Annotated in this window: 897 protein-coding genes, 5 tRNA genes, 1 rRNA gene, 1 other RNA gene, 23 pseudogenes, 7 riboswitches and 4 other annotated features (1 of these 938 only partly in view); of the genes and pseudogenes, 275 read left to right on the top strand and 652 right to left on the bottom strand. The window is 44.0% G+C overall.

Going from position 1 to position 922,746, the window contains the following annotated elements:
* The 7 genes from AC4CV5_RS04635 to AC4CV5_RS04605 form a co-directional block, all read right to left on the bottom strand.
* Positions 1-244 carry the beginning of a fructoselysine 6-kinase gene (locus AC4CV5_RS04635; protein WP_490922144.1) on the bottom strand. Its footprint begins 611 nt before the window's first position, so only the first 244 of its 855 coding nucleotides appear in the window; its start codon is at positions 242-244; the stop codon falls past the left edge of the window.
* A 13-nt stretch (positions 245-257) separates the two neighbouring features.
* Positions 258-1,160: a carbohydrate ABC transporter permease gene (locus tag AC4CV5_RS04630; RefSeq protein ID WP_222141988.1), complete on the bottom strand. Its 903-nt coding sequence runs from the start codon at positions 1,158-1,160 to the stop codon at positions 258-260.
* A gap of 3 nt (positions 1,161-1,163) precedes the next feature.
* Positions 1,164-2,042, bottom strand: a complete 879-nt coding sequence (locus AC4CV5_RS04625; RefSeq protein WP_490922143.1) for a carbohydrate ABC transporter permease — start codon at positions 2,040-2,042, stop codon at positions 1,164-1,166.
* Between the two features lie 57 nt (positions 2,043-2,099).
* Entirely contained in the window at positions 2,100-3,368 is a 1,269-nt protein-coding gene (locus AC4CV5_RS04620; protein ID WP_490922142.1) for an ABC transporter substrate-binding protein, read from the bottom strand.
* Between the two features lie 80 nt (positions 3,369-3,448).
* The gene (gene frlB / locus AC4CV5_RS04615; protein WP_166848669.1) at positions 3,449-4,435 is read right to left on the bottom strand and encodes a fructosamine deglycase FrlB; all 987 of its coding nucleotides are present in this window, start codon (positions 4,433-4,435) and stop codon (positions 3,449-3,451) included.
* A 215-nt stretch (positions 4,436-4,650) separates the two neighbouring features.
* Positions 4,651-5,025 (bottom strand): nucleotide excision repair endonuclease, encoded by a 375-nt coding sequence (locus AC4CV5_RS04610; RefSeq protein ID WP_166848666.1) that lies wholly within the window; start codon positions 5,023-5,025, stop codon positions 4,651-4,653.
* Between the two features lie 94 nt (positions 5,026-5,119).
* Complete coding sequence (locus tag AC4CV5_RS04605; protein WP_490922141.1) at positions 5,120-6,244, bottom strand: NAD(P)/FAD-dependent oxidoreductase; 1,125 nt, start codon at positions 6,242-6,244, stop codon at positions 5,120-5,122.
* A 158-nt stretch (positions 6,245-6,402) separates the two neighbouring features.
* Between AC4CV5_RS04605 and AC4CV5_RS04600 the strand changes: the two genes are divergently transcribed.
* Together AC4CV5_RS04600 and AC4CV5_RS04595 are read left to right on the top strand one after the other, a co-directional pair.
* Positions 6,403-6,552, top strand: coding sequence for a spore protein (locus AC4CV5_RS04600; protein WP_166848661.1), 150 nt, complete (start codon positions 6,403-6,405; stop codon positions 6,550-6,552).
* The gene (locus AC4CV5_RS04595) at positions 6,552-6,824 is read left to right on the top strand and encodes a hypothetical protein (protein ID WP_166848658.1); all 273 of its coding nucleotides are present in this window, start codon (positions 6,552-6,554) and stop codon (positions 6,822-6,824) included. Before AC4CV5_RS04600 ends, AC4CV5_RS04595 begins: the two co-directional genes overlap by 1 nt.
* Before the next feature lie 87 nt (positions 6,825-6,911).
* Here the strand turns inward: AC4CV5_RS04595 and sufB are convergent, their stop codons facing one another.
* The 19 genes from sufB to AC4CV5_RS04500 form a co-directional block, all read right to left on the bottom strand.
* The gene (gene sufB, locus AC4CV5_RS04590) at positions 6,912-8,309 is read right to left on the bottom strand and encodes a Fe-S cluster assembly protein SufB (RefSeq protein WP_003222811.1); all 1,398 of its coding nucleotides are present in this window, start codon (positions 8,307-8,309) and stop codon (positions 6,912-6,914) included.
* A gap of 20 nt (positions 8,310-8,329) precedes the next feature.
* Positions 8,330-8,773 carry a Fe-S cluster assembly sulfur transfer protein SufU gene (gene sufU / locus AC4CV5_RS04585; protein ID WP_003222809.1) on the bottom strand — a complete coding sequence of 148 codons (444 nt, stop codon included), beginning with the start codon at positions 8,771-8,773 and terminating at the stop codon, positions 8,330-8,332.
* The gene (sufS, locus tag AC4CV5_RS04580) at positions 8,763-9,983 is read right to left on the bottom strand and encodes a cysteine desulfurase SufS (protein WP_166848656.1); all 1,221 of its coding nucleotides are present in this window, start codon (positions 9,981-9,983) and stop codon (positions 8,763-8,765) included. The genes sufU and sufS overlap by 11 nt, the downstream gene beginning before the upstream one ends.
* Entirely contained in the window at positions 9,983-11,296 is a 1,314-nt protein-coding gene (gene sufD, locus AC4CV5_RS04575; RefSeq protein ID WP_166848654.1) for a Fe-S cluster assembly protein SufD, read from the bottom strand. Before sufD ends, sufS begins: the two co-directional genes overlap by 1 nt.
* Positions 11,297-11,313: 17 nt before the next feature.
* On the bottom strand, positions 11,314-12,099 hold the full coding sequence (sufC, locus tag AC4CV5_RS04570) for a Fe-S cluster assembly ATPase SufC (protein WP_003222801.1): 786 nt from the start codon (positions 12,097-12,099) through the stop codon (positions 11,314-11,316).
* 193 nt (positions 12,100-12,292) lie between these two features.
* Entirely contained in the window at positions 12,293-12,430 is a 138-nt protein-coding gene (locus AC4CV5_RS04565; RefSeq protein ID WP_003228600.1) for a YuzK family famiily protein, read from the bottom strand.
* 192 nt (positions 12,431-12,622) lie between these two features.
* Positions 12,623-13,000, bottom strand: coding sequence for a carboxymuconolactone decarboxylase family protein (locus AC4CV5_RS04560; RefSeq protein ID WP_166848651.1), 378 nt, complete (start codon positions 12,998-13,000; stop codon positions 12,623-12,625).
* A gap of 84 nt (positions 13,001-13,084) precedes the next feature.
* Complete coding sequence (gene metQ / locus AC4CV5_RS04555) at positions 13,085-13,909, bottom strand: methionine ABC transporter substrate-binding lipoprotein MetQ (RefSeq protein ID WP_166848649.1); 825 nt, start codon at positions 13,907-13,909, stop codon at positions 13,085-13,087.
* 13 nt (positions 13,910-13,922) lie between these two features.
* Positions 13,923-14,591 carry a methionine ABC transporter permease MetP gene (metP, locus tag AC4CV5_RS04550; RefSeq protein WP_064816396.1) on the bottom strand — a complete coding sequence of 223 codons (669 nt, stop codon included), beginning with the start codon at positions 14,589-14,591 and terminating at the stop codon, positions 13,923-13,925.
* A complete protein-coding gene (gene metN / locus AC4CV5_RS04545) occupies positions 14,584-15,609 on the bottom strand; it encodes a methionine ABC transporter ATP-binding protein MetN (RefSeq protein ID WP_166848646.1) in 1,026 nt (341 codons plus the stop codon). Before metN ends, metP begins: the two co-directional genes overlap by 8 nt.
* Positions 15,610-15,716: 107 nt before the next feature.
* Positions 15,717-15,823: riboswitch (SAM riboswitch) on the bottom strand.
* A gap of 114 nt (positions 15,824-15,937) precedes the next feature.
* Positions 15,938-16,282: an SCP2 sterol-binding domain-containing protein gene (locus AC4CV5_RS04540; RefSeq protein WP_166848644.1), complete on the bottom strand. Its 345-nt coding sequence runs from the start codon at positions 16,280-16,282 to the stop codon at positions 15,938-15,940.
* A 105-nt stretch (positions 16,283-16,387) separates the two neighbouring features.
* Positions 16,388-16,708: a thioredoxin family protein gene (locus tag AC4CV5_RS04535; RefSeq protein ID WP_003222787.1), complete on the bottom strand. Its 321-nt coding sequence runs from the start codon at positions 16,706-16,708 to the stop codon at positions 16,388-16,390.
* A gap of 1 nt (position 16,709) precedes the next feature.
* Positions 16,710-17,072: a toprim domain-containing protein gene (locus tag AC4CV5_RS04530; RefSeq protein ID WP_014115086.1), complete on the bottom strand. Its 363-nt coding sequence runs from the start codon at positions 17,070-17,072 to the stop codon at positions 16,710-16,712.
* A 77-nt stretch (positions 17,073-17,149) separates the two neighbouring features.
* The gene (locus AC4CV5_RS04525) at positions 17,150-17,386 is read right to left on the bottom strand and encodes a YusG family protein (RefSeq protein WP_166848642.1); all 237 of its coding nucleotides are present in this window, start codon (positions 17,384-17,386) and stop codon (positions 17,150-17,152) included.
* Positions 17,387-17,441: 55 nt separating this feature from the next.
* On the bottom strand, positions 17,442-17,825 hold the full coding sequence (gene gcvH, locus AC4CV5_RS04520; protein WP_166848640.1) for a glycine cleavage system protein GcvH: 384 nt from the start codon (positions 17,823-17,825) through the stop codon (positions 17,442-17,444).
* Between the two features lie 66 nt (positions 17,826-17,891).
* Positions 17,892-18,248, bottom strand: coding sequence for an arsenate reductase family protein (locus AC4CV5_RS04515; protein WP_166848637.1), 357 nt, complete (start codon positions 18,246-18,248; stop codon positions 17,892-17,894).
* A gap of 108 nt (positions 18,249-18,356) precedes the next feature.
* A complete protein-coding gene (gene fadE / locus AC4CV5_RS04510; RefSeq protein WP_166848635.1) occupies positions 18,357-20,141 on the bottom strand; it encodes an acyl-CoA dehydrogenase FadE in 1,785 nt (594 codons plus the stop codon).
* Between the two features lie 14 nt (positions 20,142-20,155).
* On the bottom strand, positions 20,156-21,331 hold the full coding sequence (locus AC4CV5_RS04505) for an acetyl-CoA C-acetyltransferase (protein ID WP_166848632.1): 1,176 nt from the start codon (positions 21,329-21,331) through the stop codon (positions 20,156-20,158).
* Between the two features lie 10 nt (positions 21,332-21,341).
* Positions 21,342-23,711: a 3-hydroxyacyl-CoA dehydrogenase/enoyl-CoA hydratase family protein gene (locus tag AC4CV5_RS04500; protein WP_490922140.1), complete on the bottom strand. Its 2,370-nt coding sequence runs from the start codon at positions 23,709-23,711 to the stop codon at positions 21,342-21,344.
* 174 nt (positions 23,712-23,885) lie between these two features.
* Between AC4CV5_RS04500 and AC4CV5_RS04495 the strand changes: the two genes are divergently transcribed.
* Complete coding sequence (locus tag AC4CV5_RS04495; RefSeq protein ID WP_003240817.1) at positions 23,886-24,032, top strand: YuzL family protein; 147 nt, start codon at positions 23,886-23,888, stop codon at positions 24,030-24,032.
* A 24-nt stretch (positions 24,033-24,056) separates the two neighbouring features.
* On the opposite strand, the gene AC4CV5_RS04490 is transcribed toward AC4CV5_RS04495, so the two are convergent.
* Positions 24,057-24,965: a proline dehydrogenase family protein gene (locus AC4CV5_RS04490; RefSeq protein ID WP_166848627.1), complete on the bottom strand. Its 909-nt coding sequence runs from the start codon at positions 24,963-24,965 to the stop codon at positions 24,057-24,059.
* Between the two features lie 94 nt (positions 24,966-25,059).
* Between AC4CV5_RS04490 and AC4CV5_RS04485 the strand changes: the two genes are divergently transcribed.
* From AC4CV5_RS04485 to mdtP, 4 genes are all read left to right on the top strand, one after another.
* On the top strand, positions 25,060-25,305 hold the full coding sequence (locus tag AC4CV5_RS04485; RefSeq protein ID WP_003222768.1) for a hypothetical protein: 246 nt from the start codon (positions 25,060-25,062) through the stop codon (positions 25,303-25,305).
* 12 nt (positions 25,306-25,317) lie between these two features.
* Positions 25,318-25,650 carry a spore coat protein gene (locus AC4CV5_RS04480; protein WP_166848625.1) on the top strand — a complete coding sequence of 111 codons (333 nt, stop codon included), beginning with the start codon at positions 25,318-25,320 and terminating at the stop codon, positions 25,648-25,650.
* Between the two features lie 159 nt (positions 25,651-25,809).
* A complete protein-coding gene (gene mdtR, locus AC4CV5_RS04475; protein WP_222141994.1) occupies positions 25,810-26,280 on the top strand; it encodes a MarR family transcriptional regulator MdtR in 471 nt (156 codons plus the stop codon).
* Position 26,281: 1 nt separating this feature from the next.
* The gene (gene mdtP, locus AC4CV5_RS04470; protein WP_222141995.1) at positions 26,282-27,898 is read left to right on the top strand and encodes a multidrug efflux MFS transporter MdtP; all 1,617 of its coding nucleotides are present in this window, start codon (positions 26,282-26,284) and stop codon (positions 27,896-27,898) included.
* Between the two features lie 36 nt (positions 27,899-27,934).
* Here mdtP and AC4CV5_RS04465 read toward each other — a convergent pair whose 3' ends face one another.
* Both AC4CV5_RS04465 and AC4CV5_RS04460 read right to left on the bottom strand, forming a co-directional pair.
* On the bottom strand, positions 27,935-28,318 hold the full coding sequence (locus AC4CV5_RS04465; RefSeq protein WP_490922139.1) for a tautomerase family protein: 384 nt from the start codon (positions 28,316-28,318) through the stop codon (positions 27,935-27,937).
* 18 nt (positions 28,319-28,336) lie between these two features.
* A complete protein-coding gene (locus AC4CV5_RS04460) occupies positions 28,337-29,077 on the bottom strand; it encodes an SDR family NAD(P)-dependent oxidoreductase (RefSeq protein ID WP_166848615.1) in 741 nt (246 codons plus the stop codon).
* 132 nt (positions 29,078-29,209) lie between these two features.
* Between AC4CV5_RS04460 and AC4CV5_RS04455 the strand changes: the two genes are divergently transcribed.
* A complete protein-coding gene (locus tag AC4CV5_RS04455) occupies positions 29,210-30,097 on the top strand; it encodes a LysR family transcriptional regulator (protein WP_490922138.1) in 888 nt (295 codons plus the stop codon).
* Between the two features lie 20 nt (positions 30,098-30,117).
* Here AC4CV5_RS04455 and AC4CV5_RS04450 read toward each other — a convergent pair whose 3' ends face one another.
* The 4 genes from AC4CV5_RS04450 to AC4CV5_RS04435 form a co-directional block, all read right to left on the bottom strand.
* The gene (locus AC4CV5_RS04450) at positions 30,118-30,363 is read right to left on the bottom strand and encodes a YusU family protein (RefSeq protein WP_166848610.1); all 246 of its coding nucleotides are present in this window, start codon (positions 30,361-30,363) and stop codon (positions 30,118-30,120) included.
* Between the two features lie 69 nt (positions 30,364-30,432).
* Complete coding sequence (locus AC4CV5_RS04445) at positions 30,433-31,260, bottom strand: ABC transporter ATP-binding protein (protein WP_166848608.1); 828 nt, start codon at positions 31,258-31,260, stop codon at positions 30,433-30,435.
* 216 nt (positions 31,261-31,476) lie between these two features.
* Positions 31,477-31,914 (bottom strand): YusW family protein, encoded by a 438-nt coding sequence (locus AC4CV5_RS04440; RefSeq protein WP_166848605.1) that lies wholly within the window; start codon positions 31,912-31,914, stop codon positions 31,477-31,479.
* A gap of 251 nt (positions 31,915-32,165) precedes the next feature.
* Positions 32,166-33,974: a M3 family oligoendopeptidase gene (locus AC4CV5_RS04435; RefSeq protein ID WP_490922137.1), complete on the bottom strand. Its 1,809-nt coding sequence runs from the start codon at positions 33,972-33,974 to the stop codon at positions 32,166-32,168.
* A gap of 132 nt (positions 33,975-34,106) precedes the next feature.
* On the opposite strand from AC4CV5_RS04435, the gene AC4CV5_RS04430 reads away from it, so the two are divergent.
* Together AC4CV5_RS04430 and mrgA are read left to right on the top strand one after the other, a co-directional pair.
* On the top strand, positions 34,107-34,961 hold the full coding sequence (locus tag AC4CV5_RS04430) for an oxidoreductase (RefSeq protein WP_490922136.1): 855 nt from the start codon (positions 34,107-34,109) through the stop codon (positions 34,959-34,961).
* A gap of 76 nt (positions 34,962-35,037) precedes the next feature.
* Entirely contained in the window at positions 35,038-35,499 is a 462-nt protein-coding gene (gene mrgA, locus AC4CV5_RS04425) for a metalloregulation DNA-binding stress protein MgrA (protein ID WP_166848603.1), read from the top strand.
* 42 nt (positions 35,500-35,541) lie between these two features.
* Here mrgA and htrB read toward each other — a convergent pair whose 3' ends face one another.
* Positions 35,542-36,915: a serine protease Do-like protein HtrB gene (htrB, locus tag AC4CV5_RS04420; RefSeq protein ID WP_490922135.1), complete on the bottom strand. Its 1,374-nt coding sequence runs from the start codon at positions 36,913-36,915 to the stop codon at positions 35,542-35,544.
* A gap of 277 nt (positions 36,916-37,192) precedes the next feature.
* On the opposite strand from htrB, the gene cssR reads away from it, so the two are divergent.
* Together cssR and cssS are read left to right on the top strand one after the other, a co-directional pair.
* Complete coding sequence (cssR, locus tag AC4CV5_RS04415) at positions 37,193-37,870, top strand: two-component system response regulator CssR (protein WP_166848580.1); 678 nt, start codon at positions 37,193-37,195, stop codon at positions 37,868-37,870.
* Entirely contained in the window at positions 37,867-39,222 is a 1,356-nt protein-coding gene (cssS, locus tag AC4CV5_RS04410; protein WP_166848577.1) for a two-component system sensor histidine kinase CssS, read from the top strand. Before cssR ends, cssS begins: the two co-directional genes overlap by 4 nt.
* A 27-nt stretch (positions 39,223-39,249) precedes the next feature.
* On the opposite strand, the gene spxO is transcribed toward cssS, so the two are convergent.
* Positions 39,250-39,414, bottom strand: a complete 165-nt coding sequence (gene spxO, locus AC4CV5_RS04405) for an anti-adapter protein SpxO (RefSeq protein WP_003221681.1) — start codon at positions 39,412-39,414, stop codon at positions 39,250-39,252.
* A 168-nt stretch (positions 39,415-39,582) separates the two neighbouring features.
* On the opposite strand from spxO, the gene AC4CV5_RS04400 reads away from it, so the two are divergent.
* Complete coding sequence (locus AC4CV5_RS04400; RefSeq protein WP_490922134.1) at positions 39,583-40,458, top strand: TetR/AcrR family transcriptional regulator; 876 nt, start codon at positions 39,583-39,585, stop codon at positions 40,456-40,458.
* A gap of 39 nt (positions 40,459-40,497) precedes the next feature.
* Here AC4CV5_RS04400 and fumC read toward each other — a convergent pair whose 3' ends face one another.
* Both fumC and AC4CV5_RS04390 read right to left on the bottom strand, forming a co-directional pair.
* Positions 40,498-41,886, bottom strand: a complete 1,389-nt coding sequence (gene fumC / locus AC4CV5_RS04395; RefSeq protein WP_014115108.1) for a class II fumarate hydratase — start codon at positions 41,884-41,886, stop codon at positions 40,498-40,500.
* 66 nt (positions 41,887-41,952) lie between these two features.
* Positions 41,953-42,138, bottom strand: a complete 186-nt coding sequence (locus tag AC4CV5_RS04390) for a YvzF family protein (RefSeq protein ID WP_014115109.1) — start codon at positions 42,136-42,138, stop codon at positions 41,953-41,955.
* A 116-nt stretch (positions 42,139-42,254) separates the two neighbouring features.
* Between AC4CV5_RS04390 and gerAA the strand changes: the two genes are divergently transcribed.
* From gerAA to gerAC, 3 genes are read left to right on the top strand one after another with little or no spacing between them, the layout of a single operon-like run.
* Positions 42,255-43,703, top strand: a complete 1,449-nt coding sequence (gene gerAA / locus AC4CV5_RS04385) for a spore germination receptor protein GerAA (protein ID WP_166848565.1) — start codon at positions 42,255-42,257, stop codon at positions 43,701-43,703.
* On the top strand, positions 43,672-44,769 hold the full coding sequence (gene gerAB, locus AC4CV5_RS04380; RefSeq protein WP_166848562.1) for a spore germination receptor protein GerAB: 1,098 nt from the start codon (positions 43,672-43,674) through the stop codon (positions 44,767-44,769). Before gerAA ends, gerAB begins: the two co-directional genes overlap by 32 nt.
* Complete coding sequence (gene gerAC / locus AC4CV5_RS04375) at positions 44,766-45,887, top strand: spore germination receptor protein GerAC (RefSeq protein ID WP_326222051.1); 1,122 nt, start codon at positions 44,766-44,768, stop codon at positions 45,885-45,887. The genes gerAB and gerAC overlap by 4 nt, the downstream gene beginning before the upstream one ends.
* Before the next feature lie 7 nt (positions 45,888-45,894).
* On the opposite strand, the gene liaR is transcribed toward gerAC, so the two are convergent.
* The 11 genes from liaR to AC4CV5_RS04320 form a co-directional block, all read right to left on the bottom strand.
* On the bottom strand, positions 45,895-46,530 hold the full coding sequence (gene liaR / locus AC4CV5_RS04370) for a two-component system response regulator LiaR (RefSeq protein ID WP_490922133.1): 636 nt from the start codon (positions 46,528-46,530) through the stop codon (positions 45,895-45,897).
* Positions 46,505-47,590, bottom strand: coding sequence for a two-component system sensor histidine kinase LiaS (gene liaS, locus AC4CV5_RS04365; protein ID WP_490922132.1), 1,086 nt, complete (start codon positions 47,588-47,590; stop codon positions 46,505-46,507). The genes liaR and liaS overlap by 26 nt, the downstream gene beginning before the upstream one ends.
* A complete protein-coding gene (liaF, locus tag AC4CV5_RS04360) occupies positions 47,587-48,312 on the bottom strand; it encodes a cell wall-active antibiotics response protein LiaF (protein ID WP_326222054.1) in 726 nt (241 codons plus the stop codon). Before liaF ends, liaS begins: the two co-directional genes overlap by 4 nt.
* Before the next feature lie 33 nt (positions 48,313-48,345).
* Positions 48,346-49,218: a LiaG family protein gene (gene liaG, locus AC4CV5_RS04355; protein ID WP_248602186.1), complete on the bottom strand. Its 873-nt coding sequence runs from the start codon at positions 49,216-49,218 to the stop codon at positions 48,346-48,348.
* Positions 49,219-49,318: 100 nt separating this feature from the next.
* The gene (gene liaH, locus AC4CV5_RS04350) at positions 49,319-49,999 is read right to left on the bottom strand and encodes a stress responsive protein LiaH (RefSeq protein ID WP_166848546.1); all 681 of its coding nucleotides are present in this window, start codon (positions 49,997-49,999) and stop codon (positions 49,319-49,321) included.
* 26 nt (positions 50,000-50,025) lie between these two features.
* Entirely contained in the window at positions 50,026-50,406 is a 381-nt protein-coding gene (gene liaI, locus AC4CV5_RS04345; protein WP_166848543.1) for a cell envelope stress-induced membrane anchor protein LiaI, read from the bottom strand.
* Positions 50,407-50,567: 161 nt separating this feature from the next.
* Positions 50,568-51,836: an MFS transporter gene (locus AC4CV5_RS04340; RefSeq protein ID WP_166848540.1), complete on the bottom strand. Its 1,269-nt coding sequence runs from the start codon at positions 51,834-51,836 to the stop codon at positions 50,568-50,570.
* A 175-nt stretch (positions 51,837-52,011) separates the two neighbouring features.
* Positions 52,012-52,593 (bottom strand): cob(I)yrinic acid a,c-diamide adenosyltransferase, encoded by a 582-nt coding sequence (locus AC4CV5_RS04335; protein ID WP_166848538.1) that lies wholly within the window; start codon positions 52,591-52,593, stop codon positions 52,012-52,014.
* 24 nt (positions 52,594-52,617) lie between these two features.
* The gene (locus AC4CV5_RS04330) at positions 52,618-53,940 is read right to left on the bottom strand and encodes an ABC transporter ATP-binding protein (protein ID WP_490922209.1); all 1,323 of its coding nucleotides are present in this window, start codon (positions 53,938-53,940) and stop codon (positions 52,618-52,620) included.
* Entirely contained in the window at positions 53,940-55,001 is a 1,062-nt protein-coding gene (locus tag AC4CV5_RS04325) for a FecCD family ABC transporter permease (protein ID WP_490922131.1), read from the bottom strand. The genes AC4CV5_RS04330 and AC4CV5_RS04325 overlap by 1 nt, the downstream gene beginning before the upstream one ends.
* Positions 54,964-55,908: an ABC transporter substrate-binding protein gene (locus AC4CV5_RS04320; RefSeq protein WP_326222059.1), complete on the bottom strand. Its 945-nt coding sequence runs from the start codon at positions 55,906-55,908 to the stop codon at positions 54,964-54,966. The genes AC4CV5_RS04325 and AC4CV5_RS04320 overlap by 38 nt, the downstream gene beginning before the upstream one ends.
* A 105-nt stretch (positions 55,909-56,013) precedes the next feature.
* Positions 56,014-56,153: riboswitch (cobalamin riboswitch) on the bottom strand.
* Positions 56,154-56,303: 150 nt separating this feature from the next.
* Here AC4CV5_RS04320 and AC4CV5_RS04315 point away from each other — a divergent pair.
* On the top strand, positions 56,304-57,095 hold the full coding sequence (locus tag AC4CV5_RS04315; protein WP_166848529.1) for an SDR family NAD(P)-dependent oxidoreductase: 792 nt from the start codon (positions 56,304-56,306) through the stop codon (positions 57,093-57,095).
* Between the two features lie 35 nt (positions 57,096-57,130).
* Here the strand turns inward: AC4CV5_RS04315 and AC4CV5_RS04310 are convergent, their stop codons facing one another.
* The 5 genes from AC4CV5_RS04310 to sigO all read right to left on the bottom strand — a co-directional run bounded on the left by AC4CV5_RS04310 (position 57,131) and on the right by sigO (position 61,454).
* Positions 57,131-58,009 (bottom strand): SMP-30/gluconolactonase/LRE family protein, encoded by an 879-nt coding sequence (locus AC4CV5_RS04310; RefSeq protein WP_490922130.1) that lies wholly within the window; start codon positions 58,007-58,009, stop codon positions 57,131-57,133.
* A 69-nt stretch (positions 58,010-58,078) separates the two neighbouring features.
* The gene (gene yvrG, locus AC4CV5_RS04305; RefSeq protein WP_326222061.1) at positions 58,079-59,821 is read right to left on the bottom strand and encodes a two-component system sensor histidine kinase YvrG; all 1,743 of its coding nucleotides are present in this window, start codon (positions 59,819-59,821) and stop codon (positions 58,079-58,081) included.
* A complete protein-coding gene (gene yvrH / locus AC4CV5_RS04300; RefSeq protein WP_326222063.1) occupies positions 59,818-60,531 on the bottom strand; it encodes a two-component system response regulator YvrH in 714 nt (237 codons plus the stop codon). Before yvrH ends, yvrG begins: the two co-directional genes overlap by 4 nt.
* 153 nt (positions 60,532-60,684) lie before the next feature.
* On the bottom strand, positions 60,685-60,921 hold the full coding sequence (rsoA, locus tag AC4CV5_RS04295) for a sigma-O factor regulator RsoA (RefSeq protein ID WP_166848518.1): 237 nt from the start codon (positions 60,919-60,921) through the stop codon (positions 60,685-60,687).
* On the bottom strand, positions 60,918-61,454 hold the full coding sequence (gene sigO / locus AC4CV5_RS04290; protein WP_072566779.1) for an RNA polymerase sigma factor SigO: 537 nt from the start codon (positions 61,452-61,454) through the stop codon (positions 60,918-60,920). Before sigO ends, rsoA begins: the two co-directional genes overlap by 4 nt.
* Before the next feature lie 203 nt (positions 61,455-61,657).
* On the opposite strand from sigO, the gene AC4CV5_RS04285 reads away from it, so the two are divergent.
* From AC4CV5_RS04285 to rsiO, 3 genes are all read left to right on the top strand, one after another.
* Positions 61,658-61,813: a YvrJ family protein gene (locus AC4CV5_RS04285; protein ID WP_003221632.1), complete on the top strand. Its 156-nt coding sequence runs from the start codon at positions 61,658-61,660 to the stop codon at positions 61,811-61,813.
* Between the two features lie 120 nt (positions 61,814-61,933).
* Entirely contained in the window at positions 61,934-63,091 is a 1,158-nt protein-coding gene (gene oxdC / locus AC4CV5_RS04280; protein ID WP_490922129.1) for an oxalate decarboxylase, read from the top strand.
* Between the two features lie 60 nt (positions 63,092-63,151).
* A complete protein-coding gene (gene rsiO / locus AC4CV5_RS04275) occupies positions 63,152-63,562 on the top strand; it encodes an acid stress-sensitive anti sigma factor RsiO (RefSeq protein ID WP_248602190.1) in 411 nt (136 codons plus the stop codon).
* Positions 63,563-63,595: 33 nt separating this feature from the next.
* Here rsiO and AC4CV5_RS04270 read toward each other — a convergent pair whose 3' ends face one another.
* From AC4CV5_RS04270 to AC4CV5_RS04245, 6 genes are all read right to left on the bottom strand, one after another.
* Positions 63,596-64,825 carry an ABC transporter permease gene (locus AC4CV5_RS04270; RefSeq protein WP_490922128.1) on the bottom strand — a complete coding sequence of 410 codons (1,230 nt, stop codon included), beginning with the start codon at positions 64,823-64,825 and terminating at the stop codon, positions 63,596-63,598.
* A complete protein-coding gene (locus AC4CV5_RS04265) occupies positions 64,818-65,507 on the bottom strand; it encodes an ABC transporter ATP-binding protein (RefSeq protein ID WP_166848491.1) in 690 nt (229 codons plus the stop codon). The genes AC4CV5_RS04270 and AC4CV5_RS04265 overlap by 8 nt, the downstream gene beginning before the upstream one ends.
* The gene (locus AC4CV5_RS04260; protein ID WP_490922127.1) at positions 65,491-66,684 is read right to left on the bottom strand and encodes an efflux RND transporter periplasmic adaptor subunit; all 1,194 of its coding nucleotides are present in this window, start codon (positions 66,682-66,684) and stop codon (positions 65,491-65,493) included. Before AC4CV5_RS04260 ends, AC4CV5_RS04265 begins: the two co-directional genes overlap by 17 nt.
* A gap of 171 nt (positions 66,685-66,855) precedes the next feature.
* On the bottom strand, positions 66,856-67,665 hold the full coding sequence (locus tag AC4CV5_RS04255; protein ID WP_166848485.1) for an ABC transporter ATP-binding protein: 810 nt from the start codon (positions 67,663-67,665) through the stop codon (positions 66,856-66,858).
* Between the two features lie 15 nt (positions 67,666-67,680).
* Entirely contained in the window at positions 67,681-68,691 is a 1,011-nt protein-coding gene (locus tag AC4CV5_RS04250; protein ID WP_166848482.1) for a FecCD family ABC transporter permease, read from the bottom strand.
* A complete protein-coding gene (locus AC4CV5_RS04245) occupies positions 68,691-69,737 on the bottom strand; it encodes a FecCD family ABC transporter permease (RefSeq protein WP_373923015.1) in 1,047 nt (348 codons plus the stop codon). The genes AC4CV5_RS04250 and AC4CV5_RS04245 overlap by 1 nt, the downstream gene beginning before the upstream one ends.
* A gap of 210 nt (positions 69,738-69,947) precedes the next feature.
* Between AC4CV5_RS04245 and AC4CV5_RS04240 the strand changes: the two genes are divergently transcribed.
* Together AC4CV5_RS04240 and AC4CV5_RS04235 are read left to right on the top strand one after the other, a co-directional pair.
* On the top strand, positions 69,948-70,895 hold the full coding sequence (locus AC4CV5_RS04240; protein ID WP_490922126.1) for an iron-hydroxamate ABC transporter substrate-binding protein: 948 nt from the start codon (positions 69,948-69,950) through the stop codon (positions 70,893-70,895).
* A gap of 66 nt (positions 70,896-70,961) precedes the next feature.
* Complete coding sequence (locus AC4CV5_RS04235; RefSeq protein WP_246303203.1) at positions 70,962-71,222, top strand: hypothetical protein; 261 nt, start codon at positions 70,962-70,964, stop codon at positions 71,220-71,222.
* Positions 71,223-71,259: 37 nt separating this feature from the next.
* Here AC4CV5_RS04235 and AC4CV5_RS04230 read toward each other — a convergent pair whose 3' ends face one another.
* Entirely contained in the window at positions 71,260-72,669 is a 1,410-nt protein-coding gene (locus AC4CV5_RS04230) for an amino acid permease (protein WP_490922125.1), read from the bottom strand.
* A gap of 103 nt (positions 72,670-72,772) precedes the next feature.
* A riboswitch (Lysine riboswitch) is annotated at positions 72,773-72,952 on the bottom strand.
* A 116-nt stretch (positions 72,953-73,068) separates the two neighbouring features.
* Entirely contained in the window at positions 73,069-73,209 is a 141-nt protein-coding gene (sspJ, locus tag AC4CV5_RS04225) for a small acid-soluble spore protein SspJ (protein WP_003221612.1), read from the bottom strand.
* A 168-nt stretch (positions 73,210-73,377) separates the two neighbouring features.
* On the opposite strand from sspJ, the gene AC4CV5_RS04220 reads away from it, so the two are divergent.
* Positions 73,378-73,863, top strand: a complete 486-nt coding sequence (locus tag AC4CV5_RS04220) for a metal-dependent hydrolase (protein ID WP_490922124.1) — start codon at positions 73,378-73,380, stop codon at positions 73,861-73,863.
* A gap of 99 nt (positions 73,864-73,962) precedes the next feature.
* Positions 73,963-75,816: an LTA synthase family protein gene (locus AC4CV5_RS04215; protein WP_222142018.1), complete on the top strand. Its 1,854-nt coding sequence runs from the start codon at positions 73,963-73,965 to the stop codon at positions 75,814-75,816.
* Between the two features lie 26 nt (positions 75,817-75,842).
* Here AC4CV5_RS04215 and AC4CV5_RS04210 read toward each other — a convergent pair whose 3' ends face one another.
* Complete coding sequence (locus AC4CV5_RS04210; RefSeq protein WP_166848461.1) at positions 75,843-76,769, bottom strand: substrate-binding domain-containing protein; 927 nt, start codon at positions 76,767-76,769, stop codon at positions 75,843-75,845.
* 110 nt (positions 76,770-76,879) lie between these two features.
* Here AC4CV5_RS04210 and modA point away from each other — a divergent pair, with 110 nt between their 5' ends.
* On the top strand, positions 76,880-77,662 hold the full coding sequence (modA, locus tag AC4CV5_RS04205; RefSeq protein WP_490922123.1) for a molybdate ABC transporter substrate-binding protein: 783 nt from the start codon (positions 76,880-76,882) through the stop codon (positions 77,660-77,662).
* Positions 77,634-78,326 carry a molybdate ABC transporter permease subunit gene (gene modB / locus AC4CV5_RS04200; RefSeq protein ID WP_490922122.1) on the top strand — a complete coding sequence of 231 codons (693 nt, stop codon included), beginning with the start codon at positions 77,634-77,636 and terminating at the stop codon, positions 78,324-78,326. The genes modA and modB overlap by 29 nt, the downstream gene beginning before the upstream one ends.
* 29 nt (positions 78,327-78,355) lie before the next feature.
* On the opposite strand, the gene pgoN is transcribed toward modB, so the two are convergent.
* The gene (gene pgoN / locus AC4CV5_RS04195) at positions 78,356-79,186 is read right to left on the bottom strand and encodes a glyoxal/methylglyoxal reductase (protein ID WP_166848431.1); all 831 of its coding nucleotides are present in this window, start codon (positions 79,184-79,186) and stop codon (positions 78,356-78,358) included.
* A gap of 222 nt (positions 79,187-79,408) precedes the next feature.
* Between pgoN and yvgO the strand changes: the two genes are divergently transcribed.
* On the top strand, positions 79,409-79,894 hold the full coding sequence (yvgO, locus tag AC4CV5_RS04190; RefSeq protein ID WP_166848428.1) for a stress response protein YvgO: 486 nt from the start codon (positions 79,409-79,411) through the stop codon (positions 79,892-79,894).
* 44 nt (positions 79,895-79,938) lie between these two features.
* Here the strand turns inward: yvgO and AC4CV5_RS04185 are convergent, their stop codons facing one another.
* The 11 genes from AC4CV5_RS04185 to csoR all read right to left on the bottom strand — a co-directional run bounded on the left by AC4CV5_RS04185 (position 79,939) and on the right by csoR (position 95,792).
* Complete coding sequence (locus tag AC4CV5_RS04185; RefSeq protein ID WP_166848425.1) at positions 79,939-81,951, bottom strand: Na+/H+ antiporter; 2,013 nt, start codon at positions 81,949-81,951, stop codon at positions 79,939-79,941.
* Positions 81,952-82,191: 240 nt separating this feature from the next.
* Positions 82,192-83,907: an assimilatory sulfite reductase (NADPH) hemoprotein subunit gene (cysI, locus tag AC4CV5_RS04180; protein ID WP_490922121.1), complete on the bottom strand. Its 1,716-nt coding sequence runs from the start codon at positions 83,905-83,907 to the stop codon at positions 82,192-82,194.
* A gap of 25 nt (positions 83,908-83,932) precedes the next feature.
* Positions 83,933-85,750, bottom strand: coding sequence for an assimilatory sulfite reductase (NADPH) flavoprotein subunit (locus AC4CV5_RS04175; protein ID WP_373923008.1), 1,818 nt, complete (start codon positions 85,748-85,750; stop codon positions 83,933-83,935).
* A gap of 170 nt (positions 85,751-85,920) precedes the next feature.
* Entirely contained in the window at positions 85,921-88,245 is a 2,325-nt protein-coding gene (gene helD / locus AC4CV5_RS04170) for an RNA polymerase recycling motor HelD (RefSeq protein ID WP_490922120.1), read from the bottom strand.
* 192 nt (positions 88,246-88,437) lie between these two features.
* On the bottom strand, positions 88,438-89,046 hold the full coding sequence (locus AC4CV5_RS04165; RefSeq protein WP_003219999.1) for a trimeric intracellular cation channel family protein: 609 nt from the start codon (positions 89,044-89,046) through the stop codon (positions 88,438-88,440).
* Positions 89,047-89,231: 185 nt separating this feature from the next.
* Entirely contained in the window at positions 89,232-89,648 is a 417-nt protein-coding gene (locus AC4CV5_RS04160; protein WP_166848414.1) for a disulfide oxidoreductase, read from the bottom strand.
* Between the two features lie 4 nt (positions 89,649-89,652).
* Positions 89,653-90,321, bottom strand: a complete 669-nt coding sequence (bdbD, locus tag AC4CV5_RS04155) for a disulfide bond formation protein BdbD (protein WP_166848411.1) — start codon at positions 90,319-90,321, stop codon at positions 89,653-89,655.
* Between the two features lie 119 nt (positions 90,322-90,440).
* The gene (locus AC4CV5_RS04150) at positions 90,441-92,549 is read right to left on the bottom strand and encodes a heavy metal translocating P-type ATPase (RefSeq protein WP_490922119.1); all 2,109 of its coding nucleotides are present in this window, start codon (positions 92,547-92,549) and stop codon (positions 90,441-90,443) included.
* Between the two features lie 159 nt (positions 92,550-92,708).
* Positions 92,709-95,120: a copper-exporting P-type ATPase CopA gene (gene copA / locus AC4CV5_RS04145; RefSeq protein WP_166848405.1), complete on the bottom strand. Its 2,412-nt coding sequence runs from the start codon at positions 95,118-95,120 to the stop codon at positions 92,709-92,711.
* Positions 95,121-95,203: 83 nt separating this feature from the next.
* Entirely contained in the window at positions 95,204-95,413 is a 210-nt protein-coding gene (gene copZ, locus AC4CV5_RS04140; RefSeq protein ID WP_040081817.1) for a copper chaperone CopZ, read from the bottom strand.
* Between the two features lie 73 nt (positions 95,414-95,486).
* Positions 95,487-95,792, bottom strand: a complete 306-nt coding sequence (gene csoR, locus AC4CV5_RS04135) for a copper-sensing transcriptional repressor CsoR (RefSeq protein ID WP_166848403.1) — start codon at positions 95,790-95,792, stop codon at positions 95,487-95,489.
* 127 nt (positions 95,793-95,919) lie between these two features.
* Between csoR and AC4CV5_RS04130 the strand changes: the two genes are divergently transcribed.
* The gene (locus AC4CV5_RS04130) at positions 95,920-96,996 is read left to right on the top strand and encodes an oxidoreductase (protein WP_490922118.1); all 1,077 of its coding nucleotides are present in this window, start codon (positions 95,920-95,922) and stop codon (positions 96,994-96,996) included.
* Positions 96,997-97,033: 37 nt separating this feature from the next.
* Here the strand turns inward: AC4CV5_RS04130 and azoRB are convergent, their stop codons facing one another.
* The 13 genes from azoRB to secG form a co-directional block, all read right to left on the bottom strand.
* The gene (gene azoRB / locus AC4CV5_RS04125; protein WP_166848397.1) at positions 97,034-97,669 is read right to left on the bottom strand and encodes an FMN-dependent NADH-azoreductase AzoRB; all 636 of its coding nucleotides are present in this window, start codon (positions 97,667-97,669) and stop codon (positions 97,034-97,036) included.
* 141 nt (positions 97,670-97,810) lie between these two features.
* A complete protein-coding gene (locus AC4CV5_RS04120) occupies positions 97,811-99,709 on the bottom strand; it encodes an FUSC family protein (protein WP_490922117.1) in 1,899 nt (632 codons plus the stop codon).
* 105 nt (positions 99,710-99,814) lie between these two features.
* Complete coding sequence (locus AC4CV5_RS04115; protein ID WP_222142029.1) at positions 99,815-100,471, bottom strand: GntR family transcriptional regulator; 657 nt, start codon at positions 100,469-100,471, stop codon at positions 99,815-99,817.
* Positions 100,472-100,478: 7 nt separating this feature from the next.
* Positions 100,479-101,426, bottom strand: a complete 948-nt coding sequence (locus tag AC4CV5_RS04110; protein ID WP_326222084.1) for an EamA family transporter — start codon at positions 101,424-101,426, stop codon at positions 100,479-100,481.
* A gap of 100 nt (positions 101,427-101,526) precedes the next feature.
* Complete coding sequence (locus AC4CV5_RS04105) at positions 101,527-101,928, bottom strand: YvaD family protein (RefSeq protein WP_326222085.1); 402 nt, start codon at positions 101,926-101,928, stop codon at positions 101,527-101,529.
* On the bottom strand, positions 101,925-102,284 hold the full coding sequence (locus tag AC4CV5_RS04100) for a DMT family transporter (protein ID WP_166848385.1): 360 nt from the start codon (positions 102,282-102,284) through the stop codon (positions 101,925-101,927). Before AC4CV5_RS04100 ends, AC4CV5_RS04105 begins: the two co-directional genes overlap by 4 nt.
* Positions 102,281-102,853: a TetR/AcrR family transcriptional regulator gene (locus AC4CV5_RS04095; protein WP_222142031.1), complete on the bottom strand. Its 573-nt coding sequence runs from the start codon at positions 102,851-102,853 to the stop codon at positions 102,281-102,283. Before AC4CV5_RS04095 ends, AC4CV5_RS04100 begins: the two co-directional genes overlap by 4 nt.
* A gap of 112 nt (positions 102,854-102,965) precedes the next feature.
* Positions 102,966-103,760: an SDR family NAD(P)-dependent oxidoreductase gene (locus AC4CV5_RS04090; protein WP_166848380.1), complete on the bottom strand. Its 795-nt coding sequence runs from the start codon at positions 103,758-103,760 to the stop codon at positions 102,966-102,968.
* A 184-nt stretch (positions 103,761-103,944) separates the two neighbouring features.
* Positions 103,945-104,307, bottom strand: a transfer-messenger RNA (tmRNA) gene (gene ssrA / locus AC4CV5_RS04085).
* A 177-nt stretch (positions 104,308-104,484) separates the two neighbouring features.
* Positions 104,485-104,955, bottom strand: a complete 471-nt coding sequence (gene smpB, locus AC4CV5_RS04080) for an SsrA-binding protein (RefSeq protein ID WP_003220025.1) — start codon at positions 104,953-104,955, stop codon at positions 104,485-104,487.
* Between the two features lie 144 nt (positions 104,956-105,099).
* A complete protein-coding gene (rnr, locus tag AC4CV5_RS04075) occupies positions 105,100-107,439 on the bottom strand; it encodes a ribonuclease R (RefSeq protein WP_166848377.1) in 2,340 nt (779 codons plus the stop codon).
* Positions 107,440-107,457: 18 nt separating this feature from the next.
* Complete coding sequence (locus AC4CV5_RS04070; protein ID WP_017695159.1) at positions 107,458-108,198, bottom strand: alpha/beta hydrolase; 741 nt, start codon at positions 108,196-108,198, stop codon at positions 107,458-107,460.
* 131 nt (positions 108,199-108,329) lie between these two features.
* The gene (gene secG, locus AC4CV5_RS04065) at positions 108,330-108,560 is read right to left on the bottom strand and encodes a preprotein translocase subunit SecG (protein ID WP_003220028.1); all 231 of its coding nucleotides are present in this window, start codon (positions 108,558-108,560) and stop codon (positions 108,330-108,332) included.
* 149 nt (positions 108,561-108,709) lie between these two features.
* Between secG and AC4CV5_RS04060 the strand changes: the two genes are divergently transcribed.
* Entirely contained in the window at positions 108,710-109,480 is a 771-nt protein-coding gene (locus AC4CV5_RS04060; RefSeq protein ID WP_490922116.1) for an alpha/beta fold hydrolase, read from the top strand.
* Between the two features lie 40 nt (positions 109,481-109,520).
* Here AC4CV5_RS04060 and AC4CV5_RS04055 read toward each other — a convergent pair whose 3' ends face one another.
* Entirely contained in the window at positions 109,521-109,754 is a 234-nt protein-coding gene (locus AC4CV5_RS04055) for a helix-turn-helix domain-containing protein (RefSeq protein ID WP_003220031.1), read from the bottom strand.
* Positions 109,755-109,906: 152 nt separating this feature from the next.
* Here AC4CV5_RS04055 and rghR point away from each other — a divergent pair, with 152 nt between their 5' ends.
* The 4 genes from rghR (at position 109,907) to AC4CV5_RS04035 (ending at position 113,016) form a co-directional block, all read left to right on the top strand.
* Positions 109,907-110,314: a transcriptional repressor RghR gene (gene rghR, locus AC4CV5_RS04050; RefSeq protein WP_166848371.1), complete on the top strand. Its 408-nt coding sequence runs from the start codon at positions 109,907-109,909 to the stop codon at positions 110,312-110,314.
* A 28-nt stretch (positions 110,315-110,342) separates the two neighbouring features.
* Positions 110,343-110,762: a helix-turn-helix domain-containing protein gene (locus AC4CV5_RS04045; protein WP_166848369.1), complete on the top strand. Its 420-nt coding sequence runs from the start codon at positions 110,343-110,345 to the stop codon at positions 110,760-110,762.
* Positions 110,763-110,853: 91 nt separating this feature from the next.
* A complete protein-coding gene (catR, locus tag AC4CV5_RS04040; RefSeq protein WP_003220037.1) occupies positions 110,854-111,180 on the top strand; it encodes a catDE operon transcriptional regulator CatR in 327 nt (108 codons plus the stop codon).
* 135 nt (positions 111,181-111,315) lie between these two features.
* Positions 111,316-113,016 (top strand): methyl-accepting chemotaxis protein, encoded by a 1,701-nt coding sequence (locus AC4CV5_RS04035; RefSeq protein ID WP_166848366.1) that lies wholly within the window; start codon positions 111,316-111,318, stop codon positions 113,014-113,016.
* Between the two features lie 43 nt (positions 113,017-113,059).
* On the opposite strand, the gene opuBD is transcribed toward AC4CV5_RS04035, so the two are convergent.
* From opuBD to opuBA, 4 genes are read right to left on the bottom strand one after another with little or no spacing between them, the layout of a single operon-like run.
* The gene (gene opuBD / locus AC4CV5_RS04030; protein ID WP_326222090.1) at positions 113,060-113,740 is read right to left on the bottom strand and encodes a choline ABC transporter permease OpuBD; all 681 of its coding nucleotides are present in this window, start codon (positions 113,738-113,740) and stop codon (positions 113,060-113,062) included.
* A gap of 16 nt (positions 113,741-113,756) precedes the next feature.
* Entirely contained in the window at positions 113,757-114,677 is a 921-nt protein-coding gene (gene opuBC, locus AC4CV5_RS04025; RefSeq protein WP_490922115.1) for a choline ABC transporter substrate-binding lipoprotein OpuBC, read from the bottom strand.
* A gap of 11 nt (positions 114,678-114,688) precedes the next feature.
* Positions 114,689-115,342: a choline ABC transporter permease OpuBB gene (opuBB, locus tag AC4CV5_RS04020; RefSeq protein ID WP_490922114.1), complete on the bottom strand. Its 654-nt coding sequence runs from the start codon at positions 115,340-115,342 to the stop codon at positions 114,689-114,691.
* A 14-nt stretch (positions 115,343-115,356) separates the two neighbouring features.
* On the bottom strand, positions 115,357-116,502 hold the full coding sequence (opuBA, locus tag AC4CV5_RS04015) for a choline ABC transporter ATP-binding protein OpuBA (protein WP_373922995.1): 1,146 nt from the start codon (positions 116,500-116,502) through the stop codon (positions 115,357-115,359).
* A gap of 284 nt (positions 116,503-116,786) precedes the next feature.
* On the opposite strand from opuBA, the gene AC4CV5_RS04010 reads away from it, so the two are divergent.
* Positions 116,787-117,320 (top strand): GbsR/MarR family transcriptional regulator, encoded by a 534-nt coding sequence (locus AC4CV5_RS04010; protein WP_166848351.1) that lies wholly within the window; start codon positions 116,787-116,789, stop codon positions 117,318-117,320.
* Positions 117,321-117,352: 32 nt separating this feature from the next.
* On the opposite strand, the gene opuCD is transcribed toward AC4CV5_RS04010, so the two are convergent.
* The 4 genes from opuCD to opuCA are packed head-to-tail and all read right to left on the bottom strand — an operon-like array spanning position 117,353 to position 120,792.
* Positions 117,353-118,027: a glycine betaine/carnitine/choline/choline sulfate ABC transporter permease OpuCD gene (opuCD, locus tag AC4CV5_RS04005; protein WP_222142041.1), complete on the bottom strand. Its 675-nt coding sequence runs from the start codon at positions 118,025-118,027 to the stop codon at positions 117,353-117,355.
* A gap of 17 nt (positions 118,028-118,044) precedes the next feature.
* The gene (opuCC, locus tag AC4CV5_RS04000; RefSeq protein ID WP_326222094.1) at positions 118,045-118,962 is read right to left on the bottom strand and encodes an osmoprotectant ABC transporter substrate-binding lipoprotein OpuCC; all 918 of its coding nucleotides are present in this window, start codon (positions 118,960-118,962) and stop codon (positions 118,045-118,047) included.
* Positions 118,963-118,975: 13 nt separating this feature from the next.
* The gene (opuCB, locus tag AC4CV5_RS03995; protein ID WP_003219978.1) at positions 118,976-119,629 is read right to left on the bottom strand and encodes a glycine betaine/carnitine/choline/choline sulfate ABC transporter permease OpuCB; all 654 of its coding nucleotides are present in this window, start codon (positions 119,627-119,629) and stop codon (positions 118,976-118,978) included.
* 23 nt (positions 119,630-119,652) lie between these two features.
* Complete coding sequence (gene opuCA, locus AC4CV5_RS03990; protein WP_490922113.1) at positions 119,653-120,792, bottom strand: osmoprotectant ABC transporter ATP-binding protein OpuCA; 1,140 nt, start codon at positions 120,790-120,792, stop codon at positions 119,653-119,655.
* A gap of 263 nt (positions 120,793-121,055) precedes the next feature.
* Between opuCA and opcR the strand changes: the two genes are divergently transcribed.
* A complete protein-coding gene (opcR, locus tag AC4CV5_RS03985) occupies positions 121,056-121,613 on the top strand; it encodes an opuC operon transcriptional regulator OpcR (protein ID WP_166848339.1) in 558 nt (185 codons plus the stop codon).
* Between the two features lie 17 nt (positions 121,614-121,630).
* Here the strand turns inward: opcR and AC4CV5_RS03980 are convergent.
* Positions 121,631-121,741: pseudogene (locus tag AC4CV5_RS03980) on the bottom strand (MarC family protein); the annotation flags it as partial.
* 181 nt (positions 121,742-121,922) lie between these two features.
* On the opposite strand from AC4CV5_RS03980, the gene AC4CV5_RS03975 reads away from it, so the two are divergent.
* Positions 121,923-122,621, top strand: coding sequence for a zinc ribbon domain-containing protein (locus AC4CV5_RS03975; RefSeq protein ID WP_166848336.1), 699 nt, complete (start codon positions 121,923-121,925; stop codon positions 122,619-122,621).
* 37 nt (positions 122,622-122,658) lie between these two features.
* On the opposite strand, the gene AC4CV5_RS03970 is transcribed toward AC4CV5_RS03975, so the two are convergent.
* A complete protein-coding gene (locus AC4CV5_RS03970) occupies positions 122,659-124,473 on the bottom strand; it encodes a zinc ribbon domain-containing protein (RefSeq protein WP_490922112.1) in 1,815 nt (604 codons plus the stop codon).
* A 126-nt stretch (positions 124,474-124,599) separates the two neighbouring features.
* On the opposite strand from AC4CV5_RS03970, the gene AC4CV5_RS03965 reads away from it, so the two are divergent.
* Positions 124,600-125,067 carry a GNAT family N-acetyltransferase gene (locus tag AC4CV5_RS03965; RefSeq protein WP_490922111.1) on the top strand — a complete coding sequence of 156 codons (468 nt, stop codon included), beginning with the start codon at positions 124,600-124,602 and terminating at the stop codon, positions 125,065-125,067.
* 41 nt (positions 125,068-125,108) lie between these two features.
* Here AC4CV5_RS03965 and eno read toward each other — a convergent pair whose 3' ends face one another.
* The 7 genes from eno to araE all read right to left on the bottom strand — a co-directional run bounded on the left by eno (position 125,109) and on the right by araE (position 134,020).
* Positions 125,109-126,401 carry a phosphopyruvate hydratase gene (gene eno, locus AC4CV5_RS03960; protein ID WP_007409956.1) on the bottom strand — a complete coding sequence of 431 codons (1,293 nt, stop codon included), beginning with the start codon at positions 126,399-126,401 and terminating at the stop codon, positions 125,109-125,111.
* A gap of 28 nt (positions 126,402-126,429) precedes the next feature.
* Entirely contained in the window at positions 126,430-127,965 is a 1,536-nt protein-coding gene (gene gpmI, locus AC4CV5_RS03955) for a 2,3-bisphosphoglycerate-independent phosphoglycerate mutase (RefSeq protein ID WP_166848328.1), read from the bottom strand.
* Positions 127,958-128,719 carry a triose-phosphate isomerase gene (tpiA, locus tag AC4CV5_RS03950; RefSeq protein WP_003219962.1) on the bottom strand — a complete coding sequence of 254 codons (762 nt, stop codon included), beginning with the start codon at positions 128,717-128,719 and terminating at the stop codon, positions 127,958-127,960. The genes gpmI and tpiA overlap by 8 nt, the downstream gene beginning before the upstream one ends.
* A 30-nt stretch (positions 128,720-128,749) precedes the next feature.
* Positions 128,750-129,934, bottom strand: coding sequence for a phosphoglycerate kinase (locus AC4CV5_RS03945; RefSeq protein WP_166848325.1), 1,185 nt, complete (start codon positions 129,932-129,934; stop codon positions 128,750-128,752).
* Between the two features lie 315 nt (positions 129,935-130,249).
* A complete protein-coding gene (gene gap / locus AC4CV5_RS03940; protein WP_003219957.1) occupies positions 130,250-131,257 on the bottom strand; it encodes a type I glyceraldehyde-3-phosphate dehydrogenase in 1,008 nt (335 codons plus the stop codon).
* A gap of 46 nt (positions 131,258-131,303) precedes the next feature.
* Positions 131,304-132,326 carry a gapA transcriptional regulator CggR gene (gene cggR / locus AC4CV5_RS03935; protein ID WP_166848322.1) on the bottom strand — a complete coding sequence of 341 codons (1,023 nt, stop codon included), beginning with the start codon at positions 132,324-132,326 and terminating at the stop codon, positions 131,304-131,306.
* A 299-nt stretch (positions 132,327-132,625) separates the two neighbouring features.
* Complete coding sequence (gene araE, locus AC4CV5_RS03930; protein ID WP_166848299.1) at positions 132,626-134,020, bottom strand: arabinose-proton symporter AraE; 1,395 nt, start codon at positions 134,018-134,020, stop codon at positions 132,626-132,628.
* A gap of 203 nt (positions 134,021-134,223) precedes the next feature.
* Between araE and araR the strand changes: the two genes are divergently transcribed.
* Positions 134,224-135,312: an arabinose utilization transcriptional regulator AraR gene (gene araR, locus AC4CV5_RS03925; RefSeq protein WP_326222111.1), complete on the top strand. Its 1,089-nt coding sequence runs from the start codon at positions 134,224-134,226 to the stop codon at positions 135,310-135,312.
* Between the two features lie 48 nt (positions 135,313-135,360).
* Here the strand turns inward: araR and AC4CV5_RS03920 are convergent, their stop codons facing one another.
* The gene (locus AC4CV5_RS03920; RefSeq protein WP_166848293.1) at positions 135,361-136,371 is read right to left on the bottom strand and encodes an LLM class flavin-dependent oxidoreductase; all 1,011 of its coding nucleotides are present in this window, start codon (positions 136,369-136,371) and stop codon (positions 135,361-135,363) included.
* A gap of 157 nt (positions 136,372-136,528) precedes the next feature.
* Positions 136,529-137,407 (bottom strand): LysR family transcriptional regulator, encoded by an 879-nt coding sequence (locus AC4CV5_RS03915; RefSeq protein ID WP_490922110.1) that lies wholly within the window; start codon positions 137,405-137,407, stop codon positions 136,529-136,531.
* 97 nt (positions 137,408-137,504) lie between these two features.
* On the opposite strand from AC4CV5_RS03915, the gene AC4CV5_RS03910 reads away from it, so the two are divergent.
* A complete protein-coding gene (locus tag AC4CV5_RS03910; RefSeq protein ID WP_166848287.1) occupies positions 137,505-138,422 on the top strand; it encodes a DMT family transporter in 918 nt (305 codons plus the stop codon).
* Between the two features lie 39 nt (positions 138,423-138,461).
* Here the strand turns inward: AC4CV5_RS03910 and AC4CV5_RS03905 are convergent, their stop codons facing one another.
* The 11 genes from AC4CV5_RS03905 to AC4CV5_RS03855 all read right to left on the bottom strand — a co-directional run bounded on the left by AC4CV5_RS03905 (position 138,462) and on the right by AC4CV5_RS03855 (position 148,872).
* Positions 138,462-139,805: an amino acid permease gene (locus AC4CV5_RS03905; RefSeq protein WP_490922109.1), complete on the bottom strand. Its 1,344-nt coding sequence runs from the start codon at positions 139,803-139,805 to the stop codon at positions 138,462-138,464.
* A gap of 68 nt (positions 139,806-139,873) precedes the next feature.
* Positions 139,874-140,109 (bottom strand) — a binding site (T-box leader).
* A gap of 98 nt (positions 140,110-140,207) precedes the next feature.
* On the bottom strand, positions 140,208-141,242 hold the full coding sequence (locus AC4CV5_RS03900; RefSeq protein ID WP_490922108.1) for a glycosyl hydrolase family 18 protein: 1,035 nt from the start codon (positions 141,240-141,242) through the stop codon (positions 140,208-140,210).
* Positions 141,243-141,347: 105 nt separating this feature from the next.
* Complete coding sequence (gene lutC / locus AC4CV5_RS03895; protein WP_490922107.1) at positions 141,348-142,070, bottom strand: lactate utilization protein LutC; 723 nt, start codon at positions 142,068-142,070, stop codon at positions 141,348-141,350.
* Positions 142,070-143,509: a lactate utilization iron-sulfur protein LutB gene (gene lutB / locus AC4CV5_RS03890; RefSeq protein ID WP_166848275.1), complete on the bottom strand. Its 1,440-nt coding sequence runs from the start codon at positions 143,507-143,509 to the stop codon at positions 142,070-142,072. The genes lutC and lutB overlap by 1 nt, the downstream gene beginning before the upstream one ends.
* Positions 143,510-143,535: 26 nt before the next feature.
* On the bottom strand, positions 143,536-144,252 hold the full coding sequence (lutA, locus tag AC4CV5_RS03885) for a lactate utilization iron-sulfur protein LutA (protein WP_166848252.1): 717 nt from the start codon (positions 144,250-144,252) through the stop codon (positions 143,536-143,538).
* 173 nt (positions 144,253-144,425) lie between these two features.
* Positions 144,426-145,043: a DUF2812 domain-containing protein gene (locus AC4CV5_RS03880; RefSeq protein WP_166848233.1), complete on the bottom strand. Its 618-nt coding sequence runs from the start codon at positions 145,041-145,043 to the stop codon at positions 144,426-144,428.
* The gene (locus tag AC4CV5_RS03875; RefSeq protein WP_166848230.1) at positions 145,040-145,369 is read right to left on the bottom strand and encodes a PadR family transcriptional regulator; all 330 of its coding nucleotides are present in this window, start codon (positions 145,367-145,369) and stop codon (positions 145,040-145,042) included. The genes AC4CV5_RS03880 and AC4CV5_RS03875 overlap by 4 nt, the downstream gene beginning before the upstream one ends.
* A gap of 120 nt (positions 145,370-145,489) precedes the next feature.
* A complete protein-coding gene (gene yvfU / locus AC4CV5_RS03870) occupies positions 145,490-146,092 on the bottom strand; it encodes a two-component system response regulator YvfU (RefSeq protein WP_166848227.1) in 603 nt (200 codons plus the stop codon).
* Positions 146,093-146,109: 17 nt separating this feature from the next.
* Positions 146,110-147,225 (bottom strand): sensor histidine kinase, encoded by a 1,116-nt coding sequence (locus tag AC4CV5_RS03865; protein ID WP_222142050.1) that lies wholly within the window; start codon positions 147,223-147,225, stop codon positions 146,110-146,112.
* 3 nt (positions 147,226-147,228) lie between these two features.
* Positions 147,229-147,966, bottom strand: a complete 738-nt coding sequence (locus AC4CV5_RS03860; RefSeq protein WP_222142051.1) for an ABC transporter permease — start codon at positions 147,964-147,966, stop codon at positions 147,229-147,231.
* On the bottom strand, positions 147,967-148,872 hold the full coding sequence (locus AC4CV5_RS03855) for an ABC transporter ATP-binding protein (RefSeq protein ID WP_222142052.1): 906 nt from the start codon (positions 148,870-148,872) through the stop codon (positions 147,967-147,969). It abuts the gene before it with no gap.
* Positions 148,873-149,156: 284 nt separating this feature from the next.
* Here AC4CV5_RS03855 and AC4CV5_RS03850 point away from each other — a divergent pair, with 284 nt between their 5' ends.
* Together AC4CV5_RS03850 and rsbP are read left to right on the top strand one after the other, a co-directional pair.
* Positions 149,157-149,966 (top strand): alpha/beta fold hydrolase, encoded by an 810-nt coding sequence (locus AC4CV5_RS03850; RefSeq protein WP_490922106.1) that lies wholly within the window; start codon positions 149,157-149,159, stop codon positions 149,964-149,966.
* Between the two features lie 34 nt (positions 149,967-150,000).
* Positions 150,001-151,212 carry a phosphoserine phosphatase RsbP gene (rsbP, locus tag AC4CV5_RS03845; protein ID WP_490922105.1) on the top strand — a complete coding sequence of 404 codons (1,212 nt, stop codon included), beginning with the start codon at positions 150,001-150,003 and terminating at the stop codon, positions 151,210-151,212.
* A 42-nt stretch (positions 151,213-151,254) separates the two neighbouring features.
* On the opposite strand, the gene ganB is transcribed toward rsbP, so the two are convergent.
* The 7 genes from ganB to lutR form a co-directional block, all read right to left on the bottom strand.
* On the bottom strand, positions 151,255-152,544 hold the full coding sequence (gene ganB / locus AC4CV5_RS03840) for an arabinogalactan endo-beta-1,4-galactanase (protein WP_490922104.1): 1,290 nt from the start codon (positions 152,542-152,544) through the stop codon (positions 151,255-151,257).
* A gap of 79 nt (positions 152,545-152,623) precedes the next feature.
* Entirely contained in the window at positions 152,624-154,687 is a 2,064-nt protein-coding gene (ganA, locus tag AC4CV5_RS03835) for a beta-galactosidase GanA (protein ID WP_490922103.1), read from the bottom strand.
* Positions 154,688-154,705: 18 nt separating this feature from the next.
* Positions 154,706-155,557, bottom strand: a complete 852-nt coding sequence (ganQ, locus tag AC4CV5_RS03830; protein WP_166848208.1) for a galactooligosaccharide ABC transporter permease GanQ — start codon at positions 155,555-155,557, stop codon at positions 154,706-154,708.
* A gap of 3 nt (positions 155,558-155,560) precedes the next feature.
* The gene (gene ganP / locus AC4CV5_RS03825) at positions 155,561-156,817 is read right to left on the bottom strand and encodes a galactooligosaccharide ABC transporter permease GanP (RefSeq protein WP_166848205.1); all 1,257 of its coding nucleotides are present in this window, start codon (positions 156,815-156,817) and stop codon (positions 155,561-155,563) included.
* Between the two features lie 14 nt (positions 156,818-156,831).
* Positions 156,832-158,124, bottom strand: coding sequence for an arabinogalactan oligomer ABC transporter substrate-binding protein GanS (gene ganS, locus AC4CV5_RS03820; protein ID WP_490922102.1), 1,293 nt, complete (start codon positions 158,122-158,124; stop codon positions 156,832-156,834).
* 140 nt (positions 158,125-158,264) lie between these two features.
* Positions 158,265-159,257: a galactan degradation operon transcriptional regulator GanR gene (gene ganR / locus AC4CV5_RS03815; protein WP_490922101.1), complete on the bottom strand. Its 993-nt coding sequence runs from the start codon at positions 159,255-159,257 to the stop codon at positions 158,265-158,267.
* A 181-nt stretch (positions 159,258-159,438) separates the two neighbouring features.
* Complete coding sequence (gene lutR / locus AC4CV5_RS03810) at positions 159,439-160,161, bottom strand: L-lactate utilization/bacilysin biosynthesis transcriptional regulator LutR (RefSeq protein ID WP_166848182.1); 723 nt, start codon at positions 160,159-160,161, stop codon at positions 159,439-159,441.
* A 227-nt stretch (positions 160,162-160,388) separates the two neighbouring features.
* On the opposite strand from lutR, the gene lutP reads away from it, so the two are divergent.
* Positions 160,389-162,080 (top strand): L-lactate permease LutP, encoded by a 1,692-nt coding sequence (gene lutP / locus AC4CV5_RS03805; protein WP_490922100.1) that lies wholly within the window; start codon positions 160,389-160,391, stop codon positions 162,078-162,080.
* Between the two features lie 26 nt (positions 162,081-162,106).
* On the opposite strand, the gene rpoN is transcribed toward lutP, so the two are convergent.
* Positions 162,107-163,417, bottom strand: coding sequence for an RNA polymerase factor sigma-54 (gene rpoN, locus AC4CV5_RS03800; RefSeq protein WP_166848177.1), 1,311 nt, complete (start codon positions 163,415-163,417; stop codon positions 162,107-162,109).
* A gap of 78 nt (positions 163,418-163,495) precedes the next feature.
* Here rpoN and yvfG point away from each other — a divergent pair, with 78 nt between their 5' ends.
* Positions 163,496-163,714, top strand: coding sequence for a protein YvfG (gene yvfG / locus AC4CV5_RS03795; RefSeq protein ID WP_003219905.1), 219 nt, complete (start codon positions 163,496-163,498; stop codon positions 163,712-163,714).
* Between the two features lie 9 nt (positions 163,715-163,723).
* On the opposite strand, the gene AC4CV5_RS03790 is transcribed toward yvfG, so the two are convergent.
* From AC4CV5_RS03790 to AC4CV5_RS03720, 15 genes and pseudogenes are all read right to left on the bottom strand, one after another.
* A complete protein-coding gene (locus AC4CV5_RS03790; RefSeq protein WP_166848174.1) occupies positions 163,724-164,692 on the bottom strand; it encodes a polysaccharide pyruvyl transferase family protein in 969 nt (322 codons plus the stop codon).
* Complete coding sequence (locus tag AC4CV5_RS03785) at positions 164,671-165,837, bottom strand: DegT/DnrJ/EryC1/StrS family aminotransferase (RefSeq protein WP_166848172.1); 1,167 nt, start codon at positions 165,835-165,837, stop codon at positions 164,671-164,673. The genes AC4CV5_RS03790 and AC4CV5_RS03785 overlap by 22 nt, the downstream gene beginning before the upstream one ends.
* 16 nt (positions 165,838-165,853) lie before the next feature.
* A complete protein-coding gene (locus tag AC4CV5_RS03780; RefSeq protein ID WP_326222137.1) occupies positions 165,854-166,492 on the bottom strand; it encodes an acetyltransferase in 639 nt (212 codons plus the stop codon).
* The gene (locus tag AC4CV5_RS03775) at positions 166,489-167,097 is read right to left on the bottom strand and encodes a sugar transferase (RefSeq protein ID WP_166848167.1); all 609 of its coding nucleotides are present in this window, start codon (positions 167,095-167,097) and stop codon (positions 166,489-166,491) included. Before AC4CV5_RS03775 ends, AC4CV5_RS03780 begins: the two co-directional genes overlap by 4 nt.
* Complete coding sequence (locus AC4CV5_RS03770) at positions 167,094-168,611, bottom strand: MATE family efflux transporter (protein ID WP_490922099.1); 1,518 nt, start codon at positions 168,609-168,611, stop codon at positions 167,094-167,096. Before AC4CV5_RS03770 ends, AC4CV5_RS03775 begins: the two co-directional genes overlap by 4 nt.
* The gene (locus AC4CV5_RS03765; RefSeq protein ID WP_166848162.1) at positions 168,608-169,642 is read right to left on the bottom strand and encodes a glycosyltransferase; all 1,035 of its coding nucleotides are present in this window, start codon (positions 169,640-169,642) and stop codon (positions 168,608-168,610) included. The genes AC4CV5_RS03770 and AC4CV5_RS03765 overlap by 4 nt, the downstream gene beginning before the upstream one ends.
* The gene (locus tag AC4CV5_RS03760) at positions 169,639-170,715 is read right to left on the bottom strand and encodes a polysaccharide pyruvyl transferase family protein (protein ID WP_166848160.1); all 1,077 of its coding nucleotides are present in this window, start codon (positions 170,713-170,715) and stop codon (positions 169,639-169,641) included. Before AC4CV5_RS03760 ends, AC4CV5_RS03765 begins: the two co-directional genes overlap by 4 nt.
* 4 nt (positions 170,716-170,719) lie before the next feature.
* Entirely contained in the window at positions 170,720-171,754 is a 1,035-nt protein-coding gene (locus AC4CV5_RS03755) for a glycosyltransferase family 2 protein (protein ID WP_166848157.1), read from the bottom strand.
* A 24-nt stretch (positions 171,755-171,778) separates the two neighbouring features.
* Positions 171,779-172,882, bottom strand: coding sequence for a biofilm exopolysaccharide biosynthesis protein EpsG (epsG, locus tag AC4CV5_RS03750; RefSeq protein ID WP_490922098.1), 1,104 nt, complete (start codon positions 172,880-172,882; stop codon positions 171,779-171,781).
* Positions 172,879-174,034, bottom strand: a pseudogene (locus tag AC4CV5_RS03745) (glycosyltransferase family 1 protein). Before AC4CV5_RS03745 ends, epsG begins: the two are co-directional and overlap by 4 nt.
* A complete protein-coding gene (gene epsE / locus AC4CV5_RS03740; RefSeq protein ID WP_166848150.1) occupies positions 174,027-174,863 on the bottom strand; it encodes a glycosyltransferase EpsE in 837 nt (278 codons plus the stop codon). Before epsE ends, AC4CV5_RS03745 begins: the two are co-directional and overlap by 8 nt.
* Positions 174,860-176,005, bottom strand: a complete 1,146-nt coding sequence (locus AC4CV5_RS03735; protein WP_222142066.1) for a glycosyltransferase family 4 protein — start codon at positions 176,003-176,005, stop codon at positions 174,860-174,862. Before AC4CV5_RS03735 ends, epsE begins: the two co-directional genes overlap by 4 nt.
* 11 nt (positions 176,006-176,016) lie before the next feature.
* Positions 176,017-177,837 (bottom strand): polysaccharide biosynthesis protein, encoded by a 1,821-nt coding sequence (locus AC4CV5_RS03730; protein ID WP_175271359.1) that lies wholly within the window; start codon positions 177,835-177,837, stop codon positions 176,017-176,019.
* Positions 177,838-178,072: 235 nt separating this feature from the next.
* Positions 178,073-178,756, bottom strand: a complete 684-nt coding sequence (epsB, locus tag AC4CV5_RS03725) for a protein tyrosine kinase EpsB (RefSeq protein ID WP_014115245.1) — start codon at positions 178,754-178,756, stop codon at positions 178,073-178,075.
* 5 nt (positions 178,757-178,761) lie between these two features.
* On the bottom strand, positions 178,762-179,469 hold the full coding sequence (locus AC4CV5_RS03720; protein WP_490922097.1) for a YveK family protein: 708 nt from the start codon (positions 179,467-179,469) through the stop codon (positions 178,762-178,764).
* Between the two features lie 245 nt (positions 179,470-179,714).
* Here AC4CV5_RS03720 and slrR point away from each other — a divergent pair, with 245 nt between their 5' ends.
* The 3 genes and pseudogenes from slrR (at position 179,715) to AC4CV5_RS03705 (ending at position 181,886) form a co-directional block, all read left to right on the top strand.
* Positions 179,715-180,173, top strand: coding sequence for an HTH-type transcriptional regulator SlrR (slrR, locus tag AC4CV5_RS03715; protein ID WP_222142069.1), 459 nt, complete (start codon positions 179,715-179,717; stop codon positions 180,171-180,173).
* Positions 180,174-180,247: 74 nt separating this feature from the next.
* On the top strand, positions 180,248-181,717 hold the full coding sequence (gene pnbA / locus AC4CV5_RS03710; protein ID WP_166848141.1) for a para-nitrobenzyl esterase: 1,470 nt from the start codon (positions 180,248-180,250) through the stop codon (positions 181,715-181,717).
* Between the two features lie 2 nt (positions 181,718-181,719).
* A pseudogene (locus tag AC4CV5_RS03705) lies at positions 181,720-181,886 on the top strand (hypothetical protein).
* A 49-nt stretch (positions 181,887-181,935) separates the two neighbouring features.
* On the opposite strand, the gene padC reads toward AC4CV5_RS03705, so the two are convergent.
* The 5 genes from padC to AC4CV5_RS03680 all read right to left on the bottom strand — a co-directional run bounded on the left by padC (position 181,936) and on the right by AC4CV5_RS03680 (position 185,785).
* Positions 181,936-182,421 carry a phenolic acid decarboxylase gene (gene padC / locus AC4CV5_RS03700; protein WP_003235304.1) on the bottom strand — a complete coding sequence of 162 codons (486 nt, stop codon included), beginning with the start codon at positions 182,419-182,421 and terminating at the stop codon, positions 181,936-181,938.
* 21 nt (positions 182,422-182,442) lie between these two features.
* Positions 182,443-182,898 carry a DUF3237 domain-containing protein gene (locus AC4CV5_RS03695; RefSeq protein ID WP_490922096.1) on the bottom strand — a complete coding sequence of 152 codons (456 nt, stop codon included), beginning with the start codon at positions 182,896-182,898 and terminating at the stop codon, positions 182,443-182,445.
* A 127-nt stretch (positions 182,899-183,025) separates the two neighbouring features.
* Positions 183,026-183,709, bottom strand: coding sequence for an aspartate/glutamate racemase family protein (locus AC4CV5_RS03690; RefSeq protein ID WP_490922095.1), 684 nt, complete (start codon positions 183,707-183,709; stop codon positions 183,026-183,028).
* A 15-nt stretch (positions 183,710-183,724) separates the two neighbouring features.
* The gene (locus AC4CV5_RS03685; RefSeq protein ID WP_490922094.1) at positions 183,725-185,080 is read right to left on the bottom strand and encodes a serine hydrolase; all 1,356 of its coding nucleotides are present in this window, start codon (positions 185,078-185,080) and stop codon (positions 183,725-183,727) included.
* Positions 185,081-185,227: 147 nt separating this feature from the next.
* Entirely contained in the window at positions 185,228-185,785 is a 558-nt protein-coding gene (locus tag AC4CV5_RS03680; protein WP_166848131.1) for a C1q-like domain-containing protein, read from the bottom strand.
* Positions 185,786-186,382: 597 nt separating this feature from the next.
* Between AC4CV5_RS03680 and sacB the strand changes: the two genes are divergently transcribed.
* Positions 186,383-187,804 (top strand): levansucrase, encoded by a 1,422-nt coding sequence (sacB, locus tag AC4CV5_RS03675; protein WP_490922093.1) that lies wholly within the window; start codon positions 186,383-186,385, stop codon positions 187,802-187,804.
* A gap of 76 nt (positions 187,805-187,880) precedes the next feature.
* Entirely contained in the window at positions 187,881-189,431 is a 1,551-nt protein-coding gene (locus tag AC4CV5_RS03670; RefSeq protein WP_490922092.1) for a glycoside hydrolase family 32 protein, read from the top strand.
* Between the two features lie 84 nt (positions 189,432-189,515).
* Here AC4CV5_RS03670 and AC4CV5_RS03665 read toward each other — a convergent pair whose 3' ends face one another.
* Together AC4CV5_RS03665 and AC4CV5_RS03660 are read right to left on the bottom strand one after the other, a co-directional pair.
* Positions 189,516-192,089 (bottom strand): FtsX-like permease family protein, encoded by a 2,574-nt coding sequence (locus AC4CV5_RS03665; RefSeq protein ID WP_166848109.1) that lies wholly within the window; start codon positions 192,087-192,089, stop codon positions 189,516-189,518.
* Complete coding sequence (locus tag AC4CV5_RS03660) at positions 192,086-192,835, bottom strand: ABC transporter ATP-binding protein (protein ID WP_166848106.1); 750 nt, start codon at positions 192,833-192,835, stop codon at positions 192,086-192,088. The genes AC4CV5_RS03665 and AC4CV5_RS03660 overlap by 4 nt, the downstream gene beginning before the upstream one ends.
* A gap of 164 nt (positions 192,836-192,999) precedes the next feature.
* On the opposite strand from AC4CV5_RS03660, the gene AC4CV5_RS03655 reads away from it, so the two are divergent.
* Together AC4CV5_RS03655 and AC4CV5_RS03650 are read left to right on the top strand one after the other, a co-directional pair.
* Positions 193,000-193,674: a response regulator transcription factor gene (locus AC4CV5_RS03655; RefSeq protein WP_166848103.1), complete on the top strand. Its 675-nt coding sequence runs from the start codon at positions 193,000-193,002 to the stop codon at positions 193,672-193,674.
* Between the two features lie 2 nt (positions 193,675-193,676).
* Positions 193,677-195,101, top strand: a complete 1,425-nt coding sequence (locus tag AC4CV5_RS03650; RefSeq protein WP_490922091.1) for a sensor histidine kinase — start codon at positions 193,677-193,679, stop codon at positions 195,099-195,101.
* Here AC4CV5_RS03650 and AC4CV5_RS03645 read toward each other — a convergent pair.
* The 11 genes from AC4CV5_RS03645 to AC4CV5_RS03595 all read right to left on the bottom strand — a co-directional run bounded on the left by AC4CV5_RS03645 (position 195,089) and on the right by AC4CV5_RS03595 (position 202,244).
* Complete coding sequence (locus tag AC4CV5_RS03645; RefSeq protein WP_052500088.1) at positions 195,089-195,499, bottom strand: vitamin K epoxide reductase family protein; 411 nt, start codon at positions 195,497-195,499, stop codon at positions 195,089-195,091. The genes AC4CV5_RS03650 and AC4CV5_RS03645 overlap by 13 nt on opposite strands.
* A gap of 78 nt (positions 195,500-195,577) precedes the next feature.
* Positions 195,578-195,766 carry a hypothetical protein gene (locus tag AC4CV5_RS03640; protein ID WP_044445617.1) on the bottom strand — a complete coding sequence of 63 codons (189 nt, stop codon included), beginning with the start codon at positions 195,764-195,766 and terminating at the stop codon, positions 195,578-195,580.
* Between the two features lie 73 nt (positions 195,767-195,839).
* A complete protein-coding gene (locus AC4CV5_RS03635) occupies positions 195,840-196,034 on the bottom strand; it encodes a hypothetical protein (RefSeq protein ID WP_044445618.1) in 195 nt (64 codons plus the stop codon).
* Positions 196,035-196,094: 60 nt separating this feature from the next.
* The gene (locus tag AC4CV5_RS03630; RefSeq protein WP_166848097.1) at positions 196,095-196,748 is read right to left on the bottom strand and encodes a DsbA family protein; all 654 of its coding nucleotides are present in this window, start codon (positions 196,746-196,748) and stop codon (positions 196,095-196,097) included.
* A complete protein-coding gene (locus AC4CV5_RS03625) occupies positions 196,745-197,023 on the bottom strand; it encodes a hypothetical protein (protein WP_044445620.1) in 279 nt (92 codons plus the stop codon). The genes AC4CV5_RS03630 and AC4CV5_RS03625 overlap by 4 nt, the downstream gene beginning before the upstream one ends.
* A 17-nt stretch (positions 197,024-197,040) precedes the next feature.
* Entirely contained in the window at positions 197,041-198,804 is a 1,764-nt protein-coding gene (locus tag AC4CV5_RS03620; protein WP_175271360.1) for an ABC transporter ATP-binding protein, read from the bottom strand.
* A complete protein-coding gene (locus AC4CV5_RS03615; protein WP_175271361.1) occupies positions 198,804-199,244 on the bottom strand; it encodes a MauE/DoxX family redox-associated membrane protein in 441 nt (146 codons plus the stop codon). Before AC4CV5_RS03615 ends, AC4CV5_RS03620 begins: the two co-directional genes overlap by 1 nt.
* A gap of 19 nt (positions 199,245-199,263) precedes the next feature.
* A complete protein-coding gene (locus AC4CV5_RS03610; RefSeq protein WP_166848085.1) occupies positions 199,264-199,731 on the bottom strand; it encodes a hypothetical protein in 468 nt (155 codons plus the stop codon).
* Positions 199,712-201,544 (bottom strand): asparagine synthetase B family protein, encoded by a 1,833-nt coding sequence (locus tag AC4CV5_RS03605; RefSeq protein ID WP_166848081.1) that lies wholly within the window; start codon positions 201,542-201,544, stop codon positions 199,712-199,714. Before AC4CV5_RS03605 ends, AC4CV5_RS03610 begins: the two co-directional genes overlap by 20 nt.
* 11 nt (positions 201,545-201,555) lie before the next feature.
* Positions 201,556-201,978, bottom strand: coding sequence for a lasso peptide biosynthesis B2 protein (locus AC4CV5_RS03600; protein ID WP_044445624.1), 423 nt, complete (start codon positions 201,976-201,978; stop codon positions 201,556-201,558).
* Complete coding sequence (locus AC4CV5_RS03595) at positions 201,975-202,244, bottom strand: PqqD family protein (protein ID WP_166848078.1); 270 nt, start codon at positions 202,242-202,244, stop codon at positions 201,975-201,977. Before AC4CV5_RS03595 ends, AC4CV5_RS03600 begins: the two co-directional genes overlap by 4 nt.
* 373 nt (positions 202,245-202,617) lie before the next feature.
* On the opposite strand from AC4CV5_RS03595, the gene AC4CV5_RS03590 reads away from it, so the two are divergent.
* The 6 genes from AC4CV5_RS03590 (at position 202,618) to AC4CV5_RS03565 (ending at position 207,704) form a co-directional block, all read left to right on the top strand.
* Positions 202,618-203,871, top strand: a complete 1,254-nt coding sequence (locus AC4CV5_RS03590; protein WP_490922090.1) for a sensor histidine kinase — start codon at positions 202,618-202,620, stop codon at positions 203,869-203,871.
* Positions 203,864-204,580 (top strand): LytR/AlgR family response regulator transcription factor, encoded by a 717-nt coding sequence (locus tag AC4CV5_RS03585; RefSeq protein ID WP_072565311.1) that lies wholly within the window; start codon positions 203,864-203,866, stop codon positions 204,578-204,580. The genes AC4CV5_RS03590 and AC4CV5_RS03585 overlap by 8 nt, the downstream gene beginning before the upstream one ends.
* A gap of 151 nt (positions 204,581-204,731) precedes the next feature.
* Positions 204,732-206,294 carry an aspartate/proton symporter AspP gene (gene aspP, locus AC4CV5_RS03580; protein ID WP_373922972.1) on the top strand — a complete coding sequence of 521 codons (1,563 nt, stop codon included), beginning with the start codon at positions 204,732-204,734 and terminating at the stop codon, positions 206,292-206,294.
* 94 nt (positions 206,295-206,388) lie between these two features.
* The gene (locus AC4CV5_RS03575; RefSeq protein WP_490922089.1) at positions 206,389-206,973 is read left to right on the top strand and encodes a TetR/AcrR family transcriptional regulator; all 585 of its coding nucleotides are present in this window, start codon (positions 206,389-206,391) and stop codon (positions 206,971-206,973) included.
* Positions 206,974-207,054: 81 nt separating this feature from the next.
* Complete coding sequence (locus tag AC4CV5_RS03570; RefSeq protein ID WP_166848063.1) at positions 207,055-207,390, top strand: SMR family transporter; 336 nt, start codon at positions 207,055-207,057, stop codon at positions 207,388-207,390.
* Entirely contained in the window at positions 207,390-207,704 is a 315-nt protein-coding gene (locus AC4CV5_RS03565) for a DMT family transporter (RefSeq protein ID WP_166848060.1), read from the top strand. Before AC4CV5_RS03570 ends, AC4CV5_RS03565 begins: the two co-directional genes overlap by 1 nt.
* A gap of 41 nt (positions 207,705-207,745) precedes the next feature.
* On the opposite strand, the gene AC4CV5_RS03560 is transcribed toward AC4CV5_RS03565, so the two are convergent.
* Together AC4CV5_RS03560 and AC4CV5_RS03555 are read right to left on the bottom strand one after the other, a co-directional pair.
* Positions 207,746-208,258 carry a DUF3231 family protein gene (locus AC4CV5_RS03560; RefSeq protein WP_166848057.1) on the bottom strand — a complete coding sequence of 171 codons (513 nt, stop codon included), beginning with the start codon at positions 208,256-208,258 and terminating at the stop codon, positions 207,746-207,748.
* Positions 208,259-208,406: 148 nt separating this feature from the next.
* Positions 208,407-208,482 (bottom strand) — tRNA-Arg (locus AC4CV5_RS03555).
* Positions 208,483-208,752: 270 nt separating this feature from the next.
* On the opposite strand from AC4CV5_RS03555, the gene clpP reads away from it, so the two are divergent.
* Entirely contained in the window at positions 208,753-209,349 is a 597-nt protein-coding gene (clpP, locus tag AC4CV5_RS03550; RefSeq protein ID WP_003219849.1) for an ATP-dependent Clp endopeptidase proteolytic subunit ClpP, read from the top strand.
* A gap of 67 nt (positions 209,350-209,416) precedes the next feature.
* Here clpP and pgmB read toward each other — a convergent pair whose 3' ends face one another.
* The 10 genes from pgmB to AC4CV5_RS03500 form a co-directional block, all read right to left on the bottom strand.
* Positions 209,417-210,091 (bottom strand): beta-phosphoglucomutase, encoded by a 675-nt coding sequence (pgmB, locus tag AC4CV5_RS03545; protein WP_166847971.1) that lies wholly within the window; start codon positions 210,089-210,091, stop codon positions 209,417-209,419.
* Positions 210,088-211,773, bottom strand: coding sequence for a glycoside hydrolase family 13 protein (locus AC4CV5_RS03540; RefSeq protein ID WP_490922088.1), 1,686 nt, complete (start codon positions 211,771-211,773; stop codon positions 210,088-210,090). Before AC4CV5_RS03540 ends, pgmB begins: the two co-directional genes overlap by 4 nt.
* Positions 211,766-214,039, bottom strand: a complete 2,274-nt coding sequence (locus AC4CV5_RS03535; RefSeq protein WP_490922087.1) for a glycoside hydrolase family 65 protein — start codon at positions 214,037-214,039, stop codon at positions 211,766-211,768. Before AC4CV5_RS03535 ends, AC4CV5_RS03540 begins: the two co-directional genes overlap by 8 nt.
* Complete coding sequence (locus AC4CV5_RS03530; RefSeq protein WP_222142082.1) at positions 214,011-214,901, bottom strand: DUF1189 domain-containing protein; 891 nt, start codon at positions 214,899-214,901, stop codon at positions 214,011-214,013. Before AC4CV5_RS03530 ends, AC4CV5_RS03535 begins: the two co-directional genes overlap by 29 nt.
* 4 nt (positions 214,902-214,905) lie before the next feature.
* Positions 214,906-215,742: a maltodextrin ABC transporter permease MdxG gene (gene mdxG, locus AC4CV5_RS03525; protein WP_166847963.1), complete on the bottom strand. Its 837-nt coding sequence runs from the start codon at positions 215,740-215,742 to the stop codon at positions 214,906-214,908.
* On the bottom strand, positions 215,743-217,050 hold the full coding sequence (gene mdxF, locus AC4CV5_RS03520) for a maltodextrin ABC transporter permease MdxF (protein ID WP_166847961.1): 1,308 nt from the start codon (positions 217,048-217,050) through the stop codon (positions 215,743-215,745). It abuts the gene before it with no gap.
* 39 nt (positions 217,051-217,089) lie between these two features.
* A complete protein-coding gene (gene mdxE / locus AC4CV5_RS03515) occupies positions 217,090-218,343 on the bottom strand; it encodes a maltodextrin ABC transporter substrate-binding protein MdxE (protein ID WP_166847959.1) in 1,254 nt (417 codons plus the stop codon).
* Positions 218,344-218,438: 95 nt separating this feature from the next.
* The gene (locus AC4CV5_RS03510; RefSeq protein WP_490922086.1) at positions 218,439-220,208 is read right to left on the bottom strand and encodes a glycoside hydrolase family 13 protein; all 1,770 of its coding nucleotides are present in this window, start codon (positions 220,206-220,208) and stop codon (positions 218,439-218,441) included.
* A 110-nt stretch (positions 220,209-220,318) separates the two neighbouring features.
* Complete coding sequence (locus tag AC4CV5_RS03505) at positions 220,319-221,269, bottom strand: LacI family DNA-binding transcriptional regulator (protein WP_166847955.1); 951 nt, start codon at positions 221,267-221,269, stop codon at positions 220,319-220,321.
* Positions 221,270-221,504: 235 nt separating this feature from the next.
* Positions 221,505-222,080: an LOG family protein gene (locus tag AC4CV5_RS03500; protein ID WP_166847953.1), complete on the bottom strand. Its 576-nt coding sequence runs from the start codon at positions 222,078-222,080 to the stop codon at positions 221,505-221,507.
* 116 nt (positions 222,081-222,196) lie between these two features.
* Between AC4CV5_RS03500 and AC4CV5_RS03495 the strand changes: the two genes are divergently transcribed.
* Positions 222,197-222,517 carry a MazG nucleotide pyrophosphohydrolase domain-containing protein gene (locus AC4CV5_RS03495; RefSeq protein WP_166854585.1) on the top strand — a complete coding sequence of 107 codons (321 nt, stop codon included), beginning with the start codon at positions 222,197-222,199 and terminating at the stop codon, positions 222,515-222,517.
* Positions 222,518-222,543: 26 nt separating this feature from the next.
* On the opposite strand, the gene AC4CV5_RS03490 is transcribed toward AC4CV5_RS03495, so the two are convergent.
* Together AC4CV5_RS03490 and AC4CV5_RS03485 are read right to left on the bottom strand one after the other, a co-directional pair.
* Positions 222,544-224,145 carry a SulP family inorganic anion transporter gene (locus tag AC4CV5_RS03490; protein ID WP_166847951.1) on the bottom strand — a complete coding sequence of 534 codons (1,602 nt, stop codon included), beginning with the start codon at positions 224,143-224,145 and terminating at the stop codon, positions 222,544-222,546.
* 18 nt (positions 224,146-224,163) lie between these two features.
* The gene (locus AC4CV5_RS03485; protein ID WP_166847949.1) at positions 224,164-224,757 is read right to left on the bottom strand and encodes a beta-class carbonic anhydrase; all 594 of its coding nucleotides are present in this window, start codon (positions 224,755-224,757) and stop codon (positions 224,164-224,166) included.
* A gap of 392 nt (positions 224,758-225,149) precedes the next feature.
* On the opposite strand from AC4CV5_RS03485, the gene AC4CV5_RS03480 reads away from it, so the two are divergent.
* Positions 225,150-226,127: a 2-hydroxyacid dehydrogenase gene (locus tag AC4CV5_RS03480; protein ID WP_490922085.1), complete on the top strand. Its 978-nt coding sequence runs from the start codon at positions 225,150-225,152 to the stop codon at positions 226,125-226,127.
* A 36-nt stretch (positions 226,128-226,163) separates the two neighbouring features.
* On the opposite strand, the gene AC4CV5_RS03475 is transcribed toward AC4CV5_RS03480, so the two are convergent.
* From AC4CV5_RS03475 to psdR, 4 genes are all read right to left on the bottom strand, one after another.
* Positions 226,164-228,104, bottom strand: a complete 1,941-nt coding sequence (locus AC4CV5_RS03475; RefSeq protein WP_490922084.1) for an ABC transporter permease — start codon at positions 228,102-228,104, stop codon at positions 226,164-226,166.
* Positions 228,079-228,858 carry a lantibiotic ABC transporter ATP-binding protein PsdA gene (psdA, locus tag AC4CV5_RS03470; RefSeq protein ID WP_490922083.1) on the bottom strand — a complete coding sequence of 260 codons (780 nt, stop codon included), beginning with the start codon at positions 228,856-228,858 and terminating at the stop codon, positions 228,079-228,081. Before psdA ends, AC4CV5_RS03475 begins: the two co-directional genes overlap by 26 nt.
* Before the next feature lie 82 nt (positions 228,859-228,940).
* The gene (locus AC4CV5_RS03465) at positions 228,941-230,011 is read right to left on the bottom strand and encodes a HAMP domain-containing histidine kinase (protein ID WP_490922082.1); all 1,071 of its coding nucleotides are present in this window, start codon (positions 230,009-230,011) and stop codon (positions 228,941-228,943) included.
* The gene (gene psdR / locus AC4CV5_RS03460) at positions 230,005-230,718 is read right to left on the bottom strand and encodes a two-component system response regulator PsdR (RefSeq protein WP_222142091.1); all 714 of its coding nucleotides are present in this window, start codon (positions 230,716-230,718) and stop codon (positions 230,005-230,007) included. The genes AC4CV5_RS03465 and psdR overlap by 7 nt, the downstream gene beginning before the upstream one ends.
* Before the next feature lie 147 nt (positions 230,719-230,865).
* On the opposite strand from psdR, the gene AC4CV5_RS03455 reads away from it, so the two are divergent.
* Complete coding sequence (locus tag AC4CV5_RS03455; protein ID WP_248602215.1) at positions 230,866-231,075, top strand: hypothetical protein; 210 nt, start codon at positions 230,866-230,868, stop codon at positions 231,073-231,075.
* Positions 231,076-231,110: 35 nt separating this feature from the next.
* Here the strand turns inward: AC4CV5_RS03455 and AC4CV5_RS03450 are convergent, their stop codons facing one another.
* The 21 genes and pseudogenes from AC4CV5_RS03450 to AC4CV5_RS03350 all read right to left on the bottom strand — a co-directional run bounded on the left by AC4CV5_RS03450 (position 231,111) and on the right by AC4CV5_RS03350 (position 251,948).
* Positions 231,111-231,875, bottom strand: coding sequence for an arylamine N-acetyltransferase family protein (locus AC4CV5_RS03450; protein ID WP_222142092.1), 765 nt, complete (start codon positions 231,873-231,875; stop codon positions 231,111-231,113).
* Positions 231,876-232,133, bottom strand: coding sequence for an HPr family phosphocarrier protein (locus AC4CV5_RS03445; RefSeq protein ID WP_166847928.1), 258 nt, complete (start codon positions 232,131-232,133; stop codon positions 231,876-231,878).
* A gap of 23 nt (positions 232,134-232,156) precedes the next feature.
* The gene (whiA, locus tag AC4CV5_RS03440) at positions 232,157-233,107 is read right to left on the bottom strand and encodes a DNA-binding protein WhiA (RefSeq protein WP_166847925.1); all 951 of its coding nucleotides are present in this window, start codon (positions 233,105-233,107) and stop codon (positions 232,157-232,159) included.
* Between the two features lie 21 nt (positions 233,108-233,128).
* Positions 233,129-234,082 (bottom strand): gluconeogenesis morphogenetic factor, encoded by a 954-nt coding sequence (gene mgfK, locus AC4CV5_RS03435; protein WP_166854584.1) that lies wholly within the window; start codon positions 234,080-234,082, stop codon positions 233,129-233,131.
* Position 234,083: 1 nt separating this feature from the next.
* Positions 234,084-234,971: an RNase adapter RapZ gene (gene rapZ, locus AC4CV5_RS03430; protein WP_003235371.1), complete on the bottom strand. Its 888-nt coding sequence runs from the start codon at positions 234,969-234,971 to the stop codon at positions 234,084-234,086.
* 24 nt (positions 234,972-234,995) lie between these two features.
* Positions 234,996-235,463, bottom strand: coding sequence for an 8-oxo-dGTP diphosphatase (locus tag AC4CV5_RS03425; RefSeq protein ID WP_166847923.1), 468 nt, complete (start codon positions 235,461-235,463; stop codon positions 234,996-234,998).
* 330 nt (positions 235,464-235,793) lie between these two features.
* The gene (gene trxB, locus AC4CV5_RS03420) at positions 235,794-236,744 is read right to left on the bottom strand and encodes a thioredoxin-disulfide reductase (protein WP_166847920.1); all 951 of its coding nucleotides are present in this window, start codon (positions 236,742-236,744) and stop codon (positions 235,794-235,796) included.
* A 217-nt stretch (positions 236,745-236,961) separates the two neighbouring features.
* Positions 236,962-238,371, bottom strand: coding sequence for a peptidoglycan DL-endopeptidase CwlO (cwlO, locus tag AC4CV5_RS03415; protein ID WP_166847918.1), 1,410 nt, complete (start codon positions 238,369-238,371; stop codon positions 236,962-236,964).
* A 379-nt stretch (positions 238,372-238,750) separates the two neighbouring features.
* Entirely contained in the window at positions 238,751-240,205 is a 1,455-nt protein-coding gene (locus AC4CV5_RS03410) for a tetratricopeptide repeat protein (protein WP_166847915.1), read from the bottom strand.
* A 125-nt stretch (positions 240,206-240,330) separates the two neighbouring features.
* Positions 240,331-242,100, bottom strand: coding sequence for a multidrug resistance ABC transporter ATP-binding protein/permease BmrA (gene bmrA / locus AC4CV5_RS03405; RefSeq protein WP_166847911.1), 1,770 nt, complete (start codon positions 242,098-242,100; stop codon positions 240,331-240,333).
* Between the two features lie 165 nt (positions 242,101-242,265).
* The gene (locus tag AC4CV5_RS03400; protein WP_166847908.1) at positions 242,266-242,625 is read right to left on the bottom strand and encodes a hypothetical protein; all 360 of its coding nucleotides are present in this window, start codon (positions 242,623-242,625) and stop codon (positions 242,266-242,268) included.
* A 14-nt stretch (positions 242,626-242,639) separates the two neighbouring features.
* A pseudogene (locus AC4CV5_RS03395) lies at positions 242,640-244,549 on the bottom strand (DUF6792 domain-containing protein).
* Between the two features lies 1 nt (position 244,550).
* Positions 244,551-245,276 carry a lipoprotein YvcA gene (gene yvcA, locus AC4CV5_RS03390; protein WP_456520526.1) on the bottom strand — a complete coding sequence of 242 codons (726 nt, stop codon included), beginning with the start codon at positions 245,274-245,276 and terminating at the stop codon, positions 244,551-244,553.
* 253 nt (positions 245,277-245,529) lie between these two features.
* Positions 245,530-246,153 (bottom strand): bifunctional phosphoribosyl-AMP cyclohydrolase/phosphoribosyl-ATP diphosphatase HisIE, encoded by a 624-nt coding sequence (gene hisIE / locus AC4CV5_RS03385; protein ID WP_248602219.1) that lies wholly within the window; start codon positions 246,151-246,153, stop codon positions 245,530-245,532.
* A complete protein-coding gene (gene hisF, locus AC4CV5_RS03380) occupies positions 246,150-246,908 on the bottom strand; it encodes an imidazole glycerol phosphate synthase subunit HisF (RefSeq protein WP_222142100.1) in 759 nt (252 codons plus the stop codon). Before hisF ends, hisIE begins: the two co-directional genes overlap by 4 nt.
* Entirely contained in the window at positions 246,905-247,642 is a 738-nt protein-coding gene (gene hisA, locus AC4CV5_RS03375) for a 1-(5-phosphoribosyl)-5-[(5-phosphoribosylamino)methylideneamino]imidazole-4-carboxamide isomerase (protein ID WP_222142101.1), read from the bottom strand. Before hisA ends, hisF begins: the two co-directional genes overlap by 4 nt.
* Positions 247,639-248,277 (bottom strand): imidazole glycerol phosphate synthase subunit HisH, encoded by a 639-nt coding sequence (gene hisH, locus AC4CV5_RS03370; protein WP_490922081.1) that lies wholly within the window; start codon positions 248,275-248,277, stop codon positions 247,639-247,641. Before hisH ends, hisA begins: the two co-directional genes overlap by 4 nt.
* Positions 248,278-248,862 carry an imidazoleglycerol-phosphate dehydratase HisB gene (hisB, locus tag AC4CV5_RS03365; protein ID WP_490922080.1) on the bottom strand — a complete coding sequence of 195 codons (585 nt, stop codon included), beginning with the start codon at positions 248,860-248,862 and terminating at the stop codon, positions 248,278-248,280. It lies immediately after the preceding gene.
* Positions 248,859-250,142 (bottom strand): histidinol dehydrogenase, encoded by a 1,284-nt coding sequence (gene hisD / locus AC4CV5_RS03360; protein ID WP_490922079.1) that lies wholly within the window; start codon positions 250,140-250,142, stop codon positions 248,859-248,861. Before hisD ends, hisB begins: the two co-directional genes overlap by 4 nt.
* Positions 250,139-250,780 (bottom strand): ATP phosphoribosyltransferase, encoded by a 642-nt coding sequence (gene hisG / locus AC4CV5_RS03355; protein ID WP_166847885.1) that lies wholly within the window; start codon positions 250,778-250,780, stop codon positions 250,139-250,141. The genes hisD and hisG overlap by 4 nt, the downstream gene beginning before the upstream one ends.
* Positions 250,773-251,948 (bottom strand): ATP phosphoribosyltransferase regulatory subunit, encoded by a 1,176-nt coding sequence (locus tag AC4CV5_RS03350; protein ID WP_248602222.1) that lies wholly within the window; start codon positions 251,946-251,948, stop codon positions 250,773-250,775. The genes hisG and AC4CV5_RS03350 overlap by 8 nt, the downstream gene beginning before the upstream one ends.
* 250 nt (positions 251,949-252,198) lie before the next feature.
* On the opposite strand from AC4CV5_RS03350, the gene AC4CV5_RS03345 reads away from it, so the two are divergent.
* Positions 252,199-252,948, top strand: a complete 750-nt coding sequence (locus tag AC4CV5_RS03345) for a C39 family peptidase (RefSeq protein WP_248602223.1) — start codon at positions 252,199-252,201, stop codon at positions 252,946-252,948.
* A gap of 257 nt (positions 252,949-253,205) precedes the next feature.
* Positions 253,206-253,871 carry a pectate/pectin lyase PelC gene (pelC, locus tag AC4CV5_RS03340; RefSeq protein WP_166847876.1) on the top strand — a complete coding sequence of 222 codons (666 nt, stop codon included), beginning with the start codon at positions 253,206-253,208 and terminating at the stop codon, positions 253,869-253,871.
* A gap of 22 nt (positions 253,872-253,893) precedes the next feature.
* On the opposite strand, the gene AC4CV5_RS03335 is transcribed toward pelC, so the two are convergent.
* From AC4CV5_RS03335 to hprK, 5 genes are read right to left on the bottom strand one after another with little or no spacing between them, the layout of a single operon-like run.
* A complete protein-coding gene (locus tag AC4CV5_RS03335; RefSeq protein WP_166847873.1) occupies positions 253,894-254,412 on the bottom strand; it encodes an acyltransferase in 519 nt (172 codons plus the stop codon).
* A 3-nt stretch (positions 254,413-254,415) separates the two neighbouring features.
* On the bottom strand, positions 254,416-255,066 hold the full coding sequence (gene ppaX / locus AC4CV5_RS03330) for a pyrophosphatase PpaX (protein ID WP_222142108.1): 651 nt from the start codon (positions 255,064-255,066) through the stop codon (positions 254,416-254,418).
* Positions 255,063-256,001: a nucleoside recognition domain-containing protein gene (locus AC4CV5_RS03325; RefSeq protein ID WP_490922078.1), complete on the bottom strand. Its 939-nt coding sequence runs from the start codon at positions 255,999-256,001 to the stop codon at positions 255,063-255,065. Before AC4CV5_RS03325 ends, ppaX begins: the two co-directional genes overlap by 4 nt.
* Positions 256,002-256,024: 23 nt before the next feature.
* Complete coding sequence (gene lgt, locus AC4CV5_RS03320; RefSeq protein ID WP_166847865.1) at positions 256,025-256,834, bottom strand: prolipoprotein diacylglyceryl transferase; 810 nt, start codon at positions 256,832-256,834, stop codon at positions 256,025-256,027.
* Between the two features lie 13 nt (positions 256,835-256,847).
* Positions 256,848-257,780, bottom strand: a complete 933-nt coding sequence (gene hprK / locus AC4CV5_RS03315) for an HPr(Ser) kinase/phosphatase (RefSeq protein ID WP_014115306.1) — start codon at positions 257,778-257,780, stop codon at positions 256,848-256,850.
* 181 nt (positions 257,781-257,961) lie between these two features.
* Between hprK and nagA the strand changes: the two genes are divergently transcribed.
* The 3 genes from nagA to nagR are packed head-to-tail and all read left to right on the top strand — an operon-like array spanning position 257,962 to position 260,626.
* On the top strand, positions 257,962-259,152 hold the full coding sequence (gene nagA, locus AC4CV5_RS03310) for an N-acetylglucosamine-6-phosphate deacetylase (RefSeq protein ID WP_326222206.1): 1,191 nt from the start codon (positions 257,962-257,964) through the stop codon (positions 259,150-259,152).
* Positions 259,149-259,877: a glucosamine-6-phosphate deaminase gene (gene nagB / locus AC4CV5_RS03305; RefSeq protein ID WP_490922077.1), complete on the top strand. Its 729-nt coding sequence runs from the start codon at positions 259,149-259,151 to the stop codon at positions 259,875-259,877. Before nagA ends, nagB begins: the two co-directional genes overlap by 4 nt.
* A 17-nt stretch (positions 259,878-259,894) precedes the next feature.
* Entirely contained in the window at positions 259,895-260,626 is a 732-nt protein-coding gene (nagR, locus tag AC4CV5_RS03300; protein WP_490922076.1) for an N-acetylglucosamine utilization transcriptional regulator NagR, read from the top strand.
* An 18-nt stretch (positions 260,627-260,644) separates the two neighbouring features.
* Here nagR and AC4CV5_RS03295 read toward each other — a convergent pair whose 3' ends face one another.
* Positions 260,645-264,514, bottom strand: coding sequence for a lamin tail domain-containing metallophosphoesterase family protein (locus AC4CV5_RS03295; RefSeq protein WP_490922075.1), 3,870 nt, complete (start codon positions 264,512-264,514; stop codon positions 260,645-260,647).
* Between the two features lie 164 nt (positions 264,515-264,678).
* Between AC4CV5_RS03295 and AC4CV5_RS03290 the strand changes: the two genes are divergently transcribed.
* On the top strand, positions 264,679-265,152 hold the full coding sequence (locus AC4CV5_RS03290; protein ID WP_326222209.1) for a MarR family transcriptional regulator: 474 nt from the start codon (positions 264,679-264,681) through the stop codon (positions 265,150-265,152).
* A 40-nt stretch (positions 265,153-265,192) separates the two neighbouring features.
* Here the strand turns inward: AC4CV5_RS03290 and cypX are convergent, their stop codons facing one another.
* Positions 265,193-266,410 carry a pulcherriminic acid synthase gene (gene cypX / locus AC4CV5_RS03285; RefSeq protein ID WP_166847830.1) on the bottom strand — a complete coding sequence of 406 codons (1,218 nt, stop codon included), beginning with the start codon at positions 266,408-266,410 and terminating at the stop codon, positions 265,193-265,195.
* 14 nt (positions 266,411-266,424) lie between these two features.
* Positions 266,425-267,171, bottom strand: coding sequence for a cyclo(L-leucyl-L-leucyl) synthase (gene pchC / locus AC4CV5_RS03280; RefSeq protein WP_166847827.1), 747 nt, complete (start codon positions 267,169-267,171; stop codon positions 266,425-266,427).
* A 436-nt stretch (positions 267,172-267,607) separates the two neighbouring features.
* Here pchC and pchR point away from each other — a divergent pair, with 436 nt between their 5' ends.
* Positions 267,608-268,117, top strand: a complete 510-nt coding sequence (gene pchR, locus AC4CV5_RS03275) for a pulcherriminic acid biosynthesis transcriptional regulator PchR (protein WP_166847824.1) — start codon at positions 267,608-267,610, stop codon at positions 268,115-268,117.
* Between the two features lie 21 nt (positions 268,118-268,138).
* On the top strand, positions 268,139-269,350 hold the full coding sequence (locus AC4CV5_RS03270; protein ID WP_490922074.1) for an MFS transporter: 1,212 nt from the start codon (positions 268,139-268,141) through the stop codon (positions 269,348-269,350).
* 29 nt (positions 269,351-269,379) lie between these two features.
* Here the strand turns inward: AC4CV5_RS03270 and AC4CV5_RS03265 are convergent, their stop codons facing one another.
* From AC4CV5_RS03265 to AC4CV5_RS03250, 4 genes are read right to left on the bottom strand one after another with little or no spacing between them, the layout of a single operon-like run.
* A complete protein-coding gene (locus AC4CV5_RS03265; protein WP_166847818.1) occupies positions 269,380-269,739 on the bottom strand; it encodes a phage holin family protein in 360 nt (119 codons plus the stop codon).
* A 1-nt stretch (position 269,740) separates the two neighbouring features.
* On the bottom strand, positions 269,741-269,938 hold the full coding sequence (locus AC4CV5_RS03260; RefSeq protein ID WP_166847815.1) for a PspC domain-containing protein: 198 nt from the start codon (positions 269,936-269,938) through the stop codon (positions 269,741-269,743).
* 4 nt (positions 269,939-269,942) lie between these two features.
* Positions 269,943-271,040, bottom strand: coding sequence for a DUF4097 family beta strand repeat-containing protein (locus tag AC4CV5_RS03255; protein WP_490922073.1), 1,098 nt, complete (start codon positions 271,038-271,040; stop codon positions 269,943-269,945).
* A gap of 24 nt (positions 271,041-271,064) precedes the next feature.
* Positions 271,065-271,391 (bottom strand): hypothetical protein, encoded by a 327-nt coding sequence (locus tag AC4CV5_RS03250; RefSeq protein WP_166847809.1) that lies wholly within the window; start codon positions 271,389-271,391, stop codon positions 271,065-271,067.
* A 217-nt stretch (positions 271,392-271,608) separates the two neighbouring features.
* Between AC4CV5_RS03250 and AC4CV5_RS03245 the strand changes: the two genes are divergently transcribed.
* Complete coding sequence (locus AC4CV5_RS03245) at positions 271,609-271,839, top strand: hypothetical protein (protein WP_166847806.1); 231 nt, start codon at positions 271,609-271,611, stop codon at positions 271,837-271,839.
* A gap of 200 nt (positions 271,840-272,039) precedes the next feature.
* Here AC4CV5_RS03245 and hag (AC4CV5_RS03240) read toward each other — a convergent pair whose 3' ends face one another.
* From hag (AC4CV5_RS03240) to AC4CV5_RS03225, 4 genes are all read right to left on the bottom strand, one after another.
* A complete protein-coding gene (gene hag / locus AC4CV5_RS03240) occupies positions 272,040-272,864 on the bottom strand; it encodes a flagellin Hag (protein ID WP_166847803.1) in 825 nt (274 codons plus the stop codon).
* A 358-nt stretch (positions 272,865-273,222) separates the two neighbouring features.
* Positions 273,223-276,096, bottom strand: coding sequence for an excinuclease ABC subunit UvrA (gene uvrA / locus AC4CV5_RS03235; protein ID WP_490922072.1), 2,874 nt, complete (start codon positions 276,094-276,096; stop codon positions 273,223-273,225).
* A 7-nt stretch (positions 276,097-276,103) separates the two neighbouring features.
* Positions 276,104-278,089, bottom strand: coding sequence for an excinuclease ABC subunit UvrB (gene uvrB / locus AC4CV5_RS03230; RefSeq protein ID WP_326222216.1), 1,986 nt, complete (start codon positions 278,087-278,089; stop codon positions 276,104-276,106).
* 185 nt (positions 278,090-278,274) lie between these two features.
* Positions 278,275-278,505, bottom strand: a complete 231-nt coding sequence (locus AC4CV5_RS03225) for a DUF2198 family protein (protein ID WP_326127980.1) — start codon at positions 278,503-278,505, stop codon at positions 278,275-278,277.
* Positions 278,506-278,986: 481 nt separating this feature from the next.
* Here AC4CV5_RS03225 and AC4CV5_RS03220 point away from each other — a divergent pair, with 481 nt between their 5' ends.
* The 3 genes from AC4CV5_RS03220 to AC4CV5_RS03210 all read left to right on the top strand — a co-directional run bounded on the left by AC4CV5_RS03220 (position 278,987) and on the right by AC4CV5_RS03210 (position 283,491).
* Positions 278,987-281,482, top strand: a complete 2,496-nt coding sequence (locus tag AC4CV5_RS03220; RefSeq protein ID WP_490922071.1) for a PEP/pyruvate-binding domain-containing protein — start codon at positions 278,987-278,989, stop codon at positions 281,480-281,482.
* A 76-nt stretch (positions 281,483-281,558) separates the two neighbouring features.
* Positions 281,559-282,122 (top strand): TetR/AcrR family transcriptional regulator, encoded by a 564-nt coding sequence (locus tag AC4CV5_RS03215; RefSeq protein ID WP_166847778.1) that lies wholly within the window; start codon positions 281,559-281,561, stop codon positions 282,120-282,122.
* A 34-nt stretch (positions 282,123-282,156) separates the two neighbouring features.
* Positions 282,157-283,491 (top strand): MFS transporter, encoded by a 1,335-nt coding sequence (locus AC4CV5_RS03210; protein WP_166847775.1) that lies wholly within the window; start codon positions 282,157-282,159, stop codon positions 283,489-283,491.
* Between the two features lie 48 nt (positions 283,492-283,539).
* Here the strand turns inward: AC4CV5_RS03210 and minJ are convergent, their stop codons facing one another.
* The 30 genes from minJ to degS all read right to left on the bottom strand — a co-directional run bounded on the left by minJ (position 283,540) and on the right by degS (position 309,855).
* On the bottom strand, positions 283,540-284,736 hold the full coding sequence (gene minJ, locus AC4CV5_RS03205; RefSeq protein WP_490922070.1) for a cell division topological determinant MinJ: 1,197 nt from the start codon (positions 284,734-284,736) through the stop codon (positions 283,540-283,542).
* Between the two features lie 78 nt (positions 284,737-284,814).
* A complete protein-coding gene (swrA, locus tag AC4CV5_RS03200) occupies positions 284,815-285,168 on the bottom strand; it encodes a swarming motility protein SwrAA (protein ID WP_015251121.1) in 354 nt (117 codons plus the stop codon).
* Between the two features lie 383 nt (positions 285,169-285,551).
* Complete coding sequence (gene ctpB / locus AC4CV5_RS03195; RefSeq protein WP_166847769.1) at positions 285,552-286,994, bottom strand: carboxy-terminal processing protease CtpB; 1,443 nt, start codon at positions 286,992-286,994, stop codon at positions 285,552-285,554.
* 342 nt (positions 286,995-287,336) lie between these two features.
* On the bottom strand, positions 287,337-288,227 hold the full coding sequence (gene ftsX / locus AC4CV5_RS03190) for a permease-like cell division protein FtsX (RefSeq protein ID WP_003219742.1): 891 nt from the start codon (positions 288,225-288,227) through the stop codon (positions 287,337-287,339).
* Positions 288,220-288,906, bottom strand: coding sequence for a cell division ATP-binding protein FtsE (gene ftsE / locus AC4CV5_RS03185; RefSeq protein WP_003219741.1), 687 nt, complete (start codon positions 288,904-288,906; stop codon positions 288,220-288,222). The genes ftsX and ftsE overlap by 8 nt, the downstream gene beginning before the upstream one ends.
* A gap of 231 nt (positions 288,907-289,137) precedes the next feature.
* Positions 289,138-289,476, bottom strand: a complete 339-nt coding sequence (cccB, locus tag AC4CV5_RS03180) for a cytochrome c551 (protein WP_166847766.1) — start codon at positions 289,474-289,476, stop codon at positions 289,138-289,140.
* 48 nt (positions 289,477-289,524) lie between these two features.
* Complete coding sequence (locus tag AC4CV5_RS03175; RefSeq protein ID WP_490922069.1) at positions 289,525-290,370, bottom strand: YitT family protein; 846 nt, start codon at positions 290,368-290,370, stop codon at positions 289,525-289,527.
* Between the two features lie 166 nt (positions 290,371-290,536).
* Positions 290,537-291,638 (bottom strand): peptide chain release factor 2 gene (gene prfB, locus AC4CV5_RS03170; RefSeq protein WP_248602229.1). Its coding sequence is split into 2 segments (ribosomal slippage): positions 290,537-291,565 and positions 291,567-291,638, totalling 1,101 coding nucleotides; the frame shifts between segments, so codons are not numbered across the junction.
* 68 nt (positions 291,639-291,706) lie between these two features.
* A complete protein-coding gene (secA, locus tag AC4CV5_RS03165) occupies positions 291,707-294,232 on the bottom strand; it encodes a preprotein translocase subunit SecA (protein WP_373922943.1) in 2,526 nt (841 codons plus the stop codon).
* Positions 294,233-294,399: 167 nt separating this feature from the next.
* A complete protein-coding gene (hpf, locus tag AC4CV5_RS03160; protein ID WP_014115335.1) occupies positions 294,400-294,969 on the bottom strand; it encodes a ribosome hibernation promotion factor in 570 nt (189 codons plus the stop codon).
* A gap of 188 nt (positions 294,970-295,157) precedes the next feature.
* Entirely contained in the window at positions 295,158-295,535 is a 378-nt protein-coding gene (locus tag AC4CV5_RS03155; protein WP_166847742.1) for a DUF8042 domain-containing protein, read from the bottom strand.
* A gap of 9 nt (positions 295,536-295,544) precedes the next feature.
* Complete coding sequence (gene fliT / locus AC4CV5_RS03150; protein ID WP_166847740.1) at positions 295,545-295,886, bottom strand: flagellar protein FliT; 342 nt, start codon at positions 295,884-295,886, stop codon at positions 295,545-295,547.
* Complete coding sequence (gene fliS, locus AC4CV5_RS03145) at positions 295,883-296,284, bottom strand: flagellar export chaperone FliS (RefSeq protein WP_003219733.1); 402 nt, start codon at positions 296,282-296,284, stop codon at positions 295,883-295,885. Before fliS ends, fliT begins: the two co-directional genes overlap by 4 nt.
* 21 nt (positions 296,285-296,305) lie before the next feature.
* On the bottom strand, positions 296,306-297,802 hold the full coding sequence (locus AC4CV5_RS03140) for a flagellar hook-associated protein 2 (protein ID WP_490922068.1): 1,497 nt from the start codon (positions 297,800-297,802) through the stop codon (positions 296,306-296,308).
* 17 nt (positions 297,803-297,819) lie between these two features.
* Complete coding sequence (gene flaG / locus AC4CV5_RS03135; RefSeq protein ID WP_222142123.1) at positions 297,820-298,149, bottom strand: flagellar protein FlaG; 330 nt, start codon at positions 298,147-298,149, stop codon at positions 297,820-297,822.
* Positions 298,150-298,379: 230 nt separating this feature from the next.
* Positions 298,380-299,219 (bottom strand): flagellin Hag, encoded by an 840-nt coding sequence (gene hag, locus AC4CV5_RS03130; RefSeq protein ID WP_166847732.1) that lies wholly within the window; start codon positions 299,217-299,219, stop codon positions 298,380-298,382.
* 143 nt (positions 299,220-299,362) lie between these two features.
* Positions 299,363-299,587 (bottom strand): carbon storage regulator CsrA, encoded by a 225-nt coding sequence (gene csrA / locus AC4CV5_RS03125; protein ID WP_003219727.1) that lies wholly within the window; start codon positions 299,585-299,587, stop codon positions 299,363-299,365.
* Positions 299,581-300,012, bottom strand: a complete 432-nt coding sequence (gene fliW, locus AC4CV5_RS03120; RefSeq protein WP_326222224.1) for a flagellar assembly protein FliW — start codon at positions 300,010-300,012, stop codon at positions 299,581-299,583. Before fliW ends, csrA begins: the two co-directional genes overlap by 7 nt.
* Positions 300,013-300,032: 20 nt before the next feature.
* Positions 300,033-300,608 carry a DUF6470 family protein gene (locus AC4CV5_RS03115; RefSeq protein ID WP_373922938.1) on the bottom strand — a complete coding sequence of 192 codons (576 nt, stop codon included), beginning with the start codon at positions 300,606-300,608 and terminating at the stop codon, positions 300,033-300,035.
* Between the two features lie 46 nt (positions 300,609-300,654).
* The gene (flgL, locus tag AC4CV5_RS03110) at positions 300,655-301,551 is read right to left on the bottom strand and encodes a flagellar hook-associated protein FlgL (protein WP_166847713.1); all 897 of its coding nucleotides are present in this window, start codon (positions 301,549-301,551) and stop codon (positions 300,655-300,657) included.
* Between the two features lie 10 nt (positions 301,552-301,561).
* The gene (gene flgK / locus AC4CV5_RS03105) at positions 301,562-303,085 is read right to left on the bottom strand and encodes a flagellar hook-associated protein FlgK (RefSeq protein WP_166847711.1); all 1,524 of its coding nucleotides are present in this window, start codon (positions 303,083-303,085) and stop codon (positions 301,562-301,564) included.
* Between the two features lie 18 nt (positions 303,086-303,103).
* Positions 303,104-303,586 (bottom strand): flagellar protein FlgN, encoded by a 483-nt coding sequence (gene flgN, locus AC4CV5_RS03100; protein ID WP_166847708.1) that lies wholly within the window; start codon positions 303,584-303,586, stop codon positions 303,104-303,106.
* 15 nt (positions 303,587-303,601) lie between these two features.
* Positions 303,602-303,868, bottom strand: coding sequence for a flagellar biosynthesis anti-sigma factor FlgM (flgM, locus tag AC4CV5_RS03095; protein ID WP_014665557.1), 267 nt, complete (start codon positions 303,866-303,868; stop codon positions 303,602-303,604).
* A gap of 80 nt (positions 303,869-303,948) precedes the next feature.
* Positions 303,949-304,368, bottom strand: a complete 420-nt coding sequence (locus tag AC4CV5_RS03090) for a TIGR03826 family flagellar region protein (RefSeq protein WP_166847705.1) — start codon at positions 304,366-304,368, stop codon at positions 303,949-303,951.
* A gap of 72 nt (positions 304,369-304,440) precedes the next feature.
* Positions 304,441-305,163, bottom strand: a complete 723-nt coding sequence (locus AC4CV5_RS03085; RefSeq protein WP_490922067.1) for a ComF family protein — start codon at positions 305,161-305,163, stop codon at positions 304,441-304,443.
* Entirely contained in the window at positions 305,127-305,423 is a 297-nt protein-coding gene (gene comFB, locus AC4CV5_RS03080) for a late competence protein ComFB (protein ID WP_166847699.1), read from the bottom strand. Before comFB ends, AC4CV5_RS03085 begins: the two co-directional genes overlap by 37 nt.
* Before the next feature lie 68 nt (positions 305,424-305,491).
* Complete coding sequence (comFA, locus tag AC4CV5_RS03075; RefSeq protein ID WP_490922203.1) at positions 305,492-306,874, bottom strand: ATP-dependent helicase ComFA; 1,383 nt, start codon at positions 306,872-306,874, stop codon at positions 305,492-305,494.
* 107 nt (positions 306,875-306,981) lie between these two features.
* Positions 306,982-307,827 (bottom strand): DegV family protein, encoded by an 846-nt coding sequence (locus AC4CV5_RS03070; RefSeq protein ID WP_490922066.1) that lies wholly within the window; start codon positions 307,825-307,827, stop codon positions 306,982-306,984.
* Positions 307,828-307,925: 98 nt separating this feature from the next.
* A complete protein-coding gene (gene degU, locus AC4CV5_RS03065; protein WP_003219701.1) occupies positions 307,926-308,615 on the bottom strand; it encodes a two-component system response regulator DegU in 690 nt (229 codons plus the stop codon).
* Positions 308,616-308,697: 82 nt separating this feature from the next.
* Positions 308,698-309,855 (bottom strand): two-component sensor histidine kinase DegS, encoded by a 1,158-nt coding sequence (gene degS / locus AC4CV5_RS03060; RefSeq protein WP_166847694.1) that lies wholly within the window; start codon positions 309,853-309,855, stop codon positions 308,698-308,700.
* Positions 309,856-310,070: 215 nt separating this feature from the next.
* On the opposite strand from degS, the gene AC4CV5_RS03055 reads away from it, so the two are divergent.
* Both AC4CV5_RS03055 and AC4CV5_RS03050 read left to right on the top strand, forming a co-directional pair.
* Positions 310,071-310,724, top strand: coding sequence for a YigZ family protein (locus AC4CV5_RS03055; RefSeq protein WP_490922065.1), 654 nt, complete (start codon positions 310,071-310,073; stop codon positions 310,722-310,724).
* Positions 310,724-311,848, top strand: coding sequence for an LCP family protein (locus tag AC4CV5_RS03050; RefSeq protein ID WP_222142129.1), 1,125 nt, complete (start codon positions 310,724-310,726; stop codon positions 311,846-311,848). Before AC4CV5_RS03055 ends, AC4CV5_RS03050 begins: the two co-directional genes overlap by 1 nt.
* 72 nt (positions 311,849-311,920) lie before the next feature.
* Here AC4CV5_RS03050 and AC4CV5_RS03045 read toward each other — a convergent pair whose 3' ends face one another.
* From AC4CV5_RS03045 to AC4CV5_RS02985, 13 genes are all read right to left on the bottom strand, one after another.
* Positions 311,921-312,997, bottom strand: a complete 1,077-nt coding sequence (locus AC4CV5_RS03045) for an MraY family glycosyltransferase (protein ID WP_222142130.1) — start codon at positions 312,995-312,997, stop codon at positions 311,921-311,923.
* Positions 312,998-313,141: 144 nt separating this feature from the next.
* A complete protein-coding gene (gene tuaH, locus AC4CV5_RS03040; RefSeq protein WP_490922202.1) occupies positions 313,142-314,335 on the bottom strand; it encodes a teichuronic acid biosynthesis protein TuaH in 1,194 nt (397 codons plus the stop codon).
* Positions 314,336-314,363: 28 nt separating this feature from the next.
* The gene (tuaG, locus tag AC4CV5_RS03035) at positions 314,364-315,122 is read right to left on the bottom strand and encodes a teichuronic acid biosynthesis protein TuaG (protein WP_222142131.1); all 759 of its coding nucleotides are present in this window, start codon (positions 315,120-315,122) and stop codon (positions 314,364-314,366) included.
* A 23-nt stretch (positions 315,123-315,145) separates the two neighbouring features.
* On the bottom strand, positions 315,146-315,826 hold the full coding sequence (gene tuaF, locus AC4CV5_RS03030; RefSeq protein WP_222142132.1) for a teichuronic acid biosynthesis protein TuaF: 681 nt from the start codon (positions 315,824-315,826) through the stop codon (positions 315,146-315,148).
* 28 nt (positions 315,827-315,854) lie between these two features.
* Positions 315,855-317,321, bottom strand: a complete 1,467-nt coding sequence (gene tuaE / locus AC4CV5_RS03025) for a teichuronic acid biosynthesis protein TuaE (RefSeq protein WP_222142133.1) — start codon at positions 317,319-317,321, stop codon at positions 315,855-315,857.
* 84 nt (positions 317,322-317,405) lie between these two features.
* Positions 317,406-318,791 (bottom strand): UDP-glucose 6-dehydrogenase TuaD, encoded by a 1,386-nt coding sequence (gene tuaD / locus AC4CV5_RS03020; protein ID WP_222142134.1) that lies wholly within the window; start codon positions 318,789-318,791, stop codon positions 317,406-317,408.
* 60 nt (positions 318,792-318,851) lie between these two features.
* The gene (tuaC, locus tag AC4CV5_RS03015) at positions 318,852-320,021 is read right to left on the bottom strand and encodes a teichuronic acid biosynthesis protein TuaC (RefSeq protein WP_326222234.1); all 1,170 of its coding nucleotides are present in this window, start codon (positions 320,019-320,021) and stop codon (positions 318,852-318,854) included.
* A complete protein-coding gene (tuaB, locus tag AC4CV5_RS03010) occupies positions 320,018-321,469 on the bottom strand; it encodes a teichuronic acid biosynthesis protein TuaB (RefSeq protein ID WP_166854581.1) in 1,452 nt (483 codons plus the stop codon). Before tuaB ends, tuaC begins: the two co-directional genes overlap by 4 nt.
* A gap of 55 nt (positions 321,470-321,524) precedes the next feature.
* Complete coding sequence (locus AC4CV5_RS03005; protein ID WP_014115374.1) at positions 321,525-322,184, bottom strand: sugar transferase; 660 nt, start codon at positions 322,182-322,184, stop codon at positions 321,525-321,527.
* Between the two features lie 234 nt (positions 322,185-322,418).
* Complete coding sequence (gene tarQ / locus AC4CV5_RS03000) at positions 322,419-324,323, bottom strand: (poly)ribitol-phosphate teichoic acid beta-D-glucosyltransferase TarQ (RefSeq protein WP_222142137.1); 1,905 nt, start codon at positions 324,321-324,323, stop codon at positions 322,419-322,421.
* 217 nt (positions 324,324-324,540) lie between these two features.
* A complete protein-coding gene (locus AC4CV5_RS02995; RefSeq protein ID WP_490922064.1) occupies positions 324,541-326,028 on the bottom strand; it encodes an N-acetylmuramoyl-L-alanine amidase in 1,488 nt (495 codons plus the stop codon).
* A gap of 87 nt (positions 326,029-326,115) precedes the next feature.
* Positions 326,116-328,269 carry a SpoIID/LytB domain-containing protein gene (locus AC4CV5_RS02990; RefSeq protein ID WP_248602235.1) on the bottom strand — a complete coding sequence of 718 codons (2,154 nt, stop codon included), beginning with the start codon at positions 328,267-328,269 and terminating at the stop codon, positions 326,116-326,118.
* Positions 328,270-328,293: 24 nt separating this feature from the next.
* Complete coding sequence (locus AC4CV5_RS02985; protein WP_166847642.1) at positions 328,294-328,620, bottom strand: acidic lipoprotein LytA; 327 nt, start codon at positions 328,618-328,620, stop codon at positions 328,294-328,296.
* Between the two features lie 212 nt (positions 328,621-328,832).
* Here AC4CV5_RS02985 and tagU point away from each other — a divergent pair, with 212 nt between their 5' ends.
* Complete coding sequence (tagU, locus tag AC4CV5_RS02980; protein WP_373922925.1) at positions 328,833-329,753, top strand: polyisoprenyl-teichoic acid--peptidoglycan teichoic acid transferase TagU; 921 nt, start codon at positions 328,833-328,835, stop codon at positions 329,751-329,753.
* Between the two features lie 39 nt (positions 329,754-329,792).
* On the opposite strand, the gene wecB is transcribed toward tagU, so the two are convergent.
* From wecB to AC4CV5_RS02960, 4 genes are all read right to left on the bottom strand, one after another.
* Positions 329,793-330,935, bottom strand: a complete 1,143-nt coding sequence (gene wecB, locus AC4CV5_RS02975) for a non-hydrolyzing UDP-N-acetylglucosamine 2-epimerase (protein WP_373922924.1) — start codon at positions 330,933-330,935, stop codon at positions 329,793-329,795.
* A gap of 21 nt (positions 330,936-330,956) precedes the next feature.
* Positions 330,957-332,861, bottom strand: a complete 1,905-nt coding sequence (locus tag AC4CV5_RS02970; protein WP_166847633.1) for a glycosyltransferase — start codon at positions 332,859-332,861, stop codon at positions 330,957-330,959.
* A gap of 74 nt (positions 332,862-332,935) precedes the next feature.
* Complete coding sequence (locus AC4CV5_RS02965) at positions 332,936-334,456, bottom strand: glycosyltransferase (protein WP_490922063.1); 1,521 nt, start codon at positions 334,454-334,456, stop codon at positions 332,936-332,938.
* 34 nt (positions 334,457-334,490) lie between these two features.
* Positions 334,491-335,858 (bottom strand): hypothetical protein, encoded by a 1,368-nt coding sequence (locus AC4CV5_RS02960; RefSeq protein ID WP_490922062.1) that lies wholly within the window; start codon positions 335,856-335,858, stop codon positions 334,491-334,493.
* A 343-nt stretch (positions 335,859-336,201) separates the two neighbouring features.
* Between AC4CV5_RS02960 and galU the strand changes: the two genes are divergently transcribed.
* Positions 336,202-337,080, top strand: coding sequence for a UTP--glucose-1-phosphate uridylyltransferase GalU (gene galU, locus AC4CV5_RS02955; protein WP_490922061.1), 879 nt, complete (start codon positions 336,202-336,204; stop codon positions 337,078-337,080).
* A 38-nt stretch (positions 337,081-337,118) separates the two neighbouring features.
* Here galU and tagH read toward each other — a convergent pair whose 3' ends face one another.
* From tagH to tagD, 6 genes are all read right to left on the bottom strand, one after another.
* Entirely contained in the window at positions 337,119-338,702 is a 1,584-nt protein-coding gene (gene tagH, locus AC4CV5_RS02950; protein WP_490922060.1) for a teichoic acids export ABC transporter ATP-binding subunit TagH, read from the bottom strand.
* A gap of 19 nt (positions 338,703-338,721) precedes the next feature.
* The gene (gene tagG, locus AC4CV5_RS02945; RefSeq protein ID WP_003219641.1) at positions 338,722-339,549 is read right to left on the bottom strand and encodes a teichoic acids export ABC transporter permease subunit TagG; all 828 of its coding nucleotides are present in this window, start codon (positions 339,547-339,549) and stop codon (positions 338,722-338,724) included.
* Between the two features lie 174 nt (positions 339,550-339,723).
* Positions 339,724-342,426, bottom strand: a complete 2,703-nt coding sequence (gene ggaB, locus AC4CV5_RS02940) for a poly(glucosyl N-acetylgalactosamine 1-phosphate) glucosyltransferase (RefSeq protein WP_490922059.1) — start codon at positions 342,424-342,426, stop codon at positions 339,724-339,726.
* A 130-nt stretch (positions 342,427-342,556) separates the two neighbouring features.
* A complete protein-coding gene (locus AC4CV5_RS02935) occupies positions 342,557-343,894 on the bottom strand; it encodes a glycosyltransferase family 2 protein (protein ID WP_490922058.1) in 1,338 nt (445 codons plus the stop codon).
* A 23-nt stretch (positions 343,895-343,917) separates the two neighbouring features.
* On the bottom strand, positions 343,918-345,102 hold the full coding sequence (locus AC4CV5_RS02930; RefSeq protein WP_490922057.1) for a CDP-glycerol glycerophosphotransferase family protein: 1,185 nt from the start codon (positions 345,100-345,102) through the stop codon (positions 343,918-343,920).
* A gap of 94 nt (positions 345,103-345,196) precedes the next feature.
* Entirely contained in the window at positions 345,197-345,586 is a 390-nt protein-coding gene (tagD, locus tag AC4CV5_RS02925; RefSeq protein WP_166847609.1) for a glycerol-3-phosphate cytidylyltransferase, read from the bottom strand.
* 507 nt (positions 345,587-346,093) lie between these two features.
* Between tagD and AC4CV5_RS02920 the strand changes: the two genes are divergently transcribed.
* From AC4CV5_RS02920 to AC4CV5_RS02895, 6 genes are all read left to right on the top strand, one after another.
* Positions 346,094-346,867 (top strand): WecB/TagA/CpsF family glycosyltransferase, encoded by a 774-nt coding sequence (locus AC4CV5_RS02920; protein ID WP_166847606.1) that lies wholly within the window; start codon positions 346,094-346,096, stop codon positions 346,865-346,867.
* Positions 346,868-346,962: 95 nt separating this feature from the next.
* Positions 346,963-348,114 (top strand): CDP-glycerol glycerophosphotransferase family protein, encoded by a 1,152-nt coding sequence (locus AC4CV5_RS02915; RefSeq protein ID WP_490922056.1) that lies wholly within the window; start codon positions 346,963-346,965, stop codon positions 348,112-348,114.
* Between the two features lie 88 nt (positions 348,115-348,202).
* Positions 348,203-348,916, top strand: coding sequence for an IspD/TarI family cytidylyltransferase (locus AC4CV5_RS02910; protein WP_166847600.1), 714 nt, complete (start codon positions 348,203-348,205; stop codon positions 348,914-348,916).
* On the top strand, positions 348,913-349,938 hold the full coding sequence (locus tag AC4CV5_RS02905; RefSeq protein WP_166847597.1) for a ribitol-5-phosphate dehydrogenase: 1,026 nt from the start codon (positions 348,913-348,915) through the stop codon (positions 349,936-349,938). Before AC4CV5_RS02910 ends, AC4CV5_RS02905 begins: the two co-directional genes overlap by 4 nt.
* A 3-nt stretch (positions 349,939-349,941) precedes the next feature.
* Positions 349,942-351,111: a CDP-glycerol glycerophosphotransferase family protein gene (locus AC4CV5_RS02900; RefSeq protein ID WP_490922055.1), complete on the top strand. Its 1,170-nt coding sequence runs from the start codon at positions 349,942-349,944 to the stop codon at positions 351,109-351,111.
* Between the two features lie 18 nt (positions 351,112-351,129).
* Positions 351,130-352,989, top strand: coding sequence for a CDP-glycerol glycerophosphotransferase family protein (locus AC4CV5_RS02895; protein WP_373922909.1), 1,860 nt, complete (start codon positions 351,130-351,132; stop codon positions 352,987-352,989).
* A 38-nt stretch (positions 352,990-353,027) separates the two neighbouring features.
* On the opposite strand, the gene AC4CV5_RS02890 is transcribed toward AC4CV5_RS02895, so the two are convergent.
* On the bottom strand, positions 353,028-355,670 hold the full coding sequence (locus AC4CV5_RS02890; protein ID WP_490922054.1) for a glucosaminidase domain-containing protein: 2,643 nt from the start codon (positions 355,668-355,670) through the stop codon (positions 353,028-353,030).
* 130 nt (positions 355,671-355,800) lie between these two features.
* Entirely contained in the window at positions 355,801-356,751 is a 951-nt protein-coding gene (gene manA / locus AC4CV5_RS02885) for a mannose-6-phosphate isomerase, class I (RefSeq protein ID WP_326222241.1), read from the bottom strand.
* A 266-nt stretch (positions 356,752-357,017) separates the two neighbouring features.
* Between manA and gerBA the strand changes: the two genes are divergently transcribed.
* The 3 genes from gerBA to gerBC are packed head-to-tail and all read left to right on the top strand — an operon-like array spanning position 357,018 to position 360,702.
* The gene (gene gerBA / locus AC4CV5_RS02880; RefSeq protein WP_326222242.1) at positions 357,018-358,469 is read left to right on the top strand and encodes a spore germination protein GerBA; all 1,452 of its coding nucleotides are present in this window, start codon (positions 357,018-357,020) and stop codon (positions 358,467-358,469) included.
* 5 nt (positions 358,470-358,474) lie between these two features.
* Positions 358,475-359,581 (top strand): spore germination protein GerBB, encoded by a 1,107-nt coding sequence (gerBB, locus tag AC4CV5_RS02875; RefSeq protein ID WP_373922906.1) that lies wholly within the window; start codon positions 358,475-358,477, stop codon positions 359,579-359,581.
* Positions 359,578-360,702: a spore germination protein GerBC gene (gerBC, locus tag AC4CV5_RS02870; RefSeq protein WP_166847578.1), complete on the top strand. Its 1,125-nt coding sequence runs from the start codon at positions 359,578-359,580 to the stop codon at positions 360,700-360,702. Before gerBB ends, gerBC begins: the two co-directional genes overlap by 4 nt.
* Before the next feature lie 37 nt (positions 360,703-360,739).
* Here the strand turns inward: gerBC and AC4CV5_RS02865 are convergent, their stop codons facing one another.
* Positions 360,740-362,113, bottom strand: coding sequence for a sugar porter family MFS transporter (locus AC4CV5_RS02865; RefSeq protein WP_222142158.1), 1,374 nt, complete (start codon positions 362,111-362,113; stop codon positions 360,740-360,742).
* 331 nt (positions 362,114-362,444) lie between these two features.
* Here AC4CV5_RS02865 and tagT point away from each other — a divergent pair, with 331 nt between their 5' ends.
* A complete protein-coding gene (tagT, locus tag AC4CV5_RS02860) occupies positions 362,445-363,413 on the top strand; it encodes a polyisoprenyl-teichoic acid--peptidoglycan teichoic acid transferase TagT (protein WP_166847572.1) in 969 nt (322 codons plus the stop codon).
* 154 nt (positions 363,414-363,567) lie between these two features.
* Positions 363,568-364,428: a 5-amino-6-(5-phospho-D-ribitylamino)uracil phosphatase YwtE gene (gene ywtE, locus AC4CV5_RS02855; protein WP_166847569.1), complete on the top strand. Its 861-nt coding sequence runs from the start codon at positions 363,568-363,570 to the stop codon at positions 364,426-364,428.
* Between the two features lie 35 nt (positions 364,429-364,463).
* Here the strand turns inward: ywtE and AC4CV5_RS02850 are convergent, their stop codons facing one another.
* The 5 genes from AC4CV5_RS02850 to pgsB all read right to left on the bottom strand — a co-directional run bounded on the left by AC4CV5_RS02850 (position 364,464) and on the right by pgsB (position 368,833).
* The gene (locus AC4CV5_RS02850; RefSeq protein WP_490922053.1) at positions 364,464-365,705 is read right to left on the bottom strand and encodes a C40 family peptidase; all 1,242 of its coding nucleotides are present in this window, start codon (positions 365,703-365,705) and stop codon (positions 364,464-364,466) included.
* 139 nt (positions 365,706-365,844) lie between these two features.
* The gene (edmS, locus tag AC4CV5_RS02845) at positions 365,845-366,012 is read right to left on the bottom strand and encodes an extrachromosomal elements maintenance protein EdmS (RefSeq protein ID WP_166847563.1); all 168 of its coding nucleotides are present in this window, start codon (positions 366,010-366,012) and stop codon (positions 365,845-365,847) included.
* Between the two features lie 14 nt (positions 366,013-366,026).
* Positions 366,027-367,169: a capsular polyglutamate synthetase PgsA gene (gene pgsA, locus AC4CV5_RS02840; RefSeq protein WP_490922052.1), complete on the bottom strand. Its 1,143-nt coding sequence runs from the start codon at positions 367,167-367,169 to the stop codon at positions 366,027-366,029.
* Positions 367,170-367,187: 18 nt separating this feature from the next.
* Positions 367,188-367,637: a poly-gamma-glutamate biosynthesis protein PgsC gene (gene pgsC, locus AC4CV5_RS02835; protein ID WP_003227889.1), complete on the bottom strand. Its 450-nt coding sequence runs from the start codon at positions 367,635-367,637 to the stop codon at positions 367,188-367,190.
* A 14-nt stretch (positions 367,638-367,651) separates the two neighbouring features.
* On the bottom strand, positions 367,652-368,833 hold the full coding sequence (gene pgsB / locus AC4CV5_RS02830; RefSeq protein WP_010328825.1) for a poly-gamma-glutamate synthase PgsB: 1,182 nt from the start codon (positions 368,831-368,833) through the stop codon (positions 367,652-367,654).
* Between the two features lie 782 nt (positions 368,834-369,615).
* On the opposite strand from pgsB, the gene AC4CV5_RS02825 reads away from it, so the two are divergent.
* The 8 genes from AC4CV5_RS02825 (at position 369,616) to AC4CV5_RS02790 (ending at position 376,381) form a co-directional block, all read left to right on the top strand.
* The gene (locus AC4CV5_RS02825; protein WP_326222245.1) at positions 369,616-370,605 is read left to right on the top strand and encodes a LacI family DNA-binding transcriptional regulator; all 990 of its coding nucleotides are present in this window, start codon (positions 369,616-369,618) and stop codon (positions 370,603-370,605) included.
* Entirely contained in the window at positions 370,598-371,479 is an 882-nt protein-coding gene (rbsK, locus tag AC4CV5_RS02820; RefSeq protein ID WP_490922051.1) for a ribokinase, read from the top strand. Before AC4CV5_RS02825 ends, rbsK begins: the two co-directional genes overlap by 8 nt.
* Positions 371,476-371,871: a D-ribose pyranase gene (rbsD, locus tag AC4CV5_RS02815; RefSeq protein ID WP_166847557.1), complete on the top strand. Its 396-nt coding sequence runs from the start codon at positions 371,476-371,478 to the stop codon at positions 371,869-371,871. Before rbsK ends, rbsD begins: the two co-directional genes overlap by 4 nt.
* 15 nt (positions 371,872-371,886) lie before the next feature.
* On the top strand, positions 371,887-373,368 hold the full coding sequence (gene rbsA, locus AC4CV5_RS02810) for a ribose ABC transporter ATP-binding protein RbsA (RefSeq protein WP_166847554.1): 1,482 nt from the start codon (positions 371,887-371,889) through the stop codon (positions 373,366-373,368).
* Between the two features lies 1 nt (position 373,369).
* Complete coding sequence (gene rbsC / locus AC4CV5_RS02805) at positions 373,370-374,338, top strand: ribose ABC transporter permease RbsC (protein ID WP_114151151.1); 969 nt, start codon at positions 373,370-373,372, stop codon at positions 374,336-374,338.
* Positions 374,339-374,351: 13 nt separating this feature from the next.
* Complete coding sequence (gene rbsB / locus AC4CV5_RS02800) at positions 374,352-375,269, top strand: ribose ABC transporter substrate-binding protein RbsB (RefSeq protein WP_166847551.1); 918 nt, start codon at positions 374,352-374,354, stop codon at positions 375,267-375,269.
* 109 nt (positions 375,270-375,378) lie between these two features.
* Positions 375,379-375,918, top strand: coding sequence for an SH3 domain-containing protein (locus tag AC4CV5_RS02795; RefSeq protein ID WP_222142163.1), 540 nt, complete (start codon positions 375,379-375,381; stop codon positions 375,916-375,918).
* A 166-nt stretch (positions 375,919-376,084) separates the two neighbouring features.
* On the top strand, positions 376,085-376,381 hold the full coding sequence (locus AC4CV5_RS02790) for a DUF3892 domain-containing protein (protein ID WP_166847545.1): 297 nt from the start codon (positions 376,085-376,087) through the stop codon (positions 376,379-376,381).
* Between the two features lie 40 nt (positions 376,382-376,421).
* Here the strand turns inward: AC4CV5_RS02790 and AC4CV5_RS02785 are convergent, their stop codons facing one another.
* From AC4CV5_RS02785 to alsS, 3 genes are all read right to left on the bottom strand, one after another.
* Complete coding sequence (locus tag AC4CV5_RS02785) at positions 376,422-376,949, bottom strand: NAD(P)H-dependent oxidoreductase (protein ID WP_490922050.1); 528 nt, start codon at positions 376,947-376,949, stop codon at positions 376,422-376,424.
* Between the two features lie 98 nt (positions 376,950-377,047).
* The gene (gene budA / locus AC4CV5_RS02780; protein WP_490922049.1) at positions 377,048-377,815 is read right to left on the bottom strand and encodes an acetolactate decarboxylase; all 768 of its coding nucleotides are present in this window, start codon (positions 377,813-377,815) and stop codon (positions 377,048-377,050) included.
* Positions 377,816-377,876: 61 nt separating this feature from the next.
* Positions 377,877-379,589 carry an acetolactate synthase AlsS gene (alsS, locus tag AC4CV5_RS02775; protein WP_490922048.1) on the bottom strand — a complete coding sequence of 571 codons (1,713 nt, stop codon included), beginning with the start codon at positions 379,587-379,589 and terminating at the stop codon, positions 377,877-377,879.
* A 159-nt stretch (positions 379,590-379,748) separates the two neighbouring features.
* On the opposite strand from alsS, the gene alsR reads away from it, so the two are divergent.
* Complete coding sequence (gene alsR / locus AC4CV5_RS02770) at positions 379,749-380,636, top strand: acetoin biosynthesis transcriptional regulator AlsR (protein ID WP_166847534.1); 888 nt, start codon at positions 379,749-379,751, stop codon at positions 380,634-380,636.
* Positions 380,637-380,675: 39 nt separating this feature from the next.
* On the opposite strand, the gene cotH is transcribed toward alsR, so the two are convergent.
* Positions 380,676-381,767, bottom strand: a complete 1,092-nt coding sequence (gene cotH, locus AC4CV5_RS02765) for a spore coat protein CotH (RefSeq protein WP_222142166.1) — start codon at positions 381,765-381,767, stop codon at positions 380,676-380,678.
* Positions 381,768-381,908: 141 nt separating this feature from the next.
* Between cotH and AC4CV5_RS02760 the strand changes: the two genes are divergently transcribed.
* From AC4CV5_RS02760 to AC4CV5_RS02750, 3 genes are all read left to right on the top strand, one after another.
* On the top strand, positions 381,909-382,514 hold the full coding sequence (locus tag AC4CV5_RS02760; RefSeq protein WP_248602251.1) for a CotG/ExsB N-terminal domain-containing protein: 606 nt from the start codon (positions 381,909-381,911) through the stop codon (positions 382,512-382,514).
* Between the two features lie 170 nt (positions 382,515-382,684).
* Positions 382,685-383,302 (top strand): flavin reductase family protein, encoded by a 618-nt coding sequence (locus tag AC4CV5_RS02755; RefSeq protein WP_490922047.1) that lies wholly within the window; start codon positions 382,685-382,687, stop codon positions 383,300-383,302.
* A 171-nt stretch (positions 383,303-383,473) separates the two neighbouring features.
* A complete protein-coding gene (locus AC4CV5_RS02750) occupies positions 383,474-383,818 on the top strand; it encodes a DUF4181 domain-containing protein (RefSeq protein ID WP_490922046.1) in 345 nt (114 codons plus the stop codon).
* Between the two features lie 4 nt (positions 383,819-383,822).
* Here AC4CV5_RS02750 and ggt read toward each other — a convergent pair whose 3' ends face one another.
* Entirely contained in the window at positions 383,823-385,400 is a 1,578-nt protein-coding gene (gene ggt, locus AC4CV5_RS02745) for a gamma-glutamyltransferase (RefSeq protein WP_490922045.1), read from the bottom strand.
* Positions 385,401-385,613: 213 nt separating this feature from the next.
* Between ggt and chrS the strand changes: the two genes are divergently transcribed.
* From chrS to chrA, 3 genes are read left to right on the top strand one after another with little or no spacing between them, the layout of a single operon-like run.
* Positions 385,614-386,090, top strand: coding sequence for a chromate efflux transcriptional regulator ChrS (gene chrS / locus AC4CV5_RS02740; protein ID WP_014115423.1), 477 nt, complete (start codon positions 385,614-385,616; stop codon positions 386,088-386,090).
* Positions 386,091-386,103: 13 nt separating this feature from the next.
* A complete protein-coding gene (chrB, locus tag AC4CV5_RS02735) occupies positions 386,104-386,697 on the top strand; it encodes a chromate efflux transporter subunit ChrB (RefSeq protein ID WP_166847516.1) in 594 nt (197 codons plus the stop codon).
* Positions 386,694-387,230 carry a chromate resistance efflux protein ChrA gene (chrA, locus tag AC4CV5_RS02730; RefSeq protein WP_166847513.1) on the top strand — a complete coding sequence of 179 codons (537 nt, stop codon included), beginning with the start codon at positions 386,694-386,696 and terminating at the stop codon, positions 387,228-387,230. Before chrB ends, chrA begins: the two co-directional genes overlap by 4 nt.
* A 26-nt stretch (positions 387,231-387,256) precedes the next feature.
* On the opposite strand, the gene AC4CV5_RS02725 is transcribed toward chrA, so the two are convergent.
* Together AC4CV5_RS02725 and AC4CV5_RS02720 are read right to left on the bottom strand one after the other, a co-directional pair.
* Positions 387,257-387,478 (bottom strand): hypothetical protein, encoded by a 222-nt coding sequence (locus AC4CV5_RS02725; protein WP_166847490.1) that lies wholly within the window; start codon positions 387,476-387,478, stop codon positions 387,257-387,259.
* Positions 387,475-388,020, bottom strand: coding sequence for a flavodoxin family protein (locus tag AC4CV5_RS02720; RefSeq protein ID WP_490922044.1), 546 nt, complete (start codon positions 388,018-388,020; stop codon positions 387,475-387,477). Before AC4CV5_RS02720 ends, AC4CV5_RS02725 begins: the two co-directional genes overlap by 4 nt.
* A gap of 122 nt (positions 388,021-388,142) precedes the next feature.
* Between AC4CV5_RS02720 and AC4CV5_RS02715 the strand changes: the two genes are divergently transcribed.
* The gene (locus AC4CV5_RS02715) at positions 388,143-389,024 is read left to right on the top strand and encodes a LysR family transcriptional regulator (RefSeq protein ID WP_326222253.1); all 882 of its coding nucleotides are present in this window, start codon (positions 388,143-388,145) and stop codon (positions 389,022-389,024) included.
* A 58-nt stretch (positions 389,025-389,082) separates the two neighbouring features.
* On the opposite strand, the gene AC4CV5_RS02710 is transcribed toward AC4CV5_RS02715, so the two are convergent.
* Positions 389,083-391,368 carry a beta-L-arabinofuranosidase domain-containing protein gene (locus AC4CV5_RS02710; RefSeq protein WP_490922043.1) on the bottom strand — a complete coding sequence of 762 codons (2,286 nt, stop codon included), beginning with the start codon at positions 391,366-391,368 and terminating at the stop codon, positions 389,083-389,085.
* A gap of 156 nt (positions 391,369-391,524) precedes the next feature.
* On the opposite strand from AC4CV5_RS02710, the gene AC4CV5_RS02705 reads away from it, so the two are divergent.
* The gene (locus AC4CV5_RS02705; protein WP_490922042.1) at positions 391,525-392,391 is read left to right on the top strand and encodes an AraC family transcriptional regulator; all 867 of its coding nucleotides are present in this window, start codon (positions 391,525-391,527) and stop codon (positions 392,389-392,391) included.
* Positions 392,392-392,422: 31 nt separating this feature from the next.
* Here the strand turns inward: AC4CV5_RS02705 and AC4CV5_RS02700 are convergent.
* From AC4CV5_RS02700 to AC4CV5_RS02655, 10 genes and pseudogenes are all read right to left on the bottom strand, one after another.
* Positions 392,423-392,509, bottom strand: a pseudogene (locus AC4CV5_RS02700) (endonuclease V); the annotation flags it as partial.
* A gap of 113 nt (positions 392,510-392,622) precedes the next feature.
* Positions 392,623-393,087 carry a hypothetical protein gene (locus AC4CV5_RS02695; protein ID WP_490922201.1) on the bottom strand — a complete coding sequence of 155 codons (465 nt, stop codon included), beginning with the start codon at positions 393,085-393,087 and terminating at the stop codon, positions 392,623-392,625.
* A 2-nt stretch (positions 393,088-393,089) separates the two neighbouring features.
* Complete coding sequence (locus AC4CV5_RS02690; protein WP_490922041.1) at positions 393,090-394,976, bottom strand: ribonuclease YeeF family protein; 1,887 nt, start codon at positions 394,974-394,976, stop codon at positions 393,090-393,092.
* Positions 394,977-394,994: 18 nt separating this feature from the next.
* On the bottom strand, positions 394,995-395,255 hold the full coding sequence (locus tag AC4CV5_RS02685) for a YwqI/YxiC family protein (protein ID WP_166847467.1): 261 nt from the start codon (positions 395,253-395,255) through the stop codon (positions 394,995-394,997).
* Positions 395,256-395,264: 9 nt separating this feature from the next.
* Positions 395,265-395,687 (bottom strand): YwqH-like family protein, encoded by a 423-nt coding sequence (locus tag AC4CV5_RS02680; RefSeq protein WP_166847464.1) that lies wholly within the window; start codon positions 395,685-395,687, stop codon positions 395,265-395,267.
* Positions 395,688-396,059: 372 nt separating this feature from the next.
* On the bottom strand, positions 396,060-397,382 hold the full coding sequence (uglF, locus tag AC4CV5_RS02675; protein WP_222142175.1) for a UDP-glucose 6-dehydrogenase UglF: 1,323 nt from the start codon (positions 397,380-397,382) through the stop codon (positions 396,060-396,062).
* Positions 397,383-397,577: 195 nt separating this feature from the next.
* Positions 397,578-398,342, bottom strand: a complete 765-nt coding sequence (locus AC4CV5_RS02670) for a tyrosine-protein phosphatase (protein ID WP_373922886.1) — start codon at positions 398,340-398,342, stop codon at positions 397,578-397,580.
* Between the two features lie 49 nt (positions 398,343-398,391).
* The gene (locus AC4CV5_RS02665; protein ID WP_166847455.1) at positions 398,392-399,105 is read right to left on the bottom strand and encodes a CpsD/CapB family tyrosine-protein kinase; all 714 of its coding nucleotides are present in this window, start codon (positions 399,103-399,105) and stop codon (positions 398,392-398,394) included.
* Positions 399,095-399,841, bottom strand: a complete 747-nt coding sequence (gene tkmA, locus AC4CV5_RS02660) for a protein-tyrosine kinase activator TkmA (RefSeq protein WP_166847452.1) — start codon at positions 399,839-399,841, stop codon at positions 399,095-399,097. The genes AC4CV5_RS02665 and tkmA overlap by 11 nt, the downstream gene beginning before the upstream one ends.
* Before the next feature lie 234 nt (positions 399,842-400,075).
* On the bottom strand, positions 400,076-400,219 hold the full coding sequence (locus tag AC4CV5_RS02655; protein ID WP_003221769.1) for a YwzD family small protein: 144 nt from the start codon (positions 400,217-400,219) through the stop codon (positions 400,076-400,078).
* Positions 400,220-400,422: 203 nt separating this feature from the next.
* On the opposite strand from AC4CV5_RS02655, the gene AC4CV5_RS02650 reads away from it, so the two are divergent.
* A complete protein-coding gene (locus tag AC4CV5_RS02650; protein WP_222142179.1) occupies positions 400,423-402,033 on the top strand; it encodes an SWIM zinc finger family protein in 1,611 nt (536 codons plus the stop codon).
* Positions 402,020-404,788, top strand: a complete 2,769-nt coding sequence (locus AC4CV5_RS02645; protein ID WP_490922040.1) for a DEAD/DEAH box helicase — start codon at positions 402,020-402,022, stop codon at positions 404,786-404,788. The genes AC4CV5_RS02650 and AC4CV5_RS02645 overlap by 14 nt, the downstream gene beginning before the upstream one ends.
* 128 nt (positions 404,789-404,916) lie before the next feature.
* Here the strand turns inward: AC4CV5_RS02645 and AC4CV5_RS02640 are convergent, their stop codons facing one another.
* The 4 genes from AC4CV5_RS02640 to ywpG all read right to left on the bottom strand — a co-directional run bounded on the left by AC4CV5_RS02640 (position 404,917) and on the right by ywpG (position 407,574).
* Positions 404,917-405,774: a Cof-type HAD-IIB family hydrolase gene (locus AC4CV5_RS02640; RefSeq protein ID WP_166847428.1), complete on the bottom strand. Its 858-nt coding sequence runs from the start codon at positions 405,772-405,774 to the stop codon at positions 404,917-404,919.
* Positions 405,775-405,779: 5 nt separating this feature from the next.
* Complete coding sequence (gene glcR, locus AC4CV5_RS02635; RefSeq protein WP_248602255.1) at positions 405,780-406,556, bottom strand: transcriptional regulator GlcR; 777 nt, start codon at positions 406,554-406,556, stop codon at positions 405,780-405,782.
* A 216-nt stretch (positions 406,557-406,772) separates the two neighbouring features.
* Entirely contained in the window at positions 406,773-407,114 is a 342-nt protein-coding gene (ssbB, locus tag AC4CV5_RS02630; protein WP_326222263.1) for a single-stranded DNA-binding protein SsbB, read from the bottom strand.
* A gap of 76 nt (positions 407,115-407,190) precedes the next feature.
* The gene (gene ywpG / locus AC4CV5_RS02625; protein ID WP_166847419.1) at positions 407,191-407,574 is read right to left on the bottom strand and encodes a DynA interaction protein YwpG; all 384 of its coding nucleotides are present in this window, start codon (positions 407,572-407,574) and stop codon (positions 407,191-407,193) included.
* A gap of 176 nt (positions 407,575-407,750) precedes the next feature.
* Here ywpG and AC4CV5_RS02620 point away from each other — a divergent pair, with 176 nt between their 5' ends.
* Positions 407,751-408,161 carry a YwpF-like family protein gene (locus tag AC4CV5_RS02620; RefSeq protein ID WP_166847416.1) on the top strand — a complete coding sequence of 137 codons (411 nt, stop codon included), beginning with the start codon at positions 407,751-407,753 and terminating at the stop codon, positions 408,159-408,161.
* Positions 408,162-408,297: 136 nt separating this feature from the next.
* Here AC4CV5_RS02620 and AC4CV5_RS02615 read toward each other — a convergent pair whose 3' ends face one another.
* The 3 genes from AC4CV5_RS02615 to AC4CV5_RS02605 all read right to left on the bottom strand — a co-directional run bounded on the left by AC4CV5_RS02615 (position 408,298) and on the right by AC4CV5_RS02605 (position 416,402).
* Positions 408,298-408,936 (bottom strand): class A sortase, encoded by a 639-nt coding sequence (locus AC4CV5_RS02615; protein ID WP_326222264.1) that lies wholly within the window; start codon positions 408,934-408,936, stop codon positions 408,298-408,300.
* Between the two features lie 97 nt (positions 408,937-409,033).
* The gene (locus tag AC4CV5_RS02610) at positions 409,034-415,006 is read right to left on the bottom strand and encodes a SpaA isopeptide-forming pilin-related protein (RefSeq protein WP_490922039.1); all 5,973 of its coding nucleotides are present in this window, start codon (positions 415,004-415,006) and stop codon (positions 409,034-409,036) included.
* A 319-nt stretch (positions 415,007-415,325) separates the two neighbouring features.
* Entirely contained in the window at positions 415,326-416,402 is a 1,077-nt protein-coding gene (locus AC4CV5_RS02605; protein ID WP_166847407.1) for a response regulator, read from the bottom strand.
* A 177-nt stretch (positions 416,403-416,579) separates the two neighbouring features.
* On the opposite strand from AC4CV5_RS02605, the pseudogene AC4CV5_RS02600 reads away from it, so the two are divergent.
* Both AC4CV5_RS02600 and AC4CV5_RS02595 read left to right on the top strand, forming a co-directional pair.
* Positions 416,580-418,517 (top strand): annotated as a pseudogene (locus AC4CV5_RS02600) (sensor histidine kinase); the annotation flags it as partial.
* A gap of 66 nt (positions 418,518-418,583) precedes the next feature.
* Positions 418,584-419,660 carry a response regulator gene (locus AC4CV5_RS02595; protein ID WP_490922200.1) on the top strand — a complete coding sequence of 359 codons (1,077 nt, stop codon included), beginning with the start codon at positions 418,584-418,586 and terminating at the stop codon, positions 419,658-419,660.
* 39 nt (positions 419,661-419,699) lie between these two features.
* On the opposite strand, the gene mscL is transcribed toward AC4CV5_RS02595, so the two are convergent.
* Together mscL and fabZ are read right to left on the bottom strand one after the other, a co-directional pair.
* Positions 419,700-420,092: a large conductance mechanosensitive channel protein MscL gene (mscL, locus tag AC4CV5_RS02590; protein WP_166847401.1), complete on the bottom strand. Its 393-nt coding sequence runs from the start codon at positions 420,090-420,092 to the stop codon at positions 419,700-419,702.
* A 73-nt stretch (positions 420,093-420,165) separates the two neighbouring features.
* Positions 420,166-420,591, bottom strand: coding sequence for a 3-hydroxyacyl-ACP dehydratase FabZ (gene fabZ, locus AC4CV5_RS02585; RefSeq protein WP_166847398.1), 426 nt, complete (start codon positions 420,589-420,591; stop codon positions 420,166-420,168).
* Positions 420,592-420,782: 191 nt separating this feature from the next.
* On the opposite strand from fabZ, the gene rapD reads away from it, so the two are divergent.
* On the top strand, positions 420,783-421,847 hold the full coding sequence (rapD, locus tag AC4CV5_RS02580; protein WP_166847394.1) for an aspartate phosphatase RapD: 1,065 nt from the start codon (positions 420,783-420,785) through the stop codon (positions 421,845-421,847).
* A gap of 20 nt (positions 421,848-421,867) precedes the next feature.
* Here rapD and flhP read toward each other — a convergent pair whose 3' ends face one another.
* The 5 genes from flhP to AC4CV5_RS02555 all read right to left on the bottom strand — a co-directional run bounded on the left by flhP (position 421,868) and on the right by AC4CV5_RS02555 (position 425,269).
* Positions 421,868-422,677 (bottom strand): flagellar hook-basal body complex protein FlhP, encoded by an 810-nt coding sequence (gene flhP, locus AC4CV5_RS02575; RefSeq protein ID WP_166847391.1) that lies wholly within the window; start codon positions 422,675-422,677, stop codon positions 421,868-421,870.
* Between the two features lie 32 nt (positions 422,678-422,709).
* Positions 422,710-423,522, bottom strand: coding sequence for a flagellar hook-basal body complex protein FlhO (flhO, locus tag AC4CV5_RS02570; RefSeq protein WP_222142185.1), 813 nt, complete (start codon positions 423,520-423,522; stop codon positions 422,710-422,712).
* Positions 423,523-423,682: 160 nt separating this feature from the next.
* Positions 423,683-424,684 (bottom strand): cell shape-determining protein Mbl, encoded by a 1,002-nt coding sequence (mbl, locus tag AC4CV5_RS02565; protein WP_003227776.1) that lies wholly within the window; start codon positions 424,682-424,684, stop codon positions 423,683-423,685.
* Positions 424,685-424,862: 178 nt separating this feature from the next.
* On the bottom strand, positions 424,863-425,144 hold the full coding sequence (spoIIID, locus tag AC4CV5_RS02560) for a sporulation transcriptional regulator SpoIIID (protein ID WP_003221804.1): 282 nt from the start codon (positions 425,142-425,144) through the stop codon (positions 424,863-424,865).
* Positions 425,145-425,158: 14 nt separating this feature from the next.
* Positions 425,159-425,269 carry a protein usd gene (locus AC4CV5_RS02555; protein WP_087992655.1) on the bottom strand — a complete coding sequence of 37 codons (111 nt, stop codon included), beginning with the start codon at positions 425,267-425,269 and terminating at the stop codon, positions 425,159-425,161.
* Positions 425,270-425,493: 224 nt separating this feature from the next.
* Here AC4CV5_RS02555 and AC4CV5_RS02550 point away from each other — a divergent pair, with 224 nt between their 5' ends.
* Both AC4CV5_RS02550 and AC4CV5_RS02545 read left to right on the top strand, forming a co-directional pair.
* Positions 425,494-425,907 (top strand): MarR family winged helix-turn-helix transcriptional regulator, encoded by a 414-nt coding sequence (locus AC4CV5_RS02550; RefSeq protein WP_003235672.1) that lies wholly within the window; start codon positions 425,494-425,496, stop codon positions 425,905-425,907.
* A 21-nt stretch (positions 425,908-425,928) separates the two neighbouring features.
* Entirely contained in the window at positions 425,929-427,119 is a 1,191-nt protein-coding gene (locus AC4CV5_RS02545) for an MFS transporter (RefSeq protein WP_166847385.1), read from the top strand.
* A gap of 90 nt (positions 427,120-427,209) precedes the next feature.
* Here the strand turns inward: AC4CV5_RS02545 and AC4CV5_RS02540 are convergent, their stop codons facing one another.
* The 5 genes from AC4CV5_RS02540 to AC4CV5_RS02520 all read right to left on the bottom strand — a co-directional run bounded on the left by AC4CV5_RS02540 (position 427,210) and on the right by AC4CV5_RS02520 (position 432,948).
* A complete protein-coding gene (locus tag AC4CV5_RS02540) occupies positions 427,210-428,616 on the bottom strand; it encodes a right-handed parallel beta-helix repeat-containing protein (protein ID WP_490922038.1) in 1,407 nt (468 codons plus the stop codon).
* Between the two features lie 104 nt (positions 428,617-428,720).
* Positions 428,721-430,193 carry an allantoin permease gene (pucI, locus tag AC4CV5_RS02535; RefSeq protein ID WP_490922037.1) on the bottom strand — a complete coding sequence of 491 codons (1,473 nt, stop codon included), beginning with the start codon at positions 430,191-430,193 and terminating at the stop codon, positions 428,721-428,723.
* A gap of 181 nt (positions 430,194-430,374) precedes the next feature.
* Entirely contained in the window at positions 430,375-431,733 is a 1,359-nt protein-coding gene (locus tag AC4CV5_RS02530; protein WP_490922036.1) for an MFS transporter, read from the bottom strand.
* A complete protein-coding gene (locus tag AC4CV5_RS02525; RefSeq protein ID WP_490922035.1) occupies positions 431,733-432,302 on the bottom strand; it encodes an isochorismatase family protein in 570 nt (189 codons plus the stop codon). The genes AC4CV5_RS02530 and AC4CV5_RS02525 overlap by 1 nt, the downstream gene beginning before the upstream one ends.
* Before the next feature lie 184 nt (positions 432,303-432,486).
* Positions 432,487-432,948 carry a hypothetical protein gene (locus AC4CV5_RS02520; RefSeq protein ID WP_490922034.1) on the bottom strand — a complete coding sequence of 154 codons (462 nt, stop codon included), beginning with the start codon at positions 432,946-432,948 and terminating at the stop codon, positions 432,487-432,489.
* Between the two features lie 275 nt (positions 432,949-433,223).
* On the opposite strand from AC4CV5_RS02520, the gene amtB reads away from it, so the two are divergent.
* The 3 genes from amtB (at position 433,224) to AC4CV5_RS02505 (ending at position 435,560) form a co-directional block, all read left to right on the top strand.
* Positions 433,224-434,438, top strand: coding sequence for an ammonium transporter AmtB (amtB, locus tag AC4CV5_RS02515; RefSeq protein ID WP_003235687.1), 1,215 nt, complete (start codon positions 433,224-433,226; stop codon positions 434,436-434,438).
* Positions 434,439-434,449: 11 nt separating this feature from the next.
* Positions 434,450-434,800, top strand: coding sequence for a P-II family nitrogen regulator (locus AC4CV5_RS02510; RefSeq protein WP_222142189.1), 351 nt, complete (start codon positions 434,450-434,452; stop codon positions 434,798-434,800).
* 178 nt (positions 434,801-434,978) lie between these two features.
* The gene (locus AC4CV5_RS02505; RefSeq protein ID WP_490922033.1) at positions 434,979-435,560 is read left to right on the top strand and encodes an undecaprenyl-diphosphatase; all 582 of its coding nucleotides are present in this window, start codon (positions 434,979-434,981) and stop codon (positions 435,558-435,560) included.
* A 39-nt stretch (positions 435,561-435,599) separates the two neighbouring features.
* On the opposite strand, the gene AC4CV5_RS02500 is transcribed toward AC4CV5_RS02505, so the two are convergent.
* Both AC4CV5_RS02500 and spoIIQ read right to left on the bottom strand, forming a co-directional pair.
* Positions 435,600-436,022 carry a VanZ family protein gene (locus AC4CV5_RS02500; RefSeq protein ID WP_490922032.1) on the bottom strand — a complete coding sequence of 141 codons (423 nt, stop codon included), beginning with the start codon at positions 436,020-436,022 and terminating at the stop codon, positions 435,600-435,602.
* Positions 436,023-436,132: 110 nt separating this feature from the next.
* Positions 436,133-437,005 (bottom strand): stage II sporulation protein SpoIIQ, encoded by an 873-nt coding sequence (gene spoIIQ / locus AC4CV5_RS02495; RefSeq protein ID WP_166847364.1) that lies wholly within the window; start codon positions 437,003-437,005, stop codon positions 436,133-436,135.
* A 141-nt stretch (positions 437,006-437,146) separates the two neighbouring features.
* Between spoIIQ and AC4CV5_RS02490 the strand changes: the two genes are divergently transcribed.
* The 3 genes from AC4CV5_RS02490 to AC4CV5_RS02480 all read left to right on the top strand — a co-directional run bounded on the left by AC4CV5_RS02490 (position 437,147) and on the right by AC4CV5_RS02480 (position 440,205).
* Positions 437,147-437,638, top strand: a complete 492-nt coding sequence (locus AC4CV5_RS02490) for a GNAT family N-acetyltransferase (RefSeq protein WP_166854575.1) — start codon at positions 437,147-437,149, stop codon at positions 437,636-437,638.
* Positions 437,635-438,153, top strand: a complete 519-nt coding sequence (locus tag AC4CV5_RS02485) for a DUF5362 family protein (protein WP_166847345.1) — start codon at positions 437,635-437,637, stop codon at positions 438,151-438,153. Before AC4CV5_RS02490 ends, AC4CV5_RS02485 begins: the two co-directional genes overlap by 4 nt.
* Before the next feature lie 261 nt (positions 438,154-438,414).
* Positions 438,415-440,205 (top strand): N-acetylneuraminate synthase family protein, encoded by a 1,791-nt coding sequence (locus AC4CV5_RS02480; RefSeq protein ID WP_326222272.1) that lies wholly within the window; start codon positions 438,415-438,417, stop codon positions 440,203-440,205.
* A 142-nt stretch (positions 440,206-440,347) separates the two neighbouring features.
* On the opposite strand, the gene AC4CV5_RS02475 is transcribed toward AC4CV5_RS02480, so the two are convergent.
* The gene (locus AC4CV5_RS02475; RefSeq protein WP_014115472.1) at positions 440,348-440,782 is read right to left on the bottom strand and encodes a DUF5392 family protein; all 435 of its coding nucleotides are present in this window, start codon (positions 440,780-440,782) and stop codon (positions 440,348-440,350) included.
* 243 nt (positions 440,783-441,025) lie between these two features.
* Between AC4CV5_RS02475 and cls (AC4CV5_RS02470) the strand changes: the two genes are divergently transcribed.
* Entirely contained in the window at positions 441,026-442,474 is a 1,449-nt protein-coding gene (gene cls / locus AC4CV5_RS02470; protein WP_490922031.1) for a cardiolipin synthase, read from the top strand.
* A gap of 21 nt (positions 442,475-442,495) precedes the next feature.
* On the opposite strand, the gene AC4CV5_RS02465 is transcribed toward cls (AC4CV5_RS02470), so the two are convergent.
* Complete coding sequence (locus tag AC4CV5_RS02465; RefSeq protein ID WP_490922030.1) at positions 442,496-443,269, bottom strand: MerR family transcriptional regulator; 774 nt, start codon at positions 443,267-443,269, stop codon at positions 442,496-442,498.
* Between the two features lie 145 nt (positions 443,270-443,414).
* Between AC4CV5_RS02465 and AC4CV5_RS02460 the strand changes: the two genes are divergently transcribed.
* Entirely contained in the window at positions 443,415-443,798 is a 384-nt protein-coding gene (locus AC4CV5_RS02460; RefSeq protein ID WP_268553463.1) for a DUF5362 family protein, read from the top strand.
* A gap of 35 nt (positions 443,799-443,833) precedes the next feature.
* On the opposite strand, the gene AC4CV5_RS02455 is transcribed toward AC4CV5_RS02460, so the two are convergent.
* The 22 genes from AC4CV5_RS02455 to AC4CV5_RS02350 all read right to left on the bottom strand — a co-directional run bounded on the left by AC4CV5_RS02455 (position 443,834) and on the right by AC4CV5_RS02350 (position 462,655).
* The gene (locus tag AC4CV5_RS02455) at positions 443,834-444,475 is read right to left on the bottom strand and encodes an NAD(P)-dependent oxidoreductase (RefSeq protein WP_490922029.1); all 642 of its coding nucleotides are present in this window, start codon (positions 444,473-444,475) and stop codon (positions 443,834-443,836) included.
* A 67-nt stretch (positions 444,476-444,542) separates the two neighbouring features.
* Entirely contained in the window at positions 444,543-444,944 is a 402-nt protein-coding gene (locus AC4CV5_RS02450) for an Rrf2 family transcriptional regulator (protein ID WP_166847328.1), read from the bottom strand.
* Positions 444,945-445,077: 133 nt separating this feature from the next.
* Positions 445,078-446,787, bottom strand: a complete 1,710-nt coding sequence (gene ureC / locus AC4CV5_RS02445) for an urease subunit alpha (protein ID WP_166847325.1) — start codon at positions 446,785-446,787, stop codon at positions 445,078-445,080.
* Positions 446,784-447,158 (bottom strand): urease subunit beta, encoded by a 375-nt coding sequence (gene ureB, locus AC4CV5_RS02440; protein WP_166847322.1) that lies wholly within the window; start codon positions 447,156-447,158, stop codon positions 446,784-446,786. The genes ureC and ureB overlap by 4 nt, the downstream gene beginning before the upstream one ends.
* Entirely contained in the window at positions 447,155-447,472 is a 318-nt protein-coding gene (gene ureA / locus AC4CV5_RS02435; protein WP_166847319.1) for an urease subunit gamma, read from the bottom strand. The genes ureB and ureA overlap by 4 nt, the downstream gene beginning before the upstream one ends.
* 99 nt (positions 447,473-447,571) lie before the next feature.
* The gene (urtE, locus tag AC4CV5_RS02430; protein WP_490922028.1) at positions 447,572-448,273 is read right to left on the bottom strand and encodes an urea ABC transporter ATP-binding subunit UrtE; all 702 of its coding nucleotides are present in this window, start codon (positions 448,271-448,273) and stop codon (positions 447,572-447,574) included.
* A complete protein-coding gene (gene urtD, locus AC4CV5_RS02425; RefSeq protein WP_373922864.1) occupies positions 448,270-449,019 on the bottom strand; it encodes an urea ABC transporter ATP-binding protein UrtD in 750 nt (249 codons plus the stop codon). The genes urtE and urtD overlap by 4 nt, the downstream gene beginning before the upstream one ends.
* On the bottom strand, positions 448,994-450,064 hold the full coding sequence (gene urtC / locus AC4CV5_RS02420) for an urea ABC transporter permease subunit UrtC (RefSeq protein ID WP_490922027.1): 1,071 nt from the start codon (positions 450,062-450,064) through the stop codon (positions 448,994-448,996). Before urtC ends, urtD begins: the two co-directional genes overlap by 26 nt.
* A gap of 11 nt (positions 450,065-450,075) precedes the next feature.
* Positions 450,076-450,978, bottom strand: coding sequence for an urea ABC transporter permease subunit UrtB (gene urtB / locus AC4CV5_RS02415; protein ID WP_490922026.1), 903 nt, complete (start codon positions 450,976-450,978; stop codon positions 450,076-450,078).
* A gap of 32 nt (positions 450,979-451,010) precedes the next feature.
* Positions 451,011-452,267: an urea ABC transporter substrate-binding protein gene (gene urtA, locus AC4CV5_RS02410; protein ID WP_490922025.1), complete on the bottom strand. Its 1,257-nt coding sequence runs from the start codon at positions 452,265-452,267 to the stop codon at positions 451,011-451,013.
* Positions 452,268-452,484: 217 nt separating this feature from the next.
* A complete protein-coding gene (csbD, locus tag AC4CV5_RS02405) occupies positions 452,485-452,673 on the bottom strand; it encodes a stress response protein CsbD (RefSeq protein WP_166847301.1) in 189 nt (62 codons plus the stop codon).
* A gap of 73 nt (positions 452,674-452,746) precedes the next feature.
* Positions 452,747-453,226, bottom strand: a complete 480-nt coding sequence (locus tag AC4CV5_RS02400) for a hypothetical protein (protein ID WP_166847298.1) — start codon at positions 453,224-453,226, stop codon at positions 452,747-452,749.
* Between the two features lie 170 nt (positions 453,227-453,396).
* Positions 453,397-454,530 (bottom strand): response regulator aspartate phosphatase RapB, encoded by a 1,134-nt coding sequence (gene rapB, locus AC4CV5_RS02395; protein WP_222142198.1) that lies wholly within the window; start codon positions 454,528-454,530, stop codon positions 453,397-453,399.
* 196 nt (positions 454,531-454,726) lie between these two features.
* Positions 454,727-455,752: a GTP 3',8-cyclase MoaA gene (gene moaA / locus AC4CV5_RS02390; protein ID WP_166847292.1), complete on the bottom strand. Its 1,026-nt coding sequence runs from the start codon at positions 455,750-455,752 to the stop codon at positions 454,727-454,729.
* Positions 455,753-455,754: 2 nt separating this feature from the next.
* Positions 455,755-456,555: a formate dehydrogenase accessory sulfurtransferase FdhD gene (gene fdhD / locus AC4CV5_RS02385; protein ID WP_490922024.1), complete on the bottom strand. Its 801-nt coding sequence runs from the start codon at positions 456,553-456,555 to the stop codon at positions 455,755-455,757.
* 100 nt (positions 456,556-456,655) lie between these two features.
* Positions 456,656-456,817, bottom strand: coding sequence for a hypothetical protein (locus AC4CV5_RS02380; RefSeq protein ID WP_019259723.1), 162 nt, complete (start codon positions 456,815-456,817; stop codon positions 456,656-456,658).
* A 95-nt stretch (positions 456,818-456,912) separates the two neighbouring features.
* A complete protein-coding gene (locus AC4CV5_RS02375) occupies positions 456,913-457,584 on the bottom strand; it encodes a vWA domain-containing protein (protein WP_166847287.1) in 672 nt (223 codons plus the stop codon).
* A 322-nt stretch (positions 457,585-457,906) separates the two neighbouring features.
* Entirely contained in the window at positions 457,907-458,590 is a 684-nt protein-coding gene (locus AC4CV5_RS02370; RefSeq protein ID WP_060399704.1) for a vWA domain-containing protein, read from the bottom strand.
* Between the two features lie 387 nt (positions 458,591-458,977).
* Positions 458,978-460,009 carry a stage II sporulation protein D gene (spoIID, locus tag AC4CV5_RS02365; protein ID WP_248602270.1) on the bottom strand — a complete coding sequence of 344 codons (1,032 nt, stop codon included), beginning with the start codon at positions 460,007-460,009 and terminating at the stop codon, positions 458,978-458,980.
* 196 nt (positions 460,010-460,205) lie between these two features.
* On the bottom strand, positions 460,206-461,516 hold the full coding sequence (murA, locus tag AC4CV5_RS02360; RefSeq protein ID WP_003221875.1) for a UDP-N-acetylglucosamine 1-carboxyvinyltransferase: 1,311 nt from the start codon (positions 461,514-461,516) through the stop codon (positions 460,206-460,208).
* Between the two features lie 33 nt (positions 461,517-461,549).
* Entirely contained in the window at positions 461,550-462,290 is a 741-nt protein-coding gene (locus AC4CV5_RS02355) for a YwmB family TATA-box binding protein (protein ID WP_166847282.1), read from the bottom strand.
* A 134-nt stretch (positions 462,291-462,424) separates the two neighbouring features.
* A complete protein-coding gene (locus AC4CV5_RS02350; protein ID WP_166847279.1) occupies positions 462,425-462,655 on the bottom strand; it encodes a DUF1146 family protein in 231 nt (76 codons plus the stop codon).
* 177 nt (positions 462,656-462,832) lie between these two features.
* Between AC4CV5_RS02350 and AC4CV5_RS02345 the strand changes: the two genes are divergently transcribed.
* Positions 462,833-463,306 (top strand): hypothetical protein, encoded by a 474-nt coding sequence (locus AC4CV5_RS02345; protein WP_222142201.1) that lies wholly within the window; start codon positions 462,833-462,835, stop codon positions 463,304-463,306.
* A 34-nt stretch (positions 463,307-463,340) separates the two neighbouring features.
* Here AC4CV5_RS02345 and AC4CV5_RS02340 read toward each other — a convergent pair whose 3' ends face one another.
* From AC4CV5_RS02340 to spoIIR, 18 genes are all read right to left on the bottom strand, one after another.
* On the bottom strand, positions 463,341-463,739 hold the full coding sequence (locus tag AC4CV5_RS02340) for a F0F1 ATP synthase subunit epsilon (RefSeq protein WP_003221882.1): 399 nt from the start codon (positions 463,737-463,739) through the stop codon (positions 463,341-463,343).
* Between the two features lie 23 nt (positions 463,740-463,762).
* Positions 463,763-465,184, bottom strand: a complete 1,422-nt coding sequence (gene atpD / locus AC4CV5_RS02335) for a F0F1 ATP synthase subunit beta (protein ID WP_166847273.1) — start codon at positions 465,182-465,184, stop codon at positions 463,763-463,765.
* A gap of 25 nt (positions 465,185-465,209) precedes the next feature.
* Positions 465,210-466,073, bottom strand: coding sequence for an ATP synthase F1 subunit gamma (gene atpG / locus AC4CV5_RS02330; protein WP_003235766.1), 864 nt, complete (start codon positions 466,071-466,073; stop codon positions 465,210-465,212).
* 76 nt (positions 466,074-466,149) lie between these two features.
* The gene (gene atpA, locus AC4CV5_RS02325; protein WP_003221888.1) at positions 466,150-467,658 is read right to left on the bottom strand and encodes a F0F1 ATP synthase subunit alpha; all 1,509 of its coding nucleotides are present in this window, start codon (positions 467,656-467,658) and stop codon (positions 466,150-466,152) included.
* A 16-nt stretch (positions 467,659-467,674) separates the two neighbouring features.
* Positions 467,675-468,220, bottom strand: a complete 546-nt coding sequence (locus AC4CV5_RS02320) for a F0F1 ATP synthase subunit delta (RefSeq protein WP_222142202.1) — start codon at positions 468,218-468,220, stop codon at positions 467,675-467,677.
* Positions 468,217-468,729, bottom strand: a complete 513-nt coding sequence (gene atpF / locus AC4CV5_RS02315) for a F0F1 ATP synthase subunit B (RefSeq protein WP_003235774.1) — start codon at positions 468,727-468,729, stop codon at positions 468,217-468,219. Before atpF ends, AC4CV5_RS02320 begins: the two co-directional genes overlap by 4 nt.
* Positions 468,730-468,891: 162 nt before the next feature.
* Positions 468,892-469,104, bottom strand: coding sequence for a F0F1 ATP synthase subunit C (gene atpE / locus AC4CV5_RS02310; protein ID WP_003151167.1), 213 nt, complete (start codon positions 469,102-469,104; stop codon positions 468,892-468,894).
* Between the two features lie 45 nt (positions 469,105-469,149).
* Complete coding sequence (gene atpB, locus AC4CV5_RS02305) at positions 469,150-469,884, bottom strand: F0F1 ATP synthase subunit A (RefSeq protein WP_166847267.1); 735 nt, start codon at positions 469,882-469,884, stop codon at positions 469,150-469,152.
* A gap of 7 nt (positions 469,885-469,891) precedes the next feature.
* Complete coding sequence (gene atpI / locus AC4CV5_RS02300; protein ID WP_166847264.1) at positions 469,892-470,275, bottom strand: ATP synthase subunit I; 384 nt, start codon at positions 470,273-470,275, stop codon at positions 469,892-469,894.
* 420 nt (positions 470,276-470,695) lie between these two features.
* Positions 470,696-471,325 (bottom strand): uracil phosphoribosyltransferase, encoded by a 630-nt coding sequence (gene upp, locus AC4CV5_RS02295; RefSeq protein WP_166847261.1) that lies wholly within the window; start codon positions 471,323-471,325, stop codon positions 470,696-470,698.
* Between the two features lie 135 nt (positions 471,326-471,460).
* Entirely contained in the window at positions 471,461-472,708 is a 1,248-nt protein-coding gene (glyA, locus tag AC4CV5_RS02290) for a serine hydroxymethyltransferase (protein WP_166847258.1), read from the bottom strand.
* Positions 472,709-472,914: 206 nt separating this feature from the next.
* Complete coding sequence (locus AC4CV5_RS02285) at positions 472,915-473,457, bottom strand: TIGR01440 family protein (protein ID WP_166847255.1); 543 nt, start codon at positions 473,455-473,457, stop codon at positions 472,915-472,917.
* A gap of 11 nt (positions 473,458-473,468) precedes the next feature.
* Positions 473,469-473,918, bottom strand: coding sequence for a ribose 5-phosphate isomerase B (rpiB, locus tag AC4CV5_RS02280; protein WP_003221910.1), 450 nt, complete (start codon positions 473,916-473,918; stop codon positions 473,469-473,471).
* A 157-nt stretch (positions 473,919-474,075) separates the two neighbouring features.
* Entirely contained in the window at positions 474,076-474,528 is a 453-nt protein-coding gene (locus AC4CV5_RS02275; RefSeq protein ID WP_490922023.1) for a low molecular weight protein arginine phosphatase, read from the bottom strand.
* A 75-nt stretch (positions 474,529-474,603) separates the two neighbouring features.
* Complete coding sequence (locus AC4CV5_RS02270; protein WP_490922022.1) at positions 474,604-475,161, bottom strand: manganese efflux pump MntP; 558 nt, start codon at positions 475,159-475,161, stop codon at positions 474,604-474,606.
* 78 nt (positions 475,162-475,239) lie between these two features.
* Positions 475,240-476,280 (bottom strand): L-threonylcarbamoyladenylate synthase, encoded by a 1,041-nt coding sequence (locus AC4CV5_RS02265; RefSeq protein ID WP_490922021.1) that lies wholly within the window; start codon positions 476,278-476,280, stop codon positions 475,240-475,242.
* Between the two features lie 157 nt (positions 476,281-476,437).
* Complete coding sequence (locus AC4CV5_RS02260; protein ID WP_166847244.1) at positions 476,438-476,881, bottom strand: GNAT family N-acetyltransferase; 444 nt, start codon at positions 476,879-476,881, stop codon at positions 476,438-476,440.
* Between the two features lie 67 nt (positions 476,882-476,948).
* The gene (gene spoIIR, locus AC4CV5_RS02255; RefSeq protein ID WP_490922020.1) at positions 476,949-477,623 is read right to left on the bottom strand and encodes a stage II sporulation protein R; all 675 of its coding nucleotides are present in this window, start codon (positions 477,621-477,623) and stop codon (positions 476,949-476,951) included.
* Between the two features lie 140 nt (positions 477,624-477,763).
* Between spoIIR and AC4CV5_RS02250 the strand changes: the two genes are divergently transcribed.
* Complete coding sequence (locus AC4CV5_RS02250; protein WP_222142208.1) at positions 477,764-478,126, top strand: UPF0715 family protein; 363 nt, start codon at positions 477,764-477,766, stop codon at positions 478,124-478,126.
* A 17-nt stretch (positions 478,127-478,143) separates the two neighbouring features.
* On the opposite strand, the gene AC4CV5_RS02245 is transcribed toward AC4CV5_RS02250, so the two are convergent.
* The 3 genes from AC4CV5_RS02245 to prfA form a co-directional block, all read right to left on the bottom strand.
* A complete protein-coding gene (locus tag AC4CV5_RS02245) occupies positions 478,144-478,431 on the bottom strand; it encodes a DUF5316 family protein (protein WP_326222282.1) in 288 nt (95 codons plus the stop codon).
* A 61-nt stretch (positions 478,432-478,492) separates the two neighbouring features.
* Complete coding sequence (gene prmC, locus AC4CV5_RS02240) at positions 478,493-479,359, bottom strand: peptide chain release factor N(5)-glutamine methyltransferase (protein WP_166847232.1); 867 nt, start codon at positions 479,357-479,359, stop codon at positions 478,493-478,495.
* Between the two features lies 1 nt (position 479,360).
* The gene (prfA, locus tag AC4CV5_RS02235; RefSeq protein WP_166854574.1) at positions 479,361-480,431 is read right to left on the bottom strand and encodes a peptide chain release factor 1; all 1,071 of its coding nucleotides are present in this window, start codon (positions 480,429-480,431) and stop codon (positions 479,361-479,363) included.
* Positions 480,432-480,556: 125 nt separating this feature from the next.
* Between prfA and gloA2 the strand changes: the two genes are divergently transcribed.
* Positions 480,557-480,943, top strand: coding sequence for an SMU1112c/YaeR family gloxylase I-like metalloprotein (gene gloA2 / locus AC4CV5_RS02230; protein ID WP_166854573.1), 387 nt, complete (start codon positions 480,557-480,559; stop codon positions 480,941-480,943).
* A gap of 121 nt (positions 480,944-481,064) precedes the next feature.
* Positions 481,065-481,619 carry a chromosome-anchoring protein RacA gene (gene racA / locus AC4CV5_RS02225; RefSeq protein ID WP_166847229.1) on the top strand — a complete coding sequence of 185 codons (555 nt, stop codon included), beginning with the start codon at positions 481,065-481,067 and terminating at the stop codon, positions 481,617-481,619.
* A 34-nt stretch (positions 481,620-481,653) separates the two neighbouring features.
* On the opposite strand, the gene AC4CV5_RS02220 is transcribed toward racA, so the two are convergent.
* The 11 genes from AC4CV5_RS02220 to spo0F all read right to left on the bottom strand — a co-directional run bounded on the left by AC4CV5_RS02220 (position 481,654) and on the right by spo0F (position 492,191).
* Positions 481,654-482,610, bottom strand: coding sequence for an AEC family transporter (locus AC4CV5_RS02220; RefSeq protein WP_072183002.1), 957 nt, complete (start codon positions 482,608-482,610; stop codon positions 481,654-481,656).
* 81 nt (positions 482,611-482,691) lie between these two features.
* Complete coding sequence (gene malS / locus AC4CV5_RS02215) at positions 482,692-484,389, bottom strand: oxaloacetate-decarboxylating malate dehydrogenase (protein WP_217501651.1); 1,698 nt, start codon at positions 484,387-484,389, stop codon at positions 482,692-482,694.
* 289 nt (positions 484,390-484,678) lie between these two features.
* On the bottom strand, positions 484,679-485,266 hold the full coding sequence (locus AC4CV5_RS02210) for a thymidine kinase (protein WP_166847225.1): 588 nt from the start codon (positions 485,264-485,266) through the stop codon (positions 484,679-484,681).
* An 89-nt stretch (positions 485,267-485,355) separates the two neighbouring features.
* Positions 485,356-485,556 (bottom strand): 50S ribosomal protein L31, encoded by a 201-nt coding sequence (gene rpmE / locus AC4CV5_RS02205; RefSeq protein ID WP_003151132.1) that lies wholly within the window; start codon positions 485,554-485,556, stop codon positions 485,356-485,358.
* 118 nt (positions 485,557-485,674) lie between these two features.
* Positions 485,675-486,958, bottom strand: coding sequence for a transcription termination factor Rho (gene rho, locus AC4CV5_RS02200; protein ID WP_166847223.1), 1,284 nt, complete (start codon positions 486,956-486,958; stop codon positions 485,675-485,677).
* A gap of 30 nt (positions 486,959-486,988) precedes the next feature.
* Positions 486,989-487,147: a hypothetical protein gene (locus AC4CV5_RS02195; protein WP_490922019.1), complete on the bottom strand. Its 159-nt coding sequence runs from the start codon at positions 487,145-487,147 to the stop codon at positions 486,989-486,991.
* A gap of 213 nt (positions 487,148-487,360) precedes the next feature.
* On the bottom strand, positions 487,361-488,326 hold the full coding sequence (gene glpX, locus AC4CV5_RS02190; protein WP_166847220.1) for a class II fructose-bisphosphatase: 966 nt from the start codon (positions 488,324-488,326) through the stop codon (positions 487,361-487,363).
* Between the two features lie 31 nt (positions 488,327-488,357).
* Positions 488,358-489,647 (bottom strand): UDP-N-acetylglucosamine 1-carboxyvinyltransferase, encoded by a 1,290-nt coding sequence (gene murA, locus AC4CV5_RS02185; protein ID WP_014115520.1) that lies wholly within the window; start codon positions 489,645-489,647, stop codon positions 488,358-488,360.
* A gap of 374 nt (positions 489,648-490,021) precedes the next feature.
* The gene (gene fsa / locus AC4CV5_RS02180; RefSeq protein ID WP_222142463.1) at positions 490,022-490,660 is read right to left on the bottom strand and encodes a fructose-6-phosphate aldolase; all 639 of its coding nucleotides are present in this window, start codon (positions 490,658-490,660) and stop codon (positions 490,022-490,024) included.
* Between the two features lie 118 nt (positions 490,661-490,778).
* A complete protein-coding gene (locus AC4CV5_RS02175; RefSeq protein WP_166847215.1) occupies positions 490,779-491,636 on the bottom strand; it encodes a class II fructose-bisphosphate aldolase in 858 nt (285 codons plus the stop codon).
* Between the two features lie 180 nt (positions 491,637-491,816).
* Positions 491,817-492,191 carry a sporulation initiation phosphotransferase Spo0F gene (gene spo0F, locus AC4CV5_RS02170; RefSeq protein ID WP_003227621.1) on the bottom strand — a complete coding sequence of 125 codons (375 nt, stop codon included), beginning with the start codon at positions 492,189-492,191 and terminating at the stop codon, positions 491,817-491,819.
* A 165-nt stretch (positions 492,192-492,356) separates the two neighbouring features.
* On the opposite strand from spo0F, the gene AC4CV5_RS02165 reads away from it, so the two are divergent.
* Complete coding sequence (locus AC4CV5_RS02165) at positions 492,357-492,878, top strand: DUF2529 domain-containing protein (protein WP_222142209.1); 522 nt, start codon at positions 492,357-492,359, stop codon at positions 492,876-492,878.
* An 82-nt stretch (positions 492,879-492,960) separates the two neighbouring features.
* Here AC4CV5_RS02165 and pyrG read toward each other — a convergent pair whose 3' ends face one another.
* From pyrG to AC4CV5_RS02145, 4 genes are all read right to left on the bottom strand, one after another.
* On the bottom strand, positions 492,961-494,568 hold the full coding sequence (pyrG, locus tag AC4CV5_RS02160) for a glutamine hydrolyzing CTP synthase (RefSeq protein WP_490922018.1): 1,608 nt from the start codon (positions 494,566-494,568) through the stop codon (positions 492,961-492,963).
* 239 nt (positions 494,569-494,807) lie between these two features.
* Entirely contained in the window at positions 494,808-495,329 is a 522-nt protein-coding gene (gene rpoE / locus AC4CV5_RS02155) for a DNA-directed RNA polymerase subunit delta (protein WP_222142210.1), read from the bottom strand.
* A gap of 182 nt (positions 495,330-495,511) precedes the next feature.
* Positions 495,512-496,651: an acyl-CoA dehydrogenase AcdA gene (gene acdA, locus AC4CV5_RS02150; protein WP_222142211.1), complete on the bottom strand. Its 1,140-nt coding sequence runs from the start codon at positions 496,649-496,651 to the stop codon at positions 495,512-495,514.
* Positions 496,648-498,765: a heterodisulfide reductase-related iron-sulfur binding cluster gene (locus tag AC4CV5_RS02145; protein WP_490922017.1), complete on the bottom strand. Its 2,118-nt coding sequence runs from the start codon at positions 498,763-498,765 to the stop codon at positions 496,648-496,650. The genes acdA and AC4CV5_RS02145 overlap by 4 nt, the downstream gene beginning before the upstream one ends.
* A 154-nt stretch (positions 498,766-498,919) precedes the next feature.
* Here AC4CV5_RS02145 and cls (AC4CV5_RS02140) point away from each other — a divergent pair, with 154 nt between their 5' ends.
* The 3 genes from cls (AC4CV5_RS02140) to AC4CV5_RS02130 all read left to right on the top strand — a co-directional run bounded on the left by cls (AC4CV5_RS02140) (position 498,920) and on the right by AC4CV5_RS02130 (position 501,447).
* Positions 498,920-500,119, top strand: coding sequence for a cardiolipin synthase (cls, locus tag AC4CV5_RS02140; RefSeq protein ID WP_166847199.1), 1,200 nt, complete (start codon positions 498,920-498,922; stop codon positions 500,117-500,119).
* A 12-nt stretch (positions 500,120-500,131) separates the two neighbouring features.
* Positions 500,132-501,094, top strand: coding sequence for a UV DNA damage repair endonuclease UvsE (gene uvsE, locus AC4CV5_RS02135; RefSeq protein ID WP_490922016.1), 963 nt, complete (start codon positions 500,132-500,134; stop codon positions 501,092-501,094).
* Positions 501,095-501,174: 80 nt separating this feature from the next.
* Positions 501,175-501,447: a hypothetical protein gene (locus AC4CV5_RS02130; RefSeq protein WP_166847194.1), complete on the top strand. Its 273-nt coding sequence runs from the start codon at positions 501,175-501,177 to the stop codon at positions 501,445-501,447.
* Positions 501,448-501,491: 44 nt separating this feature from the next.
* Here AC4CV5_RS02130 and AC4CV5_RS02125 read toward each other — a convergent pair whose 3' ends face one another.
* The 9 genes from AC4CV5_RS02125 to arfM form a co-directional block, all read right to left on the bottom strand.
* Positions 501,492-502,016 (bottom strand): dihydrofolate reductase family protein, encoded by a 525-nt coding sequence (locus AC4CV5_RS02125; RefSeq protein WP_166847192.1) that lies wholly within the window; start codon positions 502,014-502,016, stop codon positions 501,492-501,494.
* A gap of 9 nt (positions 502,017-502,025) precedes the next feature.
* Positions 502,026-503,753 carry an ABC transporter ATP-binding protein gene (locus AC4CV5_RS02120; RefSeq protein ID WP_490922015.1) on the bottom strand — a complete coding sequence of 576 codons (1,728 nt, stop codon included), beginning with the start codon at positions 503,751-503,753 and terminating at the stop codon, positions 502,026-502,028.
* An 88-nt stretch (positions 503,754-503,841) separates the two neighbouring features.
* Positions 503,842-505,344 (bottom strand): cardiolipin synthase, encoded by a 1,503-nt coding sequence (gene cls, locus AC4CV5_RS02115; protein WP_166847187.1) that lies wholly within the window; start codon positions 505,342-505,344, stop codon positions 503,842-503,844.
* Positions 505,345-505,445: 101 nt separating this feature from the next.
* Positions 505,446-506,075 (bottom strand): YitT family protein, encoded by a 630-nt coding sequence (locus AC4CV5_RS02110; RefSeq protein WP_490922014.1) that lies wholly within the window; start codon positions 506,073-506,075, stop codon positions 505,446-505,448.
* A gap of 171 nt (positions 506,076-506,246) precedes the next feature.
* Positions 506,247-506,918: a respiratory nitrate reductase subunit gamma gene (gene narI / locus AC4CV5_RS02105; RefSeq protein ID WP_490922013.1), complete on the bottom strand. Its 672-nt coding sequence runs from the start codon at positions 506,916-506,918 to the stop codon at positions 506,247-506,249.
* A complete protein-coding gene (gene narJ, locus AC4CV5_RS02100; protein WP_222142219.1) occupies positions 506,915-507,469 on the bottom strand; it encodes a nitrate reductase molybdenum cofactor assembly chaperone in 555 nt (184 codons plus the stop codon). Before narJ ends, narI begins: the two co-directional genes overlap by 4 nt.
* Before the next feature lie 24 nt (positions 507,470-507,493).
* Positions 507,494-508,957: a nitrate reductase subunit beta gene (gene narH / locus AC4CV5_RS02095; protein ID WP_222142220.1), complete on the bottom strand. Its 1,464-nt coding sequence runs from the start codon at positions 508,955-508,957 to the stop codon at positions 507,494-507,496.
* The gene (locus AC4CV5_RS02090; RefSeq protein WP_490922012.1) at positions 508,947-512,633 is read right to left on the bottom strand and encodes a nitrate reductase subunit alpha; all 3,687 of its coding nucleotides are present in this window, start codon (positions 512,631-512,633) and stop codon (positions 508,947-508,949) included. Before AC4CV5_RS02090 ends, narH begins: the two co-directional genes overlap by 11 nt.
* Positions 512,634-512,852: 219 nt before the next feature.
* Complete coding sequence (gene arfM, locus AC4CV5_RS02085) at positions 512,853-513,329, bottom strand: Crp/Fnr family transcriptional regulator ArfM (RefSeq protein ID WP_490922011.1); 477 nt, start codon at positions 513,327-513,329, stop codon at positions 512,853-512,855.
* A 143-nt stretch (positions 513,330-513,472) separates the two neighbouring features.
* On the opposite strand from arfM, the gene AC4CV5_RS02080 reads away from it, so the two are divergent.
* Positions 513,473-514,192 (top strand): YwiC-like family protein, encoded by a 720-nt coding sequence (locus tag AC4CV5_RS02080; protein ID WP_166847170.1) that lies wholly within the window; start codon positions 513,473-513,475, stop codon positions 514,190-514,192.
* 33 nt (positions 514,193-514,225) lie between these two features.
* Here the strand turns inward: AC4CV5_RS02080 and fnr are convergent, their stop codons facing one another.
* The 4 genes from fnr to AC4CV5_RS02060 form a co-directional block, all read right to left on the bottom strand.
* A complete protein-coding gene (fnr, locus tag AC4CV5_RS02075) occupies positions 514,226-514,942 on the bottom strand; it encodes a fumarate/nitrate reduction transcriptional regulator Fnr (protein WP_014115542.1) in 717 nt (238 codons plus the stop codon).
* Between the two features lie 98 nt (positions 514,943-515,040).
* Entirely contained in the window at positions 515,041-516,228 is a 1,188-nt protein-coding gene (gene narK, locus AC4CV5_RS02070; protein ID WP_166847167.1) for a nitrate transporter NarK, read from the bottom strand.
* A 135-nt stretch (positions 516,229-516,363) separates the two neighbouring features.
* Positions 516,364-518,034, bottom strand: coding sequence for an arginine--tRNA ligase (argS, locus tag AC4CV5_RS02065; protein ID WP_222142224.1), 1,671 nt, complete (start codon positions 518,032-518,034; stop codon positions 516,364-516,366).
* A complete protein-coding gene (locus tag AC4CV5_RS02060) occupies positions 518,031-518,459 on the bottom strand; it encodes a YwiB family protein (protein WP_166847161.1) in 429 nt (142 codons plus the stop codon). Before AC4CV5_RS02060 ends, argS begins: the two co-directional genes overlap by 4 nt.
* A gap of 312 nt (positions 518,460-518,771) precedes the next feature.
* On the opposite strand from AC4CV5_RS02060, the gene sboA reads away from it, so the two are divergent.
* The 8 genes from sboA to AC4CV5_RS02020 all read left to right on the top strand — a co-directional run bounded on the left by sboA (position 518,772) and on the right by AC4CV5_RS02020 (position 525,713).
* Positions 518,772-518,903: a subtilosin A gene (gene sboA / locus AC4CV5_RS02055; protein WP_003222002.1), complete on the top strand. Its 132-nt coding sequence runs from the start codon at positions 518,772-518,774 to the stop codon at positions 518,901-518,903.
* A 131-nt stretch (positions 518,904-519,034) separates the two neighbouring features.
* On the top strand, positions 519,035-520,381 hold the full coding sequence (gene albA / locus AC4CV5_RS02050; protein ID WP_166847158.1) for a subtilosin maturase AlbA: 1,347 nt from the start codon (positions 519,035-519,037) through the stop codon (positions 520,379-520,381).
* Between the two features lie 12 nt (positions 520,382-520,393).
* Positions 520,394-520,555 (top strand): antilisterial bacteriocin subtilosin biosynthesis protein AlbB, encoded by a 162-nt coding sequence (gene albB, locus AC4CV5_RS02045; protein WP_166847156.1) that lies wholly within the window; start codon positions 520,394-520,396, stop codon positions 520,553-520,555.
* Positions 520,552-521,271 (top strand): ABC transporter ATP-binding protein, encoded by a 720-nt coding sequence (locus AC4CV5_RS02040; protein WP_490922010.1) that lies wholly within the window; start codon positions 520,552-520,554, stop codon positions 521,269-521,271. Before albB ends, AC4CV5_RS02040 begins: the two co-directional genes overlap by 4 nt.
* Complete coding sequence (gene albD / locus AC4CV5_RS02035) at positions 521,264-522,574, top strand: antilisterial bacteriocin subtilosin biosynthesis protein AlbD (protein ID WP_490922009.1); 1,311 nt, start codon at positions 521,264-521,266, stop codon at positions 522,572-522,574. Before AC4CV5_RS02040 ends, albD begins: the two co-directional genes overlap by 8 nt.
* Entirely contained in the window at positions 522,564-523,727 is a 1,164-nt protein-coding gene (locus AC4CV5_RS02030) for an insulinase family protein (protein ID WP_490922199.1), read from the top strand. Before albD ends, AC4CV5_RS02030 begins: the two co-directional genes overlap by 11 nt.
* Before the next feature lie 4 nt (positions 523,728-523,731).
* Positions 523,732-525,015 carry a M16 family metallopeptidase gene (locus AC4CV5_RS02025; RefSeq protein ID WP_326222294.1) on the top strand — a complete coding sequence of 428 codons (1,284 nt, stop codon included), beginning with the start codon at positions 523,732-523,734 and terminating at the stop codon, positions 525,013-525,015.
* The gene (locus tag AC4CV5_RS02020) at positions 525,012-525,713 is read left to right on the top strand and encodes a bacteriocin biosynthesis protein AlbG (protein ID WP_166847144.1); all 702 of its coding nucleotides are present in this window, start codon (positions 525,012-525,014) and stop codon (positions 525,711-525,713) included. Before AC4CV5_RS02025 ends, AC4CV5_RS02020 begins: the two co-directional genes overlap by 4 nt.
* Positions 525,714-525,718: 5 nt before the next feature.
* Here the strand turns inward: AC4CV5_RS02020 and AC4CV5_RS02015 are convergent, their stop codons facing one another.
* Both AC4CV5_RS02015 and AC4CV5_RS02010 read right to left on the bottom strand, forming a co-directional pair.
* On the bottom strand, positions 525,719-527,095 hold the full coding sequence (locus tag AC4CV5_RS02015) for a YncE family protein (RefSeq protein ID WP_490922008.1): 1,377 nt from the start codon (positions 527,093-527,095) through the stop codon (positions 525,719-525,721).
* 38 nt (positions 527,096-527,133) lie between these two features.
* Positions 527,134-528,495 (bottom strand): YncE family protein, encoded by a 1,362-nt coding sequence (locus AC4CV5_RS02010; RefSeq protein ID WP_490922007.1) that lies wholly within the window; start codon positions 528,493-528,495, stop codon positions 527,134-527,136.
* A 227-nt stretch (positions 528,496-528,722) separates the two neighbouring features.
* Here AC4CV5_RS02010 and AC4CV5_RS02005 point away from each other — a divergent pair, with 227 nt between their 5' ends.
* The 3 genes and pseudogenes from AC4CV5_RS02005 (at position 528,723) to AC4CV5_RS01995 (ending at position 530,476) form a co-directional block, all read left to right on the top strand.
* A complete protein-coding gene (locus AC4CV5_RS02005; RefSeq protein WP_166847136.1) occupies positions 528,723-529,868 on the top strand; it encodes a response regulator aspartate phosphatase in 1,146 nt (381 codons plus the stop codon).
* Complete coding sequence (locus AC4CV5_RS02000) at positions 529,852-529,971, top strand: PhrC/PhrF family phosphatase-inhibitory pheromone (protein WP_166847133.1); 120 nt, start codon at positions 529,852-529,854, stop codon at positions 529,969-529,971. The genes AC4CV5_RS02005 and AC4CV5_RS02000 overlap by 17 nt, the downstream gene beginning before the upstream one ends.
* A 100-nt stretch (positions 529,972-530,071) precedes the next feature.
* Positions 530,072-530,476: pseudogene (locus AC4CV5_RS01995) on the top strand (YbaK/EbsC family protein).
* A 31-nt stretch (positions 530,477-530,507) separates the two neighbouring features.
* Here AC4CV5_RS01995 and speB read toward each other — a convergent pair.
* A complete protein-coding gene (gene speB, locus AC4CV5_RS01990) occupies positions 530,508-531,380 on the bottom strand; it encodes an agmatinase (RefSeq protein WP_166847130.1) in 873 nt (290 codons plus the stop codon).
* A 60-nt stretch (positions 531,381-531,440) separates the two neighbouring features.
* Positions 531,441-532,271, bottom strand: coding sequence for a spermidine synthase (speE, locus tag AC4CV5_RS01985; protein ID WP_166847127.1), 831 nt, complete (start codon positions 532,269-532,271; stop codon positions 531,441-531,443).
* A 202-nt stretch (positions 532,272-532,473) separates the two neighbouring features.
* On the opposite strand from speE, the gene AC4CV5_RS01980 reads away from it, so the two are divergent.
* A complete protein-coding gene (locus tag AC4CV5_RS01980; RefSeq protein ID WP_166847124.1) occupies positions 532,474-534,549 on the top strand; it encodes a transglycosylase domain-containing protein in 2,076 nt (691 codons plus the stop codon).
* A 236-nt stretch (positions 534,550-534,785) separates the two neighbouring features.
* On the opposite strand, the gene AC4CV5_RS01975 is transcribed toward AC4CV5_RS01980, so the two are convergent.
* Complete coding sequence (locus tag AC4CV5_RS01975; RefSeq protein WP_166847121.1) at positions 534,786-535,304, bottom strand: YwhD family protein; 519 nt, start codon at positions 535,302-535,304, stop codon at positions 534,786-534,788.
* Positions 535,305-535,316: 12 nt separating this feature from the next.
* Positions 535,317-535,976, bottom strand: coding sequence for a site-2 protease family protein (locus AC4CV5_RS01970; protein ID WP_166847118.1), 660 nt, complete (start codon positions 535,974-535,976; stop codon positions 535,317-535,319).
* 108 nt (positions 535,977-536,084) lie between these two features.
* On the opposite strand from AC4CV5_RS01970, the gene thmT reads away from it, so the two are divergent.
* Positions 536,085-536,273 carry a 2-hydroxymuconate tautomerase gene (gene thmT, locus AC4CV5_RS01965; protein ID WP_003222038.1) on the top strand — a complete coding sequence of 63 codons (189 nt, stop codon included), beginning with the start codon at positions 536,085-536,087 and terminating at the stop codon, positions 536,271-536,273.
* 42 nt (positions 536,274-536,315) lie between these two features.
* On the opposite strand, the gene AC4CV5_RS01960 is transcribed toward thmT, so the two are convergent.
* The 5 genes from AC4CV5_RS01960 to AC4CV5_RS01940 form a co-directional block, all read right to left on the bottom strand.
* Positions 536,316-536,735: a MarR family transcriptional regulator gene (locus AC4CV5_RS01960; protein WP_222142234.1), complete on the bottom strand. Its 420-nt coding sequence runs from the start codon at positions 536,733-536,735 to the stop codon at positions 536,316-536,318.
* Between the two features lie 119 nt (positions 536,736-536,854).
* The gene (thrS, locus tag AC4CV5_RS01955) at positions 536,855-538,771 is read right to left on the bottom strand and encodes a threonine--tRNA ligase (RefSeq protein ID WP_222142235.1); all 1,917 of its coding nucleotides are present in this window, start codon (positions 538,769-538,771) and stop codon (positions 536,855-536,857) included.
* A 52-nt stretch (positions 538,772-538,823) separates the two neighbouring features.
* Positions 538,824-539,045, bottom strand: a binding site (T-box leader).
* A gap of 30 nt (positions 539,046-539,075) precedes the next feature.
* Positions 539,076-539,308 (bottom strand) — a binding site (T-box leader).
* Between the two features lie 111 nt (positions 539,309-539,419).
* Positions 539,420-539,920, bottom strand: a complete 501-nt coding sequence (locus AC4CV5_RS01950) for a YwgA family protein (RefSeq protein ID WP_166847109.1) — start codon at positions 539,918-539,920, stop codon at positions 539,420-539,422.
* 35 nt (positions 539,921-539,955) lie between these two features.
* The gene (locus tag AC4CV5_RS01945) at positions 539,956-541,257 is read right to left on the bottom strand and encodes an HD domain-containing protein (RefSeq protein ID WP_166847106.1); all 1,302 of its coding nucleotides are present in this window, start codon (positions 541,255-541,257) and stop codon (positions 539,956-539,958) included.
* Positions 541,258-541,417: 160 nt separating this feature from the next.
* Positions 541,418-541,642 carry a YuzB family protein gene (locus AC4CV5_RS01940; protein ID WP_003222050.1) on the bottom strand — a complete coding sequence of 75 codons (225 nt, stop codon included), beginning with the start codon at positions 541,640-541,642 and terminating at the stop codon, positions 541,418-541,420.
* A gap of 212 nt (positions 541,643-541,854) precedes the next feature.
* Between AC4CV5_RS01940 and rsfA the strand changes: the two genes are divergently transcribed.
* Positions 541,855-542,634, top strand: coding sequence for a prespore-specific transcription regulator RsfA (rsfA, locus tag AC4CV5_RS01935; protein ID WP_248602287.1), 780 nt, complete (start codon positions 541,855-541,857; stop codon positions 542,632-542,634).
* A 143-nt stretch (positions 542,635-542,777) separates the two neighbouring features.
* Here rsfA and AC4CV5_RS01930 read toward each other — a convergent pair whose 3' ends face one another.
* The 4 genes from AC4CV5_RS01930 to pta form a co-directional block, all read right to left on the bottom strand.
* Positions 542,778-543,668 (bottom strand): carboxylate/amino acid/amine transporter, encoded by an 891-nt coding sequence (locus AC4CV5_RS01930; RefSeq protein ID WP_222142236.1) that lies wholly within the window; start codon positions 543,666-543,668, stop codon positions 542,778-542,780.
* Between the two features lie 172 nt (positions 543,669-543,840).
* A complete protein-coding gene (gene lipL / locus AC4CV5_RS01925; protein ID WP_490922006.1) occupies positions 543,841-544,686 on the bottom strand; it encodes an octanoyl-[GcvH]:protein N-octanoyltransferase in 846 nt (281 codons plus the stop codon).
* A gap of 47 nt (positions 544,687-544,733) precedes the next feature.
* The gene (gene cysL, locus AC4CV5_RS01920) at positions 544,734-545,633 is read right to left on the bottom strand and encodes a cysJI operon transcriptional regulator CysL (RefSeq protein WP_166847094.1); all 900 of its coding nucleotides are present in this window, start codon (positions 545,631-545,633) and stop codon (positions 544,734-544,736) included.
* 146 nt (positions 545,634-545,779) lie between these two features.
* Positions 545,780-546,751 (bottom strand): phosphate acetyltransferase, encoded by a 972-nt coding sequence (gene pta, locus AC4CV5_RS01915; RefSeq protein ID WP_166847091.1) that lies wholly within the window; start codon positions 546,749-546,751, stop codon positions 545,780-545,782.
* A 269-nt stretch (positions 546,752-547,020) separates the two neighbouring features.
* Here pta and hemQ point away from each other — a divergent pair, with 269 nt between their 5' ends.
* Positions 547,021-547,785: a hydrogen peroxide-dependent heme synthase gene (gene hemQ, locus AC4CV5_RS01910; RefSeq protein ID WP_041906304.1), complete on the top strand. Its 765-nt coding sequence runs from the start codon at positions 547,021-547,023 to the stop codon at positions 547,783-547,785.
* Between the two features lie 132 nt (positions 547,786-547,917).
* Positions 547,918-548,697 carry an NADPH-dependent reductase BacG gene (gene bacG, locus AC4CV5_RS01905; RefSeq protein WP_490922005.1) on the top strand — a complete coding sequence of 260 codons (780 nt, stop codon included), beginning with the start codon at positions 547,918-547,920 and terminating at the stop codon, positions 548,695-548,697.
* Between the two features lie 13 nt (positions 548,698-548,710).
* Here bacG and bacF read toward each other — a convergent pair whose 3' ends face one another.
* From bacF to spsA, 21 genes are all read right to left on the bottom strand, one after another.
* Positions 548,711-549,910 carry a transaminase BacF gene (gene bacF, locus AC4CV5_RS01900; RefSeq protein WP_490922004.1) on the bottom strand — a complete coding sequence of 400 codons (1,200 nt, stop codon included), beginning with the start codon at positions 549,908-549,910 and terminating at the stop codon, positions 548,711-548,713.
* Entirely contained in the window at positions 549,911-551,095 is a 1,185-nt protein-coding gene (bacE, locus tag AC4CV5_RS01895) for a bacilysin exporter BacE (protein WP_166847066.1), read from the bottom strand.
* Positions 551,092-552,510 (bottom strand): alanine--anticapsin ligase, encoded by a 1,419-nt coding sequence (bacD, locus tag AC4CV5_RS01890; RefSeq protein WP_166847063.1) that lies wholly within the window; start codon positions 552,508-552,510, stop codon positions 551,092-551,094. Before bacD ends, bacE begins: the two co-directional genes overlap by 4 nt.
* Positions 552,511-552,528: 18 nt before the next feature.
* Positions 552,529-553,290, bottom strand: coding sequence for a dihydroanticapsin 7-dehydrogenase (gene bacC / locus AC4CV5_RS01885; protein WP_490922003.1), 762 nt, complete (start codon positions 553,288-553,290; stop codon positions 552,529-552,531).
* Positions 553,291-553,292: 2 nt separating this feature from the next.
* Entirely contained in the window at positions 553,293-554,000 is a 708-nt protein-coding gene (gene bacB / locus AC4CV5_RS01880) for a 3-((4R)-4-hydroxycyclohexa-1,5-dien-1-yl)-2-oxopropanoate isomerase (RefSeq protein WP_326222303.1), read from the bottom strand.
* On the bottom strand, positions 553,990-554,604 hold the full coding sequence (gene bacA, locus AC4CV5_RS01875; protein WP_222142242.1) for a prephenate decarboxylase: 615 nt from the start codon (positions 554,602-554,604) through the stop codon (positions 553,990-553,992). The genes bacB and bacA overlap by 11 nt, the downstream gene beginning before the upstream one ends.
* Before the next feature lie 151 nt (positions 554,605-554,755).
* Complete coding sequence (locus AC4CV5_RS01870; RefSeq protein ID WP_166847022.1) at positions 554,756-555,994, bottom strand: MFS transporter; 1,239 nt, start codon at positions 555,992-555,994, stop codon at positions 554,756-554,758.
* Between the two features lie 281 nt (positions 555,995-556,275).
* Positions 556,276-557,823 carry an L-glutamate gamma-semialdehyde dehydrogenase gene (pruA, locus tag AC4CV5_RS01865; protein ID WP_166847019.1) on the bottom strand — a complete coding sequence of 516 codons (1,548 nt, stop codon included), beginning with the start codon at positions 557,821-557,823 and terminating at the stop codon, positions 556,276-556,278.
* Between the two features lie 235 nt (positions 557,824-558,058).
* A complete protein-coding gene (gene rocG, locus AC4CV5_RS01860) occupies positions 558,059-559,333 on the bottom strand; it encodes a Glu/Leu/Phe/Val family dehydrogenase (RefSeq protein WP_222142244.1) in 1,275 nt (424 codons plus the stop codon).
* A gap of 177 nt (positions 559,334-559,510) precedes the next feature.
* Positions 559,511-559,975 carry a biofilm surface layer hydrophobin BslB gene (gene bslB / locus AC4CV5_RS01855; RefSeq protein WP_148963421.1) on the bottom strand — a complete coding sequence of 155 codons (465 nt, stop codon included), beginning with the start codon at positions 559,973-559,975 and terminating at the stop codon, positions 559,511-559,513.
* Between the two features lie 323 nt (positions 559,976-560,298).
* Positions 560,299-560,754 carry a dTDP-4-dehydrorhamnose 3,5-epimerase family protein gene (locus AC4CV5_RS01850; protein WP_490922198.1) on the bottom strand — a complete coding sequence of 152 codons (456 nt, stop codon included), beginning with the start codon at positions 560,752-560,754 and terminating at the stop codon, positions 560,299-560,301.
* Entirely contained in the window at positions 560,747-561,598 is an 852-nt protein-coding gene (gene rfbD, locus AC4CV5_RS01845) for a dTDP-4-dehydrorhamnose reductase (protein ID WP_326222471.1), read from the bottom strand. Before rfbD ends, AC4CV5_RS01850 begins: the two co-directional genes overlap by 8 nt.
* Before the next feature lie 13 nt (positions 561,599-561,611).
* The gene (gene rfbB, locus AC4CV5_RS01840) at positions 561,612-562,559 is read right to left on the bottom strand and encodes a dTDP-glucose 4,6-dehydratase (protein ID WP_166846989.1); all 948 of its coding nucleotides are present in this window, start codon (positions 562,557-562,559) and stop codon (positions 561,612-561,614) included.
* Complete coding sequence (locus tag AC4CV5_RS01835) at positions 562,559-563,299, bottom strand: sugar phosphate nucleotidyltransferase (RefSeq protein WP_014115590.1); 741 nt, start codon at positions 563,297-563,299, stop codon at positions 562,559-562,561. Before AC4CV5_RS01835 ends, rfbB begins: the two co-directional genes overlap by 1 nt.
* A gap of 24 nt (positions 563,300-563,323) precedes the next feature.
* Positions 563,324-564,343: a PseG/SpsG family protein gene (locus AC4CV5_RS01830; RefSeq protein WP_222142246.1), complete on the bottom strand. Its 1,020-nt coding sequence runs from the start codon at positions 564,341-564,343 to the stop codon at positions 563,324-563,326.
* Positions 564,344-564,345: 2 nt separating this feature from the next.
* Positions 564,346-565,068, bottom strand: a complete 723-nt coding sequence (locus AC4CV5_RS01825) for a glycosyltransferase family protein (RefSeq protein WP_166846983.1) — start codon at positions 565,066-565,068, stop codon at positions 564,346-564,348.
* A complete protein-coding gene (locus AC4CV5_RS01820) occupies positions 565,061-566,182 on the bottom strand; it encodes an N-acetylneuraminate synthase family protein (RefSeq protein WP_490922002.1) in 1,122 nt (373 codons plus the stop codon). The genes AC4CV5_RS01825 and AC4CV5_RS01820 overlap by 8 nt, the downstream gene beginning before the upstream one ends.
* Positions 566,182-567,051, bottom strand: coding sequence for a GNAT family N-acetyltransferase (locus AC4CV5_RS01815; RefSeq protein ID WP_222142249.1), 870 nt, complete (start codon positions 567,049-567,051; stop codon positions 566,182-566,184). Before AC4CV5_RS01815 ends, AC4CV5_RS01820 begins: the two co-directional genes overlap by 1 nt.
* On the bottom strand, positions 567,052-568,221 hold the full coding sequence (locus AC4CV5_RS01810; protein ID WP_490922001.1) for a DegT/DnrJ/EryC1/StrS family aminotransferase: 1,170 nt from the start codon (positions 568,219-568,221) through the stop codon (positions 567,052-567,054).
* 20 nt (positions 568,222-568,241) lie between these two features.
* Positions 568,242-569,666 carry a CDP-glycerol glycerophosphotransferase family protein gene (locus AC4CV5_RS01805; RefSeq protein WP_166846971.1) on the bottom strand — a complete coding sequence of 475 codons (1,425 nt, stop codon included), beginning with the start codon at positions 569,664-569,666 and terminating at the stop codon, positions 568,242-568,244.
* A gap of 4 nt (positions 569,667-569,670) precedes the next feature.
* A complete protein-coding gene (gene spsA / locus AC4CV5_RS01800; RefSeq protein ID WP_490922000.1) occupies positions 569,671-570,441 on the bottom strand; it encodes a spore coat dTDP-glycosyltransferase SpsA in 771 nt (256 codons plus the stop codon).
* A gap of 318 nt (positions 570,442-570,759) precedes the next feature.
* Here spsA and gerQ point away from each other — a divergent pair, with 318 nt between their 5' ends.
* Positions 570,760-571,299 (top strand): spore coat protein GerQ, encoded by a 540-nt coding sequence (gerQ, locus tag AC4CV5_RS01795; RefSeq protein WP_166846965.1) that lies wholly within the window; start codon positions 570,760-570,762, stop codon positions 571,297-571,299.
* Positions 571,300-571,342: 43 nt separating this feature from the next.
* Here the strand turns inward: gerQ and AC4CV5_RS01790 are convergent, their stop codons facing one another.
* The 3 genes from AC4CV5_RS01790 to AC4CV5_RS01780 form a co-directional block, all read right to left on the bottom strand.
* Positions 571,343-571,714: a DUF423 domain-containing protein gene (locus AC4CV5_RS01790; protein ID WP_166846962.1), complete on the bottom strand. Its 372-nt coding sequence runs from the start codon at positions 571,712-571,714 to the stop codon at positions 571,343-571,345.
* A 61-nt stretch (positions 571,715-571,775) separates the two neighbouring features.
* Positions 571,776-573,098, bottom strand: coding sequence for a purine/pyrimidine permease (locus AC4CV5_RS01785; RefSeq protein ID WP_222142252.1), 1,323 nt, complete (start codon positions 573,096-573,098; stop codon positions 571,776-571,778).
* Positions 573,099-573,116: 18 nt separating this feature from the next.
* Entirely contained in the window at positions 573,117-573,431 is a 315-nt protein-coding gene (locus AC4CV5_RS01780; RefSeq protein ID WP_166846956.1) for a YwdI family protein, read from the bottom strand.
* Positions 573,432-573,598: 167 nt separating this feature from the next.
* On the opposite strand from AC4CV5_RS01780, the gene AC4CV5_RS01775 reads away from it, so the two are divergent.
* Positions 573,599-574,969, top strand: coding sequence for an aldehyde dehydrogenase (locus AC4CV5_RS01775; protein ID WP_490921999.1), 1,371 nt, complete (start codon positions 573,599-573,601; stop codon positions 574,967-574,969).
* 25 nt (positions 574,970-574,994) lie between these two features.
* Here AC4CV5_RS01775 and AC4CV5_RS01770 read toward each other — a convergent pair whose 3' ends face one another.
* The 3 genes and pseudogenes from AC4CV5_RS01770 to AC4CV5_RS01760 all read right to left on the bottom strand — a co-directional run.
* Positions 574,995-575,672: a uracil-DNA glycosylase gene (locus tag AC4CV5_RS01770; protein WP_222142254.1), complete on the bottom strand. Its 678-nt coding sequence runs from the start codon at positions 575,670-575,672 to the stop codon at positions 574,995-574,997.
* Between the two features lie 14 nt (positions 575,673-575,686).
* Positions 575,687-576,493: a glycosyltransferase family 2 protein gene (locus tag AC4CV5_RS01765; protein WP_373922825.1), complete on the bottom strand. Its 807-nt coding sequence runs from the start codon at positions 576,491-576,493 to the stop codon at positions 575,687-575,689.
* Between the two features lie 73 nt (positions 576,494-576,566).
* Positions 576,567-576,871: pseudogene (locus AC4CV5_RS01760) on the bottom strand (hypothetical protein); the annotation flags it as partial.
* Between the two features lie 101 nt (positions 576,872-576,972).
* On the opposite strand from AC4CV5_RS01760, the gene AC4CV5_RS01755 reads away from it, so the two are divergent.
* Entirely contained in the window at positions 576,973-577,788 is an 816-nt protein-coding gene (locus AC4CV5_RS01755) for a bifunctional hydroxymethylpyrimidine kinase/phosphomethylpyrimidine kinase (protein WP_326222315.1), read from the top strand.
* Positions 577,789-577,877: 89 nt separating this feature from the next.
* Here AC4CV5_RS01755 and AC4CV5_RS01750 read toward each other — a convergent pair whose 3' ends face one another.
* The 3 genes from AC4CV5_RS01750 to scrA form a co-directional block, all read right to left on the bottom strand.
* Entirely contained in the window at positions 577,878-578,126 is a 249-nt protein-coding gene (locus AC4CV5_RS01750; protein WP_014115608.1) for a hypothetical protein, read from the bottom strand.
* Between the two features lie 93 nt (positions 578,127-578,219).
* Positions 578,220-579,659, bottom strand: a complete 1,440-nt coding sequence (gene sacA, locus AC4CV5_RS01745; protein WP_490921998.1) for a sucrose-6-phosphate hydrolase — start codon at positions 579,657-579,659, stop codon at positions 578,220-578,222.
* On the bottom strand, positions 579,656-581,041 hold the full coding sequence (gene scrA, locus AC4CV5_RS01740; protein ID WP_166846939.1) for a PTS system sucrose transporter subunit IIBC: 1,386 nt from the start codon (positions 581,039-581,041) through the stop codon (positions 579,656-579,658). Before scrA ends, sacA begins: the two co-directional genes overlap by 4 nt.
* A gap of 300 nt (positions 581,042-581,341) precedes the next feature.
* Here scrA and AC4CV5_RS01735 point away from each other — a divergent pair, with 300 nt between their 5' ends.
* Positions 581,342-582,112, top strand: coding sequence for a formate/nitrite transporter family protein (locus tag AC4CV5_RS01735; protein WP_166846936.1), 771 nt, complete (start codon positions 581,342-581,344; stop codon positions 582,110-582,112).
* Between the two features lie 39 nt (positions 582,113-582,151).
* Here AC4CV5_RS01735 and sacT read toward each other — a convergent pair whose 3' ends face one another.
* The gene (sacT, locus tag AC4CV5_RS01730; RefSeq protein WP_166846933.1) at positions 582,152-582,982 is read right to left on the bottom strand and encodes a sac operon transcriptional antiterminator SacT; all 831 of its coding nucleotides are present in this window, start codon (positions 582,980-582,982) and stop codon (positions 582,152-582,154) included.
* Between the two features lie 39 nt (positions 582,983-583,021).
* Entirely contained in the window at positions 583,022-583,324 is a 303-nt protein-coding gene (locus AC4CV5_RS01725; RefSeq protein WP_087992814.1) for a hypothetical protein, read from the bottom strand.
* A gap of 528 nt (positions 583,325-583,852) precedes the next feature.
* Here AC4CV5_RS01725 and vpr point away from each other — a divergent pair.
* Entirely contained in the window at positions 583,853-586,273 is a 2,421-nt protein-coding gene (gene vpr / locus AC4CV5_RS01720; protein ID WP_326222318.1) for a serine protease Vpr, read from the top strand.
* A gap of 35 nt (positions 586,274-586,308) precedes the next feature.
* Here vpr and AC4CV5_RS01715 read toward each other — a convergent pair whose 3' ends face one another.
* The 4 genes from AC4CV5_RS01715 to AC4CV5_RS01700 form a co-directional block, all read right to left on the bottom strand.
* Positions 586,309-587,310 carry an LLM class flavin-dependent oxidoreductase gene (locus AC4CV5_RS01715; RefSeq protein ID WP_248602298.1) on the bottom strand — a complete coding sequence of 334 codons (1,002 nt, stop codon included), beginning with the start codon at positions 587,308-587,310 and terminating at the stop codon, positions 586,309-586,311.
* Between the two features lie 175 nt (positions 587,311-587,485).
* Entirely contained in the window at positions 587,486-588,235 is a 750-nt protein-coding gene (gene nfsA, locus AC4CV5_RS01710; RefSeq protein WP_166846907.1) for an oxygen-insensitive NADPH nitroreductase, read from the bottom strand.
* A gap of 105 nt (positions 588,236-588,340) precedes the next feature.
* Positions 588,341-589,519 (bottom strand): cell shape-determining peptidoglycan glycosyltransferase RodA, encoded by a 1,179-nt coding sequence (gene rodA / locus AC4CV5_RS01705; RefSeq protein WP_166846904.1) that lies wholly within the window; start codon positions 589,517-589,519, stop codon positions 588,341-588,343.
* A gap of 210 nt (positions 589,520-589,729) precedes the next feature.
* Positions 589,730-590,875, bottom strand: a complete 1,146-nt coding sequence (locus AC4CV5_RS01700) for a GNAT family N-acetyltransferase (RefSeq protein ID WP_072183249.1) — start codon at positions 590,873-590,875, stop codon at positions 589,730-589,732.
* 228 nt (positions 590,876-591,103) lie between these two features.
* On the opposite strand from AC4CV5_RS01700, the gene ywcE reads away from it, so the two are divergent.
* Positions 591,104-591,367, top strand: a complete 264-nt coding sequence (gene ywcE, locus AC4CV5_RS01695) for a spore morphogenesis/germination protein YwcE (protein WP_003227411.1) — start codon at positions 591,104-591,106, stop codon at positions 591,365-591,367.
* 41 nt (positions 591,368-591,408) lie between these two features.
* Here ywcE and qoxD read toward each other — a convergent pair whose 3' ends face one another.
* From qoxD to qoxA, 4 genes are read right to left on the bottom strand one after another with little or no spacing between them, the layout of a single operon-like run.
* Positions 591,409-591,783 carry a cytochrome aa3 quinol oxidase subunit IV gene (gene qoxD / locus AC4CV5_RS01690; RefSeq protein ID WP_003222169.1) on the bottom strand — a complete coding sequence of 125 codons (375 nt, stop codon included), beginning with the start codon at positions 591,781-591,783 and terminating at the stop codon, positions 591,409-591,411.
* A 1-nt stretch (position 591,784) separates the two neighbouring features.
* Positions 591,785-592,399, bottom strand: coding sequence for a cytochrome aa3 quinol oxidase subunit III (qoxC, locus tag AC4CV5_RS01685; protein WP_166846902.1), 615 nt, complete (start codon positions 592,397-592,399; stop codon positions 591,785-591,787).
* A gap of 13 nt (positions 592,400-592,412) precedes the next feature.
* Entirely contained in the window at positions 592,413-594,362 is a 1,950-nt protein-coding gene (gene qoxB / locus AC4CV5_RS01680; RefSeq protein WP_326222320.1) for a cytochrome aa3 quinol oxidase subunit I, read from the bottom strand.
* A 27-nt stretch (positions 594,363-594,389) separates the two neighbouring features.
* Complete coding sequence (qoxA, locus tag AC4CV5_RS01675) at positions 594,390-595,355, bottom strand: cytochrome aa3 quinol oxidase subunit II (protein WP_079287695.1); 966 nt, start codon at positions 595,353-595,355, stop codon at positions 594,390-594,392.
* A gap of 513 nt (positions 595,356-595,868) precedes the next feature.
* Here qoxA and AC4CV5_RS01670 point away from each other — a divergent pair.
* Complete coding sequence (locus tag AC4CV5_RS01670) at positions 595,869-596,114, top strand: GlsB/YeaQ/YmgE family stress response membrane protein (protein WP_003222176.1); 246 nt, start codon at positions 595,869-595,871, stop codon at positions 596,112-596,114.
* Positions 596,115-596,184: 70 nt separating this feature from the next.
* Here AC4CV5_RS01670 and galT read toward each other — a convergent pair whose 3' ends face one another.
* The 4 genes from galT to AC4CV5_RS01650 form a co-directional block, all read right to left on the bottom strand.
* Positions 596,185-597,726 carry a UDP-glucose--hexose-1-phosphate uridylyltransferase gene (galT, locus tag AC4CV5_RS01665; RefSeq protein ID WP_490921997.1) on the bottom strand — a complete coding sequence of 514 codons (1,542 nt, stop codon included), beginning with the start codon at positions 597,724-597,726 and terminating at the stop codon, positions 596,185-596,187.
* Positions 597,727-597,729: 3 nt separating this feature from the next.
* Positions 597,730-598,902 carry a galactokinase gene (locus tag AC4CV5_RS01660; protein ID WP_490921996.1) on the bottom strand — a complete coding sequence of 391 codons (1,173 nt, stop codon included), beginning with the start codon at positions 598,900-598,902 and terminating at the stop codon, positions 597,730-597,732.
* Positions 598,903-598,987: 85 nt separating this feature from the next.
* A complete protein-coding gene (locus AC4CV5_RS01655) occupies positions 598,988-599,371 on the bottom strand; it encodes a GtrA family protein (protein WP_166854570.1) in 384 nt (127 codons plus the stop codon).
* 17 nt (positions 599,372-599,388) lie between these two features.
* A complete protein-coding gene (locus tag AC4CV5_RS01650; RefSeq protein ID WP_166846893.1) occupies positions 599,389-600,060 on the bottom strand; it encodes a TetR/AcrR family transcriptional regulator in 672 nt (223 codons plus the stop codon).
* Between the two features lie 350 nt (positions 600,061-600,410).
* On the opposite strand from AC4CV5_RS01650, the gene slrA reads away from it, so the two are divergent.
* The 3 genes from slrA (at position 600,411) to AC4CV5_RS01635 (ending at position 602,858) form a co-directional block, all read left to right on the top strand.
* Positions 600,411-600,569, top strand: coding sequence for a transcriptional regulator SlrA (gene slrA / locus AC4CV5_RS01645; protein ID WP_003236045.1), 159 nt, complete (start codon positions 600,411-600,413; stop codon positions 600,567-600,569).
* 442 nt (positions 600,570-601,011) lie between these two features.
* The gene (locus tag AC4CV5_RS01640; RefSeq protein ID WP_166846890.1) at positions 601,012-601,320 is read left to right on the top strand and encodes a DUF485 domain-containing protein; all 309 of its coding nucleotides are present in this window, start codon (positions 601,012-601,014) and stop codon (positions 601,318-601,320) included.
* Positions 601,317-602,858, top strand: coding sequence for a solute symporter family protein (locus AC4CV5_RS01635; protein ID WP_490921995.1), 1,542 nt, complete (start codon positions 601,317-601,319; stop codon positions 602,856-602,858). The genes AC4CV5_RS01640 and AC4CV5_RS01635 overlap by 4 nt, the downstream gene beginning before the upstream one ends.
* A gap of 29 nt (positions 602,859-602,887) precedes the next feature.
* Here the strand turns inward: AC4CV5_RS01635 and AC4CV5_RS01630 are convergent, their stop codons facing one another.
* From AC4CV5_RS01630 to cidR, 7 genes are all read right to left on the bottom strand, one after another.
* Positions 602,888-603,490 (bottom strand): DsbA family oxidoreductase, encoded by a 603-nt coding sequence (locus tag AC4CV5_RS01630; RefSeq protein WP_003236051.1) that lies wholly within the window; start codon positions 603,488-603,490, stop codon positions 602,888-602,890.
* A gap of 88 nt (positions 603,491-603,578) precedes the next feature.
* A complete protein-coding gene (efeB, locus tag AC4CV5_RS01625) occupies positions 603,579-604,829 on the bottom strand; it encodes an iron uptake transporter deferrochelatase/peroxidase subunit (RefSeq protein WP_490921994.1) in 1,251 nt (416 codons plus the stop codon).
* Between the two features lie 18 nt (positions 604,830-604,847).
* Positions 604,848-606,005 carry an iron uptake system protein EfeO gene (gene efeO, locus AC4CV5_RS01620; RefSeq protein WP_490921993.1) on the bottom strand — a complete coding sequence of 386 codons (1,158 nt, stop codon included), beginning with the start codon at positions 606,003-606,005 and terminating at the stop codon, positions 604,848-604,850.
* Entirely contained in the window at positions 606,002-607,447 is a 1,446-nt protein-coding gene (efeU, locus tag AC4CV5_RS01615) for a ferrous ion permease EfeU (RefSeq protein WP_326222327.1), read from the bottom strand. Before efeU ends, efeO begins: the two co-directional genes overlap by 4 nt.
* 155 nt (positions 607,448-607,602) lie before the next feature.
* Positions 607,603-608,271, bottom strand: coding sequence for a thiamine phosphate synthase (thiE, locus tag AC4CV5_RS01610; protein WP_166846877.1), 669 nt, complete (start codon positions 608,269-608,271; stop codon positions 607,603-607,605).
* Complete coding sequence (gene thiM, locus AC4CV5_RS01605) at positions 608,268-609,086, bottom strand: hydroxyethylthiazole kinase (protein WP_166846873.1); 819 nt, start codon at positions 609,084-609,086, stop codon at positions 608,268-608,270. Before thiM ends, thiE begins: the two co-directional genes overlap by 4 nt.
* Before the next feature lie 7 nt (positions 609,087-609,093).
* Positions 609,094-609,999 (bottom strand): cidABC operon transcriptional activator CidR, encoded by a 906-nt coding sequence (gene cidR, locus AC4CV5_RS01600; protein WP_166846870.1) that lies wholly within the window; start codon positions 609,997-609,999, stop codon positions 609,094-609,096.
* Between the two features lie 105 nt (positions 610,000-610,104).
* On the opposite strand from cidR, the gene AC4CV5_RS01595 reads away from it, so the two are divergent.
* From AC4CV5_RS01595 to AC4CV5_RS01580, 4 genes are all read left to right on the top strand, one after another.
* Positions 610,105-610,491 (top strand): CidA/LrgA family holin-like protein, encoded by a 387-nt coding sequence (locus AC4CV5_RS01595; RefSeq protein WP_222142266.1) that lies wholly within the window; start codon positions 610,105-610,107, stop codon positions 610,489-610,491.
* A complete protein-coding gene (locus tag AC4CV5_RS01590; protein WP_326222328.1) occupies positions 610,473-611,150 on the top strand; it encodes a CidB/LrgB family autolysis modulator in 678 nt (225 codons plus the stop codon). Before AC4CV5_RS01595 ends, AC4CV5_RS01590 begins: the two co-directional genes overlap by 19 nt.
* A 106-nt stretch (positions 611,151-611,256) precedes the next feature.
* Complete coding sequence (locus AC4CV5_RS01585; RefSeq protein WP_490921992.1) at positions 611,257-612,459, top strand: MFS transporter; 1,203 nt, start codon at positions 611,257-611,259, stop codon at positions 612,457-612,459.
* 34 nt (positions 612,460-612,493) lie between these two features.
* Positions 612,494-612,691 (top strand): YwbE family protein, encoded by a 198-nt coding sequence (locus AC4CV5_RS01580; RefSeq protein ID WP_003236073.1) that lies wholly within the window; start codon positions 612,494-612,496, stop codon positions 612,689-612,691.
* Positions 612,692-612,725: 34 nt separating this feature from the next.
* On the opposite strand, the gene AC4CV5_RS01575 is transcribed toward AC4CV5_RS01580, so the two are convergent.
* The gene (locus AC4CV5_RS01575) at positions 612,726-613,913 is read right to left on the bottom strand and encodes a class I SAM-dependent rRNA methyltransferase (protein ID WP_373922813.1); all 1,188 of its coding nucleotides are present in this window, start codon (positions 613,911-613,913) and stop codon (positions 612,726-612,728) included.
* A gap of 120 nt (positions 613,914-614,033) precedes the next feature.
* Between AC4CV5_RS01575 and glxA the strand changes: the two genes are divergently transcribed.
* Positions 614,034-614,414 carry a glyoxalase GlxA gene (gene glxA / locus AC4CV5_RS01570; protein WP_003236077.1) on the top strand — a complete coding sequence of 127 codons (381 nt, stop codon included), beginning with the start codon at positions 614,034-614,036 and terminating at the stop codon, positions 614,412-614,414.
* Positions 614,415-614,452: 38 nt separating this feature from the next.
* Here glxA and AC4CV5_RS01565 read toward each other — a convergent pair whose 3' ends face one another.
* On the bottom strand, positions 614,453-615,130 hold the full coding sequence (locus AC4CV5_RS01565) for a DUF2711 domain-containing protein (RefSeq protein WP_490921991.1): 678 nt from the start codon (positions 615,128-615,130) through the stop codon (positions 614,453-614,455).
* Between the two features lie 70 nt (positions 615,131-615,200).
* Positions 615,201-616,535, bottom strand: a complete 1,335-nt coding sequence (celB, locus tag AC4CV5_RS01560) for a PTS cellobiose transporter subunit IIC (RefSeq protein ID WP_490921990.1) — start codon at positions 616,533-616,535, stop codon at positions 615,201-615,203.
* 225 nt (positions 616,536-616,760) lie between these two features.
* Here celB and epr point away from each other — a divergent pair, with 225 nt between their 5' ends.
* The 3 genes from epr to sacY all read left to right on the top strand — a co-directional run bounded on the left by epr (position 616,761) and on the right by sacY (position 621,422).
* Positions 616,761-618,698 carry a minor protease Epr gene (gene epr, locus AC4CV5_RS01555; RefSeq protein ID WP_490921989.1) on the top strand — a complete coding sequence of 646 codons (1,938 nt, stop codon included), beginning with the start codon at positions 616,761-616,763 and terminating at the stop codon, positions 618,696-618,698.
* 448 nt (positions 618,699-619,146) lie between these two features.
* The gene (gene sacX / locus AC4CV5_RS01550; RefSeq protein ID WP_222142272.1) at positions 619,147-620,526 is read left to right on the top strand and encodes a SacY negative regulator SacX; all 1,380 of its coding nucleotides are present in this window, start codon (positions 619,147-619,149) and stop codon (positions 620,524-620,526) included.
* Positions 620,527-620,579: 53 nt separating this feature from the next.
* Positions 620,580-621,422 carry a transcription antiterminator SacY gene (gene sacY / locus AC4CV5_RS01545; RefSeq protein ID WP_166846848.1) on the top strand — a complete coding sequence of 281 codons (843 nt, stop codon included), beginning with the start codon at positions 620,580-620,582 and terminating at the stop codon, positions 621,420-621,422.
* 51 nt (positions 621,423-621,473) lie between these two features.
* Here sacY and AC4CV5_RS01540 read toward each other — a convergent pair whose 3' ends face one another.
* Both AC4CV5_RS01540 and AC4CV5_RS01535 read right to left on the bottom strand, forming a co-directional pair.
* Entirely contained in the window at positions 621,474-622,334 is an 861-nt protein-coding gene (locus AC4CV5_RS01540) for a glycosyltransferase family 8 protein (RefSeq protein WP_166846845.1), read from the bottom strand.
* Between the two features lie 110 nt (positions 622,335-622,444).
* The gene (locus tag AC4CV5_RS01535) at positions 622,445-623,158 is read right to left on the bottom strand and encodes a YwaF family protein (protein ID WP_326222335.1); all 714 of its coding nucleotides are present in this window, start codon (positions 623,156-623,158) and stop codon (positions 622,445-622,447) included.
* Between the two features lie 149 nt (positions 623,159-623,307).
* On the opposite strand from AC4CV5_RS01535, the gene ywaE reads away from it, so the two are divergent.
* The 3 genes from ywaE to AC4CV5_RS01520 all read left to right on the top strand — a co-directional run bounded on the left by ywaE (position 623,308) and on the right by AC4CV5_RS01520 (position 626,835).
* Positions 623,308-623,823, top strand: coding sequence for a tyrZ transcriptional regulator YwaE (gene ywaE / locus AC4CV5_RS01530; protein WP_490921988.1), 516 nt, complete (start codon positions 623,308-623,310; stop codon positions 623,821-623,823).
* Positions 623,818-624,030: a binding site (T-box leader), on the top strand. It overlaps the preceding gene by 6 nt.
* Positions 624,031-624,071: 41 nt before the next feature.
* Positions 624,072-625,313, top strand: a complete 1,242-nt coding sequence (gene tyrS, locus AC4CV5_RS01525) for a tyrosine--tRNA ligase (protein ID WP_490921987.1) — start codon at positions 624,072-624,074, stop codon at positions 625,311-625,313.
* 154 nt (positions 625,314-625,467) lie between these two features.
* The gene (locus AC4CV5_RS01520) at positions 625,468-626,835 is read left to right on the top strand and encodes a M28 family metallopeptidase (protein ID WP_490921986.1); all 1,368 of its coding nucleotides are present in this window, start codon (positions 625,468-625,470) and stop codon (positions 626,833-626,835) included.
* Positions 626,836-626,863: 28 nt separating this feature from the next.
* Here the strand turns inward: AC4CV5_RS01520 and ywaC are convergent, their stop codons facing one another.
* From ywaC to AC4CV5_RS01505, 3 genes and pseudogenes are all read right to left on the bottom strand, one after another.
* Positions 626,864-627,496 carry a GTP pyrophosphokinase YwaC gene (gene ywaC / locus AC4CV5_RS01515; protein ID WP_003222250.1) on the bottom strand — a complete coding sequence of 211 codons (633 nt, stop codon included), beginning with the start codon at positions 627,494-627,496 and terminating at the stop codon, positions 626,864-626,866.
* Positions 627,497-627,637: 141 nt separating this feature from the next.
* Positions 627,638-628,573 (bottom strand): 1,4-dihydroxy-2-naphthoate polyprenyltransferase, encoded by a 936-nt coding sequence (locus tag AC4CV5_RS01510; RefSeq protein ID WP_166846836.1) that lies wholly within the window; start codon positions 628,571-628,573, stop codon positions 627,638-627,640.
* Between the two features lie 162 nt (positions 628,574-628,735).
* Positions 628,736-628,869, bottom strand: a pseudogene (locus AC4CV5_RS01505) (hypothetical protein).
* A 135-nt stretch (positions 628,870-629,004) separates the two neighbouring features.
* On the opposite strand from AC4CV5_RS01505, the gene AC4CV5_RS01500 reads away from it, so the two are divergent.
* From AC4CV5_RS01500 to AC4CV5_RS01470, 7 genes and pseudogenes are all read left to right on the top strand, one after another.
* Positions 629,005-629,154 carry a teichoic acid D-Ala incorporation-associated protein DltX gene (locus tag AC4CV5_RS01500; RefSeq protein WP_003227330.1) on the top strand — a complete coding sequence of 50 codons (150 nt, stop codon included), beginning with the start codon at positions 629,005-629,007 and terminating at the stop codon, positions 629,152-629,154.
* Between the two features lie 17 nt (positions 629,155-629,171).
* A complete protein-coding gene (dltA, locus tag AC4CV5_RS01495; protein ID WP_490922197.1) occupies positions 629,172-630,686 on the top strand; it encodes a D-alanine--poly(phosphoribitol) ligase subunit DltA in 1,515 nt (504 codons plus the stop codon).
* Entirely contained in the window at positions 630,683-631,870 is a 1,188-nt protein-coding gene (gene dltB, locus AC4CV5_RS01490) for a D-alanyl-lipoteichoic acid biosynthesis protein DltB (protein ID WP_166846831.1), read from the top strand. The genes dltA and dltB overlap by 4 nt, the downstream gene beginning before the upstream one ends.
* Before the next feature lie 16 nt (positions 631,871-631,886).
* Positions 631,887-632,123: a D-alanine--poly(phosphoribitol) ligase subunit 2 gene (gene dltC / locus AC4CV5_RS01485; protein ID WP_003227325.1), complete on the top strand. Its 237-nt coding sequence runs from the start codon at positions 631,887-631,889 to the stop codon at positions 632,121-632,123.
* A complete protein-coding gene (gene dltD / locus AC4CV5_RS01480; RefSeq protein ID WP_166846828.1) occupies positions 632,123-633,301 on the top strand; it encodes a D-alanyl-lipoteichoic acid biosynthesis protein DltD in 1,179 nt (392 codons plus the stop codon). Before dltC ends, dltD begins: the two co-directional genes overlap by 1 nt.
* A gap of 87 nt (positions 633,302-633,388) precedes the next feature.
* A pseudogene (locus tag AC4CV5_RS01475) lies at positions 633,389-634,069 on the top strand (SDR family NAD(P)-dependent oxidoreductase); the annotation flags it as partial.
* Between the two features lie 157 nt (positions 634,070-634,226).
* On the top strand, positions 634,227-635,318 hold the full coding sequence (locus AC4CV5_RS01470) for a branched-chain amino acid aminotransferase (protein WP_490921985.1): 1,092 nt from the start codon (positions 634,227-634,229) through the stop codon (positions 635,316-635,318).
* 31 nt (positions 635,319-635,349) lie between these two features.
* On the opposite strand, the gene licH is transcribed toward AC4CV5_RS01470, so the two are convergent.
* The 7 genes from licH to AC4CV5_RS01435 form a co-directional block, all read right to left on the bottom strand.
* Positions 635,350-636,678 carry a 6-phospho-beta-glucosidase LicH gene (gene licH / locus AC4CV5_RS01465; protein WP_166846822.1) on the bottom strand — a complete coding sequence of 443 codons (1,329 nt, stop codon included), beginning with the start codon at positions 636,676-636,678 and terminating at the stop codon, positions 635,350-635,352.
* Positions 636,675-637,007, bottom strand: coding sequence for a PTS lichenan transporter subunit IIA (licA, locus tag AC4CV5_RS01460; protein WP_166846819.1), 333 nt, complete (start codon positions 637,005-637,007; stop codon positions 636,675-636,677). The genes licH and licA overlap by 4 nt, the downstream gene beginning before the upstream one ends.
* 18 nt (positions 637,008-637,025) lie before the next feature.
* Positions 637,026-638,384, bottom strand: coding sequence for a PTS lichenan transporter subunit IIC (gene licC / locus AC4CV5_RS01455; RefSeq protein WP_166846817.1), 1,359 nt, complete (start codon positions 638,382-638,384; stop codon positions 637,026-637,028).
* A gap of 15 nt (positions 638,385-638,399) precedes the next feature.
* Positions 638,400-638,708 (bottom strand): PTS lichenan transporter subunit IIB, encoded by a 309-nt coding sequence (gene licB, locus AC4CV5_RS01450; protein WP_003218755.1) that lies wholly within the window; start codon positions 638,706-638,708, stop codon positions 638,400-638,402.
* Between the two features lie 128 nt (positions 638,709-638,836).
* A complete protein-coding gene (gene licR, locus AC4CV5_RS01445) occupies positions 638,837-640,762 on the bottom strand; it encodes a transcriptional regulator LicR (RefSeq protein ID WP_490921984.1) in 1,926 nt (641 codons plus the stop codon).
* Positions 640,763-640,923: 161 nt separating this feature from the next.
* Complete coding sequence (locus AC4CV5_RS01440) at positions 640,924-641,040, bottom strand: hypothetical protein (protein ID WP_109571642.1); 117 nt, start codon at positions 641,038-641,040, stop codon at positions 640,924-640,926.
* A 69-nt stretch (positions 641,041-641,109) separates the two neighbouring features.
* Positions 641,110-641,700, bottom strand: a complete 591-nt coding sequence (locus AC4CV5_RS01435) for a DNA-3-methyladenine glycosylase (RefSeq protein ID WP_166846811.1) — start codon at positions 641,698-641,700, stop codon at positions 641,110-641,112.
* A gap of 128 nt (positions 641,701-641,828) precedes the next feature.
* Here AC4CV5_RS01435 and katX point away from each other — a divergent pair, with 128 nt between their 5' ends.
* Together katX and AC4CV5_RS01425 are read left to right on the top strand one after the other, a co-directional pair.
* The gene (gene katX, locus AC4CV5_RS01430) at positions 641,829-643,472 is read left to right on the top strand and encodes a catalase KatX (RefSeq protein ID WP_490921983.1); all 1,644 of its coding nucleotides are present in this window, start codon (positions 641,829-641,831) and stop codon (positions 643,470-643,472) included.
* 101 nt (positions 643,473-643,573) lie between these two features.
* Positions 643,574-644,776 (top strand): MFS transporter, encoded by a 1,203-nt coding sequence (locus AC4CV5_RS01425; protein ID WP_248602317.1) that lies wholly within the window; start codon positions 643,574-643,576, stop codon positions 644,774-644,776.
* On the opposite strand, the gene AC4CV5_RS01420 is transcribed toward AC4CV5_RS01425, so the two are convergent.
* Genes AC4CV5_RS01420 through sigY form a run of 6 tightly spaced genes read right to left on the bottom strand, consistent with a single transcriptional unit; the run spans position 644,773 to position 647,677 of the window.
* A complete protein-coding gene (locus AC4CV5_RS01420; RefSeq protein ID WP_166846802.1) occupies positions 644,773-645,549 on the bottom strand; it encodes an ABC transporter permease in 777 nt (258 codons plus the stop codon). The two genes, AC4CV5_RS01425 and AC4CV5_RS01420, sit on opposite strands and share 4 nt — an antisense overlap.
* Positions 645,546-646,433, bottom strand: a complete 888-nt coding sequence (locus AC4CV5_RS01415) for an ABC transporter ATP-binding protein (protein WP_490921982.1) — start codon at positions 646,431-646,433, stop codon at positions 645,546-645,548. The genes AC4CV5_RS01420 and AC4CV5_RS01415 overlap by 4 nt, the downstream gene beginning before the upstream one ends.
* A 6-nt stretch (positions 646,434-646,439) precedes the next feature.
* The gene (yxlE, locus tag AC4CV5_RS01410) at positions 646,440-646,628 is read right to left on the bottom strand and encodes a sigma Y negative regulator YxlE (RefSeq protein WP_003218770.1); all 189 of its coding nucleotides are present in this window, start codon (positions 646,626-646,628) and stop codon (positions 646,440-646,442) included.
* Positions 646,625-646,831, bottom strand: a complete 207-nt coding sequence (gene yxlD / locus AC4CV5_RS01405; protein ID WP_166846796.1) for a sigma Y negative regulator YxlD — start codon at positions 646,829-646,831, stop codon at positions 646,625-646,627. Before yxlD ends, yxlE begins: the two co-directional genes overlap by 4 nt.
* Positions 646,828-647,148, bottom strand: a complete 321-nt coding sequence (locus AC4CV5_RS01400; protein ID WP_166846793.1) for a YxlC family protein — start codon at positions 647,146-647,148, stop codon at positions 646,828-646,830. The genes yxlD and AC4CV5_RS01400 overlap by 4 nt, the downstream gene beginning before the upstream one ends.
* Positions 647,141-647,677: an RNA polymerase sigma factor SigY gene (sigY, locus tag AC4CV5_RS01395; RefSeq protein ID WP_222142296.1), complete on the bottom strand. Its 537-nt coding sequence runs from the start codon at positions 647,675-647,677 to the stop codon at positions 647,141-647,143. Before sigY ends, AC4CV5_RS01400 begins: the two co-directional genes overlap by 8 nt.
* 211 nt (positions 647,678-647,888) lie before the next feature.
* Here sigY and AC4CV5_RS01390 point away from each other — a divergent pair, with 211 nt between their 5' ends.
* A complete protein-coding gene (locus AC4CV5_RS01390; protein ID WP_166846789.1) occupies positions 647,889-649,262 on the top strand; it encodes a cytosine permease in 1,374 nt (457 codons plus the stop codon).
* A gap of 13 nt (positions 649,263-649,275) precedes the next feature.
* Here the strand turns inward: AC4CV5_RS01390 and AC4CV5_RS01385 are convergent, their stop codons facing one another.
* The 5 genes from AC4CV5_RS01385 to cydA form a co-directional block, all read right to left on the bottom strand.
* A complete protein-coding gene (locus AC4CV5_RS01385) occupies positions 649,276-650,106 on the bottom strand; it encodes an NAD(P)H-hydrate dehydratase (protein WP_166846786.1) in 831 nt (276 codons plus the stop codon).
* 84 nt (positions 650,107-650,190) lie between these two features.
* Positions 650,191-651,918 (bottom strand): thiol reductant ABC exporter subunit CydC, encoded by a 1,728-nt coding sequence (gene cydC / locus AC4CV5_RS01380; protein WP_490921981.1) that lies wholly within the window; start codon positions 651,916-651,918, stop codon positions 650,191-650,193.
* Positions 651,915-653,618, bottom strand: a complete 1,704-nt coding sequence (cydD, locus tag AC4CV5_RS01375; protein WP_490921980.1) for a thiol reductant ABC exporter subunit CydD — start codon at positions 653,616-653,618, stop codon at positions 651,915-651,917. Before cydD ends, cydC begins: the two co-directional genes overlap by 4 nt.
* Positions 653,618-654,634, bottom strand: coding sequence for a cytochrome d ubiquinol oxidase subunit II (gene cydB / locus AC4CV5_RS01370; RefSeq protein WP_490921979.1), 1,017 nt, complete (start codon positions 654,632-654,634; stop codon positions 653,618-653,620). Before cydB ends, cydD begins: the two co-directional genes overlap by 1 nt.
* Positions 654,618-656,024, bottom strand: a complete 1,407-nt coding sequence (cydA, locus tag AC4CV5_RS01365) for a cytochrome ubiquinol oxidase subunit I (RefSeq protein ID WP_166846777.1) — start codon at positions 656,022-656,024, stop codon at positions 654,618-654,620. The genes cydB and cydA overlap by 17 nt, the downstream gene beginning before the upstream one ends.
* Before the next feature lie 554 nt (positions 656,025-656,578).
* Here cydA and cimH point away from each other — a divergent pair.
* From cimH to AC4CV5_RS01350, 3 genes are all read left to right on the top strand, one after another.
* On the top strand, positions 656,579-657,931 hold the full coding sequence (cimH, locus tag AC4CV5_RS01360) for a citrate/malate transporter CimH (protein ID WP_490921978.1): 1,353 nt from the start codon (positions 656,579-656,581) through the stop codon (positions 657,929-657,931).
* Positions 657,932-658,053: 122 nt separating this feature from the next.
* A complete protein-coding gene (locus AC4CV5_RS01355) occupies positions 658,054-659,742 on the top strand; it encodes a M56 family metallopeptidase (RefSeq protein WP_222142465.1) in 1,689 nt (562 codons plus the stop codon).
* Between the two features lie 56 nt (positions 659,743-659,798).
* The gene (locus AC4CV5_RS01350; RefSeq protein ID WP_166846772.1) at positions 659,799-659,993 is read left to right on the top strand and encodes a hypothetical protein; all 195 of its coding nucleotides are present in this window, start codon (positions 659,799-659,801) and stop codon (positions 659,991-659,993) included.
* 12 nt (positions 659,994-660,005) lie between these two features.
* Here the strand turns inward: AC4CV5_RS01350 and AC4CV5_RS01345 are convergent, their stop codons facing one another.
* Entirely contained in the window at positions 660,006-660,845 is an 840-nt protein-coding gene (locus AC4CV5_RS01345) for a polysaccharide deacetylase family protein (RefSeq protein WP_490921977.1), read from the bottom strand.
* Positions 660,846-661,026: 181 nt separating this feature from the next.
* Between AC4CV5_RS01345 and AC4CV5_RS01340 the strand changes: the two genes are divergently transcribed.
* Positions 661,027-661,392 carry a hypothetical protein gene (locus AC4CV5_RS01340; RefSeq protein ID WP_166846766.1) on the top strand — a complete coding sequence of 122 codons (366 nt, stop codon included), beginning with the start codon at positions 661,027-661,029 and terminating at the stop codon, positions 661,390-661,392.
* A 59-nt stretch (positions 661,393-661,451) separates the two neighbouring features.
* On the opposite strand, the gene AC4CV5_RS01335 is transcribed toward AC4CV5_RS01340, so the two are convergent.
* The 3 genes from AC4CV5_RS01335 to AC4CV5_RS01325 all read right to left on the bottom strand — a co-directional run bounded on the left by AC4CV5_RS01335 (position 661,452) and on the right by AC4CV5_RS01325 (position 664,397).
* On the bottom strand, positions 661,452-662,180 hold the full coding sequence (locus tag AC4CV5_RS01335) for a ZIP family metal transporter (protein ID WP_490921976.1): 729 nt from the start codon (positions 662,178-662,180) through the stop codon (positions 661,452-661,454).
* A gap of 105 nt (positions 662,181-662,285) precedes the next feature.
* A complete protein-coding gene (gene msmX / locus AC4CV5_RS01330) occupies positions 662,286-663,383 on the bottom strand; it encodes a maltodextrin ABC transporter ATP-binding protein MsmX (RefSeq protein WP_014115682.1) in 1,098 nt (365 codons plus the stop codon).
* A gap of 120 nt (positions 663,384-663,503) precedes the next feature.
* On the bottom strand, positions 663,504-664,397 hold the full coding sequence (locus AC4CV5_RS01325; RefSeq protein WP_222142306.1) for a PucR family transcriptional regulator: 894 nt from the start codon (positions 664,395-664,397) through the stop codon (positions 663,504-663,506).
* A gap of 184 nt (positions 664,398-664,581) precedes the next feature.
* Between AC4CV5_RS01325 and AC4CV5_RS01320 the strand changes: the two genes are divergently transcribed.
* Positions 664,582-666,039 (top strand): aldehyde dehydrogenase family protein, encoded by a 1,458-nt coding sequence (locus AC4CV5_RS01320; RefSeq protein ID WP_166846761.1) that lies wholly within the window; start codon positions 664,582-664,584, stop codon positions 666,037-666,039.
* A 39-nt stretch (positions 666,040-666,078) separates the two neighbouring features.
* Here AC4CV5_RS01320 and AC4CV5_RS01315 read toward each other — a convergent pair whose 3' ends face one another.
* Complete coding sequence (locus AC4CV5_RS01315; protein WP_166846758.1) at positions 666,079-666,915, bottom strand: YitT family protein; 837 nt, start codon at positions 666,913-666,915, stop codon at positions 666,079-666,081.
* Positions 666,916-666,983: 68 nt separating this feature from the next.
* A riboswitch (guanidine-I (ykkC/yxkD leader) is annotated at positions 666,984-667,086 on the bottom strand.
* A gap of 388 nt (positions 667,087-667,474) precedes the next feature.
* Here AC4CV5_RS01315 and AC4CV5_RS01310 point away from each other — a divergent pair.
* A complete protein-coding gene (locus AC4CV5_RS01310) occupies positions 667,475-668,014 on the top strand; it encodes a DUF4352 domain-containing protein (protein WP_136975890.1) in 540 nt (179 codons plus the stop codon).
* Between the two features lie 74 nt (positions 668,015-668,088).
* Here the strand turns inward: AC4CV5_RS01310 and galE are convergent, their stop codons facing one another.
* Positions 668,089-669,108 (bottom strand): UDP-glucose 4-epimerase GalE, encoded by a 1,020-nt coding sequence (galE, locus tag AC4CV5_RS01305; protein WP_490921975.1) that lies wholly within the window; start codon positions 669,106-669,108, stop codon positions 668,089-668,091.
* Between the two features lie 259 nt (positions 669,109-669,367).
* Between galE and AC4CV5_RS01300 the strand changes: the two genes are divergently transcribed.
* The 9 genes from AC4CV5_RS01300 to AC4CV5_RS01260 all read left to right on the top strand — a co-directional run bounded on the left by AC4CV5_RS01300 (position 669,368) and on the right by AC4CV5_RS01260 (position 677,230).
* Positions 669,368-669,841 carry a CcdC protein domain-containing protein gene (locus AC4CV5_RS01300; RefSeq protein WP_326222349.1) on the top strand — a complete coding sequence of 158 codons (474 nt, stop codon included), beginning with the start codon at positions 669,368-669,370 and terminating at the stop codon, positions 669,839-669,841.
* 17 nt (positions 669,842-669,858) lie between these two features.
* On the top strand, positions 669,859-671,079 hold the full coding sequence (locus tag AC4CV5_RS01295; protein WP_490921974.1) for a sensor histidine kinase: 1,221 nt from the start codon (positions 669,859-669,861) through the stop codon (positions 671,077-671,079).
* On the top strand, positions 671,066-671,722 hold the full coding sequence (gene yxjL / locus AC4CV5_RS01290) for a two-component system response regulator YxJL (protein WP_166846746.1): 657 nt from the start codon (positions 671,066-671,068) through the stop codon (positions 671,720-671,722). The genes AC4CV5_RS01295 and yxjL overlap by 14 nt, the downstream gene beginning before the upstream one ends.
* Before the next feature lie 49 nt (positions 671,723-671,771).
* Positions 671,772-673,004, top strand: a complete 1,233-nt coding sequence (gene pepT / locus AC4CV5_RS01285; RefSeq protein ID WP_490921973.1) for a peptidase T — start codon at positions 671,772-671,774, stop codon at positions 673,002-673,004.
* 103 nt (positions 673,005-673,107) lie between these two features.
* Positions 673,108-673,233, top strand: coding sequence for a hypothetical protein (locus AC4CV5_RS01280; RefSeq protein WP_261311241.1), 126 nt, complete (start codon positions 673,108-673,110; stop codon positions 673,231-673,233).
* A 278-nt stretch (positions 673,234-673,511) separates the two neighbouring features.
* Complete coding sequence (locus AC4CV5_RS01275) at positions 673,512-673,790, top strand: hypothetical protein (RefSeq protein WP_166846739.1); 279 nt, start codon at positions 673,512-673,514, stop codon at positions 673,788-673,790.
* A gap of 172 nt (positions 673,791-673,962) precedes the next feature.
* Positions 673,963-674,451 (top strand): LURP-one-related/scramblase family protein, encoded by a 489-nt coding sequence (locus AC4CV5_RS01270; protein ID WP_166846736.1) that lies wholly within the window; start codon positions 673,963-673,965, stop codon positions 674,449-674,451.
* A 65-nt stretch (positions 674,452-674,516) separates the two neighbouring features.
* Positions 674,517-674,623, top strand: a riboswitch (SAM riboswitch).
* Between the two features lie 84 nt (positions 674,624-674,707).
* Positions 674,708-675,841: a 5-methyltetrahydropteroyltriglutamate--homocysteine S-methyltransferase gene (locus tag AC4CV5_RS01265; protein ID WP_490921972.1), complete on the top strand. Its 1,134-nt coding sequence runs from the start codon at positions 674,708-674,710 to the stop codon at positions 675,839-675,841.
* 68 nt (positions 675,842-675,909) lie between these two features.
* A riboswitch (SAM riboswitch) is annotated at positions 675,910-676,016 on the top strand.
* 77 nt (positions 676,017-676,093) lie between these two features.
* Entirely contained in the window at positions 676,094-677,230 is a 1,137-nt protein-coding gene (locus AC4CV5_RS01260; protein ID WP_222142313.1) for a 5-methyltetrahydropteroyltriglutamate--homocysteine S-methyltransferase, read from the top strand.
* Between the two features lie 51 nt (positions 677,231-677,281).
* Here AC4CV5_RS01260 and AC4CV5_RS01255 read toward each other — a convergent pair whose 3' ends face one another.
* The 5 genes from AC4CV5_RS01255 to AC4CV5_RS01235 all read right to left on the bottom strand — a co-directional run bounded on the left by AC4CV5_RS01255 (position 677,282) and on the right by AC4CV5_RS01235 (position 681,886).
* The gene (locus AC4CV5_RS01255) at positions 677,282-678,055 is read right to left on the bottom strand and encodes a 3-hydroxybutyrate dehydrogenase (protein ID WP_490921971.1); all 774 of its coding nucleotides are present in this window, start codon (positions 678,053-678,055) and stop codon (positions 677,282-677,284) included.
* 16 nt (positions 678,056-678,071) lie between these two features.
* Positions 678,072-678,728 carry a CoA transferase subunit B gene (locus tag AC4CV5_RS01250; RefSeq protein ID WP_326222354.1) on the bottom strand — a complete coding sequence of 219 codons (657 nt, stop codon included), beginning with the start codon at positions 678,726-678,728 and terminating at the stop codon, positions 678,072-678,074.
* Positions 678,725-679,441, bottom strand: a complete 717-nt coding sequence (locus AC4CV5_RS01245) for a CoA transferase subunit A (RefSeq protein WP_326222355.1) — start codon at positions 679,439-679,441, stop codon at positions 678,725-678,727. Before AC4CV5_RS01245 ends, AC4CV5_RS01250 begins: the two co-directional genes overlap by 4 nt.
* A 23-nt stretch (positions 679,442-679,464) precedes the next feature.
* Positions 679,465-680,883 carry a GntP family permease gene (locus tag AC4CV5_RS01240; RefSeq protein ID WP_490921970.1) on the bottom strand — a complete coding sequence of 473 codons (1,419 nt, stop codon included), beginning with the start codon at positions 680,881-680,883 and terminating at the stop codon, positions 679,465-679,467.
* A gap of 154 nt (positions 680,884-681,037) precedes the next feature.
* Positions 681,038-681,886, bottom strand: coding sequence for a methyltransferase domain-containing protein (locus AC4CV5_RS01235; protein WP_166846716.1), 849 nt, complete (start codon positions 681,884-681,886; stop codon positions 681,038-681,040).
* Positions 681,887-682,256: 370 nt separating this feature from the next.
* Positions 682,257-682,358: riboswitch (purine riboswitch) on the top strand.
* A 127-nt stretch (positions 682,359-682,485) separates the two neighbouring features.
* Between AC4CV5_RS01235 and AC4CV5_RS01230 the strand changes: the two genes are divergently transcribed.
* A complete protein-coding gene (locus AC4CV5_RS01230; RefSeq protein WP_003236213.1) occupies positions 682,486-683,679 on the top strand; it encodes a NupC/NupG family nucleoside CNT transporter in 1,194 nt (397 codons plus the stop codon).
* 41 nt (positions 683,680-683,720) lie between these two features.
* On the opposite strand, the gene AC4CV5_RS01225 is transcribed toward AC4CV5_RS01230, so the two are convergent.
* The 3 genes from AC4CV5_RS01225 to AC4CV5_RS01215 all read right to left on the bottom strand — a co-directional run bounded on the left by AC4CV5_RS01225 (position 683,721) and on the right by AC4CV5_RS01215 (position 686,936).
* A complete protein-coding gene (locus tag AC4CV5_RS01225) occupies positions 683,721-684,392 on the bottom strand; it encodes a DUF3298 and DUF4163 domain-containing protein (protein ID WP_490921969.1) in 672 nt (223 codons plus the stop codon).
* Positions 684,393-684,535: 143 nt separating this feature from the next.
* Positions 684,536-684,826, bottom strand: coding sequence for a protein YxiS (gene yxiS / locus AC4CV5_RS01220; RefSeq protein WP_222142319.1), 291 nt, complete (start codon positions 684,824-684,826; stop codon positions 684,536-684,538).
* Between the two features lie 49 nt (positions 684,827-684,875).
* The gene (locus AC4CV5_RS01215) at positions 684,876-686,936 is read right to left on the bottom strand and encodes a catalase (RefSeq protein WP_490921968.1); all 2,061 of its coding nucleotides are present in this window, start codon (positions 686,934-686,936) and stop codon (positions 684,876-684,878) included.
* A gap of 202 nt (positions 686,937-687,138) precedes the next feature.
* Here AC4CV5_RS01215 and citH point away from each other — a divergent pair, with 202 nt between their 5' ends.
* Positions 687,139-688,419, top strand: a complete 1,281-nt coding sequence (citH, locus tag AC4CV5_RS01210; protein WP_166846705.1) for a citrate transporter CitH — start codon at positions 687,139-687,141, stop codon at positions 688,417-688,419.
* Between the two features lie 96 nt (positions 688,420-688,515).
* The gene (locus AC4CV5_RS01205) at positions 688,516-689,094 is read left to right on the top strand and encodes a DUF421 domain-containing protein (RefSeq protein ID WP_373923086.1); all 579 of its coding nucleotides are present in this window, start codon (positions 688,516-688,518) and stop codon (positions 689,092-689,094) included.
* Between the two features lie 37 nt (positions 689,095-689,131).
* On the opposite strand, the gene AC4CV5_RS01200 is transcribed toward AC4CV5_RS01205, so the two are convergent.
* The 5 genes from AC4CV5_RS01200 to AC4CV5_RS01180 form a co-directional block, all read right to left on the bottom strand.
* Positions 689,132-690,238, bottom strand: coding sequence for a hypothetical protein (locus tag AC4CV5_RS01200; protein WP_490921967.1), 1,107 nt, complete (start codon positions 690,236-690,238; stop codon positions 689,132-689,134).
* A 97-nt stretch (positions 690,239-690,335) separates the two neighbouring features.
* Complete coding sequence (locus tag AC4CV5_RS01195) at positions 690,336-691,757, bottom strand: glycoside hydrolase family 1 protein (protein WP_490921966.1); 1,422 nt, start codon at positions 691,755-691,757, stop codon at positions 690,336-690,338.
* 20 nt (positions 691,758-691,777) lie between these two features.
* Positions 691,778-693,610: a beta-glucoside-specific PTS transporter subunit IIABC gene (locus AC4CV5_RS01190; RefSeq protein WP_373922789.1), complete on the bottom strand. Its 1,833-nt coding sequence runs from the start codon at positions 693,608-693,610 to the stop codon at positions 691,778-691,780.
* Positions 693,611-693,923: 313 nt separating this feature from the next.
* A complete protein-coding gene (gene licT / locus AC4CV5_RS01185) occupies positions 693,924-694,757 on the bottom strand; it encodes a transcriptional antiterminator LicT (RefSeq protein WP_166846689.1) in 834 nt (277 codons plus the stop codon).
* Positions 694,758-694,851: 94 nt separating this feature from the next.
* On the bottom strand, positions 694,852-695,526 hold the full coding sequence (locus AC4CV5_RS01180; protein ID WP_490921965.1) for a hypothetical protein: 675 nt from the start codon (positions 695,524-695,526) through the stop codon (positions 694,852-694,854).
* Positions 695,527-695,732: 206 nt separating this feature from the next.
* Between AC4CV5_RS01180 and AC4CV5_RS01175 the strand changes: the two genes are divergently transcribed.
* Positions 695,733-697,019 carry an MFS transporter gene (locus AC4CV5_RS01175; protein WP_490921964.1) on the top strand — a complete coding sequence of 429 codons (1,287 nt, stop codon included), beginning with the start codon at positions 695,733-695,735 and terminating at the stop codon, positions 697,017-697,019.
* Between the two features lie 19 nt (positions 697,020-697,038).
* Here the strand turns inward: AC4CV5_RS01175 and dbpA are convergent, their stop codons facing one another.
* From dbpA to AC4CV5_RS01080, 19 genes and pseudogenes are all read right to left on the bottom strand, one after another.
* Positions 697,039-698,478, bottom strand: coding sequence for an ATP-dependent RNA helicase DbpA (gene dbpA / locus AC4CV5_RS01170; protein WP_490921963.1), 1,440 nt, complete (start codon positions 698,476-698,478; stop codon positions 697,039-697,041).
* A gap of 81 nt (positions 698,479-698,559) precedes the next feature.
* Entirely contained in the window at positions 698,560-699,708 is a 1,149-nt protein-coding gene (locus AC4CV5_RS01165) for a rhamnogalacturonan acetylesterase (RefSeq protein ID WP_166846646.1), read from the bottom strand.
* A 149-nt stretch (positions 699,709-699,857) separates the two neighbouring features.
* Positions 699,858-700,088: a hypothetical protein gene (locus tag AC4CV5_RS01160; protein ID WP_488167983.1), complete on the bottom strand. Its 231-nt coding sequence runs from the start codon at positions 700,086-700,088 to the stop codon at positions 699,858-699,860.
* Positions 700,080-700,208 (bottom strand): annotated as a pseudogene (locus AC4CV5_RS01155) (hypothetical protein); the annotation flags it as partial. The gene AC4CV5_RS01160 and the pseudogene AC4CV5_RS01155, both read right to left, overlap by 9 nt.
* Positions 700,209-700,225: 17 nt before the next feature.
* Positions 700,226-700,678: a hypothetical protein gene (locus AC4CV5_RS01150; RefSeq protein WP_166846639.1), complete on the bottom strand. Its 453-nt coding sequence runs from the start codon at positions 700,676-700,678 to the stop codon at positions 700,226-700,228.
* Between the two features lie 13 nt (positions 700,679-700,691).
* Positions 700,692-700,988 (bottom strand): YxiJ family protein, encoded by a 297-nt coding sequence (locus AC4CV5_RS01145; RefSeq protein ID WP_166854565.1) that lies wholly within the window; start codon positions 700,986-700,988, stop codon positions 700,692-700,694.
* A gap of 430 nt (positions 700,989-701,418) precedes the next feature.
* Positions 701,419-701,709 carry a hypothetical protein gene (locus AC4CV5_RS01140; RefSeq protein WP_246303226.1) on the bottom strand — a complete coding sequence of 97 codons (291 nt, stop codon included), beginning with the start codon at positions 701,707-701,709 and terminating at the stop codon, positions 701,419-701,421.
* Between the two features lie 155 nt (positions 701,710-701,864).
* A complete protein-coding gene (locus tag AC4CV5_RS01135) occupies positions 701,865-702,623 on the bottom strand; it encodes a hypothetical protein (protein WP_166846636.1) in 759 nt (252 codons plus the stop codon).
* A gap of 25 nt (positions 702,624-702,648) precedes the next feature.
* The gene (locus AC4CV5_RS01130) at positions 702,649-703,137 is read right to left on the bottom strand and encodes a DUF2716 domain-containing protein (RefSeq protein WP_166846633.1); all 489 of its coding nucleotides are present in this window, start codon (positions 703,135-703,137) and stop codon (positions 702,649-702,651) included.
* Positions 703,138-703,154: 17 nt separating this feature from the next.
* Positions 703,155-703,685: a YxiH-YxzG fusion protein gene (locus tag AC4CV5_RS01125; RefSeq protein WP_246303236.1), complete on the bottom strand. Its 531-nt coding sequence runs from the start codon at positions 703,683-703,685 to the stop codon at positions 703,155-703,157.
* Positions 703,680-704,006, bottom strand: a pseudogene (locus AC4CV5_RS01120) (DNA-binding protein); the annotation flags it as partial. The gene AC4CV5_RS01125 and the pseudogene AC4CV5_RS01120, both read right to left, overlap by 6 nt.
* Entirely contained in the window at positions 704,003-704,419 is a 417-nt protein-coding gene (locus tag AC4CV5_RS01115) for a YxiG family protein (protein ID WP_166846628.1), read from the bottom strand. The gene AC4CV5_RS01115 and the pseudogene AC4CV5_RS01120, both read right to left, overlap by 4 nt.
* Positions 704,420-704,688: 269 nt before the next feature.
* Positions 704,689-705,171, bottom strand: coding sequence for a YxiF family protein (locus AC4CV5_RS01110; protein WP_166846625.1), 483 nt, complete (start codon positions 705,169-705,171; stop codon positions 704,689-704,691).
* A 314-nt stretch (positions 705,172-705,485) separates the two neighbouring features.
* Positions 705,486-706,091: pseudogene (locus AC4CV5_RS01105) on the bottom strand (RHS repeat-associated core domain-containing protein); the annotation flags it as partial.
* A gap of 67 nt (positions 706,092-706,158) precedes the next feature.
* Positions 706,159-706,518, bottom strand: coding sequence for an immunity protein WapI (locus tag AC4CV5_RS01100; protein ID WP_014481370.1), 360 nt, complete (start codon positions 706,516-706,518; stop codon positions 706,159-706,161).
* Positions 706,519-706,554: 36 nt separating this feature from the next.
* Positions 706,555-713,559 carry a DNRLRE domain-containing protein gene (locus AC4CV5_RS01095; RefSeq protein WP_490921962.1) on the bottom strand — a complete coding sequence of 2,335 codons (7,005 nt, stop codon included), beginning with the start codon at positions 713,557-713,559 and terminating at the stop codon, positions 706,555-706,557.
* Between the two features lie 169 nt (positions 713,560-713,728).
* Positions 713,729-714,664 (bottom strand): DMT family transporter, encoded by a 936-nt coding sequence (locus AC4CV5_RS01090; RefSeq protein ID WP_326222476.1) that lies wholly within the window; start codon positions 714,662-714,664, stop codon positions 713,729-713,731.
* A gap of 67 nt (positions 714,665-714,731) precedes the next feature.
* A pseudogene (locus tag AC4CV5_RS01085) lies at positions 714,732-715,191 on the bottom strand (SDR family NAD(P)-dependent oxidoreductase).
* Positions 715,188-715,319, bottom strand: coding sequence for a hypothetical protein (locus tag AC4CV5_RS01080; RefSeq protein ID WP_261311245.1), 132 nt, complete (start codon positions 715,317-715,319; stop codon positions 715,188-715,190). Before AC4CV5_RS01080 ends, AC4CV5_RS01085 begins: the two are co-directional and overlap by 4 nt.
* Before the next feature lie 546 nt (positions 715,320-715,865).
* Here AC4CV5_RS01080 and AC4CV5_RS01075 point away from each other — a divergent pair.
* Positions 715,866-716,630, top strand: coding sequence for a TerC family protein (locus tag AC4CV5_RS01075; RefSeq protein ID WP_148982310.1), 765 nt, complete (start codon positions 715,866-715,868; stop codon positions 716,628-716,630).
* A gap of 282 nt (positions 716,631-716,912) precedes the next feature.
* On the opposite strand, the gene AC4CV5_RS01070 is transcribed toward AC4CV5_RS01075, so the two are convergent.
* From AC4CV5_RS01070 to AC4CV5_RS01010, 13 genes and pseudogenes are all read right to left on the bottom strand, one after another.
* Positions 716,913-717,359, bottom strand: a complete 447-nt coding sequence (locus AC4CV5_RS01070) for a universal stress protein (RefSeq protein ID WP_166846601.1) — start codon at positions 717,357-717,359, stop codon at positions 716,913-716,915.
* 102 nt (positions 717,360-717,461) lie between these two features.
* A complete protein-coding gene (gene bglH / locus AC4CV5_RS01065) occupies positions 717,462-718,871 on the bottom strand; it encodes an aryl-phospho-beta-d-glucosidase (protein ID WP_166846598.1) in 1,410 nt (469 codons plus the stop codon).
* A 21-nt stretch (positions 718,872-718,892) separates the two neighbouring features.
* Positions 718,893-720,731, bottom strand: a complete 1,839-nt coding sequence (gene bglP, locus AC4CV5_RS01060) for a PTS beta-glucoside transporter subunit IIABC (protein WP_490921961.1) — start codon at positions 720,729-720,731, stop codon at positions 718,893-718,895.
* 416 nt (positions 720,732-721,147) lie between these two features.
* Positions 721,148-721,535 (bottom strand): annotated as a pseudogene (locus tag AC4CV5_RS01055) (hypothetical protein).
* 94 nt (positions 721,536-721,629) lie between these two features.
* Positions 721,630-721,874: pseudogene (locus tag AC4CV5_RS01050) on the bottom strand (hypothetical protein).
* 10 nt (positions 721,875-721,884) lie between these two features.
* Positions 721,885-722,334, bottom strand: coding sequence for a hypothetical protein (locus AC4CV5_RS01045; protein ID WP_490921960.1), 450 nt, complete (start codon positions 722,332-722,334; stop codon positions 721,885-721,887).
* A gap of 271 nt (positions 722,335-722,605) precedes the next feature.
* The gene (locus AC4CV5_RS01040) at positions 722,606-722,893 is read right to left on the bottom strand and encodes a DUF2247 family protein (RefSeq protein WP_490921959.1); all 288 of its coding nucleotides are present in this window, start codon (positions 722,891-722,893) and stop codon (positions 722,606-722,608) included.
* A gap of 166 nt (positions 722,894-723,059) precedes the next feature.
* Positions 723,060-723,473, bottom strand: coding sequence for a hypothetical protein (locus AC4CV5_RS01035; RefSeq protein ID WP_015483915.1), 414 nt, complete (start codon positions 723,471-723,473; stop codon positions 723,060-723,062).
* Between the two features lie 25 nt (positions 723,474-723,498).
* Positions 723,499-725,229, bottom strand: coding sequence for a T7SS effector LXG polymorphic toxin (locus tag AC4CV5_RS01030; RefSeq protein ID WP_490921958.1), 1,731 nt, complete (start codon positions 725,227-725,229; stop codon positions 723,499-723,501).
* Between the two features lie 19 nt (positions 725,230-725,248).
* Positions 725,249-725,518, bottom strand: a complete 270-nt coding sequence (locus AC4CV5_RS01025; RefSeq protein WP_014481382.1) for a YwqI/YxiC family protein — start codon at positions 725,516-725,518, stop codon at positions 725,249-725,251.
* Between the two features lie 11 nt (positions 725,519-725,529).
* A complete protein-coding gene (locus tag AC4CV5_RS01020) occupies positions 725,530-725,895 on the bottom strand; it encodes a YwqH-like family protein (protein ID WP_222142343.1) in 366 nt (121 codons plus the stop codon).
* A 305-nt stretch (positions 725,896-726,200) separates the two neighbouring features.
* Positions 726,201-727,619: an arabinan endo-1,5-alpha-L-arabinosidase AbnB gene (abnB, locus tag AC4CV5_RS01015; RefSeq protein WP_490921957.1), complete on the bottom strand. Its 1,419-nt coding sequence runs from the start codon at positions 727,617-727,619 to the stop codon at positions 726,201-726,203.
* Positions 727,620-727,690: 71 nt separating this feature from the next.
* Positions 727,691-728,680 (bottom strand): Gfo/Idh/MocA family protein, encoded by a 990-nt coding sequence (locus tag AC4CV5_RS01010; protein ID WP_490921956.1) that lies wholly within the window; start codon positions 728,678-728,680, stop codon positions 727,691-727,693.
* Positions 728,681-728,925: 245 nt separating this feature from the next.
* Here AC4CV5_RS01010 and hutP point away from each other — a divergent pair, with 245 nt between their 5' ends.
* From hutP to AC4CV5_RS00980, 6 genes are all read left to right on the top strand, one after another.
* Entirely contained in the window at positions 728,926-729,372 is a 447-nt protein-coding gene (gene hutP / locus AC4CV5_RS01005; protein ID WP_166846580.1) for a histidine utilization transcription antiterminator HutP, read from the top strand.
* A 112-nt stretch (positions 729,373-729,484) separates the two neighbouring features.
* On the top strand, positions 729,485-731,011 hold the full coding sequence (hutH, locus tag AC4CV5_RS01000) for a histidine ammonia-lyase (RefSeq protein ID WP_490921955.1): 1,527 nt from the start codon (positions 729,485-729,487) through the stop codon (positions 731,009-731,011).
* Positions 731,008-732,666 carry a urocanate hydratase gene (gene hutU, locus AC4CV5_RS00995; protein ID WP_490921954.1) on the top strand — a complete coding sequence of 553 codons (1,659 nt, stop codon included), beginning with the start codon at positions 731,008-731,010 and terminating at the stop codon, positions 732,664-732,666. The genes hutH and hutU overlap by 4 nt, the downstream gene beginning before the upstream one ends.
* Before the next feature lie 12 nt (positions 732,667-732,678).
* Positions 732,679-733,944 (top strand): imidazolonepropionase, encoded by a 1,266-nt coding sequence (gene hutI / locus AC4CV5_RS00990; RefSeq protein WP_326222374.1) that lies wholly within the window; start codon positions 732,679-732,681, stop codon positions 733,942-733,944.
* Positions 733,937-734,893 (top strand): formimidoylglutamase, encoded by a 957-nt coding sequence (gene hutG / locus AC4CV5_RS00985; protein ID WP_373922772.1) that lies wholly within the window; start codon positions 733,937-733,939, stop codon positions 734,891-734,893. Before hutI ends, hutG begins: the two co-directional genes overlap by 8 nt.
* Before the next feature lie 77 nt (positions 734,894-734,970).
* The gene (locus AC4CV5_RS00980; protein WP_326222376.1) at positions 734,971-736,398 is read left to right on the top strand and encodes an amino acid permease; all 1,428 of its coding nucleotides are present in this window, start codon (positions 734,971-734,973) and stop codon (positions 736,396-736,398) included.
* A gap of 42 nt (positions 736,399-736,440) precedes the next feature.
* Here AC4CV5_RS00980 and AC4CV5_RS00975 read toward each other — a convergent pair whose 3' ends face one another.
* From AC4CV5_RS00975 to deoR, 4 genes are all read right to left on the bottom strand, one after another.
* Entirely contained in the window at positions 736,441-737,742 is a 1,302-nt protein-coding gene (locus tag AC4CV5_RS00975) for a pyrimidine-nucleoside phosphorylase (RefSeq protein ID WP_166846562.1), read from the bottom strand.
* 28 nt (positions 737,743-737,770) lie between these two features.
* Complete coding sequence (gene nupC / locus AC4CV5_RS00970) at positions 737,771-738,952, bottom strand: nucleoside permease NupC (protein ID WP_222142351.1); 1,182 nt, start codon at positions 738,950-738,952, stop codon at positions 737,771-737,773.
* Between the two features lie 95 nt (positions 738,953-739,047).
* Positions 739,048-739,719 (bottom strand): deoxyribose-phosphate aldolase, encoded by a 672-nt coding sequence (gene deoC, locus AC4CV5_RS00965; RefSeq protein ID WP_490921953.1) that lies wholly within the window; start codon positions 739,717-739,719, stop codon positions 739,048-739,050.
* A gap of 105 nt (positions 739,720-739,824) precedes the next feature.
* The gene (gene deoR / locus AC4CV5_RS00960) at positions 739,825-740,766 is read right to left on the bottom strand and encodes a DNA-binding transcriptional repressor DeoR (protein WP_490921952.1); all 942 of its coding nucleotides are present in this window, start codon (positions 740,764-740,766) and stop codon (positions 739,825-739,827) included.
* A 469-nt stretch (positions 740,767-741,235) separates the two neighbouring features.
* Here deoR and AC4CV5_RS00955 point away from each other — a divergent pair, with 469 nt between their 5' ends.
* Genes AC4CV5_RS00955 through AC4CV5_RS00925 form a run of 7 tightly spaced genes read left to right on the top strand, consistent with a single transcriptional unit; the run spans position 741,236 to position 745,545 of the window.
* Positions 741,236-741,814 (top strand): hypothetical protein, encoded by a 579-nt coding sequence (locus AC4CV5_RS00955; RefSeq protein ID WP_160832100.1) that lies wholly within the window; start codon positions 741,236-741,238, stop codon positions 741,812-741,814.
* A 2-nt stretch (positions 741,815-741,816) separates the two neighbouring features.
* The gene (locus tag AC4CV5_RS00950; RefSeq protein WP_418910927.1) at positions 741,817-742,257 is read left to right on the top strand and encodes a DUF2712 domain-containing protein; all 441 of its coding nucleotides are present in this window, start codon (positions 741,817-741,819) and stop codon (positions 742,255-742,257) included.
* 33 nt (positions 742,258-742,290) lie between these two features.
* Positions 742,291-742,701, top strand: a complete 411-nt coding sequence (locus AC4CV5_RS00945; protein WP_119995526.1) for a DUF2712 domain-containing protein — start codon at positions 742,291-742,293, stop codon at positions 742,699-742,701.
* Between the two features lie 53 nt (positions 742,702-742,754).
* Positions 742,755-743,561, top strand: a complete 807-nt coding sequence (locus tag AC4CV5_RS00940; RefSeq protein ID WP_134976112.1) for a hypothetical protein — start codon at positions 742,755-742,757, stop codon at positions 743,559-743,561.
* Positions 743,548-744,366: a hypothetical protein gene (locus AC4CV5_RS00935; protein ID WP_160832001.1), complete on the top strand. Its 819-nt coding sequence runs from the start codon at positions 743,548-743,550 to the stop codon at positions 744,364-744,366. The genes AC4CV5_RS00940 and AC4CV5_RS00935 overlap by 14 nt, the downstream gene beginning before the upstream one ends.
* A 16-nt stretch (positions 744,367-744,382) precedes the next feature.
* Positions 744,383-745,042: an ATP-binding cassette domain-containing protein gene (locus AC4CV5_RS00930; protein ID WP_101859708.1), complete on the top strand. Its 660-nt coding sequence runs from the start codon at positions 744,383-744,385 to the stop codon at positions 745,040-745,042.
* Complete coding sequence (locus tag AC4CV5_RS00925; protein ID WP_490921951.1) at positions 745,042-745,545, top strand: hypothetical protein; 504 nt, start codon at positions 745,042-745,044, stop codon at positions 745,543-745,545. The genes AC4CV5_RS00930 and AC4CV5_RS00925 overlap by 1 nt, the downstream gene beginning before the upstream one ends.
* A 1,019-nt stretch (positions 745,546-746,564) precedes the next feature.
* On the opposite strand, the pseudogene AC4CV5_RS00920 reads toward AC4CV5_RS00925, so the two are convergent.
* The 14 genes and pseudogenes from AC4CV5_RS00920 to AC4CV5_RS00855 form a co-directional block, all read right to left on the bottom strand.
* Positions 746,565-746,774: pseudogene (locus tag AC4CV5_RS00920) on the bottom strand (HAD family hydrolase); the annotation flags it as partial.
* A 66-nt stretch (positions 746,775-746,840) separates the two neighbouring features.
* Positions 746,841-747,668 (bottom strand): DUF1206 domain-containing protein, encoded by an 828-nt coding sequence (locus tag AC4CV5_RS00915; protein ID WP_222142354.1) that lies wholly within the window; start codon positions 747,666-747,668, stop codon positions 746,841-746,843.
* A 71-nt stretch (positions 747,669-747,739) separates the two neighbouring features.
* Positions 747,740-748,852 (bottom strand): ethanolamine utilization protein EutH, encoded by a 1,113-nt coding sequence (eutH, locus tag AC4CV5_RS00910; RefSeq protein ID WP_166846529.1) that lies wholly within the window; start codon positions 748,850-748,852, stop codon positions 747,740-747,742.
* Between the two features lie 69 nt (positions 748,853-748,921).
* Complete coding sequence (locus AC4CV5_RS00905; protein WP_490921950.1) at positions 748,922-750,259, bottom strand: MmgE/PrpD family protein; 1,338 nt, start codon at positions 750,257-750,259, stop codon at positions 748,922-748,924.
* Positions 750,256-751,398, bottom strand: a complete 1,143-nt coding sequence (gene sndB, locus AC4CV5_RS00900) for an N-acetyl-sulfur-metabolite deacetylase SndB (protein WP_490921949.1) — start codon at positions 751,396-751,398, stop codon at positions 750,256-750,258. The genes AC4CV5_RS00905 and sndB overlap by 4 nt, the downstream gene beginning before the upstream one ends.
* A gap of 16 nt (positions 751,399-751,414) precedes the next feature.
* The gene (locus AC4CV5_RS00895) at positions 751,415-752,164 is read right to left on the bottom strand and encodes an amino acid ABC transporter ATP-binding protein (protein WP_166846504.1); all 750 of its coding nucleotides are present in this window, start codon (positions 752,162-752,164) and stop codon (positions 751,415-751,417) included.
* 12 nt (positions 752,165-752,176) lie between these two features.
* Complete coding sequence (locus AC4CV5_RS00890) at positions 752,177-752,851, bottom strand: amino acid ABC transporter permease (RefSeq protein ID WP_003236334.1); 675 nt, start codon at positions 752,849-752,851, stop codon at positions 752,177-752,179.
* A 22-nt stretch (positions 752,852-752,873) separates the two neighbouring features.
* Positions 752,874-753,665, bottom strand: coding sequence for an amino acid ABC transporter substrate-binding protein (locus tag AC4CV5_RS00885; RefSeq protein ID WP_166846501.1), 792 nt, complete (start codon positions 753,663-753,665; stop codon positions 752,874-752,876).
* Between the two features lie 22 nt (positions 753,666-753,687).
* Positions 753,688-754,185, bottom strand: a complete 498-nt coding sequence (locus AC4CV5_RS00880) for a GNAT family N-acetyltransferase (protein WP_166846498.1) — start codon at positions 754,183-754,185, stop codon at positions 753,688-753,690.
* 13 nt (positions 754,186-754,198) lie between these two features.
* Entirely contained in the window at positions 754,199-755,524 is a 1,326-nt protein-coding gene (locus tag AC4CV5_RS00875; protein ID WP_490921948.1) for an LLM class flavin-dependent oxidoreductase, read from the bottom strand.
* A 406-nt stretch (positions 755,525-755,930) separates the two neighbouring features.
* A complete protein-coding gene (yxeI, locus tag AC4CV5_RS00870) occupies positions 755,931-756,917 on the bottom strand; it encodes a penicillin V amidase (protein WP_166846491.1) in 987 nt (328 codons plus the stop codon).
* 336 nt (positions 756,918-757,253) lie between these two features.
* Positions 757,254-758,066: a sugar-phosphatase gene (gene yidA / locus AC4CV5_RS00865; RefSeq protein ID WP_166846488.1), complete on the bottom strand. Its 813-nt coding sequence runs from the start codon at positions 758,064-758,066 to the stop codon at positions 757,254-757,256.
* Positions 758,067-758,105: 39 nt separating this feature from the next.
* Entirely contained in the window at positions 758,106-758,666 is a 561-nt protein-coding gene (locus tag AC4CV5_RS00860) for a hypothetical protein (RefSeq protein WP_166846485.1), read from the bottom strand.
* On the bottom strand, positions 758,656-759,081 hold the full coding sequence (locus AC4CV5_RS00855; protein WP_166846482.1) for a DUF3255 family protein: 426 nt from the start codon (positions 759,079-759,081) through the stop codon (positions 758,656-758,658). The genes AC4CV5_RS00860 and AC4CV5_RS00855 overlap by 11 nt, the downstream gene beginning before the upstream one ends.
* Positions 759,082-759,181: 100 nt before the next feature.
* On the opposite strand from AC4CV5_RS00855, the gene cotNE reads away from it, so the two are divergent.
* Both cotNE and AC4CV5_RS00845 read left to right on the top strand, forming a co-directional pair.
* A complete protein-coding gene (gene cotNE, locus AC4CV5_RS00850) occupies positions 759,182-759,547 on the top strand; it encodes an inner spore coat protein CotNE (RefSeq protein WP_166846479.1) in 366 nt (121 codons plus the stop codon).
* A gap of 249 nt (positions 759,548-759,796) precedes the next feature.
* Entirely contained in the window at positions 759,797-760,150 is a 354-nt protein-coding gene (locus AC4CV5_RS00845; RefSeq protein ID WP_166846476.1) for a hypothetical protein, read from the top strand.
* Positions 760,151-760,192: 42 nt separating this feature from the next.
* Here the strand turns inward: AC4CV5_RS00845 and AC4CV5_RS00840 are convergent, their stop codons facing one another.
* The 6 genes from AC4CV5_RS00840 to AC4CV5_RS00815 all read right to left on the bottom strand — a co-directional run bounded on the left by AC4CV5_RS00840 (position 760,193) and on the right by AC4CV5_RS00815 (position 765,506).
* Positions 760,193-760,543: a YxeA family protein gene (locus AC4CV5_RS00840; protein WP_166846473.1), complete on the bottom strand. Its 351-nt coding sequence runs from the start codon at positions 760,541-760,543 to the stop codon at positions 760,193-760,195.
* 12 nt (positions 760,544-760,555) lie between these two features.
* Positions 760,556-762,430 (bottom strand): FtsX-like permease family protein, encoded by a 1,875-nt coding sequence (locus AC4CV5_RS00835; protein ID WP_490921947.1) that lies wholly within the window; start codon positions 762,428-762,430, stop codon positions 760,556-760,558.
* A complete protein-coding gene (locus AC4CV5_RS00830) occupies positions 762,405-763,178 on the bottom strand; it encodes an ABC transporter ATP-binding protein (RefSeq protein WP_490921946.1) in 774 nt (257 codons plus the stop codon). Before AC4CV5_RS00830 ends, AC4CV5_RS00835 begins: the two co-directional genes overlap by 26 nt.
* Before the next feature lie 144 nt (positions 763,179-763,322).
* Positions 763,323-764,300: a sensor histidine kinase gene (locus tag AC4CV5_RS00825; RefSeq protein WP_456520618.1), complete on the bottom strand. Its 978-nt coding sequence runs from the start codon at positions 764,298-764,300 to the stop codon at positions 763,323-763,325.
* Positions 764,297-764,986, bottom strand: a complete 690-nt coding sequence (locus tag AC4CV5_RS00820) for a response regulator transcription factor (protein ID WP_166846462.1) — start codon at positions 764,984-764,986, stop codon at positions 764,297-764,299. The genes AC4CV5_RS00825 and AC4CV5_RS00820 overlap by 4 nt, the downstream gene beginning before the upstream one ends.
* Positions 764,987-765,107: 121 nt before the next feature.
* Positions 765,108-765,506: a hypothetical protein gene (locus AC4CV5_RS00815; RefSeq protein WP_222142366.1), complete on the bottom strand. Its 399-nt coding sequence runs from the start codon at positions 765,504-765,506 to the stop codon at positions 765,108-765,110.
* A gap of 172 nt (positions 765,507-765,678) precedes the next feature.
* On the opposite strand from AC4CV5_RS00815, the gene AC4CV5_RS00810 reads away from it, so the two are divergent.
* Entirely contained in the window at positions 765,679-766,644 is a 966-nt protein-coding gene (locus tag AC4CV5_RS00810; RefSeq protein WP_490921945.1) for an iron-hydroxamate ABC transporter substrate-binding protein, read from the top strand.
* Positions 766,645-766,686: 42 nt separating this feature from the next.
* Here AC4CV5_RS00810 and fba read toward each other — a convergent pair whose 3' ends face one another.
* The 10 genes from fba to iolA form a co-directional block, all read right to left on the bottom strand.
* On the bottom strand, positions 766,687-767,559 hold the full coding sequence (fba, locus tag AC4CV5_RS00805) for a class II fructose-1,6-bisphosphate aldolase (RefSeq protein WP_166846453.1): 873 nt from the start codon (positions 767,557-767,559) through the stop codon (positions 766,687-766,689).
* Between the two features lie 20 nt (positions 767,560-767,579).
* On the bottom strand, positions 767,580-768,416 hold the full coding sequence (gene iolI / locus AC4CV5_RS00800) for a 2-keto-myo-inositol isomerase (RefSeq protein ID WP_166846450.1): 837 nt from the start codon (positions 768,414-768,416) through the stop codon (positions 767,580-767,582).
* 86 nt (positions 768,417-768,502) lie between these two features.
* Positions 768,503-769,372 (bottom strand): sugar phosphate isomerase/epimerase family protein, encoded by an 870-nt coding sequence (locus AC4CV5_RS00795; RefSeq protein ID WP_119914520.1) that lies wholly within the window; start codon positions 769,370-769,372, stop codon positions 768,503-768,505.
* 19 nt (positions 769,373-769,391) lie between these two features.
* Positions 769,392-770,426: a bifunctional inositol 2-dehydrogenase/D-chiro-inositol 1-dehydrogenase gene (gene iolG, locus AC4CV5_RS00790; protein ID WP_490921944.1), complete on the bottom strand. Its 1,035-nt coding sequence runs from the start codon at positions 770,424-770,426 to the stop codon at positions 769,392-769,394.
* A gap of 22 nt (positions 770,427-770,448) precedes the next feature.
* The gene (iolF, locus tag AC4CV5_RS00785) at positions 770,449-771,765 is read right to left on the bottom strand and encodes a myo-inositol transporter IolF (protein WP_490921943.1); all 1,317 of its coding nucleotides are present in this window, start codon (positions 771,763-771,765) and stop codon (positions 770,449-770,451) included.
* A 14-nt stretch (positions 771,766-771,779) separates the two neighbouring features.
* Positions 771,780-772,673: a myo-inosose-2 dehydratase gene (gene iolE / locus AC4CV5_RS00780; protein ID WP_490921942.1), complete on the bottom strand. Its 894-nt coding sequence runs from the start codon at positions 772,671-772,673 to the stop codon at positions 771,780-771,782.
* Between the two features lie 15 nt (positions 772,674-772,688).
* A complete protein-coding gene (iolD, locus tag AC4CV5_RS00775; protein WP_166846440.1) occupies positions 772,689-774,602 on the bottom strand; it encodes a 3D-(3,5/4)-trihydroxycyclohexane-1,2-dione acylhydrolase (decyclizing) in 1,914 nt (637 codons plus the stop codon).
* 32 nt (positions 774,603-774,634) lie between these two features.
* Complete coding sequence (gene iolC, locus AC4CV5_RS00770) at positions 774,635-775,612, bottom strand: 5-dehydro-2-deoxygluconokinase (protein ID WP_166846437.1); 978 nt, start codon at positions 775,610-775,612, stop codon at positions 774,635-774,637.
* A 23-nt stretch (positions 775,613-775,635) separates the two neighbouring features.
* Complete coding sequence (gene iolB / locus AC4CV5_RS00765) at positions 775,636-776,451, bottom strand: 5-deoxy-glucuronate isomerase (RefSeq protein WP_490921941.1); 816 nt, start codon at positions 776,449-776,451, stop codon at positions 775,636-775,638.
* Positions 776,452-776,525: 74 nt separating this feature from the next.
* On the bottom strand, positions 776,526-777,989 hold the full coding sequence (gene iolA / locus AC4CV5_RS00760; protein WP_490921940.1) for a methylmalonate-semialdehyde dehydrogenase: 1,464 nt from the start codon (positions 777,987-777,989) through the stop codon (positions 776,526-776,528).
* A gap of 417 nt (positions 777,990-778,406) precedes the next feature.
* Here iolA and iolR point away from each other — a divergent pair, with 417 nt between their 5' ends.
* The 5 genes from iolR (at position 778,407) to AC4CV5_RS00735 (ending at position 783,074) form a co-directional block, all read left to right on the top strand.
* On the top strand, positions 778,407-779,162 hold the full coding sequence (iolR, locus tag AC4CV5_RS00755) for a myo-inositol utilization transcriptional regulator IolR (RefSeq protein WP_464877462.1): 756 nt from the start codon (positions 778,407-778,409) through the stop codon (positions 779,160-779,162).
* A gap of 53 nt (positions 779,163-779,215) precedes the next feature.
* On the top strand, positions 779,216-780,148 hold the full coding sequence (locus tag AC4CV5_RS00750; protein ID WP_490921939.1) for an aldo/keto reductase: 933 nt from the start codon (positions 779,216-779,218) through the stop codon (positions 780,146-780,148).
* A 324-nt stretch (positions 780,149-780,472) separates the two neighbouring features.
* The gene (locus AC4CV5_RS00745; RefSeq protein WP_222142372.1) at positions 780,473-781,123 is read left to right on the top strand and encodes a hypothetical protein; all 651 of its coding nucleotides are present in this window, start codon (positions 780,473-780,475) and stop codon (positions 781,121-781,123) included.
* Between the two features lie 3 nt (positions 781,124-781,126).
* The gene (locus AC4CV5_RS00740; protein WP_248602339.1) at positions 781,127-781,435 is read left to right on the top strand and encodes a DUF2653 family protein; all 309 of its coding nucleotides are present in this window, start codon (positions 781,127-781,129) and stop codon (positions 781,433-781,435) included.
* 253 nt (positions 781,436-781,688) lie between these two features.
* A complete protein-coding gene (locus AC4CV5_RS00735; protein WP_326222396.1) occupies positions 781,689-783,074 on the top strand; it encodes a sugar porter family MFS transporter in 1,386 nt (461 codons plus the stop codon).
* 38 nt (positions 783,075-783,112) lie between these two features.
* On the opposite strand, the gene htpG is transcribed toward AC4CV5_RS00735, so the two are convergent.
* Positions 783,113-784,993, bottom strand: a complete 1,881-nt coding sequence (gene htpG / locus AC4CV5_RS00730; RefSeq protein ID WP_490921938.1) for a molecular chaperone HtpG — start codon at positions 784,991-784,993, stop codon at positions 783,113-783,115.
* A gap of 180 nt (positions 784,994-785,173) precedes the next feature.
* Positions 785,174-785,425: a hypothetical protein gene (locus AC4CV5_RS00725; protein ID WP_102702907.1), complete on the bottom strand. Its 252-nt coding sequence runs from the start codon at positions 785,423-785,425 to the stop codon at positions 785,174-785,176.
* A 117-nt stretch (positions 785,426-785,542) separates the two neighbouring features.
* On the opposite strand from AC4CV5_RS00725, the gene AC4CV5_RS00720 reads away from it, so the two are divergent.
* Complete coding sequence (locus AC4CV5_RS00720; protein ID WP_222142376.1) at positions 785,543-786,364, top strand: SDR family oxidoreductase; 822 nt, start codon at positions 785,543-785,545, stop codon at positions 786,362-786,364.
* Between the two features lie 794 nt (positions 786,365-787,158).
* Here the strand turns inward: AC4CV5_RS00720 and AC4CV5_RS00715 are convergent.
* Positions 787,159-788,301, bottom strand: coding sequence for a TetR/AcrR family transcriptional regulator (locus AC4CV5_RS00715; protein ID WP_490921937.1), 1,143 nt, complete (start codon positions 788,299-788,301; stop codon positions 787,159-787,161).
* A 142-nt stretch (positions 788,302-788,443) separates the two neighbouring features.
* Here AC4CV5_RS00715 and AC4CV5_RS00710 point away from each other — a divergent pair, with 142 nt between their 5' ends.
* Positions 788,444-789,781 (top strand): aldehyde dehydrogenase family protein, encoded by a 1,338-nt coding sequence (locus tag AC4CV5_RS00710; RefSeq protein ID WP_490921936.1) that lies wholly within the window; start codon positions 788,444-788,446, stop codon positions 789,779-789,781.
* A gap of 50 nt (positions 789,782-789,831) precedes the next feature.
* Here the strand turns inward: AC4CV5_RS00710 and AC4CV5_RS00705 are convergent, their stop codons facing one another.
* From AC4CV5_RS00705 to AC4CV5_RS00695, 3 genes are all read right to left on the bottom strand, one after another.
* Complete coding sequence (locus tag AC4CV5_RS00705) at positions 789,832-790,260, bottom strand: DUF5391 family protein (protein WP_166846388.1); 429 nt, start codon at positions 790,258-790,260, stop codon at positions 789,832-789,834.
* Between the two features lie 122 nt (positions 790,261-790,382).
* Positions 790,383-791,324, bottom strand: coding sequence for an aldo/keto reductase (locus tag AC4CV5_RS00700; RefSeq protein WP_456520622.1), 942 nt, complete (start codon positions 791,322-791,324; stop codon positions 790,383-790,385).
* A gap of 79 nt (positions 791,325-791,403) precedes the next feature.
* Positions 791,404-791,784 carry a MerR family transcriptional regulator gene (locus AC4CV5_RS00695; protein WP_166846383.1) on the bottom strand — a complete coding sequence of 127 codons (381 nt, stop codon included), beginning with the start codon at positions 791,782-791,784 and terminating at the stop codon, positions 791,404-791,406.
* A 156-nt stretch (positions 791,785-791,940) separates the two neighbouring features.
* Between AC4CV5_RS00695 and AC4CV5_RS00690 the strand changes: the two genes are divergently transcribed.
* Complete coding sequence (locus AC4CV5_RS00690; protein WP_014115790.1) at positions 791,941-792,396, top strand: RDD family protein; 456 nt, start codon at positions 791,941-791,943, stop codon at positions 792,394-792,396.
* 28 nt (positions 792,397-792,424) lie between these two features.
* Here the strand turns inward: AC4CV5_RS00690 and AC4CV5_RS00685 are convergent, their stop codons facing one another.
* From AC4CV5_RS00685 to yxaF, 3 genes are all read right to left on the bottom strand, one after another.
* Complete coding sequence (locus AC4CV5_RS00685; RefSeq protein WP_490921935.1) at positions 792,425-793,633, bottom strand: DUF418 domain-containing protein; 1,209 nt, start codon at positions 793,631-793,633, stop codon at positions 792,425-792,427.
* Positions 793,634-793,740: 107 nt separating this feature from the next.
* Complete coding sequence (locus AC4CV5_RS00680; RefSeq protein ID WP_166846379.1) at positions 793,741-794,754, bottom strand: quercetin 2,3-dioxygenase; 1,014 nt, start codon at positions 794,752-794,754, stop codon at positions 793,741-793,743.
* Between the two features lie 91 nt (positions 794,755-794,845).
* Positions 794,846-795,421, bottom strand: coding sequence for a transcriptional regulator YxaF (gene yxaF, locus AC4CV5_RS00675; RefSeq protein ID WP_166846377.1), 576 nt, complete (start codon positions 795,419-795,421; stop codon positions 794,846-794,848).
* A gap of 129 nt (positions 795,422-795,550) precedes the next feature.
* Here yxaF and AC4CV5_RS00670 point away from each other — a divergent pair, with 129 nt between their 5' ends.
* On the top strand, positions 795,551-796,621 hold the full coding sequence (locus AC4CV5_RS00670; RefSeq protein ID WP_490921934.1) for an SDR family oxidoreductase: 1,071 nt from the start codon (positions 795,551-795,553) through the stop codon (positions 796,619-796,621).
* A gap of 40 nt (positions 796,622-796,661) precedes the next feature.
* Here the strand turns inward: AC4CV5_RS00670 and AC4CV5_RS00665 are convergent, their stop codons facing one another.
* Positions 796,662-797,174, bottom strand: a complete 513-nt coding sequence (locus AC4CV5_RS00665; RefSeq protein WP_222142382.1) for a DUF1433 domain-containing protein — start codon at positions 797,172-797,174, stop codon at positions 796,662-796,664.
* A gap of 59 nt (positions 797,175-797,233) precedes the next feature.
* Between AC4CV5_RS00665 and AC4CV5_RS00660 the strand changes: the two genes are divergently transcribed.
* The 3 genes from AC4CV5_RS00660 (at position 797,234) to AC4CV5_RS00650 (ending at position 800,877) form a co-directional block, all read left to right on the top strand.
* A complete protein-coding gene (locus tag AC4CV5_RS00660; protein ID WP_373922751.1) occupies positions 797,234-798,700 on the top strand; it encodes a lipase in 1,467 nt (488 codons plus the stop codon).
* 14 nt (positions 798,701-798,714) lie between these two features.
* Entirely contained in the window at positions 798,715-799,125 is a 411-nt protein-coding gene (locus tag AC4CV5_RS00655; protein ID WP_166846360.1) for a hypothetical protein, read from the top strand.
* A gap of 174 nt (positions 799,126-799,299) precedes the next feature.
* Positions 799,300-800,877, top strand: coding sequence for a Na+/H+ antiporter (locus AC4CV5_RS00650; RefSeq protein ID WP_490921933.1), 1,578 nt, complete (start codon positions 799,300-799,302; stop codon positions 800,875-800,877).
* 37 nt (positions 800,878-800,914) lie between these two features.
* On the opposite strand, the gene AC4CV5_RS00645 is transcribed toward AC4CV5_RS00650, so the two are convergent.
* Positions 800,915-801,946 carry a polysaccharide pyruvyl transferase family protein gene (locus tag AC4CV5_RS00645; protein ID WP_490921931.1) on the bottom strand — a complete coding sequence of 344 codons (1,032 nt, stop codon included), beginning with the start codon at positions 801,944-801,946 and terminating at the stop codon, positions 800,915-800,917.
* A gap of 93 nt (positions 801,947-802,039) precedes the next feature.
* Positions 802,040-803,188 (bottom strand): glycerate kinase, encoded by a 1,149-nt coding sequence (locus tag AC4CV5_RS00640; RefSeq protein WP_326222405.1) that lies wholly within the window; start codon positions 803,186-803,188, stop codon positions 802,040-802,042.
* A 195-nt stretch (positions 803,189-803,383) separates the two neighbouring features.
* Between AC4CV5_RS00640 and gntR the strand changes: the two genes are divergently transcribed.
* The 6 genes from gntR to ahpF all read left to right on the top strand — a co-directional run bounded on the left by gntR (position 803,384) and on the right by ahpF (position 811,131).
* The gene (gene gntR, locus AC4CV5_RS00635) at positions 803,384-804,115 is read left to right on the top strand and encodes a gluconate operon transcriptional repressor GntR (protein ID WP_490921928.1); all 732 of its coding nucleotides are present in this window, start codon (positions 803,384-803,386) and stop codon (positions 804,113-804,115) included.
* Positions 804,108-805,649: a gluconokinase gene (gene gntK, locus AC4CV5_RS00630; protein WP_490921925.1), complete on the top strand. Its 1,542-nt coding sequence runs from the start codon at positions 804,108-804,110 to the stop codon at positions 805,647-805,649. Before gntR ends, gntK begins: the two co-directional genes overlap by 8 nt.
* A 28-nt stretch (positions 805,650-805,677) precedes the next feature.
* A complete protein-coding gene (gene gntP / locus AC4CV5_RS00625) occupies positions 805,678-807,024 on the top strand; it encodes a gluconate permease GntP (protein ID WP_490921923.1) in 1,347 nt (448 codons plus the stop codon).
* 23 nt (positions 807,025-807,047) lie between these two features.
* Positions 807,048-808,454 carry a decarboxylating NADP(+)-dependent phosphogluconate dehydrogenase gene (gene gnd, locus AC4CV5_RS00620; RefSeq protein ID WP_490921920.1) on the top strand — a complete coding sequence of 469 codons (1,407 nt, stop codon included), beginning with the start codon at positions 807,048-807,050 and terminating at the stop codon, positions 808,452-808,454.
* Between the two features lie 570 nt (positions 808,455-809,024).
* Complete coding sequence (ahpC, locus tag AC4CV5_RS00615) at positions 809,025-809,588, top strand: alkyl hydroperoxide reductase subunit C (RefSeq protein ID WP_064815472.1); 564 nt, start codon at positions 809,025-809,027, stop codon at positions 809,586-809,588.
* 13 nt (positions 809,589-809,601) lie between these two features.
* Positions 809,602-811,131, top strand: coding sequence for an alkyl hydroperoxide reductase subunit F (gene ahpF / locus AC4CV5_RS00610; RefSeq protein WP_490921918.1), 1,530 nt, complete (start codon positions 809,602-809,604; stop codon positions 811,129-811,131).
* Between the two features lie 111 nt (positions 811,132-811,242).
* On the opposite strand, the gene AC4CV5_RS00605 is transcribed toward ahpF, so the two are convergent.
* The 3 genes from AC4CV5_RS00605 to AC4CV5_RS00595 form a co-directional block, all read right to left on the bottom strand.
* A complete protein-coding gene (locus AC4CV5_RS00605) occupies positions 811,243-812,595 on the bottom strand; it encodes a polysaccharide pyruvyl transferase family protein (protein ID WP_490921916.1) in 1,353 nt (450 codons plus the stop codon).
* A 288-nt stretch (positions 812,596-812,883) separates the two neighbouring features.
* Positions 812,884-814,323 carry a 6-phospho-beta-glucosidase BglA gene (bglA, locus tag AC4CV5_RS00600; protein ID WP_490921914.1) on the bottom strand — a complete coding sequence of 480 codons (1,440 nt, stop codon included), beginning with the start codon at positions 814,321-814,323 and terminating at the stop codon, positions 812,884-812,886.
* Positions 814,324-814,336: 13 nt separating this feature from the next.
* A complete protein-coding gene (locus tag AC4CV5_RS00595; RefSeq protein ID WP_490921912.1) occupies positions 814,337-816,205 on the bottom strand; it encodes a beta-glucoside-specific PTS transporter subunit IIABC in 1,869 nt (622 codons plus the stop codon).
* Positions 816,206-816,362: 157 nt separating this feature from the next.
* Between AC4CV5_RS00595 and AC4CV5_RS00590 the strand changes: the two genes are divergently transcribed.
* The gene (locus AC4CV5_RS00590; RefSeq protein ID WP_326222410.1) at positions 816,363-817,073 is read left to right on the top strand and encodes a GntR family transcriptional regulator; all 711 of its coding nucleotides are present in this window, start codon (positions 816,363-816,365) and stop codon (positions 817,071-817,073) included.
* 27 nt (positions 817,074-817,100) lie between these two features.
* Positions 817,101-817,262, top strand: coding sequence for a hypothetical protein (locus AC4CV5_RS00585; RefSeq protein WP_490922195.1), 162 nt, complete (start codon positions 817,101-817,103; stop codon positions 817,260-817,262).
* A 137-nt stretch (positions 817,263-817,399) separates the two neighbouring features.
* On the opposite strand, the gene yydJ is transcribed toward AC4CV5_RS00585, so the two are convergent.
* The 5 genes from yydJ to AC4CV5_RS00560 form a co-directional block, all read right to left on the bottom strand.
* Positions 817,400-818,122, bottom strand: a complete 723-nt coding sequence (gene yydJ, locus AC4CV5_RS00580; RefSeq protein ID WP_490921910.1) for a YydJ family epipeptide exporter permease subunit — start codon at positions 818,120-818,122, stop codon at positions 817,400-817,402.
* 20 nt (positions 818,123-818,142) lie between these two features.
* Complete coding sequence (gene yydI / locus AC4CV5_RS00575) at positions 818,143-818,772, bottom strand: YydI family epipeptide exporter ATP-binding subunit (RefSeq protein WP_166846323.1); 630 nt, start codon at positions 818,770-818,772, stop codon at positions 818,143-818,145.
* A 148-nt stretch (positions 818,773-818,920) separates the two neighbouring features.
* Positions 818,921-819,679: a zinc metalloprotease LiaK gene (gene liaK / locus AC4CV5_RS00570; protein ID WP_166846321.1), complete on the bottom strand. Its 759-nt coding sequence runs from the start codon at positions 819,677-819,679 to the stop codon at positions 818,921-818,923.
* The gene (locus AC4CV5_RS00565) at positions 819,660-820,622 is read right to left on the bottom strand and encodes a YydG family radical SAM peptide epimerase (protein WP_166846318.1); all 963 of its coding nucleotides are present in this window, start codon (positions 820,620-820,622) and stop codon (positions 819,660-819,662) included. The genes liaK and AC4CV5_RS00565 overlap by 20 nt, the downstream gene beginning before the upstream one ends.
* A gap of 58 nt (positions 820,623-820,680) precedes the next feature.
* On the bottom strand, positions 820,681-820,830 hold the full coding sequence (locus tag AC4CV5_RS00560) for an epipeptide YydF family RiPP (protein WP_041906136.1): 150 nt from the start codon (positions 820,828-820,830) through the stop codon (positions 820,681-820,683).
* A 493-nt stretch (positions 820,831-821,323) separates the two neighbouring features.
* Between AC4CV5_RS00560 and fbp the strand changes: the two genes are divergently transcribed.
* Positions 821,324-823,249, top strand: coding sequence for a fructose-1,6-bisphosphatase (fbp, locus tag AC4CV5_RS00555; RefSeq protein ID WP_490921906.1), 1,926 nt, complete (start codon positions 821,324-821,326; stop codon positions 823,247-823,249).
* Between the two features lie 143 nt (positions 823,250-823,392).
* Here the strand turns inward: fbp and AC4CV5_RS00550 are convergent, their stop codons facing one another.
* The 3 genes from AC4CV5_RS00550 to AC4CV5_RS00540 all read right to left on the bottom strand — a co-directional run bounded on the left by AC4CV5_RS00550 (position 823,393) and on the right by AC4CV5_RS00540 (position 826,333).
* On the bottom strand, positions 823,393-824,871 hold the full coding sequence (locus AC4CV5_RS00550) for a P-loop ATPase, Sll1717 family (protein ID WP_490921904.1): 1,479 nt from the start codon (positions 824,869-824,871) through the stop codon (positions 823,393-823,395).
* 731 nt (positions 824,872-825,602) lie between these two features.
* The gene (rlmH, locus tag AC4CV5_RS00545) at positions 825,603-826,082 is read right to left on the bottom strand and encodes a 23S rRNA (pseudouridine(1915)-N(3))-methyltransferase RlmH (RefSeq protein WP_003226975.1); all 480 of its coding nucleotides are present in this window, start codon (positions 826,080-826,082) and stop codon (positions 825,603-825,605) included.
* A gap of 80 nt (positions 826,083-826,162) precedes the next feature.
* Entirely contained in the window at positions 826,163-826,333 is a 171-nt protein-coding gene (locus AC4CV5_RS00540) for a CxxH/CxxC protein (RefSeq protein ID WP_003236479.1), read from the bottom strand.
* Between the two features lie 184 nt (positions 826,334-826,517).
* Here AC4CV5_RS00540 and AC4CV5_RS00535 point away from each other — a divergent pair.
* A pseudogene (locus tag AC4CV5_RS00535) lies at positions 826,518-826,930 on the top strand (hypothetical protein).
* Between the two features lie 34 nt (positions 826,931-826,964).
* Here the strand turns inward: AC4CV5_RS00535 and fdhA are convergent.
* The 6 genes from fdhA to AC4CV5_RS00505 all read right to left on the bottom strand — a co-directional run bounded on the left by fdhA (position 826,965) and on the right by AC4CV5_RS00505 (position 831,394).
* Positions 826,965-828,191, bottom strand: coding sequence for a formaldehyde dehydrogenase, glutathione-independent (fdhA, locus tag AC4CV5_RS00530; protein WP_373922735.1), 1,227 nt, complete (start codon positions 828,189-828,191; stop codon positions 826,965-826,967).
* A 62-nt stretch (positions 828,192-828,253) separates the two neighbouring features.
* Entirely contained in the window at positions 828,254-828,424 is a 171-nt protein-coding gene (locus tag AC4CV5_RS00525) for a hypothetical protein (protein ID WP_373922734.1), read from the bottom strand.
* Between the two features lie 179 nt (positions 828,425-828,603).
* The gene (locus AC4CV5_RS00520; RefSeq protein ID WP_044429983.1) at positions 828,604-828,843 is read right to left on the bottom strand and encodes a DUF2651 family protein; all 240 of its coding nucleotides are present in this window, start codon (positions 828,841-828,843) and stop codon (positions 828,604-828,606) included.
* Between the two features lie 15 nt (positions 828,844-828,858).
* Positions 828,859-830,022 carry a YycP family beta-propeller protein gene (locus AC4CV5_RS00515; RefSeq protein ID WP_490921900.1) on the bottom strand — a complete coding sequence of 388 codons (1,164 nt, stop codon included), beginning with the start codon at positions 830,020-830,022 and terminating at the stop codon, positions 828,859-828,861.
* A gap of 9 nt (positions 830,023-830,031) precedes the next feature.
* Entirely contained in the window at positions 830,032-830,769 is a 738-nt protein-coding gene (locus AC4CV5_RS00510; RefSeq protein WP_326222417.1) for a YiiX/YebB-like N1pC/P60 family cysteine hydrolase, read from the bottom strand.
* A 154-nt stretch (positions 830,770-830,923) separates the two neighbouring features.
* Complete coding sequence (locus AC4CV5_RS00505) at positions 830,924-831,394, bottom strand: GNAT family N-acetyltransferase (protein WP_222142406.1); 471 nt, start codon at positions 831,392-831,394, stop codon at positions 830,924-830,926.
* A 111-nt stretch (positions 831,395-831,505) separates the two neighbouring features.
* On the opposite strand from AC4CV5_RS00505, the gene rapG reads away from it, so the two are divergent.
* Together rapG and AC4CV5_RS00495 are read left to right on the top strand one after the other, a co-directional pair.
* Entirely contained in the window at positions 831,506-832,603 is a 1,098-nt protein-coding gene (rapG, locus tag AC4CV5_RS00500) for a response regulator aspartate phosphatase RapG (protein WP_490921897.1), read from the top strand.
* On the top strand, positions 832,604-832,720 hold the full coding sequence (locus AC4CV5_RS00495) for a Phr family secreted Rap phosphatase inhibitor (protein ID WP_003219133.1): 117 nt from the start codon (positions 832,604-832,606) through the stop codon (positions 832,718-832,720).
* A gap of 236 nt (positions 832,721-832,956) precedes the next feature.
* On the opposite strand, the gene rocF is transcribed toward AC4CV5_RS00495, so the two are convergent.
* The 3 genes from rocF to rocD form a co-directional block, all read right to left on the bottom strand.
* On the bottom strand, positions 832,957-833,847 hold the full coding sequence (rocF, locus tag AC4CV5_RS00490; RefSeq protein ID WP_166846278.1) for an arginase: 891 nt from the start codon (positions 833,845-833,847) through the stop codon (positions 832,957-832,959).
* A 73-nt stretch (positions 833,848-833,920) separates the two neighbouring features.
* A complete protein-coding gene (locus tag AC4CV5_RS00485) occupies positions 833,921-835,324 on the bottom strand; it encodes an amino acid permease (protein WP_166846275.1) in 1,404 nt (467 codons plus the stop codon).
* A gap of 223 nt (positions 835,325-835,547) precedes the next feature.
* The gene (gene rocD, locus AC4CV5_RS00480; protein WP_061187132.1) at positions 835,548-836,753 is read right to left on the bottom strand and encodes an ornithine aminotransferase; all 1,206 of its coding nucleotides are present in this window, start codon (positions 836,751-836,753) and stop codon (positions 835,548-835,550) included.
* Between the two features lie 240 nt (positions 836,754-836,993).
* Between rocD and rocR the strand changes: the two genes are divergently transcribed.
* Entirely contained in the window at positions 836,994-838,379 is a 1,386-nt protein-coding gene (gene rocR, locus AC4CV5_RS00475) for an arginine utilization regulatory protein RocR (protein ID WP_222142410.1), read from the top strand.
* Between the two features lie 5 nt (positions 838,380-838,384).
* Here the strand turns inward: rocR and AC4CV5_RS00470 are convergent, their stop codons facing one another.
* Together AC4CV5_RS00470 and AC4CV5_RS00465 are read right to left on the bottom strand one after the other, a co-directional pair.
* Positions 838,385-839,836, bottom strand: coding sequence for a sensor histidine kinase (locus tag AC4CV5_RS00470; RefSeq protein ID WP_490921892.1), 1,452 nt, complete (start codon positions 839,834-839,836; stop codon positions 838,385-838,387).
* Positions 839,833-840,516: a response regulator transcription factor gene (locus tag AC4CV5_RS00465; protein ID WP_222142412.1), complete on the bottom strand. Its 684-nt coding sequence runs from the start codon at positions 840,514-840,516 to the stop codon at positions 839,833-839,835. Before AC4CV5_RS00465 ends, AC4CV5_RS00470 begins: the two co-directional genes overlap by 4 nt.
* Before the next feature lie 212 nt (positions 840,517-840,728).
* On the opposite strand from AC4CV5_RS00465, the gene AC4CV5_RS00460 reads away from it, so the two are divergent.
* Positions 840,729-841,628 (top strand): PepSY domain-containing protein, encoded by a 900-nt coding sequence (locus AC4CV5_RS00460; protein ID WP_490921890.1) that lies wholly within the window; start codon positions 840,729-840,731, stop codon positions 841,626-841,628.
* A gap of 174 nt (positions 841,629-841,802) precedes the next feature.
* Positions 841,803-842,303, top strand: a complete 501-nt coding sequence (locus AC4CV5_RS00455; protein ID WP_222142414.1) for a PepSY domain-containing protein — start codon at positions 841,803-841,805, stop codon at positions 842,301-842,303.
* Here AC4CV5_RS00455 and AC4CV5_RS00450 read toward each other — a convergent pair.
* The 14 genes and pseudogenes from AC4CV5_RS00450 to dnaB all read right to left on the bottom strand — a co-directional run bounded on the left by AC4CV5_RS00450 (position 842,300) and on the right by dnaB (position 853,709).
* Positions 842,300-842,430: pseudogene (locus tag AC4CV5_RS00450) on the bottom strand (hypothetical protein). The gene AC4CV5_RS00455 and the pseudogene AC4CV5_RS00450 sit on opposite strands and share 4 nt — an antisense overlap.
* A gap of 19 nt (positions 842,431-842,449) precedes the next feature.
* On the bottom strand, positions 842,450-843,652 hold the full coding sequence (gene htrC, locus AC4CV5_RS00445; protein ID WP_490921887.1) for a serine protease HtrC: 1,203 nt from the start codon (positions 843,650-843,652) through the stop codon (positions 842,450-842,452).
* An 81-nt stretch (positions 843,653-843,733) separates the two neighbouring features.
* Positions 843,734-844,528: an MBL fold metallo-hydrolase gene (locus tag AC4CV5_RS00440; protein ID WP_014115842.1), complete on the bottom strand. Its 795-nt coding sequence runs from the start codon at positions 844,526-844,528 to the stop codon at positions 843,734-843,736.
* Between the two features lie 21 nt (positions 844,529-844,549).
* The gene (gene walI / locus AC4CV5_RS00435; protein ID WP_166846253.1) at positions 844,550-845,392 is read right to left on the bottom strand and encodes a WalRK two-component regulatory system regulator WalI; all 843 of its coding nucleotides are present in this window, start codon (positions 845,390-845,392) and stop codon (positions 844,550-844,552) included.
* Complete coding sequence (gene walH, locus AC4CV5_RS00430; RefSeq protein WP_248602792.1) at positions 845,379-846,743, bottom strand: WalRK two-component regulatory system regulator WalH; 1,365 nt, start codon at positions 846,741-846,743, stop codon at positions 845,379-845,381. Before walH ends, walI begins: the two co-directional genes overlap by 14 nt.
* Complete coding sequence (gene walK / locus AC4CV5_RS00425; protein WP_490921884.1) at positions 846,733-848,568, bottom strand: cell wall metabolism sensor histidine kinase WalK; 1,836 nt, start codon at positions 848,566-848,568, stop codon at positions 846,733-846,735. The genes walH and walK overlap by 11 nt, the downstream gene beginning before the upstream one ends.
* Positions 848,569-848,575: 7 nt before the next feature.
* Positions 848,576-849,283, bottom strand: coding sequence for a cell wall metabolism DNA-binding response regulator WalR (walR, locus tag AC4CV5_RS00420; protein ID WP_166854561.1), 708 nt, complete (start codon positions 849,281-849,283; stop codon positions 848,576-848,578).
* A gap of 383 nt (positions 849,284-849,666) precedes the next feature.
* Positions 849,667-849,739, bottom strand: a tRNA-Phe gene (locus AC4CV5_RS00415).
* A gap of 35 nt (positions 849,740-849,774) precedes the next feature.
* Positions 849,775-849,851 (bottom strand) — tRNA-Asp (locus AC4CV5_RS00410).
* 82 nt (positions 849,852-849,933) lie between these two features.
* A tRNA-Glu gene (locus AC4CV5_RS00405) sits at positions 849,934-850,005 on the bottom strand.
* Between the two features lie 9 nt (positions 850,006-850,014).
* A tRNA-Lys gene (locus AC4CV5_RS00400) sits at positions 850,015-850,090 on the bottom strand.
* A gap of 221 nt (positions 850,091-850,311) precedes the next feature.
* Positions 850,312-851,604, bottom strand: coding sequence for an adenylosuccinate synthase (purA, locus tag AC4CV5_RS00395; protein WP_222142416.1), 1,293 nt, complete (start codon positions 851,602-851,604; stop codon positions 850,312-850,314).
* Between the two features lie 204 nt (positions 851,605-851,808).
* Positions 851,809-852,228, bottom strand: coding sequence for a VOC family protein (locus AC4CV5_RS00390; RefSeq protein ID WP_490921882.1), 420 nt, complete (start codon positions 852,226-852,228; stop codon positions 851,809-851,811).
* Positions 852,229-852,344: 116 nt separating this feature from the next.
* Positions 852,345-853,709: a replicative DNA helicase gene (dnaB, locus tag AC4CV5_RS00385; protein WP_003226923.1), complete on the bottom strand. Its 1,365-nt coding sequence runs from the start codon at positions 853,707-853,709 to the stop codon at positions 852,345-852,347.
* Positions 853,710-853,878: 169 nt separating this feature from the next.
* Here dnaB and AC4CV5_RS00380 point away from each other — a divergent pair, with 169 nt between their 5' ends.
* Positions 853,879-854,079 carry a DUF2188 domain-containing protein gene (locus tag AC4CV5_RS00380; protein WP_166846241.1) on the top strand — a complete coding sequence of 67 codons (201 nt, stop codon included), beginning with the start codon at positions 853,879-853,881 and terminating at the stop codon, positions 854,077-854,079.
* A 45-nt stretch (positions 854,080-854,124) separates the two neighbouring features.
* On the opposite strand, the gene AC4CV5_RS00375 is transcribed toward AC4CV5_RS00380, so the two are convergent.
* The gene (locus tag AC4CV5_RS00375; RefSeq protein ID WP_166846238.1) at positions 854,125-854,328 is read right to left on the bottom strand and encodes a hypothetical protein; all 204 of its coding nucleotides are present in this window, start codon (positions 854,326-854,328) and stop codon (positions 854,125-854,127) included.
* A 120-nt stretch (positions 854,329-854,448) separates the two neighbouring features.
* On the opposite strand from AC4CV5_RS00375, the gene AC4CV5_RS00370 reads away from it, so the two are divergent.
* The 3 genes from AC4CV5_RS00370 (at position 854,449) to AC4CV5_RS00360 (ending at position 858,086) form a co-directional block, all read left to right on the top strand.
* A complete protein-coding gene (locus AC4CV5_RS00370) occupies positions 854,449-854,592 on the top strand; it encodes a YycC family protein (RefSeq protein ID WP_490921879.1) in 144 nt (47 codons plus the stop codon).
* A gap of 72 nt (positions 854,593-854,664) precedes the next feature.
* Positions 854,665-855,873 carry a CynX/NimT family MFS transporter gene (locus AC4CV5_RS00365; protein ID WP_222142420.1) on the top strand — a complete coding sequence of 403 codons (1,209 nt, stop codon included), beginning with the start codon at positions 854,665-854,667 and terminating at the stop codon, positions 855,871-855,873.
* 113 nt (positions 855,874-855,986) lie between these two features.
* Positions 855,987-858,086 carry an ArnT family glycosyltransferase gene (locus AC4CV5_RS00360; RefSeq protein ID WP_490921876.1) on the top strand — a complete coding sequence of 700 codons (2,100 nt, stop codon included), beginning with the start codon at positions 855,987-855,989 and terminating at the stop codon, positions 858,084-858,086.
* 235 nt (positions 858,087-858,321) lie between these two features.
* On the opposite strand, the gene rplI is transcribed toward AC4CV5_RS00360, so the two are convergent.
* The 4 genes from rplI to AC4CV5_RS00340 form a co-directional block, all read right to left on the bottom strand.
* Positions 858,322-858,771, bottom strand: coding sequence for a 50S ribosomal protein L9 (rplI, locus tag AC4CV5_RS00355; RefSeq protein ID WP_166846215.1), 450 nt, complete (start codon positions 858,769-858,771; stop codon positions 858,322-858,324).
* Positions 858,768-860,747, bottom strand: coding sequence for a cyclic-di-AMP phosphodiesterase GdpP (gene gdpP, locus AC4CV5_RS00350; RefSeq protein ID WP_003219170.1), 1,980 nt, complete (start codon positions 860,745-860,747; stop codon positions 858,768-858,770). The genes rplI and gdpP overlap by 4 nt, the downstream gene beginning before the upstream one ends.
* A 36-nt stretch (positions 860,748-860,783) precedes the next feature.
* Entirely contained in the window at positions 860,784-861,713 is a 930-nt protein-coding gene (locus tag AC4CV5_RS00345; protein WP_166846212.1) for a YybS family protein, read from the bottom strand.
* Positions 861,714-861,940: 227 nt separating this feature from the next.
* Positions 861,941-862,090 (bottom strand): hypothetical protein, encoded by a 150-nt coding sequence (locus AC4CV5_RS00340; RefSeq protein WP_014115856.1) that lies wholly within the window; start codon positions 862,088-862,090, stop codon positions 861,941-861,943.
* Positions 862,091-862,235: 145 nt separating this feature from the next.
* Here AC4CV5_RS00340 and cotF point away from each other — a divergent pair, with 145 nt between their 5' ends.
* Positions 862,236-862,718: a spore coat protein CotF gene (cotF, locus tag AC4CV5_RS00335; protein WP_014115857.1), complete on the top strand. Its 483-nt coding sequence runs from the start codon at positions 862,236-862,238 to the stop codon at positions 862,716-862,718.
* Positions 862,719-862,747: 29 nt separating this feature from the next.
* On the opposite strand, the gene hypR is transcribed toward cotF, so the two are convergent.
* On the bottom strand, positions 862,748-863,125 hold the full coding sequence (gene hypR / locus AC4CV5_RS00330; protein WP_166846208.1) for a transcriptional regulator HypR: 378 nt from the start codon (positions 863,123-863,125) through the stop codon (positions 862,748-862,750).
* Positions 863,126-863,331: 206 nt separating this feature from the next.
* On the opposite strand from hypR, the gene AC4CV5_RS00325 reads away from it, so the two are divergent.
* Entirely contained in the window at positions 863,332-864,261 is a 930-nt protein-coding gene (locus AC4CV5_RS00325; protein WP_490921872.1) for a manganese-dependent inorganic pyrophosphatase, read from the top strand.
* 32 nt (positions 864,262-864,293) lie between these two features.
* On the opposite strand, the gene AC4CV5_RS00320 is transcribed toward AC4CV5_RS00325, so the two are convergent.
* A complete protein-coding gene (locus AC4CV5_RS00320) occupies positions 864,294-864,740 on the bottom strand; it encodes a DUF6376 family protein (protein ID WP_166846205.1) in 447 nt (148 codons plus the stop codon).
* Positions 864,741-865,175: 435 nt separating this feature from the next.
* On the opposite strand from AC4CV5_RS00320, the gene AC4CV5_RS00315 reads away from it, so the two are divergent.
* Positions 865,176-866,486: an MFS transporter gene (locus AC4CV5_RS00315; protein ID WP_166846202.1), complete on the top strand. Its 1,311-nt coding sequence runs from the start codon at positions 865,176-865,178 to the stop codon at positions 866,484-866,486.
* Between the two features lie 194 nt (positions 866,487-866,680).
* Positions 866,681-867,418, top strand: a complete 738-nt coding sequence (locus tag AC4CV5_RS00310; RefSeq protein WP_490922193.1) for a MerR family transcriptional regulator — start codon at positions 866,681-866,683, stop codon at positions 867,416-867,418.
* 36 nt (positions 867,419-867,454) lie between these two features.
* On the opposite strand, the gene AC4CV5_RS00305 is transcribed toward AC4CV5_RS00310, so the two are convergent.
* Together AC4CV5_RS00305 and AC4CV5_RS00300 are read right to left on the bottom strand one after the other, a co-directional pair.
* Positions 867,455-868,246: a YybI family spore inner coat protein gene (locus AC4CV5_RS00305; protein WP_490921869.1), complete on the bottom strand. Its 792-nt coding sequence runs from the start codon at positions 868,244-868,246 to the stop codon at positions 867,455-867,457.
* Positions 868,247-868,330: 84 nt separating this feature from the next.
* Positions 868,331-868,438 (bottom strand): annotated as a pseudogene (locus AC4CV5_RS00300) (DUF4440 domain-containing protein); the annotation flags it as partial.
* On the opposite strand from AC4CV5_RS00300, the pseudogene AC4CV5_RS00295 reads away from it, so the two are divergent.
* Positions 868,416-868,994 (top strand): annotated as a pseudogene (locus AC4CV5_RS00295) (pentapeptide repeat-containing protein); the annotation flags it as partial. The pseudogenes AC4CV5_RS00300 and AC4CV5_RS00295 overlap by 23 nt on opposite strands.
* A gap of 34 nt (positions 868,995-869,028) precedes the next feature.
* On the opposite strand, the gene AC4CV5_RS00290 reads toward AC4CV5_RS00295, so the two are convergent.
* On the bottom strand, positions 869,029-870,243 hold the full coding sequence (locus tag AC4CV5_RS00290) for an MFS transporter (protein ID WP_166846196.1): 1,215 nt from the start codon (positions 870,241-870,243) through the stop codon (positions 869,029-869,031).
* A gap of 187 nt (positions 870,244-870,430) precedes the next feature.
* On the opposite strand from AC4CV5_RS00290, the gene AC4CV5_RS00285 reads away from it, so the two are divergent.
* The 3 genes from AC4CV5_RS00285 (at position 870,431) to AC4CV5_RS00275 (ending at position 872,329) form a co-directional block, all read left to right on the top strand.
* Positions 870,431-871,309 (top strand): LysR family transcriptional regulator, encoded by an 879-nt coding sequence (locus AC4CV5_RS00285; protein WP_166846194.1) that lies wholly within the window; start codon positions 870,431-870,433, stop codon positions 871,307-871,309.
* 14 nt (positions 871,310-871,323) lie between these two features.
* Positions 871,324-871,767, top strand: a complete 444-nt coding sequence (locus AC4CV5_RS00280; RefSeq protein WP_326222430.1) for a GNAT family N-acetyltransferase — start codon at positions 871,324-871,326, stop codon at positions 871,765-871,767.
* An 82-nt stretch (positions 871,768-871,849) separates the two neighbouring features.
* Complete coding sequence (locus tag AC4CV5_RS00275; RefSeq protein WP_326222431.1) at positions 871,850-872,329, top strand: DUF2798 domain-containing protein; 480 nt, start codon at positions 871,850-871,852, stop codon at positions 872,327-872,329.
* Between the two features lie 46 nt (positions 872,330-872,375).
* Here the strand turns inward: AC4CV5_RS00275 and AC4CV5_RS00270 are convergent, their stop codons facing one another.
* A complete protein-coding gene (locus tag AC4CV5_RS00270; protein ID WP_326222432.1) occupies positions 872,376-873,263 on the bottom strand; it encodes a LysR family transcriptional regulator in 888 nt (295 codons plus the stop codon).
* A gap of 127 nt (positions 873,264-873,390) precedes the next feature.
* Here AC4CV5_RS00270 and AC4CV5_RS00265 point away from each other — a divergent pair, with 127 nt between their 5' ends.
* The 3 genes from AC4CV5_RS00265 to AC4CV5_RS00255 all read left to right on the top strand — a co-directional run bounded on the left by AC4CV5_RS00265 (position 873,391) and on the right by AC4CV5_RS00255 (position 875,798).
* Positions 873,391-873,969, top strand: a complete 579-nt coding sequence (locus tag AC4CV5_RS00265) for a LysE family translocator (RefSeq protein WP_166846183.1) — start codon at positions 873,391-873,393, stop codon at positions 873,967-873,969.
* 174 nt (positions 873,970-874,143) lie between these two features.
* Entirely contained in the window at positions 874,144-875,397 is a 1,254-nt protein-coding gene (locus AC4CV5_RS00260; protein WP_490921865.1) for a pyridoxal phosphate-dependent aminotransferase, read from the top strand.
* Between the two features lie 23 nt (positions 875,398-875,420).
* A complete protein-coding gene (locus tag AC4CV5_RS00255) occupies positions 875,421-875,798 on the top strand; it encodes a VOC family protein (RefSeq protein ID WP_326222433.1) in 378 nt (125 codons plus the stop codon).
* Between the two features lie 50 nt (positions 875,799-875,848).
* Here AC4CV5_RS00255 and AC4CV5_RS00250 read toward each other — a convergent pair whose 3' ends face one another.
* A complete protein-coding gene (locus AC4CV5_RS00250; protein WP_326222434.1) occupies positions 875,849-876,511 on the bottom strand; it encodes an MBL fold metallo-hydrolase in 663 nt (220 codons plus the stop codon).
* A 108-nt stretch (positions 876,512-876,619) separates the two neighbouring features.
* On the opposite strand from AC4CV5_RS00250, the gene AC4CV5_RS00245 reads away from it, so the two are divergent.
* Positions 876,620-876,976 (top strand): winged helix-turn-helix transcriptional regulator, encoded by a 357-nt coding sequence (locus tag AC4CV5_RS00245; protein ID WP_326222435.1) that lies wholly within the window; start codon positions 876,620-876,622, stop codon positions 876,974-876,976.
* Between the two features lie 152 nt (positions 876,977-877,128).
* On the opposite strand, the gene AC4CV5_RS00240 is transcribed toward AC4CV5_RS00245, so the two are convergent.
* On the bottom strand, positions 877,129-877,437 hold the full coding sequence (locus AC4CV5_RS00240) for a hypothetical protein (protein WP_490921862.1): 309 nt from the start codon (positions 877,435-877,437) through the stop codon (positions 877,129-877,131).
* 56 nt (positions 877,438-877,493) lie between these two features.
* Between AC4CV5_RS00240 and AC4CV5_RS00235 the strand changes: the two are divergent.
* Positions 877,494-877,628, top strand: a pseudogene (locus AC4CV5_RS00235) (DUF255 domain-containing protein); the annotation flags it as partial.
* A gap of 306 nt (positions 877,629-877,934) precedes the next feature.
* Here the strand turns inward: AC4CV5_RS00235 and AC4CV5_RS00230 are convergent.
* Positions 877,935-878,843: a Tat pathway signal protein gene (locus AC4CV5_RS00230; protein ID WP_490921860.1), complete on the bottom strand. Its 909-nt coding sequence runs from the start codon at positions 878,841-878,843 to the stop codon at positions 877,935-877,937.
* A gap of 723 nt (positions 878,844-879,566) precedes the next feature.
* Between AC4CV5_RS00230 and AC4CV5_RS00225 the strand changes: the two genes are divergently transcribed.
* Both AC4CV5_RS00225 and AC4CV5_RS00220 read left to right on the top strand, forming a co-directional pair.
* Positions 879,567-879,929: an MmcQ/YjbR family DNA-binding protein gene (locus AC4CV5_RS00225; protein ID WP_490921858.1), complete on the top strand. Its 363-nt coding sequence runs from the start codon at positions 879,567-879,569 to the stop codon at positions 879,927-879,929.
* Between the two features lie 68 nt (positions 879,930-879,997).
* A complete protein-coding gene (locus AC4CV5_RS00220) occupies positions 879,998-880,894 on the top strand; it encodes an amidase domain-containing protein (RefSeq protein ID WP_490921856.1) in 897 nt (298 codons plus the stop codon).
* 366 nt (positions 880,895-881,260) lie between these two features.
* Here AC4CV5_RS00220 and AC4CV5_RS00215 read toward each other — a convergent pair whose 3' ends face one another.
* Positions 881,261-881,710, bottom strand: a complete 450-nt coding sequence (locus tag AC4CV5_RS00215; protein WP_490921854.1) for an AraC family transcriptional regulator — start codon at positions 881,708-881,710, stop codon at positions 881,261-881,263.
* Positions 881,711-881,958: 248 nt separating this feature from the next.
* Here AC4CV5_RS00215 and AC4CV5_RS00210 point away from each other — a divergent pair.
* Positions 881,959-882,138: pseudogene (locus tag AC4CV5_RS00210) on the top strand (DUF255 domain-containing protein); the annotation flags it as partial.
* A gap of 41 nt (positions 882,139-882,179) precedes the next feature.
* Here AC4CV5_RS00210 and AC4CV5_RS00205 read toward each other — a convergent pair.
* On the bottom strand, positions 882,180-883,463 hold the full coding sequence (locus AC4CV5_RS00205; RefSeq protein WP_490921852.1) for an MFS transporter: 1,284 nt from the start codon (positions 883,461-883,463) through the stop codon (positions 882,180-882,182).
* A gap of 283 nt (positions 883,464-883,746) precedes the next feature.
* Here AC4CV5_RS00205 and AC4CV5_RS00200 point away from each other — a divergent pair, with 283 nt between their 5' ends.
* Both AC4CV5_RS00200 and AC4CV5_RS00195 read left to right on the top strand, forming a co-directional pair.
* Positions 883,747-884,226, top strand: a complete 480-nt coding sequence (locus AC4CV5_RS00200; protein WP_227058013.1) for a hypothetical protein — start codon at positions 883,747-883,749, stop codon at positions 884,224-884,226.
* A 24-nt stretch (positions 884,227-884,250) separates the two neighbouring features.
* A complete protein-coding gene (locus AC4CV5_RS00195) occupies positions 884,251-884,661 on the top strand; it encodes a hypothetical protein (protein WP_490921851.1) in 411 nt (136 codons plus the stop codon).
* Between the two features lie 488 nt (positions 884,662-885,149).
* Here the strand turns inward: AC4CV5_RS00195 and AC4CV5_RS00190 are convergent, their stop codons facing one another.
* Positions 885,150-885,593, bottom strand: coding sequence for an Lrp/AsnC family transcriptional regulator (locus AC4CV5_RS00190; RefSeq protein ID WP_490921850.1), 444 nt, complete (start codon positions 885,591-885,593; stop codon positions 885,150-885,152).
* A gap of 151 nt (positions 885,594-885,744) precedes the next feature.
* Between AC4CV5_RS00190 and AC4CV5_RS00185 the strand changes: the two genes are divergently transcribed.
* Positions 885,745-887,034 (top strand): APC family permease, encoded by a 1,290-nt coding sequence (locus tag AC4CV5_RS00185; protein WP_490921849.1) that lies wholly within the window; start codon positions 885,745-885,747, stop codon positions 887,032-887,034.
* A gap of 179 nt (positions 887,035-887,213) precedes the next feature.
* On the opposite strand, the gene AC4CV5_RS00180 is transcribed toward AC4CV5_RS00185, so the two are convergent.
* Entirely contained in the window at positions 887,214-887,414 is a 201-nt protein-coding gene (locus tag AC4CV5_RS00180) for a hypothetical protein (protein ID WP_326196408.1), read from the bottom strand.
* Between the two features lie 304 nt (positions 887,415-887,718).
* Between AC4CV5_RS00180 and AC4CV5_RS00175 the strand changes: the two genes are divergently transcribed.
* On the top strand, positions 887,719-888,327 hold the full coding sequence (locus AC4CV5_RS00175; RefSeq protein ID WP_490921848.1) for a transglutaminase-like domain-containing protein: 609 nt from the start codon (positions 887,719-887,721) through the stop codon (positions 888,325-888,327).
* A gap of 127 nt (positions 888,328-888,454) precedes the next feature.
* Positions 888,455-890,524 (top strand): thioredoxin domain-containing protein, encoded by a 2,070-nt coding sequence (locus tag AC4CV5_RS00170; protein ID WP_490921847.1) that lies wholly within the window; start codon positions 888,455-888,457, stop codon positions 890,522-890,524.
* On the opposite strand, the gene AC4CV5_RS00165 is transcribed toward AC4CV5_RS00170, so the two are convergent.
* On the bottom strand, positions 890,521-891,420 hold the full coding sequence (locus tag AC4CV5_RS00165; protein ID WP_490921846.1) for a CPBP family intramembrane glutamic endopeptidase: 900 nt from the start codon (positions 891,418-891,420) through the stop codon (positions 890,521-890,523). The two genes, AC4CV5_RS00170 and AC4CV5_RS00165, sit on opposite strands and share 4 nt — an antisense overlap.
* Before the next feature lie 216 nt (positions 891,421-891,636).
* On the opposite strand from AC4CV5_RS00165, the gene AC4CV5_RS00160 reads away from it, so the two are divergent.
* Entirely contained in the window at positions 891,637-892,992 is a 1,356-nt protein-coding gene (locus AC4CV5_RS00160) for an MFS transporter (RefSeq protein WP_166846137.1), read from the top strand.
* A gap of 34 nt (positions 892,993-893,026) precedes the next feature.
* Here AC4CV5_RS00160 and AC4CV5_RS00155 read toward each other — a convergent pair whose 3' ends face one another.
* The 11 genes from AC4CV5_RS00155 to AC4CV5_RS00105 form a co-directional block, all read right to left on the bottom strand.
* Entirely contained in the window at positions 893,027-893,575 is a 549-nt protein-coding gene (locus AC4CV5_RS00155; RefSeq protein ID WP_222142434.1) for a sugar O-acetyltransferase, read from the bottom strand.
* A 17-nt stretch (positions 893,576-893,592) separates the two neighbouring features.
* The gene (locus AC4CV5_RS00150; RefSeq protein ID WP_490921845.1) at positions 893,593-893,973 is read right to left on the bottom strand and encodes a VOC family protein; all 381 of its coding nucleotides are present in this window, start codon (positions 893,971-893,973) and stop codon (positions 893,593-893,595) included.
* A 55-nt stretch (positions 893,974-894,028) separates the two neighbouring features.
* A complete protein-coding gene (gene ccpB, locus AC4CV5_RS00145; RefSeq protein ID WP_490921844.1) occupies positions 894,029-894,964 on the bottom strand; it encodes a transcriptional regulator CcpB in 936 nt (311 codons plus the stop codon).
* A 59-nt stretch (positions 894,965-895,023) separates the two neighbouring features.
* Positions 895,024-895,782: an exodeoxyribonuclease III gene (gene xth, locus AC4CV5_RS00140; RefSeq protein WP_490921843.1), complete on the bottom strand. Its 759-nt coding sequence runs from the start codon at positions 895,780-895,782 to the stop codon at positions 895,024-895,026.
* A 60-nt stretch (positions 895,783-895,842) separates the two neighbouring features.
* Positions 895,843-896,082, bottom strand: a complete 240-nt coding sequence (rpsR, locus tag AC4CV5_RS00135) for a 30S ribosomal protein S18 (RefSeq protein ID WP_003219224.1) — start codon at positions 896,080-896,082, stop codon at positions 895,843-895,845.
* 43 nt (positions 896,083-896,125) lie between these two features.
* Entirely contained in the window at positions 896,126-896,644 is a 519-nt protein-coding gene (ssbA, locus tag AC4CV5_RS00130) for a single-stranded DNA-binding protein SsbA (protein WP_003219228.1), read from the bottom strand.
* Between the two features lie 40 nt (positions 896,645-896,684).
* Positions 896,685-896,972, bottom strand: a complete 288-nt coding sequence (gene rpsF, locus AC4CV5_RS00125) for a 30S ribosomal protein S6 (RefSeq protein ID WP_014115888.1) — start codon at positions 896,970-896,972, stop codon at positions 896,685-896,687.
* 110 nt (positions 896,973-897,082) lie between these two features.
* Positions 897,083-898,183, bottom strand: coding sequence for a redox-regulated ATPase YchF (ychF, locus tag AC4CV5_RS00120; protein ID WP_166846122.1), 1,101 nt, complete (start codon positions 898,181-898,183; stop codon positions 897,083-897,085).
* A 126-nt stretch (positions 898,184-898,309) separates the two neighbouring features.
* A complete protein-coding gene (locus AC4CV5_RS00115) occupies positions 898,310-900,313 on the bottom strand; it encodes a molybdopterin-dependent oxidoreductase (protein WP_166846119.1) in 2,004 nt (667 codons plus the stop codon).
* Between the two features lie 49 nt (positions 900,314-900,362).
* Positions 900,363-900,569 carry a DUF951 domain-containing protein gene (locus tag AC4CV5_RS00110; RefSeq protein ID WP_166846114.1) on the bottom strand — a complete coding sequence of 69 codons (207 nt, stop codon included), beginning with the start codon at positions 900,567-900,569 and terminating at the stop codon, positions 900,363-900,365.
* 93 nt (positions 900,570-900,662) lie between these two features.
* Positions 900,663-901,679: a YkvI family membrane protein gene (locus AC4CV5_RS00105; protein ID WP_166854558.1), complete on the bottom strand. Its 1,017-nt coding sequence runs from the start codon at positions 901,677-901,679 to the stop codon at positions 900,663-900,665.
* A gap of 556 nt (positions 901,680-902,235) precedes the next feature.
* Between AC4CV5_RS00105 and yyaC the strand changes: the two genes are divergently transcribed.
* Positions 902,236-902,853 carry a spore protease YyaC gene (gene yyaC, locus AC4CV5_RS00100; protein ID WP_166846111.1) on the top strand — a complete coding sequence of 206 codons (618 nt, stop codon included), beginning with the start codon at positions 902,236-902,238 and terminating at the stop codon, positions 902,851-902,853.
* A gap of 37 nt (positions 902,854-902,890) precedes the next feature.
* On the opposite strand, the gene spo0J is transcribed toward yyaC, so the two are convergent.
* Together spo0J and soj are read right to left on the bottom strand one after the other, a co-directional pair.
* Positions 902,891-903,736: a stage 0 sporulation protein Spo0J gene (gene spo0J / locus AC4CV5_RS00095; RefSeq protein ID WP_166846108.1), complete on the bottom strand. Its 846-nt coding sequence runs from the start codon at positions 903,734-903,736 to the stop codon at positions 902,891-902,893.
* The gene (soj, locus tag AC4CV5_RS00090; protein ID WP_003219244.1) at positions 903,729-904,490 is read right to left on the bottom strand and encodes a sporulation initiation inhibitor protein Soj; all 762 of its coding nucleotides are present in this window, start codon (positions 904,488-904,490) and stop codon (positions 903,729-903,731) included. Before soj ends, spo0J begins: the two co-directional genes overlap by 8 nt.
* 242 nt (positions 904,491-904,732) lie before the next feature.
* On the opposite strand from soj, the gene AC4CV5_RS00085 reads away from it, so the two are divergent.
* Positions 904,733-905,173, top strand: a complete 441-nt coding sequence (locus AC4CV5_RS00085) for a PH domain-containing protein (protein WP_166846104.1) — start codon at positions 904,733-904,735, stop codon at positions 905,171-905,173.
* Positions 905,174-905,222: 49 nt separating this feature from the next.
* On the opposite strand, the gene noc is transcribed toward AC4CV5_RS00085, so the two are convergent.
* The 8 genes from noc to rpmH form a co-directional block, all read right to left on the bottom strand.
* On the bottom strand, positions 905,223-906,074 hold the full coding sequence (gene noc / locus AC4CV5_RS00080; RefSeq protein WP_003219249.1) for a nucleoid occlusion protein: 852 nt from the start codon (positions 906,072-906,074) through the stop codon (positions 905,223-905,225).
* Positions 906,075-906,195: 121 nt separating this feature from the next.
* Positions 906,196-906,915 carry a 16S rRNA (guanine(527)-N(7))-methyltransferase RsmG gene (gene rsmG / locus AC4CV5_RS00075; protein ID WP_100275172.1) on the bottom strand — a complete coding sequence of 240 codons (720 nt, stop codon included), beginning with the start codon at positions 906,913-906,915 and terminating at the stop codon, positions 906,196-906,198.
* Positions 906,916-906,928: 13 nt separating this feature from the next.
* Positions 906,929-908,815 carry a tRNA uridine-5-carboxymethylaminomethyl(34) synthesis enzyme MnmG gene (mnmG, locus tag AC4CV5_RS00070; RefSeq protein ID WP_166846101.1) on the bottom strand — a complete coding sequence of 629 codons (1,887 nt, stop codon included), beginning with the start codon at positions 908,813-908,815 and terminating at the stop codon, positions 906,929-906,931.
* A 20-nt stretch (positions 908,816-908,835) separates the two neighbouring features.
* Positions 908,836-910,215: a tRNA uridine-5-carboxymethylaminomethyl(34) synthesis GTPase MnmE gene (mnmE, locus tag AC4CV5_RS00065; RefSeq protein ID WP_166846098.1), complete on the bottom strand. Its 1,380-nt coding sequence runs from the start codon at positions 910,213-910,215 to the stop codon at positions 908,836-908,838.
* Positions 910,216-910,526: 311 nt separating this feature from the next.
* Positions 910,527-911,150: an RNA-binding cell elongation regulator Jag/EloR gene (gene jag, locus AC4CV5_RS00060; protein WP_373922709.1), complete on the bottom strand. Its 624-nt coding sequence runs from the start codon at positions 911,148-911,150 to the stop codon at positions 910,527-910,529.
* Positions 911,147-911,932, bottom strand: a complete 786-nt coding sequence (spoIIIJ, locus tag AC4CV5_RS00055; RefSeq protein WP_166846093.1) for a YidC family membrane integrase SpoIIIJ — start codon at positions 911,930-911,932, stop codon at positions 911,147-911,149. Before spoIIIJ ends, jag begins: the two co-directional genes overlap by 4 nt.
* Before the next feature lie 144 nt (positions 911,933-912,076).
* Positions 912,077-912,427, bottom strand: coding sequence for a ribonuclease P protein component (gene rnpA / locus AC4CV5_RS00050; protein ID WP_338443605.1), 351 nt, complete (start codon positions 912,425-912,427; stop codon positions 912,077-912,079).
* A gap of 151 nt (positions 912,428-912,578) precedes the next feature.
* Positions 912,579-912,713, bottom strand: a complete 135-nt coding sequence (gene rpmH / locus AC4CV5_RS00045; protein ID WP_003178075.1) for a 50S ribosomal protein L34 — start codon at positions 912,711-912,713, stop codon at positions 912,579-912,581.
* A 626-nt stretch (positions 912,714-913,339) separates the two neighbouring features.
* Between rpmH and dnaA the strand changes: the two genes are divergently transcribed.
* The 8 genes from dnaA to AC4CV5_RS00005 all read left to right on the top strand — a co-directional run.
* On the top strand, positions 913,340-914,680 hold the full coding sequence (dnaA, locus tag AC4CV5_RS00040) for a chromosomal replication initiator protein DnaA (protein WP_166846090.1): 1,341 nt from the start codon (positions 913,340-913,342) through the stop codon (positions 914,678-914,680).
* Between the two features lie 188 nt (positions 914,681-914,868).
* The gene (gene dnaN / locus AC4CV5_RS00035; protein ID WP_166846087.1) at positions 914,869-916,005 is read left to right on the top strand and encodes a DNA polymerase III subunit beta; all 1,137 of its coding nucleotides are present in this window, start codon (positions 914,869-914,871) and stop codon (positions 916,003-916,005) included.
* A gap of 131 nt (positions 916,006-916,136) precedes the next feature.
* Positions 916,137-916,352: a ribosome maturation protein RlbA gene (gene rlbA, locus AC4CV5_RS00030; RefSeq protein WP_003219264.1), complete on the top strand. Its 216-nt coding sequence runs from the start codon at positions 916,137-916,139 to the stop codon at positions 916,350-916,352.
* Between the two features lie 15 nt (positions 916,353-916,367).
* The gene (recF, locus tag AC4CV5_RS00025) at positions 916,368-917,480 is read left to right on the top strand and encodes a DNA replication/repair protein RecF (RefSeq protein ID WP_166846084.1); all 1,113 of its coding nucleotides are present in this window, start codon (positions 916,368-916,370) and stop codon (positions 917,478-917,480) included.
* A 17-nt stretch (positions 917,481-917,497) separates the two neighbouring features.
* Positions 917,498-917,743, top strand: a complete 246-nt coding sequence (remB, locus tag AC4CV5_RS00020) for an extracellular matrix regulator RemB (protein ID WP_003219266.1) — start codon at positions 917,498-917,500, stop codon at positions 917,741-917,743.
* A 54-nt stretch (positions 917,744-917,797) separates the two neighbouring features.
* Positions 917,798-919,714: a DNA topoisomerase (ATP-hydrolyzing) subunit B gene (gyrB, locus tag AC4CV5_RS00015; protein ID WP_044430220.1), complete on the top strand. Its 1,917-nt coding sequence runs from the start codon at positions 917,798-917,800 to the stop codon at positions 919,712-919,714.
* A 209-nt stretch (positions 919,715-919,923) separates the two neighbouring features.
* Positions 919,924-922,389, top strand: coding sequence for a DNA topoisomerase (ATP-hydrolyzing) subunit A (gene gyrA, locus AC4CV5_RS00010; protein WP_490921842.1), 2,466 nt, complete (start codon positions 919,924-919,926; stop codon positions 922,387-922,389).
* A gap of 281 nt (positions 922,390-922,670) precedes the next feature.
* A 16S ribosomal RNA gene (locus tag AC4CV5_RS00005) occupies positions 922,671-922,746 on the top strand; the annotation flags it as partial.

Raw genomic sequence — 922,746 nt, 5'->3', positions numbered from 1 at the left:
TGACAATCGCCATTCCGTTTTCTCCGTGCGCCTGGCGGATGTAATCCGCATTGACCTTCTCCATTTTCAGTACGTTCAAAAGATGTGCCGCTGCTTCGTCATTGCCAACGATCCCGATATAGGAAGCATCATGCCCGAGCCGTTTGGCAAGCACTGCGACGTTTAAGGCATTTCCTCCCGGATAGAACGTTTCTTGGTCCTGATAGTAATCTACAACGTTATCTCCAACCGCAATCAATTTCATTGTGCTTCCTCCTTTATCCTTTTACACTTCCGCTTGCAATCCCGCGGACAAAATATTTCTGCATCAATAAAAATAGAATAATAATCGGCGCAGCTGAAATCGTTAATCCCGCCAGCAGGACGCCCCAATCTGTCTGCAGCGCGTCTCTAAACTGCATCAGCCCGGCTGGAATGGTCCGCAAATTCTCATCATCTATGAAGATAATCGCAAACATAAACTCATTCCACGTATGGTAAGCCGTCAAAATGCCGGATGTCACCAAAATCGGCACACTCATTGGTAAGAAAATTCTGAAAAATACTCCAAAACTCGTGCACCCATCTAAATAAGCCGCCTCCTCCAATTCTTTGGAAACAGAAAGAAAATAGGAACGGATCAAAATGATGGTGAATGGGATCCGGTAAGCCGCATACGGCAGGATTAACGCCCAATACGTATTGTAAAGGCCCAGCGACTGAATAATAGAATAAAGCGGCACAAGACTGACCTGCGGCGTCAGCATCAAACCGCCAAGACAAAGCACCAAAAAGAATCCTTTTCCTTTAAACTCAAACCGGGAAAGGCCGTACGCCGCCCATGCACTGATAAAGACAGTGATCACACACGTAAGCGCCGTGACGATGACACTGTTCATAAAATAAGAAGAAATCCCCTGATTCCAGGCGGACACAAAATTTTCCGGATGCCATGAAGACGGCAGCGACCAGCTATGCTCAAAAATATCGTCCGAGTTTTTAAAGGCGCTCATCACCATCCATAGAAGCGGATAGGCGATCGCAATAAGATATAGAAATAGAAAAACCCACACAGACGTTTCTCCGATGTACCATTTTCGTCTAGGCTTTCTTTTCATCTCAATGTGCCGGTCTGGCACAGGCTCCAATCTGAACGAATCTGTCTCCTTCTGAGGCAGCATCTGTTAGTCCTCCTTTCCGGTTTTAAAGAACTTCATTTGCATGAGCGACAATGCGAGCGTAATGAGTAACACAACGGTGGCAATCGCTGAGGCATAGCCCATCATATCCTTTGTAAAGGCGCTTTTGTATAAAAACGTGCTTAATACTTCTGAGGCGTTTCCCGGCCCGCCGCCTGTCAATATGTACGGTTCATTAAATACCGTAAATGCGCCGGTCAGCGTCATAACCACTGCAACAAAAGACATCTCTTTCGTCTGGGGAACGGTAATATGAAAAAACTGCTGAATTTTTCCCGCTCCGTCAAGCCGGGCCGCTTCATACAGTTCATCCGGTATTTTTTGAATTGACACAATGTATAGCATCACAATATAACCGACAGATTGCCATTGAGACACAAAAATAACAGAAAGCATAGCCGTGCTGTCATCCCCGAGCCAGGCTCTCGTCAGCTGATCAAGACCGACCGCCTGAAGCAGCTGATTTAAAAGCCCCGTCTCAGGGTTGTAAATAAAATCAAACAAAAGCGCAATCACCGTCATGGAGATGACAACCGGCAAAAAGAAAACGGTACGAAAAAACGGCGACCATTTTCTGACCAGCTTATCCTCAAGCACCGCCGCCAAAATCAAACCGCCAAATACCTGGCATACAATTGAGATCACTGCGTAAAGCACATTATTGGTAAGTGCCTGATAGAAGACAGGATCATGAAATAATTCAACATAGTTTTTCAATCCGATAAACGTTTTTTCCGGAGAAAAAGAGCTCCATTGAAACAGGCTGAGGAAGACATTCTCAAAAATCGGGATATAAACGAAAAGTAAAAAAACGAGAGCGGGCACCAAAAACAAATAGGGGATTATTTTATTCTGATTGACCAAGGATATCTCATCTCCTTTATAAAAAGAAAAGGTGCGAAGCTTCACCTTTTCTTTGATTTATTCAGCTGACGCCTTCACTTGCTTCGCTGCTTTTTGAACGGCTTTCATCACCTGCTCCGGTGTCATGTCGCCGCCAAGCATTTGCTGGACACTCGTTAAATACGCATCTGCGATTTCAACATCGACATCCATATCAAACCATGGAATCATTGATTTGGCATCAACAATTTGCTGAACTGCTTCACGCTGAATAGCTGTAGAATTTTCTTCGGTAGCCGTTCCTTGCACCGCACTGTATTTCCCGACATCTTTGACGAGCTTTTCACCCATTTTTTTCGACGTCAGAAACTGCAAAAATTCCATCGCTTCCTTCGGATGTTTTGTTTTTGAGGCAATCATGAACCCTTCTGGCGCTCCCGTTAACGCTTTTGAAGATCCTTTTTGCCCGCTGATTTCAGGGAATGGGAACATCCCCAGATTCACCGGTTCAACCAGCTTGATTTCCGCTGTTTCCGCATATATCATCGCCGACTTTCCGCTCTTAAATTGCTGTCTCACATATTCATGATCGACGGAGTTTACATGTTTATTGAAGTAAGGCATTAGCTCCTGAAGCTTTTCAAGCGCTTTTACATAGCCTTCATCAGTAAATTCACCTGTTTTGGCGTTATAGTCCTTTTCCCGTGTTTTTTCATCTACCATCCGCTGATTGAGCGTGCCGATGTAGTGCGAGATTGTCCAAGTCGCCTTTGTTCCGAAACTGATCGGTGTGTAGCCATTTTCTTTCAGCTTTTTTGATACATCAATTAATTCATCCCATGTCTTTGGGGGATCAAGGTTCAGCTTTTGAAAAATGTCTTTATTATAGAAGAATGATTTAGCGTCCATTTGCCACGGTACACCATACTGCTTGTTTTCATAAGTAAATGGTGTAACTTGCGATTGAACGAGCTGTGATGACCAATCTGTATCATTTTTGTAGTAGGACGAGAGATCAAGTGCTTTATTGCCTCTGATGAACTTAAAAGCAAACTCGTCACTCCAAGAGAAGTAAATATCAGGAGGGCTGGTGGTTCCCAGCATAACCTTAATTTTGTCTTTATAGGAGTCATTCAAAACGGCTTCAATTTGAATGTCGATATCCGGATGCTCTTTTTCAAATTCCTTAACAACCTCTTCAAAATAACTTTTTTCCGGCTCCTTCGGCCATCTGTGGAAAAATTTCAATGTCACCTTTCCATCCGCTGAACTGCTCTGGCTCGAACAGCCCGCAATGGTGAGCATACTGACAGCTGCAATGATCAAGAACAACAACATTTTCTTCAAAGGGTTGGCCTCCTCTGGACATTAGACTATAATGTTATATAACATTATAGTCTAATGCATAATGGTTCCTCAGTTTCAGATCAATACTCAACTTTCCACATGTATCTTCTATGAGATAAAGGATGATTTCTCGCCTCTGCAAGCTCGTCCGCATAGCTTCTCAGCACACGGTTGAGAACGAGCGGAGCAAGATAGCCTTTAACTGAATCGTCAATTGCAGTGAAATCGTAAGATGCGGCATCAAGCACAGTAAGCTTTTTGCCATACTTTTTCGAGAAGGTAAGCGCCCGCTCTTCAAGAGGTCTAGTTTCATCTAAACCGAGCAGGATGATAAACGGCACGGATTCATCAATAATTTCAAACGGTCCGTGAAAATATTCTCCGGCATGAATGGCGTGGGAATGAATCCATTGCATTTCCATGAGAATGCAGATGCTGTAGGAGTAAGCGACACCGTAGTTTGCACCGCTTGCCATTGTATAAATAATGCTTTCTTTTTCATGAGCTTTTGCGAATTGCTGTGCGTTGTCAGCTTCCTGCTTAAGGGCTTCTTCATACACAGCTTGCAATTGATCTAAACCTTCAATTGCTTGTTCAAATTTCGTATTGTTTTCTAATACTTGCAGGGTGCCGAAAACGATTTGATACAGAACGCCATAGTTCGTATTGATTGCAAGTGCCTCATCACCCCAATCGTACTGGGCAACATATTGCGCTTCCTGTGCTAAAGGAGACTCCGGTTTATACGTCATCGCAATCGTAAGTGCGCCTTTGCCCCTTGCAAACGCAGCAGCTTTGACTGTTTCCGGAGTATTTCCCGAATGCGAACACAAAATAACAAGAGACTTTTCACCAAGCTGAACAGGGTTACGCTGAATAAATTCGTTGGAGCTGTAAAGGTCGGAGTTGATTGATTTTGACTCCCTGTCAAACACATATTTACTCGGATACATAATAGCCGAAGACCCTCCGCATGCGACAAAGAATACATGGTCAATGGTTTTCCCTTTCAAATCCTGCAAGAAAGCTTGAACCTCACGATTTACTTTTGCTGTGACCTGACTCAAATCCTTCACTCCTCATTTTTATTATATAACGTTATATAACATTATATATTGTTATATTAAAGTCCGCGACTGGGATTGTCAATATTATTTTCTGAAATTTCTCAATAATTTACTCAACTGATAGACAAAGGGTCGATTTGCGGAAAAATGCCCAAATCAAAAGCCAGAGCTTAACATAAGCTCTGGCTTCGCTGTTCAATCCGCAGACTGGCTTCTTATTTAAAGAATACCTTGTCTATATTGTACTTCGAGTGCTGTGTGTTGATGATATACGTTTCGTAAATTTCTCTTTCCATTGGATCATCGACTACACATACTTCAATTTTATATACTTCGTCTCTGTGATGTTTGATCGGTGAGACAGTGTCTTCAAAATGCTTCTTAATTCTCTGTCTTAACTTTCTAGCTTTACCGACAAACAGCAGCTCGTCATGAATGTTGTAAAACATGAAGATGCCGCCTTTATCCCTTGGTATCTGGTGAAAGTCGATGAATCCGTGAATCGCCTTTATTTTCGGCTCGTTATCATTAGCTGACTGCTGTCGTTCGGTGATGGTGACATTTGGTGCAGGTATATCAATTTTTATCAAAATCAGTTCACGTCCTCTTTTTCATTAAAGGTAAATGCTAACACAGACAGAAAAGAAAAGCTAGAACAGCTTATTATATTTGTTTGTTATGCTTTTACTTATTATGCAACGCTTCGGCTAGATCATAAGGGCTAAGGTCGATTTTTGTCTGCTTTCCGAGAACTAGATTTGCGAGCTCTGAACCCAAGAAAGGCCCCATCGTTAATCCCGAAGCGCCTAAACCGTTAGCGGCAAAAAGGCCTTGAACGTCCGGTACAGCGCCAACAACTGGCAGAAATCCTGGTGTAAACGGCCTGAAGCCCACTCTTGTTTCAATGGCAGCAGCATCAGCGAGACCCGGTGCTGACGCTAGCGCTTTACTCAATACTTCGTGCTGTCCTCCGGCTGTCACACGCAGATCATCAAGATCGGCATTGTTTTCGTGTGTGGCGCCAGCTACAATTCTGCCGTTATCAAACGAAAGAATGTACTGATCGTTCGGCGGCATCACAACCGGCCACGATTCTGTATCGGTGTCCATCATTTCAAAATGCATAATCTGCGCTTTCTGAAAGGACACTTGAAAATGAATGCCAAGAGGCTTCATAATCTCATTGGCCCATGCCCCCGCTGTCACAATTACCGCGTCAGCCATAAACTGCTGCGTATCTGTTTGTACACCGGTGACCGTTCCATTTTCAAAAAGCAAGGACGCATTTCCTTTGATAATCTTTGCGCCTCGTTTCTCTGCAGCGCCTAAAAGCGACCGGCACAGCGCTCTTCCGTTCACACGGGCGGCACCGCTGATATGAACTGATTCATAGCCGTCAGCTAAAATCGGAAACAGCTTTTTCGTTTCACTTGCCGACAAGCGTGTAATGTCGCCGATTTCCGGCGCATCCTCCCGTCTCTTAAACGCCCGCTCCTCCATCTTATCAAGCTTTGACGCATCAGTATGAATGCTGATGGCACCGACACGCTTATATCCTGTATCTGTTTCTCCGTCTTGTTCCAATTGATGGATTAAATCCGTATAATACCGTGCTCCTCCCTTGGCAAGCTGATACCAATCCTGATTGCGCCGCTGGGAAAGCCAAGGACAGACGATCCCGGCCGCCGCGCCAGTCGCTTGTCCAGGTTCCCTTCGGTCAATCACCGTGACCCGGGCACCCAATTTGACAAGATGGTAAGCAGTCGACGCGCCGAGAATTCCTGCGCCGACGATGATGTACGATTTCATAAGCAAACACCTTTTCTATTATAATGTCTATTCATTTTACCAAATAGAGTGCTTTCCTTCGACCTTTTGCCCCAATGTGGAAAAACCGCGAAGTTCGTCCAATCTCTTCACTCTTCTATTGAATATCCTGTCACTATCAATAGAGAAAGGATGATACCATGAGCGAAAATCATCATGAAAATGAAGAAAACAAAAAGCGCAATGTAGCAGTGGCTAAAGTTGAAAACAGCGGCAATGCAAAAGTCGTGGTTAACGTGAATACAGATCAGGATCAGGCACAAGCGCAATCACAAGACGGAGAAGAGTAATGAACGAGAATATCATTCCTATCAACAGATATACTCAAGAGATGCCTAACAATGGATCTATGATCGAAAACAGCGGCAATTCAGAAGTCCATATCGATATTCACATTGATACAATGCCGATCGCCTTTGCCATTTTATGCTCTGCATTAGCTGCAAAACAGATGTCAAAAGAGGAATTCGACACGGCTTATACTCGTTTACAAGAGATGAACAGGGAACACAACAGCAATACATCTGTAAAACAAATTATCAATCAGGAGATCGAAGAGTAAGAAACCGCGGCTTCTCGGCCAGCGGTTTTTCTTCTGGATACAAAAAAGGACGCGACTGAAAACCAGCCACGTCCTTTTTATAAAAAATTAACCGATTGAACCTTCCATTTCGAACTTAATCAAACGGTTCATTTCAACTGCGTATTCCATTGGAAGCTCTTTTGTGAATGGCTCGATGAAGCCCATTACGATCATTTCAGTCGCTTCTTCTTCGGAAATACCGCGGCTCATCAAGTAGAAGAGCTGCTCTTCAGATACTTTAGACACTTTCGCTTCATGCTCCAATGAAATGTTATCATTTAAGATTTCATTGTAAGGAATTGTGTCTGAAGTTGATTTGTTATCCATAATGAGCGTATCGCACTCGATGTTAGAGCGGGCGCCTTCCGCTTTGCGTCCGAAGTGGACGATTCCGCGGTACGTTACTTTTCCGCCTTGTTTTGAAATCGATTTTGACACGATTGTGGATGATGTGTTTGGTGCAAGGTGAATCATTTTCGCACCCGCATCCTGATGCTGGCCTTTACCCGCAAGAGCGATAGAAAGCGTCATACCGCGCGCGCCTTCGCCTTTAAGGATACAAGCCGGATATTTCATTGTCAGTTTAGAACCGATGTTGCCGTCGATCCATTCCATTGTTGCGTTTTCTTCACAAACTGTACGCTTCGTTACTAGGTTGTAAACGTTGTTCGCCCAGTTTTGGATCGTTGTATAACGGCAGTAGCCGCCTTTTTTCACGATAATCTCAACAACCGCACTGTGAAGTGAGTTTGTTGTGTAAACAGGGGCAGTACAGCCTTCAACATAATGAACGCTCGCTTCTTCGTCAACGATGATCAGCGTACGTTCGAACTGACCCATGTTTTCAGAGTTGATACGGAAGTAAGCTTGAAGCGGTGTTTCAACCTTCACGCCTTTAGGCACATAGATGAAAGATCCGCCGGACCAAACAGCTGAGTTAAGCGCCGCAAACTTGTTATCAGTCGGCGGGATCACTTTTGCCCAGTGCTCACGGAAGATATCTTCATTTTCTTTCAACGCGCTGTCAGTGTCTTTAAAGACGATGCCTTGCGCTTCAAGATCTTCTTTCATGTTGTGGTATACAACCTCAGATTCGTACTGAGCAGAAACACCCGCAAGGTATTTTTGTTCAGCTTCAGGAATACCGAGCTTGTCGAATGTTTGCTTAATTTCGTCAGGAACTTCATCCCAAGAACGCTCTGAACGCTCAGACGGTTTTACGTAGTACGTAATTTCGTCAAAGTTCAGTGAGTTTAAATCTCCGCCCCATTGAGGCATCGGCATGTTGTAGAAATGCTCGAGTGATTTCAAGCGGAAATCAAGCATCCATTGAGGCTCTTCTTTCATGCGAGAAATTTCTTCTACGATTTCTTTTGTCAATCCGCGCTCTGAACGGAAAATGGAAACGTCCTTGTCGTGAAAACCATACTTGTATTCACCAATATCAGGCATTTTTTTAGCCATCCATTTTCACTCCAATCCTTTTAATTGCCGCCTTCTTCTTTTGCGACTCCTTTTTCAAGTGCTTTCCATGACAGGGTTGCACATTTGATACGGGCCGGGAATTTCGAAACGCCTTGAAGGGCTTCAATATCCCCGAGATCTATAGAATCATCATATTCTTTCCCTTGCATCATATCCGAGAAAATCTTAGACATGGAAAGGGCTGTTTCAATATCTTTCCCTTTAATCGCCTGAGTCATCATCGAAGCGGATGCCATTGAAATGGAACAGCCTTCCCCTTCAAATTTCGCATCTTCCACGATGTCTCCGTCAAGCTTCATTGTCAGTCTGATTCGGTCGCCGCATGTCGGATTGTTCATATCCACGACGATGCTGTCATTCAAAACCCCTTTGTTGCGCGGGTTTTTGTAATGATCCATAATCACCTGTCTGTACAATGTATCTAAGTTTGCATTAAAAGACATTTGTAAAATACTCCTTTGTCTTTTGAAGAGCTTCCACAAGCTTATCAATCTCTTCCTCTGTATTATACAGATAAAAGCTTGCTCTTGCAGTAGCAGTTACATCCAGCCATTTCATCAGCGGCTGCGCGCAATGGTGGCCGGCTCTGACAGCGATCCCTTCCGCATCAAGTACGGTTGCCACATCGTGAGGATGAACATCATCGAGATTAAATGTGACAAGTCCGGCACGCTCTTGCGGTCCGTAAACAGTTACGCCGTCAAGCTGGCGGAAGCGTTCAAGTGCATAAGCTGCAAGCTTGTGCTCGTGGCGGGAGATTTCATCAAGACCGATCTCTTCGAGAAAATCAATTGCGGCACCGAGACCGATTGCTCCTGCAATAATCGGCGTACCCGCTTCGAATTTCCACGGAAGCTCTTTCCAAGTTGATTCATAAAGCCCGACAAAGTCGATCATTTCACCGCCGAATTCGGCAGGCTCCATGTTTTCCAGCAGGGCTTTCTTTCCGTACAGCACACCAACACCGGTAGGGCCGCACATTTTATGGGAAGAAAGCGCAAAGAAGTCGCAATCGAGATCCTGCACATCAATTTTCATGTGAGGCGTGCTTTGTGCACCGTCCACCACAATAACAGCCCCATTATCATGGGCAATTTTCGCCATGTCTTTAATCGGGTTGATCGTGCCGAGAACGTTAGATACATGAGACACTGCAACAATTTTTGTGTTGCTTGTGACCGTTTCTCTGACGTCTTCTAAAGAAATCGTTCCGTCTTCCTGCAGCGGAATATATTTTAATGTGGCGCCAGTCGCTTTGACAGCCTGCTGCCACGGAATGATATTCGCATGATGCTCCATGTAGGTGATGACCACTTCATCACCCGGTTTCAGGTTGGCGCGCGCATAGCTTAACGCCACCATATTCAGTGATGTGGTCGTGCCTTTTGTGAAAATAATCTCAGCCATTGACTTCGCGTTAATAAACTTGCGGACTTTTTCACGCGCTCCTTCATAACCGTCTGTCGCTCTGGTTCCAAGTGTATGGACGCCCCGGTGAACATTGGAATTGTATTGGTTATAATACTTATCCAGTGTTTCAATGACAGCACGCGGCTTCTGAGAAGTCGCCGCGCTGTCGAGATAAACGAGATCATGTCCGTTCACTTGCTGATGAAGGATCGGGAACTGTTCACGAATATCCGTGATATTCATTACTTCACTTTCCTTTCGATAACAGAAACTAATTGTTTCTTAACGCCTTCAATCGGAAGTTCGTTTACTACCGGTGCAAGGAATCCGTAGATGACTAAGCGTTCTGCTTCTTCTTTCGCAATTCCGCGGCTCATCAGGTAGTAAAGCTGAATAGGGTCCACACGGCCGACAGATGCCGCATGTCCTGCAGTTACATCGTCTTCGTCAATTAAAAGAATAGGGTTTGCGTCGCCGCGTGCTTTTTCACTGAGCATCAGCACACGTGATTCTTGCTCCGCATTCGCTTTAGAAGCGCCATGTTCGATTTTGCCGATTCCATTAAAGATAGAAGAAGCGGAATCCTTCATCACACCGTGCTTCAAGATATAACCTTCTGAAGCTTTACCGAAATGGATGATTTGTGTTGTAAAGTTCTCTGTTTGCTCTCCTCTTCCGACAACAACCGTTTTCGTATCGCCGTATGTGCCGTCACCGTAAAGGTTTGTTGTGTTTTCGGAAATCGTGTCGCCGTCGTTCATCAGGCCCAGAGCCCACTCAATTTTGCTGTCGCGTCCGCGAGCAGCACCGCGGCGGTTAACATATGTTGTCACACCGCTAGACAGATTATCCACCGCACCGTATGTCACGCTGGCATTATCACCTGTGATGACCTCACTGATAATATTGAAGACAGCGTCTTTCGGGTTTACAGTACTGATGTAGTTTTCAACATACGTTACAGAACTGTGGTCTTCAGCCACAATCAGCACGTGGTTGAAGAGAGCCGTATCATTGCTTTCGTGGACATAAACAGCCTGAACCGGCGTCTCCACCTGAACATTTTTCGGAACATAAAGGAATGCTCCTCCGTTAACAAGAGCTGCGTGAAGAGCAGTTAATTTATGCTCATCAACCTTCACGCCGTCCTTCATAAAGTATTTCTCCACCAAGTCGCTGTGCTCGCGTGCAGCAGTCAGAATATCAGTGAAGATGACGCCTTTATCTTTCAATTCTTGAGAAAGAGATAGGTATGCCGGCGTCTGGTCACGCTGTACATATAATGTTTTATCTTCGTTTTCAACATCGATCAGCGCTTTTACTTCATCAGTTAAATCTTCTAATGAAGAAAGCGGTTCAGTATCTACTGTATGCTTCGCGAAACTCGTGAAGTTCCAGTTTGTGATTTTTGTTTTGTCAGGCTTCGGCATCGGCAGATCCTCAGCTTGTTCAAGAGCCTGTAAGCGCAGGTCTTTCAGCCAGGCAGGTTCTTGATGCTTCTCGGAAAAGCTTTTGAGATACTCCTGATCTACGGATAGTTTTGTACCTAGTGTCATGTTAATCCCCCTAACGCTTACGCTTCTTGGTCTACAGTTTCGTCTTCAATGCCAAGTTCTTGTTTGATCCAGTCATAACCTTCTGCTTCAAGACGCTGTGCAAGCTCTGCACCGCCGGATTTTACAACGCGGCCTTGCATCATAACGTGAACAACATCTGGAGTGATGTAGTTTAACAGGCGCTGATAGTGAGTGATCATCAGGCAGCCGAAGTTTTCGCTGCGCATTTTGTTGATCCCTTTAGATACAACTTTCAGTGCATCAATATCAAGACCTGAGTCGATTTCATCAAGGATGGCGATTTTCGGTTCAATCATCATTAATTGAAGGATTTCGTTGCGTTTTTTCTCCCCGCCTGAGAAGCCTTCGTTAAGGTAGCGCTGAGCCATTTCAGGGTCCATTTCAAGGAACTCCATGTTTTCGTCCATTTTGCGGATGAATTTCATAAGAGAAATTTCATCGCCTTCTTCCCTGCGCGCGTTGATTGCTGAACGAAGGAAGTCGGCGTTTGTCACACCGCTGATTTCACTTGGGTACTGCATCGCAAGGAATAAACCTGCCTGCGCACGCTCGTCCACTTCCATCTCCAGTACATCTTTGCCGTCAAGCGTGATGCTGCCTTTTGTTACTTCATATTTAGGATGCCCCATAATAGCAGCTGATAAAGTGGATTTACCAGTTCCGTTCGGTCCCATTACAGCGTGGAACTCTCCGCCTTTTATTTCAAGGTTTACACCCTTTAAGATCTCTTTCCCTTCGATTTCAACGTGAAGATCTTTGATCGTTAATGTTGAAGCAGCCATATCTATACCTCCAAAAATATATAATCATTATTCTCATTTTATTCTCATTCTAATTTTATAACAAATGAAAAGTAAATACAACTTTTTATCATGCCTTGCACATTCCTCAAGTTTAACAAAGATCAGCACTTTATTAAAGCGATTGAAAAAGAAAAAGAGTGGATTCCCACCCTTTTTTAAAAGATTGATTTTCTCAATAAGCTCCCGCAGAAATCCGCTTGCTCTTTTCATAATCAAGCTCTCTCTGCCGCTCTACTTTCATTCTTGTTTCCAGCCGGCGTCCGTACTCCTCGTATCCAATTCCGTGAGACAGCTGCATCGCTTTTTCCATTTCAGACGTATAATCGAGGTTCAGTCTATCCTGGCTGTTGCAAATAATGAATCAATCCCTTCATATATTTGCTTCTATTGTATCAGCCTTGCGATGGATGCCGCAAAAAGGATATGGCTTGAAATAACGGCAGATGAGACGAAAGCATCCTTTTAGATCAAATGAGAATTGTTTTTCGGAATATTCCTTCTCTTAATGCGTGGTGTTTCCAAATTCCTCGATGCACTGCTGGACAACTGTCACGCCTTGGCTGAGAGCCGCGCCGCCTCCAAATGCCGCTGCCACACTGACTGCTTCGAGAATGTTTTCTTCTGTCGCTCCCTCATCAAGACAGCCTTTTGTGTGATAGATCATGCAATATTCATCCTGTGCATTGATGGCGATTCCGAGGGCGATCAGCTGTTTTTCTCTTTCAGTCAGAGAATTGCCGGCAAAGCATTGTTCAGTAAACTCGTTAAACTTTCTTCCCATCAGCGGCATCTTTTGTTCAAATGTGCCTAAACCTAATTTATACTGTTTTAGCGCGTCCTGCATGCTTCCTCTGTCTTGATTCAAAGAAGATCCCTCCATCTGTTTAACATTCCTTTTTATTATGAACAGCTTTTATGAAAATACCCGAAAAAAACCCCGGATTTCTCATCCGGGGTTTCAGTCTTATTCAGATACAGGAAGCACAGCTCCGTCGTATTTTTTCTCGATGAAGTCTTTGATCTCTTTAGAATGAAGAACTTCCATCAGCGCTTTGATTTTTGCTGAATCTTCTTCGCCTTTTCTTACTGCAATGATGTTAGCGTATGGGTTGTTTTTCGTTGATTCTACTTCAATCGCGTCTTTTTTAGGATTTAATTTATTTTGGATCGCATAGTTTACATTGATGAAGACCGCGTCTCCTTCTTTGTTATCATATGCTTTTGCCGTTAATTCAGGCGCTACTTTTTTGAATTCAAGGTTTTTCGGGTTTTTCTTAATGTCCTTCAATGTTGCGTCAACTGTTTCCACTTTAGAATCAAGTGTGATTAATCCTGCGTTTTCAAGCATTGCAAGCATACGGCCTTGTTCAGCGACATTGTTTGTCAGGATAATTGTCGCACCGTTTGGAAGGTCTTTCAGCGATTTGTATTTTTTAGAGTAAATACCGAATGGCTCTAAGTGAACAGCTCCGGCATTCACAAGCTTGTAATCTGTGTTTTCTTTCATTTCTTGCTCAAGGTAAGGAATGTGCTGGAAGTAGTTCGCATCCACTTCTTTATCAGCTAAAGCTTTGTTGTACATCTTGTAATCACTAAGCACTTTCACTTTCAGCGTGTAGCCTTTTTCTTTCAATAATGGTTCAGCTTCTTTTAAAATTTCCGCATGCGGTGTTTTTGTCGCTGCAATCACAATTTCTTTCTTGCCGGATTCAGCGCCGTTATTTGATCCGCAGGCAGCCATAACCCCTGCAAATACAAGCAGTAATGCACCCAAAAATAGCTTTTTCAATGTAAATCCTCCCTTATCGTTTATCTATAATATTTGTTATTAAATCACCGATGATTTGAATAATAAAGACGATGATTAAAATAAATACAGTTGCAACGAAGGTAACATCAGCATTATTAGACTGATATCCTTCTACGTACGCAAGGTTTCCAAGGCCGCCTGAACCGATGGCTCCGGCAATTGCCGTTGAGCCGATCAAAGCAATGGCTGTAACCGTGATGCCAGAAATAAGGGCCGGCATAGACTCCGGAAGCAGCACTTTGAAAATAATCGTAGACGTTTTGGCGCCCATTGATTTAGCGGCTTCAATAACACCTTTGTCAACCTCGCGCAATGCGATTTCAGCAAGGCGCGCGTAAAACGGTGCCGAGCCGATCACCAGCGCCGGCAATGCGGCGTTTGGCCCTAAGATCGTGCCGACTAAGAACTTCGTAAACCCTAAGAGTAAAATAATTAAAATAAGGAACGGAATTGATCTGAATATGTTGACAACGGCTGCAATCACAGAGTTGACCGCTTTATTCTGCCAAAGGCTCCCTTTGCTTGTCAGGAAAAGCAGCAAGCCGAGGATCACCCCGATGACAAAAGCAAACAGTAAAGAGATCAGCGTCATATAAAGTGTTTCATATGTCGCATTCCATAACTCAGTTAAATCAACGTTCGGGAAGTATTTTTCAAACATTCGTGATCACCTCTGCTTTCACCTGTTTGTCATTAATGAACCGGATCACGTTTTGCACTTCTTCTTCGGCTCCATCAATATGGATGAACAGTGAACCGTAAGCTCCATCCTTAGTCTGCGAGATTTTCCCTTGCAGAATATTGACGCTGACATTGAAGTTTCTGATCATTTCTGTAATCAGAGGCTGCTCAGCTGAATCACCGACAAATGTGAGCTGAACCATTTTTCCTGATCCTGTTTCATCAAGAAGGTGCTGAAGCGTTTCTTTCGTTTCTTCCGGCTCTGTCACCTGCTGAACAAATCGTTTTGTCATGTCTTCCTTCGGATTTTTGAAGACATCGAGAACTTCGCCTTCTTCCACAACCTTTCCGTTTTCCATAACAGCGACTCTGTTGCAGATTTTGCGGATGACATGCATTTCGTGCGTGATCAGCACAATCGTCAAACCGAGTCTTTCATTAATATCGGACAATAGATCCAAAATTGAATCTGTTGTTTGCGGATCTAATGCTGATGTCGCTTCATCACAAAGGAGAACCTTCGGATTGTTTGCAAGCGCTCTGGCGATTCCAACACGCTGCTTTTGCCCGCCGCTCAGCTGAGACGGATAAGATTTTTCTTTTCCTTCTAATCCGACCAGTTTAATCAGTTCATCGGCGCGCTTGATCCGTTCACTCTTTTTCACCCCGGCAATTTCTAAAGGAAACATGATATTGTCTCTAACGGTGCGCGACCAAAGCAAATTGAAATGCTGGAAAATCATGCTGATTTCATGGCGTGCATTTCTTAAGGCGCGTCCGTTTACTTCATTAATCTTGGTTCCCGCCACTTCCACGGTTCCTGAGGTTGGTTTCTCAAGGCCGTTCAGCAGACGGATTAAGGAACTTTTACCAGCTCCGCTATATCCTATAATTCCAAAAATCTCACCTTTTTTGATGGAAAGCGAGACATTTTGGACAGCATTGACATCTCCGTGTTTCGACTTATAAACTTTTGAAACATCTTGAAGATTGATCAAAGCAATCACCTGCCTTAACACTATTCTAAGAAATCTTCCGGGTTTTTTCTGCAAAAGAAAAGCCTTTCTGCACACTTGAGCAGAAAGGCTTATATAAAATGGCCTTTCTCTCATCTTTCAAAGCTGAACGCTTCGTGTGAATTGGCACCATTTCAACAGCGTTGATGGTTGCCGGGCTTCATAGGGCACTTCCCTCCACCTCTCTTGATAAGAGAAATATATAGTCTTTTTCGTCCGGAAATTCTTAATGTAGAATAGCATGGCGAATGATTAAATGTCAATAAAATAAATGATGTCAACTTTTACTATTATAATAATTTCCTATTTTTTAATTCTTTAAAATTCTCTGAAAAAACCCATTCGTCAGCCAGAGTATAGCTTCTAGTTTTAACAGGGCTCTGAATGACCCCTTCACTTTCAGGCTTCCGCTCTGAATCAGGTGCTGAAGGGAAATATCTCCGTGCAATAAATGAATGATTTCTGTTTGGTTTCCGTAAAAGGTCAGGTTGGACGTTTGGGGCGGAGAAATTTTCTTCATTTCTCCCTGTTCGTTTATTGAGACGGTTAAGGCTTCTGTTTCTCCTTGGAAGGTAATGAGCAATGTTGAAGCGTTCAAAAGGGGTTTTAAAAACAGATGCTGATACTCATCTTCTAAAACTTCCGCTTTCTCCATATGTACAACCTCCTATTTGTTGGTCATACATACACTTCTCTTTTTGGCGCAAGAACCCCTTTATAAAACGAACGACAATTTCATTGGAATGTGCCGAGAAATATGTCATAAATGGGATGCGGAAGATGATTTTTGTTTGATCAGCTCATATAAATAAGAAACCGAATGAAACGCATATCCTCTTTCGACCACTTTTCCGCCTTTAAACAGCAGAAAACAAGGGACGCTTTCAATTTGATACGCTTTTGCGAATGTCGGAGAGTAATTGACATTGTTTTTATAGAAGGCGACATCAGGCAGCATTTCTTTCACCACTGTCAGCATTTTGCTTGCAAGCTGGCAGGTGCCGCAAAACGGAGTATATAAGTAAAGGAGATACACATCATCTGCAATGTGCTCAAGTTCATGTTCTTGGAGTTCTTTCATGCTATACACCTCGGGATTTTCTTTCAAGAAAAATAGTATGGACATTCAAATTCGCGCGCAGCAATACAGAGGCGACATGGTGCCTGGGCGCAGCCGCCACTTCCTTATAGGCTCTGTCGATATGTAGATGGCAGGCTTCGTTAAATTCTCTTTTCAGCTGTTTTCTTAATTTCTCGCCTGATTCATCAGCATCAACTAATATATAGACGTCTTTATCGTAAAGCTCGTCAGCCAATTCCTCAAGCTTCAGCTGGCTGATTGTTCCGTTTGTGCAGATAATGCGCACTGGTTCATTCAGGACGCTTTCGATTTTCTCTTTATCTGTTTTCCCTTCAACAATCATAACCTTTTCCAGCTCATCCATCTTCATCTTCTTCACCTGCCGCGTCATATTTGAAACGTTCAGATTGTAAAAGAAGGCAGTGAAATTCACCGCCAACATTAACACCAGCCGTTTTCGTAGTCACAATCCACATATTTTTCGTCGTTTCCTGAGACCACATCAGCTGTCTTATAAAATTTCTCATTTTCAAAGGAATAACCGGACTTAAGCTCATATTCATTCATGCTTGTCATTTGGCCAATCATCTCATTTTCATGATATAACGAGAGCCGGCCATTTTGAAAGCGGCCTGTCACATCATTGGTGACATCGAGCTTATGTTTGCTGAAAGCCATATTGGACACCTCCCATAACGTTAGCGTGTCCAATTGCCTTTACAGCTATCCTGTTTTAGTCTTCTTGTGTCATCTCTTCATATTGCTCTGCTGTCATCAGTTTTTCAATTTCAGAAGCGTCAGACGGCTTAACGACGATCATCCATGCTTTTTCGTACGGAGATTCGTTAACGAATTCCGGACTGTCATCAAGATCTTCGTTTACTTCCACAACAGTTCCGTTAATCGGTGCATAAAGCTCAGATACCGTTTTAACGGATTCAACGCTGCCGAACGGCTCGTCCGCTTTGATTTCAGCGCCGACTTCAGGAAGCTCGACAAACACGATGTCGCCTAGCTCGGACTGGGCAAAATGCGTAATTCCGATTCTGGCTTTTTCTCCTTCAACTTTTACCCACTCGTGTTCTCCTGAGTAACGCAAATCTTTAGGTATGCTCAATTGAATCCCTCCATTTTTTACAGCACTACAATAAGAAGATACCACACTTTTCAAAAAAAATTTACATTAAGCCCAGTTTTCTTCAAATTGGTCTTCTTTAAAACCGACTGTCACTTTTTCGCCGTCTGTTGTAAGCGGCCGTTTAATCAGCATTCCGTCTGAAGCCAGCAGTTCAAGCTGTTCGTCCTCCGACATGTGATACAGCTTTTCCTTGAGATTCAGCTCGCGGTATTTCATGCCGCTCGTGTTGAAAAATTTCTTGAGATCCAGCCCGCTTTTTTCATAAATTGCTTTTAGTTCTTCTTTGCTTGGTGGCTGCTCTGCAATATGTATTTCGTTTATTTCTTTCCCATGCTCTTCAAGCCATTTCTTTGCTTTGCGGCACGTTCCGCATTTAGGGTACCAGTAAAAAGTTAACGACATCTTCTTCCCCCTCAATAAAATAATCGAGGTTATTTTAACACAGTTTGTTTTAAAAACCTAAAACAGTGCTTCTTAAAAAAGCTCCGCGCATGCGGAGCTCTTGGCCAATCAGACAATATATTTTTCAGCCTCGAAAACACCCGCTGCTGCTTCGCGTTTTTTCTGAATGACGTTTTTAGGAGTTACGCGCGTCAGCTTGCGCAAAGCGGAAAGCATCATGCGGAGTGAATCTCCTTCTTCCATTGCGATAAGAGATTCCTTCGCGTGCGCTTCAATTTCGTTAAAGGCTTCCTGAACGAAAATTTCAGTATACAGCACCTTTTGCACCGCTTTTTCTGCGCCTTGTGCGGCAATGGCTTTTTCCGTTCTGAGCACGGCTGACTCCATTGCGTACACATTGCTGACAATATCCGCGACGTTGACGAGAATTTCTTGTTCGCGATCGATGGCTTTTCCGTATTTTTGTGCAGCGAGACCGGCAGCGAACAGCGCGATTTTTTTGGCTTGCTTAACGATATATTTCTCCTGCTCTAAAACGCCGCTGCCAGGCTCTTCAGGCATAAGCATCATGAGTTCTTCCTGCAGCGACTGCGCTTTCTCAAATAGAGGCAGTTCGCCTTTGAGCGCTTTTTTCAGGAAAGTGCTTGGCACGATTAACCGGTTGATTTCGTTTGTGCCTTCAAAAATTCGATTGATCCTCGAATCCCTGTAGGCTCTTTCTACTTCGTACTCCTGCATAAAACCGTAGCCTCCATGAATCTGCACGCCTTCATCTACGATATAATCAAGTGTTTCAGAGCCAAATACTTTATTAAGAGAGCATTCGATGGCATATTCGGCAATTGATTTGGCAATTTGCCGGCCGTCCTTGAGATCTTCGGCCGTAAACTGACTCATATTGTCTTCGAACAGCCCCACGGTTCTGTAGACAGAGCTTTCCATTGCGTACAGCCTTGATGCCATTGTCGCCATTTTTTCCTGTGTCAATGAAAAGCTCGCAATTGGCGTTTTAAATTGGCGCCTCTGATTTGCGTATGCTGCAGACAGCTCGATTACCCGCTTAGATGCACCGATTGTGCCAACCGCCAGCTTGTAGCGGCCGATGTTTAAAATATTAAAGGCGATGAGATGCCCTTTGCCGATTTCTCCAAGCAGATTTTCTTTTGGCACTTCAGCCTGATCTAAAATGAGCGTTCTTGTCGATGATCCTTTGATCCCCATTTTCTTTTCTTCCGGGCCCGTGGATACTCCCGGGAAATCTTTTTCTACAATAAAGGCCGAGAACTTTTCGCCGTCCACCTTAGCGTAAACGACAAATACATCAGCAAAGGCAGAGTTAGTAATCCACTGTTTTTCCCCGGTTAACACGTAATGGGTTCCCGCTTCATTCAGTACGGCTGTCGTTTTTGCTCCAAGCGCATCAGATCCAGAGCCCGGCTCAGTCAGTGCATAAGCCGCGATCTTTTCGCCCGAAGCGAGCCCAGGCAAATATGTTTTCTTTTGTTCTTCTGTTCCGAAAAAGACAATCGGCAAGGATCCGATGCCGACATGCGCGCCATAAGAAAGCGAAAAGCTTCCCGCACGCGAAAATTTTTCAGTGATGAGAGCCGAGCTGATTTTATCAAGACCGAGCCCTCCGTATTCCTCAGGCACATCAGCGCCAAGCAGCCCAAGTTCGCCCGCTTTCTTCAACAGCCTGACGGAATGCTCGAATTGATGGTTTTCGATGTCATCTATATGAGGGAGAACATCTTGCTCGATGTAGTCCTCTGTTGTTTTCGCAATCATTTTATGCTCGTCAGTGAAATCTTCCGGTGTATACATTTGATCGTATGTGACATCCTCGATTAAGAAACCGCCGCCTTTTTGTACTTCAGCCGCTTTTTTTGCCATTTCTTTTTCCCCCTTTAGCATAATTCAAATACACCGGCCGCTCCCATCCCGCCGCCGATACACATTGTGACGACTCCAAATTGCTCGTTTCTCCGTTTCATTTCATGAATCAATGAGAGTGTAAGCTTTGTACCCGTACAGCCAAGCGGGTGTCCGAGTGCGATTGCGCCCCCGTTGACATTCACTTTTTCTTCATCAATTCCCAGCTCCCGGATGACTTGAATGGCCTGTGATGCAAAAGCTTCGTTCAGTTCAAACAAGCCGATGTCCTGCAGTTGAAGCCCCGCAAGCTTCAAGGCGCGCGGAATGGCTTCTACCGGACCGATGCCCATCACTTCCGGCGGCACGCCGCCTACTGCAAAGGAACGAAATTTCACAAGCGGCGCCAAGCCCAGTGCATCAGCTTTTTCCCGGTCCATCAGCATAACTGCCGCCGCTCCGTCACTCGTTTGCGAGGAATTGCCCGCAGTAACCGTTCCGTCAACGGAAAAAGCCGGGCGTAAAGTTGCTAAGATGTCTGTCGTCGTTTGCGGGCGAACTCCTTCATCCTGAGAAAACATAAACTGTTTTTCCTGAGGCTTATGGTTTTCTCCGATGTCTGTCACCGTCACTTCGACTGGAACAATCTCATCTTTAAACTTCCCCTCTGCAAGGGCTTTTGCCGCGTTCTGATGGCTGCGAACAGCAAACGCATCCTGATCCTCGCGGGAGACGCCGTACTTTTTCGCGACCTGCTCGGCTGTGTGTCCCATGCTCATGTAATATTCCGGCGCCTTTTCTGCCAATGCGAGGTTCGGACGGGTCACATGCCCCATCATCGGAACCTGCGACATGGATTCTGCTCCGCCGGCGATCGCTGTATCGTAAGCGCCTAGCATAATTTTTTCTGCCGCATATGCGATGGACTGAAGACCTGAAGAGCAGTAGCGATTGACTGTAATTGCCGGGACCGTGTACGGCAGTCCCGCAAGTGCGCCAATATTTCTCGCCATATTTAGCCCCTGTTCCGCTTCAGGTGTTGCACAGCCGATAATTAAATCGTCAATATTGCCTTCGTAGCCGCCTGCCCGTTTCAGTGTTTCTTTCACGCAAATCGCTCCCAAATCATCCGGGCGAACGGTGGCCAACGATCCTTTTTTTGCTTTCCCAACCGGTGTTCTTGCACCTGACACTATGACTGCCTCTTTCATAAGCTCCCTCCTAATTCCGTAAAGGTTTACCTTTCACAAGCATATGCTGCATTCTCGCTTGAGATTTTGCCTCTCCTGCTAAACTCAAAAACGCTTCTCTCTCGATCTCCAATAAATACTCTTCATCAACCTCTGTACCGAATGGCACTTTTCCGCCGGCAATGACGTAAGCGAGTTTTTTCGCGATCTTGAAATCATGCTCAGATACATAGCCGGACAGCCTCATTTGCTCAGCGCCAAGCAAGAGTGCCGCATAACCGGTTTCTCCCGCCACCTTGACCTTTTCTTTTATAGGCGGCCGCCAACCGGTATCGTATAACGATGCGGCCAGCTGCTTTGAATCGTACAGCAGGTGGTCCTGATTCACGCTGATGTGATCCGTTTCTTTTAAAATGTTCATCTCTCGAGCCTCTTGGGCGGAAGCGGATACTTTTGCCATCGCAATCGTTTCAAATGTTTTCATTGCCGCATTCATTGGATCAAGACCGCGGCGAAGATGGTTAATGTACAGCTCTTTGTTTCCTCCTCCGCCTGGGATGAGGCCGACGCCTGATTCCACAAGCCCCATATAGGCTTCGCTTGCTGCTTGAATACGCGCCGCCGGCAGACACACTTCTGTTCCTCCGCCGAGCGTCATACCAAATGGGGCAGCGACAACTGGTTTCGCACTGTATTTGATCTTCATCATCGTCTCTTGGAAACGACGTATCACGAAATCAACTTCCAAAAAGTTGTCATCCTGGACTTCCATTAGGATCATGCCAAGATTCGCACCGACACAGAAATTTTTCCCTTCATTCCCGATGACAAGGCCTTTGTAGTTCCGCTCTGTTTCCTCTAACGCTTTGTTAATCATTTGAATGATATCGAGCCCGATCGCATTGCTTTTCGAATGAAATTCAAGAAGGGCCACATCATCTCCAATGTCGATCAAGCTAGCTCCGCTGTTTTTCGCAATCACGCCGTTTGTTTTCTTGATCGCTTGTAAATGTATCCGTTTTTTGTTTTCTTTTACGGCTCTGTATTCGCCGCGGTCATAATAAAATACCGTTCCGTTCTCTCTGATGTAGAAGGTTTCATTTCCTTTGTCCAGCATGTCTTTGATCCAGCCAGGAATATCTGCTCCAAGCTGTTCAAACTTTTCCGCCGACTGCCTGAGGCCAATGGCATCCCACATTTCAAACGGGCCCAGCTCCCAGCCGAATCCCCACTTCATGGCTTGGTCAATCGCATGAATATCATCGGCAATTTCACCAAGCAGTTCGGCTGAGTAAAGAAGGGTTTGAGATGTGATATTCCACAGCAGCTTGCCGGCTCTGTCCTCCGAATAAATAAGCGCTTTCATTTTCGCTTTTGTCCCTTTTGCCTGTTTTGCCGCTTCAAGTGCCGGTGATTTCATTTTTGTCCGCTCGCCATAAGTAAGCGTTACTGGGTCAAGCTCATAAATCGTTTTTCCTTCTTTTTTATAAAAGCCTTGGCCTGCCTTGCTTCCGATCCACCCTTTTTCCAGCATATCGTTCATAAAAACCGGCAGGCGGAATACTTCTTTTTCGTCTCCATCCGCTTTGTCATACACATTTCGGGCGACGTGGGCAAATGTATCGAGCCCGACAACATCAAGCGTTCTAAAGGTCGCGCTTTTCGGTCTGCCGATCAGCGGGCCTGTGATTGAATCAACTTCCCCAACCTGATAGCCGCCTTTCAGCATTTCCTGGACTGTGACGAGAAGCCCGTATGTTCCGATGCGGTTTGCGATAAAGTTCGGTGTATCCTTTGCTGTAACAACGCCTTTACCGAGGACATTTTCACCGAAGGCTGTCATAAACTTTAAAATATCAGGGTCCGTTTCCTTAATCGGAATGATCTCCAGCAGCTTTAAATAGCGGGCGGGATTGAAAAAGTGCGTTCCAAGAAAATGGGCCTTAAAATCATCCGACCGGCCTTCAGCCATTTCCTGCACTGATATGCCGGAGGTGTTGCTTGAGACAATGCTTCCAGGCTTCCGGTGTTCATCCACAAGTGCGAAAATTTGCTTTTTAACATCTAGATTTTCGACAACGACCTCAATAATCCAATCTGCTTCTTTCAGCTTTGCTGTATCATCCTCCAGATTGCCTGGTGTGATATAGGAGGTGTTTTTCACCGATGTGAGGGGAGCGGGCTTTTGTTTCAGCAGTTTTTTCACCGCCTGCCTGCTCAGCCTGCTGCGCACCTCGGGACTGTCCTTCGTCAGTCCCCTTTTTTCCTCTACCTTTGTCAAATCGTTCGGCACAATATCAAGCAGCAGGACAGGAATTCCGATGTTAGCCAAATGCGCCGCAATCCCGGAACCCATTACCCCCGATCCTAAAACGGCTGCCTTCCGAATGTGTTTGTGCATGAGATATCCCCCTTGAACATTGAATGAATAATCATTCATTTTTTGACCAAAAAAAATGAAACCCGTTTCTTCTTTCATCTTAAAAGATTTCCGGTTCGACTTCAATAGCTAATTTGTTATTTTTTTGTATGAAGCCTATAAAAGACGGGCAACTTAAGCCCGGAGGTGAAGGGAATGGTGCGAGAGAAAAAAAATCCGTCTTCAGCGGCAGTCAGCGCGGCGAGCGTAAAAGGAGATGCCGGTCCGACTCAGCATTACGGCGGCGGAAAACGGACAAGTCAAAATCAGCAGTATAAAAAACATAACATGGAACAATCATAATGCAGCTGCTTCCCGCGGCTGCTTTCACTTTTTCAAGATCCCTTTTAATACAAACGCTGCATTAGCGGGCCGTTCGGCAATTCTTCTCATAAAGTAGCTGAACCAGTCAGTTCCATATGGGACATACACACGCATTCTGTACCCTTCCTTGGCAAGTTCCTTCTGCCGCTCCGGTCTGATGCCGTACAGCATTTGAAACTCAAATTGTGACGCTGGGATATGATGTTCAGCAACGAGCTGTTTCGTAAACGCAATGATGTCATCGTCATGTGTGGCGACAGCCGTGTAGTTTCCGCTTAACAGCTGCAGCTTTATCAAGTTCTGAAAATGAAGGTCTGTTCCTTTTTTGTCTGGAAACGCTACAGCCGCAGATTCTTTATAAGCGCCTTTCACAAGCCGGAGATTCGGCTTTAAATCGCGCATATGTCTGATATCTTCTGCCGCCCGGTACAGATACGCCTGAATCACCGTGCCGAGCATCTCAAATTCCTGTTTGCATTGCCTGTAGATAGCGAGTGTCTGTTCATAATGAGAATAGTCTTCCATATCAATCGTCACAGCAACACCATATTGCTTCGCAGCGGATAGAATGGCACGCAAATGAGATAGGGCAAGTTCTTCTGAAAGATCGAGCCCGATCGAGGTCAGCTTTAATGAAAGCTCTGAGTCCAATTGATGTTCTGCAATGGCATGAATGGCTTTCTTGCATTCCTCTGCGACTTGATTTGCTTCTTTTTCTGAAGCGGCATACTCGCCTAAATAATCAATTGTTGCGCACAAACCGGCTCTGTTTAGCCTTTTGACGGTCTTAACCGCCGACTCAATTGTATCTCCGGCGACAAACCTTCGTGCTCCAAGCCGGGTTCCGTATGCTTTGGCGAACTTGGTAAGTGGTTTATTTTTAGATAAGAATAAAAACACATGTCTCAACATTCGACTCCCTCCTGCCTTCATCTTCAAAACACCTGTATATAAATCCCAGCCTGAAGGAAACTATAAAATGAACAGAAATCAAAGGAGGATCACAATGGACAATCAGCAGCAATCCCAAATGCCGCCTTCCGTTATTTCGACAAAGGATCATTTGTATCTGAATGACATGCTGAACTGGAATTTGCTCGCGATGAAAAAAGCGCATTTCATGGCGCAGCAGTGCCAGGATCAATCATTAAAACAAGAACTCGACCGCGTCGGACACATGCATCATGATCACTATCAAAGAATATTAAAGCACCTGCAGCCAGGCCAACAGCAGTCCGGCTACATCCAATAAGGAGGCGCCAGAATGAATCAGCAAAATCAGAAAATCAGCAACCCGCAGACACCTGTACCGACAACTTCGGAGATGAATGACAGAGATTTCGTCAATGAATTGCTGACAACAGAAAAATACATGACAACCGCTTATTGCACAGCCTTGCACGAATTCAGCCACGAGTCTCTTTATCAAGATATTCAATCCATTTTTGATGAGTCACAAAAAGCGCAAAGAAAACTGTATGACCTCATGTTCCAATATGGATGGTATTCTGTTGAAGCAGAGGATGCCCAAAAGCTGCAGCAATCCTATCAAAAATTCCAGAAGACCATTCAGCAGCAGTCTCCTTATCAGCAATAACAATATCAGCAAAAAGGATACGATGTTCTTCCGGGCATCTATCCTTTTTTTGTGTAAAAATCAGTTGACTTTTCATTAATACTTATTTATATTTAATAGGCATTAACTATTTTGTCATCAAAATATAAATACAGTGTATGTAACAGAGGAGAAATGAATATGAAGAGTGCGGATCGGTTAATGTCCGATATTCAATTATCGCTTCAGGCGCTCTTTCAAAAGATACAGCCTGAAATGCTAGAAAGCATGGAAAAACAAGGTGTCACCCCAGCGCAGCTGTTTGTGCTGGCCAGCTTAAAAAAACACGGCAGCCTCAAAATATCTGAAATTGCCGAGCGTATGGAGGTTAAGCCAAGCGCTGTGACGTTAATGGCTGACCGCCTTGAACAAAAAAATCTCATCGCCAGAACACACAACACAAAAGACAGGCGAGTGATTGATATCAGTCTTACTGATGAAGGAGACAGAAAGTTTGAGGAGGTTTTGGCGGGCAGAAAAGCCATTATGGCGCGATACCTTTCCTTCTTGACGGAGGAAGAAATGCTTCACGCGGCGCATATTACAGAAAAGCTCGCAAAGGCTGCAGCGGAAACTGATGAAAAGCAAAACATGAAAGAAGGAAACGGATGAAATGAGTAGTGAAGGCAAACAATCAAAACGAACGTTATTAATAACAGGCTTAATTATTGCCATGTTTTTTTCAGCTCTTGACGGCACCATTGTAGGAACGGCCATGCCGAAAATTGTCGGTGATCTGGGCGGTTTGAGCATGATGACCTGGCTGACAACTGCATATTTGTTAACATCAACAACCATTGTTCCAATTGCCGGTAAACTGGCCGATTTATTGGGACGCCGCATTGTCTATGTATCAGGTTTGATTATTTTTATGGCAGCTTCTGCTTTGTGCGGAATGGCCAACAATATGACAGAATTGATTATCTTCCGAGGACTGCAGGGAATCGGCGGAGGCATTATGATGCCGATGGCGATGATTGTCATCGGTGACTTGTTCACAGGAAAACAGCGTGCCAAATTCCAAGGGGTCTTTGGCGCAATTTACGGGCTAGCTTCAGTGATTGGCCCGCAAATCGGCGGCTGGATTGTAGACTCGCTAAACTGGAAATGGGTTTTCTATATTAACCTTCCAGTCGGAATTATTGCGGTTATTTTTATTGCCAGAGGATTACAGGGCCGCCAGCAGACTGGCCCAATCAACTTCGATATCGCTGGTATTTTCACGATGATTGTCGGGGTTGTCAGCCTCCTTCTCGCCTTAAGTTTTGGCGGAAAAGATTATGCGTGGGGGTCATGGCAGATTCTTGGCTTGTTCGCACTCGCGCTGATCGGCATTATCAGCTTTATTATTGTAGAGTCAAAAGCAAAAGAGCCTATCCTGCCAATGTATCTATTTAAAAACAGAACATTTACATTTTTAAACCTGATCGGCTTCTTTATGAGTATCGGAATGTTTGGTGCAATTACGTTCGTTCCTTTCTTTATGCAGGGAATTGTCGGTGTAAGTGCGTCTGAATCAGGAACGATTATGACACCGATGATGATCTCTATGATTATTACAAGCATTATCGGCGGCCAGCTTGTTTACAAAGTCGGCATTAAACCGCAAATCATAACAGGTATGCTGGTTATGGCCGGAGGATTCCTGTTGTTAACGACATTGGATCTTGATACGAGCAAGCTTATCGCTACATCGTATATGGCGATTATTGGTCTGGGAATGGGTCTGGTTATGCCGATTCTGACACTCGCTTTACAGGAAAGCTTTTCGAAGGAGGAGCTTGGGGTTGTCACCTCATCCAGCCAATTCTTCCGGTCTATCGGAGGAACATTCGGCATTACCATGCTGGGAGCCGTGATGAATGCGAGATCCGGAAGTTTATTAACAGATAAACTGGTGCCGTACTTAGACTCACTTCCGGCACAGGCAAGCTCATTTGCCGCCCAGCTAAAGGGTATGATTGATACAAACCCGCAAGGACTGCTGCAATCACTGTTCAGCCCGGACGCAATCAAACAAATCCCTGCGGCTTTCTCATCCCATATTATGCCGATTTTAAAAACATCGTTGATGGATTCGCTCCACAGCGTGTTTTATACAGGCCTGATTTTTATCGCAGTCGGAGCCGTATTTACCTTGTTCTTAAAACCTATCAAGCTATCAAACAAGAAAACGGAAGAACAAGTTAAGGAGAAAGCGGCACAAGCCGTTGAATCACCTTCCCATTAATAGAACGCCCCGCGGGTGCCAATCCGCGGGCTTTTTTTATTCGATCATCTGAGCCCTTCCATTTCCGAAGGACCAATCCTCATCCTGGTTTCCAGCCAGCATGATAAATACATCTTCTTTTCTTACACCAAGCTCTGAATGAATTCGGCTTGCGATTGAGCGATAAAACGCTTTTTTCTGTTCAGTTGTTCTTGAATCTTTCAACGTAAAATGAATGTAGATCAGTTCATCTGTACGCTCGACCTGCAGATAAGACGGATCATAATAAAATTCACTGTTTTCATATTGCCTGATGACTTGAAAATAGTCATCTTCCGGCACATTGATTTCTTCGGTCATCGATTGGTGAATGGTTCTGCTTAGTTTTTGGAGCCATGCTTCGCTTCTTCCCGCCCGCAAATGAATTTGTACAAAAGGCATTTCTCCGCCCCCCTCTCTTTACAGCGTCTGTCCGCTGTCAATTGTGATGATTTGGCCTGTGAGTGATTCCTGTTCAATAAGAGAACAAATCAATTTGGCGACATCATCCGGTTCAGCAATACGCTGTAACAGCAAAGTGCCAATCATGCTTTTCATTTTTTCTTCCCGGCCAGCCCACCATCTTGTTGCGACAGCTCCCGGCGCTACACCGCTCACTCTGATTTCGGGCGCTAAGGCGTGGGCCAATGATTTCGTTAAACCATGCACTGCCGATTTTGATACTGCGTAAGGCATAGACGAGCCCGCCCCGGTTAATCCCGCGATGCTGCCGACATTTACGATCGCTCCAACCTTGCTTTTTTTCATGAACGGAACCACTGCCCGCGCACAGAAAAACATTCCTTTCACATTGACAGCGTATAACTCATCCCAAATTTCTTCTGTCGCAGCTTCAAGATCATCCATTGGAATGTGCCGTGTAATGCTTGCATTGTTGACTAAAACATCAATCGTGCCGTGTGTTTTTACGATCCTTTGAACCATGTCCTGCACTTCGCTGTTTTTTGATACATCCGCTCGGCTGGCGATGGCTTGCCCGCCAGCTTTTTGAATCATTTCCACTGTTTCCTCCGCTTCGGATTGTGAACGTGAATAATTCACCACAACAATCGCTCCGCGTTTTGCCAATTCCATACTGGCTGCTCTCCCGATTCCCGTGCCGCCCCCCGTTACAAGAGCTATTTTGTTCATTACATTCATTGCCGCCACTCCTCTCTGTTGATTAACATATCTTGCTGATTCCATTGTAATCCAGGTTTGATGTTACGTATAATGATTGTTAAAGATACTTGATATCAGTCAAATTGATAGCAAAGAACGGAGGAATTCAAAATGGAAAGCGGAGATTTACGTGTGTTTCAAATGGTAGCCCGTGAAGGCTCCATTACGAAAGCCGCCCTGCAGCTTGGCTATGTGCAATCCAATGTCACGGCCAGAATTCAGCAATTGGAAGCTGAGCTGGGCACCATTCTGTTTTTGCGTCACAATCGGGGCATGACCCTTTCTGCAAGCGGAAAACTGCTGCTCGACTACGCAAATAAAATTATCGGCCTGCTGGATGAAGCGTCTAAAGCGCTCTCATCTACCATAGAGCCAAGCGGGCCGCTTATGATTGGCTCCACTCAGACAACCGCTGCGGTGAGGCTTCCGAAGCTTCTGGCTTCTTATTATGAAGAACACCCAAACGTCCAGTTGTCTTTAACAACAGGACATACACAATTCCTCCTAGATAAAGTTCTCCGGTATGAATTGGATGGCGCGTTTATCGGATGCGAATGCATTCATCCTGAGCTCGAATCCTATCCTGCATTTGAGGAAGAGCCAGTGGTTGTTTCGGCTGCCTCCATTTCTGATGCGGAAGAAGCTATCAAAAAGCCGATTCTCGTTTACAGCACAGGCTGCTCGTATCGAGAGACACTTGAAAAATGGCTGCACTCTGTCGGTGTCACACAGCCTGTCATTATGGAATTTGGGACACTTGAAGCGATTATCGGCGGGGTTACAGCAGGTCTGGGCATCTCATTGCTGCCGAGAACGGTTGTACAGAAACACGAGGCTGAAGGGTCGATTCGATTGTACCCGCTGCCTGAAGCTCTCAGACAGATGAAAACAGAATTTATTGTCCGAAAAGATTCGTTTATCAGCAGCGCGCTGCAGACCTTTATGGATTCCTTTACGCCCGATAAAACGGCAGCATCACAAAAAAGCAGTCTGCTATAATTGGCAGACTGCTTTGTTAGCTATTGTTTGTTTCGATGGGTTTCATTTAATTCCTTAATATGCTGAATGATATCTTTAATGCCCTGCTTCGCGTCAGGATATGTCGCATTCCAATGCTTAGCAAGCGGCGGCATGCTTTTGGCTATATGCGTGTACAAAATCCATTGCTTCACTTCTTCTTTTAGCTCATTGTTTGTTTCACCAAGCAGAAGCTCCGTATACTTCTCCAGCAATCCATCCAGCTGCTCCTGAAGTTTTTGTTCCATTTTCCATCTTCCTTTCGAAAAAACAGCAAGGAGCTTTCTTAGGGTGAAAGCTCCTTTCGCTGGCGTTATTTATCCATGTGATGTGAAAGCCGCTTCCTGGACAATGCATCTGCCCCTGCCATGAGGGATGCAAAGAGGCGTTCCGAACAGCGGGTCCTGTGTGACCTGACAGTTCATAGAAAACACATTTTGCACAAGATCACAAGTGATGACCTCTTCCGGACGGCCTTCAGCATAAATACGTTTATCCTTTATAGCCACAAGATGATGCGCATAGCGGCACGCCAAGTTTAAGTCATGGAGAACCATAACAATCGTCCGCTCTTCCTTTTCATTCAGCTCAAACAGCAAATCAAGAATTTCAATTTGGTGCGTCATGTCTAAATACGTCGTTGGCTCGTCTAAAAGGATAATATCCGTTTCCTGCGCAAGCGTCATCGCGATCCAAGCCCGCTGGCGCTGTCCGCCTGACAAAGAATCGACGGCGCGGTCAGCCATGTCCTCAAGCTTTGTTGCTTTAAGCGCTCTCTCAACTGCTGCCTCATCCTCTTTTGACCACTGTTTCAGCCAGTTTTGGTAAGGATATCTTCCTTGCTTCACCAGCTGATGCACCGTCAGCCCCTCTGGAGCCGAAGGACCCTGTGGCAGGATTGCGAGCTCTTTCGCGACTTCCTTCGTCGGAAGCTTGGCAATCGCTTTTCCTTCCAGCAGGACTGAACCGCCTCTCGGCTTCATCAGACGCGCTAATGAACGTAAAAGTGTCGATTTTCCGCAGCCGTTGCTGCCAATAAATACGGTAATTTCACCTTTGGGAATTGTTAAATTCAACTCATCAATAATAACGGCATCCCCGTATCCTAAGCTCAGCGTTTCTGTAGAAATTGCACTCATACCCATAACCGCTCCTTTTTGCTGGCTTTTTAGCAGCACTATGTATTGCACGTTTTCTATATACATGCGTTTAAAGTCAATTGTCATCAATGCAAGTGATTCGATATTCAGCCATTTGATATGGTCATATATCCCTCATTGTAGCAGAAAACAATGACTTTGAAAATCATTTTCAATTAGTTTTTTGGACATAATTGGCGTTTATGGGTTTTTTATCACAGGTTATTTCTTAATTTCTCTTACTGATCCGTCTTTCAGCTTCAGTTTTAAGTCGATATGATCATAATGGCTGTCCAGATTAAATGCTGCCAGCACACTGTTGATCACTTCTGTTTCTGCCATTTGGTCTGTCACGGAAAGCTCGCTCAGGATCATTTTCATCTCATCTAATGCTTCTTCTCCCTCCTGTTTGACACCGGAGAGCTTATCCTGTACTTCCGCTGTTTCCTGAGTCCCGTTTTTTGTATATATGCTTTCATAACGATTATGCTCACCATCCCCGTAGCTCACGCGAAGCGAGAAATTGCTGTAAGGAACGGACTTCTGCTGGGTGACGGATGTATTCTCTCCTTCTGCCTGCTGCTGATCTTCATTGAGACGGCAGCCAGCAATCAGAACCACTGCGAGACAAACAGCACCGGCTGCTCTGATCAAACGCATATGTTTCCCCCCTGTAGGATTCCATTTATTTTAGGTATATCCAGAGAATGAAATCCTCATTCAGAGAAGAATTGAAAAACCCGGGGCGTATAACGCCACCGGCTTCAGTGTGTCGACAACTCCTCGCATTCGTTGCCAGGGCTGTGCGTCGGTGCTCAATAATGATTGGAACGGCGGCTACACCCCAGGCGTCCTGCCTAAAAGCCGCCGTCATCACATCCTGTGAAAGCCTGCTCCGATGCTCGGCTTTCTCAATCACGCTGAAAAGATTCAGTCAGTTGCAAAAAGGCTTCCGCGTCACGCACAGCCAGCTTGATGGCATTCTCCCAGAAGTCGCGCTTCGTGATGTCAGCACCTAAATGCTTCATCGCCAAATCTTCCACGGTCATAGAAGCCGTATCGCGCAATAACGCAATATACTTCTCTTCGAACGCGTTTTTTTCTTCAAGCGCCAGTGCGTAAATGCCGAGAGAAAACAGATAGCCGAACGTATAAGGGAAATTGTAAAACGGCACCCTCGTGATATGGAAGTGCAGCTTTGATGCCCAAAAGAGCGGATGGTACTCTCCTAACGAATTGCAGTATGCCTCTTTTTGCGCCTCTTCCATCAGCTCATTCAAACGGCCGGCCGGGACGACTCCCCGCTTTCTTTCTTCGTAAAATCGCGTTTCGAATAAGAACCTTGCGTGGATATTCATGAAGAATGCAACGCTTCTTTGTACTTTATCCTCTAGGAGGACAAGCTTTTCTTCCTTCGTCTCCGCCTGCTGGACAGTCGCGTCCGCCACAATCATCTCAGCAAACGTTGAGGCTGTTTCCGCAACGTTCATGGCGTAAGACCGGTTTAACGGCCTGACATTGAGCATCGCTTCCTGATGGAACGCGTGTCCGAGCTCATGTGCGAGCGTGGAGACATTTGAGGCACTTCCCGAAAACGTCATGAAAATCCGTGATTCTCCGCTGTCCGGAAAGCTCGTGCAAAAGCCGCCAACTCTTTTTCCGCTCCTGTCTTCCGCTTCAATCCAACGGTCCCGAAAGGCTTTTTCTGTGAAAGAGGACAGCTTTTTGCCAAACGTTGAAAACTGGCTGACAATGACATTTGCGGCTTCATCATATGAATAGACCTTTCCGTCAGAACCAATTGGGGCCTCAACATCGTACCAGCTAAGCTTTTCAAGGCCGAGCATGGATGCTTTCCGGTTCAAAAACTGAACGAACGGCTGCTTGTTTTCAGTGATGACCTGCCACATCGTATCCAGTGTTTCTTTTTTCATCCTATTGATCTGCAGCGGCTCCTTCAGGACATTCTCCCAGCCGCGCGCTTTATAGGTTTCAAGCCGGAAGCCTGCCAAATGATTGAGCGTGCTGCTGAAAATATCCTGCTTGCTTTCCCAAGCTTTATGCAAACGTTCATATATCGTTTTTCTGACAGCGCGGTCTTGATGGTCCATCACATTTTCCGCCTGACCGACAGACAATTGCTTATTCACACCGTTTTCCTCATACGGTATCGTCATATTTCCGACAATCATATTGTATAAGTCACTCCAAGCATGATATCCGTCCACCGCAAGGTTTCCAATCAGTTTTTCTTTACCCGGGCTAAGCTTTTCGGCAACCCTCTGTCTTCTTTCATTTAATATGTACGATACATCGCGTAATCCCGGGTTTGTTAACAATTCATTCCACACGTCTTGTTCAATGGCCACCAGTTTATGATCTAATGTGACGAGGGATGATTGAAAATCTGCAGAAAGCCGATTCATGAGTGACTGATGCTCAGTAGCCTTTTGATCACTGATATTCTGGGCCTGAAGGCAAGCAACAAAAGCACCGGCCTGCTGAAGCTTGACAGATGTCTGTTCGAATAAATCAAGCAAAGCAATCAGCCCTTCCGCATCTTCAGGCGATTCAGGCACCTGAAACGCCTCAGTCATGTCTTGAAATGCACGCAGACTTTGTGACAGCTGTTCGATATACCCTTTGAATTCTTCTGATTGGCTCCCGCCCTTAAAAAATGAATCAAGATCCCATCTTTGGTCTACCCCTTGCAGCGCCATCATACAAAACCCCTTTCCTTCTTTCGTTTTATTATAGAACAATTCTGAATTATTGTATAAAAATTCTTTTATAGGCGTCATTTTCCGTTCATGATTGTACAATAGCTGTAGCAGTTAAATAGGAGGTATATGATGAATAAAAAAATCGCGATCGTAACAGGAGCGTCAAAAGGCTTTGGCCAACTGGCAGCCGTAAAGCTCGCCAAGTCATTTTTCGTGATTGCCACAACAAGACAGCCTGGGAAAGCTGACCAACTTCGGGAATTGGCTGCAGCACACAATGTGTCTGATTCTATTCTTATTACCGCTCTCGACGTCACAGATGGACAATCGATAGCCTCATTCGGAAAAGCCATTAGTGCTTACGCTCCTATTGATCTTCTCGTCAACAACGCCGGAACGGCTTACGGAGGATTTGTCGAGGATGTGCCGATGGAACATTTCAGACAACAATTTGAAACGAATGTCTTCGGAGTAATCCATGTGACAAAAACCGTACTGCCTTACATAAGAAAGCATAGCGAAGCAAAGATTATAAACGTGAGCAGCATCAGCGGCTTGACCGGATTCCCCGCGCTGTCCCCTTATGCATCTTCCAAGCATGCATTGGAGGGTTTTTCTGAGAGCCTGCGTGTGGAACTGCTTCCGTTCGGTATCCAAACTGCTTTGATTGAGCCAGGCTCATACAAGACATCGATCTGGTCAACATCATTATCAAATTATATGTCGGTGCCTGCTGACGATTCAGCCTATCATCAATACTATAAAAAGATCCTTTCCTACGTTGAAAAAAACGCAGATGAAAGTGGAGATCCCCAAGAGGTTGCCGACCTCATTTATCAATTGGCAACAAAACAGCACTTAAAGAAATTGCGATACCCGATCGGAAAAGGCATCAAGCTTACCCTGTTATTCCGATCGATTTTTCCTTGGTCTGCGTGGGAATCTATCCTGAAGAAAAAACTATTCAGTTCATCTAAATTATAATCATTATAATTTAGTATTGATTTTTATTTGATACGTGATATAATTAAATTAACAGATCACAAGGAGGACGTAACTTATGAAAACTGAAAACGCAAAAACAAATCAAACATTAGTTGAGAATTCAATGAACACCCAATTATCAAACTGGTTTCTTTTATACTCTAAGCTCCATCGTTTCCATTGGTATGTAAAAGGGCCGCATTTCTTTACATTGCATGAGAAATTTGAAGAATTGTATGACCACGCGGCTGAAACAGTTGATACCATCGCTGAACGCCTGCTGGCGATCGGCGGACAGCCTGTTGCCACATTGAAAGAATACACTGAGCATGCATCTATCACAGACGGCGGAAATGAAACAGCCGCATCAGAAATGGTACAAGCTTTGGTAAACGACTACAAACAAATCAGCAGTGAATCTAAGTTCGTGATCGGCCTGGCTGAAGAAAATCAAGATAATGCGACAGCGGACTTGTTTGTCGGATTAATTGATGAAGTTGAAAAACAAGTGTGGATGCTTTCCGCATACTTAGGATAAAAAAAGCTGAACCCTTTTCGGGTTCAGCTTTTTGATTACCGCTTAACTTGAGCTGCTTTCTGTCTGCTTAGTCAGTGTCACGTTTAGCGTTTTCGTTTTTCCGTTCCGCAGCACTTGAATTGTCGTTTTATCTCCGACCTTCAAGTCTTTATAAAGGATCTGGCGGATATCTGCGCTGCTTTCCACGTCTTTACCATTTAGTTTGACAATGATATCCTCAGATTTGATTCCGGCTTTTGCCGCCGGTGAATTTGATTGAACTTCTTTTACATAAACACCTTTGCCCAATTGATCTCCAAACAGGCCTAGCGTATTTTCCTGATACGTTTCAGGAACTTGTGACATGTCAATCATTTGCACACCTAAAAACGGACGGTCTACTTTCCCGTTTTCCAGCAGCTGGTCAACAATCGGCTCGACATCATTGCTTGGGATCGCAAATCCAAGTGATTCCACGCCGCTTTCGCTCACCTTCAAGCTGTTAATGCCAATCACTTGGCCGCTTGCATTAATTAACGGGCCTCCGCTGTTCCCCGGGTTGATCGCTGCATCAGTTTGGAGCACGTTCATTTCCACCGTACCTTGTGTTGTATCCACATCAATCGTCCGGTTCAGTCCGCTGATGATGCCTTGTGTCACAGTACCGGAAAACTGCTGTCCAAGCGGATTTCCGATGGCTATGACCTTTTCGCCCGTGCGCAGCTGTGAAGAGTCACCGAAGCTCGCCACTTTTTTGACGTTTTTGCTGCTGATTTCCAGGACAGCCAAATCAGTTATCGTATCGCTGCCTACAAGCTTGGCAGTCTCCGTTTCTCCGTTGTATAGTGTGACAGTCAATTTATTTGCGCCTTCAACGACATGGTTGTTTGTAATGATATACGCTTTATTGCTGTCTTTTTTGAAAATAACGCCTGACCCGGTTCCGCTTTCACTTTCTGAGCTGGAGCCGCCTCCCGTGCCGAATGTGTTATTTTGCGAGGTTTGAATATTTGAGATTCCGACAATCGTCGGCTCTAAATCCTCTACCATATCAGCGACGTTTGAAGCGTTAGTTATCGGGGTCGTTGTAAAATTATCTGACTGTACCTGTTTATTTGCGGAAACAGCCTCGGTCGTCTGATCTTGGTCTGACGGCAGATAAGGCGCGATGCCAAGCATCAGGCCCCCGCCAATAATTCCGCCTAAAATCGGACTCAGCCAAGCGGCTCTCCGCTTCTTTTCTTTTTTCACAGCCGTTTCTGCCTTTTCCATTTCTAAAGCACTAGCCGCTTCTTGCCTACCAGCTTCATACGAAACAGGCGCGTCAAGCAATTCCTGTTCAGGATGTTCAATCTGCTTGTTTTCTGTATTCTGATGTTCTATATGTGAAGATGCTGATTGATGTTTATCGTTTTGGTCATCACGTCGATAATCCATGTTCTTACACTCCTTTAACGGTTTTTCATTTATCGTTACATATTAATCGCATGTACAAGTTCAATTGTCCCAATAATGAGGAGAAAAGCAAAGCACCAAAATAGAATATGTTTGATCATCCTACATCTTCCTCGCTCTTTTTCTCTTCCTTTCTTCCCTTATACATATCATAAACAAACATTGTGGGATAAAAATGAAAAGAATATGTGAAATTATGAAAATTGCCTGCCGTATGTTAAAACTAGTTTATAATGACGTTGAAAGGATGTGAAGAGCCTTGTCATACACCATTTATCTAGTTGAAGATGAGGATAACCTGAATGAACTGCTGACGAAGTATTTAGAGAATGAGGGCTGGAACATTACATCTTTTACGAAAGGTGAAGACGCCAGAAAGAAAATGACGCCGTCTCCCCACCTGTGGATTCTCGATATCATGCTGCCGGATACCGACGGCTATACATTAATAAAAGAAATTAAAGCGAAAGATCCTGACGTGCCGGTCATTTTCATTTCCGCCCGAGACGCAGATATTGACAGAGTGCTTGGCTTAGAGCTTGGCAGCAATGACTATATTTCAAAGCCGTTTCTGCCGCGGGAGCTGATTATACGTGTGCAGAAGCTGCTGCAGCTCGTTTATAAGGAAGCTCCGCCTGTACAAAAGAATGAAATCGCCGTCTCCTCGTATCGAGTCGCTGAAGACGCCCGTGAGGTCTATGATGAAAACGGAAATATCATCAATTTGACGTCGAAGGAATTTGATCTGCTGCTATTATTTATCCATCATAAAGGACATCCATACTCACGTGAGGATATTCTGGTAAACGTATGGGGGCATGACTACTTCGGAACAGACCGGGTCGTTGATGACCTCGTCCGGAGACTGCGCAAAAAGATGCCTGAATTGAAGGTGGAAACGATTTACGGGTTCGGCTACAGGATGATGACATCATGAAAAACAAGCCTCTCTCGTTTCAAATATGGGTTGTCATATCCGGCATCTTATTAGGGATATCTCTTTTACTGCTTTTGTTATTTTCAAACACGCTGCGCGATTTCTTTACCAATGAAACGTATACGACGATTGAAAATGAACAGCATGTTCTGACGGAGTACCGCCTGCCGGGTTCAATTGAACGGCGCTATTACAGCGAAGAAGCCACGGCACCGACAACCGTTCGCTCCGTACAGCACGTGCTTCTGCCTGAAAATGAAGATGCTTCTTCAGACAGGGATTTACGCATTCTCTCGTCTTCGTTTATCCATAAGGTGTACAAGCTGGCCGATAAACAGGAGGTCAAAAAGAAACGTTACAGCGCCGACATCAATGGAGAGAAAGTGTTTTTTGTCATTAAAAAGGGACTTTCCGTCAATGGACAATCGGCTATGATGCTCTCTTACGCGCTTGATTCTTATCGCGACGATCTGGCCTATACCCTGTTCAAACAGCTTCTGTTTATTATAGCTGTTGTCATTTTATTAAGCTGGATTCCGGCCATTTGGCTTGCGAAGTATTTATCAAGGCCTCTCGTGTCATTTGAAAAGCACGTCAAACGGATTTCCGAACAGGATTGGGATGACCCAGTCAAAGTGGATCGGAAAGATGAGATCGGCAAATTAGGCCATACCATCGAAGAGATGCGCCAAAAGCTTGTGCAAAAGGACGAAACAGAAAGAACCCTATTGCAAAATATCTCTCACGATTTAAAAACTCCGGTTATGGTCATCAGAGGCTATACGCAATCGATTAAAGACGGGATTTTTCCTAAAGGAGATCTTGAAAATACAGTTGATGTCATTGAAGGCGAAGCTCTTAAGCTGGAGAAAAAAATAAAGGATTTACTATATTTAACGAAGCTGGATTATTTAGCGAAGCAAAAAGTGCAGCATGACATGTTCAGTATCGTGGAAGTGACAGAAGAAGTCATCGATAGACTGAAGTGGGCGCGGAAAGAATTATTGTGGGAAATTGATGTAGAGGAAGACATTCTGATGCCGGGCGATCCAGAGCAATGGAACAAACTCCTCGAGAATATTCTAGAAAATCAAATCCGCTATGCTGAGACAAAAATAGAAATCAGCATGAAACAAGATGATCGGAATATCGTAATCACCATTAAAAATGACGGTCCTCATATTGAAGATGAGATGCTTTCCAGCCTCTATGAGCCTTTTAATAAAGGGAAGAAAGGCGAATTCGGCATTGGTCTCAGCATCGTAAAACGAATTTTAACTCTTCATAAGGCGTCTATCTCAATTGAAAATGACAAAACGGGTGTAACATACCGCATAGCAGTGCCAAAATAGACTGTAGATGTTTTTGCAGTCTATTTTTTATGTGAAAGAATAGCCGTTAAAATCTCTGTAGTTTGTTTTGAGCGGCTGTTTGCATTGATGAACCCATTTTTTCTCTGACAAGGTCTGCTTCGGATATTTGACTTTCTCCACTTTGATTCCTCTGTTTCGCAAGCGGCTGATCATTTCGTCCAATTCTCTCATTTTAGATTCACCCTTTCGCTTGAGCTTTGACCATTCGGTCATCTCAATTTATAATATAAATAATACATGATAAAAAAACAAGTTACAATAAGGTTAATTTTATAACAGAAGGTGTGACTATATGGTCATATCCTGTCCAGGCCTCCGGGCGCCGAAAGGGTGGAACCATTGAAGGAAAAAGAAAAGCTGATTATTGAAACAGCCTTAAAACTATTTGCCCAAAAAGGATACAACTCAACATCAGTTCAGGAAATCGCAAAAGAATGCAAAATATCTAAAGGCGCTTTTTATATTTATTTTCCTTCGAAAGAAGCGCTTCTTCTGTCTATGCTGAACTACTATTATGATAAAACGTTTACCCGAATTTTAAATATTAAAACGAAGGGCGACAGCCCCAGAACAGCTTACCGCAAACAGCTTACCGTGCTCTATGAAAACATCCTGGAACACAAGGATTTTATCGGCATGCAGATGAAGGAAGGTTCTCTGCCTTACACAGAGGAAGTGGCTCAATGCGCCAAAAAAATCCGCCAGTCCTCACTTCAATTTCATATCGACAGCCTGCTGAACATTTACGGAAAAAAAGCGGAACCGTATACTGCAGAGCTTTGTTTTTTAATAGAGGGCATCAGCCAGATTTACCTGGAATGCATGATTTTGCTTGGCTACACTGTGAAGCCGGATCAATTAGCTGTTATCATTATTAATAGAATTGATGATATGGTAAAAGGCATGTCTGAACGAAACGATAAGCCTTTCATCACATTGGAAGAGGCAAGCTCTTTATTTGGGCCTCTTACGCACGGACGGCCTGACCCGCTGACTGAATCGATTGTGAAAAGCCTTCGTGACAAAATTAACAGCTTAAACACAAACTCCTCTCTTGAATTATCGGAGAGCTTGGACATACTTGAAGCAGAAATGAAGAAAAAAACACCGAAGCTGGCGATCATAAAAGGAATGATCCATAATCTTACAGAGTCTGAAGCTCTCGCCAAAGATGCGGAGCAGCTTAAATATCTATTAAAACAGCAACATATTTAGAAGAACGGCTGCTTATAAAGCAGCCGTTTTTTCTTTCTATTACGCCTTTGGTTTTACCATATCTTCCGGCTTAACCATTTCGTTAAATTGCTCCTCTGTCAGCAATTCAAGCTTCAAAGCCGCTTCTTTCAGCGTCAATCCCTCTTTATGGGCGAGCTTGGCGATTTTCGCCGCATTTTCATATCCGATATGCGGGTTCAGCGCCGTAACAAGCATTAATGAATTTGACAGGTTTTCCTGGATGGTTTCTTTATCAGGCTCAATACCGACAGCACATTTATCATGGAATGAATTCATGCCGTCACTCAGCAGCTGCACAGATTGCAGGAAGTTGTAAATGATCACAGGCTTAAACACGTTCAGTTCAAAGTTCCCCTGACTCGCCGCAAAGCCGATTGTCGCATCGTTCCCCATGATTTGAGCTGCGATCATTGTCAATGCTTCACTTTGTGTCGGGTTGACTTTGCCAGGCATAATGGAGCTGCCCGGCTCATTTTCAGGGATGACGATCTCCCCGATGCCGCAGCGAGGTCCGCTTGCAAGCCATCTGACATCGTTTGCGATTTTCATTAGATCAGCCGCAAGCGCTTTTAATGCGCCATGCGCATAAGTGATTTCGTCATGGCTTGTGAGCGCGTGGAATTTATTCGGTGAGCTGCTGAACGTTTGGCCCGTCAGTTTTGTGATCTCTTCTGAGACAAGCTCTCCAAACTCTGGATGAGCGTTGATTCCCGTTCCGACAGCCGTTCCACCGATTGCAAGCGCACGCATTTTATCTGTTGCTTCCAAAATCATTTCCTTCGAACGGTCCAGCATGTAAACCCATCCGCTGATTTCCTGTCCGAGCGTCAGAGGAGTTGCATCCTGAAGGTGCGTGCGTCCGATTTTGACAATATCATTGTATGCTTTCGCTTTTTCATCCAATGTATTGCGAAGCTGGTCAAGCGCAGGCACAAGCTGCTCGTAAACAGCCAAAACAGCGGCAACATGCATCGCAGTCGGGAATGTGTCATTTGAGCTTTGGCTGCGGTTCACGTCATCATTTGGATGAATCGTTTGATCAGAGTTCTTTTCTTTTAATAAAGCAGTCGCACGGTTGGCTACCACTTCGTTCATGTTCATATTGCTTTGTGTGCCGCTTCCTGTCTGCCATACGACAAGCGGGAAGTTGTCATCGTATTTGCCTTTGAGCACATCATCACAAACCGCTGCAATCGCTTCCGCTTTTTCCGCATCCAGATTGCCGAGGCGTTTATTAGCGAGAGCTGTGCTTCGTTTTAATATTGCAAACGCCTTCACAACACGCATCGGCATTTTTTCAGAACCGATCTTAAAGTTCTCCTTGCTTCGCTGTGTTTGGGCGCCCCAGAATTTATCAGCAGGAACTTTTACTTCTCCCATGGTGTCTCGTTCAATTCTGTATTCCATTTATGTATCCCTCCATAACGGTTGCTTCAATAGATCATAATTCGCCAGTAAAATAAAAAATCCTTTTTATTTTTCGATCTTGGCAGATTTTAATTTTAATTCAAGATACACACGGGAATCCTTTGAATATTTGTACTTCGGATTCGTCCTGCCATACTCCTTTGATGTATAAGAGACATCATAATGCTTTTCAAATGATTTGATGAGCTGTTCTATTTCTTCTTGTTTTCCAGCAAGCCTTACCTGTGCCACTTCGTATCCTCCGCTTTCATAAAAAACTTACACCATGAAATACTCTAACACAGTATATCATTTTTTTAACAGGAAAAGATAACCTCTACTAAGGTTTTGGATAAGAGGTGACCTCGTTGGAACAAACAGAGTTTAAGGAATATATACACGATAATTTAGCATTGGTGCTTCCAAAATTAAAAGAAAACGATGATCTGGTGAAAAACAAAAAAATGCTCTCCAACGGTCTTGTTTTTTACTATCTCTATTTTAGTGAACTGAATGATCAGAAGAAGGTTGCAGAATCGATTAAAACCTTAATCAAAGATGAAGATACCCTTACGCTTGACCAAGTCAAAAAACGCCTTGACCAGCTTGACGCAAGACCTGTTGAAACCGCGAAAAAAACGGTCGAGTCCATTCTCAGCGGTAAGTGCGCTGTGTTTATCAACGGATTGGACAAAGTCTATATTCTATCTACAGGAAAGAAAAAAACAAGAAGCCTGACAGAGCCGACAACTGAGAAAGTGGTTCGCGGACCAAAAGTTGCGTTTGTAGAGGATATCGATACAAATCTCGCTTTGATTAGACAAAGAACCTCTCATCCGAAGTTAATCACCAAAAAAATCATGATCGGCAAAAACAAGCTGAAGCCGGCGGCCATTATGTACATTGAGGGCAAAGCAAAAAAGTTCGTCATAAAAGAAGTAAAAGCGCGGCTTAAAAATGTCCAACTGGAGGATATCCAGGACAGCGGAACGCTTGAGGAGCTCATTGAAGATAATAAATATTCGCCGTTTCCGCAGATTCAAAATACGGAAAGACCCGATAAGGTATCGTCGGCCCTGTTTAACGGCCGTGTAGCCATTTTGGTCGACAGTTCACCATTTGTGCTGCTGGTCCCTGTTTCTCTCGGTGTCCTAATGCAGTCCCCGGATGACTACTATGAACGCTGGATTTCAGCATCTCTAATCCGGACACTGCGTTTTGCTTCTATCTTCATCACCTTGTTTTTGTCATCGATTTATATCGCACTCGTTTCCTTCCATCAAGGGCTGCTGCCGACCGCGCTCGCCGTCACGATTTCGGCAAACAGGGAAAACGTGCCGTTTCCGCCGATATTTGAAGCTCTGCTGATGGAAGTAACCATTGAGCTGCTGAGGGAAGCCGGGCTCCGCCTCCCCAATCCGCTCGGCCAGACAATCGGGCTCGTCGGGGGCGTTGTCATCGGACAGGCGGCGGTAGAGGCGAATCTCGTCAGTTCGATTATGGTCATCGTTGTCAGCGTCATTGCCCTTGCATCCTTTACCGTTCCCCAATACGGAATGGGTCTGTCTTTCCGGGTGCTGCGTTTTATTTCGATGTTTTCCGCCGCTATTCTTGGGCTGTACGGGATTATTTTATTTATGCTTGTGATTTATACGCATCTAACGAGACAAACGAGCTTTGGATCTCCGTATTTTTCGCCAAACGGATTCTTCAGCCTGAAAAATACGGATGATTCCATTATCCGTCTCCCAATTAAAAACAAACCAAAAGAGGCGAATAATCCAAATGAGCCAAAAACAGACTCCACTGAAACTTAATACCTTCCAAGGTATTGCTATTATTGCAAATACGATGCTTGGTGCCGGTCTTTTAACATTGCCGCGAGCGCTGACCACTAAGGCTAATACTCCTGACGGCTGGATATCGCTGATATTAGAAGGTGTCATTTTTATCCTTTTCATTTATTTAAACACGCTCATTCAAAAAAAACATCAGTACTCTTCTCTATTTGAGTATTTGCAGGAAGGGCTTGGGAAATGGATCGGCAGCATCTTCGGCCTTTTGATCTGCTGTTATTTTATCGGAGTGGCCAGCTTTGAAACCAGGGCGATGGCTGAAATGGTAAAGTTTTTCCTGCTGGAGAAGACGCCGATTCAGGTCATTATTTTAACCTTTATCTGCTGCGGCATTTATTTAATTGTTGGAGGGTTAAGTGATGTGTCGCGGCTGTTTCCCTTTTATTTAATGGTAACGATTATTATTTTACTGATTGTGTTTGGGATCAGTTTTAAAATTTTTGACATCAGTAATTTGCGCCCTGTTTTAGGCGAAGGTCTTGGACCCATTGCGAATTCCCTGACTGTTGTCTCCATTTCTTTCTTAGGAATGGAAATAATGCTGTTTCTTCCTGAACATATGAAGAAAAAGAAATACACATTCAGATACGCGGCTTTCGGCTTTCTGATTCCGATTATGTTATATATCCTGACGTATATCATCGTTGTTGGGGCTTTGACCGCTCCTGAGGTGAAAACGCTGATCTGGCCGACGATTTCTCTCTTTCAGTCCTTTGAGCTCAAAGGAATATTCATTGAACGGTTTGAATCGTTTTTGCTGGTCGTCTGGATCATCCAATTTTTCACAACGTTTGTCATTTACGGATATTTTGCAGCTAACGGGCTGAAGAAGACGTTCGGATTATCAACTAAAAAAAGCATGGTGCTCATCGGCGCGGCTGTCTATTATTTTTCTCTATGGCCGGATGACGCCAATCAGGTCATGATGTATAGCGATTATCTTGGATACATTTTCGTCGGCCTATTTCTGCTTCCCTTCATTCTGTTTTTCATTGTAGCTCTCAAAAGGAGGTTTACAGCAAAATGAAAATCCGGATTTTAAGTATGTTCATATGCACCCTATTGCTGACCGGATGCTGGGACAGCCGGAATATTGAGGAATTAAGCCTGATCATCGGTGTTGGCTTAGACAGGCCGGATGACAAAAATTTAGAACTGACACAGCAGATTCTCGTGCCGAAAAGAATCAGCACCAAGGAAGGCTCTTCGTCTGACCCAACACAGCTTGCTGTCACTAAGGGTGAAACTGTCCATCAAATGATGAGAACATCTGCATTAAAACATAACCCTACGTTTTCACAGCATTTGCGTCTCATTCTGCTTTCCAAAAGCGTGATTTCGGACCATATTGGAATGGACGCGATCATTAACCAGTTTGTCAGAGACAACGGAACAAGGAGGAGTTCGTACGTCTTTGTCACCGATGGCAGAACTAAGGATATATTTAAAATGAATGATCAAGGAGAGCCCGCATCTAATGTGATCTATGATCTGACAGAGAATAACTCGGTGACGATCAGAATGATGGAGCCTGTTACATTGGGTGAGATCTCAGAACACTTGACCTCTGACGATTCATTCCTCATCCCTCATGTCGGTGAGGAAAACGGCAAACTCGCGATAAACGGGGCTGCTATCATCAAAGATAAATTATGGAACCGGAATTTAACACCGGGTGAGGTACAAAATATTAACTTGTTTACAGGCACTGTCGAAGGAGGCGTCATTGATATGAGGCATAATGGCAATCTTTTTTCTTATGAAGTGTACTCCAGCCATCGCAAGATCAAGACAGACTACAAAGACGGAAAGTTCAAATTCACCGTCACACGCAATATTGAAGGGCGTTTATCAGAGGACTGGAATCCGAATGAAGATTCATTTAAGGATTCATATATCAAAGATATTGAAAAGACAGTCGAAAAACGATTACACAAAACAGTAACAGCATTTATTACAGGCAAACTGCAGAAAGATATCAAAGCAGATGTAACCGGGCTGGGAAACGAGGTTAGAATTCATTATCCTCAAAAGTGGAAAAAGATCTCAAGAAAATGGGATGATGATTATTTCAGCAATGCGGAAATAGACTACCGGGTCAATGTGGTTGTCAGAGACTTCGGGACGAAAGGCGCGAATAAATAGCGGACGCCTATTTTACGAGGTGATTTCGGTGTGCGTATACCGCTGCCTGTGTCCGGTCACTGACATCCAGCTTTGATAAAATATTGGTGATATGGGTTTTGACTGTTTTAATGGTGATAAACAGTTCCTCGCCTATTTCTTTGTTTGTTTTTCCTTCTGCGATCAGGCAGAGAATTTCGAGCTCCCGTTTCGTAAGCGATTCATGCGGGAGCGCGTTTTCACCTGAGTGGCGCAGCCGGGATAAAACTTTTCCCGCCACTTTTGATTCCAGCTTTGGCTCTCCCTTGCTTGCGGCACGGATGGCATCGGCGATTTCCGCCGCTTTTGAGGTTTTCAATAGATAGCTGAGCGCGCCAGCTTCAATGACCGGGTACACTTTGTCATCATCAATAAAGCTTGTGAGCACTATAATTTTCGGATCTGGAAGCTCCCGGCAAATTTGCTTCGTGGCTTCAATGCCATCCATGCCCTCCATGACAAGATCCATTAAAATGACATCAGGCGACAGTTCCGCAGCAAGACGTACGCCTTCGCTGCCGTCAGATGCTTCGCCGATGACTTCAATATCGGGCTGCGCCTCCAAAAAAGCCGCGAGCCCCATTCTGACCATTTCATGATCATCTATCAATAATACTCGAATCACGTTCGTTCTCTCCTTTTTCTTCCGGAAAAATCGGAACCTTCACTTCGATTTGTGTGCCTTTTCCTTCAACTGAAATCACTTCGGCGACCCCGCCGATTTCGCTTGCACGTTCTTTCATAGAGTTCAAGCCGTATGAGGATGCTTTTACCTGATCCATTTTAAAGCCTTTTCCGTTATCAATCACCTTCAGACGGAGCTGATTGTTCTTTACGCCCAGAATCACGGATACTTTTGAGGCTTTTGAATGTCTGAATACGTTTGAAAGGGCCTCCTGAACGATTCTGAACAAATGATCTTCCATCCCCTTGGATATCGGCGTGTCCTGAATATCCCACTCAATATCAAGCGGCTGTTTCTTCCGGAACTCGTCCAAAAGCTCCGTAAGCCCCTCTTTCAGCCCTTTTCCTTCAAGGGTAACAGGCCTTAAATGGAGCAGCAGCGCTCTCATTTCATTTTGGGCTTCACCTGCCATATGCTCGACCTGCTTGATTCGCTTGACCGTTTTATCATCAGCATCCTTGACATGTTCCAACACAGCTGATGTCATCATTGATATTGCAAAAAGCTGCTGGCTGACTGCATCATGAAGATCTCTTGCCAATCGCTGGCGTTCTTCTGATATAACCGACTTCTTCATTTGCGCCTGCCATTCCGCACGTTCATTGGAAAGTTTCTGCAAGGAAGCGACTTGAAGCTCGACGCGCTTCGCCATTTCATTCAGCTGATCGGCGGCCAGGCCGATTTCATCATCTCCAAGCGGCGGAATTCGATAAGCAAAATTGCCGTTTTCAAACGTTAAAATCGATTCGATTAATGTATCAACTCTTGTCTTCAGCCGGTTGCCGTACATATACCCTGAGGCAAAACCGACCGTCACGCTGATCAGCAGCAATATCAGGATAAACGGAATTCCGAACCAGCTTGATGACAGCAAAACAAGCGGATCGAGCCGATAATAAAACATCATAAAGGAAATCAAACAGGCAAAAAGAAGCAGGCTGATCCCCGTTGTCATGCGGATGGCGCGCCACTGAAGGCTGGCAAGCAGTTTTTTTCTCATACGTACTTCACATCCACATCACCGATAAATAAGGAAACGGACACTTTGACACGGCGCTTTGACTCGCTGAAATCGGATGACGCGGCATATACCTTCGTGCTTAATCCGCTTTTCTTCGAGCCGATCAGATTGATATCTCCGATAAACACAGCCGAGCTGACGGCCACTTCAAGGTCTGATGGTACATATATATCAACGTTTCCGATGACTCCGCTAATGACGATTGTACTTTCTCCCTCGGGAATCATCGCTTTAGACAAGTCGATTTTGATATCACCGATAAAACCAGAGATATTTAAATCATTCAGATCAAACGGCTGCTTCATCATTTGCAGCTCTCCGATAAAAAAGCTGCGCATGTCAGGATGTTTCTCATCTTTTGGCGGATCATGCTGTTCTTTTTTAGTGAGATCGATCCGTTTTTCATTCGGTTCAAATATTGGCTTTCCTTTGACAAGCCTGTAGCCGGCATAAATCAAAAATGCGGCAAACGCATAGCCGAATAAATTAAAGGTTATGCTGAAGAGGTTTTTCAAAAATAGAAATGCGGCAAAGATGTACATGACGGAACCGAGCCAATCACGGGAATATCTTTTTAAGAAATAGCCGGCAATCAGAAAAAAGAGCGGCCAAAACAGCAGATCGCCTATTCCAATAATTTGCAAAAACATGCTGATGCCGAATAAAGCAATGATCAATCCGAGAAGCTGTTTTTTTGTCATTCCTGGTGTCCGCCTCCTTTCTTCTGCCTATTGCTACCGTATCGTTAGATCCCCGCTGTCCGTTTTGATATCGATTTGGTGCCGGCCGCTTCCTTGCGAGCCTGTGATTTGATGATGTTCTTTATGTGCTGTATCAGCAAATGAATACGGCGAACTGACGTCCCCGCTCGCTGATTTTGCAGTGACTGTAAAGCTGCCGTTTTGGGGAAGGCTCAAATCCGCATCACCGCTTGTCAGTGTGACAGATACAGGACCCGTTACCTTTTTCAGTGCCGCATCAAGGTTTCCTGAAGTCATCTTTACATCAAGAGAGCCTGATACATCAGCCAAGTTTGCGTCTCCTGAAGCTAAGTCAATGCCGGCTGTTTTAGAGGTGGTATTTGTAATGGAAACATCTCCGGATGATCCCTTTACTTTCAGATCTTGAAGGCGGACGTTCGTCACTCTCATATTTCCGCTCGCAGACACTGCGTTCAATCCGGTAAGCGCAAGATGATGATCCCCGTCCACTGACACGTCACCACTTGAGGTGCGTACCGTCAGATCCCCTTTATACTCATATGGAATACGGACAACAAGGAAAGAACGGTTAAACCCATTCAAAAATTGAAATTCTTTTTCCTTTGCGGTCAGCTCCAGCTTTCTTCCGTTTTCAGTAACAAATAACTTTCCTGAGTCTCCTGAAATGCCTGCTGATATGTCATTTCGTTCTTCTGCTATGATCCGGACATCCTTGTTATCTGACACAATGACTACGCTGTCGATGTCCCGCGGCGATGCGCTGGCTGAATCGGCTTCTGTGCCGTTTACGAAACCCAAGCCTGCAGCAAACACGTCTTTTACGACGACGGCGAAAAATATTAGAATACCGGCAGTGATCAACAGTTTGCCCAGCATTTTTTTCATTCGATTTCATCCTTCTCATTCATTCTATTATAAAGGAAAAGCCTGTGAATTGATACGTGCGGAAGGGAAGGACTTGACCGCAAATCCTTCCCCGTTCCGCTTATTCATTTGCTGCTGGTGATGCCTGATCTGATTTTTGCAGCGAGAGCGCCCGCATTTTTTCAATCTCTGCTTCTACATCGTCTGCAAATTCTTTGCGTGTGAGTTCTGTGCCGGCTTCAGCTGACTTTGAATAATCCGCGCGGATTTCCATTTCTTCAATACGGTTTTCAATACGCAAAAATTCACGATACGCGCTTTCGCTGTCAATTTTGTCAAAGGTCGTATTCATATGCTCTTTTGCTTTCGCGGCATTTGCCCGGGCAATCAGCGCCTGCTTTTTATCCTTTACGTCCTGCAGCTTTGTTTCAAGTGCAGCCAGCTGTTCTTTCAGATCAGCCAGCTGACTGTTCGCTTGTTCATAGGACGCTTTATGTTCAGCCGCCTTCCCTTCTAAATACTTCATTTCAGTCAGCGCCTTTTTCGCCAGGTCTTCTTCACCTGCGTCAAATGCAAGCTGTGCCTGATTTTGGCGTTTTCCAGCCACTTCAGCTGCTTCCTCATATTTTTTCTTGAATTGATAGGCAATCGTGTGCTGTTTCACAATTGTTTGTTTTGCTTTTGCAATGTCACTTTCCATATCACGGACATATTGATTCAGCATCACCTTTGGGTTCTCCATTTTATCAAGACCTTCATGAACTGACGCAACAAACATGTCTCTGATTCTTTTTAATACCATACCTGATTCCTCCTAATATGCTGATATTATTTTTTCTTCAAAAATTCTTCCCATTCGTCATCAAAATGAGATTGGTAGGCAGCCGAAGCCGGTTCAGGATCAAAAGATGACACACCGTTATCAGCTGATCCGTTTTTCATGAGCTTCCAGCCGTAATACACCATAGCGGCCGCCAGCGCAATTCCGACGACAAACGGAAGTGAACAGATGAGCATGATCGCTCCGATACCGCCCAAGATAATTCCTGTGATCGTTTTTCCTGCAGCAAATCTTTTGATTCCTGCGTATGTCATTAAGCTCCCGATGGCGAGCGGGATGATAAAGCCGAAGCTTCCTCCTCCAAAAAAGACGGAGATCCCAAATACAATTAATAAGAATCCGCCTATTGTTTTCTTGTTTATCTTCATGCAGATCCTCCTTTCGTTTTCCTTGTCTTCATCTTAAACAAATTAGCATTTGCGCAAAACGAATCAGAGATTGATTTTTATATAAGACCGGAGTCGTATCTCGTGCCAGACCTATGGACACAAAAAAACGCCATGCACGAGGCATGGCGTTTCAAAACCCTTTATAGATGAACACTTGCTTCCCTTTCTTTGATCAGGTCGGACCGTTCTGCTTTAGCCAGCTTTGTGAACAGCAAAATGCCGATACCCGCAATAATTTCGACAACCCCTCCAACAGCGATCACAGGTCCTGAACCAAAGGCGTTTGCAGCATACCCGCAAATGACTGCTCCGGCAGGTATGGAAATATTTGAGATCATATGTATAACAGCGTAGACCTGCGGCTGATCCTCACTATCAACAGAGGTCTGGATAATCGTGTACTCTGGAACATTAACTGCACTGACTGCGGCGCCAAAGGTAAACGCAGCGAGAAAGACGAGCGGCAAAAAGGTATTCATACCGGTAATAAAGAAAGCGAATCCTTCAATAATGCCGGCAGTTACAAATAACAGGCCGTATCTGTTTACTTTGACTTTCGCCAGCACAAATCCCAATAAAAAGGCGCCTGCGGCGGTGGTGGCCTTTAAAAGCGAGTAAACGATCGGCTGGCCGTTTAAATCTTCCGCAACGTAAACGGCTGAGAGCGCTTCCCAAGGGGCAGCCGCGAAATTCATAAAGATACAATAAATGGCGAGCGGATATAAAATCTGATGTCTTCTCACGAGTGTAAAACCGCGTTTCAGTCTGCCGATATATGTGCCTCGCTGCTTAACAGCAGCAGACTCTGACTGAGATTCAACCGCAGTGTACTTAATAAAAAGGACGAGTAAACCAGAAACCAAATAGAGAACAAGTGCGATAAGCATTGTATAAGAAGGGCTGATAAATGTAAGAAAAGCGCCGCATAACGTGACAGCTCCGAGCCGGACAATTTGAGCGGAGGATTGGAGCACAGCGTTTGCTTTTTGGATGCCCTGTTCATTTACGATTTGGGGAATCAAAGCTATGGAGGCGGGATTGTAGGCAGCCCCTGTAGCAGAATGCACAATCATAAGTGTCATGACAAACCACAGCGGAGAGAAGCCCGCAAAATGACAAAGAGGAATAATCAATACAATCGCAGCCCTCGTCAGATCTGAAAAGTACATCCAAAACTTCAGCGTATTCTGTTTCATGAAAGGGCCCGTCACAGGCGCTAGCACTGCTTCCGGCAAAAAAGTAACAGCAATCAATAAAGCAGTGCCGATCGCACCTTTGCCGTCATAAATTAAAAACCATAATATTGAATTAAATGCGAACATATCGCCGGATATCTTAACTATTCTTGAGAAAAAAAGATAATTGAAATTTCTCTTCCAGATGCTATCACTTTCAATTAAATTCACCATCTATCAGAGCCCCCCACTGCCTATTTTTTACATCTATTTGTTACAATATCTCATTTTTCCATTTTTCAGTCAATAATTCATAAGGTTCATTTTTTGTCGTAAAATAGGAGATTGACAGAATGAAAAACAAAAAAGCCGGCACGTATTTGAACACGCCGGCTTTCGTTTTCTTTTTTTATGATTTGCTGCTGTTTTGGTCCCGAAACACAATAGCACTTCTTTCATATTCTACATCGTCAATGCCGCATCTCACATTCACAACCCGTGCGGCGGCAAAGAAATAGTCAGACAGACGATTGAGATAACGCAGCACTGTTTCATGGATCTCCTCCGATTTCATCAGCGCCACCACTCGACGTTCCGCACGTCTTGTAATGGTGCGCGCCGCATGGAGAAGCGAAGCACCCTTCGATCCGCCCGGAAGAATAAATTTCTTCAGTTCCGGCGCTTCTGCAGTATAGGCATCAATGCGCGTTTCTAAAAAGGAAACGGATTCTTCCTTTAGTTTATAGTCTTTTCTTTCTGTGACGATTGCCAGATCGCCTCCGCAGTCAAACAGCTCATGCTGGATGGTCAGCAGTTCGGCTGTTAAATCTTCAAAGCCGGGCTGCTCGGAAAGCTCTGCCAAAGCAAGCCCGACAAAGCTGTTCAGCTCGTCAATCGTGCCGTAGCTTTCGACGCGGAGGCTGTCCTTGTCCGTTCTGCCCCCGACTAAGCTCGTTTGTCCTTTATCGCCTGTTTTTGTATATAGTTTCATACATCAGTCTCCTTTACAGACTTATTAAAACAGCTCTGCCGCCTTTTTTACACATTCAGCTGTCCCTTTCTGTATCAATTGATTCAGCTGTTCTGTGTTTTGAGATTGCTCAGTTTGTGTTGCGGCGATGAGAATATCACCCTCTGCCCGTCCGTCTCCCAGCACTTTCATCCGTTCGGCTTCGGCGGCCATAAGAGCTTTGACGAAGAATTGATCTGCCGCATAGCCGTTGATCAAAATCCAGATCGAAAAGCCGGTCATGACGCATATTGTAATGGATATCTCTTCATCTTCATACGTCTGATACACGAAGCGGTCAAGCTTTTTTGGAGAAGCCATCGCACACGTTTCCGGCAGATGAAAACCGTTTTCTGACACATAAACCGCAAGCCCTTCTACAGGATCTTCCTGAACTTCCAGCCGTTTATGGATCAGCGTCCTGCTCCACGAGAATCCTGCACCTATAGGCGCTGAGGACAATGTACGAAGCGGGATTTCCGTTTGCAGCAGAATGGCATCGCTCCCCGCTTGGAGCAATGCTTCAAATGGGATAGGCCGCTGCTTTACGCTGTCTTTTTCAGGCTGAATCACAATCATCGGTTTAGGCAAGCTGTGATGAAACAAGGCGGTGACATCTGTATCGTACACCGCCTTTATGTGATGTTCTGTGAGAGCATATACCGGTTTTTGCTTAGGCCCGGCTGTACCGTTTTTCATAAACAAGAGCTCATCACAGTACAGGCTTGCGGTATTCAGATCATGAAAAACGCTGACAGCTGCCAATCCGTTTTCTCTTGTCAGGCGTCTGATGAGATCAAGCAGTTCTTTTTGATAAGCCAGGTCAAGAAAATTGGTCGGCTCGTCCAAAAATAAAATTCGCGGCTGCTGCGCCAAAGCCTGGGCTAAATACACCCGCTGCTGTTCCCCTCCGCTTAGATCGCGGATCGATTTTTGCGCAAAAGCGGCCACTCCTGTTTGCTCCATTGCTTCCTGTACAATCGCTTCATCCTTTTCAGTCTGCTGTCTGAACAGTCCTGTTTGGAATGGATATCTGCCGAAGGCTACCGTTTCTTTGACGGTAAAGGTAAAGGCTTGATCCGTTTTTTGCGGCAGGACGGCCATGATTTGCGCCAGTTCCTTCGGTTTATAATCTGCCAGTGGTTTGCCAGCCAGATGAACACTGCCTTTCTTGGCAGGCAGCGTACCTGTCAGCAGGTGCAAAAGGGTGGTTTTCCCGCTCCCATTAGGGCCGAGTATACCGAGAAATTCTCCCTTCCCCACTGTTAGGCTGACATTGTTGATCAGCCTGCTGTCCCCATATCCTCCCGATAGCCCTTCTGCCTTTATCATAAGCTTTTCCCCCCGCGGTGCTGCCGAATTAAAATAAGAGCGAAAACAGGCGCCCCCGCCAAAGACGTAATAATCCCAATCGGCAGTTCAATCGGCTCAATGATCGTTCTGGAAAGCAGATCGGCTAAAACGAGAAAACCTGCTCCGAGCAAGGCGGACAGCGGCAGTAAGTGCCGATGGTCCGTTCCCCACAATAGCCTTGTGATATGCGGGATCACAAGACCGACAAAGCCGATCGTGCCTGACACAGCCACAGCGCTTCCCGTCAAAAGAGAGCCTGCTATCAAAATAAGCATTTTTCTCTGCTGGACACTGACTCCGAGAAGCTTTGCTTTGTCTTCTCCATATGTCATCACATTCAGCTCTCTTCCATTGATGATCAGTATAATCGTTCCCATAAAAAAAAACGGCAGAAACAGAATAACATAGCTCCAGCCCCTCATCGAGACGCTGCCAAGCAGCCAGTGCACAATCGGAAGCAGGTTGTCGCCTGTCAGGGCAATGATTAGAGAAATAAATGCGCCCAAAAATGAGTTGATGATGACACCGGTCAAAATGAGGGTGGAAACAGACATCGAAACATGGACGAGGCGGCTGAAGGAAAGGACCGCCGCAATCGTGACAAGTGCCGCGGCTACACTCACAACCGGGAGTGTAAACCCTCCGATGACAGGAAGCTGCAAGCCAAAGAACAGGGTTACCACCGCTCCGACTGAAGCACCTGATGAAACACCGAGCGTGTAGGGATCAGCAAGCGGATTTTTCAACAGCCCCTGAAAAGCGGCCCCTGCGATAGAAAGAGCCGCCCCCACAAGGGCGGCCAGCACAACTCTCGGCAGTCTGATATTCAGCATAATATTTGTGTACATCGGGTCATCAGAGCCGATAGAACCGCCGAAGCCTTCATGCCAAAAGACACGAAAGATAGCGGAAATAGGAATTTGCAGACTGCCGCAAGAAATTCCTAAGGTGACGCTCACGGCTAAAAATAAGAAACCGATGATATATGCGGCATAACGATTATTCCTTAAACGTATCCGGGTAAATGCTTTCCGCAAGTTCTTCGACCCCTTCGATCAGACGGGGACCGGAACGTGTCACGAGATCAGGATCCACATCATACACACGGTGATGTTTCACAGCATTGATGTCGCTCCAGCCGTCACGTTTTTCCACAGCTTTCGCTTTCACTCCGTCTGTTGTAACGATAGCATCAGGATTGAGTTTTACGATCGCCTCGTCTGTCATTTGCACCCAGCCTGTTTGGTCCGCTGCTGCGTTTTTAGCATGGATGACATTCAGCATTTCATTCATAAACGTGTCTTTTCCGGTTGTGTAAATGTCAGGGTCAGGAGAAACCTCGATAAATACGCTTTTCTCTTCGTCTTTTGAAATGGTTTTTGCTTTTTCTTTAATATCCTGCAAATCTGATTTCATGCTTTTCACGAGCTGATCGGCTTTTTTCTCTGCCCCGGCAGCTTCTCCGATCATTTCGATTGATTTGTACACCTCGGAAAATGATTGTGCATCATTGACAGTCAGCACCGTAATGCCCGCGTCCTTCAGCTGTTTGATGGCATCAGCTGACGCTGACATGGAAGACTCGTGGGCAAGAACGAGGTCCGGCTTTAGAGAAATGACTTTTTCAACGTTTACATTCATATCTCCGACCTTCTCAACCTTTTTGACTTCCTTTGGATATGTATCGTTTGTGGTGACACCGACCACTTTGTCACCGAGGCCGAGAGCGTATGTAATTTCTGTGTTGCTCGGCATTAATGATACAATCTTTTTCGGCTCCTTTTTGATGGTCACATCTTGATTCGACGCATCATCAATGGTGACAGGGAACGCTTCTGTCTTTTGTTTTGCCTTGGAATCCTTCTGATCCGCAGTATTGCCACAGCCTGCTATCATAACGGCAGCCAGCAGAAGCGCAGTCCATATTCCGGCTAGTTTTTTCATAACCTTTCCTCCTAAGTGAACTAAAAAAAGCATCTCTACGATGGTAAAGATGCTGTAAACAACACAAAAAAGCCTATTGTTTACACATCATCTGTCCTCGCAGACTTCGTGCTGATCAAACAGGCAGGTATCCTGGCTCTTGACGCTATGGCCAATTACAGTGGCGGGACCGCACCGGCTTTTACCGGTTTCCCTATTAAGCCGGCTGTTGTTCACGGACCGGCACCTATTTGACATTCGTATCCTTTTTTCGGAGTAATTATACTATATGACTGACAGGCTTGTATATCGCCCTGAATGACTTTTCCCCGTTGATGTATGGGAGCAAAATCCTCGTAAACACTAATTTTGTTCTTGTATACTTAATACCATCATCAATAAAAAGGAATGATCTTATGGATTTAAAGCTAAAAGACAAACTCGTCTTAATCACCGGCTCGACTTCCGGCATCGGGAAAGCCGCGGCAAAAAGCTTTCTGCAAGAGGGAGCGGCAGTGATTGTCAACGGACGCAAACAGGAGACTGTCGATCGCACGATTGAAGAGCTTTCTGGATACGGAACGGTGCACGGCGCGGCTGCCGATTTGTCAAAAACAGATGAAGCAGCAGCTTTTATTGAAAAAGTAAACGAAATCGGCGATATCGATATCCTTGTCAACAACCTTGGTTTCTTCGAGGTAAAGGATTTTGCCGATGTGACAGATGATGAGTGGAATCAATATTTTGAAGTGAACGTGATGAGCGCGGTTCGGACAAGCCGTTACTTCCTTCCAAAAATGCTTGCCAAAAACAGCGGCCGCATTTTAAATATCGCAAGTGAAGCAGGCATCAAACCGCTTCCAACAATGATTCCATACTCCATGACAAAAACGGCGCTGATCAGCCTTTCAAGAGGGATGGCTGAAATGACGAAAGGCACGAATGTAACAGTAAACTCAGTGCTTCCGGGACCTACTTGGACAGAGGGCGTGGCATCCTACATGGAAGGTGCCGCAAAAGCAGCCGGACAGGATACAGATACATTCATTAAAGACTATTTTAAAGTCAATGAGCCGACTTCTCTTATTCAGCGATACGCGACAGCAGAAGAAGTCGCCAACACGATCGTATTCCTCGCATCCGACGCCGCATCCGCCATCAACGGCACGGCACAGCGTGTGGAAGGCGGCATTATCCGCTCTCTCTAATATGCAAAAAACGCATCCGTTTCGGATGCGTTTTTTTATACATTTCCAGCGAATGGAACCGGCTGATAACCGCCTGTTTCCAACTTTGCTGAAAACAGTCCTCCCGCGTGAGGCTGCTCGTATCTTTCCTTTTCTGTCATTTTTTCAGTTGCCGTTGTGATGTAAAGGGTTTTTAAGTCTCTGCCGCCGAACGCACAGCACGTGACATATTTAGCCGGCACGCTGATTGAATCGATTTCTTTTTTCTGAAACGGGTCAATGTGAACCACACGGCTGCCGCCAAACAGCGCCACCCACAGCATGCCATTTTGGTCGATTGTCATGCCGTCCGGCAATCCTTCTGATTGCTCAAAACGATAGACGGGTTCTGGATTTGAAACATCTCCGCTTTCAGGATTATAGCTGTAGCGCACAATCTCCTGCGTCGGCGTGTCAATGTAATACATCAAATTGCGCTCGCGGTCCCAATCCAAACCGTTCGAGGTAGAGACTTGATCTTTCATTTTGATAAGTCTGCCGTCTGGATCCAAACGGTATAGCGAACCCTGCTTTTGTTCGCCTTCCATGCTCATTGTCCCCGCCCAAAGCCTTCCGTACGGGTCACATTTCGCGTCATTAAAACGCAGGCTTTCATCCATATCTTTCGGCTGTTTGATCTTTTCCAAGCTGTCATCTTGAAGATGATACAGGTAAAATCCGTCCTTCATCGTCATAATCAGCTTATCCTTTGTATATTTCGCAAGCGCGGTCACAAAGGACTTGAATTTGACGGAACGGTTGATTTTTTCTTCAGGGTCGAAGATGTGGAGCTCGCTCCCTAAGATATCCACCCAATATAAGCGGCCGTTTTCTTCATCCCATAACGGGCCTTCACCAATCACTGCCCGAGTGTCTGCTTCCAATACTGCGTCCATGTGTTACACCTCTTTAGCTTTAAGTCTATATATTGTTATTCCCGGCAAAAAGGTGTCCAAACCACATGTTTATTGTTTTTTGAAAAGGATGGTAATGACCGTTCCAATGTTCATTCTGCTGTTTACATGAATCGTTCCGTTATGAAGATGGACAAGCTCCTTGGCAATGGCAAGCCCAAGTCCCGTTCCGGCAGATGAATCCTTTGTGTTCGTCCCTCTGTAGTAGCGGTTAAATAAATGGGTGATCGTTTCGTCATCCATTCCTTTCCCGTTGTCCTTAACCTTCAACGAAATATGATTTTTTGTTTGTTCCAGAATGACCTGAATTTCTGTTCCTTTGTCGTTGTGCTTTACGGCATTGCCAAGCAGATTTTCTAATATACGTCTGAACCATGCTTCATCAAGTGCAAATTCAATATGTTCTTCTTTGGATACAAAAGAGATATCATACCCTTCAGAAAACGGATTTTTCTTGAAATCCTCAATGACATTTTTAAAAAACGGGATCAGGCTTGTGAGCTTTCTCTCAATTGGAAGAGCATCATTTTTCAGCCGATACGTTAAATTTAAGTCTTCGATCAGCTTGGACATGTATTCAGATTTTTCTCTGACAACCTGTCCCATTTCTTTCACTTCTTCCGGCGACCAGTCATACTGCTTCGACTCAAGCATCATGCTGTAGCCGTAAATGCTGCTGAGCGGCGTTTTTAAGTCATGCGACAAACCGGCAATCCATTCTTCTCTTGTTGCCTGGATCTTTTCTCTGTTTCTTTTATCCCGTCTCAGCGTTTCAGTCAGCTGATCCATCGATTCAAAAATCTCACCGAAGAAGCGGTACGGCTGTTTGATTTTTCCCTTTTTGTTTTTGCTGACAGGACGGCCTTTCCGGTTTTTCGGTTCCTCGAGCTTCCCTTTTGATAGATTAACCAGCCATTTAATCGTGTGAAAAATCGGCAGCCCGAACCGAAACATATACCAAACAGTCATCCAAATGATATACAGGAACAGAACACCCATAATCAGGAACATCGCCTTTAGCACAACCTTCAGAAACGATTTGTTAAACTCCTGATCGGTTACGTAGACAGGGTTCGGCACCGTAGCGACCATCCATCTGTCTTTATTAAGGATTTTAACGGAGATTTCCCGCTTATAGTTCCAAGGTTTAGAGCTGTATTTGAGCAGCTCCAGCTGGTTCATCGTTTTTCTTTCACTTTTTGTGCTGTTGATGCTATCGAGAATGTTTCCATTGCTGTCTAATAGGTAAATGGCGCCTTTTTCCCGCTTAATATAGTCGATGGTACTGGACTTATAATGTGCTAGAGAATCTATCTTTTGTTCGCGCTTCTCAACTGAAGTCAGCAGCTGCTCGCTCTTTGATTTCCAGCCGGACAATAGAAGATACGACTTATCTTCAATATTGATGGCCCAATAATTCAGCTTATAGTTATTAAGCTTTTTGGTTTTATAAATAGACAAAAGCTCTTTCTTAGTATAGGTGCCGGGCACGTCTTTCGGAACGCTGTAGGAATAGGCTGTTTTCCCTTTCGAATCAATGATTTGCATCCAGCCGTGCTGTGTATCGACAGATTTCTTCAGAAAATTATCCACTTCCCATGTCCCGTCTTCGTTTACATCGAGATATGCTTCAAGTGTGTCGGTCGTAGCCTTTGTCAGCCCAGAATTCGATTCCGCATCGCTAAATCGAGCGTCTAAATAGAAAAACGAAGCGACAAGCATAACCGTGAGCAGCAGGATCACAATCAGCATCTGCCCGAAAAAGTGAAACAAAAACTTCCATCTTAACCTCATGACCGCTTGCCTTCAGGATTTGGAATAAAACGATATCCGAGACCGCGAACGGTTACGATATACTCCGGATTGCTTGGATCGCGCTCAATTTTTTCCCGGAGCTTGCGGATATGAACCATAACGGTGTTGTTGTCACCGTAGGAAGGATACCCCCAAACTTTTTCATAAATTTGATCTTTGGAAAGCACCACATTGGGGTGTTCACAAAAATACTGCAATAGCTGCAAAAGCTGGGCTGAACAAGCGACGGCTTCCCCGCCTACAATCAGCTCGGCATTTTGCGGAGAGAATGTAAAATAATCATATGTATAGGTTTGATTTAAATTCGTTTCCTTCGATTGATATGTGCGCTTGAGATGCGCTCTGATGCGCGCCGCTAATTCCAGCGGATTAAATGGTTTTGTGATATAGTCATCAGCCCCAACCGCAAAGCCCGACAATTTGTCCGCGTCGGATGATCTTGCCGTCAGGAAAAAAATCGGAGCCTCTGAATACTCTCTGATCAGCGTGCAGGCTTCAAAACCGGACATTCCGCCCATCATGACATCCAGCACAATCAAATCAACCTTATTGGCCTTCACAACCGGAATCGCTTCTTCTGCGCTTGCCGCATCCAGTAAATTTCGATAACCCTCTTTTTCGAGAACGCGTTTGATCATATCCACAATCGCTTTCTCATCGTCTACGATTAAAATTGACGCATTTTCCACTTTTATGTTCCTTTCTGTCACTGTTTTTTTCATCTTATCATTATATCGTTTGTTTTTGGTACATTTTTGAATAGGAAGGTTTTGCCGGTGCAAGACAAATAGAAAACGGGAACATGGCAGTTCCCGTTTTTCGTATTTTCAGATGATAAATGGTTATGAGTTCTCGTCTACCATATACAAAATAAACTCCCAAAACCCCGGAACGTCCTGGCACAAAAGCATATCAGCCTTTTCAAACATTTTGATCTTCAGCTCTTGCTCTAAATCTTCTCTTTCTTGATAGGACGTATTGCTGAGCTTTTTTCTGATCATCGGTGAAAAGCATTCAATCAGATGTTCAATGTCAAATTTATCGTCTTTTTGGTTCTTTTGTTCAAACTGGCCGTTCACAGCTTACTTTCCCCCTTTTTTTGCGCCGCTAGCTGTTTTCTGATATTCTCAAGCCCTTTTTTATGAATGTTGGAGATGTTTTGCCGGGACTCCCCTAATGAATCGGCGATCTCTTGCATCGTGGCACCGTGAAGATAGACTTTCGTCAGCACGCTTTTTTGTTTGTCAGTCAGCTTCTGGATCGCTTGGTAGAGCTGATAATCCTGAACATGCTGGCTCAAATCATCCTGCATATCTAAAAATGCTTCAAACGCATCGCTTCCAGTTTCGGAAGGAAGTCGTTCTCCTGCTTCCGGATGGTCTACCGTCAGCGGATACCGTTTTTGGTTTTTGCGAACCCGCTTATCAAAATCAATAGAAAAGATCCGAATCATTGAATTCATATACTTGACGATGCGGATTTCCTTATAAAATTGCTTAAATTGCTCGTCCAATGATTTTGCATCTTTTTCGTTCGGGCTTTCCATTACGTTTTTGAACAAACGGTAATGCTGAGGATTGCTCAAAAAATGCTTCACGATGGGATGCTTCATTATCTCCTTACATTTTGACCGTAAAAGACCTTGATAGTCCATCAAACCGCCTCCCTACTAAATTAAATGAAGGAAAGCAAAAAAAAGTAAACTACTACTTTCTGACTAGCGCTTGCCTTAAATACTCCAGCCGCAGTTTACGTTTTCTTGGATTTCCTTCACTTACATACATGACTGCAAAAAAAGAAGGGAGGTATTTTCCTATGGATCAGGTTTTTATAGAGGAAGTCGTGAAACAAATCGGCAATCTGGGGTTTCCTGCGTTAATTGCAATGTACCTGCTGACCCGATTTGAAAAAAAGTTTGATCAGCTTATCGAATTGATGACAGAACTGAAAGATCAGAAAGCAAAAAATTAATTTTCAATCGAAGTTGACTTTTCACTGGCTTTTTTCACTTAACAAGACAGAAGGGAAAACGAGAGGCCTTTCACCTTCTCTTTCTGCTATCACATTTATATTTTAAGGAGGAAACATTTCATGAAAAAACAAAATGACATCCCACAGCCAATTAGAGGAGACGAAGGAGCAACAGTAAAAATCCCACGCAATATTGAAAGAGACCGACAAAATCCGGATATGCTTGTTCCGCCAGAGACTGATAATGGTACCGTAAGCAATATGAAGTTTTCGTTCTCTGATACTCATAACCGCTTAGAAAAAGGCGGATATGCCCGTGAAGTCACTGTACGGGAGCTGCCGATTTCAGAAAACCTCGCATCCGTAAATATGCGGCTGAAGCCAGGTGCCATTCGCGAACTGCATTGGCATAAAGAAGCAGAATGGGCTTATATGATTTACGGAAGTGCAAGAGTCACAATTGTGGATAAAAAAGGGCGCAGCTTTATTGATGATGTAGGCGAAGGAGATCTTTGGTACTTCCCGTCAGGCCTGCCGCACTCCATTCAAGCACTGGATGAAGGAGCCGAGTTCCTGCTCGTGTTTGACGATGGCTCATTCTCTGAAAACAGCACGTTCCAGCTGACAGACTGGCTTGCTCATACTCCTAAGGAAGTCATTGCTGCGAACTTTGGCGTGACACAAGAGGATATTGCCAATTTGCCAGGGGAAGAGAAATATATATTTGAAGAACCAGTCCCAGGATGTTTAAAAGATGACATTGTAGAAGGGCCGAACGGCGAAGCGCCTTACCCGTTTACTTACCGCCTTCTTGAACAGGAGCCAATTGAATCAGAGGGAGGAAAAGTATATATTGCAGATTCTACAAACTTCAAAGTGTCTAAAACGATTGCATCTGCGCTCGTAACAGTGGAACCCGGCGCCATGAGAGAGCTGCATTGGCATCCGAATACTCACGAATGGCAATACTACATCTCCGGCAAAGCAAGAATGACTGTTTTTGCATCTGACGGCCATGCTCGAACGTTTAACTACCAAGCCGGTGATGTCGGATATGTTCCATTTGCAATGGGTCATTACGTTGAAAACATCGGGGATGAACCGCTTGTCTTTTTAGAAATCTTCAAAGACGATCATTATGCCGATGTATCTTTAAACCAATGGCTTGCGATGCTTCCTGAAACATTAGTTCAACAGCATCTTGATTTAGGAAAAGACTTTACTGATATTCTTTCGAAAGAAAAGCATCCGGTTGTGAAAAAGAAATGCAGTAAATAAAAAACTACCAGCTTGCAGAGAGCACTCGTTCTCTGCAAGCCTTTATAAGGAGATGTACCAGTGAAACATCAAATTTCTTCAAATCGCTTATTGCGGCTCTTTATAAAGTACTTGCTGGCCGCGACAGCAGTGGTGTTGACCTATTTTGCCGTCATGTTTATATTGTTTTCTTTAGCAGGAACAAGCTACCGTTCAGTAGCTCATGTCCTGCTTTTTGCCGTGTTATTTCTAGTTCTTGGGCTATTCTTAGAACCATTTGAACGCCTGATGATACATAGTTTTACATTTTTCAAGACAGACAAACGCTTATTCATTCTCCTTGCTGGCATCGTACAGCTGCTGTTTTTGTGGATGACTGCTCATACAACAGACGAAATGATCAGCGACATCTGGCTGTCTACCACAGAAGAAATGATCGTTGCAGCCGTTTTTCTGATTTTAGACAAATGCAATTCGGCACTTCCCAGCTAAAAAAAGAACGCATTCCAAATGAATGCGTTCTTTTTATTCATAGCGAAGTGCGTCTACAGGCTGAAGCTTCGATGCCTTGATGGACGGAAGCAAGCCGAAAATAATGCCGACTGCCATAGAAAAGATAAGTGCTCCGACAACAGCCGGAACGGAGACGATAAAAGGCATCGGAAAAACGACCGTCAGCAGCTTAGCGATGCCGAAGCCCGCCAGCACACCGAGTATTCCGCCAATGCTTGTCAGCACGACAGCTTCGGTTAAAAACTGAAATAAAATCACACGCCGCTTAGCGCCAAGCGCTTTCTTAATCCCGATTTCCCTCGTGCGCTCCGTGACGGAAACGAGCATAATGTTCATGACGCCAATACCGCCTACCAAAAGTGAAATACTGGCGATTCCGCCAAGCAGCAATGCAAATGACTGATTAAAGGACTCCACTTCCTGCGCGATCTCCTGAAGATCCATCACACTGTACTCGGCTTTTTCCAACTCAGCTTCAGACAGTCCCTGATTTAAAAGATCAGCAGCCATTACACCGGCTTCTTGGATATGCTCGGAAGAATCGGCCTGCACCGCAATCTGCGTTGGCGCGTCAAAGCCTTCAATGAGCGGCCACACTTTTTTTGGCACGTACAAAACCGGGTTCGCGTAGTCGCCTTCAAACATGCTTTCCTGCTGATCTTTTTCTTTAAAAACACCTGCAACCTTAAACGGCACACCATTCATCTCAATGTTTTTATGCAGAGCGTCTCCATCTGGAAACAGTTCATCTCTAGCAGCTTCATTGATCATCACTACTTGGTGTGTGCTGTTTAATTCGTTTTCCGTCAGCTTTCTCCCTTCGGTTATACGGATTGGAAACATATCGAAGTAATCACCGTCTATTCCGTACACTTGTGGGTACGAGACGTTTGTTAAATGAAAAACGCTCGTGCCTTCAGACAAGTAATATAAGGATAATCCTTTGACTATAGGATCAGATTTGATCGTCTTTACTGTTTCCTCGGCCACAGGCGGCGCGGACGTATACGAAACCTGGTAGCCTCCGCCCTCCTCTTCTCCGCCCGACGGCTGGTAGACAATATTGATCGCGTTATTTCCCATGCCAATCATGCTCTGCTTTAATTGTTCGCTTTGTCCTTTCAGCATCGAAACAATCGCGATGATTGCCGCTATGCCGATAATGACACCGAGCATTGTCAGTATGGATCTTAATTTATGAGAGAATATGGATTGAAAGGAGATCCGAATATGTTCAAGCATGGCTGATCTCCCCTCTCTCATCTAATACCAATTCTCCATCCCTGATAAAAACCGTTCTGTCAGCTTTTTTGGCGACGTCCGGGTCATGGGTAATCATAATAATTGTCTTGCCTTCCTGATGCAGTTCAGAAAACAGAGACAAAATTTGTTCGCTTGATTTGGTATCAAGAGCGCCGGTCGGTTCGTCAGCCAAAATAAACCTCGGCTGATTGACAAGAGCCCTCGCTATCGCCACCCGCTGCTTTTGCCCGCCGGACAGCTTCGGAGGCTTGTAGGAGACTCTGTCTTTTAAACCGACTTTTTCAAGCGCTTCATAGGCTCTTTGCCTTCTTTCTTTTTTCTTCACTTTATTATAGATCATAGGCAGCTCGACATTTTGCAGCGCGGTGAGACGCGGCAACAGATGAAAGGTTTGAAACACAAACCCGATTGATTCGTTGCGGATTTCAGCTAAAGCCCCGTCTTTTCCCTTCAATATATCTATCTGGTCGAGGGTATAGGTTCCAGAGGTTGGCCTGTCCAAACAGCCGATGATATTCATTAACGTTGACTTCCCAGAACCCGAAGGCCCCATAATCGCCAGAAACTCACCAGCCTGAACAGTCAGATTAATATGTTTCAAGATTGGAACTTCTTCTTTTCCCAGCTTGTACGATTTCGAAATATTATTCAGTGTCAGCATTGACTGTAACCTGCTTTCCTTCCTTGACCGCGGGGTCAGGATAGATCACATAATCTTCCGGCGTCAGGCCGCTCTTAATTTCCACCATGTCATTTTCATCAGTTTCCCCGATTTCAACAGGCTGCTTGACCGCTTTCTGCTTCTCATCCGCTTTCCACACGTACGGTTCGCCGTCATCCTTGATGACCATGTCAGACGGCAGCTTAATTGTGTCCTCGTCAGCCTCATCACTCACCACTTCGATGTTGACATGATAACCGACTTCGAGACCTTTATGGCTGTCTAATAAAATTGTGAAAGGATAGTTAGAGGATTGAGGATTCATTTCTTCCTCAGCAAAACTTTCTGATTCCTCCCCCTCGCCTGCTCCTGCTGGAAGCTTGCCAATCGAGGTGACCTTTCCTTTCCACTCGCCTTCACCGCCTGTTTTCAGCGTGACTCTGACTTTGCTGCCTTTTTTGATTGTGTCCATTAACAGCTCATTGATTTGGCTTTTGACTAGATATTTGCCCGTCGAAACAATTTGGATATACGGACCTGTTGCCTGGTCACCTGTTGCTCCATCAGCGATATCCTGATTGACGCTTTGAACGATCCCGTCATGCTTGCTTGTAATGACATTAGACCCTTTGTTTTTCGTCAAGGCAGCCAGCTCTTTTTGGTGCTGCTTCAGCTCAAGCTGGCTTGTTTTCAAATCGAAATTAGCCTGATCAAGCTCATCTTGAAGCTGGGATTTCTCTTCTTTTCCTGCCGATTTCAGCTGTTTTTCCGTTTCCGTTATTGATTTTTGCAAACGGCTGATTTGCAGGTTGGTCATTTCGATTTGCAAATTGGCTTGCTCAACTTCGTCAGAATGATCCTCGCCCTCATACTCAAAAAGCTTATCGCCCTTTTTGACCTGATCGCCTTCTTTGACGTATGTTTTTTTAATGCTGCCTTTTTCTGAATCTATGTATACTTTCTGCTGTTTCTCAGGTTCAACCTTTCCAGAAAACGTTTGGCCTGATTCTGATTCTCCTCCCATGTATACTGCTACCGATTCAGCGTAGGGCTCCGATGATACAGCAATTTGGTTCATGTGAGTAAAAAAGTAAAAACCGCCGGCACCGATCCCAGCCAATACAAGCACACCGGCACATATCGCGCCGCCAATAAGCCATTTTTTCTTCTTGGACACAACGATCTCCTCTTTCTGTAAACAATGTAATATTTCCGAAACATTCTAACCAATATTATCTATTAATTCAAAAAGACTTGCAATCTTTTTATTGAAATGGTTGATTCAAATAGAAAAATTATATTTTCACAGCCAAAAATAAAAAATCCCGGCTCTGAACCGGGATTTTTCTTACACAGAAACGAGTGCTTTTTCATTTTTAATCAGGTCATAGGTCAAGCATACAGGTTTATTTGTACGGGGATCTGTCACGATCTCGGCATCAATTTGAAATACCTGCTTCAAAATGTCCGGTGTCATGACCTCCAGTGCGGTGCCTTCCTTGATGACCGTGCCTTTTTTGAGCGCGATCATAAAATGAGAAAAACGGGCTGCGTGGTTCAGATCATGAATGACCATTAAAATCGTCCGCCCCTGCTCTTTGTTGAGTCTGTCAAGCAGCTGAAGAATTTCAAGCTGGTGTGCGAGATCAAGATACGTTGTAGGTTCATCCAGCAGCAGCAGCTCCGTCCCTTGTGCAAGCGCCATGGCAATCCACACGCGCTGACGCTGTCCGCCTGACAGCGCCTCAATCGGCCGTTCAGCAAATTCAGCCATGCCTGTTTCTTCAAGCGCCCATTTGATGATCCGGCGGTCTTCATCATGTAATCTGCCGAATCCTGATTGATGCGGAAACCTGCCGTACGATACCAATTCGTACACCGTTAAACCGCTCGGCGCTTCCGGTGTCTGCGGCAGAATCGCCATATCTTTCGCAATGTCCTTTGTAGACATTTTATGAATCGCTTTACCATTTAAATAGACAGCACCTGCATGTGAACGCATAATTCTGGACATTGTTTTTAATATCGTTGATTTCCCGCAGCCGTTCGGGCCAATTAAGGTGGTAATTTTCCCTTTAGGAATCGAGATATTTAAATCTTCTACAATCACCCTGTCGCCATAACCGATTCCAAGCTGATCTGTTGATAATGAATTCATAGTTGCCCCCCTCCTCTAATTCGCTTTCATCAATAAATAAATAAAGTAAGGCGCACCTAACACGGAAATGACAAGTCCGACCGGAATTTCTGACGGTGCCAATACATTTCTCGCCAGCGTATCAGCGAGCAAAAACAGAAATGCGCCAATAAAGGCCGAGACCGGTATCAGTGTCTGGTGACGGGGACCGGTAAGCCTTCTTGCCACGTGGGGCGCGATCAATCCGAGAAATGCGATGCCCCCTGCAGCTGCCACGCATGAAGCGGCAAGTGTGACCGCTGCCAGAAGGAGAATTCGTCTTTCCCTTTCAACAGCAGTGCCCAGCCCGGTCGCTAATTGGTCTCCGAGCTGTAAAATGTTCAAATAACGTGCCTTATATAAAGTAAACGGAAGCAGGATCACGATCCAAGGGAGAATCGCCCAGATCATATTCCAGTTCGCCCCCCATATCGAGCCGGATATCCAAACCGCTGCTTGCATAAAATCATGAGGATCCATCTTGAGCTGAAAAATCAGCAACAGGGCGTTAAATCCAGCATTCACACCAATGCCGACTAAAATCAGCCGAATCGGGGTCACACCTTTTTTCCAAGCCAGAAGATAAATGAGAAACGCGGCTAAAATTGCACCCGCCAAAGCACTGAACGGCAGCATAAATGTACCGAAAAAGCTGAGGTCTGAAGCTGATCCTTGAAAAAAGTAAATAAAAAGAACAACAGCAAGAGAACCACCGGCATTAATTCCGAGAATACCGGGCTCAGCCAGATCATTTTGAGATACGCTTTGCAAAATGGCTCCAGCAACAGCGATTCCTGCGCCAACGAGCAAGGAAAGGATGATCCGGGGCAGCCTGAACTCAAATAAAACAAGCTCATCACGCGCCGTTCCTTGGCCGAAGAAGACCTGAAGCGTTTTAAGCGGTGCAATTTTGATGACGCCCAAATTCAGACTGATAAAAAAGACCAGCACGATGAGCAGCAAGGTCACAGCCATCACAAAGAGCGGTTTTTTTGTTTTTGTTTTCATTACAGCCCTCTCCTTTCACGGCGTGCCAAATAAAAGAAAAAGGGAACGCCGATGAGAGAAGTCAGCGCGCCTACAGGCGTTTCAAAGGGCGCGTTTACGAGTCTTGCCGCAATATCAGCAAACACAAGCAAAACAGCGCCGAGTACCGCCGAGCAAGGAATAATCCACCGATAGTCCACACCGACCAAAAAACGGGTAATATGCGGAATGATCAACCCGATAAATGCGATGGTGCCGGCTATGGAAACCGCAGCTCCCGTCAAAATCACAACGACAAGCATGCCAACCAGTTTCACCGCTGATGTATATTGTCCAAGCCCTTTCGCCAGCTCGTCACCGAGACTTAACACTGTCACTGACCGGGCGATGATCAACGCCAGCGTTAAACCAACGGCCCCTGCGAGAAGCAAAAGCTGGACCCCTGACCATTTCACGCCCGCTACTCCGCCTGCGTACCAAAAACTGATATCCTGAGCGACATCAAAACGGATTGCAATAGCGGTTGAAATGCCCGTAAAGAAATAGGTAACAGCCGTTCCTGCGAGAGCAAGTTTTACAGGCGTAAGCCCGCCCCTTGAAAACATGCCAATGCCCATTACCGTCGATGCCCCCAGACCCGCTCCGGCAAAGGACCATAGCACAAGCCCCATAGCAGAAAGTCCGGGAAAAAAGGCAAACGCAATCGAAACGGCAAACGCGGAGCCCGATGTAACGCCCATAATCGAAGGCTCTGCCAAAGGGTTTCTCGTCATCCCCTGCATGATCGCTCCCGACACTGCTAACAATGCGCCGACAAGTGCGGCAGCAGCCGTTCTCGGCAGCCGAAGATCGTGTATAATTTGGTGGGACGTCTCTGTCGGCTGAAAATGAAAGATGGCGTCCCACACAGTGCGCAAATGAATATCCGCTGCACCGAGGGATATGGATAAAAGCGCGCCAAGGCATAGTAAGCATATCCCTGCAATAAGGACAATGACCGCGCCATATGACCTTGACGTCCATTGGATTTCTTCTGATGTGGTCTGTCTATTTTTCTTTTGACTCAACAGCCGTACTTCCTTTCTGATACTGATACTGATAATGATTATCAATTACTGTTCCAGTATATCACTTTTTTCCGCTGATTTAATAGAGCGTTTTAAACAAAAATGAGAATATAATTGCAAAAATATCGTGTCAACAGGCTCTTGCGATGGTATAATCACATTGATAATGATTCTCTTTATCATCTATTTTCCAGAAAGAAGGTATGAGATATGACCCATATATACAAGAAATTCGGAGCCGCATTCTTTGCCCTGCTATTGATTGCAGCGCTTGCAGCCTGCGGAAATAACTCAGAAAGCAAAGGCTCTTCCTCTGATTCAAAAGACGATGAAACCATTACATACAAGGCTGAAAACGGAAATGTGAAAATTCCTAAGCATCCTAAACGGGTGGTTGTCATGGCTGACGGCTACTACGGATACTTCAAAACACTGGGCATCAACGTCGTCGGTGCGCCTGAAAATGTATTTAAAAACCCTTACTACAAAGGAAAAACCGATGGTGTTACAAACATCGGAGACGGCACTTCCGTGGAAAAAGTCATTGATTTGAATCCTGACCTGATTATCGTCTGGACAACACAAGGCGCTGATATTAAAAAGCTTGAAAAAATCGCGCCGACTGTCGCAGTTAAATACGATAAACTCGATAACATCGAACAGCTGAAAGAATTCGCGAAAATGACGGGAACTGAAGACAAAGCAGAAAAATGGCTGGCTGAGTGGGATAAAAAAGTGACGGCAGCTAAAACAAAAATCAAAAAAGCCGTCGGTGACAAAACAATTTCCATTATGCAAACGAACGGAAAAGACATTTACGTATTCGGTAAAGATTTCGGTAGGGGCGGGAGCATCATTTACAAAGACCTCGGCCTGCAGGCTACAAAGCTGACTAAAGAAAAAGCCATTGACCAAGGCCCAGGATATACAAGTATTTCGTTAGAGAAGCTCCCTGACTTCGCCGGGGACTATATTTTCGCAGGCCCATGGCAATCAGGCGGTGACGATGGCGGCGTATTTGAGAGCTCCATTTGGAAGAACCTTAACGCCGTTAAGAATGGCCATGTCTATAAGATTGACCCGATTGGCTTCTATTTCACAGACCCGATTTCATTAGAGGGCCAACTGAAGTTTATTACAGAAAGCTTAACAAAATAAACAAAAGAGCCGCCTGCCTGCGGCTCTTTTTCCATTCGATAAAGGGAGCGGCTCATTTTGATCCACATGGGATATTTTCTTACTCAATTCATCTTAAGCTGTATCATCATCGCGATCAGTTTTTTTAACAGGCTCTATATCGGAAAACCTTTTTCTCATGTACTCTTGGTATTTTTCTTAGTGCTCATTCTGTTTGATTTGCTGGAGAGACTGAAAAAACGGTTTTTGCCTATGCGATTATCTGCAAAGGTTTTTCTCTCTATTTCAGCTTTCCTGTCAGCTATTTTAACGATTGGATTCCTAACAGGAGAAATTGTCATTCGATAAAAAAAGACACCTGAGAAGCAAATCAGGTGTCTTTTGTTTATGCTTGTTTTTCTTTCTGAAACTTTTTAACCACAAATGGATAAACAATCAAGCCGACAAAGAATAAACCGATGCCGAGAATAAATGTCGTTAAATCTGCTGTGCCTGTTACAATAACAAACACGGAGTATGCACACGCCAGTATCGCGATCAATCCGTCTCTTACACGGGAGCCTTTCAGCTGGTCATATGTTTCACCTTTGATGACAAGCTTCAAGCTGTAAATCGCTGATACCAAATACGGAATTAAATACGCAAGCGTTGCCGCTGTCGTTAAAAACGTAAATGCGTCACTTATTGTCCGGGAAATAACCGAGAAGATGAAGACCTGTGACATAACGTTTGTAATAACGAGTGCAATGATGGGACTTCCCTTTTTATTCGTTTTTGCAAAGAATGCCGGGAAATCTCCTGCTTTAGCGGCTTGGTATGGAACCTCAGAGCCAAGCAAAATCCAGCCGAGCATCGTTCCGAATAAACAAAGGATAGCCAAAAGTGCCATAATCACGCTTCCCGCGTTTCCGACAATCGCATACAGTACATCAACGAACGGTTTTTCAGAGCCGACAAGCTTATCATGCGGCAGAACACCCATCGTAATTAACGTCACAATAATATAAATGCTCAAGGCAATCAGCAAGCCGGTAATTGTTGCACGTTTCACATCACGCTGAGAGCGCGCACGGCCGGACAGGATAACCGCTGATTCAATTCCGACAAACGCCCACAGTGTAGAAATCGCCGCGTTATGAACCTGGCCTCCAATTCCAATGCTTGTGCCGTTTTCTCCTTGAACCGGGAAATAAAAATGATCGAATAATGTCGTTTGAAACACAAATAATCCGGCAACGATAAAGAAGACAAACCCTAATACTTTAGAAAGCGTTGTAACAAAGTTCAATTTACTTGCACCGTTAATGCTTGCAACAAGAATCGTGTGCGTTCCCCATAACAAGATCGTACATACAGCAAACGTCAGCAATTGGCCGAGTGTCACCACTTGCCCGCCGATCGAAAACATTTCACGTTTATCAACTAAGATCGGGAAGAACGAAGTCAAGTAACCGGCGAGACTTGTAATGATCGCCACGTTACTGATCCAGCTCGCCACCCAGTAGCCCCACACCATTGTGAAACCGGCAGCGTTCCCTTTCTTCGGATCAGAGAACAGCGCTCTTGCATAACTTTGCGGTCCCGCTGTCAGCTCAGGCTTACGAATGGACAAATGCCCGAAGACAAGTGCAATCATCAGCACGCCGGCACCTGTCAAAAGCCAGGCGGACGTGGCGCCAAACGGACTCGCGATTGAAGCAAGCGAGCTCGGTAAGGAGAAAATTCCTGATCCAACCATATTTCCAACGACAAACGCCGTTAATAACCAAAAACCCCATTTTTTCGTCTGTTCCATTCCAGTACCTCCATGATTCTTTGTACGGACCAGACCCCGAGATCATGTAAACGCAAAAAAAGCCTGAACAAAAGTCCATGCTTAAAGAAACACACACCCTTGATCTCCGGATAGCCCTCCGCGAAAAAGCACGCGGCAGTCCTGCACTTATTCAGATACAGTCCCAGCATAGAGAAGGATCGGCTTTCTCCACACTTCGGCGCTGATGCCTTTTACACATGTTTAACAGCTCCTGTCAGCCTGGCATGTGTGACTCATCATCCGCGCAACCTCTACCTCACTGAGAAAGAGTGAGGATTTAATTATTTAGTTACTCCCAGAAGGTTATCAAAGAAAGAATGATCTGTCAAAGGGAACAGATGGAAAATACGGATAGAGCCAAGCCCTATCCGCATGTGGTTATCGGTTATTTTTCTTTTTTTGCACAGCTTCTTGAAGCGGATCATCTTTTAGAGCTGAACCGGCATCTTCAAGAGCTCCCTGGATTACGTTTTTTTCTTTTTCAGAACGTTTTCCTTTATCTTTATTAAAGAAACCCATTCGTATCACCTCTTTATAGAAAATAGGTACATGTTTAAGATGCCTTTTTCCTTGAAAAATTATGCGAGAAATTTTTTATCGTCCAAAGTCCTGTTGATCAAACATACATTCTCTTGATATATTTGTAATTCAGAGATTTTTTGCAAAAGATAAAAGGAGAAGCGGGAAATGACAGGAAAAACACACATCATGGGAGGCATCGCTTCTTGTACGGCAGCGGCTTATTATTATTATGGATTTGATCCAGTGCTTATGGCTGCGTCAGGCGCGGTTGGGGCATTGATACCCGATATCTGCCACACACAAAGCAAAATCGGGAGAAGACTTCCTATTTTATCGAAAGTGGTCAGCTCCGTTTTTGGCCACCGAACCTTTACGCACAGCCTGCTGTTTCTGCTCATCATGTTTTTTATCACAGCCACATATATTCCAGATAAAAACATATCAACTGGGCTGATGATCGGAATGGCGAGCCACTTGATTCTTGACGCTTGGACGGTGAACGGAATCAAATTATTATTCCCTTCAACGATCCGCGTGCGGCTCCCACTATATATGAAGACAGGCAGTTTTTCCGAGCAGCTAGTGTTAGCCGGCCTGACAATTGCTTCTTGTTACTACTTTTATATGCTGTTTCATGGACGCATGTTTTAAACGTGAGAGCTGACACTTGTCTGAACGGGCTGTTTTTAGTAGGTTTTACATAAGAAGCATTACATGCAGATGATCAAGAAAACGTGAGGAGCCATATTAATGAAAGGAACCTTTTTTTACAATCAGCGGTTTTTATGTATTTCGATCGTATTCATGTGGATCAAAACGTATGCGATCTATAAACTCGGCTTTGATTTACAGATCGATTCTTTGTTGGAAGAGCTGATGTTGCTGATCAATCCGCTCAGCTTTATCCTTCCTTTATTCGGGATCGGCCTGCTTCTGAAAGAAAACAAGCAGCGGGTCTTTTTGCTGATTGCTAATTTGGTTCTGACTGTAATCTTGATTTCCAATACGATTTTTTATGGCTTTTATATTGATTTTATTACCATCCCGGTTTTGTTTCAGGCCAGTAATATGAGCGATATGGGCAGCAGTGTAAAAGAACTGTTCAATCCTCTGTTTATCGCTCTGTTTGCGGATTTGGTTTTTCTGCTGCTGCTTGCCCGAAAAGAAAAACACCCGCAGACAAAAGCCGCACCCCGCACGATCAAACGGTACTATGCAGCTTCCTGCGGCATGATTTTATGTACCCTGGCACTTGCAGAAGTACAGCAGCCGAAGCTTTTGGCACATTCCTTTGACCGGGAAATGCTCGTCAAAAGCATCGGCCTGTTTCAATTCCATATCTACGATACGATTTCTCAGACTGTTAATATAAGCGCGAAAGCATTTGCGGATGAAGACAGCATGACTGGGATTAAAAACTACACAGAGGCTGATTACAGCAAGCCTGATCAAAGCAAATTCGGTCTGGCAAAGGGGCGCAACGTCATCTTTGTGACACTTGAATCGACCCAAAGCTTTGTTTTGAATGAAAAGGTAAATGGAAAGGAAATTACCCCATTTATGAATGATTTCATCAAAAAAAGCTATTACTTTGATCATTTCTATCAGCAAACCGAACAAGGCAAAACTTCTGATTCAGAATTCATTGTCGCTAACTCGCTGTATCCTTCCCTAAGCGGTGCTGTCTTTTTCACGAAAAGCGACCATCAATTTCATACGATGTACAAATCGCTGAAACAGCATGATTATTATTCAGCCGTCTTTCACGCCAACCATAAAACATTTTGGAACAGGGATGTGATGTACGATACATTTGGGATTGACCGCTTTTTTGATGTTGATGATTTCCATGTCACTCCCGGGACATCGACAAGCTGGGGCTTAAAGGATAAGGAATTTTTAGAGCAGTCAGCAGGAAAGCTGAAAAGCCTGCCGCAGCCGTTCTACAGCAGTTTCATCACGTTAACGAATCATTTTCCGTTTGAGATTGATGAAGAGGATCAGCTGATAGATGAGTTCGATTCAAGCAGTGACCTGTTAAACCGTTATGTGACAACGGTGCGCTATGAAGATGAGGCATTAAAGCATTTTATCAAAAAACTGAAGAACGAAGGCTTATACGAAAATTCGATGATCGTATTTATGGGAGATCATTACGGGATTTCAGAAGCCCATAACGATGCGATGGCTGAGTTTTTAGGAAAAAATGAAATCACGCCATATGACAACGTTCAGCTTCAGCGGGTGCCGTTTATCATACATATCCCGGGAATCACCGATCAAAAGCCGGAAACCATCTCTGATGCCGGAGGGCAGGTTGACGTCAGGCCGACACTGATGCATCTGCTTGGCATTGAGACAAAAGGCGATATTCAATTCGGCAATGATTTGCTGTCCAGCGACCGCACCCCATTTGCCGTTCTACGAAACGGCAGCTTTATTACGAACGATTATGTATACACGAAAAACACGTGCTACAGCCAAAAAACAGGTGAAGTGCTGGAAGATCAAAATGCGTGCCTCCCTTATAAGGAGAAAGCTAACGAAGAGCTGTCTTTCTCTGATAAAATCTTAAACGGTGACCTGCTCCGTTTTTATGAATAAAAAATCCCTCTTTACAGAGGGATTTTTTACGTTTCAAACATCACTTTACCGGTCAGCTTAGTTTGATATCCATTTAAATGAGACAGATTCGCTTTGTATTCCTCAGAGTCCAAGATCTCCTTTACGGCCTTCAGCAGCAGATCATGTTTTTTCAAAACGACGATATCATATTGTTCGTCGATGAGCGGGATAAAATCAACACTGCCCATATGTGCCGCGTGCTGTGCCCCGATTCCCGCGTCAGCCTGTCCGCTTGAAACCTGTGAAGCAACAGCGTAATGATCGGTCACGATATCACCGTATCCCTTTACATCAGCCGGATTCATACCAAGCAAGCCAAGCTGTTCATCGAGGAGCACCCTTGCCCCTGAACCTTTTTCCCTATTGATAATCCGGATATCGGTTCTTTTCAAGTCTTCCCAGCCTTGAATGTTTTTCGGATTCCCTTTTTGAACATACAGTCCGGCCTTGCGGAGAACAACATTGATTAGACAAAACGGTTCACCTGACAAAATCCGTTTTACATAAGGCGCGTTATACTGGCCCGTCTCCGCATCGTACAAATGCAGGCTGACAATGTCACACTTGCCTTGATACATATCAATCAGGCTGTTTAAGCTTCCTTTATATTTGCGGAGCGGCGTCTCCTGAATGGCATTCTCCAAATGCTTGCTGAGAAGATCCATCGAAATGTCCTGTCCGCTGATCATGACATTCGGTCTGCCATCCGGCTCCGCCTCCTGCATCTGTTTCGGCACTTCGGCTGCAGCAATGGGCTGAGACATTCTCATATTCGTCTTATATTGCTTTAGGTCTTCTTCGTCCACACGCATCTGCCTTCCGACACGGTAAGCAGGGATCATGCCTTTTTTAATCAAATCATAAACGGTCAGCTTTGATACCTTCAGCAGACCTGCAACTTCTTCTATCGTATAGGAAGAGGTTTCATTCATATTCATCACTCTCCTACTTCATTATACCTTTTGATGGAATGTAAAAAAACCCACATAAACCAAACATAATCAGTTATAATTAGTTATAACTAATCATAAGGGGTGCAATCATGTATAAAAAGTATTCCATTTTAACAGCAGCCTTAACCGTTTTTCTGCTTGCAGCAGGCTGCTCTGCAAACCAATCTTCATCGGACAGTGAGAAAAAAGTAACGTTAACCATCTCAGCTGCCGCCAGCGCACAAGATGCACTTGAGGAAATCCAAAAGAATTACGAAAAAGAACATCAAAATATTACAATCCAAGATAACTATGGCTCATCCGGCGCATTGCAAAAACAGATTTCTCAAGGAGCAGGGGCTGATCTGTTCTTCTCAGCTGCTGAGGATAAATTTCAAAAGCTAGTGGATGATGGGGATATCGCAAAAAAAGACAGCACTGATTTAGTCGGGAATGAAATTGTACTTATAGTTCCGAAAAACGGAGATTCGCCTGTGACTAGCTTTAGCAATCTGGCTGATTCAGAAAAAATCGCCCTTGGAACGCCGGAATCCGTGCCGGCAGGAGCTTATGGGGAAGAATCACTGACAAAGCTTTCTTTATGGGACAAAGTGAAGGATAAGATCGTTTACGGAAAAGACGTTCGCCAAGTTCTTTCTTATGTTGAAACCGGAAATGTAGACGCAGGCGTTGTTTATAAAACAGACGCTCTGATCTCTAAAAAGGTCAAAATGATTGACGAGGCAAAGGCAGATACACACAGTCCGATTGTTTATCCGTTAGGAATCGTAAAAGATACCAAACACCGTAAGGAAGCGAAGGAGTTTTACGATTACCTGCAATCAGATGAAGCAATGAAAGTATTTGAAAAATATGGTTTTACTGCCGAATAGCATAAGCGCTTCAGAGTTTTTCACACCTGTTGTGCTTTCCTTTCAGGTGGCGGCAGTTGCCGGATTTGTTGTCATTATTCTCGGAACACTAGCCGGGGCATGGATGTCGCGGGCATCATTTTTCGGAAAAACGGCGCTCGAAACACTTTTTATGCTTCCGCTCGTTCTGCCGCCTACAGTTGTCGGTTTTATCTTGATCGTCATTTTCGGAAAGCACAGTTTCATCGGACAAGCCATCGAATGGGTCTTTCAGCAGCCTGTCATTTTCACTTGGTGGGCCGCTGTGATCGCCTCGGCGATTGTGGCCTTTCCGCTTATGTATCAATCCGCCAAAACAGGATTCGCCGATATTGATCCTGATATACAGGGCGCAGCAATGGTAGACGGCGCAAGCAGATGGAAGGTATTTATCCATATTTCCGTCCCGCTCGCCTATCCTTCATTGCTGACAGGGAGCATCCTCAGCCTTGCGCGGGCGCTCGGAGAATTTGGCGCAACACTCATGTTTGCAGGGAACATCCCCGGTGTTACGCAAACACTGCCGACGGCCATTTACGTCGCTTTGGATTCCGGTAACAATGCCCTCGCCTGGGCGTGGGTCATCTGTATTGTCGGCATTTCCTTTTTGATGTTGTTTTTCATTCAACAGAAAAAAACACACTAAAAAAACTCCCCATAACGGGGAGTTTTTTATTAAAACAGAAGCTCATCAGGATTTGGGCCGACACGCTCATCTTTGTTCAACGCATCAATTTTGTCCATGTCTTCCTGAGACAATTCGAAATCAAAAATATCAGCGTTTTCGATGATACGGTGTTCTTTGATGGATTTTGGAATTGTTACAACTTCATGCTGAAGGTCCCAGCGCAAAATCACTTGAGCTACAGATTTATTGTGTTTTTCAGCAATCTGTGCGAGCACTTCGTTATCCAGAAGCTGCCCCTGCATGAGCGGAGACCATGCTTCCAGCTGGATGCCTTGTTTTTTACAATAGTCTCTTAATTCTTTTTGCGTCAAACGAGGGTGAAATTCCACTTGGTTGATCATCGGTTTGATTTCAGCATCTTTTAAAAGCTCTTCTAAATGATGAACTTGGAAGTTGCTGACGCCAATCGCGCGGATTTTGCCGTCTTTGTACAGCTTTTCAAGCGCGCGCCACGTATCTTTATATTTATCCTTGCCAGGCCAGTGGATTAAATATAGATCTAAATAATCAAGCTGAAGCCTTTCCAAGCTTTTTTCAAAGGCAGCAAGCGTTGTTTCGTACCCTTGATCTTCATTCCATACTTTTGATGTAATGAAGAGCTCTTCTCTTGCCACACCGGATTCTTTAATTCCGAGGCCAACGCCTTCTTCATTTTTGTAAATCGCTGCTGTATCAATGCTGCGGTAGCCGTTTTTAATTGCCGCTTTTACTGATTCAGTCGCTTCGCTTCCGTTTTCAACTTTATAAACGCCCAAACCGAACCAAGGCATTTCAACTCCGTTATGTAATTTTACAGTATCTTTTAAACTTGTTGGCACTTGAACATCCACCCTTTCACTGAAATGTAAGCGTCTATATTATCTCACAATCCTCTCAGCCGATACCAATAATACGCTTAAGATCCTCTTTTTGCTTCTTTTTTCACAGCATAATAAACAAGGAGCACTATTTTTTTCCTATTTTAACAATATTACGATTATGAATAAAATGAGCAGGGTATGCAACTAGTGTAACCAAATGAAAACAAAGGAGGAAACAACTTGAAACGGATTCGTATTCCAATGACACTTGCGCTTGGTGCCGCTTTGACTATTGCCCCTTTGTCCTTTGCTTCCGCTGAAGAAACCCCCGCTCCGAAGAATTCGCAGACAGCAACAGCCGGAGCAACTGCAGCTGAGGTCGGTTTAAATGTAAACCTGGATGTGCTTGGCATTGCTAATCAAATTGCCGATGCCATTAAATCCGCACAGAACCGGGATGGATTTGTGAAAAACCTTATGGAGTCTTCCTTCTACGCATCCGGCCAAAAATACAACGTCATGGTATTTAATTTAAGCCAAGAGTATGACGATCACTTGAACGGTGTGCAATTTTACGGTTCAGCCGTTTATGACGGCATTACGTACGGCATTTGGGTATTTGAAGATGGAACCTTTACAAACAAAGGAGATGGCGGCTGGATTAACTGGGCCTTCAGAGGCTGGTTCGACCGGGATGGCAGCACTGTCGAATTCCATCGCCCTTAATATAGAAAAAAGCTGGCGTTAGAACGCCAGCTTTTTTGCTGCAGTTATTCGCCGCCTTCAAGCATCGCGGCTTCTACATCATTAATGTATTGGCGAAGCTCATGGGAGATGTCTCGGGAAATTTCCCGCTCCTCGAAGAGCGTTTGAATTTCATTTCTGATCGCCTGCACAGCCTTCAGCTTCACTTCCAGCTTCTGATTTTCAAAATGAGCACTTGATTTCAGCTCATGATGGCTGTGCTCCAGCCTGAAAATTAACTGTTTATAAAACGTAATGACAGATAAAAAGACTTCTTTATGTTCTTCTGTCTTATGTTTCTCCAAGTATTCTATCGCTGCTTTTGCCGTTTTCACTCTCGTTGCCCGTATCAATCCCGCTTCATTTAAAATCGACATCTCCGGCTTTTTATGTTCACCGAAGAAAATCCAATACATCAGCCGCTTGAGCCTTGTTTTTGATAATCCGACTTTAAATGGGTTGGCATACAAAATTTCTAATTCGTTAAACCGTTCTTGCAGCACATTTGCCGTTTCTTCCGGGATGTCTCCCCGCTCCAGCATTTTCACCAGCGCCTCTTGCTCAGCGTTAACCCCTTGGGCACGGACTTTTCGCTCTTGCTTTTTGATCCGATTAGATGATGTATATTGCTGAAAACGGAGATTTTTCATTTTTTCATTGTATTCGGCTATAACCGCAAGAGAGGCTGTTTTGTTTGTATCGTTCATGTCCTCTTTAATCGTTCGGAGAGCTGTTTTAATCAATTTGCGTCTCGCCGTCAGCAGCTTTTCATTTCGTTTCTCGTCCTCTTCTTCTTTTTCAGTTAGAAGCGGCAGTACAACGGTGGCAATGACAAGTGTACATAAAATGACGCCGGCTGCTAAAAAGAGAATCAGATTTCTTTCCGGGAACGGAGTGCCGTCCTCAAGAAAATAAGGAATGGAGAAAGAACCCGCAAGCGTTACAGCACCGCGCACACCGGAAATCGAAAGTAACAGCGTCGAACGAAGACCCGGTTTATAGATGTTCTGATCCCTATTAAAGAACCATTTGCCATTCCAGAAAAACAGCACCCATAGAAATCTGAGGAGCATTAACGTAAATGTAATGACTAGGATATAGCTGATCACCTTCAAGTTGCTGATTGCAGTGTCGTTAAAGATGACAGAAATGACGTCCGGAATCTGCGTCCCGAGAATAACGAAAACCAGACCGTTCAAAATAAATAAAATAATGTTCCACGTACTTGAGGAGACGATTTGCAGTTTGACCATCGTTGATTCCAGACGATCCTGTTCAACTGCATGGGTAATGCCTCCCGCCACAACGGCTAAAATGCCGGAAACGCCAATTTCTTCCGCTGCCAAATAAATGACAAACGGCGTCAGAATTTGAATCAGCATATGCATCGTGACATCCTGCATACCGAGGCGGCGCAGGAACAGGCGAAAACGAATAATGAAGAACGAAATGACAACCCCGCACAGCAAGCCTCCGAGAGAAATAAATACAAAGCTGACAGCCGCTTGTGCTAATGAAAATGCACCAGTCACTGCTGCTGCAATCGCAAACTTAAAGGCTACCAGACCTGATGCGTCATTCATCAGCCCTTCCCCTTCAAGCAGACGAAGAATCCCTTTTGGCATTTTCACTCTTCCTGATAATGCGCTGACAGCGACAACATCAGTCGGTGAAAGAATGGCCGCAAGTCCAAAAGCCGCTGCCAGCGGAATATCAGGAATCATCCAGTGAATCGTGTAGCCTCCTACAATCACAGTCGCAAATACAAGGCCGAGTGCAAGCAATAAAATTGGAGCTCGTAAATTCCAAAGCTCTGCCCGCGGCGTTCTCTTCCCATCATTAAATAGAAGAGGCGCAATAAACAAAACAAAAAACAATTCGGTGCTTAACTCAAAATGAAGCCCCTGTGGAAATGAGGCCGCAAGAATCCCAAGTGCTACCTGAATCAGAGGCACTGGTATAAATGGAATAAACCGGTTTACGATATTGGATATCGCAATGATCGTTAATAAAACGAGAACAACTAAAAATATGTCCAAATGCATGACCTCCTTCGTCTGATGTGTATCGTGCATGAAGTTAATGTCTGATTGTCTATGAGAGGCTGGGCTAGGATGGCCTTGCATCCAATATGTGATTTCGCAGGAGTTGTCTTCTTTTATAGTACCCTTTTTAGGGTATTATTTCTCATGATATGCTCACAGTGAACTTTTTTGCAGCAGAGCAAATTTTAGATAAAAAGAGACAGGGAGCTATTCCCTGTCTCTCTTCTTTCTTTATCAATGATGAAAATTTGTGCCGTCAGTCGTTGCTTTAATGATGCCGGCGCGGATGACAAAGTCACCGAAGTGCTCGCCTTCCTCGCGTTCTTTCGCATAGCGGGAAAGAAGGACACGCAGCTCGCTTAAAATGTCTTCTTCACCGATGTTTTCACGGTACATTTTGCTCAAACGGCTTCCGTCAAATGCAGCACCAAGATACATATTATATTTGCCCGGCGCCTTGCCAATAAATCCGATCTCACCAAGGGCATGGCGTGCACAGCCGTTCGGACACCCTGTCATGCGAATGGTAATTTCCTGATCACGAAGGCCGTTTTCGTCAATAATCTCTTCAACCTTATCTAAAAGGGTCGGCAAATAACGTTCTGCTTCAGCCATTGCCAATCCGCACGTTGGAAGAGCGACGCACGCCATAGAGCTGCGGCGGAGCGCTGAATGATGCTTGCCGTCAGTAAGTCCGTATTGCTCGATTAACGCACTGATTTCTTCTTTTTGATCGCTTGAAACGTTCGCAATAATTAAGTTCTGATTGGATGTCAGACGGAACTCGCCTGTATGAACCTTGGCGATTTCCCGCAAGCCTGTCATCAGCTTATAATCATCGTAATCCGTCACACGTCCGCCCTCGACAAACAGCGTAAAATGCCATTTATCCTCAATGCCTTCCACCCAGCCATAGCGGTCTCCGTTATGGTCGAAATGATACGGCTTCGCTTCTTCCAAACTCCAGCCGAGACGGTTTTCCAATTCATCTTTTACGGTTTCTAAACCGAGGCGGTCAACCGTGTATTTGAACCGTGCATTTTTACGGACAGAACGGTTTCCGTAATCACGCTGAATCGTAATCGTTTTCTCAGCAACGTCATACATTTGCTCAGGACGGCAGAACCCGATCACCTTGGCTAATTGCGGATATGTCGCTGTGTCGCCATGCGTCATCCCCATACCGCCGCCGATCGCCACGTTAAAACCAATCAGTTTGCCATCTTCAACAATCGCAATGAATCCGAGGTCTTGTGAAAAGACGTCAATATCATTAGATGGCGGAACGGCAATACCGATTTTAAATTTCCGCGGCAGATAGAGCGGTCCGTACATTGGCTCGCCTTCTTCCTCAGGTGTGCCAGCCACTCTTTCCTCATCAAGCCAAATTTCATGATATGCTCTCGTCCGCGGCAGCAGATCATCACTTAATTTTTTAGACCATTCATATACCTCTGAGTGGATTTCAGACTGATAAGGATTCGATGCACACATGACGTTGCGGTTTACGTCTCCGCAGGCTGCGATCGTATCCAAAAGAGCTGAGTGGATCGTCTGAATGGTTTTCTTCATGTTCCATTTCAGAATCCCGTGCATTTGGAACGTTTCACGTGTTGTCAGTTTTAATGTGCCGTTCCCGTATTTCTGAGAAAGGTCATCCATGACAAGCCATTGCTCAGGTGTTGAAACGCCTCCTGGCATACGCACGCGCAGCATGAACTGATATGCCGGTTCAAGCTTTTGCTTTTGGCGTTCATTCCGGAGATCACGGTCATCCTGCAAATAACTGCCGTGGTGTTTCATCAGGCGGTTGTCATCATCCGGAATTCCGGCACTGATCCGGTCCATCATCACTTCTTTCAGTGTGCCGCGCAAATAATCACTTTCTCTTTTAATGCGTTCAACATCACTTGGAGAGCCGTCCGGTGCTTTTAAGATTTTGGTCACCATGTTGTAAAACTCCTTTCAAGTCAAATCAATATACATCACGCTGATAGCGTTTTTGCTGCTGCATATCGGCAAGATAAGCTTCCGCTTCATCGCGGCTCATATTGCCTTCTTTCTCGATAATTTCAAGCAATGTGTTATGGACGTCATGCGCCATGTGCTTTTCATCGCCGCAAATGTAAACAGCTGCGCCTTCTTGAAGCCACTCGAACAATTCTGCGCTCTGTTCAAGCATGCGATGCTGCACATATACTTTTTCTTCCGTATCACGCGAGAATGCCACATCCATTTTTGTCAGCACACCGTCTTTGAGCCAATTCTGCCACTCCGTCTGGTAAAGGAAATCTGACACAAAGTGCTGATCGCCAAAGAACATCCATGCTTTCCCTTCCGCTCCCGTCTCCTCACGCTCCTGCATAAAGGAACGGAACGGGGCGACGCCCGTCCCAGGGCCGACCATGATAATCGGTGTTTCAGGGTCTTTCGGAAGCTTAAAGTTTTGATTATGCTGGACATAAACCGGCAGTGTATCTCCCGGCTGCAGACGCTCCGCGCATAAAATCGAGCAGACGCCTTTTCGTTCACGGCCGTGCGCATCGTAGCGGACTGCGCCGATCGTTAAATGCACTTCATCCGGATTTGCGGATAAACTGCTCGCAATCGAATAGAGGCGGGCCGGCATTTTTCGCAGAATCGAAACAAACTCCTGCGCCGATACACTGAACGGGCCATAATCACGAACGAGATCAAGCAAATCGCGCCCTTCAAGATACGCTTTTACATTATCCTCATTTCCCGGGGCTAAAAGCTCTCTAAGCTCATCGCTCCCTGACAGCTGGGCAGCCTGTTCAAGAAGCGGTTTTGTAAGAACGGTAATCTCATAGTAAGAAATCAGCGCTTCTTTCAGCGGGCGGACATCACCTTGCTTATTAAGCGTCACAATTTCTTCGGGGTCCCAATTCATTTCCTTAAGCAGCAGCTCGACAAGCTCCGGATCGTTTTCCGGATAGACGCCGAGGCTGTCACCAGGCTCGTATGTCAGGCCAGATCCTTCAAGAGACAGCTCCACATGGCGTGTTTCTTTATTTGATCCGCGGCCGTTCAAATTTAAATTTTCTAACACTTCAGCCCGAAACGGGTTGGTTCTTGAGAACGCAGATTCACCTGTTTGAGGCGCTGCTGCCGGCGCAGGCGCGGCACTTCCGCCCTCAGCTTCACTTAAGCCATTAAAAACGCTTTCCAGCCATTCGGCTGCTGGCTCATCATAGTCAAGATCGCAATCAACGCGCGGAGAAATCCGTTTTCCGCCGAGTTCCTCTAAGCGCTGATCAAATTCTTTTCCTGTCTGGCAGAAAAATTCGTATGAGCTGTCACCAAGCGCCAAAACAGAAAAGCGAAGATCTTCAAGCTTAGGCGCCCGTCTACCATGCAGAAATTCATGAAACGACAGCGCATTATCAGGCGGATCGCCTTCACCGTGCGTACTGACGACGATCAAAAGATTTTTTACTTTCTTCAGCTGATTCGGCTTAAAATCGCTCATGGATGAGACGGTTACTTGAAAACCGCGCTGCTCAAGCTGCTTGCCGGCATTTTCTGCAAGCCCCTGTGCGTTTCCCGTCTGTGAACCGTAAAGAACGGTCACTTCTTTTGAAACGGCCGGTGCCGCCGCTTCTGCAGACACAGCTGCCGCCGGCGCCCCCGCAGTTTCTTGGGCGGAAACAGATTGCGCGGATAAATATCCGCTCAGCCAGATTTTCTGAGATTCGGTCAAGGTTGGCAGAAGGCGGTTAAGGAGCTCTGCCTGCTCCTGATTAAACGGACTGTTCATTACCTGAAGTTGCAACGTATCCACCTCACAAAGTTATAAACTGATCGAAAATTGCATCTAATTGAACTTTACCGGAATACTAGGCTTAAGTAAAATATATTTACATGATGATAACTATTAGGAATCCTAATGATAAAACCGCTTTGTTTCATTATAAATAGAAAAAGAGAAGGATCCCCTTCTCTTCATTCAGCATTCTGATATAAATGAGGCGGCACAGCTGTTACAAACGGACTTGCTTCACCTGTATAAAACACAGTCAGCATATGCATTGCTCGGGTGCAGGCGGTGTATAACAGCCTGCGATCGTGCTCTGTTTGGTAATGTTCTTCTGATGCATCATAGACAAGGACTGCGTCAAACTCAATCCCCTTCGCTAAATAAACTGGAATGACACAAACTCCCTTTTGAAATGTTTGATTTTCTTTATGAATCAGTCGAACATCTATATATTCGCTCATGTGAGCGTGCGCCTTTATACATTGCTGTGCAGTCTTGCAAATGACGGCTATCGTTTCGTGACCTTGCTTCTTGAGCCGTTCAATCTCTTTCGTGAGCTTTTGACAAAGGTCCTCACGCCCTTCGGTTTTGAAAACGAGAGGCATATCCCCGTTTCTGTTAAAAGGTTCAATATCCGCTCCGTCCTGTAGCATCGCTTTTGTTAACTCGACAATCTGTCTAGTCGATCTGTACGTTCTCTTTAAACGAACATATTCAGCCAGCTCACCTTCAAAGCATACATCCATACGCTTTACGCCATGTATGGCATGGGCGTAGATGGACTGATTGATATCACCGAGTACCGTCATGCTAGCAGACGGAAAAATGCTTCCCATGTAAGCCATCTGAAACGGTGAATAGTCCTGAGCTTCGTCGATAAAAAGGTGTTTGATCTTCGTATTTTTCTTTCTGCCTTCAATCAGATCCTGCATATAAAGAAACGGGGCCGCGTCCTCATAGAGCAATTTATTTTCCGCAAACGACGACCGGGTCAGCTCCCCTATCGCTGCCGTCTCCTTATGCTGAAGTTTCCCTCCCCAGCCAGAAAACAATTGCAGGTACAGCTGTGTAACATCAAGAAATGCAAGAAGTCTGACCGCCTGTTTGAGCGGTTTGAAGGCCTTTTTTACAATGATGGCGGCAAGCAGCTGCTGCTCTCTTTGATAATCGTTAAATGTACTCTCACTGAACTGTTTCCTTTCCTGCAGTTTTTTGTACACGTCCAAGTAATCCTCTTTGTCGAGCAACTCAGCTTCCTGAAGGACCCAATCCTTACGACGTTCCTTTTTCTCAGACTTGTTAAGCTCACTCAGCAGCCACTTTGCGGTTTGCTCCATCCGGTTCGGAATGGACTGGCCTTGATCCAGTGAATAAAAATAGGATTGAATCTGTTCCTTTGTGATCAGTTTTTGTCCGCGGAAGATGATATTTTTAAAGATCATCCCTTTAGAGGACAGCCGTTTGACGTATTCATCAATGAATTGCTGAAAAGATAAGCCCGCCTTCCATGTGATTGCAGAAAGCCTTGAAGAAAAACCGCCATCCTTTTTTTCGGTCAGGCAATATTCGAGCTGATCAAAGGGGCTTTCACATTGAAACTTGCGGCCAAGCCGATGCTCGATATATTCCTGAAACGTCGCCTGCTCCATATTCTCTTCTCCTAACTCAGGCAAAACAGAGGAGACATAGCTGTTAAATAAAAAGTTAGGAGAAAATAAAACGATTTGTCCGGCATCAATGACGCCACGGTGCCTGTATAACAAATAAGCAACACGCTGAAGGGCTGCCGATGTTTTTCCGCTCCCGGCCGCTCCCTGCACGATCAGGAATTTGCTTTTTTCATTACGGATAATCTGATTTTGTTCTTTTTGAATCGTAGACACGATAGTTTTCATTTGGGTATCAGACTGATGGCTTAATACCTCTTGCAGCATTTCATCGCCGATCGTCATATCAGTATTAAACATCGCCTTAAGAGCGCCGTTTTTGATGATAAACTGGCGTTTCAGCACCATTTCCCCTTCTATCGTTTCCCCGGGCACTTCGTACTCCGCTTTTCCTGGGGAATAATTGTAGTACATACTTGAAATCGGCGCTCTCCAGTCATAGATCAGAAATTGTTCCTCCTTCTCATCCATACAAGAAGCTAAACCGATATAAATTCGCTCTGCCTGCTCCTCGCCGTTTTCAATAAAATCAATCCGGCCAAAATAAGGCGATGCTTTTAATTGATGAATTCGTTTGAGCTGCTGATCCATACGCCGATGATTCCGTTCCCGATCAGACAGCAGCTCTGCCTGCTGCTTAATGCTTGCCATCGTTTCAACTGCTTCATGGGCATCATCAAGATTAACCGTAACATCCTCCCAAAAGCTTTTTCTTAATCCGATAATATCATGCTTTAACCCGCCTGCAGACGTTTCCAGAAACCGCTCTTTTTTGCCGAGCTCCTGCAGCACCTCATCTATTCTTGACTGCTCTTTCTTCCATTCCTTATCCTGCTGATTCATGAACGGCACCTCCAGAAAATAGTTGACAAACACAGATGAAATACTGTAAAATATAATTGGATACATATATACAATATATGATAAGAATAGGCAAATACAATTCATCTTAGCACATTCACCCAATATCAATCAAGGTTTGGGTTATTTATATGCAAAAAAACCGATTTCAAATTGAAATCGGTTTTTTTGATGTTAGTTATCTAAACGAAAAGAACGGTTTGGCAGCTTCCAATTAAACATATAGGAACAAACGCGGCAAACAACAAGCACGAAAAACAGAACGTACAATCCGAACGAGTTTCCCAGCCAGCCTAAGCCGACGATTAAACCGCCGAGAGCCGCCCAGACCGCATAAATTTCTGCTTTCAGCACAAGCGGCTTGCGTCCGGCAAGAAGATCGCGGATGATTCCGCCCCCGCTTCCCGTCAGCACCGCAGCCACGATGACGGCACTAAGCGGATGGCCCATTTTTACGGCATACAGTGCGCCTTGGATGGCGAAGGCTGCGAGACCGATCGCATCTGATAAATTGCCCCACTTGTTCCAATGCTTCAGCAGCAGTTTCGGAAACAGAAACACAATCGTAATAGACAGGAGGGCAATTTGAAAGTACGCGCCCTGCTCCCATAGCGCTGACACCGGAACACCGATCAGCAGATTGCGGATCGCCCCTCCTCCAAAAGCTGTGACAATCCCTAATATATAAACTCCTAAAATATCATATTCCTCTTCCATTGCAACAATTGCGCCGCTGACTGCAAACGCAATGATGCCAATCACACTGAGCAGCTCCCAAGCCATTCTGATGACTCCCTTTATGTTTGTTAAATTTTCTGACGACCTCTAGATTTTATAATCGCTTAAGCGTAAAATCAATAACATTTTCACGATAAAAAAAGATAAATTTAGAGGGAATCCTGCTAATGCTATTGGACATGAGTTTTCGAGATTAAAAAAGCGCCCGGCATACGCGGGCGCTTTTTTTGTTATTCAGATTTTTCGCCTTTCAGCAGACACATAAAAACGATAATCAGGATAAAAGCAATCAGGGCCAGGAATGGAATGGTCATAAAACCAAACCAGTTAATATATTGGCCTGAGCACGGCACGCCGCTTACACACGGCTTAATGCCGGTAAAGCCGGGCACTTTTTGCTCTAAGTAGTGCATGATCGAAATAAATGCCCCGATAATCGCCATGGGGAGCACATATTTTTTCACGCGTGTGTCTCCTTGAAAGGTGGCGATGCCTAAAATCAGGACGAGCGGATACATTAGAATACGCTGATACCAGCACAGTTCACATGGAATGAACTTTCTGATTTCACTGAAATACAGGCTGCCAAGCATAGCGACAAGAGCCACAACCCAGGAAGCATATAAAAATACAATTCTATTTTTCATATCGTTACTTCCCTTTCAGCTCTTTTTCTATTGTTTCTTTGATTTCATCATAATCCGCAAAATTTTTGATCACTTTATCATTTACGTAAATCGTCGGTGTTGCTTTTATGTTCATTTTTTGATTAAGGTCAGAATCCTTTTCCACTTGAGAAGCAAATGTTTCCTTATCAAGATTGTCCTTGAGTGTCTCAGGTTTTACCTTTGTGGTGCTTTTGGCAAGATCACCGAGAACGGCTGGGGTCACCCATTCCTGTTCTGTGTCCGGCTGTTTTTCAAACAGCTTTTCATGGAATGTCCAGAAAGAGTCAGGATCTTCTTTCCATACTTCTTCTGATGCAAGAGCCGCTAATCTAGAACCTTTTCCATGAAACATAACATTCACGAATGAAAATTTCACATCGCCCTTATCAATAAAGTCTTTTTGTATTTTTGGGAAGATGTCACTGTTAAACACCTTACAAGACGGACATTTGTAATCTCCGAATTCTACTACAGTTACCGGTGCATCATCCTTGCCAAGCACAGGCTGGCCTTTGATAGACGGCTGTCCGGAAACCGCTTCATTGCCTTGTTCCGTTTTGTTATTAATGATTACAATGGCTGCTAATAAGACAACAACCACAACCGTAAGGATGACCGCGAATTTCGCAGAAGACTGCTGTTTCTTTTTCACTCCGACACCTCATCGTTTTAAAATTAAAAAAGAAGCGGATCGCAATTGACCCACTTCTTTATTTTAACAAGACAAGCGCCTATAAGAAAACCCCGAAAAAATGAATTCTCTCCGACAATTTATCTGTTTTTGAGACGCATAACGCGCATGGCGTTTGCCACAGCGAGCAGTGTAACGCCGACATCTGAGAAAACCGCTTCCCACATGGTCGCAATTCCAAATGCTCCGAGTATGAGAAAGATCGCTTTTACACCTAAAGCAAAGCCGATATTTTGCCACACGATTCGCCGTGTCCGTTTCGCAATGCGAATCGCTTCCGCTATTTTCGACGGCTGATCTGTCATCAGCACGACGTCTGCGGCTTCTACAGCAGCGTCTGAGCCAAGGCCTCCCATGGCCGCTCCGATATCCGCACGCGCAAGTACCGGCGTATCATTAATGCCGTCACCGACAAAAATGAGTTTTTCATTTGGCGAAAGCTTGGCTTCCAATGCTTCGACCCGCGACACTTTATCCTGCGGCAGCAGCTCCGCATATACCTCGTCAATGCCAAGCTGTTTTCCGACGGCTTCTCCCGTTTGTTTCGAATCACCTGTCAGCATCACTGTTTGTTTGATTCCAAGCGATTTCAGATCAGCAACCGCCTGTGCTGCATCTTCTTTTACTTCATCCGCTATGATGATGGCTCCGGCATAGCGTTGATCAACAGCAACGTGTACGATTGTTCCGGCATTTTCGACCGGGACACCCTCAATCTGTTCTCTTTCCATGAGCTTTTTATTCCCAGCAAGGATTTCTGTTCCGTTTACTTTTGCAAAAATGCCGTGTCCGGATATTTCCTCATATGACTCTATCACGTCAGAGGAGAGCATTTTTCCATAAGCTTTACGTATAGATTCGGCAATCGGATGCTGGGAATGAAGCTCAGCATATGCCGCCGCTTCAAGTAATCTTTCCTTTGTAAATCCTTCCGCAGGTTTGATTTCTGTCACTTCAAAGCTGCCTTTTGTTAATGTTCCTGTTTTATCAAACACCGCGTATTTAACTTGATTCAAGGCTTCTAAATAATTGCTTCCCTTCACAAGCACTCCGGCCTTTGAGGCTGCTCCGATTCCTCCGAAGAAACCGAGCGGAATAGAGACAACAAGCGCACATGGACAAGAAATCACTAAGAAAATCAGTGCACGGTACACCCAATCAGAAAGTGCGGCGCCAGGAATAACCAACGGCGGGACAAAGGCCAGCAATACCGCGATGATCACAACAGCAGGTGTATAATACTTGGCAAACTTCGTGATAAAGTTTTCTGTCCGCGCTTTACGGCTGCTCGCATTCTGAACCAAATCTAATATTTTTGATACTGCAGACTCCTGGTAGCCCTTTGTGACTTCAATATGCAGAACGCCGTTTTTATTGATGAAGCCTGACATCACATCTTGTCCTACTGCAGCTTTTCTAGGAACGGATTCACCTGTCAAAGCAGACGTATCAACCATCGCTGATCCCTGCACGACCTTACCGTCAAGGGGTATGCTTTCTCCCGGATTGACCACAATGATATCTCCAATCTGTACGTCCTCCGGAGAAACCAGTTCGATGCCGTTCTCTGTTTTGACATTGGCGTAATCAGGCCGTATGTCCATTAACGCACTGATTGATTTTCTGGACCGGCTGACCGCGGCTCCTTGAAAAAGCTCACCGATTTGATAAAACAGCATAACGGCAACGCCTTCAGGGTATTGCTGAATTAGAAAAGCGCCGATTGTGGCAAGAGCCATTAAGAAATGCTCATCAAATACCTGACCGCGGCTGATGTTTTTGACTGCACGGAGGACAATGTCACCGCCGATGATCAAATAGGCGGCAAGGAAAAGCAAAAATTCGATTGTTCCGGAATGAACGGCATATGCCACTGCTCCGAGAATGACAGCCGCCGCCATTCTGCTCAGCATTTTGATCATTCGATTACGGTAGCCGTCATCTGCTGATTTCTTTTTATGCTTTTGACGAACCGTTACATGCGGATCGATTGATTTCACTTTTTTCTCCACTTTATTGGTGACCCATTGCTCTTCTTTCCCATCGGCTGAGACAGTTAAGGTGCTTGCCGCAAAATTTACCGCGCATCCGTCTATGCCTTTTATGTCTTTGACTCCATTTTCAATTTTTTGAGCACAATTGCTGCAATCCAAACCGTCCAGAACGTATTCCTGTTTCACTAGTCTCACCTTACCTTCCGATTTAGGGTTCCCTCTTCAAAGCGTATCAATGAGTGTTGATATTGAATTTTTATATATGAGCACATACTCATATATTGGTTACATCTATTATATGTCGTTTTCCAAGAAAGTGTCAATGTAAAACAAAAACCGGCATATAGCCGGTCTTTATTTTACTTTCTGCAAACGGAGCGCATTCAGAACAACGGAAACGGAGCTGAACGCCATTGCTGCTCCTGCTATCCATGGCGCTAAAAATCCAAGCGCTGCGATTGGGATGCCTAGGCTGTTATAGCCAAGCGCCCAGAATAAGTTTTGTTTAATGTTTTTCATTGTTAATCTGCTCATGCGAATTGCGTCGGCAATGCTGTTCAGATCGCCGCGAATAAGCGTAATGTCTGCCGTTTCCATGGCAATGTCCGTGCCTGTTCCAATCGCCATGCCGATATCGGCTGTGGCAAGCGCCGGCGCATCGTTAATTCCATCGCCTACCATGGCCGTCTGGCGGCCTTCTTTTTGCAGGCGGGAAATTTCTGCTGCTTTTTGTTCCGGAAGGACTTCCGCAATGACACTCGTAATTCCCGCTTCCTTCGCAATTGCTTCAGCGGTTCTGCGATTGTCTCCTGTCATCATGATGACATCCAGGCCCAACTCTTTTAGACGGGCTACTGCTGCCCGTGACGTGTCTTTTATTGTATCGGCAACCGCTACAAGCCCGGCGGCTTCACCATCAATGGAGACAAGCATAGCTGTTTTCCCTTCTGCCTCAAGTTCTTCCATTTGGGCAAGAAGTGCTCCATGCTCAACCTGTTCGCTCTCCATTAACTTTCTTGTGCCGACGAGAATGGTTTTGCCTCCTGCTTCAGCCAAAATGCCTGCGCCAACCTTTGCTTCAAAGCGGGTCAGCTTCGGTATCTCAAGCCCTTTTTCTTTCACGCCCGCAACAATCGCTTCACCGAGCGGATGCTCCGATCCCGTTTCAGCTGCAGCCGCAAATTGCAGCAGATCTGCTTCTTCAAAACGGCCGAATGGAATGGCATCTGTCAGCTGCGGCTTCCCGTTTGTCACAGTTCCGGTTTTATCGAGAACAATTGTATCAAGACGATGTGTTTTTTCTAAATGCTCACCGCCTTTAAAAAGAATCCCGAATTCAGCAGCGCGCCCAGATCCAGCCATAATACTTGTCGGAGTGGCAAGGCCTAGGGCGCATGGGCAGGCAATGACAAGAACCGCAATAAACTTGCTGATGGCTTCGGCAAAATCGCCGGGAGCCGCCCAAAGATACCAAATGAGGAAAGTGAGAACGGCAATCCCCAATACGACGGGTACAAAAATACCGGAAATCTGATCGGCGAGACGCTGGATCGGCGCTTTTGACCCTTGTGCTTCCTCGACAATTTTGATGATATGAGAAAGTGCCGTATCCTTTCCGACGTTGACAGCTTTAATTTTCAGGAAGCCGTTTGAGTTCACGGTTGCACCTGTCGCGCTGTCACCTGGATTTTTGTCAACAGGAAGACTTTCGCCTGTGATCATTGACTCATCTACAGCCGAGCGGCCTTCAACCACTTCTCCGTCGACAGGAATTCGTTCGCCCGGTTTGACGTAAACAATGTCATTAACTAGTACTTCGTCTATCGGAATGATTTGCTCCTGTCCGTTTCTTACGACAGTCGCTGTCTTCGCTTGAAGTTTCATCAGCTTTTTAATGGCATCCGAAGAACGGCCCTTTGCTTTTGTTTCAAACAGCTTGCCTAATAAAATCAGTGTCAGCAAAATCGCGCTTGTTTCATAATAAAGACCGTCTGTATGTCCATGGGAACCGATGCTTTGGATGGTAAGATAAAGGCTGTAAGCGTAAGCAGCCGTCGTACCTAGCGCGACCAATACATCCATATTGGCGCTTTTATTTCTGAGCGCCTTATACGCACCCGCATAAAACGGCCAGCCGATCAGAAACTGGACTGGTGTCGCCAGCGCAAACTGCATCCACGGATTGAGAAATATATCCGGCACCCAAATAAACGATGTAAACGTAAAATGGCTCACCATCGCCCAAAGCAATGGAAACGACAGAACCGCTGAAAAGATCAGTCTCACCATTTGCTTCCGTTCTTCTTTCTTTTTAGAAGATGCTGCTTCACCTTCTACATCGCCCTTGGGCTTAAGTTTATATCCCAGCTTATCTACCACTTCTATCAAATCGCCGGCAGACGCTTCTTTTGGATTGTACTCAACCGTAACCGTTTCTAAAGCGAAGTTTACAGGAGCATTTGTGACGCCTTCTATTTTGTTAAGACGCTTTTCAATCCGATTGGCGCAGGCTGCACAAGTCATGCCTTCAATATCGAATTCAGCTTTTTCTGTTACGACGTGATAGCCCAGCTTTTCTATTTTTTCCTGAATCGCTGCAGCCCCTGTCTCAGCGGGATCGTAGGTGACATTTGACGTTTCCATTGCCAGATTGACATTGGCATCCTTCACACCGGGCATCCGCTTCAAACCTTTTTCAATTCTGGAGGCACATGCCGCACAGGTCATACCCGATACCTGCATCGCGATTTCCTTTTGTTCACTCAATATACTCACTCCTTTATATACGCCAGGGGGGTATATAAAAATGAAAGAAATATCGCGCCTCCCTAAAGGCGCGACACCTCGAATCAATCGGCTACATCATAGCCCTGATCTTCTATCGCATCCGCAATGTCCTTGACTGATACTTTGTCAGCATCAAACGAAACATCGACTTTTCCCGCTTCCAGATTGACATGAACAGCACTGACGCCGTCCAGTTCCCCTACGCTCGTTTCCACAGCTTTGACGCAGTGCTGACAAGACATTCCTTCAACTTGCAATGTTTTTTGTTCCATTTGAATTCCTCCTGTTTATCTTTCTGTTTTCATCCTACCATACCCCCGTAGGGTATTACAACAAAAAAAGACTTTATGATTTTGTGAACTTTTTAAATACGTCCAAAAGCTCAGAAATGGCCTGCTCCCCGTCTCCGCTTTTGATTGCATCTGCTACACAATGATGGGCATGGTCCTCAAGCAAGTGGAGAGCCACCTTTTGCATTGCCGCCTGAACAGCTGAAATTTGCACAAGAATGTCTACACAATATCTATCGTTTTCCACCATATTTTGAATGCCTCTGACCTGGCCTTCAATCCGCTTTAGCCTGTTTGTGATTTGATCCTTTTCTTTTGAGCTTTTATGGTTTAATGCTTTATGTTCGTTATGCTTCTCCATGCGTACACCTCTGTTTCTTATATTAATTCCCATTATACTGATTGTCCAAACTGTTGTCTAAGCATGCCGCCGCAAAAAAATGAATCAGTTAGGTTTTACCATTTTCATAAAAGGGTATATACCTTTTGTGAAAACGCTTTTAAAGGGGAGAAGAAAAGTGGATACGATAAAGGTTGGGATATTAGGGTACGGACTGTCTGGTTCTGTTTTTCATGCGCCGCTGCTTGCCGTTCTGGATGAGTATCACATCAGCAAAGTTATGACATCACGGACAGAAGAAGTAAAACGGGATTTTCCTGATGCAGAAGTTGTGCATGAACTTGAGGACATGACAAATGACCCGGCCATTGAGCTTGTCATCGTCACTACCCCGAGCGGGCTTCATTACGAGCACGCTATGGCATGCATTCAGGCCGGAAAACACGTGGTGATGGAAAAACCGATGACAGCGACGGCCGAAGAGGGTGAGAAATTAAAGAAGGCTGCTGATGAAAAAGGTGTTTTGTTAAGTGTCTATCATAACCGGCGCTGGGATAACGACTTTTTAACGATTAAAAAGCTAATTGCTGACGGATCCCTTGAAGATATCAATACATATCAAGTCTCCTATGACCGCTACAAACCTGAGGTTCAAGCGCGGTGGCGGGAAAAAGAAGGTGCTGCCACTGGTACATTGTATGATCTCGGCTCTCATATCATAGACCAAGCCCTCCATTTGTTCGGAATGCCAAAAGCTGTTACTGCAAACGTGATGGCCCAGCGTGAAAATGCTGAAACTGTTGACTATTTTCATTTGATAATGGATTACGGCAAGCTCCAAGCCATTCTGTACGGAGGATCGATCGTTCCTGCAAATGGGCCTCGTTATCAAATCCACGGGCAGCATTCAAGCTTTATAAAATACGGAATCGACGGACAGGAAGACGCACTCAGAGCAGGAAGAAAACCGGAGGATGACAGCTGGGGAGCGGATGATCCGGAATTTTACGGACAGCTGACAACCGTTCATGGCACAGACAAAAAAACAGAAACCATTTCATCGGTAAATGGCTCCTATCTTACCTATTACCGCAAAATAGCGGAAAGTATACGGGAAGGGGCTGCGCTGCCTGTTACCGCTGAAGAAGGAATTGATGTCATCCGCATCATTGAAGCCACGATGAAAAGCAGTGAAGAGAAACGTACCATTATACTGGAGCAATAAACAAAAGCCTCCCCTGATAAAAGGGGAGGCTTTTTCATTAAAATGTTTTTCCTGCTTCTTTCGCACGCGCAATCGCGTCTTCCTTGATTTGCTGTGCTTTATCAGGCTCCGCATTATGTCCCTCTACGAAAATGCCATCGAAGGATGGTACGCCGAAGAAGTTCATCATGATGCCGATGTAGCGGTGGCCCATTTCCATTTCAGCCGCAGGCCCTTCTGAATAGTAGCCGCCGCGTGCTTGGATATGAATCGCTTTTTTATCAGTTAACAAGCCGATAGGGCCTTGTTCAGTGTATTTGAATGATTTTCCTGCAACTGCAACAGAATCAAGATATGCTTTCATCACTGGCGGGAATGAGAAGTTCCATAAAGGAGTAACGAATACATACTTATCAGCAGATGCAAATTGATCGCTAAGCTCTCCCAGACGGCCCACTTTCGCTTTTTCGGTTTCAGAAAGCTCTTCAAAGCCTGTGCCTGACTGAAGCTTGCCCCAGCCGCTGAATACATCCGCGTCAATGTGAGGGATGTTTTCTTTGTACAAATCGATATGTACAACTTCATCATTTGGATTCGCTTCTTTGTAAGATTCAATAAATGCTTTACCTGTTGCCATACTGTAAGAAGTAGCTTCATCATGCGGGTGAGCAGTGATATACAATACTTTTGCCATTTTTACCAGCCCTTTCGTTTTTAAGATCACACATCAATTATTATCATACAGATGCATTATGATTATTCTGTCTCTCTTAGACTTTATTATAGGGATAATAAAAATTACTTTCAAGTAAAATATCTCGAATTAAAGATTATTTTACTTCTCAAAAGCTGTCCGTAAGCCGGAATACAGCGCGGAGAGCTCTTTGCTGATCCGCGGGTAATAAGGAACATGCGGCACTTGTATATCCCCCGGCATACTTTTCATCAAAGCGGATTGCTCAGCTTGTTCAAAAAACGCCCGCAGCTGGTTGGTCTCTTCTTCAGAAAACGGAGCAGGCGGACGATGGTGGGCTTGGGCCGAGAGCAAATAATACCCTAAGTGCTGAGCACCGGAAATGGCAGGCCAGAGCGCATCCGCATGAGTGTTAGGAAATTCCCCAAGCGCCTTGTCATACGCATCCCTAAGCCTGACAAGGCTCACCCTTAACTTGTGTTCGTCTGCTTTCTGCCCGGTTAACAGTTTCTCCATAAACTGCCCTTCCAGCCGGATGACGTCCCGCATCAGTTCAGGCAGCCGCTTCGTTGAAAACCGTCTCCACAAAAGCATCGTTCCCAATAGTCCGATCACGCTCCCGACAGCTACATCCGTCAGCCTCGCTATCATAAAATAACCGACGTCCGCGCCGCCATGCATGCTTTCTGTTATGACAAGCGCGTTTGCGGTCAAAAAAGGAACCGCCAGTGCATAATTGCGGACAATCAGCAACTCAAGAAGACATTGCAGCGCTGCAATACATAAAGCAATATAAGCACCGCCCGGCTTAACAAACAGGATTGCGCCTGCCAGCCCAACACCGATCACGGTTCCGATTGAACGCTGAATGGCCCTGTGAAGCGTAAAGACAGCAGTAGTGCCAAGCATGACCGCTGCTGCCGAAAGCGGAATCCAATAGGAGCGTGCAAAACCGAATGTGAGGGCAAACATATCGGCGGCAAACAGCACAATCCCGTACTTTAACGCCCGTATCAAAATCGGAGACTGCCAGTCAAAGGCATTTCTCAAAAAGTAAAAAGAGGCTGGCAGACGGCTCGGTTCCCCATCCAGCTGCTTAACAAACCGCCCTGAAGCGATATGCAAAGCCTCATTGATTTCTCCAAACAGCTTCCGGCTGGATTCTGATTCATTCTCGTTAACCTGAAATGCACTGGAAACACGGGCATGCCCAAGCATATCGCCGGTTTGACGGAGTGCCTTTTCAATCTGTGCCTTCTCTCCGTCTGGCGTTTCAGCTGAAAAATGAATAATCGCTAGAAATATGTCGTCAGCTTTTTCGAGCAGGCGGAAAAACCGTTCATCATGCCGTGATTTTTTCCGCCTGTTCCCCTTGCCGAGAACCGTTTGACGACCTGTTCTGAGCATAAGCACCGTCTGATGCTGCGCGTTATGAAAGCCTGGCGTCCCGACGGCCGAAAGACATGCTGCCAGCTGATGATATGTTTTTTGCAGCACCGCCTCCTCCGGTCCATGCTTGTTCCACAACCAACCGATCAGGGCGATGCCCATGGCGAAAATGCCGCCGAGAAACGTCAGTCCCGCTCTGAACAGCGCTTGTGAGGAATCGGCCGGCAGCCCGGAGCTGACTAAAAAAGCTAGGACAAAAAACATTGGCGCAGGGCCTTGTATACCGAGCGCGCTAAAAATAAACATTGCTGCTGCACCGATCAGGCCCAGGACAGCCGCCATCATCCAAACCATCCCGGACAAAAGCGTGCCCAATCCAAATGAGAGGGCAATCCCAATAGAAACCAAGAACAGCTTCAAAGCGCGCTTTTTGTACGATTCTCCGCCCGCATATAAATAAACAAAGCCCCCGATGCTTGCAGTTAAACCATAATCCGTGTGACCCGCCAATGCGCCGATCAGCACAGGAAACCCTGAAGCGATGCCTGATCCGATTGCCTTTTTCAAAGGAAAGGGATTTGCATGAATGCGAAAGGCATCCTTCACGATGCTTGGCATGGTTCTTTGATTGTTCTCAGCAGTCTTGTTCATATGACAAAATCCTTTTCCATGAATGTGTAGAACTCTTCCCGTTTATTCGCTATAGTATGCCCAAAAAACGTTAAAAAAGCAGAGACCCTACCGTCTCTGCCTTTTTCACATTAATTTATTCGCAATATCCTGAATCGGTTTGATCCAGTTGCTGTACGTCAGCTCGGCCGCTTTTTTCCGATCCTTCTCTTTACATGCCTGAATGATTTGTTCATGTTCTTCAATTGAATTTTGCGGCGATTTAAAAAAAAGATATTCAAGCCGAAGAATATGCATATGAAGAACAGATGTGAAATTGCGGATATATTCATTATTGGCCGCATCAATCATGACATCATGAAACGCTTTATCAAGCCCAAGCACCTCATAGATTTCATTTCGGTTAATAGCCGCCTTCATTTGCTGATTGATCGCTGCCATCTCCTCCAAGTGGGATGACTGAATGTTTTCGATTGCCAGTTCGGCAGCGGTTGATTGCAGAGCCGCCATTGGCGGATACACCTTGAAAACATCGTTTTTTTCAATTTGTGAAATTCTTGTTTCTTTCCCCGGTGACATTTCAACAAAGCCTTGTACTGCCAATAATTGCAGAGCTTCTCTGACTGGTGTTCTGCTGACGCCAAGCGCTTTCGCTAACTCGTCGTCATTGATTTTTTCTCCGGGACCGAGAATGCCTTCTACGATCCATTTTTGAATTTGTTCCAATGCAATCGTTTTAGCAGTCTGCCTGACAGGCTTCGGAGTATTTGACGGGATTGGCATAAAAGCATCACCTCTGAATATTGGTTTGTTTTTTTAACGCCGCCGGCTTGCCGGCACTCTTCTTTTGCGATAGAACAAAAATCATTACTAAAATACACGCCGCCCCTGCCGCTTGGTATAATCCAAAGGACACACCCAGCCACAGAATGGAGGATGCCACTGCGGCAACCGGCTCAGTGCAGCCGAGCATGCTTGCTTCTTGCGGAAATAAATATTTCAAGCTTGTCAAATACATATAAAAACCCAATAACGTGCCAAAAATGACTATAAAACCGATTGATACGCTCGCAGACATTGTCCATCCCTGTATATCAACGTCCCATGGGGGATGGATAAAGCTCATGCCAATGCCGCCGATCAGCATTCCCCAGCCAATTACGAGAGCAGATCCCCAGTTTTTCAAGAGTGAGCTGGAGTATAGCGTATAAAAGGCAAGAGCCGCGGCAGAAAGCAGTCCCCATATGACAGACAAAGACGAGACAGTTAAATTATTAATACTTCCATTAGTCAGCAGTAAAAAAGTGCCCCCCAAAGCCAGCACAAGTGCACAAATATCTGCTAAGTGAAAGGAATTCTTCCGGGTCACAAGCATAAACAGCACAATCATAACGGGTGCCAAGTACTGAAGAAGCGTAGCAACAGCTGCATTTCCTGTTTCAATTGAAGCTAAAAATGTATACTGAACGCCGAGCATGCCGGCAATCCCGAAAACTATCAGCTTGATAGCCGATTGTTGATCCTTCCATATCTCCCACACCGCACGTCTGTTTTTACCGGCAGATATGATAATCAGCACAAGCAGGCCTGATAAAAGCAAGCGCACGGTGACAAGCCACTCCACGGACACATCACTTGTTTCAAACAAATGCTGTGCAACAGTTCCTGATAATCCCCAAAAAGCAGCTCCGACAATGACCATAAAAAAACCGTACATCCGTTGTTTTTGAGTCGCCAACATACATCCTCCTGACAAGTAATATGCAATATATTACATATTATATCGTTTCACTTTTCTAAAAACAAAGATTTTTTACAAAAATAAAAAACAGCGCCTGTCAGCACTGCTTTGTTGCATGACTCTCCTTTAAGAGAAGATGAATAAAAAATATAGGATAAATCAATAGATACCCATTAAACAGCCACCAAACAAGATCGAAGTCCCGGCTGAATGTCCAGAATGAAATCGCCTGAAGGCCTGAACAACAGGTCAGCACAAGAGAAATCAGCGCTATCAGCTTCCAGTCAGCACTGTTCTTCCGCTGCAAGTACAAGCTGTACAATCCTGTGAAAGAGATCAGGATATCCAGCGGGAAAAACGACCAGTTCCAGGCGATCATAAACGGATGGTCATGATGTTTAAAAGCCCAGCTTTCCGGTATCAGCGAAAACCCAGCTGACAGCCAGTACAAGATAAAACCGATATCAGTCACGAGAAAAAACAGTTTCATATTTCTCATTTGTACTGCCCACTTTTATGTACCAGCTCAGACTGCGTCCCATGATCGATCAGGTTTAAAGACACAACACCGGCGATAATCAATCCGATTGAAATGAGTTTCATGACGCTAACATTCTCTTGAAAAAACAAAAAACCAACGACTGTAATCAGGACAATTCCCATCCCTGACCATACAGCATAAGCAACAGAGACATCAATTGATTTTAGCGTAAGCGTCAGAAAGAAAAGACTCCCGCCATAAAAGAAAATCAACAGCACACTGGGAGTAAGCTTTGTAAAACCAGACGATAGCTTCATGCTGACCGTCCCGGCAACTTCAAACAGAATCGCTAAGCATAGAAACACCCAATTCACCTAACTTCAGCCTCCCCATCAGCTGTTATGCCGTTAAATAATACATCTACAATCGATTCAAGAACCTCTCCTGTCGTAAACTGATGTTTGAGCGGATATTCTGGGTCATACACTTGGTTGATGCTTCCTATATACATGTGAACAAACAGGTCCGGATTAATGTCTCTGATTCTCTTTTGCTGTTTGCACTCGTTTAATAATTCAAGGACAACTGTCCATTCTTCCTTAATAAACGTATCTAATGTAAGCCACGCATCGTAATGGTATTTCTTCAGTTCACTTAATAATCCCATATTCAGCAGTTCCATCCCCTGTGGAAGACCGATCAGCATTTTTTTCACTTTTTCGAGCACGTCTAAATTTTCATTTTCATAGATGTCTCTTTCCATTTGCTTCATCTCTGCGATAAATTGCTCGACAAACGCTTCCGCAAGCTTGTCTTTTGATGAATAATGCGCATAGAGCGTCCGCTTACTCGTTCCCAGCGCTGCTGCCAAATCATTCATCGTAAATGAAAATCCTTTCTGCCTGATCAGCCGGATGGTTTCCTCTAGAATTCTATTTTTCAAATCAATCCCCTCGCTTCTGGTACTAAAAAAACTATTTTGGTACCAGAATTATACGACAGAAATTTATGGAAATCAACAACACATAAAAAAAACCACTCCCAAAAGGAGAGGTTTAAAAGACACTGCGGACCAAACCGCCGTCCGCCCGAAGCGCCGCGCCATTGATCGCAGAGGAAAGCGGGCTGCTTAAAAATGTAACGAAGTGGGCGATTTCTTCCGGACGAATCAGTCTTTGAATAATAGATGTCGGCCGGTTTTCTTTCATAAAACGTGCCTCAGCTTCTTGAACAGTCAGGTTTTCACCAGGATACAGCGAATTCAGCATGGTTTCCACACCCTCTGTTAAGGTAGAACCCGGCATGACAGTGTTGACTGTGACATTTGTGCCGGTTGCCAGCTCCGCCAAACTGCGGGAAATGGACAGCTGCATCGTTTTTGTCGCACTGTAATGGGCCATTTCCTGTGACGGCATAATCGCCGCTTCACTGGCAATGAAAATCACACGCCCTTCTTTTTTCTCTATCATGTTGTGCAAATACTTGCGTGTCAGCCTTACACCGCTCATAATATTCACTTCAAAAAAACGAAACCATTCATCATCGGGAATATCAAAGTACTCCGCCGGTTCAAAAATCCCTAAATTGTTGACCAAAATATCAACGTGCGGATATGCCTGAAACAGCTCATTGCAGCCTTCTTCTGTTCCCAAATCAAATGCAGCCGGATATAGGACCGCTTCAGAATGTTGTGCGTTCAATTCATCTATCGTCTGATTCACTTTCTCTTCCCGGCGTCCGTTAATGATCACTGCCGCGCCTTCTTCAGCTAACGAAGAGGCAATGGCTTTTCCGATCCCAGATGTCGAACCAGTCACCAGTGCGGTTTTTCCTTGTAAATTCAGCTTCATCCGTTCATCCCTCCGTTTTTGATTCCTCTTATTTATTGACAGAAATGCGTTTGGTGAAACATCTGCTCTGCAATCAGTATGAAACAGCTGGGATTGAAATGGAAGTACGCACTTTTTGGTGCCTGTGATCTGAAGAAAAAATAAAGCAGAACCCCCTTAAGAGGTTCTGCTTTATTGTCAGTATGTATGGAGACGGTGGGAGTCGAACCCACGTCCAGAAACATCGATTACTTAAGCGTCTACGAGCGTAGCCTGCATATTTATGGTTTCACTCATCTTCTTGCCTGCGGGCGGGCCTTCCGAGAGCTAGTCTGTTCATCTCTTCTTACGTTCTCAGACGGGAACGCAAGCGTAGCCTACTTGGATGTGCTCTTCACAGACACATAGGCAATGTCAGGAAGAGCTCGCTGCGCTTATTAGGCAGCTAATGCTACGTTTTGGTTAAAACTGTTAGTTTTGCCAGTTATATTTAGATGCGTGTTTACGAGATCGCCTCTCGGCTCGCAGCTCAAGCTCGATCCATCCCTGTCGAATCCGTAACGTCCCCTTGGTATAAGGGAAATACGGGAGAAAATAATCAAGCTCTCACTCAAACTGGCTACAGTCTTATTATAACATGATCACGGCTCTTTTCAATTGTCAAATCCTTCTAATGAATAGCGTTGTGATCTGATCGTGAACACAGTATAGCACAGGCCTGATTTTTGAATCAAGCACTATGCCTTTAGAAACCTTTTTGACTGTCTCTGAACGCTCTTTCGATTTCCCGCTTCGCGTCCTTGCGCTTCAAGTCTTCCCGTTTGTCATAGTTCTTCTTCCCTTTTCCAAGGCCGAGAAGCACTTTGGCAAAGCCGTTTTTCAAATACAGCTTCAGCGGAACGAGAGAATAGCCTTTTTCCTTTGTTAGCCCGATCAGCTTATTAATCTCCTTGCGGTGCATTAACAGCTTTCTCGTCCGAAGCGGATCGTGGTTATAGCGGTTTCCCTGCTCATACGGACTGACGTGCATATTGTGGAGAAACACTTCTCCCCGTTCGATTTTGGCGAAGGAATCCTTAAGGTTTACACGGCCGGCACGAATCGATTTAATTTCGGTTCCTTGCAGCACGATGCCTGTTTCATAGGTTTCTTCTATAAAATAATCGTGATTGGCTTTCTTATTTTGAGATAATACTTTTCCTGACCCTTTTGGCATGCCAGAACCTCCTCTCTCTAAGGAAAAACTGTCCACCTTTTGCGATACGCTCTATTTTACCAAATGTCACGTACCGCTACAATGAAAAGCTGTTTCCGAAAGAAAGCAAATAGAGCACTGCGGCCCTATTTGCTGGTTGAGCTGCTATTTCTTTTTTTTCCGTTTCTGTTTCGGCGCGTTTTGGAAGCCACGTTTTTTCTTTTTCTTCTTCGGCTTCGTGAACCACTCCCCTTTTTCCTCAGACGGAGCTGGAGAAACAGGTGTATTGGTGCTTTGGACGCGCTTTCTGGCAGGCTTTCCGCGTTTTCTGCTCCGACTGCTGTCAAGTTCTCTCGGACGCCGCGGAGTGCCTTTCATGCCGACGATTTCAAAGTCGATATTGCGCTCGTCTTTATTAACATCGACAACCTTGACAGTGATTTCATCTCCAATGCGGAAGACGTTGCCCGTCCGCTCGCCAATCATCGCAAAATGCTGTTCGTCAAAGCGATAGTAGTCATCCGTCATAAAGCTGACGTGGACAAGTCCTTCGATTGTATTCGGCAGCTCGACGAACATTCCGAAGTTTGTCACGGAGCTAATCATGCCGTCAAACTCTTCACCGATTTTATCAAGCATGAATTCGGCTTTTTTCAGATCATCCGTTTCACGCTCGGCGTCAACTGCACGGCGCTCCATTGTTGATGTATGTTCGGCGATGTCCGGCAGGCGTTCAGCCCACTTTTCCTGTGTCGATTCATCGACCTTGCCGTTGATTAAATACGTTCTGATCAGACGGTGAACGATTAAGTCCGGATAACGGCGGATCGGCGATGTGAAATGCGTATAGAATTCAGTTGACAGGCCAAAGTGCCCCAAGCTTTGCGGGTCGTATTTCGCTTGTTTCATCGAACGGAGCATGACAGTAGATATCACAGTTTCCTCAGGTCTGTCACGAACAGCGTCCAGAATGCTTTGCAGTGCGCGCGGATGAATATCTCCCGCGGTTCCTTTCACCACATAGCCAAATGTCGTTACGAACTCTAAAAACTTTTGCAGCTTTTCAGCATTCGGCTCTTCGTGAATCCGGTATATAAACGGTACGTTCATCCAGTGGAAATGCTCCGCTACTGTTTCGTTCGCCACAAGCATAAATTCTTCAATCAGCTTCTCGGCGACAGAGCGTTCTCTGATGACAACGTCTTTAACCGCTCCTTCTTCATCGACAAGCACCTTTGCTTCTTTAAAATCAAAATCAACGGCGCCGCGGTTCATCCGCTTATCGCGCAGAATTTGAGCCAGGCGCTCCATGTCTCTGAACATTGGAACAAGAGGCTCGTATTTTTGTTTCAGCTCTTCATCATCGTCAACAAGAATTTTATTCACATCTGAATAAGTCATTCTTTCCGTTGTTTTGATGACACTTTGGAAGATCTCATGCTCTGTCACCTGTCCCTGACTGTTAATTGTCATTTCACAAGAAAGTGTCAGGCGGTCGACCTTTGGATTTAAGGAACAAATGCCGTTTGACAGCCTGTGCGGAATCATTGGGATGACACGGTCAACCAAATACACACTCGTCCCTCTTTCAAGCGCTTCTTTGTCAATTGGCGAGTTTTCGGTAACGTAATGGCTGACATCAGCAATGTGAACGCCAAGTTTATAGCTTCCGTCATCAAGCTTTGTCACGGTAACTGCATCATCCAAATCCTTCGCGTCCGCCCCATCAATGGTGACAATCACCTGGTCACGGAGATCGCGGCGGTCTTTCAGATCTTTTTCATCAATTGTGTCAGGTGTACTCGTTGCCTGCTCCATCGCGTCAGCAGGGAATTCTCCCGGCAGGCCATGCTTATGAATGACTGATAAAATATCGATGCCTGGATCATTTTTGTGGCCGAGAATGGTTTCAATCTCGCCCTCTGCGTTCATGCGGCCTTCAGGATAGCTCGTCAGCTTGACAACAACCTTGTGCCCTTCCGCAGCTCCGTTTTTCCCGTTTTTCGGGATAAAGATGTCACTCGTGATTTTTTTGTCATCCGGAATGACAAAGCCGAAGTTTCTTGTTTCTGTATAGGTACCGACAACCCGCTGAATCGCTCTTTCTAATATGCGGATGACGGTTCCTTCCTGTCTGGAGCCGCTTGACTGTGAATTCAAACGAACCATAACGATATCGCCGTTCATTGCCGTATTCAGCTCATTAGGCGGAATAAACACATCGCTTAATGACGTATCTTCAGGCAGCAAAAAGGCGAATCCTTTTGCATGTGCTGAAATCTTTCCTTTTATTAAATTCATCTTCTCCGGAATGCCGTAGCGGTCGCTTCTCGTCCGTACGATAAGCCCTTTTTCCTCTAGCGCAACCAACGCTTTGACGAGCTCTTTAAATTCCTCGGCTTCCGTAATCTGTAACATCTCCTCAAGTTCCTGAACTGTCAGGGGCTTGTACGCCTCTTCCTTCATAAACGAGAGAAGCTTATCCATAAATGCTTCTTTTTCCATTATCCAACCTCCTGTTGATTACCAATCGAGCTTCTCTAAAAATTCATACACATCCTGATGGACGAGGTCACGTTCTTTGTCTAGCGTAATGACATGGCCTGATTCCTCGTACCATTTCAAATGTTTATCATCGGTTTCCACTTCGTTGTAAATAATATTGGCGCTTTCAGTATTAATCATGTGATCATGACGAGCCTGCACCACAAATGTCGGTGAATAAATCATATCGACATTGTTCCGTACATCGGCTATTAAGTCTTGCAGCGCCTTGAGAGTGTTCATCGGCGTTTTTTCGAATTCCTTCATTTCCTCTTCAATTTGCTCCGGGCTTTTCCCCTCGAATTTTTTGTAATTGCGAGCGTATGAAAGGACCCCCTGATACATGACCTCTTCACTCTTAATGTGCATCGGTGCGCACATTGGAACAATTCCCTTTATGGGTACAGTGTAACCCAATTTCAGCGAAAAAACCCCGCCAAGCGACAGTCCGCAGGCAGCAATGCTCTCATAGCCTTCAGATTTCAAGTATTCATAACCATCCATCACGTTTTTCCACCAGTCTTCAGGCCCCGTATGTACTAATTCTTCAGGTGGCACGCCGTGTCCTTCATATTGAGGCGCGTGGCACGTATAGCCCCGTTCATTCAAGTAACGTCCCAGCATTCTTACATCTGCTGTATTTCCTGTAAAGCCATGCAGCAAAAGCACCGCTTTGTCTCCGCCTTTAAATGTAAATGGTTTTGGTGTCACAACTTTCATGCTCATGTCTCCCTTTCTATCTGCACGATCATTTTAGTTTTCCACAGTTTGATCAGAAAAAAACGCTCTGAATATCAGCCAGAAACGTGAAAAAGGCCTGACTTCACATCAGACCTTATACAAACATTGCCCTATAGGATATAAGCAAGCGCAATCGTTAACACGAAAAACAAGACTGCCAGCACAACCGTGATGCGGTGCAAAATCAAATCAAGACCTCTTGCTTTTTGTTTCCCGAAGAGCTGCTCCGCTCCGCCTGAAATCGCACCAGATAATCCGGCGCTTTTACTGGATTGAAGCAAAACGACAATAATAAGTGCAATGCTGACGATAACCAATAAGGTAATCAAAACCGCGTGCATCCCTTACACCTCCAGACTCACTGGCCTACATTACTTCTATTTTACATGAAAAGAGTTGGCATGTCACGCTGTATCAGACGCCAAAAGCGGGATAAGACGTATGATCTTGGTTACCCTATTCATATGAAAAGGTCAAAAGGAGAAAAACAATGCCCCTTATCAGCATAGCCAGCAGAAAACATCTTTATTATGAGGAATATGGACAGGGAATTCCCATCATTTTCATCCACCCGCCGGGCATGGGACGCAAGGTTTTTTATTATCAGCGCCTTCTCTCCGAGCATTTCAGGGTGATTTTTCCCGATTTAAGCGGCCACGGCGACAGTGACCATGCGGATCAGCCAGCTTCTATTTCTTATTACGCAAACGAGATCGTGCAATTCATGGACGCTCTGCACATTGATAAGGCTGTGTTATTCGGATATTCTGCCGGTGGCTTAATCGCACAGCACATCGGCTTTACCCGCCCGGACAAAGTGTCGCATCTTGTTCTGTCCGGCGCTTACCCCGCTGTTCATAACGTAATCGGAGAAAAGATTCACAAGACGGGGATGTACCTGCTTGAGAAAAACGCCGGTTTGCTCATAAAAATCCTTGCCGTCAGCCACACAAAAAACAAAGAACTTCGACACCTATTAACAGGCCATATGAAAAAAGCAGACCTTTCCCATTGGCATCTGTATTATCAGGATTCGCTACGCTACAACTGCATTAAACAGCTGCCCCGTTTACACATGCCAATGCTGTTTATGTATGGCGGCCTGCGAGACTGGACCTTCCCAGCCTCAGGCTATTACCGTAAAGCTTGCAGCCATGCCGAATTTTTCAGATTGGAATATCAGGGGCATCAGCTGCCGACAAAACAATGGAAAACATGCAACGAACTGGTGACAGGGTTTGTGTTGACACATCATTCATAGGGATAGAAAACGCTTGGTCTCCTTGCGTTTTCTGGATTAATCATTGACTTTTGTCAATGAAATCATAGTAAAAAAGATCCTCAAATTTCAAATTAAAATAATGAAGCATTTTTCCGATCACAAGCTGCCCCGGCCGTCTTTCACCATTCAGCACGCGGCTCAGTGTGGCGGGTGAGACTCCGATTTCCAGCGCAAGCTGATTAAGGGAATAATCGTTATTGACCATATACTGCAAGACATAATCACGTCTAATCTGTATCTTTTCTACTGGCACTTTCCTCACCTTCCGTTCCTGAAAAAACTTTTTTCTATACTTTTACATTACGGCTTATGTTAACTTTTGTCAATACATTTCCAGCCTACCTATTTCCTTTAGTCAATAAACATACTAAAATATGAGTAACAGTGAAGGACGGGGTGAGACATATGGAAAGCTTTGGCGAACAATTGCGGGCATTGCGCGAAGAGAGAAAGTTAACAGTCAACCAGCTGGCAACTTATTCAGGTGTAAGCGCAGCCGGCATCTCCAGAATCGAAAACGGCAAACGGGGCGTTCCCAAACCTGCCACCATCAAAAAACTGGCTGAAGCCTTAAAAATTCCTTATGAAGGGCTTATGTATAAGGCTGGTTACATCGAAGAAGTGCATGAAGCCAGGGCTCCTTATGACACGAAGTGCATGCTGCTTGAAAAAGCGGAGGCCTATGACCTGACAAACCTTGCTCTTCTTGAGAATGAAAAGTGGCAATATCTCAATAAAGAAGATTTGCTCATGCTGGATCATTATTTTTCATTTATTTCAGACGAAGCCAAAAAACGGTCTGCTGATGACTAACTCTTGATAGAAATGTGAGGCGATCACCATGTCACCGTTCGGACAGCAATTACGGGAGCTGCGCCGCGCCCGCAAACTGACAGTCAATCAGCTTGCGGTATACTCAGGCATCAGCTCGGCCACCATTTCAAAAATTGAAAACGGCAAGCGCGGCACGCCAAAACCTGCCACTATCAAAAAACTGGCGGCCGTGCTGAAAGTGCCCTACGAGAACCTGATGGCTGCCGCAGGCCATATTCGGGCCTTTCCTGAAGAAATCCGAGAAGCTTCGGAAAGCTATCAGTCCATATATGAAATTTACCAGACGGCTGTCACGCGAGAAGCAGAGCACCTCCCGATTTTCAACAGCCAAAAATGGGAACACCTTTCAAAGCAGGATATTGAAAATCTCAGCAAATACTTCGATTTTTTAGCTTCGGAAGCGAAAAAACGCGCCTCTTCTTCATAATCCTCTGTGTCTCTTTCTGCATTTTATCAATCACGCTTGCATACCTTCCCTCGTTATTTGCGTTATAATAGTGTCAGACGAGGTGAAAAGTATGAACCAATCAGAAATGTGTCCTAGATTTGAAAAAGCAGTCGACATCTTGAGCAAACGCTGGGTCGCTTTGATCGTATTTCAGCTCTTGAACGGGTCGCAGCGATTTAGCGAAATTGAAGCAGCACTTCCAAATCTAAGCGGCAGAGTTCTGTCAGAACGGCTGAAAGAACTTGAGCTTGAAGGAGTGGTGAAGCGGGATGTCATCCCTGAAACTCCGGTTCGCATCGAATATTCATTGACCGATAAAGGAAAGGCGCTAGCCCCCATTTTAGGTGAGATTTCTAAATGGGCGACGGATTGGATTGACCCTTCCTTTCTTGACTAATTACCAAAACGGTTCTGATCTCAAAGGCGAGAAAAGAGCCGTTTTTTTATTTTTCATTTTCCAGGTGAAAAAAAAATTTCTCAGCCGATATATAGTACATCCACACACATTACGATCTTAAAGGAGACCACTTATATGCGACTGACGATTTCCCGCAAATTCAGCCTGGTATTTTTGACACTGATCCTGATCAATTTACTTGTAGGCGGAATAGGCGTTTTTAATATGCAGCATATCATTCAAAAGACAGATGAAATCAACACAAAATGGATTGACGGCATCAAAGAAATTACATCGATTAATTATTTAACCGAGCACCTGTCTTCTAAAGAAAAGGATTTTCTGATTTACACAGACAAAAGCAAAATGGATACGCTTGATCAAGAAATGAATCAGATTCTTGAAGACATCAATCAAAAGCTTGATAGCTACAAAAAAACAATTTCCAATGATAAAGAACAGAAATTGTTTGAGAAGCTTCAAAATGAAGTGAATGCCTATGCTGATATTCATGCGCAAATTATAGAAAGCGGACGCACGAATGACATGGACAAAGCAAGAGGTTTATTGGTGCAGACTGAGGCCAGCTTTGAGGATATGAAAATATCAGTCACTCAGCTCGTTGACTTTAATAAAGAAGGCAGCAACACAGCGGTAAAAGAAACAAAGGATGTATATCATAAGGGGCTCATTTACACGGCTTCGCTTTTGGCAGCTTCGATCATTATCAGCATTTTCATCTGGTTTTATATTACGAGAAACATTGTAAAGCCTATCATTCGCATGAAGGAATCTGCCAATCATATTGCCGAGGGAGATCTGTCGAATGACATGGAGCCGCTCAATTCAAAAGACGAGCTGGGCGATCTGAACGAAGCGCTGCAAAAAATGGTTGGCAATCTGAGAGATATTGTCGGATACTCCAAAGAAATATCAAGCCGGGTGCTTTCTTCTTCACAAGTACTGGCAACCGCAACGAATGAAACAAGATCCGGCAGCAAACATATTACCGAGACGATGAACGAAATGGCTGAGGGCTCTGAACAGCAGGCCCAAGACGCCGTGACGATTGCCGAATCGATGAATGAGTTCACAGAAAGCATTGATAAAGCCTATAATCATGGCATCACCATCAGCGATACGTCTCAAAACGTTCTCGAACTCGCAGTAAGCGGAAACGAAAATATGGATACGTCATTACAGCAAATGAAAACCATCCATCATATCGTTCAGGAAGCTGTGCATAAAGTGAGATCACTGGAACAGCATTCTCAAGATATCAACAAGCTCGTTCAGGTCATCAACGGCATTGCCGAGCAAACGAATTTGCTGTCACTTAACGCTGCGATTGAAGCTGCCCGCGCAGGAGAAAGCGGCAAAGGCTTCGCTGTTGTGGCAGAGGAGGTCAGAAAGCTGGCTGACGGCGTTTCTGATTCCGTGCAGGATATCACCCGGATTGTCAACGGCACACAGCAGGAAATCTACACCGTTATTGAATACTTGGAAAGCAGCTTTACAGAAGTCGAAAAAGGAACAGAAAACCTGACAGGCACCGGCCAAGCTATGCAGCATATCAAACAATCCGTCACTCACGTTGCAGATAGCATTAAGGAAGTAACGGATGGCCTGAAGCAGTTAACCAACCAGTCGATTACCATCAATCAATCGATCGAAAATATCGCTTCTGTATCTGAAGAGTCGGCCGCCGGCATTGAAGAAACATTTTCGATTACCGAGCAATCCGCCCATTCCATGGATCAAGTGCTACAGAATGCCGAAGAGCTTGAGCAGCTGGCGAAAGAGCTTAATGAGAAAATGAATCAGTTTACCATTTAAATAGAAAAAAGAGGCTGGAGTCATCCAAGCCTCTTTTTCTATTCTATGCTGCTGTTTGAATACGTTTCTCTCTGGTTCGTTTTTTCTTCACGGGATTTAATGCCCGCTCCAGCCAAGCCATAAGCAAATCAGCAGCAACCGCCATTACCGCAGTCGGAATTGCGCCGGCGAGAATAATCGCTGTTCCGTTTGTCGCGTTTGAGCCGCGGACGATCATATCTCCGAGGCCGCCGGCGCCGACAAATGTGCCGATCGCTGTAATCCCGATGGCAATGACGAGAGCCGTGCGCAAGCCTGCCATAATGACAGAAAGCGCGAGTGGAAGCTCAACCATCCGGAGCACCTGGAATTTCGTCATGCCCATCGCTTTTCCCGATTCTAGGTAGGCATGTTCAATGCTGACAATGCCTGTGTACGTGTTTCGGATAATCGGCAAAAGGGAATACAGAAATAATGATACAATCACGGTGTTTGCGCCGAGCCCCATGACAAGCATTAATACAGCCAGCATGGCGAGCGCTGGGATTGTTTGGATGACATTTGTTACGGCGAACACCCAGGCTGACAAGCGGCGATAATGCGCAATGAGGATTCCGACCGGAACCCCGACGACAGCGGCAAACAATACGCCGTAAGCCGACATGAGAAAGTGGCGGCCGAATTCATCCATGACGTAGCTGCCGTTCTGCGCGTAATACGTCATTAACTGTTCAAGCACCTTCATTGGCTTTGTCCCCCTTTCACGACTCGAAGTAGTGGTGCTTTTCTAAATATTCCTTGGCAACGACAGACGGTTCTTTTAGATGGCCGTCGACTTCATAGTTAAGCTCCTGCATTGTGGCTGTGTCGATTTCCCCGATCATTTTCTGGATGACGCCTTCAAGCTCAGGATGTTCTTTGAGCACTTGTTCCGGAACAACCGGAGAGCAGTCGTACGGCGGGAAAAATTGCTTATCATCCTTTAGCATTTTAAGACCATAGGACTTGATTCTTCCATCAGTCGAATACGCAAGCACAATGTCCATTTTTCCGTTCTTCACCGCGTCATACACAAGCCCGATCTGCATTGGATACGTGCCTCCGAATGTCATGCCGTAGGTTTTCGTAAAGTCTTTATAGCCGTTTCCCTTGAGCTTCATCCAATAGTTGTCAACACCCAGCTTTAATTGCGGCGCCCATTTTTTAACGTCTGATACGTTTTCTAAATGATATTGATCGGCCAGCTTCTTGCTGACCGTAAAGGCATATGTATTATCAAACCCGTAGGAGTCATACCATTTTAAATCATATCTTTTTTTAAATTCCCGCTGTGTCAGCGCCAGCGCTTTCTCCGGATCTTTCTCAGGATCCATTCTCAGCGTTCCTGTCAGCGCGTCTCCCGTATATCTTGTGGCCGCAATGTCGATTTCCCCGTTCATTAAAGCCTGCTGCTGTACCGCGTTGGAACCGAGATTTTTAATGGTTGTTGTTTTAAGATCAGTATGGTGTTCGATTAGCTGGCCAAGCATGCTGGCGATGATTTCTGATTCGCTCATGCTTTGCGCGCCGATTTTAATGGTCTGGTCCGAAGCGGCGCTGAGACCTGGAAGCGAACAGCCGCTCAACGTCAGCATTGCTGCAAGCGTTAAACCGATCATCCATTTGAGATATTTTCTTTTCATGAGCCGCCTCCTTATGAAACTTCCTTTAATCTCTGCATGCCGGCAGGTGTAAGTTTTCGTTCAGTCATTGCCAGCACATAATCAATCACAATCGCCAATATCGTGACAGGCACCGCGCCCCCAATGATATATTCCGGCTGATATAAATTCAGTCCGATAAAAATATAGTCACCTAATCCGCCGCCTCCGATAAAGGAAGCAAGCGTGGCCCAGCCGATTAAGTAAATCGTCGATGTTCTGATTCCCGCCATGATGACAGGTGCGGCAAGCGGCAGCTCCACCAGGCGGACTTGTTCAGCCGGCGTCATTCCGATGCCTTTGCCAGACTCGAGCAGATTTTTGTTGACGCCCCGAATGCCGGTGTACGTGTTGCGCAGAATCGGCAGAACGGAGTAGAAAAACAAAGCCACAATGGCTGGAACCTTCCCGATACCCAAGAGCGGAATAAAGAAGGCGAGAATCGCCAGACTCGGCAGCGTTTGAATGATGTTGACGATACCGATAATGGTGCCGGCTCCCTTTTTCATTCTAGTAAGCACAACCCCGAGGGGGACAGCTACGAGCACACCTAAAATGACAGCAATGAGCGATATCGTGATATGCTCATATGTTTTATAAAGGAGTTCGCCCCCGTTGGTTTGCAAAAATTGAATAATATGATGCATGACTTGTCGCCTCCCTATGACAATACCGCGAGCTGCTTTTCTTCTCCCCAGAGGGAGTCATACACAATGTCGACCAGACTCGCTCTAGTCACAATTCCGATTAAGCGCCGATTTTCATCCACAACAGGGACATATTTGACACCCCGTTTTAAAATTTTGCGGACCGTGTCGCGCAGCAATGTGCCGCCCAATACTGTGTAAAGATCTTCATGCAGAACCTCTCCTACAAGATTGGCTTTTTTCCGGCATTGATCAATGATTTCAACATCCACATAGCCTCGGAGAACGTGCTCGTCATCAACGACAAGCAATGAATCGACACGCTCCTGCCTCATCAGCTGAATCGCTTCAGAAAGCGTTTTATCCGAGGTGATCGTTACAGGCTGCGTGTTCATAATTTGGTCAACCCGTTCCACATCCGGGCTGGATGATTGAATCAGCCGCTCTTTGCCGATAAATTCCTCAACAAATTCGTCTGCCGGATTTCTCAAAATGTCGTCGGGCGTTCCAACTTGAACGATTTCTCCCGCTTTTAAAATCACAATCCGATCTGCCAGCTTAATCGCTTCATCCATATCGTGGGTAACAAATACGATGGTTTTATGTAAGGTTTTTTGCAGTTTTTTAAATTCTTCCTGAAGGGAATCCCTCGTAATTGGGTCGAGTGCCCCAAACGGTTCATCCATTAAGATAAGCGGAGGCTCCGCGGCAAGTGCCCGTAATACACCAATTCGCTGCTGCTGTCCCCCGCTTAATTCATGAGGGTAACGGTCTAAATATTCTGGCCCCATATCGACCAATTTCAAAAGCTCACGCGCCCGTTCTTTCCGCTGCTGCTCCGGCCACTTCAGCAGTTTAGGGACAAGTGAAATGTTCTGCTGAATGGTCATATGGGGAAACAGGCCGATCTGCTGTATCACATAGCCAATTTTACGCCTAAGTTCTACAGGATCCTGTTCCATGATGTTTTCGCCGTCAATGAAAATCTTGCCGGCGGAAGGCTCAATTAATCGGTTAATCATTTTCATTGTTGTCGTCTTCCCGCATCCGCTCGGGCCGATAAAACAGATAAATTCGCCTTTTGCAATCTTAAGATTCACGTTGTTCACGGCTTTTTTGCCGCCTTTGTATGTTTTCGAGACATTTTCTAATGTCAGCAAACATCGCACCTCCAAAGTTAAATTTATTCAATTCGTTCAGTTTATATTTAATTTTTCAGACAATTGAATGCTTCTCATTATAGAATAAAGTTTATAAAATAAAAAGTTTACAATTTGTTCATATTGTTTATAAAGTATGTGTAAGCGCTGATTTACCCGCATTGACCTGTGATGATCTCCTTATTGCTCCAATTTCCTGCCAAATTCTCTAGTTACAGCATTTCCGCCGTATCAAAAATGTGGTATATTGACATCGGAATTGTTAGCTGAAAGGATTGAAACCGTTGGAGAAAGATCCGTTAACGATCATTGAACAAGCTGAGGACCATTTAATAGAAAGAATCGCGGAAAACATGCATGCATTTGGAATGCCCTCTACTGTCGGACGTGTGCTGGGCATTATTTATATGAATCGAAAACCGATGACGCTGGCCGAATTATCTGAAGCGACCGGCATGAGCAAAACACGCATGAGCCAGGTTGTGCGGGAAATGCTTGATGCCAACATCGCCGAGAAAGTGTTTGAAAAGGGCGTGCGAAAAGATTTATATGAGGTTGAGCAGGACTACTATCAAACGTTTATCACGCTGTTTACAGCTACTTGGAGCAAAGTCGTCAGCAAAAACAAAATGATGCATAAAAAACTCAATCGGGAACTGCTCAGCGTCTTGGATGAAGAGCTTACCCCTGAAGCGGAAGAAAAAGCGAATGAGCTGCTGAAGGAATTAAAGGAATGGCTCGATTATTATAATTGGCTCGGGCGATTGATTGAATTTTTTGAAAGCGAAGAGATTTTTAAATATGTGCCGAAGCCTTAAAAAACGCCCTGTCATTCACAAGGCGTTTTTTCTTATGCGGCAACGGCCAGATTTTTCTTCTTTTTCTTTTTAATCGGGCTTAACGCGCGTTCAAGCCAGCCCATGACCAAATCGGCAATCACCGCCATCAGAGCTGTGGGGATCGCGCCCGCTAATATGATCGCGGTTCCGTTTGTTGCGTTTGATCCCCTGACGATGATATCCCCCAGCCCGCCTGCACCGACAAATGTCCCGATGGCCGTAATGCCGATGGCAATGACAAGCGCTGTGCGCAGGCCGGCCATAATGACAGAAAGCGCCAGCGGAAGCTCGACCATCCGCAATACTTGAAATTTTGTCATTCCCATCGCTTTTCCGGATTCAAGATAGGCGTGTTCAATGCTGATAATGCCTGTGTACGTATTTCTGATAATCGGCAGAAGAGAATACAGAAATAATGACAAAATCACCGTATTAGCGCCCAGCCCCATGACAAGCATCAGTACGGCGAGCATGGCGAGAGCCGGGATGGTCTGTATGACGTTCGTCACCGCAAAAACCCATCCGCTTAAAGTTCTGTATCTGGCGATCAGGATGCCAAGCGGAATTCCAACAATGGCGGCAAACAAAACGCCGTACACCGACATCAGAAAATGGCGGTAAAACTCCTGCATCACGTAACCGCCGTTTTGCGAATAGTAAGTGCCAAGCTGCTGTAGTACTTCCATATGATCCGCCTCTTTTCTTAGTCAAAATAATGATGTTTCTCTAAAAATTCCTTTGCTACGATAGACGGCTCCTTCAGCTTGCCATCCACCTCATAGTTAAGCTCCTGCATCGTTTCCGTATCGATTTGCCCAATCAGCTTATTGATGACGCCTTCAAGCTCCGGATGTACCTTAAGCACCTTTTCCGGAATCACAGGTGAGCAGTCATACGGCGGGAAAAAACGCTTATCGTCTTTTAAGATTTTCAGATCATATGCTTTAATCCGTCCGTCTGTTGAATAAGCAAGAACAGCATCCATTTTTCCGTTTTTGACTGCATCATAGACAAGCCCGATTTGCATTGGATAGGTTGTGCCAAACTCAAATCCATACGTGCTGACAAAGCCTTTATAACCGTCGCCTTTCCGTTTCAGCCAGGCATTGTCGACGCCCAATTTAAATTGGGAAGCGTTTTTCTTCAGGTCAGACAAGGTGTTGAGATGCTCCTTTTCCGCAAACTTTTTTGTCACAGTGAAGGCATATGTGTTATCAAATCCGTAGGAATCAAACCATTTATATGAAAAGCGTTTTTCAAATTCGTTCTGCACGATGTTCAGTGCTTTTTTCGGATCTTTCTCCGCTTCCTTGCCGAGGGTGCTAGTTAAATCCGTCCCGGAATAACGGGTGGCAGAAATATCAATGTCACCGCCGAGCATTGCTTGGTGCTGAACATAGTTTGACCCGAGATTTTTGACTAAAGCCGTATTCAAATCTGTATCATGTTCAATAAGCTGCGCGATCATATTCGCTAAAATTTCTGATTCTGTCATGCTTTGCGCCCCGATTTTGATTGTATCGTCTGATGCGCCACCGAGTCCCGGCAGAGAGCAGCCGCTCAGCAGCAGGACAAAGACGAGGGCGAACGCGCCAAGCCATTTGATTTTTTTCGTTTTCAACAGAGCCAACTCCTTACGAAACTTCCTTCATCCCTTGCAACCCTTTCGGCGTCACCTTTCGTTCTGTCACAGCAAGCACATAATCAATGATAATCGCCAGGATCGTAACCGGCACGGCACCGCCAATGATATATTCAGGCTGATACAGGTTCAGGCCGATAAAAATGTAATCACCGAGACCGCCGCCGCCGATAAACGACGCAAGTGTCGCCCAGCCGATTAAATAAATCGTTGATGTCCGGATTCCCGCCATGATGATCGGAATCGCCAGCGGGATTTCGACGAGCCGAATCTGCTCCCAGCCGGTCATGCCAATCCCTTTGCCCGATTCCAGCAGATTTTTGTTTACACCTTTGATGCCGGTATACGTATTACGCAGGATCGGCAGCACCGAATAGAAAAATAAAGCGACAATCGCAGGCACTTTCCCTACGCCGAGAAGCGGAATAAAAAAGGCTAAAATCGCCAGACTCGGCAGGGTTTGCACTATGTTGACAACACCTATAATTGCGCCTGCGCCTTTTTTCATTCTAGTGAGAGCGACGCCGAGCGGCACTGCTACGATAATGCCCAATACAACGGCAATGAGTGAAATATATAAATGCTCTCCTGTTTTATACAGCAGCTCTCCGCCGTTCGTTTGCAAAAAAGTCATCATTTGATTCATCTTTAAAAGAGCTCCTCCCCTGGTCAGATCGTCATAAGCTGGTCTTCCTCACCCCATATGGAATCGTATACGATATCAACAAGGCTCGCTCTTGTCACAATTCCTGCTAAATGGTTCTGTTCATCCACCACCGGAACATACTTGATTCCCTGCTTCAAGATTTTCCGGACCGTATCGCGAAGAAGCGCCCCTTTTTGCACGGTATATATATCAGAGCGGTATACATCGCCAACGACGCTCGCTTTTTTGAGGTTTTGATCAATCATTTCCACATCAACATAGCCCTTCAGCACATTTTGCCGGTCCACAACGAGCAGCGAGTCGACACGTTTTTCTCTCATCAGCTGAATCGCCTGGGAAAGCGTTTTGTCCGCTGATACCGTTACAGGTGTTCTGTTCATCATTTGCTCAACCCGCTCGATATCTGGTCTTGACTGGATCAGGCGCTCTTTTCCGATAAATTCCTCAACAAATTCATTTGCCGGGTTCCGGAGAATCTCATCAGGTGTACCGACTTGAACGATTTCTCCCGCTTTTAAAATCACAATCCGGTCAGCGAGCTTAATTGCTTCATCCATATCATGGGTTACAAATACAATCGTTTTGTTTAAGGTTCTCTGCAGTTTTTTGAATTCTTCCTGAAGGGAATCACGCGTAATCGGATCAAGCGCTCCGAACGGTTCATCCATTAAGATGAGAGGGGGTTCCGCAGCCAATGCGCGCAGCACGCCGATTCTTTGCTGCTGTCCTCCGCTGAGCTCATGGGGATAACGGTCTAAATATTCCGGGCCCATATCCACGAGCTTTAACAGCTCTCTCGCCCGTTCTTTCCGTTTTTCTTCAGGCCATTTCAGCAGTTTCGGTACGAGTGAAATATTCTGCTGAATGGTCATGTGGGGGAACAAACCAATCTGCTGAATCACATAGCCGATTTTTCTTCTCAGCTCAACCGGGTCCTGTTCCATAATATTTTCTCCGTCGATAAAGATCCTTCCCGACGATGGTTCTATCAGTCTGTTAATCATCTTCATTGTCGTCGTTTTTCCGCAGCCGCTCGGGCCGATAAAACAGATAAATTCGCCCTTGGCAATATCTAAATCAATGCTGTTCACAGCTTTTTTTCCGCCTTTATATACTTTTGACACTTGCTCCAATTTCAGCAATCCGTGCACCTCCGCAGGTTTCCCTTAAATTTTCTGAAAAGTATAATCTTTATTATAGTTTGAACTTTATAAAATAAAAAGTTTACAATGTGTTGAAATTATATGTTATTTACAGATTATTTATTGTTATGACCGAGACGGAAAGGGTGTTCTTACAATTACGCCGGATACCTCCCTATTCCTCTGCATTCAGCTATTTTCAACAACTGGCAGAAATATGATATATTGACACCATCAATTGCCATTTGAAGGGATGATCAGCTGTGGAAAAAACTGCTCTCGACATCATTGAACATGCTGAAGAGCATCTCATTGAGAAGATTGCCGAAAATATGCATACGTTTGGAATGCCTTCAACTGTCGGGCGTGTGCTTGGAATTATTTATATGAATCGAAAACCGATGACATTAAGCGAGCTCTCAGAGGCAACGGGCATGAGCAAAACGCGGATGAGCCAGGTTGTCCGTGAAATGATCGATGCCAATATTGCCGAAAAGGTGTTTGAAAAAGGCGTACGAAAAGACCTTTATGACGTCGAGCAGGATTATTATCAAACCTTCATTTCTTTATTTACGGCGAACTGGACAAAGGTCGTGAGCAAAAACAAAGTGCTGTATAAAAAATTAAACCGGGAGCTGACTGATCTTTTACAAAGGGACGGGCTCACCCCCGAAGCGGAAGAGAAAGTTAATCAGCTGCTGAATGAATTAAGAGAATGGCTCCATTACTATGACTGGCTGAGCAGATTAATTGAATTCTTTGAGAGTGAGGAAGTCTTTCAATACGTTCCGAAAACAAAAGAAAGCAGCTCCCTGAAGTAAGAAAACTGCTTTATGCATTATAAAGTTAAGATCGGAAACATGCCTTTCAGCCCGGCACCGATCATACCGACCGCAACGACCGCCAAGATTAATCCCATCAGTCTGGTAATGACGTTCATCTCGGTTTTAAAGGTAAAGCGCTGCTCCGCATCGCCGAAACAATCGTAGAAAAAAAGACACAGTTGCTATTAGACTCGTGTCTTTTTTGTGTGTCATTTTTGTATGAATATTGGTTACTTTACAACTTTTTTCTTTTATAATAAAACTAGTAGTCTATTTTCCCTATATTACAGGTAAAGGAGTTATTTTATGTATTGTCCTCAATGCGGCCATCAAACAGATGGCGGAAAGTTTTGTGAGAAATGTGGATCGCCGCTCCCTGGTCAATCAAGCCAACAGCAGGCAGCGCAAACCGGAGCCGCTGCAAAACAAGCAGCAAAGCAGTTCGGTTCATTTGTCTTGGCCGTCCTGAAACGCCCTTATCAGGAATGTAAAACAACAGGAGGAGAACAGCTGATCAGCGCAATCATCACGTTGGTTCTGTTCAGTTTGCTGACCCCTTTGATGTTTTATATTCTTTTTTCAGACGGTCCCGGAAGCGTAAGCTTTACAGCAGTCTTTTTAGAGCCAACGATTTATTTTATGTTATTTCTATTTGGCCTGCATGCATGCATCTTTTTCGCCCTGAAAATCGCGGGAAACCAAGTGTCTTTCAAAGATTCATTTTCCAGATTTGGTGCGTTTCTCATTCCGTTTACGGCTATTTTGATTCTTGCCCTTTTATTCTTTTTATTACATACAGACATTTGCTTCACCGTGTTAGCCGTTGGTTTAATCGGTGCATTCTTTGCCATTCCTCCTGCGATGCTGAGCAGTTATCAGCATTCATATAAAGGAAAGGTTGATATCATTTACCCAACGATTATCATTTATCTGATCACCTGCGTTACATTTCAGTTAATCATCGAACACTATATTAAAGAGATTTTCCGTTATATGCTCTTTTAAAAAACAGCCCCATCACCTGCTAGTGATGGGGCTGTTTTTATTGAATAGACGTTAAGTAAATTCTTCCGTTTTTCACTGTACCGGTATAGGTCCAGTTATATGTTCTAAGCTTTGGACTGCCGCCTGATTTTGTGATATAGAATTCTTCATATGTCTTAATCGTGATAGCTGATCCATTTTGGCTCCAGCTTTTCACTTCATAGTTATTAAAGTCTTCTGTTGTCCCCTCTTTATTTAACTTCGCAACGAGATGCTGCTGGTCGGAATAAAGAGAACTGCCTTTTTCAAGACTGTCTTCCATCAGCGAGAAGTTATTTTGATTCACGGCATCTGCCTGACTTTGCAGATAACTGCCCATAAATAATGTCACTTGTTCATCTGTCACATCCCCGCTTGCAGAGCTTTTACTGTCTTTATTTTTCGAGCCTTCCCAGGCGGATGTGTACGTCTCCGGTTTATCATTTTTGATTTTCTTTATATTTGAACCGGAAGATTCGAATGTTGATTCTGCATCTTCGAAAATCCACTTTTTCTGTTTTTTATCATATGAAAGAATATATTCGTAACTCGGGCTGTCATCAGTCATTTCGGATTTTGAATAGTCGTTATATGATGAAGACTGGTGAAGTTCTTTCCCTGTTACCGATACCTGCCACGTCCCGTCGTTTTTCTGAGAGAGCGCGAATGTATCCAGATCAAAATCAGTTTCTAGGTATTTATCCTTTAAGTATGAATCCGTGTTTTTCATAGAATCGACGGTATCCTTCGTCTCTGCTTTCCATTTGGCACCAGCCTCTGTCATCTGGGCTGTATTCCCATCTGATAGCGCTTTGGAGTACTGTTTTGTTGTTTTGACAATCGTGTTCATAACCGTTTCCTGAGTATCTTGATCAGGAATTAACGTTAACTCCATTTCTTTTTGATCGATCGGAACGCCCGCTGTTTTTGTTTTCCCCCATGGAAACTCTGCTTCGACCGAAGCCGTCATGGATCCGTCTGTCAGAAGAGGACCGTATGATACGGGTTTGAACGGGTCTTTATGAATCGATTTGCCGTTAATCAGCAAGTCTCCCTTCCCGCTCTTGATGTCATCCGCTAACCTGAATGTCACATCGTCTGCTTCCAATGAAAGATCAACACGAAAGCTGTTATCGCCAACCGCCTGTATGTCTTCCTTTTTCACAAGATCGACTACATCGTTTTTCAGTTTGGCTGAGACGGTATATTCGCCGGGAATGTAAGGCCCGAGGGTTTGTGCTTGATCCGCTTTCTTTACAGATCCGGCATCCTCTTTATTGACATATAGATCGGTATTTTTATAATTGCTGGTCACTTCAAAATAAACAGGTGCTATCTTTAAGTCATAATGGTCAAAAACTAGCAAGCTTTTCCCATCTTTTTCCGTATATACGATGTCCTTCTGGGCTGTTTCAGCACGCAGCGATGCAAAAAGCTCATCTTTTTTGTCAGGATGATCCTTTAAATAGGTAAGAAACGGTTTTACATTATTTTTAGTAAGCTTAAGCTTGTCATTTACCGGCGTAAGGAGAGATGCGATTTGCTCTTTATCCTCATCATTTACAGCCTCTTCAAATTTGTCGACTAACCTATCCTTTGAAGTAAAATACGCTCCGGTTTTATATGCAGCGAATAATATGACGCACGCTGCGGCAATGCTGCTCCATAAAACGATGGTCTTCTTAGAGATTGGTTTTCGCGGAGCCTGCCTCGTTTCTGCAGTGCTTGCTGTTTCTTTATTTGCCTGTCTGCTGCTCCCTCCGATCGGGGTGCCGCATTCTTTACAAAATTTGGCCCCTTCATTATTTTTTTGACCACATTCCTTACAAAACATGTGACTTTCCTCCTATTTGTTATCCACTATTTTGTACAGATTTCCTATGTTACATATTTTATAATAGAATGGTATGAAATTGGAGGAAATCACGAAAATATCTCTATTAACATGTGAAAAGGTGGTATGAACGTGCAAAAGCTCACCATTCAAAAAGCGAAAAACTATGATCATGCGCTGTACGAGCTGCTGCTGCTCGCCGATCCGTCGAAAGAAATTGTTGATGAATATCTTGAGAGAGGAGAATGTTACACGGCCTGGGCAGATGATGAGCTTGCAGGTGTTTATGTTTTGATAAAAACAAGACCACAAACGGTCGAAATTGTAAATATTGCCGTAAAAGAGTCTCTTCAAAAGAAGGGTTTTGGCAAACAGCTTGTACAGGACGCCATTGAAAAGGCAAAGGAGCTGGGGGCAAACACGATTGAAATCGGCACGGGGAATTCCAGCATTCATCAGCTTTCTCTCTATCAAAAATGCGGATTCCGCCTGCAGGCGATCGACCACGATTTCTTTGTCAGACATTATGATGAGGATATTTTTGAAAACGGGATTCAATGCCGCGATATGGTGAGGCTTTATTTGGATCTGTAAAGCATAAAAAACCGCCGAGAAAAATCCCGGCGGTCATGTTATTACTTATTCAAGTTGTAGAAAGAGTTAATACCGTGGTATTGAGCAGTTTCAGCCAACTGATCTTCGATGCGAAGAAGCTGGTTGTATTTCGCAACACGGTCCGTACGAGACGGAGCACCTGTTTTGATTTGTCCTGCGTTTGTTGCCACAGCAATGTCAGCGATTGTGCTGTCTTCAGTTTCACCAGAACGGTGAGAGATAACAGCAGTGTAGCCTGCGCGTTTCGCCATTTCGATCGCATCGAATGTTTCAGTCAATGTACCGATTTGGTTTACTTTGATCAGGATAGAGTTGCCTACGCCGTTTTTGATACCTTCAGCAAGTTTTTTCGTGTTTGTAACGAAGAGGTCATCACCGACAAGCTGAACTTTTTTGCCAAGACGCTCAGTAAGAAGCTTGTGGCCTTCCCAGTCGTTTTCGTCAAGTCCGTCTTCGATAGAGATGATTGGGTATTTAGAAACCATTTCTTCGTACCAGTCAACCATTTCAGCAGATGTTTTCACAACGCCTTCGCCAGACAGATGGTATTTGCCGTCTTCTTTGTTGTAGAACTCAGAAGATGCAGCATCCATTGCAAGCTTCACTTCTTCGCCAGGTTTGAAGCCGGCTTTTTCGATTGCTTCAACGATTGTTTGAAGCGCTTCTTCGTTAGAACCAAGGTTTGGAGCGAATCCGCCTTCATCACCTACAGCTGTGTTCATTCCTTTAGCAGAAAGAACTGATTTCAGGCTGTGGAAGATTTGAGCGCCCATGCGAAGTGCTTCACGGAAGTTAGGAGCACCTACAGGCATGATCATGAATTCTTGAATATCCACGTTGTTATCAGCATGCTCTCCGCCGTTTACGATGTTCATCATCGGTACAGGAAGAGTTTTTGAGTTGAATCCTCCAAGGTATTGGTAAAGAGGAATCTGTAAGAAATCAGCTGCTGCGCGCGCACAAGCCATAGATACGCCAAGGATTGCATTCGCACCGAGTTTGCCTTTGTTTTCAGTACCGTCAAGCTCGATTAAAAGCTGATCGATTGCATTTTGCTCAGTTACATCAAAGCCAAGAAGCTCTGGAGAAATGATTTCGTTTACGTTGTTAACAGCTGTTAACACGCCTTTTCCAAGGTAACGGTCTTTGTCGCCGTCACGAAGTTCAACTGCTTCGTATTCACCTGTAGAAGCTCCGCTTGGCACTAATGCGCGTCCGAAAGCTCCTGTTTCTGTATATACTTCAACTTCAACTGTTGGGTTGCCGCGGGAGTCTAATACTTCGCGTGCATAAACATCAACAATGTATGGCATAAGTTTTGTCTCTCCTTTTAATTTCAAATTATTTTTGAATTAAAGATGTTCCTGTCATTTCTTTCGGTTTTTCAACACCGAGAAGGTCTAATAACGTTGGTGCAAGGTCGCCTAGGATTCCGCCTTCACGCAGCGTGATGCCTTCTTTCGTAACAATCACTGGGACTGGGTTTGTCGTATGCGCAGTGTGCGGTTCGCCTGATTCTGTAATCAGAATGTCAGCATTACCGTGATCAGCGGTAATGATAGCATGTCCGCCTTTAGCGAGAATCGCGTCAACGACTTCGCCTAAGCATTCGTCCACTGCTTCAATAGCTTTGATTGTTGGTTCAACCATTCCGGAGTGGCCGACCATATCAGGGTTTGCGAAGTTCAGAATGATCGCGTCATGCTTGTCAGCTTCAATTTCTTTGACAAGCGCGTCCTTCACTTCATACGCACTCATTTCAGGCTTCAAGTCATATGTTGCAACTTTCGGCGAGTTGATGAGAATACGCTCTTCACCCGGGAATTCAGCTTCACGGCCGCCGCTCATAAAGAACGTGACGTGCGGATACTTTTCAGTTTCTGCAATTCGAAGCTGTTTTAATCCGTGCTGAGATAATACTTCTCCGACTGTGTTATCGAGATTTATCGGTTTAAACGCTACATAGCCGTCAACAGTCTCACTGAAGTGAGTCAGGCAGACGAAATGCAGGTTTTTCGGATGATTTTCACCGCGGTCGAAATCACGGAAATCTTTGTTTGTGAACGTGTTAGAAATCTGAATCGCGCGGTCCGGTCTGAAATTATAGAAAATCACAGAATCGCCGTCTTGGATTGTCGCAACAGGCTCACCGTTTTCCTTTGTAATCACAGACGGAATCACGAATTCATCATAGATTCCATTCGCATATGAATCATCAACAACATCCATTGCACTGCGGTATGTTGGGCCTTCGCCGTACGCCATTGCGCGGTACGCTTTTTCTACACGGTCCCAGCGTTTGTCGCGGTCCATTGAGTAGTAGCGTCCGGAAACGCTGGCGATTTCTCCAACACCGATTTCCTCGATATTTTCGTTCAGCTGCTTGATGTATGTTTTCGCTGTTTGCGGACCTACATCACGGCCGTCAAGGAAACCATGAATGTAAACCTTTGTCAGCCCTTCATTTTTCGCAAGCTTTAACAAAGCGAACAAATGATTGATGTGGCTGTGCACGCCGCCGTCTGATAAAAGGCCGAACAGGTGCAGGGCTTTGTTGTTTTCTTTCGCGTTGTTAATCGCGTCAAGGAATGTTTGATTGCGTTCGAACTCTCCTTCACGAATGGCAACATTTACGCGTGTTAAGCTTTGGTACACAATACGTCCCGCACCGATATTTAAGTGACCCACTTCGGAGTTCCCCATCTGTCCCTCAGGAAGACCTACAGCCTCGCCTGAAGCTGTCAATGTTTGATGAGGATACTGGTTCCAGTAGCGGTCAAAATTCGGTTTTTTCGCTAAAGCGACTGCGTTTCCTACTGTTTCGTTACGTAATCCGAACCCATCAAGAATGATGAGTGCAGCTGGTTTTTTACTCATATTGACCTTCCTCCAATAATTGAACGAATGACTGTGGCTCAAGGCTCGCGCCGCCGACCAAAGCACCGTCAATATCGGACTCTGCCATATATTCTTTAATGTTTGCAGGCTTTACGCTTCCGCCATATTGGATGCGAAGCTTGTCTGCAACTTCTTGGCTGAAGCTTTCAGCGACGGTTTTACGGATATGCGCACACACGTCATTCGCATCTTTCGCTGTAGAAGATTTGCCTGTTCCGATTGCCCAGATTGGCTCATACGCAATAACAGAAGCAGCAACTTGTTCTTCAGATAGACCAGCAAGGCCTTTTTTCACTTGGTCAGCAACAAGATCATTTGTTTTGCCGGCTTCGCGCTCTTCAAGCGTTTCACCCACACAGATGATCGGCACAATGCCGTGTTTGAAAGCAGCATGTGCTTTTTTGTTAACTGTTTCATCAGTTTCAGCGAACATTTCACGGCGCTCAGAGTGGCCGATGACGCAGTAGTCAACGCCAAGGTCTTTCAGAGCAACCGGGCTGATTTCGCCTGTGAACGCGCCGCTTTCTTCGAAGTGCATGTTTTGAGCGCCGACTTTTAGGTCAGTGCCTTTAACAGCAGAAGTAAGCTTTTCTAAGAAAAGTGCTGGCGCGCAAACAACAGCTTCCGCTTTGTCTGCTGCTGGAATGGAAGATTTCACTTCTTCAACGAAGCTGACAGCTTCACCGAGTGTTTTGTTCATTTTCCAGTTACCGGCGATAATTGGTTTTCTCATCTGTTCCACTTCCTTATAGCAGTTTTGAGATTATTTATCGTTTAGTGCAGCTACCCCTGGAAGCTCTTTGCCTTCCATAAACTCAAGGGATGCGCCGCCGCCTGTTGAGATGTGGCTCATTTTGTCAGCAAGGCCGAATTTTTCAACCGCTGCCGCAGAGTCTCCTCCGCCGATGACAGAGTATGTATCTTTCGCCTCTGCCAATGCTTCCGCAACCGCTTTTGTTCCTTGAGCGAACAAGTCGATTTCGAATACGCCCATCGGTCCGTTCCACACGACAAGTTTGCTGTTTTTGATGACGTCAGCATAAGTTTCGCGTGTTTTCGTACCAATGTCGATTGCTTCTAAATCACTAGGGATTTCAGAGATCGGCACAATTTTCACGTTTGCATCGTTAGAGAAATCATCTGCAACAAGAACATCTTCAGGCATATAGAAGTTAACGCCTTTTTCTTTCGCGCGGTCCATAAATGATTTCGCAAGCTCGATTTTATCTTCTTCAAGAAGAGATTTACCGACTTCATAGCCAAGCGCTTTTACGAATGTATAAGCAAGACCTCCACCGATGATCAGGTTGTCTACTTTATCAAGAAGACTTTCGATCACACCGATTTTGTCTTTTACTTTCGCTCCGCCGATGATTGCCGTGAACGGGCGATCAGGGTTAGAAACCGCTTTTCCGAGTACGTCAAGCTCTTTTTCCATTAAGAAACCTGCAACTGCTGGCAGATGCTCGGCAATTCCAGCTGTAGATGCGTGAGCACGGTGGGCAGCACCAAATGCGTCATTTACATATACATCCGCAAGCTCAGCAAATGCTTTTGCAAGTTCAGGATCATTTTTCTCTTCACCAGGGTAGAAACGTACGTTTTCCAATACAAGAACGTCTCCGTCCTTCATGTCAGAAATTTGTGCTTTTACAGCATCGCCGTAAGCTTCATCTGCTTTCTTCACTTCTTTGCCAAGCAGTTCGCCTAGACGTGCAGCGACAGGAGTTAAACGAAGCTCCTCAACCACTTCGCCTTTCGGGCGGCCTAAGTGGCTCGCAAGAAGGACTTTCGCGCCTTGTTCTGCAAGGTGTTTGATAGTTGGAAGCGCAGCACGGATACGTGTATCGTCTGTTACTTCCCCGTCTTTCATTGGAACGTTAAAGTCAACGCGGCAGAATACAACTTTGCCTTTTACGTCGATGTCTTTGAGAGTTTTCTTATTCATGCCTAGGAGATCCTCCTTCAAAATGGTTTGCATACAGCACGAAAAACGTGAAACCGTCTGGTCAAGCGATAACTCCGCTAGGGCAGATCACAGTCTATTTCGGCACAGGGCAGTTCGTCTGAAGCCAGGGCAGCGGCCTTAGGCGAAAGCGCCGGGAAAACTGCTAAAACGCGGTCGTTTCTCTGTCACAGAACGTTTTCTGAAAGCCGGTCTTCATGGAAAAAGGGAAAGGGAGTCCGTCCCCTTCCCTTGTCCGCTTTCATTATAGCGCTTCTATTCAAAAGAACCAAGTCAGGTCCTTTTTTCAGCTATAAATTAAAGACCTTTTTTTGCGATGTAAGCTGCAAGGTCAACAACGCGGTTAGAGTAGCCGCTTTCGTTATCGTACCAAGAGATTACTTTTACCATGCTGCCTTCCATTACCATTGTAGAAAGAGCATCGATTGTAGAAGAGTTTTTGTTTCCGTTGTAGTCGCCAGAAACTAATGGCTCTTCGCTGTAGCCAAGGATTCCTTTAAGATCGCCTTCAGCTGCTTCTTTAAGAGCTGCATTTACTTCTTCAGCTGTTACTTCTTGGTTCAGTTCAGCAACCAAGTCAACTAGAGAAACGTTTGGAGTTGGAACACGCATTGCTCCACCGTTCAGTTTGCCTTTTAGTTCAGGAAGAACTAGAGAAACTGCTTTAGCAGCACCAGTTGAAGTTGGGATGATGTTTTCAGCTGCTGCACGCGCACGACGGTAGTCTTTGTGCGGAAGATCAAGGATTTGCTGATCATTTGTGTAAGAGTGAACAGTTGTCATCATACCGCGTTTGATGCCGAATTTGTCGTTAAGTACTTTTGCAAACGGCGCAAGGCAGTTTGTTGTGCAAGATGCGTTAGAGATAACATCGTGGTTAGCCGCATCGTATTTATCTTCGTTAACACCCATAACGATAGTGATATCTTCTTCGTTAGCAGGAGCAGAGATGATTACTTTTTTCGCGCCAGCTTCTAAGTGTTTCGCAGCGTCTGCGCGTTTTGTGAAGAAACCAGTAGATTCAACTACGATTTCAACGCCTTGTTTGCCCCAGCTAAGTTTAGCAGGATCGCGTTCTGCAGAAACTTCAATTGTTTTGCCGTTAACAACAAGGTTGTTACCGTCAACTGAAACTTCAGCGTCTAATTTTCCGTGTACAGAATCATATTGTAAAAGGTGAGCCAGCATGTTAGCATCTGTTAAATCGTTAACCGCTACTACCTCAACTTCAGGATTGTTTAATGCTGCGCGGAATACGTTACGTCCAATACGACCAAAACCGTTAATACCGACTTTTACTGCCATGATTGTTTCCTCCTTTAAATAAGTGAGAGATATTTATATTGAGGGATTATTCATCCCTTAATAACTTCTTTGCGGCTCCTTCGTCTGTGACGAGAACCGTGTTGCGGGGCTTTTTAAAGTAAGCCTCGATCGCCTCGGCTTTTGATGATCCGCCCGCTACCGCAATAATATCGGGAATGGCGTCTATGTCATCCAGCTGCATTCCGACAGAATGCACTTTGTGGACCACTTCGCCGTCCGCATTAAAATAGTAGCCAAACGCTTCTGTCACCGCATCGTGATCATCTATTTTCTTTAAGTCTTCTAAAGGTGTGTTTCTCCGCTGAGCCATAGTTTTAGCTTCGCCGATTCCGTGAACCAGCATACTCGCTGATTTAATGGTATTCAGCACCTCTTTGACAGAAGGTTCTTCAATAATAGATGAATAGGCGCTATGTGACAGCTGTCCCGGAACAAACAAAAGCCGGTAAGTGCCTGAAGCCTTTTCCGCCATATGCGCGCATATGGTGTTCGCCTGGTTTTTCACGTCTTCGCCTAAACCGCCTCTTGCAGGCACAAACAAAAGCTCGCGGTTTTTAGAATCCGGCGTCATCATTTCGGCGACAGCTTCAATTGTCGTACCGCCAGTTACAGCGACGATATTTTTGCCTGAAAATCTTTTTTTCATACATGCGACAGCTGCTCTTCCCATTTCTTTTTTGACCCATGGGGATTGATCGCTGTCTCCGGACACGATAATGGCATCCTTTAGATTTAAACGTTCTTTTAATGTCTTTTCCAAAAGAGTTAAACCTAAAACATCTTTCATCGTATCTTCCAGAACGGAAAGCAGTTCATAGCCCTCTTCTGTCAATGTCATGCCGTTTGTTTTAATATCGACCAGGTTCTGTTCCTTTAAAAACTGAACCTCGCCCCTCAGCACACGCTCGCTGATTTCGAGACTGGCAGACAGGCTTCTTCGCCCAATGGGTTCTGTCAGCCTGATATACTGCAAGATTTCAAACCTCTTTTGCATAACGAGCAGAAGATCAGGCAATAATTTTTTTTGAGCTTGTATTAACTGGTTCATGACTCAAACGTTCCTTCCTTTTTTTGCTGGACATTATATGTCCCGCTATGACAAAAAACGTCCCATCATAGCCAAAAAAAATTATTTCTGCTTTCTTTAATTATTTTAACAGGGTGGAATTGTTTATTCAACTGTTAAGAGTCAATTCATCGACAATATTCGCAGAGTTTTCATGCCGCAGCGTTTTATCCAGCATTATTTTTTCCTATATATCTTTATCTTATACAGAAAACGCCAAAAGGTGCATCCCAACATAAACAGCCCTTCCGATAGAAAGGGCCTGTTATTTTAAAGCGTTTTCATTTTATCCAGAGCTTTTCAATCTCTTCAAGCGATTTGTTCTTTGTTTCCGGACAGATCGTAACAACAAACAGGAAGCAAAGGATGTTAATCACCGCAAAAATCCAGAATGTATAGGCGAGCCCGAAGGAGTCAATCATCATTGGCACAAACTGTCCGATCGCCCAGTTTGCTCCCCATAAAAAGATCGTCGCAATGCCCGCGGCCCGCGCACGCAGATGGTTCGGGAAGATTTCAGAAATCATAATCCATGTGATCGGCCCTACAGATACACAAAATGCCGCCACAAAACCTAAAATAAAGAAGATCAGCATAAGTCCGCTTGTTAACTGAAAGTAGAACGACGTTCCGATTAAGATCATAAAAATAGCCATAAAAGCAGAACCGATGGACATCAGTTTTTTTCGTCCAACCTTATCAATCAACAACACCGCAATAATGGTAAAAATGACTTCTACAACCCCGACGATACAGGTTGTCACAAATCCGGCATTTTGTCCGAATCCCATCATTTTGAAGATTTCCGGCCCGTAGTAAGTAATCGCGTTCATGCCGATGACCTGGTTGAACAGCGCCAGCAGGATTCCAATGACAAGCGCCTTTCTGAGACCCGGCTTGAAAAGCTGGGAGATCGATCCCATTTGTTCTATTTTTAAAGAGTTCTCAATGTTCTTTAATTCTTCTTTTGCGACAGTTTCTCCATTAATACGTGTCAGTATCTTTAACGCTTCTTTTGTTTTGCCCGCTTTCGCCAGCCATCTCGGACTTTCCGGCACGACGAGCAATACGAGGAAAAAGATCACAGACGGCACCATTCCATAAGCAAGCATCCATCGCCAGCCGGTGTGCACGCCCCATTCGTAAGTTCCAGACCGCTGTACAGCGAGATTAATAAAGTACGTTGCGGAAATGCCCAATATCGTAAAGAGCTGATATAAAGAAGAAAGGCTTCCCCGTATGGCAGGCGGTGCGGCTTCCGTAATGTACGTAACAGAAAGTGATGAGCCCATCCCAATCCCTAGGCCTCCGATAATCCTTGCAATAATTAAGGTAGACACGTCTTGAGAAAGCGCTGAAACGATGGCTGATATTGCAAATAACAAAGCAGCTGTCATTAAAATTTTTCTCCGTCCGAACCTGTCGCTTAAAAATCCGGAAATTCCGACGCCCGCTACTCCTCCGATCATAATGCTGGAAATCACAAGCCCTTCCATAAACGGAGTCAGACTGTATAAATCTTTCAGAAAACCGATGGCGCCTGAAATCACTGCCGTGTCATAACCGTACAATAAGCCGCCAAGTCCAGCCGCACATGAGATCAAAATGACAAATCCCATTGAATGGCTTCTTGTTACAGGAGCATTTGGTTCTAATTGAGTTGGAGTATTCTTCATTTCCCTGCCCTCCCGAATGTTAAGTAAAGCGTTTACATTTACTTCTTCAATTGTACGTACTTATATTAAAATTTAACGAAAATTCCATTTAATTAGTACGTACAAATATAGAATAATCCTGTTTGCATTTTCTGTCAATGTTTTCTTACGAAGGACGCTGTGATATACTGAAATTTGTCCGTATACATTTTGGAGGAATGGATATGTTACCAAAATACGCTCAAGTAAAAGAAGAAATCAGTTCATGGATTAATCAAGGCAAAATACTGCCCGATCAAAAGATCCCTACCGAAAACGAATTAATGCAGCAATTCGGCGTCAGCCGGCATACCATTCGTAAAGCGATCGGAGACCTCGTATCACAAGGTCTGCTGTACAGCGTACAAGGCGGAGGAACCTTTGTCGCTTCACGCTCTGCTAAGTCAGCGCTGCATTCCAATAAAACGATCGGTGTTCTGACAACCTACATATCAGACTATATTTTCCCGAGCATCATTAGAGGAATTGAGTCCTATTTAAGCGAGCAAGGATATTCCATGCTGCTGACCAGCACAAACAACAACCCGGATAATGAAAGAAGAGGATTAGAAAACCTGCTGTCCCAGCATATTGACGGATTGATCGTGGAGCCGACAAAAAGCGCCCTGCAAACGCCAAACATCGGCTACTATTTAAATTTGGAGAAAAACGGCATTCCTTTTGCGATGATTAACGCATCATACGCTGAGCTTGCCGCACCGAGTTTTACCTTAGATGATGTGAAAGGCGGCATGATGGCGGCAGAGCATCTCCTTTCTCTCGGCCACACGCACATGATGGGTATTTTTAAAGCTGATGACACACAAGGTGTGAAGCGGATGAACGGGTTTATTCAGGCGCACCGGGATCGTGAGCTCTTCCCTTCTCCGGATATGATTGTGACATTTACAACGGAAGAAAAAGAATCAAAGCTGCTGGAGAAAGTGAAGGCCACACTGGAGAAAAACAGCAAGCATATGCCGACAGCCATTCTTTGTTATAACGATGAAATTGCGCTGAAGGTGATTGATATGCTGCGGGAGATGGATATCAAAGTGCCGGAGGATATGTCTATCGTCGGGTATGATGATTCGCATTTTGCCCAAATCTCCGAGGTGAAATTAACCTCTGTGAAGCATCCGAAATCCGCGCTTGGAAAAGCAGCTGCCAAATATGTCATTGACTGCTTAGAGCATAAAAAGCCGAAACAGGAAGATGTCATTTTTGAGCCTGAATTGATCATCCGCCAGTCCGCACGAAAACTGAATGAATAAAAAAAGCAATGTATGGGTCTCCCCGCTGCATTGCTTTTTTTATAGCTGTTATCTGTTTTTCCACACGTCAGCGATGATTTCAAACGAACGCATTCTGTCTGCGTGTTCATAGGTTTCTGAGTTAACCATAATTTCATCAGCCTGTGTCGTTTTGACAAAGTCTTCGAGCTTCGCCTTCACTTCTTCCGGACCGCCGACAATCGTGGAGCTCAGCTGCTCATTGACCATCGCTTTTTCATACGGGCTCCAGATTTGATCCATATCCTCAACAGGCGGCTTAAGCTGATTCGGCGTGCCGCGGACAAGATCAAGAAATCTTTGATAATGCGACGTCGCAAGGTGCTGCGCTTTCTCATTTGTATCTGCCGCGATTATGGTGACGCCGACCATCGCATACGGTTCGTCGAGCACTTCTGACGGCGTAAACGAATTGCGGTACAGTTCCAAAGCAGGAACCGTATTCGCCGGCGAGAAATGAGCGGCGAATGCAAACGGAAGACCCAGTTCACCTGCCAGACGGGCACTGAAGCCGCTTGAGCCCAACAGCCAAATCGGCACATCTATGCCCTCTCCCGGAATGGCGCGGACTTGATTGCGCACATTTCCTGACGGTTTAAAGTAATTGCGCAGTTCCTCTAATTGCTCTGGAAAATCTTCACCGCTGTTGATGTTTCTGCGGAGCGCTCTTGCTGTCAATTGGTCTGTTCCCGGCGCACGTCCGAGCCCCAGATCAATCCGTCCGGGATACAGCGTTTCCAGTGTGCCGAATTGCTCAGCAATCACTAGTGAAGAGTGGTTCGGAAGCATAATACCGCCTGAGCCGACGCGGATTTTCTTTGTGCCGCCAGCAATATGGCCGATCAGGACCGCGGTGGCAGAGCTTGCGACACCTTCTATATTATGATGCTCAGCAAGCCAGTAGCGGTGATAGCCCCATTCCTCCGCACGGCGCGCCAAGTCCATGCTGTTTCGGAATGATTCCGCAACCGTTCCTCCCTGAACAACCGGAGATAAATTCAAAACAGAAAGCAAGGTATCTTTGCGTTGGTTGTTAGACATATTGTTCTCCTTTGCAATTGTGATATCAGTAAACAGCCTCAAGCTGTCAAGTCATGATCGAAAGGACTTCTCACACACCATAACACAACTGCAATCAGGAATAAAAGAATTTGATTCGATGAAATTCGAACAATATAAAACGAACGGGTTGACACCGTTATTCTGCTCCAAACAGTTCCTGCGCCATATCAATGAATAGCTTAGCCGCCAGAGAAGCCTCCTTCAGCGACGGAACAGCAAGCTGCACATCACGGTACATCTGCGGGTCCAAATCCCGCGTCACCACACCCTCCGGCAGCGGCATGCCCGACATGGACATTTCTGATAAAATCGCCAGGCCCAGTCCTTCTCTGATCATACTGATCGAGGTGTTCATATTATAGACAGTGAAAGCGGCGTTCAGCGTAGCGCCCGCCCGCCTGAACATATCGTGAAAAGGTGATTCATAGCCGCCGTCACAGACGATCATCGGTTCATGATCGAGATCTTTCAGCGTAATGGCTGAACGGCTGCAAAGCGGGTGATCGTCCCTGAGCACGACGGTCATTTTGTCTTTTTTCAGCCGAATATACTCCATCTCCTCTGTTGGATACAGAAGAATGCCGACATCTATCATCCGCGTGTGAAGCCACTCCTTGACTTCATTTACAGTTCCCTCGTGCAGCACGAGCTCCAGTTTCGGATATTTTTGTTTAAACTCACTGATCAGCTTCGGCATAAAATAAGCCGAGGCAGTTGAGAATGTGCCGATATGGATCGTTCCTAGTTCAAGGCCTTTTTCCGCGGCTGCGACTTGCTCAACTTTTTCAACGCCTTTTAAAACTTCCCTGATGTGGACTAAAATCTTTTTCCCCGTCTCTGTCAGCATAAGGCCATTGCGGCGGTCACGTATGATAAGCTTTACATCAAGCTCAGCTTCAATCGCAGAAATCGCATGACTGACAGCCGGCTGTGTCATGTTCAGCACCTGTCCCGCTTTTGTAAAGCTTCCCGTTTCAGCTATTTTCACGAAAACCCTTAATTGTGTAATGGTCATAACAATTTACTTATGCTCCTTATAAAAAAGATTCATTTTATTTATCATATATTCTACAGTATCATAATGGAAAAGTTCTACTAGGAGTGATTGAAAAGTGAAACAGCTCTCAAAAACGCGGACAGCTCTCCTGCTCGCCTTTCTTGTCATCATGTGGGGCATCAATTGGCCGCTGTCGAAAGCAGCGCTCGCTTACTCACCGCCATTGTTATTTGCGGGCATCCGGACGCTGATCGGCGGGCTTTTATTAGTCATTGTCGCACTGCCGCGTATTCATAAATTGCGCTTAAACGAAACGTGGCCGATTTATTTTGTTTCTGCACTTTTAAATATTACGTTATTCTACGGCCTGCAAACGATCGGGCTTAATTACCTTCCGGCGGGCCTGTTTTCGGCGATCGTCTTCTTTCAGCCGGTTCTGATGGGCGTGTTTTCTTGGATATGGCTCGGCGAATCCATGTTTGCCATGAAAGTGATCGGGCTGATCCTCGGTTTTGCCGGCGTGGCCGTCATTAGTGCCGCGGGCTTTGGCGGGCATATTTCTGTCATTGGGGTTCTGCTGGCTCTCGGCTCCGCACTCAGCTGGGCGCTCGGGACGGTATATATGAAAAAAACAGGGAGCCGCGTCGATTCCATTTGGATGGTCGCCTTGCAGCTGACGATCGGAAGCGTGTTTCTGCTAATATCCGGCTTTTGGACAGAAAGCTTTTCAGCGATCCAATGGACGGTACCGTTTATCACGAGCCTGCTGTTCATCTCTGTATTCGTTATCGCGCTCGGCTGGCTTGTCTTTTTTACGCTTGTCGGTTCAGGAGAAGCAAGCAAGGTCGCTTCCTATACTTTTTTGATTCCGCTCATTTCGATCGTAGCCAGCTCCATTTTTCTGCATGAACCGCTTACCTTAAGCCTCTTGGCGGGTCTGCTGCTGATTGTAACGAGCATCTGCCTCGTGAATTCAAAATCAAAAGCACAGAAAGCTGCGTTGATCTGTGTAAATGAGAAGGCTTCACAATAATAAAACCCTCTTGTCGGATGTGACAAGAGGGTTTCTTATTTACTGGTGCTTGCGTCCTTTGACCAAATATGCAACTGTAATCAAAAGGTAGATCGCCGCAGTAATGCTGGTAATGACAATTGACGTTGTCATGATGACACCGATCAGAATGGCGAGTAACGCCAGAATCGCAAACCATGTCGAATACGGGAACCATTTTACATAATAGGCTGGTGTTTCTGTTTGCCCTTTTCTCGATTTCAAGTGAGCGAATCCGATGATCAGCCAAATGAATAAAACGGTATATCCCAATGATCCCATTAAGTAATTAAACGTTTGGCTTCCTGCGAACAGAGAAATCAATACGCCAATATAGAGAGAGGAAGTGCACATCAGAATCGCAAACATCGGCACGTTTTTCGATGAAAGCTTCGAAAAGATCTTCGGAAGCCTTCCGTCAGTAGCCTGTGTATATAAAATGCGTGATGATCCATATAAACCTGAATTCATAGAAGAAATGATCGCCAGCAGGATGACTGCGTTCATGATATGATCCGCGCCCGGAATGCCAACCATTTTAAAGACCATGACGAAAGGACTTTCTGGAACGGAATTGACCTGATTCCATGGTATCAGGCTGACGATGATGAAAAACGGCAGCAGGTAGAACGCGACAATCCGTGTCAGTGTGCTTCGGACTGCTTTCGGGACAACTTTTTCCGGATTCTTTGTCTCAGCAAGCGTCACACCGATAATTTCTGTACCGCCGTAAGAGTAGATCACGACAAGCATTGCCGTAATCAGCCCTGTGCCGCCATGCGGGAAAAATCCGTCGTGCTCAGTCAGGTTTGAAAACCCGGCAGCTGTATGATCACCGAATGATACAAATAAGAGCAATAATCCTAAAATAATAAAGACAATAATAACGGTAATCTTGATCATTGCCAGCCAATATTCGGTTTCGGCGAAGATTTTAACAGAAAGCAAATTCACAATCGTGACGATAAGGGAAATCCCTAATGCCAGCACCCAGATCGGACAGCCCGGCAGCCAATATTGAATAAAGATTGCAGCCACAACAGCTTCAGCCGCAATGTTAAGCACCCACATTTTCCAATATATCCAATCCAAGAAATAAGCAGCGTAATTTCCTAATACCTGCTGAACAAGATCCCGGAAGGTTCTGGCGTTTCGGTTGCGTACAGCCATTTCCGCGAGCCCCTGCATAATAAACAGCAAAATAATGCCGCCGAGCAGGTAAGCGATAATGACAGATGGCCCTGCCAGATCAATCGCTGAGCTGCTCCCTTTAAATAAACCTGCGCCGATTGCTCCGCCCAGCGCCATCATCATAATATGGCGGGACGTCATCGTGCGTTTTAACGTCTGATTGTCCTTTTTCATCCTCTTGTACCTCTCCTTCTCGTTTTCAAAAACAAAAAAGCCCGCCGTCTCCTATCTAATCTAATAGATAAAGAGACGACGAGCCTTTGGCTGACCGCGGTACCACTCTTGTTGATTCTTCATAAAGAATCCAGCTTTTGACCTGTAACGAAGGTTAGCCGTTAAAACATGGGGAATATTCAATCTATTCCGTTCCGTCTTACCACTCCCGGGCGAGTTCAAAGAAGAATCAGGCCGCGTCACACCACCCCGCAGCTCTCTGTTCTGATCACTTTCTTTTACTGCTCCCAATCTATGTGTTTTAGTTTTCTGAAAAAAACTTAAATTTTATGATCTGAATATATTAACATAATATACGTGCTTCTCTATTCCCTGTCAATAACTTCAGAAAAAAAGAAACTGTTATTTTTTCCCTTTTTGAATGGCTTTCCAAAACGATTCTGATTCGTTTCCTAATGCATAAACTGAGACACCTGCTATTTTATATTGCTTTGCCAGATGGCTTTTCGTTTGAATGGTTTTCTCGTTTTCATACCACACGACATGTTTATGCTTCTTTTTGTCTACGTAAGAAAACGTCAACGAACCTGATTTTTTGTTGAATGCCGGCTTTGCTTTCTGCTTTTTGATGAGGGACTTGAGCTCATTCCATTCTCTCGCTGCGCTGCCGCTTCCGTCCTTCACATCCCAGTCATAGCCGTACGCAGGAATTCCCATGATGACTTTATTGGCTTTGATTTTTTTGACAGAAAACTGCAGAGAGCTTTTGATCCAGCTTGTGCTCGCCACTGATCCCGGCTCGCCCCATATGCCGTGTTCATCGTAAGTCATCACCTGTACGTAATCCGCATATTTACCGATTTTTGCATAATCATACGGCCAGCTCCAGTCATCATTTTGATCATCGGCGCTTTTGGCCGGAACGGAAACCATTGTTTTGATTTGTTTCTTTTTAAGAGCCTGCGAGACATCTTGAATGAAGCGTGAGTATTTGGATCGGTCTTCTGGATTCACTGCTTCAAAATCGATATTGATACCGTAGTATGAGTGCTTTTTGGCCAGTGCTATTAGCTGATCTATGAAGCGTTTTTTCGCTGTTTTATTACTCATGACTCGACTCGCTAAACCTCCGTCAAAATCGTAAATGGCATCATTATAGTTTGAAATGACAGCCCATGTCTTGATTTTTTTCTTTTTCGCATATGTCAGCTGCTTAGTTGGGGCATCGCCAATGACTTGTCCGTTTTTTTCAAACGCAAACGTATCTGTGGCAATGGAATTCATGTATGTATGATATTTCGTAAGAGAATTGTATGAGGCCGTATCTCCAGTCGTGTAGCCTAATGTCACGCCGGCTGCCTTCGCTTCTGTTTTTGTATACATAAACAGCACGATCGCAATCGCCAGTGAAACAGCTAGAATCAGCCATTTTTTCATCGCTTTTCCTCCTTTTTCAAGTCATACTCTTCTCATCGGCCAAAAAGTTGGAAGTTCAAGTTTTTTCAAGCAGAAAGCCCGGCATATGCTGCCGGGCTTTTAAGATCAGCGGTCAGAGACGAGAATGTATGCGGCTTTTACAGGTCCGTGCACCCCGACAACCAAATCCATTTCAATGTCTGCTGAGTTGCTCGGTCCGGTAATGTAGTTGATGCAGGAGGGAACAGTGACGCCGTCCGCAATGCTTTGACGGATGATATCACTGGCTTGCGTCATTCTCGGCACGATGCTTGATTTCGGGACAATCGCAATATAGGTCGTCGGCAGAAGGCTGACAGACCGGCCGATGTCTTTTGAGGAAAAGAGAACAACCGTCCCCGACTCTGCCAGTGTGATTTCACTGAATGTAATCCCTACATTGGCTTGCTCCGCTTTTTTGATATTCTCTTCGCCTTTAGCGGCATCCCACTCCCAGACCGGCGTTCCATCGTTCGGCCAGTCTTTGGTGAGCAGGCTTTTTAGTCCGTATGCTTCAAAGCGGGGGTCCTTCGGAATAATAACAGGGCCTCCGGAAAACCGGCTGACTTGATCGCGAAGGGCATCGTAAAGGCCGGTTGAATCCGTTTCAATCAGCTCTGTATGAATTTTGACACAATGGTTTTTGAGCACTGTGACTAAGTCATCTGCTGAATATCCTTCAAGTGTCCGATATTGCGGCTGATGCGCCCACTCTGGGACTGCTACGCCCCCTGTTCTTTTTTCACGGCCCAGGCGTGATGCGATCCGGTTTAAAAAGCTCTCCTGATTTTGAATGGTTCCCTTCGTCATCACTGCTCCTCCTTCGTGCGTTCAGTTGTTTCTCTGTCTGTAAACCAGTCTCTGAATCTCGATTTATGCGGTGCCGGGAAGTCGCGGATTTGTGTCCAGCTTTTGAGCGGGCCGGGCCCTTTCGAAATTTTTTCGTCCTCTGTAAAAGGCGTCATGGCTGCCGGCGCCCATTTTGAGCCCATTTTATAAAGCGACAAAGAGGACGCACCAAGTCCGAACGCTTTCATCGCAAGCTTTTCACTGATCGGCGCTCTTCCTTCTTTTTCGACGATGTTCTGGCGATGCTTGAGAAGCAGCTCATGAAGCGGAATTTTGACCGGGCAGGCTTCTGAACAAGCTGCGCACAATGTAGACGCGTACGGCAGCTCCTTAAAATCGTCATAACCGCCGAGCAGCGGCGATAAAACCGCTCCGATCGGCCCCGAATAGATGGAGCCGTATGAGTGTCCGCCGACATGCCGGTACACAGGACAGACATTGATACAAGCTGCACAGCGGATACATTGCAGCACGGATTGGAATTCCGTCCCGAGAATATTGGACCGGCCATTGTCAACAATGACAAGATGGAACTCTTCCGGCCCGTCAACTTCCCCTTCCAGCTTCGGACCTGTCAAAGCCGTAATATAACTTGTCAGCCGCTGCCCGACAGCGCTTCTTGTCAGCATGCTGACAAGCACTTCAAATTCGGAAAATGACGGGACAATCCGCTCCATTCCCATAACGGTGATTTGCGTTTTCGGCAAAGTGCTCACAAGCCGTCCGTTTCCTTCATTGGTCACAAGGCTGACTGAACCCGTGTCAGCGATGGCGAAGTTACAGCCTGTAATGCCGATATCCGCCTCCAGAAACTTTTCCCGGAGGATGGCGCGCGCATGCATCACTAGCTCTTCCGGTTTTTCTGTATGTTGATAATCCAGTCTTTCTTTAAATACATCGCGTATTTGCTCTTTATTTTTATGAAGGGCGGGCGCTACGATATGTGACGGCGGGTCATGATCATCAATCTGCAAAATATACTCTCCGAGGTCGGTTTCGACGACTTCGCAGCCTTCCTGTTCCAGCACCTCATTCAGATTGATTTCCTCTGTGACCATTGATTTTGATTTCACGATTTTCTTCCCGTTCTTCTTTTGAATGACATCGCGGATATAAGAAGACGCCTCTTCCGATGTTTCCGCGAAATAGACATGCCCCCCTCTTTTCGCCACATTTTCGGCAAGCTGGCCGAGATAGAAATCGAGGTTTTCAAGGACATGCTGCCTGATTTCCTCTGATAACGAGCGCCACTCTTCCCAGTTTCCCAGCTCTTCGGCTGCTTCAAGGCGCCGTGTCCGCAGACGCTCCTGTGCACCTGAAACAGCGCCTCTCATAAATTCATTATCGATCCCCTGTGATACCCGCTCCTTAAAAGCGTCAGTACCGATTTTCATCGCCATGATCCTTTCCCCCTCTGAATCCAGTTTTATCTGCTGTTGAGCACTTCGGCGATGTGCATCACTTTGACATTCTTGTCTTTTCTTTCAAGCCGTCCCCCGATATTCATCAAACAGCCGCAGTCAGCACCGATCAGCACCTCTGCTTCCGTTTCCTCGACGCACGCGACTTTTTCATCGACCATCTGTTCAGAGATCTGCGCCATTTTGACGGAGAATGTTCCTCCGAATCCGCAGCAATTGTGTTTGCCCGGAAGCGGCGTGAATTCAAGCCCTTTCACATGGCTCAGCAGCTTCATCGGCTCCTCCGATACCCCGAGGAGCCTTGTCATATGGCATGACGTATGTAAGGTTGCTTTTTTATGAAGGGTTGCGCCGACATCCTCCACCCCGAGGACGTTCACGATGAAATCCGTTAATTCATACGTTTTATCCGCAAGCTTCTGCGCTTTATCCGCCCATTTCGGGTCATCTTTAAACAGGTGCGGATACTCCCTGAACATTGTGGTGCAGGAACCGGATGGACTGACGACATAATCTGACTCCTGGAACGTTTCAATCATTCGTTTCATTGCTTTTTTGGCATCATTCACGTAACCGCTGTTGTAAGCCGGCTGGCCGCAGCAGATCTGCCCCTCCGGAAAATCAACCTCACACCCAAGCCGCTCCAGCAGCTCAACCGTTGCTTTTCCGACATTTGTTTGAAACATATCAACAAGACAAGTGACAAAAAGTGAGACTTTCATGATGAACCCCTCTCTCATCCCCAATATATGATCAGGTCATCTGATGACCTGAGTTAAAATAACTATATGAATATCGTACACTATTCTGACAATGGAAGGAAAGGGTTTTCTAAACATCTCGGCAATAAAAAACGCCTGCTCCACTGAACAGACGTTCATGGCACTATTACTTTTTAATGGCCATACAGGCACTTTCTGTATTTTTTATATGTTTTCACAAATAAATAAAAGAAGCTAAGAGCGCTAAGGAGAACAATCCAGCCCGCTCCCCCTCTCATTAGTGCAAAAGGTGTTTCAAACAAAAAGGCGCTGATAAAAGCTGCTCCCGTCTTATCCCACAGGCCCGGCGTATAATACAAACTCTGGGGACGGATAAATAAATCAGCAGTCAAAGCATTGGTAGTAAAGAGGACCAGGATAAAGGATAAGAATAGAAAAGAAAGTGCAAAGTACGTTTGCAATAGGCGTTTATATCTATCGGCTTTTGATTCTGTATCAGAAAAAATATCGTCTGATGCACATGCGTTCTCTCTTCTAAAATAATGCAGGCCTTGTGAACTGAAAAGATGCTTCCATCCGCTGTCTTCAAAAAGAGTGCGGTAATCAGCAAAATCTCCTGGATGTTTAAAGGTCCGATAGTCTATTTTGATGGTAGAGTTGTCAGAGGATGCTTCATCTGAAAAACAATAGGATAAAAAACATTTCCCTTTTAATTCATACCCCTTACCTGCCATCTTATTTAGCCATTGTTCCTCACTGTCTATGTCTATAAAATATCTGCATTTTTTCATATGGTCTCCCCCTTTTTATTCAATTCCTGTCTCGTTATGTCAACCAGCTGCTCCATTCTCTCCATGTCCTTCGACAACACATTTCTTCCAAGTTCAGTGATGATATATGTTTTTCTGCGGCGATCTTCACTTGGATAAGGCTTGATCAATTGATGCTTCAATAAGTTTTCAATTGCTCCATAAAGAGTACCAGGCGCCATTTTCACTTTTCCACCGCTAAGCTTTTCAATATTTTTCATAATGATGTAGCCGTGAGCAGGACGTAACAAAGATAAAAGAACATAGTAAACAGTCTCAGTCAGCGGTAAATGTTTATTTTCTTTCATATAGCAGCCTCCAGTATTCAGTGTAACTGTATAATATCATCATATACAGTTACACTGAATATCACAATCATAAATGACCAGATGAACAAAAAAACCTGACTATAATTAGCCAGGTTTTCATTAAATCCATCCTTTTTCCTCAGCAATGCTGGCAGCTTCCGTCCGATTTTTCGCATCGAGCTTTTGGATGATTTCTGATATATAGTTTCGAACTGTGCCTTGAGATAAATAAAGTTCCAGCGTAATATCTTTTGTTGTCTTGCCTAAAGCCGCGAGCCGCAGAATTTCTTGCTCCCTTACTGTGAGCGGATTTTCGTCTCGCATCATATTAAACGTCAGCTCCGGGCTGAAGACCCGTTTTCCCTTTACACACTTTCGGATGGCGTCGGCCAGATCGTCAATTTCGCCGTCTTTCAGAAGATAACCATGTACGCCGGCTTTGACGGCGCGTTCAAAATATCCGGGGCGGGCAAAGGTGGTTAAAATAATAACCTTGCTGCCACAGCCTTTTTGCATTAATTCCTCTGCCACATCCAGCCCGCTTCGAACCGGCATTTCAATGTCCATGATGCATACATCAGGGTCCAGCTTCAAAATGGCTTTTAGTGCCTCTTCCCCGTTTAATGCTTGTCCGATGACTGTCATATCCTCTTCTAAATCAAGCAGAGATCCCAAAGCGCCTAAAAGCATTCGCTGGTCCTCAGCAATAAACAGACGAATCATTCTTTTCGTCCTCCCTATCATTCTGCTTTTTTTATAAGGGGAACTGTCAATGTCACAACCGTTCCGTTATGAGCTGAAAGCGTTAATCCCCCTTCAATGAGCATGAGCCGTTCTTCCATTCCCCGCAGGCCATTCCCAAACATTTTCTCCTTTGCCGCTCCCTTTCCGTCATCCCGTATTACAACCCTCATTTTGTCAGCGAACTGGGCAATAGTGATAGCGCAGTGGGTGGCATTGCTGTGCTTGATGATATTGGTCACGGCTTCCCGCATACACATGCTAATAATATTTTGCGTGACGGGAGATATTGCTGAAAAGTCTTCGTCCCCTTCATAGTGAAAGGTAATGTTCCCCGTTCTTAATATGTGCTGAATATTGGCGATCTCTTCTGTCATCGTGACCGTTCTCATATCAGAAACCAGCTCACGAACCTGCTTGAGTGCCGCCCGTGAACTTGTTTCCATTTCTTTTGCTTCAAGCCGGGTCCGTTCTGGATCAGATGTTGCCAGCCGCTGAATCAGCTGGCTTTTTAATGTCAGCAGCGACAGAGTATGCCCTAGAGTATCGTGAAGATCACGGGCGATTCGAACGCGCTCCTCTCTTTTGGAGAGTTCTTTTATCTGTTCGTTGGCTTGGGCAAGCTTGGTTTCGAGTTCAATTCTCCGAAACAAAGAACGGATTCCGAATGGAGAAATAAGCATGATGACGAGAAACGGGAGAACAGAAAAAAGCTCCCAGAGCGTGACCGAATTCTCGAGAAATTGATAAAAACATGGAAAAAGCAGCATAAAGAGTAAACCGCAGAACGCTCGGTTAAACTTTGTTTTCTCTTTGTAATAACCAACAAAGTTTGCTGGGAAAAAACCTAAATAGATATAGGAAATATCGTAAAACACACTATAGATCAAAATAACTGCCATTTGCACGATAAGCCAATATGTAAACGAAGCTCTGTCCACACTGCAGAACAACTGGCGATATGCCATGACAAAAAAGATCAGCATGCCATATCCAATCATCTGTTTGATGCCTGATTCTCTTAATAAAGTAAGAAACGGCATGATGGTATACACCAGAAAAATATAGGGGAAAAACCCGAATTGCCTAGGGAATATGGATGTTAAGAGTTTCATGTATTACACCGCTTCTTGTTTTCTTCTTATATATTTAGATAGTAGCATGAAGAGCATTAAATAAGCGATTAGAATCAGAATATTTTCCCAGGATGGGCCCCCGCCTCGGACAAGTTCCCACGCACCGCTCCCGAAGTGATAAGACGGAAGCCATCGGCCAATGTTCTGCATCATGTCAGGCATGACCTCAAATGGCATCCACATGCCCCCGCCTAAAGCCAGCAGCATGTAAAGCACATTACTGATTCCGGCTGCTGTTTCTACTTTTCTCATAAGCCCGATTAGTGTGCCTAATGCTAAAAACGGCAATGCGCCAAACAAAATCCACAGTCCGCTCATAATCCATTCAAACGGGGACAAGTCAATGTCATTAATGATTGCGCCAAACAGAAAAATGACAGTAATGGATAAAACGTGAATCACACTTTGGCCGATCATCTGAGCTGATAAGTAGATATGATCCGGAAGAGGCGTAATGCGGATAAAAGCTGTCCAGCCTTGTGACCGTTCTTGAACCATACGGATTCCAAGCGTCATGATAGAGGATCCCATCACACTGAAGACTGTCATCGACATTAAGTAATGGGCATCCCATGTACGTTGATCAGGTACGTTGGTATTCACTACATTGGTAAAGAGATAATAAAAGGCAATCGGCATCATCAGCGACCAAAGCACAAAGTACTTATTCCTAAGCACCCTTTTCATTTCAGCTATGCTTTGTTTCTGCAGCATGTTCACTCACATCGCCTCCCTGTTTCCGTCAGCCAGCTGGCGAAATGCCTCATCGAGCGTTCCTTGCTCAATCCGGATATCGTGTGCATGTATGTTTTCTTGAAAGATCAGCGCTAACACTTTGTCTGTATTTGATGTTTGGATGATGGTTCTTTTCTGCTTGTGGATCACTCGCTCTACTTCCGGGTGACGGGACAGCCTTTCCAATGATTCTTCTGAATGGAGCATAAAGGAAACAGACTGTTTTTGAATCCTGGAGCGGATTTGCATTGGTGAGTCGTCTGCCACAAGCCTTCCATCAGCAAAAAATAAGATTCGCTGTGCCGCATCATCTGCTTCCTGTAAATAATGAGTTGAAAAAATAATCGTTTTTCCTTGGTCCGCCAGTCCATGGATGGTCTGCCAGAACCGATGTCTTGATGATGTGTCCATTCCGACTGTCGGTTCATCGAATATTAGCAGCTTCGGGTTCCCGGCAAGAGCCAAAGCAAAGCTCAAACGGCGTTTTTGTCCGCCGGATAATTTTTCTGCCCGTGTTTTCAAGTCTTTTTCTGTGAGTGCTGTTAGCGATACGAGTTCAATTATGGACAACGGATTCGGATAATAGCTCCGGAAGAGTTCGAGGATTTCATTCACCTTCAGCCCCGGCATGACACTCACTTCCTGCAGCATCACGCCTATTTTTTCGTGAACCTGTTGATCATCGGGAATCCGGTTGAATAATTTGATTTCCCCCTTACCCGGTTTCAGCAATCCTAGTATCATGGAGATGACGGTCGTCTTCCCTGCCCCATTCGGCCCTAGAATGGCTGTGATCTCTCCTTTTTTAATGCTGAAGCTGATGTTGTTTACAGCTGTTTTTTGCTGGAATTGTTTTGTCACATTTCTTACTGATACAATCTCATTCATCACATGAGCACCTCCTGATAGCTTACTTTGATTGTAAAATGACGGAAAAGGTGCCGTTAGTATGGAGTGTCATGATATCAGAGTGACAAATGTCATATTCTTTCTCACCGCCGGTGCCTAGGCAATCCATCCTCTGCATTTTCCAATTCATCCAGCTCGCCTATGCCGGATGTCCCCTTTCTTTTAAACTGCTATTTACTTTCATAGAAAGACACACTCTTCAAACGGTGAGTGGTATGATATACATATTGAACTTTATTTTACTTTCCGGCTGAAAGGAGCCAATCATGAACAAAGCGATTTTGTCTCGAAATGATGTGAAGGTGAGTGGTAGCGGCAAAGCATCTATCATTTTCGCTCCTGGTTTTGGCTGCGATCAAAGTGTGTGGAATGCCGTGGCGCCAGCCTTCGAAGAAGAGTATCGGGTTATTTTATTTGATTACGTCGGTTCCGGGAATTCGGATTTACGCGCATATGATCCGATTCGTTACGGAACACTTGACGGCTATGCCCAAGATGTTCTTGATGTTTGTGAAGCTTTAGATCTGGAAAAGACCGTATTTGTGGGGCACTCTGTTGGGGCTGTCATTGGCATGCTAGCTTCCATCCGCCGCCCGGAGCTGTTTTCCCATATGGTGATGGTAGGGCCTTCTCCCTGCTATTTGAATGATCCACCTGAGTATTATGGAGGATTTGAGGAGGAGCAGCTCCTTGGTTTGCTGGAGATGATGGAGAAAAATTACATAGGCTGGGCAACTGTATTTGCGGCTACTGTTTTGAATCAGCCAGATCGCCCTGAAATCAGGGAAGAACTCGAAAGCCGTTTTTGTTCGACTGACCCTGTAATTGCCCGTCAATTCGCGAAAGCCGCATTTTTTTCTGATCATCGGGAGGATCTTTCGAAGGTAACAGTTCCCTCTATTATTCTTCAATGCGCAGATGATATCATTGCCCCTGCAACAGTAGGTGAGTATATGCATAAACATCTGCCTGATAGCAGGCTGAAACAAATGGAGGCTCGCGGTCATTGCCCCCACATGAGCCATCCGGAGGAAACAATACAGCTGATCAGCGATTATTTGAAGGTACACGTGTAATATAGGAACGAAAGGGATAGAGGTGACCCTCTTAATGGACAAACAATTGAATCATGCACCATGCGGTTTCCTCACTTTGTCAGAAGAGGGTTCAATAATAGCGGTCAACCGTACCCTGCTCAACATCCTAAAATATGATCAGGAACAGGTAATCGGCCAGCATATGGATACGATCTTGACCGTTTCCGCACAGCTTTTCTACCAGCTCTATTTTGTTCCGCTCTTGAAACTGGAGCAGCACATTGAAGAAATGTACATTTCCCTGAAAACAAGAGATGGAGAAGAAATTCCCGTCCTTGTCAATGCTGTTGTAAGAGCTGATTGCGGAGCAACTGTCACCGAGTGCGTTCTGATTCCGATGCGGAAGCGAAATGAATATGAAAATGAGCTGCTGATGGCCAAAAACGCGGCCCAGGAAGCTTTGCTTGCCAAACAGAAAGCCAATGAGGAGTTAGAAATTGCCTTGGGGACGCTGAAGGCCAAACAAGAAGAACTTCTTGAGACCAACAAACAAAATCAGCAATTTAAATTAAACACCAAAAGAGAGCTTGAGCTCGCCAGAAAGATCCAGGAAAACTCGTTGACTGAACCGATTGTAAACGATCAGATTCAGATTGACGCTTATTATAAAGCGTCCAGTGAGTTATCGGGTGATCTATACGGATTTTATCAAATTGATGAACATCGTTACGGCATTATTATTCTTGATGTGATGGGGCACGGGATTTCATCTGCTATGATTACGATGTCTCTTCATCCTTTGTTCCAGCGCCAGATCACGCAAGGTCTCAGTCCTGTCAAAGTCATGAAGGAATTGGACCGGCACCTCCACAGCTTGTTTCAAAATGATGAGGAAGCAAGACATTATTGCACTGCCATTTATCTTGAGATTGATACAGTCCGGCAAAAAATTGAATATGTCAATGCAGGGCATCCGCCGGCATTATGGCAGGGCGCCGGCGGAACACAAAATCCGCTGCACGCTACCGCGCCTCCGATCGGAATGTTTGAAGACACGGTGTTTCAGTCAAGCAGCCTTTCATACATTGATGGCGGAAGGCTCCTTCTGTATACGGACGGCGTGATGGATCCTACAGCTTCATGTTATTTATTTGATTTATTAAAGGCTCATCCCGATTTGCCTATTGCTGACCTGAAAGAGAAAATCCTTACTTCACTATATCATCATAAGGAAGCCCATCATAAAAGTGATGACGAATGTTTTATAGTAGTTGATTTAAAATAAAATGATCCATGAGATTGGTTACATCTCATGGATTTTTATGTTTCAGCGCTTCTTCGGGGTATGGCCTGACTCCGCATATTGAAACACCAGCAAGGAAGGCAGCGGGTGTCCGTTAAAATCAAACAAAGCTTGGTTATCCACAGCGCTTCCCCCATACCACTTCCCGGCATCTTCAGGGTCATATTCAGCAGCATAGCTCGAGGCCCAGCCTGACCCGTATGTTTCCCATAACACTTTGTTTTTCTCTACCTGCGTTTTCGGCCCGACTGGAATCCACGCAGGCTCCCAATAGAAAACACCAAGTCCTGCCGTGCCTGTATTCACTACGGCCTGCATCACATCTCTTATTGCATTCGCCTGCCCTTGAACGGAAATTGGATATGGCAGCGTTTGCCCGCTTTTTGGCGCTGTATTTTCATGCCCATCGCCATCCGCAGCAGTATAGGTGTATGATGTCTCCGCCACCATGACTTTTTTGCCGTACGTATCGGCAACAGCCTTCAGCACGGAGGTCAAATTCTGTACTGTGCCGTGCCAGAAAGGATAATACGAGCTGGCAAACACATCATAATCCACTTTGTTTTTACGTAGTGTTTCTGCAATAAAAGAATACCTTCCAATCGTTTCAGGGTTGGTAAAATGCAGTGCGACCAATATACCTGGGTCTGTCTCCCTGACCGCTCGGCTTCCTTCATTAAATAATTGGCTCATTTTCACCCAATCAGTTTCGCCTGCAAATGCCCCTGTCGTTTCATTTCCGACCTGAACCATACCGATGTCAACGCCTTCCTTGATCATCTTTCGCAGACTTTGTTTCGTATACTCATAGAGCTTTGTTTTTTTGGCGTCAAAGCTGAGATTCGCCCAAGCTTTAGGTACCTTCTGCTTCGCAGGATCGGCCCAGAAATCAGAATAATGAAAGTCGGCCAGCACCTTCATGCCATTCGCTGTGGCTCTTTTTCCGATTTCAATGGCTTTTTGAACATCATTGTTTCCCCCTCCATACCCATTGCCGTTTGAATCATACGGGTCATTCCAGATGCGGACGCGAACATAGTTGACGCCAGCTTGTTTTAAGGTTGTAAAAATGTCCTGGCGTTTTCCGTTTGTATTGTAAAAGGTGACACCGCTGTTTTCTAAGGCAATAACGCTGGACACATCTGCCCCTTTGATAAAATCTTTGTTCATACCCTCTACTTTTTTAACGAAAAGATCGTCTGTCCGAAGCTCTGGCACATGTTTCTCCCCCTCAATGGCAGCGGCATATCCCGTTGAACTGAATACACTCCACACGATGGCAGCCGCAAAGAACATTTTCACTCTGCTCCTCATCATTCCACCCCTCACTCTAAAGTAGGCGTTTACAAATATGTTAGAAAAAGAATCCGCCCATATCGAGCGGAGCATTAGCCTAATGTGTGTGTACGACGATTCTCACTTCATATTTTCCCAACGTCAGGTCGCCTGATAATATTTCTCCTGTCATCATATCCTTCACACTCTGATCAAACGTGACCAGCTGCTTCTCTTCGGTAAAATTCATGACGAAAATATAATCATTGTGCTGATCCTGCCTCGCTTGTACGGAGACGCCTTTTCCATGCCGAACCGGAAAAACAGGAGAAAGAGACAGGTCTGTAATGAGTCCTTCATAGAAATCCCGCTGAAATTGATCCTCCAAACGCGCACCGATAAAATACGCCTTGCCCTGCTGATATTGGTGGCTTGTCACCGCTGGCGTACGCGCATAAAAATCTTCTTGATACACCGCTTCTGTTGATGCGGTCTTTACATCGATCACCGTTGCATAATCCTTCATTTCATATGTTTGGCTGCGATAGCTGACAGCATTTCGATCCTTCGGATACAGCGTGTCGGTTTCAAGAGGCTCCATTCCGAAAATAGCTTGCAAATCCGGATGCCATCCGCCTGTGTACGTTAAGTCATGTTCGTTTACAATTCCGCTGATATACGTCATGACTAAAGTGCCCCCGTTAGCCGTAAACGCTTTTAAACGGGAAATGGTGTCTTCGCTGATTAAGTAAAGCATCGGGACGATCAAGAGCTTATATGATGAAAAATCTTGTTCTTTTGTGATGACGTCTACAGGGATATCGTGTTCCCAGAACGTGCGGTAATGCTGCTGAAGTGTTTGCGCATAACGTTTAGTCGCCTTCGCAAACCCCTGAGCATCCTCGAGCGCCCAATGATTTTCCCAGTCATATAATATAGCGGTTTCAGCCGGCCTCTTCGTTCCGACAACTTCGGACAACTGTTCTAATGTTTCGCCGACTTTGGCGACTTCTTGAAAGACCCGGTTCTTCGGGCTATTGTCATGATCCACTACTGCCCCGTGCAACTTTTCTGATGACCCGCGTGATTTACGGTATTGGAAATAGAGAACGCTGTCCGAACCGTGGGCAATCATCTGCATGGACGACAGCAGATTCATGCCCGGACGCTTCGCCTTGTTGACATTATGCCAATTGACCGCGCTTGGCGTACACTCCATTAATAAGAAAGGCTGCTGCTTCAGACTGCGATACAGGTCATTGATGAAGCCGACCTTCATCGCCAAATCAGCTGTGCTTTCCCAGTCATTGTGCCAGACCGGATAAGCGTCCCAGCTGATGACATCGACATGCTTCGCAAATTTGCTGTAATCGAGCCCCTGATACGGAATCAAATCCGGTGTGTCAGCCATAAAGTTCGTTGTGATAGGGATATCAGGCGTCAGTTCTCTCAGCGGAATGATTTCATTTTCATAAAACGAAATCGTTTGATCTGTGACGAACCGGCGCCAGTCTAAGTTCAGGCCGTGCAAACCATTTTCACCGATCGGCGAAGGGCTTTCAATTTGTGACCAGTCATTGAATGTATGGCTCCAAAAAGGAGTCCACCACGCGTGGTTCAATGCCTTGAGGCTGTTGTCATATTTCGATTTCAGCCACACCCTGAAAGCATGCTGGCATTGTTCGCAATGGCACTCTCCTCCGTATTCATTTGAAATATGCCACATTAACAGCGCCGGATGATTGCCGTATCGTTCTGCTAATAACCGATTGATGTGCCGCGTTTTTTCACGATATGCCTTTGATGTGATGCAGTGGTTATGCCTTCCGCCATGCAGCTGTTTGACTCGTGAAGCATTGACACGCAAAACTTCAGGATAGGTTTGCGACAGCCAGGCAGGACGGGCTCCACTTGGCGTTGCCAATATGACCCGGCCTCCTATGCTGTAAATCCGCTCAAAAATATCATCAAGCCATTCAAATTGATACACGCCCTCCTCCGGCTCAAGCGCGCTCCATGCAAAAATGCCGACAGAAAACGTATTCGTATGAGAAAGCTTCATCAGCTTGATATCATCGGCTAAAATATCGGGCCGATCCAGCCACTGATCAGGATTGTAGTCTCCTCCGTGGAGCATAAATTTTGCTTCTGTTACGTGCGTTTTTTCAAGCTTTGACATCACATTCTCCTCCTTATTCTCTTACCCTTTCGTTCCCCCTGCGGTTAAACCGGACACAAAATGCTTTTGCAGCATGATAAAGATGATGGCTACCGGTATGCTGATAAGCAGGGCTCCGGCTGCAAATGTCGTATAGCTGGCCCCCATGACATCATTCACTAAATTGAATAGACCGACTGGCAAAGTATATGATTCAGGCGTTCTCAATATCGTTGAAGACAGCACAAAATCTCCTAGCGGTCCGGTAAAGCCGTTCATAGCAACCACTGCCGCCATCGGTTTTGATAATGGCAAAATGATCTGGAGGAAGATTCTTGTGCTGCTGGCCCCGTCAATCTTGGCGCTTTCGTCTAAATCCATCGGAATGGAATCCATGTACCCTTTCATCAAATACGTATTCATCGGGATCAGCCCTCCGATATAAAGCAAGATTAACAGCCAGTGGCTATTGATCATTCCTAAGATTTGCGCCAATACAAACAAGGCAATTAAAGCCGAAAACTGAGGAATCATTTGCAGCAATAAAAAGAGGGTTAATGCGTATTTCCTCCCTTTAAATCGAAAGCGTGAAAACGCATAGGCTGTAAACGTCACACAGATTAAAGACCCTACCATCGTAAACAGGCTGATCTTCATTGAGTTGATATACCACTGCACATATTGAAGGCTTTCTTTGCCCGCAAATAATTCCTTGTAATGGTCGAATGTCGGATGCTTTGGAATGATGGATGTACTGATCAAGCTATTGCCGGGGTTAAAACTTGCGCCTGCCGTCCAAAGGAGAGGATAAACAATGATGACCGCCATACAGGCTAACAACAAATAAGAGAGAAGGAGACGGATATATTTTCTGACCTTCATATCTGCCAGCATGCCTCATGCCCCCTCTTTAAAAGACTTCGTCTGTCTGAACTGCCACAAAGCGATGGAGATGACAAACACAGATAATAAAATGGTTAAAGCCGCGGCAAGTGAATATTGGCTGGACTGCATTGTCAATTTATAAATCCACGAAACAAGGATATCTGTCCCGCCGGCAGTTGATCCGGTTACAGCCGGACCGCCGCCATTGAATAGATAGATAATATTAAAGTTATTAAAATTAAACGTAAACTGAGTAATGATAATCGGAGCCATGGCAATGAACACCATTGGAAGTGTGATGTATCTCAGCTTTGCGAAAACTGAAGCGCCATCAATCGTGGCTGCTTCATACAGATCGTCCGGGATAGACTGCAAGATGCCTGTTGAGACGAGAAAGATGTACGGAAACCCGAGCCAGCCCTGCATGAGAATCAGCGCAAGTCTCGACCAATTGGCATCTGTCATCCACGGAAGAGGCTCTATGCCGAAGAAAGCCAAGATGTCGTGATTCATCGCACCGAAGCTGTCATTAAACAGCCCAGCAAAAATTAAAATCGTAACAAATCCGGGAACGGCCCATGGCAAAATGAGAATCGTCCGGAAAAAGCGTTTAAAACGAAGGTCTTTCTGATTGACAATAATCGCGAGAAAAATCCCCAAACTGACTTGCAATGTGGATGCGGCAAGTGTCCAAACCACCGTCCAAGCCAGTACATCAAAAAAAGTCGACCTCCAAATATCAACTGTGAAGATGTTTGAGAAGGTTTGAAAACCGACCCAATCAATTAATTTAGCAGGAGGAGAATGATACAAATCATAGTTTGTAAACGCTAGTGCAAAGCTGAATAAAATGGGGAAGATTACAGCGAAGATTAAAATAAACAAAGATGGGCCGCTGACGACATAAGGGTAGCCATGAGAAATAATATGTTGGTATTGTTCCTTGAGGGAGCTCAATGGCTTGTTTTCATCGCGCTGTTTTCCGCTTTGAAACGCATCGCGAAGATTCACATAATACACCGCAAGGCCAAAGCAGGTCACGATTACAGCGATAATTCCTTCCGCCAGCAGAAACACGGAATTATCCCGCGGCACTTCTGTTCCCAGTGTAAAGATTCCCCAAAACCCCATATTGAGCAGATCTCCAAAGACTGCAAAAAACGATGCGCCTAAGAATAGAAAAACAAAACCTTTTATCCATTGCTTGTTATAGAATTGCCCGAGCCCCGGGATGATAGACAGCAACAAAGCGATTTGACGATGCTGCACCGTTTTCACCTCTCTTACCATACAAATCTAGCTTTCTCTTTATTTTCCGCTGTGCGCTTTGCCTTGATTTGTCCTTTTGCCGTTTCAGCAGCTTGATCTAATGCCTGTTTTGGATCCGCTTTTCCTGTTGCAACCGTCTGCAATGCTGAATCAGCCGGCGTCCATATTTCATTCATTTCCGGAATATTTGGCGTCAGCTCTGAGAAGCGGGATTGTTCAGTAACAGCCCGTGCTGCCTCGCTTTTCATAATAGCCGGGTCATCGGCTAAGGATTTCACAGCAGGGACTTCTTTCGTTTGTTCATATCGTGTTTTAGAATTTTTTTCGTTTGCCAGGAAAACAGCTAATTCTTCCGCCAGCTCCGCATTCTTTGAAAACGCACTGACGTTGTAGCTTTTGACGCCGATAAAGGCACTCATGTTTTTCCCATTTTCCAGCTTCGGCAGTTTTGTTATGCCATAATTGATTCCTGCTTTCGAAAAGGCTTCTACATTCCACGGGCCTGAGATAATCGCGGCAGCTTTTCCTTCTGTGAACAGCGATTCCAACACATTAATCCCTTGTTCTCCAATAATGCCTGCCGGGAATAAGCCATCTTTGTAAAACTTCTGAATCAGTGCAGCGCCTTTGACAGCGCCTTCATTATTGATTCCGATGTCTGATGGGTCATAGCTGCCGTCTTTGTCCTTTCCGAAGATATATCCGCCGTACCCGCTCATCACACTTTCTGCGTAATAAATTTGATCGAAGAGGGCCAAAAAGCCAAATTCGCTTCCATCAGCAGTCTTTTTGGAATAGTCGTACCACTCTTCCAGCGTTTGCGGCAATTCCTTTTCTGAAATGAGATCTTTGTTGTAAAAAAGCACTGTCGTCTCGACCGCTTTAGGCAGCCCATAAAGCTTTTGATCTACCATTTGAGACTGAATGGAAGCGTCAGTATAAAGCGATTGAACGCTCTTTTCGACATGTAATTCCTTAAGTAATCCTTCCGTAACAGCCGTTCCGATTTGGTCACCTGGCATCGTTAACACGTCAGGCCCCGTTCCGGCCGGTCCGTCCATCCGCAAATCTTCAATCTGCTTGGCATATGGTTTTTCAACGACTTTGACCTTCACATCATGCTCTTTTTCAAACGCAGCCACGGCGTCTTTAATGCCGATGCTCTTTTCCTTATCCTCCCACACGACAAGCTCCGACCCTTTTGAACTTGATTGGGCGCTGCTGCTTTCCTTTGGGCCGCAAGCCGCCAAAGATAAACTGACAGCCGCGCAGAGCATGAGTGCGGAATACTTTAGTGCCATTTTCATTGATTGTCACCCTTTCGTTTCGAATGAAAGCGCTTCAAAAATAATATAGCACGGCTGAGAAAATGTGTAAACAAACTATTTACTCTTATCAGTAAATTTTTTTACTCAATTAAAAAATGACTTAGTCTCCTAAGCCATTCTTAATTCATACTCTTTCTGACGATTAGTTCCGCGCCCACATATAATGTTTTTACCGTTCTTCTCTTGTCCTGCACTTGTTCAAGCAGCATTTCAACAGCATTTTTACATAATTCATGTATATCAATATGAAACGTCGTCAGAGGGGGCGAGACATACTTTGCGAAGCTGATGTTGTTGATGCTTACAACGCTTACCCTGTTCGGTATGGCAATTCCTTTTTCGTTCAGGGCTTGCAGACAGCCTACTGCAATCGGGTCTGCTGCGATCAAAAAAGCAGTCGGAAGCTGATCGCCTAACATGTCTATCGCAGCTGTCATCAAGCGGTAGCCATTTTCTACAGAAAACCCGCGATGACAGAAAATATAACGCTCGTCCAGCATGCCTTTTTCTCTCATATAGGATCTGAAAGTTTGTTCACGAATGTCCATTTCATCCTGATTGGTGTTCGGATTTTTGTATGTTCCGCCGATAAAACCGATGCTCTTATGCCCTTTCTCGCTCAGGATGTTTACCGTCTTCTTGGTCATTTGAGCTAAATCAGGCCTTACTGAGTCAAAATGATCGGGATCAGGAGTTGAATCGATAAACACGCCGTTTTCAGTGAGATTTCTGAGGAAAGCCAGCTCTTCGTCAGAAAATGTCCCAACAGCTATAAATCCTTCAGTATGTGCAGGGATGCTTTCGATACCGTCCGAAATTTTGTAGGTGGTCATGTCTACATTGAATGCCTTCGCCAGTTTCTCTACTTCTAATCTCATCGTTTTAAAATAGACATCTTCTAATTCTTCTTTATCTGTCAGCCAATATAAAAAGGCAATATGTTTCACTAGCGGCCTCACTGTTTTCTTTCGGTAATTGAGCTTTTCAGCCGCTTCATAAATTTTCTCCCGTGTCTCGTCAGGAACAGAGAGGCTTTCATCGTTATTTAAAACGCGGGAAACGGTTGAAATTGAAAAACCTGCTTCCTGCGCGATATCCTTAATTGTCGCCATTGCATCTGCCTCCATTATTCAGCTTGCTGTTCATTTTAGTAAAATATTTTACTTTCTTTTCCGTAAATGTCAAGTGCACAAAGCCCTTGCTGCGTCATGTAAAAAGACTGAACCATTTGCGGCTCAGTCTCGGTTGTTCGTATCGTGCGGCACTTGCGGAATTGCCCGGGAAATGAGTTGGTTATTGCACATTTTCCTCGAAATATCCCGAAAGCACATCTTCCACATTCGTTAGATGCGCCAGCATGGCGGCTTCAGCCTGCGCACCGTTCTGGGCAGCCACGGCATTGTAAATCCGTTCATGCTCCTCATACAGCCGCTGAACTGAGGTCTTCTTGGAAAACAGCCAGATTTTCCGTGTTTCTCTCATCGTTTCAAGCAGCAATGATGACACGTGGTTCATCAAGTGTTTAAGAAGTTCATTTTGGGAAGCGTCAGCTAACGCCAGATGGAATGCAAAGTCAGCTTTCTCGCCCAGCTCCCCATCCGTTTCAATGCTGCCCATTTCCTTTAACGCAGCATGAATTCTTTCGAGATCAGCTTCTGTCCTTTTTTCAGCAGCTAATGACGCCACGCCGATTTCAAGCAGTTTTCTGACCTCGAGAAGCTGCTTGACGTCCTCTTTTTTCATGAGAAGGGCGGCTGAGAGCGGCTGAGAAATTTGATTGAGCTCAAATTCTTTCAGGTATGTGCCTTCTCCCTGTTTCATTTCGACAAGCCCCATCGCTTTTAGCGCGGAAAGTGCTTCGCGTACCGCTGAGCGGCTGACTTGAAAGCTTTCGGAAAGCGCCTGAACGGAGTCTAATTTATCTCCTGGCTTCAATTCGCCGTTTTTGATCATATCTAATAGTGCATCCGCCACTTCTTCATATATTTTCTTTGTTTTAATCTGTTTGTATTTCAACGCAATTCACCCCGTAACTTGTAGGTCTGGCTGTTTACGATCTATTATACTCTGTTTTTGGGGACGCCAAAAGATTTTGACAATTTTGTCAAAAAGTCTTGTACTTTAATTTTTTTCAAAATATAATGCTAGGTAACTGGTCTTATTACCCAGTCATCAGATGATCATATCATCTATAGAAACCGCTTACATGTAACGCCAGTTTATGTTTCAAGGAGGGGTTTGGGATGCAATGGACACAGGCATTTACGCCTATAGGGGGAAATTTGCTTTTATCAGCGCTTGCCGCACTTGTACCGATTATTTTCTTTTTTTGGGCGCTAGCGATTAAACGGATGAAGGGGTATACAGCGGGCTTGTCCACATTGGGGATCGCACTTATTATTGCTGTATTGGTTTATCGAATGCCGGCGGAAAAAGCGCTGATGTCCGCCACACAGGGAGCCGTATACGGAATTTTGCCGATCGGCTGGATCATTGTGACGTCTGTTTTTTTGTATAAAATCACTGTGAAAACGGGACAGTTTGATATCATTCGCAGTTCTGTTCTCTCGATTACAGATGACCGCCGGCTTCAGGCGCTCCTGATCGCTTTCTCATTCGGGGCTTTTTTAGAAGGAGCCGCCGGCTTTGGAGCACCGGTCGCCATTTCTGCCGCGCTGCTGGTTGGCCTCGGCTTTAACCCTCTTTATGCAGCGGGAATCTGTTTGATCGCCAATACGGCACCGGTCGCCTTTGGCGCGATTGGGATTCCGATTACAGCCGTAGAAGGGCCGACAGGAATTCCGGCGATGGACATTTCACAAATGGTAGGGCGGCAGCTGCCGTTTTTATCTGTATTTATTCCTCTTTATTTAATCATCATCATGAGTGGGTTCAGGAAAGCCTTTGAGGTCTGGCCTGCGATTCTCGTTTCCGGTGTTTCCTTTGCTGTTGTTCAATACCTCAGTTCCAATTTCTTAGGACCTGAGCTGCCGGATGTTTTGTCGGCACTTGTTTCGATGGCTGCGCTTGCTGTGTTTTTGAAATGGTGGAAGCCGAAATCAACATTCCGGTTTGCCAGTGAACAGGAATCGGCCGCCGCTATTGAAACGGCGAAAACGAATCCGGCAGCGCCAGTGTACAGCGGCGGACAGATTTTTAAGGCATGGTCGCCATTTCTGCTGCTGACGGTGATGATTTCTGTATGGGGCATTCCATCTGTCAAATCCGCGCTGACCGGGCATTATGAAGGGACTGCTGTTTTCTTGAAGTGGCTGAATGCAGTAGGCGAAAAACTGACTTTCGCCCCTGGTGTGCCTTTTTTGAACAATCAAATTGTCAATGCTGACGGCGCGCCGATTGAAGCGGTTTACAAGCTTGAAGTGCTTGGTTCGGCCGGCACCGCGATATTGATTGCCGCTGTGCTGTCAAAATTCATCACGGCCATTTCGTGGAAAGACTGGGGAGCTGTTTTTAAAGAAACGATTCAAGAGTTAAAGTTTCCGATTCTGACCATCGCTTCTGTCGTTGGTTTCGCCTATGTCACCAACTCCTCGGGAATGAGCACGACACTCGGGATGACACTCGCACTGACAGGTTCGATGTTTACCTTTTTTTCGCCTGTTCTCGGCTGGCTCGGCGTCTTCATTACCGGCTCGGATACGTCTGCCAACCTGCTGTTCGGCAACCTGCAGAAAGTCACCGCGTTATCGGTCGGCATGGACCCCGTACTGTCTGTCGCCGCCAACTCTTCAGGCGGTGTCACGGGAAAAATGATTTCGCCGCAGTCAATTGCGGTGGCTTGTGCTGCGGTGGGACTCGCCGGAAAAGAGTCAGATCTTTTCCGCTTTACGATTAAGCACAGCCTGTTTTTGCTGCTGCTCGTTTGTATCATCACCTTTTTGCAGCATCATGTGTTCAGCTGGATGATTCCTTAAAAAAATCCTCCCTTTCCGGGAGGATTTTATTTATACCGTTTTCTCGCTGCCGATGATGGGATGTTCATTTGATCGCGGTATTTTGCGACTGTGCGTCTGGAAATTTGGATGCCGTGCTGTTCATATAGCAAATCGGCAAGCTTTTGATCTGAGAGCGGTTTTGTTTTGTCCTCATGATTGACCAGGTCTTCTAGATGCGTTTTGACTGCATAGTTAGACGCGTCTCCATCTCCCGAAGCCTCGGCCTTTGCTGAGAAAAAGAGTTTCATCTCAAACAGTCCGTACGGCGTTTGCATCGTTTTCCCTTTGATTGCCCGGCTCACAGTTGATTCATGAAGGCTTAGGCAGTCCGCTATCTCTCTGAGAGTCAGCGGCTTCATTGCGCTTCGCCCTTTCAGAAAGAAATCCTTTTGGCGAGTGATCAGCTCATTGACAATTCTCGTGATCGTCTGCTTTCGCTGTCGCAGCGCGCGGCTCAGCCAGCGCCATTCCTGGTATTTCACAGATAAATAAGAGGCGGTATCCTGACAGGAGCCGGACGATAAAAGTGTTCTGTACTGCGGATGCAGGTCTATCTCTGGAAACGAGCGGGTGTTCAGCTCCGCTGCGATGTGACCGTTTTTCACGGTGATAAAAATGTCAGGCTCGATATACATATCTTGCTCCGGCCGTGCAAATAGAAGGCCCGGTCTTGGATGAAGAGCTGCGATGTCATCAGAGATATCCTGAATCGTATGAAGCGGAATTCCCGTTTCCTTTGAAAGCGCTTTCCAGTTCTTTTGCGCAAAAGCATCAAAATGAGCAGAAACAAGCATTTCCGCTTGTTCATTTCTGTTCGGCAGCCGCTGTAATTGGAGAAGAATGCATTCTTGCAGAGATCTTGCGCCGATTCCAGCAGGCTCTAACGACTGGAGTTTTGCCAAAACCGCTTCCGCTTCCTTGGTGGAAACAGATAGTCGCCGTGCTGCCTCCTCCATATCTTCTTCCAAGTACCCGTTCGAATCAAGCGAATGAATCAGATAATTAAAAATCTTTTTTTCGGAGTTTGTCAGATTCATATCGAGTGACTGCTGTTTTAATACATCCTGCAGTGTTTTTTGCGGATCACTTAATTGAAGGCCTGCTTCCTGTGCATTCATCCTGTTTTTGTTTGTTTTATGGTAAGATAATGGCGGTGTGTCTGTTTCCTTTCGTTCAATAAGAGGGTTTTCCAGTGAGAGCTCATCAATGTATTCGGCGAGTTCTGCCGAATGATAGCCAAGCAGCGTGATGGCCTGCCTGAGCTCCTGTGTCAGTTGAGGCTTTAATACTTGTACTTGCTGAAGTTTCATATCCATCTTGCTCACTCCCCTTTCTTCATTGTACATGATTGAGATCACACCGTATACATTTATGAAAAAGGAGCTGCCAAAGAAATGTCTGAACTTTTTTCCGTCCCTTATTTTATTGAGAATTTAAAACAGCATATTGAAATGAATCAGTCTGAGGATAAAATCCACGCGATGAACAGCTACTACCGTTCTGTCGTCTCTACGCTTGTGCAGGACCAGCTGACGAAAAACGCAGTCGTTTTGAAACGGATTCAGCATTTAGATGAAGCGTACAACAAAGTCAAACGGGGAGAATCAAAATAAACCTTCCGCTCACATGTGAGCAGGAAGGTTTTCCTTCTTTGAGGCGTTCTGGATGAGTCGGGTGCTTGGCACTCCTTTCATCCAGGTATGATAGTAATTGGCGTTTTTCCCGTAGGAATTATCAATGACCGTGTTTTCTTTTTGAAGAAGAGAGGACAGGATGTGGCCGTGCAGCCTTGACGTTTCCACCGATTCGTAACGGCTGAAAAAACGAATCGCTTTTTTGACGATATAATCCGAGTATTTTTCCCATATATACGCGATGGGCAGAGGGTTGCCCGCTTTTTTGTTCAGGACGTTCAGCGTTTGCAGAAAAGCGATCGTCCGGCGGTCTGAAGCTGACAGCACCGTGCGCCAGTCGTAGCTTTCAGCTTTTGCGTGTTCCTGAAGCTCCTTGTTTGCTTCATGATCTGTTCTGATAAATCTCAGCTTTTGGTTGAACGGCTGCTGCGTGGGAACAACGGGAAACAACTGATGAGCCATATCAGGCAGAAGCCTAATCTGATTGCTTGTAAAATAAGCCTGCGCCGTTGCATAGGAGGCTTTTTCCCTAGTGATGATATGGAGATTTGCATGCTTAGAAAATATCTCCGCCGTCCGTTTGAGATTGTCTTCATTTTGAAAATAAATCGATTGCGGCAGGATCACGATTTTGTGGTTCGGATAGGTTTGGACGATTTTCTCTCTAAAGCCTTGATAATACGGATACAAATCCCCGAAGTTGCCGCCTCCCTGGCAGACGATGATGTGATTCGGATCCAGCTTTCGCCCAAGTGGAAAATTGTCGGGATTCCAGCGTTTTCTGACCCGGATCCCATGTTCTTTAAAGAAGGCTTCTGTGCCCTTCATAATAAATAAATCCCCTACATTTCCGTATAGAGGGTAGTCGGCATATATGATCTCGGACTGTTTCGGAATGACATCGAGCAGCCCGGACAGTTTCTGTTTCAGGCTGATCATCGAATGCTTGCTGTCCATTTCTTCACCTCGCCAGTTTGGAATAAGTGTGCTAGCACATCAATGACCCGGTCTTGCTCTTTTTCCGTCAGATTTGATCCTGATGGGAGACAGATCCCTCGTTTGAAAAGATCTTCGCATACGCTTCCTGTATCTTCATGAGAATAAAATAAAGACGGCTCAAACAGCGGCTGGGTATGGAGCGGCTTCCACAACGGCCGTGCTTCAATGTTTTCTTCCGCAAGGCGTTGAACCGCGTCATATGGGCTCAGCCCGTTATCAAGTGTGAGCGTGGTCAGCCAGCGATTGGATACACCTGCTGCATGCTCTGGCATAAAGCGGACGCCGTTTATGTGACCGAGTGCGTTTTTGTATCTTGTGAATATGGCCCTTCTTTTCTCCACCCGCTCATCCAATACCTCAAGCTGGGCAATGCCCACGCCGGCGAGGATATTGCTCAGTCTGTAATTGTATCCGATTTCGCTGTGCTGATAATGAACAGCCGGCTCTCGTGCCTGTGAAGCGAGAAACCGTGCTTTCTCAATGGCGGCTTCATCGTCTGAAACGAGCATTCCGCCCCCCGATGTGGTAATAATTTTGTTTCCGTTAAATGAAAAAATGCCGAAGCGCCCGAATGTCCCGCTTTGCTTCCCTTTATAAACTGTGCCGAGAGATTCGGCTGCGTCCTCAATGACAGGAACTCCGTATGCCTCGCACAGGCTTACGATGTCATCCATTTTCGCGCTTTGCCCATATAGATTGACAGCAATGACCGCTTTGGGCAGCTTTCCGTTTCTTTTCGCAGCCTCCAGCGCTCGTTCAAGGGCTTTCGGTGACATATTCCACGTATCGGGCTCAGAATCAATAAAGACGGGTACCGCTTTTTCATACAAAATCGGGTTGGCAGTTGCTACAAATGTGAAGGACTGGCAAAACACGCTGTCTCCTTCTTTTACCTCAAGCAAGCGCAGCGCCAGATGAATCGCCGCCGTTCCTGAGCTGACCGCAGCCGCCCCTTTTACGCCGACGCGTTCAGCCAGTTGTTCTTCAAATGAATTCACGAGTGGCCCAAGCGGCGCAATCCAGTTTGAGCGAAAGGCTTCTGAAATATAGTGCTGCTCTCTGCCGCTCATGTGAGGGGGAGATAAGTAGATTCTTTTATGCATATAATCATCCTTTGTTTTATGTTTGAATGGAAGAAATAATACGCGCCGGGGCACCGGCCGCCGTTACCCTGTCCGGTATGGAACGGATCACCGTGGAGCCGGCGCCGACAATGCTCCAAGATCCGATTGTGAGTTGCGGGATGACGGCCGCGCCGGTTCCCACGTGAGCGCCTTCCTGAACGGCAACAGCCCCTGACAGCGTGACACGCGGAGATAGATGAACGTAATCGCTGATTTGATTGTCGTGCTCTGCCACCGCACCTGTATTGATGATGCAGTGGGCGCCGATACGCGCATCCGCCTGAATGATCGCGCCCGCCATAATCACCGTCCCTTCCCCGATAACAGCCGACTTGCTGACAATGGCTGACGGGTGAATCAATGTAATGAAATCTTCTTTCTTCAGTCCCAGCCGCTCCGCCAACTGTTTTCTGACACGGTTGTTTCCGATGGCGATCAGAAACAACACATCAGGAATGAGCGTGCGCAATTCAGCAACGGCTTCCGGCGGGCCTGTGTACCACTCTTTTCCGGCTTTAAATGTTTGAAATTTATCATCCAGCACCGCGGCTAAGCGCGTGTCTGACCGGGCGTTTATCAGCTCTCTTATCACCTTTCCGTGTCCGCCGTCACCCACAATGGCCACGTTTCTCATGAGGACACATCTCCGCTACCAGTAAACCGTTCGGCGGTCACATGATTGGTTTGCTGAATCCCTTCAGAAACAAGTACTTTTCGCACCGTCAAACATAAAATTTTCAAATCGAGAAAAAATGATCGGTTGTCAACGTACCAAACATCTAATTCAAATTTCTTTTCCCAGGAAATCGCGTTTCTGCCGTTGATTTGCGCCCAGCCTGTGATACCCGGCTTCACCTCATGGCGCCGTGACTGCCTTTCTGTATAAAGGGGCAGATAGTCCATCAAAAGCGGCCGCGGGCCGACAAGGCTCAAGTCGCCTTTTAGGACATTCAGCAGCTGCGGAAGCTCATCGATGCTCAGCTTTCTGATCAGCCTGCCCGTTTTCGTCAGCCGGACTTCATCAGGCAGCAGATTTCCTTCACTGTCCCGTTCATCCGTCATCGTTCGAAATTTATAAAGAGTGAATGGCTTGCCGTGCAGACCCGGCCTTACTTGCTTAAAGAAGACAGGTGATCCTATTTTCAGCCTGACAACGGCGATGGTGAACAGAATGATGATGCTCGTACAGCACAATAAAAAAATAGCGGCCGTCAGATCAAAAAGTCGTTTCAGGATCAAAGATTCACAGCTCCTTTCGTTTTTCGAAACCGTTTTAGTGCCAGCTGTCTTTCCTCTTTCGTACAAACGAGCATAAAAGCGAAAACAGCGTAGCAGCAGCTGACTGTCATTCCTGCTGCTATCAGTGATGTCCAGTCGTCAATCTTCACAACGAACCGGATTGCCTCACAGACCGCCCAGGCAAACACAGCCGCTGAAAGAGGCCCGATTATGCCTTTAAAGAACACGTGCTTTCTGTAGCCGGTAATACGGGATACGTAAAGCGGCGTAAAGATGGCATTTTTCAAAATAAGGGAAATCGCCCCCGCCAATGTTATGCCGTACAAACCGAGATGAGCCGGCCCGCTCAGCACGACGGCCAGAACCACATTCACAGCGCCTAGCAGCAGGGTAACGATCGCCGGTGTTTTTTGTTTATTAAAGGCGGTCCATATATAAAACAGCGGCATAAAAGCGAGGCTGACCACCAAGTATCCGGCATGAATATATAAAAGCGGTGCGATAGACGAAAAGGACGGTCCGAGCCAGATCGTCAGAAAAGGCCCTGCCAATCCGCCCAATAAGGCAGCAGGGAGCGCAAGCAAAAGACCGTTCAGCCTCACTGCCTTGTTGGCGTAATTCACTAATCCGTCCATATCGCCTTTTGAATAATACGAAGTCATAAGAGGCGCAAACAGGGATGCGACCGTTCCAGCTAAGCTGCGCAGCAGCAGCGGAAACTGGATAATCGCCGCGTATTTCCCGGAGGCGGCCGCCCCCAGCACCAAATTGGCGGTTAATAGATCAATCTGCAAAAAAAGCAGGACGCCGATTTGATTGACGGAGCTCCATGCGCCCGCCTGAAACAGCTCCCTGCTTACGCGGAAGGAAATATCCTTTATACGAAACGAAAACCACGGAATCAGTTTTTTGAAGAAATAGAAAGACAGCAAAGACGCGATGACAGCGCCAGCTAAAGCGGCAAGCTGGATCTGCCAGATTTTTGGCGCAAAGCATGCAAACAAGAGCAGCACAGACAGAACGCGTACAAGCATTTGCACTGCCTGAATTGAGCTCGTGATGTAAAGGCGGTTGGCATAAAATGGTGCAGCGCCGAAGCCCGCCATCAGAAACGTTAAAATAAACAGCAGACTGCCGATCAAAATCGACAAACGCACATCTGCCAAAAGCGCCGGCGGCACGTTCATGACGCGGTCAATAAAGAAAGCCGAACCCGCAAGAGGCAGCAACAGAAGCAATGAAATCAGAACAGACGCCGCTAAATAATTGCTGATATACGCACTTGCTTTATCATGCTCTCCCCTGTGGGCAGCGACAGAAAAGAACCGCACGACAACCGAGCTGAGCGCCACGGTGATGATCGAAAAGTAATTAATCACGTTTTGGGTCAAATGAACAAAGCCGAACGCTTCCACACCAAGCGTTTTGACAATAAAAGGCGTCATCCAGACCGACAGGAAAACAGACAATAGAAAGGCCGTGAGATTTGCACTGAAGTTTATCGTGAATTTCATGCCTGCTTCGCACTGCCTTTCATCGTTCCCCGCTGCTCGAAGAACAGCTTGATGAGAAATGTGAGCCGCAATTTGCACAGTCCTAATACCAAACGCTCGCCTCTTAATAATTTCTCATGCTGAACTGGTGTATTTCTGACAGCCTGCCGCACCATGTCATAGGATAAAATGTGTCTGATCTGCTTTTTGATGTCTTTCGGCGGATTCGGAGAAGCACAGGCGTTTGCGAGAAGCATCGGTAGCTGGTGCTTGCAAATGTATACATTCAAATCTTCTTTACATGCACTTTCTAAACCGTAATGATTGTAGAATGCGATTTTCGCCTGATATTGCTTTTGAATATGTTCATCCATCGCCGGCTTATAAGGAATTTCTGTCAGGCTGTTCGGGTTTTCACGATAGATGTACAAGCCTTCATCCAGCATTTTCACCCGCTCCGCTTCGCAAAAAGCGGACAAATTGAAGGGGGAGTCTTCAGCAAAACGGATATCTTCATCAAACAGCAGATTCGCCCTCTCCAAAAGCTCACGGCGATAAACATAACGCCATACATACCAGATAAACCTCGTTTCGTGAGCATGTTTAAGCCGTTCAGCCATTTCCGCTTTTGTCAGCACGCGGTTTGTGTCAAGCTGCGGAGGCACATATGTCCGACTGTCCGCTGACTGCTTATAAAAACCGCACCCCGCGATGTCCAGCCGATTTTGCTCTGCTTCTTCAATCAGCCTCTGAAACATGTAGGAAGATACATAATCATCTCCGTCAACAAATCCGATGTAAGTGCCCCGCGCGGCCTTTATTCCCGCATTTCGTGCTGAACTCAGCCCGCCGTTTGTCTGATGAATGACCCGGATTCTCGCATCCCGTTTTGCATAGTCCTCTGCAATCTCGCCTGAACGGTCCGGTGTTCCGTCATTCACGAGGATGATTTCAATATCAGAAAGCGTTTGACGAAGCAGAGAGTCAATGCACTCCTCTATAAATGGTTCAACGTTGTACATCGGGACAATAATACTGACGAGCGGGGTCATTGCGCTTCACCGCTGATTTTATCCCGCAGCCCTTTAAAATACACGTCTCTCGGAAAGCCGGAACGGGGTGTTTCTTTTGTTAACAGCTCTTTTACTGCGGCTGTCACACGCTCTGGATCCGGATGTTCAATCAACTTCATGGATGGGATGTCTTTGAGCCATTGATAGCCTTCCATCACCTTGTGATCAAAGGAGCGGATGACGACACACGGCGTTCCTGTCAGCGCGCAAAAAATCATGCCGTGAAGCCTGTCAGTGACAACGGCTTCTGCGCTTTGCAGCTTAGACCACAGCGCTTCAAGCTCCTGCTCCCGTGAATCTCGGCTGACCCTGCGCCCGATCGTTGTTGTAAAGGACTTGATCTCACCGAATTCTTCAAATAGCGCAGCCTTTACCCGATTTCTCTCATCCTCCTGAAGCACGCTTTCCTGATCCTCGCGCAAACACATATAAACCCCTTCGCGCTCTGCTGGGGTCTTGCTTCTATCTAAATACAGCACCATGTCCGGCTGCTTCAAAATCGTTTTTTCTTGAAAATGCTGTTTCATAAATTGATACGTTGTTTCATCCCGTGCCATCAACAATAGGCCGGGGTGTGCGTTATAAATTTTCTGCGCCCGTTTCAGCTCTTTGCGCCCCTTTTTCGTGTCAGAAAAATGAGCCGTTGCCGGAAGCTGGACAACTCGATAATTGTGAAATGTTTTAATAATGAAGCGGCGCGTCCACTCCTCATAACGGTATAAATCACCCATGTTTCCGCCGCCGATGATAAAGACCATATCCTCCGGATGGCGTGAGCGGAGCAGTGCTTTTGCAGATTTGTAAATGTCCTTCATATCGACCTCGACAATGTCAAAATCGGGGTATTCCCGCTCAAGAAATGTCTTGCTGGCATATGCAATTGCGTGATCACCCAAATTGTCATGGGACGGCAGCAGGGTTAGTATGATTTTTTTCTGATGTGCTTTGGCCCTTATAGGCTGATCGGCCGCACCCAGCCAATATTGGGACGGGTATTTGACCTTAAGCAGCAGCCATTCTGCAAGGTTGATTTTCAACGATTGTAACGACATGTCCTCACCCTCTGTTTCTCATTTTGTACTCGATTACCCGCTGATACACGGCCGACGCCATAGCGACGAACGGAATCATTCTGTATTTCGCCATCAGAAGCAGGCATGACCGTTTTGCGTCAAAAGGCGCCGTACCCGTTTTTGAGAGGCTCTCCTGAAATACCGGGTCCGCGCAAATCACGCCGACATTTTTAAGCTTTTCGAACAGCCGGCGGCTGCCGCTTGTTTTCCATTCATTCAGCATACAGATACTGCTGTGAAGAACGATAAAGGTATCAAGCTCCTTATGATACTCCTCCAGTTTGTTGTTCTCCTGCAAAAACGCTGCATTCGCCTCATACAGCGCAAGCCCTGATTGAAACAGTTTTTTCTGATAGCTTTGCACGATGGATGAAAGGTGAATTCGGTAATGATAGAGCGGCGATTTTACATAGGATACCGAGCGGGCGAAAAAATGAGCCCGGAAACTGAAAAACTGATCCTCGACATGCTCCAGCTCGCCACGGAGCGGAAACAACAGCCGACGTGCTTTAATCATGCTTCTTCTGTATAGTTTGTTCCATGAAAACCCTCTGACCTTCCCTTCGAATAACGCCTTGATATAGTGCTCCTTCGGCTGCCCCTGATAGGTTTCCGCAATGTCAGAGATCATGGTTTTTCCAGTGTCCTCAAATTCCGCGGCGTAATTGCAAATGACCAGATCAGTTTCATCGCCTGCTGCCTGAAGCATCCGCTCGCAATAATCAGGCTCGATCCAATCGTCTGAATCTATAAACGCAATAAACTCCCCGCGTGCCGCCTCAATGCCTTTATTCCGAACAGCACCGAGACCCTGGTTCTCCTGATGAATCACCCTGAACCTATGATCCTTTTTGGCGTATTCCTCCGCGATATCCGGGCTGGCATCTGCTGAACCGTCATTTACGATGATGATTTCAATATTGCCCAAAGTCTGGTTCCGCAGTGATTCGAGACACATTCTGATATATGTTTCTGTGTTATAAACAGCGACTAACAGACTAACCGCAGGTGTTTCCATATTGACCGGCTCCTCTTGCATAAATTACCGGGAAAAAATCGTTCTGTAAGGCAGAACGGACGAATCAACCGGCATAAGCAAATAACTGTAAAGAAAATAACAAACAACGATAGCGATATAGATAAGGGCATTCGATTTTTCATCAAATATCCTGACGAAATAAGGGACTAGGATCATTTGATACAAGCCGAAATAAATATTAAATCTGGCAAAGATTACGTCCTTTGTGGCCAAAAGCCCGAATAAAAAACCGAGCAGGCATAAATTGACGACGATATCAATTTGCGGCCACAGCTTCCTCAGACGCGCCCTGTAGCAAAAGGCGAGAAACAGAGGCAGAACCAAGACAGCGATTTTGATCACATTCATTCCATTTGTGTTTGTCATGAGCCATTTTTCATAATGGCTGTATGAGCTGTTTTCTAGCACAACGACAAACACAGACACAAATTTTTGATATAAAAACGTCATGCCGAGAAATAAAGCGGATAAGCCGAATATTGCCGGTGACCAGGCTTTTCTTCTGACAATAAAGTACACTGGAATCATAATCAGCGCCGAGGAATGAAAGAGCGAGCTGATCAGCACAATCAGAAAATATCGCTTCCAGTTCCCGCTGATGATATAACGGATCGCCCAAAACAAAACGGCTGCCACCATGTATTGCCTGATGCCGTTAAAAGACGCGTAATAATGAAAGGTTCCTAAAAATAAAAAGACACTCAGCTCAAACGGCCTTCCGTAATCAGCAAGTGTCTTAATAACCAAACTGTAGGTCACTGCCGCAACCGTTATATACATGATTTGCGGATCTTCCGTGATAAAATTCATCAGCCAAAGGAGTGCGGTAAAGCCTGGATCTGTCGTCGTTTTTGCTGTGCCGAAACCGAATATCTGCCACACATTTTGATAATCGCCCGCCAATTCGTACAACAGTGTGTACGTCTGAAAATCCGTGCCGACTCTGTAACGGAGACCCGACACGAGCACAAGTGAGGCAAGCGGAATCCAGATCAAAAGCTTATTCGGCCGATACCCCGTGGCGAGCGAATCGTCACGGCCGCCGCACATTTTGGCAAACCAAGACCAAATATATACAATCCCCATATTGACGACATATATAATCATCGTTTATTGTCCTTTTCCGCTAGTGATGTTGTATACATTCAGCAGCGCTTCTACATTTTGCTGTGCATCATAGCCGCGTTCGGCGAGTGTATCTTTGATGAGCTCCTGCTTTGGCCTGCCTGCGGCGGCCGCTCTTGCAATGGTTTCAGCCCAGATGCCGATCGGCTCAGAGAGGCTCAATCTCGTCACAAGCCCGAGCCCAGCGTCAACTTTATCTGTAATGTTGTCTGATATGATGCATGGAAGCCCCGACGCCTGTGCTTCCACAAGCACAACCGGCAAGCCTTCATACAGAGACGGCATGACAAACACATCAAATGTGCGCATTAGCTCATGAATGCGTTCTTCAGTGCCTAAAAAGAGGACATCTGAAAGTAGATTCTGCCGCCGCGCCTCCTCTTCCATTTTCTCGCGCAGCGGCCCGTCTCCTGCAAGAACGAGCTGAAAGCGAACGCCTCTTTCTTTGAGATGTGCGGCAAGCTTCAGCAGAAATGCGTGGTTTTTCACTTCATGAAACCGGGCCACATGGCCAATGATGAGCCGGTCAACTGCAATGCCGCGTGCTGTTTTTTCTACATCATCCCTTTGCCCATTTGGGGCGAACAAATCAAGATCAATCCCGTTAGGAAGGAGTTGAACACGCTCCCGCTCCATGTTGGACTGCCCGAATAAAAACCTGCCCGCATCCTCTCCGCACGCACACAAGGCTGTCGCATTCGCCAAAATAAGCCGCCTAAACACCATTAGCTGCAGGCGATCCTTCCAATTGAAGCCGGTCTTCCATGACGTATTGTGGGAATGGCATACCCTGATCGGCACTCCGGCAAGCCTTGCCGCGAGAGCGATAAAGCCTGTTTGGAAATCCGTGTGTGCATGAACGGCGCTGAACGGACCGTTTTCTTTTATCGTGCTTCTTACGTTCCTCACAAATGTAAGGGGATTGCTTTGCCCGATGCTCGGGACATAAAAAAGGCGCCCGCCTAAAGATAAAATCTCTTCATCATAAGCGCACGGATCATTTCGATACGTTAAAAAATCAAATTGCACTTTGCTTCTGTCCATTTTCCGATATAAATTCATCACCATGGTTTCCGCTCCGCCCCTGTTCATGCCGCTGAGAACATGGAGCACGCGTTTTTGGCTGCTACTCATGTTTGACAAGCCCTTCCTTGTGATTCATCACTCTTTTTTTGTGGTAGCGATTCATCACGGCTGGAGGCATCAACGCGCGGATTAACGGTTTTACAATATATATGTAATCAGATAAAGGAAGTTTCAAGCGTCTGCACGCCTGGTAGACAAGGATGGCATTGTCAATGGAATACGTAAATGACCGCCGCTTGAATGCATCGCTGTCTTCCCTTACTTTATACAAGGCTTCCTGGAGATTGTAGCCCCTGAATCCTTCTTCAAAAAAGCGCAGCCACAAATCAATATCCTCCATCCGTCTCGTCCGCCGCACCGAACGGTAGCCTTTCAGCGTACGATAGGCGCTGGCTCTCATCATAATCGTTCCGTGGCAAAACGGGGTCCCTTTTGCCATGATGCCCGGCTCCGGAACAGAAGGCAGGATGCGTGTCCCTCTTACGCCACATTCATCAAATACAAGCATGCCGGTGCCAACCACTTGATAATGGTGGTGCTTTTCTAAAAACGCGACCTGCTTTTCCAGACGGCGCGGGAATGAAAGATCGTCTCCATCCTGACGTGCGATATACTCACCTGTCGCATGCGAAAGACAATGATTTAAGGAAGCGGCAAGCCGTTTGTTTGTTTTGTTTTGAATCAGCTTGATGCGATCGCTATAATGAGCGGCATACTGCTTCGCGATGCGGAGCGTGCCGTCTGTTGACGCATCATCGCACATAATCAGCTCCCAATTTTTATAGGATTGGCTGAGTATAGATTCAATGCTTTCCGCCAAAGTGCGTTCACAATTATAAATGCCCATAATGACAGAAACTTTTGGTCCTGAGTTCATACGCTTTTCTCCTTTGTATCCATATCCATGTACGCGGAATAAATATCTGCCATTTCTTCCACCGTTCGCGCCTCCGAAAAGCGCAAGGCCGTTTTTCGGCCTTCCTGTCCCAGCTTTCTGCAAAGTTCTGGCTTATGGTAAAGCTGTTCAATCCGGCGGGCAAAAGCGGCACTGTCACCGATTTTGATCAGAAAACCGTTTTCTCCGTCCCGGATGATTTCCCGATGCCCGCGGTTATCCGTGGCAATCGCCGGTTTTTCCGCCGCCATCCCCTCTAGCACATTCATGCCGAGGCCTTCTCTGATGCTGGATGCGACAGATACATCTGCAAGCTGAATCAGCTCGTGAATGTCGCGGCAAAAGCCGTAAAAACGGACATTGCCGGAAGCGCCAAGTTTTTCAGCCAATGCTCGATACGCTTGTTCCATCGCCCCTTCTCCGGCAAAAACAAGGCGGAGCGACGGAATGTTTTCTTTCAGCAAGGCTGCTGCTTCAATTAAGAGCTTCTGGTTTTTGTTCAGATTGAGCTCAGCCGGATAAACCAATATAAAATCGTCTTCACGGAATCCGTGTTTTTCTCTGAGTTTTTGCTGCTCTTCCAGGCTGACAGGCCGGAACCGCTCGGTATTGACGCCGATGCCGTGAATTTTCTGCGTCTTTCCGCCCGGCCTTTGAAGTCCTTTCGCCCGTGTGTAATCCTCTTCATTGATCGTAATCAGGCAGTCTGTGTATGCCGAAAGCCATTTCTCAACCGGATAGTAAAGAAGCCAATTTTTCATCGGCGCTCCGGTACAGAAGTGAAATCCGTGCGCTGTGTACAGCACCTTTGTTCCGTGCCGCCGTGCCTGCCTCGCCGCAAGTCTGGCTAGCACGCCGCCAACCGGCGTATGGCAATGGACAATGTCGTATTGATTGGTGTCGATCACGTCCTTGAGATGTCTGTAAACGGCCAGATTTTGAGGATGAAAGGGTGACCTCCGAATTGGGATGGAAAATTTCTCATCCACATACGGCAGCTTGGTTTGTCCGCTCGCGGCAACATGAACCTCCCAGCCCATTCGCTTAAACCATCTAAAGTAAGGGAGGTGAAAGGCCTTAAAATGATAATCGACAGTTGCGCAAAACAATATCTTTTTCGTCATCTTCACTCCCCCTAATGAACACTGGCAGCCGTCATTTTGTCTGATGTATTGATTGCCGCAAACAGCCTCGCTCTCAGATCGGCTTCCGGCAGATCATGAAAATCCTCGATAAAGCGCATCAGCACCGGCCAATCGCCGTCAACGGCTTTGCCGATATGGATTTTCGGAAAGATTTGTTCAGCGTGTACTTCATTTTTGTTCAGCAATTCCTCATACATTTTTTCGCCGGGACGAATGCCTGTGAATTCGATTGGAATCTGCTCAGTGGTGTAGCCGGACAAATGAATGAGGTTTTTGGCAAGGTCCACAATCTTTACGGGCTCTCCCATATCGAGAACGAAAATCTGACGCCCTTTCGCCAGTGCCCCGGCCTGGATGACAAGCCTTGAGGCCTCGGGAATTGTCATGAAATAACGGGTCATGGCCGGATGTGTTACCGTCACGGGTCCGCCTTTTTCAATCTGTTTTTTGAAAACCGGAATGACGCTGCCGCGGCTCCCGAGCACATTGCCGAAGCGGACAGCGACAAATTTTGTTCTGCTGATTTTTCCAAGATTCATAATAATCATCTCGGCGAATCGTTTTGTCGCCCCCATTACATTAGCCGGGTTCACCGCTTTGTCTGATGAAATCAGCACAAACGTCTCTGTCCCCGACATATCGGCTGCTTCCGCGACATTTTTTGTTCCGATGATGTTGTTTTTGACAGCCTCTTCAGGATTATGTTCCATTAAAGGCACATGCTTATGGGCAGCTGCATGGTAGACAACGTGCGGCTCGTACTTTTTCATCAAGGTAAACATTTTATCGCGGTCCTGCACATCCGCAATTTCTGTATGAAACACAATGTGTTTGCCGAATCGCCCGTTCAGCTCTGTAAAAATTGAATGAATGCTGTTTTCTCCATGGCCGAGCAGAATGATTTCCTTAGGCTGAAACGCGCTGATCTGCCGGCAGATTTCCGAGCCGATTGATCCGCCCGCTCCCGTGACGAGAACGGTTTTTCCTTTGATGCGGTTCGAAATTTCGCTTGTGTCGAGGGTTACCGGCTTTCTGCCGAGCAAATCCTCAGCTTTTACATCTCTGATTTGTCCGGCAGTTCGTGTGCCGAGCAGCATTTCATCAAAATGAGGCATAATTTTAATGTTTACTCCAGTTCGCACACATTCTTTATATAACACCTGAAGCTCATGGGTGCGGAGTGAAGGAATGGCAATAATAATATAGTTAATTTTGAGCTTTTGCACGGCAGGCATGATACTTTCTTTTCCGCCGATTACGGGCAGCCCCATGATTTCTAATTTATGCTTCGTTTGGTCGTCATCAATAAAAGCGACAGGTATGATGTCAGGATCATCTTTTGAAAGCAGCTGCCTGACCATCAGAGTCCCTCCTGAGCCCGCCCCGATAATCAGCGCGCGGGATGAGGCGCTGCGGTTTTTTCTGATGCTTTCTTTTAACACTCTGGATAAAACACGGGTTCCTCCGATAGACAAAAGCTGAAGCACCCAGCATGCGGTTAACAGACGGAAGAACATCGTATGATACACAGCATACTGAATGACGCCTGTCACAGCGGCTGAAAGCGTAATGCCCTTAAGCAGGACGATCAGCTCGCCGAGACCGGTGTATGTCCACACCTGTTTATACTGACGGAACAGGAAAGCACACACATGATAGCTGAGGAGCAAGCTGACAGCTGTAAGCAATAATGCTCCGGAGTCATAAAATTGATAGGAATCTTTTAAAAATTGATATCCTGCAATAACTGAATTTAAAACGAGATAAGTATCCAGCGCAATAATCATTGACAGTCTTCTCCGGTAACTCAACCTTTTCCCCCCTAATTCTTTTATCGGTTTAGCTGCGGCGGTTTTCGTCCTCCAAAACATCGGCAGCAGCTAAACCGACAACACATCCTATGTATATATCAGATAAGTGGGCATTTAACCCGTCCTCACGCCCCGCCACCGACGACCAGCATCTAAGGCAGCAACTTCAGCTGCCCACAGCAGAGCCGAGTGCCTCCATTGATACAGGTCAGGAGACATCACCTTTACCATCTATTTAGTAGGAATAGTGTTCCGATTTTTTCATCTTCTTTTTGTTTAAAAGAGCGCCTAACAGCTTTGCATTGGATTGTTCCAGGGCATCCTTCGCTTTCAAGACGGTATCGGTTTTCGTTTTTCCGCTTAAAACGACGAGCACGCTGCCGTCTGTCTGATTTGCTAAAATCTGAGCATCTGCAACAGCCAAAAGCGGAGGGGAATCAAAGATGACGAGGCTGAATTGTTCATAGATGTCAGATATTAAATCTCCCATCGCTTTTGAAGACAGCAGTTCAGCCGGATTCGGCGGGGTCGGTCCGCTTGTCAGCACATACAAGTTATCGATCGGCGTCTTTTGCACCGTCTCACTGAGTGAAGCATTCCCGACCAGCACATTTGTCAGCCCGGTTACATTCTCAACCTGAAATGTCTGATTGATGGTCGGCTTTCTTAAATCGGCATCCACCAGCAGCACTTTCTTTTCTTGCTGCTGTGCAAAGACAGCCGCAAGATTCGCTGCACTGAACGATTTACCTTCACCAGGCACAGAGGAGGTGACGAGGATAGACCGCAAGTTGGTCTGGACGGATGAAAACTCAATGTTTGTCCGAATGGTGCGGTATTGTTCCGCAACAATTGATTTGTTGTGTAAAACGGATATTTGAGCCAAACCTCGCCTTGCTTTCTTTTTTCTAAAGACCACTCGCTTCACTCCCCGAAATGTTTTATCCCGCGATTCCGCCCTTTTTGGACATCAGGGACGGAGCCTAAGCATGGCAATCCGGTTCTCTCGCTGAGCTGCCGTGCGCTTTTGCACGTATCATCGAGAAAATGCAGAAAAAATGCCAGTGTAATGCCGCCCATGACAGCAGCGCCAAAAGCCATGACCAGATTTCTCATCCGGGCCGGCTTGATCATTGGGCTTTCAGAAGCCTTCGCCTCTGATAAAATATGCACGCCTTGTACATTCATTCTTTCATCTACTTCTTTTTCAAACTTGTTCACTAATGTGTTCGCAATCTCAGCCGCTATCGCCGGATCGTGGTCCTGAACGGCTACGGTGATAATTTCTGATTCATTTTCACTGCTGGTAACTACTTTTCCTTTCAGCGAGGAAGCCGATTCAGAAAGATGCAATTCCGCCTTGACCTCTTCCATCAAGGCAGTGCTTTTCATAATCGATTGGAACGTGCTGCTGTACTGAAGATTTCGCTGGATGTCACTGAGATTCGAGTTTTCTTCACCGTCTGATTCATGAACCAGCACTTGCGTCGACGCTTGATAAGTCGGTGAAATGACCTTAAATTGCACAAAGCCCGTAATAAGGGTGACGCCGATTGTGAGGAGCAGAATCAGCACGAATCTGTGTCTGACAATCGCATATAATTCTTTAAAACTCATATTCTCCTCATTCATGTGTTCATAGCCTTCAGCCTTCCCGCGGCTGGCTTCCCGCGCCCCTTTCTGTTAATGATTGGATTATAAAAGAAAACTTTATTATTTAAAAATTGCAAAATAAGCCAATAAGTTCTCTTTAGAGAACAAAATCATGATTTTCCTCTTATTTACTGCACTTCCCTTATTATTTTAAATTTTATAAAGAACGAATAATTCCTTATAATGAACAAAATAACGACAGGAATAGAGGAGAATTTCATATCATGATTGGAAGAATTATCCGTTTGTACCGTAAAAGAAAAGGCTATTCTATTAATCAGCTGGCTGTGGAGTCAGGAGTATCTAAATCCTATTTAAGCAAGATTGAAAGAGGCGTTCATACGAATCCATCCGTTCAATTCTTAAAGAAAATTTCCGCTACACTGGAAGTTGAATTAACAGAATTATTCGACGCAGAAACAATGATGTATGAAAAAATCAGCGGCAGTGAAGAAGAATGGCGCGTGCATCTTGTGCAAGCGGTCCAAGCCGGAATGGAAAAGGAAGAGTTGTTCACTTTTACGAACATACTAAAGAAAGAACAGCCTGAAATGGCTTCCTATCGCAACCGCAAACTGACGGAATCCAATATAGAAGAATGGAAAGCGCTGATGGCAGAAGCAAGAGAAATCGGCTTGACCGTCCAGGAAGTCAAGTCCTTTTTCAAAACGATGGGAAGATAGATTTTGGCTAAGGGTAAACGTTCGCATCTGCAGACTAAATCTGTTTATAATGGGGGAAAAAGGGAGAGAGTGCGATGTCTCATAAAACAGTAACAACTCAATACGGCAAAGTAAAAGGCACAACAGAAAACGGCGTACATAAATGGAAAGGCATCCCCTATGCCAAACCTCCTGTCGGGCCATTGCGTTTTAAAGCACCGGAACCTCCTGAAGCGTGGGAGAACGAACTGGACGCAACAGCATACGGCTCTATTTGCCCGCAGCCGTCTGATTTGCTGTCACTTTCGTATACTGAGCTGCCCCGCCAGTCTGAGGATTGCTTGTATATCAATGTATTTGCGCCTGATACTCCAAGTCAAAACCTGCCTGTCATGGTATGGATTCACGGCGGCGCTTTTTATCTTGGAGCGGGCAGTGAGCCATTATATGATGGGTCAAGACTTGCGGCGCAGGGAGAAGTCATTGTCGTTACACTGAATTATCGTCTGGGGCCGTTTGGATTTTTACATTTGTCTTCGTTTGATGAGACGTATTCCGATAACCTTGGGCTTTTGGACCAAGCCGCCGCACTGAAATGGGTGCGAGACAATATCTCAGCATTTGGCGGTGATCCGGATAACGTAACAGTATTTGGAGAATCAGCAGGCGGCATGAGCATTGCCGCGCTGCTCGCAATGCCTGCGGCAAAAGGCCTGTTCCAGAAAGCAATCATGGAAAGTGGCGCTTCCAGAACGATGACAAAAGAAAAAGCGGCTAGCACCGCGGCAGCCTTTTTAGAGGTCCTTGGGATTGACGAGAGCCAATTGGACAGGTTGCATACTGTATCTGCGGAAGATTTGCTTAAAGCGGCCGATCAGCTTCGGAAAGCAGAAAATGAAAATCTCTTTCAGCTGTTCTTCCAGCCCGCCCTTGATCCGAAAACGCTGCCTGCTGAACCAGAAAAAGCGATCGCAGAAGGTGCTGCTGCCGGCATTCCGCTGTTAATCGGAACAAACCGCGATGAAGGATATTTATTTTTCACCCCGGACTCAGACGTTCATTCTCAGGAAACGTTTGATGCCGCGCTTGTGTATTTATTAGGGCAGCCGCTGGCAGAGAAAGCCGCCGATCTGTATCCGCGTTCGCTGGAAAGCCAAATTCATATGATGACTGATTTGTTATTTTGGCGCCCGGCCGTCGCCTATGCCTCCGCACAGTCCCATTACGCGCCTGTCTGGATGTACCGATTCGATTGGCACTCTGATAAGCCGCCGTATAATAAAGCGTTTCACGCATTAGAGCTTCCTTTTGTTTTCGGAAATCTGGACGGGTTAGAACGGATGGCAAAAGCAGAGATTACGGATGAAGTGAAACAGCTCTCTCACACCATACAATCAGCATGGATCACGTTCGCCAAAACAGGGAACCCAAGCACTGAAGATGTAAAATGGCCGGCGTATCATGAGGAAACAAGAGAGACGCTGATTTTAGATTCAGAGATTGCGATTGAAAACGACCCTGAAGCTGAAAAAAGGCAGAAACTATTCCCTTCACAAGGAGAATAAACATGGGGAAAACAGGATACATTGGTGCTGTCATCGTTGTGGCAGCTTGTCTTATCATTTTGTCAGCAGTGGTGTTTTACGGGACACCGCCTATTACCAGCCCATCCGCTGGACTGGAATCATACTGTTTTTCGGGGGAATTGTGATGGTTCCCGAATATACAGCATAAAGAAAACCCGGGAAAGAGAAGTAATTCTCTTTCCCGGGTTTTTTGTTTTTTACAGTTTTCCCGCGCGAATATCGTCTGTCATTCCTTCATAAGGAGCTTTCGAAATCACTTCTTCATTGTCGGCTCCCTCATTTTTCAGAAATGTAATCTCCGCAAATTCAGGTACAACGTATTTTGGGTATGTTTCATATTTTTCGCGTGATTCTTTCATCAGATCAATGTGGTCATTTTGATAGCAGACTGTAATTTCAGGATGTTCATGCACCCATTTTGGGAAGAAAATAATGCCGTGCATGCGTTTTTCATTCGGCATAAAGTTTAATGAAACATCTGTCCCTGTCGGCTCTGTCCAAGACACTTTATATACGCCTTCTGTCAGTTTGACAATATTAACTTCCTGATCCCGAACCCAGCGTCCGGCAACCATTCCGCTATGAATTCTATAATCTATTGTATGGTCGTTTTTAATATAGATCTCGTATTCCCATCCGTTTTCATAAGTATAAATCATGTGGCTTCCGATAAAGTTTTCCATCTTTCACACTCTCCTTAGTCTTTACTGTACTTCATAAATGTCTAGTCGAACGTAATCAGGGGTTCTTTCTGCGGAACCGATAAACAAGCGGTCATGCAGCCATTGATAAGCTGCACTGCCTGTTTCAAATGTTGGCACCGTACGGAAATAAACATGCTCCGGATCAATAATTTCCCCAGCCGCGGCTTGTTTTCGAAACGGCTCGCTGACTTGTCTTATTCCATTGTTTTCAATGTAAATCAGTTCATGATCTGCTGTTTCGATTACATACCTGGCAGATAAATCTGTTCTGCCGTCAGCACGAATGATTTGTGAATCGGCACCGCCCGGCAAAATACGCCCCTTTATTTCCCCGGTTATTGTTCCCGAACGAATCGGGATTAATCGTCTCAGTCCCAGGCCTGTCTCACCAATGGTAATAGGCGGATCAACCCTGATTTCTAAAGAGGCGAATGGTTTTAAAACCGGCTTATTCATGAGCACCACCTCGCCTTCAGAAAAATCATGTAACTATTTACATGTTTACTTTAACACCATCGAATGTAACTGTCAAACAATAGGACATAAAAAAACAAGGATTGTCTGAGACAGTCCTTGTTTGAAGCTAGATTTGATAGTCAAGATATGTGCTGACAGTGCTTTTTGCAAGACAGTCAGAGGAATCTATAATCGGAATCTCACTTTGAATATGATCTAACACCGCATTTAAATCCGTGCAGGCCGAAATGATAATATCTGCATCCTGGCAGATTTCTTCATATAGCTTCTGCCACAATGCTTGTGTATGCTGCATATGATTAGGCTGTTTGATTGCGGCAATGAGTTGATTCACAGCCTGCTGCCAATGGTCCTTGTGAACAACTTCTTGTCCATTTGCCTTCAGCCCTTTTTGGTAAATGGCAGATTGGATGGTTGAATCTGTTCCTAAAACCACCGCTTGTTTTGCAGAATGCGGAATCTCTTTTATCGTTTCCTCAATGATATGCAACAAAGGAACCGACAATGCCTGCTGAATCTCATCATAGTACACATGTGCCGTATTACAGGGCAAAGCAATAAAATCAACGCCTGTCTTCTCGAGCTTTACCGCTCCTTCAATAATCGCTCTTTTCATCTCATCATGATCAATGGGGCGTTCTGCATAGAATGGCGTCGGGCAAGAATAGATCATCATGTGCGGATAGTCGATATCGTTTGATGCCCCATACAGCTTCTGACAGTAATCAATCACCTTATCAATAAACGGCGAGGTCGATTTTGGCCCCATTCCGGCTAATATTCCGATCATCAAATTCATTCCTTTCTAATTCGTGCGGACCGCTTCTTCTTCTGTGCCATCCTCATAGAGGATAAAGCTTTTCGCAGCATCATCACCTAACATAAATTCGATTTCTACAGACAATGATCGCAGAAAGAAACGGGTTGCCGAGGAGGGGAATAACTCCAGTCTCAGTTGCCCGGTAATCTCCAAATAAAGCCGTTCATTCTCGGTTGTCACCCGTGCAGCCGTCCCATCCTGAAACGAGTAGCTGCCAACATAGCGGCTGTATATTGCCGTATCAATTGCTTTTTTCTTTTTATCAGCAGGGCGTTCTGGGATCTCATATGGCTGGTCAAAAAGAATATTTTCCGCCGCCTTCAGAATCGATTGTTCATATACAGCATCTTCTTCCTTATTGCTCAAATAGATCAGCGTTTTATGATGATCAATATACCGAATCATCATAGTCGAATAGCCGGGCCAGCTTCCGTTATGGCTGAGAATCCGCCCGTATTTAGGACTATTATGCAGCACCCAGCCAAATCCGTAATCGAAAGTTTCTCCATTATTCAGCCGCACAGGAGAAAACGCAGCTTCCTTAGAAGCTTTGCTGATCAAATCATCCTGATATAAAGCCTGATCAAGTCGAAATAAATCGCTTGTGACAGAATTCACCATACCATCTCCCTGTATTCCATCCAAATACACAACATATTTGGTTTCCTCCAGAACATCAGGAAGAACGTACTTTCCAGAATGCACATCATACACATATCCATATGCATAGTCATTAATCTGCTCAGGACGCAGTCTCCTGTTATACACCCTGGTGTTCGTCATGCTGACCGGGGTAAAAATGTTTTGTTTCAGAAAATCTGCATAGCTCATGCCGGAAGCTTTTTCAATTAGAACTGCCAGAAGCACATACCCCGTATTGCTGTACAGCCAGCCTTCATTCGGCGCAAAGTAGCCGGGCGGCTTCTCCTTCATCAGCATATCAACAACATCCTGATTTACCGCAATCTTGTTTTGGTCCCAATTGACAAGAAACCAGTCAATATAATCTGGAAGCCCTGACGTATGATTCAATAAGTGCCGAATCGTGACGCCCTGATACGGAAAACCCGGCAGCCAGCGCTCCACTTTATCTTCATATCCAAGAATCCCTTTCTCCTCCAGCAATATGATCCCCAAAGCTGTAAAAGGCTTTGACAACGACGCTAACTCAAACAAAGAGTTCGTTTTCAAGGGGCGTTTTTCCATCAATTCTGCATAACCGAAAGAGTGATGATATAAAATATCGCCATCCTCCGCAGCCAGAACCGTCCCGTTGAACTGATGTCTTTCGCCTAATGTCTCAAATAACGTCTTGAGATGCTTCCTTTTAGTCTGCTTCATTCCTCCACCTCCCATATCTCTGTACGTTACTAAGCTATTAACGTTTCAAACATTTTGAAAATAACAAAAAAAGCTGATCATTCCTCAAATAGGAAAAATCAACTTTAATATAGCGGCTTAGATCTACATGAATCAAATATCCCCTTTTTACGAAGTCAGAGAAGGAACTCTAGCGGCTGCAAAACGAGTTCTCGTAGTCGCTTGAATTGTACCGGCGGCCGTACTTCTCATTGCAACTGTCACCGTATCTCCGGCGTTTAACTGAAGAATTTCCGTAATGGCTACGACTGCCGGGAGATTCCCTGCTTGAGTTTCATTATTTCCGCCTACTACATCTTGATTCACGAGAAATACGACTTCTAAGTTGAAGTCAACATTCGCATTCGCTTGAAACTCAACTGATGCATTAAGAGAATATACGCCTGCTGTTCTCGGTGAAAATGTAGATGTGTCGGGGTTATATTCATTCGCCAAATCAAATTGCTCATTTTGAAATAAGACTCCGCTAGCTGCATTTGCAGCCACTGGCAAATTCATATTGCTCGTGGCTCTGAAAGCAGAAATAGGCTGGTTAGTAATTGGTACGAAGGACTGGTTTTGTTGAGAGGTTGGGGTGTTTCCATATCTGCCTTGCATGACACTTGGTGATAAAAGAGGTTCCGGTCGTTCGTTCCTCTTAATCCATTTTGATGGCCGTGGCGGCATGACTTTTTCCTCCTTAAAAATCTTTCGCTTCTATCATTTGTTGGCTAACCAATACATTATTATATTGGTCGTTACTGACATTGAAACGGTATCTGCCCGACTGTGCTCAAAAATAGAAATGACAGCAGCAAGTTCCCAAAACGAATTACTGGCTTTTGATCCAAGATTAATTTCAAGGCATGGTTCAACAAGGATGATCATTTTCTGAATCATCACTCAAAAGGTAACTTTATGCCCATGCATCAGGCGTTATAAAAAATACAGAGAATGAAAAGAAATAGCCATCCGTATTAGTTCTTTAGACCTGTAACTTTTAAATCCCTTTATGATATTCTATCAAACAAAAGAGGAAAATAGACCAGTTGTAATCCAAACGAGAGTCTAATAGAATGATGTCGAAAAGTAAATCACGCAGGTTTGTTACTGATAAAGCAGGCAAGACCTAAAATGTGTAAAGGGCAAAGTGTATTCTTTGGCGTCACCCCTTACATATTTTAGGTCTTTTTTTATTGTGCGTAACTGACCTGCCATCTTCAAACAGGAGGGCCGGAAGAAGCAGACCGCTAACACAGTACATACAAAAAGGAGACATGAACGATGAACATCAAAAAGTTTGCAAAACAAGCAACAGTATTAACCTTTACTACTGCACTGCTGGCAGGAGGCGCAACTCAAGCGTTTGCGAAAGAAACGAACCAAAAACCGTATAAGGAAACGTATGGCATTACCCATATCACCCGCCATGATATGCTGCAAATCCCTGAACAGCAAAAAAATGAAAAATATCAAGTGCCTGAATTCGATCCGTCCACAATTAAAAATATCTCTTCTGCAAAAGGCCTGGACGTTTGGGACAGCTGGCCATTACAAAACGCTGATGGCACAGTCGCAAACTATCACGGCTACCACATCGTCTTTGCATTAGCCGGAGACCCTAAAAATGCGGATGATACATCTATTTACATGTTCTATCAAAAAGTCGGCGAAACTTCTATTGATAGCTGGAAAAACGCTGGCCGCGTCTTTAAAGACAGCGACAAATTCGATGCAAATGATTCAATCCTGAAAGAACAAACACAAGAATGGTCTGGTTCAGCTACATTTACATCTGACGGAAAAATCCGTTTATTCTACACTGATTTCTCCGGTAAACATTACGGTAAACAAACACTGACAACTGCACAAGTTAACGTATCAACGTCAGACAGCTCTCTGAACATCAACGGTGTAGAGGATTATAAATCAATCTTTGACGGTGACGGCAAAACATATCAAAATGTACAGCAGTTTATCGATGAAGGCAACTACAGCTCAGGTGATAACCATACGCTGAGAGATCCTCACTACGTAGAAGATAAAGGCCACAAATACTTAGTATTTGAAGCAAACACTGGAACTGAAGATGGCTACCAAGGCGAAGAATCTTTATTTAACAAAGCATACTATGGCAAAAGCACATCATTCTTCCGTCAAGAAAGTAAAAAGCTTCTGCAAAGCGATAAAAAACGCACGGCTGAATTAGCAAACGGCGCGCTCGGCATCATTGAGCTAAACGATGACTACACTCTGAAAAAAGTGATGAAACCGCTGATTGCATCTAACACAGTCACAGATGAAATCGAACGCGCGAACGTCTTTAAAATGAATGGCAAATGGTATCTGTTCACAGACTCCCGCGGATCAAAAATGACAATCGACGGCATCACATCTAATGACATTTACATGCTTGGTTATGTTTCAGATTCCTTAACTGGCCCATACAAGCCGCTGAACAAAACAGGCCTTGTGTTAAAAATGGATCTTGATCCTAACGATGTAACCTTTACTTATTCACACTTCGCTGTGCCTCAAGCTGAAGGAAACAATGTCGTGATTACAAGCTACATGACAAACAGAGGCTTCTATGCAGACAAACAATCAACATTTGCACCAAGCTTCCTGTTGAACATCAAAGGCAAGAAAACATCTGTTGTAAAAGACAGCATCCTTGAACAAGGACAATTGACAGTTAACAAATAAAAACGCAAAAGAAAATGCCGATATCCTATTGGCATTTTCTTTTATTTCTTATCAACATCATAAAGGTGAATCCCATATGAACTATAAAAAAACAGGCAAATGGCTAACCGTATTCCTGACCTTTTTAGGAATATTGCTGTTTATCAACTTATTGCCAAACGAAGAACCTGTCAAAAAAACTAAATCAACACTTAAGCCGAACTACCGGGCGGCATATCATTTTACGACGCCAGATAAATGGAAAAATGATCCCCAAAAACCGATCTATTTTGATGGACAGTACCATTATTTCTATCTGTATAACCGAGATTACCCAAAAGGTAACGGCACAGAATGGCGCCATGCCGTATCAGAGGATTTGGTGCATTGGACTGATGAAGGCGTGGCGATTCCGAAATATACAAATCCAGACGGCGACATTTGGACCGGTTCTGTCGTGATCGATAAAGAAAACACAGCCGGATTCGGAAAAAACGCGCTTGTCGCGATTGTGACACAGCCTTCAGCCAAAGACAAAAAGCAGGAGCAACATTTGTGGTACAGCACAGACAAAGGAAAATCATTCAAGCCTTACAGTGATAACCCTATTATGCCTAATCCGGGCACAGACGACTTCAGAGACCCGAAAGTCATATGGGATGACCAGGACAACAAATGGGTAATGGTCATGGCTGAAGGAACAAAAATCGGCTTTTATGAATCCGATAATCTAAAGGACTGGCGTTACACAAGCGGATTCTTCGCAGAGCAGGCGGGAATTTTGGAATGCCCCGACCTCTACATGATGCGGGCAAGCGATGGAACGAATAAGTGGGTTCTCGGCGCCAGCGCGAACGGCAAACCGTGGGGCAAACCAAATACGTACGCCTACTGGACCGGAGGCTTCGACGGAAAAGAATTTACAGCGGATCAAACCGCACCGCAATGGCTTGACTACGGCTTTGACTGGTACGGCGGGGTGACGTTCGAAGACGGTAAAAGCACAGATCCATTAGAAAAGCGTTATGCGCTTGCCTGGATGAACAATTGGGATTACGCCAACAACACACCGACAATGAAGAATGGCTTTAACGGCACAGATTCTGTCATACGTGAACTCCGGCTGCGGGAGGAAGATGGCATATACAGCCTCGTCTCACAGCCGACCGAAGCTTTGGAGCAGCTGACCGTTTCAACTGACAAAGTAGAGGATCAAGATGTGAACGGATCAAAAACACTGTCGATCACAGGTGATACGTACCAGCTTGATATGGATCTTTCTTGGTCAGAGCTGAAAAATGCAGGCGTCAGACTAAGAGAATCGGAAGACCAAAAACGCCATATTGATGTCGGCATTTTTGCCGAAGGCGGCTATGCATATGTCAACAGAGCGGCCACAAATCAGCCTGACAAAAGCAATACTTATGTTGAAAGCCAAGCTCCTTACGATGTAAGCAAACAGAAGGCGCATTTGAAAATTCTTGTCGATAAAACAACGATAGAAGTATTTGTCGGCGACGGGAAAACCGTTTTTTCAAATGAAGTGTTCCCAAAACCTGAAGATAAAGGCATGACTCTTTATTCTGAAGGCGGCACAGCCTCATTCAGAAATATAACGGTGAAACATTTGGATGCGATTCATGAATAAAAACAGGTGCAGCGCTTGCTGCACCTGTTTAATTTTCTAACTTTTAATTCAAATAAAGGAAGCTAAATCAGATGTTTTTTAAAATTAATCTTCAAAGACTGCTCTAATTAAATTACTTTTTGAAAGCCACAAGGCAGAAGGAAGAGTAGATAAAATCCCGAGTAACGGACTTATTAATAATATGATAAGGATGACCATATACGGAATTTCAAGATTATTTACATCTAAAGCTGATAATAAGTTGTAACCCAATACGATACTTGAAATTAACCCCATTATACTTCCCGCTACAGAAATAACAATCCCTTCATATAAAGCGAGTCGAACAATTTGCCATGGCTTACCTCCTATTGCTCTCATCATCGCAAACTCCTTTTTACTTTCCCTTAAATTGCTTGCCATACTATTCATTAAGCCAACAAGAGCAATTAAGGTGATGATAAACACGCTGCTTCCCAATAATACAATGCGCTGTTTGTACTGTTGATAAAATTTATCCATTTCTTCTTTTCTATCATACAAAATGGTATCTTGATATTGTGGGTTTTCCAGCAATTTCTCAATACTCGCCTTTATATGACCTTTTTCACTTTGATCCTTAATATTAAAAAATATTTGTTCTGTTTTTTGAAGATGAAATAACTCGTTTAATGTATTCTCATTAGTAAAGAATCTCAAATCTTCATCAGGCAAAATAGGTACTTCATCAACCACACCGACAACACGTAATGTAAATGGCTTCTTGCCAGAAACTTCACTTAAATCATCTGGTTCCAATGTGACTACATCTCCAACTCGGAACCCAATGTCCTCAGAGAATTGTTTTGTAATGACTGCTTCATAATCTCTAAGATGATCAATCCGGCCTTTCACAATGTCAAAAGGAATGATGTTTTGTACTTTTTCCAAATTCAGTCCGCCCACACTCGTTAAAATTTCTTTTTTTCCGTTTATCGTCATAAATTGCCCGTTCCAGTTTGAATCTACTCTTTTTATATCTAAATTTATAGTATGTGTTAATATGCTTGTTTGGACTGGAATTGCTTCAACTCCGTTCGTATTATCAAGTTGTTTTATAATAGAAGAAGAGAAACCTGGTTCATATGAGGCTTCGGTAGCCTGTATTACATAATCAAGCGGATATTGTTTTGATATTGTTTTTTCTGTTTGACTGACAACAGCTTGCAAAATCATAAACCCAACTAATCCAACAATAACTGCTAACGTTAATACTCTGGCAATTTGCTGACTTCTTCTCATCCTTTTCAGAGCATTTCTTCCGGCAATCATGCTTTCCATTTGATAAAACGGCCTTAAGAGAAAAGTAAGTACCGTTACAATGATCCTCAATATTACAGGAGTCATCACAAACATGATGAGTACAAATGATACACCCAACAGAATACTGAAGCTTCCACTTCCTCCACTTTTATGCACTGAAAATGTCATAATTGCCAGCAAGAGCAAAATCATGGTCAGAGCGATAATGGTTCTTTTTGAATCTGCTTTACTTTCACTAATTTTTTGGCTGTATGCAGCTATAGGAGAAAGTCTGCTAGTCGATAAAGCTGGTATTGTTGCTGCTAATACAGTCAAAAGAATGCTTCCAAAAAACGAAATGATTATACTTATTGCCGGGATTGATATTGATTGGATGGAATAGCCTATAAATTGTTCAGCAATATTGGACAAGGAGTAACATAGTACAGTACCTGTAACCGTTCCCAATAATGCAGCCATAATACCTATCAGCAAAGCCTCCCAGATGACCATATAAAACAATTGGGCAGGCTTTCCCCCTAATAGTCTTAATGTTGCTAATTCTTTTTGTCTTTCTTGAACTGACATTTGCAATGTACTGACTACGATTAAAAGGCTGCCTAACAAGACTGTAATTGATAAACCATTGACAATGGGTTTTAACCCACCCAGTTGTTCTTTCTCTGTCATCATCGCCTTGCGTTTATCAATGGATATACCTTCAAAATGCTCCTTTAAATCCTCTATCACTTTTTGTTTATCTGCTGATTGATCCAATTTCATCATGACTGCCGTTGCTTTATTTTGATTATGAGTTTGTGCTGCGATCCAATCATAATCAAAAATGAAGATATTATTTAATTGTTCTCTTTCATTCAAAATACCTGAAACACGTACTTTTACATCTTTCCCTGGAGGAAAAGGTAAACTAATTTCAGAATGAATATCCAATCCCTTAGATTTTGCATATCGAGCCGGGATCACCACTTCCTTAGACTGCGGAAATTCACCTTTATCAATGGAAACCAGCGGGTGCTCCATAGCCAATTGATTATGTTTAAAGCCTATATAAACAGGCTGGGCTGCAACAGCTGCTGGCATATTTTCGCTTGCATACGGAAAAAGCATCGGTGTTATTTGATTTACATCTGGAAATCCTTTTATCGTTTGCAGATCGTTCGCACTCAGTTTTTTGGTTGAACCGTTATAACCTGAAATTAAATCGAAATTACCGTACTTTTCCAATACTGATTTCTCATTTGATTGTTCTAAAGTTGCCATCATGATTTGCGAAATAATGAGCAGCATAACTCCAAGACTAATACCGATCACAGCAAATAAAGACCTGGCTCTTCTTGCTTTTAAAAATCGCCAAGCTAATTGAGCAGTTAATTTCATGCGTATACATCCTCTAATCTTTTAGTGATATGGCTTAAATTCACTTTAGGAGTCGCAGTCAGCTGAATATCTCCTGCTAATTCCCCATCCTTCATAAATACAATCCGATGAGCATGTGAAGCCACATTTGCATCATGCGTCACCATGATAAGCGATTGGTTTTTCGTATCGCAAAAGTGTCGAAGAATTGTTAAAATATCATTACCAGTTTTTGTATCAAGACTTCCAGTTGGTTCATCTGCTAATACGATACTAGGTTCCATAATAAGCGCTCTTGCAATTGCAACCCGCTGCTGCTGTCCTCCTGACATCTCGGACGGATAAGAAGAAGCGAGTCTTCCAATCCCTAATAATTGCAGCAAATCATTTGCCTTTTTATTTACAGACTTATCTTTCTTTCCAGCAAGGAGTATAGGCAGCGTCACATTCTCCTCTGCTGTAAGCACAGGAATCAAATTAAACAACTGAAAAATAAAACCGATATTATCTCTTCTGAGTTGTGTAATTTGGGACTCATTACAATGAGATAAATGAATACCGTCTAGTGTGACTTCTCCTGAAGTTGGTTTATCTAGCCCTGACAGCATATTTAATAACGTAGACTTTCCAGAACCACTAGGACCCATAATAGCTGTAAATTCACCTTTTTTTATATCCAAATCAATATTTTTCAGTGCAAAAAATTGGTTTGCGCCCTCTCCATATGACTTTGATAACTTTTTGGTTTGAAGGACTGAAGTTCTCATGTTTTTCACCTCATTTTATATTTCAAATTCATTTTAAATAATTAAACTCAATAGGGCGTTAATAAAATATCAATAAAATATCAAGATTTATTTATGCATATTCCGCAATTACAAAAAAACCGTCATAATGTTATTCAGGAACAAAACAGAAAGGAATGTCGATAATGAAAGAAACTATTTTAGTCGTCGATGATGATGCGGAAATTATTGAACTGATGAAAGACTTTCTGGAGATCGAGAATTACAATGTCCTAACAGCATTTAATGGAGAACAAGCCCTCTCCATTGTCAACAAACAAGAGGTCGACTGTATCCTACTGGATGTAATGATGCCGGGGGAATCAGGCTTTACGATATGCAAGAAAGTAAGAGAAGTAAAGGATGTCCCTATCTTATTTTTAAGCGCCAAAGAGGATCCAACCGATAAAATCAGAGGATTAAGTGTCGGCGGTGATGATTATATTGTAAAAACGGCAACACCAGGTGAGATTGTAGCCAGAATCAAAGCAGTGAGACGGCGTTCCGGACAGCAAAAACCCGGACACTCATTCAACGGCCTTACAATTGATTACTTATCCCGTGAAGTACATAAACACGGAAGAAAAGTCTCCCTAACCTCAAAGGAATTTGACTTATTATCTCTGCTTAGCAGACATCCCCATCAAGTATTTACGCACGATCAAATTATCCAACTTATATGGGGAGAGCATTATAGTGACCCGCATACAGTAAGGGTATTTATCGCTAGAATCAGAGAAAAAATTGAAGAAACCCCCTCTCAACCACGCTGGATACTAACTGTCTGGGGTGTCGGATACAAATTTGCGGAGGGAGCCTAAACATGTTAAAGGGGCATAAAAAAAGAAGAATGACAATAAAAAAATGGCTGTTTCTCTTCATTATTGCATTTATTTTGCTCCCCATACTTACTACAAAAATGGCCGTCCATTTTTATAATGAATCAAAAACAAATTCTATTGAAATAGAGGATATAATGCCTTGGCTGCAACAAAACATTCTAAGTGAGCCGGAAAATTGGAACAAAAAAGAGTGGCAAAAACAAATACGTTCTAAAACTGATGAGCTTCATATAGGGATACGTTTGCTGAACAAAGATCAAAAAGTCTTATTTTCAACAGTAGAAGAACCACATAATCATCAGATTACAAAAATAGGGCAAACAGCAGATTACTCAGTTGGAAGTACAAACTTTCTTCTTGAAGAATATTATGTATATAAGAAAAAAAAACTCGCAGGCATTTTATATGTTCAAGATAAAAGGCCTGCCCTGCAAGCTTTCGATGGCCATGAAAACAGTTTTCTAGAACAGTATGGAGGGGTGTTCATCGCATTATTTGTTCTCCTGATGCTTTTTGTGACAGCTGCATGGTTTATGAATAAACATGTGTTAATTCCATTGATAGCACTGGAGAAAACATCTCAGCTCATTTCAAAGCAGGATTTCAATTTTTCTCTTCCTTCTTCACGTGTGACAGAAATTCATGAAGTATCAAACGGGTTTAAGTCCATGCAGCTGCAGCTAAAGACATCATTAGCCAAACAACAATCTCTTGAAAACGAAAGAAAATTGTTTATTGCTTCTATCGTTCATGATTTACGAACCCCAATATTTACAATTCGGGGATATCTAGAAATAATAGAAAAGCAAATACACCAAAACCCTGAAAAAGCAAAGAAATACATTCTGACATGCAGAAATAAAGCGGATATGTTGAATCATTTAGTGTCAGACCTATTCTCGTATACGAAGCTAGAATTTTATAAAGAAAAACCAAATGTAGAGTATGTAAATCTAAACCGTTTACTTGACGATTACTTGAACGGTTACTCTGCAATATTAGAGGAAAAGGGAATTCGTCTCATAAAATCAATTCCTGAAGCTAATACATTTGTTTATGCAGATCCCAGACTTTTTTCCAGAGCTTTTTACAACATAGTAGACAATGCGATAAGATTTTCTTTTGAAAACAGTGACATTTATGTTTCGCTGTTTGAAGAGAAAAAATATGCTGTCATTGCCATTCGGGATAAAGGAAAAGGGCTGCATGAGTCTGAGTTAGACCAGATTTTTACGCCGCTCTACAGAGGAGAAAGTTCTCGCAATCGAAAAACAGGAGGAGCCGGATTGGGCTTAGCAATAAGTAAAGAAATTTTAGAAGTGCATGGAGGTCAAATTACGGCAGAAAACCACCATAAGCAAGGGGCCGTTTTCAAACTGTATTTGCCTTTACCTCATAAATCATGATTCATTTTCAAATGTTCTTTTGACTGCTGCTTAATATAAAGAAAGAATAATAAAGAAATAACTGTAAACGAAAGCATACAATAAAAGCATAGAGCTTGAATATAAAATAAGGATACATACATTAAGTAGATAGAAAACAACCAGCCGATAGCTGTCAGAAAAAGCAGCAATTTATGTTTTAGCCTTTTATTCATATTTAACATCTCGATATTAAAAAGCATCACATATCCTACTATACCAATTAATGATACCGGCACATTCCCAATCATAGAATATTTACTATTGTTCACAGCATCACACCCATTTGTCGGACAAAAGTAAACTGACCCTGTACTCCACTTACTTATCAAGAGATAAGTAGACAGTACAATTCCAATGAGCAATAACGTTTTTTTCATAGTTGCTGCTTCCTTTCTGTTATAGAATAAAGAAAGAGCGGTGATTTTAACACACCGCTCTTTATCTTTTTATTATACTTACGGCGTACATCTGTCACCTTTAATTGTTGTACAAATACAACTTGTGCGTGTTGACGTTGTCACCAAGACATATTTTCTATCAGAATCATCTAGCGTCCAGTTTTCTGTACCCCAGCCGCCGCATCCTTGAATAAGCTCTTCTGCTGCACCGAATTCGATTAAAGAAGGTTGTGAGTATGCTTTCATTAACGTACACGTCCTTTTCCAATATTTTTTGTCCAATGCTGCAAGGAAGTAATTGTACTACATTTTGTTTACATTACAATACTGGTGTGCATTTTGTTCCAGATAAGCTAGTGCAGATACACAGCTTTCGGCCGCCAGTAGTCATCCATACATATTTTGAATCAGAATCATCCATTGACCAGTTTTCAACACCCCAGCCGCCGCATCCTTGAATAAGCTCTTCTGCTGTACCAAATTCAATTAAAGAAGGTTGACTATACGTTTTCATTTTCATATCTCCCCCATAAATAAAATTTAATATATTTAATGCTGAATACAGCATTGGACACTAAGTTACTTTCTTCAATTCTGAATCTAATGTCTCTTTAAACTCTTTAGCAGATGGAGCTCCATAAATGATTTTTGTCCCTATTATTAAAATTGGAGTCCCCTGAAAACCTAACTTTTTAAATTCTGCTTTTGTTTTTCTTATTTCTTCTTTCGTTTCCTCATGATCTAAATCATCGTTGAACTCGTCTTTATCTAGCCCAATTTGATCAGCTAACATCTTATATAAATCAGATGGATCATCTGTTTTACCCAATTTAGACGCATTATCGAATAATAATCTGCTCATATCCCAAAACCGGTCTTGATTTTCTGCTGCAATGGCGGCTGCAGATGATTCGTATGCGTTTTTATGTTCTTCCATTGGTATATGTTTAAAAATATACCTTACAAGCTGTTTATCAATATAATTTTCTTTAAACTTCATGTTTACCAAATCGTCATTTAGAATCTTGCAAGCTTGACATCCATAATCTGAAAATACAATCACATTTATCTTAGCTTTTGAATCGCCTTCTGATGATCCTGTATTCACTTCAAAATTATTTGCATTAATTTCCTGGCTATTGGAAGTGACATTTCCAGTGAAAAACAACTGATAGATAAATATACCTGCTATAAATAAAATACTGAAAGGAATGATGAATCGTTTCAATTTGGCTCATTCCTCCTTCTCGATATCCATAAAACCCCTCCTGTAATACCGCTCAATATGAGTAGCCCTACTGAGGATAATAAGTATGCGTCTTGATTCTGATCATTTTGTAATTGGTTCATCAGCTGATCAACCTCTGTCCCGGATTTTTGATCATCTTCTATTAAACTATCTGTTGCTTTAATCGTTTCTTGTTTCTTTTGATAAAACATAAACCCGGAAATAAGACTGCCTACTAAAAATAAAAGACATACAGATATGAGTAGTTTACGCATTTTTATCTCCTTATTATTTAGTTTACTTCAGCCAGTTCAGTATTATTTTGCGTATGGTATAGTTCCCGGTAGAGCCCTTCTTCCTCCATGAGCCGTTCGTGGGTTCCGGCTTGTACAATTTCTCCTTTATCTAATACATAGATCCTATCACTAGATTGGGTGACAGACATTCGATGAGCAATCGTTATAACTGTTCTGCCTTTTGTTAACTCATTCAAGGCATTTTGCACAATATACTGGGACTTTGAATCAAGTGAAGATGTGGCTTCATCAAGAATAAGAATACTAGGGTTTTGCAAGATGGCTCTGGCAATCGCAATTCGCTGTTTTTCTCCACCTGAAAGCTTATATCCCCGTTCTCCGACTATCGTGTCATAACCATCAGGTAAACCTATAATTTTCTCATGTATATACGCTTGTTTCGCCGCTTTATGGACCTCTTCAATTGAAGCATTTGGATTTCCTAACATGATATTTTCTTTAATAGAAGTATGTAGCAAGTACACTTCTTGAGAAATCATTCCTATATACTTTGATATATAATCAGAACTTATTCTCTCTAGATCATGACCATCTATATAAACCCCACCTTTATCCGGTTTATATAATCTCGTCAATAAATAGGCAATTGTTGTTTTTCCAGAACCGCTAAATCCTACTATTGAAACTTTTGAACCTGCCGGTATGCGGATCGATAAATTTTTAAGTGTTTGTTCTTCTTTTTTGTAACTAAACGTGACATCGCGCAATTCGATATTCCCTTTTATATCGTGAATAATAATTGGATCTTTTGGTTCCTCTAGTTCTGGCTTCATATCAAGATATTCAAAAAATCGTTCGAACGTAATTTTTGCGCTTTGAAGCATGATGCCGATACGTCCCACTTCCTGAATGGGATTAAATAGAGAAGCAATGTACCCTGATAATGCAACTGCCATACCGGCGCTAATTTCAAAAGGACCACCAGGTCTTCCAAACCAGTAGACAAACAAAGGAGCAATAATAGCTGCTAAAGCGAGCAGATTATCAAAAATAGAGCCTAATAATTTTTGTTTTAGTGTTAGCTTATTGATTTCTAGTACTACATTCTTAAATGTTTCAAAAGTTTGCCGGCGTCTTCCAAATATCTTATTTAGAATTACGCCATTAATGCTGATATTTTCTGTAAGAAAAGAATTCATGAAGGAAATGTTAGTAATAAGTTTTTTGCTATATTTATAAGCAAATCTCCCAATTAAAGGCATAGGAAGAAAGAACAAAGGGATCAAAAGCAATATAACTATCGAAAGCTTCCAGCTAATCGCTACCATTGCAATGAAAGTGACTACCAAAGATAATGCTGTTTGTGAAGTATAAACAATAGGTTTAAAGACTGTATTGGCTATACTTTCAGCCTCGTTCGTTAAACGTGAGGTGATTTCACCTATTTTCGTATCAGTGAAAAATCGTATAGATTGCTGATAAAGTTTACGGAAAAGTCCCTCTCTTACATTGAAAATAATCTGATTTGTGAAAATTGTGATGAGGATATCTTGAACAACATGCATTACAATTTGGCATATCCCAATTGCCAGAAGAATCATGATTAACTTTTCTAACCCAAACTTGCTTGTCCCTGAAAAGCCTTTATCAATGATTTCAGCAACAATAATCGGCGTAATTGGGCTTAGTATAGACTGGACAAGTATAGTAAAAATGATAAAGGAGAGAAGCCCCCACTTTTTTCCTGCTAGAGAAAAAACTCGTTTCCAAGTGAAAGAGCCATTCATTTGTGTAGTCATCACTGTAACATCTCCCTTATCACTTCATTAACATTCAAAGAGATAAGAGCCGCTAACAATACTGTATATCCCAGGTTAAACATTACTTTTTTTGCTGAAATCTTTTCGGGTGCATGCAATCCAAAACAGCCACAGCCGAACGGCAGAGTTTGATTAAGCTTTAAGGACATCAGCAGTAAAAACATCAGTTGCAGCAATATGCCAATGAGTAATCCCACTACTCGAAATGATTCTGCAATAATCATCATTCCTACCACTAGTTCAACCGGACCTATTAAAGCAGCCAGAAAAAGAGTAAACGTTCCTTTGAAAAACAGATGGTAACTTTCAATAACCCTTCCAAAAGCATATGGATTTTTTAATTTTCCAATGCTGCTTTTGATGAAAACAAAACCTGCTCCTATATACAAAACATTCATAAGTATCTCATTCAGTAACATCATGAGTCCTCCCAGATTCTTATACAGCGTGACTGTTCATTTTTGAGATGGTTTCTGATAAAAACTTATTTACTTTTTCTAACTGTAACTGGTCTGGCCCTTGACAGTGAACAGATTGTTTTGTTCCATTTTTAACGAATATCAGCGTAGGGGTATACTGTATTTCAAAGTGATCTACATACGGAAACACCGGAGAGCTTTCTGTCTCATAGTCGTAATTCTCAAGCGTATTAATAATGGCAAAGGGAACTTTAGTATCTTTTAAAGCACTATGTAGCATGTTCATATTCCTAATGACATTTCGACAAGTCATCTCATCAAAAAATAATATAAACATATGACGCTCATTCTTCAAAAGTATATCCAGCTTTTTAGTATCAGTGACCAAATGGCTTAAAATCCATTTCGTATGAAGTATTTTTTTGGTTGTAACTATCACTCCAATTACCAAAACTAATAAAGGGATACTATACAGGAAAAGGCTCATTATGTTCCTCCTTTTGATACGTATGCTTTTGCAGCCACAATTCAAGTGCTAATGCAGCAAAATAATCCATCCCTTTACTCAAAACACCGTGCCTGTATTCGACAATTTTATCCCGGAATTTACTGCCTTTTATGATACCCAGCTCTTCTAAAACTAAATGTTTCAATTGAGGAAACAACCTAGGCCATTCATTTTTTAATCCTGCAAATATTAGGGCATCATTAGACGTCTTGTCTTGCCTGTTCCGCACTTCATCAGGAAGATATCCCTTCATTGATTGCCTCAGAAGGACTTTTGTTTGAGCATCTTTAATCTTCTGGTCTAATGGAATACTGAAGATAAATTCGATAAGCTTCACATTTAAAAATGGATATCTGGTTTCAATTCCTAATGATTCGGAAAAAAATTGAGCAAAACCAAAGCCTTGAGACCTTTCAATATACTGGTACATCATTTTTAACCCAGGATCTTTTATTCGATTTTCCATTTCATGTCTTTCTTTTGCTTCATCATAATACTTATCTAGAAGGACAGTTTGATCCTCATGTTTCCCTTTAAGTGCGGAGAACCCAAATTCCTTTAGCGCGCCGGAAAAGGTATAATTATATGAGGCCGCTAATTTAGAAGTTTCTTTACAAAGCTTCAAAAATTGAAAATTTCGAATGAATTTAGAAATATAATAAGGGCTAAAACCAAAAACCTGATCCCCGGCATAGCCGTTTAAGACAACTTTAGTATTGCTTTGTAAGACCATGCGGTATGTTTCGGCCAGCATTCCATATGATAGTTGATTTTTACTGGGCTCATCAGTTGAAATAGAATAATGAGGAAAATTCTTCAGAATCCAAAGATCATCACTATTTACAAATTTATAGTTTTTCTCTTTGTATTTGTCGAGAACATAGCTGATATAAAACCTTTCATCAGAATCCTTATATTTATCAAAAACACAAGATATCGGATAAACATGCTCGACATCATATTGTTTAGCTGCTGCATAAATAGAAGTCGAGTCCAAGCCTCCGCTCATGAAGACACCTGTATTTGTCATTGATCGCATTCGGGCTTTTACTGAGTGAAAAAAAATGTCTTGAAATTGTTCAATGTAATGATGAGGGTTTTTATATATTGTTTTCTTTTTAGGATCTAGCTTCCAATAAGGCGTAATACGAAGTGTTCCATTCTTAAGAGTAAGGAAACTCCCCTTTGGCAATCTTTTAACGCCAAGATACGGTGTGTCTTCTTCCGACTGTATCCCTTTTCTATATAAGAAGTCTGCTAAATAATCTTTATTCCAATCACTGACTTGATAGGTCTTGTGAATAGCCCGAATCATGGAGGAAAAGAGAAATGAACTGGCTGTCACCTTATAAAAAAATGGCCGAATCCCTAAAGGATCCCTCGCGCAGAATAACTGTTTTTCTTCTGCATCCCAAATACAAAAGGCAAAATCGCCTTCCAGTTTTGTTACAGCATCCTCTTTCCATTTCTCGTATGCCCCTAATATTAACTCTGTATCCGATGTGCGGTGAAACTCTTTTTTTATATGTAGATCTCGATAGAGTTCCTTTCGATTATCTATGCGGCAATCTGCAGTAATATAATAATTTTTAAATTTTGACTTTATAATCTTTTTTTCATACACTGATTCCGTATTAACAAATAAACTCGTTTTACCTAGTGCCACATTTTTATCAACCCATGCATTTTGGTGATCATTTCCTATTAATGAAATGGAACGTATCATTTCATTCAAACAATCTATGTCAGCAGGGCTTTTATCCAAATGATATAAACCGCAAATACCACTCATCGTCTACCGCCTCACATTTTTCTATATTCTTTCGTATGAAATTGATGTATCAAATCATTAACAAAATCTTCTGAATCATTAATGACTTGTCCATTAAATTCAAGCCAAGCATGTGATGTAAAAGGTTTCTTTTTTACGCCGATCACCAAGTCAATTGGTATACCCTTTTTATGAAAAATATGATAACTCGCAACTGACCGATGAAGACATCTCGCCTTCCCAAAAAAAAGAAAACAAACTTTCTCAACCACTCCTAGTACCATTTCTATAAACTTTAATTCTTTTTCTGTGATGTCCCTTAAAGGATCCAAAGGGGCAGGAGGAGACAAATAAGTGTGATAAACCTGTTTGAACCCTTCTTTTTTTAAGCTCTTGTCAATCTGTCTAACTATTAAAAAGGCTTTAACGTAATAGAATATCTTCATTAATCTCATGACCACGAAATTAATCCTTTATTTTTTAATTCTTTCAAAAAAATCTCTATATCCCTAATCACCTCGTAATGAGAAGAATTATACGTTTCACTGATGATTTTCAATATGTCATCAAATCCTTTCTTCTGCTCAATCAATTTCCATATATCTAATCCTACTTCATCAAGTCCGTAATAGGTCCCGTTTTCAATATCTAGTAAAACCCCTTCATCATCTGACTCAGTTAGTTTTACATTTCTTATAATGTTAGGTTGTTTTATATTCACGTTTAAAACCACCTTTGTTTGATTTGACATAAATATAAGCTTTTAGCGATTTATATCCAATAAAAAACAATTAACAGGATAAAAAAGCAGGATAAAACAATTTTTTCACGGGATGAATGGTTCTATCGACAAAAAATGAACTCCGCCCCCATTGAACTAGTATGAATATGCTATAAAATATGAGGCGTCTTCCCTTTCAGGAGGAATTGTTTTATTTTAAGAAAAAATCGTATTGTAAACACAAAACAAACATGATATCTTAAATACAAATAGTAAATTTATAACAAATTTGTTTTTCACCCTACAATCTTTTCTTCTTGATTTACATTTATTAGAATTAAAAAATTACCCTGTAGAAAAAGAGAGGGTCATTATGTTGTGGAGTATTTTAAATTATTCCATTGGAGAACTTTCAATTTTTTTCATTTTGATTTTGTTTCTTACAGATTTAAAAAGGATTTTCATTTTCTCTTTTTTTCATTTCTTCATTATGTTAAACAGCGGTCAATCTTTACTTTACTTTTCGGAAAATTCAATATTATTGTTGATGTTTTTAGGTTTTATATGTAAACTAAGTATGCGTTTCTCGATGGTTATCACACTTTCAATAATGTTTTCTCAACTTATGGCAAAAGTGATCTCATTATTGATTGTTAGTAACTTATCTATATCCCCCATATCGCTGATTTTCACCCTTATATATTTGTCCATAAGCATACAATCAATATTCTTCATTTCATTCATTAATAAAGTATTTTCATCTGAAATTAGTAAAACACATAAAAGAATTATCCTGATGTTATTTTTGACCATTACATTATCGCTGTTTCTATCGTTGCTAAAACTCCCTAATAAATTTCATATATTTTTTCTAGCTCTCTTACCATTCCTGATTTACATACTACTAACAAGATTGATTAAATTATTACAAGCTGATTCTAATCTACTTTTAGAAAGAAAATACTCGAAAAAAATTGAAGATATCATACTCTCATTAAGAAGTAAAAAACATGACTTTTCAAACCACTTACACGTTATAAATCACTTATTTAAATCAAAAAGGTACGAGGATTTACATATATATTTGAATGAATTATGTGCGGATCTGGATGTTTCACAGACTTTAATTCATTTAAACAATAGTTCTATTGCCGGCCTATTACAGTCAAAATACGAGGCAGCTAAAAAAAGAAACTTATCCTTTCATATCGAGGTCAAACATTTAATGCCGAAAACGAGCATGCAAAACTATGAGCTAATACAAGTAATCGGCAATTTACTGGATAATGCATTTGATGCTGAATTTGAGGCAACAAAAAATCAAGATTCAATAGTTCCTCAAGTATCAGTTAGAATCAGTCAGCTTTTAAATTCATTTTTGGTTATTTCTGTTCATAATGAACATTCTGTTATACCTAAGCACAAACACTCTCTTATTTTTAAAGAAGGATATTCTACAAAATATAAACATACCGGCCTAGGCTTAGCTTCAATCAAAAAAGTGATTGATAAAGCACAAGGACGGCTTGAAGTAAACAGTTCTGAAAAAAACGGCACTACCTTTTCAATTTTTATTCCTATAATAACTGATAAAATAATTGAAAAAGAAGGTGGACAAGTTGGTTAATGCAGTCATTGCTGAAGATAATCGCCATGTTATGGATATCCTAAAAAAATTTTTGATAAGAAAAAATGTAGAAATAGTAGGAGAAGCATCTGATGGTAAAACAGCCTTTCATTTAACCGATCAGCACCAGCCACAGCTGTTATTTGTTGATATTGATCTCCCTCAGCTAGACGGCCTATCATTAGCTAAACTTGTAAAAACCAGATATCAGAATATAAAAATTATTTTCACTACAGGTTATAAGGAATATGCATGGAAAGCATTTGAAATTGATGCCATTGACTATTTAGTTAAACCGTTTACAGAAGAAAGGTTAAGTATTTGTTGGGAAAAAATCAAAAAGAACATACGGTTGAATTTGCATTTTGAACCTAAAGACTTTTTATTATTAAAGAATGATAGGGGAATTGATTTTGTCAAAACAAAAAATATTGTTTATATTACTTCCGAACAAAGATATACAAAATTTGTAACATTATCCCATGGTACAAAAAAAATTATAAAAACTCCTGAAACCTTGAAGTCAATACAAGAACAGTTAGACCGTAAGAAATTTACTCGAACTCATAAGAGTTATATCGTAAATTTAGATTATGTCAAAAGAATTGAACCATCCGGTCAAACCTATATGATCTACTTTGATCAAATTAACGATTATGCTTATTTAAGCAAACACTACTTAAATCATGTATATGATATTTTACAATAGAAAAAATTATCCCCTGTTAATACTTCTAACGTTTTAGTTACACTTTTTCAGGTGCAGCGCTTGCTGCACCTGTTTTTTTATTAGAGCGGTATTCTCTGTTACATATTGGGCATTGTAAGGAATATAAGGCTGGTTTCTAAGGAGGAAGCGGATGTCTAAACAAGGAAATTTTCAAAAATCAATGTCGCTGTTTGATCTGATTTTGATTGGGATGGGTGCCATCTTTGGATCAGCATGGCTGTTCGCCGTCAGTAATGTCGCTTCAAAAGCAGGACCCTCGGGCGCTTTTTCCTGGATCATCGGCGGAGCCATCATTCTGTTAATCGGGCTCGTGTACGCGGAGCTTGGGGCTGCTCTTCCCCGTACCGGAGGCATCATTCGATACCCCGTTTATTCACATGGCCACCTTGTCGGCTACTTAATATCATTTGTCACGATTGTCGCTTACACAAGCCTGATTTCAATTGAAGTGACGGCCGTGCGTCAGTATGTGGCCTATTGGTTTCCCGGCCTGACCATAAAAGGATCTGATTCGCCGACCATTGCAGGCTGGATTTTGCAGTTTGCCTTGCTATGCTTGTTTTTCTTGCTGAATTATTGGAGTGTCAAAACCTTCGCTAAGGCAAATTTCATTATATCGATTTTTAAATATATTGTACCGATTACCATCATTATCGTGCTGATCTTTCATTTTAAATCGCAGAATTTATCTGTTGAGGGATTTGCGCCGTTTGGTTTTACAGGTATTCAGGCTGCAATTTCGACTGGTGGCGTAATGTTTGCATATCTCGGCCTGCACCCGATTGTCGCTGTTGCAGGAGAAGTGCGCAATCCAAAACGCAACATCCCAATCGCTTTAATCATTTGCATCATCGTTTCAACCATCATTTACACTGTTTTGCAGGTCACCTTTATTGGCGCAATCCCGACAGAAACGCTTAAAAATGGCTGGCCGGCAATCGGGCGGGAGTTCTCATTGCCGTTTAAAGACATTGCAGTCATGCTCGGTTTAGGCTGGCTTGCAACGCTTGTTATTTTAGACGCCATCCTGTCTCCCGGAGGAAACGGGAATATTTTCATGAACACGACGTCTCGCCTCGTTTACGCCTGGGCGCGTAACGGCACATTATTTGGCATATTTTCAAAGGTCAATAAAGAAACGGGAACACCCCGTGCTTCACTCTGGCTTTCGTTTGCCATGTCGATTTTCTGGACGCTCCCCTTCCCTTCGTGGAACGCGCTTGTCAACGTGTGTTCTGTCGCACTCATCCTTTCTTATGCGATTGCACCTATTTGTTCGGCAGCGCTGAGGGTCAATGCGAAGGACTTAAACAGGCCATTTTATTTAAAAGGAATGAGCATTATCGGGCCGCTTTCCTTTATCTTCACGGCGTTTATCGTGTACTGGTCAGGATGGACAACTGTTTCCTGGCTGCTCGGCTCGCAGCTCGTCATGTTTTTGATCTATCTCTGTTTCAGCAAATATGCGCCTCAAGAGGATGTCAGCCTTGCCCAGCAGCTGAAATCAGCGTGGTGGCTTATCGGTTTCTATATTATGATGCTGATCTTTTCCTATATCGGCTCTTTCGGAAACGGTTTGGGCATCATCAGCAATCCCGTCGACCTCATTTTAGTCGCCATCGGCTCACTTGCGATTTACTACTGGGCAAAATATACCGGGCTTCCGAAAGCTGCTATTGATTATGATAAATAAAGAAGCAAGAATTTTTCTTGCTTCTTTATTCTTTACAAACATACATTCCCACGGTAAAATGAATGATAGTCAGTCATTACAGGAGGTGTTCCTCATGCCAAAACAATCATCGGGCAAATATGAAAAAATTCTGCAGGCTGCCATTGAAGTTATTTCTGAAAAAGGTCTCGATAAGGCCTCTATTTCTGATATTGTCAAAAAGGCCGGAACTGCCCAAGGAACGTTCTACTTATATTTCTCATCTAAAAACGCCCTCATTCCGGCAATTGCAGAAAATCTTCTCACCCATACGCTGGACCAAATCAAAGGGAAACTGCATGGAGACGAGGATTTTTGGACCGTTTTAAATATATTAATTGATAAGACTTTTCTCATTACAGAACGCCATAAGGATATTATCGTTCTCTGTTACTCCGGACTTGCGATCGACCACTCCATGGAAAAATGGGAGACGATCTATCAGCCTTATTATTCCTGGCTTGAAAAAATCATCAATAAGGCGATTGAAAACCATGAGGTAACTGAAGAAATCAATGCAAAATGGACAGCAAGAACAATTATCAACTTGGTCGAGAACACTGCAGAACGTTTCTATATTGGATTTGAACAAGATGAAAATATCGAAGTGTATAAAAAAGAAATCTTTACTTTCTTAAAACGAAGCTTAGGTATTGCTTAAAAAATGACTGGGTAACACCGCTCATTTTTTAACGTCTTAAAATGACTGACGTTCATTCATTATACTGGAGAGGTGTTTCATTTGCATTGGGTGCTAGTTTTGATTGCAGGGCTATTAGAAGTTGTTTGGGCTTCTTCCCTCAAACATGCCGATTCGCTACTGGATTGGATCATCATTTTTATTTTGATTGCGATCAGCTTTATCCTGTTGATCCGCTCTTATCAAAAAATCCCGATGGCCGCGGCATACACTGTATTTGTCGGAATCGGAACCGTCGGAACATATATTACTGGAATTGCGTTGGGCGAATCTTTCTCAGCAGCCCAAATGTTTTTTTTAGCTTTATTGCTGGCAGGTATTTTAGGAATGAAGCTATTCACGAAAGAAAGCAAATCTCAGCCGGGAGGTGAAAAATAATGGCATGGTTTTTATTAGTGATTGCCGGTTTAGAAGAAATAATAGCTGCTGTTGCGATGAAATATATAGACGGAACAAGAAAAAAATGGCCGATCATTGTGATGACTGTTGGTTTTGGCCTATCCTTTTACTGCCTATCACAAGCGATGCTGATTCTGCCTGCCGGGGTCGCTTATGCCGTTTGGACCGGTATTGGCAGTATTGGCGTTTCTGCGGTCGGGTTCATCTGGTTTAAGGAGCGATTTCAGCTTTCCCAGGTGATTTCTCTTTGCCTAATCCTCACCGGCGTCATCGGACTGCGTCTTACGGCTTAATCATAAGATAAGGGCATATACAGCTGTATATGCCCTTTCCATTAATCGTCTTGATGTTTTTGTAGATGAAGCGGCGGCGGGATGAGCCAGCCTTTGTTTTTTAGCAGTCTTAAGTATTTTGCGCCGGTTGCCGCTTTCGATACATGGAATTGCCCAAACATCATGGCAATATCCTCACGAATGGACTGCCCCATAATTTTGCTGCACGTCACAAGGCCTGCAGCATTTTGCGCTGCCGCAGAGGCCGCCACATCCGGATCAAGAAACCGCGCACCCGGCGGAATATCTTTGAGATCTGCAGCCGGCGGTTCAGGAGAAGCCGGCGGGAGCGCCACTCCGTTTTCTTTCAGGATCGCATTGACCTGTTTTATTTCGTCTTGGCACTTCTCAATCGATTCACGAAGCAGCTTTTTCAGGTCGTCATCACCGACATGATGCAATAACATCTGATAATTGCCGACCATTTTATTGCCCGCCATCACATAACTCCACAAGCTGAATACCTCACCATAATGCATCGGTTCATCCTGGGGATTTCCGCTTAAAATACCCATGTTCATCCTCCTCGCAAATTCAATATCATACATCTCATAACGTGCCCTAGAGGAGGAAAATTTATGTTGCGGCGAGAAAGATTTATAAAACAAAAAAGACAAGAGCGGCAAAATGCCAAACCCTTGTCTTTTCTGTTGTTCTATTGGACGCGCTCGGAGGGATTCGAACCCCCGACAGACGTGGTACCGGAAACCACCGCTCTATCCAACTGAGCTACGAGCGCATGTTGACTGTGTTATGAGAACGTCAGCACAACTAATTATACGATAATTCCATTGAAATAACAACCCTCTATTTCAAGAGGCCGTTTTTTACATCAGGCACATCATCTTATTTGGCAATCTGACATACGATGGTTTGAACCCCTGTATTTTTGGGGAAAATGGGAAAAAGAGACGACTTTGCATATCCAGCCAGCTTTTTGTTTGACCTTTATTGACCAAAAATGTATCATGTAACTACATACTTACCTAAAAGGTGAAGGAGGAGCATTATGAATTTAATACCTACAGTCATTGAACAAACGAACCGCGGGGAAAGAGCGTATGACATTTATTCTCGTCTATTAAAGGACCGTATCATCATGCTTGGATCTGCGATTGATGACAACGTTGCGAACTCCATCGTGTCACAGCTTTTATTCTTAGAAGCAGAAGACCCTGAAAAAGATATTTCTATTTACATCAACAGCCCGGGCGGCTCTATCACAGCCGGTATGGCGATCTATGATACCATGCAGTTTATTAAGCCGAAGGTATCTACAATTTGTATCGGTATGGCTGCATCAATGGGTGCGTTCCTGCTTGCTGCCGGCGAAAAAGGCAAACGCTATGCGCTTCCAAACAGTGAAGTCATGATTCACCAGCCTCTTGGCGGTGCGCAAGGTCAGGCGACAGAAATTGAAATTGCCGCGAAACGCATTCTCTTGCTTCGCGACAAATTAAACAAAGTTCTTGCTGAACGTACTGGCCAGCCACTTGAAGTGATCGAACGCGACACAGATCGCGACAACTTCAAGTCTGCTGAAGAAGCGCTTGAATACGGCCTGATTGACAAAATCCTGACTCGCAACACAGAAGAACAAAAGTAATACTGCACAACCTGCAAGAGCTATGTCTCTTGCAGGTTTTTTATTTGAAGGAATTGTCTAACGCTTCTTAAAAACGTTTTATTCTATACTGCTCCCATTCCTCATTCAACAGCTCAAACGTCAACTCACAAGTTTGCCTCACAATTAGATTAGCACCAAGCATTGACTGTTCATGACCGACTCCTACCGCAAACATCCCGGCAGATTTGATTGCGGAAATGCCTGCTTCAGCGTCTTCTATTGCCGCACAATCAGCCGGGGAAACGCCGAGCTGCGCTGCAGCTGTTAAAAAGATTTCGGGATCAGGTTTCCCATTCGCAAGTGCCGTCGGGTCAACAATAGCATGAAAATCATCAATAATCTCCAAACGTTTTATAATCTCAGGGGCATTGCGACTTGAAGACGCTAATCCGATTTTTATATTTTCGCCTTTTAATTCACAAAGAAGCCTGCCGATTCCCGGCAAAAGATGTTCCGGCTTCAATTCGCTGATCAACGTTTGATAATATTGATTTTTTTGATGCATAAGTTCTTGTTTCTCCGCATTTGTATATTTTGTTTCCGCACCGCCAAGGGTAAGTATGCTTTCAAGTGATTCTTCTCTGCTGATTCCTTTTAGATTTTCATTCATACTTCTGTCAAAGGGGATATCGATTTGTTCTGCGATATGCTTCCAGGCGAGAAAATGATATTCAGCAGTGTCTGTTATCACTCCGTCCAAATCAAAAATGACCGCTTTCATATGCTAATGCCCATCACAGCTTCATAAGGTTCGAGGCAAATGCTCTTCAAATCAGCCCGCTCCCGCGAATCGTTGGAAATCAGCACTTTCCAGCGCTCATGAATCAGTTCCTTAGGCATCTCGAACAGAGCCTTCTCTTCCGACAAATTCACAACGACGAGAAGCTTTTCCCCTTGATATTCACGGAGGTAAGAAAAGATTTGCGGATCATTCTCCTGCAGCAGCTGATAATCTCCATATACTATGATCTTGTATTGCTTTCGTAATTGAATAAGCTTCTGATAGTAATAAAAGATCGAATCTTGATCTTCCAGGGACTCTTTCACATTGATATCTTGATAGCGGGAATTTACTGCTATCCAAGGGTCTCCGGTTGTGAAGCCCGCATGTTTACCGGCATCCCATTGCATCGGTGTTCTCGCATGGTCCCGCCCTTTTTTCGTCACGGCTTTTAAAAACTCTTTTTCTGACATCGTTTTGTTTTCGATGACTAGTTCACGATATGCATTTTTTATTTCAAGATCGTCATACATCTCCAGCGGCATATCACTGTTGACCATGCCGATTTCTTCTCCCTGGTAAATAAACGGTGTTCCTTTCATGCCGTGGAGAACCGTTGCAAATGCTTTTGCACACTGTTTTCGCAGCTCACCGTCATTGCCCCAGCGGGAAATAACCCTCGGCTGATCATGGTTTTCAAAATATAGGGTATTCCAGCCGACATTCATTAACCCGGTCTGCCATCTTGTCATCGTCTTTTTTAAAGCAATTAAATCAAACGGCTTGATCTGCCATTTTCCGTTTGGAGAGTTTTGTTCTGTATCAATATCCATATGTTCAAAAGTAAAGATCATATTCAGCTCTTGCCTGCTTGCATCTGTGTATTTTTTCGCCTCTTCAATATCAGAGCCGTTTGCCTCTCCGACTGTCATGCAGTCGTAATGAGAAAGCACTTCCTTGTTCATCTCTTGAATAAATTCATGAAGGCGGGGGCCATTCGAATGATAACGGCCGACGATATAGCTGCGGCTGTTATCTGTTTCGTAGTCCGGAAAGTCGATGTACTTGGAAATGGAGCCGATCACATCCATTCGCCAGCCGTCAACGCCTTTATCCATCCAAAATCTCATCAAATCATAAACTTCCCGGCGCACCGCTTCATTTTCCCAGTTTAAATCAGGCTGTTTTTTCGAAAAATAGTGCAAATAATACTGCCCTGTTCCTTCATCAAATGTCCACGCCGGGCCTGAGAAGATCGACCCCCAATTGTTCGGTTCTGAGCCGTCCGGTTTCGGATCTTTCCAAAAATAATAATCCCGGTAAGGATTATCCTTTGACCTGCGGCTTTCAGCAAACCAGGCATGCTCATCTGACGTGTGGTTCACGACCAAATCCATGATGATCTTCATTCCGCGTTGATGCACTTCATCAATTAACTGAAACATATCTTCATTTGTGCCAAATTTTTCGTACATGTTTCTGTAGTCACTGATGTCATAGCCGTTATCATCCTGCGGGGAATCAAACACCGGGGAGAGCCAGATCACATCCGCCCCGAGATGTTTGATGTAATCCAGCTTTTGAATCACACCTTGCAAATCCCCGAATCCATCTCCGTTGGCATCATAAAAACTGCGGGGGTAAATTTGATAAACGACAGCTTCTTTCCACCATTCACTCATCAGGCATGCTCCTTTCGCATCGTCCATCTAGGACAACCGGTTCATCATAAACTTTCATGTGCAGCGGCTCGCCTCTTAAAAGCTCAAATGAGGCCTTCATTTTGTCGACCCTAACATTGATTAATCGGTTTCGATAATTGATTTTGAACGAATATCCGTCCCATTCTTGCGGCAAAAACGGAGCAAATGACAGCGTCTCATTCGTGATGCGCATGCCTGCAAAGCCCTGAACAATTGCGAGCCAGCTTCCCGTCATTGATGTAATGTGCAGGCCTTCTTCCGTGTCATGATTGTAATTGTCGAGATCAAGCCTTGCTGTACGCTTACATAATTCAAGCGCTTTCTTTTCCTTTTTGAGTTCGGCGGCGAGAACCGCATGGACAGAGGGCGACAGGCTTGATTCATGAACAGTCATTGGTTCATAAAATTCAAAGTTTCGCCGTTTTTCTTCCATTGTAAAACGGTCATGAAAAAGATAAATGCCTTGAAGCACATCTGCCTGCTTAATAAAATTGGAGCGGAGAATCTTGTCCCAGGACCAATTCTGATAAAGAGGCCGCTCAGCTGGATTTAATTCGTCCGCTGATTGCAGGTCTTTATCCAAGAATGTGTCATGCTGAATGAAAATTTGCAGTTCTTCACTATACGGATAATACATGTGCTGGATGATATTTCTCCACACCTTCAATTCTTCTTCCTGCACATCAAGCTGGCGGCGTTTTTCCGCTGAAATCCTTTCGAGATTTTCTAATGTATACTCCAACGTCCAAGCCGCGATTACATTTGTATACCAATTGTTGTTGACATTGTTTTCGTATTCATTCGGCCCTGTGACGCCGTGGATCATATACTTGTTTTTTCGTTTCGAGAAGTGAACGCGGTCGGCCCAAAACCTGCTGACCTCCACGAGAACGTCTATTCCGTATTCTTTCATATAGTCATGGTCGCCTGTATAGTGGACGTAATTGCAGATCGCATAGCAAATCGCGCCATTGCGGTGAATTTCTTCAAAGGTGATCTCCCATTCGTTGTGGCATTCATCACCTGTAAACGTCACCATCGGGTAAAGTGCCCCCTTCATCCCCAGGTTGGCGGCATTCCGTTTAGCTGCATCCAAATGATGATAGCGGTATAAAAGCAGGTTTTTCGTCACCTCCGGCTCGGCTGTCGCCAAATACATTGGCACGGCATATGCCTCAGTATCCCAATATGCAGCACCTCCGTATTTTTCGCCAGTAAATCCTTTCGGCCCGATATTCAAACGGGCATCGCCCCCGTAATATGTCGAGAATAATTGAAAGATATTGTAGCGGATTCCTTGCTGAAGTTCCTCATCCCCTTTAATCTCTATATCCGCTTTTGCCCATCTTTCCTTCCATTGATCAGTGTGTCTCCGTTTCGCTTCTTCATATCCGTTCTCAAGAACACCCGCCAATAGCTCCTTGGCTTTCGATAAAAGCTCTGCCTCCCGAAAATCACGGGAAGTCGTGACAATAATAAACTTTTTCAAAGAAGCCTTCGTTTGATAACTGTAGCGATTCTCGACATACATCCCAGCTGTTTGAGAGTTTTCACTGACAAAGTCCTCTGTCACGTTTGCCATTGCAGCTGAAACAGTAAAGCGCGGTGTTCCAAATGGATTTTCGATCGTTTTTGTGACTAAATGGCCGCGGTGAGAATCAGCCCCTTTCTCTTCTTCCTGCCAAAACTGTTCTTGGTAGTTAGAATCTTCATTTGCGACATTTCCATCCAGGTAAGGAACAAGCGTAATGACAGCATCTTCTGTCAGGCACTCCGCTTCATAATGAATCGCACAAAGCTCTTTTACGGCAAGGCTAAGAAATCGCTCAGATCTGATTCTGACGATTTTATCATGAATGCGGACAACAGCGCTTCGCCGCAGAATCCCCTCTTTCATATTGAGTTCTAACTCAAATGATTCGATTTGGTTTTGATAGAGATCGACTTTTTCACCATCAATATATAAGTCTATGCCAATAAAATTCATCGCATTGATCACTTTTCCGAAATACTCCGGATACCCGTTTTTCCACCAGCCTACCCGTGTTTTGTCAGGGAACCAGACGCCTGCAATATATGTGCCTTGGTGACTGTCGCCTGAATAGCCCTCTTCAAAATTCCCTCTGACTCCCATATAGCCGTTAGCAAGAGAAGTCAGGCTTTCCTGCAGCCGTGTATGTTCCTTCTGAAATGTATGTGTTTTGATTTTCCATTCATCAATCTCGAATAACCGCTGATTTATCATAATTTCCTCCCGAATGTAAGTTTCCATTATAACGGCGGGTTTTGGTCAAATATCTAAATGCAAAAGAGATCATCAAAGTGACGCCACACGAATGGATCATCAATACAGTGATCAAGTCAAAATGAACCGTACCGACAGCAGCGGCCACAAATGCCGGCAGTGCTGATGCGCAAATCGCCATAGATGCCCCTTCCTTGAATGACGCAATAGAGATCATGTTTGATCGTTTTGTGGCCCAGATGCCCCCCGCAAGAACAGCCGTTAAAAAAAGCTGAATCATAAAAATCACCGCATATGCCAGCATCATGATCATCGGCCTATACTGTGCCAACCATAATGTATCGATCAAAACCTCTATATCATGGACGTTCGGTTCTTTGAGCTTAGCATCCATTTTTGCATAGCCAACAGAAAACCCCGTTCCGTTTTGATCGGTGATCACCAGTTGATCAGATTGAAATACGATGGCGTTATCATACCCAGTTACTTTCAATCGCCCATTTTCACCGTTTGTCTGATATTCATGCTTCAAATCGATCGCCAGCAAATTCTGTCCATCTTCAATCCGCTCAGGGCTCTTACCGCCTGTTAGTTTTCCGTTTCTGATTTGAAAACCTTGTAATTGATCAGCAAATCGATCATTAACCTTTTGAATAGCTGACGGCATGAAAGATGCAACACTGAAGCGATCCATTTTCATAAACGAAACCGTCAACGGCGCCATCAAGCAGGCCGTTAAAAACATAAAGAGAAAAGAGAGATGCAGCCAGCTGAATGTATTCCCGTAACGGCAAACACCTGACGGGGATGCAGCCGCTTTCAGGAAGCGAATGATAAAGCTTTCATTTTGCAGATTCTTCATCAAATTACCCCTTTGTTCCGCCGGCTGTCAGCCCGGACACAAAGTTCTTTTGGAGAAAAAAGAACAAGACACAGATCGGCAGTGCAGCAAGTATAGCTCCGGCCGCAAACAGGGCGACTTTTTGCTGCTGCGGATTTGAAATGAAGGACTGCAATCCCACAGCGATGGTCAGCCTTTCCGGTGAGCGAAGCAAAAATTTAGCCAGCAAATAGTCGCCGAACGGTGCCATAAACGCCCAAAGCGCTTGCACCGCAAGCATCGGCTTAACAAGCGGCAGAACAATGGAAGCGAAAATCCTCAGATGTCCCGCCCCATCAATTCGCGCAGCTTCATCAATTTCTCTCGGGACAGTATCAAAATAACCTTTCATTAGCCACGTGTTCATCGGAATTCCGCCGCCGATATAGATCGCTGTCAAAAACCAGTATTGGTCGAGTGCGCCTATCAGCATCGCCAGAACGTAAAAAGCAGTCAGTGCTGCCATCGTCGGCACCATTTGAATGATTAAAAAGAATACCAGGCTCTTTTTTCGGCCTGCAAATCGATAGCGGCTGTACGTATACCCGGCAAGTGTAACAATGGTAACCTGCAATACCATGACCGATAACGCGATGACAAGTGTATTGCTGTACCAATGAAGATAAAGCGTCTCGTCAAACAGCCGCTTAAAATGATCCAAAGTCCAAGAACCCGAAAAATCGAGCTGAAAAGCCGCCGCATTTCCCACACGGAAAGCCGATGATGCCGTAATCAGCAAGGGATATATAATGACAATACTTAAAAGCGCCAAAAATAAATAGGTACAGATTCTATTAAACATTCTGGCAGTTCTCACGTTCACCTACATAACCTCCTCATTGCCAAAAGCATTCGATTTTTTGAAAGCAATCAGGGAAATTCCAATGACAATGAAAGAAATTAATAGTGTAACAGCTGCCGCTACGGAATATTGCGGTGATGTGCCTGTTGTCAGTTTATAAATCCAAGAAATTAAGATATCGGTCGACCCGGCCCCGGCTCCCGCGCTCCCCGGTCCTCCCTCATTAAATAAGTAAATAATCGAGAAATTATTGAAATTAAACGTATACTGGGTAATCATCACGGGTGCTGTCGCAAATAAAATCATCGGGAACGTAATATGTTGAAAACGCTGAATAAAAGTAGCCCCGTCAATCTTTGCCGCTTCATACAGTTCACCTGGAATCGCCTGAAGCACGCCCGTTACCATGACATAAATATAGGGAAAGCCAAGCCAAGTCTGAATCATAATGAGGGCTGTCTTTGTCCAGAAAGGATCAGTCTTCCACGCAATCGCCGGAAGCTCTACAAACGGCAGGTGATTTAATAATGGAATCACTTGCGCATTCACCGCCCCTATGCTGTCGTTAAACATGTTGGAAAAACTCATGATTGTAATAAAAGCCGGAACAGCCCATGGAAGTAAGAAAATCATACGGAATATCCGCTTGCATTTTATGAAATCCTGATTGACGAAAAGTGCCGTCACGATCCCCAAAATGATTTGCAGCGTTGTCGCACAGATTGTCCAGATGATCGTCCAGCCGAGTACATTCACAAATGTTTCACGATAGGAGCCGAGGAAAAATATATTCAAGAAATTTTTAAAACCGACCCAGTCAATCAGGCTGTTAGGCGGAATATGATAAAAATCATAGTTTGTACATGCAACAAGCAGAGTCACCAAAACCGGAAAAATAATCACAAACACCATCATGATATATGCCGGCAGTGTAAATAAATATGGAAACCCTTTATCACCCGCATGACAGATCATATCCTTGGCCGTTGTATTGATCTCCAAACCCGCCGCTTTCATAGCGGCGGTCTTACGCGCATCATGAATATTAAAGATATAGAACATGAGGAAAATCAGCGTCACAATCAATTGCAGCGTGCCTTCAATCAGCATAAACAGTGAATGGTCTTCACCCGGCACACTTCCCAATGTAATCAATCCGGTGAGCGCCTGAATGCCGAAAACGCATAATTCAACAGCGAACAAACCTGTGATGGCAAGAAACAAGATTCCCTTAGAAAACTGCTGATTCACGATCTGCCCAAGTCCTGGAATGATCGATAAAAGCCCTGCCTTTCGTTTTTGCTTTGCAAGTGTGTGGTGTTTATTCATTTTTTCGCCCTCTATTCTTCCGGACGCTACCCCGCCGTTTTATTTCACATACTTTTCTTTGATATTTTCCTTTATGACGTTTACAGCATCATTCGCTGATGTTTGCGCCGCTTTTTTTCCTGAAACTGCGTCAAAAATTAAACTTTCCGCTCCCGTCCATACCTCAGCCATTTCCGGAATATTCGGAGTCGGTGTCGCTGTTTCATATTGTTTAATCACAGCAGACGTCAGCTCATTTTGTTGCTCATCCGCTTTCTTCCTTGCAGCTGTATTAGCCGGAACTTCGTTTGTATTCTCATAAAAAGCGTAAGCATTGGCATCATTTGCAGCATACTCAAGCCATTTTTCAGCCAGTTCGGGTTCTTTTGTATATTTTGATGCAACCCAGCCCTTCCCGCCTGCAAAAGGGGCATATTCTTCTCCATTTGGCAATGTCGGAATGGGAGCTGCTCCGTAGTTCAATTTAGCCTCTTTATAGTTGGCAGCTGACCAAGGTCCGCCGATGATCGCAGCCGCTTTGCCATCTAAAAACATCTGCTGGATAAAATCGTCTGCGCTTGAATTGTCTTGCATGCCTTTTGGCCAATATGTTTTAAACCATTTCTCGGCATATTTCACCGCTTCTACAGCCCCTTTATTGTTCAGGCCGATGTCCCCGGAATCTGTGCCGTTTTTTCCAAATACATATCCGCCGTAACCGGCCAACAAACCGTACGACATATAAAAGTCAGTCCATTTAGCTAAAAATCCAGTTGATTTTCCTTTTTCCGAAGCGAACGCAAACCGGGAATCCTCCGTTAATTTTTCAAGGTCTTTAAATGTTTTTGGTGCTGTTTGTAACAGATCTTTGTTGTAATACAAAACAAGTGTTTCAATGACTAGCGGCATTCCATACACCTTGCCGTCAACCGTTACCTGCTGCATCTCCTTATCTCCAAAACTTTTTGTATGAGATGGTTTAATATCAAGCAAATGACCTTGCTGTCCCAAACCGCCGATCCGGTCGTAGGCTGCAAGCATAACATCAGGTGCATTACCCGCCGGACCATCTAGAGGAAGCGCTTCCAACTGTTCGAACATTTGCTTTTCAACAGTTTTTATTGTGACATTATTCTCTTTTTCGAACTTTGCTTTTATGCTTTCGATGTAATCTTTATAGGTTTCTTCGACAGACACAGTCAGGACTTTTTTGCCATCAGAGCTTGCCGGATCTTTTGAATTTGAACAGGCGGCAAGGCCGAATGTCAGGACTGATGCCGCCAATAAAGCGAACCCTTTTTTAAAAGGTATCATCTCTTTTCCCCCTTCTATTTATGAATCTATAACAATTGTATTGTTCTCCAGAAAGCGGTTACAACAACTTTTGATTTGTTACCGATAACAGAATTTTATACAGGGACGGCAGTACCCAAAATAAAAAATTCTCCCGGCTGAACGGCAATGACATCGTGATGATGAAGCGGCTGATCTGTCCATACATCGTAGATTTTCTTATTCCTTTCAATTTTCAAATCTCGCAAACTGACATGTCGAGTCGCGTCCCCCTGATTAAAAAAATACATTAGTGTTTTTTCATCAAGAGTCCGTGAAAAGCTAATAAAATGATTTTGGTCATCCAGCAGATTCCACTCAAGATTTCCCTCAGTCAATAAAGCATTTTCCTGTTTGCGTAAAGCAATTAACCGTTTCATAAACCGCAGCATGCCTTGGTTTTGCTTCTCTTTTTCCCAAACCATGCATTTCCGGCATAATGGATCATTTTCGCCGTCCAGACCGATTTCCGTTCCGTAATAGATGCATGGTGAACCCGTCTGGGCAAACATAAAGGCCAGCAAAGCGCGTGCTTTTTTCTCGTCATTTCGGCATCTGGTCAAAAGGCGTTTTGTATCATGGCTATCCAGTAAATTAAACATTACTTCATTGACCTGCTTCATCCCATTCATTAAATGCGCATTTACACGGTGGGCCATACGCGAGGCTAGAATCGTCCCGTCAGCAAAATATTCAATCATAGGCTCTGTAAAAGGATAGTTCATCACCGCATGAAATTCATCTCCTCTAAGCCAAGGTTCGGCTGAATGCCAGATCTCCCCTACAATATAAACGTCAGGCTTTTCTGCTGATACGGCTTGCCTGAATGTCTTCCAAAAAACGTGATCCACTTCATTTGCCACATCCAAACGCCAGCCGTCAATGTCAAATTCACGAATCCAGTACAAAGCAATATCAAGCAAATATCTCTGTACTTCTGGATTAGCCGTATTTAGCTTCGGCATATGAGGTGTAAACGCAAACCTATCATAATTGTCTTCTTTGACAGGGAAAGAGTGAATATGGAACCAATCTTTATAGCGGGATTGAGCTCCATTTTTTACGACATCCTGCCACTGCGGCGAAGCGCTGCCTATATGATTAAAAACAGCATCAAGCATAATTCTCATCCCCCGCTGATGAAGCTGGCTGACCAATGTGCGAAACAACGCCGGATCTCCAAAATGCGGATCAATGGAATAGTAATCCAGCGTGTCATATTTATGATTAGAAGGCGCGGAAAAGATCGGAGTCAAATAAACTCCGTTCACCCCTAAGTCCTCTAAATAATCAAGCTTGTCAATAATCCCTTGCAAATCGCCTCCAAAAAAATCATTTACATCCGGATCCTTGCTCCCCCACGGCAATGCATTCTCCGGTGACAAGTCTTCTCTTCCATTTGCAAAACGCTCCGGAAAAATTTGATACCAAACCGTTGATTTGGCCCACTCAGGCGCTTGGAATGTATCAGCCTCATGAACGAATGGAAGTTTAAAATAATAATGGGTCGTCTCCAGCGTTTTTTCGTTATAAGGGCATACACCTGAACTTCCGAAAAAGATGTCTTCTTGATGGTCTGTTATAACAAACGCATATTGCAAGCGCCTATATGTCGGCACCACTTTAGCAAACCAATAATCATGCAAGTCTGTTGCGGCAATTTTCCTCATCGGCTGCTCATTTGCCGACCACCTGCCGACGTTGTATTCATATGGATCCCCCCAAATGAATCGAATGTGATCAGCATCGCCTTTTTTTGTCCGAATCTTGATATGCACTGTCCTTCCGTCATAAGAATAAGCATCAGAACTGAACGGTTGATGATGAATCGCTGAATATTCCATCATGTCTCCCCCTTTGATTTCCGATTTATTTAGTCCGGCTCTATGTGAAAGTATCATGATGAAATAGCAGGAACAATCGTTTTTACCTTGTTACCGATAACAGAATAAAGCTCTTACAGAGTTGATTCCCGTACAATTAACTCCGGCTCAAAAAATAGATTTCCTTGGGCGGCACCGCCTTCATTCATTTTTTTCAATAACATTCTCGCACAGGCTTCCCCCATTTCAACAACAGGCTGTCTGACCGTAGTCAACCGGGGCGAGGAGATGCGATCAAGAAAAACACCGTCATTCCCGGTAACCGCAACGTCTTCCGGAATTCGTTTGCCAAGCGATTGTGCAGCACGGATGACGCCAAGTGCGATTCGATCGGATGCGCAGACAAATGCGGCCTGGTTATCCATGGATGCCAGTACTTCTCTTGCAAGGCGTTCACTTTTCTTAGAGCTGTTGTCGATCCGAAATAGATTCGTTTTTCTAAAGCTTTCATTCATCGCCCGAATATAGCCCTGCTCTCTTGAACGTTCGAAAGGCTCATCTAAATCAATGCCAAAAAAGACAACTTCCCGCTTCCCTAGTCCCATAACATGGCGGGTTGCCATAAAAGTGCCTTTCTCGTTATTTACATCGATAAAGTCATAGCCCATTTCATTTTGCCCAAATACGACCAGCGGCTTTTCAAAGGCTTTGATCACGCCTTCAAAATCGCTCTTTCTCAAACCGGTGGCAATAATGCCGTCGCATTGGCCAATATTGAGAGAGTTTCTTGTCACAAGTTGCAGAGCATAATGATTGCGATCCAGTTCCCGGCTGATTCCGGTCAGCAGGTTCATGTAATATGGTTCAGTTGTATCCATTTCCTCAAGAATCAACAGTTTGACAACCTGTGTTCTGTTTTGCACAAGCGCTCTTGCCGCATAATTAGGGATGTAATTCAGTTCTTTCATCGCAGAATGAACAAGCCTTTTCAATTCATCTGTCACTGTCTCAGGATGATTGATCACTCGTGATACCGTCATTTTCGAAACATTTGCCTTTTTCGCCACATCTGACAATGTTGCCATTTTCATCCCCTCCTTACCTGTGCTTATTATCCAAACTAGTGAAAAAGTCCTTTTTTACAATTGAATATACGATGTGCAAAGAGAAAATAAAAAAGAGATTTCCTTCAGGAAACCTCTTTTTGTTGAAAAAACTCGATTTTCAGTTGATTCTTCATCTGGAATACTAGTGAACCACGGCTGACCAAATAAGATAGGTGGGTTACTCACTAACTCCCTTCCCTGAAGAAGGCTCTTTTTAGATTTCGGTCCACTTTTTCTCTAAAATTGGATACGAGTAATTCTGCATTTGCTCAATTAACTCACCCGGCCGTGAAGAGCTGTGGATCAGCTTTAGGTGCGATTCGTTAGAAAAACCTTCCTGAATGCTATATTTGATCATTTTCATCATCGGTTCAAAATATCCGTTCACATTGTACAGTCCGATCGGCTTTTGATGGATGCCGATCTGTGCCCAGCAAAGCACCTCAAATAATTCTTCATATGTACCGAAGCCGCCCGGCATGGCGATAAAGCCGTCCGCCAGCTCGCTCATTTTGGCTTTTCGTTCATGCATCCCGTTTACTTCAATCAGTTCAGTCAGGTTCTGATGTACAACCTCCCCGCTAAACAAACCGCTCGGCATGACCCCGATTGCAGTTCCGCCGTTTTCCATAATCGCGTCAGCAACCGCGCCCATTAAGCCTACGCGGGAGCCCCCGTAGACAAGGCCGATTCCCTGCTCAGCCATGTATGCGCCAAGCTCTGCCGCTTTTCTTTTATACGCTTCATTTCCCCCTGGGTTTGACCCCGCAAATACACAAATAGTTTTCATCTTGTCATCTCCGCATCTATATATCGTGTTAAACATGAAAAAACACACTATATATTGTCCCATCTTCATGTGATAATATCAATATGAAATACTTAAAGAATGCAGGAGTGATGATGTTGCAGCTGGCTGATGCAGAAAAATGGATGAAGGATTTTTACGAAAAAAGAGGCTGGACAGAATACGGACCGTTTATTCGAGTCGGCTTTTTAATGGAGGAAGCCGGAGAACTGGCCCGGGCTGTCAGAGCATATGAAATCGGCAGAGACCGGCCAGATGAGAAAGAATCGACTCGAGCTGAGCAAAAGCAAGAATTGATTGAAGAAATGGGAGATGTCATCGGAAATATCGCTATTCTTGCTGATATGTATGGTGTCTCCTTAGAAGACGTGATGAAAGCCCACCAAGAAAAACTGACCAAACGTTTTGAGCATCCATAAAAAAGCGGCCGCAATGGCCGCTTTTTTCAACCTGTGATTTCATCATGGTGATCAAAGAAATGCTGCTTCCCTATTTTGTGAAATAGTCCTGTTTTATGCAGCAGTTCCTTCGGCTGCGATTGCAGTCCTACAATCATCAGCTTTCCATTGTAGCGTTTAATTCGGTTCATAACGTTTCCAAGCACTGCTTCAGCCGACGTATCCATGTAGTGCACCTTATTCATGAGCAGAATAAGGGTCTTTGGCTTTTTCTGTACATGCTCCAGCAATGAAGATTCAAGCGAATCAATTGACCCGAAAAACAGCGGCCCTTCTATGGCATACATGCTGACTGATGGGTCTTCTCTCTTTGCCGTCTTCGCCAGAACAGGATGCGTTTCCTGATTGTGAATGCGGGTCGCTTCGCTCATTCTTCTGATAAAGAACACAAATGCGAGCAGCAATCCAGTTGCCACACCGACGATTAAGTCAAACAGAACCGTAAGGGCAAAGGTCGCCGCCAAAATAAAGGAATCAGCGTTTTTCAGTCTCAGCATGTTTGCGACTTCCTTGCGCTCACTCATATTCCATGCGACAACCATGAGAATCGGCGCCATACTGGCAAGCGGCACATGGGATGCATAAGGCGCGAATACGAGCAAGACAAGAAGAACAACTACACCGTGAACGACACCGGAAACAGGAGAAACCGCTCCGTTTTTAATATTGGTCGCCGTCCTCGCGATCGCCCCCGTGGCCGGGATTCCGCCAAACAGCGGCGCAGCCATATTCGCAATCCCCTGGCCGACAAGTTCCTTATTGCTGTCATGCTTTGAGCCCTTCATGTTATCAGCGACCATTGCGGACAAAATGGACTCAAGGCCGCCAAGAAGCGCGATGACAAGCGCTGCCGGAAACAGCATGACCATTTTATCCAATGTAAGCTCAGGAAACTGAAATTCCGGCAAATGGCGAGGAATTTCTCCATAAGTTGACCCGATCGTTGCCATGCGGTCAGGGAAAAACACAACCGCAACCAGTGTGGAAATCAGAAGCGCCAATAAAGCGCCCGGTACTTTAGGCATCACTTTGGCGGATACAAGCAAAATGACGAGCCCAATCACTGCTGTCAAAATGGCATACACGTTAAAGGTGCCGAGCTTCTGTGCAATTTCAAACATGTTGTGATGAAAGTTCTCATGTTTTTCAACATTTCTCAAACCGAGAAAGTTAGCGATTTGCTCGGTAAAGATCAGCACGGCAATTCCGGCTGTAAAACCGACGATAACCGGTTTCGGCACGAATTTCATTATTTTTCCGAGCTTAAACAGCCCGAACAGCACCAGCATCACCCCTGCCATAAACCCTGCTATCAGCAGGTTCTCCAAGCCGTACTGTATCACAATGCCAAATAGAATCGGGACAAAGGCGCCTGTCGGACCGCCAATTTGGTATTTGGATCCCCCAAACAAAGAAATACAAATCCCCGCAACAACAACAGTATACAGCCCGTATTCAGGCTCGACTCCCGAGGCAATGGCAAACGCCATCCCTAAAGGAATTGCCACGACACCTACTACGATACCTGCAATCAAGTCTTTCTGAAATTTCTGCAAATTGTATCCCTTGAATCTCCCTGAGAATCGCATATTTTGTTATAACCTCCCTTATAGATGAGTGTTTATGAGCTCAGTTTCATAACCGTTAATGACCACATCAAGTTTTCCTGTTTCAGGGTGAATGACAAGTCCGTGAACCGGCACCTTTTTCGGCAGCAGCGGATGGTTCTTAATCAGATTCACACTGTGGGAAACGCTTTCTTCTACGCTGTGAAAACCGGTCAGCCACGATTTTAAATCAAGTCCGGCGCTAGTCAGCAAGTTCAGGCAGCTCTCTTCCACTCCGCGTTCCTTTGCTTTCTCGAGAATCGAAGTTGCATTCAATCCCGACATCCCGCATTCATGGTGGCCGACAATACACACCTCTTCAGCCTGCAATTCATAAATCGCGACCAGTATGCTTCGCATTACGCTTCCAAATGGGTGAGAAACGATGGCTCCCGCGTTTTTTACAATTTTAGCATCACCGTTTTTAAGCCCCATTGCTTGCGGAAGAAGTTCTGTGAGTCTTGTATCCATACAGGTGACAATGACGAGCTTTTTTGAAGGAAATTTTGTCGTTTTGTACGGTTCATACTTCTTCTCTCTGACAAACCGCTGATTGTGTTCCAAAATTGATGTTAAAGAAACCATTTGATTCATCTCCCATCCATATGATTTTGCAAGCCTTCTTACCCAGCTTACAGTAAGGAATTATAGCATAGGAATCCGCCACAAAAAGGCTTTCAATAAAAGACACTATAATTGGACTGTAGAATAAAAACATAAAAATTTATATCTTTCAAAGATAATAAAATTTACATTTATTGAATCCTATAATCTGGCTTTAACTCACCTATCGATGATTTGTCTGACAAAAAATATAGGTGAATTCAGATAATTAAAAAACTTTTTTAAGCAGATTTAGCTGTTCATTCTGTTTGAATGTTCATTTTAAGTTCAAAAGAACCAGAAATTAAAAGAACGCAGCTATATTTTTAACATCTATTTATTTCCGATATAATAAAATAGACAACAGCAATAAAGGGGGAGCCTTGTTGAAACCATTTGTATTGATCACAAAACCGATTCCTGAAGAGATTGAAGCATTCATCGGTGAACATTGCCGTTATGAAATATGGCAGGAGGATACGATTCCAAAAGACGTGCTATTTGAAAAATTAAAAGATGCCGAAGGGCTTTTCACTTCAGGAACGTCTGGACCGTCAATCAATCGTGAATTGCTTGAACATGCGCCTAAGCTCAAAGTGGTCAGCAACCAATCCGTAGGCTATGATAACTTTGATATAGAAGCAATGAAAGAAAGAGGTGTCGTCGGCACTCATACACCTTATACACTGGATGACACGGTCGCGGATCTGGCCTTTTCACTGATTCTATCTTCCGCCAGACGTGTTGCCGAACTGGACCGTTTCGTCAGAGCCGGAAAATGGGGAACCGTTGAAGAGGAAGCGCTTTTCGGCATTGACGTTCATCATCAGACGTTAGGCATTATCGGCATGGGCAGAATCGGCGAACAAGCAGCGAGACGCGCCAAATTCGGCTTTGATATGGAAGTGCTTTATCATAATCGCCATCGCAAACAAGAAACTGAAGACAGCATCGGCGTCAAGTACGCTGAGCTTGATACATTGCTCGAACAATCTGATTTTATTCTGCTCATTACGCCGCTGACTGATGAAACATATCACATGATAGGCGAACGCGAATTTAAAATGATGAAGGATTCAGCAATTTTCGTCAATATTTCCCGGGGAAAGACGGTTGATGAAAAGGCCCTCATCCGTGCCCTACAAGAAGGATGGATTCGTGGTGCCGGCTTAGACGTGTACGAAGAAGAACCTGTCGCAAAAGACAATCCGCTCTTGCAGCTAGAGAATGTGACTTTACTGCCGCATATCGGCTCAGCAACAGCGAAAGTACGCTTTAATATGTGTAAACAGGCTGCCGAAAACATGATCTCAGCCATCCAAGGAAATACACCGAAAAATTTGACAAGAGAATTTCAGTAAATCAAAAATCCGGTCTGATCCAGACCGGATTTCGTATTACATATGCTGAAGAACAGCACGCTTATAAATATGACGGGTGACGATATAATAAACCGCCTGAAACACAAAATAAATGAAGATGACAATCACGGCCTCAAGAAATAAGTTGGAATTCAGCATGTTGCTTAACGCCGCATACGCAAAACCGGCGTGAATTGTGCCCGCGATAAATGGGATGAAGAACAAAAATCCAATTTGCTTTCCGAGGATGGAGTGGATCTCTTTGTCCGTAATCCCCATTCTCTTTAAAGCTAAGACTTGCACTCTCGTATCTTCTATTTCAGTAAACATCCGCAAATACAGCATGCTTCCTTGAACGATAAAAAACAGCACGCTGACAAACAGACCGATAAACAGCATTATTGCGACTCCCTGCTTCACAATTTGAAAATTAGGAGCACGCGTTTGAAAATCAGATGTATGTTCTTTCGGCACCATATTTCCAAGCTTTTCAGAGACATCTACCGTCTCCTGCCAATGCTCAAGCTCATAACCTATCACTCTCATCTGATCCTTCAGCGGCACATCCTGAGTGAGGCTGTCAAAGCTCTTTTCACTGACAACCAATAAACGGCTGACTCCTTCGACTGACATCAATATCCCTTTGTTTTGCTGCTTTTTCATGATATAGGAAAGTGTTTTTCCTGATTTCAAATGAAATGCTGCTTTTTCCCCTTCTCCAAATGTATCTTTCATCATCATCTGAAACGCAACATTAATAAACGCTTCTTGATCCTGTAAATGAATAACCGGATACCCTTTTTCCTTTGCGATTTGATTATATGTCTTCTCTGAAATCAGCAAGGCCTCCGCCTCCGCTTTTCCGTTCCCATACGGCAAGTCTGATTGAAAAGTGACAGGAATTCCTGTGGCATTTACCTTATACTTGATGTCAGCATCAGCTTTTTTCAATGCATTCTCAGCCGTCTCAGGTTTCATCACCTGAAAACGGGAAGCGTCTTTTTCCACCCAGGCAACAGATTGAGGAATGCTTTGTTCCTCCTGTCTTTCTAAATCAGCATAAAACATATAGATAACACCTGTAGCGGTTAAAATGACCGCTGTAATGACAGAGGTTAAAAACAGCATGCGTGCATGATCCTTCAGCCTGAAAATCATATTGGAACGGACAATGATATTCGTTCCTTTATAAAAGCTGTGTTTCTTTCTGTACAGCATGCGGAAAAATGCCACACTGCTTTGGGTAAAAAAGAAATACGTCCCGATTAACACTAAAATCAAAATCGGAAAGACACGAAATACCATATCAATCGCATTCGCTGTGGCAGACAGATAATAACCGCCAACCAGACACAGCAAAGACAGCACAGTGAGCCATTTTGAATAGGCCGGCAAGCTTTTCGGTTTTTGGGCAGATTTAATCAAATCTATAATTTCAAGCTTGCGAATCTGTCCCAGCGATAAAATGAGCAGGACTTGAAACAATATAAGAAAACCGACCGCCGTCAGCACAAATGCTTTCGGAACAATCTCAAACGAGATCGGCACCTTCACACTGAGCATCCATGTCATGACCATAAAAAACAGCTTTGAAAATAACAGCCCTGCACCGATGCCGGCCGCAATCGCCGCCAGAGAAATGAGTGACTGTTCATAATAAATCATCTTGCGGAGCTGCTTCTTTGATGTTCCGAACAGCGTCAGCAGCCCAAACTCTTTCTTTCTCGCCTGCAAAAACGCCGAATTCGAATATGAGATAAAAAATATACAAAACACAATGATGACGAGAAGGGCTGCACTCAAGCACGTTTTGACAAGGCTTCCGCCATATACATTGTCTTCATTGACATCAGGATGAAAAATAAAAGATGTGAAGACAAAAAACACCGAAACGGCAAACACACAGCTTAAAAAGTAGGCGACATACCTTTGCAGATTCCCAAAAATGTTTTTACGGGCGATGGTTCTCAAATTCATGAAAATCGCCTCCCAACACACTCAAGGTATCCAATATACTTTGATAAAACACCTGCTGGTTTGTCCCTCTGTGAATCTCTGAAAAGAAACGTCCGTCTTTAATAAAAACAATCCGTTTACAGAAGCTTGCCGCTGTGGCATCATGCGTGACCAATAGAATCGTCGCTTCCTTTTCTTCATTCAGCTGAGCCAGCGTGTTCATCACTTGCTTTGCCGATTTTGAATCAAGGTTTCCTGTCGGTTCATCGGCTAGAATGAGCGCCGGATTATGAATAATGGCTCTGGCACAAGCAGCGCGCTGCTGCTGTCCGCCCGACACCTCGTATGTCCGATGGTCGAGAATATGCTTGATGTGCAGCGTATCCGCCAGTTCCTCCAAGCGGGCTTCCATTTCTCTCAGCTTTACCTTGTCCAATGCGAGCGGCAGCAGAATATTTTCCCGAATCGTCAACGTATCAAGCAGATTAAAATCCTGAAAGACGAAGCCGAGTTCTCTTCTGCGAAACAGAGCCAGCTCTTGGTCTTTTAACGTTTTGGGCTGAATGCCGTTGATCATTATCTCGCCCTGGGTCGGCTTATCAATGGTAGCCAGCAAATTCAGGAGCGTGGTTTTTCCGCTTCCCGACGGCCCCATAATCCCGACAAATTCTCCTTTTGCCACACTGAGGTCAAAGTCGCTGAGCGCTTGGTATGATATCGTTCCTTTATTTGAATAGTACGTTTTCGACAGGTTCGTTGTTTGTAACACATTCATGTTCTGCTCCTCCTTTTTCTTTATTATAAAAAGGAAGTCAGCAGCCTCCCATCGAACTTTCTTGCAATTCCGCTCCCCAACCTTACAATGCTGTCACATTCACTAGGGTGTCACTTGAAAACACGATGGTCATCACAGTGCCAGCCCCTTCTTTTGATTCCGCATACAGCTTATGGCCAAGACGGCTGCATACCTGTTTTGCTAAATAAAGACCCATTCCCGTTGCCTCTGTCATACTGCGTCCGTTTTCCCCGGTAAAAAACGCGTCAAAAATCCGCGGCAGATCCTGCGGCGGTATGCCCATGCCTTCATCAGCAACCGACAGGCGCGTTTCATGTCCCTCTGTTTCAATCCGGATTGTAATATGGTCTCCCGCACCTTGATTTGAGTATTTTAAGGCATTGAAAAGGATTTGCTCGACAACAAAGGAAAGCCATTTTTGATCACTTGTAATCTGAACGGCGTTTGGCGGCACATGTAATCTTGGGAAAAGGCGCCGTTTGATAAACTGCCGTTTTTCCTGATTAATAAGTGAACGGACAAGCTCGGTTAAATCAAAGGTTTGCGGCCTTACATCAAACGCAAATTCCTCCAGCCGGGCCGTTTGCAGCATCATATCCAGACCGTGGCGAAACCTCTCATTTTCATCCTCCAGCTCCTCTAAAAACGTCTGAAAAGACGAAGAGGTTCCGTTTTTTCCTTCTTGAATCATTAAAGAAATAACAGATACCGGTGTTTTCATATGGTGGACCCATTGATTGGTGAAGGTATAGTGCTGCTTTTGCTGATTGATATATTGTAAGAGCCTGCCTTCGTATTGCTGCCCGAGTGCGTTGATCATTTTTGTCCAAAGCGCCTGCTCTCGTGTTCTTGGCTTTCGGGCTTTCAAAGACTGGCCGATGTCATTCGAAGAAGGCGCTTGTTCTGCAAGTTTTTTGACATAAGTCAGAAAGGAAAATTGCCGAACGTAATCTACAGTAAAACCGGCAGCTAATAGAGCACCGGGCAAAACCCATATGTACACCATATTTTCTGCGGGAGGTTCTGCGCCGCTCTCTATGATGCTTAAATACGCAATCAGCATGGCGATCCCTATTCCTAACAATGAAAATAGAATAATGGCAAAGCGGTCGATGAGATAAGTCTTTAACACTCCGGTTCATCCTTCCGATTGACTTGAAATTGATAGCCTTGTCCTCTTATCGTTGAAATGCAACCTTTCAGTCCGGCATTCTCCAGTTTTCTCCGCAGCCGATTGACATTGACCGTTAACGTATTATCATCGACAAAATCGACGTCATCCCATAACGCCTCCAATAATTCATCACGAGAGACGATTTTTTTATGCTCCCTTACGAAAATCAAAAGAAGCTGAAATTCTTTTTGTGAAAACAAGATGCGGGTGCTGTTCCACTCGGCCTCATTCTGATCAGGATAAATCGTCAGCCCGCCAAGCTCCACTATTCTTGATTCCTGTGACAAAGAAGGCGAGTATTCACCATATGTACGGCGCAGGACGCTTTTGATTTTAGCCATCACTACCTCTAAATGGAACGGCTTCGTGATATAATCATCGCCGCCATTTTCAATCGCCATCACCTGATTGAGCTCATCGGTCCGTGCTGATATAAAGATAATCGGCGCATTAGAAATGGTACGGATTTGCCTGCACCAATAAAACCCATCAAAAAAAGGCAGGTTGATATCAAGCAGCACCAGATCCGGCTTCATTTCTGCAAATTCCAGTTTAATATCATGAAGCTGTTCAGCAATTTTCACTTCATATCCGTATTTTTGAAGATGACCGCCCAGCAATGAAGCAATCCGCTCATCATCTTCCACAAGCAAAATCCGATACACGTTTATCCCCCTTGCATGTATTTCGCGATAACTTTTCTAGAAGATTCCAAAATTCATTATAGCATGTGGCGGAATAGATAATCGGTCTTTTTCTATTCATTATGATAGAATAAAAAGGAAAAAATTGCTTAATAGGCAGGTGTCGAGATGAAAAAAATCATGCTGCTTCTGGCAATAACGTCAATTCTTTCAGCATGTCAGCCTGACTATACTGGGAAATACATAGCAATTGGGGATACACTAACTGAATACAACAAAGAGTGCTTTAAAGAGAATCACATTCCTTATAAATATGAAAAGGGAAAACTGCATATCCCAGAAGATGCATATGATGCAGCAATCTATACTTGCTCATAAGAAAAAGCTTGCAGACATGCTGCAAGCTTTTCACGTTACAAAAAATGAGTATTTAATTTCTCTTCAAACTCTGAAGGGCCGATGTCACTTTTTTGGCCTTCACCGCCGTTTTCATGAATGGTGAAATGGCGGTCTGACATGACCATCCTTCCGTTCGGTGTCAGCTTTGAGGCGAGCAGTGATTTGTTAAAAGGAGATTTCTCATGAGAGTGAATGATGTCCTTCATGTCATCTAAATCATCGGGATCACTTTCTTCAAGGGTAAAGGCGTAACCGATTTGCCAGCCTTCCCCTTTGTCCATCAACAGAACGTGGCTACCCTTTTCTGTTTCTTCTTCTTTGATTCGGAATGACCCGACAGGTGATTGTACCGTTTCTCCGGAAAGCGGTATCGGCTGGAGTGCCAGGTTGATGCCAAAACCGATATCAACGATGTAATCTCCTTGTTCCGCAGACAGCAATACAGCAGCATGCGTTCTATCTAACGCCCACTCTTCTTGATGTCCTGCATAGATTGTTCCCCGAATGAGCCTCACACGAAACCCGGCATCACGCAAGACAAAATAAAGGAAACCATTTAAATCGTAGCAAAGGCCCCCGTGCTGTTCTTTGACCAGACGGCGCCATAGCTCTTCTTTTGTTACCTTATAATTCTCTTTTGCGAGTACGGCACGGTTTTCAAATGGAAAACGGTACGCCATTGCTTTAAGAAAAAGGGGGAGATCATCGAAGCTGACATGGTCTTTCTCCCAGCCTATTTTCTGAAAGCAGTCATTTAGAAAGTCACTCATTTTTATCACCTAAACTTCTTCTTGAACATAAGCAGACAGCTTTTCCAGCGCCTCTTGTTCGTCTTCTCCCTGGGCAATCAAGGTAACCTCAGTGCCTGTGCTTACCGCAAGACTCATCAGCCCCATGATGCTCTTTGCATTTACTTTTTTCCCATCCTTCTCAAGAAACACATCTGACGTAAACCGGTTTGCCTCTTGTACAAACAAAGCAGCAGGACGCGCCTGCAGTCCTGTCTTTAATCGAACTTCCACTTTCTGTTGAACCATAAGATCTCCCCTTTTCTTTACGGTTATTTTAAAGTGACGGTTTGCCCTGTCCGCAGCTGTTCTGCGATTTCGTCAAGTTTTCTCAGCCTGTGATTGATCCCTGATTTGCTGATTTTCCCGCTTGTTACCATTTCCCCCAGCTCTTTCAGCGTCACTTCCTGATAATCTATCCGCAGCTGCGCGATTTCCCGAAGTTTTTCAGGAAGCGCATCCAGGCCGATTCTTTCATCGATGTATTTGATATTTTCCACCTGTCTGAGCGAAGCGCCGATCGTTTTATTTAAGTTGGCTGTTTCACAATTGACGAGGCGGTTGACCGAATTTCTCATATCCCTGACGATTCTGACATCCTCAAATCGCAGAAGCGAATTGTGGGCGCCGATCACGTTCAGAAACTCAGTAATCTTTTCCGCCTCTTTTAAATAGGTGATATAGCCTTTTTTCCGTTCGAGCGTTTTACTGTTTAACTGAAACTCATTTAACAGGTCGCATAATGAATCGTTATGCTCCTTATAGAGAGAGAAGATTTCTAAATGATATGAGGAGGTTTCCGGGTTATTGACCGAACCTCCTGCCAAAAATGCCCCTCTCATATAAGAACGCTTGCAGCATCTCTTTTTGACCAGCTCTTCCGAAATACTTCGTTCAAACACAAAGTTCTCTCCGAGTATTTTTAAATCCTCTAAGATCGCTTTTGCATTTTCTGAAAAACGCACAATATAGACATTATTCTTTTTCAGCCGCATTTTCTTTCTGACCAGCAGCTCGACCGACACATCATATTGTTTTTTCAGCAATGTATAGATGCGGCGGGCAATCGCCGCATTTTCGGTTTGAACATCAAGTACGAGATGGCGGTTTGTAAATGATAAAGCTCCATTCATCCGGATTAGCGCAGACAGCTCTGCATTAATGCAGCAGTCCTTCACTTCCAGATTCGTTAATTCTTTTTTTGTTTCTGATGCAAATGACATATAGCCACCTCATTTCTGGCTTCATTCTTTCAGTAAATCGACAAGAAGAGAGGCCACTTTATGTGTATCGTGACGAATTACGTCATTTTTATACGTTACGATTTGATCTCTGATGACTTCAAGCCCCATCGCTTTCAGCTCTTCGATATCAAAATCAACAGGACGCGCCGATTCCATTTCGTACTTACGTTTTATTTCGTCAGGAATGTCTTCGCTGTTCACTAATATCGTATCAATAAAACCACAGCCCATATGCTGATTGAGCGCTTTCACATGATCAGCAGCGGTGTAATGGAGTGTTTCGCCGGGCTGAGTCATCACGTTACAAATGTATACTTTTTTCGCCGGCGCCTTCACCACTTCTTCCCCGATTTTTGGGACGAGCAAATTGGGAAGAATGCTTGTATAGAGGCTTCCCGGGCCGATAATAATCAAATCCGCTTCCCTGATCACGTCTATCGTTTCCGGCAGCGGATCAATATGTTCAGGCGTGAGAAAAACACGCTTAATGCGCTGTCCGTACGCCGGGATCGTGGACTCGCCTGAGACCACGCGGCCGTCTTCCATCTCAGCATGCAGAACGACACTGGCATTGGCAGCTGGCAAAACCTTTCCTCTGACATTCAGCACCTTGCTCATTTCTGTGACAGCGTGAAAAAAATCACCGGTTATATTTGTCATCGCTGCCAAAATCAAATTCCCGAGAGAATGGCCTGTTAAATCATTTCCCTTATTGAAGCGGTGCTGAAAGAGGTCTTCAACAAGCGGCTCCACATCGGATAAAGCGGCAAGCACATTTCTGATGTCTCCGGGAGGCGGAATTTTCAGTTCATTCCGCAGACGGCCAGAGCTTCCCCCATCATCGGCAACTGTTACAATGGCCGTAATGTCAACAGGTTTATGCTTTAAGCCCCGAAGCAATACAGAAAGTCCCGTACCGCCGCCAAAGATTGCGATTTTCGGCTTTTGCTCCATCTTATTTCCGGCTTCTCTTTTCAATGTCCCGGTGAGTAACATGAGTATAGTAATCCTTTTTGAAATAATCAGCTAAATTCTCGGCAAGTGTCACAGAGCGGTGCTGGCCCCCTGTGCAGCCGATTGCAATGACGACCTGGCTTTTTCCTTCTCTTTTGTAAGATGGAAGCATAAAGCTCAGCAGATCGATTAATTTTTCATTGAACTTTTGCGTTTCATTCCACTTCATAACGTAAGAGGAAACCTCTTCATCCTTGCCAGTCAGCGGCCGCATGCTTTCGATATAGTATGGATTCGGCAAAAATCTGACATCAAAGACGAGGTCTGCGTCAATCGGGATACCATATTTAAAACCAAATGACATGACATTCACGGTAAATGTCTCTCCTTGGTTTGACGCAAAGTGCTTTACGATTTTTTCGCGTAAATCACGCGGCTTCATGTCCGACGTATCGTAAATGATTTGAGAGCGGCCTTTTAATTCCTCAAGCAGCTCACGTTCCAACGCGATGCCTTCAAGCGGCAGACCCGTCGCTGCCAGCGGATGCGAACGTCTCGTTTCTTTATATCTCGTGACGAGTATGGAATCCTTTGCGTCCAAGAATAAAATTCTCGGTGTAATCCACGGATTTTCCGCCATTTCATCCAGAGCTTCGATCAGCCGGTCAAAAAATTCACGGCCGCGCAAATCCATCACGAGCGCAACCTTGCTCATTTTCGAATTAGATTCCTTCATCAACTCTAAAAATTTCGGAAGCAATGAAGGCGGAAGATTATCGACGCAGAAATAGCCGAGATCTTCAAAGCTTTGAATGGCGACAGTTTTGCCCGCTCCCGACATTCCGGTTATAATGACAAGCTGAATATCATGTGATTCACTAACACTCATCTTTCTCCCCCCTGACTTGTCTTTCTATTTGATATGCTGCGGGTCTAAACGATAACTGAGCAGCTCAAAATCTGGTGTATACGTAAATGTGCCGTGCAGCAGCCCTTGTCCCTTCATCATAAAGTCTAGGATATGGCCGTCTCCCGGGGCCATAGGCAGGTTTTGAATGTCATTGACATTGTGCCACTGCAGCTTGCCTTCCTCTGATTCAGCTACGTTTTGTCCTGTATAAGAATCAGCGACAAACGTAAACATCATCCACTCAGAGACAATGTGGTCACCGTCTTTAATAATAAAGGTAAAAACGCCTTTTAACTGAGGATTTATGATATAGATACCAGTCTCTTCTCTGTACTCTCTGATGACGGAGTCTCTGACTGATTCTCCGCTCTCCATCTTGCCTCCCGGCGCGACCCACCAGCCGCGTCTCGGCTTTTGAAGCAGAAGGACTTTGTCATCCGTCTGAAGCACACAATTTGTCACTCTTTGCAAGTACGTTCACCTAACCTTCTCGTCCTGTCATCGTCTCTTTATTATACCGCTTCAAGATGCCTCCCACAATGAAGAGGCATTGACAATCTTTTCTTCTATTTTACAGCATATTCATCCTTGGGTTCAGATGATTTTGCTGTGACAGGCATCCATATTTTATTTTTGGACAAAAAAAGGACACGGATAACTGGAGAATCCGTGCCAAAAAAGTGTATTCATTATAAAAAGGGGGTCAATTACTTTATTAATCATAACCGAAAAGCATTACACAACTGTTACAGCGGAATTAAAACCCAGTAACGTAATGTGAAACTCGTATGACAGCCCTTTTTATTTTAAAGTTTTCAGCGTTTCTTGGAGCTCTTCGACATAATGCTGTACGCTTTGCGCCGCAATACTTCCGTCTCCTGTAGCCGTTACGATTTGGCGCAGTGATTTTTCGCGAATGTCTCCGGCAGCGAAAATACCTTCAACCTTTGTTTCCATGCGGTCGTTTGTTTCGATGTAGCCTTCTTCATTCGTAATGCCCAGATTTTCAAACGGTTTAGACAGTGGAAGCATACCAATGTAAATGAATACGCCGTCTGTTTTGAATTCACTTTCTTCACCGGTTACTGTATCGACAAGCGTTACGTTACCGACTTTGCCGTTTTCCTCATGAATTTCCTTCACGGTTTTATTCCATAGGAAGTCAACTTTGTCATTATCAAATGCTCTCGCTTGAAGAATACTTTGCGCACGGAGTTTATCACGTCTGTGAACGATCGTTACTTTTGAAGCGAAACGTGTCAGATACACACCTTCTTCAACAGCGGAATCTCCGCCGCCAACAACGACAAGCTCTTTGCCTTTAAAGAAAGCGCCGTCACATACCGCACAATAAGACACACCGCGGCCGCCCAATTCTTTTTCGCCAGGCACGCCGATTTTTTTATACTCCGCACCTGCGGCAATGATCACAGCGCGTGCTTTATATTCTTTTGAACCGGCTTTAACCACTTTGTACTCTTTGCCATCAATGACTTCTTTAATGTCTCCATAAGCGTATTCAGCGCCGAATTTTTTCGCGTGTTCAAACATTTTGTTGGAAAGCTCAGGTCCGAGGATGCTTTCGAATCCAGGATAGTTTTCTACATCTTCCGTATTGGCCATTTGCCCGCCGGGAATTCCTCTTTCAATCATTAATGTCGATAAATTTGCTCTTGATGTGTATACAGCGGCCGTCATCCCAGCAGGACCCGCGCCGATTATAATCACGTCATAAATTTTTTCTTCTGACACACTATTCACTCCTTAAACCATCTTTTCAAGTTTGGGCTCTTTCTTATATGATAAGAATCCCCATCAAACGTATTCCTTACCCATATCCTATAAAATCTCATGGTGATACGCTATTTTTTTGCTCATTTTTTTCTCATCATGATTAAATACATTTTAAAAGGGTATATGTTAATAAAAGAAAGAGCCTTCTGTTTATAGAAGGCCCTTGTCTAATTTATTATTGAACAACACGTCTTACAACGCCTTTAAATGCTTTTTTCCAGTAAACGTTGCTCATAGAGTCAACAGATACTCCGTGAGATGTATTGTCGTTTAGGAAAGTACCGTTTCCTAAGTAGATTCCCACGTGTCCGTTTGTTTTGTAAGTGTCAAAGAACACAAGGTCTCCACGTTTCATTTCGGACGCGCTGACAGCTTGTCCTCTTGCAACTAACGTATCAGTTGTTGTTCCGCCTACAGGTCCAAGGTTAACACCTGCAGAAGCGTATGCCCAGCGTACGAATGATGAGCAGTCAAAAATACGGTTGTTGATATCAGACTGAGTGCGTCCGCCGCCAAATTTGTACGGAGATTGTCCTACAATGCTTGAACCCACGCTGATCGCGCCTTCAATTCCGCCTGAGTTGCTGATGACAGTGCCGCCTGAATTGTTGTTTGAGCTGCTGCTCTTCTTAGAAGATGAGCTGTTTGACGAACGGTTTGATGAACCCTTAGACGAGTTGTCTGAAGAATCGCCAGATGAGCTCGCTTTTGCTGTTTCAGTTGTAGCTGTTTGGCTGTCATCTGTTTGTGTTTCATCAGATGCTTTTTGTGCTTCTTCCTGCTTTTTGATCAAAGCAGCCGCTGCTTCTTGTTCTTTTTTGATGCGTGCTTGTTCTGCTTCAGTATCTGCTTTTTGATTTGCAAGTTCAGACGCTTCTGATTTTAATTCAGAAATCGCAGCAGCCGTTTTCTTCTGGCTTGCTTTTGCTTCGTCGAACAGCTTGTCTTTTTCATCAAGCTGTTTATCAAGGTCTTTTTGCATTGTTTCTAATTTAGCCAATGCAGCTTGAACTTCTTTCAGCTTATTATTCAAATCCGCTTCAGAATCTTCAAGCTTCGCTTTGTCCTGCTCTTGCTGCTTGATTAAATCTTTGTCTGCATCCACAATAGATGAAACCGCAGTTGCGCGAGAGATAAAGTCACCAAAGCTTGTTGATCCTAAAAGAACATCTATGTATCCTTGAGATCCGCCGCTTTCCTGTAAAGAACGAACGCGTTTTTTCAGGATTTCATTGCGTTTTTCGATGCGGGCTTCTGTCTCTTTAATCTCTTTTTTCAGTTTTTTGATTTCTTCTTTTGTTTTATCGTTTTCTTCTTTTTTATCTTCGATCTTGTTGCTTGTATCAAGAGCCTTAGCGTTAATGTCTTTCAGTTCTTTTTCAATCTTTGATTGATTTTCCTGAAGCTTAGTTAATTCTTTTTCCTTCGCTTCGATGCTGGAAGCAACCTCAGATTGCTTGCTTTCGATTTTTTGTTTCTTTTCATCTAATGTTTCCGCCGATGCAGTTTTACTTGTAAATGGGATCAAAAAACTGCTTGTCCCGATGACGGAAGCCAAACCAAGTGTCAATAAACTCTTTCTCACTTTTATATCCTCCCTTTTACTGTGAACCTGTCCTCATTTGGAATCGTATTTTAAACATCAAGTTTCGTTCCTCATACTCTACGAGGAATGATGGTTGTTTATGGTTAATTATTCTGTGCATCTCTTATTCTGGTTGTATAGCGTTTATTTCACATCATATGTAAAAAACACTAATTCCTTATGTACGAGAATCATTATACCATCAAGTTTCGACAAATTAGCGATAAATTTTATTACATTTGTGTTTCAAACAGATGTCAAGTCGCGCATCAATTGTCATTTTTCTTAAACGAGTAAAAAAACTGTCGATATTATTTTTTTAATATAATCTATCAAACAAAAAAAGAGTCGATTCTATAAATCGACTCTTCAAAATATTCTATTCTAGAATATCATCAATATATTTCATATATTTCGTCAAAGTTGCCGGAGAGATGCCGAAGCGGGCTGCTGTGTCTTTTTTCGTGTCATGCTTGCCGTGGGCTTCTTTCCAGATATAACAGATCGCCGCTGCCCAACCCCTCTCATTTTTCAACGGAGCGGCTGCACGGATTTGCTGGATGACATGGAACACCCAGCAGCTCATGACTTCTGTTTTCATCTCTTCTTTTTCAGCTTGCTCCAATAATTTAACGGTTTGATAGGCAAAAAGTGCATCCTCTGTTACGTCAGCAGCCGCGGAATCTCCATTCAAAAGCAGCTTAACAAAATGATTTTCGAAAGGAGCGGTTATTCTCTTTGAGCGTATCACCGCTTCAAGATGCTCCGTTTCTCCCTTTGTGCTGCTGATATAATAGGCTGCAAGGCGCTGTTCCACAGATGAAGGAAGAGCTTCCCTCCGCTCAATCCAGGGAGCCGGGCGGTCTTCTCCGGGATATTGTGACTCGACTTTTCTCCAGAGCGTCTCGGCAAATTCAGTATGTCCCGTAAAATAAGCGGAGCACGAGAGCCAGTAAAAGAATGTGTCGTCACCTTCAAAGCCGGTTTTATATAATGATTTAAGCCATTTATATCCGATATCGTAACGGCCGACAAGCGCCAAGGTGGCCCCCAGTTTATAGCGCTGTTCCAGAAGCATCGGATATACATTAGAAAGCTGAGCACTCAATTCCGCCACTTTTTCGTCTTCTCTTTCATAATAGTAGAAAACGAGAAGATTGCATAAGGCGTGAAGGTTTCCTTCATTATGACTGAGCACTTGATAAGCGGTTTGCTTCGCTTTTACAATGTTGCCTGAATAGAAATAGGCAAGCGCCAGGTTGTTGTATGCTGACCAAAGCTCCGGATAATCTGCTGTGATCTCCTCAAGCGCTGCAACCGCTTCAGCAAGCTGGCCGCTTTCCAGCAGCGACTTTGCCCGATCCTGTTTCATCAGCAATTCATCCTGATCATACAAAGAATCCTCCGGCCCGCCGTCTCCCAAATCTAGCAATTCAAGCAGACTATCGTTTTCTTCAGCAAATTCACCGTCCGGGTCCGCATCTGAATAAGCGGCCGCTTCTTTATAAGCTTCTTGAAAGAGTCCCAGATGGGCAAAGTTATTCGCTTTAAAGTAATGGCACTCCGGCATTTCGGCCTCCAGATTTGCCATGATATAATCAAGAAGATCGTTCGACTCTTGATACTGGCCCATTTCTGAATAAATGACCGCAAGCTGCGATAGCATTTCTGAATCCTCCGGCTCCAAATGAACCGCGCGCTGAATCAGTTTGCTTGCCCGTTTCAGATTGCGCTCTTTATACGCTTTCAATCCTTTATGAAAAAAATATTGTCCATCTTGAAGCAGCTGGACAATTTGTGCGTGATTTTTATGTTCAGAAGTGTGTTTTCCCACAACTACCCTCCGTTTTATACAATATTACCGTCAGTAGTATACCATAAATCGTAAGCCCCTCAATAGTTCAAAAGGAAGGATTGGGAGAATCCCTCCGCTTTTTTACTGGCTGATTCGACCAAAATTTACCCGGCTTTGTTTTCTAAATCCGCGTTCATTTTCAGCTGCTGTTCAGCAAAATCTCTATAAAGATCATGGGAGGCCATTAATTCATGATGTGTTCCACGCCCGGTAATTTCTCCTTTTTCAACAAACAAAAGCTGGTCCGCGTCTACAACGGTAGATAAGCGGTGTGCGATAACGATCGTTGTGCGGCCCTCCATCAGCACCTCAAGCGCCTGCTGAACTGATTTTTCAGATTGGCTGTCGAGGCTTGAAGTGGCTTCATCGAGCATAAGAATTCTCGGGTCACGAAGGAGCGCTCGCGCAATCGCGATTCTCTGCCTTTGTCCGCCTGACAGCATAATGCCGCGTTCGCCCACCTCTGTATCAAGCTGATTCGGCAGCTCCTTTATAAAATTGAGCGCATATGCCATCTCCGCGGCTTTTTCAATCTCAGCGTCCGTAACATCACGCTCTAACCCGTAGCAAATATTTTCTCTAATTGTTCCTGACATTAACGGGCTTTCCTGTGATACATACCCGATGTGCTCCCGCCACGATTCAAGCGAGTAAGTATCAACCGGCTTATCCCCCAGCAGGATGGTCCCTGCAGTCGGAGTATAGAAACGTTCAAGCAGCTTAAACAGCGTCGTTTTCCCACCGCCGCTCGGACCGACAATCGCTGTGACTTTCCCTGCCTCAATGACGGCGCTGATCTCTTTTAAGATCAGCTGATCAGGCTTATATCCAAAGGACACACGATCAAGCTGAATAGGCAAATGCGCGGTTTCAATTTGTTTTCCTGTGACTGTATCTTCCTCTTCCTCTGCCAAAATCTCAATCATTCGTTCAGTTGCGCCGATTGATTTTTGCAGTTGTGTGAAGAACGTTGTAATCTGGCCCATCGGCATAATAATTTGAAACAAATATAAAATAAAAGCCACGAGCGCTCCTGCGGTAAGCTCACCTGATGACACCTGCATGCCGCCGTATCCGATAACTGCCACAAGCGCCGCCATTAACACGAGTGAGATGAGCGGACCGACAAGCGACTGAACCTTTGCTTCGCGCACTCCAAGTTTAAATAATGAAGAAATCCCCATCTTCCCGCGCCCATATTCGACATCCTCCGCATTTGAAGCCTTGACGAGTCTGATTTCCGGAAGAATTTGATTCAGCAGGCCTGTAAAACGGGCTGTTTCATCTTGCGTTTCCCGGGAAATGGAGAACATCTTCCGGCCAATCGGAATTAAAATAAGAGCTGCCAGCGGAACAACAACTAATACAAGCAGTGTCAGCTTCCAATTCATAATAAACAAGATTGTCAGTGATCCAATAACAGAAATGATTCCGGTAATAAATCCGCTGATATGCGTTGTAATCAGTTCTTTGACCACCATCGTATCATTCGTTACACGGCTGACTGTTTCTCCGGAAGCGTTTGTATCGAAATAAGAGACAGGGAGCTTAATTAATTTCTTCCATAATAAATCCCTCAGCCCGGAGATGATTTTTTGTCCATTATAGTTAAGCGCATAGGTGGCATAAGCGTTTAAACCGGCCTGAACGAAAAAAACTAGAGCGATCAGCCCGATTTGCGTGCCTGACAGGTTTGACATGGAAAATCCATCGACAAGCTGCTTCGTTAATAATGGAATCAGCAGGCTGACCAGCGTGGTCACAATACTGAGGACCAGCGCAAATGCAAGCTTTCCATAAGAAGGATTGGTCTTCTTTACTAATGCAAAAAAGGGTTTCAATTTACTTTTAGATTTTTGTTGCTTGGTTGGCATATATGTTTCCTCCTGTTTCAGCGTTCAGAAAGGTGAAATGGCATACAAAAGGATGATTTTTACTCTTTCTCAATCATATCAATGGAGAGAGACTTTTTCAGTATATTTTTGCTGTGATGAAAATAAAAATCTCCTACCCACTGTTTGAATAGGAGATTTTTTATACTAGACATCTTGAACAGGTTTCTTTTTTCTGTAAGTCAATGTCACGTCCTGCTTTCGCAGGTCTTCAATTATCATTTTGTACCTGTTAACTTTTGCAGTATGTTCTTCTTTTATCATTTGAAGTGCGGCTTTTTGTTTTTCGCTTTTCGATTCAAGCTCTTCTTTTATTTTTTTTACAATCAGCCCTTTTTGTCCTTTGATCTCCTCTTTTAGCGAAGACTCGAATTTCTTTGTCTGGTTGAGAATGTCGTTGATCGGTTTATTGAGGCTGCCTGCTTTCCCTTTCATTTCGTCTTGGGTAAGAAACATATAGGTGGTTGATACAATTTCTGTTTCACTTTCTGAAAATAAGGAAGTCACTCTTCATATTCCTCCTAAGGCTGGAAATCAAATAATTGAGAAATCATTTCTTCTTTTTCAAACAGCTTTTCAATACTCTCACGGATGCTTTTGATAAAATCTCTTTTTTCTGTTGTCTGTTTTTTTAATTCAGCAACAATTCCATCATTAGCAGGGAGCGCACCTGTGTGCAACGATTCATGAACTGAGATTTTCTCCAATTTATCGAATGTGTGGCTGAAACCGGCTGCAAGCCGGAATTGAAGATCGAAGGCATAATGCGAAGGATTTTCTTCCATATGATGAATAGCTGTGATGATTGCCTGTTTTTTGTCTGCAAAGTCTTCATCGATTTCCTGACTGTAAACCTTCTGGTACTTAGAAATCGCATCTTCCATATCTTCAACGATCTTCATACCGTTTTGATAGATTCTGACAGCGGATGAGATATTGACTTTAATCGTTTCTCCCGAGCCGCTCTTCCCTGTAAAGTAAATATCGGAGCCTTTATAGCTGAAGCCTTTTTCCTTTGATAATGCGTTCAGCATTTGAACGATGCTGTGGCCGTCGACGATGAGTTTTAATGCTTCTTTTGTTTCTGTGTCGAGTGTTTTCAACGAGGACAAAATTGATTTAACATAGTCCACTATTTCACCAACGTCTTTTAAAGCTTGCATAAATTGACCATGCTTTAGATGGTCAATGAAATGTTCGTACCGTGATTCTATGCCTCGCATACTCGCATTAATATTCGTTAATTCTTTTTTGATCACTTTCTTTTGCGTTTCATCGATATACCCATTTTCAGCTAGCTGATCTACGACCGGTCCGCTGTTTCCCAATAAGGTATGGAGAAAACCTAAAAACGCTGGCAAATTCTCTTTAATTCGGCCATACATTTGCTTAACATCATCAAAGTTTTCATAAATGACATTCGCTTTTGCTAATACACCATCTGTGTATTTCACTTTATCTATCAGCTCTATGTCAATCCCGCTTGCTGCCTTTACAAAACCGTCCAAGCCGCCTTTTTCATAGTCATCCTTATATTTTTGAAGGAATTTTCGAATCGCTCTCACGTCTTCATCAGGGATCCATCCATAATGTTTCGGATGCCTTCTACACTTGTATTTGTATCTGCCATCTTCACATCGCCGAATGTAATGAAGTCCGCCTTGCCGCTCGCACCGTACAGCGGGTCATCTTTTGAGATGCGCTGAGTGATGTTTGCTGTTACGCCTTTGTCTTCATAATATTTTTGGATTTCTTTTTTTAACGTTTCTGGTGGGATAGAATCAATATTTTCATATTTATAACTAAATTTCCTAATAACATATCTATATAAACTTTCATCAGTTTCAAGTAATTGATTGATATTGACTTGAGCCCCATTTACACCATAAACTTCATCATATTCTCCATTAATCAATTGCACCATTACTTGGTTATTATTAGCAAGTGAATGTCCTAAGGCGAATGTTTTTAAATCCTCAGAGTTACCTGCTGCTTTCTTTGCTTTTTTAGTAAACTCCTTCGTAGCCTCATATTGACTATGATCGATTCCCAAAAAAAGACCAAAAAAGTTATACGACCAATCCTTATTATCAGCACTGCCTTCTGAAATAATATGAAGCTGATCGATATGTTTTTTCTTATCTATTATATGGATTGCCGTCCCATCGTAACCTGATTCTCTGGTCGAACTTTCTATACTTGTATTCTGGTTTACAAGTTCATTGGAGGTATAAATTTCAACTTTTATATTCTTCGGAAGATCGTGGTGGGTTTCCTCTTTATAAATTCTGCGAACATCTGCTTCGAAATCCACTTTGGCTTCCTTAACTTCACTCGCATTAATTGAGGCAAACTTTTGTTTATAGTCATATTCTAAATCAATTAGCCGTAACTTTACGTTCTCATTCTCAAATACATTTTTATTTTCCATCTTATTTCTCCTTTTTATCTATTAAAAAGGTGATAGAATTAATTAATTTCTCAACTTTAATTTTAGCCTTTTCTTCATCTAAGGAGCATGGTTGATTTTCATTTTTGCATCCGAAAGTAAAGGCGTATTCTACTCCTAGATTATCTTCTTCTGTAGATTTCACATATCCAAAGTAACTGTATGAGTAATTATACTTTCTATCAATATCATCAAAGATGTCTTTTTTCTTAGCAAAGTAGATATCCGTGTTCTTTTTGCTATTTTTTTTGTATTCACCTTTATAATCATTTTTTCCACTAACAATATCTAACATTGTCTCAGGCTCATTCACAAAACTTTCTTCTTTGTAATATGTTACATGGCCATCAAACATTACATTGGTGTCTTTATCATAACTATTAAATCCAATACTCTCTTTGTTTTTCCCAGTTAACGATGATCTTCTTGATAGATATTCGCCATCCTCCGGAAACAACATCCTAAATCCATTCAACTTAGACTCAAGCAAATAATACCCCGGCTCCTCTTCTTTCGTTGACACCATGTACTCTCTGGTTTTCTCATCCTGAAACGCAGGAACTTGCGGCAGGTCTTTCGGATCCATGTCTTTTGGTTTTACGGCTTCTGTTTTAGTGTCATTTGTGCTGTTTTTTTCATTGTCATTCATACTGCATCCTCCTGTCAGGGCTAGTAATAAGCTGAAACAAATAAAGATGATCTTTTTCATTACGAACCTCCACGGGTTTTGTGAGAATAATATTCTATTTTCATACTAAAAATAATTCTATTGACCTGGTTAATGAGTGATTAATTTATCCTTTTCCATGTTACATCATGGCGGAATTTGGATAAATAGGAAATCCGACTTGGTTTTGATCTCCTTTTATTAACTAATCATGCAAAACACCTCATATCATCTTAAATACCTATTACTTTTTTCCCGAAATAAAAAGAGCCGTTTATCATACGGCTCTTTCCAATTACTTTTCAGAATGGCGTTTTTTCAATACATCAAGCACATCATCCAGCGGCAATGCTTGTTCTCTGAGCAGGACAAGCAGGTGATACAGCAGGTCTGCCGCTTCCCATTTAAGTTCCTCGTGATCTCGGTTCTTCGCGGCGATGATGACTTCGGATGCTTCTTCACCAACTTTTTTCAAAATCTTATCGACGCCTTCTCGGAAAAGGTAAGTGGTGTAAGCTCCTTCAGGCTTTTCCGCTTGGCGTTCCGCGATCACGCGCTCAAGCTCGTTCATGATGTCAAAACGGCCTGCAGCCTGTTCTTCTGTCTGTTCCTTTGTAAAACAGCTGTAGCTGCCAGTGTGGCATGCCGGGCCGGATGGTTCTACGAGCACGATCAGCGCGTCTTGGTCGCAGTCATATCGGATACCCTTAACGGCTTGTGTGTTCCCTGAGGTTTCACCTTTATGCCATAGCTCTTGGCGCGAGCGGCTGTAAAACCATGTTTCTTTCGTTTCCAGCGTTTTTTCGTACGATTCCTTGTTCATATAGGCAAGTGTCAACACTTCTTTGCTTGCCGCATCCTGTACGATGGCAGGAATTAATCCGTCCTCATTAAATCGCAGTTCATCTGCCCGTTTCATCTCACATTCACCCCGTGTTCTTTCAAGTATGATTTCACTTCTTTAATTGATGTTTCTTTATAATGAAAAATAGAGGCGGCCAGCGCGGCGTCGGCTTCCCCTTTTGTAAAAGCCTCAAGCATATGCTGCGCGTTTCCCGCTCCTCCCGAGGCGATAACAGGTACGGGGACAGCTTCAGAAACAAGCTTTGTCAGCCTGTGGTCAAAGCCTTTTTTCTCACCGTCAGAGTCCATGCTTGTCAGCAATATTTCTCCTGCTCCGCGTTTGACGCCTTCTGCTGCCCATGCAGTGACTTCCCAATCTGTTTTCTTTCTGCCGCCGTGCGTGTAGACCTTATATGTGCCAGATTCCTGGTCATACTTGGCATCGATGGCAAGTACGATACATTGAGAGCCGAAAAACTCGGCTCCTTCTGTAATCAGCTCAGGCCGGAGAACAGCTGCTGTGTTCACAGAAACTTTATCTGCACCGGCACGCAGAATCGTTTTCATATCGTTAAGCTGATTGATGCCGCCGCCGACTGTAAACGGAATCGCAAGCTTCGCGGCAACCTGCTCCACAACGTCCACCATCGTTTTTCGTCCTTCATGCGAAGCGGAAATATCAAGAAAAACCAGTTCATCCGCGCCTTCCTGATCGTACGCTTCCGCCAGTTCAACAGGGTCACCGGCATCCTTTAATTCGAGAAATTGAATTCCTTTGACAACGCGTCCTTCTTTGACATCAAGACATGGAATAATCCGTTTTGTGATCATTTGCGCTTCACCCTTTCAAGCGCCTGGCTCAACGTAAACTGATTGGTATACAACGCTTTTCCGATGATCGCTCCAGAAACGCCGTCCGCCTGATAGCGGGCGAGGGCTTCGAGATCCGCTACGGAACTGACTCCGCCGGAAGCAATCACAGATTTCCCCGTTTCCCTAGCAAGCTCGACCGTGCTTTCAATATTTGGGCCTGACAGCATCCCGTCTGTCGCGATGTCAGTAAAAATAAATACTTCCGCTCCTTCATTGGCAAGCTCTTTGCCGAGTTCAGCGGCCTTAATGCTTGATGTTTCCAGCCATCCCTCTGTTGAAACAAAGCCGTTTCTCGCATCCAATCCGATTGCAATTTTCCCGCCATATTGTTTCAGCATTTTTTTTACAAACGGAGGGTTAGAAACAGCTGAGCTTCCCAGAATCACTCGATCGACTCCTGCTGATAAGTATTCATAGACGTCACTTTCAGAACGGATCCCGCCGCCGATTTCCACTTTTAAGTCCAGCTTTTGCGAAATTTCGATCACATGGCGGTGATTTACCCTTTTCCCTTCTTTGGCGCCGTCGAGATCAACGAGATGGATCCATTCGGCACCCTCACTCGCAAATAACGAGGCCATGTCGTATGGTGAATCGCCGTATATTGTTTCCTTATTATAATCTCCTTGAACAAGGCGGACACATTTGCCATTTCTCATATCAATTGCCGGATATAATGTAAAAGCACTCATTTTTTCACCTTCTGTTCTGCTGCCATTTTCGTGAATTGGGTTAAGATGGACATTCCGACTGTGCTGCTTTTTTCCGGATGGAACTGGGCGCCGAAGACGTTTCCTTTTCCGACTACAGCAGGCACTCGCACACCATAATCAGCGCTTGCCAAAAGCGCGGCCTCCTCCATCCCGTCAATGTAATACGAATGCACGAAATAAGCATAGCCTTCATCTGTTTGAGCCAACAGCGGGAATTCGGTATGAAAGGAAAGGCGATTCCAGCCCATATGCGGAACTTTCAGCTTGTTTCCTTCCTCATCTTCTGCTTTCAGCCTGACCGCTTTTCCTTTTAACAGCCCAAGTCCTGACGCGGTGCCGTTTTCTTCACTTTGCTCAAATAAAAGCTGCATGCCTAAACAGATACCGAGCAGCAAGCGCCCCTCTGAGACCATATCGTGAATCAATTGATCAAGCTTCGAGCTGCGCAAATTGTCCATCGCGTCTCCAAATGAACCGACTCCCGGCAAAATAAAGGCATCAGCTTCTTTCAGCTTCTCCGGCTTTTCAGAAACAAAATACGGCACGCCGACACGCTCAAGCGCCTTTGAGACACTGTATAAATTGCCCATTCCGTAATCTATCACGCCGATCATTTACAGCATCCCTTTCGTTGATGGTATCCCTTTAACACGCGGATCGATCATAGTCGCTTCATCAAGCGCACGTCCAAGCGCTTTAAAAACAGCTTCAATCATGTGGTGGGTGTTTGTGCCATAATGAACGATGACATGCAGGTTCATACGTGCTTCAAGCGCCAGCTTCCACAAAAATTCATGTACAAGCTCCGTATCAAATGTTCCGACTTTAGCCGCAGGGAAGTCCGCGCGCATTTCCAAGTGCGGCCGATTGCTTAAATCTATGACGACTTGAGCAAGCGCCTCATCCATCGGTACAAATGCCGATCCATAGCGTTTGATTCCTTTTTTATCGCCCAATGCTTCGAGCAGCGCCTGCCCTAAGCAAATGCCGATGTCTTCAGTCGTGTGGTGATCATCTATATCAACATCGCCTTTTGCGTTTATCGTAAGATCGAATTGGCCATGTTTCGTGAATAAATCCAGCATGTGCGTCATAAACGGTACGTCTGTTTTGATATCAACCTGTCCCTCACCGTCTATTGCGAATGCCAGCTCGATATCTGTTTCGTTAGTTTTTCTGGCGTGTTCCGCTTTTCTCATTTTGAATTCCTCCGTTCTCTCGATTCAATTGATCTGGCATGCGCTTCTAATCCTTCAAGTCTGGCAAAAGCCGCGATGCTTTCGGCATGTTCTTCAAAGGCTGTTTGGCTGTAAGAAATAATGCTCGATTTCTTTTGAAAATCCGTTACGTTTAATGGACTTGAAAATCTCGCTGTCCCATTTGTCGGAAGCACATGGTTCGGTCCGGCAAAATAATCTCCGACAGGCTCTGGGCTGTATCTGCCTAAGAAAATCGCACCTGCATGTTTGATGCTGCCAAGCAAAGCTTCGGGAGACTGTGTGATGATTTCTAAATGCTCCGGTGCGAGCGTATTGACAGTATCAATCGCTTCATCCATTGTTTCCGCCACATAGATACAACCGTAATCACCCACTGAAGCTTCCGCTATTTCTCTTCGCGGAAAGGTTTTCAGCTGCTCGTTCACCTCTGCTGAAACCGCCTCGGCCAGAGCCATGGAATCCGTGACAAACACACATGAGCTGAGCTTATCGTGTTCCGCCTGTGACAGCAGGTCAGCTGCAATTTCCCTCGGTATAGCTGTTTCATCAGCCAGGACGACGATTTCACTCGGTCCGGCAATCATATCAATATCGACATCGCCGAACACCTCTCGTTTGGCAAGCGCGACATAAATGTTTCCCGGGCCTGTAATTTTATCCACCGGCTCGATGGTTTCGGTTCCGTACGCCAGCGCCGCAATCGCCTGAGCGCCGCCCATTTTGTAAATATCTTTGATGCCGAGCTCGGCAGCAGCGACTAAAACCCCTGGGGACAGCTGTCCGTCTCTTCCCGGAGGCGTCACAAGGACGATTCTTTCCACACCCGCTGTCAGCGCCGGAATGACATTCATCAAAACAGATGAAGGATATGCAGCCGTTCCCCCGGGCACATATACGCCAGCGGAATCAAGCGCCGTCACTTTCTGCCCCAGCATTGTGCCGTCCTTTCTGTGATAAAACCATGAGGATTGCAGCTGTCTTTCGTGATATTCCCTAATATTTTCGATTGCCTGCCTCATCACCTGAAGCAGCTGTGAATCCAGCAAAGTGTATGCTTCCTCAATTTCTTCTTTTGTGACCAGCGGGCTGTCGATTTCGATGCCGTCAAATCTCGCTGTATAGCTGCGGACCGCCTGATCACCATTTTCTTTGACATCGTCAATAATGGATCGGACTGTTTTTCTTTGCTCTTCCGTTCCGGCATCAATGGACCGCTTGAGAGAAAGCCGTTCAACGCCGCTGATGGTTTTGATTTTCATTTTGCCGTTTCTCCTTCCACAACGAGAGCTAAGCGGGATGCCATTTCGTCAATCACATCGTCTTTCATGCGATAGCTTACCGGGTTGACGATAAAACGGGAAGTAATGTCACAAATGTGTTCCGTTTCAACAAGCCCGTTTTCTTTCAGCGTCTGACCTGTGGAAACGATGTCCACAATCCGGTCTGCAAGCCCAATGAGCGGGGCCAGCTCGATTGAACCGTTGAGCTTAATAATTTCGACTTGTTCTCCCTGCTCTCTAAAATAACTGGAAGCCACATTCGGATACTTTGTCGCGATTCTCGGGGCTACGCCGCTCCAGTCTGTATTCGGAAGTCCGGCGACTGCCAAGTGGCATTTGCTGATCTTTAAATCCAGCACCTCATACACATCGCGCTCCTCTTCCAGCATGACATCCTTGCCAGCAATTCCGACATCCGCCACGCCATGCTCCACATATGTGGTCACGTCCATCGGCTTAGCTAATATGAAACGAAGATTTTCCTCCGGCACGTCGATGATCAGTTTTCTTGAATCTTCAAACTCCTCTGGGAGCTTATAGCCCGCCTGGCGCAGCAATCCTGCTGCTTCTTCAAATATCCGGCCCTTCGGCATCGCCATTGTGAGTAACTTACCCATTTTGCTCTTCCTTTCTGGCACCGATAAAATAGGTGACGTTTGCAAAAGATTTTGTCATCTGATCGATATTTTCAATTCCCGATAAATCTTGAAGAACCACTTTGTTCCCTTTCATACGTTCTTCATTCGCATAAGCGATGGCTTGCGCCCGCTGCTCTTTGCTGAAAATGACAGCATCTATTTCACAAGGTTCGCCTTTTATATGAAGCGCTTCAATCAGCCGGTCGATCCGAAGCCCGAAGCCTGTCGCCGGTGCGGGTGAATCAAAATAGCCCAGAAGCTTGTTGTAACGGCCTCCGCTTCCAATGACAAAGCCGACATTTTCGGCGTACACCTCAAATAAAATCCCTGTGTAATAGCTCATGTGGCTGACCATATTCAAATCCAGGCGGACATTTTCCGTACATCCGTAATCCTCAAGAATGTCCCATAGCGCCTTCAGCTCATCAACCACGCTTTTTCCTTGCGCAGAATCGACGATTTCCTCAGCACGTCCGCATACTTCTATGCCGCCCCGCAATTCAAGAAGCTCAAGCAGCCTGCTTTTATCAATGGAGGAAAGCGGGAGAGATTTAACATGTTCTCTGTAGCCGACGGAATTCTTCTCGTATAAAAACCTCCGCAGCACATCAGCACGTTCAACGTTTCCGAGCACCTCAACAAACAGAGCATCCGCTATGCCGGCATGGCCGATAGCAATTTTAAAGGAGGACAGCCCGGCGTTTTTTAACGCACCGATGACTAAAGCAATGACCTCCGCATCCGCGCTAGTTGTGCCGTCACCGATTAATTCCACTCCGACCTGCTCAAATTCGGCGGGACGTCCGCCTTCGCGTTCCTGAGCCCTGAATACATTTGCCGCATAGCCGACTCTGAGCGGATGATCGTGTTTCAGAAGCTTTGATGCCGCCACCCTTGCAATCGGTCCTGTCATATCCGGGCGAAGCACCAATGTCTTTCCGTCCTGATCAAGAAGCTTGAACAGCTGCTGTTCTTCAATCGCAGACTGCACGCCGACGGTATCGTAAAATTCCAGTGTCGGCGTTTCCATAAATTGATATCCCCATTTATCGATCAAATCGGTTAACGATTGTCTCACCTTTTTTTTCGTTTTGTATAAACCGGGCAGTGTATCTCTCATGCCGTGCGGTTTTTCAAACATAAACATTAACCCGAGCACCTCCGTTGCCATTGTATGAAGGAAAATTCCGAATCCTTTAGTTCGCTAATATGATAATATGTTAGCAGATGAAAGAACGAAAATCAATGCTTAACTTTAGTCAGGATATTTTTCATTCAAATGTCCTCCTCCTAATTATGAAAAAATCATGAATAAATGATTAAAGGTACGTAATATCTCAAATTCTTTATGTTTGGCATGCTATAATACAAGTCAAATAGAGAACAAGGAGATAAAGATGAAAACACTGCGAACTCTATGTGTACTGATTATTCTTTCAGGCGTCATTTTTTTCGGACTTAAAATAGATGCAAAAGATATAGATATCCCTTTTTTCAATAGCGATAAAAAAGACGCTGAAAAAGAATCGGAAACAGCTGCGAACAGCAAAAAGGCGCTGAAAGGAAGCGCAGAACCGCTGGATGTCGTCCTTTACAATCAGATGGACGCGCCTCGGCTCTATAACGGCTGTGAAGTTACAAGTCTTGCTATGGTGCTGAATTACGCGGGATACAATGTGACAAAAAACACATTGGCTAACCAGATAACCACAGTGCCGTTGACATACAGCAGCGGATTAAAAGGTGATCCGAATGACGGATTTGTCGGGGATATGGCGAATGGACCGGGTCTCGGTGTCTACCATGGACCAATCTATCAGCTGGCGAAAGCCTATGCCGGAGACAAAGTGTCTGACCTGACTGGCAAAAGCATTTCTGCTGTTTATGAACAGCTTGAGAAAGGCAATCCTGTTTGGGTCATTACAACCGCAAACTTTACGCCAGTTGACAACATGCAAACATGGAAAACGCCAAACGGAACGATAGATATCACGTACAGTGAACACAGTGTCGCCGTTACAGGATACGATGAAAAATACGTGTATCTCAATGATCCGTATGGCTACAAGAACAGAAAAACTGACAGAACGAGCTTTGAAAAAGCGTGGGAACAAATGGGCAGCCAAGCGGTCGTGATTCAAAAGTAAGCTGCTGAAAAACTGTTCGCTTTTACAGTGCCTATGCTCTACCCTGAGCAAATACGACAATATTCACGCTTTTTGTTTCAATCGGTAATATCGATTCATTTTCCATTTTCCATCCAAAATTATCTTTACTTTCAGGCTATCTGTTTTTATGATTAAAGCAGATTCAGCCTTGCCCCGATCTATGTGAGAGAAGCCGGTGCAAGTCGCTGAGGCTTCTCTTACAAAAAAATTAAACAATCCGGGGGAGGATTTTATCATTGAAAAAAATCGTGTCTATCCTATTTATGTTCAGTTTGGTTATGGGTTTCAGCCAGATTCAAACATCAACTGCTTTTGCAGCTGACAAAGTGGTTCACGAAACAATTATCGTACCAAAAAATACAACATATGACGGGAAGGGACAGCGGTTTGTAGCAGGGAAAGAATTAGGTGACGGAAGCCAGTCCGAAAACCAAAAACCTGTTTTTCGTGTGGAGGATGGAGCAACTCTGAAAAATGTGGTGCTCGGCGCACCTGCTGCTGATGGCGTGCACACTTATGGAAACGTTAACATTCAGAATGTGAAGTGGGAAGATGTTGGCGAGGATGCGTTAACGGTGAAGAAGGAAGGAAAAGTGACCATCGACGGCGGCTCTGCCCAAAAAGCGTCAGATAAGATTTTTCAAATTAATAAAGCCAGCACATTCACAGTGAAAAATTTCTCGGCGGACAATGGCGGAAAGTTCATTAGACAGCTTGGCGGTTCAACCTTCCACGTTGATGTGATCATTGACAAGTGCACCATCACGAACATGAAAGAAGCGATATTCCGGACAGACAGCAAAACAAGCACGGTCAGAATGACAAATACACGCTACTCCAATGTTGGCCAAAAATGGATTGGCGTTCAGCATATTTACGAAAACAACAATACTCCATTTTAACACAAAAAAAGTCCGCTGATGTTTATTCAGCGGGCTTTCTCAATCTTTCTTGCATTTCTTCCTTCGTATAGATGATTCTCATCGGATTTCCGCCGACAAATGCGCCGGCAGGCACATCTTTATGGACAAGTGTTCCGGCGGACACAACTGCGCCATTCCCTATTTCAACCCCGGGCAGAATGGTCGTGTTGGCTCCGATCATCACTTCGTCTCCGATCAGGACTTTGCCGATCCGATATTCCTGAATCAAATACTCATGGGCCAAAATGGTCGTATTGTACCCGACGATTGTATTTGTCCCTACTGAGATCTTTTCCGGAAACATAATATCCGGCATCACCATGAGGGCAAAGGATGCCTGCTTTCCAACCTTCATCCGCAGAAATGTACGGTACAGCCAGTTTTTCATCCCTATAAACGGTGTGTATCTTGCAATTTGAATGACAATGAAATTTTTGACAACCTTTAAAAAAGGCACCGTTTGATAGACATGCCACAGTGAGTTAGCCCCCGAGACCGGATGACGATCTGTTTTTCTCACAGATTACTTCACTCCAACGATTTGTAATAGATCACTCATTTTCTCAAGCATATAATCAGGCTCATGCTTCATCAGTGTTTCGGGCCCTTTAATCGTCCATGCGACTCCGGCCGTTTTTGTTCCAGCATTTTTCCCTGCCAGCACATCGTGGTAATTATCTCCGACCATAATGGCTTCAGCCGGTTCGCTTCCTAACTGTTTTAGCGCTAAAAGCACAGGCTCGGGATCAGGCTTTGCCTTCGTTACATCATCAAGGGTGACGACCGTTTCAAAGAATTCACCGATTCCTGTCAGCTTGAGGCCCATATTGACAGTATCTCTTAATTTCGTTGTCACAATCCCTAATTTAAAGCCGGCTTTTTTTAATGCATCCAGGGTTTCATACACCGTTTCATATTCAGTCACGAGTGTATCATGCATGTCATGATTGTACGCTCTGTACATGGCGATCATATCATCGCATTTATCTGCGTCCATCGAGGAGAATGTGTCAAAAAGAGACGGCCCGATAAACGCTAGAACGTCTTCTCGTTTATACTTGCTCGGGTAATAATGCTCCAGTGTATGCAAAAAGGACGCGATAATTAATTCATTCGTATTAATAAGGGTTCCATCTAAATCAAACAGAATCGTCGTTACTTGTTTGTCACTCATATTGCTTCCTTTCCAACCGCTGAGGGTTTCCATTTTTTCCATGTATGCGAAATAGCCATTGTCAGCAATACTGCGGTAGTGACACGAATCAGAAGAAGGGGCCAGACCGGTATGCCGAGCGGAATAAAGACAAGTGTATCTTCTACGACCGCGTGGCAGGCAACAAGAAAAATAAAGGTCAATGTCATATCTCGTCTGCTCACGCCGTCATCCTCAACAGCTTTGATCATAACACCCGCTCCGTAGGCCAAACCGATCGTCAGTCCTGCCACCATCGTCATGGACGTATTTTTATTCATGCCAAGCAGCTGTGTAAACGGCGACAGCCATCTGGAAAACCGATGCAGCCAACCTAAATCTCTTAAGAACTGAATGATGATCATCAGCGGGATCACTATTGCTGCAAGCTGTAAAACGCCAAGTCCGGCTTTCGTTAAAGCCTCGGCCAGCATTGCCAGCCAGCCGTCAGGCGCTGCATTCTTCGCGGTGATAAAACCGTACTGCGCCGTTTCCTGTCCGCCATGCCAAATGAGGTTGATGACGATTGCTGACACAGCGGCCAAACCGATGCGCACCGCCAATATAACGCCAATTCTGATGCCGACCTTTGCGGCAACTGTCGATTCGATAATCAAGTTATGACAGAATGAAAGCATTACAGCTAAAATAAAGACTTCCTTCACAGATAAATCCAATGTCAAAATCCCGGCAATGCCGGCATACAGATTCAGCATATTTCCCAGCACAAGCGGAATGGCCGCTTCACCTGAAAGCCCAAAAAGGCCCATAACCGGTGTGATCAGGCGTATCAGCCAATCCATGACTGGCGTATGCTGAAGCAAAGTAACCAATAGTGTTACCGGGAAAATGACTTTGCCGAGTGTCCATGTTGTTTGAAGACCCGCCGAAAGACCGGCCAGAAAGATCTTCTTCATCCCTCATCCCCCTTTGTTGACGTCTACTCCGCGTACCGCTCCTTCGAGTATCCCTTGACGCGTCTGAAGATGATGGCTGCCACAGCCAAAACAATCAATATGATCGAAATCACCTGAGCGATGCGAAGTGCATCAGTCAGCATTAAGCTGTCAGTCCGCATTCCTTCAATGAAGTATCTTCCGATTGAATACCAAATGATATAGATCAAGAACATCTCGCCTCTACGCAAATTTGCTTTGCGCAAAAACAGCAAAATGATGACGCCGACAAAGCTCCATAGTGATTCATATAAAAAAGTAGGGTGATAATATTGTCCATTAATGTACATTTGATTGATGATAAATTCAGGCAGGTGCAGGCTTTCTAAAAAGGCTCTGCTGACTGCCTCGCCGTGCGCTTCCTGATTCATGAAGTTTCCCCAGCGGCCGATCGCCTGGCCGAGTAAAATGCTTGGCGCGGCAATATCCGCAAGCTTCCAGAACGAAAGGTTTTTCACTCTTGAAAACACATAGCCTGTTAAAATGGCGCCGATCAATCCGCCGTGAATGGCAATGCCGCCCTTCCAAATCTTAATGATTTCTCCGGGATGTGCCGCATAATAATCCCATTCAAATGCAACGTAATAAATTCGTGCGCAAATAATCGCAATCGGAATGGCAAACAGGACAAGATCGATAAACGTATCTTTCTGCAGCCCCCGTTTCTCACTTTCCCTCATCGCAATCCAAAGCCCAAGCAAAGCGCCGAGACCGATAATGATTCCGTACCAATGGACGGCCAACGGCCCTAGCTGAAAAGCTATCGGATTTAGTGGTTCTATCGCTTCATTCATTTAACGCCAACTCCTATTCGTCTTGTTCACTGTCTTCAATGACATCCGCCAGCTTATTGGTAAATTGCTCCGCGGCGTTCAGCCCCATCCGCTTCAATCTGAAGTTCATTGCTGCCACTTCGATGATGACTGCGAGATTTCGGCCTGGACGGACAGGAATCGTCAGTTTTGTAATTTCTGTATCAATGATTTTCATGGTTTCTTCCTCAAGCCCGAGACGATCGTATTGCTTCCCCTGCTCCCAAAGCTCAAGATTCATGACAATCGTAATTCGTTTATTGCTTCTGACCGCACCGGCACCAAACAGCGTCATCACGTTGATAATGCCAAGCCCTCTGATTTCAAGAAGATGCTCAATTAATTCAGGGGCGTTTCCGACAAGGGTATCCTGATCCTCCTGCCGAATTTCAACGCAGTCATCGGCAACAAGGCGGTGCCCCCTTTTTACAAGCTCCAGCGCGGTTTCACTTTTCCCGACGCCGCTTTTTCCTGTGATCAGTACGCCGACACCGTAGATATCCACAAGCACACCGTGAATGGCTGTGGTTGGCGCAAGTCTGCTCTCAAGGAAGTTGGTCAACCGGCTTGACAGCCTTGTCGTTTTCAGCGGCGATCTGAGGACAGGCACGCCGTTTTTCTCAGAAGCATCAATCAGCTCCTGCGGGATAGGCATATCTCTAGAGAGAATAATAGCTGGTGTTACATCCGTGCACAGAGAATCCATTCGCTGCTTTTTATCCTCTTCCGGCAGCTGTTCAAAGAAAGAAAGCTCTGTTTTCCCGAGAAGCTGCACGCGCTCTCTCGGGTAATATGTAAAATATCCGGCAATTTCAATGCCTGGTCTTGATAGGTCACTCATAGTAATCGGGCGGTTAACTCCTTCTTCTCCGCTGATTAATTCCAAATTGAACTGTTCCATTACGTCTTTTGTGCGAACCTTTGCCACGATATGTTCCTCCTGTTCCGGGCTGCCCCGAGCTTGCTCACAATAATTTCATTTTATCACTTTCGGGCTTGAACCTAAAACAGATTTTATAAAAGACAGGAAAACGCCTTGGCTGGTCTAGATCACTAGTCTGAAAAGGAGTAAAATAAATGTATTCATATTCCAGAAAGGCGGATCATTTATGGCAGAAAGTCTTCTTATCAAAGGCATCGCGATCGTGACAGAAAATGAAGTAATCAAAAATGGCTATGTCGGAATCAATGAGGGAAAAATCAGCACAGTCTCAACAGAACGGCCTAAAGAGTCTTATTCAAAAGAGATTCAAGCACCGGCAGATTCCGTCTTGCTTCCCGGGATGATTGACATTCATATTCACGGCGGCTATGGCGCAGATACAATGGATTCAAGCTTTTCAGCCCTAGACACCATGTCGTCAAGACTGCCCGAAGAAGGCACGACGAGCTTTTTAGCAACAACGATTACTCAGGAACATGGGCACATTTCTCAAGCTTTGGTGAATGCTAGAGATTGGAAAGCAGCTGAGGAATCCTCTTTATTAGGTGCGGAACTGCTCGGCATTCATTTAGAGGGCCCCTTTGTTTCACCTAAAAGAGCCGGAGCGCAGCCAAAGGAATGGATTAGGCCATCGGATGTTGCCCTTTTCAAAAAGTGGCAGCAGGAGGCGGGCGGACTGATCAAAATTGTTACACTTGCGCCGGAAGAGGATCAGCATTTTGAACTGATCCGCTATTTGAAAGAAGAATCCATTATCGCTTCAATGGGGCACACAGATGCCGACTCCGCATTACTGTCGGAGGCCGCGAAAGCAGGCGCGAGCCATATGACCCATCTTTACAACGCGATGAGCCCGTTTCATCACCGAGAGCCAGGGGTGATCGGAACAGCGCTTGCCCATGATGGGTTTGTGACAGAGCTTATTGCCGACGGCATCCACTCCCATCCTTTAGCTGCTAAGCTTGCTTTCTTGGCAAAAGGCAGCACCAAGCTCATTTTAATTACCGATTCAATGAGGGCAAAAGGCCTGAAAGACGGCGTATATGAGTTCGGCGGCCAGAGTGTGACGGTAAGAGGAAAAACAGCTCTTCTTTCAGACGGAACACTTGCCGGTTCGATCCTCAAAATGAACGAAGGTGCACGGCATATGCGTGAGTTTACAAATTGTTCTTGGACGGATATAGCTAATATAACTTCTGCAAACGCGGCAAAACAGCTGGGCATCTTTGACCGAAAAGGCAGTGTGGCAGAGGGAAAAGATGCCGATCTTGTAATTGTCAGCAGTGAGTGCGAGGTGATTCTCACCATTTGCCGTGGAAACATTGCATTTATATCCAAGGAGGCTGACCAGATATGAAAGTAATGGAATGTCAAACATATGAAGAGCTAAGCCAAAAAGCAGCCAGAATAGCGGCAGACACAATCAAGGAAAAATCTGACGCCGTTCTCGGTTTAGCAACAGGCGGCACACCGGAAGGCACATATCGCGAGCTGATCCGCCTGCACCAAACTGAGAACCTCTCATTTAAAAACGTCACCACGGTTAATTTGGATGAATACGCCGGACTTTCAAGCGATGACCCGAACAGCTATCACTTCTATATGAAAAACCGTTTTTTTCAGCATATCGACAGCCTTCCAAGCCGGCACTTTATTCCGAATGGAAATGCAGACGATCTGGAAGCCGAGTGCAAACGATACGAACAAGTAGTCGAATCCCTTGGCGGAACTGACATTCAGCTTCTCGGCATCGGCCGAAACGGGCATATCGGCTTTAACGAACCGGGAACGCCTTTCAAGTCGCGAACACACGTTGTGACTTTAAATGAACAAACCCGCCAGGCGAATGCCAGATATTTCCCTTCAATAGACAGTGTGCCGAAAAAAGCACTCACAATGGGAATCCAGACGATTCTTTCAAGCAAGCGCATTCTGCTGCTTATTTCCGGCAAGAGCAAGGCAGAAGCTGTGAAAAAGCTGTTAGAAGGAGACATAAGTGAAGATTTCCCAGCATCTGCTTTGCACTTGCATTCCGATGTAACGGTTTTGATTGATCGTGAAGCCGCGGCATTAAGGCCTTGAAAGGAACATGCTGACTTATGAATATCGATAAACAATCGCCTATTCCGATTTATTATCAGATTATGGAGCAATTAAAAGCCCAAATTAAGAGCGGAGAGCTGCAGCCAGATATGCCTCTTCCCTCCGAGCGTGAATATGCCGAACAATTTGGGATCAGCCGGATGACGGTTCGCCAGGCTCTTTCTAATTTAGTCAATGAAGGCTTTCTCTATCGCCTAAAAGGTCGGGGCACCTTTGTCAGCAAGCCAAAAATGGAACAAGCACTCCAAGGGCTGACAAGCTTTACCGAGGATATGAAAAGCCGCGGGATGACACCGGGCAGCAGGCTCATTGACTACCAGCTTATTGATTCAACGGAGGGGCTCGCCGCTATATTAGGCTGCGGGCACCCCTCCCCTATCCATAAAATCACTCGGGTGCGGCTGGCAAATGATATTCCGATGGCGATCGAATCCTCACATATTCCGTTTGAGCTTGCGGGTGAATTAAATGAATCGCATTTTCAGTCATCGATTTACGAGCATATTGAAAGATACAACAGCATACCCATTTCCCGTGCAAAACAGGAGCTTGAACCAAGCGCTGCAACATCTGAAGAAGCAAACATACTCGGCATTCAAAAAGGGGCACCTGTCCTGTTAATCAAACGAACAACGTATTTACAGAACGGAACTGCTTTTGAACATGCAAAATCTGTATACAGGGGCGACCGTTATACATTTGTCCACTACATGGATCGGCTTTCATAAAAAAATCTCCAACCCTCTTTAAGGATTGGAGACATGGCGAAAATCTAACTGGTCTGGAGCCGGACGATATGTCTCTTCTTTCGTTTTGAACCTCCAGATCGGTGACTTCGTTTTGCCGTTAAAACCGTCTTCTACAATGGTGTACCAATAATAAACAGAGTGCGGCTCAAGGTGATCCCAGCGGAATTCAGCGGTATCCCCGCTCTTCACTTGCTCCCGTTTTCCGAGCTCTTCATTGGTATATATATTACACTCAAAATAATCGGTTTCCACCTTTTTGATCCTTGGCTTCAAATCAAGCGAAAGTGAAAACTCATCCTTGTTGCCGTAGGTATCCGTATCATAGTAGTTTTTATCTTGTAAATGCGGAGAGTACGTCGACACATGCACCATATCATTCGCCTGGTCAAATTGGAGCAAACGCAAATACCCTTGCCCGCCTTCTGGCCCGCCCTGATAATCAGCCAGCATTTGATGCACGAGGCGATCCGGTTTTCCATCACCATCATCATCAAGTTCATCAGTTTTTCTCATCGCACTATGATAATGCCCGCTTAACACCATCACCACATTCGAATTCGGCTTCACGACTTTTTTGAATATCTTCTCTCCGATCGGGCTTCTGTTTCCGCTGACCAGCAAATACTCATGAAATGCTAAAACAGCCATCCGGTCAGGGTGCTTCTTCAGTACCTGATTCATCCACGCGATGTCTTCATCGGTTATGCCCCATCCCATGTACAGCATGATATAATCATTGCCGTTGCTTGAAATCAGGTCGTAATGTCCGCGGTTATTTTTATAAGAACCGCCATAATGCATTTTTTTATCAAAACGATCACTGCCAAAATATTTGCCAAACGCCCTGTAGGAGCCATCTTTATGCCCGACATCGTGGTTACCGGCCAGCACGCCGTAAGCAATCCCGCTTTTATCCAGAACAGACATTGACCGATTCGCGTTTTTCCACTGTCTGATATCAGCGGAATCATCTACAATATCACCCGTGTGAAACACATATTTGATATTGAGTTGCTTTTGATTATCTTTTATCCATTCGGTCTGTTTATCAAAAATATGCGGATAGCTTTCGGCGTAATACTGTGTATCGGACATCCAGGCAAATGTGTACATATCCTTCGCAGGAGGAATTTCATCCTGTACGATCACATTCATTTTCGACTTCCGTACAAAATCGGAGGCGATCACAGACGCCTTCAGCGTAAACGGTTTGTCATTCTTTGCAACAAAGCTGTCAATCGGCTGCCACTCGTTTGTCCGATAATTCCAAACATACATCGTCACCTTTCTCCCCGGCAAAGAACTTCCCTTCCAAACCGCTTCCGCCAAGTCATTCTCATCAACTGAAGGATCGACCGTCACTTCAAAGCGATGATAAGGGAAAAGCTCCTTCTTTTCTGTCGATACTGTTTTTCCGTCAGCAGCAGATACCCGCTCTAATTCTTTATTTGTAAACGGGGTCTCACTTTCCGGCACAAAGCTTTTCGGCGGTTCAGTCCGTGACGCATGTTTGAATATTTTCACATTGTTTCGCGCTGTATATTGAAATCCTCTATAAAAAGCGACATCCATGGCGTCATTCGTCGGATCCTTCACTCGTACAGAAAGCTTAGCTCTATGCATGTCGGCTTCGCTGTCTATGACCTCCGGCTGATCTGGATGCTCACGTTCTGTTTTAAACGTCCGCTCAACAACTGTTTTATTGCCCGCGAGGTCCGTTGCTGTCACTTTTAGCGAATGTTTTCCCGGCAAAAGTTCAGAAGATGACGTATGGTATGGAAGTGTAATGCTTTCACCATCTAAAGACGCCTCCGCTTCCTCAATTTTGCTCCATTTATCATACATATCCGCCTGCAGGATGAGGTTGCCTTTGTACGTTTGTCCCTCGGTGATATTCGGCTCGATGTGGGGCCCTGAATTATCTACCCGCACAACCAAGCTTACATTTTCCTTGCCGTCGCTTGCTTGAATATGGTGGGCACCTTCAGATAGCTTTGACGTATCCCACTCCAGCAGCTGTGACGTCAAAAGTCCGTCAGGCAGGTTGAATTGAAATTGCCAGCTTTTATTCGAGCGCTGATTATCTCCAATAAAGAGTTCCTTGTCAGGAGAAACTCTCTGATCCCTGATCACCGTACCATCCGATAACACCAATCGTGCGTTTTTGACTAAGAAATCATCACGGTTTTCAGCCGTATCAAACGGCGACACCTTTGAACCTGATCGTATCGTAATATGCTGCAGCTGCTTTCCTTTACGAAGCAGCGTCTCTGGCAATGGAACAGAATAAGTACGGTATTTATTTGTCGTATCATCAAACACCTTTAACACTTTGCCTTCCATCGTTACGGCGTTTTTAAAGTAAAGATTCGTTTTTCTCGTATCGAACGCAAAATACACTTCTTTTTCCATAGCGGGCTCTGTCACTTGTTTTTTTCCGTCAATCCACAGCTTAATACTGTCAGTGCGCCCGTCTGTTGTCGCTTTAAGAAACTGGGTTCCCGACAGCGTGTCTCTGTTTTCAATGTTCAACCGCAAACCGTGCGACTTGCTTGTTTGTTTAATATCAATCATTTTAACCGGGGTTCTTGCTTCATTGATCCCGTCCCCTGCCGTCACGTAATACTCAAGCTGGTCCTTCCCGATCAGTTCAGGCGAATACACAATATAATGATAGAGATTGTCATTGCGGTCTTTTTCAGCGAGAATGCGCTTAAACGGTTTGTTTTCATCTGTCCGATAGTAGAAAGCCGCCGTTTTCACAAGACTGCGGTCCTGTATGTCAGCGCGCAGTTCAATGCTTTCAGCCGGACGGACAGGCTTGCGGTCAGTCAAATCTTCAATGACCGGTTTTTCTTTATCAAGCTTGATTTTTCGTTTCTGCTCGGGCACCTGCGCCTGTAATACAGTTCCGGGAGACGGATTCTTTTCTCCGATTGAAATATTGAGAAGTTCTGCGGTTCCGTTCAGCGGATACTTGTAAAGCACAGACGACAGCCGGCGCAGCGCATGTTTCCGATAATGTGCAACCGAAATATCTTTTCCTGTATTCGTTGAAATCACGACTGCCCGCGGTCTGGTATTGGCCATACCCTCTGACTCTTCTATCACCGCAAGATTTTTCCCTTCCTTTAATTGCGTCTGATAATATCGATTAAAATCCTCCGCCGTCAATTCTGGATGCCCGGCAGGCTTCAGCCAAACCACAAACGATTCGCCGGATGGTATCGTGATCTTTTCTTCCGGTCTCCAAATCAGATCGGAGTCAGGCCCTTCTTTCGGGTAACGGTAACGGATGTGATAGTCTTTAAAATCAATCGTTCTGTCGGTCGTATTATAAATCTCAATAAATTCATAACCGTCTGCACGTCCCGTGTTCTTTGTATCAATCGCTAGCTCTGTGATCAGAAGCTCCGGAATATGGGCAAGATCAGCCTGATATCCCTCAAGCTTCAGTTTCTTCATCTCCGACTCGACTCGCTGCTTCCCATTGGAAACTACAATGTAATACTCAAGCTCACTGTTCCAAATCAACCGTTTCGGAATCTGCGCGAAAAACTTGCGGACCGCTCCGGGTGTCGGATCCATCGGCACCATTTTGTAGCCCAGCTCATTACTTTGTTTATAAAACAGAAAGGCAGAAAATGCTTGATACTCATTGTCACGCACTTGAGCCTCAATCATCAGGTTGCTTTTCATTTCAGCTTTCACATCGATTTGAGGAGGATTTTCAAGCAAGGGTATGTAATGAGGCGTTTGGAATGGTCCCTGATTTATAACAGGAACAGCTTTCGGTTCATGATGGCCGCCAGACAAAACTGAAAGAAAAGACAAGAATAAAGAAGCAATAACAGTGTATTTCCTCATCAAAACACCTCCCTTTTCATGTATTTTGCGTCTGAACAGGGAAGGTTATGAGTTCATTTTTGTGCATAAAGAACAAAAAAGCGTCTGCCTCTTGAAAATCCCACTATTCCCCAGTAAACTAAGGATAGTTAACCAGTTAACAATTAAATCAGAGAGGCAAATTGATGGACAACCGTATTCATGATGAATTAATTCAAGCTATACAACAATTCGCATCAAAAAGGGATAAACGTGTCATGCAAAAGGTGCAGATACCGTCCCGCGACATGTCCTCAGAACATCTCGAACACCTCAGAAAAGAATGGACATTGACCCAGCTTCACATTGTTTCTTGTATACATGCCAGCCAAAATGTGAACAACAGCTTCTTGGCATCCCGCTTACACATCTCAAAAGCCGCTGTTTCAAAAGCAGTGCAAGCCTTGTTGAAACACAATATCATCACAGTGACCAAAAAGCCTGGCAACAAAAAAGAAATTTTTTATAAGCTAACTGAAAGCGGCAGAGAACTGGCGGCATTACATGAACAGCTTCATGAGAAAGCAAAGGAGCAATACAAACAGCTTTTCAACGAATTTTCAATTGATGATTTAAAAACAGTGACTGCGTTTTTCAACTTGTGGGCCAAACATATGTAAAAAAGCCTCACCCGCATAGGGAGAGACCTTTGAGATTTTATTATGCCCTGTCAAACGCAATGTGAAGTGAAACAGGTCCGCGTGTATACAGACCGGACTCAGCATAATGAAAACCTTCCTCTAATCTGATATTCCGCATATTATCCAGCACAATATTGGCTACAATCTCGATTTCGGTTTTGGCAAAAGCTGCTCCTACACAGTTATGGATGCCGGATCCAAAAGCGAGATGCCGGGCGGCGCCGCTAAAAGCGCTCTTGATGCCGAGATCTTCCCTATGAATATTAAACACATCAGGATGTTCAAATGCTTCAGGGTCCCGGTTAGCCGCTCCGATCATACAAAAAACAATCGTATCTTTTTTGATTTCCATACCGCCGACCACCGTATCTTGAGACAGCTGCCGCGGAATCAGCTGAACCGGCGGTTTATAACGCAACGTCTCCGCAATAGCTCTTGGCACTAACGAACGGTCAGCCAAAACATCATTCATCTGCTCGGGATTGTTGAGCAAATGATATATCATCAGTGCCAGCGTCTTATCTGCCGGTTCTGTTGCGGCTAACAGCACATTAAGAATCAGTGCCAGTATATCCTTGTCCGACATCGCCATGCCTTCATATTCAGAAGTACATAGGATGGAAATTAAATCTGATCCCGGATTGACGCGGCGTTCTTCAATGACCGGCATCAAGTATTGGGAAAGCTGTTCGCTGCACCATAACGAATGCGCCCGCGCTTCAGGAGATTGAGAGATACTCGTGATAAAATCGGCAACTCCGCTATGCCACTCAGCGATTTTTTCATGGTCTCTTTTATCCAGCCCGAGCATGTCCATCGTGACACACACCGCAAACGTCTTTCCAAAATCATTGACGAGATCAATTCTCCCTCTTTCAAGATAAGGCGCTAACAGGTTTTCTGCATTTTGTTTAATCAACGGAGACAAATGATCCAATGCGTCCCCGACAAAGCTTCTCACTACAATTCTTCTTTTTGCGGAGTGTTCTTTTCCATGCATTTGGGCCAGTACAGGGCCGCGCATGACTGGTTCAGCACGCTCAACAAGTGATTTTGTCGTGAAAATATCCGGATGCTGAAGGATATAGCGGACATCATGATAGCGGCTGATAAAATAGCTGTCTATCGACTCTTCATAATGAACAGGATCTTCCTCCCGCAGCTGTGAAAAATAAGCATATGGATTTTCTTGAAATTGATCAGAAAGTACACTAAACAATTTAATGGATTGATTCATGTTTACTCCCCCTATCATCCTTCAGATGTGAGCCGTGTTTCAGAAAGAAGCTGCTCCATTTCCTGCACAATGAGATACCCTTGATTCGGACGCATACGAATAGAAAATTCATGGTTGCTGATCTTCTCACCCAGCTTCCACGGACGATGATACGCAAGGAGTGTCTCTTCCACCTCAAGAATATCCGGAGCTCCGAGAAAAAACGGCAGCTCAGCAATGACATATTCAACAGCCAAATTCAGCATATCCTCACTGACTTCTTCCATCATCAAACTGATTCCGCGCGCACGCCCGATCATCGCTTCGCGAGACATGTCCAAACAAGCGTGCCGAAAATGAGGCTGCTCAAAAAACGCATGTTCAACTTCTTGTCTCATCAGCTGATAGGCTTTGTTTTCCGTAAAATCAGAAAATGTATGAATCGCCATCGGGTCCCCGCCATGAGCCGCAAGAGCCCTTTCTGCAAATCTTCTGTTTCGCGATACCTCTTTTCTTACCTTTCGTTCAGCCTTTCCTCGGGGAGTTCCGAGCGCTTCAAGAAGGTTAGCCGCCTCATGCCCCGCAAGCAAAACGGAAACGCTATTAAATTCAGCTGTTGCCCATCCAATCAATCTGTAAATATAATCCTCAGAAAACCTGCTGTTAAACGGGCTGATTCCCACCAAAACGTGCCGGCGCCGTTCAAATATTTCTCTGCAATTTTGTGTCAGTAACTCAGCAGTAAAATGCACAGGCTTTCTTTCTGTCACCATTTCGGTCATCTTATTCACCCCTAAAAACTTATCCCGCTTTAAGTCATCACCCTCAAAAATGAGTTGGAACAACTGGCACAACTGATCAAGATGATAGGCAGGCAGCACTTAAAGTTTCCAAGTGAATTATGTTAAGATTTAAACTTCTATTTCATTTTCAAAACGCACATCATAATTAATGTTTACTAGTAAACATTAGTCATTTTATCCCTTATTCTTCCACCCGTCAATATCATCTGTACCTAAATATTTGAAAATAAATGTAAATGTCACATTTTTCACACACTTTTTTCACTCATACTTAGCATGATGTAGCACTATATAAAGCTCACACACCAGCAATTGACAATGAAAACAAGAAAAGATAAAATAAAATCGTTCACCAGTAAACAATATTGCTTATTGTTTTATTGTAAACTATTATTCCTAAGAAAGAGGGTAGCCTATGTCTGAATTGACAAAGCGGATGATATACGACATATACGTGAGACTGCTGCACCTTAATGAAGAAAAAGCGAATACTTCACTTCAGCAATTTTTTAAGGAGGCCTCAGAAGAGGATGTAATCGATATCCCTAAAAACATGACAAGCATACATGTCATTGACTGTATCGGCCAACATGAACCCATTAATAATGCCGGAATCGCCAGAAAAATGAACTTATCGAAAGCAAATGTAACGAAAATCAGCACAAAACTGATCAAGGAAGAATTCATTAACAGCTATCAGCTGACGGATAACAAAAAAGAGGTATATTTCAAATTAACCCGTAAAGGCAGGCGTATTTTCGACTTGCATGAGAAATTGCATAAAAAAAAGGAGCTGGCTTTTTACCAATTCCTCGATTCATTTTCACAAGACGAACAACATGCAGTATTGAAATTTCTAGAACAGCTGACGTCTACACTTGAAGCAGAACAAACCGATGGGACTCCGGACAAACCTGTTAAGTAAACAAAAGGCGGTGTATTCTTTATGGCTCAAACAAAATCAAAGGCGGTATTGATCTTATACATTGTTTGTTTCAGCGCATTTTTTGCATCTTTAAGCCAAAACATTTATTCACCTATTATCCCGATTATTAAAGAATCATTCCATGTTTCCACAGCAATGGTCAACCTGTCAGTCTCAGTTTTTATGATTGTGACAGCGATTATGCAAATTATATTAGGCACCATCATCGATTTTAAAGGCGCGCGATTTGTCTTGATTGCCGGAATTATGGCGACGGCAGCAGCCAGCATCGGCTGTGCGGTGACCACTGACTTTACTTTGTTTCTGATATTCAGAATGATACAGGCAGCCGGGTCCGCAGCACTGCCTCTTATAGCTGCCACAACGATCGGACAGCTGTTTACAGGCAGTGAACGCGGGAGTGCAATGGGAACGTATCAAATGCTCCTGTCCGCCGCGCCGGCTATCGCCCCGGTTCTCGGAGGATTCATAGGCGGAGCATCCGGATACGAAGGGATCTTTTGGATGCTTACGGCCATCTCTGCCATTATGCTGGTGACAAACAGCATCATCTTTCCTAAGGACTCTCCCGCTGGATCTAAGCAGCAAGCTAAAGGCAATGTGTTTGCTCATTACAAATCAATATTTACAAATCGAACAGGAAACGTCATTTTGACCTTAAGTTTTGTCCTCTTTTTCATTTATTTTGCGGTGATCGTCTACCTCCCAATATTACTGACGGAGCACTATCATATTGATGTGAGCATAGCAGGACTGTTATATTTGCCACTGGCGCTAAGCACGATTGCCGGTACGTTTCTGTTTAAAAAAATACAGGCAAAAATCGCGCTGAACACCTTGTTTATCGGCAGCAATGTGATCGCGGCCTGCAGTATCATGCTGTTCGCCGCTACACATTCCGTTTCTCTCATTCTCATGGCTCTCACACTGGCGCTGTTTGGCATCTCGATGGGAGTCATCCCTCCCTTGTATTCCACAATGATCACCAATGAATTTGAACATAATAGAGGGAGTGCAATCGGAGTTTTTAACTTTATCAGATATACAGGCATGGCGGCAGGCCCGATGATATCCGCCTATCTGCTCACACTGATGCCCTCTGCCATGTCCTTTGGACTCTTAGGCCTTGTATTTGCCGCATTGGGCTTTTGCCTTCTTCCGCAAATGTATCCGCCGGAGAAGCGCATTAAACAAAAAAAACACCATATGTAAAAAAGCTGCCTTCTGTATGGCAGCTTTTTTTATTTCTTTCGCAGCGGCTCTAAAATGCCTTTTTGGATCAGCAAATGGAACACCGACAGGATAACAGATGCCCATATCGCTGTGCCGAAGCCGTCAATTTGAAAACTGTCACCCATAATGGACGCGGTCATCATCAGGGTGATGGCGTTAATCACAAACAAGAACAGACCAAGCGTCACCAACGTGACTGGCAGCGTAAAGATAATCAAAAGCGGTTTAATCAGCACGTTTAAGATCGATAAAATGAGACTGGCGATAATCGCTGCCCCGATGCTGCTGACATGGATGGAGTCAATGTATCCATCAATGACAATTAATAACAATGCATTTACCAAAATGCTGACTGCCCATTTTACCATGTCATTTCATATCCCTTTCTGACGGGACGATAAAAATCCAAATGATATAAATAAGCAAAACAGGTAAAACACTTGTCATAACAGCTAAGATGACAGTTATGACTCTGAGGAGTGATGCGTCCCAATTGAAATATTCCGCGAGACCTCCAATGACACCGGCTATTTTCTTGTTTTTTTCTGAACGATAAAGCCTATTCATTCGATCACCTCTGTGAGTACTTTAGTTTGATGGCGCCTGTTAATGATTCTGAGAAGACGGTTATGTTTTGATCATGTGCCTGATTTGAAGTGAACATCATTTCTTTTTGAATGGTATCATTTTTTTCTTTCAGCATTTCAACATCCATTAATTCATGGGACAGCGAACCAAGATTGCTTTTTAGCTCTGCCTTCACTGCAAGATCGTCCGGAATCGCAAGCTCCACATTTCCGGTCGTCGTTTTCGTGTAAATGGAGCGGCAGTCTGATTCTGTTACGTTAATCGCAATATTCCCATTAAAGCTTTGAACGTCAATCGCTTCACTTCTCCCGCGGAGATCAATCAATCCATTAATGGTTTCCGCTTCTATCGTACCGCAGCTGTAGCTGGCGAGCTTAATTTGCCCGTTTGCCGTTTCAGCTGTGGCTTTTTCAGCTTTTAAATGCGAGAACGACAGCACGCCATTTGTCGTTTTCGCCGAGAACTCTTTTACATGTAAATGTTCCCCTCTGACCGGACCATTAAACAGCTTCACCCGAATCTTATCATACTCCTTCTGAGGAATATATAAAGTCACATTCGTTTTCATTGTTTTCTTCTCAGTACGGATAAAAAACTTATTTCCTTTGATTTCGCATTCAATATGCTGAAGAAATGCATGTCTCGCCGCATCCTGGCTGTCAGCGCGATATACCTTTGCCTGGCATTCCGCTCTGATATCCTCATCTTCCCAAGGAACGATATTCACGCTGCCGTTGGCAATTTGAAGCTCAACACTGGAAAAGTCAGTATCTTTAAATTGAAAAATATGCTGAACATCATACGCATGGCCAAAGTTCAAATCAAGGTCAACTTCCTTGACCTTTTTCACAGCAGAATCAATCCAATCAAACAGCTTGGCTCCTAAAGACGGCTTGCTGCTTTCTTTTTTTTCTGCTGTAAACGGCTCTTCCTCGTCATGTACATGAACTGCGAGCGCTGTGATTTTTTCTTCTTTTTCCTTGTAGTCGCTGTCAAGCTTTTCAATCAGTGTCAAAGCCTCTTGTGCTGTAAGCTTTCCTTCCTCAACAAGCTTAAGGATTCGTTCCTTTTCTTGTTTCATTACGATCTCCTCCCCATTGTCTACTTATGCTGTACGCAGCACCTTAATGCCCTGAATCACATTCCAAATCATAATGCCAATGACAACTAAGAAATAAATAACCGCTCCCCCAATGATCACAAATACAGGCAGCAGGCTGTCTCCATCAATCACAATGGCTCCGCCCAGAAAAGAGATAAAAAGGACAAGCCAGCCGGCAAAAGGAACAATGTGAGAAACAAGAGAACGTATCGCATGCCGTTTTGTTTCTTTCTCATCTACAACAAAATAAGCGACAATCGGCACAATGATTGGCGCAATGAACACACTGAAATAACAAAGTGATGCAATAATAGCTTGATTACGGTTCAATTCATTCCACACTCCTATTGTGAATTGTCCATGACAAAAGGTCAGGGACGTTTTACTTATACATACGTTTAAAACCTCTTCAGGTTTCAAATTCATTCTTTAGACATGCTCCGATTTACGGAAATTGGATTTTAAAAAGTTTTAGAAGTAGAATCTTTCGGCTGTACCGATTACAATATGTAAAAAGCTTACGGCAATCAAGGAGGCTGGACAAGCAATGGAGAAAGATCCCAGTGACTATACAGTAACACAAGAATCGGTTTTAAAGCTGATTCGTGAACAAAAAAGAATGAATCGTGAAATGATCGCTGAGCTTGAACAGATTCACGGATCTCTTCCAATCTCTCACGATATCCAATATATAAAAGTGCTGCTCGACAGCAGCAACACGCATATCGTTCAAGATTTAATGAGTGTAAGCAAGCAGCTGTATAAGAAGACTTTGTAATTGCGGAAAAAGTTGCATTCATTATAACTGAAGCAAAGCTAAAGGTTAGATGACAATATCTCGCCTTTTTTGTTTTAAAAAAACAAGTGATTCCCCGCCATCACATAATGATTGTAACAAAAAAAGCCTGCCGGCATATCCAACTAATGGACTCTGTCGGCAAGCTGTGACTACCAGAAAGAAAGATAGCCATTCAGAAATTAACGTAATAATTGAAGTACGTTTTGTGGCTGTTGGTTCGCTTGAGCAAGCATCGCTTGAGAAGCTTGAGAAAGAATGTTGTTCTTTGTGAACTCGCTCATCTCTTTAGCCATGTCAACGTCACGAATACGAGACTCAGCAGCTGTCAAGTTTTCACCAGATGCGCCTAAGTTGTTGATAGTGTGTTCTAGACGGTTTTGTACCGCACCAAGTTTAGCACGTTGAGTAGATACATTATTGATTGCAGTATCAATACTTTCAAGTTGAGTATCAAAAGGAGTATTAGCAAAGTCTGTTACATCAAGAGTGTTTACTCCTAAAGCAGTTGCTGACATGCTGTCAATGTTGACTGTAAGCTGTTGGCCAGCATTTGCTCCAATTTGGAAAGTGAAACCATCAGTTTCAGTTCCATCTAATAACTTTTTGCCGTTGAATTCAGTACGGTTTGAAATGCCGTCAATTTCTTCAATAAGTGCATCCATTTCATCTTTAATTGCACCAAGATCTTCTGCTTGCTGTGTACCTGTGTTTCCTGCTTGAACAGTAAGTTCACGCATACGTTGAAGGATCGCATGAGTTTCAGTCAATGCACCCTCAGCTGTTTGGATAAGAGAGATTCCGTCCTGAGAGTTTTTAGAAGCCATTTCTAAACCTCTGATTTGTCCTCTCATTTTTTCAGAGATCGCCAAACCTGCTGCGTCATCTCCCGCACGGTTGATACGAAGACCAGAAGAAAGTTTCTCCATGTTCTTTTGTGCTGCACCGTTGTTTGAACCTAAGCGGTTAAGTGTGTTAAGTGCAGCGATATTGTGGTTAATTCTCATGTGTAAAATACCTCCATGTGTATTTGTTTTTGAAATCAAAGACTTCCTTTTCTTTGATTTCTGGCGTATGAGATTCCAGTAAAGCTTTTAACTTATGTAGATCCGGTTATTGATTAAGGATAGCTTCAAATCCCTTAAAAGGGCTTTTTTGCTTAATATGGAAAACTTCATCCGCCTTTCAATTTATATATCGACAGCACTATGTAAATGTTTAGATGTTTTTCTAAAGGAATTTTACCCGCTAAAAAACTGAACGATCACACAATTATTATCTTTTCCCGTTATGAAATAAAGAAAAGCTTGCCTGCTAAGCCGAAGATGGACTTGCTGACAAGCTGATCCCTCTGAAAAGAGGGTTTTAAGATGTTGCCGTTTCTTTCGCTTCCAAGAGCGATGTCATGCGTTTTTTGTCACGCTCCATAACAGGCTTCAAATAACGGCCTGTATACGATTCTTCCACTTCAGTGATTTCCTCAGGCGTTCCTGACGCGACAATGGTTCCGCCTCCGGCTCCGCCTTCCGGTCCTAGATCGACAATGTAATCCGCCGTCTTAATGATATCAAGATTGTGCTCAATGACGAGTACTGTATCTCCATTGTCAACCAAACGCTGAAGCACGACAAGGAGTCTGGCAATGTCGTCGACGTGCAAACCTGTCGTCGGCTCATCTAAAATGTAGAGCGTACGTCCGGTTGAGCGTTTGTGGAGCTCCGATGCGAGCTTCACACGCTGCGCTTCTCCTCCCGACAAGGTTGTCGCTGGCTGGCCGAGCGTAATATAACCTAAGCCAACATCATAAAGAGTTTGGAGCTTACGCTTGATTTTCGGGATATTTTCAAAGAAATAAAGAGCATCTTCAACCGTCATATCAAGCACATCAGAGATGCTTTTTCCTTTGTACGTCACTTCAAGCGTTTCACGGTTGTAGCGTTTGCCGTGACACACCTCGCACGGAACATACACGTCAGGAAGGAAGTGCATTTCAATTTTAATAATCCCATCTCCGCGGCAGGCTTCACATCGCCCGCCCTTCACGTTAAAGCTGAAACGGCCTTTTTTATAGCCGCGGACCTTCGCTTCATTTGTCTGCGCGAATACATCACGAATGTCATCAAACACACCGGTGTATGTCGCAGGATTGGATCTCGGCGTTCTTCCGATTGGCGCCTGATCAATGTCAATGACTTTGTCTAGGTGATCCAAGCCTTTAATCTCTTTATGGCTGCCGGGCTTCGCTTTCGCTTTATGAAGCTTTTGCGCCAGCGCCTTATGCAAAATTTCATTGACGAGGGTACTCTTTCCGGATCCGGAAACCCCTGTAACCGCTGTGAACGTTCCAAGCGGGAACTTGGCATTTGCCTTTTTCAGATTGTTTTCTGAAGCGCCTTTAATTTCAATGTAGCGCCCGTCCGGCTTTCTTCTTTCAGGAGGCAATGGGATGAACTTTTTCCCTGATAAATAGCTGCCCGTTAATGAATTTGGATCTTCCATCACTTCTTCCGGCGTACCCGCAGACGTCACCTGTCCGCCGTGAATGCCGGCCCCCGGTCCAATATCTATTAAATAATCGGCTGCCATCATCGTATCCTCATCGTGTTCGACAACAATCAGCGTGTTCCCGAGGTCTCTCATATTTTTCAGAGCGCTGATCAAGCGGTCGTTATCACGCTGATGCAGGCCGATAGACGGCTCGTCTAAAATATAAAGGACACCGGATAAGCGCGAACCGATTTGTGTCGCCAGCCGGATACGCTGCGCCTCTCCCCCGGACAATGTTCCTGCTGCCCTGCTCAGTGTCAGGTAATCAAGGCCGACTTTGTCCAGAAAGCTTAAACGCTCCACAATTTCGCGCAAGATCAAATTGGCAATCTGCATATCCTTCTCAGAAAGGGTAAGACCTTTGAAGAAAGCAAGTGCGTCGGCTACAGACAGCTCGGTAATTTTGCCGATGTGGCGGTCGTCAATCAATACGGCAAGCGCCTCTTTCTTTAACCGATAGCCTTTGCATGTCGGACAAGCCTTCTGAGACATATACTGCTCCATTTGCTCACGGATGAAATCAGAGCCTGTCTCCTTATAGCGTCTTTCAATGTTCCGCAATACGCCTTCAAATTGAATTTCGCCTTCACGTATTTGTCCAAAATCATTTTCATATCGAAAATAAATCAGGTCGTCGCCGCTGCCGTACAGCACTTTATCCAACTGATGCTTCGGCAGATCTTTTACCGGCACGTCCATATCAATCCCGTAGTGGGTGCAGACCGCATTAAGCAACTGCGGATAATATTGTGAGCTGATCGGTGTCCAAGGGGCGATCGCATTCTCCTTCAATGACAAATCTTGATTGGGGATGACGAGATCCGCATCCACTTCAAGCTTCATTCCGAGACCGTCACACGTCGGACACGCTCCGAATGGGCTGTTGAATGAAAACAGCCGCGGCTCAAGCTCGCCGATTGAAAATCCGCAGTGCGGGCAGGCATGATGCTCACTGAACATCAACTCCTCCTCACCGATGACATCAATCATGACCCGTCCTTCACCTAAGCGAAGCGCCGTTTCCAATGAATCTGACAGACGGGCGGCCACGCCTTCTTTCACCACAATCCGGTCAATGACAACCTCAATGGAATGCTTCTTATTCTTTTCTAATTCAATATCATCAGAAAGCTCAGCCATTTCGCCGTCAATTCTGACTCTGACATAGCCTTGTTTTCTGATCTGGTCAAGCACTTTGACATGAGCGCCTTTTCGGCCTGAGACAATCGGGGCCAGAACCTGAAGCTTTGTCCGTTCCGGGTATTCCAAAATCCTGTCCACCATTTGCTCAATGGTCTGCGATGTAATCTCAATTCCGTGCTCCGGGCAATGAGGCTTCCCTACTCTCGCATACAAAAGACGCAGATAATCATAAATCTCAGTAACCGTACCGACAGTAGATCTCGGATTGCGGCTCGTTGTTTTCTGATCGATGCTGATGGCGGGAGACAGCCCCTCAATTGCATCAACATCCGGCTTATCCATTTGCCCTAAAAACTGGCGGGCATAGGCAGACAGCGACTCGACATACCGTCTCTGTCCTTCTGCATATATGGTGTCAAAGGCTAGAGAGGATTTCCCTGATCCGGACAAACCCGTAACAACGACAAGCTGATCTCTTGGAATTGTTACATCGATATTTTTCAGGTTATGCGCCCTGGCTCCCTTCACCTCTATCCGATCCATAGCCATTTGTTCATCATCCTTCCGCTTTTAGCTCTAAAAGTAAATCGCGAAGCTCCGCGGCTCTTTCAAAGTCAAGCGCCTTGGCGGCTTCCTTCATTTCGTGCTCCATCTGTTCAACGACTTTCTGGCGTTCTTTCTTCGTCATTTTCGACAGCTTCGGCGCGGCTTTTGTTTTGTATTCCGCTTTATCCTCAGCTGCTACTGTGGCACGAATAACATCGCGAATTTCTTTATTTATCGTTTTCGGCGTAATGCCGTGCTCTTCGTTAAACCGCTCCTGCTGCTCGCGGCGGCGTTTTGTTTCATTAATTGCAATTTCCATAGATTTCGTCATTTTATCTGCATACATAATGACGCGGCCTTCAGAGTTCCTTGCGGCACGTCCGATGGTCTGGATCAGCGAACGTTCAGAGCGAAGGAAGCCTTCCTTATCCGCATCCAAAATCGCAACGAGAGATACTTCAGGAATGTCGAGCCCTTCCCTCAGCAGGTTGATGCCGACAAGCACATCGTACTTGCCAAGGCGCAGGTCGCGGATAATTTCAATCCGTTCAAGCGTCTTAATCTCAGAATGCAGATAGTTTACTTTAATGCCAATTTCCTTTAAATAATCGGTCAGATCCTCTGACATCTTCTTCGTCAAGGTTGTCACAAGCACCCGTTCATCCCGCTCGATTCTTGCTTGAATTTCGCCGATCAAGTCGTCAATCTGGCCTTCGATGGGACGCACATCGATAAGCGGGTCAAGAAGCCCCGTCGGACGAATGATCTGTTCGACCATTTCATCTGTATGCTCAATCTCGTACGGCCCTGGCGTCGCTGATACATACACGATATTGTGCATATGCTTTTCAAATTCTTCAAAACGAAGCGGACGGTTATCAAGCGCTGACGGAAGACGGAAACCGTGATCCACGAGCACCTGTTTTCGCGCCTGGTCTCCGTTAAACATGCCGCGCACCTGAGGAATTGTAACATGTGACTCATCCACTACGATCATAAAATCGTCAGGGAAATAATCAAGAAGCGTATACGGCGTTGAACCTGGAGGCCGAAGCGTCAAATGTCTTGAATAGTTCTCAATGCCAGAGCAGAATCCCATTTCCCGCATCATTTCAAGATCATACCTTGTCCTCTGCTCTAAACGCTGCGCTTCAAGCAGCTTGCCGTTTTCATGCATGACTTTCAGCTGCTCCTCAAGCTCCTTCTCGATATTTTGAATCGCTTTTTCCATTTTCTCGGCCCGCGTGACGAAGTGGGAGGCCGGGAAAATCGCAACATGGTCACGGTCGCCGAGAATTTCTCCTGTCAGCGCATCTACTTCCCGAATTCGTTCGATTTCGTCACCGAAAAACTCAACTCTGATACAGTGTTCATCACGAGATGCCGGAAAGATTTCCACTACATCCCCGCGCACACGAAATGTACCGCGCTGAAAGTCGATATCGTTGCGGGCATATTGGATGTCTACAAGTTTTCTGAGCAGCTCGTTGCGCTCTATTTCCATTTCCGTCCGCAGTGACACGACCATTTCCCTGTATTCTTCAGGGGAACCGAGGCCGTATATACAAGACACACTCGCAATAATAATGACATCTCTCCGCTCAAACAGAGACGATGTAGCGGAGTGTCTCAATTTATCAATTTCATCATTAATACTAGCGTCTTTCTCTATAAACGTATCCGTTTGAGGCACATACGCCTCCGGCTGATAATAATCATAGTAGCTGACAAAATACTCGACAGCATTGTTCGGAAAAAATTCCTTGAACTCACTGTAAAGCTGTCCGGCAAGGGTTTTGTTATGGGCAATCACGAGCGTCGGCTTATTGACTTCTTTAATCAAATTGGACACCGTAAATGTTTTCCCCGTTCCTGTCGCACCCAGCAGAGTCTGATGCTTCTTGCCCTCCTGAATTCCTTTTACAAGTTTTTCAATGGCTTTCGGCTGATCTCCTTGGGGCTGATATTTCGAGACTAACTCAAAGCGATCTTTCACAAAAATAAGCCTCCGTTTCTTTAACGAAATCTTCCTATAGATATAGTAACACAATGGAATGTAAAATCACTAAAAATACGAACTAAAGTTCGGTGGTTTTTTATTTCCAGCTGTTTTCGTGTATAAAAAACCTGCTTTTAAAACGTAAAAGCAGGAATTCAGTCTTTATATTCATTATGTCCGATTTATTCTTCTTTTTTCTCAGCAGCTTTTTTAGCCATATACAGTCCGCCAGCCACAAGAGACACAACATCCAATCCTACAATAAAATACGCTTCTGTATAGCCTTTTAAATAAGAGGCAAACAGCAATGCAGCTGTTAGAGCGATCGCCACATAATGATTAAAGGTGACTCTTGTAAAAAGAACAACGAGCATAAAAGGGAAAAACAATGCAAAAACGGCTTTTGTAATCAACAAAAACCCTCCTCAGGGATTCTTCATCTGATCTGATTATAGTAAAAAATGAAGAATCGGACAATCGTGCAATCGTTCCCTCTATCTACACCATACCCTTTTTCACCTAAAATCAATCACCTATTTGCACTTTGGTGCCGATAACAGCACAACAAGCAACTCTATTTCACTTATTTCATTTTGCCACTGTCCCAATCAGCGGCACTTTTTTATGAAGTTATGAACCTCATCTGCATATTCAAGTCCGCTGCCAGATTCCGAGAATAAAAGAAAAATAGGTATACTGCACCAGTTAAGCCGCATTTTCATGATAATCTAACTAACTTAACTATTCATTTTATTTAGGGCTTTCTGCGTTTGACAGCATTTTCCTGAAAACCTACAATTGAGTGATAGTGTTCACTATCATTTTTTCCGAACACAGGCTCCGTCATAAAAGACTAGAGAGAAAAACAAAATGAAGGAAAGAGGGGTTTCAAATATGTACTCTATAATATTTCGCCATGCAGAAGAATCCAGCCAGCTTGCTGGAGCAAAAGGCATGAACTTGATTAAACTGACCAAACACGGTCTTCCTGTCCCCGACGGATTCATTATTCAAACGAATGCGCTCACCCGTTTTATGGAGGATAACCAGCTTCATGAGACTAGCGAAAACATCGAAAGCAGGATCATCGCCGGAGCATTTTCTGAGGAACTGAAACATGAGCTGACAAGTTCCTTTTACAAGCTGAGAGAATCATACCGATCCGTTGCCGTGCGTTCTTCATCTGCCTCGGAAGATTTAGAAGGCGCTTCATTCGCGGGTCAATATGAAACCTACTTAAATATTAAAACAGAGGAAGAATTTCTAGCTAAAGTGAAAGAATGCTGGGCTTCATTTTTCTCAGGCCGAGTCAGCAGCTATAAGAAAAAAATGAATAACCAAATCACAGAGCCGTTAATGGGAGTTGTCGTTCAGGGGCTGATCGATTCAGAAGTGTCAGGTGTTATTTTCAGCCGCAATCCTGTTACCCATGATGATAGAGAGCTATTAATCAGCGCCAGCTATGGTTTGGGGGAAGCTGTCGTTTCAGGAAGTGTCACCCCAGACACATTTATAGTCAATAAGTCTTCGTTTGAGATTCAGAAAGAAATAGGTGCAAAGGAAATCTACATGGAGTCTGCAGCAGAAGGAATCACAGAAAAAGAAACGAGTGAAGATATGCGCAGCCGTTTTTGCCTTGCAGATGAACAAGTGATTGAACTGACTGAAATCACGAAAAAAACCGAAGACCTGTACGGATATCCAGTCGATATAGAATTCGGAATCGCTGATCATCAAGTATACCTTCTGCAGGCCCGCCCGATTACAACCATTGAACAGGACAAAAAAGCGGCAGAAGAAGAACGCAGCTTCATGATGACAGACGTTGACATGAATGATTTCTGGCTCAACATGGAGTCAAATATTGAAGGTCCGGTGAGTCCGTTATTTTCTTCGTTCATTGTACCGGCACTGGAATACGGCTTGAAGAAGAGCATGCAAAAGTTCCCGATTGGTGTAGTTGTTGAAGAAGTAAAACTTTATCGCGGACATGTTTATTCCAAAAGCCAAGGCGGACAACAGCCTCCGACTGAAGACTTAGGCAAAGAGCTTTTTCCGATATTATCGGAGCGTATGTATGACATCATCAATGACACATACCTCCCATTTTACCGAACGCTTGACCAGCTCGCCCAAACTGAGCATACCGCAGAAAGCGCACTGGATGCTTTTCAAAAACTGAAGGCCTTTTATCTCACAGCTTATGAGGAGCACTTCAATATCGTTTTTCCGCAAGTTCTTCTAACAAACAAACTGCAAGCAATGTATCAACATATTCAAGGAGAATCCGAAAACGCTCATTTTTACGAGATGCTGACAGGAAAAATGAACAAATCACTGGAAACAGACCGCCACCTGTGGCTATTTTCCGTTAAAGTTCAGGAAAACCCGAATCTGCTGTCCATTTTTGAGAACACCAAGCCGGAACAGCTGCAGGAAAAATTGGAACAAACAGATGATGGAAAACAATTCCTGAAGAACATCCATGGATTTTTACAGGAATACGGGTGGAGATCTGTAAAAAGCCATGATCTGATTGAACAGATTTGGGCAGAGAATCCGTATTTTGCCCTGGCCAATATTCAAAATTATGTCCGCAATGGCTATCATTTTGACAATGAATTTCAGAAAACAAAAGAAAAACGAGAGAAATTATACAATGAATTCTTAGAAAACATAGAAGACCCCGATTTGCGTAAAGAATTTGACCGTTATTATCAGTGGACGCTGAACTCTGCAAATATAAAGGATGATCACCACTTTTATATTGACGCCATGCTGGATGCCAAGGCGAGAGTCTTTTTGCTGAAGGTAGGGGAATTGCTGGCGGAAAACGGTGTCATTCAAGATCGGGAAGACCTTTGGTTCTTATATGATGATGAAGTAGAAAATGCGCTTCTTCACCCTGTATCCTTGCAAGAAAAGGCTAAAAAACGCAGACTGACCTTTCACGAGTATGAACTTGCTCAAGCTCCTGCCTATCTCGGCACTCCGACAAAAGAACAGCTAAAAGCTGCTGAAGACATTGTCGGCGCTGTGATAGAGGATGAAAAAAACACGGAGAATCATATTTTTGGCATTGCGGCATCAAGCGGCATTGCAACAGGTCCGGTGAAAATCATTCGGGACGCCAGTGAATTTTCTCAATTCGAATCTGGGGAAGTGCTCGTTTGCAAAATGACCACACCGCTGTGGACCAGCCTGTTTCAAGATGCCAAAGCGATTATTACAGATACAGGCGGCATTTTGTCTCACGCTGCGATCATTGCTCGCGAATACGGCATTCCCGCCGTTCTCGGGACACGTACAGCAACAGAAAGACTACAAGACGGAGACATCATCACTGTCGACGGAAGCAGCGGCAAAATCACAGTCGTCAGCCGAACCTGATGCGTGCCCCCTCTTTCTTATACAAGCGGGGCAGGTGTATACTTGTCCTGCCAGTATATTCGTGAGGTGAAACGTATTGAGACCGACAAACAAGAGAATCCTTGACGCTGCCATGCAGCTGCTCGTGAAAAAAGGATATCGCGCAACGACGACAAAAGAAATCGCAGAAAAAGCAAATGTAAGTGAAGCGACGATTTTCAGGAATTTTAAAAACAAACAGGGACTAGTCGAGGCTTTGCTTTCTCAGCATTCTCCAAACAGAAGCAGCATTTTGGAACAAACTGAAGGCGATTTGTACAAAGACCTGCTCCATATTGGAACCTGTCTCTTGGAGGAGCTCGAACAAAGAAAAGATCTCATTAAAATCAGCTTTCGTGAACCGGCTCTCTTTCAGGATGTCATCAACCACGTAACAGAATATCCCCAGTCTATGAAACAGCTATTGGTTGATTATCTCAAAAAAATGGGTGAAAAAGGGGTTATTCAGACAGGTGATGAAGCGGAGCATGCCGACGTGTTCATGTCGATTATTTTCGGTTATTTTATTCACCGTCTCCATTTAGGAGACCGGGTGATTTCAATGCCCCAGGAAAAAATGCTGGAGCATAGCACAGCTCTATTTGTCAAAGGAATTTCTTGATGAACTCCTTGGCATAACAAAAAGGAGGATCCCAATGAGTTCAAGAAAAGAATGGGCGCTGATCGTCTCGCTATTATTAGGGGCCATCCTGGTTCCCATTAACTCAACGATGATCGCGGTCGCGCTCTCATCTATATCCCATACGTATAACGAGTCCATTGCCAGCATCACTTGGGTGGTTACCGTTTATTTAATCGTGATGGCAGTCACACAGCCGATTGCTGGAAAACTCGGTGACATGTACGGCAATAAAACAATGTACTTATGGGGCGTCGGCCTTTTTTTAGTCGCGTCCTTAGGCTGCGCACTCTCACCGAGCCTGTTGCTGTTGATTGTCTTTCGGGCATTGCAGGCTGTCGGCGGCGCACTGCTTACGCCAAACAGCATTGCCATTATCCGTCACGTTGTTTCTGAAAAACGCCTTCCAAAAGTGTTTGGATTTTTCGGACTTGGGGCAGGACTTGGGGCAGCACTCGGGCCTTTTATCGGCTCTATACTGATTGACAGCTTCAGCTGGCATTCGATTTTTTGGGTCAACATCCCATTTCTCGCCATTGCTTTATTTACGGCATTAACCATGTTCCCTCAATATAAAGAAAATAAATCTGACGCGCCTCTGGATATTATCGGCTCTGTCTTGCTTGCAGGCAGCATCGTTTCGATTATCCTGCTGACGAAAAATGAGGCTTCATGGGGCTATCCAGTATACAGTGTATTGATACTTCTTTTTGTCCCGCTTTTTTTCAGAAGAGAAAAGCGTACACAGCACCCGATCATTGATTTTACACTGTTTAAAAGCTCAACCTTTACAAATGCCAATCTATCAGTCTTATTAAGCAATCTGATGATGTATGCCGTCTTATTAATCATGCCGTTATTCATGACAAACCAATTTGGGCTTAATACGTCTAACAGCGGCATGGCGCTCTCTGTATTTTCAATCTTCATGTCAGCCAGTAACTGGGTCGGTGCCCAACTCCATCACAAATGGGGAGCAAAAAAAATCATTTTTCTTTCATTTGCCATGATGGCTGGAGCAAATCTATTATTTTTGCTATTAAGCAGCTCACATTCCGTCTCGTTCCTTATGGTCTCTCTTATCCTGGGCGGGCTTGCGTCCGGAGTCGGTCTGACCAGCATGCAGGTGTCATCCCTTGCCACAGTAGACCCCGGCATGTCAGGAGTGGCGTCCGGGATTTTCTCGACCTTCCGTTATTTCGGAAGCATCATCTCCTCAGCCTTAATCGGCCTGATTTCGGGATATCACACCCTATTTATGATTCTCTTTGCTGTATCCATCATTGGCGTTTTTGTTTCATTAGGCATCAAATCTGATGAAACGGCACGGATGGAAAAAAACTCAGCATAACACAAAACAGCCCGGCACCACATCTTCTTGCGGTGCCGGGCTGTTTTTTTATGATCCGGACAGAGCGGGTGCTTTGTCTTCATGGTCATCCTTTACGAAAAGGATACCTAATTCATGATGTTCTCCCTCATAAGAAGCCCGCTGATCAAAACGAATTTCCCCATTCAAACCGATAATTTCAAGCTTCACATATGCACGGTTATGTTGAAGCGCTTCATAAAAATCAGAAACATTCTTCACGGGTATACCATTGACTTTCGTAATAATTTCCCCGATTTTCAATTCCAGATCCTCAGCCGGTGTGTTTGGTATAATCCCAAGCACCATTAAGCCCTGATCACGTTTTGAGAAATAAAACGGAGCCGCGTTATCATTCACCCTTTGCTTAATGGACAGAAAAATACGTCCTAAAACAGCCACACAGACGGCTGCACCCGCAAGCGGCGTCCACAGTAAGCTCGCTGCACCGAGAACTGTGACGGCAAGGCCGAGAATACAAACGCGTTTCGCTGTGATCCTTATGCTCGTTTCAGGGAGCGACCCCTGCACTCTTTGCCCGAATCCGACAAAGTAAGGAATCCACAGAAAATGGAATGACCCGCCGGGAACAGTAAAGACAGGCCACCAGCTGAGGTGCGATTCTAATCCGTTACCGGGTACGAGAAGGAACAGCGGCAAAAGCCATACCCGGTTTGCCAGCTGCTGTCCGATCGGCAAACCGCGGCTGCTTACGACAAGTGCCGGTGATGTTCTCACATGTGCAGAGCGATAAGCAACCGCTCCTTCAATGATAATCAGCAAGCCTAAAAACACAGCCATAGCCGGCCAAACGACTGCAAATCCTTGCGGAAATCTCTCAAGAAAAGGCTCCGCCTGATACATTTGCAGTCCAAAACCTATCAGCATACTCACGCTGACGATATACGCAGCAGACATCCAGTTTGCGCGAAGAGTGAGCGCTGCCGCTGCAGTGATAACGGCAATAATCGCAAGTAAACCGAGAGGAATCGAGATTCCCAGTACGCCTAAAACAACTGACAAAAGGAGACCAGGGATCAGTCCCTTTGTATAAGTAAATTTCAGATCATCATAAATATCTGCTATTCTTGTATGAAAGGTTTTCCGTTCCCGTTTGATTCTTACATAGCCGAAAGCCAGGCTTATGATGATAAAAAACCAGAAAAGCGGGTGTAAGAAGAACAGGCCCGCACTTTTTAACAGTTCAATTCCCCATTGAACAGACACTATCTTTCACCGCCTCAAGCCAAACATGTTACTCATATTCTATCAAATATTAAATGGCTTGGATATCCTCAGGAGGGTTTATCTCTCTTGCGTCATCCACAGCGTGACATTCGATAGTGAAAAATCCTTTAAATAATGGTTTACATCCACATCCAATAACCCGCTGATCAGATGCATCGACCTCTTTATATCTGTCAGATTGATTCCTAATCGCTTATGGTTTTTCATTAAGTAATTAAAATAATGTTTGGCACATTCTTCATTGATGTCATTTACTGATTCGACATTGGTGTAATTGACCAAATACCTGCTGAACAGCATAAGAAGACTTAGTGCTTTTGTAGCCGAAAATGTTACGTCTTGTGTTCGGTCTTTTAATTGTTCAACTAATTCATAATATTTTTTTTCACGCACAATACTTGCCCTCTTCAATTGTGAACCCCCATTTTCTTTATACAGATAAGCACGGGCCAGTATAAGCAGCAGTACTGGAGTGCTAACAAGCATTCTCGCTAACGTTACTCTATAAATACCTGTCGTTCAGCTGCCATAAACCTGATTACTGTTCTTTTTAGAACCTTCTTATATTGTATGAAGTAAACAAAGACTAGGCAACTTGCAAAAGTTTCATTTTAAATGCATATTATCTCGTTAGAAAGTCTCTCTCATATATTGATATCGGGTAATCACAGTCCTTTATAAATGTTTATTTGTGAAAATTTTTTTAATTTCTTGTCAAAAACTCAATTTTTATGTGACTTATGGTTCATTTTCTCGTTAAGTATAAAGAAATAGGAGATGGAACACCATCTCCTTTAATTGACAAATAATGATTTAAGCGCTGTTTGGAGCTGCAAGTCATTTTTTTCATCGGATTTTTTCTTTTCCACCAGCTGATTTAATGCTTCTGCAGTGCGAGTGTCGATTACACCTGTTTTATCCAGCTTGTTTTGATCCTGAAAGGCCATAACCGCTTTTTTCATGTCTTTGCTGAAATAGCCATCGTCACGGCCCGGATCAAAACTTAGGCCTTTTAATAATACCTGTGCATGCTTGACATCTTCATTGTTCATATCCACTTTAAGCGGCTCTTTCAGCTGCAAGGGCCCGGCGGAAAAATAATCAGGCTGCTTAATCGCAATGGTCGGCTCAATTCCTTTCTTATGAATCCAATTCCCATTTGGCGTCAGCCACTTGTAAAGCGTCAATTTGATATTGCTGCCGTCTCCCATCGGAACAGCCTGTTGAACCGTTCCCTTACCAAAAGACGTATCACCTACAACATCATAATGCCCTGCTTCTTTTAATGCCCCGGCAAGAATTTCTGATGCGGAGGCACTTCCTTTATCCGTGATCACATTGACAGGATACGCTTTTTTATGGGCCAATGTTGAAAAATAACGTTTTTTATCTCCATTACGTTCAGCAATTTGAATATACGGCTGATCCTTTGTAACGAAGTGCTTAAGAATTTCTTCCACACTTTGAAGATATCCGCCCGGGTTGCCGCGAACATCAATGACGAGGCCATCTATTCCTTTTTTCTCAAGATCTCCCAGCGCTTTTGCAAAATCCTCCGCGGTATGCTCAGAAAAAGTAGAGATTGCGATATATCCGACATTACGCCCCTGTACTTTTTTCTCTGAAGCAAAAACCGTTTCGAGCGGAATCTCTGCTCTTTTGATCCGGAATGACAGCTGCTTCTTTGTCCCAGGCCGCTGAATCTTCATTGAAACGCTGGACCCTTTCTTTCCTCTTATTTTTAACACAGCGTGGTTTAAATCCTTGCCGGCCATCGATTCTCCGTTGATGCTGATAATTTCATCATTAGGCTTGAGTCCGGCTTTTTCCGCTGGTGATTTCTTAAATGGGGAAACAATAATAATTTTGCCGTCTTCCATTCCAACCTCAGCCCCGATGCCTTCAAATGAGGAATCAAGAGAATCAGAAAATTGCTTAGCCGTCTGCTTGTCCATATAGACAGAATAAGGATCATTTAGCGTAGACAGCATTCCCTGGATGGCTCCCTCGAGCAGCTTTTCTCTATCAACTTTTTCTACGTACTCATTCGAAATTAACTCATACGCTTTTTCGATTTTGTCCATAGCCTTATCCCGTTCAGAGTCAGCTTGTGCCGTCGCGGGAACTGCTGCAGTCTGGGGCTTATCCATCTCAAGCAGGTTCATTCCCGCATATACACCGGCGCCTCCGAACAGCATGCTCCCCGCTGCTATTACAGCCATTATTTTTTGATTCATCCTTTACTCCTCCTGTATGCCAGACTGTCTTTATCAAAACCCAGAGATAGTATATGTAAAGGATGGAGATTTCATGTAATCATAGAAGAAAAAGAAGGCAAAAGAAAAGCCGTCCCGAAAGCAGGACGGCTTCAGCGTGTCGACAAACCCTCGCATTTGTTGTCAAATGTGTGCTTTGGTGCTCACGAATTTCACCATTCACTGTATTGCGATGCTCGCTTGTTCTTAGACTTCAAGGGTTATCAATCACGCTGAAAAATGACAAAATCCTAAAACGATAAACCGTTTTAGGATTCTGTCAACATTCTGGAACTGCCCCTAAAGCGGGACTGTTTTTTCTCTTTATACTCGCAAAAACTTGCGGATGGAAGTCAGACTTCCCCATACTCCAATCACTGCGCCGATTGCAACAAGCACTAACGAAATTTGGAATACAAATGGATTATAAGGAAGAAGAGAGACAAATGATCCTTGAACCTTCGGAACGACCCATCCAATGACATATTGGTAAGTGCTCAGCACCAGTGCAATCGGAATCACTGAACCGAATACGCCAAGCAGCAATCCTTCAAGGAAAAACGGCCAGCGGATAAACCAGTTCGTCGCGCCGACAAGCTTCATGATTTCAATTTCTTTTCTTCTTGCGAAAATTGTAATTTTAATGGTGTTGGAAATTAAGAACATCGCCGTAAATACCAGGCCGATAATTAACGCGATTCCGATGTTGCGGGAAACGCCGACCACTTTAAACAAACGGCTGACCTCTTCTTTTCCGTAAGTAACTTTATAGACATGATCCATTTTTTCAATCTTTTTCGCCACGTTCGGCGTATCATGCGGATCTGTCGTTTTTACGACAAATGCATCATTAAGCGGGTTTTCTTGATCCTTCATCGTCAGGGATTTTCCACTGTCCCCAAAACTGTCAACCAGCTGGTCAAGCTCTTTTTCTTTAGATGAAAAAGTGACACTTTGAATGCCCTTCAGATCCTTAATATCGTTCTGCAGCTTATCCTGTGCCTTCTGGTCTGCAGTCAGATCAATCAACACTTTGATTTCGACTTGCTTTTCAGCATTCGAAGCCATGTTATTCAAATTCAGCATAATCACTAAAAACACGCCGACTAAAATCAGCGTAACGGTTACAGCACTAATGGATGCAAACGTCATCCATGTGTTTCTCCCGAGAGATTTAAAACTCTCACGCAAGTGGCGCCCGAGAATTTTAATCATATGAACCATACTCCCCTCTTGACTCATCACGCACAATGATACCATCTTCGATTGCAATGACACGTTTCTTAATGGTGTTTACGATTTCTTTGTTATGTGTCGCCATCACGACTGTTGTCCCGCGGTTATTGATTTCCTCCAGCGTCTTCATGACTTCCCAGGACGTATCTGGATCAAGGTTTCCTGTAGGTTCATCAGCAATGACAACATCAGGGTTGTTCACAATTGATCTGGCAATAGATACACGCTGTTGTTCCCCGCCTGAAAGCGTGTCAGGAAATTGTCTTGCTTTATGCTTCAGCTGCACGAGATCAAGCACTTCAAGCACACGTTTTTTAATGACAGACGGCTGTTCTCCGATTACTTCAAGGGCAAACGCCACATTTTCAAAAACAGTAAGTTTCGGCAGAAGCTTAAAATCCTGGAAGACAACACCTATTTTACGGCGCACGAATGGAATCTCTTTTTCTTTAATTGTAGCGAGATCTTTATGATTAATTAAAATTTGTCCTTTTGTCGGTTTTTCTTCTCTGTATATCATTTTAATAAAAGTAGATTTACCCGCTCCGCTCGGACCGACAACATAAACAAACTCGCCGGGATGAATGGTAACAGAAATCCCATTGAGCGCTTTTACGCCGTTCGGATAGGCTTTATATACTTCTTTCATCTCTATCATGAAATCACCTAATCTTTTATATCATTTTATCTATCACACGGTCATAGTCTTCGAATACATTCGACAATTTATGACCCACTCATTTGTAAAAAGATGAAAAATCTGAAAGTTTCATTTTTCAACACACTTCATTATACGTCAAATTTAGACATAATACTATTACAGTTTCTTTTCATTCATATTGTTATGGCATAAAAAAATCCTTGCCTGCTGCGGCAAAGATTTTTCACCTTACTTTTTTTCTGACAGCCATTTGGCAATGACAGCGGCTTCCTTATCATCTACAAGTCCCTTCGGCATATTGCCGCGGCCGTTTTTAATGATACTTTCAATTTTATCTTCGTCGTATTTGCCTCCGACCTCTTGGAGATTAGGCCCTGACATACCTTCTAAATCCTTGCCGTGGCAGCCTACGCAGCTTTGCTGATATAATTCTTCCCCCTCAGATGCAGAGGCTTCAGTCTTGCTGCCGGTGTCTGTCTTCTCTTCTTTTGCATCGTTTGAACCGCAAGCAGCCAATAGAACAGAAAGCGCAAATACAAGCATTAGTATCAATAACTTTGATTTCATGTTGAGTAGCACAACTCCTTTACGATCTCTTCCATATTATAACCTCGTTTAAGCGCGTTTGAAACCCTCGCCCAGCACCTCACTCGCATCTGCCACAATCACAAAAGCTGACTCATCAATCTGTTTAACGATTTGTTTCAATTTGGTGAATTCAGTTTGCCCAACCACACACATTAAAATCGGACGGTCATCGTCAGTATATCCGCCGACCGCGGAAATTTTCGTCACGCCTCTGTCAATCTTCTGTAAAACGGCTTCCTTGACAGCCTGCTCATGCTTTGTAATGATGAGCGCCATTTTTGAACGGTTGAAGCCGACTTGAACAACATCAATCGTTTTGCTGGACACATAGACACCAAGCATGGCATATAAACCTTGCTCAATATTAAATACGACCATAGCTGTAACGACAATCAATCCGTCAATGAGGGCGAGACACGTCCCTAATGACAGACCGGAGTACTTATGAATGATCTGTGCAGCCAAGGCCGTTCCTCCCGTCGAGCCTTTCCCTAAGTATACAATGCCGATTCCGACACCGATTCCGACGCCGCCAAAAATCGCCGCTAAGAGCTCATGATGGGTGGCAGGCTGAATATCTCTTGTCAAAAACACCACAAGCGGTAAAAAAACAGAACCCGCAAGCGTCTTAAGTCCAAATTTCCCGCCGAGCAAAATGACACCGGCAATAAATAAAGGAATATTAAAAATCCACTGTACATACGCTGCTTCAAAACCATATGACTGCAAAATCGTGCTGATTCCGCTGACACCGCCGGCAGCAATCTTGTTTGGAAGCAAAAATACATTAAAGGACACACCTGTAATCGCTGCTCCTATCAGTATGTATACATAATCCTTTATAATTCGATATGTTTTATTCCGTACGTCCATTATATATCCTCCGTTTCTTCCAATGCTCTCCGATAGCATTTTAATCCTTCCCTGATCAGATGTAAATAACACCCAAATACAGTGGTAATATGCTAAAGCAGCAGTGAAATCAAGGATATGAAGGAATTAAAAAACACACCTGCATATATCAGGTGTGTTTTTCTGCTTATGATAGTTTAGAACGAAGGTAGGCATCAATAAATGTATCAATGTCTCCATCCATTACCGCTTGAACGTTCCCCATTTCTGTATTAGTTCGATGGTCTTTTACCATGGAATACGGGTGGAATACGTAAGAACGGATTTGGCTGCCCCAGCCGATCTCTTTTTGTTCACCGCGAATTTCATCCAGCTCTGCCTGCTGTTCTTCAATTCTGCGCTGATACAGCTTGGCCTTCAGCATTTTCATGGCTCTTTCACGGTTTTTAATTTGTGAGCGTTCCGTTTGGCACGTCACAACCACATTCGTCGGCAAGTGAGTAATCCGAACGGCTGAATCTGTCGTATTGACGTGCTGTCCGCCCGCTCCGCTTGCACGGTACGTATCAACTTTAATATCCTCCGTACGGATATCTATATCGATCTCATCGTTAAATTCAGGCATGACTTCACATGAAACGAAAGACGTGTGGCGGCGGCCTGATGAATCAAACGGTGAAATCCGCACGAGACGATGGACACCTTTTTCTGCTTTGAGATAACCGTAAGCGTTGTGTCCTTTGATCAGCAATGTGACTGACTTGATTCCCGCCTCATCACCCGGAAGGTAATCGAGCGTTTCCACCTTAAAGCCGCGGCGTTCTCCCCATCTGGTATACATTCTAAGAAGCATAGAGCCCCAGTCCTGTGACTCTGTACCGCCAGCACCAGGGTGCAGTTCTAAAATCGCATTATTTTTATCATATGGCTCACTGAGAAGAAGCTGAAGCTCAAACTCATTGAACTCTTTTGTTAATGATTTTAGTTCTTTTTCAAGCTCAAGCTGGAGGTCAGAGTCCGGCTCTTCCTTCAAAAGATCATGAGTCATTTGCAATTCTTCGTGGGATTCATTCAATTTTTTATACGAATTGACATAATCCTTTATGCCGTTTGCTTCATTTATAACCGTTTGAGCTTTTTGCTGATCATTCCAGAATTCCGGATCAGACATTTGTTCATCTAGCTCAGCGATGCGGGCCTCCTTTGATTCGAGGTCAAAGAGACCCCCTAAAGTCCGCTAAACGAGAAGCCATATTTTCGAGCTCTACTCTGATTTCTGATAATTCCATTCCATTCACCTCATTAAAAGATCCGCGGGCGCTCAAAGCGCCGCGGTCAGCAACCTTGCCTGAGCGAACTATTCAGTCCGTCCGCAGCAATTTTTATATTTTTTTCCGCTTCCGCAGTGGCATGGGGCATTTCGTCCAATATCAACCACTTTGCGAACCGGTGCTTTCTTTGCTTTTTTGTTATCGTCGCCTTCTTGCTGCTGATGAGCCGTTGTCTGGCCCTGTACAACCTCTTCACGCTCCAGATTGTTTTCAATCTCAGCTTTCATCACAAATTTTGCAACCTCGTCCTCGATCGATTCAATCATATTCTCAAACATCGCAAAGCCTTCCATTTGATACTCACGAAGCGGATTCGTCTGCGCGTAAGCTCGAAGGTGAATCCCTTGGCGAAGCTGATCCATTGCATCGATGTGATCCATCCATTTTGAATCAACGGCTCGAAGGACGATGACTTTTTCGAATTCACGCATTTGCTCTTCGCCGAATTTCTCTTCTTTTTCATTATACTTCGTCATGATGCGATCCATAATGAGTTCATGCATTTCATCCGGCTCTTTGCCGAAGATATCGCTCTTCTCAAGCGCACCTTCATCAAGATAAGTCGTGTTGACAAGCTCAACAAGACCGTCAAGCTTCCACTCTTCAGGAAGCTCTTCTCTTGGCGTATAGGCTGCAATTGCCCGTTCGAGAGAAGACTTGATCATATTTTCAACGATTTCGCGCAAGTTTTCAGAGTCAATGACTTCAAAGCGCTGCTTATAAATGACCTCACGCTGCTGGCGGAGGACGTCATCGTATTGCAGAAGCTGTTTACGTGAATCGAAGTTGTTGCCTTCGACGCGTTTTTGAGACGATTCAACCGCGCGGGATACCATTTTGCTTTGGATTGGAGTAGAGTCATCCATGCCGAAGCGGTCAAGCATCGCCATTGTCCGCTCAGCTCCAAATCTGCGCATCAATTCATCTTCCATAGAAAGATAAAATTGGGTGATCCCCGGGTCTCCCTGACGTCCAGAACGTCCACGGAGCTGATTGTCAATCCTGCGTGATTCATGGCGTTCCGTTCCGACAACTGCGAGGCCGCCAAGCTCTTTTACACCTTCGCCAAGCTTAATGTCCGTTCCGCGCCCCGCCATGTTTGTCGCAATTGTAACTGCGCCTTTTTGGCCAGCCTCTTCAATGATCTGCGCTTCACGCTCATGGTTTTTGGCGTTTAACACTTGATGCGGGATCCCTTTGTTTTTAAGCAGCTTAGAAATCAATTCAGATGTTTCAACCGCAACTGTACCGACAAGAACAGGCTGTCCGGTCATGTAACGCTGTGCGACATCCTCCGCAACCGCCTTAAACTTACCTTCCATCGTACGGTAAATTAAATCCGGACGGTCGTCACGGACAACAGGCTTGTTAGTAGGAATCGTGACAACCTGCATGTTATAGATGTTGCGGAATTCTTCTTCCTCTGTCTTAGCCGTACCAGTCATACCGGCAAGTTTTTCGTACATCCGGAAGTAGTTTTGGAACGTAATGGTCGCCAAGGTCATGCTTTCATTTTGAATTTCAAGCCCTTCCTTTGCTTCAATCGCCTGGTGAAGTCCCTCGCTGTAGCGGCGTCCTTTCATCAGACGTCCCGTGAAGGAATCAACAATGACTACCTGGCCGTCTTCCACTACATAGTCAACGTCCTTCTGCATCGCAGCGTGTGCTTTTAAGGACTGATTGATATGGTGGTTGAGCGCGACATGTTTCACATCAAACAGGTTATCAATGCCGAACGCTTTTTCCGCCTTCGTCATTCCTTCCTCAGTCAACTGTACACCTTTTGTTTTGATATCATACGTATAATCCTTCTCCGCTTTTAACGTGCGGACAAAAGCATTTGCCTGTACGTACAGCTTAGTGGATTTTGCAGCTTGTCCAGAAATAATAAGCGGTGTTCTCGCTTCATCAATTAAAATAGAGTCAACTTCATCTATTACCGCAAAATGAAGCGGGCGCTGAACCATCTGCTCTTTATAAAGAACCATATTGTCACGCAAATAGTCGAAACCAAGTTCGTTGTTTGTGGAGTAAGTAATGTCAGCTGCATAAGCTTCCCGTTTTTCATCTTTTGACATTGAGTTTAAATTCAAACCGACAGTCATACCGAGAAACTCGAAAATTTTCCCCATCTGCTCAGCGTCACGGCTTGCCAAGTATTCGTTGACAGTCACGATGTGTACGCCTTTACCTGTTAACGCATTTAAATAAACAGGCAGAGTAGACGTTAACGTTTTCCCTTCCCCTGTTTTCATTTCCGCGATATTTCCGTCATGAAGCGCTACGCCCCCCATGAGCTGGACTTTGAACGGAAACATGCCGGTTACTCGGCGCGAAGCTTCCCGAACAACAGCGAATGCTTCAACAAGAAGATCATCAGTTGTCGCCCCTTTTTCAAGGCGATCTTTAAATTCAATCGTTTTATGTTTCAGCGCGTCGTCAGAGAGATTTTCATAGTCTCCGCGAACCGCATCAATATCGTTAGCTATTTTTTCGTATCTATTCAGCGTACGTTTTGTTGGATCAAACATTTTATTTAAAATTCCAAGCATTTATAACGCTCCTCTATCATCACATGCCTGATTTGCAGACATGTATAAATAATTTACTAGTCCATGTATACCTCTCATTATCATATCATACCTTCTGTTATTTCCAAAGAATTTGCAAATAAGAAAAACAAAAACCTTCCGCGGTTATCACGGAAGGCTTCTCTTCATTATTCAGTCGGTTCAATCAAGCCATATTTCCCATCATTTCTGCGGTACACGACATTTGTTAGGTTTGTTTCCGCATTTGTGAAAACAAAGAAATTATGGCCGAGCATATTCATTTGCAAGATCGCTTCTTCACTGTCCATTGGCTTTAGATTAAAGCGTTTCTGACGGACAATGTCCAAGCTCTCCTCATCTTCTATTTCATCCTGAACCGCAATATCTGTATCAGAGCCAAGCCCGTTTGCCAATAAATATTTTGGAGAGCCCTGCTCACGGAATTTACGGTTTACTTTCGTTTTGTGCTTACGGATTTGACGTTCCAGTTTGTTTGTTGCGAGATCAATTGCGTTGTACATATCCTCGTTATGCACCTCGGATCGAAGCGCCAGATCTGTCATCGGAATCGTAACCTCAACTTTAGACTCCTTGTCATTGTAAAACTTCAAGTTGACGTTCACATCGGCATTCACGCTATGGTCAAAATAACGCTCCAGCTTGCCGATCTTCTTCTCGACATGATCCTTTAACGCGGGTGTCACTTCAATATTTTCTCCTCTGATGTTATAGTTCATCAAAGAACGCCTCCCTTTTATTAAGGATATGTATCTATTTCTTCTTTACCCTTCACAATTCCTGCTGAAACGTAATTTTTTTGTGAAAATTCAGTGAACTTTGTCGAATTGTGTTTGTATTTCCTGCTGTATGCGGTTCGGAGGTATATGTATATGCTGATTGAAAAAAACAAATACCTCACACTCGCCTAATTGATAACAAAGGGTTCCATACATCGATGAATAGACAGCATCCATTTTCTATAATGAATCAGAAAATGCTCTTTTAAATACTCGCAGAACTCATGTGAGGGAAAAGAGAAAGAAACCAATTGATCAAACTCTGCAAAAATTTGGTCAAATGCTTTAATGCAAATTTCAGCACACCGCGTATCCAAAATAAAAAGAAGTGTTGAATGTGTTGAATCCAAATAAAAAAAGGCTTGGATCAGATCTTGGTAGATCCGATCCCCTTCTGTTTTTGATAAATTCTGTTCAGCTTCTATCAAATAACATAGCCCTTCCTCAATGGTAAAAAGAAGATGATAATAAGCTGATAAAAGCGTATAATCTTCAATGCTCTTCAAGGCACTCACCTATTTACGCTTGTCATAATATCTGCCGTCAATCGTGATGTTGTTATAAGGATTTAAATACGTCGTATGCATCGCACGTTTTCTTTTTACCTGCTGAAGTTCTGCTGCGATTGACTGCTTTAATCTTTTCATTTCCTTCACAATAAGCTGATCCCATGTCAGGACAAGCTTCATCTGCTTTTTTTCTTCTTCTGAAAGCGGCAGAGATATCTCCTGAATAAGTTCAGACCGTTTAGCCACAAAGTCTTCAATTTGCTTTAAAAGTTCATCGCTTTCCGGTGTATCTTGTATATGCGACAGCATACTCTGCGTCTCAGTATATAGTTGATCTATGTTATTCATGCGATCCCGCCTGATCCGTGTCGGTCCTTCCGTTCACTTTGAATGGCTTGTTTCCATGCATCACGAAAATCTGTTACATATCCTTCGACCTCAGCCAGCATGCTCGTATCATTTTTGATGTTTGCCTGTACCAATCTTCGATACATATAATCGTACATCGCACCCATGGAAGCGGAAAGCTCTATGTTGCGGTTCAGCGTAAAATTTAATTCCTGAATGATATTTTGCGCTTTAATCAGATTTTCATTTTTACGTTCCATATCATCATTCTCAATGGCCTGAGATGCGAGTCTTATAAATTTCAAACAGCCATTATACAGCATAAGTGTCAGTTCACCTGGTGTAGCAGTATTCACTGAATTTTGCTGATAAGCTGTATAAGGATTTTGGATCGCCATGTGTCATCCTCCAAATTACATTTATTGTACAAGAAGCTGTGATAAATAGGACGCTTGTTCGTTCATTTTTTGAATCGCAGAATCCATTGCACTGAATTTTTTATAATAACGGTTTTCTATCGTGGTCAACCGGTCCTGCATTTTGGTGATATCCGTGCTGATCGTGTTTAAATTTTTACCGATTGAGTAGTCATTGGTTCCCATTGTCGAGTTACCGGCTTTGGCTTCAATGCTTTTCACAGTACTTTTCAGTGTGTCTCCGATCCGTTTCATAATCCCTTTATCACTATAGGCGCTGCTGTTCGTTCCGCTTGTAAATAAGGCGGCAACACTTTGTGGATCTTCTTGTATTTTTGCTTTTAGTTTATCTTCATTAATCTCTAAATGCCCCCGCAATTGGTAAGCACTTGAAGTTGTGATGCCAAATTCAGTTAATTGATAGGTTTTTCCATTCGCATTTACTTGAGAATAAAAATCAGTCCGCATTTGGTTCGTACCAGTGCTTATGCTGGTATCATTTCTTAGCAAACCGCTTTTCGCTTTCTCTTCCCAGAGTTCTACCTCTTTATCGGACATTGCTTCTTTTTGTTCACTCGTCAGCGGCGTATAATCTCTGTATTTTTCTTCCTTAAGCTTTTCATTCAGGCTGTCAACCAATTCATTGTATTTATCTACAAACTCTTTAATTTGATTATAAATCCCGTCAACATCAGTAGAAACAGATGTGGTAACAGGGCCTGTGGCTGCAGTTGTGTTTTTGATCGAGTAGGTAACGCCATTAACCGTAAAGTTGTTTGTCAGCTTCTCCATTTCAAAGCCATTAATTGTGACTTTTGCATTTGTTCCTTCTTTGTAAGCAGTTAGCTTATTATCAGCGTCTAAAGAAAAACCAAGCTGTCCGGACATAAAGTCGGCTGTAGCAGAGTCTGCTGCCTGTATGCTGCCTCCTGCACCTGTTGCTTTAGAAGAAAACGCAATCGTTTCTACATACTCTGTACCATTCCAAATTTTATCTTTAAATGCTGATACGCCTAGATCTGAGCTGTTAAGTTTAGAAATCACATTATCAATCGTATCTGCGCTCGTCACACTGATGTTTACTGTTTTTGCTGTTGTCTCGCCAGGCGCAACAACGTTAAATCCCAAATTATAATCGCCTTGTGTGTATCCCGTATAATTATTTGCCTTATAAGTCGCTGCGGTTGCCAAGCTCGCTACTTCAACAGTAGAAGAAGAGTTTGGCGCACTTGCGCTTCCTGTAGCAGTTAACACAGACTCATTGGAGCTGGTAACAGTTTTGCTCTGATACGTACTCGGATATGTCAACGTATTTTTAGACATATAATCTTGCAGTTCTTTTATTTTTGAGTTTACTTCACGGTAGCTGTCACGCTGCCATTCAAGAGTCTGTTTTTTTTGTGTCAGCTTATCCAGCGGCGCTCTTTCTGTCTGCATCAGCTTTGATACGATATCATCTATATCCATTCCTGACGCCAGACCTGTTATTCTCGTGACCATTCCAAACCACTCCTAATCTACTTTTTCTCATCTACAAATAACCCAAGAAATTCAGTCATAGCCGCATAAAAATCAAGCCACCGTTTCGGCGGAATTTCGCGGATGACTTCATTTGTAGAGTCCTCTATTACTTGTACATAGTATTCATTTAACTTCTCATGGAGCTCAAACTTCAGGTGAACTTGCGAAGGTTCCAAAAGCTTGTTCATTTCCCCTACCATTTCAGCAAGATTGGTATATGTAACTTGATGAACAGGAACCTCACTCTCATGATCTTTCTGATTATGTATTTGAGTATCATAACGATCCCAAACAGGTTGTAACGTAGTGAGCCTTTCAATATTCAATTGATCATCCCCTATGTCCCAATCTATCGTTTATATCGACTAAGTCGAGATAAGATTACACATATTTTTGGAAAAAAACTCATCTGTTTTAGATTTCTTGTTTGGAAATACATTTATAAAGCAGGTGGAGAATCCGATTATTATATCACGAGTTATAGACAGCAAGGGGAAAGATTTGGAGTTAGGAATATAAAAAAAGACCCCGGCAATCGCCAAGGTCTTTTTCAAAATTAACGTAACAATTGAAGTACGTTTTGCGGCTGTTGGTTTGCTTGAGCAAGCATCGCTTGAGAAGCTTGAGAAAGAATGTTGTTCTTTGTGAACTCGCTCATCTCTTTAGCCATGTCAACGTCACGGATACGAGACTCAGCAGCTGTCAGGTTTTCACCAGAAGCGCCTAAGTTGTTGATTGTATGCTCAAGACGGTTTTGTACCGCACCTAGTTTAGCACGTTGAGTTGATACTGCGTTAATAGCCTCATCAATACCTTTAAGTTGATCGTCAAAAGAAGTAGTAGCAAAATCTGTTACGTCAAGTTTATCAACTGTAACAGTAGTACCTAGAGCAGCTGCTCCCATGTCAGCAATTTTAACGTTAAGCTGTTGGCCTGCATTTGCACCAATTTGGAAGGTAAAGCCAGTAGTAGCGGAAGATCCGTCTAACAACTTTTTACCGTTAAATTCAGTACGATCGGAAATGCCATCAACTTCCTCAATAAGTGCATCCATTTCATCTTTAATCGCACCAAGATCTTCAGCTTGTTGTGTACCTGTGTTTCCTGCTTGAACAGTAAGTTCACGCATACGTTGAAGGATCGCATGAGTTTCAGTCAATGCACCCTCAGCTGTTTGGATAAGAGAGATTCCGTCTTGAGAGTTTTTAGAAGCCATTTCTAAACCTCTGATTTGTCCTCTCATTTTTTCAGAGATCGCAAGACCAGCTGCGTCATCTCCCGCACGGTTGATACGAAGACCTGAAGAAAGCTTCTCCATGTTCTTTTGGCTAGCACCGTTGTTTGAAGACAAGCGGTTCAGTGTGTTAAGTGCTGCGATATTGTGGTTAATTCTCATTGTTTTGTTCCTCCCTGAATATGTTGTTTAGGCACGTCCTTGTGCCTATTTTTGTAACTGGCGGAGTCATTTGCGCCTCCTTCCAGCTACATCATTAATATCGGATCGCCTCTGATTTTGTTAATACAAAAATAAAAAAATCCTCACTTTTTTTGTGAGGATAATGCGGAGATCACATCGCTGGATAACGCTGCTGCTCGGTTATTTTCTTCCTGAATGGTCAAATATATTTCTTTCCTGTGAATATCGATATGCTTTGGGGCGTCAATTCCAAGTTTCACTTGATCACCCTCAACCGCAATGACTTTTACTTCAATATCAGCACCTATTTGAATCGCTTCGTTTATTTTCCGCGATAAAACTAGCATGATTCTCCTCCAATCGGATGCTTTGTCGTATATGAGGAGTCGTGTAAAACGACTTGCTTGGCCATCATGTTCTTGCGATTCACAATAATGGGAGCCAATAAATTGGCAGTTGATTTTTCGAACGGCTCTGCCATAGTCAATATTGTCATGACTTCTACGTCTTCAATATTATCGATATCCAAAAGTTCAGCAGTTGATGCATCAAGGTCAAATTCATAATTCTTAAAAAAGATGAACGGACTTACAACGATGAACGCAAGATTTTCTGAAGTGACGGACTGCAGTGCTACGAATGGAGAGTCTTCTGAAAGCGGAAGAATGACGAACTGTTTTTCTCCTAAAAAGCCCGGAATCCCGTTTTCAAAAAGAATGATTTGTTCTTCTTTTACGTTCATTTGGCCATGGTACTTTGTATGAATGATCATTGTTCACGATCCTTTTCTGTTTACTTTTCGTGTGATTCTTTCGGGTATTCTACATCTATATTTAATTCAGGGTATTGAAGCATGTCAACCTTAACGTTTCCCGGCGTATATTCAACAACTGGTTTACGCGGTTCAGCCTGAATAACAGGCTTTCGCGGCGTAATCCGAATATCAAGCTCTGACGGGGCATATTGTATTTTCACCCTTGAAAGAGAAGGAGCATAATGTTCGCCTAATTGAATTTGATGCATCTCAGAGTTCCTCTTTGCTTGTGAAGCGATTGGGTTCCCCTTATTTTCAATTCTCATAAGCTCGTCCCCTTCTTCTGCAGTGCGGGCTATTCCCTCCATGACATCCTCATGTCCTTGCTGGGCGGCTTCTTCTATCCTTTTGAATATATGCTTTCTGTCTAATTCTTCCCAAGCTTGTGTTTGGTCAATCGTAAGTTTTCCTGGTGTCACCGATATTTCCATTTCCGCGCTAGGCTGTTCAATCTCTAGATCAGCTTGCGGCTGCTCCATTTTTAAGCTGGCGGGCGTTGTTGTTAAACCAATTTTCCCTTGAACACTATGCATAATCAATCTGGGAATTTGCATCACTCTACCTCCTGAACTATAAAAAAAGCGAACTCCTGAGAGCCGCTTACTTTAAAAAGTCAATTAATGTAGGCTGAACAATTTGTGCATTTACAGCCAGAGTAGCCCTATGCACGCTTTGCTGCGCAATAAACTCTGTTATTATTTCTTCCAGTTCCACATCTTCATTGTCTGACAACACTTTTGTAGCTGTTTCTTCTTGAGCTGAAAGTCGTGTATTAACCAGTTCAAGACGATTGTATCTTGCTCCAAGATCAGAGCGTTCAGCGCTCATGCCATCAGAAAATTGATCAATATCATCTAAAACACTGTCCATGCCATCTAGTGAACCTGAACTAAGTGCTTTCTCAAATGAGTCAAGCATTTCAAATACATTCTGTCCGCTTTCAGAAGTGCCCCCAAAAGCTGACTTTGGATCTGAATTTACTTTCAACGTCATATTATTTGATATATTGACAACAACATCAGCGGTATCAGAAATCGTATAAGTACCGTCTCCGTTATCTGTAACCGGAGGCTTGTCTGAATTTGTGCCATTAAAGATATATCTGCCGTTCACTTGTGTATTCGCGATATTTAAAAGCTGTTCCTTTAACTGCTTCACTTCTACGCCAATTGCTTGCCGCTCCGCTTCGCCGTTTGTATCATTTTGTGCTTGAACAGCTAATTCTCTGACCTTTGATAGGATGTCAATTCCTTCAGTGATGTTAGTTTCTGTATTTTCGAGCCAGGTAAAGGCCTGAGAAGCATTACTTTTATATTGCTGCACTTGAGACAGTTGTGACGTATACTTTAAGCTTTTCATCGCTACTACAGGATCGTCGGAAGCTTTTGAGATTTTTTTCCCTGACGAAATCTGCGATTGAAGTTTATCAAGCTTCGAGTAGCTTGAACCGATATATCTCAGTGAGTTTTGCTGAATCATCCCTTGTGTTACTCTCATTTGACTCTACCTACCTTCCTCCAACACCCATGCCGTTGATTACTTTATCAAGCAATTCGTCTTGTAACGTCACCATTCTTGCAGCGGCATTGTATGCGTGTTGAAATTGAATCATATTGGTCATTTCTTCGTCTAAAGAGACCGCGCTCATTTGCTGACGGTTTATGTCAGCATCATTCAGCTGTGTTTCTGTATTAGACGCCAGGCGATTCGCCTCTTGAGCTTTGATCCCCAGCTCGCCAATCAGACCCGCATAATAATCTAACACACTAGTTTCTTTACCATTAATGGTTATTTTACCGGTTAAAACATTCGCTAATTTTGTAGCATTTGCATTATCGTTGGCTGCACCAGTCAGTGAGAAAGCAATGTTTGCACCTTTTGAATCTATTATGCTGTCAGCAACTTTAATTTTGCCCGCCGCTCCCTTTGCAGGCTCAGTTTCACCGCCAGTAAAATCAAAAAAGTCCCCGCCTTGTTCACCGCTCTTGGTCAAACCATTTCTGTGCACTTCATTGAAAGCTTTCGCGAATTCAAGTGCCATATTGTCAAGATCAGAAAGCATTTCCGGATATATGCCCTTTTCTTCGCCGTCTGCTGTTACATACCCGTAAGACTCTACAAATCCTAAAAGGGATCCCTTACTGCTGAATGATTCCACCTGTACAGCTGTATCTCCGATTGAAATACTTGATACTAACCCAGTTTCATTATCATAGTTGGCTGCAAGTTCTGAAACCTCATAATTTTTACCGTCCAAAACAGTTCCCAGCGACTGTTTATTTTTATCAAGGATTTCAATTGATACAGTTCCTTCAGCAGAAGAAAGTGCATTCCCTCCTGATTTGTTGTAGCTGACTTTGATATCAACCATTGAGGATAATTTATCTATCAGCAAATCTCGCTGGTCATATAAACCATTCGGAAGAAGCCCGACTGGTTCTACTTGTGCAATTTGCTTATTTAAACTGTTTAATTGAGAAAGCAGAGAATTGACATCCAACACAGTTGTATTTAGCTCTGCTTTTAAGTTCGATTGAACATTTGTAAGTGATTCAGAAATATAATTAAACGTTTCAGCTACAGCTTGTCCTTTTCGCGTAACAACAGAACGAGCACTGTCTTCATTTGTATTATTCGATAATTCCTGCAGGGAATTCCAAAACGAATTGAGCACACTGTTCAATCCGCTGTCATCCGTCTCATTTAAAACGCCTTCCATTTGGGACAGTGCTTTGGCTTTCGTGTCATAGTATCCGGCACTGTTGTTTTGAAGACGGTATTGGTAGTCAAGAAAGATATCTCTTATTCTCTCAACTGACTTCCCTTGAACTCCCGTTCCCATTTGTCCCGCAGTTTTTTCTGCGTTTTTTGATACAGCAGGAAAATAGTCAGTTGCCTCTAATGAGACTCGCTGTCTTGTATAACCATCAGTATTGGCATTTGCCACGTTATTTGCAGTAGTGCTTAACGCTGCCTGCTGAGCGCTTAACGCCCGCCTTGCAGTTTCAAGCCCCATAAAGGTAGATGTCATATTCTGAATTCCTTTCTGCTAAGCTTTTGAATCAAAAAGTTTCATTCGGCTGCTCTTTGGAAGCTCAGCTTTAATCGATTTGCTGTAATTGAAATTATTTTCCTTAGGAACCAGCATATCGTACGAAATAGAGATGAATTGCAGCGCGTCCCTCGTCAGCTGCCTATTCATCTCATTCACTTCTTTCAGCTGTCCGAGAACGTTAGAAAGAGCTTCATATAGTTGTTCCAGCTCTTCCTTTTCACGGCCTGAGGTTTTGGCGATACATGCGGAAATGGTGTTATTTTCGCTGTATCCGAGAAAGGCGGAAGTCGCTTTGGTCCGGTCATCTTCTGTCTGCCCGATTGCTTGAATATACTTTTGTTCTTTTGTCAAAATGTTAGAAAGCTCTTTTGTTTTGCCGGCTTTGAGCGCTTCCGTCTTTTCCTCAGAAAGCGTGAGCAGGTGCTCATGCAGAACGCAAAGTCGCTTCAATTGGTCAATAATTGGCTTTGCTGACATGGGCTTTCTCCTTTTTTATTGCTTTTTATAAAAATTAATCATATTTTTCGCTATATGATTTGCGTCTACTTTGTATGACCCGTTTTCAATTTGCGCTTTAAGCTGCGCAATTTTTTCCTGGCGTGAACCAGCGACTGCGTCGGATGCATTTTGCATTTCTTTAGCCTGTGATGAAATTTCAATTTTATCTTGAGGCTGTGCAGCAGTTTTTTGCACCGCTTGCTTTTCATAATTTTTTTGGTATGGATTAACGGATTGTGTTCCAAATTGATTGATTTTCATAGGATTCCTCTCGCTTTCCGTTGCAGTCTTTAAACAATCTTAACCCTTTTATCGACTGCGTTTTCAGTTAGTTTAGGGAATCAGCTGTTTTTGGTATTATAGGCATAGTATGTGTCTTTTCTACTATTTTCCCTCTCTGTTTTCAGTGTGTCCTCGTGGTCCAAATGATCCATTTGAGCCTTTAAATCGGACTGGCAAGCCTTGCAAAACTTGCCTTCCCGAATCGATGTCCCGCATCTTTCACAAGGGTATGCCAAATTAGGAAAATGAGTGATTTGAATGCGTTTCTGCCTGATGAATTTCAATATCAGCTCTTCTTCTACACCTGTTTCCTCGGTTATCCGGCTCAAAGTCGATTGCCGGTTTTCCTGTTTCCTTAAAAACTTATATACGATCTCAAATGATTTTTCTTCTTCCTTAATACACGCCTGACATACGGTTTGCAGCTTTGTTTTTAAAAATAAAGCATTGCATTTCGGACAATTCGCCAGTTCTCCCATCTTTTTTCTCCTTATTCGATAATATGCCTGTGTTAATTTCTAGTGATTATATCGGCATAAAAACAGAATCATTTAGCTTCTGATCAAGGTAAAAGATGCCACTGAAGCGGCTTTTCCTTTCTCTAATAAACAGCGGGCTGCAAAATGCAAAGTGGCGCCTGTTGTATAAAGATCGTCTATTAAAATGATATTCATACCTTCAGCTGACTTGTTTTTTGTATCAAAAATACGCGCTGAAAGCAGGCGTTCTCTTTTCTTTTTCTTAGACTGTTTCTCATTATTCAGGCGGATGAGGGGGTGGTGAATAGGGCGGTCTAAACATTCTGCCAGGAGCTGTGCCTGGTTAAATCCGCGCTCTTCTTCCCGTTCCTTGCTCAGCGGAATAGGAACGAGAATATAATGCTTATCGGGATAAACCTGTGAGAAAGTTGAAGAAAAATCACTTTTAAAAGCATTTATGATTTCTGCATCTCCTCTAAATTTAAAACGGGAGAGCGTTTCTTTCATCATATCATTATATGTGTAAACTGAACGGTTTTGGCGCAGCAGCAAACTGTCACTGACCCTCGATTTCCACGCCTCGCAATCCCTGCATACCGCATGAACTGATTGAGGTCTGCCACACATGGTGCAGATATGTCCTGTGATTTTCTTTAATTTTCTTCTGCAGGAATGACAGACCTTTTCTTCAGGCTTTAATAAAAAAAGTGCTCTCCATGTAGCAGCTTGAGAAAATGGCGAACCGCATAATAGACAAATCAGTTTATAAATGCCTCCTCCTGCTTCGTTTGGCATAAATCGCTTGGACTCTCTGACACCATAGCAGCAGATTCAGCCAAAATGACAAGCATAGCCGTGTTTTTTTGTTTATCTACCAGCTCAGCTTTCGTATATGCGATCTTTTTAAGATCAGTGACGTAGGATGGCCTCACTTTGTTTAAAGAAAGTGCCAATACATCGTTTTTGCATACTTGGCAAGTGCAGGTCATATGAAGTTGGTCCATATATCGGTCGAGCAGTTCTTTCATTACGATTTCTTTTGAATTGACAAGCATTTTTACAGCTCCTCATCGTCGGTTATATGAGTATACTGTACCACGTTTTCAAATAATGGCTAGTCTGTTCAATTACTTTTTGCTGCCAAGTCATTCATTTCCTTTATATGCTTTCTTGCATCTAGCATACTCTTTGTTTTTCCGTAGTGAAAGAAAACGACATCACCGTCCGCATGCTCTTTATGCCGCCCGGTTCTTCCTGCGATTTGAACAAGTGCGCTTTCCGTAAAGATAGGCGATTCCGCCCCTAATACACCTGTTTGCACCTTTGGAACCGTGACGCCTCTTTCTAATATTGTTGTTGTGATTAAGAGATCAAGCTGACCGTCTCTGAATTGCTGTACTTTCTCTTTCCTTTGTTTATCTTCCGCATGCACTGACGCTGTTCGGCAATTAACATCTTTAAAGCATGCAACTGCCCTTTCCAGAACAGTAACGGAGGGAACAAACAAAAAAACCGGCCTCCCTTCTTTCACATGAAACTCTATCCATCTTTTTACCGCTGGCGGGATTTTATTTTGATATAATTTCTTTTTCCAGTTTCCACACCATAGAAAATGCGGTTCAGGCAAAGGTTTCCGGTGGTGTCTTGCTGGAATGCGAACTGAATGTAACTGTCCGTTCAGTGTTTTTCTTTTTAATTCTTTAGGAGGTGTTGCACTTAAATAAACAAGGGTGCTGTTCTTCTTTCTTGCTTTTTGAACACCGAATTGAAGAGTTTGATCAGCAGAATACGGAAAAGCATCAACTTCGTCAATGATCATAACGTCGAATGCGTCTTTATATCGCAAAAGCTGATGTGTGGTGGAAATCATAAGCGGAGATAAACGCCCTTTGTCATCGCTTCCTCCGTAAAGTGCTGAAATGTCTGCGCCCTGAAAGGCAGCCTTGAGTCTCGGAGCAAGCTCTAATACAACATCGGTGCGTGGTGTCGCAATACATACACGCAACCCTTGATTTAAAGCAAATTCTATACCGGGGAATAACATCTCTGTTTTGCCAGCGCCGCAAACCGCCCAGATGAGGAGCTCTTCTTTTTTTGATATTGCATCAATTAAGACATTAGCGACTTTTTGCTGTCCGCTTGAGAGCTTGCCATCCCATTTCAGCTTTATAGGCTGCCAGTTTGGTTCATCTTCCTCTATCCACGAATATAAAGGCACATCCTCACTCACTCTGCCCATCATGACACAGGAACGGCAATACATCTGATTCTTTCCAGAGAAGTAATAAAAAGAAAAATACCGCTGATCATTTTGGCCGCACCTATTACATTTATACCCCAGTTTATTTATGGATATAGAGTTTTGAGCGGCAATATATCCATTCTCGATATGCCATTCAATCAACTCATCGGAAAATGGGAGTTCAGTTCTTAGCAAATGACGGCTTTGAAGCGTCTGCTGCAATTCTTTCGAAAAAGAAATGTTCTTTTCAGCTGGCATAATCAGCATAGCACCGCCTCCTTTTGAGACAGTATGCCTCAGTCAATATTTTCTGTCCAGCAATCAAAATAAAAATATAAAAAAATCTCCGCTGCTAAAACGGAGATTTTACGTTATTTAAAACACCAGCAAATTCCTAGCGCACCCTCACCCAAATGAGTGCCGATGACCGCGCCAAAATAACTGTTATAAAATTCAACGTGAGGATATTTTGCAGAAAGTTCTTCAATGATTTTCGCTGCTTCTTCTTCTCGATTTGCATGGATAACAGCAGCTCGCATAGGCAATCCTTTATTCGCATCTTCGTCTAAAAGCTCATAAATTCGCGAAATTGCTTTTTTACGTGTACGAATCTTCTCAAAAGGCACAATTACCTTATTGTCAAAATGAAGAATAGGCTTTACCTTTAGAAGACTCCCAATAAAGGCTTGGGCGCTGCTTAATCGTCCGCCCCGCTGAAGATGTGCTAAATCATCTACCATAAAATACGCCCGAACTGTTTTTTTCATTTCCTCCAGTTCATTTATAATATCTTCAGGCGATGATGCTCCATTACTGATTAATTCAGCAGCTTTAAGAGCATAAAAGCCTTGAGCCAGACAGCTGATCTCTGAGTCAAATGGATACACTTCAATATTGTCGACCATTGTGTTAGCAGTTGCTGCACTGCTGAACGTTCCGCTGATCCCACTGGAAAGGTGGATACTGATAACCGCATCATAAGACTGGCCAAGCTCTTCATACAAAGCAACCAGCTCGCCGATTGACGGCTGAGAAGTCGTCGGCAGCTCGGTATGTTTTTTTACTTCATCGTAAAAGCTTTTCCAGTCTAGTTCGATTTCTTCACGATAAGTTTCTTCCCCAAAAACAACCTGGAGAGGGATCATATGTATTTGATGTTGTTCACGCATTTCTTTCGGGATATATGCTGTGCTGTCTGTTACGACTGCAATATTCATAGCTTCGATACCTGCCTTATTGCTTTATAACTCTATTGTAAGCGAAACGGCAGCCTAAAAAAAGACCTGCCTGATAAAAGGCAAGTCTCGTATTATAACTATCTCATTTCTACCCAGCCATTTTTAATGGCGACCACAACAGCTTGCGTCCGGTCGTTTACATTCATTTTTTGCAAAATATTGCTCACATGGTTTTTGACGGTTTTCTCACTGATAAACAATGATTCACCAATACCGCGGTTGCTTTTTCCGTCTGCAAGCATCTGCAGCACTTCACATTCCCGTCTAGTTAAAATATGTAATGGTCTGCGGATTTCAGGGTAGACCTCGTGCTGAGGGTGTGCAGAAACTCCGCTTGTTGCAAGACGGCGGAATTCGTTAACGAGATTGTGAGTAACCTTCGGATGAAGGTAAGAACCTCCCTCGGCAACTACTTTAACCGCTTCAATTAATGTATCAGCATCCATCTCTTTCAGCAGATAACCTCTTGCTCCTGTTTTCAGAGCATGTGTTACATAATTTTCGTCATCGTGAATTGATAGAATAATTACTTTTGATTCAGGATACAGCTCTACAAGCTGTTTTGTAGCTTCCACACCATTTACGTTTGGCATATTGATATCCATGATCACAACATCAGGATGATAGTGCTCTACAATACGAGCCGCTTCGTCTCCGTCGTCGCCTTCGGCTACCACTTCAAAGGTAGGTTCAAAATCCAATATCCGTTTAACACCTTCACGAAATAACTGATGGTCGTCGATAATAACAATGTTTACTTTAGTCACAAGCCACGCCTCCTTGTATTATTGTTCTATATACTCTAGCATTCGGTCAATATGCCTTTTGGCTCTATTTTACAAATCATAGTCAAAGAGATAACGGAACCTTAATCATAATAAATGTCCCAAGACCTATTTTGGAATCTATTGTCATGGTTCCTTCCAATAGATCTACTCTTTCTTTCATGCCCAGCAAGCCGAATGACTTGTTTTTCTTCTCTTTCGCTTCCTTCAGGTCGAACCCTTTGCCGTTATCTTTTATCATTAAAATCACAAAATCCTTTGTGATCTCAACTTTGACTGTAATTTCTTCAGATTCAGAATGCTTTAGCGCATTAGACACAGCTTCCTGTGCGAGCCTGAAGAGCGCAACTTCAAACTGAGGCGCAAGCCGCCTATCCTCTGTTTCACCAATGCACTGAAAATGTATTTTGACCTTCCCGTTATATTCCTCGGTTGTATATAGATATTTTCTTAAAGTTGGAATCAGGCCTAGGTCATCAAGGGCCATCGGTCTTAAATCATATATAATCCTTCTCACTTCGTAAAGGGCATTCCGCACATTTTGACGGAGATTTTTAATTTCTTGGAATCCGTCCTCAGCACCCCGGTCACGGAAAATCCGCTCGATTAATTCCGATCTCATCATAACATTCGCCAGCATTTGAGCAGGTCCGTCATGAATTTCTCTGGATACTCTTTTTCGCTCTTCTTCCTGTGCCTCAATAATTCTTAAGCCGAAATCCTGTTTTGCCTGAGCATCAGCCAGAAGCAATCCGACCTCGCGCAAATCCTGATTCAAATAGTTGAGCACAACTGTTATTTGGCTTACCAATGATTCAGACCGCTCAATGATTTCCTGAAGGCCTAACAATCTTCGCTCTAAATCATCCCGGCGTTCGCGCAGCTGTTTCTCACGCTGCTGGATCATCGTCAATTCTACCTGCAGCTTATGGGCTTTTTCGTAAGCATTGCGGATTTCTTCTTCACTGAACCTATGAAAATTGCGGCTGACCTCGGATAAACGGTTTCTCGCATGGCGGGTTTGCACTTCAAGTTTATCGCCAAGCTCGATAACTTCATACACCTGCTGTTTAATTTGTTTCAGTTCTTCAACCAGCTGTTCATACTGCTGGCGTGACTGTTCCCCGATTTGAAAAACCTCGTCCTTGCTCCCGTCAACGGTTTTCAGCATCTTCATCAAAATAGAATCCAGAACTTTGGAATCCATCTTTGTTTTATTCATAATTTCCCTCCGTCACGGCGTTGTCATATATTTTTATTATAAATGTAATTGATCTGCAAATTATGTCGAATTATAATGAAAGAATGCGTATATTCTAGAAAAAAACAATTTTATATACCTTCTACTCTTTATGATACCAAAATACGCACAAAAATTCTAAAGACTGTACGAATTTCTATAGGCAGTCTTTTATGCTTAGCAGGGGGTCAGCAAGCATGCTGCACAGCTATTTTACTGTGAAAGAAACAGGAGAACACGAAATTGTTATAGAAAAATCGCGTTTTATCTGTCATTTAAGCCGTGTTTCTACCGAACAAGAGGCACAGGAATTTATACAGAAAATAAAGAAACAGCACTGGAATGCGACTCATAATTGCTCGGCTTACGTAATTGGCGAGAACGATCATATACAAAAAGCCAATGATGATGGAGAACCAAGTGGTACAGCGGGAGTGCCGATGCTTGAGGTATTAAAAAAACGCGGACTTAAAGATACTTGCGCCGTCGTTACACGATACTTCGGAGGCATTAAACTTGGAGCCGGCGGATTAATTCGCGCTTATGGGAAATCAGTGTCTGAAGGATTAAATCATATAGGTGTTGTAGAACGGAAGCTTATGCGGGTCATGCATACTTCCGCAGATTACACTTGGCTTGGCAAGATTGAAAATGAATTAAGGGAATCACAATTTCTGTTAAAAGAAATCCATTATGCCGAAAATGTTGAATTCGAAACATACGTGGAAGAAACAGAAACACACACATTTTCTGAGTGGATGACAGAACTGACAAATGGAAAGAGTGATATTAAAGAGGGAGAGTTGACGTATCTTGAAAAAGCCGTCAATCACATAAAGGAGACTGAATAATGGCTGAACGCGTTAGAGTGCGTGTGCGAAAAAAGAAAAAGAGCAAACGCAGGAAAATTTTAAAAAGAATTGTGTTATTGTTTGCCCTTGCATTATTGGTAGTCGTAGGGCTAGGTGGATATAAACTTTACAAAACCATTAACGCTGCGGACGATTCATACGATGCCCTTTCCCGCGGAAATAAATCAAATCTTCGCAGCGAAGTTGTAGACATGAAGAAAAAACCATTTTCTATTTTATTTATGGGAATAGAGGACTACGCGACCAAAGGACAAAAAGGGAGATCCGACTCTCTTATTGTAGTTACCCTTGATCCCAAAAATAAAACCATGAAAATGCTGAGCATTCCGCGTGATACACGGGTGCAATTAGCCAGTGACACAACCGGAAGCAAAACAAAGATTAATGCCGCTTACAGTAAAGGCGGAAAAGATGAGACCGTTGAAACTGTTGAAAACTTCTTGCAAATCCCGATCGATAAATATGTCACAGTTGATTTTGACGGATTTAAAGATGTAATTAATGAAGTTGGCGGTATTGATGTAGATGTACCTTTCGATTTCGATGAAAAAAGTGACGTAGACGAAAGCAAACGGATTTACTTTAAAAAAGGCGAGATGCACTTAAACGGCGAAGAAGCCTTGGCGTATGCCCGTATGAGAAAACAGGATAAACGCGGAGACTTTGGCCGTAATGACAGGCAGAAACAAATTTTAAATGCACTGATTGACCGAATGTCAAGTGCAAGCAACATTGCTAAGATTGATAAAATCGCAGAAAAAGCCAGTGAAAACGTTGAAACCAATATTCGCATTACTGAAGGTTTAGCGCTGCAGCAGATTTACAGCGGCTTTACCAGCAAGAAAATCGACACGTTGAGCATTACAGGATCTGATTTGTATTTAGGGCCTAACAACACGTATTATTTTGAACCTGATGCCACAAATCTGGAAAAAGTCAGAAAAACGCTCCAAGAGCATTTAGATTATACTCCAGATACAAGCAGCACTGGCACAGATGAAAGCACAACAACTGACGGTACAACAAGCGGAAGCAGCTATTCGAATGACAGCAGCACAAGCTCAAACGGTACAACAAATTCAACAACTGATTCATCTTATTAAAAAAATGCCCGGTCCTTTAGAGGATCGGGCATTTTTGCACAGAAAAAAACTCCGGCACATTAGCCGGAGTTTTTAATTCCTTTTCACCAGTCGTTTATAAAATTTCGTAAACGGCTTGAATTTTTCATTCACAAGTCCTGTCACTTCTGCAATAATCTGCATAAAAATAATTAAAATGAAGATAATAAACAAAGAAAGCCAAATCGTGGCACTTTTGAGCACAATTGCACTTATACTGAAAATAAATCCAATCAGATAAATAACAATGACCGACATCCGATGTGAAAGGCCAAAGGCCATCAGTCTATGGTGGATATGCGACTTATCGGGTGCCGAAATCGGCTGTTTGTTTAATATTCTCCTGATAATAGCAAACGTTGTATCAAAAATCGGTACGCCTAGTATAATAACCGGGATAACGATACTGAACAATGTTACGCTTTTATACAGGCCTAATAATGAAAGAATCGAAATACAATACCCTAAAAAAAGTGATCCTGTATCACCCATAAAAATTTTTGCCGGATGAAAGTTGTAAAACAAAAATCCAAGCGTGCTGGCGATCACAACCAATGAGAGTGACAGAATCAGTACTTTTCCGCCGGATAGCGCCATAACGGCGATTGTTGACAGACCGATAACAGAGAGACCGGCAGCAAGGCCATCCAATCCATCAATCAGGTTAATTGCGTTCGTGATGCCGACGATCCATAATACTGTCAGCGGATAAGCCATCCATCCTAACTCAAATCGTTCTGTTAAAAAAGGTACTGAGAAAAAATCCATTTTTAAGCCAGTGCTTACAATCATGATGGCTACACCTAATTGAATCAAAAACTTAACTTTTGCACTTAATTGATATTTATCGTCAAGAATACCTAACACAATAATGATGAATGCTCCGACTGTAATAGCCGTCATTCTTGTCTCTGTGTAAATACCGGATGCAAGCACGCCTGCAACCACCCCGATAAATATGGCCAGCCCGCCCATCCGGGGCATTATTTTGTCGTGTACTTTTCGATTGCTGGGCTGGTCAACTGCACCTATTTTAATCGCAATCCTTTTTACGATTGGGGTTATGATTAAAACCGTCAGCAGCGAGACAATAAACGCAACAACAATGCGAATCATGCGTTCGTCAAGCATAAAGAAGTCTCCTTTGGAATTAAATGAAGTCTTTATTTATATAGAGAACCGTTCCTTCCATTATACCTTCTCCTTAGTTATTATAACAAGCTTCATCAAAAAGAAACACGTATAATCAAAAAACGCGCATCCCAAATTATAGGACTACGCATGTTTTTGAATCCCTGTATATTTCATAATTTGTTTAAATAAACTGGTCCAATCCTTTGCTTGAGCGATGTTTCGGCGCATTTCTATATATGTTTCATCTCCGTTTTGGCCGATTACTTTTTCACAAGCGGCTATAAAATCAAGCGGATGATCGCCTTCTACATATTCGTATACATACGGCTTTTGCATTTTTGAGGTTGACGGAAGATTAGAGCCGACGACAGGCTTTCCCGCCGCTAAAAATTCAAATAGTTTCAGCGGAAACACAGCTTGATTATACGATGAATTTTTATATGGCATAATGCCGATATCGATAAGCTCCATATAATGCGGAACTTCTTTTGGATCTGCCGGGCCGGTCCATATGACATTGGGAAGCCTCAGAAGCTCTTGAAACGAGACATCGCCATTGGTGGCATCCGGACCAACCCATAAAAATGTCCAACCAGGCTTTTGCAACGCGGCTTCTTCAATCATTTTAAAATCGAGCTTCGGTTTAATCCCGCCGATAAAGCCTAATACTGTTCCTTCTCTTCCCTGCAATATGCTGCGATCGGGAGCCGTTTTATTTGCAGAGAACAGCTCATATTCAACACCGTTTTCAACAGTATGAACCTTATCTCGCCCTCCAGTCAGTTTTTTATCTACTTCTTTGTGAAGATAATCCGATGAACAGGTAATGGAATCAGCACGATGTATAATTCTTAGCTCCGCCGATTTAATGACTTTTCGCCGGAATTCAGACAGCAAATTTGAACGGCCGCTGATCGGCGCGGCCCATAAATCACTGCAATCATAAATGACCTGATCCCAGGGATACAGCGAAGACAGCAGCGGGAACCCGGGAAATGTATACCATAAACAGCAGCGTTCTCCGTTTGCAGTGGCAGCTGTCAGTTCATCAAGTAATGGTGAGAGCTTATGTCTGTAAAAGACATCTGTGTATCGTCCGAAACGAAACATTTTTTTCTGCAGCAAGTCTTTGACAGCGAATTGCCTGATGCCTGAATGAACTTGCTCAAATTCATTTCCCTGGGGGCGCGGAGCCGGACACACCCAAATGACTTCCTTCGTTTCCTCCTGATCAGCTAAAAATTCTGCCAGCCGGTGCCTTCTATATCTCAATTGGTCTTTTCCCCATTCAGCAGTGGCAACGACGACATGAATGATTGCTTCTTTTGTTTCCACCTTCATCACCTTTTCTCTCTGTTTGCGGCTATAATCTCTTTTTCACCGCATTTTTTGCATATTGAACAAAACACCATGTTGCTTTCATTAAATGCAGCCGTTCGATCTCCCTGTAGACAAACCACGTTTTTTTCGCTGCCTTCCATTTGTTGCTGGATATCGAGTTATTGACAAGCCGATATTCAGCCAGACATTCATTCATTCCATAGGCGGTAAATCCTTTTTTCAAAAGAGACAGCCATGTGGCCAAGTCCTGCCTCGTTCTGATATTCGGCATTTGGATCTGTCCCGTTTGCTCCCTGTCAATCATCACCGTCAAGCAGCCGATAATCGTATTTTTCAAAGCATCATCGTACGTCAGGCTTTCCGGGGCATGAATAAATTTATCGAGCGGGGTCCCGTCCTGTGCCATTAGGCTGTAGCCTGTGAAAGAAAACGCACAGGAACGTTCCATCATAAACTCAAGCTGCTTTTCCAGTTTGTCTTCTTTCCATTTGTCATCACTATCAAGAAATGCTACGTAACGTCCTTGAGCGCGCTCCAATGCTTTGTTGCGAGCAACCGCGGCTCCGCTGTTCTCGTCCAGATACACCACCTGAATTCGTTCATCTATCTTTTCATACTGCTGTAAAATGTCGCGTGTGCCATCCGTAGAGCAATCATCCACGATAATCATTTCCCATTGAGAGTGGCTCTGATCTAAGACAGAATGAATCGTGTCTTCAATATAGTCACGCGCATTAAAGGAAGGCGTAATAACAGATACGAGAGGTTTCCAATTGGTCATGATCACATCTCCATCGTATGATTTTAAAAGGATTCCCTGAAAAATTCAGGAATGACAACGAACATAAAGGCAATCGTGAGGCCGATCATAACGCCGAGAACCGCTTTCTTTTTCGGAGACATTCCGCCGCCTGCTGTCTCACTTACAGTTTCAGAATCAGTGACACTGGCCGCTTTCAAATTAAGCTGCGTGTTTTTCAGCTCATACAAAAATCTCTCTTTATCCACTTTGGAATCCTCGCTCACCGACTCGCCTTCAAGCGCGTCTATGCTGCGGCGGATGACGGCTTCTCTTTCTGCATACAGTTTTTGATCGTTTTTGAGAAAAGCAGAGGAAATAGCGTTTAAGACAGATTCTGTTCTATCCTTATCCTCGTCGGTATAGCTCAATGTCAGCAAAGATTTAGATTCCGTTTTGATGGTAAGCTTCTCTTTGATCTCTGCCAAATCTTCATCCTTTTCATCAGGAAGCGCTTCCTTCAAAAAAGAGTCGCTCTTAAGCAAAAGGGGAATCTCTTCTATGCTGTTATAAACCGGATGATCATATCTCCCCACAGCTAAAGTGTCCTCAGCTGTATAGCTCTTTTGATCAGCGATCTGTGACGGCAGGATATACCCCGCCGCGCCTAATATAATAGGCACTGCTATTATCCAAATGATATTTTTTTTAATGCGACGGGCTATTCTTATCAATATATCGTTCATATAAGTCTCCCTGCTTTTTGTAGTCTGTTTATCTGTACATCGGTTCAGGCATCTGTCTGGATCGCCTTAACACATTGACGGCGGCGATGACGAGTGCCAGAAACACCCAATGGAAAAATAAATTTGAAACAGAGCTTGGGCTGATACTAGATACCAGAAAACTGACCAGAGCAGTAATAAGCCCTTCTGTGATCAGTTTTGACTGATTTTCTAATTTTCTTTCATAAAATTTGTAAAGCACCCATATGAGGTAGGCATAAACGGCCAAATATCCCAGCATGATGAACAAGCCAAAGTTAGTAAGGATTTCAACGAGCCAGTTGTGCACCTCTGCCACATTGTCAGTATCATATAAAGCTTTGTGCTCAAGATAATAGGATACATTCCCTGCTCCAACTCCGAATCCGTATGAATCAAGGAAAAAGTGCCATGCGTTTTTCAGCAGATTAGCCCGAGCCACATTTGATGGAAGCCTGTCATGAAATGAATGCAGTGCCTGCGGGGCCAGAAACAGCTCCCAAAACTTTGAATACATTCGGCTGGCGAAAAGAACTGCAAAAATGGCAATTCCCGCCGCTGACAGCCATATGGCCATTTTCTTTAGAACAGGCGGCAATACAATGAAGATATAGACAGCAATGCCTGCAAAAATCCCCAGAAGGCTGGCTCTTGAACCGGTAGCAAAAATTAAATACAACGCACAGATCGAGAGCACAAGGCCAATCGCCTTGATATATCCATTTTTTATGTTTTTCATCAAAGTGATGTAAAAAAAGAAGCTGATTGATAAAAAGGTCGCAAAGTCATTTTGATTAAAAAATACCGAGGTCGGATAATGCTGCTTATACTCCGGTCCGTTGTACAACGTTGAACTCGGGAGATGATGATGGGTGATATGATTGTAAAAACCAATGATCATCAGGAATACTGTCATCACCAGCCAAATGGTATAAACCATCATCAGCCGCTCCATTTTTTGCACATACATGACAATGAGGTAAATGAAGAAAATCCCCATTGCCAATAAGGCCAAATATTTGATGCCGGCTGTGACCGACTTAGCCCACAGTAGAGAAACAAGGCCGTATATAAACCAAAAGGCGAAAAAGAGCAATATTCCTTTCACTTGCAGCCCGTTCCATCTTTCAATATGTGTTCGATTCCGAACCATCCCGATCACATGGAGGCACCCCGCAGCAATGAGCAGAAGCCTGTAAAGGAACAAACTGAAAAATCCAAGATGAATCGCGAAAAACGCATTATTTAAAAAAGTGCAGGCGATCAAAATATAGATGACAGCCATGAAGAGCCGTTCTTTTGTTGTAAATGCGGTTGCAAGCGTCAGCGCAAACAGACCGATCACCAACACCGCAAGCAGGGCAGCCATCTGCATGAAACCTATATCTTTCTGGATGGCTCCCAGCAATAGGACAACTCCAAATATGGCAGCGGCCAGTAACGCAAGCGTATGGACCGCTGAACGTTTGATACTCACATGTTTAACCCCTTTCCTGATGTTTCAGGAGCCGGCGGCCGAGCCTAGCATCCGGCAGCTTCAACCAAGTAACACTTTTTCTTTTTATAAATTGACGCTCCCCAAGTCTTTAGCCAATTCCTCGAGCGGCAAGCCCGGAAAATACTTGTCAGAAGGTTCCGTTCCCCGAACGGCAGGGCGGCCGATAGAGTGGTAAATGTATCCGGCTGCCTGCATCTCTTCAAGTGAAAATAAATTTCTGCCATCGATGATGATCGGCTGTTTTAAGAGGGTTTTCACTTTTACAAGCTCCATTTCTTTTACTTCCGGCCAATCTGTTAAGATCAGGCATGCATCTGTGTCCTCAATCGCATCATACACATCTGTGTAATACTCGACCTGTTCACCAAGAATGGCTGAAGCTTCAGGAATAGCGATCGGATCGTATGCTTTTACATGCGCGCCCAGCTGCTGAAGCATCGGAATAATATCAAGAGCGGGAGCAGATCTCACATCGTTTGTATTCGGCTTGAAGGCCAATCCGAGGACTGAAATGGTTCTTCCTTTGATGCTTCCCATGACAGTTAAGAGTTTATCTACAATATGAACGCGCTGCTTTTCGTTCGTTTCAATGACAGCTTCGATGAGCTTAAATGGATAGCCGGCCGATTTTGCGATTTGGAGCAGTGCGGTTGTATCTTTAGGAAAACAAGAGCCGCCGAACCCAATACCCGCTTTTAAAAACTTTCTGCCGATACGGCTGTCAAGTCCCACGCCATCAGCAACTTTTGAAACGTCTGCACCGACTCGCTCACAAATGTTTGCGATATCGTTAATAAAGGAAATCTTTGTCGCCAGAAACGCATTCGCGGCGTATTTAATCATTTCTGCACTTTCTAAGTTTGTTTTAATCACAGGAGCGTGGAAAGGTTGGTGCAGATCCTCAATAATGGCAGCGGCTTTATGACTTGTTGAGCCAATCACGGCACGCTCCATATTCATCGTGTCATGAATCGCTGAGCCCTCCCGAAGGAATTCAGGGTTAGATACAACATCAAATGAGAATCTTCCTTTTGAAGCTTTTTGAACGATAGATTGAACCAGTTTTCCTGTTCCGACCGGGACTGTGCTTTTATTTACGATCACTTTATAGCCGTTGAGGTGCTCACCGATTGTTTTCGCCGCCGCTTTTACGTATGTTAAATCAGCTTCACCTGTTTTGGACATCGGCGTTCCGACTGCAATATATATAATGTCTGACGTCCGAATGGCGGACGGGATATCGTTAGTAAAAGACAGGCGCTGATTCATTACATTTTTTTCAACTAAATCTGCAAGCCCTGGCTCATAGATCGGGATTACTCCATTTTTCAGACTTCTGATTTTTGATTCATCGATATCACAGCAAACAACTTTATTGCCGATTTCCGCAAAGCACGTGCCTGACACGAGTCCTACATAACCTGTTCCAATGACAGCTATTTTTTTCACAGCGCTCATCCCTCTCCTGTAAAATACCTTCCTATTTATATTGGTCGCAGTTTCTTACGATTAAACGGACGTTTTCATGACCGTCTGATACTGATGATGCAAGGCCTTGGCATTTTTTCCGGCGTCAAATTGGGCTTGCACGATTTCATACAAATCATCTGCTACTTCCGGTTTCCATATTTGCTCATGTTCGTACAGAGCGATCGCCTCCGCCAAGGCTTGAGCAGATTTCGGTTTAATCAGCAGATGCCGATGCTTTCCGAATAACGATGACACACCGCCAACATCTGTACAGATGACAGGAACCCTTAGCGCCAGCGCCTCAATCACAACAGTCGGCATCCCCTCACTGTAAGAAGGAAGCACGAACATGTCTGCCGCAAGCAAATAGTCTCTTACCTTATGATTCGGCACTTGGCCTGTGACGATATGTCCTTTCTGAGTCAGCATTGATTTTGCAGGACCATCCCCGACGAAGACTGCCTTAGGAGGTTCCTTCAACGATTCGATGGCTTCAGACAGTTCAAAAATGCCTTTCTCTCTAACGAGCCGGCCCACATAGACGGCCAGACGCTGCTCGAGCGGGAGCCCGAGTTTTTTTCTGATTTCTTCTTTTGTCTGATCATTCTCCTGAAAGCGGCTGAGCTGTATGCCGATCGGCAAAACCGAGCTGTCAAAGCCGGCAAGCTTTTTGGTTTCTTCCTGGAGCTTGTGGCTAACAGTTAAAACAGCTGATGCGGAACCTACTGCGTGCTTGAATGCTTTAAACGCCCCTTTGCTGTAATGCGGATAGACATTCACATCACTGCCGTGCAAGGTCAGGACATAAGGAATTCGCTCTGACTCCGACACAACTGCAGCAGCCCCGCCCGATGGCATAGCAAAATGGGCATGGATCAGATCCGGATGTAAGTCGTGCTGTTTCATCGTTTTTAAGACAGATGATGCGATTCTCCGGTGAGGCTGCGCCCACTTCAGCTGGCCAGGAATTGCTCGATAGAAAGGCCGGTAAACCGGTATCCCCTTCCTCATCTCATACTCAGGTCTGGCATCTTTTTTTCGATATGCCTTTTTCAGCATGCGAGCAGGCGCGGAATGAAAAGGCCTTGGGCATATGACGGTAATATCAAGCCCGAGTTTTTGCAGCTCTTGCACCTGTGTCTCATGAAACACACCCTCACCGGGTTTCAGGCTGCTCGGATATACGCTTGTGATCCACAAAATCTTCATGACAAACGTCCTTTTCTTAGTAGTTTGCTTTTCGTTTGAGGGTACGCTTTTACTAAAAGAAAGAGATAGCACAGCGCCCCCGCCGCCACTGAAATGGCCAGCCTCATTTCTGCCTGCAGACTGAAGTGTTCTGTACCTAGGCTTACAGCAAATGCGATGATGGCCATCACGGCTGTGAGCAGAAACGGCTTCATAATCGACTGGAAATAAGCCGAAAGATTAAGCTTGATGACATATGCCAGAAGCCAGCGCCCGATCAGAAAATTGAAAACGCTAATGATGGCATATACCCATGCGACTGTCAGCAGACTTCCCGTCTGAACGGCTGCAAACAGTGACAATCCGTACAGCAGCAGCACGCCGGAATCCCAATAAAACGCTAAGTCCGCTCTTCCTTTAGCTAGAAGCACAGATCCATTTGGATTCATAAGCACTCTGAGTATCCCGACAATGGCCAGAACATTTAGGACTGGAACAGCTGCAAGCCATTTTTCTCCGAAAACCGCTGCGATAAAAGCATCTGACACAGACACGAGCCCGATTAACAGCGGAAACGAAACAAGTGCAAGCATTTTTGTCATATTTAGAAAGCCTTCTCTGATCACGCTGTTTTCATATTTGTTTTTTGCAAAAACAGGGAATGCCACCCGTGTCACGATTGGATTGATCTTCAAAACCGGAATGGTGACAATCTGGTAAGCAAGGTTATAAATCCCCAATGCTTCAGCACCGATAAACCGACCGATCAAAATCATATCGATATTCGCCCCCAGCCTGTTCACAAGGCGGGATGAAAGCTGAAAAGCTCCAAAGGAAAAGAACTCCTTCATTCCCCTCAAGTCAAAAACAAAAGCGGGGTGCCATTTTTTCCGGTATACAGCCCAATATAAAATCCCCTTACTGGACTGCAGCAGCACTTGGGAAATGACGTACGCCAAAATTGCATCCATCATAAAAACCGCTGCCGCTAAATATCCGAATGACAATACATTAGAAAAAATCTCAATTTTGCTTAAGGTATTAAAATGCAGCTGCTTTTGCAGCATATACTGATACTGCTGTCCGATTGGGGCAACCAAAAACATAATCGCTAAAATCCGAATCAGAAACACCAGCTCTTCCCTTTGATAAAATCCCGCAATGACGGGACTGCTCACATATAAAAGAACAAACAGCAAGACGCCGGTCATAATGTTAAGCCAATATAATGTTGACAGCTGGCGCTCTGTTGCATCATCCCGCTGAATTAACGCTGCGCCAAAACCCATATCAAGCACAATCTGGGCGAAAACTGTAACCGTTGTGATCATGCCGACGAGTCCGAATTCCGTTAAGGTCATCATATTTCCTAGCAGAGCAAACTGAACGATTTGTATGATTGTAATACACATGGTTGAAATACTTGTCCATTTTGCGCCGCTCATGATTTGTTTTGTAATACTTGGCATCATATTCCCTACTTCTTTTTAAGCTCAGATTGATGGTGAATGCAGGCATTCAGTTTTATCTTGCACCATCACCTGTCCAGACTACTTTACAAGTTTTTAACATAATTTTTAATTCCAAAGTGAAAGTCAGATTGCGAATATAATATAAATCAAATATCAGCTTTTCCTTAGGCGTCATATCGTAACCGCCATTCACCTGAGCCCAGCCGCTCAATCCCGGTTTAACAGCCAGACGCTGTGTAAAGCCTGGAATCTCATTCTGGAATTTTTCCGTAAACACTGGACGTTCCGGACGAGGGCCAATCATACTCATATCGCCTTTCAGCACATTAAATAGCTGAGGAAGCTCGTCAATTCTCGTTCTTCTGATAAAAGCTCCGATCCTTGTTACCCGCGGATCTTGCTTCTGCGCCCAAACAGCCCCGGACTTCTCGGCATCTATTTTCATGGAACGAAGCTTATAAAGCTTAAATGGTTTCCCGCCTTTCCCTACACGTTCCTGCGTATATATGGCAGGCCCCGGCGTTTCCAAACAAATCAATATTGAAAATACCGCAATCATTGGCAGCGCAATCGCCAATCCAATGAGCGCAAACCAAATATCCATTACGCGTTTTACTGCCAAATAACGAGCCGTCTTTTCAGATAATGTAAAAGAATGTATTTGCTGAACTGAGAATTCACGACTCACATTCATGCTTTTCTCTGCACTCACTGACACACACCTCACGATTTGTTTGGGATGTTATGATGACCTATGCCAGTCAGTTTAGCAGACAGATGTTAATTGGATGTAAATGGTATGTTAAGAAGTGTGAATTTGTTATTTTTTCTGACATTTAACCGTAAACTTTTTATTGTTTTAGACACTTTTTTTAAAAATTAAGCATATTGTATAAAAAAAGAGACAAACCATTTTACAGATTTGTCTCTTTTCGCTGCGAAGCATTTAATATTGAAAATAAAATTTTGATTTAGAGGTTAACAGCTTGTACTGAACTTCAACCATTTTATTGAAGAATAACATAGATTTTCGTTCCACGCTTTTTGTGTCCAGGATAATTGCTTGGTTATCCACTTTTGCACTGATTTTATTTTGAGAAGTGTTTATCGCAAATTCAATTAATCGCTCTTTCTTTACATGAGCTAGCTGTTCAAGCAAACTCTGCACGTTTACTGTCAATTTTGTGCAATTAGGCTCTAAATCAATACGTTTTACTGGTAATGAAATTTCAGACTGTCCAGTATTCACAATGATTTTTGAATGATTTGGCAAACAGATTTGCTTATCTTTAAAAATAAATGATAAATCTTTTGATTCTGTTTCATAAGAAAGTTCAGCTTCTGTGTATGCATGTTTCTTTATATCAATCGAGAGATTATCATAGTTCATTGTGAAGTAGGGTCTGGCGCTGTAGACAAACAAAGCGTTATGCCCTAAATACATCGTTTTTGTGGAATACTTGTACGCGACACGTTTGTTTCCTATTCTTGCCCTTAATTTGTAGCCGTCTATTGATGATTCAATAAAGAAATCCCAAACGCCTAAATCTTCTTCAGCAGAAGCCAGTTCATCAAACTTGCACTCAAATGTAAAAGTTGAATTTTCATATGAAGCCGGCACAATGTATTTTTCCGCCTTTGTATCGCGATGAACAAATACTCCTGTCAGAGATTGATTTTTATTCGTTTCATCATCCAACAATTTGTGTTTAATGGTTCCTTGAATACTAAGGCAATGATCGCTAAATTCAATATTCTGCAGAAAATGTTCAAGCTTATTTTTATAATTTACTTTTAATAGCTCTTCAGAGATTGGATACCGTTCTAAGCTTGGATAACGTGCAATTAACTCCCCGTTATTAACAGTACAGAACTTTTTAATGTCTTGTTCTTCCCGCTCATACTGGGTTAATCCTTGCAAATCATTATTCCGAATAAACAGCAACCGCAATTTGATATGCGGAAGCACAAATTGATCAGCCTCTTCAGGCACTGCATGAATAAATGCTGACAAATATTTAAACCATTCAGCTCTTTCTTCATCTGTTTTCATTTTAATCGTGACATTTTTTGTCCGGGAAAAATCAAAATGCCTGTTTAAAAATACTGCCATCAGCTTAATTTTTCTGGCTTCTTCCAGGTCACTTGCCTTGATAGCAGAGATAATATCTTCCATTGCTCCATAAAAGTTCTCTGGAGGAACATAAGCAACACTCATATGTTCGCCGTCTCTTTTGACCAGATAGTAATAATCATAGTCAGCTGAAACAGAAATCTTCTTTGCTTTTAAATAAGCGTTCATTGTGAATACTTGATCTTCCGCTGCTTTTATGTGAGTAGGGAAGGTGATTTGATTTTCTTTTAAAAGTGAGGCTTTAAACAGTTTTTGAGGTCCCAATGTGAAAACAATTTTGGAATCAACCAAATCAACATCCGGATTCGTTTCCTTAAACATTGATTTGGGAACACCTCGGCCGTTTATCCCTTTTAACTTCCCTAAAGTAATATCTGATTCATTCTCTTTTGAGAAATTGTACCACCTTAACAATGCTTCATTGCCTAGATAGTCATCGGAATCAACAAACAGGATGTATTCACCCTTGGCAATTTTTATTGCATCATTCCGCGGGGCACCTGGGCCGCCTGAATTTACCGTTCTTTCAACAACAACAATATTGTCATATTTCTTTTTATATTGATTCAAAATGTCTAAAGATGAATCCGTAGATTTATCATCAACACATATAATCTCATAATCCTCTTTTGGCATCGTTTGATTAACTAAGCTGTCAAGACATTCGGAAATAAGATCTTCTGAATTATATACAGGGATAACAATGCTTATCTTCATCGATTACCTCACTACCCTAATGGATCGGTTATATTTTTGCTTGATAATTATATCAAATACATCTGTCAATAAGAATAGGCCTAACCTTAAATTTTGTTAAACTTTTACATAGCATGTATACTTTAAAATTTTTCTTATTTTATCGTATAAAAAAGCTTGCCTGCAATTCCTGATGGGTTCTGCCGGCAAGCCGCTATCAATGTATACAAATTTCTTCCTAATAATAACCGATGATTCCTTCATATATTGCTTGAGCTGCTTTTTCTTGGTACAAAGCACTCTTTAGTTTACTTGCGTCGTTCACATTTGATATGAATGCCAGCTCCACTAAACTGCTCGGCATTGTTGATTCTCTGATAACATGGAAATTCCCGAGTTTCACGCCTCGGTTTTGAGTATTGAGTGCTTTATAAAGTCTGTTTTGTATTTCTGTCGCAAGCCGTTTGCTGTTGTCTGCCTCATACTTTGTATAATAGTAAGTTTCAGTACCGGTTGCAGCAGGACTCGCTGAATTGGCGTGAATACTCACAAACAGGTTTGCATTATTGCTTTTAGCTTTGGCAACCCGTTCAGAAAGCTCTAAGAAAACATCTGTAGATCTGGCCATAACCGGAATCGCTCCGCCAGCAGAGAGTTTGCTGTTTACAAGCTTTGCAACGGCAAGGTTAACGTCTTTCTCCTTTAATCCGTTACCAACCGCTCCGCTGTCATAACCCCCGTGTCCGGCATCCACAAATACCTTTTTTCCTACAATTACATTTTTCAGCTGGTTGACAACATTCGTTGTAACGGAAATAGTACCCCCGAGTACAGTGAATGTATTCTTGCTGTTTGAACCGATGACTGCTCTTGTCGCAGTCGGCAGGGAGCCGGCATCCGTAAATAACATTGGACGATTTTGTTTAGCCGCCAGAACGGAACCCGCTAAAGCATCCGCATATTGATAGCCATTGCTGACAAATGCGGCTTTTGATGAAGAATAATATTTTTTTGCTATGTTTGCAGCCACTTCGAAACGGCTGTTTCCGCCGATTCTTGTTGGTGAAGGAAGCTGGCTGTAAACACTTTTTGAGACACTGATTTCTCCCCCGACCACTATAGTCGATGTTGTTCCTTTGCTGCTCATCGCATTTTTCGTTGGTTCTGGAATGGAGCTTGCAGTAGTCAGAAGAATTGGAATGCCGTTGCGTGCAGCATAAGAACCGATTGCCAGACTGTCAGCATATGCCGTTCCATTTGCGATTACTGCTTTTGAATTTGAAGACATTTTTTTAGAAATATTTTGGGCAACTTCGTAACGGCTTCTTCCGCCGATCCGTTCCACTGTGGAAACACCCAAATTTTTAATTTCACTTACAACGTTGTTAGAAACACTGATCGTTCCGCCAATGACGATGACCTTGTTCGGTTTAAGCTGGCTGATTCTGTTTTTCGTCGGTGTAGTCAGTTTAGATGATTCCGTTAATAGAATTGGAGCATTGTATTTATAAGCCAGAGGAGCAGCCGTTAATACATCGGCATATGCTGTTCCGTTCGCCACAACAACCGTGCTCGCACTGCTCCAGCCTTGTTTTGAAACATTTACAGCAACCTCATATCTACTTGCTCCATCCAGCCTTGTAACAGAGTTGGCCGCAAACACATTTGGTACAAATAAAACGACTCCTAATATCAGCATCGGTATGCTTTTAAGAAAGATCCGCAAAGATAGTCCCTCCAAAGATTGATAATGATTCGTACATCAAATAACGAACGAAGGAGGCATGCGCCTCCCTGGACTTCTATCAATCTTTTAATAGCTTGATAGAGTCGTTCCTGGATAGTAAAAACTTAAGATCGTTGTATAGGATTGTCCGGCAGCAGCTCTGGCATTGGCTCCGTACTGACTCATGCCTATGCCGTGTCCGTATCCTTTACCGCTGATGATAAAGGCGTTTGTATTGCTTGAGACAGACGCATATGTACTCTTCATGTTTGAAGCTCCAAGCATTGTTCTCAGCTCTGTTGTCGGTACAGAAATTGTTGCTGTTTTTTCACTCAGGCTACCATTAGAAAGAATGTAGCCATTTGATTTTTCTTTCACGAAGTATGAGAATGTTACACTTGCTGTTTCCGGCCGCTGACCGGCAGTTTTCTCCGTGCTGAATTTCACACTGGATATTTTTGTGATTTTGATAGACTCGGCATTGCTGTATTTATTTTTAATAAACCAGCTTTTCAAACCGCTCAAATATGCTGAGTTCGTTTCATTTTTTGTGCTCCACCAAGATCCCGGGCTTTTCAGATTCAGACTGTTTTTATCAAGCTGGGTTTTGTTTAAAGACAGAGACCAGCTGATTTGCGGGTCGTACGTATCTTTTTTGGCGATCAAATAAGGAAGCTGATTGCTCCACACCTCGCCGCTCGCTTCTGTGTAGCCGCCATTACTTGAGGAATACGTAGCTGAAATCAAATTGCCATTGTATTTCAGAACTTTTCCTTTTGTAGCTTCTACCACTTCTGATGTTTTTGAATTCCAGTCATATCCTCCATATACCTGAAAAGCGGTGGTGTCTTGTACTTCTTTTCCTGCCGAGCTGATGGAATAAGTTCTGGCAGCGACAGCTTGAGCTTTAAGCGCTTCTTTTTGCCAGCTCGCCGGCATCTCATGAGGTACAACACCCTTTAAATAATCTTCAAAAGGGATATCTACATTGATCGGACGAACGTATTTGCCTGACTCAATCGTAAATTTCATGTTTCCGAGATATGGCGTTCCATTCAGACTGATAGAATTTGTCGTTGCATATTTTTTAGGATTTACTGTGAAAGAAGTTCCAAACGTCTTAATGGCAGTGTTGTTTTTATAAAGCGCCAGATTTCCGCCGGATAACTTGACTGTATAGCCAGTTCCTGCAAAAGTATCTGCCAGTTTGTTCTTTAGCGTATCACTGATGGAAATGCTTCCTCCAAGCAGCGCAAATGATTGAGTTCCTTTTGATGCCACTACATCAGCGACTGGTGACGGCAGGCTGCCGGATTCAACCAGCAGTAAAGGACTTCCCTGCTTCGCTGCAAGCACAGACCCCGTTAATGCGTCCGCAAATGTTTGACCATTTGACATGAATACCTTTGTTGCTTTCATATTTAATTCTTTTACGATATTGGCAGATACCTCATACCGGGAAACCCCGCCAATCCGTTTCACAGTCGCCTGCTTTTTTAATGTGGCTTCCACGCCAGTGCTGACACTCAACGGACCGCCGACTATTGTTACGTTGCTCGGAATTTTGTAATCGCTGCGGATGTTATTGTCTCCAGCAAGTAATATCGGATAACCGTTCATTGCAGCATATGGCGCGATTGACAGGGCATCTGTAAAGACCATGCCTGTAGCCACTACTGCCTGGCTGTAATTTCCCATTCGATCCGCTATGTTTTTAGAAACCTCGTAACGGGTTGCTCCGCCAATACGGTCGATAGAACCATATTTTTTTAATGTATTTTCTACATTTTTAGAAACACTGATTGTCCCGCCAATGATGAGAATATTGTCAGGATTTAGTTTTGCAATTTCACTTTCTGTTTTTGGTGTTAGCGAATCCGCGTCTGTTAATAGAATCGGCGCATCGTATTTTTTGGCAAGCGGTGTTGCTGAGAGCGCATCGGCAAAAGCGTCTCGATTCACAATGACCACAGTCGTTGGATTTGTCCATCCGGCTGAAGCTACATTATTGGCAACATCAAAACGGGTTGCTCCACCATATCGCTCTGTATCCGCAATTCTTGAGCCGGGAATTTCATAACCGCCTGTGATATCGACATCCAAGCTTGATTTGCTGCCTACATAATTACTCAGCTTAACAGAAATGGTTTTATCAGCGGCTTTCGCAGACTGCATAAACGATGGACATGCTAAGGCCGCCACAGTGACTGATGATAGAAGCAAGAGCTTCATTTTTTTCAAAACATGGAACCCCCTAAGAAGTTTTTATTCCTTTGTCTCAAGATCCTTAAGCAATAATACGCCATTTGAATCTTTTGTATATTTGACCTCAACTTTTTGTCCTTCTGATATGCTGTTCATTTTGTCCTGAAGGTCTGAACCAACCTGAATCGATGTCTCTTTACCATCAATAGTGACTGCAATCGTATGGCTGTCCGCCAAACCGGCAAATGTGCCTTCCTTCGTTACAGTCTCTTCAGCAGCCGCATCCTGGCTACCTGAATTTGTTTCTGAACCTGATGATTTCTCAGCTGTGCCGCATGCAGACAAAAGAAGCAGCATTGAGAACATTAAAATAGCAAGTTTTTTCATTCCTATATCACCTCTCCACTTTTTATCGACAATTTTAAGCTTATTTTAAGATTTCTTTCAAAACAACGAAAAATTTTTGCGGATTTTCTTAAAATACCGAAACATTTGTTACAAGGAGCCGTCTATTGTAAAGAATCAGACAAATTTTAGTTGTTTTCAAATATTAAGAAACTTATAATCGTACTAGATTACAAAAAAGCGAGGATTTTATTATGAGAGCTGAAAAAAGAAAGAAAAAAAGAAAGGCGTTACTTGTCATTTTAGCCATTGTGGCCGTATTTGTACTCGGAACTGGAGGCTATGCATACTACTTATGGCATAAAGCAGCATCAACCGTGGCAAGTATTCATGAAAGCATTGATAAATCGAAAAAGAGGGATAAAGAGGTCAGTATCAATAAAAAAGATCCTTTTTCCGTCTTAATTATGGGTGTGGATGAACGCGACGGCGATAAGGGCCGTGCCGATACGCTCATTTATATGACCGTTAACCCAAAAACGAATACAACCGACATGGTCAGCATTCCGCGTGACACTTATACAAAAATTATCGGAAAAGGCACAATGGATAAAATCAACCATTCATACGCTTTTGGCGGCACGCAGATGACGGTAGACACTGTTGAGAACTTCCTCGATGTTCCGGTTGATTATTTTGTAAAAGTGAACATGGAAAGCTTTAGAGACGTTGTTGATACACTTGGCGGTGTCACAGTAAACAGCACATTCGCGTTCAGCTATGACGGTTATTCGTTCGGCAAAGGAAAAATCACGCTAAACGGAAAAGAGGCACTCGCCTATACCCGGATGAGAAAAGAAGATCCGAGAGGCGATTTTGGCCGTCAAGACCGCCAGCGCCAAGTGATTGAAGGAATCATTAATAAAGGCGCAAATATTTCTTCCATCACGAAGTTCGGAGATATGTTTAAAGTCGTTGAAGATAATGTGAAAACGAATTTAACCTTCGATAACATGTGGGATATCCAATCCGACTACAAAGGCGCGCGTAAAAATATTAAACAGCATGAACTGAAAGGCACTGGCACGAAAATCAACGGAATTTACTACTATCAAGCAGATAAAAACGCCCTTTCCGATATTACAAAAGAGCTGAAGGAAAGCCTCGAAAATTAAAACAAAAAGAAGCTTCGCACAGTGTGCAAAGCTTCTTTTTTATTTGCCTGTAAATGAATCCGGATGTTCTTTCCGAAACCCATAATGAAACAGCAATTCTTCCACAATCCGTCTGGAAGCCTCTCCATCGCCGTACGGATTAGAGGCGTAAGACATTTTCTTGTACTCATCATCATCAGTTAACAGCTGTTTTGCCAACTGATAAATGTTTTCCTCATCCGTCCCTGCAAGTTTTAGCGTTCCTGCTTCCACTCCTTCAGGGCGTTCCGTCGTATCGCGCAGCACAAGCACCGGTTTTCCGAGAGAAGGTGCTTCCTCCTGCACGCCGCCCGAATCTGTTAAAATAAAATGCGATTTTGCGGCAAAGTTATGGAAATCAATCACCTCTAAAGGTTCGATCAGATGCACTCTGTCAGAGTCGCCAAAATGCTTCTGAGCCGCTTCCCGGACAATAGGATTCAGGTGCACAGGGTAAACGACCTGTACATCGTTAAACTCCTCAACAATTCTTCGGATAGCCTTGAACATGTTTTCCATTGGCTCACCCAGATTTTCCCGGCGGTGCGCGGTCAGCAGAATCATTTTATCCTCGCCCACCTGATCGAGGACAGGATGTGAATAGCCGTCCCTCACCGTTGTGCGGAGTGCATCAATCGCAGTATTTCCTGTCACAAAAATAGAGTCAGCCTTCTTATTTTCTTTTAATAAATTGTCTTTCGCCTGGTCTGTCGGCGCAAAATGCAAATCAGCAATCGCCCCGGTCATCTGGCGGTTGAGCTCTTCCGGAAAAGGGGAATACTTATTCCCTGTACGAAGGCCTGCCTCCACATGCCCGACAGCAATTTGGTGATAAAAAGCGGCTAGGCTTCCTGCAAACGTCGTCGTCGTATCCCCATGGACCAGCACAATATCGGGTTTGATATCTTTAAACAGCTCATCCAATTTCACAAGTGCGTTGGACGTAATCTCAGCCAGCGTCTGCCGTTCCTTCATAATGTTCAAATCGAAATCAGGCTTGATGTGAAACGCATCTAGAACCTGGTCTAGCATTTGTCTGTGCTGGGCAGTGACTGTCACATAGGAATCTATTTCGGGATATTTTTTCAATTCCAGCACAAGCGGTGCCATCTTGATTGCTTCAGGCCTGGTCCCGAAGACGGTCATGACTTTTAGTTTTTTCATATTGTCACCTGGTTTCTTTGTTTAACGGGCTGTTAGATAGAATCTTGATTGGTCTGATTGTATAAATAGGTCTACTTTCTTCTTTATTTTAAAGCACCATAGCTTTTTTTCAATATTTTTACTGCAAAAGTACACGCTGACATCCTTTTTTGGAACCAATATCGTTTTGTATGAATTTATTGATAAAACGATATTCATGTTTTTTATGTGAGACGGGGCAAATTTTTGTTCAACTAGATTCCGGTCAACCTGTATTACTGTCCCATCAGCTGAACTGATTTGATTTTTTATTGGAATTAAAAACTCTTGATTATTGCATTCCAGCAATAATAAGGATTGCTGCGGAAAGAACAATTGGCTTCCAGGGAATACGAACGTTAAATCCGAATCATTTTTTCTGAATTCCACTTTCAAAACTTCTTGCTTTCTTATATCCACAGACAAATTATCGTATGTTTTTGTAAAGTACGGTCTTGCGCTAAAAGCGTATTTCCCATTATTCCCAATATATTTAGCATGTTTTGAATAAGGATACGATTCTCTGCTGCTGCCAATTCGCGCGCGTTTTTTATAACCGTCAATCTCTGATTCAATAAAGAAGTCCCAAACTCCAATATCTTCTTCATTAACGGCCAAATCAGTAAACTTCGTGAGAAATTCAAATTCCCCGTCCTTAGCATACACCGGAAAAATGATTTTTTCAGTTTTTCTTTCACGATGCACCCAAATGCCTAATAAAGTTTGCATAGCTTGTTGCTCTGGTTGTAAAGCCGTGTGGGTAATCGACCCTCTTAATGAAAAAGTATTGTTCTTCATTTGAAATTTGCTCACGTAATGACTGATTTTGTTTCTGTCATCAATAATCCGTTCATTCTCTGTTAACTGATACGGCGTAAGGCTGGGATAGTTTGCTATGATATGACCATTTTTAACAGACGTAAATTGAGTCATATTTTCTTTATCAGCTTCAAACTGCTTCAAACCCTTTAAGTCATTCTGCCGCACAAAAAATAATTTTAACCGCGTATGAGAATGGACAAGCTGGTCAATTTCCCGTGGAATATTTTGTTCAACAAAATGATGCAGCTCTGTCATCCATGTTTGCTGTTCCTGCTCATCTTCGATCGTTACGGTAAAATCCGTGGTTCTTGAAAAGTCAAAATGGCGATTTATGAACTTCGCCATAAACTTCATTTTGCGGGTATGAGAAAGACGGCTCTCACAAATCATATCTGCGATTACCTTCATTGCGCCGTAGTAGCTTTGAGGCGCAACATATGCAAATGTCATATGCTCGCCGTCATGCTGTACAGCGTAGTAATAATCATAGTCAGCCAAGACAGAAATTTTGTCCGCTTCTAAATAAGCTTTTATGACAAATACCTGATCCTCTGTGGCCTGTATATTAGATGGGAAATATATGTCATGCTTTCTAAGCAGTGAAACTTTAAAAAGTTTTGTCGGACCAATTGAGTAGACAAGCGGAGATTTAACAAGATCCGCCTCAGGTTTTGTTTCTTTAAAAATAGCTTGCGGGACCGCTCTGCCGTTTATACCGACCATTTTTCCAAGCACAATATCTGAATCGTGCTGTTGTGCAAATTGATACATTCTCTCAAACGCTTCAATTCCTAAATAATCATCGGAATCAATAAAAAAGATGTATTCACCATTCGCAGCACGTATGGCTTGGTTTCTTGGCTCTCCCGGCCCTCCCGAGTTTTCCTTTCGTTCAATAACCGTTATATTAGAATACTGTTCACTGTATTTTTTCAATATTGAAACCGTGCCATCCTGAGAACAATCATCTACACAAATAATTTCATACTCATTATTCGGCATGGTTTGTTGAACCAGACTATCCAGGCAGCGGGAGATAAAATGTTCTGAGTTGTATGTGGGTACTGCTGCAGTAATTTTCAACATTACACCTCTATCCTTATCCGCTTCTATTTCTTCACAAAAGCTCATATAATGAACAAAAATTGTCTAGAAATGCACTATTTCGTCATTTCAAATACTTCTTCCCATCTTTCAAATAATCGGTCTTCACTATATTCTGTATCCATTAAATTCTTTGCATTTTTTCCATATTGAATGGCTTTCTCAGGGTTGTCGTACAAATAAATGATACTATCAGCAAGCATTTCAATATGATCAGGTTCTACAAGCATTCCCGTTTCGTGTTCTTTTATGAGCTCTCTTGGGCTGTATTTTACATCAAAACTGATGACCGGAGTTGCGCACGAAAACGATTCACAAATGGCAAGACTGAACCCCTCAAATTTAGATGTTAACAATGTAGCAAGCGCCTGCTGATAAAATGGAGCAGGATTTGCGATATACCCTTTTAAATGCACATTATCTAACTGGAGATCATCGATCAATCGCTGATATTGCTCGTGGCCAGGACCGCTGCCATAAATATTAAGGACAATATCAGGCCGGGATCTTTTTACGATTTCCATTGCTTTTATGACCTTATCGATCCCTTTTTCTTCATGATATCTGGCCACCATGACAAATTCGTTTTTCTTTTTTTCATACGTTTGTAATTTTTCAAGCCTTCTTGGAGCATGGGGAATAACAAAAATATTATTGTTCGATTCAAAATCCTTCATAATATCTTCTTTTTGTTCATTCGTTAATACGATCAGCCCGTCATAATCTTTAATATGTTCCATCGCGTATTGATGATTTTTCCGAACTTTGCTGCCTAACGTATAAGGATAATCTAAATGATTTGAGTGAACACAATAATACCGTTTTGCCAATCCCTCACGCATTTCATTTACTTTTGAAGCACTTCCGACTCCATCACAGATGATAATAGGGTCTTTTTCTTTTTCACATATCTTCTCAAGCCAATGGGTATGAAATGCGTGCTTGTTTTTGAAAAATACAGCTTCCTTTTGATCTCGTTCAAACAGCATAACTCCCTGACTGGCTCCCGTATTGAAATGGTGCCATTCCGTTAAATAACAAAAGCCGTCCGGTGCTGTAAAGTGAATTTGATTAATTTTTCCGCTTCTCGTATCGAAAAAAACAGTTTTATTTACATAAGCACCGTGAAAGAATTCCCGCTTTGTCTTTTGCATATTTTCATTGAAATGGTCCACATATAAAAGGTTATTCGACTCATCCCATTTTTTCTTTTTTATATATAAACCATTCTTGAAGTATTCCGTTTCTAATTTTTCTTCATTATGAAAAACGGCATATGGTTCTTCAAAGCGATTACGATTTTGCTCATAATAACTTTGTTGTGCATTCCCGACTTTTATATGCCGCTGCTGATTTTTATAGTAATCATAAATATTAAGGATATTTACATCAGCATGCAGTCTTCCTGCGTTCTTCAGCTCTTTCTCTATCTGATCATAATTCTCTTTATAATCAAGTGTGACCAAATCGATTTTATGACCGCGCTCCGCAAATGTAAAAGATCTTGACATCATCGAGCTTGTAATGCCGCCTTTTTCAATGTCTATTTCATATATTAGTGAAAAGATCCTTCTCATCTTCAAGCTCCTTCTTCTGGTAAAGCTTTTTCTTCTATTTTTTCACAAACAGCCGTTTCATTAATTTTCTCCGAAATCCCTCAGCTGTATGAACACGCAAATGATTATTTTCTTCCGCCAAAGTAATTTGCCAGCCTGAAATACTACGTTCTAATGATGGAATTTCCTTTGGATCGTTTACTCGCACACTCGATGCAAAGAAGCGATTATCCCACTCACAACAGAGATACAATTCAATCGTGGACAGCTGATCTAATACAGAATGAACACGGAGCGTACCGCTTACAGTAAACATCAGCGCTTCCTCACTGCTTACGTTTGCATTAAATATACTTTCAGTGCCGCTCTTTTGATTTTTTAATTTCCAATACATTTTATGACGGCCAACAGAATGGGCCGAAATGTCGCCTTTAAATTCGACCTTGGCTGACAAATACAAGTCGGATTTTGATTGCCATTCTGACGTTAACAGCTCAACATCCATATTTTTTAATTGATTATTAAAAGGCACCTGATCAATTAGTTTGTCCGCAAAACGTTTGCGGGTAAATGGCTCATCAGAAACATAATAAATATTTGTGCGAGGCCCCGCTTTTTGAACCGTGTCATGATATCTCTTCAAAGAAGGAACCACGAACGCATCAAGGTGGTCTATTTCCTTTTCAGGGCTGTCCAACATCTCATTCGTCTCTATAAAACCTAAGTACATGGATGAATATTTAACCGAAAGAGACTTCAGTGTTGTATATATCTCGTTTTCTGATGTTAAAAATAAATATTTCGTCTTATTTATCAAGCGGCTCAGAAAAAAATAGGAAAGTTCATTTTCTGAATACGATACATTGACTATATTCTCTTTTTCGTCAAAAATGACAATTTTTTCAGTTGTTCCATCATTCTTATACCATTTGGTCATATAACAGGTGCCATCTGCTCTTAAATAAAGATGCTGTTTCGGTTTGTTAGTCTCCAGATCCATGTACATTAAACTGTGTACATAGCCGGATGAATCGTATTCTTCTCTTTTAAACCTTTGCCTGTTTTCATTAAAATAATCAATGACAGCAAGTTCTCCTGATGCTGTAAACCTTTGATATTTGATATAACGTCCATTATGGTAGTAACGGTAAACTGGCTTGTTCGGTTCTTGAATATATGTTAAACCTTCTTGTTCAATCGGATGCTCGATTTTATCTTTCTGCGGTTCAGATCCTTTAAAGTAGTTGTACATATTGATAACAAGAGCATCTTTAAAAGAAGAAGGCCCATTAGGCTCATGATTTAAAGTGATAATCTCCATTGGATAATTCCAATCAATTGTATTAATACTAAACTTTTTTGCAGTCTGCAGCCCTGAACAAACATATGCTAATTTTGGGGTAGAAACCTTAATCGTCATCATCTATTTATTACCTTTCGGATAAAATTCGTACAGTCACTTTTTCAGAACTACATTATATCATTTTTGCTGAGCTGGCTCTAGAGATGAAAAAGCAGTTACATCGATGGAAGTTTTCAGTTCAAAGTAAACTGGTTTCTCTATCAATTTGTGTTATTTTTTAGTATTTCCATGAACTCAAAGTTACTAATTGACTCTTGTTTAATATTGGTTTTTCTTATATGATTAAATGTGTTTAACAGAATGAAAATAGGGTATTGATGTGAAAAGAAACTTAAACATTTTAAATACTCAGCATTCAATAAAGCTGAACCCTAAATCTGTTCTTAAGGAAGGTGCTTTGAAATTGAAAAAAGTACGTAAAGCCATAATCCCTGCCGCAGGTCTCGGAACGAGATTCTTGCCGGCTACGAAAGCAATGCCGAAAGAAATGCTTCCTATTGTTGATAAGCCAACCATTCAATACATAATTGAAGAAGCTGTTGAAGCCGGAATTGAGGATATTATTATCGTAACAGGAAAAAGCAAGCGTGCGATTGAGGATCATTTTGATTACTCTCCTGAGCTTGAAAGAAACTTAGAAGAAAAAGGAAAGATTGAACTCCTTGAAAAAGTGAAAAAAGCTTCTAACCTGGCTGATATTCACTATATCCGCCAAAAAGAGCCTAAGGGACTCGGACATGCTGTATGGTGCGCACGCAACTTTATTGGCGATGAGCCGTTTGCGGTCCTGCTTGGAGACGATATTGTTCAGGCAGAAACACCAGGATTGCGTCAATTAATGGATGAGTATGAAAGAACACTTTCTTCTATTATCGGTGTTCAGCAAGTGCCTGACGAAGAAACACACCGCTACGGCATTATCGACCCGCTGACAAGTGAGGGCCGCCGTTACCAGGTGAAAAACTTCGTTGAGAAGCCGCCTAAAGGCACTGCACCTTCTAACCTTGCCATCTTAGGCCGTTACGTATTTACACCTGAGATCTTCATGTACTTAGAGGAGCAGCAGGTTGGAGCCGGCGGAGAGATTCAGCTGACAGACGCCATTCAAAAGCTAAATGAAATTCAAAGAGTGTTTGCTTACGACTTTGAAGGCAAGCGTTATGACGTTGGTGAAAAACTGGGCTTTATCACAACAACTCTTGAGTTTGCGATGCAAGATAAAGAGCTACGCGATCAGCTCGTTCCATTTATGGAAGGTTTACTAAACAAAGAAGAAATCTAAACAAAAAGGCTATTGGACATTCATCCAATAGCCTTTTCTTATTTCGACATCAAGGTCAGTGTATGCTCTTTATTATCAACTGCAAAAACCTGATCAGCTGTATTCACAAGAAAACGACCCTTACTGCTGTCATACAATACATCACTGTCACTTAAAGATAGTGACGCCGGGGTAACAGGAGAGATGTTGTGGAAGATAAGCTCAGAAGCTCTATCATTCTCCAGCACATAACTGATTTTTTCATAATCAAAATCCAGCGTTTTTTTGCCGTCAGCTGTATCTCCTTCAGTATATCCATTTAATTTCGATTGGATGCTGCTGCTGCTGTCTCCCAGGAATTTCAGAAAGTATTCATAGGAAGCAGCTGCATTTTGCGAGACATAAGGCGTAAAGGCAGCTGCCCGCAGTTCAGCATGTTTTACGTTTGTTGTAACAGCGCCTACTTTCACAAAATAAGACTGCCCGTCAAACTTTATTTTCGCTGCTTGTTTGCCTTTTGCAGCTACCGTCACTTCGGTACCGAATAGCAGTGTAACGTCAGCTTTCTGTTTTAAATCTTGATCCTTATAAGCAGACACTTTTTCATCTGCTATAAACCCTTGCTTATTGACTGCTGTTAAGCGTTTCTCTGCCTGGCCTTTTGCATCGCCATCATGCTTCTTCACTTCATTTTGCGGAATCGCGCCAAACGAAGCAATTGTACGAAGCGGGGCATTAAAGAACATTGTTCCCGCAGTAAAAACTGTCAGGATTGACAAAACAGCAATCTGAACTGCAGTAGCCAGTGATTTCGGCTTTTTCTTCTTTTTGCGGAAACGGGCAAACGCTTCAGGATCTTCTTTCTTCCGCTCTTCCGTTTGCTCTTTTTTATATGTCTCTTTTTCTTTTTTCGACAACTTATTAAACCAGTCAATAAACGCTTTGTACTCTTTAACAACCGTTTTTGTCTCATCAAACATACGAAGCTCGCCGTAGTGCATCCAAGCGACGCGGTCACACATCTTTTCAATCTGGCCGATGGAGTGGCTCACAAAGAAAATGGTTTTTCCTTGCTTTTTAAACTCATTTATTCTGTCTACACACTTCTGATAAAACGTTTGGTCCCCTACGGAGAGCGCTTCGTCAATAATTAAAATGTCAGGGTCAATATGCACGGAAATCGCGAAACCGAGTCGCGATTTCATACCGCTGGAATAGTTTTTAACCGGCTGATTAATAAAATCGCCAATCTCGGCAAATTCCACGATGCTGTCATACATATCATCAATTTCTTTATTGGTTAACCCCATCATTAAACACTTGAGCCGGACATTGTCCCGGCCCGTCAATTGGTTATTTAAACCGGCAGCAATCGCAATCAGCGACGGCTGTCCGTTCATTTCAATTTCACCGCTGGTCGGCGGGATAATTTTAGCCAGCAGGTTAGACATGGTTGATTTCCCTGACCCATTTATCCCTACAAAGCCGATTGTCTCTCCCTCATACACGTCAAAGGAGACATTCCGCACAGCAAAAAAACCATTATCCTTAACCGGAAAAAACAATCCTTTAATCTTGTCCGATTGTTTTTTATACAAATGATACTGCTTTGAAACATTTCGAAACGAAACTTTTAGTTTCATCGTACAATCTCCTTACGTATTAAAGAAAGTCAACAAACTTGTCTCTAAATTTCATGTGCAGGATAGAACCTACTAACAATAAAAGGAATGTGAACAGCCAGAAATACAGCGTGTACTTCATGTCTTGGAAAAACCATTTGCCGTCTAAGAAGCTGTTCCGGAATCCTTCTATCAGATAAAAAATCGGATTCAGTTTAAGCACAGGCAGAAGGTTCGGGTGATTTTTCCCGAGCTGCTCTGAGATATTCCAAAAAATCGGAAGTAAAAAGAACAATAATCTGGTTACGGCCTGCAGCAGAAATTGATAATCTCTGACAAGCACACTGATTGTAGAGTTAAACAAGCTAAATGAAAACATAAACACAATCATGCAGATTAAATAGTAAATATATTGTATCCAATGCAAGCTAGGGTAAACACCGCTCGCTAAAAGGACAATGACATAAATGCCCATCATTACAAAATAACTAAATAAATTTGAAGCAATTACGACAGAAGGCAGCGAACTGATCGGAAAATTCATTTTCGCGACCATATTGATCCGCTTAAATACACTGTTTGATCCATCAAGAATCGTTGGGCTAATAAAAAACCATGGGATCAAACCAGCCAGCATCCAAACAATAAAAGGCACTTCTCCGACGCCCGTTATGACCGGCTGACTGTTGCGAATCCCCATACCAAATACAAACCAGTACGCCAGCATTTGTATGAGAGGATTTAAAAACTGCCATAACACACCAAGATAATTCATCTGATACTGAGACTTTGTCTCATACGAAGCCAAGCGCAAAATTAAAGGAAACGATGTCACTTGCTCTTTTACGATTCTTACTAATGCATTCATTGTTTATCTTCCTTAGACTTAAATGATTTTTTGGATCTTTCGGTTAAAGAAATTTGAAAGCACCGGTGAATATTGTAACAGATGTTGAGTTTTTTTTCACTTTTAAAAAGTAAAGAGAAGTCCCGCAGAACTTCTCCCAACATTTTAAAGTGTCAATATAAAGCAAAGCCAAGCTCATTTAGCAATTTTACTATTGTCTAATTGCAAAATGGCATTATAAATACGATTCCTGTTATTTTTATCAGTATATGCAAAAAAGTTATCTACTCTTTTTCTATATTTATCTTCCATACGACTATTATTTTTCATATAATAGATAACTTTATCAACTAAACTATCATGATTTTCTATTACATCACCAAAACCCATTTTTTTATAATCATAGTAATCAAGTTTAAAATGGTATGACTTTTCGTATTGATAATAGATCACAGGCTTTTTCTCGTAAGCAAAATCAAATGCAACAGATGAAAAATCAGTAATCATTATGTTAGAAGAATTAAATAACATTTGATAGCTGCTATTATAATCTGCAAATTCTACATACTCATGTTTTTCAAAATCCACCATCTGCTGTTGAATGTCTGGGTGCGGGAAAAAGGTTATCTTATAATTATTATTCTTAGCAAAATCGATTAGCCGCTCATCATTAATCAAGGCATTATACCTAGCAAAGTATTCACTTTCTTTAAATTTCGGATTGTACGGTCTTACTCCTTTTGCCTGATCTTTAGGTAATACAATATCTTTTCTCCATGTAGGCATTATTAGAAGCTGCTTTTCCCCTTCACTCTTCTTAAGATTATCGTATCTCGGAAATCCACCCAAAAAGATATTTTCTTTTTTATAATTATAATTCCCTTTCACAATAGACCGATATTCAGGCTTCGCTGAAGTGACTAATAATTTGATATTCTTGCTGTATTTGTTTAACCATTCAGAATGATCCGCCATTGTTATTCCATGCTGTAAAAAGACAAACTCAAAATTAAATAAATCTCTAAAATAAATCTCCATATTGAAAAATGGATTTACAACCCATATATCTGCATGTGTTGATATTACCTTGGAAGAGGATAAGGTTAAAATTTTATGTCTAAAAGATCTGTATGGTATAACTTTTCCGTATTTTTTAATTCTGTCGTAATCTTTGCTATCTTTTTTTATTATAAAGTATTTTTTTACCCCATCATTCTTGTTGATTGCATATTTAAAGAGGTGCTCGGCATTATCATCAGCTTTATCTTGTCTGTCTATGAATAACCATACTGGTTTTCTATTAAAAATAGTGAAAACATGGTGTGCCATTCTTGCCAGCATAGCCTTCTTAATAGCTGATTTTCGTTTTTTTGATTTCCCTCCTGATTTATGAAGGGATTTTAAGAAACGAAACTCCTTTATAAATCTATTTTTAACATTGTTTTTTTCGAACATTAATTTTTTATAATTATAATAAAAGATATAATCTTTTTTAGCTGAATAAGAATTATATAGATCATTTGACAAACCTGAATACTTGAAGAAACGAAGTTTTGTCATTTTCCTTTTTTTACCCTTTGTTATAAAAAATTCAATATGGTGATTGTCTGCTAGATACCTTTTTGGAATATCTATAGAAAAACCAGGATATTTTTTTATTATTTCTCCTAAACTTATATAATCATTATGCTGTCTTTTTATATTCTTTGCTTTTATTTTTGTTTCTCCAATTTTAGCATAAAAATTAAAACCTTTTGAATTAAACAGAGAGCTCCAAAAACCTTCTATGTGAATAGAATCCTCATTTTCTTCTAAAATCTCAATAGTTAGAGTTTGATCCGATAATTTCGAGACAATTTTACCTTCTCTGTATAAATAATAATCCTGTTCAGTTTCTCTTTCATATACATACCTACTATAATTTTCACCGTGTTTAATTTTTAGCGCGTGATATAGATAGAAATGGCTGACATTTTTTGTTTCAATGATGACATCATCGTCAATATACGACAATACTTCTCGAATCAATGTTAAAAATTCACTGTATTCTTTTTCGTCTAAAGGTGTTTCACTAATATCCTTAATCAATAATTTCCACTTCAAATCATGCATAACCATATATTGAAGAAACAAAGGTATTTTCTGTTCATGATTTTTTGTGATATCAATTAAATTCTTGGAGAAAGTGATAAGTGAATGGTTAAACCAATTCTTATTTGCTTTAGCAGTCTGCATGGCAGATGATCCATCTTCTCTAACTCTATAATGGTATTTTGCCTCTTTAACCAGACCATACTTTTTCTTTTGCGATATAATTAAATTAACTAGCTTGGCATCTTCACCTATTTTACAATTTTCATCGAACCTGATATTTTCCAAGGCTTCTTTTTTTATAAATGTAGAACAGCAATGAGTTAATATTTGCTGAGGTTCTTTTTCTACATCCAATATTCTTGTAGAAGAAAACTTATTATTTAGATTATGTTCTCCAGTTCTTCCTTCTGCAAAAAAAATAGGGATTGCTACAATATCAATTTCATTCTTATGTTGGTTAAAGAAATTTAAAACATTTTCGAATGTCTCTCTTGAAACTAAGTCATCCGGATCCAAAAATTGAATATATCTACCTTCTGCATACTTTAAACCATAATTTCGAGCGCTGCTCACTCCACCATTCTGTTTCTTTACGTATATAATGTTTTTTGGATATTTTTGAGCATATTCTTTACAAATGATTTCGCTTTTATCGGGGCTATCATCATTCACAAGTATTAACTGAATATTCTCAAAACCCACAGTCTGGTTAATGACGCTTTCTATAGCATCAGCTAGATATAACTCAACATTATAAATCGGCATTATAACACTGAAATCATAGTTAAAACTCTTTTCGTTCATAAAAGATTACTCCTAACAAAATGTTTATATGAATAAGAATCCGGGTAAATAAAAGTAAAAAATAAAGAGAGTGCTAATTTTTTGAAAAAACTTGATTAGTTTAGTAAAATGTATTAAAAGCTTTCCTCGGCTATTTTTTAAAAACCTTTGTAAGCAAACTTTTAAAAATGTTTACATGGTTAAGTTCTAAAGCATTATTTGGTGTTTTTAGGACAAAATCAAATACAAAGGCCCAAATCGGTATTTCAACAACAAAGCCGGCATATCTATAATCTCTTAATTTATATCCCCATACTTCAATTGTTTTTTTCAGTTCTTTTCGTTTACATTTTTTTAATATATTAAAATATTTAATATATATTTCGTCATTTTCTTGCATCTCATAATACTGGTTAATAAAGTGCCCAGTTAATTCAAGTTTAAGCCCTTTTATTTTTGTCGAAGTAACAGTACATGAACTTTGTAGCACTCTTTCTTTTTTTATGTTTTCAAGAACTTCTGTATTTTCTTCTAATAAGTGATACATAAATTCTTTATAGCACATGGGCATATCTTGTTCTTTTATAAATTTCGGTTCAATAAATCTTAAAATTTTAATAAAATCATCAACAAAATCTTTTTGTTCTTGTTGATCTAAAACAGACTTATAAATATCTCTATAGTTCGGATATAAAAACAGTTTCATATGGTATACAATTAAAAATTGCAAATAAGGCAGAACTATATCATATTTTTTTATTGAATCCATCAGCAAAGTCATGTAACATGCATTCAACAAATATGTGTACCTTTTTTTGTTAAACCATGAACGATCAACTAATGAGTTCTGTTCTTTTCGTTTTCTATAAAAATACTTTCCTTCTGCAACTGCTCCGTATCTTTTTTCTTTCAGTAATAACTGGTTAAAAAAGACAGCGTCTTCCCAAAACTTTATAGATTCATCAAACAGGGCGGTACTATTTAGTGTATGTTTTCTGTAAAAAGTGCCACCAATATAAAAATGAATAGCCTTATAATCGTTGAGAATATTTATAACTCTTGTTCCTTTTTCAAATCTATTGTTTAATTTATGTTCGCCTTCTTTTTCACCTGTGTAATAAACAGGTAATACCGCAATATTTACATCTTCAGAACCACAAAAAAAATCATAAACACTTTGCACCGCATTTTGAGAGAATGCATCGTCAGAATCAAGAAAACCAATGAATTTAGATTTTTCACTTACATTTGATAACCCACAATTTCTTGCAGCAGAAGGCCCGGAGTTTTCAATTTTCATGATTTTGATGTTATTAGGATATAGATTTTTAAAGGATTCACAAATTTGAGGACTGCTGTCAACACTGCCATCATCTATTAATATCAGTTCTATATTTTCCTTAAATCCAATTGACTGGTTAATGACACTCTCTATTGAGTCCCTTAAATAAAGCTCAGAATTATATATTGGCATTATTATAGAAAACATGTTAGTACCTCTTTATTTAGAAGTTAAAGGATCGTTTCAATTACTCTTTTAGAAGCCTTGCCATCTTCTAAATTACAAAATTCATTATAAAAATTCTCATAGTTATGATCTATATAAGGATTATGTAACAACTCTTTTACTGTTTTTATCAGTTCTTCACTTGTTTGGACCAAATTTCCTGGCGTTTTCTGTTGAAAATTAAAGTAAAAACCTCTGATGGAGTCTCGATAAGCCGGGAGATCATATACAAAAAATACAATGGGTTTTTTTAAATTCATATAATCAAAAAAGACAGAAGAGTAATCCGTAATCAATAAATCACTAATTAAATATAAATCTCGAATATCTTTATATAAAGAAACATCTTTAACAAAATCTTTGTATTTCCCTAAATTAAATTGTTCTGAAACTAGATAATGCATTCTTAGAAGAATAACCACAGAGTTCCCAAGTTCCCTCTTCATTTCCTCTAAATCAAATTGGAGTTTAAATTTATACTGGCCAACTTTCTTAAACTCATTGTCCCTCCAAGTTGGTGCATATAAAATTATTTTTTTATCTTCACTAATTCCTAGCTCTTGTTTTACCCTATTAATTAATGATTCTTTATTTGGTGAATATAGAATGTCATTTCGCGGATAACCAGTTTCTAAAATTTGTTTTTTAAATTGAAACGCTCGTTTGAAAATTTCAGTTGAGTAAGCATTAGGAGAAATTAAATAATCCCATTTGCTAGCTTCCTGCAGAAAATTCTGTTTATACTTTTCAGTTGTGGTTCCGGGCATGTGCACTTCATCCATGTCATTAGCAAGTTTTTTTAGCGGAGTGCCGTGCCACGTTTGCACATACAATGTGTTTTTTGGTTTTGGAATCCATAAAGGAAGCCGGCTATTTGTAATCCAATATTTCGCTGTAGCCATGTACCAAATCCACTTAAGAGAAAACCTTTTTATATATGCCGCATCAACGCCGTCTAATGCCGACAAATATCGTTTATCAATACTCCATATCAGTTTATAATCGTATTGATCTTGATTTTCCTGCAGATATTCGTAGATTGCTCGGGGATTGCAACTAAACTGTTTTCCAGAATAGCTTTCAAATAAAATTAATTTGCTGTTTCTCGGCAGAAGAGCAAAAATCTTAAAAAGAACTGAATAAGCCCTAACTAACAAACTTCTGCATTTCTTTAAAATAAAAGATTTCATCATGAACTCCTTAAAGAGTGAAAGATTTATTTGTGCGCAAACAAGAAAAAAAGAAGCAACTGAATTTACTTCAAGCCTCTTTTAGTTAGTACTTCTATAAACTAGCCATGTCTTTTTTGATTTGGGTAGTTGAAATGCCTTCTGTTCTTGGAAGGTAAATGACCTCACAATATTCCTTTAAGAAATCAAATTTCCCTTTCCAGTCATCGCCGATGACGAATGTATCTATATTGTACTTTTTAATATCTGAGATTTTTTGTTCCCAATTTTTTTCGGGAATGACTTCATTAACAAAATCGATTGTTTCTAAAATGAATTTTCGATGTTCATAAGAATGATGCGATTTTTTTTGTTTTTGAAGATTAAATTCATCTGTAGACAATCCTACGATTAAGTAATCACCCAGATTTTTTGCTCTTTCCAGCAGCTTCATATGTCCGTAGTGAAATAAATCAAATGTTCCGTACGTTATCACTTTCTTCATTAGATAACATCACCTTCCAACCGTTTTCAACTGAGAGTACCAGATAAAAACCAAAAACCTTAACAGATTGTTTATAATTTCGACATATTTTTTACGTACCATTAATAATGAACAATAATAGCATAAGTTCCTATAAAAGTTAAGGCTCTTTAAAAATGTAAATCATCAGCATTTTTTGGTATCTACGTTGTATTGATGTATAAATTTTGCAGGCCTAATGTCTCATCCATACCCATTATAACAAGTTTTCTTTTTCGAAAAAATCGATTCTTTTGTCGCGTTTTTAAGTGAAACGATTTTCTTTCTGCTGCGTCATTTATTCTGTACGCCCTCCTCATATTAATTCATCGTCAAAACGTGAAGGAATTGTAATGTGAATGTTAAAAGTTCCTAAAGATTTTTGTGGTAAAATAGAGTAAGATGTTTTCAGGCAAAGAGGCTTTACTCAAACTATACGAATGACACGTGTTTTTTATAGACATATAGGTGAAAAGGAGGGGTGATACGATGCAAACGAAACCCATTAATCAATTAGATTTTGTAGACAGTGAACTGACTTCATTTGTATCACATTTAGAAACGTCATATTTGGATCAGAATAAAGGTGCGTTCATCGTAACAGCGAATCCTGAAATCGGATTTGAAGCGATGCAGAATCCGCGTTATGAAGCGGTTCTTTCGTCTGCTGATTTTATTTTGCCAGACGGCATTGGTGTTGTGATGGTTTCCAAATTAATTGGAAAGCCGCTTCAATCCAGAATTGCTGGTTATGATTTGTTTACGTCCCTGCTGGATATGGCTGAACAAAAGAAAAAACGGGTTTTCTTTTACGGCGCAGCTCAGCATGTGATTGCGCAAACAATTGAGCGAATCGAACGTGATTATCCAGGGATTGAAATTGCCGGTTACTCAGACGGTTATGTGAAGGATCAACGTGAGGTGGCGGACAAGATTGCGGCCTCAAATCCTGACATGGTATTTGTCGCTTTAGGTTATCCTAATCAGGAGTTCTTTATCCATAAATACCGACATCTATTCCCTCAGGCTGTTGCTGTAGGGCTGGGCGGAAGTTTTGATGTGTTCAGCGGCAATGTCAAAAGAGCGCCCTCATTTTTTATCCGTTTTCACCTTGAGTGGATGTACAGGCTGATCACCAACCCTGCACGCTGGAGAAGAATGCTGAGCATTCCTAAGTATGTTACAGCCGTGCTGAAACATGAACGAGCTTCAGCAAAGCCGCAATATACAGGACAGGTCAAAGATCAATCACGCCATCTGTAATCGGTCTTAAAGGAGCTATGGTATGTAATGAAATGTAAGAATCTTTCGCTACGCCTGCGGACAGTCTGTGACATCCGTTTTGAGCTGATGACTGAGTGAAATCCTGGTTTGCGTTTTTTTATTATTTGTTCATCAAAATTATTGGCGCATTGCTGTTTTGGATCAAGCCGGGCAATCAAGTGACACTTTTGGTTTCCTTTCCTGATAATGCCCGTGCAATATTAAAGGAATACCAGAAGGGGCACTTTTCATTTCCCATTCATGTGCTGCTTACCCAGCATGCCAAGTCGCTGGAAAAAGAATTTCCTGAGCTTGCTGTTTCAGTTATTAACGAAAAACACCCGCTTCATATCTGTAAAGCGGTCTTTTCTATGCTGAGAAGCAAGACTGTGATTATTGATAACTATTTTGTTTTGACAACCGTTCTGACCAGCAGGCCTGATATCGAGTGTATCCAAGTTTGGCATGCAAACGGAGCGTTTAAGCGATTTGGATTGAGGGATATCAACACACAGAATCGTTCGCGGTCTGACGTAAGACGCTTTCGCAAAGTGTATGCTTCATTTGACCGGATTGTCGTCGGTTCTGAACATATGGCTGACATATTCAAGGAATTTTTCGACATAAAAGGTGATAAATTTCTTCGCTTCGGTGTACCATTAACCGATGCTTACTACGAAGCGCGGGAAAACAGCAATGACCTTAAAAGCAAATATCATCTGCCGGCGGAGAAAAAAATCATTTTGTATGCGCCAACCTTTAGGGATCACCAGTTCGAAAGCTTTTCGCTGCCGTTTTCAGAAAAACACTTGCAGCATGATTTAAAAGGTGAATATTTACTCGCAGTAAAACTGCATCCTGTTATGAAGCAATCTGCTGAACTACCTGAGGATAGTGCGTGGATAAAAGATGTATCAGATCTCCCTCTTGCAGACCTTTTAAAAATGAGCGATCTGTTAATATCAGACTATTCTTCTGTCCCATTTGAATTTGCGTTGCTGGACAAACCCATTTTGTTTTATACGTATGATATGGAGGCTTACAACAGAACCCGTGGTTTAATTCGACATTATACAGAGGTAATTCCAGGGGTGCCTTGCTGTGATTCAGGAATGCTCTTGGACCAGCTGAAAGATATGGACAAGCTCCAATCTGAAGTGGAGCGCTTTTCTCGTGAGTGGAATCAGTACTCTAGAGGAAATGCCAGTAAGCAGCTTTTAAGCTATGTAAATGAGAAATCAAACTGATCTTTATATATAATAGAGGTCGGTATTGCAAATAATATGAAAACCTTTTATAAAACATTATGAGTTGTAGTAAGGAAGGAGTCATTTTATGATTTATGCTGAGATTCTAGCCGGTGGAAAAGGTTCCCGCATGGGGAACGTCAATATGCCAAAACAGTTTTTGCCGTTAAATAAACGCCCTATTATCATTCATACGGTTGAAAAGTTTTTATTAAATAACCGTTTCGATAAGATTTTAATCGTTTCACCTAAAGAGTGGATTAACCATACAAAAGACATTTTAAAGAAATTCATCGGGCAGGATGATCGCCTGGTTGTTGTTGAAGGCGGCAGCGACCGTAATGAGTCTATCATGAGCGGCATCCGCTATATTGAAAAAGAATTTGGCATTCAGGATGATGACGTGATCATCACTCATGATTCTGTGCGTCCATTTCTGACTCATCGCATTATCGACGAAAACATTGATGCGGTTCTTCAATACGGTGCGGTCGATACCGTTATCTCAGCCATTGATACAATTATCGCTTCAGAAGACCAGGAATTTATTTCTGATATCCCTGTCCGCGATCACATGTATCAGGGGCAAACACCGCAAAGCTTCCGGATCAGCAAATTGGTCGAGCTTTATAATAAACTGTCCGATGAACAAAAAGCTGTCCTGACTGACGCTTGCAAGATCTGTTCGTTAGCAGGTGAAAAAGTGAAGCTGGTCCGCGGTGAAGTCTTTAATATTAAAGTAACGACACCATATGACTTAAAAGTGGCTAATGCCATTTTACAGGAGCGAATTTCACAATGATTAATCAAACGTATCGTTTAGTTTCTGCCCGACAATTTGAAGTGACGTATAAAGATAAAGTTGTCCATTCAGATAAGGTCGTCGTCCGGCCTACCCATTTATCCATCTGTGCTGCCGACCAGCGTTATTATACTGGCTCACGCGGCAAAGAAGCGATGGATAAAAAACTGCCGATGGCTCTGATCCATGAAGGAATCGGGAAAGTCATGTTTGATCCGACAGGCACATTTAAAGTTGGAACCCAGGTTGTTATGGTACCAAATACACCGGTTGAAGAGCATGAAGTCATTGCGGAGAATTACCTGCGTTCCAGTAGGTTCCGTTCAAGCGGCTATGATGGATTTATGCAGGATTACATGTTCATGGCACCGGATCGGCTCGTTGAACTTCCGGACAGCATTAATCCGCATGTCGCAGCCTTTACTGAGCTTATTACGATTGCCGTTCACGCGCTTTCCCGATTTGAGCGCATGGCACACAAGAAGCGCGACACATTCGGTGTCTGGGGAGACGGAAATCTCGGATTTATCATGACGCTTCTCCTGAAGAAGAAATATCCGGACAGCAAAGTGTTTATCTTCGGAAAAACACCTTACAAGCTTGATCATTTTTCTTTTGTTGATGCAGCTTATCAAATTAACGACATTCCTGAGGATGTCAGACTCGATCATGCCTTTGAATGTGTAGGCGGACGCGGCAGTGAAAGCGCAATTGAGCAGATCATTGCCCATGTTCATCCTGAAGCATGTGTAGCGCTCTTAGGCGTATCTGAATACCCTGTTGAAATTGAAACGAGAATGGTGCTTGAAAAAGGAATTACGCTGATCGGTAGCAGCCGCAGCGGACGCGAGGATTTTGCCCGTACTGTGGACTTTTTAGCTCAATACCCTGAAGTCGTTGATTATTTAGAAACATTAGTAGGCGGACGCTTTCCGGTGCGCAGTATTGAGGAAATTACAAACGCGTTTGAAGCAGATTTGACTTCATCTTGGGGAAAAACTGTTATCGAATGGGAAATTTAAACAGTGAAAACATTCCTTACACGAGTCGTAAAAGGAGTATTCGGCACTGCTTATAAACTATTGAGCGCTTTATTACCAGTACAGCACAACAAAGTTGTCATAGCTTCCTATCGTGAGGATCAATTAAGTGATAATTTTAAAGGTGTCTATGAAAAGCTGAAGCAAGATCCGTCTCTTCGCATCACCCTGCTTTTCCGCAAGATGGATAAGGGGCTGATCGGACGAGCTGCATATTTGCTTCATCTTTTCAGCTCGCTATATCACCTTGCCACATGCCGTGTGCTTTTGTTGGATGATTATTATTTTCCTTTGTATGTTGTGCCAAAACGAAAGGAAACTGTCGCCATCCAGCTTTGGCATGCTTGCGGCGCGTTTAAAAAATTCGGCTACAGCATTGTGAACAAGCCGTTCGGCCCTTCTTCTGATTATCTGAAGATTGTTCCTGTACATTCTAACTATGATTATGCCATCGTCAGTGCACCCGCTGCCGTGCCGCATTTTGCCGAAGCTTTTCAAATGGAGCAAAAGCAGATTTTGCCGCTCGGCATTCCAAGGACGGATTATTTTTATCATAAGGAACATATTCGCACTGTACTGGATGAGTTCCATCGGGCTTATCCTGAACTTAAGCATAAGAAAAAGCTTTTGTATGCTCCTACTTTTCGAGGCAGCGGACATCATCAAGAGGGTGACGCTACCCCGCTTGATCTGCTACAATTAAAATCGGCGCTAAACCATAAAGATTATGTCGTGATGCTCCATCTTCATCCGTATATGCGCAAGCATGCGCACACGGAAGAGGATGATTTTGTGCTGGATTTAACCGATTCGTACTCTTTGTACGATTTGATGGCAATCTCCGATGGGCTGATAACCGATTATTCTTCAGTCATTTTCGAATACAGCCTGCTGAAACGTCCAATGTATTTTTACTGCCCGGATTTAGAAGACTACTTGAAAGAACGTGATTTCTACTATCCGTTTGAATCGTTTGTGCCCGGGCCGATTTCGAAAGACGTTCCATCGCTTGCACACGATATCGAGAGTGATCACGAGGCTGATACGAAGCGGATTGAAGCTTTTTCACAGACGTTTATTACCCATCAAGACGGCAAATCTTCAGAGCGGGTAGCCGATTTTATTTCATCATTTTTAACATCTGGTGCCGATTAGGAGAAAGTGAGGTACAAAGTGAAGCTGGCCAGAAAGATTAAGAACAGACTTTTCAGATCAAAAAAGAAAACCCAAAAAGAAAATACGGCTGTCATTGTCCATCCGGCAGATAACAGGGTTTTTTCTCTTTTTGATAAAACGAAGCGAATTGAAGAAAACCAGCAAGTCCCTGTCAGAAAAATTTCTGAGTTTTCTTGGAATGGTTCAATTCTTAAAGTTGCGGGTTATATGTATATCAAGGGCCTGCCGCTTCAAAAAGAGGATCAGGTTCGAAAACGTTTATTATTGGTGAACAACGGTGTTTTATTCACAGCTGTTTCTCTGCGGGATATTCCGGTAGATCAGCTGTCAATTGATACTTCAAATGTGCCTGGGGCCTATAAGTGGGCTGGATTTTCACAGCAAATTAACTTCTCTAAGCTGATGAATGACAAGCCTCTTCCGCAGGGCGAGTATAAGCTGTTTCTCGAAATTGAAGCTGTAGATGACCAAAATGTAAAACATCAGGAAGTGCATACGGTTGGAAACGTCAGCAATTTCCTCTCTAATGATGTGTATGCCACAAAGATGGAATTTCATTCTGCTAAAAAGCTGATGAAGTTCAATTTGATTGTTAATTATGATGAGGGCGAAAAGACCATTAACTTGTCTTGCAACAAACTGCAGGAAATTGACCCGAGCCTTTTGGAGCTGGATACTGGAAAAGAAGCAAACCGCTTTTTGCGCAAGCTGAATACGAGCTTATTCCATTTTGCTTATGATGTATTCCGCCTGCTGCCGATTAAGTCCAATAAGATCGTCTTTGCTTCTGACAGCCGGCTTGATGTGACAGGAAACTTCGAATTTGTTTATGAAGAACTGCTGAAGCGCGAAGAAAACTTTGATTTCAAATTTTTCTTAAAGAGCAGCATTCGAGATAGAAAAAGCCTGTCTGAACTGATGTCTATGGCTTATCATTTTGCGACAAGCAAAATCATTTTTATTGATGATTTTTATCCGATCATTTATCCGTTAAAAATCCGTAAAAATGCTGACCTTGTCCAGCTGTGGCATGCTGTCGGCGCCTTTAAGACATTTGGCTACAGCCGAATTGGGCTGCCGGGAGGACCGTCGCCGCATTCGAAAAACCATAGAAACTACACGAAGGTTATTGTCAGCTCTGAAAATATACGGAAACACTATGCAGAGGGCTTCGGGGTAGATATAGAGAACGTCATCGCCACTGGCGTACCGCGGACTGACTTTTTCTTTGATGAAGCGAAGAAGGCATTTGTAAAAGAACGTCTTTATACAGAATATCCGTTTCTTAAGGACAAAAAGGTCATTCTTTTTGCGCCAACCTTCCGCGGAAACGGTCAGCAATCAGCTCATTATCCTTTCGAAGTGCTTGATTTTGACCGTCTGTATCGTGAGTTAAAGGATGAATATATCTTCTTATTTAAAATTCATCCATTCGTACGTAACGATGCCAATATTCCTTACCAGTACAGCGATTTCTTTTATGATTTCTCTTCGTTCAGGGAAATTAACGAGCTATTGCTAGTAACAGATGTTCTGATTACAGATTATTCTTCTGTTTGCTTTGAGTATGCTTTATTAAATAAACCGATGATCTTCTTCAGCTATGATGTAGATGATTATATTCGCAAACGTGATTTCTATTATGATTACTTTGACTTTATTCCTGGTCCGCTTGCGAAAACGTCTGATCAAATGATTTCGATCATTAAAGAAGAGAAGTACAACTTTGAGCAAATTGATTCATTTGTTCATTATTTCTTCGATGATCTTGACGGAAAAGCAAGTGAACGTGTAGTCGATCAGATTGTCTTCCCTCAGGAAGAGGAGCCGTTAGACGATAAAGTCCTTAAAAGATAAATAAAAAACACCTTTTGCAGCTGCAAAAGGTGTTTTTTTTATTGATATTCCGGAACATCAAAGTAAAGTGTATAACCGTCCAGCAATGAATACAGGCTGTACATGCGGTTTACTTGTTTGTACGCCCAGCCGATGTCTGTTGCATATTGGTGTGTCGCTGTGGCTGACCATCTCATTTTGTATAGTGTATCCTGAATGTAAGCTGTGTTGTGAATATAAGAAGAGCCTATGAATTTGGCTCCGCCGATAATGGCCGCTTCTGGTGTGAACCAGCCTTGCTCATATGCATATTTAGCGCCGTAGTAATTCGGGTTGCTGTCGTAGGCGCCAATTCCGTACATGTTATATACGGTTTTTCCGTTATAGGTTAAGCCATTGGCTAAATCGGATGTTCCGTTTCCTGTTTCAAGGAGAGCGTGTGAGATTAAATACAGCTCGTTGATGTTGTATTGATTGGCGGCATCGATAAATGCCTTTCCTTTTCCTGTCAGGATGCCTTTGCCTGCAAGCACTTTCTGATTGACTTCAGTAACGCTGAGTCCGGCTGTCTGTGACAGCTTCAGAAATTGGAAGTAGTATTTGCTGTCTCTGGAAAAGTTATTCGGATCCACGTATTGAACCACTTCATCACTGCTTGCGTTTCGCCAGCCTAAATTGATTTTGGCCCAGCCGTTTGTCTGGCCGATGATTTTCACCTTATCGCCTTTTTTTAATTGGCCGATTACGTTCGTCGGGCTGACTGCCGGTGTTGACCGGATATTTAGTACATCAGCCGTAACGGTTGATGTTGCTGTATTAATATAAGTAAGCGATACGTAAGCTGCCCCGTCTGTTTGCGGGCTTACTGTCATTTGTTTTTGGACCATATCACGAAGCGAGAGATTGTAATTTGTTTTCATGATTTGCGGGCCGTTTTTAATTTTCACGATAGATGATGTCCATCCGTATAATTGTTTTAGCTTTGCTGATGCTGCAGCAGCTGCATCATTGCCTGTGAACTGTTCGTTCAAGCTGATTTTATAAAGCGTATTGCTTTTCGTTGTGTAACTTGGGCTTAAACTTTGCGCTTTAAGATAGGTTAACCCATTGTTCAATTCTGTTTTGCTGCTCAGCTGGGCTGTTACAATTTTGTATTGTGTATATGCCGTCTCGCCTGTTTTTGCTGTTGTGCCGGCGGCATTGTTTTGTTTGAAAAACGCTAACACGCGGTCAATATCTTCTTGGCTGATGATGGCTTCAGTTATAATTTGATAGCTGCTTGCTGCGGCCTGACCGGTTTTCTGGCTTGCTGCTGATATGTGATTCGATTGAAAGAATGTGAGCGCCTGATTGACTTTCGCTGAATCAAGCAGAGATTCAGTAGTTATTTTAAACGTATTGGCTATTTGTTTATTTACTGATTTCACAGATGCACTCAGCTGATTTTTCTTTAATACGTTCAAGCCCTTTGTAACTTTTGCTTGATCTGATGTTTCTTCTGAGATGAGCTGATATTGGTTTTCTGCAGTTGTTCCAGTTGCTTTTTTCGTTGCCTTTACTTTCTTCTGAGAAAAGAAAGCTGCGGCTTTGTTTGCTTGCTGCTCGCCTAAAATCTGTGCCGTCGTTATTTGATAGGCTGTAGACGTTGTCGTTTTTTTGATGCTAGATGACGTGTAATGCCATTTTTTCTTTTTAAAGAAAGTGTCCACTTTTTGCAGTTGCTGTTTCGTTAACCCCTTCATATTCACGGTATATGATGTACTTTTGCCAACCTGTTGATAACTGCCTGATACGCCGGTGTTTTTCTTGATTTGGCTGATGGCGTCCTTCACTGTATTCAGCCCTTTGAAATAGGCTGATTGGACATTGTATGACTCAGCAGTTGTTTTTTGATTGATTGACTTGTAGCTTCCTGTAATACCGGTGCTCTGTTTCAGCTGATTTAATAGGTTTTTGGCATTCGCTTCACCTGAAATGGCGGCTGTAGTGAACGTATAAAAGGCTTGTCCTTTCACCGTTTCTTTTAATGATGCCTGCAGCCCCGATTCCTTTTGGAATGCGCTTTTGATCTGCTCAGCTTTGCTGTTTCCCATGATTGTGCCTGACTGAATAGTTGTGACAGACACCGTGTGAGTGATGGGCTGATACGAGCTTTTAATCCCCGTTTGCTTAGCCAGGCTCTGAATAAGCGCCTTGACTTTTGTCTCATCAGCGATTTCTGATGTCGTGACGTTCACATAGGACTGAGCTGCTCCGGAAGCTTTTACAGCGCCAGCCACTCCCGTCTCCTGTTTAAGCTTGGCAAGGATTGTATTTGCCTGTTTTTCCCCGGAAATAGCCCCTGAGGTGATGGTGACAAACGGCTGTTTGCTTCCGACAGGGCTTGTCGTGCCTGTGATCGCTGTCTGTTTGGTGAGTCCGCTCAATATTGCTTTCGCTTCTGCTTCACTATGTATGCCTTCAGCGGAAATTTGGTAGGTCGTTGTTGTGCCTGAAGCCTGATAGGAAGCATCCCAGCCAGTGTCCTTTTCTAGTTTGGCGACAGCCTGCGAGGCTTGGCTTTCTGTACTGAACGTTTTTGACGGCTCTACCTCATATATCGAGTAGTCCGTATACGCTGCAGCCTGGGCAGAACCGGATATGGCAAAAAAGGCAAGGGACGCGGCGGACAGAAGCATAGGTGCGATTAATCTCTTTTTCATTCCTTCTCCTCTTTCTTATTCAATGAGTATATAAAACTAGTTTATTTATCGGCACGCGTATGCTTCATTTATAGGTGAATCACTTCCATTTTTTAATAAAAAAAAACTTAATCTCGAAGTGAGATTAAGTTTAAATATGAGACACGATAAGTGTACAAGTTCCTTTAATCGTAAAATCGGGCATTTGAGCCGGCAAAATAAAGTGATCGCCTTTTTTGAGCGGACATGTTTCGTCTTCATATATCAGCAAACCGCTTCCTTCTATTACGCTGCAAAGCAGGAAGGATTCATCCTGAGAAAGCTCAGCCTCGCCATTTATGTCCCATTTATATACCGAAAAATATTCCCCTTGGACAAACGTTTTAATGGTTATTCCTTTTCTTGATTCAGTCGATTCATCAATATACCCGTCCACATGGGGAACCGTGGCCGCATTGACCGCTTTGGCAAAATGAAGCTCCCTCGGACTCCCGTTGTTATCAAGCCGGTCATAGTCGTACACCCGGTATGTGGCATCTGAATTTTGCTGGGTCTCTAAAACAAGTGCCCCCTTGCACAAGGCGTGCAGCGTTCCGCTCGGCACATAATAGAAATCACCCGGTTTTATTTTGATTCTTCGCAGCAGGCCTTCCCAGTCACCGCTGTTGATCATTGTGACAAGTTCTGTTTTTGAGCGGGCCGTATGCCCGTATATAATCTCCGCGTTTTCTTTACAGTCGATAATGTACCAGCATTCCGTCTTGCCGAGTTCTCCCTCTTCGTTTTCTCCGGCATAGTAATCATCAGGGTGAACCTTAATTGACATATCTTCCTTCACGTCCAACAGCTTTGTCAGAAGCGGAAATAGGTCCCCCTCTACGCCGCCGAATACTTCACGATGCTCTTCCCAAAGCTCGATCAATGTCTTTCCTTTATACGGGCCATTCGCAACTGTGCTCGGTCCTTTTGGATGAGCAGAAATGGCCCAGCATTCCCCCGTTGTTTCTGAAGGAATACCGTATCCAAATATATCTCGTAAAGCGGTGCCGCCCCAGATTTTTTCTTTACACACAGGCGTTAGAAAAATTGGTGATTGCGTCATGATCCGTACCCCTCCCCTGTAAATAGCTGATCATTATTTTCCCGGTGCGCTCCCCTTACAAACGCCGTATAAGCCGTCTTTTTCCTATGACAACATATGTACAAAGCATTATGTATAAATGACCCCTTTTGAGAAAACGCTTCCTTTTTATTATATCACTTTCAAAAGATGGTTTGTTTCAACCTTTTCCTTATGAAGAATAATTCTCCTTTATTGATACAAATTAAGAAAAACCGTCAATCTGTTTTATAAAGGGGAGAGAAACTTTGCAAATCGACTCTGATCTCCAGCACAATGTAGAAATATTGAAAAAAAAATTGGGGCAAAACGACGATATCATGTTTTATACGTTTTCTTTCGGAGACAGCAGAAAGAAGGCGTGCCTACTATATATTGACGGTTTGACAGAAAATAAACTTCTGGCGCAATACGTCATTTCTCCATTACAGAAGGAATCGTTAGCCCAAAAAGAAGGCTTGATTGAGGATTTATCAGCTTTCTTTTTTGGCTATCATCACAGTGTGGTTTCTACAATAAAAGAAATACAGCAGCTTATTTTTTCCGGACATACCATCTTGCTTGCCGATGGTTACAGCGCGGGACTGGCATTTGATACGAAAACATTAATGACGCGCAGCCTTGAAGAACCTTCCTCTGAAGTCGTGGAACGCGGTCCGAAGATTGGCTTTATTGAAAAACTGCGGACAAACACGGCGCTATTACGAGAGCGGTCAAGTGATCCTAATCTCGTCATAAAAGAGATGACGATAGGCAAAAGGACAAAAAAAAAGATAGCTGTCGCATATATTCAGGATATTGCCCCTGATTATGTTGTAAAAGAAGTGTTTAAACGGCTGAAATCCATCACGACAGATGATTTGCCGGAATCAGGCACACTTGAGCAGCTCATTGAGGATGAACCTTTTTCAATCTTTCCGACGATCTTAAGCACAGAACGTCCAGATCGTGTAGAAAGCTCTTTGTTAGAAGGTCGGGTTTCTATTTTGGTGGACGGCACCCCGTTTGCACTCGTTGTGCCGGCAACGGTTGATGAATTTATTCATTCACCGGATGATTACAGCCAGCGCTGGATTACAATGTCACTTATTCGTTTGCTTCGTTATTCAAGCATCCTGATTACCATTTATTTGCCCGGCTTATATATTTCTCTCGTTTCCTTTCATACGGGGCTTTTGCCAACGAGAATGGCCATTTCAATTGCAGGCAGCAGGCTGAATGTTCCCTTTCCGCCTTTTGTCGAGGCCTTTATTATGATATTTACGATAGAACTCATCAGGGAAGCTGGTTTACGGCTGCCAAAGCCGATCGGACAGACGATTGGACTTATTGGCGGCGTTGTCATTGGACAGGCTGCCGTACAGGCGCAAATCGTCAGCGCACTGATGGTCATTGTGGTATCTGTTACTGCATTGGCATCCTTTACCGTTCCTTCATACGCCTATAACTTTCCGCTGCGGATTATTCGCATTGCGGGAATGATAAGTGCTGCAACGCTTGGCATGTATGGCGTCATCATGGTCTTTCTGTTTGTGATCGGCCACTTAATGCGACTGAAAAGCTTTGGCCAGGATTACATTATTCCCATAATGGCACAGCCCGGACAGGATTTAAAAGACACTGTGATTCGCATCCCTACCCTATTTTTAAAAAGAAGGCCGACCCGTAAAGACACAAAAGATAAAATCAGACAAAGGTGATAGCTATGATGCAATCAGAGGACAAGCTTACATTTATGCAGACGCTTATTATGGTAAGCAGTACAATGATCGGTGCCGGTGTCTTAACCCTTCCCCGCTCAGCCGCTGAAACCGACAGTCCGAGCGGATGGATCATGATCCTGCTGCAGGGCGTTATTTTTATTATTTTCGCGCTGCTTTTTTTGCCTTTTCTTCAAAGAAACAGGGAGAAAACGATTTTTGAGCTCAACAGTATTGCAGCGGGAAAATTGATCGGTTTCTTTTTGAATTTATTTATATCCCTTTATTTTATCGGTATCGTATGTTTTCAAGCGCGGGTTTTGGGTGAGGTTGTCGGATTCTTTCTTTTAAAAAACACACCGATGGCGGTTGTCGTGATTATTTTTCTGGCAGTTGCCCTCTATCATGTGGCCGGGGGCGTTTACCCCATTGCGAAGGTATATGCGTATATCTTTCCTATCACAATTATTATTTTCCTTATGCTTCTGATGTTCAGCTTTCGTTTATTTCAATTAGATTTTATCCGGCCTGTATTTGAAGGCGGTTATCAAAGTTTTTTCTCTTTATTTCCTAAAACCCTTTTATATTTTTCAGGATTTGAAATTATTTTTTATCTCGTTCCCTTTATGAAAGATCCAAAGCAGGTAAAAAAAGCTGTCGCTTTAGGTATTGCAACCTCGACTGTTTTCTATAGTATTACTTTGTTTATGGTCATTGGCTGTATGAGTGTAGCTGAGTCAAAAACAGTGACATGGCCAACCATTTCACTCATTCATGCATTAGAAATCCCAGGGATTTTCATTGAACGATTTGACCTGTTTTTACAGTTAACTTGGACAGCCCAGCAATTTGCATGTATGCTCGGCTCCTTTAAAGGGGCGCATATTGGATTAACAGATATCTTTCACCTGAAAAATAAAAACAATCCGTGGCTGCTTGCTGCATTGCTGGCCGTTACATTTTTCCTGTCAATGTTTCCTGAAGATCTTAATGCCGTGTTTTACTACGGTACACTTCTCGGATATGTATTTCTCGGTGTCATTGCAATACCATTTCTTATCTGGTTTTTAAGCTGGGTACAGAAAAAACTGGGGAGGGATCAGCTGCAATGAAGACAATGATGAAGCTTGCAGCAATGGTTCTGATGCTGCAGACGCTATGCGGATGCTGGGATGTCAAAAATATTGAAAAACTGTCTTTTGCCAGAGGACTTGCTATCGATGAAACTGATGACCATCAGTATAAATTAACGTATCAAAACCTTCTTCCCCAAAGTGAAGACAGCCAAGCATCCGGAAAACCCGAATTTGTCAATGTGACATCCCATGGGAAAACCATTCTAGAAGCAGTCAGTGATGTATCCATTAAAGACCCTCCTATCTATAGCGATCATTTAAAAGTGATTCTTTTGGGAGAAAAGCTGATGAGGAATCAAAACATAGATCAGGTCTTCAACCATTTTATCCGGGATGATGAGCTGCGGCGCAGCAGCTATTTGATGGCAGCCAGAGGACAAGCCGAAGTGGTTTTTACAAAAGGAAGTCCTAAACAGCAGCTGCCGATGCCTTCTGAAAAGCTGATTGATCTAACCAATAACAGCGGGTATAACGGGAAAATTATGTTGCCGCTTCGCATCGGCAGGGCTTCTATCTATTGCCAAAATGGCTACAGTTTTCTCATTCAAGCCGTGAAAAACCAAAAGGGAAAAGCAAAGTATGACGGAGCAGGCATAATCAAAAGCGGCAGCAATAATCTCGTCGGATTTCTTTCAGCTGGTGAAACCCAGACACTGACATGGGTCATGGGAACGATCCAAGGCGGCGTCATGCCGACGACAGATAAAGGACATCCGATTACATTTGAGATTAAAAAGTCGAAAACGAAAATTAAGCCGGCGATTGAAAATGGAAAGCCTGTCTTTCAGATTTCTGTCAAAACAAAGGGTATCTTGACAGAAGACCAAAATCCGAATGAAAATTCCTTTAGTAAAGGCTATTTGAACAGGCTTGAGAACATATTTGAGAAAAAGCTTGAACACGATGTAAAGCAGGTTATGGATAAACTGCAGCATGAGTATAAAACAGATCCGGTCTTTTTTTCCGACTATATCCGGATTCGATACCCAGAATACTGGAATAAAGTAAAAGGACATTGGGATGAAATATTTTCTGATGCTGATTTTAAATACGATATTTCTTTCAAAATCATTAACTTCGGCACAGTAGGAAAGTGAGCAATCAAAAGGGTGCGCATGATCGCGCACCCTTTTTTTATGTTCCGACAGTCTGCTGTTTTCCGGCTGATCCTCCTTGCCCGTTTTTGTCTCGTAAATCCTGCTCAATTTCTTCAAGGCTTTTTCCCTTCGTCTCTGTCACTTTAAACCGGACAAATAAGAACGCCATGATACCGATCGCGGCATAAATCAGGAATAAATAACTGATGCCGATCGCTTCCATTAATATTGGATAGGTGAGTGAAACAATCAGTGTCCCAACGTGCAGCATCAAAGTAGATACCCCAGTACCGATTCCTCTGACATGGAGCGGGAACAATTCAGGAAGCATCACCCAGACAACCGGGCCCCAGCTGACCGCAAAGACAACGATAAACACGCCTAAGCAAATGACTGTCGTCCAAGAAGCAGCCGGCGTGTTATCGAAAAAGAGATTCACCAGCGCGAGAACGATTAAGCTGATCACCATCCCCGCATTCCCGAATAACAATAGCGGCTTTCTTCCGATCTTGTCGATGATTTTAATCGCTACTAACGTCATGAGAACATTAACTGTGCCGATTCCGACCGTTCCTAAAATCGATGCGGAGTTTCCAAATCCTACGTTTGTAAAGGTCTTTGGCGCATAATAGATGATCGTATTCGTTCCGATAAATTGCTGCAGAAACGCCAGTCCCAAGCCGGCAATCAGCGCGGGGCGCACCCAAGGATCGAACAGCTCCTTCAGGCCGCCTTCATCCTGCTTTTCCGCTTCTTGAATATCATGTATTTCCTGATCAATATCTTTTGTGCCACGCAATTTTTCGAGAACCTTTTTCGCTTTTTTCTCTTCGCCATTCGTAAACAGCCAGCGCGGGCTTTCCGGCATGAACAAAATGCCAATGAGCAAGAGCAGCGACGGCACAGCAGCCAATCCAAGCATCCAGCGCCACGCTTCGGCATCGGCAAATATGTAATTGACAATGTAAGAAAGAAGGATGCCGACCGTGATCATCAGCTGATTCAGAGATGACAGCGCCCCGCGTTTTTGTTTTGGCGCCAGTTCAGACAAATAGAGCGGCACGATCGTTGTCGATGTTCCGACTGCAAGTCCCAAAATGATGCGAAACAGAACCATGACTCCCGTATTCGGGGCGAGCGCTACACCCAGGCCTCCTATACAAAACAGCAGCGCGGCCGCCATAATCGCTTTTTTTCTTCCGAAACGGTCAGTCAGCTTGCCAGCCGCTCCTGAACCTAATATCGCCCCAACCAATAAAGAGCTGACAACAAGTCCTTCCGTAAAGGCATTTAAGCCTAAGTCCTTTTTCATAAATAAAATAGCACCGGAAATCACTCCAGTATCATAGCCATATAACGCGCCTCCAAGAGCGCCGAAAAAATAAAGCCATATATTTGACTGCTTTTTCATAAAAATGACTCCCCTTCTCTATAAACTGCAATGATATTGTCTGTGGAGTTTTTTTAGAAATCTATTAGCCTCTTTTTCTGGCTATTAAACCTTTTCATTCTTGCAGATCACTAAATTCCCAATCATTTACTTGCAATTTTTTCAACGTAACCGAAACATTTTATCTGCTGCGGCGTCCAATATAAGGTGATTCAGCACATTAAAAATAACTATTTTCAAGAACAGGAACTTATAAATATAGGAATATTTATCGAAAAATGTCTTTTGATGAGTTGCCCCTTGGCAAAATAAATGGTACTCTTCAAATATTAAAGAAACGAGAGGTATTGATATGGAAGAACGAACACACCGCAGAAAGAAAAAGAGAAGACTTAGAAAATGGGTGAAAATCGTTGCCGGTTTGATGGCTTTTCTGGTCATTGCGGCAGGATCTGTCGGCACCTATGCTTATGTAAAGCTCAACAATGCTTCTAAAGAAGCTCACGTTAGCCTAGCACGCGGAGAACAATCAGTAAAACGGATTAAAGAATTTGATCCTGGAAAAGATTCTTTCTCTGTATTGCTCTTAGGAATTGATGCCAGAGAGGAAAGCGGCGAGACTGTCGATCAGGCAAGAAGTGACGCGAATGTGCTGGTTACATTTAACCGGAAAGAAAAAACAGCTAAAATGCTAAGCATTCCGCGTGACGCATATGTAAACATCCCAGGCCACGGCTATGATAAGTTTACACATGCTCATGCTTACGGCGGCGTTGACCTCACTGTGAAAACAGTTGAGGAGATGCTGGATATTCCCGTCGATTATGTCGTCGAAAGTAATTTCACAGCTTTTGAAGACGTCGTCAACCAGCTGAATGGCGTCAAAGTAACGGTAAAAAGTGATAAAGTCATTCAGCAAATCAAAAAAGATACAAAAGGAAAAGTGGTTCTTCAAAAGGGAACACATACGCTTGATGGAGAAGAAGCACTAGCTTACGTAAGAACACGCAAAGCGGACAGTGACCTATTGCGGGGACAAAGACAAATGGAAGTGCTGAGCGCCATTTTGGAAAAATCAAAATCACTGAGCTCAATCCCGGCTTATGATGATATTGTGGACACGATGGGAAAAAATCTGAAAATGAACTTATCTCTTAAAGATGCCATTGGCCTGTTCCCGTTCCTCACATCATTGAAATCAGTTGAGTCTATTCAGCTGACGGGTTATGATTATGAACCTGCCGGCGTTTATTATTTAAAATTGAATCAGCAAAAACTGCAGGAAGTTAAAGAAGAGCTCCAAAACGATTTAGGTGTATAATAAAAGGGATGGCGATTACGCCATCCCTTTTGCATATTTCTTGTTGAAAATGTTCAACGTAACGTTTAGCCTTGATTTACATGGATTATGTTTCGCAGGAAAGCTGAACATACTACACGAAGCAGCTTCATTTTTAAGGAGGTTCCCCCTACATATGAAATTAATTGCGATTGATTTAGACGGTACATTACTGAATAAAGAGAGCGTCATTACTGCGGAAAACAGAGCAGCGATCAAGCGGGCCGTTGATGCTGGCATCCTCGTCACCATTTGCACGGGAAGGGCAACATTTGACGTAAAAGCACTGCTGGAAGACTTGGACATCCCTATCATTGCAGCTAATGGCGGAACGATCCATGATACGGGTTACCGTTTGATCAGCCGGACATTAATGGACCAGGAAGCTGGTAAAGCGATCGCTGATTACTTGCTGTCAAAAAACATTTACTTTGAGGTATATACAGATGACCATCTGCTTTCTCCTTTTGACGGCGAAGATAAGCTGCATGCGGAGCTTGATATTCTAAAGAGCGCAAATCCAAACGAGAAGACGGATGAATTGTGGCAAGGAGCCATGACTCAGTTCAAGCAGTTTGGCATTAAGCCGATCCCTCATATCGAATCTGTTTTTGACGGCAGCGAAAACATTTATAAACTTCTTTGCTTCTCCTTTGATATGGACAAGCTGAAACAAGCGAAGGAAGAGCTGAAGCATCATAAAAAACTGGCGCAAACCTCTTCCGGAAAACATATTATCGAAATCCTGCCGGCCTCTTCAGGAAAAGGACGCGCCCTGACAGAGCTGGCTGACATATACGGAATTGAAACACAGGATATCTATGCAATCGGCGACAGTCCGAACGATTTATCCATGTTTGAAGTCGCCGGACACCGCATCGCCATGGAAAATGCGATTGATGAATTAAAAGAAAAAAGCACCTTCGTCACAAAAAGCAATGACGAAAATGGCGTGGCTTACTTTATTGATCAGCTTCTTTCCGGCCAATATGCATAAAGAAAAGACTCCAGAGATTCTGGAGTCTTTGTCTATTATTGAACCCGTATACTTCCCGCATATTTATCTTTCCAATACGTGCTTGTGTTCATATTGGTGATGGTCACGCCGTTTGACAATGTGACATGAACAACTTGTCCGTTTCCGATATAGATGGCCGGATTTAGGCTTGTTGATTGGAAGAACACAATGTCTCCCGGTTTCAGGTCCGCCTTCTCAACCTTAGTTCCGGCTTTGTATTGGCTTGTTGCGTATCGAGGCAGGGAAATACCGGCTGCTTTCTTGTATACATACTGGACAAATCCAGCTGTATCAAATCCTGTCTCCGGAGACACTCCGCCTTGTTTGTAAGGAACTTCGCCAACATAAAGTGTTGCCTCAGACACAATCGGGTTTTCTTTCGGGATTGTCAGGTTGTCAAATCGGCGAATGCCTGTCATCTTCGATTTCCAGTAATCCTCTGACAAGTAGGAAATGGTTACTTTTTCTGACCGGCTTGCCTGAATAAACCTTCCTCCGCCTGCATAAATCCCTGCATGTGAAATTCCCGATTTATACGTATTGCTAAAATAAACGACATCACCAGGCTTTATGTTTTGAGGCGCAACCTTCTCACCTACTGCCCACTGCTGTTCGGCTGATCGCGGCAGATAAATGCCGAGTGCCTGTTGAAACACATATTGCACGAGCCCGGAGCAATCAAAGCCCTCTGACGGTGTGCTTCCGCCAAACACATATGGAATGCCGATATATTTTTCGGCCTCCTGAACGACAGGAACATCAGCTGTTGCCGGATCGGCTGCGATTCGTCTCGCCCCGATATAAGAGCCGCTCCAATAGCTGCTTTTTGTGTAATTAGTGATGATAACCCCTTTTGTTTGCGTACTATGAATCATTTGGCCGTCTCCGATGTAAAGAGCGTCATGTGTCGGAGTTGTCTCGCCGCTTCCCTCTTTCCTGAAAAACAAAGTATCGCCCGGCTTCAGGTCTTCCGGCTTTATGGCCGTTCCGACTTTATACTGGTCGTTCACAGATCTCGGCATATGAATATCAGCCTTACTGAAAACATATTGAATCAATCCCGAAGGATCGAATCCCTCTTTCGGCGTTTCACCGCCGTATTTATACTGATACCCAAGCAGTTTTTTTGCTTCGCTGATCACCAGTTCAGATGACATATCAGCCTCCGCAATCTCCGCTTTTGTGATAGTTGAACCCAAAAAACTAATGATAACCGCCACAAGCAAAAACTTCTTCCAGTTTGCCAGTGTCTTCACTTTTATTATCTCCTCCTCTTTATGCAGTTTTAACATCGGTATTTTTTTGAATATGTTAAGAGACGTTTTGATATTTTTACAGAATGAATATGCTGGGCAAATAAAAAGAGAATGCCTCATCAGACACTCTCTTTTTGAATTATTTATTGGTGTTTGCCGGTTCTTCCTGCTGTTGGATTTTATGCATTTCCGTATCAATCTTCTGCTTTTCCTGATCTGTCAGCTGCTCATTGAATTTAAAAGCTGACATAAACATGAATACGATAGCTACGGCAACAAAAGGCCAGATGGCTTTGACAAATTTCATCCTTATCACTCCGTTTATTTAGATTTTAGTTTGTCGCTATGATCAACATCAAACGTCAGTTTTCCGTCTTCTACTTTCCATGCAAAATTAGAGTCTTTCGTCAGTTCGCGAATAATCGTTTTCTGTTTGAGGCTGTCTTTTTTCACCGGTGCAGGCGTCGCTTCATGGATGTCAATCGGCGTCACTTCAAAGCGGCCTATTCCGTTTTTCTTCAAGTGATACTGAACCAGTGCACTGTCCCTCGTTCTTGTCCAGCCTTGATCAAAGACAAAGTTGCCGAGGCTGTAGAAAATGACGGTTCCGTTATATACTTCAATCGGTTCTAAGACGTGCGGGTGATGGCCGACAATGATATCAGCTCCCGCATCAGACATGGCTCTTGCAAGCTGGCGCTGGCGGTCGTTTGGATCATTGTCATATTCTTGTCCCCAGTGTGACTGCACAACGACGATGTCCGCATGTTTTTTCGCTTCTGAAATTATTGGAATGAAGATTTCAGGATCTGCGGGCAGCACGCCCGGCGTATTCTTTTTAGCCGCGAAACCTTTTCCAGACACATCGGTAAAGCCGAGCGTCGCGATGGTTACCCCATTGACTTCCTGGTACGAAATATTCTTTTTCGCATCACTTAGGCTGTATCCTGCTCCAACGATATCAAGGTTTTGCTTCGCAAATTCTCCAAGAGTATCTTTCATGCCTTGAACGCCGTAATCCATTGCGTGGTTGTTTGCGCTGTTGAGAACCGTGAAGTTCATATCCTTCAAGACTTTCACTGATTCCTTATTCGTCTGCAGATGAATCTCTTTATCTGCTTGTTTATAATTCTTTTGATAGGTTACAGGGTTTTCAAAGTTTCCTGCTACATAATCAGAGGCTTTAAAGATCGGTTCAACATACTGAAAAATGCTGTCTGCCCCTTTTTGCTCCGTTACTTTTTCAACATAGCGCCCCATCATAATATCTCCGACAAATGAGGCTGATAGAACGTCGTCAGAATACGTTTTGACCTTCGGCGTTTCTGCTTTTCCCGCCCACATAAAAGCGAACATGAGGACAAAAACGATCGGAATGGCAATAAATACGTGCTTATTGGTTTTCTTTTTTTGCTGTTTTGTCAGCTTCAGCAGCTTTTCATGAAAGCTCAGTTCTTTTTTCATCGTTTGACACACCTTACATTAAATTAAGTAGTAAACAAACATGATAGCAAAGGTCGCTCCGCTCAATAGAAGCGTGCTTCCGAACGTAATGGTTAAACCTTGTTTCTGAATGGTATTGGCAATTAAACCTGGCACGATGATGCCGATTCCTCGAAATTCTGCGATTTCAAATGGTACAATCGGGTATAGAAAATCAAACGCAATTTTCAGGACAATCCCTGTTATCAGCATGGCAGCGAATTTTCTGCGTCCGTACAAAATCATAAATTTGGATAAACCGTATTTCACTATGACATAAGTGAGCAAGCTTACTAACAATACGAGTAAAATAAAGACCGGCTGATTAAACACAAGTCCTAAATATCCCGGTACAACCAGTCCAGCCGGCACGATTCCTGTTTTTTCTGCAAAAATCAAACTGAGTAGTACACCTAAAATGAGTGCGATGTATAAATCTGATCCGAACATGTCTGCATTTCCTCCTAGCTTACGAGCTGCTTAACCTTGTATTCGTGGATTTTTTCAATTAAAGGCTCTGCGGCACCATGAATATTGCCGACGCCATATATGACACGGTTGTGCATTCTTTTCTTTAACAATTCCATAATTTCTTCTGTTGACTTGTACTCTAGATCATGCAGTTTATCTGCAGGAATTTTGCCTTCTTCATAGGCTTTTACGATCGGTTCTGTTGTTTCACCGATTAAGATCAGTTCACTTGCTTCAATATAAGGCAATACGTCATTTGCGAATTGCTGTGTCCGATCCACACGGTCTGCGCGGCAGTTCATGATGATGATTGGATCATCGGTCGGATAACCGATTTCTTTTACACGTTTCCATATATTCAAAGTAGAAGAAGCGTCGTTTGCGGCAAACCCATTAACAAAGTGCCCAGGCTCGCTCGGACTGATCAGCGGAAGAATTCTCATTGCTCCCGGATCTGGCGGCGCATTCAGCATTCCTTTAAACGCTGTTTCTTCGTCAATGCCGAGTGCTTGAGCCACACCCAGTGCCAGAGAAGCGTTATCAGGGAATACCATGTATTCAAATTTACGCAAATATTCATCTGTAATTTTTGAGTTATCAGCAATGATGACTTTTGTGTTTCGTTCTTTTGCTTTTTGTTTAAAGAACTCGGTATATTCACTATCTGTAATGACAAGATGGCCATTATAAGGAATAGTAGCGGTAAACGCTTCTGCAATTTCATCGAGCGTCGGCCCCATGACATCCATATGGTCTTCTAACACATTCACAATAACGCCGATATTGGCTTGCAGAAGTTCGTCCTGAAAGATGATCTGATAATCCGGGTTAACAGCCATACATTCACTGACGATAGCGTTAGCCCCTCTTTCTACTGTTTCTTTCATAACTTCTTTTTGCTCTCCGATATTCGGCCCTTGAGGTTTCCGTTTAATCGGCTTTTCCTCCGGTGTGTCCCAGTAGATCATTCTTGCATCTGTCCCTGTTGTTTTTCCAACAGTTTTGTAACCGGCTTCTATTAATATTCCGGTTGTCAGCCTTGTCACAGTCGATTTTCCTCGGATGCCGTTAATATTCACCCGCACAGGGAGGGCATCAATGTTTTTCTGATGTCGTCGTTTTTCTAATATTCCGATGACCAGTATGACAGCACAGGCTATAATGAGTAACCACATTGCTTTTCGACATCTCCTTCTATATTGTTGTAAATTCATTCATCAGTATATAGAATCACTATGAATTCTCAATCGGCATTATGTAACATAATCTTCCCTAATCCACTAAGCCAAACTTCTCTTTTGAAAGAGATTTTGTACCTACAAACTGTTTTCTAATTTTGGAAAATGGCAGGACTTACACCTTACCTATTTTCAAAAAAAGAAAAAGGAATGCGCTTTCATTTTTCTCCTGATATCCTTCTGGACGTATAGTCACGCCCTGGTGTTTGCATTTAATATGTATTTCAAATCAATCTTTTTTTCAGCCCGTGATATCAAGCTTTTCCTGCTACCATGCGTGTTTCCGGTTCTTATGAACACAAAATATGTTTTTCCTGTTTCTTAAGGACAAGGTCATAATGTCATCCTTTCTGCATGGAAGAGGCAATATTAGGCCTATTCCAAAAAGACTAATGGGGCGATCTATGAAAACGATAAACATACAGGTCCGAATTCTCTAACATAATTAAACATTTTCTGGGCGGATAGTCTTTTCTGTTTCTCCTCATTTACAGGTCTAAACGCATGACTTTGAAACAATTTTAATAAAACTTAATATTTGTTCATGAAATCTTCATCCAGAAATGTGAAGACTTTGTCAAAAAAAGAGTGAAAACCTTAAATTTCTCAATTATATATACAATTTACAATAGATTTCTTTCGATATTTTTATTGCCAACTTCGGATTACTCATGATAATCTATCTATGTAAACGGTTACATAAACAAGGAGGAGCTGTTTTGGCTACAATTAAAGATGTCGCCGGAGCGGCGGGCGTTTCAGTTGCGACGGTTTCCCGCGTCCTGAATGACAACGGCTATGTACATGAAGAAACGCGAACGCGTGTCATAGCGGCGATGGAGAAGCTGAACTATTATCCGAATGAAGTCGCCAGATCTCTTTATAAGAGAGAATCCCGGCTGATCGGGCTTTTGCTCCCGGATATCACAAATCCTTTCTTCCCTCAGCTTGCCCGCGGTGCAGAGGATGAATTGAACCGGGAAGGCTATCGCCTTATTTTTGGCAACAGTGACGAGGAATTAAAAAAAGAACTTGAGTACCTTCAAACCTTTAAGCAAAACCATGTTGCAGGCATTATTGCCGCAACGAATTACCCGGATCTTGAGGAATACAGCGGCATGCATCACCCAGTCGTTTTTCTGGACAGAACACTTGAAGGCGCTCCTTCTGTATCCAGTGACGGCTATACAGGAGGAAAATTAGCCGCCGAAGCCATCATTCACGGAAAAAGCCGGCGCATTACCCTCTTGAGAGGCCCCGCTCACCTGCCGACCGCCCAAGACCGCTTTCACGGCGCTTTGGAGTTCTTACAGCAGGCTGAAGTTGATTTTCAGGTCATCGAGACGGCTTCATTTTCTTTCAAGGATGCGCAATCGATGGCGAAGGAGCTGTTTGCCGCTTATCCTGAGACAGACGGTGTGATTGCGAGTAATGATATTCAAGCAGCTGCGGTTTTACATGAAGCATTGCGGCACGGAAAAAGCGTGCCGGAGGATATTCAAATTATCGGCTATGATGACATTCCGCAAAGCGAGCTGCTGTTCCCTCCCCTGTCTACAATTAAACAGCCCGCCTATGATATGGGCAAAGAAGCGGCCAAACTGCTTTTGCGTATCATCAAAAAACAGCAGCTGACAGAAACGGCGATTCAAATGCCTGTCACCTATATAAGAAGAAAGACGACAAGAAAGGAAGATCATGATGTGTAATATTTGTGTGATTGGAAGCTGTTCGATGGATTTAGTGGTCACCTCGGACAAACGCCCAAAAGCCGGCGAAACGGTACTTGGCACGTCGTTTCAGACGGTGCCGGGCGGTAAAGGAGCAAATCAGGCCGTTGCTGCTGCCAGACTTGGCGCCCACGTGTTTATGATCGGCAAGGTTGGAGACGATCATTATGGAACAGACATTTTAGATAATTTAAAAGCAAACGGCGTTCGCACCGACTATATGGAACCGGTTACACATAAGGAAAGCGGAACCGCCCACATTGTGCTTGCCGAAGATGATAACAGTATTGTCGTTGTCAAAGGTGCGAACGATGATATCACTCCATCATATGCGATAGACGCGCTTGCACAGATTGAAAAGATCGATATGGTCCTGATTCAGCAGGAAATCCCGGAAGAAACGGTTGATGAGGTGTGCAAATACTGTCATTCTCATGACATCCCGATCATGCTCAACCCGGCACCGGCCCGCCCGCTGAAACAAGAAACAATTGATCACGCCACCTATCTCACGCCGAATGAACACGAGGCGTCGATCTTATTCCCTGGTCTTACCGTTTCTGAAGCCTTGGCGCTTTATCCGGCGAAGCTCTTTATTACGGAAGGAAAGCAAGGCGTCCGCTATTCAGCCGGAAGCAAAGAGCTGCTTATCCCGTCCTTCCCCGTAGAGCCGGTTGATACAACCGGAGCCGGTGATACGTTTAACGCAGCCTTTGCCGTGGCTCTGGCTGAGGGAAAAGACATTGAAGCCGCATTGCGGTTTGCCAATCGTGCAGCTTCCCTTTCCGTCTGTTCCTTCGGCGCCCAAGGCGGAATGCCGACAAGAAAAGAAGTAGAGGAGCTGCTGTCATGAAAAAACACGGTATACTGAACAGCCATCTTGCCAAGCTTTTAGCCGACCTTGGCCACACTGATAAAATTGTCATCGCGGATGCCGGGCTGCCCGTTCCTGACGGCGTTTTGAAAATTGATCTTTCACTGAAGCCGGGTCTTCCGGCTTTCCAAGATACAGTAGCAGTTCTTGCAGACGAGATGGCAATCGAAAAAGTCATTGCTGCAGCGGAAATAAAGGCATCTAATCAGGAGAATGCGAGATTTCTAGAAAATCTTTTCTCTAAACAAAAGATTGAATACCTTTCTCACGAGGAGTTTAAGCTGCTGACAAAAGAAGCAAAAGCTATCATTAGAACGGGTGAATTCACACCATATGCCAACTGCATCCTGCAGGCGGGTGTGCTCTTCTAGAAAGGAGGATGGAACATGCAGATTGAAATGAAAGACATTCATAAAGCATTCGGAAAAAACCAGGTGCTGTCAGGCGTTTCTTTTCAGCTCGTGCCTGGCGAGGTTCACGCATTAATGGGAGAAAACGGCGCCGGCAAGTCAACGCTTATGAACATTCTGACAGGCCTGCATAAATCGGATAAAGGGCAAATCAGCATAAATGGAAACGAAACATATTTTTCAAATCCGAAAGAAGCAGAACAGCATGGAATAGCCTTTATCCATCAGGAATTGAATATCTGGCCGGAAATGACCGTTCTTGAGAATCTATTTATCGGGAAAGAAATATCCTCCAAGCTGGGCGTTTTACAAACAAGAAAAATGAAAGCGCTAGCAAAAGAGCAATTTGACAAACTTTCCGTCTCCCTTTCTCTTGATCAAGAAGCCGGCGAGTGTTCCGTCGGACAGCAGCAAATGATTGAAATTGCAAAAGCGCTCATGACAAATGCCGAGGTGATCATTATGGATGAGCCTACCGCTGCTTTGACGGAACGGGAAATCAGCAAACTTTTTGAGGTCATTACAGCGTTAAAAAAGAATGGCGTATCCATTGTATACATTTCACATCGTATGGAAGAAATTTTTGCGATTTGCGACAGAATCACCATCATGCGGGACGGAAAAACGGTAGATACAACCAGCATCTCAGAAACCGATTTTGATGAAGTCGTCAAAAAAATGGTCGGACGCGAGCTGACTGAACGATATCCGAAACGCATTCCTTCTCTCGGCGACAAAATATTCGAGGTGAAAAACGCCTCCGTTAAAGGAAGTTTTGAGGATGTCAGCTTTTACGTTCGTTCCGGTGAAATCGTCGGTGTCTCCGGTTTGATGGGAGCCGGCCGGACAGAAATCATGAGAGCGCTGTTCGGCGTTGACAGGCTGGACTCAGGTGAGATATGGATCGCTGGAAAAAAGACAGCCATTAAGAACCCGCAGGATGCAGTGAAAAAAGGGCTCGGCTTTATCACAGAGAACCGCAAAGATGAAGGACTGCTGCTCGACACCTCCATTCGTGAGAATATTGCGCTGCCCAATCTGTCCAGCTTTTCTCCAAAGGGTCTCATTGATCACAAGCGGGAAGCTGAATTTGTCGATCTTTTAATCAAACGCCTGACCATCAAGACGGCATCATCAGAAACGCACGCACGCCATTTATCAGGAGGCAACCAGCAAAAAGTGGTGATTGCCAAGTGGATCGGGATCGGACCGAAAGTGCTTATCTTGGATGAGCCAACCAGAGGTGTGGATGTTGGCGCGAAACGGGAGATTTATTCACTGATGAATGAGCTGACTGAGCGCGGTGTCGCCATCATCATGGTGTCATCAGAGCTGCCGGAAATTCTCGGGATGAGCGATCGTATTATCGTTGTCCATGAAGGCAGAATCAGCGGAGAAATCCATGCACAGGAAGCAACACAAGAACGAATTATGACACTTGCCACGGGAGGGCGGTAATATGAAAACGGAACAACTGCAAACAGAACAAAAACGGATTCACTTTGACGGAGTGATGCAAAAACTCGGCCCGTTTCTCGGTTTATTTATTCTCGTTATCATTGTATCTATTTTAAATCCCAGCTTTCTTGAACCGCTGAATATTTTAAACCTGCTTCGTCAGGTCGCCATTAACGGATTAATCGCGTTCGGCATGACTTTTGTGATTTTAACAGGCGGCATTGATCTTTCTGTCGGCGCTATTCTTGCCCTGTCCAGCGCTTTAGTTGCTGGGATGATTGTATCCGGTGTCGATCCGGTTCTCGCGATCATCCTCGGCTGTATCATTGGTGCTATACTCGGCATGATCAACGGACTATTGATCACAAAAGGAAAAATGGCGCCCTTTATCGCCACACTTGCGACCATGACTGTATTTCGCGGACTGACGCTTGTGTATACAGACGGAAATCCGATTACCGGACTTGGCACAAACTACGCTTTTCAGCTGTTCGGACGCGGTTACTTTTTAGGCATTCCTGTACCGGCGATTACGATGGTTCTTGCTTTTGTGATCCTTTGGGTGCTTCTTCATAAAACACCGTTCGGCCGCCGAACTTACGCAATCGGGGGCAATGAAAAAGCCGCGCTCATTTCAGGCATTAAAGTGACGCGCGTGAAAGTGATGATTTATTCTTTAGCCGGGCTCTTATCCGCCCTCGCCGGCGCGATATTGACTTCCCGTCTGCATTCAGCACAGCCGACTGCCGGAGAATCGTATGAACTGGATGCTATCGCGGCGGTCGTCTTAGGCGGAACAAGTCTTTCCGGGGGCCGCGGACGCATTATCGGTACATTAATCGGGGTGCTGATCATCGGCACACTTAATAACGGGCTCAATCTGCTTGGCGTCTCATCGTTTTATCAGCTGGTTGTCAAAGGGATTGTCATCTTAATTGCGGTATTATTAGACCGCAAGAAGTCAGCATAGGAGGTTTTTTTACATGAAAAAGGCTGTATCGGTCATTTTAACGTTATCATTGTTCTTATTAACTGCCTGTTCGCTTGAGCCCCCCCAATGGGCAAAGCCGACAAACTCGGGAAACAAAAAGGAATTCACCATCGGCTTGTCCGTCTCAACGCTTAATAATCCCTTTTTTGTCTCATTAAAAAAGGGCATCGAAAAAGAAGCTAAAAAACGGGGAATGAAAGTCATCATTGTCGATGCACAAAATGATTCATCGAAACAGACAAGTGATGTAGAAGACTTAATTCAGCAGGGTGTCGATGCATTGTTAATCAACCCGACTGATTCTTCGGCGATCTCAACGGCAGTAGAATCTGCAAACGCAGTCGGTGTGCCCGTCGTAACAATCGACCGTTCCGCCGAACAAGGAAAAGTTGAAACCCTCGTTGCTTCCGATAATGTCAAAGGCGGTGAAATGGCCGCAGCATTCATTGCTGACAAACTGGGAAAAGGTGCAAAGGTGGCAGAGCTTGAAGGCGTGCCCGGCGCATCTGCCACACGGGAACGCGGCTCAGGATTTCATAACATTGCTGATCAAAAGCTCGACGTTGTCACAAAACAATCAGCTGACTTTGACCGCACCAAGGGCCTGACTGTCATGGAAAACCTGCTGCAGGGACATCCGGATATCCAAGCAGTTTTTGCTCACAATGATGAAATGGCGCTCGGTGCTCTCGAGGCAATTAACAGCTCGGGAAAAGATATTTTAGTGATCGGTTTTGACGGCAATAAAGATGCGCTCGCTTCCATTAAAGACGGAAAGCTCTCAGCTACCGTCGCTCAGCAGCCTGAATTAATCGGTAAACTGGCTACAGAAGCAGCAGATGATATTTTGCACGGAAAAAAAGTAAAAAAATCAATTTCTGCACCTCTAAAACTAGAAACACAAAAGTAATTGCCCCGGATCAGATTTTCATCTGATCCTTTTTGATGTTTAGGAATCTGTGAAAACGTGAATAGGGATATAGAATGAATTATTTCTCTTACGTGAGGAGAGGAACGAAATGAACAAAACAACAAAAACATTATCAACTCTAGCACTTGCAGCTGGAATGACTGCGGCTTCTGCAGTAGGCGCGAGCACGATCCACGCACAACAGCCAGAAACAACCGTAAGCATTGATGATTTATACAGTTATCCGATTGATTCTTATTTGGTGTCAGCAGAGGCTCTAAATGTCAGAACGAAGGCTAACGCATCGAGCCAGAAGGCCGATACGCTGCACTTGGGCGACAGCTTAAAGCTGATTTCCTTTGCAAACGCTGACTGGGCAAAGGTTCATTATAAAAACGGCAAAAAAGGCTTTGTCTCCACTCATTACATTGTAAAAGCTGCTACAACAGTAAAAACCAAAACAAAAACGAAAGTATATACATCCGCTGAAGGAAAAAGCATCAAGACCCTTCCAGCAGACACAAGCGTTTCTTTTTTAGGCTGGAGTAAAACGAAAAAAGGCGGTTTTGATTTTGATTGGGTATTCGTTGACTACGGCGGTGCGACAGGCTATATGAAAACAAAGGACTTACACATGACAACAAAATAACTGAAAGGGATTCCGTTTTTTATGCGGAATCCCTTTTTTCTTCGCAAATCAAGGATTGATTTGTCACATTCCCAAGATATTTCTCAGGAAATATTGTCGTATGACGTGTCGAAACCATACATGATCATCGACATTTTTGCTCACGTTAAAAAATGGAGGTGTAAATATGGATCAATTCGAAGCAGCATATGAATCGTATAAAGCCCGGCAAACAACTGTCGGTCAGGAAGATGTTCCATCTGGAAAAGAAGAAATTATTGCAGTCAGAAGAAATGAGGAAGACAATATTATCGCCGTGAAAACGAACACAGGAAGAGAGCTCGACTATCCCACTGCGCTGTCAGAAGCAAAAGCAGGAAAGCTCGCTCATGTTGATGTCTTCCATAAATACGGGCGTGACATTTTGCGAAGTGAACCGGACGGCATAAAGGAAAACAACCTGTCCGAGCTGCCGGATTTTTAATCATAAAAAAGCCCTGCCGCATGACGGACAGGGCTTTCTTTTAAGCGAAAGGCTTCTGGATGTATTCGGCTAACCGTTTTGCACTGAGAGAAATATCCTCTGCTGTTGCATAATTCACGCCATAGAACACATATGGTGGCAGGTATTTCATGCCGATCAGATTACTCGTGGCCTGAAATGGTTTCAAAAGCTCACTGATCGAGTAATGATTTGCTCCGCCCGCTTGATATTTTTCCACTTCACTCCCTGTTGATACAGCCAGCATCAGCTCCTTGCCATGCAAGGCGTTTCCTTTTGAACCAAAGGCCCAGCCGTAAGTCAGCACAAGATCCTGCCATTTTTTTAAGAGCGGCGGAGAGCTGTACCAATAGAACGGAAATTGGAAAATAATTCTATCGTATTGCTCGCACAGCTGCTGCTCCTTCGCAACATCTATCGCTTCATCCGGGTATTCCTTATAAAGATCCCGTACTGTGATATTGTCATGTTGACTCAATTCCTCTGTCCATGTCTTATTCACAACAGAGGTTTCCATATGAGGATGAACTGCCAAAACCAATATTTTCATCAGACCACACCTTTACCCTTTTGACGTTATTTTATCTAAAATCAGGAAAAGAGCCAAATAAAAAGAAAGCCCTGCACAAAAGGGCTTTCTTTTGTTCTTTATTCAGGGCTTCCTTCAGTTGTTTCGATATCTTTGGCAAAATCAGGGTTATCCAGATTCGCATTAAAGAAATCCGCTGTATTCGGAAGTCTGAGATTCATGTTCATTTTTTGAGAAATCGTAACCGCGCAATCCTCAAGCACATAGTCAAAAACGTGTCCGCCTGAATTGCGTCCTTCGTCAATGAAGTGCAGATGATAGCCGGAAACAGCAATTCCGTTTGCATAAGCCGGTGTCAGGAAACCTACGATCGTTCCTCTCACATTGTCAAAGTTGAAAATCGGCTGCGTTTTGACCGCTTCGACCATCGGCACGTAAGGCTTTTCTTGCAGTTCTACCGTTCTTGTCTGCACTTTTTTAAACAATCCGTCAATGCGGATAGCGTAAAATAAGTTTTTGCTCGGCAGAATGCTGTTGATCTCATTTTCAAACTCTTCGCGTGTCATTTTCGCATCAATTTTGTGCGTCATGTCCGGTGTAAAGAACGTAAATGAACAGAACGGAGAACGGTCCCCATTTTGGACTGGTGTCGCAGTTCCGTCTGAACGGAGACGGTAAAATTCGCCGTCAAACCCAATCAGCTCTCCGTCAAGCTTGTTAAAGGTTCCGATACCGAAGTCTCCGTATTTCGGAATCTCTGACAGTTCAAAATCCCCGTCATATACTCCATCCAAAAGAGAAGTCATTGTTGATACTTGATAAATCTGGCTCACAGGCTGATCTTTTTGGCCGCGGCTGAGCACTTGCATGTTGCTTTCGCGTTTCATAATTCCCTTCACTCCTTTTGTGTAGTGCTGTTCATCAAACAGTGTCGTGATGCGCAGAGTGCTAGAGAGCTTTCGTTTTCATGAGTTCCCCGAATTCTTTCGGAAGCTTGTCACTTGCTAAATTAATGTTATCACTGTAGTCAACCGGGACATCAATGATGACAGGACCCTCAGCGTTCATACCTTGACGAAGAACATCTGCCAGCTGGTCTGGTGATTCTACGCGCAAACCGGTTGCTCCGAAGCTTTCCGCATATTTCACGATATCGATATTTCCGAAATCGACCGCAGATGTCCGATTGTATTTTTTCAATTGTTGGAATGCAACCATGTCATATGTGCTGTCGTTCCATACAATGTGTACAATTGGTGCTTTTAAGCGAACTGCTGTCTCTAATTCCATTGCTGAGAATAAGAAACCGCCATCACCGGAGACTGATACCACTTTTTCTCCCGGTTTCACCAATGAAGCGCCGATTGCCCAAGGAAGCGCAACGCCGAGTGTTTGCATACCATTACTGATCATTAATGTTAACGGCTCGTAGCTGCGGAAATAACGTGACATCCAAATCGCGTGTGAACCGATATCGCAAGTCACTGTAACATGATCATCGACTGCATTTCGCAATTCTTTTACAATTTCAAGAGGATGTACTCTGTCTGATTTCCAATCTTCAGGCACCTGCTCACCCTCATGCATATATTGTTTTAAATCAGAAAGGATCTTTTGCTCACGTTCAGCAAAGTCTACTTTCACCGCATCGTGTTCGATATGATTGATTGTAGATGGAATATCACCGATCAATTCAAGATCCGGCTGGTAAGCATGATCAATGTCAGCCAGAAGCTCATCTAAATGAATGATCGTCCGGTCTCCATTGACATTCCAGAATTTCGGATCATATTCAATTGGGTCATAGCCGATTGTCAGCACAACATCAGCCTGCTCAAGCAGCAGATCGCCAGGCTGGTTGCGGAATAAACCGATCCGGCCAAAATACTGATCCTCTAAATCTCTCGTAAGAGTACCGGCAGCTTGATATGTTTCAACGAATGGAAGCTGAACCTTTTTCAATAGCTTCCGAACCGCTTTAATCGCTTCCGGTCTTCCGCCCTTCATGCCGACTAGAACGACAGGAAGTTTCGCTGTTTGGATTTTTGCAATGGCCGCACTGATTGCGTCATCTGCTGCAGGGCCAAGTTTTGGCGCTGCGACAGCACGTACGTTTTTTGTGTTTGTGACTTCATTCACAACATCTTGTGGAAAGCTCACAAAAGCGGCCCCAGCCTGCCCTGCTGACGCTATCCTAAACGCATTTGTAACAGCTTCCGGTATATTTTTTACATCTTGAACTTCTACACTGTATTTTGTAATCGGCTGGAATAGCGCCGCATTATCCAAAGATTGATGTGTCCGTTTTAAACGATCTGCACGGATCACGTTCCCAGCTAGCGCAACGACAGGGTCGCCTTCAGTGTTTGCTGTCAGCAGTCCTGTTGCCAAGTTAGAAGCGCCTGGTCCTGATGTGACTAACACGACTCCCGGTTTTCCAGTTAAACGGCCAACTGCTTGCGCCATAAATGCTGCATTTTGTTCATGCCGGGCAACGATAATTTCAGGCCCTTTATCTTGTAAAGCGTCAAATACCGCATCAATTTTTGCACCTGGAATGCCAAATACATGTGTGACACCTTGCTCCGCTAAGCAATCAACAACAAGCTCCGCCCCTCTGTTTTTCACAAGGGATTTTTGTTCTTTTGTTGCTTTTGTCAACACCCTCACTCCTTATTATGCATTTTAAACATAAAATTTTAAATATTTCTTGTGATACGTTTCACTATACACTCTTTGGAAATTGACCTCCAATATCGATTCGCCTTATGATTAATATGTATTACGAATTATTAACCTATGGAAAGGAATGCATATTGAATGGAGCTTCGCCATCTTCAATACTTTATCGCAGTAGCCGAAGAGCTTCATTTCGGAAAAGCTGCCCGGCGGCTGAACATGACACAGCCTCCTCTTAGCCAGCAGATCAAACAGCTGGAAGAAGAAGTCGGGGTGACGCTTCTGAAGAGGACAAAACGATTTGTCGAGCTTACCGCGGCTGGCGAAATCTTTTTAAATCACTGCCGCTCAGCTTTGATGCAAATTGGTCAAGGAATTGAACTTGCCCAGCGGACAGCTCGCGGCGAACACGGGCATCTCGTTATTGGTTTTGTCGGATCAGCCACATATGAATTTCTGCCGCCAATCATCCGGGAATACCGTAAAAAATTCCCCTCTGTGAAAATAGAACTGAAAGAAATCGCTTCTTACCGACAGCAGGAAGAATTGCTCAAGGGAAATATCGATATCGGCATTCTCCATCCGCCGTTAGAGCATCCGGAGCTGCAAATTGAGACAACCCAAAGCAGTCCATGTATCCTCGCATTGCCGAAGCAGCATCCGCTTGCATTAAAGGAATCAATCGACATTACAGATTTGGAAAACGAACCGATCATTACCCTTTCCAAAGAAGCGTGGCCTACGCTATATACCGACTTTATACAGCTCTGTGAAGACTCAGGTTTTGTGCCGAATATCGTTCAAGAAGCGACAGAATATCAAATGGTGATCGGACTGGTGACAGCGGGTATCGGCATTACAATTGTCCCATCCTCGGCCAGACGGCTGTTTAACCTTGATGTCACATATCGCAGCGTTGATCATTTTCAGCTCAAAGCAGAATGGATCATCGCATATCGAAAAGACAGCCAAAACCCCGTACTGAGGCAATTTGTGGAGATATCCAAATCATTAAATGAACGGAAATAAAAAAAGGCGCTCCGTTCTCCGGAATCCGCCCGTTTATCGTCATGATAAAAGATCAAGCTCACTTTTGAGGTAATCAGCTCTTTTTATAATATACGCGCAAATCACATCCGGCTCACGGTCAAAACGCTCAATATCGTTCTTTTTATATGGGTCCATCAGGACAAACGGCCTAATCTGTTCATATATCGCCATTATTTTCGGTTTCATATATTCTATTGTAAAAAGAGTTTGGAGCGTTTTTTCTAACAGTTGCTTGTAGGACTTGCGGAAATCGGGTTCATCCAAAATCCGGGCGGTTAGTGTATTAAATCCTTGAATTCTTACATAATCGGCAGCCATCCGCTCTCCATGGATATCCCTGCCCCAGGTTGCATCATAATCCCAAGGAATCACCTCAAATAATCCGGTTTCACTGCTTCTGTACAACGAGTAGTTGTGGACAAACCCGTCATAGTTTGAGGTGAATACAATACCGGCGAGCCAGCGCAAATACTTATCGACATCTACATGCTTTGTCACTTCTGATTTAAACTGGGCTTTAGGGACAGTATTAATTTTAAAAATCATATCCTGCAAATAAAAATCGTCTTCCTCAGTCCCTGTCTTCTTTTCATATCCAAGCTCAAGCGATGTCTTCGTTTCCCTTTCCAAATCGCTCATCAGAGAGAAATTAGCATCATCATCAACCGCGTAAAAAACCGCCCCGTCCGCCAGCTTCCTTTTCGCTAAATAATATTCATCAACGGATTCAAGTTCAAGATAAACTCCTTCATTCTTCCCATTTACCTTTAAGAACACAAACTCTGCTTTTGGAGACAGCGTCCCAAGCTCGGAGAAAAAATCCAGCGACAATTTGTTTCTCATCATGGAAGGATCTTTATACTCCGCATTTAAATGAATCTCTCGTGCGCCGCGGAATGTTTTCGGCTGATAAAAAGCAATATGGTATGACTTCTTTTTGAAGTCTCTAATATGTGATCCCCGGTAAGCGATATCAATATCCAGCCTTTTTTGATTCACCTTCATCACAGCCGGCACCGGATCATCGTCCCATATATCCTTCTTTAATTCACGCAAATCTTTTGGATGAACAAACAGCTGATAAAGCGGCAAATTGGATTGAGTCTTCATCCATAATCCCCCTTACAAATTTTAGGCTTTTATTTTTGTGAGATCTCAGCGGAACACTTATACACTTTTTAAAACCGCGCGTACTATGAGGGTAATAAGGATCTTCATCCTTAAAATCATTTTTAAAAGGAGGATTTCGAATTGGGCCACTATTCCCATTCTGACATCAAAGAAGCGGTGAAATCCGCAAAAAAAGAAGGTTTAAAAGACTATTTATACCAAGAGCCTCATGGAAAAAAACGCAGCCATAAAAAATCGCATCGCTCTCACAAAAAATCTCGTAGCTACAAAAAATCATACTGCTCTCACAAAAAATCTCGCAGCCACAAAAAATCGTACTGTTCTCACAAGAAATCTCGCAGCCACAAAAAATCATATTGCTCTCACAAGAAATCTCGCAGCTACAAAAAATCATACTGCTCTCACAAAAAATCTCGCAGCTACAAAAAGTCCTACTGTTCTCACAAGAAAAAATCTCGCAGCTACAAAAAGTCCTACTGTTCTCACAAGAAAAAATCTCGCAGCTACAAAAAATCATACTGTTCTCACAAGAAAAAATCTCGCAGCTATAAGAAGTCATATCGCACACACAAAAAATCTTATTGTTCCCATAAGAAAAAGTCTCATAAAAAACACTACAAAAAACCGCATCACCACCATCACTACAAAAAAGAGGATGATTATCACAGCAAAAAAGAATTCTGGAAAGACGGCAATTGCTGGGTAGTCAAAAAGAAATACAAATAAACTTAAATTTCATCAATCCATAGGCTGCCGGCAAACGTACGGAGCCTATTTTTCAATTTCCCTATATTAGTTATATGTCATGACATAACATATGCAACCCGCATCATTTGGTTTCCTTGAAACCATTTCGTTATAATTAAGGTATCCTAACGAAAAAGGCGGTTGTTGCTATGTACATATTTCAAGCGGATCAGCTTAGTGCCAAAGACACATACAAGCTATTGTCGGGTGCTGTCATTCCCCGCCCCATTGCATTTGTAACCACCCTTTCTTCAAGCGGAGCGGTAAATGCCGCGCCTTTCAGTTTTTATAACGTTGTCAGCTCAGATCCTCCGCTTCTCAGTATTTCTGTTAACAGGGCGGGAGGACGCCAAAAAGATACAGCCCGAAACGCAATGGAGAACGGAGAATTTGTCGTTCATGTCAGTGATGAAGCCATCATTGAAGACATCAATGAAACGGCGGCAAGCTTAGGGCCGGACGAAAGCGAGCTCACATGCACCTCGCTTCATACCGTCGAAAGCAAAGCTGTTACAGTTCCCGGCATTAAGGAAGCCCGCATTCGCTTTGAATGCACATTAGAGCGGCATATGACGTTCGACAATGATCAAGGCGTCACAACAGCAGATCTGCTCATTGGAAGAGTTGTCTGCTTCCACCTCGATGAAAAGGTGTATGATGCAGAAAAAGGGTATGTTTTAACAGATGAATTAAAACCTGCCTCAAGATTGGCGGGAAACCACTATGCGAAACTCGGTGAAGAATTTACGCTGATCCGTCCCAGCTGAACAGAAGGACTATTTAAATAGAAGAAACTAGTCGAAAAGACTTAAAATCAATCACAAAAAAGCACGAAGAAACATACAGTGAAAAAACACCCGGAGAAAAATCCGGGTGTTTTTTCATGAAACATTTTCCCTATTTCCGCCGTATATACAAGTAGGTTAGGAGGGATTTATTTGACAGGCACTCATTTTTTGATTGTGATACTGGCCGCAGCTTTTATCAATACTGCTTTTTATATTTATGCTCGAAAAAAACTAGGCATCCCTAAACCGCCTTGGTGGTATAAACCTGTAAATAGCACTCAAGGATTGCTGGAAATCGCCTTGCTTATTTTATTAGGTTTTTCTGTTTTACGCTTTCCTCCAGAGATTATGCTTTTTTTCTTTCTATTCCTGATGAATTGTTTACGCACATTTATGGAATGGAAATATGAGCGTGAAGAAAAACAATATGTACACTACTTATTTAACACTGTTCTTTCTCTAGTCATTTTTATTTATATTTGTATTTTCTTCTAATATCTCAAATTCCAACAGCCGCCCCATCCCCCCGTGGGTCGGCTCCGCCTCGGAGAAAGCCTTCCTCATCCACTTTAATTGCTGCTGCGTGTCCCATCAGCGGATCATAGTCACCGACAACCTCAACGAGATGTCCGCTGTCTTTTAGCTTTTCAATTGTTTCCTCTGAGATTCTGCCCTCGACTCTGAGGCCTTCATATTCCTCTCCCCATGTCCTTCCCCACACCCAACGCGGTTCGCTGATCGCCTGCTGAGGATGCATTCCGTAGTCCAACATTCGGGTAATGATGGCCGTCTGGGTCTGAGGCTGGCCTTCGCCGCCTTGTGTGCCGTACAGGATTTTCGGTTTTCCGTCTTTGCAGGCCATAGCTGGCATAAGCGTATGAAAGCTGCGTTTTCTCGGCTCAAGCGAATTGACATGATTTTTATCCAATGAGAAAAATGACCCCCGGTTTTGCAGTAATATGCCTGTATCACCAGCAGTGACAGCCGAGCCAAATTCAAAGTACAGGCTTTGAATGAAAGATACTGCGTTGCCATCCGCATCGATGACGGCCGCATATGCCGTATCACTTCCCACCGGCCTGCTTTCTACCGGTTCTGCCAGATAGCCGATTTCTTCCGCTAATCGTTTCGCATAGCTTTTGTCTAAAAGCCTTTCAAGCGGGATGTCCGCAAACTCCGGATCAGTCAGGACGGCATTCCGATCTAGGAAACTCTTTTTCAACGCCTCCACAAGCACATGATAATACTCAAATGAACCGTGTTCGATTTGGGTGAAATCATAGTTTTCCAGAATATTCAGTGTTAATAAACCTGTAAATCCCTGAGAATTTGGCGGTGCCTGATATACACTGTACCCTCGGTAATCACTTGAGACAGGCTCCGCCCACTCGCCCCGGTGCGCTTTAAAATCATCGTGTGTCATATAGCTGCCATTATGCTGTAAATGCGAGACAATCCGCTGAGCGATATCTCCTTCATAGAATACGCTTCTTCCTTTTTCGGCGATCATGTTCAAACTGTCTGCAAGCTCTTTTTGCACAAACCGCTCTCCCGGGACAGGCGCTTTGCCGCCTCTCGTGAAGATATCGGCCGTGTAAGGTGTGGAGGCCAGCAGTTCAAGATTCGTTTCTGTGTGACGGCACTGATCAGCCGATACTGGGAAACCATTTTGGGCATAGTCGCGTGCGGGCTCCAACACGTCCCTAAGAGACATACGTCCATACTCCTTCAGTACTGCATCCCAGCTATCAACCATCCCCGGCACGGTAATGGCACTGTCGATTCCCCGCAGCGGAATCGCGCTTTTTCCCTTATATACATCTCTCGTTACATTTTGTCCTGAACGGCCGCTGCCATTGTAGACTCTTACCGCCTTTCTTTCCTGGTGAAAGGTCAGCCAAAAGGAATCCCCGCCAAGCCCCGTCATATGCGGATACACAACTGCCAGACAAGCACTAACAGCCACGGCTGCGTCAAACGCGTTTCCTCCCTTGTTCAGTATTCGGTTTCCGGCTTGAGATGCGAGGTAATGCGGACTGACGACCATTTGTTTTGTACCGATAATAGATCTGTTCATCACAAGTCCCCTTTGAAAGAGATTTTCTTCAGTATAGAGAGCCTGATTTTTCACATCTACTGATCCGGCAGAAAAGCTGACGAACTTTATTCTTTTCGTAAACATAAAACCATTTTTATATTCATTATGAAAATAAATTAAAATTTTCTCGTTCGAAACGAAACTTATGTGATAAAATAACATCTAAAAGGCTTACGAAAGCAGGTGGAGCAAATGAGCAATGAATACCAAATCCCCAACCTTGTACTTGATGAGATCGACAAACAAATTCTCACCATTTTGCATGAAGAAGGAAGAATTTCTTATACGGACCTTGGCAAGAGAGTCGATTTATCACGGGTTGCCGTCCAGGCACGGATCAATCAGCTCATTGAAGCCGGTGTTATCGAAAAGTTTACTGCGGTCATCAATCCCGCTAAAATCGGCATCCATGTATCCGTGTTTTTCAATGTTGAAGTAGAGCCGCAATTTTTAGAGGAGGTCGCTCTCAAGCTTGAGGAGGAGCCTGCGGTCACCAGCCTTTATCACATGACAGGCCCGAGCAAGCTGCATATGCATGGGATCTTTGCCAACGATCAAGAAATGGAAGAGTTTTTAACAAAACGGCTGTATCCGCTGCGAGGCGTCGTCAGTGTTGATTGCCAGATGCTGATCAAACGATACAAAAGCCGTATGGGAATGAAGCTGTAAAGGAGAGAAACGAATGAAAAACCATCCTTATCGGGATATGACGGCCGCAATGGTGCGCACTGGCATATTAGGATTCGGCGGCGGACCTTCCGTGATTCCGCTGATCCGCCATGAAGCGGTCAATAAATATAAATGGATTGATGATGATGAATTCGGAGAGATATTAGCGATCGCTAATGCACTTCCCGGACCGATTGCCACAAAAATGGCTGCTTATCTTGGGTTCAAGCTAAAAGGCACGTTAGGCGCAATTGTAGCGACTCTCACTCATATTCTGCCTACATGTCTTGCTATGGTGGGCTTGTTTGCGGCTGTAAATGTCTTAAGCCATTCAGCAATTGTTGCCGGCATGATTGGTGCCGTAACGCCAGTGATTGCGGTAATGCTTGGCATTATGGCGTACGAATTTGGCCAAAAGGCGCTTAAAGGTTTCGGCTGGGTCACCGGCATCCTGTTTTTTATGATCGCTTTTATCGGACTGCAAACGTTACAGATCAATCCCGGCCTTGTCATTATCATTTTCTTAGCGTACGGCGCGTTTCATTTTAAACTGAAAGACAAAATCACAAATAAACATTCAAAAGATAAAGGAATGTCGGCCTCATGATATCGATCTATTTATTTATGGCGTTTTTTATCGCAAACCTACTCGGATATGGCGGCGGACCTGCGTCTATCCCGCTGATGTTTGAAGAAGTCGTAAATAGATACAGCTGGCTCTCAAACGACCAATTCTCAAACATGCTCGCACTTGCGAACGCATTGCCGGGCCCGATCGCAACCAAAATCGCCGCGTATGTCGGCTACAGCGCAGGCGGGTGGCCCGGCTTCCTGATTGCGCTGATCGCAACTGTCATCCCATCGGCGCTTGCATTGATCGTCCTGCTGCGCATCATTCAGCGCTTCCGCCAATCACCCGTCATCAAAGGCATGACGCTGTCCGTTCAGCCTGTCATCGCTGTCATGATGCTCATTCTTACCTGGCAAATCGGCGCAGACGGCATCAAAGCGATCGGATGGATCCAATCTATAGTGATTGCGGGGATTTCTCTCCTTGCCATGACTAAATTTAAGATGCATCCGGCATTTCTGATTATCGCGGCGTTTTTGTATGGCGGCCTTGTGATTCCTCATTTGTAGAAAAAAGCACCTGAACAGGTGCTTTTTTATTTTGGTCCCAAAATGCCGTTGGATATAACGGCTGTTTCTTTGCCTTCATCATCCTTGATGATGCGCTTGATTTGCAGCGTAGTTCCTGCCATTCTCACAGATTTCTGAACCTGAGGCGAATTCGTTTCAACCTGTATCCAATCAGAAGGCTTCACCTTCCAAAATAGAAAAAATGCAAGAACCAGCATGCCAGCAATGACCGACAGCAAAAACTTCATATCGCATTGCTTCTTTTCAGTAAGCGGCTCGCAGCGGAGAGCGCCTGATGATCACGAAGAATATCGCCGGGACGATTGCCTTCTCCCAGCACATAGCCTTTAAAGGGCAGCTCCATAAAATCAAAAATATGTTCAAATTGCTGAATTAGCGGCAGCCCCTTTATTTTTGGATTGTCTCCGCCCACTGCCGTCACATATGCCTGCTTCGCTGACATTTGCTGTTGAAAATCAGGAAATCGGGGATCTCTCAACGTTTGTGACCAGCGATCAATAAATAGCTTTAACGTCGCTGACATGCCGAACCAATAAATTGGAGTAGCGAATATGAGAATATCGCAGGGCAATATCCGCTCAATGATAGAATCGTAATCATCATGAACAGGACTGAAGCCCCCTTGAGCGTGACGCATATCTTCAATTGGCTGGATCTGATATTTCCGCAAATGAATATGTTCGGCATCGAATCCTTGTACAGTTTTCTCCACAAGAATATCCGTATTTCCGCCAGACCGTGTTCCGCCATTAATAACCACAATTTTCATCATGCATCGGCTCCTTTGTTTACGAAAGATTTTCTTCATCATATAATGGATTCACCAATCAATACAGATGATTATTTCGATTAATTCAATCGGCAAAACCGATTTAGAAAGGAAGAGAACTGGTGGAATTGAAGCAGCTGATCACCTTTATTACGGCGGCAGAACATGTAAACTTCACCCTTACTGCCAAGATGCTTAATTATGCACAATCAAGCGTTACCTCCCAGATCAAATCACTTGAAGAAGAAATCGGGACTCCTTTATTTGAACGGCTCGGCAAGCGGCTCATCCTGACAGAAGCCGGCAAAACATTCAAATCCTATGCCGAGAAGATTATTACTTTAACAGAAGAGGCAAAAATGGCCGCAAATCAAGTTAGAGAAACAACAGGAACCTTAAAAATCGGGGCGACGGAAAGCCAGTGCACCTATCGCCTTCCGCCTATCATAAAAGAATTTAAACAGGCTTTTCCCCAAGTAAAGCTCATATTCAAACCGTATATTTCAAACGAGCAAGCGAAAGAACAGCTCTTACAGGGCCAGCTTGATATCACCTTCATCTTGGATGTAAATCGGCCGGACGACGCATTGCACGTGGAATCTTTAATTCAGGATGAGATCAAAATGGTGGCTGCTAACGACCATCCCTTTCCTGCAGATTTACCAGTAACATTGAAGGGCCTTCAAAACGAAACCCTTCTGCTGACAGAAGACGGCTGCTCGTACCGCACACTCTTTGAGAACACTTTACATGACTCCGGTGTCTACCCTAACAAATTAGAATTTGTCAGCATAGAAGCCATCAAACAATGCGTGATGGCCGGACTTGGTATTGGAATCTTGCCTGAAATGACAGTACAAGATGATATTGCAGCAGGACGGATGAAAGAACTCAATTGGCAGAACGAATGCCCCATTTTTACTCAATTAGCATGGCATAAGGACAAATGGATGTCTGCCCCATTAAAGGCTTTTATTGATTTGACGAGGAGAACATTCAAATAAAAAACTTGCGGCCCATGGGCCGCAAGTTTTTGAACGAGCAATTCATATCGCTATGCATTCAATGTAAAACCATTTTTTCATTTATCATCCTTACCCCAAACACTCCGCCGGCTGCTGTTCCCTCGCTGGATTTGAACGTGACGGTCACCCTCTCTTTTCCTTTCGTATACGCAACAGGGATGTCATAACATACATCAAAAAGCCTTCCTGGGTGATTAGCTTTTAGCTGCTGTCTGGCCAGTAGTTGATCATCAATCATGATCTCAAAATGTCTATCGTATGTTTGTTCCTCTGATTGAAAGGTATCATCACTACCAAAATAAGTGACCAGCAAATACATGGGTTGACTCGGCTCTGTTTTCATCTCATAACTGAAAAAGCCATCTCCTCTGCTGTCCCGCCAGCCTCTGTGAACGATACTCGCGTAACCGGAGTAAGAGTTTTCTTTTTTCATGTGATGTTCTATCTCCTGCTGCTGTTCATTCGGCTGAACGGCATCAACTGTTATGCGCCTGATGATTTCCTGCTTTTCTTTTTCTTCATCTGTAAAATCAAGATATTCTTTTTCGGTCATCACGTACCAGTACACGGAGTATCGCTGATGATGCAAATTGTAGAACGGCACTAATATGATTTCTTTATTCCCCGGCTGGCCAATCGGTTTCGTTTGAAATACGAGTGATGTTTCATCTACCCGCGTCACCCAATGATCCAACTGAACCTGATCTGCAACCAACACAGGGACATCAATTAACGGATGGTTATTAAGGGCGAGATGATCAGCAAGTATATCTGTTTCAGGGAAGTCCTCTCTCCCGAGTGCTCCAGCCAATACGACCGGCCCATACATCAGGACGCTTTTTTTAGGATCGTCCTTCGCTTGATAAATGTGGAGTTTCATCGGAAGATCAATCTCAATGCAATCTCCAGTGTTCCAATGTTTGTGAATAGCAAGGTACCCATTTTTCTTAACCGAATGAAGTCGTTTCCCATTGACCGCAGCTTTGAGGCCGCCATTCATCCAATAAGGAATACGAATATGGAGCGTCATAGGCACACCGCCAGCTTTTTTGACAACCAGCCTGGTTTTTTCCGCTGCCGGAAAAGAGGTTTCCTGTGTGATGATCAGTTGTTTTTCGCGGACGTTTAATTGTGAAGGAATAAATAAATTCACATACAGATCACCTCGATCTATATGATAAATATGCTGCGTATAGCGCGCGGGGTTTTCCATCCCGGTGCCTGTACAGCACCAAAAAGAATCTTCCGGTGAACAATACACCTTAAAATGCCCCGGCAGTGTAGAAACAAAATAGGTTTTCATGCCCGAATCAGGATCTTGGGATGCAAGAATGTGATTATAAAGGGCATTCTCATAGTAATCCATAAATCTCGCTTCGTGAAACCACCGGAACAAATGCCCGGTCAATTTCAGCATGTTATACGTATTGCACGTTTCTGCGGTCGTCACCCCTAACTCCTCGCTGCCTTCCGCTCCGAAATGCTCTCCGATACTGTTGCCGCCAATTGCGTAGGAACGCTGATATACAACCTGTTCCCAGAAGAAGAGCGCGGCATTTCTATATGCTTCATTACCCGTAATATCGTACAGCTTGGCTGCCCCGATCACCTTTGGAATTTGGGTATTGGCATGCTTTCCTTCAAGCTCATCCTTCCCCTCTGCCAGAGGCTGAAGAATGGCACGATGGCAGAAACGTTCTGCAAGTTCAAGGTATGCTCTGTTTTTCGTCAGCATATAAAGATCCGCCATCGCTTCATTCATTCCCCCATGTTCACATATCAGCATACGCTGAAATTGCTCTTCCGTCAGACGGTCCAATCCCTTTTTTGCCCAATCAGCCAGCTTGACGACGACACGTAAAGCCGTCTGATTGCCGGTTAGCCGATACATATCTATTAAACCCGCAAACAGTTTATGAATGCTGTACCACGGCACCCAAGAACCTCCCAGACTAAAGTGGTCTACTCGAAAATCACCGCTGAACACCTCATCAAAACACGCTCTAGAGAAACCGCTTACATATCCCTCTTCATCAAATTGCTGGATATGACTCAGCTCATTCACTGCGTACTCTGCTTTCCTTTTCAGTTCTTCATCTCCGGAAGCCTGGTACATGGCTGATGCGGCAGATAGCCAATGACCGATCGAATGCCCGGCAATTTCCTTTGCCTCCCACCCGCCGTAGCGTGGTTTTTTAGGCGTCTGTGATACAGCCTCATAACAAGGCGCCAAAAGACGGTCTACATCCAAAAAAAGCAAATATTCCTTCCCTTTCATCTGAGAATCATAAAACAAGCCCTTTAATAATGTTACATTTTCCATCTTGATCTCCCCCTATCAAGTTTCATCAATTCATGGTGATGCTTTCATTATCCAAATGATCATAAGAGATGTGAATTCAATATTTATCAAAAACATATCCTTTTTTTAGATTGAGCCGTTACACTGGAGATAAGACAAGAGAAAGATGGTGAAGCCATGTATGAAGTAAAACTCCAAGCCAATCATTTGCCTAAAATCCGCGAGGCCGGACATATGAAGGACATTGAAGGGACTTTACGGCACCCCGACAGGACGATGGATGAAATCAGTGTATTTTTTTACGTAAAACAAGGCGCGATCCATGTATTTGAGAACGAAAACGAGTATCGCATTCAGGCGGGGGGATATCTTTTTCTTAAGAACAATACACCGCATTGGGGAGGCGATTTTTATGCACCCCACACCGAATGGTACTACATTCATTTTTATGCCGAACCTTCCCTGTATCAGGAGGAAGAGTTTTCTCCATTTCACAATTCACCGATCCTTCTCAACAGCATCTATTCATCGCAATTAACCTTTCCGAAAAGCGGTTCTGTCTCTCATCGTGAGTACACAGAAAAACAGCTAAGCAGCATTATTCATGCCTTTGAATCACCAAGTGCTTTCAGAGCGCTCCAAGCGTGTTCTCTCACCTACCAATTCTTCATTGACCTGTATAGCAATGCTATAGACAGTCAGGACGGCACACGCTCTTCAAGAATCATCAGCCGAATCATTGAATTTCTGCACCGCAACAAGCATGCAAAGCTGGTCAGCAGAGATTTAGAAAACGCGTTAGAAATGAATTACGCCTACCTTTCCTCCCTTTTCAAAAAGCAAACAGGGAAAAGCATAACGGCTTATAAAAATGAACTGCTGATTGCACAGGCAATCGATCTATTCAAAACAAGTAACTTAAACGTAACCGAAGTCAGCAGTACATTAGGCTTTTCTAATCCTTATTACTTCAGCAGAGTGTTCAAACGGGTCACCGGAGTGTCCCCGTCTGTATATATAAGCGAAATATACAGGAATCAATAAAAAAACACTTGCAGGTCTTGGCCTGCAAGTGTTACGCGTGATTTTTCTGATAGAACGTTCGCAAAACATGTGTATCAAGGTCAGCCAAGCGGACAGGGATCGGCAGCCTGCTTTCTTGTTAAAAGTTTAAAAAACCTCGAAAGGCATGTGCCAATCGAGGGGAAGTTAAGATTGAGGGTTAAAACTGATATTCTTCCACAAAAACGCTATGAGAACCTTAGCAGCCTCACATTATCTTTCCTCTCTGCACAAGTGAGTATATTCGCCAAATTCAGGAAAAATATCCCAATTTCTCTCTAGGCTGTCGCTAGTTTCACGCTCTTCGACTGAACCGGTCTTAAAATCTGTCTTCTCCATTGCTATATGACCATCTTCGCGAAAGCCTAAAATCAAACTGCTTACTTCATTCTCAGTTGTATCATCATATTCCCAATACATCGCTGTTCTTAAGAAAATTTTACCGTCCCTTATAACTTCAAAATCATAATTCAGATACTTACGATCCAGGTCATCATAAAAACCCACGGAAACCCATTCATTTGTTACATTTACAATATATTTAGGTTTTTCATCTTCGGTTAATACCGCAGTATATGGTTCATGTTTTTGATGATGCAAATATGCGGTACGATCATCAAGAATATTCCAAGGTTGTTTTTTGATGTCCGACCATTCATCACAATAATAAACTTTCATAGTCAATTATACACCTTCCCATTTATATCCCTAATAATAATCCTATTTTTTGTTGCTTCATCAAGAATTTTTTGTGGAATAGTTTTATTTTGAACCGGTACTTCTAATATCAATTCACCTTTCAGTCGTCCGCCTTTAAGAGCTTTTGGATTAAAAGGACCATTTGATATTTTAGACCCTGAAGAGTATTTTTTAGTAATCTCGTTCAAGTAACTCAGTGCTGTCTTTTCTTGAACGTCACTAAGTTGAGTATATTTCCTGGAAACTATCTCCTTATTTGGAGAATATGAATCAACTACGTACTTTTTGCCACCCGCTTCTTTTGCTTCTAACTCTACTTCATTATAAGGGTAACGAGGGCGATTTTCCTTATTAAAATTATTTCCTGCTTCCCACCGTTCTTTAAGCCAAGACGGTAATGGATTCTTATTAGATGACTTACCCGTACCCTTAATACCTTTACCACTACTTGCCATCTTTACAATCCCAAGATCCTTCACAGCCGTCTTTTCCACATCTACACGGACTGTTGGGAATCCGAACGTTAAACCATCCGGTGTAACTGGGCGTTCTGCGTATACACGGACGTTTGTTGGGACTTTGAATTGTTTTACTTTTTCTAGTGTCTTGTTAGCTTTTTGGACTTTTGAATGGGTTGCGAGCGGGATGCCTTTATCAATATGTTTCGCCAATGCACCGGCTCCAACGAGGCTTAATGCCGCTTCCAGCGCGCCCGATTTCCGCTTCTCCTCAGACACTTTGTTTCCAAACATATCTCTGCCTGTCACGGCTTCAGAGAATCCGTTTGACGCAACAAGGCCGTATGCGCCCATTTCTGACATTTTGAGAATGTCTAAGGATTTGCCTGTTTTGTAGGCATCTAAAGCGTGTTCGGCCGCGATAGCCGCTTTTCCGGTTTTGTAGATGGCTTTTCCGCCTTTGAAAGCACGGCCTGCCCAGCCGACGACCGGTATGAATCCAGCTGCGGCCATAGCTCCCGCTGTTACACGTTCTGCTGCCGAGAGTTTTTCTCCAGTAACCGGATCAACGCCTTCGGTTGCTCTTTTATAATCATAATAGCCAGTGACTTCTCCAGTAAAGTTGCAAACTCCATCCCATGTTTTCTCGTACCATGGTTTATTTGCTTCTTCTTCAGCCTTTTCCTGAAGCCGTCTTGCTTCTGCTTGCTGGGCTTTTGCATCGATATATGTTGTTCCCTGTTTTTCTACTTCAATGACGCTTTTGTAGACTTCATTGCTGTGGAAGGCTTTTTTGTCATAGTACATAGGGGATGCGCTTTTTCCGTTGCTGGTGGCCTGCATGAGAACAGAATATTTGCTGAGCACTGCGTTGTCCAGAGACTCCAAATTTTGATATTCAGTGGTCAAGGATTCATTGAGCTTATCGACTGCTGTGATCGTATCACGCCTGATTTTTTGGGCATCGCCCATCTTATCTGCATAGTCGTCAAGTGTGTACATGTCGAGATTAATAATATCGCTGATGCCTGACAAAATAGAATCGATTTCTTCTTTATGAGCGGAGACAATTTCTGAGGCTTTCAAATCTCCATTGGGCAGCTCATGATCCAAAAAAGAAGTTTCCACATATGAATCATTCAGTTCTTGATCTTTAATATCTCCTGAAATGCCATTTAAAAACGCAATTTGAGCAGAGACAAGCGTCAGCCAGCTGTCAACGATTTCCGCCTGTCCCTGAAAGAAAGCTTTAATATTGTCCGCGCCTTTTCCTTTAAAATTATCGCCTAAATCCGCCACTTCCTGAAACGCTTTTTTCAGCGTGTTCAGCTGCTCTTCAAGCGTCTCATATTGCTTTTTTCTGCTCTTCGCTTCTTCAATTAAAGATTTTGATTCAAATACTTTACTCATCGCACTGCCCTTTCTGTTCTATTTTACCGCTATCGCCTCGTCCTGTTCTTTGAGTGAATCTACATTATCCTTTGTATCTTCAATATTTTTCTGTACCGCTTTTTTGTAGTCTCCGAGCATGGTTTTGATGTTCTCCTCACGCTCATGATATTTTTTCGTATAATCGAGTCTATTTTTTCCATTGGAGCCCGCGGCGCCGATAGATACGTCAGCAAGCGCATCTTTGACAGAATCCAATGTTTTGATGACTGTGTCGTACTTCAGCTTAATTTCTGACATAAAAAAAGATCACCACCATTTTAGTTTACTAATTGTATTTCCGACTTCTTCCGCGAACTCTTCTCCCTTTTTAAGGAGATCTGCTGCACCATTTGCTATGACCAATTCCCCTGCATAAGCGGCTTTTTTAAATTCTAGATTAAAAATTTCACCACTAATAGAAGCCATATACCCGTTATATTTATCATTCACAATCTTGGATGCTTCCGATTGTGCATTCTCTCTGCCCTTGTCGAAATCATCCGCTTTTGTTCCCGTCCAGTGCTTGCCCAATTCCGGTTTCACAATTTCTTTTATTTCAGTAATTGCCTCTTCTTGCAGTGTGTCTATGTCCTTTTTTGCTTTTTTCAGCTTTTCGATCTTGTCTTCCACGTCCGAAATTTTTCCATTGAGCGAACTTTTGATATCCGCTAGCATACTTTCATAACCCATCTGAATCACCTCTTAATACTCAAAAAGTCGTATGGAGGGGCTGATGAAGATAGACTTTTCCATACTTTATTTCCATATATTATATTTTAAAATAGCCAGAAGGCGGCTTAAATAGGGTAAACGGCTTAATTTAGGTGTATAACGCTCTCAATGCGTAGGTCTATAATCTTGTTTTTGTTCGTTATATAGCTTATGAAAGCGTTTTATGATTTTGAAATACCTAAAGTCATAGTTATAAAGACACTTGAAAGAGCCAGATATTGATGATCTGTCTCTTGTTGTAAGAGTACATTCTGTTTTTGTTGTTTTTTTCGCTTTAGACCTTAGTAGAATAGAAAAAAACTGGCTCTCAGCCAGTTTTCTCTTTTCCAACTATTGAATTGCACCGGACGGAACAACCGCCTTCCGTCCCACAGAGTAATACTCCACCCCTGCATCCGCAGCTTCATCCAATGTGTAGCAGTTTCTGCCGTCAAAGATGAGCGGCGTTTCCATTAAGTTCTGATAGGCCGCTAACGGGAATTGTTTAATATCGGCCCAGTCGGTTAAAATCATGACGGCATCGGACCCTTTGACAGCTTCCTCAATCGTCTCTTTATATTCAACAGCTTGCGGGAGAACATGCTTCGCATGGCCGGCGGCAATGGGATCGTAGGCTGTAATATGGGCGTCGAGCGCAGCGAGACGGTCTGCAATGACAATTGATGGCGCTTCCCTCATATCATCCGTATTCGGCTTAAATGACAGTCCTAAAAGGGCAATCGTTTTTCCCGTCACCCCGCCTAGCCTGTTCAGCGCTTTATCAACCAGCATCGCCTGCTGATTGTTATTGACTTTGATGACTGATTTCAGCAGTTCAAAATCATGCTCGACATTGCCGGCAATTTGCACAAGGGCGTTTGTGTCCTTTGGAAAACAAGAGCCCCCGTAGCCTATGCCGGCTTTTAAAAACTGGCTCCCGATCCGCTTATCCTGTCCCATGCCGTACGCGACTGCTTCAATATCGGCGCCGACTTTTTCACATATATTTGAAATTTCATTTATAAAACTGATCTTAGTGGCCAGAAAAGCATTTGAGGCATATTTGATCATCTCAGCGCTTCTGATATCCGTTTGATAAATCGGAATTTGAAACGGACGGAAAAGCTCCTCAAGCGTCTTGGCTGTTTTATGATCCGCCGTTCCGATCACGATCCTGTCGCCATGAAACGTATCATAGATCGCCGACCCTTCACGTAAAAATTCCGGATTGGATGCGACCGAAATGCTGACAGGCTTCACAAGATGTTCAGTGATCAGTTCATCAATCAAATCATTTGTTCCGACGGGCACCGTGCTTTTCGTTACCACGATGGTATCCCGTTTGACATGCCTGGCGATGCGTTTGGCCGCATCTGTAATATGCTCCAGATTCGCGTGCCCGTCGCTTTTCTGCGGTGTGCCGACCGCTATAAAAATAATGTCTGCCTGTGCCAAGCCGTTCTCATAGCTCGTTTCAAAGTTCAGCCGTCCATCAGCTGTATTTTTTCTCATCAGCTCTTCAAGACCCGGTTCAAATATGGGGGAAATGCCTTTTCTCATTTCATCAATCTTGTGAGCGTCAATATCAATGCAGGTTACATGATGTCCAATCTCAGAAAGAGAAACACCTGTCACAAGACCGACATAGCCTGTTCCGATGACTGTTATATTCATTGTTTCCCTCCAACAGTTAGTTTGCTGCTTTGCAGCTTTCATATTATCGTATGAGAACATCCTATCATGAATGCGGATGATCTCCCGCATAGCCTGTCGGGTACAGCCTGTACAGATTTCTGAAATGTGATTCAATCATACAATATACTATTATATCGCTCTCAGAAAGAAAGTGGTGAAATGAGAACCGGCTGTTTAAAAGAGCCCGAATAGTTTTCTTCTTTTGACCGGTTTCGGAGGCTGCCTGTAGATCGTCTGATTCTGAAGGAGAAGCTCGGCGTTTTCCGTCAGCACATAAGGAAATTCCGGACCGAATTCTTTCTCCAGAACATGCAGGGCTTCCTGGCAACGAAAGTCTCTCGTTTTCAGATTATGAGCATCTGAGGCTACGAAATGAATCAAATTGGCTTCAGCCAGCCGGAGAGAAAATGCTTTCATCTGTTTTCCGAAAGTACCCGCAAGACTTCCCGAAGTCATTTGAGATGCCGCTCCTTTTTCCACAAGATGATACAGCAAGGACGGGTTTTCGCGAATTTCCCTGTTGCGTTCAGGATGGGCGATAACCGGAATATATCCTTTCAGCTGCAAATCATAAAAAAGCTGTTCCGCATATCGGGGAACCTGATCAAACGGAAACTCAACCAGGATGTATTTTGTATCATTAAGCGAAAGCAGCTGCCGTTCAGCAAGGTCTCGTTCCAAATCGCCGTAGATTCTGATTTCCTGCCCCGGAAGCACGGTTAAAGGGATGTCTTCTTTGATTAAACGTTTGTTTAATTGATCTGCCGCTTCTCTGACTGAGGCTGAATTGTTTTCATACACACCATTCTTATGATGCGGTGTCGCAATGATGGTCCGGATTCCCTGATGAACAGCAGCCCTTGCCATTTCTATACTCTCGGCTGAATCGCTTGCCCCGTCATCCATTGCCGGAAGAATGTGACAGTGAATATCTACCATGATTTAGCCCCCCTTTTTTCGCAAAAATAAATAACGGGCAAGCTGCACGTTATTTATTTTGCATGAAATTTTCCTTTTTTCCGTAATATCCGTATTCAGAGTGCTTCGAAAGCTTTTTGCCGTTCATAATCGCCCCGAGGAGCTTGCTTTTGCACGATTCAAGTGCCTCTTTCGCTTTTGCGGCTTGTTCCTTTTCTGTTTTCCCGCTCGAAATAACCAGAACAGAACCGTCTGCTACGTTTCCTAAAATTTGCGCATCCGCTACGGCAAGAATAGGCGGCGTATCAAAAATGACCATATCATATGCCGCACATGCTTCTTCTGCAAGCTCCTGCATCCACTTCGAGGAAAGAAGCTCAGCCGGGTTCGGCGGGATCGGGCCGCTCGTCAGCACATTAAGATATTTTTCATTTGAGGCTTGTACAGCCTGTTCCAATGAGCTTTTCTTTAATAAAACAGATGTTAAGCCAATCATATTTTCAAGTTGAAAGGCCGTATGTACTGTTGGCTTTCGCAAATCAGCATCAATCAGAAGCACCTTTTTTCCCTGTTGGGCAAATACGACAGCCAGGTTAGCGGCCGTCGTTGATTTTCCTTCTCCGGGGCAAGCCGATGTGATCACCACTGATTTCATTTGGCGGTCCACTGAAGCAAATTCTATATTCGTACGAATCGTTCGATATTGTTCAGAGTTCAAGGATTTCGGCTCTGTCATCGCTATGACATTCCTGCGCATCCAGCCTCTGCTTTTTCTAAGCGCCAAAATGTCCACTCCCCGCTTTTTCAGATTGGATACCGTGTAAGCTCTTCGCTGATTTCTGCTCATTCGCAATGGTGGAAACCGTCCCTAAAACCGGTATATCCAGCAAGGATTCGAGCTGCTCTTCCGATTTGATCGTATTATCCAAATGCTCAAGCAAGAAGGCCAGTCCGATGCTTCCCGCCAATCCGGCCGCAAACGCGATGGCAATGTTTAAAAGCGGCTTTGGCGATACAGGTGACGGATGTCCTGAAACCTCGGCTTTTGACAGAATGCTGACGTTGTCAACATTCATAATGGATGTGATTTTGTCTTGAAAGACAGAAGCGATGGTATTGGCAATATGAGCCGCTGTTTCCGCGTTTTCATCCCTGACTGATATGTTGACCACTTGGGAGTCCTGTTCGCTGGATACGGTAATTTTGTCATTCAGCTCTTGCGATGTCATCGACAGGCCCATTTCTTTAATGACTTCGTCTAAGATGGCAGGGCTCTTAATGATGACGTTGTACGTATTGATTAACTGAAGATTGGTTTGGACATCGTTAAATTGGACTTCTTTTCGGTCGTTTTTCGATTGATTGACCAGAATCTGAGTTGAATTTTCATAGATGGGTGTAAGTGCGAAGAAACTGATGAGTCCGCCGGCAGCAGTGGCAGCTGCGGTTACAATCATAATCAAAAGTATGCGTTTTGTTAACGTTGATAATATCTCTTTTAAGCTAGTAGATTCTCCCATGATACCTCCAAATCTCTTATAACATCCTTTTCCATTTACGATTATACAACGTAGAAACCGCATTTCTCCAGCTTTTCACGTGACATTGTTCGACATTTTTTTACAAAACGTTATGTTGCGGATCTTTATGTAAGCGCTGTATTTACTATCTAGACAAAGCTGCCTCTTTTTCTCCCAATCAGGCAGTCACGTATTCACGCATTAAAAAAATCCCGCAAAAAGCGTGCGGGATTCTTATGTTGCATATCCATTTTTAATATGAGAAATCAAATTTTCAAGCATTTCCTTCGTCGTCATCTCAGATGACCGCTCACCAATTTCATGTGCATGCATCAAAATTTTCAGAAATTCCTCTTGATTCAATTTCTTTTCACTCATCTTTTTGTTCCTTTCAGCTTCCATTAAGTTGAAAACACGATTATTATATGATGCCGGTTATCAATTTGCAATCTCTAATACATCATTCGACACATCCCATTTTTTATGTCCTTTTTTAGGAAAAACTTTTTCAGGCCGATGTGTTGCGATATAATAGAGAAATTGGATCTTTTTATTACGTGACTCGGTTAGGAGCGATAATCATGCTTCAGAATATGATTTCCAAAGACGATGTGCTGGCATCTGCTGAACAGTTGAAAGAACTTCTTCCTTACAATGAGGAAAATGTTCAGCTGATCAAAAAAGCCCTTATTTTATATCGGCAGGATTCAGTCTATCGTTTACAAGCAGTGAGTCCGACGGAAGTTACGGCTTTTGTGCAGGATGTTGTGCCTGTGCGGGTCACATTGAACTTGTTTGTTATAGTCAAAAGCGGCTGTTCATGTCCGTCCGGAAGAATCTGCCGCCATATGCTGGCTGTTTTTTTATATGTATATGCAATGTTCGAGCGAGTGGGTACTTTTACAGAGTATTGGCTGGAGAGGGAAAAGATTGAGGAAAGCAAAGAGCTCGTCCGCCGCCAGTTTCAGGAAAAGGTGCTGCCTAATGAAGAATCGCTTTCAAGCTGGCTTGCTTTTTTTGATTCAGAGTTTTCTCTCTGGCAGGCGCGCACGCCGGAAGGCAGCCAAAACATGCAGGGCCTCTATTACGGCTACCTGTCTGCTTTAAAAAAGCACACGCCGAACAAGCCAGAGCTGAAAAGCCTGTACCAGATTCATTCCGCGATTGCGGTATGGCTTCGGATGTTCACATTGATTGAAGCGGGCAAGCTGAACCCCGAGCAAGACTTTTATTCCCTCAATCCGTACGTTGAACAGCTGATGGATACAATCTACAGCTCTATTGATAAATTAAAGACATACGCGCTGTCATTTGCACTTGATCCATTTTTGGAAAAAACACCGGAAGTTATCCGAAATTTGCTGTTGAAAGAAGATATTTTTCAATATGAACGCATCCGCATCTTCGGTGAAATTTGGAGCGCCCTGCTGTCGCGGCCAAAATGGGTGGCGCGCGAACAGGAGATTTTGAAAAAAGAAGCCGGACGGCGTTTTTCCCCTGAATTGCAATTCGGGCGCCTGCATTTGGAATTCCTGCAGAAAAATGATGACGTTATTTTTGCGGAAGCTGATCAATTCCCGCCGGAAGCGCTGCCGTATACGTTTCAGTGGCTGAGTGAAATCACTGCCAAGAAGGATTGGAAACGGCTGAAAACATGGTATCAGCGGATTGAACCGATTGCGATGGATTATACGAAACTGGATAAGCCGTTTAAAGAGATTCGCGACGTGATCAGCGAGCTGTTCCTTCTGCTGAATGCCTATGTAAAGCAAACCAATGACCAAGCGCTGTTTGAACGCTATGCTGCGGGCTGTCTGCCGTATACGTTCACAGAATACAGCCATCATTTATATGAGAAAAAACGGTACGCCGAGTGGATCGAAATTCACAGCCTTGTCGGCTTTTCCATCTATGAAATGGATAAAATGATGCTGAAGGAAATTGCAGCGAGCGATCCAGAGGCGCTAATCCCGGCTTACCACAGAGAAGTGGCCTTTTTTATCGATCAGAAGAACCGCAGCTCGTACAAGGAAGCCGCCCGGTATTTGAAAAAACTGCGCACCCTGTACAGAAAAGCAAAAAAACTGAAGGTATGGGAGCGGTATATTCAGCAGCTGAGCTCGCATTACAAGCGCCTGCGCGCACTTCAAGAAGAACTGCAGAAAGGAAAGTTGATTGATGGCGAGTCTTAAAGAAATTCTCATCCACGTCGAACAAATGGAAGATGGGTCATTTACGCTCTCAGCCTTTGATGAGAATGAGCAGCCCCTTCCCTACAGCCATATGAAAAGGCATTTGTTCCAATGGCACGAATCCTCATTTTACGGAACCTTTCTTGAGGATGTCAGCTTTATCGGGACAACCGCCGTTCTGCTTTCTCCATGGATGACTGTAGAGCTTCTCGGCAAAAACTCGTTCAACTCATTCAGCTCCGTGCAGCTTACAGAAGAAACGGAGCCGCTGATCGAGGCGGCATCGACCATCTATGAATTTATCGCAGACGGCGATTTTCTGCCTGACTATGATGCATGGACAAACGGTGTTTTCCGCTGGAAGGACCGCGACAATATACTAGATGGTTTTACTGCGGATTGGTTTTCCGCTGCAGTGCAGGATTACATCCAATACGACGATGACCTGCGGGAGAAATGGGAACACATTAAGGAGAAATCGCCTGCGGTCACGACATTCCGCGGACATTTCCTCGATGAAGAGGATTTTCTTGAAGGGATCGGCTGGATTGACGATCAATCTCCATTTACAGTCGGTCTGCGCTTAAATGAGCCAGACTTCGACGGAGACGATTGGAAAATCGAGATGTTTTTGCGCGATAAAAAGAGCGGTGCTGTTGAATTCTTTGATGGGCTGAAGAGCCTCAAAAAATCGTGGCAGGCGTACATTGATAAAATCGCGCGTGAGCAGGACCGCTTTCACAGAACGGTTCCGTGGCTGTCATTTGACTCCGGAACAACGCTGATCTCTGAGGAAGAAGCCTGGATCTTCCTGTCAGAAGCGAGTGAGACGCTTGTCGATATGGGCGTTGAAATTCTCCTGCCGTCCTGGTGGCAAATCGTCAGAGACAGCAGCATGATGCTGAAGGCAAAGGTGTCGTCCGCCCCGCGCGGAGAGTCATTTGTCGGCATGAATGCGCTGCTTGATTTCAACTGGCGGTTTGCGACAAATGGAATTGAGCTGACAGAGGCTGAATTTAATGAGCTTGTCGCCAGCAACAGGCGCCTCGTTAATATTCGCGGGCAATGGGTAAAAATAGATCCGCAGTTTATCAAACAGATGAAACGCCTGATGGAAAAAGCGGAATCAGAAGGACTCCACATGTCCGATATTCTGGCGCGCGAACTAATGGATCAGGGGGAAGGCGGGCTAGAAGATTCAGATCTGATTGATACATCCGCTTTTGCCGGCATTCAATTTGATCTTTCCAAACAGCTCAGGTCACTGATTCGGAAGCTTACGGCCGCGGAAAACCTGCCGGAGCACGAAGTCAGCCCTTCTTTCCAAGGGACGCTCCGCCCTTATCAGAAATACGGCATGAACTGGCTGCTGTTTCTGCGGGAAAGCGGTTTTGGCGCCTGTCTGGCTGACGATATGGGTCTTGGGAAAACGATTCAAATGATCGCCTATTTCTTACACGTGAAGGAAAGCGGCCGGCAAAAAACGCCGAATTTGATTATCGCGCCTACATCCGTACTCGGCAACTGGCAGCGGGAGCTTCAAACCTTTGCTCCTGATTTGTCTGTCTCGCTCCATTATGGGCCGCGCCGTCCAAAAGGTGATGATTTCGCCGCACATTACGAAAACGCAGATGTGGTACTCACTTCATACGGATTATCGCATGCCGATTCGGAAGAGCTGTCTTCTGTGACATGGAACACAATTTGCCTGGATGAAGCGCAAAATATTAAAAACGCGCATACGAAGCAATCACGTGCAATCAGAAAGCTGAAAGGGCTTCACCATATCGCGCTGAGCGGCACGCCAATGGAAAATCGCTTAACTGAACTGTGGTCCATTTTTGACTTCATGAATAAAGGCTACCTTGGCAGTCTGACCGGCTTCCACAAACGCTATGTGCTGCCGATTGAAAAAGACCGGGACGAAAAGATCATCGGACAGCTTCAGCAATTAATCCGCCCGTTCCTTCTGCGGCGGACGAAGCGGGATGAGGAGGTCGCGCTTAATCTTCCTGAGAAGCTGGAGGAAAAAGAATTTATCCCGCTTTCAGCCGAACAGGCATCACTTTATGAGCAGCTTGTCAAAGATACATTTGACCATATGACGTCACTGACCGGCATGCAGCGAAAAGCGCTGATTCTTAGCATGCTCGGACGGCTCAAGCAAATATGCGATCATCCCGCACTCTATTTAAAAGAGGATCAAACCGAGCTGCTGGCCGGCAGATCAGTCAAGCTCGAAAAATTGCTGGAACTCATGACAGCGATCCGCGCGCAAAACGAAAGCTGCCTTATTTTCACGCAATATATTCAGATGGGGAACATGATGAAAAGGCTGCTTGAAAAAACGTTCGGTGAACCTGTGCAATTTTTAAACGGGAGCCTCTCCAAGCAAGAGCGGGATTCACTCGTTGAAAGATTTCAGAAGAAAGAATACCCGACACTCATTCTTTCACTCAAAGCTGGAGGCACCGGACTTAATTTGACCGCCGCCAATCACGTCATCCATTATGACAGATGGTGGAATCCGGCCGTTGAAAACCAGGCGACTGACCGGGCATACCGCATTGGCCAGGAGCGCTTTGTCCACGTTCATAAAATGATTACAACGGGAACAATCGAAGAAAAAATCGATGTTATGCTCGAATCGAAACAAACCCTGAACGACCAAATAATCCAAAGTGAAAACTGGATTACCGAGCTTTCCACGCAGGAACTCGAAGAATTGTTTACATTAAGCGCCTCAGCGCGATGATCATGACCTAAAAAAGCTGGCTCTTTGTATGAGCCAGCTTTTTTCCGTTCATAGCCGTCACGCCGAATTTCCAATGAATCCGTTACGCCGGTTATCAACAGGATGCACTTTTGATGCAGCATATAAACCTACAGCAAATTTTTAATCATATGTGCGACGCCGTGTTCGTCATTGGTCAAGGTTACAGCGTCGGCCATCGCTTTGATATCTTCTCGCGCATTGCCCATCGCTACACCTTTTCCCGCCGCCTCCAGCATCGATTTGTCATTTAAGCTGTCACCAACAGCCGCTGTTTCTTCTATGGGAATATTCAGCCGTTCCGCAAGCCTCTCCAGCGCCTGCCCCTTGGAAGCTTTGCGGGCAGAAAGCTCAAAGTTATGCTCAGCCGAACTGACAAGCGTCAAATCTTCAGCATGCTCATATCTGTTCCAGCCTGCCTCAAGCTTCTCTTTGAAGAAAGAAAAGCCGAGAATATTATAAAAGTCAATCTGCTGATCAGGCTCAAACAGCTCGTGAAACGAGTCAATGTAAGAGAAGCCTGATTGGCTGTATTGCACCTCGGCCGCCTGCATAAGGACAGAAAGATCCGCTTTCGGATTCGCGCTTCTGAATCGGTCCAGCTCAACATCAAGAAGCTCCTTTCCGTTTTGCGGCGTATAAATGGCTGATTCTGTGAATACCTCGTAATAATAGTTTTCCGACTCAAGCCATGAAAGAATGTCATATGCCCGCTGTTTATCAATGGTTTCCTGATGATAAAGCCTGCCGTCAGGATCGTGAATGACGGCGCCGTTTGCGCTGATGACCCACGTTTTGATCCCAAGCGGCTTAAAGATTGATTCGACGTCAAAATGAGCGCGCCCAGTTGACACCACCACTTCAATACCGTCCCGCTGCGCCTGCCGCAGCGCGTTTTCATTTTCCAAGCTTACCTGATGCCTGCTGTTGAGTAAGGTTCCATCTAAGTCAATCGCAATCAATTTCACGTTTGTCAGTCCTTTCCTTCATCCTGCTCTGTCACGAGAAGTTCCACACCATTACGGTCAAGCAAGTCACAAAACGCCTGATTCGGCAGCCTGTCTGTGATCAAGAGATCGATTTCACTCAGCTCCGCATACTGATAAAAACTGGTGCTCCCCAGCTTCGAATGATCTGCAAGCGCGATCACCTGCTTTGCCTGCTGAATCATTTTTCGCTTTACCAAGCCATCTTCCTCATGCGCAATTGTAATGCCATGTTCGGAAATGCCGACCACACCGATCAGCGCTTTATCGACGTGATAGCTTGAGAGCTTTTCAATCACAGAGGCGCCGTACAGAAACCGGTGCTCCTTTTCCAGCTTGCCTCCAAGCAGATAGATTTCAATTCCCTCTTTATCGGACAGCACTTCCGCGAGATTAATCGAGTTGGTGATCACCGTACAATCATTCGCATTCAAGTGCTTCGCACATGCCTGAACGGTTGTAGAAGCATCCAAAATCACCCGGTCACCATCATGAATGACCGATGCGGCAAGCCTGCCGATCTTGTTTTTTTCCTCGGACACTGTTTTCAGGCGGCCGGAATAACTTTGGATTTTCTGATGCACAGTCGGCAAAATGGCACCGCCTCTTGTACGGATGATGGCATTCTGTTCTTCCAGCTTCACAAGATCCCGTCTGGCTGTATCCCTTGATACCTGTAGGAGCGTACAGATCTGCTCCGTTGTAATTCGGTTATGCTGTTTTAAAAAATCCAAAATCGCTACTAATCTTTCCTCTTGGTACACGCCCTCATTCCTTTACTTTTCAATCATCTTTAAGTAATTATAAGTTTTCACCGAATCACATTCAATATTATTAAGTGAATTTAAGCAAAAATGCATCAAAAGGACCAATTTTTCCTAAAAAGAAAAACCAGTCTGGTCGACTGGTCAATTTTGTGGGGATGATGCGGAGATCCGGATAATCGTGAATGGATAGAAAACGGGAGGATCAGGGGGATGTCAATCGGCAGCTTTTTCCCGGGGTTTAGGGTCCATAAAACGAACAGTATCAGCCAATACTTCCGTTACATAGACGATAACGCCGTCTGCGTTTTCATAGCTTCTTGTCTGAATCCGTCCGCTTACGCCGACGAGAGAACCTTTTTGGCAATACAACGCCGTGTTTTCAGCTGTTTTTCTCCAAAGCGTGCAATTGACGTAATCGGCCTCGATTTCACCTGAAGCATTTTTGAAGCTGCGGTTTACCGCGAGCGTTACGTGTGCGACTGCCGCCCCGGAGGAAGTGTAGCGAAGCTCAGGATCTTTTGTAAGACGTCCGACAAGCATGACCTGATTGAACATGCGATTCCTCCTCTCCTTGCGGTTAAATGTATTGTAGATGATGCAATGAGAAAAGAAAAACGCTTAAAAATGACTTTCAGCCTCTGTTTTTGTCTTTTGTTTTCATTTTTCCTTCAGCTAAAAACATCTTTTGTTTTTTCCCTTTAAAGAAATATGTACTTTTTAAAAACCTGAAAAATATTTGCTTTGTCAGCCAATTTTGCGTATTCATACACACATAGGAAGAGCCATCCCATGCAAACCACTGAAAGCTCAGTTTTTTTTCCGGCATAGACAGCTCAATTTTATACTGCTCCATGCCGTCTTGCGTTTCGTATAAAAAGCTTATCCTTCCTTTTTTGTTCAGATGAACCTCAAACACTTCTTTGCGGCTTAACATATATGTTACTTCCTTTGAAACCAAACGGTTTTCAGAAGGAGTGCCGTCAATATAAATTTCTTTTAAACGAAATTGATTCATACCACATCTCTCCGTAATCCATAGTCAGTTACAGTATAATGAAAAAATAGAAATTATTAAATGTTTCACCATTACTAAATCCTTCATCCCCAGCATTGCAGCATTTTTTCCTCTAAAACGTTTATGTTATAATGAAAGGCAAGAAATCTTTGGAAGTAATCGGGGTGAGAAAAGAAATGAAGACCTTTAAACTGGTTGACTTAAATGTGGAACGAGTGGACAAGGAAGAAAAATCAATTGAACAGTTTCCCCTTATTGACGGACTGATTATAAATAAAGAAGACGGTGAAAATCACTGGCTGATTGAAGCGCTTGTAGCGAAAGAACACCTGTCTTTTTTTGAACAGCTTCAAAACAGCAAAACTGAAGCCAAAGTATTTGTAACGATCACGAAAAAAAGCAATCGCCCCGCCCAGCTGACAGCGGCAGTAAAAAATATCGTCAAGCTGGAGGAAAGCATACAGGTTTTAATCTACGGACAAATGGTCACAAGAAAACAGCAAGGCACTGAGACCATTCTGGAGTCTCTTGTAAAAGAGGGCTATACAGGAACAAAACTCATTGAGGCATTTAAGCAAAAAATATAAAAATGAGGGTACATGGTCCCCCGAAACCGGTACAGAAGCGAAGAGCGTCATAAAAGACATTTTGAATAAATATGTTCTACATTAAAAAGGCTGCCGTTTTAGAACGGCAGCTTTTCGTGCTTTCACTCTTGCATATTTAATTTGTATGGCCAAAAGAATCAACCAATTTCCCTTTAACAACAAGGCGCCCTTCGGTTTCGGCTGCCTTGTCACATGTGATTAACGTAATTTCCTTTTCGTTTGTCTCCTCAATCACCTTTGCATCCATTTCCGATATGATTTCTTTAGATGACACAGAATAAATATAGTCTTTTTTAAAGTCAGTAATGACTATTTGAGCACCTGTTTTTATGTTTTCAAGAGGTCCAAAAAGCAGACTCTCTTGCTTCAAATGATGGCCTGCCAACGGATAATTCCCCTCGCCCATTTTCTGATTCGGCCTCATTGTTGCGGCTCCGATCAGAAGATTTTCGTTGGTAGTGCCTTTTAGGATCGGAAGCTCCAGATCGACACTTTTAATGGTTATCCGTCCGATGATGGATTTCTGATCGTGATCAAATCCAGCCTTTATTGCTTCCATCAAATCAGGCGGCTCGATTGAGTCAAATTCAAAAGCAGCATCTTTCTCATTATTTTTTTTCAGCTGCTCCACAGTTAATGCCGACTCATTCTGGCTTTTGCTAAGATAGGCTATGATTCCTCCTTTCAAAAAAGGAGAACAGATAAGCAGCAGTCCTAAAAGAATGAACATCGTAATGATCATTTTCTTGTACATGCAAAAAAGTTCCTTTCTTATGTTTCATTCTAAATTGCGCTGTGTCATTTTTAAAAAAGCACCTGATCGATTCTTCAATGATCAGGTGCTTCCCTATTTATCCCTTTCTTTGCTTCTTTCTTGAGGCAACAGCTAAGCCTCCGCCTGCCATAAGCAGCAGAATACCAATCATGGCTGTCAGCATGCTGTCTGTATCTCCGGTTTTCGGAAGGGTTTTGTCTGTGTTCGACTGGCCATTCGAGCTGCCATCTGTACCATTGGTTTTCGAGTGATCTCCGTTATCCTTCACGTCTCCACCCGGCACTGGTTTATCAGGTTTATCAGGTTTGTCATGTTTGTCAGGCGTTGGCGTTTTTACTTTCTGATTAGAAACCACGATCTCGACAGCTTTTGGCTGTCCTTTTTCTATTGTGAATTCAATCGGTGTTTCATCCAGTTTGTAACCTTCTGGTGCCTTTGTTTCAATCAATTGATAGCTTCCCGGCGCAAGGCCTTTTACTGTGAACTGCCCCTGTTTATCTGTTTTCCAGAGTTCAGACAGTTCTTTACCATAGCCGTCAGTTTTTACGGGATTGCCGCTTGCGTCCAATAACTTGAATTCAGCGCCCTCCAAAACTTTCGCTTTATCGTCTTGATCCACTTTGGTCACTTTCACGTCACCTGGTGCCAATATGTTTTCCGCGGTGATTTTGACTGGCTTCGTGTCAGTATTTGTGATCTTGAATGATATAGGTGTTTGATCCAAATGATAATCCTTAGGCGCTTTTGTTTCGACAAACTGATATTCGCCAGCTTTGAGGCCGTGCACCATGATCTGTCCTTTGTCATCGGTAGTCAAGCCGGATTTCAGCACTTTTCCGTTGGCATCTGTCAGATCGAACTCCGCGCCCTGCAGAACTTTATTTTTATCATGCTGATCCACTTTGGTGAGAACAACAAGGTTCTTGGTATTAACCGCTGTCACTTTCACTTGTTCAGGTTTGCCGCTATATTCAGCTTTAATGGTGAATGACACTGTTTTTTCGGATAAAAGATATCCATCTGGCGCCTGTTTTTCAACAAATTGATAGCTTCCCGGTGCTAACCCGTCAACTTCAATTTTGCCGTCTTCTTTTGAGACTAGATCATCTCTCACTGTTTCCCCATTGCTGTCAGTGATTTTGAATACTGCGCCTGCTAAGCCTTTTCCATCTTGATCTTCCTTCGTCAGCTGAACCGATCCTTTATCATTCACGATAATCCCGGCTTCAGTAGGTTCTGGCTTTCCTGCTGCTGATTCAGAAATGGTAAACTCTTTTTTCTCTGTGTTTAACACATAACCAGCTGGCGCTTTTGTTTCAACAAAGGCGTAGCGGCCAGGCGCAAGGCCTGAAGCTGTGATGTTCCCGTCTTTATCGGAAGTCAGCTCTTCTTGAACCGTATTTCCTTCTTGGTCAATGATTTTAAAGACGGCCCCTTCAAGTTTTTGGCCCTCAGCATTTTCCTTCGTCAACTGAGCAGAGCCTTTATGGTTAATTGCGATCCCAGCATCCACCGGCAACGGTTTTCCTGCTGCGGAATCAGAAATCGTAAACTTTATTTTCTCCGTGTTTAACACATAGCCGGTTGGTGCTTTCGTTTCAACAAAGGCATAGTGTCCCGGCGCAAGGCCTGAAACTGTAACTTTCCCGTTTTTATCTGATGATAGCTCTTCTTGAACCGTATTTCCATCCTGATCGATAATCTTAAAGACGGCTCCTTCAAGCTTCTGGCCATCTCCATCTTCCTTCGTCAGCTCAACAGAGCCTTTATCGTTCACGGCAATCCCGGCATCTGCGGATTCAGGCTTTCCTGCTGCTGATTCTGAGATTGTAAATTCTTTTTTCTCCGTGTTCAGCACATAGCCGGCTGGCGCTTTTGTTTCCACAAAGGCATAGCGTCCCGGCGCAAGGCCCGAAGCTTCAATTTTTCCTTCCTTATCTGAAGTCAGCTTCTCTTGAACGACCTTTCCATCTTGGTCGACAATGTTGAATACTGCGCCTTCAAGTTTCTGGCCCTCAGGATTTTCCTTCGTCAAAGAGACTTTTCCTTGGTAGTTGGTCATTGCTCCCAAATTAACGTCGGACAGTTGATTCTGTTCATTCTTTGCGATTGAGAAGTGAATCGCTTTTGTATTTACGATAAAGCCTGCAGGAGCTTGTGTCTCTGTCAAGCGATAGTAGCCCGCCGGCAAACCGTTCATTTCCACTTTTCCGTTTTTATCAGATTTTATATCTGTTCGTATGAGAGTATAGGTGCCGTCATTTGACTTTTTCTCCAGCTTGAAAACAGCACCTGCCAAAGGATTGTTTTGTTCGTCTTGTTTGATAAGCGTCACCTTGTTCTGTTGATTTACGACTTTGTACAGCGCTCCTGTCTTGGAGGAGTTGCTGTCTATCTTCACAGAGACTCCTTTTGCATAAGCATCACTGATGGTATATCCGTCAGGCGCTTTTACTTCTTTTAATACATAGGAACCGTAGCGAATATTTCCGAATGTAAGCTTCCCGCCGGCATCTGTCGTACCTGTACGCAGAAGCTGCTTGGCGTCTTCAGACCATAATTGAAAGTCTGCGCCCTCTAGAGCTTTATCGTCCTCACCTGTTTTAAAGATCGTCAGGCTGCCTTTTTCACCGGATCCAGAACCGTCGCCGCTTGAAATGGCAACAAAGATTGAGCTGCTGTTTTCCTGAGTCTGCTCCTTCACATTTGTTCCTGAAATGGACACCTTATTTTTAACGTGGCCGTTCGTTCCGGCTATGTTAATCAGAGACCGGTATTTGATCACATAGGCACGGTCAATTTGCTTATAGCTGCCTATGAATGTCAGGATAAACGATTGTTCACCTGTTGTATTGTTTGTTTTGATATCTAACGTGTAATCTTTGTCTTTTTGAAGCTCGACATCGCCCGCGGTCAGATTTCCGCTACTGTCTTTGACCACACCGTTTTCATCATATTTTGCTTGATATACTTTAAAAGAATCTGCATCTAGTATTTGATTTTCATCCGGCGTGTCAGTAACTTTTACATCATCCAGCGTTGATTGGCTGGAGTTGACGTTAATGTTCCAATCGATATAGTTTCCATTTTGCTTTCCGCCTTTGAAAATCAGGTTTCCTCCGTTCACAACGGAGACAGATCCCGTCAAGGTGCGATCTGCATAACCGTCATTATGGTAGGTCGCTTTGTTAGTGTACTGATTCTGATCAATGACCTTTCCTTTGAGCGATGTCTTAAACTCAATCAAGTATGGCACAGAATCGCCCGTTTTAAGGTGTACAGTCAGAGTGCGTTCATTGTTCGCTGAAGGCTCTTCGACCTCATACTTGGAAGGGTCAAGAGCGTCTCCTTCTGTGATGGAGCCATTTTTATTGATCGTATAGCTCTTTACCACAACGGAACCCGGCACAAATTGCTGAGGATCTGTTATGGCATCTTTGATATAAGGGTTTTTCGTCGGCTCACCATTATAATTGACGCCGATTTTCCACGTGATTTCCTTTGAAACTGCGTTGTATGACCCGTTTTTGAATCCATTGTTTGTAGTCTGATGATTCGGCGTAAAACCGCTTGATACCTTATTCGTGCGGTCATTGCCGTATTGATCAGTCCATGTCGACTGAGCTGTATTCTTAACGCTTTCGTTAGAATAATCGGCATTGAATGTTGTCGTATAAGTGATCTTAAATTGACTGTCTGTTTTTGCATAATTCCCGATCAATGCCAAAGTAAAGCCTTTATGATCCGGTTTTTTTGTTAACGTGTAGTCTTTGTCTTTCTGCAATGTTTTGTTGTTCGTTATGTCTTGAAGCTTGAACGATTCATCAAGCAGAACCATTCCGCCGCTTTCAAATTGATCATCCAAAGTCCAATTGTTCATCAAGTATTTATTTTTATTAACTGTAATCGTCCAATCAACCGTCTTCTTCTCATAATCTACGTTTGAATACCCTTTGATGAGGTTCTGTTGAATGGCGATTCCAGAAGCTTCTTTTGAATCCCCTGTCCCAGTCACCGCGCTGTTGGTGTATGTTGTAGATTTATCAATGATCACTCCGCTCTTAACCTTTGTTTGATATGTGATTTTGTAAGCGCCGGTAACCGTTTTGTTAAATTTGACTTCAAAGCCGTTTCCATTATCGGTGAGTGTGTAGTCCTCGCCTTCCTTTAAAGGTGTTCCCGCCTGTTCGCTGCCGTTCTGCCCAAACATAATAGGAACAACCTTCAAAGAGTCTTTCACGAGTTGCAAATCGCCAGTTCCAAAAGAATCCTTAATGCTGGCTTTGGATTGGTCGATCTGTTTCTCACCGTAGTTATATGAAAGAGCCCAGCTGAATGTTTGAGATTCTCCATTATAGCCGGTCGATGACTTTGCGATCATTTTTCCATATTTGGCCGTGACTGTGGCTTCTGCAGAAATGGGTTCCAGATTGTCTCCGCTGAATGATGCCTTGTTCGTCAGCGTCACATTTCCGCCTTCGCTCGGCTTTGCACTATCGTCAATATCGGTTTCGTACACAAGGCGGTAGGCTGAATCAATTGTCCCGTTAAATGTGACATTTCCTTTTGCATCTACACTGTAGCCGGATGAAACCTCACTTCCTTTGCTTACAGAACCATCAATGTTCACATTGAGTTCATACGCTTTAACTGAACGGTAGATTAAGCCGTCCGGAAGGCTTTCCGTGAGCTTAGCATTCTTGACTTGCTCTAATTTTTTATTAACATCAACCGTCCATGTTACTTTGCCAGGGTTGATACCTTTATCCAAAGAACCTGATTTATCAATGGTTTTACTCACATTCGGTTTAAAATAAACCGTTGTTTCAGGAGTATCGGAATTCACAGGGAATAGAATCTTTTGTGTTGTCGAACCCGTTATCTTTTTCTCGTTGAACTGCGTATTGATAACCAATGTGCCTTTGACATTAGAACTTTCTTTTACCTCGCCGTTAAATGTCATCACCACATGTCCGTTCGTATCAATAGAAAATGTCCCGTAGGTGGTGTCTCCGGCGCTTAACGGCAGGTTCACAAGGTCATTATGCATAATAAATTCTTTAGGCAAATCAAATTCATATTTATCGCCGGCATTGATTGTTTTTCCTAAATCGTCGGGAATGGCCCAATCAATTGAAATTTTCACCGGAGAATTTGTATTGGCGCGATTGCCCTTGTCATATGGCTTTCCGTTTTCGTCCGTCAATGTCACGCCAGTTAAAATATTTTGGGTGATTTGTTTTTCTTCAGTTTGCAAGCTTTTGAAAGCTGATTGACTTGAAGATGACACTTTTTTTGAGTCATCACTCTTAGAGGATTCGCCGCTCTTAGAGTCCACTGACGGCTGTTGTTCTTCCTCTTTTTGCTCCTTACTGACTGAAGGTGCAGATTTGTCATCTGTCCCTTCCTGATCACCCGCAATATCAGAAGAGTCGTTTTTTGGCTCTTCCGCCTCGCCATCTGGTGTCTCCTCTTTCTTAACAGGGATGATCACCTGCTGGGTTTTGCCTCCCCCTAACTGAAAAAGGGCTGCTACTGTATTTTCATCGTCTTTTACATCTGCAGTAAACGTGGCTGACAGTGTAATGGCTCCCTTGGCATCAGGAGAATCCGCGGATGCAGTTGTCAATTTTACCGTCATGATGCTGCCGCCCGCTGGCACTTGATAGCTGCCGATAACCTGGTCAGCAGATATGATGTCACCTTCTGCACCTTTATCAAATGTAAAGCTTTTAGGAATCTCCACATGGATATCCTGTTCGCTTTTTGCGTCTTTATCTTTTTTTAAAGACCATTCATATGTCAGTGTCACTTCATCCCCCAGCTTTAATGCCGGTTCGTTTCCTTTTGACCCGTCAACAACCTGGTCATTGCCCTCCTTGATTGTCACCGAATCGAAGAATTGGCTATCGCTTGACGTTACGTCCACAGCCTGTGCTGTAAGCGTATAGCTGGCGATCTGACTGAAGAAGAAAAAGATGGCCAGACTTATGATCATAACGATCCGCCCGCTTTTTTTCAGCCCTAAGGGAAAACTCCTCGTTCTCAATTTTTCATTCCTCCCTTTCATATCTATTTTTCACTTGCCGATTGATCCGCGAGACCATAAAATCATGTCTCATCCCCCAAAATGAACTGTTAATGCCGAATGAATGTAAAAACTAAGATTTGCCATCCGAACCAAACTACATTGTATGAAATGGAACTATACAGATTCTGTACAACTAAAAAATGAATGAATTGGAGATTTGAAGTTTCAAGCGGAGACATATGACGAGAGCCTTCTCTTTAAGTGGCTTGTACAAAAAAACCAGTGTGCATCGATAGGCAATCGACACACACTGGTTTGGATAAGTTTTTTTGCTTCTTCAATTAATCTGATCTTTCATTTGTTTGTAACGCTGATATTCTTTTATCGCCTCTTCTACCCTCCCGTTTTTGTTGAATAGCTGTAGCTTGTATTGCATAATTTTATGATCGCAAGGCTCAATTTTCTCGGCCTGCAGGCAAATATCCAACGCTTGGTGATCGTTCATTTCACGAATGAGGAAATCGATCAGTTCATAAGCCTTTCCAAGCCAAAGCTGGGCGAGACGTGTCTTTTCCGGTTCTGCCCACAAATAGCCATGCTCTAACAAGTAATGATTTTGATAGGCCATGAATATATCCATGTGCAGATGTAATGTAGCTGTGTTGAGCGGAGGAGCCTCTTTTAGTGACTTTTCCCATTCAGCAACATCGATTTTTGCGCCTGAAAGCCGAAGAATATATCCTGTATCGGTCTTCTCGATTGTTTGGCTGAAAGGAATCTGGCTGAGTAATTTCCGTATCTGATAAATGGTTGAGTAGAGCTGGGTGCTTGCTTTTGTTACATCATAATCGGCCCAAAAAAGATCGATTAGCATGTCTTTACTGACCACACGGCCTAGGTTGTGAAGTAAAAATGAGTATATTTCGCGTGCTTTCGACGTTCTCCACTTGACTGGAATGTTTGTTTTGACACCCTTTAAGGTTTGATAAAACTGCAGGTTTCCAGAACATTGGATGAAAAAATGCGCCTCGGTATTTTCTGCAGATGCTCTGAGCATGTTATTCGTTCTGATTCGTTCAACAGTTGTCTCGAGCCGCTTATAATTTACAGGCTTCAGCAAATAATCAATGGCATTCAGCTCAAACGCTTTGATAGCGAACTCATTATATGCCGTGATGAAAACGACTTGGATGTTTTCATTCATCGATTGAATCGCTTCAGCAAGCTCAATGCCGTTTACCCCCGGCATTTCAATATCAAGAAACACTGCATCTACAGCAGGAATCTCTGGATGTTCCAGGGCTTCAATCGGATCTTGATACGCCATAATAGATTGAAATGCTTTTGTCCGTTCAAGCATATTTTTAAAGTGAAGCAAGGCCAGGTGCTCATCATCAACAATTAACGCTTTCACAAAACATCACACCCTATATGAAAAATCGAGATAGTAAATAACTTCTATTATATCATGCCAAATTGTCCCTTTATCTGGATTCTTTTTCTTTCTATCTATAGTTTTTGAAAGTTTACACTTACAATATTTATAAAAAATAGAAATTTAGAATGATCCTATGGATAAAGGAGCACTGATATGAAAGAAAAACTCATTTTCGTTTCAATTATTTTCGGTTATGCCGCATTCTTTTTGGCTTTTATAGCCGTTGACCATTTTTCTGGATCAACACTTCCTGCAGCAAAGCGTGGAGTCATGGACTTGGAGAACTGGGATTTTCAGAAGGATGGGAATGTTCAACTGAACGGAACGTGGACATTATATCCAAATCAGATACTGTCGCCAGAAGAGATTGCTTCTGTGAAAGGAAAAGATTCCCTCTTCGTTGATGTCCCCAGCAATGTGAAGGTGGCCAAGCAAGGTATCAACGTGGATTACGGAACGTACAAGCTGACGATCAGATCAAAGCAAGGCAATCAGGTTTTCGGGATCAGCACGTCGTTTATTTACAGCGCAAATCGCATCTATTTTAACGGACAACTTATTGGACAAAGCGGCAGCCCTACAAATAAACCTGATTTTACAGCGCAAAATAGACCCTATACGAGCTTTTTTACGCTTCATAAGGGTGATAATGAACTTGTCGTACAATTTTCGAACTTCGAAAAAACGCCGGGGTGGGGAATCGCAAAGCCGATTACCTTTGGAACTCAGGACCAAATATTACGGGAAAACAAAATTTCCTTCCTGAATGATTCGGTCATGATTACGGCATTTTTCATTACAGGATTATATTTTCTGGGCTTTTTCCTGCAAAGAAAAAAGGATAAACATTTGTTGTTTTTTTCAGTTATGTGTCTCCTGTTTTCGTTCATTATTGTTATGATCGGAAAAGAGCGGATTATATTTCTCCTCTATCCGACAATTTCATTTTCATTGCTAAATTCAATGAGGGCAATCTCTACAGTGTTTGTCAGTATAGCGGTTTTTCTCTATCTCTATTTTGCTTATCGGAAGATTGTTTCAAAACGTTTTATTCTCATAGCCACTGTTTCTTCCGTGCTGGTCCTGATCACAGATTTTTCAACCGTGGGTTTTATCGGCCATGCTTCATACATATTACATTCTGTGCTAGCCGTTTCGACCCTGGTTTATATCACATATATTTTCACAATTGCCGCGATCCGCAAAATGGAAGGAAGCCTGTATCTTACAATCGCATCTATTTCAATGAGTGCTTTTGTTATTTTAACAACCATTTCAGCTTACAGTGGGAAGTCGGCTTTTTCCTTTAATTCGATCTACTCACTGCCAACAGTCATCGCTTTACTGGCGATCGTTCTTTTGATGGCACAGCAATTTGCCGGCGCTTTCCGCGAAAATGAAGTGCTGTCATGGAAATTGCTTCGAATTGACCGGCTAAAGGATGAGTTTATTGCCAAAACATCGCATGAATTCAAAACGCCGCTGAACAGCATTATTAATATATGCCAGACGCTGCTGGCCGGCAAAGGAAAAAGAACAATAGAACAAGAGAAAGAAAATATGCAGCTTGTCATCCGCATGGGCTACAGGCTTTCCAATCTCGTGAATGACATTCTGGATTTAGAAAAAATAAAGCAAGGCATGCTTCAGATTCACCCCGTTCCTGTTGATATTTACACTTTAATCTGTTCGGAAATGAATTTTTACAATCTCTTGTCCAGACATAAAAACTTGAACATTATGAACCATATTCCACCCGGCCTCCCTTTGGCACTCACAGATGAAAATCGCTTTCGGCAAATTGTAACCAATCTAGTAGACAATGCAATCAAGTATACAACGGAGGGCCAAATCACACTCTCTGCTTCAAAACTGAACGATAACATGATTAAGGTGACAGTAACGGATACCGGAAGCGGCATTTCCGAAGCCGATCGCCAAACCATCTTTGAATCTTTTCAGCAAGCAGAAACGAATAGAGACGACGGAGCCGGTCTTGGCCTAAGCATTGTCAAACAGCTGGTTCAGCTCCAAAACGGGGAAATTTGGGTTGAATCGGAAGAGGGAAAAGGTTCGGCATTCCATTTCACATTGCCAATTGCTCAAAATGAATCTGTGCCGGAAACAAAGAAGGGCCTTCCTGAATTACAATCCGGGATGGATATGTCAAATATCTCTTTAAGCACGCCTTATTACTCTGAGAAAATTGACGCGCCAACTATTCTGATTGTCGATGATAACATCGACAGTTTAAAAATTTTAGGCGATATGCTTGAAGGTGTGCCCTACAATGTAATCGCAGTGAAAAACGGAAAGGAAGCATTAAAAGTCATCTCTTGCACGAAGCTTGATTTGGTTATTTTGGACTTAATGATGCCGGATATGACTGGTTTCGAAGTCTGTACGAAAATTCGTGAACGATTCAGCATGGTTGATCTCCCCGTTCTGATGATTACAGCAGCCATTATCGGCCATGACAAATACAAGGCTTTTCATGCCGGAGCGAATGACATTTTGCAAAAACCTTATCATTACTCTGAATTTATGGCGCGTATCAAAAACCTGATTATGATGAAACATACAGCAAATCAAGCCACAAGAATGGAAATGGCGTTTCTCCAATCGCAAATCAAGCCTCATTTTCTTTACAATGTATTAAACACGATCATTTCTCTCAGTCATTTGGATATTGAAAAAGCGCGGGAGGTAACAGAGGAGTTTACCAACTATTTAAGAATGAGTTTTGATTTCCAAAATACATCTGCCATCAGTTCTTTCAAACATGAGCTTTCTATTATCAGGTCCTACCTTTCCATAGAAAAGACGCGCTTCGGCGATCGGCTTGAGGTTCTTTTCGATATAGACAAAGACATGGACTTTATCCTTCCGCCTTTAATGATTCAGCCCCTGGTGGAAAATGCCGTTCTTCATGGCGTCAGCAAGAAAAGAGGCGGAGGATGGATCAAGCTGACAGCTAAAAAACAAAGCGAGAAAGAGTATTACATCAAAGTAGAAGATAACGGTGCCGGCATGGCTCCGGAAAAACGAAAAGATCTCTTATCTTCGGATTTCGATCGCAGTGTCGGATTGAAAAATATCAACCAGCGGCTGAAACATTTTTGCGGAAGTGAATTGAAGATCAGCAGCACTCCGGATGCCGGCACCTCTGTTTCAATGCTCATTCATCTCGCTGAAACAACGGAAAGCCCCGCGGCATTAAGTGAAAGGAATTGAAAATAAAAAAAGGCCGCCGTTTCAAAACGGCAGTCTTTTTTATTCCGGCGACTTTGTCTGCTGCTTCAGCAGATCTCTGATTTCTTTCAGCAGCTCCTCTTGCGCATCCATCGCTTCCTCTGCCGCCTTTTCTTCTGCTTCTTTTTTGCGTCTCAATCCATTCAAAGTCCGAATGACAATAAAAATGGAGAACGATATAATTAAGAAGTTTACAATCGTCTGTATAAAGCTGCCGTACTTCACTACAGCATCGCCAAACGTAAACGACAGGCCTGAAAAATCAAGCCCTCCCAGCAGCAAGCCCACCAAAGGCATGATGATATCATTGACTAGAGATGTGACGATCTTTCCAAACGCGCCGCCTATTACAACACCAATCGCGAGGTCAACGATATTCCCGCGCATGGCAAAAGCCTTAAATTCATTCCACATACAATCACCTGCTTTTCTCATGTTTTGAAAGAAAAAAAGACAAATGTGCCGCTGCCCATCTGCCTTTTTTCATTTATTCCCCGAGGGCAAAAGTCAGTTCGACTTCGCAAGCGACTTCGCCATCAACTGTGGCAACGCCTTTTCCGCGCCCGATTGTGCCGCGCGCACGAGTGATTTCAACTTCAAGGTGAAGCTGATCACCAGGCTTGACTTGTTTTTTAAATCGGCAATTATCAATGCCCGCAAAGAACGCCAGTCTGCCGCGGTTTTCTTCTTTAATCAGCATCGCAACAGCACCGACTTGAGCAAGCGCTTCTACAATTAATACGCCGGGCATTACCGGATACTGAGGAAAATGTCCGTTAAAGAACTCCTCATTTGCGGTTACATTTTTATAGCCTTTAGCCCGTTTTCCCTCTTCAACTTCCGTAATCCGGTCTACAAGCAAAAACGGATAACGGTGAGGGATAATTTCTTTAATTTGCTGAGTATCAAGCATTCTCTTGACATCTCCTTCATCTGCATTAGTATGTATAGCAATCATCAAAGATCCAATCTGTACATTTGAAAAGTATATTATGAATTAATCTCTTTTTCAACCGCGCTAAAATGTAACCAACTGTCAATGAGAGCCGTCAAAAGTTATGATATGATAATTATAGATTTTACCAATAGCAAAGAGGTAGGAAAATGATTTCGAAGTTTATTGAAAAAAAGATGCAAAACATGTTAGACGAGTGGTATTCCTCAATGAGCAAACGCAAAATGAATCACGTTTGCACACTGAAAGAGAAAATTGACCAGCACCTTCCGAAGATCAAAAAGAACACAAAACTTTGGATGCGTTATCAATTGTTTCAAGCCCGCCATCAGCTGCTATTTGAAAACCAGAACGGACTTGATTCATTGTTCGATGATCTATACAGCCTGGAAGACAAAATGGATGACGAATTGAAATATTATCTGTATTTTTTCTCAGGATTATATGAAATGGTAAAAACAGCTCCGAAACATGCAGTGAATCATTTTAAAAAAGCTGAACAGTACCTGGCCGCCATTCAAAATACGTTTGAAGCCGCTGATTTATATTATCAAACCGCTGGCGCCTATTACTTAATGAAATCACCGCCGCTTTCCATCCAATACGTCAAAAAAGCATTACATATCTATCTACACCAATTCGGCTATATCAAAAAGGTGATCACCTGTAAGCTTTTGCTCGCCGTTAATTATATTGATCAAGAACGCTTTGAAAAAGCTGAACAGCTTTTCAAAGAAATCATTAGGAAAACCCAGCAATTACATGACGAAAACCTGCTATGCCACGCTTATTATAACCTTGGCTTTTTAAAAGCAACCGAAAAAAAAGACCAGGAAGCGCTTCTTTACTTTAAAAAAGTATTAAGGAATCAAGAGTTTGAAACGAATTCTCCCGTCTCGTACCTGCATTGTGTATACGAATCTGTCAGAGCGCTTTTTAAAACAGGGAAGGTTACGGAAGCCAAATCCGTCCTGCAAAAAGGGAAAGAATTATCTGAAAAGGTAGACATTCAAACCATTTATCTAAAATTAAAAACGCTCGAAGCACTCTATACATCAGTTGAAGACCCCTATGATCAGCTGCTTGAATATGTGCTTGAATTAGAAAAAATTGAAGCGTGGGTGGATTTGGAAGTGCTTTTAGAAGATATCACGGAATACTACAAAAAAAAGGACGATTTCGAAAAAGCCGCTTTTTTTATCATGCGCGGCTAATTGAAAACGCCCATTTCTAATTATCTGACTGAATTGATTATACCGAGCATTTGGTCTCCCATTGTAATCGTTCTGCTGTTCAGCTGATATGAACGCTGGGAGGTGATCAAATCTGTCATTTGTTCTGAAATATCGACATTAGACATCTCAAGCGAGCCCTGCTCCATGCCGATGTTTTGTCTATTAGCGCCATTCAGCTCTTCAAAAGCTGCCGCATTATCAATAGAGAAAAGGTTATTCCCTTCCGATTTCAGCTCTTGAGGGTTATTCACTTGGACAACTCCGAGATTAAACCGCTGGACCGCGTTTCCGTCAGATGCGGTTAACGTGCCGTTTTTATTGATGGTGATATTTTTCATTGAACTGTCGATGTTCACTGTATTGCCGTTTTCATCAAGCACCGGATTCCCATCTCCAGTAACGAGCTGAAGCTGGTTGGCATTCGCAGCTGAAGGTGTTACATACAGCGCTCCATCTCTCGTGTACTGGCGGTTTCCATTCACGTTAACCTGAAGATATTGGTATGGAGACGTAAACGCGATATCCAGATCGCGATCCGTCTTCTGAATGCTTCCTTGATCAGATACAAGGCGTGAATTCATCATCGCTCCGACGCCAAGGTGCAAGCCGGGCGGCGTTTTTCGGGCTTTTGCCACTTCCTCATTTTTTTCATCAACCTGATCGAATTGCTGTCTGACTAGCTCAGAAAAATTCGTATCTTTTGCCTTATAGCCGGTTGTATTGCTGTTTGATAGGTTGCTGCTGATTGTGTCAATCTGCTGCTGCAGCTGGTTTAAGGTTGTTGATGCCGTTAGCATTGACCTGAGCATAGTTGATGTCCCCCGTTTTTTCTTCCGTTATCTTAGATTTTTCCGATTTCATTGGCTGCTTTATCCATACTTTTATCATAAGCCTGAATAACCTTCTGATTGGCCTCAAACGATCTGTACGCTTCAGTCATTTCCGTATAGGCGCTTGTCACATCTACGTTTGAAAGCTCAGAGACGCCTTGTTTTAATGAATAGGATACCTGGTTATTACCGGCTGCGCTTGGCAGATCATTGCCGTCCGCCGTGCTGTACAGATCATTGCCGTCCCGTTTCAGATTGCGGACATCCTCCGCCATTCTGACATCAATCTGGCCGGCTGTCCGTCCGTTCGTTGTCACAGTACCGTTTTCAGACACAGAGAAACTTTCATTATCAACAGTGATCGGCTGGCCATCCGTTGATAAAATAGGGCGTCCGTTGATCGTCAGCTGATTATTCTCATTTAGTGAAAAAGTGCTGCTTTTTGAATAACGGATTCCATCCGCTGTCTGAACCGGGTAAAAAAGAGCCGCGTTTTCATTGGTTTCCGTATTAACCGGAACTTGATTTTCGACCAATGTGATGTCTGTAGGCTGATCTGTGGATTTCAGGCTTCCCTGTGTGAAAAGAGGCTTAAGCTCCTGCATATACACACCGGTATTTACGGAACCGATTTCCGTCCTTGATGTTCCGGCCGGAGATTTTGATTCTATTCTGCTGAGCAGCATCTCAGGGAACGCGCGCATAGAGCCTTGATCTGCTTTATATCCCGATGTATTTGCGTTTGCAATGTTATTTGAAAGCATTTCCGTTCTCCGCTGCTGGGCAATCATTGCGGATGTTGCTGTATATAATCCTTTTAACAAATTTCCCACCTCTAAAATGGCATTTTTTTCAGTTGTCATATAGGAACGTTCGTTCTATAATAAAAATCAGTATTTTATCCTATTATCGTCATATCTCATCCATTCGTGAAGACTTTTTCATAAAAAAACCCCATTCTTTTTCAGAATGAGGTTTGTGAAATCAGCTTAGTTTGCGTTTAGGAAGCTTGTCCATATTATCAAGCATGACACCTGTGCCGATGGCTACGCAATCCATAGGATTTTCAGCGACGAGCACCGGTACCTTCAGCTCTTCAGCAAGCAGCTGGTCGAGGCCGTTTAAGAGCGCGCCTCCGCCGGTAATAATAACGCCGCGGTCAATAATATCAGCAGAAAGTTCAGGCGGTGTTCTTTCAAGCACTTGTTTCGCAGCCTGCACAATAACAGCGACAGATTCACGAAGGGCTTCTTCAACTTCTTTACTGTTTACTGTAATTGTTCTTGGAAGACCGGAAACCATGTCCCGTCCGCGAATGGAAATTTCTTCGTGACGTGCGTCTGGGAAAACCGTTGCGACTTTAATCTTAATATCTTCTGCAGTACGTTCGCCAATCAGCAGCTTGTACTCGCGTTTGATGTAATTTAAGATTTCCATGTCAAACTTGTCCCCAGCCATTTTAATAGAAGAGGAGGTGACAATATCGCCCATTGAAATAACCGCGATATCCGTCGTCCCGCCTCCGATGTCTACAACCATGTTACCGCTTGGCTGGAATATTTCCATACCCGCGCCGATAGCGGCAACTTTAGGTTCTTCTTCCAGGTACACATGTTTACCGCCGCTTTTTTCTGCGGCTTCTTTGATTGCTTTTTGCTCAACTGATGTAATATTCGTCGGGCAGCAAATGAGCATGCGCGGTTTTGAGAACAAGCCTTTTACATTCAGCTTGTTAATAAAATGTTTCAGCATTGCTTCTGTTACTTCAAAGTCAGCAATAACTCCGTCTTTCAGCGGGCGAATCGCAACAATATTCCCAGGTGTACGTCCAACCATTCGTCTTGCCTCTTCGCCAACCGCCAGCACTTTGCCGCTGTTTTTATCAAGTGCAACTACGGAAGGTTCATTCAGAACTATTCCTTTACCTTTAACATGGATCAGTACATTTGCAGTACCGAGGTCAATACCAATATCCCTTGCAAACATCTATTTATATCCTCCTTGAAAATCTGTTTCACAGTAAATATCCACATTGTGCCCTAATTATATATATTATCATAAAATATAGAAAAAAAGTTGGAAGCGCATTAAGTTCATTACAATTTTTTGCGGATGTTTTATGAACGATTTCAAGAAGACAATGCCAACTGATAACAACTGGTAATTACGATTGCTGAACAGGCTCTCCTTCGAGAATTTCATCTTTTTTATATTTGAGTTTTGTCGCTTCTCCTCCTCTTAAATGCCTGATGGATTTATGATAATCGAGTATTTCTTTCACTTCGTTTGCCAGGTCAGGATTAATTTCAGGCAGACGCTCTGTTAAATCCTTGTGTACTGTACTTTTGGAAACACCAAATTCCTTCGCAATGACACGAACGGTTTTCTTTGTCTCCACGATGTACTTCCCTATCTTGATTGTTCGCTCTTTGATGTAATCGTGCACACCACTCGACCTCCCTAAAATGGATGTGAGAAGTGTGAAATGAGATCCGTATTCTGTAAAGAGTCGTTCAGTATGCCGCTTCTTCGTTGTATGGTTTTAAAAGTAAGTTTGTGAAATATGCCCACGATCCCTCACCTCAAACACTCTCTTTGTTAGGTTTGTAACAGTGTATTAGCATTCTTTTGGGAATATGCTAAAAACTCAATAAGGACAAGGGGTGAAACGAACTTTTTCAGCTTTAGCTAACTATTTCGCGTCACTAAATTTTTATCTTTACATCCATTCACCGCTCCTGTAAAATGAAAAAAGCAATTAGTTACTTAGGTAAGTTTTTTAGAAGGAGACCGAAATGACCTACGTCAACAGACACCTCATTCATCAAATCAACCAAAGCGCCCGCCTGATTGCCAAGAAAGCCAATGAACAGCTGGAGCCATTCGGCCTTTATTCATCTCAATGGTCAGTTTTATATTGTTTGCGTACGATCGGACCAATGACTCAAAAAGAGATTTGGTCCTATTTAAATGTGGAAGCGCCAACTGTGACAAGGACGATCAAACGCCTGGAGGAAAACGGCTGGGTACAGAGACGGCAAGGTGAAGACAAACGGGAAAAACTTGTTGTCCTCACAAAAGAAGCCGAGAAAAAATACGAAGAAATCAATGTGAAAATGCTCAAATTCGAGGAAGAGCTGCTTGCAGATTTCCGGGATGAAGATAAAGAAGCTTTTTCTCATTTATTCCGCATGTTTTTACAACAATGAAAATAAGGAAGTGACATACATTTGAAAAAAGCGGATGCAATTTGGACCAAAGATTTTATTATGGTCCTGCTTGTCAATTTATTTGTGTTTGTGTTCTTTTATACATTTTTAACTGTATTGCCGATCTATACGCTTCAAGAGCTTGGCGGCACAGAATCACAAGGCGGGCTTTTAATCAGCCTGTTCCTTCTGTCAGCGATTATTACTCGGCCATTCTCCGGAGCCATTATTGAGCGTTTCGGGAAGAAAAGAATGGCGATTGTATCGATGGCGTTATTCGCCCTATCATCTTTTCTGTATATGCCGATTCATAACTTTTCCCTGCTGCTCGGATTGCGGTTCTTCCAAGGGATTTGGTTCAGCATTTTAACGACAGTTACAGGTGCCATTGCCGCTGATATTATTCCAGCCAAACGGCGCGGTGAAGGGCTTGGATACTTTGCTATGTCTATGAACCTGGCTATGGCGATCGGGCCTTTCCTTGGTCTGAATTTGATGAGAGTGGTCAGCTTCCCTGTATTCTTTACAGCCTTTGCCCTGTTTATGGTTGCGGGCTTACTTGTTTCGTTCTTGATAAAAGTGCCGCAAAGTAAAGATAGCGGCACGACTGTATTCCGTTTTGCGTTCTCGGATATGTTTGAAAAAGGCGCACTCAAAATTGCTACGGTCGGTTTGTTTATTTCTTTCTGTTATTCAACCGTTACATCATATCTGTCTGTATTCGCCAAATCAGTTGATCTTTCGGATATCAGCGGCTATTTCTTTGTTTGCTTTGCGGTGACAATGATGATTGCACGCCCGTTCACAGGGAAATTGTTCGACAAAGTCGGACCGGGCATTGTCATTTACCCATCAATCCTGATTTTCTCTGTGGGACTCTGTATGCTGTCCTTCACACATAGCGGCTTGATGCTTCTGCTTTCAGGAGCGGTTATCGGGCTTGGATACGGATCAATCGTTCCTTGCATGCAAACATTGGCGATCCAGAAATCTCCGGCTCACCGCTCAGGTTTTGCAACAGCCACGTTCTTTACCTTCTTTGACAGCGGAATTGCTGTAGGGTCGTATGTATTCGGATTGTTTGTAGCATCTGCCGGCTTCTCTGCCATTTATTTATCAGCGGGGCTGTTCGTTCTGATTGCTCTGCTTCTCTACACATGGAGCCAGAAAAAACCTGCTGAGGCTGAAGGAAAAGTGTCTATCGCAGAATAACTCCTAGACTGCCGCATTTCCGGCAGTCTTTTTTTATATAAAAAACGGCGTCCTGCTCCGTTGATCGGAAGAGAACGCCGCTTATGGCTATTATTCAATGACCGGCCGTGCAGGCGAATCCGGATCTAACGTAAAGTCATAGGACTCTTCATCACGATACATCGGATCGGCATAAATAGATTGCGGATCGTTATTTGTTGCTTTTCGATACGACGAAAATGAATCGTATTCATTCTTTTTCCACATCCATATGCCGCCTTGATCCGCTTCCTTATGATACACGTTATGATTGACCGTATTGCCTTCATTTGCAGTAAAATCGTTTCCGATAAATAATCTGGAATCACTGGCCGTCAAAATATTCTTTTCAATTGTGTTGTTTTTCGTATCGTACTGCAGCAGCAGCTGTCCGCCATACAGCCCCTTTGTGTCATTCCGGTATATAATGTTGCGGGCAATCAGAGAATTGCTGGTGCCGCCCCGCTTTTTGTCGTATCCTCCGATTGATATACCGGTGTAAGCATTGTTGTATACTTTGTTGTCTGTTATCTGAATATCAGTTGCATATTTCCCTTTGTGTTCAGACGTTGCTTCAATCCCAATATCATTATCGTAAACTGTATTTTTCTTAATCTCGATGCTGTGTCCGCCATCGACATAAATCCCGCCCGCTGAGTAATCATCTCCATAAGCAGGGTTTCCGAAAGTTGAGTTTTGATAAACCGTATTGTTTTCTACGACTCCGTTTCGCACGTAATCATTTTTGTCCGCGGTTCCCTCATAACCGATTAGATCGATCCCGATATTGTTATTGTTGCGGACCACATTGCCCGCAATGGTGAAGCCGTCAATATTTCCGTTCAGCACAACCGCCTCACTCGCTCCAAGCGTCAGATTCTCAACCGTATTGTCCTCGATTTGAATATCTTTCATGCTGCCAGTCCCATAGACTGCGATTCCGTGGGCATTTCCTTTATCTGCTGTTGTCTTAATATCGCGGATATGATTATTCTTAATGCCAATATGACTGCTGGAGCCTGACACATAAATCCCCATAGCAGTTGCTTCCTCAGATGAAACAGAAAGATCTTGAATCGTTAAACCGCTGATGGCAATGTCGTGTTTATCGTGAATATGAATGAGCGGTGTTTCATATTCTGCGCCCGCAATGGATTCGCCGCTAATCACGACTTTTTCATTTTCATAGTTTCGGAATGTGATAGGCTTGCCGTCCGCACCGCTGTGCTCTACAACAAGTGTTTCATGATACGTGCCTTCCCGAATCATGACAGTTGTGCCGGCGGCAGCCTCCTCTGAAGCATGTGCCAGTGTGCGAAACGGCTTGTCTTTTGTCCCTTCATTTTGATCACTGCCATATGGCGAAACATATAGGTAATCTCCAGCCCCTTCCTCATTCGCTTTTGTCTTATCAAAAACGAAAGCGAGGATAACAGACGTTAAAACACCTGCCAACAGAAGAAAGTACAATTTTCTCATATTCGATTCCCATTTCGTTTTAGGATAGATTTCTAAAACAATTATAAATGTTCTATTTATGGAAAACCATTTCAAAAATATGAAAATATACCGTGAAATAGATCTTATTCAGCTTGGCGAACCTGCCCAGATTCAAACGTTTCAATCGCCGATGATGCCGGCGGATGCACACGCATCAGAACAATATAGAAAAGAAATGAAATCAGCACACCTACAAACCAGGAAATATCGTACAAGCCCTTCAATGCAGGAACATACATGCCAATCAGCGAGATGAACGCACCCAAAATCGTGGCTGCGAACGCACGGTAATTATAGCCATTACAATACACATACCGCCCTGTTTCGGAATACAAGTCATCTATCGAGAGCTCACGTTTGCGAATGATAAAGTAATCAGCCATCATCACGCCTGCCACCGGACCAAGCATGCCGCCTATTAAGCCGAGAAACGCATATACGCTTGTCGCACTCTCCATCAGCTTCCACGGAACCGTAAATAAAGCGAGCAACGCAGTGATAAAGCTGCCGCGTTTGAAATTAATATATTTCGGCAGGGCATTCGCTATATCATAAGCGGGTGATACGATGTTCGCCGCGACATTTACAGAGATCGTGGCGATGCAGAGCGTAATCACGGACAATACAATAACGTATGGGTTATCAAACCTCGCCAAAATATCGACAACATCCCAAATCGGTTCTCCGAACGCGACCTGCGAGCCGGAGGTCACCGTAATACTGGCGAACGCGAACAGCGCGAATGTTCCCGGCAAACCGTAAAATTGCCCTTTGATTTGCTCCTTTTGTGTTTCAGCAAACCGTGTGAAATCAGGTATATTTAAGATTAATGTCGCCCAGATGCCAATGATGCCCGTAACTCCGGCAGCAAACGGCCAGAACGTTTCTGAAAACGTATGGAACTTTCCTGACTGAGAATAGATCGGCCCCAATCCCCCGGCAATATCAACGGCCCACCACACCATGCCGCCAAATACCAGATACACTAAAGGACCTGCCCATACCTCAAAGCGTTTAATCGATTCCATGCCGTGATGCAATACGAGTAAATGAATAGCCCAAAAGAATACAAAAGAAAGCAAACCAGACAAGTGAATGCCGAGGATGTTCCACTCACCGCCAATTCCCCCCCAGCCCGGCCACATATTCAAAAGCAAAATGTTCAGCGCCGTGCTTCCTGCAAAGGTCTGAATGCCAAGCCACATGATTGCTGTAAACGCCCTTAGAAGCGCGGGGATATTCGCGCCGTATATTCCGTAAGAAGCACGGATGATCACTGGAAACGGCAGCCCGTATTTTGTCCCCGCATGGCCGTTTAAGGCCAGAGCGCCAAACAAGATAAGCGATGCCGTAATAATGATCGCCAGCACCTGCCAAGGAGAAAGTCCGATCGCAATTAATCCGCCCACCGTTGCGTAAGTCGGTATATTATGTATACATCCCATCCAAATGGAGGCAAAGTTCATTGCTTTCCATGTCCGTTTCTCCTGTCCTAACGGCAGCAGATCTTCATTGCTCAGTCTGTTGGATTGATGCTGGCTCTCTTTTAATTTCATAGCCGGCTCCCCTTTCAATATTGTCTGTTTTTCCGTCATATGTTCAGTTTTCTGACATTTGATGTCACTTAATATAACTGAAAAATCAGACAATAACATTGGCTATGTTATACAATTTTGCTATTTCTATTTGAACACCCTAAACAAGAAAAAGAGACAGACTCAGCGCCTGCCTCTTTTCTCATGATGCAGTTTTCATTAATGTAGCAAATCTCACAGCCATTAACAGGCTTGCTCCGCCCGCTATGATCATGATGATTCCCATCATATCAAAATGAGCTGCCGTGATTTCTTTTCCAAAAAGAAGACCAAGGATCACCGAAGACAAAATCGATCCTAAGTAACGGCAGGTTTGAAACAGACCCGAAGTCGTTCCTACCATGTTGGAAGGGCTCGTTTTCAGCATCGCTGCCTGCAGCGCGACATTTCCAAGTCCGTAGCCTATACCCAAGATTGACAGGATAAAGCCTTTCCCGATAACCTGTGCGTTGATAAAAAAGATGGTTAGGAGCACGGCTCCAGCCGTCATCAGAAGCGCACCTGCAAAGATCGGCTTGACGACGCCTGATCGGTCGATCCATTTGCCCGTAATAGGTGACACTACGATGCTCATTCCAGACATAAACAACATAAACAGACCGCTCGTTTGAACAGAGAGATGCATTTCATCCTGAAAATAACTCGGCAGCCCAAAAAATAAACAATAGAAGAAAACATTCAGTAAAATAAACTGAACATAAACGGCTGACAGGTTTCGTTGTGTTTTAAACAGACGGACATCAATGAATGGCTTATCTGTTTTCAGCTCATGCCAGACAAATCCTCCGAGCAGTAGCACGCCAAGCACACCTTCAACCGGATGTGGCGACGTGCTAAACGAAAGGAGAAAAGATAGAAGCAAAATGATTCCTCCGGCAAATAAAACAATGCCAAGAATGTCGAGCTGCCGAATGATCGTTTTGACTCCTGCCCCTTTTTCCTGGTCTTTCGGGAACATATACATGCCCAATAAGAAGCTGAGGATAATAAACGGCAAATTGACGATAAAGATCGCCGGCCATCCGCCCCACACAATCAAAAAACCGCCGACAGTCGGTCCGAGCGCCGTCATGGCAGACGCAAAAATAGAGAGCACAGCCAAGGCTGATGCCTGCCGCTCATGAATATGACTCCGAATCAGCCCGACTCCCGATGGATAAATCGCACTGCTCCCTACCGATTGAAACAGCCTCATGACCAATAATGTCATAAACGTTGGCGCAAACGGTGCCCCGATGGCAGAAACCGCAACAAGAATGAGCCCGAATAAAAACAAGCGTTTCCGCCCGATCAAATCACCGAGTTTTCCCGTAACGGGCTGAGCCACGGCACTCGCCAGATAAAACGAGGAAATCAACCAGGAAACCGTTGTAAACGACAGGTGAAATTCATGCTGAATACTATGGAGCGCAAGAGAAATCATAGACGAGTTCAGCGGATTCAGCATCGTCCCTGAAGCCACCGCTGTTAAAAAAACAGCACGGCTTTTTTTCGATATCATCATTTCACTTGTCTAAGAAATTCTTCCGTTGTCCGCGATTTACCGATTCTCGGGAAAATAAATCGCAGTGTGGCTTCATGCTCTTCCTCGCTGAACGTGGACATGGCATCTGTAATAAAAATCTGCTGATAGCCAAGCTGGAATGCCTCGCGCGCTGTGCTTTCCACCCCAATATTCGTCGCGATGCCGCACAATACAATCATGTCAATGCCGCGGCGTCTCAGCTGCAAATCTAAATCCGTTCCGAAAAAAGCACCCCACTGCCGTTTTGTCACAGTATAATCTCCATCCTGCACTCCGATTTCCGGCACAAATTCAGCCCAGTCCGCCGGCATTTCTCCTGAACCTCCCTGCGCAGGCTCATCTGTTTGCGGCTTCAGCGCATCCGCTCCGTCATGGAAGGCTACATTCACAAAGCTGATAAACCCGTTATGTTTCCGAAATTCATCTACGAGTTTTTTCGCATTTGGGACAACCTGTCCGCTTTGATCAATCGGCACAATTCCCTTCTGTAAATCAATGATAACCAATGCTGTTTTTTGAAAATCAAAGTTGAGTGTATTCATCATACGTCTCCTCCTGATGCTGTTAGTGTTTCTCCCATTGCATATTTTACTCTTCACTCTGCTTAAGTTCTTTTATTTAGCTTGTGAAACTCTCAGAAGGAGCGCTTTTCTCATGACTTTTCTTTTATGTAATAGTAACAGGTCGTGCATACGAACAGACCGGCAAGCACTGTAATCATAAGGGGTGTCATCGCTTCATCACCTGCCCGCCGTTTAACGGCTCCTGTCTGAAAATGCCCATGAATTTGCGGCGATCCACCCAAAGAAGGATGAGACACATGACCATTAATATCGTGCTAAGATCCTGCACGCCAATATTAAAACAATAGTTAATCAAGACGATGTTCACAATAATCGGCATAAAAACAACTGCCCCTAATGCAGATGTTCGCGGAATCAGTAATAAGACAGCTGCAAGGATTTCACCGAAACCTATAAACAGTTCATAAACATGAGAATAACCGAAAAATGTCCACGCAATGGTAAACCCCTTCCCAGCAGCTGCCTCGATTTCAGGCGTCACCTCGCCAAACTGGCCTATCACCACTTTCGCCAGGCCGTACACGAAAAAATTAAAGGCTAAAAACAATCGGAACGTCGCCGGAATCGATTTACTTACCGCTCTCCTCAGCCTGCCCCCTTTATTCATAACGAATCTCCCCTTAGTGTATTATTCGAGTTAGTACACTTAATACAGTATAAAACATTCTAATAAATGTAAATCCTCATTTCTGCTCATACGGACAGCTCATTTTATAGATATAAAGTCTCGTATCGTAAAAACGCCATTTTCCATTCATTACATCCCTCGATATCATTCCCTAAAAAACCATGTGAGGAAATCTCACACGAGAATGTTTTAGCATTCTTTTTTCTCTATAATGAAGAAATATAATAATTCTGAAAGATACGGAGGAATGAGACATGCAAATGGGCGATACAGTTTTTATGTTCTTTTGCGCTTTACTCGTGTGGCTGATGACCCCGGGATTAGCGTTGTTTTATGGAGGGATGGTAAAAAGCAAAAATGTGCTGAGCACTGCAATGCACAGTTTCTCTTCCATTGCCATCGTTTCCATCGTTTGGGTGCTGTTCGGATACACACTTGCCTTCGCACCAGGCAATTCAATTATTGGCGGATTGGAGTGGGCTGGTCTGAAAGGGGTCGGATTTGATCCCGGAGATTACAGCGATACCATTCCCCACTCATTATTTATGATGTTCCAAATGACGTTCGCCGTTCTGACTACAGCCATTATCTCCGGGGCTTTCGCAGAGCGGATGCGATTCGGCGCTTTTCTTTTATTCTCGGTTTTATGGGCTTCTTTGGTTTACACGCCAGTTGCGCACTGGGTATGGGGCGGCGGCTGGATCGGCCAGCTTGGCGCGCTTGATTTCGCCGGCGGCAACGTCGTTCATATTTCCTCCGGTGTGGCCGGCCTTGTTCTCGCTATTGTGCTCGGCAAACGGAAAGACGGCACAGCATCTTCTCCGCACAACCTCATTTACACCTTCTTAGGAGGGGCTTTGATTTGGTTCGGCTGGTTCGGTTTTAACGTCGGCAGCGCCCTGACCTTAGATGGTGTGGCCATGTACGCCTTCATCAACACAAACACTGCCGCAGCAGCCGGGATTGCCGGCTGGATCTTGGTAGAATGGATCATTAACAAAAAACCGACGATGCTCGGAGCGGTATCTGGCGCAATCGCCGGGCTTGTGGCGATTACGCCGGCTGCCGGATTTGTCACACCGTTCTCTTCCATTATTATTGGCATCATTGGCGGAGCGGTTTGTTTCTGGGGCGTATTCTCGCTTAAAAAGAAATTCGGATACGATGATGCGCTCGATGCCTTTGGCCTGCACGGCATCGGCGGCACTTGGGGCGGAATCGCAACAGGATTATTCGCGACAACCTCTGTTAATTCAGCGGGTGCGGACGGCTTATTCTACGGGGATGCAAGCTTAATCTGGAAACAAATTGTAGCCATTGCCGCCACTTATGTTTTTGTATTTATTGTCACTTTCGTTATTATTAAAATTGTAGGCCTCTTCCTTCCCCTTCGCGCAACCGAAGAAGAAGAATCACTTGGGCTTGACTTAACAATGCACGGGGAAAAAGCATATCAAGATTCTATGTGAGGAGTGACGCTATGAGCGGTCAAATGTTCAAGGTGGAAATTGTAACGCGTCCGGCAAATTTTGAAAAGCTGAAGCAGGAACTCGGAAAAATCGGAGTCACCTCTCTGACCTTCTCTAATGTTCACGGCTGCGGCCTTCAAAAAGCACACACGGAGCTTTATCGAGGGGTAAAAATAGAAAGCAATGTATATGAACGTTTAAAAATTGAAATCGTGGTCAGCAAGGTTCCTGTTGATCAAGTGACTGAGACCGCTAAAAGGATTCTGAAAACGGGATCACCGGGTGACGGTAAAATATTCGTCTATGAAATCAGCAATACAATTAATATCCGCACCGGCGAGGAAGGACCTGAAGCACTGTAATTGCCTTGAAGAGATTCGGAATCCGGATCTCTTTTTTTGCGCATAGAAAAAACCCCCAGAAACACTGTTCCCCCTTCGAATTCTCTTCAAGCGTCAAGCATTTTGGCAAACTCTTTTTTGATTTGAAACTTTTTATGAGTATAATGAGTCTATTATTAAAAATGTAAAAGGTGATTATTTGAATTACGAAATTTTTAAAGCCATCCATGGACTATCTCATCACAATTCGATTCTCGATTCTATTATGGTCTTCATAACGGAATATGCCATTATCGCCTATGCCCTTATCCTATTGGCAATCTGGCTGTTCGGGAACACGCAAAGCAGAAAAAATGTGCTTTATGCGGGCCTTACAGGAATTGCGGGTCTTGTGATCAACTTTTTGATTACGCAAGTTTATTTCGAACCGCGCCCGTTCGTTACGCACACAGTGCATACGCTGATTCCGCATGATGCGGATGCTTCATTTCCAAGCGACCATACTACAGGTGCGTTAGCGATTTCTATTGCGATGCTCTTCAGAAACCGCAAAATCGGCTGGCCGCTTGTCATTTTCGGGCTTTTGACTGGCTTTTCGAGAATTTGGGTGGGGCATCACTATCCCGTAGATGTATTGGGCAGCCTCGTTGTCTCCATCATTATCGGGTTCCTATTCTTTAGATTTTCAGATCTGCTTCGCCCATTCGTCGATTTGATTGTGAGAATCTATGAAGTCATCATCAGTAAACTGACAAAAAAACCAACCGATCAAAATTTCTAGAAAGACATAAGCCGGCGTCTGAATCCAAGACAGCCGGCTTTAATATTTTTCGTACATCTCATGTTTTCTCCGCTTCGCCAACATATATAAACCACAAAACAATACAATTCCAACAGTATCGATGAGCACATCCCGAATACATCCGTTCCTGCTGAAGAAGAGCTGAAGAACTTCTGTGATAAAAGCAAACGCGAATGAGCCGGCTGCAGCTGTTTTTATGCTGCCCCGCTGTTTCCACAGCAAATATGTCAGCACAAAGAAGGAAAACGCATGCCCGATTTTTTGAATAAGCGCTACAGGTACAGCAAGCTCAGTAAAATCCATGTCTAAAAACTGAGACAGATCAGGGCGCGGCTGAAAATGAAAAGCCACCGTTTGCGATACGACCATGCCGCTGAAGCTTTCCGTACAAACTGAGAGCAGAATAAAAAAGATCCAGCCCGCGAGCAATAGACGGTTCATGACATAACCTCCTTTATAGCGAACGTGCCTATGTGTAACTACATAGACGGTGAAACAAAGCAAAAAGTAACAGAAAAAAACGCCCATCACACGGATAGACGTTTTCTTCATTAAGACTGTTCAGTGTCTTCTGTTGTGCTGCTTTCTTTAGAACCAGATTTGTCAGTTGAATCATCCGTTTTCTCACCGGATTTTTCTTCTGTTCCTTTTTCAGTTGATCCATCCTTTTTCTCGGAAGATTGCTGAATGGATTCTTCTGTTTCTTCAGTGGCAGCTTTTTCTTCAGCAGCTGCTGCTTTTTCAATAGAAGAAACCGGCTTGTCCATAAAGTTCAGCGGGTTCATTGCGACTCCGTCTTTACGGATTTCAAAATGCACGTGGTTTCCGCTGTCTTCGCTGTAAAGGTTCTTGCCAGACTTTCCGATCACTTGGTTTTGTTTTACCTTGTCACCTTGCTCAACACTTGCTTCAGAAAGAGATTGATACACAGTCGATAATCCGTCGGCATGCTCAACTTCCACAACATATCCCAGCACTGGATCTTTTTCAGCTTTTACAACCGTACCGCTTAGAGAAGCAGAAACATCGAAATCTTTTCCGTCTTTCTCAGCTAAGTCAATTCCTTTGCTTAGGCTGTACGTGTTATTATAGGTAACGAGTGCTGCTTCTTTCTCTTCTTTTGCGGCATCGGTTTCATAGAACTTTTTCACAACAGAAACGTTTTCAGAATCAACAACCGGCATTGCGACATTTTCCATTGACTTTCCTACTTCAACTGCATCGTCGTTGTTGTCATATGCGGAGTTTCCGCCGTTATCAGCCAACTGATCCTTTACATCATCATTTGAAACAGATTGATACCAAAGGACAGCTGTTAAAATGACGGCCGCACTGACTAAGTAAATTGCAGGGAACACCCAGCGTTTACGAAAAAACTGCTGAAGTTTTTTGACTTGAGAAGTTTTCTTTTCTTCCTCTCTCATTGTTTATCACCTCAGCAACATTCTGAACACTTTTCTGAAAATATATACACCTATCCAAAAAACTTTTTTTAGATGTAGTTTGCGCAGACTGATACGAAAATATGTCATTTTTTTTGAGAGGAGTGCCAAAAACGTATGAACATGACATTGCGTCTTGCTGAAAATAAAGATTTGGAGGCTGTTGTTGCGATTTATAATTCAACGATTGCTTCTCGAATGGTAACAGCCGATACCGAACCGGTAACTCCTGAAGACCGGATGGAATGGTTTTTGGGCCATACAGAGACACGCCCCCTCTATGTTGCCGAGGACGAAAACGGGAACGTCGCTGCCTGGATCAGCTTTGAAACATTTTATGGAAGGCCCGCCTATAATAAAACAGCGGAGGTCAGCATATACATTGACGAAGCATGCCGCGGCAAAGGCGTTGGATCGTATTTGCTTCAGGAAGCGCTCCGCATTGCGCGGGATCTTGGAATCCGCTCACTTATGGCCTTCATTTTCGGACATAATAAACCAAGCCTGAAGCTGTTTGAAAAGCACGGGTTTACAGAATGGGGACTATTTCCCGGCATTGCCGAAATGGACGGCAAAAGATACGATTTAAAAATTTTAGGGAGAGAGCTGTCATGATGAGTCTGGATAAAGATGAAAACGAGATTGAAAATCATAATGAAGAAAATAGCCCCGCTGAGCAGGAAATTGAACCTGCAGCAAGTGAGAGCCGCCAGCTGAGCGCCTCTGCTGTCAAGTCGCTATCAGACATTGCCAAGTGGGGCAAAATTTCAGGTGTTTTGCTGATCATTATGGGGTCGCTTGTCACTCTGTCTACTTTGATGACAGTGATCGGTGCCATTCCAGGCGTACTGCTCATTATTTCGGGCGTCTTTCTGATGCGTTCAGCAAAAGCAGCCGCGGAAGCCGACGGAAATCTTTCCGGCACCGCGGGTGAAAGCATGCTTGAGAATTATGGAACGTTTATTAAAATGCAGCTGTTTTACGCAGCATCCAGCATCTTAACAGGCCTGATCGGGATTATTTTGGTTATTTTCATGCTGGTGGTTATCGGCATTGCCGCTTTTGAAAACACCAATACGTATGAGGATCCAGATTCTTATTATTATGAGGATGATCCAGTGTTTGAGTAAAAGCATTGAAATTTTGTCTACAGTACCGGGCATGGGTTCCAGATAAAACGGAACCATGCCTTTTTTTATTGTCTATTTTTCACACTTCACTTCAATTTGATGATATTTTCCAAACAAAGCAGGCAGGTGCAAACACCAAGTTCTTAAGGAAGCATACAATCTAATAAAACGACTTGGTCTTTTTTTGTAAACAGCTTTGTCAAGTGACACCTGCCAGATCACTGCAGGATTGTCCCAATAAAAAATAAAGGAGCGGGGCATTTGGAAAGTAACAGCATTTCGGAAGAAGTAAAAGTCATTGCTGAAATTGCAAACGCTCATCAAGGAAAAGAGGAGAACCTCAAAACACTCATCAAGGCTGCTGCAGAAAGCGGAGCAGATGGTGTGAAATTTCAGTGGTTCAAGTATGACTGTATTGCAACACCGTGTTTTTTTGCTTATGAGTCTTATATCGAGCTGTTTTTGAATGAAGATGTATGGAAAAGTTGTGTCGCTTATGGAAAAAGACTTGGATTAGAAATTTGGGTAGATATTTTCGATTCATGGGGGGCAGAGCTCTTTTTGCACCTACAGCATGACATTGATGGCATAAAGCTTCCAACAACCATCCTTCAATCCACAGAGATCATGAAAACGATAGGTATGACCGAAAAGCCTGTACTCATTGGAGTTGGGGGTTGGTACGAAGATGAGATCGATCAGATGGTGTCGCTTGTAAAACAACATATGAAAAATCAGCTCATTCTCATGCATGGATTTCAAGGGTATCCGACAAAATTAGAGGATATTAATCTAAAACGAGTTCAACACCTAAAAAATAGATACAATGTTCAAATTGGATTTGCGGATCACATTGACGCAGATCATCCGCTTGCGGTCGACCTTCCTGTCTATGCATATTTCTCAGGGGCAGCTGTTATTGAAAAACATATTACCCTAAATCGGGCAGCTAAAGGGTTTGATTATTACTCTTCACTTGAGCCAAACGAATTCAAACTGATGACGGAAAAGCTCCAGCAGGCCCAAAATGCAGCTGGTTCAACTGAAGTAAATGAATCCGAAAGAAAGTATTTGCATGATTCATCATTACGTGTGACAGCCAACCGTGATATAAAAAAAGGAGAAATCATTACACTGGGCAAAACGAGTTACAAAAGATGCGGAAATAAGAATGCATTAATGCCTTTACAAGCCGAGGACTCTTTTCCTCAAGTAGCAACTGCTGATTTATCGTTAAACCAGCCAATTACATCAAACGAAATAAAAAGTCCAAGAATTGCGATTGCAGTGATATGCCGGCTAAAATCGACTCGTTTGCCGAAAAAAGCGCTACTCCCTATTTACGAAATCCCCTCTGTTGAGCGCTGTTTAATCAATTGCCTGGCTGTCCCTGGTGTTCATGAAGTTGTGTTGGCAACGTCAAATCTTCCTGAAGACGACCCGCTTGAAGGTTTCACTCTAAACGGTAAGGTCAGAATCGTGAGAGGCGCCCCCGAAAATGTTGCAGAAAGAATGCTTGAAGCCGCAGCTTTAACAAAAGCCGATATTATTATCCGTGTGACAGGTGATTGCCCAGCAGTTTCACCTGAAGTACTTCAATATTTAATTGACCGGCACTTGCAAAAAGGAGCAGATTATACTCAGGAGCTTTCAAGTTCAGCAGGAATTTCCGGTAATATCATTACTGTTGAAGCCCTTCAGCGGCTTGTACAGCAGCCAAAACCGTTAACCCATACAGAATATCTTTCTTTTTATTTTTTAAACAACCCTTCCCTATTCTCCATCAATCAAGTCAGCCTGCCAGAAGCACTCCATTATCCATCATGGCGTTTAACACTGGATGAACCTAAAGACTTAGAGCTGTTTGAACAAATATATCAAAACCTGAATGTCAAAAACGAACCGCTCTATTTCAGCCGGATAAGAGATTATTTATCAGAAAACCAACACATTACAAAAATAAATCAAGATGTGTCAACCAAGTGGATCGATCAGACATCTCTAGTGGAGGAAATCAACAAAGCAACACGGTTGCCAGCGGAGAACAAGTAATATCTCGCCAAAATAAACGGTGCATGAGTTCGGAATCATACCGAATCCGTGCATTTTTATTTTGACTGTTCATATCCCGATTGTCTCCTAAAAAAACACCCGATTGCCAGGCAAATCCCAACATTCCGGGTGCAGTTCTTATTTAATACATTTTCTTGCGTCTGTCTTCCTCAGTCAAAAATTCCACAAAACTTCGCATCGCAAACGGCTCTTCCTTAATCTGTCGCGTGTAGGAGTCTTTCCTCTCTTCTGAAAGGATTTCGCTCTTTTTGATCCTGTTCAGCATATAAATGTGAACCGTTTTTTGGATTTGTTTATGCTGATAGCCTGCTTCTTTGAAAAATGCCAGCCCCAGCGCCGCCAAAAGGGCAAATATGCCTGCGCTGATCAAGGACTCCCTATCAGCTGAAGCGTGAAATAGAAAAGCAGCTAAATTAAAGAGAGAGAATGCAGCAAGCGGAATAGCAAGAAAACGGTAAATGACGGTTTTTTTCATGAAAGGCTGTACGGCCTTTTGAATTTTTTGCATTTCTGTTTTAATGAACCCCGGCATTTGTTCAACTCTGTAAAAGTTCATGTAATCCTCCCCCTTTATTTGATGTTGCAAGGCTTCACGAACGTTATCATATGTGTTTATTTTAACGCAGGTGCAGGCAGGTTTTAAAGAAATCTGCCCGTATTTTTCACGAAGAATCTGGATCGCCGCTCTTTATTCTTTTAAAATGTGAGTGTTATAATTTGTAATGGGAATCAGATCGCTGTTAATCATGGAATACTAATGGCAATCTTCTTGATAAATATGAATGAGCGGGGTTACAAAGTGAGTATTTCTTCCATCCTTTTATCACTTTTTTTCATTTTAAATATTCTTTTGGCCATCATTGTCATTTTCAAAGAACGGCGCGATGCCAGCGCATCTTGGGCGTGGCTGCTTGTTCTTTTCTTTATTCCCGTTTTAGGCTTTATTTTATACTTATTATTCGGCCATAATCTCAGGCGTAAGCATTTGTTTCAATGGGAAGACCGGAAAAAGATTGGAATTGAAAAGCTGCTGAAGCATCAGCTTGAAGATTTAGAAAACAAGCAATTCCGGTTCAACAATCGGGCGACCTTTGATAACAAAGATTTAATTTATATGCTTATCATGAATAACCATGCTGTGTTTACAGAGGATAATTCAGTTGACGTGATTACAGACGGACGGGATAAGTTTCAGCGGCTGCTGAATGACATTGCGAAGGCTAAGGATCATATCCACTTACAATATTATATTTATAAAGGTGATGAATTAGGCAAAAAATTACGGGACGCTCTCATCCAAAAAGCGAAAGAAGGTGTTCAGGTCAGGGTGCTTTATGATGAACTCGGGTCCAGAACGCTGAGAAAAAAGTTTTTTAAAGAGCTCCGCGAGGCCGGCGGGCATGTGGAGGTCTTTTTCCCTTCAAAGCTCAGGCCGATTAACTTGCGGCTGAATTATCGGAACCATCGAAAGCTTGTCATCATAGACGGTATGACCGGTTATGTGGGAGGATTTAACGTTGGAGATGAGTATCTCGGGCTTAATCCGAAATTCGGTTATTGGCGTGATACGCATATCCGGCTGCAGGGAACGGCCGTGCACGCCATCCAGACCCGTTTCATCCTTGACTGGAATCAAGCTTCCCATCACCATACGCTGACATATATTCCGAATCACTTTCCTGATTACGGCCCAAAAGGCAACGTCGGGATGCAGATTGTCACGAGCGGACCAGATTCCGAATGGGAACAAATTAAAAATGGATACATTAAAATGATTTCGAATGCCAAGCGTTCCATTTTGATTCAAACGCCTTATTTTATCCCGGACGCAAGCCTGCTGGATGCTTTGAGGATCGCATGCCTATCGGGCGTTGACGTCAACATTATGATCCCGAACAAGCCTGATCATGCCTTTGTATACTGGGCGACACTTTCGTACATCGGAGATCTGCTGAAAGCCGGGGCCACTGTCTATATTTACGATAATGGCTTTATTCACGCGAAAACCATCGTGGTTGATGACGAAATTGCATCAGTCGGCACAGCGAACATCGATGTCCGAAGCTTCAGGCTGAATTTTGAGGTTAATGCATTTATTTACGATATCATCATTGCGAAAAAACTGGTTTCTACATTTAAAGAAGATTTGCTCGTATCCAGAAAATACACCTACGAGGAATACCTGCAGCGCTCCTTATGGATTCGAATTAAAGAATCCGTCTCGCGCCTGTTATCGCCGATTTTATAAGATGTGCCAAAACCCCAGCCTTTACGGCCGGGGTTTTTCCTGTTGGTCACAGTAAATGATGATCGCCTCACGCAAAAAAGCGGCAAGGCCTTCACCATATTGATTGATTGAATCAGTAAATCGTTCGTCAGTGATGTACACTTCCCCAAGTCCTCTGAAAATGTCGAGTGTGCAATCGTAATGATATTGGCAAATATGATCACGAAACGCCCCCACAGCAGCCTGAACCTCTGCATCATCGGGCCCGTGTTCCATTCGTGCCGCAATTCGTCTGTAAATCGAATCAAATTCAGCCATGATCGCGCGCCAATCGTCAGCCGAGTATGCAGATGTCCTTTTCTCTGTTTCTTCTGCAATTTCCCTTCCATACAGCTTTCTAACTTCATCAGCGTATGTCTGCTGGTGCTCTTCAATGTCTTTCATGCTTAATCCGGCAAATAAATCCCGCTTATTCATATGTTCTCCTCCCTCAATAGACTGAAGTGTCCTGTCAATCGTTTGAATCATCTTTTCCATTCTTTGTTTTTTCTTCATCAACATATCCATTTGCGACTGAAGTGCCGCTTTCCGGTCAAAATTCGGATGGTCCAGCATCTCTTTAATTTCATCCAAACGAAACCCAATTTCCTTGAAAAATAAAATCTGCTGGAGTCTTTCCAGATCTGCATCACTGTACAAACGATACCCTGCGTCAGTAAGCGCTGAAGGATTCAAAAGCTGAATATCGTCATAGTGATGAAGGGTCCGAATGCTGACACCCGCTAGGTCCGCCACTTGTTTGACTTGGTATTTCATAAATAACACCTCCTCTTCCTTTATCGTAAACAATCACGCAGCGTCAGGGTCAATCCCAAAAATGTATTTTTTTATATACAAAACTTCTCACAAATAGTGTATAAAAGAAAAGTGAGTATTTTTTTGTAAAGGGGAGCCAGTATACATGAATCCTGAAACAATGAACAAAACCCTCATCAGCATTTCGAAATGGGGAAAAGCAACAGGCATTTTATTTATTATTATGGGCGCAATTACCGCGCTTTCAGGCGCGTTCTTTTTTCTAATCGGTGCCGTGCCAGGCGTACTGCAAATTATTTCCGGTATCTTTTTAATGCGGTCAGCTAAAGAAGCAGGGCAAATGGCTGAGCACAATAGCGGACAGTCTGAAGACTTAATGCTGGAGAATTACGCGAAGTTTGTAAAGATGCAAGGGATTTATTTGATCGTAAGCATTGCTGTATCCATTCTTGCGATTATCGCCTTCTTCATCTTTTTAATGCTTGGAATTGCTGATGGCCTTTTCAGCGATACGTACAGCACTTATTAATGGGAAAAACCCGGAGCTAGCTCCGGGTTTTTTTATTATTCCGCTTCGCTTACCACTGTGAAGCGTTCATTTTTGTGTGCAGGTTGTTCAAGCTCATCCAGTACAGCAATGGCATAATCTGCATAGCTGATATAGCTGTCGCCTTTTTCGTTTACGATGACATTGTCTTTTCCTTTTTGGTAAGAACCTGTCCGTTTCCCTGCCGGATCAAAAAATGCTGCAGGGCTGAGGAACGTCCAGGAAATGGTGTCTGTCTGCTGCAAATCTTTCAGGTTCTCCCCTTGATTTGATGCAGTCGGCAAATATTCTTTCGGGAATTCTGGTGTATCCATTAAACGGGTTGTTTTGGCTTCATCAACAAACAGGCTTCCTGCTCCGCCGACGACAAGCAATCTTGTGTTTTTCGCATCCTTTAAAATGCTGATTAGCGCTCTGCCTGCCTCAACGTGAAGATGTTCCTGGTCAGGTGCTGCTCCAAACGCGTTTACAACCGCATCGAAAGGCATAATGTCTTCTGCAGTCAGTTCAAACACATCTTTCTCCAAAATCGCTATATCCTGTTCCTGCACTTTTGAAGCGTTTCGGACGATGGCAGTCACTTCATGGCCTCTTGTTTTCGCTTCTTTCAAAATCTCGTTTCCTGCTTTTCCGCTTGCTCCGATAATTCCAATTTTCATTTTTGATTTCCTCCTTATTTGTAACAATATCAGTTACATGTCGGCGGTGAGAAGTCATCCCTTTTGATTAAAAGAGATGATTCATAACATCTTTTAATGACTTGCTTGCCAGTTCATTTTCCATCGCTTTTTGCACACTTTCAAATGTTTCATCCAGTGCGTTCTGAATTTTTCTCCCTACCGGACATTTCGGATTCGGATTTTCATGAACTGCAAAAAGTTCTTCTTGCTTTTGGACAGCCCGATATACATCTAACAGAGTAATATCAGCCGGATCTTTTTTGAGGCTTGCGCCCGGCACCCCGGCGCGTGATGTAAGAATATCCGCTTTTTTCAGCAGGCTGATCATTCTTCGCACGACTACCGGATTCGTGTTGACGCTGTCAGCAATGATTTCTGAAGATGTTTTTTCATCCATTGAAATGAGAGATAAAATATGAATGGCAACAGCAAGACGGCTGTTAATCATGTTTTTCACCACCGTTGTAACTATAATAGTTACATTTAATTCGTTTGTCAACATCTAATATACACTAAATACGGGGTTCTTGTGCACCGTTTTTAGTCAATAGAACGGCCGGATATATTCCGGCCGCGTCTTGTCAGAATAAGAAATATCTTTGCCCAAGCGGAACATAATCGACAGGCTGGCAAGACAATTCCTCTCCGTCAGCGAAGACTTGATAAGTTTTTGGATCAACCTCGATCTTCGGCAAAGCTGAGTTCAATTTCATATCCAGCTTGCTCAGCTTTCTGATATTTTTGACAGGAGAAATTCTTTTTTCCAACCCTAAACTTTCCGCCACACCCCGCTCAATGCTTGCCTGAGACATAAATGTAATGGATGTTGAGCGATTGGCTTTTCCGTAAGACGCATACATTTGGCGCATAAACACCGGCTCAGGAGTCGGGATGGACGCGTTCGGATCCCCCATTTGCGCACGTGCAATCATGCCGCCCTTTAAGACCAGTTCCGGTTTTACGCCGAAGAATACCGGGTCCCACAAAACGAGATCTGCGAGCTTTCCTTTTTCCACCGATCCGACTTCATGGCTGAGCCCGTGAGTAATCGCAGGATTAATTGTATATTTGGCAACGTAGCGTTTTGCACGCACATTGTCGTTTCCGTTTTCTCCGGCAAGAGTGCCGCGCTGCTTTTTCATTTTATCGGCTACCTGCCATGTTCGGATGATCACTTCACCAACACGCCCCATCGCTTGGGAATCCGATGATGTCATGCTGATCGCACCGATATCATGGAGAATGTCCTCTGCCGCAATGGTGGCTGCCCTGATTCTGGAATGGCTGAACGCCACATCTTCAGGCACTTTCGCATCTAAATGGTGGCAGACCATCATCATGTCAAGATGCTCATCCATCGTATTAACCGTATACGGAATGGTTGGCGTTGTGGATGACGGCAGAATGTTTGCGTAAGAGGCGAGCTTCATAATATCCGGGGCGTGGCCGCCGCCTGCTCCTTCAATGTGATAAGTATGAATGACCCGGTCCCCGATCGCGTCGAGGGTGTTTTCCAAAAAGCCCGCTTCGTTAATCGTATCGGTGTGGATGGCGACTTGAATATCAGCCTCGTCCACGACTTCCATACACGTTTTGATGGCGCTTGGCGTCGTGCCCCAGTCTTCATGAAGCTTAAGGCCGATGGCGCCTGCTTCCACCTGTTCAATCAGCGGCGCTTTATCGGATGCATTCCCTTTTCCTAAGAAGCCGACATTGATCGGAAACTCCTCGGCCGCTTCCAGCATCCTTGCCATATACCACGCGCCGGACGTACATGTTGTCGCTTTGCTTCCTGTAGCGGGTCCTGTTCCGCCTCCCAAAAGGGTCGTCACACCTGAAGAAAGCGCAACTTCCATCTGCTGAGGGCAAATAAAGTGAATGTGCGTGTCCACTCCTCCGGCTGTTAAAATTTTACCTTCCCCGGAAATCACCTCTGTACCTGCGCCGATGACCATATTCGGATCGACACCATCCATGATATCAGGGTTTCCGCTTTTTCCGACGCCAACAACCCTGCCGTCTTTCACACCGACATCCGCTTTGACAATGCCTGTGTAATCCAATAGCACGACGTTAGTGATAACCAAATCCAAAGCGCCGTCTTTCGCTGTGATTCTGCCATTTTGGCCCATGCCGTCGCGGATCGTTTTTCCGCCGCCAAAGATCATTTCTTCACCGTATACTGTGAAATCTTTTTCGACCTCGATCCATAAATCCGTATCGCCCAATCTGATTTTATCGCCCGTTGTCGGGCCAAACAGCTCCGCATATTCCTCGCGTGACATTTTCATCGGATTACACCCTCCATCCAGCCGGCTTGTTTTAAATTGGCTAACGTTTTTTCTTTGCCGCGTTCATCGATAAACGTGTCGGCCATTCCGTTCAGGCCTCTAATTGTCTTTCGTCCTCCGATTTCCACAAGCGTGACTGTTTTCTGCTCGCCCGGCTCAAAACGGACCGACGTGCCTGATGGAACATCAAGGCGCATGCCGATCGCCTGCTCACGGTCAAATGATAATGCCCCGTTGGCTTCCGCAAAATGAAAATGCGAGCCGACTTGAATGGAGCGTGATCCGGTGTTTTGTACCGCTACCTCCCGTGTCTCACGGCCTTCATTAATCGTAATCGTTCCCTCAGCAATTTGGAATGCTCCCGGCTTCATGCCTTCACCTCCGCAGAAATTGGCTGATGTACCGTAACAAGCTTCACTCCATCCGGAAATGTGGCCTCCACCTGAATGCTGTCCAGCATCTCAGGAACACCCTCCATCACGTCTTTTTCTGTTAACACATGGCGGCCGGCTTCCATCAGCTCTGCTACTCCTTTTCCGTCACGTGCGCCTTCCATGATAAAGCAGGTGATATAAGCGGCAGCCTCAGGGTAGTTGAGCAGAACGCCACGCGCCTTTCGCTGTTTGGCTAATTCCCCCGCTGCAAAAATGAGCAATTTCTCTTGTTCAACCGGTGTCAGTTTCATCTGTAGTCCTCCTTCTTTTATCGCATAAAGCAGATGCGGTTACTGCGAATTTGCGGATCATGCAGGCGGGACATCACCTCCCTTTCTTCAAATATCGGGTCATACGGTAAGATGCCTTTCAAAGCGGCGTGCCGTTTCTTCATCAGCCTTTCCATGGTCAACAACCATTCCCCTGTCGATCACATAAAGGTAGTCAGCACATGTTAACGCGTTTTCCAGACTGTGTTCGACTAAAACAACGGAAATGTCTTTTTTTCTGGAAATGTCTACGATAACTTGTCTGATTAGTTCGATAATTGACGGCTGAATTCCTTCCATTGGTTCATCAAGTAAAATAATTTTTGGATTTCCCATCAGCGCTCTGGCAATTGCAAGCTGCTGCTGCTGGCCTCCGCTTAAATCGCCGCCTTTGCGGTCAAGCATCTCTTGCAAAACGGGAAACCACTGAAGAATCTCTTCCTTGATCTGCCCCGTTCGTTCCTTCTTCGGAAGCGGCTCTTCCCCAAGCAGCAGGTTGTCACGAACGGTTAAGGAGGAAAAGATGTCTCTTCCCTGCGGAACGTACGCAATTCCCGTTCTTGCCCGTGTTTCCACCTTTTCGTTTTGAACAAACGTTTGATTAAAACAAATATCTCCCTGTTTTGCCGGGAGCAGGCCTATGATTGTTTTCAACAAGGTGGATTTGCCGACTCCGTTTCGGCCTAATACAGCGACAATCTGCCCCGGGCGAACCTCCATGCTGAGGCTGTGCAAAACCATCGATTGATTGTAACCGGACGTTACATTCCTGACGGCAATCATGACACACCGCTCCTTCCTAAATACACCGCTGCCACCTCTTCATTGCTTGTGATGTCATCCATCGACCCTTCACAGAGCACTTTGCCTTCATGCATTACCGTGACTTTCCTAGAAAACGAGCGCACAAAATCCATATCGTGCTCGACAATCAGAACAGAGCACGATTTTGCAATTTCTTCAAGCAGGGCTCCGGTTTTTTCCCGCTCCTTCCCCGTCATGCCGGCAATCGGCTCATCCAGCAGCAAAAGCTTTGGCTCCATGGCTAGCTGCATCCCGATTTCAAGCCATTGCTTCTGTCCGTGTGACAGGCTGCCTGCTGTTAGGGCCCGTTTGTCATCTAACCCAACCAGCCGCAGGATGTCTATGATCCTGTCACTTTGCTCTTTTGTCATACGAGCTGTCAGCAATGAACGGATCGTTTTTTTCTGTTTCATGGCAAGCTCAAGATTTTCAAACACAGTCAGCTGCGTAAAAACACTTGGGGCCTGAAACTTTCTGGCGACTCCCAGTTTGGCGATCTGATATTCCCGGGCCTTTGTCAATTCATTTGTTTCCTGAAACAGCACTTCACCCGAATGCGGCTTCGTTTTTCCGCAAATGATGTCCAGCAAAGTCGTTTTTCCGGCGCCGTTCGGCCCAATTAAAAAATGGATATCGCGTTCCTGCACATTGATATCAGCACCCTGCAAAGCCCAAAACCCATCAAACTCAACCTTCACATCACGGCAGGTAAGTATCGGTTTCATAAGCAGCCGCTCCTTTCTTTTTTGAGGAAGAAAGCTGGGTTCTCACCTTCTCGAACAGCCCGACAATCCCTTTTGGCATATAGAGCACAACGATGATAAACAGCGCGCCGAGGAAGTACAGCCAAATGTCAGGGTAATATTCACTCAAATAGCTTTTCATGCCGTTGGTTAACAGCGCGCCAAGCACCGCCCCGAAAATGGAGTGCCTGCCGCCGATCGCGACCCACAGCACCATTTCCACCGAAGGGATGATGCCCATCATTTCCGGCGAGATCATCCCATCCTGAAGCACAAACAGCATCCCGGCAATCCCCGCCATCGCAGCGGATACACAGTAAATAAACACTTTAAAAACAGTGGAATGATACCCGAAAAAACGAACCCTGTTTTCTCCGTCACGCACCGCCTGCAGTAGCCGCCCAAAACGGCTTCTCGTCAGAAACAAAGCCAACACGACAGAAACACCGAGGAAAAAGACAGTCGTAAAATACAAAATCTGCTTCATTGCAGGATCGGCCAGAGCATATTGAAAAATGGTATAGAAATTCGTGAGGCCATTCGTGCCGCCGGTGATTTCCTGGCTGCCGATGAACAATGTGACCACAACCACCACAACAGCCTGAGAGATCAACGAAAAATAAACACCCTTTATGTTGTTGCGAAAGGTAAAGTAACCGAGTAAAAAGGCCAAAAAAACAGGTACAATAACAGCTGCGGCAATCGCACTAAAAGGATACCTGAATATTGCCCAGATCCACGGCAGTTCACTGACGCCGGTCCACTCCATAAAATCAGGAATGCCTGACGGTGAGGCTTCTATTTTTAAGTACATGGCCATGCAGTAAGCGCCCAATCCGAAATAGACGCCATGCCCCAAACTCAAAATGCCTGTATATCCCCAAATCAGGCAAATGCCGACCGCTACAATCGCGAAGCATAAAAACTTCGCCAACAGCCCCAATCGAAACTCCTGCAGAAAGAACGGAGCGGAGATAAAAAGGGCAAACATCACAAGATACGGACTGAATTGTGAAAACCGCTTCATCCGGTTCCCTCCTAATCAAGTAATCTCGTTCTGACACTCGCAAGACCTGAAGGCCGCCATTGCAGAAAGAGAATAATAAATGCAAACACGACTAGCTTAGCAATCGTAGCGCTTGTGGAATACTCAACGAATGTGCTCAGCAAACCGACCGTCACCGCGCCGATAATGGTGCCTTTTAATTTTCCGATTCCGCCTAATATGACGATCATGAAGGCATCGACAAGGTATGACGAACCGAGAGTAGGCCCGATCGAACCAAGCAATGTGAGTGAGCTCCCCGCAATACCGGCCAGTCCGCTTCCGAGCGCGAAAGCCAATGTATCTGTTTTTCTCACAGATACGCCGAGACACGATGCCATGCTCCGGTTCAGCGTAACAGCCTGCATTCGCCGCCCCGCAGAGGTTTTAAACAAATACAATCCGAGCAGCGCCAGCGTAAAAAGAACGAGTGCCAAAATAAACAGCCTTTTATACGGAAAGGTAACGGAAAACAGCGTTACTCCTCCCGTCAGCCACTCAGGAGACTTGACGGCCACATTCGGCGCGCCAAAAATCGATCTGGCTGCCTGCTGCAGTATCAAGCTAACTCCCCACGTCGCCAAAAGGCTGTCGAGCGGACGGTCATATAATTGCCTGACAATCACCGTTTCAATAACAATCCCAATAAGCGCAGCAACCACAAATGCCATGATAATAGCGATTAAAAAATAGTAAGAAAACAGAGAAGCCGGCAAATAGCTTAAAAACAGCTGCTGAACAACATATGTCGTGTAGGCTCCTGCCATAATCAGCTCACCGTGCGCCATATTAATAATGTTCATCAAACCGAATGTAACGGCCAATCCAATCGCAATAAGAATCAAAATAGAACCGAGACTGATCCCGTTAAATAATTGAGTTACGACGACAGACATGCTCCGCCTCCTCCCCCGCAAACGGCTTTGATTTATTTAGATAACCCCTTTGCCCAGTCGTACGTTTTTAAATACGGATCAGGTTTTACCGGATCACCTGAGTTCCATACTTCTTTAAACTGTCCACTCCCCGTGATTTGCCCAATTCTGACCGTTTTGTAAAGATGCTGTGTACCTCCGTCGATTTTCACTGTGCCGCCCGGGGCTTTAAATGCAATCCCGTCAGCTGCTTTCTTCACCTTATCGACATCAAAGGACTTGGCTTTTTCAACAGCTGCCGCCCAGAGATAGACCGCATTATAGCCAGCTTCAATCGGATCGCTCGTCACCCGGCTATCGCCGTTCATTTTTTTATAGTTCTTCACGAATGTTTGATTTTCGTTCGTATTGGTTGTCTGGAAGTAATTCCACACCGCATAATGTCCTTTTAGCACATCAGGGCCGATCCCCCGAATTTCTTCCTCAGCGACACTTGCCGACATGACAGGCATATCATCAGCCGATATCCCCGCGTCTTTCAGCTGTTTGAAAAACGCCACATTGCTGTCACCGTTTAACGTATTAAAAATGACATCGGGCTGTTTTTCTTTGATTTTGCTGACGAGTGTACTGTAATTCGTGTGGCCGAGCGGCGTATACTCTTCACCGGCAATTTCTCCCCCGGCCGCCTTCACTTGCGCGTTAATGATTTTGTTGGCTGTTCTCGGGAACACATAATCTGATCCGATCAGAAAGAAGATTTTCCCTTTATTCTTCAGCAGCCAATCGACAGCCGGCACAATTTGCTGATTCGTCGTTGCTCCGGTATAAAAAATATGAGGTGATGACTCCATTCCTTCGTACTGCACCGGATAGAACAGCAGCCCGTTGTTTTGCTCCACTACCGGAAGCATGGCTTTGCGGCTTGCAGATGTCCATCCGCCAAAAACAGCAGCCGCTTTGTCTTGCTGAAGCAGTTTTCTCATTTTTTCGGCATATGTAGGCCAGTCTGAAGCGCCGTCTTCCACGACGGGTTCAAGCTTTTTGCCGAGAACTCCGCCTTTTTGGTTGATTTCTTGAATCGCCATTAACTCTGCATCATGGACGGACACTTCGCTGATGGCCATTGTCCCGCTTAGTGAGTGAAGAATCCCGACCTTTACTGAATCCCCGCTTGTGTCGATATCAACTGTTTTTTTCGCACTCCCGCTGGCTTCTGACACTTTCTTCGGCGCAGCACATCCCGTCATCAACACCATGATCAGAAACAACAGAAAAACAGCCTGTATTCCAACCCCTTTGTTTTTCATTCAGAACCTCCATTTCCCTGATTTAACCATATAATGTTATAAAAGTTAACAACTCATGTCATTATTATATAGAAGAGGGTCATAAATTCAAAGAATATTTCAAAAATTTAGATACTTTAACCAAATCTATTACTTTTTTTGTTATATTTATTCACATCCAAAATAGCGCACAAAAAAAAAGGCAAGAACCATATCGTTTCCTGCCTTTTCTGTATGATTAGTCTTTATTTGTGAATGTATCCTTTGCTTTCCCGATATCCTTTTGGATCTCGCCTTTCGCCTTGTCTTTTTTGCCTTCAGCCTGCATGTCCGCTTTATCGGTCATATCTCCGACTTTATCCTTTGCTTCTCCTTTGGCTTTATTTAAGCCGCCTTTCATTTTATCTTTTACACCATCGTTACCCATGTTGATCTCTCTCCCTTCATTTATGTGTGTACTTGTTACCTTCCCTTTCTGTGAGACGGTAAACATTTGAATGTTATTTATCGATTTCGTAGCGCTCCCCGTAGCGGAGCACCTTGTAAATCGCCAGCCCGTCTGATGACTTTTTCTCTGAATATCGAACCGGCAGCAGGGCGAAAAACACATAATACGTAGAAAAATAGACAAACTGATAGAAAAACACATTCGGTTTTAATACACTGTGTATAATCAGCAAATTGACCGTAAAAATCGTTATCAGGTTAAACAGGCTGCCCCCGGCATACACGAGTGCATGTGAGAACCGATTGTCGGTTTTCAGCTCACCAAACCTGCAAAAAGAATCTATGAAATAGATCGCTCTGATCCGTATCGGCCCAATTTTGAACAGCGTTTTGCCCATCCCAATATCCAACGATCCTTTTCCGCCAAAAATAAGTGCCATGAAGCTGTGCCCTGAAACATGTATGATCTGTACAAGCGGCAGAACAATGAGGAAAGACCATAGAAACTTCACCATATCATTGAAACCGAACATCGAATTCCCCCTCACGCCTGTCATTGACCCAGGCACCGTCTGAACCCAGCTATTTAGAATTTGATCAAAAGCATATATAGCGATTTTTCCTGTTCTGTCCGAAAATAAACGTTCTAGTGCTCACCTTTTTTTGTATATAAAAAAACCATCCGGCAGCAGATGGTTTCGTCTTACACTTGATATAAACAGTCGCTTCTTTGGATCATCTCTCTCATATTGACCGCTTTTTCATAAAAATACACCGCTTCTTTGTAGTGTTCGCGATGACTGAAATAGGAGGCAGCATCCAAAGCGAATTCTTCAATATATACGTAAAGGGCTTTTTCTTCCATATAGTCAAATACTTCTTGAATCATATCCAAATTAACAGATTCCACATATAGGCCCTGCAGAAATTTGTATTTTGCCAGACTGAAGTAGTCGTTTCGTTTTTGGGCGATGGCAATTCCTTTTTCATAGTATCGCATCGCAGCTTGGACATCTTGCTTTTTGAAAAGAACGCGAGTCAGGCTAAAGAGCGCTTTTGGGAGCTGTTCCAGCTGATGCTCTTCAAAGACAGGAAGCGCTTTTTCAAAGTATTCCGCGGCTTTATCCAGCTCTCCTTTGTCATCATAGCAATTCCCGATGTTATAAAGGGCTGATCCAGTCAAACGGGGCTGTCCTTCCAATAAAGCCAGACGATACGCGTCATCCAAATGTTCAAGCGCTTTTTCATAATGTCTGTAGTCAATGTAGTTTCCTGATATGACGAAATGGCATTGAATTCTTCTGACTCTGTAAAAGTCGTTAGCCTTGTATGTCTCAAGCGCCTGTACGGCGTGGTTCATGGAAAAGTGCGTCTGCTTCATAATATAAAAGACTTCCGCCACTTTAAAGTGAAATTCCGCTCTTTCAATTTCATCTTCTACAAACGCGAGCATCTTCTCAGCTTTCCGATAAAAGGATATAGCCGAGATGTAATTGTTCTGTTCAAATTCGTACATTCCTCTGAACAAGTGAAAATAATACTCAGATAATCCCGAGATGCTGTCCTGATTGCTTTCCAGCGTTTTGATCAATTCACGATATTGAAGCTGAGATTCCTCGTGCAGGTCGGGCTTTACATAATCCAGCATAATTTGGTGCCGATAACTGATCAGCTGATAATACAGGAGAAGCAGCTGATCCTCTTCCATCTGTTCTATGTCTTGATCAATCTCTTCTTTCAGCTTAACGGCATCAGCCACTTGAAATGCTAAAATGTGCTTATACCACTTATTGATTTTCACTCCTACTTGAGATGACGGGATCTCGTACGCGGCCATGCCCCTCCAACCCTTTCTATTTTCTAATTGGTTATATTTTATCATAATGTATGGCTTTGGAATTAAAATTTTCTCACAATGATTCCTTCTTTATGCCTATCCTTATATATTTCGGTTTTTGTATGTATTTTTTGCACATATGCTTTTCATCAAAAAAAAGCCTACCGGACAGTGCCGATAAGCTTTTTATTACATATTAACCGCCGATATAAGACATTTCTACTTTCTTTTTGCCTGATGCTTTTGATAGCGTACGATCGACCGAATACTGATCGATCCGATTTTTCCATACGGTGCCGATCATCTCTGACAGTTCGTCATCGCTTAATTCCTGGCGAACCGGCCCTCTGAGATCAAATCCGCTAGAAGCGAATAAGCAGGTGAACAGCTCCCCTCTCGCAGAGAGACGAGCCCTGTTGCACGATCCGCAGAACGCATCAGATACAGATGATATAACGCCGATTTCTCCAGATCCGTCCAAGTAGCGGAACCTGGAAGCCACTTCACCTTTATAATTCGGCGCTAACGGTTCAACCGGCATGTGTTCATTGATCAAACCAATGATTTCCGCCTTTGTCATGACGTCCTTTTTTTCCCATTGATTAGTGTTGCCCACGTCCATAAATTCGATAAATCTCAGGATATGCCCTTTTTCTTTAAAATAACGGGCCATAGGCAGTATATCTTTTTCATTGACACCCTTTTGGACAACCATGTTGATTTTAACACCGAGCCCCGCTTGCTTCGCCGCTTCAATGCCTTCCAGCACCTTGCTGACAGAAACCCCGCGTCCGTTTATCTTTTTAAAACGCTCATCCTCTAGGGAATCAAGGCTGATCGTGACCCGTTTCAGCCCGGCTTCCTTGAGCCTCTCCGCATAAACAGGCAGCAGTGATCCGTTTGTCGTCATCGCAATATCACGGACACCCGGAATGCGGGCGAGTTTTTTGATTAATTCCGGCATATCCTTTCTCATGAGAGGCTCTCCGCCGGTTAAGCGGATTTTTTCAACGCCGAACCTTGTGACAAACAGCGTCGCAAGCCGTTCCAGCTCCTCAAACGAAAGCAGCTCCTCTTTCTTTAAAAAAGGATAATCCGGGCCGAATAATTCGGCGGGCATACAGTACGTGCATCGGAAGTTGCAGCGGTCTGTAACAGAAATGCGAAGGTCTCTCAGCGGCCTGTTCCTCTTATCCAACATCTGACGCGATTCTGTAATCATAGCTACAGCCCCTTCCTATCCCCGATTCTCTCAGGGTGTGTATATACATTAAATGATCCGTTTCTGACAAACCCGATCGCTGTGATATTTAATTCTTCCGCCATTTGAATCGCAAGCTCCGTCGGGGCCGATTTGGAAATGACTATCGACACGCCGATTTTTGCCGCTTTCAACAGGACTTCTGATGAGATTCTGCCGCTGAACACAATCAGTTTGTCGCGGACGGACATCCCGTTCAGAAGGCAGTGTCCGTATAATTTATCAAGTGCATTATGCCGGCCAATATCTGTGCGCATCAACAGCAGCTTCTCTGTGTCGCAAAGCGCCGCATTATGAACGCCTCCCGTGTCCTGAAACGTTCCGCTCCCTTGTTGCATGTCTCTCATAAGCGCCAGACACGCTTCAGGCGATATCTTGATTTGGCTGACAGCCGTTTTGGCGGTTTTAACATCCTGCTGAAAATAAAAATGGCGGCCCTTTCCACAGCATGAGCCGATCACCCGTTTCGTATAATCCTTTTGATCCAATGTCTCAGGATGAACGAGGTCGACATAAACAAAACCGAGACTTTCATCTATTGTAAACCTTTTAATCTCTTTTTGAAATCGTATAACACCCTCTGATGCGAGAAATCCGATGACAAGCTCTTTGATATGCTCCGGCGTACAAACGAGCGTCACAAATTCACTTCCGTTAAGTATTACTGTCAAAGGGTATTCCGTCACCATCCGGTCTTTTATTTTGCTTATTTCCCCTTGTTCATAGCGCCATACATCCCTGACCGCAGTTACTTTATCGTTCAATGTCTCTTCCCCTCCGCAATGTTCCTGCCTTTATATTTTTTCACACTCCTCGGATTTTGTCGAATTCTGAGACATAAAAAAGAGCCCTTATAAAAGGGCTCTATGTTTGATTATGCTGATTCTTTTTCAGGATCGTAAACAGCACGATAGCTGCGATCAATGTGAGCATGCTGACAAAAAAGAAGGCTGCCAGTTTTAGAAAAACACCGAGCAATATGAATGCCACGGCGGCAATAAGAAAAATCATTCCTAATAATCTCATATGTTCAACCCCTTTTAAGGGTATCATTCCCGCCCCAACTGTTTTTAAACCAATTAAAAAAGGCGCCTGGGGGAGCGCCTAACTGGTTGGTTTTTTTACTCAGCAAACTTTTGTGCTTCTTTTTCCCAAGCCTGTTCGAACTCATCCGCACTGTTCGCTGAAATATATTCTCCGCCTCCAGCAACAGCCGCTTGTTTCATCTCTTCATTACCTTTGATATCAAAGTTGAAGCCAATGATGTTTACAATGGTATCCACATTCGATTCACGAAGCTTTTCAATTTCCGCTGCAGGGTCTCCGCCGCATGTTTCTTCACCGTCAGTGATTAAATACACCACGTTTTTCCCGTCAGCGTCAAATGCTTCAAATTCTTTTCTTGTATCTGAAAGTGCTTTGGCAATCGGTGTCCAGCCAGTCGGCTTGATCTGACTCAATGAATTGTCGAACAGCGATCCTTCATATGGATGAAGGCCGTAAATGGTTTCCGTCGTGCTGCATGAAAGAGCTTTGCCGGACAATTTGTTGTTTCCAGCATGTCCGAAAACGCGAAGCATGAGATTTGTATCCTTCGGAAGCAGCTCGGCAAAAGACTTTACTGATTTTTTGGCAATGTCTATTTTGCGCTCTCCCCCTGTTTTTTGAATCATACTTCCGCTTCCATCAAACAACACAGCTACATTTGTGTCATGTTTCTCAGCGGCAAAAGACGGGGAGGCTAAGGAGACAGTCAGCAATCCAATGATACCGGCAGCCAGCAATTTTTTCATGTTTATCTTCCTTTCTTTATCATATTTTCCAACTATAGTTGGATTCTTCTTTATGCTAGAATATGATAATGCAAAAAGATATAGGGCAAGCTGCCTTTTGTGCCGCTTTCGCTTTCTGTTCAAAATCGCTTGAAATACCGATGATATTTAGCCTTTTTCGCCCAGAAAGCATATACAGAGTGTGACATCATTCATTCTTTTTTCGCCTTGATCTTCACAGAAAAACGGAAATCTGCTACTATGCTACAGGCTGGCACCTGATTACTTTTGAACTTTATGTTACATACAAAAAAGAGGCTGATCACTATCAGCCTCTTTTTTCTTATTTAGATAACATCAATGATTGCTGAGTGAAGATTTTCTCAACATCTTTTTGAGTATAAGCAGGAAAGTATTCACCGCCGCCAACTTTCGCAATTGCGTTCAGCTGGCCTTTGTATCCCTCTTTATAATCAAAACCGATCACATTAACAGTGATATTGTCTTTGTGCAGTTCTTTTGCTGTTTTAATTGGATTTCCTCCGCACGTTTCCTCACCGTCTGTTAACAGATACACCACTTTTTCCCCTTTAGTATCAAGCTGGTCAAAAGAAGATTTCGCCTCGTTCAGCGCTTTGGCAATTGGCGTCCAGCCAGTCGGCCCAATTGCATTGAGAGAATTGAGAAAGCTTTGCTCGTTAAAGCTTTGGAAACCGTATACGTTGCGGATGGATTCACAAGATTGAACCTTTCCGGAATTTTTATTGTTTCCTTCTGAACCAAACACACTCATTTTCACCTGAGTTCCTTCCGGCAGTGAGCTAGCAAACTTAGAAATTTCTTTTTTAGCTGAATTAAATTTAGATACACCGTCTATTCTTTTCGCCATACTTCCGCTGGCATCAAGCAAGACTGCCACGTTTGCCGGAGCTTCAGCTTCCGATTCTTTCTTTTCAGCCGCAAAAGCAGGTGAAGTTAATCCAAATAGCAAGCCTGTCATCATGATCAGTGAAAATCTTTTCTTCATGTTCGTACCCCTTTACAAATTTGTTTCTGCGTGCAGATGTTCAACGCTGAACATAACTAATCGTAATCGACAAAAACAGAGAAATAAATAGGGCGGGCTTCCCCATTGCTGTTGTTTACTTTTGCATAGAAATCTTTGTTTTTATTAGTGATTTCCGCCTAACATTATTATGAAAAAAGAAGATTGTCGGCCTTTCGGCTTTCGTTATATGAGTCTGTCGAAGTCTGTCGATACATGTGGATTACTTTACCACAATCTCAAAGCCATAAATCAGGAAAAAGGGCCTTGTCGCTCTAAAGACTGTCAGGAGCTTCTCTAAACAGTTTTAACCGCCCTTAGATAAAAGACATTCAGGAACTCAAAAAGACGCTCAGTGAGCGTCTTTTTTTACTTCTTCGCCATATATTTATTCAAAAACGAATCTGCGTTTGAAATTTGTGTGCCTTGGTAATAGTACTTCACAATTTGATTAACCGTTTTACCTTCTTTCGCCATAAAATTCGCACCATATTGGCTCATCCCGACACCATGGCCAAATCCTTTCGTCGTGACTGTAATCGTATCTCCGTTTCGCTCCCATTCAAAATCGGCTGAATTGAGGCCAAGCTTTTCACGTATGTCCCTGCCTTTGAGCGTCTTGCCGTTAATAACGGCTGTTGCGACCTGATGGCCCGGTGTCTCTCCGGTAATTTTCCCGACAGTGCCAGACCCATCCAGCTTGACGCCAAGCTTTTGCTCAAATTCTGAGGCTGTAAAGGTTTTCGTTGCCTTATATTTCGGAGACTTTTTATCCCATGAGCTTTTGACGCTTTTTAAATATGGGATGGCACTTGTCCAATAGGCTTCTGCGTTTTCTGTGTAGCCGTTGCTTGTGGAGAAAAAAGAGGCTTCAATTGGCTGGTTGTTGTACGTTAGGATTTTGCCTTGCGTGCTGGTTACCGCATCTGTGATTTTCTTTAAATCTCGCTCATAGCTTGCGCCCCACTGTTTTTTGAGCTCCGCTTTGCTTTTATACACCTGGAACATCTGTGTATCATCCACCAGCGAGCCTTTAGGAGCCTCTACTGCTGAATTTGAGACCATCAGTCTGACAATAAACGTTCTGGCGGCGAGAGCCTGGGCTTTCAGCGCTTCAGATTCAAAGGTTGCCGGCATTTCGGAGGCGACCACTCCAATGACATACTCTTCTAGCGGAATGTCTTCTACGGATTGATTTGCGGTTCGATAGACGGGAATAGAAACAGGTGATGCTTTCAACGTTTCCGCTCCTTTGGATGCTGGTTTCGTGCTGACTGCTGTCTTTCCTGATTCTACGCTGGCCCCCGCTTCTTTATTATGCTGGAACGGTATGACCAAGAGTGTGGGAATCAAGATAATCAATGCACATAGTACGGATAGTGTAATTACGAATTGTTTCATATTCAGCTGCCTCCTGCTCGGGATTCGACTCTAGTCTAGTCTATGGGCAGGGACAAGCTAATATGACTCTCGTTTTGGACAGAAACTTTATTTGTCATTTACGTATTCTTTTTTGCTATTTTGCGCATAATGATGATAATACACGAAAAATAAAAAACCAGTATGCCAGAGTGACATACTGATTTTTTAGGTAAGTTTATGCGTTTAAGTCAGAAACAACTTCTTTGTTCTCTTGCTCAGAAGCAGACTCATCATTTACACGTTCGATGTCTGCGCCAATAGCTGCAAGCTTCTTATGGAAATCAACGTAACCGCGGTCTAAGTGCTTCAGTTCAGTAACACGTGTATGACCTTCAGCCACTAACCCCGCAAGAATCAGCGCTGCACCTGCACGCAAGTCAGTCGCTGCAACTTCAGCTCCCTGAAGCTGTACAGGGCCATTAATGATGACAGAACGTCCTTCAATCTTGATATCGCCATTCATACGGCGGAATTCTTCCGCATGCATAAAACGGTTTTCAAAAACAGTTTCTGTAATCATGCTTGTGCCGCTTGCACGAAGCAGAAGCGCCATCATTTGTGACTGCATATCAGTCGGGAAGCCCGGGTGAGGCATTGTTTTAATGTCGATCGGTTTGAGTTCTTTCGGGCCAATGACACGCAGGCCTTCACCTTCATCCTTAATCGTTACACCCATCTCTTCCATTTTGGCAATTAAAGAAGTGAGGTGTTCAGGAACCGCTCCTTTAACTAATACGTTTCCTTCAGTGATTGCAGCTGCAACCATAAACGTGCCCGCTTCAATCCGGTCAGGAATAATATGATGTTTTACGCCGTGAAGCTTTTCGACTCCTTCAATTTTGATGGTGCCGGTGCCCGCTCCGCGGATTTTTCCGCCCATGCCGTTGATATAGTTTGCTAAATCAACGATTTCAGGTTCTTTCGCCACGTTCTCCAGCGTTGTTGTTCCTTCAGCTAGAGCGGCTGCCATAATCAGGTTCTCTGTAGCTCCTACACTTGGGAAGTCCAGATAGATTTTTGCGCCTTGTAGACGGCCTTTTACTTCAGCTTCGATGAAGCCATTGCCGACTTTGATTTCTGCGCCCATTGCTTCAAAACCTTTTAAATGCTGATCGATCGGTCTGGAACCAATTGCGCATCCGCCTGGAAGCGCAACTCTTGCATGACCTGTACGCGCAAGAAGCGGCCCCATGACAAGCACGGACGCACGCATTTTACGTACATATTCAAAAGGTGCTTCAGTTTGCAAAGCGTATGAAGCATTTACAGTCACTTCATTATTCTCAAAATGCACATCTGCTCCTAAATGACGCAACACTTCGTTAATTGTATATACATCGGAGAGCGTAGGTACATCACAAATTACGCTTTTTTCTTCACTTGCTAATAAAGATGCAGCGATAACAGGTAAAACGGCATTTTTAGCGCCTTCAACTTTGACTGTGCCGTTTAACTTTTGACCGCCGCGGACGATGATTTTTTCCAAGGTATTCCCCTCCGCGTCCCTAAATTCTCTATATTAATATTCAGTCGTAACGATTGGTGTGCCAACCGTAACGGTATGTTTTCCGCCCATTCCTGCACTTCTAAGTGCAATTTGCAAATTCATTTTATGTTTCGAGGTCATGATGTACTCTTTCCACTCATCTGTAAACGCAGAAATAGAAACGAAATTTGGCTCAACTACATGTTCAACAGATCTTGCTTGAAATTCGTTTAATAACTGATTTGCTTTTTTTTGCAAAACAATATTCATATTATCATCTAAATGACCATTTAGACAAGTAAAAATAACTACTTTTTCTTGGAATATCCCGAGTGTCTCCCGTTCAAACTGTTGATATGTATCATTCCAGCTATCCGGTGTCTTAAGACTCATTTGCTCATATAGTAAATACGAAGTTGGGTTGTGTTTTTTGAGGGTTGTGACAAGCTGCAGTCTAAAAGAAGTGTGATTTTTTTTGTCAGTATACGTGCCAACTGCCTTTACGATTTTATCTTCCTGTGCAATCGCCCAATCATATTGACGATACTCTGATTTTAAACGTTGCACTTTTTGATAAAATTCTTTTTCGGTTAGCGACATGTTTTGTTTGGCATGCAATGTCCACTTATCTATTGACACATCTTGGCGTTCCATCCCCTCTGCAATTTGTGCTAACGGCGTTAATTCAGTCGCATGAATGGTATGGAAAACAGCAATAACGAAGCTTAACATGACGGATATGATAATGGCGTGGCTTACTTGTTTTTTCTTCATGTTTATCTCTCCCCCTTACCCCCAGTTTTACCGGAGGCAAGAGGCGCCATACGTAAAAATCTTCGTCAAAACTCGCGTAAAACGCTTCAACCCGCTTCCCAAACCATTCCCGTAATGATCATGTTCAAAACCTATTAAAATAGATAGGGAAGCTGCTGAGAATAATTGAGGTAATCTAAAAAGAAATTCGAAACGGCCGTTCCAATAGCAATGGTCAGTAAAATCATCAGGAGTCTTGCCTGCACAACTTTGCCTTTTTTGATTAACGGATCTATATTGACGGCTTGCAGCGCCCACCAAGTCACCGCTATAAAAATCAGATGAACGACAATGCCGATTGCAGCCTGCTGTCCCAGTACACTCATCTATTCCACTCCTTTCATCCTTTCTCCGCGTTTATACCCTTTCTTATTATATAGGAAGCACGGATAAAGATGATACATTTTATACAGAACGGAATAATCAGCCAAATCTAGGGTTAATCCCCGCTTAAAGTGCGATTCTTTTACATGGTATACTTTAGTGGAAAGGAGCTGGCAAATGTGAATCATTCTTTTTTTCAGCCTGAAAAGCAATACGGTGAGGATCTGCCAATTTTTGATCAGGAATGGGAAGCAATTGCATTCTATTATGATTATAGACAGTCACAGATTGAAGAACTGAATGAATTGTGTCAGTTTTATAACATTTCTCTTACCTATACGAGAGAAAGCCTTGAAGAGCTTGAAAACCTTTATTTTCAAAGTTTACAAGAGCTTTTGCTTGCTGATTGGAATCTTCCTATTGAAGAATTCGAGAAAATGATCAGTGTTTATCTTATAGATTGCGTGATTGCTCATCATGAAGATGCTGAATGGATCGTAAAGCCTTACCCATACACAGACGGCGCTTATACAATGGGCTTTAGAAGACATCTCAAATCATGGCATACAATGAATTGCTGTGATCGTTTATACTTGCGGAAAAAAGAGAGTCAGCCGCTTTTGTCGCTGTTTGATTCTCTTGTGCGTTCATAAAAAAAATCCTTCTCATCAAGAGAAGGATTTTTTCTTATTTCCCTGCTACATCCAATCTGTTCAAAGCCCGCTGTAACGCAAGCTCAGCCCGACGAATGTCAGTATCATCTGATTGAGAATTCAAACGCTCCTGCGCCCGCTGACGTGCAGCTGCAGCGCGCTCTTTATCGATGCCTTCCGCTGTCTCAGCAGCCTGGGCAAGGATGGTAACCTGATCAGGACGGACTTCTACAAATCCGCCGCTGACAGCAACCAATTCAGTCTGTCCGTCTTTTTTCAGACGGACAGCACCGATTTTAAGAGGAGCCACGGTTGGAATATGCCCTGGCAAAATACCGAGATCGCCGCTTTCGGCTCTCACGCTCACCATTTCGATATCCGCATCGTATACTGGGCCGTCGGGAGTAACGATATTGACTTTAACGGTCTTCATGCTTTTACCCTCCTAGGACCAGATTAAACTTCTACACCCATTTCTTTTGCTTTCTCAACAACTTCTTCGATACGGCCTACAAGACGGAACGCATCTTCAGGAAGATGGTCGTATTTGCCGGCTAAGATTTCTTTGAAACCTTGAACCGTTTCTTTTACAGGCACGTAAGAACCTTTTTGTCCAGTGAACTGTTCAGCCACGTGGAAGTTTTGAGAAAGGAAGAACTGAATACGGCGTGCGCGTTGAACAACAAGCTTGTCTTCTTCACTCAATTCATCCATACCGAGAATCGCAATGATGTCTTGAAGCTCTTTGTAACGCTGAAGCGTTGACTGTACTTCACGTGCAACCGCATAGTGCTCTTCTCCGACAATTTCAGGAGCAAGAGCTCGAGATGTAGAAGCCAACGGATCAACCGCAGGGTAGATACCCATCTCAGTTAACTTACGCTCAAGGTTTGTTGTCGCATCCAAGTGAGCGAATGTTGTTGCCGGTGCCGGGTCAGTGTAGTCATCGGCAGGCACGTAGATCGCCTGGATAGATGTAACTGATCCAACGTTAGTAGATGTGATACGCTCTTGGAGCTGACCCATTTCAGTCGCAAGCGTCGGCTGATAACCAACCGCTGAAGGCATACGGCCAAGAAGGGCAGAAACCTCTGAACCCGCTTGTGTGAAACGGAAAATGTTATCGATGAAGAACAGTACGTCCTGTCCTTGTTCATCACGGAAGTGCTCAGCCATTGTAAGACCTGTCAAAGCAACACGCATACGTGCGCCCGGCGGCTCGTTCATTTGTCCGAATACCATGGCTGTTTTGTTGATTACGCCAGAGTCGCTCATTTCGTAGAAAAGGTCGTTCCCTTCACGAGTACGCTCCCCTACACCGGCGAATACAGAGATACCGCCGTGCTCTTGCGCGATGTTGTTGATTAATTCCTGGATTAATACAGTTTTACCTACACCGGCGCCACCAAACAATCCGATCTTACCGCCCTTGATGTATGGAGCAAGCAAGTCAACAACTTTAATACCTGTTTCTAGAATTTCAACTTCAGTTGAAAGCTGATCAAATGAAGGCGCCTGTCTGTGAATCGGATCCTTTTTCGCATCCGCAGGAACTGGCTCATTTAAATCAATATTTTCTCCGAGTACGTTAAATACACGGCCTAGTGTTACATCACCAACCGGTACTGAGATTGGCGCTCCTGTATCTACAGCTTCCATTCCGCGCTGAACACCATCCGTAGATGCCATTGCGATTGTACGGACTGTATCATCACCTAAATGAAGAGCGACCTCAAGCGTTAAATCAATACCTACTTCGTTTTCACTTGCAGCTGGCTGTGAAATTTTAATCGCATTATAAATTTCAGGCAAGTGACCATCTTCAAAACGCACGTCGACGACTGGTCCTAATACCTGGCTAACGCGTCCTTTCTTCATCGCTATCCCTCCTGACAAAATCTTTCTATTCTAAAGCGGCTGCTCCGCCGACAATTTCCGTAATTTCTTGTGTGATGGCTGCTTGGCGAGCGCGGTTGTAAGAAAGCGAAAGGGAATCGATAAGTTCCTTCGCGTTGTCTGTCGCGTTTTTCATCGCCGTCATTCTTGCAGCGTGCTCACTTGCTTTACTGTCAAGAAGCGCACCGAAGATTAAGCTTTCTGCATATTGAGGAAGCAAAACCTCCAGAACCTCCTCTTCAGACGGTTCAAATTCATAAGACGCCGTTCTCTTTCCGCCGCCGCTGCCCAAATCAGATAACGGCAGAAGTTTTTTCTCCGTTACTTCTTGAGAAATGGCGCTGACAAAATGGTTATAAACAAGGTGCAATTCATCAAACGCACCATCTATAAACATTTGGATCGTTTGTCGGGCAAGATCCTTAATTTCTGTAAACGTTACTTCATCTCCAAGTCCTGTTAACTCAGAAATGATCGGAATCTCACGTTTCTTAAAGAAATCACGGCCTACTCTTCCGATGACGATCACCGCATACTCATCCTTAGATTGATGACGTTCTTGCATGGCCTGATAAGCACTTCGTAAAACCGAACTGTTAAAAGCGCCGGCAAGACCGCGGTCAGACGTAATGACAAGATATGCTGTCTTTTTCACTTCTCTGCTGAGAAGCATCGGATGCTTCACGTTGCCGGAAACTCTCCCGACATTTGACACAACCTCTTGGATCTTATCCATATATGGCACAAATGATTTTGCATTGTTTTCAGCACGATTCAGCTTAGCCGCAGATACCATCTGCATGGCTTTTGTAATCTGGCTCGTTTTTTTCGTTGACGTGATCCTTGACTTAATATCGCGTAATGAGGCCAAAGATTTCACCACCTTTTCTCTTCATCTGCGTAAAAAGAGAGAAAAAGAGAACCTTTTTCTCTCATCAGCATTCGAGTTAGTTGCTTGGTGCAAATGTGCGTTTGAAGCCTTCGATTGCAGCTTTGAAGTCTTCATCAGCAGGAAGGTTTCCTGTTTTCGCAATTCCATCAAGCAGTTCTTTATGGTTTTGGTCAAGGTACATGTAGTACTCTTCTTCAAAACGTCTGATATCCGCTACAGGAATATCATCAAGATATCCTTTTGTCAGCGCATAAAGAATGGCTACTTGCTTTTCAACCGGAAGCGGCTTGTTCAGATCCTGCTTCAGCACTTCAACTGTACGCGCACCGCGGTTCAGTTTCGCCTGAGTCGCTTGGTCGAGGTCAGATCCGAATTGAGCGAATGCTTCCAACTCACGGTATGACGCAAGATCAAGACGCAACGTTCCTGATACTTTTTTCATCGCTTTGATTTGTGCTGAACCGCCGACACGGGATACAGACAATCCGGCGTTGATCGCTGGACGTACGCCTGAGAAGAACAAATCAGATTGCAGGAAGATCTGTCCGTCGGTGATGGAAATGACGTTCGTCGGAATATAAGCAGAGATATCTCCGGCTTGTGTTTCTACGAACGGCAGAGCTGTAATTGATCCTGCGCCTTTCGCGTCGCTAAGCTTTGCTGCACGCTCAAGCAGACGGGAATGAAGGTAGAATACATCCCCAGGGAACGCTTCACGGCCTGGCGGACGGCGAAGAAGCAAGGACAGCTCACGGTAAGCAGCCGCTTGTTTAGAAAGATCATCGTATACAACAAGAACGTGCTTGCCGTTGTACATAAATTCTTCTGCCATTGTAACCCCTGCATATGGAGCCAGGTACAGAAGCGGTGCCGGCTGTGACGCAGACGCCGTTACAACGATTGTATAATCAAGCGCGCCGTGTTTACGCAATGTTTCTACTACGCCGCGGACTGTTGATTCTTTTTGACCGATCGCAACGTATACGCAGATCATGTCTTGGTCTTTTTGGTTCAGGATCGAATCGATCGCAACAGACGTTTTACCTGTTTGACGGTCACCGATGATCAGCTCACGCTGGCCGCGGCCGATTGGAATCAGTGCATCGATCGCTTTAATACCCGTTTGAAGCGGTTCATGAACGGATTTACGGTCCATAACGCCTGGTGCAGGGCTTTCGATCGGACGTGTTTTGCTTGTGAGGATCGGGCCAAGTCCGTCTACCGGCTGACCTAATGGGTTCACAATACGGCCGATTAGTTCCTCACCGACAGGAACCTCCATGATGCGGCCTGTTCTTTTTACTTCGTCTCCCTCACGGATCTCACTGAAAGGTCCTAAGATGACGATACCTACGTTTGATTCTTCAAGGTTTTGAGCCATACCCAAAACACCGTTTGAAAATTCGACAAGTTCACCGGCCATACAATTGTCAAGGCCGTGTACACGAGCAATACCGTCACCGACTTGGATGACTGTACCTACGTCTTGAACTTCAATATCAGATTGATAATTTTGTATTTGCTGTTTTATCAGCGTGCTAATCTCTTCAGCTTTGATGCTCACTTAGGTTTCACCCCTTCTATCGATTTTCCCCGGCTAGTTGACGTTCAATGCGCTGAAGCTTTCCGCTTACGCTGCCGTCAAAAATCCGGTTACCAATGCGGACTTTAATGCCGCCTATTAAATCCGTCTGCACTTCATTCCTGATTCTCAGTGAAGCGACTCCGGCTTTTTTTGCAAACACTTGTGATAATGATAAAATTTCTGCATCCGTCAGCGGTTTCACTGAATATACGGTTGCGTCTTCTATTTGACGAGCCTCATTTGCGAGTTTGATAAACTCATCTGTGAGCTCAGGCACAATCGCGGCACGATGGCGGTCAATCAAAAGAAAAATCGTATTGAGCACGGACTGTGACAAAGAGCCAAATGCATTTTGAATCAGCTCTTTTTTCTTCGCAGCCGGCACCTTCGGATGGTTTAACACATCATTAAGCGCTTTTTCATTTTGAAATACTTGTTTTACAACGCTTAGCTCTTCTTCTACTTGATTCAGCTGAGAAGACTCATTGGCAATATCAAAAAGAGCTGACGCATATCGTTTAGAGACAGCTGATCCACTCATCGGCTTTCTCCTACCTCTTTAAGATAGTCCTGGATCAATTTCTCTTGAGCTTGCTCATCCAGTTCTTTTTCGATCACTTTCGACGCAATCATGACAGAAAGAGACGCTACTTGCTCGCGGAGAGCAGAAACCGCCTGTTCTTTTTCCTTCACGATTTCAGTTCTTGCTGCTTCTTTCAGACGTTCAGATTCTGCACGTGCAGCCTGAATAATCTCTTCTTTTTGCTTGTCTCCCAGTTTCTTTGCGTTTTCGATAAGAGTTTGGGATTCCTGTCTTGCTTCTTTTAAAAGAACGCGCTGCTCTTCAATCAGCTGCTGCGCTTCTTTATTTTTTTCTTCAGCAGACGTAATTTCTCCAGCGATGTGGTCTTCACGCTGTTTCATTATGTTTAATAGCGGCCCTAAAGCGTATTTCTTCAGAAGCGCTAATAAGATTAACATAGCTAACAGTTGGAACAGGATATCTCCGCCGTTAAACGAAAATCCTAGTTCAAGTGGTAATTGAGACATCTACTACGGCAACTCCCTTCTGCAGGTTTTTCTTTGCTGATCCAGCAGCCGCACTTGTCTCTTTTCAGCCGGCAAGGCGGGATGCTTATCAGACATAAAGCAATGGCGAAGGTTCTCTTGGAATGATCTTCGCCATTTTTAGTTCATATAAGGCTTTTATGCTTAGCCAAAGAACGCTAAGAATGCGATAACGACAGCGATAATAGGAAGGGCTTCAACTAATGCGATACCCATGAACATAAGAGTTCTAAGTTCTTTACCTGCTTCCGGCTGGCGGGCAATCCCCTCTACCGTACGTGAAACAATCAAACCGTTACCAATACCTGCACCAAGTGCGCCTAAACCAATTGCAATCGCAGCTGCTATTAAATTCATGAAAAAGTTCCTCCTTTAAAATGTTATCCGTTTGGATATAATGTTTTAATGATCATGACTGATTTTATGAGACATGTATACCATCGTCAGCATTGTAAAGATAAACGCTTGGATGGCACCTATAAATAAACTGAATGCTTGCCATGCCAGCATCGGCAGAATGGCGCCGACTGTACCAACAAGACCGAGAGCCACGCTTTGTGAATAATGGCTTGTCGCCAATCCCGCAAGCAGGCCGAGAAGAATCTCACCGGCGAAGATGTTACCATAAAGCCGCAAACCAAGAGTCAGCGTATTCGCAAACTCTTCGATGATTTTCATCGGGAGCATGAATGGAACAGGTCTTAAATAGTCTTTGGAATATTCCTTGAGCCCTTTCATCTTCACACCATAGTAATGCGTTAAAGCAACAACCATTACGGCTAGCGTTAATGTAATGGCAGGATCGGCTGTCGGAGATTTCCACCAGAGCTCATGTCCGATTGTAATAGAGAACGGCAGCCCCAGCATATTCGACACAAATATGTACATCAGCAATGTGACACCAAGTGCCAAGAAGTTAGCCCCTGTTTTCAAATCCATTGTACTGCCGATAATATTGCGGACGAAATCCACAACCCATTCCATAAAATTCTGGGCTTTTCCAGGACGGATCGAAAGCGTTCTTGTCGTTAATATAGCAATCAATAAAACAATCACACTCGCCACAGTAATCATCAGAATGTTTGTCAGATTAAAAGTAAGACCTAGAAATTCAATAGTTCTGTATTCATGATTCAAAGGGTTTTCACCTCTCTTCCATTGATGAACGTTTAAGCTGGATAAAGGAATCTATCATAATGACAGGGTATATTGTCATTAATCCAATAACTGTACTTGCCATATGAAAGTGCTCGGGATTTTTATAGGCAATAGCCGCAGCAAGAATCGCATTGCACCAGCGCGCTGCGCTCCCAAGAGATCGTATGGACTTCCCTTTCTCAACGGCTCTGTCAAAAGCATTCATTCTCCTGACGAGCAGTAAAAAATTAAACAAACTGAAAACAGTTCCCAGAATAAGGCCTAAAAAAACGGTTTTATACGCTGTTAAACCATAACCCAGTACATACACTGCCAAAATGAACAATAGGTATTTGCGTTGTCTGCTAAATGTAAGCTTGGGATCGTCCATCAATTATCTGTCTCCTGATGAAAAAATAATGTATAGCTTAGATACGGCATAAATCAGCGGTTAACCCTAGTAGAAGACCTTTTTTGACCGACAAAACGGGCCTGTTCGAAAAAATCATTCATCCGCAAGCCTTGCAGGGATGCTGTTTCATTCGCTTAAATAAATCCTCATAAAACGGGTTTGCTGAGAGGATTTACATTGGGGATGAGGACTATAATGAAAGCTATGAAAACCTTCTCATAATACCCTCGTTTAGCATACAATAGCCCCTAACATGTGTCAATCTGTTTAAAGTTAAAAAACTTTTTATACTGTACGCCTCCACAGAATGTTCACATTTTCACCTATAATTGTATACAAATTGACCGAATAGCAAATAACTGGATAAAAAAAGAAAACCCTTTTCGGGGTTTTCTTTTTTTATTTTGTTCCAAACATACGGTCTCCTGCATCTCCGAGGCCGGGAACAATATAACCTTTTTCATTTAATTTTTCATCAAGTGCCGCGATGTAAATATCCACGTCCGAATGATGCTTCTGCAATTCTTCCACACCCTCCGGCGCCGCTACAAGACACATGAATCGAATATTTTTCGCACCGCGTTTTTTGAGGCTGTGAATGGCTTCAACTGCAGAACCGCCTGTGGCCAGCATCGGGTCAACCACAATGAATTCACGCTCTTCCACGTCAGAAGGAAGCTTGACATAGTATTCCACGGGTTTTAAGGTTTCAGGATCACGGTACAGGCCGACATGTCCCACTTTTGCCGCAGGAATCAGCTTTAAGATGCCGTCAACCATTCCCAATCCCGCTCTGAGGATCGGAACCACTCCGAGTTTTTTCCCTGAGATGACTTTCGATTTCGCAGCCTGAACCGGTGTTTTGATATCCACTTCTTCCAGAGGAAGATCGCGGGTAATTTCAAATGCCATAAGTGTGGCTACTTCGTCTACAAGCTCTCTAAAATCCTTCGTACCTGTATCTACATTCCGTATATATGTCAGCTTGTGCTGAATTAAAGGATGATCAAATACATAAACCTTTCCCATACTGTGTTTCAGCTCCTTTTTTATTGTCCCATCAACAATTACACACTTCTATTGATTCTACAAAAAAAGACATGGAGTTTCAAGAACATCGTCAAAAAACCCGCCCGGCATAAGCCCGAGCGGGTTTTTAGGATCTTAGTAATCTAATTCTTTATATAAAGGAAATCGATCAGTCAAAGCAGCTATACGCTGTCTTGCTTCTTCAAGTTTTCCTTCATCTTCGTGGTTTTTCAATGCAAGTGCAATGATGGCACCGACTTCATCCAATGCATCTCCGTCAAAACCGCGGCTTGTCACAGCTGCTGTACCAAGACGGATACCGCTTGTGACGAAAGGTTTTTCCGGATCGTATGGAATCGCGTTTTTGTTAGACGTAATACCGATTTCATCAAGCACGTGCTCCGCAACCTTACCAGTCAGTCCGAGAGAACGAAGGTCAACAAGAATAAGGTGGTTGTCAGTTCCGCCTGAAACGAGCTGGATGCCCTCTTTCGTTAACGCTTCAGCCAGGCGTTTTGCATTTGAAATGACGTTCTGTGCATATGTTTTGAAATCGTCCTGCAATACTTCCCCGAATGAAACAGCTTTTGCGGCAATAACGTGCATCAGCGGGCCGCCTTGAATGCCAGGGAAGATTGATTTATCGATTTTCTTGCCGAACTCTTCACGGCAAAGGATCATACCGCCGCGAGGTCCGCGAAGTGTTTTATGTGTTGTTGTTGTAACGAAATCAGCGTAAGGAACCGGGTTCGGATGAAGGCCTGCCGCAACAAGTCCTGCGATATGCGCCATATCCACCATGAAGTAAGCGCCGACTTCATCAGCAATTTCACGGAATTTTTTAAAGTCGATTGTACGAGGATACGCACTTGCTCCTGCTACGATAAGCTTCGGCTTATGAGCGAGGGCTTTTTCACGCACGTCATCGTAATCAATATATTGAGTTTCTTTATCTACGCCGTACTCAACAAAGTTATATTGAACACCGCTGAAGTTGACTGGGCTTCCGTGTGTTAAATGGCCGCCGTGGGAGAGGTTCATCCCAAGTACAGTATCGCCCTGCTCCAAAATCGTGAAGTACACTGCCATGTTTGCTTGTGCACCTGAATGCGGCTGAACGTTTACATGCTCCGCTCCAAAGATCTCCTTCGCGCGGTCACGAGCGATATCTTCAACGACATCGACGTGCTCACATCCGCCATAGTAGCGTTTGCCCGGATATCCTTCAGCGTATTTATTTGTCAAAACAGATCCTTGTGCTTCCATAACCGCTTCACTTACAAAGTTCTCAGAAGCAATTAATTCGATCTTAGTCTGTTGGCGTTCACGCTCATTTTTAATGGCGTTAAACACTTGTTCGTCTTGCGCAGGTAAATGTTTCATCAGCGAGATCCTCTCCTATCCGTATCCTGTTCTTTGTTTTTACCACCACTATTGTACATGGTTTTTTAGGCCAATGTAAAAGATTATTTTTAAAAAATCAAAACTTTTATTGGTAAAAACGAATATTAATAACTTAAATTTAAATTAAAGTTCGGGATTTATTATGCTGCCCTAAAATAAAAGAAAAGACTGGCCAAGCAGTCCTTTCACTCGCACTCATAAACCGCCCGCACTCCGCCAATCAGTTTCGGCCGCGTACGCGCCAATGTCACATGGGCTGCACCGAGACCATTTTGAGAGACGCGCACAGGGACAGCTACCGGCTTTAGATGCATGCCGATAAACGTATCGCCGATGTCTATTCCGGCGTCAGCCTGAATGGTTTCGACAAGAACAGGAGACTTCATCTGCTTAAACGCATAAGCAGCCATCGCCCCGCCCGCTTTTGGAACGGGTACGGCAGAAACAGTTGGAAGCCTGAATAACCGGGCTGTTTCTTCCTCGACGACAAGCGCTCTGTTCAAATGCTCACAGCATTGAAACGCGAGATGTATCCCCGTTTTTCCCTTAAGCTCGGCAAGCCCGCTGTAGATGCTTTCTGCGATGTCTACACTGCCTGATGTTCCGATCCGGCTGCCGGCCACTTCGCTCGTGCTGCATCCGAGGACAAAGAGCTGATCCTGTTTTAATCCCGCTTGTTCCTGAAACTCAGACAGCATCGCACTCCACGTTTGCTTGATCTTATTCATTGACAGCACCCCTACAGGTTTTTCTCTTCATAATCTGAGATTTTTCCAATACGGGTTTGATGTCTTCCGCCAGTAAACTCAGTGGTCAGCCAGATTTTCGCGATTTCCCGCGCCAAACCAGGGCCGATCACCCGTTCACCCATCGCGAGGATGTTGGTGTCATTATGCTCTCTCGTCGCCTTCGCGCTGAATGTATCGTGCGCCAGCGCGCAGCGGATGCCTTTGACTTTATTAGCGGAAATGCTCATGCCAATGCCTGTCCCGCAAATTAAAATGCCTCTGTCAACTTCGCCGCTAACCACTTTTTCGGCCACCGGAAAAGCATAATCCGGATAATCGACAGATCCGCTGCCGCAGTCACAGCCCATATCAATATATTCAATTTGCAATTCGTCCATTAACTCTTTGATCTCATTTCGAATGTGAACGCCGCCATGATCCGATGCTATGGCTACTTTCATCTGCTTTTCCTCCCAGCGTGTGTGATGCGGCCCCGCCCGCTATGTTGACCGCGCAGCCTGTCCGCTCTTTGATTCACACCATATGATGTGCTTTTCACTATATTCTACTCCTTCACGCAGGATTTGCAAATGACCTGTTTGCAGATTTTCTGACAACTTACCTGCCTTCTTTTTTTAGCTGTTTTGCCAGCTGCCGAAGAAGCTTTTCAAGCTCATCTCTCGTTTGCTTATAGATATCAATTGAACCGCCGAACGGATCGATGACATCCCCGTGGCTGCCTGTGACATATTCTTTTAGCGTAAACACTTTATCACGATAACGTCCAAATTGGCTGGCAATGATCTGTTTGTGCTGATGGGTCATAGCCAGAATTAGATCAGCTGATTTCATATGTTCTTCAGTTAATGGAGAAGACACATGATTCAGGGCAATGTTTTTTTCAAACAGCGCTTCGACCGCGTGAGGCGTCGCTTTCCCATTAGGCGAAGCAAACACGCCTGCCGAGCGGACACTGACATTCAGCCCTTCCGTTTCTGCAATTGATTTAAAAAGCGCCTCAGCCATTGGGCTGCGGCACGTATTTCCAGTACAGACAAAAATAATGTTCATGTCAGTCACCCCTTATTTTTCTCTATTATATATGAAGAAAAAAGAAACGGCGACTTCGTTTCTTTTATTGGTATATTAAATTGGCAAAAGCAGCTTTAGGCCGAATACGATTAATATGATGCCCCCGAGCGCTTCGCTGTATGTGCCAAGCCACGACTGCACTTGTTTTCCGATCAGCAGGCCCAGCCATGTCAAAATCATGCTGAACAGCCCGAACAGGGTAATTGTAAGGAGCGGATGCGATCCGTATATCCCCAAGCTCAAACCGACGGAAAAGCTGTCAATGCTGACGCCGACGGCAAACAGCAATAAGCCCGGCCCTGTCGGTGACATGAATCGTTCTTCTGACTGTTTAAAAGAAGCCATAAGCATTTGAACCCCAAGAACAAAAAGCAGCGAACCCCCGATATAAACCGCTAACACGCCGAGGAGCCCCGACAGCATGTTACCGGCCGCCATCCCTCCGAGAGGCATGATGACGTGAAAGAGGCCGATGATGAAACCAATATAGAATATCTGCTTTTTCCTGAGTTTGACCATGCCCATTCCGAGACCGACAGAAAAAGCATCCATCCCTAAAGCAAACGCCATGATGCTTAACGTAATCAGTTCGCCTATGAACAAATCCGACATACATGAATAACCCCCTTGGACACGCCCCGCTTTTTTAGCCTATGCGTGTCCAAAAAGGGTTAGAACATCTGACTGTGTTCAGCGAATCACTCTTCCACCGGCGGCTTTCATCAGCCTGTTCATAATGGCGAGACCGACGCCCGTGTCCGGAAAGGATTCCGCGATAATAAAATCCACCTTATTCTCATCAAAGCTGCGTAAAGCATCGTACAGCGCTGCCGCAACAGTCTCAAGCTGAGCCCGTCTTCCGCAGCTCTTCACATAATCAGCCGAATAAACGCCCGCGTTTTCTTCTGTCGTCAGGACACCGACCCGTTTCCCGCCCTGCTGATATTCTTGAATGAGATGCTGAATGCGCTCTGGGCCGCCTTCACAAATGGCAAGCGGCGCTGTCGGCGCGTAATGCGTATATTTCATCCCCGGAGAAATCGGCTTTTCATTTTGATCGCTGAGTCCTTTATCCACAAGGATCGGTCCGATCTCCGCTTCAATTTGTTCTTTCGTAATGCCGCCCGGGCGCAGGAGAACAGGGATGTCTCCCTCACATGAAAGTACGGTTGATTCGACCCCAATCCCGGTAGGGCCTCCGTCCATAAGTCCGGCTATGCGTCCATCCAAGTCGTGAGCCACATGTTCCGCCTTTGTCGGACTTGGCTTGCCTGATAGATTGGCGCTAGGTGCCGCAATCGGCAAACCAGACTCGCGAATCAATGCTAGAGCAAGAGGATGATCTGGCATCCTAATGGCAACCGTTTCAAGCCCTGCCGTTACACGAGGTGAGAGCGCACCAGGTTTGCAAGGAAGAATGAGCGTAAGTGCTCCCGGCCAAAACCGTTTCATCAATGTTTTCGCCTTTTCCGGCGCCGGACCCGTTAAATCATCAAGCTGGCTGATATCCGCAATGTGGACAATCAGGGGATTATCGCTCGGACGCCCTTTTGCCTCATATATTTTTTTGACGGCATCTGTGTTTTTCGCGTTTGCGCCGAGACCGTATACCGTTTCTGTCGGGAACGCAACGACCTCATTTTCCCGGAGCAAAGCGGCTGCTTGTGCAATTTGTGGATCATTTGTGGATAACTCGTCAGTTACATCCACAAACCATCTTTTCGTTTTCATTTTCTGACCAAACTCCTTATTCACAACAATAAAACGATTGTTTTATGCGTGTAATCCTTTTGAAAGTATAAAAGATGTCCTGTAATAAAACAAGCGTTATCCACAAATTGTGGACAACGCTAATGAAGAGGTGGATAAGTATGTGTATAAATCATCCTTATCCAGACGCCTTTTTCATCAAGACGGCCCCTTCCGTTTGCCGCGATTCACAGAAGTGATCAGAAGAAAACAGCTCTTCAGGTACGCTTTCAGCTGGTTCAAATCCCAGTGCCGCCAGAAAGTCAGCAGAGGAATGCTGATTCGCTATTAAATATACTGTTTTGATCTGATGCTTCTCGCACAGCACCTCCATGCTCTGAAAGAGCGTCACAATATGGCCTTGGTGAAGCTTGTCCGATATCACAAGTGATCGCAGCAGCCCTTGATCACAGCTTATTTTTTCAATTCCGAGACAGCCGGCAATGTTTTTCTCGCTGTCCTCCAGCATAAGAAACTGGGTGAAGCCTTCTTTCACGCCTTCATGATTGGTTTTCGCCTGTTTTAAAAATTCCTCGAGCACGTCTCCGTCTTTTTCCCTTGCCACCCGCAGTTGATAAAACATCCGTTCACCCCGTTTTTTGCATTCTTTCTTCCAATCTATGAGGCAAATCTATTTTTAGACCAGGTGATTAGGAAAAAAGGTCGGAAATCCATTCGACTAAGAAGAACTTCACTTCTGTGCCGTCTTCCTTCTCTTCTTTCTCTTCTTTTTTGGCTTTTTCCGCTTTAGCTGTTACGTCCTCAAGCACTTTTTCAGTCTGTTTTTTTGAAGCTTCTTTATCTTCTTGTTCTTTTACGGCTTCCCCGTTAGAAAAATCGAGAAAGCAGAGCGGCGGGAACAGCACACACCACCAGTTGGCGCCGTCACCGTTTCCAAGCGTAATCAGAATCGCTTCATACTCACCAGCAGGATATACCATGTTGCCGTAAAGCTTTGTCGGAAATGAGATTTTGTCAAAGTCAACGGAGATCGATTGGTTCGCTCCTTCTTTCTCCATTGTTTCCTTTGCAATTGCTTTGATTTCAGGGAGCTTTGAGCGAATCACACGCCGCGCTTCTTCAATAGAAGTGATATCCTCTACCCATGTTGTAATTTCTTTATTGACCGCGTCTCTGATATGCCGCTTTAATTGCTGGTCCTGATCCCTATCGCTGTTTGCCAATATTCTCAGGCGAATCGCCTCGTCCGGTATGACCACCGGCTGATTTTCTGATTGCTGTGCCGTCTCTTCTTTTGCCAGCCCTACAAGCGCTCCGGATAATAAAAGAAAGATATATATACATATGATTACTGTTTTTTTCATCGGTCCCCACCGTTCCTCTCCGTGCTTTGTTTCTAGCCCTATTATGGACAAGAAGCGCCTGAGGTAAACGTACAGGGTGAAAAAAATCTAGCAAGCTGTTAATCTAATTTATGGTACGATAGTGTTTTAGGAGGTTTAAGATGAAATATAATTATACAGTGCTGTTATCAGCATTCACGATGTCGGTTCTTTATTCGATTATCTATATTCATTCATTTATCATTGCCGCTGTCATAACGATGGCATTTTATTTTCTTTTTCCTTATTTGATATTCGCGCTGCCGCTTCAATTCATGATGAATAAAAAGCCGAAACGGTTCAGCCCTTTGTATCTGCTGTATTACCTTGCCGCAGCTTCTATTGCCAATGCGATCATTTTCGGCGTGCTGCAGCCTTCGGGACAATCTCTGTTTCAAAATACGGCCTTCTATCTTTTCGCTGTTTTAACAGCTCTTGTCTATTGGATATGGGATTCTGTTTTGCTGCAAAAAAAGGAAGCCTGAGGGGCTTCCTTTTTTCATTAAAACAAAACCGTCAGCAAATAACATAAAATAGAAGGTATCGCCGCAACAAAGAAAGCAGCAGCCATTTTCAAGCGGGCTGTACGGCCTTCTTTGGTTTCTGAATGGTAGTTTGCCCGCTGATCGCTTCCGCTTACAGCCAAACCCGAAGTGATGATCGCAAGCCCAATCAAAACGAGAGACGCTACGCCAAACATCGTTTCATATGAAAGAGCCTGCGGAAAAATGGTGCCAACCATGCTCTCAATCGCAATGAGCAAGATTCCTGCTGCCAGGGCCTTTTTCATCTTTTACATCCCCTTTGCCGGTGTTAACACAGCTTGATTCATCAACTCGCCAGCAAGCTGCTTATATATCTTTATGAATAACGGCGCATATGGTTCTGTCTTTTCCGTTAATATCTTTCAGCACTTCTACTTCCGCACCCTTAAACGCCTTGAGGATCAGCTCTTTGACCGCTGCACCCTGTTTCCATCCGATTTCAAAAACGACAAACACTTTATCCTTCATGACAAGCGGGAGATCTTCCATAAACCGCTTATAGAATTTCAGCCCGTCTCCGCCGTCGGTGAGGGCGTGCAGCGGCTCATGAAAACGAACAATCTCTGATAGATCAGCCATTTCTTCTTCTGAAATATAAGGAGGATTCGAGACGACAATATCCGCTTTTTTGCCTGCCTTAATAAAAGGCTCAAGCAGATCGCCCTGATAAAAGTGCACATCTGCTCCGAGCTTTTCTGCATTGGCGGAGGCGACTTGCAGCGCCTCTTTCGAGATATCGACAGCCGACACAGAAAAGTTTTTGTTTTCAAGCGCAAGGGTGACGGCTATCGCTCCGCTCCCTGTACCGACGTCAACGACTTCGAGCTTGCCGTCTTCAGAAAAGACATGCCGATATTTTTCAAGCAGATGATAGACAACCTCTTCTGTTTCCGGCCGCGGGATCAGCACATCATCATTCACCATAAATTCCCGTCCGTAAAAAAACTCTTTTCCTATAATGTACTGAACCGGCACGCCCTCTTTATGCATCTCAACGTGACGCTTAAAGCGATATAGTTCGTCTTCACCAATCGGTTCCTGTAAGCTGGCGAGCAGCTTGCTTCTGTCCATTCCGGTATCATAAAGCAAAAGAAGCTCGGCTGCATTTTCTTCTCTTCCCGCTTCGGTTAAATAAGAAGAAGCCCATTTCAGGGCTTCAAATATCGTCTTCATCTTAACCTTCCGACTGCTGAAGCTTGCTTGCTTGATCTTCAACGATCAGCGCTTCAACCACTTCGTCAAGTTTTCCTTCAAGAATCTGATCAAGCTTTTGAATCGTCAGGCCGATTCTGTGATCCGTCACACGGTTTTGCGGGAAGTTGTATGTGCGGATACGCTCAGAGCGGTCACCTGATCCAACTGCTGATTTCCGTGTTTGATCATATTCAGCCTGGGCTTCCTGCTGAAATTTATCGTAGATTCTGGCACGGAGAACCTTCATTGCTTTTTCTTTGTTCTTGATTTGAGATTTTTCATCTTGGCATGATACAACAACACCCGTCGGCAAGTGCGTCAGACGAACGGCAGACATTGTTGTGTTAACGCTTTGTCCGCCTGGTCCGCTTGATGCAAACGTATCAACACGGATATCCTTCTCATGAATGTCAACCTCTACTTCTTCTGCCTCAGGAAGACATGCTACTGTTGCAGTAGATGTATGGATACGGCCGCCTGATTCTGTTTCAGGAACACGCTGTACGCGGTGGGCGCCGTTTTCATATTTGAGTTTAGAATATGCGCCGCTTCCCGTAATCATAAAGATGATCTCTTTGTAGCCGCCCGTTCCGGTTACACTCGCTTCCATGACCTCTGTTTTCCAGCCTTGAAGCTCAGCATAACGGGAATACATTCTGTACAGGTTGCCCGCGAATAAAGCGGCTTCCTCGCCTCCCGCAGCTCCGCGGATCTCCATAATAACGTTTTTGTCGTCATTCGGATCTTTCGGGATCAGGAGCACTTTCAGGCGTTCTGACAGTGTTTCCGTTTCCTTCTGAAGTTCAGAAATCTCTTCCTTCACCATGTCGCGCATCTCAGCGTCCAGCTTCTCTTCAAGCATTGCTTTTGCATCAGTCAGCTGTTCTGACGCATCTCTGTATTGTCTATATACGTCAACTGTTTCTTGTATATCAGATTGCTCTTTTGAATATTCTCTTAGCTTTTTCGGATCGTTGACTACTTCTGGATCGCTTAAAAGCTCATTTAATTTTTCGTATCGTTCTTCGATTGACTTTAAACGGTCTAACACGGTCTTCACCTCTGTTTTCCTGTGCGTAACATTCTCATTATAGTATAGTGCTTAACCCCAGTCAAAAGCATTTCAATCCCAGCTGGAAAAGACTCCTCTGCTATACTGGGAATAGAGGAGGGATGATGTTGCTGAAATCCATACATCATATTGCAATCATATGTTCAGATTATGAAAAGTCGAAAGCTTTCTACGTACATAAGCTTGGTTTTCACGTGATTCAAGAAACGTACCGCGAAGAGCGCGCTTCCTATAAGCTTGATTTGTCGCTTAACGGCTCGTATGTCATTGAGCTGTTCTCGTTTCCCGATCCGCCCGCACGCCAAACACGGCCTGAAGCGGCAGGCCTGCGCCACCTCGCCTTCACAGTCAGCAGCTTGGATGAGGCCGTTCAGGAGCTTCATGAAAAAGGCATCGAAACAGAGCCGATCAGAAGAGATCCGCTGACCGGCAAGCGGTTCACCTTCTTTTTTGATCCTGACCAGCTTCCATTAGAACTGTATGAACAATAACGGTTTTTGAAGAAAAAAAGGAGATACCCACTTTCTTTGCCGAATCTTTTCTTGTTTTGTCTAACGAGAAGGGAACCGCATTCTATGGTCGAATACCTAGCTAAAAAGGAGGTATGGGATCATGAATACAAATATGGTAGCAAGTGAACTCGGCGTCTCCGCAAAAACGGTGCAGCGGTGGGTGAAGCAGCTGAATCTTCCCGCCGAACGCAATGAGCTCGGACACTATTCGTTCACGGCAGAGGACGTGAAAGTTCTAAAATCTGTTCAAAAACAAATCTCTGAAGGCACGGCGATTCAGGATATTCATGTGCCGCAAAGCATTAAAAAGCGCACAGGCTTCATTGTCCAAAAAACAAATGGCGACACAGAACGAAGAATCGAACAGCTCGAACAGAAACTGGATACCCTATTACAGCAAAAGCAAGACGAAAACGAATTGCTGTCGAGGATTACGGAACTGGAACGCCAGCTGAAACAAAAAGCCGATGAGGGTGTATCTTATCAGCTGCTTCAGCACCGCAGAGAGATTGATGACATCCTTGCAGACCTGCAATCACTTACCTCACAGATGAAAGAATTCACCGCTCAGCCGATCCCCGAGACTGCTGCTGCTTCCGAAAAAAACAAAACAAGAAAAAAACCGCTGCTGTCACTGTTCAAATTTCAAACCTAAAGCAAAAAGCTCCCCGTAAAGGGAGCTTTTTTGATTACGCAGTAAGTGCAATAATGATCGGAAGTGAAATCAATGACAGAATCGCACTGATCACAAACGCAGAAGCCGTTTCTTCTTCTTGTTTCTCGAAACGAGTCGCAATCATGGCCGCAACAGCAGAACCAGGGAATGCAACAAGAAGGATCGCTTTTGTTGTTTGGTCAGCTGGAAGTCCGACTGCAAGAGCAATCAGGAACATTAACGCAGGCTGAACCGCAACTTTGAGTAACGCAATGCCAAATGCCGGTACGCTGAGTTTGATACTGCGGATACCAACAGTAACACCGACAGCAAAGAGAGCAACACCAGATGTTGTGCTTCCAAGCTGATCAAGCATTTTAACACCCAGCTCAGGAAGAGTGACACCGCAAAGCACTAAGATCATACTGATTAAAGGAGCAGCTGCAAGCGGCTCAGAAAGACCGTGCAGGATTGATTTTCCTGTCATCTTCCAGAAGCTGTCGCCGCCCTCTTCGTTTTTCTTAGAAGACTCACCGACAGTAGCAACAATAATCGCAAGCGGATCGAGAATCGCATTAACAACGATACCTGTAACCGCGATCGGAATCGCAACCTCTTGCGCACCGAACAAGCTTCCCAGTACAGGAATACCCATAAATGCGAATGTCGGCTGTGCAGAGTTCAAAGAAAATACGGATGAGTTCGTTAAATCATATTTAAACACAAATCTGCAAAGCAATAAAATTACGATATAGAAACCAACAATCCCAATAGTTAAAGAAACCATTAATGGAATTTGAGATAAAAATTCACTTCTGGAAGTTGTCAAAATACCAGCGATAAAGTGAGCTGGAAGCGCGTATTTCGTTACTAACGTACTTACCCCTTTTGCCGACTTGGCATCATAACTTCCAAAATGTCCTGCAAACCAACCCAGCACGATAACAAAGAAGATCGGTGCCAGGAGGATTAAGATATCTAAGATGCTCAAAATATTCTCCTCCAAATCCTATGTCCGTATACTTTAGCTTTACAAAAAGCTTTCCCTCGGACGAAAAAATTTACTCGCTAATTATTTCGCGATGACTTTTTTGTATTCCGGTGTCCACATTGCATCAAGAACCGCTTGTTTCACATCTTCAGGCTGGCGATTTGCTACCCCGTCTTTAATTGCTGCTTCAGCAACGGCAATCGCAACTTGAATAGAAACTTCTTGAAGCTTGTCAATGCTTGGAAGCAATCCTGCTCCAGGTGTTTCAAGATCAACCATTTCAGCAATCGCATCAGCCGTTGCAGCAAACATAGCAGGCGTAATGATACGCGCTTCAGCTACAATTGAACCAAGTCCAAGACCAGGGAACGCGAATGCGTTGTTAGATTGTCCGATTTCATAAGAAACACCGTTGTATTCTACATTGTCAAATGGGCTTCCTGTTGCAATAAGCACTTTTCCGTCAGTCCATTTGAACAGATCTTCAGGAACTGCTTCAGCAAGGTGAGTCGGGTTAGACATCGGCATGATAACCGGACGTTCTACGTGAGATGCCATTTCTTTCACAATTTCCTCTGTGAACGCACCTGAAACCCCTGAAGTACCGATTAAGATCGTTGGTTTCGCTTGGCGAACCACTTCATCGAATGGAATTTGGCCTTTTTCATCGCGTTTCCAGTCTTTCACTTCATCTGTACTGCGAAGGTAAGGTTTTTGGAAATCAAGGATGCCTTCGATTTCTTCAGTCAGCAGGCCTCTGTAATCAATTGTGTAGAAGCGTTTGTTAGCTTCTTCTTCAGATAATCCAGCAAGCACCATTGTGTCACGGATTTGGTCAGCAATACCGATACCAGCAGAACCAGCACCGAAGACAACAACACGCTGATCTTTAATAGAAGCGCCAGTTTTCTTCATAGCAGCAAGCACACCAGCAAGTGTGATCGCGCCTGTACCTTGGATATCATCATTAAATGTAAGAATTTCATGGTTGTATTTTTTCATGATATTGCGTGCATTTTTGTTACCAAGGTCTTCCCAGTGAAGAAGCGCTTTAGGGAAGAATTTCAATGCTGCTTTTACATAAGCATCAATGAAAGCTTCATAGCGTTCGCCTTGAACACGTTCATGCTTGTTACCAATATATAAAGGATCATTCAGAAGTTTTTCGTTGTTCGTACCGACATCAAGCACTACCGGGATAACACGGCTAGGGTCAATACCAGCTGCAGCAGTGTAAACAGCCAATTTACCGATTGCGATGTTAATACCGCCTACACCCCAGTCACCGATACCGAGAATACTTTCAGAGTCAGTAGCAACGATAAGGTCAATATCGCCTGCTGTCGCATGAAGGTTTTCAAAAGCTTTTTCAATACCGTCAATGTTGTCGATTGACAAGTAGATACCTTGAGGTCTTCTATATTCATGGCTGTATTCCTGAATCGCTTCACCAACTGTTGGCGTGTATACAACAGGAAGCATTTCGCGAAGATGGTTTTTCAGCAATTTATAGAAAAGAACTTCGTTACGGTTTGCAAGATCACTTAAGTAAACATTTTGACGAAGGCGGTCAGGCTGCGCTTGGAATTGCTCGTATGCGCGTTGTGCTTGTTGATCAAGAGAAAGTACAGTTGGCGGCAAAAGCCCTTCTAAGCCAAGCTCTTGTCTTTCTTCTACTGAAAAAGCAACGCCTTTATTTAAAGTAGGAATAGATAAAACTTCTTTTCCTCTAAGAGTTGTTTCTAAGTGGCCTTCTTTCGTTTTTTTTATGTTATTCAAGCAAATCTCCTTCTTTCTTGAAATAGTTAACCAAGTTAAGTAATAACCCATCTAAAATATGACCGATCATGATCTTTATGCGACTTTGTGACAATTATTCGAACAATGTCTCAAAACTATTTACATTACGTAAGCTATTGTATGCCTGTCAAAATCAAAATTCAAGGGAAGAAAATTAGTTAATTTTTTAATACACTTAATTAAATTTTTTAATTGAATATTATCAGAATATAAAAAAAACACCGGTGTTTTTAGCCGGTGCTTTCTATCTTTATACCCATGTTTTGGACTATTTTTTAGATTTTCCTGGGACTTCGTGATGGTGTCTGCATCGTGCTTCATACGATTCGGATGCGCCCACCAAAATGACCGGATCATCGTAAGAAGCAGGTTTACCGTCAATCAGGCGCTGTGTTCTGCTCGCCGGTGATCCGCAGACGGAACACACCGCTTGCAGCTTCGTCACACTTTCTGCAATCGCCATAATATTCGGGACGACACCGAACGGCTCTCCCCTAAAATCCATGTCAAGGCCCGCTGCAATCACACGGTAGCCTTTATCGGCAAGAGATGATAAAACCTCAACAATATCCTGATCAAAAAACTGTACTTCATCAACGGCAATCACATCCGTACTCTCACTGATGTGATCCCAAATGTCCGCAGCAGAAGAAATGGCATAGCTCGTCATCGATGTTCCATTATGGGAGACAACAGCATCTTCGCTGTAGCGATTATCAATCACAGGTTTAAATACCCTGACTTCCTGCTTGGCGTAAGTCGCTCTCTTCACTCTTCTGATCAGCTCTTCAGATTTCCCCGAGAACATGCTGCCGCAAATCAGCTCAAGCCACCCGCTTTGTTTCATTATGTACATAGGCTCCGCTCCCCTCTCTCTGCCAGCTGTGTTTTTAGACAATATAAAAAACAGGCAAGACTGCTTCCTGCCTGTTGAAAAATCTATTATTACTTAAGACCGTATTTTTTGTTAAAGCGATCAACACGACCATCAGCAGAAGCGAATTTTTGACGGCCAGTGTAGAATGGGTGGCATTCAGAGCAAATCTCAACGCGTACCTCTTCTTTTACTGAGCCTGTTTCAAATTCATTTCCGCAAGCGCATTTAACTGTTGCTTTTTTGAAATTAGGATGAATTCCTGCTTTCATTGTATCCATCTCCTTCCGCCCTGAATCCCGTGTGGAAACAGAGTTATTATTTCGGAGCATTGTCCGAAACGCATATGAGAAAATTATATCAGTGATTTACTTCTTTTGCAAATACAATTTATCTTCTAGTAGATGATAGATTTGCCTGTTTCCATTCTTGATTGAGAATATCGAAAAATTCCTGGTTTGTTTTGGTTTTTTTCATTTTTCTCATGAATTTTTCTGCGAAATCAGGTGAATCAGACATCGTTTTGCGGATAGACCATAAACGATCAAGATGCTCTTTAGGCACAAGCAGCTCTTCCTTGCGCGTTCCCGAACGGCGGATATCGATAGCCGGGAAGATGCGGCGCTCTGCCAGAGTGCGGTCAAGGTGAAGCTCCATGTTGCCTGTTCCCTTGAATTCTTCATAAATGACATCATCCATGCGTGACCCTGTATCAACAAGAGCCGTAGCAAGGATCGTTAAGCTGCCGCCTTCTTCGATATTTCTCGCAGCCCCAAAGAAACGTTTCGGACGGTGGAACGCTGCTGGGTCAATCCCCCCGGAAAGCGTTCTTCCGCTCGGCGGAATCACTAAGTTGTAGGCGCGGGCAAGGCGTGTGATGCTGTCCATCAGGATGATGACGTCTTTTTTGTGTTCTACAAGACGCATCGCGCGCTCAAGAACAAGCTCGGCCACTTTGATATGGTTTTCCGGCACTTCATCAAACGTTGAGCTGACGACATCCCCAGCTACAGAACGCTCGATATCGGTCACTTCCTCCGGTCTTTCGTCGATCAAAAGCACGATCAGCTCTGCTTCAGGCTGGTTTGCTGTAATGCTGTTGGCGATTTCCTTCAGCAACATCGTTTTTCCGGCTTTTGGAGGCGCAACAATCAAACCGCGCTGTCCAAATCCAACCGGCGCCATCATGTCCATTATTCTTGTAGACAAGAAGTTCGGCTTTGTTTCAAGCACCATTTGACGGTCTGGATAAAGAGGTGTAAGAGCAGGGAAATGCACACGCTCTTTTGCTGATTCGGGATCATCGCCGTTTACCGCTTCAACGTGCAAAAGCCCATAGTAACGCTCATTTTCTTTTGGCGGGCGAACCTTGCCTGATACTTTGTCTCCGTTCCGCAAATCGAAACGGCGGATTTGTGAAGCTGAGATGTAAATGTCTTCTGAGCTTGGAGAGTAGTTGATTGGTCTCAGGAAACCGAAACCTTCAGACTGGATGATCTCAAGAACGCCTTCCATAAACAGCAGATCTTCCTGTTCTGCATTTGCTTTCAGAATGGCGAAAATGAGTTCTTTTTTTGTCAGTTTGCTGTAATAGGAGATTTTATAATGTCTTGCAAGTTCATAAAGCTCTTTCAATTTCATATTTTCCAAAGAGGAAATAGATACGTCTTTCATAAAAACACCACGCTTTTCATAGTCAATATCTTACTTGCATGTAATCTGCTGCTTTTGCACAACATCCGCCAAAGCACATTCTTTTTTTAACATAAAGGAACTTCTATCGGTAACACTTCCACCCATGATCGGCGCTTTTGTTAAAAGGATTGTCTTAATGAGTTTTGAAGGAAGCGAGGACAAAAACATGAGAAGATCAATACTTATATCGTCTGTATGCGGTAGAAATTGAAACTTTCCTAGTGCTTAAAAGAAGGAATTACGCAGTAAAATTCGCAGCACTCTTTATTTTTACCTTATTTCAAAAAATTATTCAACTGAAATAAGGTTTTGACACGCAATTGATAGAGTTGACGCTTTTCTGCAAAAGAAAAGCGGGCTCACACCCGCTTTTTCTGTTTGTTATGGACGGATTACAAGATTTGGTTTCTTTTTGAGGCTGTGTCTGCCGTCAACGAAACGGACAGTGCCTGATTTTGCACGGATAACTAAGCTTTCAGTTGTACCGACAGAGCCTTTGAATTGAACGCCTTTTAACAGCTCGCCGTCAGTTACCCCGGTAGCTGCAAAAATCGCGTCATCACCCTTCACAAGGTCTTCCATACGAAGAACTTTGCTTAAATCAAGGCCCATATTATTGCAGCGTGTGATTTCTTCTTCGCTTTGCGGAAGGAGTTTACCGATAATTTCTCCGCCCAGCGCTTTTAACGCAACAGCAGAAAGCACACCCTCAGGGGCTCCTCCTGATCCGAAAAGGATGTCAACGCCCGTATGGTCGAAAGCCGTATTGATGGCGCCAGCGACATCGCCATCATTGATCAATTTGATTCTGGCGCCGGCCTCACGAAGTTCAGAAATAATTTTTGCGTGTCTTTCACGGTTTAAGATTGTGGCAACGACGTCCTCAACGTCCTTGTTTTTCGCTTTTGCCACCGCCTTAAGATTATCAATGACAGGTGCTTCAATATCAATGCAGCCCACCGCTTCAGGACCGACTGCGATTTTTTGCATATACATGTCAGGAGCGTTCAGAAGCGTGCCGTGGTCTGCTACCGCAATAACCGTCAGTGCGTTCCAGCCGCCGCTTGCTAGGATGTTTGTGCCTTCAAGAGGGTCAACTGCGACATCGACGCGCGGGCCGTACCCGTTTCCGAGTTTTTCCCCGATATACAGCATCGGAGCTTCATCCATTTCGCCTTCGCCGATTACAACGGTTCCTTTCATCGGAACTGTATCAAAAACGTCTCTCATTGCGCTCGTTGCCGCTTCATCAGCCTCATCTTTTTTTCCCCGGCCCATCCATCTTGCAGATGCCAATGCCGCAGCTTCGGTTACACGAACCAATTCCATTGATAAACTTCTTTCCATTTCAACACGATCTCCTCTCCACAAGAAACCATTATGAATTTTGAAGCTGTTCTATTTCTTCGTCAGTCATTCTTTCACGCCAGATTGTCGCTCCAAGCCCCTCAAGCTTCTTCTCAAGGCTGCTGTATCCACGGTCAATATGCTCCAGACCCGTAATTTCCGTCACGCCGTCAGCCATCAGGCCGGCTACCACCAGACAGGCTCCGGCACGCAGATCGCTTGCCTTCACTTTTGCGCCTTGAAGCTCGACAGGACCTGTGATGATGGCAGATCTGCCTTCTACTTTCATATTGGCCCCCATCCGTCTCAGCTCATCAATGTGCTTGAATCTTGCCGAATAGATGGTGTCTGTTACGACACTTGTCCCTTTTGCCCTTGTCAGAAGCGCCGTCATCGGCTGCTGCAAATCAGTCGGAAAACCCGGGTATACAAGGGTTTTGACATCAACCGGCTTTAAATGCTTCTGCCCGCCGACAATGAGAAGCTGGTCGTCGCTTGTTTCGATATGATAACCCATTTCTCTCAGCTTTGCCGTTAACGACTCGAGATGAGTGGGAATCACATTATCGATAATGACTTCCTTGCCCATTGCAGCCCCTGCAATCATAAATGTCCCGGCCTCAATTCTGTCCGGAATGATCGTATGCTTGCAGCCGTGCAGTTCCTTCACGCCGTCAATTCGGATCACATTGGTTCCCGCACCTTTGATTTTAGCGCCCATGCTGGTAAGCAGTGTCGCGACATCAATGATCTCAGGCTCCTTGGCAGCGTTTTCGATGATCGTTTTCCCTTCTGCCAAAACAGCGGCAAGCATAATGTTAATGGTTGCCCCTACGCTTACGACATCTAAATAAATGCGTGCGCCTCTCAGCCTTTCAGCACGCAAATAAATAGCGCCCTGTTCATTGGTCACTTCAGCCCCCAGCGCTTCAAAGCCTTTGATATGCTGATCAATCGGCCGGGGCCCTAAGTGGCAGCCGCCGGGCAATCCGATGACGGCCTGCTTGAAGCGGCCGAGCATCGCCCCCATTAAATAATAGGACGCGCGAAGCTTTTTTACTTTCCCGTTAGGAAGCGGCATGCTGATCATCGACGTGGGATCAACAACCATTTCACCATTCTCAAAATGCACGTTGCCGCCGATTTCCTTTAACAGGTCACGCAGCGTTTCAATATCTGAAATCTCTGGAAGCCCTTCAATTGTCACCTCGGAATTTGCCAAAATGGTTGCAGGTATTAATGCAACAGCACTGTTTTTAGCGCCGCTGATATGTACTGTACCGTTTAACGAGTCACCGCCGGCAATATTCAACTTTTCCATGATAGTCTCCTTCCATAAGAAGATAGCTGCGGAGCTAAATAAAATGTCATTTTATTCTGTCTCTGCAAATAAAGCTCATGTCCAAAATCTAGCCAATTCGAAGAGAAAGAATACAACACATTGTAAAATATCAGGAAGAAAATAGCGAAGCTTTGCGGGGTACAGGTTTCGAAAGTACAGAGACCCACCGGCTCAAGAGACATCGTCGTCATCCGGCAAAAGCAGTACGCAAACCCTTCATTCCGATATCAGCTTCTGCAGCCCAATGATTCCTTCTCTGTAAAGCGGCGTCAGCATTGTAGGTCCGCTGTATCAGATGGTGAAAAACAAAGGCTGCGGCAAACAGGCATAAAGCTGTTTGCCGCCCTTTGCAATTATTTATTCCAGTCTGCCAGGAATTGTTCGATTCCTTTGTCTGTTAACGGATGCTTAGTGAGCGCATGAATGACTTTCAGCGGCATTGTGCCAATATGAGCCCCTCTTAGAGCGGCTTCTGTCACGTGCTGCGGATGGCGGATTGACGCTGCAATGATTTGCGTCTCAAGACCGTGAATGTCAAAAATCTGCTTGACGTCTGAAATCAGGTCAAGTCCGTTGTGGCCGATGTCATCTAAACGTCCCAGGAATGGAGATACATACGTTGCTCCTGCTCTGGCAGCGAGAAGTGCCTGGTTGGCATTGAAGATCAATGTGACGTTTGTTTTGATGCCTAAGTCAGTAAGTGCTCTTACCGCTTTTAAACCATCAGACGTCATCGGGATTTTCACCGTAATGTTCGGAGCGATTTTCGCCAGTTCTTTTCCTTCCTCGATCATTTCCTCAGCTTTCAAAGAAATAACCTCTGCGCTTACAGAGCCTTTCACGACGTCTGTGATCTCGCGAAGACGATCGTGGAATGATACGTTAGCTTCTTTTGCTACTAAACTAGGGTTCGTCGTTACACCGGCGAGAATTCCTAATTCATTCGCTTCTTTAATTTCCTCGATATTAGCTGTATCAACAAAGAATAACATTTTCAAAAAGCCTCCCTGATTAAGAAATTTTCTGAACTGTGAATATGATTGCGCTTTCTAAAGATAGACGGAAAACCGCCTGTCAAGCTGTCAGGCGGCTATAAATGTTCCAATTGAATTAAGCTTGGTTTGAAGAACCAAATTCACGCATTTTACCGATAACTGTTTCTTTGATCGCTTCACGAGCTGGTCCAAGGTATTTACGTGGATCGTACTCGTTAGGCTTAGCTGCCAATGTTTCACGAACAGCTTTTGCAGAAGAAATTTGGTTTTCAGTATTCACGTTGATTTTTGCTGTACCAAGTGAAATTGATTTTTTGATGTCAGCAGTAGGAATTCCAGTACCGCCGTGAAGAACTAATGGAAGGCCAGTTGTTTTACCGATAGCTTCCATTTCCTTGAAACCAAGGTTTGGTTCGCCTTTGTAAGGGCCGTGAACAGAACCTAATGCAGGTGCAAGGCAGTCGATGCCAGTACGCTCAACAAGCTCTTGGCACTCTTTAGGATCAGCGTAGATTACGCCTTCAGCGATAACGTCATCTTCTTGTCCGCCGACTGTTCCAAGCTCAGCTTCTACAGATACTCCGTGGAAATGAGCAAGCTCAACAACTTTAGAAGTTGTTTCAACGTTTTCTTCAAATGGATGGTGAGAAGCGTCGATCATTACAGATGTGAAACCTGCATGAATCGCTTTCGCACAAGATTCAAAGCTTGAACCGTGGTCTAAGTGAATCGCAACAGGAACTGTCACTTTGTACTCTTCCATAAGTGCTTTTACCATAGCAACGACTGTTTTGAAGCCGCCCATGTAGCGTCCCGCACCTTCGGAAACACCAAGGATCACTGGAGATTTTTCTTCTTCAGCTGCTTGTAAAATCGCTTGAGTAAACTCAAGGTTGTTTAAGTTAAATTGTCCTACAGCATAACCTTTTTCTTTAGCTGTATTCAACATTTCCGTCATAGAAACTAAAGGCATGTCGAATGTCCTCCTTATGTAGCCTGATTGTCTTCTAGCGAAAAAAGCTTTCCACCCTAGCATGACCCATATATTGCTGTCATATGTAAATACTCAGATCGCTTTTTCTCCATAACTAGAATACCAACTTTTCGACAAATCGGCAACATAATGACATGATTCATTTGTTTCTTCTTTTTGTCAATTAGACTTCAGGGGCAGATATTTTTTCACGGCGTCTCTGATTTCATCGATGTCAAACGGCTTCGCAAAGTGCGTCAAAGCGCCCAGCTCCTTTGATTCCTGGATCATGTCGAGCTCTCCGTATGCCGTCATGATAATCACCCGGATGTTTTCGTCAATGACCTTCATCCGTTTTAAGATTTCGATACCATCCATGCCGGGAATTTTCATGTCCAGAAGCACAAGGTCGGGCCGTTCTTTTGTCACGATGTCAAGCGCTTGCAGGCCGTTTGCAGCCTGAAACGTCTGGTAGCCTTCTTTATTGAATACTTCGTTAAGCAAAATACGTATACCGTATTGATCATCAACGATTAAAATTTTTTCATTCATCATTTTACACCCCAATATTATGATTTTCGTCAAAAGTAAGCAGTAGTGTATGTATTCTGTTTGATTTTCCTATTTCCTTTAATTATAATAGTCTACTTTACGACATTTTCTGAGCATTTTCTCTTTTGTTGTATACTGATATTGTACGTTATAAAGGAGGATTCACTTATGTTGAAAATATTTACGACGCAGTTAACAGGTATTTTTTCCCGCATTCAGGATAAGGAATCTGACGCGATTGAAGATGGGGCGCGGCTGCTTGCTCAAGCGGTGATCAGCGGGCATTCCATTTATTTATATGGAGCTAATGAGCTTCAGGGCGTCTTTTATGAGGCCACCGAAAGCAAAGAACCATTCCCTTCCGTCAAAGCCTTTCCAGAAAGCGCTGAGGAAGTGACAGAAAGCGACAGGGTGCTAATGTTTTGCTCAGGGACCGGCACAGCCGAAGAGCAGGCGCTCGCGAAAGAGCTTTATGAAAAAGGCGCGGGAGTCGTATGCGTATCGCCGGCAGCTAAAGACAGTGCGGGAATTGAACAATATTGCGATGTGCATATTGATTCTAAATTAAAAATGCCGCTCGTTCCCGATGAAGACGGCACCCGTTACGGATTTCCCTCTTTAATGACGGCACTGTATATCTACCATGCTTTATCGTTTACATTAAAAGAAATTCTGCAAGAGTATGCATAATATCTTATTGTACATGCTGTATCTTGCCGGAAACAAATAAAAAAGACTTGCCCGCTTTTGACAAACGGCAAGTCTTTTTTTATTACTTCTGATTTGCAGCTTCGACAGACGCTCCGATAAAGCCTTTGAATAGAGGCTGAGGTCTTGTCGGTCTTGACTTGAACTCTGGGTGGAACTGAGAAGCCACGAACCAAGGGTGGTCTTTCAGCTCGATGATTTCAACAAGGCGTCCGTCAGGGCTTGTGCCTGAGAATACGAAGCCTTGGTCTTCCATTTGCTGTCTGTATTCGTTGTTGAATTCATAGCGGTGGCGGTGACGCTCGTACACCACTTCATCCTGGTACACTTCAAAGGCTTTCGTGCCTTCTTCAAGCTTACAAGGGTAAAGTCCGAGACGAAGCGTTCCACCGAGATCCTCAACATCTTTCTGTTCAGGAAGAAGGTCGATGATCGGGTATTGAGTTGACGGATCAATTTCCGCAGAGTGTGCGCCTTTTAGGCCCAATACATTACGTGCGTATTCAATAGACGCAACCTGCATGCCCAAGCAAATGCCCAAGAACGGAATTTTGTTTTCGCGCGCGTATTTTGTTGCAACGATTTTGCCTTCAACACCGCGGTCTCCGAATCCGCCCGGCACGATGATGCCGTCAATTTCATTTGTGAGCTCTTCGATGTTGCTTTCTGTCACTTCTTCTGCGTTGATCCATTTTACTTTTACATCTGTGTCAAACGCATAACCCGCATGGCGGAGTGATTCAACGACAGAAATATATGCGTCAGGAAGCTCAACGTATTTACCGACCAGGCCGATCGTGATCGTTTGAGACAAGCTGCTGACTTTGTTAACAAGCTCTTTCCACTCTGACATTTCCGCCTCTTTGCATGCCAATTGCATGTGCTCGCAAACAAGCTTATCAAGCCCTTGTTTTTGAAGCTCAAGCGGAATGGAGTAAAGGTTGTCCGCATCTTCACACTCGATAACCGCTTTTGTATCGATGTCGCAGAATAGCGCGATTTTATCCTTCATATCTTGAGAAATCGGCATTTCTGTACGCACGACGATGATGTTTGGCTGAATGCCCAAGCTGCGTAATTCTTTTACGCTGTGCTGTGTCGGTTTTGTTTTCAATTCGCCCGCAGCTTTGATGTAAGGAACAAGCGTACAGTGAATGTACATCACGTTCTCACGGCCGATGTCGCTCTTCATTTGGCGGATCGCTTCAAGGAATGGCAGTGATTCGATGTCTCCGACAGTACCGCCGATTTCTGTTATGACGACATCCGCGTTTGTTTCTTTCCCCGCGCGGTAAACACGGTCTTTCAGTTCGTTTGTGATGTGCGGGATAACCTGTACGGTTCCGCCAAGGTAGTCTCCGCGTCGTTCTTTTTTAAGAACTGTTGAATAGATTTTACCAGTTGTCACGTTGCTGAATTTATTCAGATTGATGTCGATAAAACGCTCATAGTGACCTAGGTCCAAGTCTGTTTCAGCGCCGTCATCCGTTACGAATACTTCACCGTGCTGGTATGGGCTCATTGTTCCCGGGTCGACGTTGATGTATGGATCAAATTTTTGGATCGTCACGTTCAGTCCGCGGTTTTTCAGCAAACGCCCCAATGAAGCTGCTACAATACCCTTTCCAAGTGAGGATACGACTCCCCCGGTTACAAAAATATATTTCGTCATTTCGTTTGCTCCTCTCTTCGCTCTTAGCTACATGTTTAAAATGTACTGTTTTATAGAAAATCATTTAGCCTTTTAAATGATTTATAAGAAAAATGAGGGGTGAAAATAAGAAAGCTCCCTTTCAATTTCTTGAAAGGGAGCATAACGCACTATGTTCTCTCTTCGTTTTTGAAGAGCCCAAAATACATACTACATAGTTCGACTATGAAAGTCAAGATTGTTTTGAAGATGATCTTTTACTATTTGAGATCCTCTTCTTCATCATCAAGATCTTCATCATCTTCATCAATAATATCCTCTTCAATCTCAAGCTCATCGTCGTCTTCATCAAGATCTTCATCGTCAAAATCGTCGGCGTCAAGATCAAGTTCTTCCTCGACTTCATCTAAATCGATGTCGTCTTCATCGATCTCTTCAAACTCGTCAAGATCAAGATCTTCTTCGACTACTTTCTTCGCTTTTTTCTTTTTCGCCTTGACGGTCGGCTGAGTTTCTTCGTCAAGCTGATCATACGGATACCAGCTGCGAAGCCCCCAAGTCTGGTCGGAAAGCGCCAGGAAGCGGCCGTCAATGTTTAAATCTGTATAAAATTGAGCGATGCGGTCTCCAAGCTCTTCTTTTGTCACGCCGAGCAAAGATGCAATTTCATTTAAAAGCTCCTGAAAAGGAACTGGTTTTTTATGTTCTTCAAATAATTCGTGAGCGATTTCAACTAAAGCCATTTCCTTTAGCTCTTCCTGTGAATATTGTTTGATACCCAAGGTCGGACACTCCCTTTCTATTACTTATATGTATCTGTTTTATCAATAATGAAAGCGATTTTGTATCGTTCTTATACAAACCATACCTCTCATTATAAACAAAATAAAACAGAATATGCTACCCTTAACAGCGTTAATTTAAATAATTTTACAAGAGTGATCCGACTGATAGAAGTTTTGCGTCAATCCGCGAGCATTCTGGAGATGACAAGTCTTTGAATTTCTTGAGTGCCTTCATAGATTTGCGTGATCTTTGCATCACGCATATAGCGTTCAACCGGGTAATCTTTTGTATAGCCGTAGCCGCCGAAAATCTGCACGGCTTCGGTCGCCACCTTCATCGCCGTATCCCCCGCCAGCAGTTTGGACATGGCGGAAGCTTTTCCATATGGAAGGCCTGATGATTCAAGCCATGCCGCCTGATAGGTCAATAGCCTTGAAGCTTCTATCATTGTAGCCATATCCGCGAGTTTAAAAGCAATGCCTTGCTGCTCGGCGATCGATTTCCCGAATTGCTTTCTCTCTTTTGCGTATTGAATCGCCGCATCAAGCGCCCCCTGTGCGATGCCCACGGCTTGGGCGGCAATGCCATTTCTGCCTCCGTCAAGCGTCTTCATCGCAATTTTGAAGCCTTCCCCTTCTTCTCCGAGACGGTTTGCTGCTGGCACAACACAATCTTCGAACATGACTTCCGTTGTCGGAGACGAACGGATGCCCAGCTTCTTTTCTTTCTTGCCTGTAAAAAATCCTTCGAAATCCTTTTCTACAATAAAAGCGGAAATGCCTTTTTTCTTTTTCTCGGGATCGGTGACTGCAAAAACAATGTAAATATCCGCGATCCCGCCGTTTGTGATAAACACTTTTGAACCATTTAACACATAGTCATCGCCGATTCGCTCAGCAGTTGTTTTCATGCCGCCGGCGTCAGAGCCGGACCCCGCTTCGGTCAAAGCAAAAGCGCCGATTTTCTCTCCGAGGGCCAGCTGTGTTAAGTGCTCTGTCTTCTGTTCTTCCGTCCCAAAGGCAAACAGCGGCCAACTGCATAGAGAGATATGGGCAGAAAGCGTCACACCGGTGGAGGCGCACACTTTCGACAGCTCCTCCACCGCGATGACGTAGGCCAGATAGTCACTTCCGATTCCTCCGTAATCTTCAGGCCATGGAATTCCCGTCAGCCCTAGATTCGCCATTTCCCGAAACAGCTCGCGGTCGAAGCGTTCTTGTTCGTCGCGTTCTGCTGCTGTCGGGGCCACCTCATGCTTCGCAAAATCACGCACCAATTTCCTGATCATCTCGTGTTCCTCTGATAACGAAAAATTCATGGCTTCTCCCCCATTTTTATATCAGCGCCTAAGACGGATTGGGCCAGAAGCTCGGCGACGTCATACGTTTTGACTTGGTCTTCGGCTTCTTTCGCCTTTGTGCCGTCCCCGAGCATCGTGAGACAGTACGGACAGCCTGAGCTGATCACCGATGGGTTGACCGCAAGCGCTTGCTCTGTCCTAGCGACGTTAATCCTGTTGCCCGTTTCTTCTTCCATCCACATTAATCCCCCGCCGGCGCCGCAGCACATGCCGGTTTCACGGTTTCTTTCCATTTCAATCAGCTGTACGCCCGGAATGGCTTTCAAAATCTCCCTAGGCGGATCATAGACTTCATTATATCGGCCCAAGTAGCATGAATCATGGAAGGTAATCGCCTCTTGAAGCGGGTGCTGCGGTTTTAATTTCCCGTTCTTCACCAGCTCAGCCAGCACTTCTGTATGATGGTAAACCTCACCTTCAAAACCGAAATCAGGATACTCGTTTTTAAATAGATTGTATGCATGCGGGTCGATTGTAACGATTTTTTTGACATGATTTTTTTCAAATTCAGAGATATTCTTCTCAGCCAGCTCTTGGAATAAAAATTCATTTCCGAGGCGGCGCGGCGTGTCTCCTGAATTTTTTTCTTTATTGCCGAGAATCGCGAAGGATACGCCTGCGTGATTGAGCAGCTTGGCAAAAGAAATTGCGATTTTCTGGCTTCTGTTGTCGTAAGACCCCATGGAACCGACCCAGAAAAGGTACTCAAATTCTTTTCCTTCTTTTTTCATTTCTTTTACTGTTGGAATCTCAGCTTCCGGCGCCGCATCACGCCAATTTTCACGTTCCTTGCGGTTGAGGCCCCACGGATTTCCCTGCCGCTCGATACTGGTCATGGCTCGCTGTGCGTCGCTGTCCATTTTTCCTTCTGTCAGTACGAGGTAGCGGCGGAGGTCGATGATTTTATCCACGTGTTCGTTCATGACCGGACATTGATCCTCACAATTCCGGCAAGTCGTGCACGCCCAAATTTCTTCCTCTGTGATGACGTCGCCGATCAAGCTCGGATTGTAATCTAGCGCTGCCGCGGCTTCCTGCGATCCGCTGCCCGCTGACGCTGCCGCCAGCTGATTGCCTCTCGTATGCCGGAACGCTGCCGCGGGCACCCATGGCGAGCGCGAGGTGACGGCGGCGCCTTTTTCGGTGAGATGGTCTCTGAGACGCAAAATTAAGTCCATCGGTGACAGCATTTTTCCGGTGCCTGTCGCAGGGCACATATTGGTGCAGCGGCCGCACTCGACACATGCGTACAGATCAAGCAGCTGGGACTGCCGGAAATCTTCAATTTTTCCCGCTCCAAAGCTTTCTTTCGTTTCGTCGGTAAAATCAATTTTTTCAAGCTTTCCGGCTGACTCCATTCTATTGAAAAAGACATTTGCCGGGCCGGCGATTAAATGCGCATGCTTCGACTGAGGCACGTACACTAAAAAGCTCAGCAAAAATAGAAGATGCACCCACCATGCGACATAAAAAATTACCGCCGCACCTGTTTTCCCGACTCCGCTAAGCAAAAACGCGATACCTGATGCAATCGGCTCGCTCCATGAAAGCCCGTGATCATGCCAGATCAGGTTCATCCCGTTCCCAACTAGAACGGTCAGCATCAATCCCCCGATAAAAATGAGAACGAGTCCTGCTTTGAAACCGCGTTTCAGTCTGACGAGCTTCTCAATATAACGTCTGTAGAACGCCCAGCCTACAGCGATTAAAATGAGAAATGTAACGATTTCCTGAAAAAAGGTGAAAGCGGGATAGACAGGGCCAAGCGGCAGATTCCGATCGGGAGCCAGTCCTTTGATGATAAAGTCAATGGCTCCGAACTGAACCAATATAAATCCGTAGAAAAACATGACGTGAATGATTCCGCTTTTCTTGTCCTTGAGCAATTTTTTCTGTCCGAATACATTTACCCATATGGCCTGAAGCCGTTCCTTGATCCGTTTATCAAAATGTTCCTTCTGCCCAAGCCTAATGTAGGCCAGTCTCGTTTTCACCAAGTACACAAACAAATAGACAGCGTAAGCGGTTACAATCAGAAATAACAATGCATTTGCGATGAGAAAGCCGCTCATTCCAATTCCCCCTTTTTACTGATAAAGACCGCGATCCCCTACCCTCGAATCTGTATAAGATTATCTTAATGATAAATAATGAATGAGTGTTCAGTCAATAATTAAATTCCTGCTGTTCGGGCACACTACCTTTACTACGGAAAGGAGTGCCAGGATGAAGATATTTTTCGTAATCCTCATCATTGTGATCATACTATTGGCTTTCATTCTGCTTGATATCTTCATGGGACGCGCCGTTTATAAAAAAAACGCGTACGAGCCTGTTTTTTCAAAAAAGAAGAGTGAGATCGAATTGATCCACTGCGGCGCTGATCTTGTGGAACGGATGATGGAAGACATCCGCCAGGCCGTTTCCTCTGTTCACGTGATGTTTTTTATTATGAAAAATGATGAGGTCAGCCACAATATGTTTACGCTGCTGAAAGCAAAAGCTACATCCGGTGTTTCTGTTTATTTGCTGCTGGATTGGTCCGGCAGCCAAAAAATTAAAAAACCGGCGCTGGAGACGATGAAAAATGCCGGGGTTCATGTTCATTTTCTTAACAAGCCCCGTTTTCCTTTTTTCTTTTTTCATATGCAAAAACGAAATCACCGGAAAATCGCTGTGATAGACGGAAAAATCGGTTATATCGGCGGGTTTAACATCGGTGAGGAATACCTTGGAAAGAAGGCGAAGTTCGGCAATTGGGAGGATTATCATCTGCGTATGAAAGGTGAAGGTGTCCGCGATCTTCAGACGCTTTTTACAGCCGATCTGAAACGAAATACCGGATCAGCTGAACTGGGCCCGGATGTTTGGCCGGAACTTCCGCAAGGGAATATCTCTCATAAGATTTATGCGACTGACGGTTATTCTCTTGAAAAAACGTATGTGGCAAATATCGCGCGGGCAAAAGAGCGCATTACCATTTGCACGCCTTATTATATTCCGACAAAACCGCTTCAGCAGGCATTAGTCAAAGCAAGAAAAAACGGTGTAGCTGTTACGGTCATCGTACCGATGAAATCAGATCATCCGCTGGTCAGAGAGGCTGCTTTTACGTATTATTCGGAGCTCTTGGATGCCGGATGTCTTATCTACCGTTTTTATCAGGGGTTTTATCATGTAAAAGCTCTGATCATTGACGATCATTTCAGCATCATCGGGACCGCCAATTTTGATCAACGAAGCTTTTTTTTAAATGAAGAAGTGAATGTTGAAATCGATGATAAGGCTTTTACAAAAGAAGTCTATGCCACGATTGAAGAGGATATTAATAGGTCAGCGCTGCTGACAAAGGAGAATTTCAAAAAGCGTACGTTCAGGCAGCGCCCGGCGGAATGGCTTGGCAGAGCATTATCTTATTTTTTATAAAGGAGAGTTCCTATGATTTTCAGATTCGGGTTCGTTTCAAATGCGATGAGCCTTTGGGATGCGTCTCCCGCTAAAACATTGACATTCGCGCGTTATTCCAAGCTTTCAAGGGATGAAAGAAAAGAAGCACTGCTGACTGTGACAAGAGCCAATTTACGCAATACGATGAGAACCCTTCACTATATCATCGGCCACGGCATTCCTTTGTACCGTTTTTCCAGTTCGATTGTACCGCTGGCCACGCATCCCGATGTAATGTGGGATTTTGTAACGCCGTTTCAAAAGGAGTTTCGGGAGATCGGAGAGCTTGTCAAGGCACATCATCTGCGAACCAGCTTTCATCCAAACCAATTCACTCTGTTCACGAGCCCGAAGGAAAATGTCACAAAAAATGCGGTAACAGATATGGCGTATCACTACCGCATGCTTGAGGCCATGGACATTGCTGATCGCTCCGTTATTAACATTCATATAGGAGGCGCTTACGGAGATAAAGATACAGCCACTGCACAATTTCATCAAAATATGAAGCAGCTGCCGCAGGAGATCAAACAGCGGATGACGCTGGAAAACGATGATAAAACATATACGACAGAAGAAACGCTTCAAGTCTGTGAACAAGAGGATGTTCCGTTTGTCTTTGACTTTCATCATTTTTACGCCAATCCAGATGATCACGCCGACCTGAATGAAGCACTGCCCCGGATGATCAAAACGTGGGAGCGAATCGGCCTGCAGCCGAAGGTTCACCTGTCTTCCCCAAAATCGGAGCAAGCTGTTCGCAGCCATGCCGATTATGTTGACGCAAACTTTTTGCTGCCGCTTTTGGAACGCTTCAGGCAATGGGGAACAAATATTGATTTCATGATTGAAGCAAAACAGAAAGACAAGGCGCTCCTCCGCCTGATGGATGAATTAAGCTCCATCCGCGGTGTCAAGCGCATCGGCGGCGGCACGCTGCAATGGAAATCATAAATGCGCAATATTAGGTTTACAGGTCGTCCACTCTGGGAACATACGATATATAAGACAACAACCGATGGAGGAGAAAGATTATGAAAAACATCAAGTCTCTGAAAGTAGCCGCAAAGGCATTTACTTTAAGAAATTTGATTTATCTTTATAAAATGTGCCATTCCGGAAGCCACGAGGTTTATATTTATTCAAAGAAAACGATGTGCAAAATCAAAAGCTTAATTGAGCTTGAGACGTTCCGTATGGCTCATGATGAAAAGGAGTATCTCATTGTTGTGGAAGGAACAAAAGCGCCACAGCTGGTTGAAAAGTTCCAAAGTATCATTGAGCCGCCTGAAAGAGAAGCGCTCTAACTTACATATAAAAAGGATAGACATGTATTTGTCTATCCTTTTTCTTATGATCTTACATAATGAAGCTGAACCGCCTGTCCAAATTGTTTCATTCCTTTTAACCGCAGCTTTGTTTCATTCGTCAGTTCGTGAAACAGCGGAATGCCGCTCCCTAAAACGACTGGAATCATGGTAATGATGAATTCATCGATGGCGTCTTCTTTCATAAAGGCATTCACCAGCTCTGCCCCGCCTGCTATCCAGATGTTTAAGCCTTTATCCTGTTTCAAACGGTCAGTGAAGGCCTTGGCTCCCTCATTGATAAACGTCACGTGTCCATCCTGATAGCTGCCGGGCGTTCTCGTGAAAACGTAGCATGTTTTGTCCTGATACGGAAAAACCGGTGTAAGGATTTTGACGTGTTCATATGTGCTCCGGCCTAAGATGACGGTATCAACAGTCTGATAAAACGCACTGTAACCGTTATCGCCTTCACCTTCAAATTCATCCAGCCAATCGATGCTCCCATCTTCTCTTGCGATCATCCCATCCAATGAAACAGCAATGTAGAGCACATTTTTTCTATCCATATTCCCCTCCTAGTGCTGCACCATTTGACCGAATTGCGCTTGATGCAGCCTGCTGTACAGGCCTCCAGCTTCGATCAAGTCTTGATGACGGCCTTGTTCTTCAATACCGTTGTTTGTGACGACCACAATTCTGTCCGCGTCTTTGATTGTCGCCAGCCTGTGGGCGATGACGAGCGTCGTGCGCCCCTCGGACAATTCTTGAAGCGCCTTTTGAATCGCCGCTTCTGTTTCTGTATCAAGGGCAGAGGTTGCTTCGTCGAGAATCAGGATCGACGGATTTTTCAAGAACATCCGTGCAATTGACAGGCGCTGTTTTTGCCCGCCGGAGAGCTTCACGCCACGCTCGCCGATGATGGTATCCAATCCTTCAGGCATGTTATGGACGAGCTCTTCCAGATGCGCCTGCTTCACAGCCTGCCAAATGTCTTCTTCTGATGCGTCTAATCGGCCGTAGGCGATATTTTCTCTAAGCGTGCCCGAGAATAAGAAAACGTCCTGCTGCACGACGCCAATCTGCCCCCGCAGCGAAGACAGCGTCATGTCTTTAATGCTGATGCCGTCGATCGTAATGTCACCCTCAGATGCTTCATAAAAGCGCGGAAGCAGACTGCAAAGCGTGGATTTCCCCGCACCTGACGGACCGACGAACGCAACCGTTTCCCCCGCTTGAATGGACAGGTTAATGTCATTAAGGACGTTGTGATGGTCATCATAGCCAAATGAAACATGTTCATAGCGGATATTGCCCTTCAGGCCGGCAACGTCTCTCGCATCAGGAGAATCCTGAATATCCGGCTCTGTCTCTATCAGTTCCATATAACTTTTGAAACCGGCGATTCCCCTCGGATACATTTCGATAATAGCGTTAATTTTGTCAATGGGCCTGAACAGCACATTCGTCAAGAGCACAAACGCAACGAATTCCCCGTACGATAAGGAGCCGCGAATGACAAACCACGTTCCGCACAAAAGCACAAAGAGCGTGACAAACCGAGTCAGCATATAGCTGATTGAGCCGTTTTTCGCCATGATTTTGTATGAGGAAAGCTTTGTGACACGGAAACGCTGATTGTTGACAGCGAAGCGTTCTTTTTCAAACGCTTCATTGCCGAACGCCTGCACGAGCCGGATGCCGCCAATATTATTTTCTACCCGCGCGCTGAAGTCGCCGATATCCTTGTTCAGCGTGGTAAACGCTTTGGTCATTTTTTTGTTGAAATAAAGCGCTAGCCAAATGACAATCGGCATGATGATAAACGTTAATAATGCCAGCTGCCAGTTAATAAACAGCATGACCCCGAACGCTCCAAGAATGGTCATGATGGCAATGAATAAGTCTTCCGGGCCGTGATGGGCAACTTCGCCGATGTACATTAAATCGTTCGTCAGCTTCGACATCAGCGTTCCCGTCTTGTTGTTGTCGTAAAATTTGAACGAGAGCTTTTGCAAATGGTCAAAAAGCGATTTTCTCATATCGGTCTCGATATTGATCCCGAGCATGTGTCCCCAGTATGTAACGATATACTGGAGTGCCGAGCTGAGCGCGTACACTGCAAATAAGCCGATTGAGGTCGCGATGATCAGCCCCCAGTCCCTGCCCGGAAGCAAGGTGTCAATAAAATAATTGACGATCAAAGGAAAACTCAGCTCCATTAGGCCTCCCGCGATCGCCGAAAAAAAATCGAGAAAAAACAACGTTTTATATGGTTTATAATATGAAAAAAATTGCCGCAGCACTCTATCTTCCCCCAATGCATAAATAACTGATAATATTTCTCAATTATACTATACACCGGCGGTTTTTAAAGATCAGATTTCTTATTTCTTACAGAACACCTGAAAACAGACGGGCTAAGGATTCTTTTGTCCGGTCGGTCATTCCCCTTTTATAAAAGCCGACAGGGCTGAGTTTTTCACTGTCCAGCATATCCTCTTCGAAATGGGCTTCAAGGGTGCGGATCGCTTCGGCATCCGTAAAGAACACGTTCACTTCAAAGTTGAGCTGGAAGCTGCGCATGTCCATATTCGCGGTGCCGACGGAGGCGAGATCGCCATCAACGATCATGACTTTTTGATGCATGAAGCCTTTTTGATAAGAATACACCTCAATGCCCTCAAGAAGCAGCTCTGGAAAATAGGATCTCGACGCGTATTGCGTCAAAAAGCTGTCGTTCTTTTCCGGCACCATGACCCTTACCTCTACGCCTTTTGTCGCCGCTGCCTTCAGCGCCATGCGAATGGATTCATTCGGGACAAAATAGGGAGTAGCGATCCATATTGATTTCTGCGCTGAAGAAATCATTTCATAATAAAGGTCGCTCATGCTTTCCTTCATGTCAGGGCCTGTCGCGACAACTTGGTAAATCCCCTCCCCTTCCACGGGAACCGGGGTATTGTACACCTCTTGATCAATTAACACTTCATTGGAGACGTATTCCCAATCAAGCATAAAGATGGCGTGAAGCGTTTGCACAATTTCTCCTTCCAGCCGCAGGTGAGTGTCTCTCCAAAATCCGATGGACGGATCTCTGCTGATATATTCCTTCCCGACATTTAATCCGCCCACAAACCCAGTTTTCCCGTCAATGATCACGATTTTCCGATGGTTTCTGAAATTCAGCTTCTGGTTGAAAAACCCGTATTTCAGCGGAGAAAACGGAACGATATCTACTCCCGCTTGCTTCATTTTTATGATATCTTTTCTTGCCAGCTTCATGCTTCCTGCGGCATCATATAAAAACCGCACCTCGACACCTTGGCGCGCCTTTTCCATCATAATGTCCATCATGCCGCGGCCGAGCATGTCTGATTTAAACATGTAGTATTCAATATGTATATAAGATTCTGCTTTCCTCATTGCTTTGAAAATGTCCGGGAAGGTTTCTTCGCCGTTTTTCAGCACTTTGATATTGCTTTTCGTATTGATATTCATATGGGCTGCCTTAATGGAATACGTAAAGAACCTTTCCTGATTGCCCTTCAGCCCTGTCACTTCCGGCGTTTCCTCCATGTCAAACAGCTTCCTGAGCTTTTCCCTGTTATGCATTCGTTTTGTCTTGAACAGCTTTCCTTTTACATAAAGCTGTCCGGAAAACAGATAAAACATGTAGCCGGCGATTGGAAAAAAGACAAGAATGTGGATCCATAGCAGCGTGTGCTGCGAGGTGCGGTTTTCAAGGATTAACGAATAGATGCTGAACAAAATAATGCTTACATAGCAAAGCAATCCTCCGTAAAACTCAAGCCTGGAAACCGGAAAAAACCATATGACATATGCCCCGATAAGCATGATATATAAAAAGAAAAATTCCAGTCTCCTTTTCAGCATCCTGATTCTCTCCATTCTGATTCAATTACCTCCGTATTACCTCTTTTTTCTAATCGATAAACCTTCTATGCAAAAAGCCTCTCCGCAAGATGCGGAAAGGCTTATGATGAAGCTTCCTGAGATTGTCCGGGTGTGATGTTCTGGAGCAAGGCCGGCGTGAGGGAGTAGCTGCTTTCGATTTTATTTTTGAAGAAGCTGACGATCAGGCCCGTGAAGGCAATCGACACTAAGGAGAAGAGACCTTTCAGCAATCCGACGGAGAAAATGCCGACCAGCACTACGCCAAAATCGAAGAGGAAATTAATCGTACCCGGATTCCATCCGTAGCGCTTTTGCAGAAATAAAGCGAGAATATTGGCGCCGCCGAGCGATGCCTGATGATAAAACATGAGCGACAAGCCGAATCCAATCAGCGCCCCGCCGCAAATCGCCCCGGCAAGCGGTGAAAAAGAGACAGACGGCAGCCAATGATCCGCGCTTGTAAACAGAGTCAGCGCTGTGACTGCAAATACAGTGGATAGGGTAAATTTGATGCCCATTCTGATGAGAGAAAATACGTAAAACGGGATATTAATCATAAAGAAGATAATGGCAAACGAGGAATGAAACAAGTATGTCAGGCTTAGTGACAGTCCCGCTGTCCCGCCGGTTAATACGTGAGAGTGTCTAAGCGTCAGGACTCCGGCGCCTGTCATAAGGCAAGCAGTTAAAATGAATAAAATCCGCTTCATTCTTCACTCTCCTTTTTAGAATGTTATTTCTAAATGCAAACATAACAGGATTCCTGGCCGCTCAGCCATTACCTTGGCAGAAAATATCTTGCTTTTTTATTTTTTCTTCAAACTGTTTTGTAAGACTTGTTTCCATCATCATAAAAAATCCCCCTCTTTCAAGGGGGATTTTTACGAGCGTTTCCGATACACGACATAGCTACGTGTCAGATATTTGAGCGGCAGACTGAACACGTGAACCAATCTTGTAAACGGCCACAGGATAAAAACGACGTATCCTATCATGATATGGATCTTAAACCATAACGGGACGCTCTCCATTAAGGAGGCATCAGGCCTGAATAAAAAGATCTCCCTGAACCACGGCCCGACTGTTGTCCGGTAATCAAACCCTTTCGAATCAATGTTGAGAAACGTGGCGGCAACGCCTGACAGCATCATGAACAGCAGCAGGATGAGAATAAGGATATCCGATAGCGAGCTGGTTTTGCGGATTCTTTTGTCAAACAGCCTTCTGTACGTCAGGATGACAAGTCCGGTACATGCCACACCCCCCGCCGGCAGGCCTGCGCCGATCGCCATTTTGTGATAAGCATGCTCTGAAATGCCAATGGAGGTGTACACGGCTTCCGGGATCAGTATTCCCATGAGATGCCCGCCGATAACGCACAGCATGCCCCAATGAAAAAGTGTACTGCCTGCCGCAAGTTTTTTCTTTTCTAGCAGCTCGCTGGATTTCGCCGTCCAGCCAAATTGGTCATGCTGGTAGCGGTAAATATGACCGCCGATAAAGATCGTCATTACAATGTATGGCATCACGCCCCACAGGATCTGCCCGTTCATGCTTGAACAGTCCCTTCAACGCTTTCACGTACGCCAATGTTCTCCAGCGCGGCCAGCAGCACGTGCAGCAGCTCCGCATATACGCTGTCATTTTTTTCGAGGCGGAATGCCAGCTCCCTCACATTGGACAGATATTTCTCAAACACGTTTCTCGCTGCTTCAATCTCCGCAACCGCGGCAAATTCCAGCATAAGCGGCAGATAATCAGGCAGCTCTTTCTCTGTCGGCAGGAAACCGGATTGCTGGTATGTGTCTTTTAAATGAAGCAATTCAATCCCGCGTTCCCTTTGCTCGCCTGAGTTAAAGTAGGTGACGTACATATTCGTTTTTTTCCCGAAGTCGAACGTATAGACATAGTGTTCAATCAGCGCTTCATGAGAAAAGCTGGCTGATGCTTCGAAAAAGTGCAGCAGCTTCTCCCGGATTTGCCGATTGCCGTTTTCATGGATAAGAGTCTCCCAATCGGGAAGCTCGGCTCTCCACCCTTCATCCGGATAGGATAGAAGAAAGGAAAGAGCGGAGAACGTAATCTGCCGGTCTGTGGTGTTCATCTTGTTACACCTCGTTTCAGAAAGTTAAAAACAAGAGCCGGGACCGCCTGAAAATGATAAGCCGCAGCTCCCTTGTTCAGCGTATAAATCAGATACTTCTTCTCGGTGGCTGCTCGGAATCACAAAGCGGTCATCATATTTGGCGATCGCAAGCAGACGATACATATCTTTAATTTGCTGTTCTGTTAAGCCGACACTGGAGATCAGTGCCGGGTCGATGGATTTATTCGTCTGGACTGCTCTCATATACTGGCGCATGACAGACATTTTCTTTAACGTTGACCGAATATGATCCGTATCACCGGCCGTTAATAGCTGCGCCAAATAGTCAATTGGAATTCTCATTTGGTCGATAGCCGGAAAAATATCTTCCGCTGATTGCTGGCTGCCTTTTCCTTCAAAGAGATTCATAATCGGGCTCAGCGGCGGTATGTACCAGACCATCGGCAGTGTACGGTACTCAGGATGAAGCGGCAGCGCAATCTTCCAGTCGATGATCATTTTATAGATTGGCGATTGCTGTGCAGCCTCTATCCATTCAGCCGGGATGCCTTGTTCTTTTGCCAGTTTGGCAACCTCAGGATCATTCGGATCAAGAAAAACGTCCAATTGGGAATGATAGAGATCCTTTTCATTTTCAACAGATGCCGCTTCCTCCACTTTGTCTGCGTCGTAAAGCATGACGCCGAGGTAGCGGATTCTGCCTACACACGTCTCGGAGCAGATGGTTGGCAGCCCCGCCTCCAAACGCGGAAAGCAGAGTGTGCATTTTTCCGCTTTGTTCGTTTGCCAGTTAAAATAGACTTTTTTATAAGGACACGATGAGACGCAATATCTCCATGAACGGCATGCGTTTTGATCCACAAGCACAATGCCGTCCTCCTCGCGTTTGTACATGGCCCCCGACGGACAAGAGGAAACGCACGCCGGGTTGATGCAGTGCTCGCAAATACGGGGCAGATACATCATAAAGACCTCATCGAATTCTGTTTTGATCGATTCCTCCATCTTTTGCACGTTTGGATCCTCAAGTCCCGTAATGTGGCCGCCTGCGAGATCGTCCTCCCAGTTCGGTCCCCATTCGATATTCATGAAATCCCCTGTCAAGGACGATTTCGGGCGTGCCACTGGCTGGTGTTTTTTCTGCGGGCTGTTTGTTAGTGTTTCATAATCATAGTTCCAAGGTTCATAGTAATCATCAATCGTCGGCTGGTTCGGGTTATAGAAAAGGCCTGCAAGCCGATTTGTTTTCGGGCCTGATTTTAGCTCGAGCTTTCCTTTTTTCAATGTCCAGCCACCTTTATATTTGTCCTGATCCTCCCACTGCTTCGGGTAGCCGATGCCCGGCTTTGTTTCTACATTATTAAAGTACATATATTCCGCACCGGCACGGTTTGTCCACGTGTTTTTGCAGGTGACGCTGCACGTGTGGCAGCCGATGCATTTATCCAAGTTCATGACCATACCGATTTGCGCTTTAATCTTCAAGCCAATCGACCTCCTTCAGCTTGCGGATGACGACATTCAGGTCGCGCTGATTCCCTGTTGGACCGTAATAGTTAAAGCCGTAGCTGAGCTGGGCATAGCCCCCGATCATCTGTGTCGGCTTGACGTGAATCCTTGTCGGGCTGTTATGGGTGCCTCCGCGGTTATTCGTCAGTTTTGTGCCGGGCACGTTGATGTGGCGGTCTTGGGCATGGTGCATAAACGCCATTCCTTTAGGAATCCGGTGAGACAAAACCGCTCTCGCGACGACAACGCCGTTTCGGTTAAAACATTCAATCCAATCGTTGTCTTTGATATCCGTGTCCTCTGCATCATCTTTATTCATCCACACGGTCGGCCCTCCGCGGAATAGCGTCAGCATCGGCAAAGAATCAAAATACATGCTGTGGACAGACCATTTATTATGCGGCGTCAAATAATTGAGGACGATTTCTTTGCCCTCTTGATCAGGCCGCTTGCTTAGAAACGGACGATGCTGAAGAATCGGTTTAAATGTCGCCATCGTCTCACCGAATTCCATCATCAGTTCATGATCGACATAATAAGATTGTCTTCCGGTCAGTGTTCGCCACGGGATTAATTTTTCTACGTTCGTTGTAAACGGCGAGTACCTGCGCCCGCCTTTTTCTGAGCCTGTAAATGCCGGAGACGTGATGACCGTTTTCGGCTGGGCTGTAATTTGTTCGAACGTAAAGCATTCTTCCTCCCGTTCTTCCGCCAGGTCTTTCAGCTTCAGGTTTGTGATGTTTTCAAGTGATTCCCATGCTTTCACGGCGACTTTTCCATTTGAAGTGGATGATAAGGTTAAAATCGCTTCGGCCGCCTGCTTTGCTTCACTTATATTCGGACATCCCTTTGCGACGCTGTCCGAGGTGATTTCTCCCAGTCTCTTTTTGAGTGATTCATATTCATTGGCGATCGACCAGCTCATCCCTTTTGTTCCGCTCGGTTTTAAACCGGCATGAGGACCGAGCGCGGTCATTTTATAAAAAATGTGCTTGTAATCCCGTTCAACAACTTGGATGTTCGGCATCGTTTTTCCCGGAATGGCTTCACATTCGCCCTTGCTCCAGTCGTTGATTTTGCCGAATGGCTGGGCCAATTCCTGCACGGTGTCATGGAGGAGCGGCGTCGCGACTACTTCTTTTACCGGCTCCATATCGACTTCTTCTGCCAGCTCGGAAACGGCTTTTGACAGTGCCTTGAAAATATCCCAGTCTGACTTCGATTCCCACGGAGCCGAGATCGCTGGGGCAAAAGGATGGATGAACGGATGCATATCTGTACTGCTGAGATCGTGTTTTTCATACCATGTCGCTGCCGGCAGCACGATATCAGAATACAGCGCCGTTCCCGCCATTCGAAAATCAAGATTGATTAATAAGTCGAGCTTTCCTTCCGGCGCCTGCTCCCGCCATTTGATTTCTTCAGGGCGGATGCTGTCGCTGTCGTCATTCATTAAACCATTCGTCGTCCCCAGCAAATGCTTGAGAAAATATTCATGCCCTTTCCCTGAGCTGGAGATCAGGTTTGCCCGCCATACGAAGAGATTCCTTGGGAAATTCACTTCATTGTCTGGATCTTCAATCGCAAATTTCAGCTTTTTCTCTTGAAGCTGTGAGGCCACGTACGCACCAACGTCTTCAGGTGTTGTTGCCCCTGCTTTTTCAGCTTCTTTGTACAGATCGATGCCGTTTTGATTGAACGTCGGGTAAGACGGAAGCCATCCTAATCGCGCTGCCAGCACATTGTAATCGGCGTGATGCTTGTAGCGGGATGACGCACCAATCGGTGAAGCTAAGTCACTGATCGGCTGGTCCTCGTAACGCCACTGGTCTGTCGCAAAGTAGAAAAATGAGGTGCCGTTTTGCAGCTTGGGCACGCCCTCCCAGTCCTTTGCATTTGCAATCGTCTGCCACCCTTCAGCAGGACGGAGCTTTTCCTGCCCCACATAATGGGCCCAGCCCCCGCCGTTTACGCCTTGGGCGCCTACCAGTAATACAAGATTTAACACTGCCCGGTAGATCGTGTCGGAGTTGAACCAGTGGTTGATCCCTGCCCCTACGATAATCATGGATCGGCCGTCTGTATCGATCGCATTTTGGGCAAACTCTCTGGCTATCTTTATGACGGCTTCTTTTTTGATTCCTGTCATCTGTTCCTGCCAGGCAGGCGTGAACGGCTCAGGATCATCATAAGAGACAGCTGATTGTTCGCCGATGCCCCGGTTCACGCCGTAGTTGGCCAGTATCAAGTCAAACACGGTCGTGACACATACCTCTTCGCCGTTCAGGTTCAGTTTTTTTATAGGAAGATCCCGCTCAAGCACTTTGTTTCCGTCATTTGAAAAATACGGGATGCGCACCGTGCCGATTTCGTCCTCTATCCCCAGCACAGAGAGACGGGGTTCAATCGGTTCTCCGGTTTCTTCATCGATCATGTGCAGGTTCCATTTCTGCTGCCCGTCCCAGCGGGAGCCCATTGTCCCTTGCGGTATGGCAAATGCGCTTGTTTGCTCATCCCAGACCGCAGGCTTCCACTGATCATGCTTTGTCTGCCGCCCGATGTCCTTCGCATGCAAAAAACGTCCAGCTGTGTAGATGCCATTTTCTTTTGAGAGTGTGACGAAGAACGGAAAATCCGTGTATTGCTTTGCGTACTCAATGAAACGTTCCGTCGCTTGGTTCACGTAATATTCCTGCAAAATGACGTGACCCATGGCCATCGCAAGCGCTCCGTCAGTCCCTTGGCGGATACTCAGCCAGTCATCCGCAAACTTTGAGGATTCTGCAAAATCCGGGCTGATCGAAATAACCTTAGCGCCTTTATAACGGGCCTCCGCCAAAAAATGCGCGTCAGGCGTTCTCGTTAACGGAACGTTGGAACCCCATGTGATGATATAGCCTGAATTGTACCAATCACTGCTTTCCGGAACGTCCGTCTGGTCACCCCAAATTTGCGGGGATGCCGGAGGAAGGTCCGCGTACCAGTCATAAAAACTAAGCATAGGGCCGCCGATTAACGACATAAACCGTGAGCCTGATGCATGGCTGATCATTGACATAGCTGGAATCGGAGAAAAACCGACGTTCCGGTCAGGCCCGTACTTCATAACTGTATAGAGCAGAGAGGCTGAAATCAGCTTCAGCACCTCCGACCATTCAGCACGCACAAAACCGCCTTTCCCTCTTGCCTGTTTATAGGACTTCGCTTTTTCAGGATTTTCAACGATTGATTTCCAAGCATCCAATGGATTTTGGTGGGCCTGCAGTGCTTCCCGCCACAAATTGATCAGCACACCGCGCACGTATGGGTATTTCACACGGAGCGGGCTGTAGATATACCATGAAAAACTGGCTCCCCGCGGACAGCCTCTCGGTTCGAAATCAGGCATATCCGGGCCTGTTGATGGATAATTCAAGTTTTGTCCTTCCCACGTGACAATTCCGTTTTTCACATAAATATTCCAGCTGCATGACCCCGTGCAGTTGACGCCGTGGGTGGAGCGAACGACTTTGTCGTACTGCCATCTGTTTCTGTATACATTCTCCCAATCGCGATCTTCGCGGCTGGTTTGGCTATGTTTATTTGAATGGTGTTCGATAGGAGAGAAATAATTCAATCTCCTAAACAACGGACTCATTTTCTTTTTCTTCATGAGAGTTCACTCCTTCCGAGTCAGATGATGCTAAGTTCACTATAAACAGAGACAGCGCATTTCCTTGTGAACTATGTCACACACTCTGCTTTTTTCACAAAATGTTCACAGAAAGGAGAAGGAAGGACTTTCACAGGGATGTGATGAATGAAGGCGTTCAGGCAGGACGCCTGAGTCATTAGCCGCCTTTCATTCAAAGATCAAAAAAACCGGCTCTATTTAAGAACCGGGCTCGGCATTTTCATCTTGTGATGTATGCAGATAACGCAAAAATAATTGATAGGAACAAAAGACATTTTGCTGAAGCATGGCCAAAAAATTCATTTGCAGCTGCGCATTGTAAGACATCATTTTCTTAAATATGTAATAAGGAATATTGAGAATCAGAATGTCTGAAGTGGCATTGACTGCGATAAATGGCGATAAATACAGCCCGCCTTTTTCATCAATCGGAAACACATCGCCTTTTTCCCACAGTGCAACGGTTTTCGATCCTTCAGGGAGCCTGCTGTCTATAAAACGGACACTGCCTTTTAATACAATATAAACGGATTGAGAATGTAGAAAGGATGGAGACTGATCAGATGAGCCGCGGATAAACGTCCCGTTTTTCAGCATGGTTTCGACAATGGATAGAGGCACTTCATTAAACATAGGGAGTTGTTTCAGAAATAATAAATAGTCACACTGATTCATAGGAAAGCCTCCTGTGCTAAGGATAGCTTTAGTGTAGCTCGAATGAGCCTGTACAGCAGTGATGTATTTCACAGCCTGTATGATGAATGTCACTTATCAGGAGGATGAACGCATTTATAATAAAATAAAAAAGGAGGATTTCGATGAAGGCGCTGATTCCGAAGCAGCACGGCGCATGGGCGATGCTGCTGACTCCATTTTTACTCGGCATCGTCAAGGGCGGTCCCGTTCTCTGGCATATTCCGCTCTTCCTAGGATGGCTTTTCCTTTACTTGGCGGTTTATCCCATCACGCTCGCCTTGAAAAAGAAACAGATCAAACCCTATCAAAAGTGGGTATATTATTACGGTGTTCCGGCCTGCTGCTTTCTAATTATTTCTGTCTTTCATAAGCCGCCGCTCATCTGGGTTGGCGTTTCTTTATTGCCGCTGTTTCTCATCCATATGTATTTTGCCCGCCGAAAAAACGAACGAGCATTAGTGAATGATATTGCGGGTGTCTTGTTCTTTTGTTCAGGCGGGCTTGCGAGCTGCTGGCTGGGGACAGGAACGCTCGACGGCTGGGCTTGGTTTATATTCTTACAATCTGCTTTATTTTTTATCGGGAGTTCTTTTTATGTAAAGTCGGTGATCCGGGAACGAAAGAACAGGTTTTTTGCATACTGGTCATGGGGATATCACCTGCTCCTCCCCTTTTTATCCGCTCTTCTCGGAGCAGGATGGGCATTTCTTGCTTTTATCCCAAGCAGTTTGCGGGCATGGTTGTTTCACGGAAAGGATTGGCCTGTGAAAACGATCGGTATTCTAGAAATCGTGAATGCCTGCTTCTTTTTTGCCGTAATGTGTATGTTTATCACTAGATAAAAAACCAAGGACCGCTGGCGGTCCTTGGTTTCTTCAGTCAATATTGCAAATCTCCAGCGGACAGTTTTCACACTCAATCTCGCATCGCAAATAGTCCCGCTTGTGCAAAATAATTTTTCCGGATTCTTCTATCGAAATCACCCCTTGTTTGCGGAGGTCCCCCAGCATACGGTTGACGCTTTCCCTTGCCGCCGCGCAAAACTTTGCCAAATCCTGATTTGTCAGCACAATATTAATCAGAATGCCATCGCTTCGTTCCACACCGTAGCTGTTAGATAAACGGATAAGGGTGGAGTAGAGCGCCCCCTTTTTGCCGTGAAGAAGCAGATCCCTGATTTTGGACTGAATTTTCCGGAGGTGGGTGCTCATCCATTTCATAAATTCAAATGTCAAAGCACCGTTTTGGATTAATTCCTTTTCCAGCTTGTTTTTATTAATGACGAGCACCTCGCCATCCTCTAGCACCTTTGCACTGAGCATATATCTCGGTTCTTCAGTGAAAAGTGTTAATTCCCCAACGATATCATGCTTTTGGCAGATTCTAAGCGTCAGGTCTTTTCCGTCAGATGTCAGCTTGCCGATTTCAATGAGTCCTGATTGAATCAGATAAAGCTCCTCTGCATCCATTCCTTCCCGAAACAAATACGTGTGTTTTTCCATTTTTCTTTTCGTACTGATTGATTCCAGCAATTCATGCAGATCGCTGGAAATCAGATCACTATCAGATGGTCGAACAGAGAGAAAATTCATGAGCTCACCTCGAAGAAAGTCACGTTGCGTATGTTTATTGTAACGTGAATTGATTTGCACCCATCCAGAAAAAACTAACAATCTTGTGAATGCCGATGTTAGTTGACGCTCTGACTGTTTCTCTCCGTGTGCGTTTTCATTCTTTCCTGCCAATACATCCATATGACAAGGACAAAGCTGGCTAACGCAACTTCCGAAAGCGCCATAAAGCCGATCGCGTATTGTCCTGTTGCCTGAAAAACACTCGCCAAAATCAGCGGAGGAAAAAAACCGCCTAATCCGCCCATGGCAGACACAATACCATTGGCAATCCCGGCTTGCTTCGAAAAATAGAAAGGCACCAGTTTAAAAACGGTCCCATTTCCTATACCTGAGCAAACTGCCACCGTTAATGACCCAAACGTATAAAGGCCAATCGTCGGTGAAAACGATAAGATAATTCCTGATAATGTAAGTCCCGCAAAAACGACCATCAAGATGCGGAGCGGGCTCATTTTATCAGCCAAGAGTCCGCCTACAGGCCTGAGCAGCGTGGAGACGGCAATAAAGCCAGCCGTCCGCAAACCGGCGTCCGCAGGATTCAGCCCAAATTGCTCAACCAGAAAGTTCGGCAGATAGATGGTGAAAGCGACAAAGGCGCCAAACGTAATAAAATAAAACAGGCTCAAAAACCATAGGATATGATTTCGGTAAACGGCTTTGATTTGAGTTTTTACGGAAACATTCACTTTCTTCTCATGCCGGTCGCCGAATAATACCTGCAGCAATGCGAAAACGGCCAGCAGGACCAGATACATCTGCACGGTTGCTTTCCATCCCGCCGCTTGAGCGATAACCGGCGCCGCAAATGTGGTAATAGCGGTTCCGATGTTTCCGGCCCCGTAAATCCCATTGACGACACCGTGCTTTTCTTTCGGATAATATTTCGGAAGGGATGTCACCCCAATGGAGAATACCGCTCCCCCGATCCCTAAGAAAAAACCGCCCGCGATTAAATCAAACAGAGAATCCGCGATACTGATCCAAAACACAGGAAGTAAAAGCAAGATGAAGCTGATCATGAACATCAGCCTTGCGCCAAACCTGTTCGTTAAATACCCTAAAGGAATGCGTAGAAGCGACCCGAGGATCACGGGAATCGCCGTCACCAGAGAAATCTCACCTTTGCTTAAATGAATATCTAATGTAATTTGGGAAATGAGTGATGAAATCAGCACCCATACCATAAACCCTGCCACCAAGCTTAATGACTGTAACGATAATTGAATGTGTTGACGGTTGATCATTTGGCTTGCCCCTTTCAATTATTCGATAATCAGTCTTATCATACAAAAACTCAGCAAACAGGATTGTGAATTACATCACACGTTTTCTTCATAAAAAAAGGACAAAGCCTTCGGGCTTTGTCCTTTGATCAACATTTACATTTTTTCCGGAGCCGATACGCCAATCAGCTGAAGCGCATTGTTCAGCGTAATTTGCGTTGCCTTCATTAAAGCCAGGCGCGCGCGGCTTTTCGCTTCATTTTCAGGATCGATGACTTTCTCTGCATTGTAGAAACTGTGCAGAGCAGAAGCCAGATCATAAATATAGTTTGTGACACGGTGCGGAATTCGTTTTTCCGCCGCTTCCGCCACTGCCTCTGGGAAGGCGCCGATCGTTTTTAGCAGGTCATATTCTTTTTCTGATTGAATATGGCTGAAATCAAGATCCGCCGCCGGCTTAAGTCCCTGCTCTTCCCCTTGGCGAAGCATGCTGCAAATACGGGCATGTGCGTATTGTGCATAATACACAGGGTTTTCGTTAGATGTTGATACAGCAAGATCTAAGTCAAAATCCATATGCGTATCAGCACTGCGCATCGCGAAGAAGTAACGCACGGCATCCAAGCCGACTTCTTCAATCAGGTCGCGCATCGTTACCGCTTTACCCGTCCGTTTGCTCATTTTCATTTTCTCGCCGTTTTTGTAAAGATGAACGAGCTGAATGATTTCTACTTCAAGCGTTCCTTTTTCATAGCCCAGCGCTTCGATTGCCGCTTTCATACGCGGGATGTAGCCGTGGTGATCGGCGCCCCAAACGTTGATCAGCTTATCAAAGCCGCGGTCAAGCTTGTCCTTATGATACGCGATATCAGGCAGCAGATACGTGTACGTGCCGTCCTTCTTAATCAATACGCGGTCTTTATCATCGCCGAATGTCGTGGAGCGGAACCAAGTCGCGCCGTCTTCTTCATAAACATGGCCTTTTTCGCGGAGCGCTTCAAGTGCCGTATCGATTTTTCCGTTTTGGTACAGTGAAGTTTCGGAATACCACACATCAAACGGCACACGGAAGTTTTCCAGGTCCTTGCGCAGCTTTTCCAGCTCGTATTTCAGACCATATTCACGGAAAAATGCGAGGCGCTCGCTTTCCTCTTCATTGACGAAACGGTCGCCGTATTCCTCAGCGAGATGCTTTCCGATCGCAATGATATCCTCGCCGCGGTAGCCATCCTCCGGCATCGGTTTTTCCAAGCCGAGCGCCTCAAAGTAACGGACTTCCACAGAAAGCGCCAAATTGTTGATTTGGTTTCCGGCATCGTTAATGTAGTATTCGCGGCTCACATCGTAGCCCGCTTTTGAAAGCACATTGCACAAAGAATCACCGACAGCCGCACCGCGGGCATGGCCGAGATGAAGGTCTCCCGTCGGATTCGCTGATACGAATTCTACCTGGACACGTTCACCGTTTCCGATGTTCGTTTCTCCGTATGCTTCCCCTGCTTCTAATACAGACGGAATCAGCTTTGTTAAATATTGATTGTTCATATAGAAATTGATAAAACCCGGGCCAGCGATATCTAGTTTTTCAATTGAAGCCTTTCCTTTATCAAAATGAGCGACAATCTCTTCAGCAATTTGGCGCGGCGCTTTTTTTGCGATTCTTGCCAGCTGCATTGCCATATTTGTTGAATAATCGCCGTGTGTTTTATCTTTCGGTGTTTCTAAAACGACATTAGGAATCTGGCTTTCTTCAGCCAGCCCCGCTTTCAGAACGGCCGCTTTGATTTCTTCTTTCAGCACGTCCTTCATTTGTTCCGCAATGTTCATGCGTGAGTTCCTCCCTCATACGTGATCGTCATATGATGTAAATGCTGCTGTTCGTCTCCGACATGCATGTCATATGCGATGCTGATACGGCCTTTTTCTTCACCGAGATCAGATTGAATCGATTTTGTGCTTGTTTCCAGCTCAAGCTCACCAAATGACATTTTATATTTAGCAATTGTGGAAGCTCCCGTTATGAAGCGCTGATTCATTTTGACAGCGCCTGACCTCATGACCAGCACTTCGCCTTCGCTTACTTTCACAATCGTTTTTACTTTACCTAAGTCGTGTTCTTCATAATAAGATAGATACACTTTATTTTGTTTTACATAGTAAAATCCGGTGGTGCGGAATTCGATGACTTCCTGGTTTCCGTCATCGCCGATCACAGACTTCACATGGAGTGCTATCGGTGTCTCTTGCTTCATTTTGACACGTCCTTTTCATCATTCCACTTTGACTTGAATAGTATAATCATTCAGTTTGTAAACTTCAACTGCTTCTATCTTACCATCATTGCTCATCAGATTTGAAGATAAACCTCATAAAAAGCATTTCCTTAATAGAAGAGAAAATGATATCACTAATTGCCTTTAGGAAATGTTACATTTTTCCGAAATCTATCATTTCTATTTCACATTTTCTTCAAAATATATGTATTGAATTGGTAATTTATTAGTTTTATTATAAAAGCACAGCATAGATCTGCTAGAAAAAACAAAAAAAGGGAGGATTCAATTATGAAAAAAGCTGTCATTGTAGAAAACAAAGGTTGTGCAACTTGCTCGATCGGAGCCGCTTGTCTAGTGGACGGTCCTATCCCTGATTTTGAAATTGCCGGTGCTACAGGTCTATTCGGTCTATGGGGATAAGATTCTCCAAAAGGGCATAGTCATTCTACTATGCCCTTTTTAGTAAATTACAATTTTTAACTAAAATCTACCTCTTGGTTATACATACACAACCGTTTTACATTTGAATCATATGTATAGGGGATGGTATTTTGTTTATAGAGCAGATGTTTCCATTTATTAATGAAAGTGTAAGAGTTCACCAGCTTCCTGAGGGTGGCGTGTTAGAAATCGACTACTTGCGCGATAATGTCTCCATTTCTGACTTTGAGTATTTGGATCTCAACAAAACAGCTTACGAGCTTTGCATGCGAATGGATGGGCAAAAAACGGCTGCACAGATTTTAGCGGAACAATGCGCAGTGTACGATGAATCACCGGAAGACCATAAGGACTGGTATTACGACATGCTCAACATGCTCCTGAAGAAGCAGGTCATCCAGCTCGGGAATCAGTCCAGCCGCCACACGATCACCACGAGCGGAAGCAATGAATTTCCGATGCCGCTGCACGCCACCTTTGAGCTGACGCACCGCTGTAATTTGAAATGCGCCCACTGTTATTTGGAAAGCTCACCGGAAGCACTCGGCACCGTGTCGATTGAGCAATTCAAGAAAACGGCTGATATGCTGTTTGACAACGGAGTATTGACATGTGAAATCACGGGCGGAGAAATTTTTGTCCATCCGAACGCCAATGAGATTCTTGACTATGTGTGTAAAAAGTTCAAAAAGGTCGCTGTTTTAACAAACGGAACACTCATGCGAAAAGAGAGCCTTGAGCTGCTGAAGACTTACAAGCAAAAAATCATCGTCGGCATCTCTCTCGATAGCGTCAATTCCGAGGTCCATGACTCCTTTAGAGGGAGAAAAGGCTCTTTTGCCCAAACTTGTAAAACGATAAAATTGTTGAGTGACCACGGGATATTTGTCAGAGTCGCCATGTCCGTTTTCGAAAAAAACATGTGGGAAATCCACGATATGGCCCAAAAGGTTCGGGATCTCGGGGCGAAGGCGTTCTCTTACAATTGGGTTGATGACTTCGGAAGAGGCAGAGATATCGTCCACCCCACAAAAAATGCCGAGCAGCATCGCAAATTTATGGAATACGAGCAAAATATCATTGATGAGTTTAAAGATCTGATTCCGATTATTCCTTATGAGAGAAAACGCGCGGCAAATTGCGGTGCTGGCTGGAAGTCAATCGTGATCAGCCCGTTCGGAGAAGTACGTCCGTGCGCACTCTTTCCGAAGGAATTTTCATTGGGAAATATTTTTCATGATTCGTATGAAAGCATCTTTAACTCCCCTCTCGTCCATAAACTGTGGCAAGCGCAGGCGCCCCGGTTCAGCGAGCATTGCATGAAAGACAAATGCCCGTTCAGCGGCTATTGCGGAGGCTGTTATTTAAAAGGGCTGAACTCTAACAAATATCACCGGAAAAACATTTGCTCTTGGGCGAAAAATGAACAATTAGAAGACGTGGTCCAGCTTATTTAGGAGGGAAACGATTTGTCACCAGCACAAAGAAGAATTTTACTGTATATCCTTTCATTTATCTTTGTCATCGGCGCGGTCGTCTATTTTATCAAAAGCGATTATTTATTTACGCTGATTTTCATTGCCATTGCCATTCTTTTCGGGATGCGCGCGCGGAAGGCTGACTCGCGATGAGCATTTTGGATATACACGATGTATCCGTTTGGTATGAACGGGACAACGTCATCTTAGAGCACGTGGACTTACACTTAGAAAAAGGCGCTGTTTACGGATTGCTTGGGGTAAACGGCGCCGGAAAAACGACACTGATCAATACGCTGACAGGAGTGAACCGTAATTACAGCGGGAGCTTTACGCTGTGCGGCATTGAAGCGGAGGCCGGCATGCCGCAGAAAACATCAGATCAACTGAAGACTCACCGTTTCTTCGCTGCCGATTATCCGCTGCTGTTTACAGAAATTACGGCGAAGGACTATGCGTCTTTCGTCCATTCACTTTATCAAAAGGACTTTTCAGAGCAGCAGTTTGCCAGTTTGGCTGAGGCCTTTCATTTTTCAAAATACATCAACAGGAGAATCTCAGAGCTGTCCCTTGGGAACAGGCAAAAGGTTGTGTTGATGACAGGGCTATTGCTGCGAGCTCCCCTGTTTATTTTGGATGAGCCACTCGTCGGTTTAGATGTGGAATCAATAGAGGTCTTTTATCAGAAAATGCGGGAGTACTGTGAAGAAGGCGGAACCATTTTGTTTTCTTCCCATCTGCTCGATGTCGTGCAGAGATTTTGTGATTATGCGGCCATTCTGCACAACAAACAGATCCAAAAGGTCATTCCGATTGGAGAGGAGACCGATCTGCGGCGGGAATTTTTTGAGGTGATTGGCCATGAATAACATAGTCCCCATCATGTCTTTGCTGTTCAAACAGCTTTACAGCCGGCAAGGAAAAAAGGACGCCATCCGCATTGCCGCAGGTCTTGTGATTCTGGCCGTGTTTGAAATCGGGCTGATCCGCCAGGCCGGCATTGACGAATCGGTGTTGGGAAAAACGTATATCATACTCGCGCTTCTCTTGATGAACGCTTATATGGTGTTTCTTTCCGTGACATCACAATGGAAGGAATCTTATATGAAGCTGAGCTGTCTGCTGCCGATTTCCTCACGAAGCTTTTGGCTCGCCCAGAGTGTCGTTCTGTTTGTCGACACGTGTTTGAGAAGAACGTTATTCTTTTTTATTTTACCGCTGTTCTTATTTGGAAACGGAACGCTGTCAGGGGCGCAAACCTTGTTTTGGGTTGGCAGATTTTCGTTTTTTACCGTTTACTCGATTATATTCGGAGTTGTTCTAAGCAACCAGTTCGTCAAAAAGAAGAACTCAATGTTTCTGCTGCATGCGGCGGTATTCGCCTGCGTATGCCTCAGCGCCGCTTTTATGCCGGCCTTCACGATTCCGCTATGCGTAATTCACATGCTCTGGGCGGTGATCATTGACTTTCCGGTCTTTCTTCAGGCGCCTCCGCAGCAAAGCAAGATGCATTCTTTTATGCGGCGATCTGAATTTTCGTTTTACAAAAGAGAATGGAACCGATTTATTTCTTCTAAAGCGATGCTGTTAAATTATGTGGTGATGGCGGCATTCAGCGGCTTCTTTTCGTTCCAGATGATGAACACTGGCATCTTCAATCAGCAAGTGATTTATATTGTGATTTCCGCCCTTTTGCTGGTATGCTCGCCGATCGCCCTTTTGTACTCTATTGAAAAAAACGATCGGATGCTGCTCATCACGCTTCCAATTAAGCGAAGAACGATGTTTTGGGCGAAATATCGCTTTTATTCAGGCCTATTGGCAGGCGGATTTCTCCTTGTCGTTATCATTGTGGGCTTCATCAGCGGCCGCCCGATTTCAGCCCTTACTTTTGTGCAGTGTATGGAATTGCTGCTTGCGGGAGCGTTTATCCGTTTAACGGCAGATGAAAAAAGGCCGTCCTTTGGCTGGCAGACGGAGCAGCAGCTCTGGAGCGGATTCTCAAAATACCGGTCTTATCTATTTTGTCTTCCCCTTTTCTTAGCCACATTAGCCGGTACCGCTGTCTCCTTAGCGGTTATTCCGATTGCCGGGCTGATCATAGTCTATTACCTGCAAAAACAGGATGGTGGTTTCTTTGATACAAGCAAAAGAGAATGGCTTGGAAGTTAACCTGCTGAAGACACATCAATTTTCAACAGTCTCAATCGCCGCGAGCTTTCTGAAGCCGATCGAAAGCACGGCGGATCCTGAAGAAGAAACAATCTATTTTTACGGCGCGGCTGCACATCTGAAGCAGCAAATCATTGACGCTTTCGGTTATGCCGCCGGCAGCCGCTTTATGTATTCAGCGAATCTCTTTTTTGACCAGCAGCTGAAAACCTGCGGAACCCGTTTAATTCACCCATCATGTAACAAGTATTTTCATGTTGATGCCCTGATGAAGACATTTGCAGACATGGCCTTCCCTTCCTCTCTCTCAGCCGAAGCTGTTGAAAAGGCAAAGGATGAACTGCTGCTCAAAATCGAAAGGAAATTTGCTGATCCCTTCTCCTACTCGGCAGCCCGCTTGGCGGAGGAGGCCTTTGGAAACCCGATGTACGGCACAGCCTTGTTTGGCCGGAAAGACAGGATACAGGCGATCCATCCTAAACGGTTTCTCGACGCAACGGATTTCATCGTTGATTTATTGTCCCAGCAAAAACAGCTGAACATATTGGGACATGTACAAGCATGTGATAATATTCCTGGACATGCCTCGCAAACGTCCACCGTGACGGCCGGAAGAATCCTCGTGAACCGGCATGTTTTTGAAACAGAGACACGCAGCGCAGCAGGTCCTTCCGTTTTGACACTCGGATTTGACTGCGGAGAAATGAAAAGTGCCAGCGATTATATCAAAATCCAGCTGATAGACGGATTACTGGGAAAATACGGTCATTCCGCTTTATTCAAGCATTTTCGCGAGAAGGATTTGGCAGTCTATCACGTCATCACCCGATATGACATCATGAACAATTTGCTGCTTGTTTCAATATGTACGGATCAGCTTCATGAGAAAGAGATTCCCCCGCGCGTTTTGGAAGCTGTCTCACATTTTTCAGCCGATGTACGGGAACTAGAACAGGCAAAGCAATTTTTACGCAATGAAATGCTGCTGCAATTCGATTCTCCCGAAGGGCTTTTAGCCTATATGGGAATCCTGCGCCGCTTCTCCTGCACAAAAGAAGACTTGCTGAATGGCATCTCAGCGGTTACGTGCCGCGATGTATTGCAATTCATAGCGACTATCAATTATATCGGAGCTCATGTAGTAAGGGGATGAAGAGATGGAAAAGAAGGCCTTTTTTCAACAGCTGGATGAACGAACCGATATCAGATACACAGACAGCGGGCTGAGAATATTCAGATTAAAATTCCCCCCCGCCCATCTGCGGCTGTGCAATGTGAAAATCGATTTTGGAAGCCGGGATGTCTGCTTACAGGCAGAATCAGACGACACGCTTCTTCCGTATGGCACAGCGCATTTTTTAGAGCATCTTCTTTTCTGGCACAATGGCCGCAATCTGTACAGTGATTTTTTTGCGCATGGCGCGCTTTTAAACGCGTTTACCACCTACACTGATACCAATTTCATGTTTACCGCATTGCCGGATCGGCTCAGACAGACGATCCCCATCCTGCTTGATGCGCTATGGAACCACTCATTTGACAAGAAGATGATCACTCAGGAAAAAGCTGTGATTATAAGCGAAATTCAAACAGCACACCTCAATCATCAGCTCTCTTACCGTTATCAGCTGATCAGCATGCTTTCTCCCGCCTCACCTGCTGCCGTCTTCCCCGCAGGCAGAATCGAGGATATTGAGGCGCTGGACATTCGTGATTTACAAAAAGCCTACAAGGCCGCCTATCAGCCCCGGCGGATGACGCTGTTTTTGATTGGAGGCTCAGAAGACACAGAAACCCTTTTACCTCCTCACCTCCGGCTGGAAAAGCGCCCAGATCATAAAGCAGAAAGAAGAATCATCTCCGCATGCCCTCCACCATCCCTCTCACAAAAAATGGTGCTGGGTGATGAGGAGCGGATGGAAGACACATGGACCGGATTACAGGTCGGCGCAATTCCCGAGCAAAACGATCTGTTGACATTAAGGCTTTATTGGGACATCGCATCACGTATTCTATTTCAATTAGATTCACCTTTTTTTCAAGAGATTCAGCAAACGTACCGAATGGAAATCGACTGCTTATCAGCTGAGGCTCACATATATGAGGATGGCGGTTTTTTGATCCTTCACAGTCAAGGGGCGCATTCTTCGGCTTATATCGATGTCGCTTCCTACTTTGTCACACAGCAAAAACAACAGATTGCGGCCTGGCTCCAATACGGCAAGGATTCTTTGACGGACGCGATCATTTATGACAGCGATTATGTTCGTAAATGTTTCGAATGGGCGGCCGAGTGTGACAGGTGCGATTGCACATTTCTCGACATGTACAGAATCATTCATGATATGAATAGTCAGGATTTCTTGTCTCTCATTGATGTATTGGCATCTTCTAAAAAAGCGGTCATTCACGTTTCTCAGAAAGAGGCGATCGGACAATGACAAAAAGCGCTTTCTTTACCGTATTGTTACTGCTCGTGGGTATGGCGGCTTATTCCTTCGGCTGGGTTCAGGCCGTTGCCGAAGCCGCAGCGCAATATGTACAGATAATTAATAATGATGCTTTGCGGCTCGGACTGCTGGCTTGTATTGCTTCCGTTCTGATGCTGCCCGCTTTTCTCTACCTTCACTATGTCACCAAATCCGTGAAAAACATGACAGCAGCTTTTCAGAAACTCACACAGTCTCATCAAAGCTGCTGTGACTTCCAGCATCACAGATTGTGCAGCCGCTATGCAGAAGATGTCAAATCGCTGCGTAACAGCTATAAAAACATCCGCCAAACATACGTGATGGCTGCTGTATTATGCCAAGTCCTCATATTCGGCTGCATGTTCGAAATCGTCAAAGCCATCCCTTTCCGCCTTCATGCGCCCTCTGCCGTTTCAATGGGACTTGCGGTGTTACTGATTTTGTATTTATTGTTTTACATGCGAACGTACTTGCTGCAGCTTTTCCAGCATGGCACCCTATTCAAAAAAATTCTTGCGGGGGCGCTGGCAGGAGCCGGGATTTGGTGGATGCTCAGTTTTACCATAAGTGAACTGCTGTTTCTGATCATTCTGGCTGCGATCCAGCAGATCGGATCATTTATTTATAACCGATTCTCTTATCGCAACACCGCTTCTCTTGATCTATAAAATAGCTACATCGCAATCGCTGACGGACCCGTACCAACCGGAATCACCGTCACGGCTGCATAATCACTCGTGCGGTACACAGTCACAGTATTGTCGTTGGGCTGTGCCGCATAAATGTACTGATTGTCGGGTGTTACGGTTAACTCAAAAGCATTAGGAAATGATACGTTTGCAATGATGTTTTGTGTAGCGGTATCAACGACATATAAATTATCAATAAGAAACGGTACACTATAAGGCTCTAAAAAATAAGCTCTAGTGCTATCCGGAGAAAATACAATCGTCCTCAGAGTTTCAAATTGACGGTCAAAGTCTTCTCCTCTGAATAACGGTGACAAACTGATTTCCGTTACACCCTTCGGCCATAGTTCACCATTCATCACGTAAGCAAAATTACCAGCGTAAGGGGTTTGAATTAAACTAGGATATTCAAACGTATTGATGATACTTGCTACCAACTGGCCGGTATTCACATCAAATTTATCAACCGACCAACTACTCGTATTGGCAGTATAGACAAATTGCCCATTTGGATCTAGGGCAAAGTCTGCGGCGTCGGGTACTGAAAAAACATCACTGACTGCCTGAAGCGCAAGATCAATCGTATAAATAGAGCCGGCAGTCATCACATATGCCAATTCTCCTGCAGGATCAAATTGAATCTTTCTCGGCCCAGTGCCGACGGTTATTGTATTTGCCACGGTTAATGTTTGATGATCAACCACAGAAACTAGATTAGTATTTCCATGGAGGACATACGTATAAGCTTTATCTAGCGTGACCCCCAGATCAGTTGGCACAGACGTAAAAGGAATAGTTGCAACAACAATGTTAGCTGCCGCATCAATGACCGAAACTGTGCTGTCCCCTGAATTAGCTGTAAAGACATACGATTGAGGGTCTGGCGATGGCGGGAAAACAAGTGTCCCGGTCACCGTGAGCGGACTGCCGTAGAAAGGCGGCACAATGAGAAGATCTTCCACTGTCATTTGACTGAAATCAGGACAGCGGTCAAACTGTGCTGCATAATAAACGACTTGATCAATCTCTTCAGTATGAATCACAGAAACCGACCCATTCCCTTGTCCATATTGATTTCGTACAGGCGACACACTGACAAGAAGCGTAACGGTCCCTTGTACTCTCACAGCATATCGAACACCGATATCTTCTGTTTCCGGTCCAGTCTGGATTAAGCAAGGCTCACTGATACATGATAAATGATCTGTACTCCATGTAACCGCCGCAGCTGCTTCGGCAGAATCAACAGTGAACCCCTCCGGAATGTCAATCGGCACTTGAAATGGTGCTTCTCGGCTGATTTCCTCATCACAAAAACAGAAACAATTTTCCTGTAAAGCAGAAAGATCATTCTTTTTCATGATTTCACGTCCTTTTGAAATGCACAGCATGCAGTTGATTAAATCGTGATAGCTCCCGGTGAAACCCCAAGAGATATGACAGTCTCCACAGAGTAATCATCCGTGTTGTAAACAGTGATGCTCTGCTCCAGAACATGAGTTGCATACAGAAATTCGCCATTCGGGGTAAACGCATAGTCTCTTGCTGATTGTGGAACATTTCCTATAACGCCTGCTCCATTCGGACTGACAGAATATAAATTGCCAGTGAAGCTGTCATGTAAATACACCTCTGATCCACTCGTAAACATTACATATTGGCCGTCAGGCTCCAGCTCTTGGGTATTGCTGAGCGTAAACGAATTTAAATCAATAACCGTCAGATAATTGAATAAGAATTCTTGTTCTAATACATACGCATACCGCTCCGGAGAATCTGTTTCTATGGATGATACGATAAGGTCTCGTTCAATCGTTCCTATGACTTCACCGGTGGATAGGTCCACTTTTTGCACTATACCAAAATTAAGAACATAGGCGAATAACCCATTGGGATCAATTGCAATATCATACCCCTCCACAGGAATCGACCTATCCACAGCTAACGTATCAATTCCAATCACATAAATCACAGTACCGGCGAAAACATAAGCAAATTCATGATTAGGGATAAATCTAATCGATCGAGGCGGCTGATCCAGCAAAATAGATGCTGTCACTGTTAATGTGTCATAATCGATGACAGAAATCACATTATTGTTGGGATGTAAAGTAAACACAGAGCTTTTATCTGGAGTTATTTCAATACCTGTCGGCCGGTACGGAAGAGCAATCTTCGTCACAACAGTATGAGTGTTTGTATTAATCACAGAAACTGATTGATCACTTGGATTCGCTGTAAACGCATAAACGGGTTCGGGTTCCGTTTCTGGTACAAGCACAATCGTTCCCGTCACAGATAAAGGACTGCCGTAAAAGGGCGGAACAACAACAAGGTTCTCGATCGTGATGTCACTGAAATCCGGGCAATCCTCCGGTTCATCAGAGTAATAGACGATTTGGTTGATCTCTGCATTGTGAATAACGGAAACAGCCCCGTTCCCTTGTCCATATTGATTTCGCACAGGTGAGACACTGACGAGAAGCGTAACGGTTCCCTGCAGGCGCACTGCAAATTGGACACCGACCTCATCAGGCTCAGGTCCTGTCTGAATTAAGCAACGTTCACTGACACAAGAAAGGCTGTCTGCATTCCACGTGACATTTGCAACAGCTTCAGCCGGATCAACGACAAACCCCTCAGGCAATTCAATCGGTGCTTGAAACATGGCTTCGCGGCTTGTTTCTCCCTCACAAAAACATAAACATTCTTCCTGTGCGGCTTCTGCTTTTTCTTTAAAGGAAAGCTTGTTTTTTCTCATACCTTCACTTCCTTTTTAGACATACACTGCTCGCGCAGATATAACAGAATATGGAAGGTTGTTGTGTTTGCTTGTACAAATTGCCGAGGGTAAAAGCTTCTTTTTGAAATATATCCTCAACATGCGGTGTAACGAAAGAAAAGATTGCGGTTTTTTTGCGCTTCTCATAAGAATGATGATGATAAAATATGACATATATAGAATAATGAAGGGAGGGATTTGCAAACGTGACAAGTGTCATATCTTCTTCTTCCGTCGGAGAAAAGATTAACGAATGGTATATGTACATACGCCGATTCAGCATACCCGATGCAGAATATTTGCGAAGAGAAATCAAACAAGAGCTGGATCAAATGGGAGAAGATCAAGATCTTCATTTGTACTATTCACTGATGGAGTTTCGGCACAACCTGATGCTTGAGTACCTTGAACCATTAGAAAAAATGAGGATTGAGGAACAGCCTAGACTGTCTGATTTGCTGCTTGAGATTGATAAAAAACAGGCTCGTTTAACTGGGCTGCTTGAGTACTACTTTAATTTCTTCAGAGGCATGTATGAACTGGAACGCCGTGAATATGTATTAGCCATTCAGTTTTTTAAAAAAGCAGAGAGCAAACTGATTTTTGTAAAAGACAAAATTGATAAAGCTGAATTCTTTTTCAAAATGTCAGAAGTCTATTACTATATGAAACAAACTTATGTCTCCATGGACTATGCACGTCAAGCATTCGAAATATACAGTGAACAGACTACGTATGATATTAGAATGATTCAATGCCAGTCCTTATTCGGAGCTAACTTTTTGGATTTAAAACAATATGAGAAAGCAATTGCCCATTTTCAAAAAGCTTACTCACTTGCTGAAGCAGAGCAGCAGCCCCAATTAATGGGAAGAACGCTTTATAACATAGCGCTCTGCAAGCAAAATCAAAACAGTTTTGAATCAGCGATCGAGTATGTAAAAAAATCTATTCAAGTATTTGAAAGATCTAAAATGCTCCCTTCTCTGCCACAAGCCTTTTTCCTCATTACACAAATTTATTTTAAATTAGGTAAGATGGATAACGCTTGTGAATATCATATAAAAGGAAAAGAATATTCAACAGCAGCGGGAGACACTGTGTACTTAACGGAGTTTGAATTTTTGGAATCTTTATACTTGTCTGGACCAGATGAGGATCGGATAGAAAAATGTTTTGTATTTCTTGAAAGTAAAATGATGTATGCTGATATTGAAGACTTCGCACTTGATGTTGCTAAATATTATCATCAGCAGGAAGATTACAAAAAAGCATCTAATTACTTTTTAAAGGTTGAAGAGGCAAGACAGCACATTCAAGGGGGGGTGAATTTATATGAAATGGAAGTATAAATTATTACTCGCTTGTTTAGCTGTGAGTGCTCTATTTATCACAGTCGAAGTATCAAATTCATCAACAGAACATTTTGATGTTGCACAACGCGCCATGATCTAAACCCGCCGTCCATCGGCGGTTTTTTTGTCCCCTCTTTTCCCAGCCTTCCATTCCACGCTATCATTTTTTCAATACATCATTGGAGAGGATGCAAGGTATTATATCTCTGGAAAGTGTGAAAACCCACTTTAAACAGTGGCATCGAGAAAATGATGTCATGGAGTTCGAAACGTCAAGCGCGACAGTTGAACAAGCGGCTGAGACGATCGGCGTGATTCCGGCAAGGATCGCCAAGATCGACAACAAAAAGTTCAGGCAAACATTTGGCTTTAAAGCAAGAATGCTCTCTCCTAATGAGGTACTGGAGCAGACAGGCCATGAAATTGGAGGAGTTTGCCCGTTTGGATTGGCTCATGATCTTGAGGTTTATCTTGTTGTATCGCTGAAACGGTTTGAGACTGTTTTCCCCGCATGCGTCAAACTCCGCTATTGAATTAACACTGGAAGAATTATTCGAATTTCTTTCTCAAAAAAGTGGATTGATGTTTGCAAAGACTGGGAATAAAAAAACATCCAGACATAGTCTGGATGTTTACTTATTTCACAAACCCAAGCAGCATCTCACGGATGATTTTGCTGGCTGTGTTTGCCGTTTGTTCTGAGTGGTCATATACCGGTGCGACTTCCACTAAATCAGCGCCCTTCACGTTTACTTCTGAACGCGCGATTTCATGGACGGATGCAAGCAGTTCTTTAGACGTGATCCCCCCGGCGTCAACCGTTCCTGTTCCCGGTGCGTGCGCAGGGTCTAATACGTCAATGTCGATTGTGACATATACCGGACGGCCTGCAAGTTTCGGAAGCACTTCTTTCAGCGGTTCAAGCACTTCAAATTTAGAGATGTGCATGCCGTTTTCCTTCGCCCATTCAAACTCTTCCTTCATGCCGGAACGGATTCCGAATGAATACACATTTTGCGGTCCGATCAATTCTGCCGCTTTGCGGATCGGCGTAGAGTGAGAAAGCGGTTCCCCCTCATAATCAACGCGAAGATCTGTATGTGCGTCAAAATGGATAATCGCAAGGTCAGGATATTTCTTGTACATCGCTTTAATGACAGGCCATGACACGAGGTGCTCTCCGCCCATGCCCAATGGGAATTTCCCTTTTTCTAAAATGCTGTCCACATATTCTTCAATCATATCAAGACTTCTCTGCGGATTTCCGAACGGCAGCGGAATGTCGCCGGCGTCAAAGAAGTTCAGGTCGGCCAGATCACGGTCTAAATACGGGCTGTATTCTTCAAGGCCGATTGACACCTCGCGAATTCTGCTTGGACCAAAGCGTGAGCCTGGACGATAGCTGACCGTCCAGTCCATCGGCATGCCGTAAAGGATGGCGTCCGCCCCTTCCCACTCGGGACGGCTCGCGATAAATACTTTTCCTGAATAAGCTTCATCAAATCTCATCTATAATACCCTCGCTTTCCTGTAAAAAAGCGCAAGATTCGCTCCTGCGCCATACCTTCATTATTTAATCAGGTCACTCACAAATTTCGGCAGAACAAACGCCGCTTTATGAATATCTTTTGTGTAATATTTCGTATCAATATCGAAGAAACGGCTGTCTTCCACTGCAAGCGGATCATATTTTTTCGAGCCGATTGTAAATGTCCACAAACCGCTTGGATATGTTGGAATGTTCGCCGTATACAGTTTCGTAATCGGGAAGATTTCCTTCACGTCGCGCTGTACATTTGTGATTAATTCCGGTGTAAACCATGGGTTGTCCGTCTGAGCGACGAAAATGCCGTCTTCTTTCAGCGCCTTCGCGATTCCCGCGTAGAATCCTTTTGTAAACAGGTTTACAGCAGGTCCGACAGGTTCAGTTGAATCAACCATGATCACGTCATATTGATTTTCAGATTTCGCAATGTGCATAAATCCGTCATCCACCTGCACCTCAACGCGCGGGTCATCCAGTTTACCTGCAATAGAAGGAAGGAATTTTTTAGAGTATTCGATGACCTTGCCGTCAATATCAACAAGTGTCGCTTTTTTCACGCTCGGATGCTTCAGGATTTCTCTGATGACGCCGCCGTCACCGCCGCCGACAACAAGAACGTGCTCCGGATTTGGATGCGTAAATAATGGAACATGCGCCACCATTTCGTGGTAAACGAATTCGTCTTTTTCAGATGTCATCACCATGCCGTCCAAAAACAGCATGTTGCCGAACTCTTCTGTTTCCACCATTTCTAAATGCTGAAACTCCGTTTGTTCTGTATGTAACGTTTTATTAACCTTCAATGTAATGCCAAAGTTTTTTGTCTGCTTCTCTGTGTACCAAAGTTCGCTCAATTGTCATCTCCCTTTCAAGGCTGTATTCATTTATTGTAAGCGTCTTATCAGCTTTTATTCTCGGTTGAAATCTCATTTTCACCTAAGGAAAAAGTATAGAGGATGACGGGGAAAAAGTAAAGATACGTCCTTGTTCTGCGATGTTTAAAAACGGTCTTTTTTTCTCATAATAGTAGAAACATAAAAAAAGGGGGAACCCGTTGTGGATGCAATGACAAATAAACGGCTTAGACTGACGCTGAAAACCGTTCGCGCCTTTATCTTTTTAGGGGCTTTGGCGGCCTTGGCGGCAGCTGCTGTGTTTATGACTGTCATTTTGATAGCCAAATACCAGGGCGCTCCCTCGGTGCAAGTGCCGCAATCCACGATTTTGTATGCGAGTGACGGCTCAAAGCTCGGGGAAACGAATTACGGCGAAAAGCGCTATTGGGTCCCCTTAAAGGACATGAATCCGACGATTGTAAAAGCGACAGTGGCGGTTGAAGACCAGAATTTCTACGATCATCACGGCTTTGATTATAAACGTATGGCGGGTGCGGCGCTTGCTGACCTGAAAGCATTTGCCAAGGTTCAGGGCGCAAGCACCATCACCCAGCAATATGCGAGAAACTTATACCTTGAACACGATAAAACGTGGAAACGGAAATGGAATGAGGCGTTCTACACAATCCGTCTGGAACAGAACTATTCTAAGGACGAGATATTAGAAGGCTATTTAAATACGATTTACTACGGCCACGGCGCCTACGGCATTGAAGCCGCCTCCCGCCTGTATTTCGGCAAGCATGCGAAAAACCTGACGGATGCGGAAGCCGCGTTATTGGCGGGGATCCCGAAAGGCCCTTCCGGCTATTCGCCGTATGTCAATGAAACAAAGGCCAAGGAGCGCCAGAAAACGATTGTGCGGATGATGGAAAAACAGCGAATGATCAGCCATAGGAAAGCGGATGAACTGATCAAGGAACCTCTTTCCTATCAGCCTTTGAATAAACAAGTTTCCAAGAGAAAGGCCCCTTATTTCTATGACAATGCGATGAGAGAGCTGGAGAAAAAGCTCGGCATGACGCGGGAACAAATTGAAACGAGCGGGTTAAACGTTTATACAACAGTAGATAAACGGATGCAGCGCATCGCCGAGGAGACCATTACCGAAACCGTCAACGCCGGCTCTGACATTCAAGTCGGATTTTCAGCCATTGATCCGCGCACAGGAAACGTTCTCGCTCTTGTCGGCGGCAGGGATTATCAAAAAAGCCCGTTTGACCGGACGACACAGGCGAAGCGACAGCCTGCTTCGACGATCAAGCCGCTGCTGTACTATAAAGCGATTCAGAGCGGATTTACGCCAGTCACCTTGATGAAGAGCGAAGAAACTGAGTTTCAAATTGATGCAAAGGGAGAAACCTATTCTCCAAGCAACTATAACGGATACTACGCCAACAAGCCGATTACGCTTCTGCAGGCGCTGGCGCTTTCCGACAACATTTACGCTGTGAAAACACATCTCTTTCTAGGCACGAATAAGCTCGTACAGGCAGCAAAGGAATTCGGCATCACTGCACATCTTCAAGCACTGCCGTCCCTGGCGCTCGGCACCGAACCCGTTCGCCCGATTGAGATGGTCAACGCTTATGCCATGCTCGCAAATGGCGGGAAGAAAATCGAACCGACTTTTATTTCAAGAGTTACGGACGCGGCAGGACATGTGTTGTACGAAAACCCGAATCAACATAAACAGGTGCTTGATGAAAAAGCCGCCTTTGTCACGGCGAGTATGATGACAGGCATGTTTGATACGGATTTAAACGGCTATACGTCGGTAACCGGACGAACGATCACCAACCGCCTGACAAGAACGTACGCGGGAAAATCAGGAACCACCAGCGCAGACAGCTGGATGATCGGCTTCAATCCTAGGCTGGCCGCAGGTGTATGGACCGGCTATGACAAAAACAGCACCATTGACTCGGTCGAAGAAAAAAGCTACGCCAAAACGATTTGGGCTGACTTCATGGAAGATGCGCTTAAAGGAGAACCGGAAACTGCATTCAAACCGCCAAAAGGCGTAACCGGCGTGTATATTGATCCGGCAACAGGCTACACATCCGGCCCCGGCTGTGCAGCCAAACATTACACGTATTTTGTGAAAGGCACTGAGCCATCAAACGTATGCTATGGGGCAGAACCAGCAAAACAAACAAAAGAGCTGCATCCAGTCAAAGAGAAGCCCGCTTCCCCAAAAAAATGGTGGGACAAATGGCTGGGGCGGAATCATTGAAATAACCCGGCTCCTCAGAGGCCGGGTTATTCGTATGGTTCCTTCATCATCCATGGAAGCCATGTTACGCAATCAAATCCAGTCACCCGTTTCGACATCATATCTCCCTAAAAATGAAAAACCCCGAGTCTTGTTTCGGCTCGGGATTTTCCATGTCCTATTTCTGTATCACCAGTTTACTCAATGTTTACGAAAAATAGTTCAAATTTTCTAAAAGTTCACAGAAAGTTCACAAATTAATTATTTTCCGGAAGCAGGCCTGTTTTTAATTCATCTGAAGACCGGTCCCATAGGCCCTGATCATGATTTTTCAAAAACTCGCCGAGCACACGCTTCGAGCTGTCGTCCATTTTATCAATGATAATTTTCCGTTTCATTGATTTATCCATTAGATTCACATGCTCAGGCAGCGATTTGTAGCCTCTTCTGATGCTTCTGTCGACCGTCATTTCACAGGCTGTCACCCCTGCGTAATAAGGCCCCTCTTCTCTTCTGTCAATCGTCACCCACACAAGCCAGTATGGTTTGCCGTTTGGAACTTCTTCTTTATTCGGCAGAAATTTAATTCCTTTTTCAACGGTGCTGCGGGCGTGCATGGCGCCAATATCAACGAATGCTTCTTTTTCCTCTACGTCTACGAATACGGGAGAAATGTTATCGAGGCTGAGTGCCCCTACACCGAAGCCGCCGTGTCCGTCTGTCGGGTCACTTTTGATAATATTAAACCCGATTGATTTTTTCTTTTTTTCTTCCATGAGTTCTACCTCCTACAAAAGCGGTTGAAATATTGCTGAAAACAGCTTTAAAATCGAATCTCTTCCGGCATTGAGCATCGGCCAAAGCACGTAAGATCCGAGCGGTGTCACAAACAGAACCAAAAAGACGATAAAGCCGTAGCTTTCCGCCTGCGTCATCTTGGCACGGACCCCCGGCGGAACTAGATCTTCAATAATCCGATAGCCATCGAGCGGAGGAAGCGGCAGCAGATTAAATAAAAACAAGACAAGGTTCAGCTGTATCCAAATGGAAAAAAACTGATCCAGCCCCGTGCTGAACGCCGCAAACAGCTCCATTCCGTATGCATGCATCAACACTAACAAAAAGAAACCGATAAACGCAAGAATCAGGTTACTGACGGGTCCGGCGATAGATACGAGCACACCGGCAAGCCTCGGTTTCTTAAAGAAGCGGCGATTAACGGGAATAGGGCGCGCCCATCCGAAGCCGGCCACCAAGATCAAAATGGTTCCGAACGGATCAAGGTGTTTAATGGGATTGAGCGTCAGCCTTCCTTGTCTTTTCGCCGTATCGTCACCGAATTTGTATGCGACATAAGCGTGGGCAAGCTCGTGCATCGTAAACGACACAATTAACGTGATGACGAGGTATGGCATTAAAGATAACGGATAATATAAAAAACGGTCCAAGTGAGATATCCCTCTTTCTAAAAATGCAAGAATTTACTTTATTCAGTATACTATAAGAAGCCTCTTTTTCTAAAGAGAGGAAACGAGATAAAGGAGGATTCAGCACCCATGCCATACGTAACCGTCAAAATGCTCGAAGGCCGTACAGACGAGCAAAAACGCAATCTTGTCGAGAAAGTAACAGAAGCTGTAAAGGAAACTACAGGTGCTTCTGAAGAAAAAATTGTTGTATTTATAGAAGAAATGAGAAAAGACCATTATGCCGTCGCAGGCAAACGCCTGAGTGATATGGAATAGTCTCTATAAAGCCGGGGCTTTGCGCACCGGCTTTTTCTATTCCTATTGGGTCAGCTTCTCAATAATCGCTAAGAATGTCTTTTTCTCTTCGGCTGTCAAACGTTCAAACATGCCGTCAATCAGCTGCTGGCGGTTTTCGATCATTTGCTCAGCCGCTCCCCGGCCCGATTCAGAAAGCGTAATCCATACAGTACGGCGGTCATTGTTATTTCTGGATCTCTCAATAAACCCCTCCTGTTCTAAATGGTTCAGAGCGGTTGTTGTGGCAGAGGGAGACAGTGTGACTTCCTTCAGAATATCCTTTATGGTGCAGCTCCCATGTCTGTATATGATCCGCAAAATAAATCCTCTTACATTATTTACGTGTTTCGGAACGGTGGCTTCATCTAATTGCTTCGTGCTTTTCAAATATTTTGTAAGTGCGTGATCCAGCAAATTTGCTTCCAGTTTGTCATGGTCCATGTAGATTTCCCCATTTCGAGATGCATTCATAACATACGAACGATATGATTTACTTATTATTTTACTGATTCCGGATAGGGAAAGTCAAAAAAGCAAAATGAGAATTCACAGCTTTTCTCCTAGATCCTTCGATTTTTCACCTGTTTGACAAGGTTATCTTTAAACGTCTGAAAAGGAACGTGTTCATTCTGCTGATCTCCGAATTGGCGGACGTTTACTGCGCCTTCCTGTTCTTCATGATCCCCTAGCACCAGCACGTACGGGATTTTCTGCACCTGTGACTCTCTGATTTTGTAGCCCAGCTTCTCATTGCGCTCATCAATGCCAGCTCTTATCCCCAGCTGCTTCAGCTCTGCCTGCACCTTTCTGCAATAGTCCAAATGAACGTGCGAAACCGGTATGATTTGAACCTGAATCGGTGCGAGCCAGGCTGGGAATGCCCCGCCGAAATGCTCGATTAAAATGCCGAAGAAACGGTCGATTGAGCCGAATACCGCTCTGTGTATGACAACAGGACGAACCTTTTCATTGTGTTCATTAATATATGTTAAATCAAATTTTTCCGGCATTTGAAAATCAAGCTGAATTGTCGCACATTGATGGCTTCGTTTCAGGGCATCCCTTATGTGAAAATCAATTTTCGGACCGTAAAACGCTCCATCGCCTTCATTGATCTCATAAGGCAGACCGAGCTCCTCAAGGACGTTTGCCAAGGCACGTTCCGAAGCTTCCCAAAGGCTGTCATCGCCTAACGAATCCTCCGGGCGAGTCGAGAGTTCGACAGAATACTCGAAGCTAAATGTACGATATACCTCATCAATCAATCCAATCGCTTCTTTGATCTCACTCTCAATCTGATCCTCCCGAACAAAGATATGGGCGTCATCCTGGCAGAACGTCCGGACGCGAAGCATTCCGTTTAGAGCGCCGCTGTATTCATGGCGATGCACCTGGCCAAATTCCGCCATGCGAATCGGCAGATCCCGATACGAATATAGGCTGTTTTTAAAGATGAGCATATGTCCGGGACAATTCATCGGCTTCATTGCGAAACTTGTATCATCCACTTCTGAAAAATACATATTGTCGCGATAATGGTCCCAGTGTCCTGACTGCTCCCATAACCGCTGATTCATCATAAACGGCGTACGCACCTCATCGTAGCCGGCCTTTGTTTGCAGCTCACGCGAGAAGCGTTCCAGTTCATTGCGGACAATCTGCCCTTTCGGCAAGTAAAACGGCATCCCCGGCGCTTCTTCAGAAAACATAAACAGCCCTAGTTGTTTGCCCAGCTTGCGGTGGTCTCGTTTTGCCGCTTCTTCCAGCATATGCAGATGCGCATCGAGATCTTTTTTCTTGTGAAACGCAACCCCGTACACCCGCTGCAGAACTTCATTTTCGCTGTCTCCGCGCCAATAAGCGCCCGATAATCTTGTCAGTTTGAACGCCTTGATCATTCCTGTAGAAGGAAGATGCGGCCCGCGGCACAGATCAATGAATTCTCCCTGCTGATACAGCGAGATATCCTCTCCGCGCGGAATATCCTTCAAAATCTCCAGCTTAAACGGCTCACCTTTTTTGGCAAACAGCTCTTCAGCCTCTTCGTAGGAAACCTCAATTCGTTTAATTTCCAAGTTTTCATTTATAATGTTTTTCATTTCTTTTTCGATGGTTTCTAAGTCTCCTGATGTCAAGCTTTGCTCAAGCTTCATGTCATAGTAGAAGCCGTCTTCAATCACTGGACCTATCCCCAATGACACTTCGCCGTGCAGACGTTTCACCGCTTGAGCCAGTACGTGCGCTGATGTGTGGCGAAGCACCTGCAAGCCTTCTTGGGAATCAAGTGTGATAATCGAAAGCTCAGCATCCTCCTCCAGCTTGAAACTGAGATCGACGAGCTTGCCGTTAACCTGACCCGCTGCCGCCTTCTTTTGCAGACTGGAACTGATAGAACCAGCTGCTTCTTTGATTGTGATGCCTTTCGGATATTCCTTGATCTGTCCGTCCGGAAGCTGAATGTGTACATGTTTACTCATTTTTAAACACTCCTTCATAATTGTTTATATAAAAAAACACACCCGTCCCGCTGTAAGGGACGAGTGTGTGATTAACCCGTGGTTCCACCCAAATTTCCGACAAACGCTATGTTGTCGGCTTGGTGCTGTAACGCAGCATAGACGGCATTGGATACTTTAATTCCCCAATGCTGCTCCAAGGCGGTAAATGATCATCCTAAGCTGGGAAGCTCTCACCTTTCCTTCCCTCTCTGAAAACCGTAATGATTATTCATGTCCTTTTCATTGCATGTATTTAGTTATAAAAAAACACACCCATCCCTCTAAAAGGGACGAATGTGTTTATTATCCGTGGTTCCACCCAAATTCCCGATCAACACATATAGTAAGTGTATCGGCTTTAAGGTGCTGTAACGCAGCATGACGGTATCAGATACTTGATTTCCCCGATACGGCTCAAAGGCGGTAAGCTGCTTTCCCTGCGTTAGGAAGATCTCAGCTGTCCTTCCCTCTCTGGAAACCGTAAAAAGCATCTCATGTCCTTATCAGCGCCTGTATACATTACTGATCGTTTGGTATTTCATATATTTTACAATACATTTCCTGATACAGCAATCTGTTTTGTTAAAAAAAGCAAAAGAAACGGTTCATTTCTTTTGCTTGGTATGGTTAACAAATCTGCTTCAGTTCCTCTATGTATTGAAGCGCTTCGTCATATTCTTCATTTGTATACTTTTGCTTGCTTTTGATTGTAAAGACTTTTTCTTTCTTTTCCTCATCCTCAAGCCCGTCAAAGTAAAGGATCGTGGAAACCAGCTCTAAAAATCGTGATGAACGGTTGTTTACACTTTCGATATACCCTTTGATATCTGGCATATCTAAATCAGCATGGTCTAAAAATTCAGAGCCTGTCTCAGTCAGGGAATAACGGTATTGAAAGTAGCCGCCCTTTTTTTCCTTCACCTCATGCAGAAATCCAAGGTTGCACAGCTCTTCAATCTGGAGCGTCAGTTCCTCTGAATACGGTCCGTAAAAGTGAAAATCATATTTCTCATAGAAAGGAAACTGCATTTTCTTTGCGATATAAATCATTTTCTGCAGCTTCTTCCGCCCGATGATTTCTCCAGAATCCGAGAACACCTTCATCAGTTTTGCATGTTCTTTCAACAAATTCCCGACATCTCCTTTTTCCTTCTTTCCAATTTCTATGTCAGTCCCAGCAGCTGCCGGATTTTCATTTTCGCTTCCGGATGTTCAGAGCCGTCACAAATCAGGTCCTTCGGATAGTACAGCTTGTGGTCCGTCCGCCGTTTTCCGGAGATGGATTCCACAATAGCCGATTGTCTGGACAGCTCTTTAATTTGGCCGTTTTGCGTCAAGAGATGGATCGGCAGACGCTCCTCTTCCTCTCCAGGACGGTAAAAATCGTATGGCAGATCTGAAGAAGAATCAACGACCAAATAATAGCTCGGATCGATTCCCGCCTCTTTGAACAATGAGGTCAGCTCAAAATAAGCCGACATTTCTTCATTCGGATTGAATTCAACGTATTGGAACAGCTGGCGGTTAATGAATCTGCGGCACAAATCGGATAGAATCGAATCTTCTTCATCCTCCCAGGCCTGGAAGTAATACAAAATAATAGATTCATCCAGCTTCACATAATCCTCCAGTGTCAATTTCCCTTCAAAAATAGAATAGAAATGGACCGGAGCGTGAGTGAAGACATAGCCTTCATCGTGCAGCTGCTTCGCCCTGTGAAGAATCTTCGTTAAAATAACCTCTGCGCTTCTTGTCACAGGATGGAAATACACCTGCCAATACATTTGATAGCGGCTCATGATATAGTCTTCGACAGCGTGCATCCCGCTTTCTTTAATGACGATCTGATCCTCGCGCGGGCGCATCACCCGAAGAATCCGCTCCATATCAAAATGGCCGTAGCTGACGCCCGTATAATAAGCGTCGCGCTGCAGGTAATCCATGCGGTCTGCGTCTATCTGACTCGAAATCAGGCTGACCACTTGCTTGTTTTTATATGTTTTGGCAATGACTTCAGCAACATCCTGCGGGAAACTAGGGCTCACTTTTCTAAGCACCTGATTGACCTCTGTATCCCCCAAAATGATATCTCTTGTAAAATCTTCGTGGTCAAGGTGAAAGACTTTTTCAAATGAATGCGAGAACGGCCCGTGCCCGAGATCATGAAGCAGCGCCGCGGCCAAACAGAGTTCGCGCTCACTGTCATCCCATTCAGGGCGGCCTTTAAAGACGTCATCAACCATTCTCCTGACAATTTCATAGACACCGAGAGAATGGTTGAACCGGCTGTGCTCAGCGCCATGGAACGTCAAATACGTCGTGCCGAGCTGCTTGATTCTGCGGAGACGCTGAAATTCACGGGTCCCGATCAAATCCCATATCAGCTTGTCCCGTACATGAACATAGCGGTGCACCGGATCTTTAAACACTTTTTCTTCTGATAATTTTCCATTTGGATACGCCATCGTCATTCCCTCTTTTTTTTAGCCGTGTTTCTATTATATCGACTCTATTCTTTGAAAACATCCTTGAATTTGCCCGGCGATTTGTTCCATCTTCACGAAAAACACATGATGTGAAGCAAAAAAGCCTGACCCGAAGGCCTAGGCTAAGAAAAATATGTTTTTACTTTTTTATTTTCTTTTTTACTTTGTCAATCAGCTCATCCTCTGTCGGAGCTGACAGCGGGCGATTGTTCACAAAAGCAAATGATTTTTTCCGTCCGGGCCCGCAATAAGATTGGCATCCTACCTCAACCTTTGCGTCCGGGTCCACTTCTTTTAAACGCGGCAGCAAGGTTTTGATATTAGTGGCTTGGCAATCATCACACACTCGAAATTCATTAGCCATGACGTACGCTTCCCTTCATTTCTATGTTCATCTATGTGAATAACCTAAAATGCTTTTCAAAAAAATCACATCACTCTTCATTTTACAAGGATTCGACTGTTCCTGCAAGCCGCTCCATCCTTCGTATCTCCTATTCTTTCAGCCAACTTGTATAAATATTTTCCAACCTGGACATTCTAATACCATGAAAAGAAAAATGGGAGTTGAGATAAATGACAAAACAGCGACAAGACGCTTGGTCAGAAGAAAATGATCTGCTTTTAGCCGAAACAGTGCTTCGGCATGTAAGGGAGGGCAGCACTCAGCTGAACGCCTTTGAAGAAGTCGGCGATAAATTAAACCGGACATCTGCAGCCTGCGGATTCAGATGGAACGCGGTAGTCCGCCACCAATATGAAAAAGCGCTGCAGCTTGCGAAAAAACAGCGAAAACAGCGGATGAGAGCGCTCGGAAACGGACAGTCTGCGAAAAAAAGGCTATTATATCAGCCTCCTGCGGTTGATCCTGAAATCATTCAAGATTCCGCTGCAGAGGAGCCGGTTAAAACAGACGCACCATCAGCTGAGAATGAGCAGCAGCCTTTAATGTCAGGCGAACACATGCCTTTTGTAGATGAAAGCTTTAAGGAAGAGTTAGCTAGTCTATCACACTTATTGTCTCCCCAAACACCTGCAGCTGCGCCTGAGATGACAATGAATGATGTGATCCGCTTCCTGCAGAATTACGATGGCAATAACGAGCAATCATCAGCTTTAAAAATGGAAAATGAGCGTTTAAAGAAAGAAAATCAGGAATTGCAAAGCAAAACGGAACAGCTTGAGGCAGAAGTACAAAAGCTTGAAAAAGACCAAAAAACGATCCAAGAAGATTATGAAACCTTGGTGAAAATTATGAATAGAGCCAGAAAGCTAGTTTTATTTGAAGAAGATGAACATGCCTCTCCGTCCTTCAAAATGGACCGAAACGGCAATTTAGAAAAAATGGCAGAGTAAGTTAGAAAAATCCCAAAACAGCAGCTGGTTTTGGGATTTTCGCCATGTGCAAAATCCCCTTTTCTATAGAGAAAAGAGGATTTTAACTTTTTGCATCGAACCTCGCTATTCTTGTAAAATGAGGCCAAGCTTATGTGAATCTATTAAGACATGTGAGCTGCCTCGGCCGCTTTTTGTTTCCGAGGCACAGCGGAAATGACCAGAAGCCCAAGCATCATCAGTGCAATGCCGAGCCACGAGGAAAGTGAAAGCATTTCACCTATGAAAAACACGCCCAGCAATGAGGCCGTCAGCGGTTCAGCTAAAGACAGCGTGACCGCCGCCGAGGCCGGAACCCCAGTAAGCCCTTTCGCAAACAAGAAGTATGCGGCGCATGTTGCTATTAAACCGATGTAAAGGCTCGTTCCCAATCCTCTCGGGGTCAATATCCACGAGACATCTGACTGCCATAAAAGCGGCGTCAATAGGATGGCGCTTATCATAAAGACAACGGCGGAAGTCGCTCGCGGAGGCTGAGTTTTCATCATCGATTTACTGATGAGCGTGTAGCCCGCAAAAGAAGCACCCGCTCCGAGCGCCATAAGAACGCCAGCAACATCAATCCGAACATTGGAACCATCGGAAAACAGGAGCCAGCAACCGGCTAAAGCCAGCACAGTCGCGATCCACCAAGAGTTTCGCGGACGTTTTTTCAATACGGCCCACTCCATGCTTCCGGCAATGATAGGCGCACTGCCGATCGCAATCACAGTCCCCACAGCGATTCCGGTTTCTTTAACGGCTGTGAAAAACAGCGGCTGGTAACACGCCATACAAATCGCTGCCGATAACACGAGCGGCCATGACCAATTTTTCACGTGAAGCTCCCGGCTGATCCATACCGCAACCAGCATCGCGCTTCCTCCTATTAATAATCTGAACGCTCCGAATGCCAGCGGTGTGGAGCCTTCCGGAGCCATCGCCTGAACGGTTCCCGTGGTTCCCCAGAAGAAAGCCGCAATCAGCACAAACAGGCTGTAAACATTCCCTTTCATCTGCCTCTCCCCTTTGTATTATGGATGCTGATGTCATTTTATCGTTTTTCTTTTTGTCATGGTTATCTGTATATAAGAAGGATTTATCTAAAAATAAGATTGTTGGGGGATAAAATACCGCTTGAAATAAAAAATGCATGCCGCCCGGATACGGCTGGCATGCGGAGAACGTTCACCCAAACACCTTTGCATTCCGCTCAGCCATCCGGACAAGGTTTTTCTCAAATTCCACTTCCTCATCAATGGACAGTCCTGCTGAGTAAAGGTGAGTGCTTAACGCTTTTAATTCTGTCAGTAAAGCGAACATTAAGTCTTGTACAGAGATGTCTGTTTGCAGTAGCTCACTTAAAGACGCCATTGTTTCCGGACGTATCTCCGGGTAGACGCCTTTTTTATCATTTCGTTTGTCCTTCAGCGCCTCCTGGTAGAATCGTCTGATCAAGTCAGCTCTTTCACTGCCGCTTTTATCCGCGCATAGATAAATTTGAACAGCAACTCCGCCGCGAACGCGTCTTTGAGAGATGCCGGCGAATTTTTTGCCATTTATGCTGAGGTCATAGCTGCCGGGACAATATGATCCTTCAATTTCATAGGCTTCGATCTTTGCATTGTACGGTTTCAGCATCCGTCTCATCAGCTCAACCATCGCTTCATATCCTTTGTCTATATCGATGCCTTTCTTTTCGTCCTCGAAGATGAGAGAAATATTTAAAACGCCCTCGTCCAAAACGACTGCCAGACCGCCGGAATTGCGTACAATCACACGGTATCCTTCGTTTTCCAGCAAGGAGATTCCATCCTGCAAAAACGGGAGACGCGTATCCTGTATTCCAAGGACAATCGTATTATGGTGCACCCATGAGCGCGCTGTCGCCGGCGACACGCCTTTTCCGACGGACATGCACAGCGTATCATCCATTGCGAAGGATTGCTTCGCATCAAATAAAGGGCCGAGACTGGATTGGTCAATGACTCTCCATGTCGGCTGCATCAGTAAATCAATCGGTTGGTTTGCCATCTATGTAAAACCCTTTCATGTTAGGCTTATGAACGAAAACTATTATATCATTTCAGCCGCTGTGATTGATAATTGCTTTTTAGCATCGTAATAAAAATTTCTTTATTTTTTGTATTCTCCATGAGAGGAGAATGAATGTAAGACAGCTTGCGCTTTAACGAGAAATCTTTTATATGGAGAATTGAAATTTCACGGTGGATCAAATCCTTATGCAGCACGCTTCTGGATAGAACAGACAGCCCCATGCCGCTGATGACCGCTTCTTTTACCCCTTGATTGCTGCTGATGGTGAACATCGACTTCGGCCGCAGTCCGTTTGAGCTGAGCACATGATCGAGATATTCTCTCGTTCCGGAGCCTTTTTCCCTTGTCACCCATGCTTCGTTTTGCAAGTCGCTGATCGAAATATCTCTCAGTCCGGCCAGCGGATGCTGGTTCGGCGCGGCAATGCACATTTCATCCTCCATGAACGGTTCAATTTCCAGTTCATTCTCGTTTGTATGTCCTTCAATCAGTCCGATATCAGCCTGAAGCATCCGCACACGCTCGCTGACCTCCTCTGTATTTCCGATCATGACATCGAGGTTCAGCTCTGGATACAGCTTTTGCAGCTGGGCCAGAAGCGGCGGAAGAATATACTCTCCGATCGTAAAGCTGGCAGCTATTTTCAATTCGCCCTTCACATAGTGATGATGCGCATAGATTTCGGCCTTGGCTTGCTCGTAGAGAAATACCATTTGCTTTGCTCTTTGATACAAAATGTCTCCTGTCGGCGTTGTCGTAAAGTGTTTTGGCGACCGGTTCAAAAGAGCGGTTTGAAATTCTTTCTCAAGATTTTTGATATGCAGACTGACGCTGGGCTGGGAGATCATCAGCTTTTCCGCCGCTTTTGTGAAGTTTTTTTCTTCTACTACCGCTATAAACGTTTTCAGCACGTCGTAATACAAAAACCCCACCCCTGTCATTAATAAAATATATGGTTATGATCAGTTTTCTTTATTGTACTCATATCATCTGTCTTGGTAAAGAAGGCTATACGGAGACGCAAAAAAGGCAGCCCTCCGGAAGAGAGCTGCCATCGTCTTCATTTTTCTTACAGAGCTTGCACCGCTGTGATTAATGCGAGATTGTAAACATCTTCAGCGTTACATCCTCTTGAAAGGTCGTTTACAGGCATATTTAAACCTTGCAGGATTGGTCCTACCGCTTCAAAGTTGCCCAAACGCTGAGCAATTTTATAGCCGATGTTTCCTGCTTCAAGGCTTGGGAATACGAATACGTTAGCGTCCCCTTTGATCTCGGAATCCGGCGCTTTTTTCTCCGCTACGGATGGAACAAATGCAGCATCGAATTGGAATTCGCCGTCAAGTGTCAGTTCAGGCGCTTTTTCTTTCGCGATTTTCACAGCATCCGCTACTTTTTCTGTTTCGTCAGACTTTGCTGAGCCTTTTGTAGAGAAGCTGAGCATTGCCACGCGAGGCTCAATGTCGAACATTTTTGCCGTATTGGCACTTTCGATCGCAATCTCGGCAAGATCTTGGCTGTCAGGCGCAATATTGATCGCACAATCTGCGAATACGTATTGCTCTTCTCCGCGAGCCATGATGAACACGCCGGAAGTTTTTTTCACGCCTTCTTTTGTTTTGATGATTTGAAGAGCCGGACGGACAGTGTCGGCTGTTGAATGAGCCGCTCCGCTAACAAGTCCGTGTGCAAGCCCTTTGTACACCAGCATTGTACCGAAGTAGTTCTCATCTAATAATGCTTTTCGAGCCTGTTCTTCTGTTGCTTTGCCTTTACGGCGTTCTACAAATGCTTGTACAAGGTCTTCCATGCCTTCATATGTATGAGGATCATAAATCTCAACGCCATCTAGCGCCAGGTTCAGTTCTTTTGCTTTTGTTTGGATCTCATTTTCATTGCCGATCACAATCGGATTCAGCACTTTGTTTCCTGCAAGCTTGCTGACCGCTTCTAAAATACGCTCGTCTAAGCCTTCAGGAAATACAATTTTAACGTCTTTTCCAGCTACTTTTTCTTGCACTGTTGAAAATAAATCTGCCACAATAAAACCTCCTCAAAATGTTACAAAAACGCTTTCTTTTACTAGCATACTCTTCTTCCAATCAAATTCAAACAGCCAACTTTCATTATAGCGCTTTCATAAAAAAATCTTATTTTTCTAATTAATTTAAGTGACTCATTCTTTCCTTATAGCTTCTCTTATTTTTATGGAGTTATACGAAAGGGATGTTCAAGGTTTCTCCACAGTAGAATCGGATAAACTATGATATAGTGAAGGCAATCATGAAAAGATAATAGGAGTGAAGATAAATGAGTGAACAGCAAATGACCAATGAAGCGGCGAAAACGCTTGACGGCTGGTATGCGCTTCATGATTTCCGCACAATGGACTGGACTTCTTGGAAGCTGCTGTCCAGTGATGAGCGCCAATCTATCATACATGAATTCACAGGATTGCTTGAAAAATGGGGTATAGCCCAAAAAGAAGGAAAAGGATCGCAGACCCTTTACAGCATCGTCGGCCAAAAAGCAGATTTTATGCTGATGATTCTTCGTCCTACAATGGAAGAATTAAATCAAATTGAGCTCGAATTCAACAAATCAAGACTTGCTGAGTTCACCATTCCGGCTTACTCCTACGTATCAGTGGTAGAGCTAAGCAACTACTTGGCAAGCGGTGACGGCGACCCTTACGAAAATCCGCATGTGCGTGCGCGCCTTTACCCTGAACTGCCTGAATCAAAATATGTATGCTTCTATCCAATGGATAAAAGAAGATCCGGCAACGACAACTGGTATATGCTTTCAATGGAAGAACGCAGAAACTTGATGAGAAGCCACGGCTTAATCGGCCGCAGCTATGCGGGCAAAGTCAAACAGATCATCACAGGCTCAGTCGGCTTTGACGATTACGAATGGGGCGTTACATTATTCAGTGATGATGTGCTTCAATTCAAAAAGCTTGTATATGAAATGCGTTTTGACGAAGTCAGCGCTCGCTACGGCGAATTTGGTTCATTCTTTGTCGGCAACCGCCTTTCGCTTGATACGCTTCCTCAATTCCTATATGTATAATATCTCCTCCCGCCCTAATCGGCGGGAGTTTTTCGACCCTCCTTTATCAGAATTTAAATAAAATTTGCTATTTTATCCGTTTTTTCTTACGATGTAGATAATAATCCAATTTTTTCAAAGGGGTGCAGTTATTTGTCAAAACGAACCGCATTTATTATGGGAGCCAGTCAAGGGATTGGAAAAGCAACCGCTCTGAAATTAGCAGACCAGCATTTTTCCGTCGTCATTAATTCACGAAACTTGAACAATATTGAACCTGTCAAAGAAGACATTTTGGCCAAGCATCCTGAAGCGAGTGTCATTGTCCTTGCGGGTGATATGTCTGACCAGCATACGAGAGCCGACATTTTTCAAAAAATCCAATCTCAATGCGGACGGCTTGATGTTCTGATTAATAATATCCCGGGTGGCTCACCTGACACATTTGATAATTGTAATATAGAGGATATGACGGCTACGTTTACACAGAAAACCGTCGCCTATATTGACGCTATCAAGCGCGCCGCCTCACTGATGAAACAAAACGAGTTTGGCAGAATCATCAACATTGTCGGAAATCTGTGGAAAGAACCCGGCGCCAATATGTTCACGAACAGTATGATGAATGCTGCTTTAATTAACGCCAGTAAGAATATTTCCATCCAGCTAGCTCCTCACAACATTACTGTCAACTGCCTGAATCCTGGTTTTATCGCTACAGACCGTTACCATCAATTTGTGGAAAGTGTGATGAAAAAGAACAGCATATCCAAACAAGAAGCAGAAGAACAGATTGCTTCCGGGATTCCGATGAAACGTGTCGGATCAGCTGAAGAAACCGCATCGCTCGCCGCGTTTCTCGCATCTGAGGAAGCTTCCTATATCACAGGACAGCAAATTTCCGCGGACGGCGGCAGCATGAAAAGCATATAAAAAATCCCGCTTTTTAGCGGGATACTTCTTGTAATGATGCAAACGGCAGGTTCAGCTTTTGAATCCGCATGACAAATTCCCGCAGATCCTCCTGCTTCGACACCATCGATATTCTGACATGCCTTTTTCCGTTGCTTCCAAATATTTCGCCCGGTGTGACAACGACATGGGCATGCTCCAGCAAGTAATCGGAGAATTGGTGAGATGTCTCAAAGGCTTTCGGAATTTCAGCCCATACGTAAAACGTTCCTTTTGGCTTTTCCATCTTCCAGCCCAGTTCCTTTTCACACAACTCCGTAAAAAAGTCGATTCGTTCCTCGTAGATTCGTTTCAAGGATTCTGTTTGCTCCGGATCTCCTGAAAGCGCGGCACTCGCCGCCTGCTGCAATCCGCCGAACATGCCGACAAATACATGATCCTGAAATTCATTGACGGCCTGAATGATCTTTTCATTCCCTACGGCAAACGCCATTCTCCAGCCGGCCATGTTAAATGTTTTTGAAAATGAATAAAGCTCTGCTCCGACAGCTTTGGCATCCTCTGCCTCAAGAAAGCTGGCCGGCTTTTTATCAAATTCAAACGCGCCGTACGCAAAATCATGAATCAAATGGATGTTGTGCTCTTTCGCAAAAGCAGCCGCTTTTGCATAAAAAGCCGCATCGGCCACAGCTCCTGTCGGGTTATTCGGATAGTTCAAAAACATGAGCTTTGCTTTTTCCAGCACGGCGGGATCAATCTGTTCAAAATCCGGCAGATAGCCATTTTCTTCATACAGCGGCATTTCGTGCAGCTCAGCTCGCGCCATCGTAATTCCTGACAAGTATTCAGGGTAGCCTGGATTCGGGACGAGAGCGATGTCTCCCGGATTGAGCAGGCATTGCGTCAGCACATACAAGCCGGCTTTCCCCCCGCCGAAGAGCGCAACTTCCGTTTCAGGATTGACTGACACCCCATATTCTCTTTTATAGAAAGCAGCGATCGCTTCCTTCAAAAAAGGATAGCCTCTGAATGGGCCGTATCCGTGAAACGAAGGATTCAGAGACGCCTCCCGTAAAGCCTCCACAATATGCGGCGGAGTCGGTAGATCAGGGTTTCCCTGTCCGAGATTAATGATATGGGCTCCCGTTTTTTCCAATTCCTTCACCTTTTGAAAAACGAGAGAAAACTCTTGCCTTGGAAGTGTCTTGATGACGTCTGACGGTGTTATTTCCATCTAAAAGACTCCTTTTTGCTCCGTTTTGTTATCCCGTTCCAAAAACGATTTGTTGACGAGCTTCGTATGCAGAAACAATCCGCTTATGATCACAACAATCAGCCCCATAATGACCGGGGCATTTAAGACGTTGATTAACATCGAACCAACAGAAATGCATAATCCGATAGACGCTTCCGCCACCGAAAAAATGCGCCCTTGAATCTGGTTCGCCGCATTTTCCTGAACCTTCACCTTTGCAAGCACTTCCCCGTATTCCATCGCGATGAAAAAGAGGATTGCGGCGATGACAGAGACAGCGAAAATCGGCGTGAATAAAAACAGCGCCAGCGAGACAATGGATAAAACGGTAAAGTACGTCAGTCCTCTATTGTTGTTAAAGCCCCATTTGCTGACAAGCGCCGCTCCGATGAACCCGCCGAAGCCGATGCAGAATGTGAGAATAAAGTTGCCGATTTCCCCGTCACCCAAAAACCGGCTGACAATCGGAAAATAGCTGTACACAATTCCCCACAGCATAGCCATCGTAATCATCGTAAACATGGCGTTTAATACGAAAGAATTTGTTTTGATTTCCTTGAGCCCTTCTTTAAAAGACTGAAAGGCCTCTTTTATGTTTTCAGATTGAATCGGCACGAATTGGAGCTTGATGCGGCTGATAAATAATGCCGAAATCAGGTATGTCACACCGTTAAAGGCAACAGCCAGCTCTACAGACCCTCCTAACAGAAAAAGCCCTCCGGCAGCCGCCCCGACGATGATCGAGATGGTCGTCGCTTTTGCGAATAACGTATTGATGCTTTTAATATCTGATTCCAATGATGACATGACAGCGAGACGGGCTGGATTAAAAAACACGCCGCTTCCATAAGAAATAAACAGCAAGGCCAGAAAAATCAGCGGGTACTCGCCTTTTGGAAGAAATGTGAGCCCCAAAAAGATGATGCCCCTGATAATATCCGTCCACAGCATGATCTTAATTCTGTCTAACCGGTCGACTAGAACCCCCAAAAACGGCTGGAACACCATCGGAATGCTTCTGACCACGATGACCCCCGACGTCACCCAATAATCGTGATAATATGTAGACAAAATGAGCAGGGCAGGGAGAACACAATAGTCTCCCATAAACGATAGCGCCTGCCCATAAAGCAAGTATTTAGAGTTGGGTTTTAACTGTTTCATACTGGCAGCACATACTTTGCCGTCAGCTTCGCATGCTGCTGAATTTGTCTGATTGAGTCAGCCACATCCTTTGAATTGCTGCCTTTCAGTTCAAATGCAGCAATGGAGTTAAAGGCTTCAAACAGTGTCAAATCAACTGACGTCCCTGGTGCCGCAGCCGAAAAAGAAACAATTTCTGTATCTCCCTTCAATAGCCCGTCCGGCAGATCGATCGCTTCGATCACCAAATCCTCTGCAGTTTCAGGAATCTGGCCATTTTGTTTGAAATGCTGAGGGTACAGATGGCAGTCAGCGACGTAGTAAGGCTCTTGATCTAATAATCCGTCCGGCAGATCGGCGTCTTTTCCGAAACAGAGAACATCTAATAATAATTGCGCCATATCAAGGCCGAAAACCTTTTTAATATTAGGAATCATATTCCAGCCGGCGAATCTCGCTGCGGATTCTATTAAACCCGGTTCTCTGTTTTTCATTAGCTTGATCTCTGTATGTGTTGCGCAATTTTGCAGTCCAAGCCCCTCATTTGCCTTTTTGGCGGCTTCGACAATTTTCTTTTTCGCCTCTTCATCCAGAATGGACGGTGTAATATGTGATGTTTCTGTAAATCCGATTTGCGTCGTTTTGTCATGAATGGCGACCGGGAAATACTCACCATCAGCCATAATGCCTTCTATGCTGATATAGTCGGAGTAGCCTTCTGTTTGATACCAGTCTCCGTACTCACCCTGTAAAAATTCTTCAGCAATAAACGGAGCTTCAAACGTGACAGCTTTCGGCACGTTAATCGATTTCAGGTAGTCATTAACTCTGTTAAATTCATCTTCTGCCGTCTCAGTGTCGGTAATCAGCGTTACGCCGATTGAACTCGCTAAGTATGTAGGCTTTAAGATAAGAGGTGTGCCGATCTCTTCTAGTGCGGCACGAAAATCCTCAAGGGTTGTGACTCGTTTGTTTTTGATCGATTTAACTCCCGCTCTATTAAAAGCGTCTCTCATTTTATTTTTATCTCTGGCATTTTCGGCTGCCTGCACTCCGGCGCCCCTCAGGCCAAGGCGTTCGCAGGCTTTTGCCATCGGGGCAATGAATAACTCATTGTTTGTTGTGATGGCGTCCGCCTCAAACATTTCGGCAACCTTGACGATTTGCTCGACGACCTCTTCTTCAGGCTTGTCATGATCCTCATGCGCCCAATAAATTGAATCTGGATGCTCAAAATCAGCTAAGCTCTGAAAATAGTCTTTATCTTTTATGACCGCGACCGAGTATTTTTCAATCAGTGCTGCATGAGAGGCTGTAATTGCAAAAGGTCTTGGAATAAAGCTAACCAGGTTATATTTTTCAGCAGCGCTTTTATAAAACATGTGCGGCGGGCAGCCTCCAAGATCAGCGATGACCAATACTGTTTTTCTCTCCATATGTAAAACACTCCTTCTCTATTGTGCGGTGTATCCTCCATCTGCGGTGATGGCGCTTCCGGTCATATAGCTTGATAAATCTGAGGCTAAAAACAGCATCACGTTTGCAATTTCTTCGGGTTTCCCGAGCCTTAGCAGCGGATTTACCTTTGCCTTTTCCTTTTTGATCTCTTCAAGTGTGCCTTCATTATTTTCAAGGAATGATTTTTCATTTAGCGGTGTGTCGATAATTCCCGGGCATACGCAGTTGACGCGTATTTGATGTTTCGCATAATCAACGGCCATTGACCGCGTCAGCTGCAAAACGCCTCCTTTGCTGGCGTTATAAGCAGGGATATCAGGCCATGCCACGAGTCCGCCGACTGAGCACGTATTAATGATGTTGCCTTTGCCGGCAGCCAGCATATGCTTGAGTGCGTGCTTGCTCATTAAAAACATGCCGGTCAAATTGACTTGCAGCACCTTGTTCCAATCGCTGAGCTCCATCTCGTGAATGGGAGCCACGATTTCGATGCCCGCATTATTAATCAATACATCCAGCCTTCCAAATGTATCGGCCGCTGATTGAACAGCGTGCTGACAGGCATCTTCGTCTGTAATATCCGTTTGCACAAAGTGCAGCCTGTCATTATTTTCTTTCCGGACTATTGCTTCTCCGTGCGCCTCGTCAATATCCGCCACAACCACATTGGCCTGCTGGTTCAAAAAAGCCTGAACCGCCGCATAACCAATTCCTGATGCGCCTCCTGTTATGAGGACGGTTTTATCGGTAAGGTTCATGATCACTCATCCGCCTTTATTTTTTTTGCTTTTGCTCTGTTGTAGCGCGGCGGGAAGAAAATGTTAATTGATTTTGATTCTTTTTCGGAACGGTTGATGGCGCCGTGATCCTCCCGAGGGTCGCAGAAATAGGCTGTGCCGAATTTCATTTCCACCGTGCAGCCTTCGACCGTCATGTCGTAACCGCCGCCGATGCAGATGCCGATTTGTTCATTCCGGTGTTTATGGAAAGGCATTTCTCCGCCGTTTCCAGGAATTTTGGCCAGCATGATTTCCACCCAGTCCTCAACAAAGAACGTGACTTCCATGCCAGGCAATAGGTCTCTTGTTTTGAAAATATTCAAAAAATAATCCTCAGGACTTGTATATGTTTCATCAGCTTTCAGCCGCTTGATATCAATCGCAATGACTTCTTGGTCTGTATCGTTTCTTGCCCCATGAGGCACATGTGGCGGCGCAATATAGGCAGACTCCAAGGCCGTCATTTTTCTCGTCACATCTCCGACAGTCATCATCAGCTCGCCAGAAATGACCATGCCGATTTGGACTTCCTTATGCTGATGGGGTTCAACATTGGTATGCGGCGGGACGTAAGACATTAATACCTCAGTATCACCGCGCACGGTTGAATACTGCCTCACTCCGTTTTCCCATTCTATTAATTTCGGTGTCGGGAAATAAAGCTCCTGCATATCTTCTTTAGTTTTCATAATCAACGTCTCCTTTTCCGAATAATGACCAGCTCATAGGAATGCTTTTAAATGTTTTTACAAATGTAAGCCCGTACTTTTGCCGTGCAAGCTCATTGGTTAAGGCAATGTCATATAAGCCTTCTTTTACTTTTCTTGCAGCTTGGCTAGTCGAATTGACCAGTTTGAAACGTACATCTTTGCGGATAAAATATTTGATTAAATTAATGGGTGAAGGATGTGAAACGATAACAGATGAATCAAGCATATCGTCTCTGAATTCAAAGTCAGGACGAACAGCCAGGCCGTACATCGGTGTATCGCACCTGAAGATCTGCAATAGCTGTAAATCCGGCCTCATGTAGAAATGCTTAATGCCATCGTAAGCGTGTGGGACGATGGTATATTCCAGCGGGCTTTGAAGCGTCCTTTCGATGCATGATTCAAACGTATCATGCAAGGACAATTTACTGTTCAGCCCTTGTTGAAGAGTAAAATTGGAGATGAAGTGTTTTGCTGCGTACTCACTGCTTGTCCCCTCAGGGCCGAGCGTGTTGACTGTAATGAGTTTGGATATTGAATCAGTTCTTTTTTTTGTCTGAATGCTATTATCCAATATAATCATGAGCACCAACCAATCTTTTAAAATTTTAAGTAAATTTTATCCAGCGACGATTGAACTGTCAACATTTTTTGAAAATATTGATAATTATTCCCATACAAACAAAAAAACCCTTAAGAAAGGGCTTTTTATTATAGGAATTTAGAAACTTTGTTTATTGGAATAAGGAATGATCGGCTTTCTGCTCGTGCTTGCCGTACTTTTTATATGCGAATACACTGAGCACAAATCCGAACACTGTGATAGCAGCACATATCAACCCAACGGCTGCGTAACCGTACCCCACATATACAGGTCCCATCAAAGCAGATCCTAGGGTCACAGCCAAATTCGAGGCGAGGCTGTAAAACACCATGATTTTCCCGCGATGACGCTCTGAACAGTCACTCAAAATGGTGCTGAGCAGCGTCACCGTCAAGCTTTGCATTAATCCCCAAATAAACAGGCTTACAATTAACAGAATCATTGAAGCCGGCGCATATGCTAAACATGCCAGCAGCACGCTGATGACCCCCAGTGCAATAAACAGAGAGCGCATTTTTCCGATGCGGTCGGCAATCTTGCCTGTAATGACACTCATTGAAAACCCGATGCCGTAAATCATGATAAATAAGCCCGCAGCGGTATTTCCTCCGGTAAAAACGTCCTGAAGATAGGAGCCTAAAAATGAATACATACCGTAAAAACCAATCATATTACAAAAGGTTATCGTGATATAAACGGGTACGCGCGGGACTTTCAGCGCATCCCTGAATGTCCCAGCCGGCTCTTCTTGTTCTTCCTTGGCACTGTTTTTATGTTCAGCATGACGGCGCATTTCAAGCAGGATCAGCAGAACAACCAGAACACCCATCAAGGCAAAAATCCAAAATGTCCATCTCCAATGCAGGACGCCGCCGATAAATGATCCGAGCGGCACACCGAAGATCAGTGCCAGCGACCAGCTTGAAACGATCAGTCCCATCACCTTGCCCCTGTATGTATAAGGAACACGATCCCCGACAACTGCGTAAGCGGTCGGTACAAACGCTCCCGCAGCCAAACCCGACAGCGCACGGCCTAAAAAGAAGAAAAAGATATTTTGAGCCAAAGCGCATATCACTGTGCCTATGATAAAGATCATAAGTCCCGCCATTAAACTTAGTTCTCTGGAGTATTTATCACCTAAAGGAACCAGTAGCGGCGCACCGATAAAAATCATAACGCCGTAAATACTGATAGATAACGCAAGGATACTGACATCTGAGTTGAAGGCTTTTGCTAAATCCGGCAGCAGCGGTGAGATCACAAGTTCTTCAGATCCGGCCGCAAATACCCCCATCGTTAGAGCCAGTGCTAACAATAGCGGAAAATGATGTTTTGTTTTGATGTCATTGTTTTGTTTGCTGTTCATTCTCCCTCAAACACCTCTTCCATAATCTTCTTATTGTAAAGTTGAATTATAGTTTAGCATTGTTTTTTCACAATTCACAATACGAACGAAACCTTTATTATTTTTATTATTTTCATTTAAATATCAATATAGGTTTCTATATTTCAATTTAAAAACCTATTTCTTATCAGGCACAATACGTAAAAAGCTCTCCGGTTTTCCGGAGAGCTTTTTCTATTGCGCCTCTGCTCGTTGAAATCGTGCGATCCGCTCAAGAATCGCACGATTTTATTTCTCTCAAATCAAAAAGTTTCGGACGTTGTTTTGGCTTGCATATGAAGAATTAAATAATCCGGGCCGCCTGCTTTTGAGTCTGTTCCGGACATATTAAAACCGCCGAACGGCTGATAGCCCACAATCGCTCCGGTACAGCCTCTGTTGAAGTATAGGTTTCCGACATGGAAATCCTCGCGCGCCCGTTCAATGTGCGCACGGTTTTTCGTCAGCAGAGCGCCTGTTAAGCCGTATTCCGTGTTATTTGCAATCTCCAGCATATGATCGAAATCACGCGCTTTGCAGATCGCAACAACCGGGCCGAAAATTTCTTCCTGCATCAGGCGCGCATTTTCATCAACATCTGCAAAGATCGTCGGCTGAATAAAGTAGCCTTTTGAATCATTGCCTTCGCCCCCGGCCAACAGCTTGCCTTCAGATTTGCCGATTTCAATATATGACATGACTTTATTGTAGGACGCTTCATGGATCACGGGACCCATATACGTATCTGGATCTTCCGGATTGCCGACAGCCAGTGTTTTCGTCAGCGCCACTGCTTTTTCCACCACTTCATCATAAACATCCTGGTGGATGACAGCGCGGGAGCCTGCTGAACACTTCTGTCCTGAATATCCAAACGCTGAATACACAATAGAAGATGCAGCTAGGTCAAGATCAGCGTCCTTGTCGACAAGCACCGTGTCTTTTCCGCCCATCTCTGCAATTACCCGTTTCAGCCATTTTTGGCCCGGCTGCACTTTGGCAGCACGCTCATAAATCCGGCAGCCGACTGCACGGGAACCTGTAAATGAGACAAACCGCGTTTTCGGATGCTCTACTAAGAAATCACCGATTTCTGCTCCGTCTCCCGGGATGTAATTCAGAACGCCGTTTGGCAAGCCCGCTTCCTCCATAACCTCGACAAATTTTGCTGCTACTACCGGGGCCGCGTCAGCCGGTTTTAAGAGAATCGTATTGCCTGTCACAATTGCAGCCGCCGCTGTTCCTGCCATAATCGCAAGCGGGAAATTAAATGGAGAAATGACGATGCCAACGCCTAGCGCTTCGTAATGGTATTGATTGAACTCGCCAGCACGGCTCTTCACCGGAGCCCCTTCCTTAAGATTTAACATTTGGCGCGCGTAGAACTCCAAAAAGTCTATCGCTTCAGCCGTGTCCGCATCTGCTTCCTTCCACGGTTTTCCCGCTTCCTTTACAAGATAGCTTGAAAATTCATGCTTTCTTCTGCGCAAAATTGCTGCTGCTTTAAAGAGAATATTCGCGCGGTGCTCCGGTCTATGTTTTTTCCAAGATTCAAATGCCTGCAATGCGGCTTGCATCGCTTTTTCAGCAAGCTCTTGATCCGCTGTGGACGCGTACCCAATGATCTCTTCTTTATTTGCCGGGTTAATGGATACGATTTTACGGTCCGTTTCGATTTTTTCTCCATTTATGACAAGCGGATAATGCTTGCCAAGCTGAGTGTTTACAAATGCCAATGACTCTTGAAATGCTGTTTTATTCTTTGCTTCCGTAAAATCAGTAAATGGTTCGTGCGCGTATGAAACTGTCATATGTAGTCCCCCTCATGTCATGAATGTTTTCGCATGAATAAAAATGCAAGAACCATGCCATTTTTTGTCTTTTGCTGAAAAAACTTGTTGAATTTAACGGAAATTTGTCTAATAGCCGACAAAATTCTCTTTCTCCGCCCATGAAATGCAAATTTTATTTGCAGGTTCCACTCTCCCCGCAAAGGATATATGCAAAATTTTTTTGCGCCAGGAGGGGATATCTCCCCTTCCGAATTTAAACCCACCCGCGGAATCTTGAGGCTTCTGCTGATTTTCTGATACCCGTCATGTAAGCCGCCAAGCGCATATCGACTTTATGTGTTGCAGCGATCTGATAAATTGTTTCAAACGAATTGACCATGACATTTCTCAGTTTTTCTGCGACCTCTTCTTCTGGCCAATAATATCCTTGGTTGTTTTGCACCCATTCAAAATAAGAAACCGTGACGCCGCCGGCACTCGCTAGAATATCAGGCACGAGGAGCACGCCTCTTTCATTGAGGATCTTTGTGGCATCAATGGTTGTCGGTCCATTCGCCGCTTCGACGACGATTGACGCCTGAATGTTATGTGCATTTTTGGCTGTGATTTGATTGGCGATTGCCGCAGGCACTAAAATATCGCAATCCTTTTCAAGCAGCTCCTCATTTGTGATGACGTCTGTAAATAAGTTGGTGACCATGCCAAAGCTGTCCCGCTTATCGAGCAAATAAGGGATATCAAGTCCGTCCGGGTTGTAGAGACCGCCATGGGCATCCGAGATCCCGATCACCTTCGCACCTGCATCATGCATGAATTTGGCCAGAAAGCTTCCGGCGTTTCCAAAGCCCTGTATGATAATCCGCGCGTCTTGCAGCTTGATCCCTTTTTTCTTAACAGCCTCTTCAATACAAATCGTGACGCCCTGTGCCGTTGCTGTTTCCCGGCCTTGCGATCCGCCTAATACGAGCGGTTTTCCTGTGATAAAGCCCGGAGAATCGAATTCCCGCAGCCGGCTGTACTCATCCATCATCCACGCCATAATTTGCGAGTTGGTGTACACATCGGGAGCCGGAATATCCTTTGTCGGACCGACGATCTGGCTGATGGCACGGACATATCCCCTACTCAGCCTTTCCAGTTCTCCAAATGACATTGTGCGCGGATCGCAAATAATACCGCCCTTTCCGCCGCCGTAAGGAAGATTGGCAATCCCGCATTTGAGCGTCATCCAAATCGATAATGCCTTGACCTCCTCTTCATTGACTTCAGGATGGAAGCGAACGCCTCCCTTTGTCGGACCGACCGCATCATTGTGCTGCGACCGGTAGCCTGTGAATACTTTGACGCTGCCGTTATCCATTTTTACCGGGATGCGGACGGTGAGCATTCTTTGCGGCTCCTTCATGAGTTCATACATATCGCCCGGATAGCCCAGCTTCCGAAGGGCTTCCTTAATGATCGTTTGGGTAGACAGAAATAAGTTAAGAGCCTCTTTTTCCTCATCTTTCTTGACTTGCTTTGCTGACATTTTTTTTCACCTCATTGTTTTTTTGACCAGCTAAAATTGTAAGCGCTTTAAAAATTTCTGCCGGTCAATTCCTTCTGCATTGGATTCACCCTTATCATTATGCAAGATCCGTACCAATTTTTTAATCAACAAAAAAAAGAGACTGAGAATAACTCAGTCTCTGATCAAATCTATTTATTAACGAGGGTCAATCACCAGCTGCGTTTCAGCATAAAAACTGCCGATTCCCAAACCGTTTACAACGTCGCCTTTAATTGTATAAGTGCCTGCGCGCGGAAGGGTTTTACGCACCATGACGAGGTCAAATTCGGATGCGCCTAACAAATCAAGCGTAAGCGGGAGTCTGACTGTTTTTCCATCATTTAAAATCTGTGTCTCTTTCAGCGTTCTTCCATTCACCGAATCTCTTGTCGTAGCATGAAACCCGTCAGGAAAACGAAATTCTACCGCTCCGAGAGAAAGCACAGCATTTGGCTTATATGTTACTTCAATATCAGAAGTGGTCCACTCTTTTGTGCTGTTGATCGTTTTAGCCTCAATTGATGCAGACTGCGCATGAGCTTGGCCTGAAGGAAGCAAGATTGATAGTAAAACAGCTGAACTGATGAATAATGAAGATACGAATGAAGTTCTTTTTAACATGACATTTCCCCCTCAATTAGTTGTCGGAATTGGCCAGAGCGTCCTCTGCAGAAAAAGTGTTTTGCCGTAATTCGCGAATTATCTTACTTTTTCTTAAAAGTTAATCTATCATCATTTTCCATGGAAGTAAATGCTTTTTTAGGAATATTAAAACTTGGGATACTTTGAGAATTTCATCCTGTTTATACAAGGTTCTAATGGACGATTTTCTCTTTTTTTCTAGTCACATCCACCTGTTGATTTCTACCTTTTATCCTATTTCGAAAAAAGGACAAAAAAAAGGCGAAGATGCCTCCGCTCTTCAATTGATCACGTTCCTATCTTTATCTAAATTCAGTATTCCAGTTAAAACCGATTGTCTCATCATTCCACGGAATTCTTTTTTCATCAGGCTGATCCGGGTTATACGACAGGGTGGTGAAGTAGATAATCGTCAGCGGTGTTTCTCCCAGCACTCTGTATCCGTGGGCGACCCCTTTTGGGATCAATAATAGCATCGGGTTGTCTTCGCCCATATAATAGACGTCAGTTTCTCCTTTAGTCTTCGAGTCCTCGCGCAAATCGTAAAGGACAACCTGAGCGTGGCCGGTTGGGAAGAACCAGAGATCGTCCTGCTTCACATGATAATGAAATGCTTTAATCACACCCGGATAGCTTTTCGACCAAGAGGCCTGCCCGAAATGCTCAAGAAGGTTCTCATCATCCCGAACCAGCTCAGCAAAAAAACCTCTGTCGTCACTATGCTTCGTCAATTTTTTCACCTTGACTCCATCAATCACGCGCACTGCTCCTCTCCTGCAAATACTCCCGTAACGCTTCGCGCCAATGGCGAGGGCGAATGCCGGCTTCTTCAATGGCCTGATGGCTCAGCACAGAGTAAGCCGGACGGGGCGTTTTGTTCCCGTATTCTTCTGTCGTGACAGGCAAAATAACTGTGGCCAGTCCGCTTTCTTCCATAATGGCCTTCGCGAATTCATACCAGCTGCATATGCCTGAATTGCTGACATGATAGATGCCCGGCGGATGGCTGAACAGCTTGATGACCGCTTCTGCCAAATCCTTCGTATAGGTCGGCGAACCAATTTGATCGCTTACAACCCGCAGCTCTTGTTTCGTTTCAGCAAGCTTCAGCATGGTATGAACGAAATTGCTGCCTCCATGTCCGTACACCCACGACGTTCTAATAATCGTGCTGTCTTTTGTTGCTAATCGAATCAGTTCTTCTCCGAGCTTTTTGCTTTTGCCGTAGATGGTGTTCGGATCAAGGGGATCATCTTCCCTGTATGGCTGGGTTCCTTTCCCGTCGAATACATAGTCCGTGCTGATATGAACATATTGAGCGCCGATGCGGGTAGCCTCCAGCGCTGTATAATAAGCGCCGATTCCGTTAATCGAGTACGCTTTATCAAGTTCTGTTTCGCATTTATCAACCGACGTAAACGCTGCCGTATTGACCACGATATCCGGCTGATAATGTCCAAACGAATGCTGTACTGAGCGCTGGTCAGCAATGTTCATCATCTTCTTTGTTAACGCAATGACCTCATATCCGGCTTGCTTCAGCTGGCGGCACAGTTCCAGGCCAAGCTGTCCTCCCGCACCAGTCACCAATACCTTTGTCAATCGGATCACCTTCTCATCGGTCATTGTCTGTATACCAGCGAATCGTACGCGCAATGCCTTCTTCAAATGGCACTTCCTGCCGCCAGCCCAGTTCGTTTTTCAGCTTCGATGCATTGATCGCATAGCGCCGGTCATGCCCTTTTCGATCTTCTACGTGGGCGAACAATTCCTCACAGCCCAGATACTTCATGATAATGCTCGCCAGCTCCTTATTCGTGCGTTCATTTCCGCCTCCGATGTTATACACCTCGCCGTCGGTTCCTTTTTCTAAAATCAGCTTGATGGCGCGGCAATGATCCTCCGCAAACAGCCAATCTCGGATCTGGAGCCCATCGCCGTACAGCGGAACCGGCAGACCTTGCTTCGCATGGCGGATAATCGTCGGAATCATTTTTTCGCTGTGCTGGTAGGGGCCGTAATTGTTGCTGCATCTTGTAATAATGGCCGGAAGCTTGTGGGTTTTCACATACGATAACACGAGCAAATCAGAGCTCGCTTTGCTGGCTGAGTATGGGTTATTAGGGGAAAGCGGTGTCGTTTCAGTAAACGCGGGATCATCCGCTTCTAAATCCCCATACACCTCATCTGTTGAGATATGAATCAGCTTTTTGGCTTTTCCCTGCAAGACCGCTTCTGCCAAACGGTATGTCCCCATGACATTCGTGGTGATAAACGGCTCCGCTTGGGAAATGCTTCTGTCCACATGCGATTCCGCAGCGAAGTGAATCACGCCGTCATAGGTCTCATCAAACGCCTGGTCGATATCCTCCTGAACGCTGATATCCCCTTTTACAAAGCGAAATCGGCTGTTTCCCTTTAGTTTTTCCATTTCCTCCGGGTGGCTGGCATACGTCAGTTTATCTAAAACGGTAATGCGCGCATCCGTTTCCTTCAGCATGAGCTTTGTAAACGTGAGCCCGATGAAGCCGGCCCCGCCCGTAATTAAATATGATTTTGCCATCACTTTTCGTCCTGTCCTTTCTGTAAAGCCTGGTGTACAAGCTGGGAGGCGAGATGAAGCGATTCGTGAGTTCCGGCATCGACCCACCAGCCTGATAACACATCATACGTAAGCTGGCTGTTTTCGATGTATAGATTATTCACATCGGTGATTTCCAGCTCGCCGCGTTTCGACGGTGATATTTGTTCAATATACGAAAATACCTCCGCATCATACATATAAATGCCGGTTACACAAAGGTTGGTCGGCGGATGTGCAGGCTTCTCGATAATGGAACGAATCCGCTTGTTTTTCTCATCAATCTCAGCAATTCCGAAGCGTTCCGGATCATCAACTTCTTTCAGCAGCACCTTTGCTCCTTTTCCCTGCTGTTCAAAACGCTCCGTAAAAGGCTTTAATGAATCTTCGAATATATTATCACCTAATAATAAAATGAAAGGCTCTTTTTTCGTAAAGCGTTTTGCATAAGACAGCCCATCCGAAATGCCCGATGCGGCTGGCTGGACCTGATAAGTGATTGTGACGCCAAGCTCTTCTCCGTTCCCAAGCAGTTTGAAAAATTGCGGCATATGCTCTTTTTGGCTGATGAGTAAAATGTCTTTTATTCCAGCTTCCTCCAGCTTCATAATCGACCAGTAAATCATCGGATACGGGCCTACAGGAAGCAAATGCTTGTTGACGGCTTTCGTTAAGGGCATAAGGCGTGAGCCGTTTCCTCCGGCTAAAATAACACCTTTCACATTAACACTTCCTTACATGCATTTTTATACCTTTTGATCATATAAATCTTGAAGAATAGCTGATACCCGTTTGATGCCTTTGCCATCCACGAGCGGCCTTCCTCCCTTGTGCAATGAAAGGCGAAGAGGATAGCTGCTGATGATTCGTGACATCTGATAGATAAGCGTTTCATCTGATACAAGCTCTCCCAAGCCGAGATCAAGAGCGGCCCCTTGTTCAGCGAATGTTTTGGCTGTTGCCGTTTGATGCTCCACCTGAGAAAGAACAAGGCACGGCACACCGATGCAAATGGCTTCATACAAAGAGATGCCGCCGGCGACAATGGCGGCGTCCGCTTGTTTCATCATACCCGCCATATCATTTGTCTGCCCGATCACCGTGTACTGCGGCTTCTTTTGAATATGCCTCCGGACCGCCTCTTGATGCGGTGAAGCGCTCCCCATCACAAACATCATGTTTTTGTCATTCATGGCGGGGACTTGATCGGCAGCAGCCAACACTTTAAAAATAAGCCGCTTCGGATCACTTCCTCCTAATGCAACAACAATATTGCAGCATTTTTTCTTAAGTGTGTAATCATTTCTTGCGGCCAGGAAGCCGGGGTGAAGAATAAGATAATCCGGCCCTTCATAGATTCGGGTGTTTCCCTGATCATACACCCTGCTTCTGATATCGCCGTAAATTCCGTTGATGACTGCGTCGCTTAGCTGAATCGCTTTTTCATTTTTCTCTTCAAAGAGTACGATTTTTGCATATGTTTCCGCCTTTATTTTTCTTAATAGCTCAGCAGGCGCACCCAGAATATCAAACAAAAGCAGATCAAGTTTCTTGTTTTTTATTTCCCGGAGAATAAATTCGTGTTGCTGCAGCTCCGGCATTACGATGACATGCCAATGCTCTTCATGAAGAAATGGTTCAGACTCCTGATTCGTGTAAAACGTAATCAAGCAGCGCTGTTTGAGTTCTTCCGCAAGTCTCTTCATCCGGACAACATGCCCCATTCCTTTTTCAAAACCGCCGTCTGCAACGATCCCAATATGCATGGCTATTCAGCCTCTCGTTCGATCGCCGCATCAGGGTTACGGTTCATCAGGCTGATGAGCTCTGAGGCGGATACATCGGGGCGCTCGCCTGCTTTTTGATAAAGGGCCTTTATCGATTCATAGTCTTCCTTTGTGTCAATGGTCAGCCGATATTGAGGGGCGCGATATCGTTCCGGCGCCTCTAAAAACTGAACGCGATAAAGAGCGGGATGATCCCTTACATATAACGTGACATGCTCCTGGTATAGATCCTCCAATGCTTGAATACGGCTGATGTCTATTAACAGCTTCGCGTTGACCGCTTCACCGCAAATCCCTAACGGGGTATTCAGGATATACGTATAATCTGCTCCTTGATCAAGATGCGCCTTAATCATCAAATCGAGCAACTCCGGATCGACAAACGGATTATCACCCGTTAACCGGATAACAACTGTTGGTTTGACAGCCTCAATGAGCTCTACAAACCTGTCGAGAACACGTTCCTCGCTGCCGCGGAAAACGCGAAAGCCATGTTTGATACAGTGCGCCTCTAATATGTCGTCAGTTTCTCTGTCAGACGTGGCAATGACAAGATTATCCTGATCCTTTTGATAAAACGCGCTTTGCCGGACGCGGTGGACGAGAACATCAAGTAAACGATTCGACCCGAGCGGACGCAGCACTTTTCCAGGAAGCCGTGTTGAGCCCATTCTGGCTTGAATGATAAAGAGAATGTCATTCACGAAACGGGCTGTCCTTCATTAAAATGTCATCCCAGACAATGCCTGTGTCAGCCGGAATGTCTCTCACAGCCCGAATGCCGCCGGTTAGAAGCTCAAAAAATCTCGGGTGCAGCCCCTGCGGCTTTTGTCCGGGGCGAAGCACTGCGATATTGTCTTCACTAAAGGCTTCACCTTTTTGAATCGGAGCTGTTGTAAAGATCCCTCTGTATGCAAAATTTCGGATTTCTCCTTCGATGGCGGTCGTTGTTTTGTATGAACTGCCAAGAAGTTTTTCAGAGACCGGCTTCCTGATCCCTTGTTTCAGCTCGGCTTCGGTTTCCCTGATGCCTTCGACCATTTCTTTCAATTCGTCCGGATTTAACGCAAACGAGTGGTCGGCGCCCGGCAGGTTTTTATCGATTGTAAAATGCTTTTCTATCAGTCTTGCTCCGAGCCTAACCGCGGCACACGGTGCTTCTGTCGGATGCTCGCTATGATCGGAGAAGCCGATTACCGCATCAGGAAAAGCGGCGGCAAGCATCGGAATGACGCTGAGGTTGCTGTACTCCGGCGGCGCAGGATATTTCGCCACACAATGCATAATGGCAACTTGATCGTTGCCCTCTGCTCTGATAGTGCTCCAAGCTTCGTGAACATCAGAAATTTCCGCTCCGGCTGTCGAGAATATCATCGGCCTGTTCATACGGGCGACATATTTGAGCAGCGGAAGATGGTTAATTTCATAGGATGCAATTTTAAAAGCACTCGGCGAGGTGGACTGAAGCAGGTCGGCTGACCCTTCGTCACATACTGTGCTTAAAAAGATCACCTGCTTTTCTCGACAGTAATCCAATAGCGGAGAAATCCACTCTGCTGGCATTTCCATAGATTGAATCAGAGAAAAAATAGAGACGTCCCTACCCGCCGCTGTTTTGTACAAACCAGGATCTTTCTGATACATCTTATCAGCCTGAAACATTTGAAATTTCACGGCATCCGCTCCAGCTTCCGCCGCTGCATCAATTAGCGCAAATGCCTGATCAAGCTTTCCGTCATGATTAATTCCCGCCTCGGCGATAATAAATACAGGCGCGTCTTTGCCTACAGTTTTATTCGCGATCTGAAACTCTGCCATTATTTCGCCTCCTTGCCCGGCCAAATATGATAATAATAATATGATTGTTCAGCGGTGAAGCCCATTCTTTCATAAAGACGGATCGCCCTTACATTGTGAAGCTGCGTCCCCGCTGTTACCGTTTTATGCTTCTGGGTCTCCGGTTGTTCTAGGAGATTCGCCAATAAATGAAACGCGATACGTTTTCCTTCAAACCCCGGCTTCACAGCCATCAAATCGAGAATACATTCATCGTCTCTTGATAAGCCCTGAAGATAGCCGATGACCTCGCCATTATGCTTAGCGGCAATGTTTATAGCCGCCCTTCCATTCAGATTGTTTCGTGTCCATTCCTGAAAAATTTTGTTTGCTGCTTCGCGGCTGAGATGAGGATCTTGAAAATATCTGCTTTTTGTAAACGAGTCTCGGGCCAGCTCACATATTGCTTCTGTGTCTCCAGGCTCAGGCGGACCCAGTTCAAAAAAAGGCGGTGTTTTATCATAAAAAGACGGGGGCTTCGCCAGCTTCAGCAAACTGCCGACAAAGTAAGAGGATGGCTGCTGCTGTATCACATGCGCGGCTCCGATATCTTCAGCCGGAATACGAACAAAGATAAAATCCGTTTCATCCATTTGGCGTACAGAATAAAAAGCTTGAAATAGCCTCTTCAGCTGCCCGGTGCTGTTTGCCGCCAGAAGCTTGACGTTCATGACTTTCTTCTGAAGCACCTGGCTTTCCCACAGAGAATTTTCAAAAAGCAAGACGCCTTGGAGCCTGCTGCTTTCAAAAAGGCCGAGAGAAAATTGATACGGAACGTCCAGTGTAAGCTGCCTGCTTTGGAGAAATTCCTCAATCGCCTCTTTGGAGACATCTTCTTTTACCGTATACACTTAACCAGCCCCTTCTACGATATCCCGCACAGCTTCAATGACATCATCTACATCCTCGTCAGACATCGATGGATAGAGCGGGAGCGACAGGGTTCGTTTATAGTAATTTATCGCGACCGGGAAGTCCGCTTCCTTAAACCCGAATTGCTTTTGATAGTACGGATGAATGTGTACCGGAATAAAATGAACGCTTGTGCCGATATTGTACTCATCCTTTAAAGCCGTAATCATTTCGCTCCTCGTGACACCGGCCTGTAGTTCATCAACTTGCAGAACATATAAATGCCAGGCGTGCCTGCCGTCATCATGAACAAACGGCGTGATCAGCCCCGGAATCTGCTGAAAAGCGGCTTGGTAGCGGCCGGCAATCTCTTCTCTCCGTTTCTGCATATCATCCAGCCGTTTCAGCTGATGAAGACCAAGAGCCGCCTGCAAATCAAACATGTTCATCTTATAGCCGGGCGATTCGACTTCATAATACCAGCTGCCATTTGAAGAATAACGGTTCCATGCGGCTTTGCTCATGCCGTGAAGGCTCAGCACCCGGATGTTATCTGCAAGCTCCTCATCATCTGTCGTCAGCATGCCGCCTTCCCCTGTCGCCAGGTTTTTAGTGGCATAAAAGCTGAATGCTGTCGCGTCTCCGATAGAACCGATCATTCTTTGCTTATAAGTCGTATACACCGCATGTGCCGCATCCTCCAGCACGAATAAGCCATGCTTTTGGGCAATTGCCAATATCGCATCCATATCACAGGACTGCCCGCCGAAGTGGACGGGTACAACTGCTTTCGTACGCGGTGTGATGGCCTCCTCAAGCTTTGCCGGGTCAATATTAAGCGTGTTTTCGTCAATGTCCGCAAACACAGGCGTCGCTCCTGTATGAATAATCGTATTGGCGGTCGAGCTGAACGTAAGCGGAGAGGTAATGACCTCGTCACCCGGCCCGATCCCTTTTGCTTTCAAAGCCAAAAATAAAGCAGCGGTACATGAATTCAGCGCCACGGCGTGCTTCGCCCCGACAAACGCGGCAAATTCTTTCTCAAACTGCTGAACCTTCGGGCCTTTGGAGAGCCATCCCGATTCAAGCGTTTCTGTAACCTCCTGAATTTCTTCCTTTCCGATTAATGGCAATGAGTAAGGAAGAAAATGATTTCTCTTTTGCACCATTTCTTTGCGCTCCTATCATTTTATTCAGTATCATCCTGCCTGTAATCAACCCCTGTTTTGGCCTTCAGTACCGCAAATAAAGCGTTTGTTGATTCTGCCACCGGATAATTGGCTGCTGTGAATGCCAGACGCGCCTCTTCTGCTTTTTGATGCACGGCGGGACTTCGAAGAACCTCAATAAGCGTGCGCGCCAGTTCATCCGGCTGATCAAACATAAAATCGCCAAGAGACTCATAATACGGATACGAGCGGTTTCCGGATGATTTCCCGATCAGCGCAGGCTTTTGAAACAACATGGCTTCAAGTCCTACTGTTGAGGTTTGCGTCACTGCCGCGTCAGCATACGGCAGCAAATCATACAGATCCAGCTCCTTTTTGATGACTCTGCATGCATTATGTTTTTTCGCCGCAGCGTGATACAGATCAAGTTTGTTTTTTCCGATTTCCCAAGGATGAGGTTTAATGATAATTTGCAGTTGTTTCTGATCAGAAAGCCCTTCTAGCACACCGGAATAAAAGTCTTCCGAAAAGGGCTGGGTTGCAATGAGCACGATTTTTTTAGACGGATGAAAAGCAAGTTTTCGATAGAATGTGGACATGTCTATAGGGGTTCTGTTAAAGATTTGATCAAAGCGGGGGTGCCCCGTTACGAGAATCTGCTCAGGTTTACAGCCTTTTCGTATAAACCATTCCGCTTCATACGCACCAAAAACAGCTTGATAGGTTGTAAAAACAGGAATGAAGGCTTCATCTCCCATCAATGCGCCATGCTGAAGACAAATGCTGACGGCCCCTCTCCTCTGACACATGAGAGCGAGCACCCTGCTGTAAATATCTTCTGCGGTTCCGACGACAACGGCAGAAATCTTCTCCTGCTTAAACAGCGTATCAACCGTATCAATGGCTTCCATAAATAAAGGAATATCTTTATAAAGCCGGTCGCGAAACGCTTGATCACCGAATGCCGGGTGGTCATCAAAAGGGGCGAGAATCGAACAGGCTGTTTCGAGATACGGCTTCGGATCGCCTTTTTGGCATGATTCCGCAATCTCACGCTTGCTAATCACAGGCAGATCACAATAATGCGGCAAACTCCATCTGGCCAAAACAGCTGTTTTTTCAGGATCAAATTGATAGTAATTTTCGTTTGAAAAACGCAGGTAATCAAAGTGCAAAATGACTTTCCCCTTAACAGGTCCGTCGTTTGTTTTGACTATATTTTGTATTTTCTCTTCAAAAAACGGCTGAATCTGCCCTTCATCGATATGCTGATCCACCGATCCGAATAACTCCGGTTCTTCTTCCATCATCACCCTCAGCTCAGGGCTGATGTATTGATAAAAATTACTGATAAGTCCCAGCGGAATCCCCTTGTAACGAAGTCTGTCAAAAAGCTCCACATACTTCCGGTACAGCACCCAATAATTGCTTAAATAGGCCGACAAGCTCTCACCCCATTCCAAGCTTTTTTAATGATTCACGCAGCTCGCGGCAATTGCGCTGCGTAGGAAGGTTCCTGACAAATTCATTTTTTTCTGATTCAAACAGCTGAAAGTGAATCGATTGGTCGGTAATATAGTTCAGATCCAGCTCCTCAGCCAGCGGGTAAAACGGATAAAAATGGTTGACTCTCCAAAAGAACCGGGCATCTCCAATCCGGTAAAACGCCGGGCTTTCATCCCAATAGGAGCCAAACTTCTCCTTTACCTTCTCAAGCACAGAATACCTGTGCATCACCGAGCAATGATCGATGGCGCACGGCGCGTTCCATGTCACTTGAGCGGCAGGCCTGGCAGTTTCTTTTACAATGTCGCCATTTTCGTTTAAATGATAGGTTTTTGAGGCTGAGTAAATCACAGCCTTTTCAGGATGGGCATCGAGCTCCCGCACCATTTTCAGGATCCGCTCCGGCATATAGACGTTGTCATCCGTTGCATATGTGATATATTCACCTTCCGCCATCTCAATCGCCTGATTGATCAGCGCCGCGTACCTCGTTTTTTCCGTTCTTTCCTTTACTCCAGATACATCACTTTGATAAAAACGCACTCGGTTATCATTCAAAAAAGGACGGATTACATTCAGCGTCTCATCATTGGAGTTATCATCCATAATAAACAATTCAAAATCTGAAAACGTTTGTGAGAGTATGCTAGAAATGGACTTTGCCACATAATCGCTTTTGTTATAGCTCGTCATAATAACTGATACTTTCGGCAAATCCTACACCTCCTTCTTGAAACTTCACACCTGAAACTAACGTTATCTTATGTTGCTTATGCGCAAGTTGCGCTAGGGATACAAACCAATATGCGAAAAGTTTGTGTATGTCTATGAAAAACAGCAACTGCCCAGAACGAAATCTGTGCCGTCTGCTGTTCTTTTCCGCATATTCCAAGCATCAGCCTCATAAGGTGAAAGAGATAAAAATCGCACCAGCGACTAAGATCGTTTTCCATCGGAGGTGAGTCATCGCGGAGCGTTCATCTATACATCCGGAACATGTTTTGATTGGTTTTCATAAAAAGGAGGAACGATATGAAACCGAAAAAAAATCAATATCAGCAAATGCAGGGATTTGATAATATGCAGGGGTATCAGCCTCAGTACGGCGCCAATCCGTACCCGCAGCAAGGCCAAGGCGGACAAATGCAGATGATGGGGATGCAGCCAATGATGCCAACAATGCAGCAGGGGCAGCAAGGACAGCAGGGCTTCGGATTCCCGGGCCAGCAGCAAGGCGGCGGGTTTCAAATTCCATCAGGGCCGACACCGTCAGCGCCGGGCCAAAGCGTTCCCGGCATGCTGCCTGTTGAGGAATCTTACATTGAGAATATTTTGCGCCTGAACCGGGGAAAAACGGCCACCATTTATATGACATTTGAAAACAGCAAGGAATGGGGCTCGAAGATCTTTCGCGGCGTCATCGAGGCAGCGGGACGGGATCACATTATCCTCAGCGACCCGAAATCAGGAACACGCTACCTGCTCCTGACAATCTACCTCGATTACATTACATTTGATGAAGAAATTGCGTATACGTATCCATATACCATGTCGTCCTATTCGCCAAGATAAAGAAAAAGCCAATCACTCATATGATGAGGATTGGCTTTTTTGTTTATAGATATTTGACGGCTGCGACAACGATCATAATCCAAGAAATAATAAACGCCACACCGCCGAGCGGAGTAATAGCCCCAAGAATGGAGACTTGCGTCAGACTGAGAATATATAAGCTTCCGGAAAACAGCACGATTCCCGCGAACATCAGCCAGCCGGCCGTCGTGACACTTCCGATGCCGGATAATTTATCGGCGAGAAACGCGACAACGAAAAGCCCAAGAGCGTGATACATATGATACTGCACGCCTGTGTGCCAAACCTGAAGATATTTATCAGGAATTTTCCCTTCTAATCCGTGAGCGCCAAATGCCCCGAGCCCCACGGCAAGCAAGGCGTTAATAGCCCCTAATATGATAAAAACTTTCATTTATCTCTCCCGCCTTTTCGTTAAACTCATATCATTTATCTTATCGCACCTGTACCAAAATTCAACGTTTGTTCTCCGATGACACGAGATTGTCGGATTTTCTCCTGCGCCAAAGCTGAAACTGGTCTGCAGCTATTGCAGCAAGCGTCCCTAATACTAGCCCGTTACTTAACAAAGAAATAAATACCGGATGCAATCCCTTTAATGCAGTTTCAGGAACAAACATGATGCCGACCCCTGTCAGCAGCGAGATGCCGATCACAGACCGCACCCTTTTCAGTTCTGCTTTCTCATATGAATCAAACTCTGCAAATGCCAGACCTCCCATTGCGGAGAACACAACGAAATTTACCGCGAATCCAACGGGTGACGGCAGGCTCGCAAACGCATTCATAAAAAACGGGATCACGCTGATCAAGACAACCAAAACACTGCCGATCATAAACGGTTTTTTAGAAGACATTTTAGTCGTCTCAATAAAACCTGCGGCTCCCGAAATCGGAACCGGAGCAATGGCTCCCGTCAAACCGCTAAGCAGATGGCTGAATGAGGCGGCAAAACCTGCATGTCGTTCGTGATGCTGTTCATCCGGCTGTTTGCCGAATTTCTTCACAGCGATGTCCACAACCTTCATGCTTGCCAGCATATTCACGATCAGCAAGATGGTAATAAAAATTGAGGTGATGATCAGGCCGCTGTTAAATAACGGGGTGCCAAAAGGAAACAGGGAAGGCAGCTGAAACAGCCGATCCGGCATTTCAATCGGCTTTGCAGCCCCGGCAGCCGCAAACAGCACCCACCCGCCAAACAGGGCCAATAGAATCGAATATTGCTTGAAAAACATGATGTTCGAATTTGTCATCATAAAGGCGGCAGCGATCACAACAAGTGCCAAGCCAAATACAAGACCGTCCACACTGTCCTTACGATAGCCGATTCCAAGAATTCCTTTTATAATGGGCTGACTCAGCTGCATCACTAGAAGCAATAAATAGACGCCCGTTACAACTGGGGTAAACAAGGCGGCAAGCCGGTCAATGACCTTGAAGACACTTAACAAAAAGAAACATACAGCGCTTACAAGAAGAGCTCCCTGCAAACCGCGCAGTGTGTCCCCATATGTCGCAAACACAGTTCCCGTCAGCCCGGCGTAGATCGTATACACTCCCCACCACAAGCCCGCGGGGCTTTCATTGATCGGCAGTCTGTGGCCTTTCAAACACTGAATGACGGCGGCAATTCCCAGTACAAAAAAAGTGCTTTGGATCAATCTCGCAGAATCAGAGTGATCCAGATGAAACGACTGGGCAACCGCCACCGGAACAACAATCGCCGCAGCAATGATAAACGCTGTCCATTGCAGCGCACCAAGAACCAATTTCACGTAGCTCAACCTTTCTCATTAAAAATCAAATAAAGACTCTCCGTTTCCGTCCTCTTCCTGCTTCTCTTTTTCTTGTTTTCGATATTTGTTTAATCCTGCGCTTCCCATCATTTTTTCCATCATCAGCTGGTCTGTCGATGGCGGTGCGGCAGGACTTGGCGTGCTGCTCGGCTGTATGCGGGGCGCGCTCGTCTCTGGCTGATCCAGCACGACGTCACACAAAGAACGGACAACCGCTACGTAACGCTTCAGCTCCTCATCCCGTTCAGCTGTCTTTGCTTTTTTCAGCTCCTCTTCCATCTTTTGAATCAAAGCAGATATATGAATGTTCATCAAGAACCCTCCAAAAAATAAATGTCGTCTTCCTGCATTTTATCAAATTCCTGCTGCAAACGCAGATATGAGTTTGTTATTTTTTCTAACAAACCTTTCGCATTTGACAAGCAGAAGAGATTTTTCACATAATAAATCACCATACCTTACGAAAAAGGAGCGATGGAATGAACAGCATACCCTCTATCGTCAGCAAGCATAAAGCATATTTTGCGGCGGGGCATACGAGACCGCTAGAATCGAGACTGGACATGTTGCAGAAGCTGAAACAAGCCATCAAAACACATGAAGCCGATCTCACAGCTGCTCTCTATCAAGATCTCCACAAATCCGAACAAGAAGCATACACAACGGAAATCGGAATCGTGTTGGAGGAAATCAGCTTTGTGATGAAAAGACTGGGAAAATGGGCCAAGCCGAAACGAGTCAAAACGCCGCTGACCCATCTAGGCTCCAAAAGCATCATCATACCTGAGCCGTATGGAACCGTTTTGGTGGTTGCGCCATGGAACTATCCCCTGCAGCTGGCGCTTTCTCCCTTGATTGGAGCCATTGCCGCCGGGAACACGGTCGTTCTCAAACCATCAGAATATACGCCGGCTGTTTCCGCTGTTCTTTCCAAACTCATCAGCAATGTTTTTCCGAGTGATTATGTCGCTATGGCGGAAGGCGGGCCCGACGTCAGCACAGCATTATTACAGCAGCCCTTTGACTATATTTTCTTCACCGGCAGCGTTGCCGTGGGAAAAATCGTCATGGAGGCTGCCGCTAAACAATTAATTCCCGTCACCTTGGAGCTCGGCGGCAAAAGCCCCTGCATTGTCCATAAAGATGCTGACATACAGCTTGCCGCCAAACGCATTATCTTCGGTAAATTCACGAATGCGGGACAAACCTGCATCGCACCGGATTATTTATTAGTCCACGAAGACATCAAAACAAAGCTCACAGAAGAAATGAAGCGTGCGATTAGTGAATTTTACGGCTCTCAGCCCGAATGTAATCCGCAGTACGGCAAAATCGTCAGTGAGCGCCACTACAAGCGGCTGCTCAGCTTTCTGAGCGGTGGCGTCCCCCTCACAGGCGGACAGTTTGATCATGATCACCACAAAATAGCGCCGACAATTCTTGAGCAAGTGAAGGAAGACTCTCCAGTGATGCAGGAGGAGATTTTCGGGCCGATTCTTCCGTTATTTACGTACGGTAATATCGATGAAGTCATTGAGAAAGTCCAATCGCGCCCAAAGCCACTTGCTCTGTATGTTTTCACTACAAATAAAGAAATCGAGCGGGCTGTTTTAGAGAACCTGTCGTTTGGCGGAGGCTGTGTCAATGATACGTTAATGCACGTCGCGACACCGTATTTGCCATTCGGCGGCGTCGGAGAAAGCGGCATCGGCAGCTATCACGGATTTGACAGCTTTAACACATTTACGCACAAAAAAAGCGTCGTCAAACAAACGAACCGCTTCGACTTCGCTTTTCGTTATCCTTCCTCCAAAAACGGGCTGCGACTGATTCGGAAAATACTTAAATAAAAAAGCGCAGATGATCTGCGCTTTTTTACAAATCCTTTATACACCAATCAATCGGTGCCTCTCCCATTTTCTCCAAGCACGCATTCGCCCGGGAAAACGGTCTGCTCCCGAAAAATCCGTTTCTTGCCGAAAACGGGCTGGGATGCGTGGATTCAATGATAAAATGCTTGGACGTGTCGATCCGTTCTTTTTTCATTTGAGCATGCCGGCCCCATAAAATAAAGACAATCGGCCGCTCCCTTTCATTCAGCACGTCAATAACCCGGTCCGTCAGACGCTCCCAGCCTTTTCCCTTATGGGAATTCGCCTGTCCGCGCCTTACGGTCAGCACAGTATTCAACAAAAGAACCCCTTGCTTTGACCAACTCACAAGCGACCCGTGATTCGGGATGCTGCACCCGATGTCCTGCTGCAGCTCAAGAAAGATATTCCTTAATGAAGGCGGCTGCTTCACACCCGGCTTTACGGAGAAGCTTAAGCCTTGAGCCTGTCCTGGCCCGTGATATGGATCTTGGCCGAGAATGACGACCTTCACATCATCGTATGGGGTATAATGCAGCGCATTAAAAATATCCCGGCTGTCCGGATAAACCGTTTGCTCCTTGTATTCCCGCTTCAGCATTTCTCTGAGCTCTTGATAATACGGTTTCTCAAACTCTTCCTTCAGCTGATTCCACCAGCTGTCTTGTAAAAGCTGTTTCAAGATTCAGGCCTCCCTTACGAACGATGTAGTCTGGAATAGACAGGTTTGCCATCCCAAACGATCTCACTTTGTGCTTCCCGTCTTTTCATCTCAGGCTCTTCAAGCAGGACGGCAAAGTTTTTCGTCGGCAGTTCCCCGAGTCCATGCTTTTCACTTAAACGATCCAAATATTGTTTCCGCTTGGCGCCAAGGTCCGCGGACTGATTGTCTCCCGCGTCACTGAAGGCATAAATTACACTGGCAATAGGGACACGCTTCACTCGGTACTCCTTTGCAGCGCGCAAATAAAAATCCCAATCCCAATAATTGTGCACATCAGCATCGAAATACCCGATTTCATCATGCAGAAAACGTCTATACATGCTGCCCGACGGCACGTATGTAGAGAACACTCTCATATCCTCGTAGTCAGCGGTATAAGCAAACAGTTTCCGCGAAACTGGATATCTTGTTCCGTTTTTCTCTTCAAACGAGACAATTTCTGCATCAGAATGAACGAAATCTGCCGTTTCTATTTCCTTCGCCATTCTTTCCACATGCCCCGGTGTAAAGAAATCATCGTCATCACAAAGCATAATGCAATCGCCTGACGCCTCTTTTACACCGGCATTTCTCGCAGCCACATGCCCCGAGTTCTTTTCTAAATTGATGACGGCAATCGGCAGTTCCGGATACAGTGCTTTGACAGGCACGACCGATTCACCGGCATCATTCACAATAATAATTTCATACGGCTTCATGGTCTGCTGCGAAATCGACTCCAGAAGCTCACACAAAGCCGGAATCCGATTATAGGTCACAATTACGATAGAAATCTTCATGATGCTCTCCTTCTCATTTTCATAGTCATGTACTATTAAAACATATATTGGACGGGAGATCAGTGGGAATATCCTACCGAAACAGTAATGCGGCACCGATCAAAAGCATCAAGATCAGTGCCAGATCTTCAAACACATGAAAGAGATCTTTCAGGCAGACGCCATTCGGAAGGATCAGATGCCAGAGCTTAGATTGATAGACCGGCTGCAGCACAAGCGCATAAGAAAGACACAAAAAAGCAAAGGCTTCATCGTCCCAATTCCACAAGATGTCTGTCATACTAGATCCATCTAATAAAAATAAAGGTATCATGAAGGCCAGCAGCACAAAGGACCCCAATTGAACATCAAAAGGCGCATTTTCTGGTTACATGCAAACCCCTCTTGGTATTGTCAAATGATTCCTATCGTTCTTCTATATTGTGATACAGAGAAAATCTAACTATAATGAAAGACAAAACACGATGGAGGTTCAAGACATGTCTATGCATAAAGCACTCACCATTGCCGGCTCAGATTCCAGCGGCGGTGCTGGGATTCAAGCCGATTTAAAAACATTTCAAGAAAAAAATGTATACGGGATGACCGCCTTAACGGTGATCGTTGCGATGGACCCAAACAACAGCTGGGACCATCAAGTGTTCCCGATCGATACTGATACAATCCGCGCCCAGCTTGCAACGATTACGGATGGCATCGGTGTGGACGCCATGAAAACAGGAATGCTGCCAACCGTTGACATTATCGAACTTGCGGCAAAAACGATCAAAGAAAAACAATTAAAAAATGTTGTAATCGACCCGGTTATGGTTTGCAAAGGGGCTAATGAAGTCCTTTATCCGGAGCACGCCCAAGCCCTCCGTGAACAATTAGCGCCGCTAGCCACTGTCATTACGCCGAATCTGTTTGAAGCCAGCCAGCTCAGCGGCATGGATGAATTAAAAACAGTTGACGATATGATCGAAGCTGCGAAAAAAATTCACGCACTCGGCGCTCAATACGTTGTCATTACAGGCGGAGGCAAACTCAAACACGAAAAAGCCGTCGATGTTCTCTATGACGGAGAAACAGCGGAAGTCCTTGAAAGCGAAATGATCGATACGCCTTATACACATGGTGCAGGCTGTACCTTCTCAGCAGCCGTGACTGCGGAGCTCGCCAAAGGTGCCGAAGTCAAAGAAGCCATTTACGCAGCGAAAGAATTCATTACCGCTGCCATTAAAGAATCCTTCCCGCTAAACCAGTATGTCGGACCTACGAAGCATTCTGCGCTGCGCCTGACTAAACAATCATAAACAAAAAAGGCTGCCTTACAGAGAGGCAGCTTTTTTATACACCCGAAGACTTTTCACAGAAAAAACTGCCGATCCCATCGACAGCCTGTTTATTTGACTTTTAAATTGTTCGCAGATTTCCTCAAAAATGCTTCTATCGACTGGACAAAAAGTGCATATTCCTTCATTTGCTCATATGCTCGCGAAAGAATTTCCGCCGTTTCACTGTGCGGTGTTGTCCCGCCAAGCATTTTTTTCAGCTGCAGCAGCACATCCTTATATTCTTCACGCTTATCTTCAACCTGGTCCGCAGCCTTTTCCAAACATTCCGGTGTTATCTTCTGTTCATGTATATTCAAGAAAACAACTCCTTTTACTGAAAAAAATAGTAGGTTATCGTTGAAGAATAGCACAGATGGCACAGATTTCACATAAGAAAAAAGAAGGATTTCCTACATAAGTGTCCAAATTCCGACGTTCATTTCAGATTTTCCGATCGATCTGGCCGTTATTTCATGATTTCCCGGGAAAGGAAAATATCTCGCACTGAAAACCTCTTCTCCATTATTGATAAAGATTTCTATAGATGACGCATCGATAAACATGTGCACGGTATGCAAATCCTTGATGCGGCAATGTCTCGCTTCTGTTCGTTTTCCATCGAAGCTCGTCCGCTCCAGCGTAACAACCCCCTTGTTCTTATCAAAGGAGAACGCAGCCGTACCGCGGATACTGATTGAAAAGCCAGACTCTGTATCAATATCTTCAATCAAGATCTCAGCTCTTTCAGGGTTTTCAACCGGAAGCGCACCAGATGATTCATGCATGTTGATTTGTATTTTCTTCTCATTTCTGCGCATGGCTTTCAGCTCAGGCAGCGGCTGCTGAATCAGCTTCTCTCCTGATAGCGTCAGCTGTCTCGGCAGCGTCATACAGTGAATCCAGTGATAGTCAATCGTCGGATGAGACCCTTCATCCTGATCAGGCACAGCCATCCATGCAAACAAAATCCGCCTTCCCTGATCGTCTTCAAGTGTTTGTGGCGCGTAAAAATCAAAACCTTGATCAAGCTCTGTAAAAGCGCCATGCTTCAGTTCAGGCTTGTTATAATCGAGACGCCCGACAAAATAACCTGATTGATACACGTTCTGATAACGAAAACCCTCAGCCTCAAGACCCTGAGGCGAGACAATCAGCACATCGGATCCCTGAAGAGAAAACAAGTCAGGGCATTCCCACATGTACCCGAAATCGGTTAGCCCGTTAAAGCCCGCGCCAGTTATCGGGCCGAGAAATCTCCACTCTATCAGGTTATCAGAAGCAAACAAAACAGCGTGTCCTTGCATATTCTCCGTTTGTGCACCGATTACCATGTACCATGTGCCTTCATGCTCCCATACCTTCGGATCGCGAAAATGGGGCGTGTATCCTTCTGGGAGGCGGGCGACGACACCCTTTTTCTCAAAGGTCAGCCCGTCGTCAGATACAGCAAGGCACTGATATGTTTCCCGATTCCCATCCTGATCCCTGACATTTCCTGTGTAAAACAGATAGAGCCGATCGTCTTTCGTGACACCGCTGCCCGAGTAGCAGCCGTTTTTATCGAACCAATCACTCGGAGCGAGCGCAATGTCTTCCCGCTTCCAATTCACAACATCCTGTGTCGTATAATGCCCCCAAAATTTCGCGCCGTGCCCCGTCTGAAACGGCTGCCACTGAAAGAATACATGATAGCTGCCCTTCCAATATATCACGCCATTCGGGTCATTCAGCAGCCCAACCGGCGGCATGATGTGAAAATGCTGGCGATGCGGATCACTGTCAGCGATAGGCTCTTTTTTCTCCACTTCTTCATAAGCCCGGCGGCGAAGCTCGTGATCATATGCTGTCATTTTTTTCTCCCCTCATCCTCATTAATCTTCATGATAAACGCTGCAATGAACGCTGACACTGCCGCAATGGCCATCCCAATCAGATAGTTGATCAAGTTGCCCATGCCAAACGGCGCAGCAATGGCGATCATCGGAATACCCGTTAACCCATAAGCGTTTGCAGCAACATGAGTAAAGACGACATATGCACCGCCCAATGCGCCTCCGATCATCGCGGCGATAAACGGTTTTCGGTAGCGAAGGTTAACTCCGAATATGACGGGCTCAGTAATGCCGAGAAAAGCGGAAAATGCAGCCGGAAGCGCGATTTCTTTTGTCTTTGCCTTTTTCGCCATAAAGAAGACGGCAAGGCCTGCCCCGCCCTGTGCGACATTCGCCATTGACCAGATCGGCAGCAAATAGTTTTTGCCTATATCTGCAATAAGCCCTGCCTCAATCGCATGGAAGCTGTGATGAACGCCTGTCAGCACGATAAGTGAATACGTGCCACCGAAAATCAGACCCGCAACAAAACCGGCATGGTCATATACATAAGTTAAAGCAACCGTAATCCCGGAGCCAAGCGCTCTTCCCAGAGGGCCAATCGCAATAAAAGCAACAAACCCGGTGACAATTACAGTAACAAAAGGTGTAACAAGCAAATCTACCGCATGCGGAACCACTTTTCTTGTCCATTTCTCTACCTTGCTCATTACATAAACCGCCAGCAGAACAGGGATGACAGTTCCCTGATAGCCTAGAAGCGCAATATCAAATCCGAAAAGATGCATATAATCAGGTGTCGCTTCAGCCAAACCCCATGGATTCAAGAGGTTTGGATGAATCATGATTCCCCCGATGACCGCTCCCAAGTACGGGTTGCTGCCAAATTCTTTTGAAGCGCTTACTCCGATTAGAATCGGCAAGAAAATGAATGCTGCACTTGAAAACATATCAAGCAGCTGAAAAACTGCAGAATCCTTGCTCATCCAATGAAACGCATTGATCATACCCAGCAATCCCATTAATAGGCCGCTGGCTACAATAGCCGGGATAATTGGGACAAAAATATTAGAAAGCGTTTTCGCAAATCTCGCAGCGGGATTCAGCTTTTCTTTTGCCGCATCCTGATGATTTACGTGTTCCTCACGCTCAATATCAGCTTCTTTAGAAAAAGCATCGAATACTTTATTCACAAGGCCCGTTCCGAAAATGATCTGGTACTGGCCAGAGCTGCTGAAAGCGCCTTTGACGCCATCAAGCTCTTCTACTTGTGCTTGATCTATCTTTGATTCATCTTTAATCACTAAACGCAGTCTTGTTGCACAATGAGCCGCACTGATAATATTTTCCTTCCCACCGAGAAGCTCAATGAGGCGTATTGCAGTCTCTTTGTAATCCATTTGTTTCTCCCCCTTTTATTTAAACAAAAAAGACCTAAAATTCGCCAACGAATAAAGGACACAGCGATCCTTTTTCATTTACGCAAATTTTAGGTCTTGCCTGCTTTACCAGTCACAATCCCGCTTATTTAGATTGAGAATACGCTTTCATCATAAATCATGATAGCGTTTTCGTCAACTGTTTTTTAGTTAAATAGTTTGATAAAACATATAGACATAAATTCGTAAAAATTAATTGTGAAGTATTTCACAATATCATGCTATACTATGCTCAACCATAAAAGAAAGCAGGAAAAGACAATGGAAGCTCAAGCATTGCAAAAGGTTGAACAGTACGCTTTGAAAAAACAAAACATATTTGTTTCTAGCAAAATCCGTTATGTGCTCAGATCCATTTTAGCCAGCATGTTTATCGGTTTCGGCATTACAGCCGCAAGTAAAACAGGCAGCTATTTCTCCATGGCGGATTCTCCGTTTGCCTTTCCGGCAGCCGCTGTCACATTCGGGGCCGCAATACTGCTGATTGCTTACGGGGGCGGGGATTTATTTACCGGCAACACCTTTTATTTCACTTATACCGCGCTCCGAAAAAAAATCCGCTGGCGCGATACCCTGTACCTGTGGATGTTTAGCTATGCCGGCAATTTGATCGGCGCCATTCTATTTGCCATTCTGATCAGCGCGACAGGACTTTTTGAGGAGGCTTCTATTCATTCCTTTTTGATTCATCTGGCAGAGCACAAAATGGAGCCGCCCGCTTCTGAGCTGTTTTTCAGAGGAATGCTTTGCAATTGGCTTGTGTGCCTCGCCTTTTTTATTCCGATGTCTCTCAAAGACGAAGGAGCAAAGCTGTTTGCCATGATGCTTTTCGTTTTCTGTTTCTTTATTTCCGGTTTTGAGCACAGCATTGCCAATATGTGCACATTCGCCATCTCCCTTTTGATCGAGCACCCTGATACGTTGACACTGATGGGGGCAGTCAGAAACTTAATTCCTGTGACGCTCGGCAATCTGACCGCGGGAATGGTAATGATGGGCTGGATGTACTACACGCTCAATCCCGATAAATAAAAAAAACTTCCAGAGATCACTCCCTGCAAGTCAATGCGGTTATTCCGAGAGATCTTGAAGACGCTGGACATGCAGCGTGATATAGCCGGCCTCGGACTCCGGCAAATGTAATTGATATTCATTTTTCAAAAACTCCGCCAGCTCCAGCGCACATTGATAGGCAAATGAATACTTTTTTTGGATGAAATAAAGCATCTCCTCGTCCATACGATGGAGCGCTTCATTTGATTCCAACCGGCTGACCGCGTATCGCAAATGCGTGACAAGGCGTTGATAGGAAATGCTGTTTTCATCCACCTTTCGATTAAAGTATTGTTCTATTTTCTCTATCATTTCTTTGATCATGGTCGTATGCTTCAGCGCTGAATACATGCTCTCCGCATCCATCTTCGCCGTATGGATGTGAAGGGCAATATAACCAGCTTCATCTTCAGGCAGAGACACACCCAATGTCTCTTTTACATGTCCGATCGCCCACAGGCCAATCTCATATTCCTTTTTATAAAGCGCCTTGATCTCATGCAGCAATTTATTCTGCACAAGCAGCCCATTTTGAATCCTTTCGATCGCAAAGGATAAATGGTCAGAAAGCGCGATATGAATGTGGTCGCTCAGTGGCGCCGCGAGCTCCCCTTCCGCATAGCTGATGATATCCTCAGCTATTTCAATATGCTCCTCCGGCAGCGTTTGCAGGATTTGTTTAAACTTTTCATTCTCATCGTGCACGACAAATATCTTTTCCACTTTATTCATAGGGATGAGGTCATTTTTCTTTTTTTGAAAAGCGATTCCCGGTCCCATCACGATTTTTTCCTGATCATCCTCTTTTATTAAAGCCGCATTGTTGTTTAATACTTTATAGATTTTCAAGAGGCTACCTCTCCCGCCAAATAGCTTTTGACTGGGATTTTACCTCCTTTTGACCGCCATGTAAAGATGCGGGCCAGCTCTCTCCTGCTTTGGCGATTCCTTGAAGGCTTGCAAACACCTTCTCTTATAAAGCGCGGCGGCTTTCGCTTTCTGTTTTTCTTCATCATTCACAGCCATCCGCCATTCATAAAACGAAACAAGCCCTGCGGCTTGCACCGCCGCTTTTCTTTGGTATGTACGCTGAGCCGAATAGACCGCGGCAGCCGCAGTTTTTCTGTCCGGCGTCACCCAGTTCATCAAAAAGACCATCCACACCCGTAAAGATACAAGCAAACGTTTCATAGAAAAACATCCCTCCGCTTCTTTTTGGCAGGCAGCCTTTTTAGCAGCCCGTTTTTTCAGCCGCAGTCCGCGGGAAAAGCGGCCGATTTCTTTTCCCGCAAACTAGCAGCTCTAGCAAAACTCATGACTCTATGATAGACCGTGGAAAGAGAATTCTTTGTCACAATATGAGTGAAAAAACCAACTAGTTTTTAGAAGTTTTGTTGAAAGCTGAAAGAAATGAAATGAAAATTGGAGAACCGCTTTAAAAATTTTATACACAAGTTATCCCAAAGATAAGAACAACTTAATCACAATAGATATCCACATATCCACAAACTCTATCTATATTTTGTATAGGAACATATATTCCCAACTATATATATACACAGGTTTATTCACTTATACACAGGGTTCTGTGTATAACTCCTTCCTTATTCACAAACAAAATCCAATAAATGGTCCAAATGACACAAGGATTTTTTTGAATTTTCAAGAAATATATACTAGATCTATAACATTTTTTCTAAACACAAAGGGGGAAATACATTGAAAAATGGGATCATTCGCTTTCTGCTTTTAAGTTTTGTTGTATTTTTTACGTTATCCACAGGTATGACAGGAGTACAGGCAGCTCCGGCTTCTTCAATAAAATCAGCTGACCTGGAAAAAGCTGAAGTATTCGGTGATATCGATATGACAACAAACAAAAAAACAACCGTTATCGTGGAATTAAAAGAAAAATCCTTGGCAGAGGCGAAGGAAATGGGAGAAAAGCAAACGAAAAGCAAGCTGAAAACCGCTCGTACCACTGCAAAAACCAAAGCCCTCAAAGCGGTGAAAAACGGAAAAGTAAATCGGGAGTATGAGCAGGTATTCTCTGGCTTTTCTATGAAGCTCCCAGCTAATGAGATTCCAAAACTTCTTGCAGTAAAAGACGTAAAGGCAGTATACCCGAACGTCACGTATAAAACAGACAATATAAAGGATAAAGACGTTACGCTCTCCAAAGACGCTGTATCTCCGCAAATGGATGACAGCGCGCCGTATATCGGAGCGAACGATGCATGGGATTTAGGCTACACAGGAAAAGGCGTCAAGGTTGCCATTATTGATACCGGAGTTGAATACAATCATCCAGATCTGAAGAAAAACTTCGGACAATATAAAGGATACGATTTTGTAGACAATGATTACGATCCAAAAGAAACACCAACGGGCGATCCGAGGGGCGGAGCAACTGACCACGGAACACACGTAGCCGGAACTGTGGCTGCAAATGGAACGATCAAAGGCGTAGCGCCTGATGCCACGCTTCTCGCTTACCGCGTGTTAGGCCCTGGCGGAAGCGGCACAACGGAAAACGTCATTGCCGGCGTGGAACGGGCTGTACAGGACGGAGCAGATGTGATGAACCTGTCTCTTGGAAACTCATTAAACAACCCGGACTGGGCGACGAGCACAGCGCTTGATTGGGCCATGTCAGAAGGCGTCGTTGCGGTTACGTCAAACGGCAACAGCGGACCGAACGGCTGGACAGTCGGATCACCTGGCACATCAAGAGAAGCGATTTCCGTCGGTGCTACCCAGCTGCCGCTCAATGAATACGCCGTCACATTCGGCAACTATTCTTCAGCAAAAGTGATGGGCTATAACAAAGAGGACGACGTCAAAGCGCTCAATAACAAAGAGGTTGAGCTTGTTGAAGCGGGAATCGGCGAAGCCAAGGATTTTGAAGGAAAAGACCTGACAGGCAAAGTCGCCGTTGTCAAACGAGGCAGCATTGCATTTGTGGATAAAGCGGATAACGCTAAAAAAGCCGGCGCCATCGGCATGGTTGTGTATAACAACCTCTCTGGGGAAATTGAAGCCAATGTGCCAGGCATGTCTGTCCCAACGATTAAGCTTTCATTAGAAGACGGCGAAAAACTCGTCAGCGCCATGAAAGCCGGCGAGTCAAAAACAACATTCAAGTTGACGGTCTCGAAAGCGCTCGGTGAACAAGTGGCTGATTTCTCATCACGCGGCCCTGTTATGGATACGTGGATGATTAAACCGGATATTTCCGCACCAGGCGTCAATATCGTCAGCACCATCCCGACACATGATCCTAACAACCCATACGGGTACGGATCAAAACAAGGAACAAGCATGGCATCACCTCATATTGCCGGAGCGGTTGCCGTTATCAAACAAGCCAAACCAAAGTGGAGCGTAGAACAGATCAAAGCCGCGATCATGAATACCGCTGTCACCTTAAAGGATGGCGACGGAGAAGTGTATCCGCATAACGCCCAAGGTGCAGGCAGCGCGAGAATCATGAACGCGATCAAAGCTGACTCACTCGTCTCACCTGGAAGCTATTCATACGGTACATTCTTGAAGGAAAACGGAAACGAAACGAAAAAAGAAACGTTTACGATTGAAAACCAATCTTCCATTAGAAAGTCATACACACTTGAATACTCATTTAACGGCAGCGGCATCTCCACATCCGGCACAAGCCGTGTTGTGATTCCGGCACATAAGACCGGAAAAGCCACTGCAAAAGTAAAGGTCAATACAAAGAAAACAAAAGCCGGCACCTATGAAGGAACGGTTATCGTCAGAGAAGGCGGAAAAACCGTCGCCAAGGTCCCTACATTGCTGATCGTTAAAGAGCCGGATTATCCGAGAGTAACATCTGTCTCCGTCAGCGAAGGGTCTGTACAAGGCACCTATCAAATTGAAACCTACCTTCCTTCAGGAGCAGAAGAGCTGGCATTCCTCGTCTATGACAGCAACCTTGATTTTGCAGGCCAAGCCGGCATTTATAAAAATCAAGATAAGGGCTATCAATACTTTGACTGGGACGGCACGATCAATGGCGGAACCAAGCTTCCTGCCGGAGAATATTACTTGCTCGCCTATGCCGCAAACAAAGGCAAATCAAGCCAGATTCTGACTGAAGAGCCTTTTACAGTTGAATAATAAGAAGCCCTGCCGATTCGGCAGGGCTTTTTAGATTAATTCGCAAATGCCTCCTGCAATAAACGATAAGAATGGAGCTTATCTTCAAAATGATGCGTAATGGTCACCGCCATGATTTCCTCTGTTCCATACGCCTTACTCAAAGATAACAACTGCTCCTTCACCTGTTCTTTCGTGCCAACAATCATTCGATTTCGATTATCAGCAATTCGTCTCTGTTCATAGGGGGAGTACGTATTTTCCCGAACAGCTTCATACGAAGGGACTCCTTCTAAAGGAATGCCCTGCTCCCCTGCCAAAAGCGTAAAATCAAGCACTGCCGCAAGCTCCTCTGCCTTCTCCTCCGTGTCAGCACAAAGAACAAAAACAGCAGCTGCCGCTCGGGGCGTGTCCCCTAACACAGACGGCTTAAATCGTCTCTTATACTGTCTGACAGTATCCTCTCCGCCCTCTCCATTGATAAAGTGGGCAAACATATAGCCAGCACCTGACTCAGCGGCGAGCAACGCGCTTTCTCCAGATGAGCCAAGCAGCCACACATCCGGCGCGGTGGAAATATGCGGCGCAGCCGTCAAATTCGGAAAACGGTGTTTGTCATCCGCCAAATCATGCAAATACATGGTCAGTTCCTTGATTTGCTGCGGATACTGATCAGCATTGCGCTTCCCGCCGTCATTCAGCGCCCATGATGCAATCGGCATTCCCCCCGGTGCCCTGCCAAGCCCTAGATCAATTCTTCCCGGTGTCAGCCCCTCCAGCACACGGAAATTCTCAGCTACTTTATAAGCACTGTAGTGCGGCAGCATGACTCCGCCTGATCCAACACGGATTCGCTTCGTTTGTGCCGCTATATGACTGATCAGCACCTCAGGGCTTGACCCTGCCAGCCGCCTTGAAAAGTGATGCTCAGAAACCCAAAATCTCTTATATCCAAAGCCCTCAGCAGCTTGCGCAAGCGCAACGGTTTGCTGCAAGGCTGTTTCTGAACTGCTGCCCTCTGATACTGGAGATTGATCTAATATACTTAATGAAATCATCCCTACCACCTCATCCTCATCGTATCACTGATCCCATATTTTTTCTCCAAAGCCGCTCACACTGCTTATCAGTGTTTCCCGATCATTTGTCATTTATTTGTGATAACATGTCTCTATTTGTCGGAATATGTTACACGTGAAACATAAAAACCCCTCCGAAGCGGAGAGGTTTGCTTTAGTTTTTATTAAAGCCTTTTTCTTTCACATAGTCATTTAAATAGGTACGCGGTTTCTGCTTCATAAAGTTCAGAATCTGATCAGACCACGTTTCTTCCCGCTTTCCGTTTGTTCTTTCTCTATAATAATCAGAAATGGTTTGGTCATACGCATTCATGGTTTCGCGGAAATCATCTGTGTTTACATTATACGTATTCTCATGATAGACAGCCTGCTTTGGCAATCTCGGTTTTTTGCCGGATAGGTTTGCAGGATGGCCTACTGCCAGACCGAAAAGCGGAAGCACATGGTCAGGCGTTTGCAACACCTCTGTCACCTTGTCCAGTTCATTCCGAATGCCGCCGATATAGCAAATGCCAAGCCCCATAGATTCAGCGGCAATGCTCATATTTTGCGCTGCCAGCGCTGCATCAATCAAGCTGACCATAAACATTTCCGTATTCTCGAGCAGCTCAGAAATATTTTCGCCTTTTTCCTCAGCCAGTTTTTGGTGGCGGTGCAAGTCCGCGCAAAATACAAAAAAGTGTCCGTTGTTCTCAACGTAAGGCTGATTTCCTGCAAGCACAGACAGCTCACGTTTTTTCTCAGGATCGGAAACCCCGATAATCGAATATGCCTGCACATAGCTGGACGTAGACGCTGCCTGCGCACTTTTCACTAAAGTATCAATTTCTTCAGCTGTCAAAAGCTGATCAGTAAAAGACCGGATCGACCGATGATTTAAAATGGTTTCGATTGTGTTATTCATCACAAGAACCTCCTTATCTGTTTTTATCATATCCGAAAAAAAGTGAACTCAAAAGCGAAATGCTCTGTAATAAAAAAGACAGCCTTTTTCAAGGCTGTCTGCACATTAAGAATTAAAGAGATAACTTCTGTATTTCGTCAGTTGCACACTTGCGTTATACACAATCCCGAAACCAATCAGCGTGGAAAGTGTTGAGCTTCCTCCGTAGCTGACAAACAGCAGCGGAATCCCGGTAACAGGCATAATGCCGATGTTCATTCCGATATTCTGGAATGTATGAATCACAATTAACGCCGTATAGCCAACGCAAAAGAAAGAAGCGAAACGGTTAAACGGATGTATTTTGTCAATCAGAACGACAAGCCTGTAGATTAAGAAGAAGAACATGATGACGACAAAGGCACAGCCTAAAAATCCAAAGGATTCACCTATTATAGAGAAAATGAAGTCAGTCGTACTTTCTGGAACATAAACCTTTAAATCAGAAATACCGTTTCCTAAAATGCCACCAGATCCTATAGCCATGATAGCTTGATCAACTTGCCACCCGCTATCATCATTCTGTGTTTCATTTGAATCAGAAACCCAAGAAGTAACCCTCTTAATTTGATATTCCTGTATTCCGACTGATTTAGCAACGTCGGGAAAGTTTATCATTACTAATAAAATTAATGAAATGAGTAAGATACCTGAACCAGCAATGATTGTTATCAGTTTCCAATTGATGCCCGACATGAAAACCATTACAAGGACGATAAACATACATATTCCCGCAGTCCCAGCATCTTGCATCAGGATAAGACCAACAGGGATAACTGCGACACCCGCAATCTTTAATAAAAGGTGAATATCATCTCTAAGTGTCCGCACTCCTTTAGGATTGGCTTTTCCGATGACTGAAGCTAGCATCATAATCAAACCAACCTTCATGAATTCTGACGGCTGTATGGTTATTCTCCCAAACCTAAACCAACTTTTTGCCCCTTTAATGACCGGTGCAATGGACTCAGGACTGATCTTAAGAATAATCAAAGATAATATACCAATGATAAAAATATATAAACTTAACTTTTCAAGCTGCTCTAAATCAAAGTACAACAGAACTGTAATCGCAACAGCTCCTAAAAGATAAAAGACAATTTGCTGTATCCAATCCGTGTTCCCATACTGCCCAAACTGACCAGCAGCATAAATTGATACTACGCTTATAATAAAAAACACACCAAATATAAAAATCAAATCCCCCTGGTAAAAGGGACTTTGCTGCTTCTTATATCGACTCATTCTATCCCGCCTTACATTTTCATCGGAAAATCACTAATGTTTATTATACATGAACCAAGTTCAAGATGACACGTGAAGCTCGCTTCCTTTTCTGTTTTTTGCGCATTTGCGGCGCTTTTTCAGCTACACGAAATATGACGTATCATAAACCGAAATGTTTCGATTGACACAAAACTTTTCAAATGAAAAAAACCCCTTTTAAATAAGGGGTTAAAAGAAATCCATAAGAAATGGAGGTTTTGACTGAAAAACATCATCAAGCCGTTTGATTTCCGATACCGGCCCATTTATCATGCCTGTTTCATAAAGGAAACGGGCATTTCTGGCGCCTAGAAAGAAAGCGGTTAAAGAAGATATGCTGCATTCTATTAGATGGTCTGATGACTCTTCTGGAATGATCTGCACTTGCTCCGAGTCGACGCGGAAAGTCTGTTGATTCCATGGGGCCCATTGATCCGTAACCTTAAAGTCAAAGGGTGCTGTCATGCGAGATTTTGGATATTCCCGAAAAAAACCTTCAACGTCAACGATGCGCGCCATACTATAAGGATATATGTCTTGTTTGACTCGGGGTTCGACAGTTAAAAAATCAAGATCTTCCTCCATCCGTACAGTCAGTTCCACTTCATTCAGCATCGAATCATGCTGGCAAATAAAATTCCACAAGCCTCTCTGTGCCTCTCTGTTCAAATAAACAAATTCCTTAACTCGCATCGTTTTATTTTTGATGTCATACACAAGATATCCACAGGGCACCCCATCTTCAGAGATATACATCGCTTTCATCCCATGGACCTTCTCTGTCCAATGCTCCTTTGAACGTTTCATCAGCCCATTATGCTTCGTTCTGTACTGATTATAGATAGCATTCACTGCATCTGTTTCATCTTTTTGAAGCCTCTTCACGTACCCAGAGACATCGCCTAGCTTTTGAAACTGTTCTTTAAGGTAGATCAGGCGTTTTTGATAGAAACAGAGCTCCCAGCCAAATTTACGGTAAAAGGAGATCAGGAACGGATGCAAAAAGCTGATGATTTGGTTTTCTTTCTTCATGACCGTTAAAGCGTTTCGAATAAGCTCCTTTACTGTACCTTTTCTTCTGTATTCAGGCCAGGTTGCCACTCCGGCAATACCGCCCATCTTCATCTCCTGTTCCTCCAACATCACAGAAAAGGGAATGATGTGAAGCTTAGAGAGGAGTTTCTCTTGTTCTTTGATTCCGATGATGTAATGGTTCTCTAAAGCTTTTACTTTCTCTTCTCGTTCCTCATCACTGAGTTCTTTCTGAAAAGCATATTCAGACATGCGGATCACTTCTCGCCAGTCTTCTTTTTCAAGCTTGACTACCTGATACATCTGCATCCCCCCTGTTTTTTTAAAAAAGCTCCGTACATTCTCCTAGCGAAATGAACTTAAAAATAAGACGATAGGTCCAGACCAATTCCACAAAAACCTGTATCAATTTTTGGAAAACATGGTATAATAATTGTAACAGAATGTTCACAAAACAACCATAAAACAGACACAACTCAGTTCCTTTATTTCATTTTTGTAAACGCTGTCACAAAATGAAAGGAGACGGGTATGATGGACATGTTTTTTGCTTATTTATTGGTTGCCAGCGCAACACCTCTCTTTATATGGCTTGATAACAAAAAAGTCGCACTCTCAGCTATTCCGCCAATCATCTTAATGTGGGTATTCTTCTTCTTTTACGCAACAGAAAGCCTTTCTCCACTCGGACACACTCTCATGATTATCTTGTTTGCCGTCAACGTCATTGTCGCTCATATCGCCGCATTTATTATTTACGGTCTTCCGTATCTTCGCAGAAAGCGAAGCAGCTGAGGACAGCAAAAAACCCTCTTCTAACGAAGAGGGTTTTTGTATTATTCGTTGTGGCCTGAATGCTCTGAGTGTTCAGCGCCTCCAGGAGGATTTCCGTCCATATGGTCACCATGGTGATAGTGAGCCGCGAAAATCCAGATGGAACCAAGTACGATAACGATCGCACCGAAGAATCCGAACAGCGTGTTTCCGACTTGGATCCCACCGTTTTCGCTCTCTGTCATGTGCATGAACATGAGAAGCTGCAGCGCCGCTTGGATGAAGGCGAAGCCGAAAATGATCCAAAGTTTTGCTGATGAGCTCAGGTCAGTATACACCGCAACCCATAGAGCCAGCAGGGTCAAAACGATAGACAGTGCAAAGCCTACAATGTGCTTCCATGGAAAGTGACTGTGTTCAGCAGATTTGTTTGCCATTTTACAGACCCCCCAATCCCATGAGATAGACACCTGTAAAGATGAAAATCCATACAACATCTAAGAAGTGCCAGTACAAGCTTGAGATAAAGATTTTAGATGAAGTTTGCGGAGTTAGGCCGCGTTTCTTCAACTGAATCAGAATTCCTGTGATCCAGAAAATACCGATTGTTACGTGAGTTCCGTGAGTTCCAAGTAAAACAAAGAATCCAGACCAGAACGCACTTGTACCGAGAGAAGCTCCTTCATGTACATAGTGGACAAACTCTGTAATCTCAAAACCGACAAAGCCAGCGCCGAGAAGAAGAGTGATAATTGTCCAAATGACTACGCCTTTTAAACTTCCACGGCGCATTTCATGAACAGCGATCCCGCAGGTAAAGCTGCTGATAAGCAGCAAGAACGTCATAATCATTACCAGATTCACTTCAAACAGTTCGTCCGGTAAGACACCTCCTGCTGTTCTGTTTTTAAGAACGAAGAAGGTTGCAAATAGTGTTGAGAACAACACAATTTCTGCCCCTAAAAAGATCCAAAACCCGAGAATATTAAGTCTGCCGGTTTCAGATTGATATTCCATAGGCGCGTTAGAATTGCCGTGTTCTGCATGTTCCATAACTCACGCCTCCTTATTCGGAAATCTTTCTTTCCGTCTCTTTTATTTCATCAACACTAATGTAGTAGCCGTTGTCGTATTCGAATGAACGCAGAACCATGCAGAGCAGGACTCCGATCAATCCAACTACGCCCATCCAGTACCATTCAAAGACAAGTCCAAAGCCGGCGATACCGAAGGCAACAGACATAAAGAACGGTCTGCCTGAGTTGCTTGGCATATGGATTTTCTTGAATTTGTTTTCAGGGTATAACTCGGTTTTTTCTTCTTTCATATGATGGAATGCATCTTTAGATTTGACTTCAGGAAGCACCGCAAAGTTGTAATGCGGCGGAATCGCAGATGAAGTCGCCCAATCAAGGCTGCGTCCCACACCCCATGAATCTCCGCTGATTTCACGAGTAGAGTAGCGGAAGCTGTAGTAGATGTTATAGCAAAGGATTAAGAATCCTACACCCATCATGAAAGCTCCGACAGTTGAAATAAAGTTCAATGTTGTCCAGCCGTCATTCGGTCCGTATGTGTAAATACGGCGAGGCATGCCTTGAAGCCCCAAGAAATATTGCGGGAAGAAACAAATATTGAACCCGATCATAAAGATCCAGAAGAACCATTTTCCGATTCTTTCGTTCAGCTTGTGGCCGAACATTTTTGGATACCAGAAAATAAATCCGGCGAAACAAGCAAATACAGTACCTGCGATCAGCACATAGTGGAAGTGAGATACAAGGAAGTACGTATTATGGTATTGATAATCCGCTGCTGCCATCGCAAGCATAACCCCTGTAACCCCGCCGATTACGAAGTTAGGAATGAACGCAAGCGCCCACAGCATAGGCGTTGTAAAACTGATTCGGCCTTTATACATGGTAAAGAGCCAGTTAAAGATTTTAACCCCGGTCGGAATCGAGATAGCCATTGTCGTAATTGAGAAGAAAGAGTTAACGGACGCACTGTTCCCCATTGTGAAGAAGTGGTGGGTCCAAACTAGGAAACTCAATACGGAGATGGCGATAATAGAACCAACCATCGCTGTGTAACCAAACAATTGTTTTCTTGCAAAGCTTGAGATAATCTCAGAGAAAATACCGAATGCCGGAAGAATAACGATATATACTTCAGGATGTCCCCAAATCCAGAACAAGTTCGCCCAAAGCATCGGCATACCGCCTGCTTCCAATGTGAAAAAGTGAGCACCGAACAAACGATCAAATGATAAAAGTGCTAAAGCTACTGTAAGTACAGGGAACGCAAACACGATAATAACCATTGTGATCAGTGTTGTCCATGTGAACATTGGCATACGCATTAATGTCATGCCTTTTGTTCTCATTTTTAAGATTGTTACCATAAAGTTGATCCCTGTCATCAGGGTACCGATACCGGCAATCTGAAGTCCGAGGAGGTAGTAGTTCTCACCCGGCCCAGGGCTCATATCGTTACTTGCAAGCGGCATATAACTTGTCCAGCCTGCGTTCGGAGAACCTCCGATAACGAAAGAAATATTGAAAAGCATCGCCCCTACGAAGAACGTCCAGAAGCTCAGGTTGTTCAAGTAAGGGAACGCAACGTCGCGAGCACCGATTTGAAGAGGTACAACAACGTTGATAAGACCGATTAGGAACGGCATCGCCATGAAGATGATCATGATTGTACCGTGAGTTGTAAAAATTTCATTATAGTGGTTTGAGTCTAAAAAACTGTTATTCGGAAGCGCTAGCTGGGCACGCATCATCAGACCGTCGACACCGCCGCGGAATAACATTATTACAGCAGATATAATGTACATGATTCCGAGTTTTTTATGGTCAACAGTAGTTATCCATTCAGACCACAGCCATTTCCACTTTTTGAAGTAAGTCAGTACAAAAATAATGGCAATGGTTGAAAGCGCAATGGAAACTTGTGCGCCCAGAATTAATGGGTCACCAGTTACGAAAAATTCGTCCCATTTGAATTTCATGCAGGCTTCCTCCTTTCCTGATCAATATCATTCTTCTGTATCATCAGACTTTTTAAATTCATTTTCTTTTACGTTTTCAAACGGATCTGTTTTAGAGTGCGGTGAAACGGCTTGGTAGCCAAGGCGTTTGCGGGCCTCCATCGCGTATTCTGCGTCTTGTCCGTGATCAACGTATTTTAAGTGAGTAGAAGAGAACGTTAATTCGTCCACATTTTCAGGAAGCATTAATTGATCATACTTCTCTTTTGTCAGCTTAGGAGCCTCGTTTTGAGTCTTTTTCACCCAGCTGTTAAAGTCTTTTTCTGTTACTGCATTCACATCAAACTCTTGGTCTGCAAAATGTTCACCAGTGAAGTTCGCGTTGCGGCCTTCATAAGTTCCCACTTCATCAGCCTGTAAGTATTGATCCATCAGCATTCCTGCCATCGCATATTTTTGTCCTCCAAGCTGAGGAATCCAAAGCGAAGCCATTGAATCTGCAGATGAAATTTTGAACAAGATCGGGCGGTCGACAGGAATGTTTAAGTAGTTGACCGTTTCAATATCCTGTTCAGGGTAGCTGAATACCCATTTCCAGTCTACCGAAGTAGCATAAACAACAAGAGGTTCTTTGTCCTTTGTTGCTTCAGGAGCTTTTTCTAACGAATATATCGTCTGTACGGTTGGCACAGAAAGTGCAATGACGATTAAAATTGGGATCACTGTCCAGACTACTTCTAAAAACGTGTTACCGTGAATTTTTGGGTTATAAGATCCATTATCTTTGCCTTTACGGTCGCGGTATTTTACTAAAATAATGGTAAATAGAACAAAGACAACCCCGACGATAAACAGCATAAATCCGATAGATAACAGGATTAAATCACTTTGCTGTTCAGCTACCGGCCCTTTTGGATCTAGTACCGAAGCATTGCTGCATCCCCCAAGGACGAAAACCACAGTTAACAGCGCTAATACAAGCAACGGTTTTAATGCTCTGAACAAGAAGATCACCATCCTTCCTATTGATGTAATAAATCTGAAGTGCATACTTCCTCAAAATCTTTTCTCTACTTTGTTATGCTATCAAAAAGTTCACTTATTAGCTTTATTTTTTTATAAACTTCATCCCATTTTCGCTTAAATGTCATAAAATCGACAAAAATTGCTCCAACTTTATTCACATCTATCGCTTAAGATGAAAAGTTTCTAGTTATTTCCGCATATAAGTAAAGAAAGATGATGAAGAACTAATTCTGACAAATAAAGGTTTACCACAATAAAAAACTTAGGTCAATCAAAAATTTCATTTTGTTAAACTTTCTAGAAAGGAATTAATTTTTCCTTGTCTAGCATCTTTTCACGCGATTACCATTTTAACGCAACCAATTTTGAATGAAAAGGCTTAATAAAGCGGCGATATGCTCTGAACTGTTCCCATTTTTTAAGAGAGCATCCAATTGTTTATCCTATACAAAAAAGAGGAATGATATAAGCAAATAAATATAAAATAGGATGTGTTGCATAATGAGTTTTATTATTTCCCTTATCGTCGCCATTATTATCGGATGGCTTGGCAGCCTGTTTGTTAAAGGAGATATGCCTGGCGGAATTATTGGGTCTATGATCGCGGGTCTTATCGGTGCGTGGATCGGGCACGGGCTGCTGGGAACATGGGGCCCGAACCTAGCGGGATTTGCCATTATTCCAGCGGTGATCGGCGCAGCCATTGTTGTATTTCTAGTAAGCCTGTTAGCCAGAAAAAGAGGATAAAAGCAACAGTGCCCAAAGCATCAGCGCTTTGGGCATTTGTTTTGCGAAGGATAACGAAAAAGCCTCAACCCTAGCGGTTGAGGCTTTTTACTGGTTTGACGCCTAAATGGTCGATAAATCTTCTGAAGGCCTGTTTTCCTTCCGTTGTCTGTTTAAATACACCAGCGTGTTCAAGAATGCGCGCGAATACATGTCCTAGCTCTTCCTTTATGACTAGATCCGCATTCTCTTTTGTTATCGTTCTTTTTTCCATCATCCGAAGAGCCCACTCCTGATGCTTTGCTGTGAGCGGATTTTGTTCTAAAGCTGTTTTCGGATCAGCAGAGCATAGCGCCGCTGCCATTTCTTTCATTTCTTTCTGTAAACGGCCCGGCAATATCGCCAATCCCATGACCTCAATCAGGCCGATATTTTCTTTTTTAATATGGTGAACTTCCTGATGAGGATGAAATATTCCTAATGGATGCTCCTCATCCGTCCGATTGTTTCTCAGCACGATATCGAGTTCATACAAGTCTCCCCTTCGCCGCGCAATCGGCGTAACCGTATTATGGGGAGTATCACCTGTATAGGCGGCTATGCCGGCTTTTTCATCGGAATACGTTTGCCATGTGCGGAATATATGGTCAGCAGCTTCGGCAACATGGTCCGGTTTGTCTCCTTGGAGCCTGAGCACGGACATCGGCCACTTCACCAAGCCCAGCGACACGCCGGGATAACCATTTAAATCATAAACATCTTCCGCTTCTGCACGTGCCATCGGAAAATCGTGCGCCCCGCCTTGAAAATGATCATGGCTTAGGATGCTGCCGCCGACAATTGGCAGATCCGCGTTTGAACCGATAAAATAATGCGGATATTGCCCGAGAAATGACAGCAGCCTTTCAAATGTTTTTCTGCTGATCTCCATCGGTTCATGCTCACCCTTTAAAACGATGCAATGCTCTGGATAATAGACGTATGGCGAGAACTGCAAGTACCATTGTTCGTCTTTAAGGATGACCGGGATGATTCTGTGATTTTGGCGTGCCGGGTGATTCACGCTTCCCTCAAACCCGACATTTTCTTTACACAGCAAACACATCGGGTAATTTGTCTGCGCCTGCTCTTTTGCAGCTGCAATCGCTTTTGGGTCCTTTTCGGGCTTTGATAGATTAATGGTCATTTCCAGCTCGCCATATTCGGTCGGCACCGTCCAATGAACATTTTTTGCGATCCTGTCTGACCGGATATAATAGACATCCTCTGAATATTGATAGAATTCCTTTGTTGCCTGTTTTGGGCCGTATAAGGCTTTTGTCTCTTCAAACTTGCGAATGACCTCAGACGGAGCAGGTACGAAACATCCCATCAGCTTTGCGCTGAGCAAGTCGCGGTATGTGTCTGTATCCGCTTCCATTCGCCCGTTTTCCACAGCCCATTTGTAAATGGGAGAAAGCAAGTCCGGCAGGCTTTGGGCCTGCTTAGTGCAAGTGTGGGAGTCCGGCTCGGGATGTTTGATGTCCAACGCTTCATAAAGGCGGTTTCTCGTATATTCCCGATCCCAGATCGAAATCAGTTTTCGTTCAAGGCCATACTCCAGCAGATGTTCCAGATGTTCAACAATACTCATGTGTCACTCCCCCTTTAGCTCTCTCGCTCCCTCTCCGATATCAGCGACATAAAAATCCGCTTTGAGCCCTGTTTTTTCTTGATATCTATCTCCAACCTTTTGGATAAAATCATCAACAAACGCATCTTTTACAATGCTGATCGTGCAGCCGCCGAAGCCCGCTCCCGTCATTCTTGAACCAATCACACCTTCGTGGTCCCACGCTGCAAACACAAGCTCATCAAGTTCTGGGCATGTCACTTCATAATCATCCTTCAGTGAAAGATGGGATTCCTTCATTAACCGCCCGATTTCATCTATATTGTTTTCCTTGAACATATCGGCCGTCTTGATAGCACGGTGATTTTCGTATACAGCGTGCTTTGCCCGGCGTCTGTTCGTTTCATTTTTGACCAGGCTGGAGTGCGCGTCGAAATCAGAGGGCTTGATATCGCCCAGCGAGGCAATACCGAGTGCTTTTTGCAGATCTAGCAATGCGTCATTGCACTCTTGGCGTCTTGTATTATAGCTCGAATCTGCTAATGCCCTTTTTTTGTTCGTATTCGCGATGACCAGCGCGAGTCCTGAGACATCGAGTTTGCTATATTCATAGTCCAGCGTGTCGCAGTTCAGCAGCATCGCATGATGTTTTTTCCCCATTCCGATTGCAAATTGGTCCATAATCCCGCAATTGACACCGATAAATGTGTTTTCTGCATGCTGCGCCATTTTTACAAGCTCAAGCGCATCCACTTCAGGATGAAAATATCTTTGGAGCACGACTCCCATCAGCAATTCAATAGAAGCAGAGGACGACAGCCCCGCCCCGTTTGGAATATTCCCTGAAAATATAATGTCAAAGCCATGGGGAACTGAATAGCCCCTTTGCTGAAATTCATAAATGACGCCTTTCGGATAGTTCGCCCAGTCGTCTTCCTTTTGATAGCAAATGTCGTCGAGGCTGCATTCCTTGATGCCTGCGTCTTTAAAGTTATCTGAATACATCCGGACAAGCCCGTCGTTTCTTTCTGCAACAGCAGCATATGTACCCATTGTCAGCGCGCACGGAAACACATGCCCGCCGTTATAGTCTGTATGCTCCCCAATCAGATTCACTCTTCCAGGTGCGAAAAAAAACCGTAACCCCTCTTTTTCTCCGAATACACTTGCAAATATCCCCTTTAGCTCTTCCCGCATGTGCAATCACCTTTCATGGTTTTTATTTTTTTACTTCCCCTTATTTCCTCAGCGAAAACGATAGATCATATGCTGCTGTTCCCTGTCATACCCCTTCTTCTTTTGTCTTTTTAAAGACAAGCCATTTGCTTGCGGCATAGTTGACGACAACAATGACCGCGTTGTCTAGTATTTTGGCCAATGTTTCATTTGTATTGAACTGGCCGACAAGAATGATCATCATGCCTAAATCTATGCCAAGAGACAGGACCCGAACGCTGAAGAAGGCTGTGATCTCTTTCATCAGGCTTTGCAGGTCATGTGTTTTTTGCTGAAATACATATAATTTATTTGTTATGTAAGCAAACAGCACGGACAAAATCCAAGCGGCGACAGTAGCGGCTTTGTAATCCATATTTATGATCTCTACCAATATATAAAAGCTGGCGATGTTCACAATGGTTGTGAAAACCCCCATAATGATATACATAATCATTTCTCTATACTTCACTGATGTTCCTCGCTTTCTGAAAAACTTTTCAAAATTCTTGGCCTCACATGCTCTCTTTCTGGAGTAATGAAAACCGATAGTGCGTCTAAAAAGCTGCGGAATGTGGCAGGCTTGTCCAATACATACGATTGTTTGATGATTCCGTCGAGCACTGCACATATTATTTTAGCCGTATATTCCGGATCAATACAGGCGTCAATGAGCTTTCTCTCCTTCAGCCACTTAATATATAATGCATTTTCTTCCACCCACAATTCGTACAGCCGAACATAGGCCTTGCATTTCTGAAGGACTTTATACGTCGGCATATTCATGGCAAATGAGGTAATCTCCCACGACGGCTTATTTATGTAATAGGAATAAAGCAGCTCTGCGGCATGTTTTGAAGCCTCGTCCAATGTCAGCGGTTTCACTGAGATTTGCTCCATTTGATCAAGATACCCTACGATGATCGCTTTTTTCATCTGGCGTTTTTCGAGAAGATGCTGCAGAAAATCCTCCTTGCTGACAAAATGAACATAAAACGCTCCTTTGCTGTATCCGGCCGCTCTGCTGATGTCCTCTACAGAAACCGGATCATACGCTCGGTCAATCAACAAATTCAAGCCAGCGTCTATAAAACTTTCAAATGTTGCTTCTCTTTTCATTTGAAATTTGTTTTTTTTCATATTTTTCTCCAGGCGATATGATTACCCTTATCTTACAACGGATCAATCTTTAGCGGTATTTATTTCTTTGAAAGCTTGTGCTATTCGGTTACCCCGGGGTCATTTTTAATAGGCTGAATGATTTATTTTCATTTGCATACTATCCAGTCAGTATTTAATTGTTTATTATTATAAATAAGATTCATTGGTTATATTAGTCATTTTTTTAGGGAATAGGTAGGTGGTTTTTCCTTCAGTTTGTGAACACCGAGCAACTATGTGTGAAATTTGTTGTACTCGCCTCATCATCGCGCCGGCTCGCCTTATGGCCCGCATGTTGCAGGAAACATTTTATACAATTGGAGGTTACTATGAAAACTCATGTTAAAAAAGATTTGGACAAAGATTGGCATATGTTAATACAAGAAGCTAGATCCATTGGGTTAGGCATTCGTGATGTGAGGCAGTTTTTAGAATCTGAGACAGCATTGAGAAAGAATAACCACAAAAAAACCGTCCGCCAAGACTAATCCGAGCAGGCGGATCTATTACCTCTGGCTTTTCTATCATCTGATCTGAGTTTTCACCATATCCTCTATTCGAAAGCGATTGCTGCGCCCGAGCTTGAGGACAAACGGTGTGTCAGCTAACATACGACAGACAGCCGGTGATGCGGTCACCTCTTGGCACATGCATTGTCATAAAGAGGTGATGCGAACATCTATTAACCGGGCTCTGGTAAACAGCAGCTTTTGCAGAGAACAAGCTGCATTCGGTGAGGTTTTGATAGCAAACTCGCGTAACGCGGCCGAGCTGGAAAACCTTCGCCTGTCTTTATACCGTTATGTTCACCTCTTCACGACTTCCTTCTTTTTTCATCCTCCAGATGTTATTCAGCATAAATCAGACTTTCAGTACATACCTATTGGTGTACCTTTTTGCTTACGTTTAGCGAATAAAAGGAGGAAATCCATGTACAAAGCTGATTACAAACAGATTGCTGCAACGCCGTCTTTTCAAGCTTTTTTAAAGCAGAAACGCGCTTTTATTGTTCCTTCTGCGATTTTCTTTTTTGTCTTTTATTTTTCACTTCCTGTTTTGACGTCTTATTTCACCTTTTTGAATGCGCCGGCCATTGGAGCTGTTTCATGGGCTTGGCTGTTTGCCATCGCCCAATTCGCCATGACCTGGATCCTGAGTACCGTGTATTCCCGAAGGGCGGCACATTTCGATCGGTATGCAAGCGCTTTAAAGGCAGATCTGAAGGGTGAACAGACATGAATATGACTGCTTTTCTATTATTTTTAGCGATTGTCGGCCTGACGCTTATTATCACGTATTTTGCCGCGAAGAAGACGAAAACGACGAGTGAGTTTTATACAGCGGGCGGCGGTCTCACCGGTGTTCAGAATGGACTGGCAATTGCCGGCGACTACATGTCCGCGGCCTCGTTTCTCGGGATTGCCGGAATGATTGCTTTATATGGATTTGATGGATTCTTTTACAGCATCGGTTTTCTGGTGGCTTATCTCGTTGTCTTGTACATCGTGGCGGAACCGCTTCGGAATCTTGGGAAGTATACGATGGCGGACATGATTGCGGCTCGTTTTAAAGAAAAGAAAATCCGCGGCGTCGCGGCTCTGAATACCATTGCCATCTGTACTTTTTATATGATTGCCCAGCTCGTGGGGGCGGGCGCGCTGATCAAACTGCTTCTAGGGCTGGATTATACTATGGCGGTTCTCATCGTCGGGGTGCTGATGACCATTTATGTCGTGTTTGGCGGCATGATCGCGACAAGCTGGGTACAAATTATAAAAGCGGTTTTACTGATGGCCGGCACACTCGTGATTTCGATCATCGTGTTTTCGAAATTCGGCTTTAACCTCAATACCATGTTTGAGCAGATGAAAACAGCGACGCCGCTTGGCGCTGATTTCTTAAATCCCGGAAATAAGTACAAGGTGCCGCTAGAGACCTTGTCGTTAAACTTGGCACTCGTGCTGGGAACTGCCGGGCTTCCGCATATTTTGATCCGGTTTTATACCGTTAAGGATGCCAAGACGGCCCGGACATCCGTTGTATCAGCGACATGGATTATCGGTGTGTTTTACATTATGACGGTATTTCTCGGCTTTGGCGCTGCTGCGTTTGTCGGTTTTGACGCGATTACGGCGGCTGATCCAGCGGGAAATATGGCGGCTCCGCTTTTAGCAAAAGCGCTCGGGGGAGATTTTCTGTTCGCGTTTGTGTCAGCCATCGCCTTTGCTACCATTTTAGCTGTCGTGACAGGATTGGTGCTGTCTGCCGCCTCAGCATTTGCCCATGATATCTACAGCCAGATTATCAGAAAGGGAGAAGCAACTGAAAGAGAACAGATGAAAGCGGCCAGGTGGGCTTCTGTCGCCGTGTCGGTGCTCTCGATTCTCCTTGCGATTTTTGCACAGTCCTTAAATGTGGCATTCCTTGTCGCACTTGCATTTGCGGTAGCGGCCAGCGCAAATCTCCCGCTGATTGTGTTTACGGTCTTCTGGAAGAGATTTAATGCTACAGGCGCTTTGTGGGGCAGCCTGACAGGCCTGATCAGCGCGCTTGTGCTAGTGTCGATAAGCCCTAGTGTGTGGGATCCGTCCGGAGGTGCTATTTTTACAGGCGATCCGCTTATTTCACTTTCTAATCCGGGCATTATTTCCATCCCGCTCGGCTTCCTCGGTGCATGGCTCGGAACAGTGCTGTCGTCAAATAAAACGGTCGATGAAGATACGTTTGCAGAAATACAGGTGAAGGCACATACTGGCATTCATATGGAGCAGGAGTAAAAAAGCTCTCTTGTATAGAGAGCTTTTTCTTACTTTTTCTGCTGTTCGTCAGAAATTGCTTTTTCAAATACGTCCTTGCCGGCTGCTCCCGGAATGACAGTGTCGCCAATGATAAAAGTTGGAACGGCTGTGATGTCAGCCTCTTCATAGGCGTGCTTTAAGGCTTGGCGCTGTACGTCCTGATATGTTCTTGATTCCAGTGCGGATTTGAATGAGGCTCCGTCTAGTCCCACTTCCTCAGCAAGCTTCGTCAAGATGTCAATGTCGCCGATATTTTGGCCCTCTTGGAAAAACGCTTGAAAGACACGGGTGTTGTATTCATGTCCTTTATTGTATTCCTTTGCAAAGTGGAAGCCTTCAAACGCCAGATCTGTATATGGATGAGGCGAGACGTTTGGAAAATTGATCTCGACTCCTAGTTTGTCCGCCATTGGCTGAATGGATGTCTGCCACATGTACTGCTTGGAAGGGTCATTGACCGGGTCAAGCTGTGGAGATGGGCTTGGTCGCAGTTCAAAAGGCATCCACTCGACGTCAACATCCTTTCCTTTTATCGCTTCTTCAAAAGCGGCTTTTCCTATGAAACAAAATGGGCAGACGTAATCTGAATAAACTTTAATGTGTACTGTCATGATAATCTCCTTTCGTATAGATTGATTTTAAACTGTAACAATAAAAGTTACAACTGTTTTTTAAAAAAGAAGCCGATAAAGGCTTCTTTTATGATTCCAGCAAACGCTGGGCAATATATTCTCCTTTTTTGCAGCCGCCTGGGCATGCATATAAAGCAGAACCGATTGTTTGCGTATATTCGTTTAACGCATCCTTTGCCGAAAGGGCCTTCAGCATGGGGATGAACTGATTGTCGGGATTTTTTTGAAAGCTGATAAACAGGAGACCCGCATCCATATAGCCTGTTTTCGGATTAAGTCCTTCCGTGTAAGAGAAAGCTCTTCGCAAAATTTGTTTTCCCGTAGATTTCGCAAGGCTGACGTGTGAATTTGACGGGATTTGATTCAGCTTCACGGGATCTGTTTCCTTTTTCTGACCGAAAGGTGCCCCCGAGCTTTTTCTGCGGCCGAAGGTATCCTCTTGGTCCTTGAGGGAAGACCGGTCCCATATCTCAAGGAACATTTTGATTTTCCGAAAAGCCATATAGGTGCCGCCCGTCATCCAGTCAGGCTCACCGGACTGAATCCACACGATCGAGTTCATCAAGGTATCATCCTTCGTGCTCTGGTTGCCTGTTCCATCTTTAAACCCGAAGAGGTTGCGCGGCGTTTCACCATTTTTTCCCCCGCTTAAAAAGCCTTTGTTCACAAAGCGGACCTCACAGGTGCCGATCGCTTGATTCAGCAGGTTTCTCAGCGCGTGAAACGCCACTTGTTCATCGTCTGCGCATACTTGAATGCAGATGTCTCCGCCTCCCTGTTTTTCATCCAGATTGTCATTCGGCATTGCTGGAAGAGCGGCAAGGTACTTCGGTTTTTTGTTTTTCAGGCCGAAGCGGTCCTTTCCGTCTTTTTCAAAAAAGCCAGGCCCGAATCCGAATGTGACCGTTAAGTTGGAAGGGGATAAATCAGCGGATTCACCTGTATCCTGCGGCGGCAAATATTGATTTTTCTGCTCAGCTGACATTTTCTTTCCTGACGTCAGCATCTGTGTCAGGCTTGTCCAGTTTCTGAATAATGTAATGATGTCGCTCTTCTCTTTTGCTGTTACATCCAGCGCAGCAAAATAGACATACGTTTGATGGGCAGTTGTGATTCCGGCCTGATGCTTTCCGTAAAACGGAACGACCTGCTCATCCTCTTTTTCATCCTCACTTGATGACTTAGCCGCGGTCTGAACAAGCGGAGCGAGACCGCTAAGTCCGCTGGCACCGATCGCAACGGCCGCACCTGCCATCGCTCCCCATTTTAGGATGTCCCGTCTATGAATTTGTTCAGGCTTTTTTTGTTCATCGCTCATGCTGTTACAAAACTCCTTTTATAGTACATTCGCAATCTTCGACATGGTTTCAGAAAGAGTCGTCAGCTTTGTGCTCAGCTCTCTGATTTGATCTTCACTTAATTTATCATAAGACGTATAGGACTGATCATTTGTTTTATATTTTGCCATTAAAACTTCGAATTCGCTGAACTCCGTATCCAGTTTTTCCGTCAGGTCAGAGTGATCTTTAACAAGCGCGCTTTTTACTGTTTGATAAACTGCCTCGGAGCCTTCCACATTCGCCATGAGGTCGACTAAATCGATTCGTGAGTAGCGCTCTTCTTCTCCCGTTATTTTCGAAATGCCGGCTTCGTTTAGAAGTTCCATCGCGCCTGCTACAATTTGTTCAGGTGTTAATTTCAGCGATTCAATTGAACCGTCAAGCTCTTTTACATCCTTGAGAAGTTGGTCAGCCGTTGCCTTTTCCCCGGAAATATCTTGATCCTTCCAAATGGCTTTCTCAAGTTTATGGAAACCTGTCCATTTGTCCCCTTCTTCTACATCGTTTTCACGGGCGTCAATTTTCGGATCAAGATCTCCGAGGCTTTCAGCGATCGGTTCGATTCGCTCGTAATAAACACGTGCTTTCCCATATAATGTTTTAGACTTTTCGATATCGCCGGATTTCACAGCGCTTGTAAATGCTTCAGTTGCTTTTACAAGCTGATCGCTCTGCTCTTTGACATAGCCTTTATACTCATCCGCTGCTTTTGCCAGCTGATCACTTGCCTTTTTGCTGCTCTTCTTCGCTTCTGTCAGGTCTTCTAAGGATGCTTTCAGTGACTCGGATTCTCTCTTGATTTTGTCAGTATCCGGTTTGTCTTTCTGAGCCTCTGTGTAGATGGGCTGAAGGTGCTTTTCGATCTCTGTATATTCGAACGGATAGTCGCTGCGAATATCATTTTCAAAGGAAAGCCAGTAGCTGTTTAACTCTTTCCCCTTCTTTTCAATCTCTTTTTGGTCGCCTTTTTCAGCTGAATCATTCAGCTTGGAAATGATGGTTTCCATTTTATCTACGGATGCAGTGATCTTTTTGCTGACCCCGCTTTTTTCAGCTGAAGCTTTTTCTTTGGTTGAGGATGTGTCATTGGCTCCGCAGCCTGCGCACAGTGCAAGGATACATCCGGCTGATACAGCGATTTTTGTAAAATTCATTTTGTCAGTTCCTTTCCGTTTGTAAAATGTTTTGCCGCTTCTGAGACAAGCGCAATCAGTAAAAAGAGTAAAATCAGCAATTGTGGAATCGTGCTGTACACGGACGGATAAATTCCAAGCACCGATACAGACGGCAGCCAGCTTTCTGCATCAGACGGGAGAATGCCCGCTAGCTGCAGGCTGTGAACGCCTGTTCCGAGAAATTTCACGCACATATACAGGACGACAGCCATGGACAGAAGGAAAAACGGTTTCAATGGAATACGCATTCCGAGCTTGATCATCAGAACACCGACGATGACGAGGACGATAAGCCCCGCGGCAGTTCCGCCGATCAGTTCAGTGAGCGGAAGCTTCCCAACAAGTCCGATGAAAAAGATGACTGTTTCGAGCCCTTCTCTTACAACTGCCAGAAATGCAATGAGCGCAAAGGAAAGCAGGCTTCGTTTTTTCAGTGCCTGTGACTTCTGGATATTGATTTTTTCTCTCCATTTATCCATTGAGGCATTTCTATGCAGCCATACTCCGACATACAAAAGCATGACTGCGGACAGTACGCCGGTGACCCCGCCAAGCAAGAAATTGTTTTCTCCGAATACACTGGAGGAAAACAGTAGCGTGACACCGATGCCGGCTGCCAAGGACACAGCCATGCCGGCGGACGCCCCGCTCCAGATCCATGCCGAGGAACGCGTAACAAGGGCTTTCTTTGTCATGGTTAAAAGCGCTCCGATGACTAGCAGGGCCTCCATCCCTTCACGAATCGGGATCAGCGCCGCATCCCACCAGCTGTAGCTGCTTGAAGCGATCGGCTCGAGCAATTGAATCATTTCGTCAATTTGCTTTGATACCTTTTCGGGATGGCTGCCGATCTCAGCCTTCATCAGCGCCAGATTTTCCTCTGATCTCGTATAGGCTTCTTTCGATTGGGAAACGACGTCTCCCTCAACAGCGAGCCAGGATGTAATTAAATTGTCGATTGCTGATGACGCTTCATCCAATTGGCTTTTTTCTATTAACTGTTTTGTGTCTTTCAAGCTTTGTATATAGGCTGTTAAGGACGCCCTTGATTGACCCGAGGATGTCTTTTTCAGCACGACACCCTGCTGATAGGTTTCTAAATGAGAAGAAAGCTCTTCAAGCTGTGTTTTGAGCTTGTCTGTGTCTTGATTGATGAAAGAAAGAGAAATCATCGCGATATTCGAGTCCATTTTGCTGTGGGAAGAAAGGTTTTCCTTCTTAATAGAAGGTTCTTCTTTTTTCCACTTTGCCTTGAATGTTTCAAACGTTTGTTGTGCCGAGTCCATATCTCCGTCTTTTATGGATTCGATCATTTGCTTGTTTAATTGAATCAGCGCAGCAATCGGATCGTCTTCCGCATGTACCGCAGAACTGCAAACCATCAACAAGCTGAATAAAATAAGTGCCAGCCCCCGAGTCATCATGCTCCTCCTATAACTGAAAATGATTATCATTGTATAACATAATCATAGCCAGTTCCTGTTCTTTGTCAATTAAAATTTGAAGGTCTAAAAACCTTGATATAACGCAAAAAGACTGTCCTTTATAGAACAGTCTTTTGTAGGAAGAAGAACGTTTATCTTCCTGTTTTATACGTTTGAATTTCTTCATGAAACTTGCGTGCGGCATCCTCTGGATCCTCCGCCTGACTGATCGCGCTGATCATACTGACACCATCGGCCCCCGCTTGGATAACAGGTGCGGCATTTTCGATTGTGATGCCGCCGATGCCGACAATTGGAATATCGATGCCTTGGCGGCGGACCGCTTCGATAAGAGATACACCTTGCACAGCTCTCGTATCCTTTTTCGTTTCTGTCGGGTAGATTGGCCCGAGTCCGACATAATCCGCGCCATCTTCTTCGGCTTGCTTCACCTCAGACATTGTATGGGTGGAAACGCCAAGAATCATATTACCTATAGCGTCTCTTACTTCTTTTGCGTTCGCGTCTTCCTGGCCGATATGGATACCGTCAGCCTTCAATTTCAGAGCCAGCTCCACATCATCATTGACAATGAAAGGAACCCCGGCTTCACGGCAGGCTTCTTGCACTTTTTTAGCAAATTCAATCCGTGCCTCTCCTGTCAGCGCATCCCCGCCCTTTTCACGAAACTGGTACAGAGTGGCGCCACCTTTTAACGCTTTTTGTACGACTGTGACAGGGTCGGCTGTCGTATTGTTTGACCCCATAATGAAGTAAACAGATAATAACTCTTTCATCATTTCCCGAGAAATACGTGTCATGAGACAGTCACCCTTTCTATTGTCGCCAGTTCTTGGACGTCTTGTTCAGTAACAGATGAAAGCTTGTTCAACAATTCAATCTGAAAGCTTCCCGGACCTTTGTCAGCTGTTTGCTGCGCGGCAAGCTGAGCTGCGACCCCATACGAAGAAATGGCAGCAATAGCCGCAAACAATGGATTTTTTTCCACAGCGCAAAACGCACCGACAACAGATGTCAGCAAGCAGCCGGCGCCTGTCACTTTCGTCAGCAGCTTGTGGCCGTTATGAAGGGTATATACGTTTGATGTGTCGGCTATGACATCAACTTCTCCAGTAATCGCAATAACCGTGTTTAGTTTTTGTGCCGCCTGCTGGGCCAGCCGGATGATGTCGCCTCCGCCTTCTCCCGCATCAACGCCTTTGATCAGCCAATCGTTCACGCCGACGGTATGGGCAATTTCCGCAGCATTTCCTCTGATTGCAGAGAGGCGCACCTCACGAATGATGTCACGCGCCGATTCAGTGCGGAACAGTGTTGAGCCGGCACCGACAGGATCAAGAATGACAGGGACGCCATGTTCATTGGCTGATTTTCCCGCAATGATCATCGCTTCGACTGATTCCTTGCTCAGTGTTCCGATATTTAATACAAGTGCACCCGCAATCTTCGCCATGTCGGCGACCTCTTCTTTCGCATATGCCATAACGGGTGATGCACCGAGGGCGAGCAGGCCGTTTGCTGTAAAATTCGTTACGACATTATTGGTTATGCTGTGCACCAGAGGGCTATGCTGGCGGACAGCAGTAAGGCATTTTGCTGCTGATTGTGCATCCATGTTTGCATCATCCTTTACTCTCTTTTTTCGGGTCCCATAAATAAGATTTCGTATGTTCGAGCCAAGCTCTGGCCGCAAAGGACAAGTAGCGGTCTTTTCTCCAAATAATGGCGAGGTGCCAAGGGATAACCGGATCGACAAGCGGAATGACTTTCACTTTTTCCGGGTCAAGCCCACGGCAGATTCGCTCCGGCAAAAGCCCGATTCCGAGGTTGGCTGACACCATCTCACTGATAAAATCCCATTGTGAGGTTTCATAAATGATATGGGGCCGGAATCCAGCCTTGATACATTCCGTCATAATTCGATTGTGCAGGACAAAATCCTCCCTGAAGAAAATAAAAGGCTCGTCCTTCAGCTCACGCAGCCTGCACTCTTTTTCGTCTGCCAGCCGGTGGGAAGGGTGAACGACAAGCATTAAGGTTTCTTTTACGATTGTAAACGAATGATAGATGTTTTCGTTTGCGGGAAGAACGACAACGCCGATATCAAGTGAACCGTCCCCGACACCTTCTTGGACTTTTATAGAACCGTCTTCGACTAGCTGAAAGGTGATATTCGGATAGTTTTCACGAAAATCGCCGAGCACTCTCGGGAAAAATCCCGATCCAATCATCGGCGGCAGTCCAATCCGCACGTGTCCTTTCTTGACCTCCATAATATCATTTAATTCTGACGTCAGGTTTTGAAATGATTTAATAATTTCTTGCGCCTGTACATACATGCTCTGGCCGGCGTCAGTCAGTTCCACCTGCCTGCCGTTGCGGTAAAACAGTTCAATCCCGAGCTCTTCTTCTAAATTTTTGATCATTTTTGATATCGTTGGCTGAGAAACATATAGGGATTGGGAAGCCTTCGTAAAACTTTTTAAACGGGCGACTTCCAGAAAATATGTTAAATGGCGGATATCCATGTACTTCACCCTTTCTATAGACAAAAGGAATACTTATTATTCTTTATATATATTTTACCTATAGCGAGACCTTATGTACAATATGAATATAAGGGAGGCATCAATATGAAAAAACTGTTGCTAACCGTTATTCAAATCGCTCTGTTATTTATATTTGCTCGGCTGATTAATTCGGTGACAGCCCTTCTTCATATAAATATTCCCGGCAGTATAATTGGGATTGTGATTCTTTTCACATTATTACACTTTAAGATCATCAAGCTTGAATGGATAGAGCTTGGCGCAGCGTGGCTTCTCGGGGAGCTGCTTTTATTTTTTATCCCGTCTGCCGTCGGAGTGATTGAATACGGAGACATTATGTCGAAATTTGGTGTCAGCATTCTTCTTGTTGTCATCATCAGCACGTTTGTCGTGATGGTGTCTACAGGAACGCTTACACAAATCATTGCAAAAAGAAAGGAGAAAAAGCATACGTGTTCATCGGAATTGTAAGTTTGTTTTTAACGGTTTTGGTGTATGTAGGAGCAAAAAAAGTATATCAACGTTTTCCGCGTGTCTATACGTCGCCGCTATTGGTGACGCCCGCTGTGTTAGTCGGTCTGCTGCTGCTGGTGAATGTCCCGTACGAGTCATATAATCTCGGCGGCGAATTGCTGACCGATATGCTTCAGCCGGCTACCGTGGCATTCGCGATCCCGCTATATAAATATTTCCCTGTTTTAAAGAAATACGCAGTGGAAATTATTTTGAACGTGGCCGTCGGTTCATGCATCGCGATTATTTCAACCGCTCTTATTGCGAAATGGCTTCACCTCGGCACCGGCTTAATTGATAGCCTCGTCCCGAGATCAGTGACAACACCGATCGCAATGAACGTATCGGAAATGATCGGCGGAATGCCTGCCGTCACAGCCGTGTTTGTGATTTTGACCGCTTTGTTAGGCACAGTAATCGGCCCGATGGTCATCCGCTATTTCCGCATTGATAATGAAATTGCGCGGGGCGTGCTGCTCGGCACAAGCGCACACGGAGCGGGAACGTCAAAAGCATTTGAACTTAGCTCTGTGTCCGGTACGATATCCAGCGTGTCAATGATCTTAGCTGCGATTATGACACTTTGCGCAGCGCCGTTGTTACTATCATTTATGTAAGAAAAAACTGTCCTCTCAAGGGCAGTTTTTTTTATGTGCTATCCCTTATTGAAAAGCTGGCGAATTCCAATATAATGGAATTTGCGGATACCAAAGGAGGCACCCCATGCACAACTTGCAGGTGAGGCGGCATTACGCCGCGTTAAAAGGATTTTATTTGTTTGCTTTTCTGGGCACAGGGAGTATCATTCCCCTGCTCAGCATGTATTTAACAAAGGAACAGCATTTAAGCGGCTCACAAGTCGGCTTGATTATGTCACTCGGCCCGATTGTAATGATCTTTTTCCAGCCGTTTTGGGGTATGCTGAGCGACTATACGCAAAAAACGAAAAGCCTGCTGGCGGTTTGCACATCAATCACAGGTATCATTGGATTAGGCTATATTGCATTTGACAGCTTTCCCCTGTTTATTTTGATTGCAGCCTGTTTTGCAGCATTTCAAAGCACGATTATTCCATTATCGGACAGCATTTCACTAAGGTACACACAAGAAACAAACGGCAACTACGGCGGAATCCGCCTGTTTGGTTCACTCGGCTTTGGGGTCGCAGTGTTTGCCATGGGACAGTTGACGAATCAGCTTTACCCCATTCATGTGATCTTTATCTTTGGCTGTGGCTTTCTGTGCATGGCCGCCATATTGGCCTCTCAAATGCCCGGCCAGCAGAAAACCAAAACAAAGGTCAATATCCGCAAAGGATTCCGGGAGCTTATCAGCAACAAATCGTTCCTCATCTTTATGATCATCACCTTTACGACATTTGCTCCAAACTTAGCGAACAATACGTATTTCAGTCTTTTTCTGGACAAAAGCGGCGCGTCACTTTCAGCTATCGGCATTTTATTTTTCATCGGCGTGATTTCGGAAATTCCATTTATGCGATTCGCCCAAACATTTATAGATAAAATGGGCCTGCTCAATGTCATTATGCTTTCAGGCGGGGTCTCATTATTCAGGTGGGCGCTCTATTTCACAGCACCTTCTTTATGGATCATTTATGCGACGGTCTTTCTTCAAGGAGTGGCCATCGGTTTATTTATCCCGGCGGCGCTTCAATACGTGAAAAAAATCACTCCAAGCCATGTTGAGGCGACGGCGTTAACCATGTACGCGGCCATCGGCAATGGATTCGGCAACTGGTTCTGTACATTTGCGGGCGGGTACATTTTTGACTACGTGTCCATTTTCGCAGTCTACTTGCTTTTTGGCATTCTGAGCATAGCAGGCTTTGGGCTGACATTATATTTAATGAAGGCTGAAAAAAACAAAAATACAGTTCATCAGCCGGCTGTTACTTTTAAACCATAATGACTATAATGAACAAAAAGGAAGGATGTGCGCTATGAACGGGCAAGAGCGAAGCAGCATTTCAAAAGGATTACAGGTGGATATTGTATTGAAAGCAGATCAAAAAACAGGAAAATTGACGAGAGGGACAGTGAAGGATATTTTGACGAAATCAAGCTTTCATCCTCACGGCATTAAAGTCCGGCTTGAAGATGGCCGCATCGGCCGCGTCCAGCAAATCATTTCTACATAAAAAAAGCTGCTCCTGAACAGGGCAGCTTTTTGCTTTATTTTTTCTGCAGAAAAACTACTTTTAGGTAGTTGCCTTCCGGAAACGCCGAAATCGTTTTGAAATCTTCCGGCAACGTAAATTCCTCAATAATGGTGTAGCGTTCATTTGTTTCTTTAAAGGCGGCATCGATAAAACCTTTGAATTTCTTCATGCCGAAGGCGCTGCTGTTTGTGGAAGCAACGATAACACCCTTGTCAGCTGTGATGGCGATCGTTTCCTTCAGCAGATTTTTATAATCCTTGGCCGCGCTGAAGGTGCGTTTTTTTGTACGTGCAAAGGAAGGCGGATCGAGAATAATCAGATCAAAGCGCAGATCCTTTTTCGCCGCATACGAAAAATAGTTAAACACGTCCATCACTTTAATGTCGTGTGCCTCGTAATCAAGCTTGTTCACGCTGAATTGCTCGATCGTTTTGGCCATGCTCCGGTTTGCCACGTCCACGCTTGTTGTTTTCTCCGCTCCGCCAAGCGCCGCTGCCACGGAGAATGCACCCGTATAAGAAAACGTGTTTAACACTGTTTTTCCTTTTGCATATCGGTCTCTGATCGCCTTGCGCACATGTCTCTGATCCAAAAAGATGCCCGTCATGGCGCCTTCATTCAGATCCACCGCGTATTGAATGCCATTTTCCTGAACGATAATCGGGAACTCGCCTCTTTTCCCTTTCACGAAGTCATCATCTTCAACGTATTGTCCAGCCGTGTCGAAGCGTTTTTTCTCATAAATCGCTTTATAATCAAGATCCAGTTCATCCAAAGCGGAAATCAGCATGTCTTTAAAGGTGTAAATGCCTTTGCTGTACCATTGAATCAGCAGGTAGCCGCCATAATAGTCGATCGTGACGCCGCCGACCCCGTCGCCCTCACCATTGAACAGGCGGAATGCCGTTGTATCTTGGGCGGCGAATAGTTTGGCGCGCGCTTGGACCGCTTTTGATAATTTGCTGAGAAAAAAGGCTTGGTCAATCTGTTCTTGTTTATTGCGGGTAAGCGTCCAGCCGACCCCTTTGTTTTGCAGGCCGAAATAGCCCCGCGCGAGAAACTCGCCGCTCTCTGACACGATATCAACGAGGTCTCCTTCTTTCACGTGCCCCGCACTCCCTGCGAGAGCTTCCTTATCGATGAGCGGATAGCCTTTTTTGATTTTTGCAGCATGTGCTTTCTTTAGGGTGAGTAGCTTCATATATTTCGTCCTCTTTCTGTTTGCTTTCTCTTATCGTACCACAAAACGCCGAGATGTCTGCATTGACAGAAAGGAAAGGTTTTTCTACGATAGACAAAAAGAGTTACGAGGAGGAGCAGCATGGCAAAACGAATTGACCATACAGGCATTATGGTAAGGGATATCAACGCGTCCATCACATTTTATGAAGAGGTTCTCGGCATGAAATTGAAGGATCGCATCACACACACGAACGGTGTAATCGAGCTTGCTTTTCTTGGCTTTGAAGACGGCCCGGAAACAGAAATCGAATTGATTCAAGGCTATAGCAGCGAGCTTCCCGTCGAAGGAAAAGTGCACCACATTGCCCTGCTGACAGATGACATCGCGGCTGAATATACAAAAGCGGAAAGAATGAACGCGAAATTTATCGACGAAGAGATCACAACTCTACCAAACGGGTACCGTTACTTCTATATCGAAGGTCCTGATGGCGAGTGGATTGAGTTCTTTCAGCGTTAAAAATAAAGAACGTACATTTTGTGATGTACGTTCTTTTTTTATCTATACCATCTGATATACGCTGACTCATCGCAAATCATGGCTTCCCAGCCCATACGCTGAACCAAGTCATTGATGTTTTCGTCTTTCGCTAAAAAAACATTAATGAATGAGTCATATACACTCATAAACACAAAGTCCATTTTCTCATCAGTCAAAATGAGCTCTGCGGCGGCTTCATCAAGTATCGTCTGCAAGTTAGCCTTAGTTATGTCCAAAAAGCCGCTGTTATCCACAATCGGTTCTGAGTAATAAAACCGATTGGATCCATTCGCACCAAACACTTTTACCAAACTCGGAATATGAAAATTCGAAATATGATCCTCACTGGGATAATAGAGGTCTCCATTTATGTTTGCATGTAAAACCTCAGCCAAATCCTCTCTCGCGCACTCGTCCCTTAAGGCGCCTATCGACGTCATTAAAGCAAGCGCCAGCTCAGCATGTGTTTGAAAGCCGCAAGAGGACATAACCTTCTTCCATGAAACAGCTTTGCCTTTTTCCCTTATTTCCTCATCATTTGGATAGATATGCTCATAATCATTTTTTCTCTTTGCTTTTTCCCATCCTTCAGGCATTTGAATAAAAGGAGAAAATAAAATAGCAGCTGATGTATATTCGACTGGTATTTGTTTTAAGATTGGTGATTCGTCTTCTAACCATATGTAATCTAGCATGCGCACCTCCTTTACATATTCTAACATTTACTTATAGTTGTTAGAAGACCATCAGCCCTTTTACGTTACATCACGAAACATTCTTACCCCCAGATTCAACCGCACTCTCTTCCTTCCATTTTTGATGATCCCAAATTCTTAAAAACGGATAGTAGATAGCACATGTAATGAGCAGGTTCACCAGCTGCATAACGGCACCCGATACCTTTCCGCCTGTGGCCAGATAGCCTGATATGAGCGGCGGCATCGTCCATGGCACGGCGATTCCGGCCGGCCTTGCCACCAGTCCGGTGCTCATGCCGATATAAGTCGCTGTTATCGTGAGGAGTGGTGCGATGATAAAAGGAACAATGAGGAGCGGGTTCATGACAATCGGCATGCCGAAAATGATCGGCTCGTTGATATTAAATAGCGCAGGGCCAATCCCTAGTCGGCCAAGCTGCTTCATTTGTTTGCTCCGGGAGCGCACAAGCATTGTCAGAACAAGCGCCAGCGTCGCACCGCTTCCACCGACATTAATCCAAATTTGAAAAAACTGAGTCGTAAAAATACTAGGCAGCGCCTCGCCCGCCTGAAACGCGAGACGGTTGGCATCCATCGCGCCGTACCAAATCGGCGCCATGATTCCGCCAATGATTGAAGCTCCGTGAATCCCGCACGACCAAAGCAGCATCTGCACAAATTCAGCGATCAGGCTGCCGCCCAGACTGCCGCCAAGAATGGAAAGCGGTGTGCCAAGCAGGTCTCCTACGACATTGTGCAGGCTCTGAAAAGGGGTCATTTCAATCAGAAGACGTGCCAGCCACACTAGAAACACAATGATAAAGCCGGGAATCAGCGCGACAAATGATTTGCTTACCGCAGGCGGCACCCCGTCTGGCATTTTAAAGACGATATTTTTTTGAATAATGTACCGATAGATTTCAGTTGAAAACAAAGCGATCAGCATGGCGACAAATAAACCCTTGCTACCAAGCAGTGTGATCGGGATTCCGCCCCCGACCATGATGGATTCCGTTGAGCCGTCCGGCGTAAACGGCACCTCAAACGGCGTTGCCAGTAGAAATGCGGCAATTGATATCGCGCCGGCAGAAAGGGCATCGACACCATAGCTTTCCGCAAGACGATAGGCGATTCCAAAAGCGGCGATCATCGCCATAATATCAAATGAAGCATTAACGGGATAACCGAGCTTATCCGCCCACTCTTTCCCAAACACACTCGTCATGAAATCAGCATAACCCGGAATCGGCAGGCTCGTTAAAATCAAAAAGACAGATCCGATAATAATCAGCGGCATGGTCAGGATAATTCCGTCACGCAAAGCGCTGAGATGCCTCTGCCCGGCAATTTTCCCAGCGACAGGCATAATTTTTTCTTCCATCACCCGAGTGAATGCGCTCATCTGAAAAGCCCCCTTTTCTCATTGCTTTGTGAACAACCTTCGCAATGTTTTCTTTATCTTATTTTGAAAACGCTTACAAATTCATTTAGAAAATTTCCTCTTCCTGCGGAAAAAATCTGTATGGACTGAACAATCCTGTCCATGAAAATATTTTTCCTCCTTACTGTCAAACTCTCTTTTTTCTCCGATATATATATCAAACATCATAGAAAAAGGAGATAAATCATGAAAAACATGTCTTGCAAACTTGTTGTATCAGTCACTCTGTTTTTCAGTTTTCTCGCCATAGGCCCTTTCGCGCATGCGCAAAACAGCAGCGAGAAAGAGGTTATTGTGGTTTATAAAAATAAGGCTGGAAAGGAAACCGTTCTGGACAGCGATGCTGAGGTTGAACAGCAGTATAAACATCTTCCTGCGGTAGCGGTCACAGCAGATCAGGAGACAGTAAAAGAATTAAAACAGGATCCTGATATTTTGTACGTTGAAAACAACGTCTCATTCACTGCAGCAGGCAACACAGATTTCAAAGTGCTGTCAGACGGCACTGACACCTCTGACAACTTCGAGCAATGGAACCTTGAGCCCATTCAGGGGAAACAGGCTTGGAAGGCAGGACTGACAGGTAAAAACGTCAAAATTGCAGTCATTGACAGCGGAATCTCCCCCCACGATGACCTGTCGATTGCCGGCGGGTATTCAGCTGTCAGTTATACCTCTTCTTACAAAGATGATAACGGCCACGGAACACATGTCGCAGGGATTATCGGAGCCAAGCATAACGGCTACGGAATTGACGGCATCGCACCGGAAGCACAAGTTTACGCGGTTAAAGCGCTTGATCAGAACGGCTCGGGGGATCTTCAAGGCCTTCTCCAAGGAATCGACTGGTCAATCACCCATGGGATGGACATCATCAATATGAGCCTTGGCACGACGTCAGACAGCAAAATCCTTCATGACGCCGTGGACAAAGCATATGAACAAGGCGTTCTGCTCGTTGCTGCAAGCGGGAACGACGGGAACGGCAAGCCTGTAAACTATCCGGCGGCATACAGCAGTGTCGTGGCGGTTTCAGCGACAAACGAAAAGAACCAGCTTGCCTCCTTCTCAACTACTGGAGATGAAGTTGAATTTTCGGCGCCGGGAACAAACATCACGAGCACATATTTACACCAATATTATGCAACTGGAAGCGGAACATCCCAAGCGACACCGCACGCCGCTGCCATGTTTGCTTTGTTAAAACAGCGTGATCCTGCCGAGACAAACGTGCAGCTTCGCGCAGATATGCAAAAACATATCGTTGATCTTGGAACCGCAGGCCGCGATCTGCAATTTGGCTACGGATTAATCCAGTATAAAGCGCCGGCCACAGATTCAGCGTACGCGGCGGCAGAACAAGCGGTGAAAAAAGCGGAACAAACAAAAACACAAGCCGATATTGACATAGCGAGAAAACTCGTCAGCCAGCTGCCGGATTCTGACGCCAAAACGGCCTTGAAAAAAAGACTTGATAAAGTACAGTCCTACAGAAATGTAAAAGATGCGAAAGACAAAGTCGCAAAGGCAGAAAAGTATAAAACACATCAATCTGTTGATACAGCACAAGCTTCCATTAACAAGCTGCCGAATGGAACAGATAGAAAGAACCTGCAAAAACGCTTAGACCAAGTAAAACGCTACATCGCGTCAAAGCAGGCGAAAGAGAAAGTAGCGAAAGCGGAAAAAAGCAAAAAGAAAACAGATGTCGACAGTGCACAATCAGCAGTGAGCAAGCTGCCGGCAGGTTCAAAAAAAACGTCCCTGCAGACACGCCTTAATAAAGTGAAAAGCGCCAATTTGAAAACAGCTAAACAATGCGTATCTGCAGCTGAAAAGAAATCAACTGATGCAAATGCGGCAAAAGCACAATCAGCAGTCAATCAGCTTCAATCAGGCAAAGACAAAACGGCATTGCAAAAACGGTTAGACAAAGTGAAGAAAAAAGTGGCGGCAGCCGAAGCAAAAAAAGTCGAAACTGCTAAAGCAAAAGTGAAGAAAGCGGAAAAAGACAAAACAAAAAAATCAAAGACATCCGCTCAGTCTGCAGTCAATCAATTAAAAGCATCCAATGAAAAAACAAAGCTGCAAAAACGGCTGAATGCCGTCAAACCGAAAAAGTAACCAAAAAGCCTGTAAGACTTGTATTCTAGGTCCCACAGGCTTTTTCCATTACAAAAAACACCAAACACAACCTTTTTCCCATTAAACGCACAGGCTTTTCCTACTATTGCTATCCAGCCATGAACAGCATAAAATGAACGTTATTACAGTTATCACCACATATGGAGGGATTGTGACTGGCAGGCAGGCAAGACCCAATGATGCAAAGGGAGTATTAGTGCCTAAAAAAGCAGGGCATTTTAACTCTTCTTTTCGTGTTGGGCTCATCACGGCGCCATGGACAATCCCTATTCTAATGCTCCGTCACCGACGCGGGCATTTTTTGTTGTCCTTGCACGTTTTTCCCATTTTCAGCCGGTATTTCTCACTTTTTTCATTTTGATTGTCAACTTTTCATTTGATACGATGAACAAGCCGACTTTTCTTCAGCAAAGGAGGTTTTGATTGCTTGCAAAAAGAGATTGCAAAAGAATTATTGCTCCTCGCAGGAGGAAAAAGCAATATTATCAGCATCAGCCATTGTACAACCCGTCTTCGTTTTGAGGTAAAAGACGAGACGAAAATAAATATACATGCCATTGAAAATCTGCAAGGTGTGCAGGGCACCTTTTTCCGATATGGGTTATTCCAGATTATCTTTGGAGCAGGCGTCGTCAACAAAATATATAAAGAAGTCGTTCACGTGTGGGAGGCCGCGCCTTCTGAAGAGCCTGTTCAACAGAAAAAGGCCAGAGGGAAGCTGAATCCTGTCGCTGCATTTGCTAAAACACTGTCTGATATTTTTGTGCCGATTATCCCGGCAATTACAGCAAGCGGCCTTCTCATGGGGCTGATCGGCATGATTAAGGTGTTTCACTGGTTCGCAGCCGACAGCCCATGGATCAAAGTGCTCGACCTCGTGTCCAGCACAGCCTTTATTTTGCTGCCGATTTTGGTCGGCTTCAGTGCCGCACGGCAATTTGGCAGCAATCCCTATTTAGGGGCAGTGATAGCAGGGCTTTTGACGCATCCTGATTTGCTGGACCCGTCTATGCTCGGCAGCAAAACCCCCGCTTCCTTAGACATCTGGGGGCTGCATATTCCAATGATGGGCTATCAGGGCTCCATTATTCCAATTCTTCTCTCCGTTTATGTCATGAGCCAAATCGAGAAGCTGTTAAAATCGATTGTGCCGAAGTCGCTCGATGTCGTCATCATTCCTTTTATTACGGTCATGATGACAGGGTGCCTTGCGCTGATTGTGATGAATCCCGCCGCGTCCATCATCGGCCAGATCATGACACAGTCGATTGTCTATATCTATGATCACGCCGGCATTGCTGCCGGAGCCCTGTTCGGCGGCATCTACTCCACCATCGTTCTATCTGGCTTGCATCATAGCTTTTATGCAATTGAAGCAACGCTGCTTGCTGATCCGCATGTCGGCGTGAACTTTTTAGTGCCGATATGGTCGATGGCGAATGTGGCTCAAGGCGGAGCGGGGCTTGCAGTTTTCTTTAAAACGAAACAATCAAGCCTGAAGAAAATCGCGCTCCCTGCTTCCCTGACCGCGTTTTTAGGGATTGTAGAGCCGATTGTATTCGGGGTTAATGTCAAACTGATCCGTCCCTTTATCGGAGCTGCCATCGGCGGCGCTATTGGCGGAGCATATGTGGTTGCGGTACATGTCGTGTCAAATTCCTACGGGCTGACAGGCATTCCGATGATTTCAATCGTGCTGCCATTTGGCGCCGCCAATTTTGTTCATTATATGATCGGTTTTTTGATCGCAGCCGTCTCTGCTTTTATAGCTACATTGTTTCTCGGGTTTAAAGAAGAGACAGAATAACTGGTTTTATTCGATTTCATTCATAAAACGGGGGATGAAAGGACAAAAAAGCTATGAAAATTAAAAGAATCTTAAATCATAATGCTATCGTCGTAAAGGATCAAAATGAAGAGAAGATTCTCTTAGGTGCAGGAATTGCGTTCGACAAAAAGAAGAATGATATTGTCGATCCTTCAAAAATTGAAAAAACCTTTGTCAGAAAAGATACAGCTGACTATAAGCAGTTCGAAGAGATTTTAGAAACATTGCCGGAAGACCATATTCAGATTTCTGAGCAAATTATCTCCCATGCCGAAAAAGAGCTGAACATTAAAATCAACGAGCGCATTCACGTCGCTTTTTCAGATCATCTTTCTTTTGCGATTGAACGCCTGAGCAATGGGATGGTCATTAAAAATCCGCTGCTGAATGAGATCAAAGTCCTTTATCCGAAGGAATTCCAGATCGGATTGTGGGCCAGAGCGCTGATTAAAGATAAACTGGGGATTCACATTCCTGATGATGAAATCGGCAATATCGCCATGCACATCCACACAGCAAGAAACAATGCCGGTGATATGACACAGACGCTTGATATTACAACAATGATCCGTGATATTATCGAGATTATTGAAATTCAGCTGTCGATCAACATTGTTGAAGATACCATCTCTTATGAACGGCTTGTGACCCATCTCCGCTTCGCCATTCAGCATATCAAAGCGGGTGAATCCATTTACGAGCTGGATGCAGAAATGATCGACATTATTAAAGAGAAGTTTAAGGATGCCTTCCTGTGTGCCCTAAGCATCGGCACATTTGTGAAGAAGGAATACGGCTTTGAGTTTCCTGAAAAAGAATTGTGCTATATCGCCATGCATATTCAGCGGTTTTACCAACGGTCAGTCGCACGCTGAGGCAAACAAAAAAACGCTTTTGAGATGATCAAAAGCGTTTTTATATTCAATTTATTGGTTGATCGCCGGATTGCTGATCGTATTCCACTTCGTGTACGACATGTAATGGAAATACTGATCGCGATACGGGTGTTTCGTATTTGAATTCCAAGGCTTTTCTCCGCCGCAGAAGTGGACAATGGCCGGGTTCTCTCTTGTTTCTCTATAAAGCTTCTGGCCTAACAGCGTCGCAGGCGTTTTTTGTTTTAAGATGATATAGGTTTGAGCGTTCCAGCGCGGATGAAGTTCATACCACTGATCATACAAGATCGCATTCAATGCATCTTGGTCGTGCAGCACAAGAAAGTCTTCAGACGGGTTTTCATTGATAAAGTTGATGACTTTTTCTGTGATGTTTTGCTTTCTCCAAGATTCAAAATCAATAATCATGATACCTGAATTAAAATACTTACCTGTATCAGTGACGTTCATTTCTTTCAGGCGTTCATGCTGCCCCGCATCCTCAACAGCAGCAACCGTATATGGAGCAATATCCAAGTCCCACAGTTTCGAAATATCCTCAAGGATAATCGCATCACAATCGATATAAATCATTCGTTTGATGCTCTCATCCTTAATTAAGTCAGGAATCGAAATGCGGTAATACGCCGCTTTTGTAATATGGCTGCTCTCTACCGCATGTTCATACATATTGGTATCTACTTCCAAGTACTCAATCGGAACGCCGAATTTCAACGTGGTTTCTTCCAGTCTTTTTTTGTTATCAGGCTTAATTCCGCCATCAATGACATATAATTTTATTTCTCTCTCCTGATCCATATTTGTCAATAAAGAAACGAACATCCCACCTAAATGACGAGCATAATTATCATCTGCGCATGACACGATATGCATAATTTCATCTTTCTTCAATGGTATTCATCTCCCTTTGTGTTGTACAAGTTACATTCCCGATTTCAGAAAATTAAACACTATTCTTCGATATTTTTTTTAACAGAATGTGCTATACAACAAAAAAGGTGTCATTTTTTGAACATGCGATAAAGCCAAAAAAGAATGTAAAAGCTGGCGATCGTTATGGCTTCAGCCGAGGCGATATACCACGGCCACGGTCCGAGAACATCCAATAGAGAGGATCCGCCCGGCTTTTTCGTTAAATACATGTAATTCGCGCCAAGCCACCGATCTAGCAGATAAATGCAGACGCCGTACACATTGACAATGAGGACCGTCCCCCATAAAGAACGCTGTCTCAGTTTATATGTCCCAATTATCGCCATCAGCAGACAGGACAAAAATACGGACCCGTGCGAAATAAAAAAGAGGATATATCGGATATGCGGAAATGAAAACATACCGAGATCAGGAGTAGCAAGCGCCTGAATCGAACTGCCGATGCCGACAAAGTATAGAAATACAAACAGCTTCCTGCTGTTGGTCAACAGCAGGATGGCCGACAAATACACCGACAGGTCACTAAGCTGGAGAGGCAATGAAGTGCGCACCGACCACCTGCCCGTGGCGATCATCCATATTTGATAACCGATTTGCGAACCAAGCAACAGAAACACAAACAAATAACGCAAAAACCGGCTGACCTTAGGCCGCTTGACTGCCTCGCGGAACAGAAACAACAGAATGGCCAAAAGAGCGATGATCGCTAACGTTACCACATGCTCTGCTGAAAAAAGGTGAAATGGATCATGTTTATAGACGGATTGAACATATTTTTGCAAGATTGCACCCCGTTTGCGAGTTTTTGTTTATTTTGGTGCTGTGGGGGCCTTTTTTATTCAACCGATATATAGGCTTGAAGTTCAAATAGGTCTCTGTTACAATTCATTTCATAGCTAATGATTCTGATAATTTAAGGCAGGCCTAAAAAATGGAACGTTCCTATCAACATCAGCAGCTTCGGAAAGAAGAACATGACACACTTTCTAAGCTTAAACAAATGCCCGTTGAGTCACTCAACCTGGAAGCCATATCGATTGCGACGAACCTGTATCGGTCTGCGCAAAAGCTCCGTGTCAAAATGGAGACTGAGGTTCTTTCTTCCTATAGCCTTTCTTGGACCGCTTTCTCCATCCTTTATGATCTATGGGTATGGGGGGCGCTCGAAACGAGAAAAATTGCTGAGCTGTCAGGCATTTCAACAGCTACAGCAAGCAACGTGATCAAAACGCTCGAAAGAAAGAATTTTTGCAGCAAAAGCATCGACACAAGAGATCGACGGCTCGTGTTTGTCTCCATCACCGATTCCGGAAAACAAGCGATCGAAGAGCTCTACCCGGAGTTTCACAAAGGGGAAACAGAGCTCATTGCGGGTATGACGAAGGACGAACAGAAAACATTGACAGAGCTGCTTAGAAAGGTAGCTGAAAATCTTCATACAACATAAGCTTTGACGGGAATCCAGTAGCGGTTTGTCTCCCTGTTTCAGAGAGCCGGCGGAAGGTGCGAGCCGGCGCACAGGCAAATGTGAATTACCTCCCCGAGCTTTCTTTGTGAACCTTAGTAGCAAAGAACGGGAAACCGTTATTCGAATGAGCGGAAGACGATGTCTTCAACCAGGGTGGTACCGCGTGCATTGAGCCACGTCCCTTTTCGGGATGGGCTCTTTTTTGTGTTTCTAAAAAAGGAGGAAGAATGATGAAAACAATTGAGCAGCTCACAGCAGCACAGCAAAAAGAAGTCGAAAGACAGCTTCAGCTATACATGACTGGCGCCCATGAGGTCATACCGCCGGAGGAATTAAAGGCCAAGCTCGTCAAATCCGTTTTCACAGGCACACCGCTTAAAATTAAGCTCGGATTAGATCCATCTGCACCGGATGTACATTTGGGCCATACAGTTGTGTTAAACAAGCTTCGCCAATTTCAAGAAAACGGCCACATTGTCCAGCTGTTAATAGGGGATTTCACAGGAAAAATCGGTGATCCGACCGGAAAATCGGCAGCCAGAAAGCAGCTGACTGATGAAGAAGTTCAGCACAACGCCAAAACATACTTTGAGCAATTCGGGAAAGTTCTGGATCCAGAAAAAATCGAGCTTCACTACAACTCGAAATGGCTGAAAACATTGAATCTGGAAGATGTCATTGAATTGGCAGGCAAAATAACGGTAGCCCGCCTGATGGAACGCGACGATTTTGAAGAACGAATTGCCATGCAAAAACCGATCTCGCTTCATGAATTCTTTTACCCGTTGATGCAGGGATACGATTCCGTCGTTCTCGAAAGCGATATTGAATTAGGCGGGACAGACCAGCATTTCAATGTGCTGATGGGGCGGCATTTCCAAGAACGATACAACAAAGAAAAACAAGTCGTCATCCTTATGCCGCTCTTGGAAGGCTTAGACGGGGTTGAAAAAATGTCGAAGTCAAAAAATAACTACATCGGCATTGATGAACATCCAAATGACATGTACGGAAAAACGATGTCACTGCCCGACAGCCTGATGAAAAAGTACATCCAATTGGCAACGGACTTAGAGCTTGAGGAGAAAAAACAGCTCGTGAAAGACCTAGAAACCGGCGCTGTTCATCCGCGGGATGCCAAAATGCTTTTAGCCAAAACAATCGTCCGAATGTATCACGGAGCCGAAGCGGCTGAAGCTGCCGAACACTCGTTTAAAACAGTCTTTCAGGAAAACAGCCTGCCTGATGATATTCCGGCTGTCCAATGGGAAGGCGAGAAAACATTATCGATTGTCGATCTGCTCGTCACATTAGAGCTCCTCTCTTCGAAGAGCGAGGCACGCCGCATGCTTCAAAACGGCGGTGTCCGAATTGACGGAGAGAAAATAACAGATATTCACGCCAATGCGGAGATAAAAGAGAATATGATCATCCAAGTCGGCAAACGCAAGTTTTTAAAACTCCAATAGATTGATATCCCAAAACGCTTATGACCCTTCATTCATAAGCGTTTTTTTACAGGTATTAAGCACTGTCTTTTCAAAAACGCTCTCCTTTTTGCAGGAAATTCCCTTAGCATCCCGAAATATTCCCCATCCATACATTAGGGGAGGTTTCTTTTTGATGAAAAAACTTTTAACTGTCATGACGATGGCCGTTTTAACTGCCGGTACGATTCTCATGCCGGCACAGAGTGTCACCCCTGCCGCCCGCGCTGTTCAAATATCAGATAACGAGCGGGAGCTCCCATTTCACGCAAAGCGTGCGTACTCAACCATTTCTCAGCTTAGTGAAACAATTGGCCCCAGAATAGCCGGAACTGCCGCTGAAAAAAAGAGTGCCCTGTTAATCGCTTCATCCTTGAGAAAATTAAAGCTTGATGTGAAGGTTCAACGTTTTGGAATCCCTGACCGGCTTGAGGGAACGCTGTCTTCAGAAGGACGCGATATTCTTCTCCGGGCGGCATCCGGCTCGGCTCCGACTGAAGGACAAGGGCTGACGGCTCCGCTTTACAATGCCGGCTTGGGCTATCCAGAGGACTTTACCGCTGACGCCAAGGGCAAAATCGCCTTGATTTCCAGAGGAGACCTTACATTTTACGAGAAAGCTAAAAACGCCGAAGGTGCCGGAGCCAAGGCTGTCATCATTTATAACAACAAAGAAAGCCTAGTGCCTGTGACGCCAAACCTGTCGGGAAATAAAGTCAGCATTCCTGTTGTCGGAATTAAGCAAGAAGACGGTGAAACCCTTACCCAGCAAAAAGAAGCAACCTTAAAACTAAAAGCATTCACAAACCAAACTTCCCAGAACATCATCGGGATCAAAAAACCAAAGAACATCAAAGTTCCAGAGATCGTCTACGTGACGGCCCATTACGACAGTGTTCCTTTTTCCCCCGGGGCAAATGACAACGGCTCAGGAACCTCTGTCATGCTGGAAATGGCGCGCGTCTTAAAAAGCGTTCCATCTGATAAAGAAATCCGCTTTATCGCTTTTGGCGCTGAAGAGCTTGGCCTGCTCGGCTCCTCCCACTATGTAGATCATCTATCGGAAAAAGAGTTGAAACGAAGCAAAGTAAACTTCAACTTAGACATGGTAGGCACAAGCTGGGAAAAAGCGTCTGAGCTGTATGTCAACACATTGGACGGCCAATCTAACGAGGTTTGGGAATCCAGCCATACGGCGGCTGAAAAAATTGGATTTGACAGCCTGTCTCTCACACAGGGAGGATCATCTGATCATGTGCCGTTCCACGAAGCTGGCATTGATTCCGCCAACTTTATTTGGGGAGACCCTGAAACCGAAGAAGTTGAGCCGTGGTACCACACCCCTGAAGACTCGATTGAACATATCAGCAAAGAACGCCTTCAGCAAGCCGGCGATCTTGTGACAGCCGCTGTCTATCAGGCTGTGAAAAAAGAGAAGAAACAAAAAGCCATTAAAAAACAAATGAAGGCCAAAGCCTCCGACATTTATGAAGATATCAAATAAAGAAGACGGCACTTTGCTGCCGTCTTTTCTAATCCACTTCTTTCTTAATCCCCAGCATTTTCTCATCTAAATAATGGGCGATCTCCGCAGCTTCCTTCAGCTCATCTGTTAATTGCTTAGGAACGTCATTGTTCAATTTATAGTAAATTTTATGTTCAAGGCTCGCCCAGAAATCCATCGCAATCGTTCGGATTTGAATTTCTGCTTTGACGTATTCCACACGGTTCGTTAAATTCACAGGCATCTCAATGATTAAATGCAGGCTTCGGTAGCCGTTCGGTTTTGGGGTCTGGATATAATCCTTCACCTTTACGATTCTCAAATCTTCATGCTGCTTTAACACGTTAACAACATTGTAAATATCAGAAATAAAGGAACAAATGATACGCACACCGGCGATATCGTTGATGTGCTCCTTCATTTCCTTCGTCGTAATCTCGCAGCCCTTTCTCATTAACTTATTCACGATGCTTTCAAAGCTTTTGACACGGGATTTCGTATGTTCAATCGGATTGTGTCCGTGAATGAGGTTATATTCCTGGCTGATAATTGAGAACTTTGTATCCAAGGCATCGAGCGCAAATTTATAAACTAATAATTCATTTTTCCAATCTTCCATTACTGTTTTTAAATCATCCATATGTGTTACAGATAAATCCATTTTCGTCATCTCCTTTAACGGATCTTTATCCGCTGTCCATGTACTAGACGTGCCTGCTTGCAGCATGGTTTTATGAATTTTTTTACAAAATGCGGTCGAATGTAACAAAAAAAGACCGCACGAAACAAGCGGTCTTTCTTTTTACCGGAAGTAGCTGATCAATAATCCGATCGAGAGCAGGAATCCGAAAAATGTATTTGTTTGGGCTGTTGACTTCATTGCGACAATCATATTCATCGGCAATTCTTTTTGGACGAAGCCCTTCACTGCCTGAACCGGTTTAGGCACGCTCAAAAAGACGACAAACAGCCACGGGCTTGCGGCACCGGTAATGACCAAGCCGACAACCCAAATATAAGCGACAGCAAACGACGCAGCCAAGAGAGTAACAGCTCCTTTATGCCCCATCAAAATCGCCAATGTTTTGCGTCCGCCTTTTTTGTCCTCTTCAATATCGCGAATGTTGTTCGACAGGTTAATCGCACCGACAAGAATCGCAATCGGGATCGAAATCAGAATGCTTTGCGTGTTGATCATATCTGTCTGAATAAAAAACGAAATCAGTACAAACACCGAACCCATGCAAATGCCTGAGAATAACTCACCGAACGGCGTGTACGCAATCGGCAGCGGCCCGCCTGTATACAGGTACCCGATCGCCATGCCGACGAGGCCGATCAGAGCCAGCCACCAGCTGCTGCTTGCGCAAATATAGACACCGAGCAAAATGGCAATGCCGTATGATGCAAGGGCTAATTGCAAAATCGTTATAGGCTTCATTCCGTGGCGTACAATCGCGCCTCCGATTCCGACTGATTCTGCTGTATCTAACCCTCGTTTAAAATCGTAGTATTCATTAAATAAGTTCGTCGCGATCTGGATCCATAAGCAAGAAAACAGCATAGCCAGAAACAGCAGCAGATCAACCTTCACATAAAACATCGCCAAAACCGTTCCCAGCAGCACAGGCACAAACGATGCGGTTAACGTATGAGGACGGGTTAACTGCCAAAGGATCTGCCCCATGCTTTCTTTTTCCGGCGCTGTCTGACCCTCACCCTTATTTGTTTGGTTCATCTTCCTCTTCCTTTCTATTAAAAGGCTTACTTTTTTTCAGCCGGCAGCTTGATAAAAACTCCTTTTTGCTTCCTTATCTATCATAATGACTTCTCCCCCATTTCACAAGATACCGGAAGAAGGCGTTTTCTTTCTTATTATACGCTTTCTGCCCCGATTTCATTAGGTTTCTGCTTTTGTCTGAACGAACAGGTACAGAAAAATTTTTTTAAGTGCATTACGCTTTTTAAAAGTTAAGAAAGATCTTTTGACTCCATTGGTCTTTCCCTATTATGAATCAGCCCAAGCTCTTGCAGGTATAAAGATTCATTTTCAAAAGAAGCCGCCGATATATTAATCTGAGGGAGATTAGGGGAAAAATGAAACTTTTTGAGCATCTGATCGTCAAATACTCATGTGATTGTCGAAAAAACGGGAAGGGAATTTTTGATATGCTGCAATTAATGAAACAGCTGTATGAAAAGCCCGCTGTCAAGTGGACATGTCATACAGGATTTTATTTGATGATACTGCTTGTTTTGTTTTTTATGTATGGTTTTCACACCGCGAATACCGGTTCATATATTTATAACGATTTCTAATTGGAGAGAGAATAATGATGAAACTTTTACATGCTATTCAAACACATGCGGAATCTTATCCGCAAACCGATGCCTTCCGCTCTCAAGGCCAGTCGCTCACCTATCAGGAATTATGGGAGCAGTCTGACCGCGCGGCTGCCGCGATTCAAAAACGGATTTCCAGCGGGGAAAAGAAATCTCCGATCCTTGTGTACGGCCATATGGAGCCGCACATGATCGTTTCCTTCTTAGGAAGCGTCAAAGCGGGACATCCTTATATTCCGGTTGATCTGTCCATTCCGTCCGAGCGGATTGCGAAAATTATCGAAAGCTCTGGAGCAGAATTGCTGATCCATGCTGCCGGGCTTTCAATTGATGCGGACAGCTACCAGATTCAGACGGTTTCAGCAGAAGAACTGCTGGAAAACGAAGGCGGCTCTGTCAGCCATAATCAATGGGTCAAGGATCACGAGACGTTTTATATCATTTACACTTCCGGAAGCACAGGAAATCCGAAAGGCGTGCAGATTTCCGCTGCGAATCTTCAGAGCTTTACAGACTGGATTTGTGCAGACTTTCCAGTCAACGGAGGAAAAACATTTTTAAACCAAGCGCCGTTTTCATTTGATTTATCTGTCATGGATCTTTATCCGTGCCTTCAATCAGGCGGGACTTTGCACTGCGTGACAAAGGATGCTGTGAATAAGCCGAAAATCTTATTCGAAGAGCTGAAAAAGTCCGGACTGAATGTATGGACATCAACACCTTCCTTTGTGCAGATGTGCCTGATGGACCCCGGTTTTTCACAGGAGCTGCTGCCTGAAGCGGACACATTTATGTTTTGCGGAGAGGTTCTTCCGGTTTCTGTTGCAAAATCGCTGCTTGAGCGTTTTCCGAAAGCAAGAATCTTTAATACGTACGGTCCGACTGAAGCGACAGTGGCTGTCACATCCGTTGAAATTACGGATGACGTCATCAGCCGCAGCGAATCGCTTCCAGTGGGCTTCGCCAAGCCTGATATGAACATTTTCATTATGGATGAACAGGGACAGCCGCTTCCTGATGGAGAAAAAGGAGAAATCGTCATCGCTGGGCCGAGCGTAAGCCGAGGCTACCTAGGTGAGCCAGAGCTGACGGAAAAAGCGTTTTTCTCTTATGAAGGCCAGTGGGCATACCGGACTGGCGATGCCGGCTATATCCAAGATGGTCAGATTTTTTGCCAAGGGCGTTTGGATTTCCAAATTAAACTTCACGGCTACCGAATGGAGCTTGAGGAAATCGAATTCCATGTCAGACAGTCTCAGTACGTTCGCTCTGCTGTCGTGATCCCGTATCAGCCAAACGGAACAGTCGAGTACCTGATCGCCGCTATTGTGCCTGAGGAGCATGAGTTCCAGAAGGAATTCCAGCTCACAAGCGCCATTAAAAAAGAGCTTGCCGCTTCCCTTCCGGCGTATATGATCCCGAGAAAATTCATTTATCAGGATCACATTCAAATGACGGCCAACGGCAAAATTGACCGGAAACGCATCGGCGAAGAGGTTCTTGTATGACGCCTTACAGTTCGTTTTTATTTTTTATACTGCTTGGCATTCTTCTTCTGCCGACGATCATTCTCGGCCTGAACGGAAAAAGATTTCAAGCATACAACATGTTCATATCTATCATCATATTGGCTTTAATTTTTTCGCACGACTTACACGGGGTCATCGCACTGTGTCTGTTTACGATATGGCAAGTGCTTTTGATCAGCGGCTATCTGGCGTACCGGCAGAAAGCGAACAGCGGCTTTGTCTTTTGCGGAGCTGTGATCGCGGCGATTCTGCCTTTATTTCTGTCAAAAATATGGCCGTTTCTTTCACACCCGCAGCCGCATCATCCGCCACATAACCTGATCAGCTTTTTAGGGATTTCGTATTTAACCTTTAAAGGCGTTCAGCTGATTATGGAAGCAAGAGACGGCCTGCTGAAAGAACAGCTGCCGCTGCACCGCCTGCTGTATTTCATCCTGTTTTTCCCGACGATTTCCTCCGGTCCGATCGACAGATACCGCCGGTTCGTCAAGGATGAACAGAAGGCTTGGACGAAAGAAGAATACGCCGACCTATTGTATACAGGGATTCATAAAATCTTTATCGGTTTTCTGTACAAATTTATTATCGGCTACGCAATCAACACGTACTTCATCATGAATCTTCCCGCGATCACGCACAATAAGATTCTTGGGAATCTGCTGTACATGTACGGCTACAGCATGTATTTATTCTTTGATTTCGCCGGCTACACGATGTTTGCCGTCGGGGTCAGCTACATTATGGGCATTAAATCTCCGGAAAACTTTAATAAACCGTTTATCAGTAAAAATATTAAAGATTTCTGGAATCGCTGGCATATGTCTCTATCATTCTGGTTCAGAGATTATGTGTTTATGAGATTCGTATTTTGGATGACAAAGAAAAAGTGGATCAAAAACCGTATGGCCGTCTCAAACATCGGGTACTTCCTGCTGTTTATGCTGATGGGGGTTTGGCACGGGCTTGCGCCGCAATATATCATCTACGGCCTCTATCACGCCGTGCTAATGACGTGTTACAACTTTTTCGAGAAGTGGAATAAGAAATACAAATGGCTTCCGTCCAACCGCTGGACAACCATTCTTGCGATTGTGATCACGTTCCACTTCGTTTGCTTCGGGTTTTATATTTTCTCAGGAAAACTATTTCATCACCACCATTAAAGGAGATTAGAAAGCTATGGATTTTAAACAAGAGGTATTAGACGTTTTAGCAGAGGTTTGCCAGGATGACATCGTAAAGGAGAATCCTGATATTGAAATTTTTGAAGAAGGTTTGCTTGATTCTTTTGGAACAGTAGAATTGCTGCTTGCGATTGAAAACCGTTTTGATATTTTAGTGCCGATCACTGAATTTGACCGGGATGTTTGGAATACGCCTAACAACATTGTAAATCAGCTGTCTGAGTTGAAATAATGAAAAAGCGTTTTTTCGGTCCAATTATTTTGGCGTTTATTCTATTCGCAGGCGCCATCGCAATTCCATCTTCATGGCTGACAGGCTTCATCACCGATAAGCGGGTGAAAGAGTCAGCAACAGCCTTGAATCCGAGTATGTTTCAAGGGCTTTATTTACAAGATCAAATGCTCAAAGATCCGGCATATCTTCCGATTTACGGGTCTTCTGAGCTTTCCCGGCTGGACGAATTCCACCCTTCTAATTATTTTCAAGTAAACAATGAGGGGTTCACGCCATACCTTGTCGGCAAAGGCGGGTCCCAGTCATTGATTCATTCCTTAAACTTTGCTGCCCATATGGATCAGCTGAAGGGCAAAAAAATCGTATTCATCGTGTCTCCGCAGTGGTTTATTAAGCGCGGGTCTGATGAACAGCATTTCGCGCCAAACTATTCCGCGCTGCAAGGACTTGATTTGGCATTTAACGAACAGATCGACCCTGATGTAAAAAAGAAAATGATGAAGCGTATGCTGCGCTTTAAGGCTGTGCAAAACGACGCGATTCTTTCAGAGCTGTACAAAGCAATCGTAAACGGACAGACGTGGAAAGTGAACGCGCTTAAGCCGGCGGCAAAAGTATATTACAGCATGCTGGAAAAGAAAGACCTGTATTATTCAGCGACGGAATCATCCGGGCCAAAGCGTTATATCTCGCAGTCAGTAAAGGATAAGTCATGGCCTGAATTAAATAAACTCGCAGATCAATCAGGCAAACGCCATTCCGGATCTAACGATTTTCACATTGACAATCCTGTGTATAAAAAGCTGAAGCCGAAAGTGCCTAAGCTAAAAGGTAAAAACAAAGGAAGATCGTATGCGGTGTCACCGGAATACGGCGACTTTGAAATGATGCTTGATATCCTGAAAGATGCGGGTGCAGAGCCTATGTTTGTCACCATCCCTGTCAATGGAAAATGGTACGACTACACAGGCTTCCCGAAAAAGGGCCGCACTGACTATTACAAAAAAGTGAATAAACAGATCAGAGCCAAGGGCTTCCAGGTTGCTGATTTCTCTGGACATGAATATGATCCGTACTTCATGAAAGACACCATCCACATCGGCTGGAAAGGCTGGGTGTACGTCGATAAAGCAATTGACGAATTCTATAAAACCGGAAAAGTCACTTCATCGTGAGCATCTTATAGGACGGGCTGCATATTTCCTGCTAAGATTTGAAATAGTAAGGGAATCACAGCCGACTGAATAAGAGGTGTTACATCAATGAAGTTGACAGGCAATACGGTGTTAATCACAGGCGGTTCCGCGGGCATCGGGCTTGAACTGGCCAAACGGCTGCTGGAACTCGGCAATGAAGTCATTATTTGCGGGCGCAGCGAAGCGCGTCTTTCAGAAGCAAAGAAGCAGCTCCCAAACATCCATACAAAGCAATGTGATGTTGCAGACCGTTCGCAGCGGGACGCATTGTTTGAGTGGGCTCTAAAGGAATTTCCGAACCTGAATGTTCTCGTCAACAACGCAGGCATTCAAAAGGAAATCGACTTTAAAAAAGGAACAGAGGAGCTTTTTGTGGACGGAGATGAAATTGAGCTTAATTTCCAAGCGCCTGTCCATTTATCAGCCCTTTTCACACCTCATTTGATGAAGCAGCCCGAGGCGGCAATCGTTCAGGTCACGTCGGGACTTGCGTTTAACCCGTTAGCTGTGTATCCGGTGTACTGCGCAACAAAAGCGGCGCTTCACTCGTTTTCGCTTACACTCAGACACCAGCTTCTCGATACGAGCGTAGAAGTGATTGAAATGGCGCCCCCTATGGTGGACACGGGATTAAACCAAAAATCACGCAATAAACAAGGCCTGACATACCGGGGCATTTCAGCTGAAGAATATGTTCAATATTTCTTGGACGGCTTGAAAGAAGGCAAACAAGAGATTACAAATGAACACGCAGGAGAATTAATTTCTCCTGCTTTTTTCTTATGAATTTCTTACAAATTTGAGCAAACCTATTGCGAATATTTGTTGAAGGTATACAATAGAATATAAATTATTTTCAAATAAGTTTGATAATATAAACAATTTAACAGCAGGGAGATTGACCATGACTAAACAAACGATTCGTGTTGAATTGACATCAACCAAAAAACCGAAACCAGACCCAAATCAGCTTTCGTTCGGAAGAGTGTTTACAGACCACATGTTTGTATTGGACTACGCGGCGGATAAAGGTTGGTACGATCCAAGAATCATTCCTTATCAACCCTTTTCAATGGACCCGGCCGCAATGGTATATCACTACGGCCAAACCGTATTTGAAGGGTTAAAGGCTTACGTGTCAGAGGATGACCATGTCCTGCTTTTCAGACCGGAAAAAAATATGGAGCGACTGAATCAATCAAACGACCGTCTCTGCATCCCGCAAATTGATGAAGAACTGGTTCTTGAAGGCTTAAAACAGCTTGTCGCGATCGATAAAGACTGGATTCCGAATGCGGAAGGCACGTCCCTTTATATCCGTCCGTTCATCATCGCAACTGAACCTTTCCTCGGTGTTGCGGCATCTCATACGTATAAGCTCTTTATCATTCTTTCTCCGGTCGGCTCTTATTACAAAGAAGGCATCAAGCCGGTCAAAATCGCTGTTGAAAGTGAATTTGTGCGTGCGGTAAAAGGCGGAACGGGAAATGCCAAAACCGCAGGGAACTATGCTTCAAGCTTAAAAGCGCAGCAGGTGGCTGAAGAGAAAGGATTTTCTCAAGTACTCTGGCTGGACGGCATTGAGAAGAAGTACATTGAAGAAGTCGGAAGCATGAATATCTTCTTCAAAATCAACGGTGAAATTGTAACGCCTATGCTGAACGGAAGCATTTTGGAAGGCATTACGCGCAATTCCGTCATCGCCTTGCTTAAGCATTGGGGCCTTCCAGTTTCAGAACGGAAAATTACAATCGATGAGGTCATCCAAGCCCATAAAGACGGCATCCTCGAAGAAGCCTTCGGAACAGGTACAGCAGCTGTTATTTCTCCAGTCGGCGAACTGATCTGGCAAGATGAAACACTGGCGATCAACAACGGTGAAACAGGTGAAATCGCCAAAAAACTATATGACACGATTACAGGCATTCAAAAAGGCGCTGTTGCAGATGAATTCGGATGGACAACCGAAGTTGCAGCGCTCACTGAAAGCAAGTAAGAAAAAAGCCGGCCCCTGAAGGCCGGCTTTTTTACGCTTCAATTTTGTTAAAAAATTGTGGCAGATACGCCTTGTGCGCCTCCAGCATTTCGTCTAAAATCTGTTTAGCCACAGTGTCGGATGGAACGAGCGGGTTAATTGTCATGGCGAGGAGCGCTGTTTGATAGTCGCCTGTGACCGCTGCTTCTGCCGCGACACGTTCAAAGGATTTGATTTGCTGGACGAGACCCCGGACAGACACCGGCAAGTCGCCGACAGCAATTGGCATAGGTCCGTTTTTCGTCATGACACAGTTCACTTCAACTGCGGAATCGTCTGGGATGCTGGCTATTGCCCCATTATTAATTGTGTTCACCGGCTGAATGTCGTGTTTATCATTGTAAATGGAGCTGATTAAATTACACGCTGCATCGCTGTAGTAAGCACCGCCCCGTTTTTCCAGCTGCGGCGGTTTGATCGCGAGGTTCGGATCTTTGTAAAGTTCGAAGAGTTCTTTTTCAACCTTCTGCACAACTTCAGCGCGGGTGCCTTCCGTTTGTGATGCTTCCAGTTCGTGCTCCAGCATCTCTTTTGTTTTGAAATAGTAACGATGGTAGCCACAAGGGATGATGCCGAGCGCTTTTAAAAACTCCGGCTCCCATTCTGCGCCTGAGATGTTTTTCATTGTCATCGCGTTTTTCGGGTCACCCATCGCTTCGATGACTTGATCCTTCACACTGACGCCGTCCAGGAAAACATCCAGCCCGAACACCATATGATTCAGTCCGGCGAATTGGACTTCTACGCGGTTCACATCTACGTCAAGCGCTTTGGCTACGCCCATTTTGATGCCGATTGGAACGTTACAGAGACCGACGACTTTCTTCAGGTTGGAGTAGCGAAGCAAAGCTTCTGTTACCATGCCGGCAGGGTTTGTGAAGTTAACGAGCCAAGCGTTCGGGCAGAGCTCTTCTATGTCCTTTGCGATCTCAAGGATGACCGGAATTGTGCGTAATCCTTTAAACAGGCCTCCCGGGCCGTTTGTTTCTTGGCCGATCACACCGTATTTTAATGGGATGCGTTCATCTTTGGCTCTTGCCTGCAGAAGCCCTACGCGGAATTGAGTTGTGACAAAATCTGCGTCTTTCAGCGCTTTTCTCCGGTCGAGCGTCAGGTGAATGTCGATCGGGACGCCAGCTTTTTCAACCATTCGTTTGGCGAGCGTGCCGACAATATTCAGCTTTTCTTCGCCCTCAGGGATATCGACGAGCCATAATTCACGAACAGGCAGCTCCTCATACCGTTTAATCAACCCTTCTACTAGCTCTGGCGTATAGCTTGAACCTCCGCCAATCGTTACAATCTTCAATCCTTTTGTCATATGCTTGCTCCCCTTTGCTCGGTGATTTTTTCATATAACTCAATGATCTCCGCCGCCAGATCCTTCACTGTCATTGCATTCATTAAATGATCCTGTGCATGCACCATCAGAAGCGTCATTTCCGTTTTTTCTCCGCCCGCTTCATTTTGGATCAGCTCTGTCTGATAATGATGGGCTTTTGATAATTCTTCTGCGGCATCTTGAAGCTTTTTCTGCGCTTCTTCAGCGTCACCGCTTTTTGCAGCGGCAATGGCCTCCATTGCGGAGCTCCTTCCGTTTCCTCCGTGAAGGATAATTTGAAAAATGATTTGCTCCATTTTCTCATTCACGCGATTCACTTCCTTTCTCTACAGAGCCGCTTCTTTGTTATCTGATGCTGCAGGCGTTTGGACCAGCTCCAAATCATTTTCTTCTTTCAGCTTCTGTTTATCCCACATTCTGAAGAACGGATAATAGACAACAAAGGATACGGCGATATTAATGGCTTGCATGACCGCGCCTGAAACTTTCCCCCCTGTCGCCAAGTAGCCTGAAAAGATCGGCGGCATGGTCCACGGCACTGCGATCCCCGCCGGTTTGGCGACAAGGCCTGTGCTCATTCCGATGTAAGTGATTGTCAGTGTGATAAGCGGCGTGATGATAAACGGAAGTAAAAGCATCGGGTTCATAACAATCGGCATTCCGAAAATAATCGGTTCGTTAATATTGAAGATGGCCGGGCCGATCGCAAGCTTTCCAAGCTGCTTCATTTGTTTGCTTCGGGCGCGCAGGAACATCGTGACAACCAGTGCCAAAGTAGCGCCGCTTCCGCCGATATTGATCCAGATTTCGAAAAATTGCTGGGTGAAAATGTTTGGCAGTGCCTCACCAGCTTGGAAGGCGATCCGGTTGGCATCCATGGCGCCATACCAAATCGGTGCCATGACGCCGCCGACAATGTTGGCGCCGTGAAGACCGCAAGCCCATAAAAGCATTTTCACGGCTTCTGCAACAAGGCTCCCCCCGAGGCTTCCGCCAAGAATGGATAGCGGCGTTCCCAATAAAACGCTTACAATATTATGAAGGCTTTCAAACGGCGTTGCTTCAACAATCAGCCGGGCTGCCCAAATCAGGAAGATGACAGCGAAACCGGGGATTAACGCGACAAATGACTTGCTGACTGCCGGCGGAACACCATCCGGCATTTTGAAGACCAAATTGCGCTGGATAATGAAACGGTAAATCTCTGTTGACACCATCGCGATAATCATCGCGACAAACAGGCCTTTGCTTCCCATCAGTGAAAGCGGAATTCCGCCGCCGACCATTATCTCTTTCGTCGAACCATCAGGCGTGAACGGCACTTGATACGGTGTTGCTAACAAAAAGGCCGCAAGTGAAATGGCTCCGGCCGACAAGGCATCAACGCCATATTTCTCGGCGAGCCGGTAGGCGATGCCGAACGCGGCGACAAGACCCATAATTTCAAAGGTGGCGTCAACTGGGTAGGCCAGTTTTTCAGACCAGGAGCTGCCAAACGTTTTTGCCATAAACTCTGCGTATCCCGGGATCGGGAGGTTGCCGATGATGAGGAAAAAGGAACCGATGATAATCAGCGGCATCGTGAGGATGATACCGTCACGCAGCGCCTGCAAATGACGCTGCCCCGCAATTCTTCCCGCTATAGGCATAACCTTTTCTTCTAGGATCTGATTGACTTTATTCACATAGCCCGCCCCTCTCTATGACACATGTCCAAGCTGTTCAGCTGATTTCAGCACTTCTGCTCCGTTGCATGTGCCATAATGGACGGTATTAATGACGTCGACCGGAACCCCCTTTGATTCTCCTAATTTTTTCAGCTGCGGAAGCATATAACGGACTTGCGGGCCGAGAAGCAATACGTCCGCTTTATCAATATGATTTTGTACAGAATCACCTGAAACTGCCCAAATGGTATAGTCTTTTCCTTGTTCCTGCGCACTTTTTTCCATCTTGCTCACCAATAAGCTAGTAGACATGCCTGCTGCACAAACGAGTAATATATTCATGTAAAAGACCCCCTAGAGTTTGATCAATTTTGTAATGTCCTGTTGTTGATATCATCATATTATGAAATCGCTTTCATAAACACTCAAGGTTTTTCCGCAGGAAACGGAAAAAAGGTATATACAGGCTGTCAGCTCAGCTTTTTTTGGTCAAACACATCCGAAAGCTCTTGATACGAACGGCATTTGATCAGCTGGTTCACTGCTGCCGGGTCATCCAAAATACTGCCGAGCAGTTTATACATGCTTTGCAAATCCGCTTTGTTCTCCTTTTCGACACAAAGCAAACAGACAAATTGAACACGCTGATTCTCCCAATCTATCGGTTTTTTGAGCGTACAGACGGCCCAAAACGTTGTTTTTGTCTGCGGAACGAGCGGGTGCGGGATGGCAACAAGATTGCCAAAGCACGTTGGCGACATGTCTTCTCTTTCAAAAATGGAATCTATGATCTCTTTATCGGCATAGCCGCAATCAACCGCTTTCTGCCCTAAAAATTGAATCACTTCTTCTTTTGAGCGCAGATCCTCAAGGAAGAAAACGAGTTCTTTTTTTAGGTAGCGGGCCGCTTTTTCTTTTTCATCACTCAGAATGGATTCGATTTTTGTAAAGTCGGTTCCTCCCAGGAGTGTATTGACCTTCAACACTGGTACAGGGAGCTCTTTTTTGATCGGGATAGTACTGATGACAAAATCAATGGATTCATAGGACATCTGGTCAAGGCTGTAATACTCAGCAGTTCCAAAAATATCGAGCCGCTTGCCGAAATGGGAACGGAGTTTTTCGCGCAGAAGCTGGGCGCTTCCGGCACCCGATGCGCACACAATGATACAGCGTTTCGGCGGGCTTTCTGTTTTTTTCCGTTCAATCGCGGCGCCAAAATGGAGAGCCAGATACCCAATTTCGTTTTCATGAATGTCGATGCCCGTTTGTTCCTTTATAACCATCCCCGCAATGATCCCAGCTTCAAAGGCGAGAGGATAATGTTCCTTGATTGCTGCCAGCATCGGATTTCGCAGGTTCATGCCGTATCGGTTGCGGCTGATCGCCGGCTTCATATGCAGCGCCAAGCCAATTTTCAGCTCTTTGTCATGCAGGATGCCGAGCTTCAGTTCATGATCAACGGCTTCAATCATCGCAAATGTCAGCTGATCGGTTTCTTCGTCTATTGAAAATGTGTCTTCCCCACATTGTTGTTGTGTCATTCGTTTTGTGCCGAGGAGATGCATGGCGATATAGGCCGTCTCGTCTTTCGGAAATGTAACGGCAAGCGCTGATTCCAGCTCTTTCACGATGGCTTCGGCAGCATGATATTCTTTTTGATGCAGGATATGATCCATATCTGCCGGGAAAAGCGATACATAGTTTTCCGTTCTGATCCGTTTACAGGCGATAGCGATATGGATGATGAGGTTATTCAGTCCCAAGTTGGACAGAGGGATGCGGTCGTCTTTCATTTTTTTCAGGATGGCGGAACGGATAATCTCAATTTCTTCATTTGGCAAAATATCAGCCTTTTCATTCAGAACATCAATCTCCGTTTCTCTTTCATCGACAATGTACTCCGCCATACAGTACCTCATCTGCACCTCGTCCCCACGCAGCTTGAAGCCGTAATTTGGGCGTGTTTCCATAACGATGCGGTAAGGCAGCAGCAATTTCTTTACTTCTTTTAAATCTGTTTGGAGTGTAGATTTTGAGATAAATAGTTCTTCAGCCAGTTCATCGAGCTTGAGGTAATGCTCTGCCAGCAGCAGGCGTTTCATGAGATAAGCCATTCTCTCCTCCGGCAATACCGGCAGGCCCTTTTTTTGCTGAAACACATCTTGCAGCAGCGCTCTAAATGTCTGCTCGTCATGAATGCAGAGTTTGTAACCGGAGCCTCTTACCGATTGGACAAAGGCGCCATGGCCGCTGAGCACACCTTGCAGTTCCTTTATATCATTGCGGACCGTCCGCGTCGTCACATTTAATTGCGCGGCAAAAAACGAGCTTGTCACCGGGGTTTCAGCCGCCATCAGCAAGCGCAGAATATCACGAAGTCGCCCATGAAGCATGAGAAAAACCTCCTATCAAGTAGATGCAGGGATAAAATAAATAGGCAGAAAGGATGATGAAGGAATGTGAAATGTATATAAATTCTATAATGGGAAGAATGGCAAGTCAATGAACATCAGGAGGACTAGAGGGAAAACCGACCCATAAAAAACAGCCGGGTTCAGCCGGCTGTTCGGGAAGCGGACATATTCTTTTGTTTAGACGCCTTGCGATCCTTCATGATTTTTCGAACAATCGGGTAAATGACTGGCGCCCATTTGATAACGGTTTTGATCATTTTTTTCAAAGCTCCGATTCTCCCTTCTTTTTCTCAACCATTCCCCTGATTGCCTTTTGCTTAAACATGCTAACGCGACACGTACCTGTTTCCCGTCACCCAGAAACGCCACGGATAATCGCGCGCCTCTCCGCTGTTATCGATGCCGATACGCGGGCCTGTTGAAATGTCTTCCGGTGTATACCCGCTTTCGATGTAAAGCGGCTGTTCCGTGATCCAGCGTCCATAGTCATTCATCGTGACGCCAAGGGCCTTCGTAAGCTTTCCGGGCCCGTTTGTCCATTCCCTCGGATGCCGGCCCTGTCTTCTCTCCTCCATTAACAGTTGGCCTTCATGAGGCTCAATCGCCCTAATTAATACTGCTTGCGGGACATCTGCTTCTGCGGCAACGACATTCAGCAATGTATGGGTGTGCATCACGTATGTATACACCCGCCCAGCTTCAGCAAACATAATCTCCGTCCGCTTCGTCCGGCGGTTGTTAAAGCTGTGGGCCGCTCTGTCTCCGGCACCCATATAGGCCTCTGTTTCCACAATATAGCCTGACGCTGTGCCTTCGTCTGTTTCTTTTACCAGAAGGCAGCCGAGAAGCGCCGGGGCAAGCTCAAGAGCGGTTTTTTGATAAAACGTGATCGGCAGCGGATTTTTTTCTCTCGTCACGAATCGACCTCTCCTTTTACAGATGTTTGTACACTGTACCATTCCCGAAGCTGGCGAGAAAAAACGGCTGTTTTAAAATCTTTCCATTAAGGGAATATTGTTACCGTTCAAAAAAGGAGGGTCAACCAATGAAAGATGATCATCAAAACAAACATCACGGAACAAATGCCCAAAGCAGCGAGGATGCGCTTTCTCATAAGACATCTGGGGAAAACGAGTCAGAGGATACCTTAACGAACAGACAAGGGCACCCTGTCACTGACAACCAAAATGTGAGAACTGTCGGGAACAGAGGGCCTACAACACTTGAGAACTACGATTTCCTTGAAAAAATCAGCCACTTTGACCGTGAACGCATTCCTGAGCGGGTTGTTCATGCCAGAGGAGCGGGTGCACATGGGTATTTTGAAGCATATGGGAGCTTTGGAGACGAACCGATTTCAAAGTACACCCGAGCCAAGCTCTTTCAGGAAAAAGGCAAGAAAACGCCGGCATTTGTCCGTTTTTCTACGGTGAACCATGGAAAACACTCACCTGAAACATTGAGAGACCCGCGCGGTTTTGCCGTTAAGCTTTATACTGAAGACGGAAACTGGGATTTGGTCGGGAACAACCTGAAAATCTTTTTTATCCGCGACCCGCTGAAATTTCCGGATCTTGTGCACGCATTTCAGCCTGATCCAGTGACCAACATCCAAGATGGTGAACGTATTTTCGACTTCATTTCTCAGTCTCCTGAAGCGACACATATGATCACCTTCTTGTTTTCGCCTTGGGGAATCCCAGCCAACTACCGGCAAATGCAGGGTTCAGGCGTACACGCCTATAAATGGGTGAATGAGGAAGGCAAGGCCGTCCTCGTGAAATATCATTTCGAACCGAAGCAAGGCATCCGCAACCTGACACAGAAGGAAGCGGAAGAGATTCAAGGGAAAAACTTTAACCATGCAACACAGGATTTGTATGAAGCAATTGAAAATGGAGATTATCCGGAGTGGGAAGTGTATGCCCAAATCATGAGTGATGATGAGCATCCTGAATTGGACTTTGATCCGCTCGATCCGACAAAGCTGTGGTATAAAGACGATTTCCCATGGAAGCCGATCGGCAAATTGGTACTTAACAAAAATCCGGAAAACTACCATGCGGAAGTGGAACAAGCTTCATTCGGAACAGGAGTGCTTGTTGACGGACTCGATTTCTCAGATGACAAGCTGCTTCAGGGGCGGACGTTTGCCTATTCTGATACACAGCGCTACCGTGTAGGCGCAAATTACCTGCAGCTTCCGATCAACTCCCCGAAAAAGCATGTCGCCACCAACCAAGAAGGCGGGCAAATGCAATATCGGGTCGATAGAGCAGAAGGCCAAAACCCGCACGTCAACTATGAGCCATCGATTATGGGCGGGCTGAAGGAAGCGAAACAGGATGGAAAAGATCATACGCCGCATGTCGAAGGTGATGTAAAGCGTGAAGCGATCGACAGAACGAACAACTTCGGACAGGCCGGAGAAACGTACCGAAGATTTACTGAATTTGAACGGAACGAATTGATCACGAACCTAGTTAATACACTTTCTACATGCCGAAAAGAAATCCAGGATCAGATGATTAAAAATTTCACAAAAGCTGATCCGGACTACGGAAAACGCGTGGCGGAAGGACTGAAAAAGGTCTCCGAAAATAACAGCAACGGACCGATCGGCACAACAGAGACTGAACAGGCTGCAAAGCAGGCTGAACAGGAAAGCCATCCGTCTGATCCGTATTAAAAACAACGAACAGGGCTTTTTAGAAGTCCTGTTTTTTATTTTCCTATTGAAACGCTTTCAGCAATTGTGTTGTACTGGAAGGAAAGGGGTGGAGAAAAACGATGGAATTACAGCAGGACATGATTCCTCAGAAAAAAACAATCGGCGCTTTAGATCACGCCGTTTTTTTAAGCATGGTATTTTGCTTTTGGTTTTCAGGCTATATTTATGTGCCTGTATTCAGTCTTTATTTGGAGGATCTGCACTTTTCATATGGCACAATCGGCATCATTCTCGGCAGCTACGGGGTTACGCAAATCCTTTTGCGCTTCCCGCTCGGCCTTCTGTCAGACATCCTTTTTTCTCTGCGCAAGCAATTGTTAATTGCCGGGTTTGGGTTTTCCGTCCTCAGCAGCCTGCTGTTTCTGATGTTTGATTCTTTCTTCTTCGTGCTGGCCGCCCGGCTGTTTGCAGGGATAACCGCCTCTATGTGGGTGATGGCGACCATTTTATACGCGCATTATTTCAACAATGGCAATGCGTCAAAAGCGATGGGCATTATGCAGTTTTTCACCGTCATGCCTCAATTTGTCAGCATTGTGTTCTGCGGGCTTGCGGCAGCCCACTTAGGCAGGCAGGTTCCATTTTGGATGGCGCTCGCTGCCTCAGCCGCCGGCCTCGTGATATGCTGCTTTATTAAAGACCCGTCGGCCTCTCCCGCAAACCGCGACACCATCCGTGTGACGCAATACATCCAAGACACATTGCGGCTGCCGAGGCTGAAGCTTTTCACCATCCTGTCTATGACGGCCCATGCGGTGTTATTTATGACAGTGTTTGGATTTACGCCGCTTTTCATTAATCAGCTCGGAATGGGCGACGCGGAGCTGCTTTGGGTGATGAGCGCCTTTTTCCTCCCTCACGCAGCCGCCACATTAAGCTTTGTGTTTCTGCGCTTTACAAGCCGCATCGCTTACTCCGTGATGCTGATCAGTTTTGCTGTCACCGGAGTCTGTTTGCTATTCGTTCCTTTTTCAGCTACATTGATCACGGTTTGCATCACACATGCCTGCATCGGGCTGGCACTCGGTTTCGTATTTCCTCTGCTGCTAAGCCGGGTTGTCGACATCAGTTCTGCCCGTTTGAAAATGTCGGTTATGGGATTTTATCAATCGTTTTATGCGCTGGGTATCTTCCTCGGGCCCCTTTTTGCCGGAAAAATCGCACAGCTTTTCGGACTTGCCGAGGTTTTTTATGGAGCCGGGGCACTGGCATTTGCCGCCTTTCTTGTGATGCTCACGCAAAAGCGTAACATGATCAATTAATAGCTTTCATACCGCCGGAAGCGCCACACTGAAAATATGGCCAGAAGCACGATGCACAAAACGGAGAATGTGAGCGACCATCCGAAAAAATCCGCCCGCTCTCCATGAAGCAGGATATGCTCCGCCTGCTTACATAGCTCAGCCGGAAGCCATTTCGCATCATCGGGAAATAGCGATACAGCAAAGGAAACTGCGGCTGTCAGCCCGATCCCAGAAGCCGCGGCTGCTCCGAGAGACCGAAACATCGTACTTCCGGCAAGGCCGGCAGTCACAATAAACATAATCCAAAGAGCGTAGAGGCCAAGGCTTACGGCAAAACGGCTGAAGGATGTGTCCTCAAACAGCAGCCGGACGTAATAATAAGCAAGCCCGTATCCTGCTGCAAACGACGCAATGCCGATCACGCTTTGGGTGAGCCATTTGCTCACGATATAATGGGCTGCCGTCACAGGCCTCGACATGATCAGAGACGTTACGCCTTGATTTCTTTCATTCGCCACGCTGCCCATAACGCTGAAGATGACCAGAGCCATGCCAAGCGTGTTGAATTGAGAAAGCGTGCTGACCATCACTTCAGACCCGGAAGGCATCGTAAAACTGATTTTCATGCCATCAGGAAGGTTTCCTCCGTGTTCAATGATTTCTGGCATATAATAAATGGTTAGCGGCTGTGTCAATCCCACGATCATCATCGCGATCGGCAGCCAGATCAGCTTGCCGCTTTTCCACCCTTCCAGCCATTCCTTCTCCACTAGCGTCATCATCACCTTCATACGTGCACCACCTTTAGATAGACGTCTTCAAGCGACTCCGTTTTCTGTTCAAAATGAGTGACGGTCAATCCCGTTCGGATACAATCACTCAGCAATGTCAGGCCTGCATGTATATCTGGAAGCTCGAAAACAGCTTGGGACGGATTCATATAGACAATACCTGATACGTAAGGCTTCTCTTCAAGCCAGCCCTTCAGCTTCTCTTTCACTGTAAGGATGAAAACGTTCGTTTGATGCAGTTTTTTTAGCTGCTGTAATTCGCCTTTCCATGAAACCTCCCCGTTTTTCATGATCACCACCTGATCACATACCTGTTCTGCATCGTGCAAAACGTGTGTGGAAAACAGAACAGCCATATGCTTCTTCAGCTCCAACATCATGTCCAGCACCTCGTACCGTCCTGACGGATCAAGAGCGGACACTGGTTCATCCAATATCAACAGCTTCGGTTTATGGAGCAGCGCCTGTGCCAGACCGAGTCTTTGCTTCATGCCGCCTGAATAGCCGCCGATTCTTTTGTGTGCGGATTCCTGCAAGCCGACAAATTCCAGCATCTCGCCGATTTCCTCTTGGCATTTTTTCTTTGAAAGACCTGACAGTCTCCCGGCAAATGTTAAAAACTCGTTTGCAGTCATCCACGAATAAAAAGCAGGATACTGCGGGAGGTACCCGATCAAACGCCGGTCCGGCTTTTTCTCCCCTAACAGCTTGATGGTTCCAGAGGTTGGCGAAAGCAGGCCGGCCAGCATTTGCAGCGTTGTGGTTTTACCGGCCCCATTAGGGCCTAATAATGCGACACACTCGTTTTCATTTACGTGGAAACTGATATTCTTTACAGCTTCATGATGCCGGTACGATTTGCATAATGATTCAATAGACAGCATATCCGCTTACCTTTGCTTTCTGCCGACGGTAAAAAACAAAATCGGCCCGATAATATTGATACATACGATGATTGCGGCCCACATCCACTTTGGCCCGTTCGTCCGTTCTTCTTTTATACAGCTGATAAGGGCAAACACCGCTAAAACCAACTGTAATACAATCAGCGGCAAAATCATTTCCCAAGAAATATTCATGGCTTGATCCCCCTTTTCTCCCGGTCCGGCTTTATAACAAAAAAGTAATAGCAAATCAGAGGCATCGGTGCTGTAATTAGTCCGACAATCCCCCAAACCCATGCCATGCGATTTCGTTTTTTCGCATCAATAAATAAAAAGATTCCCTGCGCCAATACGATGAGATAAGCCGCAGCCGTTATGATCATTTCTGTTTGTGTCATCGGCGCTCCACCTCGCATTCCCCGAGCTGTCTTTTTTTCTCGGCCACAATCAAAATCGGCAGGGTAGCAAGCACACAAACCTGAAGTACAATAAACACAGCGGGAGCTTGAGTGAATGCCAGGATCGCCGCACTCACAACCATCAGCGCGCAGAATACAAATAAGATGATCTCTTTCAGCAGTTTTCTTCTGCGTTCAGCTTTCATTTGTGACAGCTGGTAAAGCAGTTCTTTTTGATCCGGTATAGAGGGATTGGCTGTTTCATCAATTTTCTGCAATTCTGATTTTAAATGAAGAGATCGCTTTTCTTTATTCATCGTCCCACTCCTTTCTGATTTGCTGGAGCCCTTTATGAACTCTGGACTTCACCGTGCCTTCCTTGATCTGCAGCATCAGCCCGATTTCGGCGTAGGTATAGCCGTAGTAATGCCTTAATAAAACAGGCGTGCGCAGTTTAGGGTCCAGCTTTGAAAACAGATCAAGCGTCTCGCTCCATTCTGCCCCTTTCACTGACACGTCCCACTTGATCTTGCGGATTGCTTCCTCCGTAACTGTCTGATTCCGTTTCCATTCTCTCTTTCTCTTTTTCTGGTGATCGAGGTAGAGCCTGGATGCAATAGAAATCAGCCACGTGGAGAATTTGGAACGGCCTTGGAAGCTTCTTAAATGAATGTAACCTTTCAAAAAGGTTTCCTGAACGAGCTCCTCACTGAGGTCAGGATGAAGAGAAAGTTTTAGCAAATATTTATATAAAAAAGAATAATGATAGTGGAAAAGAGCTGTAAACGCTTCGTCGTCTCCCTCTTTCGCCTGTTGTATCAGCTGCTGTTCTTCGTGTGTATCCAATGGCCGCGATCCCCCCTTTTTTGTTTTTCTGCCTTATGAGACGACACCGGATTTAAAAGCGTTCATCTTTTTTTACAATTCTTTTCAGCCATTGACAGATCAGGCTTCCCGGCCGTATGGCTGCACATCCGCATTTGTAAACCCCCGCACAGTCTGTTAAGCTATGACTTTATGTCGATTTTAAATAACATCCAATATGGAGGACGATGCATTGAAAGTAGAAAGGCGAACGATTGAATATATTCCGAATGAAGAAAGACATGGTAAAGCGAAAGATTTATTTCCCGTATGGTTCGGGGCTAATATGCATATCACCACGTTAGTGACCGGCACGATTCCCGTTGCAATGGGACTTAATCTATTTTGGAGTGTTGCCGCTATTATTTGCGGAACATTAATCGGTGCCATATTTATGGCGTCTCATTCCGCGCAAGGCCCTCAGCTTGGCATCCCGCAAATGATTCAAAGCCGTGCCCAATTCGGCGTAATCGGAGCGATTCTTCCCCTCTTCTTAGTTATGTTTATCTACCTTGGTTTCTTCGCAAGCAGCACGATTCTGGCGGCTGGAACCTTAAGCAGCTTTGTTCCCATCCCGGGATCATGGAGCATTATAGGCTTAAGCGCCGTATGTTTTTTACTCACCATTTTCGGCCATGATTTGATTCACAAAATGCAAAAAATCCTTTCTTGGACCTCTTTTGCTGTATTTTTTGCTGCAACAATACTCATTTTTCAATTGCCAATTCCGGCAGGCAGCTGGATTCCCGGAGCAGTTGATCTGCCAATTTTCTTGGTGGCGGTCAGCGCAGTCGCGACGTGGCAGCTTGCATACGCACCGTATGTTGCCGACTATTCAAGATATCTGCCAGTTAAAACACCGGCTTCTCAAACATTTTGGTACAGCTATGCAGGTACATCTGTCAGCTCCATCTGGATGATGCTGCTCGGTGCTTTGCTGACAACAGCACTTCCTGACTTTACGGCAAACTCAGGCAGCCAGATTGTCCAATTGTTTGGCCCCTTCTCGTTCATTATGCTGATCATTGTATTATTTGGGCAAATGGCGATCAATGTTTTTAATCTGTATGGGGCTTTCATGTCTACAACAACAACGCTTGAGCCGTTTCTGAAGTTAAAAGTCACGCCGAAAGTAAGAATCATCATGATCCTCGGCGTCACGCTTGTCGGCACAGTCTTAAGCCTTCTCGGGCAAAGCAATTTTATGGAGCTGTTTTTGAATTTTATCTTTTTCATCAGTTATTTCTTAATTCCGTGGACGGCAATCAACTTAGTCGATTACTACTTCGTCCGCCACGGAAACTATCAAGTCAAAGCCATGTTTGATGTGAACGGCCCATATGGAAAAGTCAATTGGATTACTACGATTGCGTTCGTCCTGTCCATCTTGCTTGAAATCCCATTTATCAATACGTCCTTTTACATTGGACCGCTGGCCAAAATGTTTGGAGGCGGAGATATCGCCTGGATTGTCGGCTTGGCCGTGCCTTCTATTCTTTATTATGTATTGATGAAACCGCGTCTGAAAAAACGGGCGGGTTATCAAGAAAAGCTGTCTTCTCTATGAAGACAGCTTTTTATCATTCAAATCGTTTCCACACACGAGGCAGCACATCAGAAAGCTCGTGAGCGAGCAGCGTATGAGCGGAGTGCTCGTCCGTCCAGAGCTCGGCGCACGCACCGTGCAGATAGACTGCGTTTAATATGGCGTGCTTCGGGTCTTCGTGGCAGCAAAGCATGCCCAATATCATGCCCGTCAGCGTGTCACCGGTTCCACCCTTGGCGAGCGCCCCGTTTCCGGTTGGGTTGCACCAGCAGTCGCCATCAGGGAAGGCGATAACGGTTTGATTTCCTTTTAACACAATGACAGCCTGCAGCTGAGCCGCCCATTCCTTTGCATATTCCGCTCTTTTGTTTTGCAATTCGTTCACCGGCACCCCTGTCATACGGGAAAACTCGCCCGGGTGCGGCGTGAGGATGACGGGCGCCTCCCGTTTCGGATACGTGCGCTTCGCCAGCGCTCCGGCATCCAAAATTACGGGGCAATCCGCCGCAAGCACATGATCAACTGCCTGCCGTACGCTTTCGGTTTGCGGCAGCCCCGGTCCGATGGCAATGGCCCGGTACGTCTCTTCAAGCTGAGCGTCCGCCGCTTTTTGCCAGCCGTTACGCCAATAGGTCGCCTCGGGCAGAACAGGAACAATCAGCGGGATCACGCTTTCAGACGTCCCGATGACAAGCTTCCCCAGTCCGCTTCGCATGGCCCCGAGCCCCGAAAGAAGCGCCGCTCCCGGCATATCGTCGCTGCCCGCCAGCAGCAAAGCTGTACCGTACGTGCCTTTATGGCTTTCTGCATCTCTTTCAGGGAGCGAAGCCCTCACATGCTCTTCCGTCCAAATTGGAACATTCATCTCTATCCCTCCTCTTCGTTCTCTACCTATTTTTCCTGCACCTTTTCTTTTTCAAACAAAAAAGACAGCCTGAATGGCTGTCTTCTATTTTACAGGAACATCAAGATGATACAGGCGGCGATATCGTTCGTTTGACGCCAGCAGTTCCTCATGCGTTCCTTCCATTTCCGTTTTTCCGTTTTCGAGAAACACGATTTTATCGGCCGCTTCCACTCCCGCGAGATGGTGCGTAATCCATAGAATCGTTTTTCCCTTTAACACCTCAAACACCGTTTCCATCAATTCACGCTCAGTGATGGGGTCAAGGCCAACTGTCGGCTCATCAAGGATGATGATCGGCGTATCCTGCAGCAAAATCCGCGCGAGTGCTATCCGCTGGCGCTCTCCTCCAGAAAAGCGGATGCCGGTTTCCTGAACAGAAGTATGATATCCGTCAGGCAGTGACTCAATGTAGTCATGCAGCTTCACCTGCTTTGCGGCGCGGCGCACATCCTCGTCGCTTGCCTCTCCGTTTCCAAGCCTGATGTTATTCAGGATGCTTGTGTCAAACAGGTGCGGTTTTTGGTTTAACACGGCCACCGCATCAGCAATCTGATCCTTTAACAGCGATGTCTCCACTCCGTTTAACGTCACAGATCCTAAGTCCGGTTTCAAGGCGCCTTCGATTAATGCGAGTGATGTTGATTTCCCGGACCCGCTCCGGCCAAGCAGCGCCATTTTTTCTCCTTGACGCAGCGTAAAGGAAAAGTTGTGCAGTACTTGGCTGGTATTGTCATAAGAAAACGTCACATCACGAAATGACAGTGTGACATCTTGGAGATCAAGTGTTTTAGCTGCTGATTCTGTTTGTGCCGCCTCCGGCTGAGGAGCCACCTTGTTCATGCGTTTGATGGAATCCTGATAGCCGGGCAGTTCGCCCAAAGCATCTGAAAGCGGCAGAAAGGCTTCCGTCAACGGGAACACCACAAGCACAAAAGCTGCAATCATCGTTTTGGCGAGCTCCCCGTCTGCATGGTGCCCCGCCGTCCAAAACAGCATCAGCAAAATAAGGCCGGCGACAAGGCATTGCGCGGCAAAGTCCCGCCATCTCATAAAGCGTTGTTTTTTCCGTTCAAGCTCAAACCAATCATGTTCCTCTTTTTCATAGGAATCAATGAACGCATGCCTGCGTCCGCTGAACATCCAATCGCTGACACCCATCACAGCATCTGTCAGACGGCTGTACAGCACATTCCGCCCGCTTTTCAGCTTCGCATTCTTCGCTCTCGTCACTAGCAAAGACACAACCGGAAACAGTACAACAAGAACAAACAAATAAAGCGCAAGCAATATGGCAAACGGCCAAGAGAAGAAGCCGAGCGCAATCACTGAAACAGCATACAAGAGCAAAGCTGAGATCGCAGGAAAAATCGTTTTTAAGAAGGCATCCTGCAAATGCTCAATATCCTCAGACAAAATGCCGAGCATATCCCCCGTGCGAAAACGGGAACGCAGCATCAAGGCACCCGGTTCAAGCATGTTGTAAAGGCGGACGCGCATGTCGGATACAATTTTCAAAATGATGTGATGGCCGACGAGGCGTTCCACATATCGTGACACAGACCGTGCAATCCCAAAGGTGCGCACAGCGACGATCGGGACATAAATGAGCAGGATGTTTTCGGGTCTTGTCGCTGCCTTAGAGATCAAAAACCCTGAGGTGAACATGAGAAAAGCAGCAGAAAAAATTGTCACCGCACCCAAAAAGATGACCAGAACGAACAGGCGGGCATTTTGCTTGATATACGGCAGAATCCATTCTTCTTTCTTCATGCTCTCTCCCCCAGTTGTGCCTCCACGAGTTTGGTGTACACACCGTTTTTCGCCAGCAATTCATCGTGAGTCCCGATTTCCGCAACCCTGCCCCCATCCAGCACGATAATTTCGTCCATATCAAGCATCCAGTGGAGCCGGTGAGTCGCGAGAAAGACGAGCTTATCCTCAAATAAGTCCAGCATCGTTTCTTTTATTTCATATTCTGTTTCGATATCAAGATGGGCGGTCGGCTCATCCAGCAACAGGATCGTGCGGTTTCCCAAAAAGGCGCGGGCCAGCGCAACACGCTGAGCTTGGCCGCCGCTGAGCGCCCGGCCGCCTTCCCCGATCCGTCCCTCTAATCCGCCAGGAAGCTTGTCCACCAGCTCTGTCAGACCAGCCGAGGCAGCTGCCCGGGCTGTATCCTCGTCCGAAGCGCTTGGATGATAAAAGCGAATGTTGTTCGCCAGTGTATCATCAAAAATGTACGGATGCTGTGGGATATAAAGGAGGTTTTTCTGCCAGCTGCCGTCCTGCAAATGGGACCGCCCTGAACCATTGACCTCGATCATGCCGTCATCCGGCTCCAAAAATCCGCCGAGGATATCAATTAATGTTGATTTTCCGGCACCGCTTGCACCGATAATGCCGATTTTTTTCTTGCCTTTGAATGAGAGATGAATATCAGACACCGAACGGCCGACTGACACGCCTGACAGCTTCAGCTCATCCTGATCGGACCAAGCCTCGAGCTGAAGCGGCATCTCTTCTTTAAAACCAGGCTGCGACAAAATCTCTTGAATGGTTTTGCCTGCTTCCTGTCCGTTCAGCGTCGCATGATAATCATTTCCCACTTCCCGTACTGGCAGAAAATACTCAGGTGCGAGAATAAGCGCCGTTAAAGCGGGACCAAGCAAAATATCACCGTCGATAAGGCGCAGGCCCAAAAACACTGCGACAGTCGCCACCGACAGCATCGTGAAAAAATCGAGGGCGAATGAAGATAAAAATGCCACCCGAAGCGTGCTCATCGTCGCTTTTCGATACCGCTCACTAACGTAGAAAATATTTTTGCTGTGCGACTTGCTCAAACCTAAGAAACGCAATGTCTCCAGCCCGCGAAGAGAATCTACAAAATGATTAGAAAGTCTCTGATAGGATTTCCACTGACGATCCGCTTTTCTCTGTGCGACAAGGCCGAGAAGAATCATAAAGATAATCAGAATCGGCATAGCAGCAACTAAAATGATGGCTGAGGTACGATCCTGAAAAAACACATAAATAACAACCGCCGCAGGCACAATCGCCATGCTGACCATTTTCGGAAGAAAAAGCTCCAGGTAGCGGCGGAACTGGCTGATGCCTTCCATCGCCAGCGTCACCATTTGCCCTGTTCCCTCTTTCTTTGCAAAGCGGGGACCTAACCGGAACAGCTGATCAAGAAAACTTTTTCTCAAATCAGCTCCTGTCCGAGCGGCATATTGATAAACGATTTTCTGGCGCGCCACGGTCACCCCGTGCCGGGCGACAAAAGCGATGAGGAAAAAGCCGATCACCGGAAACAGGGAGGCAATGCTCTTCCCGTTGAACAGTCCGGTTACGGCTTCACTCAGCCACTCTGCCTGCATAATAATAGCGGCTGTCTGAATCAGCGTTAAACAAGTAATCACGGTGAAAATCCGCTTCATTCCTTTATATCGAAACAGGTCTCTTCCCATTAATAAGTCATAGGCTCCTTATGGCTGACGCGCTTCCGGAAGACATAATAGCTCCAGATCTGGCTGCCGATTACAAATGGCAATAGGGTTAATGCTGCAATTGACATGACTTTAAGCGAATAATCACCGGAAGAAGCGTTAGCTACTGTTAAATCGTACGCGCTTTGAATCGAGCTGACCATCACCCGAGGGAATAATGAAATAAAGATCATCCCTACAGTCAGCGCCAGCCCCGCGCCTGTCATCCCAAATGTCCAGCCGTCTTTTTTCTTACGAATAAATACAGCAGCAAGCATAAAGCAGATGACAATCAAAACAACGAGCGGAATGGTAATCTCGCCGCGGCGCGTAAACATGTCTGTCTGATAGGCAGAAAGGGCCGCGAAGGCAAGAACCGCTACAAAAACAACACCCATTATCTTTTGCACCATTTTCCGGGCGCGGTTTTGCAAATCACCAATCGTACGCAGCGTGATAAACATTAATCCATGCTGGAAGCAAAGAAGTGTTACAGTCACACCGCCAAGTACAGAATATACATTGATATAATCAGATACATGCGCGTGAATGTTCATATCGGCATCAATCGGCATCCCGCGGAATAATGTCGTGAACAGCACACCAAGCACAAACGGAGGAATCAGACTGCCGAAGAAAACGACCCAGTCCCAAACCTTTACCCATTTTACATGATCAACCTTGCCCCGGAACTCAAACGCGACCCCGCGGCCCATTAACGCAAGCAGCACAATGACAAACGGAATGTAATAACCGCTCAGCATCGTTGCATACCAGTTCGGAAACGCCGCGAAAATGGCGCCTGCACCAGTCAAAAGCCATACTTCATTCGCGTCCCAAAACGGCCCGATCGTGTTGATCAGCACTCTGCGCTCTAACTCATTATGGCCAAGAAAACGGGTCGCCATGCCGACTCCGAAATCAAAGCCTTCCAAAAAGAAGAATCCTACAAACAATACAGCAACGAGTATAAACCAAAGATCATGAAGAGATGCCATGGTATACCTCCTGACTAAAGGGATCTGTTGATACAGGCACATCATGATGATCACCATGCTCCGCACCTTTTTTAATCTCACGGATGAACAAGAAGACAAGCAGTGCACCCAGAATCATGTACATCACACCAAATGCGATGATTGAGAATAACAGGGAGCCCGCTGTTACGTTAGGCGACACGGATTGAGCTGTTGTCATCAAGCCCATGACCGTCCACGGCTGACGCCCGATTTCTGTCATAATCCAGCCTGCGGAGTTCGCAATAAACGGGAAGGAAATCAATGCGATCATAATGCGCAGATACCATTTGCTGTTTTCAAGCTTTTTGCGGCGGTTTAACCAAAGGCCCCCTAACGCAGCAAGAATCATGACAACACCTGCGCCAACCATGATGCGGAAGCTCCAGAACGTCGTTTTTACAGGCGGAATGTAGTCGCCTTTTCCGTATATTTTTTCGTACTCAGCCTGAAGTGTTTTCATCCCTTTGACACTTCCGCTGAATTTCTGATACGCCAAGTAGCTCAAAGCATAAGGAATTTTGATTTCATTTGAGCTTTTCTCATTTTTTGTATCAATCGTGGCAAAAGCCGTCCAAGCAGCAGGGTCACCGCTGTCTTCCCAAAGGCCTTCACTGGCAGCCATTTTCATCGGCTGTGATTCCATCAAGTGCTCAGCCTGCATATGTCCGCTAAGGCCGACGCCAAGACCGGCACAAAGGCCGACGATCATTGCGAGTTTAAAAGATTGTTTAAAGAACGGCACTTCTTTTTTCTTCAATAGTTTAAAAGCACTCACTCCAGCGATAAAGAATGCCCCTGTGGCAAGCGCACCAAAAATGACGTGCGGGAATTCAACCCAAAGCTGAGGGTTTGTAATCAGCGCGGCAAAGTCGTTCATTTCCGCGCGGCCGTTTTTGATCGTAAAGCCGACCGGCTCCTGCATAAAGGAGTTCGCTGTTAAAATCCAGAAAGACGACATAATCGTTCCGAATGACACGAGCCAAATGCAGAGAGCGTGAATTTTTTTCGGCAGGCGGTCCCAGCCGAAAATCCATAATCCGATAAAGATAGATTCCATGAAAAACGCCAATAATGCTTCAATCGCAAGCGGAGCGCCAAATACATCTCCGACAAAACGGGAGTAATCAGACCAGTTCAGTCCAAACTGGAATTCTTGCAAAATCCCCGTTACAACACCGACTGCGAAATTTATTAAGAATAAGTGTCCCCAAAACTTTGCCATTTTGAGGTACAGCTCATTTTTCTTCACAAGATAAAGAGTCTCCATCAAAGCAACCATAAACACAAGCCCGATGGACATCGGCACAAACAAGAAGTGAAACAACGTTGTTGATGCAAATTGTATGCGGGCTAATACCAATTCACTCATGCTTTCTCCTCCATTTCCGGTTAAAACTGTTATTTTGCTCACCACTTCACAAATAGAACCGAGACTTTGATCAGTAATTCACAAAATAGACGAAAAAAATATTGTTCAATATTTCACAAATGTGTCAATAAGTTGTTCAATATGATGCTAGATTGCCAGATTGACCAAATGACACATTCTCTGACTGGTTCATATTAAGTACTTTACAACGATTCTTTTCAAAAATAAAGCCTAAAATACCTAAAAAGTCCTGCACTATGTGACGGATTATTGTCTATTTTGTTGCTGATTGATGACGGTCTCTAGGATGAATGACCCTTTATTATCGTACATCAACATATCGTTCCTTGCGAATAAAATGCTTGTCCGGCCCCAGCACTCGTTTCTCAGCATTCCGTCATAGACCGTTTTTAGTCAGAATGCCTCTTTTCATTCGAACCGGGAAGAATCGATAAGCTGAATAGTAAATTTTTAATATATTAATAATTTCAATTTTTTAGTATCCTTAACATAGTGAACAATTTCACTGCATCAAGAATAGGGGAGGTTTTTCAATGGGAGAGCTTCAAACACAAATGCGATTGCAAACGGATACAATTCACGAAGGGGTTCGAAAAGAGAATTGGTTTGCGAGAGCCATGAATATAAAAGTAGGCATCATACCGCTTCCTGTGTATGCCTTGCTGTTTATATTAATCACTGTTTTTGTTATGCAACACGATGTAAAAAGTGACATCTTGACATCCATTGCCGTTATGGCGTTTTTCGGGTTCACCTTTGCCCAAATCGGCAAATCGATACCGATTGTTCGTTCTATCGGCGGCCCGGCCATCTTAGCTACTTTTATTCCGTCCGCTGTCGTCTACTATCACCTGCTGCCTAATGATATCGTCAAATCCACCACGGAATTTACAGAAAACTCAAACTTTCTATACTTATTTATCGCCGGGATTGTCGTTGGAAGCATCCTCGGCATGAAAAGAGAAACTCTCGTAAAAGCATTCATGAAAATCTTTATTCCGCTTATTGCCGGTTCTGTCGCGGCTGCTATTGTCGGACTGGCTGTCGGCACATTGCTCGGCCTCGGATTTCAGCATACACTGCTGTACATTGTCATTCCTATTATGGCAGGAGGAGTCGGAGAAGGCGCTATTCCGCTATCCATCGGTTATTCTGATATCATGCCCATGTCTCAAGGGGAAGCGTTTGCACTTGTTCTGCCGTCGATCATGCTGGGCAGCCTGTGCGCGATCATTCTAGCGGGATTGCTGAACAGAATCGGAAAGAAAAAACCGGAATGGACAGGCAACGGCAAAGTGGACCGATCTGAAGAAGTGTCCCCTGCGCTGGAGGAATCACAAAGCGGCCAGCAAATGTTCAACCTTTCCTTATTTGCGTCAGGCGGTATCCTTGCCGTTTCTTTATATTTAGTCGGCATGCTCGCTCACGACTTTTTTGGATTTCCGGCTCCCGTTGCCATGCTGTTACTGGCTGTTCTGATTAAGCTGTTCAGATTGGTGCCTGCCTCAATTGAAAATGGCGCGTTTGGGGTGTCCCGCTTCTTTTCAACCGCTGTGACCTACCCGCTTCTCTTTGCGATCGGGGTGTCCATGACGCCGTGGGACAAGCTTGTCGCTGCCTTCAACCTCAGCAATATCATTACGATTCTGTCTGTCGTTGTGACCATGATGGCCGTCGGCTTTTTCACCGGAAAATGGCTGAACATGTATCCGATTGAGACAGCTATTATCAATGCGTGCCATTCAGGACAAGGCGGCACCGGGGACGTCGCCATTTTAAGTGCCGCAGAAAGACTTGAGCTGATGCCATTCGCCCAGGTGTCTACCCGAATCGGGGGAGCGATCACAGTGTCCTTAACCTTATTGATGCTGCACCAGTTTTATTGATACATCGCAAGCAAGCCCTTCGTAAAACGAAAGAGCTTGCTTTTTTGCATGTTCCTATTTTTGCAAGTTCCCGCCTCATGCTATAGTAATAGTTGGAAATACCAGATAGAAAGGACTCTAGCATACCTATGGGAACACATCTATTTCTTTTTATGATTCTCGGGCTGGTACTTTATTTGATATCAGCCCTGGCGGCAAAACTCATTCCGGCTATAGACTTCTGGATTGATATTGTTCTTTGGGTCGGCGCTGCTTTTTACATCTTCTCTCATCTATCATTCATGGACGGCATTGTCTCGATCGCGACAATGTTCTACTGCTATTGGACCGCAATGGATCTCATTGCCTCCGAACGTGCGGAAATACCTTCGGGAGACTGGCAGGAAATCGAGCTTGCCAGAAACAATACACGCCTCCTGTCTGACATCACGCTGACTGCCGTTGTGTTTGCAGGCGCCGTTATTTTTTTCATCTATGGACCTGACCCAAGCCCTCTCAAATATGTCATCCTTTTGGGCATGGTCTCCGGCGGAGGGGCACTGGTGAAACGAATATTGAATGTTTTCAGTGTGAACGTTTTGTATTCAGCATCCTTGGAAAAATTGCACATCAGCTCACGTTATGAAACCCGTACATACCCGCTTTCCGATTTGAGAGACATTCAGCTTGAATCAACAGCTGATCTCTTGAAGCTTCATCCGCTGCTGACCATGTATTCATCCCGTTTAGATCTGACAACAAGCTTTCAGCAAGTTATCAAACTGTCTCTTCCCGGTGAAACGATGTTTCTAACGGTGAAGGAACCGCAAAGATGGAAAGCGATCCTCCGTGAATACACAGATTCGGAAAACAACGAAGACAGTGTGATTTCTGTTTTGCCGTTTTATCATAGAAAAAATGTGAAGCGGCTGCTTGGGAAGCTATATTTTGCCGCCAGCGTAAAAGGCGTATCAGCTTACGCCTTATTGGTGCTCGTGTTATATGCATTACATGCCTCTCCATGGGTCATGGCCGTTGCCGTGATGCTGTACTGGATACTCAACATGTATCTGTCAGACCGTGTTTTACGGGCGGCAATGGATGCCAAGCCATGTCATCATCCGGATGTACAGGCAGCGGCCGACAGGATTTTCCGCAGGGCCGGCATTTCCCATGTCCGCATATACGAAACGGAGAGTGATGATTACAATGGAATGGCAGTCGGCATGAATGTCGGAAGGTCAATGGTCATTCTGACAAGCGCCACACTAACACTTCCGCTGCGTGTCATCGAAGGCATTCTGGCTCACGAGGCGATTCATATTAAAAAACGTGACGTTCTGTCATCACAGTTTTTGCGTTTTCTATATCTTGGAGCCGTCGTTGGGATCATCCTCTTATTTGAGCAGCATATTGCCCATCCCGCGGCCCACAAAATTGCGCTTTGGGCTTTCATTATGGCCATCATCCTTCTGTTTCAGCTCTATCAATCCTTTTGTTCACAATGGATGGAGGTGCGCGCTGACAACCTTGGCGCATCGCTGCTGGAAGGCGGGTACAAACAAATGGCCGATGCCTTGAGGATCTTGGCGTTTCGGCAGGATGAGGACATACAGAAACAAAGCGCCTACAGCTCTGAAGCAGATGAGGACGAGCTTCATATCGACTCTCTCACCCGCGATAAAAGCTGGCTTTTCAGATTCATTGATTTTCAGTTCGCACCTCATCCACCTATGTATTGGCGTGTCAGCACTTTATTGTCAAATAAAGGACACGGGGTGTTGAAGCGCTGGCTCAAAGACCGCCTGAAAGAATCGATCTCTTTGAAGTGAAACCGATCTGCGTTTCACCCGTATAACAGATATGGTGAAAAAAGGGAGTGACCAAAGTGATTGTGATTATCTTATTGATTATATCTATTATTGTTTTTCTTTCAGTCATTCAGCCGCAGCCCTCGGAAAACAAAAGCCGCCAGCAGGCGGACAGCGGGTTTTTCGGTTATTCAAATCATGGCTCACACCATGATGGATGCGGCAGTGACGGAGGTTTCAGCGATTCCGGCTGTGGCGGCGGAGGCGATTGAGCGCCTCCTTTTTTATTTCAGCGACTCGATATACGCGCCAAAAGCCGCACCTGACATACCCGGGGACACACGCACGCGATGGAGGGCGTACATTCCCTGGTCTCTCGTTGCCGCGCCCGGTTCTGTCGTTACGCCCATTTGATAGCCCGTTTCTTCGGCGGCCTTCAGCGTCTCCTCATTGTAGCGCCCCACCGGATAGCTAATAATGGAGGTTTGTTGATGAAACATGTTGTCAAACAGCTTTTTCGAATCAGCCATCTCACTGTGCTGCTGTTCAGGCGTTAATCCATTCAGCTCAAGGTGGTCAATCGTATGGCTTTCAATCGCTATGCGATGCTTCGCCATTTCTTTCATTTGGTCCTCTGTCAGATGATGTTTATGTCCGATCGATTTGCCGATCATAAAAATCGTCGCCTTCATCCCGTACTTTTTTAGCACCGGATACGCGTCTTGATAATTGTCGGTGTATCCGTCATCAAACGTGATCAGCACACATTTTTCACTCGGCTTTTTATCCTGCGTCAGCATGAGATACGCCTCTTTCGGTGTTAATGTCTGGTAGCCGTTTTCGTGCAGCCACTTCATATGCGCTTCGAATTCTTCCTTCGGGACACGGAGGCTGTTTCCAGAGGAAATGCTGTGGTACATCAAAATCGGCAGCTTTGCCGGTTTCTCTGTTTTGATCCATGCGGATGTATCGTCTTCTTTTTTCTGAATATGTACTGTCTTCTCTTCTGTTTTCTTATGTTCCGCTTTCGGCATCTGCTGCTCCGCGTTTGCCTCTTGATCAGCGCAAGCCGCGAGAGCTAAGCAGCTGCCTAAAAGAAAAATGCTTAGGATAAATCGTTTCATTTTACTCCTGCTTTCTGTCTATTTCTTCCTCCTTTTTCATCGGTTGATTTGTAGGATTTTCAAGTGCCCAAAAAACACCTCCTAATGTTCACAAATATTTTACATATATTTACAAGGACAATTAATTATGTAAATTGAATAGTTTACTTGTAACAAAAATATGATACTGGGAGGAATTGATATGAAAATGAAGAAAACAATTGTTTCCTTACTTTCTGTTTCTGCTGTTGTTTTATCAATCGGAGGTCAAGCTTCTGCTAAAGAGGCAACTCAGAATGCTGTAATGGTTCCAGAAAGTCAAACTGTTCCAGCATCACTCGCTCCTATTGAGGCGAAATTAGCCGACTTTAACGTACAGGTGGGTCATGCAAAACCAGTTCCAAGCCATTTATTAGGATCAGGATTTTCATATCATAGTGACAACAAAGCTGTTTTTACTGTAGATGCTAATGGGATCGTAACAGGTCAAAGTGTAGGTCAGGGAAAACTTACTGTTTATAAAAACGGTTCACTTTATGGGCAATTAAGTGTTTCAGTTTATCAATAATGCGAATAAAAAGAGAGTGGGTAAGCCGCTCTCTTTTTAATACATTTAATAAAAACAACTTAAGAAAACTGATTCAAAACAAGCGAGGTTAACAGGCCAAGGGCAGCGATTAACCCTGTCATCGGACCGCTGTCTTCGTACGCCTCGGGCATCATCGTCGACGCAATCATCGCAATGATCCCCCCGCCCGCAAACGCCGCGATTGCTGCCATTACTTGTTCAGAAGCACCATTGAGAAAGAAATATCCCGACCATGAAGCGAGAATTGAAATGGCGAGTACCGCGATCCAAAGCAGCATAATTTTCATCCTGGAATACCCGCTGTTTTTCATCCCTGCTGTACTGGACAGCCCTTCAGGTATATTGCTGATAAAAATAGCGACCACCAAAAGGAAGCTGACCGATTGTTCTTCGAGAAGACTGGCGCCAATCATAATTGATTCCGGAACAGCATCCATGATGGTGCCGATAAAAATGGCTAATCCTCCTCCGCCGACAGCTGCTTGTCCCGACCTTTTTCTTTGTGACGCACCTCTTTTGGAAACCGCGTAATCAAAAACCGTAAATACGACAGCTCCTGCAATAAATCCGGCGCCTGTCGCTACAATTCCGCCTTCTGCCACTGCATCTCCGAGAAGTTCGTAAGCGGCAGCGCCGATTAATACGCCTGTGCCAAAAGCCATAATATAGCCGATGATCTGCTTGCGAATCGAAAAAAACATGGACGCCAGCGCGCCCAGCAATACAGCAGAACCTGAAATCCCGCCCCACATTGCCGCATGCCACATCTCTATCTCCCCTTTCTTACCAACCACTACCCCCTGCGGTTTTTTCTGTAAACCTTTTAGAGAACACAAAAAAGCCGGGCATGTCTCCATGTCCGGCTTTAGAACTTATCGAATTCTCACTTCTGTCTCACTATCAAAGAAATGGCCTTTATTCATATCAAACGCAACCGTCAGCTCATCACCTGATTGAATATCGAGGCGGGCGTCAATCCGTGCAATAAAGTCTTGATTATCAATCTGCGAATAAATCATGATTTCAGAACCGAGCAGCTCTGCGACATTGATTTTCGCTTTAATCGAAGAATTCTTATACGACTCCACGACAATCAATTCATCATGAATATCCTCAGGACGGATGCCGAAGATGACTTCTTTGCCGATGTATCCCTTTTCACGCAGCACCTTCATTTTTCCTTCCGGCACGGTTAATGCCGCAGAACCGATTTTGATGAGACCGTCTGTCAGCTTTCCTTTGAAAAAATTCATCGCCGGTGAGCCGATAAAACCACCGACAAAGACGTTTTCAGGAAATTCGTATACATCCTTGGGCGTCCCGATCTGCTGGATTTTCCCGTCTTTCATGACCACGATCCGTGTCGCCATCGTCAGCGCTTCTGTCTGGTCATGCGTCACGTAAATCGTAGTGGTTTGCAGTCTCTGATGGAGCTTAATAATTTCCGCCCGCATTTGCACCCTCAGCTTCGCGTCCAGGTTTGACAAAGGCTCATCCATCAAGAACACCTTTGCATCCCGCACGATCGCACGTCCTAGCGCGACCCGCTGTCTCTGCCCGCCTGACAGCGCTTTCGGTTTGCGGTGCAAATATTCCTCCAGTCCGAGAATTTTTGCGGCTTCCTCTACTCTTTTTTTGATTTCAGGCTTTGGCATTTTCCGAAGCTTCAGCCCGAATGCGATATTATCGTAGACCGTCATATGCGGATAGAGCGCGTAGTTTTGAAACACCATCGCGATATCCCTGTCCTTTGGCGCTACATCATTTACCCGTTTTCCTTCAATATAAAAATCGCCCTTCGAAATTTCTTCAAGTCCTGCGACCATCCGAAGCGTCGTAGATTTCCCGCAGCCAGACGGGCCGACGAATACGATAAATTCCTTATCGTCAATGTGAAGGTTAAAATCATCAACAGCCGCTTCCTTCTGATCATAATATTTATAAATGTGCTCCATCCGCAATTCAGCCATGTAATATCCCCCTTTGTTATTGTAAACGCTTTCTCAAATTGAGTGTAACAGCATTTCCCTGTCGCTGAAATGGGCAGCATTCATAAAATCAACCAGCCATTTTTCGTGCATATTTCCAATTTATTCTGAAACTTCGCTTTGCAGGCAGATAAAATAGGCGAGCAGCGCGCCTTTATACGTTTTAATGTCTATTCCTGACCGCTCAATAAATTTATCAATTCGATATTGCAGGCTGTTGCGGTGCAGATGCAGCTTTTTCGCCGTTAACGTCACATTTGAGTTGTTTTCAATAAAGAGCTTGATCGTTTTCCTCAGCTCAGATTCATCTCCGAATAAAAGCTCAGCTTCTTCAGAGAGCAGCGTTTCCAGCTTTTCTTTTTCTGCTTCTAATAATAAAAAAGGAAAGATCATCTCAAAGGTCACACTCTGTACCTGAGGCAGCCGTTTTTCAGCAAAGAGGAAATACGTCTGTTCACGGGCGTAATGCGTTCGCAGACTTTCATCGGGCTCGTAAAATCTCCCGGCGTAAAAACGGACACTGAAGTAGAAATCACTCTCAAGAACCTTAGCAAGGGATTCCAGCTCGTCCTTCCCCGCCGCTGCTTCACTTTCCTGCTCGACAATCACGCCTCTGTCCTCATGCATCCACACAATCACAAAAGGCACCGGCCAAAAATGGCGAACCGCTTCTGCAAAAGACGCACGCTCTATTTTACCGAGCAAATGAAAATGAACAAATCTCGTCCGCTTCTTTATGTTCGCCGGCACTTCCCCTCCAGAAAAAAGAAACGCAAACCACTTGTTTTCTTCCGGCGACTTCAAGGACATTTGATTGGCCTCATCCGCAGGCGTCAAAAATGATTGCAGCAGCAACGTCTCTTTTTCGCTGATCTCCGTTTTCGGAATGGAGATATATCTCTGACTGTTCTCATCAAAAAAGCATAGACAGTCTTCCTTTACGCAAAGCTCCTCAGACACAATCAAACCGGGATAAATAGCCAGCAGCGATTTCATAAGGTCTCCTCTCTTATGTAAGGATCTGTATATCCAGTATAAGGCGAAACGCATTTGTTCTCCAATAAAAAAGAGTATATTCGGCATAGATGGACGGGAAACTGAAAGGGAAACATCATTCGTTTACATATTGGCTTCAACGGAAATAGAAGAGGATAGCAGGACCAAAGGAGGATGATCATTAATGGGTTTAGAAGCGTTAAACAAAAGTTTTATCAACGGAAAGTGGACCGAAGGGGAAAGCGGGCGTACGGAAGACATTTTGAATCCGTATGACCAGTCTGTGATTACAACAGCATCGTTGGCAACAAGCAAACAGCTGGAGGATGCGTTTGACATTGCACAACGGGCACAAAAGAAGTGGGCCAAGAGCACGGCAGAAGACCGAAAAGCAGTTCTGCAAAAAGCGCGCGGCTATTTACAGGAAAACCGTGATGACATCATCATGATGATCTCCCGCGAAACCGGCGGAACGATCATTAAAGCCACGCTCGAGCTTGAACAAACAATTGCAATTTTAGATGAAGCCATAACGTATACTGGCGAATTAGGCGGCATCAAAGAGGTTCCATCCAACATTGAAGGGAAAATCAATAAGATTTACCGCCTTCCGCTCGGCGTGATTTCATCGATTTCTCCATTCAATTTTCCGATGAACTTATCAATGAGAACAATTGCGCCTGCGATTGCGTTGGGAAACAGTGTTGTTCACAAACCTGATATCCAGACCGCTCTTTCCGGCGGAACCATCATTGCCAAAGCGTTTGAACACGCTGGTCTTCCTGCGGGTGTCCTTAACGTCATGTTAACGGATTTGGAGGAAATCGGAGACGATATGCTGACAAATCCAATCCCTAGGTTAATCAGTTTTACGGGATCAACCGCAGTCGGACGCCACATCGGTGAAATCGCCGGACGTGACTTTAAGCGAATGGCTCTGGAGCTCGGCGGCAACAATCCATTTGCCGTCCTTTCAGACGCGGATGTCGATCGTGCTGTAGACGCCGCCATTTTCGGGAAATTTATTCACCAGGGACAAATCTGTATGATTATCAACAGAATCATCGTTCATCAAGATGTGTACGATGAGTTTGTTGAAAAATTCACCGCCCGTGTCAAACAGCTTCCATACGGCGATCAAACCGATCCGAAAACCGTTGTCGGCCCGCTGATCAACGAGCGCCAAATTGAAAAAGCGCTGGAGATCATTGAGCAGGCAAAGGCAGACGGCATCGAGCTTGCGGTTGAAGGAAAACGCGTCGGAAACGTGCTCACACCGTATGTCTTTATCGGTGCAGACAACAACAGCAAAATTGCCCAAACGGAGCTGTTTGCCCCGATTGCCACCATTATCAAAGCCTCCAGCGATCAGGAAGCGATTGATATGGCAAATGACACCGAATACGGCCTCAGCTCGGCGGTTTTCACTTCTGACTTAGAAAAAGGTGAAACATTTGCCCTGCAAATCGACAGCGGCATGACCCATGTCAACGACCAGTCCGTCAATGATTCGCCGAATATCGCCTTTGGCGGCAACAAAGCAAGCGGTGTCGGACGCTTCGGAAATCCATGGGTGGTTGAGGAATTTACCGTAACAAAATGGATTTCGATACAGAAGCAATACCGCAAATATCCGTTCTAAACGAACGAATCCCTCTGCTTCAAGTGCAGAGGGATTTTTTTATTTAGATATGTCGACAAAGCCTTCGCCAAACACATCGCGTACGTCATGAACGATCACAAACGCTTTCTTGTCACAGCTTCTGATGATTTTCTTCAGCATGGACAGCTCCTGTTTGTTAATGACGATATACAAAATCTCTTTAGACTGGCCCGTATAGTTCCCCTTCCCTGATAAAATCGTCACACCCCGATCCATCAAGGTATTTACCTGCTCGGCAATCTCACCCTTATTTTCCGAAATGACCGTAATCGCTTTTTTCGTATTCAAGCCCTCAATAATGAAGTCCATCACTTTCGTTCCGATATACAGCATCACGATTGTAAACATCATTTTTTCCGCACCAATAATAAAATAAGAGCAAAATACTACGATTAAATCAAAAAACAAGAGCGCGTAGCTGATATTCCAGTCTAAATATTTATTAGCAATTCTGGCCAGAATCGCAGAACCGGCTGTCGTTCCGCCGACACGAATAATCATGCCAATACCGACTCCCGCAAATACACCCGCGAAAATCGTATTAATGATCAATTCATCAGACGGGACGCTCCACCCGTGTGTCAGATGGAGAAAAAGCGAATTCGCCGCTACGGCAATGATTGTATAGACAGTGGTTTTACCGTCCAGAAACTTGTAGCCGATTAAAAGCAGAAATGCATTTAAGATAAAGTTCGTTACCCCAGGAGACCATTGAAACACATAATACAAAATCAGCGTAATCCCAGTGACCCCGCCTTCCCCCAGGTCATTGGGAATCGCAAACAAATTCACTGCAAGCGCGAAGAAAAAAGCGCCAATCACAAGCATCAGCACATCAAGCATTTTCTTTTTCATCACAAACACTCCTTCTCTAGATAGTATCAACAAAAAAACCCAGGAGTACGCTCTCGCAAAAGAGCAGAAACTCCTGGGCTTTTATCCCACCGTGTCATAACAGCCAAGCCGCTATGTGTTTTCTCTCGGTCACAGTCCAATTTGCATTGCGGAACCCTAGAAAACCACTGTTTTTATCATATCATTTTTACTTTCCAATATTAGCATTATAAGGGACGGTTCGAATTGGTTCAAGGGGTATTTGCGGAGATTTGTTCAGATGAGCTACAAGAAAAAGCGATTTATCTATTAACAATTAACAGATATAACCGATAAGAAAAAAAGCATATATTTTACAAGTAAAATTAACTATAAATGATAATAATTATAAGAAATTCATAATTTTATATTGACTAAGTGAAATAATATAGGCATTATAGTACATATGTTTTGTACATTTAATTACATAGGAGGAAATAGAATGGCAGGAAAACTAGTACCCTGTAAAGCTTGCGGTCAAGAAATTGCAAAGGGTGTAAAAAAATGTCCTAACTGCGGTAAGGATCAACGTAACTTTTTTATGCGACATAAAATCATTACGTTTATTCTCGCAGTTGTTGTCATCATTATTATTGCTAACATTGGCGGCGGAGGCGGTTCAGAAGCCACTTCCAAAACATCAAGCAGCAGCAAAGCAGAAACTGAAAAAACATACAATATCGGTGATACTGTAAAAACTGAAAAAACTGAAGTGACAGTTACGAAGGTAGAGGACAGAGATACTGTCGGTACTCAATATGTTGAAAAGAAAGCTTCTGATGGAGGCACTATTGTAGCTGTTCAATATACAATTAAAAACGTATCTAAAAAGCCAATAAGTTCTTTTTCAATTCCAACTGTTAAATTAGTTGATGCCGATGGCACTTCTTATGATTCTGATATTGATGCTTCTGTAAACTATGCAACTGAGACAAAAGTTGATAACTCTAAAATTTTGAGTGATCTAAATCCTAATATTAAAGTAACAGGTGTGAAAGCATTTGAAGTTGACAAGGAAGCTTATGCAAAAGGAACTTGGAAACTCAAATTCAGCAATGATGTTATTGTAAAAATCAAATAATAGTAGAGAAGGGTGTCTTAACAGGCACCCTTTTTCTTAAAAAAAGGCCTTCTCTGTTGAGAAGGCCTCCATTCTTATTCCGAACTCTTATATCCATTCACATTAGAAGACTGCCATCTCCAGGAATCTGCACACATTTCCTCAAGGCCTCGTTTTGCTTCCCAGCCCAGTTCCCGCTTGGCTTTTGCAGGATCTGCAAAGCATGTGGCGATGTCCCCCGGACGGCGGTCCGCAAAACGGTACGGAACCTCTTTCCCTGACACTTTTTCAAAGGCTTTAACCATTTCAAGCACGCTGTAGCCTGTGCCTGTTCCGAGGTTGTATGCATCTGCTCCAGTGGAGTTCAATACTTTTTCAAGCGCTTTGACGTGGCCTTCTGCGAGATCAACGACGTGAATATAATCGCGTACGCCTGTCCCGTCTTTTGTCGGATAGTCATTGCCGAATACGCTTAATTGCTCAAGCTTGCCGACAGCTACCTGTGCCACATACGGCATGAGGTTATTCGGAATGCCGTTCGGGTCTTCACCGATTCGTCCGCCTGGATGTGCGCCGAACGGATTAAAGTAACGAAGCAGCGCAACGCTCCACTCATTGTCGGCTGTATGCAAATCACGCAATATTTGCTCTAGCATGAGCTTCGTCTGCCCATAAGGATTTGTCGCGCCTAATGGAAAGTCCTCCGTAATCGGTGATGTTTCCGGAACGCCGTATACTGTCGCAGATGAACTGAACACGATTTTCTTAACCCCGTATTTCTCCATGACCTCACATAAAATAAACGTTCCCGTTAGGTTGTTATGATAATATTTGAGCGGAATCGCAACAGATTCACCGACTGCTTTTAACCCCGCAAAATGAATCACAGCTTCAATCTCATTTTCCGCAAAAACCGAATCTACCGCTTTCCGATCCAATAGATCCGCTTCATAGAACGTTAAATCTTTTCCCGTAATCTCCTTGACGCGGTTCAGCGCCTCAGCCGAACTGTTGGACAGATTATCAAGAACGACAATCTCATAGCCGCTGTTCAATAACTCCACACATGTATGACTTCCGATGTACCCCGCGCCACCTGTAACAAGTATTGCCATGATGTAAACCCTCCTAAAAAATGACCTGATATCATTATATAGTGTTTAGAACTGGTCTACATCCATTTTCAAGAAGTTTAATAGTTTATTAATGATTTCTTCATTTTTGCAGTTTTCTATAGAGGACATTCTGCATTTTCACGCCATATTACATGACTTTATGCAGCGCGAACAAGTATAGGAGCCGAAAAATCAATCTGCCGGTTGACGTTTTTTTTTCCAATATTCGCTATGCTTTACGCAGAAAGGATTTGATGACATGGCGATGAGCCCCTACATTCTTATTGTATTTATTCTTATTATGTTATCGATGTATCGAGAAAGAACGGTAAAGCCCGTGAAATTACTGATCATTCCGTTGCTGCTCTTATGGGGCGTATCAGCATCATTTCAGCCGGCATATTTTCATTCTGCTTTACACGTGGCAATGAGCGGCATTTTATTACTGATCGGGCTGGCCTGCGGGTTTGGCATTGGAAAGATGGTAAACGTGCGGATTCACCCGGAAACCGGAAAGGTCACTTCACGCGGCTCCCTTGGAAGTGTTATCCTCATTCTAGTGATACTTTCTTTACGAATGGCTGCGAGAACATGGCTGCCTGAGAGCAATGCGATTTTTATTGCCATTATTCACTCTATGTTCTTCATTCCCCTCGGCACCATCACAGCCCGAAACATCATGCTATACAAAGCATACAGACGGCTAACCGCTGGCAAAGTATCCATTCAATAACTGAAAGAAGGACCAGCATGAACCGACAATCTCCGGCTCGGCACTATAAAAAACTTGTGCCGAGCCTCATTCTCATTTTGAATTGCATACAATTTTTATCTCACCCTGCCAAAGCTAATCCCATTTTATTAGTGTTTGTGTTTGCAGTGTACTTAGCATTCATTTGGATCATTCCCTATGTGACATCCGCTGCTGTCAATTTGAGCATCTTCATCGGGCTTTGGCTCCTGACCGTTTTCCTTTGGGCTGTTTCCGGCCAAGAGCAGGGAGCCGCCTTTTTCTTAATCGTATTTTTAATGGTTTATGCGGCCATAAAGCTTCCTGCACGACTGTCCTTGATTTTTACAGTATGCCTAATTGGAGGCAACGTTTTCTTTCTGTACTCCGTTTTTGACAGCAACTGGGACGATATCATCAGTCACATCTCGATCATGATTGGACTGTACGTCTTCTTCTCCTCCATGCGTTTCAGGCGAGAAGCGAGAAAAGAGGCTGAACGGAATCATGCTGAATTAGCGAAAATGCACTGGCAGCTGGAGCAGGCGCATGAAGAACTCCAGAAAGCGCACGCAGAGCTGCAGGAGGCTTCTGTTCTTTCTTTAAGGTACGCGGTCCTTGAGGAGCGTACAAGAATCGCCCGTGACATTCATGACAGCATCGGCCATGAGCTGACTTCTGTGATTGTTCAGCTTCAATCTCTTCCCTATATCCTCAAAAGCAATAAGGAAGATTCAGAAAAAGTCATTCAAAATGTACTGGCAGTCGCCAGAGAATGCCTTCAAGAAGTACGGTCTGTCGTTCACCAAATGAGCCAAAGTGAATCAATGGTGGGTCTTACTGCTTTGCGGGGGCTCATCCATCAAGTGGAGGAACGGAGCGGCTTACACGTTTCTTTAAACACTGCCGGCCTGTCGGAAGAGTTTTGGCCTCAACATGTAAGCGAGACGATCTACCGTATCTTGCAGGAAGCGCTGACCAATATCATCCGTCACGCTAATGCTACCCATGCGGCTGCCGTCATTTCTAACGACGAGACCAATCTTTATGTCACAATCACCGATGACGGACAATTCACCGGCAATCTTACTTATGGATTTGGGCTGACAGGAATGAAAGAGCGCGCTGAAAAAGCAGGCGGTTCCCTGTCTCTCAGTGCCATACAGCCGAGCGGCCTGCAAATTGAGTTGTCACTGCCGCTCACGACAACGATTAAGGAGCAAAAAGATGAACAAAGATAAAATACGCGTCGCACTTGCCGATGATCAGCCGCTTGTGCGTGAAGGCTTCCGCTATGTCATCAACGCACAGCCGGATATGACGGTTTCCGGTGAGGCCGGCGACGGTCACGGAATCATTGCACTGGCAAAGCAAACAAAACCCGACGTCATCCTCATGGATGTCCAAATGCCACATTGCTCGGGCATTGAAGCGGCGAAAGACATTATGTCCGCACATCCAGATACAAAGATTGTCATTTTAACAACCTTTGATACCGAGGAGTATGTATTTGAAGGCATCCGCGCGGGCGCAGTCGGCTATCTGCTGAAGGATACGCTTCCTGAAGAATTGATTGACGCCATTCGCGCCGCGGCCAGAGGCGAAGCGATTTTCCGCACAGTCACAGCCGCTAAAATTATTAGTGAAACATTCCGCGCGAAACAACAGCCTCATGCTGAAGAATTGGCAGAGCCATTTACCAAAAGAGAGCTCGAGGTTCTTCAGCAAATGGCCTATGGGTTGAGAAATGAAGAGATTGCTGAAAAGCTTTTCGTCAGCGAAAGCACTGTGAAAACCCACGTGCACCGCATCCTGCAAAAATGCAACGCTCAAGACCGGACACAGGCAGTTGTTTTTGCCATTCGAAACGGTATTGTGCAATAGAAATCTCTCATCCCGCCATGATAAAATAAGACAAAGGAGATGATTGGAAATGAAAGAAGAAATCATTGAACGGTTTACTACATACGTAAAAGTCGATACACAGTCCGATGAATCCGTTGATACCTGCCCTTCCACACCCGGCCAATTGACTTTAGGAAACATGCTCGTTGATGAATTGAAGTCCATTGGCATGCAGGATGCAGCCATTGATGAAAACGGCTATGTCATGGCGACTCTTCCCTCCAATACTGAAAAAGATGTGCCGACAATCGGCTTTCTCGCTCACGTCGACACCGCCACAGACTTTACCGGCAAAAACGTGAATCCGCAAATCATTGAAAGCTACGATGGAAAAGACATCGTTCTTAATGAACAGCTGCAGGTCATTCTGTCGCCTGATCAATTCCCAGAACTGCCCGGCTATAAAGGCCATACACTCATCACTACAGACGGCACAACCCTTCTTGGCGCAGACAATAAGGCCGGTATCGCTGAAATCATGACAGCTATGGATTACCTCATCAAACACCCTGAAATCAAGCACGGCACAATCAGAGTCGCCTTTACGCCTGATGAAGAAATCGGCAGAGGCCCGCACAAGTTTGATGTAAAACGATTTAATGCGTCCTTTGCCTACACAGTTGACGGCGGCCCGCTCGGTGAGCTTGAATACGAAAGCTTCAATGCCGCTGCCGCAAAAATCACCATCAAAGGCAACAACGTACATCCCGGAACGGCAAAAGGGAAAATGATCAACTCTGCGAAAATCGCAATGAAGCTCAACAGCCTGCTGCCGGCAGACGAAGCGCCTGAATATACAGAAGGCTACGAAGGCTTCTACCACCTGCTGTCGATTCAAGGGGATGTAGAGGACACAAAACTCCACTACATTATCAGAGACTTTGACAAAGATCACTTCCAAAGCAGAAAAGAAACAATGAAGCGTGTTGTTGAAGAACTTCAAAACGAATACGGCCAAGACCGGATTCAGCTTGATATGAACGACCAATACTACAACATGAGAGAGAAAATTGAACCTGTCATTGAAATTGTCAACATTGCCAAGCAAGCGATGGAAAACCTCGGCATCGAACCGAAGATTTCTCCAATTCGCGGCGGCACAGACGGATCCCAGCTGTCCTACATGGGACTCCCGACACCAAATATCTTCACCGGCGGGGAAAACTTCCACGGCAAATTTGAATACATCTCAGCCGATAACATGGTGAAAGCCGTAAATGTCATCGTTGAGATTGCAAAACTGTTTGAAGAACAGGCGTAATACCAAAAGCCAGTCCAAAAAGGGCTGGTTTTTTTGCGTAAATATGAAACATTTTTAATCCATTCTCCGTAAAACAAGTATCAACACATGAGGAGGAAAAACAATGACAAAACATGCTATCGCTACAAAGAGTCTATTGAAAAAATGGATTATGACCAGGCCGCTTAAAATGCAAAAGAAATCGAGCCCATTTCAAAAAATCAGAAAAATGTTCAAACGCTTCTTCTGATCAGTCATCCTAATCCCCAAAACTACAATCTGCATTCCCCCGTACCGCCCAAATGCTCCGTAATTTGGGTTTTTTGTGTTTGATTCTGAAAAATAGGGTATAAACCTAACAAGCAAGAAAACAGCACCCGAAAACAGGAAAATAGAATTATGTAAATTTAGGTTAAAAGTTATATAAAGGAATTTATTTTATCGTCGATAGTAACTATAGAACCAATCACCAACATGAGCAATCACCAATTTGCAAGACTATTTTCAGGTTATCAGGTTAGACTGTTTTTGAGGGGCAGTTATTTATTTTTAACCAATTTGGAATTTTTTGAATACTTTTTGACGTTTTATCCGTACAATAGAGAATACCAAAACTTTTTTTGGGAGGAATGTATAATGATCCTTTTTATTATCATCGCATTATGCGGCTATCTTCTTTTTTCTTTCAGCAAGGACAATCGCCGCAAACCGCAAAAGACAAGCCCTCTTCCAGCAGCCGCACCTCATCACAACAACCTAATCGACCTTGACGCGATCCGCCAAAAACGCCGGATGCATCTTTCCTAATACTATATTTCAAAAGAAAGGCTGCTGAACGATGCAGCCTTTTTTAATTTAGAAACATTAATTACTCGTAAAAAACGGTCAGCGCGTTTCTGGTCACTAGATTGGGAACTTGAAACCTTTTTGCCCCCTGGCCGTAATCTCTTACAAGGCAAATCAAAAGGAGACTTCAGCAATGATCGAATTATTTATGAAACAAAAAATGTTCTCGTTTAAAGATGCATTTCACATTTATGACCGGGATGAACAAGAGACATTCAAGGTCGAGGGCCGGTTCTTTTCGTTAGGGGACTCGCTACAAATGACAGACTCAACCGGAAAAACACTCGTTTCCATAGAACAAAAAGTAATGTCTTTATTGCCGCGATATGTGATTTCAATTGGCGGGGAAACAGTTTGTGAGGTCACGAAGAAACTGACGTTTTTCAAACCAAAATTTGAAATTTCTAAGCTCAACTGGGAAATTGATGGTGACTTGTGGAAGGATGAATTCCAGCTGACAGATGGAAAGAATGTCCGGATGTCGGTGAGCAAGAAGTGGCTGAGCTGGGGTGATTCGTATCATCTGCAGATTGCAAATGAGGAAGATGTGCTGATCTGCACAGCCATCGCTATCGTGCTTGATATGGTATTATATGACGATGAAGATGAAAGTATTTTCTAAAAAAGCATTGACAATTGAGCCAAAAGTAATAATATTAAGATAATTGAAATCTGAATATGAAGATTACCTTATCAAGAGAGGTGGAGGGACTGGCCCTATGATACCCGGCAACCGCTGTTTCAAACAGAATGGTGCTAAATCCTTTAGAACATTGCGTTCTTGCAGATGAGGCGGAGATTTGACCATTCAAGCTCTTCCTTACTCAAAGGAAGAGCTTTTTTTATGCTCAACACATTACAGAAAAGAGGCGAATGACATGGCTCAACAAACAAATGTTGCAGGACAAAAAACAGAAAAACAACACAAAGCTCCTTTCCGTGCCGATCATGTCGGCAGTTTACTGCGATCTGCTCCGGTAAAAGAAGCCCGGCAGAAAAAAGCGGCCGGCGAGATCACCGCTGATCAGCTTCGTGATATCGAAAATCAAGAAATCACCCGAATTGTAGAAAAACAAAAAGAAATCGGTCTCGATGTGGTAACAGATGGGGAATTCCGCCGATCTTGGTGGCATTATGATTTCCTGGAAGGGCTTGATGGTGTGGAACCGTTCATCCCGTCTGAAGGGATTCAGTTCCATAATGCGAAAACAAAAGCACGCAGCATCAAAGTGACGGGAAAACTCGATTTTACGAGCCACCCAGCGCTTGTCGATTATCAATTTTTACATGAGATTGCCGGCGACGCGACCCCAAAATTGACGATTCCGAGCCCGAATATGCTGTTTTTCGGTGAAAAGGCGGATACAGGGATTTATGACGACCAAGAGGAATACTTTCATGATCTGGCCCAAGCGTATAAAAAAGCAATCAGAGCTTTCTATGATGCTGGATGCCGCTATCTTCAGCTTGATGATACGTCATGGTCTCTCTTCTTTGAGGAAAAAAGCAGAGAGGTTGTTCGGGCGCTTGGCGGCGATCCAGAAACATTGCCTGCCTTGTTCGCCAAAACGATTAACGATGCAGTGGCAGACCGGCCTGATGATTTAGCAATCACGATGCACATTTGCCGCGGCAACTTCCGTTCAACATGGGCGGCATCAGGAGGCTATGATGCTGTAGCTGAAACGATTTTGGATGGCTTACATTTGGACGGGCTGTTCTTGGAATACGATGATGACCGCTCCGGAAATTTTGATCCGCTCCGTTTCGTGAAACGCAAGGATCTCCAGATTGTACTCGGCTTGATCACATCGAAAAATGGAGAGCTTGAAAACCCTGAGGATGTGAAACGCCGAATCAATGAAGCGGCGCGCTTTGTGAGCCTGGATCAGCTGTGCCTCAGCCCGCAGTGCGGTTTCGCCTCTACTGAAGAAGGCAATCTTTTGACAGAAGAGCAGCAATGGGCGAAACTGCGCCATGTCATCGACATCGCCAACGATGTGTGGAGATAATCTATCATTGACAGAAACAGAAAATGTGTGAATAATAGTTACTATCAGAAAATTTCATAAAAAGGTTTTCCTTATCAAGAGAGGTGGAGGGACTGGCCCTGCGATACCCGGCAACCGCTGTTTAACAGAATGGTGCTAAATCCTTTAGAGCAATGATTGCTCTTGAAGATAAGGTTGAGATTGTCACACAAGCTCTTCCTTATCCAAAGGAAGAGCTTTTTTATATTCGAATGGAAAGAAGGAATGAACAACATGTCACAACAAACAACACCCGCAGAACAAAAATCACTTCAAAGAAAAAAACCGCCGTTTCGCGCGGATCAAGTCGGAAGCCTGCTGAGGTCTGAGCCCGTCAAAAAAGCACGGCTGCAAAAAGCGGCAGGCGAGATTACAGCTGAGCAGCTTCGCCAAATCGAAAACGATGAAATCATCCGCATTGTGGAAAAACAGAAGGAAACCGGCCTGAACGTGGTGACAGACGGTGAATTCCGCAGAGCATGGTGGCATTTTGATTTTCTGGAAAACCTGGATGGCGTTGAGCCGTTTACTCCTGAGCAGGGCATTCAATTTCATAACGTACAGACAAAAGCACGCGGCATTAAAGTCACAGGTGATATCGACTTTTCAACTCACCAAATGCTTGAAGATTACTCATTTCTCCATAGCATTGCCGGTGACGCGACGCCAAAGATGACGATCCCAAGCCCGAATATGCTGTTTTTCCGCGGAAAACTGGAAAAGGATGCATACAAAAACGACTATCATCTTTTCCAGCACGATGTATCCAAAGCATATAAAAAAGCGATTCAAGCGTTTTACGACAGAGGCTGCCGCTACCTTCAGCTTGATGATACAGCTTGGGCTGTTTTCTTATCTGAAAAAGGATTAAAACAAATCGAAGCGTTCGGAACAACGCCTGATGAGCTTCGCCAGCTGTTTGCGAAATCGATTAACGATGCGATTGCCGACCGTCCGGATGACTTGACCGTAACAATGCATATTTGCCGCGGCAACTTCCAGTCCACTTGGACAGCGGAAGGCGGCTATGACGCAGCAGCCGAAACCATTTTTGACGGTTTGAACCTGGACGGGCTTTTCCTGGAGTATGATGATTCACGCTCAGGCGGATTTGAGCCGCTCCGTTATGTGAAGCGCTCTGATCTTCAGCTTGTCCTTGGATTAGTGACATCTAAATTCGGTGAGCTTGAACATCCGGACGATGTAAAACGCCGTATCGAAGAAGCATCCCGTTATGTGAGCTTAGATCAGCTTTGCCTCAGTCCTCAATGCGGATTCGCTTCAACTGAGGAAGGCAACAAGCTGACTGAAGAACAGCAATGGGCGAAGCTGCGCCATGTAGTTGAAATCGCTAACGATGTTTGGAAATAAGCAAAGAAAAAACACACTTGATTCCCTGGCGGAGCAAGTGTGTTTTTTATGTTATTGAGCGGTGTAGCCCCCATCAAGGACAACAGCCTGCCCGGTGACACCCTTCGCTTTCTCGCTTGCCAAAAAAATTGCATAATCCGCAATTTCCTTTACGGAAAGCAATCGTTTTTGCGGCACAAGCGGAAAAATGACATGTTCAAGCACGGAGTCGTAAGGGACATTTCTTGTTTTCGAAAGATCGCTCAGCTGATTGCAGACAAGCTGTGTATCGACATAACCCGGACAGAGCGCGTTGACTGTAATGCCGTGGGGCGCGCCTTCCAGCGCCCCGACCTTAGTCAGCCCAATGACGCCGTGCTTGGCGCTATTATAAGCGGATTTCCCCGCAAAGCCGACTAAACCATTAACAGATGCAATATTAATGATTCTGCCAAACTGCTGTTTTTTCATGATCGGAAAAACATGCTTCATCGCGATGAAGGGCGCCGTCAGCATGACCTTGATCAGCTGTTCAAAGGTTTCTGTCGGAAACTCCTCAATCGGAGCGACGTGCTGAATACCGGCATTGTTCACCAAAATATCCAAGCGGCCATATCGTTTTTGGATGGTGTTCACCGTATCAGCGACTTGCGCTTCCTTTGTCACATCACACGGAATGGCTGCTGCGTCAAAGCCTTCTTCTGTAAGCTTGGAAGCGGCCTTTTCGCACGCTTCCTGATGAAGGTCCGAAACGATGACGCTAGCGCCTTCACGGGCGAATTCCCTCGCGATTTCGAACCCGATTCCGCCAGCTGCTCCTGTCACCAAGGCGACTTGTTTTTTCATGTCAAACTCCTTCCCATTAAGAATTTTGTTTGATCACAGACTGGCTGACAGCGAAATCGGCTTCTGTTTTTTCATAAACCTCTTCAATTGTGACACCTTCCTGAAGCTCAGTCAGTGTCATGCGGCCGTTATCAAAATCAAAAACAGCCAAATCCGTAATCAGCCTGTGCACGACTTTCTGGCCTGTCAGCGGAAGGGAGCATGTTTTTTTCACCTTCGACTCGCCATGCTTATTGACATGCTCCATGATGACAACGATCCGTTTCGCCCCGTTGACGAGATCCATGGCGCCGCCCATCCCTTTTACCATCTTTCCGGGGATCATCCAATTGGCCAAATCACCCTGCTCCGAAACCTCCATGCCGCCAAGGATAGCCAAATCGATATGCCCGCCTCTTATCATTGCGAATGACTCAGCGCTGTCAAAATAGGAAGCGCCCGTCACTTCAGTGATTGTTTCCTTTCCTGCATTGATCAAATCCGCGTCTTCCGTTCCTTCCAGAGGATACGGGCCGATCCCGAGCAAGCCGTTTTCTGACTGAAGCATGACGTGAACGCCATCGGGTATCTCATTTGCGACAAGCGTCGGCATTCCAATCCCAAGATTGACGTTCATGCCATCCTTGATTTCTTGTACAGCCCGTTTGACCATTCGTTTTCTCGCTTCCTTCATTTCGCACCACCCTTTCCCGCCGCTTGCTGAACGGTTCGCTTTTCAATCCGTTTTTCATGGCTCGCGCCAAGCACCACATGCTGTACGTAAATTCCCGGTGTGTGGATGTGATCTGGATCGAGCTCTCCCGCTTCCACGATTTCTTCCGCCTCAGCAATCGTGATCTTGCCTGCCATGGCGGCAACAGGATTGAAATTTCTCGCCGTTTTCCGAAAGACCAAATTCCCCATAGTATCCGCTTTCCACGCTTTGACGATCGCCACATCGCCGGCAATGCCTCTCTCCAGCACATACGTCCGGCCGCCGAATGTTTTATGTTCTTTTCCCTCGGCTATTGAAGTGCCAACGCCTGTCGCCGTGTAAAATCCCGGTATGCCCGCGCCGCCTGCACGAATTCTCTCAGCCAGTGTTCCTTGGGGAACAAGCTCGACCTCAAGCTCTCCGCTTAAAAACTGCCGCTCAAAAATTCTATTTTCGCCGACATAAGATGCAATCATCTTCTTGATTTGCCGATTAGCCAAAAGCAAACCGAGCCCCCAGTCATCGACTCCGCAATTGTTGCTGACAACGGTTAAATCCTTTGCTCCCTGATCTCTTATCGCCAAAATGAGCTGTTCAGGAATGCCACATAGCCCGAATCCTCCTGCGATCAGCGTATCTCCATCATGAATCAGTTCCGCAGCTTCCTTACTTGATGACAACACTTTTCCCATATTGATGCCCCTTTCGTTTTCTCCTACACTAGACCCGTCAGGCTGTAAATCGCGATCACAGCAAATACGGCTGCCGTTTTGATAAGTGTGATCGCAAAAATATCCCGATACGATTGCCGGTGAGTCAGTCCCGTCACGGCCAGAAGCGTGATGACAGCGCCATTATGCGGCAGCGTATCCATGCCTCCTGATGCCATCGATATGATTCGATGCATCACTTCCGGCGGAATGTTGTAAGCCTGAATCGCCTGCAAGTATTGTTCCGACATCGCGCTTAGTGCAATGCCCATACCTCCTGAAGCCGACCCGGTGATCCCCGCCAGCGCAGTTGTCGTGACGGCCCCGTTCACAAGCGGATCGGTAAAGGTGTGCGAAATTCCGCTGCTCAGCTTGTGAAATCCCGGCAGCGCGGCGATAACGCCGCCGAAACCATACTCGGCACCCGTATTCATAGATGCCAGCAAGGCGCCGCCGATCCCTTCATTCAGCCCTTCCTTCATTCGGGCAAACACTCTTCTCCAATCAAATAAAATCGTTGTGATGATGCCAATTACCAGAGCGAGCTCCACCGACCAAATGGCAGCTGCTGAAGAAATATCAAGCTTGCCGAACTCCTTTAATCCTATCGATGAAAAATCAAATCCATTCGGATACCACTTGGGGAGGTATATGGTGAAACATTTATTCATTGCACCTACGAGTATTAGCGGGACAAAGGCAAGCGCATGCTGCATCGGGTTTTTGTCCCGTTCGGCCGCGGGCTCAGACGATTCAAGAGCAGCAGAATTCTCCGAATCAAAACCGCCGTAGCCTTCCCCGGATGCCTGGGCTTTTTTCCGCCTCGATTCCAAATAGAGCATGCCCGCTGCCAGCACAATCACTGCGCCGAACAAGCCAAGCCAAGGAGCAGCATAAATGTCTGTTTTGAAGAACGTCGTCGGGATGACATTTTGAATTTGCGGCGTCCCCGGAAGTGCGTCCATCGTAAACGTAAAAGCCCCTAAAGCAATCGTGCCCGGGATGAGGCGTTTCGGTATGTTTGCTTCTCGAAACAGGTTTTTCGCAAACGGATATACGGCAAATACGACAACAAACAGGCTGACGCCGCTGTACGTCAAGATAGCGCCCATCAGCACGATTGCAAGTACCGCTCTTTTTGCCCCGACAAGCCTGACAATCGTTTTCGCAATGGATGCCGCAAGCCCGGACATTTCAACGACCTTTCCAAAAATCGCACCGAGCAAAAAGACCGGAAAATACAGCTTAATAAAACCCGCCATCTTCTCCATGAAAATTGATGAGAAAAAAGGAAGCACATGGCTTGGATCGGTCAGCAGCACCGCGAATAACGCGCAAATCGGCGCAAATAATATGACAGAAAATCCCCGATACGCCGTAAACATCAGCAAGCCTAACGCCACTAGAATAATGATCAGTTCCACACACATCCTCCATTTCCACGGATGGGAAAGCGTTTACAAAATACTCTCCGCATCGGCCGTTTCCTTCCCCTTTTCCATATGTACGAGAAACGTGGGCCAACTATTCCGATTAAAAAAAGGAAAGCCCCCCTTTTTCGGAGCTTTCCTCTGCCATTCATTTCATTCCTATTAGGATATCGACATCAACGGTAATATCAGCTGATTTCATCTCTTTCAGCAGGCTGACTCTGTCTTCCGGCGCAGACCAGGCGAGCGGCGTCATCTTAAGGAGCCAATGTATCGCTTGCCGGTCAAGCGTTTTGACATAGCGCAGCCTCATATGACGGCTGTGTTCAACATTCGCTGTAAAACGCTCAACAGCTGCCGTATTGGAATACGTACGCCTTGGTGAAGCAGTATATAAAAATTGCCTTAATTCTATTAAATAATCTTTTCTCGGCACTACTTTTATGAGCATGCCATCATCCTTCAGCAGCCTATGAAACTCTGCGTAATTGGACGGAGAAAAAATCGACAGGACAACATCGAATTGGCGGTCATGAAAGGGAGCACGCGCCACATCGGCAACCGCCCACATCTGGTCTTTGAATGTCTTAGAAGCTTTTACAATCCCATCCTTCGAAAGATCTATGCCGGCTCCCGTCGCTGTTCTTCCTGCATAATCAAACCCGCAAAGCGCATTCAAATGAGAACCCTCACCGCACCCGCTATCCAAGATGGTGAATGACTCTTGACCAGATTTAAGATATCTGATGAGATCTGCAATCGCATTATGGAGCGGTTCAAAAAACCGGCATTCCCCAATTAGCCTGCTCCTCGCCTCAAAAAGTCCGGCATCGTACCCAGTTTTGGCCGGCTTCGCCAGGAAGTTCACGTATCCGTGCCGAGATATATCAAATGTGTGGCCTCGTTCTGTACAAATCAAGCTTTTTCCCAAAGCAGCATCTATGGAAGAACCGCATAGCGGGCATCGAAACATGCTGACATCAAGTGTTCGTTTCATGATAAAAAACACCTCATTCATTCATTTTTAGATAAATGAAAAAGGCATAGACAAATAAACCTGGGCCCATCTCAAAAATTGGCCAGGCCTGGCAGATTGTCTATACCTGTCATTATCTATAACGAATGAATTGGATAATCATGAAAAAAACTCCCTTTTTGCTGTATGGGTTTCCCCATTTACATCATACAACAAACCTCAAGGAGCGGAAACCATATATAAAAGAAAAAAAGCGCTATCAAAATCATATCAACATAGCAATCCAACATGTTTTTCCTTTATTTTCTCAAATTCAAAATATAAATTTTATTATTGTGAAAATAGTTAAAAAGGTTGATTTTCAAAAAGTGAAAGGATAAAATACTGCTATCATCTTAGAAATAGACATTCTTGTATATGATCAGTAATATGGTCTGATTGTTTCTACCTAGTAACCGTAAAAAACTAGACTACAAGAAAGTTTGAATAAATTTGAACGAGTTGAAAAGGACAAGTTCTTTTCTGTTTGCTCTTATTTTTCACACTTTCTGCACTTCCAGAATTTGTGAAGGATAAGAGCTTTTTTTGTTTCCATAATAAACCTCATAGGAGTTGCTATCATGTACTTTTTATTAAACCTTGTTGGTCTCATTGTGATTATGGCAGTTGTATTCCTATGTTCTCCGCAGAAAAAGAAAATCAAGTGGCGCCCGATCATTACGTTAATTGTTCTGGAATTGCTGATTACTTGGTTTATGCTGGGAACAAAAGTCGGGAGCTGGGCCATCGGTAAAATCGGTGATTTCTTCACTTGGCTGATTGCTTGCGCCAGTGACGGTATCGCGTTTGCTTTCCCATCAGTGATGGCGAATGAAACTGTAGACTTTTTCTTTAGTGCACTTCTTCCAATTATCTTTATCGTCACATTCTTTGATATTTTAACATATTTCGGCATTTTGCCTTGGCTGATTGATAAAATCGGCTGGGTGATTTCAAAGGCTTCCCGCTTGCCGAAATTAGAAAGCTTTTTCTCTATTCAAATGATGTTCCTGGGAAATACTGAAGCACTTGCGGTCATCCGCCAGCAGCTTACGGTATTAAATAACAACCGCTTGCTTACATTCGGCTTAATGAGCATGAGCAGCATCAGCGGATCCATTATTGGATCTTACCTGTCAATGGTGCCGGCGACATACGTGTTTACAGCGATTCCTTTGAACTGCTTAAACGCGCTGATTATCGCAAACCTGCTGAACCCTGTTCATGTGCCGGAGGATGAAGATATCATCTATACACCGCCTAAAGAAGAAAAGAAAGACTTTTTCTCTACGATTTCTAACAGTATGCTTGTCGGCATGAACATGGTTATCGTTATTTTGGCAATGGTGATCGGATATGTTGCATTAACGTCAGCAGTCAATGGCATTCTTGGCGTTTTCGTACACGGACTGACCATCCAGACAATTTTTGCTTATCTCTTCAGTCCGTTCGCATTCCTGCTTGGGCTGCCGGTACATGATGCGATGTATGTCGCTCAGCTGATGGGAATGAAATTGGCAACGAACGAGTTTGTTGCGATGCTTGACTTGAAAGAAAATCTCAAATCACTTCCGCCTCACACAGTTGCGGTGGCGACGACATTCCTGACATCATTTGCCAACTTCAGTACAGTCGGCATGATTTACGGTACGTACAACTCGATCCTTGACGGCGAAAAGTCAACGGTTATCGGGAAAAACGTTTGGAAATTGCTTGTCAGCGGAATTGCAGTCTCTTTACTAAGTGCTGCGATTGTCGGCCTGTTTGTATGGTAGAAACATTGAGCCATATCCCTTTGCGGATATGGCTCTTTTGATTATTGATAAATAGAGGAAGGCACCTGTACATCCCGGATTCCGGCTGCATAAGGTCCCAAGTCATACTGGCCGAAGACGATGGCGATTCCGTTTTTCGTAAAGTAAAACGTTGTGTCTTGGTTAAGGGTAATATCCTCTTTCTTTACGTCCGGAAAAAACAGCGTGTCATGTTTTTTGATATAGCTGTATAGGTAATCTTTCGTTTTGCTGACTTTTGTTTTGGTATTCAGAATCTGATTCAGTGTCACCCGCTTTTGTGTTTTCAAGTCATAGTTGAAGGACTGAACAGACGTTAAACCATGGGCGCCGCCTGAATAGATATAATTGAGTGTTTGAATGCTGAGCTTGCCCGCCGCATTGTATTTGACGCTGAAGGATGTTTGATATTCCGCTTTGAATCCCTGCTGTTCGCCTGCTTTTTTGTATTTCAGGTATTCCTGATACGATTGTTCAATGTAGGCTTTCAGCTCTTGATTGATTTTCTTTTCAAACGCGGCATTTCCGATGTCATGCACCTGTGGATACCTTAATTCCTTGATTTTTTTGTACGTATGGCTGCTGACAGTCGGTGATTTTCCTTGAACCGCTTTTAAAGATGGGGCCGCGTATGCCAATACAGAAAAAAGCAAAACTGCAATCCCCGCGGCTTTCAGCATGTGATTCCACTTCATACGATCTCCTCCTTTGATATCGTTGTTTATCATTCCCTTTTTTAAGCAATACACACTTTTATAGACTGATAAAATCAATAGAAGTTTCTAGGTCTAACAGCTCGATTTTCCCATTAAAAAAAGAGACAACATATGTCTCCTTTTTATTGTTTACGTGCAGCAATGGCTTCGTGAACCGCTTGAGCCAAATCTATATTTCCAAACATCTCTAATACCGCAATGACGGTCTGGTCCGGAATGTGCTCTGATTCGTGTTTCGGCACGACCAGTTCATCCATGGTTTTTTTCAAACTTTCATTGAGCTTTTGCTGCGGATACGCTTTGGCGTACAGCTCCAGCGGATCAAGGTCATGGTTCACACACCATTGGGCAAACACCAAAATCATCATATTTTCATCGCGTTCGTAAGCTTCAGCGAGCTGTTTTTCGTTCATTTGTCATGCTCCTTATGAAAAGTATCTTCCTTTAAGATACAGGAGCGGATCAAATTCGTCTATCCCAATGGCGGTGAGCGGCGACCGCCTCGATAAACGCCTTGCTGAAGGCGGTATAGTCAGCTTCATCTTTAGCAGTCACGATGCCCGGACCCTCTGTTGTTCCGACAGCTGCTTGAAGAAGATCAATTCCTTCATTTGCCGCGCCGATCGCCTTATAGTGATTGTATGCTTCTCTGATAAATGCCATCGCTTGTTTGTTGTCCTTTACCTCTGGTCCTCCTGCGGCATAGACGGCATCATACAGAACAGAATCTGCCGTCAGGAACGTGCCGCCGGCCTCAAGCTGCTGTCCTGTGCCGCTAGTGATGTACCCCAGCGTTGGGCTGATGATATCCGCTGTGATCTCTTCATGCTTTAAGGCGTCCAGCACTGTTTGCAGCTCTTTTTCATCAAATCCGTTTCCGGCGAGAACAGCGACTTTTCTCGTTGACGCTGTTTTCACTGTACGGGCCTGGCTTAACGCAGGTGAGGCAAGAATTTCTTTTGATGCTTTTCGTTTCGCCGGCGGCGCCACACCTACTCCCTTGGCGATTTCTTCCGCTAAGCCTGCATCCACATTACTGAAAACGTCAACGACCTGCCGCTGTACGTCCTTGTTTTTGACCTTTCCGACCTCGAAGCAGAAGGCAGAAATGATGTGCTGTTTTTCGACAGGAGACATGCTGTTCCAGAAAAGCTTCGCCTGTGAGTAATAATCGTTGAAGCTGTCGCTCCGCTGACGGATTTTTTTGCCCTCGACTTTCTCCTGATAGTGGACGTAGCCGCCTTCTTCAGCTGTCGCAGGCGACGGGTCATTGTTCTGCAGAGAATTTTTATGATAGGCGACCGGCCCCTTATTGATGGTCATCCGGTGATAGCCGTCGTATTGGTTGTTATGGAACGGACATACCGGCCGGTTAATCGGAATCTCATGGAAGTTCGGTCCTCCAAGACGAATGAGCTGTGTGTCTGTATAAGAAAAAAGCCGTCCCTGCAACAGCGGATCATTTGTAAAATCGATGCCCGGCACGACATTTCCCGGATGGAATGCGACTTGTTCCGTTTCAGCAAATACATTATCCTGGTTGCGATTCAGCGTCATTTTCCCAATGATTTTCACCGGTACAAGCTCTTCCGGCCACAGCTTGGTAGGATCAAGAATATCAAAATCAAATTTGAATTCATCTTCTTCATCAATCATCTGTACGCCGAGCTCATATTCGACCGTGCCGCCGTTTTCAATCGTTTCCCACAGGTCGCGGCGGTGGAAATCAGGATCTTTCCCGGCAATTTTCTGCGCTTCATCCCATACGAGAGAATGCACGCCAAGCACCGGCTTCCAGTGGAATTTCACAAAACGCGCCTTACCTTGTTCATTCACAAAACGAAACGTGTGAACACCGAAACCCTCCATCATTCTATAGCTGCGCGGGATGCCTCTGTCGGACATCGTCCACATCACCATATGTGCCGACTCAGGATTATTGGCGACAAAATCCCAAAACGTATCATGAGCGGTCGCGGCCTGAGGCATTTCATTGTGAGGTTCAGGCTTAAACGCGTGAACCAGATCCGGGAATTTGATCGCATCCTGAATGAAAAATACCGGGATGTTATTTCCCACAAGATCATAGTTTCCCTCTTCAGTATAGAACTTTGTCGCAAAGCCTCTGGCATCCCTCACCGTGTCTGCGGAGCCTTTAGAACCCGCGACTGTCGAAAAACGGACAAATACCGGCGTCTTCACTGAAGGGTCCTGAAGAAAGTTGGCCCGTGTATACTCGGTCAACGGCTCGTAAACCTGAAAAAAGCCATGCACACCATACCCGCGCGCATGCACAACACGCTCCGGAATCCTCTCATGGTCAAAGTGCGTCATTTTCTCCCGGAAGTGAAAATCCTCCATCAGCGTCGGGCCGCGAACTCCGGCTTTTAAAGAGTGTTCATCTTCCGATACTCGCACGCCTTGGTTTGTCGTCATTTTCTTCCCACTGTTATCGGCCCTGTACTGCTCAAGCTGCTCGTCTTTTGAGTGTTCATTTACACGTTTGTTTTGATCATCACTCATGTCTGTTCCCCCTTTTTAAAACGAAACATTCTACAGCACATTTACCCTTAGCATTCTTCATATAAACTGCTAATCCGCTTAATAGGATTTTAGGTCTACATATCAAGATGAGGACATACATATTTGAAATAAGCCTTCTACTCAGAAAGAAAAAGTGGAAGCGCTTACCTAGAATGCACTGTTGAATAGGGGAGGTCATATTGTGCTTGCCATACTCGGTTTTGTGATGATTATTGTCTTTATGTACCTTATTATGTCTAACCGGCTTTCTGCTCTTATTGCATTGATTGTTGTTCCTGTTGTGTTTGCCTTGATCAGCGGATTTGGCAAAGATCTTGGCGAGATGATGATTCAGGGCGTTACAGACCTCGCTCCTACCGGTATCATGCTGTTATTCGCCATTTTGTACTTCGGCATTATGATTGACTCAGGTTTGTTTGATCCTCTCATTGCCAAAATTTTATCACTTGTCAAAGGAGATCCGTTAAAAATCGCCGTCGGTACAGCAGTTCTGACGATGACCATTTCGCTGGACGGAGATGGGACAACAACCTATATGATTACCATTGCGGCGATGCTGCCTCTGTACAAAAGGCTCGGCATGAATCGTTTGGTGTTAGCGGGAATTGCGATGCTCGGTTCTGGGGTGATGAACATTATTCCGTGGGGCGGGCCGACGGCGAGGGTTTTGGCTTCCTTAAAATTGGACACGTCAGAGGTCTTCACGCCGCTGATTCCCGCTATGGTCGCCGGCATTCTCTGGGTGATCGCCGTTGCTTATATCCTCGGAAAAAAAGAGCGGAAGCGTCTCGGCGTCATTTCGATTGAACACGCACCGTCTTCCGATCCGGATGTTGCGCCGCTCAAGCGTCCCGCCCTCCAATGGTTTAATCTGCTGCTGACTGTGGCTCTGATGGCCGCTCTGATCACCAGCCTGCTGCCGCTAGCTGTTCTTTTTATGACCGCATTCGCCATCGCCTTAATGGTAAACTATCCAAATGTCAAAGAGCAGCAGAAACGGATCTCGGCGCATGCAGGAAATGCGTTAAACGTTGTCTCGATGGTGTTTGCGGCAGGCATTTTCACAGGCATTCTCTCTGGCACAAAAATGGTGGATGCGATGGCACATTCTCTCGTTTCACTTATCCCTGACGCCATGGGTCCGCACCTGCCGTTGATCACAGCCATCGTCAGCATGCCATTCACCTTTTTCATGTCAAATGACGCCTTTTACTTCGGTGTCCTTCCCATCATCGCAGAAGCCGCTTCCGCTTACGGAATAGATGCCGCTGAAATCGGAAGAGCCTCCTTGCTGGGCCAGCCGGTGCACCTGCTCAGCCCGCTTGTGCCTTCCACCTATCTATTGGTCGGAATGGCAGGCGTCAGCTTTGGTGACCATCAAAAATTCACCATTAAATGGGCCGTGGGGACAACGATTGTCATGACGATTGCAGCGCTTTTGATTGGGATTATTTCGTTTTAACGAGAAGGGATTTCCGCTAGCGGAAATCCTTTTGTTCTGTATAATCCGAAAAGCCTGGATCATACTATGGAAAAACCAACACAAAAAGGTGATTGCATGAATTTTGCTTGGGAAGCACTCATTTTAATTATATCCGGGATCATATTGCTCAGAATATCAGGGAGAAAGTCAATCTCTCAAATGACGTTAGCACAAACTGTGGTTATGATTTCAATTGGAACAATTATTGTCCAGCCGATTATAGAGACAAGTTTATGGAAAACCCTTGTGGCAGCCAGTATATTTACTGTGGCGCTAATACTCATGGAATGGTTTCAGGTGAAGGCCAATTGGATGGAAAAGTTCATAACCGGCAAAGCAAAATTAGTCGTTGAAGATGGTAAACTCAATATAGAAAATATGAAAAAATTGAGGCTGACAGTTGACCAGCTTGAAATGCGAATGAGGCTTCACGGAATCACCAGCATAAAGGACATTAAGAATGCAACGATCGAAGCGAACGGCCAATTAGGATTTGAATTGCATGATGACAAGAAGCCGCTAACCATGGGTGATTTTAAGAAAATGATGAATGTTCCTGCTGCAAATACAATGAATCAGCCTGAACCTGATAAGCAAGATAACATTTTTGAAGAGTTAAAAAACACTAGTCATTCCGCTGGCAAATTAAAATAAGGCTATTTCATTGTAATGAAATAGCCCAAGTGAATTATTATTGAATATACGAAATGGCTGGCAAGCTTTCAACGCCTGATGCGTAGTAGTAATTTAAAACACTGAAAAAGTCGATTGCTTTGCCGGTTTTTACATCAACGATTAAAATATGATCACCATAGTTTTGATCATCTGCATCAAGTCTTCTAGGTGTTTTTTTTCCTAACGTATCAAGAAAAGAGTCTTCGTAACCTACCCCTGATTGATACGCTGATACATGATGCATAAACAGAGTCCCTGTATCTAAGTAAACCATCACTGCCGAATTTGAGCTCGCATAACTAGCACGATAAGTAACAGGATCAGAAACGCTTTTCACCTTCACATCGGAAATAGAATGGGTGCGCTGATTATACCCGCCGCCATACGAAAAGTAATATTCTCTTTCCCAGCTTAATGAAGATGTTTTTGTATTGGTATTATACAACAATGTTCCGTTTGCATAGACAGAGCCGTCTGCGTACTCAGCAACAAAAGCTTGCAAATTAGAGGTGATCGACTTCACACTTGTGTAATTTGAAGGGTTTTTTGCGTTTAACTGAATGTTGTATGAATCTCCCAGCGTTCCTTCAGAATAAACCCGGATCATATAATCGCCGGCCGGAAGCTCTTTTAAAAGAACTAAGTTCCCCGCATCCATTACAATATTAGTCGGCTGTGCTTCACCCGTGTCCCAATTGACAACATACAATTTTACATAATACTGACTGTTAGCAGACAAAATCCGTGTGATTAGAGTTCGATCTGACGAAGTGCTGAAAAAATACATATCGTCTGGGTTATTTTCGTTAAGAACAGATGAAGTATCGAATACTTGGTCTTCGGAGTTGTACATGGAAGTTGTATTAAAAACATTCTCATCTGCAGGCTTCTTTACTTTAATGGGTTCTGCTTTTTTATCCTTTTTAAGGCTTCCTGCATCTGCTTGCTTTAAAGAAACATCCTCAATTTCCTTATGGTTTTTCAATGTTTCCTGCTGTTTCATGATTGCTTTCTCTTTTGGCACGCTTTGCGCCGCGGCAGTATTTGAATTCAGACAAAAGCTAAAGGCCACAATCAAGACAGCACACAATAGGGGTAATGAAAATATTTTTTTGTTCTTCATATACAAACTCCTTCCAGATTTTATACTTTACATATCGGCAGGAAGCTTTAACTGGTTTACATTTATTACTCAATGTTCTTAATTTGTATATTTTTAACTACCCTTTCAACACTTCGCCATTTGAAGCAATCAGCTCTTTATACCAATAAAAACTTTTCTTGCGGATCCGGCGCAGATCCTTCAGATCAAATTCATCACGGTTGACGTAAATGAAGCCATAGCGTTTCGAGCAGCCTTGGTGTGTAGAAATCAAGTCAATGGCTGACCATGGAGAGTAGCCAAACACATCGACGCCGTCTGTGATGGCCCACTGAATTTGTTCGATGTGCTGTTTTAGATAATCAATGCGGTAATCATCATTGACCGTATCATTTTCTTCTAATTGATCGAAAGCGCCAAGCCCGTTTTCTGTGATGATCAATGGCAGCTGATAACGGTCATAGATTTCTCTAAGCGTGGAGCGGAAACCGACCGGATCAATCTCCCAGCCGAAGTCATTTTTCTTCAAATGCGGGTTGCTGCTGCCGCGGTAGACACCGTCTTCTCCCGTTTTTAAGTGCTGGTCTCCTCCCCGTGCCACTTCGTCCGATCCATCGCCTTTGCTCGCTGCTGCTGTTTGAGAGGTATAGTAGTTAAAGGCGATAAAATCAGGTTTCGCGGATTGCAGAATCTCCATGTCACCATCTTCAATGATTGGCGTATAGCCTTTTTCTTTCATATAAGCCCACGCCGTCGTATTGTAGCGCCCATGAACTGCCATGTCTAAATAGAGCCAGTTCCGAATCGCATTATAGTTGAAAGCCGCCACAATATCCTCCGGTTTTGAAGACGCCGGATAGATAAGCGCGATATTCGGAGCAGGACCGATCTTTGCGTCCGGCAGCATGTCGTGGCAGAGGTTCATGGCTTTTGCCTGCGCCACCAGCATGTGATGATTTTGCTGATACAGCTCTTTTTTCGGGTTTTTGAGATTCGGGTCAAGTGTGCCTAAAGCGCTGCCATGAAGGATCATCATGTTTTGTTCGTTGATGGTCAGCCAGTACTTGACGCGGTCACCGAAGTGCTCAAACAACACCTTGGCATACCGTTCAAACGCATCGATTGTCGCTCTCTGCGACCAGCCGCCTTTTTTCTGCACGGCATTCGGCAGATCAAAGTGATACATCGTAACGATCGGTTCAATCTTGTATTTGAGCAGCTCATCAATCAGGTTGCTGTAAAATTCAATTCCCTTGTGGTTGATGTCTCCGTCGCCGTCAGGAATAATCCGCGTCCATGCGATGGAAAACCGGTACGCTTTAAAGCCCATTTCAGCAAACAAGGCAACGTCTTCTTTATAGCGATGGTAATGGTCGCTGGCGACTTTAAAATCAGTCGTTCCTTCAGGATAGCTGTCGCGTGCGTCAATCACTGACGGGCCTTTTCCGTCTTCGTTCCACGCGCCCTCAACTTGATAGGCAGAAGTAGATGCGCCCCACAAAAAATTTTCTGGAAATGCTGCAAGTGTTTTATAGTTCATTGTTTGTTCCTCCCATGGTTTTAGATTAAAGAAAAGATTCTTTCCTCTATTTTGACTTGTTTTTGGTCTGTTTGAATGACGTCAGTATATTGATCTGTGTTTGTGATGACGATTGGCGTATTCATGTCAAACCCCGCTTTTAGTAAGTCATCCAGGTCAAATTCAGCAAGCAAATCACCTTGTTTAACTGCTTGTCCCTGCACTACTTTAGGATAAAAGTGCTTACCCTCCAGCTTCACCGTATCAAATCCAAGGTGAATGAGGATTTCCGTTTCCTGATCGGTAACCATGCCGAATGCATGGCCCGTCGGGAAAACGGTTGATATTACGCCATCCGCTGGTGCGACGAGTCTGCCTTTTTCCGGTAAAATCGCTATCCCTTTTCCGAGTGTCTCAGATGCAAACACTTTATCCTTCACTTCTGTTAGCGGAACCACTTTTCCTTCTAACGGGCTGCTGATCTCTTCCCGGCGGACTGAGGGTGCAGGTGTTTCGGCTTTGATTTCTGTTTGTTCCGCGGGGTCTTCAAACCCGACAATATACGTGAGGATGATTGATAGAATAAAAGATACCGAGATTCCCAAGATAAAACCGGCAAAGCCCTGTCCATAGAAAATCGGGATCGTCAATAGACCGGGTGCGCCAGAAGCGATGGCCACGCTGTGAGCCTGTCCGATAATCGCACCGCCAACAGCAGCACTAATGACGCCGCATACAAAAGGTTTTTTCAGCCTGAGCGTCACGCCATACACGGCCGGTTCTGTAATGCCGAAAATCCCTGTGACAGCGGCGGAACCGGCAAGCGCCTTTAATTTTTTGTTTTTCGTTTTCAGCATGACACCCACAGCAGCTCCCGTTTGTGCAAACACTGCTGCCGCTGTAGCCGGTTTGATCGAATCCTGCCCATTGACCGCAATGTTATTTAAAATGACCGGCACAATCCCCCAGTGAATGCCGAAGATGACAAGAATCTGCCAGAGTGCCGCGATCACAGCGCCGGCCAGCATTGGGTTAAAGCTGAAGATGGCCAGAATCGCAGACGCGATGGCATTTCCCGCGTTTACGCCAACCGGGCCGAATACAATTAATGTGAGCGGCACAATGGTTACCAGACAAATCAGCGGGGTAATGAAGGTTTTCACACTATCATGAATCATCCGGTTCAAAGACTTCTCAACATAACTCATCATTAAGATCGCCAGAATGATCGGTATCACAGTTGACGTATAGTTCATTAACACGACTGGAATACCGAAAAAGTCTGTTTCCGCATTTCCATTCTTCAACTCAATGATCGTTGGATAGATAAGCGCACCCGCAACTGTGACAGAAACAAATAGATTCGCGCCAAATTTCCGGGCAGCGGTAATGGCCAGCAAGAGCGGCAAAAAGTAAAACAGGCTGTCCGCAGCGGCATACAGTATCGTATAAGTGGTTTCCTCTGTTTTGAGCCAGCCGGCATTTGTACATATCATCAGCAGGCCCTTTAAAATTCCCGCGCCCGCCATCACGCCAAGCAAAGGTGTAAAAATGCTCGATACGATATCAACAAGCCGTCCGAACAGATTCCCTTTCTGGGCAGAACGTTCATCACGGTCATCATTCAGCAAATTAGACATTTTTCCAATCTCTTGATACACCTCTGAAACGTGATTGCCGATCACAACTTGAAACTGCCCGCCGCTTTCCACTACAGTTACGACATCATCCAAAGCTTCGATTTTATCTTTATTTGCTTTCGACCGGTCGTTCAGCGTAAAACGCAGGCGTGTCGCACAATGTACAAGGGAACGCACATTTTCTTCCCCGCCAACCAGCTGTAGTATATTTTTTGCCGCCGCTTGAATCCCCATTTTCCTCTCATCCCTTCTGCTAAAAAATAAAAAACCTAAACTACCCCTATCGCAATAGGAACAAGTAGTTTAGGTTTTGCCTGCCTGGCCAGTAACAATCCTATGAAACGCCATCATTCGTTTTTTCTGTAAAACGCCACCATCACCATCCCTCTGAAAAAAATAAAAACCTAAATTACCATCAGCACAGACAGAGATCTTCCGCACTCATTGTAATTTAGGTTTTGCCTGCTTATCAGTAACAATCCTAACATCATCATATGTGAATGTAAGAAAAAACTAACACAAGAAAATGAAAATGTCAACGCTTTCATTATGTTTGTTTGACGACCCTTTCTATGTGAATCGTTAAATACAGCAACTCGTCACTGGTGAGCTTGTGATCATACTCCCGCTCAATGTATGTTTGGATTTTCTTCGTGCATTCATACGCGCGATGGTACTTTCCTTTCACCGTATCCAGCAAAAAATCGTCCTGGCTTTCCATGTATGTGCCGTTAAATAGACGCTGCGCAAAAAACTTTAAATGAGTGACGAACCGATAATAGTGAAGCGATTCTTCGTTGAATTCAATCTTAAAATGGTATTTTACGATACTCAAAATCTCTTGCATGACTTTTGTAATGTTGATGATATTAGGCATCTCTTCGTTTAGCTCGGCATTTACGATATGCAGGGCTATAAAGCCTGCTTCATCCTCCGGCAGAGACACGCCAGTCTTGTTTTTCACCATGTGCAGCGCTTCTTTGCCGATTTCAAATTCGTCTTTGTACAGCCGCTTTGTTTCCCACAGCAAGGCGTTTTTGATATCAAGCCCTTTCTGATTGCGCTGGATGGCAAAGTTAATATGATCGGTCAGTGACACATAGATGCTGTCGTTGAGCTTTTTGCCGAGCTGTAATTTCGCATAGCTGATAATCTCTTCAGATACTTCCATACACTCGATCGGTATATCATACAAAAGGGTTTTGAATTTTTCAGATACATCCTTGTTATCGAGCGTGAACACCTTTTCAATGCGAGCTTCATCGACATCATCTCCAGACTTTTTCTGGAACGCGAGCCCCCTGCCCATGATGACCAATTCTTTTCCCTGCTCATTGACCACGCTGATCACATTATTGTTGATCACCTTCGCAATTTTCATGACATGTCCCTCCAATCAACTAAGAACAGACTATACCTTGATTGTACATTCTTTTTGTACTAGGTCAATATCATCAGGGAAAGAAGGAAACAGGTCAATTCAATTCACTCAGCACCGGCTGCCCGGGCTGTTTTTGAAGCAGCGCCTCCAGATGGCGATCAAATGATGCCTTGTCAACTTTCTGCTTTTTGACAATGCTGTTCATGATTTTGACGCTTTCGGCGCTGTATTGTGTATATTGTTTTTTCAACTGATCCAGCTGCTGTCTTGTCTTATTTGCGTTTTTTGGTGTGACTCGGCTGATGAGTTTGATCATACGTTCTGTGACCTCAAAAAAAGCGGCTCTATTTTCTTTCAGCTGCTGCATTTCATTGCGGCTCATTTCTTGATTGCGGGTTTTTTGAAGCAAAGCGAATGCCTCGCTGTTTTGTTTTTTGAGCTGTTTATTTTCAAATTGAATCGATTCAAGGTTCTCCTTCGCAATGTCTGCTTCTTCTTCAGTCATGCTGCTCCGTACGAAGTATTCAGGATTGCCGATTCCATAATCAAATACTTCGCTTACACGCATCATGGAGCTGAAAACAATGGCCAGCTGCATATCGCTTGGAAGGGTCCGAAAGTCCTGCTTTTTCTTATTGCTCATCGGTTTGGCTGCGGTTTGTTTTACCGTCTTTTGATCACGGTCTGCAAATGTCTGAGTTTCACTTTCGCATGCGCTCATCGCGAGAACTGTGACCAGCAGGCTTATACATAAGCCTATTCGCCTCATGCTCTGTCTCCTCTCTGCTGCACCTCTACTGGAAAATTCGTCAAAATATAGATAAATGGTACCAGATACACCCATACCTAGCAATAAATCAAAAGTATGATTCGCAGCAAAAAAACATAAACATTTTGTAAAAATTGACGTTGATTCCATTCTTTTCAGGCCTATTTCTCGTACAATAGAAGTATCGTTACCGGAGGAGGGCGCTGATGATGAAACGTTTTACGAAACAAGAAAACAGCTGGGTGTTATATGACTGGGCAAATTCTGCTTACTCGATTGTCGTAACCACCGCGGTGTTTCCGTTATTTTATAAATCAGCAGTTGCAGAAAGCGGTGTCAGTGCTGCCCAATCGACTGCCTATTTGGGTTATACCATTGCGATTTCAACGTTTATTCTCGCCATGCTCGGGCCGATTTTAGGCACGATCGCCGACTATGAAGGATGCAAGAAAAAGTTCTTCGGTTTCTTTGTGTCAGCCGGTGTCGCCAGCACCGCGATGCTCGCCTTTATCCCGAGTGAACATTGGCTGCTTTTGTTGCTGATTTATACGATATCGGCTATCGGTTTTTCCGGCGCCAACGTGTTTTATGATGCCTTTCTCGTTGACGTCACTTCAGAAAAACGGATGAATATCGTCTCTGCACGGGGTTTTGGCTTAGGCTACATAGGAAGCACGATTCCATTTATCATCAGCATTGCTGTCATCCTGCTTGCACAAGCAGAAACGATTCCGATGTCTGTATCGGCCGCAAGCCAGCTGTCCTTTTTCATAACGGCTGCCTGGTGGGGGCTGTTTACCATCCCGATGCTGAAACATGTCCATCAGCGCTATTACATCAAAAGAGAACCTCATATTGTCATCAACAGCTTTAAGCGGCTTGGCCAAACGATGAAACGGATTAGGCAATACCGGGCGCTGTTTCTCTTTTTGCTTGCGTATTTCTTTTATATCGATGGAGTCGGCACGATTATTACGATGTCGACATCCTATGGATCTGATTTAGGGATCAGCCCCACAAGCCTCCTGATCATCTTGTTTGTCACCCAGGTCGTCGCCGCGCCGTTTTCCATTGTATACGGAAAACTGGCAGAACGCTTTACGGGAAAAACAATGCTGTACGTTGGGATTGTTATTTATATGATTGTCTGCGTGTACGCCTATTTTCTGGAGACAACGCTTGATTTCTGGATACTAGCCATGCTTGTCGCCACCTCGCAGGGCGGCATTCAAGCCCTCAGCCGTTCTTATTTCGCCAAGCTGGTGCCAAAGCGCCACGCCAATGAATTCTTCGGCTTCTACAACATTTTCGGGAAATTCGCCTCGATTATGGGGCCGCTGCTCATCGCCGTTACTGCCCAGCTGACAGGGAAATCCTCGACTGCGGTGTTCAGCCTGATCATTTTATTTGTGATCGGAATCGTCATCCTCGCCTTTGTGCCGGGAGAGAACAGTGCCGATGTCAGCCAGCATCAAAATGACCTGCCCCTTTAACCGGGAGCAGGTCATTTCATCATTTATTCGCTTTATTCACCTTGAGTTTTTTCCCTTTGACGGTTGTATTCTTCATCGCTTTGAGAACATGAGGGCCTTTTCCGTTTAAAATTTCCACGTAAGAAGCGTTGTCCATGATCGTGATAATGCCGATGTCATCAGCTGACACACCATCAATTTTGGCAATCGTCCCTACAAAATCAACGGCTCTGATTTTCTTTTTCTTTCCGCCGTTAAAATACAGTTTCATAATGTCTTTATTCAGCTCTTCGCTTTTGTCCTTTTTGAATTCCGGACGGTCATTCAATTTAGATAGAAATTCAGGTTTCTTCTTTGCAACTTCTTCTTGAGAAGGGGCTTCTATGTTTTGAATCTCAAGCCCGATATATTCTTCAATGTCAGCTAAAAACCTTTTTTCGAAGGCTGTGACAAACGAAATGGCCTTTCCTTTGTTCCCTGCGCGCCCCGTCCGGCCCGTGCGGTGGACGTAGCTTTCCTTTTCAAGAGGCAGATCATAGTTAATGACAAGGGAGATATTTTCAATATCAATCCCGCGCGCGGCGACATCTGTCGCGACTAGGTACCGATACTCGCCTCGTTTAAATTCATTCATGACGTCAAAGCGGTCTTCCTGAATCATTCCGCCGTGAATTTTATCGCATGAATATCCTAAATCATCCAATTCATCGGTCAGCTGATTGACGTGCTCTTTCGTTCGGCAGAAAATGATGCAGCTGTCGGGATTGTCGGTTATCAGCACATCTTTCAGCAAAGAAAACTTATTCTCTTCTCTTACTTGAATCACCGCATGTTCAATATTCCTTGTGGTTAGGCCGGCCGCTTTGATTTCGATATGCTCCGGGTTTTGCATATATTGACGGCTCAATTTCTCAATATCCTCCGGCAGCGTCGCTGAAAACAGCATCGTCGTGCGCTCAACCGGAAGATGCTTGATAATCGCCTCCACCTGCTCGATAAAGCCCATATTCAGCATCTCATCCGCCTCATCAATGATTAAATAGGAAAGACGGTCTAACGGCAGCGTGCCCTTTTCGATATGATCCAGAACGCGGCCTGGCGTACCGACAACGATATGGCTTTTTTGCTTCAGCTCGGCTTTTTGTTTATCAAAAGATGATTTTCCAAACACGGCTGTCGCTTTGATTCGTTTAAATCGTCCGATGTTCGTGATATCCTCTTTTACTTGCACCGCAAGCTCACGGGTCGGAGTTAAAATAAGCGCCTGCGGCTTGTTTTCATCCCAATCCGCCAGCTCACAGAGAGGAATCCCAAACGAAGCCGTTTTCCCGCTTCCCGTCTGTGATTTGACGACAAGATCCTTTCGTTCAAGGGCAGCAGGGATCACGCTCTGCTGCACCTTGGTCGGTTCTGTATATCCCAGTCCTTCTAATGCTCGTAAAATGTCATGACTGATTTGATAGTTTTTAAAATGACTCATGTATAAACTCCTGTCTCTTGCAGATGTTCTCATTATACGCTAATTCACGCAGGCATATGTGTTTTGTCGAAAAATGACGTATTAAAATCCTTCAATTCCCTGACGTTTCAACTCCTGAACGGCTAACCGCGCCAGTGCGTCAGCCCCCGCGCGGTTTGGATGCAGCGTATCTCCATCCATATATAGCGCCAGTGTTTTTTCAGGGCCGATTGATGTAAAGTAAGCCGAGCTGAGGACATTTAAGTCAATGAGGTGCGTTTTCTCCTCTTCGGCCAAAGCCAAAATAGAAGCCCTGTACCATCGGTTTACAGACGAATGGATGCCTTCAGATGTAAAGTCGGTCGCCCGGCCCTGAGGTGTTGATAGGATGACCTCCGCACCCTTTGCTTTCACCTGGCGGATCATATCACGCATAATCTCCTTAAATTCCGCTTCAGATTCATTATGCTTCGGATTTGTGTCATTAATGCCCAGCTGCAAGATAAAATAATCACCCGGTTTGATGTACTTCAAGATCGCCTCGAGCTGACCGTCATTTCGAAACCCTCTCGCGATCTGCCCGCCAGACGCCATGTTTCTCACTTGAAAGGTGTGTTTGTCAATATAGTGAGGCAGCATCTGCCCCCAGCCCGCCTGCTTGCTGCTGTTGAGCGGATAATAATTGCACACCGTCGAATCGCCGCCGACATAAATGGTTCGGTTCGTCACCGGCTGATCAGACAACTTCTTGATCTTCAGGGCGCTGAGCGTAAAAGCGGTACCCGCCTTGCCTTCTGTCACCAGCAGATTCAGCTGCCCGTCGGTGACAGGAATTTGAAACGTATCCTCCGCACCGTCTCCCGTCATATTGATGACCTGAAACACCCCCTCCGCCGCCACACTTGCCCTCGCCGTATTGCCAAGCGTCACCTTCACCTCATAAAGACCCTTCGGAAGATCCACGTTAAACGTGTTGTCGCTTTCCGTCCCATACGCCAAAAACTGAACCGCATCACTTTTCACACCAGTCCCGGACGCCGCCACATCCTTCATATTCTCCGGTGTCTGAAAACCGTAGCCCTTTGACCGGTCATACCGATCAGACGCCCTGACGCCAATATAATCAGGCTCCACCGAACCGCTTCCAAAGTCAAACTGATATACCTTCGGCTCTGACGCCTTCACACTCTCAATCCCGCCAAAACACATCATTAACATCATCATAAAAACCGCTGCCATCCATTTTTTCATCAAGACTCCCCCTCTATGAAAACGTATACATTAATGCATACTCGGTGATTGTTTCTTTATGATGGCTGAATGCAGAAAAATAATTGCGTTACAAAATAAAAATGAGCTGCCGTTCTTTCAAAAAGGGGAGTCTCAAGCAAAAAAGGAAATCAGTGTGACTTCTTGTCACACTTGATTAGATCCCACCCTCCGCAATAGAAACTCATCTGGCCTTCTTGATCATACACATAATAACGGAGTCTTTCCCATTGATCGTCAGTCGGTTCAATCTCCAACTCAACCGCATCGATGGATTCAAGGTCATCCAGCTTTGATGCACTAATGTTTTCAAACCGCAAATGAATGTCACAGGTTTGAGCTGATAGTTTTAATTCAAACACAGGAATATGAATATAACGATCATCTGCTTTCATATAGAAAGAAAACTCGTTTAATGTAAATGGACCTGTATCCGCATCAGAAAGATGCTGTTTCAATTTCTCGTATTGTATGATATTCAAGTGAATTCCCCCTATTTTTAGTTACCTCCAACCATATAGATCTCCGCAGCATCGTATTCAAACCACATGATCCGTTCGCCTGAGTCCGTTAGGCACTGGAGTTTGCCTTCGGAAAAATAGTTTTTATCCGGTTGAGGATCAGTGATCAGAAAAACATCATCATTGATGGAAGCTAGCAGAAAGAGAAAATCTGCAATGCCCCGGCCTGTTTCATGTACTACGCATTGGAAATGAAATTGCCTTTTCGCCAGCTTCGTCACTTTATAAGCATAGCCTTTGAAAAACTCTGACAGGTCTTCTATAAATGAACCACCCGTTATCACCTGTATCATGATTCGCTCACAGGCAAGCCCTTGCCAAAAACGATTAAAAGACTCAGCATCTTCAAGTTCGCATGACATAACGGTTTGGTCAGGCTTAAGCTCGATCATGTCCAAATTGCCAATACTGCTTATAGAGGTTTTTTCCATAAAATTCTCCTTATCAGTTGGATAGCGCAGCGCAAATCTCTTGTCTGACTTGCTCATACAAGAGAATGTGATGATACAAATCAGTATCGTTTTTGATCATATCCGGCGGGATGACAGGATACAGCTCAAAAAAACTTTTCTCCAACGAACGCCGCTGATGCTGGGGCATCCTTTTATTCGCCAGCACATAACCCAAACTGCCAGCAACAAGCATAAAAAACTCATAGATTTCCGCTTCAAAGCCATACAATTCATCAGGGTACGGCTTTTCTTCAAGCTCTTGCTGCCTCTTTCTCAGCTTTTGAAGCACGTTGATCCTCTCCTCACCCTGTTCAACTTCCCTCACCTCATATTGCCGGCAATAAAAGCGGAATGTCTGCTCTTCCCATTCTTCCACAAGGTACGTGCCTTGTGGTTGCGTTTCAATATGGAGAAGTCCATCTGATAGATCCGGTAGGGTTTCGATTTCTCGTATCGTAACGACTGAAACGTCTTTGAATATGACAACAATCGTACGTGAATGATAAACAGCTGCTAACTCAATCGTATAAATGGCACCAAGCACGTGATCTGTTTCTCGATAAAAACGCCATTTCTTGATATGCTGAAACAAAATAGGAGCAACTCCGGAAATACTCAATTTTAATTCCTCCGTTGATAGCGTCTCTATACTCCATACTCACAGTAAGGCTTTAAATCAGGAAAAGCATCTTTCAACATTCTTTCTATATTTTCATCGGTCACTGTAAATATAATATCTGTTGAATCAAAAAAACGACTTCAAAAATACACTCTTTCACAGGAGAAACATAATCATCTACATAATAGTCAACATTCCCATCGACAAAAGGCACATTTGTTAGATTATAGGGTAACGTCTCTTTAGGCACAGCAGTTAAAGTAGAAAAAATCACACAAATCTTAAATTCATTTAATATACGATGAAATTCCTCACCTGTGATAAAAAGATAGTCTTCACGCTCACCTATGATATCGATCCAATGATCCTTATCCTCGGATACATCCATCATATTCAAAATATCGCCAATAACCCAATGATACTCAGTGATGCGTAGGGGGAATGGTTTGAATAAAATCATTTAAGAGAAAAAGTTCAGAATTTGCACATTCCAGACAATCCCTGCTCATATGTACCTCAACCTCCCCACTAATATAAAAGCCCTTTTTACAACTCATACTTGATCAATTCCTCCATCGAGGTTCCCTTGAAATATTGATAAAGAATATCCTCAATACTAAGGTGACCAAATAGCCCAATCGGATTGCTAAAGGTCTTCCCCCGTTTTTCATCAACCTCTATTAAATCACTCTCTGCCGCTAATGAATCGTCTTGGCTAATGAGGTATTTTCCATCTTCATACATGACAAATGTTATAGTAGAATGATCAAATTTTTTCATCAAATCTACCGGCACCTTGGAAACAACCTTCCAATTCCCCTGAAGAAAGCCTGTATATCCTGTATTCGCAATAAAAAGGGTTCTTTGCTTTTCTGCCATCATGAGAGAAATGTCTTTTTTACTCAAGCGTTGATCTGTAAAAATATCAAAATACTGAATGAGAAGATCATCATTTTTATCTGTTGCTAAATCTCCTTTTACCACTAATGCATATGTAAACTGATTGATTTGCCGTAAAGGAATTTCAATTGCCACACCAGGCCTAACTTCACTTAAAGTAGTTCTTTTTTTCATCTTTAGGTTGATGTCAGTGACTTGTTTTCCTTCTAATTCTTTAAAAAATGAATCGCCGTCTGATTTTAATACCTGAAAGAGAGTATAAACAAATTCATTTAGAGTAGGCTTGCGATCCAATTGTTCCAGGAACACAGCGTGAAAATCTTCGATGGCGTCGTGACAAATATCCAAACCATCATCACTTACGAATATCTTTTTATTTTTATATTTTTCTTCCCAAAAGCCCATGTTTCACCTCCGTTTTTCAGAACACTCATCTATTTTGAAACAGGATAGGCGGATCATTATCTATCGCCTCCAACAGCTCTTCACCAAACACAGTGATTGTCAATTTCCAGGGGTCTCCCAAGAGTCCCCAAGAGAAGTCCTGATGAAAAAAGAAATAATAGTCTCCATTTGGAAATACGGGAACAGGCCATTCTCCAAATTCATCCTGAGGCATTGTCTGATGAGGGCTAAAGATATATCCGTCATGCTGCCAGTCTAATGCGTACATCACATCGTGTTTTCCACTACATGATTGAAATGCTTTTAAAATCGAAGTCTCTAAATCATTCAGCACTCTGACCACATCATCATTACTGGCTTTACCGCTCATCCCGCTAGAAATATCAAACACTTGATATGGATCAGGCGGGATGATGTGATGACAACTGCTTCCGGGCTTCCATTTTATAAGTTTGTTCACTTCTGACCAGATGCGGTCTTGTTTTGTCTGACTTAAAGCGTGCCAATTCATCATAATCTCATCCCTACACCTTATTGGATATCCTGCATATAAACACCTGAAGAGGTCACTGCGTAAACAGCATTACTTGTCAGTTTCAGCTGTTGAACGTCTAGGGCTTCATCGTTCGAGTCACAGCATGTTATCTCTTTCATCTCTTGACTCACATCGGTAGAAATCAAATAAAGAGACGACTTAAGGTCTGCACTGTAACAATTGAACGTCCCAACCAAAAAACCTTCTTCAGATATCGCGAGCTGATCAAATGCTTCTGAGTCCGGCTCTTTATCCGACAGAATCCACACCCGTCTCACGACCGTTTCATCAAATGCGGCAATGACTGCATCTCCGTAATACAGCATGTAAATCAAGCCGTTTTTTTCTGCAAGCCCATAACAATCATCTACAGCCGGCGCATCCATTTCTTCGAGCTTTCTATCAATGTGTATTTCCTTCTGCTGACCATCTAACGAAAAACACCATACACTATGTCCATTGGGATTTTCATCATGATAAATCCCTTCATCACATAAACCGACCCAAAGCTGTTGTTTTTCATCCAAAAGACAGCAGGAAACTCCTGAAGGCAAGCGAAAATCACTTTTCACTCTTCCCTCTTCTGAAAAAACCTTTACCTTCGGCTCATACGATTCGTAATAAACAAAGACATAGCCATTTTCATATTGTTGAAAGAGCTGAATATCGTTGTAAGCCACCTGCTCTTTCACTTTAAAATCCCGAACGTCACCGGAAGGATCATAGATTGAAATGGTCATATCACCTTTCACACCTTTTCCAATGTATACACGCCCCTGTGCATCGGCATGGAAAAAATAATCTTGGGTGTCCCTGTTGATGATTTTATTCATTTTTAATTTTTTCATTGTTCATGCTCCCAAACTTTATGCGCATAAAATTGTTTTGAATCAAAAGAAACAGTCTCAGCCTCTACAGCTATCAATCTTCTGTTTATGTCAATGAGAAAATTAGCATTTGATTGATACTCTGGTATTATAGGATTTGATAGGTTTCCGATTCCTTCCGGGTGATAACTGATCTCGAAAATTTGCCAATTGAACTCCTCCGGAACAACTCTTTCCAATCGAATATCCCCATCACCTCCATTAAAATAAACAGAAGCTACATTTTGAAAGAGAATGTTATGAGTATATTTATTGTTGTTTTCAAAAACTTGAATATCGAGTGAGAGTTCTTTTTTAAAGAACTGATAATCGACCTTTAAAACATTGCATCCCCCGTCAATATAATCTATCCATTGTTCAATTATTTTGTACATTTTTCCACCTCCTGACTAATCTCTGTTTATATACCAACAAATCCGTATATAAAAGAGGCTTGATGATAATCATAAGTCATCATCAAGCCGAAAATATATCACTTTGTATATTGTTTTATCTAATCATTTAAATCATCTGTTGAATGCAAATAATCATCTGGAGAATTTTGAAATCAATCCCGCTTTTGATTTTATATATGCCTTCTATTAGCTTTACCGTGGTCAAACTGACACCACGTATTCAAAGTACTAAATGATTAGTTATAAACTTACAGTTTTTTTGCATAAAAGAGCTCACAACCATATTCGGTGTGAAATAAACAGATTGCAAATGCAAAGGATGGTTCTAGCAAAATAAAGCTATTAGAAAGTAATTGACCTTCAAATTCAATAAAATCTAATAAACAGCCTAGATGCTCTACACAATCTTTCAGGGTACTCTTGATGGCTCCCACTTCATCACTATGTGGATGAAATAGATAGACAATATCATTTATGCTTTCAGAACCCAAGGTAACAATGGTTTCTTTTAATAACTGTTCAGCCTCCTTTTTGCTATTCACCTTCATTTCACGCAACATACCTTCAACAGAATTTGACAAGACAGCTTCCAACAAATCGCGGCTTTGTCCTACATCAGTTAATTGGTAAATAAATCCTTTTTCTTCGCAGTATTGTAGGCTCTCTTTTAATTGTTTTATTAAAATTTTTCTCTTATTCTCCTTAAGTTTTTCATCTAATTTTCTTCTCAATTACCCTATCTCCTTCTTTTTGTTCTATATCCTTTAAAATGTTCTGGATAATGTCCTTTGAGTTGATTGTACCTCCCTTTTTTCAAGGGACTTCTACCTTTTCCAACACCATGGAAATGGGGTCCTCTACCTCGTTTATCATGTTTATGAAGTACCACATATTTTTTATGACTTCCTCTTCCAACTCTACCAAAAGAATATACAGTTCTATGCTCACTACTACCATCGTATACTTTTTTATGCGTTTTAAATTGAGAAGAAGTAGGTATTCCGGCAGCCCGTTTAGCAGCCCTGAATGAAGCCCTCCTACTCATTTGTTGGGTAGCTTTATAAACCCGACTAGCACCCTTAAATATCTTCCCGGGCCCAAAGTTAGAAGCAGCTGCCCAAGCAGCACCTTTCCACCCTTTACCTGATTTATATGCCTTGTACCCATCATAGGCTGCAAATCCGGCATTTACCACAAGCCATACCCAATGCCCATCCGGATCAACATTCATCACCGGGTTATTATTTCCATAAGCATACCCATTCTGATCCAATGAGTCTCCGTCGCTGCCCGGGTCTGGGTCGAGCGATAGGAACACGCCGTTTCTTGGCTCGTAGTAGCGGGCCATGAGATAGTACAGGCCGGTTTCTTCGTCGTATTGGTAGCCTGCGTAGCGGTAGCGGTTGTCTTTTACTTCATCGCTTGCTTCGGTTTTTGTTGGTTTTCCCCATGCGTCATATTGATACTTGGCAACGGTTTTTCCCGTGCTGTCTGAGATGGCAATGACGTCACCGTGTGCGTTGTAGTGATAGAAATATTTCTTGCCATTTTGCGTGAATGCTAGCAGTTGTCCACTATCACCGTATGTGTATGCTTTTGTGAAAGTATACACATTCAGACTGTCGCTGTAAAAATAAATTGTGTCTTTCCCGAATTAATTAAAACAGCTGTCAAATATACTTGACAGCTGTTTTTGTTTATTATTTTAGTTTAAAGATTCATCCTCCTGTTATAAGCTTATTAATCAAAATCCTAATTTTTTCATGAAATTCTAAGCATTCACTTAATTCTTGATATTTTAAAATATCACTTTTATAATTCCTAAAATGAGGATAATGTTCATAGAACGTTTTTTTTAACATTTCTCTTTGATATCTAGGAATTTTTTTATCTTCAATTATATAATTTAAACTTCCAGTTATTAAGGCAAAAAATTCATAAAATTCATCTAAAGAAGTATTTGTTTCTTCTTCAAAATCATACATATCATTTGGAAACGGACCATGTAATAATACATAATATTTTTTGAACTCATCTAATGTTTTTTGATCAATATTATATCTTTTAAAAAATTTCATCCATATTCAGGCCCTTCTATATTGTAGAAATTAAAATTAACGATTTTTCTTTTTCTTCCATTTATTATTCACAAATGTAACTACCTTTCCACTTCTTGTGTAATAACCAGTTCTTTTTCCATTCTTAATCCTGTAACCTTTTTTTCCAGTAGCTAGTATTACTTTTTCGCGTAAATGCTTATTAGATCTATAAAATGCTCTAGCAACTTTTGTATATCTCTTTTTACTGTAAGATTTACCATTTCTCACAATATGTTTATTATGATGATAGTCCAATGACTTTCTTTTAGTTTTAAATGTTCCTTTATACCAATGTCTTGAGGTGGCCCATTTTCCGATTTTTTTTGTTAATTTTAACTTTCCACCACCTACAAATCCTGATGCGGCTGCAACCGCTACGCCTTTCCAACCCTTGCCTGATTTATAAGCTTTGTATCCATCATATACCGCAAATCCTGCATTGACAACAAACCATACCCAATGGCCGTCTGGATCGACATTCATGACCGGGTTGTTGTTTCCATAGGTATATCCGTTTTGATCTAGTGAATCTCCATCGCTTCCTGGGTCTGGGTCGAGCGATAGGAACACGCCGTTTCTTGGCTCGTAGTAGCGGGCCATGAGGTAGTACAGGCCGGTTTCTTCATCGTATTGGTAGCCTGCGTAGCGGTAGCGGTTGTCTTTCACTTCGTCGCTTGCTTCTGTTTTTGTTGGATTTCCCCATGCGTCGTACTGATATTTGGCAACCGTTTTTCCGGTGCTGTCTGAGATCGCGATGACGTCACCGTGTGCGTTGTAGTGATAGAAATATTTCTTGCCATTTTCTGTGTAGGATAACAGCTGGCCGCTGTCTCCGTACGTGTATGATTTTGTGACGTTGTTGTCCGCGTCTGTTTCATACAAGACGTTCAAGCTGTCTCCGTCGTAGAAGTAATTCGTGACTTTTCCGTTGACCGTTTTTTGGATTCTGTTTCCTTTTTCGTCATACTTATATGTTGCGAATGGCTTGTCTTCGCCTTTTTTTGTAACGGCGGTCAGGTTATCTTCTGCATCCCACGTATATGTGAATCTGCCGTCAGATGTACGGTTGCCGTTTTTATCGTAAGAGATGCTTTCATCATTGACTTTTGTCAGCTGGTTCATGATGTTGAAGGAAGCATTCACCGTTTTGCTTGAGCCGTCTTTTACAGTTGTAACGGTTTTCCGGTTGCCGAATCCGTCATATGTGTATTCAATGACCGTACCATCTTCATGGATTTCTTTGACAAGCTGATTCAGCTTCCCATACTCATATTGCACCTTGCCGCTTGCTGAGCTGTTTATCGTTGTGCGGTTGCCGTTGGCGTCGTATTCATAGCTTTCCGTCAGAATGCTTCCGCCATTTTTGTCGCCGATATGCAGCGAGCTTACAAGGTTTCTTTCGTCATATGAAAAACTTGTTCCGCCGCCGTTGCCTGTAATAAAGGTTTGGACATTGCCATTTTCATCATAATCAAATGAATATGAAGAGGTGCTGTCTTTCATCTCAATCATTTGATCCAGTTTGTTATACGTAAATTGATTCGTTCCTTTTTGATCCCCATGGCTCCACGAGAAGGTTTTCAGCTTATCGGAGTCACTAGGATATGTCCAAGTTTGGCTGCCGCCGCGGTCAGTCAAATCGGTTAAACGGTTTTTGTTGTCAAATGTCCGTTTCTTTGTGGTGTTCTGCTCTTTATTGACGACCGATGTTTCATTTCCATTTTTGTCATACGTGAAATTGTACTTTTCTGTACCGTTATACGACTTTGATTTCACCCGGTCTGTTCCATCATAGGAAAGAGACACTTCGTTGCCATTTGGTGAAATGGTTTTGGTCAGGTTGCTGTTGGCGTCATATTCGCTTGCTAGCACATTGCCGAGAGGGTCAGTTGTTTTGACAAGCTTGCCCATCACATCATATTCGTATTGATAGGTTTGATCTGCTCCCGCCCGGATGGTTTTGCTTACCTCATTGCCTTCCTTATCATAGCTGTGAAGGATAGAAGTGCCGTTGGAGAGCGTCATGTTTGTCAATTGGTCTGCCTGATCATACGTATAGGTTGTTTTTTCACCTTTTGCATCTGTTTCAGCTGTTTTCTTACCAGTTTCATCGTAATCAGTTGAAGTGGCGTATCCTAGTTCATCTTCTTCCTTGGTCACATAGTTACCATTACTGTCATACGTGCTTTTTGTCAGAAGGCTTCCTTCAATCAGACGGATGTCATCAAACCAGACTGTTCCTGTCGCACTCTTTTGAAACAGAATGCTGATATCGACTTTATTGACCGGTTTTGTTTTTGGTATAACGACAGCAGCCCGGTTCCATTCCTGTGTTCCTGATGGGAATTTTGCATTGTATACACCTGTGCTGCCGTCCGCGTAAGTGACATTCGCCTGCAGAGAATAGTCTTTTTCATCTGTAAATTTGACGCTGCTGGCTTTCGACATTCCTGTCAGTGTGAGATAAACCGGTTTGTCGTTTGCGCTTTGCCCTAAGACAACGGTTTGTTTTGTTACTGATCCGGCTTGGGACGCACTGGTTCGGGCAGCTTTTAATGATACCTCATCATTAAATCCTTCCTCAGAATCAACGGATGCCCCGCTTACGCTCCAGTTTTCCGTTGCCGATGTGAAACTGCTGTTTTGAACTGGGTTATAGCTTGACGAAACTTCGCCTTTTTCCAGCTGGACTTCATCAAACCATGCTTTTCCTTTGCCATCTTTATCTCTATGATCGACTTCCATATACACAACGGCTTTTCCTGCATTTGCTGGAGTCGTAAAAGTGATTTGCCGTTTTGTCCAGTCATTTTTTCCGGCTAATGCACTGTATTCATTGTGAATCCATTGAATTCGTTTTTGATCTTTGTCTCGCAAATCAATGTTAAAGTAGGCTCTTGATTTCGCTAGATCTGTTTTGATTTTTCCGCTTAATGTATAGGTTGTATTCGGCTCCAGCTCAACTGTTTGAGTCGCTGACGAATACCCATGATCTGTTCCGGCAGACGTTGATTGACTCAAGACTTCCAAAGCCTTTGATCCAGAAAGAACTCCGCTTTTATCGGCGATGACTGAGATTTTGCCGCTGTCTTTAGATGCGGTCAGATTCCAGCCCGATTTTTGCGCTTCAAAGCTTCCATCTTTCAGGATATTGGTTGAAGCTGATAAATCTTTGCTCGATTGAATCTGATTTCCGTATTTATCATAAACAGCTGCTGACGATGATTTTCCGCTCTGATCAGTTTCAGAAACAGCATCCAGTCCGTCATAAGCAATATCTGTGACATTGCCCTCAGTATCCTTCATCTTTGTGACATCGTTGTTTTTGTTGTATTCGTATGTCTCAGTTCCATATGCGTCTTTAACGGATGTAACGTTGCCATCTTTATCATATTGATAGCTTTCCGTTGCTTTTCCGGTGCCGACGTCGTTTGGATCTACATCTTCTACAACATTATTGCCTTCATATTTTGTATTCGTTGTAATCTTTAGCCCTTCCACATCATCAATGACCTGAATCGGATTTCCCGCTTCATTATAGCCGTACTGTACCTTCCGGCCATTCGGCTGTGTCATGAGAAGCGTTTTTTTATCAGCATCATAGCTGTAGACATATGTTTCTTTTTTAGCGTTGATCGCTTTTTCGAGACGGTGTCCGCTATACTGATATTCGGTAAAAACAGGCTTTGCTTCGGTACTGTTGGCTGAATATTGTTTGACAAGGCGCCCTTCGCCATCATAGTCATAGCTTGTGACAGTCCCGTCTGTATCTGTAACCTTCTTCAGCAAATCATTCTCATATGAGTAGGTGACTTTCTTATTCTTAGGTCCGGTGATGGAAGTCACATGGCCGTTTTCATCATAGGTAAATGTAAGCTTGCGGCCTGATGCATCTGTAATGGCGGTCAGTTGATTTTTGTCGTTGTAAGTGTAGACGGTTGCATTGTTGTGGCCATCCACTACCTTTTGGAGTTTGCCGCCTTTTTTATTGAAATAAGCGTTGGTTTGATCCTTTGTTTTTAATATGAACTGATCAGCTGTTTCTGTTAATTCAAGATATACACCGGTCGGCGGCTGATACGTGCCATCGGCTTTTTTCGTAAATCGATGTGTCGTAGCGTCTTCATCGATATACATTGCCCCGCCATCCGTTGAGATGACAGATGTTTCTGCATCAGCATACCAGCCTTGCCCAAATAAATGATCAGAGCTATCAAGACTGTTGTAGGTTCTCGATAAGCCAAGTCCCGGACCGCGTCCGTCAATTGACAAATCTTCTTCATTCACAATGACATTGCCTGTCGCACCATTTAACTGGCCGCTTGGGATATCAATGATAGACCAGTACTCTTCTGTCCCTAGGAATTCTGCGCCTTCATGGAACGTTGGGTTAAAGGGCGCTGTCGGAATCGTTTCACCATTCGCATCATAAGCGACAAGCGTGAAAGAATAATTCTTCTTCCCTTTGTAATTCCCATTTGCATTGTTATAGACAGGTGATGGATCGAGGGCTAATTCCCCGCCTTTTCCATCGGTATGCAGCTTATAGCTTCCAGCTTTGATTTCCTCAGAAGTCGGCCAGATGTTTTTATTTTGGGTTGTCCAATGATCCGCGTCACCCACATCAAAGGATTGATATTCTTTACCGTTGTAAATGTTAACTTTATAGCCTTTCGCATTTTGAACCTTTTCCCATATCAAATTCACATAGCCCGTTTGACTCGATTTTGTATTTGTATACAAATAGCCAGTTAAATTCTTTGGCCTAGCGATATCAGGAAGTGCCGGGTTAGCAGCCGGTGATGCAATCGCTTCGCCATCTTTGTTGTATGCGATCAATTTAAACGAGTAATTTCTTTTGGCTCCATCTCCCCCGGCGTTTTTATAGGTTGGGCCGGGATTGATCGGGAGCTCTGCACCATTGCCGTCTTTCAGATGAAGAGCATATTTCCCCGCCTTGATTTCAGCACTTGTCGGCCAGATCTTTTTCCCTTTGGTGGTCCAAGACGTCTGATTTCCCAGATCAAGTGTCTCAAAGCCTTTCCCATTGAACACCTGAATCTTATAGCCGGTTGCACCAGATACAGATTTCCAAGAAAGATCAAAATATCCTGTGGCATTCCCATTATTGTAGCCCTTTGCTGATGGTGCTTGTGCTTTCCCTACATTAGGGATAACGGGTTTTGCCGGTGCGGACATCGCTCCTTCACCTTGGTCAAATACTGCACTGACGCCAATCCAATAGTTTTTGCTTGTAGCATAGCTTCCGCCGGAATTCTTATAGACCGGGGATGGATCTAATGCCAATTCAGCTCCATCCTTGCCGTCCAGATGCAGTTTATATCTCTTGGAGGCAATTTCTGCGCTCGTAGGCCAGATTTTTTTTCCTTTTGTGCTCCACGACGTGACGTTGCCTGCAGAAATCGCTTGATATTCCTTACCATTGTAGATCCATACCTTATATCCTTTTGCGCCTTCAACCTTTTTCCAGCTGATATCGAAATAACCAGTGGAATCGCCGTTGTGATAGGCTTTAATTGTAGGGGTGTTTCCCTTTGGTATGGTATACGTCACTTCAATATACGGTTTATTGGCGGAGTTTGCTGAAGAAATCAGTTTTTTCCAATATTCCTTGCCGTTTCCGTTTGTATGAAGCTTAAATCCATAGTTGGCCCCGCCGGAGTTCCATGACTTTACAGCAGCAGTCACGTCATAACTCGCCCACTGTCCTTTATGGACGTCGGCTTTTCCGATATTTTTAGATGCCGGTTTTGTATTCCATGTCACTTTTCCATTATCATAATTGCTGTTGACTGTATCCAGCCAAAGACCGGTTGCCTTTGTTCCATAATAGGAATGGGCGACGTATGTTTTTAATGTCGCTTTGGTGACAGTCATATTTTGAATCGGTTTTAGGTTGTTAAATTTCATGAACGCATAGTTTGTGCCTGTTGTTTTGTCATAGTAGCCCGTTTTCAGCACATAAGACTTTAAATTTGCATCCCATTTTTGCGAGGACACCGAATAGTTCGTTGTCGGATAGGCACTCATGACAAACGTATCTGATGAAACAGATAAAGATGTTGACGGGTCGATAGATACTGGATATACGCGTTCCGGGTCCTTCAGCCAGTTCTCGTCTGCTGTGAGGTGAAGCAAATACCCTTCTTCATTCTTTTCCAGCTTATAGCTGACTTTGTCCGACCTTTCAACCTCGCCGGAAAGCTCATCTAACTTTGAATCCGTCATAAAAGGCTTAGGCACAGAAAAAACAACTTTGCCTTTTTCGTTAGAAAAATCAATGGATCCATCCTCTTGTTCTTTAGCCTGCAAATCGGTTTTTACCTGAAATGTAAATGTGTTGTATCCATCATACTGATGAAGGACTAAATCTTCTTTTATGTTTTCATTGAATGTGAAAGTCTGAAGATCAATATTCGGAAACACATCCGGATATACAATCTCATTACTATCAGTCTTATAATCTGCTGAGGTATCTTTCGGAGTAAGTGAAGTTTTGTTTGGGCCTTTCGCTTCTACAAGTGAATATGTAACCTTTTGGTCATTGTGCTCAAAAGTCGCATAAAGCCCGTTCCTCATTTGCTTTTGAAAATCTGAATTCAAAATGGCATTCTCTGTCTCGACTTGTTTGCTTGTTGACTCTTTTAACTCAGGGGAAATGTCTTCCCAGTCAGCATTCGGTGTTTCCTTTGTATGAATAGGGTCAAGATATACTTCCTGTTTATAAACACCGTCGCCTTCATAATAAAGCTTTGTATTTTCAGTTCTTTCTGAGGTGATCTCTCCCTCTTTGTTTATATCTTTCGGATCAAAAGGTACGGCTTCCTCAGTTTGTTCATTCCGAAGAGTTTCTTCTGGGTCAGGAGCCGCGACACGATTTTTCGCCTCTTCTTCTGACGTTTTTGCCACTACATCTGCTGGCAATAATGAAATCATAAGAGCCAACACTAAAAATGCTGCAATGAACCTTTTAAAGGTCCGCCTCTTTCTTTTTTTCATTTCCTCTCTCCTTTTGTAACAAAAGTAATATTCACTAAATAATCTTAACTACACTGAAATATTATTACAATATTTTTCTAGAAAGTTTATGTTATTTTAAGGAATAGCGAGAGTCAATTGACCTAAATCAAAAAAAGGCCAATTAGGCCTTTTTGCATTCTTTCTATCATTATTGAATTTGTTCCATATCCTTACCCTCAGCCACCACATCCGCCTTTCCCTGCCTCCTGACAAGCGTCAAGGCCATGCCCGCAAAGATCATCGCGATGCCTAGAGTTTGATAGAGGTCTGGACGGAAACCTGTGAAGACGGTATCGAGCACGATCGCAACAGCTGGGTCGAGGAAAACAATAATTGAAATAAATTTCGTTGATAAAAATCGCAAACTGTCAAAAAAAAGCAAATAGACAATACCCGTATGGATGATACCGGTAGACACCACCATGATCCAGTTCCCTTGAGACAGGTCGGCAAAAGCGCCGAAGTGAATAAACGGAATCAGGATGATGACCCCCAAACCAGTTTGCAAGAACGTGGTCGTGTAAGGGCTGAGGTTTTGTATGCCTTTCCCCAATAAAGTGGTGAACGCATAAAACAGTGCGGCGAGAACGGCCCAAATGATCCCTGATCCCATCAGCTGTGTCAATGAAGTGCTGCCGTTAATCCCGGAAATCAGCGCAGTTCCCAGAAAGCAGATGATAATGGAGCTGACGGAGATGACATTCAATCTCTCTCTGTAGATAATGCTCCCCAGGAGAAGAACAAGCACCGGTGCTAGGTGATAAACGGCGATGGCAATCGTGACAGACGTTTCTTCAAAAGACTTAAATAAGAACACCCAGTTAAATACAAGAAAGAAACCGCACGCCAATGTTTGCAGCACGTCTCTCTTTCTCCACTTTTCGGTTTTATACTGGCCGGACGCCAGCCAGCAAAAGCTTAAAAATAGCGTCGCGCATAGGCAGCGGACAAATACCAATTCAAATGAGGGGAGATTGGTATGCTCTGAGAAAAAGCCAATGGAGCCGAAAATGACCATAGAGATGACCATTTTGATTACGGCTGTTGATTTTTGTTTTGGTGTAATTGAGAGATCTTGCTGCATCAAGCGTATTCTACCTCCAGTTATGTATAGGGAAAAGCACCCCAACTGCAAGGTGCTTTTCCCTTTTTTATAGTTTCTTGCCGGCCGTCCAGCCGCCGTCTATGACAAAGTTTGAACCTGTAATAAAGTGCGCCTCATCAGAAGCCAAATACTTCATACAGGAAACAATATCACTCGCGCCCCCACGTATGAAGGGCAAGGTTATCTTTGATTAGCTGAACCATTTCATCATCTTGAAAATACTCTTTCGTTAATTCTGTTTGGATCACGCCCGGTGAAATGCTATTCACCCTGATCCCCTTTGATCCGAATTCCATAGCGAACTGCTTCGTCAGTCCGATGACCGCATGCTTGGAAGACACATAGGCAGCCCGCGCAGGCTCTGTCATCAGCCCGGACACAGAGGCGATGTTGATTATACACCCTTGTTTCCCTAGCTTAGACCACAGCCTTGCCGCGTCCCGGGAAAGAATAAAGGCTGCTGTGAGATTAATGTATATGACTATTTGAATGATTCGGCTGATCATTCTAGGACAGGGGTGATTTCCCTTATTCCTGCTGCTTTGATTAAGATGTCCGGAATCAATTGGCTTTGTTCAAGCTTTGGTATCAAAGATTCTGCCTGCTGGACATCAGACAAGTCTGCTTTTTCCATGTGACATTCACTGTTTACTATAGATTCTGACAATTATTCGTTTGAATATCTACTCCAACGACCCGAAAACCGTCCGCTAAAAATTATTTTACCGCCGAAAAGTTGATTGCCGTTCCGCTATTTGCCCCAGTAATCATTATATTTTTTTCACCATTTTACATTTCTGCTTTTTTTATTTTGGTAATTTTACATAATCTTGTATACTATAGTTTATTCATATAATTTAGCATTACGCCCCATCCTCCATTTTCCATATTTTTATCATACAGGAAATGACCCAAAAACTCATTTGCTTTTTAAGGAGAGAGATCATTATGGTTCAAGCTGCAGGTGCACGATGAAATGATCAGATGATTTTTTACATCTATATCTGTTCAAAAAAGACTCTTATTCCATTTTGTTCTAGGGTAATTTTTTTGTTAGCAAAAAAAAGCAACCCAAGAAATACCAACCTGCTCAATAGAGTTAACTATAAATGAGAAGGGTAATACTGTTGATATCAAAACTTTTACGGCACACTTTACGTTTTAGAAAGGAAAGATGTTAATGGAGTCTATCTGGCTGGAATATGCCTGGACATTGTTAATCTTAATCGGATTAGAAGGACTGCTATCGGCTGACAATGCCCTTGTATTGGCAGTTATCGCCAAGCATTTACCCAATGATCAGAAAAAAAAAGCGATAAATTATGGAATCATAATGGCATTTGCCTTCCGGTTTGCGGCGCTTTTTGCCATTTCGTTTATCGCAAATGTCTGGCAGATTCAGGCCATAGGAGCAGCGTATCTTCTATACCTGGGCTTAAAGCATGTGATTAAGGCCCGTTTCGGGAAAAAAAGTGAGAATATTCATGAGGAGGACAAAGAGGAGGCTGCCGGGAAAGGTTTCTGGCCCACAGTCGGGAAAATTGCTTTAGCGGATCTCGCTTTTGCCATTGATTCGATTCTGGCTGCGGTTGCTTTAGCTCTCGGGCTTCCGGATTCACCGCTTGATGATTTCGGCGGCATGGATGGAGGACAATTTATTGTTGTTGTCCTAGGCGGGATTGCCGGCCTTATCCTGATTAAGTTTGCAGCAACTTGGTTTGTAAAGCTTCTTAATCAGCGCCCTGCACTGGAAACAACCGCATATGCCATTGTGGCCTGGGTCGGTGTCAAACTGGTGGTCATTACCCTTGCCCATGAGGATATTGGAATCCTGGACCATCACTTTCCACACAGCACCACCTGGACGCTAATCTTCTATGGCGTATTAGTGGCCATTGCTTTATTCGGTTGGTTTGCGCCGGCCAATAAATCATCAAAGAAATAAAGATATATAAAGCAACAATGAATAGAAAACTGGAAAGTATATTGGGGCATCTAAACATATTAGTACTAATATTTGAAACCAAACAAGATAGAGGCGTCATCCCTTACTGATCAAGGGAGCGCCTCTTTTGGATATTGTTGTTTTAATAAAAACAAATTTTTTAAAGGTTGTGTTTAATGAACAGTTTACGAAATTGTGAATAAGCAAACTCTCTTCTAGCTATTTAAATACAGTAAGTCTCGGATGCTGGCCATTCGCTATATCAGATATTTGAATTTTTATCTATCGAACAATCAAAACCGGACAAGGCGATAATTGAGACACTTTATGGCTGACACTTCCAAGCATCATTTCTTTTAAGCCGCTGATGCCCCGGCTGCCGACTACGATCAGGCTGACGCCTTTCTCTTTTGCTGTATTCAGAATCTCATGCGCCGGCTCTCCATTCGCATAAATGATTTCAGCTTGAACACCGTTCTCAGCTGCTTTTTCTTTTGCGTTCTCAAGGATTTTTAGGCCTTCTTTTTTAACCTCGTTCCTGATTTCATCAATAAAACGCTCAGGCACATAGACAATTCCCGTCAGAGAAGAAGTCGTGACGACGGCTTCTCTCCCCACATGAAGGATGCTTAGTTCCGCCTGCTGTTCTTTGGCCATATGCACTGCGGCATCAAGCGCTTTTGCACTCATGTCTGATCCGTCAATCGCAACTAACATTTTGTTAAACATGCTCTTCCCGCCTTTCGGACTGTGGGTGGTTCATCTTTCTCTTTTATTGTCTGCCTGCTTCCTCTTATTGTCAATTGAAGTGCATGCGTTTTCAAAAAGTTGTCAGAGACTTTCTCCGTTTGTAGCGATGACCTGCTGATACCAGCTGAAGCTTTTTTTCTTAATGCGGTTTAATGTTCCGTTTCCTTCATTGTCCCGGTCCACATAAATGAAGCCGTAGCGTTTTTTCATTTCCGCAGTAGATGCGCTGACAAGGTCAATTGGCCCCCATGATGTGTATCCGATTAATTCAACGCCGTCCGCAATGGCTTCGCGCACTTCAATTAAATGATCACGCAGATAGTTGATTCTGTAATCGTCCTGAATCGTGCCGTCATCCTCAACCTTGTCGACAGCGCCCAGGCCGTTTTCCACGATAAACAGAGGCTTCTGATAGCGATCGTATAAGGTGTTGAGCGTGATTCGCAAGCCTTTCGGGTCAATCTGCCAGCCCCATTCCGATGATTTCAAATAAGGGTTTTTGACTCCGCCCAGCAGGTTGCCCCCTGATTTTGCAAGATCTTTAGGATCAGTGCTTGCCGCCATCGACATGTAATAGCTGAATCCGATGTAATCCACCGTATGTTCTTTCAAGATCTCTTCATCGCCTTCAGCCATTTCAATTTCAATATTGTTTTCTGCCAGGAAGCGTTTCATATATCCCGGGTACGCGCCTCTTGCCTGCACATCCGAGAAGAAAAGTGTTTTGCGCTCATTCTCCAGTGCCGCGAAGACGTCCTCCGGCTTAGATGTCATCGGGTAGGTTGTCGTAGCTGCAATCATACAGCCGATTTTCGAATCAGGGATGATCTCGTGACCCGCTTTGACGGCAAGAGCACTGGCCACAAATTGGTGGTGTGCCGCCTGGTACATCGCGTTTAATTTGTTTTCTCCTTCTTCAAAGACAAGGCCGCCGCCAGTAAACGGCGCATGGAGCACTACGTTAATTTCATTGAACGTCATCCAATACTTCACTTTGTGTTGATAGCGCTTGAAAACGGTTTTGGCATAGCGTTCGTAAAACTCTATGACCTTGCGATTCTTCCAGCCGCCGTAATTCTTCACTAAACCTAGCGGCATTTCATAATGAGAGATGGTGACGACAGGCTCAATCTGATGCTTTAACAGTTCATCAAATAGATCATCATAAAATGTGAGGCCTTCTTCATTTGGTTCCTCTTCATCACCATTCGGAAAAATTCTTGTCCACGCAATCGATGTACGGAACGCTTTAAAACCCATCTCCGCAAACAAGGCAATGTCTTCTTTATAACGATGGTAAAAATCAATTCCGGTGTGATACAGATTTAAAGAAGTCATCGATTCATCAAATGGAGACATGATGCCGTTCGGTGATACATCAGCTGTCGAAAGCCCCTTTCCGCCCTCGTTATAAGCACCCTCCACTTGGTTGGCAGCAACTGCGCCGCCCCATAAAAATCCTTCTGGAAACCGTTTTGTATTTGAACTCATATTGATCACCCCATCAGTTTTTTAAGATAAAGCAAGCAGCGCTTCTTTTGTCTGCACTTTGCCGATTTCTTTCACCGGCGAAAACGAATATTGATCTGTATTGGTCACGATCACCGGGGTAATGACGTCATATCCCGCGGCTCTTATTTGTTCCAAATCAAAGGACACGAGCAGATCTCCCGGTGTGACCTTGTCGCCTTCTTTGACGTGAGCCGTGAACCATTGTCCCTCGAGTTTTACCGTGTCCAATCCAATGTGTATGAGGATTTCAGCTCCCTGATCACTCGTAATGCCAATTGCGTGTTTTGTTTTAAAAATGGTGGTAACGCTTCCATGAACAGGCGAAACAACTTCTCCTTCTTCAGGCTCAATGGCAAATCCTTTTCCCATAATTCCAGCAGAAAATACCCCGTCATTGACTTCGGTTAATGCTTTCACTTCTCCCTTAATCGGGCTGTGAATGATTTCTCCGCTGCCCTCATAGCTTTTTCCTGCAGCCGGCTGCCGGCTGCCGTCAGACGGTACATCCTCGAATCCAATCAAATACGCAGCGGCTGTTCCCGCCGCGAAAGCAATCACAAGACCGATCAACGCGTAAATAAACGTCGGGCCGATAAAGACAGGGATACTCGGCAGGCCCGCATTCCCTCCGACAATATAGGAAGCGACACCTGTCATGCCGTAAAACGCGCCGCCGGCTGCACCGCCAAGTAAAGCGGCCGCGAACGGTTTTTTCAATCGCATATTTACGCCGTACATCGCGGGTTCTGTAATTCCCATTAGTGCCGTAATGCTCGTAGTAAGCGCAAGTGATTTAAACTTTTTGTTTCTGGAGCGAAGGAAAACGGCAAATGATGCCCCCGCCTGCCCCATATTCGCCAAAAACATCGCTGGCAGCAAATAGTCGTGCCCATTCTGGACAATGTTGTTGATCATGATCGGCACAAGAGCATAGTGCATACCTGTCATAATGATTAAAGAGAACGTTCCGGCAAGCAAAATCATCGCCAAAAGTCCTGCATGATCAAACAAATAATTAACGCCAGTAGACAAGTATTCGCCTAAAATAGCACCAAGCGGTCCAACTGTTATCAGTGTCAGCGGTACGACAATCAATAACGTCAATGTCGGAACCACTATCAATTTGAGAGACGAATGTGTGAAACGGTCAATCCACTTTTCCACGTAAGAAGCAATCCAAATCGCCAGCAAAATCGGAATAACCGTAGAAGAATACGTGGCTGCGGTTACAGGAAGCCCGATAAAGGAAATCGGTTTCCCCGAACCAAGCAGTGCCGTCAAATCCGGATGCAGTATCGCCGCTGCAATGGCTGCCGCTACGTATGGATTGCTTCCGAATTTTCTCGCCGCACTCATCGCTAGTAGGAGTGGCAGGAAGTAGAACGCGCCGTCACCGACAGCCGTCAAAATGACATGAACCTGGCTCTTCTCCGCCATCCAGCCAAACGTAACCGCTAGTGCAACAAGCCCTTTGATCATCCCCGCTCCCGCAATCGCCGGCAGAATCGGGGTAAACACACCGGAAATCACATCAAAAACCGCACTCAGCACATTCTTTTTCTGAGATGATGAACCAGCGCTCTTTTCATCACTGAGATTGCTGTGCTTCAGCATCGCCTGATACACCTTCGGCACATCGTTCCCGATAATAATTTGAAACTGCTCGCCGCTGATATTGGTGCCCATCACACCCGGCAGCTGCTCCAGCTGACTGCGGTCCGCCTTCGAGTTGTCATAAAGATTAAAACGCAGCCTCGTCATGCAATGAATCACGCGCTGAATGTTTTCTTCACCGCCTACGAGTTGTAATATGTCTTTCGATAATTTATCATAATCCATGTGTATACCTCCTTTTTATGGGGGACTGCTGGATGAAAGGTGGCCGCCTTTCACCAGCTTTTTTTGTATCAAATGCCGCATCACCTCCTAAATGAGAATAAAAAAAACCTAAATGACACAGAATGCGAGAGTCTCCTCCTGCACCTGTACCATTTAGGTTTTGCCTGCTTTCGCAGTAACAATCCTGACGGGTCGCTTTATTTGTTTGTAGGTATACTTTAGCACTAGAATTATGGGATGTCAACGCTTTCATTTTTGGTTTTTGAACTACTACTTTACTATTTAAATAACATTGTTTTTAATTTATCTAGCTCTACCACAAGAGGTTTTTGATAGCTATCAACTAGATAGTTTTCAAAATATGCACGTAAAGCTCCTTTTACTAAAGCTATTAAATCTCCTTATTTTCTAAATCCTTAAACTGAATCTCTTAAAAATTCTATGCTTATCCTGTCAATCTTTATCTCAACATGTTCCCCAATCAAATAAGGATATTCTGAAAAATACTCATCTTCATCGGTAAGAACGATTCCTGCATCAATTGAATCCTCTTGTAAAACCCCTCTAATATAATATTGATAACCTAAACCAATTCGCTTTAAATCTTTTATTCCTTCTTTATTTTCACAAATAATTAACTCGTCCAAAATCGTAAAACCAATCAATACAGGATATATTTTCCCAACCTTCAATTTCATAAGGAAAAACAGATGAAAAACCCATGAATTCAATACCTTTAATCTCGAGGTTCACTTCCTCTTCGATATGTGGATCAAGTCCTTTAACAAGCGCTTTATATATTATAGGAGAACCTCTTTGATTTTTATTATATTGAATAAGATAGAGATTTGTTTTTATACATTAAAACCTTGAAGACGTTTTGCCAATCAAGGTTTTATCATATGCTAAGACTTTCTGGAAATACACCGCCTTCTCTTACTAAACAAACTGCTAATCTTTGTGCAACTCGATCAAAATAAAATGTTGACGGGAGATCTTTATTAGGAATTTCTTCTAACTCTGAAAACTTCCTAGTTATTTTATTTAATTTCATTTTGCCATAGTATTTTCATTAGGCCCGAATTTGTAAACCACACTTTCATCATCTTCATATTCTTTTAGTAATAAAATGAATGCCGCCATTGTTTATTCCTCAATTAGTAAAATTCAATTCACTGCACTTTTCTTTTATCCATCCCATTCTTTCATCAGCTTCCTCTGTTGCTAAAACACCTCTTTTGTTTTTGTACTTAATATTTTCTTTTGCCCAGATTAAAATGATCTTGGTATATTTCACCGTCTCTATTGTGCATATACTATCTCCTTCATCTTCATCTGTAAAAATATCTTCAATCACTGTTTTATGTTTATAAGAACTAATTAAATTTAAATTCCCGCCACTTTCGAATATTGGTAATTCCCCAGACAATACTTTTATTAATTGTTCAATTTCTTCCTTTATGCTATCGAAATCGCTAAATATATCAGATCCTAACGAATTACTAATAAGGTAACCATTTTTAAGTATTTTCTCTTTTTCGAAATCCAAAATGACTTCATCATAATTATCTTTATATTCAATTGTATATTTATATTTGAGCAATTAAACTATCTCCGTTATTTCTTATTCAACGTTAGGTGGTGTACATTAACACAAGCAAGAAATTGAGTCTTTTCCAATCCTAATTAATTGAGAATTATTTGCTTTTCAGTTTCCAGAAATTCTTTCAGTAGTTCTTTTACTGTATATTTCGAATCAGAAGGATAATAAAACGCATCCGATACAGTTCTAAAAAATTGTGCATATGTTCAGGTGTGTTAAACATAAAAAAATGTTTTCAATATCGCTAAACACCATATCATCAGAGGAATTATTATATAACATTCAAAACACTGTATAACCACTTATGATACTCTCTATTCATGACTTCAGAAGAGCCGTCAGACACTATTAGTTCTAATAACCCATCTACTTTTTCTTCAGTTTGTTCCCACGCCAATTCAAGGATATTCTCATTTTTAATATTAGGGTTATTCTCTAAATGATTAACTGCATAATTTGTAACTTCTTGTGAAGAAATTAACTTAAACTTTCTGCCAATAAACAATGTAATCCAGTTACATTCAAATTCATTTTTCTTGATTATCTCAACTGTATACACCCTCTATCTATTCCCTTGTGGTTTGTTTTACCTGATGCCCTTAAAGTTGAGGAGCTGATTCTACAATAGGAAATTATTCCCCCCCATATCAAAGTGTGAGAATAAGCTTTAAAATGTTATCATTTACTTTTAAGCATTGTTGCATAAACAATTCTATAACAAATTATTAAGAATGAACCTTCTCAAGAAAGTCTTCAAGTATTTTCTTTACTGGGGCACTTGCTTTTGGCAACTTATCATTTATTCGCTGAAGTATGGATGGATCGTTCAATATCATTTGTTTACTCTCGGGAGTCACAAAGCTTCTTAGAGAATCTATGCATACCTCAAATAGCTCTTCGTTATCAATACTAAGTAGTGATAGTAATATTGAAAATTCATGCGAACTTCCGTTATTATCCATACAGTATGCCAGTTTTTTTTGCCATTCCAAAGGTTTAGTAAGTGCTTCGTTTTTTAATTTTCCCCAATCATCTGCTCTAAAATCTGACAATATATCACTTGCAATTATACAACCATCATCGTACCATGAGTCCTCAGTTGTTTCAGCAGATAAAAGATTATCCAATTCTCTATACATTTTTTATCACCTTTCAATTTACATCTCAAAAACCTGATGGACGAGGCGCATTTACCTTTCCTGTTGGGTAACCAGTAGTTACATCGTCACCATTTTTGATAACATCTATTTCCACTCCATTTTTTGATGCTCTATGCCAAGTTGATCTATCCCTCAACCTTGTAGATATAGGTGGTGTATTTCCAACCTCTATAATACTCTTAAGAATCTGATCATCATTCCACGATTCCGGAAATAATGTACTCTTTTTAATTTTAGAAATATTACCATCTACAAATTGCTTAGTAAACATAACATTTTTCGTCCCATCTGCATTAGTAGATAGTACTTCCACTGCGAAATTATCATTAGTGTTGTTTATACTTGAGGAATGTCCACCTATTAAAATATTTTTTGGAACTTTACGTTGTCCTTCCAATATTTTCGCTTCCATATCTGAGCTAATAACCGTCTTTGAAGATACCAATTTCCTACCTTCACTCGCACCCTTTGAAGCAACCTTATTAACTTCACCCTTACTTTCCTTCTCCGCAACATGCTTAGCCACATCTGTGACAACACGTTTCCCGCCTCTGACCGCCAATTTTTTAATAGCGCCCTGAGGACTTACCCACTCAATAAATTCATACTGCGTTCCAGCCAAAAATGAATCCAGTGACTTAGCTCCGCCTACTTTATCCTCTGGTATGTAAGACACTTCTTCTAGCCGCTTTTTCCCTCCAGCGTAGAGTTCTCTTACGATCTGGCCATTTTCATATACATAATATTTGCCGCCGACGTAGTCGATGCTTGCAGTATCGCGAGTTAGTTCGTCAATCACTTCTATCGTATCTATCTTTTTTAACCCTTTATGATTATATAGTTTATCATTTATCACCCGTATGTCTCCATAGACTTTCGGGTGGGCTGTTGCTTCCTTCTGTAATACCGTTAAGTTACTGTCATCAGCATGAATCTCACGCTCGATCTTCAGTTGTTTGCCATCCTTCATCACGGTATCAACGTTGGACTGCTTATGTTTTTCTAGCTTCTTCAGCATCATCTCCATCGGAGAGTCATCCGCCTGCTTCATTTGCGAGTTTATGGCGCCGAAGCTTTGGTTGATCTTTTCTTCTTCCTGTGATTTCAAGATCGAGCCGCTTTTATAGCCCGTAATTTCAATTTTCGGTCCGGTGTACATGGTTTCGAGCTGGTCCATGTATTTTTTCATTGTTTGAAAATCTGATTTTGCGGTTTCTAGTGCTTGGGCTTGCTGGCCGTCAAATTGAAAGAGCTTATGTAGGGTGTCTGTAATCAACCGTTCAGCCTGTTCTGTTTCCATCCGAAAAATGGAATCATTGACTGTCGGCAGGCTGACGATGTGGTCGATGGCTGATATCTGGCGATTCACTGCGTCAGTGAGCTGTTCTGTTACTTCTCGTGCATGTTTGACCCCGTGTCTCGCATCGTGTGAGAGAAAAGCCTCTGCGATCATGCCGTGGGAGTCAGATTCTACAGAGGCAATCGCATGCTGTGTTTGTTTCAGCACTTTTTTGTATTCGTCAATAAACATGCCAAAGAAAAGGAGAAAAGGCTTGTGGCATTCTTCGTAAAAGGTCCGGATGGCATCTCCGCCTTTTCCTTTTAGCGCATCCTTCATGCCTGCCAGATGCTCAACGCTTTTTTCCAGCTTCTCCAGCTGCCGTTTTTGCTTGTCCAGTTTCTCAATCGTATGCTGAATGCCCTCGTAAAGAGCGTGGACATCTAATGTTTTCAATCCCTTGTCCTCCCGTGCTTTATTTCATGGAAGATGATATGTTTTCGTCCGTTTCCTTCATCGCGTTTACAGCACTTTCCGTTTGTGCGATATGCTTGGCCAAAACAGACGCATATGCTTCAGTGAGCTCCTTGATATCCTCATTTAATTGCTCGATGGACTTCACAACATTCAAATGGTTTCGTCCTGAGAGATGGCCGGGCAAGGAGGACTTGAGTTCCGCTGAATTCTTAAGCTGAGAGAGCCCTTGCTTCACTGTGCCGTAGACCATTTTAATTTCCTGTGCCATTTGTGCTCACCTCACTTTTTATGTTTTTCCTTCTCTATTTCATGCTCTATCCTCGTGATTTGGCGTCTTATAGAATATATGTCTCCCTCTAATGAGTGGATTTTTCCTTCTATGCTTTCGATAATTCCACTGACTTGTTGGCTTTTGATTTGATCGTACGATTTGTTCATTCCTTCACGAATATCTTCAAACCGCTCCGCATGTGTTCCTCTCCATGCCTCCCGGTTAAGATGAGGCCGATGAATGAGATGCTGGGCCTCTGAAAATTCGTGTTTGATTTGCCTGATTTCGTGCAGCACTCGTTTTAACTGATGGATTTGTTCCTGTTTTTCATGTAAGTCGGCTTTTACCGAATGTAACAACATTTCACTATGCATGCCGCAACACCTCGTGTTTCTATCAAACTGTGTAAATTCTTGACAATACAGACTATTTTCATATTACATGATGGGTCATATTGGATAAATAGGTAAAAAGGTTTGTCTTGAGGAATGTTATCCCGGTTCTAAATAGCTAAAAATTCGATTTGATGACTTTATAAGAAGGAAAATCATCATAAGAGGGACTTTTCGTTCAGGTCTTGAACCCTGCTGTTGCTTCTGTTTTTTCTCTCGCTCAACCGTTTCTTATAGTCAATAAAGCTCATAAAAAAAGCGCCTTCTCTAGAAGGCGCTTCTCCATCTTATTTAGATCCCCAAACAGCCTCACCGCTGCCATTCAACACACTAAACGTCATCACGTTCTTCTCTCTCACCGAATCCCACTGCTCTAAAAATACTCCGCTATACTTCTTGCCGGCTAACGTGATATCAGCTGTATTTTTTCCAGTTTTCTGCCACGTTCCCGTCATTTCCCCGGAAATGGTGTGATCTTTGTTGAGTTGGATGTTGATGGTTTTTTTGATGTCTGCTGAGATGTCTTTTCCGTGCTGAATGAGCTTGTATGTTCCTGTGACGTCTTTTTGTTTTACTTTTTTCAGTGTTTCTCCTGCGTAACGATATGGCGCTGCTACCGGCCAGCCGTCCTTGTTCATGAACATTTGGTGGACTCTGACTTCGTGTTCTTCACCTCTCCCCGGGAAGCGGGTGTGGAAGATTAAATAGGAGCGTCCGGTTTTTTCATCATAGTATGCTGAGTTGTGGCCTGGTGAAACGTACCCGGTTCCTTTTTCTCGTTCTGTCTCAAATGAATAGCTGCCCATGAGTTTGACGCCATAAGGTTCGATTGAGCGGTCGTCGAAGAATGTGCCTTCTTTGCCGCGGACGTCAAGCATCGGGTTTCCTTCTGCATCATAGTAAGGGCCGTCAGGTTTTTTGGAGCGGGCCACACGGATGTTGTAGCCGCCTGTTGCGTCAAGGCCGCCAAATGACAGGTATAAGTAGTAGTATTGGGTGTCTGGATTGTAGAGAACATAAGGGCCTTCGATTCTGCTGTGGTTGCCGCCGAGCAGTTTTTTGCCGTATCCCTGCCCAGGAAGCGGGAAGCCTGTTTTCGGATTCATTTCCAGAATGAAAATGCCGCCTGAGTATGATCCGTACACCATCCATAGCTTGCCGTTTTTATCAAAGAAGGTATGCGGGTCTACGACATTCGGATGTTTGGTTGCGTCATATGGTGTTCCATCATTGCTTGTGCCTTCCATGCCTGATTTCAAAAAGATGCCTTTGTTTTTGTACGGGCCTTCGATGTTATCAGCGACGGCGACACCCAGAGCTGATCTTGGCGAATCGCCGCGGCAGGCGTTGTAGTACATATAGTATTTGCCATCCGCCAGCTGTGTGACGTCAGCCGCCCACAGGGTATTGGATTGCGCCCATTCAAAGGTGTCTTTTAATTCTTCGTAGACATTCGGAATCAGAGGATTGTCGTTGCTTACACTGGTGGTCAGCTGCTGCCATTGCATGAGGTCATTTGTTTTTGCTGAAGCGAGATGAGATCCAAAAACATAAAAGGTGCCATTTGTTTCAATGATGGAAGGGTCATGGACGCTGGCTTCTGTAAATACGGATTTTTCTGCCTTTTGTGCATAAGCAGAGTTTGGCAGGGTGAAGGCCATGATAAGGGCTGCAAGAAAACATACACGGAACAATCGGTTGAACATCTAAACAATTCGCCTCACTTTTTTATTAAATTTTTAAGCGCTTACATTTTCTATGAAGAAACATCGGCCCGTTATGAAAGGCGGATGTTTTCATATTCAAACGGGTAGGTGATTCCCCACTGTTCTCTGACATTGTCCATAATGCTCATGACATCAAGGGAGAGACTGATGGTCTGGCTGCCTGTTTGATGCAGGACTGCTGCTTGCATATCCTCTACTTCATAGTTCAACCCTTTTGCCGTTTCTCCTTCTTCAATCACCTCTGTTTTTCCATTTGCGTACGTAATAAGTGCTTTGTCTGGCCTTGTAAAGTCGTCGACTGTGATAAAGCCATTTTCTCCGGCAACTACGCCTCTTTTTGGCATTTTGGCTCTCATTGTCAGCGATATGACAGCCATTTCATTGTCAGCGTTTTTTAAGATGATGCCTGATTGCTCGTCTACACCTGTGTCAGTCAGCTTGGCGGTGCTGAGGATTTCATTCGGCTGGCTCGTGAGAAAATACCTCGCGAAAGAGAGTGCATAGGCGCCTGTATCTAAGAGTGCGCCGCCAGCCAGTTCTTTATTAAAGTACCGGTTTGTGACGTCGTATGGCTTGCGTGTTCCAAAGGAGACTTGAACCATTTTAAGAGGCCCGATGCGACCCGACTTCACGATGTCACGGAGTTGTTTGTACAGCGGCATATGATAGATGGTCATCGCCTCAGATACAACAAGCTGTTTTTCTTTGGCCAAGCCGCTGATCTCCTTCAACTGTCTTGCATTGACGGTAATGGCCTTCTCACAAAGAACATGCTTGTGATGCTGAAGGCATTTCGTCATATATTCATAGTGATTAGAATGTGGAGTGGCAATGTAGACAATATCGACATTCTCATCTTGCAGCAGTTCTTCATAGCTGCCGTATGCTTTTTCGACATGATGCTCCTTGGCGAACGCCTTGGCTTTGTCCAAGCTTCGTGACCCTGCGGCATAGACCGTTCCGTTTACTTCTTTCAGCGCTTTGGCGAAATCTGAGGCGATTGCGCCAAGGCCTAGTAATCCCCAATTTAAGCTCTTCACTGCACTTCGCTCCTCTTCTATTTGAAACTTATATTTAGAGTACGACAGCCGCCGCCCGCACTCCTGTCTGGCTATGGGGTAGAATGTGCTGAAAGAAAACCCGTCCTTTTTTTCTATATCACGCTATTACAATAGCAATCTAACTTGTTAAAGACTGTAAAAAACCTTTTGACTTCTGATTCGGGAACAATTAATATAATACTCAGTTAATAGTTATCAGAATTTTTAGGAATTGAGTGATTCATATGACACTGCACAAAGAGCGCCGGATCGGCCGACTGTCTGTTCTTCTGCTGCTGAATGAAGCGGAAGAAAGCAAACAGGTCAGGGAGCTGGAGCGAGACGGCTGGAAGGTCTGTCTCGGCAAGGTAGGATCAATGGACGCGCATAAAGTGGTAGCCGCAATTGAAACCGCTTCCAAAAAGAGCGGTGTCATTCAATCTGAGGGTTATCGCGAGTCACATGCGCTTTATCATGCGACGATGGAGGCTTTGCATGGCGTGACCAGAGGTGAAATGCTGCTTGGATCGCTGCTTCGGACGGTTGGTTTGAGGTTTGCCGTTTTGAGGGGGAATCCTTATGAAAGTGAAGCGGAAGGCGATTGGATTGCTGTCTCGCTTTATGGAACAATCGGGGCGCCGATTAAAGGCCTAGAGCACGAGACATTCGGAGTTGGAATCAATCACATATGAAACAGCCCATAGATCATAGGCGATAGGGGGCTATGCGTGAAATCAGATGTTCACAGCATAGCCCCTTTTTGTATGGGCGCTTTATCAAAGTAAAGACAAAGGAGTTGGGCTTATGGTGATTTTAGACGGTTCTTCATTGACAACAGCCGACGTCGCGCGTGTGCTGTTTGATTTTGAAGAAGCAGCGGCTTCAGAAGAAAGTATGGAGCGCGTGAAAAAAAGCAGAGCGGCAGTGGAACGGATTGTACGCGAAGAAAGGACAATCTACGGCATCAACACCGGATTTGGCAAATTCAGTGATGTCCTGATTCAAAAAGAAGACTCGGCGGCGCTGCAGCTGAATTTAATTCTTTCTCATGCCTGCGGAGTCGGCGACCCTTTTCCTGAGTGTGTTTCCCGGGCAATGCTGCTTTTGCGCGCCAATGCTCTGTTAAAGGGTTTTTCCGGTGTACGTGCTGAGCTGATTGAACAATTGCTTGCCCTTTTAAATAAACGCGTCCACCCTGTCATCCCCCAGCAAGGATCACTTGGCGCGAGCGGGGATCTGGCACCGCTTTCTCATCTGGCACTTGCGCTGATTGGCCAAGGAGAAGTCTTTTTTGAGGGTGAAAAGATGCCGGCAATGACGGGATTGAAAAAAGCCGGGATTCAGCCGGTATCGCTGACATCTAAGGAAGGGCTTGCCTTGATTAACGGGACTCAGGCCATGACTGCTATGGGTGTGGTCTCATACATTGAAGCTGAAAAACTAGCCTATCAAACTGAGCGCATTGCCAGCTTAACGATTGAAGGGCTGCGGGGAATTATAGATGCGTTTGACGAGGATATTCACTTAGCCCGCGGCTATCAGGAGCAGATCGATGTCGCAGAACGAATTCGCTTCTATCTATCTGACAGCGGCCTGACAACCTCTCAGGGAGAACTGCGGGTCCAGGATGCATATTCATTGCGCTGTATTCCGCAAGTACACGGTGCGACTTGGCAGACGTTAGGCTATGTCAAAGAAAAATTAGAGATTGAAATGAATGCCGCTACGGACAATCCTCTTATTTTCAATGACGGTGACAAAGTGATTTCTGGCGGAAATTTTCACGGACAGCCAATCGCCTTTGCCATGGATTTTCTGAAAATCGCAATATCAGAGCTTGCGAATATCGCAGAGCGCCGGATCGAAAGACTTGTGAATCCACAGCTGAATGACCTGCCGCCGTTCCTAAGCCCTCATCCCGGTCTGCAATCCGGTGCAATGATCATGCAGTATGCCGCGGCTTCACTTGTTTCTGAAAATAAAACACTGGCCCACCCTGCAAGTGTCGATTCTATTCCGTCATCCGCGAACCAAGAAGACCATGTCAGCATGGGAACCATCGCCGCTCGGCATGCTTATCAGGTGATCGCGAATACAAGAAGAGTCATTGCGATCGAAGCGATTTGCGCATTGCAGGCGGTTGAATACAGAGGCATAGAACAAGCAGCGTCCTATACCAAACAGCTTTTTCAGGAAATGAGGAAAATCGTGCCGTCCATTCAGCAGGACCGTGTTTTTTCCTATGACATTGAACGCTTGACTGACTGGCTGAAGAAGGAATCTTTATTACCTGATCATCAGAATGAAGAACTAAGGGGGATGAACATATGACTGATGTAAAAAAATCAATCCGTGCCAACAAGGGAACAGAGCTCGAATGCTTAGGATGGGAACAAGAGGCAGTGCTTCGGATGCTTCGAAACAACCTTGATCCGGAAGTCGCCGAGAAGCCGGAGGACCTCATCGTATACGGCGGGATTGGCAAAGCCGCACGGAATTGGGACGCTTTTCATGCCATTGAACATTCCTTGAAAACACTAAAAAATGATGAGACCTTGCTCGTGCAATCCGGAAAGCCCGTTGGCATGTTCCGTACTCACCCGCAGGCGCCGCGCGTGCTTTTAGCAAATTCTGTTCTTGTTCCGAAGTGGGCGAACTGGGAGCATTTCCACGAACTTGAGAAAAAAGGGTTAATGATGTACGGGCAGATGACAGCGGGCAGCTGGATTTACATTGGCTCACAAGGCATATTGCAAGGAACCTATGAAACTTTCGCTGAGCTGGCGAGACAGCACTTCGGAGGAAGCTTAAAAGGAACATTGACGCTGACAGCCGGTCTTGGCGGAATGGGAGGCGCCCAGCCGCTGTCTGTCACGATGAATGAAGGAGTCGTCATTGCCGTCGAGGTTGATGAGAAACGTATCGACAAGCGGATCGAAACAAAATACTGCGACCGAAAAACAGCCTCGATTGAGGAAGCCTTAGCGTGGGCTGAAGAGGCAAAGCTGGCAGGAAAACCTCTATCCATTGCTCTTCTCGGAAACGCGGCTGAGGTTCACCACACGCTTTTGAACCGTGGCGTCAAAATTGATATTGTAACTGATCAGACATCTGCCCATGATCCATTAATCGGTTATGTTCCCGAGGGCTATTCGCTTGATGAAGCCGATCGTTTGCGCCAAGACAATCCAGACCTTTACGTGCGCCTTGCGAAGCAAAGCATGAAAAAACATGTAGAAGCGATGCTGGCCTTCCAACAAAAGGGCTCTGTTGTATTTGACTACGGCAATAATATCCGGCAAGTCGCAAAGGATGAAGGCCTGGAGAACGCCTTCGATTTTCCGGGGTTTGTCCCTGCCTACATCCGCCCCTTATTCTGTGAAGGAAAAGGACCATTCCGCTGGGCGGCGCTTTCCGGTGATCCGGCAGATATTTACCGTACGGATGCGTTATTAAAAGAACTGTTCCCGGAAAATAAAGCGCTTCACCGGTGGATCGATATGGCACAGGAAAAAGTCACTTTTCAAGGCTTGCCGTCCCGTATTTGCTGGCTTGGATATGGAGAACGAAAAAAGATGGGCCTCGCCATTAACGAGCTGGTCAGAAACGGGGAGCTAAAAGCGCCTGTTGTCATTGGGAGAGATCATTTGGACTGCGGGTCTGTCGCCTCACCAAACCGGGAGACAGAAGCGATGAAGGACGGAAGTGACGCTATCGGCGATTGGGCTGTGTTAAATGCGCTTGTCAACACGGCGGCGGGTGCAAGCTGGGTTTCCTTCCACCATGGCGGCGGTGTCGGAATGGGCTATTCCCTGCATGCCGGCATGGTCGCGGTTGCCGATGGAAGTGAGCTGGCTGACGAGCGGCTTGCCCGTGTCTTAACGAGCGATCCGGGAATGGGCATTATCCGTCATGCGGATGCAGGTTATGAACGTGCCGTTGAAGTAGCAAAAAAACAAGACATTATCGTGCCAATGCAAAAATAAAGGAGTGATGACATGCCGAAACAAATTGATACGATTCTCACCAACATCGGTCAGCTTTTGACGATGGAAAGCAGCGGCCCCCGCGCAGGCAAAAGCATGCAGGATCTTCATGTGATCGAAGACGCTGTTGTCGGCATCCATGAACAAAAAATTGTGTTCACTGGAAAAAAAGGGGCTGAAGCCGGTTATGAGGCAGAGGAGATTATTGACTGTTCGGGACGGCTTGTAACACCGGGTCTCGTCGATCCGCACACCCATCTTGTATTTGGCGGATCTCGGGAAAAGGAGATGAATCTTAAGCTTCAGGGCATCTCATATTTAGATATTCTGGCGCAGGGCGGCGGGATTCTGTCTACTGTCAAACACACCAGGGCGGCTTCAGAGGAAGAGCTGCTGCAAAAAGGCCATTTTCATTTGCAAAGAATGCTGTCCTACGGCACGACCACGGCTGAAGTGAAAAGCGGCTATGGCTTGGAAAAAGAAGCAGAGCTGAAGCAATTGCGTGTCGCAAAACAACTGCATGAGCACCAGCCTGTTGACCTTGTCTCCACGTTTATGGGAGCCCATGCAATTCCTCCCGAATATCAACACAACCCAGATGAATTTCTGGATCAAATGCTTTATCTGTTGCCGGAAATCAAAGAGCAAGAGCTCGCCAGCTTTGCAGATATTTTTACAGAAACAGGCGTTTTTACCGTCAGTCAATCCCGCCGCTATTTAAGAAAAGCGGCTGAGGCGGGGTTCGGATTAAAAATACACGCAGATGAAATCGATCCGCTTGGAGGAGCTGAATTAGCAGGTGAACTAAAGGCTGTCTCAGCCGACCATTTAGTAGGTGCCTCAGACGAAGGCATAAAGAAATTGGCTGAGGCAGGAACGATCGCCGTCCTCTTGCCGGGCACGACATTTTACCTTGGCAAAAGCACATACGCCAGGGCAAGAGACATGATTGATGAAGGTGTACGTGTCAGCTTGGCAACGGACTTTAATCCCGGCAGCTCGCCGACTGAAAATATCCAGCTGATCATGTCCATTGCCGCGCTCCATCTGAGAATGACTGCGGAAGAAATATGGCATGCGGTCACAGTCAATGCTGCATACGCCATAGGAAAAGGAGAGGAAGCCGGTCAGCTCAAAGCCGGCCGAGCAGCTGATCTTGTCATTTGGCAAGCCTCGAATTATATGTATATTCCGTATCACTACGGCGTCAACCATGTACATCAAGTCATGAAAAACGGAACCATTGTAGTCAACAGGGAGGGAGCCATTCATGGATAAATACCCTTTTCTCAGAGAGGCTGGTTCTTCGTTTAAAGACCGGGATGTAACAAAAATGAGCGACCTGATAGCAAAATGGAACGGCCAAGGCATTAAGGGGCCGGCATTGATAGGTGTCCCCCTATCAAAATCCTCTATCAGTCATTCGGGCGCTTCCTTTGCTCCCGGAACAATCCGACAGGCACTGAAACATTCATCGGCCTATTCTGCGGAGCTTGGCGGACATGTCGTATCAGATCTTCTTTACGATCTGGGGGATATCGATATTCATGTCACTGATATCGTCAAGTCACATCAGCAAATCTTCCATACCATACACGCTCTTCTGTCGGATCATCCAGATTGGGTGCCGCTCATACTCGGTGGGGATAACTCCATCAGCTACTCCACCATAAAAGCGATTGCGCAAACGAAAGGAACGACGGCAGTTATTCAATTTGATGCCCATCACGATGTTCGAAACACGGAGGACGGGGGGCCGACAAACGGCACTCCCTTCCGCCGCCTTTTAGATGAAGAGATCATTGAAGGCCAGCATTTGATCCAGCTAGGGATCAGAGAATTCAGCAACAGCCTGGCATATGAAACATATGCGGAAAAACATAACGTGAACATTCACACGATGGGCATGATTCGTAAAAAAGGACTAGTCCCGACGATAAAAGAGATTTTGCCTGCCATTCAAACAAGGACAGACTCCATTTTTATTTCAGTTGATATGGATGTCTTAGACCAGTCTCATGCACCTGGCTGTCCAGCGATTGGCCCGGGCGGTCTCTATACAGACGAATTGCTCGAAGCAGTCAATTACATCACACAACAGCCCAATATTGCCGGAATTGAAATCGTTGAAGTCGATCCTACCCTCGATTTTCGAGATATGACAAGCAGAGCCGCAGCTCACGTTCTGCTGCACGCATTAAAAGGAATGACATTCTCTCCGTCCTAATGATCTTCTGCAGTTTGTATTTCGGGTACGAGAAACTCATCTGCCTAATGAATGGCAGCTAAAAGGAGGGCGAAACGGTGAATCTTCAGGAGAACAGCGGCCAACAGCTAAAACGCACAATGAAAAGCAGGCACTTATTTATGATCTCATTGGGAGGCGTCATAGGCACAGGACTTTTCCTCAGCACGGGCTATACGCTAAACCAAGCTGGACCCGGCGGTACGATACTCGCTTATTTAATCGGCGGGTTGATGATGTATCTCGTCATGCAATGTCTCGGTGAATTATCGGTCGCCATGCCGGTGACCGGCTCTTTTCAAAAATACGCTACCACATTCATCGGGCCATCTACCGGTTTTATGGTCGGCATCATGTACTGGGTGAATTGGGTGGTGACGGTAGGTTCTGAGTTTACCGCATCAGGCATTCTCATGCAGCGCTGGTTTCCTGACAGCAGCGTATGGATGTGGAGTGCGGTTTTCGCAGCTCTTCTTTTCGTATGCAACGCGTTTTCAGTCAAGCTATTTGCGGAAACAGAATTTTGGTTTTCCAGCGTGAAGATTGTTACGATCATTTTATTTATCATTTTAGGAGGAGCCGCCATGTTTGGCTTGATCTCTTTAAACGGGACGGCAGATGCTCCTATGCTGTCAAACTTCACAGATCATGGCGGGTTGTTTCCGAATGGCTTTCTCGCCGTTTTTATTGCCATGATATCTGTCAGTTTCGCCTTTTCCGGAACAGAGTTAATCGGAGTTACAGCTGGAGAATCAGCAAATCCTCAAAAGGATATTCCGCGATCCATCCGTAATGTCGCATGGAGGACAGTCATTTTTTTCATTGGCGCTGTCTTCATCTTATCCGGGCTGATTTCGTGGAAAGAAGCAGGCGTGATTGAAAGCCCGTTTGTAGCCGTATTTGCGGAGATCGGAATCCCTTACGCCGCTGATATTATGAATTTCGTCATATTAACTGCCTTGCTGTCCGTCGCCAACTCGGGCCTATACGCTTCAACCCGTATGATGTGGTCGTTAGCAAATGAAAACATGATCAGCTCGCGTTTTAAGAAAGTCACATCGAAAGGCATTCCCTTAAATGCCTTAATGATCAGTATGGCCGTATCATGTTTATCTCTCGTTTCCAGTATCGTGGCGCCCGGAACTGTATATGTGGTGATGGTAGCGATTGCTGGATTTGCAGGAGTCGTTGTCTGGATGAGTATAGCCTTGTCTCAACTCTTGTTTCGAAAAAGATTTCTTAAAACAGGGGGGGATGTAAAAGATCTGACATTTCGCACGCCGCTTTATCCTCTTATGCCTATAGCCGCTCTTTTATTATGTTCAGCTTCTTGTATCGGTCTTGCTTTTGATCCCAATCAAAGAATCGCTCTATTCTGCGGAATTCCTTGTATCATCCTTTGCTATCTCATCTTCTATTTCAAAAGAAAGTTTGAGAAAGCAAAAAAAATCAGCCAAGAAGAATATCAGATCGATCATATCCTTTAATCAAAACAGCACACCCCACTCAGGATGGGATGTGCTTTTGTTTTATTCTGTAATTAACGTATGAATCAGCTTCGGCGCCTTCGCTTCCGCTGCGATGCGGATGTTGTCATAGACTTTCGCGATGACTTCATCGACGTTTTCGCGGTTGGCGTAAAGCGTGACAAGCGGTTCGTCTTTTTCTACCTTGTCGCCGACCTTTTTGCGGAGCATGATGCCGACGGCTAAGTCAATTTCATCTTCTTTTGTGGCGCGTCCGGCACCTAACAGCATCGCTGCGACGCCGATTTCGTCTGCGACGATTTCGGAGACGACACCCGCTTCTTTGGCAGGCACATCAATTTGATATGCGGCTTGCGGAAGCTTAGAAGGATCATCAACAATCGTGCTGTCGCCGCCTTGGTTTTTCAGGAAATCCTTGAACTTCTCAAGCGCTTTGCCGTTTTTCATGACTTCTTCCAGCTTCGCTCTCGCTTCGTCCAATGTGTCGGCTTTTTTCGCAAGCACAACCATTTGGCTGCCGAGCGTTAAGACAAGCTCATGAAGATCCTCAGGTCCCTCACCTTTGAGCGTGTCGATCGCTTCTTTGACTTCAAGCGCATTTCCGATCGCAAAACCGAGCGGCTGGGACATATCAGAAATAACAGCCATGGTTTGGCGGCCGACGTTATTTCCGATGCGAACCATCGCTTTGGCGAGTTCAGCCGCGTCTTCTTCCGTTTTCATGAAGGCGCCCGCTCCCGTTTTTACGTCAAGTACGATAGCGTCCGCCCCGGCAGCGATTTTTTTGCTCATAATCGAGCTTGCGATCAGCGGGATGGAATTGACCGTTCCCGTTACATCACGAAGGGCGTACAGTTTTTTATCAGCCGGCGTCAAATTGCCGCTTTGGCCGATGACAGCGACCTTGTCGCGGTTCACAAGCTTAATAAATTCGTCCTTCGTCAGCTCCACATGGAAACCGTCGATTGCCTCTAATTTATCAATCGTTCCGCCCGTATGGCCGAGGCCGCGGCCGGACATTTTCGCAACCGGCACATCAAGAGCGGCAACTAGCGGGGCGAGAACGAGTGTTGTCGTGTCGCCGACGCCGCCGGTGGAGTGTTTATCCACTTTAATCCCTTCAATGGCAGAAAGATCAATCGTTTCACCGGAGTTCACCATAGCCATCGTCAAGTCCGCACGTTCTCGGTCACTCATATCCTGGAAGAAAATCGCCATGGCAAGCGCGCTTGCCTGATAATCAGGAATGCTTCCATCCGTATAGCCTTTTACGAAAAATTGAATTTCTTCTGTGGTGAGTTCTTTTCCGTTCTGTTTTTTGATGATGATATCTACCATTCTCATTATAGTCACCGATCCTTTTCGATTAAGTTCAGTAAATCAAGCCCACAATTGCCGCTGATAAAAAGCTGACAAGCGTAGCACCATATAATAGTTTCAAGCCGAAACGAGCGACAACATTTCCTTGCTTTTCATTCAGTCCTTTTACGGCACCGGCAATGATTCCGATTGAAGAGAAGTTCGCAAATGACACAAGGAATACCGATACGATCGCTGTGGTACGGCCGCTGAAATGGAAGCCGTTTTGCGTTAGCGACGTCATGGCGACAAATTCATTTGATACCATTTTTGTTGCCATAATGCTTCCCGCATTAACTGCTTCGTTCCATGGGATACCCACAAGAAAAGCGAATGGAGCAAACACATATCCAAGAATACCCTGGAAGGAAATACCGAATACTGCATTAAAAATGCCGTTAATTAGGGCAATAATCGCAACAAATCCGATCAGCATCGCAGCCACGACAACTGCTACTTTGAAACCGTCAAGGATGTATTCTCCGAGTACCTCGAAGAAGGATTGTTTTTCTTCTTCTTCGACACGAAGCATATCCTCTTCTTTTTTCACATCATAAGGATTAATAATTGAAGCGATGATGAAACCGCCAAATAAGTTCAAGACTAGTGCCGTTACGACATATTCCGGTTTCAGCATCGTCATATACGCGCCGACGATTGACATTGATACGGTTGACATCGCAGAAGCGCAAAGCGTGTACAAGCGCTGCTGATTTAAAAGACCGAGTTCTTTCTTCAAGGAGATAAATACTTCTGACTGCCCTAAAATAGCTGAAGCAACTGCGTTGTACGATTCCAGTCTTCCCATACCGTTTACCTTGCTGAGGGCAAGGCCGATATATCTAATAATAAACGGGAGGACTTTCCACTTTTGCAAAATACCGATCAAGGCGGAAATAAACACGATTGGCAAGAGAACGTTCATAAAGAATGTCGTTTGATCCGCATTCACCAAACCGCCAAACACAAAATTGATTCCTTCTGCCGCGTAATTAAGCAGGTAACCGAATCCTTTTGCAAATCCTCCTACGAGGAAATTCCCTACCCCGGTATTGAGGAGAATGTAGCCGAGAATAAATTGCAAAATGAGCATAACAACAATTGGGCGGATCTTAATTCTTTTTTTCCCGCTGCTTGCGATCCACGCAAGCCCTAAAAACACGATCAAACCGATTATCCCAATCAAATACTTCATATGTGTTTCTCCTTTATTTGTATTCGCTTACAATAACTGCTTCCCCAGAAAAGAAAGAATGAGTAACGGAAAGCAATGTGCCTTCCGTCAGCTTCTTAATAGTTGTCTCCGCCGGATGTGTTTTCGCCTTTTACAATGGAAACACCTGCGCTTGCGCCGATCCTGCTCGCTCCCGCCTCGACCATTGTATCTACATCTTCTTTTGTTCTGATGCCGCCGGATGCTTTCACGCCGATATCAGGGCCTACCGTTTTGCGCATTAAGGCGATATCTTCCTTCGTTGCGCCGCCTGTAGAGAATCCTGTTGATGTTTTCACGAAATCCGCTCCCGCAGAAACCGCTAAACGGCATGCACGTTCTTTTTCTTCATCAGTCAGAAGACATGTTTCGATAATGACTTTGACAAGCGCTTTTCCGGCTGCAGCTTCCACCACACCGCGTATATCCGCTTCAACCACATCATCTTCTTTGTCTTTCAAAGCGGCAATATTAATGACCATGTCCACTTCAGTAGCGCCTTTTGAAATCGCGTCTTTTGTTTCAAACGCTTTGGTTTCCGTTGTGTTGGCACCTAGCGGGAAGCCAATGACCGTACAAACGTCAACTCCCGTTCCCTCAAGCTCTTTTGCAGCAAGCTGCAGCCATGTGGGATTTACACATACAGAAGCAAATTTATATGTTTTCGCTTCCTCGATTAATTGTAGAATTTCCGCTTTTTGTGTATGCGGTTTCAAAGCTGTATGATCAATTATGTTAGCTAATGACATCCTTCGCACACTTCCTTTTTTGTTAAGATATTTTTTAGCATAACCGACTTTTGAACATATGTAAATTGGTAATTGAAATTTTGTTCAACGAACGGTTTGCACGTGTCACAAATCATTAACAAGCGCCCTTGCGGTATGCTGGTCAATGATTAAAACGTTGGCGTATTTCCCGGTTAATGCGCCGTGTATGGAAGACACTTTTCTGCTCCCGCCGGCCACTAAAATGGATCGTTCCTTCAGCCTGAGGTCTTCAAGCTCAACGCCGATGGTCCGGTCATTGATGGCGCTGCTGCAAATATTCCCTTTCGCATCAAAAAAGCGTGAACAGATATCACCGACGGCCTGTTTTTTCAGCAGGGCTTTCTCTTCTTCATTAAAATACCCGAGCCGGAACAACAGCGCTTCGTCACGGACAGTTCCCACCGTAAAGAGAGCGATATTCGCCTGCTTGCCCATCTCAATGATCCGCTTAATATGACGGTCTTTCTCCACCATACTCTTCACATCCGCATTATCAAACACGACGGGAAGCGGGAGATAGCGCGGCATCGTTTGAAATGCCTCTGCAAACAGCTGAATCGTTTCAGCGGAATACGTGTTTACCCGAGAATGGCTGATGCCGCCTTTCAGCTGGACGACCTCAACGCCTCTTACCTGCTTCGGCTGCATGTTTTGCGCGATCTGATACATGGTGGTTCCCCAGCTGACACCGACAATGTCGCCATCTTTCACCATTTCATGCATATATTCTGCACCATAGCGGCTTAGGTCATGTGTAATTCCTGCATAATCGGGTGTCGGGGAAAACACAACATGCGCCTCGAGAAGCCCGTATTTTTCTTCAAGCATGGAACCGAGCGCATCCAAATCTTCAAAAGGGTCCATGACGCGAATTTGGACAAACCCTTTTGCTTTTGCATATTGCAGCAGCCGGGAAACGGTCGGGCGTGACAGATTAAGTAGTTCAGCGATCTGCTGCTGGCTGTAATCTGATTGATAATATAATTTTGCCGCTTCTATACAGAGCTGCTGTTTTTCACGATCCATATCGCGCCTCCAGTTTAGATTCAATATTTTCTATTCTTTTTTACAATATCCCAATTTATTTTAACATTAAAGTACAGTATTACGCTCCATTATCGGATGGTTTAATACACTTCAAAAATGATATTTGAAAGCTCATTAATAAAAAACGCTCATTATATAAGGCAATTCTAAAAATGACTATGATTTAAGCTATTTGATTAATCGTTTAAACTAGTATAGAAATTTAATCTCCTGTTAAGAAACTATTATGTTCCTGGTCACGACTATATATACACACCTGAAGCATACCCCATAAAGTAATGAAAGGCTATCGTCCTTTGCTTTTCAATATCATCTCGCGAACTATGTTAAAAGGTAAATACGAGAATAAATACTCAATAAATAGAAAAAAGTAGTTGACTTGTAAAAATATTATAGTTAATATGAGTCTACTGGAATTTTTTGAGTAAATAAGGAGAAGTGTTCTTTAATGAAGAAATTAATCTTTTCACTATTTTTTACAGCATCCCTCTTAATGGTTTCTGCTTGTGGCAAAAATAATGAAGTCAAGATGGTAACAGATTCGGTATCCGAACCAATCATTGTAATAACGGATACCTCCAAAGATCCTAAGAGTGAAAATAATGACTTTTGGTTAGACTCTGAATCGAAAAATATTTATTTTAAAAAAATATTTTGGTCATCTGATTTTAAGAATGGCCCTTTTTACAACAAACAAGTAGAGACGAATAGTGCTGACATCAAAAAATTACTTAAGGGAAAAAAGACCGATATTGTACCTCTCCCACAACATAATAAGATTGAAATGGTAAAGGAATTAAAGCATCCTACACCAAGTTACATACTCGGGAAAATTAGAGACGAAAAGGGAAAAGAAGTCACATGGAAACAAACTTATAAAGATCCTGGACCTGATGCAGATTTTCAAATCAAATTACCATCTTTTAAAGGAAAATCAGCAGTTGTTTCTCTTCGGTTTATTTGGTTGAATGAAAATCATGACTGTTACGGTGTGGCAGACAAGATTTTTAATATAAAAAAAATATAGAGGTGAATTCATTGAAAAAAAAGATACTTGTATTTATGCTCATTTTGGGAGTTAGTTTTACTTCTTTAGGAACTGCCAAACTATTAGCAAAGCACCCACCTGATGGAAACTTTGTAGACACTAAATTTCATTTTGGATTTTTGAAAGGAAATCCTTATGATGAGACAACTGAACGTCAAAAGTACCGAACAACTTATGTATATCAAAATGTAAAAGATGTTAATATTGCATATACGTCTTGGGTTAAAGCAAACGGGCATGATGCTTCCCACGGGCATAATTATACAGTAAGAAAAAAGGGCGTAGTATTAATGACAAACTATGCAGTTGAAGATTATAGAAGTTGGTGGGCGGAATCCGTCGGCACTTCTATTGCAGCTAAAAAAAATGGAAATGGGCACTCTAACGGAGTATGGAGTCCTGACTACGATAAATATTCGTAATAAAATGTGGAAATTTCGGAAGGAAGTTAAAGTATGAAAAAAAAGTTTTTTATTTTCACTCTTATTATAGGGCTTAGTTTTACTTTAATAGGGATTAACAAGGCTTTTGCTTATACACCAAAAGGTATGACAGCAAGTTATCATTTTGGGTTCTTAAAAGGGAATCCATACGATGAGACTCGTAAGCTCGATAAATATAATACGAGTCCTGTCTATCAAAAAGTAACGGATATAAATATTTCATATCTATCTTGGGTTAAAGCAAACGGGCATGATGCTTCCCACGGGCATAATTATACCGTAAGAAAAAAGGGCGTAATATTAATGACGAATTATGCTGTTGAAGATTATAAAGGATCTAGAAAAACAGTAAACGCTTCAATTGCTGCTAAAAAAGATGGGAACGGCCATTCTAATGGGACTTGGAGCCCTGATTATAGATAATTTCTTAGGTACTGATTTTTCAGTACCTATTTACTTGTATAGAGGAGGATTCTATGGGAGCACTAATTTTACACCGACTATTACATAGAAAGTCATTTTATATCGCAATTTTAATCGGCTTATTTTGTTCTGTTGCTTATTTTTATACAGATGAACTTTTCTTAGAAGAATCAATTGAAAAAGATGGCGGAATAGCATTTACACCTTATACCAAGTGGATGGGGATTGGTGGAATTTCAGACTACCCTACCTTGTTTCTGTTCCTTTTACCTGTAATAGTATCTCTTCCATTAGCAGATTTATTTGCAAGTGATCAACGTACTGGCTATACACCTTTTTTATTTATAAGGAAAAAAGCAAGTTTATACTTCAAGGCTTTATTTGGATTGAATTTTGCCGCAGCTTTTATTACTGGAACGCTGCCTCTAATTGTTAATCTTTATTTGTCTTTCATGAAGTTGCCTAATATTCCGCCTGATCGTGTTATCAATAATGAAATGCCATTAGTAACAGGCTATACATTTTTTCCTGATTTTTATTATAGTCACCCATTATTACACATTTTGTTCTATATATTATTGACTGGTTTGTTTTCCGGTGTATGGGCTAGTTTTGCACTGAGCATAAGTATGCTATTTCACAATATGTTTATTGTTGTTTTATCTCCATTCGTACTTCAGTTTATACTTAATACTGTATTTACAACGTTAGGACAAGATCAAATGCAAGCCTCTAGTTTTTTACAACAACAAGCACCCAATGGAGCAAGTTGGTCTGCAATGTGCTTCCAGTTAATAGGGGGGATGCTTTTAAGCTTAATAATTTTTCTACTAGGAGTTCGCAAATATGTTCGTGATTAGGGAATGGAAAAACTTAATAACTGATTTATATGCCGATAAATGGAAAATATCGAGTTGGTTTTGCTTATTTATACTGACTATTCTTTTCTTAATTAAGAGTGCACGACTTGAAGATCTAAAAGGTACGATTAGTATTGCAGACGCAATGGATCAATTTTTCTCAATATATACATTTACTTTCCCACTCAGTCCACTTTTTCTATTATTTGTGTCTATTGGTGTTATACCATTTTTTTCTTTATTTCGTATCATTAGATATAGATCACGTTCAGAACTTTTTTTAGCTTTAATTGCTCGATTGTTTGGTATTTCCTTATGTTTTACACTATTATTATTGTTTTTTGGATACATTATTAGTGGAATTTGGTGCGATAATTTTGTACATTACTGGGACACAACAGCAGGAACGCCTTATATAAGATATGGAGATCAAATAGACCTCACATCTTTTTCAGGGATATGGATGATTACTCGTTATTTTATTACGAGCACTCTCGTGTTCTTTTTCTTTTCGGCTGCAGTTAGTGCTATATATTTGTTTTTATCAAATTACATATATAGTTTTATCGTTGTAATGTCTTTAATTATTATGGATCGTATGATGAACAACTTTTATGAATTTTCAATTTTACATGATCACTTATCTTTGAATTTAGACCAATGGTTAGTACCAGAATCGTTTGAAACCACAGTCTTTCTGTTTACAGGCGGAACTATACTTTTATTTTCTATAATATATGTACAAATGGTCAAAAAAGATTATTCTAATGGGAAAATTGACGAGAACAACGTTAAGAGGAACTAATAATGGAGGACGAAAAATGTCGAAAGTAATCATAGAAGCTAAAGATATTGTAAAAACATTCAAAAGAAATACGGTACTAGATAGTATTTCTTTTAAATTAGATAAAGGGAAAATTTACGGATTTCAAGGCCGGAATGGATCTGGTAAAACTATGCTGCTGCGTGTACTATCGGGATTAATGCGCCCTACTAAAGGGCAAATCTTAATAAACGGAATTAATATGACAAAGCAAGGAGATTTCCCTAACAATATTGGCGTTTTAATTGAGTATCCTGGTTTTGTACCTGATTACACCGGCTTTAAGAATTTAAAGTTACTTTCAAAAATTCAATCAAAAATTTCCGATAATGACATTAAGAAAGCTATTGAAAGTGTCGGCTTAAATCCTGATGATAAAAAAAAATATAAAAAGTATTCCTTAGGCATGAAGCAACGCCTTGGAATTGCTCAAGCTATTATGGAAGATCAACAAATCATAATGCTGGATGAACCGACAAACGCTTTAGACCGTGAAGCTGTAAAAGTAGTCGAAAATCTTTTATTTAAATTAAAGGCTGAAGGAAAGACCATATTAATTGCTAGTCACGATTCTGAAACACTTCATGCAGTATCAGATAAAATTTTTGATATTGATTGTGGACGTATTATCAGGGAGTCTGAAAGGAATGTGAATTAATGAAGAAAAAACTATATTTGGCTTTAATATTAATTTGCTTGATTTTCGTTACTGCATATAGTATTTATCAATACCGTGCTACTAATAAAAACTATGCTGGTTACAAATTATCCGTTGTTGATTCTAAACTAGACACACCAATAAAAGCCCTCGGCCTTACACAATCATTTGGAAAAGCAAAAACTGAAATAGTGGAAGATGATATGCTGAATAAAATTACAAATTTTTTAATACCTTTCACTTTTAAAAATGACACTGATAAAGCTGTTACATTCCATCCAGAATTTTATCGTTTAATGCGCGGAGAAGATATGACACAAAGTATCGACTTTATTGATGATCGTACAAAAAAAAGAGTGAATTCCATCCCTCCTCACACAACAATCAAAGGGGAGGCTAAATTCACCTATAATGATATGAATAAAACCGCATCATTACAACTAAATATTAACTCTCGACATGGTATGACTATCAATTTGTTCAAGATTCTAGTTTACAAATAAGATACTTTATGGAAGTGAAATCCAATGAAAGATTATTTCTTATTAATAAAAAGAGATCTGCAAACTGGCTTTCAACATGCTAAAAATAACTTTATTATTTTGCTAATTCTCACGTTGTTTTTTTTGTTGTACCCAGTGCTTTTGTTAAAATCCTATGATCAAAATAGTTATTATTCGTATTTAGATACATTACTAATTGGTATAGGGGGTGTACCAATTGACCTTGTGATACAGCACTCTTTTAAATTCCCATTTTTATGGTTATTTATTCAACTAAGCTTGATTTTAATTATGAATACGTGGGCAAGAACAGACATTATAAATTTCAGCTCATTTACTAGAATTAGAATACGTAAAGTGTATTTACTTATCATTAGTAAATATACTTGTACTTTTATTATTACATTTATCTACTGCTCTCTAATATTTTTATTAACATTTTGTCTATGCTCTTTATTTGGGATCCATTCAACAAATTATACTGAATATACTTTGCATACACTGAATTTTTCAGATTTTAAAATGCCTTATCTACAGTTAACATGGTTCGTCATTTTGTTGAATTTTTCAAGTGTACTATGTGCAGTTTTTCTCTTCACAACATTTTCAATAATGATGAAACCAGTTTATGCTTTTTTAATCTTAACTGCATGGTACGTGCTGTCTATTTTCAGAGACTCCTTTGTTTTTATAGGAAATCTAAGTATGCTTTTAAGACAGCCCCTATTTCACCAAAATGTTTTTGCCTCTATTATGATCACCTTGTTGATACAAATGATAATTATTCTTATATGTATAATTACTTCCATTATATATCTTAACAAAAAAGACATCATAGGGGATTCTATTGATTAATAGTCTAAGCTAAGAAAAATCATTTCAAACTTTAAAGGGTTTAATCCTAACCACTTCTAAAATCGGCATTAATATTTTAACTAGCCTCTCGGATAATGTAACTACAATATTTCGGTATGAGAATATTACCTTTGTTTTCAAAAAAGCACCCTCTTATGGGGTGCCTATTTTTTCAGCACAAGCTCCTGAATCGTAGCGCCACGCCATGTTTTTTTGGTAATCTCCCTTACTTCCGGAATAGCGTTTGCCATGGCAACGCCGTAGCCCGCCCATTCAATCATTGTCGTCGTTTCCGTTGTTGCTATGTACATGACTTCCTCCGGTTCAACTCCAAGCAGCTGCGACAGCTTGCGCACACCATTTCCTTTGCTGGCGCCCGCTTTCATCCACCTGAATTCTGAGAAACTGAAAAACGCCCTGGATGCGGATCTGTCCAGAGCTTACTTCTCCCATGTCATATGCTGATAAATGCCTTTCATAATAGCATACAATCCATATAAGATCAGCCCGAACGCCAAAATAGACAGAATCATTTTGCCATGCGGCTGCTGCGCGAGCTCGGCGAGCGCGCCGTCAAAGCCTCTTGTGTCGTCGGGATCAGCGGTCATGGCTGTCTTGATGAGAAAATAGCCGATAGCTGAGAAAATAATGGCGCGGGCAATATTGCCTGCGCGCCCGGTGTTTTTCGCGATGCATATCATCTGTTTGTTCATTTTTGACGTATCGAATTCTTTCATAAATGCAGCCCGGACACCCTTCACAAATTGAACAATCGCAAATAGGACAAAGCCCGCACCTGTAAGCCCTGTGAGCCATTGGCCGAACGGCTGCGCCAATACATAAGCGGACCACGTCTGTTCTGAAGTGCTGGCGTCTCCTTGGCCAAATACAAAACGCAAGGCATTCCAAGCAATGGATGCGTAAACGACGGCGCTGAAAAAGTTTCCTGTTCTCCGCGACAGGCCGCGCCTGCTTGTTCCGTGGCCCTCCGTATCCTTGATCGCACTCAGCACCATCCAGATCACATAACCGATGAGACCGACACCAATGAAAAAAAGCAAGAATGATCCGTATGGCATGCGCGATAACGTTAGGAGAGCCCCGCTCGAATCCTTCGCCCCGCCAGCCCCGGCTGCCGTCATACATGCTAAAATCCCGAGCAGGATAAAAACGCCGCCGAATGCAAAATAACCAAGCCTCCCAAATCGCTTGACCCAAGGCTTGGTTTCCTGTTTGATTTTTGACATGCACTGGTCTCTCACGGCCATGTGTCCAACCCTCTTTCACAGAATCCTTACTGTTACATTCCCGATTGGATAAAGTTGAAACAGCTTCTGCCTCAGTTATAGCCGGCTGAGGCATGTTTCTGCTGATCAGATGATTGTGCGGGCGTCACCCAGGCAGCCACTGCCGCAGCTGTAATTCCACCAGCTAATTTTCCAATGATCATGGCAGCCGCCATTTCTTTTTTCATTCCGGCCACGAAACCGAGATGGCTGCCGAGTACAAAGGCTCCGCTGACTGCAAATGCGACATTGATGACCTTTCCTCTCGGCGTCATATCTTTTAGTGAAGCCAGCATTGGAATATGATGAGCCAGAGAAGTCACCAATCCTGCTGTTGCTGTCTGATCTAAATGAAAACTCCTCCCCAGTGCCTGAAGAGGCTTTTTAAAGGCTTTTGTGATAAAGGCGGTCATCGGAAAAGCCCCTGCCAAGGCAATGGCGACGGTCCCTGTCGTTTGTATCCCCGTTTCGGCATTCTCCATTCCTGGAATCAGCACGATGCCGGTCATCGTCTCAACAGAGACAGCTGCGAGCCCGATAATCGCAACCATACTGACAGCCTTCCCGAAGAGATGAAATAACCGAATGATGGTGTCGGTGTACCGCCATAACCCAAAAGCGATCACAGCAGACAAAAGACTCGGGATCAGGAGGTTTTTACCTATCATGATAATGTCAAAGCCGGCGCATAATCCGCCGATGAAGCACCCGATCGGCACTGTACACAGTCCGATTAATATGCCTTTTGCAAAGTACGGGTGATCCTCTTGTTCGATGATGCCTAGAGCAACGGGAATCGTAAAGACGATTGCCGGACCCATCATCGTTCCTAAAAACACCCATGAAAACAGTCCGGCCTGTGGATCTTTCGCCATTTCTCCAGCGAGCGCATATCCTCCCATATCAATGGCCAAGATAGTATTCGCAAAAGATGAGGGATCGGCGCCAATCGCTGTGTAAACCGGAGAGACAATGGGAATCAGGATTGCTGCCAGCACGGGTGCCAGCGAAACAATTCCGATCATCGACAGCGCCAGCGGACCCATAGCCTTGAAGCCTTCGGCAAACCGCTCGCCAAGCCCCCATCTGTTTCCCAAACAATAATCCGCTGCCCCCAATAGTAAAAAGGCAGCCAAAATGAATACAACCGCGTCATTCACCGTCATGGTTTCTCCTTTTTCAAACGTATGATTGGTTTTATCATATCATCTGAAATCGGTTAATAGAGCTGAATCTTATTCAATATGCACTAAAAATTCTTTTATATCGGCTATCTCAACGGCTGTTATGATGCGCCGCGCTTTTTCATGCGGAACCGTTAATGTCAATTTTTCTTTTATGTCTTCTTCAGACAGTTCATTGCCCGGAGCTCCTTTTGGACAGTCCACACGTACTTCGCAAATCCGGCCGTCTGATAAATAAGCCCGGACAATTGTGAAACGGCCTTTTGGAACGGCATGAGGAGCCGGCTGAATGGCATTGTCATATACTCGCTGAATATGCCCTATTGTCGTTTGAATGCCGCTTGGGATTGGCTGGCTGTTGAAATGCTCAGCGGCCAGCTCATGTCCGTGCAAAGCAAGGGCAATGACATATTCAACGCTAAAACGGCCTTCCTCCCCAGTCTTCGGCGATCTTTCCGTCAATGCAGCATCTCCGCCTGGCGGAAAAATCACTTCAATCCGCTCGGTATTTGCAGCAGAAATGGCTTCTTCAGAGACAAGTTTTCGTACCGCATCTGCGGCATGGTGTGCCGCAGAGCAAAATGGATAAATTTTAAACCATAGACCCGGCTTCACGATTCTCCATGGTGCGCCCCAACGGTTTAGCAAAGTGTTTTGTGCTTTTTCCAAATCGCCGTACAGACCGAAGAAACCAGCTTCTCCATCAAGTGCCGTGCGGGACCCGCCAAATTCTGATTGGGCCAGCTTAACGGCTAGCAAGCCAGCCTGAGCTGCCAGCCCGGCGTGCAGCGGTTTCATTTCTGTCCCAAATTGCACCCTCATCCCGGAAGATTGCGTAGCTGCAAAACCAATGGCTTTTTCCAGCTCTTCTTGAGTCAGTTCCTCTGCGTAGCCTGCGGCGCAGGCAGCAGCGATCGCGCCAATTGTTCCTGTATTATGCCAGCCCTTTTCATAGTGGCGGCTCCCAATTGATTCGCCCAGCCTTGCCATCACTTCAACACCGACAATATAAGCGCCAAGAAGCCGCTCGTCATGTCCGCGAGCGGCAGAAGCCATAAGAGCTGGCACGATGACTGCACTGGGATGCCCTCTTACATCAGAATGGACATCATCAAAATCCAATGCATGGGCGATAAATCCATTGATCATTGCAGATTGTAATGGCGCGGCTTTTTTCCCTTGGCCGATAATAGGGACAAGGGGCGTGCCTCCTTCATCCTCTATGAGGCGGAGGAGCTTTTGAATGCCTTTATCTTTTCTTCCTGCGAATGAAGCGGCTGTGAAATCGAGTAATCCTTTTTTTGCTTCACACATCGCGGCAATTGAATGCTCAGGCTGCGACGTTCTCACAGCCTCTGCAAGACCTGCTGTCAGCCCTTGTCTGCTCATTTGATGGTCTCCAGCACAATAACAGCCAGCTCAGCAAAGTATTGAGAGGCAACTGTCAGGGCTTCTTCATCCAATGTAAAGGCAGGATGATGCCACTCCTCTGTACCGTTCGTCCCCATCCAGACAAAAAATCCCGGGATCTTCTCTTGATACAGAGCGAAGTCTTCTCCGCCCGGAGACTGCTCAGCATGAACAGTTTGGCAGCCAAGCCGTTCCGCAGCTTCAGATGCCGCTTTTAAAAATGCGCCGTCATTCTGAACGGAAGGCAAATAAGGAAACCACTTGAATTCTGCTTGTGCTCCATAGCCCGCGGCAATTCCTTCAGCCACTCGTTTCATATGTTCCGGAACAGCCCGTCTCGCTTCTTTTTGAAAGGTTCGAACCGTCCCCTCCATTTCAGCCTGGTCTGGAATGACGTTCCATGAAGTGCCCGCCTGTACTCTTGTAATACTGACGACCGCGTTTTGCAGTGAGCTGATGTTGCGGCTGACCACAGATTGCAGGCCGCTGACGATTTGTCCGGCAGCAGCGATTGGATCAATACTGTTATTTGGGATGCCGGCGTGTCCGCCTTTCCCTTTGACGACAATCTCAAATCGGTCAACACTTGCCATGAGTGGACCTTCTTTTACACCTATGGTCCCGACAGGCAGATCCGGCTTATTATGCATGCCAAAAATGGCAGAAACGCCATCAAGCACACCTGCTTCTATGACCTTTCTTGCTCCTGCGGCTATTTCTTCAGCTGGCTGAAAGATAAACCGGACAGTACCTTTCAGATCGGCTCTTCTTTGATTCAGCAAAATGGCCGTGCCGATAATGGAAGCAGTATGAAAATCGTGTCCGCACGCATGCATCGTGCCGTCAATCTTTGATGCAAACGGCAGATCCGTCTGTTCTTGGATCGGGAGCGCATCAATGTCCGCTCGTATCGCGATCACGGGTCCGTCTTCCTGCCCTTTGATTTCCGCAATCACGCCTGTTTCCAATTGAGGAACGTCAAGGATCTCGATATGCTCTTCCTCAAGCCAGCGGCGGATTTTTTTCGTCGTTTCAATCTCTTGAAATGACAGTTCAGGATGTTCATGAAGATCACGCCGCATATTGATTAAACGGGTATGAAACGTTTTGTCGGCCATTGTTCTTCCCCCTTTCTTATATAAGCTCTGCAGGCTCTCCCACCTGCTTGATAAATCTTTTCGTCCGTTCATTTTTCGGATGGTCAAACAGTTCTTCTGGCGTTCCCTGCTCGATAATATGGCCATCCGCCATAAAGATCACTTTATCAGCGACCTCTTTTGCAAACGCCATTTCGTGTGTAACGATGATCATCGTTGTTTGTTTTTCCGCAATGGACTTGATGACCTGAAGCACCCCTGCGACGAGCTCAGGGTCAAGTGCTGAAGTTGGTTCATCCAGCAAAATTGCATGCGGATTGACCGCAAGTGCCCGCGCGATGCCGATTCGCTGCTGCTGGCCGCCGGACATTGTGATCGGATAGCTGTCAGCCTTATGCTCTAGACCGACTTGTTTCAGAATATCCATTCCAATACGTTTCGCTTCGTCGCGTGATTTGTGTTGAGCCACGATTAAAGCTTCTGTAATGTTTTGCAGAGCCGTTTTATTTTTAAACAGATTGTAGTTTTGAAAGACCATGGCCGTTTGCTGGCGAAGCCGATGTGCTTCTTTGCGTGTAAACTTTTCCGCGTTCAGCTTGGCTTCTCCGATTTCAATAAGGCCTTGATCCGGACGCTCTAATAGATTCAAGCACCGGAGAAGCGTTGATTTTCCGGAACCGGACGGACCGATGATCGCCACTACTTCTCCGCGTTTCACTTCTAGATCGATTCCGTCGAGTACGACGAGATCTTTAAACGCTTTGTGAATATTTTTTACTGTTATCAACTGATTTCACCTCTAAGTCCGGTATGGCTTGCTCATGGCGCGTTCAAACAAGTCCTGCAAAATGCTGTAGATAATGGTAAGAACCCAGTAAACAATTGCAACCGCCAAGTACGTCTCAAAATATTTGAGGTTTCCTGATGCATACATCTTCCCTTGGGCGAACATCTCCATGACCCCTAACGTAAAGGCCAGTGACGTTTCTTTGAGTAGTCCGATAAATGTATTGCCCGTTGCCGGTATCGCATTTCGAACAGCCTGCGGCAGAATAATCCGTCTGTATGCCTGGAGCTTTGTCATGCCGACAGACAGGCACGCCTCCAGCTGCCCATCATCAACAGAATTGAGGGCGGCCCGGAAGATTTCTGCCAAATAAGCAGCGTTTTTTAAGCTTAACCCGATGATGGCAGCTGTGAGAGCTGTCATTTTGCTCATTTCTGGAAACAGCTGCGGCAGCCCGTAGTAGATTAAAAACAGCTGCACAAGTGTCGGTACGCCCCGGAAAAAGGATATATACAGCTTTGACAGCTGATGAAGCACTGGAATTTTGTTTTTTGTGATGAGTGCGAGAATAAGTCCTCCGATAATGGCAAAAATCATAGCCGCTACAGCCATAAACAAGGTGATCGGAAGGGCCTGAATTAAAGTCGGGAATGCTGATATCATAAATTCCCAATCAATCGTGTTCATTCTGGTGATTCACCGCCGTTTCTTAATGCTTCTGTTCTACTGTGATATCTTCATTAAAATATTTTTCGGAAAGCTTTTTCAGTGTTCCGTCTTTACGCAATTCATCAAGTGCTTTATTGACTTTTTTGCGGAGCTTGTCGTGTGCGTCATCCTTGGCAAATGGGAATGCAACTTGTTCGTAAACAATCGGATCTCCTGCAAGCTTTAACGGCAAGCCGGTTTTCTTAATTTGCGCCATCAGCACAGTTCGGCTGTTGACATAAGCGTCTACACGGCCGTAAGCGACGTCCTTCAGCGTGCCTTCTTGTGTTTCGTATGTTTTGATATTGATTTTTTTATCAGGATCTTTGCTTTCAAGGTTTTTTGCGTGATTTGAACCGAGAACGGCAGCAACTGTCTTCCCTTTTAAATCGTTTACTGACTTGATGTCATTATTGTCTTTTTTGACGACAATCTGTGTTCCTGCATAAGCGTATGGTTCAGTAAAGTGATACGTTTCCTTACGTTCATCAGTCACCGCTACCTGGTTGGAAATAGTGTCAAGCTTTCCTGTTTGAAGCTCCCCCATCAGCCCGCTGAATTCAAGCAGCTTCCAGTCCAGCTTCATGTCAATTTTCTTAGCGACCGCTTCCATCACTTCCACATCAAAACCTGTCAACTTTCCGTCTTCTTTATAAGCAAACGGGTAGCTTTGTCCGGTTGCGCCGACATGAAGCACATTGTCATCCTCTTTACTGCTGCTTCCATTACCGCAAGCTGAGAGCACCGCTAATAATGCAGCAACTAACAGCACAGTCCATTTTTTCATTTTCATTTGATTTCCCGCCTTTTCTCTTTTATAGGTCATTTCGCAATTGTTTTTTCATATAGACTGTCATATGCCCTTTGCCAAGGTCTTGTTCACCTGCGCGGACATACCCTTTTCGTTCGTACATCTCAATCAGCCACGGATGCTTGTCCGCTGTTCCGAGCGAGACAAACGGAACCTTTAACGTATCGCGGAGGATCGTTTCCTCAAGCCATTGAAGCAGCTTTGTTCCGATACCTTTTTGACCGGTGTCAGGGTCCACGGCGAACCACCAGATATGCGGAACGCCAAACGGTCCCGGCTGCTGCCCCCACGGCATCCTTAAGGAGATGGTCGCAATGATCAGTCCGTCCTCTTCCATGACATAGCAGGCGTTGTTTCGGATGTTACGTAACACCAAATCCAGATCCGCATGAGCGGCGGCAAAATGAATACCGATTTTTCGAATCGGTTCATAAGCCCGCAATGTCAGCTCGAGAAGCTGTTCGGCATCACGTTCAACTGCAAGGCGATATCGTGCTTTCATCTAGCGTTCCTCCTTACTTTGCATAACGGTTTACCGGCTTTTCTAAACCGAAGTGGTCTCTCAATGTTGTGCCTTCATATTCTTTTCTGAACACACCGCGCTCCTGTAAAATCGGAACCACTTTATCAACAAACACTTCAATTCCTTCTGGAAGAAGCGGAGGCATGATGTTAAACCCGTCACACGCTTTCTTATCCACCCATTCCTGCATCTTGTCAGCAAGCTGCTCCGGCGTGCCAACGAAGATATGATGGCCTCTGGAGCCTGCAACATATTGATACACCTCGCGAATCGTCATATTGTCTCGTGCAGCCATTTCTTGAACAAGCTTGAATCGGCTCTTCACCGCATTGGAAGCATCCGCGTCAAGCTTCGGCAGCGGCCCGTCAAGCGGATACGCCGACAAATCGATTCCGCCTAAATAATTTTGGAGAATTTGCAGACCGACGGACGGAATAATCAGATCCTGAAGCTCCTTGTACTTGGCCTGTGCTGCTTCTTCGGTATCAGCAATGATCGGGAAAATACCCGGCATGATTGCAATTTTTTCTGGGTCACGCCCGAATTCCGCAGCCTGCTCTTTAATCGATTGATAAAATTCCTGAGCTGATTCCAGGTGGTTTTGCGCTGTGAAGATCACTTCTGCTGTTCTGGCAGCCAGTGCTTTTCCGTCCCCTGATGATCCTGCCTGGATAATGACCGGCTGGCCCTGCGGCGTTCTTGAAACGTTCAGAGGTCCGCGAACCGAGAAATACTCTCCTTTGTGGTTCAGCTCGTGCATTTTTTCTTTCTCAAAGAAATCACCAGTCTCTTTATTACGGATAAACGCGTCCTCTTCCCATGAATCCCAAAGTCCTTTTACAACCTCGACAAATTCCTCTGCCCGCTGATAGCGCAAATGGTGTTCAAGGTGCTTTTCACCGCTGAAATTCAGCGCTGTTGATTCAATAGATGAAGTGACGACGTTCCATCCGGCACGGCCGTTAGACAGATGATCCAATGACGCAAACTGTCTGGCAATGTGAAACGGCTCGCTGTAAGTAGTAGAAGCTGTTGCTGTCAATCCGATTCTTGATGTTACCTGCGCCAAAGCAGAGAGCAAAGTAAATGGCTCAAACCTTGTTAACACATTTGGATGTGATTTGCTGTCAATTGACAGGCTATCCGCTAAAAACAGCATATCCAGCTTGCCCCGCTCCGCTGTTTTCGCAAGCTCTTTAAAATAATCCAAATTCATGCTCGCATCCGCTGGGGCGTCCGGATGCCGCCAAGACGCGACATGATGGCCTGTACCTGCTAAAAATACCCCTAATTTGATTTGTTTCTTTTTGCTTGTCATGACGTTACTCCTTTTATCATGTTTTAGGCTGAAAAATCCGAAAAATAAACTCCTATATTCCTAGTAGTTTAATATGAATAAATCAAAATGTACCTTTGTCTCGGACGTTTGTCAATGAGTTAAGATCAATTTTTTCTCTTTTTGAAATGATAAAAATCTCGCGGGATCATGATGGATCGGCATTAGTGCAACCTGTATGCTCGCAAAAAAACTGAGTCTCGTGATGCTGAGACTCAGTTTTGATCCGAAGTTTTTTATATAAATGCAGCTTGGCCTTATCTGCGCATCCGCCCATACGCTCATTGTAGATTTAGCACAATCCATTTTGCCAATCATTCAGAAGCTGTGACATTGTACAAAAAAATCAGCTGGCCCCGGATTTATACCTGAATCAGCTGATTGATTCTTAATTAAGCTCTAGAATATTTTCTTCTGCTTTAGCAGAAAACACTTTAGGCTCCAGACAGTCAAGGTCTTCATGAAATAAACTTACTTTTTGGATTTGCCGATTATCGTAGTGGTGAAAGTAGTAGTTTCCCGTGTCGCTGCACATCACAGAAGTATATTGCGTATAATCAATCTCGTCATCTTCCGTTATCACAGCACCCTTAGGTATTGCCATGTTTGACAAAAGCTGAAAAGCTGCTGATACACCTCTTGTTTCATCTGCCGCCGGCTCTAGATGTTCTTTCAGAAAAACAGCTCTGACAAACCGTGAAGGCGGTGTATAATCTCCTGGCAGACCCACAGTACCCGAGCCTTGGCCAAAAGCGGACAGCATCAATCCGCCCATCTCCTTGCTCTCGTATTGTTTCGGCCTTATTCCTATATATTGCCGAAGATTGCTCACATGCCATAGAAAGTCGGGGCTGTTCGTCATTACACCTGGTTGATTGTCATAGATTTTGATGCCGTCTGCTCTCGGTTCTATCGTCAGGCTGCGTCCCGTCCGGTCTGACAATATCCAGTGTAGCGGTAAAACTGTATCCAATAGCTCTAATTTCTTCTCCACAATCGTTAAAGAGCGGATCTTTTCCTTTACGTCTTCCAAAGACTTACAGGCTGACAGCGCCCAAGTTACAAACTCATGCGGGGCAATATGAACGCCGTCTCCCCGTATCGTTTTTTCGTATTCCGCACATCCCATAAAATAAAGCGCGGCACAAGATAAACCGCTTTCATTAACACCGTCGGCAAATAATATATTTCCAAGTTTTCTCCCCATACCAATAAACGCGTACTGTGTTTGATGCACCTTTCCGTCAGCTTCACTCTTCCAGCTGTAACGGCGCGGATAGAGAATGACCTCCGTCCCCAACTGAAATGCAAAATCCATTGTCCTCGCTAATAAATGATTCCGGTCAGCAGTTTCCAATGTAAGACTTGTGCACATCTGATTCAGTCCCCTTTCAATTCAGGCTAAAATTATACATTTTGTGAACAACTTGTTTTATCAGCATAACGAAAGTCAAATAGATTCGTCAAAAGATTACCATTACATCAAAACGAGGAATCCATCCCAAAACAAAGAATGAACAAGAAGATTCGTTCATGAGAAAAAAATGTACGATGCTGATGTTTATGGTGATTGCTTTCTTTTTATTTCTACAGGCCACTGAAGATCATGATCAATCACTGACGTTTTATATCTGCAAGAAGGGCTGATGGTGATTACAGACAGGACAGCCGCCATAACAAAAAATCCAGCCTTCTAAGAGGCTGGATTTCATTATTTCGCCAAAACAAGCTCGTGAATCGCATGCGCAACACCGTGTTCATTATTGGAGCGTGTTTGAAAGTTTGCGGCTTCTAATACTTCTGGGATGGCGTTTGCCATGGCAACGCCGCAGCCCGCCCATTCAATCATTGTTAGGTCGTTTCCGTTGTCACCTATGCTCATGACTTCCGCCTGGTCAATTCCAAGCAGCTGTGCCAGCTGGCGTACGGCATTTCCCTTGCTGGCTTCCGGATGCAGAATTTCATAAAAGAAAGGCGCGCTTCTGACCATTGTATATTTGTCTCTCACATCTTTTGGAATCGATGTAATGACATGGCTTAAGTTCTCCGGTTTATCTATAAACATCACTTTCGGGATGAGGATATCTTTTGGCACCTCGTCGATCTTGCGGAAATGAAGCGGCACTTGTGTCACATAGGATTCGTATACAGTAAATTCGCTAATATCCCGGTTAGGCGTATACAAATTAGATGAGTCAAAGAAATGCATCGGCGTCTTCAGCTCTACGCTCAGGTCATATAATGAAGTCAAATCATCATACCCGAGAGACAGCTCTGTGACCACTTCGTTTGTATGGGTATTTTGAACAAGCGCTCCATTATACGCGATGACATAGTCGCCTTCTTCAACTAAATTCAGTTCATCTAAGTATCTCCGCACACCCCCGATCGGCCGGCCGGTGCAAAGCACAATTTTGACGCCCTCCGCTTTAGCAGCGTGAAGTGCGTCGCGGACCTCCTCTGTTACTTCATGATGATCATTTAAAAGTGTTCCGTCCATATCAATTGCAATTAGTTTGTACATCCTGCATCTCCTTCGTGTCGTTTTCAGGCTATAGTCCCATCATATCTTTTTTTCTTTTCGATATTCAACCGCAAGAGATGATTTTCTCCGGATTCTGTTTAAACGCCGGCCTTGTCTTCGGATACGCGTGCGCGGTTTCCGCTTTCTTTCTGTCTCCATCCCATCGTTTTCTGCTTTGTCCTGTTTCATCAGCAGGAAGCCGGCAGCTAAAAAAGGAATGCCGACTATATTCAAGATGACGAGCTTCACACCCGCTGCCGTCAAAAAGAATACCCATGAAGATGCAGGATTCCGCCTAATCATGATGTAAGCCGCCATTTCCAGAACAATCAAGATGGCATGAAGCACTACACAATAAATAAGCAATACAAGCGCAAAAAACAACACATAATTCACGATTGCCCCTGAGTACATCATCGCGCGCATCATTTGTATAAACGATAAAGACTGCATGGATCCGCTGATGACATTAGGATTATAGATCGTATAGTCACTAAATAAATGTTTGATCTTGAGAAAAGCCCATAATATAAATATCCACTGAATGATATGTAAAATAAGTCCTGTTAACACCAGTCTTTCAGCTTTTTTATTTCTCATCTTTCTCCTCCTTGCCGGTCTTTGATTTGATTCTTGTCATCGTTTTTGTCTGCCCATTTTGCTCCCAAATTAGCGTCCCGCTTTCTCCTCTTCTCAGCGTGCTTTTGAGCGGATAATAAGAACCGAGATACTGAATCTCGATAGACCCGTCAGTGCTTTGAGAAATCACCTTGTATGCCATACTGGGCAGCTGGACCTCTCCTCTTCCTTCAATCACTTCCGTCTCTGCCACCTCGTCTTTGGTAAAGGTGACTCTTGCAAATTTCACGCCGTCCATGGGTCCCGGGGTAATCCCCTCATCCCACGTTCCGTAATAAAACGGCGTTTCCTCTTTTTGCTGTTGGCATCCCGATAACATGATGCATACAGCAGCTAAAAGCAAAATGCCGCATTTATTTCTCAAGGAGTTCACCATCCTTTCCTCCTCTTTTTGGGCGAGTGCCGTGGCACTGTGCCAATGACTACATAAGTTATAAGGAATTCACCCACATTTTATTTTTAAGGAGATTGATTACATGAATCCATATCAGTATTACAGCCCGCAGCTGCCTCAGCAGGAACCTTACTATAGCCAATATGAATACAATCCTTATCCGCAGCAGGATGTATACGAGCCATACCAAATGGACAGACAGCCAGCCTTGGAAAGAAGAATCGCTGCACTTGAACGGCAAAATGAACAGCAGTCGAGAGAATTAACCCGTCTGACAAACGAAGACCGCCGTCAAAATCGGGAAATTGCACGGATTGCCGAACAGGTTAATCAGTTAAGCCAGGCTGTTGAACGCCATACACGCCGCTTAAACCGGCTCAATCAGCGCCTCCGCACAGTAGAAAACAGGCTGAATATCCCATTTACTGCAGGCGAAGGCGGTTTTTGAAGCAGGCAAAGAAAAAAGCGGAATACGATTTTCCCGATTTCAGGGTTTCGTTTTCCGCACTTCTTATGATTTTAACGCGGAGCATTTACATAAAAAGGGTATGTACAAGTATACAATCTTTATCGTTTTCATTCAAAGATAGAGGGGGCAAGGAAAATAATTGTAGTTTCTCATTTGCAGAATTTCTTTTCATTCAGGTTGCATGATAATACCGACTCACGTCAATTGATCATTATGGAGGGATCATTCATGCATAATACACAACACGGCTTGCAGCAGCTGAACCAAGCTCGCCAAACTGCTCAGCAGCTCATTCAGCAAACACAGCAAAGCAGCCAGCAATATCGCCAAATGCTTCACCAAGAGCAGCAAAACATCCAAATGCTGCAGCAGATTCTAAACCACGAACAACAGGCTGCACATACCATTCAACAAGCACTGCACGGACACGACATGGCAATTCAAAAATGCCAGCAGGTTGTCAACATGTGCAACCAAATGCAGCAGGAACTCACTGGACAATCCAGCGTCATGAATACGAATGTGTCTACACTTCCATTCGGCCAAAACACGCCATTCCAGCAGCAATCCTATCAGCAGTAGCATAAAAAAGCGGCATAGTTCCCCCCTATGCCGCTTTCCTCTTTATTGTTTTAATGTTGATTGAACGTCTTTTGGCAAATCTTTATATTGCACTTCTTCCCAGGTTTCTACATACTTGCCTTTTGTGTAGATTTTCAAATAGGCGTTCTTTCGCAAATCACCGCTGGCCAGGAATGTGACGTCGCTCTTTTCACCAGACTGATTGTATCCGTCTAGTGTATATTCAGTGCCGCCTGGTTTAAGGTGCTGGCCATCTCGATTAATCTGCACATACAGATCCTGTCTGGGAACTAGCGGATTGATTCTGTCTGTTATCTCGTTATGAATGAAGAGAATGCCGCAAATAGCCGCGATAGCCCCTGCACCCACTATAATTGATAAAATTTTTTTCATACTCACCATCCCTTATTTCATCGTTAAGAAGCTTTTTATTTTTTTCAAGTAGCTAAACCGCACCATCAGGAAGAACAGCAGCTGAAAAGCTAAAAATCCTCCGATTGTCAGCAACACTGGTTTGGTTACGTTGACAAAGTCGCCAGCTCTAATGGCAAAAACCGTATGAAGAACAGCCATCGCAAAGGGAAAGAAGAACAAGATCGCTAATTGAATGGTTACGCTCTGTGACATTTCTTCTTCACTAAATCCAATCTTCGCTAATGAACGGTAGCGCTTCTGATCTTCCTCTAAATCCGTAAACAAACGGAAATACAAAAAGCTTCCGGCCGCGGTAAAGAAGACAATGGCAATGAAAAGCCCAATAAATAAGCTTAAGCTTGGCAGTTGCACTGTCATATAGTGCGTGCTGGCCTTCGCATCAAATTGAAAGTGAACGTCAGAATAATCACCATACAATTTATTTGTAAGTGATTGGCTGATGCCTAAACTGTCTTTCCAATTCTTAAATTTGTAACCAATGAGCTTCGTGCTTTCTCCAAGCTTATGAAGCTTTTTATAGGTTGTTTCATTTACGACAAGTACGCTGTTTACAGAAATCAGCGGTTTTTTTGTTTCTTTCACTTCGAGCTTCTGATTTGCCAGCTCATTTTTCTTGTTCAGCAGATCTAATTGTTTCGGAAATTCAGTTTTATCCTTGACTTCATAGGTGCTTGGGAAATAGATGCTTTCCCCGTTTTTCAGATCATTCATGCTCATGCTGAAGTGCTTTTGAAATGTTTCCTGATCCATTAAGATAACAGGCGGCACTTCATCTCCCCGCTTATAGCGCACATATGAAACTGACATATCGTAACGTGTAAATGCGAAATGATTCTGTTTCAGCTCATGTTCAATATCATGCAGGTGTTGTTTTTCTTTCAGATTGCCTTCAAATGATAAGTACTCCATTTCATAGGCTGAATCCATTGCCCCGACAGTTGATTTGTAAACGGCCAGCACTCCTGTAGCAGTAAAAGCCACTGCTGAAATAATACTGACGATAAAAAACAGGCGGGCATTATCTTTTAGGCGATAGACTAAATCAGAAATCCAAATGACATTTTTCCCGCGCAAGTAAAAGCCCTTCCACTTCTTCACGGCCCTCAATATCCAAATGCTGCTCTGGCTGAAGAAAAAATACGTTCCAACTATGGTTAAGATCAAAATCAGAAAAGGCATATAAGAGTGAACATTGCCTTTTACGACCATTCCGTATCCCATAACAAGGCATGCCACGCCGAAAATCGACAGAAGGATAGACGGCTTCGGCTCAGGTTTCATGTTTTCCGCGCCTTTAATCAGTAAAATAACGGTTTTTGATTTAATAAAAAAGATCGTAAACTGTGATAAAAGGAAAAATAAGAGCAAAAATCCGCAAATCGTAATCCCCAGGGCCTTCCAAGGCATATACAGCGGCAAAGCGTCCATTTCTAAAATATAGGCGCCGATTGTAAAAAATGTTTTTGAAAAAATCAGTCCGCCGATGATTCCGGCAACAATCGAAAAGGTGCCGATCATCATGTTTTCAGCTGTCACCAGCACTCGCAGCTGGGCGGGAGTAATCCCCTGAATCAGCAGAATTCCAAACTCTTTGTTTCTGGATTTCAAAAAGGCGTTAACGGAATATAGAACAAATAGAATTGAAAAGATAAAAATCATCCACTCCGCTGCCGTTAAGCCTTTTCTCGCAATGTTATTCAAGTACCCTTCCTTAAGAGCAGGATGAAAAATAAACATAGCGAAGGTAAAGAAAATCAATACGGAAAAAGCACTGCTCAAAAAGAACGCCAAATACGACCGTTTGTTACGTGTAACATTTTTATAAGCGAACTGAAGAAAGGTCATTTGCGTTTCCCCCCAGCATAGAAAGTACATCTAGGATTTGGTCATAAAATACTTGGCGGTTATCTCCGCGGTAAATTTCGTTAAACAGTGTTCCGTCTTTAATAAAAATCACACGCTGGCAGTAGCTTGCCGCCACAGGATCATGGGTAACCATTAATGCAGTAATCTGATCGTTCTGGTTCAGGCTTTGCATCGTTTCCATAACATCCTTTGAAGCTTTGGAATCGAGATTTCCCGTCGGTTCATCAGCCAGAATCAGAGAAGGTTTATGAATCACCGCTCTTGCAATGGCTGCCCGCTGGCGCTGTCCGCCAGAAACCTCAAACGGGCGCTTTTGTAAAAGGTCCTCTATACCGAGCTTTTCAGCGATGGCATGCAGCTTTTTTTCCATCACTGAAGGAGATTCTTTTTCAAGTGTTAACGGCAGCATGATATTTTCGCCAAGCGTCAGTGTATCAAGCAGGTTAAAGTCCTGAAACACGAAACCAAGCTGTTTTCGCCTGAATTGTGCCAGCTTTGTTCTTTTCAGCTGGTGAGGGTTGTCTCCTTTGATCAGGACGTCTCCGGAATCGGGACGGTCAATCGTTGAAATGATATTTAAGAGCGTTGTTTTACCGGAACCCGACGGCCCCATCACAGCCGTGAATTCCCCTTCCTCTACTGAAAAAGAGATTTGTTTTAACGCCTGCTGGGACACTTGTCCTTTGTAGGTTTTGTTTATATGTTTGACCTCGAGCATATTTGCCATGAGAATCCTCCTTATTGGTATTGTTCATCAGAAATTGGCTTATCATGTGTTTGCGGAAAGCATAAAAAAAACCTCCTGATAAGCTGATAAACAAATCTTATCAAGAGGGATGACAGTGTGCTATGCGGTTTTCTTAATGGCTCCTTACATTTTTGTAAGAAACAAAAACTGTACCGCTGTGCCCTTTCCCGGAGCAGAGCTGATCTCCACTTCATGATTCAGTTTTCCCGTGATTTCTTTCACCAGATGAAGCCCTATTCCTGTTGACTCTTGGAAACGCCGGCCGTTTTCACCTGTGTAATAGGGATCAAACACACGCTTTATATCCTGCGAGGGAATCCCCACACCATGATCTCTTACTTCTAACACGGTTTTATCCTCATGCTGAAAAATTGACAGCTCAATCCGGTCACTCACTCCCGCAGAATACTTCACTGCGTTTGTCACGACCTGTCCGATCGCAAATTTCAGCCATTTTGGGTCTGTATAAATCGTAGCGTCAGTGAGAATGTTTGTTTTCGGATATACACGATGCTCAATAAAGTACCGTTTATAGCTTTGAATAACGGTTTGGAGAATGTCGGTTAAAGAAGCCGCTTCTATTTTGAAATCTCTCTCAAACAGGTCGAGCCTCGATGAATACAGCAATGTTTCCAGTCCATATTCAATCTGCCGGACTTCTTTTTTGATTTGCCCAAAAATAGGCTCATCCTCTTCCTGAATGATTAAATTAATGACAGAAAGAGGCGTTTTCACTTGGTGCACCCACTGGTTCATATAGGTCACCCTGTCTTCAAGCTTGGCTTCTGTTTCGTGAAGCTTTTGATTGTAGAGGCGGTTCAGTTCCATCTGTTTTTCATAAAGCTCAGCACAAAACAGAGAAGAGCCTAAATCAGGCACGACTGCATCCTCCTGATGGGAGCTGAGCCACTGATAAACACCGCGGTCTTGATACCAGCGATAGATCAAATACACAGCTAACAACAGCAGCTGCACGCCGAGTATATAGAATAAATGGGCTAGAGAACGCTGGCCCGCAAACCAATAGTACGCAAAAACAAAAATCCCTTGAATCAGAAAAAGCAATATTAAGAGTACATGAGTCCGCAAAAACAATTTCATGACAGCGGCCTCAATTGATATCCTTCACCGCGGACAGATTCGATCGAAAAAGGAACCTCTAAGTCCCGAAGCTTTTTGCGCAAACGGGTGATATATACATTCAGCGTATTGTCATCGACGAACAGATCAGTATCCCACGTTTTTTCCATTAACCGGTCTCTTCCCGTTACCTTTTCTCCCCGTTCCAACAGCACTTCAAGAAGCTTGCTCTCTTTCTTAGACAGCTCGCATTTTTCTTCTTGATAACGCAGTTCAAATCGCTCTACATACAGCTGCACACCCTCGAATTCCACGATTCTTTCTCCCTGCTTCACCGCATACTCTCCATACGCCCTGCGAATTTGGCTTTTGATTTTCGCGAGCACAATGTCATAAGAAAACGGCTTTTCAATATAATCATCGCCGCCATTTTCAATTGCCATCACTTGGTCCATTTCGCCGCTTCTGGCAGAAATAAAGATGATCGGGCTGGTCGAATGCTGGCGGATCTGCCGGCACCAATAAAATCCGTCATATGCCGGCAAATTGATATCAAGAAGCACCACATCAGGCTTTTCCCGCAAGAACATATCCAATACAGACGTAAAATCAGTGGTAACCACCGTATCATAGCCGTACTTCTCTAAATAATTTTGTAATAGTGACCGAATGTCTTCACTATCTTCGACAATCATGATTTTATTCATGCAATCCATCCTCCAAAAGGATAAGGCCGTTTCAGAGCCATCTTTTTTGATGCCCCCATCATAATGCTTTCATCGGTTCTGCGCAACAAGAGAAAGCGGGCCTTTATAAAAGACCCGCTTCTTACTGTTCTTTTCGAATATGTATATCTTGAATAGACTGTTTCGGGGCATGAAATCTGCTTTCGGCTTCACTCCTTGCCTCTGCAAAAGCCCGTGCCTCCACATGATCTTTATAGACATCCAGCTGAATCAGATACAGCGGACGCACTTTAAAACCATGAATTATCGTCACAGCCCACAACGGGAGCACAATAAAAACGCCGGGCAGATCCGGCAGCACAAAACCAAACGCAAATACGAAAAAATAAATGATTCCATACATGATCCACTTTCTATTTCTAACCTTGATGCCAATAAATAAAAAGGCAAAAAAACTGGCAATGGCAAAAGGCATGAAAATAAACAGCATCCACCAACTATGCAGCAACTCCCATGCGCCACCTCTTTTAGTAATTCCCATATTTTCCTCCTCCCATTTACCTATAATAATAGATTAAGAACACCGCGTCACCTGTAAATAAAAAAACGTTCTCTTAAAATAGTGATAGACGGGGCACAGGTTTCTTGCTATATTATTAGTTGATAATGATAATCATTACTAATCAATCAACATACATATTGGAGGGTTCTTGATGAAAAAGAACACATTGCTCGTGGGCATGCTGGTGCTGCTTCTTATGTTTGTCAGCGCTTGCAGCGGCACAGCTTCGAAAGGAAGCTCAAGTGATTCAGCTTCCGGTAAGACAGAAATGAGAACATACAAATCAACAAAAGGGAACGTCAAAATTCCTGCACATCCGAAACGCATCGTCACTGATTTTTATGCTGGAGAATTGCTGTCTGTGGGGGCGGATGTAGTCGGCTCGGGCTCATGGTCATTCGATAATCCGTTTTTAAAATCAAAGCTGAAAGATGTAAAGGATGTCGGTGATCCGATCAGCGTGGAAAAAGTGATGGAGCTGCAGCCCGACTTAATTGTTGTCATGAATGAAGAGAATGTAGATAAATTAAAGAAAATCGCTCCAACTGTTGTCGTTCCTTATAACACAGCGAAAAACGTAGAAGACACAGTCAGCATATTCGGGGATATCGCCGGAGCGAAAGATGAAGCAAAATCATTTATGGCTGACTTTAACAAAAAAGCGGAAGCAGCCAAAAAGAAAATTGCCGGCGTCATCGACAAGGATGCAACCTTCGGCATTTATGAAAACACGGACAAGGGCGAATTCTGGGTGTTCAATGATAATGGCGGACGCGGCGGCCAGGCTGTATACAATGCGCTTGGGTTAAAAGCGCCTGAAAAAATTGAACAAGATGTCATCAAAAAAGGAGAGATGAAACAGCTCTCTCAAGAGGTCATTCCTGAGTATGCCGCAGACTATATGTTCATTACAGATTACAATCCGAAAGGCGAAAGCAAAACACTCGATAAGCTGGAGGAATCCTCTATTTGGAAAAACCTAGACGCTGTCAAACATAACCGTGTGTTTATCAACGACTTTGACACATTCTACCCGTACGATCCAATTTCCGTCAGCAAACAGGTTGATTTGATTGCTGATATGCTGGTGAAACGTGAGAAAGAAAACCAAAAATAATGGCATGATAAAAGCACTCACGATGACGTGAGTGCTTTTTCTTCAGCTGACTTGCTGTCTAGCGGCTTTTCCCGCTGAGCCGAATTCTCTCATTTTGCTTTTCACTGTTTCTTTTACTGCGTCAATTCCCGGCGTCATATAAGCGCGTGGTTCATATAAGTCAGGATTTTCTTCAAACATGACGCGCGTTTTTTCTGCCCATGCCACCATACATTCTGTATTGATGTTGATCTTCGCGTGGCCAAGCTGGATGGTTCTTACGATTTGATCAGCCGGAATTCCCGATGCACCGTGAAGAACTAGGGGAATGTTCGTAGTCTTAGCGATTTCCTCCATCTCTTTGAATCCGAGCTTAGGCTCACCTTGATACTTTCCATGAACTGATCCGAGCGCAGCGGCCAGGGCATCAATATTGGTTTCTTCCACGAGACGCTGGCACTCATGAAGATCAGCGTATTTTACACCGCCCACAAGACCGTCCTCCATGCCGCCTACCGTACCGACTTCAGCCTCTACTGACACACCGTGAAGCTTGGCATAGTCTGCTACCTCTTTCGTCATTGCGATATTCTGATCAATCGGTGAATGTGATCCGTCAATCATGACCGAGCTAAACCCTGCGTCAATGGCTTGTTTACAGCGCTCCACGCTGCTGCCGTGATCAAGGTGAAGGACAACGGGAACGGTGATTGACAATTCTTCCATCAGCGCATTGACCATCGCAGCTACGGTTTTGAATCCGCCCAAATAGTCGATCAGCCGGTCCGAAGCCGCCGCGATGACAGGCGACTGTTCTTCTTCCGCAGCCTGTAAAATCGCCTTCGTCCACTGCAGGCCATTGATATTAAACTGGCCGATTGCGTATTGCTCCCGCTTTGCATCTTCAAGAAGCTCTTTCATCGATACAAAAGCCATGTCCACCCCTCCTTTATCCATTACATGTTGAAGTATTTTGATACGACATCAACCGTTGTTTTTTTCGCTGTTTGAATGGCTTCCTCAGCACTCAGCTTATAGTATTCAGGCCGGAAGAGCTCAACTGATACAACATCAGAGAAGCCGATTTCCTTAAGGGCTGATAAGTGGGCATCTAAGTCAATCGCCCCTTGGCCCGGCCATACACGATCCTCATCCGTTAAAAAGCCGATTGGGAAATCTTCGGTATCGTCGATATGGTAGATGAAAATTTTCTTTCCGTCCGCCTGCTTTAAGCTTTCAATATTTGAACCCATTGCATGGAAATGGAAACTGTCAAGGACAAGGCCGACATTGTCCCGGTCGACTGTGTTTACGATGTCGTACGCCTGTTCAAACGTATTGACCGTACATTGCGGGTGGCCGACAAATTCAAGTGCGATTTTTACGCCGTACGGCTCCGCGATATCTGAAAGCTCAGTCAGCACCTCTACACTGCTCTTTTTGATCTCTTCTTTTACAATCTTCTGCTCAGTCACAAGCGGGACGGCCACGACATATTTCACACCGAGGGTTTTGCACGTTTCCATCATGCCTTTAAATTCAGCGATGATCTCATTGTGGCCCTTTTCATCACGGTTGTTGAAGAATACGAGTGCATTTAAGGCAAGCGGCTTGATGTGATGGGTTTGAAAATATTCCGCAAGATCATCCAAAGAATGGTCTTTTAAGTACTCCGGCAGCTTATCCATTGTGCGGATTTCAATATAATCATAGCCGTGCTTTTCGCATAGTTCTAAATCCTTTTTAAGATTTGAGTTTTCCAATGTTGTTGCTTCATTAAAGCAAAGTTTCATGTCAGACTCCCCCATCTGCGTTTTAGATATGAAGGGAGTTCGGCAGGATGGCTATTCGCCATATCCCGCCGAACTCCATGCTCAGCTTATGCCAGACCTAATTCTTCTTTCATTTTCCGAAGCATAAACCGGCTTGATTCATCCGCTCTTTCGTCGACCCAAGCAAAAACGGCATTCGTCGCAATTCCGTCGAACTTCATCTCTCTCAGCTTTCTGAAAATCGTTTCAAAATCAACCTCACCTTGACCAATGTCCAAATGCTGGTGAACGGTTACTTTCGCGTCAGGCGGATTGACGATGTAGCGCAGGCCATGAGCCGCTTTATGATTAAAGGTATCTGCAAATAAAACGTGTGTGAGGCGGTCGCCGGCTTCGTCAAACATTGTCTCGATGTCGCCTTTGCCGTCATCATAGAAGAACGTATGCGCAGTTGAGTAGACAAGATTAATCCAATCCTTGTCAAGCGCACGGATCATATCCATCGCACCTTTGTGCGTTTCGATAAAATCGTATGGATGGGCTTGAAGGTTGAGTTTAATGCCTTCTTTTTCAAAGACTGGGAGAAGCTCATCCATGGATTTGATAAATTTTTCTTCACTTGTTAAAGGATCATATTTTGAACCGCTGAATTCACTGTTCATCAAATCCACTTCAAGTTCAACCGCAATTTCGATCGCCCTTTTCCAGTTGCGCACCGCTGCCTGGCGGCGGTCTTCATCAGGACCCGCCCAGTGGTAAAGAGGAAGGAGGGATGAAAGCTTAACACCTGTATCCTTTAATAGACGCTTTAATTGTTTGATTTTTGCTGAATCGACTTTCGGATATTTATAGAATGGACAAAAATCCTCGCGCGGCGATAGCTCAATATATTCATAGCCAAGCTCCGCTGTTTTATAAACCATTTCCTCCAAAGTTAAATCATCACGATACATCGATGGATCCAATGCTAATTTCATAATTTCACTCCTCTATTTTTTAGTTTTCAACTGTTGTAAACGATTGATAGAATTCCGGTTTTTCCTTCAATTCAACCTTTTCTTTTTGTCCAGATTCCTGGGCTTTTACACACGCGTCAGTCGTAACAGCGGCAATATAGCCGTCCCATGCCGTTGGTCCGCTGACTTCGCCTTTTTTCTGGATGGAATCAATGAAGTCTTGGATTTCTACGTCGTACGCAGCCACAAAGCGTCTCTGCCAATCCATCAGAATATCTGTGCTGAATTTGCCTTCTTTTCTCATGCTGATGCTTGATGGTTCAGGAAGTTTGATGACCCCGTCTTCTCCGACGATTTCACATTGAATGTCATAGCCGTATTTACAGTTCACATAGATTTCAGCATTGATGACAATGCCGCCTTTTGTTTCAATCAATACGATTTGTGGATCTTTTAAATGCGGAAGCGCATTTTTCGATTTTTTCGGATAGATGACTTGAACAGACTCGTAGTCATCATTGACGAGCCAGTGCAGCACATCGATTTCATGAACAAGCGTGTCGACTACGGCCATATCTGTTGTGTAATTATCTCCCACAGTCGGGTTGCGGTGCGCGCAGTGAATCATAAGCGGCTCGCCAATAACATGATTATCGAGTGCTTCCTTCAGCTGTACGTAACCGCTGTCATAACGGCGCATGAAGCCGACTTGAACTAGGCGTTTGCCCACATTGATTTCCTCTTCGACGATGCGCATGCATCCTTCAGCCGTTGTCGCGAGCGGTTTTTCACAGAACACATATTTCTGGGCTTTAATCGCTTTCAGCACGCTCGATTCATGGGCAGGTCCCCAGCTTGTCACTAAGACAGCGTCTACATTTTCGTCTGCAAGCAGGCTGTCATCATTCGGATAAACCGTCGCGTTTAATTGGTATTGCTCAACGACCTTTTGTGCGGCTTCTTGATTGACATCCGTTACAGCGACAATTTCTGCGCCGGACAGCTTATTCGTGATGCGGTTAATATGTTCTTTTCCGATTGCTCCAGTTCCAATTACGCCAATACGTAAACTCATTGACAGCCACTCCTTCTGTTGGTTACATGATTTTGCTTTCTGTTCCTTGCTTTACTTGGCTCTGAGGAGATCCGTAGAGTTCCTCTTGAATTTGTTCAAGCGACTTGCCAGACGTATTAGGCGCAAAGAGAAGCCCGATGATCATACTGGCCGTCACACATCCGAGGAGAATTGCAGCCATCGTTCCAATGCCGAAATTCGTAATAATCATTGGGACAAACAGACTCCAAATCCCTATTGAAATACGGACGAGGAAAAACATCAGTCCTTGTGCAGAAGCACGATATTGCGTAGGAAAGATTTCACTGGCCCATAACTGATAGTTGGCTTGCTGCCCGGCTCCGTTGTTGATCCCAATCATGACAATAAACAGGAGCAGAACCGGCAGTCCTTCAACCGGCAGCAGAAACAGCGTCCATCCGATCACTGCCATAAAAGCGGCGATTCCAAACACGGTTTTTCTATATTTGTCGGCAAAGGGCATGAAGATCAGAGCGACCCCCAATCCTGTGAAGATAAACAGTCCCATTTGCAAAAGATTTGCCGTAGTGGCCGATACACCGCCGACCTGCTGATAAATATATGGCATAAAGAACCCCATTACGCCAGCTGCTAAATTCCAAACCAGAAACACGCCCATTAAAAACAGTATGTTTTTTAGATACATAGGCTTGAGCAAATCAAAATACGATGTTTTGTTGAGTACGGCCGGCTTCCCTGCCTGCGAATCTCCCGGCTGTTTTTTTGGCTGCCATGCGTCTGACTCCGGAAGCCTGATTCTCAGGATGTACGTAATCAGCGCAATGACAAGCAGATGGCCAAAAACGATTTTATTACCTAGGATTCCTAAATCTCCGACCAGTACGGAGAGAAGCAGAACAACAACTGCCCCCGCGGCCCAGGCGACTTGTGCCACGCCGCAATGGCGGGCCCGATTTTTCTTTGGCGCATTTTCTGCAATAATGGTCCATGATGCGGTAATGTCAGCTCCTACTGATAAACCGATGATCATGTAACCGCTTAACAACATGGGGAAATTAACCCCGAACAGAACCAAACAAATCCCTATTGCATAAACCAACATGCTATTGGTATAAACAGCCTTCCGCCCGACTTTATCAGCTAGATACCCGCCAAGCAGTGCACCGACAGCGGCAGAAATTGCATTTGCGCTTAGCGCGCCGAGCAGCCCGATTTGCGTATCAGATAGCTTTAGGTAACTGACCCATAACGATAAACCAGCAGAGCCCGCCACAATTGAACCGGCATCAATGTAGTTAGCCAATGCTGCCGCGATTGTCCGTTTATTGAAGGCTGAATCCCCATTGGTATTGCCCATATATTCAGTCCCCATTAAGCCAGATCCAACAACTGCTCATCAATATAGTTTCTCGCGATCAATGCATACTCAAGCGGGTTTGCAACATCAGGGTCCTGTTCAGCTTCAACGACAATCCATCCGGAATAATCATGCTTCAACAGCAGCTGATATACTTTTCTAAAATCAATGCATCCATCACCGGGAACCGTGAACATGCCTTTTAAAAATGCTTGTCGAAACGATTCCCCTCCAAGCCTGCATTGTTCCATGACATTCAGGCGGGCATCTTTAAAGTGCACATGCTTAATGCGGCCGATATGCTTCTCAAGCATTCCCATATAGTCACCGTCAGAAATATACGCATGCCCTGTATCATAGAGGAGGTGTACATGCGCGGGGTCTGTTCCAGCCATCAGGCGGTCCACTTCTTCCGCGGTTTGGACGCCAGTGCCAAGATGGTGATGATACACAAGCTTTAAGCCATGCTGATCAGCAATTTTGCCAAGGTGATTCAATCCTTCGCAAAGCCGTTCCCATTCATCATCCGTAAAGTGCGGCTTCTCTGTGAACACATTTTTCTCCAAGCTTTGCACACTGTGTGTTTGTTCAGAGACAACTGCGACATCCGCGTTTACTTGTTGCAAATACTCACAATGCAGGGTAAATGCCTTTGCCGCTTCACCGAGTCCGTCACGCAGGATAAAGCTGCTGAACCATTTTCCCGCGATTCTTAAATTTCGAAGTTTCAGCTCTTTGTTCAGGATGGCCGGTTCGGGGAAAAATCCCCCGACTTCCGTACCTTGAAAACGTGCGACAACGATATCACTCAACAAATGCTGAAGTGTGTTTCCCGCTCCGATTTCAGGAATATCATCATTCCGCCACCCTATTGGAGCAATGCCCCACAGGATTTTATCTTTGCCCATCTATGAGCCTCCCCTCTAATACTGCTTCGCAGATTCCAGCATTTTTTCTTTTGCTTCGTATGCCTTCTGAACGCTCTCCTGTTCAGATACCTCTGCTACGCCGACATGCCACCAGCTGTCATAGCCGTCCGTCATTGTTTTTGGCAGAACCTTCATCTCAATTAACGTTGATACGTCTTGTTTCTTCGCATCCTCTAACGCCGCTTTTAACTCTTCTATCGTGTTAGCACGGTAGGTTTTCGCGCCGTATCCCTCAGCAACTTTTGCATAATCAATATTTAAAATCTGATTATCATCTGTGCGGAACTCACAATAGTAGCTGCCGCTGCCGTGATCCATTTGTAAGTTGTTGATACATCCAAAACCAGAGTTATCAAAGAGCAGCACATTGATTTTCTTGTTGTACTGAATCGCCGTAATCAGCTCGGAGTGAAGCATCAGGAAGCTGCCGTCTCCGACAATGGAATATACTTCTCTGTCAGGATGGGCCAGTTTAAGACCCAGTGTCCCGGACACTTCATAGCCCATGCAGGAATACCCGTACTCCAGGTGATACGTATTCGGAACATTTGAATGCCACAGACGCTGCAAATCTCCTGGAAGGGAACCTGCTGAACAGATGATTACGCTGTCTTCAGGAATGGTCTCGTTGATTGTCAGCAATGCCGTTGTTTGCGGAAGCTCAGTATTCAACGCGTCAGCGTATTCATTTAGAACCTCTTGAGAGAAATGATTTTTGATTTCCGGATCAAATGCTTCCCGTTTAAACGTCACTTTGCTGAGGCGTTCGCGTTCAGCGAGCCATTCGTCCTTCAGCTCCTTGATCGTTGAACCGAATTCACTCTTATAGCCTTCAAGCAAGCCGTGCAGTTTGCCAAGCGTCACTTTCGCATCTGCTACCACTTGGAACGCATCAAGTTTATACGCCTGCATTCGGCTGACATTGATGTTCAGAAACTTCGCTTTATCAAAATCAAAAGCGGTCTTAGAGGATGTCGCAAAATCCGTATATCTTGTGCCGATACCGATAATCAAATCAGCTTGGCGGGCCGCTTTATTTGCCGCAAGTGTACCTGTGATGCCCATTCCGCCGAGGTTGTTCGCAAAATCAGCTTCAACTGTCGACTTTCCTGCCTGCGTTTCAACTAACGGAATGTGATACGCTTCAGAAATGGCAACCAATTCATCGCGCGCACCGGAGTATTTTGCGCCTCCGCCGACGAGGATCACAGGATTTTTGCTGGCTTTAATCAGCTCCGCCGCACCTTGAAGCTCGCGCTCGCTCGGCTGTAAGCGATCAATATAGTGAACCCGTTTGACGAAGAAACTTTCATCAAAGTCGTATGCTTCTCCTTCGACATCCTGAGAAATACAAATCGTTGCCGGACCTGCTTTTGCCGGATCAGTCATCACTTCAAACGCGCGCAGCAAACTGCTCATAAGCTGCTCAGGACGCGTAATGCGGTCCCAGTATCTCGATACAGGTTTCAATGCATCGTTTGTTGTAATCGCCGCACTGTATTCTTGCTCCATCTGCTGCAGTACAGGATCTGGCTGTCTTGTCGCAAATGTATCTGCCGGAATCAAGAGAACCGGGATATTGTTTGCCAATGCAGTGCCGGCTGCCGCCACTAAGTTAGCCGCTCCCGGTCCGACGGATGTAGAGACCGCATATATTTTTCTTCTCAGCATTTGTTTGCTGTACGCCATTGCGGCATGCGCCATTCCTTGTTCATTTTTCCCTTGATAGACTTTCAAATGGCCTGCATCCTGCTCAAGCGCCTGGCCAATCCCTAATACGTTTCCATGACCGAAAATCGTGAAAATCCCTTCAACGAAAGGCTCTTCCTTTCCATCTACATGGATGTACTGCTGGTTTAAGAATTTAATCAGCGCTTGTGCTGTTGTTAAGCGAATTTTCCTACCCACAAACGATCCCACCTTTACTCGATCTTTTTCAATTATGACTGTGCTTCAATAAGCTGTACGATTTCATCCGCAGTCGGCATTGCTTCTGACGAACTGTGCTTGCTCACCACAATGGAGGCTGACGCGCTGCCGTATTTCAATGCCGTTTCGATGTCTTTTCCGCTGACAAGGCCATAGATAAAGGCTGACGCATAGGAGTCACCGGCTCCAAAGGTTTTCAGCACTTTTGTCTTGTACGCTTGCGCTCGGTATACCTCACCAGATTTGCTGTATGCGTAAGAGCCTTCGACGCCGTGTTTGATGACAACGAGGTCGGCTGAATGGCTAAATAAATGATTGACCGATTCTTCATTGCTTCCGCCTGTGCGATTTTCCATCACATCAAATTCATCGCGTGTGCCGATCACGATATCAGACTGCTCGGCGACCAAAGAATAGTAAACGGCTGTTTCATCCGCTGACTGCCACGTATACGGGCGGTAATCCAGTTCGAACACCACTTTGACCTGATGCTTTTTCGCATATTGAACAGCTTTTAACACCGCTTCCCTTGATGGGCTTTTAGCAAGTGCTGTCCCGGAAACAAGCAGCATTTTCGCATTTGCGATATAGTCCTCGCTTACCTCTGAAGGCTCAAGATAAAGATCCGCCACATCATCTCGATACATTAAGATGCTGCATTCTTCAGGGCTCAGAATTTCCGTAAATGCAAGGCCAGCTTTGTGTCCATCTTGATCTACAATCATCTGCGTTGTATCAACGCCGGTATTTCTCATATAGGACTCTATGAATCTTCCATGCTGGTCATCTGGAATTTTGCCGATGAAGCCCGCTTTTAAGCCAAGCTTCGCGCTGCCAATCGCGATATTTGCAGGTGAACCGCCGACGTATTTCGAAAATGTCATTGTTTCTTCCATTGGGCGGTTGTATTCGACTGCGTTCAGATCAATACATGCCCGGCCGATGGCAACAATATCAAAAGCCTTCTCTTCATTAAATGTATACTTCATCGTAAACAGCCACTCCTCACTTGTTAGCGTTCTAAAATCCACTCATGCGCCGGGTCATTATGAAACTTCCATTTCCGCGTCGGCCCTGCCATGACATTTAAATAGTAGGATGTGTATCCATCCGGAACGCCTACCGGGTGGTATCCAGCAGGAACAATGACAACGTTTTCATTTTCTGCAGTCATTGTCTCGTCAATAGAGCGGTCATCTGTGTATACACGCTGAAACACAAAGCCCTGTCCCGGGTCTAATTCATGGTAGTACGTTTCTTCTAAGAAAGATTCTTCCGGCAAGTTGTCTTGATCGTGTTTATGAGGCGGGTAGCTGGACCAGTTTCCGCTGTCTGTATAGACTTCAACTACTAACAGGCTGTTAGCTGAAGGGTCTGAATCCGGAAGAATGTTGTGAACAGTACGTTTGTTTGAAAACTTCCCGCGATGCTCAATTCCATTGTCTTCCGCTTTGATCAGCTTTGTCGGAAGCTGTTTTTCAGATGGAGAATAGCAAAGCGCCACTCTTGCATCGCTGACAGCTGTGATCTCAAATGCACGATCATTTGAAATATAGACACTGTCTGTCGGTTTTCGTTCGAATACGCTTTCACGCGTGCCGATATTCTCAAAAGTCGACTCATGATCGGTTACTGTAATGTTTCCCGTTACCGCCACAATACAGATTTCTTGTTTTTTCAATTCTTCTGCATAGCTGGAACCGGAAGCGAGATCTAACACTTTAAACTCTACATAGGTGAGATTAGAGTTGGATTTCGTTACTTCGTGCACCAGTTTAACCCCATTAGATATTTCATTCGACTGCGGCTTACGCAACAAATAACTCATAGTGAAGCCCTCCTCTTTCTATTGTAAGAATGAGTCCGAACAGCGCACATGGGCGCCGTTCGGCTGTTCGTCGTTTAGTTGAAATCAGGTGCCGGATATCTTGCCGTAACCACTTTTTTACGTGTATAGAAGTCGACGCTGTCTTTTCCGTTCGCATGCAGCGTTCCAAAGAATGATGACTTCCAGCCAGAGAATGGGAAGAACGCCATCGGAGCCGGTACACCCAGGTTGATGCCGAGCATACCCGCATCAATGTTTTCACGGAAGTAGCGGACTGCATTTGAGTTGGAAGTGAACAGGCAAGCACCGTTCGCAAACTCAGACTTATTGGCAATTTCAATTGCTTCCTTCAGGTTTTTCACACGGATGATAGATAAGACCGGAGCGAAAATTTCATCTTTCCAGATCGTCATCTCTGTCGTGACATTGTCAAAGATCGTAGGGCCGACAAAGTAGCCGTCGTCAGACACATTTTCACGTCCGTCACATACGAGTCTTGCGCCTTCTTCCAGCCCTTTTTCGATATAGCTGAGCGTGCGCTTCTTGTTGTCTTCGCGAATAACCGGACCTAAGAACACACCGTCATCAAGGCCGTTACCGATTTTAATATCAGCCACTTTTTCCTGCAGCTTCGCCATAAACTCATCAGCGATTCCTTCTTCAACCGTCACCACCGCACAAGCCATGCAGCGTTCACCCGCAGAACCGAAGGCTGCTCCGATAATGTTTGTGATTGTGTCTTCGAGATTCGCATCGTTCAGGACAATCGTATGGTTTTTCGCGCCAGTCAGAGATTGAACGCGTTTTAAGTTTTCGCTTCCTTTTTTGTAGACGTATTCGCCGACCGGCTTGGAGCCTACGAATGAAATTGCTTTAATTTCAGGATGCTCAAGGATGCCGTTCACTACGTCATGCGCACCGTATACGACGTTGAATACCCCTTTCGGAAGGCCCGCTTTTTCAAAAAGCTCAACCAATTTCTCTGTTAACAACGGTGTACGCTCAGATGGTTTTAAAATAAATGTGTTGCCGAGAGCGATTGCCATCGGGAACATCCAGCAAGGAACCATCATCGGGAAGTTGAATGGCGCGATTCCGCCGACAACTCCGATTGGGTAGCGGTAGTTGGCCGCTTCAACATCTGTTGCGATGGAAGCAAGTGAGTCACCCATCATCAGGGAAGGCGCTCCAGCTGCGAATTCAACGTTTTCAATTCCGCGTCCCACTTCTCCAAGAGCTTCTTTAGTGTTTTTTCCATTTTCAATGGTAATCAGATGAGCAAGTTCTTCTTTATGCTGAGAAAGCAGCTGCTGGAAGTTAAATAGAATTCTGGCACGGCGCGGAACCGCCACTTTTGACCATGTTTTAAATGCCTCAGCCGCTTTTTGCGCAGCGTAATCAATATCCTCTTTTGTTGAAATCGGCACTTGGCACAGTACTTCTTTCGTCGCCGGATTCACAACGTCTTCATATTTATCTGTTTTGCTTTCAACCCATTCACCGTTGATATAGTTTTTTAATTTTCTGATTTCTGCCATTCTTATTGCCTCCTTCATTAGTAAACACATACACTTGTATGGGTGGTTCAGGATAGATTCATATCAATATCCACTGTTTCAGTAAGCCAAGAATTAAACGCTTTCAAAAAAACAAAAAAAATAAATGGTGATGCAATTTTAGATACAAGCAACCATTTCATGCACATCAGGTTACTTTTTGGTCATTTCTTGGTTATATTCTAATCGCATAATACCCATAAGTCAATCATAAACACTAAATTTTTTCATTATTTTTATTATACTAATCTTTTAACTTATTAAGAGAGTAGCGAGAAGTCCGTCGAATCTTGCAAAAGATATACACCAATGTTATCATTTTTTAAGCAACTATTGATCAACTCTTGGGTTTTATTATATATTTATGTTAGGTAAAGATTCAAGAAGGAGTTTATTTATATGAAACTGATGCGGATTCAGGAAATGGAGGAGTACATTTTATCGCATGGCACTGTTTCCTTAGATGAGCTGTGCCAGGTGTTCAATGTCTCCAAAAACACAGTCAGACGTGATATCAACAAGCTAACAGAAAAGGGTGCGATTGAAAAAGTATACGGCGGCGTAACATCTATTGAGAAAACCGCATTAGTTCCTTTTGAGAATCGCACCATTCAGCACCAAGATGAAAAAACAAAAATTGCCCATTATGCTTCCCGTTTTATTGAAGATCACGATTTAATCTTCATTGATTCAGGAACAACAACAAAGTCTATTCTCGATACGCTTGATCCGGCCAAAAATGTCACCATTTTAACCAACAGTTTAGACATTATCAATGCGGCTTCAGCTTTGAAGAATATCAACTTAATCATTATCGGAAACAACTATAAAAGAAAAACGCGCTCCTTTGTCGGCATGGACGATCCGGCTATGCTTGATAAGTACAATATCAACAAAGCCTTTATGTCCGCTACCGGAACGACGCTGACACACGGATTGACCAATTCGGATCTGCTGGAGTACGAAATTAAAAAGAGGATTTCGGAAAAAGCAAAAGAAGTGTATTTATTGGCTGACCATTCTAAATTCGGAAAATCAACGCTACTGACGTATGCGCCATTTGACAGGCTGCATTGCATTGTGACATCCCAGCCATTAGATGACGAGTACACACAGTATTGCAATGAGCACCAAATCGGCATTCATCTGGCCTAACGGTTACAATAGTGTTGAGAGTCTTTCATCCATTTTATTCTAGGAGGCAGATCATGAAAAAAGCTACGCTCGGAAAATCAGACTTGCAGGTATTCCCTATCGGATTAGGAACAAATGCTGTCGGCGGACACAACCTCTACCCGAACCTGAATGAAGAAACCGGAAAAGAATTGGTTCGCGAGGCGATCCGTAATGGCGTGACAATGTTAGATACCGCTTATATTTATGGGATCGGCCGTTCTGAAGAATTAATTGGCGAAGTGCTGCGCGAATTCAATCGTGAAGATGTTGTCATCGCGACGAAAGCCGCGCACAGAAAACAAGGAAATGACTTTGTCTTTGATAATTCACCAGAATTCCTTAAGAAATCAGTTGATGAAAGCCTGAAGCGTTTGAATACGGATTATATCGATCTATTCTACATTCACTTCCCGGACGAACAAACGCCTAAGGATGAAGCTGTCAACGCGCTGAATGAGATGAAGCAAGCCGGAAAAATCCGCTCCATCGGTGTATCCAACTTCTCTTTAGAACAACTGAAAGAAGCAAACAGAGACGGCTTGGTAGATGTATTGCAAGGCGAATACAACCTGTTAAACCGAGATGCGGAAAATACATTCTTCCCTTATACGAAGGAGCATAATATTTCATTTATCCCTTACTTCCCGCTCGTATCAGGATTATTGGCAGGAAAGTATACAGAAGATACAACGTTCCCTGAAGGTGACCTGCGAAACGAAATGGAAAACTTCAAGGGCGAGCGTTTCAAAGAAAATATCAGAAAGGTCAACAAGCTTGCGCCGATTGCCGAAAAGCACAACGTGGACATCCCTCACATCGTATTGGCTTGGTATTTGGCAAGACCGGAAATTGATATTTTAATCCCTGGAGCGAAACGTGCCGATCAGCTGGTTGATAACATCAAAACCGCTGACGTGACGCTTTCTCAAGAGGATATTTCGTTTATTGATAAGCTGTTCTCATAAGAAGTAGAAAACAGCCTTCTCCAATGAGAAGGCTGTTTTTATTTGTGCAACATTATTCTATCATCCTAAGATTGCATGTTGAGAAAACATCGTAATAGCTTCAGTGAATTACTGATTTTGGAGCAAAAACTTACAAAAAGAGCCATAAATCCGATAAAATAAAGGTAAGTTATCTCAGAAAGAAAGTGATTGAAAAAGCAAAACAAGATATGAAACGTTAGTATCATCAAGAAATAAGAGACTCATGTGTATAAAAAATCTGCACAGCTACTTTTATTTGCAGCTCAGAATAATGGGCCGTTTCGGGTCTATGGAGGAAACAGAATGAAACTCACATATGTAAAAGCTTTTGTGGCAGTAACCGTTGCTTTAGGTGTACTGCTGCCATCAACCGTTTCTCATGCAAAAAGTTTTAGCGGCCGCTCATCATCTAGTTACAGCAGCCGAAGTTCAAGCTCATCATACAGCGGAAGCTATAAATCCAGCCCAAAATCAAGCTATAGTTCAGGATCAAGCTCGTCAAGCAAAAACTCTAAGACGTCTGACGATTCATCATCATCGATCTCACTGAAAAAGAAATCTTCGGAAAAATCGAGCTCATCAGGCGCTAAAAAATCGACAGGCACATTTTCTGGCGCCACCTCAAAAGTAAGCGGAAAGACATACAGCGGAAAAACGTCTAAAGCTTATGTTGGCGGACGTTATGTTTCAGTCAATCATTACTACAATGCAGGATTCTCGCCATCAGGATGGTTCGGATATTATAGCGGATTCACAATGGGCATGTTCATGATCAGCATGATGCACCCTTGGGGTTACACCTACCATCCAGTCGGGGGCCCAGGCTATGTTTCGTATGGCGCTTCGCCCATTGCTTGGATCGTTGATGTCATCGCTCTGATCATTATTTTACTCATTGTCATCGCACTGATTCGCGCATTCAAAACACCGAAGACGTACAGAAGGAGCTTTTAGGGAATGAAATTAGTATTAAATGAGCAAGAAATTGTAGACGGGATTTGTGTGTATATTTCTAATGAAGAAGATATGTACCCTGAGGACGTTGAAGTAAAAGAGCTGTCTTACAACAAGCGTACAGGTTTCTTCGCTGAAGCTAAATATGGCATGCACCACAAGCAGCTTATGTCAGACGAGATTTCAGAGGGCATTATCCAGTTCTTAGAGGAATACCACAACTTCAACCCAGACGTTACAGTTGTAGAATTGCAATTTGATAAGAAAAAAGGGTTCTCCGCCTTGGTTTTCGTCAACGAGGGAATGTCCTAATCAAAACCTTACTCCGCGTGAGTAAGGTTTTTTATGATGTTTTCCCCCGGGATTATTCTAGGAGTTGCTTCGTATTTCCCGTACTCATTGGATCTGTCACCTACGCAAAAATCGCCAACACCCCGCGTTTTGGCTTTAACATTTCCTTTTTTCAAAACAAATGTTTCAAATCAGATAGGAAAAGGGTACTACTCTATTAACTTTGTTAAACATAAGAGATACTCATTGGCCTAACAACTGAGGGGGAACATTTGTGAAGACAAACACAAGGAAATATATGATCTACTTTTTCGGCGCTTTAGGGGGGCTCCTTTACGGTTATGATACGGGCGTCATTTCTGGAGCGCTGCTTTTTATCAACAACGATATTCCTTTAACCACATTGACAGAGGGATTGGTTGTCAGCATGCTGCTTCTTGGTGCGATTTTCGGTTCTGCTTTGAGCGGCACATGCTCCGACCGTTGGGGCAGGAGAAAAGTTGTATTTGTCCTTTCCATCATTTTCATTGTCGGCGCGCTCGCTTGCGCGTTTTCTCAAACGGTCGGCATGCTGATTGCATCTCGGGTGATTCTCGGGTTGGCCGTCGGCGGTTCAACAGCACTTGTGCCCGTGTACCTGTCAGAAATGGCACCGACGAAAATCCGCGGGACACTCGGCACGATGAACAACTTAATGGTGGTTACCGGTATTTTATTAGCATATATCGTAAACTATCTGTTCACGCCGTTTGAAGCGTGGCGCTGGATGGTAGGGCTGGCTGCGGTGCCTGCTGTGCTCTTATTAATTGGAATCGCATTTATGCCTGAATCACCAAGATGGCTCGTAAAGCGCGGGCGTGAAGATGAAGCGAAAGATATTATGAAAATCACTCATGACCAAGAAAATATTGAGCAGGAACTTGCAGATATGAAAGAAGCGGAAGCTGGGAAAAAAGAAACAACACTCGGTTTGCTAAAAGCAAAATGGATTCGTCCTATGCTTCTCATTGGCGTCGGCCTTGCCATTTTCCAGCAGGCTGTCGGCATTAACACGGTGATCTACTACGCGCCGACCATTTTTACAAAGGCCGGCCTCGGCACGTCTGCTTCTGCGCTCGGCACAATGGGGATCGGTGTCCTCAACGTCATCATGTGCATCACTGCCATGATCTTAATTGACCGCATCGGCCGCAAAAAACTGCTAATTTGGGGAAGCGTCGGCATTACACTGAGCTTGGCCGCACTAGCAGCTGTGCTCCTGACACTGGGGCTCTCTACATCAACAGCATGGCTGACCGTCGTTTTTCTCGGCGTCTATATCGTATTTTACCAGGCAACATGGGGGCCGGTTGTATGGGTTCTGATGCCTGAGCTCTTCCCATCCAAAGTGCGTGGAGCCGCAACAGGCTTTACTACTCTGGTGTTATCAGCTACCAACCTGATCGTGTCGCTTGTCTTCCCGCTGATGCTCAGCGCAATGGGCATTGCATGGGTCTTTACAATTTTTTCTGTAATCTGCCTGCTTTCATTTTTCTTCGCCCTCTACATGGTTCCTGAAACCAAAGGGAAAAGCTTGGAGGAAATTGAAGCAAGCCTGAAAAGACGGTTTAAAAAGAAAAAAAGCAGCCAAAACCAAGTGCTGAATGAGCGTACATTATAAAAAAAGGAATCGTCCCAAGGGACGATTCCTTTTTTCTATTACACCATAACCTTGCAAATATTGTTGGTAAATTCAACAGGGTCTTGAATTGGCAAGCCTTCGATGAGAAGCGCCTGATTGTACAGAAGATTTGTGTACAGGCTCAGCTTCTCTTTATCCTCTTCAAATGCGTCCTGCAGCGTTTGGAATACTTCATGATTCGGGTTGATTTCAAGCACTTTATCCGCCTTTACATTTTGGCTGTCCGGCATCGCGTTTAAGATTTTTTCCATCTCGATTGTCACTTCGCCGTCAGCGGCAAGGCAGACCGGATGTGATTTGAGCCGTTTTGAGATTCTGACGTTTTTCACTTTATCTGACAGAATATTTTTCATTTCCTCAAACAGATCCTTGTACTTGCTTTCCTCTTCCTCGGACTGCTTTTGATCCTCATCCGTGTCTATGCCAAGATCTCCGCTTGATACGGATTTGAACTCTTTTTCCTGATATGATGCCAGCATTTTAATCGCAAACTCATCGATGTCCTCGGTAAAGTAGAGAATTTCATAGCCTTTGTCGGCTACCATTTCTGTTTGCGGCAGTTTCTCAATGCGATCGTATGAATCACCGGTCGCGTAATAAATGTATTTCTGCTCCTCAGGCATTCTGGATACGTACTCGTCTAAGCTGACCAATTTTTTCTCTTTGGAAGAGTAGAATAATAGGAGGTCCTTCAATTGATCCTTATTCGCGCCAAAATCATTGTACACGCCGAATTTCAACTGTCTGCCGAATGACTTGTAGAACGTCTCGTATTTCTCTCGGTCTTTTTTCAGCAGGCTTTGCAGCTCGCTTTTGATTTTCTTGCTGATATTTTTCGCGATCAGCTTCAGCTGGCGGTCATGCTGGAGCATTTCTCTGGAAATGTTCAGAGATAGATCCTCAGAATCGACCATGCCCTTCACGAAGCTGAAGTGGTCCGGAAGCAGATCCGCGCATTTGTTCATGATCAGCACGCCATTGGAATACAGCTCCAAGCCTTTCTCATATTCCTTGGAATAATAGTCAAACGGCATGTTTTCAGGAATAAATAGAATCGCATTGTAGCGAACGGCACCATCCACACTGATATGAACATGTGTGAGCGGTTTATCAAACCCGTAATGCTTTTCAGCATAGAACTTTTCATAGTCCTCATCTGTCAGCTCGCTTTTGTTTTTTCTCCAGATCGGCACCATGCTGTTTACCGTCTGTTCTTCCTGTACCTCTTCAAATTCATTCTCGCTGCCTTCCTTCGGCTTATTAATGGTTGTATCCATTTTGATCGGGTAGCGGATGAAGTCGGAGTACTTTTTGATGATCGCTTTTAAACGATATTCTTCTAAAAACTCGTCATAGCTGTCATCTTCTGTGTTCTCTTTGATTTTCAGGATAATGTCTGTGCCGACAGAATCCTTTTCACACGGCTCAATCGTATAGCCGTCTGCACCCGCAGACTCCCATTTATATGCCTCTTCGCTGCCGTGCGCCTTACTGATGACAGTCACGACATCGGCAACCATAAACGCAGCGTAAAAACCGACACCAAATTGGCCGATGATGTCATGTCCGTCTTTCAGCTCGTTTTCCTTTTTAAACGCGAGGGAACCGCTTTTCGCAATTGTGCCGAGATGCTGTTCAAGCTCATCCTTTGTCATCCCGATTCCTGTATCGGAGATCGTTAATGTTCTCGCACCTTTGTCAGCCGCAACCTTTATGTAGTAACTGTCTTTATCAAATGTAAGCGCATCGTCCGTCAGCGCTTTGTAATAGATTTTGTCAATCGCATCACTGGAATTGGAGATTAACTCACGCAGGAAAATTTCTTTTTGGGTATAAATGGAGTTAATCATCATATCCAGCAGTCGTTTGGACTCTGCTTTAAACTCTTTTTTCGCCACTCTAGATCGCCCCTTTTTGATATGTTGTTATGTTATGTAAACCCTTTTCAGCATCTATTTATCACATACGGTGACAATTGTCAATCAGATTGATAGATGCATATATATGTAAATTTAACATTAGTTGGGTTTGTTTTCACTATTTTTTCTAGGTCATTCTGATAAAAAAGAGAGGATTCATCACCCTCTCTTTTTTTCCGCATCATTCCAGCGGCCAAACTCCCGCTTCATCCATATATGCACCGGGTAGAAAAACAACCCGAACGGTATCAGAAACAGTAGATTATGCCATGAAGCATTCAGAAATGCGCTTGCAGTAACCGGAAACGTAATCTCTCGCAATAAAAAAGAGATGACTGTCAGCACAACAAACGCAGACGGAATCGTGACGAAGCAATAAAACTTGAGCTCCTTCTTATGCCGTACCTTCAAAATACACAAACCTCCCAACAATTTCTAGTTCATCTTAACATATGTTGGCATTTCTTTTCTCGCATGTTTACCTCTGCACATAGCGGGAAGACAAATAGAAAAAGGAGGACTCGTGCCATGGGAAGACTTGAAAACAAAACCGCAGTCATCACAGGCGCCGCGACAGGCATTGGACAAGCGACGGCAGAGGTTTTTGCCAATGAGGGTGCGCGTGTGGTGATCGGAGACATTAATGAAAACCAAATGAAAGAAACGGTTGAAGAGATTAGAAAAAACGGAGGACAGGCGGACGCCTTTCACCTCGATGTGTCAGATGAAAACAGTGTGAAAGCATTTGCTGATCAAATCAAGGATGCTTGCGGAACGATAGATATTCTGTTTAATAACGCCGGGGTTGATCAGGAAGGCGGAAAAGTGCACGAATATCCGGTTGACCTGTTTGACCGCATTATCGCCGTCGACCTGCGCGGTACATTCCTTTGCAGCAAATACTTGATTCCGCTCATGCTCGAAAACGGAGGCTCCATCATCAATACCTCCTCCATGTCAGGCCGGGCCGCGGACCTCGACCGCTCTGGCTACAATGCCGCAAAAGGCGGTATTACTAATCTGACAAGAGCGATGGCGATCGATTACGCAAGAAACGGCATCCGCGTCAATTCTATTTCTCCGGGAACGATCGAAACCCCGCTGATTGACAAATTAGCAGGAACCAAAGAACAGGAACAGGGCGAAAAATTCCGCGAAGCCAACAAATGGGTCACGCCGCTCGGACGCCTCGGCCAGCCGAAGGAAATGGCAACAGTGGCACTGTTCCTCGCATCAGATGACAGCTCATACGTCACAGGAGAAGACATCACCGCAGACGGCGGCATCATGGCGTACACATGGCCTGGGAAGATGTTGATTGATGAGAAATGGAAGGAAGAAACGAAATAAACATGTTCTGCGCAATATGATGTATTACGATCCATATATTAATTAACATTAAAAGGGAGCTCAGCCTTGATCACGAGGTTAAGCTCTCTCTTTATTCGCTCCTAATTTTTCCTCTATCTGTAAAAAAAGAGATGAAAACTACTTATTGTATTCATTCATATATTTTACATACTATTAATTCTACCTTACAATATACTTAGCATTTATTAGGAGTTGATAGAATGAAATTGCTATATGCCTATATCATTTTAGGAGGTTTAATTAGCATATCTCTTTCTTGTTTTTTTCAGTTAGGAATTTTTAATCTTGCTTTATATCTGATCTATTTAAACTATGGACTTTTTTTATATAGGCGAGCTAAAAGCGCCAAAAACTCAAATTAATACTTGTATACCCCTTAACAGATTGTCAAAAAGAGAAAATAAAATCTTGTAGGATAGAGAATTCCCTCTTACAAATTCTACATATAGAAAGGTACGCAATTTATGTCACAAAACAAACTTCTCTTTTTACTCTTTTCATTTTCTTCTATCGTTCACTTGCTCTTTAATACAACTTTAGACCCCACTTTAAGCTGGAAATCTTGGTCGGTGAACATTGCTCAAATTCTTTTGGCCCTTCTATTTTTAAATCTTACCTTGAAAGAAAAGAGAGAAACTCATTAGACCAAGTGACTTAACGACACAAAGCCCGGACTGAGTATCCGGGCGATTTTATATCCATTGTAACGGTTACCTCTCTAAGATTTCCTTTTCGAAACATATTGAAGTAACCCCGCAGGCTGATTTTCTCGTTTATAGCAATACAACCTTATACTTCTTCACATCCAAAAACTGCAAAAACTCCCTCGCCAGCACTTCCGGCGCATGCGCCTTCCCTTCATCAAGCCGATACAAAATCAGCCCGATAACCATCGCGGATACATAATAGGCATAAAGCTTTTTCTCCGCAGAAATATCAGCTTGCTGGTGCAGGTAAAACGATTCCAGCGCTTTGAGCATCTCGGGTATCACATGAGGAACACCCCAGTCTCGATTCAGCAAATGGACAACAGGCATGCGGTCTAAAGCAGAAAGCAGGCTGGCGAGTGTTTCCTCCGCTTCCTCTAAGGAAAGCTCATTCGGACTGGAGGCAATCGTCAGGTGATCTATGATCTCCGCACATGATTGCTGAATCATGGTTTGCAGCAATTCCTCTTTGCTGGCATAGTGATCATAAAAGGTTGCGCGGCGGATATTGCTTTTCCGGGTAATGTCTGAAATTGTGATGGACGCGTAGTCTTTTTTCTCTGCCAATACGTCCAGAAAAGCCTTCTGCAGCGCCTCTCTCGTTCGAACCACACGCCTGTCAATTTGCTTGTCCTCATGCCGCTCCTTTGACGCAGCCTGTCCAAACAGCCAATAAAACCGCTTTTGAGAAACGAGCTCCCATACCTTTTGGCTGATGGCTTCCGGAGACGCGTCTGCATCCTCATTCAGCCAATATAGGGTAATCGCGTACGTGTACAAAGCCCGGTAATGTCCGTAAATCTCCTGTTCGATCGGCGTCAGATTCACATTGACAGGAGCCAGCAAAACATCCTGCTGAAACACATCCTTAAAAAAACGATGAAAATGTTCTCTGTTCATCATCGTGCCAAAAAAGGATCGATGCTCGTGGACAAACGACAGAGTCGGATGCACTGTGTGCCGTTTTTTATTTAAATGGAGTGTGTCCATGTGCTTAAAGGCGTCATAGAGCGCTTCGCCCAGCCCTTCCTTCATGTCTTCAATTACATCCTCAATAATAGAAAACTTGTCTTCATAATAAAGATAGAGCGTCCCGCGGCTCACTTTGGCCTTTTCAGCAATTTCTTTCATTGTGATATGTTGAATATCCCTTTCTTCCAATAAGGCCAGCAGCGCCTGTTTCACTTGAGCTTCAGCAGATTCCGGCACAAAAGACACCCCCAATCATTAGACAGATGTTCGATATATGTACGGTAACGTATAGATGGTTCACCGTTGTCTTTCTTACAGAAAAGGTACCACTTTATAATAGGTCCGAGAAAAGAAGAAAGCAAATGAGGGGGATTTTACAATGGAACAGCAAGTAAAAGACGACATTCAGCGTGTCTTTCAGCTTCAGAAAAAACAGCAAAAAGCACTGCGCGCCTCAACAGCGGAACAGCGAAGAGAGAAGCTTCAGCGCTTTTTAGATTCCGTTATCGCCCATGAAGAAGAAATCATTGAAGCGATTCGTGCAGACGTCCGCAAACCTTATCATGAGGTCAAAAAAGCGGAAATCGAAGGAACAAAAAAAGCGATTCGAGATAATATGAACAACCTGGATCAATGGATGGCGCCTAAAGAAGTAGGTTCATCTTTAAGCCCTGACGCAAACGGAATTCTCATGTACGAGCCTAAAGGCGTAACGCTCATCCTCGGTCCGTGGAACTATCCGTTTATGCTGACGATGGCGCCGCTTGCCGCTTCTCTCGCAGCCGGAAACAGCGCGATTGTGAAGCTGTCTGATTTTACGATGAACACAAGCAACATTGCTGCAAAAGTGATTCGAGACGCTTTTGACGAAAAAGAAGTCGCGATTTTTGAAGGAGAGGTTGAGGTGGCAACCGAGCTTCTAGATCAGCCGTTTGACCACATTTTCTTCACTGGAAGCACAAATGTCGGAAAAATCGTCATGACAGCAGCGGCCAAACATTTGGCATCTGTCACACTTGAGCTTGGCGGCAAGAGCCCAACGATCATTGACAGTGAATATGATCTCATGGACGCAGCGAAAAAGATCGCCGTCGGCAAATTTGTAAATGCCGGCCAAACCTGCATCGCACCTGATTATCTGTTCATTAAAGAAGACGTTCAGGACAAGTTCGCGGGCATTTTACAAACAATCGTCAACGCAGGATTTATGGAGGATGATCATAACCCAGACCGCAGCAAATTTACGCAGATCGTCAATGACCGCAACTTCAACCGTGTCAAAGACCTGTTCGACGACGCCATCGAAAAAGGGGCGGAAGTCGCATTCGGAGGCGTGTTTGATGCCAGCGACCGCACGATTTCGCCAACTGTTTTGAAAAACGTCACGCCTGACATGAAAATCATGCAGGAGGAAATCTTCGCACCGATCCTGCCGATGATGAACTATGAAGACATCGACGAGGTCATCGATTACGTAAATGATCGCGATAAACCGCTTGCGCTTTATGTATTCAGCGACAACCAAGACCTGATTGACAACGTCCTTCAGCATACGACATCAGGCAACGCCGCCATCAATGATGTTGTCGTCCATTTCAGTGACGTCAACCTGCCATTTGGAGGCGTCAACACAAGCGGAATTGGTTCCTATCATGGGGTATATGGATTTAAAGAGTTCTCTCATGAGAAAGGTGTATTTATTCAAGCCGCTAAATAATCGTATTGGAGAGAATCTGCATCATTTTGCAGGTTCTCTTTTATTTTTCACTACACTCTGAAACTTCTTGTAACAGGTTTTTTTGATGCTGAACGAAAGGCTGCAAAAAACCAAATGATGTTTACAGCAGCCGCAGCGAGACAAACCCCTATCACAAGGAGCACCTCAGAAAGCAGATGGTCACTGAACAGACTAAACATCAAGACAAAACCCGCCGAAGACAAATGGATCACCAGACCAAAGCCGCAAAGTACCGCCATTACATACCTCATTGCATCAACTCCAAGCATGTAAATGAGAAAAGGAATGAGATACAACACAAGGATCATACCGATAGCTGACCACATGCCGACTGAGTTAAACTGATTAGCCGCTCCTCCCGTTTCGGCCAGCGGCGAAAGTGAAGCCGCAGCAATCATGGCACAAAAAAGGAACGCGGAAATGATTGTTACGATCGCCACGCTGTTTTTTCTAGACATAAACAGACCCCCTAAAATAGAAAAATTATCCTTTATTATCATAGAATAAAAACAGCTGGAAAGCGATCAAAAAATAAAAGATATACCCCTTTCTTCAATTTGGGTATATCTCTGCGATATGGTTATGAGCCAAACATCTGATCCATTTGTTTCATGTCATCTTCTGATAAATGAATTTCTGCTGTTTTTAGATTAGCCCTCAGCTGCTCAGACCGAGTAGCACCCGGAATAATCAAGTCAATCCCCGGCTGGTGTAACAGCCAAGCCAATGCAATTTGCGCCGGCTCCGCCTGTTTTTGTCCGGCAAACAGCTTTAATTGCTCCACTTTCTCAATGTTCTCCAGAAATGCCTGACGCTGAAAAAGCGGGTGATTCGATCTTGATACATCAGTGAAAACATCATCGGGTTTGTAACGCCCGGCAAGCAATCCAGAAGCGAGAGGATAAAACGGGATAACAGAGATGCTCTTTTCTCTGCAGTATGGCAGGATGTCCTCTTCAGCATGCCGTACAAGCAAAGAATACTCTGTCTGAAATACGTCCAGCTGGCCTGCAGCATGAAACTCCTGCAGCTGATGAAAGTTTAGATTAGATGCGCCAACAGCCCTAATTTTGCCTTCCCTCTTTAACTGAGCCAGCGCATCCGCCGCTTCCCCTAATGGCGTTCGGCTGTCGGGAAAATGCAAAAAAAGAATATCAATATAATCGGTTTGCAATCGAATAAGCGCTTCATCAGCAGCCTTGCGCAGCGCTGACGGTCGAATGTCTGTCTTCACAGCTCCGTTCACAAACTCTGGAGAAGGAGAAACCTTCGTCGAAATCACCATTTTTTCCCGATTGCCGCGTTGCTTAACGGCCTCTCCAATCAGCTCCTCAGACCTGCCCAAGCCATATAAGTATGCTGTATCAATAAAATCGATGCCTTCATCAAATGCAGCATGAATCAGATCTTTTCCCATCTCTTCCGTAACATTGGGATACATCATCGCATTACCGACAACCCCTGCGCCTAATCCAATGTTAAAGGCGTTCAGCCCGGTGCTCCCAATCCTCACCTTTTTCATGTATAAAACACTCCCCTATCTTTGAAATTCCCTGCTGCCAGGGTTGTGTTTTATGCTAAAACCTGGTGTAAACACCAGGTCAATACTTATTTTTTTGATGCGGCGGCCCAAATCCATCTCCGCTCTCCAGCTTTTCTTCAATCAGCTCCCAAATTGTTTGCAGTTCACTCTGTTTCTGTTTCAACTTATCCTGATAGTTTTTCAGCAGCACACGCTGATGGTCATCTAATCTGTCAGTCTGTTCTTGCAGGCTGAGAAAGGGCTTCATTTCCTCCAAAGACATGCCCGTTTTTTTCAGACATCTGATAAAAAGAAGCCTTTTTTTATCATCTTCACTAAACGCTCGATGCCCATTCGCCTTTCGTTTAACCGGCGGAATCAGGCCGATCTTCTCATAATACCGGATGGCATCTTCGGTCATTTGGCAATGCTCCATCATTTCTTTTAATGTATAAGACATTTTTTTATCACCTGCTAGTAGTTTCATATAGTAAAAACATAAGGATAAAAGACTCATTTTTCAGGCATATCAGGATTTTATCACCATATCATATTGCACATGCTTTTTTTTCAAAGTATACTATTCCAGATTAATTCAAAGGAGAGAGAAAAATACATGGAAAAACCGGCAGGATTTTGGATTCGTTTTTTAGCTTATTTTATTGATGGTATTATTGTATCTGTTCCTAGTTATATTATTCTATTTATTATCAATACTGTTTTTGTGGCTGGATCTGTGGCAGCAGACCCTTACATGACACAAGAGGAGTATATGGTGACATACATGACGCTTGCATTTTTGCCTACCATGCTGATCACGCTCGTCATCAGTGTATTATATTACGGTCTGCTCACGGCTTCTAAAATGCAGGGCACACTTGGCAAAAAAATTCTTGGCCTGAAAGTGGTCAATGAACAAGGCGAACGGGTCTCTGTTGGACAGGGAATCGGCCGTTACTTTGCATACATTTTATCTGGAATCATCTTTTATATCGGTTTTATCATGATCGCCTTTGGAGAGAAAAAAGGCCTGCATGACATCATTTGCAAGACACGTGTCGTGTATAAATAATAGAAAAAGTCTAGGCGCCAATAGGCATCTAGACTTTTGTTTTCTTTACAATAGGCTGCCACGCCAAATACGTAGCACTCCTCCACAGCCACTCAAACGGTCCCATCCGGAAGACCCGAAGCCAAAGGTGGCTGAAGGCCATTTGAACGGCACAAACAGCAATCGTGATGAGCACGCCGGCAGCAGGATACACTTTCCCGTACAACCCCAAGCCGTAATGATAAAATATCCACGTACACACGATAGACTGCATCAGATAATTGGTAAATGCCATCCGTCCAACAGCGGAGAAAGATTGCAGCACTGTTTTCACTCTTGTTTTATGATAGAGATAGACAACCGTTGTGACATAGAAAAACATGAGGAAAGGCGCGCCAACCAGCAAGAAGACTTCCCTATCTGTTACACTGTACAGCACTTGGGCGCTGATGCCGACGACTAGCCCAGCCATCCACACTCGTTTTAATCCTTTGCGATGCTTTCCAGGTTCGTGCAAATATCGTGACTTCGCCGCCGCAGCTCCCAGCAAAAACATGCTGAAGTAAGGAATGGATGCGAAGAAGAAGTTGAGCGGGTTATACGTAAGCATGCCATTCGAAGACATGTAAACAAGACGATCGTGGATCCGCTGTTCCGCAATATCCTTCAAGCTGCCGCTTCCGTAAACATGGAGCGCTTGCTTTGCCTGCTCAGTTACCGCTTGTGCCCATTCCTGTCCGTTTGATTGATAAAAGCTGGTCAAAATAAACGGAATACAAAACAAAAGATACAAAGAAACCGCCCATATCAACAGTGTTTTCGGCTTTGCTTTTCGAAATAGGAGCAGGACAAAGCCGAGCAGGGCGTATTCCGTTAAAATATCCCCGTCCCAAATCAAAAAAGCATGAACCGTTCCAAACAAGAGAAGCGCCGCTAACCTTCTCGCATATAGCGGAACAAACCGCTTCCCTTTGCTTACGGCTCTCTCCATCATAACAACCATGCCAAATCCAAATAAAAAGGAAAACAATAAAATACATTTTGTTTGGATGAAGAATTTCAGTATGGCTGTTGCTGCAAAATCGGCTTCAGACCACTTTTCTGTAAAAAAGTTCTCTTTTCCAAGCATAGACAAATACATATCCGGATAACTGAAATGTGCCAGATTGACAAATAAGATGCCGAAAATCGCCATTCCCCTTAGCACATCAAGCACGCCGATCCGCTCATTTGCCAAAGTCGGCTGTAATGAAGGCATATCCATCACGCTCCTTTTTTCTGTACCTTAAGGGTATGAAAAAAAGGAGCGCAGAAACATCGATTTAGGTGTCAGGCAGGCATGGAAACCTTACAATCTTGTCATCTTTACGGTTTCATCACCTTTAAATCTAATGCTTCGATATTCTGCAAAACGCGATCAAAGCGCAAGGCCTGAGGCTCATTTGGAAAGGTGTGGCCTTCATACGGCTCACCTAGCGTCCGGAAAAACGGTTCAAATAAGCCTGGAACCAATACGCCCACCATCTTTGTATAATGAGAATCCAGACGATAGGAGTGAACGGTATGAGCAGGAACATGCAGGAAATCCCCAGGGTTCAGCCGAATTTCCTGGCCATCCGCCCACATCGTCATCTGTCCTTCAAGGCAATAAAATGTTTCTGTATGGTGTTCATGGTAGTGATCAACGATCCGGTCGCCTTTAGGGCCGTCCGATACTACGACGATAAACTGGCCGTCTGTATTTTTTTGTGCTGCCACAATGCGGTGAAGCTGATCTCCCGTCAATAGGCGGTCTCCTTCTCCAGATTCAAGCACGTATGGAACGGCTCCATCCGGCAGCTCTGTAAGTTCCGCTAGTTTTGCTGCATCGGCAGGCTTTTCTTCATTCAGAAATGCAATGTCCGCCACAGCGGCAGCTTCTGCAAATCGCTCGTTTGACACCTCGTCACTCGCGTACGGCGGATGTTCTGCGTGATCATACGGCTTCCCAATAACGGAGTACATATGCGCCATATTTCCTTTCATTGTGTAAGACACCAGTCTTGTTCTGTGGCTCTGCATCCGGTAGCTGTGCGGTGTTCCGGCCGGAATGTTCGCATAATCACCTGATACTAATAAATAGCGTTCTCCGTCAAGTGTCAGCTCAAGCTTCCCATCCAAAACGAGAATCCCTTCATGTGTGTCATTGTGGACATGAAGCGGAAAGGCATCTCCTTTTCCCCCGGCAAGCAGCACGATTTCAAACAGATCGCCGGTGCTATTCCCATTCGCCATCACCGTGGCAACCTGTCTGCCGAACAAATAGCGCTCACCTTCTCCGCTGCGGAGCAAATAAGGCATTTTTTCTTTAGGCAATGAATTTTCACATAATGTTTTCATCTATCGTTCCTCCAATTTAGACCAGTCTATATAATGTATTGTATCTGACTAGACCGTTCTATATAATTGTAGGAGAAAGGATAACAAAATGCTACCCTTTTTTTCTTACAAGCACTGGAATTTTTTCGGCAATGAGAAGAAGGGGCGTTTTGTCTTTATTCGTTAACGAAAGCATGATGCCGCCCTCAATCATCGAATTGATCAGCATTCCAAGCTGATGTGCCTCTTCTTCTGCACATCCATTTTCCATTAATTTTCGGGCAAAAACCGCTTCCCAGCTTTTAAACACCTTCATGCAAACCGTCCGCAGCGGTTCACTGATTAACGCTGTCTCACTCGCAAGTAAACCGACGGGAATGCCTTGAATGCTTTCTGTATTGTCGAACTGGCTGGCTGTTTTCTTGATAAATTGCTGAATCGCTTCTATTGGATCAGAGGATTCATCCATGCTTTGCTGTATCAGATGTTCAATCAGCTTTCCTGTATATGTAACCGCTTCAATTGCTAATTCTTCTTTGCCATTCGGAAAAAAGTGATAAAGCGATCCCTTAGGAGCACCGCTTTCTTTCACAATCTGGTTCAAACCTGTCGCGTGATATCCTTGCAGCTGGAACAGACGTGACGCCGTGTGAAGGATTTTTTCACGTGAATCTCCTCTGCTAGTCATTAAAACATTCCCTCCTAGGTATGGTAGAGCGACTTATATAATATAAAAAAGAACCCTGTGATTGTCAAAAGGGCTAAGAACTCTCCGGATGGGGTAAATGTAGAAAAACAGCGTCTGGGAGGGATCTCAATGACAAACGATTATTCAGTCACGAATACAGAAAATCTTGAACAACAGAACCCGGGCAAGAAAACGGAGCTTAAACTGAAACAACTTAAGGACCAAGTGATCGTCATTACCGGCGCTTCAAGCGGAATTGGACTTGTCACTGCACGAATGGCTGCTGAAAAAGGCGCAAAGGTCGTGGCAGCAGCGCGAAATGAAGACGCGTTGAAGGAGCTCGCAGATGAACTAAAGGAAAAAGGGCATGATGCCATATGGGTGAAAGCGGATGTCGGAAAAGAAGAAGACGTCAACCGCATCGCAGAGACCGCAATCAGCACATTCGGCCGCTTTGACACATGGGTCAATAATGCCGCTGTCTCGATTTTCGGACACGCCATGGATGTCACCGTCGAAGACATGAAGCGCATGTTTGACACAAACTTCTGGGGACCGGTTTACGGAACAAGAGCGGCCGTCAAACACTACACAAGCAGAGGCGTTCCGGGCGCACTTATCAATGTAGGAAGCCTGTTCGGAGACAGGGGAACCGTCATTCAATCCACATACGCCTCAGCTAAATTTGCGCTTCACGGCTGGACGGAAAGCATCCGAATGGAGCTTGAAAAAGAACAGGCACCCGTCTCGGTTACGCTCATTCATCCAGGCAGAATTGACACACCATACAACGAACACGCGCGCAGCTACCTAGACAAACAGCCGGCTCATTACCGCTCCATGATCTACCCGCCGGAAGCGGCCGCCGAAGCTATCCTGTTTGCCGCCGAACACCCGAAACGTGATATGTACATCGGCTCACAGGCAAAAGCCATCGCCATGCTGGGCGCTTTATTCCCCCGGCTGACCGACAGACTGATGGAAAAAATCATGTACTTCAGCCAGCACGCCGAAAGACCGTCCAAACCGCGGGAAGAAAGTGCGCTTTATGAAGCCGGCTACGGTATGCATGACAGGGGCACAAATAAAGGATGGAAGCGGTCAAGAAGCTATTACACGAACGCTACGAAACGCCCGATTGTATCGGCGGCTGTTGTTGCCGGACTGGTGGCTTGGGGAATGGCGAAGAGGAGGAAGTAAACCGATCACTAAAATAAACAGGCGTTTTGCCTGTTTATTTTTATTCTCCTATGTCTTTTAAATATTGTTCTCGTTCCTTTTTATCAGGGTATGCGGTTTTGATGTATTCTTCTTTTTCTTTCTTGCTGTATTTGCTCCAGTCGGTAAAACGGTCTCCCACTTCTTGAGAATATCCAATTGAATCTACTTCATTCGATTTATAATATAGAGACGCATCAAATGAGAGCTTTTCCGGCTCATTATTGATGTAACCAGTAACTTCAATTAGTCCCATTGGACTGATTGTTACCTTCTCATTAAACTTAATATCATTTATAAAATGATGAATATCCTCTTTTTTCAGTTTTTCCTTTATTTTCGGCTTCATCTTTTCAACGTACTCTTCAGCTTTTTCTTGTTCGCTTTTTTCATCCAAGTTCACGTTTTGCTTGCCCCCAGACCTTTGCGATGATTGGTCAACTGTATTAGTGTTCTTATGATTCAAATACAAAATGCCTATTACAATACTTAATACAATTACCCCGCAAATCAGTATTTTTTTGGTAAACAACATGGTATTTCATCCTTTTTTATTTTATTATACTAGATATGTAAAGTTTAGGAGTGATTAGTTTGCCTCAAAATCATAACTCTTTGAAATTATCTGATAAGGATTTCAACTTGCTTTCCAACAACGCTTACAAAATAAGCAAGTATGAAATAGGTGAAGTAATAAAAGTAAGCAATGGTCAAAGTTTGTATGTTGTAGATTATAATAAAACTAAAAAAGGACTTAATGCTTTAACGCTTGTCACTGAAGAAGATTATAAACGTTCTAATCAAGGCAAACACCCTGAAAAAATCCAAAACGCCATCATCGCATACCGCGGATCAGAACCCATCGGCTCCGGCCAATTCCAAGATACAATAAAACAATATCGTGATGAGCGGGAACAGCTTATTAAAGAAGTAGAGAAAAAGGGAATAAACATTCCTGAAGATGAAGATGGCTCTTTCTATGACTACGCACAAGGGGCTCCTGAATATTCAAATGAGATTTTGCAGGATTGGCTCCATATGGATACCAGTTATTTGGTTGGCAAAAAACCATTCGATGACGGGACGGAGAACCAAGCCATTCAGGCAGATCAATATGCAAAAAAAATACATAAAGACTTTAAAAATGCTGACATTCAAGTCACCGGTCACTCATTAGGCGGTTCTAATGCAAGCTATGCAGTCGTGATGAATGACTTTATCAAACGCGGCGTTACTTTCGAAAATCCTAACATATATGAAAACCTGCCTGAGGATGTGAAAGCCCGAGCATTAAAAGGGGATTTCCGCAGCCGTTTAACAGAATATATTAATTTAAATGATGGATTATCTTTGTTGAATCGGGATGCTGCTGAAATAGGTAATGTGAAAGTGATGTATGACGAGGCTTTGCCGAACGGTGTACAAAATAATCGTCTTCCTGATGCAGTAAAGATGTTGGGCCTTGCGTTTAAACGTTACAACAATCAATCTCTTGATGTATCACTATTTGTCGAAGCCTTGATGGGAAGTCACGATCTGGACCGATATAACTTCAATTCAGATGGCTCTGTCCAAACTGTTGATGATGTGTTAAAAAACAATCCTGACTTTGCATTAGCGATGCTTAAGCAAATGAAATCAACCAATGTGAAAGCCAATACAGGTGTTTCGATCCTCATTAAGTCGCATGTATTGATGAATACTAGCACGCAGTTAAGACATATCGCTGAATCGGAATGGTCTAGAATTATACGCCAAATTGAAAGAATTGATGACAAAGTAAAGGATTCTATTGAAGATGTCAGGAACATGCATACACGAATGGTTGGTTTTGGCACATATGATGAATTATCAATCTCTGATGTCGATGATCTGATCAACAAGATCAAAATGAACAAACCTCATCACCTTTTTTACTCAAAAGAAAAATATGATCAGGCTGTAGATGCAGCGCTTCATTTGCAGCACTTGCTTCAGATGATTGCAGATGACCTTGGACATATGGGACATGCTTACCATGATGCAGATCTGGCAGCAGCAAGCCGGATGGGGATTTCATAAGGAGAGAAAGAGACATGGATTTTATGAATAAAAAACCAACAGATGCAGACCGTTTTATGCAAAGAGTGACGAGCCAGCATTCAAGCACCTCGCTTTTTTCAAATGCCCATATAGATACATCTGAAATGACACCAGAACAATTGGCGGCGTTCAAAGAGAAGAAAAGACAAGAACAAAAATTGGCACTGATGAATTCAATGAAAAAACAACTAAGCTATGCTTTTCAGGAAGACCGTAAGAATTTGTCTTCGCTCCTTGATAACATTACAGATGCAGAGCAGGCGATCAAGACAAAACGGGAAATTCTTGACCATCATATGTCAGGAAAAGCGATAGACAGTGTCACTGATAAAATAAAAGACCATCTTTCATTTGATAAAGTTCGTTCTCATGTATCGAGTGTAGTGAATTCCATTGGCTTATAAAATATTCTACATAACATAAAGAGTACGTTCCAAGCTACAACTCACCAAAAGCCGGCTAATTGCCTGCTTTTTTGCTTTCTGCAGACTGACAAAGGGCTGACTTACATATGATATGATTACAAATCACAAAATAAGGGTAATTCTTCGTTGCACGATTAACAAAAGGAGGTCTCAATGGAACACTTAGACTTGCATCATATATTCGAACTAGGTTTTTTGTTAGTCATGATCGCAGCCGGAATCACCGCGATTGCCAAAAAGTGCAGGCAGCCTTATCCCATCGCGCTTGTGATTGTCGGAACGATCATTGGCCTTGTACATATTCCGCTCTTCGAACCTCTGAAAGACTTTATTACAGAGGGGGAAGTCTTTAACTTTGTCATCATTACGCTGTTCTTGCCGGCTTTATTAGGAGAAGCAGCGCTGAAGCTTCCTTTTTCCCACTTGAGAGAAAACAAACGGCCCGTCCTGGCACTTGCTTTCGGCGGTACGCTCATCTCGTTTTTGATCGTCGGATTTTCTTCCATGTGGCTTATGCATTTGGCCATTCCGGCAGCGTTTGTCTTTGCCGCGCTGATGAGTGCGACAGATCCTGTCAGTGTGCTGTCCATTTTCAAGAGTGTCGGCGCACCGAAAAAGCTTTCGATCGTCGTTGAAGGAGAAAGCCTGTTCAATGACGGGCTGGCGGTTGTGCTGTTCAACATTTCCGCTTTTTACTTGATGACATATTTGGATCTTGGTATCCAAGGCGCCGGTTTAGGCTTGTGGGAGTTTGTCAAAGTAATTTCTCTCGGCCTTATCATCGGAGGCGTTCTTGGATATGTCTTTTCCCAGCTCACCAAGTATTTTGATGATTATCCTTTAGAAATTATTTTTAGTATCATTCTGTTTTACAGTTCATTCCTTTTGGCAGAAATGGCAGGTGCCTCCGGGGTAATCGCCGTCGTTGTCGCCGCGCTTATTTTCGGCAATTATGGCGCAAAAATTGGCATGAGTCCGACGACAAAGCTGAATATCAATAACTTTTGGGACGTCGCCGCCTTGCTCGCGAACTCCCTTGTCTTTTTAATGGTTGGACTTGAGATCACGAGAATTGACCTGACTGACAAATGGGGTTTGGCGATTATGGCGATTGTAATTGTGCTCATCGCCCGAAGTGCCGCCGTCTACATCAGTTTGGCCTTTATCAAGAAATTCCCGTCTACATGGAAGCATACCATCAATTGGGGCGGGCTGAAGGGCTCTCTGTCCATTGCACTCGTGCTGAGCCTGCCGAGAGACTTCCCTGGGCGTGAAGACATTCTGGTTTTCGCCTTCAGTGTCGTTTTGTTTTCCCTTGTTGTTCAGGGGCTCACCATCAAGCCGCTGCTGGAACGGTTAGGCGTGAATCAAAAAGAAGAAGGCAATCAGGAATACGAGGAATTGCTCGCAAAAGGACATCGCTTAGAAACCGCCATTAAAGAAGTCCAGCAAGTCAAACACAATTTGCTTATACACGAAGCTGTCTCCAGCGAACTGACAGACCATTACAAAGAAGAGGTCAGCCAGCTGCATCAGCAAACAAACAAATTATTCGAAGCATACCCGGAACTCAAAAACAAACAGCAAACCATCTTAAAAAAACATTCCTTATACGCCCAATACCAAGCGATTGAGAACTTATCAAAGGAAGATATCATCTCAAACGAAGTGGCTGAGCAAGAGCAAGCACGGATCATTGATGAAATTGTAAGCTTGGAAAACGATCACTAACACAAAAAAGCAGACTGTCATCAGTCTGCTTTTTCTTTCATGATTTGAAAAAATCAACCAGCGGCTGAAAATCCTTTGATAAATCAACGTCATTGGGTTCTGCTTGAAGCAGGCGGTCAATCATACGCTCCAGTTCCTCAATATCATTTTGATCTGTATATTCAATAAAGTTTAAGCTTTCGAGCCAATCCCGGTATGAATGTTTAGCTTTGCCGTAGCTGTTTCCAAAGACAAGGCAAGGTGTTTTGGTGATAATCGAGAAAATCATCGCGTGAAGGCGGTCGGTGATGACCAATTTACTTGAACCGATGCGGTCAAGCATCTCTATAAAGTGTTTTTCACGATCGGCGTAATCAATGGTGTCGACCGTATCCAGCACCGTATCAGTACGCTCCGTATAGGTTGTTTTTTCTGCCCATTTCATCATCTGTGAAATGAAATCTTCGTCGGTCACTTTCTCCTTATCCGCTCTTAAAATAAAGAGAACACCGTCCCGCTCAAGCTCTTTCGGCACAATATCCAAGGAGAGCACCATATCCGGTGTGAAAATCACATTAGAGTTGAAGGTCTTTTTTACAACATCCAGCGTCTGCGTTTCACGCGCAGCAATCGTTAAATTAGGATTTTCATGGTACGCATCCTGTGTTTTCTTCTTTTCTTTACTTCCTTGCTCTGTATTTTCAAAATAAACGGATTGCGGCAGAGAAATCGATTTGTAGTCTTTAAACGCCGAGAAGACCTTTCTTCTGTCTTCCTCAATATCGAGATAAAGGTTTCCTAAATTCCCTCCGCCTGTAAAGCAGATAATATCGTCTTCACGGATGATCTCCTTCACCAGTTCAATGCCCTCATCCGTCGCATAATCCATAATCTCAATATATTCGTAATACGGAAAATGGTTTTTTATAAATTTCTCTTCCGCATACGCAATCGCTTGGTCACCAATGTTTGTGTAACTCGGGGAACCAAACAAAAATACTTTTCGTTTATCATTTAACAGGGCTTCTGGCTCTACATTTGGCGCAATGCCTTTTACTAGTTTTTTGCCTTTGATTTCTTGTACAGTCATGTCGTCGTCCTCCTTCTGGGATGAATGCCTCATTGTGTGGTTACCTGTCTCTACCCAAAAAGGAGGATGGCTATGCATTGGCATGTGCACAGGCTATATCAGAAACATCGCTTTTGCCAGTTTGATGGATGCCGCAATGTCCCGAGCTGTTCTTTCCATATATTCTGCGGCATGTTCAATCGCGTCTTCAAGAGGCACGGCTCCGGGAACGATGCTGAAAAGCGCATCGATTCCGTGTTGATAGACGGCATCACTGCCCCGTGATATTGATCCAGCAATGCCAATGACAGGCACATCATATGATTTAGCCGCTTTGGCCACGCCGATCGGTGTTTTGCCATAGATGGTTTGACTGTCAATTCGCCCCTCACCTGTAATCACAAGGTCTGCATCCTGAACTTCATCTTCAAAATCAACCGCTTCAAGGACAATATCAATGCCTCTTTTCAGATCAGCATGAAGAAAAGCCAGGAGACTCCACCCGAGACCGCCCGCTGCGCCTGCACCCGCTGTTTCTCTGCAGGCTGCTCCGAGCGCTTTTTCTGCCACATCTGCAAAATGGGTCAAGTGCTGATCCAGTGCATCCACCATGTCGGCCGTCGCGCCTTTTTGCGGACCGAAAACAGCCGAAGCCCCTCTTGGCCCTGTTAACGGATTATCCACATCACAGGCGACCTCCAGTTTGGCATTCAGCAATCTGGGATCAAGTCCGCTTACATCTATTGAGGCGAGCTGAGATAACGCGCCGCCCCCGGACCCGATCTCATGGCCTGAGTCATCAAGAAGCCTTCCGCCCAAAGCTTGAACCATCCCGGCTCCTCCGTCATTCGTGGCGCTTCCGCCGATCCCGATGATCAAATGCTCGGCACCCGCATCAAGAGCCGCTGTGATTAATTCTCCCGTTCCTCTTGTTGTAGTGACCAAAGGATTTCGCTTGTCAACGGGCACGAGATGCAGCCCTGAGGCGGCAGCCATTTCAATCACAGCTGTTTTCCCATCTCCCATCATGCCAAAAAACGCTGTCACCGGTTCCCCCAGCGGCCCGGTGACAACCTGCTCTTTAATCCATCCATTTGTGGCATCAACCAGAGACTGAACGGTACCTTCACCGCCGTCCGCCATCGGCAGTTTCCTGTAATCAGCACCCGGAAAAACTGATTTGAAACCTCTTTCTATTGCATCAGCGGCGTCCAGAGCTGATAAGCTTTCCTTAAAAGAATCAGGTGCAATGATGATTTTCAACTAAATCGCCTCTTTCAAAACATGATTCACTTCACCTATCTATCTCCAATGTACCATATCCCGTTTGGAAATACATACCACCTATTATGAAAAAAATTTTATTAAAAATTAGAAATGAAAGTGTTTGCATAAATGAAACATTCACGTTATCATACTTGTATACAAGTATACTCCTTGAGTGAGGAAGGTGAGTGTATGCTAGACTCCAAGGACCTGTTGTATCCCGCAAAATGGCTCTCAAAAGCGTCAACCGGTGTTCGTGTCGCATACGAGCTGAGAATGCGGATCATTTCAGGCATGATTGAAAGCGGTACCATTTTATCAGAAAATACGATCGCCGCCGAGTTTTCAGTAAGCCGTTCACCGGTTCGCGAAGCGTTAAAAATACTCGCATCCGAAAAAATCATCCGCTTAGAACGAATGGGAGCGGTAGTTATTGGGTTAACTGAAAAGGAAATCGCAGAAATTTATGATGTGCGTTTACTATTAGAAACATTTGTCTTTGAACGGCTTGTCAAAATCGACATTGAGCCTTTAGTCAAGGATCTCAGCAAAATACTTGAAATGATGAAAGTCTCCATCAAATACGAGGATGCAGACGAATTTTCATTTCAAGACGTGCTGTTCCATGAAACGATTATTCGAGCCATCGATCATTCATACATTCACCTGATCTGGAACAATCTAAAACCCGTAATGGAAAGCTTTATTCTTTTATCAATGCGGGTACGGTTACAAGAAAAATACGAGGACTTCACAAGGATTTTAGATAACCATGAGCTTTATATTCAGGCCATTAAAGCAAAGGATAGGGCGCTGATGATTCAGTCTCTTCACCAAAACTTTGATGATGTGCAAGAAAAGGTAGAAGACCTGTGGCTCTCACAACAAATGCTGGCAAAAGGAGCTGAATACAACAATGACTAGTTATATGTTAGGAATTGATATCGGCACGACAAGCACAAAGGCTGTGTTGTTCAGTGAAAACGGAGACGTGGTACAGAAAGAAAGCATCGGCTACCCGCTCCATACACCGGACATTTCAACAGCTGAACAAAACCCGGAAGAGATTTTTCAGGCAGTCATCCAAACAACAGCGAGAATTACAAAACAGCATCCGGAAAAACAGATCTCATTCATTTCATTCAGCAGCGCCATGCACAGCGTCATCGCAATCGACGAAAATGACCAGCCGCTGACGCCATGCATCACATGGGCCGACAACCGGAGCGAAGGCTGGGCACATAAGATCAAAGATGAATTGAACGGGCATGAGGTGTACAAACGGACAGGAACACCGATCCATCCGATGTCACCGTTAAGCAAAATTGCCTGGATTACGAGTGAACGAAAAGAAATCGCTTCCAAAGCGAAAAAATATATCGGCATCAAAGAGTACATTTTTCAACAGCTGTTCAATGAGTATGTAATCGATTACTCCTTGGCTTCAGCGACAGGCATGATGAACCTGAAAAGCTTGGATTGGGACGAGGAAGCACTGCGCATCGCAGGCATCACACCTGATCACTTATCAAAACTTGTGCCGACAACCGAGATCTTTCAACACTGCAACCCGGAATTAGCGATACAGATGGGAATCGATCCGGAAACACCTTTTGTCATCGGCGCCAGCGACGGCGTGCTATCCAATCTCGGCGTCAACGCCATTAAAAAGGGCGAAATCGCCGTCACCATCGGGACAAGCGGTGCCATCCGCACGATTATTGACCAGCCGCAAACCGATGAAAAGGGAAGAATTTTCTGCTACGCCTTAACGGACAAGCATTGGGTCATCGGCGGTCCGGTGAACAATGGGGGCATCGTCCTTCGCTGGATCAGAGACGAGTTTGCCTCTTCCGAAATCGAGACAGCGACACGGCTGGGCATTGATCCATATGACGTGCTGACAAAAATCGCCGAACGCGTCAGACCTGGTTCTGACGGCCTGCTGTTCCACCCGTACCTCGCCGGAGAACGCGCTCCGTTGTGGAATCCGGATGTACGCGGCTCATTTTTTGGCCTGACCATGTCGCATAAGAAAGAGCATATGATACGGGCGGCATTAGAGGGCGTCATTTACAACCTGTACACGGTGTTCCTGGCGTTAACAGAATGCATGGACGGACCGGTAACCCGCATCCAGGCGACAGGGGGATTTGCAAGGTCAGAGGTTTGGCGCCAAATGATGTCGGATATCTTTGAATCAGAGGTTGTCGTTCCGGAAAGCTATGAAAGCTCATGTCTCGGTGCCTGCATCTTAGGCCTGTATGCAACAGGAAAAATTGATTCATTCGATGCCGTGTCCGACATGGTCGGCAGCACGCACAGACACACACCGATCGAAGACTCAGCCAAAGAATACAGAAAATTAATGCCGATTTTCATTAACCTATCAAGATCATTAGAAAATCAATATACACAAATCGCAAATTATCAGAGGGATTTAATCACACACAACTAGTACATGACATGAAGGGGAGGGCATTACCATGCCGTTAATCATCGTTGCACTTGGGATCCTTGCTTTACTACTTTTGATTATGGGCTTAAAATTAAACACATTTATTTCCTTACTGGTCGTATCGTTCGGCGTGGCATTGGCACTCGGGATGCCGTTCGATAAAGTTGTCAGCTCCATTGAGGAAGGAATAGGGGGAACTCTTGGCCACATCGCACTCATCTTCGGACTCGGTGCGATGCTGGGCAAGCTGATCGCCGATTCAGGAGGGGCACAGCGCATTGCGATGACGCTCGTCAACAAATTCGGTGAGAAAAACATTCAATGGGCCGTTGTCATTGCCTCATTCATTATTGGTATTGCGTTATTTTTTGAAGTAGGGTTGGTTCTATTAATCCCGATTGTATTTGCGATTTCAAGAGAATTGAAGATTTCTATTTTATATCTCGGAATTCCGATGGTCGCAGCGCTATCCGTCACGCACGGTTTCCTGCCGCCGCATCCGGGACCTACGGCGATTGCCGGTGAGTACGGTGCAAACATTGGGGAAGTGCTGCTGTATGGCTTTATCGTTGCTGTTCCGACAGTGCTCATCGCAGGGCCTTTGTTTACAAAGTTCGCGAAAAAAATCGTTCCTGCATCTTTTGCGAAAAACGGCAATATTGCATCACTCGGTACGCAAAAAACGTTCAAGCTTGAGGAAACACCTGGCTTCGGAGTCAGCGTCTTTACTGCAATGCTTCCAATTATCATCATGTCAGTCGCAACGATTATCGACCTGCTTCAAGAAACAATCGGATTTGCGGATAACGGCGTTTTAGCTTTTATCCGATTGATTGGAAACGCATCGACTGCTATGATTATTTCGTTATTAGTCGCAGTCTATACAATGGGCATCAAACGCAACTTTCCAATCAAAACCGTGATGGACTCTTGTTCAACAGCCATTTCACAAATCGGCATGATGCTTCTGATCATCGGGGGAGGCGGCGCCTTCAAACAAGTGCTGATCAACGGCGGTGTCGGCGATTATGTGGCAGACTTATTCAAAGGTACGGCATTATCGCCAATCGTCCTCGCATGGCTCATCGCGGCGATCCTGCGTATTTCTCTAGGGTCAGCCACGGTTGCAGCGCTAAGCACAACAGGGCTCGTCATTCCGTTATTGGGACATTCTGACGTCAACCTGGCATTAGTCGTGCTCGCAACAGGCGCCGGAAGTGTCATCGCTTCACACGTCAATGATGCCGGCTTCTGGATGTTCAAGGAATACTTCGGATTAAGCATGAAAGAAACATTTGCCACATGGACATTGTTGGAAACGATTATTTCCGTTGCTGGACTGGGATTCATATTATTGTTAAGTTTAGTTGTATGAAATTGATGAAGGAGCTGTAACACATGTTCAATACGATTGGTGTCATAGGCTTAGGCGTAATGGGAAGCAATATCGCCTTAAACATGGCAAACAAAGGTGAAAACGTCGCCGTCTATAATTACACCAGAGATTTAACGGACCAGCTTGTCCAAAAGCTGGATGGACAATCTCTCAGCCCGTACTACGAGCTTCAGGATTTTGTTCAATCGTTAGAGAAACCAAGAAAAATCTTTCTGATGGTCACAGCGGGAAAACCCGTAGATTCCGTCATCCAATCATTAATGCCTTTGCTTGAAGAAGGCGACGTCATCATGGACGGAGGCAACTCCCACTATGAAGACACCGAAAGAAGATATGACGAGCTGAAGGAAAAGAGCATCGGCTATCTGGGAGTCGGCATTTCCGGCGGTGAAGTCGGCGCATTAACAGGGCCTTCCATCATGCCGGGCGGAGATCGCGACGTCTATGACAAAGCCGCTCCTATCCTGACAAAAATTGCAGCTCAAGTCGGAGAAGATCCGTGCTGTGTCTACATTGGTCCAAAAGGGGCAGGGCACTTTACAAAAATGGTGCACAACGGCATTGAGTATGCCGACATGCAGCTGATTGCAGAAGCGTATACGTTTCTGAGAGAAACGCTGCGTCTGCCGCTTGATGAAATTGCATCTATTTTTGAAACATGGAACCAAGGTGAGCTGAAAAGCTATTTAATAGAGATTACAGCTGAGATTTTACGTAAAAAAGATGAAAAAACAGGACAGCCTCTGATTGATGTCATCCTTGATAAAACCGGCCAAAAAGGCACCGGAAAATGGACGAGCATGCAGGCAATTGATAACGGCATCCCGTCCACAATCATCACAGAGTCCTTGTTCGCCCGCTATTTGTCATCCTTAAAAGAAGAACGGATGGCAGCTCAAGACGTGTTAGCAGGCCCAGAAGCCGAAGAAAAACACTTTGATAAAGACACTTGGATTGAATACGTCAGACAGGCTCTTTATATGGGTAAAGTATGCGCCTATGCACAAGGCTTTGCCCAATACAAAATGTCATCTGAGCTTTACGGATGGAATCTGCCGCTAAAAGACATCGCCTTGATTTTCCGAGGCGGCTGCATCATCCGCGCTGATTTCCTAAATGTGATCAGCGAAGCATTCAGCGAGCAGCCAAACCTGGCAAACCTGCTGATCGCGCCTTATTTCACAGATAAGCTTCAAGCCTATCAAACAGGCCTGCGAAAAGTCGTTTGCGAGGGCATCAGCACAGGAATCTCATTCCCATGCTTAACCACCGCGCTCTCTTATTACGACGGCTATCGCACAGGACGTTCCAATGCGAACCTCTTGCAGGCGCAGCGCGATTACTTCGGCGCCCATACGTACGAACGGACAGATATGGACGGCATTTTCCATACGAATTGGTCAGAGTAACAGTCATAAAAAAACACGGTCAGTTTCAACTGAACCGTGTTTTTTTCATCTATTATTTCTTCTTCCCTCTAAAAAAGAGAACCAGCAATAAAAGAATCACCCAAACAACAGGAGACATAAGTAATGTTTTAAATATCATAAACAGTGATACAATAATAGCTAGAAACAACCCCCAAGATAATAAAGTAAAAATCGGCATGCTTGTTGCTCCGTTCTATTTTTACTTTTATATGAGGGAGAACTAAAGGTATACGTTCACATAACATCGCCCTGCCCCTTGCTCATTGTGTCATAAAATGTTCAAATGCCTGAAACGGACTGACATTCTGATTTACAAAAGTAACGAAAAACCTTGTCTAATTGAGAATCAAGCCATTTTCATATTCTCAACTGCTACAAGAGAAATGCCTAAATCCTTCCTATCACTCCTTAAACAAGACGAAAAAAAGTAAGTTATTCATGGGTTTTGGCTTGACAAAAAATATATATTAATTAATAATTCATATATAATTAGAATTATTATTGAAAGCGAATATGCTTTCTAATACATTTTTAGGAGGAATATACATTATGTCTTTAATCGGTAAAGAAGTACTTCCATTCGAAGCAAAAGCATTCAAAAACGGTGAATTCATCGATGTAACAAACGAATCTCTGAAAGGCCAATGGAGCGTATTCTGCTTCTACCCAGCAGATTTCTCTTTCGTATGCCCAACTGAGCTTGAAGATCTTCAAAACCAATACGCTGCACTTAAAGAATTAGGTGTTGAAGTATACTCTATCTCTACAGATACTCACTTCGTACACAAAGGCTGGCATGACAGCTCTGAAAAAATCGGCAAAATCACTTACGCAATGATCGGTGACCCTTCTCAAACGATCTCTCGCAACTTCGATGTTCTTGACGAAGAATCTGGTCTTGCTGACCGCGGAACATTCATCATCGATCCAGATGGCGTCATCCAAACTGTAGAAATCAATGCAGGCGGTATCGGCCGTGACGCAAGCAACCTGATCAGCAAAGTAAAAGCTGCACAATACGTTCGTCAAAACCCAGGTGAAGTTTGCCCGGCTAAATGGGAAGAAGGCGGCGAAACTCTTACACCTAGCCTTGATCTAGTAGGTAAAATCTAAGGAGTGCATTCCATTGGTACTTGATGCAAATATCAAAGCACAATTAAATCAATACATGCAGCTAATTGAGAATGACATTGTTCTCAAAGTTAGCGCAGGCGAAGATGACACTTCTAAGGACATGCTGGCTCTTGTAGATGAGCTGGCTTCCATGTCATCTAACATTTCAGTTGAAAAAACTGAATTAAACAGAACGCCAAGCTTCAGTGTCAATCGTGTCGGAGAAGACACTGGCGTTACATTCGCCGGTATCCCTCTGGGCCACGAATTTACATCACTAGTCTTGGCGCTGCTCCAAGTGAGCGGCAGACCGCCTAAGGTAGACCAAAAAGTCATTGATCAGGTGAAGAAGATCAGCGGTGAATACCACTTTGAATCTTATATCAGCCTGACATGCCACAACTGCCCTGACGTTGTACAAGCTTTAAACATGATGAGCGTGCTGAACCCGAACATTACGCACACGATGATCGACGGTGCAGCATACAAATCAGAAGTTGAAAGCAAAAACATCATGGCAGTGCCGACCGTTTACCTGAATGGCGAATCCTTCGGAAGCGGCCGTATGACGCTTGAAGAAATTCTTGCGAAAATGGGCAGCGGCGCAGATGCATCTGAGTTTGCCGACAAAGAGCCGTTTGACGTTCTTGTTGTCGGAGGCGGACCTGCTGGCGCAAGTGCAGCGATCTACACTGCGCGTAAAGGCATCCGCACTGGTGTTGTCGCTGAGCGCTTCGGCGGACAGGTTCTCGACACAATGAGCATCGAAAACTTCATCAGCGTCAAAGCGACTGAAGGACCGAAGCTTGCTGCAAGTCTTGAAGAGCACGTGAAGGAATATGATATTGATGTCATGAACCTTCAGCGCGCAAAACGCCTTGAGAAGAAAGATCTGTTCGAACTTGAACTTGAAAACGGCGCTGTCCTGAAAAGTAAAACAGTGATCCTTTCAACAGGTGCCCGCTGGCGCAATGTCAACGTACCTGGCGAACAAGAGTTCAAAAACAAAGGTGTCGCATATTGCCCGCACTGTGATGGACCGTTGTTTGAAGGCAAAGACGTAGCAGTTATCGGCGGCGGAAACTCTGGAATCGAGGCTGCGATCGATCTCGCAGGCATCGTTAAACACGTTACTGTGCTTGAGTTCGCGCCGGATCTGAAAGCAGACGAAGTGCTGCAAAAACGTCTTTACAGCCTGCCTAACGTCACTGTCGTAAAGAACGCACAAACGAAAGAAATCACAGGCGATCAAAGCGTAAACGGCATCACATACGTAGACCGCGAAACAGGCGAAGAAAAACACGTTGAACTCCAAGGTGTATTCGTCCAAATCGGTCTCGTGCCAAACACAGAATGGTTAGAAGGAACGGTTGAACGCAACCGCATCGGCGAAATCATCGTCGACAAACACGGCGCGACAAGCGTCCCAGGCTTATTCGCTGCGGGTGACTGTACAGACAGTGCATACAACCAAATCATTATTTCTATGGGATCAGGTGCAACTGCCGCTCTCGGCGCGTTTGATTACCTTATCCGTAACTAATACAAGAAAGCCGCAATATTGCCAGATTGGCAGCATTGCGGCTTTCTTTTTTATTCCAAAAATATTGCATGTTTTATACAATTGTAATATAGTTGTAATGTTAGTGAATGGTCACTTCACACTCAGCATATTTGCTGTTTTTAAAGCGATACGCACTGATTTCCTATTTAAAGTGCCCTGATACTTTTTGACCTTTTTCTTCAGATCTTTAATGGTTTTTTCCTTTTTGGCATTTTCTAATGCCATAAGTGTTTCCCAGCGTTTCGCTGTTTCTGTGGAACTGCAGCCGCTAACTGTAGTGACAGGTGGAAGAAGCTTCGTGTTAGATAGTTTTTCATCAAAAGGAATGGTATCAGGAATCGCTTTCTCTTTATAAATATGATCCAACTCATTTTGATTCAGGAAGCTGATGAAATGGTCAAAGTTTTGTGCTTGCCGTTTCTCAGGCTGATGAAAATCAAGGGTTTCAATTAATTCTGATAGTTTTGTTTGCTCCGTTATTTCATTTGCCATGACATGCGTTAACTGATGGTACTCAGCTAATTCCCGCATTCTGGCATCTTTCGGAAGCAACAGGCTCGGTGTTCCGGCAATTGTCGCTGCAATATTACCATGCAGCCTTGCGCCAAAGCTTAAATCAGCTTGTCTCAGGAAATCCAGCCAAGTCGGCACATTTAAAAAGAACCGGACTCTATCATTCTGATAAGCTGGGTCTTCCATGCTGACCGGATAATTATCGGCAGGCTTCGCTATCGCAGGTGCACCTGCATACGTCAGAATCATTTCTTTTCGCCATTGCGGGATAAAGTAATGATTTGGGAACTCTTTCATGCTTCTCGTAATGAAGTCCAGTACATGCTTAGGGGACAGCCTTGATGAGTTAACCGTCACCATTGAATCTGGTGTGATATCGGTTTCTCTAATCTTCAGTTCTCTTCCAAACGCATACATAGATGGACAGCCAATTACCGTATGGTCAATGCCTTCACGGAATCCTAATCTGGAAAGGTATTTCGCTGTAATCTCACCGCGGACACCAATCATATTTGATCTCTCCAGCACGGCACTCACAAACGCCTTCACATCTTGATCAAAAGGAAAACCCTCATTTAATTTTGGTTCAAACGGAGCCCGCAAACCAACACCGATTACAACAACCGGAATGGTTAGTTTCTTAATTAATTGGGTATATTTCCGTAAAGAAGGCACGAAATCCTCGCGGAATGCATCTGCCAGCGGAATAATATACATATCATATTTTTTATTAATTTGTTCAGCATCTGCCGGATGAATCCGATAATAATCTGGAGTAATCGTCGTTCCTTCTGTCATCAGCGTACGAAACACACTGTAGGCATATACTAAGTTTCCCACGTTGCCGCCAATGGAGTTGCGAACAATCATTTCAGCTGCATTGAATGTATCAAATGGTGATATGCCAGATCTTATTAAAATGTTTTTCAATGTGATGTTACCCCTTCCTCACCTAATTTTTTCAGGAGATTTGCTTAGGGAACTCTATCATGATCTTAAATATTTCTGTCAAACACCCGCTTTCATCCCTTTTTACTCACAAACTCTCTCCCTTTCTTCCGTTCTAATATTAAATTATACAAAAAAGGATCTTACAGGTGAAATCATAACATAACGATCAGCACTAGTAATCTATTCCCATCACTGGATGTCAGTTCACATCACACCAAAAAACCCGAACCAGGCACTTCAGTAAAATGCTCGATTCGGGCCAGCTGCTTATAATTCCTCGCCGTTCGTTCGAATGACGTTTTTGTACCACTCAAATGAATCTTTTTTATATCGTTTCATGGAACCGTTTCCTTCATTATCACGATCTACATAGATCATGCCGTAGCGTTTTTTCATTTCGCCTGTTGTAAAGGAGACGATATCAATAATCCCCCATGGCGTGTAGCCGATTAAATCTACACCGTCGTAAGTGACCGCCTTTTCCAATGCTTCAATATGTGACTTTAAAAATTGAATCCGTTCCGGATCATGGATCGTGCCGTCTTCTTCCAGCGTATCTATTGCGCCAAAGCCGTTTTCAACGATAAATAACGGGATTTGGTAGCGGTCATAAAAACGGTTTAACGTATATCTCAGTCCGGTTGGATCAATCGCCCAGCCCCAATCACTGGATGTAATGTACGGATTTTCGACACCATTCGGCAATCCCCCGTTGACGATATCGCCCGTATTATCATTTTCCACATCGCTTTTCACAGTTGTTGACATGTAATAGCTGAAGCCTAAGTAATCAACGGTTCCGCTTTTTAAAATCTCATCATCGCCGTCTTCGAATATGATGTGATAGCCTTCTCGTTCAAATTCCTTCAACGCGTAGCTTGGGTAGTAACCGCGAACCTGTACATCCGGGAAGAAGTAGCGCTGTCTCATTTCTTCCTCAGCCAGCATGACGTCTTCAGGATTGGAGGAGAAAGGATAAATCGGCACGTGTGACACCATGGCCCCAATTTGGAACTCTGGGTTGATATCTTTTCCTTTTGACACCGCTAACGCGCTCGCCACTAATTCATGGTGCGCCGTTTGGTACATCACTTCCTTGGCGTTCTCATTATCGCCGACCACAACACCTGAATTCGTCCATAGGAACAGCGGATTGTTCACATCCATTTGGTTGTTGATCTCATTAAATGTCATCCAGTACTTCACTTTATCTTTGTAACGGTTGAAGCAAGCCTCTGCGAAATTGACGAAGAAGTCGACGACTTTCCGGTTTCTAAAGCCGCCGTATTCCCTTGCCAGGTGCAGCGGCATTTCAAAGTGAGACAGCGTAATGACCGGCTCGATTCCATGCTTCAGCAATTCATCAAACACATCATCATAGAACTGCAAGCCCGCTTCGTTCGGTTCTGCCTCATCGCCTTTCGGGAAAATCCGGCTCCAGCCGATAGACGTCCGCAAGCATTTTAATCCCATTTCTGCAAACAATGCGATATCTTCCTTGTATCGGTGATAGAAATCAATGGCTTCATGGTTCGGATAAAATTCGTTCTCATCAATGGTATCCGTGATTTTTCTCGGGACGCCGTGTGCACCCGCTGTCATCACATCGACGACACTTGGCCCTTTACCGCCTTGATTCCATCCGCCTTCAAATTGGTGGGCTGCTAAAGCGCCGCCCCATAAAAAATCCTTCGGCATGTTTCCCATGTTTTATTCCTCCTCAGCTTACGACTGTAAATAATTTTTGCTCTAACGTACTTTCTTCAAGATCCTCGATGAGAATTTCCTGATACGCATGTGAATTCGTGATGATGACTGGCGTAATCGTTGTTAACCCTTTCTCTTCAATGAAAGCTTTATCAAATTCAACAAGCACTTCGCCTTTTTTGACTGTATCTCCCTCTCTCACCTTCAAGGAAAAAGGAGTGCCGTCTAATGTCACCGTATCCAGTCCGATGTGCACTAGCAATTCGACGCCAGTCGCTGAACGAAGGCCGATCGCATGCTTTGTAGGCGCGACCATGACGACGGTTCCGTCAAATGGGGCATAGAGCTTGTTATCAGATGGCTCAATTGCCAAACCTTGTCCCATTGCACCTGAACTGAATACCTCATCAGGCACCTTAGAAAGCGGGATGACCTTGCCGCTAAATGGAGCATATACTGTCTCTTCATTTGCCTGTTCCGCTTGAAGATTACCCTTTTCCGTCTGTGCAGCAGTATCTTCACCGTAGCCAAAGATCTGAATCAGCACAACAGGGAGAATAATCGCAATCGCAGCACCGACTAAAATGCCCCAGATGGATGTAGGGAATTGTTCATTGATGCCATTCACGATTGTCAGAGGTCCCGGAAGGCCCGCATAGGCAAAGTAATACGGATTAAAAAAGCTTGCTGCGACTGCGCCAACCGCGCCGGAAATACATCCAAAGATAAACGGCTTCTTAAATCTCAAGGTCACACCATAGATCGCCGGCTCTGTAATGCCAAACAGTCCTGTGACCCCAGCCGAAACGCTGACTTTTCTCGTTTCCTTGTTTCTTGCTTTCAAAATGACGCCAAGCACGGCCCCAACCTGCGCAATGACTGCAATCGTTTGATACGCCTGGAATGAATCACGTCCGTATAAATCATAGTTCGCCAATACCATAGGTGTGATGCCCCAATGTACACCAAAGATGACGATGACCTGCCAGAATGCGCCGATGATCGCTCCAGCCAAAGCCGGCACGTTTTCCGCCAAGAAGTTGTAACCGTTTGCAATTCCATTTGCGCCTAATGTTGTCACAGGGCCAATGAGAACAATCGTTAACGGCACCATGATCACCATGCATAGAAACGGAACAAACAACGGTCTGACCACTTCGTTCATTCTCTTATTCAAGAATCGTTCAACATAAGACAAAATCCACACTAAAAATAATGGCGGCAGCACGGAAGACGTGTATGTCGTTTGCGATAAAGCAATCCCTAAGAAAGAAATGCTCTTTCCGTCTGCAATTTGAGCCGCCATCTCCGCCCATGTCGGACTGACTAACGCGGCACAGCACGCTACAGCGATATACGTGTTCGTTTTAAAATGCTTTGATGCCGTAATCGCGATAAAAATAGGCAAAAACGTAAACGGCGCCCAAGATATGAAACTGAAAACCTGATAAACTCCTGTTTTCTCAAAACCAGAAAACAATAAGTTAATGATAATTAATGCCCCTTGCAAAATACCAGCAGCGGCCAGAATGTACACAAACGGCGCAAACACAGCTGACATCGTCGCAATAATCCGGTTCAACATCGTTCCTTTATTCTCGCTCTGTTCGCCGGAAAGATCAATATTGACCAGCTTAGAAAATTCCTCGAAGACTTCCCCTACATGCTGTCCAATGACAACCTGGAATTGACCGCTGTTCTCTACAACCGTAATGACGCCAGGCATCGACTTTACGATATCCTTCGCTTTAGGGTTAGACCGCTTCAGCACCAAGCGAAGCCTGGTTGCGCAGCGAGAAGCTCCAATCACATTCTCTTCCCCGCCTACGGCCTCCAAAATGTCTTTTGCTAGTCTTGCATAATCTCTCACTTTCCCCGACATTTTCACCCACCCCTTTGTTTTGGTTACGCTTTCATTATAATTGTACCGGTATAATTTATCAATACTCAAACAAAATATTTGTACACTAACTATTATTGTAAGCGGTTTATGCTATAATTTTGACAAGTGAAACTAAACGAATAAATGAGGAATGCGTATGTTAAAGTACCAGCAAATCGCAGCGGAAATTGAAACATATATAGAAGAACACCAGCTCAAACAGGGAGACAAACTGCCAGTGCTAGAAACCCTCATGGCCCAGTTTGAAGTCAGCAAAAGCACAATCACAAAGTCCCTGGATCTATTAGAGCAAAAAGGCGCGATCTTTCAGCTCAGAGGAAGCGGCATCTTCGTCAGAAAGCATAAACGAAAAGGCTATATCAGCCTCCTGTCGAATCAGGGATTTAAAAAAGATCTTGAGGATTTCAACGTCACCTCAAGAGTCATTGAACTGGATGTGAGAAAGCCGACACCGGAAGCGGCAGAAAACCTGAACATTGGAATTGACGAGGACATCTACTTTGTTAAAAGGGTCCGCTACATCAACGGCCAAACCCTATGCTACGAAGAATCCTATTACAACAAATCCATCGTGACGTATTTAAACAACGAAATCGTCTCCCACTCCATCTTCCATTACATCCGGGAAGGACTGGGATTGAAGATTGGTTTTTCTGATTTGTTTCTTCACGTGGGCCAGCTTAATGAGGAGGAAGCGGAGTATTTGGAGTTGGAGGCTGGACAGCCGAAGCTGTATATAGAGAGTATTTTTCACCTGACGAATGGGGTACCGTTTGATTACTCGAAGATTTCCTATAATTATGAGCAGTCGCAGTTTGTGGTGCAGGCTAATAGTTTTCTGTTGTAGGGCTGCTTCGCTACGGAAGGTGTCGACATATACAAAATCATTATTCCTGCAATTCTAGCCATCTTCATGCTCTGGATACTCTTACAGATTTCACTGGAGATGAGCATCTTTAAGAATCCAATGAACTACTTTATTGTATTCATTATCTTCTTTCTATTGATAAAGATGGTGAAAGAAAAAAAACAATAGATTGGGAAAATTCCAATTGATGCAATCAGAAAGACACCCTTCTCTTAAAAAATCAGCCGGTCACATGGATTATCTTGCAGTTTAAAGATAAATAGGTGCACATAAAAAGCTACTTCGACAAGAAGTAGCTTCCTTCATCATATGCCCATTTTGATCCATCTAGTTTTAGAAAAGCGAAGTATAATCGCATTTATGATAATAATTGAAACTAAATATAAAATAATAAATAAAACATCATTATTCCCAAGTGCCATGTTATCAGATTGCAGCACTCTTTCTATTCGGGGATACATAGTGTTACCTGCCTCAAAAGGAGCGATAAAACCAAACGTTTTATTGCTTATAGCTACTAAAATAACAGAAGTAATCCAATAAACGATACTGACACCTATACTAATTAATATATTAGGACATAGCATGCTAATAGTTCCAATAATTAAAATATACTGCAGTATAACTGCAGAAAATAAAAATAACAATAACGTGAAATGCGAAAAATCATGGTACATCATCGATATGATGAGCAGGCCTAGCGCAATAAACACAAAACACTCCAAAAATAAAACAGCTATCTTTTTATAAAAGAAAGTATAGATGTTCTCTCCGATTAATTTGTAAAAGAGAATATTTTTGTTTGAATACTCTCTATTAATAAAGAAAGCTATTACAAATGAAAATAACATCAAACCAAACTGAGTCGCAACGGTATAGGAGCTAAAGAAAAACATCTCAGGTGTAACATTGCTGACTTTATCGATTCCAACAAGTAAAAAGTATCCCAGTAAAAATAAAAATACAAACATAGATCCTAAAATAATGAAAACTTTGTTGCTAATACTCTTTTTAAACTCTAATTTCATCTTAAGCCCCCACTGTTTTATTACTCATTTATATACACATCAATTAATTTATCCACTGAATGATATTGTTGAATTTCTTGGTGATTAAATATATAATAATCCCCTTCTATCGCCTTTAAATCAGACAAATCATGTGTAATATTAATGATAATCTTATCTGGGTTCTCCTGGATATACTTTTTTAGGAAGCCATGGATCTCTATAACCGTTTTTTTGTCTAATGAATTCGTTATTTCGTCTAACACAATAATATTTTTATCCTCTAATAAGAAACTAAGCAATTTTAACTTTTGCTTTTGTCCATCACTTAAATTTTTGATCAGAACTTTCCCATCTATATTATCCAGGTTAAGTAAATGCCCAATCTTATTTATCATTTCTGAATCAAATTTTTCACTCAAAAAGTGTAATAAAAAGTCCTTAGAAACATCATTTGGTATGTTCGACGAGCTAGATATTAAAGAAACATTTTGTCGAATATCTCTGCCGATTCGTTTGCTATTATTTAATAAAAAATCTTTAGCAAGCTGTGATTTACCGACTCCATTTTTTCCGACAACGTGGTTGATTCTCCCACACGAAAAATGCAAGTCAGTGTCCTGAAGTAACGTTTTGCCTTTCACTTTTAAAGTGTAATTCGCTATATTCATATACATACTCCTAAAAATATTTGCATAATAAAAAAGGTTTTTGAATGTGCTCTGGTTACTAATGTTTTCGCTTTTGAGGTACCTCTTTCGTTTCCGATTCGGAACCGCAAGAAATGTTTTTAGATGGTTAATTTGGAGATATTTTACTCTAGTTTACAATATATAATATCCAATGTACAACTGAATTTACCGCAAGGCCAACCCCTATAATTTGAATAACAAGAACTAACCAATGATTTGTCTTAAAACGGCTAAATTCATCCAAGCTAAGAAAAGCTAAAAGAATTTTGTAACCATCAGAATTCAATATTGGCACCAGGTTCCACAATAAAGTAGACGAGAAGAGCATAAATGCCATCGTTAAAGGTTCACTTGAAATTGTAAATTGATTTATTATTTCTAAAGTGTTGATTATAAAATAATTGATAAACAAGCCGAATAAGTGAACGATTATCTTTTCATTTCTTGATAGCATATAGGTTTCATTCAATTGGACATAAAAAGCTGGGAATACATAAAAATTCAGTTTGAATCCTACTTTATCAAAGTTTTTCCCAAAAAATTTTAAAGAATAGACGTGTCCCAACTCATGAAGCACTATGTTCATTATAAAGTAAATAACTATAATTATCCACATTTTCCATTCAAAGAAAACAGAAGATAATTCATTCTGCAGTTTTATTAAATGAATATAATTTAATATGAACATCAAAGCCGTAAAAGATAAGAACAGGTAAAAAAACTTTGGTGATACTTTCTCTTTATACATTTTAAAACGTAATAATTGTTCATCAGTCAGAGAATGTAAGCTATTTTTATAGTATTCTCCACTTTTCTTGTCTTTTATAAATACATTATTTTGCACAATCACTTCGTATTCTTCATCTTCATACTTTAAAATTTTCATAATAGTATTTTTCCATATAAGGATAAAAATAGTTTATTTTTTCTGCCGAGTTGAATAAAGAACCACAAACACCACAAATAGAAGAAAATTCATAAGGAATATCAAATTCCCCTATCTTATTATTTTCTTTTAAAATATCCAAAAACCATTTGAACCCTTCTTTTCTAAGAATAAATAATAGCAAATTGGAATTTAACTTTTCTACTGTTCTTTCAAAACTTTGGTTATATTCTTCTCTTAAAGTTATTTTCGTTTCAAAAATAGCAGGGGAACAGCATGGGTAAATCTCTCCATCATGATGATATACAATGTCATATCCGGGACAATGTAAGGAATCTTCATCTTCAAGACTGTAAAATTTATGTATGTTATCTTCCTTAATTCTAGTTTTAGCAGCACCAACTGATATCATTGGAAATTTTGTTATCTTTACCCCTAGGATTGAATCCCCTAATTCCTCTAAAATGTGGTTAGACATTTTGTCTTTAGTAACTGCCATATTAAGAGAAAGATCTATACTACCCCGGTATTTCCTGCTATGTTCAAAAATTCTTTTAATACTAGACGGTTTAACAAATGGAGCATGGTACTCATCGTAACTTATAGTCAGTGCTACCACATTTAAAGAATTCATATCTTGAAAGTATTCTTGAACCTTTTTCTTGCTTATGCCCCAAAATCCATTAGAGATCAATGTTATTTGTTTTTCGTATGGTTTAATAATTTCCATTAATTCTTTTAAAAATTTATAATCCAAAAAAACTTCTCCACCAGTAAAAGAAATCACTTGAATGGTTTTATTTTCTGCGAATTCAGTTACTAACTTTCTTATGTAATCCTTTTCCATCTTCACCGTAGAAGTTGGCGAGCTAGAAAAACAACAATGGTCACATTGCGCATTACACTTTGAATCTAAATTAACTGATACTGTTTTATCATACATGATTAATCCCCCAAAAAATGGTAAAGGAGAGTTAGACTCTCCTTTTATACCCTTCTAATTAATGACCACTTCCAAGAATCCAACGGTTTTCTTGAGATTTTACAAAATACCAAAGGTCATTCACTTTTGCTAACTTTTGTGATTCATCTAATAGACCCTTAAATTCTAAGTTTTTCACAGTCTCATTGTTAGTGTTTTCCTTTTTCATATTTTATCCCTCCTTCTCTTCTAATATAAACCAATTATTCTATATAGTTCAATATATGTCAATATATTGGACCTAAAAATCTGAAAAATGTTGCTATTCTTGGTATATAAAGACTATGTCTTCTAGACCCTCTAGCTATTTTTAATTAAAGGCCATAGTTTGATTTAAAGCCTCGTAATGAACATGTAGAGAGAAACCAAGGGAACTGCTCCTTCTTAGTTAAGCAAGTAATGATAGCGCAAACAAACCTAAGCCCAAACCATCCTCAATGGATAATGATGGAAGATCTTTTTTAGCTGTTGCTATCCTGCCTTTTCTTTTATCCTCGCTCATCCGGGCACCTCTTTCACTCGTTTCAATTGTCTCTAAAAGGAGTTATGCGTTACTATCATATAAAGGTCTAATGATGAAAAATAATGTCATACTTTTAAATTCACCTTATCATGCACATGCTCATAAATAGGGGTTTATTCTAAAAAGGGGATGGACGGTTTTGGAAAGCAAGTACCTAGATCTACTCGCACAAAAATACGATTGTGAAGAAAAAGTGGTAACAGAAATCATCAATTTGAAAGCGATATTGAACCTGCCAAAAGGCACCGAGCATTTTGTCAGTGATCTGCACGGGGAGTATCAGGCATTCCAGCACGTGCTGCGTAATGGTTCAGGACGAGTCAAAGAGAAGATACGCGATATTTTCAGCGGTGTCATTTACGATAGAGAAATCGATGAATTAGCGGCATTGGTCTATTATCCGGAAGACAAACTGAAGTTAATCAAACATGACTTTGATGCAAAACCAGCATTAAACGAGTGGTATAAAGAAACGATAAATCGAATGATTAAGCTTGTTTCTTATTGCTCCTCCAAGTATACCCGCTCCAAACTGCGCAAAGCACTGCCTGCCCAGTTTGCTTATATTACGGAGGAGCTGTTATACAAAACAGAACAAGCTGGCAACAAGGAGCAATATTACTCTGAAATCATTGAACAGATCATTGAACTTGGCCAAGCCGATAAGCTGATCACCGGCCTTGCTTACAGCGTTCAGCGGCTGGTGGTCGACCATCTGCATGTTGTCGGCGATATTTACGACCGCGGCCCGCAGCCGGATAGGATTATGGAAGAACTGATCAACTATCATTCTGTCGATATTCAATGGGGAAATCACGATGTCCTTTGGATCGGCGCCTATTCCGGTTCCAAAGTATGCCTGGCCAATATTATCCGTATCTGTGCCCGCTATGACAATCTGGACATTATTGAAGACGTCTACGGCATCAACCTGAGACCGCTGCTGAACCTAGCCGAAAAATATTATGACGATAATCCAGCGTTTCGCCCAAAAGCAGACGAAAACAGACCGGAAGAAGAGATTAAGCAAATCACAAAAATCCATCAAGCCATTGCGATGATCCAATTCAAGCTTGAGAGCCCGATTATCAAGAGACGGCCGAACTTTAATATGGAGGAACGGCTGTTATTAGAGAAAATAGATTATGACAAAAACGAAATCACGCTAAACGGAAAAACATATCAGCTGGAAAACACCTGCTTTGCGACCGTTAATCCTGAACAGCCAGATCAGCTATTAGAAGAAGAAGCAGAAGTCATAGACAAGCTGCTATTCTCTGTCCAGCATTCCGAAAAGCTGGGCCGCCATATGAATTTTATGATGAAAAAAGGCAGCCTTTATTTAAAATATAACGGCAACCTGTTAATTCACGGCTGTATTCCAGTCGATGAAAATGGCAATATGGAAACGATGATGATTGAAGATAAACCGTATGCGGGCCGTGAGCTGCTCGATGTATTTGAACGGTTCTTACGGGAAGCGTTTGCCCATCCGGAAGAAACAGATGACCTGGCGACTGATATGGCCTGGTATTTATGGACAGGCGAGTACTCCTCCCTCTTCGGAAAACGCGCCATGACGACCTTTGAGCGGTATTTCATCAAGGAAAAGGAAACACATAAAGAGAAGAAAAACCCGTATTACTATTTACGCGAAGACGAGGCAACCTGCCGAAACATCCTGGCAGAATTCGGCCTTAATCCAGATCACGGCCATATCATCAACGGCCATACACCAGTAAAAGAAATCGAAGGAGAAGACCCAATCAAAGCAAACGGAAAAATGATCGTCATCGACGGCGGCTTTTCCAAAGCATACCAATCCACAACAGGCATCGCCGGCTACACGCTGCTATACAACTCCTACGGCATGCAGCTCGTCGCCCATAAACACTTCAACTCCAAGGCAGAAGTCCTGAGCACTGGAACCGACGTCTTAACAGTGAAGCGATTAGTGGACAAAGAGCTTGAGCGGAAGAAAGTGAAGGAAACGAATGTGGGTGAGGAATTGTTGCAGGAAGTTGCGATTTTGGAGAGTTTGCGGGAGTATCGGTATATGAAGTGAGGGGTGTGGGGTTCGGAGATGACTACTCTCTGGGCTCTTTTTTCGATTCCTCATCTAGTACAGCAAAGTATTAATGTTGTTCTTATAATTTCATTGATAGTAATTTGATAAAGGAGGTTCGAAATTAAATCGAACCTCCTTTATCACTCTTCTCTACCTTGAACTAATTTCAAAGCAGGCCTATAAATAAATGGTGTCCAATAAGTATTAAATCTTTTTTCAAAAATACCTATATTCACTAAATCGTCTACTATTTTTTTAATATCTCCATCTTCACATTTAAATATTGTAGATAAGCTTTCCATAGTTTGCTCTGCTTTTTGTCCTTCTAATAGTTCGATATATTCCTTCAAATGATAATATTCTGCATAAATTGTTTGTTCTAACCTTTTCTTGGAGACCTCCTCTAATCCTTCTTTAATTGATTTACGTCCAATTAATTCTTCAGAAACATCATCGGAAGAACTTCCTATTTCTAACTCTTTTATTTGAATTTTTTTAGCCTCATTTATTAATTGTATCAATTCTCGGGGAGCAATAATTCCTAAACCGTCTTTAACTCTACTTAACATCCAATTAAAAGTGTTTGGTTTTCTTTGACCAGAATCTACTTGTTCTGGGAATACTTTATAATATAAATTTTCTTGTTCCTCGGTATCAGATAGAATAGACCTTTTACTTAAAGACCATTGGTTAACTAGTATCTCATTTTCTAAAATACGATTAATTATTAAGTGTCTTAAATTTAATTCGTTCCAGTAAATTGTAACTACTTTTGTAATATGACTAGCTTCTCTGAATCCACCAACAGTTATTCTCTTCCAAATATCATCACGAATAAAAATTTTAAGATTTATTTTATCATATGTTTTGAAATCATTATAAACTTGGAATAAAGTTCGAATTGCTACCTTTTCAATCGAAGGATTTTCAGAAAAAGAAACATCTAAACGATCAAAAATAATCCAAGTCTCAATATCTAAACTTTCCAATGCTTCTTCTGCCATATCTAATAAGTCATAAACAGATATAAACCCAAGATTTTTTTGCTCTAATGATGGTTCACTTAACGAAACCTTACCAGTAAATCCCGGCATTAAAGTAGTTGAATCCAATTGTAGTCCGCCTTCTAAAGATTCAACTCGACGAAAGAAATTTATCACATAATCTTTAACGTTACTAAGCATACGTCTTAAGTTTTTTCCATCCAAGAGTCCCTCCATCTGTAATCTAGAAATAAATTCTTTAGATTGGACAGTTTCTTCACCGTACTCATTAATGTATTTTCCTATGATTGAAATAATATAAAGGAACCATATTTGTTTATATGAATTTTCAGATAACTGATCTGAACTTAATACTGTCTTAAATACTGCTGTTCCGGAAATATTTTCGGCTGCAAGTAATGTTATATTCCTTTCTTCTAAATAATCCTTATTATGTATAAGATGTTTATATAAAGCACTTTTACCCGAACCTTTTGCCCCATAAATTATATCTATTTCTCCATTAATCAACCTATTCCATGTGTCTGTTTCTACAAAATAGGATGCTAATCTATTATCTTCCTCAGCAACACTTTCACCAAAATCAAGGTTTTTCAATATATTTAATCTAGACAAATTAGTCAACACTCTTTTCTTTTAAAATTATAATAACTCATTTTAAAAATCATTGTACCATCTGATTAGGAAAATTGCACCACATAAGTCAATACTTCATATAAAGATAAAACTTTTAAAACCTTACTACATTGATAAAAGAAATGCTTACCCTTTAAGAATCAACCAACTAACCTTAGCAACTGATTCAGAAAAGTTTTGTTAGACATATTTTGTTCGCTTCCTTTTTTTACTTTCTATACTAGATAATTTCTTCATAAAATGTATTTATTAATAATATCCTCATCCTTACTAGTCTTGATAAAGCAATTTCATTCGTTTCATAACTGGGCACTTCTCGATTAAGAGTTAAAAGTTTAATAAATAAACTTTATTTTATGTTGAGAGTCCTTAGTTTCGTTAAACCTATACCATATAGTTATAGACAACTTTCCATAATTTTGATTCAATTTTCAAAGCAAAATCATGTACTTTGAAAATTCTTCTTGGCTTATTCTTAATAATATCAAAAACCGAATTACAGTATTTTAGATTTAAAAGAAACGAGTCCAGATAGTCCTAAAGAATTCAATTGATCACAGGTAGACAGTACCTTATTAAAAATATAGTCAATAAACTGTTTATTGATCCCTATTAGAATTTTACTAGCATATTTTAGCAAAAGAACCTTTTTACTTATGGCTTTTCAAGAGTAAGAATAAAAATTATACTCAACTTTATTATAAACGCCACTATTTATGATAAGGCTCCCCACGATTAATCCGAAAAGCCCGATAAATCTGCTCAACTAGTATGAGTCGCATCAACTGATGAGGAAACGTCATTTTCGAGAACGACAGCTTTTCATCCGCTCGCTTCATCACTGCGTCACTCAATCCGAGTGATCCGCCGATGACAAAGGTGACTTTGCTTTTTCCATATGTAGCCAGCTTATCTATTGTATCGGCTAGTTCTTCGGATGTTTTCATTTTTCCTTCGATGGCGAGGGCGATGACGTGGGCGTCGGGACTGATTTTGGATAAAATGCGGTCGCCTTCTTTGTCTTTTATGATTTTCATGTCCTGGTCGCTTAGGTTTTCCGGCGCTTTTTCGTCCGGGAGTTCGATGATGTCGATTTTTGCGTAGGCCGAAAGTCGTTTCGTGTATTCTTCAATGCCTTGCTTGAGGTATTTTTCTTTTAGTTTTCCGATTGTCACAATATTGATATTCACAGGTCATCCCCACTTTAAAAACAAGTTATTCATATATGTTGTCCACAATTGTGGATATCTTTTCTGTATTTTGTGTAAGATCATTCGTTCCCCACTATATATACTGCGGGGTCTCCACATAATTCACAGGCTGTGGATAAACTGTTAGTATGTTCGATTTTTCTGATTTCGGGCGGCAGCTCGTGGTCGTCTATGTACATATCCAGCACGGTTTCGATGTGTTCTTCACAGGAATAATACGTTTGTTTCATGTTCAAATCCTCCGATGGTTTCTTGCATTTTTGCAAATATTCTCTTCCCAATATAACCTATTTATTCACATGTTAGTAGTGCTTCGGGCTGAGTTTTATCCACAATTCGACAAACAAGCTGTTGATGACTCTATTTCGCTCGTATGTTAGGTTGGATGTAAACGATGTGTGGGGAGGTCTGCATTTGCGGCTCAAATGGGTTTGGCTTTTGTGATCATGCTGTTGCTTGCTAGGTGTCAGCCGTCTTATTGGGTGTTAGAGAAGGATCGAATCGGCGAAGGGAGTCCAGACTTAGAAATATACTCTAATTACCTTCAAATGCATAATGACGTAAAAGGTTATCAAGTCTTCACCATTTCAGAAGGCAAAAAAATGGTTGTTGTGTCTCTTGGAAGCAGAGAGAAGGATAAGAAGCTTGAGGTGTCAGGCGTCAAATTCTCGCCTAAAGAAACGATTGTAACTGTGAAGCGAAAACCAACTCCCAAAGCAAATGAGAAAAACCCTTATATCCTGATTGGACTGGATAAAATCGAAGGAGATTTAATTGTTCAAGACGAATTAGGAAATCGCTTTGAAGAAACAGATTATCAGCAATAAAGCCGGCGTTCCGAGAACGTCCGGCTTTTTCTTCTTACTTCAGCATTCCATGCGGGTCGATGACGAACTTTTTGGCTGCGCCTTTGTCGAAGTCGCTGTAGCCTTTTGGCGCGTCGTCCAGAGAAATGACGGTGGCGTTGACGGCTTTTGCGATTTGCGCTCTGCCGCTCAGGATCGCTTTCATCAAATTGCGATTGTATGTCATAGCGGGTGTTTGTCCGGTGACGAAGGTGTGGGCTTTAGCCCAGCCGAGTCCGAAGCGGATTTTTAAAGAGCCTGTTTTGGCGTCCGCATCCTTTGCACCGGGATCTTCGGTCACGTATAAGCCTGGAATACCGAGACTTCCGCCAACCTGGGTGACGTCCATGATCGAGTTCAGCACGGCGGCTGGCGCTTCCCCCTGGCTGCCGTGTCCAGTTGCTTCAAAGCCGACACAGTCCACTGCGGCATCAACGGTCGGTTCACCTAGTATTTGTTCAATTTGCTCGCCGAGACGGTCGTGTTTTTGCACGTTGACCGTTTCACAGCCGAAGCTTCTCGCCTGTGCCAGTCTGTCTTCGTTCAGATCGCCGACAATCACCGTCGAAGCACCGAGGAGCTGGGCGGAGTGTGCAGCTGCCAAGCCAACAGGCCCCGCTCCCGCGATATAGACGGTTGAACCTGTTTGCACGCCCGCTGTATAAGCTCCATGGAAGCCAGTCGGGAAAATGTCGGACAGCATGGTCAAATCGAGAATCTTTTCTAGCGCCTGTTCTTTATCAGGGAACACCAAAAGCTGAAAGTCAGCGTACGGCACCATGACGTATTCAGACTGGCCGCCGACCCAGCCGCCCATATCGACGTAGCCGTAAGCCGATCCCGGCCGGTCCGGATTGACATTCAGGCACACATGCGTTTTCTGCGTTTTGCACATCACACAGCGTCCGCAGGCAATATTGAAAGGAACGGATACGATATCGCCTTTTTTGATAAATTCTACGTCCCGCCCCGTTTCAATGACTTCTCCCGTAATTTCATGTCCAAGCACCAAGCCTTCAGGCGCTGTTGTGCGGCCTCTGACCATATGCTGGTCGCTTCCACAAATGTTAGTTGTAATGACTTTGAGAATAACCCCATGCTCACATTTTCGATTCACATTCGCCTTCGGAACGCCGGGCCCGTCCTTCAAGATTAACTCCGGATAACCGATATCCTCCACCGCTACAGTTCCTTTGCCTTTGTACACAACCGCTTTGTTTCCTGTCAACGCCATTCCTCCCATTCATGTTTTTGGACACTTGGTCCTTGAACATGACTTCGGTTCGGCATGGCCCTTTCCCTTTTTCACGCCTGCTTTTTCTGTATTCTTACAACAACAAATATGCCAAGAAAGCAGCCGATAATGGTTCCGATGATGTCAAACCAATCTGCTTTACCTCCGTTTAACAGGAACATAGTAGCCGCCGACATCAGACTGATGATAACGGCCAGAAGAATGACACGTTTGGTGTGCATATGCTTCCTCCTTTATCTGCATCCATTTTATATATTCATTTTACAGCAATTAACACCTGTTTACTTGAAAAGGCCACTCGAGATTTATCGTTTTGAACAACGTTCTATCATTGATCAAATTGCTCAACAGAAAAAAGAGACTTCACAAGTCTCTTCATAAACAGCGATCAGTTGAATAATCATTTCCTGAGAAATAATGTGACAACACTGGTTACTAACGCAATTGCAGTATAGAGCACAACCCAAAACATGAATGAACTATTACCGGAAGCTAACGTAAATAACAATATCAAACTCGCGATAAGGACAATCAACGGCGCCACCCAAAATCTCTTAAATAAAAAATGACCCGCTATACCAAATACACCTGCAATGATCGGAAAACCAAAAACGATAAATAAAACGGCGATAGCTCCCATACTAACCTCCTTGCCCTAAAACCCCTTCATCACCTCAACATCATACAGCTTCAAATGACTCTTCGGCGTCACAATCTCCTTTACCTTCCTGATCTCTTTTTCCTTCACTTTCTTCCCGGTTTTCAGGCTGTATTGTTCAATGTATGCGGGCTGTTTGTACGTGTATGTGAAGAAATAGAGATTGCTGCCTTTTCGGGTGATTTCTTTGAAATCGGCTTTCATTTTTTCTGGTGAAAGGGTGAAGGCGATGCTTGTTTTTCCTGTCTTGGCATTGATTTTGTATACCTTTCCGAAGCCGTCAATGAAATACAGGTACCCGTTATAAGGGAAAAAGCTGTTTTTAAAGCTGAAGGGCATGGAGCTGTAAATCGTTTGTTCGTCGTTTTTGTATTCGGCAATATCGTACAGCTCTACTTTGCCGCTTTTCTTGTTGATCTTGACCATTTGATAAAGATTGCGCGCCTTTTGGCCGCGCATCATGACATAGACAGCTTGATCGTCTACAGCAAGCTGGGATTCAACTGAGGCTCCTTCCCGGTACTGCCATTCCGTTATGGTGTGATAGGTGAGCTTTTTCTGATCTGCTTGAATCTGGAGGAGCTGATAGCCTTTTTCGTCAGCTGTCGGGACGAGTGCATAAATGGCGCCACCGTGAAAACCTGAGGCTCGGATGTAGTAGGGGATGACGTCTTTTTTCCACTCCCCGTCTAACTGGCGGTACAGCTCTGAGCGGTATCGGCCTCCCTTTTTGTCATAGCCGGAGTTGTAAAGGGTGTAAAAGCCGTCCGTGTTTTGCAGAAATCCTGCGCTGTCGCCTGTATGCTGATAGGCTCTTTTATGGGAGTGCAAGCCGTTTTTAATCGTGAAAATCGTGTTTTTGTCCTCCAGCATCACACTGTCGTCATGAACCTTGGCGGAACCCAGCTCAAGGCCCTTCATCTGAAATGAAGACAGCGACCTGTCTTGGCTGATAAACAGGGCATAGCTTTTCCCGCCGCCAAATGCATCTTGATCCGCAGAGGTTGAGAAATACAGCAGGACTTCTTTGTCATCCAGAAAATCGGCGTCTCGGAGATCCTGCTGACTCACGGCTTTATGGCTTTTGAGAGGAGAAACGAAGACAAATAGTGCGATTCCTGCGAGAATCAGCATGGCAATGGTGATCATCCACTTTTTCATTTCTTCTCCTTAATAAATGGTCATGATGGTTGTTGTATAGGAAGAGCTTGTGATGTCACGCGGGTATACGCCTAAGCCTCCATTGCCGTCTATATCAATGCCTGCTTTAAGCAAAAATGCAGACCATAGGAGCTTTGAACAGTTTTTGGCACCGTCATGGCCGGTATTTCTGTTATTGACGAAGTTAAATGAGTATGGGTCTCCGACTCTTGATACCGCCCAGTCGGCAGCAGATGTTTTTTGAGATGAGGTTACGCTGACTGTTTGCACGATGGAGTTGTTTTCCACGTCTCTGGCATTGTAAGCGATCTGCCTGACGCCGTCGCTCGGGACAGATTCAACAATTTTGTCAGCGGCGGAGTACATGCCGACGTGGCCGTGATTGTAGTAGGCTGTGTAGGAGTTGGTGTAATAGATATTCCCTTTCGCGCTTGTCGGGAGTTTTTTCGTGCCGGACGAGCCGCCCATGATAGACATGCCGCTTTCCTTGGCGAGCCTGTCGCCTTCTGCTTTATCAGCAGTGATTTCCTCATAGAACTGTTTCAGAATGACTTCTTGCTTTACGTGCTGCTGTTTGGCAATCTGGCTGGCGGACTTCATGATTTCCTCTGCTGTTGTACCTGGCTGCAGTGCGGCTATTTCTTCAGCATAATTTGTGGTCTTTACGGCTTTGGCGGGAGAAACAAACAGGCCGCCACACATTGTAAGCGCTACCAAAAACATTGACAACCGTTTCTTCAACTTCATTACATCTCCTCTTTTCTTGTGAATGTAGGAAAGGTGTTTTCCTCACCCACATTATATTAGGAAAATAAGGAAAGTAACTAGGTGATTTACAGAATTTTTAGAAATCATTTACAGAAGGCTGTCCGCAGAAAAAGGCCTTTTTCAGCCCTTTTTATTAAAGCTTCTTGCTCATCACCACGTCCGTCTCTTGAAATCCGGTCCGCTCATATAGCTTCCGCGCCGTCTGATTATGGGCAAATACATGGAGAGAAAGCTTCCGAATTCCCATGCTTCGTGCGGTCTGTTCTAAAGTTATTAATGCTTGCTTTGCATAACCCTTGCCCCGGTACGGTTCATACAACCCGAAATCGTAAATAAACGCTTCCTGCTGCGGATGCTCCGGTTCAGCATGTATCCAGAGCCAGCCAACGATTTCCTTTTCATTTAGCTCAAGGCTCCATAAATGATGATGTGGTGTTTCCAGCCCTTTCGGAAGCAAATTTGAAAAGGTCTGCCTAGACAAAAGCTGTGCATCTTCAGGCAGCCATGTCCCCGCCTTTACCTTTTCTTCCGCGTAATGCTTTGCTGTGTACGTAAGATAAGACCGAAATTCTTCTGTCTGCATAGGGGTCAGCATGATTGTCATATCATCTCTCCTTCAACATATTGACTAGAGGATTTTACATAAAATAGAAAGAGGTGTTACTATCAGAATAAGCAACTGAGATTGATAAGTCACTAGAGAAAGGAGTTTCAAATGAATAAAATTGCACCCGCAGAAATCGCTAACATGCTCAACGATTGGTACCTTGCGATCAAGAAACATGAAGTTGAAGAGTCCGCCCGTTGTTTTGAAGAAGTAAAGCCTTTATTGGATGACATGGAAGAGGATCAGGAGGTGCTGGCCTACTTCTCCTTATTGGAACTGCGCCATAAGGTTTTGCTTCATGAGGCGAGAGGACAGGGTTTTCAGCATGAAGAGCCTGCTCATATGAATGCTACGTCAGACCTGCTGAAATATTACTTTTTTCTGTTTGAAGGCATGTATGAGGCCTATAAAAATAATTACGATATTGCCATTGGACTGTATAAAGAGGCCGAGCAGTATCTCGGCAACATTCCCGACCCGATTGAAAAAGCCGAATTTCACCTGAAGGTCGGTAAGCTCTATTATAAACTGGGACAAAATATTGTGTCTCTCAATCATACACGCCAAGCGGTCAAAACGTTCAGGGAAGAGACAGACTATAAAAAGAAACTGGCCTCGGCGCTGATCACCATGTCAGGCAACTTTACCGAGATGGGACAGTTTGAAGAAGCCGAAACGTATTTGGACGAAGCGATTCGGATCACGAGAGAATTAGAGGATCATTTTTTTGAAGCCCAGCTTTTGCATAACTTCGGACTTCTTCATGCGCAAAGCGGCAAGTCAGAAGAGGCGGTCTCCAAATTAAAAGAGGCCTTACAAAACGAAGAATACGCATGCTCCTCCTATTACTATCATTCTGTTTACTTGCTGATTCGAGAGCTGTTTAAGCTCAAAAAGATAGATCAGGCCTTTTCTTATTACCAAGAGACGAAGGAAAAATTGAATGCAGAGCCGAATAGAATATGTGAGGCAAAAATAGACATTTTATATGCCATTTATGCAGAAGGAGGTCATGCGGAAACGTTTCACTTATGCAAACAACATATGGATGATTTGGTGTCCGAGAAAGAGTATGACAGTGTAAGAGAACTTTCCATTTTGGCTGGCGAACGGTATAGGGAGCTTGAGCTTTACAAAGAAGCTGCCCACTTTTTTTATGAGGCATTACAAATTGAAGAACTCATCAAACGAACGGAGGTTATATAAATGAAAAAATTTCTGATTGGTGCAGGCGTTGCAGCAGTGATTTTATCAGGTTGGTTTATTGCGGACCATCAAACCCATTCACAGGAGATGAAAGTCGCTGAGAAAATGATTGGATAAATGAAAAACCCCCGCGGGATGCGGGGGTTCAATTTAACGAAAGAATCCTAAAACGGTTTGTAGTTTTAGGATTCTTTCATATTTTCAGCGTGATTGAAAACCCTTGAAGTCTAGGAAGGACGAGCATTGGAGCGCAGCGAATGTTTGGAATTCGTGAGCACCAACGCGCAGGCCTGACAACGAATGCAAGGGTTTGTCGACACGCTGAAACCCCCGCGGGTGCGGGGGTTTTCTTATTACAGCAATTTCTTCCCTAGCAGGGATTCTACGAGCTCCACTGCTGTTTGGCCAGTTTTGTTTTCATGATCAAGAATCGGGTTGACCTCAACGAATTCAGCTGAGGTGATGATGCCTGCATCATACAGCATTTCCATAGCCAGATGGCTCTCCCGGTAGCTAATGCCGCCGACGACAGGGGTTCCGACACCCGGTGCGTCGTTCGGATCAAGTCCGTCCAGATCAAGGCTGAGATGGACGCCGTCACATGCTGATAAATAATCAAGGGTTTCTTCAATTACCTTTGTCATGCCGAGACGGTCGATTTCGTGCATCGTGTACACCTTCATGCCGCTTTCCTTAATATACTTGCGCTCCCCTTCATCAAGTGACCGGGCGCCGATGATGACGACGTTTTCCGGTTTGATTTTAGGCGCGTAGCCTTCAAGCTTAACCAGTGACTCGTGGCCGATGCCGAGGCTGACGGCAAGCGGCATGCCGTGAATATTGCCTGATGGTGATGTTTCAAGTGTATTCAAGTCGCCGTGCGCGTCATACCAGATGACGCCGAGATTATCGTAATGCTTTGCTGTGCCTGCCAGCGTACCGATCGCAATACTGTGGTCGCCTCCCAGGACAAGCGGGAATTTTTTCTCTTCGATGACTTTGTTGACCTTTTGAGCGAGTTTTTCATTTCCTGCCAAAACTGAATTCAGGTTCTTCAGTTCCTCGTCATTGTTGATCTTTTCGCGGTTGATCGGAATGTCACCGAGATCTTCAACCGTATACCCCATGTCTGACAGCCGTTCGATCAGATGGGCGTACCGGATGGCACTCGGGCCCATATCCACTCCGCGTCGTGCTTGTCCTAAATCCATTGGCATTCCAATAACCGAAATCGTTTTATCCATCTGTGATTCCACCTCAACATATAAGATAATGTCCTATGCGGGTTATAACAAAGATGACTTGCGGACAATGTTTTTAAAGCTCTAGCTGACGATTTGCCTGCTGGCGTTTTTTAATGACGACATGATAAATGATGTAGCAAATGACCATAAATGGTATGCCGCAATACAGCGCAATACGCTGCTCCGGATCAAATGCAAGGCTGATAAGAACGACCGTATTTAACGTCAGGCCGAGAATCGGCAGCACCGGATATAGCGGTGTTTTGAATTTTAAATCTTCTATCTTGCCGCCTTCACGGATATATTTGCGTCTAAACATGATTTGGGAAAGCGAAATCGTAATCCAGCCGACCTGTGCGCTCATGCCCGCCAATGATAATAGCACCATATATACGGTTTCAGCCTGCGCAAATTTTGTCAGAAGTGACAGGCAGGCAACAGCCATCGTTACGATTAACGAGTACATCGGCACACCGCGTTGATTTGTTTTGCCCAGCGCTTTGAAGGCCTGTCCTTCATTCGCCATCGCGTACAGGATACGTGTCGATGCGTATAAACCTGAGTTCGCAACAGATAACAGCGCAATCAATATAACAAAGTTCATGATATCAGCTGCATACGGGATTCCGATTTGCTCAAATACGACAACAAACGGACTTTCCACGACTCCAGCCTGCTTCCACGGAATCATGCCGGCAATGACAACGATGGAAAGAACAAAGAAGACAAGCGTTCTCCATACTGTCTGTCTGATCGACCGCGGAATTGTTTTTTCAGGGTCTTCACTTTCTCCCGCTGCAACCCCGATCAGCTCAGTTCCCTGAAACGCAAAGTTCACGGTAATCATCGTAATCAGCATTGCCTTTATGCCGTTCGGAAATAACCCGTCTTCATAAAAATGTGTCAGAAACGGCGCCTGCTCTCCGCCTTTCAGGTCAATCAGGCCAAACATGGCAGCTCCGCCGAGAATAATAAATAAAAGGATAATCAAGATTTTAATCCCGGAAAACCAAAATTCAGATTCTGCAAAGGCTTTCGCGGTTATCGCATTTAGTAAAAACATCAGTGCTGCAAATACCAGACACCAAATCCAGACCTCCACATGCGGAAACCAGCGCTGCATGAGCTGTCCCGCTGATAAAAATTCAATGGCGCATGTAACCGCCCAGCCGAGCCAGTACAGCCAGCCGAACGCAAACCCGAAGGCCGGGCTGATAAATTTTGTCGCATAGGTCTGGAAGGACCCCGACACAGGAAAGGCGACCGCCAGCTCCCCTAAGCAAAGCATGGTCAAAAACATGATAAAGCCGCCCACTAAATAGGACAGAACCGCGCCGAGCGGTCCCGCCTGGTTTATGGTAAACCCGGTTCCAAGGAAGAAACCGGTTCCGATCACTCCGCCCAATGAAATCATGAACAAGTGGCGTGATTTCATTGTCCGCTGGAGCTGATTTCCGTTATCTTGGTTTGTATTCACATTCTGCACCCCTTCAGCAACTTGTATTGGATCTAAGCTGGAACATCTACATGGTGCGTATCCCAGTTTGCTGTCCAAAGAGTCTCTATCTATTTAATATAAAATTCACTTCTTCTCATAAAGATACATTATACTAAAATACTGTAGCTGAGCAAATAGGGAGTGCTGATTTTTCTGTTGTAAATTTATACAAGCGAAGTGAATATCCCGCCATGGTGCGGATTTATGCGTTTTGCAGCACGTGCTTAATTTTTTCTATCGCCCAATCCAAATCCTTTTTGGATATGATTAATGGCGGTGCAAAACGAATCACTGTATCATGCGTTTCCTTGCATAGAAGCCCTTCTTCCTTCAAACGCTCACAATAAGGGCGTGCGGCTTCCGTCAATTCCACACCAATAAACAGCCCTCTGCCGCGGACTTCTTTAATGATAGGGTTGTCAATGCTCTCAAGCTCGCTTTTAAAGTATTCGCCAAGCTCAAGAGAACGATCCGCCAGCTTTTCATCCTCCAGCACTTCCAATGAGGCGATAGACACTGCACAGGCAAGCGGGTTTCCGCCAAATGTGGAGCCGTGTGAGCCGGGGTTAAACACGCCTAAGATCTCGCGGTCCGCCGCAATGCAGGAGATCGGGAACACACCGCCGCCAAGCGCTTTGCCCAAGATGTACATATCCGGAACAATGCCGTCCCAGTCACAAGCAAACGTCTTGCCTGTACGTCCAAGTCCCGTCTGAATTTCATCCGCAATAAACAAGACATTCTCTTCCTTACAAATCGCCGCTGCTTCCTGCAAAAACCCTTCAGGCGGAATGACAATGCCCGCTTCGCCTTGAATCGGTTCGAACAAGAATGCCGCTGTATTCGGCGTAATGGCCTGACGAAGCGCTTCCGCATCTCCGTATGGAATTAATTTGATTCCCGGAAGCATCGGGCCGAATCCTCTTTTATATTCCTCTTCAGAAGAAAGAGACACCGCCAGCATCGTCCGGCCGTGGAAGTTTCCGACACATGCGATAATTTCCGCTTGATTGTCGGCTACGCCCTTCACTTCATAAGCCCAGCGTCTCGCCGCTTTCACCGCAGATTCAACCGCTTCAGCTCCTGTATTCATCGGCAAAATCATCTCTTTGCCTGTCAGCTTAGCTGTTTTTTCATAAAATGGCCCAAGCTGATCGTTGTGAAATGCGCGTGATGTGAGGGTGATTTTATCAGCTTGATCCTTCAATGCCTGAATAATTTTCGGGTGTCTATGACCCTGGTTTACCGCAGAATAAGCACTCAGCATATCCATATATTCATTGCCTTCCGGGTCCTTTACCCAAGCACCCAGCGCTTCAGAAATGACAATTGGGAGCGGGTGGTAATTGTTGGCTCCATAATGAGACGTCTGATCAATAATTTCTTTGGATTTAGATAAAGCTGGCATATTTGAATTCCCCCTTGTTTTCTGTTTCAACATGTTATCCTGCTTTCCCTTTATATAAATGCAAGTTCTGTGCCAAATCAAGATTTCGTGTGTTTTCTACAAATTTCGTGGACAAGGTGCAAAAACATTCAGATATTTCGAGCAAAAATTTCAGCAAGTGCAAAATTCTTTTGCATATCCTCTACATTCTTTTATAAAATAGAAGCAATATTAAGAAAATAATTGAGGGAGGTTCATACAGTGGTCAAAGACAGCGAATTCCTCACATTGGTTTTTCAGAGCATTTTGGATGAAATCGATGTTGGCCTGCACGTGGTAGACGAGCACGGAAACACGATCGTTTATAACAATAAAATGATGCAGATTGAAGATATGGAGAAGCATGATGTCCTGAATAAAAACCTGATGGATGTGTTTATGTTTTCAAAGCAGCAGGACAGCACACTTGTACAGGCCCTTCAGGAAGGCAAAACGATTAAAAACGTCAAACAGAGCTATTTCAATAATAAAGGCCAGGAAATCACAACGATCAATCATACATATCCCATCGTCAAGGACGGCAAGATCAGGGGCGCAGTCGAAATTGCCAAGGATGTGACTAAGCTTGAACGGCTGATCAGGGAGAATATGAACAAAAAAGGCAGCACAACCTATACGTTTGACAGCATTCTCGGCACTAGCCCGGCCATTCAAGACGTCATCGAAAATGCCAAGCGGGCAACGCGCACGTCGTCATCTGTCCTTCTCGCAGGCGAAACCGGCACGGGAAAGGAGCTGTTCGCGCAAAGTATCCATAACGGCAGCGACCGTTCAGGCGGACCGTTTATTTCGCAAAACTGTGCAGCGCTGCCAGACAGCCTTGTGGAAAGCATTTTGTTTGGAACAAAGAAAGGTGCGTTTACCGGCGCTGTAGACCAGCCCGGCCTGTTTGAACAAGCCCATGGCGGCACATTGCTGTTAGATGAAATCAACTCGCTGAACCTCAGCCTTCAGGCAAAGCTGCTGCGCGCCCTTCAGGAACGGAAAATCAGGCGTATCGGTTCGACTAAGGATACGCCGATTGACGTGCGTATTATTGCCACGATGAATGAAGACCCGATTGATGCGATTGCGGGCGAACGGATGCGGAAGGACTTGTATTACAGGCTGAGCGTTGTGACGCTGATTATCCCGCCGCTTCGAGAACGAAAAGAAGACATTTTGCTTCTCGCGTCGGAGTTCATCCAGAAAAACAACCACCTGTTTCAAATGAATGTCGAACATATCAGCGAAGACGTGAAGCAATTTTTCCTATCTTATGACTGGCCGGGAAATATTCGTGAGCTTGAGCATATGATCGAAGGCGCCATGAATTTCATGACGGACGAGCAAACGATTACGGCATCCCATCTGCCTTATCAATATCGCATGAAAATCAAGCCGGCAGACATCCCAGAGCCTGAAACACCACGACACCAGCCGGCGGCGGACTTAAAAGAAAAAATGGAGAGCTTCGAAAAATATGTGATTGAAAATGTGTTAAGAAAACACGGCCATAACATCTCACAAGCTGCTCAGGAACTTGGCATCAGCAGACAAAGCCTCCAATACAGGCTGAAGAAATTTTCTCACCCGCCTGCCGAGTAACAGCTCTATTCCGGCGCAGGAAGCCTGATCAGAAAAACGGTGCCTCTGCCGATTTCACTTTTTACTTCAATCGTCCCATTATGGCTGTCGATAATCGATTTCGTAATGGCAAGCCCCAGTCCCGACCCTCCATATTTTCGGGAGCGGGATGGGTCTGCCCTGTAAAACCGGTCAAATAAATGCGGCAAATGCTCCGGCGCGATACCTGTGCCGTTGTCCGCTATCATCAGCATGACGCCGTCATTGTCTTTTTGCAGCGAGATGGTGATGGCACCGATTTTCTCATCTGTATACTGTACTGCGTTGTAAACCAAATTCAGAATGACCTGTTTCATTTTATCCCTGTCATACACCGTTTCAGCGTGATCATCAAGCAGCAGCTGCAGTTTTCTTTCCTTCGCAAGCAGACTGAGCTGCGGCTCCATTTCCCTTATGAGCGAATCGAGATCACCTTTCTTCATTTCAAAGCTCGGCACCCGATCGATTTTTGCAAGAAACAGCAGATCCTCTATCAGCCGGGTGGCTCTCTTCGATTCTTCATACATACTATTCAGCGCCCTATCTCTCTGCTCCGGCTGAAGCGCGGCGCCCCGCAGCAGCACTTCGATAAAGCCGTGTATGGACGTTAAAGGCGTTCTCAGCTCATGCGAAGCATCTGATACAAATTGCCGGATGCGCTCCTTCGCTTCTTTTTCTGCTTTGAATGACATTTCAATCCGCTCCAGCATGCGATTAAACGAAATGGCAAGCGCATCGATTTCCATTTGTTTTCGATAAACAGGAAGCCTTTTATTTAAATTTCCCGCATTGATATGCCCCATCATATGTACCATTTGTGATAACGGTTTAAGCGTATGTCGGACCACGGGCAAGAATGTAAAAAGCCCGAGCAGGAGCGCAACAAGCGAGAGCGTGGAGTAAATGCTGATTTGCCGAAGCAGCACGTCCTTCAGCGGTGCGGTTAAAGTGCTCATTTGGATCACGCCTGCTTCTTTTCCATCAATATTAATAACCTGAAACACAACCAGCGCTTCCTCGCCTGCTTCATTTTTCGTGATTCTGTAATGCAAGGCCATCGTATCTTTCAACGCCTCATCATATACACTTTTTTTAAATGTTGGCGGTGCTCCCGCATATGGGTCCGTCGACAATACCGTGCTGGCTTTTGTTTTTTTATCAATAAAAACAATTGTCACACCTGGATAAATAAAGGCGGGACGGACAGCACCATCTGACTTGTCCGGGCTGTCGGGATTGCTTTTGTATCTTTCAATGTTTTTCCATATGGTCGGCTCCGTCGAGTTGATATAACTCTGAATGCTGACAGCTCGGTTTTCATATAAGAGGCGTTTTCCAAACACATATTGCATGGCGCCGACAAAAACCAATAGAAGAACGAGTATGCATAACGAGCGGAATAAAAGCTGAAAACGCAGCGTTTTGAATCGTTTTTTCATTCAATATCCATCCGATAGCCCGCGCCCCGTACAGTGCGGATCACTTCATGCTTTTTGTCATTCAATTTTTCCCGCAAGGAACGGATGTACACTTCGACAATATTTTCTTCCCCGTAAAAGTCATAGCCCCATACTTTATCCAGAATCCTTGCTTTACTGAGCACAAGGCCATGATTCAGCACCAACAATTTCAGCAGCTCGTATTCCGTTGCCGAAAGCTTCAGCACTTCTTCCTGATAACGGATTTCTCTGCGCCGGTCATCAATCCGAAACGGGCCGAGCGTGACTTCTTCGAACAGGTTAGGGAAGTGATCCCGAATTCTTGCATAGATACGCGCCAGCAGCTCTTCAAAGCTGAACGGTTTGATCATATAGTCATCAGCGCCCTCTGTCAGCGCTTTTACCCGGACCCCCACCTCATCCTTTGCCGTGAGCATAATAACGGCGGTATGGCCGGTTTTTTTCATCATTTTCGATACTTCCAGCCCATCCATTCCGGGCATCATCACATCCAGGATGGCCACATGCGGCTGAAATGTCTTTGCGATGTTCATCGCTGTCATTCCGTCATCCGCTGTCTGAACCTCAAAGCCTTCATTTTCAAGACCCATTGTCAAAAAATCTAATATCGCCGGTTCATCGTCAACGAGCAAAATCTTGATGCCTTTCATCCTATTCATGCTGTGCTCTCTCCTTAGTTGGCATAAACCTCTGATTAGTTTTTTCCCTTCCCCTCCTATTATTCGTTTTTATCTGAAAACCAACTGAATCCTCCCTAAAAATCAGCTGAATTCAGCAAGTTTTCAGCAAGCCCTCATTTGATTTTCAGCTTCGGCCTATACAATAGCCTTAGTTGGTTCAGCCAACAATGAAATCAAAGGAGGAACATCATATGAATATCACCAAAGTTTTATCAGGAGCCGCGCTGGGAACGATTCTCTCAATCAGTTCTTTAACTTCTGCCCATGCCGCTGTCATTCAAAAGGATGACACATCAGCGAAGGTCGAGACGAAGCAGCAGGCTTCCATCACAATAGCAAAAGCAAAACAAGTTGCTTTGAACAAATGCAAGGGTACTGTTCAATCAGCCCAAATGAAGAAAGTGAACGGCACTTACGTTTATGTTGTCAAAGTTCTCGGTGAGGACGGAAAACAGCATACGATGAACGTCAACTGCGACAGCGGAAAAGTTGTGAAACATGACGTTCAAAAGAAACAAAGCTATATTAGCAAATCAAAAGCTCATTCTATTGCTTTGAAAAACTGCAAAGGTGCGGTTCAATCATCTGAGCTGAAGAAAGAAAACGGTGTTTACGTTTATGTCGTGAAAGTAATGGGTGAAGACGGCAGCCTTCACACGTTCCATATCAATGGAGAAAACGGCAAAGTCGCAAAACACGAGCAAAAGAAACAAGCACATATTTCAAACACAAAAGCGCATCACATTGCACTGAACAAATACAAAGGCGCAGTTCAATCTTCTGAACTGAAGAAAGAAAACGGCGTTTACATCTACGTTGTAAAAGTGCTGGGCGAAGATGGCAGCACTCACACAATCCATGTCAACTGTGACAGCGGTAAAATCGTAAAACAAGAAGTGCAAAAGAAAAACGCAGCCATTACGAAAACAAAAGCGCATAAAATCGCGCTAAACAAATGCAAAGGCACAGTGAAATCTTCTGCATTGAAGAAAGAAAACGGTAAATACGTTTACGTCATTAAAATCACTGCCCAAAACCACACTGAGCAAACAGTGAAAGTGAACGCTGAAAACGGAAGCATTTGCAAATAAAAAATTGATACTTGCCAGCAGTGAAACAACTGCCCGATTCAACGTGTAACACCAGTCTTGTTTTAACACGAAGTTCTAAGTTCATGTCTACCTTTTTCTAAATAATCTTTTAAACTGAACGTGTGTGACCCGCGTTCAGTTCTTTTTACATCATCTCACTAAGGAGGAATACTAATGAATGTAAAAATATTATCTGCAGCTGCCTTAGGCGCCGTCATCTCAATCAGTTCTTTATCTTCCGCACACGCGGCTGTTCTGCATAAAGAGGACACTGCTAAAGTCCAAACAAAGCAGCAGACTTCTATTACACTTTCTAAAGCGAAAACGATTGCATTACACAACTGCAACGGCGCAGTTCAATCAGCTCAAATGAAGAAAGTAAACGATGTTTACGTCTATGTTATTAAGGTGCTCGGCGAAGACGGAAAAGTTCACACCTTCAACATCAACTGCAGCAGCGGAAAAGTCGTCAAGCATCACGTTGACAACAAACAAGCAACAGTCACAAAAGCAAAAGCACAAAGCATTGCACTGAACAAATGCAAAGGTACAGTCAAATCTTCTGCATTGAAGAAAGAAAACGGCATCTATGTGTACGTCATTAAAATTACAGCCAGCAACCACACGGAACAAACCATTAAAGTCAATGCTGAAAATGGAAGGATTTGCAGCTAACAGGCATTGCCTGCTGTTTCACGTGTAACACCCATCTTGTATTTTTCTTCAAATTCGATATATCCTTTTTCAACTGAACGGGCGTGACCCTCGTTCAGTTTTTTTGCATAAAAAAACAGACTGGCAACGGTGCCAGACTGTTTTTATTAACTTCCTAATTGGTCTGCGGAGGACAGCTTAATGTCAACGGATTTTTCTTTTCCGCCCCGGTAAAACTTTACCTTCACCCGGTCACCGACTTTTTTCTGATACAGCCGCTTTCGCAGATCAACAATATCATTTACTTTGTATCCGTCAAATTCCGTAATGACATCCAGTTCCTTCAGCCCTGCTTTTCCGGCAGGTGAGAAGGCATCTACCCCCATCACAACCGATCCATTGGTGACATTCTTAGGAAGCTTCAATGTTTCATCCCAATGATAGCTTGCGATGTCGCTTAGCGATTTCATCTCAATGCCAAGAAACGGGCGTTTGACTTTGCCGTATTTCTCTAAATCCTCTATCACAGGGATCACAAGCTTAGACGGAATCGACAGGCCAATCCCTTCAACCGCCGATTCGGCAATTTTCATTGAATTGATGCCAATGACTTTCCCATCCATATTTAACAAAGCGCCTCCGCTGTTCCCAGGGTTAATGGCCGCATCTGTTTGCAGGACTTCTGCGTTCCAGTCAGGCTGACCGTCATCGTTTGAATCCACAGGAATTGCCCTCTCTGTACCTGAGATGACGCCCTGTGTGACAGAGCCTGCAAACTCAAGGCCTAATGGGTTTCCGATTGCGATAACCGGCTCACCAGATTTGACTTTATCTGAGTTTCCGAAGTCAGCGACCGCTTTGATCTTGTCGCTTTTCACCCGTAAAACAGCAAGGTCCATTAGCTGGTCGCTGCCGACAAGTTCAGCTGATACACGTGAGCCGTCTTTTAGGCTGATTTCAATTTGGGAAGCGCCCTCGATGACATGATGGTTGGTCACGACATAAGCGGAGTTGTCATTTTTCTTATAGATCACGCCAGAGCCGCTCCCAGCCTCGCCGCTCTCTCCCCAAATATCTGATTTTTGGATGTTCACAACCCCAACAACGGCAGGCGACACATTGCTGACAATCTTGGTGACTGCATTGTTGACACTGACATTCACCGTCCTGATTGATTCCCGGCTATTGTTGTTCTGCTGCTGATCTAAGGCACCCGTATCTAACCCTTCATTTGAAAAGTACGGCATGAGAAACGCCATTAATACGGCACCGACAATCACGCCAATCAGACTGGAAAGAAAATATCCTTTTTTGCTTCTCTTTGGCTGTTCAGGAGTAGTATGTTCTTCCTCACGATCGTAATCCACCATATTCCATCCTTTCCAAGAACGTTAATATGGTTATATTGTGGGTTAGAAGCTCCTATAATAGTCATGATTTACATAGAAAAATTATACAGCGCAAAGCGGAGTCGCCTTCTTCGGATCGGTGTCATACAAATCAAATGTCTCACCCGTCACAAATCCTTTAGTAGCCAATGTCTGCTGTACAGACATTCTCGCCAGCTCCTTCATATTGTTATCCTGACTCAAATGCGCCAGGTAAATACGTGACGTCTCGTCGCCAATGACATCAGTCATCGCCAAGGCAGCATCTTCATTTGAAACGTGCCCGACGTCACTTAAAATCCGCCGCTTAATGCTCCATGGGTATCTTCCCATTTGCAGCATGCCGACATCGTGGTTGCTTTCAAACACAAACACATTCGCTGAGCGGATAATCCCTTTCATCCGGTCGCTGACGTATCCCGTATCTGTCATTAATGCGAGCTTTCGGCCGTTATAATGGAATACATAAAACATCGGTTCCGCCGCGTCGTGGGAGACGCCAAACGATTCGACATCAAGTCCGCCAAACGACTTCACCGTCTCCATCGGAAAGACAAACTTTTGATCGGTGTCTATTTTGCCGATCTGGTTCTCCATCGCTTTCCAAGTCTTCTCATTCGCATAGATCGGAAGCTTGTACTTTCTGGCGACTACGCCGAGGCCCTTAATATGGTCACTATGCTCATGCGTCACAAAAATGCCGTCTACATCATCCAGCTTACGCCCAATTTGCGCCATTAGCCCATCCATGGCTTTCCCGCTCAAACCGGCGTCCACCAAAAATGCGTGATCCTCTGTTTCGAGATAAAACGCATTTCCCGTACTCCCGCTCGCAAGTACGCTAAATTGCAAGCTCATGTTTGTCTCACTCCATTATTTTCATTGATCTGTATCTAAAATCGTACTCTCCAAAGCATTCACAGTGAAATACTCTTGTACTGTCTTTTTCTCGCCGTTCACTTTTTTATCGTACTCGACCGTAATTCTCCATACCGGCGCCAGCACCTGCGTACTTGTCAGCGGATATTGTGCTACGTAGCCGAATTTACAGCTCTTCACAGTGCTGTATTCTTTTAATTGATTTTGATAGTACAATAGCTCAACCGCATCCATTTCAGTGATCAAGCTTTCTTTCTGAATTTGCTTGAAGGTCTCAAGCGTTGTCTGGTCGTACGACTCAACCTCATTTTTAGCGTTTAAGTGCAACACCACTTGCCCGATCATATTAGAGGAATTGTCCGTCTTCTGGTAAATATAATGGCCTTCATACGTTTGGAAGAAAATAATTTCTTTCTTCGATTTATCAACCTTCCAAAAATTATATTTTTCACCATCTTGGATTTTTGAAGAAACAAGTGCCTGGGCATCGTCCTCAATATTTTTCTTTGATAGGGCGATCGGATTCGTAAACTTCATTTTCAGGCTTGTTACTTTATGATCATCACTAGGCATGTCCATTAAAGGCTTTTGATCCTTAAGCGCCTCAATTTCCTCCTTGGTAAAGGCCTTTTGATTTGCTGTGATCCGGTAGCCTTCTGTTGCTTCCTTATTCAGGCCTTCGTACGTGATATGGTCAGCCTTCATGTCATGTTCGACATCATTTTTAATGACTTCATATTCTTTGCTGGTAGCCTGCCATTTTTGAAAAAACTGATAGCCTAAGAAAATATCTAAAATGAGGAAGGCAACGATGAAGATTGATTTTGTCTTATTCCACTCCACTGTTTGCCCCCTCCTTCGTCAATAAGTCCTTTGTAATCGGCACAATTTTTCCATTGATTTTCATTGCCCAAACCGGTTCCAATTCAACTAGAGGGTCATCATTGGTTGATGTTGATACCAATTGATAAGCAAGGAAGATCTGGTCAATTTTGTCCGTATCATATTTGGTTTGTTTAGAAAGCAGCATCTTCACTTCGCTGCCGCTCATCAGCTCTGTCTCACTTGTTTTGATCGGATTCGTTCCGAGACTGTAATTCGGCCGCTTATAGCTGAGAATATCATCGTTCGCCCACTGCAACGTAATTGCTGATGTCGCTCCGAACGGTTTAACGGTGCTGTTAATGACCGGCATCTGATCCATAAAGATATAGAAGCTCAACTGCTGGCTGTCATTGATATTGAAAAATTGATAGTGATCCGTCCAGCTTCCCGTATCCTCAAGGTATTTGTGGCTCTTTTTGATTAATTCACCTGTTTGATAAGATGTACTCTGCACCAAATTGCGCTGCTGGAATTGCACTTGGCGCTGGCTTAGATTCACATCTAAACGGCTGATGCCATCTGTCAGCACATTTCTGTTGTTGTAATTTGAATCTTCCCTTACAATGCTCGGGTCGCTGAACAAGGCCTGCTTAAAGGTATTTGTTTTAATTGATTCTGTGACAAATTCTTTCTTGTCCATCGTAAGCGTTTTGTTCGGCAGCAGGAACTCTTTCTTTGAACCAATGGAGAACAAACTGAACGCCGGCATGCTTGATTTCCTGCTGTTCAAGTCATTCATAATGTTCCGGTAGTTTGCCGATTCAACGGTCACTTCCAGAATGAGCTGCTTGCTGTAAGACACCAAATAGATCTTTTTATTCGCTTTCGTTTCGTTGAACGGGATCAGAATATGATCAAACGAACTGTATTCAAATGACTGATTGGACCATTTAAACAGCGTTTGGAAAATATCAATCGGAATTGTGTCGTTGAATTGCAAGTCAAGCTTCGCTTCAAAACCGCCTATTCCATAAAACCAGCTCTTGAATCCAACCTTGTCATACTGATCAGAAATATCTTTGATTCCTTTTACATCCCAATGCGGCAAGTCAGACCAGACTTCTTCATAGGCTTCATTATCGACTCTGTAATGAGCGCCGTCATCATGGATAAACATGTCCCTCGGCCTTACCGTTTCAGAAAGCTTTTGGGTGTTTTTTTCGATTTTATGTTTCTCACGCACAGTAGACTCTGTTGATGATGAGCCTTCAGAAAAGTTTGGCTGGAACGTCCATATCCCCCACGTAAACACAAGACTGATGATGACGAGTACCGTAAGTAATATCGTTTTTATATTTTCACGCTTCATCCCAATCATCCTCTTGCTCCTCTTTATATGGAAGAGTAAATGTAATCGTCGTGCCTTTTCCTTCTACGCTGTCCGCCCAAATATCTCCGCCGTGCGCCTGAACCATTTCCCTGGCAATCGCCAATCCCAGACCGGTGCCGCCGAGCTTTCTCGTTCTCGCTTTATCAACCCTGTAGAAGCGGTCAAAGACCTTTTCGACATCTTTTTTCGGAATTCCGATCCCTTCATCCTTGACACTGATATAAAGAAGTTCTTCCTCTTCATTTACATCAATCGTGAATGTGACATGACCGCCTTCCGGTGAGTATTTTAAAGCGTTAGAAATAATATTATCGAGCACCTGTGTAATTTTATCCTGGTCAATCTCGACGTACAGATCTCTGTCCGGCAGATTTCGGATAAATTCCACATGCTGTTCTTTTGTCATTTCAAAACGGTCAATAATAAGCGACATAAACCGGACAATCTGAATCCATTCCCGGTTAAATTGATAATCCTTGCTGTCAAATTTCGAGAGCTGAAGCAGATCATTAACAAGCCGGATCATGCGCTCTGTTTCATTTTGCGTCACCATTAAGAAACGCGGGGCAATATCTTTATTTTCCCACGCACCTTCCGCTAATGCCTCTAAATAACTGCGCATTGTCGTGAGCGGCGTCCGCAACTCGTGTGAAACATTCGCAACGAACTCTCTGCGTTCCTGATCCATTTTCTCTTGCTCGGTTACATCGTAAATGACAGCGATTAAACCATCGATTTTGCCATGTTCCCTTTGGATCACAGAGAAATTCACGCGAAGCACCGTTAATTCATCATCCCGCTCAATTTCAAGCAGCATAGAATCCTGCTGCTCGACTAAATCTTCAAACGTATAATTCTCTTGAATCCCCAGCAAGCTCGTAATCGGCATTTCTAAGGCTGTTTCACGTGAAACGTTCAATAGCTCCAGCGCCGGGCTGTTTAAGAGAATAATCGCTCCGTTTCGATTTGTAGCGATAACGCCGTCTGTCATATAGGCAATAACAGAAGCAAGCTTTCTGCGCTCTCCTTCTGTCATCGCCTGGGCATCTTCAAGCTCTCTCGTTAAGTGATTAAACGTGGTGGCGAGCTGCCCAATTTCATCATGCCCGTACTTTTTAACCTTCCTCGAGAAATTCCCTTTCGCAAGCTCCATCGCTTGCTTTCTCATATCCGAAAGCGGATGGGTAATGGTTCTTGCCAGAAAAATACCTAGAAGCGCCGTCAAAACAAGTGCCAAACCTGTGCCGGATGCCAGTATCGTGTTGATGGTCTTCATTTGATTAAAGACCTCTTCCATGCTCGCGACAACATAGATCGCTCCGACAACCTCTTGGTTTTCAGTCATGACAGGCTTCGCGGAAATGAGAACTCTGATTTTGCTTTTCGGGTCATAGTACTTTCTTAAATAAGATTGTTTAGTAGAAAAAATTCTTTTAAAGATCAGATCGGTCGTTTGTTTCCCTGCTACTTCCTCACCATACGGCTTTGAAGAACCAACCACTTCATAGCTTTTATCTACAAAACTAATTTCCCGGACCTCATCACTTTTCGTGAAGTCATTCAAAATACGGCTGACGTCATCCTTGATGACGGTACTGTCGTTATCGCTTTTATATTCTTGTTCAATATAGTAAGAAAGGTTGTCGATTCGCTGATTCAGCGATTGTTCATAGGAACTGATCAGCGACTTCTCTACCTGATTGACAAAATACACACCAATGATTTGCATTGCAATGATAATCAAAAGCACATAAATCAAGGTAATCTTAAATTGGATCGACCGAAAAAAACCAACCTTATTCATAAGGGCATTAGTCCTGTTCTGGGTTTCTCAAGTAATAACCTACGCCGCGGCGTGTGACAATCCAATTTGGATGGCTCGGGTTGTCTTCGATTTTTTCACGAAGCCGGCGGACCGTTACGTCAACCGTTCTGACATCGCCGAAGTAATCATAGCCCCAAACGGTTTGAAGCAAATGTTCACGGGTCATCACTTGTCCGATATGTTTTGCTAAATAATGAAGCAGTTCGAACTCACGATGAGTCAATTCGATTGTTTCATCTCGTTTTGATACGACGTACGCGTCAGGGAAGATGACGAGAGAGCCGATATGAATCTCATTAGAGGACGGCTCTTCCTCCGCAGGCGCTGTTGTCAGCTGGCGGCGCAGGTTGGCCTTTACACGTGCCAGGAGCTCGCGTGTGCTAAATGGTTTTGTGACATAGTCATCAGCACCAATTTCAAGCCCAATAACCTTGTCAATTTCTGAATCCTTAGCGGTCAGCATAATGATTGGCATATCGTGCTTCTTTCTGACTTCGCGGCATACTTCAACGCCGTCTTTATTAGGAAGCATAATATCTAAAAGAATTAAATCAGGCTGAAGCTCTTCTACCATTTCAACGGCTTCGTTCCCGTCGTGGGCACAGTGCACTTCATAGCCTTCTTTTCTTAAGTTAAATTCCAATATATCTGCAATCGGTTTTTCATCATCTACTACAAGGATCTTTTTATCCATCATTTTGATTTTCCTCCTGCCGAATAACTTCATTTCATCTATATAACATTCATTTCATCAATTATGGCCCATGTAAACAATGGGTCCTTGTCTATTATAACGGTTTAAGGTCAAAAGATAAAAAAAATAAAGGTTTAGAAAAAAACACATGTTTCACCTTTATCCGCCAATTGTTTATCTTTTGTCATGCTGGTCAACTTTTTTTTAAATAGATAACTTTACTGAAACCTCCCCTCACCGGAGTGCGTCTTTATCAATGACGTCTTCTTCTTTGAGCCGGCCCCAGGGCCGGTTCTCCCTTTTTCTTCTATTATAACACTCCTCATGTTTGCCTTTTTCCTAAAAGAAAAAACGCACCTACGATTGCAGATGCGTTTGGTAAGTGGCTCGGGACGGAATCGAACCGCCGACACACGGATTTTCAGTCCGTTGCTCTACCAACTGAGCTACCGAGCCAAATGTTTTATTTTTCTCTACTAAGTAAAGTAAAATGGCGGTCCGGACGGGACTCGAACCCGCGACCTCCTGCGTGACAGGCAGGCATTCTAACCAACTGAACTACCGGACCTTACAGTAATTTGCCGCGAGAGCTGTCGTGTCAACCCTCGCAGACAAATAAGGAATTTAGCAATAACGCTAAAGTAAATCAATGACCCGTACGGGATTCGAACCCGTGTTACCGCCGTGAAAGGGCGGTGTCTTAACCGCTTGACCAACGGGCCTTCACGAAATGGTGAGCCATGAAGGACTCGAACCTTCGACCCTCTGATTAAAAGTCAGATGCTCTACCAACTGAGCTAATGGCTCTTAAGATGTCGGAATTTCCATAGAGCAAACGACTTGGATCAAGTTCTATCTTGTACTCTATTGAAGCAGTTTCCGTAACAACGAGATTTATAATATCACGAACAAATAGAAGTGGCAATAACTTTTTTGGTTTTTTTTCATATTTTTTTCTCAGACCAACTTATATGCGGCTTTCAAACAAAAAACAAGCCCCATATTAGGGGCTTGTTAGCAAAATCTATTTAGTTCGCACGGTACACGCTGCGAAGGACATTTGTCTGTGAACGGTCTGGGCCGACAGAGAAAATAGAAAGCGGAATGCCTGTCAGCTGAGACACGCGCTCAAGGTAGTGACGCGCGTTTTCAGGAAGCTCGCTTAAGCTTTTCGCACCTGTAATATCCTCAGTCCATCCCGGCATTTCTTCATATACCGGCTCACACTCAGCAAGTGCTTTAAGGCTTGCTGGGAATTCTTCAATGATTTCGCCTTTGTAGCGGTATGCTACACAGATTTTCAGCGTTTCAATTCCTGTTAAAACGTCAATTGAGTTCAAAGAAAGATCTGTAATTCCGCTCACACGGCGGGCGTGGCGGACAACGACGCTGTCAAACCAGCCGACACGGCGCGGACGGCCTGTTGTTGTTCCATACTCGCGGCCGACTTCACGGATTTGATCGCCGATTTCATCTTTCAGCTCAGTCGGGAAAGGACCGTCGCCGACACGAGTCGTATATGCTTTTGATACACCGACAACGTGCTGAATTTTGGTCGGGCCGACACCGGAACCGATCGTGACACCGCCGGCAACCGGGTTAGATGATGTAACAAACGGGTATGTTCCTTGGTCGATATCGAGCATAACCCCTTGCGCGCCTTCAAACAATACACGGCGCCCTTCATCAAGAGCATCATTTAAGACAACAGATGTATCGCAGACATATTTTTTAATCTGCTGGCCGTATTCATAATATTCGTCTAAGATATCCTCAATTTTAAACCCATCTGTCTCGTACATTTTCTCAAGCAGACGGTTTTTTTCTTCAAGATTGCGTTCAAGCTTCTCCGCAAACGCGTCACGGTCTAACAGATCCGCGATGCGAATTCCGATGCGGGCTGCTTTGTCCATGTAAGCAGGGCCGATTCCTTTTTTCGTTGTGCCGATCTTATTAGCCCCTTTTCGCTCTTCTTCCACTTCATCCAATTTCAAATGATACGGCAGAATGACGTGAGCTCTGTTGCTGATTCTCAGGTTGTCTGTACTAACGTTGCGATCATGAAGATACGCAAGCTCTGTGACTAATGCTTTCGGATCTACAACCATTCCGTTTCCGATCACACACGTTTTATCCTTATAGAAAATTCCAGACGGAATTAAGTGAAGCTTGTATGTGACTCCGTCAAACTTGATTGTATGCCCTGCGTTATTTCCGCCTTGATAACGGGCGATCACTTCTGCATTTTCTGAAAGGAAATCTGTAATTTTACCTTTTCCTTCATCGCCCCATTGCGTACCTACTACAACTACTGAAGACATGTCCGTGCACCTCCGTTAACCTTTCAAAACGATTCTATTCAAACAAATCAAGTTTATCAGTGAAGAAACAGAAAGTCAATTGAAATCCGAACATTAAATTATTGAAAATCCATATTCGTTCGCTTTCATTCGATTTATAAGCGTTTTCTCACCGCATTGTCCAAAAAAGCTCGTGAAACTTTCATACTTTAGCATGAAAAAGAGTTACTTGCCTGATATCCCATTTGTATTCATAAAAACGACTCGCCAGCCGTCCGGATCCTCTATCGTCACGCCTCCATGGCTCCAGTACGGGTTCTCTGATTCAACCTCTTGATAGCCCATGTATTTTAGCCTTGAAGTGATTGCTGTCAGTTCATCTGCGTTCGGTACATAAAAAACGAGGAGGCTGTCGGGATGGAGAACGGGAGCATTGCTTTCCCCCTCATACTGGGTGAATTCCAAATGATAATCGGCATAAGGGAGGCCGAACATGACACCGTCATACCCGTTATGCTGCGAAAATTCTCCAATTCGTTTCAAGCCCAGTCCCTCTTCGTAAAAACGAATGATCTCATCAAGCTGGCCCGTAGGCCGCGCAATCCGGATCTGTGCTGCGTGAAAATATGAAAAAGGGTTTCCCATGTTACCATCTCCTTTTTTCACCATTTTATTAAAACGCTTTCAAATTTACATCCGCTAAGCGAACGGTATTTCTTCCATCTTTCGAATGAAAAAACCCCAAGATCAGCTCTTGGGGTTTATGCGCCAGGCGGAACACCTGCGTCATCAAAACGCCGTTCCAGGTTGACGAATTTGTTGTATTCTTTTACGAACGCAAGAGACACGGTTCCTACCGGGCCGTTACGCTGTTTGGCAATAATGATTTCAATAATATTTTTATTCTCGGTTTCTTTGTCATAGTAGTCATCACGATAAAGGAACGCGACAATATCCGCGTCCTGCTCGATACTTCCTGATTCCCGGATATCAGACATCATCGGACGTTTATCCTGACGCTGCTCAACGCCCCGGGAAAGCTGAGAAAGCGCGATTACAGGGACTTGCAGCTCCCTGGCAATCGACTTCAGTTCACGGGAAATTTCAGATACTTCCTGCTGACGGTTATCCTTTGAACGTCCGCTTCCCTGAATCAATTGCAAGTAGTCAATCAAAATCATTCCGAGTCCGCTTTCCTGCTTCAAGCGGCGGCACTTGGCCCGGATTTCACTCACGCGGATACCCGGAGTATCATCGATGTAAATCCCGCTGTTCGAAAGGCTTCCCATCGCCATCGTCAGCTTGCCCCAATCCTCTTCCGTCAGGTTACCGGTACGAAGATTTTGCGCATTGATGTTTCCTTCGGCACAGAGCATACGCATAACGAGCTGCTCTGCACCCATCTCAAGACTGAAAATGGCTACGCTTTCGTCGGTCTTGGTCGCCACGTTTTGTGCGATGTTTAGGGCAAAGGCCGTTTTCCCCACAGACGGACGGGCAGCCACAATGATCAAGTCGTTGCGCTGGAACCCGGCAGTCATCCGGTCAAGCTCAGTAAACCCTGTCGGAATTCCCGTAATATCGCCTTTTCGATTGTGAAGCTGTTCGATATTGTCATATGTTTGGACAAGGACGTCCTTAATATTTTGGAAGGCACTCGTGTTTTTGCGCTGCGCCACTTCCATAATCGTTTTTTCCGCTTCACTGAGTAAATCCTCGACCTCATCCTCACGGGTATACCCGTCTTGAGCGATGGTTGTCGCTGTTCTGATTAATCGGCGAAGAATTGATTTTTCCTCAACGATTTTCGCGTAATATTCTATGTTAGCCGCTGTCGGCACCGAGTTTGCGATATCTGTCAGATAAGAAATGCCACCCACTTCTTCCAGCAGGTCTGTATTCGCAAGCTCTGACGTTACCGTCACCAGATCAACCGGTTCACCTCGGTCACCGAGCACCAGCATCGCATTATAGATTTTTTGGTGGGACATTCTATAGAAATCATCTGGAATCAATACTTCTGAAGCCAGTGTTAAAGCAGACGGCTGTAAAAAAATAGCGCCTAACACGGCTTGTTCGGCTTCTATATTTTGCGGGGGAAGCCGATCATTTAGAAGGTCTGTCATGCTAAGCACCGTCCTCTCATTAAAAAATCTCCAAACTCCATTCTACCATTTCTACAGAAAAAAAATAGAAAAATTCTCTGTTTCCTATTTTTTTCAGCTAGCCGATTGGATCGTTTCGGACAGTAACTAGGCGGGAAAAATGCAATAAAACTTGAGGGAGGAATGAAAGATGATGAAAAAATATTCGGTTACACCCAATGTTGATGCGGACGGCTGGTTTATTAAGGTGGAGAATGTGGCGCCGACAGCTTTGTATACATCTAAAGACGCCGCAATTGAAAAAGCCAAACAGGTGGCAAAAGAAAACAGTCCAGCAAAGCTTGTGATTTATGACCAGTTTAAACATGTGGAAGAAGAATACTCATTTTAACGAATGAAACCCTTCGCTGCAGCGGGGGTTTTTTCGTGGATCAGCTTATTTCATCCATTGGAAGCCTGTATGCATCATCAGATCCGCAGCTTTTTGATACAAATCCCATTCTTCGAACAAAGCAAATTTCCCCATCAGCTCCTGAAGCTTCCGCCTCACAGCTATATATTCTTCAAAGGTGACAGCTTTCTCAGTTTCTTTCTGATGCTCAGTCAGCATTTGTTTTAATAATGACAACGGTGCGTGCATAAGAACCCTCCTTCCCTCTTTTATAACGGGCATTAACAGATTGCTCCATTCCTTTGTGACATCTTCTTACGTTTCACATCTGATTCTTGTACAATGGACAGAAGAGAGGAGGGATCTTTTGTGAGACCTTTGCAAATTTCTGCTGGAACTGCCCAAAAGCTTGCAGAGTCCTTGAACCTGCCGCTAGAACAGATCATGCATATGCCTCAGCATATACTGCTTGCCAAAATGGCTGAATTGCAGAAAGAAGAAAAACAATCATAGCATTCGTTCGCATACTTGCTTTCATCTTACGGAATTATATTTAGTATATGTTAGAAAGAAGGAGTAACTGCTTTGCCACATCCACAGAATAAAAAAATCCAATCGTTTTGGCTGATCGCCGGCATTATCTTTATTGCGTTTAACTTACGGCCCGCGATTACTTCAGTCGGTCCGGTCGTCAGCTCTATCCGGGCAGAACTGCACATGTCCAATGGGGCAGTCGGGTTTTTGACCGCACTGCCGCTGCTTTCATTTGCAGTTCTTTCTCCGATTGCGCCTAAGCTCGGACAGCGCCTCGGAAATGAGCGAACCTTATGGCTTGGTCTCCTGATACTGTTTATCGGCGTTTTGATTCGTTCTACCGGCTATACTGCCGCTTTGTTTTTCGGAACGGCACTCATCGGAGTCGGAATTGCAATCGGGAACGTTCTTTTGCCAAGCTTAATCAAACATAAATACCCTGAAAAATCAGGAATCATGATCAGTCTGTATACGACATCAATGAATATATTCGCTGCCTTAGCATCAGGTGTCAGCGTACCTTTGGCGGCACAAATGGGGGGCGGATGGAAGCAGGCCTTTCTCTTATGGGGCGGGCTGGCTTTCCTTGCATTGATGATCTGGATACCTCAGCTGCGCCACAGGGATACAGCAAACAAGGCGGTGAAGCTTCAAACCAGTCCGATTTGGACTTCCAAAATAGCATGGTTTGTCACCATCTTTATGGGTCTGCAATCATTTTTATTTTACAGCAGTATCACCTGGTTTCCTGAAATTCTCCGTTCACATGGAATTGATACGTCAACAGCCGGATGGATGGTGTCACTCATGCAATTTGCGAGTCTGCCTTCCACCTTTCTGACACCGGTTTTAGCTGACCGTGTGAAACACCAGCGCGGTATCGTTGCGGCACTGACCGCAGTCTATCTGATCGGTCTATGCGGATTATTAGCAGGCGGCAGCCACACAACACTCGCCATTTGGATGGTGATTATCGGTATCGGACAAGGCTCCAGTATTAGTCTGGCGCTCACTTTGATTGGTCTCCGCAGTGAAAATGCCCAGCAGGCGGCTGCGCTGTCAGGCATGTCTCAGTCATTTGGCTATCTGCTTGCAGCCGTCGGTCCAATTTTTGTCGGCTATCTCTTTGACCAGACACATTCATGGACAATGCCGATTGTGCTTCTCATTGCTGCCCTGGTCGTAATGGGAGCAGCCGGATCGGGAGCCGGACGGGATCAATACATTCTTCAAACAGAAAAACAAAGAAATTCAGCGTAAAAGCGGGGGAGCTATCTCCGCTTTTTTCTATGAATTCTTTGAATATTTATGGTTTATTCATAAGTTTTTCATATTTGTTTTTTACAATTAGAAACCATAAGAGGTGAAAAACGATGAAAACCAAACGATTCGACGTAGTCCTTATTCTTATTTTGCTTGCAGCGGCTTTTTTGAATGCGTATAACATTTGGCAGGATGACACAGCGAACCAATACTATTTGGCGGCTGTAAAAAGCATGACGCAAAGCTTCCACAATTTCTTCTATGCGTCATTTGACCCTTCCGGATTTGTAACAGTGGATAAGCCGCCTGTTGTGTTATGGATTCAAACGATTTTCGCACTGATTTTCGGCGTTCACACGTGGAGTGTGATCATTCCTCAGGCTCTTGCTGGAGTTGGATCTGTATTCCTTCTCTACAGAATGATCAAACCGACCTTTGGAATTGGAGCGGCCCGCATTGCCGCACTTGTCATGGCACTGACGCCTATCGCAGTAGCCGTCAGCCGGACAAACAATATTGACAGCATGCTTGTCTTTACCTTATTGCTCGGTTCAGCTTGCCTGCTTCGGGCGGTTAAACAAGGCAAACTGGTTTGGCTGCTGACGGCATTTGCTCTGATTGGGCTCGCTTTTAATATGAAAATGATGCAAGCGTTTATGGTATTGCCTGCATTTGTGTTATTCTACCTGATTGCATCCCGGGTTTCTCTGAAGAAGAAAATCGGGTCTCTGTTTCTGTCTCTCGTCCTTCTGACAGGCCTTTCGCTCTCATGGGCGGTTGTGGTGGATTCAACCTCATCCTCCAGCCGGCCTTATGTAGGAAGCAGCCAGACCAACTCAGTGTTAGAGCTGGCCTTCGGCTACAACGGCACAGAGCGGCTGCTTGGACAAACCACTGGCCTTGCAAGGGGTGATTTGAATGCCGCTGGCGGCGGGAACATGCAGAGTAATAGCACCATGCAACCGCCAAACGGTAACGGATCATCTTCCTCTCAGGACGGAACCAGCAAGCCTGACGGAAGTACCTCCAATCAAAACGGCAATCAATCATTCGGAAACAATTCACAGGCGCCTCAGCCGCTTAACGGACAAAATGGCACCTCCAATGGAGGCATAGGCACACCTCCAACAGGCGGTAATGGACCTGGAAACGGCGGGCCCGGCGGTGGTGGCGGAAAAAGTATGAATATGTTCGGCACCGGCGATGCAGGACCGCTTCGTCTCTTCCAATCGGCACTTTCCGGCCAAATCAGCTGGATGCTTCCATTCGCATTGATCGGATTGCTGGGCGGAATCGTCAGCTGGTACCGTGATCGCCGCGGGCAGGCAGCTGAAATGAAAGAAACAATATTCTGGGCGGCTTGGCTCGTTCCTGTCGCTGGTTTTTTCAGTGTCGCAGGATTCTTCCACCAGTATTACTTGATTATGCTGGCACCGCCGATTGCCGCACTTTCTGGTATCGGATGGTATACGATGTACCGCTTATACACAAACAATAAAGACTGGGCCAGCTTCCTGCTGCCGGCAGCCGTTCTGATCACAGCTGCATTCCAGGTTTATATTCTAAGCGCTTATACAAGCCAAATTGGCAGTGTATGGATGTATGTACTGGGACTCTTAGGACTCGGCATCACCCTTGCGCTTCTGCTGCTTAAACGCAGTCACCCGTTCAGCAAACAACTGACCATCATCAGTTTATGCGTTCTGCTGCTCGCACCGGTCTACTGGTCAGCAACGCCGCTTCTTTACGGAGGCAACAGCGTTCTTCCTGAATCCGGTCCGCAGCTCAAAAGCTCAGCAAACGGCGGGAGCATGTTCTCCTCTGAGGTCGACACCGGACTCCTGTCTTATCTGAGAAAGCATCAAACCGGCGAGGAGTATCTATTTGCTACTTTGACAACCGTAACGGCTGCGCCATACATTATTAATGAAAATGAATCTGTTATGGCAATGGGCGGATTTAACGGCACAGATCCAATTCTGACTGTGTCAGAACTGAAAAATCTGGTCAAAGAAGGCAAAGTGAAGTACTTCCTTCTATCAGGAAATAACTCAGGCAACAGCGAGCTTGTTTCCTGGATTAAGAAAAACGGAAAAGAGATATCATCTGACGAGTACAGCACTTCCTCCAGCAGCACAAACAGCAGCCAGCAAGGCATGAAAGGAGGACCTGGCCGAGAAAGCCAGCAAACTCTTTATCTCGTGGAATAAAAAAGAGGCTTGGAGTTATCCAAGCCTAAGTTTGTAGACAAAATCCTAAAACGGTTTTATTTAGGATTTTGTCATCTTTTTTCAGCGTGATTGAAAACCCTTGAAGTCTAGGTAGAACGAACATTGGGGCACAGCGAATGTAGCAATTCGTGAGCACCAACGCGCAGGACTGACAACGAATGCGAGGGTTTCTCGACACGCTGAGAGGCTTGGAGCAACCCAAGCCTCTTTTCTATTAAACTTCTTCTTTCACATGTACCTTTAACACAGCCTGCACTTCAGGATGCAGTTTCACAGGCACGTTTGTATATCCTAACGCACGGATGCCATCCGGCAGGTCAAGCTTCCGCTTATCTACTTTAATCTTATGGTCTTTTTGGAGCTGTTCAGTAATTTGCTTGCTTGTCACAGAACCAAATAAACGGCCGCCTTCACCTGATTTCGCGCTGAGCTCAACAGTCAGTTTTTCTAATGTCTCTTTTAAGCTCTTTGCCTGCTCAAGCTCGGCAATTGCTTCTTTTTTCTCTTTCTGCTTTTGTCCGTTTAACGCGCTGATGTTTGACGCGTTCGCTTCAACCGCGAGGCCTTTTTTAATCAGAAAGTTATGCGCATAACCGTCTGCTACGTTTTTGACTTCGCCTTTTTTTCCTTTTCCTTTTACATCTTGTAAGAAAATAACCTTCATCTCTGTACGCCTCCCTCAAAATACTCATCTATGGCGTGCTTCAGCCGTTCCAGCGCTTCAGAAACTGAGATGCCGGACAACTGAGTCGCCGCATTTGTTAAATGCCCTCCGCCTTCCAGCGCCTCCATGATGATCTGAACATTGACTTCGCCAAGCGACCTCGCACTGATACAAACCGTTTGTTCATCCCGTCTCGCCACCGCAAATGAAGCCTCAACCTCGCTCATCGACAACAGCGAATCGGCCGCCTGTGCAATCAGCACTTGGTCGAAGTATTCCTCTTCATTTTCAGGAAGAGAAGCGATTGCAATGTTCTCTTTATAGAGGGCCGTATGCTGGATCAGCTTCGCCCGTTTAATATAGGAATCAACGGTTTCTTTCAGGAACTTCTGCACAAGCACCGTATCGGCGCCTTTTGCCCTTAAATAAGAAGCCGCATCAAAAGTCCGCGAGCCAGTACGGAGAGAAAAGCTCTTTGTATCCACTATTATACCAGCTAATAGGGCTGTTGCTTCAATCATATTGATTTTTAAGCGCTTCGGCTGATATTCAAGCAGCTCTGTCACCAATTCCGCTGTCGAAGAAGCGTACGGCTCCATATAAACGAGCAACGGGTCTCTGATAAACTCCTCACCCCTGCGGTGATGGTCGATGACCACAATATGTTCAATTTTATTGACGAGTCGTTCCTCCATAACAAGTGACGGCTTATGTGTATCAACAATTACAAGCAGCGTGTCATCATTGGAGATTTCCATCGCTTCTTCAGGCGTAATAAATCTTGACCACAGCTCTTCATATTTTTTGATTTCCTCAATCAAACGCTGCACACTTGATCCGATTTGATTTGGATCAATGACGATAAAACCATCTTTGTTATTTGCCTGAGCTACCTTTAAAATCCCGATCGCCGCGCCGATAGAATCCATGTCGGGAAATTTATGCCCCATGATAATCACATTGCTGCTTTCAGAGACGATTTCCTTTAAGGCATGAGAAATGACACGGGCCCGCACCCTTGTTCGTTTCTCCATCGGGTTTGTTTTACCGCCGTAAAACTTCACCTTGCCGTTAGGCAGCTTAATGGCTACTTGGTCTCCCCCGCGCCCCAGCGCTAAGTCCAAGCTGGATTGCGCCAAATCGCCAAGTTCTTTCAGCGAGGAGACTGAGGCCCCGACACCGACGCTTAACGTCAGCGCTACACCGTCAAATGAGGTTTTTTCCCGCACCTCATCAAGAATCGAAAACTTCGAATTTTCGAGTTCAGTTAAGATGTGTTCATTAAGTACAGCGATAAAGCGTTCTGAAGACGTCCTTTTCAGGAAGATCCCGTACTCCTGAGCCCAAGCGTTTAGCAAAGATGTTACCTGGCTGTTCATCGTGCTTCTCGTCTGGTCATCCAATCCTTGGGTCACATCATCATAGTTATCAAGAAAAATATACGCCAGCACGGTTCTTTCGTTTTCATATAGCTTTTCAATCTGGATTTGTTCCGTTACATCAAAGAAATACAGCAGGCGCTCATCCCGTTTGATGACAACCTTAAATTTGCGGTCGTTCAATGTAACCGTTTCCGATTCCACCTCTTGTTTGATGAGCGGCACAACCGACTCACAAGTATCGTAAAGGGATCTCCCCACTAATGTGCTTTCATTAAAGCAAGAAGAAAGAAACGGATTCGCCCATTCTATATAATATTGGTCATTAAAAAGCATGATGCCGATCGGCATTTCCATCAATGCCTCTTCACCGACTTTTTTCAACCTGTAGGATAACGTAGAAATATAAGCATCAATCTCTTGTCGAATCAGAGAATCAGCACGTTTAATAAAAAACAAAATAACTGCTAGCAGCAGCACTTCGACGGTTCCTAAAATCCAGTTAAAATAAAAGCTGATGAGGATTGTAATGATTGACAGAGCAATCAATGCATAGATGGGATACCGAAACAGCGGTTTTTCATAAAAGCTTGGCATTTCTATCACTCCCCACCATGTGAGTAAAACTCATGTTCACTTCACCTTATTCCTTATATTAAAGCCCATATCCATAACGCCTAAAATGCGAATGGCTGCCATAAAGATCGGATGCACAAACCCAAGAATCACTGCAATCACGGCCGCAGCCTTCGGATATTGTTTCTTATGGCAATAGAAAAAGATAAATGATAAACCTTGGATAAAAATCAGAAACCCGAGTATAAACTCCCCATTTAAAGCGATAGAGTACAGCATTTGGCCTTTTTCTAAAGGCAAAAATGAAAGTATGACAATCATTAAATACAGCACTACAACACTTTGCGGAAACTTCAACTCTCTAAAAGGCTTTAGATTAGGAATATCGGGGGAGAATCGCCTTAAGAGCGGCTTAGCGATAAGGTAACTGAGGAAAGAAAAAATAGCTCCTACCATCACAATAGCTGTTGGAAAAAGATATTGAACGATACCCAATTGTTCTTCCATCAGTTTCAATTGCTTCTCAAGCTGTTCAGCATTGCCCGACTGCTTCAATACAGTTTCGACAATATCTAGAGATTGCCGGTATTGTGTCATCGCTTCATCAATGATATTGATACCCAAAAACTGAATGCTTATCACAAAATAGAAGACAATACAAAGCATATAAATAAGAGCGCCCGAAATAATGGCGTGCCCGGGTTCTTTCTTTTTGAAATAGTGCCCCATGGCAATGCCGGCGCAAGCTGACATAAAAGCTACAATAAGCCCTGTAAAGGACCCGACAATAAAAACAACCGGAAGACTGACAACACCCATCCATATCCCTAACTTCAATCCATGCCTAATCGTATAAAGGATCATGGGCAGCGGCAGTGCAAATAACAGAATTGTTCCAATCACAGGAACATAAACGACCAAAAGCGTGATGATCGCAAACAGACTGATTAAAATAGCACCTTCCATTAATGCTCTCGTTTGTTTCACTTAGTCACCTCGTATCATCCCGAACATACGAATAGAAAAGAGCAGCATAAACGACTGCTCTTTTTTCATCGCTGCAACATGCTTTGCACCGAATGTTTTTTTATATCATCTTTACATTTTTCTTTTATATTTTAACATAAGTCCAAATCGCAAGTAAAATGACGCCAATGTTTCATGTGAAACATTGCAAATGAAAAGACATTCTTTGAAAAGAATGCCCATCACGGTTAATGTTTATCATCCATAAAGCCAGAAGATTCCTTGTTTTTCTTTTTCGTTTTTCTGACATACATAAAAATTAAGATCACCAGTAAAAGGGTTGTTGCTTGCAGAACGCCGCTGCTAAACAAGAAAAAGTTCTTTATCATCTCCCACATCGTGTTTCACCTCTTTTTGCATGTTCTCAACCCGTATCCTATATAAAGTGAATTTCCCTTTTTAAAAACTTCAAAACATCATGAACAACATTAAGCGTTGGGCATATGCTGATATGGAATCTGATTGATAAAGGAGAATTGTTACATGGATGAACGCAGAACATTGGCTTGGCATGAAACTTTAGAAATGCACGAGCTGGTTGCTTTTCAATCAAACGGACTCATTAGACTGAAGAAAATGATAAGAGAAGTAAAAGACCCTCAGCTCAGACAACTTTATAGTGTGTCCATTCAGGCCGTTGAGCAAAATCTAAGAGAGCTTCTTCCGTTCTTTCCACAGGCGCCGCACAGAGAGGATGAGGAAGAAGAACGCGCGGATAACCCATTTTACAGCGGTGATCTGCTTGGATTTGCCAAAACGTCTGTCCGCAGCTATGCCATCGCGATTACAGAAACAGCAACACCTCAATTAAGAAACGTATTGGTCAAACAGCTGAATGCTGCCATCCAGTTGCATGCCCAAGTTTATCGATACATGTATCAGCATGGATACTATCCGTCCTACAACCTTTCTGAACTGTTGAAAAACGATGTCAGAAATGCCAACAGAGCCCTTTCAATGAAATAAAACAAGCAGCAAAGGAGTTCCCTTTGCTGCTATTTCTGCTGATCCTTCAGCAAACCGTTCGAACGATAAGATTCCAGCACATCTCTGTTGGATTCTCCCCATTCTTTCATTTGCAAAACAATCGGTTCAAGTGTTCGACCAAATTCCGTCAGAGAGTATTCAACCTTGGGCGGCACCTGATGGTAAACCTCACGATGCACGATGCCGTCCGCTTCCAGCTCCCGAAGCTGAAGAGTAAGCATTCTTTGGGTGATATTCGGGCATATTCTGCGAAACTCATTAAACCGTTTCTTGCCATCTATCATGTGATAAAAAAGAATTCCTTTCCACTTTCCGCCAATCACATCTAGCGTAAATTCAACAGGACAGCCTTCTTTGTTCGGGTATATATTCTTTTTTTCACTCATTCTTGCCCCTCCAATAGTACCTTTTTTGATACTACATCACATTTTGCAACTAAGCTACCCAGTATTTTACACACCTTTCCTTTTCAGCTCAAAGAAAATGCTTCTTATTCATATCAATTTTTACGGGTTTGTATGATTACACCTGCAGCAAGACGTGTTAAACTATATAAAGATTACACTACTTAAAAAAAGGATAAGGAGCTATCATGGAAAAGATACTTATTTTCGGACACCAAAACCCAGACACAGATACGATTTGTTCTGCGATTGCTTATGCTGATTTAAAAAACAAACTCGGCTTCAATGCTGAGCCAGTCCGTCTTGGACAAGTCAACGGCGAAACACAATACGCGCTTGACTATTTCAAACAAGAAAGCCCGCGTCTTGTTGAAACAGCTGCAAACGAAGTAAACGGCGTTATCCTGGTTGACCATAACGAACGCCAGCAAAGCATCAAGGACATTGAAGATGTTCAGGTTCTAGAAGTGATCGACCACCACCGCATCGCTAACTTCGAAACAGCTGAGCCGCTGTACTATCGTGCTGAGCCTGTAGGCTGTACGGCTACAATCTTAAACAAAATGTACAAAGAAAATAACGTGAAAATCGAGAAAGAAATTGCCGGCCTTATGCTGTCTGCGATCATTTCTGACTCACTGTTATTCAAATCTCCAACTTGCACAGACCAAGACGTAGCGGCAGCAAAAGAGCTTGCAGAAATCGCTGACGTAGATGCTGAAGAATACGGCTTGAACATGCTGAAAGCTGGCGCTGATTTAAGCAAGAAAACAGTAGAAGAGCTGATTTCTCTTGATGCGAAAGAATTTACACTCGGCAGCAAAAAAGTCGAAATCGCACAAGTAAACACAGTGGACATTGAAGATGTGAAAAAACGCCAAGCTGAGTTAGAAGCTGTGATTTCTAACGTTGTGGCTGAGAAGAACCTTGACCTGTTCCTTCTTGTCATCACAGACATCTTAGAAAATGATTCACTTGCCCTTGCGATCGGTAATGAAGCAGCGAAAGTGGAAAAAGCGTTTAACGTTACATTAGAAAACAACACAGCCCTCTTAAAAGGCGTTGTTTCACGTAAAAAACAAGTCGTTCCTGTCTTAACTGACGCAATGGCTGAATAATAAAAAAGCATCCCGACGTCGGGATGCTTTTCTTATTCGCCCAGCTTTTCAATCTGGCCCATCACGTCAGTCACCTGCTTTGCGTTTTGAACAAGATCAGACTGCTCCAATTCTTCAAGCGATACCTTGCCTTCCTCCACTTGCTTCAACACATCTTCAGCACTTTTCTGCAAGGTCTCGTTATGCTCTTGAATGGTTTGATGAATCTCTGCCGCAGCATCAGGCGGTGTTAATTCGTTAAAATCAGCGGCAGCCTGCTGAATTGACTCAAGCTGTGCTTCAAGTTTGTCTTTCGCCTCCGTGTCATTTACAGCTTGCTCAGCCAATTCAGGCGCATCCTCTGCAAATGTTTTCACCTTCTCCACATAGCCCGCGGCTTCATTTGTATAATTCAATCCGTCATTCACCTGATCCAGCAAGCCGCATCCGCCTGCACTCAAAAGCCCCACACCGGCAAGAACAGTCAAAATGATTTTCATCGTCAGCCTCCTCATCGCTTCTTCTTCATTTTTTCTTTTAAGATCGGGATCAATTTCTCTTTCGCTAACGGCAGCCCTTTCCTCACCAATTCACGCTTCAGCCACTTTTTTAGCTTCGACATACTGACGCTCCTCTCCCTTTTTGATAAAAATGAAAAAACTCCACCGATTTGGTGAAGTTCCGAAACAAAAAGACCTTCACCAAATCAAATTTGGCAAAGGTCTCGCTAACAATTAGATTGCCAGCAAAGCCGAGGGCATCTTGCCCCGTAATGACGACTTTACTGTGAAAGCTACTCCCCTTTGGAGTGTTCATTTTTATTACTTTCATTCTAAAGCACTGGGCTTTTCCAGTCAAATTCCTGTTATCCGTTTACTCAAAAGTACGCTGTGGTATTTAAAATTTGAATGGTATTTCCATCAGGAGATCATGCTATGACAGAGGAGGTTTTCATCATGAGTCAAGAGCGCGTGAAACGGCCTGGACATACCAGATGGTACATATCTTCGTTACTCAGCGGCATTATCATTCTTAATTATTTTGACCGAGTGGCCATATCTGTGGCCGCCCCTGCGATACAAGATTCGTTTCACCTTACTGCAACCGAACTTGGCATCGTGTTTTCTATTTACACTTATTCCTATACACTGATGCAGCTGCCTGTCGGAAGTTTGCTGGACCGGTTTGGTGTGGCGTGGGTCACGAGGATCGGAATGACAATATGGAGCTTATTAACGATCCTTCTTGCTTTTTTGCAAGGAAAATTGCTGTTATATCTGTTCCGTTTTCTCATCGGGCTGACGAGCGCCTCTGCGTTCCCTGCTGCCTCCAAGGCAACCGCTCTATGGTTTCCTCCAAGTGAGCGGGGATTGGCAAACTCGCTGTTCGACTCGGCCGCCAAGTTTTCAAACGTGATCGGCGCGCCATTGGTCGCCTTTCTTGTCACAACTTTTGACTGGCGTGTCGCTTTTTTAACGATTGGATGCATCAATGTGTTGTTTACGATCTTTTTCTGGCAGTATTATGAGCAGCCCGAACGGCACAAACGCATTTCCAAAAGTGAGCTAAACTATATTCAAAGACACAATTCAATTACAACAGAGCAAATCCCTTACAAAACAGGTCCGCTTTTAAAAAAGCTTTTCTCCAACCGGAAAGTATGGGGCTTAATGATTGGATTTACGGGATACGGCTACACATTCAACCTGCTGCTCACCTGGCTTCCGACTTTCTTTAAACATACATACGGGATGGATCTCATGTCATCCGGTTTATTTACAGCTGTGCCGTGGCTGATCTCAACCATTTCCGGAATTGTAGTCGGGGGCTGGCTCGTCGATTATTTTATTAAGAAAGGCTATCCTAACACCAAGGTGTACCGAACTGTGATCATTGTCGGAATGAGCTTCGGCTTTTTCTTTTTAGGTTCCATTCTGACGAACAATATCACCATCGCGATTATCTGTATTTCAATCGGCCTTGCCGGTATTTCTGCAACCGCACCTGTCGGCTGGTCTATCTCCGCAGAGCTGGCGCCAATCGGTTCCGTGTCCATGCTGAGTTCCATGGTGAACCTGGCAAACAACCTGTTCGGAGGCATTATTGCTGCTTCACTGACGGGATATTTGGTTGATGTGACAGGATCTTTTACGCTCAGCTTTCTGGTAGCCGGTTTTGTGCTGCTGCTCGGATTGATTTTTTATGTGTTTGTACTAGGAGATGTAAAACGAATTAATCTGGAATAAAGAGTGCTCGTTGAGAGCGCTCTTTTCTTTGATCATAAAAAGGAGCCATCAGCTTTTCGAACGGCTTTAAGGATCCAACACTTGTATCCAGTCACCGGCCATATTCTATTCTCTCCGGACGAAAATACCTTCATTTTATCCTTGACTCCAACCAAAGGTAAGGCCTCATAGTGAAAGAAGAAAGGAGGAATTGGATTGTGAAATTAACGGTAAAAGAACTATCTCACATTGCGAACGTGACAATCAAAACGCTTTATCATTACCACAAAATCGGCTTACTGGCTCCAAAAGAAATAAGCGAAGCCGGATATCGGTACTATGGTGCTGACGAACTAAAAAGACTGCAGGAAATCCTTTTTTACAAAGAATTAGATATTCCTTTGTCAGAAATAAAAACATTATTAGATGAAGATGCTGAAAGAACTAGTACATTAGAAAAACAAAAAAAGCTGTTTGAAAAGAAAATCGAAAAGTATCAGCGCCTCATTCAAACAGTCAACACGTCTTTAGAATACACAAGAAAAGGTGAGAATATGGATCATCAGGTCATGTTTAAAGGATTTGAAAGCACTGAAGAATGGAAGCAATCTTTAGCAGAACAAAATGGCTATTTAAAAGATCATTACAATTTTGAATTAGATACCACTGCAATCAATGTAAATGAAATGAACAAAATGGCGATAGAGGCAAAACACTTTCTTGATGGAATGGCTGATTTTTTAAGAAGCGGCGTGACGTATCATGACCCTGCCGTACAAGAGCATGTCATGAAACATCTTAAGTTCCTAAATCAGAACGGGCATCCGACAAGTAAAGAAGATTACGTAAAACAAACGCGATTTTTTATGCAAGATGATTTCCATAGAGGAATGTTGGAAGAGCAGCAAACCGGTTTATCTTATTATTTGACCGTCGTTGCAGAACACCTGTAGCGTGAGTCTTTGTCACTCTATATAGGGAGACAGCCTTCATGAAGATGAGACAGCACCGCCAACAATTGATACATTCTGCCGGTCAACGGCAAAACTCCGTCCGTTCCATTTCAATACGGTTTGAACATATCCCAATGAGTCGGCGTTATACCTTCCCGCTATCCGCTGATACGCCAGCAGTTCGTATACGCCGTCTCTGTTGAAATCAATTGGATACAGGCCGGATAAAGGATTGACCCAGCCTTCTATCGGCATTTTCAATACTCCCTGCTGGGTATAAATCTCATTCAAATATTCCCTGCCCTTGTAAGTAAGGTCGAGGATATATATTTCGTTTTGCTGATGACTGATAACGCTCGCTTTATATTGATTTTGATACCTCACACTGTACTTCAATTCAGCATTCAACATATCCGAATTGAAAATCTGTCTGAACTGCCGGTTTATATAGGCAAACACATATGAATAGATAGCACCGCCGCTTCCACCAGTATCTATCACCACTGCCACATCATCAATCTTGTCGCCTGTCATATCCCCCAAAAGAAGAGACGGATTGTATCCTAAATTGTTTTGGAGCTGGATTTGCTGTTCCTGATGGGTTCTGCCATCACGGATCACCAATGTGATATTTCTCCATAAAGGGCTGCCAGTCATTTGGCTGCCAGTGAGAAAGACTTCGTCAATTATGCCGTCTCCCGTTACATCCCCGCGGGCTGATGTAATGATTGCACGAGAGGATATGGGCTGCCGACGTACGTATGGATGTGGAACAAGTCCTCTGTGCCTGCCTGCATAAAACCAATAAGGAGCCATTCTGAGATTCATTGGAGTCACCTTCCCTCATCAGCTGAATGAATTATTATATGCAGGAAAGGCACAACGAAGACATATCTGAACGCTAAACTCCAATTAATCCGTACCATATGAATTATCGATTGCACAAAGCCACTCGCCTTGTGCATTCTTCTTAAACACATAGGTCGCCCTTCTTTCCATCGCATACTCGGAGTCGGATTGGCGAAACCACCCCGAAACGGCCAACGAGGTGTTTGACATTTTTCCTATTATGCAGCAGCTGCACGAAATGCTCTGGCATTTACATGAAGCGCTTTCTATAGAGATGGTCGAACCGATTCATCGCGAGCTGCGAACCTGTTTCGAAAAGATACAAACTCACTAGACTCAGCAAGAAAAACCTGCTGACACTGCAGTTTACGAGCATCGAGCTGAGGTCAATGAATAGCTGTTAAATACGAGTAAGCTGGTGCGGGCCCAACCACACAATCCAAAACTTCCGAAAAAAATCGCCCGGGGAAGTGTCCTGATCGGTGCGAAACTGAAAGGGCTTGATCTAAGAGGAGCAAACCTAACAGGGCCACTGCTCATAGCTGCTGTTCTGAGAAATGCGGACAGAATGTCAAACTTTATCGGTGCAGATGTAAGAGATGCTGATCTCAGTGGCGCCGACCTGACCGGGAGCATCTTTCTGACGCGGGCACAGGTGAATGCCGCAAAAGGCGATGCAAACACAAATCTGCCGCCGTCTCTACAAATCCCCGCCCATTGGAAATAAAAAAGGACCCGCCTGCGGTCCTTTTTTGCTGCCATCAATCCAATCCTTTTTCGTTACTTTTAACCGGCATTTTCACACTTCTAGCCAAATATCCCGACAGCCATAGCGCAACCAGCAGCATGATGGTGATCATGCCGACTACCCCCATCCATTGAAAAGCAGACCAGAATAGCCCGCCGACTGTTCCGCCAATACTTGAACCGGCGTAATAAAAGAACAAATACAGCGATGACGCCTGCGCTTTGTTGTGCAGAGCTCTCCTACCCACCCAGCTGCTGGCGACTGAGTGCCCGCCGAAGAAGCCGAATGTAAAGAGGGCAATCCCCAGAATTTTCACTGCTAACACACTATTTATCGTTAATAAGGCACCCGTGATGACAATGAAAATATTCATCACCAGTATTTTCGGATAGCCGTATTGATCAACCATTCTTCCGATGAAAGACGAGCTGAAAATCCCTACAATCATCACAATAAAAATCCAGCTGACAATCGCTTTATTAATCGAATACGGCTCTCCCAAGAGCACATACGCAATGTAGTTAAACAATGCAACATTGCTTCCCAGCAGCAAAAAACCAATGAAGAACAAGCTTAATAGTTTCCCATCCTTCAAGTGGCTGATGAGTGACATTCCCAATTGCCCGAGTTCCCATTTTCTCGGAGTGAAATGCCTGGATGGAGGCAAATTCATAAAAAATATAATACTTGCAATCAAACTAATCACACCAATTGACCCCATCGCCATATGCCAAGTAAAGTACTCGCTCAGGAGCCCTGACACGATCCTTCCAAAGACACCGCCGATCGCATTTCCGCTGATATACAGCCCCATCGCCGACCCAAGGCTTCCGGGTTCAATCTCTTCTCCCAGATAAGCCATCGCAATCGACGGAAGCCCGGCAAGCGCAATCCCTTGAATGGTTCTCAATACGAGCAGCGTATGAAAATTCGGGCTGAAGGCCGACGCCAGACAGAGCACGGATGCGGCTAGCATGGATACAGCCATAATCGGCTTGCGCCCCCACACCTCTGACAACGAACCAAAGACAAGCATACTCACAGCTAACAGCATTGTGGTAACAGATAATGAAAGACTTGCCGCCGTAGGCGTTACATGAAATTCCCGTGTGAATTCCTCCATAAGCGGCTGTACGCAATAAAGAATTGCAAATGTATTGAAACCCGCAGCAAAGAAAGCAAACGTAATTTTCCGAAAAATCGGTGTGCCTTTTTGAATGTATGTCATCGGGACTTTACCGGTCCCTCAGCATGTTGTTGAGCACAGCAATTCATAAACAACCATCCTTTATGTCTTATGAATTCAAACATCCTCGAGTCTGTTTATACATTCATCTTAGCACCGTTAATATATGTTGTATAATGCATATAAAATATGATTTCCATGCTTATATGTAATATAGGAGGGATAATGATTGGAATGGGAACAACTTGAATATTTTCAAACACTGGCCCGGATGCAGCACGTGACGAAAGCGGCAAAAAGCCTCTCTATCACACAGCCTGCGCTTTCACGCTCAATCGCCAGACTGGAAAACCATTTAGGCGTGCCGCTATTCGACAGGCAAGGACGATCTATTACCTTAAATCAATACGGACACATCTTTTTACAGCGGGTTCAAGCGATGATGAAGGAGTACACCGAGGGAAAAGAGGAAATTCAATCTTTATTAAAGCCAGACCAAGGTGAAGTGTCTCTCGGTTTTTTGCATACTTTAGGGACAACGCTCGTGCCTGATCTCATCGGCTCCTTCCAGCAGGAAAATCCCAACATTGCCTTCCAGCTGAAGCAAAACCATTCTTATTGGCTGCTTGAACGATTAAAATCCGGAGACCTGGACCTCTGTCTCCTCGCTTCGATCAAGCCTGAAAAGCCGATCCAATGGATCAAGCTGTGGAGTGAAGAACTATTTGTATTTGTGCCAAACGATCATCCATTAGCCAATCGTGAAAGCATTACCCTGAGTGAGATTGCCGGGGAGCGTTTTATTTTATTGAAAAAAGGCTACGCGCTTCGGATGACAGTCGATGAGCTGTTTGAGAAAGCCAACATACAGCCGAACATTATGTTTGAAGGGGAAGAAGCAGCCACTGCCGCAGGTTTTGTGGCTGCCGGGCTTGGCATATCCATTCTGCCAGACCTGAAAGGCTTAGACCAAAGTAAAATCACAAAAGTCCGTGTCAGCTGGCCGGAATGTCAGCGTGTCATAGGAATCGCCTGGATTAAAGGCAGGTTTTTATCACCGGTCGCTGAGACCTTTAAACAATATGTCATCAGCCATTTTTCTGAGTAAGGGAGGATTACATCATGAAAGTTGAGAGAATAACGTCAGAACATGATTTACATACAGCGTTCGAAATCCGAAAGACGGTATTTGTAGAGGAACAAGGATGCCCCGTTTCCGATGAATTCGATGAGTTCGATACACTCCGCGAAGATTGCCGGCACATACTCGTTTATCATGAGAATGAACCTGTTGGCACTGCACGTGTCCGTATCGTTGATCACGTGGGCAAACTGGAAAGAATCTGCATTCTGAAGCCCTATCGCAAATGCGGACTGGGCAAAGTGATCGTCGATGCGTTGGAACGTATTGTGAAAGAACAAGGCATTTCTTCATTCAAACTGTACGGCCAGACACAGGCGGCAGGCTTTTATGAAAAGCTCGGCTATCAAACAGCATCAGAAGAATTTATGCTGGACGGCATTCCGCATGTGCTGATGATCAAAAAAGACGGCTCTGGCCGATAAATTGTTCACAAATTTGTCACTTATGAGCATGAGCGGTTCGTTGGTATACTAATCACCGATTATTGAGAGAAGGACTGATTGTATGCCAGCGAATAAAAAAGAAGGTCTTATATTTGGCGTGATGATGTGTTTTGGAATGGTCTGCGTCATGTCAATTTACAATGCCATCATCAACGGAGCAATACATCAATTTTCATTGGTGACTGTTTTTGAAATGGTCATCGGTTTTATTGTAGCGCTGCTGTTAGATTTACTGTTAGTGGGCCCCCTTGCCAAAAAGGTTGCATTCAGCATGCCGTTCGACAAGTCTAAGAAATTATATGTCATCCTTGCCATGTCGACGTGTATGGTGATCGGAATGGTGCTTTGTATGTCTGTGTTCGGTTTAGTGACAGCAGCTTTATCAAATGGACTTAACGGGGGCAGCCTTTTCAGCGCTTACCTAATGATTGTATTAAAAAATTTCATCTTAGCTTATCCCTTGCAATTGCTGATTATGGGCCCATTAGTCAGAGGGGTTTTTATGAAATTTGTAAAACCAAAGCTCACAGCCGCTGTTTAAATAGAAAAAGAGTGGGCGTTACACCCACTCCTTTTCACAATGATTTTCAGCATACCGCCTCACGAATCGAATGTAAAACAAGCTCCGCAAAAGCCTCCGCGGCAGGCAGCTGCCATTTTTTCTTTTTGATTAACATATGAGAGTAAAGCGGATCAAAGTTTTCAGCATGATGAAGGATTTTCAGCTTCCCCGCCTCCACTTCTTCTTTCACTGTGATATAAGGCAAAACAGAAAATCCAAGCCCGCTCATGACCGTTTGTTTGATCGCTTCAATACTCCACAGCTCCATTGTTTGGAAGCTGCTGATGTCATGCTTCACAAGATACGTTTCAAACATGGTCCGATAACTGCAGCCCTCTTCATTTGTGATAAAGAAATGGCTGCTGTTTTCTTGTTTATAGTCATCAAAATGATCCGGTCCATCCATACTGCCCACAAGGACCATTTTCTCCTCGGTTAACGTGTAATGAACGCATTTTTCGATATGAATTTTCGGATAGACCATTAAAGCGATATCGACCCGTCCGCTTAACAAATCCACCTGATTTTGCCCGCATGTGCCATTGCTTAAAATGATTTTGACATGAGGATATTTCAGCGAAAATTCCCTTATAATAGGCCCGAGTCTGGAAATGGTTAAAGACTCAGGTGCAGCTACTTTCAACACGCCCTTAACTTCGTGAACGTTTTGCATATTCTTGATCTGCTCGTGGGTTGCTAGTAAATCTTCGGCTAAAGGAATCAATTCTCTGCCTAACGCAGTCAGCCTTAAACTCCGTTTCTCATACGTGAATAATGCCCCGCCGATCTCCTGCTCAAGCGCCTGGACATGAGTGGTGATCGTGGATTGCGTATAGCCTAGCTTTGACGCGGCTCCAGTATAACTCCCCTGCTCTACAATGGCCTGAAATGTGATAAGATGTCTGATCTCCATACGATTTCTCCTTTTATGATCTATCGAAAAAAATGATAATGCTTTTTTATATTTCAATTTTATTTATAGATATCATTATCATACAATAAAAACTGCCCCGTACGACATTAGTAAATGAAGGTGATTTATGAGTGTAATAGCGTTTCTTTCGTATGTGATTTTGACATCCATTACGCCTGGCCCCAGCAACATCTTAATGATGAATGAAGCGCGGCGGTTTGGCTTTATAGGGTCATGGCGTTTCAATAGCGGCATTTTGGCAGGCTTTACAGTCCTTGGGATTCTCAGCGGTGTATTTACGATAGGATTATACAAATGGATTCCGGTTGCAGAACCATACTTCAAAATAGCAGGTGCGGTCTATCTGCTTTATTTGGCATGGCAGGTCAGTATGTCCAAAAAAGCAAAGAAGGACTCTGAAGATGTGCATTCTTCTTTTCTATCAGGTTTTATTTTTCAAATGATCAATTTCAAAAGCATTCTGTTCTTCTTAACATTGATGAGTGCTTTTATTCTTCCGTTTCAGCATTCAATGACAGCAATTATTGTTTATCTCACATTAGCCATTATTCTCGGCTGGCTGGCGCTGCTGCTATGGTCAGGATTCGGCTCTGTGTTCAAAAAACTCTTTGAAAAACACGACAAGGCTTTTCGCATCATCATGTGTCTGCTGCTTGTTTATTCTGCCGTCAGTATTTATCTGTAGACGTTCAAAAAGGAATAGATGTACAGCAAAAATGCGGAATATGGGATAGAGAATGGATGGATGGATGGATGGATTGATTAAACAATACGATAAAGGTGTGACATGTTAGATTCATAGATTTTTCATGCAAGTTCTAGAATGGCAGATAAATAAAAAAAGGAGACGGTGAGAACCATGGAATCAAGGGTAGCAGCCCATGCAAAAGGAAAAGTGTATGTGGATCAATTATTTGGTACAGGAATGGCTGCTAAACAAGCCATCATTCAATATGGAAAAGAAAATGTGATCGATGCTTCAATGGGAACCATTGCAGATGACGACGGAAACACCGTTTGTCTGCCTGCTGTAGAAGAACTATTTCGCAGTATGCCCATTCAAGACATGATCAGCTACAGCCCGGTAGCCGGATTGCCAGGCTTTTTGAAAGCAGCAGTGACACATACTTTCGCAGAGTCCAGACCCGATGCCTATATACGGGCGGTTGCAAGCGCAGGCGGCGCCGGTGCCATTTCTAATGTGATTTGGAACTATTCGAATGCTGGCGATACCATATTAACTCATGATTGGTACTGGACACCCTATGAAACCATCTGCAAAGAGACTGGGCGTCATTTGATGACCTTCTCTTTCTTAGATGCTGATATGACGTTTAATCTGACATCATTCTCACTTATGGTCAGCCATCTGCTAGTCAAACAGGACCATGTCGTGATCATCCTAAATTCGCCCAATCACAACCCAACGGGATACAGTATGTCAGATCATGAATGGGATGAGATCATAAAACATGTGGTCTTAGAATCAGCTAAAAAAAGCAGCAAAACAATCACACTGCTCATTGATATTGCTTATATCGACTTTACAAAGGACCCCGCAAAAGCACGCACGTTCATGAAAAAGTTTAGCAATCTCCCTTCAAACATCATTGTCGCCTTTGCCTTCAGCATGTCGAAAGGCTTTACAGTATACGGCCAGCGGACCGGAGCTGTAATTGGAGTATCCTCCAGCAAGAGCGTGGCTGAAGAATTTGAAAATGCTATATTGGTCACCAGCCGCTCCAGATGGTCAAATGTAAATCGAGGCTGTATGACTTTGCTTTCTGCGATTTATAACGATAAAATGCTGCTAAACAAGGTGAATGCTGAACGTGAAGCATATCAAACATTAATTGCGAAACGGGCTGAAGTGTTTATCAATGAAGCCCAGCAAATTGGACTCAGCATATTGCCTTACCATGCCGGCTTTTTCATTACAATTCCTTGCAGCCATCCTGATGAAGCCAGCAAGATGTTAGCTGCCCAGAACACCTTTACAGTCCCGCTTTCAAAGGGTATACGAATTGCGGCATGTTCTGTTCCGCTCGCGCAAATGCATGGCCTTGCAGCTAAAATCAAACATGCAATCACAGGAACAGAAGCCGTAAAGTAAAATTTCCGCAGGAGGGAATGCTCGTGATCAAACGACTTGACCATTTGGTGTTAACGGTACAAAACCTTCAAGAGACAATTAACTTTTATACATCTGTTTTGGGAATGGAAGAAGAAACGTTTGGCGCAGGCAGAAAAGCCTTGCGTTTCGGCAATCAAAAAATCAACTTGCATGAGGCCGGCCATGAGTTCGAACCTAAAGCAAACCACCCGCTCCCGGGATCTGCCGATTTATGTTTGATCACAGATGCACCAATCAATAAAGTACTGAAACATCTCAAGAAAACGAACGTCAATGTGGAGGAAGGCCCAATAAAAAGAACCGGTGCACTCGGCCCGATTCTGTCTGTTTATATAAGAGACCCCGATCAGAACCTTATTGAGATATCGGAGTATATTTAAATTCCTCTTAAAACATACCAATTCTTTTGGTATGTTTTTTCTGACTTCCTTTAGTCCCTATACCTGATCACATAGCTTTTATACAATTCTTCGTTATAAAGAATCTCTTCTCCATGTGAAGAGCAAATGAGCTTTGGTTTGATTTCATCGATTATCGCACCGCTATCGATGTTCTCATTCATATCAACACTGAATCTTCTGATAGGCGGGTGTAAATTTTTCTTACTTGTGATAAAAAGGTCACCTGATAATAGAATATGATCGTCTTTATGATAGTACACGACATGCCCCGGGGAATGTCCTGGTGTTAGATCGTATTGCAGAGGCAAGTGAGCAAGCGTTTGCTCCGTCAGCGGCTGGACAATATGGGCTACCCCTGTGTTCTCCACTTCATTTTTGTTCGGATAAGGCGCTTCTCCATTGATATATATTAGTTCTTTCTGATGGGCATAAATCGGAATATCAAATCTCTCTAACCATTTTGATGCACCTTGAATATGATCACTGTGGCCGTGGGTAAGCAAAATAGCTTTTGGATTGCCGATCGCTAATGCTGCCCTAATCTGAGCATCTGCAAAACGTTCTATTCCCGTATCAATGATATACACATCATCATCATCTTTCATAAACCAAGTATGAACCGGGATACGGAGAGGCACATCAAGCTCAAATTCACATTGAAAGACATGTTCTGACAGTTGTCTCAAGTTCATGCATACCACTCCTTTTGGAAATTTTTGATACCATTACTGTAATACATCTTAGTTAGATATGTAATGACGCACATTTTTGTAACCTACTTACATTTTGAGGTGATCAATATGGAGAACCGGTTAAATGGATTTGGCGCTTGCAGTGCAGAGGTGAAAAAGGCTTGTCCCGTTGAAATGACGCTGCATACTATCGGCGGGAAATGGAAAGGAATCATCATCGATATCCTGTCTCACAAATCAGCCCGTTTTAATGAGCTGAAACGATTAATTCCAGGCATTACACAAAGAATGCTGACGCTGCAGCTGAGAGAATTGGAAGCAGATGGCGTTGTGAAAAGAAAAGTAGAGAATACTGTTCCCAAGAAGGTCGAGTATTCTCTAACCGAACTCGGTGAAAAGCTTTATCCTATTATTTCATCCATGAGAATATGGGGAAATGAGTATATGAAGATAAATAAGTGTTAACGAATTTACAGAAAACAGAAGGGTTTCCTTTTGAGTGAAAGGAACATATTCAAGGCAGTTCATTATCTTGAAAATGTTCCCACACACTTGAAAAAGCCGGCTGCATTGGCGGTTTATATTAAAAGCAAAATAGACGAGCTTTTAAAATTCGACTATTTTTTTGTTTTGTTATTCATTGTTTGATCTCTATCCTCACTATCAATGTCACCTGAAACGGCATCAATAAAATGATCAATGATCTTGCCGATGTTTCTAGTCTTTCCATTCCCATTACTCATATTTCCGTTCATGTTTTTCTGATTTGGATTGTAGTATTTAATAAAACCTCCACATAAAGCACCTACAAATACAATCCAATATGGAATCTCTTCTAATCCCCTTGGCTCCAAGTATAACCAATTGATTCCAAACACTACAAAGCTAATGAGTATAAGCGTCGTTCCAATCATATTTTTAATCATTCTTAAGTATCTACCTCCCGAAAAACAGATATATACATTACGTCTTGGTTATTCAAATGTTTCATTTATTTATTCAACATTGTCGTATCCCTGTAAATTAGTTCCCTTGGGGAGAAGAAGCCTTCAAGAAAGCAAAACGCGAAAACAAGCCGGTTCTTGTCAGCAACATCTATTCAACATGTCATAGGTGTTAAGTTCGTATAAATACACAAATGATATTAGCAAAATCAATATATTGTTAACATTTCCGAATCAATCTTAACAACAAGAGTCAGTTTCAAACAAAAAAGCCCTTCTCAGCATTGTGAAAATGGACTTTTAATATTGGAAATGACTCAATTTCAATTTCTGATACTTGCCATCAACTTATAGGGAAGACAGAACAATCGTTTCTAATTATAGTTATTCCTATCATGAACAAGGTATGGCGTACACTTTGAATTTGATTATGATATTCCGAAGGGGAGGAATTTGCATTTTCCATTGTTATTATTTAACTAACATATTTCTGGAAGGTCAAAAGAGCTTCGCCGTCTCCCTGTACTTCCTAAGAAACCCGCCAAGTACTCTAAATTTGCAATTAGTTCATGGTCTTCGTGGGTAGGGGTTTGACCATGATCATCATGTAGATGTAGGATACTTGTATCTCCAATCCATGTTCCCTTCCATTTATAGTCCTCTTTTTGATTTACTCTCATCCAATCATTGATTCGATCGTCAACCCAACCATGCAATTTCCAGAAAATCGGATTTACATGAGCAGAGTACTCATCACCTAGCCAGTTATACTCAGGTTGATTCCAAATATCATCTATAGGCTTTCCTAATTTAGGCTCAGTCATATATCCAACTTTCGATTCTTCTGACCATCGTATGTGCATACTGTTGTGAATTGTAAACTCAATATCAGAACCAAGCTGACCAAGGGTTACACTACTTAAGTAGTCTGGATCAGTAAATTTCTTTTCAAGCCCTGAAAAATAACCCCAATATCTATCTCCGGATTTTTCCAACTCAAGTCTTTCTCTTGGAATACGATGACTATCATAAGCCGGTAAAACAGGATAACTTTGATCTAAAGGCTTTGGAAGGTATCTCCACCCTTGAACCCATGGATAGTTAATATCACCTTCATCCGCCAAAATTTTATTGACGATCATAATCATCGTTCTATGCATATAAAGGAAGTCTTCACCAGAATCATTATCCCTTTTAGGATTTCCATCGACATCGAGTGCTGGGCGTGGCGGCACCCAATTTGGATGAGTCTTACATAATTTTTTGCGATCTTTACAATCAAGTCCCTCCCAAGAGTTTCGAAATCCATGCCAAAGATAATGCCATAAACGATGTTTTTTTGAGGCCATAGCTATAATAACTGAGTTTGGTAATGGTGATTGTCCCAATCGTTTAAACCTCCTCCAAGTTAAATTTCATGTTTAATCTCTTTCTTCTTTTTTAACAGCAAGAAAGGCTGAAAATTTTCCGGCTTCTCCTTCACCATGGCGTATTGTACGTTTTACACTACCAACAATTGTAGGAATTTCATTTATACCAGCTGGCCAGTTCGGTATACTCCTCGATATTCATACTCCGTCGGTATTGTCACGTCCAACTACAGTTTCATGTAGTAGCGGTCCACCACCCCACCCCTTTATCAGCTATAAACCCTGCTAAATCCTTATCCATGCCTTCCCCCAAAACTTAATATTGAGTCTGTGATACAAAGGTTAATAAACCCTCGCCGAATATTAAAGCAAGTGCCTTTTGCGGATCATTGTTTACTGCATCAGTAATGAAAGCTCCTGTAAATCCCCTTTATATTCCAATATATTCCATACAACATAAACATATTCATTCCAAATGAGTAGCTATATACTATATACTGAGTACTATTCACTTTTTTTAATTACATTCGCTTTCCTTAGATAACAACAGACGGGTTTGGGGATTACGTCAGTGATTGTAGAAGGTGTAGATCGGTTATTCAATATGCCGTTGGTGCCACGTCTATTAAAGTAACCAAAATAGATAGCCAAGGATCATTGAGTACAAATCCCTGTGATTTTTTCAAAGATGGAATTAGAGAGAAGAAATTAACCGTAAGTAGTTGGAGGGATGATTGAAGTATGTTAACAAGAGAAGATATCTTTAAACACGTCAAAGAAAAATACGGTACATCGCCTGATTACCCGTGGAAGAAATACCCACACTATGCTGCTTTGAGACATGAGTCAAACAAAAAATGGTACGGTCTTATAATGAATGTCCTCCCGGAAAAATTAGGATTTGATGGAAGGGGCGAAATAGATATTCTGAATCTAAAATGTCCACCTGAAATAAGTGATAGTTTAAGAAATGGGAAAAATATCCTTCCGGGATATCATATGGATAAGGAACATTGGATTTCACTTGTTTTGGAACGTACAGATCCAGAAGGAGAAATTTATTACTTAATCGAGCAGAGCTTTAATTTAACCAAATCAAGCTAGATTAGTGGGCACTTTCATTTTAGGATATTGCTCTTCTCTCTATGCCACCAACGCTACAGGTGAAATTGATGTTAAAGGATGCACAAAATGAAGTCATTAACTATCTTAAGGACAATAAAAAGAATTACAAAATTGGATCAGAACAATTTGTTAATTTCTTAGAATCCGCAACAAAATTAGATTTCAAAAAATATAATAAAGACTTAATACAAACATATTCCAGCATCTACCTAGCCGAGAATGAAGAATATCAATTCGAACAAGCTACAAAAGAAAATAAAGATAAAGAAGAAAAACCTTTTGTGTTAAGTAATTCTTTGTTAAATAAAAAAATCAAAGAAATTAGAGTAAAAAATGAAGATGAAAATACTGAAGTTGATAATGAAGTAAAAGACTTACAGTCCCAACCTTCATTAGAGTTTAATGCTCTTTCAAGTTATAACAGAACAAATGCAAAAAAATATATGACAAAAAATTGGAAGAACACATCCAGCTCTTTATATGGATATCTAGGTGGTAGTGGCGGTGACTGTACAAACTACGCATCTCAAGTGGTTCACGCAGGTGGAATGCCTACTAGCTTGAAAGGTTATTACGGCAGTCATTATACCCAAACTACAACGGGTTGGTTTTCAGTTAAGGAATATCGAGTCCAGGGAACATACAAAATTAATTACTCTACTTCTTGGGTCAGAGTGAAAGATTTCTATGGCTACTGGGCTGGTACTAAAAAACATAAAGTTTATTCTAACCTAACTGCCTCACAAGTATCAAAGAAAGTTTCAACTGGGGATGTAGTGCAAGTCTATAATAGAAACTCCGGAAACTGGTTCCATACCATTGTTGTTTATGATGTGAAAAAAGGAGAAACAAGATTTTCAGCTCACTCTGGGGAACATTTATATGCAAATCTACCATTTGAGTTTAAAGGAAGTAAGTATAAATTTAGAGTTATTAAGTTTTGAAGAAAAATAAAAAGAAGCTGCTTAATTAGTAGCTTCTTTTTTTATATGTGCAATAACGTGTTGTTGGTGACATGTCTCTAAGAATAACCAAAAAAGCAACCAGTTTCGGCTGCCTTTTAATAAATTTAATGCAAATTTTTAGAAACCTAAGTTTAAAAACTTTTCTCTAACCTATGACCCTTAATATCTTCCTCAGACATGTCGAAACCACACTCAGGATAACGTTCAGGTGGGACCACTGCTTAAACTTCAAACATCATATATGTGTCATTCACTTGTGGTGGTTCAATTGCAGTTAGATCTGAAATACATAGTAGGTCTGATGTTGTTCGTCCTTAATAGAAGGTAGGAAATGTCACTGCTTCCTTACTGTATAGGAACTAATATTTCACACAAATGATTATCAATCATTTGTGGAGTATATCTTTCAATAATTGGTTGTTCTCTTATTGATAGATTGTTTCTTTCTATCTCAGAAGAAATATTGCCCCAAAAGTCACTGACTGCCTCTTTTGTATGGTCAAGCAGGAAAACAGCGTATTTCCCACCAGAAAATTCTCCAACATGAGCTGGTTTTTTCACATTGAAATCTTTATTTATAACAACACAAACATCATAACGACACTCCTCTTTAGGAGTAATCTCTGGGTTATCTTGCGGTATGCCTAAAATTGTAGAATTATCAAATACATCATTCGATTTTGCCCACTTTTTAAAAGTCTCCATTAATTCTTTGTTTTGCTTTTCACCATACCCCCCAACATTTCGGAAATAAGCAATCCTTGATTCAGGTAATTCTTCAATAGTTATTTTCAAATTTTAATCCTCCTTTCTTAGATAAGGTAATTTGATTTAAAATGTTTTTCAAGTTATTTTTAAAAATATTCTGATTATAATATAGTTTAATTAATCCATTAGCCCACTATATATTCCGAAGATCCATGAAAAGAAAAGAAGAGAAGAGAAGAGATTACCTCAAAAGATCTCTTCTTCTTGTTTTTTGGTATATTAAATAATGTATAGACTATACTGAATAAAAATTTGTATAGAAAGAAGGTGATCCCATGCCAACTAACAATAAACCCAATAGATTAATCGCTGAGAAGTCTCCTTATTTACTTCAACATGCTCATAACCCTGTGGACTGGTTCCCTTGGGGAGAAGAAGCCTTCGAAAAAGCAAAACGCGAAAACAAGCCGGTTCTGGTCAGCATCGGTTATTCGACTTGCCATTGGTGCCATGTCAATTAAAATAACCATAAATAAAAAAAAGAATAGTCTTTCGACTACCCTTTAATTATATCTTTATTTCTTGTAGACCAAATCACAACCGGTATAAGAACTAAAGATAAAAGCCCTCCAACCAGAGATAACACGGCATAACTTGTACTAGCCATCACCATCCCCGAAAGAACCCCGCCAGAAGCCCCTGCCAATGCAATAAAAACATCAAGTGTTCCTTGAACTTTTGCACGAGATGAAGGCTCTGTAGAATCAACAATTTGAGCAGTACCACTGATTAATCCAAAGTTCCATCCCAATCCAAGTAGAGATAGGGCAATCACCAAAAGAACCATTGAATCACTTGGAGCTAGTGCTGCTAATAAACCAGCTAATAATAATGTTATACCAGAGGCGATGCTCATAGCTGTACGACCAATTTTATCAACAAGGACACCTGTTACAAGTGAAGGAAGATACATGGACCCTATATGAAAACCAATTACGATCCCTACTTCCCCTAGACCATGCCCATGATGTTTCATATGAACTGGTGTCATCGTCATAATAGCTACCATAACGATTTGTGTTAGAATCATAACTGTAGCACCTACTGCAAGACCTCTTTTATTATTTTTTTGATTCACCATATATGAATCATTATCATGCCCATTTTGTTCTTTATAAGCTGCGATCCGATTTGCAATATCTAATGGGTCTGGCCGGAGCATAATAAAAAGTACAATACCTGCTAAGATAAATGCTGTTGCTGATAAAATGAATGGACCTGCAAGTGAAGGAACACTAATAAAAGTGGCAAATTTACCCATCGCATTCACCAGATTGGGACCTGCGACTGCTCCAAATGTTGTCATAACCATTGTGACACTAATTGCAGTTGCTCTCTGTTTCTCATTTGCTAAATCAGTTCCTGCATAACGAGCCTGTAAATTAGTCGCTGTACCCGCACCATAAATCAGTAATGAGGCAAATAAAAGAATTATGCTATTTACTATAGCAGCAACAACAACACCAATTGCTCCGAGTCCACCTACTATAAAACCAGTTGCTAGACCAGTACGACGTCCAAAACGCTGAGAAAGTCTCCCTATAATTAAGGCTGCTCCTGCTGATCCTAAAGTAAATAAAGCTGATGGTACCCCTGCATACAAATCTGTCTCAAGCATTTGCTGAGCAAGAAGGGCACCTACAGTAATCCCTGCGGCTAGTCCGGCACCGCCAAAAATTTGTGATATACTCACAACAATCAAAACTTTTTTGTATAATTTTTTTAGTTTTTCTGGAGAGTCTATGTAACTCCTCGTTGAATCTTCTGAGCTACTCATCATGTTCTAACACCCTTCTTTTTAGGATCTATCTAAATAATTAAAACGTAACTACTTTGTCAGCCCATTCTACATGATTAACGCAATCATTCATTGTAGAAATTGGACATAATGTTGGACTATCTAATGCTCTTGATTTCAAACATGTTCCACTCCCCCGTAAAATACAGGTAATATTACCTTAATATCATCTTAATATTACCTTAAATTTCTTATAAAACCATACAATGTCTTCTCTTTTTTTGTATAATTTTTGAGCAATTACATAATTAAGGAGATGTTTGTATTGTTAAAAGTTTTAAGTAAGTCATTAGTTATTATGATGACAATTGTATTTAGCTTTGCTGTTTTCTCTACAGCAATGAGTCAATCCGCACAAGCTGCCGGAAGAGACTGGGTAGACCTAGGTAAGGGGTATAAAGCTGGATTTGATGAGCCACATGATAAAAAGACTGGTAAATGGCATGTACATGTATATAAAGGCAAAAAAGAAATTGCAGCGGAAAATATGGATGGAACAAAGCATGATGGTAAACATTTGTCAGATGCACCTAAATCCGTTGTTAAAAAATTAAAAAGTACAGCAAAGTGGAAAAAATATAAGAAAAAAGAAAACCAACTATCTGAAGCTCGAAAACAAGTACATAAAAAAAGCTGGTGGCAACTGGTAGCTCAGCCTTCACCTCTTATTGTATTAGCTGGAGCTTTAGGTATTGCATTTAAAACCCTTTCTATGCTTCAATGGAAGTCGATAGTAACAGCTTAAAATATGAAACGGAGATAATGAAAAATGAGAACTTTAAATACGAGATTTAAACGTTTATTGAGATTAAGAGATTTGGAATTCTTTCAGGTAGAATTAAACGATGATGAGAGATGTGCTTTTTTATTATACGTTGATGAAAGATTGCCAGATTCTGAAGAAGGTAACAATATTAATGTTTATTTGATTTCTCACTTTGAACTACCTGATTCATCATATCAAGATGTGCTTAGTTTTAATGATGATCTATTGGGTATGAAACATAATTGTTCATATGTAATGGACACTTTAACTGTTAAAGAGGAATTTGATTTCGATTTCCCATTTGATATGCTCGCTATACGTGAATATGTTCAAGAGTTATTGTCCACTTTAAAAATTGACAAAAAAATTCCTGAATTTGAAGAAACAGATTTCAATTATTTATCTCAAGAATAGTAAAGGTTACGTTAGATGAAAAATAAACGTTTAAGTTTAGTTTTGATTTGTCTTTTTCTGATAGTTGTTTGTCTGGGGATAGTTTCAAATTTTAATGTCTTTGAGGCCCATCATCCAATAACAACTTTTCTCAGTGTTGTAATTTCGGTCTTATCTGTCACAGTATCAAATAATTTGATACTGTGATCAAAATAGCAGATTCCATGAGGAGTCTGCTATTTTTATTTTGTGGATTCTCACATCAAATCATTCTTTGCGCTCTCAAAATTCCCCACCACTTTAAAAGAATAATCTGACCTTCTAATGAGTGTATCAGAAACAGAGATACTAAGGTTACTAGAAAAATCTTAGTATAGGCTATCTTGATAATATGTTTAACATGCAGTAGCCACCCTTGTGACTTTATTGCATTTATAATAAATGGCTGTTTCTTTTGTGTGCAATAACATGTTGTTGGTGTCATGTCTGTTAGAGTAGGCATAAGGACATTAACTATAAGTAACAGGGAGCAGAGGGCGAGAAAGAATAGGCGATGACAATACGACAGATGTATTTAATTGACCATAAGGAATTAGGCGGTCTACTAAGGCTTCTAAATCCTTCATCGTAGCTACTGCTGCCTTTAGAAAGTAACTATTCGTTCCTGTAACTCTATGGCACTCTAGAATATCCATTTCTTCTTTGATCAATTCCTCAAATCGACGACATTCTATTTTTAAATTTCCTATTTGTATAATCACAATTGTACCTTTTCCAATAGCCTCAGCTGAAACACGTGCGGTAAACCCCTGAATAACACCGTTATCCTGCAAACGACGTAATCGTTCATTTACACTCGGACGACTTAAGTTCAGTTTTTTCGATAGTTCAATAATTGTTATTCGTGCATTCTCTTGGAGCAGTTCTAATAATTTCTTGTCTATTTCATCCATTTCCATCTCTCCTTTTCATATTGTTTATAATCTTATTGTTTTTTATCCATATCGTAAAGCACAATAGAATAAAACATTCATTAGTTTATATAAACAAAGAGAATAACCTACTATAATAAAAATAAATTCAGAAATGTAAGGAGAGAATTCTTTGACTCAGCCATTGAAGCAAACTATATCAGTTTCACAAGGCACTGCTCTGTATGTAGGAGCCGTTTTAGGATCAGGGATTTTAATATTACCTGGTATGACAGCAGGGATCGCGGGTTCAAATGCATTAGTTTCATGGATCATTATGGTGCTGCTAAGTATTCCATTAGCGTGCACATTTGCATTCCTTTCAATTGATTTCCCTAGCTCAGGCGGAATATTAACTTTTACGGATAAAGCTTTTGGTCATTATGCAGGTGCTATTTGTGGATGGTTTTTTTTCATCGCAGGAAGTGTAGGACAAATTATTGTTTCATTAACAGGTGGGACTTATATATCTTTTGCGTTCAATTTACCGCATTTTTCCGCATATATTATTGCAAGCATATTACTCTCAATCGCTGTAATCGGAAACTATGTAGGTCTACAAACAAGTGGAAAAATTCAATTGGTATTAGCCGGACTTACTTTATTGATATTATTAGGTACATCAGTTTTAGCATTTCCAGCAATTGACCATGAGAGCATAAAACCACACCTCACAAAAAACAGCATCATTCCAATCGGCCAATCTGCAATGCTCATTTTTTGGTCATTCTTTGGATGGGAAGCAATCTCTAGTCTGGCACCTGAATTTAAAAGCCCGAGAAAACAAAACATCATGCGATCAACTTGGGGAGCCATTGTTATTATTGGTGTATTATACATAGGCATCGCTTTAGCTGTCATTGGCACAAACTCTTATTCAACTGGTGAACAAACCGTTAATAGTGCTATGAATAATGCTTCAATAGCACAAGTCGTTGAAAAAGTGGTAGGGGTAAATGGTGCTTGGGCAACAGCAATACTTGCTTTTATCATATGTTTAGGAACTAACAATGCGTTTGTGGCAAGTATGAGCCGATTAGGTTATTCCATATCTCATAAACGTCTTGCCCCCTCATGGCTGGACAACATGAATAAAAAATATTCAACTCCTAGCCGTGCTGTAATATTAGTAGGAGCAATTGCTGGGGTTGGTTTACTTTTTAGTTTTATTTTTCACATTGGATTAGACCAGTTAGTGTTTATTCCTAATTCGTTAGCAATAGCGACCTATATAGTTGGTACAGCAGCAGGAGTTCGGCTGATTACAAATGTCTTTGGTAAGTTTCTAGCTGTCATTGCCTGTCTATTATGCCTTGCCGCTTATCCTTTTATCGGCGCCTATTTAGCAATTCCTATCATTGTTGCACTTTCATGTATTGGATACATCACCTGGAGAGCTAAAAGAGAGAGAAATATTAAATAATGAAGGGTATTCTTTAAAATCATGGAGGTAGGCTGAAGTATATTGCCTATCTCTTCCCCATGACATAAATCTAGTGCCATGTCTATTAAAATAACCAGTATTGATCCTTTAATGACTCCATATTATCTATAGTTTTACAAACAATTTAATCTTTCAAACTGAATTATTATCTGTCTCTCCTACTTATTTTTAATATCATGATACACTCTCTCAAAAGTCTCGATTGGCAACGAGAACCTAGTTGTTTTCTCGTTACGATAATTGATCACTATATCAATTTGATTACCTTTTTGCTCAAACTCAATAAGTGCATTCTCCCATTTATCTCTGATTGATATTATACGATTTCCATTTTTCTTTTCCTTATAGATGTATTCCATTTTAACTCTCCTTTCATAATCAATAACAAAACTTTATGTTTTATTAAGAGTCTACGTTATCAATTGACAAAAGGTTTCGAAATAATAAAGTTCCTCAAGAAAATACGTAAATTATGACTTGCGTTTGGTGCCACTACATATTTTTTAGACAGAAAACTAAATCATAATTTTTGATACATCTTTTCTATACACTCTACCAATATGCGTATTACAATCTTAGTTGTTACCTTTCTTAATATATTCACAATCATGTTCTAGATTGTATTATCATTCGTTAAAATATAGAGAGGAGGGAGTGATCGTAATGAATTTGACTTGCGAATCCAAAAAATTGGATGATTATCTATGTGAACTAGCTGAGGTTGATTATTCTAATCCTATTATTCGAGCAAAATCAAATGAACTTTTCAATCCTTTGCAGACAGAAATCGAAAAAGTAAAAATAGCCTATGAATTTGCTCGAGATGAAATTTCCCATACTTGGGATGCTCAATCAAAACGAGTAACTTGTAATGCTTCAGAAGTATTAACCTTTAAAGAGGGAATTTGCTATGCAAAGTCAAACCTATTAGCTGCCTTATTGCGCTCAGAAGGAATACCGACAGGCTTTTGTTATCAGCGTTTAATGTTGTTTAATACGCCAGATAAAGGATATTGTATTCACGCATTAAATGCTGTATTTTTTCATTCACTTAATAAATGGATTCGATTAGATTCTCGCGGTAATAAAATAGGAATTGATGCTCAATTTTCACTTGATAAAGAGAGATTAGCATTCCCAATTCGACAAGAATTTGATGAAATCGACTATCCTTTGATTTATGTAAGACCACATCCAAAAACAATTGCAGTTTTAAAAGAACATAAAAATGCCATCGAGATGTATAAACATCATTTACCCGAAAGGATATAATTGTTTATAAGAATTCCTCTTATATACTTAATGAAGCCTCTCACAAAATCATAAAAGAATAAAATCCATTATATTATGGAAAAATAAATTCGAAATGATCATTTGTTTTATGAAAGAAGGTGATCCCATGCCAACTAACAATAAACCCAATAGATTAATCGCTGAGAAGTCTCCATATTTACTTCAACATGCTCATAACCCTGTGAATTGGTTCCCTTGGGGAGAAGAAGCCTTCGAAAAAGCAAAACGCGAAAACAAGCCGGTTCTGGTCAGCATCGGTTATTCGACTTGCCATTGGTGCCATGTCATGGCCCACGAAAGCTTTGAGGACGAAGAAATTGCACGTCTTCTCAATGAACGGTTTGTGGCGATTAAAGTCGACCGGGAAGAGCGGCCGGATGTGGATTCTGTTTATATGAGAATCTGCCAGTTGATGACCGGGCAGGGCGGCTGGCCTTTGAATGTGTTTATCACGCCTGATCAGAAGCCGTTTTATGCGGGTACATATTTTCCAAAGACGAGTAAATTCAATCGTCCCGGTTTCGTTGATGTCCTTGAGCATCTATCTGAGACGTTTGCGAACGACCGCGAGCATGTCGAGGATATTGCCGAGAACGCCGCTAAACATTTGCAGACCAAAACAGCCGCAAAATCAGGCGAAGGCCTTAGCGAGTCAGCAATTCACCGGACATTCCAGCAGCTTGCCAACGGGTTTGATACGATCTACGGCGGCTTCGGACAGGCTCCAAAATTTCCGATGCCCCATATGCTGATGTATTTGCTTCGTTATCACCACAATACGGGGCAGGAGAACGCTTTATACAACGTCACGAAAACGCTGGACAGCATGGCGAATGGCGGCATTTACGATCATATCGGCTATGGATTCGCCCGTTACTCGACCGATGACGAGTGGCTCGTTCCCCACTTTGAAAAAATGCTGTACGACAATGCGCTGCTGCTGACCGCTTATACAGAAGCCTATCAGGTCACGCAAAACAGCCGGTATCAAGAGATTTGTGAGCAGATCATTACATTCATTCAGCGGGAAATGACTCATGAAGACGGAAGCTTTTTCTCCGCTTTAGACGCGGACACTGAAGGAGAAGAAGGAAAATACTACGTGTGGTCAAAGGAAGATATCCTGAAAACGCTCGGAGACGATCTCGGAACGCTGTATTGCCAAGTGTATGACATCACAGAAAAAGGGAATTTTGAAGGCAAAAATATTCCGAATCTCATTCACACAAAGCGTGAACAAATCAAAGCGGATGCCGGGTTAACCGAGGAAGAGCTCAGCCTCAAGCTCGAGGACGCAAGACAACAGCTCTTGAAAACACGCGAAGAAAGAACCTATCCGCACATCGATGATAAAGTGCTGACCTCATGGAACGCGTTGATGATCGCGGGTCTCGCCAAAGCGGCAAAGGTATACCAGGACCCGAAATATCTCAGCTTAGCGGAAGATGCCATCACATTTATTGAAAACAAATTAATCATCGACGGCCGTGTGATGGTCCGATATCGTGACGGCGAAGTGAAAAACAAAGGCTTCATCGACGATTACGCTTTTCTCCTATGGGCTTATTTGGATCTCTATGAAGCTTCGTTTGATCTTGCTTATTTAGAAAAAGCGAAGAAGCTGACAGACGATATGATCGGCTTATTTTGGGATGAAGAGCATGGCGGATTCTATTTCACCGGTCACGATGCAGAAGCCTTAATCGTCCGGGAAAAAGAAGTGTACGACGGCGCCGTGCCTTCCGGAAACAGCGTGGCAGCCGTTCAGCTGCTGCGCCTCGGACAAGTCACAGGGGACTTATCACTGATTGAAAAAGCAGAAACGATGTTTTCTGTATTCAAGCCGGATATTGATGCGTATCCGAGCGGCCATGCTTTCTTTATGCAAAGTGTGTTAAAGCATGTAACGCCTAAAAAAGAAATCGTTATTTTTGGCAGCCCAGACGATCCAGACAGAAAACATTTGATAACTGCGCTTCAAAAAGCCTTTAAGCCCAATGACTCCTTTCTGGTAGCAGAGCATCCTGATCAATGCAAAGACATAGCACCATTCGCAGCGGATTACCGCATCATAGAAGGCAAAACAACCGTGTATATTTGCGAAAACTTCGCCTGCCAGCAGCCGACAACAAATATCGATGAAGCCATCCAAACGTTAATAAGCAGCAGGGGTTAAGACCCTTGCTGCTTACTTTTTGATTTCTTATGGTACCATAAAGCAATTCCCGCAAAAACAAGATTGACCGCTATCGTAAATAAAGCCTCCCACATCGGGTTCCCCCGCGTAACTGTAAATAAGGACGGAATTCCTCCATACACACTGTTTTTTTCTGTGATAAACATACACAAAAACATATTATTCGCGGCGTGGGCGCCAAGTGATATTTCAATACTGCCCGTTTTAATCGTGTAATAGGTCCACACAAAACCAAATGTTAAGTACTCAATACCTGCCCAGACAGCGCCATTGTTCATTTCTGGATTCGCGAAATGCAATACGCCAAACAAGCCTCCGACAATCAATGTCAAGATAAGTGGATTTTTCGTTATTCTCCCGAAAGCTTGGAGCAAAAATCCCCTGAAAAACAGTTCTTCCGCTGATGTTTGAAACGGAACCAAAATGAGGGCCGCCGCTAGCAGCCATATAAACCGTGAAGCATCAACATCTTGCATTGAATAGCTGCCAGGATGAATCGCAAAATCAATCAATTGTACGGCGATCATCAGCAGGAAATAAGCAATAAAGCCAAAGAAAATTCTCCGCCAATTGATCTTTGCATTTGGCGTAATGACCGTTCGAAATGGCCGTTTCAGAATAAAGCGGACAGCCAGCCATACTCCTGGAATCGCAAATAAATAAATGACATGAGACAAATAAAGATCTACGAGAGGATCACTCAGCACAGCTTCGTCTAAATCAAACGTGATATCGGGATTCACAATAACCGTGAACAGTATAGCGAAAAGGTAAGCAATATTCCCAAATACATATAAACCTACCATCACCAAAAAGGCGAAAAAATATCTCCACAACGTATTGTTTCCTTCTATAGGACGGATAAATGAATTCATTCCTTCTATGTCTCTTCCTTTCAATGAGAATATTACTATATATTTGCATAAATTGGTCTGCGAATCTACTGTTTTGGAAATCTTTTAAGAAAAAAAGTGTGAATTTAGTTCTTCCATCTAGTGATTTGAACTCTGTCGCCAATGAATCAAGATACTTATAATATTCCCAAGAGGGGAGTTTTCAGTCTTTTCTTACTACTCAAAAGGGGGTTTTTTATGAATACGATCTTCAAACAGAAGAACACACATCCTTTCTCAAACGCAGCGAATCGTTTAGACCGCCTTCCGATTTCTCGCGTTCACTTCCAAGTATTAACCGCTCTCGGCATTGTTTATTTCTTCGATCTTGCAGATTTATTTACCCTCAGCAATGTAGCGCCGGCACTGATCGAGCATTGGGGCATCCCGCTTTCAACCATTGCCAATGTAACGGCAGCTTCGTTTTTAGGCATGTTTTTAGGCGCATCACTTGGTGGAAGGCTGTCCGATCGAATCGGCCGAAAAAAAGCCTTAAATCTATTTGTTTTTGTTTTCTCAATCGCATCGCTATGCAATGCCACGGCATGGGACATCCCGTCTTTAATGGCATTCCGTTTTCTTACCGGATTTGGTGTCGCAGCAGCCATGGTCATTACCAATAGCTATTTGGCGGAATTTTTCCCTTCCAGTGTCCGCGGGAAATATATTTCTTTCTGTGCCATGATTGGATTGATCGGCGTTCCGATCACCAATATTGTGTCTGCCTTTGTCATTCCGCTCGGTTCATGGGGATGGAGGCTTGTATTTGTATGGGGTGCCGTCGGCCTTATTTATTTTTTCTTTATCCGCCGTCTCGAAGAGTCACCCCGCTGGCACGAAAATCGCGGTGAATACGCGAAAGCAGATGCGATCCTCAACAGAATTGAGGCGCAGGTTGAACAAGAGAAAGGCCCGCTTCCGGCACCAGCTCAGCCCAAAACAAGCGGAACCGTTCAGCAGCATGCAGGTTACGCAGGGCTATTGAAAGGAAGAAACCTCAAAATCACCATCGTGTTATCTGCTGTATGGATTTTTGAAACGTTTGGATTTTACGGATTTGCCTCATGGGTTCCCAGCCTGTTAAAAAGCAATGGAGTCTCCATGGAAAATACATTGTGGTATAACGTATTACACTCCGTCGGCGCTCCGCTTGGCGCATTACTAGGTTCAATGATTTCTGAAACATTCCAGAGAAAATGGATCCTAGCTGCCAGCGCGTTTCTGACGGCTATTGCCGGACTCTTATATGGCATGACTTTTATTCCGATCATGATCATTGTGTTTGGTTTTATCGTGAATATCACAGAAAGGGTATTCACCTCGAACTTATACGCTTATACGTCTGAACCTTATCCGACTGAATACCGCTCGTCAGGCAGTGGTTTAGCATATGGCCTCGGCCGCTTTTCAAACATTTTCGGCTCATTGCTCGTCGGATTTATCGCCGTTCAGCTCGGCTATGTCAGCGTCTTTTTATTTATCGGCGGCTGCTGGCTCGCATGCTCCGTGCTATTAATCTGCTTCGGCCCTAACACCAATGCGAAACAGATTTAAAAAAAGTCAGTGCGGATCTGCCGCACTGATCACATTACAATTCCTTCAACATCCTCGCCGGATTTCCGCCTACAACGGTATTAGCAGGCACATCCTTAGTCACAACAGACCCCGATGCAATCACCGCGTTATCGCCGATCGTCACTCCTGGGTTAATCACTGCCCGGCCTCCGATCCAAACATGATCTCCAATTGTCACAGGCTTACCGAACTCCAGCCCGGACTTTCTATCAATCGGATCAAGAGGATGACCGGCCGTGTAGATATGTACCCCTGGCGCAATCAAACAGTGACGTCCGACACGCACCTCACACACGTCTAAAATGACACAATCAAAATTAACAAATGTATGGTCTCCAATATGAATGTGACAGCCATAATCACAGCGAAAAGTCGGCAAAATCGTGACTTGGTCACCAACAGAACCGAGCAGCTCTGTCAAAAGCCCCGTCCGCACTGCATCATCTTCTGGTGTTTCGTTATATTGTCTAATCAGCTGTCTCGCATGTTTGCGTTCTAGGAGTAGTTGTTGATCTTCCGGATTATATAATTCTCCGGCTGCCATTTTTTCTTTTTCTGTCATTCAAGTCACTCCAGATGTCAGATTGTAATCTCAATCAAATTTCCTTCATCATCTTCAATCACACTTTCATAGTAGCCGTCCCCTGTTGTCCGAGGGCCGTGTACTACTGCGAAACCATCCTTTTTCAATCGAGCAGTCAGTTCATCTACCTTCTCCCGGCTTCCAACGGAAAAGGCAATATGGGCCCAGCCTGTCATCGTTTGTGAAGGCGGATCAGTCACATTTCCTTTTTTCATAATTTCCAGCCTTGCTCCGGAATCAAACGTAATAAAATAAGACTTAAAATCTTTTTTCTCATTATGATACAAATCATTCGCATTGCCATTAAAATACGTTTCATAAAAAGCCTTCATTCGCTCTAAATCTTTGACCCAGATCGCTGTATGTTCAATCCGCATTTCTTCCTCCTCCTTCACCTTCAATGAAGTTATAAAGTATGAAATGCATTTCAGTTCAAGCTTTTTTCTCGAATTGATGCTGAATTTTGATATCAATGGGTTCATCCTGCAAAAATAGGGAAAATGCTGCGATGCCGAGCTGCTCAAGATTCAAATCAAGCGATGGAAAACCGAGAACACGGCTGATAGAAGAATTCCCCTCACCAATGATTTCAACATCCCACTTATTCTTTTGGGCAAATACATGAATTCCAGCTGCCACTTCATCACTATTTGCATAAATAGCAGTCGGAACCTGCCCGCTCATATAAAAGTGCTCAGCTGCCCGCTCACCGTCATTCATATCATTGCAACCAGACAGCATATGACGGTCTTCCAACCTCCCACAGACGGCTTTATAGGCCGCTGCCTTATCAGCCGTGCTCGGACTCCTGTCGGCTTCTCTGACGCACGTAAAAGCGATATTCTCATGTCCGCGGTTCTTTAGATAGCGGAAACTATCTGCATAAGCAGCTTTTCTGTCGTTGTACGCACATGGGACATCAATGTCTCCGGTATCCTCACATGCGATGATCGGCCCATACTCCTGATAAGCGATAATGCTGTCCCAGTCATTGGCACGGGATGTAATAATGAGACCGTCTAATTTCTTCGTTCTTAACAGCTCTAGATATTTGATTTCAATAGCGGGGTTATAATTGGTGGGGAGGAGGGTCGTTGCATACTCATGCTGAAAAGCCGCCTTGGTGATCCCGTTTATGATTTTATCAAAGCAGGGATGATCGCTATAAGGCAGAATCACACCGACTGTATGGGTTTTCCCGCGAATGAGATCGATTGCGGTTCGATTTGGTGTGTAATCTAATTCTTTCATGACTTGATGAACAAGCTTTCTCTTTTCCTCAGACACATATGGATGATGATTTAATACACGCGAAACAGTCGAAACAGATACATTTGCCAGTCTTGCAATCTCTTTTATGTTTGCCATCTCTTTCTCCTTTTTCATATAAAAAAAGCAGTAAGTGTAAATTCCTTACTGCTATCTCATCATATATTGATCATAAGTTCAACAGGACAATGGTCGGAACCCATGACATCCGAAGATATGCTGGCATCCTCAATCTGTTCCTTAAGCCTGTCGGAAACAATAAAATAATCGATGCGCCATCCGATATTTCTGTCACGGGCCCCGGCACGATACGACCACCAGGAATAAGCGCCTTCAAGATCAGGATAGACGTGACGGAATGAGTCAATAAAGCCAGCTTCTAAGAAACGAGTGAATGCCCTTCTCTCTTGAACAGAAAATCCAGCGTTATTTCGGTTCGCCTTTGGATTTTTCAAATCGATCTCCTGATGAGCTACATTCAAATCGCCGCATAAAATGACCGGTTTTTTCTTATCCAATTCAAGAATATAAGATAATAAAGCTTCTTCCCATTGCATCCGGTAATCGATCCGCTCCAATCCTCTTTTGGAATTGGGCGTGTAAACAGTCATCACAAACATGTTTTCAAATTCCAGCGTAATCACTCTGCCTTCTTGGTCATGTTCTTCTATCCCAATACCGTACATGACACGCAGCGGCTCTTGTTTTGAGAAAACAGCCGTGCCGGAATATCCTTTTTTCACTGCATAATTCCAATACACATGATAGCCTTCGGGCTGAAGATCAACCTGGCCGTCCTGTATCTTCGTTTCCTGAAGACATATAATATCTGCATCCTCTTCCTTCAGATAAGAAAGGAAATCCATCTTTCTCATGACAGCCCGCAGGCCGTTTACATTCCAAGAAATCAGTTTCATGTTTCATCCCCCTATAAAAAAGAGCAAGAACCCAAAGGTCCTTGCTCTTTACGTATCAGCTTACTCACCGCTTACGTACGGAAGTAAAGCCATTTGACGAGCGCGTTTAATCGCTGCAGTCAATTTACGTTGGTATTTAGCGTTTGTTCCAGTTACACGACGTGGTAAAATTTTACCGCGTTCAGAAACAAACTTTTTAAGAAGATCTACATCTTTGTAGTCGATGTGCGTGATACCGTTAGAAGTGAAATAACACACTTTACGGCGTTTCGCACGACCGCCTCTGCGTCCTCCTGCCATTGTCATTTCCCTCCTTTCTTTTTCATTTTAGGCGATAATCACATTAGAATGGAAGATCATCATCCGAGATGTCAATCGGTTTGCCGTCGTTGGCAAATGGGTCATCATTAAAGCTGTTCCCCTGATTGCGTCTCTGGTTGTTTTGATTTCCCCCAAATGGATTATCATTTTGGCCTCCGCCAAAGTACTGGCCTCCGCCGCTGTTTCCTTCGTTGTATCCACCTGAACCAGAACCGCCGCCGTTTTTCGGCTCAAGAAATTGAACACTTTCAGCTTGAACCTCAGTCACGAAGACACGCTGTCCTTGCTGGTTTTCATAGTTTCTTGTTTGTAAACGGCCATCTACGCCTGCAAGGCTTCCTTTTTTCAGGAAATTTGCAACGTTTTCGGCTTGTCTTCTCCAAGTGACACAATTAATGAAATCGGCCTCACGTTCTCCGGACTGGTTCGTAAATGTACGATTCACAGCAAGAGTAAACGTAGCAACAGCCGCACCGTTTGGCGTATAACGAAGCTCTGGGTCTTTTGTCAGTCTTCCGACTAATACAACTCGGTTAAGCATAAGAAAGACCACCTTTTACCATTATATATTTCAAAATTGCTTATTCTTCTTCTTTAACAACAATGTGGCGAATGATATCGTCACTGATCTTAGCTAAACGGTCAAATTCTTGAACTGCCGCAGCGTCAGCTTGAACGTTTAAGATTTGGTAGAAACCGTCACGGAAATCGTTGATTTCGTAAGCAAGACGACGTTTACCCCAATCCTTTGTTCCAGTGATCTCCGCACCGTTAGAAGTTAGAACGTTGTTGAAACGCTCGATAACTGCTTTTTTAGACTCATCGTCAATGTTTGGGCGGATAATGTACATAACTTCGTACTTTCTCATCTGTTTGCACCTCCTTTTGGACTAAGCGGCCCGTAATGGGCAAGGAGCAATAATTCTATTACTCACAATTTTATATTATACCAAAGCTCTTGTCCCTTTACAACTGCATCCTATACATTAAATCGGAAATGAATAACATCTCCGTCTTGAACTACGTACTCTTTCCCTTCAAGACGGACTTTTCCAGCTTCTTTCGCCCCTGCCATACCGCCGCCAGCAAGTAGATCCTCATATGCAACAGTTTCAGCACGAATGAAGCCGCGCTCAAAGTCACTATGAATAATTCCTGCACATTCAGGGGCTTTCATGCCTTTTTTGAATGTCCAAGCTCTGACTTCCTGTTCTCCAGCAGTGAAATACGTTGCAAGGCCAAGAAGGGAATAAGACGCTTTGATCAGCTGATCAAGTCCTGATTCTTCAATGCCAAGCTCTTCAAGGAACATTTGCTTTTCATCTCCTTCAAGCTCAGCGATTTCAGATTCGATTTTCGCACAAACAACGATAACTTCCGCGTTTTCGCCGGCAGCGTACTCGCGAATCTTCGCTACATTTTCATTGCCAGACGGATCAGCGACTTCTTCTTCACTTACATTGGCCACGTACAAAATAGGCTTCGAAGTCAGTAAATGAAGCTGCTTCACAAGTTTTTGCTGCTCTTCAGTGAACTCTACAGAACGAGCAGGCTTTTCACTCTCAAACGCTTCTTTCAGTTTAGACAGAATCTCAAACTCAAATACAGCGTCTTTATCTTTTTGCTTCGCAAGTTTGCTGACGCGTGTAATCCGCTTTTCAACTGTTTCCATATCAGCGAGGATCAGCTCAAGGTTGATCGTTTCAATGTCATCAATCGGATCAACTTTTCCGGAAACGTGTGTAATGTTGTCATCAGAAAAAGCACGGACAACGTGGCAAATTGCATCAACCTGGCGAATGTGAGAAAGGAATTTGTTACCGAGTCCTTCACCTTTAGACGCGCCTTTTACGATCCCTGCAATATCAGTAAATTCAAAAGCAGTCGGCACAGTCTTCTTCGGTTTGACCAGCTCAGTCAGCTTTTGCAGACGATCATCAGGTACTTCTACAATTCCCACGTTCGGATCAATCGTACAGAACGGGTAGTTGGCTGATTCGGCACCTGCCTGTGTAATTGCGTTAAATAGTGTTGATTTCCCGACGTTTGGCAAACCAACAATTCCAGCTGTTAAAGCCATTCTTTCATCTCCTCTATATAAAACCGTCATTGTATGAACGTATTTTGAACCTAGAGCAATTATAAGGAGGTTCACTGGAAAAGACAAGCTGACAAAAAAGCATTTTCAGCCTGCCAATCCCTTTGATTATGCTTTTTTCAAGCCTACTAAACAGTCAAAAAGCGTGCTTCCCATTCCATTATCAGAATTTGTATCATTTGTCAGTGCATTGACTGAACCTCCAAAAGCCGCCCACATGCCTTCGTCTATATTAATCGTCTTCGGATGAGCCTGCTTCATCACCTTCACCTTGCCCTTCAAGCGCCCGCGGTCATTAAAAATGACAACCTCATCTCCGTCCTGAAGATTCTGCCCAGCTGCTATATCCTGGGAAATATCGACTTGAATGTGCTGAAGTTTTTCAATAAACGGTACATGCTGAGAATGATTAGAACGCTGCGGGTGAATGGACAACAGCGTATAAGGATACTTTCCAGCTAACTCCTCATTATGGAAAACTGATTCTTCGGGCACGTTTAATTGAAGCAAGCCACTAAATCCTTTTTCCTCAGCTAATGATGAAGTAAATTCAAATTTTCCGCTCGGCGTCAAAAACTGATAATCATCCCACGGCACTTGCTTGACTGGAAGAGGGAGGTGGCCTTTTTCTTTCAATTGCTCAAGTGTCACATCCTCTGCTTCCAATGAAGAAAGCCCCATCTCCAAAAATTCTTCAGTGCTGTGTTCAAATAGCTCGCCAAATCCGAGGCGTTTTGCAAGCTCTGACCAGATCCAGCTGTCCGACTTCGCTTCACCCTGCGGCTCCACAAGCTTCTTTCCGTACTGAACGTAATGATGATACATGCTGGAATAGTAGATATCCTCTTCTTCAAAAACAGTGGCTGTCGGCAAAACATAGTCACAAAGCTTTGCCGTATCCGTCATGATAGAATCAATCGCTACCGTCATCGGCACTTTTTCAAACGCTTGTCTTACTTTATTGGTATTCGGCACCTGGGTCAGCGGGTTTCCGCACGTCACGATAATCATCTCAATAGCTGGATCAGCAGCCGTCAGCACCTCTTCAGCCTGTGTCATCATTGAAAACGAACGTGATGCTGTTTTTAATTCCGGCAGCGTCAGCTTCGTTTTTGCAAAGCTTTCACCGATCTGGACATTCCCAAAATTCGCACCGCCGCCTTTAATTCCGACATTTCCGCTCGCCGCAACGAGTGCATCAATCCAGCGAATTGTTTCGCCGCCGTTTTTATAGCGCTGCATGCCGAGACCCATAAAAGTAGACACCGGTCCATCAGCATACAAACCGGCCAGATACTCCAGCTCCTCCATAGAAGTTTCTGTTTTCACAATAAACTCTTCTAAGGAAACAGTGTTCAAAAGCTCTTTCACATCATCAAAACCGACAGAGTGCTTAGAAATAAACGTCTCATCCGTTCTTCCTGTCTCAATCAGAACCTTCAAAACAGCTGCCGCAAGCCAGCCATCCATTCCCGGCTTTACAGAGATATAGCGGTCTGCAAGCTTGGCAGTCGGGTTGAAGATCGGATCAATCACCGTAATCGTGGCGCCCTTTTTCTTTACCTGCTGCAAGTGATGGTATAAGTGCATGTTTGTTCTGGATACATTTCTTCCCCACACAACAACATGTTTGCTGTTGTAAATATCAAGCGGACCGTGCCCGTACGAACGGCCGAAATCCCAGCTTTGCGCCTCGATACCGGAGCCCCAGCATATGCTTCCGACGATTTCAGTCACGCCGCCATATCCATTAAAAAAACGCTGATCTAGCGCTTTTAACAAACCGTTATTCGCATAATCATGGCTGTGCAAAACAGCAGTCGTCTCTGACGTTTCCTTGATCTCCCTAAGCTTGCCGGCAATTTCATCAAGCGCCTGCTCCCAAGAAATCCGAACAAACTCGCCATTTTGTTTTTTCATCGGATAGCGAAGCCGCTCAGGCGAGTTTGTTTTTGTCTCAAGCATTCTGCCGCGGCCGCAGATTTTGCCTTCCGTAATCGGATGGTTCGGATCTCCGTCCACTTTTGTTACCTTTCCGTCATCAACAGTCACCAAAAAGCCGCAGCTGTCCCAGCAATTCAGCGGACAAGCTGACTGATGCACTTTGCTCATCGCCGTCTTCTCCTTACCTTCTATATGAAAAAGCATGAGTGCCAGCCTTTTACGAAGTAGGCTCCTCATGCTTAATTAGTACTTTTTTTAGTTTTCTTTCAAATTCTTTTCTCGGAATCATAACACTGTGAGAGCATCCCTCACACTTAATTCGAATATCCATCCCCATGCGTATAATTTTCCAGCTGTTCGCTCCGCATGGATGCGGTTTTTTCATTTCTACAACATCATTCAGGCCAAAGTCTTTATCCGCCAAGACCCTTCACCTCTTTTCATAAACTGCTGTATCTATTGTACAAAAAAACTGATCATAAGAGCAATCAAGATATCCGAAAAGAAAGATATCCTCTTATTTCCATTTACTCAAAATAGGATATAACAGCAGACAAACTAACAAATATAAATTCAGCATCCCGTATATTGGGTACAAGAACGCGATCAAATCAGAAAAGCCGAAAGAAGTAAAAGGCACCATTAACACTAACAGAATCAACACAATCACCCATCTCGGCATATGAATAAATGCCATCAGCCGGCTGGACAGCCCCAGCAAACCAGCTACCGTCGTCGTGTAAATCGCAAGGCACAGCACCGCCGTCATACATAAAAAAAGGAGATAAGGCGCACCCTCCAAAACGGCAAACAACGGTATTTCAAATTGAGAAAGGGAGCCTGCCAGCTCCACTAACGTTTCATTATAAACAAAGGAGATTACGCCAAAAATAAGACCGCTTGCCACACTGGCGATTTTCGCTTCTCCGAGTCCTTTCATTTCTTTCCCAACGGAGGATAAAATCGCGACAACTGAAAGGATGTTTAAAGAGGTAAACGTAATGCTTGCAGGCCAGTTATACTGCCGAGTCAAATCAATCGTCCACGTATGGTGATGAGTGCTCTGAAAGGAGATCAGCGCATACAACAGTCCCGCTACTAAAACGGGTATTAAAAAACCATTTACTGATAATATTCCTTTCACATCCCAGAAAAACAAACACACTGTCACGATGCAAATCAGTGCAATTCCCCACCAGAAAGGAAGCTTGTACATTTGCAGAGTCACACCGCCTCCGGCAATCATCACCATAGTCGTCGAAAATAAATAAAAAACGATGAGGACATCATAAATTTTCGCCAGCCATGGTCCCATCAAGTGTTCCAGAACCGGCAGAAAATGAGTGGATTGAACCTTAAAACTGATTTTCATCACTATATAAGACGACAAAATGAACATGATTGTAAACAGCACAATAGCAAGTCCGCTTTCCACCCCAAAAAACTGCCATATTTCCTGACCGCTCGCATATCCGGCCCCGATCAGGCTCCCTAATATGAGCAGCATCCACTTCATTCCGGCTCTCCACAACATCATCACCTCATAGCACAGAGTTCAGCTTGTTCCCGTTATTGTTACTATATAAATAACTGAAAGCAAACATGCCATATTTTCATAGACAATGACCACAAGGTGAATTTATCATACGAAATACACATAAAAAATCAGGTACATGCAGTCTAAAACGAGATAGTAGTTTGCCCGCAGAAATAAGGACAGAACCTCTGTATACATCTTCACCCAGATATCCTATGCTGCTGCAAATCATATGATGTGTATGACAAGATCGGAATAACAGACGGATTGAAAACCAGAATCGTTAACTTCGTCGGTATTGCCCTACCTAGACATCTATGTATTTTCAACTGTTTTATAAGCAGACCATAGCTTGATCATAATAAAGGCATTGAGACACAATACTTATAATCAACCCTCTAACCACTCATAACAATCCTCTATTTTTGAAAATATCCGGTGTCATACACAAAGCATAAAAAATCACACTGCTGGATATACTGTAAACAACCTTACATAACTAAACACATACCATAGCAATTCTGTTACCTACTATAACAAGGAAGTGAAACCTATGAATCGAAAAGGCGGGCTTTTTTCCTCTCAGGAACGAGTAAAGCAATATGTTTCACATACAGATGCAGCTGCAGCAAAACAAATCCAAACCATCCTTTCTTCATCCTTACGTAAAGCTGCCGGCAAACCAATTGTCGTGGTTTGTATCGGAACAGACCGTTCAACCGGTGATTCATTAGGTCCGCTCGTAGGCATGAAACTCAAACAAATGCCACTCACTAGATTCCATGTCTATGGCACCTTATCTGATCCCGTCCACGCTGTGAACATGAAGGATAAAATCAATGACATTCAAAAATTACATAAAAACCCATTTATTATAGCGGTTGATGCATGCTTAGGACGCGTCAAAAGTGTAGGATCGTTTCAAATCGGAGCAGGGCCATTAAAGCCTGGAGCCGGTGTGCAAAAAGACCTTCCTGAAGTGGGAGATCTTCATATTAACGGAATTGTGAATGTGAGTGGTTTTATGGAATACTTTGTATTGCAAAATACAAGGCTGCACTTGGTCATGAATATGGCAAATGTTCTAGCTGAAGGATTGAGTTTAACAGATCGAACCGAGTGGAGGCAGGAACGCCTTAACCCGCTGCATAGGCTCACTGGGCGAATATAAAACAAAAACCATCTTCTCATGAAAGATGGTTTCTTTATTATTCTCGTTCAGACAAAAGCTCTAAAATCCGGTCAAGATCTTCATTAGAGAAAAACTCAATTTCGATTTTGCCTTTTTTCTTTTGTCTTTTAATATTAACCGTTGTTCCAAAATAATTTTGAAGATAGGATTCCCGTTCTTTTATAACCGCGTCTTTCACAGGTTCTTTTTTCTTTGTTTCACGTGAAACATTCTGATTTAACTGTTGAATCAGCTGCTCAAGCTGGCGAACATTGAGCTGTTCGGCAACCACTTTTTGTACAAGTGGCTCAAGCTTATTTTTGTTTTTCAGGCCAAGAAGCGTGCGTCCATGTCCCATAGAAAGCGTACCTTCAGCAATAAGTTGCTGAATGTTTTCTGGCAGTGTCAGCAATCGTAAATGATTCGCAATATGCGGTCTGCTTTTCCCAAGACGTTTGGCAAGCTGTTCTTGTGTGAGATCTAAGTGTTTCAGCAAGGAGTCATAGGCCTGAGCCTCTTCAAGCGGTGACAAATCTTCACGCTGAAGGTTTTCCAATAAAGCAATTTCTCTCATTAATGCCTCTGATAATTCACGGACAATTGCCGGAACTGTGTCTAAACCCGCCAGTTTTGCCGCTCGAAAACGCCGTTCTCCCGCAACAATATCATAGCCTTTTAATGATTTTCTGACGATCAGCGGCTGGAGAATGCCATGCTGCAGCACAGATTCTTTTAGTTCAGCTAATGCCTCGTCATCAAAGTGTTTTCTTGGCTGATAAGGATTAGGGCGTAAATCGGCAACTTTAATTTCTTCAACTGTCTCTTCAGACAAATCGACCTGATTAAACAACGCATTAATCCCTTTTCCAAGGCCTTTAGCCATTCGCAGCCACTTCCTTTGCTAAATCTAAATATACTTCCGCACCTCTTGATCGCGGGTCGTATAAAATGATGGGTTTTCCGTGACTCGGTGCCTCGCTCAGACGGACGTTACGCGGAATAACCGTCTTATATACTTTATCCCTAAAATATTTTTTAACCTCTTCAATGACTTGAATGCCGAGATTCGTCCGGGCATCAAGCATTGTCAGCAATACACCTTCAATCATTAAATCAGTATTCAAATGCTTCTGCACAAGTCGTACTGTATTTAATAACTGGCTGAGTCCCTCTAAAGCATAATATTCGCACTGTACAGGAATCACAACGGAATCTGAGGCAGTAAGCGCATTAATCGTCAGCAGCCCTAATGACGGCGGACAATCAATAATAATATAATCATAGTTCTGCTTTACAGCTTCAAGCGCCCTCTTCAGTCTTACTTCTCTTGAAATCGTCGGAACCAGCTCGATTTCAGCTCCGGCAAGCTGAATCGTCGCAGGAATCACGTCCAAGTTCTCTACTGTCGTTGCCTTAATAATATCTATTACATCTGCATCATCTACTAAAATGTCGTACACACACTGCTCTACATCGGCTTTTTCAATCCCTAATCCGCTTGTCGCATTTCCCTGCGGATCAATATCTACCAGCAGAACCCTTTTCCCTATGTAAGCTAAGCATGCCCCAAGGTTGACAGACGTCGTTGTTTTGCCCACTCCGCCTTTTTGGTTCGTAATTGCTATGATTTTTCCCACGATGTCACCTACTTTCACATGAACATGTACTATCTTGATTCTATTCTATCAAAAAAAGATTAAAGCGTTTCATTTTTTTCATCATTTTGTTCCGAATCAGAAGGGAAATGATTGAAGATTCAAGCATGCCATATGCTTTCTCTTATAAATTCTGCAACTTCTATGTTTTTTTGACTTAAAAAAGGATTTCTTAAAGAAAAAAAGAAGAAGTTACAGTGCAGAACGTACAGGATGGTGAGAATATGGTTTTTAAAACAAAGAGAGATATACCCGTTACACTGATGATTGTGTTCCTCATATTACTGATACAAGCAGATGCCATTGTTCCTTTTGTACTGGGAAATGCAAGGATTTCAGGCTGGATCATTTTTGCTCTGCTGACTCTTTTAAATGTGCTTATCATTTGGAGCTTTATTGATCTGAAATATGTATTGAGAGAACATCATCTAATCATTAAAGCAGGACTGATCAAACACCAAATTCCTTACGAAAAAATTGACAAAGTGGTTCAAAAAAAGAAGCTGTGGTCAGGTTTTCGTCTGATTGGCTCTCGTCATGCCATCACGATATATTATCAGGGAGGCTGGGGACATGCGGTGATTTCTCCGCAAGATACTGAAGAATTTATCCACAAGCTTGAAGAAAAAAATTCTAATATAACATTATTTACTAAAAGTAATTAATTTCCTTTTACCGTAAAAATAAAAGCTCTCCTGCTTTTCAGGAGAGCTTTTATTTTGGTATGCGAATCGTTAATTGAATATATTCTTCAAATTCTTCTTCTTCCGTATTCAATTTTACACCGCTGTCTTCAACCATTGATAGTGACTGGCGAATCGTGTTCATTGCAATTCTTGTATCTCTGCTGAACGCTTTGCGTCTAGGCTTTGGTTTTCTCTGGCCTTGCTCCAGCATTTTCACCACGCGGTCTTCCGTCTGCTTTACATTTAAACTTTTCTCAATAATCTCTGTGAGCAGTGTGACTTGGAGCTCAGGCTGCTTTAGCGGAATCAGCGCTCTGGCGTGACGCTCAGTGATTTTCTTCTCCATAATCGCGTCTTGGACCGGCTGAGGCAGCTTTAATAACCGCAGCTTATTCGCAATTGTAGATTGCCCTTTTCCTAAACGCTGTGCGAGTGCTTCCTGTGTTAAGTCATGCAGTTCAAGAAGCCGAGCATAGGCATGCGCTTCCTCAATAGAAGACAGTTCTTCCCGCTGCAAGTTTTCAATTAACGCCACAGAAGCGGTTTCCGTGTCGGAAAAATCCTTAATAATAGCCGGAATCTTTTCCCACTCGAGCGATTGTACCGCTCTCCAGCGTCTTTCACCTGCAATGAGTTCGTATTGGCCTTCTTCTTCTGTATGCCTGACAACAATCGGCTGAATAATGCCGTGTGTATGAATGGTCATTGCTAACTCTTTGATTTTTTCATCTGAGAAAATGGTGCGTGGCTGAAAACGGTTGGGAACGATAGCATTTACCGGTATTTCAAGAATCTCTTCTTTGTTTGTCTCATGTTCAGCAATCTCCGGTTCCTGTTCCTTCTCACCAAGCCCGAAGAAACGAGAGAATGAATGCTTCATGTACCTACACCACCTTTAAAAACTGCCATTTTTATAATTCTATTTTCTCATGGTTTTTCCTGCTGTACATCCACCAATTTTGATGAAAATATGATGGTATTGTCATATCAGGCTGTCTAAATTACCCTTCGATTGGCGATTTATTAGGAGTTCCCGGTTTTCTTGGATACTTCTTAGGTGTATTTTTTTTCTTGCGTATCACCATAATATTACGATCGCTTTCTTCAATAGGCAGCTTAAAGGAATGGATATTCTCAAGTTCTCCTCCAAGCGTCGTGATCGCTTTTTTGCCGGCATTCAGTTCTTCTTCAGCTGATGCAGCTTTTAAAGCAACAAATAACCCGTTTTTCTTCACTAGAGGCAGGCAAAGTTCGCTCAAAACAGATAGTCTTGCAACTGCTCGCGCTGTCACAATATCATAGCTTTCCCGTACGTCTTTCCGCTGTCCGAATGTTTCAGCTCTGTCATGGCAGAATGTCGTATTCTCCAATTGCAATGCTTCAGACAACTTTTCTAAAAACGTAATCCGTTTATTTAGTGAATCCACGATTGTGACATGGAGGTGCGGAAAGCATATTTTAATCGGAAGACTCGGAAAACCCGCTCCCGCTCCAACATCACAAATCGTGTTCACTTGATTGAAGTCGACATAAAAAGCAGCTGTAATGGAATCATAAAAATGCTTAAGATACACTTCTTTTTTCTCTGTAATTGAAGTCAGATTGATTTTTTCGTTCCATTCAACCAGCATGTCGTAATACAGCTCAAATTGCTCCAGCTGACGGGGAGAAAGGGAGATCCCTTTTTCCGCCAAACTAGAAGTGAATTCTTCAATATTCATGCCGTCATCCTTTCTATTCGGCTATCTTCGCAATGCGTCCCTGCTCTAAATACACCAATAGAATTGAAATGTCCGCCGGGTTTACACCGGAAATGCGGGAAGCTTGGGCAACAGACAAAGGACGCACATGTTTCAGTTTTTGACGCGCCTCAGTCGCGATCCCTTTAATTGCATCATAATCAATTCGATCCGGAATTTTTTTGTTTTCCATCTTCTTCAGTTTTTCCACTTGCTGAAGGGATTTTTCAATATATCCTTCATATTTTACTTGGATTTCTACTTGTTCTGCCACGTCTTGCGGAACCGGCACTTCTGGCGGCGCCAGTTTTGTGACTGTTTCATAGTTCATTTCAGGACGTTTCATCAAGTCTGTGCCGCGAACTCCATCTTTCAGTTCGCTTCCGCCAAGAGAACGGATATATTCTTGATTCTCCGGAGAAGGCTTGATAATCACAGAGTGCAGACGTTTTTTCTCCGCTTCGATCGCCGCTTTTTTCTTCTCAAAAGCTGCATATCGCTCATCAGAAATCAATCCAATGCGGTGTCCGATTTCTGTCAGACGCAAATCAGCATTGTCATGGCGAAGAAGCAATCTGTATTCAGCACGTGATGTCAAAAGACGGTATGGTTCATTGGTTCCTTTTGTCACAAGGTCATCAATCAGAACACCAATGTAGGCGTCAGAACGGCTCAGAATCACTTCTTCTTTTCCAAGCGCTTTTCGTCCTGCATTGATTCCCGCCATAATTCCTTGTCCCGCAGCTTCTTCATAACCGGAAGTTCCGTTAATTTGGCCTGCAGTGTAAAGGTTTGTGATTTTTTTCGTTTCAAGCGTCGGCCATAGCTGTGTCGGTACGATCGCATCGTACTCGATCGCATAGCCGGCTCTCATCATTTGCACGTTTTCAAGACCAGGAATCGTCGCAAGCATTCTTTGCTGTACATCTTCTGGAAGACTTGTAGATAACCCTTGGACATAGACTTCCTGCGTATTTCTGCCTTCAGGCTCAAGGAAGATCTGGTGACGCGGTTTATCATTAAAACGGACAACTTTATCTTCAATAGACGGGCAGTATCTTGGACCCGTCCCTTTGATCATACCGGAATACATCGGTGAACGGTGCAGGTTGCTGTCAATAATCTCATGTGTCTCAGGGCTTGTATATGTCAGCCAGCAAGGGAGCTGGTCTGTAATATATTCCACTGTTTCATATGAGAAAGCGCGAGGCACATCGTCACCAGGCTGAATCTCCGTTTTGCTGTAATCAATCGTGTCGCTTTTGACGCGAGGCGGCGTACCTGTTTTAAAACGAACAAGGTCAAAGCCCAGTTCCTCCAAATGCTCAGAAAGCTTAATAGAAGGCTGCTGGTTATTCGGACCGCTTGAGTAAGACAGATCTCCAAGAATGATTCGTCCTCTTAAATATGTCCCTGTCGTCATGACAACTGCTTTCGCACGATAATGCGCGCCGGTTTGTGTAATAACACCGCGGCATTCGCCGTCTTCAACGATCAACCGCTCCACAATTCCTTGCAGCAATGTTAAGTTTGGTTCTTTTTCAAGCGTATTTTTCATTTCGTGCTGATATTGGAATTTGTCTGCTTGGGCACGCAATGCACGGACCGCAGGACCTTTTCCAGTATTCAGCATTCTCATTTGAATGTGCGTTTTATCGATGTTTCTGCCCATTTCTCCGCCGAGCGCGTCAATTTCGCGGACGACAATCCCTTTTGCAGGGCCGCCGACAGACGGATTACATGGCATAAATGCAACCATATCTAAGTTGATGGTCAAGACAAGCGTTTTGGCGCCTTGGCGTGCAGATGCGAGGGCAGCCTCAACACCGGCATGCCCGGCGCCAATCACAATCACATCGTATTGGCCTGCTTCATACCCCATGATTCTAGTTCCTCCTTTTATTATTTTCCTAAACAGAATTGTGAAAAGAGCTGATCAATTAAGCTTTCGTGGACAGAATCTCCGATGATTTCGCCCAAAAGCTCCCAGCATCTTGTAAGGTCGATTTGCACCATGTCGATCGGGACATCCTGTTCGATGCCGCTAAGCGCATCTTCAATGGCACGTTTTGCTTGCTGTAAAATAGAGATATGTCGTGTGTTGCTGACATAAGTCAGATCTCCGCTTTCAATGGCACCCGTGTAGAACAGCGATTGAATCGCTTCTTCTAAATCATTGATGCCTTCTTCTTTTAATAGAGATGTCGTGACAACAGGACGTCCATTGGCAAGCTCACGGACACGCTCACTGTCAATCTTCGCCTCAAGGTCAGTCTTATTCATAATCACGATAACGTCCATGCCCTCAACGGCTTCAAAAAGCTTCACGTCTTCTTCAGAAAGCTCTTCACTATAATTAAGCACAAGTAAAATCAGGTCCGCATCCTTAAGAACCTGGCGAGAACGTTCAACACCGATTCGTTCAACAATATCCTCTGTTTCACGAATACCTGCTGTATCAACCAGACGAAGTGGAACGCCCCTAACATTAACGTATTCCTCAATTACATCCCGAGTCGTTCCGGGAATATCGGTCACAATGGCTTTTGCCTCATGTACGAGGCTGTTCAAAAGAGATGATTTTCCTACATTCGGCCGGCCGATAATGACAGTAGAAAGACCTTCACGCAAGATTTTTCCTTGCTCTGAAGTCCTTAGCAGCGCCTCAATTTCTTTTTTCACGGCAGTTGCCTTTTCAACCAAAAGCTGATGCGTCATTTCCTCTACATCATCATACTCCGGATAATCGATATTCACCTCAACATGAGCCAGCGTTTCTAAAATCTCACTGCGTAAACGGCGCACCAAAGCAGAAAGACGCCCCTCCATTTGATTCATGGCGACGTTCATTGCCCGGTCCGTTTTCGCTCTGATTAAGTCCATAACCGCTTCCGCCTGTGAAAGATCAATTCGGCCGTTTAAAAACGCGCGTTTCGTAAATTCACCAGGCTCCGCAAGTCTCGCTCCCTCTCTCAATGCAAGCTGAAGCACTTGGTTCACAGTCACAATTCCCCCGTGACAGTTAATTTCGATGACATCTTCACGTGTAAAAGTTCTCGGTGCTTTTAACACTGATACCATTACTTCCTCAACGACACGATCCGAAGGCCTGTCTACGATATGACCATAATGAATCGTATGTGACTCGACCGAACTGAGTGTTTTCCCCTTCGGTCCTTTATAAATTTTATCTGCGATTTGAATTGCTTCTGGTCCGCTCAACCGTACAATCGCAATCGCGCCTTCTCCCATCGGAGTGGAAATTGCTGCAATTGTATCCATGCTGTTCACCTCTCTTTACTTATACTTTCATCTATATAAAAAAATTTTTATTATGCCAAAACTAAAAGATAACATAGTTTGGTTCGAAGTGGAAGATGTGTTATCCACAGAATTAGGAATTCGCCTCCTATTACTTTAACTTATCCACATGTGAATAACAATTAATTTTATTTCCTGAACTTCCTTTTTATCAACAGGATACACCTAAAAAGAAAAAACTTAAACGGCAAAAGCTTGATATCACTAGGAAAAATAGATTTTTATCATACAAAAAAACCGAAATCCGCTTTTTACTGGACTTCGGTTTTATGCTATCTTTTATGGGAAATAACGAGATGGCGATTTTCGCCTTCACCCATTGAATACGTTTTGATCTGGTGATCATATCCAGAAAGAGTATCATGAATGATTTTTCTTTCACTGGACGGCATAGGTTCAAGATGAACTGTTTTTTTCGTTTTCAAAACCTGGTCTGCAAGCCTGATGGCCAGCTGACTCAGTGTATCTTTTCTTTTCGAACGATAGTTTTCTGCATCTACCGTCACATTTTTATATTGGCCTGGATAACGGTTAAGGGCAAGCTGTGTCAAAGTTTCAAGGGCATTTAAGGTTTGTCCTCTTTTCCCAATCAACAATGCCGTTTTTTCACCTGTTATATGGAAACTCACTGACTTTTTGTTTTCTTGAACAGTCACATCAGACTTCCCGGCAATAGCTTCGGCAATTGTTTGAAGATAAGCCTTCGCTTGCTGAATCGGATCAATCTTTTCAACCAGCTTTACGACCGCCTGCTTTTTACCGAAAATACCGAGAAACCCTTTGTTTCCCTCTTCAATAACGGTAATTTCTACTTTATCCTTCGTTAATTCCAGCTCTTGCAATCCGGACTGTACTGCTTCGTCGACATTTCGCCCTGCAGCAGTCACATTCCTCACTTTTTCTTTCCTCCGGCTTTTTCCGGCTCAGGACTTTTTTTAATATCTGGCCCTTTAATGAGGAACGTTTGTGCAATCATAAATAAGTTACCGACTACCCAATAAAGAGAAAGAGCCGCCGGGAAGTTGATCGCAAATACGATAATCATAATCGGCATAATCCAAAGCATCATCGCCATTTGCGGATTTTGCTGCGCATTGCCCGCCATCATTAGTTTTTGCTGAACAAATGTAGCGACACCGGCAACGATAGGAAGAATATAGAAAGGATCTTTTTCTCCTAAGTCAAACCATAAGAAACTATGCTCTGAAATCGCCTGTGTTCTCATGATCGCATGATAGAATCCAATTAATATCGGCATCTGGATTAAAATCGGGAAACATCCCGCCAATGGATTAACACCATGCTTTTGGAATAAAGCCATTGTTTCCTGCTGAAGCTTTTGCTGTGTTTTTTGATCCTTTGAGCTGTATTTTTCTTTAAGCTTTTGCATTTCCGGCTGTAAAGCCTGCATTGCTTTCGAACTTCTCAGCTGCTTAATCATCAGCGGTAAAATTAATAAACGAATTAAAATAGTAACAAGAATAATTGAAAGTCCATAGTTATCTCCCGTCAATTTCGCTACATACGTAATGAGCTCAGACAATGGATATACTACGTACTTGTCCCAAAAATGCGGACTATCTGCAGTGATCGGCTCTTTCACACTCGAGCATCCAGCCAATAGCATGAATACGCCAACCATACTTAATAGCAACCCTATTCTCCTTTTCAACAACATTTCCTCCTATAATTAATCTTTACACTCTTTTATTGCAAAGCATACTTGTATGTATTTTAGCATCTTTCAGTTTTAAATGGTGTCTTTTTCTGATCAACCAGAAAGGAAGCGCTTTTAAAAGTTGTAAGAAAGCAGTGATAATGCCTATTTTGGCGAAGATTTCTTATATAAAGAAGATTTCCTGAATAGATGCTGCAGACTTTTTTTCGTTTCCTCATATGTCAGCTGGCTCGCCGGTTTTCTGGCAATAATGATGTAATCCTTTTCCTTCAGTCTCTCTTTCTCTTCAAGAAAAGCCTGCCGAATCAAACGTTTGATCCGATTTCGCATCACAGCGTTGCCAATTTTTTTGCTGACGGAAAGCCCGACGCGCAGCTCATCGTTTTCAGGCTGATCAAGCGTATATAAGACAAATTGGCGGTTTGCTATTGATGTCCCATGCTTAAACACTTTTTGAAAATCTTCATTTTTCTTTAAACGATTTCGCTTCTTCAAATGACTCACTCCGATACTGGCTGGCAGAAACTTTTAAAATTCATTATGAAAATGCGATGCATCAGAACTAGGGGGCATCCCCCAGTTCATCACGCATCACATCTATCTTTTCCCATAATGTGAAAAAAGACCACTGACATTATTCAGTGGCCTAAGCTGATAATACTTTTCTGCCTTTACGGCGACGGCGTGCTAAAACTAGACGACCGTTTTTTGAACTCATACGGCTTCTGAAGCCATGAACTTTACTGCGTTTACGGTTATTCGGTTGGAATGTTCTTTTCATTTATGACACCTCCCTCGAGGAATAGCTGCTAAAGACAGTCTTAATTATTATATTTGCGTTACCTATTCATTGTCAACTTCACTAGTGCTTTTATTTCTTGCAACCATAATAGGATACCATACCTTTTCAACTTTCGAAACCTTATTTTTCAGATTCCTTAATTTAACGAAAAAAAGACAAATCCAAACAATTTGCCTCTAAAATAACGTATGTGGATATCTTTTTTGCCTTTTTTCAATATCCACAGAGGTTATCGACAACATTTTCACATTACCAACCACTGTGGACAAGATTTTTTCAACAGGTTGTCCGCTTTGTGGATAAGATTGTGACAACCATTGCAAGCTCTCATTTATTTTGGTATTATATTTGTGTTTTAACTCTTGATTACTAATCTTGCCTTTCCCTTTTATCCACAAAGTGTGGATAAGTTGTGGATTGATTTCACACAGCTTGTGTAGAATGTTGTCCACAAGTTGTGAAATTTGTCGAAAAGCTATTTATCTACTATATTATATGTTTTCAACATTTAATGTGTACGAATGGCAAGCGCCATTTGCTCTTTTTTTGTGTTCTATAACAGAGAAAGACACCATTTTCTATGAAAAGGAGGGACGTGCTGGAAGATGGAAAATATATTAGACCTGTGGAATCAAGCTCTTGCTCAAATCGAAAAAAAGTTGAGCAAACCAAGTTTTGAGACTTGGATGAAATCAACCAAAGCGCACTCACTGCAGGGAGATACATTGACAATCACGGCTCCTAATGAATTTGCCAGAGACTGGCTGGAGTCCAGATACTTGCATCTGATTGCAGATACTATATATGAATTAACCGGGGAAGAATTGAGCATTAAGTTTGTCATTCCTCAAAATCAGGATGTTGAAGACTTTCTGCCGAAACCGCAAGTCAAAAAAGCGGTCAAAGAAGATACATCAGATTTTCCTCAAAATATGCTCAATCCAAAATATACCTTTGATACTTTTGTCATCGGATCTGGAAACCGATTTGCACACGCTGCTTCCCTCGCAGTTGCGGAAGCGCCCGCGAAAGCATACAACCCTTTATTTATCTATGGGGGCGTCGGCTTAGGGAAAACACATTTAATGCATGCGATCGGCCATTACGTTATAGATCATAATCCTTCTGCCAAAGTGGTTTATCTGTCTTCTGAGAAATTTACAAACGAATTCATCAACTCTATCCGAGATAATAAAGCCGTCGATTTCCGCAATCGCTATCGAAATGTTGATGTGCTTTTGATAGATGATATTCAATTTTTAGCGGGGAAAGAACAGACCCAGGAAGAATTTTTCCATACTTTTAACACATTGCACGAGGAAAGCAAACAAATCGTCATTTCAAGTGATCGACCGCCAAAAGAAATTCCGACACTAGAAGACAGATTGCGTTCACGTTTTGAATGGGGCCTGATTACAGATATCACGCCGCCTGATTTGGAGACCAGAATTGCGATTTTAAGAAAAAAAGCCAAAGCGGAGGGCCTCGATATTCCGAACGAGGTCATGCTATACATCGCAAATCAAATCGACAGCAATATTCGGGAACTTGAAGGAGCCTTAATCAGGGTTGTTGCCTACTCATCATTAATTAATAAAGATATTAATGCTGATCTGGCAGCTGAGGCGCTGAAAGATATTATTCCTTCCTCAAAACCGAAAGTCATTACGATAAAAGAAATTCAGAGGGTAGTAGGCCAGCAATTTAATATTAAACTCGAGGATTTCAAAGCAAAAAAACGGACAAAATCAGTAGCTTTCCCGCGTCAAATCGCTATGTATTTATCAAGAGAAATGACTGATTCCTCTCTTCCTAAAATCGGTGAAGAGTTTGGAGGCCGTGACCATACGACCGTTATTCATGCGCACGAAAAAATTTCAAAACTGCTGGTAGACGATGAACAGCTTCAGCAGCATGTAAAAGAAATTAAAGAACAGCTTAAATAGCAGGACCGGGGATTAATCGGGGAAAGTGTGAATAACTTTTCAGAAGTCATACACAGTCTGTCCACATGTGGATAGGCTGTGTTTCCTGTCTTTTTCACAACTTATCCACAAATCCACAAGCCCTACTATTACTTCTACTATTTTTTAAAAATATATATATTAATACATTATCCGTTAGGAGGATAAAAATGAAATTCACGATTCAAAAAGATCGTCTTGTTGAAAGTGTCCAAGATGTATTAAAAGCAGTTTCATCCAGAACTACGATTCCCATTCTGACTGGTGTTAAGATTGTTGCATCAGATGATGGCGTATCCTTTACAGGAAGCGATTCAGATATTTCAATTGAATCCTTCATTCCAAAAGAAGAAGGAGATAAAGAGATCGTCACAATAGAACAGCCTGGAAGCATTGTTTTACAAGCCCGCTTCTTTAGTGAGATTGTAAAAAAACTGCCGATGGCGACTGTAGAAATCGAAGTGCAAAACCAGTATTTGACGATTATCCGTTCTGGCAAAGCTGAATTTAATCTAAACGGGCTGGATGCTGATGAGTATCCGCACTTGCCGCAGATCGAAGAACATCATGCGATTCAAATTCCGACTGATTTGTTAAAAAATCTAATCAGACAAACAGTATTCGCCGTGTCCACCTCAGAAACACGCCCTATCTTGACAGGTGTAAACTGGAAAGTGGAGCGAAGTGAATTATTATGCACTGCGACGGATAGCCACCGTCTTGCATTAAGAAAAGCGAAACTCGATATTCCAGAAGACAGATCTTATAACGTCGTGATTCCGGGAAAAAGCTTAACTGAACTCAGCAAGATTTTGGATGACAACCAGGAACTTGTAGATATCGTGATCACAGAAACCCAAGTTCTGTTTAAAGCGAAAAACGTTTTATTCTTCTCGCGGCTTCTGGACGGAAATTATCCGGATACAACCAGCCTGATTCCGCAAGAAAGCAAAACCGAAATCATTGTGAACACAAAAGAATTCCTTCAGGCGATTGATCGTGCATCTCTTTTAGCGAGAGAGGGACGCAACAACGTGGTGAAGCTGTCTGCAAAACCAGCTGAATCCATTGAGATCTCTTCCAACTCACCTGAAATCGGTAAAGTTGTCGAAGCGATTCTTGCTGATCAAATTGAAGGTGAGGAATTAAATATCTCATTTAGTCCAAAATATATGTTGGATGCACTAAAGGTGCTTGAAGGAGCAGAAATACGCGTAAGCTTTACAGGTGCAATGAGACCTTTCTTAATACGTACACCGAATGATGAAACGATTGTACAGCTTATCCTTCCTGTCAGAACCTATTAATCCGATACACTGCTGCCGACACGTTCGGCAGCTTTTCTATTCGGCATCTGCTCCGACAAGTTTTCCCTTTCCCTAATTCGTTTTTTTTTAGTACAATTAGATATTAGTGATATTTGAAAGAGGTCGATATAATGGCAAATCCGATTTCAATTGATACAGAGATGATTACCCTCGGACAATTCTTGAAATTAGCCGATGTTATTCAGTCAGGCGGTATGGCAAAGTGGTTTTTAAGCGAACATGAAGTGCTTGTGAACAACGAGCCGGACAATCGCCGTGGCAGAAAGCTGTATGTTGGAGATGTGGTAGAGATTGAAGGATTTGGTTCATTTCAAGTCGTCAATTAAAGCGGGTGACACTGATTGTATATCCAGAACTTAGAACTGACATCTTACCGCAACTACGACCATGCTGAACTTCAATTTGAAAATAAAGTAAATGTGATCATCGGAGAAAACGCCCAGGGGAAAACAAATCTCATGGAGGCGATCTATGTCTTGTCCATGGCGAAATCGCACAGGACGTCAAATGACAAAGAACTTATACGGTGGGACAAAGACTATGCTAAAATAGAGGGAAGAGTGATGAAGCAAAACGGAGCGATCCCGATGCAGCTCGTCATCTCCAAAAAGGGTAAAAAGGGCAAGGTCAATCATATTGAACAGCAAAAGCTCAGCCAGTATGTCGGGGCCCTCAACACCATTATGTTCGCGCCGGAAGATTTAAATCTTGTAAAGGGGAGCCCTCAAGTGAGAAGGCGGTTTCTTGACATGGAAATCGGACAGGTTTCTCCTGTTTACCTGCATGACCTTTCTCTTTACCAGAAAATCCTTTCCCAGCGAAATCATTTTTTGAAGCAGCTGCAAACAAGAAAACAAACTGACAGAACGATGCTTGATGTTTTGACTGATCAGCTTGTAGAAGTTGCAGCAAAAGTCGTCGTAAAACGCCTGCAGTTTACAGCGCAGCTCGAAAAATGGGCTCAGCCTATCCATGCGGGCATCTCAAGAGGGCTTGAAGAGCTGACCCTAAAGTACCATACGGCTCTTGAGGTATCAGATCCTGTAGACTTGTCGAAAATAGGAGATAGCTATCAAGAAGCGTTTTCTAAATTAAGAGAAAAGGAAATTGAGCGCGGTGTTACGCTGTCAGGGCCTCATCGTGACGATGTTCTTTTCTACGTGAACGGACGCGATGTGCAGACGTATGGTTCTCAAGGACAGCAGCGAACGACGGCATTGTCCCTTAAGCTGGCGGAGATTGACCTGATCCATGAAGAAATCGGAGAATATCCCATTTTACTATTGGATGATGTACTGAGTGAGCTGGATGATTATCGCCAGTCGCACTTGCTTCATACGATCCAAGGCCGTGTACAAACGTTTGTCACAACGACAAGCGTTGATGGCATTGATCACGAAACCTTACGCCAAGCAGGAATGTTCCGTGTGCAAAACGGTGCGTTAGTGAAGTGAAGAAATGAGGTGGGCAATTGTATATTCATTTAGGTGATGACTTTGTGGTTTCAACACGAGATATTGTCGGCATTTTTGACTTTAAAGCCAACATGTCGCCTATTGTTGAAGAATTTCTGAAAAAACAGAAACACAAGGTGGTGCCTTCCGTAAACGGCACGCCCAAATCTATCGTAGTCACGGTTCAGAATATATATTACTCTCCCTTATCTTCCAGCACATTAAAAAAACGTGCGCAATTTATGTTTGAAATAGATTCTTAGAAATTTTTTATCACGAATATATCGTTTAGAAAAGTGTAGGTGAATGACGTGGCTATGGAACAGCAGCAAAACAGTTATGATGAAAATCAGATACAGGTACTAGAGGGATTGGAAGCTGTTCGTAAAAGACCGGGGATGTATATCGGTTCAACAAACAGCAAAGGCCTTCACCACCTGGTATGGGAAATTGTCGACAATAGTATTGACGAGGCCCTCGCAGGTTATTGTACGGATATCAATATCCAAATTGAAAAAGACAACAGCATCACGGTAATAGATAATGGTCGCGGTATTCCAGTCGGTATTCATGAAAAAATGGGCCGTCCTGCAGTAGAAGTCATTATGACGGTGCTCCATGCCGGAGGGAAATTTGACGGAAGCGGTTATAAAGTGTCTGGAGGATTGCACGGTGTAGGTGCGTCAGTCGTAAACGCGCTTTCAACCGAGCTTGTTGTGACGGTGCACCGTGACGGTAAAATCCACCGTCAAACTTATAAACGCGGAGTTCCGGTTTCAGACCTTGAGATCATTGGCGAAACGGATCATACAGGAACGACGACACATTTCGTCCCGGATCCTGAGATTTTCACAGAAACAACTGTGTATGATTATGATCTGCTTGCTAACCGTGTGCGCGAACTAGCCTTTTTGACAAAAGGCGTAAACATCACGATTGAAGATAAACGTGAAGGGCAAGAGCGCAAAAATGAGTACCATTACGAAGGCGGAATTAAAAGTTATGTAGAGTATTTAAACCGTTCTAAAGAAGTAGTCCATGAAGAGCCGATTTACATCGAAGGCGAAAAGGACGGCATTACGGTTGAAGTGGCATTGCAATACAATGACAGCTACACAAGCAACATTTACTCTTTTACAAATAACATTAACACGTACGAAGGCGGTACCCACGAAGCGGGTTTCAAAACGGGTCTGACTCGTGTTATCAACGATTACGCCAGAAAAAAAGGGCTTATTAAAGAAAATGATCCAAACCTAAGCGGAGATGACGTAAGAGAAGGGCTGACCGCGATTATTTCAATCAAACACCCTGATCCGCAGTTTGAGGGCCAAACGAAAACAAAGCTAGGCAACTCAGAAGCGCGGACGATTACCGATACGTTATTTTCTACAGCGATGGAAACATTTATGCTGGAAAATCCAGATGCGGCCAAAAAAATTGTCGATAAAGGATTAATGGCGGCAAGAGCAAGAATGGCTGCAAAAAAAGCGCGTGAATTAACACGCCGCAAGAGCGCTTTGGAAATTTCAAACCTTCCCGGTAAGCTGGCGGACTGCTCGTCAAAAGACCCGAGCATCTCCGAGCTGTATATCGTAGAGGGTGACTCTGCCGGAGGATCTGCTAAACAAGGCCGCGACAGACATTTCCAAGCTATTTTGCCGCTTAGAGGTAAGATCCTGAACGTTGAAAAAGCGAGACTGGATAAAATCCTTTCTAACAACGAAGTTCGCTCTATGATTACAGCGCTCGGCACAGGTATCGGGGAAGATTTCAACCTGGAGAAAGCCCGTTACCACAAAGTTGTCATTATGACAGATGCCGACGTTGATGGCGCGCACATCAGAACACTGCTATTAACGTTCTTTTACAGATATATGCGTCAGATTATCGAAAATGGCTACGTGTACATTGCGCAGCCGCCGCTTTACAAGGTTCAACAGGGGAAACGTGTTGAATATGCATACAATGACAAGGAGCTTGAAGACCTGCTAAAAACGCTGCCTCAAACGCCTAAGCCTGGATTGCAGCGTTATAAAGGTCTTGGTGAAATGAATGCCACCCAGCTATGGGAGACAACGATGGATCCGAGCTCTAGAACACTTCTTCAGGTAACTCTTGAAGATGCTATGGATGCGGATGAGACATTTGAAATGCTGATGGGCGACAAAGTAGAACCGCGCCGAAACTTCATAGAAGCAAATGCGAGATACGTTAAAAATCTTGACATCTAATATAAAAAGCCTTATTTCCAATTAGAAATAAGGCTTTTTTCTGAACGGGATCAGATGCAGTAATGCTTGCAATACCTATATATTCTAGCAATTTAATGTGTATAATCATAAGTTTATTGATATAATGGAGAATAGTGAAATCGTATTGAAGATCATAATGGACAATCTACTCCCACATATTTCATGTGATACTTCAGGGAGGTTTTTTAATGAGTGAACAAAACACACCACAAGTTCGTGAAATAAATATCAGTCAGGAAATGCGTACGTCCTTCTTGGATTATGCAATGAGCGTTATTGTGTCCCGTGCTCTTCCAGATGTTCGTGACGGTTTAAAGCCGGTTCATAGACGGATTTTGTATGCTATGAATGATTTGGGGATGACGAGTGAAAAGGCTTATAAAAAATCCGCGCGTATCGTTGGAGAAGTTATCGGGAAATACCACCCGCACGGTGATTCAGCGGTATATGAATCCATGGTCAGAATGGCACAGGATTTCAACTATCGTTATATGCTCGTTGACGGTCACGGAAACTTCGGTTCTGTTGACGGAGACTCAGCGGCTGCCATGCGTTATACAGAAGCAAGAATGTCTAAGATCTCGATGGAAATTCTTCGAGATATCACAAAAGACACAATTGATTATCAGGATAACTATGATGGGTCAGAAAGAGAACCCGTTGTTATGCCTTCAAGGTTCCCGAATCTGCTCGTGAACGGTGCTGCCGGTATTGCGGTAGGTATGGCAACAAACATTCCTCCGCACCAGCTTGGGGAAATCATTGATGGTGTACTTGCTGTCAGTGAGAACCCGGACATCACAATCTCGGAACTTATGGAATTCATTCCAGGGCCTGATTTCCCGACTGCGGGTCAAATCTTGGGACGCAGCGGTATCCGTAAGGCATACGAATCTGGTCGAGGTTCTATTACGATTCGGGCAAAAGCTGAGATCGATCATACATCTTCAGGCAAAGAAAGAATTGTCGTAACAGAGATTCCTTACCAAGTAAACAAGGCTAAATTAATCGAGAAAATTGCAGATCTCGTTAGGGACAAGAAGATAGAGGGCATCACAGATTTACGCGATGAATCAGACCGTACAGGTATGAGAATTGTCATTGAAATCAGACGCGATGCCAATGCAAATGTTATTCTAAACAACCTATACAAACAAACTGCGCTGCAAACATCTTTTGGTATTAACCTGCTTGCGCTTGTTGACGGTCAGCCGAAAGTTTTAAATCTAAAGCAATGCCTGGAGCATTACCTTGACCATCAAAAAGTCGTAATCAGACGCCGTACGGCATATGAATTGCGTAAAGCTGAAGCGAGAGCTCATATCTTGGAAGGTTTGAGAATTGCTCTTGATCATCTCGATGCAGTTATTTCTCTTATCCGTAATTCTCAAACGGCTGAAATCGCGAGAACAGGTCTAATTGAACAATTTTCATTGACAGAGAAGCAAGCACAAGCGATCCTCGATATGAGGCTGCAGCGTTTAACAGGACTAGAACGTGAAAAGATTGAAGAAGAATATCTATCTCTTGTTAAATTAATTGCAGAGCTAAAAGACATTTTGGCAAATGAATATAAAGTGCTTGAGATCATCCGTGAAGAACTCACTGAAATCAAAGAGCGTTTCAACGATGAGAGACGTACGGAGATCGTCACTTCTGGACTGGAAACAATTGAAGATGAAGATCTTATCGAGAGAGAAAATATCGTCGTCACTCTGACACACAACGGATACATCAAACGTCTTCCTGCATCAACTTACCGCAGTCAAAAACGAGGCGGAAAAGGTGTACAGGGGATGGGAACAAATGAAGATGATTTCGTTGAGCATTTAATATCTACGTCAACTCATGACACGATTCTCTTCTTCTCGAACAAAGGGAAAGTGTATCGTGCAAAAGGATATGAAATCCCTGAGTACGGCAGAACAGCAAAAGGAATCCCGATTATTAACCTGCTTGAGGTAGAAAAGGGTGAATGGATTAACGCAATTATTCCAGTCACTGAATTCAATGCGGAGCTTTACCTTTTCTTCACAACAAAGCACGGGGTTTCAAAACGAACTTCACTGTCTCAGTTCGCTAATATCCGCAACAATGGCCTAATCGCCCTGAGTCTTCGTGAGGATGATGAATTGATGGGTGTACGTCTAACTGACGGCACAAAACAAATGATCATCGGAACGAAAAATGGATTGCTGATCCGTTTCCCTGAAACAGATGTCCGGGAAATGGGAAGAACTGCGGCAGGCGTAAAAGGCATAACCTTGACCGATGATGACGTTGTTGTCGGCATGGAAATATTAGAGGAAGAATCACATGTCCTTATCGTAACTGAAAAAGGTTACGGAAAACGAACTCCGGCTGAAGAGTATAGAACCCAAAGCCGTGGCGGAAAAGGACTCAAAACAGCGAAAATCACCGAGAACAACGGCCAATTAGTAACAGTAAAAGCTACTAAAGGTGAAGAGGATCTAATGATTATTACAGCAAGCGGCGTACTCATTAGAATGGACATTAATGATATCTCAATCACCGGACGTGTCACTCAAGGTGTACGCCTTATCAGAATGGCGGAAGAAGAGCATGTTGCTACAGTAGCATTGGTAGAGAAAAGCGAAGAAGATGAGCAAGAAGAAACACAAGAAGAAGTGTGAGAAAAAGCGCAGCTGAAATAGCTGCGCTTTTTTTGTGCCATAACCCTTTACAGTCATAATAATTATGGTATAATCATTTCTGTTGTCTTTTAAAAGACACAAACATCACTAGCAAAAACTTTTTAAAAAAAGTGTTGACCTAGTTAACTAAAAATGTTACTATTAAGTAGTCGCTTCGGGAGAAGCACACAAAGTTCTTTGAAAACTAAACAAGACAAAACGTACCTGTTAATTCATTTTTATAAAATCGCACAGTGATGTGCGTAGTCAGTCAAACTACTTTATCGGAGAGTTTGATCCTGGCTCAGGACGAACGCTGGCGGCGTGCCTAATACATGCAAGTCGAGCGGACAGATG

Source organism: Bacillus sp. NS1 (assembly GCF_058248265.1).
Note: the sequence above shows the minus strand (reverse complement) of the source record. Positions and strands in the feature narration are given on the sequence as shown.

What these genes read in the sequence shown, in the direction of transcription:
- tuaG (WP_222142131.1), bottom strand. Translation starts at nt 315,122, where the DNA reads ATGACCAATTGGAAACCTCTCGTATCTGTTATTACGCCTTCCTTTAAT.
- AC4CV5_RS02785 (WP_490922050.1), bottom strand. Translation starts at nt 376,949, where the DNA reads ATGAAAATATTGGTTTTGGCAGTTCATCCTCATATGGAAACCTCTGTT.
- nupC (WP_222142351.1), bottom strand. Translation starts at nt 738,952, where the DNA reads ATGAAGTATTTGATTGGGATAATCGGTTTGATCGTGTTTTTAGGGCTT.
- yyaC (WP_166846111.1), top strand. Translation starts at nt 902,236, where the DNA reads ATGAATCGAAAAGGCGGGCTTTTTTCCTCTCAGGAACGAGTAAAGCAA.
- AC4CV5_RS02685 (WP_166847467.1), bottom strand. Translation starts at nt 395,255, where the DNA reads ATGTCAGAAATTAAGCTGAAGTACGACACAGTCATCAAAACATTGGAT.
- eno (WP_007409956.1), bottom strand. Translation starts at nt 126,401, where the DNA reads ATGCCATACATTGTTGATGTTTATGCACGCGAAGTATTAGACTCCCGC.
- AC4CV5_RS02795 (WP_222142163.1), top strand. Translation starts at nt 375,379, where the DNA reads ATGAACAAAACAACAAAAACATTATCAACTCTAGCACTTGCAGCTGGA.
- licH (WP_166846822.1), bottom strand. Translation starts at nt 636,678, where the DNA reads ATGACAAAAGGATTGAAGATTGTAACGATTGGCGGAGGTTCAAGCTAT.
- AC4CV5_RS01035 (WP_015483915.1), bottom strand. Translation starts at nt 723,473, where the DNA reads ATGTATAGAGAATTGGATAATCTTTTATCTGCTGAAACAACTGAGGAC.
- AC4CV5_RS04230 (WP_490922125.1), bottom strand. Translation starts at nt 72,669, where the DNA reads ATGGAACAGACGAAAAAATGGGGTTTTTGGTTATTAACGGCGTTTGTC.
- AC4CV5_RS04285 (WP_003221632.1), top strand. Translation starts at nt 61,658, where the DNA reads ATGGATCAGGTTTTTATAGAGGAAGTCGTGAAACAAATCGGCAATCTG.
- AC4CV5_RS02510 (WP_222142189.1), top strand. Translation starts at nt 434,450, where the DNA reads ATGAGCGGTCAAATGTTCAAGGTGGAAATTGTAACGCGTCCGGCAAAT.
- AC4CV5_RS03690 (WP_490922095.1), bottom strand. Translation starts at nt 183,709, where the DNA reads ATGATCGGAATATTAGCCGGAATGGGGCCAAAATCGACCTCGCCGTTT.
- AC4CV5_RS04525 (WP_166848642.1), bottom strand. Translation starts at nt 17,386, where the DNA reads ATGGCTTTCAGCAAACATAAGCTCGATGTCACCAATGATGTGACAGGC.
- cydA (WP_166846777.1), bottom strand. Translation starts at nt 656,024, where the DNA reads ATGAGTGAATTGGTATTAGCCCGCATACAATTTGCATCAACAACGTTG.
- AC4CV5_RS01255 (WP_490921971.1), bottom strand. Translation starts at nt 678,055, where the DNA reads ATGAAAAAACAAGTCGCCTTGGTGACAGGAGCAGCTGGCGGAATCGGG.
- AC4CV5_RS02460 (WP_268553463.1), top strand. Translation starts at nt 443,415, where the DNA reads ATGAATCCTGAAACAATGAACAAAACCCTCATCAGCATTTCGAAATGG.
- AC4CV5_RS01510 (WP_166846836.1), bottom strand. Translation starts at nt 628,573, where the DNA reads ATGAACCAAACAAATAAGGGTGAGGGTCAGACAGCGCCGGAAAAAGAA.
- iolE (WP_490921942.1), bottom strand. Translation starts at nt 772,673, where the DNA reads ATGGGCAAAGATAAAATCCTGTGGGGCATTGCTCCAATAGGGTGGCGG.
- AC4CV5_RS02380 (WP_019259723.1), bottom strand. Translation starts at nt 456,817, where the DNA reads ATGAGATTATTAGGAATGATTTTTCTTATTGCCGCCGTGGCATTCATA.
- gntK (WP_490921925.1), top strand. Translation starts at nt 804,108, where the DNA reads ATGACTAGTTATATGTTAGGAATTGATATCGGCACGACAAGCACAAAG.
- AC4CV5_RS02540 (WP_490922038.1), bottom strand. Translation starts at nt 428,616, where the DNA reads ATGAGAAAATTGTACTTTCTTCTGTTGGCAGGTGTTTTAACGTCTGTT.
- moaA (WP_166847292.1), bottom strand. Translation starts at nt 455,752, where the DNA reads ATGATTACAGAATCGCGTCAGATGTTGGATAAGAGGAACAGGCCGCTG.
- AC4CV5_RS03290 (WP_326222209.1), top strand. Translation starts at nt 264,679, where the DNA reads ATGGACAACCGTATTCATGATGAATTAATTCAAGCTATACAACAATTC.
- AC4CV5_RS02000 (WP_166847133.1), top strand. Translation starts at nt 529,852, where the DNA reads ATGAAATGGAAGTATAAATTATTACTCGCTTGTTTAGCTGTGAGTGCT.
- yxlE (WP_003218770.1), bottom strand. Translation starts at nt 646,628, where the DNA reads ATGAATATTTCTTGGGAAATGATTTTGCCGCTGATTGTATTACAGTTG.
- AC4CV5_RS02920 (WP_166847606.1), top strand. Translation starts at nt 346,094, where the DNA reads ATGCAAACGAAACCCATTAATCAATTAGATTTTGTAGACAGTGAACTG.
- AC4CV5_RS03905 (WP_490922109.1), bottom strand. Translation starts at nt 139,805, where the DNA reads ATGAAAAAGGACAATCAGACGTTAAAACGCACGATGACGTCCCGCCAT.
- AC4CV5_RS02130 (WP_166847194.1), top strand. Translation starts at nt 501,175, where the DNA reads ATGAAAAACATCAAGTCTCTGAAAGTAGCCGCAAAGGCATTTACTTTA.
- gntR (WP_490921928.1), top strand. Translation starts at nt 803,384, where the DNA reads ATGCTAGACTCCAAGGACCTGTTGTATCCCGCAAAATGGCTCTCAAAA.
- AC4CV5_RS00115 (WP_166846119.1), bottom strand. Translation starts at nt 900,313, where the DNA reads ATGAGCAAAGTGCATCAGTCAGCTTGTCCGCTGAATTGCTGGGACAGC.
- rpoN (WP_166848177.1), bottom strand. Translation starts at nt 163,417, where the DNA reads ATGGATATGAAACTTCAGCAAGTACAAGTATTAAAGCCTCAACTGACA.
- ureA (WP_166847319.1), bottom strand. Translation starts at nt 447,472, where the DNA reads ATGAAACTGACACCGGTTGAACAAGAGAAATTGCTCATTTTTGCAGCG.
- AC4CV5_RS00565 (WP_166846318.1), bottom strand. Translation starts at nt 820,622, where the DNA reads ATGTATGATAAAACAGTATCAGTTAATTTAGATTCAAAGTGTAATGCG.
- AC4CV5_RS04160 (WP_166848414.1), bottom strand. Translation starts at nt 89,648, where the DNA reads ATGAAAAATAGAATTGTATTTTTATATGCTTCCTGGGTTGTGGCTCTT.
- AC4CV5_RS00930 (WP_101859708.1), top strand. Translation starts at nt 744,383, where the DNA reads ATGTCGAAAGTAATCATAGAAGCTAAAGATATTGTAAAAACATTCAAA.
- AC4CV5_RS04255 (WP_166848485.1), bottom strand. Translation starts at nt 67,665, where the DNA reads ATGAATTCATTATCAACAGATCAGCTTGGAATCGGTTATGGCGACAGG.
- yvfU (WP_166848227.1), bottom strand. Translation starts at nt 146,092, where the DNA reads ATGATTCGTCTGTTTATTGCTGAGGACCAGCGAATGCTTTTAGGCGCT.
- ganQ (WP_166848208.1), bottom strand. Translation starts at nt 155,557, where the DNA reads ATGCTGGCAGATATGAAGGTCAGAAAATATATCCGTCTCCTTCTCTCT.
- yxaF (WP_166846377.1), bottom strand. Translation starts at nt 795,421, where the DNA reads ATGACTAGCAGAGGAGATTCACGTGAAAAAATCCTTCACACGGCGTCA.
- AC4CV5_RS00260 (WP_490921865.1), top strand. Translation starts at nt 874,144, where the DNA reads ATGGAATCAAGGGTAGCAGCCCATGCAAAAGGAAAAGTGTATGTGGAT.
- xth (WP_490921843.1), bottom strand. Translation starts at nt 895,782, where the DNA reads ATGAAACTGATTTCTTGGAATGTAAACGGCCTGCGGGCTGTCATGAGA.
- spoIIIJ (WP_166846093.1), bottom strand. Translation starts at nt 911,932, where the DNA reads ATGTTGTTGAAAAGGAGAATAGGGTTGCTATTAAGTATGGTTGGCGTA.
- AC4CV5_RS00150 (WP_490921845.1), bottom strand. Translation starts at nt 893,973, where the DNA reads ATGCGGATTGAACATACAGCGATCTGGGTCAAAGATTTAGAGCGAATG.
- mdtR (WP_222141994.1), top strand. Translation starts at nt 25,810, where the DNA reads ATGAAGAGTGCGGATCGGTTAATGTCCGATATTCAATTATCGCTTCAG.
- AC4CV5_RS01700 (WP_072183249.1), bottom strand. Translation starts at nt 590,875, where the DNA reads ATGTATCAGGTAGTCAAGCTTGAAAAAGAAGACTGGCGAGAAGTGATC.
- sufC (WP_003222801.1), bottom strand. Translation starts at nt 12,099, where the DNA reads ATGGCTGCTTCAACATTAACGATCAAAGATCTTCACGTTGAAATCGAA.
- secA (WP_373922943.1), bottom strand. Translation starts at nt 294,232, where the DNA reads ATGCTTGGAATTTTAAATAAAATGTTTGATCCAACAAAACGTACGCTG.
- opuBC (WP_490922115.1), bottom strand. Translation starts at nt 114,677, where the DNA reads ATGAAAAGAAAATATCTCAAATGGATGATCGGTTTAACGCTTGCAGCA.
- AC4CV5_RS00935 (WP_160832001.1), top strand. Translation starts at nt 743,548, where the DNA reads ATGTTCGTGATTAGGGAATGGAAAAACTTAATAACTGATTTATATGCC.
- AC4CV5_RS00655 (WP_166846360.1), top strand. Translation starts at nt 798,715, where the DNA reads ATGGATTTTATGAATAAAAAACCAACAGATGCAGACCGTTTTATGCAA.
- lutA (WP_166848252.1), bottom strand. Translation starts at nt 144,252, where the DNA reads ATGAAAGTCTCACTTTTTGTCACTTGTCTTGTTGATATGTTTCAAACA.
- epsG (WP_490922098.1), bottom strand. Translation starts at nt 172,882, where the DNA reads ATGATTATATATGTCGTCAATATGGGGATTGTATATATTTGGTCTTGG.
- hag (WP_166847803.1), bottom strand. Translation starts at nt 272,864, where the DNA reads ATGAGAATTAACCACAATATCGCTGCACTTAACACACTTAACCGCTTA.
- AC4CV5_RS03055 (WP_490922065.1), top strand. Translation starts at nt 310,071, where the DNA reads ATGCTGCACAGCTATTTTACTGTGAAAGAAACAGGAGAACACGAAATT.
- yydJ (WP_490921910.1), bottom strand. Translation starts at nt 818,122, where the DNA reads ATGAAATTAGAGTTTAAAAAGAGTATTAGCAACAAAGTTTTCATTATT.
- AC4CV5_RS01325 (WP_222142306.1), bottom strand. Translation starts at nt 664,397, where the DNA reads ATGAAATCGCTGCTGGCTATTTATCCCGGTTTGATTGTGTCTGAGGAG.
- AC4CV5_RS01660 (WP_490921996.1), bottom strand. Translation starts at nt 598,902, where the DNA reads ATGCGGGAAGAGCTAAAGGGGATATTTGCAAGTGTATTCGGAGAAAAA.
- AC4CV5_RS01400 (WP_166846793.1), bottom strand. Translation starts at nt 647,148, where the DNA reads ATGAATAAAGAAAAGCGATCTCTTCATTTAAAATCAGAATTGCAGAAA.
- AC4CV5_RS00750 (WP_490921939.1), top strand. Translation starts at nt 779,216, where the DNA reads ATGAAAAAAGCTACGCTCGGAAAATCAGACTTGCAGGTATTCCCTATC.
- AC4CV5_RS03685 (WP_490922094.1), bottom strand. Translation starts at nt 185,080, where the DNA reads ATGAAGCAGACTAAAAGGAAGCATCTCAAGACGTTATTTGAGACATTA.
- AC4CV5_RS02400 (WP_166847298.1), bottom strand. Translation starts at nt 453,226, where the DNA reads ATGTTCGGTTTCAATGATATGGTGAAGTTTCTATGGTCTTTCCTCATT.
- AC4CV5_RS00180 (WP_326196408.1), bottom strand. Translation starts at nt 887,414, where the DNA reads ATGGAATACATCTATAAGGAAAAGAAAAATGGAAATCGTATAATATCA.
- ahpC (WP_064815472.1), top strand. Translation starts at nt 809,025, where the DNA reads ATGTCTTTAATCGGTAAAGAAGTACTTCCATTCGAAGCAAAAGCATTC.
- speB (WP_166847130.1), bottom strand. Translation starts at nt 531,380, where the DNA reads ATGAGATTTGATGAAGCTTATTCAGGAAAAGTATTTATCGCGAGCCGT.
- AC4CV5_RS01245 (WP_326222355.1), bottom strand. Translation starts at nt 679,441, where the DNA reads ATGGGAAAAGTGTTGTCATCAAGTAAGGAAGCTGCGGAACTGATTCAT.
- AC4CV5_RS02710 (WP_490922043.1), bottom strand. Translation starts at nt 391,368, where the DNA reads ATGGAAAATGTAACATTATTAAAGGGCTTGTTTTATGATTCTCAGATG.
- AC4CV5_RS00375 (WP_166846238.1), bottom strand. Translation starts at nt 854,328, where the DNA reads ATGCACGCACCGTTGTCATTATTAAAACAAATGCTGACTGAGCATCAG.
- AC4CV5_RS02265 (WP_490922021.1), bottom strand. Translation starts at nt 476,280, where the DNA reads ATGAAAACGAAAAGATGGTTTGTGGATGTAACTGACGAGTTATCCACA.
- AC4CV5_RS02985 (WP_166847642.1), bottom strand. Translation starts at nt 328,620, where the DNA reads ATGAAAAAACTTGCTATTTTAATGTTCTCAATGCTGCTTCTTTTGTCT.
- AC4CV5_RS03760 (WP_166848160.1), bottom strand. Translation starts at nt 170,715, where the DNA reads ATGTCGTTACAATCGTTGAAAATCAACCTTGCAGAATGGCTGCTGCTT.
- AC4CV5_RS04440 (WP_166848605.1), bottom strand. Translation starts at nt 31,914, where the DNA reads ATGCGTTTGATCAGAGCAGCCGGTGCTGTTTGTCTCGCAGTGGTTCTG.
- sacY (WP_166846848.1), top strand. Translation starts at nt 620,580, where the DNA reads ATGAAAATTAAAAGAATCTTAAATCATAATGCTATCGTCGTAAAGGAT.
- AC4CV5_RS00105 (WP_166854558.1), bottom strand. Translation starts at nt 901,679, where the DNA reads ATGTTGTGGAGAGCCGGAATGAAGTGGATGCTGCTCATATTAGGGAGC.
- spo0F (WP_003227621.1), bottom strand. Translation starts at nt 492,191, where the DNA reads ATGATGAATGAAAAAATTTTAATCGTTGATGATCAATACGGTATACGT.
- tagH (WP_490922060.1), bottom strand. Translation starts at nt 338,702, where the DNA reads ATGAAACTAAAAGTTTCGTTTCGAAATGTTTCAAAGCAGTATCATTTG.
- AC4CV5_RS00875 (WP_490921948.1), bottom strand. Translation starts at nt 755,524, where the DNA reads ATGACAAGCAAAAAGAAACAAATCAAATTAGGGGTATTTTTAGCAGGT.
- iolG (WP_490921944.1), bottom strand. Translation starts at nt 770,426, where the DNA reads ATGAGTTTACGTATTGGCGTAATTGGAACTGGAGCAATCGGAAAAGAA.
- AC4CV5_RS03965 (WP_490922111.1), top strand. Translation starts at nt 124,600, where the DNA reads ATGAACGTGCAAAAGCTCACCATTCAAAAAGCGAAAAACTATGATCAT.
- qoxC (WP_166846902.1), bottom strand. Translation starts at nt 592,399, where the DNA reads ATGGAACATGCAGAACACGGCAATTCTAACGCGCCTATGGAATATCAA.
- AC4CV5_RS00190 (WP_490921850.1), bottom strand. Translation starts at nt 885,593, where the DNA reads ATGGATGAAATAGACAAGAAATTATTAGAACTGCTCCAAGAGAATGCA.
- edmS (WP_166847563.1), bottom strand. Translation starts at nt 366,012, where the DNA reads ATGAAATTTGTCAAAGCCATCTGGCCTTTTGTTGCCGTAGCTATCGTA.
- cggR (WP_166848322.1), bottom strand. Translation starts at nt 132,326, where the DNA reads ATGAACCAGTTAATACAAGCTCAAAAAAAATTATTGCCTGATCTTCTG.
- AC4CV5_RS02060 (WP_166847161.1), bottom strand. Translation starts at nt 518,459, where the DNA reads ATGAAGCAAGAGACACCGATAGCACTCCATGTGAAGTCTGTGATCGGC.
- cls (WP_166847199.1), top strand. Translation starts at nt 498,920, where the DNA reads ATGAAGATATTTTTCGTAATCCTCATCATTGTGATCATACTATTGGCT.
- nagR (WP_490922076.1), top strand. Translation starts at nt 259,895, where the DNA reads ATGAATATCGATAAACAATCGCCTATTCCGATTTATTATCAGATTATG.
- walR (WP_166854561.1), bottom strand. Translation starts at nt 849,283, where the DNA reads ATGGATAAAAAGATCCTTGTAGTAGATGATGAAAAACCGATTGCAGAT.
- spoIIQ (WP_166847364.1), bottom strand. Translation starts at nt 437,005, where the DNA reads ATGAGAGAGGAAGAAAAGAAAACTTCTCAAGTCAAAAAACTTCAGCAG.
- AC4CV5_RS00290 (WP_166846196.1), bottom strand. Translation starts at nt 870,243, where the DNA reads ATGACATACATTCAAAAAGGCACACCGATTTTTCGGAAAATTACGTTT.
- AC4CV5_RS02865 (WP_222142158.1), bottom strand. Translation starts at nt 362,113, where the DNA reads ATGAAAAAGCAGTCAAATATATGGCTTTATTTTTTCGGCGCTCTTGGA.
- opuCD (WP_222142041.1), bottom strand. Translation starts at nt 118,027, where the DNA reads ATGGAAGTACTACAGCAGCTTGGCACTTACTATTCGCAAAACGGCGGT.
- galE (WP_490921975.1), bottom strand. Translation starts at nt 669,108, where the DNA reads ATGGCAATACTTGTTACAGGTGGCGCGGGGTACATCGGAAGTCATACA.
- AC4CV5_RS03755 (WP_166848157.1), bottom strand. Translation starts at nt 171,754, where the DNA reads ATGGAAACACCTGCGGTTAGTCTGTTAGTCGCTGTTTATAACACAGAA.
- AC4CV5_RS04235 (WP_246303203.1), top strand. Translation starts at nt 70,962, where the DNA reads ATGGGATATTTTCTTACTCAATTCATCTTAAGCTGTATCATCATCGCG.
- urtC (WP_490922027.1), bottom strand. Translation starts at nt 450,064, where the DNA reads ATGAAGCGGTTTTCACAATTCAGTCCGTATCTTGTGATGTTTGCCCTT.
- AC4CV5_RS04490 (WP_166848627.1), bottom strand. Translation starts at nt 24,965, where the DNA reads ATGTTGAGACATGTGTTTTTATTCTTATCTAAAAATAAACCACTTACC.
- hemQ (WP_041906304.1), top strand. Translation starts at nt 547,021, where the DNA reads ATGAGTGAACAGCAAATGACCAATGAAGCGGCGAAAACGCTTGACGGC.
- AC4CV5_RS03735 (WP_222142066.1), bottom strand. Translation starts at nt 176,005, where the DNA reads ATGACGAAAAAGATATTGTTTTGCGCAACTGTCGATTATCATTTTAAG.
- pgmB (WP_166847971.1), bottom strand. Translation starts at nt 210,091, where the DNA reads ATGAAAGCGGTCATTTTTGATTTGGACGGAGTGATAACAGACACTGCT.
- AC4CV5_RS00155 (WP_222142434.1), bottom strand. Translation starts at nt 893,575, where the DNA reads ATGACAGAAAAAGAAAAAATGGCAGCCGGAGAATTATATAATCCGGAA.
- racA (WP_166847229.1), top strand. Translation starts at nt 481,065, where the DNA reads ATGAATACAAATATGGTAGCAAGTGAACTCGGCGTCTCCGCAAAAACG.
- thrS (WP_222142235.1), bottom strand. Translation starts at nt 538,771, where the DNA reads ATGAGTAAACATGTACACATTCAGCTTCCGGACGGACAGATCAAGGAA.
- rbsA (WP_166847554.1), top strand. Translation starts at nt 371,887, where the DNA reads ATGCAGATTGAAATGAAAGACATTCATAAAGCATTCGGAAAAAACCAG.
- bglP (WP_490921961.1), bottom strand. Translation starts at nt 720,731, where the DNA reads ATGGATTATGATAAATTATCGAAAGACATATTACAACTCGTAGGCGGT.
- AC4CV5_RS01790 (WP_166846962.1), bottom strand. Translation starts at nt 571,714, where the DNA reads ATGAAAGTTTTTATCATATTAGGGGCTATTAACGCCTTGCTTGCCGTG.
- thmT (WP_003222038.1), top strand. Translation starts at nt 536,085, where the DNA reads ATGCCATACGTAACCGTCAAAATGCTCGAAGGCCGTACAGACGAGCAA.
- AC4CV5_RS01270 (WP_166846736.1), top strand. Translation starts at nt 673,963, where the DNA reads ATGATCGAATTATTTATGAAACAAAAAATGTTCTCGTTTAAAGATGCA.
- AC4CV5_RS02165 (WP_222142209.1), top strand. Translation starts at nt 492,357, where the DNA reads ATGTTGAAAATATTTACGACGCAGTTAACAGGTATTTTTTCCCGCATT.
- AC4CV5_RS01780 (WP_166846956.1), bottom strand. Translation starts at nt 573,431, where the DNA reads ATGAACATTCATATATCTGCTTTGATTCAAAAGATGGAAGAGGAGCTG.
- rbsB (WP_166847551.1), top strand. Translation starts at nt 374,352, where the DNA reads ATGAAAAAGGCTGTATCGGTCATTTTAACGTTATCATTGTTCTTATTA.
- hisH (WP_490922081.1), bottom strand. Translation starts at nt 248,277, where the DNA reads ATGATCGGCGTGATAGATTACGGAATGGGCAATTTATACAGTGTCTCA.
- cotF (WP_014115857.1), top strand. Translation starts at nt 862,236, where the DNA reads ATGGATGAACGCAGAACATTGGCTTGGCATGAAACTTTAGAAATGCAC.
- ureB (WP_166847322.1), bottom strand. Translation starts at nt 447,158, where the DNA reads ATGAAGCCGGGAGCATTCCAAATTGCTGAGGGAACGATTACGATTAAT.
- fba (WP_166846453.1), bottom strand. Translation starts at nt 767,559, where the DNA reads ATGGCTTTTGTATCGATGAAAGAGCTTCTTGAAGATGCAAAGCGGGAG.
- ssbA (WP_003219228.1), bottom strand. Translation starts at nt 896,644, where the DNA reads ATGCTTAACCGAGTTGTATTAGTCGGAAGACTGACAAAAGACCCAGAG.
- AC4CV5_RS00795 (WP_119914520.1), bottom strand. Translation starts at nt 769,372, where the DNA reads ATGAAATTAGCATTGGATCCATCGATGTATCGTGATGATTTAACTTTG.
- AC4CV5_RS03175 (WP_490922069.1), bottom strand. Translation starts at nt 290,370, where the DNA reads ATGGACGTACGGAATAAAACATATCGAATTATAAAGGATTATGTATAC.
- yxiS (WP_222142319.1), bottom strand. Translation starts at nt 684,826, where the DNA reads ATGAACGAAAAACAGCTCGCTGAAGCTTACGAACGCGATGAAAATATG.
- AC4CV5_RS00695 (WP_166846383.1), bottom strand. Translation starts at nt 791,784, where the DNA reads ATGTCTTATACATTAAAAGAAATGATGGAGCATTGCCAAATGACCGAA.
- dltA (WP_490922197.1), top strand. Translation starts at nt 629,172, where the DNA reads ATGAAACTTTTACATGCTATTCAAACACATGCGGAATCTTATCCGCAA.
- rapG (WP_490921897.1), top strand. Translation starts at nt 831,506, where the DNA reads ATGAATAAAATTGCACCCGCAGAAATCGCTAACATGCTCAACGATTGG.
- gerBB (WP_373922906.1), top strand. Translation starts at nt 358,475, where the DNA reads ATGATGCAATCAGAGGACAAGCTTACATTTATGCAGACGCTTATTATG.
- AC4CV5_RS01810 (WP_490922001.1), bottom strand. Translation starts at nt 568,221, where the DNA reads ATGGTGCAAAAGAGAAATCATTTTCTTCCTTACTCATTGCCATTAATC.
- AC4CV5_RS00885 (WP_166846501.1), bottom strand. Translation starts at nt 753,665, where the DNA reads ATGAAAATGAAAAAATGGACTGTGCTGTTAGTTGCTGCATTATTAGCG.
- rbsC (WP_114151151.1), top strand. Translation starts at nt 373,370, where the DNA reads ATGAAAACGGAACAACTGCAAACAGAACAAAAACGGATTCACTTTGAC.
- AC4CV5_RS01975 (WP_166847121.1), bottom strand. Translation starts at nt 535,304, where the DNA reads ATGGAAGAAAAAAAGAAAAAATCAATCGGGTTTAATATTATCAAAAGT.
- gyrB (WP_044430220.1), top strand. Translation starts at nt 917,798, where the DNA reads ATGGAACAGCAGCAAAACAGTTATGATGAAAATCAGATACAGGTACTA.
- aspP (WP_373922972.1), top strand. Translation starts at nt 204,732, where the DNA reads ATGTCTAAACAAGGAAATTTTCAAAAATCAATGTCGCTGTTTGATCTG.
- AC4CV5_RS01725 (WP_087992814.1), bottom strand. Translation starts at nt 583,324, where the DNA reads ATGAAACGTTTGCTTGTATCTTTACGGGTGTGGATGGTCTTTTTGATG.
- gnd (WP_490921920.1), top strand. Translation starts at nt 807,048, where the DNA reads ATGTTCAATACGATTGGTGTCATAGGCTTAGGCGTAATGGGAAGCAAT.
- AC4CV5_RS00205 (WP_490921852.1), bottom strand. Translation starts at nt 883,463, where the DNA reads ATGATGAGTAGCTCAGAAGATTCAACGAGGAGTTACATAGACTCTCCA.
- gerBC (WP_166847578.1), top strand. Translation starts at nt 359,578, where the DNA reads ATGAAGACAATGATGAAGCTTGCAGCAATGGTTCTGATGCTGCAGACG.
- cssS (WP_166848577.1), top strand. Translation starts at nt 37,867, where the DNA reads ATGAAAAACAAGCCTCTCTCGTTTCAAATATGGGTTGTCATATCCGGC.
- AC4CV5_RS03485 (WP_166847949.1), bottom strand. Translation starts at nt 224,757, where the DNA reads ATGAATCAAATGGTTTCTTTAACATCAATTTTGGAACACAATCAGCGG.
- AC4CV5_RS03050 (WP_222142129.1), top strand. Translation starts at nt 310,724, where the DNA reads ATGGCTGAACGCGTTAGAGTGCGTGTGCGAAAAAAGAAAAAGAGCAAA.
- AC4CV5_RS00940 (WP_134976112.1), top strand. Translation starts at nt 742,755, where the DNA reads ATGGGAGCACTAATTTTACACCGACTATTACATAGAAAGTCATTTTAT.
- AC4CV5_RS02670 (WP_373922886.1), bottom strand. Translation starts at nt 398,342, where the DNA reads ATGGTAGATATTCACTGTCACATTCTTCCGGCAATGGATGACGGGGCA.
- sspJ (WP_003221612.1), bottom strand. Translation starts at nt 73,209, where the DNA reads ATGGGTTTCTTTAATAAAGATAAAGGAAAACGTTCTGAAAAAGAAAAA.
- murA (WP_014115520.1), bottom strand. Translation starts at nt 489,647, where the DNA reads ATGGAAAAGTTGAATATTGCCGGCGGTGACTCGTTAAACGGTACAGTA.
- ftsE (WP_003219741.1), bottom strand. Translation starts at nt 288,906, where the DNA reads ATGATAGAGATGAAAGAAGTATATAAAGCCTATCCGAACGGCGTAAAA.
- AC4CV5_RS00710 (WP_490921936.1), top strand. Translation starts at nt 788,444, where the DNA reads ATGGAACAGCAAGTAAAAGACGACATTCAGCGTGTCTTTCAGCTTCAG.
- AC4CV5_RS01940 (WP_003222050.1), bottom strand. Translation starts at nt 541,642, where the DNA reads ATGGCTAATGAATTTCGAGTGTGTGATGATTGCCAAGCCACTAATATC.
- tuaF (WP_222142132.1), bottom strand. Translation starts at nt 315,826, where the DNA reads ATGAACGATATATTGATAAGAATAGCCCGTCGCATTAAAAAAAATATC.
- AC4CV5_RS00925 (WP_490921951.1), top strand. Translation starts at nt 745,042, where the DNA reads ATGAAGAAAAAACTATATTTGGCTTTAATATTAATTTGCTTGATTTTC.
- AC4CV5_RS00975 (WP_166846562.1), bottom strand. Translation starts at nt 737,742, where the DNA reads ATGAGAATGGTAGATATCATCATCAAAAAACAGAACGGAAAAGAACTC.
- licB (WP_003218755.1), bottom strand. Translation starts at nt 638,708, where the DNA reads ATGAATATATTACTCGTTTGTGCAGCAGGCATGTCTACTAGCTTATTG.
- AC4CV5_RS01765 (WP_373922825.1), bottom strand. Translation starts at nt 576,493, where the DNA reads ATGAAGATTTCTATCGTAATTGTGACCTATAATCGGATTCCGGCTTTG.
- degS (WP_166847694.1), bottom strand. Translation starts at nt 309,855, where the DNA reads ATGAATAAAACAAAGATGGATTCCAAAGTTCTGGATTCTATTTTGATG.
- AC4CV5_RS00160 (WP_166846137.1), top strand. Translation starts at nt 891,637, where the DNA reads ATGAATACGATCTTCAAACAGAAGAACACACATCCTTTCTCAAACGCA.
- sufS (WP_166848656.1), bottom strand. Translation starts at nt 9,983, where the DNA reads ATGAATATCACGGATATTCGTGAACAGTTCCCGATCCTTCATCAGCAA.
- msmX (WP_014115682.1), bottom strand. Translation starts at nt 663,383, where the DNA reads ATGGCTGAATTGCGGATGGAGCACATTTATAAATATTATGATCAGAAG.
- slrA (WP_003236045.1), top strand. Translation starts at nt 600,411, where the DNA reads ATGAAAACTCATGTTAAAAAAGATTTGGACAAAGATTGGCATATGTTA.
- opuCB (WP_003219978.1), bottom strand. Translation starts at nt 119,629, where the DNA reads ATGAATCAAATGATGACTTTTTTGCAAACGAACGGCGGAGAGCTGCTG.
- AC4CV5_RS01820 (WP_490922002.1), bottom strand. Translation starts at nt 566,182, where the DNA reads ATGGCAGAGTTTCAGATCGCGAATAAAACTGTAGGCAAAGACGCGCCT.
- AC4CV5_RS03535 (WP_490922087.1), bottom strand. Translation starts at nt 214,039, where the DNA reads ATGATAAATCAGCGGTTATTCGAGATTGATGAATGGAAAATCAAAACA.
- rodA (WP_166846904.1), bottom strand. Translation starts at nt 589,519, where the DNA reads ATGAGTCGATATAAGAAGCAGCAAAGTCCCTTTTACCAGGGGGATTTG.
- lipL (WP_490922006.1), bottom strand. Translation starts at nt 544,686, where the DNA reads ATGGCAAACCAACCGATTGATTTACTGATGCAGCCGACATGGAGAGTC.
- AC4CV5_RS01250 (WP_326222354.1), bottom strand. Translation starts at nt 678,728, where the DNA reads ATGAAGGAAGCGAGAAAACGAATGGTCAAACGGGCTGTACAAGAAATC.
- iolF (WP_490921943.1), bottom strand. Translation starts at nt 771,765, where the DNA reads ATGGGCAATACCAATGGGGATTCAGCCTTCAATAAACGGACAATCGCG.
- sacB (WP_490922093.1), top strand. Translation starts at nt 186,383, where the DNA reads ATGAACATCAAAAAGTTTGCAAAACAAGCAACAGTATTAACCTTTACT.
- AC4CV5_RS03635 (WP_044445618.1), bottom strand. Translation starts at nt 196,034, where the DNA reads ATGAAAACGTATAGTCAACCTTCTTTAATTGAATTTGGTACAGCAGAA.
- dltD (WP_166846828.1), top strand. Translation starts at nt 632,123, where the DNA reads ATGAAAAAGCGTTTTTTCGGTCCAATTATTTTGGCGTTTATTCTATTC.
- thiM (WP_166846873.1), bottom strand. Translation starts at nt 609,086, where the DNA reads ATGGATGCACAATCAGCAGCAAAATGCCTTACTGCTGTCCGCCAGCAT.
- gerQ (WP_166846965.1), top strand. Translation starts at nt 570,760, where the DNA reads ATGAAACCGAAAAAAAATCAATATCAGCAAATGCAGGGATTTGATAAT.
- AC4CV5_RS04310 (WP_490922130.1), bottom strand. Translation starts at nt 58,009, where the DNA reads ATGGACGCAGTATTGGAAGCAGACACTCGGGCAGTGATTGGTGAAGGC.
- urtB (WP_490922026.1), bottom strand. Translation starts at nt 450,978, where the DNA reads ATGTCTGTCGTCGTAACTCAATTATTTAACGGGATCAGTCTCGGTTCT.
- AC4CV5_RS01735 (WP_166846936.1), top strand. Translation starts at nt 581,342, where the DNA reads ATGGAAGCTCAAGCATTGCAAAAGGTTGAACAGTACGCTTTGAAAAAA.
- AC4CV5_RS04115 (WP_222142029.1), bottom strand. Translation starts at nt 100,471, where the DNA reads ATGCCAATCCCGTCAAATACTCCGAAGCCTGTCAGGCAGACTGCTAAA.
- hisB (WP_490922080.1), bottom strand. Translation starts at nt 248,862, where the DNA reads ATGAGAAAAGCGGAACACGCCAGAAAAACTAACGAAACAGATATCGAG.
- qoxB (WP_326222320.1), bottom strand. Translation starts at nt 594,362, where the DNA reads ATGAAATTCAAATGGGACGAATTTTTCGTAACTGGTGACCCATTAATT.
- iolC (WP_166846437.1), bottom strand. Translation starts at nt 775,612, where the DNA reads ATGAAGTATACATTTAATGAAGAGAAGGCTTTTGATATTGTTGCCATC.
- urtE (WP_490922028.1), bottom strand. Translation starts at nt 448,273, where the DNA reads ATGATTGCCGTCAGGAATGTAACGTCCGGTTACAATCAATCGATGGTT.
- AC4CV5_RS01635 (WP_490921995.1), top strand. Translation starts at nt 601,317, where the DNA reads ATGAATATGACTGCTTTTCTATTATTTTTAGCGATTGTCGGCCTGACG.
- pgsC (WP_003227889.1), bottom strand. Translation starts at nt 367,637, where the DNA reads ATGTTCGGATCAGATTTATACATCGCACTCATTTTAGGTGTACTACTC.
- efeO (WP_490921993.1), bottom strand. Translation starts at nt 606,005, where the DNA reads ATGAATTTTACAAAAATCGCTGTATCAGCCGGATGTATCCTTGCACTG.
- AC4CV5_RS00590 (WP_326222410.1), top strand. Translation starts at nt 816,363, where the DNA reads ATGTTAAAGTACCAGCAAATCGCAGCGGAAATTGAAACATATATAGAA.
- rapB (WP_222142198.1), bottom strand. Translation starts at nt 454,530, where the DNA reads ATGGCCGCGTACGAGATCCCGTCATCTCAAGTAGGAGTGAAAATCAAT.
- cypX (WP_166847830.1), bottom strand. Translation starts at nt 266,410, where the DNA reads ATGAATCAATCCATTAAATTGTTTAGTGTACTTTCTGATCAATTTCAA.
- iolR (WP_464877462.1), top strand. Translation starts at nt 778,407, where the DNA reads ATGAAACTGATGCGGATTCAGGAAATGGAGGAGTACATTTTATCGCAT.
- AC4CV5_RS01470 (WP_490921985.1), top strand. Translation starts at nt 634,227, where the DNA reads ATGACTAAACAAACGATTCGTGTTGAATTGACATCAACCAAAAAACCG.
- AC4CV5_RS02465 (WP_490922030.1), bottom strand. Translation starts at nt 443,269, where the DNA reads ATGAAATACCAAGTCAAACAAGTGGCGGACCTAGCGGGTGTCAGCATT.
- AC4CV5_RS02350 (WP_166847279.1), bottom strand. Translation starts at nt 462,655, where the DNA reads ATGAGTGTACTGGGACAGCAGGCTGCAATCGGCATTGTCGTTCATCTG.
- ureC (WP_166847325.1), bottom strand. Translation starts at nt 446,787, where the DNA reads ATGAAAATGTCACGCGAGGAATATGCGGAGCTGTTTGGCCCGACAACG.
- prmC (WP_166847232.1), bottom strand. Translation starts at nt 479,359, where the DNA reads ATGAAGACGATATTTGAAGCCCTGAAATGGGCTTCTTCTTATTTAACC.
- mdtP (WP_222141995.1), top strand. Translation starts at nt 26,282, where the DNA reads ATGAGTAGTGAAGGCAAACAATCAAAACGAACGTTATTAATAACAGGC.
- ssbB (WP_326222263.1), bottom strand. Translation starts at nt 407,114, where the DNA reads ATGTTCAATCAGGTCATGCTTGTCGGACGTCTTACAAAAGATCCTGAG.
- AC4CV5_RS03245 (WP_166847806.1), top strand. Translation starts at nt 271,609, where the DNA reads ATGGAGAAAGATCCCAGTGACTATACAGTAACACAAGAATCGGTTTTA.
- whiA (WP_166847925.1), bottom strand. Translation starts at nt 233,107, where the DNA reads ATGTCATTTGCATCAGAAACAAAAAAAGAATTAACGAATCTGGAAGTG.
- AC4CV5_RS00945 (WP_119995526.1), top strand. Translation starts at nt 742,291, where the DNA reads ATGAAAAAAAAGTTTTTTATTTTCACTCTTATTATAGGGCTTAGTTTT.
- AC4CV5_RS04435 (WP_490922137.1), bottom strand. Translation starts at nt 33,974, where the DNA reads ATGGCGCTGCAAGGGGTAGACCAAAGATGGGATCTTGATTCATTTTTT.
- AC4CV5_RS03295 (WP_490922075.1), bottom strand. Translation starts at nt 264,514, where the DNA reads ATGAGGAAATACACTGTTATTGCTTCTTTATTCTTGTCTTTTCTTTCA.
- uglF (WP_222142175.1), bottom strand. Translation starts at nt 397,382, where the DNA reads ATGAATATAACAGTCATCGGAACAGGCTATGTCGGTCTTGTGACAGGT.
- AC4CV5_RS02550 (WP_003235672.1), top strand. Translation starts at nt 425,494, where the DNA reads ATGACCTACGTCAACAGACACCTCATTCATCAAATCAACCAAAGCGCC.
- AC4CV5_RS03210 (WP_166847775.1), top strand. Translation starts at nt 282,157, where the DNA reads ATGAGTTCAAGAAAAGAATGGGCGCTGATCGTCTCGCTATTATTAGGG.
- rpmH (WP_003178075.1), bottom strand. Translation starts at nt 912,713, where the DNA reads ATGAAAAGAACATTCCAACCGAATAACCGTAAACGCAGTAAAGTTCAT.
- deoC (WP_490921953.1), bottom strand. Translation starts at nt 739,719, where the DNA reads ATGTCATTAGCTAACATAATTGATCATACAGCTTTGAAACCGCATACA.
- AC4CV5_RS02195 (WP_490922019.1), bottom strand. Translation starts at nt 487,147, where the DNA reads ATGTTTTTGTCCTCGCTTCCTTCAAAACTCATTAAGACAATCCTTTTA.
- AC4CV5_RS03875 (WP_166848230.1), bottom strand. Translation starts at nt 145,369, where the DNA reads ATGAAAGAAAATAAACATTTACCGCTGACTGAGACTGTTTACTATGTT.
- dltC (WP_003227325.1), top strand. Translation starts at nt 631,887, where the DNA reads ATGGATTTTAAACAAGAGGTATTAGACGTTTTAGCAGAGGTTTGCCAG.
- qoxD (WP_003222169.1), bottom strand. Translation starts at nt 591,783, where the DNA reads ATGGCAAACAAATCTGCTGAACACAGTCACTTTCCATGGAAGCACATT.
- AC4CV5_RS01225 (WP_490921969.1), bottom strand. Translation starts at nt 684,392, where the DNA reads ATGAAGTGGAATCACATGCTGAAAGCCGCGGGGATTGCAGTTTTGCTT.
- AC4CV5_RS01300 (WP_326222349.1), top strand. Translation starts at nt 669,368, where the DNA reads ATGGCGATGAGCCCCTACATTCTTATTGTATTTATTCTTATTATGTTA.
- cydD (WP_490921980.1), bottom strand. Translation starts at nt 653,618, where the DNA reads ATGGGAAGAGACCTGTTTCGATATAAAGGAATGAAGCGGATTTTCACC.
- AC4CV5_RS02960 (WP_490922062.1), bottom strand. Translation starts at nt 335,858, where the DNA reads ATGATGACGATTAAGGTTTCTACCCCAAAATTAGCATATGTTTGTTCA.
- AC4CV5_RS02340 (WP_003221882.1), bottom strand. Translation starts at nt 463,739, where the DNA reads ATGAAGACCGTTAAAGTCAATATCGTTACTCCCGACGGCCCAGTATAC.
- rpiB (WP_003221910.1), bottom strand. Translation starts at nt 473,918, where the DNA reads ATGAAAGTAGCCATAGCATCGGATCATGGCGGCGTTCACATTCGAAAT.
- flgK (WP_166847711.1), bottom strand. Translation starts at nt 303,085, where the DNA reads ATGACATCTACCTTTATGGGGCTTGAAACTGCAAGGCGGGCGTTAAGC.
- rpmE (WP_003151132.1), bottom strand. Translation starts at nt 485,556, where the DNA reads ATGAAAGCAGGAATTCATCCTAATTTCAAAAAAGCAACAGTTAAATGC.
- urtD (WP_373922864.1), bottom strand. Translation starts at nt 449,019, where the DNA reads ATGAAACCGATACTTACCTGCCGTGATGTGAAGGTTGAGTTTGATGGG.
- slrR (WP_222142069.1), top strand. Translation starts at nt 179,715, where the DNA reads ATGATTGGAAGAATTATCCGTTTGTACCGTAAAAGAAAAGGCTATTCT.
- AC4CV5_RS03900 (WP_490922108.1), bottom strand. Translation starts at nt 141,242, where the DNA reads ATGAAAAAATGGCTGATTCTAGCTGTTTCACTGGCGATTGCGATCGTG.
- ftsX (WP_003219742.1), bottom strand. Translation starts at nt 288,227, where the DNA reads ATGATTAAAATTCTCGGGCGCCACTTGCGTGAGAGTTTTAAATCTCTC.
- AC4CV5_RS03070 (WP_490922066.1), bottom strand. Translation starts at nt 307,827, where the DNA reads ATGAATATTGCAGTCGTAACAGACAGCACAGCATATATCCCGAAAGAA.
- AC4CV5_RS00220 (WP_490921856.1), top strand. Translation starts at nt 879,998, where the DNA reads ATGTTAAAGGATGCACAAAATGAAGTCATTAACTATCTTAAGGACAAT.
- secG (WP_003220028.1), bottom strand. Translation starts at nt 108,560, where the DNA reads ATGCACGCGGTTTTGATTACCTTATTGGTTATCGTCAGCATTGCACTT.
- AC4CV5_RS01215 (WP_490921968.1), bottom strand. Translation starts at nt 686,936, where the DNA reads ATGAGTGATGATCAAAACAAACGTGTAAATGAACACTCAAAAGACGAG.
- gloA2 (WP_166854573.1), top strand. Translation starts at nt 480,557, where the DNA reads ATGTTGCTGAAATCCATACATCATATTGCAATCATATGTTCAGATTAT.
- hutI (WP_326222374.1), top strand. Translation starts at nt 732,679, where the DNA reads ATGCCGAAACAAATTGATACGATTCTCACCAACATCGGTCAGCTTTTG.
- hisIE (WP_248602219.1), bottom strand. Translation starts at nt 246,153, where the DNA reads ATGAAACGGGCAGATGAACTGCGATTTAATGAGGACGGATTAATTCCT.
- AC4CV5_RS03640 (WP_044445617.1), bottom strand. Translation starts at nt 195,766, where the DNA reads ATGAAAGCATACTCACAACCTTCTTTAATCGAATTCGGTGCAGCAGAA.
- AC4CV5_RS04540 (WP_166848644.1), bottom strand. Translation starts at nt 16,282, where the DNA reads ATGGAGAAAGCGGAAGTTTTAGAAGATGAGTATCAGCATCTGTTTTTA.
- yxlD (WP_166846796.1), bottom strand. Translation starts at nt 646,831, where the DNA reads ATGACACAAACAGAAATGATCATAACGGCTGCGGCTTATCTCATCGTA.
- AC4CV5_RS01205 (WP_373923086.1), top strand. Translation starts at nt 688,516, where the DNA reads ATGAATTTTGCTTGGGAAGCACTCATTTTAATTATATCCGGGATCATA.
- rghR (WP_166848371.1), top strand. Translation starts at nt 109,907, where the DNA reads ATGGAAAGCTTTGGCGAACAATTGCGGGCATTGCGCGAAGAGAGAAAG.
- AC4CV5_RS03530 (WP_222142082.1), bottom strand. Translation starts at nt 214,901, where the DNA reads ATGAAGAATCTGCAAAATGAAAGCTTTATCATTCGCTTCCTGAAAGCG.
- liaF (WP_326222054.1), bottom strand. Translation starts at nt 48,312, where the DNA reads ATGACAAAAAAACAGCTTCTCGGATTGATCATTGCTTTATTCGGCATC.
- acdA (WP_222142211.1), bottom strand. Translation starts at nt 496,651, where the DNA reads ATGAATTTTTCGTTATCAGAGGAACACGAGATGATCAGGAAATTGGTG.
- narK (WP_166847167.1), bottom strand. Translation starts at nt 516,228, where the DNA reads ATGATCAACCGTCAACACATTCAATTATCGTTACAGTCATTAAGCTTG.
- clpP (WP_003219849.1), top strand. Translation starts at nt 208,753, where the DNA reads ATGAATTTAATACCTACAGTCATTGAACAAACGAACCGCGGGGAAAGA.
- AC4CV5_RS02020 (WP_166847144.1), top strand. Translation starts at nt 525,012, where the DNA reads ATGACAAAAAGCGCTTTCTTTACCGTATTGTTACTGCTCGTGGGTATG.
- upp (WP_166847261.1), bottom strand. Translation starts at nt 471,325, where the DNA reads ATGGGAAAGGTTTATGTATTTGATCATCCTTTAATTCAGCACAAGCTG.
- AC4CV5_RS03765 (WP_166848162.1), bottom strand. Translation starts at nt 169,642, where the DNA reads ATGACCCCGCTCGTCAGTATTATTGTCCCGATGTACAACGTTGAACCA.
- AC4CV5_RS04165 (WP_003219999.1), bottom strand. Translation starts at nt 89,046, where the DNA reads ATGGCTTGGGAGCTGCTCAGTGTGATTGGCATCATTGCGTTTGCAGTC.
- uvsE (WP_490922016.1), top strand. Translation starts at nt 500,132, where the DNA reads ATGATTTTCAGATTCGGGTTCGTTTCAAATGCGATGAGCCTTTGGGAT.
- AC4CV5_RS02970 (WP_166847633.1), bottom strand. Translation starts at nt 332,861, where the DNA reads ATGTTGAAAATTACTGCAGCAGTACCCACATACAACTCAGAACATTTT.
- dltB (WP_166846831.1), top strand. Translation starts at nt 630,683, where the DNA reads ATGACGCCTTACAGTTCGTTTTTATTTTTTATACTGCTTGGCATTCTT.
- psdA (WP_490922083.1), bottom strand. Translation starts at nt 228,858, where the DNA reads ATGAATGTGTTACAAACAACGAACCTGTCGAAAACGTACTATTCAAAT.
- AC4CV5_RS04035 (WP_166848366.1), top strand. Translation starts at nt 111,316, where the DNA reads ATGCGACTGACGATTTCCCGCAAATTCAGCCTGGTATTTTTGACACTG.
- rnr (WP_166848377.1), bottom strand. Translation starts at nt 107,439, where the DNA reads ATGGAAAAAGAAGCATTTATGGATAAGCTTCTCTCGTTTATGAAGGAA.
- AC4CV5_RS02490 (WP_166854575.1), top strand. Translation starts at nt 437,147, where the DNA reads ATGACATTGCGTCTTGCTGAAAATAAAGATTTGGAGGCTGTTGTTGCG.
- AC4CV5_RS00245 (WP_326222435.1), top strand. Translation starts at nt 876,620, where the DNA reads ATGGAGAACCGGTTAAATGGATTTGGCGCTTGCAGTGCAGAGGTGAAA.
- AC4CV5_RS01335 (WP_490921976.1), bottom strand. Translation starts at nt 662,180, where the DNA reads ATGTGGCATGCGGCAATGTGGGGCGGGATTTCAGGTTCTGCTGTATTG.
- opuBD (WP_326222090.1), bottom strand. Translation starts at nt 113,740, where the DNA reads ATGAAGGTGCTTGAACAGTTAATGACGTATTACGCGCAGAACGGCAGC.
- rapD (WP_166847394.1), top strand. Translation starts at nt 420,783, where the DNA reads ATGATTTCGAAGTTTATTGAAAAAAAGATGCAAAACATGTTAGACGAG.
- AC4CV5_RS00390 (WP_490921882.1), bottom strand. Translation starts at nt 852,228, where the DNA reads ATGGGAAACCCTTTTTCATATTTTCACGCAGCACAGATCCGGATTGCG.
- ywaE (WP_490921988.1), top strand. Translation starts at nt 623,308, where the DNA reads ATGGAACGTTCCTATCAACATCAGCAGCTTCGGAAAGAAGAACATGAC.
- cotH (WP_222142166.1), bottom strand. Translation starts at nt 381,767, where the DNA reads ATGAAGACTCAATCCAATTTGCCGCTTTATCAGCTGTTTGTTCATCCA.
- eutH (WP_166846529.1), bottom strand. Translation starts at nt 748,852, where the DNA reads ATGACGGTGAATGACGCGGTTGTATTCATTTTGGCTGCCTTTTTACTA.
- AC4CV5_RS02645 (WP_490922040.1), top strand. Translation starts at nt 402,020, where the DNA reads ATGGCGAGTCTTAAAGAAATTCTCATCCACGTCGAACAAATGGAAGAT.
- hutG (WP_373922772.1), top strand. Translation starts at nt 733,937, where the DNA reads ATGGATAAATACCCTTTTCTCAGAGAGGCTGGTTCTTCGTTTAAAGAC.
- AC4CV5_RS00595 (WP_490921912.1), bottom strand. Translation starts at nt 816,205, where the DNA reads ATGTCGGGGAAAGTGAGAGATTATGCAAGACTAGCAAAAGACATTTTG.
- AC4CV5_RS02725 (WP_166847490.1), bottom strand. Translation starts at nt 387,478, where the DNA reads ATGAAGTTTTTGCTGTCGGTCATTGCTGGCATGCTGGTTCTTGCATTT.
- AC4CV5_RS02250 (WP_222142208.1), top strand. Translation starts at nt 477,764, where the DNA reads ATGAAATATAATTATACAGTGCTGTTATCAGCATTCACGATGTCGGTT.
- wecB (WP_373922924.1), bottom strand. Translation starts at nt 330,935, where the DNA reads ATGAAAAAACTAAAAGTCATGACCGTCTTCGGGACCAGGCCTGAAGCA.
- cccB (WP_166847766.1), bottom strand. Translation starts at nt 289,476, where the DNA reads ATGAAATCAAAGTTATTGATACTAATGCTTGTATTTGCGCTTTCTGTT.
- AC4CV5_RS02370 (WP_060399704.1), bottom strand. Translation starts at nt 458,590, where the DNA reads ATGAAGAAAAGATTTTCACTGATCATGATGACAGGCTTGCTATTTGGA.
- iolA (WP_490921940.1), bottom strand. Translation starts at nt 777,989, where the DNA reads ATGGCAGAAATCAGAAAATTAAAAAACTATATCAACGGTGAATGGGTT.
- purA (WP_222142416.1), bottom strand. Translation starts at nt 851,604, where the DNA reads ATGTCTTCAGTAGTTGTAGTAGGTACGCAATGGGGCGATGAAGGAAAA.
- AC4CV5_RS03490 (WP_166847951.1), bottom strand. Translation starts at nt 224,145, where the DNA reads ATGCGATTCTCAGGGAGATTCAAGGGATACAATTTGCAGAAATTTCAG.
- AC4CV5_RS00810 (WP_490921945.1), top strand. Translation starts at nt 765,679, where the DNA reads ATGAAAAAGAACACATTGCTCGTGGGCATGCTGGTGCTGCTTCTTATG.
- AC4CV5_RS04090 (WP_166848380.1), bottom strand. Translation starts at nt 103,760, where the DNA reads ATGAAGCTGAATTTACAAGGAAAAACCGCACTGGTGACTGGTTCGACA.
- AC4CV5_RS02110 (WP_490922014.1), bottom strand. Translation starts at nt 506,075, where the DNA reads ATGAAGCGGATTTTATTCATTTTAACTGCTTGCCTTATGACAGGCGCC.
- AC4CV5_RS03045 (WP_222142130.1), bottom strand. Translation starts at nt 312,997, where the DNA reads ATGCTTGACGAACGCATGATTCGCATTGTTGTTGCGTTTATTGTCTCG.
- flhP (WP_166847391.1), bottom strand. Translation starts at nt 422,677, where the DNA reads ATGCTCAGGTCAATGCTAACGGCATCAACAACCTTAAACCAGCTGCAG.
- AC4CV5_RS03975 (WP_166848336.1), top strand. Translation starts at nt 121,923, where the DNA reads ATGTATTGTCCTCAATGCGGCCATCAAACAGATGGCGGAAAGTTTTGT.
- AC4CV5_RS03790 (WP_166848174.1), bottom strand. Translation starts at nt 164,692, where the DNA reads ATGGACAGCAAGCATTCGATGATCAGCCTGAAACAGAAACTGTCCGGG.
- atpE (WP_003151167.1), bottom strand. Translation starts at nt 469,104, where the DNA reads ATGAATTTAATAGCAGCTGCGATTGCAATTGGTTTAGGCGCACTTGGT.
- flgM (WP_014665557.1), bottom strand. Translation starts at nt 303,868, where the DNA reads ATGAAAATCAATCAATTTGGAACACAATCCGTTAATCCATACCAAAAA.
- AC4CV5_RS00825 (WP_456520618.1), bottom strand. Translation starts at nt 764,300, where the DNA reads ATGAAATTGTTTTTGCGGACTCATGTACTCTTAATATTGCTTTTTCTG.
- AC4CV5_RS01090 (WP_326222476.1), bottom strand. Translation starts at nt 714,664, where the DNA reads ATGCAGCAAGATCTCTCAATTACACCAAAACAAAAATCAACAGCCGTA.
- AC4CV5_RS02910 (WP_166847600.1), top strand. Translation starts at nt 348,203, where the DNA reads ATGATTTATGCTGAGATTCTAGCCGGTGGAAAAGGTTCCCGCATGGGG.
- AC4CV5_RS02080 (WP_166847170.1), top strand. Translation starts at nt 513,473, where the DNA reads ATGAAGGCGCTGATTCCGAAGCAGCACGGCGCATGGGCGATGCTGCTG.
- AC4CV5_RS01580 (WP_003236073.1), top strand. Translation starts at nt 612,494, where the DNA reads ATGAACGGGCAAGAGCGAAGCAGCATTTCAAAAGGATTACAGGTGGAT.
- scrA (WP_166846939.1), bottom strand. Translation starts at nt 581,041, where the DNA reads ATGGATTACAAAGAGACTGCAATACGCCTCATTGAGCTTCTCGGTGGG.
- rlbA (WP_003219264.1), top strand. Translation starts at nt 916,137, where the DNA reads ATGGCAAATCCGATTTCAATTGATACAGAGATGATTACCCTCGGACAA.
- licT (WP_166846689.1), bottom strand. Translation starts at nt 694,757, where the DNA reads ATGAAAATTGCGAAGGTGATCAACAATAATGTGATCAGCGTGGTCAAT.
- AC4CV5_RS04500 (WP_490922140.1), bottom strand. Translation starts at nt 23,711, where the DNA reads ATGCACAAACACATTCGGAAGGCAGCCGTTTTAGGATCGGGGGTAATG.
- mgfK (WP_166854584.1), bottom strand. Translation starts at nt 234,082, where the DNA reads ATGGAGCAAAAGCCGAAAATCGCAATCTTTGGCGGCGGTACGGGACTT.
- noc (WP_003219249.1), bottom strand. Translation starts at nt 906,074, where the DNA reads ATGAAGCATTCATTCTCTCGTTTCTTCGGGCTTGGTGAGAAGGAACAG.
- AC4CV5_RS04460 (WP_166848615.1), bottom strand. Translation starts at nt 29,077, where the DNA reads ATGAATGTAATGAACAAAATAGCTCTTGTAACGGGGGGCGGCACGGGA.
- AC4CV5_RS03140 (WP_490922068.1), bottom strand. Translation starts at nt 297,802, where the DNA reads ATGGTCACGAGAATAACAGGTCTGGCGTCAGGAATGGATATAGATGAT.
- AC4CV5_RS00745 (WP_222142372.1), top strand. Translation starts at nt 780,473, where the DNA reads ATGAAACTCACATATGTAAAAGCTTTTGTGGCAGTAACCGTTGCTTTA.
- AC4CV5_RS03220 (WP_490922071.1), top strand. Translation starts at nt 278,987, where the DNA reads ATGTACTCTATAATATTTCGCCATGCAGAAGAATCCAGCCAGCTTGCT.
- AC4CV5_RS04430 (WP_490922136.1), top strand. Translation starts at nt 34,107, where the DNA reads ATGAATAAAAAAATCGCGATCGTAACAGGAGCGTCAAAAGGCTTTGGC.
- epsE (WP_166848150.1), bottom strand. Translation starts at nt 174,863, where the DNA reads ATGAACTCAGGACCAAAAGTTTCTGTCATTATGGGCATTTATAATTGT.
- budA (WP_490922049.1), bottom strand. Translation starts at nt 377,815, where the DNA reads ATGAAACGCGAAAGCAACATGCAAGTGCTCAGCCGCGGCCAAAAAGAT.
- AC4CV5_RS04320 (WP_326222059.1), bottom strand. Translation starts at nt 55,908, where the DNA reads ATGAAAAAACTAGCCGGAATATGGACTGCGCTTCTGCTGGCTGCCGTT.
- AC4CV5_RS01165 (WP_166846646.1), bottom strand. Translation starts at nt 699,708, where the DNA reads ATGAAAAAATGGATGGCAGCGGTTTTTATGATGATGTTAATGATGTGT.
- tarQ (WP_222142137.1), bottom strand. Translation starts at nt 324,323, where the DNA reads ATGAAGATAAGCATTGTTATCCCTGTATATAATTCAGAAGATCTTATT.
- glpX (WP_166847220.1), bottom strand. Translation starts at nt 488,326, where the DNA reads ATGGAAAGAAGTTTATCAATGGAATTGGTTCGTGTAACCGAAGCTGCG.
- AC4CV5_RS04315 (WP_166848529.1), top strand. Translation starts at nt 56,304, where the DNA reads ATGGATTTAAAGCTAAAAGACAAACTCGTCTTAATCACCGGCTCGACT.
- AC4CV5_RS02620 (WP_166847416.1), top strand. Translation starts at nt 407,751, where the DNA reads ATGAAGACCTTTAAACTGGTTGACTTAAATGTGGAACGAGTGGACAAG.
- AC4CV5_RS00195 (WP_490921851.1), top strand. Translation starts at nt 884,251, where the DNA reads ATGAGAACTTTAAATACGAGATTTAAACGTTTATTGAGATTAAGAGAT.
- albD (WP_490922009.1), top strand. Translation starts at nt 521,264, where the DNA reads ATGAATAACATAGTCCCCATCATGTCTTTGCTGTTCAAACAGCTTTAC.
- cysI (WP_490922121.1), bottom strand. Translation starts at nt 83,907, where the DNA reads ATGGTGACCAAAATCTTAAAAGCACCGGACGGCTCTCCAAGTGATGTT.
- AC4CV5_RS03540 (WP_490922088.1), bottom strand. Translation starts at nt 211,773, where the DNA reads ATGAGTGAATGGTGGAAAGAAGCTGTCGTTTATCAAATTTACCCCCGC.
- azoRB (WP_166848397.1), bottom strand. Translation starts at nt 97,669, where the DNA reads ATGGCAAAAGTATTGTATATCACTGCTCACCCGCATGATGAAGCTACT.
- AC4CV5_RS03260 (WP_166847815.1), bottom strand. Translation starts at nt 269,938, where the DNA reads ATGAATAGGCTTTATCGTTCAGAAAAAAACAAGAAAATAGCCGGTGTC.
- AC4CV5_RS01200 (WP_490921967.1), bottom strand. Translation starts at nt 690,238, where the DNA reads ATGAAGAACAAAAAAATATTTTCATTACCCCTATTGTGTGCTGTCTTG.
- AC4CV5_RS00380 (WP_166846241.1), top strand. Translation starts at nt 853,879, where the DNA reads ATGATGAAAAAATATTCGGTTACACCCAATGTTGATGCGGACGGCTGG.
- nfsA (WP_166846907.1), bottom strand. Translation starts at nt 588,235, where the DNA reads ATGAATAACACAATCGAAACCATTTTAAATCATCGGTCGATCCGGTCT.
- AC4CV5_RS04250 (WP_166848482.1), bottom strand. Translation starts at nt 68,691, where the DNA reads ATGAAAACAAAAACAAAAAAACCGCTCTTTGTGATGGCTGTGACCTTG.
- AC4CV5_RS01775 (WP_490921999.1), top strand. Translation starts at nt 573,599, where the DNA reads ATGAACAGCATACCCTCTATCGTCAGCAAGCATAAAGCATATTTTGCG.
- mrgA (WP_166848603.1), top strand. Translation starts at nt 35,038, where the DNA reads ATGAAAACTGAAAACGCAAAAACAAATCAAACATTAGTTGAGAATTCA.
- atpI (WP_166847264.1), bottom strand. Translation starts at nt 470,275, where the DNA reads ATGGACGATCCCAAGCTTACATTTAGCAGACAACGCAAATACCTATTG.
- AC4CV5_RS03445 (WP_166847928.1), bottom strand. Translation starts at nt 232,133, where the DNA reads ATGGTTCAACAGAAAGTGGAAGTTCGATTAAAGACAGGACTGCAGGCG.
- AC4CV5_RS01115 (WP_166846628.1), bottom strand. Translation starts at nt 704,419, where the DNA reads ATGTACAAAATAATTGAACAATGGATAGATTATATTGACGGGGGATGC.
- AC4CV5_RS00670 (WP_490921934.1), top strand. Translation starts at nt 795,551, where the DNA reads ATGACAAACGATTATTCAGTCACGAATACAGAAAATCTTGAACAACAG.
- AC4CV5_RS00305 (WP_490921869.1), bottom strand. Translation starts at nt 868,246, where the DNA reads ATGAATCTCAGAATGGCTCCTTATTGGTTTTATGCAGGCAGGCACAGA.
- modA (WP_490922123.1), top strand. Translation starts at nt 76,880, where the DNA reads ATGTATAAAAAGTATTCCATTTTAACAGCAGCCTTAACCGTTTTTCTG.
- AC4CV5_RS03590 (WP_490922090.1), top strand. Translation starts at nt 202,618, where the DNA reads ATGTTGTGGAGTATTTTAAATTATTCCATTGGAGAACTTTCAATTTTT.
- AC4CV5_RS00645 (WP_490921931.1), bottom strand. Translation starts at nt 801,946, where the DNA reads ATGACTGTACAAGAAATCAAAGGCAAAAAACTAGTAAAAGGCATTGCG.
- fdhA (WP_373922735.1), bottom strand. Translation starts at nt 828,191, where the DNA reads ATGGGAGGAATGGCGTTGACAGGAAACAAAGCGGTTGTGTACAAAGGC.
- AC4CV5_RS00525 (WP_373922734.1), bottom strand. Translation starts at nt 828,424, where the DNA reads ATGCACACCAAACGTGTCATTCTTCTGGCCGTTATCATCAGTCTGATG.
- AC4CV5_RS02245 (WP_326222282.1), bottom strand. Translation starts at nt 478,431, where the DNA reads ATGAAAAAGGCCCTGGCAGCAGGAATCTTGCTCATTGCGATTGAGAGC.
- yxjL (WP_166846746.1), top strand. Translation starts at nt 671,066, where the DNA reads ATGAACAAAGATAAAATACGCGTCGCACTTGCCGATGATCAGCCGCTT.
- AC4CV5_RS04060 (WP_490922116.1), top strand. Translation starts at nt 108,710, where the DNA reads ATGCCCCTTATCAGCATAGCCAGCAGAAAACATCTTTATTATGAGGAA.
- AC4CV5_RS01265 (WP_490921972.1), top strand. Translation starts at nt 674,708, where the DNA reads ATGGCTCAACAAACAAATGTTGCAGGACAAAAAACAGAAAAACAACAC.
- hypR (WP_166846208.1), bottom strand. Translation starts at nt 863,125, where the DNA reads ATGAGTGAAAAAAAGAATATATACCCGAACAAAGAAGGCTGTCCTGTT.
- uvrA (WP_490922072.1), bottom strand. Translation starts at nt 276,096, where the DNA reads ATGGCTATGGATCGGATAGAGGTGAAGGGAGCCAGGGCGCATAACCTG.
- dnaB (WP_003226923.1), bottom strand. Translation starts at nt 853,709, where the DNA reads ATGACAGACCTTCTAAATGATCGGCTTCCCCCGCAAAATATAGAAGCC.
- fabZ (WP_166847398.1), bottom strand. Translation starts at nt 420,591, where the DNA reads ATGCTTGATACTCAGCAAATTAAAGAAATTATCCCTCACCGTTATCCG.
- sufB (WP_003222811.1), bottom strand. Translation starts at nt 8,309, where the DNA reads ATGGCTAAAAAAATGCCTGATATTGGTGAATACAAGTATGGTTTTCAC.
- tagT (WP_166847572.1), top strand. Translation starts at nt 362,445, where the DNA reads ATGGAAGAACGAACACACCGCAGAAAGAAAAAGAGAAGACTTAGAAAA.
- AC4CV5_RS00270 (WP_326222432.1), bottom strand. Translation starts at nt 873,263, where the DNA reads ATGGAGATCAGACATCTTATCACATTTCAGGCCATTGTAGAGCAGGGG.
- AC4CV5_RS02025 (WP_326222294.1), top strand. Translation starts at nt 523,732, where the DNA reads ATGGAAAAGAAGGCCTTTTTTCAACAGCTGGATGAACGAACCGATATC.
- tuaC (WP_326222234.1), bottom strand. Translation starts at nt 320,021, where the DNA reads ATGAAGATTTTGTGGATCACAAGCGTATATCCGAGCAGCCTGAAACCC.
- AC4CV5_RS00720 (WP_222142376.1), top strand. Translation starts at nt 785,543, where the DNA reads ATGGGAAGACTTGAAAACAAAACCGCAGTCATCACAGGCGCCGCGACA.
- AC4CV5_RS02375 (WP_166847287.1), bottom strand. Translation starts at nt 457,584, where the DNA reads ATGAAAAAATTGCTGGCTGCCGGTATCATTGGATTGCTGACTGTCTCC.
- hpf (WP_014115335.1), bottom strand. Translation starts at nt 294,969, where the DNA reads ATGAACTATAACATCAGAGGAGAAAATATTGAAGTGACACCCGCGTTA.
- gpmI (WP_166848328.1), bottom strand. Translation starts at nt 127,965, where the DNA reads ATGAGTAAAAAACCAGCTGCACTCATCATTCTTGATGGGTTCGGATTA.
- AC4CV5_RS00455 (WP_222142414.1), top strand. Translation starts at nt 841,803, where the DNA reads ATGAATGTAAAAATATTATCTGCAGCTGCCTTAGGCGCCGTCATCTCA.
- AC4CV5_RS04105 (WP_326222085.1), bottom strand. Translation starts at nt 101,928, where the DNA reads ATGAGAAATATGAAACTGTTTTTTCTCGTGACTGATATCGGTTTTATC.
- pyrG (WP_490922018.1), bottom strand. Translation starts at nt 494,568, where the DNA reads ATGACGAAATATATTTTTGTAACCGGGGGAGTCGTATCCTCACTTGGA.
- AC4CV5_RS04505 (WP_166848632.1), bottom strand. Translation starts at nt 21,331, where the DNA reads ATGAAAGAGGCAGTCATAGTGTCAGGTGCAAGAACACCGGTTGGGAAA.
- hisD (WP_490922079.1), bottom strand. Translation starts at nt 250,142, where the DNA reads ATGAAAATCAAAACCATCAGCGGCGTTGAACGGCTTTCTCTCAAGCGG.
- rsfA (WP_248602287.1), top strand. Translation starts at nt 541,855, where the DNA reads ATGACAAAACAGCGACAAGACGCTTGGTCAGAAGAAAATGATCTGCTT.
- epr (WP_490921989.1), top strand. Translation starts at nt 616,761, where the DNA reads ATGAAAAACATGTCTTGCAAACTTGTTGTATCAGTCACTCTGTTTTTC.
- AC4CV5_RS02615 (WP_326222264.1), bottom strand. Translation starts at nt 408,936, where the DNA reads ATGTACAAGAAAATGATCATTACGATGTTCATTCTTTTAGGACTGCTG.
- dnaN (WP_166846087.1), top strand. Translation starts at nt 914,869, where the DNA reads ATGAAATTCACGATTCAAAAAGATCGTCTTGTTGAAAGTGTCCAAGAT.
- arfM (WP_490922011.1), bottom strand. Translation starts at nt 513,329, where the DNA reads ATGAATCAGTGTGACTATTTATTATTTCTGAAACAACTCCCTATGTTT.
- AC4CV5_RS01655 (WP_166854570.1), bottom strand. Translation starts at nt 599,371, where the DNA reads ATGTATATCATTATGGGGGTTTTCACAACCATTGTGAACATCGCCAGC.
- pgsA (WP_490922052.1), bottom strand. Translation starts at nt 367,169, where the DNA reads ATGAAAAAAGAACTGAGCTTTCATGAAAAGCTGCTGAAGCTGACAAAA.
- csrA (WP_003219727.1), bottom strand. Translation starts at nt 299,587, where the DNA reads ATGCTAGTTTTATCGCGGAAAATAAACGAAGCGATTCAAATAGGTGCT.
- AC4CV5_RS02930 (WP_490922057.1), bottom strand. Translation starts at nt 345,102, where the DNA reads ATGAAATCTTTTATTTTAAAGAAATGCAGAAGTTTGTTAGTTAGGGCT.
- AC4CV5_RS01140 (WP_246303226.1), bottom strand. Translation starts at nt 701,709, where the DNA reads ATGATGGATGTATCCGAGGATAAGGATCATTGGATCGATATCATAGGT.
- lgt (WP_166847865.1), bottom strand. Translation starts at nt 256,834, where the DNA reads ATGAATGAAGCGATAGAACCACTAAATCCGATAGCTTTTCAGCTAGGG.
- yydI (WP_166846323.1), bottom strand. Translation starts at nt 818,772, where the DNA reads ATGAATATAGCGAATTACACTTTAAAAGTGAAAGGCAAAACGTTACTT.
- yxeI (WP_166846491.1), bottom strand. Translation starts at nt 756,917, where the DNA reads ATGTGCACAAGTCTTACATTGGAAACTGCTGACCGGAATCATTTATTA.
- AC4CV5_RS04215 (WP_222142018.1), top strand. Translation starts at nt 73,963, where the DNA reads ATGAAAGGAACCTTTTTTTACAATCAGCGGTTTTTATGTATTTCGATC.
- rapZ (WP_003235371.1), bottom strand. Translation starts at nt 234,971, where the DNA reads ATGAGTGTTAGTGAATCACATGATATTCAGCTTGTCATTATAACCGGA.
- AC4CV5_RS00175 (WP_490921848.1), top strand. Translation starts at nt 887,719, where the DNA reads ATGAATTTGACTTGCGAATCCAAAAAATTGGATGATTATCTATGTGAA.
- AC4CV5_RS02650 (WP_222142179.1), top strand. Translation starts at nt 400,423, where the DNA reads ATGCTTCAGAATATGATTTCCAAAGACGATGTGCTGGCATCTGCTGAA.
- tyrS (WP_490921987.1), top strand. Translation starts at nt 624,072, where the DNA reads ATGATGAAAACAATTGAGCAGCTCACAGCAGCACAGCAAAAAGAAGTC.
- AC4CV5_RS00705 (WP_166846388.1), bottom strand. Translation starts at nt 790,260, where the DNA reads ATGTCTAGAAAAAACAGCGTGGCGATCGTAACAATCATTTCCGCGTTC.
- copZ (WP_040081817.1), bottom strand. Translation starts at nt 95,413, where the DNA reads ATGGAACAAAAAACATTGCAAGTTGAAGGAATGTCTTGTCAGCACTGC.
- bglH (WP_166846598.1), bottom strand. Translation starts at nt 718,871, where the DNA reads ATGAGTTCAAATACAAAACGGTTTCCAGAAGGATTTTTATGGGGCGGC.
- AC4CV5_RS04265 (WP_166848491.1), bottom strand. Translation starts at nt 65,507, where the DNA reads ATGCTGACACTGAATAATATTTCGAAATCGTACAAGCTGGGAAAAGAA.
- AC4CV5_RS03325 (WP_490922078.1), bottom strand. Translation starts at nt 256,001, where the DNA reads ATGAAGAAGATCTTTCTGGCCGGTCTTTCGGCGGGTCTTCAAACAACA.
- AC4CV5_RS00700 (WP_456520622.1), bottom strand. Translation starts at nt 791,324, where the DNA reads ATGAAAAAGGTGAGGATTGGGAGCACCGGGCTGAACGCCTTTAACATT.
- AC4CV5_RS01100 (WP_014481370.1), bottom strand. Translation starts at nt 706,518, where the DNA reads ATGAAATTTTTTAAAAGATATAATATTGATCAAAAAACATTAGATGAG.
- AC4CV5_RS04495 (WP_003240817.1), top strand. Translation starts at nt 23,886, where the DNA reads ATGGTGCGAGAGAAAAAAAATCCGTCTTCAGCGGCAGTCAGCGCGGCG.
- mdxE (WP_166847959.1), bottom strand. Translation starts at nt 218,343, where the DNA reads ATGATACCTTTTAAAAAAGGGTTCGCTTTATTGGCGGCATCAGTCCTG.
- AC4CV5_RS03695 (WP_490922096.1), bottom strand. Translation starts at nt 182,898, where the DNA reads ATGAATAAGCCGGTTTTAAAACCATTCGCCTCTTTAGAAATCAGGGTT.
- sboA (WP_003222002.1), top strand. Translation starts at nt 518,772, where the DNA reads ATGAAAAAAGCTGTCATTGTAGAAAACAAAGGTTGTGCAACTTGCTCG.
- gerAB (WP_166848562.1), top strand. Translation starts at nt 43,672, where the DNA reads ATGAGCCAAAAACAGACTCCACTGAAACTTAATACCTTCCAAGGTATT.
- AC4CV5_RS04560 (WP_166848651.1), bottom strand. Translation starts at nt 13,000, where the DNA reads ATGGAGGGATCTTCTTTGAATCAAGACAGAGGAAGCATGCAGGACGCG.
- ywpG (WP_166847419.1), bottom strand. Translation starts at nt 407,574, where the DNA reads ATGAATCAATTTCGTTTAAAAGAAATTTATATTGACGGCACTCCTTCT.
- AC4CV5_RS03650 (WP_490922091.1), top strand. Translation starts at nt 193,677, where the DNA reads ATGTTAAAGGGGCATAAAAAAAGAAGAATGACAATAAAAAAATGGCTG.
- AC4CV5_RS04535 (WP_003222787.1), bottom strand. Translation starts at nt 16,708, where the DNA reads ATGAAAGAACTCCAAGAACATGAACTTGAGCACATTGCAGATGATGTG.
- flgN (WP_166847708.1), bottom strand. Translation starts at nt 303,586, where the DNA reads ATGTCAGCAAAGCCAATTATTGACCAATTGAAGCGACTTTGCGTTCTG.
- licR (WP_490921984.1), bottom strand. Translation starts at nt 640,762, where the DNA reads ATGCTTCATGGGCGACTTCGTGATATTCTGCGCTTGCTGATGGCGGCT.
- AC4CV5_RS00860 (WP_166846485.1), bottom strand. Translation starts at nt 758,666, where the DNA reads ATGAGAAATAAAAAAGCTGAAAGACTGGTGTTAACAGGACTTATTTTA.
- htrB (WP_490922135.1), bottom strand. Translation starts at nt 36,915, where the DNA reads ATGGATTATCGACGTGATGACCAAAACGATAAACATCAATCAGCATCT.
- AC4CV5_RS01930 (WP_222142236.1), bottom strand. Translation starts at nt 543,668, where the DNA reads ATGAAAGGGAATGTTTACAGCCTGTTTGTGCTGATTGCGGCTTTCTTC.
- rocG (WP_222142244.1), bottom strand. Translation starts at nt 559,333, where the DNA reads ATGTCAGCAAAGCAAGTCAAGAAAGATGAGGAAAAAGAGGCTCTTAAC.
- ctpB (WP_166847769.1), bottom strand. Translation starts at nt 286,994, where the DNA reads ATGAATCAAAAAATAATGGCTGTAATAGCAGCGGGGAGCATGCTGTTC.
- AC4CV5_RS01585 (WP_490921992.1), top strand. Translation starts at nt 611,257, where the DNA reads ATGCACAACTTGCAGGTGAGGCGGCATTACGCCGCGTTAAAAGGATTT.
- liaG (WP_248602186.1), bottom strand. Translation starts at nt 49,218, where the DNA reads ATGAAAAAAATGCTGGGCAAACTGTTGATCACTGCCGGTATTCTAATA.
- cydB (WP_490921979.1), bottom strand. Translation starts at nt 654,634, where the DNA reads ATGGCATCTCTTCATGATCTTTGGTTTATACTCGTTGCTGTATTGTTT.
- AC4CV5_RS00880 (WP_166846498.1), bottom strand. Translation starts at nt 754,185, where the DNA reads ATGAAAGCACGATATCGCCTTGCAGTTGAACGTGATGCCGAACAGCTT.
- AC4CV5_RS04485 (WP_003222768.1), top strand. Translation starts at nt 25,060, where the DNA reads ATGGACAATCAGCAGCAATCCCAAATGCCGCCTTCCGTTATTTCGACA.
- AC4CV5_RS01025 (WP_014481382.1), bottom strand. Translation starts at nt 725,518, where the DNA reads ATGGCACAGGAAATTAAAATGGTCTACGGCACAGTGAAGCAAGGGCTC.
- AC4CV5_RS01130 (WP_166846633.1), bottom strand. Translation starts at nt 703,137, where the DNA reads ATGATGAATTGGCACGCTTTAAGTCAGACAAAACAAGACCGCATCTGG.
- AC4CV5_RS04270 (WP_490922128.1), bottom strand. Translation starts at nt 64,825, where the DNA reads ATGCTTGAACATATTCGGATCTCCTTTCAATCCATATTCTCTCATAAA.
- AC4CV5_RS04240 (WP_490922126.1), top strand. Translation starts at nt 69,948, where the DNA reads ATGACCCATATATACAAGAAATTCGGAGCCGCATTCTTTGCCCTGCTA.
- AC4CV5_RS00905 (WP_490921950.1), bottom strand. Translation starts at nt 750,259, where the DNA reads ATGAGCAGACAAGGGCTGACAGCAGGTCTTGCAGAGGCTGTGAGAACG.
- AC4CV5_RS02275 (WP_490922023.1), bottom strand. Translation starts at nt 474,528, where the DNA reads ATGAACATTATTTTTGTCTGTACTGGAAATACGTGCCGCAGCCCAATG.
- AC4CV5_RS01310 (WP_136975890.1), top strand. Translation starts at nt 667,475, where the DNA reads ATGCGACATAAAATCATTACGTTTATTCTCGCAGTTGTTGTCATCATT.
- AC4CV5_RS01280 (WP_261311241.1), top strand. Translation starts at nt 673,108, where the DNA reads ATGACAAAACATGCTATCGCTACAAAGAGTCTATTGAAAAAATGGATT.
- AC4CV5_RS04120 (WP_490922117.1), bottom strand. Translation starts at nt 99,709, where the DNA reads ATGAACAAGACTGCTGAGAACAATCAAAGAACCATGCCAAGCATCGTG.
- hutP (WP_166846580.1), top strand. Translation starts at nt 728,926, where the DNA reads ATGACACTGCACAAAGAGCGCCGGATCGGCCGACTGTCTGTTCTTCTG.
- efeB (WP_490921994.1), bottom strand. Translation starts at nt 604,829, where the DNA reads ATGAGCGATGAACAAAAAAAGCCTGAACAAATTCATAGACGGGACATC.
- AC4CV5_RS00685 (WP_490921935.1), bottom strand. Translation starts at nt 793,633, where the DNA reads ATGCCTTCATTACAGCCGACTTTGGCAAATGAGCGGATCGGCGTGCTT.
- celB (WP_490921990.1), bottom strand. Translation starts at nt 616,535, where the DNA reads ATGAGCGCATTCACTCGGGTGATGGAAGAAAAAATTATGCCTGTCGCT.
- AC4CV5_RS01190 (WP_373922789.1), bottom strand. Translation starts at nt 693,610, where the DNA reads ATGGGGATTCAAGCGGCGGCAAAAAATATACTACAGCTGGTTGGCGGG.
- chrB (WP_166847516.1), top strand. Translation starts at nt 386,104, where the DNA reads ATGAAAAACCATCCTTATCGGGATATGACGGCCGCAATGGTGCGCACT.
- smpB (WP_003220025.1), bottom strand. Translation starts at nt 104,955, where the DNA reads ATGCCAAAAGGGTCAGGAAAAGTATTATCTCAAAATAAGAAAGCCAAT.
- AC4CV5_RS03680 (WP_166848131.1), bottom strand. Translation starts at nt 185,785, where the DNA reads ATGCCGCCACGGCCATCAAAATGGATTAAGAGGAACGAACGACCGGAA.
- walK (WP_490921884.1), bottom strand. Translation starts at nt 848,568, where the DNA reads ATGAATAAGGTTGGTTTTTTTCGGTCGATCCAATTTAAGATTACCTTG.
- AC4CV5_RS00680 (WP_166846379.1), bottom strand. Translation starts at nt 794,754, where the DNA reads ATGAAAACATTATGTGAAAATTCATTGCCTAAAGAAAAAATGCCTTAT.
- liaK (WP_166846321.1), bottom strand. Translation starts at nt 819,679, where the DNA reads ATGAAAATTTTAAAGTATGAAGATGAAGAATACGAAGTGATTGTGCAA.
- bacB (WP_326222303.1), bottom strand. Translation starts at nt 554,000, where the DNA reads ATGAAAACTAAAGAAGATATGCAGGAGCTTTATTTCCCGACACCGAAA.
- AC4CV5_RS01020 (WP_222142343.1), bottom strand. Translation starts at nt 725,895, where the DNA reads ATGCATAGTGAAATGTTGTTACATTCGGTAAAAGCCGACTTACATGAA.
- AC4CV5_RS00665 (WP_222142382.1), bottom strand. Translation starts at nt 797,174, where the DNA reads ATGTTGTTTACCAAAAAAATACTGATTTGCGGGGTAATTGTATTAAGT.
- AC4CV5_RS03350 (WP_248602222.1), bottom strand. Translation starts at nt 251,948, where the DNA reads ATGTTTATGTTTGAAAAACCGCACGGCATGAGAGATACACTGCCCGGT.
- ggt (WP_490922045.1), bottom strand. Translation starts at nt 385,400, where the DNA reads ATGAACAGATCTATTATCGGTACAAAACAAATGGTCGTCAGTCCGCAT.
- csbD (WP_166847301.1), bottom strand. Translation starts at nt 452,673, where the DNA reads ATGGGTAACGATGGTGTAAAAGATAAAATGAAAGGCGGCTTAAATAAA.
- AC4CV5_RS04630 (WP_222141988.1), bottom strand. Translation starts at nt 1,160, where the DNA reads ATGCTGCCTCAGAAGGAGACAGATTCGTTCAGATTGGAGCCTGTGCCA.
- sacA (WP_490921998.1), bottom strand. Translation starts at nt 579,659, where the DNA reads ATGACAGCATATGATCACGAGCTTCGCCGCCGGGCTTATGAAGAAGTG.
- AC4CV5_RS03565 (WP_166848060.1), top strand. Translation starts at nt 207,390, where the DNA reads ATGGCATGGTTTTTATTAGTGATTGCCGGTTTAGAAGAAATAATAGCT.
- AC4CV5_RS03720 (WP_490922097.1), bottom strand. Translation starts at nt 179,469, where the DNA reads ATGAATGAGGAGAATATGAGTTTTAAAGAATTATATGCGATTGTCAGA.
- AC4CV5_RS03115 (WP_373922938.1), bottom strand. Translation starts at nt 300,608, where the DNA reads ATGCAAATTCCCAGATTGATTATGCATAGTGTTCAAGGGAAAATTGGT.
- amtB (WP_003235687.1), top strand. Translation starts at nt 433,224, where the DNA reads ATGCAAATGGGCGATACAGTTTTTATGTTCTTTTGCGCTTTACTCGTG.
- fliT (WP_166847740.1), bottom strand. Translation starts at nt 295,886, where the DNA reads ATGAATAACATAGATCAACTATATACTGAGACGCAGAGTATGCTGTCG.
- spo0J (WP_166846108.1), bottom strand. Translation starts at nt 903,736, where the DNA reads ATGGCTAAAGGCCTTGGAAAAGGGATTAATGCGTTGTTTAATCAGGTC.
- AC4CV5_RS01385 (WP_166846786.1), bottom strand. Translation starts at nt 650,106, where the DNA reads ATGAATGTTCCAATTTGGACGGAAGAGCATGTGAGGGCTTCGCTCCCT.
- bslB (WP_148963421.1), bottom strand. Translation starts at nt 559,975, where the DNA reads ATGTTAAAAAGAACTTCATTCGTATCTTCATTATTCATCAGTTCAGCT.
- hag (WP_166847732.1), bottom strand. Translation starts at nt 299,219, where the DNA reads ATGAGAATTAACCACAATATCGCAGCACTTAACACACTGAACCGCTTG.
- bacF (WP_490922004.1), bottom strand. Translation starts at nt 549,910, where the DNA reads ATGGAAATAACACCGTCAGACGTCATCAAGACACTTCCAAGGCAAGAG.
- mbl (WP_003227776.1), bottom strand. Translation starts at nt 424,684, where the DNA reads ATGTTTGCAAGGGATATTGGTATTGACCTCGGTACTGCAAATGTACTG.
- ggaB (WP_490922059.1), bottom strand. Translation starts at nt 342,426, where the DNA reads ATGAACGAAAAGAGTTTTAACTATGATTTCAGTGTTATAATGCCGATT.
- AC4CV5_RS03620 (WP_175271360.1), bottom strand. Translation starts at nt 198,804, where the DNA reads ATGACTACACAAATGAATGGCTCTTTCACTTGGAAACGAGTTTTTTCT.
- rplI (WP_166846215.1), bottom strand. Translation starts at nt 858,771, where the DNA reads ATGAAGGTTATTTTCTTACAAGATGTAAAAGGAAAAGGAAAAAAAGGC.
- AC4CV5_RS03655 (WP_166848103.1), top strand. Translation starts at nt 193,000, where the DNA reads ATGAAAGAAACTATTTTAGTCGTCGATGATGATGCGGAAATTATTGAA.
- glxA (WP_003236077.1), top strand. Translation starts at nt 614,034, where the DNA reads ATGGCAAAACGAATTGACCATACAGGCATTATGGTAAGGGATATCAAC.
- araE (WP_166848299.1), bottom strand. Translation starts at nt 134,020, where the DNA reads ATGAAGAATACTCCAACTCAATTAGAACCAAATGCTCCTGTAACAAGA.
- AC4CV5_RS02015 (WP_490922008.1), bottom strand. Translation starts at nt 527,095, where the DNA reads ATGAAAAAGAATGATCTTTCTGCTTTACAGGAAAATTGTTTCTGTTTT.
- AC4CV5_RS01070 (WP_166846601.1), bottom strand. Translation starts at nt 717,359, where the DNA reads ATGTTTAACAAAATGTTAGTTGCGATTGACGGATCAGACATGAGTGCA.
- AC4CV5_RS03505 (WP_166847955.1), bottom strand. Translation starts at nt 221,269, where the DNA reads ATGGCAACATTGTCAGATGTGGCGAAAAAGGCAAATGTTTCGAAAATG.
- AC4CV5_RS03880 (WP_166848233.1), bottom strand. Translation starts at nt 145,043, where the DNA reads ATGAAAAAATGCAGATATTTTATAGACATAGACAGTGAGGAACAATGG.
- AC4CV5_RS02720 (WP_490922044.1), bottom strand. Translation starts at nt 388,020, where the DNA reads ATGAAAATTGTGGTTATTAATGGCGGAACACGGTCTGGCGGAAATACG.
- gntP (WP_490921923.1), top strand. Translation starts at nt 805,678, where the DNA reads ATGCCGTTAATCATCGTTGCACTTGGGATCCTTGCTTTACTACTTTTG.
- AC4CV5_RS00250 (WP_326222434.1), bottom strand. Translation starts at nt 876,511, where the DNA reads ATGAACTTGAGACAACTGTCAGAACATGTCTTTCAATGTGAATTTGAG.
- AC4CV5_RS00560 (WP_041906136.1), bottom strand. Translation starts at nt 820,830, where the DNA reads ATGAAAAAGGAAAACACTAACAATGAGACTGTGAAAAACTTAGAATTT.
- AC4CV5_RS03475 (WP_490922084.1), bottom strand. Translation starts at nt 228,104, where the DNA reads ATGAATTTGAGAACCATCGCCCGTAAAAACATTTTTGGGAATCTGCAA.
- AC4CV5_RS01520 (WP_490921986.1), top strand. Translation starts at nt 625,468, where the DNA reads ATGAAAAAACTTTTAACTGTCATGACGATGGCCGTTTTAACTGCCGGT.
- rbsD (WP_166847557.1), top strand. Translation starts at nt 371,476, where the DNA reads ATGAAAAAACACGGTATACTGAACAGCCATCTTGCCAAGCTTTTAGCC.
- katX (WP_490921983.1), top strand. Translation starts at nt 641,829, where the DNA reads ATGAAAGATGATCATCAAAACAAACATCACGGAACAAATGCCCAAAGC.
- hisF (WP_222142100.1), bottom strand. Translation starts at nt 246,908, where the DNA reads ATGATCACAAAACGGATTATTCCATGTCTTGATGTCAAAGAAGGACGC.
- sigO (WP_072566779.1), bottom strand. Translation starts at nt 61,454, where the DNA reads ATGAAGCATCCCATCGTGAAGCATTTTTTGAGCAATCCTCAGCATTAC.
- AC4CV5_RS03600 (WP_044445624.1), bottom strand. Translation starts at nt 201,978, where the DNA reads ATGAGATTAATGAAGATATTCTATTACGTTAAAGCCTTTTTAATAGTT.
- padC (WP_003235304.1), bottom strand. Translation starts at nt 182,421, where the DNA reads ATGGAAAACTTTATCGGAAGCCACATGATTTATACTTATGAAAACGGA.
- AC4CV5_RS03770 (WP_490922099.1), bottom strand. Translation starts at nt 168,611, where the DNA reads ATGAAATTCACGATAAACTTCAGTGCAAATCTCACGGCCTTTCTATTG.
- AC4CV5_RS02655 (WP_003221769.1), bottom strand. Translation starts at nt 400,219, where the DNA reads ATGAGTGAAAAGAAATTGAATCAAGAGGAATTTCTGAAAATTTTGATG.
- AC4CV5_RS04445 (WP_166848608.1), bottom strand. Translation starts at nt 31,260, where the DNA reads ATGGGTATGAGTGCAATTTCTACAGAAACGCTGAGCTTAGGATACGGG.
- AC4CV5_RS02320 (WP_222142202.1), bottom strand. Translation starts at nt 468,220, where the DNA reads ATGAGTGGATCAGCTGTCTCTAAACGATATGCGTCAGCTCTTTTTGAT.
- AC4CV5_RS01960 (WP_222142234.1), bottom strand. Translation starts at nt 536,735, where the DNA reads ATGGACCATGACAAACTGGAAGCAAATTTGCTGGATCACGCACTTACA.
- AC4CV5_RS03665 (WP_166848109.1), bottom strand. Translation starts at nt 192,089, where the DNA reads ATGAAATTAACTGCTCAATTAGCTTGGCGATTTTTAAAAGCAAGAAGA.
- AC4CV5_RS02010 (WP_490922007.1), bottom strand. Translation starts at nt 528,495, where the DNA reads ATGAGAAAAAACAAGCTTTCCTTTAAAGAAAAAGCAGAAGCCGCACAG.
- helD (WP_490922120.1), bottom strand. Translation starts at nt 88,245, where the DNA reads ATGAATCAGCAGGATAAGGAATGGAAGAAAGAGCAGTCAAGAATAGAT.
- tagU (WP_373922925.1), top strand. Translation starts at nt 328,833, where the DNA reads ATGAGAGCTGAAAAAAGAAAGAAAAAAAGAAAGGCGTTACTTGTCATT.
- AC4CV5_RS02680 (WP_166847464.1), bottom strand. Translation starts at nt 395,687, where the DNA reads ATGGGTTATGAAAGTATGCTAGCGGATATCAAAAGTTCGCTCAATGGA.
- AC4CV5_RS04045 (WP_166848369.1), top strand. Translation starts at nt 110,343, where the DNA reads ATGTCACCGTTCGGACAGCAATTACGGGAGCTGCGCCGCGCCCGCAAA.
- AC4CV5_RS02040 (WP_490922010.1), top strand. Translation starts at nt 520,552, where the DNA reads ATGAGCATTTTGGATATACACGATGTATCCGTTTGGTATGAACGGGAC.
- AC4CV5_RS00915 (WP_222142354.1), bottom strand. Translation starts at nt 747,668, where the DNA reads ATGGCCGTGAGAGACCAGTGCATGTCAAAAATCAAACAGGAAACCAAG.
- AC4CV5_RS01715 (WP_248602298.1), bottom strand. Translation starts at nt 587,310, where the DNA reads ATGATTTCATTAAGTATATTAGATCAATCTCCAGTATCAGAGGGCAGC.
- spxO (WP_003221681.1), bottom strand. Translation starts at nt 39,414, where the DNA reads ATGAGAGAATTGGACGAAATGATCAGCCGCTTGCGAAACAGAGGAATC.
- oxdC (WP_490922129.1), top strand. Translation starts at nt 61,934, where the DNA reads ATGAAAAAACAAAATGACATCCCACAGCCAATTAGAGGAGACGAAGGA.
- rsmG (WP_100275172.1), bottom strand. Translation starts at nt 906,915, where the DNA reads ATGAATATTGAAGAATTCACTTCTAGTTTGGCGGAAAAAGGGATCTCC.
- hutH (WP_490921955.1), top strand. Translation starts at nt 729,485, where the DNA reads ATGGTGATTTTAGACGGTTCTTCATTGACAACAGCCGACGTCGCGCGT.
- AC4CV5_RS00085 (WP_166846104.1), top strand. Translation starts at nt 904,733, where the DNA reads ATGGTTTTTAAAACAAAGAGAGATATACCCGTTACACTGATGATTGTG.
- AC4CV5_RS02935 (WP_490922058.1), bottom strand. Translation starts at nt 343,894, where the DNA reads ATGTTTTCTATAATAATGCCAATATATAATTCTGAGCTTTATTTAAGG.
- bacE (WP_166847066.1), bottom strand. Translation starts at nt 551,095, where the DNA reads ATGAAACAGTTAAAACCCAACTCTAAATACTTGCTTTATGGGCAGGCG.
- AC4CV5_RS02210 (WP_166847225.1), bottom strand. Translation starts at nt 485,266, where the DNA reads ATGTACATAATGAAACAAAGCGGGTGGCTTGAGCTGATTTGCGGCAGC.
- AC4CV5_RS02145 (WP_490922017.1), bottom strand. Translation starts at nt 498,765, where the DNA reads ATGAGCGGCTTTCTCATCGCAAATGCATTGTTATTTCTGATTGTAACC.
- AC4CV5_RS01180 (WP_490921965.1), bottom strand. Translation starts at nt 695,526, where the DNA reads ATGAGGCGAATAGGCTTATGTATAAGCCTGCTGGTCACAGTTCTCGCG.
- spoIIR (WP_490922020.1), bottom strand. Translation starts at nt 477,623, where the DNA reads ATGAAAAAAACAGTAATCATATGTATATATATCTTTCTTTTATTATCC.
- AC4CV5_RS00225 (WP_490921858.1), top strand. Translation starts at nt 879,567, where the DNA reads ATGTTAACAAGAGAAGATATCTTTAAACACGTCAAAGAAAAATACGGT.
- yvrG (WP_326222061.1), bottom strand. Translation starts at nt 59,821, where the DNA reads ATGAGGTTAAGATGGAAGTTTTTGTTTCACTTTTTCGGGCAGATGCTG.
- fsa (WP_222142463.1), bottom strand. Translation starts at nt 490,660, where the DNA reads ATGTTATTCTTTGTTGATACAGCTAATATCGAGGAAATTAAAGAAGCG.
- ychF (WP_166846122.1), bottom strand. Translation starts at nt 898,183, where the DNA reads ATGGCTTTAACAGCTGGAATTGTTGGTTTGCCAAACGTCGGGAAATCA.
- comFB (WP_166847699.1), bottom strand. Translation starts at nt 305,423, where the DNA reads ATGCTTGTCAATTCAAAAGAAATCGTAATGAAAGAACTGCTCGACCGA.
- AC4CV5_RS00460 (WP_490921890.1), top strand. Translation starts at nt 840,729, where the DNA reads ATGAATATCACCAAAGTTTTATCAGGAGCCGCGCTGGGAACGATTCTC.
- liaI (WP_166848543.1), bottom strand. Translation starts at nt 50,406, where the DNA reads ATGAAGATAAACAAGAAAACAATAGGCGGATTCTTATTAATTGTATTT.
- gdpP (WP_003219170.1), bottom strand. Translation starts at nt 860,747, where the DNA reads ATGCCAAGCTTTTATGAAAAACCGCTGTTTCGGTATCCCATCTATGCA.
- chrS (WP_014115423.1), top strand. Translation starts at nt 385,614, where the DNA reads ATGAGCAATGAATACCAAATCCCCAACCTTGTACTTGATGAGATCGAC.
- AC4CV5_RS01575 (WP_373922813.1), bottom strand. Translation starts at nt 613,913, where the DNA reads ATGAAGCTACTCACCCTAAAGAAAGCACATGCTGCAAAAATCAAAAAA.
- AC4CV5_RS02965 (WP_490922063.1), bottom strand. Translation starts at nt 334,456, where the DNA reads ATGAGAAGGATCTTTTCACTAATATATGAAATAGACATTGAAAAAGGC.
- iolB (WP_490921941.1), bottom strand. Translation starts at nt 776,451, where the DNA reads ATGAGTTATTTGTTGCGTAAGCCGCAGTCGAATGAAATATCTAATGGG.
- AC4CV5_RS00515 (WP_490921900.1), bottom strand. Translation starts at nt 830,022, where the DNA reads ATGAAAAAGTGGATGATCACCATTGCCATGCTGATTCTCGCAGGAATC.
- bacA (WP_222142242.1), bottom strand. Translation starts at nt 554,604, where the DNA reads ATGATTATATTGGATAATAGCATTCAGACAAAAAAAAGAACTGATTCA.
- narI (WP_490922013.1), bottom strand. Translation starts at nt 506,918, where the DNA reads ATGAACGGGCAGATCCTGTGGGGCGTGATGCCATACATTGTAATGACG.
- AC4CV5_RS04220 (WP_490922124.1), top strand. Translation starts at nt 73,378, where the DNA reads ATGACAGGAAAAACACACATCATGGGAGGCATCGCTTCTTGTACGGCA.
- AC4CV5_RS00280 (WP_326222430.1), top strand. Translation starts at nt 871,324, where the DNA reads ATGAAAGTTGAGAGAATAACGTCAGAACATGATTTACATACAGCGTTC.
- AC4CV5_RS01340 (WP_166846766.1), top strand. Translation starts at nt 661,027, where the DNA reads ATGAAAATGAAGAAAACAATTGTTTCCTTACTTTCTGTTTCTGCTGTT.
- pgsB (WP_010328825.1), bottom strand. Translation starts at nt 368,833, where the DNA reads ATGTGGTTACTCATTATAGCCTGTGCTGTCATACTGGTCATCGGAATA.
- mnmE (WP_166846098.1), bottom strand. Translation starts at nt 910,215, where the DNA reads ATGGATACAATTGCAGCAATTTCCACTCCGATGGGAGAAGGCGCGATT.
- AC4CV5_RS00440 (WP_014115842.1), bottom strand. Translation starts at nt 844,528, where the DNA reads ATGAGCTTGCAATTTAGCGTACTTGCGAGCGGGAGTACGGGAAATGCG.
- AC4CV5_RS00840 (WP_166846473.1), bottom strand. Translation starts at nt 760,543, where the DNA reads ATGAAAAAAATTTTATCAATTATAGTGGGTGCAGGGGCTATCGCGGCT.
- AC4CV5_RS00495 (WP_003219133.1), top strand. Translation starts at nt 832,604, where the DNA reads ATGAAAAAATTTCTGATTGGTGCAGGCGTTGCAGCAGTGATTTTATCA.
- AC4CV5_RS03645 (WP_052500088.1), bottom strand. Translation starts at nt 195,499, where the DNA reads ATGAAAAAAACGTTATTGCTCATTGGAATTGTACTGTCTACTTATCTC.
- spoIID (WP_248602270.1), bottom strand. Translation starts at nt 460,009, where the DNA reads ATGAAACAATTCGTAATTACACTATCCGTACTATGTGCATTGATTATC.
- cls (WP_166847187.1), bottom strand. Translation starts at nt 505,344, where the DNA reads ATGCTGAAAAGGAGACTGGAATTTTTCTTTTTATATATCATGCTTATC.
- yidA (WP_166846488.1), bottom strand. Translation starts at nt 758,066, where the DNA reads ATGTACAAACTAATTGCAATTGATATGGACGGAACACTTTTAAATGAT.
- AC4CV5_RS03625 (WP_044445620.1), bottom strand. Translation starts at nt 197,023, where the DNA reads ATGCGTAAACTACTCATATCTGTATGTCTTTTATTTTTAGTAGGCAGT.
- AC4CV5_RS02475 (WP_014115472.1), bottom strand. Translation starts at nt 440,782, where the DNA reads ATGAACTTTTACAGAGTTGAACAAATGCCGGGGTTCATTAAAACAGAA.
- bglA (WP_490921914.1), bottom strand. Translation starts at nt 814,323, where the DNA reads ATGGGAAACATGCCGAAGGATTTTTTATGGGGCGGCGCTTTAGCAGCC.
- liaH (WP_166848546.1), bottom strand. Translation starts at nt 49,999, where the DNA reads ATGGTATTAAAAAGAATCAGAGACATGTTTGTTGCGTCAGTTCATGAA.
- AC4CV5_RS04600 (WP_166848661.1), top strand. Translation starts at nt 6,403, where the DNA reads ATGAGCGAAAATCATCATGAAAATGAAGAAAACAAAAAGCGCAATGTA.
- AC4CV5_RS01315 (WP_166846758.1), bottom strand. Translation starts at nt 666,915, where the DNA reads ATGAAAAAGAAAATGCTTGATGTGCTGATGCTTGTGATTGGCGCTTTT.
- AC4CV5_RS02285 (WP_166847255.1), bottom strand. Translation starts at nt 473,457, where the DNA reads ATGAATAAGATCAAGCAAACGTGGAGTGCGATGCTGTCTGAGTTTCAG.
- AC4CV5_RS01870 (WP_166847022.1), bottom strand. Translation starts at nt 555,994, where the DNA reads ATGAACAGCAAACAAAACAATGACATCAAAACAAAACATCATTTTCCG.
- yvcA (WP_456520526.1), bottom strand. Translation starts at nt 245,276, where the DNA reads ATGAAAAAGATCATCTTTATTTGTTTCAGCTTATTACTAGCCCTGACA.
- galT (WP_490921997.1), bottom strand. Translation starts at nt 597,726, where the DNA reads ATGAGTATTGTTGAACATCTGGAACATCTGCTGGAGTATGGCCTTGAA.
- bmrA (WP_166847911.1), bottom strand. Translation starts at nt 242,100, where the DNA reads ATGCCAACCAAGCAACAAAAATCTAAAAGTAAATTGAAACCCTTTTTT.
- AC4CV5_RS04070 (WP_017695159.1), bottom strand. Translation starts at nt 108,198, where the DNA reads ATGAAAGTTGTGACACCAAAACCATTTACATTTAAAGGCGGAGACAAA.
- argS (WP_222142224.1), bottom strand. Translation starts at nt 518,034, where the DNA reads ATGAACATTGCGGAACAAATGAAGGACGTGCTGAAAGAAGAAATCAAA.
- dbpA (WP_490921963.1), bottom strand. Translation starts at nt 698,478, where the DNA reads ATGAGTCATTTTAAAAACTATCAAATCAGTCATGACATTTTACGAGCA.
- AC4CV5_RS01755 (WP_326222315.1), top strand. Translation starts at nt 576,973, where the DNA reads ATGTCTATGCATAAAGCACTCACCATTGCCGGCTCAGATTCCAGCGGC.
- AC4CV5_RS00505 (WP_222142406.1), bottom strand. Translation starts at nt 831,394, where the DNA reads ATGACAATCATGCTGACCCCTATGCAGACAGAAGAATTTCGGTCTTAT.
- AC4CV5_RS00510 (WP_326222417.1), bottom strand. Translation starts at nt 830,769, where the DNA reads ATGAAGTTGAAGAAACGGTTGTCAATGTTTTTGGTAGCGCTTACAATG.
- AC4CV5_RS03575 (WP_490922089.1), top strand. Translation starts at nt 206,389, where the DNA reads ATGCCAAAACAATCATCGGGCAAATATGAAAAAATTCTGCAGGCTGCC.
- tpiA (WP_003219962.1), bottom strand. Translation starts at nt 128,719, where the DNA reads ATGAGAAAACCAATTATCGCCGGTAACTGGAAAATGAACAAAACACTC.
- AC4CV5_RS03560 (WP_166848057.1), bottom strand. Translation starts at nt 208,258, where the DNA reads ATGGGTATTTTAAGCGGAAATCCCCAGGATGAACCGATGCATTATGGT.
- rpsR (WP_003219224.1), bottom strand. Translation starts at nt 896,082, where the DNA reads ATGGCAGGAGGACGCAGAGGCGGTCGTGCGAAACGCCGTAAAGTGTGT.
- AC4CV5_RS00540 (WP_003236479.1), bottom strand. Translation starts at nt 826,333, where the DNA reads ATGAAACAAACGTATTATTCCTGTGAAGAACACATCGAAACCGTGCTG.
- AC4CV5_RS02270 (WP_490922022.1), bottom strand. Translation starts at nt 475,161, where the DNA reads ATGTCGGATTTGTTCATAGGCGAACTGATTACGTTAAGCATCATGGCG.
- AC4CV5_RS01235 (WP_166846716.1), bottom strand. Translation starts at nt 681,886, where the DNA reads ATGAAACGAACACTTGATGTCAGCATGTTTCGATGCCCGCTATGCGGT.
- htrC (WP_490921887.1), bottom strand. Translation starts at nt 843,652, where the DNA reads ATGGTGGATTACGATCGTGAGGAAGAACATACTACTCCTGAACAGCCA.
- flgL (WP_166847713.1), bottom strand. Translation starts at nt 301,551, where the DNA reads ATGAGAGTAACACAAGGGATGATTCAGCAAAACTCACTGAGATATATC.
- mscL (WP_166847401.1), bottom strand. Translation starts at nt 420,092, where the DNA reads ATGTGGAATGAATTTAAGGCTTTTGCCATGCGCGGGAATATCGTTGAC.
- AC4CV5_RS02695 (WP_490922201.1), bottom strand. Translation starts at nt 393,087, where the DNA reads ATGAAAGTTTATTATTGTGATGAATGGTCGGACATCAAAAAACAACCT.
- AC4CV5_RS01175 (WP_490921964.1), top strand. Translation starts at nt 695,733, where the DNA reads ATGATGAAACGTTTTACGAAACAAGAAAACAGCTGGGTGTTATATGAC.
- catR (WP_003220037.1), top strand. Translation starts at nt 110,854, where the DNA reads ATGAACCAATCAGAAATGTGTCCTAGATTTGAAAAAGCAGTCGACATC.
- AC4CV5_RS03090 (WP_166847705.1), bottom strand. Translation starts at nt 304,368, where the DNA reads ATGGGAGAACTGGCGAATTGTCCGAAATGCAATGCTTTATTTTTAAAA.
- atpF (WP_003235774.1), bottom strand. Translation starts at nt 468,729, where the DNA reads ATGTCTCAATTACCACTTGAACTAGGATTTTCGTTTAACGGCGGAGAT.
- AC4CV5_RS03605 (WP_166848081.1), bottom strand. Translation starts at nt 201,544, where the DNA reads ATGAGTGGTATTTGCGGTTTATATCATTTGGATAAAAGCCCTGCTGAC.
- sufD (WP_166848654.1), bottom strand. Translation starts at nt 11,296, where the DNA reads ATGACACTAGGTACAAAACTATCCGTAGATCAGGAGTATCTCAAAAGC.
- thiE (WP_166846877.1), bottom strand. Translation starts at nt 608,271, where the DNA reads ATGACACGTATTTCTCGGGAAATGATGAAAGAGTTATTATCTGTTTAC.
- AC4CV5_RS01415 (WP_490921982.1), bottom strand. Translation starts at nt 646,433, where the DNA reads ATGCTGTCTATTGAATCATTATGCAAATCGTACCGGCATCATGAAGCT.
- AC4CV5_RS00955 (WP_160832100.1), top strand. Translation starts at nt 741,236, where the DNA reads ATGAAGAAATTAATCTTTTCACTATTTTTTACAGCATCCCTCTTAATG.
- AC4CV5_RS01440 (WP_109571642.1), bottom strand. Translation starts at nt 641,040, where the DNA reads ATGATCAAAACCGTTATCAAATGGGCGCCAGTCATTTACCCGATTGTT.
- AC4CV5_RS01830 (WP_222142246.1), bottom strand. Translation starts at nt 564,343, where the DNA reads ATGCATATTGGGATCGTTGCAGACGGCGGTTTTGAAAAAGGAATGGGG.
- AC4CV5_RS03610 (WP_166848085.1), bottom strand. Translation starts at nt 199,731, where the DNA reads ATGAGCCTTTTCCTGTATAGTATCCCTTTATTAGTTTTGGTAATTGGA.
- liaS (WP_490922132.1), bottom strand. Translation starts at nt 47,590, where the DNA reads ATGAGAAAAAAACTGCTTGCCAGCCTTCAGTGGCGCGCCATCCGCATG.
- AC4CV5_RS04480 (WP_166848625.1), top strand. Translation starts at nt 25,318, where the DNA reads ATGAATCAGCAAAATCAGAAAATCAGCAACCCGCAGACACCTGTACCG.
- AC4CV5_RS02355 (WP_166847282.1), bottom strand. Translation starts at nt 462,290, where the DNA reads ATGAAGAAAAAACAAGTAAGCCACGCCATTATCATATCCGTCATGTTA.
- tuaB (WP_166854581.1), bottom strand. Translation starts at nt 321,469, where the DNA reads ATGCCAAGTATTACAAAACAAATCATGAGCGGCGCAAAATGGACAAGT.
- AC4CV5_RS02530 (WP_490922036.1), bottom strand. Translation starts at nt 431,733, where the DNA reads ATGATATCGAAAAAAAGCCGTGCTGTTTTTTTAACAGCGGTGGCTTCA.
- AC4CV5_RS02175 (WP_166847215.1), bottom strand. Translation starts at nt 491,636, where the DNA reads ATGCCTTTAGTTTCTATGACGGAAATGTTGAATACAGCTAAAGAAAAA.
- AC4CV5_RS00165 (WP_490921846.1), bottom strand. Translation starts at nt 891,420, where the DNA reads ATGAATTCATTTATCCGTCCTATAGAAGGAAACAATACGTTGTGGAGA.
- lutB (WP_166848275.1), bottom strand. Translation starts at nt 143,509, where the DNA reads ATGGCGATGAAAATCGGTACTGACGCTTTTAAGGAGCGGGTATCACAG.
- abnB (WP_490921957.1), bottom strand. Translation starts at nt 727,619, where the DNA reads ATGTTCAACCGATTGTTCCGTGTATGTTTTCTTGCAGCCCTTATCATG.
- pruA (WP_166847019.1), bottom strand. Translation starts at nt 557,823, where the DNA reads ATGACAGTTTCATACGCGCACGAACCATTTACTGATTTTACGGAAGCA.
- AC4CV5_RS01080 (WP_261311245.1), bottom strand. Translation starts at nt 715,319, where the DNA reads ATGGAAAAAGCAGACTTGTCTGATGTCCAGCAGGCAGAATCTTTGATA.
- atpD (WP_166847273.1), bottom strand. Translation starts at nt 465,184, where the DNA reads ATGAAGAAAGGACGCGTTAGCCAGGTATTAGGACCAGTCGTCGACGTG.
- AC4CV5_RS01500 (WP_003227330.1), top strand. Translation starts at nt 629,005, where the DNA reads ATGCTGCAATTAATGAAACAGCTGTATGAAAAGCCCGCTGTCAAGTGG.
- fnr (WP_014115542.1), bottom strand. Translation starts at nt 514,942, where the DNA reads ATGAATTTTCTCTCTGTTCGACCATCTGATAGTGATCTGATTTCCAGC.
- cimH (WP_490921978.1), top strand. Translation starts at nt 656,579, where the DNA reads ATGGGAGAGCTTCAAACACAAATGCGATTGCAAACGGATACAATTCAC.
- AC4CV5_RS02690 (WP_490922041.1), bottom strand. Translation starts at nt 394,976, where the DNA reads ATGAGTAAAGTATTTGAATCAAAATCTTTAATTGAAGAAGCGAAGAGC.
- AC4CV5_RS00325 (WP_490921872.1), top strand. Translation starts at nt 863,332, where the DNA reads ATGGAAAAGATACTTATTTTCGGACACCAAAACCCAGACACAGATACG.
- cydC (WP_490921981.1), bottom strand. Translation starts at nt 651,918, where the DNA reads ATGAAGAAAGAAGAATGGATTCTGCCGTATATCAAGCAAAATGCCCGC.
- hisA (WP_222142101.1), bottom strand. Translation starts at nt 247,642, where the DNA reads ATGAGTGCTTTTACATTATATCCGGCAATTGATATGAGAAATGGCAAA.
- iolI (WP_166846450.1), bottom strand. Translation starts at nt 768,416, where the DNA reads ATGAAACTTTGCTTTAATGAAGCAACAACATTGGAAAACTCAAATCTT.
- AC4CV5_RS00690 (WP_014115790.1), top strand. Translation starts at nt 791,941, where the DNA reads ATGGAAAAACCGGCAGGATTTTGGATTCGTTTTTTAGCTTATTTTATT.
- walH (WP_248602792.1), bottom strand. Translation starts at nt 846,743, where the DNA reads ATGAAGCGTGAAAATATAAAAACGATATTACTTACGGTACTCGTCATC.
- AC4CV5_RS02705 (WP_490922042.1), top strand. Translation starts at nt 391,525, where the DNA reads ATGTATGAAGTAAAACTCCAAGCCAATCATTTGCCTAAAATCCGCGAG.
- nagA (WP_326222206.1), top strand. Translation starts at nt 257,962, where the DNA reads ATGGCAGAAAGTCTTCTTATCAAAGGCATCGCGATCGTGACAGAAAAT.
- AC4CV5_RS04530 (WP_014115086.1), bottom strand. Translation starts at nt 17,072, where the DNA reads ATGGATGAGCTGGAAAAGGTTATGATTGTTGAAGGGAAAACAGATAAA.
- gyrA (WP_490921842.1), top strand. Translation starts at nt 919,924, where the DNA reads ATGAGTGAACAAAACACACCACAAGTTCGTGAAATAAATATCAGTCAG.
- AC4CV5_RS02455 (WP_490922029.1), bottom strand. Translation starts at nt 444,475, where the DNA reads ATGAAAATTGGAATTATCGGAGCAAGCGGAAAAGCAGGAAACGAGATT.
- AC4CV5_RS03660 (WP_166848106.1), bottom strand. Translation starts at nt 192,835, where the DNA reads ATGAGAACTTCAGTCCTTCAAACCAAAAAGTTATCAAAGTCATATGGA.
- AC4CV5_RS03945 (WP_166848325.1), bottom strand. Translation starts at nt 129,934, where the DNA reads ATGAATAAGAAAACTCTCAAAGACATCGACGTAAAAGGCAAAGTTGTA.
- AC4CV5_RS03915 (WP_490922110.1), bottom strand. Translation starts at nt 137,407, where the DNA reads ATGACCATTACACAATTAAGGGTTTTCGTGAAAATAGCTGAAACGGGA.
- pchR (WP_166847824.1), top strand. Translation starts at nt 267,608, where the DNA reads ATGTCTGAATTGACAAAGCGGATGATATACGACATATACGTGAGACTG.
- AC4CV5_RS02905 (WP_166847597.1), top strand. Translation starts at nt 348,913, where the DNA reads ATGATTAATCAAACGTATCGTTTAGTTTCTGCCCGACAATTTGAAGTG.
- AC4CV5_RS03920 (WP_166848293.1), bottom strand. Translation starts at nt 136,371, where the DNA reads ATGTCTAACAACCAACGCAAAGATACCTTGCTTTCTGTTTTGAATTTA.
- AC4CV5_RS04605 (WP_490922141.1), bottom strand. Translation starts at nt 6,244, where the DNA reads ATGAAATCGTACATCATCGTCGGCGCAGGAATTCTCGGCGCGTCGACT.
- AC4CV5_RS00520 (WP_044429983.1), bottom strand. Translation starts at nt 828,843, where the DNA reads ATGGGAGCTATCGCCGTTTTATTTATCGTTTTTGGTTTTCCGATCATT.
- ccpB (WP_490921844.1), bottom strand. Translation starts at nt 894,964, where the DNA reads ATGGCAAACATAAAAGAGATTGCAAGACTGGCAAATGTATCTGTTTCG.
- AC4CV5_RS02595 (WP_490922200.1), top strand. Translation starts at nt 418,584, where the DNA reads ATGGATATGTCAAATATCTCTTTAAGCACGCCTTATTACTCTGAGAAA.
- narJ (WP_222142219.1), bottom strand. Translation starts at nt 507,469, where the DNA reads ATGAACACCACAGACCGGCAGATTACGTTCTCCGCTCTTTCCTTTCTT.
- AC4CV5_RS02500 (WP_490922032.1), bottom strand. Translation starts at nt 436,022, where the DNA reads ATGAACCGTCTATTGCTCGCGGGCTGGATCTTTTTTATTCTGCTCTCA.
- AC4CV5_RS02790 (WP_166847545.1), top strand. Translation starts at nt 376,085, where the DNA reads ATGGATCAATTCGAAGCAGCATATGAATCGTATAAAGCCCGGCAAACA.
- csoR (WP_166848403.1), bottom strand. Translation starts at nt 95,792, where the DNA reads ATGGAGAAGCATAACGAACATAAAGCATTAAACCATAAAAGCTCAAAA.
- AC4CV5_RS01135 (WP_166846636.1), bottom strand. Translation starts at nt 702,623, where the DNA reads ATGGGCTTTTGGGAAGAAAAATATAAAAATAAAAAGATATTCGTAAGT.
- AC4CV5_RS03670 (WP_490922092.1), top strand. Translation starts at nt 187,881, where the DNA reads ATGAACTATAAAAAAACAGGCAAATGGCTAACCGTATTCCTGACCTTT.
- ganS (WP_490922102.1), bottom strand. Translation starts at nt 158,124, where the DNA reads ATGAAAATGGCACTAAAGTATTCCGCACTCATGCTCTGCGCGGCTGTC.
- AC4CV5_RS00315 (WP_166846202.1), top strand. Translation starts at nt 865,176, where the DNA reads ATGACAGAGGAGGTTTTCATCATGAGTCAAGAGCGCGTGAAACGGCCT.
- fliS (WP_003219733.1), bottom strand. Translation starts at nt 296,284, where the DNA reads ATGGCGATCCAAAATCCTTATACAGCTTATCAGCAAAATTCAGTGAAT.
- AC4CV5_RS00275 (WP_326222431.1), top strand. Translation starts at nt 871,850, where the DNA reads ATGCCAGCGAATAAAAAAGAAGGTCTTATATTTGGCGTGATGATGTGT.
- rpsF (WP_014115888.1), bottom strand. Translation starts at nt 896,972, where the DNA reads ATGAGAAAGTACGAAGTTATGTACATTATCCGCCCAAACATTGACGAT.
- AC4CV5_RS01195 (WP_490921966.1), bottom strand. Translation starts at nt 691,757, where the DNA reads ATGAACTATAAAACACTTGCAGCATTTCCAGAAAATTTTTTGTGGGGC.
- AC4CV5_RS00830 (WP_490921946.1), bottom strand. Translation starts at nt 763,178, where the DNA reads ATGGCAAATATGCTCGAGGTCAAACATATAAACAAAACCTACAAAGGA.
- AC4CV5_RS00360 (WP_490921876.1), top strand. Translation starts at nt 855,987, where the DNA reads ATGAAAACCAAACGATTCGACGTAGTCCTTATTCTTATTTTGCTTGCA.
- fumC (WP_014115108.1), bottom strand. Translation starts at nt 41,886, where the DNA reads ATGGAATACAGAATTGAACGAGACACCATGGGAGAAGTAAAAGTTCCT.
- ganB (WP_490922104.1), bottom strand. Translation starts at nt 152,544, where the DNA reads ATGAGGAGCAGAGTGAAAATGTTCTTTGCGGCTGCCATCGTGTGGAGT.
- chrA (WP_166847513.1), top strand. Translation starts at nt 386,694, where the DNA reads ATGATATCGATCTATTTATTTATGGCGTTTTTTATCGCAAACCTACTC.
- pnbA (WP_166848141.1), top strand. Translation starts at nt 180,248, where the DNA reads ATGTCTCATAAAACAGTAACAACTCAATACGGCAAAGTAAAAGGCACA.
- dnaA (WP_166846090.1), top strand. Translation starts at nt 913,340, where the DNA reads ATGGAAAATATATTAGACCTGTGGAATCAAGCTCTTGCTCAAATCGAA.
- AC4CV5_RS04515 (WP_166848637.1), bottom strand. Translation starts at nt 18,248, where the DNA reads ATGTCGTTAACTTTTTACTGGTACCCTAAATGCGGAACGTGCCGCAAA.
- rbsK (WP_490922051.1), top strand. Translation starts at nt 370,598, where the DNA reads ATGTGTAATATTTGTGTGATTGGAAGCTGTTCGATGGATTTAGTGGTC.
- AC4CV5_RS03785 (WP_166848172.1), bottom strand. Translation starts at nt 165,837, where the DNA reads ATGCATAAAAGAATCTACTTATCTCCCCCTCACATGAGCGGCAGAGAG.
- AC4CV5_RS04565 (WP_003228600.1), bottom strand. Translation starts at nt 12,430, where the DNA reads ATGGAAAAAGCGATGCAGCTGTCTCACGGAATTGGATACGAGGAGTAC.
- AC4CV5_RS01320 (WP_166846761.1), top strand. Translation starts at nt 664,582, where the DNA reads ATGGGTTTAGAAGCGTTAAACAAAAGTTTTATCAACGGAAAGTGGACC.
- cidR (WP_166846870.1), bottom strand. Translation starts at nt 609,999, where the DNA reads ATGGATATCCGCCATTTAACATATTTTCTGGAAGTCGCCCGTTTAAAA.
- ppaX (WP_222142108.1), bottom strand. Translation starts at nt 255,066, where the DNA reads ATGAGTGACAAACAAGTAACGACGATTCTGTTTGATTTAGATGGAACC.
- metP (WP_064816396.1), bottom strand. Translation starts at nt 14,591, where the DNA reads ATGTTTGAAAAATACTTCCCGAACGTTGATTTAACTGAGTTATGGAAT.
- nagB (WP_490922077.1), top strand. Translation starts at nt 259,149, where the DNA reads ATGAAAGTAATGGAATGTCAAACATATGAAGAGCTAAGCCAAAAAGCA.
- yvfG (WP_003219905.1), top strand. Translation starts at nt 163,496, where the DNA reads ATGTCTGAACTTTTTTCCGTCCCTTATTTTATTGAGAATTTAAAACAG.
- hutU (WP_490921954.1), top strand. Translation starts at nt 731,008, where the DNA reads ATGACTGATGTAAAAAAATCAATCCGTGCCAACAAGGGAACAGAGCTC.
- alsR (WP_166847534.1), top strand. Translation starts at nt 379,749, where the DNA reads ATGGAGCTTCGCCATCTTCAATACTTTATCGCAGTAGCCGAAGAGCTT.
- AC4CV5_RS03270 (WP_490922074.1), top strand. Translation starts at nt 268,139, where the DNA reads ATGGCTCAAACAAAATCAAAGGCGGTATTGATCTTATACATTGTTTGT.
- gap (WP_003219957.1), bottom strand. Translation starts at nt 131,257, where the DNA reads ATGGCAGTAAAAGTCGGTATTAACGGTTTTGGTCGTATTGGACGTAAC.
- fadE (WP_166848635.1), bottom strand. Translation starts at nt 20,141, where the DNA reads ATGGCAAAAAAAGCGGCTGAAGTACAAAAAGGCGGCGGTTTCTTAATC.
- AC4CV5_RS02890 (WP_490922054.1), bottom strand. Translation starts at nt 355,670, where the DNA reads ATGAAAAAGAGATTAATCGCACCTATGCTTCTGTCCGCCGCGTCCCTT.
- AC4CV5_RS03615 (WP_175271361.1), bottom strand. Translation starts at nt 199,244, where the DNA reads ATGTTACTGAATGAGATACTTATGAATGTTTTGTATATAGGAGCAGGT.
- AC4CV5_RS03500 (WP_166847953.1), bottom strand. Translation starts at nt 222,080, where the DNA reads ATGAAAACTATTTGTGTATTTGCGGGGTCAAACCCAGGGGGAAATGAA.
- AC4CV5_RS01095 (WP_490921962.1), bottom strand. Translation starts at nt 713,559, where the DNA reads ATGAAAAAAAGAAAGAGGCGGACCTTTAAAAGGTTCATTGCAGCATTT.
- sufU (WP_003222809.1), bottom strand. Translation starts at nt 8,773, where the DNA reads ATGTCTTTTAATGCAAACTTAGATACATTGTACAGACAGGTGATTATG.
- lutP (WP_490922100.1), top strand. Translation starts at nt 160,389, where the DNA reads ATGCAATGGACACAGGCATTTACGCCTATAGGGGGAAATTTGCTTTTA.
- AC4CV5_RS00845 (WP_166846476.1), top strand. Translation starts at nt 759,797, where the DNA reads ATGCATAATACACAACACGGCTTGCAGCAGCTGAACCAAGCTCGCCAA.
- rfbB (WP_166846989.1), bottom strand. Translation starts at nt 562,559, where the DNA reads ATGGCAAAATCATATTTAATTACGGGCGGGGCCGGCTTCATCGGGCTC.
- AC4CV5_RS04210 (WP_166848461.1), bottom strand. Translation starts at nt 76,769, where the DNA reads ATGAATGAAACCTCTTCCTATACGATAGAAGAAGTTGCAGGTCTGCTG.
- rocD (WP_061187132.1), bottom strand. Translation starts at nt 836,753, where the DNA reads ATGCCAGCTTTATCTAAATCCAAAGAAATTATTGATCAGACGTCTCAT.
- fliW (WP_326222224.1), bottom strand. Translation starts at nt 300,012, where the DNA reads ATGATCATTCATACAAAGTACCATGGCCAAATGAACGTAAAAGAAGAA.
- bacD (WP_166847063.1), bottom strand. Translation starts at nt 552,510, where the DNA reads ATGGAGAGAAAAACAGTATTGGTCATCGCTGATCTTGGAGGCTGCCCG.
- AC4CV5_RS01230 (WP_003236213.1), top strand. Translation starts at nt 682,486, where the DNA reads ATGTACTTTTTATTAAACCTTGTTGGTCTCATTGTGATTATGGCAGTT.
- rho (WP_166847223.1), bottom strand. Translation starts at nt 486,958, where the DNA reads ATGAAAGACGTATCTATTTCCTCTTTGGAAAATATGAAATTGAAAGAG.
- AC4CV5_RS00650 (WP_490921933.1), top strand. Translation starts at nt 799,300, where the DNA reads ATGGAACACTTAGACTTGCATCATATATTCGAACTAGGTTTTTTGTTA.
- AC4CV5_RS03970 (WP_490922112.1), bottom strand. Translation starts at nt 124,473, where the DNA reads ATGTTTTGTAAGGAATGTGGTCAAAAAAATAATGAAGGGGCCAAATTT.
- ywcE (WP_003227411.1), top strand. Translation starts at nt 591,104, where the DNA reads ATGATGGACATGTTTTTTGCTTATTTATTGGTTGCCAGCGCAACACCT.
- AC4CV5_RS01640 (WP_166846890.1), top strand. Translation starts at nt 601,012, where the DNA reads ATGTACAAAGCTGATTACAAACAGATTGCTGCAACGCCGTCTTTTCAA.
- AC4CV5_RS01075 (WP_148982310.1), top strand. Translation starts at nt 715,866, where the DNA reads ATGGAGTCTATCTGGCTGGAATATGCCTGGACATTGTTAATCTTAATC.
- AC4CV5_RS04465 (WP_490922139.1), bottom strand. Translation starts at nt 28,318, where the DNA reads ATGCCTTTTGTACAAATTCATTTGCGGGCGGGAAGAAGCGAAGCATGG.
- cotNE (WP_166846479.1), top strand. Translation starts at nt 759,182, where the DNA reads ATGAATCCATATCAGTATTACAGCCCGCAGCTGCCTCAGCAGGAACCT.
- efeU (WP_326222327.1), bottom strand. Translation starts at nt 607,447, where the DNA reads ATGACTCGGGGGCTGGCACTTATTTTATTCAGCTTGTTGATGGTTTGC.
- tagG (WP_003219641.1), bottom strand. Translation starts at nt 339,549, where the DNA reads ATGAATGCATTAGTAAGAATCGTAAAAGAGCAAGTGACATCGTTTCCT.
- lutC (WP_490922107.1), bottom strand. Translation starts at nt 142,070, where the DNA reads ATGACGAAGGGAACCATTCAAAATCAGGAGAGCTTTTTAAACCGGATC.
- ywtE (WP_166847569.1), top strand. Translation starts at nt 363,568, where the DNA reads ATGAAATTAATTGCGATTGATTTAGACGGTACATTACTGAATAAAGAG.
- mdxF (WP_166847961.1), bottom strand. Translation starts at nt 217,050, where the DNA reads ATGAATAAACACCACACACTTGCAAAGCAAAAACGAAAGGCAGGGCTT.
- pucI (WP_490922037.1), bottom strand. Translation starts at nt 430,193, where the DNA reads ATGAAATTAAAAGAGAGCCAGCATCAATCCAACAGACTGAGCAATGAA.
- AC4CV5_RS00740 (WP_248602339.1), top strand. Translation starts at nt 781,127, where the DNA reads ATGAAATTAGTATTAAATGAGCAAGAAATTGTAGACGGGATTTGTGTG.
- glyA (WP_166847258.1), bottom strand. Translation starts at nt 472,708, where the DNA reads ATGAAACATTTACCTGCGCAAGACGAACAAGTGTTTAACGCCATTAAA.
- AC4CV5_RS01595 (WP_222142266.1), top strand. Translation starts at nt 610,105, where the DNA reads ATGAAAAAACTGTTGCTAACCGTTATTCAAATCGCTCTGTTATTTATA.
- ganR (WP_490922101.1), bottom strand. Translation starts at nt 159,257, where the DNA reads ATGGCGACAATTAAGGATATCGCGCAGGAAGCAGGTTTTTCAATTTCA.
- AC4CV5_RS03780 (WP_326222137.1), bottom strand. Translation starts at nt 166,492, where the DNA reads ATGAGAAACGTGGCCATTGTGGGTGACGGCGGACACGGAAAGGTGATA.
- pepT (WP_490921973.1), top strand. Translation starts at nt 671,772, where the DNA reads ATGAAAGAAGAAATCATTGAACGGTTTACTACATACGTAAAAGTCGAT.
- AC4CV5_RS00890 (WP_003236334.1), bottom strand. Translation starts at nt 752,851, where the DNA reads ATGAACACGATTGATTGGGAATTTATGATATCAGCATTCCCGACTTTA.
- AC4CV5_RS00835 (WP_490921947.1), bottom strand. Translation starts at nt 762,430, where the DNA reads ATGACCTTTCTTCAGTTCGCTTATAAAAATGTTACACGTAACAAACGG.
- AC4CV5_RS04335 (WP_166848538.1), bottom strand. Translation starts at nt 52,593, where the DNA reads ATGAAACTATATACAAAAACAGGCGATAAAGGACAAACGAGCTTAGTC.
- AC4CV5_RS01670 (WP_003222176.1), top strand. Translation starts at nt 595,869, where the DNA reads ATGAGTTTTATTATTTCCCTTATCGTCGCCATTATTATCGGATGGCTT.
- AC4CV5_RS01945 (WP_166847106.1), bottom strand. Translation starts at nt 541,257, where the DNA reads ATGGCGTATCCAAATGGAAAATTATCAGAAGAAAAAGTGTTTAAAGAT.
- AC4CV5_RS00465 (WP_222142412.1), bottom strand. Translation starts at nt 840,516, where the DNA reads ATGAATAGGATGAAAGGCATCAAGATTTTGCTCGTTGACGATGAACCG.
- AC4CV5_RS04340 (WP_166848540.1), bottom strand. Translation starts at nt 51,836, where the DNA reads ATGGTGAATTTAATTGAAAGTGATAGCATCTGGAAGAGAAATTTCAAT.
- tkmA (WP_166847452.1), bottom strand. Translation starts at nt 399,841, where the DNA reads ATGGGAGAATCTACTAGCTTAAAAGAGATATTATCAACGTTAACAAAA.
- AC4CV5_RS02525 (WP_490922035.1), bottom strand. Translation starts at nt 432,302, where the DNA reads ATGATGAATACACTCAACTTTGATTTTCAAAAAACAGCATTGGTTATC.
- AC4CV5_RS04455 (WP_490922138.1), top strand. Translation starts at nt 29,210, where the DNA reads ATGGAAAGCGGAGATTTACGTGTGTTTCAAATGGTAGCCCGTGAAGGC.
- AC4CV5_RS01650 (WP_166846893.1), bottom strand. Translation starts at nt 600,060, where the DNA reads ATGAAAAAAAACAAATTTCAAATGAAAAGAGAAGCAACATTTGAAAGT.
- AC4CV5_RS01425 (WP_248602317.1), top strand. Translation starts at nt 643,574, where the DNA reads ATGGAATTACAGCAGGACATGATTCCTCAGAAAAAAACAATCGGCGCT.
- pchC (WP_166847827.1), bottom strand. Translation starts at nt 267,171, where the DNA reads ATGACCGAAATGGTGACAGAAAGAAAGCCTGTGCATTTTACTGCTGAG.
- AC4CV5_RS00820 (WP_166846462.1), bottom strand. Translation starts at nt 764,986, where the DNA reads ATGAATAAAATCATGATTGTCGAAGATAGTGAAGACATTCGGTCACTA.
- AC4CV5_RS00240 (WP_490921862.1), bottom strand. Translation starts at nt 877,437, where the DNA reads ATGATTAAAAATATGATTGGAACGACGCTTATACTCATTAGCTTTGTA.
- AC4CV5_RS01295 (WP_490921974.1), top strand. Translation starts at nt 669,859, where the DNA reads ATGAACCGACAATCTCCGGCTCGGCACTATAAAAAACTTGTGCCGAGC.
- AC4CV5_RS00855 (WP_166846482.1), bottom strand. Translation starts at nt 759,081, where the DNA reads ATGGTGAACTCCTTGAGAAATAAATGCGGCATTTTGCTTTTAGCTGCT.
- AC4CV5_RS03265 (WP_166847818.1), bottom strand. Translation starts at nt 269,739, where the DNA reads ATGGTAAAATGGGCAGTCAGCATTTTGGTAAATGCATTGTTATTAATT.
- bacC (WP_490922003.1), bottom strand. Translation starts at nt 553,290, where the DNA reads ATGAACCTTACCGATAAAACCGTCCTCATAACAGGAGGCGCATCAGGA.
- AC4CV5_RS02260 (WP_166847244.1), bottom strand. Translation starts at nt 476,881, where the DNA reads ATGTTTTATCAACTGCGGGTGGCAAGGGAAAAAGACGGAGACGTGCTC.
- tagD (WP_166847609.1), bottom strand. Translation starts at nt 345,586, where the DNA reads ATGAAGAAAGTGATAACGTACGGAACATTTGATTTATTTCACTACGGA.
- sndB (WP_490921949.1), bottom strand. Translation starts at nt 751,398, where the DNA reads ATGGCCGACAAAACGTTTCATACCCGTTTAATCAATATGCGGCGTGAT.
- AC4CV5_RS00265 (WP_166846183.1), top strand. Translation starts at nt 873,391, where the DNA reads ATGAGTGTAATAGCGTTTCTTTCGTATGTGATTTTGACATCCATTACG.
- AC4CV5_RS01565 (WP_490921991.1), bottom strand. Translation starts at nt 615,130, where the DNA reads ATGCTAGATTACATATGGTTAGAAGACGAATCACCAATCTTAAAACAA.
- rsbP (WP_490922105.1), top strand. Translation starts at nt 150,001, where the DNA reads ATGGACAAACAATTGAATCATGCACCATGCGGTTTCCTCACTTTGTCA.
- AC4CV5_RS00170 (WP_490921847.1), top strand. Translation starts at nt 888,455, where the DNA reads ATGCCAACTAACAATAAACCCAATAGATTAATCGCTGAGAAGTCTCCA.
- AC4CV5_RS02485 (WP_166847345.1), top strand. Translation starts at nt 437,635, where the DNA reads ATGATGAGTCTGGATAAAGATGAAAACGAGATTGAAAATCATAATGAA.
- AC4CV5_RS00470 (WP_490921892.1), bottom strand. Translation starts at nt 839,836, where the DNA reads ATGAAAAAACGATTCAAAACGCTGCGTTTTCAGCTTTTATTCCGCTCG.
- AC4CV5_RS04450 (WP_166848610.1), bottom strand. Translation starts at nt 30,363, where the DNA reads ATGGAACAAAAACTTCAGGAGCAGCTGGATGGATTGCTGGAGAAGTAT.
- AC4CV5_RS03455 (WP_248602215.1), top strand. Translation starts at nt 230,866, where the DNA reads ATGAAAAAAATCATGCTGCTTCTGGCAATAACGTCAATTCTTTCAGCA.
- AC4CV5_RS01345 (WP_490921977.1), bottom strand. Translation starts at nt 660,845, where the DNA reads ATGAAACGATTTATCCTAAGCATTTTTCTTTTAGGCAGCTGCTTAGCT.
- AC4CV5_RS01420 (WP_166846802.1), bottom strand. Translation starts at nt 645,549, where the DNA reads ATGAAGGTGATGATGACGCTAGTGGAGAAGGAATGGCTGGAAGGGTGG.
- AC4CV5_RS03510 (WP_490922086.1), bottom strand. Translation starts at nt 220,208, where the DNA reads ATGATGGAATATTCAGCGATTCATCATCAACCGTTCAGTTCTGATGCT.
- manA (WP_326222241.1), bottom strand. Translation starts at nt 356,751, where the DNA reads ATGACGCAATCACCAATTTTTCTAACGCCTGTGTGTAAAGAAAAAATC.
- rocF (WP_166846278.1), bottom strand. Translation starts at nt 833,847, where the DNA reads ATGGATAAAACGATTTCGGTTATTGGAATGCCAATGGATTTAGGACAA.
- hisG (WP_166847885.1), bottom strand. Translation starts at nt 250,780, where the DNA reads ATGGGTAAGTTACTCACAATGGCGATGCCGAAGGGCCGGATATTTGAA.
- AC4CV5_RS02520 (WP_490922034.1), bottom strand. Translation starts at nt 432,948, where the DNA reads ATGAATAAAGGGGGCAGGCTGAGGAGAGCGGTAAGTAAATCGATTCCG.
- araR (WP_326222111.1), top strand. Translation starts at nt 134,224, where the DNA reads ATGTTACCAAAATACGCTCAAGTAAAAGAAGAAATCAGTTCATGGATT.
- deoR (WP_490921952.1), bottom strand. Translation starts at nt 740,766, where the DNA reads ATGGATCGTGAAAAACAGCAGCTCTGTATAGAAGCGGCAAAATTATAT.
- AC4CV5_RS01630 (WP_003236051.1), bottom strand. Translation starts at nt 603,490, where the DNA reads ATGACAGTACACATTAAAGTTTATTCAGATTACGTCTGCCCATTTTGT.
- AC4CV5_RS04595 (WP_166848658.1), top strand. Translation starts at nt 6,552, where the DNA reads ATGAACGAGAATATCATTCCTATCAACAGATATACTCAAGAGATGCCT.
- AC4CV5_RS03865 (WP_222142050.1), bottom strand. Translation starts at nt 147,225, where the DNA reads ATGAAACTCTTAACATCCATATTCCCTAGGCAATTCGGGTTTTTCCCC.
- AC4CV5_RS02450 (WP_166847328.1), bottom strand. Translation starts at nt 444,944, where the DNA reads ATGATTAACAGCCGTCTTGCTGTTGCCATTCATATTTTATCTCTCATT.
- AC4CV5_RS03345 (WP_248602223.1), top strand. Translation starts at nt 252,199, where the DNA reads ATGAAAACACTGCGAACTCTATGTGTACTGATTATTCTTTCAGGCGTC.
- mnmG (WP_166846101.1), bottom strand. Translation starts at nt 908,815, where the DNA reads ATGGGGTATGAAGCAGGCCAATACGATGTGATTGTGATTGGCGCCGGG.
- ywaC (WP_003222250.1), bottom strand. Translation starts at nt 627,496, where the DNA reads ATGGATTTATCTGTAACACATATGGATGATTTAAAAACAGTAATGGAA.
- AC4CV5_RS02090 (WP_490922012.1), bottom strand. Translation starts at nt 512,633, where the DNA reads ATGAAGAAAAAGAAAATGAGTCCGTTGTTTAGGAGATTGAATTATTTC.
- opuBB (WP_490922114.1), bottom strand. Translation starts at nt 115,342, where the DNA reads ATGCATCATATTATTCAATTTTTGCAAACCAACGGGGGCGAACTCCTT.
- AC4CV5_RS00815 (WP_222142366.1), bottom strand. Translation starts at nt 765,506, where the DNA reads ATGGGAATTACTAAAAGAGGTGGCGCATGGGAGTTGCTGCATAGTTGG.
- urtA (WP_490922025.1), bottom strand. Translation starts at nt 452,267, where the DNA reads ATGAAAAACAAAGGGGTTGGAATACAGGCTGTTTTTCTGTTGTTTCTG.
- AC4CV5_RS02125 (WP_166847192.1), bottom strand. Translation starts at nt 502,016, where the DNA reads ATGGATAGAAAAAATGTGCTCTACATTGCTGTTTCATTGGATGGGATG.
- AC4CV5_RS03850 (WP_490922106.1), top strand. Translation starts at nt 149,157, where the DNA reads ATGAACAAAGCGATTTTGTCTCGAAATGATGTGAAGGTGAGTGGTAGC.
- AC4CV5_RS00340 (WP_014115856.1), bottom strand. Translation starts at nt 862,090, where the DNA reads ATGTGGGAGATGATAAAGAACTTTTTCTTGTTTAGCAGCGGCGTTCTG.
- AC4CV5_RS01260 (WP_222142313.1), top strand. Translation starts at nt 676,094, where the DNA reads ATGTCACAACAAACAACACCCGCAGAACAAAAATCACTTCAAAGAAAA.
- AC4CV5_RS03255 (WP_490922073.1), bottom strand. Translation starts at nt 271,040, where the DNA reads ATGAAACAAGAAAAGGAACGAATCCTTAAGCTTGTTGAGGAAGGAAAG.
- AC4CV5_RS00320 (WP_166846205.1), bottom strand. Translation starts at nt 864,740, where the DNA reads ATGAAAATCATTTTGACTGTTCTTGCCGGTGTGGGGCTTTTGAGTGCA.
- gerAC (WP_326222051.1), top strand. Translation starts at nt 44,766, where the DNA reads ATGAAAATCCGGATTTTAAGTATGTTCATATGCACCCTATTGCTGACC.
- AC4CV5_RS03085 (WP_490922067.1), bottom strand. Translation starts at nt 305,163, where the DNA reads ATGCCAAACGAAGCAGGAGGAGGCATTTATAAACTGATTTGTCTATTA.
- AC4CV5_RS02755 (WP_490922047.1), top strand. Translation starts at nt 382,685, where the DNA reads ATGTACATATTTCAAGCGGATCAGCTTAGTGCCAAAGACACATACAAG.
- AC4CV5_RS01150 (WP_166846639.1), bottom strand. Translation starts at nt 700,678, where the DNA reads ATGGAAAAAACCTCTATAAGCAGTATTGGCAATTTGGACATGATCGAG.